738 protein-coding genes, 1 tRNA gene and 10 pseudogenes (2 of these 749 only partly in view) are annotated in these 922,746 nt (G+C 60.7%); 391 read left to right on the forward strand and 358 right to left on the reverse strand.

Annotated features, from left to right (window positions below; translation table 11 throughout):
- From LCW13_RS07380 to cadR, 5 genes are all read right to left on the reverse strand, one after another.
- Positions 1 to 187, reverse strand: the 5' portion of a protein-coding gene (locus LCW13_RS07380; protein ID WP_225347927.1) for an NAD(P)-binding domain-containing protein. Its footprint begins 1,223 nt before the window's first position; the window shows 187 of its 1,410 coding nt (coding positions 1-187); it begins with the start codon at positions 185 to 187; its stop codon lies off the left edge, out of view.
- 175 nt (positions 188 to 362) lie between these two features.
- Complete coding sequence (locus tag LCW13_RS07385) at positions 363 to 1,241, reverse strand: PAS domain-containing protein (protein ID WP_225347928.1); 879 nt, start codon at positions 1,239 to 1,241, stop codon at positions 363 to 365.
- Complete coding sequence (locus LCW13_RS17470; protein WP_318527681.1) at positions 1,238 to 2,185, reverse strand: response regulator transcription factor; 948 nt, start codon at positions 2,183 to 2,185, stop codon at positions 1,238 to 1,240. Before LCW13_RS17470 ends, LCW13_RS07385 begins: the two co-directional genes overlap by 4 nt.
- Complete coding sequence (locus tag LCW13_RS07400) at positions 2,182 to 2,583, reverse strand: sensor histidine kinase (protein ID WP_225347929.1); 402 nt, start codon at positions 2,581 to 2,583, stop codon at positions 2,182 to 2,184. The genes LCW13_RS17470 and LCW13_RS07400 overlap by 4 nt, the downstream gene beginning before the upstream one ends.
- Before the next feature lie 93 nt (positions 2,584 to 2,676).
- Positions 2,677 to 3,084, reverse strand: a complete 408-nt coding sequence (gene cadR / locus LCW13_RS07405) for a Cd(II)/Pb(II)-responsive transcriptional regulator (RefSeq protein ID WP_007148576.1) — start codon at positions 3,082 to 3,084, stop codon at positions 2,677 to 2,679.
- Between the two features lie 95 nt (positions 3,085 to 3,179).
- Between cadR and LCW13_RS07410 the strand changes: the two genes are divergently transcribed.
- The 3 genes from LCW13_RS07410 to LCW13_RS07420 are packed head-to-tail and all read left to right on the forward strand — an operon-like array spanning position 3,180 to position 5,903.
- Entirely contained in the window at positions 3,180 to 4,076 is an 897-nt protein-coding gene (locus LCW13_RS07410; protein WP_225347930.1) for a cation transporter, read from the forward strand.
- A 3-nt stretch (positions 4,077 to 4,079) separates the two neighbouring features.
- Entirely contained in the window at positions 4,080 to 4,592 is a 513-nt protein-coding gene (gene lspA / locus LCW13_RS07415; protein WP_003821921.1) for a signal peptidase II, read from the forward strand.
- 21 nt (positions 4,593 to 4,613) lie between these two features.
- On the forward strand, positions 4,614 to 5,903 hold the full coding sequence (locus LCW13_RS07420; RefSeq protein ID WP_225347931.1) for an ISL3-like element ISPpu12 family transposase: 1,290 nt from the start codon (positions 4,614 to 4,616) through the stop codon (positions 5,901 to 5,903).
- 42 nt (positions 5,904 to 5,945) lie between these two features.
- Here LCW13_RS07420 and LCW13_RS07425 read toward each other — a convergent pair whose 3' ends face one another.
- Complete coding sequence (locus LCW13_RS07425) at positions 5,946 to 6,878, reverse strand: histidine kinase (protein WP_225347932.1); 933 nt, start codon at positions 6,876 to 6,878, stop codon at positions 5,946 to 5,948.
- Positions 6,879 to 7,144: 266 nt separating this feature from the next.
- Between LCW13_RS07425 and LCW13_RS07430 the strand changes: the two genes are divergently transcribed.
- The 5 genes from LCW13_RS07430 to LCW13_RS07450 all read left to right on the forward strand — a co-directional run bounded on the left by LCW13_RS07430 (position 7,145) and on the right by LCW13_RS07450 (position 13,400).
- Positions 7,145 to 9,616 carry a DUF1989 domain-containing protein gene (locus LCW13_RS07430; RefSeq protein ID WP_225347933.1) on the forward strand — a complete coding sequence of 824 codons (2,472 nt, stop codon included), beginning with the start codon at positions 7,145 to 7,147 and terminating at the stop codon, positions 9,614 to 9,616.
- Between the two features lie 352 nt (positions 9,617 to 9,968).
- Positions 9,969 to 11,327 (forward strand): ammonium transporter, encoded by a 1,359-nt coding sequence (locus tag LCW13_RS07435; RefSeq protein WP_043332210.1) that lies wholly within the window; start codon positions 9,969 to 9,971, stop codon positions 11,325 to 11,327.
- 136 nt (positions 11,328 to 11,463) lie between these two features.
- Entirely contained in the window at positions 11,464 to 11,631 is a 168-nt protein-coding gene (locus tag LCW13_RS07440) for a hypothetical protein (protein WP_153635554.1), read from the forward strand.
- A 183-nt stretch (positions 11,632 to 11,814) separates the two neighbouring features.
- Positions 11,815 to 12,747 (forward strand): phosphodiesterase, encoded by a 933-nt coding sequence (locus tag LCW13_RS07445; protein ID WP_225347934.1) that lies wholly within the window; start codon positions 11,815 to 11,817, stop codon positions 12,745 to 12,747.
- A complete protein-coding gene (locus LCW13_RS07450; RefSeq protein ID WP_225347935.1) occupies positions 12,744 to 13,400 on the forward strand; it encodes an HAD family hydrolase in 657 nt (218 codons plus the stop codon). The genes LCW13_RS07445 and LCW13_RS07450 overlap by 4 nt, the downstream gene beginning before the upstream one ends.
- A 258-nt stretch (positions 13,401 to 13,658) precedes the next feature.
- Here the strand turns inward: LCW13_RS07450 and LCW13_RS07455 are convergent, their stop codons facing one another.
- A complete protein-coding gene (locus tag LCW13_RS07455) occupies positions 13,659 to 15,068 on the reverse strand; it encodes an NAD(P)-binding domain-containing protein (RefSeq protein WP_043332205.1) in 1,410 nt (469 codons plus the stop codon).
- Positions 15,069 to 16,021: 953 nt separating this feature from the next.
- On the opposite strand from LCW13_RS07455, the gene arfA reads away from it, so the two are divergent.
- A complete protein-coding gene (gene arfA / locus LCW13_RS07460) occupies positions 16,022 to 16,201 on the forward strand; it encodes an alternative ribosome rescue factor ArfA (protein ID WP_043332202.1) in 180 nt (59 codons plus the stop codon).
- A gap of 116 nt (positions 16,202 to 16,317) precedes the next feature.
- Here arfA and LCW13_RS07465 read toward each other — a convergent pair whose 3' ends face one another.
- Positions 16,318 to 17,517 (reverse strand): oxidoreductase, encoded by a 1,200-nt coding sequence (locus LCW13_RS07465; RefSeq protein ID WP_043332199.1) that lies wholly within the window; start codon positions 17,515 to 17,517, stop codon positions 16,318 to 16,320.
- Positions 17,518 to 17,684: 167 nt separating this feature from the next.
- On the opposite strand from LCW13_RS07465, the gene LCW13_RS07470 reads away from it, so the two are divergent.
- On the forward strand, positions 17,685 to 18,563 hold the full coding sequence (locus LCW13_RS07470; RefSeq protein WP_043332196.1) for a LysR family transcriptional regulator: 879 nt from the start codon (positions 17,685 to 17,687) through the stop codon (positions 18,561 to 18,563).
- A gap of 111 nt (positions 18,564 to 18,674) precedes the next feature.
- Positions 18,675 to 19,454: an NYN domain-containing protein gene (locus tag LCW13_RS07475; protein ID WP_225347936.1), complete on the forward strand. Its 780-nt coding sequence runs from the start codon at positions 18,675 to 18,677 to the stop codon at positions 19,452 to 19,454.
- A gap of 88 nt (positions 19,455 to 19,542) precedes the next feature.
- Here LCW13_RS07475 and LCW13_RS07480 read toward each other — a convergent pair whose 3' ends face one another.
- The 3 genes from LCW13_RS07480 to LCW13_RS07490 all read right to left on the reverse strand — a co-directional run bounded on the left by LCW13_RS07480 (position 19,543) and on the right by LCW13_RS07490 (position 22,166).
- On the reverse strand, positions 19,543 to 19,785 hold the full coding sequence (locus LCW13_RS07480) for a YdcH family protein (RefSeq protein ID WP_225347937.1): 243 nt from the start codon (positions 19,783 to 19,785) through the stop codon (positions 19,543 to 19,545).
- Between the two features lie 93 nt (positions 19,786 to 19,878).
- Complete coding sequence (locus tag LCW13_RS07485; protein WP_225347938.1) at positions 19,879 to 20,724, reverse strand: enoyl-CoA hydratase/isomerase family protein; 846 nt, start codon at positions 20,722 to 20,724, stop codon at positions 19,879 to 19,881.
- Positions 20,725 to 20,975: 251 nt separating this feature from the next.
- Entirely contained in the window at positions 20,976 to 22,166 is a 1,191-nt protein-coding gene (locus LCW13_RS07490; RefSeq protein ID WP_318527682.1) for a CNNM domain-containing protein, read from the reverse strand.
- Between the two features lie 425 nt (positions 22,167 to 22,591).
- Here LCW13_RS07490 and LCW13_RS07495 point away from each other — a divergent pair, with 425 nt between their 5' ends.
- Positions 22,592 to 23,623: a helix-turn-helix transcriptional regulator gene (locus LCW13_RS07495; protein WP_225347939.1), complete on the forward strand. Its 1,032-nt coding sequence runs from the start codon at positions 22,592 to 22,594 to the stop codon at positions 23,621 to 23,623.
- Positions 23,624 to 23,759: 136 nt separating this feature from the next.
- Here LCW13_RS07495 and LCW13_RS07500 read toward each other — a convergent pair whose 3' ends face one another.
- The 3 genes from LCW13_RS07500 to LCW13_RS07510 form a co-directional block, all read right to left on the reverse strand.
- Positions 23,760 to 25,739, reverse strand: a complete 1,980-nt coding sequence (locus LCW13_RS07500) for a tripartite tricarboxylate transporter permease (protein ID WP_225347940.1) — start codon at positions 25,737 to 25,739, stop codon at positions 23,760 to 23,762.
- Between the two features lie 176 nt (positions 25,740 to 25,915).
- Complete coding sequence (locus LCW13_RS07505) at positions 25,916 to 27,049, reverse strand: type 2 periplasmic-binding domain-containing protein (protein ID WP_225347941.1); 1,134 nt, start codon at positions 27,047 to 27,049, stop codon at positions 25,916 to 25,918.
- 183 nt (positions 27,050 to 27,232) lie between these two features.
- A complete protein-coding gene (locus LCW13_RS07510) occupies positions 27,233 to 28,348 on the reverse strand; it encodes a 4-oxalomesaconate tautomerase (RefSeq protein WP_225347942.1) in 1,116 nt (371 codons plus the stop codon).
- 134 nt (positions 28,349 to 28,482) lie between these two features.
- Here LCW13_RS07510 and LCW13_RS07515 point away from each other — a divergent pair, with 134 nt between their 5' ends.
- Entirely contained in the window at positions 28,483 to 29,373 is an 891-nt protein-coding gene (locus LCW13_RS07515; RefSeq protein WP_043332186.1) for a LysR family transcriptional regulator, read from the forward strand.
- A gap of 262 nt (positions 29,374 to 29,635) precedes the next feature.
- Positions 29,636 to 31,477 carry a dipeptidase gene (locus LCW13_RS07520; protein WP_225347943.1) on the forward strand — a complete coding sequence of 614 codons (1,842 nt, stop codon included), beginning with the start codon at positions 29,636 to 29,638 and terminating at the stop codon, positions 31,475 to 31,477.
- A 214-nt stretch (positions 31,478 to 31,691) separates the two neighbouring features.
- Here the strand turns inward: LCW13_RS07520 and LCW13_RS07525 are convergent, their stop codons facing one another.
- Positions 31,692 to 33,140 carry an amidase gene (locus LCW13_RS07525; protein WP_225347944.1) on the reverse strand — a complete coding sequence of 483 codons (1,449 nt, stop codon included), beginning with the start codon at positions 33,138 to 33,140 and terminating at the stop codon, positions 31,692 to 31,694.
- Positions 33,141 to 33,358: 218 nt separating this feature from the next.
- Between LCW13_RS07525 and LCW13_RS07530 the strand changes: the two genes are divergently transcribed.
- A complete protein-coding gene (locus LCW13_RS07530) occupies positions 33,359 to 33,547 on the forward strand; it encodes a DUF3008 family protein (RefSeq protein WP_043332182.1) in 189 nt (62 codons plus the stop codon).
- Between the two features lie 153 nt (positions 33,548 to 33,700).
- Here the strand turns inward: LCW13_RS07530 and LCW13_RS07535 are convergent, their stop codons facing one another.
- On the reverse strand, positions 33,701 to 34,489 hold the full coding sequence (locus LCW13_RS07535) for an OBAP family protein (protein WP_225347945.1): 789 nt from the start codon (positions 34,487 to 34,489) through the stop codon (positions 33,701 to 33,703).
- Positions 34,490 to 34,761: 272 nt separating this feature from the next.
- Between LCW13_RS07535 and LCW13_RS07540 the strand changes: the two genes are divergently transcribed.
- Positions 34,762 to 35,499 carry an HAD family hydrolase gene (locus LCW13_RS07540; RefSeq protein ID WP_225347946.1) on the forward strand — a complete coding sequence of 246 codons (738 nt, stop codon included), beginning with the start codon at positions 34,762 to 34,764 and terminating at the stop codon, positions 35,497 to 35,499.
- 174 nt (positions 35,500 to 35,673) lie between these two features.
- On the opposite strand, the gene LCW13_RS07545 is transcribed toward LCW13_RS07540, so the two are convergent.
- Positions 35,674 to 35,985 carry a hypothetical protein gene (locus tag LCW13_RS07545; RefSeq protein WP_043332181.1) on the reverse strand — a complete coding sequence of 104 codons (312 nt, stop codon included), beginning with the start codon at positions 35,983 to 35,985 and terminating at the stop codon, positions 35,674 to 35,676.
- 576 nt (positions 35,986 to 36,561) lie between these two features.
- Here LCW13_RS07545 and LCW13_RS07550 point away from each other — a divergent pair.
- On the forward strand, positions 36,562 to 38,193 hold the full coding sequence (locus LCW13_RS07550) for a BCCT family transporter (protein ID WP_054555939.1): 1,632 nt from the start codon (positions 36,562 to 36,564) through the stop codon (positions 38,191 to 38,193).
- A 187-nt stretch (positions 38,194 to 38,380) separates the two neighbouring features.
- Here LCW13_RS07550 and LCW13_RS07555 read toward each other — a convergent pair whose 3' ends face one another.
- Entirely contained in the window at positions 38,381 to 39,412 is a 1,032-nt protein-coding gene (locus LCW13_RS07555; RefSeq protein WP_225347947.1) for an LLM class flavin-dependent oxidoreductase, read from the reverse strand.
- Positions 39,413 to 39,701: 289 nt separating this feature from the next.
- Between LCW13_RS07555 and LCW13_RS07560 the strand changes: the two genes are divergently transcribed.
- Together LCW13_RS07560 and LCW13_RS07565 are read left to right on the forward strand one after the other, a co-directional pair.
- The gene (locus LCW13_RS07560; protein WP_225347948.1) at positions 39,702 to 40,469 is read left to right on the forward strand and encodes an extensin-like domain-containing protein; all 768 of its coding nucleotides are present in this window, start codon (positions 39,702 to 39,704) and stop codon (positions 40,467 to 40,469) included.
- Between the two features lie 285 nt (positions 40,470 to 40,754).
- Positions 40,755 to 41,192 carry an Sbal_3080 family lipoprotein gene (locus tag LCW13_RS07565; RefSeq protein WP_131431883.1) on the forward strand — a complete coding sequence of 146 codons (438 nt, stop codon included), beginning with the start codon at positions 40,755 to 40,757 and terminating at the stop codon, positions 41,190 to 41,192.
- A gap of 153 nt (positions 41,193 to 41,345) precedes the next feature.
- Here LCW13_RS07565 and LCW13_RS07570 read toward each other — a convergent pair whose 3' ends face one another.
- On the reverse strand, positions 41,346 to 41,768 hold the full coding sequence (locus LCW13_RS07570) for a VOC family protein (protein WP_043332174.1): 423 nt from the start codon (positions 41,766 to 41,768) through the stop codon (positions 41,346 to 41,348).
- Between the two features lie 278 nt (positions 41,769 to 42,046).
- Between LCW13_RS07570 and LCW13_RS07575 the strand changes: the two genes are divergently transcribed.
- From LCW13_RS07575 to LCW13_RS07590, 4 genes are all read left to right on the forward strand, one after another.
- Complete coding sequence (locus LCW13_RS07575; RefSeq protein WP_225347949.1) at positions 42,047 to 42,772, forward strand: SCO family protein; 726 nt, start codon at positions 42,047 to 42,049, stop codon at positions 42,770 to 42,772.
- Positions 42,769 to 43,245, forward strand: a complete 477-nt coding sequence (locus LCW13_RS07580) for a hypothetical protein (protein ID WP_225347950.1) — start codon at positions 42,769 to 42,771, stop codon at positions 43,243 to 43,245. The genes LCW13_RS07575 and LCW13_RS07580 overlap by 4 nt, the downstream gene beginning before the upstream one ends.
- 108 nt (positions 43,246 to 43,353) lie before the next feature.
- On the forward strand, positions 43,354 to 44,883 hold the full coding sequence (locus LCW13_RS07585; RefSeq protein ID WP_225347951.1) for a PepSY-associated TM helix domain-containing protein: 1,530 nt from the start codon (positions 43,354 to 43,356) through the stop codon (positions 44,881 to 44,883).
- Complete coding sequence (locus LCW13_RS07590; RefSeq protein WP_225347952.1) at positions 44,880 to 47,027, forward strand: TonB-dependent receptor domain-containing protein; 2,148 nt, start codon at positions 44,880 to 44,882, stop codon at positions 47,025 to 47,027. Before LCW13_RS07585 ends, LCW13_RS07590 begins: the two co-directional genes overlap by 4 nt.
- Before the next feature lie 148 nt (positions 47,028 to 47,175).
- Here the strand turns inward: LCW13_RS07590 and LCW13_RS07595 are convergent, their stop codons facing one another.
- From LCW13_RS07595 to LCW13_RS07605, 3 genes are all read right to left on the reverse strand, one after another.
- Positions 47,176 to 47,760, reverse strand: coding sequence for an NAD(P)H-dependent oxidoreductase (locus tag LCW13_RS07595; RefSeq protein ID WP_225347953.1), 585 nt, complete (start codon positions 47,758 to 47,760; stop codon positions 47,176 to 47,178).
- Between the two features lie 245 nt (positions 47,761 to 48,005).
- On the reverse strand, positions 48,006 to 49,280 hold the full coding sequence (locus LCW13_RS07600; protein ID WP_225348123.1) for a Y-family DNA polymerase: 1,275 nt from the start codon (positions 49,278 to 49,280) through the stop codon (positions 48,006 to 48,008).
- Between the two features lie 8 nt (positions 49,281 to 49,288).
- Positions 49,289 to 49,750 (reverse strand): LexA family protein, encoded by a 462-nt coding sequence (locus tag LCW13_RS07605; protein ID WP_043332158.1) that lies wholly within the window; start codon positions 49,748 to 49,750, stop codon positions 49,289 to 49,291.
- 288 nt (positions 49,751 to 50,038) lie between these two features.
- Here LCW13_RS07605 and LCW13_RS07610 point away from each other — a divergent pair, with 288 nt between their 5' ends.
- The gene (locus LCW13_RS07610; RefSeq protein WP_225347954.1) at positions 50,039 to 51,247 is read left to right on the forward strand and encodes a glutamate carboxypeptidase; all 1,209 of its coding nucleotides are present in this window, start codon (positions 50,039 to 50,041) and stop codon (positions 51,245 to 51,247) included.
- 112 nt (positions 51,248 to 51,359) lie between these two features.
- Here the strand turns inward: LCW13_RS07610 and LCW13_RS07615 are convergent, their stop codons facing one another.
- From LCW13_RS07615 to LCW13_RS07625, 3 genes are all read right to left on the reverse strand, one after another.
- Positions 51,360 to 51,671: a putative quinol monooxygenase gene (locus LCW13_RS07615; protein ID WP_043332154.1), complete on the reverse strand. Its 312-nt coding sequence runs from the start codon at positions 51,669 to 51,671 to the stop codon at positions 51,360 to 51,362.
- A gap of 226 nt (positions 51,672 to 51,897) precedes the next feature.
- The gene (locus LCW13_RS07620; protein ID WP_043332153.1) at positions 51,898 to 53,388 is read right to left on the reverse strand and encodes a CoA-acylating methylmalonate-semialdehyde dehydrogenase; all 1,491 of its coding nucleotides are present in this window, start codon (positions 53,386 to 53,388) and stop codon (positions 51,898 to 51,900) included.
- Between the two features lie 142 nt (positions 53,389 to 53,530).
- Positions 53,531 to 54,880, reverse strand: a complete 1,350-nt coding sequence (locus LCW13_RS07625) for an aspartate aminotransferase family protein (RefSeq protein WP_043332339.1) — start codon at positions 54,878 to 54,880, stop codon at positions 53,531 to 53,533.
- Between the two features lie 199 nt (positions 54,881 to 55,079).
- On the opposite strand from LCW13_RS07625, the gene LCW13_RS07630 reads away from it, so the two are divergent.
- Positions 55,080 to 56,042, forward strand: coding sequence for a LysR family transcriptional regulator (locus LCW13_RS07630; RefSeq protein WP_225347955.1), 963 nt, complete (start codon positions 55,080 to 55,082; stop codon positions 56,040 to 56,042).
- A gap of 175 nt (positions 56,043 to 56,217) precedes the next feature.
- Here LCW13_RS07630 and LCW13_RS07635 read toward each other — a convergent pair whose 3' ends face one another.
- Positions 56,218 to 57,120, reverse strand: a complete 903-nt coding sequence (locus LCW13_RS07635) for a LysR family transcriptional regulator (protein WP_225347956.1) — start codon at positions 57,118 to 57,120, stop codon at positions 56,218 to 56,220.
- Positions 57,121 to 57,242: 122 nt separating this feature from the next.
- On the opposite strand from LCW13_RS07635, the gene LCW13_RS07640 reads away from it, so the two are divergent.
- From LCW13_RS07640 to LCW13_RS07670, 7 genes are all read left to right on the forward strand, one after another.
- Complete coding sequence (locus LCW13_RS07640) at positions 57,243 to 57,533, forward strand: putative quinol monooxygenase (RefSeq protein ID WP_175090287.1); 291 nt, start codon at positions 57,243 to 57,245, stop codon at positions 57,531 to 57,533.
- A 118-nt stretch (positions 57,534 to 57,651) separates the two neighbouring features.
- Complete coding sequence (locus tag LCW13_RS07645; RefSeq protein WP_225347957.1) at positions 57,652 to 58,392, forward strand: glycine betaine ABC transporter substrate-binding protein; 741 nt, start codon at positions 57,652 to 57,654, stop codon at positions 58,390 to 58,392.
- Positions 58,393 to 58,516: 124 nt separating this feature from the next.
- A complete protein-coding gene (locus LCW13_RS07650) occupies positions 58,517 to 59,683 on the forward strand; it encodes a major royal jelly family protein (RefSeq protein WP_225347958.1) in 1,167 nt (388 codons plus the stop codon).
- Positions 59,684 to 60,019: 336 nt separating this feature from the next.
- The gene (locus LCW13_RS07655) at positions 60,020 to 61,033 is read left to right on the forward strand and encodes a zinc-binding alcohol dehydrogenase family protein (RefSeq protein ID WP_107334950.1); all 1,014 of its coding nucleotides are present in this window, start codon (positions 60,020 to 60,022) and stop codon (positions 61,031 to 61,033) included.
- Between the two features lie 157 nt (positions 61,034 to 61,190).
- The gene (locus LCW13_RS07660; RefSeq protein WP_225347959.1) at positions 61,191 to 61,640 is read left to right on the forward strand and encodes a VOC family protein; all 450 of its coding nucleotides are present in this window, start codon (positions 61,191 to 61,193) and stop codon (positions 61,638 to 61,640) included.
- 154 nt (positions 61,641 to 61,794) lie between these two features.
- On the forward strand, positions 61,795 to 62,232 hold the full coding sequence (locus tag LCW13_RS07665) for an RcnB family protein (RefSeq protein WP_225347960.1): 438 nt from the start codon (positions 61,795 to 61,797) through the stop codon (positions 62,230 to 62,232).
- 391 nt (positions 62,233 to 62,623) lie between these two features.
- Complete coding sequence (locus LCW13_RS07670) at positions 62,624 to 63,052, forward strand: RcnB family protein (protein ID WP_225347961.1); 429 nt, start codon at positions 62,624 to 62,626, stop codon at positions 63,050 to 63,052.
- A gap of 175 nt (positions 63,053 to 63,227) precedes the next feature.
- Here the strand turns inward: LCW13_RS07670 and LCW13_RS07675 are convergent, their stop codons facing one another.
- The 7 genes from LCW13_RS07675 to LCW13_RS07705 all read right to left on the reverse strand — a co-directional run bounded on the left by LCW13_RS07675 (position 63,228) and on the right by LCW13_RS07705 (position 70,625).
- A complete protein-coding gene (locus tag LCW13_RS07675) occupies positions 63,228 to 64,619 on the reverse strand; it encodes an amidase family protein (RefSeq protein WP_225347962.1) in 1,392 nt (463 codons plus the stop codon).
- A complete protein-coding gene (locus tag LCW13_RS07680) occupies positions 64,616 to 65,299 on the reverse strand; it encodes a DUF2848 domain-containing protein (RefSeq protein WP_052384353.1) in 684 nt (227 codons plus the stop codon). Before LCW13_RS07680 ends, LCW13_RS07675 begins: the two co-directional genes overlap by 4 nt.
- Positions 65,300 to 65,413: 114 nt before the next feature.
- On the reverse strand, positions 65,414 to 66,694 hold the full coding sequence (locus tag LCW13_RS07685; RefSeq protein ID WP_054555981.1) for a TRAP transporter large permease: 1,281 nt from the start codon (positions 66,692 to 66,694) through the stop codon (positions 65,414 to 65,416).
- A complete protein-coding gene (locus LCW13_RS07690; protein ID WP_054555982.1) occupies positions 66,694 to 67,299 on the reverse strand; it encodes a TRAP transporter small permease subunit in 606 nt (201 codons plus the stop codon). The genes LCW13_RS07685 and LCW13_RS07690 overlap by 1 nt, the downstream gene beginning before the upstream one ends.
- A gap of 206 nt (positions 67,300 to 67,505) precedes the next feature.
- On the reverse strand, positions 67,506 to 68,552 hold the full coding sequence (locus LCW13_RS07695; protein ID WP_225347963.1) for a TRAP transporter substrate-binding protein: 1,047 nt from the start codon (positions 68,550 to 68,552) through the stop codon (positions 67,506 to 67,508).
- A gap of 193 nt (positions 68,553 to 68,745) precedes the next feature.
- The gene (locus tag LCW13_RS07700; RefSeq protein ID WP_043332129.1) at positions 68,746 to 69,546 is read right to left on the reverse strand and encodes a putative hydro-lyase; all 801 of its coding nucleotides are present in this window, start codon (positions 69,544 to 69,546) and stop codon (positions 68,746 to 68,748) included.
- A gap of 176 nt (positions 69,547 to 69,722) precedes the next feature.
- Positions 69,723 to 70,625: a LysR family transcriptional regulator gene (locus LCW13_RS07705; RefSeq protein WP_064503238.1), complete on the reverse strand. Its 903-nt coding sequence runs from the start codon at positions 70,623 to 70,625 to the stop codon at positions 69,723 to 69,725.
- Between the two features lie 437 nt (positions 70,626 to 71,062).
- On the opposite strand from LCW13_RS07705, the gene LCW13_RS07710 reads away from it, so the two are divergent.
- The 5 genes from LCW13_RS07710 to LCW13_RS07730 all read left to right on the forward strand — a co-directional run bounded on the left by LCW13_RS07710 (position 71,063) and on the right by LCW13_RS07730 (position 76,278).
- Entirely contained in the window at positions 71,063 to 72,031 is a 969-nt protein-coding gene (locus LCW13_RS07710; protein ID WP_225347964.1) for a LysR family transcriptional regulator, read from the forward strand.
- Positions 72,032 to 72,439: 408 nt separating this feature from the next.
- Entirely contained in the window at positions 72,440 to 73,468 is a 1,029-nt protein-coding gene (dctP, locus tag LCW13_RS07715) for a TRAP transporter substrate-binding protein DctP (RefSeq protein ID WP_043332119.1), read from the forward strand.
- Positions 73,469 to 73,669: 201 nt separating this feature from the next.
- Positions 73,670 to 74,236, forward strand: a complete 567-nt coding sequence (locus LCW13_RS07720) for a TRAP transporter small permease (protein ID WP_225347965.1) — start codon at positions 73,670 to 73,672, stop codon at positions 74,234 to 74,236.
- Positions 74,233 to 75,510 carry a TRAP transporter large permease gene (locus LCW13_RS07725; RefSeq protein WP_225347966.1) on the forward strand — a complete coding sequence of 426 codons (1,278 nt, stop codon included), beginning with the start codon at positions 74,233 to 74,235 and terminating at the stop codon, positions 75,508 to 75,510. Before LCW13_RS07720 ends, LCW13_RS07725 begins: the two co-directional genes overlap by 4 nt.
- 6 nt (positions 75,511 to 75,516) lie before the next feature.
- The gene (locus LCW13_RS07730) at positions 75,517 to 76,278 is read left to right on the forward strand and encodes a M15 family metallopeptidase (RefSeq protein WP_225347967.1); all 762 of its coding nucleotides are present in this window, start codon (positions 75,517 to 75,519) and stop codon (positions 76,276 to 76,278) included.
- A 126-nt stretch (positions 76,279 to 76,404) separates the two neighbouring features.
- On the opposite strand, the gene LCW13_RS07735 is transcribed toward LCW13_RS07730, so the two are convergent.
- Positions 76,405 to 77,682: a Zn-dependent hydrolase gene (locus tag LCW13_RS07735; protein WP_225347968.1), complete on the reverse strand. Its 1,278-nt coding sequence runs from the start codon at positions 77,680 to 77,682 to the stop codon at positions 76,405 to 76,407.
- A 111-nt stretch (positions 77,683 to 77,793) separates the two neighbouring features.
- Positions 77,794 to 78,630 (reverse strand): FadR/GntR family transcriptional regulator, encoded by an 837-nt coding sequence (locus LCW13_RS07740; protein ID WP_225347969.1) that lies wholly within the window; start codon positions 78,628 to 78,630, stop codon positions 77,794 to 77,796.
- 230 nt (positions 78,631 to 78,860) lie between these two features.
- Here LCW13_RS07740 and LCW13_RS07745 point away from each other — a divergent pair, with 230 nt between their 5' ends.
- Positions 78,861 to 80,294 carry an NAD(P)/FAD-dependent oxidoreductase gene (locus LCW13_RS07745; RefSeq protein ID WP_225347970.1) on the forward strand — a complete coding sequence of 478 codons (1,434 nt, stop codon included), beginning with the start codon at positions 78,861 to 78,863 and terminating at the stop codon, positions 80,292 to 80,294.
- A 189-nt stretch (positions 80,295 to 80,483) separates the two neighbouring features.
- On the opposite strand, the gene LCW13_RS07750 is transcribed toward LCW13_RS07745, so the two are convergent.
- Positions 80,484 to 81,710 carry an alpha-hydroxy acid oxidase gene (locus LCW13_RS07750; RefSeq protein ID WP_318527683.1) on the reverse strand — a complete coding sequence of 409 codons (1,227 nt, stop codon included), beginning with the start codon at positions 81,708 to 81,710 and terminating at the stop codon, positions 80,484 to 80,486.
- 258 nt (positions 81,711 to 81,968) lie between these two features.
- Between LCW13_RS07750 and LCW13_RS07755 the strand changes: the two genes are divergently transcribed.
- The 14 genes from LCW13_RS07755 to LCW13_RS07820 all read left to right on the forward strand — a co-directional run bounded on the left by LCW13_RS07755 (position 81,969) and on the right by LCW13_RS07820 (position 97,483).
- Entirely contained in the window at positions 81,969 to 83,768 is a 1,800-nt protein-coding gene (locus LCW13_RS07755) for an aminoglycoside phosphotransferase family protein (RefSeq protein WP_043332109.1), read from the forward strand.
- A complete protein-coding gene (locus tag LCW13_RS07760; protein ID WP_043332107.1) occupies positions 83,761 to 84,663 on the forward strand; it encodes a GAK system ATP-grasp enzyme in 903 nt (300 codons plus the stop codon). Before LCW13_RS07755 ends, LCW13_RS07760 begins: the two co-directional genes overlap by 8 nt.
- The gene (locus tag LCW13_RS07765; RefSeq protein WP_052384350.1) at positions 84,660 to 85,853 is read left to right on the forward strand and encodes an HprK-related kinase B; all 1,194 of its coding nucleotides are present in this window, start codon (positions 84,660 to 84,662) and stop codon (positions 85,851 to 85,853) included. The genes LCW13_RS07760 and LCW13_RS07765 overlap by 4 nt, the downstream gene beginning before the upstream one ends.
- A gap of 2 nt (positions 85,854 to 85,855) precedes the next feature.
- Complete coding sequence (locus LCW13_RS07770) at positions 85,856 to 86,848, forward strand: NUDIX domain-containing protein (protein WP_052384349.1); 993 nt, start codon at positions 85,856 to 85,858, stop codon at positions 86,846 to 86,848.
- Positions 86,849 to 86,983: 135 nt separating this feature from the next.
- The gene (locus LCW13_RS07775) at positions 86,984 to 87,724 is read left to right on the forward strand and encodes a histidine phosphatase family protein (RefSeq protein WP_225347971.1); all 741 of its coding nucleotides are present in this window, start codon (positions 86,984 to 86,986) and stop codon (positions 87,722 to 87,724) included.
- A gap of 279 nt (positions 87,725 to 88,003) precedes the next feature.
- A complete protein-coding gene (locus LCW13_RS07780) occupies positions 88,004 to 89,296 on the forward strand; it encodes a metallophosphoesterase (protein ID WP_043332104.1) in 1,293 nt (430 codons plus the stop codon).
- Positions 89,297 to 89,316: 20 nt separating this feature from the next.
- The gene (locus LCW13_RS07785) at positions 89,317 to 89,598 is read left to right on the forward strand and encodes an amphi-Trp domain-containing protein (RefSeq protein WP_054555998.1); all 282 of its coding nucleotides are present in this window, start codon (positions 89,317 to 89,319) and stop codon (positions 89,596 to 89,598) included.
- Between the two features lie 167 nt (positions 89,599 to 89,765).
- Entirely contained in the window at positions 89,766 to 90,761 is a 996-nt protein-coding gene (gene bla / locus LCW13_RS07790; protein WP_225347972.1) for a class A beta-lactamase, read from the forward strand.
- A 215-nt stretch (positions 90,762 to 90,976) separates the two neighbouring features.
- Positions 90,977 to 92,083 (forward strand): NADH:flavin oxidoreductase/NADH oxidase, encoded by a 1,107-nt coding sequence (locus tag LCW13_RS07795; protein ID WP_043332817.1) that lies wholly within the window; start codon positions 90,977 to 90,979, stop codon positions 92,081 to 92,083.
- Between the two features lie 434 nt (positions 92,084 to 92,517).
- The gene (locus tag LCW13_RS07800; RefSeq protein ID WP_209443786.1) at positions 92,518 to 93,390 is read left to right on the forward strand and encodes a DMT family transporter; all 873 of its coding nucleotides are present in this window, start codon (positions 92,518 to 92,520) and stop codon (positions 93,388 to 93,390) included.
- A gap of 302 nt (positions 93,391 to 93,692) precedes the next feature.
- Positions 93,693 to 94,649, forward strand: a complete 957-nt coding sequence (locus tag LCW13_RS07805; protein ID WP_043332815.1) for an NAD(P)-dependent oxidoreductase — start codon at positions 93,693 to 93,695, stop codon at positions 94,647 to 94,649.
- 108 nt (positions 94,650 to 94,757) lie between these two features.
- Positions 94,758 to 95,507, forward strand: coding sequence for a class II aldolase/adducin family protein (locus LCW13_RS07810; protein WP_197738731.1), 750 nt, complete (start codon positions 94,758 to 94,760; stop codon positions 95,505 to 95,507).
- Between the two features lie 114 nt (positions 95,508 to 95,621).
- The gene (locus LCW13_RS07815; protein ID WP_225347973.1) at positions 95,622 to 96,296 is read left to right on the forward strand and encodes a TetR/AcrR family transcriptional regulator; all 675 of its coding nucleotides are present in this window, start codon (positions 95,622 to 95,624) and stop codon (positions 96,294 to 96,296) included.
- 2 nt (positions 96,297 to 96,298) lie between these two features.
- Complete coding sequence (locus tag LCW13_RS07820; RefSeq protein WP_225347974.1) at positions 96,299 to 97,483, forward strand: pyridoxal phosphate-dependent aminotransferase; 1,185 nt, start codon at positions 96,299 to 96,301, stop codon at positions 97,481 to 97,483.
- 173 nt (positions 97,484 to 97,656) lie between these two features.
- Here LCW13_RS07820 and LCW13_RS07825 read toward each other — a convergent pair whose 3' ends face one another.
- Complete coding sequence (locus LCW13_RS07825; RefSeq protein WP_043332808.1) at positions 97,657 to 97,875, reverse strand: TIGR02450 family Trp-rich protein; 219 nt, start codon at positions 97,873 to 97,875, stop codon at positions 97,657 to 97,659.
- A gap of 123 nt (positions 97,876 to 97,998) precedes the next feature.
- Positions 97,999 to 98,904: a LysR family transcriptional regulator gene (locus LCW13_RS07830; protein ID WP_043332806.1), complete on the reverse strand. Its 906-nt coding sequence runs from the start codon at positions 98,902 to 98,904 to the stop codon at positions 97,999 to 98,001.
- Positions 98,905 to 99,303: 399 nt separating this feature from the next.
- On the opposite strand from LCW13_RS07830, the gene cuyA reads away from it, so the two are divergent.
- The 7 genes from cuyA to cuyB all read left to right on the forward strand — a co-directional run bounded on the left by cuyA (position 99,304) and on the right by cuyB (position 106,926).
- Positions 99,304 to 100,317 (forward strand): D-cysteate sulfo-lyase, encoded by a 1,014-nt coding sequence (gene cuyA / locus LCW13_RS07835; RefSeq protein ID WP_054556003.1) that lies wholly within the window; start codon positions 99,304 to 99,306, stop codon positions 100,315 to 100,317.
- A gap of 128 nt (positions 100,318 to 100,445) precedes the next feature.
- The gene (gene hisD / locus LCW13_RS07840; RefSeq protein WP_153635637.1) at positions 100,446 to 101,762 is read left to right on the forward strand and encodes a histidinol dehydrogenase; all 1,317 of its coding nucleotides are present in this window, start codon (positions 100,446 to 100,448) and stop codon (positions 101,760 to 101,762) included.
- A 9-nt stretch (positions 101,763 to 101,771) separates the two neighbouring features.
- The gene (locus LCW13_RS07845) at positions 101,772 to 102,980 is read left to right on the forward strand and encodes a DegT/DnrJ/EryC1/StrS family aminotransferase (protein WP_153635638.1); all 1,209 of its coding nucleotides are present in this window, start codon (positions 101,772 to 101,774) and stop codon (positions 102,978 to 102,980) included.
- A gap of 168 nt (positions 102,981 to 103,148) precedes the next feature.
- On the forward strand, positions 103,149 to 104,087 hold the full coding sequence (locus LCW13_RS07850; RefSeq protein WP_213114127.1) for a TRAP transporter substrate-binding protein: 939 nt from the start codon (positions 103,149 to 103,151) through the stop codon (positions 104,085 to 104,087).
- Positions 104,088 to 104,222: 135 nt separating this feature from the next.
- Positions 104,223 to 104,780, forward strand: coding sequence for a TRAP transporter small permease (locus LCW13_RS07855; protein WP_153635640.1), 558 nt, complete (start codon positions 104,223 to 104,225; stop codon positions 104,778 to 104,780).
- Positions 104,781 to 104,784: 4 nt separating this feature from the next.
- Positions 104,785 to 106,065 carry a TRAP transporter large permease gene (locus LCW13_RS07860; RefSeq protein WP_043332797.1) on the forward strand — a complete coding sequence of 427 codons (1,281 nt, stop codon included), beginning with the start codon at positions 104,785 to 104,787 and terminating at the stop codon, positions 106,063 to 106,065.
- A gap of 141 nt (positions 106,066 to 106,206) precedes the next feature.
- Complete coding sequence (gene cuyB / locus LCW13_RS07865; protein WP_225347975.1) at positions 106,207 to 106,926, forward strand: cysteate racemase; 720 nt, start codon at positions 106,207 to 106,209, stop codon at positions 106,924 to 106,926.
- A 9-nt stretch (positions 106,927 to 106,935) separates the two neighbouring features.
- Here the strand turns inward: cuyB and LCW13_RS07870 are convergent, their stop codons facing one another.
- A complete protein-coding gene (locus LCW13_RS07870) occupies positions 106,936 to 107,814 on the reverse strand; it encodes a helix-turn-helix domain-containing protein (RefSeq protein WP_225347976.1) in 879 nt (292 codons plus the stop codon).
- Between the two features lie 156 nt (positions 107,815 to 107,970).
- Between LCW13_RS07870 and LCW13_RS07875 the strand changes: the two genes are divergently transcribed.
- Complete coding sequence (locus LCW13_RS07875; RefSeq protein WP_225347977.1) at positions 107,971 to 109,227, forward strand: MFS transporter; 1,257 nt, start codon at positions 107,971 to 107,973, stop codon at positions 109,225 to 109,227.
- Between the two features lie 191 nt (positions 109,228 to 109,418).
- On the forward strand, positions 109,419 to 111,329 hold the full coding sequence (locus LCW13_RS07880) for a bifunctional 2',3'-cyclic-nucleotide 2'-phosphodiesterase/3'-nucleotidase (RefSeq protein ID WP_225347978.1): 1,911 nt from the start codon (positions 109,419 to 109,421) through the stop codon (positions 111,327 to 111,329).
- Between the two features lie 164 nt (positions 111,330 to 111,493).
- Here the strand turns inward: LCW13_RS07880 and LCW13_RS07885 are convergent, their stop codons facing one another.
- Complete coding sequence (locus LCW13_RS07885) at positions 111,494 to 111,799, reverse strand: hypothetical protein (protein ID WP_084208808.1); 306 nt, start codon at positions 111,797 to 111,799, stop codon at positions 111,494 to 111,496.
- A gap of 177 nt (positions 111,800 to 111,976) precedes the next feature.
- Between LCW13_RS07885 and LCW13_RS07890 the strand changes: the two genes are divergently transcribed.
- On the forward strand, positions 111,977 to 112,819 hold the full coding sequence (locus LCW13_RS07890) for an alpha/beta fold hydrolase (protein WP_225347979.1): 843 nt from the start codon (positions 111,977 to 111,979) through the stop codon (positions 112,817 to 112,819).
- A 128-nt stretch (positions 112,820 to 112,947) separates the two neighbouring features.
- On the opposite strand, the gene LCW13_RS07895 is transcribed toward LCW13_RS07890, so the two are convergent.
- Positions 112,948 to 113,646: a GNAT family N-acetyltransferase gene (locus LCW13_RS07895; RefSeq protein WP_192838167.1), complete on the reverse strand. Its 699-nt coding sequence runs from the start codon at positions 113,644 to 113,646 to the stop codon at positions 112,948 to 112,950.
- A 362-nt stretch (positions 113,647 to 114,008) separates the two neighbouring features.
- Here LCW13_RS07895 and LCW13_RS07900 point away from each other — a divergent pair, with 362 nt between their 5' ends.
- Genes LCW13_RS07900 through LCW13_RS07915 form a run of 4 tightly spaced genes read left to right on the forward strand, consistent with a single transcriptional unit; the run spans position 114,009 to position 118,982 of the window.
- Entirely contained in the window at positions 114,009 to 115,631 is a 1,623-nt protein-coding gene (locus LCW13_RS07900; RefSeq protein WP_225347980.1) for an ABC transporter substrate-binding protein, read from the forward strand.
- On the forward strand, positions 115,628 to 116,554 hold the full coding sequence (locus LCW13_RS07905) for an ABC transporter permease (RefSeq protein WP_054556011.1): 927 nt from the start codon (positions 115,628 to 115,630) through the stop codon (positions 116,552 to 116,554). The genes LCW13_RS07900 and LCW13_RS07905 overlap by 4 nt, the downstream gene beginning before the upstream one ends.
- Positions 116,551 to 117,468, forward strand: coding sequence for an ABC transporter permease (locus LCW13_RS07910; RefSeq protein ID WP_197738734.1), 918 nt, complete (start codon positions 116,551 to 116,553; stop codon positions 117,466 to 117,468). Before LCW13_RS07905 ends, LCW13_RS07910 begins: the two co-directional genes overlap by 4 nt.
- Positions 117,465 to 118,982: an ABC transporter ATP-binding protein gene (locus LCW13_RS07915; protein ID WP_225347981.1), complete on the forward strand. Its 1,518-nt coding sequence runs from the start codon at positions 117,465 to 117,467 to the stop codon at positions 118,980 to 118,982. Before LCW13_RS07910 ends, LCW13_RS07915 begins: the two co-directional genes overlap by 4 nt.
- Before the next feature lie 216 nt (positions 118,983 to 119,198).
- On the opposite strand, the gene LCW13_RS07920 is transcribed toward LCW13_RS07915, so the two are convergent.
- A complete protein-coding gene (locus LCW13_RS07920; protein ID WP_225347982.1) occupies positions 119,199 to 119,738 on the reverse strand; it encodes a TspO/MBR family protein in 540 nt (179 codons plus the stop codon).
- 143 nt (positions 119,739 to 119,881) lie between these two features.
- Entirely contained in the window at positions 119,882 to 120,775 is an 894-nt protein-coding gene (gene rhtA / locus LCW13_RS07925; RefSeq protein ID WP_225347983.1) for a threonine/homoserine exporter RhtA, read from the reverse strand.
- Between the two features lie 147 nt (positions 120,776 to 120,922).
- On the opposite strand from rhtA, the gene LCW13_RS07930 reads away from it, so the two are divergent.
- The 3 genes from LCW13_RS07930 to LCW13_RS07940 all read left to right on the forward strand — a co-directional run bounded on the left by LCW13_RS07930 (position 120,923) and on the right by LCW13_RS07940 (position 124,882).
- Entirely contained in the window at positions 120,923 to 121,495 is a 573-nt protein-coding gene (locus LCW13_RS07930) for a helix-turn-helix domain-containing protein (RefSeq protein ID WP_215824525.1), read from the forward strand.
- Positions 121,496 to 122,130: 635 nt separating this feature from the next.
- Positions 122,131 to 123,588, forward strand: coding sequence for a Na+/H+ antiporter NhaC family protein (locus LCW13_RS07935; RefSeq protein WP_225347984.1), 1,458 nt, complete (start codon positions 122,131 to 122,133; stop codon positions 123,586 to 123,588).
- A 256-nt stretch (positions 123,589 to 123,844) separates the two neighbouring features.
- The gene (locus tag LCW13_RS07940; RefSeq protein WP_225347985.1) at positions 123,845 to 124,882 is read left to right on the forward strand and encodes a hypothetical protein; all 1,038 of its coding nucleotides are present in this window, start codon (positions 123,845 to 123,847) and stop codon (positions 124,880 to 124,882) included.
- 308 nt (positions 124,883 to 125,190) lie between these two features.
- On the opposite strand, the gene LCW13_RS07945 is transcribed toward LCW13_RS07940, so the two are convergent.
- From LCW13_RS07945 to LCW13_RS07955, 3 genes are all read right to left on the reverse strand, one after another.
- Entirely contained in the window at positions 125,191 to 125,616 is a 426-nt protein-coding gene (locus LCW13_RS07945) for a DUF3455 domain-containing protein (RefSeq protein ID WP_225347986.1), read from the reverse strand.
- A gap of 383 nt (positions 125,617 to 125,999) precedes the next feature.
- Complete coding sequence (locus LCW13_RS07950; protein WP_225347987.1) at positions 126,000 to 126,539, reverse strand: redoxin domain-containing protein; 540 nt, start codon at positions 126,537 to 126,539, stop codon at positions 126,000 to 126,002.
- Positions 126,540 to 126,825: 286 nt separating this feature from the next.
- A complete protein-coding gene (locus LCW13_RS07955; protein WP_225347988.1) occupies positions 126,826 to 127,395 on the reverse strand; it encodes a manganese efflux pump MntP in 570 nt (189 codons plus the stop codon).
- A 384-nt stretch (positions 127,396 to 127,779) separates the two neighbouring features.
- Here LCW13_RS07955 and yghU point away from each other — a divergent pair, with 384 nt between their 5' ends.
- Positions 127,780 to 128,643 carry a glutathione-dependent disulfide-bond oxidoreductase gene (gene yghU / locus LCW13_RS07960; RefSeq protein WP_225347989.1) on the forward strand — a complete coding sequence of 288 codons (864 nt, stop codon included), beginning with the start codon at positions 127,780 to 127,782 and terminating at the stop codon, positions 128,641 to 128,643.
- Between the two features lie 130 nt (positions 128,644 to 128,773).
- On the opposite strand, the gene LCW13_RS07965 is transcribed toward yghU, so the two are convergent.
- Both LCW13_RS07965 and LCW13_RS07970 read right to left on the reverse strand, forming a co-directional pair.
- Entirely contained in the window at positions 128,774 to 129,808 is a 1,035-nt protein-coding gene (locus tag LCW13_RS07965) for an alcohol dehydrogenase family protein (protein WP_225347990.1), read from the reverse strand.
- Positions 129,809 to 129,834: 26 nt separating this feature from the next.
- On the reverse strand, positions 129,835 to 130,356 hold the full coding sequence (locus tag LCW13_RS07970; RefSeq protein ID WP_225347991.1) for a TetR/AcrR family transcriptional regulator: 522 nt from the start codon (positions 130,354 to 130,356) through the stop codon (positions 129,835 to 129,837).
- A 384-nt stretch (positions 130,357 to 130,740) separates the two neighbouring features.
- Between LCW13_RS07970 and LCW13_RS07975 the strand changes: the two genes are divergently transcribed.
- The 3 genes from LCW13_RS07975 (at position 130,741) to LCW13_RS07985 (ending at position 135,347) form a co-directional block, all read left to right on the forward strand.
- Positions 130,741 to 132,891 carry a TonB-dependent siderophore receptor gene (locus tag LCW13_RS07975; RefSeq protein WP_225347992.1) on the forward strand — a complete coding sequence of 717 codons (2,151 nt, stop codon included), beginning with the start codon at positions 130,741 to 130,743 and terminating at the stop codon, positions 132,889 to 132,891.
- Positions 132,892 to 133,370: 479 nt separating this feature from the next.
- Positions 133,371 to 134,264 carry a LysR family transcriptional regulator gene (locus tag LCW13_RS07980; RefSeq protein ID WP_225347993.1) on the forward strand — a complete coding sequence of 298 codons (894 nt, stop codon included), beginning with the start codon at positions 133,371 to 133,373 and terminating at the stop codon, positions 134,262 to 134,264.
- Between the two features lie 381 nt (positions 134,265 to 134,645).
- Complete coding sequence (locus LCW13_RS07985) at positions 134,646 to 135,347, forward strand: HD-GYP domain-containing protein (RefSeq protein ID WP_225347994.1); 702 nt, start codon at positions 134,646 to 134,648, stop codon at positions 135,345 to 135,347.
- 107 nt (positions 135,348 to 135,454) lie between these two features.
- On the opposite strand, the gene LCW13_RS07990 is transcribed toward LCW13_RS07985, so the two are convergent.
- Together LCW13_RS07990 and putP are read right to left on the reverse strand one after the other, a co-directional pair.
- Complete coding sequence (locus tag LCW13_RS07990) at positions 135,455 to 136,324, reverse strand: urea carboxylase-associated family protein (RefSeq protein ID WP_225347995.1); 870 nt, start codon at positions 136,322 to 136,324, stop codon at positions 135,455 to 135,457.
- A gap of 163 nt (positions 136,325 to 136,487) precedes the next feature.
- The gene (gene putP, locus LCW13_RS07995; RefSeq protein ID WP_153635656.1) at positions 136,488 to 137,972 is read right to left on the reverse strand and encodes a sodium/proline symporter PutP; all 1,485 of its coding nucleotides are present in this window, start codon (positions 137,970 to 137,972) and stop codon (positions 136,488 to 136,490) included.
- A 331-nt stretch (positions 137,973 to 138,303) separates the two neighbouring features.
- On the opposite strand from putP, the gene LCW13_RS08000 reads away from it, so the two are divergent.
- On the forward strand, positions 138,304 to 139,236 hold the full coding sequence (locus LCW13_RS08000) for a LysR substrate-binding domain-containing protein (protein ID WP_225347996.1): 933 nt from the start codon (positions 138,304 to 138,306) through the stop codon (positions 139,234 to 139,236).
- A gap of 135 nt (positions 139,237 to 139,371) precedes the next feature.
- On the opposite strand, the gene LCW13_RS08005 is transcribed toward LCW13_RS08000, so the two are convergent.
- From LCW13_RS08005 to LCW13_RS08025, 5 genes are all read right to left on the reverse strand, one after another.
- Complete coding sequence (locus tag LCW13_RS08005; RefSeq protein ID WP_153635658.1) at positions 139,372 to 140,685, reverse strand: arsenic transporter; 1,314 nt, start codon at positions 140,683 to 140,685, stop codon at positions 139,372 to 139,374.
- Positions 140,686 to 140,746: 61 nt separating this feature from the next.
- The gene (gene arsH / locus LCW13_RS08010) at positions 140,747 to 141,469 is read right to left on the reverse strand and encodes an arsenical resistance protein ArsH (protein WP_389382278.1); all 723 of its coding nucleotides are present in this window, start codon (positions 141,467 to 141,469) and stop codon (positions 140,747 to 140,749) included.
- A gap of 78 nt (positions 141,470 to 141,547) precedes the next feature.
- Positions 141,548 to 141,979 (reverse strand): arsenate reductase (glutaredoxin), encoded by a 432-nt coding sequence (arsC, locus tag LCW13_RS08015; RefSeq protein ID WP_213114686.1) that lies wholly within the window; start codon positions 141,977 to 141,979, stop codon positions 141,548 to 141,550.
- Positions 141,972 to 142,376 (reverse strand): ArsR/SmtB family transcription factor, encoded by a 405-nt coding sequence (locus LCW13_RS08020; RefSeq protein WP_225347997.1) that lies wholly within the window; start codon positions 142,374 to 142,376, stop codon positions 141,972 to 141,974. The genes arsC and LCW13_RS08020 overlap by 8 nt, the downstream gene beginning before the upstream one ends.
- Positions 142,377 to 142,535: 159 nt before the next feature.
- Positions 142,536 to 143,450: a LysR substrate-binding domain-containing protein gene (locus LCW13_RS08025; RefSeq protein ID WP_043332762.1), complete on the reverse strand. Its 915-nt coding sequence runs from the start codon at positions 143,448 to 143,450 to the stop codon at positions 142,536 to 142,538.
- 201 nt (positions 143,451 to 143,651) lie between these two features.
- Between LCW13_RS08025 and LCW13_RS08030 the strand changes: the two genes are divergently transcribed.
- The 4 genes from LCW13_RS08030 to LCW13_RS08045 all read left to right on the forward strand — a co-directional run bounded on the left by LCW13_RS08030 (position 143,652) and on the right by LCW13_RS08045 (position 148,436).
- Positions 143,652 to 144,908, forward strand: a complete 1,257-nt coding sequence (locus LCW13_RS08030; RefSeq protein ID WP_043332761.1) for a M24 family metallopeptidase — start codon at positions 143,652 to 143,654, stop codon at positions 144,906 to 144,908.
- Between the two features lie 279 nt (positions 144,909 to 145,187).
- Entirely contained in the window at positions 145,188 to 146,819 is a 1,632-nt protein-coding gene (locus tag LCW13_RS08035; RefSeq protein ID WP_225347998.1) for a BCCT family transporter, read from the forward strand.
- An 83-nt stretch (positions 146,820 to 146,902) separates the two neighbouring features.
- Positions 146,903 to 147,286 carry a hypothetical protein gene (locus LCW13_RS08040; protein ID WP_192838184.1) on the forward strand — a complete coding sequence of 128 codons (384 nt, stop codon included), beginning with the start codon at positions 146,903 to 146,905 and terminating at the stop codon, positions 147,284 to 147,286.
- A 61-nt stretch (positions 147,287 to 147,347) separates the two neighbouring features.
- Positions 147,348 to 148,436, forward strand: coding sequence for an NAD-dependent epimerase/dehydratase family protein (locus LCW13_RS08045; RefSeq protein WP_225347999.1), 1,089 nt, complete (start codon positions 147,348 to 147,350; stop codon positions 148,434 to 148,436).
- Positions 148,437 to 148,530: 94 nt separating this feature from the next.
- Here the strand turns inward: LCW13_RS08045 and LCW13_RS08050 are convergent, their stop codons facing one another.
- Positions 148,531 to 148,743: a DUF3820 family protein gene (locus tag LCW13_RS08050; protein ID WP_052384432.1), complete on the reverse strand. Its 213-nt coding sequence runs from the start codon at positions 148,741 to 148,743 to the stop codon at positions 148,531 to 148,533.
- A 135-nt stretch (positions 148,744 to 148,878) separates the two neighbouring features.
- On the opposite strand from LCW13_RS08050, the gene LCW13_RS08055 reads away from it, so the two are divergent.
- Positions 148,879 to 150,345 carry an aldehyde dehydrogenase family protein gene (locus LCW13_RS08055; protein WP_225348000.1) on the forward strand — a complete coding sequence of 489 codons (1,467 nt, stop codon included), beginning with the start codon at positions 148,879 to 148,881 and terminating at the stop codon, positions 150,343 to 150,345.
- Between the two features lie 242 nt (positions 150,346 to 150,587).
- Here the strand turns inward: LCW13_RS08055 and LCW13_RS08060 are convergent, their stop codons facing one another.
- Entirely contained in the window at positions 150,588 to 151,178 is a 591-nt protein-coding gene (locus LCW13_RS08060; protein WP_225348001.1) for a sulfite exporter TauE/SafE family protein, read from the reverse strand.
- A gap of 168 nt (positions 151,179 to 151,346) precedes the next feature.
- Between LCW13_RS08060 and LCW13_RS08065 the strand changes: the two genes are divergently transcribed.
- From LCW13_RS08065 to LCW13_RS08100, 8 genes are all read left to right on the forward strand, one after another.
- Entirely contained in the window at positions 151,347 to 152,471 is a 1,125-nt protein-coding gene (locus tag LCW13_RS08065; RefSeq protein ID WP_225348002.1) for a tyrosine-type recombinase/integrase, read from the forward strand.
- The gene (locus LCW13_RS08070) at positions 152,464 to 154,542 is read left to right on the forward strand and encodes a site-specific integrase (protein ID WP_225348003.1); all 2,079 of its coding nucleotides are present in this window, start codon (positions 152,464 to 152,466) and stop codon (positions 154,540 to 154,542) included. The genes LCW13_RS08065 and LCW13_RS08070 overlap by 8 nt, the downstream gene beginning before the upstream one ends.
- Positions 154,542 to 156,416, forward strand: a complete 1,875-nt coding sequence (locus LCW13_RS08075) for a tyrosine-type recombinase/integrase (RefSeq protein WP_225348004.1) — start codon at positions 154,542 to 154,544, stop codon at positions 156,414 to 156,416. The genes LCW13_RS08070 and LCW13_RS08075 overlap by 1 nt, the downstream gene beginning before the upstream one ends.
- Complete coding sequence (locus tag LCW13_RS08080) at positions 156,400 to 156,849, forward strand: hypothetical protein (RefSeq protein WP_225348005.1); 450 nt, start codon at positions 156,400 to 156,402, stop codon at positions 156,847 to 156,849. Before LCW13_RS08075 ends, LCW13_RS08080 begins: the two co-directional genes overlap by 17 nt.
- 1,286 nt (positions 156,850 to 158,135) lie before the next feature.
- Positions 158,136 to 161,990, forward strand: a complete 3,855-nt coding sequence (locus tag LCW13_RS08085) for a hypothetical protein (protein ID WP_225348006.1) — start codon at positions 158,136 to 158,138, stop codon at positions 161,988 to 161,990.
- 62 nt (positions 161,991 to 162,052) lie between these two features.
- Complete coding sequence (locus tag LCW13_RS08090) at positions 162,053 to 162,901, forward strand: hypothetical protein (RefSeq protein WP_225348007.1); 849 nt, start codon at positions 162,053 to 162,055, stop codon at positions 162,899 to 162,901.
- A gap of 340 nt (positions 162,902 to 163,241) precedes the next feature.
- On the forward strand, positions 163,242 to 163,475 hold the full coding sequence (locus LCW13_RS08095) for a hypothetical protein (RefSeq protein ID WP_225348008.1): 234 nt from the start codon (positions 163,242 to 163,244) through the stop codon (positions 163,473 to 163,475).
- A gap of 358 nt (positions 163,476 to 163,833) precedes the next feature.
- Positions 163,834 to 164,154 (forward strand): hypothetical protein, encoded by a 321-nt coding sequence (locus tag LCW13_RS08100; protein ID WP_225348009.1) that lies wholly within the window; start codon positions 163,834 to 163,836, stop codon positions 164,152 to 164,154.
- Between the two features lie 234 nt (positions 164,155 to 164,388).
- On the opposite strand, the gene LCW13_RS08105 is transcribed toward LCW13_RS08100, so the two are convergent.
- Positions 164,389 to 164,646 (reverse strand): hypothetical protein, encoded by a 258-nt coding sequence (locus tag LCW13_RS08105; protein WP_225348010.1) that lies wholly within the window; start codon positions 164,644 to 164,646, stop codon positions 164,389 to 164,391.
- A 306-nt stretch (positions 164,647 to 164,952) separates the two neighbouring features.
- Here LCW13_RS08105 and LCW13_RS08110 point away from each other — a divergent pair, with 306 nt between their 5' ends.
- The 7 genes from LCW13_RS08110 to LCW13_RS08140 all read left to right on the forward strand — a co-directional run bounded on the left by LCW13_RS08110 (position 164,953) and on the right by LCW13_RS08140 (position 171,899).
- Positions 164,953 to 165,627 carry a response regulator gene (locus LCW13_RS08110; RefSeq protein WP_131431957.1) on the forward strand — a complete coding sequence of 225 codons (675 nt, stop codon included), beginning with the start codon at positions 164,953 to 164,955 and terminating at the stop codon, positions 165,625 to 165,627.
- On the forward strand, positions 165,605 to 166,939 hold the full coding sequence (locus LCW13_RS08115) for an ATP-binding protein (protein ID WP_225348011.1): 1,335 nt from the start codon (positions 165,605 to 165,607) through the stop codon (positions 166,937 to 166,939). Before LCW13_RS08110 ends, LCW13_RS08115 begins: the two co-directional genes overlap by 23 nt.
- 84 nt (positions 166,940 to 167,023) lie before the next feature.
- Complete coding sequence (locus LCW13_RS08120; RefSeq protein WP_225348012.1) at positions 167,024 to 169,000, forward strand: copper resistance system multicopper oxidase; 1,977 nt, start codon at positions 167,024 to 167,026, stop codon at positions 168,998 to 169,000.
- 9 nt (positions 169,001 to 169,009) lie between these two features.
- Entirely contained in the window at positions 169,010 to 169,792 is a 783-nt protein-coding gene (locus LCW13_RS08125) for a copper resistance protein B (RefSeq protein ID WP_225348013.1), read from the forward strand.
- 208 nt (positions 169,793 to 170,000) lie between these two features.
- Complete coding sequence (locus LCW13_RS08130; protein ID WP_225348014.1) at positions 170,001 to 170,411, forward strand: hypothetical protein; 411 nt, start codon at positions 170,001 to 170,003, stop codon at positions 170,409 to 170,411.
- A 200-nt stretch (positions 170,412 to 170,611) separates the two neighbouring features.
- Positions 170,612 to 171,343: a c-type cytochrome gene (locus tag LCW13_RS08135; RefSeq protein ID WP_153635668.1), complete on the forward strand. Its 732-nt coding sequence runs from the start codon at positions 170,612 to 170,614 to the stop codon at positions 171,341 to 171,343.
- A 157-nt stretch (positions 171,344 to 171,500) separates the two neighbouring features.
- Positions 171,501 to 171,899 carry a hypothetical protein gene (locus tag LCW13_RS08140; protein WP_225348015.1) on the forward strand — a complete coding sequence of 133 codons (399 nt, stop codon included), beginning with the start codon at positions 171,501 to 171,503 and terminating at the stop codon, positions 171,897 to 171,899.
- An 87-nt stretch (positions 171,900 to 171,986) separates the two neighbouring features.
- Here the strand turns inward: LCW13_RS08140 and LCW13_RS08145 are convergent, their stop codons facing one another.
- The 3 genes from LCW13_RS08145 to LCW13_RS08155 form a co-directional block, all read right to left on the reverse strand.
- Positions 171,987 to 173,213, reverse strand: coding sequence for a TauD/TfdA family dioxygenase (locus tag LCW13_RS08145; RefSeq protein ID WP_225348016.1), 1,227 nt, complete (start codon positions 173,211 to 173,213; stop codon positions 171,987 to 171,989).
- 128 nt (positions 173,214 to 173,341) lie between these two features.
- On the reverse strand, positions 173,342 to 174,331 hold the full coding sequence (locus LCW13_RS08150; RefSeq protein WP_225348017.1) for a GlxA family transcriptional regulator: 990 nt from the start codon (positions 174,329 to 174,331) through the stop codon (positions 173,342 to 173,344).
- A 298-nt stretch (positions 174,332 to 174,629) separates the two neighbouring features.
- Positions 174,630 to 176,021 carry a bifunctional diguanylate cyclase/phosphodiesterase gene (locus LCW13_RS08155; protein ID WP_225348018.1) on the reverse strand — a complete coding sequence of 464 codons (1,392 nt, stop codon included), beginning with the start codon at positions 176,019 to 176,021 and terminating at the stop codon, positions 174,630 to 174,632.
- A 216-nt stretch (positions 176,022 to 176,237) separates the two neighbouring features.
- Between LCW13_RS08155 and LCW13_RS08160 the strand changes: the two genes are divergently transcribed.
- A complete protein-coding gene (locus LCW13_RS08160) occupies positions 176,238 to 178,685 on the forward strand; it encodes a DNA polymerase II (RefSeq protein ID WP_225348019.1) in 2,448 nt (815 codons plus the stop codon).
- 72 nt (positions 178,686 to 178,757) lie between these two features.
- On the opposite strand, the gene LCW13_RS08165 is transcribed toward LCW13_RS08160, so the two are convergent.
- The 10 genes from LCW13_RS08165 to gloB all read right to left on the reverse strand — a co-directional run bounded on the left by LCW13_RS08165 (position 178,758) and on the right by gloB (position 193,427).
- Positions 178,758 to 179,924 (reverse strand): DUF1513 domain-containing protein, encoded by a 1,167-nt coding sequence (locus LCW13_RS08165; RefSeq protein WP_225348020.1) that lies wholly within the window; start codon positions 179,922 to 179,924, stop codon positions 178,758 to 178,760.
- A 94-nt stretch (positions 179,925 to 180,018) separates the two neighbouring features.
- On the reverse strand, positions 180,019 to 181,197 hold the full coding sequence (locus LCW13_RS08170; RefSeq protein ID WP_225348021.1) for an imelysin family protein: 1,179 nt from the start codon (positions 181,195 to 181,197) through the stop codon (positions 180,019 to 180,021).
- Between the two features lie 16 nt (positions 181,198 to 181,213).
- Positions 181,214 to 182,686: a di-heme oxidoreductase family protein gene (locus LCW13_RS08175; RefSeq protein WP_225348022.1), complete on the reverse strand. Its 1,473-nt coding sequence runs from the start codon at positions 182,684 to 182,686 to the stop codon at positions 181,214 to 181,216.
- Positions 182,687 to 182,890: 204 nt separating this feature from the next.
- On the reverse strand, positions 182,891 to 184,201 hold the full coding sequence (locus LCW13_RS08180) for an imelysin family protein (RefSeq protein WP_225348023.1): 1,311 nt from the start codon (positions 184,199 to 184,201) through the stop codon (positions 182,891 to 182,893).
- 327 nt (positions 184,202 to 184,528) lie between these two features.
- The gene (locus tag LCW13_RS08185) at positions 184,529 to 186,166 is read right to left on the reverse strand and encodes an ABC transporter ATP-binding protein (protein ID WP_225348024.1); all 1,638 of its coding nucleotides are present in this window, start codon (positions 186,164 to 186,166) and stop codon (positions 184,529 to 184,531) included.
- Positions 186,163 to 187,221, reverse strand: a complete 1,059-nt coding sequence (locus LCW13_RS08190) for an ABC transporter permease (RefSeq protein WP_225348125.1) — start codon at positions 187,219 to 187,221, stop codon at positions 186,163 to 186,165. The genes LCW13_RS08185 and LCW13_RS08190 overlap by 4 nt, the downstream gene beginning before the upstream one ends.
- A gap of 112 nt (positions 187,222 to 187,333) precedes the next feature.
- Positions 187,334 to 188,422: a microcin C ABC transporter permease YejB gene (locus tag LCW13_RS08195; RefSeq protein WP_225348025.1), complete on the reverse strand. Its 1,089-nt coding sequence runs from the start codon at positions 188,420 to 188,422 to the stop codon at positions 187,334 to 187,336.
- A 211-nt stretch (positions 188,423 to 188,633) separates the two neighbouring features.
- Positions 188,634 to 190,634, reverse strand: coding sequence for an extracellular solute-binding protein (locus tag LCW13_RS08200; protein WP_225348026.1), 2,001 nt, complete (start codon positions 190,632 to 190,634; stop codon positions 188,634 to 188,636).
- Between the two features lie 389 nt (positions 190,635 to 191,023).
- Entirely contained in the window at positions 191,024 to 192,430 is a 1,407-nt protein-coding gene (locus tag LCW13_RS08205) for a LysM peptidoglycan-binding domain-containing protein (RefSeq protein WP_225348027.1), read from the reverse strand.
- A 208-nt stretch (positions 192,431 to 192,638) separates the two neighbouring features.
- A complete protein-coding gene (gloB, locus tag LCW13_RS08210) occupies positions 192,639 to 193,427 on the reverse strand; it encodes a hydroxyacylglutathione hydrolase (protein ID WP_225348028.1) in 789 nt (262 codons plus the stop codon).
- A 748-nt stretch (positions 193,428 to 194,175) separates the two neighbouring features.
- Between gloB and LCW13_RS08215 the strand changes: the two genes are divergently transcribed.
- The 4 genes from LCW13_RS08215 to nudC all read left to right on the forward strand — a co-directional run bounded on the left by LCW13_RS08215 (position 194,176) and on the right by nudC (position 197,544).
- The gene (locus LCW13_RS08215; RefSeq protein ID WP_225348029.1) at positions 194,176 to 195,042 is read left to right on the forward strand and encodes a class I SAM-dependent methyltransferase; all 867 of its coding nucleotides are present in this window, start codon (positions 194,176 to 194,178) and stop codon (positions 195,040 to 195,042) included.
- 351 nt (positions 195,043 to 195,393) lie between these two features.
- Positions 195,394 to 195,828, forward strand: coding sequence for a ribonuclease HI (gene rnhA / locus LCW13_RS08220; RefSeq protein WP_225348126.1), 435 nt, complete (start codon positions 195,394 to 195,396; stop codon positions 195,826 to 195,828).
- A gap of 151 nt (positions 195,829 to 195,979) precedes the next feature.
- Positions 195,980 to 196,771, forward strand: a complete 792-nt coding sequence (gene dnaQ, locus LCW13_RS08225) for a DNA polymerase III subunit epsilon (RefSeq protein WP_131431970.1) — start codon at positions 195,980 to 195,982, stop codon at positions 196,769 to 196,771.
- Entirely contained in the window at positions 196,771 to 197,544 is a 774-nt protein-coding gene (gene nudC, locus LCW13_RS08230; protein WP_225348030.1) for an NAD(+) diphosphatase, read from the forward strand. The genes dnaQ and nudC overlap by 1 nt, the downstream gene beginning before the upstream one ends.
- 123 nt (positions 197,545 to 197,667) lie before the next feature.
- Here nudC and LCW13_RS08235 read toward each other — a convergent pair whose 3' ends face one another.
- On the reverse strand, positions 197,668 to 197,985 hold the full coding sequence (locus LCW13_RS08235; protein WP_225348031.1) for an SCP2 sterol-binding domain-containing protein: 318 nt from the start codon (positions 197,983 to 197,985) through the stop codon (positions 197,668 to 197,670).
- A 573-nt stretch (positions 197,986 to 198,558) separates the two neighbouring features.
- Between LCW13_RS08235 and sohB the strand changes: the two genes are divergently transcribed.
- On the forward strand, positions 198,559 to 199,662 hold the full coding sequence (sohB, locus tag LCW13_RS08240; RefSeq protein ID WP_225348032.1) for a protease SohB: 1,104 nt from the start codon (positions 198,559 to 198,561) through the stop codon (positions 199,660 to 199,662).
- A 167-nt stretch (positions 199,663 to 199,829) separates the two neighbouring features.
- Here the strand turns inward: sohB and LCW13_RS08245 are convergent, their stop codons facing one another.
- Positions 199,830 to 200,144 carry an ArsR/SmtB family transcription factor gene (locus LCW13_RS08245; RefSeq protein WP_054556050.1) on the reverse strand — a complete coding sequence of 105 codons (315 nt, stop codon included), beginning with the start codon at positions 200,142 to 200,144 and terminating at the stop codon, positions 199,830 to 199,832.
- Between the two features lie 567 nt (positions 200,145 to 200,711).
- Here LCW13_RS08245 and LCW13_RS08250 point away from each other — a divergent pair.
- On the forward strand, positions 200,712 to 202,682 hold the full coding sequence (locus LCW13_RS08250) for an acetate--CoA ligase (protein WP_225348033.1): 1,971 nt from the start codon (positions 200,712 to 200,714) through the stop codon (positions 202,680 to 202,682).
- A gap of 129 nt (positions 202,683 to 202,811) precedes the next feature.
- Here LCW13_RS08250 and LCW13_RS08255 read toward each other — a convergent pair whose 3' ends face one another.
- Positions 202,812 to 204,413, reverse strand: a complete 1,602-nt coding sequence (locus tag LCW13_RS08255; protein ID WP_225348034.1) for a Na+/H+ antiporter NhaC family protein — start codon at positions 204,411 to 204,413, stop codon at positions 202,812 to 202,814.
- Between the two features lie 507 nt (positions 204,414 to 204,920).
- On the opposite strand from LCW13_RS08255, the gene LCW13_RS08260 reads away from it, so the two are divergent.
- From LCW13_RS08260 to LCW13_RS08270, 3 genes are all read left to right on the forward strand, one after another.
- Positions 204,921 to 206,372 carry an alanine/glycine:cation symporter family protein gene (locus tag LCW13_RS08260; protein ID WP_054556053.1) on the forward strand — a complete coding sequence of 484 codons (1,452 nt, stop codon included), beginning with the start codon at positions 204,921 to 204,923 and terminating at the stop codon, positions 206,370 to 206,372.
- A gap of 365 nt (positions 206,373 to 206,737) precedes the next feature.
- Positions 206,738 to 207,403 (forward strand): 7-cyano-7-deazaguanine/7-aminomethyl-7-deazaguanine transporter, encoded by a 666-nt coding sequence (locus tag LCW13_RS08265; RefSeq protein ID WP_200019710.1) that lies wholly within the window; start codon positions 206,738 to 206,740, stop codon positions 207,401 to 207,403.
- 103 nt (positions 207,404 to 207,506) lie between these two features.
- Positions 207,507 to 208,577, forward strand: a complete 1,071-nt coding sequence (locus LCW13_RS08270) for a ParA family protein (protein WP_318527684.1) — start codon at positions 207,507 to 207,509, stop codon at positions 208,575 to 208,577.
- Between the two features lie 145 nt (positions 208,578 to 208,722).
- Here LCW13_RS08270 and LCW13_RS08275 read toward each other — a convergent pair whose 3' ends face one another.
- A complete protein-coding gene (locus LCW13_RS08275) occupies positions 208,723 to 209,547 on the reverse strand; it encodes an inositol monophosphatase family protein (RefSeq protein WP_176676991.1) in 825 nt (274 codons plus the stop codon).
- Between the two features lie 471 nt (positions 209,548 to 210,018).
- Here LCW13_RS08275 and LCW13_RS08280 point away from each other — a divergent pair, with 471 nt between their 5' ends.
- Both LCW13_RS08280 and LCW13_RS08285 read left to right on the forward strand, forming a co-directional pair.
- Positions 210,019 to 211,302, forward strand: a complete 1,284-nt coding sequence (locus LCW13_RS08280) for a pyridoxal-phosphate-dependent aminotransferase family protein (RefSeq protein WP_225348035.1) — start codon at positions 210,019 to 210,021, stop codon at positions 211,300 to 211,302.
- Positions 211,299 to 212,636, forward strand: a complete 1,338-nt coding sequence (locus tag LCW13_RS08285) for an allantoate amidohydrolase (RefSeq protein ID WP_225348036.1) — start codon at positions 211,299 to 211,301, stop codon at positions 212,634 to 212,636. Before LCW13_RS08280 ends, LCW13_RS08285 begins: the two co-directional genes overlap by 4 nt.
- Before the next feature lie 50 nt (positions 212,637 to 212,686).
- Here LCW13_RS08285 and uraD read toward each other — a convergent pair whose 3' ends face one another.
- Positions 212,687 to 213,220 (reverse strand): 2-oxo-4-hydroxy-4-carboxy-5-ureidoimidazoline decarboxylase, encoded by a 534-nt coding sequence (uraD, locus tag LCW13_RS08290; protein ID WP_215824352.1) that lies wholly within the window; start codon positions 213,218 to 213,220, stop codon positions 212,687 to 212,689.
- A 412-nt stretch (positions 213,221 to 213,632) separates the two neighbouring features.
- On the opposite strand from uraD, the gene uraH reads away from it, so the two are divergent.
- The 4 genes from uraH (at position 213,633) to LCW13_RS08310 (ending at position 219,999) form a co-directional block, all read left to right on the forward strand.
- Positions 213,633 to 213,986 carry a hydroxyisourate hydrolase gene (gene uraH / locus LCW13_RS08295; RefSeq protein ID WP_225348037.1) on the forward strand — a complete coding sequence of 118 codons (354 nt, stop codon included), beginning with the start codon at positions 213,633 to 213,635 and terminating at the stop codon, positions 213,984 to 213,986.
- A 9-nt stretch (positions 213,987 to 213,995) separates the two neighbouring features.
- Positions 213,996 to 215,243 carry a urate hydroxylase PuuD gene (locus LCW13_RS08300; RefSeq protein WP_225348038.1) on the forward strand — a complete coding sequence of 416 codons (1,248 nt, stop codon included), beginning with the start codon at positions 213,996 to 213,998 and terminating at the stop codon, positions 215,241 to 215,243.
- 188 nt (positions 215,244 to 215,431) lie between these two features.
- Positions 215,432 to 217,546, forward strand: a complete 2,115-nt coding sequence (locus LCW13_RS08305) for a methyl-accepting chemotaxis protein (protein ID WP_225348127.1) — start codon at positions 215,432 to 215,434, stop codon at positions 217,544 to 217,546.
- Positions 217,547 to 217,866: 320 nt separating this feature from the next.
- Positions 217,867 to 219,999 carry a methyl-accepting chemotaxis protein gene (locus LCW13_RS08310; RefSeq protein ID WP_225348039.1) on the forward strand — a complete coding sequence of 711 codons (2,133 nt, stop codon included), beginning with the start codon at positions 217,867 to 217,869 and terminating at the stop codon, positions 219,997 to 219,999.
- Positions 220,000 to 220,109: 110 nt separating this feature from the next.
- Here the strand turns inward: LCW13_RS08310 and LCW13_RS08315 are convergent, their stop codons facing one another.
- Positions 220,110 to 220,754 carry a TetR/AcrR family transcriptional regulator gene (locus tag LCW13_RS08315; RefSeq protein ID WP_153635693.1) on the reverse strand — a complete coding sequence of 215 codons (645 nt, stop codon included), beginning with the start codon at positions 220,752 to 220,754 and terminating at the stop codon, positions 220,110 to 220,112.
- Between the two features lie 229 nt (positions 220,755 to 220,983).
- Between LCW13_RS08315 and LCW13_RS08320 the strand changes: the two genes are divergently transcribed.
- Entirely contained in the window at positions 220,984 to 223,080 is a 2,097-nt protein-coding gene (locus tag LCW13_RS08320) for an NADH:flavin oxidoreductase (RefSeq protein ID WP_225348040.1), read from the forward strand.
- Positions 223,081 to 223,157: 77 nt separating this feature from the next.
- On the opposite strand, the gene sodX is transcribed toward LCW13_RS08320, so the two are convergent.
- The 5 genes from sodX to LCW13_RS08345 form a co-directional block, all read right to left on the reverse strand.
- Complete coding sequence (gene sodX / locus LCW13_RS08325) at positions 223,158 to 223,454, reverse strand: nickel-type superoxide dismutase maturation protease (RefSeq protein ID WP_225348041.1); 297 nt, start codon at positions 223,452 to 223,454, stop codon at positions 223,158 to 223,160.
- Between the two features lie 58 nt (positions 223,455 to 223,512).
- Positions 223,513 to 224,013: a superoxide dismutase, Ni gene (gene sodN / locus LCW13_RS08330; RefSeq protein ID WP_225348042.1), complete on the reverse strand. Its 501-nt coding sequence runs from the start codon at positions 224,011 to 224,013 to the stop codon at positions 223,513 to 223,515.
- 2 nt (positions 224,014 to 224,015) lie between these two features.
- Positions 224,016 to 224,225 (reverse strand): hypothetical protein, encoded by a 210-nt coding sequence (locus tag LCW13_RS08335; protein WP_192838218.1) that lies wholly within the window; start codon positions 224,223 to 224,225, stop codon positions 224,016 to 224,018.
- Positions 224,226 to 224,250: 25 nt separating this feature from the next.
- Positions 224,251 to 224,670, reverse strand: coding sequence for a hypothetical protein (locus LCW13_RS08340; RefSeq protein ID WP_225348043.1), 420 nt, complete (start codon positions 224,668 to 224,670; stop codon positions 224,251 to 224,253).
- A 214-nt stretch (positions 224,671 to 224,884) separates the two neighbouring features.
- Complete coding sequence (locus LCW13_RS08345) at positions 224,885 to 225,577, reverse strand: hypothetical protein (RefSeq protein WP_225348044.1); 693 nt, start codon at positions 225,575 to 225,577, stop codon at positions 224,885 to 224,887.
- A gap of 924 nt (positions 225,578 to 226,501) precedes the next feature.
- On the opposite strand from LCW13_RS08345, the gene LCW13_RS08350 reads away from it, so the two are divergent.
- Positions 226,502 to 226,966, forward strand: coding sequence for an NADPH-dependent FMN reductase (locus tag LCW13_RS08350; protein WP_225348045.1), 465 nt, complete (start codon positions 226,502 to 226,504; stop codon positions 226,964 to 226,966).
- 113 nt (positions 226,967 to 227,079) lie between these two features.
- Here LCW13_RS08350 and LCW13_RS08355 read toward each other — a convergent pair whose 3' ends face one another.
- From LCW13_RS08355 to LCW13_RS08380, 6 genes are all read right to left on the reverse strand, one after another.
- Positions 227,080 to 228,120 carry a type II asparaginase gene (locus tag LCW13_RS08355; RefSeq protein ID WP_225348046.1) on the reverse strand — a complete coding sequence of 347 codons (1,041 nt, stop codon included), beginning with the start codon at positions 228,118 to 228,120 and terminating at the stop codon, positions 227,080 to 227,082.
- Positions 228,121 to 228,368: 248 nt separating this feature from the next.
- Positions 228,369 to 230,084 (reverse strand): gamma-glutamyltransferase family protein, encoded by a 1,716-nt coding sequence (locus LCW13_RS08360; protein ID WP_225348047.1) that lies wholly within the window; start codon positions 230,082 to 230,084, stop codon positions 228,369 to 228,371.
- Positions 230,085 to 230,135: 51 nt separating this feature from the next.
- Positions 230,136 to 230,975: a sulfite exporter TauE/SafE family protein gene (locus LCW13_RS08365; protein WP_043332700.1), complete on the reverse strand. Its 840-nt coding sequence runs from the start codon at positions 230,973 to 230,975 to the stop codon at positions 230,136 to 230,138.
- A gap of 240 nt (positions 230,976 to 231,215) precedes the next feature.
- Complete coding sequence (locus tag LCW13_RS08370; RefSeq protein ID WP_225348048.1) at positions 231,216 to 232,544, reverse strand: TRAP transporter large permease; 1,329 nt, start codon at positions 232,542 to 232,544, stop codon at positions 231,216 to 231,218.
- The gene (locus LCW13_RS08375; RefSeq protein WP_054556072.1) at positions 232,541 to 233,071 is read right to left on the reverse strand and encodes a TRAP transporter small permease subunit; all 531 of its coding nucleotides are present in this window, start codon (positions 233,069 to 233,071) and stop codon (positions 232,541 to 232,543) included. Before LCW13_RS08375 ends, LCW13_RS08370 begins: the two co-directional genes overlap by 4 nt.
- Positions 233,072 to 233,252: 181 nt before the next feature.
- A complete protein-coding gene (locus tag LCW13_RS08380) occupies positions 233,253 to 234,344 on the reverse strand; it encodes a TRAP transporter substrate-binding protein (RefSeq protein ID WP_225348049.1) in 1,092 nt (363 codons plus the stop codon).
- 686 nt (positions 234,345 to 235,030) lie between these two features.
- Here LCW13_RS08380 and LCW13_RS08385 point away from each other — a divergent pair.
- Positions 235,031 to 235,975 (forward strand): hypothetical protein, encoded by a 945-nt coding sequence (locus LCW13_RS08385; protein ID WP_225348050.1) that lies wholly within the window; start codon positions 235,031 to 235,033, stop codon positions 235,973 to 235,975.
- Positions 235,976 to 236,160: 185 nt separating this feature from the next.
- Here the strand turns inward: LCW13_RS08385 and LCW13_RS08390 are convergent, their stop codons facing one another.
- From LCW13_RS08390 to LCW13_RS08430, 9 genes are all read right to left on the reverse strand, one after another.
- On the reverse strand, positions 236,161 to 236,613 hold the full coding sequence (locus tag LCW13_RS08390) for an Lrp/AsnC family transcriptional regulator (protein WP_043332694.1): 453 nt from the start codon (positions 236,611 to 236,613) through the stop codon (positions 236,161 to 236,163).
- 177 nt (positions 236,614 to 236,790) lie between these two features.
- A complete protein-coding gene (gene ushA / locus LCW13_RS08395) occupies positions 236,791 to 238,467 on the reverse strand; it encodes a bifunctional UDP-sugar hydrolase/5'-nucleotidase UshA (RefSeq protein ID WP_318527685.1) in 1,677 nt (558 codons plus the stop codon).
- A gap of 391 nt (positions 238,468 to 238,858) precedes the next feature.
- The gene (locus LCW13_RS08400; RefSeq protein ID WP_063124266.1) at positions 238,859 to 240,289 is read right to left on the reverse strand and encodes a uracil-xanthine permease family protein; all 1,431 of its coding nucleotides are present in this window, start codon (positions 240,287 to 240,289) and stop codon (positions 238,859 to 238,861) included.
- 291 nt (positions 240,290 to 240,580) lie between these two features.
- Entirely contained in the window at positions 240,581 to 240,889 is a 309-nt protein-coding gene (locus tag LCW13_RS08405; protein ID WP_052384416.1) for a putative quinol monooxygenase, read from the reverse strand.
- Positions 240,890 to 241,195: 306 nt separating this feature from the next.
- Positions 241,196 to 241,855 (reverse strand): oxygen-insensitive NAD(P)H-dependent nitroreductase NfsB, encoded by a 660-nt coding sequence (locus LCW13_RS08410; RefSeq protein WP_043333519.1) that lies wholly within the window; start codon positions 241,853 to 241,855, stop codon positions 241,196 to 241,198.
- 188 nt (positions 241,856 to 242,043) lie between these two features.
- Positions 242,044 to 243,624 (reverse strand): guanine deaminase, encoded by a 1,581-nt coding sequence (gene guaD, locus LCW13_RS08415; RefSeq protein ID WP_225348051.1) that lies wholly within the window; start codon positions 243,622 to 243,624, stop codon positions 242,044 to 242,046.
- Complete coding sequence (gene xdhC / locus LCW13_RS08420; RefSeq protein WP_225348052.1) at positions 243,624 to 244,661, reverse strand: xanthine dehydrogenase accessory protein XdhC; 1,038 nt, start codon at positions 244,659 to 244,661, stop codon at positions 243,624 to 243,626. The genes guaD and xdhC overlap by 1 nt, the downstream gene beginning before the upstream one ends.
- A complete protein-coding gene (xdhB, locus tag LCW13_RS08425) occupies positions 244,658 to 247,072 on the reverse strand; it encodes a xanthine dehydrogenase molybdopterin binding subunit (protein WP_153635707.1) in 2,415 nt (804 codons plus the stop codon). Before xdhB ends, xdhC begins: the two co-directional genes overlap by 4 nt.
- Complete coding sequence (locus LCW13_RS08430) at positions 247,050 to 248,579, reverse strand: xanthine dehydrogenase small subunit (RefSeq protein WP_225348053.1); 1,530 nt, start codon at positions 248,577 to 248,579, stop codon at positions 247,050 to 247,052. Before LCW13_RS08430 ends, xdhB begins: the two co-directional genes overlap by 23 nt.
- Before the next feature lie 406 nt (positions 248,580 to 248,985).
- Here LCW13_RS08430 and LCW13_RS08435 point away from each other — a divergent pair, with 406 nt between their 5' ends.
- Complete coding sequence (locus tag LCW13_RS08435; RefSeq protein ID WP_153635709.1) at positions 248,986 to 249,669, forward strand: TetR family transcriptional regulator C-terminal domain-containing protein; 684 nt, start codon at positions 248,986 to 248,988, stop codon at positions 249,667 to 249,669.
- 210 nt (positions 249,670 to 249,879) lie between these two features.
- On the opposite strand, the gene LCW13_RS08440 is transcribed toward LCW13_RS08435, so the two are convergent.
- Entirely contained in the window at positions 249,880 to 250,485 is a 606-nt protein-coding gene (locus tag LCW13_RS08440; RefSeq protein WP_153635710.1) for a hypothetical protein, read from the reverse strand.
- The gene (locus LCW13_RS08445) at positions 250,482 to 250,925 is read right to left on the reverse strand and encodes a hypothetical protein (RefSeq protein ID WP_225348054.1); all 444 of its coding nucleotides are present in this window, start codon (positions 250,923 to 250,925) and stop codon (positions 250,482 to 250,484) included. Before LCW13_RS08445 ends, LCW13_RS08440 begins: the two co-directional genes overlap by 4 nt.
- A 373-nt stretch (positions 250,926 to 251,298) precedes the next feature.
- Here LCW13_RS08445 and LCW13_RS08450 point away from each other — a divergent pair, with 373 nt between their 5' ends.
- The 6 genes from LCW13_RS08450 to LCW13_RS08475 all read left to right on the forward strand — a co-directional run bounded on the left by LCW13_RS08450 (position 251,299) and on the right by LCW13_RS08475 (position 257,408).
- Entirely contained in the window at positions 251,299 to 252,282 is a 984-nt protein-coding gene (locus LCW13_RS08450) for a MurR/RpiR family transcriptional regulator (protein ID WP_225348055.1), read from the forward strand.
- 631 nt (positions 252,283 to 252,913) lie between these two features.
- Positions 252,914 to 253,768 (forward strand): transporter substrate-binding domain-containing protein, encoded by an 855-nt coding sequence (locus tag LCW13_RS08455; protein ID WP_225348056.1) that lies wholly within the window; start codon positions 252,914 to 252,916, stop codon positions 253,766 to 253,768.
- Between the two features lie 46 nt (positions 253,769 to 253,814).
- Entirely contained in the window at positions 253,815 to 254,540 is a 726-nt protein-coding gene (locus LCW13_RS08460) for an amino acid ABC transporter permease (protein ID WP_215824373.1), read from the forward strand.
- Positions 254,537 to 255,190 carry an amino acid ABC transporter permease gene (locus LCW13_RS08465; protein ID WP_077376658.1) on the forward strand — a complete coding sequence of 218 codons (654 nt, stop codon included), beginning with the start codon at positions 254,537 to 254,539 and terminating at the stop codon, positions 255,188 to 255,190. The genes LCW13_RS08460 and LCW13_RS08465 overlap by 4 nt, the downstream gene beginning before the upstream one ends.
- Positions 255,174 to 256,028, forward strand: coding sequence for an amino acid ABC transporter ATP-binding protein (locus LCW13_RS08470; RefSeq protein WP_131432001.1), 855 nt, complete (start codon positions 255,174 to 255,176; stop codon positions 256,026 to 256,028). Before LCW13_RS08465 ends, LCW13_RS08470 begins: the two co-directional genes overlap by 17 nt.
- 60 nt (positions 256,029 to 256,088) lie before the next feature.
- Complete coding sequence (locus tag LCW13_RS08475) at positions 256,089 to 257,408, forward strand: amidase family protein (protein WP_172978660.1); 1,320 nt, start codon at positions 256,089 to 256,091, stop codon at positions 257,406 to 257,408.
- A 157-nt stretch (positions 257,409 to 257,565) separates the two neighbouring features.
- On the opposite strand, the gene puuE is transcribed toward LCW13_RS08475, so the two are convergent.
- From puuE to LCW13_RS08490, 3 genes are all read right to left on the reverse strand, one after another.
- Positions 257,566 to 258,519, reverse strand: a complete 954-nt coding sequence (gene puuE / locus LCW13_RS08480; RefSeq protein ID WP_225348057.1) for an allantoinase PuuE — start codon at positions 258,517 to 258,519, stop codon at positions 257,566 to 257,568.
- A gap of 162 nt (positions 258,520 to 258,681) precedes the next feature.
- Positions 258,682 to 261,531 (reverse strand): ATP-dependent DNA helicase, encoded by a 2,850-nt coding sequence (locus LCW13_RS08485; protein WP_225348058.1) that lies wholly within the window; start codon positions 261,529 to 261,531, stop codon positions 258,682 to 258,684.
- Positions 261,528 to 263,414, reverse strand: a complete 1,887-nt coding sequence (locus tag LCW13_RS08490) for a VRR-NUC domain-containing protein (protein WP_225348059.1) — start codon at positions 263,412 to 263,414, stop codon at positions 261,528 to 261,530. Before LCW13_RS08490 ends, LCW13_RS08485 begins: the two co-directional genes overlap by 4 nt.
- Positions 263,415 to 263,705: 291 nt before the next feature.
- On the opposite strand from LCW13_RS08490, the gene LCW13_RS08495 reads away from it, so the two are divergent.
- Positions 263,706 to 264,428: a DUF3581 family protein gene (locus tag LCW13_RS08495; RefSeq protein WP_054556084.1), complete on the forward strand. Its 723-nt coding sequence runs from the start codon at positions 263,706 to 263,708 to the stop codon at positions 264,426 to 264,428.
- 209 nt (positions 264,429 to 264,637) lie between these two features.
- Here the strand turns inward: LCW13_RS08495 and selD are convergent, their stop codons facing one another.
- On the reverse strand, positions 264,638 to 267,001 hold the full coding sequence (gene selD / locus LCW13_RS08500) for a selenide, water dikinase SelD (protein ID WP_197738735.1): 2,364 nt from the start codon (positions 266,999 to 267,001) through the stop codon (positions 264,638 to 264,640).
- A gap of 145 nt (positions 267,002 to 267,146) precedes the next feature.
- Between selD and LCW13_RS08505 the strand changes: the two genes are divergently transcribed.
- On the forward strand, positions 267,147 to 267,770 hold the full coding sequence (locus LCW13_RS08505; RefSeq protein ID WP_225348060.1) for an ACP phosphodiesterase: 624 nt from the start codon (positions 267,147 to 267,149) through the stop codon (positions 267,768 to 267,770).
- A 19-nt stretch (positions 267,771 to 267,789) separates the two neighbouring features.
- Here LCW13_RS08505 and LCW13_RS08510 read toward each other — a convergent pair whose 3' ends face one another.
- The 12 genes from LCW13_RS08510 to LCW13_RS08565 all read right to left on the reverse strand — a co-directional run bounded on the left by LCW13_RS08510 (position 267,790) and on the right by LCW13_RS08565 (position 281,075).
- On the reverse strand, positions 267,790 to 268,596 hold the full coding sequence (locus LCW13_RS08510; RefSeq protein ID WP_153635721.1) for a carbonic anhydrase: 807 nt from the start codon (positions 268,594 to 268,596) through the stop codon (positions 267,790 to 267,792).
- Positions 268,597 to 268,828: 232 nt separating this feature from the next.
- On the reverse strand, positions 268,829 to 270,148 hold the full coding sequence (locus tag LCW13_RS08515) for a molybdopterin molybdotransferase MoeA (protein WP_153635722.1): 1,320 nt from the start codon (positions 270,146 to 270,148) through the stop codon (positions 268,829 to 268,831).
- On the reverse strand, positions 270,138 to 270,668 hold the full coding sequence (gene moaB, locus LCW13_RS08520) for a molybdenum cofactor biosynthesis protein B (RefSeq protein ID WP_054556718.1): 531 nt from the start codon (positions 270,666 to 270,668) through the stop codon (positions 270,138 to 270,140). Before moaB ends, LCW13_RS08515 begins: the two co-directional genes overlap by 11 nt.
- A gap of 2 nt (positions 270,669 to 270,670) precedes the next feature.
- Positions 270,671 to 271,015 carry a DUF1244 domain-containing protein gene (locus tag LCW13_RS08525; protein ID WP_054556717.1) on the reverse strand — a complete coding sequence of 115 codons (345 nt, stop codon included), beginning with the start codon at positions 271,013 to 271,015 and terminating at the stop codon, positions 270,671 to 270,673.
- A gap of 313 nt (positions 271,016 to 271,328) precedes the next feature.
- A complete protein-coding gene (locus LCW13_RS08530) occupies positions 271,329 to 272,375 on the reverse strand; it encodes a formate dehydrogenase subunit gamma (protein WP_153635723.1) in 1,047 nt (348 codons plus the stop codon).
- Positions 272,376 to 272,384: 9 nt separating this feature from the next.
- A complete protein-coding gene (fdh3B, locus tag LCW13_RS08535; RefSeq protein WP_043333544.1) occupies positions 272,385 to 273,044 on the reverse strand; it encodes a formate dehydrogenase FDH3 subunit beta in 660 nt (219 codons plus the stop codon).
- A gap of 130 nt (positions 273,045 to 273,174) precedes the next feature.
- Complete coding sequence (locus LCW13_RS08540) at positions 273,175 to 276,030, reverse strand: molybdopterin-dependent oxidoreductase (protein ID WP_225348061.1); 2,856 nt, start codon at positions 276,028 to 276,030, stop codon at positions 273,175 to 273,177.
- Between the two features lie 214 nt (positions 276,031 to 276,244).
- Positions 276,245 to 276,472 carry a twin-arginine translocation pathway signal gene (locus LCW13_RS08545; protein WP_153635725.1) on the reverse strand — a complete coding sequence of 76 codons (228 nt, stop codon included), beginning with the start codon at positions 276,470 to 276,472 and terminating at the stop codon, positions 276,245 to 276,247.
- 85 nt (positions 276,473 to 276,557) lie between these two features.
- Positions 276,558 to 277,334, reverse strand: a complete 777-nt coding sequence (locus tag LCW13_RS08550; protein WP_153635726.1) for a TorD/DmsD family molecular chaperone — start codon at positions 277,332 to 277,334, stop codon at positions 276,558 to 276,560.
- Between the two features lie 4 nt (positions 277,335 to 277,338).
- Positions 277,339 to 279,255 carry a 4Fe-4S dicluster domain-containing protein gene (locus LCW13_RS08555; protein ID WP_172978662.1) on the reverse strand — a complete coding sequence of 639 codons (1,917 nt, stop codon included), beginning with the start codon at positions 279,253 to 279,255 and terminating at the stop codon, positions 277,339 to 277,341.
- 480 nt (positions 279,256 to 279,735) lie between these two features.
- On the reverse strand, positions 279,736 to 280,521 hold the full coding sequence (locus LCW13_RS08560) for a DUF3306 domain-containing protein (RefSeq protein ID WP_153635728.1): 786 nt from the start codon (positions 280,519 to 280,521) through the stop codon (positions 279,736 to 279,738).
- Complete coding sequence (locus tag LCW13_RS08565) at positions 280,518 to 281,075, reverse strand: DUF3305 domain-containing protein (protein ID WP_153635729.1); 558 nt, start codon at positions 281,073 to 281,075, stop codon at positions 280,518 to 280,520. The genes LCW13_RS08560 and LCW13_RS08565 overlap by 4 nt, the downstream gene beginning before the upstream one ends.
- Positions 281,076 to 281,283: 208 nt before the next feature.
- Here LCW13_RS08565 and LCW13_RS08570 point away from each other — a divergent pair, with 208 nt between their 5' ends.
- Together LCW13_RS08570 and LCW13_RS08575 are read left to right on the forward strand one after the other, a co-directional pair.
- Entirely contained in the window at positions 281,284 to 282,219 is a 936-nt protein-coding gene (locus LCW13_RS08570) for a formate dehydrogenase accessory sulfurtransferase FdhD (RefSeq protein WP_225348131.1), read from the forward strand.
- The gene (locus tag LCW13_RS08575; protein ID WP_153635730.1) at positions 282,219 to 283,268 is read left to right on the forward strand and encodes a helix-turn-helix transcriptional regulator; all 1,050 of its coding nucleotides are present in this window, start codon (positions 282,219 to 282,221) and stop codon (positions 283,266 to 283,268) included. Before LCW13_RS08570 ends, LCW13_RS08575 begins: the two co-directional genes overlap by 1 nt.
- A 308-nt stretch (positions 283,269 to 283,576) precedes the next feature.
- Here LCW13_RS08575 and LCW13_RS08580 read toward each other — a convergent pair whose 3' ends face one another.
- Together LCW13_RS08580 and LCW13_RS08585 are read right to left on the reverse strand one after the other, a co-directional pair.
- Complete coding sequence (locus tag LCW13_RS08580) at positions 283,577 to 284,215, reverse strand: helix-turn-helix domain-containing protein (RefSeq protein ID WP_054556712.1); 639 nt, start codon at positions 284,213 to 284,215, stop codon at positions 283,577 to 283,579.
- Between the two features lie 556 nt (positions 284,216 to 284,771).
- Positions 284,772 to 285,704: pseudogene (locus LCW13_RS08585) on the reverse strand (histone deacetylase family protein); the annotation flags it as partial.
- Positions 285,705 to 285,905: 201 nt separating this feature from the next.
- Here LCW13_RS08585 and LCW13_RS08590 point away from each other — a divergent pair.
- From LCW13_RS08590 to LCW13_RS08605, 4 genes are all read left to right on the forward strand, one after another.
- The gene (locus tag LCW13_RS08590; RefSeq protein ID WP_225348062.1) at positions 285,906 to 288,995 is read left to right on the forward strand and encodes a bifunctional acetate--CoA ligase family protein/GNAT family N-acetyltransferase; all 3,090 of its coding nucleotides are present in this window, start codon (positions 285,906 to 285,908) and stop codon (positions 288,993 to 288,995) included.
- A gap of 461 nt (positions 288,996 to 289,456) precedes the next feature.
- Positions 289,457 to 290,665: a quaternary amine ABC transporter ATP-binding protein gene (locus LCW13_RS08595; protein WP_043333554.1), complete on the forward strand. Its 1,209-nt coding sequence runs from the start codon at positions 289,457 to 289,459 to the stop codon at positions 290,663 to 290,665.
- Positions 290,662 to 291,519 (forward strand): ABC transporter permease, encoded by an 858-nt coding sequence (locus LCW13_RS08600; protein ID WP_043333557.1) that lies wholly within the window; start codon positions 290,662 to 290,664, stop codon positions 291,517 to 291,519. The genes LCW13_RS08595 and LCW13_RS08600 overlap by 4 nt, the downstream gene beginning before the upstream one ends.
- Before the next feature lie 153 nt (positions 291,520 to 291,672).
- The gene (locus tag LCW13_RS08605; protein ID WP_225348063.1) at positions 291,673 to 292,593 is read left to right on the forward strand and encodes a glycine betaine ABC transporter substrate-binding protein; all 921 of its coding nucleotides are present in this window, start codon (positions 291,673 to 291,675) and stop codon (positions 292,591 to 292,593) included.
- 170 nt (positions 292,594 to 292,763) lie between these two features.
- On the opposite strand, the gene LCW13_RS08610 is transcribed toward LCW13_RS08605, so the two are convergent.
- The 5 genes from LCW13_RS08610 to LCW13_RS08630 all read right to left on the reverse strand — a co-directional run bounded on the left by LCW13_RS08610 (position 292,764) and on the right by LCW13_RS08630 (position 296,363).
- Positions 292,764 to 293,435, reverse strand: a complete 672-nt coding sequence (locus tag LCW13_RS08610; protein ID WP_153635733.1) for an RluA family pseudouridine synthase — start codon at positions 293,433 to 293,435, stop codon at positions 292,764 to 292,766.
- Between the two features lie 84 nt (positions 293,436 to 293,519).
- The gene (locus tag LCW13_RS08615) at positions 293,520 to 294,047 is read right to left on the reverse strand and encodes a hypothetical protein (RefSeq protein WP_153635734.1); all 528 of its coding nucleotides are present in this window, start codon (positions 294,045 to 294,047) and stop codon (positions 293,520 to 293,522) included.
- A gap of 333 nt (positions 294,048 to 294,380) precedes the next feature.
- Positions 294,381 to 295,031, reverse strand: a complete 651-nt coding sequence (pdxH, locus tag LCW13_RS08620; protein WP_043333565.1) for a pyridoxamine 5'-phosphate oxidase — start codon at positions 295,029 to 295,031, stop codon at positions 294,381 to 294,383.
- 70 nt (positions 295,032 to 295,101) lie between these two features.
- Positions 295,102 to 295,476 (reverse strand): branched-chain amino acid transporter permease, encoded by a 375-nt coding sequence (locus LCW13_RS08625; RefSeq protein WP_153635735.1) that lies wholly within the window; start codon positions 295,474 to 295,476, stop codon positions 295,102 to 295,104.
- Positions 295,473 to 296,363, reverse strand: a complete 891-nt coding sequence (locus LCW13_RS08630) for an AzlC family ABC transporter permease (protein WP_225348064.1) — start codon at positions 296,361 to 296,363, stop codon at positions 295,473 to 295,475. The genes LCW13_RS08625 and LCW13_RS08630 overlap by 4 nt, the downstream gene beginning before the upstream one ends.
- A 336-nt stretch (positions 296,364 to 296,699) precedes the next feature.
- Here LCW13_RS08630 and LCW13_RS08635 point away from each other — a divergent pair, with 336 nt between their 5' ends.
- On the forward strand, positions 296,700 to 297,458 hold the full coding sequence (locus LCW13_RS08635; protein ID WP_215824396.1) for a cytochrome b/b6 domain-containing protein: 759 nt from the start codon (positions 296,700 to 296,702) through the stop codon (positions 297,456 to 297,458).
- Positions 297,459 to 297,594: 136 nt separating this feature from the next.
- On the opposite strand, the gene LCW13_RS08640 is transcribed toward LCW13_RS08635, so the two are convergent.
- From LCW13_RS08640 to LCW13_RS08655, 4 genes are all read right to left on the reverse strand, one after another.
- Positions 297,595 to 298,083, reverse strand: coding sequence for a c-type cytochrome (locus LCW13_RS08640; RefSeq protein ID WP_172978663.1), 489 nt, complete (start codon positions 298,081 to 298,083; stop codon positions 297,595 to 297,597).
- A gap of 284 nt (positions 298,084 to 298,367) precedes the next feature.
- Positions 298,368 to 298,775, reverse strand: a complete 408-nt coding sequence (locus LCW13_RS08645) for a DUF2069 domain-containing protein (protein ID WP_153635739.1) — start codon at positions 298,773 to 298,775, stop codon at positions 298,368 to 298,370.
- Complete coding sequence (gene wrbA / locus LCW13_RS08650; protein ID WP_043333572.1) at positions 298,776 to 299,408, reverse strand: NAD(P)H:quinone oxidoreductase; 633 nt, start codon at positions 299,406 to 299,408, stop codon at positions 298,776 to 298,778.
- 76 nt (positions 299,409 to 299,484) lie between these two features.
- On the reverse strand, positions 299,485 to 299,844 hold the full coding sequence (locus LCW13_RS08655; protein ID WP_043333573.1) for an arsenate reductase family protein: 360 nt from the start codon (positions 299,842 to 299,844) through the stop codon (positions 299,485 to 299,487).
- Positions 299,845 to 299,949: 105 nt separating this feature from the next.
- Here LCW13_RS08655 and LCW13_RS08660 point away from each other — a divergent pair, with 105 nt between their 5' ends.
- The 6 genes from LCW13_RS08660 to smrA all read left to right on the forward strand — a co-directional run bounded on the left by LCW13_RS08660 (position 299,950) and on the right by smrA (position 306,443).
- On the forward strand, positions 299,950 to 301,233 hold the full coding sequence (locus tag LCW13_RS08660; protein ID WP_175088735.1) for a YihY family inner membrane protein: 1,284 nt from the start codon (positions 299,950 to 299,952) through the stop codon (positions 301,231 to 301,233).
- A 544-nt stretch (positions 301,234 to 301,777) separates the two neighbouring features.
- Entirely contained in the window at positions 301,778 to 302,911 is a 1,134-nt protein-coding gene (gene potA / locus LCW13_RS08665) for a spermidine/putrescine ABC transporter ATP-binding protein PotA (protein WP_153635742.1), read from the forward strand.
- A complete protein-coding gene (gene potB / locus LCW13_RS08670) occupies positions 302,908 to 303,789 on the forward strand; it encodes a spermidine/putrescine ABC transporter permease PotB (RefSeq protein WP_043333577.1) in 882 nt (293 codons plus the stop codon). Before potA ends, potB begins: the two co-directional genes overlap by 4 nt.
- Entirely contained in the window at positions 303,786 to 304,568 is a 783-nt protein-coding gene (gene potC, locus LCW13_RS08675; protein ID WP_225348065.1) for a spermidine/putrescine ABC transporter permease PotC, read from the forward strand. Before potB ends, potC begins: the two co-directional genes overlap by 4 nt.
- Before the next feature lies 1 nt (position 304,569).
- Positions 304,570 to 305,646 (forward strand): extracellular solute-binding protein, encoded by a 1,077-nt coding sequence (locus tag LCW13_RS08680; RefSeq protein WP_225348066.1) that lies wholly within the window; start codon positions 304,570 to 304,572, stop codon positions 305,644 to 305,646.
- Positions 305,647 to 305,801: 155 nt separating this feature from the next.
- Complete coding sequence (smrA, locus tag LCW13_RS08685; RefSeq protein WP_225348067.1) at positions 305,802 to 306,443, forward strand: DNA endonuclease SmrA; 642 nt, start codon at positions 305,802 to 305,804, stop codon at positions 306,441 to 306,443.
- A 149-nt stretch (positions 306,444 to 306,592) separates the two neighbouring features.
- Here the strand turns inward: smrA and LCW13_RS08690 are convergent, their stop codons facing one another.
- Positions 306,593 to 307,150, reverse strand: a complete 558-nt coding sequence (locus LCW13_RS08690; RefSeq protein WP_225348068.1) for a hypothetical protein — start codon at positions 307,148 to 307,150, stop codon at positions 306,593 to 306,595.
- A 267-nt stretch (positions 307,151 to 307,417) separates the two neighbouring features.
- On the opposite strand from LCW13_RS08690, the gene LCW13_RS08695 reads away from it, so the two are divergent.
- From LCW13_RS08695 to LCW13_RS08705, 3 genes are all read left to right on the forward strand, one after another.
- Complete coding sequence (locus LCW13_RS08695) at positions 307,418 to 309,445, forward strand: BCCT family transporter (protein ID WP_225348069.1); 2,028 nt, start codon at positions 307,418 to 307,420, stop codon at positions 309,443 to 309,445.
- A gap of 480 nt (positions 309,446 to 309,925) precedes the next feature.
- A complete protein-coding gene (locus LCW13_RS08700) occupies positions 309,926 to 311,659 on the forward strand; it encodes a BCCT family transporter (protein WP_215824398.1) in 1,734 nt (577 codons plus the stop codon).
- Positions 311,660 to 312,283: 624 nt separating this feature from the next.
- Positions 312,284 to 313,948: an AMP-binding protein gene (locus LCW13_RS08705; protein ID WP_153636859.1), complete on the forward strand. Its 1,665-nt coding sequence runs from the start codon at positions 312,284 to 312,286 to the stop codon at positions 313,946 to 313,948.
- Between the two features lie 141 nt (positions 313,949 to 314,089).
- On the opposite strand, the gene LCW13_RS08710 is transcribed toward LCW13_RS08705, so the two are convergent.
- Positions 314,090 to 315,346 (reverse strand): dicarboxylate/amino acid:cation symporter, encoded by a 1,257-nt coding sequence (locus tag LCW13_RS08710; protein ID WP_054556697.1) that lies wholly within the window; start codon positions 315,344 to 315,346, stop codon positions 314,090 to 314,092.
- 189 nt (positions 315,347 to 315,535) lie between these two features.
- Positions 315,536 to 315,751, reverse strand: coding sequence for a hypothetical protein (locus LCW13_RS08715; RefSeq protein WP_206752249.1), 216 nt, complete (start codon positions 315,749 to 315,751; stop codon positions 315,536 to 315,538).
- Between the two features lie 168 nt (positions 315,752 to 315,919).
- Here LCW13_RS08715 and LCW13_RS08720 point away from each other — a divergent pair, with 168 nt between their 5' ends.
- From LCW13_RS08720 to LCW13_RS08745, 6 genes and pseudogenes are all read left to right on the forward strand, one after another.
- Entirely contained in the window at positions 315,920 to 317,272 is a 1,353-nt protein-coding gene (locus tag LCW13_RS08720) for a thiamine pyrophosphate-dependent dehydrogenase E1 component subunit alpha (protein WP_404813684.1), read from the forward strand.
- A 134-nt stretch (positions 317,273 to 317,406) separates the two neighbouring features.
- Positions 317,407 to 318,375, forward strand: a complete 969-nt coding sequence (locus LCW13_RS08725) for an alpha-ketoacid dehydrogenase subunit beta (protein ID WP_043333588.1) — start codon at positions 317,407 to 317,409, stop codon at positions 318,373 to 318,375.
- A 21-nt stretch (positions 318,376 to 318,396) separates the two neighbouring features.
- Positions 318,397 to 318,555: pseudogene (locus LCW13_RS17525) on the forward strand (biotin/lipoyl-containing protein); the annotation flags it as partial.
- A gap of 306 nt (positions 318,556 to 318,861) precedes the next feature.
- Positions 318,862 to 320,214 carry a 2-oxo acid dehydrogenase subunit E2 gene (locus LCW13_RS08735; protein ID WP_225348133.1) on the forward strand — a complete coding sequence of 451 codons (1,353 nt, stop codon included), beginning with the start codon at positions 318,862 to 318,864 and terminating at the stop codon, positions 320,212 to 320,214.
- A 42-nt stretch (positions 320,215 to 320,256) separates the two neighbouring features.
- Positions 320,257 to 322,146: a protein kinase domain-containing protein gene (locus LCW13_RS08740; protein ID WP_215824401.1), complete on the forward strand. Its 1,890-nt coding sequence runs from the start codon at positions 320,257 to 320,259 to the stop codon at positions 322,144 to 322,146.
- Positions 322,147 to 322,304: 158 nt separating this feature from the next.
- Positions 322,305 to 322,793, forward strand: a complete 489-nt coding sequence (locus LCW13_RS08745; RefSeq protein ID WP_225348070.1) for a hypothetical protein — start codon at positions 322,305 to 322,307, stop codon at positions 322,791 to 322,793.
- A gap of 137 nt (positions 322,794 to 322,930) precedes the next feature.
- On the opposite strand, the gene LCW13_RS08750 is transcribed toward LCW13_RS08745, so the two are convergent.
- On the reverse strand, positions 322,931 to 324,340 hold the full coding sequence (locus LCW13_RS08750) for an aspartate ammonia-lyase (RefSeq protein WP_225348134.1): 1,410 nt from the start codon (positions 324,338 to 324,340) through the stop codon (positions 322,931 to 322,933).
- Positions 324,341 to 324,661: 321 nt separating this feature from the next.
- On the opposite strand from LCW13_RS08750, the gene LCW13_RS08755 reads away from it, so the two are divergent.
- On the forward strand, positions 324,662 to 325,594 hold the full coding sequence (locus LCW13_RS08755; RefSeq protein WP_054556694.1) for a LysR substrate-binding domain-containing protein: 933 nt from the start codon (positions 324,662 to 324,664) through the stop codon (positions 325,592 to 325,594).
- A gap of 163 nt (positions 325,595 to 325,757) precedes the next feature.
- Here the strand turns inward: LCW13_RS08755 and LCW13_RS08760 are convergent, their stop codons facing one another.
- The 3 genes from LCW13_RS08760 to LCW13_RS08770 form a co-directional block, all read right to left on the reverse strand.
- The gene (locus LCW13_RS08760) at positions 325,758 to 326,912 is read right to left on the reverse strand and encodes a bifunctional nicotinamide-nucleotide adenylyltransferase/Nudix hydroxylase (protein ID WP_107334817.1); all 1,155 of its coding nucleotides are present in this window, start codon (positions 326,910 to 326,912) and stop codon (positions 325,758 to 325,760) included.
- Positions 326,913 to 327,317: 405 nt separating this feature from the next.
- Positions 327,318 to 328,271, reverse strand: a complete 954-nt coding sequence (locus LCW13_RS08765) for a nucleoside hydrolase (protein WP_225348071.1) — start codon at positions 328,269 to 328,271, stop codon at positions 327,318 to 327,320.
- A 119-nt stretch (positions 328,272 to 328,390) separates the two neighbouring features.
- The gene (locus LCW13_RS08770) at positions 328,391 to 329,311 is read right to left on the reverse strand and encodes a ribokinase (RefSeq protein ID WP_225348072.1); all 921 of its coding nucleotides are present in this window, start codon (positions 329,309 to 329,311) and stop codon (positions 328,391 to 328,393) included.
- 170 nt (positions 329,312 to 329,481) lie between these two features.
- On the opposite strand from LCW13_RS08770, the gene LCW13_RS08775 reads away from it, so the two are divergent.
- The gene (locus LCW13_RS08775; RefSeq protein ID WP_225348073.1) at positions 329,482 to 331,398 is read left to right on the forward strand and encodes a PDC sensor domain-containing protein; all 1,917 of its coding nucleotides are present in this window, start codon (positions 329,482 to 329,484) and stop codon (positions 331,396 to 331,398) included.
- 123 nt (positions 331,399 to 331,521) lie between these two features.
- Here the strand turns inward: LCW13_RS08775 and LCW13_RS08780 are convergent, their stop codons facing one another.
- Complete coding sequence (locus LCW13_RS08780) at positions 331,522 to 332,574, reverse strand: D-2-hydroxyacid dehydrogenase (RefSeq protein WP_318527687.1); 1,053 nt, start codon at positions 332,572 to 332,574, stop codon at positions 331,522 to 331,524.
- 319 nt (positions 332,575 to 332,893) lie between these two features.
- Between LCW13_RS08780 and LCW13_RS08785 the strand changes: the two genes are divergently transcribed.
- The 13 genes from LCW13_RS08785 (at position 332,894) to LCW13_RS08845 (ending at position 344,827) form a co-directional block, all read left to right on the forward strand.
- Positions 332,894 to 333,118: an FmdB family zinc ribbon protein gene (locus LCW13_RS08785; RefSeq protein ID WP_043333602.1), complete on the forward strand. Its 225-nt coding sequence runs from the start codon at positions 332,894 to 332,896 to the stop codon at positions 333,116 to 333,118.
- A gap of 147 nt (positions 333,119 to 333,265) precedes the next feature.
- Entirely contained in the window at positions 333,266 to 335,053 is a 1,788-nt protein-coding gene (gene aspS / locus LCW13_RS08790) for an aspartate--tRNA ligase (RefSeq protein WP_225348074.1), read from the forward strand.
- Between the two features lie 280 nt (positions 335,054 to 335,333).
- A complete protein-coding gene (gene ruvC, locus LCW13_RS08795) occupies positions 335,334 to 335,912 on the forward strand; it encodes a crossover junction endodeoxyribonuclease RuvC (RefSeq protein ID WP_043333606.1) in 579 nt (192 codons plus the stop codon).
- A 312-nt stretch (positions 335,913 to 336,224) separates the two neighbouring features.
- On the forward strand, positions 336,225 to 336,839 hold the full coding sequence (gene ruvA, locus LCW13_RS08800; RefSeq protein ID WP_043333607.1) for a Holliday junction branch migration protein RuvA: 615 nt from the start codon (positions 336,225 to 336,227) through the stop codon (positions 336,837 to 336,839).
- A gap of 240 nt (positions 336,840 to 337,079) precedes the next feature.
- Positions 337,080 to 338,123 carry a Holliday junction branch migration DNA helicase RuvB gene (ruvB, locus tag LCW13_RS08805; RefSeq protein ID WP_225348075.1) on the forward strand — a complete coding sequence of 348 codons (1,044 nt, stop codon included), beginning with the start codon at positions 337,080 to 337,082 and terminating at the stop codon, positions 338,121 to 338,123.
- Positions 338,120 to 338,554, forward strand: coding sequence for a tol-pal system-associated acyl-CoA thioesterase (gene ybgC, locus LCW13_RS08810; protein WP_131432032.1), 435 nt, complete (start codon positions 338,120 to 338,122; stop codon positions 338,552 to 338,554). The genes ruvB and ybgC overlap by 4 nt, the downstream gene beginning before the upstream one ends.
- A 135-nt stretch (positions 338,555 to 338,689) precedes the next feature.
- A complete protein-coding gene (gene tolQ, locus LCW13_RS08815; RefSeq protein ID WP_107336548.1) occupies positions 338,690 to 339,367 on the forward strand; it encodes a protein TolQ in 678 nt (225 codons plus the stop codon).
- A 14-nt stretch (positions 339,368 to 339,381) separates the two neighbouring features.
- The gene (gene tolR, locus LCW13_RS08820) at positions 339,382 to 339,828 is read left to right on the forward strand and encodes a protein TolR (RefSeq protein ID WP_054556687.1); all 447 of its coding nucleotides are present in this window, start codon (positions 339,382 to 339,384) and stop codon (positions 339,826 to 339,828) included.
- 3 nt (positions 339,829 to 339,831) lie between these two features.
- Positions 339,832 to 341,031: a cell envelope integrity protein TolA gene (gene tolA / locus LCW13_RS08825; RefSeq protein ID WP_225348076.1), complete on the forward strand. Its 1,200-nt coding sequence runs from the start codon at positions 339,832 to 339,834 to the stop codon at positions 341,029 to 341,031.
- A complete protein-coding gene (tolB, locus tag LCW13_RS08830; protein ID WP_225348077.1) occupies positions 341,028 to 342,320 on the forward strand; it encodes a Tol-Pal system beta propeller repeat protein TolB in 1,293 nt (430 codons plus the stop codon). Before tolA ends, tolB begins: the two co-directional genes overlap by 4 nt.
- Before the next feature lie 70 nt (positions 342,321 to 342,390).
- Positions 342,391 to 342,900 (forward strand): peptidoglycan-associated lipoprotein Pal, encoded by a 510-nt coding sequence (pal, locus tag LCW13_RS08835; protein WP_225348078.1) that lies wholly within the window; start codon positions 342,391 to 342,393, stop codon positions 342,898 to 342,900.
- A gap of 138 nt (positions 342,901 to 343,038) precedes the next feature.
- The gene (ybgF, locus tag LCW13_RS08840; RefSeq protein ID WP_225348079.1) at positions 343,039 to 343,824 is read left to right on the forward strand and encodes a tol-pal system protein YbgF; all 786 of its coding nucleotides are present in this window, start codon (positions 343,039 to 343,041) and stop codon (positions 343,822 to 343,824) included.
- 238 nt (positions 343,825 to 344,062) lie between these two features.
- Entirely contained in the window at positions 344,063 to 344,827 is a 765-nt protein-coding gene (locus LCW13_RS08845) for a YciK family oxidoreductase (protein WP_225348080.1), read from the forward strand.
- A 227-nt stretch (positions 344,828 to 345,054) separates the two neighbouring features.
- Here LCW13_RS08845 and LCW13_RS08850 read toward each other — a convergent pair whose 3' ends face one another.
- Entirely contained in the window at positions 345,055 to 345,735 is a 681-nt protein-coding gene (locus LCW13_RS08850) for an HAD-IA family hydrolase (protein ID WP_225348136.1), read from the reverse strand.
- Between the two features lie 2 nt (positions 345,736 to 345,737).
- Entirely contained in the window at positions 345,738 to 346,499 is a 762-nt protein-coding gene (gene ubiG / locus LCW13_RS08855; protein ID WP_197738737.1) for a bifunctional 2-polyprenyl-6-hydroxyphenol methylase/3-demethylubiquinol 3-O-methyltransferase UbiG, read from the reverse strand.
- Positions 346,500 to 346,724: 225 nt separating this feature from the next.
- Here ubiG and mtnA point away from each other — a divergent pair, with 225 nt between their 5' ends.
- From mtnA to LCW13_RS08870, 3 genes are all read left to right on the forward strand, one after another.
- Positions 346,725 to 347,897, forward strand: a complete 1,173-nt coding sequence (gene mtnA, locus LCW13_RS08860; RefSeq protein WP_225348081.1) for an S-methyl-5-thioribose-1-phosphate isomerase — start codon at positions 346,725 to 346,727, stop codon at positions 347,895 to 347,897.
- A gap of 185 nt (positions 347,898 to 348,082) precedes the next feature.
- Positions 348,083 to 348,967: a UTP--glucose-1-phosphate uridylyltransferase GalU gene (gene galU / locus LCW13_RS08865; RefSeq protein WP_054556681.1), complete on the forward strand. Its 885-nt coding sequence runs from the start codon at positions 348,083 to 348,085 to the stop codon at positions 348,965 to 348,967.
- Between the two features lie 3 nt (positions 348,968 to 348,970).
- A complete protein-coding gene (locus LCW13_RS08870) occupies positions 348,971 to 350,257 on the forward strand; it encodes a nucleotide sugar dehydrogenase (RefSeq protein WP_107334805.1) in 1,287 nt (428 codons plus the stop codon).
- A gap of 191 nt (positions 350,258 to 350,448) precedes the next feature.
- Here the strand turns inward: LCW13_RS08870 and LCW13_RS08875 are convergent, their stop codons facing one another.
- Together LCW13_RS08875 and LCW13_RS08880 are read right to left on the reverse strand one after the other, a co-directional pair.
- A complete protein-coding gene (locus LCW13_RS08875) occupies positions 350,449 to 351,576 on the reverse strand; it encodes an alcohol dehydrogenase family protein (protein WP_225348082.1) in 1,128 nt (375 codons plus the stop codon).
- Between the two features lie 425 nt (positions 351,577 to 352,001).
- Positions 352,002 to 352,586: a superoxide dismutase gene (locus LCW13_RS08880; RefSeq protein WP_043334256.1), complete on the reverse strand. Its 585-nt coding sequence runs from the start codon at positions 352,584 to 352,586 to the stop codon at positions 352,002 to 352,004.
- A gap of 654 nt (positions 352,587 to 353,240) precedes the next feature.
- Here LCW13_RS08880 and LCW13_RS08885 point away from each other — a divergent pair.
- The 3 genes from LCW13_RS08885 (at position 353,241) to tamB (ending at position 360,902) form a co-directional block, all read left to right on the forward strand.
- Positions 353,241 to 354,434, forward strand: a complete 1,194-nt coding sequence (locus tag LCW13_RS08885) for a coiled-coil domain-containing protein (protein ID WP_225348083.1) — start codon at positions 353,241 to 353,243, stop codon at positions 354,432 to 354,434.
- A 154-nt stretch (positions 354,435 to 354,588) separates the two neighbouring features.
- Positions 354,589 to 356,652, forward strand: a complete 2,064-nt coding sequence (gene tamA / locus LCW13_RS08890) for an autotransporter assembly complex protein TamA (protein WP_225348084.1) — start codon at positions 354,589 to 354,591, stop codon at positions 356,650 to 356,652.
- Positions 356,653 to 356,744: 92 nt separating this feature from the next.
- On the forward strand, positions 356,745 to 360,902 hold the full coding sequence (tamB, locus tag LCW13_RS08895) for an autotransporter assembly complex protein TamB (RefSeq protein ID WP_225348085.1): 4,158 nt from the start codon (positions 356,745 to 356,747) through the stop codon (positions 360,900 to 360,902).
- Positions 360,903 to 361,051: 149 nt separating this feature from the next.
- Here tamB and LCW13_RS08900 read toward each other — a convergent pair whose 3' ends face one another.
- Positions 361,052 to 361,528, reverse strand: coding sequence for a YchJ family protein (locus tag LCW13_RS08900; RefSeq protein ID WP_225346666.1), 477 nt, complete (start codon positions 361,526 to 361,528; stop codon positions 361,052 to 361,054).
- Between the two features lie 49 nt (positions 361,529 to 361,577).
- Here LCW13_RS08900 and msrA point away from each other — a divergent pair, with 49 nt between their 5' ends.
- The gene (gene msrA, locus LCW13_RS08905; protein WP_225346667.1) at positions 361,578 to 362,216 is read left to right on the forward strand and encodes a peptide-methionine (S)-S-oxide reductase MsrA; all 639 of its coding nucleotides are present in this window, start codon (positions 361,578 to 361,580) and stop codon (positions 362,214 to 362,216) included.
- Positions 362,217 to 362,396: 180 nt separating this feature from the next.
- Here the strand turns inward: msrA and LCW13_RS08910 are convergent, their stop codons facing one another.
- From LCW13_RS08910 to can, 10 genes are all read right to left on the reverse strand, one after another.
- Positions 362,397 to 363,566 (reverse strand): dicarboxylate/amino acid:cation symporter, encoded by a 1,170-nt coding sequence (locus LCW13_RS08910; protein ID WP_225346668.1) that lies wholly within the window; start codon positions 363,564 to 363,566, stop codon positions 362,397 to 362,399.
- A gap of 302 nt (positions 363,567 to 363,868) precedes the next feature.
- Positions 363,869 to 364,927, reverse strand: a complete 1,059-nt coding sequence (locus tag LCW13_RS08915; RefSeq protein ID WP_225346669.1) for a hydrolase — start codon at positions 364,925 to 364,927, stop codon at positions 363,869 to 363,871.
- A gap of 347 nt (positions 364,928 to 365,274) precedes the next feature.
- The gene (gene pepQ / locus LCW13_RS08920) at positions 365,275 to 366,639 is read right to left on the reverse strand and encodes a Xaa-Pro dipeptidase (protein WP_225346670.1); all 1,365 of its coding nucleotides are present in this window, start codon (positions 366,637 to 366,639) and stop codon (positions 365,275 to 365,277) included.
- A gap of 130 nt (positions 366,640 to 366,769) precedes the next feature.
- On the reverse strand, positions 366,770 to 367,681 hold the full coding sequence (locus LCW13_RS08925; protein ID WP_225346671.1) for a LysR family transcriptional regulator: 912 nt from the start codon (positions 367,679 to 367,681) through the stop codon (positions 366,770 to 366,772).
- A gap of 351 nt (positions 367,682 to 368,032) precedes the next feature.
- Positions 368,033 to 369,058, reverse strand: coding sequence for an ABC transporter ATP-binding protein (locus tag LCW13_RS08930; protein ID WP_213113848.1), 1,026 nt, complete (start codon positions 369,056 to 369,058; stop codon positions 368,033 to 368,035).
- A gap of 50 nt (positions 369,059 to 369,108) precedes the next feature.
- Positions 369,109 to 370,161, reverse strand: coding sequence for an ABC transporter ATP-binding protein (locus tag LCW13_RS08935; protein WP_082388765.1), 1,053 nt, complete (start codon positions 370,159 to 370,161; stop codon positions 369,109 to 369,111).
- A gap of 20 nt (positions 370,162 to 370,181) precedes the next feature.
- Entirely contained in the window at positions 370,182 to 371,165 is a 984-nt protein-coding gene (locus LCW13_RS08940; protein WP_052384673.1) for an ABC transporter permease, read from the reverse strand.
- On the reverse strand, positions 371,162 to 372,208 hold the full coding sequence (locus tag LCW13_RS08945) for an ABC transporter permease (protein ID WP_054556671.1): 1,047 nt from the start codon (positions 372,206 to 372,208) through the stop codon (positions 371,162 to 371,164). The genes LCW13_RS08940 and LCW13_RS08945 overlap by 4 nt, the downstream gene beginning before the upstream one ends.
- A 323-nt stretch (positions 372,209 to 372,531) precedes the next feature.
- Complete coding sequence (locus LCW13_RS08950) at positions 372,532 to 374,127, reverse strand: ABC transporter substrate-binding protein (protein ID WP_225346672.1); 1,596 nt, start codon at positions 374,125 to 374,127, stop codon at positions 372,532 to 372,534.
- Positions 374,128 to 375,144: 1,017 nt separating this feature from the next.
- The gene (gene can / locus LCW13_RS08955; protein WP_225346673.1) at positions 375,145 to 375,798 is read right to left on the reverse strand and encodes a carbonate dehydratase; all 654 of its coding nucleotides are present in this window, start codon (positions 375,796 to 375,798) and stop codon (positions 375,145 to 375,147) included.
- Positions 375,799 to 376,195: 397 nt separating this feature from the next.
- Between can and gorA the strand changes: the two genes are divergently transcribed.
- The 4 genes from gorA to LCW13_RS08975 all read left to right on the forward strand — a co-directional run bounded on the left by gorA (position 376,196) and on the right by LCW13_RS08975 (position 384,007).
- The gene (gene gorA, locus LCW13_RS08960) at positions 376,196 to 377,584 is read left to right on the forward strand and encodes a glutathione-disulfide reductase (protein WP_043334248.1); all 1,389 of its coding nucleotides are present in this window, start codon (positions 376,196 to 376,198) and stop codon (positions 377,582 to 377,584) included.
- A gap of 535 nt (positions 377,585 to 378,119) precedes the next feature.
- Positions 378,120 to 379,103 (forward strand): TAXI family TRAP transporter solute-binding subunit, encoded by a 984-nt coding sequence (locus LCW13_RS08965; RefSeq protein WP_215824541.1) that lies wholly within the window; start codon positions 378,120 to 378,122, stop codon positions 379,101 to 379,103.
- Between the two features lie 519 nt (positions 379,104 to 379,622).
- Positions 379,623 to 382,205 carry a TRAP transporter permease gene (locus LCW13_RS08970; RefSeq protein WP_225346674.1) on the forward strand — a complete coding sequence of 861 codons (2,583 nt, stop codon included), beginning with the start codon at positions 379,623 to 379,625 and terminating at the stop codon, positions 382,203 to 382,205.
- Positions 382,206 to 382,600: 395 nt separating this feature from the next.
- Positions 382,601 to 384,007 (forward strand): PhoH family protein, encoded by a 1,407-nt coding sequence (locus LCW13_RS08975; protein WP_043334244.1) that lies wholly within the window; start codon positions 382,601 to 382,603, stop codon positions 384,005 to 384,007.
- A 244-nt stretch (positions 384,008 to 384,251) separates the two neighbouring features.
- Here LCW13_RS08975 and LCW13_RS08980 read toward each other — a convergent pair whose 3' ends face one another.
- Entirely contained in the window at positions 384,252 to 385,217 is a 966-nt protein-coding gene (locus tag LCW13_RS08980; protein ID WP_225346675.1) for a DNA-binding protein, read from the reverse strand.
- Positions 385,218 to 385,732: 515 nt separating this feature from the next.
- Here LCW13_RS08980 and LCW13_RS08985 point away from each other — a divergent pair.
- Together LCW13_RS08985 and LCW13_RS08990 are read left to right on the forward strand one after the other, a co-directional pair.
- Positions 385,733 to 386,995, forward strand: a complete 1,263-nt coding sequence (locus LCW13_RS08985; RefSeq protein WP_225346676.1) for a tyrosine-type recombinase/integrase — start codon at positions 385,733 to 385,735, stop codon at positions 386,993 to 386,995.
- Between the two features lie 112 nt (positions 386,996 to 387,107).
- A complete protein-coding gene (locus LCW13_RS08990; RefSeq protein ID WP_054556665.1) occupies positions 387,108 to 387,539 on the forward strand; it encodes a SufE family protein in 432 nt (143 codons plus the stop codon).
- Positions 387,540 to 387,737: 198 nt separating this feature from the next.
- Here the strand turns inward: LCW13_RS08990 and LCW13_RS08995 are convergent, their stop codons facing one another.
- The 9 genes from LCW13_RS08995 to LCW13_RS09035 form a co-directional block, all read right to left on the reverse strand.
- Positions 387,738 to 388,472, reverse strand: coding sequence for an RES family NAD+ phosphorylase (locus tag LCW13_RS08995; protein WP_225346677.1), 735 nt, complete (start codon positions 388,470 to 388,472; stop codon positions 387,738 to 387,740).
- Positions 388,469 to 388,870: an MbcA/ParS/Xre antitoxin family protein gene (locus tag LCW13_RS09000; protein WP_052384668.1), complete on the reverse strand. Its 402-nt coding sequence runs from the start codon at positions 388,868 to 388,870 to the stop codon at positions 388,469 to 388,471. Before LCW13_RS09000 ends, LCW13_RS08995 begins: the two co-directional genes overlap by 4 nt.
- A gap of 149 nt (positions 388,871 to 389,019) precedes the next feature.
- Positions 389,020 to 389,301, reverse strand: coding sequence for a membrane protein insertion efficiency factor YidD (gene yidD, locus LCW13_RS09005; protein ID WP_206752250.1), 282 nt, complete (start codon positions 389,299 to 389,301; stop codon positions 389,020 to 389,022).
- Positions 389,302 to 389,338: 37 nt separating this feature from the next.
- Positions 389,339 to 389,785 carry a phosphoribosyl-AMP cyclohydrolase gene (gene hisI / locus LCW13_RS09010; protein ID WP_225346678.1) on the reverse strand — a complete coding sequence of 149 codons (447 nt, stop codon included), beginning with the start codon at positions 389,783 to 389,785 and terminating at the stop codon, positions 389,339 to 389,341.
- A gap of 95 nt (positions 389,786 to 389,880) precedes the next feature.
- A complete protein-coding gene (locus LCW13_RS09015; RefSeq protein WP_043334239.1) occupies positions 389,881 to 390,705 on the reverse strand; it encodes a metal ABC transporter permease in 825 nt (274 codons plus the stop codon).
- Positions 390,706 to 390,783: 78 nt separating this feature from the next.
- Complete coding sequence (locus LCW13_RS09020; RefSeq protein WP_082388762.1) at positions 390,784 to 391,614, reverse strand: metal ABC transporter ATP-binding protein; 831 nt, start codon at positions 391,612 to 391,614, stop codon at positions 390,784 to 390,786.
- Positions 391,615 to 391,726: 112 nt separating this feature from the next.
- A complete protein-coding gene (locus LCW13_RS09025; protein ID WP_225346679.1) occupies positions 391,727 to 392,917 on the reverse strand; it encodes a metal ABC transporter solute-binding protein, Zn/Mn family in 1,191 nt (396 codons plus the stop codon).
- A gap of 76 nt (positions 392,918 to 392,993) precedes the next feature.
- Entirely contained in the window at positions 392,994 to 394,331 is a 1,338-nt protein-coding gene (locus LCW13_RS09030) for a dihydroorotase (protein ID WP_225346680.1), read from the reverse strand.
- A gap of 59 nt (positions 394,332 to 394,390) precedes the next feature.
- Complete coding sequence (locus tag LCW13_RS09035; protein ID WP_043334236.1) at positions 394,391 to 394,858, reverse strand: Fur family transcriptional regulator; 468 nt, start codon at positions 394,856 to 394,858, stop codon at positions 394,391 to 394,393.
- 386 nt (positions 394,859 to 395,244) lie between these two features.
- On the opposite strand from LCW13_RS09035, the gene LCW13_RS09040 reads away from it, so the two are divergent.
- Positions 395,245 to 395,856, forward strand: a complete 612-nt coding sequence (locus LCW13_RS09040) for a DUF1826 domain-containing protein (protein ID WP_225346681.1) — start codon at positions 395,245 to 395,247, stop codon at positions 395,854 to 395,856.
- A gap of 136 nt (positions 395,857 to 395,992) precedes the next feature.
- Here the strand turns inward: LCW13_RS09040 and LCW13_RS09045 are convergent, their stop codons facing one another.
- From LCW13_RS09045 to LCW13_RS09055, 3 genes are all read right to left on the reverse strand, one after another.
- On the reverse strand, positions 395,993 to 397,009 hold the full coding sequence (locus tag LCW13_RS09045; protein WP_043334235.1) for an alpha-L-glutamate ligase-like protein: 1,017 nt from the start codon (positions 397,007 to 397,009) through the stop codon (positions 395,993 to 395,995).
- A gap of 1 nt (position 397,010) precedes the next feature.
- The gene (locus LCW13_RS09050) at positions 397,011 to 398,570 is read right to left on the reverse strand and encodes an inactive transglutaminase family protein (protein WP_225346682.1); all 1,560 of its coding nucleotides are present in this window, start codon (positions 398,568 to 398,570) and stop codon (positions 397,011 to 397,013) included.
- A 102-nt stretch (positions 398,571 to 398,672) separates the two neighbouring features.
- Positions 398,673 to 399,503: an ATP-dependent zinc protease family protein gene (locus tag LCW13_RS09055; protein WP_225346683.1), complete on the reverse strand. Its 831-nt coding sequence runs from the start codon at positions 399,501 to 399,503 to the stop codon at positions 398,673 to 398,675.
- A 1,203-nt stretch (positions 399,504 to 400,706) separates the two neighbouring features.
- Here LCW13_RS09055 and LCW13_RS09060 point away from each other — a divergent pair.
- Complete coding sequence (locus LCW13_RS09060; RefSeq protein WP_225346684.1) at positions 400,707 to 401,291, forward strand: DUF3833 domain-containing protein; 585 nt, start codon at positions 400,707 to 400,709, stop codon at positions 401,289 to 401,291.
- A 77-nt stretch (positions 401,292 to 401,368) separates the two neighbouring features.
- On the opposite strand, the gene LCW13_RS09065 is transcribed toward LCW13_RS09060, so the two are convergent.
- From LCW13_RS09065 to nfuA, 6 genes are all read right to left on the reverse strand, one after another.
- Positions 401,369 to 403,264, reverse strand: a complete 1,896-nt coding sequence (locus LCW13_RS09065; protein WP_175088781.1) for an EAL domain-containing protein — start codon at positions 403,262 to 403,264, stop codon at positions 401,369 to 401,371.
- Positions 403,265 to 403,542: 278 nt separating this feature from the next.
- Entirely contained in the window at positions 403,543 to 403,935 is a 393-nt protein-coding gene (locus LCW13_RS09070; RefSeq protein WP_043334232.1) for an ectoine synthase, read from the reverse strand.
- Between the two features lie 159 nt (positions 403,936 to 404,094).
- A complete protein-coding gene (ectB, locus tag LCW13_RS09075; protein WP_043334231.1) occupies positions 404,095 to 405,360 on the reverse strand; it encodes a diaminobutyrate--2-oxoglutarate transaminase in 1,266 nt (421 codons plus the stop codon).
- A 282-nt stretch (positions 405,361 to 405,642) separates the two neighbouring features.
- The gene (ectA, locus tag LCW13_RS09080; RefSeq protein WP_404813685.1) at positions 405,643 to 406,200 is read right to left on the reverse strand and encodes a diaminobutyrate acetyltransferase; all 558 of its coding nucleotides are present in this window, start codon (positions 406,198 to 406,200) and stop codon (positions 405,643 to 405,645) included.
- 347 nt (positions 406,201 to 406,547) lie between these two features.
- The gene (locus LCW13_RS09085) at positions 406,548 to 408,347 is read right to left on the reverse strand and encodes a sensor domain-containing diguanylate cyclase (RefSeq protein WP_175088783.1); all 1,800 of its coding nucleotides are present in this window, start codon (positions 408,345 to 408,347) and stop codon (positions 406,548 to 406,550) included.
- A gap of 332 nt (positions 408,348 to 408,679) precedes the next feature.
- On the reverse strand, positions 408,680 to 409,270 hold the full coding sequence (gene nfuA / locus LCW13_RS09090) for a Fe-S biogenesis protein NfuA (RefSeq protein ID WP_175088784.1): 591 nt from the start codon (positions 409,268 to 409,270) through the stop codon (positions 408,680 to 408,682).
- Between the two features lie 376 nt (positions 409,271 to 409,646).
- Between nfuA and metH the strand changes: the two genes are divergently transcribed.
- The 8 genes from metH to LCW13_RS09125 all read left to right on the forward strand — a co-directional run bounded on the left by metH (position 409,647) and on the right by LCW13_RS09125 (position 421,528).
- Entirely contained in the window at positions 409,647 to 413,372 is a 3,726-nt protein-coding gene (gene metH, locus LCW13_RS09095; RefSeq protein WP_175088785.1) for a methionine synthase, read from the forward strand.
- Between the two features lie 302 nt (positions 413,373 to 413,674).
- Entirely contained in the window at positions 413,675 to 415,003 is a 1,329-nt protein-coding gene (locus LCW13_RS09100) for an MATE family efflux transporter (RefSeq protein WP_175088786.1), read from the forward strand.
- A gap of 404 nt (positions 415,004 to 415,407) precedes the next feature.
- Positions 415,408 to 415,536 (forward strand): hypothetical protein, encoded by a 129-nt coding sequence (locus LCW13_RS17440; protein WP_263643029.1) that lies wholly within the window; start codon positions 415,408 to 415,410, stop codon positions 415,534 to 415,536.
- Between the two features lie 45 nt (positions 415,537 to 415,581).
- The gene (locus LCW13_RS09105; protein WP_225346686.1) at positions 415,582 to 416,496 is read left to right on the forward strand and encodes an ABC transporter substrate-binding protein; all 915 of its coding nucleotides are present in this window, start codon (positions 415,582 to 415,584) and stop codon (positions 416,494 to 416,496) included.
- 100 nt (positions 416,497 to 416,596) lie between these two features.
- A complete protein-coding gene (locus LCW13_RS09110) occupies positions 416,597 to 417,040 on the forward strand; it encodes a hypothetical protein (protein WP_225346687.1) in 444 nt (147 codons plus the stop codon).
- A gap of 52 nt (positions 417,041 to 417,092) precedes the next feature.
- Entirely contained in the window at positions 417,093 to 419,042 is a 1,950-nt protein-coding gene (locus LCW13_RS09115; RefSeq protein ID WP_175088789.1) for a sensor domain-containing protein, read from the forward strand.
- Between the two features lie 289 nt (positions 419,043 to 419,331).
- Positions 419,332 to 420,984, forward strand: coding sequence for a nitrite/sulfite reductase (locus tag LCW13_RS09120; protein ID WP_141391638.1), 1,653 nt, complete (start codon positions 419,332 to 419,334; stop codon positions 420,982 to 420,984).
- A gap of 13 nt (positions 420,985 to 420,997) precedes the next feature.
- Complete coding sequence (locus LCW13_RS09125; protein WP_175088790.1) at positions 420,998 to 421,528, forward strand: DUF934 domain-containing protein; 531 nt, start codon at positions 420,998 to 421,000, stop codon at positions 421,526 to 421,528.
- A 189-nt stretch (positions 421,529 to 421,717) separates the two neighbouring features.
- On the opposite strand, the gene LCW13_RS09130 is transcribed toward LCW13_RS09125, so the two are convergent.
- A complete protein-coding gene (locus LCW13_RS09130) occupies positions 421,718 to 421,891 on the reverse strand; it encodes a DUF2970 domain-containing protein (protein ID WP_175088791.1) in 174 nt (57 codons plus the stop codon).
- A gap of 286 nt (positions 421,892 to 422,177) precedes the next feature.
- On the opposite strand from LCW13_RS09130, the gene LCW13_RS09135 reads away from it, so the two are divergent.
- Positions 422,178 to 422,537, forward strand: a complete 360-nt coding sequence (locus LCW13_RS09135) for a hypothetical protein (protein ID WP_225346688.1) — start codon at positions 422,178 to 422,180, stop codon at positions 422,535 to 422,537.
- Between the two features lie 326 nt (positions 422,538 to 422,863).
- Here the strand turns inward: LCW13_RS09135 and LCW13_RS09140 are convergent, their stop codons facing one another.
- Positions 422,864 to 423,154, reverse strand: coding sequence for a hypothetical protein (locus LCW13_RS09140; protein WP_175088793.1), 291 nt, complete (start codon positions 423,152 to 423,154; stop codon positions 422,864 to 422,866).
- A 463-nt stretch (positions 423,155 to 423,617) separates the two neighbouring features.
- Between LCW13_RS09140 and LCW13_RS09145 the strand changes: the two genes are divergently transcribed.
- The 10 genes from LCW13_RS09145 to LCW13_RS09190 all read left to right on the forward strand — a co-directional run bounded on the left by LCW13_RS09145 (position 423,618) and on the right by LCW13_RS09190 (position 438,333).
- Positions 423,618 to 426,071: a cache domain-containing protein gene (locus LCW13_RS09145; RefSeq protein ID WP_175088794.1), complete on the forward strand. Its 2,454-nt coding sequence runs from the start codon at positions 423,618 to 423,620 to the stop codon at positions 426,069 to 426,071.
- A 361-nt stretch (positions 426,072 to 426,432) separates the two neighbouring features.
- Positions 426,433 to 427,230 carry a FadR/GntR family transcriptional regulator gene (locus LCW13_RS09150; RefSeq protein ID WP_225346689.1) on the forward strand — a complete coding sequence of 266 codons (798 nt, stop codon included), beginning with the start codon at positions 426,433 to 426,435 and terminating at the stop codon, positions 427,228 to 427,230.
- A 97-nt stretch (positions 427,231 to 427,327) separates the two neighbouring features.
- Entirely contained in the window at positions 427,328 to 428,476 is a 1,149-nt protein-coding gene (gene dgoD / locus LCW13_RS09155; protein WP_175088795.1) for a galactonate dehydratase, read from the forward strand.
- 96 nt (positions 428,477 to 428,572) lie between these two features.
- Positions 428,573 to 429,370 (forward strand): SDR family NAD(P)-dependent oxidoreductase, encoded by a 798-nt coding sequence (locus LCW13_RS09160; protein WP_225346690.1) that lies wholly within the window; start codon positions 428,573 to 428,575, stop codon positions 429,368 to 429,370.
- Positions 429,367 to 430,401: a 2-dehydro-3-deoxygalactonokinase gene (locus tag LCW13_RS09165; RefSeq protein WP_175088797.1), complete on the forward strand. Its 1,035-nt coding sequence runs from the start codon at positions 429,367 to 429,369 to the stop codon at positions 430,399 to 430,401. Before LCW13_RS09160 ends, LCW13_RS09165 begins: the two co-directional genes overlap by 4 nt.
- A 96-nt stretch (positions 430,402 to 430,497) precedes the next feature.
- Complete coding sequence (locus tag LCW13_RS09170; protein ID WP_175088798.1) at positions 430,498 to 431,112, forward strand: 2-dehydro-3-deoxy-6-phosphogalactonate aldolase; 615 nt, start codon at positions 430,498 to 430,500, stop codon at positions 431,110 to 431,112.
- A 72-nt stretch (positions 431,113 to 431,184) separates the two neighbouring features.
- On the forward strand, positions 431,185 to 432,111 hold the full coding sequence (locus LCW13_RS09175) for an SMP-30/gluconolactonase/LRE family protein (RefSeq protein WP_225346691.1): 927 nt from the start codon (positions 431,185 to 431,187) through the stop codon (positions 432,109 to 432,111).
- A 44-nt stretch (positions 432,112 to 432,155) separates the two neighbouring features.
- Positions 432,156 to 434,378: an alpha-galactosidase gene (locus LCW13_RS09180; protein WP_175088799.1), complete on the forward strand. Its 2,223-nt coding sequence runs from the start codon at positions 432,156 to 432,158 to the stop codon at positions 434,376 to 434,378.
- A gap of 70 nt (positions 434,379 to 434,448) precedes the next feature.
- Complete coding sequence (locus LCW13_RS09185) at positions 434,449 to 436,437, forward strand: beta-galactosidase (RefSeq protein WP_175088800.1); 1,989 nt, start codon at positions 434,449 to 434,451, stop codon at positions 436,435 to 436,437.
- A 507-nt stretch (positions 436,438 to 436,944) separates the two neighbouring features.
- Positions 436,945 to 438,333 (forward strand): GntP family permease, encoded by a 1,389-nt coding sequence (locus LCW13_RS09190; protein WP_175088801.1) that lies wholly within the window; start codon positions 436,945 to 436,947, stop codon positions 438,331 to 438,333.
- Positions 438,334 to 438,465: 132 nt separating this feature from the next.
- Here the strand turns inward: LCW13_RS09190 and LCW13_RS09195 are convergent, their stop codons facing one another.
- The 7 genes from LCW13_RS09195 to LCW13_RS09225 form a co-directional block, all read right to left on the reverse strand.
- The gene (locus LCW13_RS09195; RefSeq protein ID WP_175088802.1) at positions 438,466 to 438,789 is read right to left on the reverse strand and encodes a hypothetical protein; all 324 of its coding nucleotides are present in this window, start codon (positions 438,787 to 438,789) and stop codon (positions 438,466 to 438,468) included.
- A gap of 184 nt (positions 438,790 to 438,973) precedes the next feature.
- Positions 438,974 to 441,184: an FUSC family protein gene (locus LCW13_RS09200; protein ID WP_175088803.1), complete on the reverse strand. Its 2,211-nt coding sequence runs from the start codon at positions 441,182 to 441,184 to the stop codon at positions 438,974 to 438,976.
- 3 nt (positions 441,185 to 441,187) lie between these two features.
- On the reverse strand, positions 441,188 to 442,168 hold the full coding sequence (locus LCW13_RS09205) for an efflux RND transporter periplasmic adaptor subunit (RefSeq protein ID WP_175088804.1): 981 nt from the start codon (positions 442,166 to 442,168) through the stop codon (positions 441,188 to 441,190).
- A 105-nt stretch (positions 442,169 to 442,273) separates the two neighbouring features.
- Complete coding sequence (locus tag LCW13_RS09210; protein ID WP_225346692.1) at positions 442,274 to 442,516, reverse strand: DUF1656 domain-containing protein; 243 nt, start codon at positions 442,514 to 442,516, stop codon at positions 442,274 to 442,276.
- Between the two features lie 426 nt (positions 442,517 to 442,942).
- Entirely contained in the window at positions 442,943 to 444,238 is a 1,296-nt protein-coding gene (locus LCW13_RS09215) for a TRAP transporter large permease (protein ID WP_175088805.1), read from the reverse strand.
- A complete protein-coding gene (locus tag LCW13_RS09220; protein ID WP_225346693.1) occupies positions 444,228 to 444,722 on the reverse strand; it encodes a TRAP transporter small permease in 495 nt (164 codons plus the stop codon). The genes LCW13_RS09215 and LCW13_RS09220 overlap by 11 nt, the downstream gene beginning before the upstream one ends.
- A 239-nt stretch (positions 444,723 to 444,961) precedes the next feature.
- Complete coding sequence (locus LCW13_RS09225; protein WP_213114649.1) at positions 444,962 to 445,951, reverse strand: DctP family TRAP transporter solute-binding subunit; 990 nt, start codon at positions 445,949 to 445,951, stop codon at positions 444,962 to 444,964.
- Between the two features lie 739 nt (positions 445,952 to 446,690).
- On the opposite strand from LCW13_RS09225, the gene LCW13_RS09230 reads away from it, so the two are divergent.
- The 10 genes from LCW13_RS09230 to LCW13_RS09275 all read left to right on the forward strand — a co-directional run bounded on the left by LCW13_RS09230 (position 446,691) and on the right by LCW13_RS09275 (position 458,267).
- Complete coding sequence (locus LCW13_RS09230) at positions 446,691 to 448,286, forward strand: MFS transporter (RefSeq protein WP_225346694.1); 1,596 nt, start codon at positions 446,691 to 446,693, stop codon at positions 448,284 to 448,286.
- A gap of 411 nt (positions 448,287 to 448,697) precedes the next feature.
- Positions 448,698 to 449,117 carry a D-ribose pyranase gene (gene rbsD, locus LCW13_RS09235; protein WP_225346695.1) on the forward strand — a complete coding sequence of 140 codons (420 nt, stop codon included), beginning with the start codon at positions 448,698 to 448,700 and terminating at the stop codon, positions 449,115 to 449,117.
- Positions 449,117 to 450,748, forward strand: a complete 1,632-nt coding sequence (locus LCW13_RS09240) for a sugar ABC transporter ATP-binding protein (protein WP_225346696.1) — start codon at positions 449,117 to 449,119, stop codon at positions 450,746 to 450,748. Before rbsD ends, LCW13_RS09240 begins: the two co-directional genes overlap by 1 nt.
- Positions 450,748 to 451,725 carry a ribose ABC transporter permease gene (gene rbsC / locus LCW13_RS09245; RefSeq protein ID WP_107334720.1) on the forward strand — a complete coding sequence of 326 codons (978 nt, stop codon included), beginning with the start codon at positions 450,748 to 450,750 and terminating at the stop codon, positions 451,723 to 451,725. Before LCW13_RS09240 ends, rbsC begins: the two co-directional genes overlap by 1 nt.
- Before the next feature lie 122 nt (positions 451,726 to 451,847).
- Positions 451,848 to 452,750: a ribose ABC transporter substrate-binding protein RbsB gene (gene rbsB, locus LCW13_RS09250; protein ID WP_225346697.1), complete on the forward strand. Its 903-nt coding sequence runs from the start codon at positions 451,848 to 451,850 to the stop codon at positions 452,748 to 452,750.
- Positions 452,751 to 452,896: 146 nt separating this feature from the next.
- On the forward strand, positions 452,897 to 453,922 hold the full coding sequence (locus LCW13_RS09255; protein WP_225346698.1) for a LacI family DNA-binding transcriptional regulator: 1,026 nt from the start codon (positions 452,897 to 452,899) through the stop codon (positions 453,920 to 453,922).
- A 317-nt stretch (positions 453,923 to 454,239) separates the two neighbouring features.
- Entirely contained in the window at positions 454,240 to 455,022 is a 783-nt protein-coding gene (locus LCW13_RS09260) for an MFS transporter (protein ID WP_225346699.1), read from the forward strand.
- Between the two features lie 14 nt (positions 455,023 to 455,036).
- A complete protein-coding gene (locus tag LCW13_RS09265) occupies positions 455,037 to 455,372 on the forward strand; it encodes an MFS transporter (protein WP_225346700.1) in 336 nt (111 codons plus the stop codon).
- 298 nt (positions 455,373 to 455,670) lie between these two features.
- Complete coding sequence (locus LCW13_RS09270; protein WP_225346701.1) at positions 455,671 to 456,882, forward strand: dicarboxylate/amino acid:cation symporter; 1,212 nt, start codon at positions 455,671 to 455,673, stop codon at positions 456,880 to 456,882.
- A gap of 344 nt (positions 456,883 to 457,226) precedes the next feature.
- Complete coding sequence (locus LCW13_RS09275) at positions 457,227 to 458,267, forward strand: hypothetical protein (protein ID WP_225346702.1); 1,041 nt, start codon at positions 457,227 to 457,229, stop codon at positions 458,265 to 458,267.
- A 115-nt stretch (positions 458,268 to 458,382) separates the two neighbouring features.
- On the opposite strand, the gene LCW13_RS09280 is transcribed toward LCW13_RS09275, so the two are convergent.
- The 4 genes from LCW13_RS09280 to LCW13_RS09295 all read right to left on the reverse strand — a co-directional run bounded on the left by LCW13_RS09280 (position 458,383) and on the right by LCW13_RS09295 (position 463,150).
- Positions 458,383 to 458,916, reverse strand: a complete 534-nt coding sequence (locus tag LCW13_RS09280; RefSeq protein ID WP_175088822.1) for a hypothetical protein — start codon at positions 458,914 to 458,916, stop codon at positions 458,383 to 458,385.
- A 383-nt stretch (positions 458,917 to 459,299) separates the two neighbouring features.
- Positions 459,300 to 460,829 (reverse strand): c-type cytochrome, encoded by a 1,530-nt coding sequence (locus tag LCW13_RS09285; RefSeq protein WP_225346703.1) that lies wholly within the window; start codon positions 460,827 to 460,829, stop codon positions 459,300 to 459,302.
- Positions 460,830 to 460,831: 2 nt separating this feature from the next.
- Entirely contained in the window at positions 460,832 to 462,445 is a 1,614-nt protein-coding gene (locus LCW13_RS09290) for a GMC family oxidoreductase (protein ID WP_225346704.1), read from the reverse strand.
- 156 nt (positions 462,446 to 462,601) lie between these two features.
- On the reverse strand, positions 462,602 to 463,150 hold the full coding sequence (locus LCW13_RS09295; protein WP_215822787.1) for a sorbitol dehydrogenase family protein: 549 nt from the start codon (positions 463,148 to 463,150) through the stop codon (positions 462,602 to 462,604).
- A gap of 587 nt (positions 463,151 to 463,737) precedes the next feature.
- Between LCW13_RS09295 and LCW13_RS09300 the strand changes: the two genes are divergently transcribed.
- From LCW13_RS09300 to LCW13_RS09315, 4 genes are all read left to right on the forward strand, one after another.
- Positions 463,738 to 464,202: a carboxypeptidase regulatory-like domain-containing protein gene (locus tag LCW13_RS09300; RefSeq protein ID WP_215822789.1), complete on the forward strand. Its 465-nt coding sequence runs from the start codon at positions 463,738 to 463,740 to the stop codon at positions 464,200 to 464,202.
- A gap of 64 nt (positions 464,203 to 464,266) precedes the next feature.
- Positions 464,267 to 465,001: an AraC family transcriptional regulator gene (locus LCW13_RS09305; protein WP_225346705.1), complete on the forward strand. Its 735-nt coding sequence runs from the start codon at positions 464,267 to 464,269 to the stop codon at positions 464,999 to 465,001.
- A gap of 208 nt (positions 465,002 to 465,209) precedes the next feature.
- The gene (locus LCW13_RS09310; protein ID WP_153635854.1) at positions 465,210 to 466,367 is read left to right on the forward strand and encodes a DMT family transporter; all 1,158 of its coding nucleotides are present in this window, start codon (positions 465,210 to 465,212) and stop codon (positions 466,365 to 466,367) included.
- Between the two features lie 161 nt (positions 466,368 to 466,528).
- Positions 466,529 to 467,521, forward strand: a complete 993-nt coding sequence (locus tag LCW13_RS09315; protein WP_153635855.1) for a DMT family transporter — start codon at positions 466,529 to 466,531, stop codon at positions 467,519 to 467,521.
- Between the two features lie 144 nt (positions 467,522 to 467,665).
- On the opposite strand, the gene LCW13_RS09320 is transcribed toward LCW13_RS09315, so the two are convergent.
- The 4 genes from LCW13_RS09320 to LCW13_RS09335 all read right to left on the reverse strand — a co-directional run bounded on the left by LCW13_RS09320 (position 467,666) and on the right by LCW13_RS09335 (position 472,685).
- Complete coding sequence (locus LCW13_RS09320) at positions 467,666 to 467,995, reverse strand: HigA family addiction module antitoxin (protein WP_153635856.1); 330 nt, start codon at positions 467,993 to 467,995, stop codon at positions 467,666 to 467,668.
- Complete coding sequence (locus LCW13_RS09325; protein WP_318527654.1) at positions 467,883 to 468,347, reverse strand: type II toxin-antitoxin system RelE/ParE family toxin; 465 nt, start codon at positions 468,345 to 468,347, stop codon at positions 467,883 to 467,885. The genes LCW13_RS09320 and LCW13_RS09325 overlap by 113 nt, the downstream gene beginning before the upstream one ends.
- A gap of 106 nt (positions 468,348 to 468,453) precedes the next feature.
- Complete coding sequence (gene codB, locus LCW13_RS09330; RefSeq protein WP_153636878.1) at positions 468,454 to 469,716, reverse strand: cytosine permease; 1,263 nt, start codon at positions 469,714 to 469,716, stop codon at positions 468,454 to 468,456.
- A 530-nt stretch (positions 469,717 to 470,246) separates the two neighbouring features.
- Positions 470,247 to 472,685 (reverse strand): FdhF/YdeP family oxidoreductase, encoded by a 2,439-nt coding sequence (locus tag LCW13_RS09335; protein ID WP_153635858.1) that lies wholly within the window; start codon positions 472,683 to 472,685, stop codon positions 470,247 to 470,249.
- Between the two features lie 267 nt (positions 472,686 to 472,952).
- On the opposite strand from LCW13_RS09335, the gene LCW13_RS09340 reads away from it, so the two are divergent.
- The gene (locus LCW13_RS09340) at positions 472,953 to 473,393 is read left to right on the forward strand and encodes a hemerythrin domain-containing protein (protein WP_153635859.1); all 441 of its coding nucleotides are present in this window, start codon (positions 472,953 to 472,955) and stop codon (positions 473,391 to 473,393) included.
- Between the two features lie 229 nt (positions 473,394 to 473,622).
- Here the strand turns inward: LCW13_RS09340 and LCW13_RS09345 are convergent, their stop codons facing one another.
- Entirely contained in the window at positions 473,623 to 474,432 is an 810-nt protein-coding gene (locus LCW13_RS09345; protein WP_197738651.1) for a spermidine synthase, read from the reverse strand.
- A 440-nt stretch (positions 474,433 to 474,872) separates the two neighbouring features.
- Between LCW13_RS09345 and LCW13_RS09350 the strand changes: the two genes are divergently transcribed.
- From LCW13_RS09350 to LCW13_RS09380, 7 genes are all read left to right on the forward strand, one after another.
- Positions 474,873 to 475,226, forward strand: a complete 354-nt coding sequence (locus LCW13_RS09350) for a hypothetical protein (protein ID WP_153635860.1) — start codon at positions 474,873 to 474,875, stop codon at positions 475,224 to 475,226.
- 200 nt (positions 475,227 to 475,426) lie between these two features.
- Entirely contained in the window at positions 475,427 to 476,281 is an 855-nt protein-coding gene (locus tag LCW13_RS09355) for an SDR family oxidoreductase (RefSeq protein WP_153635861.1), read from the forward strand.
- 326 nt (positions 476,282 to 476,607) lie between these two features.
- Positions 476,608 to 477,630 carry a patatin-like phospholipase family protein gene (locus tag LCW13_RS09360; RefSeq protein WP_153635862.1) on the forward strand — a complete coding sequence of 341 codons (1,023 nt, stop codon included), beginning with the start codon at positions 476,608 to 476,610 and terminating at the stop codon, positions 477,628 to 477,630.
- Positions 477,631 to 477,843: 213 nt separating this feature from the next.
- Complete coding sequence (locus LCW13_RS09365; RefSeq protein WP_197738652.1) at positions 477,844 to 478,920, forward strand: hypothetical protein; 1,077 nt, start codon at positions 477,844 to 477,846, stop codon at positions 478,918 to 478,920.
- A 782-nt stretch (positions 478,921 to 479,702) separates the two neighbouring features.
- Positions 479,703 to 481,199, forward strand: a complete 1,497-nt coding sequence (locus tag LCW13_RS09370; RefSeq protein WP_153635864.1) for a cytochrome c — start codon at positions 479,703 to 479,705, stop codon at positions 481,197 to 481,199.
- 10 nt (positions 481,200 to 481,209) lie between these two features.
- Positions 481,210 to 482,814, forward strand: coding sequence for a flavin monoamine oxidase family protein (locus LCW13_RS09375; RefSeq protein ID WP_153635865.1), 1,605 nt, complete (start codon positions 481,210 to 481,212; stop codon positions 482,812 to 482,814).
- Between the two features lie 10 nt (positions 482,815 to 482,824).
- Positions 482,825 to 483,631 (forward strand): c-type cytochrome, encoded by an 807-nt coding sequence (locus tag LCW13_RS09380; protein ID WP_172978675.1) that lies wholly within the window; start codon positions 482,825 to 482,827, stop codon positions 483,629 to 483,631.
- Between the two features lie 88 nt (positions 483,632 to 483,719).
- Here the strand turns inward: LCW13_RS09380 and LCW13_RS09385 are convergent, their stop codons facing one another.
- Positions 483,720 to 485,225: an aminotransferase-like domain-containing protein gene (locus tag LCW13_RS09385; RefSeq protein WP_153635867.1), complete on the reverse strand. Its 1,506-nt coding sequence runs from the start codon at positions 485,223 to 485,225 to the stop codon at positions 483,720 to 483,722.
- Between the two features lie 276 nt (positions 485,226 to 485,501).
- On the opposite strand from LCW13_RS09385, the gene LCW13_RS09390 reads away from it, so the two are divergent.
- The 11 genes and pseudogenes from LCW13_RS09390 to LCW13_RS09440 all read left to right on the forward strand — a co-directional run bounded on the left by LCW13_RS09390 (position 485,502) and on the right by LCW13_RS09440 (position 497,675).
- A complete protein-coding gene (locus LCW13_RS09390) occupies positions 485,502 to 486,995 on the forward strand; it encodes an NAD-dependent succinate-semialdehyde dehydrogenase (protein WP_153635868.1) in 1,494 nt (497 codons plus the stop codon).
- 137 nt (positions 486,996 to 487,132) lie between these two features.
- Positions 487,133 to 488,419, forward strand: coding sequence for a 4-aminobutyrate--2-oxoglutarate transaminase (gabT, locus tag LCW13_RS09395; RefSeq protein ID WP_404813616.1), 1,287 nt, complete (start codon positions 487,133 to 487,135; stop codon positions 488,417 to 488,419).
- Between the two features lie 366 nt (positions 488,420 to 488,785).
- Positions 488,786 to 489,933 (forward strand): annotated as a pseudogene (locus tag LCW13_RS09400) (amino acid permease).
- A 202-nt stretch (positions 489,934 to 490,135) separates the two neighbouring features.
- A complete protein-coding gene (gene mmuM, locus LCW13_RS09405) occupies positions 490,136 to 491,155 on the forward strand; it encodes a homocysteine S-methyltransferase (RefSeq protein ID WP_153635869.1) in 1,020 nt (339 codons plus the stop codon).
- Positions 491,156 to 491,438: 283 nt separating this feature from the next.
- A complete protein-coding gene (locus LCW13_RS09410; protein WP_153635870.1) occupies positions 491,439 to 492,107 on the forward strand; it encodes a DsbA family oxidoreductase in 669 nt (222 codons plus the stop codon).
- Positions 492,108 to 492,257: 150 nt separating this feature from the next.
- Positions 492,258 to 493,193 carry a pyrimidine-specific ribonucleoside hydrolase RihA gene (rihA, locus tag LCW13_RS09415; protein WP_153635871.1) on the forward strand — a complete coding sequence of 312 codons (936 nt, stop codon included), beginning with the start codon at positions 492,258 to 492,260 and terminating at the stop codon, positions 493,191 to 493,193.
- Between the two features lie 16 nt (positions 493,194 to 493,209).
- On the forward strand, positions 493,210 to 494,889 hold the full coding sequence (locus LCW13_RS09420) for a GMC family oxidoreductase (RefSeq protein ID WP_153635872.1): 1,680 nt from the start codon (positions 493,210 to 493,212) through the stop codon (positions 494,887 to 494,889).
- Positions 494,890 to 495,034: 145 nt separating this feature from the next.
- Positions 495,035 to 495,262, forward strand: coding sequence for a glutaredoxin family protein (locus LCW13_RS09425; protein ID WP_153635873.1), 228 nt, complete (start codon positions 495,035 to 495,037; stop codon positions 495,260 to 495,262).
- Positions 495,263 to 495,440: 178 nt separating this feature from the next.
- Positions 495,441 to 496,692 (forward strand): annotated as a pseudogene (locus LCW13_RS09430) (ISL3 family transposase).
- A 13-nt stretch (positions 496,693 to 496,705) separates the two neighbouring features.
- Positions 496,706 to 497,287 (forward strand): annotated as a pseudogene (locus LCW13_RS09435) (DDE-type integrase/transposase/recombinase); the annotation flags it as partial.
- Positions 497,277 to 497,675 carry a helix-turn-helix transcriptional regulator gene (locus LCW13_RS09440; protein ID WP_153635874.1) on the forward strand — a complete coding sequence of 133 codons (399 nt, stop codon included), beginning with the start codon at positions 497,277 to 497,279 and terminating at the stop codon, positions 497,673 to 497,675. The pseudogene LCW13_RS09435 and the gene LCW13_RS09440, both read left to right, overlap by 11 nt.
- Positions 497,676 to 497,721: 46 nt before the next feature.
- On the opposite strand, the gene LCW13_RS09445 is transcribed toward LCW13_RS09440, so the two are convergent.
- Positions 497,722 to 498,426, reverse strand: a complete 705-nt coding sequence (locus LCW13_RS09445; RefSeq protein ID WP_225346707.1) for an alpha/beta fold hydrolase — start codon at positions 498,424 to 498,426, stop codon at positions 497,722 to 497,724.
- 374 nt (positions 498,427 to 498,800) lie between these two features.
- On the opposite strand from LCW13_RS09445, the gene LCW13_RS09450 reads away from it, so the two are divergent.
- The 8 genes from LCW13_RS09450 (at position 498,801) to LCW13_RS09485 (ending at position 508,875) form a co-directional block, all read left to right on the forward strand.
- The gene (locus LCW13_RS09450; RefSeq protein ID WP_225348137.1) at positions 498,801 to 500,108 is read left to right on the forward strand and encodes an O-acetylhomoserine aminocarboxypropyltransferase/cysteine synthase family protein; all 1,308 of its coding nucleotides are present in this window, start codon (positions 498,801 to 498,803) and stop codon (positions 500,106 to 500,108) included.
- 352 nt (positions 500,109 to 500,460) lie between these two features.
- Complete coding sequence (locus LCW13_RS09455; RefSeq protein WP_153635876.1) at positions 500,461 to 501,453, forward strand: TRAP transporter substrate-binding protein; 993 nt, start codon at positions 500,461 to 500,463, stop codon at positions 501,451 to 501,453.
- 2 nt (positions 501,454 to 501,455) lie between these two features.
- Positions 501,456 to 502,049, forward strand: coding sequence for a TRAP transporter small permease (locus LCW13_RS09460; protein WP_225346708.1), 594 nt, complete (start codon positions 501,456 to 501,458; stop codon positions 502,047 to 502,049).
- The gene (locus LCW13_RS09465; RefSeq protein ID WP_054556959.1) at positions 502,046 to 503,335 is read left to right on the forward strand and encodes a TRAP transporter large permease; all 1,290 of its coding nucleotides are present in this window, start codon (positions 502,046 to 502,048) and stop codon (positions 503,333 to 503,335) included. The genes LCW13_RS09460 and LCW13_RS09465 overlap by 4 nt, the downstream gene beginning before the upstream one ends.
- Positions 503,336 to 503,338: 3 nt before the next feature.
- On the forward strand, positions 503,339 to 504,142 hold the full coding sequence (locus LCW13_RS09470; RefSeq protein WP_153635877.1) for an aldolase/citrate lyase family protein: 804 nt from the start codon (positions 503,339 to 503,341) through the stop codon (positions 504,140 to 504,142).
- A gap of 122 nt (positions 504,143 to 504,264) precedes the next feature.
- Positions 504,265 to 505,998 (forward strand): thiamine pyrophosphate-binding protein, encoded by a 1,734-nt coding sequence (locus LCW13_RS09475; RefSeq protein ID WP_153635878.1) that lies wholly within the window; start codon positions 504,265 to 504,267, stop codon positions 505,996 to 505,998.
- Position 505,999: 1 nt separating this feature from the next.
- A complete protein-coding gene (locus LCW13_RS09480) occupies positions 506,000 to 507,352 on the forward strand; it encodes a Zn-dependent hydrolase (RefSeq protein WP_153635879.1) in 1,353 nt (450 codons plus the stop codon).
- Complete coding sequence (locus LCW13_RS09485) at positions 507,349 to 508,875, forward strand: aldehyde dehydrogenase (protein WP_225346709.1); 1,527 nt, start codon at positions 507,349 to 507,351, stop codon at positions 508,873 to 508,875. Before LCW13_RS09480 ends, LCW13_RS09485 begins: the two co-directional genes overlap by 4 nt.
- Positions 508,876 to 509,012: 137 nt before the next feature.
- On the opposite strand, the gene LCW13_RS09490 is transcribed toward LCW13_RS09485, so the two are convergent.
- Positions 509,013 to 510,032 carry a LysR family transcriptional regulator gene (locus LCW13_RS09490; protein ID WP_153635881.1) on the reverse strand — a complete coding sequence of 340 codons (1,020 nt, stop codon included), beginning with the start codon at positions 510,030 to 510,032 and terminating at the stop codon, positions 509,013 to 509,015.
- A gap of 186 nt (positions 510,033 to 510,218) precedes the next feature.
- Here LCW13_RS09490 and LCW13_RS09495 point away from each other — a divergent pair, with 186 nt between their 5' ends.
- From LCW13_RS09495 to LCW13_RS09515, 5 genes are all read left to right on the forward strand, one after another.
- Positions 510,219 to 511,646: a sodium:solute symporter family protein gene (locus tag LCW13_RS09495; RefSeq protein ID WP_153635882.1), complete on the forward strand. Its 1,428-nt coding sequence runs from the start codon at positions 510,219 to 510,221 to the stop codon at positions 511,644 to 511,646.
- 562 nt (positions 511,647 to 512,208) lie between these two features.
- Complete coding sequence (gene dctP / locus LCW13_RS09500; RefSeq protein ID WP_172978676.1) at positions 512,209 to 513,198, forward strand: TRAP transporter substrate-binding protein DctP; 990 nt, start codon at positions 512,209 to 512,211, stop codon at positions 513,196 to 513,198.
- A 10-nt stretch (positions 513,199 to 513,208) separates the two neighbouring features.
- A complete protein-coding gene (locus tag LCW13_RS09505) occupies positions 513,209 to 513,733 on the forward strand; it encodes a TRAP transporter small permease (protein ID WP_153635884.1) in 525 nt (174 codons plus the stop codon).
- Positions 513,734 to 513,736: 3 nt separating this feature from the next.
- Positions 513,737 to 515,041, forward strand: coding sequence for a TRAP transporter large permease (locus LCW13_RS09510; RefSeq protein WP_153635885.1), 1,305 nt, complete (start codon positions 513,737 to 513,739; stop codon positions 515,039 to 515,041).
- 22 nt (positions 515,042 to 515,063) lie between these two features.
- Positions 515,064 to 515,732 (forward strand): RraA family protein, encoded by a 669-nt coding sequence (locus LCW13_RS09515; RefSeq protein WP_153635886.1) that lies wholly within the window; start codon positions 515,064 to 515,066, stop codon positions 515,730 to 515,732.
- Positions 515,733 to 515,891: 159 nt separating this feature from the next.
- On the opposite strand, the gene LCW13_RS09520 is transcribed toward LCW13_RS09515, so the two are convergent.
- A complete protein-coding gene (locus tag LCW13_RS09520) occupies positions 515,892 to 516,395 on the reverse strand; it encodes an OsmC family protein (protein ID WP_153635887.1) in 504 nt (167 codons plus the stop codon).
- A 157-nt stretch (positions 516,396 to 516,552) separates the two neighbouring features.
- Here LCW13_RS09520 and LCW13_RS09525 point away from each other — a divergent pair, with 157 nt between their 5' ends.
- Entirely contained in the window at positions 516,553 to 517,644 is a 1,092-nt protein-coding gene (locus tag LCW13_RS09525; protein WP_153635888.1) for a hypothetical protein, read from the forward strand.
- Between the two features lie 151 nt (positions 517,645 to 517,795).
- Here the strand turns inward: LCW13_RS09525 and LCW13_RS09530 are convergent, their stop codons facing one another.
- Together LCW13_RS09530 and LCW13_RS09535 are read right to left on the reverse strand one after the other, a co-directional pair.
- Entirely contained in the window at positions 517,796 to 520,132 is a 2,337-nt protein-coding gene (locus tag LCW13_RS09530; protein ID WP_225346710.1) for a sigma factor-like helix-turn-helix DNA-binding protein, read from the reverse strand.
- 137 nt (positions 520,133 to 520,269) lie between these two features.
- A complete protein-coding gene (locus tag LCW13_RS09535) occupies positions 520,270 to 521,922 on the reverse strand; it encodes a sigma-54 interaction domain-containing protein (protein WP_225348138.1) in 1,653 nt (550 codons plus the stop codon).
- 411 nt (positions 521,923 to 522,333) lie between these two features.
- Here LCW13_RS09535 and speB point away from each other — a divergent pair, with 411 nt between their 5' ends.
- From speB to LCW13_RS09555, 4 genes are all read left to right on the forward strand, one after another.
- On the forward strand, positions 522,334 to 523,284 hold the full coding sequence (gene speB, locus LCW13_RS09540) for an agmatinase (RefSeq protein WP_153635890.1): 951 nt from the start codon (positions 522,334 to 522,336) through the stop codon (positions 523,282 to 523,284).
- Positions 523,285 to 523,594: 310 nt separating this feature from the next.
- Positions 523,595 to 524,911, forward strand: a complete 1,317-nt coding sequence (locus LCW13_RS09545) for a YjiH family protein (protein WP_153635891.1) — start codon at positions 523,595 to 523,597, stop codon at positions 524,909 to 524,911.
- A 123-nt stretch (positions 524,912 to 525,034) separates the two neighbouring features.
- Entirely contained in the window at positions 525,035 to 526,687 is a 1,653-nt protein-coding gene (locus LCW13_RS09550; RefSeq protein ID WP_225346711.1) for a 5-guanidino-2-oxopentanoate decarboxylase, read from the forward strand.
- 94 nt (positions 526,688 to 526,781) lie between these two features.
- Positions 526,782 to 528,233, forward strand: a complete 1,452-nt coding sequence (locus LCW13_RS09555; RefSeq protein WP_225346712.1) for an aldehyde dehydrogenase family protein — start codon at positions 526,782 to 526,784, stop codon at positions 528,231 to 528,233.
- Between the two features lie 154 nt (positions 528,234 to 528,387).
- Here the strand turns inward: LCW13_RS09555 and LCW13_RS09560 are convergent, their stop codons facing one another.
- From LCW13_RS09560 to LCW13_RS09575, 4 genes are all read right to left on the reverse strand, one after another.
- Positions 528,388 to 530,202, reverse strand: a complete 1,815-nt coding sequence (locus LCW13_RS09560; protein WP_153635893.1) for a SulP family inorganic anion transporter — start codon at positions 530,200 to 530,202, stop codon at positions 528,388 to 528,390.
- Positions 530,195 to 531,550 carry an NAD(P)/FAD-dependent oxidoreductase gene (locus LCW13_RS09565; RefSeq protein WP_153635894.1) on the reverse strand — a complete coding sequence of 452 codons (1,356 nt, stop codon included), beginning with the start codon at positions 531,548 to 531,550 and terminating at the stop codon, positions 530,195 to 530,197. The genes LCW13_RS09560 and LCW13_RS09565 overlap by 8 nt, the downstream gene beginning before the upstream one ends.
- Positions 531,551 to 531,650: 100 nt before the next feature.
- The gene (locus tag LCW13_RS09570) at positions 531,651 to 532,541 is read right to left on the reverse strand and encodes an MBL fold metallo-hydrolase (RefSeq protein ID WP_153635895.1); all 891 of its coding nucleotides are present in this window, start codon (positions 532,539 to 532,541) and stop codon (positions 531,651 to 531,653) included.
- Between the two features lie 41 nt (positions 532,542 to 532,582).
- Positions 532,583 to 532,786: a hypothetical protein gene (locus tag LCW13_RS09575; protein ID WP_153635896.1), complete on the reverse strand. Its 204-nt coding sequence runs from the start codon at positions 532,784 to 532,786 to the stop codon at positions 532,583 to 532,585.
- 61 nt (positions 532,787 to 532,847) lie between these two features.
- On the opposite strand from LCW13_RS09575, the pseudogene LCW13_RS09580 reads away from it, so the two are divergent.
- From LCW13_RS09580 to LCW13_RS09630, 11 genes and pseudogenes are all read left to right on the forward strand, one after another.
- A pseudogene (locus tag LCW13_RS09580) lies at positions 532,848 to 534,257 on the forward strand (sugar porter family MFS transporter); the annotation flags it as partial.
- 415 nt (positions 534,258 to 534,672) lie between these two features.
- Positions 534,673 to 535,674 (forward strand): substrate-binding domain-containing protein, encoded by a 1,002-nt coding sequence (locus LCW13_RS09585; protein ID WP_153635898.1) that lies wholly within the window; start codon positions 534,673 to 534,675, stop codon positions 535,672 to 535,674.
- 122 nt (positions 535,675 to 535,796) lie between these two features.
- Positions 535,797 to 537,065 (forward strand): ABC transporter substrate-binding protein, encoded by a 1,269-nt coding sequence (locus tag LCW13_RS09590; protein ID WP_225346713.1) that lies wholly within the window; start codon positions 535,797 to 535,799, stop codon positions 537,063 to 537,065.
- A gap of 176 nt (positions 537,066 to 537,241) precedes the next feature.
- The gene (locus LCW13_RS09595; RefSeq protein ID WP_192838913.1) at positions 537,242 to 538,090 is read left to right on the forward strand and encodes a carbohydrate ABC transporter permease; all 849 of its coding nucleotides are present in this window, start codon (positions 537,242 to 537,244) and stop codon (positions 538,088 to 538,090) included.
- The gene (locus tag LCW13_RS09600; RefSeq protein WP_197738653.1) at positions 538,090 to 539,007 is read left to right on the forward strand and encodes a carbohydrate ABC transporter permease; all 918 of its coding nucleotides are present in this window, start codon (positions 538,090 to 538,092) and stop codon (positions 539,005 to 539,007) included. The genes LCW13_RS09595 and LCW13_RS09600 overlap by 1 nt, the downstream gene beginning before the upstream one ends.
- Before the next feature lie 101 nt (positions 539,008 to 539,108).
- Entirely contained in the window at positions 539,109 to 540,143 is a 1,035-nt protein-coding gene (locus tag LCW13_RS09605) for an ABC transporter ATP-binding protein (protein WP_225346714.1), read from the forward strand.
- A 205-nt stretch (positions 540,144 to 540,348) separates the two neighbouring features.
- Positions 540,349 to 541,692 carry an MGH1-like glycoside hydrolase domain-containing protein gene (locus LCW13_RS09610; RefSeq protein ID WP_225346715.1) on the forward strand — a complete coding sequence of 448 codons (1,344 nt, stop codon included), beginning with the start codon at positions 540,349 to 540,351 and terminating at the stop codon, positions 541,690 to 541,692.
- Positions 541,692 to 542,966 carry an AGE family epimerase/isomerase gene (locus tag LCW13_RS09615; protein ID WP_318527656.1) on the forward strand — a complete coding sequence of 425 codons (1,275 nt, stop codon included), beginning with the start codon at positions 541,692 to 541,694 and terminating at the stop codon, positions 542,964 to 542,966. The genes LCW13_RS09610 and LCW13_RS09615 overlap by 1 nt, the downstream gene beginning before the upstream one ends.
- Before the next feature lie 270 nt (positions 542,967 to 543,236).
- Positions 543,237 to 544,532 carry a DUF3100 domain-containing protein gene (locus LCW13_RS09620; protein ID WP_153635903.1) on the forward strand — a complete coding sequence of 432 codons (1,296 nt, stop codon included), beginning with the start codon at positions 543,237 to 543,239 and terminating at the stop codon, positions 544,530 to 544,532.
- 96 nt (positions 544,533 to 544,628) lie between these two features.
- The gene (locus LCW13_RS09625; RefSeq protein WP_153635904.1) at positions 544,629 to 545,792 is read left to right on the forward strand and encodes a M20 aminoacylase family protein; all 1,164 of its coding nucleotides are present in this window, start codon (positions 544,629 to 544,631) and stop codon (positions 545,790 to 545,792) included.
- 83 nt (positions 545,793 to 545,875) lie between these two features.
- Positions 545,876 to 546,763, forward strand: coding sequence for an NAD(P)-dependent oxidoreductase (locus LCW13_RS09630; protein WP_175090121.1), 888 nt, complete (start codon positions 545,876 to 545,878; stop codon positions 546,761 to 546,763).
- A gap of 9 nt (positions 546,764 to 546,772) precedes the next feature.
- Here the strand turns inward: LCW13_RS09630 and LCW13_RS09635 are convergent, their stop codons facing one another.
- The gene (locus LCW13_RS09635) at positions 546,773 to 547,699 is read right to left on the reverse strand and encodes a LysR family transcriptional regulator (protein ID WP_153635907.1); all 927 of its coding nucleotides are present in this window, start codon (positions 547,697 to 547,699) and stop codon (positions 546,773 to 546,775) included.
- 401 nt (positions 547,700 to 548,100) lie between these two features.
- Between LCW13_RS09635 and arfB the strand changes: the two genes are divergently transcribed.
- The 4 genes from arfB to LCW13_RS09655 all read left to right on the forward strand — a co-directional run bounded on the left by arfB (position 548,101) and on the right by LCW13_RS09655 (position 550,032).
- Complete coding sequence (gene arfB / locus LCW13_RS09640) at positions 548,101 to 548,514, forward strand: alternative ribosome rescue aminoacyl-tRNA hydrolase ArfB (RefSeq protein ID WP_153635908.1); 414 nt, start codon at positions 548,101 to 548,103, stop codon at positions 548,512 to 548,514.
- 58 nt (positions 548,515 to 548,572) lie between these two features.
- On the forward strand, positions 548,573 to 549,280 hold the full coding sequence (locus LCW13_RS09645) for an SIMPL domain-containing protein (RefSeq protein WP_153635909.1): 708 nt from the start codon (positions 548,573 to 548,575) through the stop codon (positions 549,278 to 549,280).
- 41 nt (positions 549,281 to 549,321) lie between these two features.
- Entirely contained in the window at positions 549,322 to 549,624 is a 303-nt protein-coding gene (locus LCW13_RS09650) for a winged helix-turn-helix domain-containing protein (RefSeq protein WP_153635910.1), read from the forward strand.
- Positions 549,625 to 549,729: 105 nt separating this feature from the next.
- Positions 549,730 to 550,032 (forward strand): hypothetical protein, encoded by a 303-nt coding sequence (locus tag LCW13_RS09655; RefSeq protein WP_153635911.1) that lies wholly within the window; start codon positions 549,730 to 549,732, stop codon positions 550,030 to 550,032.
- 292 nt (positions 550,033 to 550,324) lie between these two features.
- On the opposite strand, the gene LCW13_RS09660 is transcribed toward LCW13_RS09655, so the two are convergent.
- Both LCW13_RS09660 and LCW13_RS09665 read right to left on the reverse strand, forming a co-directional pair.
- Complete coding sequence (locus LCW13_RS09660) at positions 550,325 to 550,720, reverse strand: hypothetical protein (protein ID WP_225346716.1); 396 nt, start codon at positions 550,718 to 550,720, stop codon at positions 550,325 to 550,327.
- A 419-nt stretch (positions 550,721 to 551,139) separates the two neighbouring features.
- A tRNA-Pro gene (locus tag LCW13_RS09665) sits at positions 551,140 to 551,216 on the reverse strand.
- 243 nt (positions 551,217 to 551,459) lie between these two features.
- Between LCW13_RS09665 and LCW13_RS09670 the strand changes: the two genes are divergently transcribed.
- Both LCW13_RS09670 and LCW13_RS09675 read left to right on the forward strand, forming a co-directional pair.
- Positions 551,460 to 551,729: a hypothetical protein gene (locus LCW13_RS09670; RefSeq protein ID WP_153635913.1), complete on the forward strand. Its 270-nt coding sequence runs from the start codon at positions 551,460 to 551,462 to the stop codon at positions 551,727 to 551,729.
- A gap of 280 nt (positions 551,730 to 552,009) precedes the next feature.
- Positions 552,010 to 553,101, forward strand: coding sequence for a GGDEF domain-containing protein (locus LCW13_RS09675; RefSeq protein ID WP_172978678.1), 1,092 nt, complete (start codon positions 552,010 to 552,012; stop codon positions 553,099 to 553,101).
- A gap of 105 nt (positions 553,102 to 553,206) precedes the next feature.
- Here the strand turns inward: LCW13_RS09675 and LCW13_RS09680 are convergent, their stop codons facing one another.
- From LCW13_RS09680 to LCW13_RS09695, 4 genes are all read right to left on the reverse strand, one after another.
- Entirely contained in the window at positions 553,207 to 553,746 is a 540-nt protein-coding gene (locus tag LCW13_RS09680) for a YaeQ family protein (RefSeq protein ID WP_153635915.1), read from the reverse strand.
- A gap of 182 nt (positions 553,747 to 553,928) precedes the next feature.
- On the reverse strand, positions 553,929 to 555,179 hold the full coding sequence (gene mtnK / locus LCW13_RS09685; protein ID WP_153635916.1) for an S-methyl-5-thioribose kinase: 1,251 nt from the start codon (positions 555,177 to 555,179) through the stop codon (positions 553,929 to 553,931).
- 215 nt (positions 555,180 to 555,394) lie between these two features.
- A complete protein-coding gene (cls, locus tag LCW13_RS09690; protein ID WP_153635917.1) occupies positions 555,395 to 556,822 on the reverse strand; it encodes a cardiolipin synthase in 1,428 nt (475 codons plus the stop codon).
- 168 nt (positions 556,823 to 556,990) lie between these two features.
- A complete protein-coding gene (locus LCW13_RS09695) occupies positions 556,991 to 558,496 on the reverse strand; it encodes a fumarate hydratase (RefSeq protein WP_153635918.1) in 1,506 nt (501 codons plus the stop codon).
- Positions 558,497 to 558,844: 348 nt separating this feature from the next.
- On the opposite strand from LCW13_RS09695, the gene LCW13_RS09700 reads away from it, so the two are divergent.
- Together LCW13_RS09700 and LCW13_RS09705 are read left to right on the forward strand one after the other, a co-directional pair.
- A complete protein-coding gene (locus tag LCW13_RS09700; protein WP_225346717.1) occupies positions 558,845 to 559,813 on the forward strand; it encodes an N-acetylmuramoyl-L-alanine amidase in 969 nt (322 codons plus the stop codon).
- A 219-nt stretch (positions 559,814 to 560,032) separates the two neighbouring features.
- Complete coding sequence (locus LCW13_RS09705) at positions 560,033 to 560,392, forward strand: hypothetical protein (protein ID WP_175090119.1); 360 nt, start codon at positions 560,033 to 560,035, stop codon at positions 560,390 to 560,392.
- Positions 560,393 to 560,549: 157 nt separating this feature from the next.
- Here LCW13_RS09705 and LCW13_RS09710 read toward each other — a convergent pair whose 3' ends face one another.
- The 8 genes from LCW13_RS09710 to LCW13_RS09745 all read right to left on the reverse strand — a co-directional run bounded on the left by LCW13_RS09710 (position 560,550) and on the right by LCW13_RS09745 (position 569,331).
- Positions 560,550 to 561,251: an ABC transporter ATP-binding protein gene (locus LCW13_RS09710; protein ID WP_043336899.1), complete on the reverse strand. Its 702-nt coding sequence runs from the start codon at positions 561,249 to 561,251 to the stop codon at positions 560,550 to 560,552.
- A 74-nt stretch (positions 561,252 to 561,325) separates the two neighbouring features.
- On the reverse strand, positions 561,326 to 562,081 hold the full coding sequence (gene livG / locus LCW13_RS09715; RefSeq protein WP_263643040.1) for a high-affinity branched-chain amino acid ABC transporter ATP-binding protein LivG: 756 nt from the start codon (positions 562,079 to 562,081) through the stop codon (positions 561,326 to 561,328).
- Positions 562,082 to 562,193: 112 nt separating this feature from the next.
- A complete protein-coding gene (gene livM / locus LCW13_RS09720) occupies positions 562,194 to 563,519 on the reverse strand; it encodes a high-affinity branched-chain amino acid ABC transporter permease LivM (RefSeq protein ID WP_153635920.1) in 1,326 nt (441 codons plus the stop codon).
- The gene (livH, locus tag LCW13_RS09725; protein WP_043336883.1) at positions 563,519 to 564,439 is read right to left on the reverse strand and encodes a high-affinity branched-chain amino acid ABC transporter permease LivH; all 921 of its coding nucleotides are present in this window, start codon (positions 564,437 to 564,439) and stop codon (positions 563,519 to 563,521) included. The genes livM and livH overlap by 1 nt, the downstream gene beginning before the upstream one ends.
- Positions 564,440 to 564,732: 293 nt before the next feature.
- Positions 564,733 to 565,833 (reverse strand): branched-chain amino acid ABC transporter substrate-binding protein, encoded by a 1,101-nt coding sequence (locus LCW13_RS09730; protein WP_404813686.1) that lies wholly within the window; start codon positions 565,831 to 565,833, stop codon positions 564,733 to 564,735.
- A 690-nt stretch (positions 565,834 to 566,523) separates the two neighbouring features.
- On the reverse strand, positions 566,524 to 568,551 hold the full coding sequence (uvrB, locus tag LCW13_RS09735; protein WP_153635922.1) for an excinuclease ABC subunit UvrB: 2,028 nt from the start codon (positions 568,549 to 568,551) through the stop codon (positions 566,524 to 566,526).
- Positions 568,552 to 568,617: 66 nt separating this feature from the next.
- Positions 568,618 to 569,052, reverse strand: a complete 435-nt coding sequence (locus LCW13_RS09740; protein ID WP_153635923.1) for an OsmC family protein — start codon at positions 569,050 to 569,052, stop codon at positions 568,618 to 568,620.
- A gap of 87 nt (positions 569,053 to 569,139) precedes the next feature.
- Entirely contained in the window at positions 569,140 to 569,331 is a 192-nt protein-coding gene (locus LCW13_RS09745; RefSeq protein ID WP_153635924.1) for a hypothetical protein, read from the reverse strand.
- A gap of 284 nt (positions 569,332 to 569,615) precedes the next feature.
- On the opposite strand from LCW13_RS09745, the gene ygfZ reads away from it, so the two are divergent.
- Positions 569,616 to 570,737, forward strand: coding sequence for a CAF17-like 4Fe-4S cluster assembly/insertion protein YgfZ (gene ygfZ, locus LCW13_RS09750; RefSeq protein ID WP_225346719.1), 1,122 nt, complete (start codon positions 569,616 to 569,618; stop codon positions 570,735 to 570,737).
- 147 nt (positions 570,738 to 570,884) lie between these two features.
- Here ygfZ and LCW13_RS09755 read toward each other — a convergent pair whose 3' ends face one another.
- The 5 genes from LCW13_RS09755 to LCW13_RS09775 form a co-directional block, all read right to left on the reverse strand.
- Positions 570,885 to 573,650: an EAL domain-containing protein gene (locus LCW13_RS09755; protein ID WP_172978679.1), complete on the reverse strand. Its 2,766-nt coding sequence runs from the start codon at positions 573,648 to 573,650 to the stop codon at positions 570,885 to 570,887.
- A 152-nt stretch (positions 573,651 to 573,802) separates the two neighbouring features.
- Complete coding sequence (locus LCW13_RS09760) at positions 573,803 to 574,570, reverse strand: TatD family hydrolase (RefSeq protein WP_153635926.1); 768 nt, start codon at positions 574,568 to 574,570, stop codon at positions 573,803 to 573,805.
- Between the two features lie 139 nt (positions 574,571 to 574,709).
- A complete protein-coding gene (mscL, locus tag LCW13_RS09765; RefSeq protein WP_153635927.1) occupies positions 574,710 to 575,192 on the reverse strand; it encodes a large conductance mechanosensitive channel protein MscL in 483 nt (160 codons plus the stop codon).
- A 318-nt stretch (positions 575,193 to 575,510) separates the two neighbouring features.
- Complete coding sequence (locus LCW13_RS09770; protein WP_153635928.1) at positions 575,511 to 577,100, reverse strand: peptide chain release factor 3; 1,590 nt, start codon at positions 577,098 to 577,100, stop codon at positions 575,511 to 575,513.
- 168 nt (positions 577,101 to 577,268) lie between these two features.
- Entirely contained in the window at positions 577,269 to 577,727 is a 459-nt protein-coding gene (locus tag LCW13_RS09775; RefSeq protein ID WP_225346720.1) for a MerR family transcriptional regulator, read from the reverse strand.
- 121 nt (positions 577,728 to 577,848) lie between these two features.
- Here LCW13_RS09775 and LCW13_RS09780 point away from each other — a divergent pair, with 121 nt between their 5' ends.
- Positions 577,849 to 578,598: a cation transporter gene (locus LCW13_RS09780; protein ID WP_153635929.1), complete on the forward strand. Its 750-nt coding sequence runs from the start codon at positions 577,849 to 577,851 to the stop codon at positions 578,596 to 578,598.
- A 90-nt stretch (positions 578,599 to 578,688) separates the two neighbouring features.
- Here LCW13_RS09780 and maiA read toward each other — a convergent pair whose 3' ends face one another.
- From maiA to hmgA, 3 genes are all read right to left on the reverse strand, one after another.
- Entirely contained in the window at positions 578,689 to 579,339 is a 651-nt protein-coding gene (maiA, locus tag LCW13_RS09785; protein ID WP_225348140.1) for a maleylacetoacetate isomerase, read from the reverse strand.
- A gap of 145 nt (positions 579,340 to 579,484) precedes the next feature.
- Positions 579,485 to 580,504 (reverse strand): fumarylacetoacetate hydrolase family protein, encoded by a 1,020-nt coding sequence (locus LCW13_RS09790; RefSeq protein ID WP_153635930.1) that lies wholly within the window; start codon positions 580,502 to 580,504, stop codon positions 579,485 to 579,487.
- 109 nt (positions 580,505 to 580,613) lie between these two features.
- A complete protein-coding gene (gene hmgA, locus LCW13_RS09795; RefSeq protein WP_153635931.1) occupies positions 580,614 to 581,942 on the reverse strand; it encodes a homogentisate 1,2-dioxygenase in 1,329 nt (442 codons plus the stop codon).
- Between the two features lie 247 nt (positions 581,943 to 582,189).
- Between hmgA and LCW13_RS09800 the strand changes: the two genes are divergently transcribed.
- The 5 genes from LCW13_RS09800 (at position 582,190) to LCW13_RS09820 (ending at position 586,520) form a co-directional block, all read left to right on the forward strand.
- A complete protein-coding gene (locus tag LCW13_RS09800; protein ID WP_153635932.1) occupies positions 582,190 to 582,708 on the forward strand; it encodes a MarR family winged helix-turn-helix transcriptional regulator in 519 nt (172 codons plus the stop codon).
- Between the two features lie 114 nt (positions 582,709 to 582,822).
- A complete protein-coding gene (locus LCW13_RS09805) occupies positions 582,823 to 582,990 on the forward strand; it encodes a DUF2256 domain-containing protein (RefSeq protein WP_153635933.1) in 168 nt (55 codons plus the stop codon).
- Positions 582,977 to 584,524 (forward strand): DASH family cryptochrome, encoded by a 1,548-nt coding sequence (locus LCW13_RS09810; protein WP_172978680.1) that lies wholly within the window; start codon positions 582,977 to 582,979, stop codon positions 584,522 to 584,524. The genes LCW13_RS09805 and LCW13_RS09810 overlap by 14 nt, the downstream gene beginning before the upstream one ends.
- 155 nt (positions 584,525 to 584,679) lie before the next feature.
- Positions 584,680 to 585,951 carry an ATP-binding protein gene (locus tag LCW13_RS09815; RefSeq protein WP_153635935.1) on the forward strand — a complete coding sequence of 424 codons (1,272 nt, stop codon included), beginning with the start codon at positions 584,680 to 584,682 and terminating at the stop codon, positions 585,949 to 585,951.
- Between the two features lie 32 nt (positions 585,952 to 585,983).
- Positions 585,984 to 586,520 carry a response regulator transcription factor gene (locus tag LCW13_RS09820; protein WP_043336058.1) on the forward strand — a complete coding sequence of 179 codons (537 nt, stop codon included), beginning with the start codon at positions 585,984 to 585,986 and terminating at the stop codon, positions 586,518 to 586,520.
- Positions 586,521 to 586,671: 151 nt separating this feature from the next.
- Here LCW13_RS09820 and LCW13_RS09825 read toward each other — a convergent pair whose 3' ends face one another.
- The 6 genes from LCW13_RS09825 to LCW13_RS09850 all read right to left on the reverse strand — a co-directional run bounded on the left by LCW13_RS09825 (position 586,672) and on the right by LCW13_RS09850 (position 592,319).
- Positions 586,672 to 587,445 carry a 3-hydroxybutyrate dehydrogenase gene (locus LCW13_RS09825; protein ID WP_153635936.1) on the reverse strand — a complete coding sequence of 258 codons (774 nt, stop codon included), beginning with the start codon at positions 587,443 to 587,445 and terminating at the stop codon, positions 586,672 to 586,674.
- Between the two features lie 224 nt (positions 587,446 to 587,669).
- Positions 587,670 to 589,088: a sensor histidine kinase gene (locus LCW13_RS09830; RefSeq protein WP_153635937.1), complete on the reverse strand. Its 1,419-nt coding sequence runs from the start codon at positions 589,086 to 589,088 to the stop codon at positions 587,670 to 587,672.
- A complete protein-coding gene (locus LCW13_RS09835) occupies positions 589,085 to 589,747 on the reverse strand; it encodes a response regulator (protein WP_107334631.1) in 663 nt (220 codons plus the stop codon). The genes LCW13_RS09830 and LCW13_RS09835 overlap by 4 nt, the downstream gene beginning before the upstream one ends.
- Positions 589,748 to 589,884: 137 nt before the next feature.
- Positions 589,885 to 590,760, reverse strand: a complete 876-nt coding sequence (locus LCW13_RS09840; RefSeq protein ID WP_153635938.1) for a hypothetical protein — start codon at positions 590,758 to 590,760, stop codon at positions 589,885 to 589,887.
- 312 nt (positions 590,761 to 591,072) lie between these two features.
- Positions 591,073 to 591,801, reverse strand: a complete 729-nt coding sequence (locus tag LCW13_RS09845) for an LrgB family protein (RefSeq protein WP_153635939.1) — start codon at positions 591,799 to 591,801, stop codon at positions 591,073 to 591,075.
- Positions 591,798 to 592,319 (reverse strand): CidA/LrgA family protein, encoded by a 522-nt coding sequence (locus LCW13_RS09850; RefSeq protein WP_153635940.1) that lies wholly within the window; start codon positions 592,317 to 592,319, stop codon positions 591,798 to 591,800. Before LCW13_RS09850 ends, LCW13_RS09845 begins: the two co-directional genes overlap by 4 nt.
- A gap of 297 nt (positions 592,320 to 592,616) precedes the next feature.
- Between LCW13_RS09850 and LCW13_RS09855 the strand changes: the two genes are divergently transcribed.
- Complete coding sequence (locus LCW13_RS09855) at positions 592,617 to 595,814, forward strand: bifunctional diguanylate cyclase/phosphodiesterase (protein WP_225348141.1); 3,198 nt, start codon at positions 592,617 to 592,619, stop codon at positions 595,812 to 595,814.
- A 231-nt stretch (positions 595,815 to 596,045) separates the two neighbouring features.
- On the opposite strand, the gene LCW13_RS09860 is transcribed toward LCW13_RS09855, so the two are convergent.
- From LCW13_RS09860 to LCW13_RS09870, 3 genes are read right to left on the reverse strand one after another with little or no spacing between them, the layout of a single operon-like run.
- On the reverse strand, positions 596,046 to 596,402 hold the full coding sequence (locus LCW13_RS09860; protein WP_153635942.1) for a hypothetical protein: 357 nt from the start codon (positions 596,400 to 596,402) through the stop codon (positions 596,046 to 596,048).
- A complete protein-coding gene (locus LCW13_RS09865; RefSeq protein ID WP_153635943.1) occupies positions 596,403 to 596,681 on the reverse strand; it encodes a hypothetical protein in 279 nt (92 codons plus the stop codon).
- 52 nt (positions 596,682 to 596,733) lie between these two features.
- Positions 596,734 to 597,174, reverse strand: coding sequence for an arsenate reductase/protein-tyrosine-phosphatase family protein (locus tag LCW13_RS09870; protein WP_153635944.1), 441 nt, complete (start codon positions 597,172 to 597,174; stop codon positions 596,734 to 596,736).
- 345 nt (positions 597,175 to 597,519) lie between these two features.
- On the opposite strand from LCW13_RS09870, the gene LCW13_RS09875 reads away from it, so the two are divergent.
- The gene (locus LCW13_RS09875; protein ID WP_153635945.1) at positions 597,520 to 598,902 is read left to right on the forward strand and encodes an NAD-dependent succinate-semialdehyde dehydrogenase; all 1,383 of its coding nucleotides are present in this window, start codon (positions 597,520 to 597,522) and stop codon (positions 598,900 to 598,902) included.
- A 230-nt stretch (positions 598,903 to 599,132) separates the two neighbouring features.
- Here LCW13_RS09875 and LCW13_RS09880 read toward each other — a convergent pair whose 3' ends face one another.
- The gene (locus LCW13_RS09880) at positions 599,133 to 599,999 is read right to left on the reverse strand and encodes a cation diffusion facilitator family transporter (protein ID WP_225346721.1); all 867 of its coding nucleotides are present in this window, start codon (positions 599,997 to 599,999) and stop codon (positions 599,133 to 599,135) included.
- Positions 600,000 to 600,371: 372 nt separating this feature from the next.
- Between LCW13_RS09880 and LCW13_RS09885 the strand changes: the two genes are divergently transcribed.
- The 4 genes from LCW13_RS09885 (at position 600,372) to LCW13_RS09900 (ending at position 603,963) form a co-directional block, all read left to right on the forward strand.
- Positions 600,372 to 601,301: a DMT family transporter gene (locus LCW13_RS09885; protein ID WP_153635947.1), complete on the forward strand. Its 930-nt coding sequence runs from the start codon at positions 600,372 to 600,374 to the stop codon at positions 601,299 to 601,301.
- 95 nt (positions 601,302 to 601,396) lie between these two features.
- On the forward strand, positions 601,397 to 602,503 hold the full coding sequence (locus LCW13_RS09890; RefSeq protein WP_153635948.1) for an endonuclease/exonuclease/phosphatase family protein: 1,107 nt from the start codon (positions 601,397 to 601,399) through the stop codon (positions 602,501 to 602,503).
- 87 nt (positions 602,504 to 602,590) lie between these two features.
- Positions 602,591 to 603,355, forward strand: a complete 765-nt coding sequence (locus tag LCW13_RS09895; protein ID WP_153635949.1) for a YiiX/YebB-like N1pC/P60 family cysteine hydrolase — start codon at positions 602,591 to 602,593, stop codon at positions 603,353 to 603,355.
- Positions 603,356 to 603,462: 107 nt separating this feature from the next.
- A complete protein-coding gene (locus LCW13_RS09900; RefSeq protein ID WP_153635950.1) occupies positions 603,463 to 603,963 on the forward strand; it encodes a YehS family protein in 501 nt (166 codons plus the stop codon).
- A gap of 89 nt (positions 603,964 to 604,052) precedes the next feature.
- Here LCW13_RS09900 and LCW13_RS09905 read toward each other — a convergent pair whose 3' ends face one another.
- From LCW13_RS09905 to LCW13_RS09915, 3 genes are all read right to left on the reverse strand, one after another.
- Positions 604,053 to 604,388: a metalloregulator ArsR/SmtB family transcription factor gene (locus LCW13_RS09905; RefSeq protein ID WP_277876256.1), complete on the reverse strand. Its 336-nt coding sequence runs from the start codon at positions 604,386 to 604,388 to the stop codon at positions 604,053 to 604,055.
- A gap of 406 nt (positions 604,389 to 604,794) precedes the next feature.
- Complete coding sequence (locus LCW13_RS09910) at positions 604,795 to 605,658, reverse strand: PA4780 family RIO1-like protein kinase (RefSeq protein WP_153635952.1); 864 nt, start codon at positions 605,656 to 605,658, stop codon at positions 604,795 to 604,797.
- A gap of 148 nt (positions 605,659 to 605,806) precedes the next feature.
- On the reverse strand, positions 605,807 to 606,892 hold the full coding sequence (locus LCW13_RS09915; protein WP_153635953.1) for an NAD(P)-dependent alcohol dehydrogenase: 1,086 nt from the start codon (positions 606,890 to 606,892) through the stop codon (positions 605,807 to 605,809).
- 330 nt (positions 606,893 to 607,222) lie between these two features.
- On the opposite strand from LCW13_RS09915, the gene LCW13_RS09920 reads away from it, so the two are divergent.
- The 3 genes from LCW13_RS09920 to LCW13_RS09930 all read left to right on the forward strand — a co-directional run bounded on the left by LCW13_RS09920 (position 607,223) and on the right by LCW13_RS09930 (position 609,799).
- Complete coding sequence (locus LCW13_RS09920; protein ID WP_084589604.1) at positions 607,223 to 607,411, forward strand: hypothetical protein; 189 nt, start codon at positions 607,223 to 607,225, stop codon at positions 607,409 to 607,411.
- Positions 607,412 to 607,616: 205 nt separating this feature from the next.
- On the forward strand, positions 607,617 to 608,174 hold the full coding sequence (locus tag LCW13_RS09925; protein WP_153635954.1) for a LabA-like NYN domain-containing protein: 558 nt from the start codon (positions 607,617 to 607,619) through the stop codon (positions 608,172 to 608,174).
- A gap of 272 nt (positions 608,175 to 608,446) precedes the next feature.
- Positions 608,447 to 609,799 (forward strand): MFS transporter, encoded by a 1,353-nt coding sequence (locus LCW13_RS09930; protein WP_225346722.1) that lies wholly within the window; start codon positions 608,447 to 608,449, stop codon positions 609,797 to 609,799.
- Between the two features lie 164 nt (positions 609,800 to 609,963).
- Here the strand turns inward: LCW13_RS09930 and LCW13_RS09935 are convergent, their stop codons facing one another.
- Positions 609,964 to 610,734, reverse strand: a complete 771-nt coding sequence (locus LCW13_RS09935) for a UTRA domain-containing protein (protein WP_153635956.1) — start codon at positions 610,732 to 610,734, stop codon at positions 609,964 to 609,966.
- A 632-nt stretch (positions 610,735 to 611,366) separates the two neighbouring features.
- Between LCW13_RS09935 and LCW13_RS09940 the strand changes: the two genes are divergently transcribed.
- The 7 genes from LCW13_RS09940 to LCW13_RS09970 all read left to right on the forward strand — a co-directional run bounded on the left by LCW13_RS09940 (position 611,367) and on the right by LCW13_RS09970 (position 618,396).
- Complete coding sequence (locus LCW13_RS09940) at positions 611,367 to 612,455, forward strand: ABC transporter substrate-binding protein (protein WP_225346723.1); 1,089 nt, start codon at positions 611,367 to 611,369, stop codon at positions 612,453 to 612,455.
- A 92-nt stretch (positions 612,456 to 612,547) separates the two neighbouring features.
- Positions 612,548 to 613,381, forward strand: a complete 834-nt coding sequence (locus LCW13_RS09945) for an alkaline phosphatase family protein (RefSeq protein ID WP_225346724.1) — start codon at positions 612,548 to 612,550, stop codon at positions 613,379 to 613,381.
- Complete coding sequence (locus LCW13_RS09950) at positions 613,381 to 614,229, forward strand: ABC transporter permease (RefSeq protein ID WP_225346725.1); 849 nt, start codon at positions 613,381 to 613,383, stop codon at positions 614,227 to 614,229. Before LCW13_RS09945 ends, LCW13_RS09950 begins: the two co-directional genes overlap by 1 nt.
- The gene (locus tag LCW13_RS09955; protein WP_225346726.1) at positions 614,213 to 615,193 is read left to right on the forward strand and encodes an ABC transporter permease; all 981 of its coding nucleotides are present in this window, start codon (positions 614,213 to 614,215) and stop codon (positions 615,191 to 615,193) included. Before LCW13_RS09950 ends, LCW13_RS09955 begins: the two co-directional genes overlap by 17 nt.
- Positions 615,193 to 616,380 carry an ABC transporter ATP-binding protein gene (locus LCW13_RS09960; protein WP_225346727.1) on the forward strand — a complete coding sequence of 396 codons (1,188 nt, stop codon included), beginning with the start codon at positions 615,193 to 615,195 and terminating at the stop codon, positions 616,378 to 616,380. The genes LCW13_RS09955 and LCW13_RS09960 overlap by 1 nt, the downstream gene beginning before the upstream one ends.
- Complete coding sequence (locus LCW13_RS09965; RefSeq protein WP_225346728.1) at positions 616,373 to 617,047, forward strand: HAD family hydrolase; 675 nt, start codon at positions 616,373 to 616,375, stop codon at positions 617,045 to 617,047. The genes LCW13_RS09960 and LCW13_RS09965 overlap by 8 nt, the downstream gene beginning before the upstream one ends.
- Positions 617,048 to 617,190: 143 nt before the next feature.
- On the forward strand, positions 617,191 to 618,396 hold the full coding sequence (locus LCW13_RS09970; protein ID WP_225346729.1) for a GAK system CofD-like protein: 1,206 nt from the start codon (positions 617,191 to 617,193) through the stop codon (positions 618,394 to 618,396).
- 118 nt (positions 618,397 to 618,514) lie between these two features.
- On the opposite strand, the gene chrA is transcribed toward LCW13_RS09970, so the two are convergent.
- From chrA to LCW13_RS09990, 4 genes are all read right to left on the reverse strand, one after another.
- On the reverse strand, positions 618,515 to 619,792 hold the full coding sequence (gene chrA / locus LCW13_RS09975) for a chromate efflux transporter (RefSeq protein ID WP_225346730.1): 1,278 nt from the start codon (positions 619,790 to 619,792) through the stop codon (positions 618,515 to 618,517).
- 259 nt (positions 619,793 to 620,051) lie between these two features.
- Positions 620,052 to 621,371 carry an organoarsenical effux MFS transporter ArsJ gene (arsJ, locus tag LCW13_RS09980; protein ID WP_225346731.1) on the reverse strand — a complete coding sequence of 440 codons (1,320 nt, stop codon included), beginning with the start codon at positions 621,369 to 621,371 and terminating at the stop codon, positions 620,052 to 620,054.
- Position 621,372: 1 nt separating this feature from the next.
- Positions 621,373 to 622,422 carry an ArsJ-associated glyceraldehyde-3-phosphate dehydrogenase gene (locus tag LCW13_RS09985; RefSeq protein WP_225348142.1) on the reverse strand — a complete coding sequence of 350 codons (1,050 nt, stop codon included), beginning with the start codon at positions 622,420 to 622,422 and terminating at the stop codon, positions 621,373 to 621,375.
- 114 nt (positions 622,423 to 622,536) lie between these two features.
- Positions 622,537 to 622,899: a metalloregulator ArsR/SmtB family transcription factor gene (locus LCW13_RS09990; protein WP_225346732.1), complete on the reverse strand. Its 363-nt coding sequence runs from the start codon at positions 622,897 to 622,899 to the stop codon at positions 622,537 to 622,539.
- A 527-nt stretch (positions 622,900 to 623,426) separates the two neighbouring features.
- On the opposite strand from LCW13_RS09990, the gene trxA reads away from it, so the two are divergent.
- A complete protein-coding gene (gene trxA, locus LCW13_RS09995) occupies positions 623,427 to 623,750 on the forward strand; it encodes a thioredoxin (RefSeq protein WP_054557199.1) in 324 nt (107 codons plus the stop codon).
- A gap of 200 nt (positions 623,751 to 623,950) precedes the next feature.
- Entirely contained in the window at positions 623,951 to 625,069 is a 1,119-nt protein-coding gene (locus LCW13_RS10000; protein ID WP_225346733.1) for a major royal jelly family protein, read from the forward strand.
- 110 nt (positions 625,070 to 625,179) lie between these two features.
- Here the strand turns inward: LCW13_RS10000 and LCW13_RS10005 are convergent, their stop codons facing one another.
- From LCW13_RS10005 to LCW13_RS10035, 7 genes and pseudogenes are all read right to left on the reverse strand, one after another.
- Complete coding sequence (locus tag LCW13_RS10005; RefSeq protein WP_225346734.1) at positions 625,180 to 626,586, reverse strand: nuclease-related domain-containing protein; 1,407 nt, start codon at positions 626,584 to 626,586, stop codon at positions 625,180 to 625,182.
- A gap of 248 nt (positions 626,587 to 626,834) precedes the next feature.
- Positions 626,835 to 627,725, reverse strand: coding sequence for a LysR family transcriptional regulator (locus tag LCW13_RS10010; RefSeq protein WP_131432217.1), 891 nt, complete (start codon positions 627,723 to 627,725; stop codon positions 626,835 to 626,837).
- A gap of 415 nt (positions 627,726 to 628,140) precedes the next feature.
- Positions 628,141 to 628,761: pseudogene (locus tag LCW13_RS10015) on the reverse strand (trimeric intracellular cation channel family protein); the annotation flags it as partial.
- Between the two features lie 222 nt (positions 628,762 to 628,983).
- Positions 628,984 to 630,039 (reverse strand): GlxA family transcriptional regulator, encoded by a 1,056-nt coding sequence (locus tag LCW13_RS10020; protein ID WP_225346735.1) that lies wholly within the window; start codon positions 630,037 to 630,039, stop codon positions 628,984 to 628,986.
- A 206-nt stretch (positions 630,040 to 630,245) separates the two neighbouring features.
- Complete coding sequence (locus tag LCW13_RS10025; RefSeq protein ID WP_225346736.1) at positions 630,246 to 631,472, reverse strand: GGDEF domain-containing protein; 1,227 nt, start codon at positions 631,470 to 631,472, stop codon at positions 630,246 to 630,248.
- Between the two features lie 215 nt (positions 631,473 to 631,687).
- Positions 631,688 to 633,109: a sodium:solute symporter family protein gene (locus tag LCW13_RS10030; RefSeq protein ID WP_225348143.1), complete on the reverse strand. Its 1,422-nt coding sequence runs from the start codon at positions 633,107 to 633,109 to the stop codon at positions 631,688 to 631,690.
- A gap of 74 nt (positions 633,110 to 633,183) precedes the next feature.
- On the reverse strand, positions 633,184 to 633,456 hold the full coding sequence (locus tag LCW13_RS10035; RefSeq protein WP_064503359.1) for a hypothetical protein: 273 nt from the start codon (positions 633,454 to 633,456) through the stop codon (positions 633,184 to 633,186).
- Between the two features lie 410 nt (positions 633,457 to 633,866).
- Between LCW13_RS10035 and LCW13_RS10040 the strand changes: the two genes are divergently transcribed.
- The 4 genes from LCW13_RS10040 (at position 633,867) to dkgB (ending at position 638,163) form a co-directional block, all read left to right on the forward strand.
- Positions 633,867 to 635,048, forward strand: coding sequence for an MFS transporter (locus LCW13_RS10040; RefSeq protein WP_225346737.1), 1,182 nt, complete (start codon positions 633,867 to 633,869; stop codon positions 635,046 to 635,048).
- A gap of 108 nt (positions 635,049 to 635,156) precedes the next feature.
- Positions 635,157 to 636,071 carry a TIGR03571 family LLM class oxidoreductase gene (locus tag LCW13_RS10045; RefSeq protein ID WP_225346738.1) on the forward strand — a complete coding sequence of 305 codons (915 nt, stop codon included), beginning with the start codon at positions 635,157 to 635,159 and terminating at the stop codon, positions 636,069 to 636,071.
- A 120-nt stretch (positions 636,072 to 636,191) separates the two neighbouring features.
- Entirely contained in the window at positions 636,192 to 637,199 is a 1,008-nt protein-coding gene (locus tag LCW13_RS10050) for an alcohol dehydrogenase catalytic domain-containing protein (protein ID WP_225346739.1), read from the forward strand.
- Positions 637,200 to 637,356: 157 nt separating this feature from the next.
- Positions 637,357 to 638,163 (forward strand): 2,5-didehydrogluconate reductase DkgB, encoded by an 807-nt coding sequence (gene dkgB, locus LCW13_RS10055; protein WP_225346740.1) that lies wholly within the window; start codon positions 637,357 to 637,359, stop codon positions 638,161 to 638,163.
- Between the two features lie 167 nt (positions 638,164 to 638,330).
- Here dkgB and LCW13_RS10060 read toward each other — a convergent pair whose 3' ends face one another.
- From LCW13_RS10060 to ltnD, 16 genes are all read right to left on the reverse strand, one after another.
- Positions 638,331 to 639,182, reverse strand: coding sequence for an SDR family oxidoreductase (locus LCW13_RS10060; protein WP_225346741.1), 852 nt, complete (start codon positions 639,180 to 639,182; stop codon positions 638,331 to 638,333).
- A complete protein-coding gene (locus LCW13_RS10065) occupies positions 639,179 to 640,027 on the reverse strand; it encodes a TenA family transcriptional regulator (protein WP_225346742.1) in 849 nt (282 codons plus the stop codon). Before LCW13_RS10065 ends, LCW13_RS10060 begins: the two co-directional genes overlap by 4 nt.
- A gap of 10 nt (positions 640,028 to 640,037) precedes the next feature.
- Positions 640,038 to 641,738, reverse strand: a complete 1,701-nt coding sequence (locus LCW13_RS10070) for an AMP-binding protein (RefSeq protein ID WP_225346743.1) — start codon at positions 641,736 to 641,738, stop codon at positions 640,038 to 640,040.
- Between the two features lies 1 nt (position 641,739).
- Positions 641,740 to 642,558 carry a thermostable hemolysin gene (locus LCW13_RS10075; protein ID WP_225346744.1) on the reverse strand — a complete coding sequence of 273 codons (819 nt, stop codon included), beginning with the start codon at positions 642,556 to 642,558 and terminating at the stop codon, positions 641,740 to 641,742.
- 160 nt (positions 642,559 to 642,718) lie between these two features.
- Entirely contained in the window at positions 642,719 to 644,464 is a 1,746-nt protein-coding gene (gene cydC / locus LCW13_RS10080) for a thiol reductant ABC exporter subunit CydC (protein WP_225346745.1), read from the reverse strand.
- Positions 644,461 to 646,257, reverse strand: coding sequence for a thiol reductant ABC exporter subunit CydD (gene cydD, locus LCW13_RS10085; RefSeq protein ID WP_225346746.1), 1,797 nt, complete (start codon positions 646,255 to 646,257; stop codon positions 644,461 to 644,463). Before cydD ends, cydC begins: the two co-directional genes overlap by 4 nt.
- Entirely contained in the window at positions 646,244 to 647,242 is a 999-nt protein-coding gene (cydB, locus tag LCW13_RS10090; protein WP_225346747.1) for a cytochrome d ubiquinol oxidase subunit II, read from the reverse strand. Before cydB ends, cydD begins: the two co-directional genes overlap by 14 nt.
- 4 nt (positions 647,243 to 647,246) lie before the next feature.
- Positions 647,247 to 648,653 carry a cytochrome ubiquinol oxidase subunit I gene (locus LCW13_RS10095; protein WP_225346748.1) on the reverse strand — a complete coding sequence of 469 codons (1,407 nt, stop codon included), beginning with the start codon at positions 648,651 to 648,653 and terminating at the stop codon, positions 647,247 to 647,249.
- 602 nt (positions 648,654 to 649,255) lie between these two features.
- Entirely contained in the window at positions 649,256 to 650,500 is a 1,245-nt protein-coding gene (locus LCW13_RS10100; protein WP_225346749.1) for a GGDEF domain-containing protein, read from the reverse strand.
- Positions 650,497 to 651,846: a GGDEF domain-containing protein gene (locus LCW13_RS10105; RefSeq protein ID WP_225346750.1), complete on the reverse strand. Its 1,350-nt coding sequence runs from the start codon at positions 651,844 to 651,846 to the stop codon at positions 650,497 to 650,499. The genes LCW13_RS10100 and LCW13_RS10105 overlap by 4 nt, the downstream gene beginning before the upstream one ends.
- 298 nt (positions 651,847 to 652,144) lie before the next feature.
- Entirely contained in the window at positions 652,145 to 653,521 is a 1,377-nt protein-coding gene (locus LCW13_RS10110) for a GntP family permease (protein WP_225346751.1), read from the reverse strand.
- Between the two features lie 163 nt (positions 653,522 to 653,684).
- Positions 653,685 to 654,680, reverse strand: coding sequence for a D-erythronate dehydrogenase (gene denD, locus LCW13_RS10115; protein WP_225346752.1), 996 nt, complete (start codon positions 654,678 to 654,680; stop codon positions 653,685 to 653,687).
- 83 nt (positions 654,681 to 654,763) lie between these two features.
- Positions 654,764 to 655,576 carry a 2-oxo-tetronate isomerase gene (gene otnI, locus LCW13_RS10120; RefSeq protein ID WP_225346753.1) on the reverse strand — a complete coding sequence of 271 codons (813 nt, stop codon included), beginning with the start codon at positions 655,574 to 655,576 and terminating at the stop codon, positions 654,764 to 654,766.
- A 38-nt stretch (positions 655,577 to 655,614) separates the two neighbouring features.
- Positions 655,615 to 656,268, reverse strand: coding sequence for a 3-oxo-tetronate 4-phosphate decarboxylase (otnC, locus tag LCW13_RS10125; RefSeq protein WP_043336237.1), 654 nt, complete (start codon positions 656,266 to 656,268; stop codon positions 655,615 to 655,617).
- Positions 656,265 to 657,617, reverse strand: coding sequence for a 3-oxo-tetronate kinase (gene otnK, locus LCW13_RS10130; protein ID WP_225346754.1), 1,353 nt, complete (start codon positions 657,615 to 657,617; stop codon positions 656,265 to 656,267). Before otnK ends, otnC begins: the two co-directional genes overlap by 4 nt.
- A complete protein-coding gene (ltnD, locus tag LCW13_RS10135) occupies positions 657,617 to 658,555 on the reverse strand; it encodes an L-threonate dehydrogenase (RefSeq protein ID WP_192839235.1) in 939 nt (312 codons plus the stop codon). The genes otnK and ltnD overlap by 1 nt, the downstream gene beginning before the upstream one ends.
- A gap of 161 nt (positions 658,556 to 658,716) precedes the next feature.
- On the opposite strand from ltnD, the gene LCW13_RS10140 reads away from it, so the two are divergent.
- The 5 genes from LCW13_RS10140 (at position 658,717) to LCW13_RS10160 (ending at position 663,555) form a co-directional block, all read left to right on the forward strand.
- Positions 658,717 to 659,754 (forward strand): LacI family DNA-binding transcriptional regulator, encoded by a 1,038-nt coding sequence (locus LCW13_RS10140; RefSeq protein ID WP_153635991.1) that lies wholly within the window; start codon positions 658,717 to 658,719, stop codon positions 659,752 to 659,754.
- 281 nt (positions 659,755 to 660,035) lie between these two features.
- Positions 660,036 to 660,971, forward strand: coding sequence for a BKACE family enzyme (locus LCW13_RS10145; RefSeq protein WP_225346755.1), 936 nt, complete (start codon positions 660,036 to 660,038; stop codon positions 660,969 to 660,971).
- The gene (locus LCW13_RS10150) at positions 660,968 to 661,921 is read left to right on the forward strand and encodes an L-carnitine dehydrogenase (protein WP_225346756.1); all 954 of its coding nucleotides are present in this window, start codon (positions 660,968 to 660,970) and stop codon (positions 661,919 to 661,921) included. The genes LCW13_RS10145 and LCW13_RS10150 overlap by 4 nt, the downstream gene beginning before the upstream one ends.
- On the forward strand, positions 661,921 to 662,388 hold the full coding sequence (locus tag LCW13_RS10155; RefSeq protein ID WP_225346757.1) for a thioesterase family protein: 468 nt from the start codon (positions 661,921 to 661,923) through the stop codon (positions 662,386 to 662,388). The genes LCW13_RS10150 and LCW13_RS10155 overlap by 1 nt, the downstream gene beginning before the upstream one ends.
- A gap of 120 nt (positions 662,389 to 662,508) precedes the next feature.
- Positions 662,509 to 663,555, forward strand: coding sequence for an alpha/beta hydrolase fold domain-containing protein (locus LCW13_RS10160; protein WP_225346758.1), 1,047 nt, complete (start codon positions 662,509 to 662,511; stop codon positions 663,553 to 663,555).
- Positions 663,556 to 663,713: 158 nt separating this feature from the next.
- Here LCW13_RS10160 and LCW13_RS10165 read toward each other — a convergent pair whose 3' ends face one another.
- Positions 663,714 to 664,628, reverse strand: a complete 915-nt coding sequence (locus LCW13_RS10165) for a hypothetical protein (protein WP_225346759.1) — start codon at positions 664,626 to 664,628, stop codon at positions 663,714 to 663,716.
- A 138-nt stretch (positions 664,629 to 664,766) separates the two neighbouring features.
- Positions 664,767 to 665,723 carry a GlxA family transcriptional regulator gene (locus tag LCW13_RS10170; protein ID WP_225346760.1) on the reverse strand — a complete coding sequence of 319 codons (957 nt, stop codon included), beginning with the start codon at positions 665,721 to 665,723 and terminating at the stop codon, positions 664,767 to 664,769.
- A 539-nt stretch (positions 665,724 to 666,262) separates the two neighbouring features.
- On the opposite strand from LCW13_RS10170, the gene LCW13_RS10175 reads away from it, so the two are divergent.
- The 6 genes and pseudogenes from LCW13_RS10175 (at position 666,263) to tdh (ending at position 676,442) form a co-directional block, all read left to right on the forward strand.
- Complete coding sequence (locus tag LCW13_RS10175) at positions 666,263 to 668,065, forward strand: BCCT family transporter (RefSeq protein WP_225346761.1); 1,803 nt, start codon at positions 666,263 to 666,265, stop codon at positions 668,063 to 668,065.
- 565 nt (positions 668,066 to 668,630) lie between these two features.
- A pseudogene (locus tag LCW13_RS10180) lies at positions 668,631 to 670,226 on the forward strand (BCCT family transporter).
- Between the two features lie 361 nt (positions 670,227 to 670,587).
- Complete coding sequence (locus tag LCW13_RS10185; protein WP_225346762.1) at positions 670,588 to 672,111, forward strand: BCCT family transporter; 1,524 nt, start codon at positions 670,588 to 670,590, stop codon at positions 672,109 to 672,111.
- Positions 672,112 to 672,545: 434 nt separating this feature from the next.
- On the forward strand, positions 672,546 to 674,057 hold the full coding sequence (locus tag LCW13_RS10190) for a Na+/H+ antiporter NhaC family protein (RefSeq protein ID WP_225346763.1): 1,512 nt from the start codon (positions 672,546 to 672,548) through the stop codon (positions 674,055 to 674,057).
- Between the two features lie 124 nt (positions 674,058 to 674,181).
- Complete coding sequence (locus LCW13_RS10195) at positions 674,182 to 675,420, forward strand: glycine C-acetyltransferase (protein ID WP_225346764.1); 1,239 nt, start codon at positions 674,182 to 674,184, stop codon at positions 675,418 to 675,420.
- On the forward strand, positions 675,417 to 676,442 hold the full coding sequence (gene tdh / locus LCW13_RS10200) for an L-threonine 3-dehydrogenase (RefSeq protein ID WP_225346765.1): 1,026 nt from the start codon (positions 675,417 to 675,419) through the stop codon (positions 676,440 to 676,442). Before LCW13_RS10195 ends, tdh begins: the two co-directional genes overlap by 4 nt.
- A gap of 15 nt (positions 676,443 to 676,457) precedes the next feature.
- Here the strand turns inward: tdh and LCW13_RS10205 are convergent, their stop codons facing one another.
- On the reverse strand, positions 676,458 to 677,399 hold the full coding sequence (locus LCW13_RS10205) for a LysR substrate-binding domain-containing protein (protein ID WP_216060823.1): 942 nt from the start codon (positions 677,397 to 677,399) through the stop codon (positions 676,458 to 676,460).
- Between the two features lie 131 nt (positions 677,400 to 677,530).
- Between LCW13_RS10205 and LCW13_RS10210 the strand changes: the two genes are divergently transcribed.
- The 4 genes from LCW13_RS10210 (at position 677,531) to LCW13_RS10225 (ending at position 680,339) form a co-directional block, all read left to right on the forward strand.
- Positions 677,531 to 677,983: a DoxX family protein gene (locus LCW13_RS10210; protein ID WP_432704833.1), complete on the forward strand. Its 453-nt coding sequence runs from the start codon at positions 677,531 to 677,533 to the stop codon at positions 677,981 to 677,983.
- Positions 677,984 to 678,044: 61 nt separating this feature from the next.
- Positions 678,045 to 678,770, forward strand: coding sequence for a pirin family protein (locus tag LCW13_RS10215; protein ID WP_225346767.1), 726 nt, complete (start codon positions 678,045 to 678,047; stop codon positions 678,768 to 678,770).
- A gap of 269 nt (positions 678,771 to 679,039) precedes the next feature.
- Positions 679,040 to 679,480, forward strand: a complete 441-nt coding sequence (locus tag LCW13_RS10220) for a YkvA family protein (RefSeq protein ID WP_225346768.1) — start codon at positions 679,040 to 679,042, stop codon at positions 679,478 to 679,480.
- A gap of 175 nt (positions 679,481 to 679,655) precedes the next feature.
- Entirely contained in the window at positions 679,656 to 680,339 is a 684-nt protein-coding gene (locus LCW13_RS10225; RefSeq protein ID WP_225346769.1) for a hypothetical protein, read from the forward strand.
- Positions 680,340 to 680,554: 215 nt separating this feature from the next.
- Here the strand turns inward: LCW13_RS10225 and LCW13_RS10230 are convergent, their stop codons facing one another.
- Positions 680,555 to 681,499, reverse strand: coding sequence for a DMT family transporter (locus LCW13_RS10230; protein ID WP_263643030.1), 945 nt, complete (start codon positions 681,497 to 681,499; stop codon positions 680,555 to 680,557).
- Positions 681,500 to 682,269: 770 nt separating this feature from the next.
- Between LCW13_RS10230 and LCW13_RS10235 the strand changes: the two genes are divergently transcribed.
- The 3 genes from LCW13_RS10235 (at position 682,270) to LCW13_RS10245 (ending at position 685,102) form a co-directional block, all read left to right on the forward strand.
- Positions 682,270 to 683,964 carry an L-lactate permease gene (locus LCW13_RS10235; protein WP_225346771.1) on the forward strand — a complete coding sequence of 565 codons (1,695 nt, stop codon included), beginning with the start codon at positions 682,270 to 682,272 and terminating at the stop codon, positions 683,962 to 683,964.
- A 197-nt stretch (positions 683,965 to 684,161) separates the two neighbouring features.
- Entirely contained in the window at positions 684,162 to 684,446 is a 285-nt protein-coding gene (locus LCW13_RS10240) for a hypothetical protein (protein WP_225346772.1), read from the forward strand.
- Positions 684,446 to 685,102 (forward strand): 2OG-Fe(II) oxygenase family protein, encoded by a 657-nt coding sequence (locus LCW13_RS10245; protein ID WP_225346773.1) that lies wholly within the window; start codon positions 684,446 to 684,448, stop codon positions 685,100 to 685,102. Before LCW13_RS10240 ends, LCW13_RS10245 begins: the two co-directional genes overlap by 1 nt.
- Positions 685,103 to 685,213: 111 nt before the next feature.
- On the opposite strand, the gene LCW13_RS17475 is transcribed toward LCW13_RS10245, so the two are convergent.
- The 5 genes from LCW13_RS17475 to LCW13_RS10275 form a co-directional block, all read right to left on the reverse strand.
- Entirely contained in the window at positions 685,214 to 685,852 is a 639-nt protein-coding gene (locus tag LCW13_RS17475; RefSeq protein WP_284891895.1) for a cold shock and DUF1294 domain-containing protein, read from the reverse strand.
- Between the two features lie 26 nt (positions 685,853 to 685,878).
- Positions 685,879 to 686,409, reverse strand: coding sequence for a DUF2628 domain-containing protein (locus tag LCW13_RS10260; RefSeq protein ID WP_225346774.1), 531 nt, complete (start codon positions 686,407 to 686,409; stop codon positions 685,879 to 685,881).
- A 256-nt stretch (positions 686,410 to 686,665) separates the two neighbouring features.
- Positions 686,666 to 688,783 (reverse strand): 2Fe-2S iron-sulfur cluster-binding protein, encoded by a 2,118-nt coding sequence (locus LCW13_RS10265; protein ID WP_225346775.1) that lies wholly within the window; start codon positions 688,781 to 688,783, stop codon positions 686,666 to 686,668.
- A gap of 25 nt (positions 688,784 to 688,808) precedes the next feature.
- Positions 688,809 to 689,450: a glutathione S-transferase family protein gene (locus LCW13_RS10270; protein ID WP_225346776.1), complete on the reverse strand. Its 642-nt coding sequence runs from the start codon at positions 689,448 to 689,450 to the stop codon at positions 688,809 to 688,811.
- A 70-nt stretch (positions 689,451 to 689,520) separates the two neighbouring features.
- Entirely contained in the window at positions 689,521 to 689,997 is a 477-nt protein-coding gene (locus tag LCW13_RS10275) for a nuclear transport factor 2 family protein (RefSeq protein ID WP_225346777.1), read from the reverse strand.
- Positions 689,998 to 690,130: 133 nt separating this feature from the next.
- Here LCW13_RS10275 and LCW13_RS10280 point away from each other — a divergent pair, with 133 nt between their 5' ends.
- A complete protein-coding gene (locus LCW13_RS10280) occupies positions 690,131 to 691,054 on the forward strand; it encodes a LysR substrate-binding domain-containing protein (protein ID WP_225346778.1) in 924 nt (307 codons plus the stop codon).
- Between the two features lie 6 nt (positions 691,055 to 691,060).
- Here LCW13_RS10280 and LCW13_RS10285 read toward each other — a convergent pair whose 3' ends face one another.
- Positions 691,061 to 691,993: a LysR family transcriptional regulator gene (locus LCW13_RS10285; RefSeq protein WP_225346779.1), complete on the reverse strand. Its 933-nt coding sequence runs from the start codon at positions 691,991 to 691,993 to the stop codon at positions 691,061 to 691,063.
- 128 nt (positions 691,994 to 692,121) lie between these two features.
- Here LCW13_RS10285 and LCW13_RS10290 point away from each other — a divergent pair, with 128 nt between their 5' ends.
- The 3 genes from LCW13_RS10290 (at position 692,122) to LCW13_RS10300 (ending at position 696,959) form a co-directional block, all read left to right on the forward strand.
- The gene (locus tag LCW13_RS10290; RefSeq protein WP_347881985.1) at positions 692,122 to 693,042 is read left to right on the forward strand and encodes an NAD(P)-dependent oxidoreductase; all 921 of its coding nucleotides are present in this window, start codon (positions 692,122 to 692,124) and stop codon (positions 693,040 to 693,042) included.
- 3 nt (positions 693,043 to 693,045) lie between these two features.
- On the forward strand, positions 693,046 to 694,611 hold the full coding sequence (locus LCW13_RS10295; protein ID WP_225346781.1) for an aldehyde dehydrogenase family protein: 1,566 nt from the start codon (positions 693,046 to 693,048) through the stop codon (positions 694,609 to 694,611).
- Positions 694,612 to 694,898: 287 nt separating this feature from the next.
- Positions 694,899 to 696,959, forward strand: a complete 2,061-nt coding sequence (locus tag LCW13_RS10300) for a CocE/NonD family hydrolase (RefSeq protein ID WP_225346782.1) — start codon at positions 694,899 to 694,901, stop codon at positions 696,957 to 696,959.
- 9 nt (positions 696,960 to 696,968) lie between these two features.
- Here LCW13_RS10300 and LCW13_RS10305 read toward each other — a convergent pair whose 3' ends face one another.
- Positions 696,969 to 697,907, reverse strand: a complete 939-nt coding sequence (locus LCW13_RS10305; protein WP_225346783.1) for a LysR family transcriptional regulator — start codon at positions 697,905 to 697,907, stop codon at positions 696,969 to 696,971.
- Between the two features lie 206 nt (positions 697,908 to 698,113).
- On the opposite strand from LCW13_RS10305, the gene LCW13_RS10310 reads away from it, so the two are divergent.
- Together LCW13_RS10310 and LCW13_RS10315 are read left to right on the forward strand one after the other, a co-directional pair.
- Positions 698,114 to 699,541 carry a sodium:solute symporter family protein gene (locus LCW13_RS10310; RefSeq protein WP_225346784.1) on the forward strand — a complete coding sequence of 476 codons (1,428 nt, stop codon included), beginning with the start codon at positions 698,114 to 698,116 and terminating at the stop codon, positions 699,539 to 699,541.
- A 235-nt stretch (positions 699,542 to 699,776) separates the two neighbouring features.
- Complete coding sequence (locus LCW13_RS10315) at positions 699,777 to 701,063, forward strand: NAD(P)/FAD-dependent oxidoreductase (RefSeq protein WP_225346785.1); 1,287 nt, start codon at positions 699,777 to 699,779, stop codon at positions 701,061 to 701,063.
- Between the two features lie 149 nt (positions 701,064 to 701,212).
- On the opposite strand, the gene LCW13_RS10320 is transcribed toward LCW13_RS10315, so the two are convergent.
- Positions 701,213 to 701,401, reverse strand: a complete 189-nt coding sequence (locus tag LCW13_RS10320) for a CopG family transcriptional regulator (RefSeq protein ID WP_131432268.1) — start codon at positions 701,399 to 701,401, stop codon at positions 701,213 to 701,215.
- 293 nt (positions 701,402 to 701,694) lie between these two features.
- Between LCW13_RS10320 and dauA the strand changes: the two genes are divergently transcribed.
- On the forward strand, positions 701,695 to 703,467 hold the full coding sequence (dauA, locus tag LCW13_RS10325) for a C4-dicarboxylic acid transporter DauA (protein WP_225346786.1): 1,773 nt from the start codon (positions 701,695 to 701,697) through the stop codon (positions 703,465 to 703,467).
- A gap of 174 nt (positions 703,468 to 703,641) precedes the next feature.
- Here dauA and LCW13_RS10330 read toward each other — a convergent pair whose 3' ends face one another.
- The 4 genes from LCW13_RS10330 to LCW13_RS10345 form a co-directional block, all read right to left on the reverse strand.
- Positions 703,642 to 704,343 (reverse strand): FadR/GntR family transcriptional regulator, encoded by a 702-nt coding sequence (locus tag LCW13_RS10330; protein ID WP_225346787.1) that lies wholly within the window; start codon positions 704,341 to 704,343, stop codon positions 703,642 to 703,644.
- 167 nt (positions 704,344 to 704,510) lie between these two features.
- Entirely contained in the window at positions 704,511 to 706,031 is a 1,521-nt protein-coding gene (locus LCW13_RS10335; RefSeq protein ID WP_225346788.1) for a tripartite tricarboxylate transporter permease, read from the reverse strand.
- Complete coding sequence (locus tag LCW13_RS10340; RefSeq protein ID WP_225346789.1) at positions 706,031 to 706,501, reverse strand: tripartite tricarboxylate transporter TctB family protein; 471 nt, start codon at positions 706,499 to 706,501, stop codon at positions 706,031 to 706,033. The genes LCW13_RS10335 and LCW13_RS10340 overlap by 1 nt, the downstream gene beginning before the upstream one ends.
- Before the next feature lie 59 nt (positions 706,502 to 706,560).
- Entirely contained in the window at positions 706,561 to 707,526 is a 966-nt protein-coding gene (locus LCW13_RS10345; protein ID WP_043334189.1) for a Bug family tripartite tricarboxylate transporter substrate binding protein, read from the reverse strand.
- Between the two features lie 648 nt (positions 707,527 to 708,174).
- On the opposite strand from LCW13_RS10345, the gene LCW13_RS10350 reads away from it, so the two are divergent.
- From LCW13_RS10350 to LCW13_RS10395, 10 genes and pseudogenes are all read left to right on the forward strand, one after another.
- The gene (locus tag LCW13_RS10350) at positions 708,175 to 708,951 is read left to right on the forward strand and encodes an SDR family NAD(P)-dependent oxidoreductase (RefSeq protein WP_225346790.1); all 777 of its coding nucleotides are present in this window, start codon (positions 708,175 to 708,177) and stop codon (positions 708,949 to 708,951) included.
- 208 nt (positions 708,952 to 709,159) lie between these two features.
- Complete coding sequence (locus tag LCW13_RS10355) at positions 709,160 to 710,752, forward strand: aldehyde dehydrogenase (NADP(+)) (RefSeq protein WP_225346791.1); 1,593 nt, start codon at positions 709,160 to 709,162, stop codon at positions 710,750 to 710,752.
- A gap of 186 nt (positions 710,753 to 710,938) precedes the next feature.
- Positions 710,939 to 711,964 (forward strand): sugar kinase, encoded by a 1,026-nt coding sequence (locus LCW13_RS10360; RefSeq protein WP_225348145.1) that lies wholly within the window; start codon positions 710,939 to 710,941, stop codon positions 711,962 to 711,964.
- Between the two features lie 100 nt (positions 711,965 to 712,064).
- A complete protein-coding gene (locus tag LCW13_RS10365) occupies positions 712,065 to 713,078 on the forward strand; it encodes a 2-hydroxyacid dehydrogenase (RefSeq protein WP_404813687.1) in 1,014 nt (337 codons plus the stop codon).
- A gap of 195 nt (positions 713,079 to 713,273) precedes the next feature.
- Complete coding sequence (locus tag LCW13_RS10370) at positions 713,274 to 714,386, forward strand: LacI family DNA-binding transcriptional regulator (RefSeq protein WP_225346793.1); 1,113 nt, start codon at positions 713,274 to 713,276, stop codon at positions 714,384 to 714,386.
- A gap of 175 nt (positions 714,387 to 714,561) precedes the next feature.
- Positions 714,562 to 715,626, forward strand: a complete 1,065-nt coding sequence (locus tag LCW13_RS10375; protein WP_225346794.1) for a TRAP transporter substrate-binding protein — start codon at positions 714,562 to 714,564, stop codon at positions 715,624 to 715,626.
- Between the two features lie 155 nt (positions 715,627 to 715,781).
- Positions 715,782 to 716,399, forward strand: a complete 618-nt coding sequence (locus LCW13_RS10380; RefSeq protein WP_225346795.1) for a TRAP transporter small permease — start codon at positions 715,782 to 715,784, stop codon at positions 716,397 to 716,399.
- Positions 716,396 to 717,703 carry a TRAP transporter large permease gene (locus LCW13_RS10385; protein WP_225346796.1) on the forward strand — a complete coding sequence of 436 codons (1,308 nt, stop codon included), beginning with the start codon at positions 716,396 to 716,398 and terminating at the stop codon, positions 717,701 to 717,703. Before LCW13_RS10380 ends, LCW13_RS10385 begins: the two co-directional genes overlap by 4 nt.
- 465 nt (positions 717,704 to 718,168) lie before the next feature.
- A pseudogene (locus LCW13_RS10390) lies at positions 718,169 to 718,984 on the forward strand (DUF4437 domain-containing protein).
- Positions 718,985 to 719,300: 316 nt separating this feature from the next.
- Entirely contained in the window at positions 719,301 to 719,714 is a 414-nt protein-coding gene (locus LCW13_RS10395) for an FAD-dependent oxidoreductase (protein WP_225346797.1), read from the forward strand.
- A gap of 206 nt (positions 719,715 to 719,920) precedes the next feature.
- Here the strand turns inward: LCW13_RS10395 and LCW13_RS10400 are convergent, their stop codons facing one another.
- Positions 719,921 to 721,339, reverse strand: coding sequence for an IS1380 family transposase (locus LCW13_RS10400; protein ID WP_088743481.1), 1,419 nt, complete (start codon positions 721,337 to 721,339; stop codon positions 719,921 to 719,923).
- 66 nt (positions 721,340 to 721,405) lie between these two features.
- Here LCW13_RS10400 and LCW13_RS10405 point away from each other — a divergent pair, with 66 nt between their 5' ends.
- From LCW13_RS10405 to LCW13_RS10415, 3 genes are read left to right on the forward strand one after another with little or no spacing between them, the layout of a single operon-like run.
- Positions 721,406 to 722,326, forward strand: a complete 921-nt coding sequence (locus LCW13_RS10405) for an NAD(P)/FAD-dependent oxidoreductase (protein ID WP_404813688.1) — start codon at positions 721,406 to 721,408, stop codon at positions 722,324 to 722,326.
- 12 nt (positions 722,327 to 722,338) lie between these two features.
- A complete protein-coding gene (gene aldA / locus LCW13_RS10410; protein WP_225346799.1) occupies positions 722,339 to 723,796 on the forward strand; it encodes an aldehyde dehydrogenase in 1,458 nt (485 codons plus the stop codon).
- A gap of 34 nt (positions 723,797 to 723,830) precedes the next feature.
- A complete protein-coding gene (locus LCW13_RS10415; protein ID WP_225346800.1) occupies positions 723,831 to 724,835 on the forward strand; it encodes a TRAP transporter substrate-binding protein in 1,005 nt (334 codons plus the stop codon).
- An 87-nt stretch (positions 724,836 to 724,922) separates the two neighbouring features.
- Here LCW13_RS10415 and LCW13_RS10420 read toward each other — a convergent pair whose 3' ends face one another.
- Entirely contained in the window at positions 724,923 to 725,756 is an 834-nt protein-coding gene (locus LCW13_RS10420; RefSeq protein ID WP_216060850.1) for a helix-turn-helix domain-containing protein, read from the reverse strand.
- Positions 725,757 to 725,867: 111 nt separating this feature from the next.
- On the opposite strand from LCW13_RS10420, the gene LCW13_RS10425 reads away from it, so the two are divergent.
- Positions 725,868 to 726,245, forward strand: a complete 378-nt coding sequence (locus LCW13_RS10425; RefSeq protein WP_225346801.1) for a cupin domain-containing protein — start codon at positions 725,868 to 725,870, stop codon at positions 726,243 to 726,245.
- 225 nt (positions 726,246 to 726,470) lie between these two features.
- Here the strand turns inward: LCW13_RS10425 and uxuA are convergent, their stop codons facing one another.
- Positions 726,471 to 727,649 (reverse strand): mannonate dehydratase, encoded by a 1,179-nt coding sequence (uxuA, locus tag LCW13_RS10430; protein ID WP_225346802.1) that lies wholly within the window; start codon positions 727,647 to 727,649, stop codon positions 726,471 to 726,473.
- A gap of 502 nt (positions 727,650 to 728,151) precedes the next feature.
- On the opposite strand from uxuA, the gene LCW13_RS10435 reads away from it, so the two are divergent.
- The 6 genes from LCW13_RS10435 (at position 728,152) to LCW13_RS10460 (ending at position 733,248) form a co-directional block, all read left to right on the forward strand.
- Positions 728,152 to 728,898 carry a ribonuclease activity regulator RraA gene (locus tag LCW13_RS10435; RefSeq protein ID WP_225346803.1) on the forward strand — a complete coding sequence of 249 codons (747 nt, stop codon included), beginning with the start codon at positions 728,152 to 728,154 and terminating at the stop codon, positions 728,896 to 728,898.
- A 129-nt stretch (positions 728,899 to 729,027) separates the two neighbouring features.
- Complete coding sequence (locus tag LCW13_RS10440; protein WP_225346804.1) at positions 729,028 to 729,285, forward strand: hypothetical protein; 258 nt, start codon at positions 729,028 to 729,030, stop codon at positions 729,283 to 729,285.
- 24 nt (positions 729,286 to 729,309) lie between these two features.
- Positions 729,310 to 730,098 (forward strand): Bug family tripartite tricarboxylate transporter substrate binding protein, encoded by a 789-nt coding sequence (locus tag LCW13_RS10445; protein WP_225348146.1) that lies wholly within the window; start codon positions 729,310 to 729,312, stop codon positions 730,096 to 730,098.
- Positions 730,099 to 730,210: 112 nt separating this feature from the next.
- Complete coding sequence (locus tag LCW13_RS10450; RefSeq protein ID WP_225346805.1) at positions 730,211 to 730,756, forward strand: tripartite tricarboxylate transporter TctB family protein; 546 nt, start codon at positions 730,211 to 730,213, stop codon at positions 730,754 to 730,756.
- Between the two features lie 3 nt (positions 730,757 to 730,759).
- Positions 730,760 to 732,322, forward strand: a complete 1,563-nt coding sequence (locus LCW13_RS10455) for a tripartite tricarboxylate transporter permease (protein ID WP_225346806.1) — start codon at positions 730,760 to 730,762, stop codon at positions 732,320 to 732,322.
- A gap of 335 nt (positions 732,323 to 732,657) precedes the next feature.
- On the forward strand, positions 732,658 to 733,248 hold the full coding sequence (locus tag LCW13_RS10460; protein ID WP_225346807.1) for a YdgH/BhsA/McbA family protein: 591 nt from the start codon (positions 732,658 to 732,660) through the stop codon (positions 733,246 to 733,248).
- 150 nt (positions 733,249 to 733,398) lie between these two features.
- On the opposite strand, the gene LCW13_RS10465 is transcribed toward LCW13_RS10460, so the two are convergent.
- Both LCW13_RS10465 and LCW13_RS10470 read right to left on the reverse strand, forming a co-directional pair.
- Positions 733,399 to 734,652 (reverse strand): FAD-dependent oxidoreductase, encoded by a 1,254-nt coding sequence (locus LCW13_RS10465; RefSeq protein WP_225346808.1) that lies wholly within the window; start codon positions 734,650 to 734,652, stop codon positions 733,399 to 733,401.
- Between the two features lie 80 nt (positions 734,653 to 734,732).
- Positions 734,733 to 735,167 (reverse strand): MarR family winged helix-turn-helix transcriptional regulator, encoded by a 435-nt coding sequence (locus LCW13_RS10470; protein WP_225346809.1) that lies wholly within the window; start codon positions 735,165 to 735,167, stop codon positions 734,733 to 734,735.
- A 400-nt stretch (positions 735,168 to 735,567) separates the two neighbouring features.
- On the opposite strand from LCW13_RS10470, the gene LCW13_RS10475 reads away from it, so the two are divergent.
- The gene (locus LCW13_RS10475; protein ID WP_225346810.1) at positions 735,568 to 737,433 is read left to right on the forward strand and encodes a TonB-dependent receptor domain-containing protein; all 1,866 of its coding nucleotides are present in this window, start codon (positions 735,568 to 735,570) and stop codon (positions 737,431 to 737,433) included.
- Between the two features lie 110 nt (positions 737,434 to 737,543).
- Here the strand turns inward: LCW13_RS10475 and LCW13_RS10480 are convergent, their stop codons facing one another.
- A complete protein-coding gene (locus LCW13_RS10480; protein ID WP_225346811.1) occupies positions 737,544 to 738,293 on the reverse strand; it encodes a siderophore-interacting protein in 750 nt (249 codons plus the stop codon).
- The gene (locus LCW13_RS10485) at positions 738,286 to 738,732 is read right to left on the reverse strand and encodes a MarR family winged helix-turn-helix transcriptional regulator (RefSeq protein WP_225346812.1); all 447 of its coding nucleotides are present in this window, start codon (positions 738,730 to 738,732) and stop codon (positions 738,286 to 738,288) included. Before LCW13_RS10485 ends, LCW13_RS10480 begins: the two co-directional genes overlap by 8 nt.
- Before the next feature lie 276 nt (positions 738,733 to 739,008).
- Here LCW13_RS10485 and LCW13_RS10490 point away from each other — a divergent pair, with 276 nt between their 5' ends.
- From LCW13_RS10490 to LCW13_RS10500, 3 genes are all read left to right on the forward strand, one after another.
- A complete protein-coding gene (locus LCW13_RS10490; RefSeq protein WP_225346813.1) occupies positions 739,009 to 739,683 on the forward strand; it encodes an HAD family hydrolase in 675 nt (224 codons plus the stop codon).
- A gap of 298 nt (positions 739,684 to 739,981) precedes the next feature.
- The gene (locus tag LCW13_RS10495; RefSeq protein ID WP_225346814.1) at positions 739,982 to 741,070 is read left to right on the forward strand and encodes an SDR family oxidoreductase; all 1,089 of its coding nucleotides are present in this window, start codon (positions 739,982 to 739,984) and stop codon (positions 741,068 to 741,070) included.
- A gap of 98 nt (positions 741,071 to 741,168) precedes the next feature.
- Complete coding sequence (locus LCW13_RS10500; RefSeq protein ID WP_225346815.1) at positions 741,169 to 741,816, forward strand: fibrobacter succinogenes major paralogous domain-containing protein; 648 nt, start codon at positions 741,169 to 741,171, stop codon at positions 741,814 to 741,816.
- 330 nt (positions 741,817 to 742,146) lie between these two features.
- On the opposite strand, the gene LCW13_RS10505 is transcribed toward LCW13_RS10500, so the two are convergent.
- The 11 genes from LCW13_RS10505 to LCW13_RS10555 form a co-directional block, all read right to left on the reverse strand.
- Positions 742,147 to 742,491, reverse strand: a complete 345-nt coding sequence (locus tag LCW13_RS10505) for a hypothetical protein (protein ID WP_225346816.1) — start codon at positions 742,489 to 742,491, stop codon at positions 742,147 to 742,149.
- Between the two features lie 219 nt (positions 742,492 to 742,710).
- Positions 742,711 to 743,301, reverse strand: coding sequence for an ankyrin repeat domain-containing protein (locus tag LCW13_RS10510; protein ID WP_225346817.1), 591 nt, complete (start codon positions 743,299 to 743,301; stop codon positions 742,711 to 742,713).
- Between the two features lie 193 nt (positions 743,302 to 743,494).
- On the reverse strand, positions 743,495 to 745,033 hold the full coding sequence (locus LCW13_RS10515) for a catalase (RefSeq protein WP_318527659.1): 1,539 nt from the start codon (positions 745,031 to 745,033) through the stop codon (positions 743,495 to 743,497).
- Positions 745,034 to 745,686: 653 nt separating this feature from the next.
- Entirely contained in the window at positions 745,687 to 747,294 is a 1,608-nt protein-coding gene (locus LCW13_RS10520; protein ID WP_191237274.1) for a BCCT family transporter, read from the reverse strand.
- 686 nt (positions 747,295 to 747,980) lie between these two features.
- Entirely contained in the window at positions 747,981 to 750,491 is a 2,511-nt protein-coding gene (locus LCW13_RS10525; protein ID WP_225346818.1) for a CoA transferase, read from the reverse strand.
- Positions 750,492 to 750,577: 86 nt separating this feature from the next.
- Complete coding sequence (locus LCW13_RS10530; protein ID WP_225346819.1) at positions 750,578 to 752,215, reverse strand: BCCT family transporter; 1,638 nt, start codon at positions 752,213 to 752,215, stop codon at positions 750,578 to 750,580.
- Between the two features lie 196 nt (positions 752,216 to 752,411).
- Positions 752,412 to 752,780: a tautomerase family protein gene (locus LCW13_RS10535; RefSeq protein ID WP_131432289.1), complete on the reverse strand. Its 369-nt coding sequence runs from the start codon at positions 752,778 to 752,780 to the stop codon at positions 752,412 to 752,414.
- 68 nt (positions 752,781 to 752,848) lie between these two features.
- Positions 752,849 to 753,610, reverse strand: coding sequence for an enoyl-CoA hydratase-related protein (locus tag LCW13_RS10540; protein WP_225346820.1), 762 nt, complete (start codon positions 753,608 to 753,610; stop codon positions 752,849 to 752,851).
- 168 nt (positions 753,611 to 753,778) lie between these two features.
- The gene (locus tag LCW13_RS10545) at positions 753,779 to 755,191 is read right to left on the reverse strand and encodes a CaiB/BaiF CoA transferase family protein (protein ID WP_225346821.1); all 1,413 of its coding nucleotides are present in this window, start codon (positions 755,189 to 755,191) and stop codon (positions 753,779 to 753,781) included.
- Positions 755,192 to 755,217: 26 nt separating this feature from the next.
- Complete coding sequence (locus LCW13_RS10550) at positions 755,218 to 756,975, reverse strand: GMC family oxidoreductase (protein WP_225346822.1); 1,758 nt, start codon at positions 756,973 to 756,975, stop codon at positions 755,218 to 755,220.
- A 97-nt stretch (positions 756,976 to 757,072) separates the two neighbouring features.
- The gene (locus LCW13_RS10555; RefSeq protein WP_225346823.1) at positions 757,073 to 758,590 is read right to left on the reverse strand and encodes a CoA-acylating methylmalonate-semialdehyde dehydrogenase; all 1,518 of its coding nucleotides are present in this window, start codon (positions 758,588 to 758,590) and stop codon (positions 757,073 to 757,075) included.
- Between the two features lie 454 nt (positions 758,591 to 759,044).
- Here LCW13_RS10555 and LCW13_RS10560 point away from each other — a divergent pair, with 454 nt between their 5' ends.
- The 5 genes from LCW13_RS10560 (at position 759,045) to LCW13_RS10580 (ending at position 761,967) form a co-directional block, all read left to right on the forward strand.
- Positions 759,045 to 759,941, forward strand: coding sequence for a LysR family transcriptional regulator (locus LCW13_RS10560; protein ID WP_153636042.1), 897 nt, complete (start codon positions 759,045 to 759,047; stop codon positions 759,939 to 759,941).
- A gap of 269 nt (positions 759,942 to 760,210) precedes the next feature.
- Positions 760,211 to 760,579 (forward strand): PH domain-containing protein, encoded by a 369-nt coding sequence (locus LCW13_RS10565; RefSeq protein ID WP_225346824.1) that lies wholly within the window; start codon positions 760,211 to 760,213, stop codon positions 760,577 to 760,579.
- An 86-nt stretch (positions 760,580 to 760,665) separates the two neighbouring features.
- Positions 760,666 to 760,983, forward strand: a complete 318-nt coding sequence (locus tag LCW13_RS10570; RefSeq protein ID WP_225346825.1) for a hypothetical protein — start codon at positions 760,666 to 760,668, stop codon at positions 760,981 to 760,983.
- A gap of 120 nt (positions 760,984 to 761,103) precedes the next feature.
- Positions 761,104 to 761,280, forward strand: a complete 177-nt coding sequence (locus LCW13_RS10575; RefSeq protein ID WP_225346826.1) for a hypothetical protein — start codon at positions 761,104 to 761,106, stop codon at positions 761,278 to 761,280.
- A 123-nt stretch (positions 761,281 to 761,403) separates the two neighbouring features.
- A complete protein-coding gene (locus LCW13_RS10580) occupies positions 761,404 to 761,967 on the forward strand; it encodes a plasmid pRiA4b ORF-3 family protein (protein ID WP_225346827.1) in 564 nt (187 codons plus the stop codon).
- A 194-nt stretch (positions 761,968 to 762,161) separates the two neighbouring features.
- Here LCW13_RS10580 and LCW13_RS10585 read toward each other — a convergent pair whose 3' ends face one another.
- The 31 genes from LCW13_RS10585 to LCW13_RS10735 all read right to left on the reverse strand — a co-directional run bounded on the left by LCW13_RS10585 (position 762,162) and on the right by LCW13_RS10735 (position 800,857).
- Positions 762,162 to 762,830, reverse strand: a complete 669-nt coding sequence (locus LCW13_RS10585; protein WP_225346828.1) for a DUF938 domain-containing protein — start codon at positions 762,828 to 762,830, stop codon at positions 762,162 to 762,164.
- Positions 762,831 to 763,013: 183 nt separating this feature from the next.
- Positions 763,014 to 764,060, reverse strand: coding sequence for a glycosyltransferase family protein (locus tag LCW13_RS10590; protein WP_225346829.1), 1,047 nt, complete (start codon positions 764,058 to 764,060; stop codon positions 763,014 to 763,016).
- Between the two features lie 291 nt (positions 764,061 to 764,351).
- On the reverse strand, positions 764,352 to 765,386 hold the full coding sequence (locus LCW13_RS10595; protein WP_225346830.1) for a glycosyltransferase family protein: 1,035 nt from the start codon (positions 765,384 to 765,386) through the stop codon (positions 764,352 to 764,354).
- Positions 765,386 to 766,438 carry a phytanoyl-CoA dioxygenase family protein gene (locus tag LCW13_RS10600; RefSeq protein WP_225346831.1) on the reverse strand — a complete coding sequence of 351 codons (1,053 nt, stop codon included), beginning with the start codon at positions 766,436 to 766,438 and terminating at the stop codon, positions 765,386 to 765,388. Before LCW13_RS10600 ends, LCW13_RS10595 begins: the two co-directional genes overlap by 1 nt.
- 61 nt (positions 766,439 to 766,499) lie before the next feature.
- Positions 766,500 to 768,656: a glycosyltransferase family 2 protein gene (locus LCW13_RS10605; protein ID WP_225346832.1), complete on the reverse strand. Its 2,157-nt coding sequence runs from the start codon at positions 768,654 to 768,656 to the stop codon at positions 766,500 to 766,502.
- Between the two features lie 326 nt (positions 768,657 to 768,982).
- Positions 768,983 to 770,386 carry a hypothetical protein gene (locus LCW13_RS10610; protein WP_225346833.1) on the reverse strand — a complete coding sequence of 468 codons (1,404 nt, stop codon included), beginning with the start codon at positions 770,384 to 770,386 and terminating at the stop codon, positions 768,983 to 768,985.
- Positions 770,387 to 770,415: 29 nt separating this feature from the next.
- Entirely contained in the window at positions 770,416 to 771,399 is a 984-nt protein-coding gene (locus LCW13_RS10615) for a glycosyltransferase family 2 protein (protein WP_225346834.1), read from the reverse strand.
- 85 nt (positions 771,400 to 771,484) lie between these two features.
- Positions 771,485 to 772,489: a glycosyltransferase family 2 protein gene (locus tag LCW13_RS10620; RefSeq protein ID WP_225346835.1), complete on the reverse strand. Its 1,005-nt coding sequence runs from the start codon at positions 772,487 to 772,489 to the stop codon at positions 771,485 to 771,487.
- 18 nt (positions 772,490 to 772,507) lie between these two features.
- On the reverse strand, positions 772,508 to 773,254 hold the full coding sequence (locus LCW13_RS10625) for a sulfotransferase (protein WP_225346836.1): 747 nt from the start codon (positions 773,252 to 773,254) through the stop codon (positions 772,508 to 772,510).
- A gap of 208 nt (positions 773,255 to 773,462) precedes the next feature.
- The gene (locus LCW13_RS10630; protein ID WP_225346837.1) at positions 773,463 to 774,200 is read right to left on the reverse strand and encodes a hypothetical protein; all 738 of its coding nucleotides are present in this window, start codon (positions 774,198 to 774,200) and stop codon (positions 773,463 to 773,465) included.
- A gap of 194 nt (positions 774,201 to 774,394) precedes the next feature.
- Positions 774,395 to 776,320 carry a rhamnan synthesis F family protein gene (locus LCW13_RS10635; RefSeq protein WP_225346838.1) on the reverse strand — a complete coding sequence of 642 codons (1,926 nt, stop codon included), beginning with the start codon at positions 776,318 to 776,320 and terminating at the stop codon, positions 774,395 to 774,397.
- Positions 776,321 to 776,332: 12 nt separating this feature from the next.
- On the reverse strand, positions 776,333 to 777,379 hold the full coding sequence (locus tag LCW13_RS10640) for a hypothetical protein (RefSeq protein ID WP_225346839.1): 1,047 nt from the start codon (positions 777,377 to 777,379) through the stop codon (positions 776,333 to 776,335).
- Positions 777,380 to 777,439: 60 nt separating this feature from the next.
- Positions 777,440 to 777,988 (reverse strand): dTDP-4-dehydrorhamnose 3,5-epimerase, encoded by a 549-nt coding sequence (gene rfbC, locus LCW13_RS10645; protein ID WP_225346840.1) that lies wholly within the window; start codon positions 777,986 to 777,988, stop codon positions 777,440 to 777,442.
- Between the two features lie 260 nt (positions 777,989 to 778,248).
- Entirely contained in the window at positions 778,249 to 779,139 is an 891-nt protein-coding gene (rfbA, locus tag LCW13_RS10650; RefSeq protein ID WP_225346841.1) for a glucose-1-phosphate thymidylyltransferase RfbA, read from the reverse strand.
- 109 nt (positions 779,140 to 779,248) lie between these two features.
- The gene (gene rfbD, locus LCW13_RS10655) at positions 779,249 to 780,142 is read right to left on the reverse strand and encodes a dTDP-4-dehydrorhamnose reductase (RefSeq protein WP_225346842.1); all 894 of its coding nucleotides are present in this window, start codon (positions 780,140 to 780,142) and stop codon (positions 779,249 to 779,251) included.
- A 2-nt stretch (positions 780,143 to 780,144) separates the two neighbouring features.
- Positions 780,145 to 781,224: a dTDP-glucose 4,6-dehydratase gene (rfbB, locus tag LCW13_RS10660; protein WP_225346843.1), complete on the reverse strand. Its 1,080-nt coding sequence runs from the start codon at positions 781,222 to 781,224 to the stop codon at positions 780,145 to 780,147.
- A 195-nt stretch (positions 781,225 to 781,419) separates the two neighbouring features.
- Positions 781,420 to 782,853 carry a mannose-1-phosphate guanylyltransferase/mannose-6-phosphate isomerase gene (locus tag LCW13_RS10665; protein WP_225346844.1) on the reverse strand — a complete coding sequence of 478 codons (1,434 nt, stop codon included), beginning with the start codon at positions 782,851 to 782,853 and terminating at the stop codon, positions 781,420 to 781,422.
- A complete protein-coding gene (locus tag LCW13_RS10670; RefSeq protein WP_225346845.1) occupies positions 782,853 to 783,734 on the reverse strand; it encodes a hypothetical protein in 882 nt (293 codons plus the stop codon). The genes LCW13_RS10665 and LCW13_RS10670 overlap by 1 nt, the downstream gene beginning before the upstream one ends.
- Position 783,735: 1 nt before the next feature.
- Positions 783,736 to 784,968, reverse strand: coding sequence for a glycosyltransferase family protein (locus tag LCW13_RS10675; RefSeq protein ID WP_225346846.1), 1,233 nt, complete (start codon positions 784,966 to 784,968; stop codon positions 783,736 to 783,738).
- Between the two features lies 1 nt (position 784,969).
- A complete protein-coding gene (locus tag LCW13_RS10680) occupies positions 784,970 to 785,680 on the reverse strand; it encodes a CatB-related O-acetyltransferase (protein ID WP_225346847.1) in 711 nt (236 codons plus the stop codon).
- Positions 785,670 to 786,413 (reverse strand): sulfotransferase family protein, encoded by a 744-nt coding sequence (locus LCW13_RS10685; RefSeq protein WP_225346848.1) that lies wholly within the window; start codon positions 786,411 to 786,413, stop codon positions 785,670 to 785,672. Before LCW13_RS10685 ends, LCW13_RS10680 begins: the two co-directional genes overlap by 11 nt.
- A gap of 312 nt (positions 786,414 to 786,725) precedes the next feature.
- A complete protein-coding gene (locus LCW13_RS10690) occupies positions 786,726 to 789,575 on the reverse strand; it encodes a glycosyltransferase (RefSeq protein ID WP_225346849.1) in 2,850 nt (949 codons plus the stop codon).
- A gap of 40 nt (positions 789,576 to 789,615) precedes the next feature.
- The gene (locus LCW13_RS10695) at positions 789,616 to 790,701 is read right to left on the reverse strand and encodes a chain-length determining protein (RefSeq protein ID WP_225346850.1); all 1,086 of its coding nucleotides are present in this window, start codon (positions 790,699 to 790,701) and stop codon (positions 789,616 to 789,618) included.
- 132 nt (positions 790,702 to 790,833) lie between these two features.
- Entirely contained in the window at positions 790,834 to 791,742 is a 909-nt protein-coding gene (locus LCW13_RS10700; RefSeq protein ID WP_225346851.1) for an ABC transporter ATP-binding protein, read from the reverse strand.
- Complete coding sequence (locus LCW13_RS10705; RefSeq protein ID WP_225346852.1) at positions 791,739 to 792,569, reverse strand: ABC transporter permease; 831 nt, start codon at positions 792,567 to 792,569, stop codon at positions 791,739 to 791,741. Before LCW13_RS10705 ends, LCW13_RS10700 begins: the two co-directional genes overlap by 4 nt.
- Positions 792,570 to 792,607: 38 nt before the next feature.
- Positions 792,608 to 794,323 carry a polysaccharide biosynthesis/export family protein gene (locus LCW13_RS10710; RefSeq protein ID WP_225346853.1) on the reverse strand — a complete coding sequence of 572 codons (1,716 nt, stop codon included), beginning with the start codon at positions 794,321 to 794,323 and terminating at the stop codon, positions 792,608 to 792,610.
- A 140-nt stretch (positions 794,324 to 794,463) separates the two neighbouring features.
- Positions 794,464 to 794,892 carry a DVU3141 family protein gene (locus LCW13_RS10715; RefSeq protein WP_225346854.1) on the reverse strand — a complete coding sequence of 143 codons (429 nt, stop codon included), beginning with the start codon at positions 794,890 to 794,892 and terminating at the stop codon, positions 794,464 to 794,466.
- A gap of 62 nt (positions 794,893 to 794,954) precedes the next feature.
- Positions 794,955 to 796,874, reverse strand: a complete 1,920-nt coding sequence (gene cysN, locus LCW13_RS10720; RefSeq protein ID WP_404813622.1) for a sulfate adenylyltransferase subunit CysN — start codon at positions 796,872 to 796,874, stop codon at positions 794,955 to 794,957.
- A gap of 165 nt (positions 796,875 to 797,039) precedes the next feature.
- Complete coding sequence (cysD, locus tag LCW13_RS10725) at positions 797,040 to 797,981, reverse strand: sulfate adenylyltransferase subunit CysD (RefSeq protein WP_225346856.1); 942 nt, start codon at positions 797,979 to 797,981, stop codon at positions 797,040 to 797,042.
- A 160-nt stretch (positions 797,982 to 798,141) separates the two neighbouring features.
- Positions 798,142 to 798,990, reverse strand: coding sequence for a 3'(2'),5'-bisphosphate nucleotidase CysQ (cysQ, locus tag LCW13_RS10730; RefSeq protein WP_225346857.1), 849 nt, complete (start codon positions 798,988 to 798,990; stop codon positions 798,142 to 798,144).
- A 106-nt stretch (positions 798,991 to 799,096) separates the two neighbouring features.
- Complete coding sequence (locus LCW13_RS10735) at positions 799,097 to 800,857, reverse strand: SLC13 family permease (RefSeq protein ID WP_225346858.1); 1,761 nt, start codon at positions 800,855 to 800,857, stop codon at positions 799,097 to 799,099.
- 368 nt (positions 800,858 to 801,225) lie between these two features.
- Here LCW13_RS10735 and LCW13_RS10740 point away from each other — a divergent pair, with 368 nt between their 5' ends.
- From LCW13_RS10740 to LCW13_RS10760, 5 genes are all read left to right on the forward strand, one after another.
- Positions 801,226 to 803,640 (forward strand): capsular polysaccharide biosynthesis protein, encoded by a 2,415-nt coding sequence (locus LCW13_RS10740; RefSeq protein ID WP_225346859.1) that lies wholly within the window; start codon positions 801,226 to 801,228, stop codon positions 803,638 to 803,640.
- Positions 803,641 to 803,922: 282 nt separating this feature from the next.
- Entirely contained in the window at positions 803,923 to 805,137 is a 1,215-nt protein-coding gene (locus LCW13_RS10745; protein ID WP_225346860.1) for a capsule biosynthesis protein, read from the forward strand.
- A gap of 132 nt (positions 805,138 to 805,269) precedes the next feature.
- A complete protein-coding gene (locus LCW13_RS10750; protein WP_225346861.1) occupies positions 805,270 to 806,154 on the forward strand; it encodes an SDR family NAD(P)-dependent oxidoreductase in 885 nt (294 codons plus the stop codon).
- 362 nt (positions 806,155 to 806,516) lie between these two features.
- Complete coding sequence (locus tag LCW13_RS10755; protein WP_225346862.1) at positions 806,517 to 808,268, forward strand: LTA synthase family protein; 1,752 nt, start codon at positions 806,517 to 806,519, stop codon at positions 808,266 to 808,268.
- A complete protein-coding gene (locus LCW13_RS10760; protein WP_225346863.1) occupies positions 808,265 to 816,454 on the forward strand; it encodes a type I polyketide synthase in 8,190 nt (2,729 codons plus the stop codon). Before LCW13_RS10755 ends, LCW13_RS10760 begins: the two co-directional genes overlap by 4 nt.
- 99 nt (positions 816,455 to 816,553) lie before the next feature.
- On the opposite strand, the gene LCW13_RS10765 is transcribed toward LCW13_RS10760, so the two are convergent.
- Positions 816,554 to 816,949 (reverse strand): helix-turn-helix domain-containing protein, encoded by a 396-nt coding sequence (locus LCW13_RS10765; RefSeq protein WP_225346864.1) that lies wholly within the window; start codon positions 816,947 to 816,949, stop codon positions 816,554 to 816,556.
- A 574-nt stretch (positions 816,950 to 817,523) separates the two neighbouring features.
- Between LCW13_RS10765 and LCW13_RS10770 the strand changes: the two genes are divergently transcribed.
- The 7 genes from LCW13_RS10770 (at position 817,524) to LCW13_RS10800 (ending at position 844,655) form a co-directional block, all read left to right on the forward strand.
- Entirely contained in the window at positions 817,524 to 818,942 is a 1,419-nt protein-coding gene (locus LCW13_RS10770) for an IS1380 family transposase (protein WP_088743481.1), read from the forward strand.
- Positions 818,943 to 819,246: 304 nt separating this feature from the next.
- Positions 819,247 to 837,549, forward strand: coding sequence for an Ig-like domain-containing protein (locus LCW13_RS10775; RefSeq protein WP_225346869.1), 18,303 nt, complete (start codon positions 819,247 to 819,249; stop codon positions 837,547 to 837,549).
- Between the two features lie 291 nt (positions 837,550 to 837,840).
- Complete coding sequence (locus LCW13_RS10780; protein WP_263643031.1) at positions 837,841 to 839,049, forward strand: TolC family protein; 1,209 nt, start codon at positions 837,841 to 837,843, stop codon at positions 839,047 to 839,049.
- Positions 839,046 to 841,319, forward strand: a complete 2,274-nt coding sequence (locus LCW13_RS10785) for a type I secretion system permease/ATPase (RefSeq protein WP_225346876.1) — start codon at positions 839,046 to 839,048, stop codon at positions 841,317 to 841,319. The genes LCW13_RS10780 and LCW13_RS10785 overlap by 4 nt, the downstream gene beginning before the upstream one ends.
- Positions 841,316 to 842,503, forward strand: coding sequence for an HlyD family efflux transporter periplasmic adaptor subunit (locus LCW13_RS10790; RefSeq protein WP_225346877.1), 1,188 nt, complete (start codon positions 841,316 to 841,318; stop codon positions 842,501 to 842,503). The genes LCW13_RS10785 and LCW13_RS10790 overlap by 4 nt, the downstream gene beginning before the upstream one ends.
- Positions 842,504 to 842,603: 100 nt before the next feature.
- Positions 842,604 to 842,993 (forward strand): hypothetical protein, encoded by a 390-nt coding sequence (locus LCW13_RS10795; RefSeq protein WP_225346878.1) that lies wholly within the window; start codon positions 842,604 to 842,606, stop codon positions 842,991 to 842,993.
- Positions 842,994 to 843,317: 324 nt separating this feature from the next.
- Positions 843,318 to 844,655: an aminotransferase class I/II-fold pyridoxal phosphate-dependent enzyme gene (locus tag LCW13_RS10800; protein WP_176678392.1), complete on the forward strand. Its 1,338-nt coding sequence runs from the start codon at positions 843,318 to 843,320 to the stop codon at positions 844,653 to 844,655.
- 192 nt (positions 844,656 to 844,847) lie between these two features.
- Here LCW13_RS10800 and LCW13_RS10805 read toward each other — a convergent pair whose 3' ends face one another.
- The 7 genes from LCW13_RS10805 to LCW13_RS10835 form a co-directional block, all read right to left on the reverse strand.
- Positions 844,848 to 845,498, reverse strand: coding sequence for a DsbA family oxidoreductase (locus tag LCW13_RS10805; protein ID WP_176677336.1), 651 nt, complete (start codon positions 845,496 to 845,498; stop codon positions 844,848 to 844,850).
- A gap of 209 nt (positions 845,499 to 845,707) precedes the next feature.
- Positions 845,708 to 846,415, reverse strand: coding sequence for an O-antigen ligase family protein (locus LCW13_RS10810; protein ID WP_176677337.1), 708 nt, complete (start codon positions 846,413 to 846,415; stop codon positions 845,708 to 845,710).
- Entirely contained in the window at positions 846,345 to 847,046 is a 702-nt protein-coding gene (locus LCW13_RS10815) for a hypothetical protein (protein WP_176677338.1), read from the reverse strand. Before LCW13_RS10815 ends, LCW13_RS10810 begins: the two co-directional genes overlap by 71 nt.
- Before the next feature lie 249 nt (positions 847,047 to 847,295).
- A complete protein-coding gene (locus LCW13_RS10820) occupies positions 847,296 to 848,462 on the reverse strand; it encodes a nucleotide sugar dehydrogenase (RefSeq protein WP_176677339.1) in 1,167 nt (388 codons plus the stop codon).
- 268 nt (positions 848,463 to 848,730) lie between these two features.
- Positions 848,731 to 849,738, reverse strand: a complete 1,008-nt coding sequence (locus LCW13_RS10825; protein WP_176677340.1) for an NAD-dependent epimerase — start codon at positions 849,736 to 849,738, stop codon at positions 848,731 to 848,733.
- Positions 849,739 to 849,740: 2 nt separating this feature from the next.
- Complete coding sequence (locus LCW13_RS10830; protein ID WP_176677341.1) at positions 849,741 to 850,862, reverse strand: glycosyltransferase family 4 protein; 1,122 nt, start codon at positions 850,860 to 850,862, stop codon at positions 849,741 to 849,743.
- A gap of 5 nt (positions 850,863 to 850,867) precedes the next feature.
- A complete protein-coding gene (locus LCW13_RS10835; RefSeq protein WP_225346879.1) occupies positions 850,868 to 851,935 on the reverse strand; it encodes a glycosyltransferase in 1,068 nt (355 codons plus the stop codon).
- A 241-nt stretch (positions 851,936 to 852,176) separates the two neighbouring features.
- On the opposite strand from LCW13_RS10835, the gene LCW13_RS10840 reads away from it, so the two are divergent.
- Positions 852,177 to 853,312 (forward strand): IS3 family transposase gene (locus tag LCW13_RS10840; protein WP_404813623.1). Its coding sequence is split into 2 segments (ribosomal slippage): positions 852,177 to 852,435 and positions 852,435 to 853,312, totalling 1,137 coding nucleotides; the frame shifts between segments, so codons are not numbered across the junction.
- Positions 853,313 to 853,408: 96 nt separating this feature from the next.
- Here LCW13_RS10840 and LCW13_RS10845 read toward each other — a convergent pair.
- The 4 genes from LCW13_RS10845 to LCW13_RS10860 all read right to left on the reverse strand — a co-directional run bounded on the left by LCW13_RS10845 (position 853,409) and on the right by LCW13_RS10860 (position 858,001).
- Positions 853,409 to 854,386 (reverse strand): EpsG family protein, encoded by a 978-nt coding sequence (locus LCW13_RS10845; RefSeq protein WP_225346881.1) that lies wholly within the window; start codon positions 854,384 to 854,386, stop codon positions 853,409 to 853,411.
- Between the two features lie 19 nt (positions 854,387 to 854,405).
- On the reverse strand, positions 854,406 to 855,503 hold the full coding sequence (locus tag LCW13_RS10850; RefSeq protein WP_225346882.1) for a glycosyltransferase: 1,098 nt from the start codon (positions 855,501 to 855,503) through the stop codon (positions 854,406 to 854,408).
- A gap of 64 nt (positions 855,504 to 855,567) precedes the next feature.
- Positions 855,568 to 856,554, reverse strand: coding sequence for a hypothetical protein (locus LCW13_RS10855; RefSeq protein ID WP_225346883.1), 987 nt, complete (start codon positions 856,552 to 856,554; stop codon positions 855,568 to 855,570).
- A gap of 145 nt (positions 856,555 to 856,699) precedes the next feature.
- A complete protein-coding gene (locus LCW13_RS10860) occupies positions 856,700 to 858,001 on the reverse strand; it encodes a lipopolysaccharide biosynthesis protein (RefSeq protein ID WP_176677346.1) in 1,302 nt (433 codons plus the stop codon).
- A gap of 120 nt (positions 858,002 to 858,121) precedes the next feature.
- Here LCW13_RS10860 and LCW13_RS10865 point away from each other — a divergent pair, with 120 nt between their 5' ends.
- Positions 858,122 to 859,126 (forward strand): IS30 family transposase, encoded by a 1,005-nt coding sequence (locus LCW13_RS10865; RefSeq protein ID WP_176677347.1) that lies wholly within the window; start codon positions 858,122 to 858,124, stop codon positions 859,124 to 859,126.
- Positions 859,127 to 859,260: 134 nt separating this feature from the next.
- Here the strand turns inward: LCW13_RS10865 and LCW13_RS10870 are convergent, their stop codons facing one another.
- Complete coding sequence (locus LCW13_RS10870) at positions 859,261 to 860,556, reverse strand: sugar transferase (protein ID WP_225346884.1); 1,296 nt, start codon at positions 860,554 to 860,556, stop codon at positions 859,261 to 859,263.
- 134 nt (positions 860,557 to 860,690) lie between these two features.
- Between LCW13_RS10870 and LCW13_RS17575 the strand changes: the two genes are divergently transcribed.
- The gene (locus tag LCW13_RS17575) at positions 860,691 to 860,846 is read left to right on the forward strand and encodes a hypothetical protein (protein ID WP_455580286.1); all 156 of its coding nucleotides are present in this window, start codon (positions 860,691 to 860,693) and stop codon (positions 860,844 to 860,846) included.
- 61 nt (positions 860,847 to 860,907) lie between these two features.
- Positions 860,908 to 861,078 (forward strand): hypothetical protein, encoded by a 171-nt coding sequence (locus LCW13_RS17580; RefSeq protein WP_455580287.1) that lies wholly within the window; start codon positions 860,908 to 860,910, stop codon positions 861,076 to 861,078.
- 273 nt (positions 861,079 to 861,351) lie between these two features.
- Here the strand turns inward: LCW13_RS17580 and LCW13_RS10880 are convergent, their stop codons facing one another.
- Positions 861,352 to 863,589: a polysaccharide biosynthesis tyrosine autokinase gene (locus LCW13_RS10880; RefSeq protein WP_176677348.1), complete on the reverse strand. Its 2,238-nt coding sequence runs from the start codon at positions 863,587 to 863,589 to the stop codon at positions 861,352 to 861,354.
- An 866-nt stretch (positions 863,590 to 864,455) separates the two neighbouring features.
- On the opposite strand from LCW13_RS10880, the gene LCW13_RS10885 reads away from it, so the two are divergent.
- Entirely contained in the window at positions 864,456 to 864,767 is a 312-nt protein-coding gene (locus tag LCW13_RS10885; protein WP_225346885.1) for a transposase, read from the forward strand.
- Between the two features lie 448 nt (positions 864,768 to 865,215).
- On the opposite strand, the gene LCW13_RS10890 is transcribed toward LCW13_RS10885, so the two are convergent.
- Positions 865,216 to 866,634, reverse strand: a complete 1,419-nt coding sequence (locus tag LCW13_RS10890) for an IS1380 family transposase (protein WP_088743481.1) — start codon at positions 866,632 to 866,634, stop codon at positions 865,216 to 865,218.
- 66 nt (positions 866,635 to 866,700) lie between these two features.
- On the opposite strand from LCW13_RS10890, the pseudogene LCW13_RS10895 reads away from it, so the two are divergent.
- Positions 866,701 to 867,345 (forward strand): annotated as a pseudogene (locus LCW13_RS10895) (IS3 family transposase); the annotation flags it as partial.
- Between the two features lie 21 nt (positions 867,346 to 867,366).
- Here the strand turns inward: LCW13_RS10895 and LCW13_RS10900 are convergent.
- On the reverse strand, positions 867,367 to 868,623 hold the full coding sequence (locus tag LCW13_RS10900) for an ISL3 family transposase (protein ID WP_225346886.1): 1,257 nt from the start codon (positions 868,621 to 868,623) through the stop codon (positions 867,367 to 867,369).
- Positions 868,624 to 870,251: 1,628 nt separating this feature from the next.
- On the opposite strand from LCW13_RS10900, the gene LCW13_RS10910 reads away from it, so the two are divergent.
- A protein-coding gene (locus tag LCW13_RS10910; protein WP_404813624.1) for an IS3 family transposase occupies positions 870,252 to 871,387 on the forward strand; the annotation gives its coding sequence in 2 pieces (ribosomal slippage) (positions 870,252 to 870,510 and positions 870,510 to 871,387; 1,137 coding nt in all).
- 64 nt (positions 871,388 to 871,451) lie between these two features.
- Here the strand turns inward: LCW13_RS10910 and LCW13_RS10915 are convergent.
- Both LCW13_RS10915 and LCW13_RS10920 read right to left on the reverse strand, forming a co-directional pair.
- The gene (locus tag LCW13_RS10915; RefSeq protein WP_176677350.1) at positions 871,452 to 871,847 is read right to left on the reverse strand and encodes an integrase core domain-containing protein; all 396 of its coding nucleotides are present in this window, start codon (positions 871,845 to 871,847) and stop codon (positions 871,452 to 871,454) included.
- A 452-nt stretch (positions 871,848 to 872,299) separates the two neighbouring features.
- A complete protein-coding gene (locus LCW13_RS10920) occupies positions 872,300 to 874,030 on the reverse strand; it encodes a thiamine pyrophosphate-dependent enzyme (RefSeq protein WP_176677351.1) in 1,731 nt (576 codons plus the stop codon).
- Positions 874,031 to 874,286: 256 nt separating this feature from the next.
- Between LCW13_RS10920 and LCW13_RS10925 the strand changes: the two genes are divergently transcribed.
- Positions 874,287 to 875,366 carry an NAD(P)H-dependent flavin oxidoreductase gene (locus tag LCW13_RS10925; protein ID WP_176678394.1) on the forward strand — a complete coding sequence of 360 codons (1,080 nt, stop codon included), beginning with the start codon at positions 874,287 to 874,289 and terminating at the stop codon, positions 875,364 to 875,366.
- Between the two features lie 9 nt (positions 875,367 to 875,375).
- Here LCW13_RS10925 and LCW13_RS10930 read toward each other — a convergent pair whose 3' ends face one another.
- From LCW13_RS10930 to nhaC, 3 genes are read right to left on the reverse strand one after another with little or no spacing between them, the layout of a single operon-like run.
- Positions 875,376 to 876,035 carry a GntR family transcriptional regulator gene (locus LCW13_RS10930; RefSeq protein ID WP_176677352.1) on the reverse strand — a complete coding sequence of 220 codons (660 nt, stop codon included), beginning with the start codon at positions 876,033 to 876,035 and terminating at the stop codon, positions 875,376 to 875,378.
- 19 nt (positions 876,036 to 876,054) lie between these two features.
- Entirely contained in the window at positions 876,055 to 876,972 is a 918-nt protein-coding gene (locus tag LCW13_RS10935; RefSeq protein WP_225346887.1) for an aminotransferase class IV, read from the reverse strand.
- 2 nt (positions 876,973 to 876,974) lie between these two features.
- The gene (gene nhaC, locus LCW13_RS10940) at positions 876,975 to 878,414 is read right to left on the reverse strand and encodes a Na+/H+ antiporter NhaC (protein ID WP_176677354.1); all 1,440 of its coding nucleotides are present in this window, start codon (positions 878,412 to 878,414) and stop codon (positions 876,975 to 876,977) included.
- A 709-nt stretch (positions 878,415 to 879,123) separates the two neighbouring features.
- On the opposite strand from nhaC, the gene LCW13_RS10945 reads away from it, so the two are divergent.
- The 5 genes from LCW13_RS10945 (at position 879,124) to LCW13_RS10965 (ending at position 883,666) form a co-directional block, all read left to right on the forward strand.
- Complete coding sequence (locus tag LCW13_RS10945) at positions 879,124 to 880,788, forward strand: BCCT family transporter (protein WP_263643032.1); 1,665 nt, start codon at positions 879,124 to 879,126, stop codon at positions 880,786 to 880,788.
- A gap of 172 nt (positions 880,789 to 880,960) precedes the next feature.
- Positions 880,961 to 882,070, forward strand: coding sequence for an NAD(P)/FAD-dependent oxidoreductase (locus LCW13_RS10950; RefSeq protein WP_225346888.1), 1,110 nt, complete (start codon positions 880,961 to 880,963; stop codon positions 882,068 to 882,070).
- A complete protein-coding gene (locus tag LCW13_RS10955) occupies positions 882,045 to 882,317 on the forward strand; it encodes a hypothetical protein (RefSeq protein WP_225346889.1) in 273 nt (90 codons plus the stop codon). Before LCW13_RS10950 ends, LCW13_RS10955 begins: the two co-directional genes overlap by 26 nt.
- Positions 882,318 to 882,464: 147 nt before the next feature.
- Positions 882,465 to 882,830, forward strand: a complete 366-nt coding sequence (locus tag LCW13_RS10960) for a nuclear transport factor 2 family protein (protein WP_225346890.1) — start codon at positions 882,465 to 882,467, stop codon at positions 882,828 to 882,830.
- A 212-nt stretch (positions 882,831 to 883,042) separates the two neighbouring features.
- On the forward strand, positions 883,043 to 883,666 hold the full coding sequence (locus LCW13_RS10965; RefSeq protein ID WP_176677357.1) for a helix-turn-helix domain-containing protein: 624 nt from the start codon (positions 883,043 to 883,045) through the stop codon (positions 883,664 to 883,666).
- A gap of 112 nt (positions 883,667 to 883,778) precedes the next feature.
- Here LCW13_RS10965 and LCW13_RS10970 read toward each other — a convergent pair whose 3' ends face one another.
- Positions 883,779 to 884,507 carry a FadR/GntR family transcriptional regulator gene (locus LCW13_RS10970; RefSeq protein ID WP_153636113.1) on the reverse strand — a complete coding sequence of 243 codons (729 nt, stop codon included), beginning with the start codon at positions 884,505 to 884,507 and terminating at the stop codon, positions 883,779 to 883,781.
- Positions 884,508 to 884,731: 224 nt separating this feature from the next.
- Between LCW13_RS10970 and LCW13_RS10975 the strand changes: the two genes are divergently transcribed.
- From LCW13_RS10975 to LCW13_RS11030, 12 genes are all read left to right on the forward strand, one after another.
- A complete protein-coding gene (locus LCW13_RS10975) occupies positions 884,732 to 885,760 on the forward strand; it encodes a 4-hydroxythreonine-4-phosphate dehydrogenase PdxA (protein ID WP_176677358.1) in 1,029 nt (342 codons plus the stop codon).
- Positions 885,761 to 885,820: 60 nt separating this feature from the next.
- Positions 885,821 to 886,993 carry an L-rhamnonate dehydratase gene (locus LCW13_RS10980; protein WP_024952543.1) on the forward strand — a complete coding sequence of 391 codons (1,173 nt, stop codon included), beginning with the start codon at positions 885,821 to 885,823 and terminating at the stop codon, positions 886,991 to 886,993.
- Positions 886,994 to 887,003: 10 nt separating this feature from the next.
- Positions 887,004 to 888,017 carry an AraD1 family protein gene (gene araD1 / locus LCW13_RS10985; protein WP_176677359.1) on the forward strand — a complete coding sequence of 338 codons (1,014 nt, stop codon included), beginning with the start codon at positions 887,004 to 887,006 and terminating at the stop codon, positions 888,015 to 888,017.
- 167 nt (positions 888,018 to 888,184) lie between these two features.
- A complete protein-coding gene (locus LCW13_RS10990) occupies positions 888,185 to 889,183 on the forward strand; it encodes a TRAP transporter substrate-binding protein (RefSeq protein ID WP_176677360.1) in 999 nt (332 codons plus the stop codon).
- Positions 889,184 to 889,221: 38 nt separating this feature from the next.
- The gene (locus tag LCW13_RS10995; protein ID WP_176677361.1) at positions 889,222 to 890,247 is read left to right on the forward strand and encodes an amidohydrolase family protein; all 1,026 of its coding nucleotides are present in this window, start codon (positions 889,222 to 889,224) and stop codon (positions 890,245 to 890,247) included.
- Positions 890,248 to 890,324: 77 nt separating this feature from the next.
- Positions 890,325 to 891,338 (forward strand): TRAP transporter substrate-binding protein, encoded by a 1,014-nt coding sequence (locus tag LCW13_RS11000; protein WP_176677362.1) that lies wholly within the window; start codon positions 890,325 to 890,327, stop codon positions 891,336 to 891,338.
- 145 nt (positions 891,339 to 891,483) lie between these two features.
- Positions 891,484 to 892,188: a TRAP transporter small permease gene (locus LCW13_RS11005; protein WP_225346891.1), complete on the forward strand. Its 705-nt coding sequence runs from the start codon at positions 891,484 to 891,486 to the stop codon at positions 892,186 to 892,188.
- Positions 892,185 to 893,465, forward strand: coding sequence for a TRAP transporter large permease subunit (locus LCW13_RS11010; protein WP_176677364.1), 1,281 nt, complete (start codon positions 892,185 to 892,187; stop codon positions 893,463 to 893,465). The genes LCW13_RS11005 and LCW13_RS11010 overlap by 4 nt, the downstream gene beginning before the upstream one ends.
- A 130-nt stretch (positions 893,466 to 893,595) precedes the next feature.
- On the forward strand, positions 893,596 to 894,654 hold the full coding sequence (locus LCW13_RS11015) for a TRAP transporter substrate-binding protein (RefSeq protein ID WP_176677365.1): 1,059 nt from the start codon (positions 893,596 to 893,598) through the stop codon (positions 894,652 to 894,654).
- A gap of 101 nt (positions 894,655 to 894,755) precedes the next feature.
- Positions 894,756 to 895,691, forward strand: coding sequence for a YncE family protein (locus tag LCW13_RS11020; protein WP_176677366.1), 936 nt, complete (start codon positions 894,756 to 894,758; stop codon positions 895,689 to 895,691).
- Between the two features lie 43 nt (positions 895,692 to 895,734).
- On the forward strand, positions 895,735 to 896,805 hold the full coding sequence (locus LCW13_RS11025; protein WP_176677367.1) for an amidohydrolase family protein: 1,071 nt from the start codon (positions 895,735 to 895,737) through the stop codon (positions 896,803 to 896,805).
- Positions 896,806 to 896,847: 42 nt separating this feature from the next.
- Positions 896,848 to 898,440: an aldehyde dehydrogenase (NADP(+)) gene (locus tag LCW13_RS11030; protein ID WP_176678395.1), complete on the forward strand. Its 1,593-nt coding sequence runs from the start codon at positions 896,848 to 896,850 to the stop codon at positions 898,438 to 898,440.
- Positions 898,441 to 898,827: 387 nt separating this feature from the next.
- On the opposite strand, the gene LCW13_RS11035 is transcribed toward LCW13_RS11030, so the two are convergent.
- Entirely contained in the window at positions 898,828 to 900,162 is a 1,335-nt protein-coding gene (locus LCW13_RS11035) for an O-antigen ligase family protein (protein WP_225346892.1), read from the reverse strand.
- A gap of 338 nt (positions 900,163 to 900,500) precedes the next feature.
- The gene (locus LCW13_RS11040) at positions 900,501 to 901,421 is read right to left on the reverse strand and encodes a LysR substrate-binding domain-containing protein (RefSeq protein WP_176677368.1); all 921 of its coding nucleotides are present in this window, start codon (positions 901,419 to 901,421) and stop codon (positions 900,501 to 900,503) included.
- A gap of 177 nt (positions 901,422 to 901,598) precedes the next feature.
- Between LCW13_RS11040 and LCW13_RS11045 the strand changes: the two genes are divergently transcribed.
- Complete coding sequence (locus LCW13_RS11045; RefSeq protein WP_176677369.1) at positions 901,599 to 902,567, forward strand: DMT family transporter; 969 nt, start codon at positions 901,599 to 901,601, stop codon at positions 902,565 to 902,567.
- 161 nt (positions 902,568 to 902,728) lie between these two features.
- Here the strand turns inward: LCW13_RS11045 and LCW13_RS11050 are convergent, their stop codons facing one another.
- The 6 genes from LCW13_RS11050 to LCW13_RS11075 all read right to left on the reverse strand — a co-directional run bounded on the left by LCW13_RS11050 (position 902,729) and on the right by LCW13_RS11075 (position 908,649).
- Entirely contained in the window at positions 902,729 to 904,012 is a 1,284-nt protein-coding gene (locus LCW13_RS11050; RefSeq protein ID WP_176677370.1) for a TRAP transporter large permease, read from the reverse strand.
- Positions 904,009 to 904,638 carry a TRAP transporter small permease gene (locus LCW13_RS11055; RefSeq protein ID WP_176677371.1) on the reverse strand — a complete coding sequence of 210 codons (630 nt, stop codon included), beginning with the start codon at positions 904,636 to 904,638 and terminating at the stop codon, positions 904,009 to 904,011. The genes LCW13_RS11050 and LCW13_RS11055 overlap by 4 nt, the downstream gene beginning before the upstream one ends.
- Before the next feature lie 3 nt (positions 904,639 to 904,641).
- On the reverse strand, positions 904,642 to 905,616 hold the full coding sequence (locus tag LCW13_RS11060; RefSeq protein WP_176677372.1) for a TRAP transporter substrate-binding protein: 975 nt from the start codon (positions 905,614 to 905,616) through the stop codon (positions 904,642 to 904,644).
- Between the two features lie 498 nt (positions 905,617 to 906,114).
- A complete protein-coding gene (gene folE2 / locus LCW13_RS11065) occupies positions 906,115 to 907,014 on the reverse strand; it encodes a GTP cyclohydrolase FolE2 (RefSeq protein ID WP_176677373.1) in 900 nt (299 codons plus the stop codon).
- Positions 907,015 to 907,153: 139 nt separating this feature from the next.
- Positions 907,154 to 907,582: a DUF4440 domain-containing protein gene (locus LCW13_RS11070; protein ID WP_176677374.1), complete on the reverse strand. Its 429-nt coding sequence runs from the start codon at positions 907,580 to 907,582 to the stop codon at positions 907,154 to 907,156.
- A gap of 80 nt (positions 907,583 to 907,662) precedes the next feature.
- Complete coding sequence (locus tag LCW13_RS11075; protein WP_176677375.1) at positions 907,663 to 908,649, reverse strand: zinc ABC transporter substrate-binding protein; 987 nt, start codon at positions 908,647 to 908,649, stop codon at positions 907,663 to 907,665.
- A gap of 126 nt (positions 908,650 to 908,775) precedes the next feature.
- Between LCW13_RS11075 and LCW13_RS11080 the strand changes: the two genes are divergently transcribed.
- Both LCW13_RS11080 and LCW13_RS11085 read left to right on the forward strand, forming a co-directional pair.
- A complete protein-coding gene (locus LCW13_RS11080; RefSeq protein ID WP_176677376.1) occupies positions 908,776 to 909,642 on the forward strand; it encodes a metal ABC transporter ATP-binding protein in 867 nt (288 codons plus the stop codon).
- Positions 909,642 to 910,484: a metal ABC transporter permease gene (locus tag LCW13_RS11085; RefSeq protein ID WP_176677377.1), complete on the forward strand. Its 843-nt coding sequence runs from the start codon at positions 909,642 to 909,644 to the stop codon at positions 910,482 to 910,484. The genes LCW13_RS11080 and LCW13_RS11085 overlap by 1 nt, the downstream gene beginning before the upstream one ends.
- Before the next feature lie 45 nt (positions 910,485 to 910,529).
- Here LCW13_RS11085 and LCW13_RS11090 read toward each other — a convergent pair whose 3' ends face one another.
- On the reverse strand, positions 910,530 to 911,015 hold the full coding sequence (locus tag LCW13_RS11090; protein ID WP_176677378.1) for a MarR family winged helix-turn-helix transcriptional regulator: 486 nt from the start codon (positions 911,013 to 911,015) through the stop codon (positions 910,530 to 910,532).
- 103 nt (positions 911,016 to 911,118) lie between these two features.
- Here LCW13_RS11090 and LCW13_RS11095 point away from each other — a divergent pair, with 103 nt between their 5' ends.
- Positions 911,119 to 912,018 (forward strand): EamA family transporter, encoded by a 900-nt coding sequence (locus tag LCW13_RS11095; protein WP_176677379.1) that lies wholly within the window; start codon positions 911,119 to 911,121, stop codon positions 912,016 to 912,018.
- Between the two features lie 151 nt (positions 912,019 to 912,169).
- On the opposite strand, the gene zigA is transcribed toward LCW13_RS11095, so the two are convergent.
- Positions 912,170 to 913,402 (reverse strand): zinc metallochaperone GTPase ZigA, encoded by a 1,233-nt coding sequence (gene zigA, locus LCW13_RS11100; RefSeq protein WP_176677380.1) that lies wholly within the window; start codon positions 913,400 to 913,402, stop codon positions 912,170 to 912,172.
- 517 nt (positions 913,403 to 913,919) lie between these two features.
- Here zigA and LCW13_RS11105 point away from each other — a divergent pair.
- The 4 genes from LCW13_RS11105 (at position 913,920) to LCW13_RS11120 (ending at position 920,983) form a co-directional block, all read left to right on the forward strand.
- Positions 913,920 to 914,912, forward strand: a complete 993-nt coding sequence (locus LCW13_RS11105) for a site-specific integrase (RefSeq protein ID WP_225346893.1) — start codon at positions 913,920 to 913,922, stop codon at positions 914,910 to 914,912.
- 115 nt (positions 914,913 to 915,027) lie between these two features.
- Positions 915,028 to 915,837, forward strand: a complete 810-nt coding sequence (locus LCW13_RS11110) for a hypothetical protein (RefSeq protein WP_225346894.1) — start codon at positions 915,028 to 915,030, stop codon at positions 915,835 to 915,837.
- A complete protein-coding gene (locus tag LCW13_RS11115; protein ID WP_225346895.1) occupies positions 915,834 to 918,287 on the forward strand; it encodes a hypothetical protein in 2,454 nt (817 codons plus the stop codon). Before LCW13_RS11110 ends, LCW13_RS11115 begins: the two co-directional genes overlap by 4 nt.
- Positions 918,284 to 920,983, forward strand: a complete 2,700-nt coding sequence (locus tag LCW13_RS11120; RefSeq protein WP_225346896.1) for a site-specific integrase — start codon at positions 918,284 to 918,286, stop codon at positions 920,981 to 920,983. Before LCW13_RS11115 ends, LCW13_RS11120 begins: the two co-directional genes overlap by 4 nt.
- A gap of 85 nt (positions 920,984 to 921,068) precedes the next feature.
- Here LCW13_RS11120 and LCW13_RS11125 read toward each other — a convergent pair whose 3' ends face one another.
- A protein-coding gene (locus tag LCW13_RS11125) for a DEAD/DEAH box helicase (protein WP_225346897.1) crosses the window boundary here: on the reverse strand, positions 921,069 to 922,746 show its 3' portion. Its footprint extends 1,829 nt past the window's final position; only the last 1,678 of its 3,507 coding nucleotides appear in the window; its start codon lies off the right edge, out of view — the gene reads right to left on this strand; it ends in the stop codon at positions 921,069 to 921,071.

Raw genomic sequence — 922,746 nt, forward strand, 5'->3', positions numbered from 1 at the left:
GGACCGGCTCGCCGTGGGCATCCAGTCCGGTACGCCAGCTGTAATTCCACAGACCGCCCCAGTCATCCTGCTTTTCGTAACAGACAATCTCGGGAATCTCGATGCCCTTGTCGACGGCGGATTGAAAGGCACGCAATTGAGCCAGGCCACTGGGTCCTGCACCGATGATCGCGATACGTTGGGTCATGGATACCTTCCTGTTCTTGTTGTGTCTTCATGCGTTATCCGAGGCTTCAGGACGTGGTGACGTCGTGAAACACTGACAACGAAACAGGCTAGCGAGATGTGCTCCGGCTGCACATTGCTCGGAAAGGGTAGCCATAAAGGGGTACATCAGTTCATGTCTCAGTTCATGTCTCATTTCATGCGTCAGTCGATGGCGGTACGCCTGGAATATCCGAGGTGTCGACGGCGAAGATGATGCCCTCCACCGCCAAGGGCGTGCCATCCGGTGAATAGATGCCATGGCCCTTTTCCTGCACCCGGATGACCTCGCCTTTGCGATGGCGAATGCGATAGGCAAGGGTGAAGGGAGTGCGGGCCTCAAGGGCTGCCTGCACCTGATCCCACACGCGGTTGGCATCTTCGGGATGGATCATCTCGCCGTAGGTGAGGGAGGGATGGTCGAGCAGTTGCTGGGGGCTGAGGCCGGTGATGGCCAGGCAGCCGTCACTGATGTATTCCATCGACCAGTGGCGGTTGTTGCGCGCGCGATAGACCATCGCGGGCAGCCCCTTGATCAGCCGTGTCAGGCTGCGCAGGTTGGCGGCGTCGATCTGCTCCTGCTGCACGCGCTCGCTGATGTCATGCAGGGTGAGCGTGGCGGGCCAGGGCGAGGCCAGCGAGAGCGACTGGCTGCGCACTTCACACCAGCGATAGTGGTGGTCCGCCCCCATGATGCGCAATCGCCAGCAGTCAGGGCGTTCGCGGCGCGAAACGTGGCGGGCGAGCATGTCCCAGCGCGATTGATCCGCGGGGTGCAGGGCATCGCGCAGGCGCTGCGCTGCCGTGCCGTGCCCGTCCGCTCGAGTGGCGGGTGGCATGTCTTCCCGTAGGTCGCGCGATTCGTGTCCGCTCAGGGACTGCCAGCCGCGCGAGGCATACAGCAGCGTACTGTCGGCATTCACCACCAGCACGGCATCACTCAGCCCATCGAGAATCGCCTGTGCGCTGAAGGGCGAGGCAGTCGAGGCGGGCGAGGCAATCGAGGCGGAGGCGAACTGTTCGAGAAAGCGCATCATCGCAGGCTCTCCTTTTTGGCCCGGGTCGTATCCTGTTCGGCGCCTGTCGCGTCCTCGGCGAGCGCTCGGCTGGCATCGCTCGCGGGCGTCAGCGGGTGAGCGTAGACCCAGGCGGCCAGCTCCAGTCGCGAATGCAGGTTCAGCTTGCGCAGCAGATTCTTGACGTAGACCTTCACCGTGCTGTCACTGATGCCCAGCTCGCGGGCAATCAGCTTGTTGCTGAGGCCGCGCCCGATCCATTTGAGGGTATCGCGTTCACGCTCGGTCAGGCCTTCGTACCATTCAGGTGCCTTGGGCCAGTCAGCTGCCGTGGGCCAGTCAGGTGTCGTGGGTCGGTCGAGAGCGGCGGCCCCGTCGAGCGTGGGGCCAGCAGGGGGATTCGCCACAGCTGGCAGCGCCTCAGTCTGCTCCTGCTCCTGTTTATGCTGCTGTTTATGTGTCTGTGCTTGCGAGTGTTGTTCGCGCTGGCGGTGGTCCTGCTGCAGACGCCGGGCGAGCAGCAGCAAGGTCTCTTCCTCCAGCCCCAGCTTGCCGTCGATCACGGCCTGCAGGCGCTCGAGAATGCGTTCGGGGTCGGTGTCCTTCATCAGGTAGCCATCCGCCCCTTGCTGGATGGCATCCAACAGGTGGCGGCTGTCATCGGAGGCGGTCAGCAGCACTACCTTGAGAGTGGCATCACGCTGCTTGAGATGGCGCATCAGGGTCAGGCCATCGAGCTGCGGCATCTGCCAGTCGACGATCACCAGCTCCGGGGCCAGGGTGGGCAGGGCGTCGAGCAGATCGGTGCCGTCATCGAAGTCGGCCACGACCTCGAACAGGCCACCTTCACTCAAAAGCTCAGCCAGCCCACGCCGAAACAGCGGATGGTCGTCGACGAGCACGACTCGTGTCGGGGGTGTCGAGGGTGTCTGGTGTGTCGAGGGCATCTGGCGAGTCACGGTCATGTGTCGTGGCGCTCCCAGCTCAGTATCACGCGGGTACCGCCATGGCGGGGTTGGGTGATGGCGAAGTCGGCCCCGAGCTGGCGTGCGCGATCCTGCATGATGCCCAGCCCGAAATGGGCGGGGGCGACGTCGGCGGGGTCAAAGCCGCAGCCGTTGTCCTCGATGGTCAGCAACACCCGCTCCGCTGGCTGAGGCCCTGAAGATTGATGAGGCCCTGAAGACTGATAGAGCAATTGCAGGCGCAGGTGGGGGGCTCGAGCATGGCGCACGCTGTTGGTCATCGCTTCGCGCACGATGAACATCACCTGCAGGGCCTGGGCATCGGGGAGGTGCAGCGACTGGATGCGGTTGTCGAGCTCGAACACCATGCCTGAGCGTGTCTCGAATTCCTCGATCAAGTTGTCGGGTAAGCGGATTAAATGGTTGATCTTACCTTTGCATGAGAGTGAGACAGACCGGCATCTCATCGGATTATCTGGTTGATGCTTCACCTACTGCTGGTGCATGTTTCCTTCGCTAATTCCAGCAAGAACCCCACACGCCTCAACTTCCCGGTCATCGTTGCAACTCGCTCTCAGTGAAACGAGTTGTTTCTCAAGCGCTTGCAGAGCGGTTATCTGCGACCGCACATGAGAGATGTGATCATCGAGCAAGGTGTTGACGGCGGTACAAGGCTGATGAGGGTCGTCCTGATAGCTCTGTAGTTCGTGAATCTCAGCCAGTGACAGGCCCAGGATTCTGCAGCGACGGATGAAGGCCAGCCCCTCACCATGCTTCTCGGTATAGACACGGTAACCGTTGTCCTGCCGATCAGGCGGCGGCAACAAGCCCTGCTGTTCATAGAAGCGGATCGTCTGTGTTTCGACCCCTACCAACTGCGCCAACTGACCAATGCGCATCAGCCTCCTCCCCAACGGATTCTTTACTCTATTGACCTTATAGTAGCTTTATAGTTTTAAATGGTACCACAACATTGTTCAAGTGGAGTCGTATCATGAGCAAATCCTGTGGTGGCGCCCGTGGCGGTGATGCAACGTCCGCAGCGGATACCGATATACAGGCCTCCTCCGAGGCGCCAGGGAGATGGGTCAGTGTTTATGCCGTGCCGAAGATGGACTGTCCATCAGAAGAACGAATGATTCGCCTAGCCCTGAACGGCTTTGAGGAGATTCGGGCGCTGTCCTTCGACTTGTCGAACCGCCGGCTGAAGGTCGTGCATGACGGCGAGGTCGAGCCCGTCACCTCGAAACTGAAGACCTTGGGGCTAGGCGCCTCGCTTCAGGAAACCGTCGCTGCAAATCCGGAGACCATCAAGGCCGCCGAGTTTTCGGCAGCTTCTGCTAAGCAAGAATCCGGGACCCTGCGCTGGTTGCTCGGCATCAATGCACTTCTGTTCGTGGTGGAAATGACTGCCGGTCTGATCGCCCGGTCCACCGGCCTGATTGGAGAATCCCTGGACAATTTTGCCGATGCGGCGGTGTACGGGCTTGCCCTTTATGCGGTTGGACATAGCGTGAAAATGCAGGTACGTGCCGCGCATCTTGCTGGTGTACTGCAACTGATCTTGGCTGTGGGCGTGCTCGTAGAGGTGGTGAGACGCTTTGTATTCGGTAGTGAGCCTGAATCGCTGGTGATGATGGCTATCGCATTCGTCGCATTGATTGCCAATACCAGTTGTCTGCTGCTCATATCCAAACATCGGGAAGGCGGGGCGCACATGAAGGCAAGCTGGATATTCTCGGCCAACGACGTGGTGATCAACCTGGGGGTCATCACCGCCGGCGCCCTGGTCGCGTGGACCGGTTCCAATTATCCGGATCTGATTATCGGCACCATCGCGGGGGGCATTGTACTTAACGGTGCCAGACGCATTTTGGCGTTGAAGGGTTAAATAATGCTCATTATTGGCAAAAAGCTCTCACCGTATGCCCTATTGTCCATATCGGGCCTGCTGGCAGCGTCTGATCAGGCTGTAAAGTGGCTGGTGCAGCAATCAATGGCCTATGGCGAGTATGTTTCGGTGACCCCGTTCTTTAACTGGGTGCACCTATGGAACACCGGTGCCGCATTCAGTCTTTTTGCGAATGGTGGAGGCTGGCAGCGCTACTTTTTTATCGGAATCGCGGTAGTGGTCTCGATTTTTCTGATCAAGCTGATCCTTGAAAATCGTCATAAAGGAGAAGCCATCGCTTACAGTCTTATCCTCGGTGGCGCCATGGGCAACCTGATTGACCGGGTCTTTCGCGGCTATGTTGTGGATTCCTTTGATTTCTATTGGCGAGACTGGCATTGGCCGGCCTTCAACCTGGCTGATATTGCAATTGTCCTCGGTGCCTTACTTTTCGTTTCCAGCAGCTTGTTGGGTAAAAAAGCAAACACCAATGCCGAGTCGGATGGATCTGACTGACACCTACGCCTATACAACACCATGACCGAACTTCCCGACAACATCCTTCACCTGCCGCAATACCAAGTACTGGGCTGCAAATCAACCGACGACGAAATGCACTTCCAGGTGGACGTGCCCGATCCCATCGCCTGCGAGGAATGCGGCGTGCAGGGTGAGTTCGTACGGTTCGGCAAGCGTGACGTTCCCTATCGTGATCTGCCCATCCACGGCAAGCGGGTCACTCTCTGGGTGGTCCGCCGCCGATACACCTGCCGGGCCTGCAAGACAACATTCAGGCCCCAGCTACCGGAGATGGTGGACGGATTCCGTATGACACTGCGGCTGCATGAGTACGTGGAGAAGGAATCCTTCAACCACCCCTACACCTTTGTGGCGGCACAGACCGGCCTGGACGAGAAGACGGTGCGCGACATCTTCAACGCCCGCGCCGAGTTCCTGGGGCGCTGGCACCGCTTCGAGACGCCCCGCATCCTGGGCATTGACGAGCTATACCTGAACAAGCGCTACCGCTGCATTCTGACCAACATTGAGGAGCGAACCCTGCTCGACCTGCTGGCCACCCGCCGCCAGGACGTGGTGACCAACTACCTGATGAAGCTGAAAGACCGGCAGAAGGTCGAGATCGTCAGCATGGACATGTGGAACCCCTACCGGGCAGCGGTCAAGGCTGTGCTGCCCCAGGCCCGTATCGTGGTCGATAAGTTCCATGTGGTGCGCATGGCCAACGATGCCCTAGAGAGAGTGCGCAAGGGCCTCAGAAAGGAGCTGAAACCGTCCCAGAGCCGGACTCTCAAGGGAGACCGGAAAATCCTGCTGAAACAAGCTCACGAAGTCTCAGACCGGGAGCGCCTCATCATGGAGACCTGGACAGGCGCGTTCCCGCAACTGCTGGCCGCCTACGAGCACAAGGAGCGCTTCTACGGCATCTGGGACGCCACCACACGGCTCCAGGCAGAAGCCGCCCTGGACGAGTGGATAGCCACCATCCCGAAGGGCCAAAAGGAAGTCTGGAGCGATCTGGTCAGGGCAGTGGGAAACTGGCGCGAAGAGACCATGACCTACTTCGAGACGGACATGCCCGTCACCAACGCTTACACGGAGTCCATCAACCGACTGGCCAAGGACAAGAACCGTGAAGGGCGCGGTTACTCCTTCGAGGTGATGCGGGCACGAATGCTCTACACCACGAAGCACAAGAAGAAGGCACCGACTGCGAAGGTCTCTCCTTTCTACAAGAAAACCATCGGTTACGGACTGCCGGACTTCGCAGAGGAACTCAACTACGGAGTCGATCTATCAACCATCTGAGGGTGGTATCAGATTGATGGGGTGAAGGTGCCCCATCAACCATTAAATCCGTATACCCAAGTTGTCCAGCACACAGGCCAGCGGCGCGTCTCCCCAGGTGGCGTGCGCGCCGTTGATCAGCTCCCGGGTCTGGCGCAAGGCGCGCCGGGACTGGGTATGCACGTCCTCGGCCAGTGCCTGCACTTCCTGTGGCGCATGACGAGCGGCGCGAGTCAGGCGTGCGCTCTGCATCTGCAGATAACTCAATTCCTGGGCGAGGGTGTCGTGCAGTTCCGCCGCCAGATGTCGACGTTCGTTCTTCAGTGCCTGATCCACCGCTGCCTTCCTGTCTTCAGCGTGACGCGCCTGTTGCTGCTGATGCAGTGCCAGGCCACGGCTCAGGGCATCGATGGCGGCGCTCGCGAGCCTCGATTCGAGGGCTTCGGCGGCCGGCTCTCCAAGCCACAACCAGTCATCGCCTGTCGCCTGGCTGTCAGTGGTGTGCGTGAGGGCGATCAATACCCCGTGGGGCTTGCCCGAGACAGCTAGCGGCTGACGGCTGACGTGCGCGTCGTGAGCAATCTGGCTGACGATCTCCAGCAGGGTCTGACGCGTCTTTGCGGGCAGGGCGAGGCCAGTCGGCGCGATCACCTCATGGCGTTGCTGATCGACCCCGCGATGCAGCACGCAGCTCTCGACAGGACGTGAGCAAGCCTGAGTGCCGGCAATCTGCTGGCTGAAGAGGCCCATCCTCTCTCCCTGAAGTTCCCCCCAAAGCTCTCGCAGCAGCTCTCCCAGCAATGATGGCAGCGTCTCCGTGAGGTCAGCGCAGGTGGCGATGCGCAGGGTGATGGCGTCGAGCTTGGGCGTCTCGCGTCTCGCATCGCCGGGGGGGGAGTGCAGTGGGTCGTCGGCTCGGCGTACATCAACCAGGGCGGCCGCCGTTCGTGCAGCAGGCACCTTGCCTTCCTTCCCTGCGCCGAGAATGACTTGCATGCGAGCTCCTCTCTCTACTTCCTGCTTCGGGGTTCTTTCTTCGGGCTTGCGATGTCGCGTCAGCAAGCTTGATGAGCAAGCTTCATGCCAGTGAACGGCTTACCCCTTCATGGGTACCTCTCTTGATGGATTGTCGCGATCTCCACTGTGAGTAAATTTAATTAACCATGAAGAACGTGGTGCGTCACAGAAGGGGATATGCACCATCCAGGCACATCGGGGAGCTGCTTCGCCCCATCACGCGTGCAACGCCGAACCCACTTGCCATGACCACAAGAGGTATCACCACGATGGAGCTTGCAGTCGAGATACCCGCTGCCACGCCGTGCCAGCCGTATCGTTATCGAATACCCGGGCTGGATGCGCTGGCGCTTGAGCTGTCGCCGGGGGACAGCGTGCAGGTGTCATCCGTCGATGGTGCCCAGGCCTGCGAGTGGCTGCTATTGCCACCAGGGGACCGGGAGGGAGAGCACGGGGTGGCACAAGCTGGAGGGGCAGAAGCTGGAGGGGCAGAAGTTGGAGAGACAGAAGTTGGAGGGCCAGAAGCTGGAGAGCTTGCAGACCCAGTCGATGGACTGACACTCGCGCGCTACGCCAGCATCACCTGTCTGGAAGAACATGCCTTTGCCAGCCAGCCGCAAGGGGCAGAAGAGGGTAAGGCCGAGCAGGCACGAAGCCCGTTCACCCAGCAGCGTCTGGCAGCGCTGGGAGTCGCGCAGGTGCCACTGTCGCAGTGGCAGCGCTTGTCAGTGGCCGGGTTGCCGGCCGAGATTCGCTGGCCGCTGGAAGCGCCTGCCGCGCGCCTGATTCTGTTGGCCCCCGGTGATGACATGTCGATCGATGGTGAGCATCTGGCCACCGAGCTTGAGGTCGCGCACTTTCAGAGCGTGCCCGATCAGGAGCAGTTACCCGTCCCCCTGGCGTCGATCAAGCAGGAGCGGCGAGTCGCGGCGGGCACGGTCGAGGTCTATGAGGTCAAGCAGGGCGAGTGGATCCAGATCATCGATGTGGCGGGTCGCCAGTGCTCCGATTTCGTGGCCTTCGATGCCAATGCCTGGGCGCAGGGGGAAGAGCTGGGGCTGGACGCCGGCGCCACGCGCAGCCTGTCCGGTCATTGCATGCCCAACCCGGGGCTCTACTCCGTGTTCTTCGATCAGCACCTGCATCCGATGCTTGAGGTCGTGCAGGACACGGTGGGGCGCCATGACAGCTTCATGCTCGCCTGTTCGCCGCAGTATTACGAACACCACGGCTACTTCGGCCACGATAGCTGCACGATCAATTTCAACAACGCCCTGTCGGCGTCGCATGGCATTCAACAGCGTGCCAGCTGGCCGGCGATCAACTTCTTCTTCAATGCCTATGTAGAGCCTTGCGGCACCCTGGCGGTGGATGAGCCCTGGTCGCGCCCCGGCGACTACGTGCTGCTGCGCGCCGACCGTGACCTCATCTGCGCCTCATCGGCCTGTCCGGATGACATCGACGCCGCCAACGGCTGGGTACCGACCGATATCCAGGTGCGCATCTACGCCGCTGAACATGATTTCTCCCGTGGGATCGCCTATCGCAATCGGCCCGAGGAATTGCCGCGCATGACACTGCCCACCGCCTTTCATCCCTGCACCTCCGCCTTGACCAAGCAGTTCATCGACTACCACGGCTACTGGCTGGCCACGCATTACGAAGGGTGGGGTGCGCGGGCCGAATATCTGGCCTGCCGCGAGCGGGTCGCGATGATGGATCTCTCGGCGCTGCGCAAGTTCGAGGTCGCCGGCCCCGATGCCGAACGCCTGCTGCAATACGCATTGACCCGCAATGTACGACGGCTCTCCATCGGCGAGGTGGTGTACTCGGCCATGTGTCAGGAAACCGGCGGCATGCTCGATGACGGCACCTTGTTCCGCATGGGCGAACAGACCTTCCGCTGGATCTGCGGTGACCCGGCCAGCGGCCAGTGGCTCAGGGAGCTTGCCCAGCGCCAGGGCTATCGCGTCACGGTGCGTGACTCCACCCATCAGCTGCACAACATCGCGCTGCAGGGACCGAAGAGTCGTGAGGTGCTGGCGCCGTTGATCTGGAATGCGCGCACCCAGCCTGAGGTGGAAACGCTGGGCTGGTTCCGCTTCATGATCGGTCGTCTGTCGGGACCGGATGGCATCCCGCTGATGGTGTCGCGCACCGGCTATACCGGTGAGCTCGGCTATGAAGTCTGGTGTCATCCCAAGGATGCCCCGGCCGTATGGGAAGCGATCTGGGCGGCGGGTGAGCCCCATGGCATCGCGCCGCTGGGACTGGATGCCCTCGACATGCTGAGAATCGAGGCGGGGCTGATCTTCGCCGGTCATGAATTCTGCCCGCAGACCTCCCCCTATGAGGCGGGCATCGGCTTCACCGTGCCGATGAAGAGCAAGGAGGATGATTTCGTCGGGCGGGCAGCGCTGCAACGCGAGGCGCCGGAATCACGGCATCGCGTGATGGGCCTGAAGATGCACAGCAGCGAGTTGGTCAGCCATGGCGATCTCGTCTACCACGGCCGCTATCCGGTGGGCGTGGTCACCAGTGCCACCCAGTCGCCGCTGCTCGATCGCTCCATCGCGATGTGCCGCCTGGCACCGGACTTCGCAAGCCCGGGAACCCAGCTTGAGATCGGCCAGCTGGATGGCCATCAGAAGCGCCTCGCCGCCGAGGTGGTGACATTGCCCTTCCATGACCCGGAGCGCCTCAAGGTGCGTAGCTGATCTCACTGCCAGGAGGGGAAGCATGAGAGGTGTGTCGCGCGCAATGACTTGCGTATATGCAGCGCCCTGCAAGTCATCTCACGGTGCATGCCGTGGCCGGCATGCCTCAATAACGCCCATCCTCCTCGCAGGGAAGGCTTCATGGGCTTCATATCTGAAGAGGAGTCCTCGGTTTCAAGAATGATGCAGTAAAAACAACGAATTGCTGAGGGTGGCCAATCAGGGTCATCTGGCATGTCGCTTGCTTTATCCAGCAGGTCCCCTTGAAAAACAACAACAACCCCCGGACGGGCAGTGCCGCTTGCACAGTGAAGCGCGCTGATCCACAGGCTCCGGTAAAGGAGAAAAGACGATGGATGAAAAGACGTTGCAAAGCATATTGGATATGCATCAGGCGATGAACATCGAGGTGTTCTATTGGTGGTGTACCGCCATCATGTTCCTGATCCATGCAGGCTTCCTGGCCTATGAGATCGGTGCCTCACGTTCCAAGAATGCCTTGGCATCCGGCATGAAGAACGTGCTGACGCTGGCCTCGATCATCCCCGCCTTCTACTTCGTGGGCTGGTGGATCTACAACGCCTTCCCCAACGGGCTGATCCCCATCGAGGCGTCCGCCGCTCTGCCGTGGAGCGCGAGCATGCGTCCGGACGCCGATGACATGGGCACCGGCATCTTCTTCGCCGCCTTTGCCCTGTTCGGCGCGACCACCGGCTCCATCCTCTCGGGGGCGGTGATCGAACGCATCTGCCTGGGGGCCTTCCTGATTCTGGCGGTGATTCTCGGTGCCGGTGTCTGGATCATGGCGGGCGCCTGGGGCTGGCATCCGGATGGCTGGATGCTGCACAAGCTGGGCTACCACGATGTCGGCGCCGCCGGTGTGGTGCACGCCGTGGCCGGCTTCTTCGCGCTGGGCGTGCTGCTCAATCTGGGCGCGCGCATCGGCAAGTACAGTGACGATGGCAAGCCGCAGGTGATCGCGCCGCACAACATGCCGATGACGTTGATCGGCCTGATGCTGATCATCGTCGGTTTCTTCGGCTTCCTCGGTGGCTGCATCATCTTCAACACCGGTGACATCGGCTGGACCACCATCTACGGCAATCGCACCAACCTTTCTGCCTTCGCCTTCAATACCCTGATGGGCTTCGGTGGTGGCGTGATCGGTGCCTATCTGTCCTCGCGTGATCCCTTCTGGACCATGTCCGGTGCGCTGGGCGGCATCATCACCGTCGCGGCGGGACTGGATCTCTACAACCCGGGGCTGGCCTTCGTGCTGGCGGTCACCGGTGGCGCCCTGATGCCGAAGATCGGCGCACTGCTCGAGAAGCGTGGCCTGGATGACTCCGTCGGCGCCTTCGCGGTGCATGGCTTCTGCGGCTTCTACGGCGTGGTACTGGTGGGCATCTTCGCGGCCGGCTTCCCGAATGTCGGCGAAGGCGTGCCGGACGTTTCCTTCACCGGCCAGCTGACCGGCGCGGTGGTGATGGCACTGACGGGCTTCATTCCGGGCTGGGGCGTGGCCTATCTGCTCAAGAAGTTCAACCTGCTGCGCGTGCCGCCGCATGTCGAGGTACTGGGGCTGGACCTGTTCGAAGTCCCGGCCAAGGCCTATCCGGAAAGCCTGTCCTCCGAGACGAGCTCCAGCGTGCCGGCACGTTCCGGTGGGGTGGTCGCGGCGCCGATGGACAAGCGCCCGGACATCAGCTGAGCCCTGGTAGCTGAGCCCCGGCGCACATCCTGAAGGGGCCGGTCTGTCGAGATGATGTCGAGATAAGCGCTGACTGGCCCCGTTATTGCAGTACTGGTAGACCCAACCGATATCCGCTTTCGCAAGGAGTCTTGCAATGGAAACTGTCGATACTGTGGTACACGCAGGCAACTACGCCTTCTTCTTCAGCAACTCTGGTGCCGTGGCGGTGTGCCTGCTGGTCGCCGCTGGCGTCTGCATTGCGCTGAGCGCCAACATCCTGCGCCACGAGAAAGCGTCCTTCGAGAGCAAGAAGACGCCGTGACCCTCCGGGCATCAAGACCGGCATATCAAACGCCGCAGCGCTCAGCGCTGCGGCGTTTTTGATAGGTGCCATTGCACCCGATTGGCTTTGCGCGAAGAGAGTGTGGCGTGCGTCACGCAGTCGTCACCTGAGAGCTTGATAATGGCGGCCCCTCAAGGTGGCACTCATGGAACGCGCGATAGCATGAAACTGATTCATCTGACCGATACCCATCTGGTCGCCCCTGACAAGCGACTTTACGGGCTGGACCCGCGTGCACGGCTGGCGGCTGCCGTCGCCGATATCAATCTGCACCACGGCGATGCTCAGGGTGTGATCATCAGCGGTGACCTGACCGATCGCGGTGAGCCGGCCGCCTTCGAGGCGCTGCGTGAGGTGCTGGAAGAACTGTCGATGCCGTATTTCCTCGGCATGGGCAATCACGATGCGCGTGAGACTCTGCAGGCCGCCTTCCCGGAGCTGCCCTGTGATGACGGAGGCTTCGTGCAGTATGCGCATGCCTTCGGCCCCGGCACCGATGATTGCGTGCTGGTGATGCTCGATTCGGCCGTCGCGGGGGAACATGGCGGTCTGCTGTGTGAGTCCCGCCTGGCGTGGCTGGATGCCTGTCTGGCTGCGCATCACGATCGCCGTATTCTGCTGGCGCTGCATCATCCGCCCATGGCCCTCGGTATCCGCTACATGGATGGCATCCGCTTGCAGAATTCACAGGCGCTGCATGACGTGATCCAGCGGCATGGCAACGTCGAGCACTTGCTGTTCGGGCATGTGCATCGTCCGGCCAGCGGTGTCTGGCGAGGGCTCTCGTTCTCGACCCTGCCGGGCGTCAATCATCAGGTCGGGCTGGATCTGGTCTCCGCGGCGGATTGTCTTGCAGGCAGTCATGAGCCGCCGGCCTATGGCGTGCTGATGATAGGCGAGGAGCAGATCGTCAATCACCTGCACCTCTACATGGATGACAGTCGCCGCTATTTCTTCCACGACACGCTCGAGGCCGCCCAGTCGCTGGAGGCGCTCGATGAATTGATCGCTCTGCAGCGCGATGAGCGGATTCCGACTCGCGAGCGCGAGCCGTTGAGCAATACCTTGCAGGCAGCTGAGGCAGCAAAAGAATGAACAAAGCGTTATATGTCTTTGATTTTGATGGTGTGATTGCCGACAGCCTGACACTGTGCCTCAAGGCCTGTGCGCATGCGGCGCACCTGGAAGGGCGGACGATCGTGCTGGAACGCGACAGCTGGGAGTCGCTGGACAACGTGACCTTCGAGGAGATGGCGCGTGTGCAGGGCTTCACGGGCGAGGCCGTCGCGCGCTTTGCCGCGCATGTCTTTGCCTATACCCGCCAGGCGGCGCCGCCGGCGGTCTTCACCGGCATGCGCGAGGCCTTGTCGGCACTCGCCGAGCAGGGCGACGTCATGGTGCTGTCGGCCAATCACAGCGAGATGATTCGTGCCACGCTGGCCGCCGCCGGCCTGGCGGATTGCGTGTCACAGGTGCTGGGCGGCGAGATCGCGGGCAGCAAGGGGGCCAAGCTGGCGGGTCTGTTGGCAGCGCCGCAAGTGGCGGTGGAGCGCAGCTGGATGGTGGGCGACGCCGTCAGCGACATTCGCGCCGCGCACGAGGCAGGGTGTCGTGCCGCTGCGGTCAGCTGGGGATGGCAGAGCCCCGAGCGACTGGCCAGCATGGCGCCGGAGCGGGTCATCGCGCAGCCGCAGGCGCTGACATCACTTTGCGATCTGCCAAGCAGCGACAGTCGCGAAGCGGTATAGAGCCTGAGCAGGGCCGGCCGCAAGGCGCAGGCCTTTGCGCACGCTTGCTCTGATTCATTCATGCACTGGTTCACTCATGCACGTGTGAGCTGCTGCACGTGTGAGCTCCTGCACGAGTGAGCTGTTGCACGTGTGAATTGATAGAACGATGCCGCCGAGTCGTGTCATGACTCGGCGGCATCGTTGCCTGGAGGATCACGCAGCTCGTCGTCTCAGACGGCTTGCTCGCTCAGACGGCTGCTGACTGAGATGGCCTGCTCAGGCGTCGTCAGTCGCGAGCTGCTCGGCGGTGGCTGTCTCGCCGCCTGCTTGTCTGGCGCTCTTGTCGGGCTGCGCCAGGAAGGCTTCCAGCGAATCATCCATCGCGTCGAGCCAGGGCGTGTGATGGCGCGGGGCCATGGTGCCGGTCATCAGCGAGCGGTAGGAGTAGTCACGGAAGGTCATGATGTTCTCGTGCTTGTGGTGCTCCCACTCGAGGAAGGTGCGATTGACGCCGTCGATATCGAAGCTCGGATAATCCGTCTCCGAGATCAGTGACTTCACGTAATCACCCTGGAAGAGGATCATTGATTCATCGCTGTCCAGTGTCTCTTCCCTGTCACGCCATGCCTGACTATCCGCCTGCATCGCCTCGCGGCTGGGCAGCGCGATCTCACCGAGAATCACGTCACGCACCCACCATGCCTGGGCGTCGAACATGTTGAAGGTGTACCACTGGTCCTGCATGCCGAGGTAGAACATGCGCGGATTCTCTTCCCAGGCAGCGCCCTTGTAGAGACCGAGCGGCCACATGCGATTGCCCGTCTTGAGGCGCAGTGGCTCATCCAGGAAGGGGAAGTGGTGGAGGTAGCCGGTACACAGGATGATGGCATCGATCTTCTTGCTGCTGCCATCGCGGAAATAGGCCGTGTCGCGGTCCACTTTCAGCAACAGCGGCTTCTCTTCCCAGTTGTCCGGCCAGGCAAAGCCCATCGGGGCGGTGCGATAGCTGGTGGTGATGCTGCGAGCGCCATACTTGTAGCACTGTGAACCGATATCTTCGGCAGAGTAGCTGCTGCCGATCAATAGCAGGTCCTTGCCCTTGAATTCCAGCGCGTCGCGGAAGTCATGAGCGTGCAGAATACGGCCATTGAACTGCGAGAACCCCGGGAATTCCGGCACGTTGGGGGTCGAGAAGTGACCTGATGCCACGATGACGTGATCAAACTGCTCCTGAACGACCGCATCGGCCTGCAGGTCATGGACACTGACGGTGAACTGCTCGCGGGTGTCGTCAAAGCTGACGTGGCGCACCGGGCAGTTGAAGCGGATGTACTTGCGCACGCCTGCCTTCTCGACCCGACCCTTGATGTAGTCGAAGACCACCGCACGTGGCGGGTACGAGGCGATGGGATGGCCGAAGTGCTCCTCGAAGGAATAATCCGCGAACTCCAGACATTCCTTGGGGCCGTTGGACCACAGGTAGCGATACATGCTGCCGTGGACGGGTTCACCATTCTGATCGAGACCGGTGCGCCAGCTGTAATTCCACAGACCACCCCAGTCACTCTGTTTTTCATAACAGACTATCTCGGGAATATCGATACCCTTGTCAGCGGCAGATTGAAAGGCGCGCAGCTGTGCCAGGCCACTCGGCCCTGCGCCAATGATCGCGATGCGTTTTGTCATGGGTATTTCCTGTTGAGACTGTAATGAGACGTCATGTTCCGTGAACAACGAGTTGCGGGATCTCGTGTTGACCAGGTGCTTTTTCCTATGTAGTGGAGCGCGATAATAATGAGCATTATCCAGCGCTTGAGTGGCCTGGAAAGGTAAGGAATCCAGTTGACTGGCCACCTGACATTTCTCTGAACCTGAACACGGAAGCCGTATTTTTCTTGCCTTGAGAGCAATCTACGGCTCGCGGAACGTGAGGCATCCTCGCAGAAATGATGCGCCATCTCAAATGTGAGGCATTGATTCTGAGTGTATGAAGTGTACACGATCACGAGGGTGTTTAGACTTTAGTGGTAAGATTATTTCGGGTTGTGTCACTTTGGAAAGGCCAAGCGCAAGGATGCGATTTATCGACTCATGGCTCGGGTTATTTTTTGTAAACTGTTGATTTGCTTGTATATTTTTGATGTTGTGGTGGTGGTTTTTCGTGGCGTTATCTGGCTTGTTTTTCATGTGGAAAGAAAAGAAGATTGCCGTGTTGCAATGTCGATTCGAAGGTGGATGATTTTCTGCCTATTCAAGGCATGCTGAGTCAAGCGGGTGGAGGGCTGAAATGATCTATTGGTCAAGAAAGTGGGTGCTGGTAATTTTGTGATTTTGCGTAAAATAGGGGTGTGAGGAGGATGGAAAAGGGGTGTCACAATAGTGAGTGCTGTGTGAATGGAGAAAGAGACGGGATCAGAAGGGAAAAGGGCGCCAGATTATCGAATGATCCTCGCTGGAGGATTTGCTGGAGGATTCGCTGGTGGGGAGGGCTAGAGGATCTGCTGGGCTATTCGCAGAACTATTCGCGGGGCTATTCACTCACCAGGCCAGCGACGAGGGGGGAAGCGGAGGTTGATCACTCTGCATGCCGAAAGGGCGTATACTGGACTGGCGATAGAGAAGCTACAGGAGAAGACACCATGACTCACAAGCGCAAGGTGCAAGACAACGCGCTCAAGGCGGCGCTGCGTACCCCGATGTTCAAGCAACGCGTGGTAAAGGCGCGCAAGGGCAAGGGCAGCTATCAGCGCCAGGGCAAGTCGCAGGGAAACAGGGGCGGCAGTGAAGCGCCTTCAGTCAGTGTGCACAACGCTGCCTGAAGACGCTTCATTGGTGCGGTTTCCCACGACCTGACATGCATCACTGCAAGGGACTGAAACATGAACGCCGCAGCGTCAGCGCTGCGGCGTTCTGCGTCTGTCCTACTGAAAGCGACTCAGTTAGAGAAGTGCGCATTCCAGGTCTCGGCGCGTGTGGCGTCGCGGGCTTCATAGTCGGCCAGCACCGTCTCCAGTTCGCCCAGTGATTCATGCTCACGATCCTCCCCCAGCTGGGTCAGGCGCAGGGTATACCAGGCTGTCACCCCGCCTTCAGGCGGCGCGCTGAAACGCGGGAATTCTGGCGCGGGGCATTCTCCGGCCTGCCAGAGGGCGGGCAGTGACGGGTGCAGCGCCAGTGGTCGGGCCAGGCCGACGAGGTCGACGGCGCCCTGTGCCACGGCGTCTTCGGCCTGCGCGAGTGTCTTGAAGCCGCCGGTTGCCATCAGGGGCAGGGTCGTTACCTCGCGTGCACGCTTGGCGAATTCGACGAAGTAGGGGCCGCTGGCGCTGGCATCCGACGCCGAGCTGGCGCCGGGGAAGTAGGTGCCGCCACTGATGTCGATCAGATCGATGGGCAACTCATCGAGTGCCGCTATCACCTGCAACGCTTCGGACTCCTCGAAACCGCCTTGCAGTTGATCACTGGAGTTGAGTTTCACCATGACCGGGTAGTCGTGGCCGACGGCCTCACGCACGGCAATGATCACTTCCCTCATCAGCCGCATGCGGTTCTCCAGGTTACCGCCGTAGTCATCCGTGCGCTGATTGAAGAGGGGAGACAGAAACTGGCTGAGCAGGAAGCCGTGTGCCGCATGCACCTGTACTCCGCCAAATCCGGCGTCACGGGCCAGGCGCGCCGTCGTTGCCATGGCCGCGGGCAATGCCTTGATGGCCTTAAGGCTCATGGCCTCGCAACGTAGCCCGGGAATATCCAGGGCACTGGGGCCGTGCGCCGTGCTGGTCGGTGGGTAGGCCATCGCACCGGCGTGGCCGAGCTGCAGCCAGAGGTCTGCACCGTGCTGTTGACCGCGCTGGGCCAGTTGCGTGAAGGCTGCGAGATCCGACTGCGCGTTGAGCACCAGATTGCCCGGTTTCTCGGCATGGTGGTGATCAGGCTGTACCTCACCGACCAGTGACGCCGCCACGCCACCCTCTGCCCAGCGCTCGTAAAGGCGCAGCTGTGCCTCACTGGGGTGCCCCGTGCCATCGCCGAGAGAATCCGACATCGCAGCCTTGACGATTCGGTTGGCGAGCACCCGGCCGCTTGGCAGCGTGAAAGGGGTGAACAGGGCGGAGGCTGTCGGCTGGTCTGTCATGGTGGCGATGTCTCTCTAGGTGCGCGTTAAGTAAAAGATGTGGCAAGGGATATGGCGAGCAATGTGGCACTAAATCTGTCATTTCAGGAACTGATGACAGGGTGACATGCCTTGCGGACGGTGATAATCCGTTGTGCGCGCACAGTATCCGTGAGCAAATGGAACATATGAAAACGCATACGGACCTCGACATCTTTCACGCCGTCGTCGACGCCGGCACCTTCACCGGGGCGGCGCGCCAGCTTGGCATTACCCACTCCGCGATCAGCAAGCGCATCGCGCAGCTGGAGCAGCGTCTTGGTGCCCAGTTGTTGATTCGCTCCACTCGGCAGATGCGCTTGAGTGAAGCGGGGCAGCTTTATGCCCTGGAGACGCGCGAGTTGCAGGAGCGCCTGCGCAATGTAGAACAGGAGATCGCCGAAGGCAGCGGCGCGCTCAAGGGGCGCATTCGCCTCTCGTGTTCCAATGCATTGGGCAAGCTGCAGGTGATGCCCCTGCTGTTGCGCTTCATGGAGCGCTATCCCGAGGTGATCGTTGACCTGACGCTGTCGGACGCGGTGGTCGACCTGGTCCATGAAGGGATGGATCTGGCGATACGCAGCACCGCACAGCCCGAGCTCGGCCTGATCGCCAGGCGGTTGGCCACCAATCATCGCGTCATCTGTGCATCACCGGACTATCTGGCAAGCCACGGCACGCCGCGCTCAGTGCCGGAGCTGGCGGAGCATGTCAGCCTGATCCTGAATCTTCCCGGCGGGTTCAACGCCTGGGGGCTCAAGTCACTGCCCGACATGCGTTGCGGCTTCCTCTCCAATTCTCTGGAAACCCTGCACGCCGCCTGTCTGGGCAGTCGCGGCATTGCCTGTCTGCCGCACTACCTGATCGCCGATGACCTGGCTTCTGGACGCTTGCTCCCGCTGCTGGAAGACATACGAGGGGACGGCGCAGATACCAGCATCTACATCGTCCGCCCGGAGACGCAGATTCTTCCTCGGCGAGTGAGGGTTTTGATGGATGCCTTGATAGAGGGATTTGAAACCGGCTAGGAGGCGTTTGCCAAGGGCATGACTTATCTGGTGAGCATCAAGGTCATTACATGACATATTATCCCAAGAAGAGATAACAGGATTTCAGTGACGTACATCATGGAGCGATACATGTCACAGATAGGACGCAATAGATTGGCGGTACTTATTGATGCTGACAATGCGCAGGCTGCTATCTGCGAAGCGCTGCTGGCAGAGATTTCAAAACTGGGTGTCAGCACCATCAAGCGGGCTTACGGAGACTGGACGACGCCGAATCTTGCGCCATGGAAAGAGCATCTTCTGCGTCATGCCATTCATCCGGTTCAGCAGTTCAGCTATACCCAGGGCAAGAATGCAACTGACTCTGCGTTGATCATCGATGCCATGGACCTGCTGTACTCGGGGAACGTGGAGGGGTTCTGCCTCATCTCTTCGGACAGCGATTTTACGCGCCTGGCGGCTCGTTTGAGAGAGAGCGGCATGCTGGTGTATGGCTTCGGTGAAGACAAGACACCTCAGCCATATATGTCTGCCTGCGACAAGTTCATCTACAGCGAAGGACTGCGCAGGGTGGCTGAGAAGCCTGTCCCGGCCATGTCAGTCAGCAAGCCGGCCGCTGAGCCGGTAGCCCTCGTCAAGCCGACCAAGGCACAGAGGCAGTTGAGGTCGCATATCTTGAATGCGGTGAATGAACTGCAACAAGTTGATGGTTGGGCTCCTTTGTCAGCGGTTGGTGGATATCTAAAGAAGAAGATGCCCGACTTGAAACCGTCTGATCATGGTGCCAGCAAGCTTGGAGCGATGATTCAGAAACTGGATTATCTGGATGTATGCCGTAGGCCTGTTAAAGGGGGAAGTATGCATTTCTATATCCGAAAAAAGAGTAGCCAGCCTGCAAAGGCCAGCTGATCAGGCAATCTCTTGAGAGAGGTAGTCAGTCACACAAGCCGATGGATAATAATCGGCCGCTATTTCCAGGTAATGAGCAGTCGTCACTTTACTCAGCCGCCATCATTCGCTCGTACAGACCATCCTTGAGCAGGCTGCGCTGGTGCTTGAGTTGGTGCAGGGAGTCATCACCGATCGGCGATTCATCGACTTCCAGGGCATGAATCTCGATATCGATACGGGTATAGGCTTCCGCGATGCGGGCAAACTCTTCATTGCCATTGATCAGGCGCAGAATGAGTTCACGTTGCTGAGGGAAGTCGTTGCACAGGGAGTGGTCATCGATATGCATGGTGTGGCTCCGAAATAGGGTGGGAGAATCCAAAAAGAGGGAGTGTCGCCACTCCCTTAAAGGGCATCCTTGCTTACGTTGCAGGACGTATTCTCAAACGATGGACTGGACGTCGATCACGATCTGGTCCCAGTTGCGCTGGGCGGTCATGTCGTTTTCGACATCGCTGTCATAGGCATTCTGGAAGCGCTTGATGGCGGCGGTCTGGCTGGTGGCCTGATAGAGCCAATAGGCTTCTTCCTTCAAGGCGTCTTCGATGGGCTTGTCGATGGAGGCATAGACGGCCTGTTTGCAGGCGTTGATGGCGGCTGATGGCCACAAGGAGATTCGCTCGGCCAGCGAGTCGACGAAGGGGCCGATCTCCTGGGGGTCCAGCGCACGATTGATGGTGCCGTATTCGGCGGCCTGATCGGCATCGAAGTCCTTGGCGCTGAGGATGATTTCCAGCGCTCGGCCAAGGCCTGCCTGACGTGCCATGCGTGAGGCACCACCCCCGCAGGGCAGAATGCCCATCGCGACTTCCATCTGCATGAAACGGGCCTTGCCACGTGCGGCGAAGCGCATGTCACAGGCCAGGACAAATTCGTGACCACCGCCGCGGGCAAAACCTTCAATCTTGGCGATGGTCGCCTGGGGCAGGCGGCTTACGCGCTCGAGAACCACCTGCAGGTCCAGCAGCTTGACCTCACCCTGGTGGACCGCATGAGTCGACATGTCCTTGAGGAAGTCCACGTCGGCATGCGCGACAAAGATTTCCGGATGGGCTGACTGGAAGACCACCACCTTGGTGTCGCTGTCACGCTCGAGCTTCTGCGACAGCATGGTCAGGTCGGCCAGCATGGGAATGTCCTGAATATTGACCGGCGGATAATCGAAGGTCACATACAGGATGGCGCCTTTCTGTTCAGTGCGGAACGTCGTAAATGTCTTGTATATCATTATGTTATCTCGGTTCGTTCGCTGCCCGTCGTGTGTGATTAACGTTAGCACCGAGTCCGGGGATTGATTACCGAGAGATTGGAAGAAAGAAATTATTCGATTGATTGAGAGTCGGGGTTCGCAAGAGGAATCAATGGGTTATCAGGCGGTATCAACAGCCGCCAATAAAAAAGTCCCGCGCTAGTCTTATCTGGCAACGACTTTCACGGGACTTTTGCCTTCGAGCGGGTCACAAGTGTGGAGGGACGAGCCTAGCCCTTGCTGTTGTCGTCAGCGCCTTTGGCAGAGCCCTCGGAAGAATCCTTGGCTGAGCCCGCCTCTTGCTCGGTTTGCTCGTAGACGGGTAAAGCACCTTCACCAGAGCCAGCTTCATCGTCCGAGACAGCACCTTCACCAGCAGCCGTTGCAGCGGAAGGCTGGGTGCTTGAGGTGTTGGCACCGATACGCTTGGTCCAGCGCTGGCGGGCAAAGCGGCGCAGATTGGCCACGTTGTCCGTCTCGTCGATGATGTCCTCGCCCAGAATCGTCTCCATCACGTCTTCCAGCGTGATGACACCCAGCCAGTTGCCGAGGTTGTCGTAGACCACGCACAGATGCTGGCGTTCGCGCTGCATGAGCCCAAAGGCATGTTCGACGTTGTCTTCGGCGTGCAGCTCGCTGATCGGGCGCATCAGGTCCTTGAGCGGCGTGGTGGGCTCTGCCTGATGGGCATCGGCCCGGTGGATCATGCCCAGCGTTCTCTCATCGTCGGTCATCACCGGGTAGCGGCTGAAGGGCCAGATCGTCAGCTGGTCATTGAACTCGGCCACGCTCATCTCGGGACTGACCGTCTGGCAGACAGGGCGCGGTGTCAGCACGTCACGCACCTTCATTTCATGCAGATTGAGGATGTTGGTGATGACGCGCTGTTCATCATTTTCCAGGGCTTTCTTGTCGAGCCCCATCTGGGCCAACGCCTTGATCTCGCCACGCACATCGATGTCATGGGCATCCTTGCCGATGCGCGAGGTGATCAACTCCGACAGCCAGATCAGCGGCTTGAGCGCGATGACCATGGCATTGAGCACCCCGGGCAGCATCGGCGACAGCTGACGCCAGTAGGTGGCACCGATGGTCTTGGGGATGATTTCCGAGGCCACCAGGATCAGCAGCGTCATCACCGCCGAGGCCACGCCCACCCAGGCTTCCCCGAAGACGACCGATACCTGCGCGCCCACCCCCGTGGCACCGACGGTATGCGCGATGGTGTTGAGCGTCAGGATGGCGGCCAGCGGCTTGTCGATATTGTCCTTGAGCTTGGCCAGTGCGGCGTGGCGCTTGGGGTGCTGGTCTCTCAGGCTTGCCACATAGCTGGGAGAGAGCGACAGCAGCGCCGCCTCGAGCACGGAGCAGATGAATGAGATGCCAATCGCGATGGCAGCAAACAGGATCAACAGAAACATGAGGCGTGCTCCTTGGGGGAAAGGCATCCATTAGTGACATAAGGCGCAGCACTGTCAAACCTGTGAATTCTCGCAGAGTTTTCAGCCTGCTGGCCAAGCTTGCCAGCCTGTGCCGCAAAGTGCCGTTGACTCGAGGGATGCAAAAGGTCTGCAAGAGAGAACAGAGTTTTACATGAGACAAAATGCAATACTTATATGATAATGAGATTGTTTTGCTTTCGACAATCATTGTATTTTGTGGTCGCCAGCCGTATTCGCAAGCCGCGGCCTGGCATGGCCGCTGAGTGGCACCGTGCGACCCTTCAGCCGTCAGTGCGACCCGCAGCAGGCGGTAGGCCTTTACCAGGATTCACAATGCAGGGATTTGCAGCGACATGTCACAGCCGCTTGGAGACATAGCCGACAGTCGGATTACACGCCGCGTCATGGCCCCACCTCAACAGCGCCCTTCATCGCTCAACGAGCGGCGAGGCTGGCGAGCGGCGAAATATCCGCATTGCGAGGGGCAGGTGCAGAACCTGCATCCCTGGCGGGACGCGCATCTGACGCTGTGTGATCTTGAGGTGTCACGCGCCTATCACGGCCAGCATCAGTTTCACGAGGGCCTCTATCTCTGCCTGGTGCTGGAAGGGCGACTGACGCTATCAGGCCTGGATGGCGCGGGGATCGACTTGTCCGCGGGGCAAGGGGGGATCTTTCGCCCGGCGAGAACGCAGTCTGCGCCGCCGACGCTTAAGAGCTATCACCCTCAAGGCCGCCTGCGCTGTATCAGCTTGCATCTGGAGGGCGAGGCCAGCCAGTCCCTGCAGGTGCGACGGGGTCTGGCGAACTGGGATGCATTGCCGTGCGCGCGTCATTCCAGCCCGCTGGGCTGGACGCCGGAGCGCTGGCTTCATCAGCAACTGGATGAGCGTGTCAGGGTCCCTGATGGTGAGGGCGTACGAGGAGAGTGCGAGACGCCAGCGACCCCCGCCTGCGAGGGCGAGATGCTGGAGTGGCAGGGGATCGCGCTGCAGTTGTTGGGGGCGGCACTCAAGCGCCGCGCTGGTGAGGCGCAGGAGGTGCCGGCGTTCTCCGCAGCCGCCGCACCCCCTGCATCGCCATTGGCGTCCCCATCGCGCCCCCACGGCGCCTGTCGACATCTGGAGGCGGTGCGCCAGCGTCTTGCCGCCGTGCCGCATGGCGCACACTCGCTGGAGGAACTGGCGCGGCTGGCCTGCATGAGCCCCTCCGGCTTGCGCCACAAGTTTCGCCAGGCCTTCGGGCAGTCACTGGGCAGTTATCAGCGTGAATGTCGCATGCGGTGTGCCGAGCAGGCTCTGCGGCGCGGGGTGAGCATTCAGCAGGTGGCGCATCAGGTGGGGTATGCCCATGCCTGCAACTTCGCCACGGCCTACCGGCGTCATTTCGGGGTGACGCCACAGGTGGCACGAGCCAGGTTTCATCGCGTTGAGTGAGCCGTGATGGCGGCGAGCACCTGACAATGGGCTTGGGGTTGTCACAATACGCAAGCGGGCACCCAATGGGTGCCCGCTTGCGTATGGCGTACTCGAGAGTTGAGTGCTGCTCGTGTGCTGATGATGCCCGCTGGCCTTACAGGAAGGGAATCATCGGCAGCACCACGTCATCCAGCAGACCCGTCGGGTAGTGCAGGTTCATCGCCGCCTGCATGCCGAGCAGGAAGACTGCCACGCCCAGCGCGAAGAGCCCTGCGAACAGCGGCGACTTGCGCGCGATGGTGAGCTGGAAGCCCAGGCAGAACAGCACGGCGGTGGAGACGAAGCCCAACAGCGCACTGACGCCGATCAGCACGAAGAAGCCGAGAACCGCACCCACTGCCTTGAAGGCCGGTTGCTTGACGCGAATCATGCCGCGACGCCAGCCGTTGAAGACCACGGCGATCACCGAGAGCAGCGTGATGAAGGCAGCCAGCGTCGGGAAGGCCTTGCCCAGCGGCATCAGGTCCTTGACGTCATAGAGCGCCCACAGGGCGGCTGCGCCCATCATCAACAGCAGCAGGAAGTCGACGCCACCGAAGCCACGCGATTCCAGCACATCCTCTTCCGGCGACGGCGCGGTCTCGACCACTTCATGGGTCTGGCGACGACGCATGATCGCCTTGCGGATCACCGGCAGGAAGAAGGCCAGCAGGATCAGGCCGAGGATGATCAGCACGCCCGGACGCAGGAAGGCTTCGGCGCCGTGGAACTGCATGCTCTGGTAGAAGTAGTTCTCGGCACCCGGTGCCAGCACGAAGCCGATCAGGAAGGCCGGACGCGACCAGCCAGCACTCTTGAACAGCACACCGATCATGCCGATCATGCCCAGCGCGGCCCAGTCACCCAGCGAGCGGCTGGCCTGATAGGCAGCGAACAGGATCAGCACGGTGATGGCAGGGGCCAGAATGGCGAAGGGTACACGCGTCAGCTGCGCGACCGGACGCGCCAGCATCAGACACAGGCCCGCGCCCAGGATATTGGCCAGCGCCAGTGACCAGATGATGGTGTAGGTCATGTCCAGATTGGTGGTGATCATCGACACGCCGGGTTCCAGACCCAGCAGCAACAGCCCACCCAGGAAGACCGCCGCCGTGCCGGAGCCTGGCACCCCGAACAGCAGTGTCGGCACCATGGCACCACAGGCGCATGCATTGTTGGCGGATTCCGGCGCGATGACGCCGCGGATGTCGCCCTTGCCGAACTGGCTCGGGTCCTTGGCGGTCTTGACCGCGAAGCCGTAGGTGATCCAGTCGACCACGGAACCCGCCAGACCCGGAATGGTCCCGATCAGGCTGCCGATACCGGCACAGCGCGCGACCAGCCACTTGTTCTTGACCACATCCTTGATGCCGGCAGACCAGCCCTTGCCCAGGTCGGTGTTGCCGTTCTTGGCGATACTGCCACGTCCCAGCAGCAGCTCGACGATTTCCGGCAGGGCGAAGATGCCCAGACCCAGCACGATCAGCGGCACGCCGTCGTACAGGTAGTCGATATCCAGGTTCATGCGGTACTCGCCGGTCGCCGGTGCGGCGCCGATGGCACCGACCAGCAGGCCGAGGCCGCAGGCAGCGGTGCCCTTGAACAGGTTCTTGCCGGACAACACCGCCACCATCGTCAGGCCCAGCAAGGTCAACACGAACAATTCGGCTGACGAGAAGGCCAGTACGAGGGGACGTGCGACGAGGATGAAGCCGGTCAGGATGATGGCACCGATCACGCCACCACACAGGGAAGACAGGAAGGCACTGGTCAGAGCGCGGGCTGCCTGGCCCTTCTTGGCCAGCGGGAAGCCATCCAGCACCGTGGCTTGCGACGCGCTGGAACCGGGAATGCCCATCAGGACAGAGGCGAAGGTATCGCCGGTAGGAATGACCGCGACCATGCCCATCAGCATGCCCAGGGCGTAACCCGGGTCCAGTCCATAAAGGAAGGGCAGCAGCAGGGCCATGCCGGCGATGCCGCCCAGGCCGGGAATGATACCGACCAGCAGGCCGACGAAGATGCCGATCATCATGAACAGCAGATGCGTCAGCGTGAAGACGTGTCCAATGCTGGACAGGAGAGTGTCGATCATGGCGTTACTCAACCTCTTGTTCTTCTCTAGATGCTTCTCTAACACTTAGAGGCGGTGCCGGGGAGAGCATGGTGAGGCAGGGAGTGAAAGGCTCACGGGGCTGCTGGTCGGCAGCCCCGTGAGTGGGTCCCCATCACACCCGGGGGGTCAGACCGTTACGGGTGTGATTGCGCGCCTCAACGAGATTGCAGGCGGATATTGTGGCGTTCCATCAGCCAGTTCTTGACCCATTCGTGCTCGGCTTCGCTCAGCTGCATGGCTTCTTGAAGCTGGGTCGCGGCGGCCTTGCCGACCATCAGGCCATAGGGCCCGACCTTCTCGGCGGCCTCCTTGAGGAACTCGGGGTCCTTGGCCAGATCACGCGCGGCCTGGCGGTAAAGCTCCAGCAGTTCCGGGTCCACGTCCTTCGGCACCAGCAGCATCTTCTGCATGGCGTAACCGGAGGCGAAGAACTTGTGGAAGATCTGGTAGGCCTCGTCGTCACGTGAATGGCCTTCCTGGGCCAGATACAGCTCGGAGAAGGTCGGCAGGTCCGGGAAGGACGGATCGCGTTCGATATGGCCTTCGTCATCCATCACGCCAAGGCTGAACAGCGGTACGGCCTGGCCGGCGTCGACCAGCGGCGTGACGTTGCTCTTGTAGGCGGAGGTGGTCTGGAAGTCGAGGGCGACTTCGCCACGCTCGAAGGCCAGACGGCCTTCACCACGGCTCTTCATGCCGAAGACCGGGTCGACCTGGAAATCGAGCAGATCGAAGGCCATCAGCACCGGCATCTCGAGCCCGGTCGGGTTCTGGCCGGCGAACTTCACTTCCTGGGAGGCGAGGGCCTCGAGCGCACTGGCGCTGTCCTTGCCCAGCGAGCTTGAGGCGTAGACGACACCCCCTGTCGGTGCGGCGAAGATCGGCTCCCAGTCGGCATAGTCATAGCGCACGCGACGGTCGCGCAGCATGGCCGGATACTGGGTAGAGGCCGAGGTGACGACCATCTCGTCGCCGTCATCGCCGGCACGCTTGCTGAACAGGTTGACGCCGGTGATGGAACCACCGCCCGGGACGTTGTCGATGACGACAGCCGGGTTGCCCGGCAGGTCCTTGGTCACCCAGTTGGACATGAAGCGTGCCCAGACGTCCGTGCCGCCCCCGACACCGAACGGGACGGTCCAGGTCAGGGTGTCAGGGACTTCCGCCGCGGCGTGAACGGCTGAGGACAGTGGCATCAGGCCCATGACGGGCAGCATGAAGGCCAATGCGGTGGTGCGGGCATGACGCTTGAGGGTCTGGCGCTTGGGGGTAGACACGATGATGGACATGGTCTGACTCCTGATTATTGTTGGAATGCGTTGTCGATCAGTGATGCGCTATCTGCATGGCGGCGCAGTCAGGCTATTTCGTTTAGCGAAAATTCATTGTAAATCAATATGCTGCAGTGCCAGCTCGTTGCCTGTCGACGAACTCTTCGCTTCTGGCGCTTGCCAGTGCGGTCGTCTGGCGTGTCATGCACGCCCAGGCATTTCCACCGAGTCGGGGAGGTTCAAGAACACCTCGCCACTCATGATCTTGCGTGCCGTGCGCAGCAGAGACACGCGGCTGGGGGTCATCGGGTCGGCATTGGCATGCTCGACCTCGACATCCAGAAATCCGGCGGGATGTTCCAGATGAACGTTTGCCGCCAGGATATCCGGTGCCAGAGTGCCGGCCGTGAGTGCCACACGATTGGCCAGGGTACCCGGGATGCTGGTCGCAACGGCCAGCGTGATGGCACCCGTGACGGCCAGGGCGCCATGGCAGCGATGCGGCACGAAGTAGCGGGCACATAGAGTGCCGTCCTGGGTGCGCGGGGCGGACAGAATCACCGGCTTGGGCAGCACCGAGCCGCTGACGTCGCCCATGCCCATCAATTCCCCCGCCTTGAGGCGAATCTGCTCGAGACGTGCCATCGCCTCGCGGTTGGCATCCATCTCGGCCGGCGCTTCGTTGCCCACCCAGCCCAGACTTGCCGCTTCGATCAGCACCACCGGTGTGGCGGAGTCGAGGCAGGTCACCTCGACGCCATCAATCACGTCGATGACCTGGCCGCTGGGCAGCATCTTGCCGGTCTTGGCGCCCACCGCGCCGAGGAAGCCCAGCTTGATGGCACTGCCGGCGCCGGGCACGCCACTGATGCGCGTGTCACCCTGGTAGGCCACCGCGCCGCCGGGCGTCGGCACCTGGCTGTCGATCAGCGTGCGGGTGTTGAGGTTGTGAATCCGCAGACGCGTCAGGTCGCCCTGCGGCGCAATCATGCCGGTCTCGATGGCGTAGGGGCCGACGGCGGCCAGCATGTTGCCGCAGTTGGGCGAGAAGTCGACCATGTCGCCTTCTACGTCGACCTGAGCGAACAGGTAATCGACATCAGCCTCAGGGTGACTGGGCGGGCCGACGAGGGCGACCTTGCTGGTCAACGAATTGCCGCCGCCTAGACCATCGATCTGCAGTACGTGGCCGGACCCCATGACCTGACGCAGAACTTCGCGTCGGCCTTCGTCATCGGCGGGGAGGTGATCCAGACGCAGGAAGGGACCCCGAGAGGTACCGCCACGTAGGATCATGCAAGGAAGTGAATGCATCATGTTGGAACGCGCTCCTGTCTGTTTGCGCCTTCGTGAAGCATCACAGCCGATGATCTATGCATCAAATGCAAATAAAACCTATACTGTCATCATTGTGCGCATTAATCCGAAAACTGAAACAATAAGGTAGTTGCATGCATAGATTGGAGTTTCTGGATCTGTCGGCGTTCGTCGAGGTCGCCGAGAATCATTCCTTCAATGAGGCGGCAGAACGGCTGCATATTTCGCAGCCGGCGTTGTCGCGCCGCATCCAGAAACTGGAGGAAATTCTGGGCGCCAAGGTGCTCGAGCGCACCACGCGAAGAAGTCGTTTGACGCCCGTTGGGCGTGATTTCCTGCCCAAAGCCCGCAAGTTGCTCGAAGATTACGAGTCGTCGCTGGTCGGCGTCCGCGAGCTTGCCACCCACCGCAAGGGGGTGCTGACCATCGCCTGCCTGCCCACGGCAGCCTTCTACTTCCTGCCCAGCGTGGTGCGCGAATTCAATACCGCCTATCCCGGTATCCGGATTCGCATCCTGGATGTCAGTGCCAATGAAGGGGTCGAAAGGGTGGTTTCGGGGGAGGCAGACTTTGGTATCAATATGGTCAGTGCCCACCACCCGGCGGTGGATTTCACCTCCATCTATCGTGATCCCTTCGTGCTGGCCCTGCGTCGAGACCATCCTCTTGCACAGAAACAGCGCGTGGAATGGAGCGACCTGGACGATGTGCGCCTGATCACGGTCTCGCGTGACAGCGGCAACCGCATTCTGCTCGACAACACCCTGCTGTCCGCCGGCCTGCATCTGGATGGCTTCTACGAGGTACAGCATCTCTCGACGTCACTGGGTCTGGTCGAGAGCGGGCTGGGCGTCGCCATCCTGCCGTCGATGGCCATGCCGGGGCCGGAACACGAGGTGCTGTGTCAGCGTGAACTGCCCGAACCGCGCATTGACCGCACCATTGGCCTGCTGCGGCGGCGCGGTGAGTCCCTGTCGCCGATCGCGGAACTGTTCATCGAGATTCTGCTCAAGCGCTGGAACTGAGTCGCTCGTCTGGGGCGAAGAGGGGCAAGGCCACAATGGAGAGCAGAGTGGCAGGCACCTCTCGCCAGGGTTGGCGTGGCGTGGTCTAGTACATAAGATGGTTGTGTATAAGACATTCATGTTTCACGGCAAGGCCGATGAAACCGTCTTGATGTCGCGTGGTCAGCTGCCGCCGGGCGCCGGTGAGGGTCTCCTCCTCATCCATTGTCTCTGCGGCCATTGACGACGTGGCGTCTTGCCTAACACAAGGATGTACATGCCCATGAGTACCCGCACAGCCACTCACGCTACCTCTCGTCAGACGGCCCTCGCGCTGGGTCTGGCACTCGGGCTCGGCAGCGCGCTACCTGTCAGCGCAGACGAGCCGATGGCGGCCGATGACACGGGCAAGCGCGCACCGCAGGGTGAACATACCCTCAAGCGTGCCCAGCTGGTCAGCTTGATCGAACAGGGGCGGCAGGAGCTGGCGCCGGACTTCAATGGCTTTCTGACCCAGGTAGCCGAACGCAATTCACAGGACACGGCCGTCAGGGCCGCCATCGAGCAGTATCAGGCTGGTGAGACGCTTGAGGGCGATGCCTTCGTCAACATCTATCGTCTGCTGGGGGTCTACAACCGTCTGCAGTATGGCGATGACGTCCAGGCGCTGCTCAAGGAAATGGTCGCGATCCCGACCGCCAAGGTGGGGGAGAAGCCGCAATTCGAAAACCCGGAAATCGCGCGCTTCGGTGAGTTGATCAAGGCGCGCGCCGAGGCGTTTGGCCTGACATTCCGTAACGTCGACAACCGCGTCTTCGAGGTTGAGCTCGAGGGAACTGGCGATGACGTGTTCGGCATTCTGACCCACGGCGATGTAGTGCCGGCAGGCGAGGAGGGCTGGAGACTCGACGACGGTACCCATCTCGACCCGTTCGCGATGACCGAGATCGACGGCAAGCTCTACGGGCGCGGTACCGAAGATGACAAGGCCTCGATTGCCGCGGCGCTGTATGCCATGAAGTCGCTCAAGGAGAATGAGGTACCGCTCAAGCGCACCATTCGCCTGATGATCGAGACCACGGAAGAGACCGGTGGTGATGGCTTCGAGTACTACAAGGCCAGAAATGACCTGCCGGAATACAACATCGTGCTTGATAGCGGTTATCCGGCGATCACGGCCGAGAATGGTTTCGGCACCATCGATGCGCGCTTCCCCTTGACGCCCAAGGCGGGCGAGGCGTCATCTGATCAGGCAGTCGACGCTCTGCCGACGATCACCGACTTCCAGGGTGGCCTGGCGACCAACCAGATTCCGGAGCGCTCCACCGCCACGCTGCACGCGGCTGACGCAGCGGGCGCCAAGGCGCTCAGCCACAAGCTTGAAACGCTCGGCAGCCGCTACGTCAAGGAGCATGGCCAGAACTTCAGCGTCGCCAGTGAGGTGGAAGGCGAAGAGGTCAGCGTGACGGTGACCGGCAAGTCGGCCCACTCCTCGGCGCCGGCCAACGGCATCAATCCTGTCACACGGCTGGCGGGCCTGCTCGCCACCTCCGGCATCGATTTCCATGACAATGCCTATGAAGATGCCATCCATTACCTGAACGACAACTACGGGCTGGACTATCACGGCAAGCAGCTGGGCATCGCGTATTCCCATGATTTCATGGGGCCGCTCAAGGTGACGCCGACCTTCTTCGCCAGGGAGGACGATGTGCTGCGGGTCGCGGTCAATGTGCGTGCGCCTGCCGGCGAGAAATCACCTGAGGAATTGAGCCAGACGATTCAGGACAAGCTGAGCGCCTATGCCAGCGAGCAGGGCATGGACATGACGCTGAATGTCGAGATTCGCGACTGGATGCTGCGTGATCCCAGCGGTGCCTGGCTGCAGACGCTGCTCAATATCTTCGGGGATACCACCGGCATGAAGGCCGAGCCGCGCTCCTCCGCGGGCAGCACGACCGCCAAGCTGTTGCCCAATGCGATCAACTTCGGCCCGTCCATGCCGGGCGAGACCTATACCGGGCATACCTCCGAGGAGTTCAAGCGGGTCGATAACCTGATGCTCGACATCCAGATGTTCACTGAGATGATGGCGCGTATCGGCAATCAGGATTCGCTCAAGTAACCGGGGCGGCTCACGGGGCCGCGTTCATGTGGATTGCCTTCTGCAGAGCGTATTGAAATAGCCCTGTGAAATAGCCTTTTGAGACAGCCCTTTGAAATAGCCTCTTGCCTGGACGACAGGCATCACAGCCAACGCCCGCCACCGCCCTGATGAAGGGGCAGTGGCGGGCGTTGTCGCATGTGAAGGTCGCCGGTCAGCCAGTGCGGCCGCGATTTCACCTCGGGCGGTAGGGCTCGGCGGGATGCGCGGTAGGGTAGGCATCCATATAGGCAGCGGCGGCCCGCAGCAGTCGCACGTCATCGTGCTTGCCGCCTGCCAGCTGAAAGCCGACGGGCAGCCCCTGAGACGTGAAGCCACAGGGCACTGATGCCGCAGGTTGGCCGCTCAGGTTGAAGGGATAGGAGAACGGCGCCCATTCCTCCCAGTCATGCATCTGGCTATCCGGGGGCACCTGGTGATTCAGTGCGAAGGGGGTGACGGCGACGCTGGGTGTCAGCAACAGGTGAAAGTCCTGATTGAATTGCTCCAGCGCCTGGGTGATCCGGTAGCGCTCCTCGAGTGCCTTGAAGAGATCCAGCGACGACCATTCGCGTGCACACATGGCATTCTCGACCAGCCCGGGGTCGAGCTGTTCACGCTGCTCGGCATCGCAGTCATCCCAGAGCCCCAGCGAGGCGGTGAACCAGATCTTGCGAAACGTCTCGAGGCTTGTCTCGACCGGGGGATCGACCGCCACGATGTCCGCGCCAAGGTTCGCCAGACGCTGTGCGGCGCGCTCCACCAGGCTTGCGATCTCGGGGTCGACCTCGACAGACCCGAAACATGGCGAGTAGGCGATACGCAGTCCTGCCAGCGACTTGCCGATATCCGCGCCCCAATCCTCGGGTTGGCCGCGATTGGCGTAAGGGTCCTGGGCATCGTGACGGCCGATGACATTGAGCATGGCGGCGGCGTCACGGGGGCTGCGGGTCATGGGCCCGATACTGGACAGGAAGGCAGCCTTGGAGGGTGGCCACTGCGGTGTCCAGCCGAAGGTGGGCTTGAAGCCGAAGATGCCACTGAAGGCGGCAGGGATACGGATCGACCCACCGGAATCACCGCCCTGATGCAGCACGCCCAGATTGAGGGCGGCGGCGGTAGCCGCGCCACCGGAAGAGCCACCGGGTGTCAGTTCGGTATTCCAGGCATTGCTGGTGGTGCCATGCACGAGGTTGTCGGTGACGGCCTTCCAGCCGAACTCGGGGGTGTTGGTCTTGCCCAGTAGAATCGCGCCTGCCTCACGCAAGCGCCTGACCGGAGGCGCATCCTGCTGGCATGGCGTAGCCGGTGTGATCAGGGAGCCTGCTCTCGCTGGCATGCCGGCAACATCCGTCAGGCCTTTCAGTGAGGTCGGAATGCCATCGAGCGGACCCAATGGCTTGCCGGCCTGCCATCGCTGCGTGGATTCACGCGCCTCCTTCAGCGCCGTGTCATGCGCGACATGCACATAGGCATTGACGAGCGGGTTGAGTCGCTCGATACGATCGAGCACCGCTCGGGTCACCTGTAGCGGGTCGAACTCACCGCGTTGATACCCGCGTGCCAGTTGCTCGGCGTCCAGCGCCGTCAGGTCATCCTTGGCAGTATGGGGCGAAAGATGTTGAGGAAATTCGACGTCACGCATGGCGGCTCTCCTGCTGCTGGATGGCGATATTATTGTTGAGGACAGTCATCTGTCTCTCCTGCATGGCCTTGGGTCAGTGAGGGGAAACTCAAGGCATCGCGAGGCTTGAAAAGGGCGAAGGAGGGCCGCATGGCCTATGGAGAGTGACAGCAAGCGACATGGTCGAGCTCATGGCAGCCGACCATGGTTCACGATATTCGCCCAGAGGGAGGACAATCATGCCAGCCAAGTCCAAGGCACAGCAGATGGCAGCCGGGGCAGCACTGTCAGCACGTCGTGGCGAGCAGAAGGTCAGCGAACTGGATGGGGCCGCTCGCTCGATGTATGACTCCATGAGTGAGGAGGAGCTCGAGAAGATGGCCTCGACATCACGTGAAGACAAGCCGCGCCACGACAATCAGAGCTGAGCCCTGCGGGATGCCCATTGCGGCTTCCTGACGCGATAGCTGAAACGACAAGGCGCCTGGCAAATGATTGCCAGGCGCCTTGTCGTGGATGCATGTCGTAGATGCATGTCGTTGGTGCGTGTCGTGGCATGTGTCGCTGATGCGCCGCTGGCCTCAGCGGCTGTCGTTCAGGCTCTCATGCGGCGGCTGGTGGGACTCGCTGTCGGGCGGGGTCGGGCCACCGTTGGCCTTGGGGCTGACATCGGGCAGCGGAATCTCGGCGCGCTTCCGGCAGCGCTCTTCGGTGCTGATGCCCAGGCGCTCATCACGGCGCTTCATCAGCTCCTCGTCGATCTGACCGTCACGGGTGAAGGCCATCATCAGCTGCGGGATACCGTAGGGGAAGTCGTCGCGGTCGATCTGCCAGGTGTGGAAGGTCTTGCCGTAGGTGGTGACGAGGTCCTCGAAGTAGCTGCGCTCCGCCAGTTCCGGAATCCCCGGGGCCACCAGGATGCCGGACTTCACTTCATAGTGATGGCTGTGCCAGAGCGGCTTCTCTTCCTCGGGCAGCTGCTCGTAGCGCTCGGCGCTGATGATGTATTCGATCCCGATCAAGCGGGCATCACTGCGATTGGAATCGAAGATCACGCATTGGTGCAGATCATGTTCCAGGTGGATGCAGAAGTGGCTGGCCTCCACCTGACGCCCCATGTCATCGGCGTAATGGTGGAAGCCGTTGAGATAGGTACTCATCGCTTCCATCGGATACTTGCGCTGCATGACCTGCGAGGCCGCATCGAGCACCTGATGCTTCAGCGGATGGCCGCTACTGACCTTGCGAGCACTGTTGAGGCGCCGGCCCAGAAAGAAGGCGGTCGCCGCGGCGGCGCCGGCCAGAAGGCCTGTGCCGAAGCCGGACGAGTGTGAGGGATGTGAGCATGTGCGGGAATGGCGATGACGCATACTTCCTCCTGCATGGGTGTCTTGATAAGGCAAGAATTCCTGTCATGACGTTGCCATTGCAGTGCATTACCCTTGAGCGCGTCAAGTCACCTACCGACAGCCTTGCCTCGTAAAATCCTCGCCCAGGTCTGCTGCAGAGTGTCGGGATTGCTTTTCAGTTTTCTGCCCTCATCAATGAGGGATATCACTTCTTGTGGCCGCTCAATGCCTTGCGCGACAAGGTGTCTTGTTCATCACGTGTTTCGGCCATCTTTTCTCGAATTGGAGCTCGCATGAAGCAACTTATCTTTGATTGTGACGGTGTATTGGTGGATAGCGAGATCATCGCTGATGGCGTGCTCAAGGAAAAACTTCCCGTCTGGCTGCCAGACCTGGGGAGTGCAGAGCAGATCGAGCATGAGCTGGACCGCTGTCTGGGCATGATGACGCGCGATATCCTGCTGGACCTGGAAGCCCGCAGTCAGCACACGCTGCCCGTGGATGCGCTCGACCAGGTACGTCATCTCGTCGATGCCCGCCTGGCCGACTCGCTCAAGGCCATGCCCGGGGTGCGCGAGACGCTGGAGTGGATTCGCGATCAGCGTCTGCCGTTGGCGATCGTGTCCAACAGTTCTGAGCAGCGCATGAAGATCAATCTCGAGAGCTCGGGGCTGCGTGGCATTCTCGATGAGATTGCCGCGGCCAATGGCGACGAGCAGCTGCCGATCTTCACCTCCGATGAGGTCATGAATCCCAAGCCGGCACCGGACCTCTATCTGCTCGCCCTCAAGACGCTGGGACGCTCCGCCGAGGAATGTCTGGTGGTGGAAGACAGCCGCACGGGAATGCAGGCTGCCGTGGCCGCGGGCCTCAAGGTCGTCGGCCATCTGGGCGCCAGCCACATCCCGCCGGGTCACGCCGAGGTGCTGCGGACCACAGGCGCCTGGCAGGTCATGAAGCACTGGGATGAATTCAGCCGCCTGTGCGCTGATGCCGGTTTCGTGGCCAATGAAGAAGCCGTCAGCCAGTGAGGCTCTTTCAAACTCTTCGCGTTCTCGACAGAGCTTGAGCCAGCTGTATTCTGCTGAGAGCTGGCCGGATAGATGACCTTGGATATGGCACAACAACACACAAAAGCCGCCCTCGGCAGGGGCGGCTTTTGTGTGTCTGGGCGGACATCCCCGTGGGGGACTATCTCTCGGGTATCACTTGAAACAGATACGCGTACCCCAGGCGAGCAGTTCTTCCTGATTGAGGCTGCGCGATTCGACCCCGATCATTTCATCTCCCCATTGATCCGCCCAGGTCAGCACGCCGTGGCTGATGCCGCGTGCGCCCATCAAGTCGCGTATCTCACCGGTACCCTTGAACCATAGTGCGCTGTGATCATTGCGCGTCAGGTCCGAGATGCCGTGGCAATGATGGATTCTCACCTTGTAGATGCCATCCAGTGACATGACCTCGACCACCGGCACCATGCCGTGCTGCAGTGCGCGTGCCAGCGACTCGAGTGTCATGCTGGTCTCGTCCTGGTGGGCGAGCGGTTGATCGGCGAGCTGGCTTGGGGGTAGTGGGGTAGCAGGCGACGCGTGGGTGGGGGTCACAGCGGTGCGTGGCGGATGTGTTGCAGTGGTATGTGCAGGCATCGGGAATACCCTCAGTGGGATGTCATGTCGGCGGTGAATCGCGTTTTATAACTATCGTACAAGTAATGTAGAGGTTATCTGGCGATCTCGCCATCGTGACTGGCCAGCTTGCCCGGGACTTCCCGTCTCCCTGCTCCTTCGTCACTGTCCTTCCAGGGCCTGCGCTGTCCCTCCAAGGTCTGCACTGTCCTTTCAAAGCCAGCACTGACCTTTCAAAAGCGGCTTTCTCCTCCCACGCGGAGGCTATGGCCTGGTTGGGGCAAACGCCTACCTGTACAGACGGTGACAAATTTTCCTGTGCTGCTGACGTCGTCTGCCCTTGAAGTTCTGGGGAATCAGGTTCATGTCTAGAAGGCACTGCGAATATTCGTTGGCGATACGCTACTCGTTTCTCGCTGGTGCGCGATCCACCTCACCGCTGTCACAGCTCACAGGGAGTAGCGATTTATGACATCTGGAGGAAAGCGCGTATTCAGCGCGTCGGTCATCATCATTCTGGGGCTGGTCGCATTGGGGGCAGGATTCCCCACCCGTTTCGGTGAATTGGCAGATCAGGCGCTCGGCGCCGTGACCAGCATGTTCGGCTGGTTCTATCTGATATCCGTGTTTGGTTTCGTGATCTTTCTCATCAGTCTCGCGTTGAGCAAGTACGGCAAGATCCGGCTCGGCCCGCAGGATAGCCGGCCTTCCTATACCTTCTTTTCCTGGGTCAGCATGCTGTTGGCAGCAGGGTTTGGCGTCGGCCTGGTGTTCTATGGCATGGCGGAACCCATGCAGCACTATCTGAAGCCGCCGTTCGCCGATATGCCGGGCGAGACGCCCGAGTCTGCGCGCTATGCCATTCAATATGCCTTCTTCAACTGGGGCGTCCATCAGTGGGCTGCCTTCTCGGTGGTCGGCCTGATCATTGCCTATTTCCAGTTCCGCAAGGGACAGGCGGGGCTGGTGTCCTCGGTGCTGTCTTCCGTAACGGCCAAGCATCCCAAGGTGCGCCGCTACGGCCCGGTGCTGGATGTCTTTGCGGTGGTGGCGACCGTGATGGGGGTTGCGACATCGCTGGGCCTGGGCGTGTTGCAGATGAATGGGGGGCTGCACTTCGTCTTCGGCGTGGAAGAAGGCTGGCAATGGCAGTTCATCATCATGGGCGTGATGTTCTGTGCCTACATGGCCTCGACCTGGTCCGGGCTCGACAAGGGCATCAAGCGCCTGTCCAACCTCAACATGAGCATCTGCATCGCGCTGATGCTGTATGTGCTGTTCACTGGCCCAACGCTGGACATTCTCAAGACGATCACCCTGGGCATCGGCGATTATCTGCAGAACTTCATCGGCATGAGCCTGCGCATGTCGCCCTATGACGGCAATGACTGGAACAGCTCCTGGACCGTCTTCTACTGGGCATGGGTCATCGCCTGGTCGCCGTTCGTCGGTACCTTCGTCGCGCGTGTCTCGCGTGGCCGCACCATCAAGGAGTATGTGGTGGGCGTGCTGATCGTGCCGCCGCTGCTGGCGTGCCTGTGGATCGGTGTCTTCGGTGGCGCGGCGATCAACATGGAGCTGGCCAGTGATGTCGGTCTGGCGGCCGCGACGGATGCCAACATCACGTCTGCCTTGTTCGAGATGTTCGACCTGATGCCCTTCAGCAGCGTGCTGTCGGTGGTCGCGATCATGCTGATCTTCATCTTCCTGGTGACCTCAGCCGATTCGGCGTCCTATATCGTGGCGCAGATGACCGACGGTGGCTCGATCAATCCGCCGCTCTACAAGCGTATCGCCTGGGGCGTGCTGATCGCGGCCATCTGCCTGACGCTGATCTCGACGGGCGGTCTCAAGGGCTTGCAGTCAGCCTCGGTACTCTCGGCCTTGCCCTTCACCTTCATCATCTACGGCATGATCGTGGTACTGGTGAAAGAGCTGCGGGCTGATCGTCGCCAGATGCTCAGTCAGCTGTATCGCCGTCATGGTGAGACACCGGTCGGTGCGGATATCTTCGAGGCTGACAGCCTGGCGGAGGAAGATCGCATCCGCCGTGCGCCGGACGTCAAGAATCGTCGCGTGAACCCGCGCGATCATCATTGAGCCGGCTCGAGGCATGAACTTATCGTCATGAACTCATCGCCTTGAGTTTATCGTTTTAAGATCATCGCCTTCAGCTCATGACGTCAATGCGTGGCCTCATGGCAGGCTCAGAACGACAAGACGCCGCTCACAGGACATGTGAGCGGCGTCTTGTCTTGGCAAGCCAGTCAGCGTGAAGTGGCTCACGTCATTGACTGGCGTCTGGCGTCCGGCGGCCGGCGACCTCGGCGAGTATCTCGTAGCTCTTCAGGCGGTCGGCATGCTCATAGAAATCCGAGTTGAACATCAATTCGTCGGCCTGCGTCACCTCCAGCAGATGCTCGAGTTCGCTGCGAATGCGCTCTGGCCCGCCGATGATGGCAGCGGCCAGATTCTGGCCGACCATGGCTTCCTCGCGTGCTGACCAGTCCAGTGTCTCGCGTGGGGGCAGGGCGCGCGTGCTCTTGCCACGGATCAGATTGAGGAATTTCTGTTGCTGGGTGCTGGCCAGGAAACGGGCGCGTTCATCGCTGTCGGCGGCGATCAGGGGCAGGCCGAGCATCACATAGGGCGCATCCAGCACCTCGGAGGGCGTGAAGTTCTCGCGATAGAGCTTGATGGCCTCCAGCATGTAGCCGGGGGCGAACTGACCGGCGAAGGCGAAGGGCAGACCTTTTTTCGCTGCCAGGCGTGCGCTGTAGTCGCTGGAACCCAATAGCCACAGGGGGACATGAGTGCCTTGTCCCGGCATGGCCTTGATGCGCTGACCAGGTGAAGCCTCGCCCAGATACTGCTCGAGTTCGGCCAGCCGCTGGGGGAAGTCATTCACGCCGGCGGAAGGGTCGCGGCGCATCGCCTGCATGGTGATGCCATCGGAGCCCGGCGCGCGGCCAAGCCCGAGATCGATCCTGTCCGGGTAGAGCGTGGCCAGGGTGCCGAACTGCTCCGCCACCACCAGTGGGGGATGGTTGGGTAGCATGATGCCGCCCGAGCCGACCCGCAGGCGGGAGGTCTTGCCCGCCACATGGCCGATCAGCACCGAGGTGGCGGCACTGGCGATGCCATCGATGTTGTGATGCTCGGCCAGCCACAGGCGATGAAAGCCCAGCGCTTCGACATGCTGGGCGAGACTGACGCTATTGTGGAAGGTTTCAGCAACACTGCCGGTATCGCGGATGGGGGCAAGGTCCAGCACCGAGAGTGGGATCGTGCCCAGGCGTGAGGTAGGGGCTGTCGTCATGTGCGCTCCTGATAGCGGATTGGCGTGCAGAGAGCAGCCGGGGCGTGGCCCCTCAAGGGTGTGTGGCTGGTCTGCTGAATGGCGTCCAGCATAGTGGACAGCCGCGTCTCTGACAGCGCCTCGCCCCTTCATTTCACTGTTTCTGATATGGCATATATGAGGCGGTCGATACGTCATGCCATTCACGGTGGTCAGTCACCCTGGGGCAGGTGAAGCCCAGGGCAGGTGAAGTCCAATGCAGGCGAAGCCCGGGGCAGGTAAGGGCCTGCATCGCGCACAGGAGGCGAACATGAACGGTTTGCAGTACAAGCAACGCCTCAAAGGCATGGGGCTCACGTTGATATGCCTGGTGCTCATCGGCCTGGGCGTTGCGATCCAGCGCGACATCATCGTGCTGGAGCGCTGGATACCCGCTCACTATCTCCCGTGGGAGCCACTGCAATTGGAGGACCCGCCCGGCATGGTGACCGGCTGGAAGCTCTCACGCTTGAACGAGAACCCGGCCGCCTGTCGCGCATTTCTCGAGCGGGAAGCCCCGCAACGGGTTTCCTTCCTGCCGGACCGCCCCAGCGACAACGGCTGTGACCTCATAAACAGCGTACGCATGCATTCGGCGTCAGGCGTGAGTGGTGAGCAGGGCGTTCGCTTCAACCAGTCCTTCATTGCCAGCTGCCCGCTGGCGGTGAGCTGGTTGCGCTTCGAGCGCCATGGGCTCAAGTCTGCGGCGCAGGAAGTCATGGGGAGCGAGGTGACGCAAGTGTCCCATGTGGGCAGCTACGCCTGCCGCAACATCTACGGACGAGAGAACGCACGTCGCAGTGAACATGCCACTGCGGATGCGCTGGATGTCACAGGCTTCACGCTGGCGGACGGCCGTCAGGTTCGCCTGCCGCGCGACTGGACGGCGCCCGAGGATGAAGATGCCCCGGGCCGCTTCCTGCGTGCCGTGCAGGACGCCGCCTGTGAGAGTTTCGGTACCGTGCTGGGGCCGGATTACAACGCCGCCCATCGTGATCACTTCCACCTCGGCACGCGGGGCTGGCGATTCTGTCGCTGAGCAATACTTAATGCTGCGTCGGGCAAGAGTGCGGCAATGCGGACATCCGCGCACTCTGTCAGTGGGTCATTATTGGCTCGGCGTGATAAAGGGGACTCATGTTTGCCACGCCTGTCATCATTTGTCGGTGTCGCTGTAGGAGACTCGCGCTTGCATGGGGGGAATTACGCCTGATCACGGGCAGATTCCTCGCATTTATTTGCTTTCACTAATACCCTGCGGGCAAGCATGCCTTCCATGGCATATATCGCGAAAAGCCTCTTGTTCAATGACAGGGAGTCAAGAATGACAGGGATGACGAAGGCGTTATTGGCAGCTTCCATCACCTTCGTGATGGCCGGCTGTACCTCGGTGCAGGTTCAGCCTCTGGAACGCATGTCCTATCTGGATACCGTGTGCATCGAGCGCAATGAAGCCGTGATCGTGCCGGGCTTCCTGAGTGTGATCAAACGGGGCTTCAGTCGCAATGGCTTGAATACGCGAGTCTATGACGCTCCGGTCCCCGGCCATTGTGAAGTGATATTGACGTATACCGCTTTGCGCTCCTGGGACGTCACGACCTATCTGTCACACGCAGAACTCTGGCTCAATGATCCGTATGGCGATGAAATCGCCTATGCGCAATATCATCTTGTCGCAGGGGGCGGCCTGACGTTCTCCAAGTTTGCCGGGGTCGAAACCAAGATGAATCCGGTCATCGATGACTTGCTGGTCAACTACTGAAGCCTCAGCCGTGATGGGCATTCAAGCCATCTGCTTGTACGCCTCACCGGTACGTCATTTCTCGCCATGATGGCGCACTTGATAGCTGGGCCGGCGCTTGTGTCATGCGCCGGCCCCAGCGGAGACTCTCGATCCATCTGGTGTGCTGGAATCTCAGGGTGCCATGCCCATGCCACGGCTGATCGTCGGGGCGCAGCGCTCGGGGTTGATGCTGACCACGCGTAGGCGATGCCCATCGGGAAGCACGCAATCGAGCACCTGCCAGGCACAGCCGGGGGCGCTGCTGCCGTGACTCTCGATCAGATGCGCTCCCTGGGCCTGCCATTGTTCGCGGAAGCGGGCAAAGTCCGTTCGCTCGATCTCAAGCGTCAGCTGGCGGCTGTCGGGTTGCTCGGCACTGCGCTGCAACAGCAATACGCTGGTCTGCTTGTCTCGGCGATGGTTCAGCTCCAGGGTCGCGCTGGTGGCGTTGCGCAACAGGATGGGCAGGGCGAGTGTTTCGGTGAAGAAACGGCAAGCGGCATCGAGGTCGCGCACTTCAAGGATGGCTGGGTGCAGGGAAAGGCGCTGAATCATGGCGAAGCCTCATGGCGTGAGGGGAAGAAGGGGTTGGGGGACTGGCTCAATTGCAGGAGCATGGAGACAGTGTCGTGTTCGTCCGGGTGAGACGCACTTTGAATCTGATGATGGTGGTGATGGCTTTACGCTATCTGGGGCCTTGTCGCGCTCGCGAAGGCCCGGGGCAATCGCTGTGGCAACTTGTCGCATTAGTGGTTTCGCGGGTGTGAATGGTTAGCATCCCTGTCATCGACCCTGCTGCCTTTACCTTCTCTGCAGGCCACGCTGGAGTGTTCATGTCGCCGCGCAAGCTGATCCTGATGGGACTCAGTGCTTTTGCCCTCGTCATTATCGCGTTGATCACGGGGCTTTCTGCCTCGCATCAACCGCGTGATGCGTGGCCGACGACGCTCGAGCTGCCTTCCACGCGGGGACTGCTGCACGCGGACACCCTGTCTCGGGGGGAAGCGGGTCACCTGAGCGTGCTGATTCCCGGCTTTACGCATTGCCCGGACATCTGCCCGTTGTCGCTTGCCCGGCTGCAGATGGCCTGGCAACGCCTTGACGAGACTTCACGTGCGCATCTGCATCCGATGTTTCTGACGCTGGATCCGGCGCGCGACACCCTGCCCGTGCTGTCACGTTATCTGTCTGCCTTCAGCCTGCCGGTGACCGGCCTTCGCCTCCCGTCACAGGACGACACGCGGCTGGAGGAATTCACCCAGCGCCTCGGTATCCAGTTTCAGCGGCGAGAATCCGAGCAGAGTCATCCCCCTGAACACGCGCAAGCGCAGGCGTCGGCCGGCGAGGCCGATTACATGATCGACCACAGCGTGGCGATCTTCGTGATCGATGAGCAGGGTCGGCTGCGTGACACCCTGCCGCTCAGTCAGACGCCTGCGCAACTTGCCGATCGACTGACGTTCCTGCTCCAGACCGTGGCCGCAGCGACGTCTTCTGACAGTGTTGCGACCGTCAACACGAGCGAAAACGCGAACGTGCCGGCCACGGGGGACGCATGACAGTGACTTGTCCCTCGACTCGCCACGCCAGGCGTGAATCCGTCTCCTATCATCGCGCCCTGTCGCGCCTGACTGCGGCCAATGGGCATGTCGTCTTCGTGATGCTGATCGCGTTGGCCGCCATGCTGGTCATGCCGCTGGCGGCCCCGCGTGTGGTGATGGTCAACGACCATGCCGTCTTCGAGAGCGTTGGTACCGGGCGTTGGGTGAGTGCCGATAGCGACTGGATAATCCGCGCCGCTCGCGAAAGCGGTTCGCAGGCGCAGATCACCCACAGTTCCGCTGCCTCGGATTGTCCGTTGGCCAGCATGGCGGCCTTCACGCTGGCATTGGTCGCCGTTGCCCTGTTGCTGGCGTTGGGGCGGTTGTCTCGCGACGCGGCCCCGCGTCCCTGCCTTGTCGCGTTTCGCGACATCAATGTCTATCTGCGTCCGCCCGGGCGCGCGCCACCCCACGATTCCCTCGCGCCATGAATTGCTGGGCCACCTCGCGGTGGCTCTCCATAGTGTTCGGTGACCTCACGTTGACCGGCGGACAAAGCATCCGTCGCGCGTCGTGGCACCTGTCGATGGGTAATCGAGATGAGTTCAACAACCAATACCGACTCCGCGGGTCGCGCCGCTCGCGGTTTCAGCGATATCTACCGTGCCGTGTGGCGCTGGCATTTCTATGCCGGCCTGCTGGTGCTGCCTTTCCTGACCTTGCTGGCTGTCACCGGCGGTCTCTATCTGTTCCGTGAAGAGATCGACCACTTCGTGCATGCCGACCTGATGAAGGTCAACACGCCGGTGGTGCAACAGGCCAATGGCCAGGCACAGGCGAGTGTCCCGCTGAGCGAGCAGGTGCGTGTCGCCGTGCAAAGTCTGCCCGGCAAGGCCGTGCGTGTCGTGCCGCCTGCGGCTAGTGACTTGACCACGGAAGTCGATATCGTGGCAGCCGATGGCAGTGGCAAGCAGGCGGTCTACGTCAATCCCTACAGCGGTGAAGTGCAGGGGCAGATGGCCTACCGTGACAGCATCATGTGGACGGTGCGCAATCTGCACAGCCTCGCCATCACCGGCCCCATCGGCAATGCCGCGATCGAGATCGCTGCCGGCTGGAGCATCCTGCTGGTACTCAGCGGCCTGTATCTGTGGTGGCCGCGGGGCCAGAAGGGTGGCGTCGTCACGCTGCGTACCACGCCTGCGCGTCGACTGTGGTGGCGTGATTTGCATGCCGTGTGTGGCATCTTCGCCGCTGGTTTCATCCTGTTTCTCGCCGTGACTGGCATGCCGTGGTCAATGGTGTGGGGTGCCAAGGTCAACGAGTTGGCCAACGGGCATAACTTCGGGTATCCCGATGGCGTGCGCGTGAATACGCCGATGTCGGATACCCGTCTGGTGGACCAGGAGCGGACGACCTGGTCGCTCGAACAGGCCGTTATCCCGTTATCTTCCTTGCCGGCTGCAGCGACAAGCCATGTCGTGGACGAGGGAGAGCATGCCGGGCATGGCGGTGGTAGCACCAAGTCTGGTGTCGATAAGTCATCCGGCGCTGCGGCCGTGCCGCTGAGCGCCGCCGCGATTGCCCATGCCGATATCGGCCTCGATCAGGCTGAGCGCATCTTCGCTCGCGAAGGCCTGGCACCGGGCTATGCCATCAACCTGCCGGGCTCGCCGCAGGGCGTCTACACCGGCTCCATCTATCCGGATGCGCTGGAGCGCCAGCAGGTGGTGCATGTGGATCGCTATTCCGGCGATGTGCTGCTGGACATGCATTACGCCGATTATGGCCCGCTGGGTCGAGCGCTGGAGTGGGGCATCAATGTTCACCTGGGGCAGCAGTACGGGCTGATCAACCAGCTGGTGCTGGTACTGGCCTGTATCGCGATGGTGATGATGAGCGTCGGTGCGGGCGTGATGTGGTGGAAGCGTCGTCCGGTGGGCGGTATCGGTATCCCGCCGCTGCCCAAGGAGCGCAAGCGAATCGCCGGTGTCTGGGGCTTGATGATGATCATCGGTGTCATCTTCCCGCTGGTCGGCCTCTCGCTGATCGTGATGGGGCTGCTGGATTGGCTGTGGATTCGCGCCACGCACAAGCGAGGGGATGACCTGCAGGAGGCCAGCGCATGACACTGTCTCTCGCCAATTTCCCGATTCGTGCGCGTCGTTTGTCATCGCCAGTGAGCGCATCGCGTGGTCGTCTGCCCATGGCCATTGCCGCCGCGATCGCGGGTAGTGGCACGCTGCCGGTTTACGCCGATGCTGACACCACCAGCGTATTGCCGTTGATCCGTATCGAGGCTCAGGCGCCCATGGCCAGCCCCGTCCACGACGTGCATGCGGGGCATGCCAAGGGCGACATGGACCTTGGCGAACAGCTGCGCGAGGTCAATGGTGTCAGTGGCTCGCGCTTGGGTAGTCACGGTGTTTCGGCCATCTTCCGTGCGCAGGGCGGTGAGCGCCTCATCCAGGAGGTGGATGGCGCATCGCTTTATCCCGCCTGTCCGGGGGGCATGGACACCACACTGGGTTACGCCACTGCCGGCAGTCAGTCGGACCTCACGCTTTACAAGGGCGCGCAGACCGTCAGTCGCGGCCCCAACTTTGCCGCGGGCAGCATCGAGGTGACGCGTCAGACGCCCTCGCGCAGCGATGATGATGGCGTCCAGGGTACCTTGGGGGCTGGCTGGCGCAGCAATGATGACGCCACCAGCGAGACTCTGTCACTGACCGCCAAGCAGGGCGATTTCTGGGCCGCACTGGACTTCGAGCATTCCGAGCGCAACAACTACGAGGATGGCAATGGCGATACTCAGTCAGGCGCGTATCGCAGCGACAATGGCAGTATCCGCATTGGCGCCTTCGCCACCGAGGATGTCGCCATCGAGGCGGGTGTCGCCGTGGTGCGCATCGATGATGCCCTGTATCCCACCATGGATGCGCCACGCAGCGATATGGACCGCCAGTATCTCAAGCTGACCATCGACAACGTCGGGCCGTTCTCGCACACCGAGACACAGGTCAACCATGCTCGCGTCGTGCACGACATGGATAACGTCACCCTGCGTGACTTTGATGATTCCAGCGCCAACTCGATGAGCATGGACATGAGCTCGGGCATGGATATGAGCTCAGATATGGACATGAGCGACATGGCCATGTTCTCCAGCGCGACCACCGAGACCTGGTATGCCAGCACCCAGGGCGATATTCCGCTGACTGTCGGCGGACATGACGCGATATTGACGCTGGGTGCCGATGCCGAACGGCTCGAGAGCAATACCAACTCCCGGATGGGCATGTCACTGGATAGCCTGTCGGATAGCCAGACCTGGCCGGATGTCGTGCGGACGCGCGGTGGGGTATTCGCGGAACTGGATACCATCCTTGATGCCGACAACCGACTCGTGACCGGTGCGCGCTATGACGTCTCCATCAGTGATGCGCGAGATGCCAATGAGGTGGTGGGTAGCAATGCCTCGGCCATCTCCGCCTGGCGTGCCCAGTATGGCGATGATGTTGACGCCAAACAGCGTGATGGCGAACTCAGTGCACTGGCGCGTCTGGAGCATCGCGTCAATGAGGCGGTGAAAGGCTATGCGGCGCTCAGTCGCAGCGTACGCTTCCCGACGGCCAGTGAGCGCTATTACAACCGCCAGTCCGACTCCGATGGTTGGTTGGGTAATCCAGAGCTTGATCCCGAGATCCATCAGCAGCTCGAGCTTGGGGTGGCGGTCAGGCAGGGCGCCTGGCGTTATTCGGCGGACACCTACTACAACCGGGTGCATGACTGGATCGAGCTGACCGAAGGCGACTCGCTGACCACCTACGACAATGTCGAGGCCGAGATCTACGGTATCGAGCTGGAAGCCAGTTGGCGGCAACACGGCTGGCGGCATTCCGCAGGCGTTGCCGCCACGCACGGCACCAACCTGAGCGATGGGACGCCCCTGTCACAGGTCGCCCCCTTCAATGGCTATCTGGCGACACGCTATGACGCGGATCGTTGGTGGGCAATTGCCCGATTCGATGCGGCCGCACGTCAGTCGCGTATTTCCGACAGTGAAGACGCGACGGCAGGCTTCGGCATCGTCGGCCTGGAGGGCGGGTACCATGTCACTGACGCCATCGAGTTGAGCGCCGGCATCTCCAATCTGTTCGACAAGGCCTACGCCTACCACGTCAATCGCTTCTACGACGATCCGTTGCAGGGCGATGTACAGGTCAATGAGCCGGGGCGTATCTTCTGGACGCACGCCAGCTGGAGCTTCTAAGACTCGCACCCTCTCAATAGTGAGCGCTGGTCGCCGCTATTCGTTAGAACGCAAGAAGCCCGCCATCGGTCATGTCACCGGTGGCGGGCTTCTTGTATTACGAGCGGGCTCGAATGCTTTCAGCGCTCGCAACTCATCTCTCGAACCTTCAGGCGCGGCCGACGTGCTCGCGCAGGTGCGTGCGGTAGGCCTGGGTGTAGGCTGCCAGGTCAGGATTCTTGATCACATCAGTGGCCAGGTAGGTCGGCAGGGCCGTCATACCGAGGAATTCCATCGCCTTGTGCACCGGGAAGTAGACGCCATCGATGCCCTTGCCCTCGAAGAAGTTGCCTTCTTCATCAAAGGCCTCAAGTGGCGCATTCCAGGTCAGTGACAGCATGTACTGGCGACCCTGCATCAAGCCGCCAGTGCCGTAGCCCTGGGTCGGGCTGGTGCGATGACGACCATCGCTGGCATACAGAGAGCCGTGGCCCTCAGTCAGGATGTCATCGAGATACTTCTTCACGGTCCACGGCAGACCCATCCACCAACCTGGGGTCTGATAGATGATCAGGTCCGCCCACAGCTGCTTCTCGATGTCCGCTTTGGCCTCGAAGCCTTCCTCGATGACGGTTTCACGCACTTCATGACCCAGCTCGGCCAGCTCACCGCGCGCCAGCTCATGCAGCGTCGCGTTCAGCTCGCCATTGGAATGAGCAAAGGCCTTGCCGCCGTTGATCAGTAGAATCTTCATGCCGGGTACTCCACAACTGTTGGCTTTTCAGCAATGGCGCACAGCATGAGCGTTCGCAAGTCATTGATAAAGCGGCACTGGCGTAAAACACCTTTGCTGTAGGTGCAACAATCCGATCAGGTTGCGCGCGATATCTACGCATTCACTCCCTTCATGCCTTCTGCGGTATGAGCGCCCAGGAAAGGGATTGTATTGCTGATGGTTGGGGCACTCGGAATTGCGCTCAGAGCTTTCGGCCAAGCTCACTAACGCAACCGCTTCAATTCCTGCCAGTTGGTGGTGTAGCGGGCGCTGCGGTGGGCGCAGCGCAGTTGCCAGGCGGCGTCGGGGCGAGCGACGCCCAGGCGCACGGTGCCGCGGCCCATCTTCTGATTCATGGCGTCCAGTGTCGCCATCAGCTGCTGACTGCGTTCACGCCTGGCGATATCCGCTTCGTCGTCGAGCAACGAGAGTTGCTCGCGTGGCTGGTCGATGAGGTCGAGCAGCATCACGCCAGCCTTCATGAAGCGATAACCGCGCAGGTAGATATGCTCCAGCGCCTGTTGCGCGGCGGCGAGTATCTCGCGGCTGTCATTGGTGGGGGCGGGCAGCTCGACGATGGTGCTGGGTGAGTATTGCGGCAGGTCGGGTCGGTGACGATTGCTCTTGAGGAAGACCAGCACGGCGCGTGTCAGGCTGCCTTGATGGCGCAGTTTCTCTGCGCTGCGTTGGGCATGCTGGCGGATGGCGTCCCTGAGTTCATTCAAGTCACCGGTCATGCGCCCGAAGGAGCGCGAGGTCATGATGCGCTGGCGGGCGTCATCGGCATCATTCATCTCGAAGCAGGGCGTGCCTTGCAGTTCGCGTGCGGTGCGTTCCAGTACCACGGAGTACCGCTGGCCGATGGCGCGCGGGTCGGCGCAGCGCAGGTCCCAGGCAGTGTGCAGGCCTTGCAGTGCCAGGCGTTCGACCAGTCGCCGGCCCACGCCCCAGACATCGCCCAGTGGCGTATCGGCCAGCAGGCGCTGGGTGCCGACTTCATCTGGTTCCAGCACGCAGACACCGCCGAATTCCGGACGCTTCTTGGCAGCGCGATTGGCCAACTTGGCCAGCGTTCGAGTTGGCGCGACCCCGACACATACGGGAATGCCGGTGAACTTGCGGACATTGCGGTGCAGGGTGCGGCTCAACGTCAGCATCGAGTTGCGATCAAAGCCATCGAAACGCACGAACATCTCATCGATGGAGTAGGGCTCGACCCCGGCGGAATATTCCTCCAGCACCTCTCGCACGCGCGCCGACATGTCGCCATACAGCTCATAGTTGGAGGAGAGCAGGTGGATGCGCCCCTCACGGACGAGTGGCTGTAGCTGGAAGGCGGGGGTGCCCATCTCCACGCCCAGCGCCTTGAGTTCGTTGGAGCGCGCGATCACGCAGCCGTCATTGTTGGACATCACGCCGACAGGGCGGCCCTCCAGGCGCGGGTCGAACACTCGCTCGCAGCTGGCGTAGAAGTTGTTGCAGTCCACCAGTCCGATCATCGGCGTATTCATACCGCGTATTCGTGGATGACGGAACGCACCACCCCCCAGACCTGGCATTCGAGGTCGAAGATCGCGACCGGCGGATACAGAGCATTGCCGGAACTCAGGTAGGGGCGCTGACCGATCAGCTCATAACGCTTGACCACCACCTCACCCTCGACCAGTGCCACCACGATATGCCCGGGACGGGCATCGATGGAGCGGTCTACCACCAGGGTGTCGCCCTCATAGATGCCGAAGCCTTCCATGCTGTCACCCGCCACCGTCATGAAGAAGGTCGCTGCCGGGCGCTTTATCAGCCGCTCGTTGAGGTCCAGCGTACGCCCCGCGTAATCCTCGGCCGGCGAGGGGAAGCCTGAAATGCCAGCGCGCCCCGTGATGTGAGGGTGCGGCAGTGCACAGGGCTCCGGCGCTGGATGAGGGCGAGCCAGCGAGGCGTGGGACGGTTGAGCGGCAGATACGGTCATGGGTGGGGTCTCCTTTCGATACTGTATTCATATACAGTATCGGCGCTGAGAAGCCCTCAGGCAACCGATAATCCCTGCGAGTGCTGCACATTCACGAGACGCAGATCAGATGAAGTGCACCTGTGTTCAATGGTGGACGGCAGGTAAAGCTGCTAGCAGAAAAAATTTCCCGGTAGGCCTCGCGTTTGCGTTTGCCTGATATCCGCCTTACCTTCGTTATTCCTTATATAACAATATTAGAGGTGGAAAATGCGGCTTCCGATGTTGGCGGTGGGTTTGGCATGCGGTATGTGCAGTGCCAGTGCGCAAGCGGCGGACTATCAGGATGTGCAGGATGCCGTCGAGCAACAGCGAGCGCCTCTGCTGGAGACGCTGGAATCACTGGTCAACGTGGATTCGGGAACGGGCTACCGTGAAGGCTTGAATGACGTTGAGGCAATGCTGACCCAGCATCTCGAAGCGCTTGGCGCACAGGTGGAAACGCACCCTGCCAAGACCTATGGCGGCAATACGATTGTCGGTCGCCTGCAGGGAGATGGCAGTCGCAAGATCATGTTGATGATTCACTACGACACCGTCTTCGATGAAGGCGCCGCCACGAAGCGTGCCTTCCGTATCGAGGATGGGCGTGCCTATGGCCCGGGCGTGGGCGATGCCAAGGGTGGCGCAGCTGTTATTCTGCACAGTCTCGAGGCGCTGAAGTCGCTCGGGTTTGATGACTATGGCCAGGTGACGGTTGTCTTCAATCCTGATGAGGAGAAGGGCTCGCCGGGCTCGCATGACCTGATTCATGAGCTATCGGCAGATCAGGATGCCGTGCTGGTATTCGAGCCTACCTTCGCTGACCCGGGAGTTGATGCCGTCACCGTCGTCACCAAGGGCATCAACTATGCGTTTCTCGAGGTGAAGGGCCGTGCCTCCCATGCCGGTGGCGCACCAGAGGAAGGGCGCAACGCCATCATGGAGCTGTCTCATCAGCTGCTGCAGTTGAATGAGCTTGATGATGCGGACAAGGAGACGACGCTCAACTGGACGATCGTCGAGGGTGGCGTCAAGCGCAACGTGATTCCGGAGCATGCCAGGGCGGAAGGTGATATGCGCTACTTCGATAGCAGCGAGTATCAGCGTGTCCTGGAAGAAGCGCAGGCCATCACGAAGAACCAGTTGATCGATGATACCGAAGTGGAGTTTCACCTAGAGAAGGGGCGTCCGCCGCTGCCTGACAACCCGCAGAGTCAGCAGCTGGCCGAGCAGGCCCAGAAGATCTATCAGGAGTTGGGGCAGACACTGCAAGCGGTCGAGATCGGTGGCGGCACCGATGCGGCCTACGCCTATCATGCAGATTCCGATAAACCGGCAGTGCTCGAATCCCTGGGTCTCGTCGGCGGCGGCTATCACAGCGATCAGGAGTTCGTGCTGGTCGATAGCGTCGTGCCACGCCTTTACCTGACGACGCGCATGATCATGCAATTGTCCGAGGATCAGCCGCAGGAGTGAAACCGGGGTTGTAGCGGTAAATGATATGCCGTCATGACAGCAAGCCCGATAAAAAAGCCCGGCCTCCTGGAGGTCGGGCTTTTTTGGGTCTTTCCCAATGCTGTTCTGTCTATCAGCCCGCCGGGCTCAGGATGCGGATATCGCCATCGGCGATCCAGTCACCGGCGTTGTCGCGGAAGCGCTGCATGTGTTCGGTCTCACGGTGGGCCTGCAGCGCATCGTGGGATTCCCAGGCTTCCACCACGGTGATGGTGTCGGGGCGTGGGTCGTTGTCCTTGTCGGCGGCGCGTTCGGAGTCCAGGCACGGGTGGTAGGCGTGGCAGCCATCTTCCTCGCGCACGGTGGGCGCGACGGCGCAGAGTTCATTGAAGACATCCTGAACGTGGCCTTCCTTGGCGGTAACGGTGGCGATTACCCAGATCATCTTGGCTCCTTGTGACGGTGCTGACCGCCGATGTTGTCGGGATTCTCGTGATGAGATGTCCTGACTATGTGGAGCCGTTTCTGGCCACTGCAAGGGGCAGGGGCTGACTGCCGGCATGACCCTGCATGATTAGCACATGAAAGCGCCGGACAGCAGGGCTGTCCGGCGCAGTTGTCATCAGACGATGATCCGCGTTCGTGATGGATCAGAAAGCGAAGGCGATGGATCAGGACGGGAAGGCGAACTGGGCGCCTTCACGCAGACCGGCGGAAGGCCAGCGCTGGGTGATGGTCTTGCGGCGAGTGTAGAAGCGCACCGCATCCGGGCCGTAGGCGGACAGATCGCCGAACAGCGAGCGCTTCCAGCCGCCGAAGCTGTGATAGGCAACCGGTACCGGCAGCGGCACGTTGATGCCGACCATGCCGACCTGGATGTGATCACTGAAGTAGCGGGCGGCTTCGCCATCACGGGTGTAGATGCAGGTGCCGTTGCCGTATTCGTGATCATTGATCAGCTGCATGGCGGCTTCCATCGAATCGGCGCGCACGACCAGCAGCACCGGGCCGAAGATCTCTTCCTGGTAGCAGGTCATCTCCGGGGTGACGCCATCGATCAGGGTGCCGCCGACGAAGAAGCCGTTCTCGCCGCCTTCGACCTGCGGATTGCGGCCATCGACCACCACCGTCGCGCCTTGCTGCTCGGCGCTGTCGATGTAGCCGACCACCTTGTCACGATGGGCCGCGGTGATCAGCGGGCCGAAATCATTGCCCTTGTCGCTGTAGATGCCGACCTTGAGGCCTTCCATCTGCTGCTTCATCTGCGCGATCAGCTTGTCGGCGGCGTCATCGCCCACGGCCACCGCGACGGACAGTGCCATGCAGCGCTCACCGGAGGAGCCGAAGGCGGCGCCATTCAGTGAGTTGGCCACGTATTCCATGTCGGCGTCCGGCATCACGATGGCGTGGTTCTTGGCGCCACCGAGGGCCTGACAGCGCTTGCCGTTGGCTGCGGCGCGGCTGTAGATGTATTCAGCGATCGGGGTGGAGCCGACGAAGCTGACCGCCTGAATGCGCGGGTCGTCCAGCAGCGTATCGACGGCTTCCTTGTCGCCATTGACGACATTCATGACGCCGGCCGGCAGACCGGCCTCCATCAGCAGCTCGGCGATGAACAGCGTGGAGGTCGGGTCGCGCTCGGAGGGCTTGAGGACGAAGGTATTGCCGCAGGCGATCGCCATCGGGTACATCCACAGCGGCACCATGGCCGGGAAGTTGAACGGCGTGATGCCGGCAACCACGCCCAGCGGCTGGAATTCACTCCAGGAATCGATGCCCGGGCCGGTATTGCGGCTGTGCTCGCCCTTGAGCAGTTCCGGGGCGCTGCAGGCATATTCGACATTCTCGATGCCGCGCTGCAATTCGCCCAGCGCATCGTGACAGATCTTGCCGTGCTCCTGACCGATCAGGCGGGCGATCTCGTCGGCATGTTCTTCCAGCAGCTGCTTGAAGCGGAACATCACTCGGGCGCGCTTGATCGGCGGCGTGTTGCGCCACTCCGGGAAGGCGGCCTCGGCGGCCGCGATGGCTTCCTCGACCGTCGCCTTGCTGGCCAGGCGCACCTGACCGCCGACTTCGCCGGTGGAGGGATTGAAGATGTCCTGGGTACGGCCTTCGCTGTGATCGATGTTGCCGTTGATGAGGTGTCCGAGCGTCTTCATTGGGTGGGTCTCCCTGAGATGACTTGTGAAATGAATGGCGATGAATGAAGTGGTGTTGATCGTCAGTTCTGAATGTTGATGGTCAGTCTTGAACGTCGATGGTCAGCCTTGAGCGTCGACCGTCAGCCTTGAGCTTCGAGCGTCAGTCCTGGGCGGCGAAGGCATCGCCGAGGGCATTGATCAGACGGTCCAGCTCGTCGTGTTCGGTGATGAACGGCAGGCCCAGCTGGATGGTGTCGCCGCCGTAACGGACATAGAAACCGGCCTTCCAGCAGTGCATGGCAATCTCATACGGGCGCCGCGCCGGCTCGCCGGGATAGGCCTCGACCTGCAGGGCACCGGCCAGACCGTAGTTGCGGATGTCGCTGATGTAGCGCGTGCCCTTGAGCTCGTGCAGCTTCTTCTCGAACACCGGACTCAGCTCGCGGACACGGGAGATGAGCTGGTCGTTCTCGAGCACGTCGAGGGCTGCCAGCGCCGCGGCACACGCCACCGGGTGACCGGAGTAGGTGTAGCCGTGGGGAATCTCCATCATGTAGTCGGGGCCGCCGTTGTCCATGAAGGTCTGGTAGATGTCGCCCTTGACGACCACGGCGCCCATCGGCACCGCGCCATTGGTGATCTGCTTGGCGACGTTGAGGATGTCCGGCGTGACCCCGAATTCCTCGGCGCCACTCATGGCGCCCATGCGTCCGAAGCCGGTGATGACCTCATCGAAGATCAACAGGATGTCGTGCTGGTCGCATATCTCGCGAAGGCGCTTGAGATAGCCTACTGGCGGTGGCAGCACGCCGGCGGAGCCTGCCATCGGCTCGACGATGACGGCGGCGATATTGGAGGCATCATGCAGCGCGATCAGCTCCAGCAGCTCATCGGCGCGCTCGGCACCGGTCCTGGGCATGCCGGGCGTGAAGACATTTTCCTTGAGCAGGGTATGCGGCAGGTGATCGGCATCGACCCCCTGACCGTAGAGCGAGCGGTTGGCCCCGATGCCACCGACACTGAAGCCCCCGAAGTTGACGCCGTGATAGCCCTTGCTGCGTCCGATCAGCTTGGTCTTGGTCGGCTTGCCTTTCTTGCGCCAGTAGGCACGCGCGATTTTCAGTGAGGTGTCGGCACTCTCGGAGCCGGAGCCGGTGAAGAAGACGTGATCCAGCCCCTCAGGCATCAGCGTCTTGATGCGATGCGCCAGCTCGAAGGCCTTGGGATGGCCGTACTGGAAGGCGGGCGCGTAATCCAGCTCGCGCAGCTGCGCACTGACCGCCTCGGCGATTTCCGGGCGGCAATGGCCGGCACCGCAGGTCCAGAGACCCGACAGGCCATCGAAGATCTGACGGCCCTGGGAGTCCGTGAAGTAGGCCCCCTGCGCCTTGGTGATGATGCGCGGGTCCTGCTTGAACTGACGGTTGGCCGTGTAGGGCATCCAGTAGGCATCGAGCTGCTCCTGGCTCAAGCCTGCCTGGGCGGAAGGGGATGTATCGAAGGCGGTCATGATGTCTCCCACAGAGTGTTGTTGTTGGTTCTCGGCTCCTGTCCAACTAGATTAGGAAGTCCTTTTGGTAAGATAAATGCCATTGTCTTTACCTTCAGGAAAGCATTTACTTAACTTTCCGCTGGCGTTCGCTACGCCATCTCGGCGCAGTCAGGCGCCGTCTGTCGCGGAACCGTTCAATAACAGGAGGCGCGGGCCTATGCGAGGCGAGGTCATGCGGGGGCAGCTCGGCGATACCGACCTGCGTCTGCTGCGTATCTTTCGCAAGGTGGTGGAGTGTGGTGGCTTCTCAGCGGCCGAGATCGAGCTCAACATCAGTCGCTCCGCCATCAGCATGGCGATGAGTGACCTGGAGACGCGGCTGGGCCTCAAGCTCTGTCAGCGCGGGCGCAGCGGGTTTGCTCTCACCAATGAGGGGCGGGAAGTCCACGAGGCCGCGATGCAGATGCTGGCGGCGGCAGAGGGCTTTCGCACACGCATCAATGGTCTGCATGCCTGGCTCAAGGGTGAGCTGAACATCGGCATCACCGACAATCTGGTCACCATGCCCGAGATGCACATCACGGATGCGCTGAGTGCGCTGAAGGGTCACGGCCCGGAGGTGATGATCAACATCCGCATGATTCCCCCCAACGAGATCGAGCGCGCCGTGCTGGATGGCCGTCTGCATACCGGGGTGATCCCGACGCTCAAGACGCTGCCGGGGCTCGAGTATCGCTCGCTCTACGAGGAAACCTCCTGCCTTTACTGCGCACGGGGCCATGTGCTGTTTCGTGAACCCCGCGCGGGCGATACCCTCGCGCGGGGACGTCCGGTGGGCGAGGAAGAGATTCGCCAGCATGATGCGGTGCTGCCGGCCTACGCCCAGACGCCTGCGATCAAGGCGCTGCATGAGCCGCTCAAGGCCGCCGCCACCGCGACTGACCGCGAGGGCATCGCCTTCCTGGTGCTTTCCGGGCGCTATCTCGGCTATCTGCCCACCCACTATGCCGAGCGCTGGGTGCGCGATGGCCAGATGCAGGCGCTCAGCCCGGTGGCCAACTCCTATGTCACCTATTACAGCGCCATCACGCGCAAGAGCCGCCCACCCAATCTGGTGCTGGAGCGTTATCTGAAGGAGCTGGATACCCTGCGCCAAGCGAAACCAGCTCGAAGAGTGTAGTCGGCGAGGGAGAGTAAGCTACGAACAAGTCCAAGCGTGTCGGGGTCAGAGAAGTCGCCCAGCTGGCGGGTGGAAGCAGCTATACGCTCTTAAGGAGACGGTGGCTAGTGTAGGGTGCCGGATGATGAAAGCTCCCCCCGCAGCCTTTGGTTGCCGGGGGCTTTTGCGTTTCAGGCTATTGCGGATGCGATAGTGATTCGCTGAAGGTCTCGACCAGGTGCTGGGCAAATGCCTGCACGCGACGAGGTTGGGCGCGCGCCGGCGGAAACAGCAGCTGCAGCGGCGAGGGCGGCGCGGCATGTTCCGGCAGCAGTTCGATCAGGCGACCCGCACGCAGATCCTCCTTCACATCGACTTCCGATTTCAGGGCGATGCCCAACCCTTCCAGGCACCACTGGCGCACCAGTTCGCCGTCATTGGCGATCCGGTTGCCACTGACGGTGACGATCTGCGGCACCTTGTGACTGCCGAAGCGCCATTCGTTGTCGAGGCTCTTGCCGAAGCGCATCACCAGGCAGTTGTGGTGCTTGAGGTCCACCGGCGTCAGCGGCGCAGGATGCTGCGCCAGATAGGCGGGGGAGGCGCATATCAGGCGGCGTTTCTGGCCCAGATGCCGCACGCGCAGCGTGCTGTCCATGATGGTGCCGAAGCGCAGGGCAAGATCGATCCCCTGGCCGACGATATCCACGTAGCTGTCCGACAGCAGCAGTTCTATCTCGATGGTGGGGTGCAGATGCTGGAATTCGGTGATGGCGCGTGACAGGGCATTGCGGCCCAGGTCGCTCGGCGCACTGACGCGAATGCGGCCGGTGAGGGTCTGGGCGCCCAGGCGGATGCGGGTCTCCAGTTCCGACACGCTGTCGAGCAGGCCGCGAGCTTCTTCCATCAGTGTCCGGCCTTCTTCGGTCAGGCTGATGGCGCGCGTGGTGCGGTTGAGCAGCACTACCCCGTAATGGGCTTCCAGCGCGGCGAGGCGCTCGGACACGGTGGTGGGCGACAGCCCCGTCTCGCGTCCTGCGGCGGTCAGGCTGCCTTTCTCGATGATGGTCAGGAACAGGGCGATGTTATCCAGCAGCATTGTACGGTTTTTCCGAATTATCTTTGCGTAAGTTGGATGTTTATACGGATGAGGCTTGTGGCTAGGATGACCACATCGCTTGCGCAACTCAAGCTTCCCGATCACGCCACGGAGTCCCTTTCATGACCCAGCTGACCGTCATCGCCAATATCCATGCCAAGCCGGACCAGATCGAGCAGGTCAAGGCAGCGCTTCTGGCACTGGTGCCCATCACCCGTGCCGAGGAAGGCTGCCTTGGCTACACCCTGCACCAGAACAACGATAACCCGGCGCATTTCACCTTTCATGAGAATTGGGCCTCGCGGGAACTCTGGCAGCAGCACATGCAGGCCCCGCACCTGGAAAAGTATGTGGCAGCGACCGAAGGCGCGGTCAGCGAATTCACCCTGCATGAAATGACCGCCTTCGACTGAGAGGCGGGCCTGGGCCCTGGATATGGGCTCTGGCCCTGGATAAAGGCCCTGGCTTACCACCGCGGCCATGCAGGCCTGCTCGCTTTCTTTCTCTTTCAACAACCCACTCGAGGCAGTCATGACAGACCCCATCCGTATCGGCCATATCGCGTTGTCCTTCCATGAGGCCAGTGCTCGGGAAGTGGCGCGTGTTCTGGAGAGCCACGGCCATGAGGTGACCTTCGCCTCTGCTCCCCACGAAGAGGCCTTCGCGATGCTGGGGCGAGGGGAGGTCGACATTCTGGCCTCCGCCTGGTTGCCGTCGAGTCATGAGACCTACCTGGCCCCCATGCTGGATGACGTCGACAAGATCGCCGTCATCTATGAGCCGTATTGCATCTGGGGAGTGCCGGATTACGTGCCACAAAGCGCGGTGGCAAGCGTCACGGACCTGCTGCGGGAACCGGCGCTCAGCAAGATGGAGCTGATCATCCAGGGCATCAATCCGGGGGCCGGCATCAGTCGCTTCTCGGCCGAGATGATCAAGCAATATGGTCTGGACGCTGCCGGGTATGTCTTCCGCACCGGCAGCGAAGCGGACTGTTTCGATCGTTACGAAGCGGCGGTGGCGCAGGGACGTTGGGTCGTGGTGCCGCTGTGGCATCCGCAGTTTCTGCATCACCGCTACCGGATTCGCGCCCTCAAGGAGCCCAAGGGGCTTCTGGGTACCCGGGATGACGCCACGCTGGTGGTGCGCAAGGAGGCTCGCCTGCGCATCGGCGCCGCGGCCCTCAAGGACCTCTCTCAGCTCTACATCGGCAATCCTCGCTTGAGCGAACTGGAAGACGACCTGCGTCGCCGCCTGATTTATCGCACCTGATTTATCTCGCCTGAATCTCGACAAATCCCGGGCGATGGCCACGTCACCGCCCAGTCTCTTCATCTCATCATCATCGACCCTGCCGGTGCAGCGCACAGCGCCAACCGGCGGGCAAGGAGTCCCCATGCCATTTTCTCGCCTCAAGACTGCCATTCTCATCGCCTCGCTGGGCGTTGCCACTGTCGCCGGCGCCACTCAGGCGGCCGCTGACAGCACGGCTGTTAACCCCCAGAATGCGCAAGTCGCCTCCCTGCGTGACGGCACGCTGACCACCGTCGCCGAATATTCGGACACCCGCCCCGGCAACATCACCTTCACGCCGGATGGCCGCTTGATCATGTCCCAGCAGCCTCTCGATGCACCGGCACTGCGCGTGGTCGAGATCACCCAGGACGGCAAGCGTGTGCCGTTCCCGAACCTGGACTGGGCCGATGGCCCGGAAAAGGGCGAGGTCGGGATCGCCTCGATCATCGGCGTGCACTCCGACAGTCAGGGTGTGGTGTGGATGCTCGACATGGGCAGCCAGGACAGTGCGCCCAAGCTGGTGGGCTGGGATACCCGCAGTGATTCGCTCAAGAAGGTGATTTCGCTTGCCGGTGACAGCGTGCTGCCGATCTCCTTCCTGCAGGATTTCGTCATCGATGAGCAGCGCGGCAAGATCTATATCGCTGACATGACCTTTACCGCGCCGGCCTCCAGCATGAAACCGGCCTTCGTGGTGGTGGATATCGCCAGCGGCAAGACGCGTCGCGTGCTGCAGAGCGATGAAAGGCTGATGCCGGTGGAACACGACATGGTCATCAATGGCCATCTGATGGCGGCCAAGGGCGACAAGAATGGTGAGCCGAAGCCCTGGTACCTGGGCTTGAATGCCATCGCCTTCGATCCGGCGGACGACGTCGTCTATTTCGGTGGCGTGAACGGCAGTGAGATCTATCGCCTGCCGGCGGCTGAGCTGGCCGATGACACTGCCACTGAGGCGGAACTGGCTCGCGCCATCACGCCTTACGCCCCCAAGCGCCCCAATGATGGATTCATCTTCGATGGCCGCCGCAGCGGCATCATCGCCGGTGACGCGGAGCACAACGCACTGACCTTCTCATCGCCGGAGGGCATGTCGGTGATCGCCCAGGATGACGAGCGTCTGCGCTGGCCGGATGGCTTCGCCTTCGCGCCGGATGGCAGTCTCTACCTCACCACCAACCAGCTGAACGCCCACCCGGCACTCAATCAGGGTGTGGATGGCAGTGACAAGCATTACTACCTGCTCAAGCTGACACCCGCCAACTGACCCTTGCTCCCTTGGGGCTTGGTCCTCGGGCAACTCATTGCCTTGGCGCCATGGCTTTCTCGCTAGCCTGTGATCTGCGCAGGACGTGTCTCACGACCGTCCTGCGTTGTCGTTTTTGTGTCTGGCCGGCGCATCTCGCATCGCAAGCCGATGACCCGTCGGCGTCTCCCTGCACGCAACACGCAAACTCGCCATACATTATCCGCTTTATCCGGATTAACCTTGCGGTCATGGGCTGTTTTTACGCCAAGGCCAGAGAGTTAACATGCTGTCATCGCATCACGGCACGGCCTTTCAGTGCTGCCGTGACTGACATGATCTTTAGGAGAGACTCTGATGAAAGCCATTGGTTACTACGCTGCCGGTTCCGTTGATCGTGACGACGCCCTGGTCGATATCGAACTCGAGACACCGGTCGCCACCGGTCACGACCTGCTGGTCAAGGTTGCCGCGGTGTCTGTGAATCCGGTGGATTACAAGATTCGTGAGAGCCGCGAGCCGGCCGCCGGCGAAGCTGCCGTCATCGGGTGGGACGCCGTGGGCGAAGTCGTCGCCATCGGTGACAAGGTCACGGCCTTCGCCCCGGGCGACAAGGTCTGGTATGCCGGTGATCTCACCCGCGCCGGCACCAACAGCGAATTCCACCTGGTGGATGAGCGTATCGTCGGCCATGCGCCCAAATCCGTGGCGGCCCATGAGGCGGCTGCGCTGCCGCTGACCACGCTGACCGGCTTCGAGATGCTGTTCGATCGTCTGCGTGTCACCGAGCCGGTGCCGGGTGCTGCACGTGCCATCCTGATCATCGGCGGGGCCGGTGGCGTGGGCTCCATCACCATCCAGCTGCTGCGTGAGCTGACTGACCTGACCATCATCGCCACGGCGTCACGTCCCCAGACCCGCGAGTGGGTGAAGTCACTGGGCGCGCATCACGTCATCGACCACAGCCAGCCGCTGCCGGCCCAGATCGAGGCGCTGGGCATCGGTGCCCCGGCCTTCGTGTTCTCGACCAACTTCTCCGAGCACTACGCGCCGCAGGTCGCCGAATTGATCGCGCCGCAGGGCCGTTTCGGCATGATCGATGACCCGGAGACCCTCGATGTGGTGCCGTTCAAGCCCAAGGCCGTTTCCATCCATTGGGAGCTGATGTTCACTCGCTCACTGTTCACCACCGCCGATATCACGCGTCAGGGCGAGATTCTCACCAAGGTGGCGGGTCTGCTGGACACTGGCAGAATCACCTCCACCGCGACGGAAACCTTCGGCACCATCAACGCCGAGAACCTCAAGCGCGCGCATGCCTTGCTGGAAAGCGGCAAGGCCAAGGGCAAGATCGTCCTCGAAGGCTTCTGATCGAAGCCACTGTCGAGGCGGTGATGTGAAAGGAGTGCGGCCGGGCAACCGGTCGCACTCCTTTTCGTGAAAGACACTCTCATTGCCACCCGGCACTCACAAGCCGCCTTGTCTGCTGGGGAGTGCCGGGTGGCTGATACAATGATGGAACCCTGTCATGGGCATACAGCGCCTTGATCATGTGAACCTGCGAACCGGACAGCTGAGTGCCATGCTCCAGTGGTATGGCGATGTGCTGGGGCTGCACAGCGGGCCGCGTCCCGATTTCCCCTTCGCCGGTGCCTGGCTTTACGCCGGGGACGTGGCAGTCATCCATCTCATCGACATCGGTTGCCTGCCAGCGATCAGCAGTGATGCCAGTCTCCGGCTTGAGCATTTCTCGCTTGCCGCCACGGATATCGAGGCATTCGAGGCGCGCCTGGCGGCGTCCCGTACGCACTATCAGCGTATCGCGCTCGCGGGCTCGTGCAACTGCACATGCGAGATCCGGACGGCAATCATCTGCATCTCGATTTTGCCACCGCACCCTGCAGCGCCGTGGCCTGATCTGGCTCTTGGAGGTCATATCTGGCGCCAAGTGGCTGCCAGACTTGAGGAAAGCGTGTAGATCGTGCGTTATCCAACCGCAAATTGCGCCGCTGACGCGATAAGCTGATGGTAGGGAATGGCGATCTGGAACCCAGGGTGTCCAGCCGTCAGCAGGATGGCCTGAGCTGGACTCAGCACATCGCACGCATACGCAATCTGCCGAGGAGGCCAACATGGCGAAGCGGTCATTTGCGGTACTGACCCTGATGTTGTCGTTGCTGGGTGCTGGCCTCGTGCAGGCTGACTCGGCGGGTGATGGCAATGATGACAAGGACGAGGAGCGTCTGCGCCAGAAGCATCATGATCTGGAAGGTCAGGTAAAGGCGCAGCGCGTTCAGGCGCAACAGATGCGGGAATTGAAGAAGATCCAGCACCAGGAAAAGTTGGCTGAGAAGAAATCAGTGGCAGAGGCTTCGCCGGCTCATGTCTGGAAGCGGGGCGGCAAGGTGCCGGACACTGTCGCCCGGGATGATGGTCTTCGGGTCGAGAACTGGCAGCAGCACAAGCTCTCGGAACCCGGCGCCAACCAGCGCTGGCTGCAGCTCAAGAATGCCTTCGTGCTGATGAATACCGAAAGCCATGTCATCGATGAGATCGTGCTCGAGCAGTGATGCCGCGGGTAGCGATGACATTACCTATCACTGATGCAGGCTGTCCTCATCTGGCGACGCTCTGATGGGGCACCCACCCCCTTGCGACCATGGAATACGCAGGCACCAATGCTTGCCACGCGCCATGGCGCGCCATATCAGCCATTACGAATATCTGCTTCTCGATGTCGTCATTGCGCAACAAGGATGCGTCAACTGGCGACAAGTCGTTGCGAATTGTGCGCAAAAGTGGAGGTTGGCGCGCTGGCTTGCCGTGGCGAACACGAGGCGATAGTGTTCTCTCATACCGTTTATTAACACTGTTTCCTAACTCTGTCTCATGACCCAGTTTCATGACCCTGATTCACAGCCTCGGCATCCCTTGATGCCGAGTACGACGAGGAGGCCAGACATGCGCAATCGCACCCTGACCGTAATGATGATGATCTTCACCCTGATGACCGCGTCGCTGGCGCAGGCATCGCCCAACGACCGCGATGATCGTGGCGGTCCACACAACAGCCAAGGCAACCAGCACAACAGCCACGGCAACGGGCATCAGAAGAAAAAGCAGCAGGCGCGTCACGACCAGTCTCAGCGCCATGATCAGCAAAAGCATCAGGCGCAGGCCAGGCATCAAGGTCAGAAGTCACACAACTGGCGTCGCGGTGACCATGTGCCGCGCAGCTACTACTCCAACAAGCGTTACTGGGTGAGTGACTGGCGTGCTCACAAGCTGTCTGCGCCGCCGCAGGGGCATCGCTGGTTGAACATCGATGGTCGCTATGTGCTGGCGGCCGTGGCGGGCGGTGCCATTAGCGCGATCATTCTCAATCATTGAGGACAGTCAGACTGTCCGCGTCATGAAAAAGGGGCCTCCAGATGGAGGCCCCTTTTGCGTTTTGCGCTCGGCCGCTGCTGAGCTAAGCCATTGCTGCGGTCAGCCGTTGCTGTGGCAGCCATTGCTGCGGTCAGCCGTTGCTGCGGCAGCCGTTGTTGCGATTCGCAGCACAGCACTATTGCGCGAGCAGTGTCTCCAGCGCCTGGGCGACGCGCAGCAGCGCCACATCCTGACCCTGAGGGCGCGACAGCATCAGGCCCAGCGGCTCTTCGTTCACCGCTGCTGGTGCCGGAATCGAGATCGAGCTGGCATCCAGGTAGTTGAAGACGCTGGTGTTGCGCAGCGCGCGCTTGTTGAGCTGGGCGAAGAGCGCGCCATCCTGCTCCAGCAGGTCACGACGCGGGGCACGCATGGCAACGGTCGGCATCAGCACCGCATCGACATCCTGCACCTGCTGAGCGAAGCGTTGCTGGATGGCGGTGCGCGGCCACAGGCGCGCCAGATACTCGCTGGAGGTGATGTCGCGCCCGCCGTTCAGGCGTTCGGCGATCAGCGGATCATACTGGGCTTCGTGGGCGGCCAGCAGTTCGTGATGCACGGCGGCCGCTTCCGGAATGACCAGCCCGCCGCGCTGATTGATGGCGTAAGCGGCCTCGATGGCTTCGACCGGCGCACGCTGGAGGCGAACCCCCAGACCCTCGAGCCGTTCCAGCAGGGCGGCGAAGTCGGCGGCCACATCGGCATCCACTTCACTGACCAGCTCGCTCTCCGGCACCAGCAGCGTCAGCGGTCGAGTGAGCGGCGTCGGGTCAGCGACCTCACCGCTCAGGACTTCCCACAGGAGGCGACAGCAGGCGACGCTGGGCGCGATGGGGCCGATGCAGTCCAGGCTGGGTGACAGCGGGAAGGCGCCATCTCCCGGCACGCTGGCCTGTGACGGCTTGAAGCCCGTCAGGCCACAGAAGGCCGCCGGAATCCGCAGCGAGCCGCCGGTATCGCTGCCCAGGGTCGCAGCTGCCAGCCCGAAGGCGACGGAGGCGGCGCCGCCGGAGGTCGAGCCGCCGGTGATGCGCTCGCCATCGAAGGGGTTGGGCGGCGTGCCGACATGCGGGTTCAGGCCCAGGCCAGAGAACGCGAACTCGCTCATGCTGGTGCGGCCGGCATGCAGGATACCGGCGGCTTTCAGGCGGCTCAGCGCCACAGCGTCCTGATCGGCTGGTTGGCTTGCTGCCAGTGCCCGCGAGCCTGCCAGCGTCGTCATGTCGGTCTCGTCGAAGAGGTCCTTGATCGAGACCGGAACACCCCCCAGCGGCAACGACGTCGCCGCCGCCTTGAGTTGCTGCTGAGCGGCGGCCTGCACACTCATGCCAGCATCATCGCGGCTGATGATGCTGTGGCTGGCGCTCTCGCCCAGGGCCTGATGGCGCTCGGCAAGCACCGTGGCGGTCTGCTCGGGGCCGAAACTGCCTGTCTGATAGGCGGCCAGCAACTGCGTCAACGTGCGCTGGCGGGGCGAGCGCGCCCAGAATTCACGCGCCTGCTCAAGGCGCTTGTGCTCATCACTCATGCCACCACCTCAAGTTCTTCCACCTCATAACGGTGCTCGATGCGACGACCGGTCTGCGGGTCGATCAGGCGCATGGTAAAGCTCGGGCTGGGGCGGATGCCACCGATCGCCGGCACGGTGCCGCACAGCAGCACGCTGTTGGGGGCCAGGCTGCCGTCCTTGGCGATACCGGCCGGCAGGCGCTCCATCAGGGTGGCGACCGGCAGCAGCTCAGCGAGAGTGCCCTGCTGATAGCGCACGGTCTTGCCGGCGTCTTCGATCTCGCTTTCGATCTCGAGGCTGTCCCAGTGGTCGATGACCTCACTGAGCTTCCAGGCGTGGCGGGCAATCGGCTTGGCGCACAGCTGCTTGGATTCGGCGACGCCGACGGCTTCGAGCTTGCGGTCGGTGTGGTCCGAGGCGATCGTCACCCACAGGGTGCCCTCGGCGTCGCTGACCAGACAGGTCTCGACCTCACCGGAGCCTTCGCCGCCGAGCATCGCGACCTGTGAGGCCTGGGTCAGGGTCTCGCGGGTCACGCGGTAGAACAGCGGGGTCTGGGAGGGCGGCGCCACGCCCAGCAGCTTGAGCTCGTCGATATGGTGCTGCACGCCCGCCTGGTCGCGTCCGGCCCAGCCGGCAATCGCGACGCGCTGGACATCAAGGGTGAATTCGCCGTTGTCATGGGTAAAGGTCAGCATGGGAATCGCTCCGTTATCGGGGGTTGTCGTTGTTCTGTGCAGGAAGTCTTGAGTGAACGGTGTTGCGCCAATGACACCTGCCGGCTTGCCAGCAGGTGCCTCGCAAAAGTGGATTTACAGCGCCGAAGGCAGCCACAGCGCGATCTGCGGGAAGGCCACCAGCAGCGCGGCCATCACCAGCATCGCGCCCAGATACGGCAGGGTGCCGATGATGACGTCGGCGAAGGCTTCGCCACGCCGTGAGGCCTGCACGATGTAGAGGTTCAGGCCGACTGGCGGGGTGATCAGTGCCAGCTCGACGAACAGGATCATCACGATGCCGAACCACACTTTGTCGTAACCGGCCGCCGCGATCAGCGGAGTGACGATGGGGATGGTGATGACCATCAGCGACAGGGTCTCGATGAAGAAACCGAGCACGATGAACAGTGCGATCACCGCCATCAGCAGCGCGAAGGGCCCCAGGTCATAGGCCTCGAGCAGGCCGGTGACCTGCTGGACCATGCCGGAGGAGGCCAGCGCGAAGTTGAGGAAGGAGGCCGCCATGATGATGAACAGGATCATCGAGGTGGTCTTGACGGTGCCATCCAGCGCGCGGCTGATCATCGACAGATTCAGCGAGCGGTTGATGGCGGCGAGGCCCAGCGAGGCCAGCACGCCGATGGCGGCGGCTTCGGTCGGCGTCGCCCAGCCCAGATAGATGGAGCCGACGATGACGATGAACAGCACCAGCAACGGCAGCAGGAATGACAGGCTCTTGATGCGTGTGCTCCAGCTGGCGCTCTGACGCGGGCCGCCCAGTGACGGCTTCCAGACACATAGCAGCAGCGAGGCCAGCATGAACAGCGCCGCCAGGCCGAGGCCCGGCACCAGGCCGGCCATGAACAGCTTCGGGATGGAGGTCTCGGTCAGGAAGCCATAGACGATCAGGTTGATCGACGGCGGAATCAGGATGCCCAGGGTGCCGCCCGCGGCGATGCTGCCGCAGAACAGCTTGGCGTCATAACCGAGCTTCTTGCCCTGGGGAAGTGCCACGGTCGAGACCGTGGCCGCCGTGGCCACCGAGGAGCCGGAGGTCGCCGAGAACAGCGCCGAGGTGGTGATGTTGGCGTGCAGCAGGCCGCCTGGCAGCCACGACAGCCAGTGGTCCATGGCGCGGTAGGCCTTCTCGGCGATGCCGGCGCGCACGATGATCTCGCCCATCAGCACGAACAGCGGAATCGCGATCAGCAGGAAGGAGTCCGCGGCAGACCACAGGTTCTGGCCCAGCGCCTTGGTCAGCGGGAAGAAGGAATAGAACTGGTCGATCCCGAAGGCGAGCAGGAAGAGGGTGACCGCAACGGGAATGCCGGCCAGCAGCAGGGTGAGGATACCCACCGAAAGAAAGCCCAACATCAGCGAGTCTCCTTGGTCGTGGAGGCAGCCTGGGCCAGAGCCCCTTCGCTTTCTCCGTGATCGGGGCCGGCCAGTGTCTCGAGCGTGGTGGTATCACGCAGACAGGCGGCAACGAGAACGCGCAGTCCCAGCACGCTGGTGGTGATCGCGAACCAGGCATAACCGGACAGCCACAGCAGCTGCGGAATCCACAGCGGTGTCGCCAGCGGGGTGTTGGCGGTGGAGCCGTTGCTCAACGACTTGCCGAGCACCGGCCAGGCATTGATCAGAATCACCCAGGCCACCAGGTTCAGCGCCAGCATCGCGAGGATATCAAGGGTGTGGCGCGAGAAGGCCGGCAGCTTGCCGTGCACGACATCGATACGGATGTGGGCGCGCTCCATCAGGGTGTGGGAAAGGCCCCACGCCGAGAGCATCGCCAGCACATACCCGGCATATTCGTGCACGCCGGGCAGCGGATGATTGAACAGTTGGCGCATCAGGATCTCGGCGCCGATGAAGACCACGACGGCCAGCAACAACAGGCCCATCAGGCGTGCGGCGTGGCGTGATATCGCGCGTGTCAGTGACACGAGGACATCGAGTGCGTGAAGGAAGGAGTTCATGAGTCGGGTCCTGCTGGGGCGCTGAACGAAGGCCGCTTTCTCGAGAAAGCCTGCTTATGAAGCCTGCTTTTGAAAGCTTGCGCTTGAATACACAGGCGCGAGTCGTTCAGCGCTACGTCTCTGGGGAACATGTCTGCCACGTCGGGACAGGGCGGGGCTATCGGCACCTGCTCGCGAACAGGCTTCGGTGAGCAGGTGCCGCTGGATCACTCCGCGCTGGCGGTCAGGCCGACGACCTTGCCGACGCTCTCGTTCCAGGTCTTGCGCGTCTCGGCATCGACACGCGCCGCCCAGGCAGGCAGGACGGTGTCTTCGAGCGCCGCACGTGCGCGCTTGGCGTCGTCGTCGCTGAAGTCGACCAGCGTCATGTCGGCGCTCTTGCCCAGCGGGCAATCGCCTTCACCGGTCAGGCAGGCCACGCCACGCGCGGTCTCGCCACGCGCGTTTTCCCACACCGGCGCGGTGAACTCGCTATCCACCTGTTGCTGGATCAGAGTCTGGGTCTCGGCGCCCAGGCCCTGCCACTTGTCCTGATTGATGGCGGTGATCACGTAATCCCAGCCACCCAGCGGCAGCGGCATCAGGTGGCTGGACACTTCATGCCAGCCGGCGCTGTAGCCGGAGAGCGAACCGGTGACGGCGCAGTCGATGACGCCACGCTCCAGGGAGCCGGGCACCTCGTTGAAGGCGATGTTGAGGCTCTGTGCGCCCAGCGCCTCGATGAACTCACCGGTGGAGCGGCCGCTGGCACGCACCTTCTTGTCCTGCAGGCCATCGAGCCCTTCGATCGGGGTGTTGCAGAACAGCACCTGAGCCGGATACGGCACGATGGCCAGCACGTGGCTGTTGAAGCGCTTGTTCATGGTGGACTCCGCCAGGGGGCGGAAGGCCTCGGCGACCTGCTGCGCTTCCTCGGCAGTGGGGGCCATCATCGGCAGGTCCAGCCCTTCGAGTTCCGGCGCATCGGACACGGTGTAGTCGGCCACGGTCATGCCGACATCGAAGACACCATCGCCCAGATAGCGATAGACGTCGGAGCCGGGGATGCCCATCTGGTCGAAGGTGGTCACCTGGGTGCTGAGTTCACCGTTGCTGGCGGCCGGGAGGGTCTCGCTCCAGAACGGCTTCTCGAACTGACGGTTGAGCTCCAGGCTGCTCCAGCTGCCTACCACGTTGAGGGTATCGGCAGCATTGGCGCTACCGGCGGCGGCGAGTGCGAGACCAAGGGCGGAGAGGGCAAAACGTGTCTTCATGGGAATCACCATTGTTGTTGTGCATCTGGTGTTATCGGAAAAGCTTGTTGGCTGCATCTTTGCGGGGTGTGTCTTTCCCGCTGCTGTCCTGTGCGTTGCTGTGCTGTGTTTCGATTCGCGGTGCGTCCCTGCACTGCGCCGGGCGTGATGAGTGCGGATTTCTCTCATGCCCGGCAGTACGCCTGGCAGCAGGTCATCCGTACTTGAGGCGATGATTGGGAATGTCGGTAATCAGCATGTGCCCCGGGCTATGCGCGATCGCCAATGGCAGTCGGGCATTCTCCAGCGCCAGTTGTGGTGTGACGCCACAGGCCCAGAATACCGGCATGTCACCTGTCTCAAGCGTAGGCGCATCGCCGAAGTCGGGGCTTTCGATATCGGAAATACCGATCAAGGCGGGGTCGCCCAGATGGACGGGGGCACCGTGCACACGAGGCATGTCGGTGGTGATCTGGATCGCGCGAATGGCGTGCGCCGCCGACATCGGGCGCAGGGATACCACCAGGTTGCCGTGGAAACGACCGGCACTGATCAGCGGAATATTGGTGCGATACATCGGCACGTTGCGCTTCAGGCGCGCATGGCGAACCTCGACACCCTCGTTGAGCAGTGCCTCTTCGAACGAGAACGAGCAGCCGATGGAAAACGCCACGAAATCGTCCTGCCACAGGGCGGCGATATCCTCGCGCGTTTCCTCAAGCTTGCCGTGACGATAGATGTGGTAGGCCGGCAGGTCGTGGCGCAGGTCGATGTTCTCACCGAGCCCTGTCGGGGCGGGAGAACCGACGGCCGTGACATCCAGCAACGGGCAGGCCTTGGGGTTGGCCTGGCAGAATTGCAGGAATTCGCCGGCAGCCTCGGCTGGCAGGATGATCAGGTTGGTCTGGGCGTAGCCGGCAGCGATACCGCTGGTGTGGCTGGCCCAATGACCGCTGCGGATCTGCTCGCGCGCCTCGCGGGGGGACGACGCGGCACTGAGAAGTGTCTGGGGCATCGTTGGAGCTTCTTGTGAAGTTGTTGTTGTCTGTCTTCACCATAAGAAGCGCACTCAGATAAATCCAATCGATTTTTATCGAGTTGAGCCATCGGAAATTCCTTTCATGTGGCGCGGGTCAGTAGAAACATCATGGCCGAAAGGGACGCTATGCAGGGTATGAAAGCCCGATAAGATCAGGCGATTCGTGAATGCGCCTCCTGATCCTGGCGGGCGATCTCGATGGCGAGTTCACACACGCCTTCGGCGAGGGCGCTTTCCATATGGGTCGGCCAGGAGGCGGTGAAGGTCAGTTCGGGCAGGTCGCAGGGCAGGCTGAGCAGGGTGCCCTGGCGGATTTCCTCGGCGACGATGCGTGGCGGGATGGCGCCGACGCCCAGGCCATCCAGGGTCATGCGCACGATGGTCCATAGCGAGCTTGAGCAATGCAGCTTCACGTCATCCAGCCCCATCTGATGGAGCATGGAGCCGAGCTCATGGTGGGGTCGGCTGTTGCGGGCAAACGAGATCAGCGGCAGAGAATTCAGGCGCCGCAACGAGAAATTGTCTTCGGTGAAGCCCAGCGCGGGACTGATCACGAAGCCCATCGTGTAGTTGCAGAGAAAACGATTGAGCACGCTCTCTGCCGTCACCGGCCCCATCAGAAAGGCGAGGTCGATATCGCCGGCGGTGAGCATGGCGGCAAGCCCGGGGGAGCTGTCGACCTCGAGTTCCAGCGTGAGGTCCGGGTAGCGGCGCGCCAGTTCGGCCAGAAAGCCGGGCAGCCAGCTATGCGCGACGGTCTCGACGACGCCCAGTCGCAGCACGCCCTGGAAGGGCGTATTCAACTCCATCATGGATAGCGCTTTCTGGCGCGCCTCCAGCAACGCCTCGGCGTGGCGATAGAATTCGCGCCCCTTGAGCGTCGGCTGTACCGGTCGGCGAGTGCGCTCCAGCAGGCGGGTCTCCAGCGTGGTTTCCAGCTTGTTGATACGTTCGGAAATCGAGGGCTGGGTCAGATGCAGATGCTGGGCGGCCAGTCGGAACGACCCCAGGCGCGTGATCCACACGAAGGCTTCCACTTCCTTGAAATCGAACATGGCCAGATCCTGTCGTGATTGATGCCGCAAGCTTGGGCTAACATTACCACTCGTTGAGAAATTGCGTTCTCGATGGCGTGTATTCCGGTACGATATGGGGCATCGAGAAATGTGTATTTTCATGAAAAGGAATGATGATGAAGTCTAGCGTGCGAGTTGTCAGTCTGGTGATGCTGAGTGCCCTTTTCATGGCAGGGTGCAGTTATACACCGGCGCGGATCGATGCCGAGCCTATCATCGAGATCGGTGATGGACACCATGACCACAAGCGTGGAGGCGGCGGCTTCTGCCCGCCGGGGCAGGCCAAGAAAGGTAACTGCTGATCACGCCGAACCAGAAGGAGCCGCTCATGCGGCTCCTTTTTCGTTGTCGATCGCTTCCCGATATGGGCCTCTGGAGTCGCTCGGTCTGCAAGGATATCCTGCGTGATCCGAGTCTTGCCTCTTCCTCCACTGCTGCTGACGGGTACTGTCTCCATGCTCAATCCCAAGGCGCTGACGGCGCTGAATGAAATCATCCGCCGGGGCTCACTGAGGCGCGCGGCGCGGCACCTGAATCTTGACCCTTCAGCGGTGAGCCGCCAGATCAAGCAGCTGGAAGAAGAGGTGGGTGTCGCGCTGTGCGAGCGCAGCGAGACGGGCATGCGCGCCACCCAGGCCGGGGTGTTGCTGCTGGATCACTTTCATCGCCAGCAGGCGGCGGAGGCGGCAGCGCTCTCGCAGCTGAGCGCCTTGCAGGGCCTGCGCAGTGGTGAGGTGAGAATCGCGGTGGGCGAAGGCTTCATTGCCGATCTGATCTCGCTGCCGTTGCAGAGCTTCATGGCACGTCATCCCGGCATCGAGGTCGTGGTGCGCATGGCGGGGGTGAATGAGGCGACTGAGCTGTTGCGCGACTTCGAGGTGGATATCGCGCTGCTCTACGCCCCGCCTGTCGATCCGATTCTTTGCTGTCATGTAGAGACCTGTCAGCCGCTGGATCTGATCGTGCCGGCGGAGCATCCGCTACTCGAGATTGCAGAGCCGTTGACGCTTTCGCAGGTGGCACAATGGCCGCTGGCGTTGATCGATGAATGCACCGGTATGCGTCAGATGGTCAATCAGGCGGCGCAGCAGGAGCGCGTCTCGCTGCGCGCGCAGTTGCGCACCAATTCCGTGTCGGTGCTCAAGAATTTCGTGCGTTCGGGGATCGGCGTGACCTTCATGCCGGAGTTGAGCGTGGTGGAGGAGCTGCGGCGCGGCGATATCTGCCTGTTGCCGATGCAGCACCCCGCGCTGGCGACGACCCGTGCGCAGATGTGTACGCGGCGTGGGCGCGAGATGACCGTCGCCGTCGAGGCCTGCGTCACCCATCTTCAGCAGGGCCTGCGATTCTTTACCGCGGATGCGCCACGCCTGCTGGGCAAGTGACGTTCGCCACGTGATGTTCGCCACGTGATATTCAAGCAGCGTCGCTCGACGCACAGGTCAGGGTATCGGTGCTGACGGGCGCTTGTTCAGCTCTATCTCCTCACACGGCTGTCCCATTGCACAGGCCATTCTCTCGCTCAGTGCAGCATTTCACAGAACGTCCCGACTGCCCCGTACAGCCCATGCTGGCGGGGCAGTCGTCGTCAGGAAGGGCACTATTCAGGCGCTTTTTCAGGTGTGGACGAAAAAACAACACTCAGGCGATTGATTAGTCTACAGCGGCAACGCTACTTTCGATGTGTGAAGGCGAAAGTCCCTCACCTTGACTGGCCGCAGGGCCACACTGACAAAGGCGGCGTCACTCCCGCCGCATACAACGAATATTTACAACAACAAAAGGGAATCCACATGTCCTTGTCCAAGACATCTCTGCTGCGCAAGACGCTCACCGGTTCCACTCTGGCGCTCAGCCTGCTGGCGGCCAGCGTGCAGGCCCAGACCATCAACCTCAGCTACAACGGTGCGCCGGATGCCGACAAGAATGCGGTGCATGTCTTCGCCAGCAATCTGAAGACCCTGGTGGAAGAGAAGACCGACGGCGAGCTGGAACTCAAGCTCTATCCCAACAGCATGCTGGGCGAGGAGCAGGAGCGCATGGAGCAGGTGATCAGCGCCCCGAACCTGAACATCGCCTCCTTCGCGGGCATGGCCCCCATCGTGCCGGAAGTCTATGTCAGCGCGACGCCGTTCATGTTCGACGGCTTTGATGAGGCGCGCCGTTTCTTCGATGAGGGGCAGTACTGGCAGCAGGTGCAGCAACTGTTCAGCGAGCGCACCAATGGCGCCGAGATTCTGGCCGTCGTCGAGGAAGGGGGCTTTCTGGCCTTCACCAACGACAAGCGCCCGATCACCAGCCCTGATGATTTCGAAGGCCTGCGTTTTCGCGCGATGGACCCAAGCCAGGTAGCGCTCTACGAGGCCTTCGGTGCCTCGGGCACGCCGATTCCGTGGACGGAGGTCTACATGGCGCTGCGCACGGGGGTGGCGGATGGTCAGATGAACCCGCCGATGTACATCCTGCTTGGCAGTCTGCAGGAAGTGCAGAAGTACCTGACACTGGCCAACATCCAGTATTCCGATCAGTTCCTGGTGGCCAATGGTCAGCTGCTCGAGAGCCTGTCGGACGAGGAGCGCACGGCACTTCTCGAGGCGGTTCAGGAAGCCAATGCCCAGGCCCGTCAGGACAACCAGAACCAGGTCGAGTCACGTATCGCCTCGCTGGAAGAGCAGGGCATGCAAGTGATCCGTCCCAGTGAGGCTGATCTCGAGGCATTTCGCAGCAAGGGCCAGCCGGCCTACCTCGAATGGCTCAAGAGCCAGGACATCGCGCCAGAGCTGATCGACACCGCCATGAAGGATGCTGGCCTGTCCTCGTGATGGCCTGTCGCGATGGTCTTTCGAGATGGCTTGTTGCGATGGTCTGTTGCGATGACCTGACACGCTGACTCGGTGAAAGGCGAGTGACGCTCAAGTATCAGCGAGCATCCCGCTGCGGTACCCGGTGCCCGGGCAGTGACAGTCCGGGCATCGAGGCTCTGAATTTCCCTCCTTGCTGGTGGATTGCGGTAAATGACTTCCATGACTCCTTCACGACAGCCTTCCCTGCGGGAAGGCCTGCTGCTTGCCTGTGGCCGTGTGACACTGGCGATAGCGGCAGTACTGCTGGCTTCCACGGTGCTGATCATGCTTTACGGCGTGGTGATGCGCTATGTACTGGGCGGCGCTCCCATCTGGGTCGATGAGCTGACCCGCTATCTCATCATCGCCAGTGTCATGCTGGCGATCGGCGTCGTCTGGGCGGAAGGGGCGCATATGCGCGTGGCGCTGCTGGAACGGCGTCTGCCTCCGCGCATGGCCACGGCGTTGGTCCATTACCAGTGGTGGCTGACGCTCGTGCTGATGGCGGGCGCGACCTGGATGACCTGGCACTACGCCATGTCGGCAAGCATGTTCCGCACCATGGGGCTGGGCGTCAGCCGCAGCGTGCCGATGCTGTCGATGCCGATCGGCTTCGCGCTGATCACGGCCCAGGTGCTGCTGCATGGCCCACGGCCACTGACATCCCCGGCGCTTGAGATCGCGCCGGACGAGGAGGTCGACGAGCCTGCGACACACGATGACAGGAATGGAGGGCCACGCACATGATCTGGGCAATGTTGGCCATCTTCGTCGTGCACGTGCTGCTGGGCCTGCCGCTGTTTCTCTCCCTGCTCGTCACCGCCGTGACCGGCTTCCTGTTCGTCGATATTTCGATGCTGGAGCGCCTCGGGCCACAGCAGTTCTTCGGTGGCATCAATGCCTTCTCGCTGATGGCGATTCCGCTGTTCATTCTCGCCGGCAACCTGATGAACATCAGTGGCCTGACCGAACGCCTCATGCGTCTTGCACGCCTGATGGTCGGACATCTGCGCGGTGGCATGGGCCATGTCAATGTCGTCTCCAGCGTGTTCTTCGCTGGCGTCAATGGTTCGGCGGTCGCCGATACTTCCGCGCTGGGCTCGCTACTGGTGCCGGCCATGCGCAAGGAGGGCTATTCGACTTCCTTTGCCGCAGGTCTGACGGCGGGCAGCTCGTTGATCGGGCCGATCATCCCGCCCAGCATCTTCATGATCCTCTACGCTTCGCTGACCAACACCTCCGTGGGCAGCCTGTTCCTGGCCGGTGTCGTACCCGGTCTGGTGCTGGCGGTGGCATTCATGGCGATGAATGCCTGGTATGCCCGGCGTCATGGTCTGCAGGCACGTGGCCAGGCACCGGCACGTCGCGAAGTGATCGCGGCGGTCATCGGGGCACTGCCTGCGCTGGTGGCACCGGTGATCATCGTCTCCGGTATCGTGCTGGGCATCGTGACCCCGACCGAATCCGGCGCCTTGATCGTGGCCTATGTGCTGCTCTGCGGCTTGTGCCAGGGGCCGCTCAAGCTTGTCGATGTGTGGGGTGCCATCAAGGACACGGCCCGCCTGACCAGCGCCATCTTCGTGATCATGGCGGTGTCGTCCATCGTCAGCTGGCTGCTGTCCTATGCCCAGGTGCCCAATCAGTTCGTGGCATTGCTGACGCCTTATATCGACAGCCCGATCCTGATCCTGTTGCTGCTAAGCGCCATCACCTTCGTCACCGGCATGTTCATGGAGGAAGTCTCGGCCTTGATGCTGCTGACGCCAATCTTCGTGCCTGTGGCCATGGTCGCCGGCATCGACCCCGTGCACCTGGGTGTCATCATCACGCTCAATATCACCATCGCGCTGATCACGCCGCCGATGGGCGCCTGCGTGTTCGTGGCCGCCGCGGTCAGCAAGCTCGAGATCACCTCGCTGTTTCGCACCATCTGGCCGTTCGTGCTGGTGGCGGTCGCGGTGCTGCTGATGCTGATCATCTTCCCGCCTCTTACCCTGTGGTTGCCGACCCTGTCTGGATAACAACTCATGACGTCAACATTGAAGCGCCCAATTCCCCCCATCCCGAGTCATGATGAGCCGGACTGGACCCAGGTCACCCGAATTCCCGTCAAGGGCTGTGACAGTACTCTGGTGCCGACCAGCCTCGGGCCGTCATGTCTGAAGGTCTATCCTGCCTACGCGCGCCTCGGTATCCCCGGGGCGGTCAATGAATGTCTGGTGCGGCGTGCGGTGTATCAGCGTCTGTTGCAGGCCGCGCGCGCCTTGCCGCAAGGGCTGTCGTTGGTGGTGATGGATGGCTGGCGTCCCTGGCGGGTGCAGCAGTATCTGTTCGAGACGCTGTATCAGTCGCTCAAGACGCATGACCCTGAGCTTGATGAGGCCCAGCTGCTGGCGCGTACGCGCGAATTCGTCTCGCTGCCCAGCCGTGACCCGGACGCGCCGAGTCCGCATCTCACCGGTGGCGCCGTCGATGTCACCCTGTGTGACGCCGATGGCTTGCTGCTCGAGATGGGGACGCTGTTCGACGAGGCGACCCCCGAGTCCCACGCCGATCATTTCGAGCGTCATCCGCCTGCCGGCGATACGCCCCAGGCCGAGGCACGCGACAACCGGCGTCTGCTCTATCACGTCATGACCGAGGCCGGTTTCACCAATCTGCCCAGCGAATGGTGGCACTTCGATTTCGGTGATCAGCTCTGGGCCTGGTACCGCGGCGAACCCGAGGCGCTGTTCGGTCCGGCGGAGATGGACAGCATCGAGAGTCTCTGGAAACGCTCACTGGCGTGAAGGTGTCAGAGCATGCCTGACAGCCGCTGGCCTGCAAGACACGAAAGCCCCGCTCGATGGCGACTCGAGCGGGGCTTTCGTTTCAGCAGCTTATGCGATCAGCGTTCAGCGGGCCGTGCCTGATGCTCAGCTGACGATCTCGGCCTGATCGAGCATGGCATGGAAGAGCACGTTGCAGCCGGCGTGCAGGTCCTTGGGCGCGGCGTTCTCGATCTCGTTGTGGCTGATGCCGCCTTCGCAGGGCACGAAGATCATGCCGGCGGGGGCGATACGGCCCATGAAGATGGCGTCGTGGCCGGCGCCGCTGACGATGTCGAGATGCGAGTAGCCGAGCTGGCTGGCGGCATTGCGCACCGCGTTCACGCAGTTGTCGGCGAAGTGTTCCGGCACGAAGTCGGCGGTGGGGGTGAGCTCGTAGGTCAGGCGATGCCGCTGACTGACGGCTTCGACGACCTCTTTCAGCTCCGCGACCATCGCGGTGAGGGAGTCGGGTTCCAGCGAGCGCAGGTCGATGGTCATGTTGACCTGCCCGGGGATGACGTTGCGCGAGCCCGGGTGGACCTGCATCACGCCCACGGTACCGCGGCCATGCGGCGCGTGATCGATGGCGATGCGATTGACGGCGACGGTGATCTCGGCCGCGCCAAGCATGGCGTCCTGGCGCAGTGACATGGGCGTGGGGCCCGCGTGCGCCTCCTGACCGGTGAGGGTCAGATCGAACCAGCGCTGACCCAGCGCGCCCATCACCACGCCGATGGTGGTCGCTTCATCTTCCAGAATCGGGCCCTGCTCGATGTGGCTCTCGAAGAAGGCGCGCACGTTCTCGCGGGGGATCTCATCGCTGCCGCGATAGCCGATGGAATCCAGTGCCTCGCCGGCGGTCACGCCGTCGCTGTCCTTCTGGGCGAGCATCTCGTGCAGTGACAACTGGCCGGTATGCACGCCGGACCCCATCATGCAGGGCGCGAAGCGACAGCCTTCTTCATTGGTCCAGACCACCACTTCCACCGGGCAGCGGGTCTTGATGTCGTGCTGGTTGAGGCTGCGCAGGACCTCAAGCCCGGCCATCACCCCGAAGCAGCCATCGAACTTGCCGCCGGTCGGCTGGGTGTCGATGTGGCTGCCGGTCATCACCGCCGGTGCGTCCGGATCGGTGCCGGCGCGGCGCGCGAAGATGTTGCCGATGGCATCGATACGGATCGTGCAACCCTCGGCCTTGCACCACTGAATGAAGAGGTCGCGCGCCTGGCGGTCCAGCTTGGTCAGCGCCTGGCGGTTGACGCCGCCCTTGGGCGTGGCGCCCAGCTCGGCCAGGGTCATCAGTGATTGCCACAGGCGATCGCTGTCGGTGCGCAGCTCGCTCAGGGTATTCGCGGGCGATGTGTCCATCTGGGCAGTGGTCATCGGCTTCATCCTCTCGTGGATATTGTTGTTGTGCTTCCGGTTCTGCTCTTGTATCAATTCCGCTCTTGTTTTGGGCTCCGCTCCTGTTTCGGTCCAGACTCCGGCTTCGGGTCAGGCTCTGCTGTCGGCCATCAGCTGCGCGGGGGTGACGAGCAACTGGTCGGCCATTTCCACCTCGAGTGCCGTCATGTGGTGCTCGGCATCCTGCATGTGTTCTGTCATGAGCTGTCTGACCTGCTCATGGTCCTCGTGGCGAAACGCCGTGATCAGGCCGGAGTGGTAATGCTGATTGGCCTGGTCGAACTGCTTGCGCTCCGGCAGGTAGGCCTTCTTGATGACGACCAGCTCATGCAGCATGTCGTTGAGGAACTGGCACATGAAGCTGAGCAGCGGGTTGGGGCAGGCGCGGGCCAGCACCTGATGAAATTCGATTTCCAGGAAGCGCTGGCGCCGCTGGTCCTCGTCCTGTGGCTGGTGACAGCTGCAGTCATGGACATTGTTCTCGAGCGTCACCAGGTCCTCTTCGCTGAGCAGGCCCACCACCGAGACCGCCATCTCGACTTCCAGCAGTCGGCGTAGCTGATAGACCTGAGCGCCATTGAGCGTCTTGAAATGCAGGAAGCTCCTCAGCATGCGGCTGGCCGGTTCCATGCTCGGCGCATTGAGCACGGCGCCGCCATTGGGCCCCGTCTTCAGGGTGATCAAGCCCTCGACCTCGAGAATCTTGAGGGCTTCGCGCAGCGTGCCCTTGGCGCAGCCGTACTGGGCCATCAGCGCCTTCTCATTGGGCAGCCGGTCGCCTTCGCTCAATCCATCGAGCACGATGCTGCGCCTCAGATCATCACTGATCAGCTCGGCCAGCTTCTGCCGCTTGGGCAGGTGGGCGCCGGAGGCGTTGGCACTGGTGCTGGCACGTGAAGTGTCTAGGGGGGAGGGCGATGTCGGCATGCGATGTCCTGAGCGGCAGCGAGTCAGTTATATTTATTCGTATAAATAAGCTTTAGTCGCGGACTCGAGCGCTGTCAAACCCCAAGGTGGCCTCAAGCGTTGCGCAGGCGATCACGCCAATGATGCGTCGCATCAAAGGCAGCGCATTGGCGAAGTCATGCGTGTCAGTCTTGAAAAGCACCTGGTCTGACATAAGGTTTCTATATTCGACCCCGCTAAAGGAGGCCTCTATGGAAACGCATGATCCTCAGCCAACGCGCGACGCCGATATCGTCATTGTCGGTGGCGGTGCCGGCGGACTCGAGCTGGCGGTTCGCCTTGCCAAGGCAGGCCACAAGGACGTCTTGCTGATAGACCGCGACACCAGTCACGTATGGAAGCCACGACTGCATGAGATAGCGGCGGGCCTCGGGCGGCGTCAGGTCGATGAGCTGGGGTATTCCGGTCTGGCCGAGCAGTGGGGGTTCCGCTATGAGTGCGGCACACTCGAAAGCGTGGACCCTGAACAGCGCCAGATCACCCTGGCGGCGATCCCGGGCAGGGAAGACCACGCGAGCGCCGAGGTGCCGGCGCGCGTCAGGGGCTATCGTCAGCTGGTGCTGGCCCTGGGCGGTGTGACGCCGGACATGGGGGTCGAGGGTGTGCTGGAGCATGCCTGCCTGCTGGATTCCCCTGATGACGCCGAGCGCATCGCCCAGCAGTTCTCGCGTGGCCTGCTGGCCAATCATGTGGCGATGGAAAGAGCACCGACAGGCGATGCTGGCCTGTCAGCCACCCAGGGCGGCGCTCAGGTTGGCACTGAGGGAGGCACGCAAGATAGTGCCAAGGAGTCCCCGGGGCGGCCGTATCAGGTGGTGATCGTCGGCTCCGGCGCCACCGGTGTCGAACTGGCCGCCTACCTGCATGAGGCGCGTGGCATGCATGACGCCCCTGCACCCAAGGGCGCGAAGGTCGAGATCACGATTCTCGAGGCCACCGAGACCTTCATGCCCAGTGTCTCACAGGAACTGCGCGAGTCGATCCATCAGCGACTCGAGGAGCAGGGCATCAAGATCGAACTGTCGCGTCAGGTCGCCAAGGTGTCCCCCGGCAGTGTCGAGATCAGTGAAGGCGACGAGTCGGTGACGCGGGACGCGGATCTGGTGGTCTGGGCAGCAGGGCGTGTCGGGCCTGCCATCGTCGAGGAAATCGATGCCCTGGAAAGCAACAAGAAGCGTCAATTCACGGTGACGCCCGGGCTGCAATGCCTCGGCCACGACAGCATCTTCGCGCTGGGCGATTGTGCCAACATCGATGAGGCACCGCTGCCGCCCACCGCTCAGGTGGCCAGCGAGCAGGCCGAGTTTCTCGCCGATGAACTGCCGCGTCGCCAGCAGGGTGAGCCGGCTCAGGCCTTCGAGTTCAAGGACCGCGGTACCTTGCTGTCACTCTCCAGTGCCGGCAGCGTCGGTGAGCTCAGCGGCAAGTTGAGTGACAAGCTGGGCAATGCCCAGGGCAACAAGGGCAATGATGATCTGCAGGTGAGAGGACGCTTCGCGCGCGCCGCCTATCAAGGGCTGCAGCGCCAGCACCAGTTCCTGCTGCTGGGGCCGCTGAAGGGCTCCGCCGAGGTGGTCAGTGACGTGCTGCGCCGAAGCATGGGGCCGCGCCTCAAGGTGCACTGAGTCTTGAGCGGATCTTGAGTGTGCCTTGAGCGGGTATTGAGAGGCTCTTGAGTGATTCTGGAGAGGCGCTTGAGTGAGCCTTGAGAGAGTCGCCACCCAGTGATGACAGGCCGACATGCGCCGTGGTGGATTCCACTGGCGCATGTCGGCCTTGTGCTTTTTCAGGGCGTTATTGCCCCGCCGTCGTGTTCAGGAGGTCGCGCCCAGCGCGTCATGAGGTTCCTGGCGGCGTGATTCTCGCGCTGCTTCGGCTTCGCTCTGCGAGCTGGCCATCGGATAGGTGCCGGGCCTGAGAATCCGCGTGTCCACGTCGTGGATATCACGCAGTCCGCACAGGGCTAGCGTGGTGTCGAGTTCCTTGTGGATGATCTCCAGGGACTTGGTTACGCCTTGTTCGCCCATGGCGCCGAGCCCATAGAGGAAGGCGCGCCCCAGATAGACGCCCTTGGCGCCCATCGCCACCGCCTTGAGCACATCCTGTCCGGAGCGGATACCCCCGTCCATGTGGACCTCTGTCCTGTCGCCGACTGCCGCGAGAATGTCCGGCAGGGCGGAGATGGAGGAGGCGGCACCATCCAGCTGTCGTCCGCCGTGGTTGGAGACGATCACCGCATCGGCGCCTGCCTGCACGGCCAGCTCGGCATCTTCCGGCTCCATGATGCCCTTGATGATCAGCTTGCCGCCCCAGCGGTCCTTGATCCACTTGATGTCGTCCCAGCTCAGGCTCGGATCGAACTGGCTGGCGGTCCATTTCGAGAGGGAACTCAGATTCTCGGCATCCTTCACGTGGCCGGCGATATTGCCGAAGGTGTGGCGCCTGGTCTTGAGCATGCCGGCACACCAGCGCCACTTGGTGGCCAGATCGAGCACGGTCGCCACGGTGGGGCGAGGGGGCACGCTCAGGCCGTTGATCAGGTCCTTGTGGCGCTGGCCGATGATCTGCAGGTCAGCGGTGAGTACCAGCGCGGAACACTCCGCGGCCTTGGCGCGATCGATCAGTCGTCCGATGTAATCCTTGTCGCGCATCACGTAAAGCTGGAACCAGAAGGGCCGTGAGCTGACGGATGCGACGTCCTCGATGGAACAGATGCTCATGGTCGAGAGCGTGAAGGGGATACCGAAGTCACTCGCCGCGCGCGCGGCCAGCATCTCGCCATCGGCATGCTGCATGCCGGTCAGGCCAGTCGGTGCGATCGCCACCGGCATGGCCACCTCCTCGCCGAGCATCTTCGTGCGCAGAGTGCGATTGTCCATGTCGACCATCACCCGTTGGCGCAGTCCGATCGCGGCGAAATCGGCCTCGTTGGCCCGATAGGTGGACTCCGTCCACGAGCCGGAATCGGCATAGTCGTAGAACATCTTCGGCACGCGGCGTTTCGCCAGGCGTTGCAGGTCATTGATGCAGGTGATGGTCATGCGGGTCTCCATCCGTGGTGGGTCGCGCGGGGGTTGGCAGGGTCGCTTGCGCTACTGTCACCGAATCCGGTCTTGTCCAGCTATAGGCGATACGTCTAGGGGGAGGCGTTCGGGTGGTGGAATTCAATGAAAAAACCGCGCTTCAGCCCGGCCGACCACCCACAAGACAGTCGATTCCTCCAGCGCGTGTCGCGGATTGTCATCTTTGAGTGGAATACTATGGCATTGGGATGATTTCCGAGTGGATGGAGAGATGGCATGGATCAGGCCTGGCCTGAAAGCACGCGCGACAACCTTCGATTTCTGTGTTCGGAAGTGGATAGCCAATATGGCTGGCTGCAGGCGTTCGTGTCCGCGCCGACGGCGGCCATGGCGCGCAAGCTGCTGGAGCGCCAGGGGTACGCCGAGAACCTCTGCCAGCGTATCGAACAGGCATGCCCTGAAGCCCGAAACCACAAGCGCTCGCACGCGCGGGCCCGCTTCCAGCAGAGCCTGGTCGAGGTCGCCAGTGGTCTGGCACGGCTCAGTGAGCTGGCGCGCAGTTGTCTGGAGCAGCTGATTCGCGTCGATGATGTCCAGCTGGTCGATGATATCGTGCTGGTCAAGTCGCTGCGCCGTGTGCGTCGCGGCATTCTGCGCAGCGAGATGTCGCTGGAGAACGGCTCCCTGTCCCTGGCCCTGAAGCTTGCGCGCAGTCGCGAGAAGCTGAAGCGGGACAGTGAAGGCCGCATCCGGGCACTCACTGGCCAGCTCAAGAAGAAGCGCGCTCCCGCCGAAGACCTGACACATCTGCTGTTCGTGGCCCGGGAAATCAGCCAGATGGGCGAGGTGCTGGGGCAGTTGGGTGAGGCGGTCATCTCGGCAACCCTCGGTCAGTCACTCAACTTCGAGCGCTATGCCTCGCTGACGCACCTGGTCAATGAACTCGGTGATGGCAGTCAGACGGCGGGCGAGATGCGCGTCGACACTTTGGCCGAGACACGCTCCGGCAGCCGGATCTCGGGGATTGCCAGCGAGAAGCCCAGTGGGAGGGCTGTTGAGAAGGTCAGTGACAAGGGCAAGCCGGCCAACGACAAGCAACAGGGCAGCAAGAACAAGGCGAGCGAGTCCAATGGCAGCAAGTCCAAGGACCGCAAATCCAGGGACCGCAAGCCAACCGGCGATCTGCCGCTGACCTCGCCGGAGTATCTGGCCATCTTCAAGGATGGCCTGGGGCGCAAGGTCGAGGAGGAGCGTCAGGGCGTCGAGCGCTGGCACGACATCTATCCCGGCATCGCCCCCCGCATCCTCTCGCATCATCAGCAGGGCGACAGCGCGGCACTCTTGATCGAGCACCTGCCGGGCATGACCCTCGAGCATCTGTTGATCAACGAATCGTCACGCCTCAATCGTACCGCCCAGCAGGCGCTGGTCGAGACGCTGCACTCGGTGTGGACCACCACCCGCCGCGACAAGCCGGTCACTGCAGGGCACATGCGCCAGCTGCTCAAGCGGCTGAGTGATGTCTATCAGATCCATCCGGAATTTCGCCACTGCGGTGCCTCGCTGTGTGGGCGCGAGATGCCCTCGCTGGAAGCGTTGATCGAGCAGGCCGCAGGTAGGGAACGTTCGCTCGAGGCTCCCTTCGCCGTCTATATCCACGGCGACTTCAATGTCGACAACATCCTCTTCGATCCGGCGAAGCAGAGCATCCGCTTCATCGATCTTCACCGCTCGGCCTATCAGGACTATGTGCAGGATGTGTCCGTGCACATGGTGTCCCATTACCGTCTGCAATTGACGGATGCGGCGCTGCGGGCCCGTATTCTGGCGCTGGCCCTGAGTTTCGGTCAGCAGATGCGTCGCTTTGCCCATGAGCAGGGCGATACCACCTTTGAATGGCGTCTGGCACTTGGCCTGGCGCGCTCCTTTGCCACCTCGACACGTTTCATCCTCGATGCCGGGCTGGCAGGGCGCATGTTCAACCGCGCACGCTTTATACTCGAGCATGTGCTTGGCGCCGACCCTGAACGGCCGGCCGATTACCGTATTCCCCTGGAGGAGTTGTTCGTTGACTGATTTCAAGATTGGCGTCGTGGGTATTCCCGGCAAGTGGTCGACCGAGGTGCTGGCGGATGCCATCGAAGCACGGACGGGCTTTCGTCTCGTGATCGACATGGCGGCCGTCTCGCTGGACCTGTCCCGCAACTGCCTCGAATTCCGTGACTCTGCCGGGGTGCGTCATGACCTGACCGAGCTGGATGCCCTGATCGTCAAGAAGATCAGCGCGGAATATTCCCCGGGCAGCCTGGACCGCCTGGAGCTGCTGCGCGTCGCCGAAGCCAGGGGCGTGCGCGTCTTCAGCAGCGCGGAGAGCATGATTCGCCTGATCGACCGCCTGAGCTGCACCGTCACGCTGGCCAATGCCGATATCCCGATGCCGGCCACACTGGTCACCGAAGACGTGGCGACGGCCTGCGAGGCCGTCAAGCACTTCAAGGCCGCCGTCTTCAAGCCGCTTTTCTCCACCAAGGCACGGGGCATGTGCATCATCGAGGACACCGGCGATGATGCCGCGCTGGAAGCTGCCGTGCGTGAGTTCGCCGCCGAGCACCCGATGATGTATCTGCAGCAGCGCCTCGACCTGCCGGGGCAGGATTACGGCATGGTCTTCGTCGGGGGCCGTTATCTGTGCAGCTACGCCCGCGTCAGTGGGGGCGATGCCTGGAATACCACCATCCACGCCGGTGGCAAGTACGCGCCCTTCGAGCCCTCCGAGGAGCTGATCGCGCTGGCGCAGCGTGCCCAGGCGCCGTTCAAGCTCGACTTCACCACCGTCGATGTCGCGCTGACCGACGATGGCCCGATCATCTTCGAAGTCTCGGCCTTCGGCGGCTTCCGCGGCGCGCTGGAAGGTGCCGGTGTCGATGCGGCCACCGCCTATCTCGATCACGTGATGGAGTGTCTGGCATGAGCGCGACGACCTGTGACAGCCCGGCCAGCCTTGCCACGCTGCCCTTTGCAGAGTGGACGGCCGCCGCCTGCTTCACGGCGCTGACGCCGTCGCGCCAGTGCCTGAGCGAGGCGCTACTGTTCGAGGTGGATGACTTTCGCCTGTGCGTGAAGACGGACATGCCACGGCTGCTGCAACGTCTGGCGACATATTTTCGCCATTGCGCGCGCATTGTGGCGCTCGACAATGTGCCGAGGGGAGCCAGGCTCGTGCATGTGCTCGAGGCGCCGGCCCTCAAGGACACGCCAGCGGCAGCGAGACTCGGCATCGTGCCCGAGGCCTTCGTCGATTGGATGCCGGAGCCCGGCAAGACACGCCGCAAGGACGCCATTATCGACCTGGCCGACGGGCGCCTGATTCACAAGGTGCGCACGGGCATGGCCTTTCTGCGCAGCAACGACCACAACCTGGCGTTCGGGCCCTGTGAAGACAATGAAAGCCAGGTGATCAACTTCCTGCTCAATCTGCACATGTCGCATCTGCAGCAGAATGACGGCTTGATCTGTCACGCATCGGCGCTGTCGAAGGGCGATCGCGCGGTGGCCATCGCCGCCTTCTCCGGCGGCGGCAAGTCCACCACCATGGTGAAGGCGCTCGACAATCCCGAGTTCGACTTCATCAGCAATGACCGGCTGTTCCTGGACCGCCCCGGGCGGGAGGGAACGCTGCGTGCCCGCGGCGTCGCCAAGTTGCCACGCATCAATCCCGGCACCATGCTCAACAATCCGCGTCTGCGCCCGCTGCTGGACCCCGCACGTATCGCAGGCTATGAAGCGATGCCGCAAGAAGCGCTGTGGGATCTCGAAGAGAAGCACGATCTGATCATCGAGGACGTCTACGGCCCCGGGCGTATCCGCGCCAGTGGCGAGCTTGCAGCCATGGTGATACTCAACTGGACGCGCGGCAGCGAGGCGCCACTCGAGGTGCGCGAGGTCGAGGTCAGCCGCAGCGAAGCGCTGATACGCGCGGTGATGAAGACACCGGGGCCCTTCCACCAGCAGCGGGATGGCCGTTTCGTGCCCAATGGCGCAAGCCTTGATCCCGCGCCGTATCTGGAGCGCCTGGCGGCAACCCGCGTGCTTGAGGTGACCGGGCGCGTGGACTTCGCCGCGCTGGTCGAGAACCACCTGACCCCCTTGCTGGAGGCTTGAACATGCGTCGTGAACTGCTGTTGATGCGCCACGGAAAGTCGGACTGGTCAGTGGCAGCTGACGACTTCCATCGACCCCTCAAGGAGCGCGGCAAGCGCGGCGCCCAGCGCATGGGGGCCTGGCTTGCCCAGGAGGCGCTGGTACCGGATGCCATCCTGAGCTCGCCGGCCCTTCGCGCGCGCGCCACGGCTGAAAAGTGCGTGAAGTCGATGGGCCTCGGCGTCGACATGATCGAGCTCAAGCCTGCGCTTTACTGCGAGGACGAGGCGCCGCTGCTCAAGACGGTGCGCGCCTGCCCGGACAGCGTGCAGCGACTGATGATCATCGGCCATAACCCGGCATTGGAAGATGCGCTGGTCTGGCTGACCGGCAAGCGGCCGCGTCCGCCCAAGGAGACCAAGCTGCTGCCGACGGCGGCGGTGGTCAAGCTGACCTTCGAGGGGCGCTGGGAAGACCTGCGCTCCGGTCAGATGAGCCTGGAGCTGATCCAGCGCGTGCGTGCCTTGCCGGATGGCTTCCCCTGGCCATTCCCGGCCGGTGAGGAGCGCCGCGAACGCCCCGCCTATTACTACCGTCAATCGGCCGTCCTGCCCTGTCGTCTGCAGGGGGAAGGCGAAGATGCCCAGTGGGAGGTGCTGCTGATCGGCTCTTCCTCCAATCGTCACTGGAGCCTGCCCAAGGGGATCGTCGAGCCGGGCATGAGTCCGCTTGAGTCCGCGCTCAAGGAAGCCCGCGAGGAAGCGGGCATTGAGGCGGAGGCGCTGGACCACGCAGCGCTGGAATTCAGTTACGAGAAGTGGGGCGCTCCTGTCGCCGCTAGTCTGCACGCCGTGAGAGTCGTGCATGAGCAGGAAGAGAGCGAGCGGGAGGAGCCGCATCGCAGTCGGCGCTGGGTGGCGGCGGAGGTCGTGCCGAGCCTGTTGAAGAACCACGAGATGGGGCACGCCGCCATGGCGCTGCTGGCACGGCTTGAGCAGTCGCGCCAGGCGACGTGAGTGCGGGAGACTGGCGCCTTTAGCTCCATCAGCTCCATAAGCTCCATTGGCGCCACTAGCACCGTACGAGGCGACGCATGGCGAGGACCGCCAGCATGAATCAATACCGAGTGAAGACGGGAAGAGCGACGGCCGATGACTGATGAACCGACAATTCGACGTGTGGCATTGATTCGTCATGCCGATTATCACCAGCAGATTGATACCCCGAGCGCGCTGCAGCCGTTTCCCTTGACCCGTCGCGGTGAGCGTCAGGCGCGTGAGGGAGCCGAGGAAGTGCTGACGCTGTGTCAGGCACATGGCTGGCAACCGGCCAGCACGGTACATGCCTCCAGCCTGTTGCGTGCCTGGCAGACGGCGCAGGTGATGAACGAGGTCATGGGTGACAGGACAGAGCGTGAGTTCTCGCTCATGGCACATGATGCCCTGTGGGAGCGCAGTCTGGGCAGCGCCGCCAATCTGACCACGGCACAGATCGCCGAAGCGGTGCGTCATGACCCGCGCGTGGATTTCCTGCCGGCCGACTGGAAATCCAACAGCCACTTTCGCCTGCCGCTGCCGGGAGCTGAATCCCTGATGCAGGCCGGTCAGCGGGTGGCCGACTTCATTGCTTCGCTACCGGCTTCCTCAACACCTTCTGTCTCGGCTCCCACATCCCCCCCCACATCGGGCGCCACGCTGACGCTGGTCGTCGGCCATGGCGCAGCGCTGCGCCATGCGGCGCATCTGCTGGGCGTGCTGGACTTCGACCAGATTGCCGGGCTGAGCATGCACCATGCGCGGCCGGTGGTCATCGAGGAAACTCCGCCTGGGTCATGGCGGCATGTGGCTGGCGAGTGGAAGGTGCGCCAGCGTCACGAGCCCGCGCAGGACTGAGTTGGCGGCCAGCCGGCGGGGTACTGAAGTGCAGAGAGCGGGCGGGGTGCTGGAGAGCAGGGGATGGGCGGAGTCATTGACAGCAGAGAAGCAGGCCAGCGCATCAGCGTGATACGGGCCTGTCATCTTTCTGTGATCAAACGGTCATAAGCTTGTCGCCCTGTGCCCGTGACCTCATTCCACATTCCCCCGGATGGGCCCCAAGGAGCGGCAAGGCGCTTGCTTGCCACAAGCCGGTGAGTTCAACGAGGCAAGCAGATGCCACAAGGAGATAGCCCAATGACCCTCAGTCCCCCCATGAGCGACGCCGTACCGCGTTACCGAGGCCCGACGCGTTATCTCAAGGCGCTACCCAGTCACGCGGCTCAGTGGCCCGAGACACATCAGCACCTGCGCGCCGGTGACAAGGTGTCCCGCGCCGCTCGCAAGCTGGGCAGCAAGGACTGGCCACGCCGCGATGTCATCTTCATCTCCGATGCGCATGCCGACGCGGAAGCCTTCATCGCATCTCTGGTGGCCAGTGGCGGTGTGCGCCTGACCTCGCGGGACCACCTGGTATTGACGGCGCGGGGCAAGCGCAGCGTCTTCGTCATCGGCGGTGATTGCCTCGACAAGGGCCCCAGCAATCTGGAGCTGCTGGAAGCCCTGCGCACCTTGATGCGCAGCGGGGCGCGTCTCAAGTTGCTGGCGGGCAATCACGACATGCGGCTGATGCTGGCGCTGATGCGGCTGAGTCATGATGATTCGGCGCGTACTGATCATCTGTTCGTGCGCATGGGCGCCAAGGGGCTGGCGCTGCTCAAGGAAGTCTTCGATCACTACCTGGCGGACAGACCGCGGGCGATGAAGAGCATTCCCTCGCGAAGTGAGTGTCGTCGGCGCCTGTACCCGGGGCCGGACTGGGCGGAGCAGTTTCGCAAATCGGCAGGCCATGTGCTCAAGGGGGAGGCGCTGGAGAAGGAGATCACTCGCCTGAGCGCCAAGGCCGATGGCTTCGAGCATGCCTGTGAGAAACACGGTCTCTCGTTGCGCCAGACCTATGCCGCCGCGCTCAAGGCCCACGAGCTGTTTCTCAAGCCCGGCGGGCGCTTTGCCTGGTTCTTCGACGAGATGCGCCTTGCCTATCGCAGTGGCGCCTTCCTGCATGTCCATGCAGGCGTGGATGATGCCTTCGCCAGACGACTCGGCCGCCAGAAGGTCTCGCAGGTCAATCAGGAATTCCGGCGCATCCTGCGCGAAGACCCGTTCACCTTCTATTACGGTGAGCTGGCCAATGTACTGCGCACCAAATATCGCAAGAGCGACATGGTGCTGAGCGCCGCAGGCGTCAAGCGCCTGCACAAGGTTGGCATTCGTGCCGTGATGCATGGTCACGTCAATCATCAGGCGGGCCAGCAGCTGGGCTGGCGCCACGGCCTTCTGCATATCGAGGGCGACGTCACCCTGGATCGTAATTCACGCCGCAAGGAAGGGCTGGATGGCGTGGGCATGGGGGCGACGCTGATAGAAGCCTGTGGACGCATCGTCGGCATCAGCAATGACCATCCCGAGGTCAAGGTCTACGCGCCCTGAAACACGCACAGGAGAGGCAGGTGAAAGACGACAAGCAGGACAAGTCGCTGTTCCGACATGAATCATTGCAGTCCATCGATGGCGTTCAGGACATTCTCAAGGCCATCATCAAGGGGCTGGGCAAGGGGCTGCTGTCATTTCGCGATGAGGACGGCGAGATTCGGCTGGCACCGCGCGGCCTGATGACCCTCAAGGTCACGGCGCGGCGAGAGGATGATCATCATCGCCTCGATATTCGCCTGTCATGGCATGCCAAGCCCGGCGCCAAGCGCAACAAGACGCTCAAGGTTCTCGATGAGTGAGAGCAGCGTGCGCTGGCATTGATCCAGATCAAGTCTCTGCCAGTCCGCGGCCCGTAGTGAGATGGCCGGCATACCCGCGCTTAAGCGGCTATGGTACATGTAGCATGCTGCATATTGGTTGTGTCTGCTGCGACACGACCGCTCCCCATGATCAGGACATGTCATTGATGCCTTCATCCCCTCAGCGCCTGTGCGGTGCCGATCACCGCTCGTCTCCATTGCACTCTTCCAGCCTTGCGGTAAAGCTTGCTGTCAGGCCTTCAAGGTGCTGGAAACAGTGGCTGGCCGCCGCCGCGCTTGCCTGTCTGCCGCTGGGCGCTCAGGCCGCAGACGATGCGTTGGCCGCTGACAAGCCGCTCTCGGCGTCGGCCATTCAGGCCATCGAATCAGAGGTCGGCGCGCGAATCGGTGTCACCGTTCTGGATACCGCCGATGGCACCCGTTTCAGCTGGCGGGGGGATGAGCGCTTCCCCATGAGCAGCACCTTCAAGGTGCTGGCCTGTGGTCATATGCTCTCCCGGGTGGACGAAGGCCAGGAATCGTTGTCACGCAAGGTGGAGATTCGCCCGGCGGACCTCGTGACCTATTCCCCCATCACCGAGAACCACACCCGGGATGGAGGCCTGACGCTCGAGGCGTTGTGCCATGCCACCATCACGACCAGCGACAATACCGCGGGCAACCTGATTCTCGACACCCTTGGCGGTCCTGCCGCACTGACGGCCTATCTGCGGCGCCTGGACGATGACAGCACGCGGCTGGATAGACGTGAAACGGCGCTCAATGAGGCCACTCCCGGTGACCCGCGCGATACCACCACGCCGCACGCGATGGCGGCTACCCTGCAGCGACTGCTGGTGGGGGATGCGCTGAGCGAGCCATCGCGCCTGGCTCTGCAGGGCTGGATGCTGGCCAACACCACCGGTGATGACAAGCTGCGGGCGGCCTTGCCCGATGACTGGCAGATCGCGGACAAGACCGGCGGCGGGGGGTATGGCACCAACAATGACGTTGCCATCCTGTGGCCGCCGTTGCGTGCCCCGTTGATCGTGGCGGTCTATCTGACCGAAAGCGAGGCGGAACTGGCAGCACGCAATGCCGCGATTGCCGATGTCGGGCGTCTGCTGGTCAAGGAAGTGCTGGAGGATGAGGCGAGTCGCTGATGCTGAGGCGAGTCGCTGATGGTGGGGCGCTGGCAGGGCGTGCGTGAAGCATGGGCAACTCAGCGTTGCCGTCATCACGGCCAGCTTGCGCTTGTGGCGCCTGCCCGGTGCCCGCATTGTGCTTGCACTGCATCGGCTTTGGCAGCACGGACCTTCTCGCCATGTTCGCGCCTGCGCCTTGCCGAACCCGCCCTGTCTGCCTCCAGAGGAACTCCATGTCCACACTGTTTTCACCTCTCACCCTCGGCCCGCTCACGCTGGACAATCGCATCATCATCGCGCCCATGTGTCAGTACTCCGCCGAGGAGGGCCAGATGCAGGCCTGGCATGATCAGCATCTTGGCAATCTCGCCCAGTCCGGAGCTGGGCTTCTGATCTTCGAAGCCAGCGCCGTTGCCCCGGAAGGGCGCATCACCCATGGCGATGTCGGACTCTACGATGAGGCATGCCAGCAAGCCATGCAGGGAGTTGTCGAGCGTATCCGCCGCTATTCACCGATGCCGCTGGCGGTGCAGATCGGTCATGCGGGACGCAAGGCATCCTGCCAGAAGCCCTGGGAGGGCGGTGCTGCCATCGCGCCCGGCAACGACAATGGCTGGCAGGTACTTGCCCCCAGCGCGATTCCCTTCAGCGAAGGCGGGCCGCTCCCCGAGTCGATGAGTGGCGAGCAGATCCGCCGCACCATCGCGGACTTCGTGGCGGCGGCACAGCGCGCCGTCGACATCGGCCTGGACGGCATCGAGCTGCATGCGGCGCATGGTTATCTGCTGCACGAATTCCTGTCGCCGTTGAGCAATCAGCGCGACGATGACTACGGTGGCTCACTCGAGAACCGCATGCGTCTGACGCTAGAGGTCTTTGACGCCGTGCGGGCCGCGATCCCGCAGTACGTGATGCTGGGCATCCGGATCAGCGCGACGGACTGGGTCGAGGGCGGCTGGGACCTCGAGCAGAGCATCGAACTTGCCAAGGCGCTGGACCGTCGTGGCTGCCACTATCTGCATGTCTCCAGTGGCGGGCTCAGCGCGCAGCAGCAGATTCCGGTAGCGCCCAACTATCAGGTGCCGCACGCCGAGGCCCTGAAGGCGCAGGTGAAGATGCCGGTGATTGCCGTTGGCCTGATCACCGAGCCGCAGCAGGCCGAAGACCTGCTGGCAAACGAGCGTGCCGATGCCATCGCGCTGGCGCGTGGCATCCTCTACGACCCGCGCTGGCCGTGGCACGCGGCCGCTGCGCTGGGTGACACCGTCAAGGCTGCGCCCCAGTACCTGCGTTGCCAGCCGCATGGCCTGAAGTCGCTGCTGGAGAATCAACAGGACTGAGCCGTGTGAAGAGACATTGAGGATTGACGCCCGCGTTCACGAGCTCCCGCTCGCTGATCGCGGGCGTCTTGCTGTGCGAGGCTTGCCGTGAAGTTCTGGCTTTCCTTGACGTTCAGATTCGAGCGCGCCGGGCGCCTGACGCCATATCTTTCGTCTAACAAGAGCGCTGCCAGCGCATCACTCGAGTGCCGGATAGCGTGGCCTTGCGCCATCATGGGGGGTTCTGAAACGCGTCTTTGCGGCAATCGCGCCTGTTTCTCCTCACGCGCAGGGTGCAAGACTTGATGGCGTGATGGTGGGACGATGCCACCGATGATCAAGCGGACCCGCTGCCTGCCGTGGGGTGATGTTGCAGCGCGATACGCGCTTGATCCTGGCCGCCAGACCGTCTGGTGAATGTGACTTGAAAGACCAAGGGGGCGTGAGTGGACAATATGCGTGGTAGTGTTTTCATGGTCATCGCGATGGCAGCATTCGCGGTGGAGGATCTGTTGTTCAAGTTGGCGGCGGGGCATACCTCGACCGGTATCACCCTGATGCTGTTCGGTCTCGGCGGCATGCTGGTCTTCATGCTGTTGACCTGCCTGCGCGGTGAGTCCCTCATGCCTGCGGCGATCTTCTCGCGTCCGATTCTGGTGCGTGTCATCTGTGAAATCATCGCCCGCAGCAGCTTCGCCCTCGCCATCACCCTGATGCCGCTTTCCACTGCCTCCACCATCCTGCAGGCGACGCCGCTGGTCGTGGTGGCCGGGGCGGCACTGTTCTTCGGGGAGCGCGTCAGCCGCAAGCGCTGGCTGGCAATCGGTGTCGGCTTCATTGGCGTGCTGCTGATCGTGCGCCCAGGCCTCGACAGCTTCAACATGACCTCACTGTTTGCGGTGATCAGCACGATCGGCTTCGCCGGACGGGACCTGGCGACGCGCGGCGCGCCGGCGTCGTTGTCCAACGTCCAGCTCGGCATCTATGGCTTTCTCGCCCTGATTCCGGCGGGGGGGCTGATCGCTCTCTACCAGCAGACCCCGCTTGCGTATGCGCCCGAGGCGACCTGGCTGATCGTGGGTGCCGTGATACTCGGGGTCATCGCCTACAACGCCTTGACGATTGCCATGCGCAAGGGCGAGGTCTCGGTGGTCACGCCATTTCGCTATACCCGCGTCCTGTTTGCCTTGGCGCTCGGCGTCATGGTGCTGGGGGAAAGCCTCGATGCCATGACCCTGCTGGGCGCCGCCATCGTGGTCGCAAGCGGTATCTACATCGTCACCCAGGGCAAGCAGCGCCCGCCAGTGGCGAAGGTGGCCTCGTTGTGAATCCCCTCGCTGCCATCAGGCTGGCAGCGGCAGGCTGTCATCACCGCTGATGCCAGCTTGCACCATCGACCAGATGACACATGAGAAAGGAGAGGCGCTTGCGCCTCTCCTTTTGTCGTTGTGGCGCGCATGTTTCCTCCAGAACAGTGCGGTGACGGCAACACCCCGTCGATCAAGGCATTGGCAAGGCGATGAGAGAGCAGGGGAGCACGTGACGGTTGGCAGTAGTTATACGAGTGTGTAATAGTGAGGATAAATCCATGGCAACCCACTCGCTGCCAGTCGTGTCACAAGGAGAGCCAATGCCAAGCCAAGCCCCGATTCTGGGTGTCTATCTGAGTGAATCCCTGGACCTGGACAGCGTCTACGGTGAAGCACTGCGCCAGCTGGGCGACGATGTCGTACTGCGTCATCCGCATGAGATCGAGGACCCGAGCGAGGTGCGGTTCGCCATCTGCTGGCAGCCGGGGGAGGACGCCTTCGCGCCGTACCCGAATCTTCGGCTTGCCATGTCGATCGCGGCGGGGGTGGATGCCCTGCTGGGGCATCCGGGGCTCTCGGCCGAGGTTCAGGTCGCACGGGTGCGCGACCCGCATCAGGCGTATCTGATGGCCGGTTTCGCCGCTCACGAGGTACTGCATCGCGAGCGCGAGTTTGCCGTCATGGCCGACAATGCCACGCGTGGCGAATGGCAGCCGTTGGCAATGCGTGCGCCAGAGAAGGCACAGGTGGCAGTGCTGGGCCACGGCAGCATGGGGCGCGCCGTGGTCACTTCGCTGTCGACCCTGGGATTCTCGGTGACGGTCGCCTGTCGCAGCGAACCAGCCGCGCCGGTGTCGGGTGTGCGTTACCTGACCGGTGACGCTGCCGTCATGGCGGCGGCCGACGGTGCCGATTACCTGATCAATATCCTGCCGCTGACCCCGGTGACCGAGAACGTGCTGAATGCTGCCTTGTTTGCTCAACTGCGCCGTGGCGCCTGGCTGGTGCAGATCGGTCGCGGCGAGCACCTGGTGGAAGCGGACCTTGAAGCCGCCCTCGACGCGGGGCAACTGGCAGGCGCGACGCTGGATGTCTTCCGCGAGGAGCCGCTGGCGCCCACTCACCGCTGGTGGCAGGACGCGCGCCTGCGCATCACGCCGCACGTGGCCAGTGACTCGCTCCCCGAGGTGGTGGCCGAACAGGTGGTGGCCACGGCGCGTGAGTTGCGCGATGGCCTGCCGCTCACGCTGGGCGTGGATCGCCAGCGCGGCTATTGAGGCCCGCGTCGCTTGAACCCCGAAGGTGGACGCTTCAATGCCTCTCAAGGCTCAGCCGAGCCTTTCTCGACCCCAGACAGCGACATCGTGACCACAGGAGACAGCAACATGCCGGCATCGACCATGAGTGACGCGGAGTGGCAAGCACGCCTGGACCTGGCGGCCTGCTACCGGTTGGCAGCGCACTATCGCATGACCGACCTGATCTACACCCACATCACCGCGCGGGTGCCGGATGAGGAAGGGCATTTTCTGATCAATCCCTACGGCTGGCGCTGGGAGGAGATCACGGCGTCCTCGCTGGTCAAGATCGACGTCAACGGCCAGAAGGTCGATGACAGCGCCGCGCGGGTCAATCCGGCCGGTTTCACCATTCACTCGGCGATTCATGCGGCAAGTCACTCAGCCAGCTGGATCATGCATACCCATACCCGCGCCGGTGTGGCGGTGTCGAGCCTGGAAGAAGGGCTCTTGCCCCTGAATCAGATCGCCCTGCAGTTCCATGGCCGCGTCTCCTACCACGATTACGAGGGTATCGCGCTGGATCTGGATGAGCGCGAGCGCATCGTGGCGAGCCTTGGCGACAATCCGGCGCTGATCCTGCGCAATCATGGCCTGCTGACCACCGGCGCCTCTGCCGCCGAGATGTTCAACAACATGTTCTATCTCGAGCGCAGCTGCGAGATCCAGGTCGCGACCCTGTCAATGGGCCAGCCGGTGCGCCGCCTCTCGCCCGAGATCTGTGAGCATGTGGTCGGTCAGTACGACATGGCCATCCACGAGGAGGGAGATCTGGCGCTGGAGTGGGAGTCTCATCTGCGACTGCTGGAGAGCCTTGGCTGTGACTATCGTTGCTAAAAGCATCGTCGTTGAAGGGCGAGTCGCAGAAGGCGCCTTTGGTGAAAGCATCGTCGTGGATCAGCCCATCGAGTGTCTGATGCGCGGGACCGCGACCGGACGGGAGACATCACGATGAGTCGCAAGGCCTTCCAGCGGCTTTCCCAGGATCAGCGTCGTCGCGACCTGCTGGAAGCCACCCTGAGCTGTGTCGCGCAGCACGGTCTGGCCGGCGCCAGCGTGCGCCGCGTGGCGGAGGCGGCCGGGGTCTCGCCCGGACTGATTCGCCACCATTTCGGCACCAAGGACGACATGGTGCGGGCCGCCTACGCCTACATGATGGGCCAGCTGACCTCCGATATCGCCGATGCCAGCCCGGCCAGTGATGAATCCCCGGCGTGTCGTCTGGCGCGCTTCATCGCGGCGAGTCTCACGCAGCCCAACCTGGCCGCCCACAAGATCTCCCTGTGGGCGACCTTCATTGGCCGGGTGCGCCACGATGCCAGCTATTCGGCGGTGCACCAGGAAACCTATCGCGAGTTTCTCGATCTGCTCGCACAGCTGGTCCAGCCGGTGTTGAGTGCCCACGCGCTGCCCGCCACCGAGAGCGAATGTCAGGAGCAGGCGATCGCCCTCAATGGCTTGATCGATGGCCTATGGCTGGAAGGCGGGCTGGAACATGGCCTCTATCCGGTCGAGCGGCTGCCCGCGATCGCCATGCGGGCGGCAGAGGGCATTCTGCGGCTGCCACAGGGCACCTTGCTTGAGCACGTCGCTATCACGACATCACCCCCACCTCACAGGAGTTGAGCATGCGCTACGCCACCATTACCGAACGACTGAGTGATCTGGGCGGTGACAAATGGGCCGTTCACAGCGCTGCCCGCCAGCGTATCCAGGCCGGCGAGCCGATCATCGAGCTGACTATCGGCGAGCCGGATATCGCCACGCATCCGGCCCTGGTCGAGCACTGTGTCGAGGCGCTGCGCGCTGGCCGTACACGCTACTCCGATGGCCGTGGTGAGCCGGGGCTGGTCGCGGCACTGGCCGAGCGCTACGCCGCGCGCATGCCCGAGATCAGCGCTGACAACGTGCTGTGTTTCCCCGGCACGCAGACGGCGCTGTTCGCGGTGATGCTGGCATTGGTGGAGGAGGGGGCCGGCGTGCTGACCGGCGACCCCTACTACGCCACCTATGAGGGCGTGATCCGCGGCGCCGGCGGTGACCTGCAGCCGGTACCGCTGCGCATGGAGCATGGCTTCGTGTTGCAGCCACGGGATCTGGCCGGGGCCATCACGCCGCAGAGCCGTGTGTTGCTGCTCAATACCCCGCACAACCCGACCGGGGCGGTGATGGACCGGGCGACCCTCGAGCACATCGGCGCGCTATGTCGCGAGCATGATCTGTGGATCGTCTGCGATGAGGTCTATGAAGCGCTGATCTTCACGGGCGAATTCGTCTCGCCGCTGGAAATCGAGGTACTGCGTGAGCGCACCGTGGTGGTGTCCTCCATCTCCAAGAGTCACGCTGCCACCGGTTTTCGCAGTGGCTGGGCCATCGGCTCGGCGGAATTCTGCCGTCGGCTGTTGCCTGTCTCGGAAACCATGCTGTTCGGCAACCAGCCCTTCATCGCCGACATGACCGAGGCCGCGCTGCGCGGGGATTTCGATACCACCGAGCGTCTGCGCGACTCTCTCGGGCGCCGCGCGCGTCTGGTGCATGAGGCGCTGGCGGCCATCCCGCAGCTGTCCTCCAGCCTGCCCCAGGGCGGCATGTTCCTGATGGTCGATGTCTCACGCACCGGCCTGGACGGTGAGCAATTCGCCTGGCGGCTGCTGGAACAGCAGCAGGTGGCGGTAATGCCCGGCAGCGTCTTCGGCGATTGCGGTACGCCGCTGGTACGTGTCGCCCTGACCGTGCCGGACGACAGCCTGCTGGAAGCGGTGCAGCGCATGGCGCGGCTGTGTGACCAGCTGGAAGCCGAGGTCGTGGCCTGAGATCTTTTCTCAGCGCCTTGCGGTCAGTCTCAAGGCCAGCCAAGGTCAGCCAAGGCCAGACAAGATCAGGCTTCAATCCGTCTCATCCTCTGTTGCGTAGACGCAGAAACGCCGCCCTCGGGCGGCGTTTCTGCGTTCAGCGATGCTCATGTCAGGTCCTCATTTCCAGCCCGTCATTTCCAGCCCATCTGCCAGACATCATCTGCCTTGAGCTCGCGCCAGGCGAGGGTGTAATCCCTGCGGGTCAGCACCGCCTGCAACACGACCTCGACCACATGTTCGTCCTGCTCATCGCGAATCAGGCGCGTGACGATGAAATGGCGCTCACGCTCCCGGGGCGACACGGCGGTCCATTTGCTCTGCAACAGCTTGTCGGGGTTGATGCGATTCATGCTGGTTCCTCAAGAAACGGTTGGCAGCTGCGTGCTGGTCAAGTCAGTGCCAGCCCAGTCAGTGCTGGTCCAGTCAGGGCTGCTCGAGTCAGTGCTCGGCAGACAGGTGAGCGCCAGGTGGGCTTACACCGAGGGTGGGCTCTCGTTGAGCAGTTGCCACAGCGACTCGGTCGCCGCGCTGTGCTTGCCACGGCGACAATAGCAGGCCACCTCGAGGGTCGGGCCGCCCAGATCATCCAATAGCGAGACCAGTCTGCCGCTCTCCAGATCATCCTCGATCAGGCCGTGGGGCAGCCAACCGACCCCCAATCCGGCCATCACCAGTTCACGAATGCCCAGCGTGAAGGACGTCTCGCAGATGATGTCGATGTCCTGGGCGCGCTGCAGGTCCATCAGGTAGGGCGAGGCCAGAATCTGGCCCAGAAAACTCTCCGGATCATAGGCGATCAAGGGCAGGCGCTGGTCACTGCGCGGCAGGTGCAGGGGGCGCCCCTGGGCGTCCGGAGCACACACCGGCAGCAGCCGCTCCAGCCCCAGCGAGATGCGCTGGGTGTCGCCGTTGTCATCGAAGATCGGTGCCCCCTGCAGTTCGGAGCACAGCAGCAGGTCTGCCTGGTCATGCTCGAACAGTTGCAGGCATTCGCTGCGATCCAGTGATTTCACCTGCAGTCCGGCTTCGGGGGAGTTGTGCCGGAAATAGCGCAGCAACCGCGGCAGATAGCTGACGGTGAGGGTGTGCTGGGTGGTGATGATCGCCTTCGGCCCCTGGCGGGCCTCGCTGCGCAGGCGGCTGCGCAGCGTGTAGAGACGCGCCAGCCATTCCCGCATTTCCTGCTCATATTCCAGCGCGTGCTCGGTAAGGATCATGCGCTGCGACTGACGATAGACCAGCTCGACGCCCAGCCACTCTTCCAATTGCCGTATCCGGCGCGAGAAGGCGGGTTGCGTCACGTTGCGTCGCTCGGCTGCCAGCGAGAAGGTTCCGGCCTCGATCAATGCGAGAAAGTCTTCGATCCATTCGATCTTCATGCGTCGCCTGAGGAGATGTCGGTTGTTGTTGGAGGTCGGCCATCATGCACCGAGTGCTTGTTGGGGTGAAGCCCGCACGCACACCCCCGGAGCATGGACCATCCATGGTTCGTCAATGGTGGGGCAGCGCCGAAGGGCCAGGGGCCACAGGCAATGGATATGACTGCCGGTCGGCGTTGCGGGCATGACGATCTTCTGGATGCCTTCATCGGGCCAGAGCAAAGATCTGGTCATGCAGAAAAGTAACAAACTTTGAGAAACATGGCATTGGGACTGGCGAGAATCGCGGCTTACTGTTGAGAAGACCGCTCGGCGGCGTGCCGGAGTGATGTCACACATTCGACGAACGTCGTTATGAGAGTAACCCCTATGACAACAATGACTCGCCTGGAGGCTCGTATGCATCTGTCCCGTTTTCCCCGTGTTCGCCTTGGTCACCTCTCGACTCCGCTGGAGCCGATGGACAACCTGAGCAAGCTGTTGGGTGGGCCGCGTCTCTGGATCAAACGTGATGACTGCACCGGGCTTTCCACCGGTGGCAACAAGACCCGCAAGCTGGAATTCCTGATGGCGGACGCGCTGGAGCAGGGCGCCGACACCATCATCACCCAGGGCGCTACCCAGTCCAACCATGCGCGTCAGACCGCTGCCGCTGCCTGCAAGCTGGGCCTTGAGTGCCACATCCTGCTGGAAGACCGTACCGGCAGCGACGACCGCAGCTACAACTACAACGGCAACGTCTTCCTCGACCAGCTGCATGGCGCGACGGTCGCCAAGCGTGAAGGCGGTGCCGACATGGCCGCCGAGATGGAAGCGCTGGCCGACAAGCTGATCGGCAAGGGCAAGAAGCCCTACATCATCCCGGGTGGCGGCTCCAACGAGATCGGCGCGCTGGGTTACGTGAATGCCGCCCTCGAACTACTGTCCCAGGCCAACGACATGGGCCTCAAGATCGATCACCTCGTGCACGCCACCGGCAGCGCCGGGACCCAGGCGGGTCTGGTGACGGGCCTGACCGCCTGCAACTCCGGCATTCCGGTGCTCGGCATCGGCGTGCGGGCCCCGAAGGACAAGCAGGAAGGCAATGTCTTCGCGCTGGCACAGAAGACCGAAGCCAAGCTGGGCCTGTCTGATGTGGTCAAGCGTGAAGATGTCGTCGCCAACTGCGATTACGTCGGTGAAGGCTACGGCATTCCGACCGAAAGCATGGTCGAGGCCGTCACGCTGCTGGCTCAGCAGGAAGGCATCCTGCTGGACCCGGTCTACTCCGGCAAGGGCATGGCCGGTCTGATCGACCTGGTGCGCAAGGGGCACTTCAAGGAAGGCGAGAACGTGGTCTTCCTGCACACCGGCGGTGCCGTGGCTCTGTTCGGCTACCCGGATGCCTTCAACTTCGCGGATTACCAGGCCTGATAGCGTTTGCGGCCAGTGATGCGTCCCGCCTGTCGACAGCGGCGTGACTGACGCATCCCGTAACGACACGCTCCCCGGCCCAGCTGGCAGGGGAGCGTGATGATCACAGCAGTTTTCGGGGAATCACAATGACAATCAGACACCTCAAGCTGGCTGAAGCAGCCGACGGCGTGGCAGAGGAAGATCAGCGCACCACGGCCATCGTCCAGGACATGCTGCAGGACATTCGCTCGCGTGGTGAAGACGCCGTGCGCATGTATGCCGAGAAGTTCGACAACTGGAGCGGCGATTTCGTCCTCAGCGAGGAAAAGCTGGCCACGCTGATCGAAAGCGTGCCGCAGAGCGTCAAGGACGATATCGATTTCGCCCATCGCCAGATCCGTCGTTTCGCCGAAGCGCAGCGCGACAGCCTGACATCCTTCGAGATCGAGACCGAGCCGGGTGTCGTGCTGGGGCAGCGCGTGCTGCCCATCGATGCCGCGGGTTGCTACGTGCCGGGCGGACGCTACGCGCATGCCGCCTCGGCGCTGATGAGCGTCGCCACGGCCAAGGCCGCCGGCGTCAAGTACATCACAGCCTGTTCGCCACCGCGCGGTGACAGCATCAATCCGGCGGTGGCCTACGCCATGCATGTGGCCGGTGCCGACCGCATCCTGGAGATGGGCGGCGTTCACGCGGTCGCCAGCATGGCCTTCGGCCTGTTCGGCGGGCGCGAAGCCGACATCCTCGTCGGCCCGGGCAACGCCTTCGTGGCTGAAGCCAAGCGCCTGCTGTTCGGGCAGGTCGGCATCGACGTCTTCGCCGGCCCCACCGAATCGGCGGTGATCGCCGATCACACCGCAGACCCGATGACCATCGCGGTGGATCTCGTCTCCCAGGCGGAGCACGGCCCGAACTCACCGGTCTGGCTGTTCACCACCAGTGAAGAGGTCGCGCGCCGCGTCATCGAGCTGGTGCCGCTGGTCGGCAACGACATGCCCAACGCCGAGGTCATCCACGCCGCCTGGCGCGACTACGGCGAAGTCATCCTGTGCGACACCCGCGAAGAAGTGGTCCAGGTCAGTGATCAGTACGCCTGCGAACACCTGCAGGTGCTGTGTGAGGACCTTGAATGGTGGAAGCAGAACCTCAGCAACTACGGCTCTCTGTTCCTGGGCGAAGGCAGCACCGTCACCCACGGTGACAAGTGTTCCGGCACCAACCACATCCTGCCGACCAAGCGCGCCGGTCGCTACTCCGGCGGTCTTAATGTCCACAAGTTCATGAAGGTACTGACCACGCAACAGCTCAGTGCCGAAGCCAACCTCAAGTTCAGTGCCATCGGTTCGCGCATCTCGCGCACCGAAGGGATGGAAGGCCATGCGCGTGCCTGTGACTGGCGCCTCACCAAATACTTCCCCGAGCAGGATTGGGATTTCCCCGTCTATGCCCAGAAGCGTTATTGAGGAGGCCACATGCGTCGTTTTGCCAAGTCATTCACCCAGCAGGAAGCCATCTCCGACACCGCCATCGAGGCTGCCGTTGCCGTGATGCGCAGTGGTCGCCTGCATCGCTACAACCTGGCGGAAGGCGAGCAGGGCGAAACGGCGCTGCTGGAACAGGAATTCGCGGCGAGTCTGGGCATTCCCCATGCGCTGGCCTGTGCCTCCGGCGGCTATGCCCTGCAGCTGGCGCTGCGCGCCTGTGGACTCGAGGCCGGTGACAAGGTGCTGTGCAACGCCTTCACCCTGTCCCCGGTGCCCGGCAGCATCGTCGCCGCCGGTGGCGAGCCGGTGCTGGTGGACATCCTCGAGGACACCACGGTCGATCCGGAGGATCTGGCACGCGCGGCCGATCAGAGCGGGGCCCGCTTCTTCATGCTCTCGCACATGCGCGGCCATATCGGCGACATGCACGCGATCATGCAGGTCTGCGACAGCCGCGGCATCACGGTGATCGAGGATTGCGCGCATACCATGGGCGCGAGCTACGACGGCAAGCCCAGCGGCACCTTCGGCAAGGTCGGCTGCTACAGCACCCAGACCTACAAGCACGTCAATTCCGGTGAGGGTGGCCTGCTGGCGACCGCCGATGACGAGGTGATGCGACGCGCCATCATCCTGTCGGGCTCTTACATGCTGTACGACCGCCACCTGGCGGCGCCGGCCGCGGAGAGCTTCGCTGAGGCGCGCCTGCAGACCCCCAACATGAGTGGTCGCATGGACAATCTGCGTGCCGCCATCCTGCGCCCGCAACTGGGGGAGCTGGCAGAGCGTCGTGAGCGCTGGAATGCCCTCTATGCCCGCATGCAGGACCGGCTCGCGGCCATGGAGGGCGTCACGCCCATCCTGCGTGGCCCGCTGGAAGGCTACGTCGGAAGCTCCATCCAGTTCACGCTGGCGCAGTGCTCCCACGAGCAGATCGCCGCCTTCATCACAGGCTGTGAAGCGCGTGGGCTGCCGGTGAAATGGTACGGCAAGCCGCTGCCGGAGGATTACACCAGCCGCTACGACAGCTGGGCCTATCTGGGCAGCCATCGTGCAGTGCCCAATGCCGACCGGGTGCTGGCGACGCTGTGTGATCTGCGTCTCCCGCTGACCTTTGACGTGCAGGACTGTGAGGTCATCGCGGACTTGATCCTGGACGCTCTGCACAGTGCACGACCTGTCTCGACCGTCGCGTGACTATGCCCGGCGGCAGCACGTGACGGGGATGAACCCATAACGATAACGCTTTGAAAGCCACATGATCTTCAATCCGCATGTCCTGATGACAGGCCATGCGGACCCGCAACCAGTGGAGTAATAACAATGTTCAATAAAGCTCTCTTGGCAACCGCAGTGATGTTGGCGATGTCAGCGACCGCTCAGGCGAAGACCTTCAAGGTCGGCATGGGCGATCCGATGGATTCGGATCAGGGCGCGCTTGCACAGCGCTTCGAGGAACTGGTCGAGGACCTTTCCGATGGCGAGATGCAGGTGGAGTTGTTCCCGGGCGGTCAGCTGGGCTCCGAGACCGGCATGATCCAGGACACGCGCATCGGCAAGCTGGACTTCGCGCTGATCGGCGTCGGCAATCTGACGCCCTACGCGCCGCGCCTCGGCGCGCTCACCATGCCCTATGCACTGCGTAGCCATGCGGATGCCGTCAAGGCCACCACCGGCCCGCTGGCGGATGAATGGAACCAGATCGCCGAGAAACAGGCCGGCGTCCACATCGTCAGCTGGCTGTATTCCAACTTCCGTTATCTGACCAACTCCAAGCGTCCGGTGACGTCGCTGGAAGACCTTGAAGGCATGAAGATCCGTGTGCCGCAGAACAAGATCATGCTCGCCACCTATCAGGCCTGGGGCGCCAGCCCGATCAGCATGTCGTGGCCGGAAGTCTTCACCGGTCTGCAGCAGGGCGTGATCGATGGCCAGGACAACCCGGACATCGTCAACTACACGATGAAGTTCCAGGAAGTGCAGAAGTATCTGACCGAGGTCCACTACCAGTACTCCCTGCAGCCGATCGTCATGGGGGTGCGTACCTACAACAAGCTCTCTGACGAGGAGCGCGAGATCATCGATCGCGCCGGCCTGGAAGCCCAGCTCTATGCGCTTCAATTCCAGCTGACCGAGGCCTCTCAGGCGCGTGCTGCCATGGAAGCTGAAGGGGTGCAGTCCGCCCAGCTGACCGACGAGGACAAGTGGATCAGCATTGCCAAGGAAGAAGTCTGGCCGCAGTTCTATGAAGAGATCGGCGGCAAGGAATCCTTCGACGAATTGCAGAAAGCATTGGGCCACTGAGCCCGAGTGGGCGGGGTCGCTCGCGGCGTCAGCGTGAATGACGTCTGAGTGACCCCCGCTGCGTTCAATGCTATCGAGCAGGGATACCAGACAGTGCTGGTATCCCTCTCACAGTTCATCGTGAAGGAGGCTCGCATGTTGGCCAGATTGAACAATATCGAGGATTACGCCTGCCGCTTTCTGCTCGCGGTCTTCGTACTCCTGCTGTTTTCCCAAGTGGTATTGCGTGTCGTGTTCGGTATCGGCATGGCATGGATGGAAGAGCTGGCACGCTACGCCTTCGTCTGGTTCGTCTTCCTGGGGGCTGCGCACGCGGCTCACCTGAGTGCCCACAATCGGCTGCAGACCCATATCAATCTGCTGCCGCGCAAGGTGGCCAACGCCATCCTGCTGTTCGTCGACCTCATCTGGGCGCTCTTCAGCCTGATCATCGCCTACAAGAGCCTGGATCTGATCGGGCTTCTCACCGAGTTTCCCTATGAGTCACCGGCGCTCGGCTGGTCACTCGCCTACGTCTATTACATCTTCCCCGTGGCCTTCACCTTGATGGCCTTTCGCGTAGTGCAGGTGCAGTTCCTCAAGCTGGTCAGAGGCATCGAGCCCGGCAACGTGGACGACGAGGAAGTGAAGCGCATCACGGAAGCGGCCCCGGATGCCGCCGATGACACCCGCACCGCCAAGATGGGAGGCTGATGCCATGGCCGCGACTATTCTGTTCTCTCTGTTCGGTGCACTGCTGTTTCTGGGCTCACCCATCGTCGTTGCCCTTGGGGTGGCGTCCATGGCGGTCTATGTCGTCAGTGGTGATGACATCACCTCGCTGGTGGAGCTGGCGTTCTCGGCGATCAACTCCTTCCCGCTGATGGCACTGCCGTCCTTCATTCTGGCGGGCGCCCTGATGGGCGACGCCGGCATCGCGCGGCGTCTGATTCGTATCGCTGAAGAGCTGGCGGGCCCGGCCGCAGGTGGCCTGGGGGCGGCGGCGGTGATGGCCTGCATGTTCTTCGGTGCCATTTCCGGCTCGGGGCCGGCGACCACGGCGGCCGTGGGCATGCTGGTGATCCCGGCGATGATCGAACGTGGCTACGGCCGCAGCTATCCGGCGGCGATCACCGCCACCGCTGGCGGACTGGGCGTCGTGATTCCGCCCAGCATGCCGTTGGTCATCTACGGGGTGACCGCCAACGAGTCGATCTCGGCGCTGTTCATGGCGGGTGTCATCCCGGGCATCATGCTGGGGGCGGCCCTGATGATCGCCAACTACATCACCGCCAAGCGCAACGGCTATCAGGCCCAGGGCGAGCCGTACGACAAGGCGCGTGTCTTCAAGGTGCTCAAGGAAGGCTTCTGGTCACTGATGGCACCGGTGGTCATCCTCGGCGGCATCTACAGCGGCCTCTTCACACCGACCGAAGCCGCCGTCGTCTCGATCTTCTATGCGCTGTTCGTCGGTGTCTTCATTCACAAGGAGTCCTCGCTGCTGGGCTTGAATGAAGCCTTCCAGAACACGACCTGGCTGACCGGTCGCGTGCTGATCATCATGTTCACCGCCACCGCCTTCGGTCGCATCCTGGTGGAGCACCACATTCCGGCCATGATCGCCCAGGGCATCCTCAACATCACCGACAGCCTGTGGCTGGTGTGGGTGCTGGTGATCGCCTTCCTGCTGATCGTCGGCATGTTCATCGAGATTCTGGCCACCATCATGATCGTCACGCCAGTGTTGCTGCCGGTGATGGTGGAGCTGGGCGTCGACCCGGTGCACTTCGGGATCGTGCTGGTGGTGAGTCTCGGGATCGGCTTCTCGACCCCGCCGCTGGGCGAGAACATGTTCATCAGCTCCAGCATCGCCAATGTGTCCATCGAGAAGATCTCGGTGCGGGCGCTGCCGCTGGTCGGCACCATGGTGCTGATCGCCTTGCTGCTGGCCTTCGTGCCGCAGCTGACGATGTGGCTGCCGGACATGATGGGCTTCTAGCGGCGCAGCGGAGGGCTGTGGCTCGTAAACACAGCCCTTCGTGAACAGTGCCTCATGAAACAGTTTCTCGAGAGGATGCCGGCCACGTCGCCATCCTCTCGAGCCTTGATCTTCAGTGAGAGTTTTGTCGGAGAACGACCAATGAGCAGCTCGCATGACGCCTCGGGCGCAGAACATATCGTCGTGGGCGTGTTGGGCGGCATGGGGCCGGATGCCACGGTGGCCTTCATGCAGCAGGTGATCCAGGCCACACCGGCCGAGGATGACATCGACCATGTACACATGGTGGTCGACAACAATCCCAAGGTGCCGTCGCGCATCAAGGCTCTGCTGGAAGGGGGCGATGTCTCTCCGGGGCCTGCCATCGCGGAAATGGCCCAGCGACTGGAGCAGTCCGGGTGTGATTTTCTGGTCATGCCCTGCAACACCGCCCACTACTACTGGCAGGATGCGCAGGACGCCGTCTCGATTCCGGTGTGGCATATCGTCGAGCGCACCCTGGACCGGGTGGCGGCGCAGTGGCCGGGCGCACGTGTCGGCATGCTGTGTTCCCCGGCACTGCGCAAGATTGGCCTTTACGAAGGCTTCATCGCGACGCGTGGCCTGTCGCTGGCCTATCCCCAGGATGAGGACGCGATGCTGGAGGTGATCCGCAGCGTCAAGAAAGGCCAGGTGAGTGATGACGCCGTCGGGGGAGCCTTCCGTCAGGCAGCTGCTGACCTGGTGGCGCAGAAAGCCGATGTGCTGGTGCTGGCCTGCACCGAGCTCTCCATTATCAGCCATCTGCTCGATGACCGGCTGCCGATCGTGGATTCCGTCGAAGCGCTGGCCGTCAGCGTGGCACAGGCGGCCACTCAGTAAGCGACGCCGTCACGCGCCGCCCATGCCACTGCCCGAGCGGCGTTGCTCGCGTTCCTGCAGGTAGCGGGCGGGCGTGGTGCCGAGCAGCTTCTTGAACATGCTGATGAAGGCGTTGACGGACTGATAGCCGACGTCTTCCGAGACGCGCTGCACGCTCATGCCTTCGGCCAGCAGGCGAATCGCCACCACCAGGTGCAGTTGCTGACGCCAGCGGCTGAAGCTCAGGCCGGTGTCACGCTGGATAAGCCGGGCGAGGGTGCGTTCGCTCATCGCCAGTTCGCCTGCCCACTCGGCCAGGGTGCGTCGGTCGTCCGGGGTCTTGATCAGGGCATCGCTGATGCGGGTCAGCCGCGGGTCTTCGGGCAAGGGCAGGTGCAGACGTTCGCTGGGCATGCAGGCCAGCTCTTCCAGCAGCACACCGACCAGCCGCGCGGTCGGCCCCTGTTCAGGATACGGCTGGGGCAGCTCCGCCAGGCGCAACACCAGCTCACGCAGCAGGGGCGAGATCGACAGCGTGCAGCTGTGGCTTGGCATCTCGAGCGCACCGGGCTCGATGAACAGGTGGCAGACGCGGCCGCCACGGGTCAGGTGGTTGCTGTGGGGCAGGTTGCCGGGAATCCAGACCCCGCTGTGCGGCGGCACCATCCACAGACCTTCCGGTACGCGACTGGTCACCACGCCATGCAGGGCGATCACCAGCTGTCCCTTGCGATGCTGGTGGATCGGCACCTCCATCACCTGCTGGCCGGTCTCGACATGCAGTGCGCTGGCCGGAATCTCGTAGATGTCCGGGTCGTGCTCGCAGACGCTGCTGGAGAAGGGCACCTGATCGGGGCCACGGGTGCTGACCCCGGGCGATGACGGTAGGGCGGGTGTGGTCACTGACATGGCGGCTCGCAGATTGTCTGATTTCAGTGATCTGATGTCATGATGGCTCAATTCTGCAGTGGGCGAGGGGATTAAGCTAGCCTCACTCTGTGCGCGGACTCATCTCTTGGGTGTCGTCCCGCCATTACCCCATTTCACGATCGCTGCGAGCGCCTCATGACTGAACTCTGCCACTCGTCTCCTGTCCGGAGACTGAGCCATCCGGCCGTATTGATCGCCGGTATCCTGTTGATCGCCATGAACCTGCGTGCGCCCTTCACCAGTATCGCGCCACTGCTGGAGCGCCTGCAGGCGGCGCTGGGCTTCAATGCCACGGCGGCTGGCCTGTTGATGATCCTGCCGCTGCTGGCCTTCGTCGTCGTCTCGCCCTGGGTGCCGCGCCTCGCCAGAGGTCTCGGGCTTGAACGCAGTCTCTTCCTCGCCTTGGTGACGATCGCCGCGGGCATCGTGCTGCGGGTGCAGGGCAGCATGCTGGCGCTCTATCTGGGTATCGGCCTGATCGGGGCGGGCATCGCCGTGGGCAATGTGCTGCTGCCCAGTCTGGTCAAACGCAGCTTTGCGCAGCATGTCGCGCTGCTGACCTCCTGCTATGTGCTGACCATGGGCATCATGGCCGCCATCGCCTCGGCGCTGATGGTGCCGTTGGCCCAGGGCAGCAGCGCTGGCTGGCAGTACGCGATGCTCATAGTGGTCGTTTTGCCATTGGTGACGATGGGGGTGTGGTGGCCGCAGTTGTCACGTCGCTCCCTGCCGGCGGCGGCGAAGGAAGCCGAGAAGGGTGCCGAGAAGGGTGCCGAGAAGGGTGCCGCGCGTCCGGTGCGTCAGGCAGCCGTGTGGCACTCGCCACTGGCCTGGCAGGTGACGCTCTTCATGGGCATCAATTCGCTGCTGTTCTATACCGTCAACAGCTGGCTGCCGAGCATACTGGCGGACAATGGCTTCTCGGCCGAGAAGGCGGGCTCGCTGCATGGCCTGCTCCAGCTGGCCTCCGCATTGCCGGGATTGATTCTGGTGCCCCTGATGCCGCGCCTGAAGGATCAACGCCTGATCGCCTTCGCGACGCCCTGCATGTCGCTGGCGGGATTCATCGGGCTATGGCTGATGCCAAAGTGGGCACTGGTGTGGGTGCTGTTGCTGGGCGCGGGCTCCGGGGCCAGCTTCATTCTCGCCTTGTCGTTCATGGGGCTGCGGGCGCGCGATGCCATGCAGTCGGCGTCGCTGTCGAGCATGGCGCAGACGCTGGGCTATCTGCTCGCGGCCATGGGGCCGCCGCTGATCGGCGCGCTCTACGATATGCAGGGCAATTGGCAGCTGGCACTGATGGTCTGCGCCGTCCTCAGTGTGCTGATGGCGGGTGTCGGCTGGCTGGCGGGCAGGGACCGCCAGTTGCCTGAGGCGTCGGCATCTGAATAATGGAGCGCTGCCCCCAAGGGGCACTGGCACATCCCCCCATGACAAGGAAGTGAGAGATGGCGAATGCTTCATCGGCTAGCGAAGATCAACGGGCGTCTGACGCGCCAGGTGTTGCGCAGCACCCCGGACGTCGGCGCAAGCCGCCTTTGCGGGCAGCCATCCTTGGCCTGGCCAGTCTCGGAGGTATCTTCATGATCGCTCAGCCAGCCAATGCCGCGACGCTGTCACTGCGCGTGATCGAGACCACCGACATCCACGCCAACGTGATGGATTACGACTATTACAAGGACCGTCCCAGCGTGCGCATCGGTCTGGTCCGCGCGGCGAGTCTGATCAAGCAGGCGCGTGCCGAGGTGGCCAACAGCGTGCTGCTGGACAATGGCGACCTCATCCAGGGCAGCCCGATGGGCGATTACATGGCGGCGGAGGGGCTCGAGGAGGGCGATGTCTTCCCGGCCTACAAGGTCATGAATCAATTGGATTACGATGTCGGCAATATCGGCAATCATGAATTCAATTACGGGCTCGAGTATCTCGAACGGGCGCTGTCCGGCGCGCAGTTCCCCTATGTGAACGCCAACCTGCTGGACGCCACGACAGGCGAGCCGTACTTCACGCCCTACCAGATCACCCCCCATGCCTTCACCGACAGTGAGGGCAACGCTCAGACATTGAAGATCGGCTATATCGGCTTCGCGCCGCCGCAGGTGATGACCTGGGACCGCAAGCACCTCCAGGGCCGCCTGACGGCCGAGGACATCACCGAGAGCGCCAGGCGCTGGGTACCCGAGATGCGCCGGGCGGGCGCGGATGTGGTGATCGCCATCCCGCACTCCGGCATCTCGACCGACCCTTATCGGGTGATGGCCGAGAATTCGGTGTATTACCTCTCGCAGGTCGAGGGCATCGATGGCATTGCCTTCGGGCATGCCCATGCCGTCTTCCCCAGCGAGGAATTCGCCGAGGTACCGGGGGCCGATATCGCCAGGGGCACCCTGAATGGCGTGCCGGCGATGATGCCGGGGCATTGGGGCAGCCATGTGGGCGTGATGGATCTCGAACTGAGCAATGCCTCGGGCCAGTGGCGGGTCGTGAGCGGTCAGACAGAAGCCCGCCCGATTCAGGTGGGCGGCGAGGCACAGGTGGCGGAAGATGCCGAACTGGCGGCGCTGATCGATCATGAGCACGACGCCACGCGCGAGTACGTCAATCGCAGCATCGGCCGCGCCAGTGCGGCGATGAAGAGCTATCTGGCGCTGGTGCAGGACGACCCGACGATCCAGGTCGTCAATCGCGCCCAGGCCGATTACGTCAAACGCTTCGTCGAAGGCGACCCGGACCTGGAAGGCTTGCCGATTCTCTCGGCGGCTGCGCCGTTCAAGGTCGGCGGCCGTCACAATGACCCGACCCAGTTCACCGAGATGGAGGCGGGCGAGCTGAGCTTCCGCAATGCCGCCGATCTCTATCTCTATCCGAATACGCTGGTGGCGCTCAAGGTCACCGGCAGGGAAGTGCGGGAATGGCTCGAGTGCAGCGCCGGCCAGTTCCATCGCATTGATCCGGGTCTCGCCACGCCCCAGCCCTTGATCAACTGGGAAGGTTTCCGCAGCTACAACTTCGACGTGATCGATGGCGTCGACTATCAGGTGGATGTCACGCAGCCGGCGCGTTACGACGGCAATTGCACGCTGATCGACGCCGATGCCCACCGTATCCAGGGCCTCACCTACCAGGGCGAGCCGGTCAAGGACGACGATGTCTTCCTGCTTGCGACCAACAACTATCGCGCCTACGGCGAGGACTTCCCCGGCACCGGAGAGTCACATGTCGCCTTCGCGTCACCGGATGAAAATCGCAGCATTCTGGCCCAGTACATCTCGCGCCAGACACAGCAGCAGGGCGCGGTGGACCCCGGGGCGGATCACAACTGGCGGCTCGCCGCGATCGACACCGATACCCCGCTGGACATTCGCTTCACCACCGCCCCCGGCGCGGATGCGCAGCAGTTCATTGATGCCCAGGCGGTCTACCCGATGACGTTGGTGGATCAGGACGAGATGGGCTTTGCCCGTTATCGCGTCGGGCTGGACCGGATGGAATAGCCAAGGCAGCACATTGTCGAGCACGTCGTTCCTGGCCTGGATTCAGGTGGGAAAAAACGCCAGTCAGCGATTGCTGACTGGCGTTTTTTGTCGCCAGGCGCTACCCGCTATCTGGCTCATTATCCGCTTTTGGGTCAGGTTCTTTTGCGCAGTCCCATTGCGGGTCAGCGCCAGGGCGCGTGCAAGGCGATGCTCAGCAGTACGCGTTTGCCGCGCTCGATGCGGCTGACGCTGTGTTCGTGAAGGTCGGGGCGAAACAGCACCACGCGGTCCGCAAGGCGAAAGAGGCTGCCATCGGTCTCGAAGACACCGCCCTGGCGGGGCTTCTTGAGCACGATATTGAGCTTGTAGTAGCTGCCGCTGCCCATCGGGTCGTTGTGGCGCATCACGCTGTGGCCTTCCGGGTAGGTCACCAGGTTGATGGTCAGGCGGCGAAGATCGAGCAGACTGCGGTTGATGACACGGGCCATGGGCGTTTCCCTTGAATTTGATGGGGCCATTAAAGCGTATTTTGAGCAATCAATCAAAATCGTGCTTGAGTGATCGCTCAGGAATCCGTAAAGTGGTCCCACGTTCACGGCAACACCGCGATATAGCACTGTTTCGCCAGGCCGTGATTGAGTATTCATCAAGCGAAGAGGTCAGCAATGAGCCACGACAACGTGACAATGGAAGCCCTGGAAACCCGTTATGCGATGATCGAAGGTCACCGCATTGCCTACAAGGAAATGGGTGAAGGTCAGCCGCTGTTGTTGATTCACGGCATTCCGACCAACAAGCTGATGTGGCGTGATGTGATGCCGGAATTGGCCAGGCATTATCGTGTCATCGCCCCGGACATGCTCAACTATGGCGAGTCGGACATGCCGGTGGATGCTGACGTTTCCATCAATGCCCAGACACGCATCTTCATCAAGCTGATGGATTCACTGGGTGTGGCGAGCGCGGATGTCGTCTCGCATGATATCGGCGGGGGTATCGGTCAGCTGATGGCCGTCAATCATCCCGAGCGTGTTCGCCGTCAGGTACTGATCGACAGCGTATGCTTCGATTCCTGGCCGATTCCGGAGTTCAAGCAGCTGCTGGAGCCGGGCGTCGAGGAAGCGACCAGCGTCGAGGAATTCATCAGCACCATGCGCGGCTTCATGCCCAGTGGTGTGCATGATCCGGCCGTCGCGACCGAAGAAATGGTCGAGCGCTATGTGTCCCAGTGGAACAGCGAGCAAGGCAAGGCGGCTTTCTTCCGCAACATGCGTCGTCTCAACAAGGAATACACCCAGGCCATCGCCGGTGAGCTCAAGAATATCGAGATCAAGACTCTGGTGCTGTGGGGCGACAAGGACAACTTCCAGAAGCCGGATTACGCCCCGATGCTGACAGACGCCATTCCGGGTGCCGAGCTGATCTGGGTGAAGGATGCCGGTCACTGGGTGACGGATGAAAAGCCGCAGGATACCGTGCGCTATATCCTGGACTTCCTCGCCCGCTGAGGAGGAGCCCATCAGCCATCAGCGCAGTAAAATCTCACCCCATGATGGTGAATGAGCCCTGAACGACAATGCCCGGTCATAGGACCGGGCATTGTCGTATCTGGCGGAAATCGCGCACGGGAAATCGCCTAATGATGCGCGATATTCCGCGCGGCCGGAGGGGACTGTCGCTTGCGCTTGGCGGTGATCGTCAAGGCGTCTTCCTCGGTAAGGTCGTCGATGATCGTGTCGAGAGAGGCATTGCCCGACAGGGGCAGGGGCGCGTGATCACCCCGCGGGGCGAGCGTCGGCGCTGTCTGGAAGGCGAGGGGTCTTTCCAGTGCCATGATGCTGCCACTGCGCGTCGGGGTGCACTGCTCATTGACCAGGGTGAAGCCGTGGCGCTGGTAGAGCGCCAATGCCGGGCTGTCGGAGAAGACTCTCAGGCGCAGCGCGCGCGGACAGGGCTGAGCGCCCGGGGAGAGCTCGGAGGCTCGGTCTTTCATCAGCGACTGGCCGTACTCCTGCTGCGTTGCCAGCTGGATCAACCAGTTCAGGCAGGCGGAGCCGACACCACGGCCTTGCCAATGTGGCACCAGTTGCAGGTCGCGCAGATACAGGATATCCGGCAGGGCCTTGAGGCTGATGAAGCCGACCCACTCGCCATTGATACGTATCGCGTAGTTCTCGTTGTCCCGCCAGCGCTCGCTGAACAGCTCCTCGTCCCAGCTCATGCCATGCCGTTTGTAGGTCGCGAGCATGTTGCCGCAGCACAGTCGCCGAGCCGCGGCGCTCAGATAGCTGCTGCAAGCCGAATCGCTGATAGGGGTAATGCTGAGATCATCCATGATCCTGTCGCTTATTGTTGAGGGTAGGGGCACAGATGCGCGGACTGATGACCATTCGTCCAGAATAGCGGACCAGTCGGTTAGCGCATACTAATGTAGTTTGCCATCTATCATCGGATGTTGGGTTGCCGCTGACAAGTGAATGCCTGTCCAGTACTTGTCCCGCATCTCTCAAGTGTCTCTCAAGCACCTCTCAAGCACCTCACAAGTGCCTCTCAAGTGCCTGTCCAGCGTTGCCCAGTCGTAGAAGGTGAGTCGAGAGTTGCCAAAATGTAATAGTTACACTATAACATTGCGTTTTTTGTTCGTCGGCGCCGGTTGCGCGTCGGCATCCATGCTCTTGCTCGGGACTCGCGATATCGATGGTCAAATTGCTCTCAAGGCTTCGGTGGCAATACCGAACCTTCCTTCACGATCGCAGGCAGCTGGCCGTCGCCAGCGTCGCGCTGAGCCTGGCCGTGGTGCAGCCCAGCCATGCGCAAGATGCCTCAGCGGCGCAAGCGTCGGCGGCTGACACACGGCGTCTGGAGATCGTGGGGCCCTTCGACATCAAGGGGGCGGACCCGCTGCTCAGCGGCATTCTTTTCCAGCGCATGCAGATCGTCGAGACACTGGTCGAGGTGGATGCCACGGGAGAGCTGCAGCCGGGATTGGCGAGCGATTGGGAGGTCTCGGATGACGGCCTGGAGTGGCGCTTCACGCTCCGCTCCGGCGTGCAATTCCATGATGGCAGCCAGCTGGATGCCGAGGTGGCGCGTCAGGTGCTCGAGATCGCACGTGCCAAGCCGGGTCTGTTGAAGTCGGTGCCGGTCGAGCGGATCGTCGCCGAAGATGCCCAGACGCTGGTGATTGCCCTCAGCGAGCCCTTCGCCGCATTGCCCGCCTATCTGGCCGATTATCGCCAGCAGATACTCGCGCCGGCAGCCTTCGATGAGACGGGCACCGCCCAGCAGGTCATCGGCACTGGCCCCTATCGCATGCTGCGCATGACGCCGCCCTTGAGCCTGGAAGTCACCGCCTTCGAGGACTACTGGGGCCCGCAGCCCGAGGTGCGCCAGGCGCGCTATCAGGCGGTGAGCCGCGCCGAGGGCAGGGCATTGATCGCCGAGAGCGGAGATGCCGACTTCACCTACGGGCTGGACCCCGCCAGTCGCCAGCGTCTCTCCCAGTCACCGCGTGTGACTCTAGCGGCGGCCGCGACGCCGCGCACGATGCTGTTGAAGGTCAACGCCAATCATCCGGCCTTCCAGGACCCCGCTGTACGGCGTGCATTGAGTCTGGCGATCGATCGCACCGCCATCGCTCAGGTCGTGCTGCGCTATCCGCGTGGCGCCAGCCAGCTGTTCCCGCCGATGGTGGAAGGCTGGCATGACCCCGCACTGCCCGAGCTGCATCAGGATGTCGCCAAGGCGCGTGCATTGCTGGACGCCGCAGGTTGGAAGGTCGCGGAGGATGGCATCCGCCACAAGGATGGCCAGCGTCTCGCGATCAGCCTGATCACCTTCTCGGACCGCCCGGAGCTGCCGCTGGTCGCCACGGTGCTGGAGCGCCAGTTCCACGCCATCGGCATCCAGACGCGTCTGGATATCACCAACTTCTCGGCGATTCCGGCCGGCCACCACGACGGCAGTCTCGACATGGCGCTGTTCGCGCGCAATCTGGCCATGGTGCCGGACCCCATCGGCAACGTGCTGAGCGATTACGCGGGAACCCCCGAGGCCTCCGGTGGCGACTGGGGCGCGATGGGCTGGTTCGATGCGGACTTCACCGCCGAGCTTGAGCGCATGGCGCGCGAGGGCTACGGGCCCACGCCCGCAAGGCAGGACCCGCGCGCTCAGGCCAGCGGCGTGATCCAGCGGGCGCTGCCCGTGATCCCCATCGCCTGGTACTACCAGAACCTGGCGATCTCCAATCGACTGCAAAGCGCTCAGGTAGATCCCTGGGAGCGTAGTTTCGGCCTTTCAGAATTGCGGTGGGCACAATGAATCTCCCTTCACGTCTGTTGCAGCTATTGATGGTGGTGCTGATGGTTGGCGGCGCCAGCTATCTGATGATGCAGAGTCTGCCCGGCGATGCCGCCTGGCGCATCGCGGCCGGCCGCTATGGCTATGATGCGCTGGATGCGGCCGCTGCGGCCTCGGTACGCGCCGAACTGGGCCTCGAGGCACAGGGCGGCTTGCACTTCCTTTACTGGCTGGGCGATATCCTGCGCCTGGAGCTTGGCACCTCGCTGATTTCCGGTGAATCGGTGTGGGTGGAGATTCGTCATCAGCTGGGCAACTCCCTGTCGCTCGCCGGCGCGGCGCTGGGCATCTCGCTGCTGATCGGCCCGCCGCTGGGGCTGCTGGCCGGTCTGCGTGCCGGTGGCTGGCTGGACCGTAGCCTGCTGGCCGTCTGCAGTCTGCTGCGTGCCACGCCGCAGTTCCTGCTGGCGCTGGTGCTGATCCTGCTGATCTCGGTGGAGATGGGCCTGCTGCCGGCCGCCGGTCACGGTGAGCCGCAGCACTTCATTCTGCCGGCGATGACGCTGGCGCTCGGGCTGGCAGCGGTATCGGCACGCCTGGCACGTGATGCCATGGCCGCCGTCACCCAGACGGCCTTTCATGATTTCGCGCGCTGGAAGGGCCTCAGCAACGCCCAGACCTTCTGGCGTCACGGCCTGCGCCATGTGGCCTTGCCGCTGGTGACCTATCTGGGACTGCAGTTCGTGACCCTGGTGGAAGGGGTGGTGGTGATCGAGAGCATCTTCGGCTGGCCGGGCATCGGCCATGCGCTGGTGCACGCCATCTTCTCGCGCGATGTGCCGATGGTGCAGGGCACCGCCCTGGTGCTGGGCGTCGGCTTTGTCTTGATCAATCTGCTGGTCGATCTGCTGGGTCGCCAACTGGACCCACGGGGTGTGAAATGAATCAGGTGGTGGAAGGGCTTGCGCCGCAGCGCGTGGAAGCCGTGCGTCGTCCCCGTCTTGACTGGCCGTTGCGCCGGGTGATCGGGGCCGCGATGGTCGCCAGTCTGGTGCTGTTGGCCTTGCTGGGCAATCTGGTGATACCGGGAGACCCGCTGGAGCAGCATCTCTATCGTGCGCTGCAGGGCGCGGATGCCGTCGGTGTCTCTGACGCCGGCGAGGTGATCACCAGCGCCCCGCTGGGCTATGACCACCTTGGGCGCTCCCTGTATCACCGCCTGGTGGCGGCGCTTGGGCTGTCGCTTTCCATTGCCGCGGGGGCGGTGATTCTGGCCGCGTTTTCGGGTATCTCGCTGGGCCTGCTGGCCGCGGGACGCGGTGGCTGGGCCGAGCGCCTGTTGAGCCTGGTGGCAGACAGCCTGCTGGCATTGCCGGGGCTGCTGCTGGTGCTGATGGTCAGCGTCATTCTGCCGTCGACGCCGCTGGCATTGTGGTTGGGTCTGTCGCTGGTGTTGTGGGTGGAATTCTTCCGCCTGGCTCGCGCTACCGGTCGCAGCGTGCTGGCGAGTCCCGGCGTCGAGGCCAGCCGTCTGCTGGGCTTCGGGGCCTGGTACCGTTTTCGTCATCACCTGTGGCCGGAAATGGCGCCCGTGATGATGACGGCGATGGCCTTCGGCATGGCCAATGCCTTGATGGCGATTGCCGCGCTGGGCTTCGTGCACGTCGGCATTCCGGAGCCCACGCCGGAGCTGGGCACGATGATGGTCGAGCTGTTGCCATACTGGCGTGAAGCGCCGTTCGCGCTGCTGACGCCGGTGCTGGTCACCTTCCTGCTGTTGCTGGGGCTGTTGCTGATGTCCGGCAGCAAGGCCAGAACGTCAACCGCCGCTGACACCCTCGAAGGAGCGCGCCCATGAATGTCGCGACAATGACTACGCCTGCCTCTCACACGCGGCCTGGGGCAACGGCGGATGATGTGGTGCTGAGTGCCGAGGATGTGAGCGTGCGGGTCCGGGGCGCGCAGACGATGCTGCTGGAGCCTGTCTCGCTTGCGCTCAAGGCGGGAGAGCCGCTGGTGGTGATCGGTGAGACGGGGTCCGGCAAGAGTCTGCTGGCTCAGGCACTGCTGGGCACGCTGCCCTCGGAGCTTGTGGCCTCCGGCAGCCTGTGGCTTGACGGTGAGCAATATCCTCTGCATACGCCAGAGAATCGTCGCCCGCTCTGGGGTCGCCGCCTGGCGGTATTGCCCCAGGAGCCCTGGCTGGCGCTGGACCCGCTGATGAAGGTGATTCGTCAGGTCGGTGAGGCATATCGTCTGGTCGCGGGGCGTTCGGCGCAGGCCTCCCACGCGGCCGCACGCAGCGATCTGGAGCAGCTGGGTGTCGCCGCGGCCAGCGAGCAGTTGCCGGGCAAGCTGTCCGGTGGCATGGCGCAACGTGTGGCCTTTGCCGCTGCCCGTGCCGGCGGCGCGCCGCTGTTGATCGCCGACGAGCCGACCAAGGGGCTGGACGCCGCCCGCGTCAGCGAGATCGGCGAGCTGCTGCTCAAGTCACTGGCCGAGACACCGCGTGCCGGCTTGATGGTCATCACCCATGACATGGCGCTGGCACACCAGATCGGTGGCCGCCTGATGGTGGTACGCAGGGGGCAGGTGATCGAGCAGGGCGCGACGCGTGACGTGCTGGCCGCGCCGACACATGCCTATACCCGACGGCTGGTGAATGCCGCGCCGCAGGCCTGGCCGGAGGCCGCCTTCAAGCCGGCAGCCGACAGTGCGAGCGGTGATGGCAAGGCGGCAGGCGAGACCATCATCCGCGCCGAGAATCTGACCATCGCGCGCGGGGACACCACATTGCTGCGTGACGTGGAACTCAGTGTGAAGAGCGGTGAGATCATCGGCGTCCAGGGCGCTTCAGGCTGTGGCAAGTCATCGCTGGGCGATGCGCTGCTCGGCCTGTTGCCACCGCATTCAGGACGCGTGGTCCAGCATGCCGAACGCCTGGAGTATCAGAAGCTCTATCAGGACCCCGTGGCGACCTTCCCGCCACGCCGGACACTGGGGCGCCTGTTGAAGGATCTCAGCGCACGCCATCGTCTCGACGACAGCCAGCTGCCGCAGCTGATGGAGCAACTGAGCCTGGCGCCGGAATTGCTCTCGCGACTGCCTGGACAGGTCTCGGGTGGCGAGCTGCAGCGTTTCGCGCTGTTGCGTCTGATGCTGATCAAGCCGCGCTTCGTGTTCGCCGATGAGCCGACCTCACGTCTTGATCCGCTGGTTCAGCAGGAGGTGATCGCCTGCATGGTGAAGATGGTGCGCGAGCAGGGCACGGCGCTGGTGCTGGTCAGTCATGATGCGGCACTGCTGCGCAAGGTCGCGGATCGCGTGCTGGTAGTAGAGGAAGGTCGCTTGAAGGCGTGTCAGGAAATCTGATCGCTCACCAGGCCCGCACGGCGGCGCCAGAGGACCGCAAGGCATCATCGCACCAGCAAGAATTGCACCAGAAAGACGACGCTTGATACGACAACGCCCGGCCGAGACTCATGCGAGTGTCGGCCGGGCGTTGTCGTTTGGTGTCCGCGAGGGATGTTCTGGCGTCGGGGCCCGAGTGCTGGCCGCTCATCGGTCGTCAGGTCGATCGCTGATGGTTCAGCCGCCCAGCAGGGCCGGATTGGCTTGCCAGACGGACCAGGTCAGCGCACTGGCCAGCGTTACCCACGCCAGATAGGGCAGCATCAACAGCCCGGCCAGGCGACTGATACGCCAGAAGGCGATCAGGGTGACGGCGATCAGCGTCCACAGCACCAGCACGTCGATGAACGCCGCCTGACCGAGATGCCAGGCGAAGAACAGCCAGCTCCACAGGCCGTTGACGACCAGCTGCACCACGAACAGCCCGAGCGCCAGACGATGGCGCCAATAGAAGCCATTGCTGGCATGCAAGCCATCGCGCGCGACACGCCAGGCGGCGAGCGCCATCATCACGAACAGCGCCGTCCACACCGGCCCGAAGGCACCCGCCGGCGGGGCCCAGGCCGGTTGGGTGAGGCTTGCATAGAAGGTCTTGGCGTCAACCGAGGCCAGCGCGCCGATGGCGGCAGTGAGGAAGCTCAGCCCGAACCACACCACCATCTGGGCGGTGGAGCGCGCAGCGGAGGGTGGGGAAGACGCGGAACGTGGCGATGTCATCTGGCGGTCTCCTGTCTCGAAAAGCGTGATAGAGGAAGACACGATATCCCACGCTGCGTCTTGATTCACCGTCCCGTTCTTCCTGACAAGGGGCACCTGAACGGTATGTCTGCACGGCTCAACTGCGGGCGGCAGCGCCATCCTCAATCCGGCACCGGCCCATCGAAGACTTCCTTGCTGCGACCGGTCAGCGTCGTGCCCACCGAGGCGGCGATGACCAGACCGATGGCGAGCCACTGGAAGATGCCCAGCGTCTGACCGAGGAACAACAGGCCGGAGAGTGCCCCGATGGCGGGTTCCAGACTCATCAGGGTGCCGAAGGTGTGGGTCGGCAGGCGCGGCAAGGCCACCATCTCGAGGGTGTAGGGCAGCGCGGTCGAGAGCACCGCGACGGCCAGTGCCAACGGCAGGATATCCACGGAAAACATGGCGCTGCCGGCCTCCATCAGCCCGACGGGCGCGACGACCACCGCCGCGATCGTGATGCCCAGCGCCGCGCTCTGGGTGCCATTGCCTGCGCCGGCCTTCTGGCCGAACAGGATATACAGCGCCCAGCAGAGGCCAGCGCCGAGGGCGAAGGCGGCACCGACGGGGTCGATCGGCGCGGCGGTGTCCTCACCCAGCAACAGCAGCAGGACCAGCCCGGTGATCGCCAGCGCCACCCAGCCAAGGTCGATCCAGCGGCGCGAGCTCAGCAGTGCCACGGCCAGCGGGCCGGTGAATTCCAGTGCCACGGCGATGCCCAGCGGTACCGTCTTGAGGGCCTGGTAGAACAGCAGGTTCATCACGCCCAGCGCCACGCCGTAGATGGTGATGGACTTCCAGGCCTTGCGCGTCACCGGCTTGCGCCACGGGCGCAGAATGGCCAGCAGCAGAATCGAGGCGATGATCAGACGAATCGCCGTCGCGCCCGCCGCGCCGATCATCGGGAACAGGGACGTGGCCAGCGAAGCACCGCTCTGGATCGAGCACATGGCGACCAGCAGTATGGCGACGGGCCACAGACGAGAAGAGGAGGCGGCGACGGCAACGGACATTGAAGTCTCCTTGAGCGATCCAGTGGATGACGGGCATGGTCAGTCAAGAACACATGCGGCATGATTCAGGGACATTGAGGTAGCAAGGGAAGGGAGCTTGAGGCCAGTTGGACGTCGGCTTCCCTCATCGTCAGCGGGATTGTACGGATGCGCACTATATTGCACAACAGTAAAGATCGACCCGATGTTCTGGTCCATGTCGCGGCCAATGTTCGCCGTCTGCGTCTGGCCGCCGAGCTGAGCCAGCAGGCACTCGCGGATCAGGCCGAGATCAGCCGCCGCATGCTGGTGAACATCGAGAAGGGCGACGTCAATGTCAGCCTGGGCACGCTCGACAAGCTCGCCGAGGCGCTTGGGGTGCTCTTCTACGCGCTGGTGCAGCCCCCGGAAAGCGAAGATTCGGCACGCATCAATGAGGTGGCGTGGGTCGGGCAGGCGCCCGAAAGCCGCGCCGTGCTGCTGGCCAGCAAACCGGCGACCCAGGAAGTCGAGTTATGGGACTGGACCCTCGCCCCCGGCGAGCACTATGACTCCGCGCCCGATGATGCCGGCTGGCACGAGATGCTGGTGGTCACGCAAGGCGAGCTGACCCTTACACTGGAACGTGAGGAAATCGTCATTCACGCCGGGGATTTCCATGTCTATCCCAGTGATCAGGCCTACCGCTACCACAACACGGGCACCGGGATGCTGCGCTTCATTCGCAATGTGCTGCACTGATCGCCCGGCATGGTGTGAACTGCCACTCGCCCGGGCTCCTGCGCTGACTCTTCGGTTCATGAAGATGGTGCAGAGGATTGGTGCAGAAGGTCGGTGCAGAGGAGATCGGTGCAGAAGATCAATGCGTGCCCCTTTATCGCGCACTTGCCGATCACACGCTTGCGCGCGCGGCGCTGGCGTCAGTCCTGCCTTCACCCACGATCATCCTCCCGGCGTTTCACTTGTCCGCATGCGCCCCTGCAAGCCTGTGCAGGGGCGAGTGTCGAACCGCGTTCTGCCTCAAGGCCCCAGCTCAGCGAGCTTTCGCAGCTGATACCACTCGCCAGGACGGTCTCTCTCCAAAGCTGTCTCTCACCAACACTGCCTTGCAGCAACGCTGATTGATGCGGCAGCACCCTGACAGATCACTGGCTTGTTAGCGCTTTAGTATGTGAAATACCTGATTTTCTAATGTTTGGCAGAGAGATTGCTTGGTCATGTGAAAAAGTAATCGCTTGCCACTGATTTTGGCATTGGTCGTCACGCCAGTGGCTCGCATAGCCTGTGGCTGTCTGGTGGGGGCCTGGGCCGTCATGTGCAGGCCCGCCAGGCAAGGATGACTCCAATAACAAGACTCGCGTGTGAGGGACAGGAATATGCAGCAACAGGACACGAAGGAACTGGTGTTTCGGGGTGGTGTGGTGGGTGCTCTGGTGCCGCTGATGGTGCTGGTGGCGGGGCTGATCTACCTCTCGGTATTCGAGCGTGCAGGCACCCAGCCTTTCTGGGCCTGCGCCTGGCTGGCGATGGGGGTCGGGCTCTTTCTGTGTCGTGACCGCTCGGCCTACTGCGAGAGCCTGCTGCGTGGCATGGGCAACCACACCGCGACCGCCATCATTGCCCTATGGCTGCTCGCCGGGGTCTTCGGCAAGCTGATGATGGCAGGTGGGCTCATCGATGGGCTGCAATGGATTGGTGCCTCGATGGGTGCCACCGGTGGTGTCTTCGTGGTGCTCGCCTTCGCCATCTGCATGGTGTTCTCGCTGGGTACGGGCACCAGCGTGGGCACTGTCATCGGCCTTGGCCCCGTGTTGTATCCGGCCGGCGTGATGCTGGGCGCGGACCCGACGATGCTGGCGGTGGCGCTGCTCTCGGGGGCAGCCTTCGGTGACAACCTGTCGCCAGTCTCGGATACCACCATCGTGTCGTCCTTCACCCAGGGGGCGCAGGTCGCGGATGTCATTCGCACGCGTCTGCCGCTGGCACTGTCCGCAGCTGCCATCTGCGTGGTGATCTTCCTGGTGGCCGGTGGCAGCGAGACAGCGCTGGCCGAGGTGCCTGCGCTGGCATCAGGCAATGCGCTCGGCCTGGTCATGCTGTTGCCTCTGGCCGTGGTGGTCGGCTTGGCCCTCAAGCGTCGCCATATCATCGAAGCGATGTTCTTCGGCAATCTGGTTGCCATGCTCTGCGCTCTCGCGATCGGCGCCATCAGTCTGGGCGATATCTTTGCGCTGCCGGCACAGCGCGGTGAAAGCACCGGCTTGATCGAGAATGGCATCGCCTCGGTGACCGGCGCCGTGCTGTTCGCCCTGATGGTACTGGCGCTGACACAGGTGATTCTGGATGCCGGTCTGATGCGTCGTCTGCTCGACAAGGCCAACGAGAGTCTCATCAAGACACGCACCGGTGCCGAGACCGGCATTGTCGCCGTGACAGTGGCGGCCTCCATTCCATTGTCTGCCAATGCACCAGCGCTGCTGCTGGTCGGGCCGGGACTGGTGCGCAAGCTGGCCGAGAAGTTCGGTATCGCGCCAGAGCGCAGTGCCAACCTGATGGATTGCGCCGTCTGCACGGTCTTCTTCCTGCTGCCCTGGCATATCGCGGTGGCCGTCTGGCAGCAGGTGATCGCTGCCAGTGCCGCCGAGGCGGGCGTCGCGGCGCCGAGTGCCATGGCGTCCTTCTTCACGCCTTACCCCTGGGCGATGCTGGTGGTGCTGGCCATCTCCATCACCTGGCGTGCGCGCAGCGCTCGCAAGCAGGGCACTCACGCACAGCAGGCCGCTGGAGGTGGCAATCACGAGACGGTGCTGGCGGCGCCGGCCAGGGAAGTGTGAGCCGCACACGCTAGCCTGTACGTAAGCCAGCGTCCTGACGTTTGTGGCTTGATGCATACAGCGCCCCGCGATACTCCTGACTGATGGAGTCTCGCGGGGCGCTGTGGTACCAGGCAGACGCTTTTCTGCTTCTGTCCCAGTCTCTGGGTATGCCCCTGTTATTGGCCTGCCTGAGACAGGGCGGCATGCATTGTCCCGAACTCAATCCTGCATGGCCTGTCCCAATGTCATGACGTTTCATTTCAAGGAGCCATGCATGGCGAAGGTACGTATCACGCAACAGGGCACGATCCATTGTTTTCCGGCCGGCTTGAAGGATGAGGCTGGCAAGCTGGTGAACGCGGAGATTTCCGCCGTGGCCTATGACGGCGAGCGTCTGTTGATGGCGAGTGACAAGCCGATTCCGGGCGAGGGGCGCTCGGCGGTCTTTTCCTTGCCACTGGATTCGCAAGGGCCGGATGACAGTCAGCTCGAGTATCTGACCACGCCGCTGATCCGTCAGGCGGTCAAATATGAAGACTTCGCGCTGACCACCGATGGCCGTCACATGTTGGCGACCACCGGGTTTGATCGCATCGACAGCGAGAGTCATGCCCTGAATGCCTACAACCACCTGTTGATCTGGCCGCTGGGCGAGCCGGACAAGGTGCAGGTGGTCGACCCGGACCCGCGTGACGGGGTCGAGGGCTCACTGGAATTCCGTCAGAAGCTGGAAGCGGCCATTGGCCAGCCGTACTACAAGATCGAAGGCTTGGCGGTCGTGCCGAGTGACAAGGGCGATGGGCTGATCCTGTTCGGGGTGCGCGAACAAGGCAACTCGCATGATGACTTCGCGTACGTGCGTCGCGTCATCGGGGCGCGCTATGCCATGACCGACAGCGACAATATCGAGTTCATCGAGGACCTTCACGATGTCTATGCCTTTGATCCCGCCGAGTATGAGGGCGTGAATCACGAGTGTGGTCTTTCGAGCCTGGAATATGACCCCTATCACGCACGCCTCTATCTGGTAACCAGCTTCGAGACCGAGCAGGGCAGTGAAGAGGTGATCGGGGGCTATCTGTGGGTGCTGTCGCTGGCCGACTTCCATGCAGGCAAATCCCCGACGCTGGTGACGCATGAGGATGGTCGCGTGCTGGAGTTCGAGCACAAGGCGGAAGGGCTTGCGGTACTGGATCGCGAACGGCTGTTCGTGGTCTATGACAATGATCGCAATCATGAGCTGGGCAGCGTGGATGAACGCGATGAGCGTCACTCCTGTGAAGCGCCCTATACGATGCTGGCGCTGGTCTGACGGCAGCTTATCGGATTAGAGATCGGTTCACAGGCCGGGGAAACAAACTCACGGCTTTGGCACCGAAATGGGGGGGCTGACTGTCTTCGTGATGGCCTCCCTGATCTTCTCTGTTAGCACTTCTGTTATCGCCTGCGCGTTGCTGATTGAGCTCCACGCTGAATCATCATTTCCCCGCAGGGATTGATGACGACAAAGCCCCGACATGCCTGTGCATGTCGGGGCTTTTCATGATCTCACCTTCCCTGTGTCAATGCGCTTTGTTACACGACATCGAGTGGTGAATCCATTCTATTCAAGGCTTGAGATTACATGGCCTTGTAGAACAGATAATCGGCCTGGTACATCACGATTTCGACCTTGTCCTTGTGGGCTTCATCGCAGGCCATGTCAGGTGCGGCACCGCCCTGGGTATTGAGGCGCTGAACATAGGTGACGCCCTGCATGTGCCCTTCACCTTCGGCCGGGTTGGACTCGACCAGCTGCAGCGGAATATTGCCCTTGCCGTTGGGCTCTACCGCCAGCTGTGTACCGGTGATCTTGGAGCCATCCATGGATTCCCAGGTGGCGGGCGGACCATAGTATTTGCCGACCTGCTTGCCATCGGCATCATTCAGCGCGGCATCCGGACCCTTGAAGACCCAGCCCATGGTGCCATCGTCCTTGGCTTCGCAGGCCCATTTGATCTTGCCGACACCGACGGTTTCCATGGCGACTTCATTGCCTTTTGGCACCGTGACGCTCTCGGGAACCTCCATGGCTTGAGCCAGCGGGCTCAATGCGAGGGCAGCGAAAATACCAGAGATACAGGCGATTGTTTTCATCTTGACGACTCCGTAGACAGATAAGGTTCAGCTAGCGGTTGCAGGTGTGTCGTTGTCTCCCTTGCACTGTTTATAACGCTGGCCTTTCTCGTCTGGATGTCACGGGATCAGATTTTTTTCATGGTTTTTTTCGTGGCCTGTTTTCAGCGCTTATCAGCGGCGTCATGAAAAGAGGCCAAAAGCGCAAAGCGGGCGAGGTGAAGGCCAGGTGTCAAGCAATAGGCCCAGACACACAGACGCCCCGCAGCACGAGGCTACGGGGCGTCTGTGTGGCGACATGAACCCTGAAGGATTCAGTCGTAATCGCGGGTGCCGCGAATCGGGTAGTCATTATCCGGCTTGCGGATGAACTCGATGCCCCCGATGAGGGTATCCAGATCAGGGCGCACGAAGGGCGCGTTGGCGATTTCCTGAATCTGGATCTTGCCTTCGCCATTGACGATGAAGAAGGCAGGCTCCGGGAAGTCGTGATCGGTTTCCTTTTCGCTGCGCGGCGTCGAGATGAATAGTCCCAGCGATTGCATCTGTTCGAGGGTCAGCCCATACGCGAGCGGGAAGTTGACCTCCAGCGACTCGCGATGCTGCGTGAGCTGCTGCTCATCATCGGCAGACACGGCGACCAGATCGACGCCCTGGGCGCTGAAGCGCTCGCGATAGCTCTCCAGCTTGTTGAGAAACTTGGTGCAGATCGGGCAATGCTTGCCGCGATAGACCACGACCAGCTGCCAGTCATGCTCGCCCTGGGGCTTGCCGAGGGTCAGTGCCTCACCGTCGCTGCGTTTGACCTGGATGGCCGGGAATTCACTGCCTGGATGAAGCTTGCGTGTATACATGCAATTTGGCTCCCTTTGGAAGATCACGGCGTTGGCTTTCATGTCATCGCTGATCAGGCGGCGGATATCACGTGTCTTTGATACCACGTGTCTGGGATATCACGTGTCATCGATATCACGTGCCTGGATATCAAGCGCCTTGAATGACCAGCCACAGAATACGCCATGTGTCCCCCTTGAATGACGCCATTGTCAGGGTTTTCAAGGGGGCCCTTGGCGCAACGCGAGGGTGCGTACATCGCCAGGGGCCACCACGGGGCCGTTCGGGGTGCTTTTCAGCAGAGGATCAACCCAGGTAGCCGGTGTGATCCAGCAGAATGGTCGTGCCGATGCCGATCAGCACCAGGCCACCGATGATTTCCGCGCGCTTGCCGACCATCTTGCCCAGCACACCGCCCAGCATCACGCCGGCGGTGGCCATCACGAAGGTGGCGGTCCCGATCGCCAGCGCAGTGGTGACGATGTTCACGCCCGCAAAGGCAAGCCCGGCACCCACGGCCATGGCATCGATACTGGTGGACAGGCCGGTCAGCATCAGGCGGGGCAACGACTGCGGCGTGGTGCAGTCCTCGTCTTCCTCGTCCTTGGAGAGCCCCTCATGAATCATGTGCAGGCCGAGCAGCAGCAGCAGGGCGAAGGCGATCCAGTGGTCCCACTGTTCGACATGGACGGCCAGTGAGCGACCGATCAGCCAGCCGATCACGGGCGTGATGGCTTCGATGACCCCGAAGATGAGGCCGATGCGCAGGGCGTCTTTCAGAGAGGGACGGCGTATGGCGGCTCCCTTGCACAGGGCGGCAGCAAAGGCGTCGCAGGACATGGAGAAGGCGAGCAGAAATGTCGGTAGCAGAGGCATGAGTCAGGATGTTCCAGGCCGGTTGCGAGTCAATAACAGAAAGACACCACCGGCCGGAAGCGTCTGACTGTCATTGGTCTCGCCGAACCTCGTCCTGACTGATCACGGGCATGATCGGATAGGTGGGTCCTCGGTGCCACGGCAATGCCTGCCGACTATGTTGACATCCGAGACTCTCGTTGGGTGACGAGAGCGGGCTACTCCCCAAAAACTGGTGGCATACTAGCAACAAAATCTTGTCATTTCACCCCCTTGTGTCACAAGCCCCTGACTTTCATAACTTGTCTTTCGAGTCAGAGCGGCGCCACGCCGACGTGTCTGATGCCACCGAAGTCTTGAAGTTTCAGTCTTGAAGCTTCAACAGGATGCCAAGGAGTCAAGGGTATGAGCGACAGTTATCAGCCGCCCAAGGTCTGGACATGGGAAAGCGAGAGTGGCGGCAAGTTCGCCAGTACCAATCGGCCGATCGCGGGCCCGACGCATGACAAGGAGCTGCCGGTCGGCGGGCATCCCTTCCAGCTCTACTCCATGGCGACACCCAACGGCGTGAAGGTCACCATCATGTTCGAGGAGCTGCTGGCGCTCGGGCATAGCGGCGCCGAATACGATGCCTGGCCGATCCGTATCGGCGAGGGCGATCAGTTCGGCAGTGATTTCGTAGCGATCAATCCCAATTCCAAGATCCCAGCGCTGATGGACAGAAGCGGCGAGACGCCGATTCGCGTGTTCGAATCCGGCTCCATCCTGCTGCATCTGGCCGAGAAGTTCGGCGCCTTGATCCCCAAGGACCCCGCCAAGCGTGTCGAAGTCATGAACTGGCTGTTCTGGCAGATGGGCTCTGCGCCGTACCTGGGCGGTGGTTTTGGCCACTTCTATGCCTACGCCCCGGAAAAGCTCGAGTACCCGATCAACCGCTTCGCGATGGAGACCAAGCGTCAACTGGACGTGCTGGATCGTCAGCTGGCCGACAACGTCTATATCGCCGGTGACGAATACAGCATCGCGGATATCGCCATCTATGCCTGGTATGGCGCACTTGTCGAAGGCAAGCTCTATGACGCTGCCGAGTTCCTCTCCGTGCAGGACTACACGCACGTGCAGCGCTGGGCCAGGTCGATTGCCGAACGCCCGGCGGTCAAGCGGGGTCGCATGGTCAATCGTTTCTGGGGAGAGCCGCAGGAGCAGCTGATCGAACGCCACTCGGCGAGCGACTTCGAGACCAACACCGAAGACAAGCGTAGCGACTGATTATTGCCACGCGATTGTCTGTTAGAGATCGTCTGTCAGTGGCCGTCGAGCAATGAGCGTTCAGTCACAACAAGGGCTACCCATCGGGTAGCCCTTTTGCGTTCTGGCCGGTCGCGCGGGCAGGGGGCTTTCAGTCCTGACGGACCTTGAGCACGACCTTGCCCACGTGACCTTTCTGCTGGAAGACCTCTTGAGCGGTGGCTATCTCGGCCAGCGCGAAGGTGTCAGCGACCAGCGGCTTGATGTTGCCTTGCTCGATATGGCGCACGAGATTGGTGAAGACCTCCGGTTCCAGCACTGTGCAGCCGAAGAAGCTCAAGTCCTTCAGATACAGCGTGCGCAGGTCGAGTTCCACCATCTCGCCACCGATGGCGCCCGCGACGGCGTAGCGCCCCTTGTAGCCCAGGATGTCCAACAGTTGCGGCCATTGCGGGCCGCCCACCAGATCGATGACCACCTCGACACTCTGGCCGTTGAGCGCCTCGTCGAGAGGCTGATCGCGCAGCACGATGTCATCGGATCCGAGATCGCGCAGGGCATCGGCCTTGGCCGCGCTGGTCACGGCGATCACATGGGCACCACGGGCCTTGGCAAGCTGGACGGCCGCGGAGCCGACCCCACCGGAGGCGCCGGTGATCAACACGCGCTCGCCCTTGGCAAGCTGTGCGCGAGTCAGCATGTTCTCGGCGGTGGAGTAGGAGCAGGGGAAGGAGGCGAGTTCCACATCGCTGAGCGAGCTCTCGACGCGCAGGGCATGGCGCGCCGCTACCCGGGTGTATTCGGCAAAGCCGCCATCGCATTCGGCGCCGATATACCAGGCGGACTCCAGCACCTGGCCGTCGTGCTCCCTCAGGCAGGGCTCGATCAGCACACGCTCGCCGAGGCGCGCCTGGCTGACGTCTGAGCCGACCGCGACGATCTCGCCGCAGATATCGGCCCCCTGGATGCGCGGGAAATGGATCGGCTGCCCGGACCAGCTGGCATCCTCGGCCTCGCCATCGCCCTTGGAGTACCAGGCCAGCCGCGTGTTGAGGTCGGTATTGTTGACGCCAGCCGCGCCGACCCGCACCAGCACGTCACGCGGGCCGGGTGTCGGGCGAGGAATGTCGTCACGCACTTCCAGCATTTCCGGGCCGCCATGGCCGGTCAGGTAGACGCCGTGCATGCTGTCTTTGCTTGTGGCAAGTGAGCTCATCGGTGGGGTGCTCCCAACAGGGTCAGTGTGGTGGAAAGTGCGGCCTCGATGGCCTTCTCGCCCAGCACCAGCCAGGCGGAGGAGGCGCCTTCATGGATCAGGAACAGCTCGGTGGCGAGGTCCTCGCGGCGGCTGCGTTGGCCGAGCCACTCGAGAATCTCGTGCTTGTGGCGGTCGACGGCCTCGCGCACCTGCGGGTTGTCGGGAAAGGCCGCCAGGGCATTGACCGACATGCAGCCGTTGGGTGCCTCGAACGCCATCCAGTGACCCAACCGCTGGTAGAGGTGGCTGAGCGCCGCAGCGCCATCCTCGGGCACTCCCTCTTCGAGGAAGGCCATATAGCGCTCGTGGCGATGCTGAAGCGCACCGATCACCATGCTCTCCTTGGAGGGGAAGTGGCGATAGAGGGTGCGCAGACTCACGTCTGACGCTGCCTTGAGCTCGGCAACACTCGGTTCTGCGAAGCCGCGCTGGCTGAAGAGCGTCTCCAGGCGGGCGGCGATATCGTGCTGGATCATGTCGGTGCCATGGTCGAATCAACGAAGGAGAGTGTTCGTTCTACCTGTGCAGGGTAGAGCGCTCATTCTCCCTGTGTCAATGCGGCGTTTCCCAAGCCTTGTGTCGTTGTTCCCACGTTCTGACGTCGCGCATTGCGCGTGTGACGGTTCGATGTCATTACAATTACGCAAATAGAGGTTTGCTGAGCGTTAAATAAGGCAAAGCCCAGGTAATTCCGCGGAAAAATCACGCATTTTTCGTTGCGGTAGCATTTGATAAAGATTAGCATTCGCGATTCATTTACTGGCGCGGGGGGCGTCAGTCATGGCCACTTTCTGCTCATCGAGCAGAGGAAAGGTGTGGTTCAGCAGGACGCTGTCGCATCGCGTACAAAGGGTTTTCAGGTGCCAAATCATTCTCGGGATAGCGCTGCAAGCACGAACAAGGGACATTTCTCCTGCCTGATCTTCAGCCTGATGGCATTGCCGGCCACTTCGCTGGCGGCAGAGGGCGCCACCTCAAGCGAGTCGCCAGTCGCGAATTCGGTGATCGTGGTAACCGGAGAGCGTGAAGGCGAAGTGGCGCCGGGCAGCTATCGCGCCGAGGCCTCGAGCCTGGCCAACAAGCAATCGGTGGACTTTCTCGAGCAGGCGCGCACCATCAATGTGGTAACCCAGCAGGTCATGCATGATTTCAATCTTGATGATCTGGAAGAGTCACTGCAGCCGGTCGCGGGTATCCAGCTGGGCAACACCCTGGGGGGCACCGAGGATGGCTTCGTCAAGCGGGGCTTCGGCAGCAACAGCGATGGTTCGATGCTGATCGACGGCATCCGTCAGCCGCGCCGTACCTACACCACGGCGACTGTGGACCGTGTCGAGGTGCTCAAGGGGCCGTCATCGCTCTTCCAGGGCCAGCAGAACCCCGGCGGCGTGATCAACATGGTCACCAAGCGTCCGCAGTACGAGACGCACACCGAGATCAGTGGCGAGGTCAGCTCCTTCGGCGGTGGCAATACCACCCTGGACACCACCGGCCCCATCGAGGACACCGGTCTGGCCTATCGCTTCATCCTCTCGCATGAGGATGAGGACTCCTGGCGCGAATACGGCAATGACCGTCGCACCACCATCGCCCCGTCACTGCGTTGGGAAGGCGAGCACAGCAGTGCCCAGATCAGCTACGAGTACCAGGACTACGAGCTGGATATCGACCGTGGCACCGTCTTCTACAACGGCAGCGCCGCCAACGTCACGCGCGGCACGCGTTTCGATGAATCTTGGAACCGCGTCTATGGCCATGACGAGTCCGTCAATGCCTGGTGGAAGCAGGAAGTCACCGACAACTGGGACATGAAGCTGACCTACGGCTGGACGCGTCGTCAGTACAGCGATGCACGTGCCAATGTCACCGACGTCAGCGACAGCGGCTATGTGACCGTGCGCGCCGAAGAGAACCAGGGCTATGATCGCAGCGAGCACTACACGGCGCTGGACGCCATGGGCGATGTCGAGATCGCGGGGCAGCGTCACCAGCTGGTCATCGGCGCCGATTACGAGACCACACGCGACTATCTGGATGAGCGCTATTTCGGCGATTCCGTCACGGTCTCCACCGTCACTGACGTGAACCACGGCCAGCTGGCCCAAGTGACCTCCGACGACATCAATACCTCGCGCAGCAATCGTCTCGACGAGACCCAGGCTATCGGAGTCTATGTCAGCGACCGCTGGTATCTGACCGACAAGTGGATTCTGGGCCTTGGCGGGCGCTACACCTGGTTTGATCAGCAGAGCGGGCAGGGCGAGGACTTCGTGTCTGACCCCGATTACAGCGACGACCTGTTCCTGCCCTCCGCGAATCTGCTCTATCGCATCGACGATGCCAGCTCCGCCTACATCAGCTACAGCGAATCCTTCGTGCCGAATGGCAGCGACAGTGACAGCGGCGAGAGCCTCGACCCCGAGCTCGGCAAGGGCTACGAGATCGGCTACAAGCGTCAGTGGAATCCGCGTCTGGCGACCTCCGTGGCGCTCTACCAGATCCGCAAGGAAAACGTCGCAGTCACTGACAATGGTGTGACTCGCACCATCGGTGAAGCCGGCTCGCAAGGCCTGGAATTCAGCCTCGAAGGGGCCCTGACGGATCGCACTTCCTTGCTGTTCAGCTATGCCTACACCGATACCGAAGTGCTGGAGGATACCGAAGGCACCGAGGGCAATCGTCTGCCGAATGCGGCGCTCAACGCGGCCAGCCTCTATCTGGCACATGATCTGGCGATCGATCCGTCCTACGGCGAGTGGCGTGTCGGCGGTGGCGTGCGCTATGTCGGCGAGCGTGAAGGCGATGACGACAACAGCTTCTCGATGGATGCCTACACCGTGGCAGATGCCTTCGTCGGCTGGCGTCACGACTTCTTCGGCCCGGACACCGAATTCAAGCTGAATGCGAAGAACCTGTTCGATACTGGCTACTACTACGGTAGCGGCGGCGATACCCGCGTGCTGGTGGGTGACCCGATGGAAATCACCCTGTCGGCCAGCGTCGGCTGGTAATGTGGCTCCCTCTGGCAGGCTGACTCGCCAGGGGTGGCTAGATGCCAGGATAGTCACGGCATATAGACAGTCACGACATATAGACAGTCACGGCATCCAGACAGGCAAGACGGACGATATAAGCCAGTTTCGGAAGTCGGGTGAACTGATGATCTGGTCATAAGCTGGTGATCTGGTAATAGACTGGTGATCTCGTAATGGGCTGGTGATCTGGTAATGGGCTGGTGATCTAGAAATAAAAAGGGGCGCTCATCAGCGCCCCTTTTTGTATGCGTTATCTAACGCCAAGGATCTTCACGCGCCATTTGTCGTCTTGAAGACCTGGTGACAGAAGACGTCGATGCGGCTGGTAGACTGCTGGCATGATGCTCTGTGACTGACTGTCTTCGATTGCGTGTCTGCGGTCGAGTATCTTCGATTGAGTGTCTTGGCGTGCTGCCTCTGTGTTCCCTCTCGACATCACACCTCTGGAGAGCCCCATGCTCGAGTCGCTTCCTCTGGCCGATATTCGTGCCTTCGTCATGACGGCGGATCATGGCAGCTTCACCCGCGCCGCCGAGCAGTTGGGCGTGTCGCGATCGCAGGTCTCCAAACAGGTCACAGCGCTTGAACAGGCACTGGGAGTGTCGCTGATGCAGCGTTCGACACGCTCGTTGCGACTCACCGAGAGCGGTCATCTGCTGCATGCCCAGTGTCGCAGTGCGTTGGGTGAAATCACCCAGATCGTGACGCTGGTACGTGAGGAGCGCAATGCCATGCGCGGGAGGCTGCGCATCAACAGCGTCGGCGGGCCGATCGGCGAGCGGCTGCTGGCACCCGCCGTGCACGCCTTCATGCAGACCTGGCCGCAAGTGCAGGTGGAGCTGGATTTCAGCAGTCATCGCGTGAACCTGATTCGTGATGATTTCGATATCGCCCTGCGCATGGGCGCCCTCGAGGATGCCGACTTCATCGCGCGTCCGCTGATGACATTGCCCTACGTAGTTGTGGCCAGCCCCGACTATCTCGCTCGCCATGGCGCGCCAGACACGCCCGGCGAGCTGGTGGATCACCGCTGCCTGGTCGGCTCGGTCTCGCGCTGGTCCTTCACCGCGCGCGGGGCAGAGTCTCGCGAGTTGCAGGTGGATGTCGGGGCTCAGCTTGAGTGCCGCAACGGGCATGTGCTGGTCAGTGGTGCCATCGCCGGCAATGGCATCATTCGCGTGCCCAGGCTCTACTGTGAATCAGCCATCGCGCGAGGAGAGCTGCAGGAGTTGCTGAGTGACTGGCAGCCGGCGGATGTGCCGTTGTCATTGATCTATCATCGTGAGCGCCATCGTCCGCTGCGCACGGTGCGCTTGATCGAGCATCTGCTGGAATGGTTCGCGAGATGATATGCGCGCGTCTCTGAGCGCGGTATGCGTCATTGTTGCAATACGAATAAGGTAAAGATTTGATGAAGGAAACATTGAGACACGTCATTATTATCGCCTAATATTCACCAGGTACTTTTTATCACGTGCTTTCTATCAAGTGCTGTCTATCAAGCCCTCTTTAGCAAGTCCTTTTTAGTAGGTGCAGGGTCTTGGAAGAGCTGGTCTTCGAAGCGGATATGAAGGCCCGAGCTTGCGAGACGGATGTGAAACACAAATCTAAAAAACGAACGACAAATAGGCGTTCGTCATTCCGGGCTGATGCGACCCTATCTGGGGCATCGATCATGAGCCCCCTGATGACTCACGACCCTTGATAGGCAGATTGAACAGGGAGCCCCCATGAAAAATGCCCTGTGCGCGACGCGATTCGCGCCCGCCGGTGATGCCTGCTTGCCGGATTACCTCTTCAAGCCGCCCCCCGGGGCGAAGACGCTCGAACCCGGAGTTCTGGCCCTGGCGCGCCTCCTCCATCGTCATCATGGCGATACCCTGGCGCATTCCTGGCGGGTGGCGGGGCTGACGATATTTCTCTACGCAAGGCTGTTGCCGTCCGGTCAGCGCAAGGTGCCACTGCATGACCTGCATAGCGCGGCCTTGCTGCATGATATCGGCAAGGTCGGCATCTCGACGGAGCTTCTGAATGCCCCGCGTGCGCTCAGTGATGAGGAGCGCATCACGATGCGCGATCATGCCGGTCACGGCGGGCGCCTGCTGTTTACGCTGCGCGGCCCCCTGAGAGCGCTGGCCAGCCTGGTGGCGATCACCCACCACGAGGGCTGGAATGGCCAAGGCTATCCTGCCGGGTCCGCCGGGGGTGCCTTGCCACTGCATTGTCAGGTGGCCGCGATGATGGATGTCTTCGATGCTCTGGCCTCGCCGCGCGCCTACAAGCCGGGCTGGTCGCTGAAGCGTCTGGTCGGATTGTTCAGCGAGGAATCCGGCAAGCAGTTTGATCCTCGCCTGATTGCCCGCATGGCGCCGCTGTGGACATCGCTGCACGCCGAACATCGCCGTTTGTATGAGCAGACCCGCCAAGGGTGAGACGGCGAAGTCCGTACATGAAAGGCAAAGCCCCCTGTCGAGAGTCTCGGCAGGGGGCTTTGTTACATCAGTACCCGCTAAAGGCGATCAGCGTACCAAAAGTCGCATCAGCAGCAGCGCTCACGCTTGATGGCGGCCCAGTCGGTGGTGGGGTGCTGGCGGCCGTGATTGCCGGCGTAAGCCGCGACCTTGGGCGACTCCCAGCCTGCGAGTACATCGCCTTCCAGTCGATAGATCTCGACACCGAGCGGGTTGCAGGTCTCGAGCGGGTCGCGCGCATCAGGGCCCCACAGGTCCACTGACAGATCGCCACCCGGGCAGCAGGACATCGCGCACAGCAGGTCCGTCTCGGCGAAGAACTCCAGGTAATCACCCTTGCGTGCCGGGCAGGCCTTCATGAAGTACTTGTCTTCATTGTTGAGGCCGGTGCACTGGAAGATGTTGAGCACATCGTGGATATCGAATTCGGTCAGGCCCCAGGGCTCCACCGCGCGCATCAGGTTGGAGTGACAGTGGTGATCGAAGTCCTCGCCGGTCAGCAGGCGATTGACGTAGGGGTCGCAGCGCGTGCCCAGCAGGTCATGCACGCGACCGCCTTCTGCATCGACGCCATAGTCGGCGAGGGTGTCATCGATGATGGTCGCCATCGGGCGCAGGTAGGGCAGTGTGGACCACAGGCGATCATAGGTGCTGACATGCGCGCGCTGCAGCTGGCGGGTGCGAGATGCCCACATGCGCTCACGCGGGTTGTGCAGGTTCCACATGTTGAAATCGCCGACCTGTGAACCCTCGGTGATCTTGATGCGCAGCACGTGGCCCGCCGGCACTTCCCACGCCAGGCCATCGCGCAGCGGCACGGTATGGGTCGCGACCAGGGTGCGCTCGGCCTTGCCTTCGGTGAGGCTGTCGTAGAAGTCGCGATCGACGTCCAGAATCGAACCCTTGCTGGCTTGATAGGCGGCAGGTACATCACTCATGACAGGACTCCTCGTAAATCGAAATTGGATCTGATGACCAGGCCGGACTGCCTGGAATTCGCTGCCCGGCTGGGGACTTTCGTGCACTGCCGGCAAGTGTCATGGCCGGCAGTGGCGGTAACTGCAGGGCGCAGGGGGAGGTTCTCGGTCCCCCTGCGCGGGGTCAGGCCTGTTCGCGGCGCCAGTGCTTCATCAGGCGGTCGAAGCAGGCGCTGGCGGCAGGTTCTGCGTTCATGCGGCTGACGATGACGACGGCGATCAGGGCGAACAGGAAGCCGGGCACGACCTCGAACATGTCGAATATCTCCAGCGGGCCGCCGCTCAGCGGCTTCCAGATCGCGACGGTGAGGGCACCGACCAGCAGGCCGGCGATGGCGCCATTGCGGGTCATGCCACGCCAGAACAGTGACAGCAGGATGACGGGACCGAAGGCGGCGCCGAAGCCACCCCAGGCGTAGGACACCAGGCCGAGGATGCTGCTGTCACGCTCGCTGCCCATCACGGTGGCGAGCAGTGCGATGCCGATCACGCTGGCACGGCTCAGCCAGACCAGCTCCTTCTGCGTCGCCTTGGGGCGAATCAGGCCACGGTAGATGTCTTCGGCGATCGCGCTGGAGCAGACCAGCAGCTGGGAATCGACGGTACTCATGATCGCGGCCAGGACGCCGGCCAGAATGAAGCCTGCCACCCAGGGGTTGAGCATGATCTGGCTCAGGGAGATGAAGACACGCTCGCTGTCCGTGAGACCGCCACCCAGCTCACCGCCGAACCAGTAGTAACCCAGCACGCCCACTGATACTGCAGCCGCCATGGTGATGGCGGACCACAGCAGGGCGATACGCCGCGACACCTTGATATCTTCACGCTTGCGCACGGCCATGAAACGCACCACGACGTGTGGCTGGCCACAGTAGCCGATCGCCCAGCCGGCCAGCGACAGCATGCCCAGGAAGGTCACGCCTTCCATCAGACCACCGATGGGGGCGACATCCTGCGCCGCTGCCGGGGCGGCTGCTCCATCGCCGAACAGCGCCACTGCCGTCATGGCAGCCACGGCACACAGCGAGGCGGCCATCATCAGGCCCTGGATGAGGTCGGTCCATGAAGCGGCGAGGAAGCCACCGAGGAAGGTATAGCCGACGATGACCAGCGCGCCCAACCACAGTGCGACGCGGTAATCGATGTCGAAGAGACCTTCGAACAGCACGGCACCACCGACCAGACCCGCCGAGACATAGAAGGTGAAGAACACCAGCATGACCACGGAAGACAGGGTACGCAGCACGCGTGAGCGGTCCTCGAAACGTGCTTCCAGATAATCCGGCACCGTCAGCGCATTGCCGGCCGCTTCGGTGAACACGCGCAGTCGCTCGGCGACCAGGGTCCAGTTCAGGTAGACGCCGACCAGGGTCCAGACCGCGATCCAGGCTTGCGAGAGGCCACCACTGAAGATGGCGCCGGGCAGGCCCATCAGGGCCCAGCCGCTGAGATCGGAAGCGCCGGCACTCAAGGCCGCGACGCTTGGCGGCAAGCCACGTCCCCCGAGTATGTAATCCGACAGATTGTGGGTGATGCGATAGAAGTAGATGCCGATGCCCAGCATCAGCAGCAGATAGAGCCCGAACGACAGCAGGACAGGTAAGTTCATCCTAGGAGACCTCATGGTGACGCCGAGGCGTCTTGTTATTGTTCACCAGTGGTGTCGTGTTGCAGCAGGCTTGCGCGGAACAAGCAGCGGGGAGCTGGCAATATCACTGACACCTTCACCTTAGCCATGAGGTGGATTGCAGAAAAATGACCATTTTTCGTTTAATATATGACTCAATATCATGGGTTGCCGTCACATGCTGGTTGACGCCTTTCTTCCATCAGGGCGCTGCTCGCAAGCACTCAGCACAGCGCTTGGCACAGGAACTCGGCACCCAGTTTCTGGCACCCGGTTTCTGGCCCCCGGCCAGGCCAGTCATCAAGGACATCCCATGCGACCCAGTCTGTCATCGCTCAATGCCTTCGAGGTCGTGTCACGCCTGGGAAGCATCACCGCGGCTGCGGATGAGCTCAACATCACCCAGTCGGCGGTGAGTCACCAGATACGCCGCCTGGAGGCCACGCTGGAGGTCAGTCTGCTGGAGCGGGCTGGACGCGGCGTGGTGCTGTCACACGCCGGACGCCGACTGGCCGATGGCCTGCAGGCCGGCTTTGCCAGAATCGAGCAGTCGGTGGCCGAATTCGAGGTCGACCCACAAGGGGTGCATCAGCGGCGCCAGCTGCGCGTCAGCTGTCTTCCCTCGGTGGCGGTGCGCTGGCTGATCCCGAGGCTCAACAGCTTTCGCGAGCAATGCCCCGATATCGCGGTCAGCCTGCAATATGCCGGCATCAGTGCGCGGGGATTGTTGCCGGAGGTCGATGTGATGATCACCTGGCAGGACGAACTCCCGGACAAGGCATCACCGGCGTTCCGCTTGTTCTCGGGGGCCACCCAGCCGGTGGCCAGTCCGCTGTATCTGGAGCATCACCGCCGCCCGACCCAGCCGGCAGACCTGTTGAAGCTGGAGCTGATCCACGACCAGTCGCGCCAACCCTGGCATGACTGGTTCAACAACTGCGGGCTGTATCCCTCCCAGCTCGACAAGGGCGATCTCTATCAGGACTTCAGTCTGCTGAGTGCTGCGGTGGTCGCGGGGCAGGGGGTCGCGCTGTGTCCGCCACGCCTGATCCGCAAGGAGCTTGAGGACGGCACCCTGGAATGCCTGTTCGAGATGGCCGCCAATCCCCAGCGTGCCTATTGGCTGTTCCATCACCCGCAGCCCGCCAGACATGTGCAGCAATTCTGCGACTGGATGCGCGCGGAGATCGCCGCCGAGGGAGAAGCGGCCGACAGCGGGGTCATCGTCAGCCGCCGCCAGCCCTGACGGCGGACATCTCGCTGCCAGTCAATGGCGCACACAACGCAAAAGCCCCGCTGGGATTCGGCGGGGCTTTCTTGTGCAAGTGCTCATATCATGACGGCCTGAGCCATCGCCCTTGGCCATGAGATGGCGGGATTCTCAGCCGTTGAGCACGCCCAGCCAGGCCCACAGGCCGAGCAGGGTGGCGATCAGCACCGGCGGCGTCAGCACCAGGCCGACCTTCATGTACTGCCCCCAGCTGATGTGATGGCCTTTCTGATCGAGCACATGCAGCCACAGCAGTGTGGCGAGACTGCCGATCGGGGTGAACTTGGGCCCCAGATCATTGCCGATCACGTTGGCGTAGACCATCAGCTCACGCGTCGCGTCACTGACCTGCTGCGTGGTGAGGTGGTCGATGGCCAGCGCGCCGATCAGCGTGGCCGGCATGTTGTTCATCACCGAGGCGGTGACGGCGGCCAGCACGCCGGTGCCGAGGGTGGCGACCAGCTCGCCCTGACTGGCAAGCCAGGCGAGGATGTCGCTGGCGTGATCGGTCAGGCCGGCATTGCCCAGCCCGTAGACCACCAGATACATGCCCACCGAGAACAGCACGATCTGCCACGGCGCGCCGCGCAGTACCGGGCCGAGTTCGATCACGGCATCACCGCTGCCCAGCCAGCGCCCGGCGATGGCCAGCAGAATCAGCGCGGCGCTGCCGGTGACGACGGCGAGCGGAATGCCCAGCGGCGCGGTCACGAAGTAGGACACCAGCAGCACCCCCAGCAGCGGGAAGGCCGCGCGGAATACCTGGCGGTCCTTGATGGCGCTCGACGGTGCCTCGAGCTTCTCCAGCGCGTAGTGCGAGGGCAGCTCCTTGCGGAACATCAGCCACAGCACGATCAACGTGGCGGCCAGCGCGATCAGATCGACCGGCACCATCACGGCGGCGTAATGCGTGAAGGAGATGTCGAAGTAGTTGGCGCTGACGATGTTGACCAGATTCGAGATCACCAGCGGCAGGCTGGTGGAGTCGGCCACGAAGCCGGTGGCGATGATGAAGGCCAGTGAGGCCGCCGCCGAGAACTCCAGGCGCACCAGAATCGCGATCACGATCGGCGTGAGCAGCAGGGCCGCGCCATCATTGGCGAAGAAGGCCGCGATCACCGCGCCCAGCAGCACGATGAGCGGAAACAGCTTGCGTCCGTTGCCGCCGCCCCAGCGCGCGACATGCAGTGCGGCCCAGCTGAAGAAGCCCGCCTCATCGAGGATCAGCGAGATGATGATCAGCGCCACGAAGGTGAAGGTGGCGTCCCAGACGATGTCCCAGACCACCAGAACATCCGGCAGATTGACCACGCCGCAGGCCAGCGCGACCACGGCGCCGCCGAGGGCGCTGGTGCCGATGCCCAGCCCGCGTGGCTGCCAGATCACCAGTGCCAGCGTGATGGCGAAGATTGCCAAGGCAAGCATGACGTCTCCTTGTCGAGGGTGAAGAGTAAGTGAGAAGCCGCGTGTGTGACCGCGGATTGCGTCAGATCGTGCTCTGATTGACGCGTCGGGAGACCTCTTCGGCGCTCTCGACACGCTCCGAGTAGCGCTCGGTCAGATAGGCGCTGCGGTCGCGGTTCATCCAGGTGAACTTCATCAGCTCTTCACAGACATCGACGATGCGCAGATACAGCGGCGACAGGCGCATGCGGCCATGCTCGTCGAATTCATTGAAGGCCTTGGGCACGGATGACTGGTTGGGGATGGTCAGCATGCGCATCCAGCGGCCCAGAATGCGCATCTGGTTGACGCTGTTGAAGCTCTGGCTACCGCCACTGACCTGCAGGATGGCCAGCGTCTTGCCCTGGGTGGGGCGCACGCCGCCCAGTGACAGGGGTATCCAGTCGATCTGTGCCTTCATGATCGAGGTCATCGCGCCGTGGCGCTCCGGGCTTGCCCACAGCATGCCCTCGGACCACTGGGCCAGCTCGCGCAGCTCCTGCACCTTGGGGTGGTCGGCCTCGCAGTCATCCGGCAGTGGCAGGCCAGCTGGCGAGTAAAGGCGCACCTCGGCACCGAAGGCGCGCAGCAGGCGCGCCGCTTCCTCGGCGGCAAAGCGCGAGAAGGAACGCTCACGCAGGGAGCCGTACAGCACCAGAATACGCGGCGCGTGACGCGGGGCATCCGGCCCGACCAGGCGATCGATCTCCAGCGGTCGCCAGTGCTCGGCATCGATATTGGGCAGGTCGGCCAGTGCCGCTTTCATCTCATCGGTCATGAGTTCATTGGTCATGGTGTCGCCTGTCGGCAGGTGAGACGTGTCGGGAGTGTGTGCGTTCATGATTCAGGTCCTGGGGGCGTGGACGACGTCGCCGTCTTCCTTGGTGTATTGCGCGACCGGATTGTCCAGCAGCTCCAGTACCGCCTCCGACGGGCGGCACAGACGCGTGGCCTGCGGCGTGACCACGATGGGGCGATTGATCAGGATCGGGTGGGCCATCATGGCGTCGATCAACGCCGCATCGCTCAAGGCCGGGTCATCCAGATTGAGCTCGTCATAGGGCGTGCCCTTGCGGCGCAGCAGCGGGCGCGGGCCGCCCCCCATGGCGGCAATCAGTGATTCCAGCGTCTCGCGCGTCGGCGGGGTGACCAGATACTCGATCACCTCCGGTGTCTCGCCGGAGGCCTTGAGCATGGCCAGCACATTGCGTGACGTACCGCAGGCCGGGTTGTGATACATCGTGATCTTGCCGGAAGTACGGACGGAATCAGTCATCGTTGCGAGGCTCCTGAGAAGCACAGGGGGTGGCAGAGGCGCTGCAGTCGGGCACGGTGAGCGAGGCCAGCAGTGGGTCGCAGACCACCGAGGAGCCCGCGCAGCAGTCACGTACCAGAAACTGCACGGTGGCAAGCATGTGCTCGAGGTTGGCGCGGTAGATCAGCGAACGGCCTTCGCGCTGGGAGTGGATCAGCCCCGCGCGGCTCAATACGCCCAGATGGGTCGAGAGTGTGTTGTGCGGCACCTCGAGACGGCGTGCGATCTCGCCGGCGGGCAGGCCCTGTGGCTCATGGCGGACCAGCAGGCGAAACGTGTCCAGACGCGTGGCCTGGGACAGCGCCGCGAAGGTGTCCAGCGTGGCCTGCGGGTCGGGCAGGCTGTCGGAGTCATTCATTTGATCTGTCCATATGTCGAGACTTGTCGAAATGACGATGATGCGATGATAGATCAGCGTGCCGCGGATGGGAAGTCTGCTCTCTGCTCTCGATCTTCAGCGGTCGATCTTCAGCCCTCCGTCTTGGGCTGACAGCCATCAGTATTCGTGCTGGCCATCTCAGACCTGCTCATGCAGCCAGCTGGCCAACGCTGCCTGGCGCGGGTTCTGGCTCTCGAGACGCGCCGCGAGCCAGTAATCACAACCGGAGGAATACTCCAACGTCCCCAGCCGCACAAGCTGTCCCCGTGCCACCAATGCACTGACTTGCTGATGACTGCCCAGCGCGACGCCTTGCCCAGCCAATGCGGCATCCAGCACCAGGTGGTAGCTGGTGAATTGACGTTGCACATTGAGTGCCAACCCCGGCTTGCCCATGCCGCTGAACCAGCGTGGCCAGTTGATCCAGTTGGGTTCGAGGCGCTCGTAGTCGAGCAGTGGCAGAGCCGCCAGCAGAGGTAGCTCCCGACAGTCGCGGGCACCTTGTGGCAACTCGGCGATGAAGTCGGGTGACGCCACCGGATAGAGCGTCTCGGTGAACAGAGGGGTCAACTGCCAATCCGGATGCGGCGCCATGTCATAGCAGATGGCGAGATCCACATCCTCGGTGAGGATGTCGCGATGATGATCTGCAGTGATCAGGCGCAGGCCGCTGGCAAGCGTCGGCTGGGTGGCGCGAAGTCGATTCAACATCGGCCCCAGCCATAGGTGTGAGATGGCGCTGTTGGCGGCCAGTGTCAGGCGGGCATTGGGAGAAGGGCGGCTGACGCTCTCCAGTGCGTCGATCATGAAGTCGAAACTGGTCGCCAGGCGCTGGCTCAACTGCTGTCCTGCTGCGGTCAGAGAGACGCGTCTGCCATGGCGATGAAACAGCTTGGTATCGATGTGATGCTCAAGGATGGCGATCTGACGGCTGACGGCAGCCTGGGTGATATGCAATTCGCTGGCGGCACGCGTGAAGTTGGCGTGACGCGCGGCTGCCTCGAAGGTCAGCAGGCTGTTGAGAGGCGGGAGGCGATGACGAAAGCTCTTCATGCAGGGCTCCGAGACGAGGAGGGTAACGTTGGCTGATAGGTCAATGCTTGATGACTTCAGGTTATCAAGGTTGATCAGGATTGAGGCTATACACAGCTAGAATCATCAGGTTCACACTGATGTCATCGTGATGCATAGGGTATTCCGTAGATGACCACGGGCTATCAGCATGACACTCCGTGACCTGACTGGGTAGCAAACATGAATGAACTTGATTGGCATGCCGACCGTAGTGACCTTCACCCGCTGGAGCTTCAGGACAATGCCCCTGAAAGTGAAGGCATCGACCTGGTGGCCGTGCGTCGTTATCGACAGAATCGCCTGCGCGAAGAGATGAGCACCCAGGGCGTTGATGCCTTGATCATTTCGGACCCGGTCAACATCCGCTACGCCAGCGGCGCACGCAACATGCAGGTCTTCAGCGCTCGCAATACTCCGGCGCGTTACCTGCTGCTGACCCAGCATCGCAGTGTGCTGTTCGAATTCACGGGCTGTGAGCATCTCGCCGATGGCCTGGAAACCATCGACGAAGTGCGCCCGGCCATGACTGCCAGTTTCGTTGCGGCAGGTCACGATATCGCTGAGCGTGAACAGCAATGGGCGCGCGAGATGCTGGCGACCATTACCGAGCTGTGCGGTCTGAAAGCGGTGATCGGCATGGAGCGCATGAATGCCGGGACCGCCATCGCCTTTGATCGTCTGGGCGCGCGCGTCGTCGATGCCCAGGCACCGCTTGAACGTGCACGTGCCATCAAGTCTGACGAAGAGCTCAAGTGTGTCGTAGCCTCGCTGCGTGCTACCGAGCGCGGCGTAGGACGTCTGCGTGAAGCGATTCGCCCCGGCATCACCGAGAACGAGCTGTGGTCGGTGCTGCATCAGTCCATCATCGCTGACAATGGCGACTACTGTGAGACTCGCCTGCTCAACTCAGGCCCGCGCACCTATCCCTGGTTCCAGGAAACCGCGACCAAGCGACTGGCCGCCAACGAGCTGGTGGCACTGGATACTGACGTCGTCGGCTGCCACGGCTATTACTCCGACTTCTCGCGCACCTTCCACGTCGGCCCTGACAAGCCGACCGAGACCCAGAAGCTGCTGTATCGCACCGCCCATGAGCAGGTACAGCACAATCTCGACATCCTGCGTCCCGGCATGAGCTTCCGTGAATATTCCGAGAAGGCTTGGAACATCCCCGAGCGTTTCCATGCCAATCGCTATTACCTCTCTGCCCATGGCTGTGGCATGACCGGCGAATATCCCTACCTGTATCACCATGCCGACTTTGCCGTCTCAGGCTACGACGGCGTGATCGAGCCGGGCATGGTGCTCTGCGTCGAGAGCTATATCGGCGACCCCGAAGCCGGGGAAGGCGTCAAGCTCGAGGAGCAGTGCGTGATGCGCGAAGACGGCCTCGAGATCCTGAGCAAGTTCCCGTTCGAGGAAGCCTTGTTGAACTGATGATTTCAGGATGGCGCTGCTGATCAAGCAGCGCCATGACACTCCTTGGCCCGCAGTCTGCCGTCCGCAATGACGTTGTTTTCATACTCCGGGGTGTTCGGTCGGGCAGCTGCCTGATCGCAACCTCCTGACGCGTTTCGTAGTGACACAGATGTAGAGACACAGATCACCATAATTCCAATAAATGATCGTGCCGCCATTGTCTGCTTCCTTCATGTACCAGTGCCTATGTCGCGTGAGGGACGGCTGGCTGCACGCCTACTGACGTGAGGTAAAGACATGTCGTCCGATGTGAATGACAGCAGTATCACTATCACTTGCCAGAAAACGGGGTTGTACCGAGGACTCAACATTCCGGTGACACTGATCAGCAAACTGATCATCACTCTTCTCGTGGTATTTGCCGTGGCCCTCCCTGATCGGGCCGTAGCGCTGTTGACCACGATCAATCAGACCATGCTTGAGCACTTCAATCTCTATTACGTATATGCCGTCGCCTTCTATCTGGTGTTCTGCACGGTGCTGTGTGTGTCGCCGTTGGGGCGCAAGCGACTGGGACGTGATGATGAAGTGCCTGAATTTTCGCGTTTTGCCTGGTTTTCGATGATGTTCGGCGCCGGGATGGGCATCGGGCTGCTGTTCTACTCCATCGGGGAACCTGTCTCGCACTTCAATTTCAATCCGGATATCGCGGCAGGCAAGGTGCAGGCGGGGTCCGAGCAGGCCATTGAAAGTGCCGTCAGCTATACCTTCCTGCACTGGGGGCTGCATGCCTGGGCAATCTATGCCTCTGTGGCACTGGCACTGGGGTATTTCGCCTATCGTCGTGGCTTGCCGTTGACCATTCGCAGTACCTTGATGCCCATCTTTGGCAAGCGGCTGCTGGATGGCCCCCTGGGTCACGCCGTGGATATCATCGCCGTGGTCGCGACCACTCTGGGCGTGGCCACCACCATGGGCGCCGGTGTCAGTCAGCTGGTGGCAGGGCTGGATTTCGTGATGCCGGGCACTGAGCTGCTGGACTTTGCCGGTATTCCACGCCCCTGGCCATTGATCCTGACACTTGTCGTGATAATGGGACTGTCGACACTGTCCGCCGTGACCGGAGTGAAGCGCGGCGTCAACTGGCTCAGCCAGTTCAACATGCTGCTGTCCTTTGCCCTGCTGGCCGTCTTCATCTGGTTCGGCAGTCGTCTATTTGCCAGTGAACTGCTGGTTTCCGCGACCTGGGATTATCTGAGAACCCTGCCGGAACGCAGCTTCCAGACCTGGCCGGTGACGAGTGCGTTAGGCCAGTGGCAGGTCGACTGGACCATTCTGCAGCGTGCCTGGTTCATTGCCTTCGCGCCATTCGTCGGGCTCTTCCTTGCGCGTATTTCACGTGGCCGCACGATTCGTGAATTCGTGTTGGGGGCGGTCGTGGCTCCCAGTCTCATGTGCTTCGTATGGATCTGCTACATGGGTGGCAGCAGTCTGCACATGGAAACCAGCGGATTGGCGCAAGGCACGATTCTGGCAACCGTGCGCGACCATATCGCCACCGTGTTGTTCGTGACGCTGGATTATCTGGATACCGGCGCCTTGATCCATGTCATCGTCGGCGGCACCTTGATCCTGATCATCACGTATCTGGTGACCAGTGCGGACTCGGGCGTGCTGGTGCTCAACGCCATCATGGCCGGGGGAGAGGAAACCAACGAGCGCCGTCACCGCATCATCTGGGGCGCTCTGTTGACACTGGTGGTGGGCTCATTGCTTCTGGCGGGTGGCCTGGCGGCGATTCAGAAGGCAATGCTCATCGCTTCTCTGCCGTTTTCGCTGCTGATGATTCTGATGTGCATTGCCACATTCATGTCGTTATGGCGTGAGCCGCGCGACCTGCCAGCCGTGAACGAGGCTGCGCCAAACTGATGCCGGCGGCGTAAATCAGGCATTTGCCCGGCAGTATTGGTAGCATGTGCGCCATTGATTACCGGACAAGGGAAGATGGCACGATGATGATGGTATTGCAGATTCTGGGCGGCTTCGTGCTGACAGCAGGGGTACTGCTGGCGGCAGTGCCGGAGCTGGTCAACCGCTTCAAGGGGCCGAACGACACCCCGCAGACCGTACCGAAGGAGACCGGCGCGGCGATCTCGCGGCGCATTCGTTGGGGCTGGGTCATCGCGGTGGGGTATCTGTTGATGTATCCGCCGATCGGCCTGGGTGTGTTGCCGGTGCTGGTGACGCTCGCGGTGGCAGGTATCGCTGGCATCATGACGGCCCGTCTGATGGGGCTGATGCTGGATGGCATCGAGATGCGCCATCTGTTCCGCTTCGCCGCCGAGTCGCTGATTCTTGGTGGCCTGTGGACCTGGTTCGTCAGGCTGTCTGCCTGACGCCATTGCCGCGCACACTGTGCCGTCAGATCGCCAATTATTGCATTCCGGGAGTCCGTCCATGCCGCTCAATGCGTCTACGCAAGCCTTGTTGGCAGGGCTGAAGCGATCGCGCCCGGTACTGGTGACCGGCGCGACCGGCTATGTGGCGGGGCAGCTGATTCGTCGCTTGCTGGAAGAGGGCCTGACGGTGCATGCCGCCGTTCGCGATCCCGGCAATAGCGAACGTCTGGCGGCGCTCATGACGCTGGGCGAGCGCTTGCCGGGCGAGCTACGTGTCTTCGCCAGTGATCTGCTCAAACCGGGCTCCTACGCTCAGGCGATGGCAGGCTGTGGGGTGGTCTTTCATACCGCCTCGCCCTTCGTGGTCAGTGTCCTGGACCCCGAGCGCGATCTGGTGCGCCCGGCAGTGGACGGCACGCGCAATGTGCTGGAAGAGGCCAATCGTCAGGCCAGTGTCGAGCGTGTGGTGCTGACCAGCAGCTGCGCCGCCATCTACAGCGACAATGCCGATGCGCAAGACACCCCGCGCGGCTGTTTCGACGAGAGTGTCTGGAACACCACGGCGTCGCTTGAGCATCAGGCCTATTCCCATTCCAAGACGCTGGCGGAACAGGTCGCCTGGCAGATCGCCGAGCAGCAGTCGCGCTGGCGGCTGGTGGTGATCAACCCCTCGCTGGTGCTCGGCCCCGCGATCAGCGATGACACGCGCGGCGAATCCTTCAGTCTGATGACGCAGCTATGCGATGGCACGCTCAGGATAGGCGCGCCGGATTACGGCATGGGCGTGGTGGATGTGCGGGATGTGGCCGAGGCGCATCTGGCGGCGGGATTTCTGCCCACGGCCAATGGGCGTCATCTGGTCGCCGGGCATTCCTCAAGCTTCATTGAGCTGGGGCGGGCCTTGCGCCGTCACGCCGGCCCGCAGTACTCGATTCCCACTCGCCAGCTACCCAAATGGCTGGTGTGGCTGGCGGGTCCGCTGGCCAACAAGGCCGTGACCCGCAAGGTTGTCGCGCGCAACGTGGGCCATCCCTTCGTCTTCGACAATACCCGCAGCCGCGAGCAGCTGGGCCTGATCTACCGGCCCCTCGAGGCGACGCTGTACGACATGTTCGATCAACTGGAGGCCAGCGGCCGCCTGTCGTGATTCCCACTCGCTGACTTGTCCGCGACATTGCGCAAGCCGCAGCCCCTCTCTATCTCAGCCCCTCTGTATATCACTCCCTCAGCATCTCAGTCCCTCAGCGCCGCCGCAGCGGCTCCAGCAACGCATTCAACCCGTTGTGATCAATCTCGTGCATCAGCGCGAGCAGGCGACCGATCTCGCCCTGCGGAAACCCCTTGCGCGCAAACCAGCCCAGATAATCCCCGGGCAGGTCGGCAATCAGGCGTCCGGCATACTTGCCATAGGGCATCTGGCGGGTCGTCAGTTTCTGCAGGTCTTCAGGGCTCATCCTTTGACTCTCATTCGGTTCCGGTCGGGGGCAGCTCTTAGCTGGCGGTGCCATTCTGGCATAGCTGAGTTGCGGTGGTTGGGTTTTGCCACACTATCGCCATGTCTCCTGTAACCCCATAGCACGGAGAGACTCATGCCTCGCGATTACCAGAACCTGGATCAGCTCCCTCTCGCCGGTGAATGGCGTGCCGGACGAGCCGGCAAGATGCTTGAGGTGGTGGACCCCTTCGATCAGAGCTCGCTGCTCTCGATTTCCATGGCCAACGCCGAGGATCTCGACGCCAGCTATCGCAAGGCGCGCGATGTTCAGCCTGACTGGGCCCAGACGTCGGCAAGCGAGCGCGCGGGTGTGATGCACAAGGCGGTGGAGCTGATGGACGAGCGACGCGAGGAGCTGCTCGGCTGGTTGATTCGTGAATCCGGCAGTACTCGCATCAAGGCTCAGGCGGAACTGGCCGCGGCTCGCGCGATCACGCTGGAATCTGCCGCGATGGCCAACCGCGTGGCCGGGATGGCGATGGAGGCTCAGGTGCCGGGCAAGGAGAGCCGTGTCTTCCGCAAGCCGCTGGGTGTCATCGGTATCATCAGCCCGTGGAATTTCCCGCTGCATCTGACCCAGCGTTCCCTGGCACCGGCATTGGCACTCGGCAACAGCGTCGTCATCAAGCCGGCGAGTGACACGCCGCTGACGGGTGGCCTGCTGCTGGCCAGATTGTTCGAGGAGGCGGGCCTGCCTGCCGGCGTCCTGAGCGTGGTTGTCGGTTCCGGCAGCGAGATCGGCGATGCCTTCGTGGATCACGAGGTGCCGCGGCTGATCTCCTTCACCGGTTCCACCCAGGTAGGCAAGGGCATCGGCAAGCGCGCCGTCGGTGGTGATCACCTCAAGCACGTTGCCCTGGAGCTGGGCGGTAACAGCCCCTTCGTGGTGCTTGATGATGCGGATATCGAGCAGGCGGTGGACGCCGCTCTAGTCGGCAAGTTCCTCCATCAGGGGCAGATCTGCATGGCCATCAACCGCATCATCGTCGATGAGTCGGTCCATGACGCCTTCGTCGATCGCTTCGTGGCGCGGGCCCGCTCACTCAAGGTCGGCGATCCCGCACAGGACGATACCGTCATCGGGCCGATCATCAATGCCAAGCAGCGTGATGGTCTGCTCGAGATGATCGAGACGGCCAAGGGCGAGGGCGCCAGGGTGATGCTTGAGGGCGAGACACAAGGTCAGCTGGTGCCGCCGCATGTGTTCACCGAGGTCACCAATGATATGAGTCTGGCGCGCAACGAGATCTTCGGTCCGCTGGTCGGCATCCAGAAGGCCCGTGATGAAGCTCACGCGCTGGAGCTTGCCAACGGCACCGAATATGGCCTCTCGGCTTCCGTCTTCACCGCGGATATCGCACGCGGCGAGCGCTTCGCGCGCCAGGTCGAGGCTGGCATGGTGCACGTCAATGACATGCCGGTGAATGATGACCCGCGCGCACCCTTCGGTGGCGAGAAGAACTCCGGCCTTGGGCGCTTCAATGGCGACTGGGTGCTTGAGGAATTCACCACCGACCAGTGGGTCAGCCTGCAGGTCGAGCCCCGCCAGTACCCGTTCTGATCTCTCTGATCTGTAGTTGACGCATGACAAGCGGCGCCCCGCTCAGCCTGATGCCTGAGCGGGGCGCTTTAGATGGTAGGTAATGCTGACGCGTCATGATGGGCGAGGTAGGCAACAAGGCCAGCTGAGTGTGATACCCAGGGCATCCCTGTCGAGAGGACAGGGATACAAACCGTGATCATCAGCGCGACCGCCAGATGAGCGGTGCGTGAGAAGCGGATCAGGGCATGGCTGACGGCGGATCAGTGACTGATCAGAGAAGCGCTACCCAGCCAGGCAAGCCTGAGCGCCAGCAATGACAGCGCCCATTTGAACAGGCCATCGAAGTGCCGGTTGGAGACGCGATCCAAAAAGCGCAGTCCGAGGCGGGTGCCGATCAGGCCCGCGCCGATCATCAGCACGATCAGGGGCAACCACTCCTGGAAGAGAAACCCTGCCATGCCGAAGATGAACGCCTTGGTCAGGTGTTGCGCGACCATGCAGGCCGCGAAAGTCGCCACCTTGGTATGACGCTCGCCGCCGCCTTGCTTGATGAAACTCGCCACCAGTGGGCCGCTGGCACCGATCAGACTTGAAAGAAAGGTGGTGATGGCACCGGCGATCAAGGTGCCCGTGCGGCTCAAAGCTCGCTTGGGCAGTGCCGGCCCCCAGCAGGTGAACAGCACGAACAGCGCGATGGAAAGCTCCAGCACCCCTTCAGGCAAGCGGATCAACACCCAGGCCGCGACCAGCGCACCCAGCGCCACACCGGGCAGAAAGGCCAACAGGCGGCGCATGTCGATATGGCGCCACGTCATCGCCATGCGCCCGCCGTTGGAGCCCAGCTGCACCATGCCATGTTAGAAGGACCGCTGAATATCATAGATATATGTGGGCTCATTGCCGCTTTTTCGGGGAAATTCCATATAGTAAGGACCAAAAAAATAGTCTATAAAAATCAATGACTTATCAGGGTGCGCCTGTATAATATATCTTTAAAAGTACCTTCCAGGAGGGTTTGCATGGGGTCTAATGTCAGATGTGTCGAAGTAGATTTCAGTGAAGCCAAAGTTGAAAAGGTCAAAGGGCTGGGAGTTGTACCTCAATTTTTCAGTAGTGAAGCGACGCCGCTAAAAGCTGCAAATCAGTATATGAGAGCAAAGTCGAGAAGACTTTCACCCAAAAGTTTACGAACAGAAGCAGAGCATCTTAAGGAATTTCTGGCTTGGCTATTTTCGACTGGAATGGAATTTAATGACATAGATATAGATTCCTTTGATAATTATGTCGAAGCTTTATGCATGTATAAGAAATCCAATGGGGATGGGCTTAGTTGGAACACAGTAAATGCTCGTACTGCAGGTATATATCGGTTTTTAATCTGGTGCTCTGGTAAAGGGTATTGCTCTTATCTAGAACCAGGTGATGCGCGCCTAGTATCTGATAGCGCAAAAGGAATCTATAAAAGTCGCAGGCACCTATCACGTGCAATTCAAGAGCCAGTAAAATTTTTAATTATGGAAGACGCGCTTAAATTTATAAGTGCACTAAGTGTCATCTCAGGGCGAAATAATTCACAAGTCAAGAATCGTAATGTCCTAATCGGTGCTCTTATGCTGCAAACAGGGATGAGGGTATCTGAAGTATGTGCATTTCCACTATCTGACCTCCCTGAGGTGCAAGGTCGTTTGAAACTAACACCTGCGAGATGTGTAGGGAAAGGCGGTAAGGCGAGAGTTATACTGATCCCAAACGAGCTTTTGCTAAAACTATGGGAGTACGTCGATATCGATCGCGAGAACATTTGCGAGAAATTAAGGATAATTTACCCTGCTGCTATCTCAACAAACTTGTTTATCTCTACAAAAGGCTCGGCGCTTACCCCTAACTGGGTACAAAAGCTCTTTCGCAAAGCAGGTCAATACTCTTGTATCAAAGCCCACCCGCATAGCCTTCGTCACACTTATGGAACTTACCATTACCTTCTGAATAGAGATCTTCAGGGGCTTGCAAAACTAATGGGGCATGAGGATGTACAAACTACCCACGAATTTTATTTAGATACTGCCACCAAGGTTTCTTACGCATCTACGTATTCAGATTGGAATAAAAAAATAGACAAGCATTTGGAAGAAATTGATGACTAGAGAAAAATATATATCCATACAAGCTCTACACGCTATGGAAAGACGTATACAACGAGATTTATCCTTCACAGCAACCTGCAAAAATACGAATAAGAAGAAGGTGTTTGACTTCTCAAAGAAAAAATATGCGCGGTCAAACCGTGAAATAATGGAGGTTTTCGTCTGGGCTATTTACAAGCTTAGACACAAAAGTGGAAACACCACAAAAGTTGCTTACTACGAAAAATGTAACAGTTTTTTTGAATTCTTGGAACAACATAATATATACAAACCCGAGTCTCTCGAAACAGATACATTTTCTCGATACATTGAGTGGCTTAAACGACATCCTAGTATGTCATACACTACAGCAGCTAATGTGTATCGAAGTTTAAGGACACTTTTTGATCAAATGGGAAGCCATCCTAAGGTTAATAAAAAAATCAGACCACCAAGGAATGCTTTCCCAAAATCTACAAGCTTGCAAAAGCTAGATGTTGGCTATGATGACAATGAGTTTAAACAAATACTGAAGTCTGTGATACAAAGCTTGAGAGACTCTAAGCAACGCTTTGAAACAGAGTATATACCTAAGTATCTTGGTTTAGAGGCGCCACTAGAAGGTGTTGCAACACTACACGTTGCAACAGGTAAATATGTAACATGGGCAACGCATGAACACAGAGTTTGGTTTTTTGAGAATGCAATGAAATGTCAGAAGTTAAATTATTATTCGGCTATAGCAAAAATACCTAAAGGACAAGTTTTCTGGTACTCCTTTATCCGTGACTATCCTCATCCAAAATATAAAAACATTAGGGAGTTTTATGAATATATTGGTGCTGGGCCCAACTATCAACCAAAGTATATTGACCAGCCAAGCCCAGTTAAATATAGGTCGCCATGGCAAAAATGGGAATATGTAGTATGGTATTGGGAAAATGAAATGGGAGCGCATAACTATACAGACCATGAATTAAAAGATAAATTTCCTGAATTTAGGATTGCAATGAAAGAGTATTGGACGAGCGCAAAAAAAGCTATGGAGCAGTTAAATGTTTGGCGCTGGGTTTCGTCACATGACTTAACGCCATACTATTTAATGCTGATTATAAGAACAGGGCTTAATCCATCGACAGTACAACGACTAGGTATAGATTGTATACAAAAAGATCCAGTCAATGGTGAACTAAAATATATCAATTGGACTAAATATAGATCGAATAAAAAGGATAGAACTATTTCTGAAGAAAAAGCTAAAAATGATACCTGGGCTATTTCTATTATAGAAAGAGTAATAAAAATCACATCCAAAATTCGACCTGAAGGGATGAACGACTTATGGATTAGTGATGCTAATAATCAAAAGATTCCAAAACCTTTTACCGCTGGATATTTTGAGTCAGGCGTGAGAAAACTTTTTGAAAAATATCCGGTGTTTTTTTCAGGTAGTGGTGAAAGAATTAAAGTTTATGCGAAGAATATAAGGCCAACTATCGCATGGAATGAGTACTTGAGAACGGAGGATCTACACTATTTACAAACATTACTTGGCCATTCAAGTGTATCGATTACATCAGACTACCTAAGACGCTTGGATGACCCAATTTTTAGAGTTCGTAGATCTATTCATAGTGAAGCTATGTTTTTGGGGCTCGGTAAGAGCAATTGCCAAGAAATAAATAATAAAACTGAAGGTGATACAAGATTAATTACAAAAGATGTAGACAATGGAATTTATGATGGGCTACTTAATCATTGTAAAGATCCTAAAAACTCACCAGTACAAGGACAAAGTATAGGAGAGCTTTGCTCTGTCACCACTGATGTATGTCTTGGTTGTCAAAATTTGATAATTACACCCATAGATATAGTGAAGCATTTTTGTTACATATACTTCCATGACTTTCTGTTAGCTATAAATGAAATATCAGAGAAAGAATACGATAAAGCAATTTCATACAAAAAGCATTTCTGGAGTAGATATATTTTGCCGAAGTACCCTGATACTCTATTGGAAAGTTTAATGGCAGAGGCAAAGTCATCCCCAATCCCCATTTGGGATCCGAAGTGCTATGAGGATACAAAATAATGGACGACAGAATTCCCCTTGAATTCATTGAACCCACAACTTACCAAATTACTACCAAGCTTAGTAGTTTAAAATCGATTGAATATCTTGACATAACTGAGTTAGAGTTAAAAGAAAAACACGACATCAAAGTATCAGTTAGTTCTAGATATAAAGACAATATTTGGGATTTCCATGTAGAGTTTCCATATAGTAATTCGACAGAAGTTCTTTTAAGCTTCAAAATAGAACTTAGAGATAGTACTTTATTAACAGATGATAGTAATAAAATTTTTTTAGAGCAAGCTAAAGACTTCTATTACACAATGTTAACAAATCCAGTTGATACGAGGCCAAAGCTAACAACTTACGTAAAGACTGTTAAAAGGGGATTTAAATGGTTATTCAGCTATATGAAAGAAAATGGGATAAAAAAGTTTTCTGATATTAACCAATATGACGTTGAAGAATTTTTAGAACAAGTCGCCTCTACTAGAATAAAAGGTAAGGAACAGGAACCTATCAATAATAGAACGTTAGCTGCTAGATTAGAGGGTGTTGATTGGATTTACGAACAAAATCCAAAAATGAAAGATGGATTAGAAATAGATATCTTTTCAGAGTACGGTGGGAGAAGTAGATGGTCTCGCGCCGCGGCCGAAGTAGTATTCAGTCGGAAGGAATCGCGCACTGTGGAAATGCCTGACGAGGTTGCTAGGAAGTTAATCCAGTGTGCTATTTCAGATCTAAGAATAAGTGATTGTCTACAAGAAATATATGAAATAGATATTCAATACGAAAGAAAAATGATAGGCTATAAAGAGTGGGTTAGTATTAGGGAGGTGATTTATCAAAGACATGGTTATTGGGAGGGGCGAATTGAACGACAAAAAAGAGCCACTCTTGAATCTCAGCTATTTGCTGCCTGCTATACAATAATAGCCCTATTAACGGGAATGCGTCTTCATGAAGTTTTAAATATCCAGTTTGGATCTAACAGAAACTGGTGTACTGAAACTTTAGAGATGAATGGGCAGTTATTTAAACTTTCTTTTGTACTAAGTAAAACGACCAAGTTAGAACCTAAGCCTACTGAATATAAATGGCAAACTGTTCCTATTGTGAAGTCAGCTTTAGAAGCATTAGAAAAGGTGTCCAAGCGAAATTATGACAATGGTAGTCCTTGGCTTTTCTCAGGTCACAAATCGAGTGCTAGAATGGGAAAGGGTGCTATAGGGCATAGTCTTAAAAAATTCGCAGTAAAACATGATATCAGATTTAATGGCAAAGTCTGGGATTTAGCATCCCATCAGTTTAGAAAAAAATTCGCAAGAATTATGGTGAGACAAGGACTGGGGCTTCGCGCTCTACAAGATCAGCTCAAGCATTACGATATAGAGATGACAAAACTGTACGGCGACCCAAACCTATATTTTGAATTACAAGCTGAAAAGTTTTTACTCTCGGAAGAATTAATGACGGAATTTATTGGCTCACAAATCCCAATTATCGGCGGAGGTGCAGTTGAAATTCAAGAAATTCGTAAAGAGTTTTTAGGCCTGGCAAAAAAAGATCGAGGAAAATTCCTTAAATCCCTTCCATCACAAGGATTAGTTGAGCAAACTGACGATGGTCTTTGTTTCTATAGAGCAAAAAAAGCATTGTGTGGAGGTGATAAGACCAACTGTAGACCTGCTGATTGCAATAATTCTTTCATGGTGGCTACCGGGAAAAAGAAAACTCTTCTTTATAGGAGAAACGAAAACAATAGACTGATTGAATTCTTTCGTGACCAGCCGTTTAAGATTATGCACTTAAAGGAAAGAAACAAAGAAATTGATAAGCTGCTATTCCAGATAACATTGATAGAGAGCTCTAATGAAGAAAATATCTAGAGGTAGCCATCAAGGATTGCTGAAAAATCGAGAAGAGACAAAGCGTCTGAATACAGAAGCATTGTGGCAACAGGTTCAGCGTTTAAGGAAAGAAAAACCTAGCACTCTTTGGTCATACAAAGAAGTATGGCAGGGAGCAGGACTGAAAAGCAATGTAGCACTGAACAGCCCTTGGAATGCAAGTATAAAAGAGGCTGTCTCAGAACATAATAGGCTATTGAGAGAGCAGGCTGAAGGTGGTTCAGCTGGCCAAGCTCAGCGGAAGACCCTCAGGATTACAAATAAAGAGCTAAGGAACGAAATACAGCAGTTAAAAATTGAGTACGACAAAGCACTTTCTAAAATGGCCATATGGGAGGCGGAAGCTGATTTTTATCAACGGGAAAATGAGCGCTTACAGCGTAAAATAGAACGTTTATTGGAAACTGAATGACGCAATATACTTCTAATCGTCAATAATGCTTACTGTACGATACTTTATCGAAAATTGGCTCGTAGCTTCCGTGACAAAATATGTCTTGCTTGGATACATTTTGGTCTATGAGTCAACTTTGGACTGAAATCTCGATTGTTAGCTGTAAACTAATGTCATCATCCTACACGATCATCCACCACGGCCCCGATCTCATTGGTGGCTCGATTATGATCTGCGAGAGCTGCATCGTAGCAGGGCTGCTCCTGGCCGATGTCGACCACACAGCTTGGAGGGTGGCCATCATGGAGGAGAACCGTCTCCAGGAGGCGCGCCCGGCGCGACAGCCAAGCGCAATCCGCAAGCCCTTTGAGCGGCTTCCTCCGGCATTTTGGCTACACTTTGCTGTAGCGAGGACCAGTTCGCCTCTTACGTAGCCTGCTGTGTGGCTTGTTTGTAACTTGCTGCTGGTGAACTCCCTTGAGACAGTAGTGGCCGATGCCTCCGTCCTCTAGCCTGCAACGTTTAAGCCCCTTAAGTGAGGCGACTTCCTTGCCAGCCACGTCTACTCATATCCTACTGTTATGGGCTTGGTCGCTTCTTCGAGACGAAAAATGTCGTAGACAGCCTTTCGCATACCGTGCCAAATAGGATTAAATGCTAATAATTGAAATCGAAATTTACGGCTATCTTGTGGCTACGTCCATAGGTGGTGGAGGCGTTAGAGCTGTTGGAGCAGATTCACTTAGAGCGACTGTTGGCTTGCCTGAGACCCTAGGACCCGTGGTTATCCGCAAAGAGGGTGCCGGGTGGCGGTAGCGTGGCTGATTGCCTCGTATCGCCTATAGGTCGAGACACGTAGCGCCGTACATATCATAATAAGGAAGTCAGAAGCAAGGATGAGCATCTTATATTGTAATCTTCCTAAGGCTGGCCTTACAGAGGAAACCCTCAGCTAAAGGATCGACAACACAAGATTGCCTAAAAGATCACCAGCCCAGAAATTCTCTCGCGTCTCTACTTGGTGGTCTAATGTGCTGCAGTTATTCTATGAAACAAAGTTTATAGGTTATAATAAAAAGATAGAATGCTTTCTTGCGACCCTAAGCGTACTTTCTTGTCTGACGTATCTACAACAAGGGCGGTTAGCTGCAGTGGCTATTCCGTCGTATTACGGAATGAAAAGCCGATATTAATACTTTGGTAACTTACGTAGCGATCTAGTCGATGAGTTATGTATCGGTATATTCTAAATATCGAGTGATAAAATTTTATGGATCTACAAGATGCTATACTGAGGCACTGCTATGACGATCTTTGAAATCGAGAAAACTGACCTACTTCGCTTGTCTGATACTCACCTAGAAGAGTTGATAGCACGTCTTGCTGAGGCGGAGGTTGCTACATATGGGTATAGCCCAGCAAGCGTCAGTTGGTCGGGCTCGATCAAGGCTCCTGACGCCGGCATCGACATTCATGTGCAGGTAAAAGCTTCAAAAATCGACTCAGGCTTCTTAATCCGTCCAGATACGATTCTTCAGTCTAAAAAGGACAGTATGTCGAAATCCGCGATCTCTGCAGAGATGGTAAAACATGGCAACCTGACCCCAGTATTGGCAAACCAAGCGAAGATCGGCGGCAGCTATATCATTGTGAGTCTTTCCGACGATTGTTCACCACCAATGAAAAAGGCCCGACTTGGCGCCATGCAGGCGGCTGTCGCGAATGATCCCAACAAAGATAACATCCACCTCGACTTCTTCGACCTTTCCAAGCTTGTTCAATGGTTACGACAGCACCCATCGGTTTTGCTCTGGGTGAAAAACAAGTTGGGCCAAGGATATTCAGGTTGGCAACCATATGGGGCATGGAGCAATCCTCCAAATGGATCACCTGACACGCTAATCTCCGCCCCAGGAGTCATAGTTAATGTGCCGACAGAGGGGGGGGAGGAACTTTCAATTAAGAACGCCATTGAACCTATGCGGCGTCTCATTCACTGCTCGAAAAAATCGATCCGCATCACTGGGCTTTCCGGTGTTGGTAAGACACGAATCGTTCAAGCGCTCTTTGACGAAACCATAGGAGACGATCCTCTAGATAGGACAATTGCCGTCTACGTTGACACAGGGCAAGACCCTAATCCTTCCGCATCTGCAATGCTTGACCGGCTTATAGCCGAAAGGCGTCGCGCGGTGATGATCCTTGACAACTGTCCATCCGACCTGCATTCGGCATTGGCAAGCAAGTTGTCGGCTGCAAGAAGTGATGTCAGCCTGGTTACAGTCGAATACGATATTAGGGACGACAAACCCCAAACTACAGAAGTAATACATATTGAGGCCAACGGACCAGAAGTTGCCGAAAAGCTTCTTCTGCGGCGATTCCCCACGATTGGACAAGGCAATGCCCGGCGAGTAGCTGAGTTTGCCGACGGTAATTCTAGGGTGGCTTTGGCTATTGCGGAACGAGTTGAACAAGGTGAAAGCTTGGCCGAACTTTCCGGCGCCGAGTTGTTTGATCGCCTTTTTCAGCAACGCAAGGAGCAAGATGGAGATCTTCGCGAAAAAGCCGAAACTCTGTCTCTCGTGTATTCGTTTTCGGTTTCTGCTTCTGAGGTTGTTCAGGATGAACTAGAAGTCTTGGGTTCTATTTCAGGATACACAAAAGCGCAACTGTTTCGAGCAACGGCGAAGCTAGCGGATCGCCATATTGTACAAAAGAGAGCTTATTGGAGGGCTATACTGCCTCATGCTGTAGCAAACAGGCTGGCAAGCTCCGCGCTTGAGAGCATTCCTGAAGAGACCCTGAGATCAACATTCGAAGCGCCTGGAAACATACGGCTTCTCATGTCATTCGCACATAGGCTGGGCTTAATGCATGAACACCCTGTAGCTCAGAACATTGTACAAACATGGCTTGAACCAAATGGCCTTTTGGGCCGCATTTTGGACCTTGATAAGAATCTATTGAGGATACTGGACTATATAAAACCAGTTGCACCAGAGGCATTGCTTGACCGGATTGAAGTCGAAATCAATGCTACAAGCATTCAATGGATGGAGCCGAAGTTTAATTTTCTTAGGAGTACGATCCTAAATTTGCTTCAATCATTAGCATACGATGCACATGCCTTTAATCGCTGCGTATCTCTTATGATACGTATTGCGGACCATGAGGAAAAGAGTAACAAAAGCGATACGGTCAACAGCAATATTTCGAGGTTATTTCAACCCTATCTTTCTGGCACACATGCTTCATTGGAACAGCGCCTCTATATTGTGGAGGAATGCCTAAGTTCTAAAAAAATGGGGTGGCGTTCGCTGGGTATGGAGATGCTTTCTACGGCCTTGGACGGACCGCCATGGACAAGCTTTAGCCTCAACGGTTTCGGGGCACGACCCAGAAATTATGGTTATACCCCAAATCATGAGCAGCTTATTGAGTGGCGAACTGCCTTCGTGAATTTAGCAGTTCGGTTTGCAAACTCCAATAATACTGACATAAAGGGACGAGCACGAATGATTCTGGCGGGTGAGTTTCCAGGTCTATGGCGCCATGAAGAAATGCGGGAGGAGCTTGTTGCAGCAGCACGAGCGATCAATGAGCACCAACCATGGGGCGAAGGGTGGAAGGCCATTCGCTCTATCATTTATTTCGATCATACGATACAAAAAGACGAATATGAACCAGGCTCGCTTCCCCAAGATCTTGCTGATTTAGATCGGAGCCTTGAGCCGCACGACCTAATTGCAAAGATCAAGACATATGTTCTGGGGAAAGGGAATGACTACTGGGCACTTGATAACGAGTTCGACAGCACCAACCATGATAAGTATCGAGATGCTGAAGATCGGTTAGCTACAAAGTCAATAGATTTGGGTGAGGCCTTTGCAGTCTCTGACCATGAGCTCGATGAGTTGGGTTCTGAATTGTTTTGCAGTGAATGGATGCCCTATCGAAGAGCGTTCGGGGTCGGCCTTGCAAAGGGGGCGCACAATTATCGTGAAGGTTGGGAATGCTTACTGGAGCACCTCGCTCGGTCATCCGGTTCGGGCCACGATTTTTCCGTAATTGGAGGCTTCATTGAAGAGGTTGCCACCAGTGACAATACGCTTTCAAGAGAACTCTTAGATGAGTGTGCGGAACACTTAGAACTTCGGAAAAAACTTGTAGAGCTGCATCCAAGGTTTGATTTCACGGAGGCCGATCTGAATCGGTGCATGGCCCTGCTCGACCATGAAAAAACATGGACTTGGATGTTTGGACCTATCCTTTGGCAAGATAGCTACGCACACATCCCATCTGAACGTCTCTTGGAGCTTGCACAGAAACTACTGGCCAGGACGGACGGTGTCGACACACTACTCGATGCACTCAGTATGAAACTGCACGGGAAGAGCCCTACGGACGATACGTTAGGACCTGAGCTGAGAAAACTTGGCTTGAAGGCAGCAACAAAATCCCTGTCGGTCGATCACAGTGACCCTAATGGTAGAAAAGACCACTCTATAGAAAATGTAATTAACGCCGCACTTAGCTTCGAGGGCAACAACGCAGAAAAGATAGAGTGGTTGGATACCATATTCTCTATCATGGACGAGCGCCACGGCTTCATTCATAAGTGCGAGGGAGCGATTGAAACTACAGCAGGAATTATGCCTCAGGCATTTCTGAATCGTGTTTTCCAAGGGACAGAGAAACAGCAGCATCAGCGCATTTTTTTCATTCGTCACGGGGGGATTGGGCGCTACCCGCTCTCCAAGATCGATATAGCCGACCTGATTCTGTGGTGTGAGCAACGGAATGAAGCGGATGTCTGGGGTATGGTCGCGCCAGGTATCAGACTTTGGGAGAAAGTGGATAAGGATAGGGATGTCTATTCCATAACGTCATCGGCTATTGAGTTTCTTGAAGCCGCTCCAGAGCCCGAGCGAGTCCTTCACGCTTACGCGGATCGTGTTACACCATCATCTTGGTCTGGGAGCCGTGCAGATACTATGCAGCCGAGGGCCGATGCGATTGCCCAATTGACGCAGCATAAGCGGAAAGAGATAGCCAAGGTGGCTGGATCAGTGTCCGATCGGCTGGCCATGGAAATCGAACGCGAACGGGTGCGTGATAGACAGAGAGATGAGGAACGCGAACAGCGTTTTGAGTGATATCGTAAGTAATAGGATCTGTACCTCTATTTCCATATTTATCAAAAATAAATGGAATCATCATGTCCGCAAATATTTTCAATAAGCTGTGGGTTATAGAATCTTTACCGCAAGGTGAGCTTAGAACCGGGAAAAATCTTTTCGATAATGAGCTGGACAAAGCTAAGCAGGTACAGCAAGACCTTGTCGTCGAATTCGCTGAGCCAACAACTAAGTCCGAGCTGCTTGATGTATTAGAAAAAATACATGACGAGGCTATGAGTGGACTATATCCAATGATCCACTTTGAGTGTCATGGTTGTGAATATGGTTTAGGAACCGCCAGCGGAGAACTGGTGGCATGGGATGAAATCAGAGATGTCCTTATTAAAATCAACTGGGCGACTAAGCTAAATCTAATGATTGTAATTGCAGCCTGCAACGGTGCCCATTTAATAAAAGTATGTACAAAGCTAGATGCAGCTCCTTTCTGGGCCATAATTGGTCCGGAGATAGAAGTAACTGCTGGCCATATTCAGGATAGCTTTGGTCGGTTTTATGAGTCCTTTTTTTCAGATCTCGATGGGGATAAAGCCATTGCTATCCTTAATGAAGGGGCAGAGAAACAAAATCGTACCTATCATTTTTTAAGCGCTGCTGGACTATTTTCAAAGGCTTATCGAGCTTATCACGATAGTTACTGTGTTGGGAAAGGGGGGCAAGAAAGAATAGAATACCTTGTTACTGAGGCGCTAAAAAATATCAATGTAAAAAAACAAGGTGTAACATGGGCCAGACAGCAAGTAAAGAAAGGTCTTGTGTCTAATGATCAGGAGTTTGATAAACTCAGGAAAAGGTTCTTCTTCATTTCTGATTACCCAGAAAACAATGAGCGCTTTCCTTTATTTATGGATGATATTGTTTCAAGGTGAAATCCCTAACAATACGCTTTTGTCGAACAAATACTCCGCGGCGCTTTTAATTTTCTGTAGAGTGCCGCATTATATCCTCTCTGGTTTAACGTACGAAGATGGGCGGGTGCCGAAATTTAGACTATGCTACTGATTGGTTTTTGGCAGTTGATAACCTAAGATGACCATGTTGGGAAAGGCAGTAAACTAGTTGTTGGTTGTATATGGCCACGTTGCCGAAATTGCCATCAAGTCAATAGAGTGGTGTGGTAGTTTAAGAATATTGAACGCATGCGCTAGTTAAAGCGAGAAATTACACGTGCTACCTAATGCCTGCTAGGAAATCAATGGAGATAATGAATTGAAAGATAAAATCAAGTTAAATCCTGGTGAAACTTTAAAACTAGAAAGCCAGCGCTCTAAAGGCACTATGGCTGAAACAGACATCTCGAAATATGCAATTTTGGATTCAAGCGGAGAAAAAGTTGGTTCTATACTCTATAAAGATCATACGTCAATTAAAGGCTTCAATCGTACCCAGTCTATTGAGCAGCGCGACAGCCATGGAAATATCGTAGTAGAAGTGACGTGGTGAGATTTTAATAAAGTGTTATTGTCGGCGCTGTTAGCGGCTGGGGCAACTTAAACTACGTCTCAGTCGCCCTAATAATTGACGTTATGTTTTCGGGAGATGTATGGAGATAACTCGTCCTACTCATATAGAGGTTGCAGATCACTTCTATCACGATTCGATTGATCTACTAAAGCGATATGAGCACTGTTTTGAAAGTGAGACCCCAGACTTTTCGGTTCTTAAGTCTCGTCGAATGAAGTGTTTTATTGACCTGCGGATAGCATTGGAAAGTTCCTTGAAGTCAGTTGTTTCCTACTACTGCCATAACAATCTTAAAGGTAAAAAGTTGATACAGAGGGTAGAGAGTTATGGACATCGTATGGACAAATTGAAACCGGCTGCATTGCCACACCTTTCTGAAGAGATTGTGGAGAGTGTTTCTTTAGTGTGTGATCAACTTCAGTCCTTGCCAGTTGGTTTGCGTTATCGTCTCGACGTTATGGATTTTATTAGTAATAGGGAAGATGAGTATTACAGAACTATCGGTAGTGATGCTTGGATGAGTTCTACAGCTGGAATAGTGTGGGCCGTTTCTAAATACATCGGTGAAGAACTCAACAAAGAAAGTCGCATCATTGGCGTGGACGAATTGATGGAAGAGTTTTTTCAGACAAGATATGAGAAGTATGCCATTAAGTAGTAAGTAGTGATTTAATCATGTCAGGCACGGCGACGCTAACTATTGTGGGTAAGTATTCATTTCGTAGGCGCGCGCACTGTCCGCATTATATCAAAGGATGATAAAAGGAAGCTTCTGGTTGATTTTCTATGTCCGGATGATTTTGTAGTACTCAGAGTCCACGTCCGACGACTATCTCAACCTTGTACGTGAATAGATTGATGGGCACTATATCTACGCTTAAGCACCTACCTCTCAACACTTATAGCGTAAATCATCTTGGTTTGGTCCTCCTAAGCCCTGCACCGGAATCAGGGCAGCGGCAGGCATCAACTGCGCCATGAACATGATCAGCAGGGTGCCACCGCCGACCCCGACAGCTGCAGACATGGCTGACGTCAGCAGGGCAAGCAGCAGCAACGCGCAGACGATAGGCAGCGAGAGCGGGAAATACTGCGCGAGGCCATCAAGCAGGCTTGCGAGGTAGGGAATATCGGCGGGACTGGCGAGCATTGCGGGCATCCTGTGGAGATAGCCAATAAAGATGGATAGGGGGTCAGGCAGCCGACATGACGCATGACCTGCCTGACAGGCGTGCAAGGCTACCGTGACGGGGAGGCGCTATCCAGCCAGGCGTGCTTGGCTGAATAGCACATGGGAGATTCGAGCGGCTTCACGTGGTGGTGAGATTATATGTTGCTGTCTTTTCAGCCAGTGATCAGCTTTCCCCCATAGGATGGTGAGGCTTACCATGACATGTTGGTTTAGCACTATGCCGCAGTGTTCAGTGGGTGTTTTGTGGATCAGGAGAAAGCTGGCATGAAGCTGTTGTTGCTTGAAGATGATGACCTGCTGGCGGAAAGCCTGGCCGAACTGCTTGAGGACAATGGCTACCGGTTGGATGTCTCCTCGAACTTGAATGATGCGCAGGCCTTCATGGCAACCGAGCAGTACGCGTTGGCCATTCTGGATCTGGGACTACCGGATGGCTCCGGGTTGGATTTGCTCAAGCGCTGGCGTCAAGGACAGGTGGATATTCCGATACTGATTCTCACGGCCCGTGACACGTGGGAAGACAAGGTCGTCGGTTTGCGCAGCGGGGCAGATGATTACCTTACCAAGCCATTTCATGAAGCAGAGTTGTTGGCACGTCTTCATGCGCTTCTTCGGCGTCGCCAAGGGGCAAGTCATGGGTATCTTCAGGTAAGCGGAATTCAGCTGGATGAAGAGGCGCAGCGTGTGTGCTGCGATGGAGAGCAGTGGGCGAGCTTGACGGCCACCGAATTCCGCCTGTTGCGCTACCTCATGCATCATCCAGACAGAGTGCACTCCAAGGCACAGTTGCTGGATCAGCTATATGCCCTGGAGCAGGACGCCGCGGCGCCCAATCTGGTAGAAGTCTATATCGCTCGCCTTCGCCGCCGCCTGGGCAAGGACTTGATACAGACTCGCCGCGGACAGGGGTATCTGCTTGTTTCACATCGATCGTCGTAGCCTTCGTTTTCGCCTGCTGACCCGCCTGGGAGGAGCATCTCTCGCGGTGGTGCTGTTTGCCTGGTATCTGCATGGCTTCTTTCTCCACGAGCTGGCGAAGGACTTTCTTGGCGAGCGTCTCAAGGATGAGGCATCGCATATCGTCACCTTGCTCAAGAAGGATGAGCGGCCTGTTACCCAGCTCATGGCGGCTGCGCGTGAGGAGTCCCTGAGCTTTCATCATTTCTATGTGTTGCGAGTCGGGGAGAAGGTCAGTACTTCGCTGCCTGCCTTGCCGACGCAGTTGCTCCCTTTGCTTGAGGGCAAGGGAGATGCGTTGTTCATGCATCAGTTTCAGCAACAGCCACTGTTGGTCTATCGACATGTCTTCGATATCCGCGGGGAGGCGGTGCAATTGCTGATTGCCGAGAATTTCTCGCCAGTGGAGCAGGGCTTGACCCGAGTTCATTGGTGGATTGCCGCCAGCGCCATCCTGTTATGGGGAATTCTGATATCACTCAATCTGCTGGCGGTAAGGCGGGGGCTCAGGCCGTTGAGTGTCCTGCGTCATCAATTGAGTGAACTCCAGTCCGGGCACCGAAAGCGGATTGTGCTTGAGGCCCCTTCCGAGCTTGATGCGTTGGTATCACAGCTCAACACCCTGCTGGATGAGTTTGATCGTCGGTTGTCTCGTTCACGAGAGTCTGTGGCGAATCTGTCCCATGCGCTCAAGACACCTCTGGCGGCACTGACACAGGTGCTGCGTGGCAAGCGACCGATCAATGAGGTACGTCGTGGCAAGATGCTGCAACGTGTAGAGACGATTCATTCCCAGCTGGAGACAGAACTCAGGCGAGCCCGCATTGCTGGCCCGCGCGCCGGTCAGACAACACGCCCGGTTGAAGAGGCCCAGCGCTTGATCGAGATGTTCCAGGGGATCTATCCGCAGCGTACCTTCTTGCTGGAGTGTCTGGGCGTATCTAATGAGCATGCGGATAGCTGGGTGAATGTCGAGACACAGGATTTCACCGAAATGCTCGGCATATTGCTGGATAATGCGGGCAAGTGGTCTGTCAATCAGGTGCAATGCCGATTGACGATAGAGAGTGACCAGATCGTGCTCTGCGTCGAGGATGATGGTCCGGGGGTGCCGCAGGCACAGTTGGCCCATCTTGGCGAGCGTGGGTGGCGTCAGGACGAAACTCACCCGGGTTATGGGTTGGGGCTCTCCATTCTTGCCCATCTCGTCAAGCATTACGCTGGTTGCGTGAGCTACTCAACAGCCGGCGCAGGGGGATTGAGAGCCGAGGTGCATCTGCCCACACGCAAATAGGCACTCCATTCAGGTTCGTTTCAGCTTGCCGTGGCTTCATCCATGTCATGACTCTTCATTCATGACTCGGGAGCAGCAACGGCCATGGCACCAAAACCGTCTGAATTTTCTGTATCACGTCGTCAGTTGCTCAAGGGAGGTTCTGCCCTGGGGCTGGGCGCAATGGTGTCAGGCGTGGCACCCGCCTGGGCCAACCCCTGGGGGCGCACATCAGGTTACTCCCAAGGGGTTGAGCATGGGCCCGAGATCTCTCTTGTCATTCGACGTGAAGACATCGACATTGCCGGGCAATTCGCTCGTCCTATCAGCATCAATGGCAGTAGTCCCGGGCCCATGGTGCGCTTGAAGGAGGGGCAGGATGCTGTCATCAAGGTGACAAACCTGCTCGATGAGCCAACCTCCATTCACTGGCATGGCATCATACTTCCTCCGGAAATGGACGGCGTGCCGGGTATCAGCTTCGCAGGGATAGCACCGGGCGAAACCTTTACCTACCGGTTTCCTGTCACTCAGAGCGGTACCTACTGGTATCACAGTCATTCAGGCCTCCAGGAGCAGGAAGGCCACGCAGGACCATTGATCATCGACTCCGCAACACCCGAAGCCTTCACCTATGATCGTGAGCATGTCCTGCTGCTGACTGACTGGACATTCGAAGACCCCAAGTCCGTATTTCGCAATCTCAAGACCATGGAAGGCTACTACAACTATCAGGAGCGTACCGTCGCTGATTTCTTTGCGGATGTACGACGGGGTGGTTGGGTGGACACGATCGAGTCGCGCAGCATGTGGGCAGAGATGCGCATGAGTTCACGGGATATTGCCGATGTCACCGGCAGTACCTATACGTATCTTCTCAATGGTCATTCACCAGAAGAAAACTGGAGCGCGCTATTCAAGCGCGGGGAAACAGTGCGTCTGCGTGTCGTCAATGGCTCGGCAATGAGCTACTTCGATTTACGCATTCCCGGCTTGAAGATGACCGTGGTAGCGGCAGATGGACAGCCAGTGCAACCGGTAGAAGTGGATGAGTTCCGTATTGCCGTGGCGGAAGCCTACGATGTGCTGGTGACACCGGAAGATGACAAGGCGTACACCATCTTCGCCGAAGCCATGGACCGCAGTGGCTACGCGCGAGCCACGTTGGCACCCCGCCCCGGAATGGAGGCGCCCGTACCTGAACGACGGCAGATCGCTGATCGCGGGATGGAGGCCATGGGCGCTCATGCTGGAATGGACCATTCGCAGATGGCAGGCATGGATCATTCGCAGATGGCGGGCATGGATCATTCGCAGATGGCGGGCATGGACCATTCGCAGATGGCGGGCATGGACCATTCGAAGATGGCAGGTATGGACCATTCGAAGATGGCAGGCATGGACCATTCGCAGATGGCGGGCATGGACCATTCGAAGATGGCAGGCATGGACCATTCGAAGATGGCAGGTATGGACCATTCGCAGATGGCGGGCATGGACCATTCGCAGATGGCGGGCATGGACCATTCGCAGATGGCAGGTATGGACCATTCGAAGATGACTGGCCTGCAAGCCGATGCAGCCCAGGGCGGCATGCTGATGGCGGGTGCTGCTCAGCAAGGGGCTCGTTATGACCAGGCAGGAATCGGTCTGGACCAGTCGCTGCGTCGTGTACTGGTCTATCAGGATCTCAAGGCCTATTCACCATGGCCGGACAGACGTGGGCCCATGCGCGAGATGGAGTTGCATCTGACCGGCAATATGGAACGTTATATGTGGTCCTTCGATGGCAAGAAGTTCAGTGAAGTCAATGGCCCTATTCATTTTCATAAAGATGAGCGCCTCCGTCTCATCTTGATCAATGACACCATGATGGAGCATCCCATTCATTTACATGGGATGTGGATGGAGCTCGAGAATGGCCACGGTGACCTGATCCCTCGCAAGCACACCTTGAATGTCAAACCCGGTGAGCGCGTCTCAGCGTTGATCACTGCCGATGCAGAAGGTAGCTGGGCTTTCCATTGTCATCTTCTGTACCACATGGATGCAGGTATGTTCCGTGTCGTAAAGGTTTCCTGAGGAGTCATCATGTCAATCAGTCAGCATTCATTTCGTCTTGCCTGCGTGACGGTATGTCTATTCTCCAGTGCTGGTGCCTCCCAGGCATTTGCCCAGGATGGATATGATGCCCCGGCGTCATGGCCATCGCCCATGGCCGAACATCTCCAGTGGAGCGCAGTTTTCGATCGCCTGGAATATAGCCTTCCGGACAAGGGAGAGGACTCCCTGGTGTGGGATTTTCAGGCCTGGTATGGCGGAGATACCCACCGCGTCTATCTCAAGTCAGAAGGGGAGAATGTCCAAGGCGATGGTGAAGAAGCCGAGTTTGAATCCCTTGAGCTTCTCTACAGTCGCCTGGTTGCCGATTTCTGGGAGTTCCAGATCGGAGCTGGCTATCAGGGTGGTGTGTTCAACGATGATCATGATGAAGGCGTATATGGGGTCTTCGGCTTTCAGGGGACCGCCCCCTACCGGATCGAGACGGATGCCGCAGTGCAGTACCGAGAGGAAGGTATCGTGACTGCCAGCCTGGAGCTTGAACATGATGTGCGCCTGACCCAGCGCTGGTATCTACAGCCACGTAGTGAAATGGTGTTCGCTGCCAATGAGTCCAGGCAGCAGGGGATTGGGGCGGGCCTCAACTCAGTACGAATCGGCTTGCGTGCACGCTATGAGATAACTCGGCGGGTAGCGCCTTACGTCGGCATGTACTGGCAGAGAGAGTATGGCGAAACCGCCGATATGCAGCGTGAAGAAGGTGAGGATGTGGAGGATACGGCTGTCGTGGTCGGTGTGCGCATGATGTTCTAGAGGAGTCAGGATGGCAGTGACATTTTTCAATTGAATAGCGGTGGTGTAGTTGCGTGATCATGTTTTACATGAATATGCAGAATGGCCTTTTGATTGGGAGACTATGTCTTATGGTTTTGTACAATGTGATGATAATCTATTCCATTTTCAGGATGTTTTCAGGTTGTGTTGCCATGATGATAAGTGAACCCATAAAGAGATGATTTTCATGAAAACATCAACGCTGTTACTTGCTGCTACCATGACTTTTTTTACCGCTGTGACGCAGGCCAATGATGAGCATAGCCGTCTTCCGACTCTTTCGGCTGGAGTTTCAGAAACATATGGACTTGTGGCTGGAAAGCCATTGCGTTTCCAAATAGCCGTTGAACATGATGCAGTTCTAAAGATCAGCAGTCGACATTTTGCAGCTGATTCGAGTAAGAACAACCTGATGGCTGCTGTGCTACGAGACCCACAAGGAAATGTCGTCGCGACAGCCTCTGATGATAATGGGCATTTTTCACTGGAGCAGGATGTCCAAGAAGGCTATTACCAATTGGAGGTCGCAGGAAATTCAATAAGTGGTTCGGCTGACGAAAATGGGCGTAGCTATTCTCTAAATGTTGCTTTTGAATAAGAGGTGGTTATGGCGAAAGATGATCAATGATAGGTTTAATGTAAATTGCTGAGCGATATTTGAAAATTATTCATTGATGTTGTGTTGTAAATAAGCCGTCACTCTGGATCGTGTTGATGGCCGGCATTCGTCGGCCTTTTTTTTCGCTTTGGTTGACAGCCTTGTCATTGACTATTCTTGCCGTCTAAAAGGGGGGCGACATGAAGAAATTATTGTTGGGGATGTGTCTGGCATTCATGGTGCTGCTGGCAGCAGGGGCCGGAGTCATTTACTCCGGCGTCGTCAGTGTCGCGGCAGATGATCCGCATGGGTCATGGGTCCATGGAATTCTTGAAACGGCGCGTGAACGTTCGATCGAAAGCCACGCGAGTGATATCGCCGCGCCACCCCTCGATGATGAAGCCATGAAAGTGGCGGGGGCCGGCAATTATGCATCGATGTGTGCCTCCTGCCATCTCGCGCCAGGCATGCAAGAGACAGAGCTCAGCAAGGGGCTTTACCCCAGTCCACCGAATTTTGTATCTTCGGATATGCATGGTGAGCCTGAAGAGCGCTTCTGGGTCATCAAGCATGGGATAAAAGCCAGCGGAATGCCGGCATGGGGCAAGAGCATGCAGGATGAATATATCTGGCAGATGGTCGCTTTCATGCAAGAGCTACCGGACATGAGTGCTGCTCGTTATACGGCTCTTGTGGCAGCAAGTGATGGTCATCAACATGGCGGAGGCGAGACTGCACAATCACCGTCATCGCATCATGACGATGACACCCGCCAACCACATCACGCTAGGGAAGCTGATGGGCCTGCTGATTTACAAGACAGCCATGAGCCGGAGGGCAGTCATGAGCCGAAAGAGAATCATGAGCCGAAGGACAGTGGCCGGGCTGAGGATCATCCTCACTCATCACATGATGCAGAGCATCAACATTGAGGCCAGGGCCAGCATCAGGCATCGGAAGTGACGTACACGGCCAGCCGCAAACAACATGACCTGCCTGACAGGCGTACGATGCCAGAGCCGGCCTCAGCTTGAAGAGGTGGTGCACGGCGACATTCTCGTTGTGCTGGCAGAGACGCCGGCATCCTGCGTGGCGATCAGCTGTCGCATCAGTGCCAACTGGCAGCAGGGCGAGCAACTCGCGAGACTCGTCGAGGTGATTCTTCGTCATCCACGCCTGCGAATCGTGATCGATGCCTGTGATGTCGAACGTCTGCCGTTGTCCACGCGCATCGTGTCGGGCAGCGGTCGCCATCAACTGGCCTGGCAGACCCTGTCACGTCACATGCTGGAGCCGGAATGGGGCATGCATGCCGTCCACTGGCGGGGCGAGAAACCTGATAGGCCGGCATGGGTCAGCGCCTTTGAACCTGCGACGCTGACCCGATGTCTTGCCCGCCAGTTGCCTGGTCATGAGGTGCGTTGTCTGCCGCCCCTGATCCCGCAGGACCCCGGCTTCACGCTCGTCATCACGCCACGCACGCCCTGATTCCCCCGCACGTTCTCATTCTCATGCCGGCCATCGGCGTGAGCTGATGTGTGAGCCAATTCGCGAGCAGAGGCATGCCGTGCCGAATCACGCCGTCTGGGTAGCTTCCTCGACCCGCTCGGCGCGTTCGGCACGCTTGAGCATGCGATAGCGAGAGCGCACCTCGTCACGTTCCAGGTAGCAGCCTTGCAACCAGCGGCTGCCGCTGTCGCCCTCGAAGGCATCGCGGGCGTGCAGCAGGCGGCGATTGTCGAAGATGACCATGTCGCCGGGGGCATAGGTGAAGCGCATGGCGAAGCGCGGCTCACGCAACATGCGCTGTAGCGTCATCAGTGCCTCATAGGCGGTCTCGGTCTGCTCGAACGGCGCCATCATCGGCCCGCGCAGGAAGTCGGCGATCCGTACCTCCAGCAGTTCTCCTGCCTGACCCAGCACGATCATCGGCGAGTACCAGACATGATCGGTATTGCGCGAGGTATTGGCGTAGCGCCAGTGCACCGTGGTGAGTGTCTCGTAGGCCTCGGGGTGTTCTTCCTTTAGCGCCGCCGCGATGGCGAAGCCATCCATCATCACCGCCATGCCGCCTTCCACGGTGTTCTCGAGACAATAGAGGCACTGCAGGCCCGGCTGATATTCCCGGGTCGGCAGGTCCACATGCGGCGGCAAGGCGATGGAGGTATAGGCGTTGGAATCCGGGTTCTGGATCGCGCGGACATTGAAGAGGTGGCCGAAGTTGGTGGTGCGGATCGAGCCGATGCGTTCGGCGACCTTTTCGATGGCGCCTTCTTCCGTCGGCAGGTCGCGCAGGCGCACCAGTCCCTTGCCGAGCAGTTCGTGCAGGGTGGGATACAGAATTTCCGCCTCCTGCGCGCTGCCATGATCGGCCTCGGCCAGGCGGGCGGCATCGATGGTCGGCGGCTGATCCAACTGCTCACCGTGCCAGAGCGTCAGCGGTGGCAGTTCCGGCGGCAGCGCGTCCTGGTTGTCATAGTCATTGGCACGCAGGAAGCCCGGGTGGAAGCGCAGGCTGCGGTCTTCGGGCGTGAACAGCACGCTGAGTGCGCCGTCCTCATCGATGCTGGCCTCGGCGATTTCCGGCCAGGCGGGAATCTGGGAGAGGTCCAGAATGCGTTCGCGCGTCGCCGGATTGACGGTGGTATCGTCCGCGGCGTTCTCGCGCAACCAGACACTATGAAAACGGCTGACGCGGCCATCGCTCCAGGTCACGCTCAGATAGCGTGCTTCGTGAATGACCTTCACGAGAGTCTCGTCAATTGGCCAGCTGTCGTAATCGGGTGTGAACGGGAGCGCCATGGAGAGTCCTTCCTTATGTCAGGTGAGCGATTCCCCGACAGAATGGCAGCCCACGGCGCTCGCTACTGTGCCTAATTCGACATCCACTGTGCCCAATTCGACATCGCGTTGCGGGTATCGGGCGTGGATCACCCCAAGGGGCGCGGTGGCTGGCGGCGTGCCTGGGTCGGGGTGATGCCGAAGCGACGGCGAAAGGCGCGGGTGAAACTCGAATGCGAGGTGAAACCACAGGCCAGGGCGATATCGGTCACGCCATGGCGGGTATCGTGAAGCAGGCTGCGTGCGTGCAGCAGGCGACGCTCCCCATGATAGGCGCGAGGCGTGCAGCCGAGCCCTTGCTGAAAGCGGCGCTCCAGCTGGCGCCATGAGAGGCCGAGCTCCTCGGCGAGTGCCTCGATGCTGAGCGGGGCCTCCAGGGTGTTCTCCATGCGAGTGATCGCACGCCTGAGCAGCGGGTCGGCCAGATCGGCCGTCTGCTGGCTGATGCCGCGCTGGCGGCTGGCCGGCAGGCGACCCTGATCGAGAATCAGCTGTTCGCGTACCGCCTGATAGAGCGTCTGGCCATGCTGGCGGCGAATCAGCTCCAGGCTCATGTCCAGCGGGGCGCTGCCGCCGGCGCAGAAGAAGCCATCGTCACTGATTTCATACAGTGACTCCACGGCGTCCACCTCATCGAAGCGCTGGTTGAATTCCGGCAGGCTTTCCCAATGCAGCGTGACCGTCTTGCCGGTGAGCAGGCCGGCGCGCGCCAGCACGAAGCAGCCGGTGTCCACGCCGCCGAGCTGGCAGCCGCTATGGGAGCGCTCCTGCAGCCAGTGCAAGGTGCGGTCTTCCAGATAGGCTTCCGGGGCAAAGCTGGTGCACACCACCAGCTTGTCCACTGCGGCAAGCTCGTCACGTGCGGTATCCACCGGCAGCACCATGCCGTTGGAGGCCTTGACCGACGCGCCATCCTGGCTTGCGAGTGTCCACTGATACAGGCGTGTTCCGCGCAGTCGATTGGCGATGCGCAGCGGCTCGATCATCGAGAACAACGCGACCATCGCGAAGCCCGGCAGCAGGAAGATACCGAGTTGGTGACGGTCAGCGGGGGCAGGCGAGGCAAGGGTGGCGGTCAAGGGCGCAATGCTTGTGGGCTGGTCAGACAGCACGCCGTCTTCCGGGAGGCCGAAGGCATAGGACGCATCGGGCGGCGTAGCGCTGGAATCGTGTGAAGGCATGAGGATAGGCAACGACGACGTCGGGTGGCTCAGCAGTAGGGGATGGGCCTGACCTTAGCGTGTTCGCTACCTGAGTGCGAGAGGGGGGATGACGTGACGCGAGGGCTTCTGTGAGCGGGCTTTGGTGAGAAGGCTCCGTCCTGCTTGTGGCTCCTGACCAGGACAGGCAGGACGGAGCAATTCACGTATCATTGCGTTACAGCATCCTGAGGCAGTTGCGTCCTTCTTCCTTGGCCGCGTACATGGCTTCATCGGCGCGTGCGATCAACTGCTCGCGGGTGGCGCTGTCATCGGGTTCCAGGCAGGTCATCCCGATGCTCAATGACAGGGGCAGACGTTGGCCAGCGTATTCCACGACACTGTCCTTCATGCGTTGTCGCAGCAGGTTGATGCGCGTGGCCGAGTCACTGAGCAGCGAGTCAGGCAGAATCGCCAGGAATTCCTCGCCACCCCATCTGGCGAGGGTGTCGCCGGGCAGCAGAATCTCCTCGGCGAGCACGCTCAAGTGTTGCAAGGCAAGATCACCGGCGTCATGGCCATGATTGTCGTTGATCTTCTTGAAATGGTCGAAATCCAGCAGTGCCACGCACAGGGGGTGGTCAACCTCGGCGGTGGCCAGTGCCGCGATGCTGTCATCCAGTACCTGCTGGGCATGACGGCGATTGTAGAGGCCGGTCAGCGGGTCGGTGATCGCGATCTTCTCGAGCGCCTGATGCGCTTCCTTCAGGGCATTGATGTCATTGGCACGCGCGACTTCGTGGCCGGCCCACAAGGCGATGAGACGTACCAGCTCGATGTCCTGAGCGGTGAAGGGCGGCACCGGGTCAGGGCTTGAGAAGTTGAAGGTGCCGTAGCGCTCACCATCCACGATCACCGGTGCCCCGATGTAGGCTTCCAGATTGAAGTTGGCATAGCAGGGATGGTTGCGGATCTCACTGCTGGCCACATGATGGAAGGCCTGGACGCAGTCGGCCTTGTAGACGTGATCGCAATAGGTATCGCTGAGCGAGAAGCTCAGTCCCGGTTCCAGCAGGTCTTCCGGGTGACAGGCGCGCTGGACGACGTATTCGCCGCCCTGGATGCGGCTGAAGATACCGATCGGCAGGCCGAAATGGGCGCAGCCCAGTTTCAGCAGCTCATCGATGCGCTCATTGAAGTTGAGTTCACGTGATGAGGTGATGGCATGCAGGCTGTGGAGAGTATGTTCTGCCGTCACACGGCGTGAGACATCGCGGATCAGCCCGAACATGAAGATGTTGTCGCTGGTGGGGTCCTTGATGGGGCCGCCGAGCGTCTCACCATAGAAGTAGGTGCCATCCTGGCGACGGTAGCGGATGACCCGGCCTTCCTTGGCGGGCTGGGCATCGACACGAAAGCGCCTCTGCCCCTGGCGCTCGAACTCATCGCTGGAGGCATACAGCATACGTGTCTGCTTGCCGATCAACGCTTCACGCGGGTAGCCGAATGCCTTCACCGCGCTGTCATTCAGGTAGGTGATATGGCGCTGATCATCTGCAAGCAGGATGATGTCGTCGATCTGGCCCAGCATCTGGCCCAGCAGGGTTTGAATCATCTCAAAGCGTTGCATGATGCAGGCTCCTTGTGGGGTGCCGCTATCTCGGGAGAGGCATTCCTTGCCGCAGACATCCATCCTGTCGCCGGGAAGGCACGGTATTTCCGTCGTCAAGCTCAGGCTTCACGCCGGATGTTGTACGATACAGAATTCATATTATCGTATGAGGATGCAGACGCGTCTTGCTCTCATCCTGCCCGGCATTCGTATATTCAACGTAAAGGTAATGCAGTGCCAGAGGCCGTATCCGAAGATTCCCGCCACGCTCCTGTTGAACTTCATGGCTTCGTGCTGACACGTCATTGGCAGGACACGCCCGAGGGGGTGGTGATCAGCTTCTGGATTCGCACCGACGAAGGCGCCGTACGTGTCGAATGTGCGCCCCAGGAAGTCGTCGCTTTCCTGCCCGCCGAACAGCAGGTGCTGGCTCAGACACTGGTGAGCTTTGAGGCCGGCGCCGAGCTGCGTCCGCTGGCATTGGAAGACTTCCACCATCGCCCGGTGGTGGGGCTCTACTGTCGTGAATATCGCACCCTGGGCCAGCTGACGCGCCGTTTGAAGGCGATTGGCGTCGATGTCTATGAAGCGGATGTTCGTCCGACGGACCGCTACCTGATGGAGCGTTTCATCACGGCAGGCGTCACGGCGCGCGGCGAGCGCCAGCCTGATGGCAGCGTGAAGAATGCGCGCCTGACACCGCTTGAGGGCTATCGGCCACCGCTGCGCTGGGCATCGCTGGATATCGAGACCGATGCGCGGGGCAATCTGTATTCCATCGCGCTCGAGGGCTGCGGACAGCGTCAGGTCTACATGCTGGGGCCCCCCAATGGCGAGGAGAACGCCAGCCGCGACTTCTCGCTGGAGTACCGCGATAGCCGACGTGAGCTGCTGCAATGCCTGCTGGACTGGGTCGCAAGGCATGATCCTGATGTCATCATCGGCTGGAACGTCATCCAGTTCGATCTGCGCATGCTGGTGCGGCTGTCAGAGGCCGAAGGCCTGCCACTGCGACTGGGACGTGACGCCAGCGTGATGCAGTGGCGCTCTCATTCTCGCCAGGCCGAGCACTTCTTTGCCGAGATCGCCGGGCGCTGGGTGGTGGATGGCATCGAGGCGCTCAAGTCGGCCTTCTGGCATTTCGAGTCGTTCAGTCTCGAGAATGTCTCGCGTGAGCTGTTGCAGGAAGGCAAGGCCATCGATGATCCCTACGGCCGGCTGGACGAGATTCTGCGCATGTTCGCCGAGGACAAGCCTTCCCTGGCGCGCTACAACCTCAAGGATTGCGAGCTGGTCACGCGCATCTTCGCGAAGACGCGACTGATGGAGTTTCTGCTCGCGCGGGCCGCTGCCACGGGACTCGAGGCGGATCGCAGCGGTGGTTCGGTGGCGGCCTTCACGCATCTGTATCTGCCGAGATTGCACCGGCTGGGCAAGGTCGCGCCCAATCTGGGAGACGTGGTGGGAGAGGACAGCCCCGGCGGCTTCGTGATGGATTCCCAGCCCGGCCTTTACGACTCGGTGCTGGTGCTGGATTTCAAGAGTCTGTATCCCTCCATCATCCGCACTTTCCTGATCGACCCGCTGGGCCTGATCGAAGGGCTCCGTTGGTCGGAGAACCGCTCGGCTGATGCCCCTGAGGCCGGTGTGCCCGGCTTTCTCGGCGCGCGGTTCTCGCGTGATCGACACTGCCTGCCGGGCATCGTCGCCGAGATCTGGCAAGCACGTGACGCCGCCCGCGCGGCGGGTGACGCCCCGCTGACCCAGGCGCTCAAGATCATCATGAATGCCTTCTACGGCGTGTTGGGGTCACGCGGCTGTCGTTTCTTCGATCCACGGCTGGCGTCCTCGATCACGCGGCGTGGTCATCAGATCATCCAGCAGACGGTGGAATTGATCGAGGCTCAGGGCTATCGCGTCATCTATGGCGATACCGACTCCACCTTCGTGTGGCTGGGCGCTGCGCATGACGAAGCCGAGGCGAGCCGGATCGGCCGTGAGCTGGCGGCCCATGTCACCGACTGGTGGCGACGGCATCTCAAGGACAGTCTCGATCTCGACAGCGCGTTGGAGCTGCAGTTCGAGACCCACTATCAGCGCTTCGTGATGCCGACCATTCGCGGGGCCGAAGAGGGTAGCAAGAAACGCTACGCCGGACTGCAACAGACAGGCTGCAGCGGCCAGACCGAACTGGTGTTCAAGGGACTGGAGTCGGTGCGCTCCGACTGGACGCCGCTGGCCAAGACCTTCCAGCAGGGACTCTATCGCCGTATCTTCGAAGGCAGCCCCTATCAGGAGTACCTGAAAGGCTACGTGCAGGATTACCTGCAACGCCATGCCCATGGCGCGGCGGACACCACGGATGTCGAGGCCTTGATCTACCGCAAGCGACTGCGGCGCAAGCTCGACGACTATCAGCGCAACGTGCCACCCCATGTCCGTGCGGCGCGTCTGGCGGATGACGAGAACCGCCGGCGGGGCCTGCCGTTACGCTATCAGCGCGGCGGCTGGATTCGCTATGTGATGACCACCTCCGGCCCGGAACCTGTCGAATATCTGCGCTCGCCCATTGATGTCGAGCACTACCTGAGTCGTCAGCTCAAGCCCGTCGCCGATGGCATCCTGCCGTTCGTCGACGATGATTTCGATCGCCTGCTGGATCGTCAGATGACGCTGTGGTGATTCGGCCGCGCTGCGTCTCAGCTCCCGTCACCACAGCGCCTGCACCCGGTTATCAAAGCGCCAGAGGCCTGGCTACATCAGCGCCAGGTGATTGTCCCAGTGGGTATTCGCCAGCCGCACCGGGCCAAGCGCCGGCAGCCCCTCCTCATCGATCAGCAGCCACTCGCCACGACCATTGCTGACCACGAAGCCTGCCGGCGTCTGCTGCGTGGCCGGCACGGCCAGCACACCAGCGCAGTCGGCGAAGTCCAGAGTCGTGTCCAGCTCTCCCGCCGCGAGATTCCAGAGCGTGATCAGATTGCCGCGCGGGGCGGTCGCCACGGCCTGTCGCCCATCGGGGGAGACGGCTACGCTGGCGATGTACTGCTTGAACTGTGGGACGTATTCCCGCGGTAACGGCAATTCCTGCAAGCGGTCACTGCCGGGAAGCTTCATCACCACCAGCGGGCGGTGGTCCGCCGCGGGGCCCTGGTACTGATAGCCCGCGACGATGACGCCCGCGCGGCTGACGTCCAGGTGGCGCAATGACAGCTGGTGATGGGAGGGCTCGCCTTGCCAGCGAATCTCGCCCGAGACACGGTCGAGCAAGGTCAGATTCGACTGCATGCTGTCCAGATTGAGCTTGACCCGACCGGTTTCAGGCCGCGTCAGAATCCCGCCATTGGCGATGATCAGCTGCTGACCATCCGGATGCAGGCGAATTTCATGCGGGCCGATCCCGCCACTGGCGAACTCGCCGATCCGCGCGAAGTCGCGATTCACGTCGTAGATGCCGATGCGGCCTTCTCCGGGCACGATGGCATTCTCGGTGGTGTAGAGCAGACCGCCATCCGGGCTGAACACGCCATGCCCATAGAAGTGGCGGTCCGGTGCGGCTTCGATGCGTGCGATCCGCTCGCCACTGTCGAGGTCGAAGACATTGATTTCCGTCCCGGGACGCCGTGAGAAGATCAGCGCCCACGGCTTGTGAGGGTGCCGAGTGGCACCGTGGGCGCGTTGGCGTATCGGCTGGCGCCAGCGCTCCACTCCCTGATAACTGGTGCAGCTGGCAAAGTGCTGCCCCGTGTCATCATCACATGCCGAGATGGCCACCCCGAGTGGTTCGCGCCCCTGGGCGCTGGCGGCGTTGTTGCCGCCTGCCACGGCCATGCCGCCGGGCAGCCCCATCAGGGGCGTGCAGGCCAACGCCTTGAGCAGCCGACGTCGCTGGCGGGCGTCGGCTGCGTGTGTGTCTGTCATGCCGTGAGGCATCTCGCCTGGCCCCTTGTCAGTTGTCATTCGCCGCTCTCAATTCCTCAGTCGCCATTCGCCACTCACAATTCCCCCGTCCTTGTCAGTCGCCATCGGTGCTGTTGAAGCCCAGTGACAGGCCCAGCGCCGGGTTGAGCGTGTCGGAAAAACCGGCTTGCAGGGTCTCGACATGGATCATGGCCTGCTGTAGCTCACCATTGCGCGGGTCATCGCGCAGTATGCCGGCGAGGTCATCCGGCAGGGCGGCGAAGGCCTGGCGCGCATCGACGAAATCGCTTGTGGTGGAGGCCACCATGCGCGGGTCGACCTGGCCATTCAGATAGCCTTGAATGCCTGCGACATCGTCATTGCCGAGCCAGAGGCGTTCCATCATCGCCAGGGTCGCCGCGATGTTGGCAAGCCCCATGCCGCCGCGCCAGGACTCAGCCGCATAGGGGTTGGCTGTGCCGCCGTTGTCGAGGCCGATCGGCCGGCGCAGTTTGCGGTCCTTGATGGCTTCCAGCTGCACGGTCAGCGCGCGAACCAGAGACAGCACGGCGTCACGTGAATCGCTGAAGGCGCCAGTACCTTCGGCCAGTTGCGGCGCGAACTGCTGCCACTCATCACGCAGCGTCTTGCCGGTATTGGCGGCGTAGGCGGTGTTGGCCGTCATCAACTCGCAGCGACGTGAGTCGGCCGTCAGGGGCGAGTCGGCATAGCGGGCATCGAACAGCTGATACTCCACGCTGCCCAGGCCCTGCATGACGATGGATTGCTCCGCCAGACTCTCGACCGTGATCGGGGCATCACCGGCGAGCAGGGCGCGGGTCTTGCGCGCGACCAGATCCTTCTTGTCCGGCCAGAAATACAGCTGCCACTGACGCGAGTTCTGCAGGATCGGGCCCATTTCCACCCAGTTGACCTGATTCAGCCCCAGCATGGCGCTGCGCCAGTCCTGCTTGAGGGTGTCGAGGGTGACGTCACCCTCGGCGGAGCAGTACGCCTGAGTATGCTGCGCGAGCTGTTGCAGGCGGCTGGCAAGTTGCTGGTGCCCCTCGCTCAGCGTGTCAGCGGCAAACTGGCTGACGGACTTTGCGCTGTTGGTGTCAGTGGTGGCGGCGTCTGTGTTGGCCGCAGAAGAGTCCGTCGCCGCCAGTGCGCTTGTCGAGAACAGGGTGACGCCCAGCAGTGTCATGCCACAGGCCATCAGGGCCAGGGGCGAGGTCTTGCGCTGTGCAGGTTTCATCGGGGTTGCAGTTGGGGTGAAGGTGTCGCGGGGCATGAACGGGTATTCCTTGTCAGAGAGTCTCGAGGAAGCGCAACAGGGCTTCACGCTGGTCAGTCGGCAGGGCCACGACGGCATCGCGGCTGGGCTGGGCTTCGCCGCCATGCCAGAGCACGGCCTCGAGCAGGGTGCGTGCACGGCCATCATGCAAGAAGCCCGTGGCAGGGTTGACCGTCTGGGCCAGGCCGATGCCCCACAGGGGCGGCGTGCGCCATTCCTGGCCGCTGGCCTCGAATTCGCGGCGATCATCTGCCAGTCCTTCGCCCATGTCATGCAGCAGCATGTCGCTGTAGGGCCAGATCGTCTGCTCGGCCAGTTGTTCCGCCACGCCGCCGGACTGGGTGGTCAGGCGTGGGCGGTGACAGCTGGCGCATTCAAGCTCGCGGAACAGGTGCTCGCCTTGGCGCACCGTCGGGTCATCGATATCACGCCGGGTGGGCACGGCCAGATTGCGCGAGTAGAAGGCCACGTTGTCCATCACGTTGTCGTCGACCTCGATCTCCCCCCCATCGGGCAATAACTCGCACTTCTGGAGCGGGGTGCAGTCGGTGGAGCTGACCAGATTGGAAGTCAGGCCCATGTCGCCGGCGAAGGCCTTGGCGCTCTGCTGTCGCACATCGGGCTGGCCGGCCTTCCAGCCGAAACGCCCCATGACCTCGCGTTGCTCGGCGAGTGACCAGACAGTATTGGCGCGCCCGCTGATGCCGTCGCCATCCGCATCTTGCGGGTCGGCCCACTCGAGCAAGGTCTCGTCGCTGACCGCCTCGAGCAGCCCCAGCCCCACCATGCCGGGGGCGAGACGTGGGGAGAGCGCGATGGCGCCCGGGTCCCCGAAGCCGGGTTCGACGATGGAATAGCGCGGCTTGCGCAACGCGATCACTTCCCCGTCCGCCAGGGTCACCGTCACGTCCTTGTAATCCACCTGCATGCGGCCTTCGCGCTCGATGCCGGGCACGGCGGCATTCTGCAGCTGGGTGCCATAGACAGGATGTGGCATCACCCCGGCGATACGCCGGAATTCACGCTCCTCATCGCTCCAGCTGTCCTCGTGACTGTCCGGCAGGCCCAGGCGCAGGAAAAGGCCCACCGAGGGGTCGCCCTCGACCGGCAGGCTGCCGCGACCATCCTTGACGTGGCAGTTCTGGCAGGCGTTGGTGTTGAACAGCGGACCGAGGCCATCGCGCGCGGTGGTGCTGGCGGGCGCGATCACCCAGGGGCTCTTGAAGAAGCTGTTGCCGACACTGAAGGACAGGCGCTGATCGAAGCTCAGGTTCTTGGCCGGCAGCGAATAGGCATTGGTATCGTGCTTGGGCACGCTGCCGTCGCCACCGCTTCTGTCGGTGTCCTGCAATGGCAGTTCGGCCAGATACGCGCTCACGGTCAGCGCTGGCTGGGCGGCCTGTGCTACGCCCAGCGGCAGGGCGGCAAGCGTGATGGCGAGAGACAACGCGTGGAGTGTGGGGTGTTTCGGGACGACGTGTGGCATCAATGTAGGTCCTGGCTTGCGCGGTCAGGCTGCAGGTTCTTCCGGTGCTGCGCAGCAGCCTGAAAGAATCAGCAGACGCGCATCAAATGCTGGCGCGAAAAGCATCAACGCCCGAACCTGTGCGTAGACGGGTTCGGGCGTGGGGCTGCGCTGCATGGGGAGGATCAATCGTCACCCCATGGACTGGCAATCTCGAGCGTGTGCTTAGAACTCATGGTCCGCGGTATCGGCCTTCATGCCGCTGATGCCGACATCGTCGGCGATCTCTTCGATCAGGCGGGTCTGGGCGACCAGATCCTGAATGCTGGCATTGATGATCTCGGCGCCTTCGGCATTGCCCGGGGCGATCATCTGGTCAAACTTCATGCCGCCGTCGGCTTCTGCCGTGTCGACCATCACCTGCAGCTGGCCCATGGTGGTGTCCAGTGCCTCGTGCATCTTCTCGGCCAGTTCCGGGTCATTCTGGGCGACGAGTGCATGCAGTGACGGGCCTTCGAAGGTGCGGCCGTCCAGGGTCACGTACTTGCCTTCGTAGACGTTCTGGATGCCCTTGGCATTGTAGAAGTGCGAGTAGTGGGTGTTGTCGGAGAAGCAGTCATGCTCGTCTTCATAGGAGTTGGCTTCCAGCGCGACCTTCATGCGTTCACCGGCCAGCTCACCCAGTGACAGGGAGCCCATGCCGAACAGCATCTTCTCGAGGCCTTCACCGGCCGGCAGTGAGGTCAGTTCCGCACGGTAGTTGTCCTTCTCGCCCTGTGCCCACTGGCCGACCATGTATTCCAGGTCGCTGATCAGCAGGTCGTTGGCGGCCAGCAGGTAGGCGCCACGACGGTCACAGTTGTCGGCGGTACAGGCATCGCCCTTGGCGAAGTCGGTCGCCGGGCGCTCGCCGGCACCGGCCTCAAAGCCGTGCATGTCCTGACCCCAGAGCAGGAATTCGATGGCATGGTAGCCGCTGGCCACGTTGGCCTCGAAACCGCCTAGCTCGTTGAGGGACGCCAGTAGCTCCGGGGTGATCTCGGTGGTGTCGATCTTGTCGGCACCGATCTGCACGCTGTCGCTGGCGATGATGTTGGCGCTGGCGCCCGGGTTGCCCAGCTCTGCCTGATAGCCGTCGCCTTCGACGTAATCGATCAGCCCTTCATCCAGCGGCCAGGCGTTGAGCTGACCTTCCCAGTCATCGACGATGGCATTGCCGAAGCGGAACACTTCACTCTGCTGATACGCCACGCGCGCCTGCTTCCAGGCGGCACGTGCCGCGGCCAGCGTTTCTTCGGACGGAGATTCGATCAGCGCGGCATTGGCGGCGCGCAGGGCATTGGCACTGGCCAGGGCATCGCTGTAGGTGGCATGCGCGACGTTGGCGTACTGGGCGACGACAGCGTCGGCCGTCAGCGCCTTGTCATGCGCGTCGCCATGATGCTCTGCCAGAGCGGCACCGGTGAACATGGAGGCTGACAATGCGATGGCAGCTGCCAGCGGCTTGCGTGAGGCAAAACGGAAAGAGGCAGTCATGTGAATCCCTTGATCGGTCTGTTGTTATGCAGTGCGCGCAGAACGGCAGTGCGTGGGGCCGCTCGAGAGGGGGCGGGAAGTCATTACACGATCTCTCGATGGTCGGCCCGCATCTCACTGGATCATATTGAGAACCTTTATTATTTGCAATCGACAAAACGTGCGTCTTGCAACGCAGGGGTGCATTGACTGCAATGCGCCAACGCCCTGCTCATCATCTGTGGCTGCCCGAGCAGGGCGATCGGCATGCTTTGGCAGAGCAGAGCAGAGCAGAGCAGAGCAGGTCAGCCAGGCCAATCGGCTCTGGTCAGGCCATGCCAGAGCGTGTCAGGCCAGCCCCGCGGCCTGTATCAGGGCGCGCGTATAGTCCTCGCGGGGATTGCCGAGCACTTCTGCCGTCGTGCCCGTCTCCACCAGGCGTCCTTCACGTAACACCATCACCCGATGGGACAGCGCGCGAACCACTGCCAGGTCATGACTGATGAACAGATAGCTCAGGCCTCGGCGTGTCTGGAGTTCACGCAGCAGGGCAATCAGCTGTTTCTGTACGCTGCGGTCCAGTGCCGAGGTGGGTTCATCGAGCACCAGCAGTCTGGGCTCGAGGATCAGGGCGCGCGCCAGGGCAATCCGCTGACGTTGGCCGCCGGAGAACTCGTGGGGATAGCGATCGGCACACGCCGAGGGCAGTTCGACTTCCTCCAGCACCTGCGCCACACGCTGGCGAACCTCGTCTTCGCTGAGCGTTGGATGATGAAAGCGCAGCCCTTCACTGATGATGTCTGCCACCGGCATGCGCGGCGACAGCGAGCCGTATGGATCCTGGAAGACGATCTGCATCTGGCGGCGACGCAGGCGCAGCGTATTGCGATCCAGCGTATCGATGCGTTCGTTCTCGAGGTGGATCTCGCCCTTGGCGCTTTGCAGCTTCAAGAGCGCCAGGGCGAGTGTCGTCTTGCCGGACCCCGATTCCCCAACCACGCCGAGCGTCTCGCCGCGGGCCAGCGTCAGATCCAGCGGATGAACGGCGACGAAGTCCGCGGGGCGCTTCTGGAACAGCTTCTTGCTGCGCGCGAAGCGCACCTCCAGCTTGCGCGAGGCGAGAACCGGTGTCGCGGCGTCCTCGGCACTCAAGTCGCTGGCGAGGCCTTCGGGTTCGGCGGCCAGTAGCTCGCGGGTGTAATCGGCCTGCGGCGCATCGAATACCTCGTCGACGCGCCCTTGCTCGATGCATTCCCCGTCGCGCATCACGATCACGCGGTCTGCATGACGGCGCACCAGATTGAGGTCATGGCTGATCAGAACCATCGCCATGCCCTGGTCGCGACGCAGGCGATCCAGCAGCTGGAGTATCTCCTGCTGCACGGTGACATCCAGCGCCGTGGTCGGCTCATCGGCGATCAACAGCGGTGGCTGATTGGCCATCGCCATGGCGATCATCACGCGCTGGCGTTGGCCGCCGGAGAGCTGGTGCGGCCAGGCGTCGATCAATTCCTCGGGACGTGGCAGCTGCACCTGGCAGAGCAGTTCCAGCACGCGCTGGCGGGCGGCATTGCCGCGCAGCCCCTGCTGAAGGCGCAGGCTTTCACTGATCTGCTCGCCGACACGTGTCAGTGGGTTGAGCGAGGTCATCGGCTCCTGGAACACGAAGCCGATCTGGCCGCCGCGCACCCGCTGCCACTGGCGTGGCGTCAGGGCAGCGAGATTCAGCGTCTTGCCGTCAGGCCGCGTGAATTCGCGCTGCCCGCTGACATGGGCATGCCCCGGCAGCAGGCCGAGACTCGCCAATAGGCTGACGGACTTGCCCGACCCGGACTCGCCGACGATGGCCAGGCATTCCCCCCGTCGGACCTCAAGGGAGAGATGCCTGACGACGGGTGTCTGACCGAAGCGGATGCAGAGGTCGTCGAGTCTCAGCACGCTGGCAGCGGCGTCGGTGTTGTCCGCAGGTGAAGAGGAATGACTCATGCGTTCTGCTCCCGGGCACTGATATGACGTGGGTCGAAGGCATCGCGCAGCCCTTCGCCGATGAAGACCAACAGCGTCAGCATGATGCCGAGGCTCAGGAAGGCGGTCATGCCCAGCCACGGTGCCTGCAGGTTGTTCTTGCCCTGGGCGACCAGCTCGCCCAGCGAGGGGGAGCCGGCCGGCAGGCCGAAGCCGAGGAAATCCAGCGCGGTCAGGGTGGTGATGGCGCCGGTGAACAGGAAGGGGATGAAGGTCAGGGTGGCGACCATCGCGTTGGGCAGCACATGACGCCACATGATCAGGCGCGAGGGCAGGCCCATGGCCCGGGCGGCACGCACGTATTCCAGATTGCGTGCGCGCAGGAACTCGGCGCGCACGATATCGACGATGCCCAGCCACGAGAACAGCAACATGATGCCGGTCAGCCACCACAGGTTCGGCTCGACGATGCTGGCGAGAATGATCAGCAGGAACAGCACCGGCAGGCCGGACCATACCTCGATCAGACGCTGGCCGATCAGGTCGACCTTGCCGCCGAAGTAGCCCTGCACGCCACCGATCACCACCCCCAGCACCAGCGAGCCCGCCGTCAGTACCAGCGCGAAGATCACCGACAGCCGGAAGCCATAGATGACGCGCGCCAGCACGTCACGGCCCTGATCATCGGTGCCCAGCCAATGCCGGCCATTGGGGGCCGACGGCGCCGGCGAGCCCAGATTCAGATCCAGGGTGTCGTAGGAGTAGGGAATCAAGGTGTTGAGCATGAAGCCCTGCGCCTCGATGGCCTCGATCACATAGGGGTCGCGATAGTCGGTGGCGGTGGGCAGGAAGCCGCCGAAGGTAGTCTCCGGATACTCGTGCAGCATCGGCAGGTAGGTCTCGCCCTGATACTCGACCAGTAGCGGGCGGTCATTGGCGATCAGCTCGGCCCCCAGCGAGAGCACGAATAGCACGCCGAAGATCAGCAGCGACCACCAGGCGCGACGGTTGTCACGAAAGGCCGCCATGCGCCGTCGGGTGATGGGCGACAGGCGTGAGGCGCGCGGGTGTTGCAGCGTCTGCTGGCTTTCGTCGCTTACGTCGTGAGCGGGTGTTTCGTGACGCTTTGTTTCATGAACCGACGTTTCATGAACCGACGCTTCGTGAAGCGTTGTCTCGTGACGCATATCAGGCCTCCCGTGTCGCGAAGTCGATGCGCGGGTCGATCCACACATACATCAGATCAGAGACCAGCTTCAGGATCAGACCGATCAGGGTATAGAGATACAGGGTGCCGAAGATCAGCGGGTAATCGCGCTGCAGGACAGCCTCGAAGCCGAGCAGTCCCAGCCCGTCGAGGGAGAAGATCACCTCGATCAGCAGCGAGCCGGTGAAGAAGATCCCGACCAGCGCCGCGGGCAGTCCGGCGATGATGATCAGCATGGCGTTGCGGAAGACATGCCCGTAGAGGATACGGTTCTCGCTGGCCCCCTTGGCGCGTGCCGTCAGGACGTACTGCTTGTGGACCTCGTCCAGGAAACTGTTCTTGGTCAGCATCGTCAGGGTCGCGAAGCTGCCGATGGCGGAGGCCAGCACGGGCAGGGCGATGTGATGGAAGTAGTCCAGAATCTTGCCGGCGGTGGACAGCTGCTCGAAGTCCGGCGAGGTCAGCCCCCTGAGCGGGAACCAGTCCAGATAGCTGCCGCCAGCGAACACCACGATCAACAGGATCGCGAACAGAAAGCCCGGAATGGCGTAGCCGACGATGACGACGCCGGAGGTCCAGATATCGAAGCGCGAGCCATGCACCAGTGCCTTGCGGATACCCAGCGGGATCGAGACCAGATAGACCAGCAGCGTGGTCCATAGCCCCAGCGAGATGGAGACCGGCAGGCGCTCCAGCATCAGGTCGATCACCGGGCGATCACGGAAGAAGCTGTCGCCGAAATCGAACTGCGTGTAGTCGACGACCATGTCGGTGAAGCGCTCCCAGACCGGCTTGTCGAAGCCGAACTGCTGCTCCAGCTCCTCGATCAAGGCCGGGTCGACCCCTGAGGCGCCGCGATAGGTCGAGGAGCCCCCGCCACCGCTGGTGACACCGTCACCGCCGCCACTGTTGAGACGGGTGCTGGCACCGGCACTCATGCCGTCCAGACGTGACATCAGTTGTTCGATCGGGCCACCGGGGGCGGCCTGAACGATCAGAAAATTCAGCAACAGGATTCCGAGCAGCGTCGGAATCATCAACAGAATCCGGCGCAGAATATAGGCACCCAATGGCAATCTCCCTGCGTGCCCCTCATCGCCGGCATCTGATGTGCGGTGCAAGGGGCATCGGTTATTGGTGTCGTGAACGCATCAGCAAGGCGTCAGTCCCGCCAGGCGTCTATGCCTGGCATATGCGCCGAGCGTGTTCTTCAGGCTTGTTCACCAGACTTGCTGAGCAGGCATGTTCACCCGGCTTGTTCACCTGGCTCATTCACCCGGCTTATTCACCTGGCTCCAGCGAGGCATCCTTGTCGGGCTCGATCCACCAGCTGTCCAGGCTCAGCTGGTATTCCGGGAAGGGCTGCGGATAGCCGAACTTGTTCCAGAGCGCGATGCGCGTCGCCGCCAGGTGCCACTGGGGCACGACATGGAAGCCCCAACGCAGTACGCGGTCGAGTGCCCGTGTCGCGCTGAGCAGGTCTTCGCGGGTCTGCGCCTGAATCAGGGCATCGGTGAGCGCGTCCACCACCGGGCTTTTCAGCCCGATCAGATTGCGTGAGCCGGCCACGTCGGCATAGTCGCTGGTCCAGTATTCACGCTGCTCGCTGCCGGGGCTGTTGGACTGCGGATAACTGCCGACCACCACGTCGAAGTCGAAGCTGCGACGGCGGTTGATGTACTGATTGACGTCGACGGTGCGAATCCGTGCCTTGATGCCGATGCGCGCCAGATTGCGAATCCACGGCTGGATGATGCGCTCGAACTGGGTGTCGTAGTTGAGCACCTCAAGCGTCAGCGGCTTGCCGCTGTTGCGGCTGACCAGCAGGCCCTTGACCACTTCATAGCCCGCTTCGCGCAGCAGCCCCAACGCCTTGCGCAGGCGAGGGCGCAATTCCTGTGGCTCATCGATCGGCAGGGGCTTGTCGAAGACCGCGCTGGGCAGCTCATCCTTGAAGGGCTCAAGCAGCGCGAGTTCCTTGCCGGTGGGCATGCCATCCGCGGCCATGTCCGAATTCTCGAAATAGCTGTGGGTCTGCTGGTAGGCGCCATAGAAGAGGTTGCGGTTGATCCAGTCGAAGTCGAAGACCAGCGCCAGTGCCTCACGGACTCTGGGGTCCTGGAAGCGCTCGCGGCGCTCGTTGAGCACGAAGCCCTGCATGCCCGCTGGGTTGCTGTCCGGGACTTCCAGCTTCTTCAGTCGCCCCTCGTGCAGCGCGGGGGTGTCGTAGGCGGTCGCCCAGTTCTTGGCGCTGCTTTCGACGTGCAGATCGATGCTGCCGGCCTTGAAGGCTTCCAGCGACACGGTCTGGTCCCGGTAGTAGTCGTAGACCAGCGTCTGGATGTTGTGGCGGCCCTTGTTGACCGGCAGGTCCTTGCCCCAGTAATCGTCGACTCGCTCATAGCGAACCTGGCGGCCGGCATCCAGAGACGCCATGCGATAGGGGCCGGAACCCAGCGGGAGTTCCAGGGTGGCGCGCGTGAAGTCGCGGCTCTTCCAGTAGTGCTCCGGCAACACCGGCAACTGGCCGATGATCAGCGGCAGTTCGCGCGCCGCGCCTGGCGCCATCTCGAAGCGCACGGTATCGGCATCGATCACGCTGACCCCGGTGACATCGTGGTAGTAGCTCTTGAAGAACGGCAGGCCTTCATCCTTGAGCAGGCGATAAGTGAAGACGACATCTTCGGCAGTCACCGCCACGCCATCGTGAAAGCGCGCCCGAGGGTCGATATCGAATTCGATGGCGCTGCGGTCCTCGGCCAGGCGGACGCCGCTGGCCAGCAATCCGTATTCGGTGAAGGGCTCATCGGCGGAGGGGATCATCAGGGTGTCGTAGATCAGTCCCCCGAAGTAGTTGAGTCCCGCCACCGAATTGCCCTTGAGGATGAAGGGATTGGTGGAGTCGAAGCTACCGATGGCGGCGCGCGTCATGCGACCGCCGACCGGCGCCTCTGGATTGACGTAAGGAAAGTGCGTGAAGCCGGGCTTGTGGGCGGGCTCGCCGTAGATGGCCAGGCCATGCACGGTCGGGACGTCCAGCGGTGTCTGCACGTTCGAGGTGGGGATACTGGTTGCCTGCGCGCTGGTTGCCTGCGTGCCTGACGCCGTCTCGGCGCTGGGGCGTGAATCGGCAGATTGCTCGCTATTCGCATTGGGCCCGGCTGCATTGGGCTCAGCCGCGTTGGCCGTGGCAGTGAACGAGCCGCTCACCATCAGCGCCCCCAGGCATAGCGCACGTAGCGCAGCCCAGCGGCGATGGGTGAGTGAAGAAACACGCTGCATCGAAGACTTCCTTGACTGAATGACCCGGGCCTCGCGGCCGTGATGAAATGACCGGCATCTGGGCAGCGGCTGGTTTGTGCCTGACTCGCCATCAACTCCGCTGGTTTGGGCCGCCTCAGCGGCTGTCCATACAGCTGTCGACGCACTACCGTGAGCTGCCTAAAGTTGCAGGAGAACTGCAGGCAGGCTGCAAAAGCGGTGCAGCAGGTGCGCGCCACGCGCCGGGCTGCGGCCGGTCTCCTTGCATCGACCCCGCCAAGAGTAACGAAGTTCCCTGTCAGCGGCCATGCTGCGGCGTTTGAATCGCAAACGCCCCCACCATCGCAGATGGCAGGGGCGTTGAGGAATCGCCTATCAAGCGTCGTGCAACGACGCGTGAATCGACTGACTCAGTTGGCGCTGTAAAGGGTCAGCATCTGACCGGGGCGCAGGTAGTCCGCAGATGACAGCTTGTTCCAGCGCGCGAGCTGGCGTGTGCTGACATTGTGGCGTGCGGCGATCAATGACAGGGAATCGCCACTCTTCACGCGCACCTTCTTCTCGCCGTTGGCCGAGGCCAGCTGGGTGGCCACCGAGGCGCCGCGGTCCGGCACCATCAGTGCCTGGCCGATGCGGATGGTGTTGCCCGAGAGGCGGTTCTTCTGCTTCAGCTCGGAGAGCGTCAGGCCATTGCGGCGCGCGATGACGGACAGGGTGTCGCCGCGCTTGACGCGATAGCTGGCCCAGCTCTGGCGCGCTTTTTCAGGCAGCGTGGCCAGCTGGCTGAGGAAGGTATCGCGGGCGGTGGCGGGAATCACCAGCGAGCTGTCACCGGGCGTGGTGGCCCAGCGCTTGTAGGCCGGGTTCAGGGCGCGCAGCTCGTCTTCACTGATGCCGGCCAGCTTGGCGGCGGTGGACAGGTCTAGTTGCCCGCCCGTCTCGACGGCCGCGATTTCCGGCCTGTCGTCAATCTTCGGCAGCGAGAGCCCATATTCCTCAGGGTCGCGAATCACCGCGGCCAGTGCCAGAAGCTTCGGCACGTATTCCATGGTCTCGTTGGGCAGCTTGATGTTCCAGTAATCCTCATCGCCACCGGCGCGGCGGCGTGCACGATTCACGGTGCCGGCACCGGCATTGTAGGCGGCCAGCGCCAGCTCCCAGTCGCCGTCATACCAGCGCTCGCCCTGGGTCTCCAGGTAATCCAGCGCGGCATCCGTGGACAGCAACACGTCCTTGCGACCGTCATACCAGCGGTTGCGTGTCAGCCCCATGGCGTCACCGGTGCGCGGCATGAACTGCCACATGCCGGTCGCACCGCCCGGATGCGCGGCATCCGGATCGTAGGCGCTCTCGATGAAGGGCAGCAGTGCCAGCTCTGCCGGCAGGCCGCGTGCTTCGGTGCGCAGTGTCACGTAGCGAATCCAGGGGCGGGCCTGTTCCGCGATACGCTCCACGTGGTGGGGGTGCTCCTGATACCAGCTGATCCATTTGCGCACGCGTGGACGACCGGTGTCCTGCTGCAGCTGATAGCCGGCGCGCAGGCGCTCCCAGACGTCGTCGTAGTGCGCGGGAATGGCGTCGACGGCCTCCATGAAGTTCAGCGGGGCGCGCTGATATTCACTGGTGGGCGAGACCCCGGACACCATCGCTGAATTGGCGCTGGCGGTCAGCGGCATCAGGCACAGGGTGGCACCCAGAGAGGCGAGGCGAATCAGGTGACGCAGTCGAGCCGGACGGAAGGGGGCCTGGGTCGGAGTGACACGACACGGCGTGTCGGCGGCCATCTGGCCGTCGGTACGGAGGTCTTGCTGATGCATTGACGAAATACTCTCTGGCGAGCCGCGGCTGGATGGGTCAGCAGCGGCTCTGCTGGCCGGTCATGCCGGCACGAATCAGTGACTGCGGGGGCTGATCGAGATCAGGAATGTTCTCGACCCGCTGTCACGCGAAATGCCATTCACGCCGCGCTCCAACCGCTCACCTGAGTGGCGTCAGAACGGGGGCAATGGCACGCGGGCAGCAGGGCTAGAAGTTGTCCTTCCACTGACGCAGTGCCGTGAAGGCCGCCAGTGGAGAATCTTCCTGACCCGAGGGTGCCGAGAGGCGTCCTTCCTGCTCGAGGTGGCGTTGCAGCGCGACCTCATCACTGCGCAGGAACGGATTGATCTGCTTTTCTCGGCCGATGAGGGTGGGCAGCGTGGGGCGGCCCAGTGAACGCAGCTGTTCACATTCTGCGTTGAGGGTGTCCCGCGCCGGGTTGTTCGGCTCGGCGGCACTGGCGAAGGCCAGATTGGCCAGCGTGTATTCGTGTGCCGGGAAGACGAGCGTCTCTTCCGGCAGGGCGGCCAGGCGCGACAAGGAGTGATGCATCTGCTCCGGCGTGCCCTCAAACAGGCGACCGCAACCGCCACTGAACAGGGTGTCGCCGCAGAACAGCAGTCCCGGCATGCCGGAGCTGACAAAGGCGATGTGATCCAGCGTATGGCCCGGCACTTCCATCACCTCGAAGAGGCGGCCCTGCAGGCGGAAGCTGTCGCCATCGCCGACACGCTCGTCGATACCGTGGATGGCCGTATTGTGCGGGCCAACCACGCGAGGCTGATAGCGTTCGATCAGCTCCGGCAGGCCGCCGGTGTGATCCTGGTGGTGATGGGTGATGAGGATGGTGTCGAGGGTCAGGCCTCTGGACTCCAGGGTCTCCATCACCGGGCGTGCATCACCGGGGTCGACGACCGCCACGCGGGGATTGTCGTCGCTCTGTATCAACCAGATGTAGTTGTCCTGAAAGGCCGCTATGGGCGTTACGCTCATCATGGTGGTCAGGTGCTCTTGATGTCTTGCAGTCGTCGATCGAGGCAATGACAGGCCAGTGACGCGAAAAGGGGCTTCATACGTCCTCGCCGAGGAATCGGCCAGGCTGAAGCAGATGAACATGGCATGTCATCGTCGCCTGCAATGCTGATGGGCAGGCGGTTCCATCGACTCCTTACTGAGAGTTAGTTGTCGAAAGCAGCATAAGGTAATGCTCAGAGACGGCTCAGGACGGTCGTGCTCCTGGCCGCTCCCCTGGCCGCGTATGTGGGCGGGAGGGGCAATCCGTGTGCTCTATCATCGACAACGCATATTTATGGGTCATTCGCTGGATGTTGGGCAACACCCTGCTTCACTCTATCCTGAGTGTCGGGCCGGGCGTGTCGAGACGCTCGATGCCCGCAGTCCTGTTCAAGACTCGCTTGTCGGCATTTCGTTCCCGGTCAGACTCGCCGTGTGCGATCAGGCGCCGAGTGGCTGACGCAGAGCCCATCAAGAAGAGTCCCGCTGGAAAAGTCACGACTGGCCGCCGGTGCCAAAGTCCATGAGCGCCATCAATCGCAAGGACAATAGCCAGCACGATGATGCCCAGTGGATTGATTCGTGGCGGGAATCTGAATTTTCCGGATAACAAGCCTGACGAGCCAGCAGGTAAGTGTCAAACCTCTTATGGTGTGAGAATGTAGACAAGTGTCAAAGCCTGTCTATGCCGTGGGGAGTGTCTCCCCGCCTGAAGCCCGGGAGATGCAAGATGTGGAAAGGCCCCTTTGGTGTGAATGACTCCGGTGCGGACAAGGCCAGCGCGTCCCTGACCGCCGAGGAGCGCCAGCGCCAGCATGCGCGCCAATTGAGTGCCCATGTGCGCGCCATGCGTGCCTTTTTCGAGGGCCCGGATGGGCAGGACATCCTGACGGCGGAGCGCGAGATGCTGGCGCCGCTGTTCGAGCGCTGCTTCGGTTTTCACAGCCTGAACCTGGGTCCGGGGGGCAATGACCTCCTGTCACTCTCCGCCATCCGCCATGCCATCCAATGGAGTCCCGAGGCGGCGCTTGCCGAGTCGCCTTCCACCTTGATCTGCCCGCTGACGCAGCTGGCTTTGCCGGACGAGAGCATGGATCTGGTGATGCTTCACCATCTGCTGGAGGTCGCGCCGGAGCCGCACCGACTGCTGCGTGAGGCGGCCCGCGTCCTGCGCTCCAGTGGCTGTCTGGTCATCGTCGCCTGGCAGCCTTTGTCCGGTGAGGGGCTGCTGCGTCTGGACCCGCGTCGTCGCCACATCACTCCCTGGGAGGGAAGCTGGCGGACGCCTGCGGCCCTGCGCGATTGGTTGGCCTTCGTGGATTTCGAGATCGAGCGTATCGACTATGCCGGCTTCCATCTGCCGGGGTTACGCCTGCGACACGGTTGGCTTGAACGCATGGGGCGCCGCTACAACTTGCCGCTAGGAAGCCTGATGTTGATACGGGCGCGGCGCAATGTCGGGTACGTGCAACCCTTGAATGCCAAGCGACCGCGTGTCGCCATCCCCGGTGTCTCCATCGGCCAGGCCACGCGGGTGCATTCCCGGGAGGGGCATGTGAAGCGTGAGTCGCGCAGAGATCTGTCCGAGCGTGGCTAGCTCGGCGGCTCGCTGCAGGGCTCCCTTTTCTTCAAGGCTTCAGTCTGGCGGAAGCTGTAAAAAAACACAGGGACTTTGGCCATGCTGGATGCGAGTGGGTAGAATGACGCTCATTGTGGCGAGGCCTGCTGTTGCCGCGGGGGCTCCCGGAGAGTGATTGTCAGGGGGCGGTTTCCAAGCCCCGCCTCTGCGAGCCAGGCTTGCCCCTGTCGTGACAGCCAGCGCCGTCGCACTTGCCCGTCTTCGTTTCCTTTGTCGAGAGTGCCGTTTGTGAGCCAGAGTGCATCCACGCCCGAATCCCAGAATCCCTCCGCTGCTGCGACGTCCGAATCCAAGGCGGCGCCGACTCGCGTGGTCATCCACACCGATGGTGCCTGTCGTGGCAACCCGGGTCCGGGTGGCTGGGGCGCGATTCTGGTCAGTGGCAAGCATCGCAAGGAACTCAATGGCAGCGAGGCCCAGACGACCAACAATCGGATGGAGATGATGGCGGCGGTTGAGGCGCTCTCGGCGCTCACCAAGCGCTGTCAGGTGGTGCTGTGGACCGACTCCGAATACGTCAAGAACGGCATCACCAAGTGGGTGCATGGCTGGGTCAAGCGCGGTTGGAAGACGGCAGCCAAGCAGCCGGTCAAGAATGAAGATCTGTGGAAGGCACTGCTGGCCCAGAGTGAGCGTCATGATATCGAGTGGCGCTGGGTCAAGGGTCATAGCGGCGATGAGGGCAACGAGCGCGCCGATGCGCTGGCCAACGAGGCCATCGACGAGATGCAGCGCCGCCGCTGATTGCCTCGGCTGGCAGGTACACCGAGCGTGGTGGCCAGCCGTGTTTGAGCACGGACATGCAGGATCCGATATTGAGGCACCCTGATGCGCGGCCCGAAGCTTGAGGCGGATGCCGGTCAGGGAGCTGTCACTGTTTACCAAGAGGTCTGAGATGCGTCAGATTATTCTCGATACTGAAACGACAGGTATCGATCCGAAGGAAGGCCATCGCCTGATCGAGATCGGCGCGGTGGAGATGATCAACCGCCGCCTGACCGGACGCACCTACCATCAGTACGTCAATCCTGAGCGCTTGATCGATGCAGAGGCGATCGGGGTCCACGGCATCACCGATGAGCGAGTCGCCAACGAGCCGGTCTTCGCCGAGATCGCCGATGCCTTCTGGGACTTCATCAAGGGTGCCCAACTGGTCATCCACAATGCGCCCTTCGATGTGGGCTTCATCGATCACGAATTCGGGCTGATAAATCCCGGGCGTGCCAACCCGTTGGGCCCGGTCGCCGATCACTGCGCCATTCTCGATACCCTGAAGCTGGCCCGAGAAAAGCACCCCGGACAGCGCAACAACCTGGATGCGCTGTGCAAGCGCTACGATATCGACAACGGGCATCGCGTGCTGCACGGCGCCTTGCTGGATGCCGAGATTCTCGGCGACGTCTATCTGGCGATGACCGGTGGCCAGACGGCGCTGGGCCTGGACGTGATAGAGGAAGGCGATGGCGAGGAGGGCGGTATCGTCGGGGTTCGTCGCCTGCGTGCCGATCGCCCACGCCTGGTCACGCCCGGGCTTTCCGCGCTGGAACTTGAGCGTCACTCGGCTTGGTGTGAAGAGATTCGCGGCAAGGCGGATGAGTGCCTGTTCGATCGCCTCTCGATCGATGCACTGGGCAGTCTTGATAGTGCCAGTCTGGACAGCCGAGGCAACCGCGGAGACGACGCCTGATGTTGATTCGTGATCTCTCGCGTGTGACCCAGCGCCATGGTTATCTGATTCGCGTGGGGCGTGATGGCGTGGCGCCTGCGCCGGATGGCGGCATCATCCAGCCCATCGCGGACTGGCCCAGCGGCGCCGTGGCCCTCGGGGAATGGCAGGGCGCGCCGATTGCGGTGTTCGGTGAGAATGGCAGTGCCGATTGGCCCGGCGCGCGTCAGTGGCTGCATACGCTGCCACGTGATCAGTTTCCGCTGCTTTCCAGTGCGTTGCAGGTGCTCAAATGGCTGCGCGACCATCGATTCTGTGGCCGTTGTGGCAAGCGCATGAAGCGTCTGGAGCATGAATTCGCCATGCACTGCACCGGCTGTCAGCATCGCAGCTATCCGCGTATCTCGCCGTGCATCATCACGCTGATCACCCGTGGCCGCGAGATGTTGCTGGCGCGCAGTCCGCGCTTCGGGCCGGGCATGTATTCGACCCTGGCGGGCTTCATCGAAGCCGGTGAAAGTGCCGAGGAAGCCGTGCGGCGTGAGGTGCACGAGGAAGTCGGTGTTGAAGTCGGGCGAGTCAGTTATTTCCAGAGTCAGTCGTGGCCGTTCCCGCACTCGTTCATGCTGGGCTACTACGCGGAATATGCCGGTGGCGACATCACCATCGATGGTGTCGAGATCGAGGATGCCCAGTGGTTCACACCGGAAGACTTGCCGGGGCTGCCCCCGAAGTTCTCGATCTCGCATGCCTTGATCGACAACTTCCTGCGCTCGGTCGCGACGGGCCGCTGATATTGCGGGCTCTCCCCAAAGAAAACGCCCCGACCATTGGCCGGGGCGTTTTCTTTGGCTGGTGCATCAAGCGAACCTTTCCATCGGGCTTGTTCGCAACGATGCACCTGCTCAAGCAGACGCTTACTTGTTCGGGAACAGAGACGTCAGCTTGGTGGCCAGCATGATGTTGCCGGTGGCTTTCAGGCGGCCTGTCATGAAGGCCTGCATGCCGTCGACTTCGCCCTTCATCACGCCCTTGAGGGTGTCGCTGTCGGTGCTCAGGGTCACGGACGGGTCATCGTGCTCACCTTCGCCGACGTCCAGAGTGCCGTCCTTGACGACCATGTAGTAGTCATCGCTGTCGGTGATGTTGAATTGAAAGACCTCATCCATGCCCTTGGCGGCTTCGGGGTTGAAACGGCTCTTGAGCATGTCGATGATGGCGTTGGCGTCGGCCATGGTGATATTCCTTGTCAGTGCTAGCGGTGGAGAAAGGCCAATGATCACGGGGAAAGATGACGTACATGGCGAGGAGTGGGGTGTCGTTCATCACCTTGCTCACCATGAAGTGATCACGCTGCTGACCTTCAAGACTGACATCAGACTATTTCAAACGAGCGTTCCAATCAAGTCGTGTGATCGATCTGGCGTGTTCCGCGCTTCAGCGCTCAGCTCTGAACCCTTTAGAGATAGCGTGCAGAGATAATGTGCAGAAGTAACGTACAGGGATAACGTACAGATCGCGTCCAGGTCACCTGGAGAACCCGCACAGGCGGTGCGCCAGTCCCATGACAATACGAGCAGTGTGAAATCTGCCCAGGTGCCTGCCAGCCTTGCAGGCGGGCAAGCTTGCCCCCATATCGAGTACCATCCCGCACCGGCCCTTTAGCCGGTGATTTCGTTATGGGGTCCTGGTCGTGTGGCAGATGTCTTGACCTTCTGCCTGACAGCCATGCACTCGAGAGCGAGCGTTCGTCGCTCACGTGCAGGCGAGAGATCAGACACCTTCTTCAATGTTTCAGGAGCAAGTGCATGCAATGGATTTCACAGTACGGCCTCTTTCTGGCCCAGGCGATCACCGTAGTGGTCGCGATCGCGGCCATCGTGCTCATCATTGCACGTGCACGACAGGGGGAAGCGGGGGAGCGCCAGGCCAAGCTGAAGATTCGCCCCTGGCATGAGCGCATCAAGGGCTATCAACGCGAATTGAGCCACGCCGGACTGGAAGAGGCCGAGTACGCCGCCAAGGAGAAGGCGCGGGCCAAGAAGCACAAGCAGGAAGCCAAGGCGCTCAAGAAATCGCTCAAGGCCAAGGCGAAAGCCAACAAGGGCGGCAATGCGGACAAGGACGATACGCCGGCCAGTTCGCGTGGGCGTCGGGTCTTCGTGCTCGACTTCGTCGGCGACATCAAGGCCAGCGGTGTGGAAAGCCTGGCGGAGCAGATCACGGCACTGGAAGGCGTGCTGGGTGAGCAGGATGAGGTCGTGCTGCGACTGGAGTCCGGTGGTGGTCTGGTGCATGCCTATGGCCTGGCCGCGGCACAGCTGGACCGTCTGCGTGCCAGTGGCGCGCGCCTGACGATCACGGTCGACAAGGTCGCGGCCAGTGGCGGCTACATGATGGCCTGTGCGGCGGACCACGTGGTGGCAGCGCCCTTTGCGGTCATCGGCTCGATCGGTGTCGTGGCTCAGGTGCCCAATGTGCACCGTCTGCTCAAGAAGCATGATGTGGATGTCGAGATTCTGACGGCGGGGCGTTACAAGCGCACCTTGACCATGCTCGGCGAGAACAGTGAAGAAGGGCGTGAGAAGTTCCTGTCGGACCTGGCGCGCACCCATGAACTGTTCAAGCAGCATGTCGGCAGCCGTCGCCCGCAACTGGACGTCGAGGCAGTGTCCCAGGGCGATATCTGGTATGGCAGTGAAGCCATCGATATCGGTCTGATCGACGAGGTCGGTACCAGTCAGGCGTTGCTGGCACGCTATCTGAAGGAAGAGGTCAAGATCTTCGAGGTGAGTCTCGAGAAGCCGCGCCGCGTGATGGACCGTTTCGGCAAGGGCGTGACATCGAGTCTGGATCGTGTGCTGGATCGCGTGCTGGAGCGCAATGCGGAGTCGCGCTGGCATCAGCAATAAGCGACAGATTGCCGTCGCGGGCGAAGAGAAGAGGCTTGGAAGGCCATTCCGTGGCCTGCCCGATCTTGTTGGAGTCGGCGAGTGATACAGATGTCTAGCGGGTCACGATCAGCGTGACTCAGCGACATTCCCCTCAAAGGGCGTCAGTCACCGGCTGGCGCCCTTTTTCAGTTATAGAGGTCCTGCAGGGCACGAATGACACCTGCGGCGTTGGGGCCTTGCAGCGAATAGTAGATGGTCTGCGAAGCGCGGCGCGTACGCACCATGCCTTCACGACGCAGAATCGCCAGATGCTGCGACAGCGCGGACTGCGACAGTTCCAGGCGCGAGTTGAGCTCGCTCACCGACATTTCGCTGTCGCTGAGCAGGCACAGGATGCGCAGACGATTCTCGTTGCCCATCGCCTTGAGCAGGGCAGTGGCTTCTTCGATGACGCGGTCACCGGCCTGGTGCAGGGTGATGGCATCGCTGGACACTGGCATGGGGTTATTCCTTGCAGCTGTAGAAAGTGTTGCGTTCATGCGGTCTCTCCCGGTCGGTCTATCTTGGTGCATCCCGAGGGACGCAATGGGCCATTGGCATGTTGTTATGACCTAACCTTGTTTTAGTGAATGATCAATAACTCCGCGTGCTACGTCCAAGACAATCTTAAACGATAAATCATCGACTTTGTCGTTCTCAGGCTTTGACTTTTTGTCGCATCTGCTGTGAGACCGCGTTCAAGCGTATGTTTTATTGCGTGAATGACGCCTTTCACGCTGTCAGCTCGTCTGCGACCAAGGATTGAGTATAAGACCATCAGACGCTGAAAACGGTGAGCCGAGCAGGTTTGAAGGGCGATTTTTGGCCTAAGGTTTCAACGTAACTATCGGTTCAGGCATCTCTGTCCTGCCTGTCCTTCCTCCATCGTCGTCTGTCGCATCGCCGTTGGCGAGCGACATCAATGACGACATGAAAAGAGGTCCGGTCAACGGGCCCCGGAGACAAGGCCTTGCGTCAGGACTGGCAAGAGATGCCCACAAAGCCATTCGTGGATCACGAGGTACGCCATGCCCGACGCCAATCACTCCTGTGCACGCGAGCGTTATCTAGCTCTGACGGCGAGAGCCAACGAGACGCCAGAAGACTTCTGGGCTGAGCAGGCGCAACGCATCGCCTGGTTTCGCCCGCCGCAGACCATTCTGGCCTGGGATGAGCAGCAGCATGCGCGCTGGTTCATCGATGGCGAGATGAACATCTGCCATGCCGCGCTGGATCATCACGTCGCCAATGGGCGCGCGGATCAGGTCGCGTTGTACTGGGATTCGCCGGTCACCCAGAGCAAGCGGCAGTACACGTTTCGTGAGCTGCGTGATGAGGTGGCCCTGCTGGCGGGCGCGCTGCGCAATCTCGGGGTGGAAAAGGGCGACCGTGTCGTGCTCTACATGCCGATGGTCGCCGAGGCCATGATGGCGATGCTGGCCTGTGCACGCCTCGGGGCGGTGCATTCAGTGGTCTTCGGCGGCTTTTCTCCCAAGGAGCTGGCGGTACGTATCGATGACGCCGCGCCCAAGGTGATCATGGCGGCGTCCTGCGGGGTGGAAGTCGATCGCATCATTCCCTACAAGCCCTGGCTGGATGAAGCCATCGAGCTTGCCGAGCATACACCGCAAGCCTGTCTGATCCTGCAGCGTGAACAGCAGCGGGCGACACTCGGGCCGCGTGATCATGACTGGCATGAATGTCTGGCCAGCGCCCAGGCCACCGAAGCGGTCAGCATGCTGGGCAGCGAACCTCTCTATGTCCTCTATACCTCCGGCACCACCGGCAAGCCCAAGGGAGTGGTGCGTGATCACGCCGGCTACGCCGTGGCGCTGCATTATTCAATGGAGCTTCTCTATGCGACCCGCCCCGGGGATACCTTCATGGCGGCCTCGGACATCGGCTGGGTCGTCGGCCACTCCTATATCGTCTATGGCCCGCTGCTGATGGGGGCCAGTACCGTCATGTATGAAGGCAAGCCGGTCAAGACCCCGGATGCCGGAGCCTTCTGGCGCTTGATCGAGGAATACCGCATCAACTGCTTCTTCACTGCGCCGACGGCGTTTCGCGCCATGAAGAAGGAAGACCCGGAAGCCAGTCATATGGCCAATTACGACCTTTCCAGCCTGCGCAGTCTGTTCCTGGCAGGAGAACGACTGGACCCGCCGACCTATCACTGGCTCGCCGATCTCCTGCCGGTGCCGGTCGTCGACCACTGGTGGCAGACCGAAACCGGCTGGCCCATCGCCGGCAACCTGCTGGGCCTCGACATGTTCACCGAAGGCAGCCGCGAGGTGAAGGCGCCGGTCGAGGCACGCGCCGGTAGCGCCACCTGGCCGTTGCCGGGCTTCAATGTACAGATTCTCGATGGCATGGGGGATGAAGTACCCACGGGAGAGCAGGGCAATGTCGTGTTGCGTCAGCCGTTGCCGCCGGGCTGCCTGACCGGACTCTATCAGGACCCCGGACGCTTCCATGCTGCCTATCTTGCCGCCTACCCCGGCTATTACCTGTCCGGTGATGGCGGCTACTTCGATGAGCAGGGCTATCTGTTCGTGATGGGGCGCATTGACGATGTCATCAACGTGGCGGGGCATCGTCTGTCGACGGGTGAGATGGAGCAGGTGCTCGGTGCACACGCCGCGATCGCGGAATGCGCGGTGATCGGCATCGAGGATTCGCTCAAGGGCGAGATGCCGTTGGGACTGGTGATTCTCAAGGATGGCTGGCAGGGGGATGAAGCCAGCCTGTGCGCCGAGCTTGCCCAGCGGATACGCCAGGAAATCGGGGCCTTTGCCTCGCTCAAGGAGGTGCTGGTCGTCGAGCGCCTGCCCAAGACGCGCTCCGGCAAGATACTGCGCAAGATGATCCGTCAGATCGCCGCGGGCGAGCAATACCAGGTGCCCTCGACGATAGATGACCCCTCAAGCCTGGAGGATGTGCGTGAGGCGCTGAGCGAGGCCGGCGTCGGTCAGGCGAGTGAGGCACGCAGCGCATGAACCGAAGCGCATGAACCGATGCAGTGCTGTCGCGGACGCATGACGCGGCTCGCGCTGCTCCAATAATGAAAAAGCCCCCGCCATGAGACATGGCGGGGGCTTCTTTTCAGCAAGGCAGCATTTATTGCATCAGGTGCGTGCCACGACCGGATTGGCCATCTCGCGGCGTGCAAGCCAGGCAATGCTGATGACCAGCAGACCCGCCAGGCTCAACCAGCCGAACAGGGTACTGTCGGTCAGGCCCATCACCAGGTAGGCGATCAGCGAGATCGCGGCACCCAGCAGGGCGTAGGGCAGCTGGGTCATCACGTGATCGATGTGATGGCAGCTGGCACCCGTCGAGGACAGGATGGTGGTGTCGGAAATTGGCGAGCAGTGATCCCCGAACACGGAGCCGGCCAGCACCGCGCCCATCATCGGCAACATCATGGCGAGCTCGGTGGCGGCCGCCATGTCACCGGCGATGGGCAGCATGATGCCGAAGGTGCCCCAGCTGGTGCCGGTGGCAAAGGCCATCAGGCCGGAGAGCACGAACAGCAGCATCGGCAGCCAGGTCGGAGACACGACGCCCTCGACCAGCGTGGCCAGGTACTGGCCGGTTCCCAGAGAGCCGATGATGCCGGTCAGCAACCAGGCGAAGACGAGGATATAGACGGCCGGCAGCATGGAGCTGGCGCCCTGGGCAATGGCGCTCAGGCTGCGACCAGCGCCCATGCGATGACGCAGCAGCATCACTACCGCGGCCAGCAGGCCGATGGCGCCGCCGATGATCAGTGACTTGGCGACATCCGTCAGCTCGAAGGCGCGAATCAGACCGAAGGCCTCGCCCTCGGCGGCCAGTGCGCTGGCGCCGGTCTGCACGATCATGAAGAAGGTCGAGATGACCAGCACGATGATCGGGATCAGCAGGTCCATGGGGCGGCCACGCTCGGACTCTTCCACGTGGGTGTTGCCCGGCGGATTGCCGCGCTTGGCATCGAAAAGCTCACCGTCGCGCGCCGCGATGGCATGACGGCGCATGGCACCGAAGTTGATGTCGAACCAGGCCGAGGCGATCACCAGCACCAGCGCCGCAATCGCGTAGTAGTTGAGGGCGGAGAGCTCAAGGAAGGCACCGAACGGGCTGACATCCGTGATGTGGTGGGTCGCCAGGATACCGGCGATCAGGCTGATGATGTAGGCACCCCAGCTGGAGATCGGCGTCAGCACGCAGACGGGCGCGGCGGTGGAGTCGATCAGATAGGCCAGGCGCGCACGCGACAGCCCCTGACGATCGGTCAGCGGACGACAGATGTTGCCCACGGCCAGGCTATTGAAATAGTCATCGATGAAGATGAATACCCCCAGCAGCACGGTCATCAGCTGCGAGCCACGGCGGGTCGTGACTCGTGCCCGCGCCCAGTTGCCGAAGGCACGGGTGCCGCCTGCCAGCGTGATCACGCCGACCATGGCACCCAGTGCCAGCAGGAACAGCAGGATATAGACGTTCCAGCTGTTGAGGCTGGCCTCGGCAAGCTGACCGCTGTCCGGCATCTCGATGAAGACGGCAACCAGCTGCTGCCAGAGATAGTGCAGCGTGACGAGCGGCGAGAAATCATTCAGCAGCAGGGCGCCTGACACGATACCCAGCCCGAGGGAGAGCATGACACGACGTGTCAGTATTGCGAGACCGATGGCTATGATCGGGGCGAGCAGCGAAAGCGGGGACGCCGCGTAGCTGGTCAGTTCCATGTATCACCTGTAATCAAAGGCAGGCGCCGGGACAAAGCGCGCTACCGGGTGCCGTTATGGCGGTTATGGTGCGTGGGTGTCAGGGAGTTGCACCGCCTGATCGCAGCGCACACTCGCGGGATCGCCGTTGCGCAACGGCAACCGATGAGTCGCGAGCCTGCGCCCGACAAGTCCTGGGCCGCCACTGGCAGGCGGCGACTTCCGGAAGGGGGCGCATTATGCCCGAGCCAAACAAGACGTGAAACATTACCGTGTTCACCTAAAGTCTAGGCCGCAGTGAAAAACACCGCCATTGCGCTATTTTTCCCCTAGAATTCGGGCGTAGAAGTCCGCTTTACAGTGGGCTCTTCTTGCTTATCCCCGTGGGATATGAAGAATGGCGCTCACCAAAGCATGTCGAGCAACCCCATCGTAGTGGTTGCTCGCTGTCAGTCGCAGGAAAGTCATGGGCTTTCCGTTGCCCTGGCAGCGTCGACAAGACCAAAAACCCGCCAAAGCGAGACCGACATGTCGGAAACAACGTCCATCATTCCAGCGCCGATTCTGGCGTTGATCGATGCAGGCAATGGCCTGCTGTGGGGCAGTGTATTGATTTACCTGCTCATCGGAGCGGGTCTCTTCTTCACGGTCATGACCAAGGGTATCCAGTTCCGCTATTTCGGACACATGTGGAAGCTGCTGGCCACGTCTCGTCAGGGCAGCGAAGGCGGCATCTCTTCCTTCCAGGCACTGGCGACCTCTCTGGCGGCGCGCGTCGGTACCGGTAACCTCGCCGGTGTCGCCGTGGCGATTTCCCTGGGTGGCCCGGGCGCCATCTTCTGGATGTGGATGACGGCGCTGGTCGGCATGTCCACCAGCTTCATCGAGTCCACCCTGGCGCAGGCCTACAAGGTCTCCCACGATGACAACACCTTCCGTGGTGGACCGGCCTATTACATCGAGAAGGGCCTCGGTCAGCGCTGGATGGCGATCCTGTTCTCCGTGTGCCTGATCATCGCCTTCGGCCTGGCCTTCAACTCCGTGCAGTCCAACTCCATCGCACTGGCCATGGAGCAGGCCTTCAGCGTGCCGCCGTGGATCATGGGCGTGGTGCTGGTCGTGGTCATGGTGCCGATCATCTTCGGCGGCATGAAGCGCATCACGCGTACCGCCGAGCTGATCGTGCCGATCATGGCGCTGCTCTATCTGCTGCTGGCCATCTTCGTCGTGGCCATCAACATCACCGAGCTGCCGGCGGCGCTGGGCACCATCTTCCGCAGTGCCTTCGGCCTTGAGCAGGCCGCAGGTGGCGCGCTGGGTTACACCATCGCCCAGGCGATGATGAACGGCATCAAGCGGGGTCTGTTCTCCAACGAAGCGGGTATGGGTTCCGCCCCGAACGCCGCCGCGATGGCGACCACCAAGCACCCGGCGTCCCAGGGCTTCGTCCAGATGCTGGGCGTGTTCATCGACACCCTGGTCATCTGCACCGCGACCGCGGCCATCATCATCATGAGCGGCACCCTGGGCAACGATGGCGGCAATGACGGCATCCAGATCACCCAGGCAGCGCTGTCCTCACAGGTCGGTAGCTGGGGTGGCGGCTTCGTGGCCATCGCCATTCTGCTGTTCGCCTTCACCTCACTGGTGGCGAACTACTCCTATGGCGAGTCCAACATCGAGTACATCGCCGGCAAGAAGAACGCCAAGGCCGTCATCATGGTCTACCGCTTCGCCGTGCTCGGCATGGTCATGCTCGGTGCTGTCGCCAGCCTGAAGAACATCTGGAACTTCGCTGATCTGTCGATGGGCGCGATGGCCTTGATCAACCTGATCGCCATCCTGCTGCTGTCGCCGTTGGCCTTCCGTATCTTCAAGGATTACGACCGTCAGCATAAGGCCGGCAAGGAGCCGACCTTTGATCCGGAGCAGTTCCCGGAGCTCAAGGGCAAGGTCGATGCCAGCATCTGGAAGAAGTGACTCTGACACTCGCTTTCATTGCATGGATTTCATTGCATCGCTGTCTTTGCAACATAAGGGGCGCCGGGGGAGACTGACGGCCTGACCATCTGGCCAGATTTTCCTCGCAGGTACCTGTCAATGGCCGCGCATCGTGATACGATGCGCGGCCATTTTGCGTTCTGGCAACGTGCAAGCCTTGCGGCGGTTGTCAGTGAAGCATGTCGGCTGACGCATGCCTGCAACGCTCAATCGCTGCGACAAGGCGTCAAGGCCGATGTCAGGCCATGGCAGCTGATGTCAGCATCGACGACGCAAACCTCAACACGCTCGTGACAGGGTTCCCTCACCCCTGGACGACGGCTTTGATCCAAAAAGGACCTGCAATGTTACTCCTCTCGTCTGCCCAGACGCAGCGCGCACTCGTCGCCCTGGCCCTGTTTCACATCCTCATCATCACCGCCAGCAATTACCTGGTGCAGTTGCCGATGACCCTGTTTGGCTTCCATACCACCTGGGGTGCCTTCAGTTTCCCGTTCATCTTCCTGGCAACGGATCTGACCGTGCGTCTGTTCGGCAAGTATCAGGCGCGGCGCATCATTGCGCTGGTCATGCTGCCGGCGCTGTTGGTCAGCTACATGGTGTCGGTGATGTTTCAGGCGGGCAGCTTTGCCGGGGTAGAGGCACTGGCTGACTTCAACCTGTTCGTGGCCCGTATCGCGCTGGCAAGCTTCATTGCCTACGTGATCGGTCAGTTGCTCGACATTCAGGTGTTTGATCGTCTGCGTCGCAATGCCCACTGGTGGATCGCGCCGTTGGCGTCGACATTGTTCGGCAATCTCGCTGACACCTTTGCCTTCTTCTCGGTGGCGTTCCGCAATGGGCCCGATGCTTTCATGGCGGCTCACTGGGTCGAGATCGCCTGGGTGGATTACGCGATCAAGCTGGCCATCTCGATATTGCTGTTCCTGCCGATGTACGGATTGTTGCTCAATCGCCTCACGAACCAGTTGCTCAAGCGCGGCCTGGTCGATGAGCGAGAGCCTGTCTGACATAAAACTGTCATATCATTTTCTCCCGTTTCGCCGTTGTCAGTCAGGGATATGGCGCCGGATTGTGCTAACGTTGCACAAACTGGAATGACGGGAGGGAGCCATGAAAATCGCTGCGGTGTACAGCATCAAAGGGGGCGTGGGCAAGACTGCTTCTGCCATCAATCTGGCGCATTGTGCCGCCAACAGTGGCCTGCGTGTGTTGCTGTGGGATCTTGATCCGCAGGCCGCTGCGACCTTCTATGTGCGCACCAAGCCCAAGCTGAAGGGCGGGGTCGAGAAACTGATCAGCGGCAAGCAGGACATGTCCCGCGTGATCCGTTCCACGGATTATCAGAACCTGGATGTCTTGCCGGCGGAATTCTCCTACCGCAATCTCGACCATATACTCGAGGAAGAGAAGCGCACCCGACTGCGCAAGGTCCTCAAGCCGGTACGCGATGACTACGACCTCGTCATCCTCGATTGTCCGCCGAGCATTTCCAGTCTTTCCGAGCAGGTCTTCGCCTCTGCCGATACCCTGCTGGTGCCGATCATTCCCACGGTTCTGTCGCTGCGTACCCTGGAGCAATTGAACGCCTATCTGGCCGAGATCGATCTCGATGTGCCCGTCTGGCCGTTCTTCACTCTGGTGGATCGCCGCAAGACATTGCACAAGGATGTGATGGAATCGCTCAAGCAGGATTATCCGCTGCAGCTCAGTGGCTTTATCCCGTATTCCAGCGTGGTCGAGCGCATGGGGATCGAGCGCAAGCCCATCGGGACTTTCTCGCGCAACAGCTCACCGGCGGTCAGCTATCGCAGCCTGTGGCAGGAAATCGGCCAACGGCTGAGCCTGCTCAAGGAGCCGACGGTGGCGTCAGCGCCAGCCGCCGCCAAGGCCGCTGAGGCTGAATCAACCGTCACCGCGCCTCAAGGTGCTGCTACCGGCAAGGCCAGCGCCAAAGGGGAAGCGACCAGCAAGCCAGCCGCCAAGCCTGCCAGCAAGGAAGCATCAAGCAAGCCAGCGGCCAAGCCTGCCGGCAAGGCAGCTTCAAGCAAGAAAGCGCCCAGCACTGACAAGAAGCCGGCGAGCAAGGATTCTGCCAGCAAAGATGCCAGCAAAGACAGCAGCAAGTCTGCCAGCAAGTCGGCCGCCAAGGGCAAGAAGAAGGGCGGTAACCTGGGCGATTGAGGCCGAGTGTCAGCCAGCCAGAAACACAGAGCCCCGCCAATTGGCGGGGCTCTTGCGTATTGCAGCGGCAGTCTGTCATTAAAGTCAGGTCATGAAAGTCATGTCATCACAACCGCGTCACCACAGTCTTTGACGAAGCACTTCCCTACAGCCCCGGCAGCCCTGAACTGGCATCGGCCTCTTCCAGCAGGCGCTTGAGCGGGGCATGCAAGGCCGGTGAGGCCACCACGATATTCTCGCCATAAAGCTCATCGGGAATGCCGTCCGGGCAGCGATACAGGTGCCCCGTGCGCGCACCGGCTTCACGCGCGATCAGAAGGCCCGCCGCAAAGTCCCAGGGGGAAACGCTTTCGTAATAGGCATCCAGACGTCCGCACGCCACATCACAGAGATCCAGCGCGGCACTGCCGTTGCGGCGCACATCCTGACAGACCAGCAGCATGGCCGAGAGGCGCTTGAGCAGCGGCGGCCGGCTGTCACGGTTGTAGGGGAAGCCGGTCGCGACCAGTGCGCGGCTCATCTCATCGGTCTCGCTGACCGAGATGCTCTCGCCGTTGAGCCAGGCCCCCTTGCCGCGGATGGCGGTGAAGGTCTCGCCGAGGAAGGGCGCATGCACGACCCCCATCTGGATCTTGCCGCGCTCGCACCAGGCGATGGACACGGCGACATGGCGCAGGCCATGGGCAAAATTGACGGTACCGTCGATGGGGTCGATCACCCACAGGCCGCCCTTGGTACCGATCACGTCACGCTCGGGCGACAGTTCTTCGGTAAGGCGCGCATCCTCGGGAAATTCGGCTTCGAGCGCTTCCGCCAGGAAGGTATCGATCGCCACGTCGATGTCGGTGACCAGCTCATCGCCTTTCTTGTAATGGTGCGCGAAACCCTGTTCCTCGCGCGCTTGCACCATGCGTTCACCAGCCTGTCTGGCCAGTTGTGTTGCTCGTTCCAGGCGTTGTTCCAGCGTCATGTGGCTCTCCGGCAGCGATGATCAGGTCGGATGAGGCAACCCTCACTCATCCGATGCCTCCTTGTATAACAGACTCATGTGGCGAGTTCAGCCTCGGGCAGTGAGCGCCGGCGCATGAAAGAGGTAATGAAAGCGTCGATTCAGCTCATTCATGCCCCGTCATGGTGCCTGGCAGGCAAGGCATGCACTGTCAGAGCGACACCGGCCAGTGTGGCTAGCAAGTTTATAGCGTTATCTTGCAGCCATGCCGTCTTTTGCCGGGCTGCCTTTCTGTCACTCGGTTATCAGAGAGCCTTTTGCCCCTCGATGCCAACGCCATGACAGGGCGGTGGCGCCCGTCGAACACACCAGCAATTCAACATTTGTTTCATTTCTTAAATTCTGGCGCACTTGTTGCAGTAGTCTGGTCATGAGGCTCGGCGAGTTGGCGAGTCTTCCCGCATTCCATGCCCTGCTGCACGAGGAGCGACCGTGAGCCCGACCTTTGACCAGATTCATCCTCCCCAGCGCCTGCTGATGGGCCCCGGTCCGATCAATGCGGACCCGCGTGTATTGCGAGCGCTTTCCGCTCCCTTGATCGGCCAGTACGACCCGGCGATGACGCACTACATGAACGAGACGATGCAGCTCTATCGCGGCGTCTTCGAGACCACCAATGATGCCACCCTGTTGATCGATGGCACCTCGCGTGCCGGTATCGAGGCGGTGCTGGTCTCGCTGATCCAGCCGGGGGAGCGTGTGCTGGTGCCGATCTTCGGCCGTTTCGGTCATCTGCTGCGCGAGATCGCCGAGCGCTGCGGTGCCGAGGTGCATACGCTGGAATGCGAGTGGGGCCAGGTGTTCCGCCCGGAGCAGATCGAAGCCGCCATTCGCGAGGTCAAGCCCAGCGTGCTGGCACTGGTGCAGGGTGATACCTCGACCACCATGTGCCAGCCGCTGGAAGACATCGGCGCCATCTGTCGCCGCGAAGGCGTGCTGTTCTACAGCGATGCCACGGCGTCATTGGCGGGCAATCCGCTCAAGACCGATGAGTGGGGGCTGGACGCCGTCACCGCCGGCTTGCAGAAGTGTCTGGCGGGGCCGTCAGGCAGCTCGCCGTTGACGCTGTCGCCGCGTGCGGTGGAGGTGGTGCATGCCCGGCGTCATGTCGAGGCGGGCATCAGCAGCGGCAGTGATCGTCTGGCCGAGCCGGGCGCGCGCATCCGCTCCAACTATTTCGATCTCTCCATGGTGCTCGATTACTGGGGAGAGCTGCGTCTCAACCACCACACCGAAGCCACCAGCATGCTGTATGGCGCACGCGAGTGTGCGCGCCTGCTGGTCAATGAGGGCATGGACAACGCCATCGCGCGCCACGCGCTGCATGGTCAGGCGATGGTCGAAGGCTTGAAGGGGCTGGGACTTGCGCTGTTCGGCGACCAGACCCACCGCATGAACAACGTCAGCGCGGTGATGATTCCCGACGGTCTGGATGGCGATGGCCTGCGCCGCAGCATGCTGGAGGACTTCGGCATCGAGATCGGCACCAGCTTCGGCCCGCTGCACGGCAAGGTCTGGCGTCTCGGCGTGATGGGCTACAACGCGCGTCGCGATACCGTGCTGACCACCCTGGCGGCGCTGGAGCAGACTCTGCGCCGGGGTGGCGTCAAGACAGTGGCCGGCGGTGGCGTCGGTGCCGCGCTGGACTTCTATCAGGAGCATCAGGGTCAGGCGGCCAATGGCCGTGCCAACCCCAGCACGGGAGGCCAGTCATGAGCGATGCCGGATCCATACCCTCGGACGCCATCGCGCCGCTGGAAACGGCCGCCGATGTGCTGGCCGCCTGCGACACCCTGGGGGCGATCTCACGCAGCGACAGCGGGATCGACCGCCGCTATCTGACGCCGGAACACGCCGCCGCCAACGCCACCACGGCTGGCTGGCTCAAGGCTGCCGGTCTGCGCAGCTGGCAGGATGGCGCCGGCAATCTCTGGGGCCGCTGGTGTCCACCCGCTCTCACCGCTGCCGCTGACAGCGAAGCCGGCGTGCCGCGACTGGTGATCGGCTCGCATCTGGACAGCGTGCCGGACGCCGGCCGTTATGACGGCATTCTTGGTGTCCTGCTCGGGGTGGCTGCCTTGACGCACTTCAGGCAGCGCGCCGATGCCGGCGAGCAGAGCTTGCCCTTCGCGCTGGAAGTCGTCGGTTTCGGCGATGAAGAGGGCACCCGCTTCGGTGCGACCCTGCTCGGCAGCCATGCCATCGCCGGACGCTGGCAGTCGGACTGGGAGCGGGTAGAGGATGAGGACGGCATCCCGCTTGGCGACGCGCTCGAACGCTTCGGGCTTTCCGGGCAGACGGCCGCCAGGGCTAGCCTGCAGGCGAATCCGCCGCTGGGCTATCTGGAAGTGCACATCGAGCAGGGCCCGGTGCTGGAAGCCGAGAAGCTGGCGCTGGGCACCGTGACCGGTATCGCCGGTGCGCGACGCTTCGCGGTCAACTTCGTCGGCCAGGCGGGACATGCCGGCACCACGCCGATGGCGCTGCGTCAGGATGCGCTGTGTGCGGCGGCAGAGTGGACACTGGCGGTGGAATCGCTGGCGCGTGATGTCCAGGCGGGCAAGCGCGCTGACATGGCGGACCACTCGCTGGTCGCGACCGTGGGCTGTTGCGAGCTGCGTCCCGGGGCGGTGAATGTCATCCCCGGGGGTGCGGCACTGAGTCTGGATATCCGCGCGCTGGACGATGCGCAGCGGGATCGTGCGCTGGATGAACTCTTGAATGAGGCACATCGAATCGCAGCGCGACGGGGCCTCACCTTCCACTGCGAGCAGACGCATGCGGCCGATGCCGTGGCCTGTGACGAGGGTTTGATGCAGGCCGTCGATGCCGGTATCGCCGCCACTGGTCAGGTGCCATTCCGGCTGCCGAGTGGTGCCGGGCATGACGCCATGGCGGTCAGTCATCTGTGTCCGGTGGGCATGCTGTTCCTGCGCTGTGAGCGCGGTATCAGCCACCACCCGCTGGAGGCGGTGACCGAAGACGATGTCGCCAAGGCCCTGGCGGCACTGATCGCCAGTATCGAGGCCGTGGCCGCCAGGTACGTGTAGGACAGCACGCGTAAGACAGCACCCATTGGCGGCCGCAGGGGCGTTGGTCGCTAACTGGCCTCGAGCAGCCCCGGCAGGCGCACTGCGGCGATCGCATTTATCTGGGCCAGAGCCTCCTGGTACTCCGCCTCGGTGGATTGCGGCAGACGGCGCTCCAGTTCCTCGAGAATGCTGCTGGCGCTGTGGCCCTTGACGCAGATGATGAACGGGATGCCGTGGCGCGCCTGGTAGTCGGCATTGGCCGTCAGGAAACGTTCACGGGTGGCGTCATCGAGCTGATCAAGCCCTGCGCCACGCTGCTCGCCCTGCGAGGCGGGCGTCAGGGTCTCCAGCTTGCCGGCAGCCAGCTCAGGATGGGCCAGAATCAATTGGTGGCGCTCGACATCACTGGCCTGGCGTACCGCATTGGCACACGCCGTCAGCAGGACTTCCATGCTCGCGAACGGACGCTCTGCCGCGGCGCGTTCCACCACCCAGTCCGAGTGCTCATAGAGACCACTCAAGCGTCGTGCCAGCGCCTCGGGTGGCAGGGCGTTGAGCGTGTCCAGCATCACCAGATAGTGCATCGGGGTCTCGATTGGCATGCGCCTTGCTCCAGAGAGGGGGTTAGGTTTGAAAAGCTCACGGAATCATCAGCTTGCAAGGCGCATGCCGTCGCTGGCAACGCGTCTGACCAACGCTGTGTCACACGCTGCATCGCCATGCCAGCGTTGGACGACAAGGCTGTATCGCCACCGGCTTGCCTGACGGCGCCTACCGGCGTCTGTCATGGGGCGATACGGCCTGCACCTTGACCGATCGGTCAGAATGCAGCAATGCACTCATCGGGTGCAATACCACCAACCGCTGACGGCAGGCCAGAGCAGGACAAGCCAGAAAACCGAAACACTGTCTTCATTCGTACAGCTTGCATTGCTACGGGGTCGATACGTACAGGCCCTCGCCGTACAGAGCCCAGCCGTTCCCGCCACATTCACACAAGAACAGGAAATCGCCATGCCCAGACTGACGACGCATGTGCTCAATCAGGCCGAAGGCATCGCTGCCAGCGGTGTGCATATCACCCTGGAGCGCCAGGATGCGCAGGGTCACTTTCACGAGTTAGCGCAGGTCACGACCAATGCCGATGGGCGTCTCGATGCGCCGCTGCTTGAGGAAACCGACGCTTCCGCTAATCTCTCCGGCGTCTATCGTCTGACGTTTCAGGTCGGGGATTACTTTGCCAGTCGCGCGGTGGGCAAGGGCATGCTCGGCCGCGTACCGGTCGAATTCACCCTCGAGGCCAGTGGCCATTATCACATTCCGCTGCTGGTCACTCCGTGGGCCTACAGTGTCTACCGCGGCAGCTAAGGAGCCGGCATGAGCGCATATCTTCTCGATTGGGCGATGCTGCTGACCCGCTGGCTGCATGTCATGGCGGGGATCGCCTGGATCGGCGCATCGTTCTTCTTCATCTGGCTCGACAATCGGCGAAAGCCGGCCACTCATGCGGTAGATGGCCGCCCCGGCGGCGAGCTGTGGGCGGTGCATGGTGGTGGTCTCTATCATCTGTTTCGACACGATGGGGTCAGTGAAACGCTGCCCAGCGAGATCCACTGGTTCAAGTGGGAGGCCTATGTCACCTGGTTGTCCGGGATGGGGCTTTTCACGCTGATCTACCTGCTGCAGCCTCACGCCTACCTGATCGACCCGCGCGTGTTCGAGATGAGCGGCACCCTGGCCGTGTGCAGCGCTCTGGGCGTGCTCGTCGGCGGCTGGCTGGGCTACGAGGCGCTGTGTCGCAGCCCCTTCAAACGCCATGCCGGGGCGCTGTTCGTCGCCGTCGGTGTGTGGCTGACGCTGGCGGCGTGGGTCGCGACCGAACTGTTCTCGGGGCGTGCCGCCTTCCTGCTGATGGGCGCGCTGATGGGCAGCATCATGGCGGGCAACGTCTTCAATGTGATCATCCCGGGTCAGAAGGCCCTGCTGGCTGCTGCGCAGCGTGGGGAAACGCCGGACCCGATCCACGGCCAGCGCGCAAAGCAGCGCTCGGTGCACAACACCTTCATCACGCTGCCTGCGGTGCTGATGATGATCAGCAACCACTACCCGCTGCTGTATGCCAATGACTATCGCCTGGGCGTCATTCTGCTGTTGCTGGTGACGGGCGGTCTGATCCGTATCGCCACGGTGGATCACCACAAGGGCGTCAAGCGCCTGTGGGTGCCCGCGGGGGCAGTGTTGGCGCTGATCGGCGTGATCCTGCTCTGCGCGCCGCGCTCACAGACGGCGCCCGCGACTGTCGAGACAAGCGCGCCTTCAGCGTCCATTGCGGCCAGCAGCGCCGCTGACAATGAGGCCCCGGGGGAGAATCAGGCATTGCGAGACAAGGTCAGTCATATCGTCGAGCAACGCTGCGCCGGCTGTCACAGTGATACGCCGAACTTGATCGGCTTGACGGCTCCGGCAGCCGGCGTGGCCTTCAACGGCTGGGATGATATCCAGCGTCAGGCCATGCGTATCCATCAGCGCACGGTGGTCGACAAGAGCATGCCGCTGGCCAACATGACCCAGATGACCGATGCCGAACGCCAGCTGCTGGATGACTGGTGGCAGGCGACACGCTGAGGGGCGATGGCTGAGAGAGTCATGAATGAGAGCGTACTGACCAGCGGCGCTCCAAGGGCGCCGCTGGTCTGAGCCCAGTCGTCAGAACTCGTCAGCACCCACTCGTCAGCAGCGACGCTACAGTTCTGAGTCCGGTGGCCGATAGACGTGATACTTCTCTCATGGATCGATCGGGGTATCGCGTAGTGATGACAATAAAAAAGCGTCTGGCCCGCGCCAGTGTCGGCAGCAAGCTCGCCTTGCTGGTATTGCTGTTGATGATGGCGGCCTTCACGGCGCTGGGCCTGGTGTTCTCGACGGCCAGCAAGATGCAGGTAGAAGAGGGCAGCGAACGCGCTCTCGCTCAGCAGCAGCAACAGATCACCAACACCATCGAGCTGTTCGACACGACCATGCAGTCCAGCGTGACGCGCATGCTCAATGCCTTCCTGGCGACCATTCCTGACAACTTCACGCTGATCGAAGACCGACGTCTGCCGATCGGCGAGCGCGATGCGCCGGCGCTGCTCAATGCCGGCTTCATGCTCAACAATCAATCCGGTTATCTGGCCGATTTCGCCAATCGCACCGGTGCGCCGGTCAGCTTCTTCGTGCGCGATGGTGAGGATTTCGTGCGCATTGCCACCACCCTCAAGACCGAAGATGGCTCAAGCCTGCTCGGGCTGACGCTGAGTGGTGGGGTCAAGGATGCGCTGAATGCCGGCCAGCCCTATACCGGCATGCTCTATCTAGCGGGCCGTCACTACATGACGCGCTATCGCCCGATCACCGACTTCAATGACAACCTCATCGGGGCCTCGTTCATCGGGGTGGATGTCGGCGAGCAGATCGATGAGCTGTATGCCACCATCACCAATATCCAGTTGCATGAGAAGGACTTCAGTCTGGTGGCGAGCACGGCGCCGGGCCAGCAGGGCAAGGTGCTGACGACGGGGCAGTGGCAGGGCCGCTCGCTGATGGACTTCAAGAATGCGCAGGGCGAGCCGGCCTTCGCGCCGCTCTTCGCCGCCCACAGCGGTCAGATCGATTACCGCCTGGCGGGCGAAGACAGTGACCGTATCACCAGCTTCCAGCACTATCCGGCCTGGGACTGGGTGGTGGCGACCACGATCGACAAGCAGGAAGTGACGGCGGGCATCACGCAGGTCCGCAATCAGGTCTTCGGGCTGGCACTGCTGTTGGCGCTGGCCGTGGCCGGCATCCTCTACTTCCTCGAGCGTCGTCTGATCAGTCGTCCGCTGGATGCGCTGGTGTCACTGGCTCAGGCATTGGCGCGGGGCGATCTGTCTCAACGCATCACCAGTCAGCGTCAGGATGAGATCGGCAAGCTGACCGCGGCCATGAACAGTGTCGGCGAGGACCTGAGTCGAGTGGTGGGTCAGGTGCGGGGCACCACGGGCGCCGTCAATCAGGCCGCCGGCGAGATTGCCCAGGGCAACGAGGAGCTTTCAGCACGCACCGAGCAGTCCGCCTCCAGCCTGCAGGAAACCTCGGCCTCGATGGAGGAGATCACCACCACCGTGCAGCACAGTGCTGACTCTGCCCAGCAGGCCAGCCAGCTGGTCAATTCGACCTCCGAGCAGGCGCGCCGCGGCAATGATGACATGCGCAAGGCGCAGGCGAGCATGGAAGATATCAACCGCTCTGCCGAGCGCATCAGCGAGATCATCAGCCTGATCGATGGCATCGCCTTCCAGACCAACATCCTGGCGCTGAATGCCTCGGTGGAAGCGGCGCGGGCCGGTGAGCATGGGCGTGGCTTCGCGGTGGTCGCGCAGGAAGTGCGCACCCTGGCGACGCGCTCGAGTGATGCATCCCGCGAGATTCGCGGCCTGATCGACGAGTCGATCTCGCACACTCAGCAGGGCGTGGCGCAGGTGAAGGATGCCAGTCAGGCGATGGCCGAGATTCTTTCCAGTGTCGAGCGCGTCAACGACATGATCGCCGAGATCAGTGCTGGCGCACGTGAACAGAGTGCTGGCGTCGGCCAGGTGAATACCGCGGTCAGCGAGCTGGATGCGATGACGCAGCAGAACACCACCCTGGTCAATCAGGTCAGTGGCGCGGCGCGCAGCATGAGTGCTCAGGCCCAGGCACTGGAGCAGCTGATGGCAGGCTTCAAGGTGGCAGGCACTCAAGACATGGCAAATCCGTCCATGGCGCGCCAATCCGTGTCGCATCAGTCCATGTCGCACATGAACACTCAGCCGATGGCGGATGGCGAGCAGTCTGCCTTCCCGCCGCCGGCAACCGCCGCACGCGGATCCCAGCGTCGCGAAGAGGAGGAGTGGGAAGCCTTCTGAGCGCGCGGCCCTGAGCCAAGAGCTTGATCGAGCGCCATTGAACACAGCTAGCCGTTGACGTTTCTGCCAAGCCCTTGCCGACTGTCGTCGGTGAGGGCTTTTTCGTGGCCAGGGCTCATGTGACCCACGTTCATGTGATCAACGCTCATGTGGCCAACGCCCGCCACTGATATCAGCACCATATAAACATGTCATCTTGATGACGGTTGGTGGTGTTTTTTGCTGTCTGCTGAAAAAGATGAATTCTTTTTTCTGGCCCTTCAGTTAAGTCAACGTTGGTCGATAGTCGGTGAACTTCCACCACACCGGGTACCCGCGGTATGACTTCACTCAGACAGCGTCTGGCGCATGCCAGCGTCGGCAGCAAGTTGGCGCTATTGATCCTGATCCTCATGATGGCAGCGTTTCTGACGCTGGGACTGGTGTTCTCGAGCGCCAGCGCACGCCAGGTTGAAGGAGACATGGAGATTGCCCTCAAGCAGCAACAGCGTCAGGTCACCCAGATGCTCAGCTTGTTCGATACCTCGATGCAGGCGAGTGTCACACGCATGCTGAGCGCATTCCTGGCCACGATTCCCGACAGTTTCAGTCTCGATGACAGTCGCAGACTGAAAGCTGGTGAGCGTCTGGTACCGGTGCTGCGCAATGCCGGCATCATGCAGAACAGCCAGCCGCTGTATCTGGACAACTTCACCCAGAGGACCGGCGCCCCTGTCAGTCTGTTCGTGCGCGATGGCGATGACTTCGTCGGCATTTCCACCTCGTTGCAGAATACCGATGGTTCACGGATGCTCGGCTTCGCTCTGGAGGGCAAGGTACTGGCTGCGCTGCGCAATGGTCAGTCCTACAGCGGCTTGCTGAATCTGGCAGACAAGCATTACATGACGCGTTATCAGCCCATCGAGGACGAGGCGGGAAACATCGTGGGTGCCTCCTTCATCGGGGTGGATATCGGCGCTCAGATCCAGGAGCTCTACACCACGATCACCAACGTGAAATGGCATGAGGGAGATTTCAGTCTGCTGGCAAGCACTGCCGCCGCGAGCCCTGGCCGGGTACTGGCTGGCGACCAGTGGCAGGGGACTTCATTGCTTGATGTCCGTGACGACCAGGGGCGTCAGATCTTCGCGAAGTTGCTCGATCAGCCCCAGGGCCAGATGGAATATCGCCTGCCCGGAGAGACGGGCACCAAGGTCACGCGCTTCGAACAATACCCGGCGTGGGACTGGGTAGTGGCGACCACGGTCGACAAGCAGGCCATCACCGCCGATATCATCCATCTGCGCAACCTGGTGCTCGGCCTGTCGTTGCTGTTGGCAATGGCGGTGGCGGGCCTGCTGTACTGGTTGGAACGTCGCTTGATCAGTCGTCCGCTGGATGCGCTGGTATCACTGGCTCAGGCATTGGCGCGGGGCGATCTGTCCCAGCGCATCACCAGTCAGCGTCAGGATGAGATCGGCAAGCTGACCGCGGCCATGAACAGCGTCGGAGAGGATCTGAGTCGAGTGGTCGGTCAGGTGCGGGGCACCACGGGCGCCGTCAATCAGGCCGCCGGCGAGATTGCCCAGGGCAACGAGGAGCTTTCGGCGCGCACCGAGCAGTCCGCCTCCAGCCTGCAGGAAACCTCGGCCTCGATGGAGGAGATCACCACCACCGTGCAGCACAGTGCCGATTCCGCCCAGCAGGCCAGCCAGCTGGTCAATTCGACCTCCGAGCAGGCCCGCCGCGGCAATGACGACATGCGCAAGGCGCAGGCGAGCATGGAAGACATCAATCGTTCCGCCGAGCGCATCAGCGAGATCATCAGTCTGATCGATGGCATCGCCTTCCAGACCAACATCCTGGCGCTGAATGCCTCGGTGGAAGCGGCGCGGGCCGGTGAACATGGGCGTGGCTTTGCGGTGGTCGCGCAGGAAGTGCGCACCCTGGCGACGCGCTCCAGTGATGCATCCCGCGAGATTCGCGGCCTGATTGACGAGTCGATCTCGCACACGCAGCAGGGCGTGGCGCAGGTGAAGGACGCCAGTCAGGCGATGGCCGAGATTCTTTCCAGTGTCGAGCGCGTCAACGACATGATCGCCGAGATCAGTGCCGGCGCGCGTGAACAGAGTGCCGGCGTCGGCCAGGTGAATACCGCGGTCAGCGAGCTGGATGCGATGACGCAGCAGAACACCACCCTGGTCAATCAGGTCAGTGGTGCGGCGCGCAGCATGAGTGCCCAGGCCCAGGCACTGGAGCAGCTGATGGCAGGCTTCAAGGTGGCGGGTGGGCAGACCATGACAACACACGCCATGTCGCATCAGTCCATGTCGCATCAGTCCATGTCGCATCAGTCCATGTCGCACATGAACACTCAGCCGATGGCGGATGGCGAGCAGTCTGCCTTCCCGCCGCCGGCAACCGCCGCGCGCGGCTCCCAGCGTCGTGAAGAGGAGGAGTGGGAAGCCTTCTGAGCGCGCGGCCCTGGGCCAAGAGCTTGATCGAGCGCCAGTGAACGTGACAGCTAGCCGTTGATGTTTCTGCCAAGCCCTTGCCGACTGCCGTCGGTGAGGGCTTTGTCCTTTCAGGCTGGGTGTCGGGCCGCGAAGCGTGCCAGCTCCTGAGGCTCGCAGCGCTCGCCGACGAAGACCTCGACATACTCGGCGACGCGGCTGATGCGCTCGCTGACGCTTTCCTGAGTGCGCATCGACAGATAGCCGATCTGGGTCAGGTAGGTGGTGCGTGCCCGCACGTTGGCGAGTTGCTCGGGCTGGCCGTAGCGCATCAGCATGCTGGTCAGCGCTTGAATGCGTGCCTGATCGGCGCGGGCGACGGCAGCGGCGACCTCCGCGTTCTGAGAGGCCCAGTTGCGGATCGCCAGCTCGAAGCGTGAATCGAACAGTGACGCATCCAGCCAGCAGTCGAAGACATTGAGCATGGCTTCCACCACCGTGGCGGCGTATTGCTCGCAGCGCCCGATCAGGCCGGCGGTATTGTGAGCATCCCAGCGCGCGAGCAGCGCGGTGAGCAGGGCGTCGCGGTCCTTGAAGCTCCAGTAGAAGCTGGTGCGTGACAGACCCAGCGTCTTGGCCAGTGTCAGGACGCGCACCGAATCCACGCCGCCCAGCAACAGCTGCTGATAGGCGGCTTCCAGCCAGTCCTCGGCCTTGCCGCGCCCGGCAGCCTGGGCGCCGTCACTTGCCGGGGGGACGCTTGGGGACTCTGGCATGGGCGGTCTCCTGAAAGGCGGGGGTTGGTGGGGCTCATGTGAGGTCGATCGCGCGATGACAGCATGAGCATGCTGTTTGCGACAGCGACGAGTCTGGCTGCGTCAGGCGGGCGAGAACGGCGTGTCCGGCGACGCATGGTCTGAAGCCTAGGACTATAGTCAGCACATGTACACAGGTGCACGCAATAAAGACACCCCTGTTCTCGCTGTCTGCTCATCAGGAGGCCACATGGCTCAGGACCCGCTGCTCACGCCGTTCACGCTCAAGCATCTGACCCTCAAGAATCGCTTGATGATGACCTCCCACGAGCCTGCCTATCCGGAAGATGGCATGCCCAAGGCGCGTTACCGCGCCTATCACGAGGAGCGTGCGCGTGCCGGCATCGCCCTGACCATGACGGCGGGCTCTGCCTCGGTGGCGAAGGACAGCCCGCCGGTGTTCAACAACATCCTGGCGTATCGCGATGAGGTGGTGCCGTGGCTCAGCGAGCTGACCGATGCCTGTCACGAGCATGGCACCGCGGTGATGATCCAGCTCACCCACCTGGGGCGCCGTACGCGTTGGGACAAGGCCGACTGGCTGCCGGCGGTCTCGGCGTCCCATCGTCGTGAGGCGGCGCACCGCGCCTTTCCCAAGCGGGTCGAGGACTGGGATATCGCACGGCTGATCCAGGACTACGCCGACGCCGCCGAGCGCATGCAGGCAGCCGGCCTCGACGGTATCGAGCTGCAGGCCTATGGCCATCTGATGGACCAGTTCTGGTCGCCGCTCACCAATACCCTGGAGGGCCCCTACGGCGGCAGTCTCGAGAATCGACTGCGCTTCACCATGGAAGTGTTGAGCGCCATTCGCGCACGGGTGGGCAGCGAGTTCATCGTCGGCGTTCGCTACACCGGAGATGAGTGTCTGAGTGGCGGGCTTGATGCCAGCGATGGCCTGGAAGTCTCGCGTCTGCTGCGCGATAGCGGTCAGGTCGATTTTCTCAATGTGGTGCGCGGCCATATCGATACCGATGCGGGCCTCACCGATGTCATCCCGATCCAGGGCATGGCCAGTGCGCCGCATCTCGACTTCGCCGGACAGATTCGCGAAGCGATGGATTTCCCGACCTTCCACGGCGCCAAGATTCAGGACATCGCCACCGCGCGTCACGCCATCGCCACTGGCAAGGTCGACATGGTCGGCATGACACGCGCCCACATGGCGGACCCGCACATCGTGCGCAAGCTGATGGCCGGGCAGGAGGAGACCATCCGCCCCTGTGTCGGGGCCAACTATTGTCTCGATCGCATCTATCAGGGCGGCTCCGCCTACTGCATCCATAACGCTGCGACCGGGCGGGAGCTGGAGCAACCGCATGACATCACGCCTGCCGAGATCACCCGCAAGGTCGTGATCATCGGCGCGGGCCCGGCAGGGCTGGAGGCCGCACGCGTCGCCGGTGAGCGCGGCCATCAGGTGGTGGTGCTGGAAGCGGCGGACCAGCCGGGTGGCCAGATTCGCCTCACCGCCCAGAGCGAGCGGCGACGCGAGATGATCGGCATCATCGATTGGCGCATCAGTCGCTGTGAGGCGCTCGGCGTCGAGATGCGCTACAACGTCTTCGCTGAGGCCGAGGATGTGCTGGCGGAGCAACCCGATGTCGTCATCGTGGCCACCGGTGGCTATCCCGAGGAAGACATGCCCCAGGTCGGCAGTGAGCTGGTCGTCTCCAGCTGGGACATTCTCTCGGGCCATGTCACGCCTGGCCGCAACGTGCTGCTGTTTGATGACGCGGGAGATCACGCTGCGCTTCAGGCCGCCGAGATGATCGCCAACTCCGGTGCCAGGCTCGAGATGATGACGCCAGATCGCACCTTCGCGCCGGAAATCATGGCCATGAACCTGGTGCCCTACATGCGCAGCCTGCAACGTCTCGCCGTCACCTTCACGCCGACCTATCGCCTCGGCAGCGTCACGCGCAGTGAGGATGGCCAGCTGATCGCCCATATCGGCAGTGATTATCTGGATGACGCCGTGGCGCAGGGCAAGGGCACCGGTGCCTACGCGGATCAGCGCCTCGTCGATCAGGTAGTGGTCAACTACGGCGCCCGCCCGATGGAAGATCTCTACTTCGAACTCAAGCCTCACTCACGCAATGGCGGGGCAGTGGACTACGACGCCCTGATCGCAGGCCTCGCCCAACCGGTGGACGGCCCGAATCCGGAACACACCGAGCGCGCAGCAGAGGGCAGCTTCCAGCTCTATCGCATCGGCGACGCCGTCGCGACCCGCAATACCCATGCGGCGATCCATGACGCGCTGAGGCTGATGAAGGTGGTGTGAGGGTGGGGCAGAGAAGGGGGGCCACTGCAGAGACATGACACGGGCTGGGCAAGTCTCACAGGGTGTCGTGAAAAGTCTCACATAGTGCTTTGAAAAATGGATCGAATTACCCGCCCCTGGATCCACTCGCGCCTCATCAAGCCCATCTTGTCAGTAGAGGTACTGTCAGGATGGGTGCCTTCCAGCCAGAGCATGCCGTCTGGCTGTATCGCGCGGATGCGCTTGATGATGCGTCCGAACTGGGGATGCTGTGCCACCACGATATCGCCGATACGATAGCGCGATTTCCAGCGTTTCAGCGTCACGACATAATCTCCCGGCGCAAGGCCGGGAGACATGCTGAGTCCATTGACGCGATAGAGTCCGATGGGCATCCGTTCACTCTTGATCAATTCACTCTTCATCAGTTCTTAGGCGCATCATGTCGTTGCCTCAATCCAGCTTCGGATAGACGACAGTTTCAGACGGCGGATACGGGCAGGTTGCGGTAAAGGTCGTGACACCCTTGGTATCCCAGAACGCCGCCGCGAATTCATTGATGAGGGTCAGCAGCTTCTCGCCCTTGTCGCGTTCGATGCCTTGTTTACAGGCAGAACCAGCCAACATGATGCTGTGGACCAGCGCATCGATGTCGGGATAGGCATCACGCTGCGGTTGCTTGATGTAATCGCCCCAGATGATGCGAATCTCATGCTTGGCTTTCTCGGCGTGGCTTTCCTTCTGCTCCACCAAGCGCGCCAACAAGGCCTGGTCTGCCAGCGTCAGGCTGTCCTTCTGGCCCAGCTCATTGATGAGGTCCATGAAGCGAATCACGCTGAGTGCGGCGATCTGCGCAGCAGACGGATCGTAGATCTTGCAGGGAATGTCACAGTGCGCGGAAGCCGCAGGGACTGATACCAGGCGGTCAATGCCGCGAAGCAGGGCGTGAATCATGCTCAATCCTCCTTTTGCTGAGTGTTCTGGCGCTTGTGACGCGACTGACGAATGACGAAGAACGCGGTACCGATGACGGCTGCGATGGCGCCATAGAACAGGGTGTGAACGAGCGGGCTGCTCCAGTCACTGTGGTCATGTCCCGGGTGGGCCAGGGCCGTATTGGCGGCGGTCAGCAACAGCAGTCCGCTCGCGGTGAGGATTTTCTTCATGCCGTATCTCCTGTGAGGGTGAGAGTCAGTGATGGACCCGCGTCGTGGAGTGTCCCGCGGGGTTCGCCTGGTGAGTCCGTCGCGTGGTAACGCCGAGCCATTGCACGGTGTTCATGATCTCCATGCGTACCTGGCCGCTGCCGCGCAGCAAGGCCTGTTGATGGGCATGGCACAGACCCGGGGCGGAGAGCGCATGGGAGAGGCGCGCATGGGCAGCCTGCAGGGCGCGCATCGCTTGCGGGTGTTGGTCCTGGGCGCGGTAGAGCTCCGCCAGATTCTGGTAGCTAACGACCAGTGCCGCGACGCCGCCATCCGGGTCTGCACAGGGCATCAGAAAGATGTCGGCAAAATGGCAGGCGCTGAGATAGTGCTGCTCTGCCATGGTGTAGTCGCCCTGTTCGAACAACGCATTGCCTGCCTGTGTTTCACGCTTCCATTCGTCCATGAGGCCCTCCCGTGATCGGATACCGTCTTCTTAAGCAAATCGCCATGATTATGATAATCATTATCATTCAATAGTGGTGCAAAGCCTCAGCGACTGCAAGAGGGAATGGTAAATCGGGGGAGGCGGCTTGGCCCCGGGTAATGCGCGCAAGCTCAGACGCGAGCTGTCAGCACACAGACTGGCGGGCGACGCGGTGCTGGTGAGCGTTCTAGGTTCAGAGCGGTTGGCTTGCGAGGCTCGGGCCCGGCGAGAGCGAGGTGGCGTCTGGTGAGAGTTCCGCTGGCTGTGGCGCTTGCTCGGGCGAGGAATAGCGCTGTTTCGCCGTGCGCATGATGGTCTCCATGCTGGCATACACCATGTAGAGATCTCCCAGGTTCTTGTCAGTCCTGAGCGTGGCATCGTGCAGTGGCGCCAGGCCGAAACGCTTGAAGATCTTCATGTTGGCGCGTTTGCACAAGGCCAGGATGCCATCGCCTTTTCGGGATCTGACATGACGTGCCGCAGCAGCCATCAGCAGATTGCCATGGGCGAATCGCTTGGCCTCCGGGGCCATCACCAGCCAGCTGAACTCATAGATGGCGCCCTCCGGGATGGACACCGCATCGCTGTCATCGAAGAGCGTGCGCGACTCGAGACTCCCGGGGGTGACGCGAATGCTGCCCAGTAGGGTGTCGTGCTGGGTGTCCATCAGGCAGATATGCTGGCTGTTGCTGTCGATCACATCATCGTGATCACTATGCTTCTGTAGGTAAGCCTTCGAGGCGCTGTGGTGGTCTTCACGTAGCGTGCGCACCTGGCGGAAGAGCGGATGATTGCGACCAAAGAAAGACACTGTCTCTCGATGGGTCTGATGCGTGAAAGAAGCGGTGAACTGCTGGATGACGGCAACGTCCTGATTGTCTTGCATTCCCTTTCTGTCTCCTCGTGTCATGAGGTTGGTTAGTTTTCTCATGCTTTTAGGATGGCAAAGCTAACACTTAATTAGTTTTAATGAATGTTTGTTGCAGCATCATGACGCAGAGTTGGCTGTGGCGAAGATGGCCCAGACAGCATGATTGTCAGCGCGCCGACGAAATGAAACCGACGTGGCGGATGATGTCAGCATGTCACGATAAACTCGATATGGGCGGCTAACATGAAGCGAAAAGAGATGAAACTGCGCTTTACCGCATTGCCTGGGACTGACTTGTAGATGGCCTTGAGGCCTTGGCCCCCTCAAGATACGAGAGCGGTATTGTCATGAAAATGGAGGGGCTGCTGACGCAACGCCAAGGACTCCGCCACGCTACCTTCGCAGAGGGGTATCAGTCTCCAATTGCAGGTGCTGAGGGTGATATGGTTCATGCCAGCAGGTCATGCACCTGCGGGGATTGGAAGGGTGCAGGCGCAGCAATCAAGGAAAGAATGGGGAAGACGGTAAAGCCGCCAGGCAAGAAATTCATGGCTGGAAATTCATGGCGGGGAATGCACGGCTGTGAATGCAAATTCATGATCTGCGTCAGGCGCAGTATGAAGATTGATGCAGTGTCTTGCGACACAGTGCATCGGTGTTCAGAGTTCGGGATAAGATGCAATGCAAGAGCGAATATCGAGCACAGGAATCCACGCCATGGGGCTCGCAACAAGGAGAGAACAATGGCACTGAAGATTCTGGTCTTTCTGGGGTCGGTGCGGACCAGCACACCCCCCGCACCTGCACGTCTTGGGGAAAGGGTTGCCAGGTGCTGCGTCGCACAGCTCGAGGAAAGTGGCCATGAGGCGGTGCTGATCGATCCACTCGATTACGATCTGGCAGACCCCTTCAAGCCGCTGTTTTCCTATGCGCAGCGCAATGCCCCCCCAGGACTTGCTCAATCTCGCCCAGCAGATCGAAGCGGCGGATGGGTACGTGATGGTCAGCCCCGAGTACAACCATTCCATGAGTCCGGCGTTGGCCAATCTTCTGAATCACTTCGGCAGCTCGCTTTACTCCTACAAGCCCTCTGTGATCGCGACCTATTCCGCAGGACAGTGGGGCGGGGTACGCGCAGCAGTCAACATGCGCACCTTCCTCTCGGAGCTGGGCTGCTTGCCGGTCTCGGCGATGATTCACGTGCCTCGAGCGCAGGAAGTACTCAATGAAGATGGCGGCTACGCCGAGAATCAGGATGCCCGGGGATGGGGCGGCTATCTCGAGCGCGCCTTCGAACAACTTGCCTGGTGGGCGAATGCCGCCAGGCGTTATCACGAGAGCGAAGACGGTGAGAAGCGCCCCGTCGCCTTCACGCGCAGCCCCTCGCAGCGCAACGCGCCTTGAAGGGGCGATAGCGTTCCACGCCTCGACAAATGAGTGACGCAGCAAAAAGGGACTGCCTGAGCAGTCCCTTTTTGCATTGATAGTCAGTCACGTTTCGTCATGTGACTGCCGGCTCACTCGAAGTAGCCACGCACCTTGTCCATGTCATCGGTCTCCGTCAGCGCCAGCGAGAGCAGAATGCGCGCCTTCTGAGGATTGAGGGCGCCACTGCCGATGCCTTCTTCCTTGGCACTGACGATACCATTGCCGGTACGGGTGCTGCGCACGACCGGGATGCCATCCGCCATGGCCTGCTTGACCAGCGGCTTGACGGTCTCCGGAATCGAGCCATTGCCGCTGCCGGCGATCACGATGCCCTTGGCACCGTTGTCGAGGGCGGCGGTGAATAGCGCCGGGTCCATGTCCTGGTGGGCGTAGATGATATCGACCTTCGGCAAGCCATCGAGGGATGTCACGTCAAAGTGAGGCTTGTCGGTCGGTGTCGCCGGTGTGTAATAGAAGTGCGGCTTGCCGCTGATGAAGGCACCGAGGTAACCCTGCTCGGTCGCCTTGAAGGTGTCCATCATGATGGCATTGGTCTTGGTGGTGTAATACGCCGAGCCGATGCGGTCGTTGAGCACGATCATCGCCCCACGTCCCTCCGCACCTTCATCGGCTGCCAGGGTAACCGCCTCCAGCAGATTGAAGGGGCCATCGGCGCTGATGGCAGTCGCCGGACGCATGGCGCCGACCATTACCACCGGCTTGTCACTGTCGACGGTGAGATCCAGGAAGAAGCCGGTCTCCTCCAGCGTGTCGGTACCGTGGGTGATGACCACGCCGTGGGTGGCGTCCGTCGCGAGCTCTTCATTGATCGCCTTCGACAGCTTGAGCAGGATTTCCTGATCGATATTGCTGCTGCCGGTGTTGGCGATCTGTTCACCGGTCACCTCGGCGACATCGGCCAGTTCTGGTACGGCGTCCAGCAGCGCTTGCACCCCCAGGCTGCCGGATTTGTAGTTGGTGGTGTCCGTGGAGGAGGCAGAGCTACCCGCAATCGTGCCGCCGGTGGCATAGATCTTCACTCCCGGGTGTTCCGCGGCGTTGGCCTGAATGCCATAGGCCAGAGAACAGGCGGCGATCGAGATGGCAGCTACAAGGCGGCGGGGAGTCATGAAGTCAGCTGTTGTCATTGTGGTGAGTCGCTCTGTCGTTGTTATGAGGGCAAAAGAAGGTCGTGTCTCAATCTTTCATTATTCATGAATAAGGAATATCTAAATTTAAAAGGTCAGTTCTCCTTGTCATCTTGTGTGGCGATTGATGCTCAGCATGGGCGGAGGCGGGAGTCAGACGGAAGGCTTCATCCCCCATCGAGTCAAGCAAGAAGCCGGCCAGTTCGTGACATGACACTGGCCGGTTTTCATCACGTCAGCGCCGCACCACCATCACTGCGCGGGTCGTGGGCTGCCTCGACCTGCCCATCCGGGTGGCGCATCACGGCACCGGCGTGCCCCAGGGTGTCGCTGAAGGCCTCATCGAGGACTTCCACTTCATGGCCCATGGCTGCGAGTGTCTGAGCCATTTCGCCCGCGAGGCGCGATTCGAGCTTGAGGCTGGTGCTGACATCGCCCCAGGTACGGCCGAGCAGCCAGCGCGGCGCGCTGACTGCGGCCTGCAATGACATGCCGTGGCGGGCGATGCGCGTGAAGACAGCCGCCTGAGTCTGCGGCTGGCCTTCACCGCCCATGGTGCCGAAGGCCATCACGCGGCCATCATCGAAGCAGGCCAGTGATGGATTGAGGGTATGGAAGGGCTTGCGGCCCGGTGCCAGGCTGCGCAGTCTGTCCGGCGCCAGATCGAACGCCAGCCCACGGTTCTGCCACATCACGCCGCTGCTGGGCAGCACCATGCCACTGCCGAACTCCCAATAGACGCTCTGGATGAAGCTGACGGTGGTGCCGTCACTGTCCGTCGCGCCCATCCAAATGGTGTCGCCCTCGGCGGGCTCGTGCGGCCAGCCAAGCGCGGACTGCATGTCGATCATCTCGGCCTGGCGGGCGAGGGCCTCCGGGGAGAGCTGTGCCTGTTGCGTGGCGATGCTGCCTTCGAGGCTATCCTCGAGCGCCCCCTCGATGCATTCCGGCGAGGTAATCAGGCTGTCGCGTACCAGGAAGGCGCGCTTGGTGGCTTCGATCAGCGCATGCAGGTGACGCGGGGTGTTGGCGTCCGCTTCGCTGATGCCATGCGTCGCGCTCAATGCATCGTAGAGCCCCAGAATCATCAGCGTCGCGAGGCCCTGGGTCGGGGCGGGCAGGTTGTATACCTCACTGTCACGCAGGCGGACCTTGAGCGGCGTGACGCGCTGGGCGCGATAGCCGTTGAGGTCTGCCAGGCGCAGCGGGCTGCCGGCGGCTTCCAGCTCCTGTGCCATGCGCGTGGCAAGTTCACCACGATAGAAGTCATCGAGTCCGGCATCTGCCAGACGCGAGAGCGTTGCGGCCAGCGCCGGCTGACGCAGTCGCGCGCCTTCTTCCAGCGCGATCGGCTCACCTGACTCACTCTGACCCAGATAGCGCTCAGCGAAGCCGGGCTGCTGCGAGAGCACGGCCAGGTGTTTTTCGCTGAGTGCCTTCTGGCTGGCGCTGACGGCCACGCCCTCATTGGCATGCCGGATGGCATGGCCCAAAAGTGTCGAAAGCCCCAGGGGCGAGCGCTCATCCGCCGAGGTCTCGGCAGAGAAGGCCAGCGCCTCCTGCCAGCCGCCGATGGTGCCGGCCACCGTCAAGGCCGACAGCGGTCCGCGGGTCGGGATGCTGCTGCCGTTGGCCAGAGGAGCAGCCCCCTCACTGTCAGCCGCATAGCCATGGCCGTGCTCGGCATAGAACTCGCGGCTGGCAAGCCCTGCCGCCGGGCCACAGGCATCGATCGCCAGCGGCGCCAGCCCCGGCCGCTTGATCAGCCAGAAGCCGTCACCGCCGATGCCGTTCATGTGGGGGTAGACCACCGCGATGGTCGCTGCCATCGCGACCATTGCCTCGATGGCGTTGCCACCATCGCGCAGGATATCGCGGCCCGCTTGCGCCGCCAGATGATGGGGCGCGGCGCAGGCGCCGCCAAAACCACGTCGGGTATGAATCATGGCGTCTTGCTCCTGAGGATTCCGTTGTTGTTATTGAGCGTCCAGTGTGGCTCAGCTACCGGTGAACAGGTCGTAGAACATGCGCAGTGCCGTGAACATCAGGAAGATGGCGAAGACCTTCTTGAGCTTGGCGGCGTCCATCGCGTGGGCCAGCTTCGCACCGATCGGAGCACACAGCATGGTCGCCGGCACGATGGCGGCGAAGCCGAGCAGATTGACGTAGCCGATGGAGCCCGGCAGCAGGTTCGGTTCGCCGATGCCATTGAGCAGGAAGCTGGCGGTGCCCGGCAGGCTGATGACCAGACCCAGCGCCGCGCCCGTGCCGACGGCCAGGTGCATCGGGGTGCCCAGGGTGCTCAGGGTCGGCACGCTCAGGGTGCCGCCGCCGATGCCCATCAGCGTCGAGACGCCACCGATGAAGGTGCCCAGTGCGCCACTGCCCAGCGGGCCCGGCAGGCCACTGCCCAGCACGGTGGACTGACGGCGGAACATGTTGAGCGCGACCAGGAAGGCCACGGTGGCAAACAGCCCCATCAGTACCGCACCGCTGAACAGGTTGGAGAGCAGGCCGCCGATGATGACGCCGATGATCACGCCCGGCAGCAGGCGCTTGAGAATCGCCGGGTCAAGATTGCCCTTGGCGTAATGCGCCCTGGCCGACATGATCGAGGTGGGAATGATGGTCGCCAGTGAAGTGCCGACGGCCTGGTGCATGCGCACCGCTTCATCGACGCCCAGCAGGCTGAAGAGGTGAAAGAGCACGGGCACGATGACGATGCCGCCGCCGACCCCCAGCAGGCCGGCCATCACGCCGGCAATCATGCCGGTGACGATCAGTGCGGCGATCAGGCCGAGAATCCAGTGCAGTGGATAGGCTGAGAACAGTTCCATGGTGTTTCCTTGTCGTCCCCGTATGGCGCGGGGTGGTTCATTGCTGATGAAGGTTGCCGATGAACGCCATCGGCAGTCGATGCATGTCCCTGGAGTGCTGGCGGGTGTGCTGTCTCCAGGGGAGGCGAGCCGGTGGGCAGGCCACAAGACATTACGCGTTGCTGAATTACCTTTCCAATGGCCTTTGCGCTGAATCACCACTCAAGTGTCCCGAGTCGCGCCGGTACATGGCTGGCCGGCTTACCAACCGATCGCCTCCGGCAGCCAGGTAGCGAGCCCCGGGAAGCAGAACAGCAGCACGACTGCCGCAGCCTGCAGGCCCACGAAGGGCAGCACACCGAGATACAGATGGCGGGTGGTGACTTCGGGGGGAGCGACGCCCTTGAGGAAGAACAACGCCCAGCCAAAGGGCGGCGTCAGGAAGGACATCTGCAGATTCATCGCCACCAGCACGCCCAGCCACACCATGTCGGTGCCATAGCCGATGAAGACCGGCAGGAACATCGGCAGTGCGATATAGCTGATCTCGATCCACTCGAGGAAAAAGCCGAGTACGAACAGTATCACCATCAGGAAGATCAGTGCGCCCAGCTCGCCGCCCGGCAGCAGGTTGAACAGGTCGTGCACCATGTTCTCGCCGCCAAGGCCGCGGAAGGCCAGCGAGAAGGGCTGCGCGCACAGCAGGATGAAATAGACCATGGCGGTGATGGTCAGGGTCGAATGCAGACAGGCCTTGAGCATGGTGAAGTCGAGACGCCGGGCCAGCAGCGCGATCAGCATGCTGCCCAACGCGCCCATCGAGGCCGCTTCGGTGGGAGCGGCCACGCCGCCCAGGATCGAACCGAGCACCGCGAACACCAGCATCAGCGGCGGGATCACGCTACGCGCCAGATCACGCAGCAATTCCTTGAGGCCACCGGCAGCGGCGCGCTCCTCTTCCGGGATGGCCGGGACGAGGTCCGGTTTCCACCAGCCCAGCACCAGCAGATAGACGATATAGATGACGGCGATGGCCAGTCCCGGCACGAAGGCGGCGGCAAACAGGGTGCCGACGGATTCGCCGAGAATTTCCGAGAGCAGGATCAGCACTAGACTCGGCGGAATGATCTGCCCCAGGGTGCCGGAGGCGCAGATGGTGGCCGAGGCCACGCCCGGGTGGTAGCCGCGACGCAACAGGGTCGGCAGCGTCAGCATGCCGACGGTGACCACCGTCGCGCCGACGATGCCGGTAGAGGCCCCCATCAGCACGCCGACCAGGATGATCGCGATGCCCATGCCGCCATTGACGCCGCCCATGGCGCGCCCGATGGTCTCGAGCATGTCCTCGGCGACCCGCGATTTCTCGAGCATGACCCCCATGAAGACGAACAAGGGGATCGCCAGCAGGGTGTAGTTGGTGACCACGCCATACAGACGGGCTGGCATCAGACTGAACAGCAACGGGCCAAAGCCTGCCAGCCCCGCCACGAAACCGGCCACGGCCAGGGAAATCGCGACCGGAATGCCGATCAGCATCAGGACCAGGAAGCCGCCGATCATGGCCAGCGCGATCCACTCGTTCGGGCTCATGGCGTCACCTCGCGTTCCAGGTCACCGTCGACGGGCTTGCCCGACAGCACCAGCAGCGCGCGCAGGCAATCTGCCACGCCTTGCAGCGCAAGCGCGGCGAACCCGAGGGGAATGAAGGCCTTGAGCAGATAGCGATAGGGCAGGCCGCCGGGGTCGGGCGAGCCTTCCATCAGCTGCCAGGACTGCTCGGTGTAGCTCAGGCCCAGCCAGGCGATGGCGGCGCCGATGGCGATGGTCATCAGCGCACCGATCAGGTCCACCAGCGCGCGGCCCTTGAGGGAGAAACGGTCGTAGAAGACATCGACGCGAACGTCGGCGCGATGCTTGAGGGCGTAGGAGATGCCCAGCAGCGCGATGGGAGAAATCAGGTGCCACTCGAATTCCTGGAGTGGCACGGGGCTGATGCTGAAGAAGTAACGCAGCAGCACGTTACTGGCGACCAGCAACACGAGCGCCAACAGCGAGTAACGGGCGATGACGCCCAGTCGCTCGATGATGCCCTCGAGAAAATGGATGACGTACAGCATGGCATGGCCTCATGAACGCCACGACGGGACAGGTCGTGGCGTTGGACAGGGAAGCAGGAAAACGGAAAAAGGTGTTTGCGCTCGGGGCTTGTACCTTGCGTTCGCCCCCGCAGCGCAGCGAAGGGCGAGTTCATCGGGCGACGGGTCTGAACGCGAGAAGCGAGACCCGAGACACCAGGCGTCAGAGCGCCAGGAAGGTCTTCTCGCTGACGGCGGCCCATTCCTTGTGCTGGTCGCGGAAGGCCATGAAGGACTCGTGGACGCGCGCGGTATCCGGATCGGCCGCCGCCATGTCGGTCAGCGTCTTCTCGGTGACTTCCTTGAGACGCGCTACCACCGCGTCCGGCAGCGGCTGGGCGGTGACGCCTTCGTTATCGACCAGATCATTGAGCGCCTCGGCATTCACCGACTCGCACCAGGCCTGGCTCTCGACGTTGCACGCCTGGGCGGCGGCCTTGACGATGGCCTGCAGGTCTTCCGGCAGGCCCTCCCAGGCTGCCTTGTTGATCATCAGCTCGGTGACGTTGGTCGGCTCGTGCCAGCCGGTGGTGTAGTAGTACTTGGCGGCCTTCTGCAGCCCCAGACGGCGATCCTGATAGGGGCCGACGAACTCGGCGGCATCGATGACGCCACGTTCCAGCGCCGGGAAGATCTCTCCGCCGGGCAACAGACGCACGGCCACGCCCAGTTCGGCGTAGACCTTGCCGGCCAGCCCCGGGATGCGCATCTTCAGGCCCTTCAAGTCCTCGACCGTATTGATCGGCTTGCGGAACCAGCCGGTCATCTGCACGCCGGTATTGCCCATCGGGAAGGCGATCAGCCCCTTGGGGGCGTAGAGCTCATGCCACAGCTCCAGGCCGCCACCGTGATACAGCCAGGCATTCATGCCCTGGGTGTTCATGCCGAAGGGCACGGTAGTGAAGTACTGGGCGGCGGGAATCTTGCCGGCCCAGAAATAGGTATTGCCGGCGTTCATCTCCACCACGCCACTGGCGACGGCATTGAAGCCCTCCAGGGCCGGAATCAGCTCACCAGCCGCGAAGTGCTGGATCTTCATGCGCCCACCCGACATGGCCTCCACCTTGCGGCAGAAGTCGGTCGGACTGCCCGGACCCTCGACATAGAAGGGCGAGCCCGGGCCATAGGCATTGGTCATCTTCCATTGATAGGTCTTGTTGGATTCCGCGCGCACGATGGCGGGCGCACCCATCACGAGTCCAGCGGTTGAGGTTGCCAGTGCGGCACCCAGGAACTTGCGACGATCGAATGTCATGGGAGGATCTCCTGCGGACGGATGACCAGTAATGCCCTTGCGACAGACTGCTTTGAATGCTCTGTGTGAAAGAGTCTTCTGTCTCAAGGGGCGCCTGTACGGCATGCCGACATCGAGGCCGGCGATCTTGTTGTGTAGGTGTTTCTGCATGTTCTTGAGTAGCGTTGCCTGTCATTTGTCAGCCAGGAGGCTGCCATTTGTCAGTGGGCTACGTGGAAGACATTGCAAGGCATGTGCCATTTGTCGCGCAGGGAGATTTATTCTTTATTTTCAATCGATTGCATGGTGATTTTAGACGCTGTCTTCCGCTGATGGAGCGTGAATGCGCCCCTGGCGTTGCCCAAGTGAGGCCGTGGCAGCGCTGATTGGCAGAGTTCAGGGCCTGACAAATGTCAGAAGATGACGTCTGTCGCGGCATTTGTTCACCGATAGCGACGGGGAGGGTGACATCTGGCTCACGAATGTGGGGTGGGGATGATCAATTGTCATGCTCGCGACCTGATGGTGCGTGCGATCGATCATGGTGCACCTGGATAGGGGCGCCCAGAGTCGGTCAATCAGAGTCGGTCAATCAGAGCAGGTCAATAAGAGTCGGTTCGCCCACATCGAGTCTTCATGCGAGGCGCCACAGACGACAGTCTGACGGGTCGGTGGCATCATGCGGCTTTGTCCTGATGGAGCGTTAGATGTCACCTCATGAGCCTGAAGAGCCTACCGCCCGCTCGGAGTCTTCGCCTGCCGCCGTACCCACCTCCGTGACGAAGACTGCCGGGCCGCGCCTGCCCGTCAAGCCCGGGACGCCGGAAGGGGCACAGGTACCGCGCATCCTGCTGGTCGCCATCTTGGTGGTGATGGCGGTGCTTGCCTGGTGGGAAATGCCGCAGCAGTGGGCGCTGGATTTCCTCGACGCCACTCTGGGTCAGGCCTTCAGTGCCTTCGCCATCGCCAAGGGCCTGAACGCGACCATCTCGGTACTGCAGTCTTCGACCATCGACCTGCAGGTCTTTCAGGTCTCGCCCGGGGAAGCGCTGGACCCCGCCAATGACATGATCGAGCGCTTCTCGTGGGTGATGTTCGCGGCGACCGGCTCGCTGGCGCTGCAGAAACTGCTGCTGGGCATTTCCGGCTCGCTGATCATCAAGGCATTCGCCAGTGGTGCCTGCCTGCTGGCGGCTCTCGGGCTGCTCACCGGTAGTCGCCAATCGGGCGAGGGGATGCATCCCCGCCAGCGCTGGTGGCAGGTGGCCATTCTGCGCGTGGCCCTGTGGGGCATCGCACTGCGCTTCGCGGTGCTGAGTGTCGCGCTGGCCAGCGGCGCCGCGGGTCAGGCCTTTCTCGATGACAGTCGCGATACCCAGATGGCGCAGCTGAGCGTGACGCAGCAGCAGCTGGCGGAAGTCGCCGACAAGCAGGTAGGTGGCGCGCACGAGGAGCGCAGCTGGTGGCAGCAGTTCAAGGGCAGCATGGAAGGCTGGGTCGGTGGGCCGATCACCAGTGTTACCCAGGGCTTTGATGCGATGACCGACAAGGTGATCGACCTGACCATGCTGTTCATCACCCAGACGGTACTGTTCCCGCTGGGCTTTCTGTGGATCGCGCTACGGCTGCTGCGCGGGCTGGCAAGGTTGTAGTGACGCTTGCAGTGACGCTTGCAGTGATATGTGAGGTGACGAGTGAAATGACGGCTCCGGCTCCGGCTCCGGCTCCGGCGCCGTCCGGGGCTGGGGCTGCGGCGTCAGAGACAGAGACAGAGACAGAGACAGAGACAGAGACAGAGACAGAGACAGAGACAGAGACAGAGACTGTGGCAGAGACGTCATAGCCGCGCACCGCCACGCCGGTGCTTCACGCGAGTCATCAGCGACTTGCAGTCGACGGAGAGAATCTCGTCGCGATTGAAGATATGCGCGCGCACGAAGGCATCGAAGGCCTCGTAGCTGTCGGTGAGGGTGTGGATGTGCAGGCTTTTCAGGTCGCTCATGATATAGAGGCTGACCACCTCGACGCAGGCGGAAAGCTCCTCGGCGATGCGTTCGATGGCACTGGGGGCGACGGTCAGATCCACGAAGGTGGAGATGCCCTTGCCGAGCTTGTCGGGGTTGATGACGGCGGTGAACTGTTCGATCACGCCGCTCTCGACCAGCGCCTGGACGCGGCTGCGTGCATGGGCACGCGAAATGCCGAGCTTGCGGGCGATATCGGCGTAGGACATGCGACCATCCTTGATCAGCAGGTTGAGCAGCTCACTGTCGGTGCGGTTGAGATTCATGGGCCAGGGTCTCGACGGTCTTTGTTGTAGTGGTGCGCATGTCGTATCAAACCTGTGCGGTCCGCACTTGTATAGTCCGACTGCAGCCCTGGCGAGGATATTCCGGCTCTGGAAACGACAACGGGACGCCAAGGCGTCCCGTTGTCATGTGCATGTTTAGAGCAGAAGCCTCAAGCGTCACTGATAGACGATCTCGCCCTGGGGCGCGTACGGCGCGACGTCGATCGGGCTCTGCTCGGCAAGGTAGGCCTTGAGCACATCGGCATCGACGAAGCCGGTATCCAGATAACCCGGCAGGTCAGTGACCTTCGGGTAGCCATCCCCGCCGGCGGCATTGAAGCTTGGGATGGTGAAGCGATACTGGGCGTCCATGGCCAATGGCTGGCCCTGAATCATCACGTCGGAGACGCTGCCTTCCTCGCGATTGACGCGCAGGCTGATGCCGGCGAACTGGGCATAGGCGCCGGAGTCCACCGGTTGGGTGGCCACCGCCTCGAGATACTCGAGCACCTCGCTACCTGACATGCTGACGACCCCAACGGTATTGCCGAAGGGCAGCACGGTCAGCACATCCTTGTAGGTGATCTCGCCCGCGGGAAGCGAGGCGCGCACGCCACCTGCGTTCATCACGCCGAAGTCGGCCTTGCCGGCCTGCATGGCGGCGGTGGCGATCAGGCGTCCCAGATTGGTCTGGGCAAAGCGCACCACGTTGCGATCGCCTTCCAGCTTGCCGTTGCTCTGCGCGACCATGACGTTGAGCTGCGCCTGGCCCTTTTCCTGATAGGGGCGCAGGAATTCGCGCAGTTCGCTGTCCTCGGCAATTTCCTCCGCGACCAGCACCTTCCTGCGCTCGCCATTCTCCTCGACGGTCTTCTTGAGATTCACCGGAATCAGCTGATAGTTGACCATGGTCAGCTCGCCATTGCGGAACTCGTAATCGGCGCGTCCCACGTACTTGCCCCATTCATGCGCCTGGACGATGTAGGTGCCGTTCTGGCGGTCCGGCTGGCAATCATCGCCGGGCGCAAAGTCCGCCATCCGGTTGGCGCCCTCCATGCAGACCGGCTCCTGGGAGTGGCCACCGACGATCATGTCCAGTTCGCCGTAGGGCAGATAACGCGCCAGAGAGACATCGCCCGGCGCATTGATGCCATGCTCGGCATTCTGATAGTGGCCCATGTGGGTGACGGCGAAGATCAGGTCCGGCTGCTCATGCTCGTTGAGCTCCTCGATGGCCTTGCGCGCCTCTTCCTTGGGGTCGCGGAAGTCGAGATTGCCGAAGTATTCGGGGTTGCCGATGCGCACGGTGTCTTCGGTGGTCAGGCCGATCACCGCGATCTGGATGCCATGCTCATCGAAGATCTTCCAGGGCGCGAACAGGCGCTCGCCGCTGGTCTTGTCATAGATGTTGGCGGCCAGCATCGGGAAGTCGGCCCAGTCGGGCTGCTTGAGCAGCACTTCCAGCGGGTTGTCGAATTCATGGTTGCCCACCGCCATGGCGTCGTAGCCGATGCGATTCATGCCCTTGAAGTCGGGTTCGGCCTGCTGGAGATCGGATTCCGGCACGCCGGTGTTGATGTCGCCACCCGACAGCAACAGTACGCTGCCGCCTGCGGATTCCACCTCGGCGCGGATGCGGTCGACCAGCGTCTTGCGCGCCGACATGCCGTACTCGCCATCACTGCTCTGCCAGAAGCGACCGTGGTGATCGTTTGTGTGCAGCACCGTCAGGTGATAGGTGGTGTCGGCCTGCCATTCATGGCCCGCCTGGCTGGCACAGGCACTCAGCGTACTGAGCAATGCAGCCCCCAGCAGGGCCTTCAGCGCCATGCGCGAGCGGGGGGATGTGCGCAAGCGCGGCGCGTTTGATGAGGTGAGTCGAGTATTCAGCATGAGCGATACGTTCCTTGTGTCTGGCTCCGAGGCGCAATGGCGCGTTCCAATCTATAAGTGCTGATTGTAAGAGTACTGATTGCAAGAGTGCTGATTGCAAGAGTGTTGATGGTAAAACTGCTTGAAGGGTGGAGACGGCATGAACAACCCCATGCAGTCTGCCTCATTGCTGTGGAGATTGGATGACCGACACCCGAAGTGCGAACCTTGCGACGTTTGCGAGCTCTCGCGATTGGCATGAAGAAGCGCGGCTGACCTGAAGAAGCGCGATTGGCATCAAGAGGGCGACCGACATGAAAAAACCGGCCAATGATGCGCCGGTTCTTTCATGTCTCATTGCTGCGCCTGCGGGTCAGGCGTGTTCCTGGTCCGCGCTGATGCTGTCGGTGGATTCACGCTCACTCGCCTTGGGATTGAACACCTCGGCGTCTTCCATCTTCGGCAGCAGCAGCTCGGCGATGATGGCGGTCAGGCCGCCCATGGTGATCGGCGAGCGCAGCGCATCGGCGAAGGCGCCCGGAATGGCGTTCAGCACATCCGGCACCATGCCGACGCCAAGTCCCAGCCCCAGGGCCAGCGCGATGATCATCATCTCGCGACGCCCGATGGGCTGCGCCATCAGGATGCGGATGCCGGACACCGCGATCAGCGCGAACATCAGCGTGGTGGTGGCGCCGAGCACCGGGCGCGGCATCTGGGTCAGCAGGGTGGCGATGAAGGGCGACAGGCCCAGCAGCAGCAGGAAGCCGGCCACGTAGCGGCCCACATGGCGGCTGGCGATGCCGGTCAGCTGGATCACGCCGGTGTTCTGGCTGAAGGTGGTGTTGGGGAAGGTGCCGGCCAGCGCGCCGAGCGCGGAATTCAGGCCATCGCCCAGCACGCCGCCACGCAGACGCTTCTGGTGCAGCTCATCATCCACGGCGAGACCCGAGGCGCGTGCGCTGCCGGTGAGGTCACCGACTGTCTCGATGGCGGTGATCATGAAGATGAAGGCCACCGGCAGGAAGGCGGCCAGCGAGAAATCGAAGCCGGTATTCAGGGTTGCCGGATGCGGCAGGGCCAGCAGGGCGGCATCGGCCAGCTGCGGTGCATCATAGAGGCCACCGATGGCGGCGATGATGCAGCCGACGGCCATGCCGATGAAGATGGAGGCGATTCTCAGCCACGGATGACGCGAGACCTGACAGGCCAGCACCGTGATCAGCACACAACCGGCCAGCGCCAGATTGGCGGGCGCACCGAAGTCCTCGGCGCCGAAGCCGCCGCCGATGTCCGTCATGCCCACCTGGATCAGGCTCAGGCCGATCAGCATCACCACCACGCCGGTGACCACGGGCGTGATGACCCGCTTGAGCCACGGCAGCACCGTGCCCAGCGCCATCTCGATCAGGCTGCCGGCCAGGCAGGTGCCGAACAGCACCGCCAGTACCTGTTCGTCACTGGCATTCTGCGAACGAGCGATCAATCCGGCGGTGATCAGCGCGGACACGAAGCTGAAACTGGTGCCCTGGATGCTCAACAGCCCTGAGCCGAACGGGCCGATGCGCTGGGACTGGATCCAGGTGGCGACCCCGGAGACCACCAGTGCCATCGACAGCAGGCTGGCGGTGTAGGCATCGAGGCCCAGCGCGCTGGTGATGATCAATGTTGGTGCAATGATACCGGCCAGACTGGCCAGCAGATGCTGGGCGCCGGCGAGGGCCGAGATGGGGACCGACGGGCAGCTTTCGAGGCCGAGCAGTGGTTCGTCGATCCCCTTGGAATCGGAAGAGGATTGGCTCATGTGACGCTCCTTGTTCTGCTCGCGGTGCAATGGCGAAAATGGTGTCGGGCACTGGAGTGTTCAGCGCGGGCAGCCAATTATAAGCAAGATGTGAACCAAGTTCAGTGCTCGTATCGATTTTTCCATTACTTGTTGCGTGTCCCGCGGCCAGGCCAGCGGATCAGCAGGCCAAGCCCGTGTACCACAAACGCAAGATCCCCGCCGGGCGTCATGCCCGGCGGGGATCGGTCTTTGCTCTCGCGGCGCCTTGTCTGAGCGAAGGTACGCCCAGCGGCTCAGCGGCTCAGCGGCTCAGGGCGTCAGCAGGCGCTGGATATTGAGGCTGATCTCGCCTTCGCCGAAGGTGCTAAGGAAGCCCTGGAAGTGTTCGGTGGCCACGTGGGCTTCGATGGCGTCTTCATCCCACCATTCTTCCAGTACCACGAAGTCGCCTTCCGGTACCGGCTCACCTTCCGCGACGTTCTTGTCGATCGCGAAGAATTCGTACTGCAGGCAGCCCTTGTCGGACTGGCTCTTCTCGACCAGTTCGGCGAGAGCATCGCGTGCCTTGTCCTGCTGGTCGGCGGGGAAGGTCAGTGTCGCGATAAGCTTGATGGACATGGCATGAATCCTGTCGTGGGCGTAAGAAGTGGACGTAACGGATGGGCGAAACGAATCAGGCACGCAAGCCGGACATCGCCGCCGGGAATGCACTGCGCTGGCCTGCCTCGAAAAGGTGGCATGTCCGCCATCGGGATGCAATGCGGCGGGCACGGGCGGCGACTTGCCCCCCGTGCCCGCCGTTGGCCCGCAAGGCGGACACGTCGATGACTTGCGGACAGCTGCTGTGAACAGATCTTCAGAATCCGCTCTTGAGCGCCAGCTGCTGAGAGCTCGGCCTTGAGAGCCCGGCCTTGAGAGCGAGCCTTACAGGCGAGTGAAGATCTCGTCTGCCGGAAGACGGGACTTGGGCAGCTCGGCATTGAAATCGTCAGCGGCGCGGTAACCCAGGCTCACGGCGACCAGGGCGTTGAAGCCTTTCTCGCGCAGACCGAATTCCGCATCCAGCGCCACCGGGTCGATGCCTTCCAGCGGCACCGCATCGATGTTGAGGCTGGAGGCCGCATACAGCAGGCTGCCGTAGTTGAGGTAAACCTGCTTGTCCATCCAGTGCTGCAGGTCCTTGAGGTCATGACGGTGCAGGTCGATGAACAGACGACGCGCGCCGTCCATCATCGCGCTGAACTCGTCATCCTTCTTGAAGCGGCCATCAGACGCTTCGGTGTCCAGCAGGTGGTTCAGGTAGTCGTCGTCCAGGGTGGAGCGAGTGCAGAACAGCACGACGTGAGATGCATTGGTGATCTTCGGCGAATTGAAGGCGTACTTGTCATCGGTACCGGCGCGAGCGAAGCGCTGCTTGGCATCATCAGATTCCAGCACCAGGAAGTGCCACGGCTGGGAATTGACGCTGGAAGCGCTCAGGCGCATCACGTTTTCCAGTTCCTGCCAGTCGGCGGCGCTGATCTTGCGTGCCGGATCGAAGGCCTTGGTGGAATAGCGGCGTTGCATGATGGCGGTGGGAGTCATGATGACGGTCCTCGTAGTGGCAGGCCAGTCGCAGAGCGTCCATAGACCTTTTGGAAGAAGATGTCGCCATCATAGCGAGTGGATTCAGCGTTGAGTATCCGCGTTGCGCGCATCTTTAAGATGAAAAAATGGCACCAATCCCGGGAATTGGTGCCATATGTCAATTACTTGTCATCGCTGTGATGCTTTCATGGCATTAATGCTGCGGCGTGCTCTCTGGATGGCGTACCAGAAGAAGCACTCAGCATCAGGCCGTGCAGCTTGCGGCACTGGCCCGCCACATGGACTTCGCGAATCACGCGGTCGTCGCCCAGCATCATCAATGCGAACAGCACCTCCTGCAGCGATACCTGCGTGGACTGACCCCAGCGAGTGCGCCGTGCCAGCAAGGGCGTGGCGGCGGGGTCGAGCACGATGACATCGGCTTCCATGCCCGGACGCAGGTTGCCGACCTTGTCTTCCAGACGCATGGCGCGCGCATTGCCCAGCGTCAGTTGATAGAAGCCCTGCCAGGGTGTCAGCGGTTGATTGGCGCGTGACTCAAGCCCCGCCACATCATGGGCGACAGCGCCGTGAAGCTGGCCGATCTGATAGGCGGCCTTGAGGCTCTCCAGCTGACACAGGCTGGAGCCACCGCCGACATCGGTGGCGATGCTGATGTTCATGCCCACGGCGCGGGCACTGGCGCGATCGAAGAGTCCGCTGCCGAGAAACAGGTTGGAGGTCGGGCAGAAGGCGATGCTGGCGCCCTGATCCGCGATGCGCTGACGCATGCCATCGTCCAGGTGGATACCGTGGGCGAAGGTGGTGCGCTCATGGCTCAGGCCGACATCCTCATAGACCGCCAGATAATCCCGAGCGTCGGGGAACAGCTCGGCGACCCACTTCACCTCATCGAGATTCTCGGCCAGGTGGGTCTGCAGGTGCAGGTCCGGCTGGCTCTTGAGCAGTTGGCCGGCAGCCTTCAGCTGCTCGGGCGTGGAGGTCGGCGCGAAGCGCGGCGTCAGCACATAGCCGAGGCGGTCACGCCCGTGCCAGTCGGCGATCAGGCGCTCATCGTCCTTGAGCGCGGTGACCCCGGAGTCCAGCAGAGCGGGCGGGGCATTGCGGTCCATCATCACGCGCCCGGCGTGTACGCGCATATCGCGCGCCCGGGCAGCCCGGAACAGGGCATCGGCACTGGTGGCATGTGAGGTGGCGAACACCTGGGCGCTGGTCGAGCCATGACACAGCAGCGCATCGAGGAAGGCATCGGCGAAACGCTGCTCGGCGGGGAAGGTGTAGGTATTCAGCCAGTCGATCAGGCAGTGGCCGTAGCTTGCGATGATATCCAGCTGCGGGAAGTGCACATGGGTATCGATGAAGCCCGGCATCATCAGGCCTTCGACGTTACGCGGCGGAGACAGGCGCATCAGCTCGCCCACGGCCTCATGTCGGACAAGCGAGCGATGATCCCCCACGGCGACCACATGGCCTGCATGCATCACCAGCAGCGCATCGGTGTAGTGTTCGACGGCGCGTGCCAGGGTCGCCGCCATGTCAGAGGCTCGGCTGTTGCTGTTTCCTTGATTGCTATCTTGCTTATCGTTGCCATCGCTCGAGACCGCCTCACTCAGCATGGCGTCTGCAGGGTCGGCGACGAAATGCAGCAGCGCTCCGCGCAGTAGGCTGACGCAGGAAGCGTCCTTGGCGGCCGCGCGCAGGGCAGCCGTCAGGCGCTGCTCATCCAGGTGGCAGGCCGCAGTGTGCGACGTGTCTTGGTCAGTCATCATTCGGCCTTCTGTGTCGTTTCTGTCTGGTGCATCGCGTCAGGAGCAAAATGGGCGCGCAGCTGGCGGGCACCCTGACGCGTCAGCCCATGGCTGTCCAGTGACGTGCCCTGGGCTGACGTGCCTTGGAGAGACGCGCCATGTCCGGTGGCCTTGTCGGGCGAGTTCACGGCCGCTTCGTCACTGCGCCGCGCCTCGATCTGCAGCAGTTCCGCGACGACGCCAATCGCGATTTCCTCAGGGCGTTTGCCGGGAATGCCGGGCACGCCAATCGGACAGCGAACGCGGGCGATCTGATGCTCCTCGAGATCGCTGCGCAGGCGCTGGCGAAAGCGCGCCCACTTGCTGCTGGAACCGATCAGCCCCAGCGAGGCCAGGTCATCACGTGGTGCGAGCGCGGCGATCAGCGCCTGGTCCTCGACATGGTCATGGGTCAATACCAGCACATGGCTGCCCGCCATCACGGGCAGTGATTCACTGGCGGGCGCGGCTTTCGCGGTCGGCAGGTCAGTCAGGATATTGAACGCCTGACGTTCTACACGACCCTCGCAACCCGCGGGAGTCGTGGCGGCCGTGAGCTGCTCGGGGCGTGAGTCCCGCCAGTCGATCTGCCAGCCCAGCGGTGCCAGCAGCGTGACGATCGCCTGCCCGACATGGCCGGCGCCGAACAGGGCCAGCCGTGGCGCAAGTGCCGGGTACAGCTCGATCAGCACCTGCACATGGCCGCCACAGCATTGCTGGGCATGCTGGCCGAGCGCGATCTCCTCGAGCAGGCAGCCAGATTGTCCCCGGGCCAGCATCCCGCGAGCGCGCTCCACCACCAGCTGCTCCAGCCGACCGCCGCCGAGGCTGTCGTGCAGCGTATCGGGGGTGATCAGCATCTTGCTGCCGGCACCACGCGGGGCAGAGCCCGCCACCGTCACCACGGTGGCCAGTGCATGCGCCGTCAATGCTGCCTGGGCCTCGGCGAGCGCCTGATACCAGCGGCCGGTCGCGGCACTCTTTGCATTCATGACGGCACTCTTGTCGACATTCATGACGGCACCTGCGTTGGCTCTGCGCCAGCAGTGTCGTGCTGCTCCTGCCAGTCACGCTGTTCGCGCGCCGCCAGCATCACGCGCTCCGGCGTGGCCGGGGTATCCAGGCGCACCGCGCGGCGATAGTCGGTCAGCGAGGCCAGCGCATCGCGCAACGCCGCCCACACGCTGATGGCGAGCATGAAGGGCGGCTCGCCGACCGCCTTGGAGCGATAGATGCTGGCGGCCGAGTTGGGATGTCCCTCCAGCAGGCGCACCTTGAGCGCGCCAGCCGGCACGTCACTGATCGCCGGAATCTTGTAGGTCGCCGGGCCATCGGTGAGCAGCCGGCCATCCTCGTTCCACTTGAGCTCCTCCGTCGTCAGCCAGCCCATTCCCTGCACGAAGCCGCCCTCGATCTGGCCGATGTCGATGGCCGGATTGAGCGAATCACCGACATCGTGCAGGATCTCGGCGCTTTCCAGGCGGTATTCACCACTCAGCGTATCGACGACCACTTCGCACAGCGCCGCGCCGAAGGCGTAGTAGTAGAAGGGGTGACCGGTGCCGCTGGCGCGATCGTAATGGATATCCGGGGTGGCATAGAAGCCCTTATCGGACAGTGAGATGCGTTCCAGGTATGCCGCCTGGATCAGCTCGCCCCAGGTCATCAGTACACCGCTCGGGCCATGCAGCTCGCCATCCGTGAGGCTCAGGCTGACGCGTGGCTGGGCGAGATGCTCGGCGGCGAAGTCGAGCAGGCGCATCTTGAGGCGCAGGCAGGCATCACGCGTCGCCATGCCGTTGAGGTCCGCGCCGGAGCTTGCCGCCGTCGGCGAGGTGTTGGGCACTTTGTCGGTGCGGGTGGCGGTGATGCGTACCTTGTCCACGCTCAGCCCCAGTTCACGCGCCGCGACCTGGGTGATCTTGGTGTGCAGGCCCTGGCCCATCTCGGTGCCGCCGTGATTCACCTGCACGCTGCCATCGGTGTAGACATGCACCAGGGCGCCTGCCTGATTGAGGTGCTTGGCGGTGAAGGAGATGCCGAACTTGACCGGTGTCAGCGCCAGCCCCTTCCTGACCACCGGATTGGCGGCATTGAAGGCGCGTATCTCGGCGCGGCGCGCCCAGTAGCGGCCACTGTCCTCGAGCTGATCGATCAGGGTCGCCAACAGCGGGTGCTGATTGACGTGTTGGCCATAGTGCGTGGTCTCACGGCCCTCGCAGTAGAGATTGCGCTTGCGGATCTCCAGCGGGTCACGCCCCAGACGCCGGGCGATATCCTCCATCGCGGACTCGACCGCCAACATGCCCTGAGGGCCGCCAAAACCGCGGAAGGCGGTATTGGACGCCACATTGGTGCGTGCGCGAATGCCGCGCACGTGGGCATTGCCGAGGTAGTAGGCATTGTCGGCATGGAACATGGCGCGATCGACGATGGCATCCGAAAGATCCGGCGAGTGGCCGCAGTCGCCGGTCAGCTCGATGATGGCGGACTCGATGCGCCCGCTGTCATCGACACCGAATTCATAGCGGTGGTGGAAAGGGTGGCGCTTGCCGGTCAGGCGCATGTCATCTGCGCGTGCCAGCCGCAGGCGTGCCGCGCGGCCCGTGCGCCGAGCGATCATCGCGGCCAGACAGGCCACCGGTGCGGCCTGGGTTTCCTTGCCGCCGAAGCCGCCCCCCATGCGGCGGGTCTCCACCGTGATGGCGTGGAAGGGCACGCCGAGCACTTCGGCGATCAGCTTCTGGACTTCGCTGGGGTGCTGGGAGGAGCTGTGCACCAGCATCTCGTCATCTTCGCCGGGCAAGGCCAGTGCGGCTTGACTCTCCAGATAGAAGTGTTCCTGGCCGCCGCTTTCCAGCTCACCGCTCAATTGCCAGGCGGATTTGGCGAGTTTGTTGCTGATGCTGTCGAGATCGCCGGCGCGACCATTGGCAAGCCGTGCCTGGGTGTGGGTCGGGCGCACCAGATCACCGCGGTTGGCCGCCTCGCGCGGGTCGAGGCACACCGGCAGGGGCGTGGTGGCGACCTTGGCCAGTCGCGCCGCCTGACGTGCCGCGCGCTCGCTGTCGGCGGCGACCACGAACAGTGCCTGACCATGATGGCTGATGATGTCACTGACCAGCAGCGGGTCGCCGGGGAAGACCGGCCCCACATCGCTGTGACCGGGGATGTCGGCGGCGCTGAGCACGCAGACCACGCCGGGGGCACGGCGCACCGCTTCGAGATCCAGCGCATCCAGAGTGGCGTGCGCGACCTCGCTCATGCCGATGGCCAGATGCAGCGTGCCGGTGGGCAGTGGCAGGTCATCCACATAACGCGCCGAGCCGCTGACATGGCGCTGGGCGCTTTCGTGCTGACGTGACTGGAGAACGGGGGCGGCCGGCGCGGCGCTGGCGTCGGACTCAAGACTGTGCAAGGTACGCATCGAGGCTCTCCAGTGGCGTGAGGGAAGTCGTGGTCTGACGCTCATTCAGGATGCGCTGGGCCACGCGGGGAATCAGATGGCTGGCGGCCAGCAGGCGATACTCGCGTGAGCCGCGCACGTCACTGAGCGGAGAGAAATCGGCCTGCACGGCCTGTTCGATCTGCTGGCGAGTCTGCGCCGTCAGCCTGGCGGGCGTGAGAGACTCCAACGCTTGCAGTGTCAGCAGTGCTTCAAGGTGCGGGGCGCGGGCCGGAACGCCGGCCATGCCGCCGAAGGCCACCCGCCAGTGCTGGGCACGCCCGCTGGCATCACGTCGCCAGGCGAAGACGCCGAGCAGGGTGGAGATGTCATCGTCACGCCGCTTGGACAGCTTGTGCACCGCCAGTCGCTGGTTGGGCAGCGGGCGCGGCAGGAAGACGGAGTGGATGATCTCGTCCGGCATCAGCTGGGTACGCTTGTAGTCGAGGAAGTAGTCCTCGAGCTTCAGAATGCGCTCATTGTCCTGGCTCATCAGCTGGATATAGGCGTCCAGCGCGATCAGCAGCGGCGGCATGTCACCGATGGGCGAGGCATTGCCGATATTGCCGCCCAGGGTGCCACGATGGCGGATCTGTTCACTGCCCAGTCGCGTGAGCAGCTCCGCGCCATCCGGGTAATGCTCCCGCAGCAGCGGCATCAGCTGGTGATAGCTGACCGCTGCCCCGATCCACCAGCCTGCCTGACCGGCGTGCTCGCCTTCCTCTATCTTGCCAAGCGCCGCGACCTGGGTGGTGTCGATCAAGGCCGGGAAGTCGCGCAGGCGCTGGGTGTGCTCCAGCATCAGGTCCGTGCCACCGGCGATCAGCGTGGCATCCGAGCGCTCGGCGCGCAGCGCCAGCAGGGCCTGCAAGGTGACTGGCCGATAGAAACGCCCGGTGTCTCGCTCGTCATCAGGGGCGGTGTCGTGCGCTTCCGCTGTGCTATCGCCAGCGTCCTGCAGGCAGGCTGGCCCGAATTCGCCTTGCAGCAGACGGTGAGCGGCCTCGCGGATCGGGCGATAACCGGTGCAGCGACACAGATTGCCGCCCAGTGCATGGTCGATCATGGTGTCGCGTTGCCGGGCATCGATCACTTCGCCCTGATCGATCTGGCGCTGATGACGGGCATGCAGCACCGCAAGGCTCATGGCGATGCCCGGGGTGCAGAAGCCACATTGGCTGGCGTGTGTGCTGACCAATGCCTGCTGCACCGCCGAGAGGGTTGGCGCCTGGCTGGCATCCGCCAGACCCTCGACGGTGATCAAGTCACAGCCGGCCAGCTGGTGGGCGGGCATCAGGCAGGCGTTGGCGGTGCTCACATTGTGGCCCGGCCCCTGCAAGGCAATGGTGCAGGCGCCGCAGTCGCCGGAGGCACAGCCTTCCTTGGTGCCGTCTTGCCCAAGTGAGGTGCGCAGCACTTCGAGTACGCTCGTTCCCGGTGCAGGTGTGGGCAGTCGGCACGCGCGCCCGTTCAAGGTGAAGTCGATCATGCGGGCATCCTGTCAGGTCGTATTGTCATTGTGGTGCCTTGTTGCGTACAGCGTACTTCCAACGCTCAAGTCCTCTGTTCTACGCTGCCGGCGGGCTGGGGCTGTCTTGCCAGCGGGCCTGTTCTATCCAGGCGACGAGCGTTGATCTGCAGGCTGTTGTCTCTATCAATGTAACAGGTCGTATTGTGATTCCTGCAAGAATCTGACCAAATGGTCAGTGCATGTTGTGGTATTTTGTTCGCCGGTGTCTCAACGGGCTGTTTTCACTGCTGTTCCAACGCCACGTGATAGTCGCTTGACCAGAGCCTCCTGCTTGCGCACATCGTCGCTGACTGGCGAGTGAGACAGACAGGGGACTGTCGCCAAGAGACTCGAATGCTTTTTTCTGACCTGATGAGTGATGCCGATGCCCGCGGATTCTCCTTCTTCCCTTTACGCTGAAGTCCGTCGTACCCGTAGCGCGGAATTGAGCGTGCCGCCTGCCAGCTCTCCGCGTGAGCAAGCCGAGAGCCGTATTCTCGAGGCCGCCGAATGCGTATTCGCCTGTCACGGTTATCGCGGCAGCACCTTGAAGCAGATTGCGGAAGTGGCCGAGTTGCCCAAGGCCAATCTGCTCTATTATTTCGGCTCCAAGGAGAAGCTCTACGTTCACCTGCTGGAGCAGACCCTGACGCGCTGGAATGCTTCGCTCGAGGATATCTCGCCCGATGACGAGCCACGTGAGGTGCTGGAGGCGCTGGTGCGCGTCAAGCTCAAGCTGGCACGCCAGGCACCGCAGGCCTCGCGTCTGTTCGCGGCGGAGGTGATCAGTGGGGCGCCTTTCCTGCGCGATTATCTCAGTGGCGACCTGCGCGACTGGGTGCAGGCGCGCTGCGATGTCATGAAGGCCTGGATGGCCGCGGGCAAACTGCGCGAGGCGGAGCCGATGTGGGTGATCTACCTCATCTGGTCCACCACTCAGCATTACGCGGATTTCGCCGCCCAGATCGATCAGCTGGGGGGAGCGCCGCAGAGCGATGAAGACTGGGAGCAGCTGGCGGATTTCGTGGCCAGCACGCTATGTGATGGTCTGTGCCCGCGACAGCCATGAGCGGCATGAGCGGCATGAGCGCTTGAGCCGGCGGATTCGGCGCTCTGTCGGTCGCCTGTTTCAGCTGTCTGTTGTCAGTACCTCGCCGCACAGCAAAAAGCCCGCCCCGGTATCCGGGGCGGGCTTTTTTGGTTCTTGAGTCTAGAGTCGTTCTTGCGTCGCTCGCTCTTGCGTCATTCTGGAAATGTGAAGGATAAGGCCATCAGGCGATCAGCTTGCCATCTCCAAGGGCATGCCAGCATCGCGATCCAGCACTGCTTCTTCCTCTTGCTTGGTCCCCGACAACTCGGCTTTCTCCAATTGAGAGATGTCACAGTGTTGATGCATCTGCCAGCCATCGCGGGCATCGTCGGCAAGATAGATCAGCGCGGCATCGGCGCTTGCCCACAGCCGCGCGAGGTCACGTTGGTGGCGGGTGCGGTTGGCCAGCGGCAGCGCATCGGCGGTGACTACCACCACCGGCGCCTTGCGCAGCCAGCGCGGCGCATGACTCGGCCAGCTGTGATGCACGGCGTCCAGCCAGGGCGCCTGGGGATGGCCGGGCGATGACTGCCAGCGCCAGCCACGCCCGACCTCGGTGATCCCGCGCGCCGTCCAGATCAGGCTGCGGCGCGGCAGCTGCGCCTCCAGGCTTTTCAGCAACGCATCGTCGCTATCCGTCAGCGGCTGGATGGCTCCTGACATCATGCTCAGGTACTCGCCAGCGTGCTGGCCGGCGGTCAGTTCCAGCTTGATGCGAGGCGCCGGGGCGAGGGCGATGCTGTTCTCCAGCGGTATGTGCATGCCGCATTCCATGCCGATGGTATAGACGCTCATGCCAGCATTCCTCGACGCGTCATGCTCTGACGCAGCAGGGTGTGGTGGCGGTGCATCGCCTCCCAGTCAGCGTGAGCCTTGTGGTTGATGTCAGGATTGAAGACGGCTTTCTGCTGCGCGATGGGCGATGCTGTCGAGGTCGAAGTCGGAGTGTATGTCTCGGCTGAGGCCTGGGCCGCCACGGCCGAGGCGGCAATGTCAGCCTGGCTGCGCGTGTCATTGGCCGGTGAAGGCGTCGTGGGGGCCGCCGTTGCCTTCAGGCTCAGCGGCGGTGCCTCGTAGCCCATCGCCATCACGCCCAGCAATTGAGCGGACTGGGCATTGGCGACATCCTGGGTGGCGCTGCCAGAGCGCGGCAAGAGAGTGAATGTCTGTGTCGTGACCTTGGCTGTCATGGCTCGGCAGCTATCGAGGAGGGCAGTCATCGTTGAGGTGGCCATGAGAATGCTCCTTGCGCATCGCGAGCGCTTTATCGGGAATATTGCAGTCCGGCAAGGGTCGTTGGCGTTACTGCGCGGCGTATGACCTGTCGGCTGGCTAGTCTTGATCAAGCGGCTTGCGTGCCGATTTGATGTGATGAACAGTAAAAACAGTCGCTTGTGTCTGTCGCGCGGTGCGGATGGTTGGCGTCGTGCAGCGCTTGAGGGCGTCAGAGGCGCTCAGGATGAGGAAAAAGCGCTCATCGCGAGGGTTACGCCTTTCGTCTATGCACTGTCAGTCAGCACCTGGCCCAGGCTTTGCACTGTCTTGATGCAATCGTTGATGCAATCGTTGCTCTGCGCTCACGCAGAATCTTTTCAGGAGTGTGTCTTCATGCCACGAGCGCCCATAGATCACAGCGCGCCCCCCGAGGATGACGTGCCCGGTGAATCCCGGGCAGTGCACCCGGATGGGGAAGCGCCTGCCCCCGTTGCCGATGCCAATGCCACCGTCAGTCTCGCTCGCCATGTCGCAAGGCAGGGCACCAGGAGCCTGAGTCTGCATCAGCGTCTGACCCGTTCGCTTGAGGAGCTCACCCCGAATGAGCAGCGCATCGCGCGCTTTCTGCTCGCGCATCAGGATGAACTGGCGCTATACAACGCCGCGGAACTGTCACGCCTGACCGACGTCTCCAAGGCGACGGTCAGCCGCCTGTTCCGCCGTCTTGGCTATCAGGACTTCCGTGAGGCGCGGGACCAGGCGCGTAGTCTGCGTCAATCGGGTGTGCCGGTGGCGGCAGCGCCGACGGCAGACCACCACCAGCGCCACTATGAGCAGGAGTGTCGCAATCTGCGTCAGGCACTGGCGGCGCTGGACATGCTCGACATGGAGGCGCTGAGCAGCGCTCTGGCCAAGGCCGAGCGGCTGCAGATCATCGGCTTTCGCAATGCCTATCCACTGGCGCTGCATCTGCGCCAACAGTTGCTGCAGCTGCGCACGCAGGTGGCGGTGTTGCCGCAACCCGGCCAATCGCTCGGCGAGGAGGTCGCACGCCTGGGTGCCGATGATGCCGTGGTGGTTTTCGCCATGCGCCGGCGACCGCAGGGGCTGGCACGATTGCTTGAATGGCTGGGGCAGGCGCCCTGTACGGTGCTGCTGGTCTGCGATGACAGCCTGAGCACCATCCCCGCCGGTATCGAGCATGTTCTGCGCTGCCCGTTGGACAGCGTCAGCGCCTTCGACAGCTACGCCGCAGCCATGAGCCAGATCAATCTGCTGGCCACGCGCCTGCTGCATGACGACCTCGTCGGTGGGCGCAGTCAGATACGCCGCGTGACCGATACCTTCGATGCGCTGGAGGAACTGGGCGACGGCTGATCGTCCACCTTGAAGTGCTCCTGCCTTTCCTTTCTCCCTCTCTATCCCCCTGTGGGTCGCCAGCCTTGCTTCTGAACTGTGTGGCGGCCCGATTCGACTCGCCGCGCTCTGCGCACCTGCAGGGCGCATATGCCTGCCTGACTGCACCATCTGCTGCCATGTCGCTGGTGTCGGCGCCCTGATCTCGCCGCCAGGCGAGGGCGTCATCCTCGATTTCGCCTCCCGCAGGCGTGTGTCGCTTCTTCTCGTTGCTGCTCGCTGTTTTGCTTTCAGGCCTGTTCTAAATCCTGCGCTGAGGCGCGTGCTCAAGTGCGTTCGCAAGCCCATGCACAGTCGTGTGAGCCGCAGGTGGCTCTGCGCTGCCAGCAACTCGATCAGCTTATTGAGCTTGTAGCGAAAGCTTTGGCACACCTGTTGCAAAGATTGATAAGGGAATCACTTGTTTCATTGGTCAGGTTCTGAAGACGAATGGGGCAGGGAGTCACTGGATCTGACTCGGCGAGACACTCGGCAAGAAGCACGGCGGGACACTCAACAACAACCAACAACAATCCACTGCCGCAAGGCACCAGGTGCATGACGAGTCGTCCTCGCATCAGCGCCTGGCATTGACGGATACCGGAGTCGACCGATGAGCAAGCGTCACGAGAGCAAGGCCCAACAGCGCGCCACACGGACAGGCAACAAGCAGCGTCTTGGCAACTGGGTCCGCAAGGGAATATTGCTGGCCCTGTGGGGCACGTTGGCGTCCACCGCCTTGAGCGCACACGCGGATGCACTGAGCGACATCAAAGATAGCGGGGTGCTGAAAGTGGCGGTGCCACAGGACTTCCCGCCCTTCGGCTCGGTCGGCCCGGACCTCAAGCCGCGTGGCTACGATATCGACATGGCGCGCTATCTGGCAGACGAGATGGAGGTGAAGCTTGAGCTGGTGCCGGTCACCTCGGCCAATCGCATCCCTTATCTGCAGACCCGCAAGGTCGATCTGGTGATCTCGAGCCTGGGCAAGAATCCCGAGCGTGAGAAGGCGATCGATTTCTCCGATGCCTATGCGCCGTTCTTCCTCGGCGTGTTCGGCGAGAAGGGCAGTGAGGTGGACTCCGCGCAAGAACTGGGCGAGAAGACCATCGGCGTGACACGTGGCTCGGTGGAAGACATGGAGCTCAGCAAGGTGGCACCGGAATCGACCACCGTGAAGCGCTTCGAAGACAACAACACGACCTTGTCGGCCTTCCTGTCAGGGCAGGTCGAGATGATCGCCACCGGCAATCTCGTCACCGCCGCCATCGCCGAACGCAATCCCGCCCGCGTGCCGGTCAGCGTGCTGCCGCTCAAGAATTCTCCCTGCTATGTGGGCATGCGTCATGACACGCCGGCGCTCAAGGCGCGCGTGAATGAGCTGATCGCCCAGGGAATCGAGGATGGCACGCTCAATACGCTCTCCGAGACCTGGTTCAAGGCGCCGCTGCCGTCACTGGATGCCTGAATCGAGACGTCACACGTCTGATCCCTTTGCCCGTGAGGCTTGATCGATGAACTATCTCCCGGATTTCCCGCGCCTGTTGCCGTATCTGCCCGACCTGATGGCCGGGCTGATGACGACGGTCTGGCTGACGGCGCTGACCACCACGCTGGGGATACTCGGCGCGGTGATGTGTGTCTGGCAGCGCCATCGTGCGCCGACCAGCCTCTTCAGCCGGCTGCTGGGCATGCTGGTGGAGCTGCTGCGCAACACGCCCTTCATCGTCCAGCTGTTCTTCATCTTCTTCGGTCTGCCGGCACTGGGGCTGTCACTCAGTGCCGAGATGGCCGCGGTGATCGCGATGACACTCAATCTGGCGGCCTACAGCAGTGAAATCCTGCGTGCCGGGGTCGATGCCACCGGTCGCGGCCAGTGGGAAGCCGGGCGGGCACTGGGGCTTACCCGTTGGCAGAGCTATCGCCATGTGGTGCTGATGCCGGCGCTGGAACGCATGTATCCGGCGCTGACCAGCCAGTGCGTGATCGTGATGCTGGGCTCCGCCGTGGTCTCCCAGATCAGCGTGGCGGACCTGACCTTCGCGGCCAACTTCATCCAGTCACGTACCTTCCTGAGCTTCGAGAGCTACGTGGTGACGGCAGGCATGTACCTGCTGTTGGCCATCGCGATGCGCGCCTTGCTCAACCGCATCGGGCGTCGTCTGTTCGGCTTTCGCCACCTGACGCCGGCCCCGCGTAGGCGTCTGTCTTCCCATGTCCTGAAAGAGGCCCACTCATGATCGACTTCACGCTGTGGGACATTCTGCGCAACCTGTTGCTGGCGGCGCGCTGGACACTGGCGCTGTCCCTGATCGCCTTCATCGGCGGCAGTCTGGTCGGGCTGGCGCTGACCTTTCTGCGCCTGACCCGCTGGCCGGGGGCGGCGCTCTTCTGTCGTCTCTATACCGAGCTGTTCCAGGGCACGCCGCTGTTGATGCAGCTGTTCCTGGCCTTCTTCGGGGTGGCGGTCTTCGGGCTGGATGTCTCGGCCTGGACAGCGGCGGCCGTGGCGCTGACGCTGTTCAGCAGTGCCTTCCTGCATGACATCTGGCGCGGCTGTGTCGAGGCGGTGCCCAAGGGGCAGTGGGAAGGGGCGCGGGTGCTGGGGCTCGGCTACCTGAAGACCATGCGCCACATCATCCTGCCGCAGGCGCTGCGCATGGCCATCGCGCCGACCGTCGGCTTCTCGGTGCAGATCATCAAGGGCACCGCGCTTGCCTCGGTGATCGGCTTCGTCGAGCTGACCAAGGCCGGCACCATGCTCAACAACGCCACCCTGGAACCCTTCACCGTCTTCGCGCTGGTCGCGTTGCTGTATTTCGCCATGTGCTATCCGCTGTCGCGGCTGGCTCGCCATCTGGAGGCACGTCTCAATGTCACTGCTCGCTGAAGTTTCTGCGCTGGATAGCGCCTCATCCGACGCTGCTGTCTCCGAGAAGGCCGCCGTCACCGAGAGCGCTCCCGTCTCCGACAGCGCCCTTGATACCGAGAGCGCCAAGGCGCCGCTGGTCAGCCTGTCGGCGCTGACCAAGTCCTTCGGTGACCTGCCGGTCCTCAAGGGGATCGATCTCGAGGTGCGCCCGGGTGAGGTGGTGTCGATCATCGGTCGCAGCGGTTCCGGCAAGAGCACCTTGCTGCGCTGTATCAATCAGCTCGAACAGCATGACGGCGGCGCCATTCATGTCGCCGGCAAGCTGCTGGACGGTAGCGAGATGGACGCCGCCGCCCTGGCACAGGATGTCGGTATGGTGTTCCAGAGCTTCAATCTGTTTCCCCACAAGCGCGTCGGCGAGAACGTGATGCTGGCACCGATGCTGGTCAAGGGCGTCGCCCGCGATGTCGCCGAGCGCGAGGCCCGCGAGATGCTGGCCAAGGTCGGGCTGGGGGAGAAATTCGATGCCTGGCCGAGTCAGCTCTCCGGTGGACAGCAGCAGCGGGTGGCGATCGCACGCGCCCTGGCGATGCACCCCAAGGTGCTGCTGTGCGATGAGATCACCTCGGCTCTGGACCCGGAACTGGTTGGCGATGTGCTCAAGGTGCTGGAACAGCTCAAACGTGAGGGCATGACGCTGATTCTGGTCACCCATGAGATGAATTTCGCCCGTGATGTGGGCGATCGCGTGATCTTCATGCACCAGGGGCGTGTGCATGAGTCGGGCGACCCCGCGACACTGTTCGCCAATCCGGCCACGGAAGAGCTGCGCCAGTTCCTCGGCGCGGTGCTATGAGTGCAGCGTCTTGAGCGTGCAGCGGTGGACCACATCATGAGTCGAAAGGAGTCGCTCCCAGTGGACAAGCGTATCTATGTAGCGCCGGCACGTTTCTCGGGGCCGCGGGGTCAGGGGTGGCAGGAAGAAGGCCCGCTGAATGGCCAGCGACTGGTGGTCAAGGACCTGTTCGCGATCAAGGGCGAGCGCATCGGCCAGGGCAACCCTGACCTGCTGGCCAGCGCCCCCATCGAGCGGCAGACGGCGCCTGCTGTCCTCGCGCTTCAGCAGGCGGGGGCCGATTATCGTGCCCGTACCACCACCGATGAGCTGGCCTACAGCCTCAATGGCACCAATGCGCATTTCGGCACGCCGCAGAACCCTCGCGCGCCGCTGAGGTTGCCGGGCGGCTCGAGCGTGGGCTCTGCGGTGGCGGTGGCGCGCGGTGAGGCGGAGGTCGGACTGGGCACCGATACCGGCGGCTCCATCCGCGTGCCGTCCAGTTACTGCGGGCTTTATGGGCTGCGCCCGACCCATGGTCGTATCAGCATGACCGGGCTCAAGCCGCTGGCGCCGCGCTTCGACACCGTCGGCTGGATGACGCGGGATCTGGGGACGCTGACGCAGGTCAGTGAGGTGCTGATGCCGGCGGCGACAGCCACTCGACTGCCGGCGCGCATCATCCTGCTGGTGCCGGAAGGGCTCGCCGCTGGGCCTTATCAGCGCCTGCTCGGGCCGCTGTCTCGGCGCCTTGAGTCACTCGGCTTTCAGTGCGAGCGGCGCATGCTGAGTCAGACCTTCATGGCGCGCGCCAGTGAAGCCTTCCGGATTCTGCAGGGCTGCGAGATTCGGCGTACTCACCAGGCGTGGTTGAGTACGCCGGAGCAGGGGCCCGAATCGCGCTGGCCGCGCCTCAACCCGGATATCGCGGCGCGTCTCAAATGGTGCATGACGCTCAGCGATAGCGACGAGCAGGCAGCAGAAGCCAAGGCGGATACCGTTCGCCGCTGGTTTCGCCAGCAGCTGGCAGCCAGTCAGCCGGCCAGCCAGGCAGCCAGTCATCAGGAAGGCAGCGAGGCACCAGCGGAGGCTGGCAGTCGCGCGCTTCACGCCCAGGCCGAAGCTACCAGCGAGGCGGTCTTCATGTTGCCCACCACGCCGGGCGCCTCACCGCTGCTGGGTGCAAGCCTTGAGGTAATGGAGGCCTATCGTCATCGCCTGATGGGACTCACCGCACTGGCGGGCTTGAACGGTGCGCCGCAGCTGAGTCTGCCGTGGCTTGCCGACTCGGCGGCACGTCTGCCACAGGAAGCCGCGCCCCCGCCCTGGGGCGTGTCATTGCTGGGCCTGCCGGGACGTGATGAGAGTCTGCTGGCACTGGCCAGCATGTTGGAAAACTGACCTGCATGTTGGAAGACTGATCTGCATGTTGGAAAACTGACCAGCGCTGCCTTGCATGTGCGATTGCAGACATTGTCTGGAGTTGAACAGAAACGCCGCATCCCGAAAGGGCTGCGGCGTTTCTGATGCTGGCACTTGGGATTGAGGTGATGGTTCGTCAGCTGGCGGGGGTATAGGGATGCTCGCGTTGCCAGTGCTCGGCGATATCGATGCGTCGCGTGATCCATACATTGTCGTGGGACTGGATGTAATCGAGGAAGCGTTTCAGCGCCGCGAAGCGTCCCGGGCGGCCGGCGATCCGACAGTGCAGCCCGACGGAGAGCATCTTGGGCGCCGTGTCGCCCTCGGCATAGAGCACATCAAAGGCATCGCGCAGGTACTGGAAGAAATCCTCGCCGCTATTGAAGCCCTGGGCGCTGGCGAAGCGCATGTCATTGGTGTCCAGGGTATAGGGCACGACGAGATGCGGCACCTGTTCACCATTGGCGGTAGTCACCTCCATCCACAGCGGCAGGTCATCGCCGTAGTAATCGCTGTCGTAGGTGAAACCGCCGTGTTCCACCACCAGTCGGCGGGTATTGGGGCTGTCGCGCCCGGTGTACCAGCCCTGTGGCGCATGACCGACCAGCTCGCGATAGCTTTCCACCGCGCGTTCCAGGTGGGCGCGCTCATGGGCCTCATCCATGTGCTGATAATGAATCCAGCGCCAGCCATGACTGGCGATCTCGTGACCATCCTCCAGGAAACGCGCCACCAGATCCGGATGGCGCGCCAGCGCCATGCCGACGCCGAAGACGGTCAGCGGCAACTCGCGGCGCTTGAATTCATCCAGAATCCGCCACACGCCACTGCGCGAGCCATATTCGTAGATCGACTCCATGCTCATGTGCCGCGCGGGGTAGGCCTCGGCACCGATGATCTCGGAGAGAAACTTCTCGCTCTCGCTATCGCCGTGCAGCAGGCAGTTCTCGCCGCCTTCCTCGTAGTTGAGCACGAACTGGACCGCGATCTTCGCGCCACCCGGCCAGTTGGCATGCGGTGGCGTGTCGGCATAACCGATCAGGTCACGCGGATACTCATCGCCCCACAGGGCATTGTCGGTGTCTGGCATCGTGCGGCTTCCTTGCGGGTGGATAACGAAGACAAGAGCGTAATGAAGAGCGAAGACAAGAGCGAAATGAAGTGCGAAATGAAGACCCAATCACATCTCCATTGATGTGCAGGCTTTGTGCCATCACGGCGCATCGTGGCGGCGTCACGCTTGCAGCCCGCATCAATTCGTCGGTGACCACCAGCGTGGCAGCAACCGTGCGACTTCCGGGCGCATGAAGCGGTCATCGATCAAGTGGATCACGCCCTGATCCTGCTCGCTGCGAATCACTCGGCCGGCAGCCTGCACCACTCTGGTGAGCCCCGGGTACAGATAGGTGCAGTCATCGGCATTCAAGGGCTGGATGACCGGGTACGGTGCGCGCGTATCGTCGTGTGGGTCGCCTTCAGCCTGTTCCGGCTGGCTACGCCGCTGTGCGTCGTTGTCGAGCCACGTGGCAAGACGCTGCTTGAGTGCTTCATTCTCGGGACTGAAACCGGCCAGTCCGAGGGTGGCGATGAAGGCCCCGATCAGACGCGAGCCGGGCAGATCGATCCCTTCGCCGAAGGCGCCACCCAGCACCGCGAAGCCGATGCCTTGTCCCTCGGGCGTGAAGCGCTGAATGAAGCCGGTGCGCTCCGCTTCCGTCATGGCGCGGGTCTGGCGCCATTGGGGAATCTCCGGCGCCAGCTGTTGCAGGGTGCTGGCGACCTGTTCCAGATAGGCGAAGCTCGAGAAGAACGCCAGATAGTTGCCCGGGCGTTGCCGGTATTGGCGCGCCATCAACTCGGCGATCGGCCGGCAGGAGGCGTCGCGATCCCGCAGGCGTGTCGAGAGCCGATGACGACTGACCTGCACCTGGGCCGCGCTGAACGGGGAATTGACACTCAGCCAGACGGCATCGTCCGCCAGACCCAGCAGGCGATGGTGATAGGCCGGTGGGTTGAGTGTGGCCGAGAACAACAGGATGGCGTGACTGGCGCGCAGGCGGGGTGCCAGCCACGGCGCCGGACTGACGCAGCGCAGTCGCGGCTGGATCTGGCGCACGCTGCGCCCGCGGGCCTTGTGTGGCCGGGCTGACGCGTCAGCTTCTGTTCCTGCATCCGATGCTGCGCCGGAACTCGAGCTTGAATCGCTGGCAAGCGACGCCTGCCGCGCAGGGGGCGTGGCGGAGAGTTCGACCTCGAACAGCGAGTGATCGCCAAAGCCTTCGGCGAGTCGCGCCAGGGTCAGTGCCGCAAAGTAGGCCTCCATCATCTCGACATCGGGTTCCACGCGGCGCCTGGCCGTGGAAGAGGCCGAGCCGGAGACTGTCGTTGCAGTGCCTGTATCGGTAGCACTCGGAGCAGCAGAGGGGGCATCGCTTGCGATCAGGCCCAGCTGTTCGGGGGCTTGTGTGGCTGTCGCTGGCTGTTGCCTGGCCGCAGCAGGGTTTGCGGCCTTGTCAGGCTCCGCCAACCAGTCGCCCATCGCGCCGGTCCATTGGCTCAAGGCCTTGAGGAAGTCGCCGGGTAGCGCCTCCAGTGCAAGGCGCTGCGCCTTGTGGCCTGCGTCCTTGCTATCGACCTTGCTTGCCTGTGTCTCGCCGTCAGCACCCTGCTTGAGCTGCTCCAGCGCTCGCCATTGCCGAGCCAGTGCGCGTGAAGCCGAGCGCAGCGGGGCCGGATGGCCCTTGCGGCTCAACTGCTTGAGCAGGAAGTGGAACTGGCGGGCGTCGAGCTCGGTGCTGTACATGCCGCGGGCGCGCTCGATGAGGTTGTGGCTCTCATCGACCAGCACCACCGTGCGCCAATCATTGGCCTGGCTCAGGGCGAACAGCAGCGCATGACTGTCGAAGTAGTGGTTATGGTCGCCGATGATGACATCCGCCCAGCGCGAGAGCTCCTGGGCGAGAAAGTAGGGGCAGATGTCGTGGGCCAGGGCGTGGCGGCGTGTCGTCGCCAGATTCAGGAGGCGTTGGTCGGCGAGCGCGGCGTCGCGTGCCGCGGGCAGGCGATCATAGAACCCGCGCGCCAGCGGGCAGGACTCGCCATGACAGGCGAGGGACGGGTGCTCGCAGGTCTTGCTGCGCGCGCCCAGTTCCAGAATGCGCAGCGGTGTCGCCGGTGTCTTTTTCTGCCCCTCGCTGTCGTCAGCGGCTGGTGCCAAGGTGGCCAGCGCGTCGAGTGCCAGCGCGCGGCCCGGGGTGCGGGCGGTGAGGTAGAAGAGTCTGTCCGTGCCGCTTGCGGGCATCGCGCGCAGTGCCGGATACAGCGTGGCCAGGGTCTTGCCGGTACCGGTCGGCGCCTCGGCGAGCAGCTCGCGGCCGGTCATCACCGCCTTGTAGGCATGCTCGGCCAGTTGGCGTTGACCGGGGCGCCAGCTCGGCCACGGAAAGGCCAGGCGGCTCAGCGCGCTGTCGCGGGCACTGCGATGGGCCAGCTCATTGGCGGCGAACTCGCTGAAGCGTGCCGCCAGACGTGCCAGCTCCGCCTCCAGCGCCTCACGGCTCCACCAGGCTTCCAGACGCTGCTCATCAGGCTGTGCCTTGCGGCTTTTGGGGTCAGCCTGGTCAGTCTGCTCGTTCTGCTCGTTCTGCTCATCATGCTCGCTCTTGGTGCCCCTGGGCGCATCCGCCGCGATGTCCAGATAGACCAGCGCGAGCGTGATACCTTCGAGGTCCCGGCTGCGACACATCAGTGCGCCGTAGACGCGTGCCTGGGCCCAATGCAGGGCGCGATGGTGCGCGGGCTGGCGGGAGAGGTCGCCGCGATGGGTCTTGATCTCCTCGAGGCAGTTGCGCTTGGGATCATAGCCATCGGCGCGCCCACGGATGGTCAAATTGCCGATGTCACCGCTGAGCGAGATCTCGCTTTCATAGTCCTTGCCGCGTCGGCGCACGATACGCTGATGACCACGGATGCCCTGCTGGGCGGTAGGCGATGGCGTGAAGCGCAGGTCCAGATCGCCCTCGCGCGCGGCAAAGGCACACAGTTCGCGTACTGCGATCTGGTAGCGTGCGGGCTCAGCGTGGGTCTCGTCCGCCTTGATCATGATGCAGGAGGTGCCTTGTGCCGGGAGCATTCGTCCGCTGAGGCCTCGGTCGCGCTCAGCCATTCGACTCGACATTCCAGCGCCGGAATCGCATGGCGTGCGAACAGGGCCAGCCATTGACGCTGGTTGTCCTGCAGACGGTCGGTGGGCGCCTTGACCTCGATCAGCCGATAACGGTCGCTGCTGTGCTCGGGGAAGAACTGGATCAGGTCCGGCAGGCCAGCGCGATGTTCACGAGGGTTGGCCAGCAGGTGGCGGAAACAGGCTTCCAGATGCGCGGGCGGAATGCAGTCCAGTGCGTGGTTCAGCAGTTCCTCGCTCAATAGCTCCCAGTGCACGAAGGGTGCCTGAATGCCCTGTTTCTGCTGATGGCGTTCACGGATCACCGTCCGGTAGCTTTCGTCCTTCAGGCGCGCGAAGCAGGCCTCGAAAGCGGCCTGGCGATGGCTGACGAAATCAGGGCGATAGAGGTCCGCCGGGCCGGTGTGGAAGGCGTGGAAGAAGGCCCCCGGCAAGGGGGCGAACAGCACCTCCCAGCACAGCAGGGTGAAGAGCGCGGGAATCAGGCCATTCTCGACATAGAAGACCGGTGCCTCGGGCGTGGCCAACGCATGGGCGGCCGCGCGCTCGACCCCGTGGATACCGTCAGCCGCCGAGGTGGCAAGGTCGGGCACCGTGAGGGCGATCTGTGGCGTGGTCGGCGCCCTGGCGCGTCTGGGCGCGGGCAATCCGAGGCCACGGCACAGACGCGGCAGGGCGCGTTCGAGTGCCAGCTGCTCGTCCAGCGTGATCTCGGCGCGCGCCAACCGCTCGCTGGCCAGCGCGTGAGCTGCGCTGATATCGCCCGACAGCTCCAGTGCTCTCACCCGGCGCGGCATGGCACGCGGGGCATATGCGGAATCCTCGAGACAGGCGTACTGGCGGGCAGCCGCCTGATGCCAGCCCTGACGCTCGGCGTCGCGGGCCAGCGAGAAGCGCAGCCGGTCACGCCGCTGCGCCAGCCAGGCATTGGCACGATCATCAATAGCACGCCCGCCAGTGGCATGAGCGTCAGTGAGCTGATGAGTCGCGGACGGCTCACTGTGGAGCTCGTTTGCCGCTGCAGACGCCGTCGCATCCAGCGCCGCGACAATGCGCTGCCAGTGCCGCTCAAGTTCAGCGTTCGCCGTGCGGTCCAGCCGCTCGCTGGCTTGCTGCCAGTCCTCACGCAGTTGCTCCAGCGCCAGATAGCGATCCACCTCCCAGCGATGGGTGAAGGCGCGAGAGGCCGGCGACAGGGCGACCGTCTCGCAACGCAGCAGGCCCAGCTCGCTGAGTACGAAGTCCGACAGATTCTGGCGCAGGTTGCCGAAGAACATCAGGCTCAGGCGTCGCGACAGCTCACCCAGCCCGACACTCAAGGTGTCGGCTGCGGGGTCGTTCAACCAGGCTGGCAGTGGCCGTGGCGTGACGTCACCCAGCAGCTCGCTGATGGCATCATGCATGCGGCGCTTGGGCGTGCTTCTGGGCAGCTCGGCAAAGGCTGCCCGGAGGCGCGGCAAGGTCACCAGCGCCAGCATCTCGTCCAGACTCAGGTCGGCATTGTGGCGGCACAGGCCGTCAGGCGTGGCACTGTCGGCGAGCGGTGTGATCAATGGCTGGCATGCGGCCTCGATCGCACCGATCTCGGGATAATGCAGCTGCGAGCGTTCGAAATGATCGCCCTTGCGCATCAGCAGTCGCACCAGCAAGGCCCGCGAGGCATCCGGCAGGCGAGTGATGGCGTCCACCGTGGCACGCTCCGCCTCTGTCAGCAGATCGGCGTGACACTGGCAGACCCAGTCGATCAGGGTGTCGAAGTTGGCCAGGTAGTAGCGCGGATTGTCGAGGGGAGCGGCTTGCATGGCGACCTGTCGAAGTGGCGGGCAGTGCGGCAGTTTGCCCGAAAGCATGGGGTTATATACAGTATATGGCCATCTGTCGCGCCGCAATCTCTTGCAAAGCCTGTCACGAGTCACCACCTGACTGTCATCCAGTGGTAAAATCGTTTCATCTGCATGTCTTGAAAGCTTCATGACACGACAGGTGGGCAGGCGTGACAGCGCGTCGACCGCGATTCCTCCCCTCGGAGGCATTTCCGCGATGGTTCAGGACGGACCATCGATCATCATTCAAGCAGGGCAGGAAGGCAGTCCATGTTTCTTGATCAGTTTCACCGGGTCGAAGATGGCCGCGTGCGGATCACCGCCGAGCAGGCAAGTCGTTTCGCCAAGCAGATGGCGGGGGATTACAACCCCATTCATGACCCGGACGCGCGACGCTTCTGTGTGCCCGGCGACCTGCTGTTCTCCCTGTTGCTGGCGAAATTCGGTCTGTCGCAGTGCATGACCATCCGTTTCTGCGGCATGGTCGGCAACGATGTGCCCTTGATCTTCGAAGCGCTGGACGCCCCCGACGAGAATGGCGTGTCCCTGCTGGTGCGCGATGAAGCCGGCAAGGTCTACCTGACGGTCGAGCGCAGCGGCGATACCACCCATGACGAGGAAGTGGTCGCCAATTTCACTCGCCAGTATATCGCCTTCTCCGGGCGCAACTTCCCGCACTTCCTGCAGCCGTTGATGCTGGAGAAGGGCGTGATGTTCAACCCGGCCCGCCCGCTGGTGATCTACGACAGCATGGGCTTCTGTTTCGAGCGCCTGGATATCGCCGACCTGCACCTCGACTTCGTGGGGTCCTCGCTCGAGGTCAACGGCAAGCGCGGCGATACCCTGCTCGAGTTCAGCATCCATGATGGCGAGCAGTGCATCGGCAGTGGTTCCAAGAAGCTGGTCGTCAGTGGGCTGCGGGATTACTGCGCCGAGACCATGGATGCGTTCGTGGAGTCCTTCGAGGCGCTCAAGCGCGAAGCCGAAGCCTGAGGTAGCCGGTCAGTCTGAGGCTTGTTGCCAGACGCCCCGCGCATGAGTCGCCAGTCATGAAGATGCCCGCCAGAGAATTCTCTGGCGGGCATCTTGGCATCTGAATGTCACAACGCTTAATGTCACAACGCTTGTGAAGCATCGCTGGGTGTCGCCGGTTGTCATTGACCGCCAACTGGCTGGCTCACCGTGTGACCCTCTAACCGTGCTCAGTGCTTGATGCTGATCGGCGCCAGTGCATCGCCCTGGGGGGTGATGCGCCCGATGATGGCGCTGGCGTGATAGCCAGCGGCCTTGAGCGCGGCCAGACAGGCCTCGGCTTCCCCGGGCGGCACACTGGCCAGCAGGCCACCGGCCGTCTGCGGATCGAACAGCAGCGGATAGCGCGGATGATCGATGACGCCGGCTTGGTCCTTCAGGGCACGCTTGAGGCGCAGATTGGCCGGTTGCAGCGAGCTGACCACGCCGCGGGCGACACAGTCCTCGGCGCCGTCGAGCACCGGCAGGGCATCGATCTCGAGCTCGGCATCCACGCCGCTGGCGCGGGTCATCTCGACCAGATGGCCGAGCAGACCGAAGCCGGTGACATCGGTGGAGGCGCTCGCCTGATGCGTGCTCAGAATATCCGCCGCGCGCTGACTGGATTGCTGCATGCTGTCCAGCGCGGCGTCGATCCAGCGGCCGCGGGCTTCCAGGCGTGCGTGCGCTGCCAACAGCGTGCCGGTGCCGATGGCCTTGGTAAGCAACAGCACATCACCCGGCTGCATGCCGCCCTTGCAGGTGACGCCGGCCAGGCTCTCCTCCACCAGACCATTGAGCGCGAAGCCCAGTGCCAGCTCCTGACCTTCGCCGGTATGGCCGCCGACCAGACTGCAGCCCGCCTCGTTGAGCACCTCGGTCGCGCCTTGCATCAGCTCGCGTACCAGCGGCTCGACCTTGCGCTCGACCCCCTGTGGCACCGTGGCCACCGCCGTCGCCGTATGCGGCGTCGCGCCCATGGCGTAGAGATCGCCCAGCGCGTGATTGGCGGCGATGCGCCCGAACAGATAGGGGTCATCGATGAAGGCGCGGAAGAAGTCGACGCTGTGCACCAGCGCCTGTCCTTCGGGCACGCGCACGATGGCGGCATCATCCGGGGCATGCAGCCCGACCAGCACGTCCGGGTTCTCGCGCGGGGCCAGACTCTGCAGCGCTCGCGACAGCACGCTGGCGCCGACCTTGGCCCCGCAGCCGCCGCAGCGCATCGCCAGTGCGGACAGGGCCTGGTGTGCCTCCTGCTCATCCAGCTCGGCTGTCAGGTGCGGATGCAGCTTGCCAACGCGTCCCCTGAGTGCCTGCCAGGCAGCGCTGATGCGCTGGTGCAACCCGGAAAGGTCGCCGGCATTCGCGGCGTCCTGCATGCTGGGCAGTTCATTGAAGCGAGCCATGAACTGGCGGTCGATATGGTCCTTCCAGCGCCACAGCCACGGGCGCAGACGCGGCGCGACCAGCCCCAGCTTGCCGCGTGAGGCGATGGCATCGCGATCCCCGGTGCTGATCAGCGCCAGCCAGCGCGACTGCGGCACATGGTCCTTGAGTGGCTCGCCGCGCACGGCCCGTCGCAGATTGTCGGCCAGCGGCCGGGCCTGGCGCACGGCAAACACGCCGGCCTTCTCGCGGGGATGGTTGAGCTGATGTGCGATATCGCCCGCGGCGAAGATGGCGTCATCCTCAAGTGTCTGCAGGCTATCGCGAACCTTGAGGAAGCCATCCTCGTCCAGGCTCAGTCCGGTCTTCTCCAGCCAGCGCGCACCACCGGCCCGTGTTACCCAGATGGCCTCATCGGCCTGATGGCAGGCACCGCTGGCACTGATCAGCTGGCGCTGGGCGGTCGAGGATGCGCGTTCGACGGCCGTGATCTCCTCACCGAAATGCACCTGGATACCGCGCTCGTGCAGGGTAGTGGCAAGCGCCTCACTGACCGTGTGCGCATGGGTGGGCAACAGACGCTGACCGCGGGTGATCAGCGTCAGGTTCGGCGCGAGCGCATCGGGCAACTCGGTGGCAAGGCGCTGCTGGATGGCCAGCAGCAGTTCGACACCGCCGGCACCGCCGCCGACCAGCACGATATCGAGCGGACGCTCGGCGCTCCTGGCGCGCTCGAGCAGACTCAGCCAGCGCTGCTGGAAGGTGCTGATCGGCTTGACCGCCACCACGGGGGCGTCTGCGGCTTCAGGGTCACCGATACCATCGATGTGGGACAGGCGAGGCGTGGAGCCGATATTGATCGACAGCAGGTCGTAGTCCACCGCCGGGCGCTCGGCGCAGATCACGCGGCGCTCGCGGCGGTCGATGTCGATCACCTGATCGCGATAGAAGCGGGCGCCGGCGAACTGACACAGCCGGCGCAGGTCGATATGCACATCGTCGAACGTATAATGACCGGCGACGTAGCCCGGCAACATGCCGGAATAGGGCGTGTCGGTGTCGCGACAGATGACGGTCAGGCGGACACCGGGCTCTGGCTGCATGGCAAAGCGCATCAGCACGCCGACGTGGCTGTGCCCACCGCCGATCAGGACGATATCACGCACGATAGGCGCTTTGACTGGCATGGAAGCGGACGGCATCGTGAATCTCGATAGTCAGTAGAGTTGGGAAACAGGAGCAGGGTATGCAGAGCCAGGGCGCGCCAGATGAGACCGGCGACAGGATTCGCAAAAGCAGGAGTCTAGCAACTTGAACTTTCTCGGTCATGCACGCCTGAGTCTGGCGGGCAGCGATAACTTCCTGTTTGGCAACCTGATTGCCGATGGCGTGCGCGGCAGTGACCTGAGCGGCTGGTCGACGGAGGTAGAGGCGGGCATCCGCTTTCACCGCCGCTGTGACGCGGTGATCGACGCTCATCCCGAGACACGCTGGTTGTTGACCCAGGTGCCGCCTTCGTCGCGACGTGTCGCCGGTATCGCCTTCGACATGATGTGGGATCACCTGCTGGCCGCCGAGATGCACGATGACGATATCGACCGCCTCTATCGCCTGCTGGCGCGTGAGGAGGTGCCGTCGCGCCTGTCGAGCCTGATCGAATGGATCCAGGTGCGCGATGCACTCAGGCGCTATCAGGAGCTGGAGTTCACGCTCGCGACCATTGCCAGCATCGGCGAGCGTATGACGGCCAGACGCCGCTTGCGCCAGACAAGTGATACTCGCAATGGAAGGCATACGCACAAGGTGGGCAATTTGGATGCAGGCACCAATCCGCTGGCGGACATGACGCCGTGGCTGGCGGATAACCGCGCGATGCTCGAGGACAGCTTCGCGCGGTTGTGGCCGGACATGTTGGCATTGCGCCAGCCGGCCTAAGTAGACGTGTTTTTGTCAATCAGCGCTGAAGGGGGCGGGCATTCTCTCCGCCTTGCCATTCATGGTAGGCGTCGATCTGTGCTTGGGAGGCTTCGATCGGCGTCTGCATGACAAACCAGGTGACGGGCTCAGAGCATGGCGGGGTGGTAAGCGAGCCGGAGTACTGCCAGCCGGCATGTTCGCGTGGCAGCAGCAGGTTGGCAGACAGGCCGCTTGTCAGGGTCTCGGAGAGGCCGCGCTGGGGCAGACGGCTCAACAGGCGGCTGAGGGCCAGGTTGTCATGCCCTTCCTCGACCAGTACGGCCAGCACGGCCAGCTTGCCTTCCGGCGTGCTGTGCACCAGATGAATTTCCATGGCGGCACGCTTGCCGTCGATGGCGTGCTCTGACGGCACATGCAGGTGCACCTGCGACAGGGTGTACTGGGTGCCATCCAGCGTCATGGTATTGCCGCTGGCCCCTTCGATCTGCAGGGTGTGGCCCGTATCGCGCGTGACGAGCAGCGGCGAATGGTAGTCGAGTTTCGGGCCCGCTTCATTCAGCGTGCGTGACTGGCTGTCGATATCGATCGGCGACTGCTGGCTGCCGACCGAGCACTCGGCATAGCCCGGGGTGAGCTCTCCCCAATGCTCGGGGCCATTGGCTCCGGCGTTGGTGTCATCCGCGGATTCACTCGCATAGCTCCATTCGGTGACCGACGTGCCCGGCGCAGGCGACGTGGCAATGTCATCGGCGAGTGCCGGCAAGGATGACGACGTGGTGGCAAGCAGCACAGCCATGGCAAGTGGGCGTAACAGCGCGTGGGGCGACGAGGAAGAGGCTGGCATTGAGTTGTCCTTGCTCAAGAGTCCGTAACCGATCAGTGTCCTGAGCCGCCGTAGGCAGTCAGAACTCAGATGAATGAAGGCAGTCAGTGTGCCGGACTCAGGGGCGAGGTCAAGATGACGCTGGAGTGTCACTAGGGTGTCGCATTCCAGCGTCAGTTGTCGTGACAGTTATCGCGTCAGTAGTCACGACAGTTGTAAAGACAGTTGTCAAAACAGGGAGGGGGGAGCGGTGTCAGCGCTCGAGCCACAGGCATTCCACGCTGTCGCCGTGGTTGAGCTGTGCATGGGGCGGAATCACGGCCAGTGCCTGAGCACCGGCGCAGGAGGAGAGTACCGCCGAGTTCTGGTCCGGGAAGGCATGTGCCTCAAGCTGTCCATCACTGCCGGTGGCCAAGGTGACACGCAGATGGTCCTGACGGATGGCGGTGCGGGCTGAGAAGGCCGCGCGTACCGTGAGACGTTTCAGCTCGCGCAATGCAGAGCAGTCGGTCATCTCGCCCAGTAGCGGACGAAGGAACAACCAGCCACCGACCCAGCTGGAGACCGGATTGCCCGGCAGGCCCACGACACGCACCGTGTCACCCCGGGGGCTGTTGATACTCCCCAGCGCCAGCGGTTTACCCGGTTTGATGGCCAGGCGCCACAGATCCAGACTGCCGAGCGCCTCGATGGCGGGGCGGACGTGGTCTTCCTCGCCGACGCTGACCCCACCGCAGGTGACGATCAGGTCAGCCTGTTGCGCCGCCGAAGCGAGAGCATCACGGGTGGCCTCGAAGGTATCGGCCACATTGAGTGGCGCCAGCACCACCTCAGCCCCGAAGTTGCTGAGCATCTGGCTGAGCATCACGCGATTGGAATTGTAGATCTGGCCGGGCTTGAGCGGCTGGCCGGGTTCGATCAGTTCATCGCCGGTCGCGAACAAGGCCACTCGTACCTTGCGGCGCACCAGCACGTGACTTGCCCCCTGGCCACACAGCAGGCCCAGCGCGGCAGCGTCCAGTCGTGTGCCCGCCGCGAGCAATCGATTGCCCTTGCTGACATCCCGGCCTTGAACGCGAATGTTGTCGCCGCGGGTGCGAGGCCCGGGCAGCCAGGCCAGAGTGGTGCCACCTTCGCCTTCACGCAGTGTCACCTCTTCCTGCATGACCACCACGTCACCGCCGTCTGGGATTTCCGCTCCGGTGAACAGGCGCGCACAACTCGCCACGGCCAGCGGCGTGGCAGGCTGGCCTGCCGCGATACGCTGACTGATCGGCAGCCAGGCACCGTCACCGATGTCCGCCACCCGGGCGCAGTAACCATCCATCTGGGAGTTGTCGGCAGGCGGCACGTCAAGCTCGGCATGCACGTCCTCGGCGAGCACACGTCCGGCGGCGTCACTGACTGCCACGCGCTCGGCTGGCATCAGCGGGCAGCTGTCACGTAGCGCTGCGAGTGCACTGGCCAGGGGCGCCAGCCCCTTGGCGCCGGCAGGCACGGCGTCGCAGCCACATTCTGCCGCCGCGGAAGGCGACGGCTGGGAATGCGGGTCTTTACTGGCGTCAGTGGGCATGGGTTCCGCGCTCCGGAATCACCAGGTTGGCGAAGTTGCAGGGGCGGTGACGGCTGTCGAGCTGCTCCTTGAGGATGCCGTTCCAGGCCGTCTTGCAGGCGCCGGTGGAGCCGGGCAGACAGAACACCACGGTACGGTTGGCCAGCCCTCCCAGACAGCGGCTCTGGATCGTCGAGCTGCCGACTTCCTGGTGTGAAAGCTGACGGAAGAGTTCGCCGAAGCCCTGGATTTCCTTGTCGAGCAGCACGCGAATGGCTTCCGGTGTGGAATCACGCCCGGTGAAGCCTGTGCCGCCCGTCGTCAGGATGACCTGCACGGCCGGGTCCGCGATCCACTCGCTGACCACGGCGCGCAGTTGGTAGACGTCATCGGGCACGATGCGCTTTTCATGCAGGCTGTGGCCAGCCGCCGTCAGGTTGTCGACCAGGGCGTCGCCGGAGCGGTCATTCTCTGCGGTGCGTGTATCCGAGACGGTCAATACCGCGATGGTGAGGCCGATCTGTTCGTCATTGCCGCTCATGATCAGTCCTTCTTGCCTTGTTGACGTGCCTCGAGCGCTGCCAGCTGCTCAGGTGTCGCCTTGGCCTGGTGATGTGTCTTCCACTCGGAATAGGGCATGCCGTAGACATGCTCGCGCGCCGCATCGTAATCGAAGCTCACGCCGCGCTCCTCGCCAGCGGCCATCAGCCACTTGGACAGGCAGTTGCGGCAGAAGTCGGCGAGGATCATCAGATCGATATTCTGGACATCCTTGTTGTCATCCAGATGCTTGAGCAGACGACGGAACGCGGCCGCTTCCAGCTCGGTGCGGGTCTGTTCGTCCAGTTGGCTCAGGTCTTGTACGGCTTGAGGGGTCGGGTCGCTCATCGAATTCTCCTGAGAAGGCGCAGCCAAGCGCCAGCCTTCATGCTGTCGGGGTGCCTGGTGGGCCCAGGCGGGATATCTGAAACTTTACGCAACTAATGCAGAGCTGTGAACCAGTGCTGCACGCCTGTGGTTTGGTCTGTGGTTTGGCAGACGGATTGGCAGGCGGGTTGGCCGGTGGAACGCCAGTGGGTGGCAGAGTCGCGAAAGAGTGTGCGCGGGCAAGCGAGAGAGCAGGCGCTGGCAAGCGAAAACGCCCGGCAGGCGAACCTGACCGGGCGTATCTTCACTCATCCAGCGGATGTCTGACGCCGCGCTAATTCGGACGTTGCTGACGTGCCAGGCTATCGTCAGGTGCCGTGGCGGGGTCTGCTGCCGGGTCTGCCGCTTCGGCCTGCTTGACCTCGTCGTACCACAGATTGTGGTGCTGCTTGGCCCAAGTCTCATCGACGTAACCGGTCTTCATGCCCTCGAAGGCACCCTCGGTACCAGCGGTGCCGATATAGATGTGGCCGAAGGACACCGCGATCAGCATCAGCGAGGCGATGCCGTGGAAGACATTGGCCCACTGCATGTTGTCACGCGTCTGGCCGAAGATCGGGAAGTCCAGTACCAGCCCGCTGGCAATCACTACCAGGCCGACCGTCGCCAGAATCCAGTACCAGGCCTTTTCTCCACCATTGGCGAAGCCGGCGTCCGGATGCTTGCCCTTCATCATGCCGCCACCCTGACGGAACCAGTCAAGGTCATGCTTTTTGGGAAGATTGAGCTTCAGCCACTTGGCCAGCACCAGGATCAGCATGATCGAGAACAGGGGCCCCACATAGTTGTGGATCACCTTGGTCGCCATGATCATGTTGGCCCAGAACACATCCCCGAATACATTGCGGAACACGAACTTGCCCCACAGCAGATTGATGCCGGTGATGGCCAGCGTCAGGAACAGCGTCGCCAGCGTCCAGTGCATGGCGCGCTCCAGTGCCGTCCAGCGCAGCATCAGCTTGCCGCTGCGCGGATGGTCCAGATTGTTGCGTCCCACCAGCAGGTAGAAGATCACCAGCACGGCCAGCATGCCACCCAGTGCGATCAGGCCGCCCGGTGAGATCCAGCGATTGCGGATCTGACGCCAGGTCTCGCCGCTCTGGTTGATCAGGCTGTAGTTGGAGTCATGTCGGCTGTCTATGGAGTTGCCCCCATTCTTGACCTGCCGCCAGGTATCGGCGTCCACCGTGCCGACCGCCTGACCGATCTCGCCGTCAGGGTTCGCGGCCAGTGCCTGAGGAGCCAGCCAGAGACTGGCCAGCATCAGGCACAGAAACATGGCGACCACGGTCAACCGTGAAGCTGTAAAGTGCGCGCGCATGTCGCCTCCTTACCCCTTGCGGGCTGCGTCGTAGGCCAGGTGGTCCGCCTGCTGAACGCTGCTGGTGGTCAGGTTGGCAGAGGTTTCCGGATGGCTGGCCTTGTCGACCGGCGACCAGGCGCCGTCTTCATGGCCCCGATAGACCACACGCTGACGGAAGATGTCGGAGACGGTCTCGGCATCGCCGGCCAGCAGGGCCTTGGTGGAGCACATCTCGGCGCACAGCGGCAGCTTGCCTTCGCTGATGCGGTTGGCACCGTACTTCTCGAACTCTTCTTCCGGGCTCTCGGCCGGGCCACCGGCGCAGAAGGTGCACTTGTCCATCTTGCCGCGCTCGCCGAAGGCGCCTTGCTGCGGGAACTGCGGGGCGCCGAACGGGCAGGCGTACAGGCAGTAGCCGCAGCCGATGCAGATGTCCTTGTCGTGCAGGACGATACCGTCATCGGTCTTGTAGAAGCAGTCGGTGGGGCAGACCGCCATGCACGGCGCGTCATCGCAATGCATGCACGCCACCGAGATGGAGACTTCACTCGGCTTGCCGTCGTCCAGGGTCACCACGCGGCGACGCTGAACGCCCCATTCGGTCTCGTTGGCGTTCTTGCAGGCTGTCACGCAGCCATTGCACTCGATGCAGCGCTCTGCATCACACAAAAATTTCATCTGGGCCATGGTGCTTCTCCTTCACGGCCTGTCGCCGGGTTCCTCGGTCAACAGGCCGGATGATTCTGGTAACGGATACGTCCGATCGTGTCTTGCGCTGCGTCCGGGCCGCGTCATCGGGACGCGGCCGTCACTCGAGTCAGGCGAGGCTGACGCGGCTGACGCGGCACAAGGTGACCTTGGTTTCCTGCATCAGGGTCACGGGGTCGTAGCCGTAGGTGGTCGCGGTATTGGCCGATTCACCGAGCACATAGGGCACGGTACCTTCCGGATAGCGGGACTCGAGGGATTCGCCCTCGTAATGCCCACCGAAGTGGAAGGGCATGAAGACGACATCCGGGCCGACACGCTCGGTGACCATCGCCATCACCTTGACGCGGCCGCCCTCGGCGCCCTCGACCCAGACCATGTCGCCGTCCTTGATGCCCTGGTCATTGGCCAGTGCCGGATTGATCTCGACGAACATCTCCTGCTGCAGCTCGGCCAGCCACGGAATGGAACGTGTCTCTTCGCCACCCCCTTCGTATTCCACCAGGCGGCCCGAGGTCAGGGTGATCGGGTACTTGGCGCTGACGTCCTTCTCCTGGATGGAGGCGTAGAGCGTCGGCAGGCGATAGATGGACTCGGAATCCGGCCAGGTCGGGTAGTCCTTCACCAGGTCGCGACGCGCGGTATACAGCGGCTCGCGGTGCTTGGGGATCGGGTCCGGGAAGGTCCACACCAGGGCACGCGCCTTGGCGTTGCCATACGGCATGCAGCCATGCTTGATGCACACGCGCTGGATGCCGCCAGAGAGATCGGTCTTCCAGTTCTTGCCTTCCGCCGCCTGCTTTTCCTCGGCCGTCAGGTCATCCCACCAGCCCAGCTGCTTGAGCAGCTTGTCGGTGAATTCCGGATAGCCATCCTCGATCTCGGCGCCCTTGGACCAGGAGCCTTCCGCGAGGATGTTGGTGCCGTTGTGCTCCACGCCATAACGCGCGCGGAAGTTGCCGCCACCCTCGGCCACCGTCTTGGAGGTGTCATACAGGATGGGCGAGCCCGGGTGACCCATCTCCGGCGTGCCCCAGCACGGCCAGGGCAGGCCGTAGAAGTCGCCGTTGGCCGGGCCGCCACGGGCCTTGAGCGTCTCGAAGTCGAAGGTGTGCCAGTTCTGCTGGTGAGCCTTCAGGCGTTCAGGGCTCTGGGCGGTGTAACCCACCGTCCACATGCCGGCATTGAACTCGCGCGTGATGTCCTCGACGACGGGCACGCTGCCCTCGACCTTGATGTTGCGGAACAGCTCGTCGGCGAAGCCCAGCTTGCGAGACAGCAGGTACATGATCTCGTGGTCAGGCTTGGACTCGAACATCGGCTCGATGACCTGATCGCGCCACTGCAGGGAGCGGCTTGAGTTGGTCACGCTGCCGGTGGTCTCGAACTGGGTCGCGGCCGGCAGCAGGTAGACGCCGTCGGTACGGTCGTGCATGACGGCGGCGATGGTCGGGTAGGGGTCGACCACCACCATCATGTCCAGCTTGGCCATCGCCTTCTTCATCTCCGGCCCGCGGGTCTGGGAGTTGACGGCATGACCCCAGTAGAACATCGCCTTGAGCGCGGTGCGCTGGGAGATGCGGTCCGGGTTCTCGAGCACGCCATCGACCCAGCGCGAGACGGTGATGCCGTTGGTGTGCATCGGCTTGCCGTCGTGATATTCGGTCTGGTCGTAGCGGTTCTGGATCCATTCGTAATCGACGTTCCAGACCTTGGACCAGTGCTTCCACGCGCCTTCTGAGAGGCCGTAGTAGCCCGGCAGGGAGTGGGACATCAGGCCCAGATCCGTGGCGCCCTGGACGTTGTCGTGGCCACGGAAGATGTTGGCGCCGCCACCGGACTTGCCGATGTTGCCCAGCGCCAGTTCCAGGATGCAGTAGGCGCGGGTGTTGTTGTTGCCGGTGGTGTGCTGGGTGCCGCCCATGCACCACACGACGCTGCCCGGACGGTTCTGGGACAGCCGGCGCGCGACGTCGAGCATGTCGGCCTCGGCTACGCCGGTGATGCGCTCGACTTCCGCCGGCGGGAACTTGGCGACTTCGGCACGCACTTCATCCATGCCGTAGACACGCTGCTGGATGTAGGCCTCATCTTCCCAGCCGTTCTCGAAGATGTGCCACAGCAGGCCCCAGATGTAGGCGACATCGGTACCCGGACGCAGGCGCACGTACTTGTTGGCCTTGGCGGCGGTCCGCGTGAAGCGCGGATCGACGACGATGATCTCGGCGTTGGAGCGCTCCTTGGCCAGCAGGATGTGCTGCATGGCCACCGGATGCGCTTCGGACGGGTTGGAACCGATGAACAGGATCGAACGACAGTTGTGCATGTCGTTGAAGGAGTTGGTCATCGCCCCGTAGCCCCAGGTATTCGCGACCCCGGCCACCGTGGTGGAGTGGCAGATACGCGCCTGGTGATCGACGTTGTTGGTGCCGAACAGGGCCGCGAACTTGCGCATCAGGTAGGCCTGTTCATTGCTGAACTTGGCCGAGCCCAGCCAGTAGATGCTATCGGGGCCGTGCTCCTTGGTGAGCTCGAGCACCTTGTCGCCGACTTCCTCGATGGCCTGCTCCCAGGAGAGCTTCTTCCACTTGCCACCTTCGAGCTTCATCGGGTACTTGAGGCGACGGTCAGAGTGACCATGCTCACGCAGCGATGCGCCCTTGGCGCAGTGCGCGCCACGGTTGAAGGGGTGATCGAAGGCGGGTTCCTGCTTGGTCCAGACACCTTCCTGGACCTCGGCATAGACGCCGCAGCCCACGGAGCAGTGTGAGCAGATGGTGCGCTTCGTCTCGACCGGCGCATCAGACACTTCGGTCTTGGCTTCGGCGCGTTTCATCATCGGGGCGGCCATGAAGCTCGCGGCGGCAAGGCCGCCGGTGGCGACACCGCTGCGTTTCAGGAACTGGCGGCGGTTGATGCCGAGTCCTGAGGTCTCTTTGGCAGAGGGGGTGGGGGTCAGTCGCATGACATCATCTCTCCTCGTCACCCGAATCATTGCCCGGGCCGCGTGAGCGGGTCAGGGGGCAATGTCGGGAGCGGCGGTCTTTCAGATCAGGGGCAGTCCTGATCCGTGCCGACTTGTCACTGTCGATGGCGGGCGGAAACCTCTCCGCGCTGCCCGTTGTTCAGGCCGCTGGCCGCGCGCATGGCGCAGGCTCGGGGCACTGTCTGTCTAGCATTCAGTCACGCAGCGTGGCGTAGAAGGCCTTGACGTGATCACTCTCGCGATAGTTGTCACTGCCCTTGTCCTTGACGGGGGCCTCTGGCGCGGCCTGGTCCGGAATCACGGCACCGGCCAATGACCCTGCTGCGGCAACCCCTACGGTGCTGGCGCCCAGTACACGCAGGAATTTGCGGCGCCCCTGGCGCGCCTGGTTATGGCTGTCTTTTGCGTCATCAGTCTTCATGCTGATCTCCTGTCGGCAATGCTGCTGGGTGATGCGAGATGGATAGCGTTGCAGTCTCGAATGTTGCTTCACGTCATGCGTGACATCAGTGTCTTGCGTCGGGCGCCACACTGGCTGGCGTGACGAGCTGGACGGCCTCGGCCGTCACCTGCACGCCAGAGTTGTTTTCGGTCGCCGCATGCAGCGGGATCGAGTCACCGAGGTTCAGGCGCTCTGCCCGCAGGAAGGCCTGCCCCAGGTAGCCGACGGCGGCATAGAAGGGGCTCTCGCGTCCCGCGAGGTCGGCGCAGCAGCGCTCGCCCCAGCTGGCCACATGGCGGCGGAAGAAATTGACCTGCTCGCCGGGCACCTCATCGATCAGCATGGCCATCACCTCGCACAGTGCGCCGAGGTGATCCTCGGGCTCATGCACATCGCTCTGGCGTTCGAAGCCGAGACGTTTCAGGTCCTGGCGCAGGGCGACCAGCGGCATTTCCATCAGCGAGCCGGTGAGGTACCAGCTGGCGTAGGGCACTACCTCGCCCTGCACCACGCCTACCAGGCTCTGGAAGAAGTCGTCTTCCAGACGGCGCGAGTCGCTGACGCGGGCGGCCAATGACAGCGACGCCAGCGCGCGCGGCAGTTGTTGCTCGGCGGCCCCGGGCAGGCTGATTGCGTCATGGTCGAGTTCGGCCAGAAAGTCGATCAGTTCCGCATCCGGTGCCGCGCGCAATAGCCGCGCCAGCAGCCGGTAGAGGTCGGCGCGCAATGCCTGCTGTTCTTCACTATGGCTTATCAGAGAGTCGGCCGCAGTGGTGTCAGGTGCACGATCGTCAGTCCCACCTGCTGCAAAGTCGTCGGGAGTCGACGTGGGTGATGTCATTGGCTCAAACCTTGAGTTGGGCATCGGGATTGCGTGCCATTTCGTGCCAGATGTCCTTGACGCGGCAATCGCTGCACATCTTCAGGCGCAGTGCGCCATCGCCCTGGAAGTAGGCATGCGAGGCCAGTTTGGTCTGCATCGCCGTGATGGTGGCGGTGGAGCCGAACGGCGTGCCGCAGCTGATGCAGGGGAAGGGCACATCCTGCTTGATCAGCTGCGGTTCGCGCCGCACGTCGGGCTGCGGGGCAAAGCCAGGCGTCAGGGTGATGACCTGCTCTGGGCATGCCTGCTCGCACAGGCCACACTGCACGCAGTCACCTTGAGTGAAGGATAGTGCAGGCGACGTGCGATTGGCCGAGAGGGCGCTGGTCGGGCAGACGGCGACGCAGCCCTGACACAGCGTGCAGTTGTCGCTGTCGACGTTCACCACGCCGAAGGGCGCGCCTGTCGGCACGGCGACGCTGTCCTGCGCCAGGTCCGCGACCGACAGGGTCGCCAGGTGATCGAGCACCCGATTGAGGCGTTCGCGCTTGCCGGGGCGTGCCTGCGGCTGACCCAGCAGCCAGTCACGGGCGATCGGCTGGCTGGGCTGCTGCTCTTCTTCACTGTCCGCGCCCGGTGCCAGAGCGACACACAGCGGCGTGATCAGGGGTAGGGCTTCAGTCTCGTAGCTATCCATTTGTGGCAGGGGGGATGGCAAAGAGACGAAGCGAATGCGCGGCTCGCCACTGTCCGCATTGGCAAGCCCCATGCTGTCGAGCAGGGTCAGTGCCAGGCGACGTTCGCTATCGAGCTGCTGGTGCTGGCCTGCGGGCAGGTCGTGGGGCAGTTCGACGATGACCTGCGTCGCGCCGAGTGCGAGAGCGGCCAGCCACTCGTCGTGCCCGGTGGCGGAGATTTCCTCGAGGGTGATATCGAGGCAGCGCTCTTGGTCGACACTCGCCAGGGCAGTCTGCGAGGCAGGGGATTGCTCCAGGCGATAGCGCAGCAGCGGGTAGAGGCCACCGCCATCCTGATAGCGCTCCAGCAGGCGCTGGATCTGCTCCATGCGCTGCTCGGCCGGGGGCTGGGTGAAGCTCAGCGCGCCGGTCGGGCAGGCGCTGACGCAGCTGGCCGCGCCGTGGCACAGGTAAGGGTCGATCTCGATATGCGCATTGCGACGACCGGCCACCGAGAAGATGGCATCGGCGCTGCACGACGACAGGCAACGCGTACAGCCGATATTGCCGGCACTGGAGTGCGCGCAGGTATCGAGATTGACGGTCACGTAATTCGGTTTGTCGAAGTTGCCGATCAGACCCGCGAACTGCATGGCCCAGGCGGTCAGCTGTGACAGTGATTCCTGAGAGGCCTCAGCATCGGCGACCAGCTGATCCAGCTCGGCGATGACGTCCGCGCCGGCTTGCAGATAGCCGGGCGGTGGCAGTTCCGCCTGGTTGAGCGGCTGGCTGGACAGGTCGGCGATCAGGTCGAAATGGGTCGCGCTGCCAGCACCTTGCGGCACCAGCGCGGCAGCCAGATTGACGCCATCACTGGCAAGGCTGAACTGGCCGAGGTGACCGCTCAGCGCGAGCATGTCACGCGGGGCACTGTGCACAGGCAGCGACTCACTGGCGGCGAGATGCTGTTCATCCATCGTCACCAGCGCACTGTTGTCCTGCTCACTGATCAATAGTGCCAGCGGCAGCTGAGCGGTGGCCGGCAGGCGGGACAGCAGACTCGCCAGTGCTCGCACTCGTGCTTCGCTGCCGATGATCACGGTGCGTCCCTGACTGTGATAGCGGATGGGGGCGCTACCGGCATCCGTCGCCAACAGCGGCAGACTTGAGGCAGGCGAGCCACCCATGGCGGATGACAGGGCGCGTTGGCGTGCTTGTTGATTGAGGGCGCGCTGAGCGCTCTCGAGGCTTGAGCTGAGCATCCTCATCCTTATTCGGTCGTGGCGGACCTTGCATGCAAGCTGCCGTCAGGTGGCAGGCGGATGATGCAGGTCCCGGTCGTCGCTGATTCTCGCGGTCTCTCGCGGTCAGAGCCGGGTCGGCGATCGACAGTCGTTCAGTGGGGGATTCATGACAGGCCAACCATCTTTGCATGCTGTTGATGACATTGCCGTTTTCACGCCCGGCGAGAAGAGGGGCGCGGTCAGGTCGCGCAGGCACTCATCAGCGCAGGCGGTTGACGCCAGTCATCATCTTCAAGGGTTGGCATGTCATGCTGAATCTTGCATGTGCGTTGCAGTCAGTGCGCCTTGATGAGGCGCGTCAGGGTGACCCATGAGGCATCAGGATGACCTCGGTCAGACGTATCCGGCTTACTCGTGGGTCATAATGACGCATGTTGATTGTGCGGTGCGTCATCCTGACGCCTTGGCGCTGGAGGCGTCTGTGGGGCCAGCCCCGGCTCACGGCTTGTGGCGGACGCCGCCGACATCATCTGACGCGGGAGCTGGCTCGCGCGAGTCTTCTGCTCGTATCGCTTGCGGGTCAGGCGACTCGACTATCTCGTCGCTGGGCGTCGCGTGTGACTCGCCCACTGGCGCCTCACCGTCAGGCGCCTGCTCAGCGATCTGGTCGTCTGTCTCCTGCGCCGTATCCGCCTGGGGTGTCTCGCTTGCCTCACCGAGCTTTTCCAGGCCTTCTTCGACCTTGCGGGTCCAGCTGCGCAGCGTGTCGGCGACACCTTCGGCGAGCGGGCGCATCTGGGAGAAGTCCTGGTCGTAGTCATCCAGCCCATCGCGCACCGAGTGCTCGCCCCCCATGAAGATGCGTCGCAGCGCACGCTGGCGTAGCGCCGGGTCCACGCCGCTCTGCATGAAGGCGCTGATGTCGGCGTCTGGGGTCAGGGTGTCCGGGTCTGGCAGCTCGATGACTGGCACTTCAGCGTTGTCAGCGTCTGCTGCCTGCTGATCGCTCTCGGCGGTTGCCTGCTCTGCTGCCTGCTCTGCTGCCGAGGAGGGGCTATCGCCGCTCAGGGATTCGTGCTGCGAGCCGCGCGCTGCAGGGGTGTCAGCGCTACTTTCAGAGGCGACTCCCACCTGTGACGGCGGAAGGCTGTCGGCTTTACTCACCTCGGTGCTGTCCGGCTGTGACAGTTGGTCTTCACGGCGGCTGTCGCCTTGCTTGCGGCGTGACCAGCGCGAGAACAGCCCTTCATGGGCAGGGCTTGCGTTGTCGTCGTGCTGGCTCATGACGTGCTTTCCGTACCATCACCGGGCTGATGAGTCTTGTTGGGCGTCACGGCGTGCTGCTCTGCCTGACTGGCGCGCCCGGCGCCCTTGCGTTTCTTCTTCTTGCCTTCGTCGAGTCGTTCGCCGTGACGCGCGAGGTAGGCTTCCAGCCACACCATCAAGGCCGGGGGCATCGGCACATCCAGCACCAGCTGGTCGCCATCCATCCAATGCGATGCTACCTCCTGACAGGCCGTCACCACGCGGGGCTGCATGCCGTCGGCTTCACGCTCATCGCATTGGACGAACAGGCGCGGCTGCTCGCAGCGCAGGTTGTAGCGGTAATCGGTGCGCTCGGTGAGGTGAAGCTGCAGCGGCAGGATGCGGCGATGCGCTACTTCATCAGCGGCGGCAGGCTCCGCTACGTGCGATTCCGTCTCTGGCGTTGCAGAGGGCGAGAGGTCGGCAATCCGCCAGGTGTCGATGCTGAAACGCCCCAGTTTCTGCGTGGTGGGCGCCAGGGTGACGCTCAACCAGCGGGTGTCGTCACTGCGGGGAGGGATGGATTCAGACATGGCTTCCTTGTTCACTGCTGTACCCGCAAGCGGGTCTGAAAAGAATGCTGCGATGGTGCTGGTGTGCAAGATACATGCCGGCGCATGCGATATCAGGGTTACCGTCAGTCAGTGCGGGGACAGCTCTGCCATCAGACTGGTACTCTACGGCGATTCAGCGCAAGAATTGCCATTCCAACCGGCTCGATCAGGGAGACCCGAGTTCATGATGCCCTCTGCACGGCCAGCGATCAGTCGCGCCACACTACCCACTACGCTGGACATCGAAGTCATGGATGAGCGCGGTGAGCGCCATCAGCAGTCCATTGCCGCCGAGCGCTCGCTGACCATCTATCTCAATCGTCGCGAGATCGTCACCTTGATGACCCTGGGTGCCGAACCTGAGGCGCTGGTGGCCGGTTATCTGCGCAATCAGGGACTGCTGGGTGAGCTTGAGGACCTCGAAGCGCTGCAGGTGGATTGGGAAGTCGAGAGCGCCTCGGTGGTGACGCGTCATCTACCCGAGGATATCGAGCAGCGCCTCGGCAAGCGCACCGTGACTACCGGCTGTGGGCAGGGCACGGTATTCGGCAATCTGCTGGAGCGCCAATCACTGGCTGCGCTGGATGCAGGCCCCTTCAGTCAGGCCCTGTTGTATCGCCTGCTGGAGGCGCTGGCGGCGCACAACGCGACTTATCGCAAGGCCGGCGCGGTTCACGGCTGCGCCCTGTGTCGGGATGATGAAGTGCTGGCGTTCATCGAGGATGTCGGCCGCCACAACGCCGTCGATACGCTGGCGGGGCTGAGCTGGTTGGCGCCCCTGAGTGATGATGCCAGTGATTATCAGGGGGCCAACATCTTCTACACTACCGGTCGTCTGACTTCCGAGATGGTACTGAAGGTGGCTCAGGCGGGGGTCTCGGTGCTGGTCTCGCGTTCCGGCGTCACGCAGAAGGGAGTGGAGCTGGCGGAACGCTTTGGCGTGCTGTTGATCGCGCGCGCCAAGGGGCGCCACTTCCAGGCGGTGGACCCTGCCGGGCGGCTGGTGCTGGATGCCATCCCGCCGCTGCGTGCCGGCGACGCTCTCAAATCATCGCGCCATGACGCGTCAGGCAAGCCATCTTCAGCAGACGGCGCAGCCGGACATGACAAGGGGGCGCAGTGATGAGTCGTCTTTCTTCGCCGCTGGGCGTCATACCCTCACAGGGCTTTTCCTCTGAACTCGGCGCACCTTCGGGCGGCTCTACCGCTGAGTCTTCAGGCGAGGCCCTGAATGCGGCCACCGGCCGGCAGGCTCCGGTTCCCCACGACAACCCCTTTCTGACGGTGCAGGAAGTCGCGCGCCTTCTGCACCTCAACGAGAAGAAGATCTATCAGCTGGCCAGTGACGGCACCATGCCGGCGACCAAGGTGACCGGCAAGTGGCTCTTTCCGCGGCGCCTGGTGGAGCAATGGATTCTCGAGTCCAGCCATCATGGTGTGCTGGCGGATCGCCTGATGATCACCGGCAGTGATGACCCGCTGCTGGCCGCGCTCTCCATGCGTCTCAATCAGCAGCATGCCGGTAGCGCCTTCTATGGCATGAGCGTCACCGGCACGCGTCTGGGGCTTGATCTGCTCAGCCAGGGGCGTGCTGACGTCTGCGCCATTCACTGGGGGCGCGCGGAGGAGGCGGCGCTGCGTCATCCGGCGCTGATTCGCGGCCATGATGGCTATCGTCAGTGGGTGATGGTGCGGCTTGCGCGCCGTACCCAGGGGCTGATCATCCGCAATGATGATCGCCATCTGTCCATCGACCCCAGCGGCCTTTTCGGTTCGCAGCGGCGTTGGGCGGTGCGACAGGAGGGGGCAGGTTCGCAGCGCTTCCTGCAGGAGTGGCTGTCCGGCCATCAGATGCGTGCCGAGCAGCTCAACACCCTGGCGATCGCCTATTCCGAGCGTGAGGTGGCCTCGATGGTGGCGCGCGGCGAGGTGGATGTCGGCCCCGGTACGCTGTCGGCCGCCAATGAGTTCGGCCTCGGCTTCGTGCCGGTCTGTGAAGAGGCCTTCGACCTGGTGGTACCGCGCAATGTCTACTTCCGCGATCTCTTCCAGGGGTTGCTGGACTATCTTGCCACACCGAATGGCATCCAGCTGGCGCAATCCCTCGGCGGCTATGATCTGCGCGAATGCGGTCAGTTGATCTGGCGCGGCGATGCCGCACAGCACGATTGAGACGCTCGGTATCGAGACGCTCTGTAATGAGACGCTCGATAAACTGAACACCCAGTGGATGCTGGCGGTCAGGACTCGGCGCAAGCCATGAGTGTCTTTGCGATATCCAGAAAAATCGCCCATTAGCGCATGGCTAGTGGGCGATTTTTTTATTTCGAGCTGACGGCGAGCATGGTCAAGCAAGTCATTGTTTTGAATGGACCGGCCAGGTGACGCTCGCGTTAAGGCAATCTTTGCGGTTTAGCTTCCTGCCAGTGCGTTACGTGGCTTGTCTCACTTCAACACAGCCCAGCTCACTTCAAATCAGATCAGCTCGGATCCGAATCATTGCGAGTGCACACCGACAGCACGATGGCATCTTCTTCGCTGGTAGAAACCAGAGCGTGCCCCATGTCGGAGTCGAAATAGATGCTGTCACCCTCACCCAGCGGCAAGGGTTCATAGAATTCCGAATAGAGCAGAATGCTGCCCGCCAAGACCATCAGGAACTCCTCGCCGTCGTGACGCACCCAGTCGGGGAAGTCATCGAAGCTGCGCGCACGCACGCGAGTCTTGAAAGGAATCATGCGTTTCTGCGCCAGCTGCCAGGACAGCAGCTCGTGCTCATAGGTCGGGGTCGGGTGTGACTTGCCATCACCGACGCGCGTCAGATCGCGACGCCCGAGTGTGCCACTCTGGCGCTTGGGCGGGCTCAGCAGCTGCGGCAGGTCGATGTTGAGACCATGAATCAGCTTCTGGACCGCCGTGAAGGTCGGCGAGATCTGCTCGTTCTCGATCTTGGACAATGTCGAGCGTGCCAGTCCCGTGCGCTGGCTGACATCTTCCAGCGTCCAGTGATGGGAGAGGCGGATCTGCTTCACGCGTTCGCCAAGCTTCAGGGGCTCAACGAAGGGTTTGCGACCGGAGGCGATCCGGACGGCGGCGTCCTTGTCTGTCGGTGTGCTCATGAGAGTGGCTTCGCTATGGGCGTGATATTGGCGGCGCACGACATCGGGTGTCGCAGCGCTGTCAGCTGGCGATAAAGTTTACTATCGGAAACTTTATCGCCAGCTTATCACAGCATGGCAAACGCGCATCATCCCGACACGTAGCCAACATGGCTGTCCGCGACATGGCTGTCTGTGACATGGCTGTTCGCGACACCGAAGGCTCGCTGGTGCTCCAATGATGCAGCGACAGGTTTCCTGGCTGCGGGAAACCTGTCGTGAGGTGTGGTGTGCGTCAGGGAAAAAGTCACCGGTGCGGGGGATGCCCAGCGCTAGAACAGTCGGGCACTAGAGCAGCCAGGCGCTAGAACAGCGGGTGATCACGCTCATCCTCGGCGGGCTTGGCAAGCGACGGCTGGACGCCGTCTGGTGTGCCAGAGGCGGAGCGGGGCGGGAGGGCATCCACGGTGGGAGGCGCGAGATCGAGCTGGTCTGGCTCGGGTTTGTTTGACTCGGGTCGCTCTGACATGGGGTGCTTAGAAGGACGATGGCCGCCGGCACGTGCCTCGAGGCCATCCTGCATCGGCAAGCCCGCCAGCGCCTTGAGATGCGCCTCGGTGCTGCGCCCCAGCGCCTCCAGGCAATACCCGCCCTCCAGCACGGAGACGATACGCCCGTGGCAGTGACGCCGCGCGACATCCATCGCCAGTAGGGTGACCCAGTAATAGTCGTCATCTTCCAGGCACAGTTCTGCCATCGGGTCTTCACGGTGCGCGTCAAAGCCCGCCGAGATCAGGATCAACTCCGGCTTGAAATCATCAAGCTTCTTCAGCCATTGGGCTTCAATGGCGCGCCGGAAGGCCAGTGAGCCGCTGCCTTCGCTCAGGGGCGTGTTGTGGATGTGCTCCCAGCGGCTCTCCAGGTAGCGCCACGGGTACATGGCGTCCTGAAAGGAGGAGCACACCAGCGTATCGGGGTCATGCTTGAAGATATCGACGGTGCCGTTGCCCTGGTGTACATCGAAATCGAGGATCGCGATCCGCTTCACGCCGTAATGCTGGCGGGCGTGCAGAGCGCCCACCGCCACGTTGTTGTAGAAGCAGAAGCCCATCGCATCGGCGCGTTCGGCATGGTGGCCCGGGGGGCGCACGGCGCAGAAGACGTTGTCGGCCTGATCACGCATCACCTGGTCGACCCCGCGTACCACCGCGCCGGCGGCCAGTCGCGCCGCGACCAGGCTATCGGCACACATCACGGTGTCTTCGTTGATGGTCAGCAGCTGCCCGGCCTGGGGCGGACATTTCTCCAACGCCTGCAGGTGGCGCATGGGGTGCACGCGCGCCAGCTGCTCAAGCGTTGCCGCTCGCGCACTGTATTGCTGGACATGCTGAATCACGCCGCTCAGCGCCAGCTGACGCTCGATGGCCTGCAGACGCAGTGGGCTCTCGGGATGGGTGGGGCCCATGAAATGCTGACCGCAGTCGCGATGGGATATGTAGGAGGTGATCATCGGCATGCCTGCGTGAGTGTGCGGGTCATAATGGTCTGCACCATGACGTAACAGTAAGAGTCGTCAATGGCATGAGCCAGTCGCCGATGGTCTACCTTGTTTCACGCATGAAGGGCGCGAGGATGGCTGTTCAGACCTGCGCTTTCGCGGCATGCTGCTCATATCGCGCTGACGAGGCGCAACCGCTGACAGGACAAGCCTATGGGAACGCGATTTCTGCGCAATTTCTTCGAGCCCGCCAGTATCGTGGTGATCGGCGCCTCGGAAAAGCCGCATTCACTGGGCGGGCAGGTACTGCGCAATCTGCTTGAAGGGGGCTTCAAGGGCGCCCTGACGGTGGTCAACCCCAAGGGATATGAGACGGTGCATGGCGTGGCGTGCGTCAAGCGGGTCAGTGAGCTAGAGCAGGTGCCGGACCTGGCCATTCTGTGCTCACCGCCGGATACCTTGCCGCGTGTGGTCGAGAAGCTGGGCCGGCGCGGCGTCAAGGCGGCGCTGCTGATTTCGGGAGGTGTCGCGCCGACACCGGTCAGCTCGCTGGCCCGCGTCACCGGCAAGGGGCTTGAGATGCTGTCACGCCGCGACGGGCTGAACTTCACTGCCCCGCGTCTGCCGGGCATTCACAGGTCCACTACGGGCAAGCCAGGCCCCGAACCCTCCGTCACCGAGGCGTCGTCTTTGGATGAGGCCGGCGAGCCTGCCGCGCCGAGCGCCGAGCGCTACCCGCGGATCGCCGACAGCACGGACGACGTGCTGGATGCCTCGCAGGCACGAGAGCCGGGTGTCGAAGTCCCGCGTATCCACCGTGATCAGGAAAGCCTCAACAGTCGGTTGCTCAAGGCCGCCCGAGGCAGTGGGATTCGCCTGCTCGGGCCGGAATGCATGGGCATCTGCGTGCCAAATCGGCACCTGAATGCCTCCTTCAGCGGGCAGCCAGTGGCCAAGGGCAAGGTCGCCTATCTCGGCCAGTCGGGGATGCTGGGCAATGCGATGATCGACTGGGCGGCAGGGCGCGGCATCGGCTTCTCGCATCTGGTGACCCTGGGCGACAGCGTCGATGTGATGCTGCCCGATCTGATCGACTATCTGAACCAGTACGGGCCGTCGCAGGCCTTGCTGTTGCACCTGGAGCGCATTCACGACCCGATGCACTTCATGACCGCGCTGCGCGAGGCGTCCCGCAATCGGCTGGTGCTGGCGATCAAGAGTGGCCGTACCCCGGAAGCCGACCTGTTCGGCACACATGTCACACGTGGCGTGCCCAATCGCGACCGGATCGTCGATGTTGCCCTCGCGCGTGCCGGGGTGGTGCGCGTCAATGACAGCGAAGACATGTTCGATGCGCTGGAGACGCTGAATCGCATGAAGCCGTTGCGCGGTGATCGGCTGGCGATCGTCTCCAATGGGTTGGGCCCGGCCTTGCTGGCCATCGACAAGCTGATGGCGGGTGGCGGCAAGCTGGCCGAGCTGAGCGAGGAGAGCCGCCAGGCGCTGCTCAAGGCCGAGCTGGATGTCAGCCTGCCGGGGCGCAATCCGGTGGATCTGGGCGGCAATGCCACGCCGGAAGATTTCCTGGCCGCGGTCAACATCGTGGCCAATGACCGTGGCGTGGACGCCGTGCTGGTCGTGCATGCGCCGACACGCCTTGCTCCCTCACGGGCAACGGCCGAGGCCCTGGTGGCGCATCGCAAGCAATTCCGACGCAACCTGCTGACCAGCTGGATGGGGCTCGAGCAGGCGCTTTCAGCCCGCCATGAATGCCATCTGGCCGGCATTCCGACCTATCTGTCGCCGGAGAAGGGCGTCAAGGCCTTCTTGCAGATGGTCGATTACCACCGTGTGCAGACACTGTTGCAGCAGACGCCGCCGAGCCTGGCCTTCTCGACCAGTGCCGAGATCCGCGCCCGCGCCCATGATCTGGTGCACAGTGCGCGGCGTGCCGGCCGTGAATGGTTGACCCACTCGGAAACGGCGCAGGTGCTCGATACCTACGGCATCGCGACCGCGCCCAGTCGCTATGTGCTCGACGCCGCCGAAGGCGCGCGCGCCATCGTCGAATTGCAGCGATCTGCCACGGATGACGACAAGCCTTCTCGCCAGGGCCCCTATGCGCTGCGCGTGGTGCATGAACACAACAGCCAGCCGTTCCGCTATCGCCGCTACCCACAGCGGCTGTCTTCCGGCGTGGTGCAGGACCTTTCCGGTCCGGAGGATATCGCGCTGGCGATTCGCCGCATCACCCAGAAGGTGGCGGAGGGCGATGCCGAGCGTGGCCGCGGTGACCACGAGCGCACGCGCATTCATGAGTTCTGCCTGCAGCCGATGCAGCGTGGCAAACACTCGCTGCAGTTGAGCGCAGGCATCACGCGCGATGACGAATTCGGCCCGGTGATCGTGTTCGGTATCGGCGGTTACAAGGTCAATGTGCTGGCGGACCGCCAGGTGGCCTTGCCGCCCCTCAACATGACACTGGCGCGTGAGCTGATCTCGCGCAGCCATGCCTCCCGCCTGATCGCCGAGCACTCGCCGGACCCGGAGCGCGATTTCGAGCGCGTCAGCACGCTGTTGATCAAGCTCTCACAGTTGGCATCGGATTTGCGTGACATAAGAGGGTTGGAAATCAATCCGTTGTTGCTCAATCGCGAGGAGGCCGTGGCAGTGGACTTCGCGCTGGATCTCGGCAAACCGGCCCGTTTCGCGATCATGCCGTATCCGGAGGAGCTGCGTGAATGGGTGTCGCTGGACAATGGCATGCACGTCGAGGTTCGCCCGATACGCGGCGAGGATGCGCCCTTGATCACGGCCTTCCATGCGCGGCTATCCGAGGAGAGCATTCGTTTCCGCTACTTCCACCACAAGGCGGCGCTGACTCAGCGAGATCTCGCGTTGCTCGCCCAGATCAATTACGACCGCCAGATGGCCTTCATCGCCGAGCGTGAAGTGGAAGCCCAGTCAGGTGAGTCGCCGCAGCGCGAGATGCTGGGGGTGGTGCGGGTATGGAATGACCCGGACAACATTCGCACCGAATTCTCCGTCATCATCCGTGATGACATGCAAGGCGAGGGGATCGGCAGTCTGCTGATGGAGAAGATGCTGCGCTATTGCCGCTCGCTGGGCACGCTGGAGATGGTCGGCAAGATCATGATCGACAACCACCCGATGCGCGCCCTGATGAAGCACCTCGGTTTCACCTGCCGCTACAACATGGAGGAGCAGGTCATCGATGCCAGCATCCGTCTCAACGAGCCAGTCAGTGATTGGCAGCGCCTGAGGCTGGAAGCCGAGGCCTGATGCGCCTTGATGGTGCAAGGGCCTGTTGATAGGCGTGTGCCTGGGCTTGTTGATAGGCGTGTGCGGGGGGTGTTCAAGGGCGCGTGCGCGGGCTTGCCAGGCGGTTCTCGGCAACACGCAATGCGTCAGGGAATGGAGAGCAATAGACCAATAACAACATGCAATGTCGTGATTCAGGGAGGTATCAGCAGAAGCGTCAAGGGCATACCACCTTGGTCGTATAAGCGTCTGTTCGTGTTTGAGCGCTTATCAATAAAACTGTATTGTAATTACAAATATAAGAATCCTTTATGGATAATGGCGCAGGGGATGACACAGTATTCTGTCAGCAGGTCGGCAAGCGATGCTTGCGGCCAGATTGCGCGATGTCAGCGGCAGGGCGAGCCATTCTCCCTGCCGGATTGAGTGCGTAATTGACAGAATCCGTGGATATTTCCTGCCCGCTGACGACAGGAAAGCCAATGACTGACACTCGCGACGTGAAGATTCGAGTGCGCAATCTGAGCAAGGTGTTCGGCAATCAGCCCGACAAGGCGCTCAAATTGCGTGATGAGGGCATGAAACGCCCCGAGATTCTCGAGAAGACTGGCCAGACGTTGGGGCTTTCCAACGTGGACTTTGATGTGATGGAAGGCGAGTTGCTGGTCATCATGGGGTTGTCCGGTTCCGGAAAATCGACCCTGATCCGCTGCCTGAACCGGTTGATCGAACCGACGGAGGGCGAGATCCTCATCGACGGCGATGATGTCGCCAAGCTGGATGACAAGTCGCTGCTGCGCTGTCGTCGCAAGCATTTCTCGATGGTGTTCCAGAATTTCGCGCTCTTCCCGCACCGCACCGTGCAGCAGAATGCCGAGTTCGGGCTTGAGGTGCGCGGCGAGGAGAAGGAAGTCTGTTATCAGCGCGGTCGCGATGCGCTCAAGCAGGTCGGCCTTGATGGCTGGGAAGATGCCTACCCCAGCCAGCTCTCCGGCGGCATGCAACAACGTGTCGGCCTGGCGCGAGCGCTGGCCAACGACTCCACGGTGCTGTTGATGGATGAGGCCTTCTCGGCGCTTGATCCCCTGATCCGCAAGGACATGCAGCAGGAATTGCTGGCGCTGCAACACAAGATGAAGAAGACCACCATCTTCATCACCCACGATCTTGATGAAGCCCTCTCCATCGGCGACCGCATCATCCTGCTCAAGGATGGCGAGATCGTGCAGATCGGCTCCCCCGAAAGCATCCTCACTTCCCCGGCCAATGATTATGTGGCGCGCTTCGTCGAAGGCGTCGACATGTCGCGCATCCTCACTGCCCGCTCGGCGATGACCGATGTCCGTGCCACCGCACGCGATGATGATGGCCCGCGCACGGCGCTGCGCAAGATGGGCGACAACGGCCTCGATAGCCTGTTCGTGGTGCGTCGTGATCGCACTGTGCTCGGGATCATCACCGCCGAGGATACCGAACGTGCCGTGCGCGAGAATCTCACCGATCTCTCGAGCATCATCCACTCCGATTGCTGTCAGGTCTCGCCGGAAGAACCGCTGCACAACCTGTTCGCGATGTTTGCCGGTCATCACCATCCGCTGGCGGTGGTCGATGAGCAATCCCGCCTGTTGGGCGTGGTGATCAAAGGGTCCGTACTCGCGGAACTGGCGGAAGCAGGGGAGGCACACGCATGAGCGACGCAACCGGTTTTACCATCCCGAAGATAGAGCTGGGTGACTGGATCGAGACGGGGCTTGATTACCTGACGACCAACTACTCCAGCATCACGCGCGGCATCTCCAAGTTCACCGAGACCGGCATCGACGTCCTGAACGATGCGCTGATGTGGCTGCCCGAGTGGGCGCTGATCGCCCTGGTGACGCTGCTGTGCTGGCGGCTGGCCGGCACGCGCCTGGCCATCGGTTCCGTACTGGGGCTGGGACTGATCTGGAACCTGGATCTGTGGGACCCGATGATCGAATCGCTGACCCTGGTGGTGATCGCCACCCTGGTCGCCGTGGTCATCGCGGTACCGCTGGGGATACTGGCGGCACTCTCTGACCGCTTCTACAAGGTCATCATGCCGGTGCTGGATTTCATGCAGACGATGCCGGCCTTCGTCTACCTGATCCCGGCGATCCCCTTCTTCGGCATCGGCTCGGTCTCCGCTATCTTCGCCACCGTGATCTTCTCGATGCCGCCAGCGATTCGCTTCACCACGCTGGGCATTCGTCAGGTGCCCAATGACCTGATCGAAGCCGCCGATGCCTTCGGCGCCACCCGCAGCCAGAAGCTCTTCAAGCTGCAGCTGCCGCTTTCCCTGCCCACCGTGATGGCCGGCATCAACCAGACCATCATGCTGGCACTGTCGATGGTGGTGATCGCGGCCATGATCGGCGCCGATGGCCTGGGGAATGAGGTCTGGAAAGCCATCCAGCGCCTGCGTCCGGGAGATGGTTTCGAAGCGGGCATCGCGGTGGTCATCCTGGCCATGCTGCTCGACCGCCTGACCCAGACCTTCAGCAAGGAAAAGAAGCCCCGTTCATGAGGGGATTCACCAGCGGCCTCCGTGTATTGCCTGGCCCATGCGGAGGCCGCCTCGAGCACTTCCATACCCGACTCAACGTTTGGCCGTCGACACACGTTTTTCGACAGACGTGCTTCGATAAACAATGAGTAAATTCGAATAAAGGGGAAAATGATGAACAAGCAAGATGCCTCCCACACTACCTTGAACGTCACCGCGAAGATGAATGCCGCCACCAAGGCATTGCTGCTCGGCGCTGTCATGTCCTCCTCACTGGCCGGGGCAAGCGCCGTGTATGCCGCCGGTGACAAGGGCGATGTGACGCTGGCCTACGTCGAATGGTCCTCTGAAGTCGCCTCCACCAATGTGGTCAAGGCGGTGCTCGAATCACAGGGCTACAACGTCGAACTCAAGGCGCTGTCTGCGGCGGCGATGTTCCAGGCAGTCGCCTTCGGCGATGCCGACGGCATGGTCGGTGCGTGGCTCCCCACCACCCACGAAGACTACATGGCCAAGATCGCCGACAAGGTCGACGACCTGGGCGTCAACCTCGAAGGCACCAAGCTCGGGCTGGTCGTGCCGTCCTACAGCAAGCTCGAGACCATCGACGACATCAAGACCCACGCCGAGGATATCGATGAGCGCATCGTCGGCATCGAGCCGGGCGCAGGTCTGACGCGTCTGACCGAGCAGGTGCTGGAGGACTACGATCTCGAGGACATCGACCTGACCACCGGCAGCGGTGCGACCATGACCGCCGCGCTGAGCAATGCGATCAAGGGTGAGCGTGAGATCGTCGTCACCGGCTGGACGCCGCATTGGATGTTCGCCCGCTGGGACCTCAAGTATCTGGATGACCCGAAGGGCGTCTACGGCGGTGCCGAGGAGATTCACACCCTGGCGCGTAAGGGGCTCGAGGAAGACATGCCGGAGGTCTACGCGATTCTCGACAACTTCGCCTGGACCCCGGCTGACATGGGCGAAGTGATGCTCAACAACCAAGAAGACGACGCTGACCCCTACGAAACCGCCAAGGCGTGGGTGGAAAGCCATCAGGATATCGTCAAGGAATGGCTGCCGGCCGCGGCTGAGTGATGCCTGACGCATGACTCGCTGAGTCATGAATGACGAAACGCCCCCACAGGGTCTCCTGTGGGGGCGTTTCGTTGTGTGCCTGCAAATGACGCGTCGCTCACCCCGGGCGAGCGGGAGCGGAATGGCTCAGAACGGACTGGCTTAGCCTGACCTGATCAGAACGGGCGGGCTCAGAAAGGACAGGGACTGCGCACTTCCATGCGCTCACCACTCACCGGGTGATCGAAGCTGATCATCTCGGCATGCAGCATCAGGCGCTCGGCCATGAAGAAGGCCTCATCCGTCGCATAGAGGTCGCAGCCCAGGATCGGGTGGCCGATCTGCTGGCTATGGATGCGCAACTGATGCGTGCGACCTGACACCGGCGTGAACTCGACTCGCGTGCGCGCCGGATTCTCCAGGCGCTCGATGACGCGGAAATCGCTGATGGCGGTCTTGCCGGTCTCGTGGCAGATCTTCTGCAGCGGGAACTGGTCGACGTCCTTGGCGATGGGCAGCGAGATGCGCCCGCTGTCCTCCTCCAGATGGCCATGCAGGATCGCGGTGTAGGACTTGCCGATGTTGCGGTCCTGAAACTGGTGGGTCAGGTTGCCGTTGGCCGGCTTGTTGAGCGCGACCAGCATGATGCCGGAGGTGCCGAAATCGAGCCGGTGCAGCAGCTTGGCGCTGGGGTATTCCTTGACCAGGCGATGATGCAGCGAATCCAGATTGAGCGGATGCTTGCCGGAAAGGCTGAGCAGGCCACTGGGCTTGTGGATCAGCAGGATGTCATCGTCGGCGTACAGCACCGCGTAGGTTTCGTGGCAGACGGGAACGATGAACGGGTCGGCTTGTGGCTGCATAAGGGCTCGTCAGTGACATCAAGGAGGGCGGGGCGAAACGGCAAGTGAGGCAATTGCTGGCGTGCTCTAGAGCGCTGGCGCGGTCTAGAGCGCGATATCCTGCCAATGATACTCGTACTCGTCGTCCTCACCATCCTCTGGCGCACGACCGATGAAGAGGCTGGCGGTGAAGGCGCGCACGAAGATCACCTGGCTGCCATCCAGTGCGGTCAGCAGCTCACCCTTCTTGAGCTTCTTGATCTTGCGCTTGCGTGCTGCGGCGGCATCACGCGCCGCGCGGGTGTCGGCGCGCCACTGGGCGGCAATCTCACCGGGCGCTGTCGACTGTTCGAGCAGCTCCTCGGGGCATTGCAGCGGAATGTCTGGCGTGCCTTCGTCACGGATATGGTATTCCCAGCGGCTGGGGTCACCATTCTTGGGAGCCTGCATCAGGTGCTGGCGAATGAAGGTATGGCCGTGAGGATGTTCCAGCACGGTATACAGCACATTGCCGACCACGGCGTGATCGACCAGCGAGATGCCATGACTGTCGGACGGCGTATAACCGGCCAGCAGACGGTCTACCAGTGTCTGACGTGCCACCTTGGGGGTGCCGCTGTCATCCCAGGCCATGAAGCCTCCAATCTGAGCGTGTCTGGCATCGCAGGCCATGTCGGATGCGCTATGAATGACGCAGGCTGACTGGCGTTCCAGAGGCCGAAAGGGCGGCCATTGTCCGGCTTGTGCCCGGCGAGGGCAAGCCGCTGAACGCGCGAATCTGCGCCGGCGGGGTCTCAAGGAATAGCGCAAGCGATAACACAAGCGGCAACCCGGCCGGCGCCCCGCACGGTAACCCGAACGGCAACGCAAGAGGCCCCGCATGAGCGGAGCCTCGAGAAGAGCGCCTGTTGTGGCGCAGACTGGCTATCGGCACAGACTGGCTAGCGGCAGAGACTGGCTAGCGGGTCAGGGTGCCAGCAGTTGCTTGTGCCATTCGCCGTCTTCCGTGTCCAGGCGCTGGTAGCGTACGCGATCGTGCAGGCGCGAGGGCTGCCCCTGCCAGAATTCGATCATTTCCGGCACTACGCGGTAGCCGCCCCAATGCTCCGGACGCGGCACTTCGGTGGTGGCATAGACCTGCTCGAAGCGACCCTGACGCTCGCTGAGCCATTCGCGATCGGGAATCTCGACACTCTGCTGCGAGACCCAGGCGCCCAGCTGGCTCTCCTTGGGGCGTGAGGCGAAGTACTGATCGGAGGTGGCATCCGCGACCTTCTCGACGCTGCCTTCGATACGCACCTGGCGCTCCAGCGCGGGCCACCAGAAGGTCAGCGCGGCGAAGGGCACATTGGCCAGCTCGCTGCCCTTGTGGCTCTGATAGTTGGTATAGAAGATGAAGCCTTCACTGTCGCAGCCCTTGAGCAGCACGATGCGCGCATGCGGCTTGCCCTGGCTGTCGACGGTGGAGAGCGTCATGACATTGGCGTCGTTGTCATCGGCGGACAGGGCGCTGGTCAACCACTCCTGAAACAGCTCGAAGGGTTCCAGCGGTGTGTTCGCAAGGCTCAGGCCATCACCGGAATAGGTTCTGCGCACATCGGCGATATCGCGGTTCATGGTGGGCTCCCTTGATGAATTGCTCATGTAATGACATGACTGTGACCGCTCACGTGCTGGATCGCAAGCATCAGACACCGCCCAGCTGCAGCCACGCCATGTAAAGCCCGGTACCGACGGCAATCGAGAGCAGCGCATTGCGTCGCCACAGATGCAGTCCCGCCACGCAGAGGGCCGCGACCAGCATGCCGGCGCCCTCGGCGCTTACGAGCCAGCTTTGCCAGGCCGAGATGTGGTGCGCAGACTCTGACATGTCAGGCAGTTGCATGGCCGACAGCGAGACGATGATCAGCACGACCATGACGATGGCCGGCAGATAGCGGCCCATATGCAGAATCAGCGGATGGGCCGAATGGCGGGACAGGAACACGAAGGGCAGCGCGCGCGTGGCGAAGGTCGCGCCGGCTGACACGGCGATCAACAGCAAGGCCTGCAGGGTCGTCATGGGGTGGTGTGCTCCGAGGCTTGATTGTGTTCAGTCCGGCGCGCGCCAGACTTGCCGTGTGGGGGATGATCGTCACGCGGGGCAGGCGTGACGTGTGGCTGTTGTTTGCCACGCTGGTAATGATACTGCCCGAGCAGGAGGGCGCAGGCTGCCGCGATGCTGCCCAGCAACAGCTGATCTTCCGGCAGCAGCCACAGGCCCGCGAGCGTGACCAGCAGGCCGAGCATGAAGGGCCAGCGCTCGCGCAGGGCGAACCATTGTTCGATGCCCAGCACCACGAACAGCGCCGTCAACGCGAACTCGATGCCGCTGCTGTCAAAGCTGAGCTGTCCGGCTGCCAGACCCAGCAGCGTCCCCAGTACCCACCAGGATTGGTTGAGGAAGGTGATGCGCAACATCAGGCGCTGGTCATCACGGCGCGCCACGGGATCATCGCGTTCGCCGCTGCGTGGCAGGCTGGCCAGCAGCGAGTAGGTTTCATCGGTCAGCCCGAAGATGAGATAGAGCTTGCCAAGCCCCGCCGCGCGGAAGCGCTCCAGCAGCGACAGGCCGTAGAAGAGGTGGCGCGAATTGAGCAGCAGAGTGGCCACAAAGACCTCGGTGATGCCGGCGCCCGCACCGAGCAGCGCTACCGCCAGGAACTGGCCGGCCCCGGCCAGGATGACCAGTGACATCAAAAGGCCCAGCCAGGGGCTCAACGGCAGCTGGGTGAACAGCACGCCGAAGGCAGCGCCCAGCGGGATATAGCCGAACATCACCGGCAGGGTCTTGTTGAGTGCCTGTTGCCATAGGTGACGACTGCTGACTGGCTGCCGGGGAGGCGAGCCCGCACAGGTGGTGTCGTCCCGGGAGGCGTGCGAGGTACCGGTCGTGGAAGGCGATGACATGGCGAGAGTTCCGTTCTGCGCAGGCGGGGTGAAGACGGGCGACACATGCCGGGAGCCTTCAAGAGGCCGAGACCCGGTAAGCCGCAGGCAATCTACGCAGCATATAATGTCATCAAGCGTCAGGCGATGCTGCCAAGGTGGCAGCTGGCAGTGGAAAGTGCTGAATCAGCGCTTCATTGCTGATATTTCACATGTCTCATGGCGGCACGGCCGATTGATTTGCCGTGAGCCGCCAGACCGAGTCCACCTATACTGGCCTGTAGTCGCTCGTTGGCTGCCTATCGCTGCCTGATCACGTGTGCCATCAAAGGTTCATTCGCTGAGGGAGTCATCAGGATGAGTTCGAACCGATTCCGCAAGTCCTCGTCTGAGACGGTGCTTCATGATCAGGGTGAGCCTTCGCCGCTGCGCAGTGTCGTGATCTGGGGGCTGGCCATCCGGCTGTTTCACCTGCTGCTGATTCTGGCGATCACCGGCATGTGGTACACCGCCGAGGTGGGCGCAGGACTCGATTTTCCGATGGTCTGGCACGCACGGTTGGGATATTGCGTGATCGGGCTGGTGGCGTTTCGCGTCATCTGGGGGCTGGTGGGCAGCGGGCATGCTCGCTTCAGCCGCTTCGTGGCGTCACCGCGCACGACCTGGCGCTACGCCGCTGACTTTCTGGCGGGACGCGCGCCACGCCATGCAGGCCACAATCCCCTGGGTGGCTGGATGACGCTGGCCATGTTGCTGGTGCTGGCGATTCAGGCCTCGAGCGGGCTGTTTCTCACCGATGATCTGCTGTTCGAAGGGCCCCTGCATGATCGGGTCCCAGCGAGTGTCGCCGAGGGGCTGGCCTGGGTGCATCACACCAATATCACGCTGCTGTGGGGGCTGATCGCCCTGCATCTGATGGCCATCGTCTGGCATGGCCTGCGCGGTGAGTGGCTGATCTGGGCGATGGTGCATGGCCGCAAGCATTTCAGGCGCGATGAATCGGTAGTGGATGAGGGCGAGCCAGTGCCACCTTTACGCCCACGCAGGAGGCTCGCGCTGGGGTTGGCGATCGGCATTGCCGTTCTGGTCATCTGGCAGGGGGCGCAGTTGCCGTAAGCTCTGCTCGCTTTCACTCATGCTTTCGCTATGACTTTTACTCTCACTTTCGCCCTCATGTATGCCAAGACGCAAAAGCGCCGCCACGAGCAATCTCATGGCGGCGCTTTTGCGTCTTGACGGAGCTTTGGCTATATCAGTCAGCGCGATACTGCTGATGACAGCCCTTGCAGGTCTTGGCTGTCTCGACGAACTGGCTGCGCAGGGCATCAAGGTCCTGACTGGCGGCGGCGTCAGCCAATGCCCGGCTCTGGGTCATCAGCGCCTCGGCACGCTTGTCGAAGCCTGCACGGTCGCTCTCTATCTTGCTCAGCGCGTCGGTATCACCGTCATAGGAACCGGCGATGAAGCCCTCCCATGGCATCTGAGCCAACAGCGCCAGTCGCTCGGCGCGGGTGCGAAACTCCTCGGCATCATAGTCCTGCTTGCCCTTGACCATCGCACCCATCGGACTGAACTGCCACGCCAGCGTCTGGAAGACTGCCTGGCGATACTGGATGGCATCTTCCGTCTTGTCAGCCAGTGCCGCTGGCGACGCCAACAGGCTGGCAAGCACCACGCCAGCCGCCAGCACGCCAGTGGTCAGGCGGTTGCGCGATACGCCCGCAGGGCGCGGAAAAGACAAGTGTGTTGTCAGGCCGATCATGGCAAAGCCTCGCTGTAATCAACTCGCAAAGCCGATACAGCATGGGCGGCTCGCGATGGTTGAGGAGACACGCTGGGAAAAGCAGTGGGTAGCGGCGGGGTAAGTGGCAAGCCGCCGTGGGAGGGCGCAAACCGATACCCGCCATTCTAGTCGGCTATTTTACGGCTATTCTAGTCGCCTATTTTAGTCGGCTATTCTAGCCGCCAATTTTAGTCGATTATGGCGCGACGAGAAGGGCGGGCAATGGAGAGGCCAGGGCTTGATCAGGCCTGCGGCTGACGCTTGAGGTTGCGCGAGCGGAAACGGGCGTAAGCCATGCTGGAAATGAACAGCCCCAGTGCCGCCAGTGCTTCCAGAACGCCGATGACGGCGTGGCCAGGCACACCGGCCAGCATCACGCCCTGCATGATGTAGAGCAGGCTGACGAAGGCCAGCCAGACATGGCCACGTGCCCGGCGGGTGAAGATGGCGGGCAGGAATAGTGCGATGGGCAGCAGGCGGATCAACAGCGGCAGCAGGCCGCTGTTCTCGCTCTGCGCCATTAGCTGAATGCCGCCGATCAGCAGCAGCAGGGCGACGGCCGCAAAACTTGCGATCACACCGCGACGGCTCTTGGCTTCGAGCGTGTCGAGGCCCTGCTCACGTTCCAGTCGTTCAAGCCAGGCGCGCATCTATTTCGTCTCCCTGAGAGGTTGCATGGCAAGGGCCAGGCGAGCGATACGCTTGCCTTGCGCCAGTGCCAGGCGCTGTTCGTTGTCATCGACATCGTTGTCGCCACGCTTGCCGCTGACGTGGGTCGTGCCGTAGGGCGTGCCGCCCTGGGTGGTCTCGAGCAACTCGGTGGCGCTGTAGGGCACACCGGCATACACCATGCCATGATGCAGCAGCGGTATCAGCATGGTGATCAGCGTGGTTTCCTGACCGCCATGCAGAGAGCTTGAGGCGCTGAAGGCGGTGGCAGGCTTGTCGATCAAGGCGCCGTTCATCCACAGCTCGCTGGTGGAGTCCAGGAAGTACTTGAGCGGCGCCGCCATGTTGCCGAAGCGGGTCGGACTGCCCAGCGCGAGGCCCGAACAGTGACGCAGGTCGTCCAGCTCGACGTACATGGCCCCGCTGTCGGGGATTTCCGGCTCGGTCTGCTCGCAGGTGGCCGAGATCTCGGGCACCCGGCGCAGGCGTGCCTCGACACCGCTGATGGACTCGATGCCGGCGGCGATCTGCTCGGCCAGCGTGCGGGTCGCACCATGGCGCGAGTAATAGAGGACGAGGACGTACGGCGTCGCGTCGGGGGTCGTTGCGGACATGAGCTTCCTCAGGTGGATGACAATCTATCGAAAGGGGCAAGCGGGGCTTGCGTGAGCACACTCTGTCATCAGGGGATCAGGCGTCGCTCAACAGCACCAGCACATCTTCGGGCGGGCGACCGATGACGGCACGGGTGCCATCATCGAGAATCGGCCGCTGCATCAATTTCGGCGTTGCGGCAATCGCGTCAAGGCGTTGCGCATCGCTGGGGTCTACAAGGCCCAGCGCCTTCCACTCGGCTTCGTTCTCGCGGGTCAGAGCCCGCGCCCCGCCTTCCACTCGGGCGGCCAGGGCCTCGAGCTGCTCACGATCGAGGGGGTCTTCCAGGTAGCGGACGGTCTCGAAGGCATCGCCCTCGAGGCGCGCGGTCAAAAGCGCCAGTGTTTCCCGTGACTTGGAGCAGCGTGGGTTATGGTAGAGTTTCAATATTGACATGACTGTCTCCGTTTCCGGACAGGTGATGGGTTTCACGCAAGCGCTACTGGCCATGGCCGGCGGTGGCGAATGAATCAGGAACGCATTGTAGAGGGGCGCACAAGAATGCCACAACTGCCAGGGATCTCGCGGGTCATGCCCGCCATCGGCGTCATCCTCAAGCTGGTATCACGTTTCAACTATCACGACGGCAAGAAGACCGCGTCGGCACTGACCTATACGACGCTGTTCGCCATCGTGCCCTTGATGACGGTCATCTATGCGATGTTCGCCGTCATTCCGAGTTTCGACGGCGTGGGCGATCAACTGCAGACCACGGTGTTCTCCCAGTTTCTGCCCTCGACCGGCGCCACGGTGCTCGAGTATCTCAACGAGTTCTCCGGTCAGGCGCGCAATCTGACCTCGGTGGGTCTGATCTTCCTGTTCGTGACCTCGGTGATGATGATGATCACCATCGAAGGCGCCTTCAATGCCATCTGGCAGGTGCCGGAAGGGCGCAAGGGACTGTCGAGCTTCCTGATGTACTGGGCCGTCCTGACGCTGGGGCCGCTGATGCTGGGCTCGGGCTTTCTGCTGTCGTCCTTTCTGACCTCGCTGTCCTTCTTCGACTCGGCCGCCGAGATGCTGGGCGGCAAGGCACTGTTGCTGCGTCTGTTGCCGCCGCTGTTGAGCGCTGCGGCCTTCACCTTCATCTATGCCGCGGTGCCCAACTGCAAGGTTCGCCTGCGTGACGCCGCGGTCGGCGCGCTGACCACGGCGCTGGCGCTGGAGCTGGCCAAGGCGGGCTTCTCGCTCTACGTGACGCATTTCCCGTCCTATCAGGCCATCTACGGCGCCTTCGCGGCCGTTCCGCTCTTCCTGCTGTGGGTGTTCCTGTCCTGGTGCATCGTGCTGCTGGGGGCGGAAGTCGCGGCCTGGATGGGCGAGCGCTCCAATGCTGACTGGCATCGCTGGCCACCGTTCTGGCAGACCCTCGGTGCCGTGATGCTGCTCAAGGATGCCCATGAACGCGGTGAGCCGCTGTCCGATGATCGACTCACGGAAGTGCTGGGCAGTCGTTACCGTCGTGTGCTCAAGCCGCTGATCGCCGAGAACATCGCCAGCCAGACCCAGGATGGCCAATGGGTGCTCGGGCGTGATCTCAGTCATTACTCGCTGTGGGAGATGGCGCACGCCTTGCCGTGGGAACTGCCGGCCGGCGAGGCGGGCGAAGCGCCGCATCCGCGCCTGGAACCCCTGCGTGAGGCGCTGGCGCGTGCGCGTGCCGCCGAGAAGGAGCGCATGACCTGCGGTCTGGTCGAGGTGCTGCCCAGTGTCGGTGAGGTGGGTGATGAGGCCATGACTCAGGAGGAAAAAGACCCGCAAGATCCGCGACTTGCGACTTCCTGAGCGGCACAGGAACGTGATTGCAAGGTGACAGCCTGAAGCCGAATGGGCAGAATGCGCACCCTGTGCCGTCTGCTCATCCCGACGGGGGTTGAGGCGGATGCCGATGCCCCGATATCGAAAGCGATGACGGCAATGAAAAGGCCCGACACCTGTTCGGGCCTTTTCCTTTGTCTCTCGCACATCAACCGGAACCGCTCGCCTGCCTTGCCGCAATTCGGCCTGCACGCTGGAGAGCCAGGGTGAGGAGTGAGCGAGGTAAGGGTGAGGCGTGGTCGAGGCATGAATGAGACAGGTCAGCTGGCAGCGGCTCGCCGGGCAGACACGCAAGTGAAAGGTTGGCATGCCAGACTGGCGACGGCGCCTTTCCGCTGTCTGATGTGACCTTTGCGCGACCTGCGCGCCAGCGCCAAAGCGAGCGGCGAGAGCTGGCAGTCAGCCGGTGGCCAGGCACGATGGAATTGACGATGTGGCGTGCCAGTCCCTGGCGCGCCTGACATGCATGAGGGTGCCGTTCGCGACGCCCGCTGGAGGTGACAACCCGCCGATGAAAAGCTCTGCTCCTGAGAAGGCCCCGCTGGTCAAGCTGCGTGGCATTTCCAAGACCTTTGGTGATCGCAAGGTGTTGGACAGCCTTGACCTGGATTTGAACGATGGTGAGTTCGTCACGCTGCTGGGCCCGTCCGGTTGCGGCAAGACCACCGTGCTGAGAATGATCGCCGGCTTCGAATCGCCGGATAGCGGCACCATCACGCTCGAGTCGACGGCCTTGCATGAGCGTCCCGCTCACCAGCGCCCGGTCAATACCGTCTTCCAGAGCTATGCGCTGTTTCCGCACATGAACCTCTACGACAACGTGGCCTTCGGGCTGCGCATGGAAAAGGTCGCCAAGGCCGAGATTCATGAGCGGGTGCGCGAAGCGCTGGAGATGGTGCAACTGGCCCATCTGTCGGACCGCCGCCCGGACCAGCTCTCCGGCGGGCAGCAGCAGCGCATCGCGATTGCCCGCGCCGTGGTCAAGCGTCCCCGCGTCCTGCTGCTCGATGAGCCGCTGTCGGCGCTGGATTACAAGCTGCGCAAGCAGATGCAGAACGAGCTCAAGCGCCTGCAGCGTCGCTTGGGCATCACCTTCGTGTTCGTCACCCACGATCAGGAAGAGGCGCTGTCGATGTCCGATCGCGTGGTGGTGATGCGCGAAGGCGGCATCGAGCAGATCGGCACGCCGCGTGAGGTCTATGAATCGCCGAGCACGCTGTTCGTGGCGCGCTTCGTCGGTGAGATCAACCAGCTGGCGGCGCAGGTCGTGCGCCCCGCGGCGACGGCCGGGCGCATCGAGATCACGCTGCTCGGTCAGACGCTGGAACTCAGCAGCCATGGTCGCACCTATCAGGGCGGAGAGGCGGTGCAGGTGTTGCTGCGCCCGGAAGACATGCGACTCAAGGGCGCCGAGGACAGCGAAGGTTTCCCGGCGCGCGTCATCGAGCGCAACTACAAGGGCATGACCCTGGACACGGTGCTGGAGCTGGACAGCGGTCAGCAGTTGTTGGCCAGCGAGTTCTTCGACGAGGATGACCCTGACTTCGATTACCGCCTCGGCGAGCGCGTGCGCGTCAGCTGGGTACCGGACTGGGAGATCATCCTGCCCGATGATGAGCCGGCCGTGACGGGGGCGGGTGCATGAGTCTGGTGCGCAATCCCTTCAAGACCGCCACCCTGACCATCATCTGGGGCTGGCTGATCGTGCTGGTGCTGGCCCCGACGCTGCTGGTGGTGCTGGTCAGTCTGATGCCGGAAAACACCGGCCAGCTGCTGGGCGGTGAGCTGTCGCTGAGCACGCTGTGGCAGGGCTTTCTGACCAACTATGGCCAGATGATCAGTCCGGTGTACCTGAGCGTCTTCGGCCATTCGCTGTGGATCGGCCTGATCACGACGCTGATCTGTCTGCTGCTCGGCTATCCCTTCGCGTGGATGATATCGCGGGCCAGCCCGCGCCTGCAGCCCTTGCTGCTGCTGTTGGTGATCATTCCGTTCTGGACCAACTCGCTGATCCGCATCTATGCCCTGCGCACGCTGATCGCGACGCGCGGGCTGCTCAATGATGTGCTGATGAATCTCGGCCTGATCGATGCGCCGCTGCGTCTGCTGTATACCGAGGAGGCGGTGATCGTGGGGCTGGTCTACATGCTGCTGCCGTTCATGATCCTGCCGCTGTATGCCGTCTTCGAGCAGCTGAGCCGCCCGACGCTGGAGGCGGCCCGCGACCTTGGTGCCAATGGCCTGGCCACCTTCCGCCATATCGTGCTGCCGCTGACCATGCCGGGCATCATCGCGGGCGTGCTGCTGGTGTTCCTGCCGGCGATGGGCATGTTCTATGTCTCGGACCTGCTGGGCGGCTCGCGCCATCCGCTGATCGGCAACATCATCAAGGGCCAGTTCCTGGAGGCCAACAACTGGACCTTCGGCGCGGCGATCAGCGTGATGCTGACACTGGTGATGGCGTTCCTGCTGCTGGCCTATTACCGCAGCGTCAAGCTCTTCAAGCGTGAGGTGACCCTATGAAGGCGAGCGCCACGCTGCGTTGGTTCAGCCGCTGTTATCTGACGCTGATCTTCACTCTGTTGTATGTGCCGATCCTGGTGTTGATCGGCATCTCGTTCAATGACTCACGCAACCCCTTCGTGTGGGGCGGCTTCAGCCTGCGCTGGTACGACAAGCTGCTGGGCAATGGCAATCTGATGGAGGCTGCGCTCAATACGCTGTGGCTCGGGGTGACGGCGGCGACGCTGGCGACCCTGATCGGCACGCTGACGGCCACTGCGCTTTATCGCTATCGCTTCCGCGGCAAGCCGCTGCTCAATGGCATGCTGTTCACGGTGATGATGATGCCGGACATCGTGATGGCGATCGCCTTCCTGGCGCTGTTCATTGCGTTGGGTATCCAGCTGGGCTATTTCTCGCTGCTGGTCTCGCACGCCACTTTCTGTCTGCCGTTCGTGGTGATCACCGTCTATTCCCGCCTGACGGGCATCAACCCGCAGTTGCTGGAAGCGGCGCGTGATCTGGGTGCCAGTGAAGCCCGCGCCGTCTGGCACGTGCTGGTACCGGCGCTGATGCCGGCGATCGCCTCCGGCTGGCTGCTGAGCTTCACCCTGTCGCTGGATGATGTGGTGATCTCGACCTTCGTCACCGGGCCGACCTTCGAGGTGCTGCCATTGCGCATCTACTCGATGGTGCGACTGGGGCTCAAACCTGAAGTGAATGCATTGGCAACCCTGCTGTTGGGGCTGTCGCTCTGTCTGCTGTTGATTTCACAGTTGTTGCTCAAGGAGAAAAAATAACATGCAAGGTACCCGTTTCTCGCTGCGTGCCGCTGGCCTGATGGCTGCCGTCAGCCTGGCTTCCGTGGCCACATCCGCCCCCGTTCTGGCCGCGGATGACAGCGACAAGGTCCTCTATGTCTACAACTGGACCGAGTACATGCCCGATGAAGTCATCGAGCGCTTCGAAGAGCAGACCGGCATCGATGTCGTCTACTCCACCTTCGATTCCAACGAAGCGATGTACGCCAAGCTCAAGCTGCTGGACAGCGACAACAGCTACGACCTCGTCTTCCCGTCGACCTATTACATCGACAAGATGGCGCGTGAAGGTCTGCTGCAGAAGCTGGATGTCAGCAAGCTCGACCATTTCGAGGACCTCGACCCCAACCTGGTCGATCGTGACTTCGACAAGGGCAACCAGTACAGCGTGCCTTACATGTGGGGCAGCGCCGGTATCGGTTACAACCCGGACTATGTCGAAGAGGGCGCACTGACCAGCTGGAACGACCTGTGGAACGACAAGTATCGTGACAAGCTGCTGCTCTCCAACGACATGCGTGAAGTCTTCCATGTCGCACTGGCAAGCCTTGGCTTCAGTGGCAACACCACGGACCCGGACGAGATCAAGGCGGCCTACGAGAAGCTGACCCAGCTGATGCCCAACGTGCGTGCCTTCAACTCCGACGCGGCGCGCGTGCCCTTCATGCAGGGCGAGGTCGATGCCGGTCTGATCTGGAACGGTGAGGTCTATCAGGCGAACCAGGAAGGCGTGCCGGTCGAGTATGTCTATCCCAAGGAAGGCATCATCCTGTGGATGGACACCATGGCGATTCCGTCCAACGCGCGTCACGTCGATGCGGCCTATCAGTTCATCGATTACCTGATCAGCCCGGAAGTCAGCAAGGAAATCAGCGAGTACGTGGGTTACACCACGCCGAGCCTGGCGGCCAAGAACATGATGGACCCGGAAGTGCGTGACAACCCGGTGGTCTTCCCGACTCAGCAGGATCTCGCCCGCGGCGAATTCCAGACCGATGTCGGCGATGCGCTGTCGATCTATCAGAAGTACTGGGAGCAGCTCAAGACCGGGCATTGATCCGCCCTTTAGGCGTGATGACGCAAGAAATCACGTCAGCGACTTGAGCTGAACCGACGCCCCGAGGCATGCTCTGTCTCGGGGCGTCGTCGTTTGTTGACCTTGGCTGCGCGCTCCACGTAATTGACACGTCCTGGTGAAGACTGGAGGGTGCCATGTCACGTTTTTCCCCTGCAATGATGTCGGCGGCGCATGCCCGTGAGTTGAGCAGTGCCGAGGCGGATGATCTGTTCAGTCGTGAGATGCAAGGCGTTGCTCCCCTGACGCGCGGCAAGGACCGCGCCGATGTCACCACGGCCCGCAAGGGCCCCAGCGAGGCTCAGCTGGCACGGCGTGAAGACGCGCAGAAGACCCTGGGCAATGAGCTGGACGGGCTGTCCGACAGCTACGTGGAGCATCTCTCGCCGCATGACCCGGTCGAGTTTCGCCGTGATGGCATCCAGACCGGTGTGCTGGAGCGCTTGCGCCAGGGCGGCTACCCACCCGAGGCGCAGCTCAATCTTATGCGTCGTCCGCTCATCGAGTGTCGCCGTGAGGTGCACCGCTTCATCCAGGATGCCTGGCGCAGCGAGTTGCGCTGCCTGCTGGTGATTCATGGCAAGGGGCGTGACAGCGAATCGCATGCCGCCTTGATTCGTGCCTACCTGGTGCACTGGCTGGAGCAGATGCCCGAGGTGCAGGCCTGGAGCAGTGCCACGCCGCGCCACGGTGGGCTGGGGGCGACGCTGGTGATGTTGCGCAAATCCCGCGCGGCGCGTGACACCAACCGCGAACGGCATCAGAAGCGGCGCGGCTGATCGCCACGAGCAGCAAATCCCGCAAGCAGTCAAATCCCGCAAGCAGTCAAATCAGACAGCAGAAAGCCGACAATGGACACAAGAAAGCCCCGCCAGGCCGCGATCATCGCGAGCTGGCGGGGCTTTTTCATGCTCATGGCTCAAGCAGACTATTGCACGCTGTAACCGCGACCGGTGAAGCAGGCACTCAGCGCGCGGCGATAGGTGTCTGCGTTGCTGGCGGTCACGGGCGGCGCCGCGGAATTGGCTTCGGCGCCACTCTGCTGATTGGCCCAGCGATGGCACTCATAGCGATCACGCGCTTGCTGGTCTTCGCTCTGGCCCTTGGTGGGGTAGGCGATGACATCGACTGCCGCGGCCGTGAGTGTCGCCTGAGCGGGGGCCTGGACGGGCAGATACTGCTGCTGACTCTCTTCCCACAGGTAATAGGTGCCTGCCGCCAGGAAATACAGCGTAGCGCCCACCCAGACACCGCGCGCCCCGGCGGGCAGGCCATGACCGTGCCCAGGGCCACCCGGTGCCCAGCGAATCAGCCGACCGGGCTCACCATGCCCGATCACGATGTCGGGGCCTATGTAGCCCAGCCCATCGAAGCGCCCATGCCCCGGGCCCGCCATGGCGGACGTGGTCGGCAGGGCACTCAACAGGGCGAGAGACAGCGCGAGCGCGCGCAGGGGGGCCTTGCCGGAATGACGATTGCGACTCATGCGTTAACTCCTGTGTGACCAGCATGGCATTTGAGTGTGCCGATGACGTTGGGTGCCAGCGTGCAAGCATCAAGAAAACAAATGGCATCCTGCGCCATGTGTACGCCGAGAAGTTGGACGGTAGTTGGACAAGACATTGGTCATGTAGGCATCAGGTGATATTATCCGCGCGCAATCTGATCATGTTTTTTCATTATAGTGTTGTTTGCCAGCAGGGCGCCGAGACAGCTCACGGCGTCTCTCCCGGACACTCACAAGGAAATCTCCATGCGCAATACCCCTGCAGCGGGCGGTGGCGAAGATGCCAGTGCCGAGCCGCGCACCGGCTTGTTTGCCAAGGTCAACCCGCCGGTCTTCTTCGGCGCGAATGCCATCATCCTGTTATTGGTGATCTTCACCGCGGTGTTCTCGGATACGGCCATGTCCGTGTTCGAGTCGGTCCAGCATTGGATCACCAACACCGTGAGCTGGTTCTACATCCTGTGCGTGGCCATCGTGCTGATCTCGGTGGTGTATGTCGGCTTCTCACGCCATGGCGAGATTCGCCTGGGGCCGGACCACTCACTGCCGGACTACAGCAACGTCACCTGGTTCGCGATGCTGTTCTCGGCGGGCATGGGCATCGGTCTGATGTTCTTCGGCGTGGCCGAGCCGGTGATGCACTTCCTCAACCCGCCGACAGGCACCCCGGAGCAGGTCGAGACCGCACGTGAAGCGATGAAGCTGACCTTCTTCCACTGGGGGCTGCATGCCTGGTCGATCTACGCCATCGTCGCGCTGATTCTGGCCTACTTCAGCTATCGCCATGACCTGCCGCTGACGCTGCGCAGTGCCTTGTATCCTCTGATCGGCAAGCGCATCTACGGTCCGATCGGCCATGCGGTGGACATCTTCGCCATCGTCGGCACTGTCTGTGGTGTCGCCACCACGCTGGGCTACGGTGTGGCACAGGTCAATGCCGGGCTCTCGCACCTGACCGGCATGCCGAACAACGACTGGACCCAGGTCGCGATCATCGTCGTGATCACCGGCCTTGCCACCATCTCGGTCGTGACCGGCCTGGACAAGGGCATCCGTATCCTGTCCGAGATCAACCTCGGCCTCGCCGTGGTGCTGTTGCTGTTCGTGCTGCTGCTCGGCCCGACCGCCTTCCTGCTCAAGGCCTTCGTCCAGAATTCCGGCTTCTACATGGCCGATATCGTCGGCAAGACCTTCGAACTCTACGCCTACGAACCCAATGACTGGATCGGTGGCTGGACGCTGCTCTACTGGGGTTGGTGGATGTCCTGGTCTCCGTTCGTCGGCATGTTCATCGCGCGTGTCTCGCGTGGCCGTACCATCCGGGAATTCGTGATCGGCGTGCTGTTCGTGCCGGCCGGTTTCACCCTGCTGTGGATGACCATCTTCGGCAACACCGCCATCTCGATGATTCTGGAGCAGAACGTCACGGCGCTGGTCGATACCGTCAACGACAACTATTCGCTGGCCCTGTTCACCTTCCTCGAGCAGCTGCCGCTGTCGTCCATCACCTCGGTGATCGCGCTGGTGATGGTCATCGTGTTCTTCGTCACCTCGGCGGATTCCGGCTCGATGGTGGTCGACATGCTGGCCTCCGGTGGTCGTGAAGACACCCCGATCTGGCAGCGTATCTACTGGGCCTTCACGGTGGGTCTTTTGGCCATCGTGCTGATGCTGGCCGGTGGGCTGGGGGCGCTGCAGACCGCCACCATCGCCACCGCCTTGCCGTTCGGCATGATTCTGCTGGCCGCGATCTTCGGCTTGCTGCGTCAGCTCAATCTCGAGTCCGTCAAGCGCCGCTCGCTGTCGGTGAACACCGCAGCCGCGACGCCGATGGGCGAGAAGGGCAACTGGCGCAAGCGTGCCCAGCACCTGATGAGCTTCCCGACGCGCGCCATGGTACGTGGCTTCCTGCGCGGCACTGTCGCGGAAGGCATGCAGGAGCTGGCCGAAGAGCTGCGTAGCCAGGGACTGGAAGTCGACGTCACCATCAGCCGTGATCGCGTCTACTTCAATGCACGCCATGGTGAGGAAGATGACTTCATCTACGGCGTGCGCATTCGCTCTCACCTGCGTCCGGACCTCAATCTGGATCAGGAAGACGAGGGGGATGAAGAGGACTACTGTCGTGCCGAGGTCTTCCTCAAGGAAGGCGGTCAGTCCTATGACCTGATGGGCTACAGCAAGGACCAGGTCATCAATGATCTGCTCGAGCAGTACGAGCGTCATATGCACTACCTGCACCAGCTGCGTCTGAGCCAGTCCGTCGGTCAATGATCCGAGCGGGCAGTCAGTGACGCTTCACGCGTCGCCATGACGCAAGAGCCCCTTGTGGAGAGATCCGCCGGGGGCTTTTGTCTGTCTGGATGAGGTTCCCTGAAGGATGCGGCCTGGATAGGACCTCTGTCGAAAGACGCCAGAATGTGAGGCCTCTTTTTCTCGGCTCAGGCATTAGCGCTGCTTATCCAGACGGCGTCGAGATCTTATTGGTCTCGCAAGCGGGGGGCCTATAGCATGGACTCTCCCCACAAAGTCGCATATCGGCTGGGGTCAGATGACATGCCGTGGCGTTGTCGTCTGCCAAGGTTCCCGCCCATGTCTGGCCGAAGGTGAACGCGATCTGTCCGCAATGTCCCCATGACGACTGAGGTTCCTTGAGCCCCGGCATCCGCAGTCATGAACAACGATACCGCTGTCACGAACGACGATAGCGGCATCATGAAAAATGATAATAAAAACCCGTCACGAGGTAGAAACATGTTGAAAGGAAAGGAACTGGATGCACTCATCGAGCAGCGAGGTGTCCTGAAGGGACTCAACTCGACGCTCGGTATCACCGCGATCACCATGACCGTGTTCTTCATTCTCTATGCGATTCTGTTGGGCAAGACGGCCAGCGATCAGTTTCTGGGCATCAAGGCCTGGATAGAGAGCACCCTGGGCTGGTACTACGTGCTGGTGATGTTCTCGACCTTCGTGGTCTGTCTTTACGTGATGTGTTCGCGTGTCGGGAAGATTCGGCTGGGGCGTGACGATGAGCGTCCCGAGTTCAGCAATTTTGCCTGGTTCTCGATGCTGTTCGGCTGCGGGACCGGCGCGGGCATGCTGTTCTTCTCGATGTCCGAGCCCATGATCCATTTCGCGAGTGACTGGAGCGGCGGCAATCCGTTTCTGAGTGCTGACGTCAAGGCGGCCGTTGCCGCCTTCTTCGAGGCCAAGCAGGCCGCCCTGGCGAGTGGTCTCATGCCGGGGGACGAAGGCTTCCCGGTGCCTGACAGCCGCGTCGCGGAAGCGGCCGCCGGGGGCATCAAGCTCACCGTCTTCCACTGGGGCACGATCGCCTGGGCCATGTATGCCATCGTCGGGCTGTCACTGGCTTATTTCGCCTTCCGCAAGGGCCTGCCGCTCTCGATGCGCTCGGCCCTCTATCCGCTGATCGGCAACCGGATCTACGGGCCCATCGGGCACACCGTCGATATCCTGACCGTGTTCGGTACCATTTTCGGCATCGCCACCACGCTCGGTCTGGGCGTCGAGCAGATCGGCTCCGGCCTGATGTCACTGGGCCTCATCGAAGAGAAGTCGCGCATGGTGACCGTGGTCTCCATCGTGTTGATCAGCGTCATCGCTACCCTGTCAGCGACCAGCGGCGTTGCACGCGGCATCAAGCTGCTTTCCACCTTTAATACCTGGGTCTGCCTCGGCATCCTGGCCTACTTCCTGCTGGTGAGCGACGCCAACTATCTGATTGCGAGCTCCATCACCGCGCTCGGGGATTACCTCACCGATGGCGTCTCGATGACACTGTGGACGGCGCGCACGCCGGACGAGCAAGTGTGGCAGGGCGGTTGGACCATCTTCTACTGGGGCTGGTGGATCGCCTGGGCCGGTTTCGTCGGCATGTTCATTGCCCGCATCTCGCGCGGCCGGACCATCCGTGAATTCATTCTCGGGGTGATGGTCATCCCTTCCATCGTGGCGCTGGTCTGGTTCGGCGTCATCGGCTCGGCGGGGATCTATCAGTCCCTGTACGGGGCCGACATGGGCATCTACACGGCTGCGGTCACCAACTGGGACTACGCCGGCACCCTCTACCACTCGTTCGAGGTGCTCACTCCCGGCATCGCCGCGACCGTGGCCAAGGTGGCCGCGCTGGTCGTGGTGATCATCTTCTTCGTCACGTCTGCGGATTCCGGCACCCTGGTGCTGGGACGCCTGCTGGCCTTCGGTCGTCGCCCCCCGGTTCAGCAACGCATCATCTGGGGCATGATGCTGGGCGCCGTGACCTTGATCCTGCTGTTGCTGGGGGGCGATCAGGCGCTCAAGTCCCTGCAGGCGGCCTCGATCGCCGGCGCCTTGCCGTTCACCTTCGTGCTGATCGCCATGATGATCGGACTGTTGAAATCGCTGCGCGAGGATGGCGAATCGATGATCGAGAACGAGGAGCATATCCGCAAGATGATCGAGAACGAGGTCCGCGACCTCTCCTGAGTTGCCGTTTGCCAGACGTATGCGCCTGACGCATGCGTTCGGTGTGCAAGACATGAGGCCTCTGCCCCCCGGCAGGGGCCTCGTTGTTTCTCGCTTTCGGGTCAGGGCTGTTTACCTCCTTGGGCTCAGGGCTGTTTCCCTTCTTGGGCTCAGGGCTGTTTCCCTGCTCCAGAGCAGGCCTGCGCATGTCACCAAGGTCGCAAGGCAATATCAAACGTACGTATGTTCCAATGCTGACAGGTCCATCGATTTCGCCAACGGCGCGCAGCATCGGTTTGCGGCTATGCTGTCGACAGTGAAGGGCCCACAGGCTGATACCCACCCGACGGAGTCCCGACAGCGCCTCACCACGCATCTCACCACGATGTCTTACGACCTGGTCTCACGACGACGTCTTGCAACGAGGTCTTACAACGACGTCTACAACAACAAGGTAGCGGGGGCAATGATGCCGAGCGCCCCACGTACTGATCAAGGAGCAACGCCATGCATGATCCCCTAGCGGCTCGACCCGATGAGTCAGGCAAGTCCACTACCGATACCACTGCCGATTCCACTACAGAACCTTCCCACGTGGCAGATGCCTCGCCCGACGCTTCGCGAGCACAGCCAACGGCAGGCGACATGAGTGGCATGTCGTGCCTGCGGTCTTCTCAGGAGGTGGATTTCAGCGGCTACGACTCCCTGATGGACATGCTGGAGAAGGCCTGCTCGGCGCATGGCGAGCGTCCTGCCTTTACCTGCATGGACCGCACCATGACGTTTGCGGAGCTGGATGCCACCAGTCGTCAGCTGGCGGATTGGTTCCAGCATGAAACTGACCTCAAGCTGGGCGATCGGGTCGCCATCCAGCTGCCCAATACGCTGATGTTTCCGGTGGTGGCCTTCGCCGTGCTGCGTGCAGGCCTGGTGCTGGTGAATACCAATCCGTTGTATACCGAACGTGAGATGGAGCATCAGTTCAATGACTCCGGCGCGCGGGCGTTGGTGGTGCTGGCCAACATGGCGGACAAGGTCGAACGCGTGCGGGAGCGCACTGGTCTCGAGTACGTGCTGGTCTGTGAGCTGGGCGACATGCACCCGGCCTTCAAGCGGCTGTTGATCAACACCGTGGTCAAGCACGTCAAGAAACTGGTGCCGAGCTATCATCTGCCCGACGCCATTTCGCTGCGCACGGCCATCTCGCAGGGCAAGTCCGAGCGCTGGGAACGGCCGACACTGGCACTCGATGATGTCGCTGTGCTGCAGTACACCGGCGGCACCACCGGGGTCGCCAAGGGCGCGATGCTGACTCACCGCAACCTGCTCGCCAACATGCTGCAAGGCAAGATGGCCCTCACGCAGGGCTTGAATCCCGGCCATGAGACGCTGGTGGCGCCGCTGCCGCTCTATCACATCTACGCCTTCACCATTCATCTGGCCTGCATGCTCAGTGAAGGCAATCACACCCTGCTGATTCCCAATCCGCGCGATATCCCGGGCTTCGTCAAGACGCTGCAAAAGCACGACTTCACGATGTTCGTCGGTCTCAATACGCTGTTCGTGGCGCTGTGCAACAACCCCGGCTTCCAGGCACTGGACTTCTCGAAGCTCAAGATCACCACCTCAGGGGGCGTGGCGCTGACGCGCAAGGCGGCAGAAGAGTGGAAGCGGGTCACCGGCAGCGATATCTCCGAGGGCTACGGCATGACCGAGACCTCGCCGATCGTGTCGTTCAACCCGCTGGATGCCATTCAGCTCGGCACCATCGGTCGGCCGATGCCCTCCACCGAGGTGCGCCTATATGACGATGAAGGCGCGCTGGTCGCGATGGGGGAGCCGGGCGAGCTGTGCGTGAAGGGGCCGCAGGTGATGAAGGGCTACTGGCAGCGTGAGCAGGCGACCAAGGACAGCTTCACTGCCGATGGCTTCCTGCGCACCGGTGATATCGCGGTCTTCCAGGACGATGGCTATATGCGCATCGTCGATCGCAAGAAGGACATGATCATCGTTTCCGGCTTCAACGTGTATCCCAATGAGGTCGAGGACGTCATCGTGCGTCACCCGGACGTGCTCGAGGCGGCCGCCGTCTCGGTGGTGGATGAGCGCAGTGGTGAGGCGATCAAGCTGTATGTCGTGCTCAAGGATGGCGCAGAGCTCGAGGCGGATGCGCTGCGAGACTGGTCGCGCAAGGAACTGGCCAGCTACAAGGTGCCGCGTCAGGTGGTCTTCATCGACGAGCTGCCCAAGACCAACGTCGGCAAGGTGCTCAGACGTGAGCTGCGCGACTCGCCGCCGGAATCTGCCTGACCTTGCCTTTGTGCTCTCCCCGTTGGTGACAGCCTGAAATACGGAGCCTAAACACAGCCCTTGAAACACGAACGCCCCGCTCAATGAGCGGGGCGTTCGTGTTTCAAGGCAAGGCGCTGGCGAGAATGCCTGCGCCTGGCGTCAGGCGTCTTTCTTGGGCTGGGTCGCGTTGTAGACCTCGAGGTCCAGCTCGTTCTCGGACTTGCCGACCAGGGTGGTGACCATCAGGTCGCCCGCGACATTCACGGTGGTACGCGCCATGTCGAGGATACGGTCGATACCGGCGATCACCGCGATGGCTTCCAGCGGCAGGCCTACCTGGCTCAGCACGATGGAGAGCATGATCAGGCCGGCGCCCGGCACACCGGCGGTGCCGATGGAGGCCAGGGTACCGGTCAGCACGATCATGCCGTAGTCCATCATCGACAGCTCGATGCCGGTCATCTGGGCGATGAACAGTGCCACCACGCCCTGATAGATGGCGGTGCCATCCATGTTGATGGTCGCGCCGACCGGCAGCACGAAGCCGGAGACACCTTCCGAGACGCCGAGGTTCTTCTGGGCGCAGCGAATGGAGATCGGCAGGGTGCCGGAGCTTGAAGCCGAGGAGAAGGCCACGACCAGTGCATCGACGATACCGCGCAGATAGCGCACCGGGTTCAGCTTGCCCAGCGTCGCCAGCAGGCCGGAGTAGACCACCAGCACGTGCACGATGCTCGCCAGATAGGCCACGCCGATCACCTTGGCCAGCGGCAGCAGCACATCCAGGCCGTAGTTGCCGGAGACATGCGCCATCAGACCGAAGACACCGAACGGCGCGAAGGCCATCACGAACTCGGTCAGCTTGTACATCACTTCGGCGAAGCTATCGAAGACGCGCACGACCGGCTCGCCCTTGTCGCCGATCATGATCAGCGAGATGCCGATCCCGATGGCGAAGACGATGATCTGCATGATGTTGCCGTTGGCCAGCGCATCGATCGGGTTGCTCGGCACCAGGTCGACCAGAATCTGCACCAGTGAGGGCGCATCCTTGGTTTCCATCGCCTTGTCGAAGTTGAACTCGAAGCCGGCACCTGGCTGGAAGATGCTGGAGGCCAGCATGCCGATGGCGATCGCGAAGGCGGTCGTCAGCAGGTAGAGGGCGATGGTCTTGCCGCCTATGCGGCCCATCTTCTGCGGGTCACGCATCGAGGTGATACCGACCACCAGGGTGCTGAAGACCAGCGGCACGATCAGCATCTTGATCGCATTGATGAAGATATCGCCCAGCGGCTTGAACATGCTGGCGCTTTCTCCCATCAGGGCACCAGCGAGTACCCCCAGGGCGAGGCCGCCCAGGATCTTCTGCCACAACGGCAAACGGCGCCACAGGTTAGGGCGGGAGGAATCACTCATGGAACTGTCCTTAGGTGTCTAGCGATGATCATCGCTGATGATGCTCAGGGCGCGCCCGAGTCTGTCGTCTCGATGCCTTGTCACGATTGCGCACTGCATTAAGCACTTTTTTGGTGCGGGAAGATTAACAGTCAGCCTTCACTCACCCTCTGCACCTTTAGTCGCAAAAAAGCGTTCTTACAGGCGAATTCAGCTTTCCATGCCGAACGCGCATGAGCCCATGCCGCAAAAGGTTCCACCAAAGAAGTAGTTGTCAGGCAGGCATATCGTCTGTCTTTGCGTTACCTTGACGTTAACGTTAACTGTTGGGCCGCCAGAGCGACTTTCCACTAGTCTGATGGTAGGCACTGTTGTCATCGTCGAATCGACAGCTTCCGGTTCGGCAGCTTGCGGTTCGACATTCATGAAGGTACGCCATTGCCTGCCCGGCCTCACGAGGGCTGGGTAATCCCTCAAACGCCTGATCGGTAAGAGAGGACGCTGAGCATGTCCGATACAACAACACGCGGACCCGTATCCCCGGGGACCGCGCCGCCCGATGGCTCACAGCCAGAGCTCAATGACTTGACCGCCATGCCGACGGCAGACCAGATCGCGCCGCAGGGGCCGACGGTGCTGCATCACCTGGCCTTCATGACCGGCGATGAACTCTGCATCCCGATCTTCAAGCGCCTGCGTCAGGACGGCACCCTTTATCCCGTCGATGTGCCACAGGGGCAGAGTGACGATACCCGGGGAGGCCAGTCGCAGGACAGTTCACCTATCGACCGCGACACGGCGCTCAAGATCTACCGGACGATGCTGTTCACCCGGGTGCTGGATGAGCGCATGCTGGCCGCCCAGCGCCAGGGGCGCTTGAGCTTCTACATGCAATGCACCGGCGAGGAAGCCACGGTGATCGGCAGTGCGGCGGCGCTTCAAGACGATGACATGATCATGGCGCAATACCGTGAGCAGGGGGCGCTGGCCTGGCGCGGCTTCAGCTGCGACGAATTCATGAACCAGATGTTCGGCAACGAGCGCGACTACGGCAAGGGCCGTCAGATGCCGATCCACTATGGGTCGCGTGACCTGCACTACATGACCATCTCCTCGCCGCTGGCGACCCAGATTCCCCAGGCGACCGGCTATGCCTACGGCCAGAAGCTGGCGGGCAAGGGGCAGTGCACCATCACCATCTTCGGTGAAGGGGCCGCCTCCGAGGGCGATTTCCATGCCGCCCTCAACATGGCCTCCGTGCATCGGGTGCCGTGCATCTTCCTGTGTCGCAACAATGGCTATGCCATTTCCACCCCGTCATGCGAGCAATTCGCTGCCGATGGCATCGCGCCACGCGCCTTCGGCTATCACATGCAGAGCATCCGGGTGGATGGCAATGACGTGATCGCCGTCTACGAAGCCACCCTGGCGGCGCGCAAGATCGCGGTCGAGACGAATCAGCCGGTATTGATCGAGGCGATGACCTATCGTCTGGCAGCGCACTCCTCCTCGGATGACCCCTCCGGGTATCGCAGCAAGAAGGAGGAGGCCATCTGGCGTGACAAGGACCCCATCCTGCGCATGCGCAACTGGCTGGAAGCGCAAGGCTGGTGGAGCGAGGAGGAGGAAAAGGCCACTGGCGATCAACTGCGTCGCGAAGTGCTTGAGTCCATGAAGCGTGCCGAGAAACTGGCGCCACCGGCGCTGGACACGCTGATCAGCGATGTCTACGACACGCCGACGCCGTTGCTCACGCAGCAGCTCGAAGACGTGAAACAGCATATTCGCAAGTATCCGCATGCCTATCCCAAGGGCGCCGCCAGCATGGGGTTCACTGCGCAGGAGCTGGAAGACAGTCGCAAGGCGTATCAGGCACGTCAGCAGCGCATGCAGAGCCATCAGCCGGTAGAGAGCCATCAGCCTGTGGATGGAGGCCAGACATCATGAGTGAGCAGATGAGTGAACAGCCGTTGGAGAAAACGCCAGTGACAGACTCAGCTGCGGCGAGTTCAGCGGCGAAAGAAGCGTCTGCGGCGACGGGCAGCAAGGATGGAGCAGCCTCGGCCTCGGGCAAGAAACAGATGAACATGCTGCAGGCGATCAACAATGCGTTGGATATCGCCATGGCCGCCAATCCCCGTGTGGTGCTGTTCGGGGAGGACGTCGGGGTATTCGGCGGCGTTTTCCGGGCCACCAGCCACCTGCAGGACAAATACGGTCGAGAGCGCTGCTTCAATACGCCACTCACCGAGCAGGGCATCATCGGGTTCGCCAACGGGCTGGCGGCGCAGGGCTCGACGCCGGTGGCCGAGATCCAGTTCGCCGACTACATCTTCCCCGCCTTTGACCAGATCGTGAACGAGGCGGCCAAGTTCCGCTATCGCTCCGGTGATCTGTTCGATGTCGGCGGCCTGACGATTCGCACGCCCTATGGTGGCGGCATCGCAGGCGGGCTCTATCACTCCCAGTCGCCCGAGGCCTATTTCGCGCATACCCCGGGCCTCAAGATCGTGATGCCACGCAATCCCCACCAGGCCAAGGGGCTCTTGCTGGCGGCGATTCGCGATCCCAATCCGGTGCTGTTCATGGAGCCCAAGCGGCTCTATCGCGCCTCGGTGGGTGAGGTGCCAGAAGCCGATTACGAACTGCCCCTGGGCGTGGCCGACGTCATTCGTGAAGGCCGCGATATCACGTTGCTCGGCTGGGGCGCTCAGATGGAGGTCATCGAGAAGGCCGCTGCGCTCGCCGAGCAGGATGGCATCGACTGCGAGATCATTGACCTGCGCAGCATTCTGCCCTGGGACATCGAGACGGTGTGTGACTCGGTGCTCAAGACGGGGCGCCTGGTAGTCAGTCATGAAGCGCCGCTGACGGGAGGTTTTGCCAGCGAGATTGCCGCCACCGTGCAGGAGCGTTGCTTTTTGTATCTCGAGGCGCCGATCCGACGCGTCACTGGCCTTGATACGCCGTTCCCGCTGGTGCTCGAGAAGGAGCATCTGCCGGACGAGCTCAAGATCTACGAGGCCATCAAGCAAAGCTTGAATTACTGATGACAGGGAGTGATGCGCGCCATGAATGATTTCATCCTGCCCGATATCGGCGAAGGCATCGTCGAGTGCGAGCTGGTCAAGTGGTTGATCAAGGAAGGCGACGTGATCGAGGAAGATCAGCCGGTGGCCGAGGTCATGACAGACAAGGCGTTGGTGGAAATCCCCGCGCCCCACGCCGGCACCGTGGTCAAGCTTTACTGTCAGGAAGGCGAGATTGCCCGAGTCCATGCGCCGCTGTTTGCGGTGGATGATGGCAGTGACAGTGATGGTGACAAGACCGGACACGGCGAGCGTGAGGATGACCACGCCGGCGATGTCATGACGGTTGCCGCGCCTGCTCGCTCGACGGCACAGACTCAGTCAGCTGCCAGCCAGGCGACCAGCAGTCAGTCGGATGTCACAACGTCAGCACCCGCGGCGGCAGCTACCAATGGTGCAGCTACCACACCAACAGCCGCGGTCCTTGAGCGGCGCTCGCGTGATTTCATCCTGCCGGATATCGGCGAAGGCATCGTCGAATGTGAAGTGGTCACCTGGCACGTCGCGGAAGGCGACACGGTGGAAGAAGACCAGACGATCGTGGATGTTATGACCGACAAGGCGCTGGTCGAGATCACCGCCTCGGAGCCCGGGCGTATCGTGCGCTTTCATTACGCCCAGGGCGAGAATGCCCGAGTGCATACGCCGCTGTATGCCTATGTGCCTGATGAGGAGGCAGAGGCTGAAAGCGCTGAGAGCGCTGAGGGCGACGTCACCGCGCCTGAGCGCAAGCAGGCTCAGCCAGAGCGTCTGGCGAAGCACCGCCAGGAGGGCGACTACAAGAGCGACAAAAAGAGTGGGCAAGACGGGCGTCACGAGGAGAGCCGGCCTCGCATACCCGCGACCCCTGCCGTGCGCCGCCTATTGCGCGAACATCAGCTCGATATCCAGGCCATTGCTGGCTCGGGGCGTAACGGCCGGGTGCTGAAGGAAGATGTGTTGGCATATCTCAAGCAATCCGAGGCTCGCGAGATTGACGCGACGCCTGATGACTCTCACAAGGTCGGCGCTGCCGCCGAGACCGACAAGGCAGCTGCCGAAGCGTGTGCTGTGGCCAGTGACGTGTCCAGTCACGAGGTGCGATCGTCACGCCTTGAGTCGAAAGCGGTACCGCTCAAGGGTGTCGCGGCGGTAATGGCTCGGCGCATGGTGCAGGCCAGCACGCAGATCCCGCATTTCCATTACGGCGATGAGCTCGATATCACCGACCTGCTGGCGTTGCGGGCCCGCCTCAAGGTACGCGCCGAGCAGCAGGGCATTCGCCTGACCCTGATGCCGTTCATCATGAAGGCCATGGCGCTGGCGGTCATCGAGGAGCCGATTCTCAATGCGCGTCTCAGTGAGGATGAGAGCGAGATTCTCTATCAGGGCGCCTGCAACATCGGCATGGCGGTGGACAGTGCCAGCGGGCTGATGGTGCCGAATGTGAAGGGCGTCGAGCGTCTGAGCATTCTCGAGATCGCGCGTGAGGTCGGGCGGCTGACCGAGGCTGCGCGCAGCGGGCGCGTTGCCCAGGCGGACCTCAAGGGCGGCACCTTGACGATCTCCAATATCGGGGCTCTGGGCGGCACCTACGCCGCGCCGATCATCAACCAGCCGGAGGTCGCCATCGTCGCGCTGGGGCGCACTCAGCGTCTACCGCGCTTCGATGGCGAGGGCAATGTCTGTGCGCGTGACATCATGACCATCACCTGGGCGGGGGATCATCGCATCATCGATGGCGGGACCATCGCGCGCTTCAGCAATCTGTGGAAGCACTATCTCGAGCACCTTGACGAAATGCTGCTGTCGCTGTCATGAGGCGCTGCTTGCTCCAGAGGCCCCAGCTAGAGAGCATCTCGCATGAGTGATGCGCGCGCCCACGAGCGTCTGCAACAGTTCTATATCCCGGAAGAGCAGTCGATCTATCTGCTCTCGCATCATGATGCCAAGAAGCTCAAGGACTGGGTGGCGCTGTGCATCGCCCAGCTCGAGGGGCTTGGCTACCGGGATATCCATCTGGTCGGCAAGGGCGCCTACGGTTTCGTGTTCGCCGGCTGGCGCCTGGGCGAAGACCGGCGCACGCGTGAAGAACATGTCTTCAAGTTCACGCGGGTGACTCTTCCCCAGGCCCTGCAGGACCGCCTGGAGGAAGAGGCCTACATGCTCGACCAGGTCGCTCACCCGCTGATTCCGCGTCTGGTCAGCTATCAGCGGGTACGGCGGCAGTCGATTCTGGTCATGCAGCGCGCGCCGGGCATCAATCTCGAGGAATATTCGCTGCGTCACGGGCGCATGTCGCCGCGTCTGGTGGTCAAGATCGCCAGTCAGCTGGCCGACATTCTCAAGTCGCTGCGCGGGTCATCGACAGGGGCAGGCACGCCACCAGTCGTGCATGGTGACATCAAGCCGTCGAATCTGGTCTTCGATGTCGAGCGGGAACAGGTGGCATTGATCGACTGGGGCAGTTCGGTATTCGCTCAGCTCGATGAGCATCAGCAGTTCATCACCACCAACGTGATGCAGCTGATGTCGGATAACCTGCAACAGACCAATGCGCGTCTGGGCGATGTCTATTTCATCGGCGAGGAGCAGCTCAATGGTGCGCTGTCCTCGCCGCGCTTCGATGAGCAGGGCGTGGCCGCCACACTCTATGCGCTGGCGTCTGGCCAGTCGTGTCGCTTCGGCGTGCGCGCCATTCCGGCGGTGTCGCTGGGGTTACCCCGGGAATTCGCGCGTCTGCTCGATGGCATGCTGGCGGATGACCCGCAGCTGCGCATGCAGGCCGGCGACTACTTCCTGCGCGAGATGGGCAGGATCTCGCGGCTGGTGATGCCGGAATTGCCTCTCGAGCCGCCACAGTCTCTGCTGCCGGTATGGGTGAGGCCGGCAACGCGCGAGATCGACACGGTCGTCTATACCTCGCGCAAATCCTTCCTGCGTGAGGCCTTCGAGGCAGACGAGACCGGCGAACATGCTGGCAACGCGCTGGACGCCGTCAATGATGTCCAGCTGGATCGTTACTACAAGAACTTCATGCAAGGCATGGGCGGCACCGAAAAAGCCTTCCTGGCCGCGGTCAGTCGTCTGGGCAAATACCCTATCGTCGGCGGTCTGGCGATTCGCTGGGAGCCGCAAGGCATCTTCGTGGATACTGCGCTGCACCTGCATGACCCTGCCTTGAAGGCCGCCTTCGTCGTCGCGATCAACAACATGGTCGCTCTGGCGCGTGCCATCTATCGCCAGGGCGTGTTCAAGGCGTGTCTGTTCAATGCCCGCGATACCCTGCATCTGGAGCGGGAAGACCCGGAGGCCGCCTTCGTCTTCGCGCCGACGGCAGACGGGGAGGCCAGACCTCGCTTGAGCTATGAGGTCAGTGCGGTGCCGGAGCTCGAGGATGACTCGCGCGTGCACTCCTACTTCGAGGACGGCCCGGACCCTGAAGAACTGCTGGTGCTGCCCGAGGAGATATTGAAGGCACTGGAGTCACTCAATGCCATCCACCACACCGGCATGCTGATCTTCGAAGCCCTGCCACACCACCTCAAGATTCACAGTTATTACCGACTGCTGGACCCCTCGCGAGAGCAGGAATTCGCGCGTCTGCTGGCGGAGATTCTCGATGCCGTGCCGCTGATCTCCGGGTTGGGAATTTCCGGCTTCATGAAGATGCCCTACAAGAACACCAAGCATTTCGATCATATCGAGGCGCAACCCGAACGCTTCTATCCTCGGGACCCGCGTGCGGTGTGAAAAGGAGTTTGCCTTGGAAGGCAGTCGCATGGTGATGTCGATTTATATAACCGTGATTATCGTGATTCGTGTTAGTGTCACATCGCGTGATCATTGCTGATCTTGCTGAACTCAATAATCAGATCGATTAAAATCGATAACCTACAGGGAACGTACTCATGTCTCGACCTATCGCCCGGAAATTGCGTCAAGCCTCAGGTGGTCTGGCTATTCTGGCGCTGCTGGCAGGATGTAGCGCGCATACGACGATCAGCAGCCCGTCAGAGACCGCGCGTATCAACTTGAAAGATGTCACCAGAGATCAGTCTACCGTTCAAGAAACGCTACCCACCACCAGCTTCGGCAATTACGAGTTTGAAGTAGTGGATGACAACAAGATGCCCATGTATGGCATTCTGCCGCTGAAGTTCAATGGTGGTTATCTGGCGCTTGATATCCTGTTCTTTGCCCCCGCCGCATTCTTCAATCTGCGTGAAGTCCACCCTTATTACGAAATCGACCATGACGAGGGTGTCGTGCGTTATCGTGATGAGAAGGGCGGAGAATGGACACCCTATACACCCACCGAGGAAGAAGCCGAGCGTGCACGCAAATACTTTGCCGCGCATCGTGATGATGTAATCTCGCAGACCAGCGCACAGCAGTAAGCGTGATGCCCGAAGTCGGTAAAGTCGTCTGATTTATTGCTTTGATACGACAGCGCCGCACCAGAGGCTTTCTGGTGCGGCGCTGTCGCATGTGACAACAGGTTGATGCGGCAAGCGAGCAGACTCTCGCTGAAGGGTCAGTCCTTCATCTGACGCGGGCGCGTCATGGCCTGCGGGGACAGCAGTGCCTCCAGGCGTGCTTCATCCAGCAGGCCTTCCTCGCGTACCAGTTCCAGCACGCTGCGACCGCTGACCAGGGCTTCCTTGGCGATGCGGGTGGCGTTGTCATAGCCGATATACGGGTTGAGCGCGGTGATCAGGCCGATGGAATTGTTGACCAGCTCGGCGCAGCGATCACGGTTGGCGGTGATGCCGATCACGCAGCGATTCTTGAGCATGGTCATGGCACGGCTCAGCTGGCGGATGGAGTCGAGCAGCTTGTAGGCGATCAGCGGCTCCATCACGTTGAGCTGCAGCTGGCCGGCTTCCGCCGCCATGGTCAGCGCGGTGTCGTTGCCGATGACATCGAAGGCGACCTGATTGACGGCTTCCGGAATCACCGGGTTGACCTTGCCCGGCATGATCGAGCTGCCCGGCTGCTGAGGCGGCAGGTTGATCTCGTTGAAGCCGGTGCGCGGGCCTGAGGACAGCAGGCGCAGGTCGTTGCAGATCTTGGATAGCTTGACCGCCAGGCGCTTGAGCATGCCGTGGAAGAGCACGAAGGCACCCATGTCGCTGGTGGCCTCGACCAGGTCCGATGCCGGGCGGAAGTCGATGCCGGAACGACGTGCCAGAGCCTCGATCGCCAGAGCGCTGTAGCGCGGGTCGGCATTGATGCCGGTGCCGATCGCGGTCCCGCCCAGATTGACCTCCTTGAGCAACTCATTGAGGTTGGCGATGCGATCGACGTCTTCCCGCAGAGTGTTGGCGAAGGCGCGGAATTCCTGGCCCAGCGTCATCGGCACCGCGTCCTGCAGCTGGGTGCGACCCATCTTGACCACGTCATCGAATTCCAGCGCCTTGGTGGCGAAGGCATTGGCCAGTTCGCTCAGCGCATCCACCAGCATCGAGTGGCTGCGCAGCAGGCCGACACGGATGGCGGTCGGGTAGGCGTCGTTGGTGGACTGCGCCATGTTGACGTGATTGTTGGGGTGCAGCTGCTGGTAATCGCCTTTCTCGTAGCCCAGGAACTCGAGACCAAGATTGGCGATCACTTCGTTGGCATTCATGTTGGTCGAGGTGCCGGCGCCGCCCTGGATCATGTCGACCACGAACTGATCATGATGATCGCCATTCATCAGACGCGCACAGGCGTGCTGGATGGCATCGTGTTCGCGTGTCTCGAGATAGCCCAGCGCATGGTTGGCTTCGGCGGCGGCGGCCTTGACCAGCGCGAGCCCTTCGACGAGACGCGGGAAGTGCGACAACGGCACGCCGGAGAGGTGGAAGTTGTTCAGCGCGCGCTGGGTCTGCACACCGTAGTAGGCATCAGCCGGCACCGGCTCGCGCCCGAGGAGATCCTTTTCAAGTCGGAAGCCGTTGGCCAGTGCCTCACGCTCGGCATGGCTCAAGTCGGCCGGCGTGGCAGTTGCCGGGGTGGCATTGGCGGCGATGGGGGTTTCCGAGAGATGGTTCACTTGGGCGGAACTCCTGGCTGAAGTACACTGTGGCGCTTGAATGGCGGCTAGGTGGACAAGGGTAACCAGCGCAGCCCCTCGGCGGCCAATGCCATTCAACGCTGCCGTATACGTCAAACGCATAAGACGAAGGTGGTGGTGCGCCGCGACGCACCATTCTCCATGACAAGACCCTGCATGACCGGCCAGGCAAGCCTCGCTTGGGCATGTTCGACATTTTTGGGAGTTCGGGTGAACCTGGAAACTAAGTGGTTGGAAGATTTCGTTGCGCTGTCCAATACCCGCAGCTTCTCCACCTCGGCTCGCCTGCGACACGTTACCCAGCCTGCGTTCAGTCGCCGCATCCGTGCGCTTGAACAGGCCGTGGGCACTACGCTGGTCGACCGCTCGACGACCCCGGTCAGTCTGACGCCGGAGGGCCAGCTGTTCCTGGTCACCGCGCGCAACCTGACAGAGCAGCTGTCAGAGTGTCTCGCCCACCTGCGCGGGCTGGGCATGGCCAACGAGACCCTGGATATCGCGGCCGCGCATTCGCTGGCGCTGGCCTTCTTCCCCAAGTGGATCTCGCGTCTCCAGCAGGGCCTGGGGGAGTTGCCGACACGCCTATCCGCGATGAATGTCGGCGACGCCATTCACTCGCTGCGCGAAGGCAACTGCGACTTGATGCTCGCCTATTACGACCCTTACGCCAGCATGCAGCTGGACGCCGAGGCCTTCCCGTCCTTCTCTGTCGCCAAGGTCAACATGCTGCCGGTATGCGTGCCGCTGGAGAATGGCGAGCCCCGCTTCCCGCTGACCGGGCAGAGCGAGACCAGCCAGGATGCGATTCCCCTGCTGTCCTACACCCAGGGCGCATTTCTGGGCCGTAGCGTGAAGATGCTGCTCAAGAATGATCCGCTGCGCCTGCGCCTGCGCACCGTCTATGAGATGGCGATGGCCGAGGGCCTCAAGGGCATGGCCTTGCAGGGCGTCGGCATGGCGTGGATTCCGGATTTCTGCATTCGCGATGAGCTGGAAAGCGGCAAGCTGGTGCGCGCGGGCAACGAGGCGTGGGATATCCCGCTGGAGATTCGTCTCTATCGTTGCTCCCTTGTCCACAAGCCCGGCATCGACAAGCTGTGGAAGCAGCTGATGAATCTGCCGCGAGATTTCCTCGAAGCCTGAGCCTGAGAGTTGCAAGCGAAGACAAAGACAAAGTCAAAGGCGAAGGCGAAGACAAAAGAAAGCCAGGTGTCTTGTGATGAAAACGGCAGCCCCGCGGGGCTGCCATTTTCGTTGTGCTGATGCAGGGAAGTGTGCGAGCGCCTGCATGGGCCGTTCCGGGAAGTCAGAAACTGCTTTGGCCTGCATGCAGGCCGAGGAAATTCTGAATGATAAAGAAGTGGTCCTCGAAGAGAGTGTCGGGCTCCAGATCCGCCAGTGCGACCCAGCGTGCCTGCTCCTCGTTCTCGCCTCCGCCGCTTCTGAGCTTGGGAAGCTGCTGCTCCGGGCGCAGGGCGAAGTAGAAGGCCTCTGCCAGGGTGCGTCCGCGCCAGCTGCGATGTGGCGCGTCAAACAGACGCTGTCCGCGCAAAGAGCCACGCAGTACCGGTTCCGGCACCTTGAGGCGCACACGCTCCTTGAGCTCACGCAGGCAGGCATCCAGCAGGCGCTCCTGGGGTTGCACGAAGCCGCCGGGCAGGGCGTAAAGCCCCTTGCCGGGTGCCGCGCGACGTGTGGTGAGCAGCACATGGCCGGACTGCACCACCACGGCGTTGACCGTGATGAACAGTGGCGGGTAGGGCGCATCGCTCCAGGCGGCGCGATATTGCTCCAGCAGGCGGCGTTCCTCGACCAGCCCTTGCCACGCGGTCTCATCCAGGAAGCCATGCAGATGCTGAGCCACCGGCGGTGGCAGCAGCTCCAGCCCCTCGTTGTCCAGCCAATCCTCCGCACGGGCGCGCTCGGTGAAGATGACCTCACGAATACGGCTGGCCTCCATCCCCTCGCGCAGTGGCACCGCTACCGACTCCCACTGCGGGAAGAGACTCAGGTAGTAGCTTGACTGGCTGTTGCTGTCACGACGATTGGCACCGATCAGCGCGATTCTCGGCATCCGGTTGGCCTGCGGACGCGCGATATCGCGTACCTTGCGCTGCACATCACGTACCCAGACATCGTCGTTGTAGAGGGCGTCCAGCAACGGCACGATTTCCAGGCGCGCATTGTCGGCATCGTCAAAGCAACTGCGGATCATGCGCGTGCGTTCAGAGAAGGTGAACGGGTTGCGCAGTGAACGTGCCTGCCAGGCAGAACCGACCAGCACGATGACCTGCCGTGCGAGGCGCAGGGCCTCTTCCATCACGGCAACATGGCCATGGTGCATGGGCTGGAAGCGACCGATGAAGACCAGGCAGTCGTACTGGGTGTCGGCGATCGCGGGAGAATCCTGAGTGCGAAGCGTTGCAGCGGGTGCAGAGGGCAACGTTGTCGTCGAAGGCATGATGAGCTCCGTGGCAGGCAGGATGGGGCGGCGTATGAGGCGCTTGCCCAGTGAGATTCCGCTAGCGTATCAGATTATGTGCATGCGCCGAACGGCTTGCCATCCACTCTCGTCTGGTAAGGGGTAGTCAATAGTTTATCCCGTTATCTTGATGAAAGAATCTCCATAACCTAGCAACTTCCCGGTGTTCGGGGCGTGGGAAGGCCGTTGCGGTAAAGGAGAGACGCCAAAGAGGAGAAGAGGGAAGGAGGAAGGAGGAAGGAGGAAGGAGGAAGGAAAGGGGAAAGTGAACAAGCGCGAATGCACAAACCGAGACAACGCCCGCCAGCAATGACGCTGACGGGCGTTGGCTCGGTTTGTTGGCAAGGCCGATGGCAGGCCCCGGCGGGCCTGCCGGGCGCGGGATCAGGACGCCTTGGCGGTCAGCACGTCGGTGATCCACTCCACGACCTTGTCGCCCTGGGCATTGACGCAGACGTCGACCAGCGGCGTCTGGGACCACTGGTTGCCGAGGAATTCTCGACCCTCAGGGGCGAACAGCGTCTGACCTTCGGCCAAGCCTTCGACTTCGACATTCAGGTGGCCGCGCTCGGTAGTGAACAGCTCCGGCTTCATCAGCCAGGCGAGGGCGCAGCTGTCGTGCGGGCAGCAACCATCGATGCCACGCGCTTCCTGATAGAAGGCCTTGTAGAACTGATAGCTGCCGGACAGCACTTCGCCGAGTGCGCCTTGCGCGACGCGGATGCGCTCGACATGGGCCGGAGACAGCACGCAGCGATGCGTCGCATCGAGACCGACCATGGTCAGCGGCCAGCCGGCGGTCAGCACCTTGGCGGCGGCATGCGGGTCATTGAAGATGTTGGCTTCGGCGACCGGTGAGACGTTGCCGCCTTCACGGATGGAGCCGCCCATGATGACGACCTGCTTGACCTTGCTGATGATGCTCGGGTCCAGCTGCAGTGCGGTGGCCAGATTGCCCAGCGGGCCGACGGCGACGAGGGTGATCTCGCCCGGACGCGCATTGACCTGCTCGACGATGAACTGCGGTGCGCTGATGGGCAGCGCCTTGCCCTTGGGCTCCGGGATCTCCATGTTGCCCAGGCCATTGGCGCCGTGGATGTGCGCCGGCGCCGGGAACTTGTCCTTGACCAGCGGCTGGGCAGCGCCCTGGGCGACCGGAATCTCCTGACCCGCCAGTTCGCCCAGCAGCAGGGCGTTGGAGGTGGCCGTCTCGATGGTGACGTTGCCGAAGGTGGTGGTCATGCCGAGGAATTCGATGTCCGGATGCGCCAGACAGATGGCAATCGCCTGGGCATCATCCACGCCCGGATCGGTATCAAAGATAATCGGTGTTTTCATGCTGACCTCGTGAAAGAAGTGACCTGCAATAGAGGGCGTTACGCCAACAGGGCGCCCATGAGGTGACACGGGCACGGCACGGAACACGTGGTGGTGTCCCGTGCAGGTAGCTCAGTTGTTCAGTTGCTCAGGACGTCGAGCGTCGGCCATTCGGCCAGGGCAGTCGCGACATCACTGGCCAGCGGAATGCTCGGCGCTGCGCCTTCGCGGCTCACGCACAAAGCAGAGGCAGTGCTGGCACGACGCAGGCTTTCCTCGATGCTCTGGTCTTCGATCTGGCTTGCCAGGTAATAGCCGATGAAGGTGTCGCCTGCCGCAGTGGTGTCCACGGCATTGACGCGGTGCGCCGGCAGCTGGATGCGCTGTTCCCCCAGCTGGTAGCAGACGCCTTCACTGCCCAGGGTCATGACCACTTCGGTGTCAGGCAGGCGAGAGTGCAGCGCGGCGAGCAGGGTGGCGACAGGTGTGCTTTCTTCCAGCTCGACCAGCTGTGCCGCTTCACCGCGATTGAGGAACAGCACCTGGCAGTGTTCCAGCGGCAGGCGCAGGACATCAGCACCCATCGGGGCCGGATTGAAGGCGATCTTCATGCCCTTGGCGTGCGCCAGCTCGATGACCTTGCCCAGCGCGTTGCACTCATTTTGCAGCAGCAGCCAATCTCCCTGCGTCACGCCGGAGAACAGCGTCGCGAGATGTTCATCGGTGAAGCCGTGGTTGGCGCCCGGATGCAGAATGATGCTGTTCTCGGCGTGGTCGTCCACCTGGATGATGGCGTGGCCACTGGCGCTGGCGCTGAGCTCGACCTGCGAGGTGATGACACCGGCGCTTTCCAGCGGCTCAAGTGCCCAGCGATCACTGTTGCCAAGGCGGCCCCAGTGCGTGACGTCGCCTCCGGCGCGCGCAAGCGCGAGCGACTGGTTGGCACCCTTGCCACCCAGTACCTGACGGTAGGAGAGACTCGCCAGGGTTTCACCCGGTCGTACCAGGTGAGGTACCCGATAGACGTGATCGATATTGATAGAACCGTAGTTGTAAAGCATGCAGCCTCCTTGGGGGCGAGCATCCTAGCAAAGCCTTGGCCGCCTGTCCCCAGTCGTATCACCAAGGTCTGACCTTCAGGTCATGTTTAAGCGTTGAAGCTATTAGCCTCTTGGAACGCAAGAGAAAGTGCATACTTCCTGTCATCTCGCTGGATTCAGGATAGTCGCCCATGTCGGAGTCGAAGCAACCCGCCGTCACGATCAAGAAGTGGGTCTGGCGAGCGCTCTTCACCAGTACCATGATTCCGTTGCTGTTGGTCGAGACCGCGCTGGTGGCGGTGTATTTCGTGTCCAATGACGAGATTCGTGATGCCAACCTCAATTATCTGCAATCCCAGTCGAGCAGTGAGCTCAATCTGGCGATGCTGCGGGAGGCCAATTCACTCAGCCAGCAACTGGAGCAAGTCCAGAACCTGTCGCGCGGGCTCGGTGCCCAGGCAGGCGAACTGGCCATGGGCGACGCCGGTACCGGGGTAGCGGCGCGCGAGGTTGCCCGTCACGCAAGCCTGCCCAGCGGTGTCTGGGCCAGTCAGCAGACGGCGGACAATCAGGGCAGCGGCTTCTACCCCGCCTTGCCAGGCCTCGAGCAGGACATTCCCATGGCGCTGCGCATGACGGCGGTCGACCCGATCATGCGCAGTGTCGTGTCCTCTCACTCGGCCGTGGTGCAGTCCTTCGTCGCGATGGCCGACTGCTATGTCCGCCTCTTCCCCTATGTCGATCTGGCCTCGCTGGTGCCAGCCGACCACGACTGTCGTGACTTCTCCTTCTTCTATCTGGCCGCGCCAGAGGAAAATCCCTCGCGAAACACCATCTGGACCGACATCTACGAAGACCCGGCCGGCAATGGCTGGATGACGTCGGCCGTCAGTCCCTTCTATTCCGAGCAAGGTGAGTTTCTCGGCGTCGCCGGCGTCGACATGACCCTGGACGTGATCGTCAATCAGGTGCTGGCGATGGAGCTGCCCTGGAAAGGCTTCGCGATGCTGTTTGATGCCGAGGGACGCTCACTCGCCGTCCCGCGGGCCGGTGAGCAGTTGCTGTCGCTGCTGCCGCTGGAGATTCCCGATGCCAATGACCTCCAGGAAGAGGATGTCATTCGGCCCGCCCAGCTGGAGCTGAAAGGTCATGACGTCTTCAAGAGACTCGCGCCCCGAATCCTCGAGCAGCGGCGTGGCCTGGAGAGCGTCAATGTGGCGGGGGCACCCTACAAGGTGGCGTGGGAGCGCTTGCCGGGCAATGGCTGGATCATGTTGAGCATGGTCGAGGAGAGCGCCGTCTTCTTTCGTACCGCCGAGATCGGGCGCAACTTCCAGCTGGTCGGCATGGCGCTGGTCGGTGGCCTGATCCTGTTCTATTTCACCTTTTTCATTCTCATGAGCTGGCGCACGCACCACATCAGCCGTCGCCTCTCGGTGCCGCTGGCCGAGCTGCGTGAGCGACTGCATCGCATCGGCATGGGCGCGGAAGTCGAGTCCGCGGGTGGCAGTGGCATCGTCGAGCTGGATGATGCCAACGCCACCGCCGAAGAGATGTATCAGCGGCTGCGCCAGACCCAGAAGGAACTGCAGTCCAGCGAGCGTCGTTTGCTGGATTCCCTCGAAGCCAGTGGCGATAGCCTGTGGGAAATGGACATTCCTGAGCGCATCGTCCAGATCCACCCCAATCTCTGGAAGATGCTCGGCGCTTCGGGCCACGAGCCGTTGGCGATGCGCGAAATGGACTTCGATCGCTTGATTCACCCGGAGGATCTCGAGCAGGTACATGCGCTCAGACACAAGATCATCACTACCTATGGCGAAAGCTGTGAGTGCCAGTACCGGATGCGTGCGCCGCAGGAAGAGGACCTTCAGCAGATCGAGGCGATGGGAATGAACGAGGCAGGCATGGCGGACGCCACAGGCAAGGCTGGCGACAAGTTCCTGCAACAGCGGAGCCTGAGCGCTGACGATGGCGGTGAGCATGAGGACGGCGAGCGAGCGAGCGGCACCCGGTGGGTATTGTTGAGCTCACGCGGTCGTGTGGTGTCGTGGGACGCTGAAGGCAACGCCCTCAAGGCGGCGGGCATGCATATCCGCATACGCTGATGCTGGACATTAACGAAAAAGCCCCCGACTCGGCGCATATGCCGGTTCGGGGGCTTTTTCGTGACGTGCCGCTCACACCTGCCACTCGGCGTCAGTGTCTGTCACCGCAAGGCTGTGGCCGTGTCAGGCGTGTTCGCTCAGGAATGTCTCGATATTGGCCAGACTGAGATCGAGCATGTTCTGGCGCGCCTCCTGGCTGATCCAGGCATTGTGCGGCGTGACGATCAGGTTCAAGGGGGCACTCGCCGAATGGTGCTGGCTTTCCAGGGCCGAGAGCAGCGAGTGGCCTTCACGTGGCGGCTCCTCCGGCAGGCTATCCACCGCCAGGCCGCCGAGTTGTCCGGTGGCCAGTGCCTCCAGCGCTGCGTCTTCGTCGATGATGCCCCCGCGGGCGCAATTGACCAGCAGTGCACCGGGCTTCATGGCGGCGAGCGCCTGCTCGTCGATCAGATGCTGCGTCTCTGGGGTCAGCGGGCAGTGCAGGCTGATGGCGTCAGCCCGGGGCAGCAGGCTTTCCAGCGCGGGGCGCTCGGCGGTGGGGGCGGTGCCCGGACGGGCGGCAAAGGTCACGCGCATGCCGAACGCCTCGGCCAGCCTGCCCACCGCAGTGCCCAGCTCTCCCTTGCCGATGATGACCAGATGCTTGCCGGACAGCTGTAACACGGGGCGGCCCATCAGGCAGAAGGTCGGGCTGCGTTGCCACTCGCCCGCGGCGATGTCGGTCTGGTATTCCGGCAGGCGGCCTGCCAGTGCCAGCAGCAGCATCCAGGTGTGCTGCGCCACCGAGTGAGTGCCGTAGGCATTGACGTTCATGACCCGAATGCCACGTGCTTCGGCGGCCGCCATGTCGATATTGTTGGTGCCGGTCGCCATCACCGCGATCAGCTTGAGGGTCGGCAGCTCATCCATGTGGTGCGCCTCGATGCGTACCTTGTTGACCAGCACGATGGAGGCACCGCTCAGCCGCGGCACCACTTCCTCGGGCGCGGTCGCGTCATGGCAGACCAACCCTTCCAGGCGGGCCTCGAGGCGCGAGAAGTCCAGTCCGTCACCGACGGAGCCGGCATCGAGCATGACGGCCTGCGGGGCGCTGGTGGACGAGGCAGGTTCACACTGAGAGGAAGCGGGCGTGGAAGAATGAGAGGGAGACTGCGCAGTACGATCGTGATCGGACATAGGTGCCTCATGATGGCGTAGGAAGATAGATAGGAAGACAGAAAGGCTGGCCCGGAAATGACGAGTACGTAGCGTCTGGGCCGGTTTGTGCTTGGGTGTTGCCCCGCACGGGGCCGAGCACGCTATAATGTGCCCCTTTCGCTTTGACTTGAAAGCCGCTCAACTGGCCTTATTGTAGGCGTCTCTTGCTGGTGCTTGCGAAAGCTCTCATGTTGGGGCCGCAGGTGCGCTGAACGCAAGACGCGCCGCAAGGCATAACATTGTCATGGTTCACGGTGCTCAGACAGCCCCGTGACCAGTATTGTCAGGAAAGAAAACCATGCCGATCTATGAATACCACTGCAAGGCCTGTGGCCATCGGATGGACAAGTTGCAGAAGATCAGCGCTGCGCCGCTGACGGAGTGCCCGGAATGCAAGACGGACCAGCTCGAGAAGCTGGTCTCCGCCGCCGGGTTCCGTCTGGCAGGCAGTGGCTGGTACGAGACGGATTTCAAGTCCGGCAGCAAGAAGAATCTGGCCGGTGGTAGCGACAGCACCGCCTGACACAGCTGGGATAGTGCGTCAGGCATCAGCGTGATGAGGGTCAAGGGCGCCCAGCGGGTACCCTTGACCCTCATCGCCAACGGCAGGCCCTCTGAGACAGATGCGCATCAGCGCGTCGATCATGAATTTGAGCAACAAGGAATCAACATGCGCAGCCACTATTGCGGCAAACTGAACGAGACCCTGATCGATCAGGATGTCACTCTGTGCGGGTGGGTGCACCGCCGTCGCGACCACGGTGGCGTCATCTTCCTCGACATGCGCGACCGTGATGGCATCGCCCAGATCGTCGTCGATCCGGACACCGTCGATGCCTTCGCCACTGCCGACAAGGCGCGCAGCGAGTTCGTGCTGCGTATCAAGGGCCGTATCCGTCTGCGCCCGGAAGGCACCCAGAACCCGAACATGCCGACAGGCATGATCGAAGTGCTGGCCAAGGACGTCGAAGTGCTCAACACCGCACAGACGCCGCCGTTCCAGCTCGACGACCACAACAAGGTCGGTGAGGAAGTTCGCCTCAAGTATCGTTATGTCGACCTGCGTCGTCCCGACATGATCGAGAAGCTGCGTCTGCGCTCGCGCATCACTCACAGCGTGCGCGCCCAACTCGAAGCCCTGGGCTTCCTCGACATCGAAACCCCGATCCTGACACGTGCCACGCCGGAAGGCGCACGTGACTATCTGGTGCCGAGCCGTACCTACGCCGGCAGCTTCTTCGCACTGCCGCAGTCTCCGCAGCTGTTCAAGCAGCTGCTGATGGTCGCCGGTGTCGATCGTTACTACCAGATCGCCAAATGCTTCCGTGATGAAGACCTGCGTGCTGACCGTCAGCCGGAGTTCACCCAGATCGACCTCGAAGCCAGCTTCGTCGACGAGCAGGACATCATGGGCATGACCGAGACCATGATCCGTGGCCTCTACAAGGAAGTGCTCGATGTCGAGCTGGGCGACTTCCCGACCATGCCGTACTCCGAGGCCATCAGCCGTTTCGGTTCCGACAAGCCGGACCTGCGTATCCCGCTGGAACTGGTCGATGTCGATGACCTGATGAGCGGCGTGGACTTCAAGGTCTTCTCAGGCCCGGCCAAGGACGACAAGGGCCGTGTCGCCGCACTGCGTGTGCCGGGCGGTGCCAGCCTGTCACGCAAGGAAATCGACGCCTACACCAAGTTCGTCGGCATCTACGGTGCCAAGGGCCTGGCGTGGATCAAGGTCAACGAACGTGCCAAGGGCGTCGAGGGTCTGCAGTCGCCGATCGTCAAGTTCATGGAAGACGTCGTGGATGAAGTGCTGGACCGCTGTGGCGCCGTCGATGGCGACATCGTGTTCTTCGGCGCTGACAAGGCCAACATCGTGGCCGAGGCCATCGGTGCGCTGCGCGTCAAGCTGGGTGAAGACCTCAACCTCTACACCCGCGAGTGGGCACCGCTGTGGGTCGTCGACTTCCCGATGTTCGAAGCCGATGCCAACGGCCGCCTGAGCGCGCTGCACCACCCGTTCACCGCGCCGTCCTGCACGCCGGAAGAGCTCAAGGCCAACCCGGAAGCGGCACTGTCTCGCGCCTACGACATGGTCATCAACGGCACCGAGCTGGGTGGCGGCTCCATCCGTATCCACGATCAGGCCATGCAGCGTACCGTGTTTGAAGTGCTGGGCATCGGTGAAGAAGAAGCGGAAGAGAAGTTCGGCTTCCTGCTCGACGCCCTGAAGTTCGGCGCGCCGCCCCATGGTGGTCTGGCCTTCGGTCTCGACCGTCTGGTGATGCTGATGACCGGCGCCAAGACCATTCGTGAAGTGATTGCCTTCCCGAAAACCCAGAGCGCCGGCTGCATGATGACCGACGCCCCGGGCGTGGTCAGCGGTGAGCAGCTCAAGGAGCTGAACATCCGTCTGCGTCAGAAGGTCAAGGTCGAGGACGAAAGCGGTCAGGCCTGATTCAGCGGCGCATGACCGAGAGAGTGACTGGTGGGGCCGTCTGGACTGATTCGATCAGACAAGGGCGGTCCCGCAGTGGCAGGTTTGTCCCTTTGGCCTGGTAGGCGAGGGGGCGAGCAAGCCCGACAAGGCGGTGCGAGACTGTTTGCTGGCGTTCACGTCAGGCAATGGCAGTGTCGCACCGCCTTTTTTGTGGCATGGTGGCTGGTTATATACACAGTAAGGGCGATGGCGCGATGACGACAGCAAAGGTGGAAGGTGTGAGAGACGAGGCGGCAGCATGATCATTCTTGGCATCGACCCGGGCTCACGTCTGACCGGGTATGGGGTATTGGATGTCTCTGCGGCTCAGCCTCGCTATGTGGACAGTGGCTGCATACGCATGTCACAGGTCAGCCTGGATCAGCGCCTGGCGCAGATCTATGCCGGTATCAGCGAGGTGATTGCCCTGCATCGCCCCGCGGAATTCGCCATCGAGCAGGTCTTCATGTCCAAGAACGCCGATTCGGCGCTCAAGCTGGGCCAGGCGCGCGGGGCTGCCATCGTGTGTGCGGCCAATCACGGCTTGCCGGTGTTCGAATATGGGCCGCGGCAGATCAAGCAGGCCGTGACCGGTACCGGTGCCGCCGAGAAGTCTCAGGTGCAGCATATGGTCACGCATACGCTCAAGCTCTCCGCCACGCCGCAGGCCGATGCCGCCGATGCGCTGGCCATCGCCTTGACGCATTGTTTCGCGCGTCGACGATTGACGCCCGGCAATGACCAGCTGGAAGCCTTGGGGTTGGGGAACACCAGTCGACGCAAGGGAACCCGTGTACGGCGTAGCAGCAGTTGGCGAGACTTCGAGCCCGACGCCTGACATGCCGCTGAGCGACAAATGCGGTATTGTGCTCAATTAATAGCGATTTTTCAGTCACTTGTAGAGTGTCTGCCGAGCCTGGCAGCAGCCGATTGAGTGATGCGCCAAGCCGCGTGGCATCAGGCTTCGTGCCATCACCCAAGGTATGACTGTCAGAAAGATGCGACAAATTCGTCGTGACACTGGGACATGCCGCCTACGCTTCATCTTTGGTAGGCTTGCCCGCATTGTAACAATCCGTGCAGAGAATCGGGTCTGTGAGCAGCACGATCCCACCGAACACGTTCTCTGCCGAGCAAGGACAGCCGCAACATGATTGGACGCCTGACCGGGACATTGCTGGAAAAACAACCGCCGCAGCTGGTGCTTGACGTACAGGGTGTCGGTTATGAACTGGAAGCTTCGATGAACACCCTGTTGGGCTTGCCGGCCGTGGGCGAACATTGCCAGCTTTACACCCACCTGGTGGTGCGCGAAGACGCGCAGTTGCTGTATGGCTTCGGCAAGGAGCCCGAGCGTCGTCTGTTCCGTGAATTGATCAAGATCTCCGGTGTCGGCCCGCGTCTGGCGCTGGCGATTCTGTCGGGAATGGAGCAATCCGATTTCATTCGCTGTGTTCACGACGAAGACAGCCGAGCGCTGACACGTCTGCCGGGCGTCGGCAAGAAGACGGCGGATCGCCTGATCATCGAGATGCGTGATCGCCTTAAGCATTGGACGCTGCCGGCGGATGATGGGCTGGATGAAATGGCGCGTGCCTCCCAGCCGCAACCGCCGGTCACCCATCCTCTGGCGGATGCCGAAGCCGCGCTGGTGTCTCTGGGCTACAAGCCTGTCGAGGCGGCCAAGATGCTCTCGGGGCTCGAGACCGGCGCCTCCACGGAAGCGCTCATCAAGGCGGCGCTGGCGCGCAAGATGGCCAGCTGAAGCCTTGCCAGGGCAGCAAACATGCGCCCTATAGTTTCCGTGAAGGAAACGGCGCATCGTGATTGGATTTATTGACTAGGGGTTGGCAGGTTACTGGGGTAGAAAGTGCGCGCTTGAACGCAGATGCGCTAGATCGTTGCACCGCCCTGGCAAACCTTGCCACCTGCCACTGACGCACGTTCATGGCCCATGACCCGCGTCATATGCGTGACCTGCGTCATCAGGAGTTGAGCAAGCATCATGATGGAGTCGGACCGACTGATCTCCGCGGCGACGCATGATCCGGAAGAGCGGATCGATCGCGCCAATCGGCCACGCACGCTGAGTGACTACATCGGACAGCCTATCGTCCGCGAGCAGATGGAAATCTTCATCAGTGCCGCGCGAGGACGAGGCGATAGTCTGGATCACACCTTGGTCTTCGGCCCGCCCGGCCTCGGCAAGACGACGCTGGCGCATATCATCGCCAGCGAAATGAGTGTCGATATCAAGTCGACCTCGGGGCCGGTGCTGGAACGGGCAGGGGATCTGGCAGCGATGCTGACCAACCTGCAGGAAGGCGATGTCCTGTTCATCGACGAGATTCACCGCCTGTCACCGGCCGTCGAGGAAGTGCTCTATCCGGCGATGGAGGATTACCAGCTCGACATCATGATCGGTGAAGGCCCCGCGGCCCGCTCGATCAAGCTTGAGCTGCCACGATTCACCCTGGTCGGCGCGACGACGCGTGCAGGGCTGCTGACGGCGCCGCTGCGTGATCGCTTCGGCATCGTCCAGCGCCTCGAGTTCTACGATATCGAGTCACTCACCGACATCGTGGCGCGCAGTGCCAGGCTTTCCGGCATGGAAGTCGAGATGGAAGGGGCGCTGGAGATAGCGCGTCGTTCCCGCGGCACGCCGCGTATCGCCAATCGCCTGCTGCGCCGGGTGCGTGACTTCGCCGAAGTGCGCTCGGATGGTCGCTTGACGCTGGAAGTGGCCGACAAGGCGCTCAACATGCTCAATGTCGACAGCCACGGCCTGGATCACATGGACCGTCGACTGCTGCTGGCGATGATCGAGAAGTTCGATGGCGGGCCGGTCGGGGTCGATTCACTGGCGGCGGCCATCGGGGAAGAGCGCGATACCATCGAGGATGTGCTGGAGCCCTATCTGATTCAGCAGGGCTTCATGATGCGCACGGCGCGTGGGCGTCTGGTCACACGCTCGGCCTATCTGCACTTCGGGATCACCCCGCGTGAAGAGCAGGTGCGGCTGGGGCAGGAAGGAAATGACGCGTCATGACATCTGAAGGCGCAGGAAATACGTTGAAGGGTGAAGCGGCATGTTTTCACCACACTGTGCGCGTCTACATCGAGGATACTGATGCCGGTGGCATCGTCTACTACGTGAATTATCTGCGCTTCATGGAGCGCGCGCGCAGTGAATGGTTGCGAGCGAAGGGCTTCACGCAGCAAGCCTTGCTTGAAAAAGGCATTCAGTTGGTAGTACACAGTGTAACAAATCGTTATCTTCGTCCTGCGCATCTGGATGACCTGCTGACCGTGACGGCAACGGCAGGCGCCTTGCGCGGTGCACGCTTGACGTTCACCCAGAAGGCGCTGCGCGGTGAGCAGATCTTGAGTGAAGCGGAAGTCGTGATCGCTTGCGTCGATGCCACGACCTTGCGCCCCAGACGCTGGCCCGGGGAATTGCTTGCGGCTCTTGAGGTCTGAGATCACAAGGCGCAGATGAGGCCGCTGCCAGTCAGGTGCCGAGACGCCAGGCTGATGAACAGATTATTTATCGTGTCACTGATTGACGGTGGCACAGACTGAACCAAGTAAAGAGGGATTTCCGTGGAAGATTCGATGTCGATCATTTCGCTGTTCGTGAACGCCAGTCTGGTCGTTCAGGCAGTCATGTTGCTGTTGCTGGCAGCTTCCATTGCATCCTGGGTGGTGATCTTTCAGCGCGGGATGGCATTGTCCCGTGCCAAGCAGGCTTACGCGGCCTTTGAAAAGCGCTTCTGGTCCGGGGTCGACCTCAATCACCTCTATCGTGAATTGCCGACGGATGAAGAATCCACCCCGGGCGCCTCTGGCGTCTTCCGTGCCGGCTTCCGCGAGTACAGCCGCCTCAAGCCCAAGTCCAGCAATGCCGATGCGGTGATGGATGGTGTGCAACGCAGCATGCGCGTCACGCTGTCACGTGAAGAAGAGCGCCTGAACGTTCACCTGCCGTTTCTGGCCACGGTCAGCTCCGTCAGCCCCTATGTCGGGCTGTTCGGTACCGTGTGGGGCATCATGGGCTCCTTCCAGGCACTGGGTACGGCTCAACAGGCAACTCTGACCACCGTCGCCCCCTGGATTGCCGAAGCACTGGTCGCGACCGCCATGGGCCTGTTCGCGGCAATCCCGGCCGTCATCTTCTACAACCGTCTGGCCAGCCGTGCTGATCAGCTGCTGGGTCGCTATGAAGACTTCGCCGAAGAACTTCACTCCATTCTGCATCGTAATCTGCACGGTCGTGGCAGCAACGACGCTTGAAGGGAGGCGAGTCAATGAAAGGACCGTATAGCAGAGGCCACAAGCGCAAGCTGTCCTCCGAGATCAATGTGGTGCCCTTCATCGACGTCATGTTGGTGTTGCTGGTCATCTTCATGATCACCGCGCCGATGATGACGCAGGGGGTTCAGGTCGAATTGCCCAAAGTCACCTCCAAGCCGATCGACAATCCCGATGATGTGACGCCATTGATCGTCTCGCTGGACGACAGCGGCAATTACTACATCGATCTGGGGTCGGATGAAGACAAGCGCACACCGGTGGCGCTGGACGAACTGGGCAGCAAGGTCGCGTCCATCGTGGCCGAGAAGCCCAAGACGCCCGTGCTGGTCAAGGGTGCCAAGACGGCGCCCTACGGCGATGTCATGGGGCTGATGAGCACGCTGCAGGGTGCCGGTGTTCCCAATGTCGGGCTGATTTCAGAACCACCGACCGAGGGCTGATGGATGAGTCAGCCAGAGATAGAACAGCGGGTCGGGTTGGGATTGCCTGTGGTGCTGGCCGTTGGCCTGCACCTGGGCATCCTGATTCTGACTCTGGTGAGTTGGCCAGAATCCGAACCGGAGAAGACCAACACCACCATCGTCAACGCGACACTGGTCAGTACCGAGACCACGACCAATCAGGCCCAGCAGGCGAAGTCCAGCAAGGCGCGTGATGCGGCCGAAGAATCCGATCAGCGCCAGAGCGCCAAGGAAGAGGCGGCCAGAGAGGCAGAGCTTGCAGCGGAACAGCAACGCAGCGCCGCCGAGGAAAAGGCGGCAGCCCAGAAGGCGCAACAGCAAAGGACGGCTGAGCAGGCCAAGGCGGCGGAGCAGTTGAAGGCTGAGCAGGCGGCGGCCGAAAAGGCCAAGGCAGAAGCGGCCAGGCGTGCAGAGGAAGCCAAGGCGATTGCCCTTGATCGCAAGAAAGCCGAGGCGGAAAAGCAGGCCAAGGCCGATGCCTTGAAGAAGGCGGAAGCCGAGAAGGTGGCCAAGGCCAAGGCGGAAGCCGAAAAGGCCGCCAAGGAAAAAGCCTCAGAAGAAGCGCGCAAGAAAGCCGAAGCGGAAAAGGCCGCCAAGGCCAAGGCAGACGCTGAAGCCAAGAAGGCGGAAGCCGAAAAGGCAGCCAAGGCCAAGGCAGCAGCGGAGAAGGCCGAGAAGGAAAAGGAGGCCAAGGCGGCAGCCGACAAGGCCGCCAAGGAGAAGGCAGCCAAGGCCAAGGCGGCGGAAGAAGCGCGCAAGAAGGCGGCCGCTGAAGCCGCACGCCAGAAGGCACTTGCCGAGAAAGCGGCGCAGGCCTCTGCCGGCTCGCTGGATAGCCTGATAGACAATGAAAGCGACGCCATCAGCGGCGCCAAACAGGCCGCTCAGGCAGCCAACAGCTTCGAGAACCTGCTCAAGAAGTATGTCGGACAGAATTGGAATCGGCCCTCGGGCTCCGTTCCCGGTATGACGGTCACGCTGAGAGTGTCATTGTTGCCGACAGGCGAATTGGTATCGGCAGCGGTCAGCAAGAGCAGTGGTAACGCCGCCTTTGATCGCTCCGCGATTCAGGCGATCCAGAAAGCCGCGCCGTTTACCGAGATGCAGGACCTGCCGGCTGGCGCCAAGAGCCAGTTCCGAAACTTCAACCTGTACTTCAATCCAGAGGACCTGGGCCGATGAGACGATTGACCGCATGGATGATGGCAGCCGCCTTGCTGGCAGTGACCAGCCTGGCAAGAGCTGACCTGACCATCGAGATCACCAAGGGCAATGACAGCGCCACACCTATCGCTGTCGTGCCGTTCGAGAATCTGACAGGGGGAAGTCTGCCGCAGGACCTCGCACGCATCATCTCCGATGACCTGGCGCGCAGTGGCCAGTTCGAGCCGATCAAGCGCGACAATCTGATCGCGTTGCCGGGTACGACCCAGGACGTCTTCGTCAATGACTGGAAGCGCCTGGGGGCCAGTTACCTTGTGGTGGGTCAGGTAAAGACGGCCAGCAATGGCGGTTATAGCATCCAGTATGAGCTGATGGATGTGCTGGGTAACAAGCGCATGCTTGGCGAAGTCATCACCGGAAGCAATGGTGAGCTGCGCGCGCGTGGCCATTATATGAGCGATGAAATATTTGAGGAAATCACTGGAATTCGCGGTGCTTTCTCGACAAAAATCGCATACATTACCGCCAATGGTGTTGGCGACAATATTCGTTTTGCCCTGTACGTGGCGGATTCAGATGGCCACAATAGTCAGGAGATTCTGGCCTCCGATGAGCCGATCATGTCACCGGCATGGTCGCCGGATGGCAAGAAGCTGGCCTATGTCAGTTTTGAAGCCGAACGTCCCGCTATCTATGTGCAGGAATTGGGCAGTGGCCGTCGTGCAAAACTGACAGGTTTCCGAGGCATCAATGGTGCCCCGGCCTGGTCGCCGGACGGACGTAAACTGGCAATGGCATTGTCAAAGGATGGCCAGCCGGAAATCTATGTGATGGATATTGCCAGCCGTCAGTTCCAGCGTCTGACCAACAATCCTGCGATCGATACCGAGCCGGATTGGTTGCCGGATGGCAGCGGTATGGTGTTCACCTCTGATCGTGCAGGCTCCCCACAGATCTATCGTCTTGATCTGTCCGGCGGCACGGAACGTGTGACATATACCGGCAATTACAACTCCCGCGGGCGCATCTCACCCGATGGAGAGAACCTGTTCATGATCAACCGCGCAGGCAACGGTTATCAGGTTGCCAAGCAAGATCTGAAGAGCGGTCGGGTTACCTCCCTGACCGATACTCAGTGGGATGAATCACCAAGTGTTGCGCCGAATGGCACTATGGTGATATATGCCACTCAGCAAGGAACCCGCGGGGTCCTGGGCCAGGTGTCGGCAGACGGAAGGGCACAATTCTCCCTGCCGTCAGCACAAGGCGACGTGCGTGAACCTGCGTGGTCGCCGTTCCTGAACTAAACCACTAGAATGCAACTGAGCCACCAAGAAAGGCTTGGCATTCGTACCCATTAGAGCAAGGAGTTTCACAATGCAGTTCACCCCGTATGCAAAAGGTCTGTTGGTTGCCCTGTCCCTGAGCGTCATGGCAGGTTGTTCCAGCAGCGGCGGCGCTCAGGACGGCGACATGGATTCAGCCAACAGCGGTGCGAACACTGCCGGCATGAACACTGGTGCCAACAGCAACGCCAACCAGATGAGCAACGCCGCCATGCCTGACGTGCGTACCATCTACTTCGCCTTCAACAAGGACACCATCCGTCCTGAGTTCGAAAGCGTCCTGATGGGTCACGCTCAGTACCTGAAAGCCAACACCAGCGCCAATGTCGTTCTGGAAGGCCACGCTGATGAGCGCGGTACTCGTGAATACAACCTGGGTCTGGGCGAGCGTCGTGCCAAGTCTGTCGCACGCTTCCTGACTGTCCAGGGCGTGTCTCCGTCACAGATCGAGATCGTCTCCTACGGTGAAGAGCGTCCGGCAGTCCAGGGCCACGGCGAGTCTTCCTACGCCAAGAATCGTCGTGTGGTCTTCGACTACTAAGTACGGTTCATCTTCGCGATTCCCTGAGGAGGCGCGGAGACGCTAGAAACTTGTGTTGAGCTGGCCCGGGCAAGAGGCGTGTCCTTGAACCCCGGGCTTGCTTGCGCGATACCATGATGATTCGGCGGAGCCGACAGCATGAAACACAGCCTGAAAGGGTTGTTCGGTGCGGGAGCCTTGTTGCTCCCGTTGTCCGTTTTGGCCGCACCGACGGTCGAGGACCTCACTGGGCAATCAAACTCGCTCTATCAGCAGGCCAATACTCGTTTGAGTGGCGGCGGCACCCTGACCCTTCTCAATCAACTCGACGAACAGGCACAGGAAATTGCCCGACTTCGCGGCCGCATCGATGAGCTGGAATACCAGTTCAAGCGCCTGACCGAGATGTCGCAGCAACGCTACCTGGATCTGGAACAGCGGGTTTCTGGCGGCGCTTCCGCCGGGGAGAACGGTCAGGTTGTCGATTCACAGGCAGCAACGGCAGTCACTGGCAGCGCAAGTGCCGGTGGTGCAGCCAGCACCAATGGCGCCAGCAATGCCGACAGCGGTGCAGCTGCCCAGAAGGATTACGAGAATGCCTTCGCCAAGGTGCAGTCTCGCGACTTCGACGGCGCCATTGTCGCCTTTGAAGCCTTCGTGGTGGACCATGGGGATTCCAACCTCGCAGCCAATGCCCATTACTGGCTGGGCGAGCTGTATTCGGCCAAGAACCAGCTGGATGCTTCTGCCCAGGCCTTCGACACCGTGATCAGCGAATTCTCGCAATCCAGCAAGGTGCCGGATGCGATGTACAAGCTGGGTCTGGTCAAGGCGCGTCAAGGCAAGGCGCAGGAAAGTCGCTCCTTGCTCGAGAAGCTGGTCCAGCAGTATCCGGACAGCAAAGCTGGCACCATGGCCAAGGACTTCCTGTCCTCCGGTGCCTGAGTGCCCGTGGCCATTGGCCACGTGTATTCCCCAAAGCCCGCGCTTGGTATTCTACCAGGTGCGGGCTTTGTGTTATGTGGCGCTCGGCGTCCTCATGCCATCGGCAGGCAACCCGGGTGCCATCGGCAGGCGACCCGGGCACGCTTCATTCGATTCATGTGGCCGAGCAAGTATTGCCGGTGAAGAAGCAGTGACTCTCATCGGCGGTTGACGACAGATCTCAGACAGGGATATCACCATGGCAGAGTGCAAGATCGACTATCAGGCCCCGGACGACATGCTGAAAGGGCGGATCATTCTGGTGACCGGGGCGGGGTCCGGCATTGGGCGTGAAGCGGCAGTCGAATATGCGCGTCATGGGGCGACGGTGATATTGCTGGGCAGAACCATTGCCAAGCTGGAAGAAGTCTACGACGAGATCGAGGCCTTGGGAGCCCCGCAACCGGCCATCTATCCGCTCAACTTCGAAGGGGCATCGCTCAAGGATTATCAGCAGATGGCTGATACCCTGCACAGCGAATTCGGTCGACTGGATGGCCTGCTGCACAACGCGAGCCTGCTGGGCAAGATCACTCCGTTCGAGCAGTATGATCCGGCGCTGTGGGAGCAGGTCATGCAGGTCAATATCAATGGTCCTATCTGGATGGTCCAGGCATTGCTGCCGTTGCTCAAGGCCTCGAAGGACGCCTCCGTCGTGCTGACAAGCTCCAGTGTCGGCCGCAAGGGGCGTGCCTTCTGGGGCGCCTACAGTGTCTCCAAGTTCGCCACGGAAGGCTTCTCGCAGATGCTGGCACAGGAACTGGAGAATACCAGCCAGGTGCGCGTCAATACGCTCAATCCCGGTGGGACGCGGACCCCGATGCGCAAGTCGGCGTTCCCGGCCGAAGACCCCGATACCTTGCGTACACCCGCTGACATCATGCCGACCTATCTGTGGTTGATGGGGCTGGACAGTCGGGGTCATACCGGCGAGATGTTCGACGCCCAGCCGCCGAAAGTCTGAGCCATTGTCATCTGGCATCTCCTCACTGGATGATGAGTGACGCCGCCAGGCGGGCCATTCGTCATACCCTGCAACAAGAACGCCGACGGCATTGGCCGTCGGCGTTCTTGTGTCTAGCTGTTTGTTTCTAGCGGCTTGTGTCTATCTTCTGATGTCCATCTGCGGATCACCCGCTCGTGGGGGCTGGTTCGTGCGAGCTTCGTGTGAGCTACGTGCGTGTCGCTCGGTCAGCGCAGGTCCGCTGCCCGCAACGCGGCATTGATGACTTCTTCCGAGGTGTCAAACCACACATCGGCAGGCCAGGCGTCCACATCGTCGCCCTCACGGACATAACCGTAGCGCACCGCGACCGCCAGCATGCCCGCCGCGCGCGCCGCCTGCATGTCACGGTCGTGATCCCCCAGATACCAGCATTCGGAGGCGTCGACACCGAGGCAACGTGCCGCCTCCCACAGAGGCTCTGGATGCGGCTTCTTGACCGGCAGGTCATCGGCACACAGCAGGCAGCCGGGCGTGAGCTTGAGCGCGGCGATCAGCGGCTCGGCGAACTGACGGGGCTTGTTGGTCACGATGCCCCACGGCAGGCCTGCGCGCTGACAGATCTCGATCAGGGCGTCATAGCCCGGGAACAGCACGCTGTGCGCCGCGACATCGCGGGCATAGAATTCCAGCAGGCGAGTGCGCTCGCTGGCGTGCTCGGGGTGATCGAGCTCATGGCCCAGGGCCAGCGTCACCAGAGCGCTGCCACCATGCGAGACTTCAGCGCGAATCACGTCGTAGTCCAGCGCCGGCAGGGTGTGATGCTCACGCAGCTCATTAGTGGCGCGCGCCAGGTCTGGCGCGGTGTCCACCAGGGTGCCATCGAGATCGAAGATCAAGGCGGCGGGGCGAGGTAGCGCTGCCGGCAGGCTCACGCAAGCTCTTCCTCGGTCGGGCGACGCGTATGCATCAGATAGTTGACGGTCAGGTCGGAGGAATTCAGGCGATATTTGCGCGTCAGCGGGTTGTAGGTCATGCCGGTGGAGCCTTCCATCTTGAGGCCCGCATCGCGTGTCCAGCGCCCCAGCTCGGCCGGACGGATGAACTTGCGATACTCGTGGGTGCCACGCGGCAGCATCTGCAGCACATATTCCGCGCCGAGAATCGCGAAGGCATACGCCTTGGGATTGCGGTTGATGGTCGAGAAGAACACCATGCCGCCGGGCTTGACCAGCCGTGCGCAGGCCGCGATCACCGAGGATGGGTCCGGCACGTGCTCGAGCATTTCCAGACAGGTGACGACGTCGAACTGGCCGGCCATCTCTTCTGCGGCGGCTTCGGCGGTGGTCTGGCGGTAGTCCACCTCGACGCCGGACTCCAGCTGATGCAGACGGGCAACGGACAGCGGCGCCTCACCCATGTCGATGCCCGTCACCTGGGCGCCACGATGCGCCATGGCTTCGGAGAGAATGCCGCCGCCGCAGCCGACGTCGATCACGCGCTTGCCTGCCAGGCCAGCGTGGGTGTCGATATAGTCGACCCGCAACGGATTGATGTCATGCAGCGGCTTGAATTCACTGTCACGGTCCCACCAGCGACTGGCCAATGCCGAGAACTTGGCGATCTCGCTGGCATCGACATTGCCCAGATGGTCCTGGGGCTGGGCATCTTGCTGGGTGTCGTTATCGCTCATCTTTGCATCCTTACCGTTACGGAAGTGCTGTTCGGGAAGTGGCAGGCCTGTACAGGCACCTTACCCTCGGGCACGATTCCACCATTCTAATCCGACTGCCGTCGCGGGTCAGCGTCCAGCGCAAAAAACTCATCATGACGGGCACTTGCGTTACGATGGGGCGGGGCGTCGCGCCACGCGCGATGACCAGTCGTCATTATTGTCATGTAGCAACGGGGAGTGGTCATGAGCCTGGTTCCGATTCGCTGGGTAAGCCAGCAAGAGTGTGCGTCGCGGGAAGAAGACACGGCAGGCACCCCGCCCGAGGCCAGCGCTGACGTCTCTCCTGATGTCACTAAGCCGGCGGTGAAGCTTGCGCTGCTCGACCAGCGTCTGCTGCCGGGTGAGACCCGCGAGGTGCTGCTCGAGGATGCACGCGGGGTCGCGACTGCCATTACCGACATGGTGGTCCGCGGTGCACCGGCCATCGGGATCGCCGCCGCCTATGGCGTGGCGCTGGAGGCTTTCGTCATCAACCGCGAGGGCGGCGACTGGCAGTCACGCCTGGCCAGTGCCTGTGATGTGCTGGCTGCCTCGCGCCCGACAGCGGTCAACCTGTTCTGGGCGCTGGATCGCATGCGCAAGGTGATTGCCGCACACGCCACTCAGTCGCAGGCCCCGTATGAGGCGTTGCTGAAGGAGGCCGTGCGCATTCATGAGCAGGATCTGGAGGACAATCTGCGTATGGCCGAGTTTGGTGCCCAGGTGATTGCGGCCTCCCTCGCGCAGGGCGAGACGCGGTGCGAGGTCATGACCCACTGCAATACCGGCGCGCTGGCCACCGGCGGCCACGGCACGGCGCTGGGCGTGATCCGTACCGCCTACGCCCAGGGCATTCTCGGCCGTGTGCATGTCAACGAAACGCGCCCCTGGTGGCAAGGCTCTCGCCTGACGGCGTGGGAGCTGGTGCAGGAGAGGATTCCCGCGCGTCTGGCCGTGGAAGGCGCAGCCTCGCTGATCATGCAGCAGGGTGCCCGGACGCCGGAAGGCGTGCGCTGGTTGATCGTCGGCGCGGACCGCATTACGGCCAACGGCGACACGGCCAACAAGATCGGCACCTTCTCGCTGGCCGTTCAGGCGCGCGCCCATGGCATCAAGGTCATGGTGGTGGCCCCGCTGGCCACGTTCGATGGCAGCCTGGCCAGTGGCGCGGACATCCCCATCGAGACGCGCGACGCCGCCGAGCTGCGCGAGGCGGGCGGACGCCAGATCGCGCCGCAGGACATCGATGTCTTCAATCCGGTCTTTGATGTCACACCGCATGAGTATATTGATGCCATCGTCACCGAACATGGCGTGGTAGAGTCGCCCGATAGCGACAGTGTCGGTGCGCTGCTCGGGCGCGCCATGCGCCGCTGATGGCGTTTCGCAGGGTGGTAGCGCTCACCAAGCCTCGGATAGTGCAGGAATTTCGCACTCCTTGATCAAACTGGCATAATCTCTGCCTATGATGAAGGATGGTCGTTGATTGGCTTCGACGACAGTAACCCGGTGGAGGTCCTTCGACGGGCTTCACCACGACATAGACACAAGGAAGACGCTACATGATACGCAAGGCTGTTCTGCCTGTTGCCGGTCTCGGCACACGTTGCCTCCCGGCCTCCAAGGCCATCCCCAAGGAAATGATCACCATCGTCGACAAGCCGGTGATCCAATATGTGGTGGAAGAAGCGGTCGCAGCCGGTATCAAGGAAATCGTGCTGGTCACCCATTCCAGCAAGAATGCCATCGAGAACCACTTCGACAAGCACTTCGAGCTGGAAACCACCCTGGAAGCCAAGGGCAAGCTCGAGCTGCTCGAACAGCTGCGTAACATCATTCCGGATGACGTCAAGATCATCAGCGTGCGCCAGCCGGAGCCGCTGGGCCTGGGCCACGCCGTGCTGTGTGCCAAGCCGATCGTCGGTGATGAGCCGTTCATCGTCATGCTGCCGGACGTGCTGGTCGATGGCGAAGGACTCGAGAAGAATGACCTGGCGCGCATGATGGAGGCCTACGAAGCCACCAACGCCGCCCAGATCATGGTCGAGAATGTCCCGCAGGACATGGCCTACAAGTACGGTATCGTCGCGATCGACGGTGACACGCCGGAAGCCGGCAAGTCCGCCCTGATCAATGGCATGGTCGAAAAGCCGGCCCCGGGCACCGAGCCGTCGACCCTGGCGGTCATCGGCCGTTATCTGTTGCCGGGCCGTATCTTCGAGCTTCTGGAGAACACTCCGCCGGGCGCGGGTGGTGAGATCCAGCTGACAGATGCCATCGACACCCTGCGTGACGACAAGGCCGTCGCGGCCTACCGCATGGCCGGTGATACCTACGATTGCGGCCACCAGCTGGGCTATCTTGAAGCGACTCTTTCCTTTGCCAAGCGTCACCCGACCTTCGGTGAAGGCTTCCGCGAGCTGCTGACTCGCTACCAGGAGAAATAAGCCATGCAGGTGCTGGTGCACGGAAGCGAACTGGCGGCGGCAACGGCCAGCGCCGCTCTGGCGAGCGTGGGTCACCGTGTCTGGTGGTGGCCACATGAGGACATGGACTGGGCTGCCCTGGAACGCGTCGACTGGTTGAACAGTGAGCCAGGCCTGCGCGAACGTCTTGATCGCCATCGGGAGCGGGGCGATCTCACTCTCATCGAGGACCTCGAGTCACTGCGGCGCATCGATATCCACTGGATCGCCGTCTCGCCGGACCAGCGCGAAAGCGCACTGAGCCGTGTCGAGCAGCTGGTGGCGACCCTGGATGAGCCGCTGGTGCTGGTCAACAACTCGACTTTCCCGGTGGGCACGACCGAGCGTTTCGAGGCGTTGCTGCCGCGTGACGACCAGTACGCCGTCGCCTTGCCGGACATGCTGGAGGAGGGCCGTTCACTGGCCACCTTCGAGCGTCCGGCCCGCTGGTTGCTTGGGAGCGAAGCGGAACCTGCCACCCTGCGGGTGCAGGAGCTGCTGCGTGCCTTCAACCGGCGTGAAGATGTCTTCCAGATCATGCCGCGCCGCGCCGCCGAACTGACCAAGCTGGCCATCAACGGCATGCTCGCGACGCGTATCAGCTACATGAACGAAGTGGCGGGTCTGTCCGACTCCCTCGGCGTCGATGTGGAATATGTGCGTCAGGGCATGGGCGCCGACCCGCGTATCGGCTTCGGCTATCTCTATCCGGGCTGTGGATTCGGCGGCCCGAACTTCTCGCGTGATCTGATGCGTCTGGCCGATGTTCAGCATCAGACAGGGCGTGAATCGATGTTGCTCGAGCATGTGCTCGACATCAACGAGGCCAAGAAGGAGACGCTGTTCCGCAAGCTGTGGCAGCACTTCGATGGTGAATTGCGCGGTCGTACCGTGGCGATCTGGGGCGCGGCCTTCAAGCCGGGTACCGCGCGTATCGACCATGCGCCGGTCTTGACCTTGCTTGAGGCGCTGTGGGCCCAGGGCGTGCGCGTGCGCGTGCATGATCCCGCGGCCTTGTCGGCGCTGGGGGAGGCCTGTGGTGCGCATCCGTTGCTGGAGCTGGTCGATGGCAACATGTATGACGCCCTGGAGGGCGCTGATGCCCTGATGCTGGTCACCGAGTGGAAGTGCTACTGGAACCCGGACTGGCAGCGCCTGAAGCGTGAGCTGGGCGCGGGCCTGGTGCTCGATGGTCGCAACATCTTCGACCCGCGTTACGTGGCAAGTCAGGGACTGGTCTATCGCGGCATCGGCCGCCGTGCCAGCCCCTGACGGGCATCTCGGTGGGTCAGGCTGACGCACTCTGAAGCTGATGTTCTCTCAGACTGACGCACCTTCAGGCTGAGCCTTGCGTGCTCAGTATGCAAAAGCCCTCATCCGGGACCGGATGAGGGCTTTTTGTCGTGGGGCTCAGGTTTGAAACCTAGGCCGCCAGGCTTTTCATGATGACCGCCAAGCTGTCTTCAGGCCCAGGGCTCGAGCACGAACTTGCCCACGTGGCCCTTGCTCAGAAACTGCTGTTGCGCAGTGACGATCTCGGTCAACGGGAAGCTGGCCGCGATCAGCGGACGAATCTCGCCTTGCTCCACGTAGCGGATCAGATTGGGGAAGGTGGCTTCACACCAGGCAGTGGTGCCCAGCAGGCGCAGGTTCTTGAGGTACAGGTCGCGCAGGTCCAGCGTCACCATCGGGCCGGCGATGGCGCCGGTGGTCACCAGACGGCCGCCACGCGCGAGCAGTTTCATCATGACCGGGAAGTTGTCGCCCGCGACATTGTCGACCACCAGGTCGACGCTTTCGTGGCCCAGCAGCTCGAGCAGATCGGCCTTGCGGTCCAGAAGCTTGTCGGCGTCAAGTTCTGCCAGGGCCTCATGTTTGGCAACGCCTGCCACGGCAAACACCGTCGCGCCGCGGCGCTTGGCCAGCTGCAATGCAGCGGAACCGACCCCGCCCGAGGCGCCCAGGATCAGCACACGCTCGCCCGCCTTGAGCTCTGCCTGTTCGAGCATGTTTTCCGCCGTGCCATAGGCACAGGGCAGGGAGCCAAGCTCGACATCGCTCCAGTCACAATCCACCGCGAACACTTCATTGGCGCGCACGCTGACGAACTGCGCGAAGGCGCCGTCGAAATCCGAGCCCATCCATTCGTTTTCCAACGAGTCCCAGCCCTCGCTGCGCATGCAGGAGCGTACCAGCACGCGCTTGCCCAGCAGGCTAGCATCCGCATTCGGGCCCAATGCCACCACCTCGCCACAGCAATCCGTGCCCTGTATCAGGGGGAAGGGCGTCTCTCCCTTCCAGCCACCTTCCGGCGGTGCCGGCTTGTCGGTCGTCGCGTCTGCATCCGCGTTGTCATGCACGCTGCTGGCCTGTTGGGTCGCGGTAGTGATCGTGGAGGAATACCAGCCCAGACGCGTATTGATCTCGGTATTGTTCATGCCAGCCGCCAGCACCTTGATCAGCACCTCGCCTTCACCGGGGGCCGGCACCGGGCGCTGCTGCGTCTCGAGGCATTCATAACCCCCATGGCCGGTGGTCACGATCGCCAGCATGGAGTCGGGCAGAGAGGAGGTCGAGGTGTCAGTGGGCATCGGTATTCCCTTTTTTCAAAGTATGTATTTCGTGCAGTCAAAGAATGCATTTCAAGCAGTGTGTGCCAACCATGTCGTCGAATCCCTGTGAGCGATCAAGATGTACGCAACGAGGTAGAGCATACGTTCTACTTCTACATCATTAGATAGGGGCACCTCCGTCATTTGCAAGTCGACAGACGAGATTCTTCTCCAGGTGGTGCATACAGCGTAGCCAAGCCTTGCGTGTAGCAGGCTCGCGGCTGGGTGACGTTGTCTTGAACGAAAAAAACCCCGCCAGTTGGCGGGGTTTTCAGAGCAGGTCATCCAGGCGTCATATCAGGGTGACGTCGGATGCCTTGGCTCAACTGGAGTTCCGAGCGGTAAACGACTCGGCCTCCTGAGGCTAGCCAAGCTTGGTCTAGCCAAACTCAATCTGGAAAAGCTCAGGCTGCGAAGTTCTGTGCAGCGAATTCCCAGTTGATGATGTTCCAGATGCTTTCCAGGTACTTCGGACGCGCATTGCGGTAGTCGACGTAGTAGGCGTGTTCCCAGACGTCGACGGTCAGCAGCGGAGTCTGACCAGACTTGGCGATCGGGGTGTCAGCGTCGTCAGTGTTGACGATTTCCAGCTCGCCCTGGGCGTTCTTGACCAGCCAGGTCCAACCGGAACCGAAGTTGCCAGCGGCGGAAGTGTTGAAGGCTTCCTTGAAGTCAGCAACGGAGCCCCACTTGGCCACGATGGCGTCTGCCAGCGGGCCGGACGGCTCGCCACCACCATTCGGGGACAGGCAGTGCCAGTAGAAGGTGTGGTTCCACACCTGAGCTGCCTGGTTGAACAGACCACCCTGGGCGCTCTGGATGATCTCTTCGAGAGATTTTTCTGCGTCAGCAGTGCCTTCGACCATGCTGTTCAGCTTGGTGACGTAGGCTTGGTGATGCTTGCCGTAATGGTACTCAAGGGTCTCGGCAGAGATGGTCGGCTCGAGTGCGTTCTTTTCGTACGGCAGTGCTGGAAGTTCAAATGCCATGGGGATCAGCTCCTTTTCCTCACCAATTGGGTCGTACTCTGCCTTCGTGGGGCTTGGGGCTGAGTATTTCAATGCCTGACCTGCCATCGCGTGATGGAAGAGGGTCAGACAAGCACAGACTCAAGCTCCGCGACCAGCATCACTCCCGGCCCTGAAACTGGCCACCCGCTCAGGCAGCGGGAAAGGGCGAAAGTGCATGACTCGCCGTGCATCCTTCATGCCGTGGCTACGCGCATGAAATGTGCAATCAGCGTGAAAAACCTTGTGAATCCAGATAGCTACGAAGACAGAGGCTGCGCGTATCGCAGTGTCTGGCACTATAGCACCCAGACACCGACAGGCCAACGCTGGTGGGCACTGACCGCGGGATCCCCTCAAGCGTCTTGCAGGGCTCGCGTTCATTGCCAGGCTTTTGCCACATTCCTGCCACTCTGCCCTCGATGACGGGCCATGGCGGGAACCTGATGAGATGACCGAGGTCAGCTGTTAGACTCGATTTCCTGTACGTGAACCGTGACTTATCTTTTGCAGAACCTGCATGACTGTATTTTTATACAGCAAGGCGAAAAAGCGCACTTCCGGTCGTCTTGCGCCGCCTTGAAGATGCTGCGCTGAACCTTTCGCTGCTGATCGTTTGCCGGACCTGGAGCCAGAATGCGGCCGCACAACGCTGAACCGTCTCTCAATGACTCACCGGACGATGCGCTGGTCGCGCGTCCCGACGATGCGCTTGGCGTGCATCACACTCGTCCCCCCGTGCCCAGACGCTGGCCGACGTGGCTTTGCCTCCTCGCCCTGGGGGGCGTGGTGGGCTGGCAACAGTGGCAGCTGCATGACCTGCAGACCCTCGGGGGCGATCAACGCGATCAGCTCGGCGCGCGTGTCAGCCAGCTCGAACGTTCCGTGGCCCAGCTCGAGCAGCAGGGCGATGAGCGCCTGAGCGAACTGCGTGATGCACTGGGTGAGCAACTCAGCGCCCTGGACAGCCAGTTGAATGACACTGTCGTGCCGGCGCTGACCACCCTGCAGGAGGACAAGGCGTCCCTGTCCAGTGAGGCCGTCGCGCGCCTCGAGACACTGGAAGGCAAGGTGGCGAAGGACGCGGATGGCGCTCAAGAGCGTCTGACCGCCATGGACGAGGCGCTTGATCGTCTGGATGGTCGCGTCACGACGCTTGCGCAGACAGGTGACAATCACGCGACCCTGATCACGGCGCTGCAAGGCTCGATGGCGGCGCTGGAATCCCTCAGCCGTGATGGCCGTGCAGCGCTGGGCGCACGTCTGGATGCCCAGTCGGCCACGCTTGAGCACCTCGAGCCGCTGGTGGACAAGACCTCCAGCACCCTGGACACGCTGGCTCCCCGCATCGAGAGCTTGCAGAGCGATATTGAAAGCGAGGTTGAGAACAGCGCCGAGCAGTTGGCCTCGCTCGAGACTCGCCTCACGGCACTCAAGACGGACCTGGCCACGCAACAGACCCAGACGCGTGACTTGCAGCAATCGCAGCAGCAACTGGGCGAGACGCTGAAGGCACTGCCGGAGCCTGCAGCCGCCGCTGATGGCGATGAACTGGCCAGCAAGTTCAAGGGCCGTTTCGCGCCGCTTGACGAGCTGACAGCGCTTGAGAGCGCGCAACGCTCACTGGCCTCCCAGCTGGGTGAGCTGCGCCGTCAGCAGACAGCGCTCAGTGCCGGCCTGGAAGCCAGCTCACAGGGGGCGTCAGAGGACACGCGAGAGCAGTTGCGCTCGCTGGATGCCAGCCGCCGTCAGCTGAGTGGCCGTGTCGCGTCGCTGCTGGGCCAGGTATCTGAGCTTGAGCAGCGCGTCAGTCGACTGGAACGTCGCTGAGCCGGTGCCGCAGGGATACAAGTAACGACGATATGGCGTGGTCCGCCACTCTGGCGGGCCATGTGACACGCCCCGTGATGACCGAGCGCCGCACGACATGATGAATGGGAACGATGGACAGTGCTTTCCACCAGCACTCAACAAAGGACGAATCATGAGTGGCGACAACAAAGAGTCTGCTCGAGCGACCGGGACGCGCGGTTTGCCGCATCGCTATCTGACGCCGCTGATCGTGTGTGGCGGCCTGTGCTTCGCGCCGCAGGCGCTGGCGATCGATGCCGCCGTCAAGGGCGTCAAGGGCGCGACGGCGACCAATGTGGTCAACTTCCTGGCCGGGATGACGCTTGAGGGCGATGCACCGGCCGAGCGCTATGAGGATGAGATCATCCGGCGCACCCAGGAAGCGCTGCAGGCCTTCGGTTACTACGATGCTCAGATCACGCTCAGCTATCCCGAGAAGGGGCTGTTGGGCGGCGATGATGTGGTCGTGACGGTGGATGCCGGTGAGCCGGTCACCATCGAGACGCTGGTGCTGCGGCTCGAAGGCGACGCCGCGCGCGACAAGGTCATGAAGAAGGTACTGGCCGACGCCGACCTCGAGGAAGGCGATGTGCTGCGTCACTCTCGCTATGACAGCCTCAAGTCGACTCTTACGTCGCTCAGCCTCGAGCGCGGCTATTTCGACACCTCCTTCTCCCAGCAGCGCATCGAGGTACGCCCCTGGCTGCACTCGGCACGCATCTATCTGGTCATGCAGAGCGGTCAGCGCTACCGCTTCGGTGATATCACCTACCTCAACAGTCAGATAGAGCTGGATCGCGTCAAGGCCATGCAGCCGTTCGAGACTGGCGATTATTACGAAGCCGGCAAGTTGACCCAGTTCAACCAGCGGCTGAGTGAAGCCGGCTGGTTCCGCTCGGCCGCGATCAAGCCACAGCTCAACCCGGGCGCCGAACTCAAGACCACCAGCCCCGACAGCGAGATCAAGACACCTTATGCCGAGGCACAGGGCTATGAGGGCTCATGGCTTGCCGATGTCGAGAGGACTGAAATCGAGACAGGGGATGAGAGCCGCCGCGCTGACGCGGCGTCCCCCTCGGACTCGACGGTCTCTGCTGCGCTGGCCACCGTGAATGCTGATGACGCTGACTCCGCTGTGGCTGGCGCTACCGAAGCCGCCGGCAATGACACGCCGGTGCTGACGGGCGATGCGCTGGAGGCCGCGGTCAAGACGGCCAACGGCCCCATCATCCCCGTGGACATCAGCCTGATTCCCGCCGACCGTCACAAGTTCGAGACCGGTATCGGCTACGCGACGGATGTCGGGCCACGCCTGCAGTTCAGCTGGGAGATGCCGTGGGTCAATCGCTATGGCCATAGCCTGACCAACAGCCTGTTCCTGTCCTCGCCGGAACAGACCTTCGAGGGCGAATACCGCATGCCGCTCGAAGACCCGCTCAAGGATAGCTATGTCCTCGAGTACGGGATGTCGAACACCGACGATGAAGATACCGAGAGTCTCGAGACCACCGTGCGCTTCACCCGCGAGTGGAAGTTCGACAATGGCTGGACCCAGCGCGTGTTCTTCGGTTCCACCTATGAGGACTACACCCAGGCGGATGAATCCGGGGCCGTGCTGCTGCTGTATCCCGGTGTGAGCTGGAACCGTACCCGCACCCGTCCCAAGACCTTCCCGATGTGGGGCGATCGCCAACAGCTGACCTTCGAATACGGCGATCAGATGTGGGGCTCGGACGTGACCTTCCTGCGCTCCCAGTTCAACACCAACTGGATACGCTCCATCGGCGACAACCATCGTTTCGTGGCGCGCATGGGCGTCGGCCACGTCGATACCGACAACTTTGATGACATGCCGCCCTCGATGCGCTTCTTCACCGGGGGCGACAACAGTGTGCGTGGCTATTCCTACGAGACACTCGCCCCGGAAGATGATGACGGCGATCTGGAGGGCGGTAGCTCGTTGCTCACCAGCAGCCTGGAATACGATTACCGTCTGACCGGCGACTGGTGGGGCGCGACCTTCTACGACGCCGGTAACGCCTTCAATGGCTGGGACGCACTCGAGCTCAAGACGGCGGCCGGCATGGGGATTCGCTGGATCTCGCCGGTAGGGCCGATTCGTCTCGATATCGCCCATCCCTTCGATGACGATGACAACGATTACCGTATTCACTTCTCGATCGGGCCGGAATTCTGAGCGGCTCGCGTCTCTAACACGAGTGTCGTGCGGATCAAGCGCCAGCAAAGGACCATCAGCTGAGCGGGTGAGCTGATAAAAAAGATATGGAGATGTTGGAATTGTCTAATCCCTATGTACGTCGGGGCGGCCTGGTCATCCGGTTGCTGATATGGCTGCTCGTGTTCCTGATCGGGCTGACGATCCTGCTGGTCGGGGGCGTGCTGTCCCCGTGGGGCACCGGGCTGGTGCTCGATCAGGCGCGCTCGCGTGGCTTCATCGATTACTCGCAGGCCTCCGGCTCACCGCTGGAAGCGCTGTCACTCAAGGACGTCTCGCTGGACCTGCCGGGGCTGGCCGTCAATGCCGACTCGCTGTCGCTGGCCTGGGGCGAGGATTGTCTGCTCAAGGGCAAGCTGTGTCTCGAGTCGCTGGAGTCCAGTGGTCTCGCGATCACCCTGAGCGATAGCGGTGCCAGCGCTGAACCGGAAGCGGAGAGCGGCGAGAGCCTCAACGTGCCCATCGTGGTGCCGATTCCCATCGAGGTGCGCAAGGTCGCCATTGATGACTTCGCCCTGGCGCTGGCGGATGGCAGTCGCGTCACCTTCGATCATTTCCATACCTCGGCCGCGCTGTCAGTGAGTACGCTGACGCTGGGCGAGACACGCCTGGTCACCAGTCGTTTCATTCCGGCCGATGCCGCCGCGGTTCAAGCGACGGCAGGCACTGCCAGCCTCGAGGGAGTGAGCATCACGCCTGAGGCTCAGCAAGCGGCAAGTGTAGTGGTCAATGCTCAGGTCGTGGCGTCTCAAGCCGAGAGCGCCGCCAAGGCCATCACGGATGATGCCGCAGATGTGTCTGGCAAGACTGCCGCTGAAACCACAGATCAGACAGCACAGGCCGGGCGCATCGCCTTGCCGGAAGTCTATCTTCCGCTGACCATCGAGGTTCCCGATCTTGCCATTGAAGACTTTGCGCTTGAGGGGCCAAGCCCGTATGAGGTCAGTCGCCTGTCGCTGGCGCTCAAGGCGGAAGGGCATGACATCACGCTCTCGCGTCTCGAGGTCGACTCCCGCGACGTGAACGCCGATCTCGTGGCGCAGGTCACCCTGAAGGACGAGTATCCCCTGAGCGCCACGCTCAATGCCGAGACCCTGATTGATCCCGTGCGTCATGAAAAGCTGCGCCTGTCTCTGGAAGGCTCGCTGGCGGATCTTGAAGCCTCTCTCAAGGCCGACGGCCCACTTGCCGCTGAGCTTGTGGCCAGCGCGGATGTACTGGACAGCGATCTGCCCTTCGAGGCGCACCTGAGCTCCGAGCGGATCACCTGGCCCTTTGCCGCCGTCACTGATGCCTCTGATGACACCCCCGCGGATGCGCAGACGGGCGCTCAGACAGCGACACAAGCCAAGGATGGCAACAACACGTCTGGCACCGCTGCCGCTGCCTCCTTCACGCCTGACTATAGCGTCGAGAATCTGGCGCTGGTCGCCAAGGGCTCACTGTCGGGGTATACGACCACACTGGATGCCATCATCGAGGGGCGTGACATTCCGCGCGCCACCTTGTCATTGGCAGGCGACGGCGATCTCGCGCATTACCGCTGGCAGCCGCTCAAGATCGCCCTCAAGCGTGGCTCCGCGACCACCCGTGGCGAGATTCACTGGCAGGAAGGTATCCAGGTGGCCGCCGAGCTGGCCCTCGACAAGCTGCATCCCGAAGACTTGCTGCCGGCCCCGACCGGGGGCGGTCAGAAAGCCGTGCGTGGTGAGCTGAGCGGCAATCTCGTGGCCAGCTTCAATCAGCCGCAACAAGGTCCGTGGGCCGTCGATGTCAGCAAGCTGGATATCCATGGCACCTTGCTCGAGCGTCCGCTCACGCTGACCGGCAAGCTTTCAGGCAATGCCGACATGCAGTGGGACGTCAACGCGCTGGAGCTGCGCCAGGGCCAGAACCGTCTGAGCGCCAATGGCAAGATTGCCAAGACCATCACCCTGGCGGCCAACATCGATTTCCCGGCGCTCTCGACCCTGATGCCGGATATCGCGGGTGAGCTCAAGGGCAAGATCGATGCCTCGGGCACGCTCGACAAGCCTCAGCTGGCGAGCAACTTCACCGCACGGCGCCTGCAGATCGGTGAGAACCGAATCTCCGACATGGCGCTGTCAGCCGGGGTCGATGCTCGCAAGCGGGGGATTGATGACCCGGCACTGGATATCGCCCTGAATGCCGATGATGTCAGAGCTGGCGGACAGCAGATCGCGACGGTCGCGCTGACGCTGGGAGGCTTCCTGAGCGATCACACCCTGCAGTTCGATACCGAGATGGCCGGTGAGATGCCGCTTTCTCGTCTGGGGCTGACCCTCAAGGGTGGGCTCGACAAGGCGCGTGAGCATTATCGTGGTGCGCTGTCTCCGCTGACGGCGAATACCGACTTCGGGGACTTCAACTTCGACACGCCGGCGAGCTTCGATGCCAATCTCGCCAAGGGCAGCGTGCTGGTGCAGCCGTTCTGTCTGAGTCGTGAACAGGGCGGCCAGATCTGTATCGCCGAGCCCTTGAGCGCGGGCAATGACGGCCAGGCCGTGGTGACTCTCGAGGGGATTCCGCTGGACATGGCCCAGAGCGCCATGCCGGAGAGCTGGACCATCGGCGGTGCCACGGGCGGCAAGATCACGGCAAGCTGGAAGCAGGGTGGCCAACGCTGGAATGCTGACGCGGAGCTGGCGGGCAAGTTGACGCTGGCCGGCGAAGACGCCGACGGCAATGCCTGGTCATTGCCCGAGACCACCCTGCAACTGGCACTGGAGGCCACACCCGACAAGGCCGATCTCGATACCCAGATTCGCCTCGACAGCGCTGGCGGCATCGGTCTCACCGTGTCGGTCCTCGACCCGGCGGGCGCAGGCCAGCTGGATGGCTCGCTGGCCATCCGCGACATCGACCTCTCGCCGTATCGTCCGCTGGTGGCGGGCATGACTCAGCTGGAAGGCAAGCTTGCGGGTGATGTCGAGGTCGGCGGCAATCTGAGCCTGCCGTCGTTGACCGGCCCGATCGCGCTGACCGGCGTCAAGGTGCAGGGCGAAGGCCTGCCGGTGTCGCTGTCGGATGCCCAGTTCACCGTCGACTTCGATGGCAACAGTGCCGATATCGATGGCTATCTGGTGGGTAATGATGCGCGCTGGGGCATCGATGGCGAGGCGGCGTGGCCGACGCTTGAGGACTGGACGGCGTCATTGAACCTCGACGGTGCGAAGAATCCGCTCGAGCTGCATATCGCCGGGATCGGCCGCATGCGCGTCGCGCCGGATCTCGAGATCAATGCCAGCCCCACGCTGCTCAAGCTGCGGGGCGACGTCAAGGTGCCGTGGACACGCATCGAAGTGGACCAGGTGCCGCCGTCTGCCGTGTCACCCTCCAGTGACACCATCATCATCGAGCGTCCCAGTGATGAGGACACCTCCAACCCGGCCGAGCTTGCCGATGGCAGCGATACCGCCAAGGCGCTCAACGAGGCCGGCATGGCGCTGGATGTGCGTATCGGCATCCATATCGGGCCGGATGCGCGTCTGGAGGCGATGGGGCTCAAGACCAAGCTCAGAGGCGATCTCGATGTGCGTCAGTCCAAGGGCGGCGTGCAGGTCTTCGGTGAGGTCAATCTGGTCGACGGGACCTACAAGAGCTTCGGGCAGGACCTGCAGATCAGCAAGGGGCAGGTCTTGCTGGCCGGACCGCCTTCTAGCCCGCGTCTGAATATCGAGGCGATCCGTGATCCTGACAACACCGAGGACGACGTGACCGCAGGGGTGCGTGTGACGGGACTTGCCTCGTCACCCAGCGTCGAGATCTTCTCGGACCCGTCGATGGATGAGTCCTCGGCACTGAGTTATCTGCTGCGCGGCGAAGGCCTGGACAGCGACACCAGCAGTGACAGTGCGGTCACGTCCGCCTTGATCGGCATGTCGCTGGCGCAAAGTGGCCAGGTGGTCGGCCAGATCGGGGAAACCTTCGGCGTGCGTGACCTGAGTCTGGACAGCTCCGGCAGCGGCGATGACAGCCAGGTGGTGGTCAGCGGCTATATCGCCCCGGACCTGAAGCTCAGTTACGGCGTCGGGCTGTTCTCGCCGATCGCGGAGCTGACGCTGCGCTACAAGCTGTTCCGCAACCTGTATGCCGAAGCGGTGTCCGGCACGGCGCAGGCCGTGGATCTGCTCTACAGCTTCTCGCTGGGTCGCAGCGAGCTGGCGCCCAGAGTCGGCAAGGACAGATGACACGTCAGGCCAAGTGATTGCCACAGGCTCAGCCCCCATCGACAGGTTCGGTGGGGGCTGTCTTGTTATGGAGGGGGCGTTTCAGAGGTGCTAGTTTCGCTTATGCTTGAGAGCTCAAGCGCACGCGCGTCAGCACAAGACGCTGACGGTCACGCAGTGCAGCAACGCTTGATCTTCTTGCCGCTGCCACAGGGACACAGGCTGTTGCGCCCTGGCGTCAGTGTCTGCCACTCGGCATCACCGTCGACATAACGCCAGTGATGGCCATCGTGATGAAAGCGGCTAAGTTCCTGCAATTGTTGGAACTTTCCCTGCTCGAAGAAGGTGGCATGAAAGCGTACCATGCCGGTATCGGCGTCTTGTCCGCTGTCCAGAATCTCCAATGCCAGCCACTGCGGGCCAGCACCTTCGAGATCGGCGCGTGCCGGGCAATGGGCCGGGTCCCAGCTGTCGATCAGGAAGTCACTCAGCGACAGGCAGAAGGCACTGTAGCGGGCGCGCATCAATTGCTCGGGGCGTTCGGCGCGGGTGATGTCAGCATGAATCGGCTGACAGCAATCGGCGTAGCGTCGCGCCTGGGCGCTGTTGGGCTGGCAGGGGCAGATCTTGGGGGGCAGAGATGACATTATTGAACCTATACACGATTGCACGACGCGACACAGGAGAGAGTCCGCCATGTGGATAACGGAAGATAAGCAGACCATTCCTTCAGCGCAGGACAGCTTGCCAGGGCGCAGTGAAGCGGTTCGCATCAGCGGCGTTCATCACGTCAATGGCCGCTCGATTGTACCGCCGTTCGACAGTGAGTGTGAGGAGATCGTGCTGGGGCTGGGCTGCTTCTGGGGAGCCGAGCGCCTCTTCTGGCAGCTGCCGGGCGTCAAGGTGACGGCGGTCGGTTATGCCGGCGGCCATACGCCGAATCCTAGCTATGAAGAGACCTGCACCGGCAAGACAGGCCACACCGAGGTCGTGCGTGTGGTCTTCGATCCGACGGTGATCGGCCTGCCGGAGATCCTGCGGGCCAGCTTCGAGGCCCATGACCCGACCCAGGGCATGCGTCAGGGCAATGACATCGGCAACCAGTACCGCAGCGCGATCTATTACACCCGCGAAGACCAGCGCGCCATCGTCGAGAAGAGCATGGCCGACTACCAGCAGGCGCTGGACCAGTCCGGTCTCGGCCGCATCACCACCGAGGTCGCACCGCTGCGCGAGTTCTACTACGCCGAGGAATATCACCAGCAGTATCTGGCCAAGAATCCGGGCGGCTACTGCGGCCTGAAAGGCACGGGAATCAGTTGCCCCATCGGCTGACAGCTCGGCAGTCATGACAGGCAGGGCATGCCGTCATGTGCCTGTTGGTGACAGATTGCCGCTGAGAGACACGAAAGCCTCATGGTCGCCGCGCAGTTCACGGCCGCCATGAGGCTTTGTTCTTTCAGAAACAGCTTTTTGTCAGAAAACGCTGTCTGTCATGAGCAGCGAGGCACAGTGTCAGCGGTAGCGCTGTCGATCCTGCTCGGCTTCTGCAAAGCGATCGATCCACTGCACCAGGGCACCATCGCCGGTGACGTTGCACGCGGTGCCGAAGCTGTCCTGCGCCAGATAGAGCGCCATCATCAGGCCGACGGCGGCGGCATCGAAGCCCAGCAAACTCTGCAATACGCCCACCGAGGTCATCGCGGCCCCGCCGGGCGAGCCGGGCGCGGCAATGATGGTCACACCCAGTGCGGCGATGAACGGCAGCAGGGTGGTGAGCTCGGGCGTTGCCAGGGAGGGAGTGACCAGCATCACGCCAATGGCGCACACGGTCAGCGTGATGGCACTGCCGCACATGTGGATGGTTGCCAGCAACGGCACCGCAAAGCTCGCCACGGACGGCGAGATGTGATTGAGGTGCATCTGGCGCACGGTGACCGGAATCGTGGCCGCGGAAGACATGGTACCGGCTGCGGTGAAGTAGGCGGGCAGCATGTGGGCCAGCGCCTTCATGGGCGAGCGACCGGTGCTGGTGCCGCTGGTGACGTAGAGCAAGCTCAGCCACAGCCAGTGCAAGGTCAGCGCCAGCAGCAGGATCATGCCGAAGCTCTTGAGGGTATTGGCCACCGTACCGGCGATCGTCATCTCGCAGAACAGGCCGGCGATATAGAACGGCAGGGCAGGAATCAACGCCTTGGCGATGAAGCGCTCGACGATGTCACGGCCGCCGTCGGCCAGCTGGCGCATGCCGTCATGCTCGGTGGCGGAAATGCCGATGCCGAACAGGAAGGCCGTCACCAGCGCAGTGCTGATATCGGTCAGCGGCGGAATATCCAGCGTGAAGTAGGGCCTCAAGTGCTTGATGGCATGACTGACCGGCAGCTGGTCCTGTTGCACGATATGCGGCACGACCTCCAGCCCGACGATGCCTGCCAACAGTCCTGCCAGCGTCGTCGAGGCATAGGCCAGCACGATGGTCAGGGTCAGCAGACGGCCCGAGGAGCGCTCGAGACGTGCGATCCCGCTCATGATGAAGAACAGGATGATCAGCGGAATGGCGTATTCCAGCAGCTCACCGAACAGTACCTTGAAGGTCAGCAGGGCGCGGATCAGGGATTCGGGAGCCCATTGCCCCAGCAGTATGCCAGCCACGATGCCGAGCACCAGGCGAAAAATCAGGTTCATTATCAGGCCAGTAGAGTCTTGAACGTAGGATGGGCGCGCAGTCTACCATTCTCCCTGAATCGTGACAGTGATCCGTGTCATCCTACACACCCTCATTCTGTATACCGTTATCATTTTTGTTGCTAAAACTTTGGCCGTCCTGAAGTGCATACGGTCGTAGGCAGGGTTAAAGGCTTCCCACCGGATCTGAGGGTGGGAAGGCGAGCATGGGTGGGAGAAGCGAAAAGAGGCGAGGAATGCCAGCGACAAGAAAGCCAGGGAGGGGAAAGCGTGTTGGCACCTGAGTGACGGTCACTGCAGGCTCAGTGCGCTTCGCTCTGCACCTCTGCCTGCGCTTGTGGCTTGGGCAGCTCGCTCCAGGCATCCAGTTGCTGACTGACACGACGAGCCAGCCAGGAGCTCAATCGCCCACGGCGCCACTCGACGAAGCCGACATGCCCACCGCGCTCACTGAGCTCGATACGCACGGCCTCGGAGGGTTGGTGGAAGCGTGCGAACAGATCGCGTGGCATGAAGGGATCGTCCAGCGATTGCAGTATCAGCGTCGGCAGTTCGATCTCGCTCAGCAGACGGCCCGCCGAGGAGCGCGTGTAGTAATCACTCGCCGAGGTGAAGCCATGCAGGGGCGCGGTGACTTCGTTGTCATAGGCCCAGAAACTGTTGAGCTGGGTCAGCTGATGCGCTCCGATCGAGATGGGTAGCGGGCCATTGGCAAGCTTCGCCGCCACCTTGGCCTTCAAGCCCTTGAGCAGATGGCGCTGGTAGAGGCGCGAGAAGCCCTGATTGAGCACGTCCGCGCTGGCCGCCAGGTCCAGCGGGGCGCTGATGGCGATCGCGCCGGCCAGGTCCAGACCATCACCGCCTTGCTCCGCCACCAGCTTGAGCAGCATGTTGGCGCCCAGCGATACGCCACAGGCGACCTTGATGGCGTGCGGATAGCGTCGCCCCAGCTCGCCGAGCACCCAATAGGCGTCTGCGGTATCCCCGCTGTGATAGGCGCGTGGCAGGCGGTTGGGAGATTGCCCGCAGCCACGGAAATGCATCATCACCGGTCGCCAGCCCATCCGGGCGGCCGCATTGAGCAGCTCACGGGCGTAGGGCGAGCTCAAGTCACCCTCAAGGCCATGAAACAGCACGAACAGGGGCGCATCGTCGCTCAGGGCCGTCGTACGCTCCCGCTTTTCATGACCGTCGCTGATGACCCAGGCGAGCTCGACGAAGTCACCATCGGGAAGATTGAGAATCTCGGTGCGTCGACTCAGGGGCGCGCGGGGCAGAAATCGGGGCAACAAGGTCTGGACATGGCGATTGCGCAGGCCAAGGGCAGGGCGAAACTCTGACGTGAAGATGGAGTGCGGCATGTGAGGTAGCTCCAGTGGCAGGCCAGGGCGATGACGTTGGTGGTCGGGTGATGGACATGCCCTTGATGGCGGTGGCCTGCAGCAAGATCTGACAGGAATTTCTGCACGGATATCGTTGGCATCATTTCACTTGGCGACGCCAATCGCTAGTCGCAGTGCAGCATACGCATCGACGCCAATGGCGATAGCTCGGCCCTGGATCTCATTGTTTGCCTGGTGCTCGGATACTCAGCCTTGAGCCACACGACAAAAAGCCGCCATCGGCACAGGGCCCATGGCGGCGTGAGGCAGGCATGTGACGGCAAGCGTCACAGCGAGAGGCTCAGACAGTGGTGTGACAGGCCTGATTACAGCCCCGTCGCCGGGCTGCGCGTCAGATTGAGGGCACCGTCTGGGGTGATGACCAGATTGTCCTCGATACGCACACCGCCATGCGGAGCCAGCGCCTCGACCAGCTTCCAGTCGATATGCTCACCGCGTGCATCGTTGCGCAGCGGCTCCAGCAGCATGGGGATGATGTAGCAGCCCGGTTCGATGGTGATGGCCATGCCGGTCTCGAGCACACGTGTCAGGCGCAGCATCGGGTGACCTTGCGGCGGATGACGGATGTCGCCGGTGGTGTGATCAGGAATGCGACCCGCCACATCATGGACCTGCAGTCCCAGCAGATGCCCGAGGCCATGCGGGCAGAAGGCTGCGGTGATGCCTTGTGCGACCTGATCCTCGGCGGGCAGGGAAACCACGCCCAGTTCCCGCAGCAGCTCACCCAGCTCGCGATGCATCTCGAGGTGCAGGTCGACATAGTCCACCCCGGGCGCGAGCCTTGCGATCAGACGCTTCTGCAGCGCCTCCACGCCCTCGATCAGCGCGCGAAAGAGCGGCAGCGCATCATCGCCCGCCCAGCTGCGCGTGATATCAGAGGCATAGCCGTGCACGCTGGCGCCGGCATCCACCAGCAGGCTGTGACGAGCGGCAGGAGCCTGCAAGCCATAATGCTGGTAATGCAGGACCGCGGCATGCGCGTTGAGACCGACGATGTTGCCGTAGGGCACATCCGATTCCCGTTGGCGAGACGCGCCGAGATAGGCCAGCTGGATATCGAGCTCCGCGCCGCCTTCCATGAAGGTGCGCCGGGCAGCTAGATGGCCACGCGCGGCGCGCAGGCTGGCTTCTTCAAGACAGGCGATCTCGAATTCGCTCTTGCAGACGCGCCCCTCGTCGAGCTGGCGCACCAGGCCGACCGGGTTGGGCAGTGCCTCAAGTTCGCTGACCACCTGCGGCTGGAGCTCGGCGATCTCGCCCAGCAGCGCCACGCGACCCTCGGGACGCTGTGGCAGTGTCGGCTTGCGCAGATGGACGATCTCTAACTGCTCGGCCCAGGGCGCAGTGTCCGGCGTCGGCAGGCTGGGTGACAGATGCCAGAAGTCATCGGGGGCATAGAGGTAGAGCGTCGGGCGCTCGCCCGGGCGAATCACCAGCCAGCTATCGCTGAGACCCGCCATCGGCACCCAGTGCAGGAAATGGGCATGGGATTTGAAGCTGGCATCCTGATCATCGGCGAAATGCCGCTTCGGTTTGCCACTGTGCAGCACGATGGCGTCCAGATCATGCTGCTGCATGGCAACTTCGTAGCCGGATTGCAGCGCCGCCAGATGCGCGCGGTGTGCCGCGGCGTGGGTGAGTGTCGGGTCGTTGAGCTGGCTGTCAGACATCATGTTTCCTTGCAAACGGTCGGCACGCCTGACCTGGGTGAGTAAACGTCAATGGCGTGAGGTGATGGAGAATGAGGGGGGGGCGAGAGTGCCACAGAATCAGTGCCTGCGACCCTCCTGCCCGGATGGCTCACGAGAAATGGGCTTCCAGCTGGTGCCAGAGTTCACTGACACTGTCGTGGCGCGGCACGCGCGGGCGATACAGGCGGATATGCAGACTCAGGTCCCAGCGCGGGTCACCGGCACGTACCAGCTTGCCACTGGCGATTTCCTCTGCGGCCAGCCGCTGCGGCAGCCAGCCGATGCCATAGCCCTGCAACACCAGCGCCTTGATGTTGGCCGCCTGGATATTCTCGTTCATGGTGACCAGATGCGCCTGAATCGGGACCTGAGCGAGATGCGCCATCAGCGAGGTGGCGATGACGGCGCGCGGGTGCGGGCTGATGAACGGCAGCGGATTGCGCCGCGTGCCCGGCAACTGATGACGGGGTTCGCCATCCGCGCCGGGCGCGCACAGCGGAATGAAGGTTTCTTCGCCGACCACCAGGTATTGGTAACTGTCCAGCTCAAAGCCCAGGTCCACACGCGCCTGGGGCCAATAGCACAGCGCCAGATCACATTCGCCGCGATCCAGCCCGTGGAAATAGTCGGCCGCCAGCCAGCCGGTGGCACGCAGATAGGGCAGCACCTGTTCACGCAGCTGAAGCTGATCGAGCCAATCAGGCAGGAAGTGCGACACCAGAGACTGCGGTGCCCCCAGCGATATCTTGCTGGCTTGCTGCTGGGCCATGTCCTGCAGGCGTTCGCGTGTGATGCGCACGCGCTCGGTGATCTGCTCGCACAGCTGGAGAAACTCGTCTCCGGCGGGAGTGAGCGACAGAGGCAGGGTCTGACGATTGATCAAGGTGGTGCCCATCTCCTCTTCCAGCAACTTGATGCGGCGGGAAAAGGTGGGCTGAGAGACATTCTGTGCATCGGCTGCCCGCGAGAAATGTCGGGTCTGAGCCAGAATGATGAAATCTTCGAGCCAGCGAATTTCCATGTAATCGGAGTGCCTCGTCGGCCTGGGAGAAGGCCATGTCAGGAGGTCGGGCGCACATCTCTTCGGACGTGTCACACCAGAGTATCTTGGGGATGCGTCATCGGGGCCCGGTGCCACGCTGAATCTTCTTCAAGCATCGTGGGCAATGGCGCCAATTGACCTGTTGGTCAGTGACGGTTGTGCGAAATCTTGCCCACACAAAACGCGAGATGCAATCGTCAATGAGGGCAAGACGCAAGGTTGCCGATGACAATGGCAACCTTGCGCGGTCTTTCCTTGCTAGAGGCCGGAAACGCAATGATCGATGGCGCCCATCACATCGCCGTCATCACTTTCGTCACTGCCATCACATCAGTCGATGCGGCCTTCTTCCACGGCGTGGCAGGCGACCTGACCAGTGTCCGTGGCGATCAGGCGCGGAATCTCCGTACGGCAACGCTGATTGGCATGCGGACAACGGCCATGGAAGACACAGCCCGAAGGCAGATTGACCGGCGTCGGCACCTCGCCCTCGAGGCGAATGTGGTTGGGTTTGTCATCGTGCAGCCGCGGGATCGCCGACATCAACGCCTGGGTGTAGGGGTGACGCGGGCGGGCGAAGAGTGAACGGGTGTCCGCCAGCTCGCACAGCGTGCCCAGGTACATGACCGCGACGCGGGTGCCGAAGTGCTCGACCACGGCCAGGTCGTGGGTGATGAACAGATACGTCAGGTTGCGTTGCTCTTGCGCCTCCATCATCAGGTTGAGTACCTGCGCCTGGATCGACACGTCCAGCGCCGAGATCGGCTCATCGGCGACGATGAATTCCGGGTCCACCGCCAGCGCACGGGCGATGGAGATACGCTGACGCTGGCCACCGGAGAATTCGTGGGCGAAGCGCTTGCCCCAGTCCGGGTCGATGCCCACCGAGCGCATCACCTCCTCGATCTTGTCGCGCACCTCGCCATCCTTGAGCGTCGGCTGATGGAAGCGCAGCGGCTCCTCCAGCGTCTGCTGGATGGTCATGCGCGGATTCAGCGACGCATAGGGATTCTGGAAGATCATCTGCATGCGACGGCGGTAGGGCAGCAGGTCCCGCGGGGCCATATTGTCGATGCGGGTGCCGTCAAAACGGACCTCGCCACCACTGGGCTTGAGAAGCCCCATCACCGTGCGCGCGACCGTCGACTTGCCACAGCCGGATTCCCCGACCACGCACAGCGCCTCACCGCGTTTGACGTCCAGCGTGACGCCATTGATGGCGTGCACGTATTCCTGCTTGCGACGCAGGCGTCCCTTCTCGAAGGTCAGCTGCTCGAGAAAGTCGCCGGACAACGAGAAGCGCTTCTCGAGATCACGAATTTCCACCAGGGTTTCGCCAAGCTCGGCGCTATCCATACGGGGGGAGGCCTGGGAGGAGGACTGAGCTTCCTTCAGAATTGCCGCGCTCATGCGTTCACCTCCGTGCGGTGGCTGTCAGTGGGAGTGGCGCCATTGCCGTTGGCATCGGTGATGATCGGGGTCCAGCGCTCGCCGGCCACCATGGCATCGACCATATGACAGGCCACCTTGCAGTTGCCGGAATGGGCAAAGGCCGGCACCTTCTCGAGGCAGATGTTCGCCGCGAAGTCACAGCGCGGGTTGAAAGCGCAGCCGGCCGGAATCTTGGTCAGGGTCGGCATCGAGCCACGAATCTGGTTCAGACGGCTACCCGGAGTGGCCATCTGGGGCAGGGCGTTGATCAGCCCCTGGGTGTAGGGGTGCTGAGCATCATTGATGATCTCGCGGGTCGGCCCCTGCTCGATGACGCGCCCGGCATACATCACCAGGGTGCGCTGGGTGACCTGGCTGACCACGCCCAGGTCGTGGGTGATCAGGATCAGCCCGACGTTGTGCTTCTCGCACAGCAGCAGCAACAGCTCCATGATCTCGGCCTGGATGGTCACATCCAGCGCGGTGGTCGGCTCATCGGCGACGATGATGTCCGGGTCCAGCAGCAGCGCGATGGCGATGATGATGCGCTGACGCATGCCGCCGGACAGCTCATGGGGGTACTGATCCAGGCGTTTTTCCGGTGAGGGAATGAAGACCTGATTGAGCTTGTGCAGGGCGATGGCGCGCGCATCCTTGCGCGAGATGCGGCGGTGCGCCTTCAGGCACTCGATCATCTGCTCGCCGATGGTCAGCACCGGATTGAGCGTCATCATCGGGTCCTGGAAGATCATCGAGATGCGGTTGCCGCGAATCGACTGCATCGCCTTGGGCTTGAGGGTATTGAGCACTTCGCCATCGAACTTGATCTCGCCGCCGGCGATGTAGCCGGGCTTGGCGATCAGATTCAGGATGGTGAAGGCCGCGACCGACTTGCCGGCCCCTGATTCACCGACGATCCCCAGGCGCTCACCGCGTTCCAGGGTGAAACTGACGTCGCGCAGGGCGCGCACCTCACCGCCTCGCATGGCGAAGCGGACGTCGAGGTTGTTGACTTCAAGTAGTGCCATTGTCTTGACTCCTCTCGGCTTCAGCCCTTGTAGAGACGCGGGTTCATGACATCACGCAGCCAGTCGCCCAGCAGGTTGATGACCAGGACCAGCACGATCAGCACGCCACCGGGGATCAGCGTGATCCACCAGCTGCCTGACTGCAGATAGTCGAAGCCGGATTTGATCAGTGACCCCAGCGACGGCTGGGTCTCCGGCATGCCGAGACCGAGGAAGGACAGCGCCGCCTCCGAGATGATCGCGTTGGCGATCTGCACCGTGGAGATGACGAAGATCGGCGACAGAGTGTTGGGCAGGATGTGACGGAACATGATGCGACGGGAGCGGAAGCCCATCACCCGTGCGGCATCGACGTATTCCTTGTTCTTCTCCGCCAGCACCGAGGCGCGGACGGTACGCGCATACTGCGGCCATTCCGCCAGCCCGATGATCAGGATCAACAGGATCAGCGCGTAATCCGAGAAGGCGGCGCCACCGAAGGTCGCCTTGATGATGGCGCCCACCACGATGGCGACCATCAGGGTCGAGAACGACAACTGGATATCAGCCATGCGCATCAGGAAGGCATCGATGCGCCCGCCCAGATAGCCCGCCAGCAGCCCGAAGGTCACACCGAGCAGCGCCTGCAGGATGACCGCGCCGAAGCCGATCAACAGCGACACACGCGTGCCGTAGAGAATGGTGGAGAGCAGGTCACGTCCCTGGGCATCGGTGCCCAGCAGGAAGGCCGGATCGCCGCCCGCCATCCACGCCGGCGGCAGCTCCGAGTTCATGATGTCGATGCTGGCCAGGTCATAGGGGTCAGCCGGGGCAATCCACGGCGCGAGGAAGGCCCCGAGCACCATGGCGATGAACACCAGCAGACAGGCCTGAGCCATCCAGTCGCGCTTGAAGCTGTAGACCAGATAGGACTCGCGGAAACGCTGCCAACGGCCGGGGACCACGATGGAGCTGGTCTTCGGGGTGACGGGCGCGTTGCTCGATTGGGTATTGGATTGGCTCATGCCGGTTTCCCCGCAAGCTTGACGGTGGGGTTGACCAGTCCGTAGATCAGATCGACGAGAGTGTTGGTGATCACGAAGATCACGCCGACCATCATCAGGTAGGCCACGATCAGCGGGATGTCGGAGCGGGTGATGGCCTCGAGGAACATCAGCCCCATGCCCGGCCACTGGAAGACGGTCTCGGTCAGGATGGTGTAGGCGACCATGGTACCGATCTGCACGCCGCCGACGGTGATCACCGGCAGCATGGTGTTCTTCAGTGCGTGCAGGAAGTAGATACGCTTGAGGCCGATGCCCTTGGCGCGCGCGAACTTGATGTAGTCCGACTGCAGCACTTCCATCATCTCGGCACGAATCAGGCGGATGAACAGCGGCAGCATGATCGAGGCCAGCGAGATGGCCGGCAGCACCAGGTGCCAGAGGCCATCGGCGGTGAAGAAGCCGCTCGACCAGGTGCCCGCGACGTGTACCAGCTCACCACGTCCGTAGGAGGGCATACCGCCATCGGTGGACAGCATGCCGTTCAGGACACTGCCCCAGGTGGTGTCGCTGGGGAACCAGTCCACCGTCACGCCGATCGCGAACAGCTGGATCAACACGATGGCGGTCAGGAAGACCGGCACCGAGATACCGATGATCGAGGTACCCATGAACAGGCGTGACAGCCAGTTGCGCGGGCGAATCGCCGCGAACACCCCGATGGGCGCCGAGAGCAGGATGATGATCAGGCTCGAGGCCATCACCAGTTCCAGCGTGGCGGGCAGGTGCTTGAGAATCACCTCGGTCGCCGGCTGCTTGTAGAAATACGAGTTGCCGAGATCGCCCTGCAGGGCATTGCCGGCAAAACGCAGATATTGGGTGATGAAGGGGTCGTTGAGGCCCATTTCATCGCGCATGACTTCACGCTGGGCTTCCGACACGGCCTGGCCGGTCATCTCGCGCAGCGGGTCGCCCAGGTTGTCCTGGATGGCGAAGCTGATGATGCTGATCACGAACATGACCAGTACGGCGTGCATCAGGCGTTTGATCAGAAAGGCAATCATGGATCGCCACCTTCCTCGTGAACATCACGGTCTCGCGCGTGTCGGCCCTATCCATGCTGGCCGATCACGCTGGGTGTCAGGTATCCCGCCTGTCGCTGGCCTGCCATCGGGCACAGGCTCCCCAACCCATCACCGACAGGCGATGGCGAGGAAAACGACAGGCGGGGGTAAGTCGTCGCGTTCAGGTCAGCAGGGCAACCAGAGAGTTCGCTTAGGCTATCTCCGGTTGCCTGACTTGCCTGTCGCGAGGGGTGCGTGGCCAGGAACATGGCGCTGAACGATGCAAGGCGGTTCAGTGCCTGTCCCTCACTCACGCGGCGGGATCACTCCTGGTCGATGACCAGATCCCCCAGGTACGGGAAGTTCATCACGTTCAGCACCGGCTCGATGTTGACGCCATCACGCGCCCCCCAGGCCAGGTTCTGCCAGTGCAGCGGCACGAAACCGGCATCGTCGTAGACGGCTTTCTCGGCGGCCTGCAGCATCTTGGCGCGCTTCTCGGTGTCGGTCTCCAGGTTGGCCTCGGTGACCATCTTGTCGACGTCCGGATTGCAGTAGTTGCCGGAGTTGTACTGACCGACACCGCTGTCGGCATCCGGGCAGAAGGTCAGGAATTCGAAGAAGTTGGCACTGTCTTCGGTGTCCGAGTGCCAACCGATCATCATCATGTCGGCCGCGCGCGCATCATATTCCGGCCAGTACTGGGCCTTGGGCAGGGTCTTCAGATCCACCGTGATGTTGATCCTGGCCAGCATCGAGGCCACGGCCTGGGCGATCTTGGCGTCGTTCACATAGCGGTTGTTGGGCGCCATCATGCTGATCTCGAAGCCATCCTCGTAGCCGGCTTCCTTCATCAGCTCCTTGGCCTTGGCCACGTCATAGCGCGGGGTCAGCTCGGGGTTGTGGCCCTGATAGCCATCCGGTGACATCTGGGCAGCGGGGGTCGCGAAGCCTTTCATCAGCTTCTGGGCGATGCCTTCCTGATTGATGGCGTAGTTGACGGCCTGACGGACACGCTTGTCCTTGAAGGCTTCGACACGCTCCTGGTTCATCTGGAAGGTGATGATGCGGGTGCCGCCCATCTCGACCAGATGCACGCCGTCCTGCTTGCGAATGCGCTCCAGATCGGTCGGCGGTACCGGCGCGATGAAGTCCATGTCGCCGGAGAGCAGCGCCGCGACACGCGTGGCGTTTTCCTTGATCGGTGTCAGCACGATGTCATCGACGTTACCCGGGGATTCGGTATCCCAGTAATCCTCGAAGCGCTCGAAACTGATCTTCACGCCCTGCTGACGGTCCGCGACCTTGTAGGGGCCGGTGCCGGACTCGTTGCGTGAGGCGAAGGTGTTGGCCGCCTTGGCGATCTCATCCTTGGCCTTGCCGTCTTCGGTCTCACCGGAATAGAACGCGCTGTCCATCGGGAAGATGTAGGTGGCGGCATTCAGCACCAGCGGGAATGGCTTGTCGGTCACCAGGTTCACGGTGTAGTCATCGACTGCCTTGACGTCGGTGAACGGCGCGAAGATGGCCTTGAAGTCGGAACTCTTCTTGAGGCGCTCGATGGTCCAGACCACATCCTTGGCGGAGAAGTCATTGCCGGAGTGGAACTTGACGCCTTCGCGCAGATGGAAGCGCATGGTGTTGTCATCGACACGCTCCCAGCTCTTGGCCAGGCGGCCATCGAAGCCGAGGTCCTTGTTCCAGCGAATCAGCGGGTCGTAGACCATGTGCGACAGCTGCAGGGTGCCGCCGGAGAGCTGCTCGTGGATATCGAGGGTCACGGGGTCAGCGTCGTAGGCCATGCGCAGGGTGACGTCTTCGGCCATTGCCGGAGCCGCCATGGCCAATGTCGCGCTGCCGATCAGCGCACACAGGGTCTTCTTGGGCAAGAAAGACTGGAGGGCATTCTGACGGGTCATGAGCATCCCTTTGCTTGTGTAGTTTGATTGTTGTTGTGGCGATCCTGCGCGGCTGTCGAGACAGACACGCAGGATGCGTTCTAACAGTAGAGAGTCACTTGGTCGCGGGACAATCGAAATGTTGAGTAGCCGGATGCAGGTGGTGAATAGCCTTTTCCTGACCACGCAACGTCATCCAGGCTGGTGCAGGGCGCGAGATCGATGAAGCGACGCCCCGGATGTCACACGGCGTCGCCATTAGTCACCTCAATAACGCTGCGAGCTACGCGCACTTCCTCTCAGGGCAATACGGAGCGATTCAGCACTGCCATATGCTGGGCAAGCCACCGTGACACTGGACTGTCTCGCTCACGCTGCAAGCCCTCATGACAAGAAAATACCAATAGAATCAATCACCTGATACAGATGCAATAATCGAGGCCTTGCAAGTTTTTGGAACGCGGTGTGGCGGTTGTGTGTATCAGTTCCGCCAGCCGACAGCGCCTGATTGAGAGACATTGCGTACGCTGAATACCGCCAATCCGACTTCACGCCACCTGGCGATAAACAGACACCATCAGCGGCAGAAAAGCCGACAGGATAGGCGGTGATTTTCCAATGCGTGCAGTCTCTGCACTTGATTGGTGCGCATGGCGCTCTGCGACCAAAGTTGCGCCTCAGAGGCCCTCCACGAAGGCCTGCAAGGTCGATACTGCGCAGTAAAATTCCCGAACGCTGCGCTGAAAACACGTGAAAGACTTTCCAGTGCTGGTGACTGCCAGGCTTGATTCCATTCAATAGACGCCAAACCCTAGGTGATCAGAACCGACGAAGGGTTGCCGAGGAGGCAAGCAAGGATATTGCAAAAAGGGACAGTAAAAGGGAGGGTCATAAAGAGCAGAAAGCAGACCCAGTTCGGCGCGATCGCGCACGGGAGGCCTGAAACGCGACGCGCCTCCCGAGTGGGAGGCGCGTTGGAGGGCGCTGATGTTGCTACCGGCATCCTGCAGCACCGGCAGCTTGATCAGGTCGGCCTGATCAGTCCTGCTGCGGCAAAGGCTCGATGCGGTCCACACGATACAGCTGCGGCACCTGTGACAGGTTGCTGATGGTGCAATCGAGGTTGTTCACTCGACCATCGGACAGGCCGTAGACCCAGCCGTGCACTTCCAGCTTCTGACCGCGCTCCCAGGCACGCTGCAGGATCTTGGTTCTGGCCAGGTTCTGCACCTGAGAGCGGACATTGAGTTCACACATGCGGTCGACCTGCTCATCCAGCGGCAGGTGCTTGAGCTCGTCATAGTGCAGGTTGTAGAGCTCACGCAGGGTGTGCAGCCAGTAGTCGACCATGCCATTGTCACCGCCGGTGATCGAGGCGCGCACGCCACCACAACCGTAATGGCCGACGATCATGATGTGCTCGACCTTCAGGACATCGACAGCGTACTGGATCACCGACAACGCGTTCATGTCGTTGTAGTGGATCAGGTTGGCGACATTACGATGAACGAAGACTTCGCCGGGCGGCAGGTCGATGATCTGGTTGGCCGGTACGCGGGAATCCGAGCAGCCGATCCACAGAAAGTCAGGATTCTGCTGGTCCGAGAGGCGCTTGAAGAACTCAGGGTCGCGCTCGGTCATGGATTCAGCCCAGACCTTGTTTTGCTCAAGCAGCTTTTCGATATTGCTCATGGCAGGGAGACCACTTTTCAAATGACGGGGGCAGGGGACGGTTGTCGCACAGGGGCGTTGGCCGTGGTGCCTCTCGGGCGCAGAGCCTCTTGGCTCAGGCCAACAGACAGGCATTCACGGCAGCGTCAGGCAAGACGTCAGAGCGCTAATGCTACGAGCGACAGTGTTACGAGCAACAATGTTACGCGCCCGCAGATCGCTTCGCCAATGACGGTGCTAGCCCCTGTGCCAGCACGTTGTAACTTTTGTCTAACATGCTTGTAGGACATATTTACCGTGTCAGAGGCCACAGGGTCAACCTGAAGGCCGATACGCGGGTAACCGTGCCCAGCGACACGGGACTCCCGAGGCCGCGCGAGTCCTGATACCATGTGGCCAATTCATCAAGGAGATTCCCGTGACCGATCAGACCCATCAGCCTGCGACAGGCCAGTTTGACTTCGACCTGTTCGTCATTGGTGCCGGCTCCGGCGGCGTTCGCGCTGCCCGGACCGCCGCCGCGACCGGCGCCCGCGTTGCCGTGGCAGAAGACCGCTACCTCGGCGGTACCTGTGTCAATGTCGGTTGCGTGCCCAAGAAGCTCTACTCCTACGCTGCCCACTATCATGACTCCTTCAAGGACAGCGCCGGCTTCGGTTGGGATCTGGGCGACGCCCCGCGCTTTGACTGGGCGACCCTGCGTGATCGCAAGACCGCCGAGATCTCTCGTCTGAACGGCATCTATCGCAATCTACTCAACAATTCCGGCGCCACGCTGATCGAAGGCCGTGCCAGCATCGCCGATGCCAACACCGTCGTCGTCAATGGCGAGCGCCACACCGCGGCCAAGATTCTGGTCGCCACCGGTGGCTGGCCGTTCCTGCCGGACTTCCCGGGTCGTGAACATGCGCTGGATTCCAACCGCATCTTCGATCTGGAAAGCTTCCCGAAGCGCTTCTTCGTCATCGGTGGCGGCTATATCGCCGTCGAGTTCGCCAGCATCTTCAATGGTCTGGGTGCCGAGACGCATCTGAGCTATCGCGGCGACCTGTTCCTGCGCGGCTTCGACAACGAAGTGCGTGAGTTCACGCGTGACGAGATGGCCAAGAAGGGCGTCAACCTGCACTTCAACACCACGGTCGAGTCCATCGACAAGCAGGGCGACGTCTACAGCGTGCGCCTGAGCGATGGCCAGGTGCTGGAAGTGGATTGCATCCTCGCCGCCACCGGTCGCAAGCCGAACATCGAAGGCCTGGGGCTGGAGAATGTCGATGTGGCGCTGAATGTCGATGGCACCGTGCGCGTCAACGAGCGCTTCGAGACCACCACCCCGTCCATCCTCGCGCTGGGCGACATCATCGGCGGTCCGGAACTGACGCCGGTGGCGCTTGAAGAAGCCATGCACCTGGTGCGTGCGCACTTCGGCGATGGCGTCGTGGGTGGTCTGGACTACGACAGCATCGCGACAGCGGTCTTCTGTCATCCGAACATCGGTACCGTCGGCCTCAGCGAGGAAGCGGCGCGCGAGAAGTTCGACAGCATCCGCGTCTACACCGCTGACTTCCGTCCGCTCAAGCACACCCTGTCCGGCAGCGATGAGCGCAGCCTGATGAAGCTGATCGTCGATGACGCCAGCGACAAGGTCGTCGGCGTGCACATGGTCGGTGATGAAGCCGGTGAGATCATGCAGGGCATCGGCATCGCCGTGCGTGCCGGCCTGACCAAGGCCGACTTCGACCTGACCGTGGGCATTCACCCGACGGCAGCGGAAGAGTTCGTCACCATGCGCAGTGTCACACGCACCTGACAAGCCAGTCGCGAAGACGGCTCGTCGAAATGACTGAGCTTCGAAAAGACTGAACGTCGAAACAGAACGTCGAAAACAGAACGCCCCACGGCCTTGCCGTGGGGCGTTTTTGCATGCGTCTTCTGCGTGCTCCCAGGCGTAAATCAACTGCGAAAGGGGAGTCATGGTTACTGAGTAACGGTGCAGGTTACACAGTCAACAGCAGCGACTATCTGAATCCGCGCTGAAAGTTGCACGCAATGAGGAAGCGGCAATTCTCGTCTGGCGGGGGACAAGTCGCTGTCTGCGCAGTTCACTGCCAACACCTACACCTTTCGTAGCATAAAGCATGACAAGCTGGTACTCGCGCACTTCAGCTATGCTAGTCTCAGTGCAGCGTTATGCACCTCAAATTACTGAAATATCAGCCATGTGGCAGTGGATAAGCCTGAAAATCGGCCTGTTTCACACGCGATACAAGCAAGGGTCTGGCCGGTATCGAGGTGCACGACGGCAAGACCAATAACAAGCCAGCAAAGGGAGTTTCAACATGACCATGATCAAGAAGTCGCTGACAGCGGCGGTCGCGACCGCAGGTCTTGGCCTGATGGGGATCTCCGGAGGCGCCAGCGCCGCCGAGCAGACCTTCGTAACCATCGGCACCGGCGGTGTAACAGGCGTTTACTATCCGGCTGGTGGTGCAATCTGCCGCTTGGTCAACCGTGGCAAGGCCGAACACGGCATTCGCTGCAGCGTCGAGTCCACGGGCGGCTCCGGCTACAACCTGAACAGCATCCGTACCGGCGAGCTGGACATGGGCGTTGCCCAGTCTGACGCGCATTACAATGCCTATGAAGGCAAGGGCGATTTCGAAGACTTCGGCCCGAACAAGGACCTGCGTTCACTGTTCTCCCTGCACCCGGAACCGTTCACCGTCGTCGCCCGCAAGGACAGCGGCGTGACCGAGTTCGACCAGCTGGAAGGCAAGCGCATGAACATCGGCAACCCGGGTTCCGGTCAGCGCTCGACCATCGACACTCTGCTGTCCTCGCAGGACAAGGACACCAGCGTGTATTCCGTGGCCTCCGAGCTCAAGGCCTCCGAGATGTCTTCCGCACTGTGTGACAACAAGATCGACGGTTACGTCTACGTCGTGGGTCACCCGTCCGGTTCCATCAAGGAAGCGACCACCACCTGTGACGCCAACATCGTCAATGTCACCGGCGATGCCGTCACCAAGCTGGTCGAAGAGAAGCCTTACTTCTCCGTCGCGACCATCCCGGGTGGCATGTACCGCGGCAACGATGACGACGTGACCACCTTCGGTGTCCGCGCAACCATCGTCTCCAGTGCCGAAGTCGAAGACCGCGTCGCCTACGAAGTGGTCAAGGCCGTGTTCGACAACTTCGATCAGTTCCAGCGCCTGCACCCGGCGTTCCAGGTGCTGAAGAAGGAAGAGATGGTCAATGCTTCCCTGACGGCGCCGCTGCACGATGGCGCCAAGCAGTACTACAAGGAAGCTGGCCTGCTGAGCGAGTGATATGCCCTGCGCGCCTCGCCTGCGAGGCGCCGTGCATGAACGCTCATCCTGCGCTCAGGGATCCGAGCACAGGGAATTCCCGGAGACCGCACTCGTTGCGGTCTCCGTGCTTGTGGAAAGTCTGCATTCCCGGGCGGCCACTTAAGTCGAGCAGGAAAAGGCCGCGCAGGAAAGGGCCAACCAGGAAAACGCCAAGCAGGGAAAGCGCAGCAGAGACACCCGCCGTCATTGCGCAATCAAGACTTGCCTGCGAGTGGCGAGTGGCGTGACGGCAGCCGCAGCATGGACAAGCGTGACCATACAAGGTCTCACGCTCGTCACGAGCCTAGCTCGCTGCCCGTTCAGGACATCGTTCAGGAAATTTACGCCCTGATCGGGTGAATCAATGGAAACATCTGTCAGGCCGGACATACTGAAGACGTAACCAGCTTGATAAGCATGTGGTTGAGCAGGACCTTCTGGTCGAGCAAGAAGGTGACCTGTCAGCCATCGCCTGACTCGCGTACCGGATCACAAAAAATGACCAAAACCCAAACTGCAGCAACGTCTCAGGCGCCAGACGCCGAGACGCATCATGATGCTGAAGTCCTCGAGATGCTGGAGTCGGAAACCGGCGGCCGTCATCCCGTGGGCTTCGTGGGCCGCCACTTCATGTGGCTGATTCCACTGGCATGGTCGTTGTTTCAGCTTTACCACGCCTCGCCGCTGTCACTGCTCAATTCCGACACCGCGCGCGCCGTGCATCTCTGTTTTGCCATCTCGCTGGCCTTCGTGGCGTACCCGGCCTACAAGGGTGCTCCCGCCAATCGCATTCCCCTCTATGACTGGGCCCTGGCGATCTTCGCCGTGGCGGGTGTCGCCTATGTGCTGATCTTCAGTGATGAACTGGCACGTCGCGCAGGCGCCTATACCACCGTGGACCTGGTGTTCTCGGGAATCGGCCTGGTCTTACTGCTGGAAGCCACGCGGCGCGCACTCGGGCCGCCCCTTGCGGTCGTCGCCAGCGTCTTTCTGCTCTACAGCCTGTTCGGCGCCTACATGCCCGATGTCATCGCGCATGCCGGGGCCAGCCTCAACAAGCTGCTCGGCCACCAGTGGCTGACCACGGAAGGGGTATTCGGGGTCGCGCTCGGCGTTTCCACCGACTTCGTGTTCCTGTTCGTGCTGTTCGGTGCCTTGCTGGAACGTGCTGGCGCCGGCAACTATTTCATCCGCATGGCCTTCTCCATGCTCGGCCACATGCGGGGCGGACCGGCCAAGGCCGCCGTCGTCGCCTCTGGCCTGTCCGGCATCATCTCCGGCTCCTCCATCGCCAACGTCGTCACCACCGGCACCTTCACCATCCCGCTGATGAAGAAGGTCGGCTTCCCGGCCACCAAGGCGGGCGCCGTGGAAGTGGCCGCGTCCACCAATGGTCAGCTGACGCCGCCGATCATGGGCGCCGCGGCCTTCCTGATGGTCGAATACGTCGGCATTCCTTACCTTGACGTCATCAAGCATGCCTTGCTGCCGGCATTGATCTCCTACATCGCCCTGATCTACATCGTGCACCTGGAAGCGTGCAAGGCCGGCATGGAAGGCCTCAAGCGCACCCAGAAGACCAGCATGATCGCGACTCTGCTGACCTTCCTGACCGTCTTCATCGGCATGGGAATACTCACGCTGGTCGTCTACTACGGCATCGGCTGGATCAAGACCCTGGCGGGGGATGGCGCGGTCTGGATCGTGTTGCCGCTGCTGCTGGCCTCCTATGTGGCACTGATCGCCTATTCGGCACGCTTCCCGGAACTTGGGGAAGGCGACATCGATGAACTGCCGCCGGTCGGCCCGACCGTCAAGGTCGGTCTCTACTTCCTGTTGCCGGTCGTGGTACTGGTGTGGTGCCTGACGGTCGAGCGCATGTCACCGGGGCTGTCGGCCTTCTGGGCCGTGCTGTTCATGATCTTCATCACCGTGACCCAGCGTCCGCTGGTGGCCATCTTCCGCAAGGAAGGCAATGTCGGCGGCGCCGCACAACGCGGTGGCGAAGACCTCTTCCACGGTCTGGTGATCGGCGCCAAGAACATGATCGGCATCGGCGTGGCCACCGCGGCGGCAGGTATCGTCGTGGGCACCGTGACCCTGACCGGGCTGGGCCTCAAGATGACCGCCTTCGTCGAGTTCATCTCGGCCGGCAACCTGATGCTGATCCTGCTCTTCACCGCCGTGATCAGCCTGATTCTGGGCATGGGCCTGCCGACGACCGCCAACTACATCGTCGTCTCGACGCTGATGGCGCCGGTCATCGTCAATCTGGGCGCGGAAAACGGCTTGATCGTGCCGCTGATCGCCGTCCACCTGTTCGTGTTCTACTTCGGGATATTGGCCGATGACACGCCACCGGTGGGGCTTGCCGCCTTCGCGGCGGCCGCGATCGCCAAGGCAGACCCGATCAAGACCGGTATCCAGGGCTTCACCTACGATATCCGCACCGCGATCCTGCCGTTCATGTTCATCTTCAATACCAACCTGTTGCTGATGAACATCGACAGCTACTGGCACCTGGCGATCACGGTGGCCTCGGCCGTCGCGGCGATGCTGGTCTTCGCGGCAGCGACGCAAGGCTACTGGCTGACGCGCACGCGCTGGTACGAGACCATCGGCCTGCTGCTGATCACCTTCACGCTGTTCCGTCCGGGCTACTGGTGGGACATGATCTATCCACCCACCACCATGGCCGCACCGCAGCAGATCGAGACGCTGATCGCCGAAGCGCCGGTGGACAGCAAGCTGCCGATTCACGTCTCGGGTATCAATCTGGACGGCGACGAGGTCTCCAAGACCGTGTTGCTGCCAGTTTCTGATGCCGAGAGTGGCGAAGCCCGTCTGACCGATGTCGGCCTGACGCTGGATATCAGCGACGAGCAGGTACTGGTCAGCATGATCGAGTACGGCAGCGTGGCGCAGCAGGCCGGCATCGATTTCGACTACACCATCGATGGCATCCAGCAGACGGCTGAGCGTCCGCCGAAGGAAATCGCCATGCTGCCGGCACTGGCATTGCTGTGGCTGATCGGCTTCCTGCAGGTACGTCGACGTCGTCAGCAACCCGCCGTTGCCTGACGCCCAAGCGCTATCCGCTCGACAAGATAGCGTTTGAGCGCCAACCCTCACGGCCGATGCCGTGAGGGGATAAACAAAAGCCGCCCCCGAGATGCTCGGTGGGCGGCTTTTTCATGCCTGCGGCGCTGACTTATGCCTGAGGCGCTGACTTATGCCTGAGGCGCTGACTTTGCCTGCGGCGCGGCTGGCTCTCTCTGCTACAGGTTGGCGCTGCTCAGCATGATGCTGTCAGGAACAAGGCAAGAGGGCATTTCATGAGGGAGCAACAGTATGCGCCTGCCTTGCGTGACCTGTCTGCAAGGCTAGCGTGAAATCTGAACGCGTTTTTGCAACACGATCGACATATTCATCATGCTAGCTTCAAGGGGCACACTCCAACGGAAGGCATGTCGCCAATGGTAAGAGTCGAGAAGCAGTCCCGTCGTCTGTACGTCCTCGATACCAACGTGCTGATTCACGACCCCTCAGCCCTGTTCCAGTTTGACGAGCATGATGTCGTCATTCCGATGACGGTGCTGGAGGAGCTGGACAAGCACAAGAATGGCAACAAGGAGATTGCCCATACCGCCCGCCAGATCAGCCGTACGCTGTCCGATCTCACCGCGGATGTCACACCTCAGGAAATCCTGCGTGGAATTCCGCTCCCGCCTTCCATGAATGGCGCGGGCAACCTTCACTTCCTCTCCGGCCATGTCGATCAGAGCGACGCCTGTGCCGACAATCGCATTCTTGCCGAGACTCGCAGCCTGTCTGCGCGCTGTCAGGACGCCTCGGTCATCCTGGTGACCAAGGACATCAACCTACGCATCAAGGCCGCCGCCCTGGGCATGGCGGTGGAAGACTATCTGACGGACCGCGCCTTCACCGACAGCGACGCCATGATCGAGGGCGTCAAGCTCTTTCATGAGGCCGGCCACGACGGCCAGGGCGTCTGGGACGACATGCAGGTCGATGTCACCGTCACGCGCGAGCACCATCGCACCTTCTATGAACTGTCAGGCCAGATGCCCAAGGACTGGTACCCGGGCATGCTGATCGCGGATTGCGATGGGGATGATGGCGCCAGCTTCGAGGCCATCGTGCGCGAGCTGGAGCACGACTATGCACGCCTGGAAGTGCTGCAGAACTATCGCAACGAGCGCAGCGCCTGGGGGGTGAATGCCCATGACAGTCGCCAGAACTTCGCCCTCAACCTGCTGATGGACGACAGCGTCGACATGGTGTCGATCGCGGGCAGTGCAGGCACCGGCAAGACTTACATGACGCTGGCTGCCGCGTTCGAGCAGACACTGGAGAAGAAGCGTTTCGAGCGCATCATCTTCACCCGCGCGCCGATCGCGATGGGCGAAGAGATCGGCTTTCTGCCCGGCACGGAAGAAGAGAAGATGTCGCCGTGGATGGGGGCCTTCCACGACAACATGGACAACCTGCTGCGCAAGGAGGGAGAAGGCACCAGCGCCTGGAACGAGGAGGCCACGCGCGCCTGGATCGGCAATCGCGTCCAGATCCGCTCACCGTCCTTCATGCGTGGGCGCACGCTGAGCGACACCTTCCTGATCATCGATGAAGCCCAGAACCTGACGCCCAAGCAGCTCAAGGGCCTGCTGACACGGGCGGGCGCCAACACCAAGGTGGTACTGCTGGGCAATGTGGGCCAGATAGACACTCCCTACCTGACCGCCAACACCTGCGGCCTTGCGGTGGCAGTGCAGCGCTTCAGCTCGTGGCCGCATGCCAGTCACGTGACACTCAAGTGCGTCGAGCGCTCACGCCTGGCGCTGGTCGCGGAAGAGCTTCTGTGAGGTGTTCGCCACACTTTTGACAACCTGATAGTCACTCGATGGCGTCGCCATCACGACACTGACGGCTCTGATATCACGAGCTTGGTATCACGAGCTTGGTATCACGAGATTGACATCACGAGAATGAGAACTCGACAGCGCTGACAAAAAACGCCGCCCATCAGGGCGGCGTTTTCGTGTGCATTACGTCATGTCAGTCACGGAGTTCACGCCGCAAGGGCGTGGCGATCACCCGACAAGGCTTTCAGCATACGAAGGGCGGCAAGGGCGCAAAGGCCAGGCGTTCCTTGAGCAGCTTGTTCTCGTGCGTCAGCTGCCCGAGCTGGGCTTCCAGGCGTGAGTATTCCGCCGAGGAGTGCTCCAGCTGCGCACGCATGTCCTTGAGCTCCGTCTCGCGCTGCTGGCGAGCCGAGGTCTCCTCAAAGCGGCGGCGCTCTTCTTCCTGCAGCTGCTTGCGTTGCTCGGCTGCCTGGGCATCGAGACGCTCGACGCGTTTCTCGAGCTGCTCCTGACGACGTCGATGCTGCTTGTCGAGCTCGCTCTTCTCCAGGCGTGCATCATCCAGCATCTTCATCAGGCGCGTTTCACTGGCTTCATGACGCGCCTCTTCCTGCGCGAGGCGCTCCTTCCACTCGCTTTCCTGCGTCTGAATCGCCTGCTGATGACGCTCATGGTCCACTTCGCGCGTGCGCTCCATGGCCGCGATATCTTCCTGGGCCAGGGTCAGACGCTTTTCGAGCTTGTCCTGCAGCTGTTGCCAATGTTCCTGCTCATTGGTCAACGTCGCCAAGGCCTGCACGCGCTCTTCAAGGCGCGCCTGCACCTGGGCCAATTGCTCGGACAGGGCGCTGAGACGCTGTTCGGCATCTTCCGCGCGGCGCTGTGCCTGCGCTTCGGCCTCACGCGCCTCGACGGTCTGCTTGTCCGCTTCCTGGCGATAGTGCACCAGGCTTTCATTGGCCAGTGACTGCGCCTCCTTCCAGACCGTGGCCAGGGTCTCGGTGAGACTGTCAGGCATGGCCTGGCTCAGCGGCTCATCGCGTTTCTCGGCGCGCCGCTGGCGCCAGTCACGCAGGTGATCGCTGATGGTGGTGAAGCTGCCGGTGCCCAGCACTTCACGAATCTTCTGCACGCTCGGGGCCTCGCCCCGCGCCATCAGTGACTCGATGGCTCGTTGTACATCCTCGTACTGGACGCCAGTGCGCGCCATGGGAATCTCCGTCCGTAGTCCGTCATTGATACGTAGTCTGTCAGTGATACGTCGTCAGTCGTTGCTGCTTGACCGCCATTACGCCACGAAGCACGGCCAACTACCACTCTCCAGCACGCACTCTCATACACGCAAAGGCAGCGGATGGGCCACGCCATCTGGCGAGAGCGTCAGCGTGGATGCCGCTCGCCTTCTTCTGCCGTCAGCTTGTCATCAGCATGGCGCCTATCTTAGCGATGTTTACTGACAAGATAAAGATAATTACATATTACGTAATACGTAATTTACGATACGGGCAGGTCAACAAATTCATGATTACGCGACTTATCTTGAATTATCATGGTCGTAACGTCACAATCAGCCCCAAGGACAGGCCAAGCTAGGACAGGCCAAGCTAGGACAGAACAGGGAAGGGCAGACAAGAGAAGGACAGGGGCGCCACAGAGCGGCGCACGCCTGATATGACGCCCCAGACGGGCCATATACAGCCAAGATGCTGCAACGGGAGTTGATCGGTGGAAGAAAGCACGCATGACGGCATCACGGCGCTGGTCGGACATCTGGAGGGCGAGCTATCCAGAGCGCATCAGCATGCCCAGCTGACGGCCGCTGACGAACGCTCACTGATTCGCGCCCGCACGGATGTCGAAGCCGTGGCCGCCTGGCTCAACGAATATCGCCACAGCGCTCAGACGCTGCGCGCCTACCGCAAGGAGGCGGAGCGCCTGCTGCTATGGCTCAAGGCCGAGGGAGAGCAGGGCAGAGAATCTGCCCTGGCCAGTCTGGATCGCGAACGCCTCGAGCACTTCGAGGCGTTTCTGGCCGACCCTCAGCCTGCAGAGGTCTGGATCGGCAGCGTGCGCGCCCGCAAGCATCCGCAGTGGCGACCCTTTCGCGGCCCGCTGGCCCCCGCCAGCCGCCGTCAGAGCCTGGTGATCCTGCAGGGCATGTATGCCTGGCTGATCGAGGCCGGCTACCTGTCACGCAATCCGTTCCGCCTAATGCGCGACAAGCGGCGCATGGACAACCGCACGCTGCGCATCGAACGCTATCTCGAGCGCCCGCTATGGGACTGGCTGTGGGGGCGTATCGAAGCGCATTGCGAGGAGCTGACACCGCTCGGTGCTTCACCTGAGGATGAGGTGTCCCGCGAGCGCTTCGTGGCCGAGCGCCAGCGCTTTCTGTTCGCGTTCGCCTATCTGATGGCGCCACGCATCGCGGAGATGGCCGCCGCGAGGATGGGCGATATCGTCAAACGGGAAGGCCAGTGGTGGTGGCGCGTGATAGGCAAGGGGGCCAAGCTGGCCGAGATTCCGCTGCCGCCGCCGATGCTCGAGGCGCTGGTTCGCTGGCGACGCCTGCGCGGGCTCAGTGATCTGCCGCAGGTGCTGCCCGCCGACGAGTCGCTGCCGCTGCTGGCGCGCCTGGATGGCACGACACCGCTCGGCGACAACCAGCTCTACCGCTTGATCAAGCAGACATTCACACAGGCTGCCGCTGACATGCGCCAGCGAATCCAGAGTCCTGGCGACGCCAGCGAGCTGATGGCACGCACCCTCGATCAGGCAAGCCCTCACTGGCTGCGCCACACCGCGATCACCCATCAGGCACAGGCCGGGGTAGAGCTGCGCTTTCTGTCGCGCTCCGCCAGACACTCGCGACTGGATACGACATCGCGCTACCTGCACGCCGAGGACAGCGAGTGGCAGCAGCAGATGGCCAGACATTCGCTGGCGACGCCAGGCCATCCGCCTGAGGCGCCAGAACACGACTCATGAGCGCTGCCACACGCGCTCATGCCCGAAGGCGCCGTGCGTCCGGCGAGGTCAGGCGTTATCATGGCGACAGCGTATCTTCAGACACTTTGCAGTGACATCATCGGGAGTCAGCATGAGCGACGCGCAACAAGCGCAGGCGGAACTGGTCGAGGAATTCAGCTTCTTCGACAACTGGATGGACCGCTATCAGTACATCATCGACATGGGCAAGGCGCTGCCGGAATACCCGGAAGCGCTGAAAGGCCCTGAGACCAAGATCGACGGCTGCCAGTCCAACGTCTGGATTCATCCTGAAGTGCGTGGCGAAGGCAGCGAGCAGCGCCTGCATTTCCAGGCGACCTCGGACGCCGCCATCGTGGCAGGCTTGATCGCCGTGGTGCTGCGCATCTACAACGACCGGACGCCGCAGGAAATCGTCGCCACCCAGCCGACCTTCCTCAACGAGCTCGGCCTCGACAAGCACCTGTCGCCGACGCGCTCCAACGGCCTGCATGCGATGCTCAAGCGTATCTACGGCGTCGCCGAGCTGCACGCCAACGCCTGAGGCCTGGCGCTTTAGCTCTGATGCTTCAGGCCTGACGCTTTAGCTCTGGCGCTTAAGGTCTGGGCCGACACGAGTAACGCAAGACGCCCGCCATTCCAGTCTCGAGATTTCGAGCGGAATGGCGGGCGTCTTTTTTGGGTTTTTCTCAAGAATTTCTCAGGGCTTTCTCAGGTCGTTCGGCAGGGCGTCTGCACACCCTCAGCGATGCTCGCGCACCTCCAGCACATGCGTCATGGCCTGATGCTGACCATCCCAGACATAGCGCAGGTGTGGCCCCTGAATGGGGATGCTGACCGCCGGCGGACGCAGGATGGCAGCGCACTCGGCGCTTGCATCCACCTGAGCGTGGCGCACGCTGGGGTAGAGCAGGCCAAAGCTGCCAGCCTCTCGCAACCTGGCGGCAAAGGCCTGGCCGGCAGGGTAGCTGGCCATGTCTGGCTGACAGAGGGCGTCATGGCCCTCTCGGATATCATGCAGTGGCTGCGTCACGCGATTGACGTAACTGCGCATGGTCATTTCCTGACTGGGCTGCGCGGTATCGGCCAGAAAGCGTGCCATGTGGAAGCGAGTCTCGCTGATCGCGGTATCCAGCGTACTGGCGCAGTAATAGACCCCGAAACTGCCATCGGTGAAGCGCGAGGCACGCCCAATGTGCGTGAAGGCTGCCATCACCGGCGTGGAACCCGGCCCGCTGATGCGGTCTTGCGGCGCGACACGGCTCAGCTCGCCGGCTTCTTCGCGCAGACGGTCATTGGTCAGCGCCTCGATGGCAAACGCCATCTCCAGCTCATCAGGCTCGAGAATATCCTCGAATACCGAAATGGGCGGGAAGGCGCTGGAGATCACGCGCCAGGCGTTCTGCCAGTCCGGCAGCGTCAGCGCGGGAAGGGCGGAGTCATCGACATGCTTGCCTTCGCTCGTCCATTCGCTCATCCACGCACTCCGTCGAGATAACGGCGGGTGTCGGCCAGCGAGACCACCTGACCGGCCAGCATGTAGTCCAGCGCACTCTGGCCATTGAAGGGCGCCGCACGATTGGGGCGACGTACCCATTCATGGGCCATCTCGGGCGTATTGCTGAACAGGATGCGCAGGGCCTTGTGAATCCCCATCACGTAGGAGATACGCTCCAGGGTGTCGTTGGGCAGGCGCACTTCCGGCAGCTTGCGATACTTGTGATAGGTGGTGGTACCGATGCCCCCCAGCAGCACGCGCTGATCCGCCGCGCTGCACTGCCACTTCTCCATGATGTTGAAGAAGGACTTGAGGGCAACGCGGCCCGCACTGGGGCTGGTCGGGGACACACGATCGAGGGCGGCTGCGGTGGACATGACATTCTCCTGCTGACTGACGATGGCGTCACAGCTGACGCCATACACATGTGAATAATAACACAGAAATACTTCACATGCGTACAGCCAGCCGCAAGACTCCGCCGCTCGCAGGGCACTCGACCCAGTCACTCACAAGGCGTATGCCCTCAAGGCCTGGGCGCGTCGTCCTGATCATGCGCATCACAGCAGCTGGCAGACGAGGCGTGACCCTTGCGCGGTGGCACAGGGTCCACGCCACCCGGCCCGCCCAGCGGGTGGCAGCGCGACAGACGCCTGGCCGTGAGCCAGCACCCCTTGAGGGGCCCATGCACCTTGATGGCCTCCAGTCCGTAACTGGAGCAGGAAGGATAGAAGCGACAGCGCGGCCCCAGCAGCGGGCTGAGCACCAGCTGATAGCCGCGCAGCAAGCCGGTCAGCAGGCGCGTCATGACCGACGTCACGCCGCGCCTGAGGGAGTGGCGACGTTCAGGCGTTGCCATACAGGGTGTTCGGGTCAATGATCGGTGCATCGGTAATCTCGGCACCTTCAGCATCCAGGCGCCAGTAGAAGCAGCTCTTGCGCCCGGTATGGCAGGCAGGACCTGTCTGATCGACCTTGACCAGCAGGGTATCGCCATCACAGTCCAGATGTGTACTGACCAGCTTCTGCTGTTGGCCCGAGCTCTCGCCCTTGCGCCACAGCTTGCTGCGCGAGCGTGAGAAGTAGCACACGCGACCGGTGGAGAGCGTCTCGCGCAGGGCTTCAGCGTTCATCCACGCCATCATCAATACCTCACCGCTGTCATGCTGTTGCGCGATGGCGGGAATCAGGCCGTCGCCATTCCAGGGCAAGGCGGCGATCAGTGTCTCCAGCGCGACCTTCTCGCCGATATCGGCATTCTCCAGCGATTTGAGCAGTTCATCCTGTGCCATCGAGGGTGTTTCCTTGCAGAGTCCATATCGAAGCCCCTCAAGCGTCATGTCACGCTGGCAGGGGCTCACGCAGTATCAGTATCACAAGCCGCGAATCAGCGACGCAGCCCGCCACGGGCGCTGCGCCAGATGAGCGACAGCAGGTAGGCGACACCGGCCACCAGCACGATCGTCGCGCCGGCGGGCAGGTCGAACTGCCATGAGAGCGCCAGCCCACCGGTGGTGAAGGCCATGGCCGCCAGACTCGCGATCACGATCATCATGCCCAGTGAGCGGGCATGATGGCCAGCAAGCGCGGCAGGCAAGGACAGCAAGGCCAGCACCATGATCAAGCCCACCGCCTGCAACAGCAGCACGACGGTGATCGCCACCATCACTAGCAGCAGCAGGTAGAGCGTCTTGACCGGCACGCCCCGCAGACGCGCGAACTCTTCATCGAAGATCACCGCGGTCAGCGGGCGATGCACCAGCAGCAACACCAGCGCCAGACCTCCCACCATCCAGGCCAGGGTGCCGATGGCATCCGCGGGCACCAGCAGCAGGTTGCCGAACAGGTAGCTCATCAGGTCGACCTTGTAACCCGGGGTCTGACTGATGAACAGGATGCCGGTGGCCATGCCGATGGCCCACAGCGCACCGATGACGGTGTCTTCCTGATCAAAGCCCTTGAGACTGATGTAACCGATCAGCAGGGCGGCGAGAATGGCGCTGATGAAGGCGCCGACCAGCGGGCTTGCGCCCATGAAGTAGGCGATCCCCATGCCGGCAAGCACGGTATGGGCGATACCCCCGGCCAGATAGCCGATGCGGCGTACCACGACATAGGGGCCGACCAGACCGGCCGCAAGACTGGCCAGCAGGCCGGCGAAGAGGGCGTTCTGGAGAAAATCCTGGCTGCCCAGGGCGGTGATGAAATTCATGTAATGTAAGCCTAGAGCGCAGAGCGGGCGACGTGAAGGAAGTGAAACAGGCCAGACGGACAGTCACCGGCCGCGACATCAGTGATGGTGATGGATCATCTGGACGTTTTCACCATAGAGTCGCTCGATCGATTCAGCGGTGAGCGTCTCGGTGTCATGGACGATCATCTTGCGGTTGAGGCAGGCGACCCGATCGACGTAATCGCTGATGAAACCGAGATCGTGACTGATCACCACCACGCTCATGCGATTGGCCAGACGATTGAACAGCTCGAACAGGGAGCGCTCGCCATCGCTGTCGACACTCGCGGTGGGCTCATCCAGCAGCAATAGCTGAGGCTCGGCCGCCAGGGCGCGGGCGATCAGCACACGCTGCAGCTGACCGCCGGAGAGGGCATCGATATGCCGACGGCGCAGATGACTGATACCGACTTCTTCCAGCACCGCACCGATCGCCTCACGGTCCGCGCGTGGCCAGGGACCCCACTGACGACGACGCCCCTGGCGCCCCATCAGCACGACATCTTCCACGCGGATGGGGAAGCGCTTCACGAAGTTGGCAAACTGCGGCACATAGCCGATATGGCGCGCGGCGGCCTTGGGCGTGCGCCCCAGCACCCGGACACAGCCAGCCGCCGGCTTGTGAAGACCGAGTATCAGCTTGAGCAGCGTGCTCTTGCCGCCACCGTTGGGCCCGATCAGTCCCACTATCTCGCGCGCGCCGACCTGAAAGTCGACATCGTCGAGAATGACCTGCTCGCCATACCGGAAGGTCACGCCGCGAATATCAATGGCATCCGGTGCATCTGCCGGCACCGGGCGAAAGACCGGTCCGACACTGCGCCCGGTGGCTGACGCCTCCGGATGGCTGTCCGTGCGCGGGCGCGCGACGGAGATGGGGCTGACCATGACGTAAGGTACCTCGTTGCAACGCAGACGGGCGCATGAGCGCCCGTCTGACTTTTCGATGGGGCAGGGCATTGTGCAAGATCAGACGATATGCGCAATACCCGGCCGGCAATTACTGGCTGTCAGTCAACTCGAAACCCGCTTTCAGCGCTTCGGTGGCGTGCTTCAGGTTGTCGAGATAGTCCTCTGCCAGCGGGTCCAGCACGGCCACTTCGGCCTCCAGCGAGCTGGCGATCCGCTTGGCCGCCGTCTGGGAGAACTGCCCCGAGACGAAGATGGTGCCGATGTTCTCATCCTTGGCACGCGTGATCAGCGTGGCCATCTCGCGCGGCGTGGGCTCACGACCACTGACTTCAATGGCATGCTGCTCGAGCGAGTAGCGGTCCGCGAAGTAGCCGAAGCTGGGATGGAAGATCAGGAAGTTGCGGCCCTTGTAGGGGGCCAGCGTCTGAGCGATCTGCGCATCCAGCTCGCTCAGAGTCTTGAGCAGACGCTGCTCATTGGCATCGATCTCGCTGGCATGCTGTGGCAGGCGTGCCTCGAGCACCTCGGCGGCACGCTCGACGACGGTCTGCATGCGCTGCGGGTCCAGCCAGAGGTGGGGGTCGGCTTCGCCGAGGTCCTCATCCTCGTCATGCTGGGCACCATGCTCCTGATGATCAGCGTGCTCATCGTGGTGCTCGGCGTGACCTTCATGCTCGTCATGATGTTCTTCATGACCTTCGTGAACGTCGTGATGCTCGCCGTGGCCACCGTTATCAGCATGATCATCGTGCTCATCATCGTGATGCGCGTCATGCTCATGCTCATGCTCATGCTCATGCGCTTCATCATGACTGTGGTCATGCGCCTCGCCACTACCGAAGTGGCGTGTGTTGAGACCCTCTTCCAGGTGCACGACCTGCATCTCGGCGTTGTTCTTCTCCAGGCGCGGCAACCACACCTGCTCGAATGGCACACCGATGGCGAGATAGAGCGGGACTGTCGACAGCTCGGCCACCTGGCGCGGGGTCGGGTCATAGGCGTGCGGGTTGTCGCCCGGCTTGGCCAGCGTGGTGATCTCGACATGCTCACCGGCCAGCTGATCGACCATCCACGCAATGGGCGGCACGCTGACGGCCACATGCAGAGGGGCGCTGTCCTGGGCGTGGGCGGCAGGCGTCGCGAACGCGGCAAGCGCGCCCAGCACACTCAGCGGCAGGGCACGCGCGGCCCGCGGACCCAGCGTGCGCTGGACCCGGGACAGCAGCTTTTCACACAACACTTGGCGAGACGCCAGGGGAGAGCCCGCATGCATACTCATGACACCACTTCCTTTGCTAGTGATCACGGCATGATGCAGGCAGGGCGTGCCGAGAACCGGCACGCCAGGACCGCCATCAGCCGCGGTTGAACGAGAGTCGCTGGCCGTTGGCCACCGAATTGACGGTCTTGCCGTCATAGGCTTTCACACCGTTGACGAAGGTCGCATCGATACGTGCCTTGAAGGTCACGCCATCGAAGGGGCTCCAGCCACACTTGTAGAGCACATTGTCACGCGTGACGCTGGTCTCGCCATTGAGGTCGACCAGCACGAGGTCAGCGAAGGCCCCTTCACGGATGTAGCCGCGATCGACGATGGAGAAGCGATCCGCCACGTTGTGGCTGGTCTTCTGCACCAGGGTCGCCAAGTCATAGATGCCGTCCTGTACCTGATCGAGCAGTGACAGCAGGGCATGCTGCACCAGCGGCAGGCCGGAAGGCGCCTTGAAGTACGGGTTCTGCTTCTCTTCCCAGGTATGCGGTGCGTGATCGGTGGCGATGATGTCGATACGGCCATCCATCACGGCAGCGCGCAGGGCGGCGCGGTCTTCGGCGGTCTTCACTGCCGGGTTGCACTTGATCAGGCTGCCACGGATGTCGTAATCGGCGTCGCTGAACCACAGGTGGTGCGCGCAGACTTCGGCGGTGATCTGCTTGCCCTTCATCGGGCCGGCCTTGAACAGCGCCATTTCCTCGGCGGTGGTCAGGTGCAGGACATGCAGCTGGGTACCGTTGCGAGTCGCCAGGTCGATCGCCAGACGCGAGCTCTTGATGCAGGCTTCGCGCGAGCGGATCAGACCGTGTTCGGAGAAGGGCACGTCTTCCCCGAAACGCTCACGCCAGCGAGCCTCGTTCTCGAGAATCATCGGCGTATCTTCGCAATGCGTGACGATGGGCGTCGGTGCATGCTTGAAGATGCCTTCGAGAATCTCCGGATCATCGACCAGCATGTTGCCGGTAGAGGCGCCCATGAAGATCTTGATGCCGCAGGTCTGGTTCGGATCCAGCGTCTTGATCGCTTCCAGGTTGTCGTTGCTGGCACCCAGATAGAAGGCGTGGTTGGCATGGGCACGGCCGGCCGCCACGGCAAACTTGGCTTCCAGTGCATCGCTGTCCAGGGTCGCCGGCTTGACGTTGGGCATATCGAAGAAAGTGGTGATCCCCCCGGCCACGGCAGCAGCTGACTCGGTGGCGATGTTGCCCTTGGCGGTCAGGCCCGGCTCACGGAAGTGCACCTGATCATCGATCATGCCCGGCAGCAGGTGGCGGCCAGCGGCATCAATCACTTCACGTGCATCGAGGTGAGACAGGTCGCTGCCGATGGCGTGTATACGCCCGTCCTTGATGCCCACATCCAGAGTGGAAATGGTGCCTTCGTTGACGACTTGCGCCTGTGAGATGCGGATGTCCAGCATGTGACGTCCTCCGTGGGAAGCAAATGTTATATCGTATCAAAAGCGCTCGCAAGCGCCGTTCACTGAGCGTTTTCTGCCATGGCAGCTGCTTGAGAGGTGCAATCCTGGCAACGCCCCTCGAGCTCGATGGTCTGGCGTTCGATCGAGAAACCATGGCGATCGGCGCTGGCGACTAGCCGAGTGCCGAGATCGTCATCATGCATTTCCTCGACACGACCGCAGCCGCGGCAGATCAACAGCTGAAATCCGTGCTGATGTTCCGGGCAGTGGCAGGCAAGGTAGGCATTGAGTGATTCGATGCGATGAACGAGGCCCTGTTCGAGCAGGAAGTCCAGCGCACGATAGATCGTGGGAGGGCGGGCAGCGCCATGTTCCTTGGCGAGCTGATCCAGCAGGTCATACGCCTTGAGTGCGCCATGACTGGTCGCGATCATTTCCAGTACACGTCGCCGGATCGGCGTAAATCGCACACCGCGCGCCAGGCATTGACGCTCGGCCTGGTCGATCAGCGAAAGTGGCTCTGGCATGAAGAATCCTGAGTGTCGTGAATCCCGGATGTCAAAAGGCGTCGAGCGCGATGAGGGCAAGGGCGTCAGCGCGCAGCCTGAATGACCAGATGCTTATTCTAGGGCAATTGGACCACGACGGGCCACCGGCAAAGGCATCGAGGCTGCGTGAGTCACTCAAAGGCAACGCACGGCGCGGGAGCCGACATGAAGTCGTGGACAACAAAATAATATGATATAACATAACAATAATGACTTTCTGGTCGCGATGATAGACCACCGACCATCCCTGACAGGAGTATTACATGGCCCAGTTCGAGGCGCTGCACCCGCCCCTTCACACACGGCCCGTGCCACCCCCGGCGGCCAGTTCGTCACCTTCTACTCTCGCGTCGGCGCAAAGGCCTGTGGCTCATTGGCATATCGGGCACGAGGCACGTGACCTGGGGGCGATCTTCGAACCCCATATCAGCCTGGCCGTGATGCAGCGCCGCATCGATGCGGCATTGAAAATGGCGGTGAAGGCCCAGTCCTCGGGTGCCTACCCGCTGCGCATGCGCTGGCGCGGCCCTATCAGTGAGCTGCGTGAGGCGCTGGAGCGCTACCTTCCCGCACCGGATGCCGGGGCTGCACTGATAGAGGATATCCGTGTGCTGGGTGAGGCCATGGGCGAGCTCTTCCAGGTCAAGGATATCGGCATGCGACTGGAGATGACCCAGAGCGCCATGTGCCCGCGCTTTCATGTCGACCGCATCCCCGTCAGATTGGTGACGACCTACGATGGCCCGGGCACCCAGTGGCTGCCGGAACATGCCGCCGACAGAATGGCACTGGGCCATGGCCAACCAGGACATCAGGACATCTGCCTAGCCCCCGGCGAGATACATGAGCTGCGCCCGGGCAGCCTGGCGTTGCTCAAGGGAGAGTGCTGGCCGGGCAACGAAGGGCGAGGGCTGATCCATCGCTCGCCTGTGGTGCCCAATGGTAGCCGCCTGATGTTGAGCGTGGACCCCGGCTAAGCTGAGGCTCGGTGAGCCAGCAAACAGAAACACCCCGCCTTGGCGGGGTGTTTCTGTCTTTCCAGACGCTGGAACGCTCGATCAGCCACACCATCGGCCAGCAGACGAGTCGATCGGCAACCTGGTGGAACCGGGATCAATCGGCGATGGGCGCCATGCCGACATTGGCGACATCTTCCTTGCTACGCGAGAAATGCTTGCGCGCAAAGGCGACACGCTCGGCGACCGGCACACCGTCGGGCTGACGCTCGATCAGCTCGAGCCGCTTGCGCAGGCCCTCGCCATTGGCCATCTGGATGGCCAGCCCCGGACGGGCGTTGAGCTCCAGAAGCATCGGGCCATGGCGACGATCCAGCACCATGTCGGTGCCCAGATATCCAAGTCCCGTCATCTCGTAACAGCCGGCAGCCAGCTCGAGCAGGGTGTCCCACTGCGGTACCTTGAGCGAGAAGATATCGTGCCCGGTATCGGGGTGCGCGAACTGCGGGCGATCGTACTGCACACCGCGTACCGCCCAGCCACTGCCGATATCCAGCCCGACACCGACCGCGCCCTGGTGAAGATTGGCCTTGCCATCCGAGGCTGCCGTCGACAGGCGCATCATCGCCATCACGGGATAGCCCTTGAAGACGATGACACGAATGTCCGGCACACCCTCATAGGTGAACTCGGCGAAGGCCTGATCAAAGGAAATCAAGCCTTCGACCAGTGCCACATCCGGTGAGCCACCCAGCGAATAGAGCCCTGACAGGATATTGGAGACGTGACGCTCCATGTCGGCACGCGTTATGCGCGCGCCGCTGGGCTTCACATACTCTTCGCCATCATGGTGCTCGATAACGAGGATCCCCTTGCCGCCTGAGCCCTTGGCCGGCTTGATCACGAAACCTGCGTGATCGCGCACCATGTCGACGACGCGCTCGACCTCGAACTGGCTGGCGACCTTGCCGATCATCTCCGGCGAGGCCAGGCCGTACTTCTGACACAGCAACTTGGTCTGCAGCTTGTCATCGACCAGCGGATAGAGGCGGCGGTCGTTGTATTTCGAGATATACCCGATGTTGCGGCGATTCATGCCGACAACCCCCCGGGCGCGCAAGGCGCCCGGCGTGGTCCAGTTGCGCGACCAGCGATTCAGCCATGACGAGAGCATCTCAATCCTCCGTCAGCGGCTTGAAGCGGCGCAATTCCAGCAGACGATAGCCGGTGTAGTTGCCGAGCAGCAGGATGAAGGCCATCAGCACCAGTTGCAGACCGAGGAAGTTGAAGGTCAGGTGACGCACCCACGGATTGTTCATCGCCAGATAGGCCAGTACGGCGGTCAGAAGGCTGCCACCACCTTGCTTGAGCACTTCCTTGGGGCCTTCCTCTTCCCACAGGATCGACATGCGCTCGACGGTCCACGACAGGATGATCATCGGGAAGAAGGTGATGGTCAGGCCGGCGTTCAGGCCGAAGCGATAGGCGAGCACCGAGAAGATGGAGATGATCGCGATTACCGTGATGATCACCACCGAGACCCTCGCCACCAGCAGCAGATTGAGCCGCGACAGGTAGCTGCGGATCACCAGGCCCGTCGCGACGATCAGCAGGAAGCCGATCAAGCCGGTCACCAGGCTTGTCTGGATGAAGGCGAGGGCGATCAATACCGGCATGAAGGTACCAGAGGTCTTGAGGCCGACCAGTACACGCAGCAGCACCACGACCAGCGCGCCGATCGGGATCAGCAGGATGGTCTTGAACAGCGCCTGTTCTTCCAGTGGCAAGGAGTGGATCGAGAAGTTGAGCAGCTCGTCATTGGCCAGCTTGTTGCGCACCGCGACGGCCGCCGGCTCGTTGTGACGGATCATCGAGAAGCTGACACGGGAATTCACGCCACCTTCGACTTCCAGCATCGGCGCGCCACGACCTTCCCACAGCAGCAGGTTGTCCGGCTCACCTTGCTTGCCGGTTTCCGGGTTGATCAGCACCCAGTCGGTGTTGATGTCCTCAGCAGCGGCATCGACCTCCACCGCCTCGTTGCCTTGCGGCGTTTCGGCGAAGACCTGCAACCAGGACGAGACCGTCTGGCGACGACGACCGTCTTCCAGGCTCAGGCCGCTGACCAGACGCGCACTGACACCGGCCTCATTGAGCAGGCGCAGCATGAGCTCGGGACGCTCGAACTGGGTCAGCAGCAGGCGCGCATTCTCGCCCTGACGCTGATTGTCGAACTGCTTGATCAACTCGCGAGCGAAGGTGAAGGAATCGGCACTGCGCTCCCGGGCCTGATCGATGACCTGGGCTGCGGCGGTATCATAAGGACGCTCCCAGGAGACTTCCTGGGGGGCAGGCAGACGCTTGATGGCCGCAGGCGTCGCATTATCGGACTCCAGCATGGTCACGGTGTAATACAGCAGCTGCGAGCCTGCCGCTTCACGGATCGACCATTCGGCACGACGGCCCGGCAGGTCATCCAGATAGGACAGCCCGAAGCCCGAGGACGCCGTGTTCTCGGTCAGGACGCTGTAGCCCTTCTGATTTTCCGGCAGCGCCAGCGACGCCTTGACCGGGCCGCCAGTGGCCGTGAAGGCCACCTGGGCTTCGATATCCCACACTTTCTGCTGTGCACCGGGCACCCAGGGCACATCGAACGAAATATGGCGATAGGCGGTCAGGCCTACACCGATCAGCATCAACAGGCCGACCAGAAGATAGAAAGCAAAACGCGACATGGGAGTCCTTGAAATGTCTGGAGCAGTCATGATGGCTCGGTGGCGCACCGAGCCATGTCAGGCAACGAAGCCGGGCAGAGGAGACAAGAGGGCGCTTGCCACTCAGTCGCGGTTGCCTTCGTTCGGGTCCTCGTCCTTGGCCGCTTCGTTACTGGGTGCACTGCCCGGGTATTCCGGACGTGCATTGATGAAGGTACGGCTGACGTCCACCGCGGCGATGTCCATCATGAAGCGACGGCCCAGCAATACCGGATAGGTGAGATCACGACGATCATTGAGGGTGAACTCGACCTTCTGCTTGATGTCACCCAGTGTCATAAGCAGGCTGACGACGGGACGCTCTTCGCGACCGGAGGCCTGGATGATGGTCACCGTGCGGCTGACCTGGGCCTCGACCCACTTGTCCCGATCACCTGACACGAAATACTTGCCGTCATCCCGCAGTGCGAGCTTGAACTTGACCCATTTGGCGCCGTCGCGCTCGAATTCGGTGATATCACGCGCCGACAGCGACGAGGTGTTGGCCCCGGTGTCGATACGCGCCTTGAAATAGCTGCTGATGGTGGGGAAGCCGACCCACTCGACACGCCCAAGCAAGGTCTTGTCGAGGATGGGGTTGTCGGTCACGGCCTTGCAGGCTTCCACGGCCTGCGGCTGTGGGGGCTGTTCCATCTCGGCATGGATCTGGCGCAGCTGACTGCCGACTTCTCGCACATCACGACGCAGAGAGCGGCTCAGTGCCTGCTGGTCGGCAAGTTGCTGCTGTTGGACGTTGCATTGTCCTGCCAGCTGTTCCTGCAGGGCATCGATACGCTGTGAAAAGGCATCTGGCGTCAATACCGGTTTCTGCGGCTGCGGTTGTGCCGGGACGCAGCCGGCCATGACAACGACACTGGTCAAGGTAACAGGCAATAGCAGCTTGCGGATCAGCATAGGGGAGAAGGTTCCTGTTCAGCCTTGCTACCGCTCTACAACCTGTGTGAACGGCAGACATAATTCTTGTCCATCGTCAGTCAGCACACTGACCCGACGATGCCTGGGTATTCCCTTGTATAGCTTGGGCGTTCTAGCACCGAAGCGTTACTGGGAGCGATCATACGTAGCCCGAATGGTGACTGTCCATGTTTCAGCACCTGACGCCGAGCCATTTCCTGCGATTCACCAACGTAGCGATCACTTTCTGTCGCCAGTCGAGGACAGACCACACAAGGGCCCACCATTCGTGGGTCAGGGCCGCTGTCAGCCGGCCGGAAATATAACGCCAGCTTGGCTTGCGTCGCCTTCAGGTGACGAAAACCTTAATGGAATCCAATCTGCAGACAGGACTAGCCTTCGCGGCAACTTGCACAGCCAGACCTCACTGTTTGCGCATTGTTCAGGGTGTCACCGTAGAGTCAGCACGGAATCACCGCATGACAGCGCCACGCTCTAGGATGAGAACACGCCGACATAGCAAGTCAGACTGTCGCCAAACTGATCAAATGCAAGCTACTCAGCAAAAGATAGGCGGGAACACCGGCTGACTCCATCGGCTGGTTTCATCCATAGGCAGAACCTAAGATTCAGAAGCAGGCATGCAGAAGCTGCTATTCGCACGGAGGAAGCCTGGTACCAGGCGATCGACGCTCAAGCATTGCCGTACACAGCCCGGATGAACAAGGCACCGACGTACACAGCTTGAGCACGCTCACGAAACATCGTATTTAACATAATATATATTATGCGAACTACAATATACACGGGTTCATTAGTGATCCTGGGCGCCCGTATGGTCAGTTGCTTTGGTCCATCAGGTCAGGCCTATCAGGTCGAGTCGTCGGGCCAAGTCCAGCGAGTTGAACCTGTCGCTTGCATCAGCGACGGCAAGGATCACGATCCACTTGAGCTCGCACCAGGCACTCCGAGCCATTTTGCCAGAGTCCGTGTGCAAACAGCCCGTTAGCTCAAGAGCGCGAAAAAACTTATCCTTGATAGAATTAACGCACAAGTGCTGTAGAATAATTCGAGCCACATGTGACCCACACCGCTCATCTAGTCACTCAACCTTGCCGCGCGCCGTGATGACTCACGCGTCGGCGCGAATCGGAGTCAGCGATGCCCTCCTTCCCGTCCTGTCTGTCAGCTAGCGCTGGATTCATGCACAACGGCATTCGACGCCTTCGGCGCATCAGCGGCCGCGCAGCAGTGTTGATCATGGCAGCGGGATTGTCAGCCTGTAGCGGGCCTCAGATAGAGGATTACGCGGGCAGCGGCCCTGAATTTCGCATCGATGACTACTTCCTGGGCCACACGCGTGGCTGGGGCATGGTGCAGGATTACCGTGGTGAGGTGACGCGGCGGTTTGTGGTCGATGTCATCGGCAGCATGCAAGGCAACCAGCTGATTCTTGAGGAAGACTTCGTCTATGCCGATGGCGAGACACAACACCGCCGCTGGACCTTTACCCCTGCGGGTGATCGCCAATGGATCGGTCGAGCGGCGGATGTTACGGGCGAAGCGACAGCGACGACCCGCGGTAATGCCCTGCGCATGAACTACGTGCTTCAAGTACCGATCGACGACAGTACTTGGGAGTTCAGCATGGATGACTGGATGTATCTGCAACCGGACGGCCGCATCCTGAACCGGACTTCGATGCGCAAACTGGGCCTCGAAGCCGCTAATATTACCCTGGCATTTCAGCGTTGTCCCTGTGACTCACCAGCGTCTGAGCCGAAATGACAGCTCTTGCGCGGCAATAACGTGAGCCCTTAATGGCTCCAATCCTTGATAAGCGCCAGCATCTGATAGCCTAGCCATCATGTGTCGGCGGATTTGTCAGATTGCGGCTCAAGAGAGCTTTCCACCCTAGCCTTCCATTTACCGTAATCTTCATCTGGCGCCATCGGCTCTCCGAAAGCGTGTCCCTGCAATTGATCAAAGCCCAGATCAACCATTGTCTGGCGATGGCGTGAGTGTTCGATGCCAACTGCGATGGCGGATATATCCAGGGCATGCAATGCCGCCGTCCAGGCTTTCAATAGCCGCCCCTGACGCGTATCGGTCTGCAACAGACTGATCCAGCGAGGATGCAGTTTCACGCTAGCGATGGGCAGCATGCTTAACAGACGCAGGCTGTCATGCTCAGGGCCGAAACGGTCGACACAGAAGCTGATGCCGTCATTGGCCAGCGATTTCATCGCCGAGACCAATGGCTCAGGCGTCGCGACAAAACTCTCGACACCGCTGATATCAAGGCGAAGGCAATCTCCCCTGAGTCTGTAGAGGCGAAGAACGCGCCGCAGAACATCCATATACTCGGCTTCAACGAGACGCGACGCCGTTACGTTCAACGACAGCGGCAACACGGTAGCCCCCTCCTCCCTAGTCGAAACCCAATGGCTCAGCAAAGCGCAACTTCTGCGCAAGACCCAGATATCAAGCTCCTCATCCAGCCCCGCGTGTCTGGCGATGCGCAGCATCTGATGGGGTGTGATCCAGCGATCCTTGTCCTGCCAGCGCAGTAGCACTTCCTGACCACTGAGGCTTTGACGGCCAGCAGTGACGATTGGCTGCAGGTGGATACGTAGTTCATTGTCACGAAGTGCTTGGGCAAAGCGGTTGTTCATCTCGAAACGCAGATTCAGATTGTCTGTCAGATCCGCGAACTGCACGCCCTTCTCTTTCGGCGCCCATTCACTGGCACAGACAAGCTCCTCTTCCACCACCTCGACCAGTTCCGCCCCTGACATGTCATCGCTGATGAAGGTGCCTGCTCCGATCAGTAAATCAGGTCGGGTGTTGGCGGAGAGATGCAATAGCCAAGGTTGTTCCACGAAACGATGCCAGCGCATGCCGTGTAAGGCCTGGTTACGAGGTAACAAAATCATCAGGGTATCTTCGCTGATGCGCCCCTTGAGTAGGCTCTCATCATCGAAGTTTTCATTGAGCTGGTGGGACAATGATTGCAGTACGCCTTCGTAGAAATCGACACCCTGCTGCCTGCGCAGTCTTTCAGCATTTTGCAGCTTAATCAGGATGACTTGTATCGGCCCTTGACTTGCATATTCTTCTAGCCAAGCAGCCATTTTCTGAAGAAAGCGCCTACGCAGGCTGTAGCCGGTAATGGGGTCGATATTGGCTTGCAGGGTGGCGCGTGCGCGTTCTGCCAGCAGCGCATCACGCTGGATTAGCTCATTCTCGACCAACAGTGCACAACGCTCCAGCCGCTCCAGCTGGGCCGTAGCCAGCTGACGGGGCTTGTGGTCGATCAGACACAAGGTGCCCAGCGGCAATCCGCTACTATCACGCAGCACGGCACCCGCATAGAAGCAGACATGCGGTGGCCCTGTCACCAGGGCGTTATCAAAGAAGCGCTCATCCTGACGCGCATCATTGATGACCAGAAAGCGCTCTTCATGCAGCGCGTGGGCACAGAAAGCGAGATCCCTGTCCGTCTGCCGTGCATCCAGCCCACAATGGGCCTTGAACCACTGGCGGTCTTCGTCCACCAGCGACACGAGGCAGATGGGCACATCAAAGATATCGGCGACCAGGCGCGTCAGATCGTCATAACGCTTTTCATGATCACTATCCAATACATGTAAAGAATGCAGGCTATTGAGACGCTCTTCTTCACGCGGATGAGGCGCCGCCGGCCTGAAGCCGGGGCGCCCACCTGGCGCGAGGGTCGTCTTTGGAGTGGAATCTGCCATGGCCTACTTCCTCGTTGGAATTTCCAGGAGATATAACCGCATTTTAGTACTTGAGCATACTCGTCTCGACTGTTGACTGGCAGAGTCGGCAAATTACGCGCCACTAACGATAATTGAGCGTGTAAAGCCCTGCACGCCCTGCCATTAGGCAACTTCATGATGCAATTTCTCTTCACCACGACGCAGAAAGCCCCGCAGCAAGGCTACGGGGCTTTCTGGATGGCGCTTGTCCCTTTGAGGTCAGGCGCTTCGCGCCTCACTCAAGACGCGACAGGGTCTCAGGCTTCGGCAGGTGCATAGGAGCCATCTTCACGATGGACTTCCTTGCCGGTCAGGCCTGGGGTGAACACACAGGCCAAGTGCATGGTCTTGGTGGCACGCAGCAGGTGATCGTCATGCTCGTTGAGGATATAGATGTCGCCCGGCTTGATCGGCCAGATCTTGCCATCGGCCAAGGTTTCGACCTCACCCTCACCTTCCATGCAATACACCACTTCATAGTGATGCTTGTAATGGATGTGGGTCTCGGTGCCTTCAAAGATTCGGGTGATGTGGAACGAACACTTGCCACCATCTTCATCGAGCAGCAGGCGCGTGCTATCCCAGTTGCCATTCTCGGCCTTGACCAGACGATCGGTGCTGCGAGCTTCTTCGAGATTGCGAACGATCATGTGTTTTCCTCACTAGGCTGCCTGACATCGACAGCTGACAGATGGCGATTACCGTAACGAAGGGATGACCTGGATGGGCAATCGGTGGGGATGGCAAGCCAGGGGCTCACCAACGACCCGCGGGGCACCGATGATCGGGCGCCCCGCGGGAAGACAACGTTACTTGGACAGCACCGCGGCAGCGTTTTCCTCGATGATATCGAGGGCCTCCAGCAGATCTTCGTCGCGGATGGTCAGCGGGCACAGGCACTTGACGACCTGACCGGAATGACCACTGGTCTCGATGATCAAGCCCTGCTCGAAGCAGCGTGAGGTGATGGCATCGGCCAGCTCACCGTCACGGACATCGATACCGCGCATCAGGCCACGGCCCTTCTCGTGCGCTTCGAAGCCGTTCTCGCGAGCCTTGGCGGCAATCTTCTGGAAGCGGTCTTCGACGATACGGCCCTTACGCTGGATGTCGCGCTCGAACTTGTCATCGCTCCAGAAGTGGCGCAGCGCGGCGGCGCCGGTAACGAAGGCCAGGGCGTGGCCACGGAAGGTGCCGTTGTACTGGCTCGGCTTCCACTGGTCCAGCTCGGGACGCATCATCACCATCGCGAACGGCACACCGGAGGCAGACAGCGACTTCGAGTTGCAGACGATATCCGGCACGATGTTGGCGTGCTCGAAGCTGAAGAACTTGCCGGTACGACCACAACCCGCCTGGATATCATCCACGATCAGCAGGATCTTGTGCTCCTTGCACAACGCATCCAGACGCTGGAGCCATTCGATGGAGGCCGGGTTGATACCGCCCTCACCCTGTACGGTCTCGACCAGCACTGCTGCCGGGCGATCCAGACCGCTGGAGGAATCTTTGAGCAGCTTGTCGAGATAGGCAACGGTGTCGATGCCCTCACCCATGTAGCCATCGTAAGGCACGAATTGCGCACCCTGCGCCGGCAGGCCTGCCGCATCGCGGAATTTGGCGTTACCGGTGGTGGCCAGCGCACCCATGGTCACACCATGGAAGCCGTTGGTGAACGACACGATGTTGTGGCGGCCGGAAACCTTGCGCGCCAGACGAATGGCAGCTTCGACCGCGTTGGTGCCGGTCGGCCCCGGGAAGTGGACCTTGTAGTCCAGACCACGCGGCTTGAGGATCACTTCCTCCAGCGCTTCGAGGAAATCACGCTTAGCGGAAGTCCACATATCCAGACCGTGAATGATGCCATCATTGCTGATGTAATCGACCAGTGCCTTCTTGAGTACCGGATGATTATGCCCGTAGTTGAGCACACCGGCACCGGCGAGGAAATCGATGTAGCGCTTGCCGTCCTCGGTGAACAGGTGGGCATTCTGCGCCTTGGTGAAAACGGTCGGGAAAGAACGCGAATAAGTGCGTACCTCGGATTCCATCTGTTCGAGAATCTGCGTATTCATGCTGTCACCTCCCTGGTGATGGATGGCCGCGTACTAAAAGGCCATACCAGAATGTAAAGACGATCCAACGAATGACACTGCCCCCACCTCGCTAACACATGGGGTCAGCAGGAGATGTCACAACCTTCCTGTCGTGAACATCTGCCGAACGGGACGTGATTCTTCTCGACGACCGACACAAGAATCATGACGGCGTCCCGTCCGGGACTTCTTGCGATTTGCTACCCGCCCTTGCTGCGCATGGGCCTTGATTTTCACAAGAGCCTTGAGCGCGTCGAGCACTCAGATGTCTCTTGGCAGGAACGGGCCGATGCGCACCAGGTTTTCGGCTAGGTGCACGCCACCCAGCTGGTCTGAAGAGAAGTATTCACGCGAGTGAAGCGGCACCTGCCAGCGCTCGGCGAGGCGAGTGAACAATGCCCAGGACGCCTCGTTGTCCGGCGTGATGGTGGTCTCAAGATGACGCACGTGCGCCATTTCGGGACGCTTCATCACGGCTTCAATCAAACGACGTGCCAGGCCAGTACCACGCGCCTTCTCACCGACGGCGATCTGCCAAAGGAAGAAGGTCTGCGGGGCGTCGTTGCGGGTGTAACCGGAAACGAAGCCGACGACCTCACCTTCCTCATCTGTCGCGATGGCACAGCTGTCACGGAACTGCGTGGCCAGCAAAACGTACGAATACCCTGAATTGAGGTCCAGCGGCGGGCAGGCCTTGACCAGCTCATAGATGCCCCAACCATCATCGGTAGTCGGCTGACGGATGAACAACGGCGCGCTGGCGCGGTTGATCACAGCATCGTGGGTGTGGTGGGCCAGGCCCTGAATCGTGGAAGTCATTGTCATGGTTTTCATAAAATATTTCGCAGTTGGCGAATTCGCTATAAACCATAACAAACCGTTATGGATGTCGCAAACCATAAATTATTCTCGTGAAGCGTATGGATAACGTAGAATTATCCCAAGCCCCGTGTCGGTGAGCGCGCAAGCCGGGGCCATGGCCAGTACCAGTACCGGGCAATACTCGCCCTTGCCCACCGCCCGCAGGTGGTTTGTCCCCACCAGACGCAAAACGGCACCCCGAGGGGCGCCGTTAGATTGCCTGCTCATGCGGCATCTAGCCTTGCTATCGTTGCCAATGCCGCTGAGGCGGCTTCTGCACTAGTGCTTGAACCCTAGGGCTTCCGTCACTGCTGTTTCTGCACATCACGCTTCTTGCTCGCGATCGCGACAATCTGGCCCAGCTCATCATGGCGGCTGAACTGCACCGCGCAATTGCGTCCCTCATGCTTGGCGGCGTACAGCGCCATGTCCGCATTGTGTGATAGCTGTTCACGGTCGGCGCCATGTTGAGGGGCGATAGCAATCCCGATGCTGCAGCCCACTTCCAGCTTGTGCTCTTCATACAGGAATGGCTTGCCCAGACTGTCGATGATGCGCTGGGCCAGCTGGGCGAGTTCCCCGTGGCGACCCAGATTCGCCTGGATGTCGGCATTGTGGACCAGCACCACGAACTCATCGCCTCCCAGACGCGCGACGAAATCGCCCTTGCGCACCACCTGATTGAGTCGCTCCGCGATCACCTTGAGCGCCACATCCCCGGCAGCATGGCCATGGATATCATTGATGGGCTTGAACTTGTCGATGTCCAGCATGAGACACGCCAGCTGCCCGCCTTCGTCACTGACGCTTTCGAGCCAATGCTCGACCCGCTCATAGAAATGCTGTCGATTGGGCAGCCCCGTCAGAGAATCATGCATCGCCAGTTGCGTGATACGCTTCTTGTAGTTGTTGCTCTCGATGATGTTGTACTTGAACTTCTGCAACGCCCGCGCCATCTGGCCCACTTCATTGGTGTGCTGAGTACTATCGATCACCACGCTCACATCATCGTTGGCCAAGGTATTCATGGTCTGCGTTAGACGACGTATCGGCACCAGGACATAACGTCCAAACAGCCACATCGAGATGCCGATCAGCACCACGATCATCGCCAACGCCAGGCCATTGACGACCGGCGCCACCGTGGCCAACAGATTGAGCGTCTTGCCTACCGAGGCAGAGGTCGCCCCGATCCGCATGCGGGTTTCATGATCCAGCACCGCCAGTGCTGCAAGCGCTTGTGCTTCATTGATCCTGACTTGCTGATCGATCTCACGCGGCGAAAGCTCTGTCTGCTGGTCATGCAACTGGCTGACCTTGTTCAAGCGGTCACTGTAGGACTGGATGACATCGGCAATATCGCGAATAGCACGCTGCTCGGCAGTATTCATGCCCATCTCACGATATGCCGCCAGTGTCGCTCGCAGCGACTCGAGGTCCTGCGCCGCCTGTTGACCGTAGATAGCATCACTACGCAGTACGTAATTCTTGAAGTGGTGGATCATCTCGCCATAGCCGAGGTCACGTCGCAGGTTGGCTACCAGTCTCGCCTTACCCATGCCGTTCTCAAGCGGGTTGTCATTATCACGTAACTCAGCGACGGAGATACGGCGCAAGGTATCTAGCCCTGAGACAGCCTGGAAATCGTCGATCTTTACCACCTTGTCGATATCGGTACTAGAACGCCCCTGCTCAATCATCTCGCGTATTCTAGGAGTCATCTGCTCATAGCGACTGATGGTGGCACGCAGACCCGCCACCGCCATTTCCTCTCCTTGTGATAACCCGAGGTTTTGATAGCGGTTAAGAGCACTACGTGCGGCCCCAATCTCACTTTGTATCTCAACGAGCAAGTCAAGGTCCTGACGCAATACGAGATTCTTGAAATCATGCACCATACCGCCATAGCCTAAGGCCTTGGTCAGCTGCCCCTCTAGGCGCGGCTTGTCAGAGCGCGCCTGCTGATATTCCTGCCAGTCACGCTGCAGGTCGGACACATTACGGGTAATAAATGCCAACACGATCAGCAACACCAGACCCGCCAAGGCAGAAAGCACACAGATGATGATGTTGATGGTGCGAAAACGCAGGTTGGCCAGACTCATGAAGGCTATCTCTTGACGATGGAAGGAAAGGTTCGACGAACACACGTCATGCCGGACGGCCGTAGAGCTGATGCCAGCATGAAAAAGATACTGCCACGATACCAGATAACCCTAATACTTTACTCAGCTACTTCACTGAGCCTCCCTTCATACGCCGAGCGCCCTGGCCTGGATATCCCAGGCTCGCGCCAGCTCGCCTCAACCCATGAGAGGCCGACGTCGCACGCATAAAAAAATCTCCCACCGAAAATCGATGGGAGATTGCATTCTTGGCCTGTGCTTGGATCGACTCTGGCATTGGCCTGGCCACATGCCTGAAGCCAGACCCGCCCTCAGCTGTAGTAGGCGTTGGTCGTGTCGGTATGATCGGTGACGTCACGGACACCGGTCAATTCCGGGATACGCTCCATCAGCGTCTTCTCGACACCATCCTTCAGGGTCAGATCGACGGCGGAGCAGCCTTGGCAACCGCCGCCGAACTGCAGGACGGCGACCTGCTCTTCGGTCAGCTGCACCAGTTTGATCTCGCCGCCATGAGCTGCAAGCCCCGGGTTGATCTCGCTGTAGAGGATATAGTTGATGCGATCTTCCAGCGGGCTATCCGCGTTGACCTTGGGCATCTTGGCGTTCGGTGCCTTGATGGTCAGCTGGCCGCCCATGCGATCGGCATTGAAGTCGACAGTCGCTTCTTCCAAGAAAGGCACGCTGTGCGTGTCGAGATAGACCTTAAGCTTCGGCAGATCCAGGATCTCATCCGTCGGCTCTTCCTCGCCCGGACGGCAATAGGCGAGACAGGTCTCGGCATATGGAGTGCCCGGCTGGGTGATGAAGATGCGCACGCCGATACCTTCGACGTTCTGCTTCTCGAGCAGCTCGGCAAGATACTCTTGGGCGCTATCGGTAATCTGGATGCTCTCACTCATGGCGCAGAGACTCTCTTGATGTCAGGTGACTAATGGCTCCATGTTAAGGGAAAACCTGCTGCACTCGCAATCCTGAGCAAATCACTCGGGTTTGGTGACTGCGCGCGACCACTCCCTTTTAGACACTCCTGACTGACTCATGTTGCCCATGAATCATGCTCATCGTGACGCTTCTGTAGTCTGATACGATAGCTCCAACTGGCCAAGGCGGGGGTTTCTGAGCGAATCCCTCGCCGGCGCCTCTCAATAGCAATGAGTTCGCGCCTGTGGCGTGTGACTTTCTCGGCAAGATGCTGGCTTGGCAAAGCACTGGCTTGGTAGAGAAAGTTGCCCGCCCGGGAAACAACGCGACAGGTCACGTACGCTGGAGTCCGTCATGGCGCAAGCCCAATCCCCTGTTCCTTATTCTCTGTCCTTGTCCGACGCGCTGAGCCAGGCGCTGCAGGAACGCATCCTGATCCTCGATGGCGGCATGGGCACCATGTTGCAGAGTTACGGGCTGGAGGAGGAAGACTTCCGAGGTGAGCGCTTCGCCGACTGGCCCAGCGACATCAAGGGCAACAACGATCTGCTGGCGTTGACCCGACCGGACATCGTCGAGGCGATCCACCGCGCCTACTTCGAGGCCGGCGCCGATATCGTCGAGACCAACACCTTCAATGCCACTCAGCTGTCGCAGTCCGATTACGGCATGCAGGCGCTGGTCCACGAGATCAACCTCGAATCGGCACGCCTGGCGCGCAAGACGGCGGATGCCGTGGCCGCCGAGACTGGCATCCCGCGCTTCGTCGCCGGGGTGCTGGGTCCGACTAGCCGCACCTGCTCCATCTCGCCGGACGTGAATGACCCCGCCAAGCGCAATGTCACCTTCGATATCCTGCGCGACAACTACCGCGAAGCCGCATTGGCGCTCTTCGAGGGCGGCGCAGACCTGATCCTGATCGAGACAATCTTCGACACCCTGAATGCCAAGGCGGCGATCTACGCCCTCGAGGAGCTGTTCGACGAAGGCCATCCGCGCCTGCCGGTGATGATCTCCGGCACCATCACCGATGCCTCGGGGCGTACGCTGTCCGGCCAGACTACTGAAGCCTTCTGGAACTCGGTCCGTCACGCGCGCCCGCTGAGCATTGGCCTCAACTGCGCACTGGGCGCCGAGGAGCTACGTCCTTATCTGCGTGAGCTGTCCGAGAAGGCCGATACCTTTGTTTCCGCGCACCCCAACGCCGGCCTGCCCAACGAATTCGGCGAGTACGACCAGACCCCGGACGAGATGGCCGAGATCATCGGATCCTTCGCCGCCGCGGGCCTGCTCAACATCATCGGTGGCTGCTGTGGCTCCACCCCGCAGCACATACAGGCGGTCAAGCGCGTGGTGTCCCAGTACCCGCCGCGCAAGGTGCCGGAGATCGCGCCGGCCTGCCGCCTGTCGGGACTTGAGCCCTTCAACATTCAGCCGGACTCGCTCTTCGTCAATGTTGGTGAGCGCACCAACGTCACCGGCTCCGCGCGCTTCCGCCGCCTGATCAAGGAGGAGGACTACACCACCGCGCTGGAAGTGGCCCTCGAACAGGTCGAGAATGGCGCCCAGGTCATCGACGTCAACATGGATGAGGGCATGCTGGAGTCACAGGAGGCCATGGTGCGCTTCCTGAACCTGATCGCCTCGGAGCCGGACATCTCGCGCGTGCCGATCATGGTCGATTCCTCGAAGTGGGACATCATCGAGGCGGGGCTCAAGTGCATCCAGGGCAAGGCGGTGGTCAATTCCATCTCGCTCAAGGAAGGCGAAGAAAGCTTCCGTCAGCAGGCGCAGATCTGTCGTCGCCATGGCGCCGCGGTAGTGGTCATGGCGTTCGATGATGTCGGTCAGGCCGACACCTATCAGCGCAAGATAGAGATCTGCGAGCGCGCCTACCGGATGCTGGTCGATGACATCGGCTTCCCGGCCGAAGACATCATCTTCGACCCCAACATCTTCGCCATCGCCACCGGCATCGAGGAGCACGACAACTACGGGGTCGATTTCATCGAGGCCACGCGCTGGATTCATGACAACTTGCCCCACGCGATGATTTCCGGTGGCGTCTCCAACGTGTCCTTCTCGTTCCGTGGCAACAATCCGGTCCGCGAAGCGATCCACTCGGTATTCCTCTATCACGCCATCCAGGCGGGCCTGAGCATGGGCATCGTCAACGCCGGCCAGTTGGCTCTCTACGATGACCTGCCCCGGGAGCTGCGCGACGCCGTCGAGGATGTAGTGCTCAACCGCCGCGATGACAGCACCGAGCGCCTGCTCGACATCGCCGACAAGTACAAGGGCGATGGCAGCAGCGGCGAGAAGAAGGAAGACCTCGAATGGCGCAGCTGGTCGGTCAACAAGCGCATCGAGCACGCGCTGGTCAAGGGCATCACCGTCCATATCGAGGAAGATACCGAAGAAGCGCGCCTGCAGGCAGCCCGGCCCATCGAGGTCATCGAAGGGCCGTTGATGGACGGCATGAATGTGGTCGGCGACCTGTTCGGCGCGGGCAAGATGTTCCTGCCCCAGGTGGTGAAGTCGGCGCGCGTCATGAAGCAGGCGGTCGCCCACCTGATCCCCTTCATCGAGGCCGAGAAGAGCGGCGAGACCCAGGCCAAGGGCAGGATCGTCATGGCCACCGTCAAGGGCGATGTCCACGACATCGGCAAGAACATCGTCGGTGTGGTGCTTCAGTGCAACAACTATGAGGTGATCGACCTGGGCGTGATGGTGCCGGCGGAGAAGATTCTGCAGACCGCCATCGACGAGAAGGCCGACATCATCGGGCTTTCGGGGCTGATCACGCCGTCGCTGGACGAGATGGTCAGTGTCGCGAGGGAGATGCAGCGCCGTGGCTTCGAGTTGCCGCTGCTGATCGGTGGTGCCACCACGTCCAAGGCCCATACCGCAGTCAAGATCGAACCGCAGTACGATCAGCCGGTCATCTATGTCACTGATGCCTCACGCGCGGTGGGCGTGGCATCGCGTTTGCTGTCGCCGGAACTCAAGGCAGCTTATGTCGATCAGATTCGCACCGAGTACGCCGTGGTGCGCGAGCGCAATGCCAAGCGCCGCCCCAAGGCCGCGGATCTCGACTACCGCGAAGCGCGCAAGCGTCGCTTCCAGACGGACTGGGAGCATTACACCCCGCCGGCCCCGAGCTTTACCGGCCTCAAGGTCTTCGATGACTACGATTTGAATGAACTGGTCGAGCGCATCGACTGGACGCCCTTCTTCATGAGCTGGCAGCTGGCGGGCAAGTACCCGAAAATTCTGCAGGATGAAACAGTCGGGGAAGCGGCGCGTTCGTTGTTTGCCGATGCCAAGGTGATGCTGCGCAAGCTGATCGATGACAAGGTGCTGTTGGCGCGTGGCGTGATCGGCTTCTGGCCGGCCAACTGTGTCGACGACGACACCCTGGAAGTCTACGCCGATGAATCACGCACACAGGTGGTCGAGCGCCTGCATCATATCCGTCAGCAGATGACCAAGAATCGTGATGGCGTCTGTCACAGTCTTGCCGACTACATCGCCCCGCGTGATAGCGGCAAGCCGGACTGGATCGGTGGCTTCGCCGTGACCACCGGGCATGGCGCGGATGAACTGGCCAGGGAGTACGAGGCGGCTGGCGATGATTACAACGCCATCATGGTCAAGGCGCTGGCGGACCGTCTCGCCGAAGCCTTTGCCGAGCGCCTGCACGAGCGCGTACGCAAGGAGTTCTGGGGCTACGACAGCGAGGAAGTACTCGACAACGAGGCGTTGATCGCCGAGAAATATCGCGGCATTCGTCCGGCGCCCGGCTATCCGGCCTGCCCGGACCACACCGAGAAGGCCACGCTGTTCCGCATGCTCGAACCAGGCAAGCATGCCGGCATGGAGCTGACCGAGAGCTTTGCCATGTGGCCAGCCGCCGCCGTCTCAGGCTGGTACTTCGCGCACCCGGAGTCGAAGTACTTCTCCACCGGCAAGATCACTCGCGATCAGGTGCAGTCCCTGGCGAGCCGCAAGGCAATGGAGCTTGGCGAGATGGAACGCTGGCTGTCGCCGGTGCTGGGCTACGATCCAGACACCGATTGACTCCTCCCGTCAGCTGCCCCCACCGTCTGACACCGCCAACGTCGCCCCGCGCGCCTCACCTCTCAGGAAGTGGGGCGCGCTGTTGTCTGTGAGCCGATGTCTTCAGTTTGCCGAGCGCGCTATCATGTTGCCCCTCTTGTCCGCTGTCGTGAGTCGCCCGTGCTGCCGTTGTCACTGCTTTGTCTATCACTCCTCTATAAATCAATGCTCTGTTCACTGGTTTCCCGTTTTTCAGGCACATTCGAGGCTTTCAATTCTTCCCGAGCTTCATATCCTTTCGCCACCCCGCGTGGGAGCGTCTGATGCTGGGGAATCTTGCGCGCAACACACGAATACTGAAACTGGCGCTGCCCATCATCGGGGCGATGCTGTCGCAGAGTCTGCTCAACCTGATTGATGCGGCACTGGTCGGCAGCCTGGGGGAAACGGCGCTGGCGGGTGTCGGGATCGGTGGCTACGCCATGTTCATGGTCACGGCACTGATCTTCGGGCTGTCTTCCGCCGTTCAGGCTCAGACCTCGCGACGCCTGGGCGAGGAATCGCCCGAGCGTTGTGGCGAAGGCCTCAATGCCGGCCTGGTGTTGGCGTTGTCGATCGGCATTCCTGTCACCCTCGCCTGCCATCACTGGGCTGGGCCGCTGCTGTCACTGATCAATGACCAGTCCGGCGTGCATGAAACGGCCTCGTCATATTTTCAATGGCGTGTGCTGGGGCTGATACCTGTCGCCATGGCGTTCTGCTTCCGGGGCTTCTGGAATGGCCTGCAGCGCACCGGGATCTATCTGCGCATCATGTTGATCACCCAGGCGGTCAATGTCGTGCTCAGCATCATTCTGATCCATGGCCTGTTCGGTGCTCCGCAGATGGGCGCGGATGGCGCCGGGGCCGGTACGACACTGTCCCTGCTGGTCGCATTGGCGCTGTGGATCAAGGCGACGCTGGGCGAGCGCAGTCTGCACGGTGTTCTGCATGCCTGGCCGCCGATGACGCATTACCTGACGCTGTTGAAGCTCGCGGTGCCCCACTCCTTTCAGCAGTTATGGTTCGCGGCAGGCTACGCGATGCTGTTCTGGATACTCGGTCAGATCGATGCGGCCAGTGTCGCGGTCGGCCATGTACTGGTGAATCTCTCCCTGCTACTGATACTGCCCGGGGTCGGACTTGGGCTGGCCGCCATGAGTCTGGTGGGGCAGTCTCTGGGCAGCGGCGAACATGAAGAGGCCCACCGCTGGGGGTGGGACACCGTGCGCGTGGCACTGCCGTGTCTATTGCTGCTGGGCTTGCCACTGTGGGTCGCGCCCGAGAGCGTGCTCGGATTGTTCCTGCATCGCCCACAGTTGATCGAGCTGGGCAAGCTACCTCTGCAGATGACGGCCGCCATGATCGTGCTCGATTGCACCGCTATCGTGCTGGCCCAGGCACTGCTGGGCGCCGGCGCCCATCGCACCGTGATGCTTGCCACCTTGAGCCTGCAGTGGCTGATCTTTCTGCCCGCGGCCTGGTGGTGGGGGGTTCATCAGGAAGGGGGCCTCGTCGCCATCTGGGCAATTCAGCTCGCCTATCGCCTGCTCAACTCGCTCGTCTTCGGACTTATCTGGCAGCGAAGAGCATGGCAAGCCTTGCGCCTTTGATAATGCTCTATGATGCGACTCGCCATTCATCGCTGTAGCCACTCGCTCCTGTAGCTCATGGTAAATATCAAGAGTCAATGATATAGATCGTTCAATCGTTGAAATTTGGTAAATGGCAGCTTTGTTGCAGTCAATTCAAGGCCTGCCCAGTCGCGTATCCTGATTGAATTGTAATCAAATGTAATAGGGAGAACGCCATGTCCGCTGCCACCCACGAGACAGGACGAGTACAACTTGGCTTGCCAAGGCTGATCGTCCTGTGTGGTTGCCTTGCCCTCAGCGGGTTGGTCAACGCCGCATCCTCTGGCTCTTCCTCCTCCGATCTCACGCCTCGAGCCTCAATAAATACTCAAGCTTCGACCTATCCTTAAGGCGAGTCGAGGGCACGTGTTGCACAGAAGGCGATGCCAGGACGCACGCTGAACGCCACCTTCGTGAACCCCGGGCTTCGTGGCGAGCGCTTCTGGGACATGGTGACGAACACCATGCGAGCGGCCGCCCTGGACTTGAACATCTCGCTGGAAGTCGTCTAAGCCGAGCGGAATCCCATCCTGCTCAGGAAACTCGCGATTCAGGCTTTGGAGAGCCCTTCCGCTCCTGATTATCTCCTGCTGGTCAATGAAGAGCAGGCGGCATCCGAGTTGTTGACGATCGCGGATGGCCACGACACCCATGTCGTGATGCTGTTGAACGGACTGAGCCGCGAACAGGCGCTGATTCATGGCACCCCGGGGTCCCTCCACCCCTCCTGGATCGGCAGCGTCATCCCGGACAACCATACCGCGGGCAAACGCATGGCGGCCCAGTTGATCAAGGTGGCGCGGGAAGGGTCCCCCACCGAACAATTGCATGGGCTTGCCTTGATCGGGGATACCCGAACACCTGCCTCGATTGCCCGCAATACCGGCATGCTTGCCGGCTTTTCCCAGGACCAGAATGTCCACATAGACCGCATACTCGAGGCGCGCTGGAATACTCGGGATGCTGAACATCTTACTGCGCAATATCTTAAGTGGGTCAGCCGCTCAAGCGGTCAGAATGATCTGATCTGGGCGGCGAATGATGCCATGGCCGAGGGGGCCATTCTTGCGCTCGAGTCAGCGAGCCTCACGCCCGGCGTGGATGTGCTGGTGGCAGGACTCAACTGGTCACCGGAGGGTATCAGCATGGTGAAGGATCAGCGCATGCTGTTGACGGACGGCGGTCATTTCATGGCGGGAGCCTGGGCGATGGTGATGGCAAGAGACCATGCCGATATCGAGGAATGGACCCCCAGAACCGTCAACTTTCCGATGAGCGCCATCACGCATGGTAATGTGGCTCGATACGGCCCATTTCTGGAAAATCCTGACTGGGAGGCTGCAGATTTCGCGGCCTTCGGATTGCAGCCATCGCAGGATGACTATGGGTTTGATCCGATGAAGGTATTGGCGCAGATGCTTGATCACCAGGCCGCGGCATCCGGATTGCTCCCTCAGGCTCCTGCCGTCTAGAAGAAGATTGCACATTCCAGCGCGCTCATGAATACCCCTCAATGAGGGGCCGCAAGGATAGCTAGCAGGGCGACTTTCATCGCCACCGAGGGAGAACAGCGTGATCAATGATGGCCCGACACCCGTCAAGACCCCGGATACGGCACCCGGGGGTGATGGCGAGCATGCGTCACCGCTCAGATGGCGAATACTGCGGATACTTGCGCCGCTGGTATTCGCCATCTGTGCCATCAGTGGAGCCGTGAGTTATTACCTTTATGCCAGTGAGGCCGTCGAGCACATGCATGATGACCATCAGGAAATGATGGATATCGTGGCACTATCGATGCCGGACGCCATCTGGAACTTTGATGATGAGAGAGTTCATGCCTACCTCGAGACTCTCAGTCATCACGCCAGCGTCCATGCCGTGCGCTACTTCAATCATGAGGGTGAGCTTGTCGAGGAGATAGCCAAAAGCGGCACAGCCTTGAACCCCCGTCACGCATTCGAAGCCACTTGTCTATCAGAATTCTCTGGTCAAGCAGGCCGTTGGCAGACTTGAACTGGAGAGCACCAACGCACCGTTGCTTGCCGCCCGTTACCAGGGTGGAGCAGTGCTGTTCGCGATTGCCCTGACCATCATCCTGTCGATCCTGCTGATGCTTTCCTGGCAGTTGAAGCGCTATGTGATGAACCCCTTGAGCAAGGCTGTGAGGCGCATGAGGCAGCTGGAGGGCCAGCATGCCACCTTCCAACGAATTCCCCCTGTTCACTCGCGTGAGATCAACAAGGTCATCGTGGAGCTGAACAAGCTGGGGCAGCGAATCTTCAACATGATGGAAACGCTGCGTAACAACGAAGAGCGCTATCAACACTTCTACCGTGATACCCCCGCATTGCTGCTGGTGATCGACGACAAGGGCACAGTGCAGGATGCCAGCGAGCAAATGCTGGAGGTGACCGGTTGGACACGTGAACATCTTGTCGGCATGCCCTTCGATACTCTCATCAGCAGTCAGAATAGCAAGCATATCCATCGCATCAGTACTGCCTTGAAGCTGGGCAATGCCTGCAATGACCTTGTAATGACATTGAACTGCCGACATCAGGAAGACCGTCAGGTCCAGGTGGTCATTCCGGCCGCCAATGGCAGCCAATCCCGGGGCACGATGATGCTGCTGACGGACATCACCGAACTGACCAGGACCCAGCAGCGACTGTTGGAGCATGAGCTGATTGACCCCTTGACTCAATTGCCCAACCGGCTGTCACTCAATCAGCACGTACAACAGTTGATCGCACGTGACGCTGTCTTTGGTTTGCTGCTGGTCAATATCGATCGATTCCACAGCATCAATCACCACCTGGGGCCGATGGACGGTGATCTGCTGTTGAAAGAGGTTGGCGCACGACTCAAGGAGTGTGACCCCGCCTGGATCGGTCGTACTGGTGGTGATGAATTCGTCATGACCTGTGATATCAATGACTTGCGACCACTTGTTCACCGAATTCAAATCGCCTTCTCCCATCCGCTGCTCAAGGCTGGCGAACCCATCCATCTCAGTCTGAGCATGGCGGGTCTGCAGGCGCAGGCAGATGACGAGAGCCCGAGCCGGCTGATGCGTCTGCTGGAACTTACCGTGGTCGATATCAAGCATAAAGGGGGCAATCAATACCGCACCTGCGTCCGTGACAGCGCGCTGGAAGACGGTGAGCCGTTGTTCCTGAAGGAGCGCATGATTCGCGAAGCCTTGACCATGGGCTGGTTCCGCCTCTATTTACAACCCATCTTCCGGGCGGCCAGTGCCGATCTGGAGGCGCCGGAACTGCTCGGTGCGGAGGCACTGATCCGCCTTGAGCACCCTGAGCTCGGCCTGGTACCACCCGATGAGTTCATTCCGGCAGCAGAAAAGACCGGACAGATCGTCGAGATCGGCAACTGGGTATTGGAAGAGGCTGCCGTCATCCTGTGTGAATGGCGACGACTCGGGATCGAGGAGCGCTATCTGTCCGTCAACGCCTCTGTCATCCAGTTCAGGGATCAAGGCATGCTGCACCAGCTCGAGTCACTGCTCGAGCGCTACCCGATTCGTCCCTCGCAGCTGGTGGTCGAGGTCACCGAGAACCTGATGCTCGACAGCAAAGACAGCTTGCGTTATCAGTTGCAGGCCATACGCAGGCTGGGCGTCAACCTCTCGCTGGATGATTTCGGAACAGGCTTCTCATGTCTCTCCTATCTGCATGATCTGCCTTTCGGCATCCTGAAGGTCGATCACTCCTTCGTCATGAACGTCGAGACCAGTCGCCGGGACAGGGAGCTGGCGCGGGTCATCGTCGCGATGGGCCAATCCCACGGCATGCAGGTCGTTGTCGAGGGGGTCGAGGAGCTGGGGCAAGCCGAAATCTTCCAGACCATGGGCGTCCACGCCTTCCAGGGCTTTCTCTTCGGTCGCCCGATGCCGCAGCAAGTCTTCGAGACGCGCTTTCACGCCCATGCGGATTCGCGCCTCAGTCTGCTGAAACCTGTCAGGAGCGCACCAGGCACAGGCAATGACCTGGACTGATATCGTCTGACTGATGTCGTCAGTTCTGCGCGAGCCCGGCCTGTGGCAGGCCCTTGCCTATCGTGAGCCCTCGTGTACTTGGCCAGACGCCTGCCAGCCGGCGTCTGGTCTTTTCTTTTTGGCTGCCGATAGGCAAACTCGACGCGCCCTTCTTAATAACGTCATCATCGAAAACTATGAGGATTTATTCTTTTAAAGAATAAAGAATAGAGGGTATGGTGGCTTCAGCATCAACAAGATTCGCATCAGTGGACGATCATCTGATGCCCGACCGCAGGACACCCCTGACATGTATCGCTATGACACCTACGACCAGACACTGGTCGACGAGCGGGTAGCTCAGTTCAAGGACCAGATGGATCGCTATCTGGCGGGCCGTCTGGGGGATGAAGAATTCCGCCCTCTGCGCCTGCAGAATGGCCTTTACATCCAGCGTCACGCCCCGATGCTGCGTATCGCCATTCCTTACGGCATGTTGAGCGCTGTCCAGCTGCGCGCCATGGCGGCCATCAGTCGTCGTTATGACCGTTCCTATGGACACTTCACCACCCGCCAGAATCTGCAGCTGAACTGGCCGAAGCTGGAAGATGTCCCGGCAATTCTCGCCGAACTCGCTCAGGTCGAGATGCATGCGATCCAGACCAGCGGCAACTGCATCCGCAATACCACGACTGACCAGTTCGCCGGTATCGCGGAAGACGAGACCGTCGACCCGCGTCCGTGGTGTGAGCTGATCCGTCAGTGGTCCACGCTTCACCCGGAATTTGCCTATCTGCCGCGCAAGTTCAAGATTGCCGTCACCGGCGCAAGCGCCGACCGTGCTGCCATCCAGGTCCACGATATCGGCATTCGTCTCAACCGCGCCGACGATGGCAGCGTCAAGGCCACCATCCTGGCGGGTGGCGGCCTCGGCCGTACACCGATGGTCGGCGACATCGTGCGCGAAGACCTCGACTGGCAGCACCTGTTGACCTATCTGGACGCTATCGTGCGTGTCTACAACCAGTGGGGCCGTCGCGACAACAAGTACAAGGCGCGCATCAAGATCCTGGTCAAGGCACTGGGAATCGAGGAATTCCGCCGTCGCGTCGAGGAAGAATGGGCCCACCTCAAGGATGGCCCGGAAACCCTCACCGACTCCGCCGTCACCAAGGCGACCAGCTACTTCCCCGAGCCTGAGCGCCGTGAAGTCAGCGCCGAGGCCATCGAGGCCTACGAGACCCTGCGCCGCGAGAACCGCGCCTTCGCGCGTTTCGTGACCAACAACGTCGTCGGCCACAAGGTGCCGGGCTACAAGGCCGTCACCCTGTCGCTCAAGCGCCGTGAACTGGCCCCGGGTGACGTCACTGCTGACCAGATGGACGCCGTGGCTGACCTCGCGGAGCAATATGGCTTCGGTGAACTGCGCGTGACACACGAGCAGAACCTGGTGCTGTCAGACGTGCCGGTTGATGAGCTCGAGACACTCTGGAAGGCGCTGGAAGAACTCGGCATGGCCAACCCGACCGTCGGCACGCTGGCGGACATGATCTGCTGCCCGGGTGGCGATTTCTGCTCGCTGGCCAATGCCAAGTCGATTCCCATCGCTCAGGCACTGCAGGACCGCTTCGAAGACCTCGACTTCCTGTACGACCTCGGCCCGCTGGACCTGAACATCTCGGGCTGCATGAACGCCTGTGGCCATCACCACGTCGGCAACATCGGCATCCTGGGTGTCGACAAGAAAGGCCAGGAGTTCTACCAGGTCTCGCTGGGCGGACGCAGCGACGACAACGCCACGCTCGGCAAGATTCTCGGCCCCTCCTTCAATGCCGAAGACATGCCGAACGTCATCGACAAGGTGCTGCAGGTCTACGTCGAGCAGCGTCTGGAAGATGAAGTCTTCGTCGATACCTACCACCGCATCGGCATGAAGCCGTTCAAGGAGCGGGTCTATGCCTGAGGTGACTGCACAAATGACATCAGCACGTGAATTGACCGATCAGCGCCAGGGTGGCGTCATCCGTCAGAATCAGCTGGTGAGCGAAGATGCCTGGCAGGTCGTGCGTCTGGATGAAGACGGCAATCTACCGAGCTATCAGCAACCTGCCCTGCTGCCGCTGGCAGAATGGCAGGCGCTGGTCGCCGCCGGTGAAGGTTCTGATCATCTGGCGCCCTGGCTTGCCAGTGACACCGAGCTCACGCCCGAGCTGGGCAAGGCACTGGCGGACGCACCACTGCTGGGGGTCGACTTCCCGAACTTCAATGATGGCCGCGGTTACACCATTGCCCGCCTGATGCGTGAGCGCTTCGGCTACCAAGGTGAGATTCGCGCCATCGGTGACGTGCTGGTGGATCAACTCCACTACATGAGCCGTTGTGGCATCAGTGCTTTCGCCCTGCGTGACGATCAGTACGTGGAAGATGCTTTGCATGCCCTGAGCTTGTTCAGCGTCAGCTACCAGACCGGTGTCGACCAGAAGACGCCGCTGTTCGCGCGTCGTTGATCGCCCGCTCTTGATCACTCACCGTTACTGCCTGCGGATAGACGCGGGATAGAAAGCAATCGCAGTCGAGTGAACCAAGCAAAAGCCCCCGTCCAGGATGGTCTCCTGGGCGGGGGCTTTTTTCGTGCCGGATGGTTAGTCTCTGCAGTGTCTTGCCTGACGTTTCGTCTCAGTCGCCTGAGCGGCTCTTCAACCGGCGACGACCGTGGACAGCAGTGCCATCCCTCCCACCAGCAGTGCGGCCATCACCAGTCCCACCACCAGAAAGTTCAGCGCATGGCCGTGCTCGAAATCACGCTTGCGATTGGCCTCCTTCTGGACACCAAAGAATGCTGCCAGTACGGATTTGACTTCATTGATCATGATCGCCTCCTGGTCGGTGACCTCACGCAATTCATCATCAGGGCACAGGGTTGTCTGAGGACAGGGGGGGCCGGGATAGAGTTGACTGGAGACAGCACAGGATGCTCGCGCGCATTCCAGCAGAGGGAGCTATGCTCAACTCAGCTCAGGTTGCGAAGCCTGTGCCACTAGACACCAGCCACTATCACTATTGGTCACAATAACGCCAAACACCAGCCGCCCCGCCGGTATTTTCCCCAAGGTCTGCACTCATCAGCTATCAGATACCATGAGACAGGAGTCCGGAATGCCAATCGCCAATCAACCGATGCACCCTTTCGCTGCCTTGTTCAGCACCCCACTGCCCTGGATGAATCGACCCGATGACCTCGTGCATCCCCTCGCCCCCTTGATGCGTTGTCAGCAGGTATGGTGGAGCCTGAGCCTCAAGGCATATGAGCAGGAGATCGAGTTTATTCGCATGTGGCAGACCAAGAGCATGGAAATGGGCCAGTGCCTGCTATCCTCCGGGTTCGTTGACCCTCACGAGTCAAAGGAGTGCCTGACGGAGATCGTCAGTGATGTACAGGAACATACCGTCAAGCGCCTGCAACGCCTGCAAGGCCTGACAGACGAATTGAAGGAAGCCATCTGGGAAGAGATCTAGGGCGCAGCTCTGGGCCTGGGGCCGGTGGGAGCGTTGCCCAAAGGCCCTTGTCGACAACAGGCTAGTGGTGTCGTCGCCAGGTCAGCAAGCCACCAAGCCAATAAGAAGACGTCAGAAGATCTATCGGGCTAGATGATCCATCGGATCCAGGTGAACCAAGCGAGAAACGCACAACGCCCAGCCTTCAGGTAGAAGTGCTGGGCGTTGTGCTTACACGCTTGCAGGCCTGATAAAGCCATCGCGACGCGCGAGCCACTGCATGACTCAGGTGATAGCTCATGGCTTGCTCAGAGCGTAGCGCAGGACAAGTCAGGCAAGACGAGGGCTTACTCTGAATCCGCTTTCCCCTTGAATGCCTCAAGCTCTCGCAGCCATGTCTGGGCGGCCTCGCGATCAAGATCGAATTCCGCGATCAGGCTTTCGAGTCGCGCCACGAACTCCTCATCACGCTTCTGGGCGCGCGCCTCGTCAGCGTCGTGGTTCGACTCGGCGGCGGGGGCAGGCTGAGAAGAGCGATCCAACGCATTCAGCTCTTCTGCCAACGCCTTTTCGAGCTCATCAAAGAGAGCACGCTGCTTGCGAGCACTGGCAATGATCTTTTCATCATGTCGGTTCATGCACGATTTCCACTTTTGATCTTGTCGACAACAAGAAGACAACGCTATGAGTTCACTGCAGGACGATGAGCGACAATTTGACTTGCAGCTTATGCACGACACCTTCAACACTCGACCGGCGCGCCTCAAATCAAGATGTTAGCGAGCCTCTTCTGGACAGCCATCGATAAATGACAGATATCTTCTTGAAAGCCATACAGAAAACTAGCTTCATCATGCCCCTTTCAACGTCTGCTCGCAAGACATCGCGCGACAGGAAAAACGTGCAATTGCCCTGAACTGGGGCTTCGCGGAGTGTTGAGTGCCCTCTCTTGGCATTGGGGCGGTAACATCGTAGCGTTGGCTGGATGACATAGAGGACTGAAACGATATCCTCTGGGTCTTGCGCTAGCCGCTATGCTCGAAACAGTGCCATCATCACCCTCCCCGGCGCCACCGCATCACTCATGGATGACGTGACTCGATGATCAAGGATAGTGATCTCTCTCGACATGGGCCAGATACCGGCCCGCCCGATCTTCGCTCCCCGGTCAGACAGCGTCCGTTGGGCAAGCCCTTGCGCCTATGGCTGGGGTTGACCGCACTCTCCTGTCTCTCACTTGGTGCCCTGCTGGTATTTCAGGAATCGCAGAGTCGCGAGCAGGATATTCTGCAGGCCCAGGCGACACAGATGCTGGTCGCCAAGGAGCGGCGTCAACAGGCCAGATTAATGGTGGAGCAGACGCTCGGCATGATCGCCTCGCGGCATCGCGATTACGAGCATCGTCTGCAACGTCTTCTCATCACCACCATGCGCTCCCCGTCACTGGGCATCAGCCATCTGAGTGGACGCGATCGCTCCTTCGTCAGTACCGAACTGTTGCGCCAGTTCCCGGACCTGCGCATCAACCCGGACTGGATCGACATCATGCAGCTCCCCACCACGCTCCACCCTGACTGGTGGAATCAGGAGCTGAATCAGCGCCTCAATGCGGGCATGCGCAAGCCACAATTCCTGCGCGGCACGGATGCCGGGCTGGTGTTTGCCGTGCCGCTGGGGCAGGAGGAAGGTAACCCCGGCGCCGTGCGCCTTGATCGACGACAACAGCCCGCCCCCTGGGCGCTGGTGCATATCGACCCGAAGATGGTGGCCTTTCTGGTCGCCAATGAGCTGAGACAGTCTCTGCACGCCAGTATCGAGCGCGAGGAAAGCCGCTATGTCTGGATCAACGAGATCCTGGACCCGACCGGAGGTGAGGGCTATGCACGCCGGTTGATCCATCCTCTGCTGCCGGCCACCGAAGGCAAGTTGCTGTCGACCGAGTACCAGGACAGCAGTGGCCGCTTCCCGTATCGCACCGAGCTCGAGGGTGTCTTGAACGGCAGTGGCATCTACTTCGATTACCGCTTCCCCAAGCGCCCGGGCGCCGAGCAGGTCGACAAGACCGCCTACGCCGCCCTGTATCCCCCCTTCCAGTGGATCATCGCCAGCGGCGTCTATCTCGATGACATCAGTGAAGCCGCCCTCCAGGCGCACGAAGACTTGATGAACAAGAAGCACGCGCTGGAGCGTTGGCATTTCCTGATCACCCTGCTGGTGACCTTGATGCTCTGTCTGGCCTTTGGCTACGCCTTCCTGTGCCAGTATCGCGAGCGACAGCTGCAGATGCGCCAGCGCATGAATCAGCTGGAGCATGAGCTTGAGCAGCGCGGCGAAGACAGGCTCGGGGCGGTGATGCGCATGATCCGTGAGGAACGCTGTCCCGAGCGCTCGGGAGAAGACTTTCTGGCCGCCAATCTTGTCAGCGCCATCGCGACACGACTCGGGATGGACCGCCAGGAAATCGCCACGCTGGAGCGCGTTGCCATGCTGCACGATATCGGCAAGCTGGCGCTGCCTGACTCCCTGCTGCGACCGCGCGATGAACTCCATTTCGATCAGTATCACTTGCTGCGTCGCCATGTCGAGGTCGGTGCACGCATGATGGAAGATGCCCTGATGGCACCCGCGGAAGCTGACCTGTTGCGTGCCAGTCAGCAGTTCATGCTGGGGGCCTGCAGCAGGTTGACATCGTATGCAAACGGCAACGCTGCCGCGACCTCGCAAACCTCTGCAACACCTCCTGCCATGTCTCCGTCTGCTCCTCCTCGTGCAGATATCCCACAGGCAGAGCAGACCTCGGCCGATACAGCAGCGACGTCGCTCGCTGCCAGCACTCTGGCACTGGTCGTGCAGGTCATCGAGCTGGTGCGACACACCGGTGTCAGTGAGGCCCAGGCACTGAGCGAGATCGAACACCGTCTAGGCCTTATGCCACCAGAGTTGCTGCAAGCGGCGCGTGAAGTACTGACGGAGCAACCGATAGCGCCGGCACCCACCCTGCATCGACTCTGCCCGCAGCAGGTAGAGCGTGACCCGAACCGGTGGCGCGACAGCCACAGTGGCTGCTTCACCCGCGCACTGCTGGATGCCGCTCTCGAAGCGCTGGCCCGGGAGTGTCAGGACGCCATGGGGCAGCACATCACGCTGTGCCATCTTCACCTGGGCGGCATGAAAGGATCGCGCCGCAGCGCTGACGACAGACACCTTGCGCCACTCGATGCCCAGCTTGGCCCACACCTGAATGCCTGCTTCTATCCGTTGCGTGTCTTCCGCGTCAGTGAGGGCAACTTCATCGTGATGGGGCACCAATGTCGAGATATCTCGCCTGCGCAGAAAGTGACTCGCCGCCCTGAAGGCAATGAGCCACTGTTCGAGGCGCCAGCCAATGGCACTGCCTCGCCACCCACCGCCAATTCCCTGACATCGCTGCTGTCATCGCTGGAGGACACCGCGACGCTCGAGATCACGCTGCTCGATCTCTCCTGTGCCCAGACACTCAAGGAATGGCAATTGACCCTCAATGGCCATATGGCTCGCTACCCGCCATCGGCGTGATCTGATCATGGCGCCAAGCTTTCCTGGTGACCCGCTTCCCGATGACCCGCTTTGCATGTGAGCCGTCTTACCAACCGTGACAGGGGCCAGACATCGTGTCTGGCCCCGTTCGTTGTAGATGCACCCTTTTCACTCCCCCTTGTTACCCGCCTCCTCGTTGGCTGCGCCATTGTTAGCTGTGACGGGCGAACTTTTCGCGCGACCAAAGTTGAAGAGCTTGTGGCTTGTTGAAATGTCCGACATTTATTAATGTGTGTTCAGACATTTATCCTGATGCTCGGAACCTCATGCGTCAGCGCCGCGCTCGAAGGCGATGCGATGCAGTGACTCTCCTGACCATCCTCTCACGACAGGCATCTCAATGACCGACTCTCTGGCGGCAGCCTCACTCGCCACTGACAGCGCCTCGGCGAACGACGCGACCCCGCGCAGCATGGAGGCCATTGCCACCTGCATGGCGCGGGAAATTCTCGCGGGCAGCTTCGGCCCCGGTGACAGCTTTCCGCGTGAACTGGACCTCTGCCAGCGCTTCGACGCCAGCCGCAACCGTGTTCGCAACGCCCTGGCTCAGCTGGTGAGCGCCGGGCTGCTGGAACGTACCGCCGGGCGTGGCACCATCGTGCGCGAGATGAGCGAATGGCAGCTGCTGGATCCGCTGATGAGCCATTGGGTCAGCGGTCTCGACGGTATCAACCCGGACCTGATGCGCGAGATCTACGCCTTCCGCCTGTCCGTCGAGCCCTATGTCAGTGCGCTGGCCGCAATGAAGGCCAACGCCCAGGACCTCGCGCGCCTGGAGCGCGCCTTCGAAGGCATGGTCAATACCGCCAATGACAGCTCGCGTGAGGCGCACGCCGAGCACGATGTCGCCTTCCACGAAGCCATCTACCACGCCACGCACAATCTGGTGTGGACACAACTTGGCAGCCTGCTGCGCCCTGCCATCAGCCAACTGATCCACAGTACCCAGCAGTCCGCGCAGCAGCATGATCACAGCCATCATCGCGCCAGCCTCGATCGTCACCGCGCGGTGATGGAGGCCATTCGCCTGCGCCAGCCCGAGATGGCACGCACCTGTGCCGAGCGCGTGCTGGAGACCGCAGCGCGCGATCTCGGCTTCTCACCTGACCACCCACAGCTGGGACACCGCCGCTTCTGATGCTGATCGGGCGTCAGCTGATGACGACCGATTCCACCACCCGCTTCGCCTGGCGCTGAGCCTCGTTCAAACGCCCATTCTCAACAAGGATGCATCCGTGAAAATCACCCGACTCAAGACCTGGCAAGTTCCGCCGCGCTGGCTTTTTCTCAAGATCGAGACCGATGAAGGCTGCTATGGCTGGGGCGAACCGGTCATCGAGGGCCGCGCCGCGACGGTCGAGGCCGCCGTGCACGAGCTGTCCGATTATCTGGTCGGTCAGGACCCGCGCAATATCGAGCACCTGTGGAACGTGATGTACCGCGCGGGCTTCTACCGTGGTGGCCCGATCCTGATGTCTGCCATCGCCGGCATCGATCAGGCGCTGTGGGACCTGAAGGGCCGTGATCTGGGAGTGCCCGTGCATCAGCTGCTCGGCGGCCCGGTGCGCGACAAGATGCGCATGTATGCCTGGACCGGCGGTGACCGCCCGTCAGATGTCGGCGCAGGCGCCAAGGCGCTGGTCGATCAGGGCTTCACCGCCTTCAAGATGAATGGCACGCCGGAGATGCAGATCGTCGATTCGCACAAGAAGATCGATGACGCCGTGGCACGTGTCGCCGAGGCCCGTGATGCGGTCGGTGCGGATGTCGGCATCGGCATCGACTTCCATGGTCGCGTGCATCGCCCGATGGCCAAGGCGTTGCTGCGTGAGCTGGAGCAGTTCCACCCGATGTTCATCGAGGAACCGGTCGCGCCTGAGCACCTGCCGTCGCTCAAGCACATCGCCGAAGGCATCGCGACGTCCATCGCCACCGGCGAGCGCCTGCACACCCGCTTCCAGTTCCGCGATCTGCTGGCGGACGGCATGGTCGACATCATCCAGCCGGATCTTTCCCACTGTGGCGGCATCAGCGAAGGCCTGAAGATCGCCACCCTGGCCTCGGCTTACGATGTGGCGCTGGCCCCGCACTGCCCGCTCGGCCCGCTGACGCTGGCGGCCTCGCTGCAACTGGACGCGGTGTGTCACAACGCCTTCATCCAGGAACAGAGCATGGGAATCCACTACAACAAGGACAACGACGTACTGGATTACCTGGTCGACAAGGATGCGCTGGCAATCAAGGACGGCTTCTGCGCCATTCCGCAGGGCCCGGGGCTGGGCGTCGAGATCGACGAAGCCTTCGTCGAGGAGCGTGCCAAGGTCGGCCATCGCTGGCGCAACCCGCTGTGGACCCACGAAGACGGCTCCGTCGCCGAGTGGTAATGCCGAGCAAGCCGCAACGCACCCGCTGACAACCTAGACGCCATGCCAGGACAGGCCTTCCGCCGAAGGCCTGTCACGCTCAAGGAAGGATTCGACATGACTCGTACCACATCATCCACGTCTGAAGGCTCCGCCTTCGCCGACTTTCGCTACCCGGACCTCGAAGGCGCCAGCGTCTTCATCACCGGAGGTGGCTCCGGCATCGGCGCCGCGCTGACCGAAGGCTTCCTCGCCCAGGGCGCCAAGGTCGCCTTCGTCGGCCTGTCCGATGCCAGCGAATTCTGTGACGCCATGGAAGCTCGCTACGCCAATCGTCCGCTGTTCATCCCCTGCAACATCCAGGACATCGAGGCACTGCAGGCCGCCGTCGCTCAGGCGCGTGAGGCCCACGGCTTGATCAATGTACTGGTCAACAACGCCGCGCGTGACACCCGTCATACGCTGGATGAGTGGACGGTGGAACAGTGGGATGAATCCATCGCCACCAACCTGCGCCCGCAATTCTTCACTGCCCAGGCCGTCGCCCCCGACATGCGCGCGTTGGGTGGCGGCGCCATCATCAATCTGTCCTCCAACAGCTACATGCTGGGACTGGGCGGCTACCCGACCTACGTGACCGCCAAGGCCGGCATCATGGGCATGACCAAGGCACTGGCACGTGAGCTGGGCCCGGACGCCATTCGCGTCAACTGCCTGATTCCGGGCTGGGTGATGACGGAGCGTCAGCGTGAGCTGTGGGTCAACGACAAGGACCTGAACGAGTGCATTGATCAGCAGTGCCTGAAAGAGGCCATTCCGGTCGAGGAGATGATCAATCCGTGCCTGTTCCTGGCCTCCAGCGCCTCGCGCATGATGACCGGCCAGCCGATGGTGGTAGACGGAGGCCGAGTGTGAGCGGCGTCAGCGTCACGCCGGCCTGGATCGCCGTCGATTGGGGCTCCAGCAATCTGCGCGCCTGGGCCGTCACTGACGAAGATGAGGTCATCGCTCAGGCCAGCAGTGCCCGCGGCATGCTGGGACTGGCGGCGGATGAGTTCGAGGATGTGCTGCGCGTGCTGATCAATGACTGGCTGCCGGATGATGCGACGGCACCCGTACCGGTACTGATCTGTGGCATGGCCGGCGCGCGTCAGGGCTGGCAGGAGGCGGCTTACCTGCCGCTGCCCGCAGACAAGACGCCTTCCCGTGATGTGCTTGCTGCCCTCGGTGAGCGACTGACCCATGTCACGACGCGCGACAGCCGCCTTGCCGTCGCCATCGTGCCGGGCCTCTGTCAGCAGCAGCCGACCTACGATGTCATGCGTGGCGAGGAGACCCAGCTGGCGGGCCTTGTCGCCGCCCAGCCCGGCTACAGCGGTGCGGTGTGCCTGCCCGGCACCCACGCCAAGTGGGCGCATCTCGTCAATGGCGACATTACCGGCTTCAGCACCTTCATGAGCGGCGAACTCTACAAGCTGCTCAGTCAGGATTCGGTGCTCAAGCACTCCGTCGCTGCTGGAGATCTCACCGACGCCACCCAGCGCGATGCCTATCTGGAGGGCATCGATACAGCGCTTGCTGCCCCGGAGCGCACCACCGCGCAACTGTTCGGCATTCGTGCCCGCGATCTGCTCGATACATCTCTGCCTCAGAGTGACGCTCGCAAGGCGATGCTCGGTGCACGCCTGTCAGGCCTGGTGCTGGGACTTGAGCTGGCGGGCGCTACTGCGGAGCTTTCAGATCACACCACCATCACCCTGATCGGCGACGCCGTGCTATGCCAGCGCTATCAGGTCGCGCTGGAGCATCTGGGCTATCAGGTCACCACCGCGGCCAACGCCGACATGATTCTGGCAGGGCTCGGACGCATCCGGCGTGGACGATCATCCACGCAGTCATCATCAGACCGTGGCTTGTCATCAAAACATGCCTCTGTGAGCCATTGATTGAGCATTTCTGGCATTGCCAGACAGCATTTCTCTCTTCACACAGCCCTTGTTCACACAGCTCCTCTTCAAATAGACCCATTTCTGGAGATTGCCATGAGCCTGCCTCTGGTCGCCATACTGCGCGGTGTGACACCGCAAGACGTCATCGCCATCGCCGACGAGATCATCGCCGCCGGCATCACCCGCATCGAAGTCCCGCTCAACTCCCCACAACCGCTGGAGAGCATCGCCGCGCTGGTCGAGCACTGCGAGCGCGCGCATGACGGCAAGATCCTGATCGGTGCCGGCACCGTGCTGATCCCACAGCAGGTACGCGATGTGCACTCCGCCGGCGGCCGTCTGATCGTCTCGCCCAATGCCGATGTCGACGTCATCCGCGAAAGCCGCCGCCTGGAGATGGTCTCGCTGCCCGGCATCGTCACGCCGACGGAAGCCTTCGCGGCTCTCACTGCCGGCGCCTCGGGCCTCAAGCTGTTCCCGGCGACTCAGGTCGGCATCGTCAACATGAAGGCCATGCTGGCCGTGTTGCCCAAGGACATCGAGCTTTATGCCGTCGGCGGCATCGGCAGTGACAACTTCGCCGAATGGCGTGCGGCGGGTGTCCACGGCGCCGGCCTCGGCACGGCCATCTACACGCCCGGCCTGAGCGCGGCCGAAGTGGGTGAACGTGCCCGCACGCTGGTCGCGGCATGGCTGGCGGCAGACTGATAGCGACAAGTCACGCCGCCGCAAGAGTGACGAGACAACGAACAGAGCACGGATATCGCAAAGGAGCAGCAGATGATGTCATCCCCATGCCTTGGCACTGCCAGTCGCCTCGTCGCCAGTGGCTGCGAGCTGGGCGAAGGGCCGGGCTGGACGCCCGCGACAAGCACCCTACCTGCCCGGGTGCGCTGGCTGAACATCCTCGCCGGCGAGCTGCATCACGCGGCCGCGGACGGCAGTGATCACGTCATCACTCAGCTGGCGCGCCGCACCTCCTACGCAGCCGTTACCCAAGACGGCGATTACCTGCTGGTCGGCCAGGGAATGCTCTCGCGCTACACCCCCGAGACCGGCGCCGTGGAGGATTTCATGCCCTTCGAGGCGGACGCGGCGCCGGCCACGCGCAGCAATGATGCGCGGGTCGATCGCCACGGCAGTCTGTGGCTGTCGAGCATGGGCTGCAACGCCGAGTCCGGCGCTGGCAGCCTCTATCGACTGCATCGCGGAGAGCTGACCCGCGTACTCGAGGGGCTGACTATTCCCAATGCGCTGTGCTTCTCGCCGGATGGCCGCTTTGCTTATTTCACCGACACCGTTACCGGTCAGGTGATGCGCTGGCAGCTGGACGCCGATGGCTGGCCACTCAAGTCAGCAGGTGAATACAACGCCCCCGAAGTCTGGGCCGATCTGCGGGATGCCGGTGGTGGCCCGGATGGCGCCGTGATCGATGCCGAAGGCCATATGTGGATCGCGCTCTGGGGGGCCGGCCGCGTGGCAAGGCTGAACCACGACGGCAAGGAAATCGCCCATGTAGCGCTGCCGGTCAGTCAGCCTTCGTGCCCACTTTTCGGTGGCGAAGGGCTGAACACGCTGTATGTCACCACGGCGCATGAAGGCATGGCCACGCCGGTTCATGCGGCGGGCGATGGTGATCTCTTCACGCTGAACCTGTCAGCACACGGCTTCAAGGGACTAGCAGAGCTACCACTGGTGCTGGGCTGACACCGCCACTCCCTCTCTGATCTTTCTTTATTTCTGGACCCCTCATGATGACCGCAGACGCCCCATCCTCCCGACCTCCGGCTGCGCCTGACGCGACCTGGTCAAGCGATCAGCAGTGGTTGAGCCTGAGTGCCGATGGCATCCAGCTACAGCTGGATCTCGCCGATGGCCTGCTCAAGCTGGCCCATTTCGGGCGCATCGCGCCCATCAATCCGGACCAGCACCGCCTGATGAGCGCTGCCGCCACGCCCCAGGCCAGCCTGGATCAGCTGCCGCCCAATACCCTGTTCAATGATGCCGGGCTCGGCTTTGCCGGCTATCCCGCGCTGATCGGTGACCGCGAAGGCCGCGACTGGCTGACGGCGATGCGCCTGAGCGATGTGGCCTGCTCGACGGATGCCTCCGGCGCTCACGCCCGCCTGACGCTTCGCGACAGCCTGAGTGAGCTGGAAGTATTGCTGGCGCTGACCGTTACCCGCGAGGGCGTATTGCGCCAGCAGACGACCCTGACCAATCAGTCATCCGCGCCCTATCGGCTCGAGTGGCTGGCGGCCGCCTGCCTGCCGCTGCCAGTCCGCTTCGAGGAGTGCCTGAGCTTCGGCGGCCGCTGGGTGCAGGAATTCACCGAGACGCGTCATCGTCTCAGCGAAGGCACCTTCACGCTCGAGAACCGTCGCGGCCGCAGCTCGCATCAACGCGTGCCGACGCTGATCACCGGCACGCCAGGTTTCAGCGAGCAGCGTGGCGAAGTCATCACCGCGCATCTGGCGTGGAGTGGCAATCATCGCGCATTGATCGAGCGTCAATTTGATGGCAGCACTCAATTGCAGATGGGTGCCCTGCTACTGCCTGGCGAGCAGATGCTGGCCGCCGGCCACAGCGTGGCCACCCCGGAAGTGGTGATGGCCTGGTCGGATAGAGGTATCAATGGCGCTAGCCAGCGCATGCATCGCACCCTGCGCGCGCGGCTTGACTGGCCGGTGGCCGACAAGCCGCGTCCGGTACACGTCAACACCTGGGAAGCACTCTATTTCGATCACGATGCGGCGCGTCTCGAGGAGTTGGTCGTTGCTGCCGGTGAGGTGGGTGCCGAGCGTTTCGTGCTCGATGATGGCTGGTTCGTCGGCCGGAGTGGCGAGCGCGCCGCCCTTGGCGACTGGTATCTGGATTCCGACAAGTACCCGCAGGGGCTGGGGCCGCTGATCGAGTCCGTGCAGGCGCACGGTATGGAATTCGGCTTGTGGGTCGAGCCCGAGATGGTCAACCCGGACAGTGAACTCTTCCGCACCCATCCGGATTGGATTCTCGGGCTGGAGGGGCGCGAGCAGCCGCTGGGACGTTATCAATGCGTGCTGGATCTGACTCGCCGCGAGGTCTGTGACTACCTGTTTGCGCGCCTCGATGCGCTGCTCAGCGACTACCCGATCAAGTATCTGAAATGGGACATGAATCGCGACCTGACCCACGCGGGCGGCCAGTCGGAGGAAGGACGCGGAAAGCCTGCCGCCCATGCCCAGGTCAGCGCGCTCTACTCGCTGCTGGCCCGCCTGCGAAAGGCGCATCCCGGCGTCGAGATCGAGAGCTGCGCCTCGGGCGGCGCGCGCACCGATCACGGCATTCTGCGGCACACCCATCGCGTCTGGACGTCTGACTGCAACGATCCCCACGAGCGCACGCATATCCAGCGCGGGGCCAGTCGCGTGCTGCCGCCGGAGCTTCTGGGTGCGCATATCGGCCCGCAACACGCCCATACCACCTCGCGACGCACGTCGCTCGCCTTCCGTGCCTCCACGGCGCTGTTCGGTCATCTGGGACTGGAGCTGGATGTCAGCCAGCTCGGCCAGGCAGAGCGCCGTGAGCTGGGCGGCTGGATAGCGCGCTACAAGGCGCTGCGTGGCCTGCTGCACAACGGTGTCAGCTGGCGTCTGGATTGCCTGGATGACGATCAGCATGCCCATGGCGTGGTCAGTCAGGATGGGCAGCAGGCCCTGTTCAGCATCAGCCAGCTGGCCATGCCACGCCACGCCGTGCCCGCCGCCCAGCCGCTGGCCGGCCTGCAAGCCGACACGGCCTACCGGCTCGAGCTGCTGGAACTGCCGGAGCACCCGGAGCGACGCATGAAACAGCTGCCCGCCTGGATCAGCCGACAACAGGCCGGCGAGCCGGTCGTCGTCTCCGGTGAGTACCTGATGCGAGAAGGCCTCGCCCTGCCGGTGCTGGACCCCGACCAGGCAATCCTGATTCACCTCCATGCGGTAGCGCCATGACGCGTGCCACGCAGGATGTCATTGCATGCGACGCGCTCGCTCCCCACTTTCAGCATCAAGGATGAACCCCATGCAGCTCGGTGTCTGTTATTACCCGGAACACTGGCCACGTGATCGCTGGCCGCAGGATGCTCGCGACATGATGGAAGCCGGCGTTCGTGTCGTGCGTATCGGAGAATTCGCCTGGAGTCGCCTGGAGCCCAGCGCGGGTGACCTGCGCTTCGAGTGGCTGGATGAGGCCGTCGAGGTTCTGGCGGCGGCTGGTCTCAAGATCGTGATGGGCACGCCCACGGCGACACCGCCCAAGTGGCTGGTGGATGCTCATCCGGAAATTCTGGCCGTCGATGAGAATGGCGACACACGCGGCTATGGCTCGCGTCGTCACTACTGCTTCTCTTCGCCGACGTTCCGCACCTTGAGCGAGCGCATCGTGCGCCTGATGGGCGAGCGCTACGCCCACCATCCCGCGGTCATCGCCTGGCAGACCGACAACGAGTACGGCTGCCATGACACCATCCTCAGTTACTCCGCAGCGGCCCGCGCCCGCTTCCCCCAATGGCTCGAGGCGCGCTATGGCACGGTCGAGGCCCTCAATGAGGCCTGGGGCACGGTGTTCTGGAGCATGGAAGTCAGCGAGTTCTCCCAGGTCGAGGCGCCCGTCGGCACCGTGACCGAGCCGCATCCGGCCATCGTGCTCGATTATCGACGCTTCTGCTCCGACATGGTGGTCGAATACAACCGCCTGCAGGTCGACACCCTGCGTGCCGCGGGTGTCAGCGGCGATATCGTGCACAACTTCATGGGCCTGTTCACCGAATTCGATCACTTCGATGTCGCCCGGGACCTGGATATCGCCAGCTGGGACAGCTACCCGCTGGGCTTTCTGGAGCGCGGCGCCCACGACGACGCCACCAAGGCCCATTATCGCCAGCAAGGTCATCCGGACTTTGCCGGCTTCCATCACGACCTCTACCGCGCCATGTGCAAGGGCCGCTGGTGGGTGATGGAGCAGCAGCCGGGCCCGGTCAACTGGGCGATCAGCAACGCCGCGCCCTTGCCCGGCATGGTGCGACTGTGGAGCCACGAAGCCTTCGCGCATGGCGCCGAAGTCGTTTCCTACTTCCGCTGGCGTCAGGCGCCCTTCGCCCAGGAGCAGATGCACGCTGGCCTGCTGCGCCCGGATGGCTCGCCCGCCTCGGCCTGGCCGGAGCTCTTGCAGGTGCGCGATGAACTGGCGACACTCGCGGAACATGACTCGGCGTCTGCCCAGCAGGCGCCCGCCGCCCTGATGTTCGATTACGCCTCCATCTGGGCCTGTCAGATCCAGCCTCACGCCGAGAACTTCAACCCGCTCGAACTGTACCTGAGCTGGTACAGCGCGCTGCGGCGGCTCGGGCTTGATGTCGATATTGTCTCACCGCGCGATGCGCTTTCTGGCTATTCACTGATTGTGCTGCCCTGTCAGGTAATTGCCGATGAGGCACTGGCGGCGCGTCTTAGCACGGCGCGCGATTCAGGCAGTCGCGTGGTGATCGGCGCACGCTCCGGCTCGCGCACGCCGGAGTTTCAGATACCCGCGCAGTTGGCACCCGGCGCACTCAGCGAGCTGGCTGGCGTCACGGTCGATCGAGTCGACGGCCTGCGGCCAGGTGCCAAGCCGGCCGTCATGTTGAGCAACGGTGCACACGGCCATGCCCTGCGCTGGCGCGACCTGCTCGACCATCAGCGCACCAGTGCCCAGGTGGTAACGCGCTTCGAGGATGGCGAACCCGCCATCCTGCATCAGCGCGGTGTCAGCTATCTGACCGCCTGGTTGAGTGAAGACACTCTGGTGGCGATTCTGCAGGCGGAGTGTCAGGCCTGCGGCATCACCACTCATGCCCTGCCCGACGGCGTGCGCCTGAGGCGGCGCGGGCCGCTGAACTTCGCCTTCAACTATGCCCCCGAGCCGCGCTGGCTGCCGGAAGGCCTCGTCAATGACAGCGGGCTGCTGGCCGGTAGCCGGGTGCTGGCACCCGCTGACGTCTGTATCTGGTTCAGTGACGAAAAGCGCCCCTGAGTGCGGCGGCTCCTGCCCACTCATTCAACGCGAAAATCGACTTTGCTTGAAAGCAGGACATCTCTCGGATTTCGCGACCGGCAGACTGTTCGATCACTTGTCGCGGCGCCTTCGGGCGCCGCTTTTTTGGATAGCTATTCTGGGTCTGCAGGCTTCATGAGTGACTACAACACGTGCTGACCCCCCCCCCTGCTTACCGGATGACTGAGGCTGTCTTATCGTCAAAATAAAGCAGAATGAAGATAACGGTATATATTTTGATGTAAAACGACCTCTCTTTTCACTGCGCAAGGCCAGATGGAGTTTGCCCTTGAGTGCTTGCTGACCGCACAGCGCTGCCACTTAAGGCGCATTGTTCTCATGTCAGACAATCTCTAGTGTGCTGGATGTCTCTGTATATAAGCCAATAAATAGCAAAAACAACAGGCCACGCACCTGTAAACAGGACAACCGTCGTCAATGGCAGACGACCCACGACTACGATAACGCCAACTACGAGATACCCCCATGAGTATTCTTGCCATTCTGATATCGCTCGGGCTGCTGATGTTCCTGGCCTACCGCGGTATCACCGTTCTCTTGCTTGCCCCTCTGATGGCCGCCCTCGCCGTCGTCCTGTCAGGAGATGCAGCCGCCCTGCTGCCCAGCTACACCGTGACCTTCATGAGTCAGCTGGGCGGCTATCTGGCAAAGTTCTTCCCGCTGTTCATCCTCGGTGCCCTATTCGGTCAACTGATGGCCGATTCCGGGGCCGCGCATGCCATCTCCGAAGGCCTGGTCAAACGCCTAGGCACACGCCATGTGATCCTGACTGTGGTCCTGGCCTGTGCACTGCTCACCTATGGGGGCGTCTCGCTGTTCGTGGTCGCCTTCGCCGTCTACCCGATTGGCGCTCAGCTCTTCCAGCGCACCGGCACGCCCAAGCGACTGCTGCCCGCGGCCATCGCCCTCGGCTCCTTCACTTTCACCATGACGGCACTCCCCGGCACACCTGCCATCCAGAACGCCATCCCGATCCCCTACTTCCAGACCAACAGCTTTGCAGCGCCAGGCCTGGGCATCATCGCAGGCCTGATCATGCTAGGGCTGGGTACCTGGTGGCTGAAGGGACGTGCCAGCAAGGCTCAGGCACAGGGGGAAGGCTACGGAGTTCACAAGGACGAAGCGCTGGAGGAATCCATGGCGCCCACCGCACAGATGGGCATGATCACGGCGCTGATTCCGCTGGTGATGGTCATCGGCCTGAACGCCCTGATGACCTATCTCGTCTTCCCGCGCATCGATTTCTCCTACCTGAGCGAGGCCTTCCCGGAGCTTGACCCGGCGGGCGCCACCGGCATGTGGTCGATCCTGATCGCGCTGGCCTTGGCCTCCACCTGGCTGGTCATCTCACGTTGGAAGCAGTGGGCCGACCTGAAGACCACCGTCAACAATGGCTGCTTTGGCGCCATGCTGCCGGTCTTCAATACCGCCTCAGAGGTGGGATATGGCGCGGTGATCGCCAGCCTGGCCGGTTTCGCGATGGTCAAGGAGGCGGTGCTCGGCCTGTATCCGGGCAACCCGCTGATCTCGGAAGCGGTGGCAGTCAATGTGCTGGCCGGCATCACCGGCTCGTCATCCGGCGGCATGAGCATCGCGCTGTCGACTCTAGGCGAAACCTACCGCGAGATGGCCGTCAATGCCGGCATCGACCTGGAACTGATGCACCGCGTGGCGGCGCTGGCGGCGGGCAGCATGGACACCTTGCCGCATTCCGGAGCGGTCATCACCCTGCTGGCGATCTGCAAGCTGACTCACCGCCAATCCTACGGCCAGATGTTCATGATGACGGTCGCCTTCCCGATGCTGGCCCTGATTGCCGTCGTGACCCTGGGCAGCCTGGTCGGCAGTTTCTGAGCCGTAACAGCTTTTGAACCGTTTAAGCTACTGGCCATAAGCGGAGCAAAGTGACACCAATACAATGACAAGAAGGCCACCCATTCGGGTGGCCTTCTTGTTGAGCAATCACGCCAGCAATGCGCTGACACCTCAGTAGACGTGGTGAGCCCGCTTCGGGTTCAGCGTCTCATGACGTGCACGCGTCTTTATCCAGAGCGTAAGGTCATCGCGGTCGGTGCCTGGATTCTCGGCGACCCACTCGACGATACGCGAGGCGATGAATTCGGCATGAAACTCATCATCGAACTGCAGCAGCATGAGGTCCTCGCCCGCCTGAGAGATGCGCAACAATACCTCGCTGGTCGGCAGTACATAGAGATTCAACTCATGCAGGTATTGTGTCGTGAAGGTGACACGCCGAAAGCGTTCGGGAACATTGCGCCCGCTGTGAGTAATATCATTCATGAAAGCCATGGCTCTCTCCTGCATCAAGGCGCTCATCGTTTTTGCTCATTTTTGAGCTTTGCCACTTATCATAGCGCACAGGATGTACTTCCGGCTGATTTATGCATATATTTTAATAAAACCTGCAAACAACATCCTTCAACCGGTTATCAACTCTATATCCTGGCAAGTCACTTTCGGATAGCGGCCGTTATCACTGTTGCCGCTGAAGCAATGCATCACTTTGCAAGGTTAGCTGAACTCGCGTCAGCCAGCCCGCCAGCAGCGCCTGCTTGTGCCGACTCATGGTGCGATGTTGCTCGATCACTTCGCATAATCGATCGCCGGCCGCACGCATTCTGGTAGGGCTCTCCCCTCGGGCACAGCGCTGATAGTCATCCGCCAGCCCATGGATCAATTCGCGCAAGGCGTGCTGTACCGGGCGCGGCACATCGTTGCCCAATTCCCGCCGCACGAAGCCTATGCCGCGTCCGATATCCATCCCTGTCAGGCCCAGCGTCAGTAGCGGCATTCCGAGCACTTGCTCCTGTGCAGCATCGGGCTGGCCGTTTGCAGTTTCGCCACTGCGGCGCGCTTCCTGTTCACGACTGCGAGTCTGCTCATGCCGGGCCAGGCGCAACAGCCTGTCGCCCATACGGCCGCCGAACCAGCTGTCCAGGCGTTCGGTAGAGCGCTCCGCCAGCTCACGAATATCACTCGCCGTGGCGCGAATCAGCTGGCGCTTGTCCCAACCGGCTCCCGGCACAGGGATCAGGCGGAATCCAATGATGGTCACGATCAGACCGATCCCGGCTGCCAGACTTCGATTGAGGGTATAGGCGACATCGAAGGTCATACCGTTGTCCGGCATCACCAGCAGAATATTGAACACCACGAAGGGCAAGGCGATACCCGCCAGCGCCGGCACGACGGACCCCATCAGGCCGAGGAACAGAGGAATACTGAAGATGGTCACAAAGGGCACGAAGTGGTGGGCGTGACTGAGCATGACATTGCCGAACAGCAATACGCTCGGGACCGCCAGCAGCAAGCCCTTGAGCACCATCGGAATGATCGGCGCCGGATCACCACGGCTGACGAAGATGCCCGAGAACAAAGTCCCTAGCAGCATGGCCACCGCCCCGTTGTCCCACGCCGTCGCAAGCCAGAAGATAGCCGTGGCGCTGAAGATGGTCATCGCGCGGATCGCATCAATGGCGGCGCGTCCGTGATCGCGGTGCCAACTCATGCTTGGCTGACGCAGCTGATGACGGTCGGGATGATTGATGACCTCACGTGCCTGCAGGATGACCAGCGCATGCCCCAGCACCTCACGCAGACTGAACAGCAATCTGGCTTCCAGCGCGGTGATGCTTCGCTGACCGCGTGACAGGCGCAGACATTCCCCGCGCAGCTCCTTGAGCGTCTTGCGAGCCTGGGCCGTGCCCTGATTGTCGGCCATGCTTTGTAAAGCCGCGCCCAGACGTTGCATCAGGTCCTGGGTCGGCTGACTGAAACGCTCGGCTTCCTCTCTCTTTACCTGGTTCAACTCGTTGGGCTGTGCGCTTGCCCCACCGTCATCGTTCTGTGATGGCACAAAGAACTCGGGATGACGCAGCTGGTGCAGGGCCTTGAGTGTCGCGTAGAGACGCATGCTGCGCCGTGTCAGCAAGTGAACACCGCGAATACGTCCCTTGCCTTGGGGGCCTTCATAACGCGCCGAGTGAGCATCGATCTCGAGATTGTTGAGCGCCTCCAACCCGGTCATCATCTGCTCGAGCATCGCCATGCGTTCCTGATGTTGATCCTTTTGCCGTCCAGTTGTCTTGCCTCCCTCTAACGGCATCGAGAACGCCAGCGCCATATAGCGGAAGGTGGCATTCACCGCTGTGTCCGCCAGCTGGCCGAGATGATCCCGTACCCGTATCGGCCATAGCAGCGCACTCACGACGACAGCACACAGCGCGCCGAGACTCAGCTCACTGAGACGGGCCAGCGCCACCGAGAAGAAGTCATCCGGCGCCGAGGACGTCAGCACCACGATGATCATGCAGGCCACCGCCGCCATCACACAGCCATAGGACAGATTGTTGTGCGTCAGCGAGGCGCCATAGATACATAGCCCGATCCACAGTGTGACCGAGCCCAGCGCCAGTTCGGGTACCTGGGCAAAGCAGCCCATGATCACCACGGCCACACAGGTACCGACGAAGGTACCCGTGACCTGACAGATGCCCTTCTCGACCACCATGCCCGACATCGGACGTGTCTGCAGAAACGCCGCCGAGATCAGCGCCCAATAGGGTCGATCGAGGTCGAAGAAGAAGGCGGCGTAGAGGGCCAGCGCCATCGCCAGCACACCCTTGGTGGCGAACTTCAGGGCGAACGGCGAAGGCCTGAGAAAGGCGGCCAGAGCGGGAGACATGGATCAGTGCTTCCCGTCTGCGTCTTGGGCGGCCTGATCTATCTCGTCAGGTTCCGCCTTGGCAGGATCCGCCTTGGCATGACTGGTCTCATCCTTGCCATCCTCAGCAGTGATCAGCCTGACACTCGCCGTCATGCCGGCGGCAAGATTGACACCTGAGGCACGTACCGCCTCGATATCATCAAATTCCACCCGTACCGGAATGCGCTGCGCCAGACGCACCCAACTGAAGGTGGCGCTGACCTGAGGCAGCTGCTGGGCATTGGTCGCGGTATTGTCATCGGCGATGCCCTGACCGATCCCCACGACCCGCCCCTTGAAGTCTTCATTGCCGCTCATCAGCGTGATCTGGACCGGATCGCCCGGACGCACATGCTGCAGCTTGGTCTCCTGGAAGTAGGCGCTCAGGTAGAAGGAGTCTTCCTTGATCAGCGCCATCACCGCCGTGCCGGCCGTGACGTAATTGCCCTGACTGAGGTGCATGTTGAGAATGCTACCGTCGGCGGGTGCCACAAGACGCGTACGATCGAGATCCAGCTGCGCGGATTGCACCGCGGCTTCGGCCTGTTGCACGTCGGCGCGGGCGACTTCGGCTTCCAGACGCGCACTGTCGCGCTCTTCCTCACTGATGGCACGATTGGTCAAGCGACCACGACGATTGGCTTCATGCTCCTTCAGACTCAGGGTCGCCCTGGCACTGGCGAGACTGGCCTTGGCCTTGGCGAGCGCGGCCTCATAGCGCGCACGATCGACCTGAAGGATGACGTCCCCTTCCTTGACGCGCGTGGTATCCGCCACATTCAGCTCACGCACCCAACCGGAGACATCCGGGCTCAACGTGATCACCTCGGCGCGCACCCGGGCGTCGCGCGTCCAGGGACTGTACATGTAGGTATTCCACAGCCACACCGCACACCAGGCTGCAGCCGCCACCAGACAGAGAGTGATGATCCATTTGACGGCTTTGTGTCGCAGGTTGCGCATGCGGTTTCCTTGGGGAATAGAGGGGCTGGGGAAAATGGGTGCCACGAAACGGGGCATGGGAAGATCGGGATCACGAATGGCGTAACGCTGAAGGAATGGCGCACGTCACGTCACGAGGGCGACCACCGCCGCCAGACAGATGACAAACAGCGAGATATCGAACCAGGCCTCGAACCAGAGCTCGTGATTGGCCAACAGACGATGCAGCAGCGTGCGAATGATACCCGCCGCCAGCAAGGCGACCAGCGCATAGACCAGCATCGGGCTGATCAGGAATTCCCCGACCACCATTTCATGCAGCGCATTGAAGCCAGGCGCAACATCATTGCCTGCAGCGATTTCCTTCATCGAGATGTCCTAATCCTGTGTTATGCGAGATCTGGCTTGCGTCATGCGAGAGCTTGGTCCCACCTGACAAAATCCCGACTGACATGCGTACAATCAGCGTTCAACGATGGTGGCAGACTCGTGCGCATTCAAGGTCCGCGAGTGGACTGTTCCACCATGCGGATCTGGAGGGCAGCGTCGTCGCTGAGAATATATGCAGGCTAACATTTTTTGCCGTCGCGCACCGTTGCGTCAGAAGAATCACCCCATTCCTCGCACAACGGGCGACCAGAATCCGCTCTCAATTTGGCTGAACGCTAATTGGAACAATCAGCCTGGACGCCAAGTATTCAGGTAGTAGCAGAGTACAAGGTGCCCCGAACGCAAGACGGCTTACCCGGAAGGCAAGCCGTCTTGTTTTTTCCACTTCCTGCTTCCTGCAGATTGCTACACCGCGTAGCCGAGCACGCGTGGCAGCCACAGGGCGAGCTCAGGGAACAACATCACCACCGCCAGCGCTGCCAGCATCGCCACCACGAAGACCATGGCCCAACCTACCGTCTTCTCGAGCCGGACCCCGGCCACGCTACTGGTCACCATCAGATTGACCGCCACTGGCGGGGTGAACTGCCCGATCGCGATGTTCATCGCCAGCAGGATACCGAACCACACCGGATGCCAGCCGAAGTGCTGCATCACCGGAATCAGCACCGGCATCAGGATCAGGTAGATGGAGACCGCATCCAGCAGCATCCCGGCAATCAGCACTGCCACCATCACCAGAATCAGCAGCGTCGTTCCGCTATCCGACAGCGTGATCAGCCATTCGGCCAGATGCCGGAAGGTACCCAGCATGGTGCCCGCCCAGGCGAATATGCCCGCCAGCGCGATGATCAGCATCACCACACCGGAGATGACGGCCGCCTCTCTGAGCAGTTCCCACACCTGGGAGAGCTTGAGCTCGCGGGTGATGAATAACCCGACACACAGCCCATAGGCGGCGGCCACTACCGCCGCTTCCGTGGGCGTGAAGAGGCCTGAGCGCAGTCCGCCGAGGATGATCACCGGCGCGAGCAGGGCCGGGATCGCTGCGCGGAACGCCGGACCCAGCGCGATACGCTCTACCTGAGTCGGGTCTTCCCAGCGATAGCGACGCGAAAGGAACCAGGCCGGCAGCAGCAAGGCCACGCCCACCAGCAAGCCCGGAATCAGGCCCGCGGCAAACAGCGCACGCAGATCCACCCCCGGCACCACGATGGAATAGAGGATCAGCGCGATGGACGGCGGGATCAGGATCGCCGTGGAGGCCGAGGCCGCAATCAGCGTCGCCGAGAACGCCCTGGGGTAGCCCGCCCGAGTCATGCTGGGGATCATCACCATCGCCACCGCGGCCGCATCCGCCGGGCCGGAGCCGCTCATGCCGCCCATGATCAGGCATACCAGCACCGCCACCAGTGCGAGCCCCCCGTGACGCGGGCCGATGAGCGCCTGGGCAAAGCGCACCAGCCGCGCCGCCACACCGGCACGCTCGAACACCAGCCCCGTCAGGATGAACAGCGGAATGGCGATCAGCGGATACTTGGCGATGCTGTTGTAGGTATTGGTGCCGAGGGTGGCTAGCATGCTGACCGGCAGCCCCGCGACGATACCCACCGCACCCGAGAGCCCCAGCGCGAAGGCCACCGGCACGCCGAGTATCAACAGGGCGGCAAAACTGGCGAGCAACCAGAGATCAGGACTCATGATCTGACTCCTTGTGCTCTGACGACGCATTTTGACCGGGCCCTTGCGAAAGACGCTCGACACACTGCTGCAACTGACGCCAGGCCATCGCCAGCGCCAATATGGGCAGCCAGATCACGTACCACCAGTTGGGCAGACCCAGCCCCGGTGACAGCGAGTCCCACTGATACTCCTCCAGCGCGAAGGTCCCCCCGAACCACACCACCAGCCCCAGCACGACCAGCACCGCCAGGGTCTGCACGATCACGACCAGTCGCCAGAGCGGCAACGGCAGCACGTCTTCCAGCAATGCGATACGAATATGCGCCTGACGGCGAATCGCCACCGAGGCGCCCGCCAGCGTCAACAACACCAGCAGGAAGACCGAGAATTCCTCGGTAAAGGCAAAGGAGGCATCGGTGGCATAACGCACCACCACATTGGCCAGACTGATGATACCGATCAGTCCCAGCGCCAACGCCGCCAGCCAGGACTCCGGCCGCACGCGTGGCGGTGGCCTGTCCGTGGGGGCAGGCGCTCCATTGGCGCCGTCTTGCAGAGCTCGTTGCGACGTTTGAGGTGATGCTTGTTGAGAGGATTGTTGCGACTTTTGCGACATGACACGCGATCCACACGAACGCCGAGGCTGTCAGGCCCCGGCGTGGTTCTTCACTCAATAACGCGCATAGACCGCATTATTCCCGATGTCATCTGCTCTGTGAGCAGCGGCGATCATGGCCAGGCTCAGCGCGAGGCCTCGACCTCGGCACGTGCCGTCTCGACCAGCGCCTCACCGATCTTCGGTGTCCAGCTTTCGTAGACCGACTGGGTGGCATCCCGGAAGGCCTGCATCGCATCCTCATCCAGCTTGACGACATTCACGCCGCGCGCCTCGATGTCCGCCAGCCGCTGGGCATTGCCTTCACGACTCATGGCGATCTCCCACGCGCCTGCTTCCCTGGCGGTTTCGGTCAGCAGAGTGCGCTCCTGTTCACTGAGCGACTTCCACACGCGCTGGTTGGCGGCGAAGATCAGCGGGTCCGCCATGTAGTGCCAGAGCGTCAGGTGGCTCTGACCGACCTGATCGATGCGCGCGACATCGAACACCGACAGCGGGTTCTCCTGGCCATCCACCGCGCCGGTGGTCAGTGCCGGCTTGGCATCCGCCCAGCTCATCTGCGTCGGGTTGGCGCCCAGCGCCGTGAAGGTGTCCTGGAACAGCGGCGAGCCCACCACACGAATCTTCAGGCCCTTCAGGTCATCCGGCGAGGTGATCGATTTCGACGAGTTGGACACCTCACGGAAGCCGTTCTCGCCCCACGCCAGCGGCTTGATGCCCTTGGACTCGATGGCGGCGAAGACCTGCTTGCCCGACTCGCCCTGGGTCAGCGCATCGATGGCGGCATGGTCCGGCATCAGGAACGGCAGCGAGAACAGGTTGAGCTCCGGCACCTGGGGCGACCAGTTGATGGTCGAGCCCACCGCGAGATCGATCAGCCCCTGACGCATGGCCGAGAACTCCTTGGTCTGGTCCCCCGCCACCAGCTGGGCATTCGGATAGACGCGCAGGGTGAGGTCGCCACCGGAGCGCTCCTCTACCAGCTCCGCCCACTTCTCGGCCGCCTGCCCCCACGGGAAGGCATCCGACAACACGGTGGAGACGGACAGCTCGCGCGCCTCGGCATCACTCGCCATCAGCGGTGACAGCAGAGCCAGCCCAAGCACGCCGGCCATCAAGGCGGAGCGACCCGTGGCAGCGGCACGCGGGCGCGCGGTCTGGCTTTGAGAAAGGGCTGGAGAATGATCCGAAGTGCAGTGACGCAGATGACGAGGGGCGGGGCCAGCGTTGGCGTGTACAGCGGTCAGGGTCATGAATAACCTCTTGATTATGATGTTATTGAGTGTGTCCAGAGGCAGATTCGCATCTACTTTGGTCGCTGACCATTCGACCATGCGACAGATCGGCGCTTTTTCGACGCTCACAGGCTGACTCGCTGCATTACGAATCACTGTACATTTATCCACCCCACGGATTTTCCGAGACCTCTTGCGTACGAAACGCTCGACCATCGGGTGTCATCAGCGTGTGTCGCCAAGGAATGTATCCAGCGATGCAGGATGGCCAATCCTCGCGCAGGCCCCGCCAGCAGGGAGTTTTACGATATTTCCCCTTTGCAAAATGCCGTGCCTTTCACATCGTCGGCGTGTCCTGGGTCGTATCGGGTCATGATTTCATGAGGGACTGTATATTCATCCACCCCATTACATCCTTGAGACAAATTTCACGATATGTCGCCTTTCAACCACGCAATGGCGCGCCACGGGTCGCAGACTCCGGATTCGGTCGGTAGACTGAGCGCCGTTCCCGCAAGGACCAACCACGACTGACCAACATCACGCACGCAAGTGTCGTACCTGACATCTCGTCGGCACCGCTCCCACGGTCCCGACCCCGACCGATGAGGCCCCTTCCATGCCGCACCCCCAGCAGGAAGCCGTACCCACTCCCACCTTCGAGACCGAGCCTCTCGACACCACGCGCAAACGACTGCAGCCGACCAGCAGTCTCGGCGCAGCGGTCGTTCTGTGGTCGCTGCTGCTGGGAATGGGGATGCTGATGCTGGCCAACGGGCTGCAGGGCAGTCTGTTGGGGATTCGCGCCTCCTCGGAAGGCTTCAGCAACACCATGACGGGTATCATCATGTCGGCGTACTTCGCCGGCTTCCTGCTCGGCTCGACGCTTGCGCCCCGCAAGCTGCGCCGGGTCGGCCATGTGCGCACCTTCGCGGCGCTGGCCTCCATCACCTCGGTGTGCATCCTGATCCATGCGCTCTATGTGGTGCCCGAGGTGTGGATCGCGATGCGCTTCATCACCGGCTTCGCCTTCGCCGGCCTCTACGTGGTGGCGGAGAGTTGGCTCAACAGCCAGGCGACCAACCAGATGCGTGGCCGTCTGCTGGCCATCTACATGGTGATCACCTATCTGGGCATGGGCGGCGGCCAGTTGCTGCTCAACGTCGCCAACCCGGACACCTATCTGCTGTTCATCCTGGTGTCGGTGATCATGTCGCTGGCGCTGGTGCCGATGCTGCTGTCCGCCTCACCGCAACCGGAAGGCGCTCAGCCGGAGGCCATGGGGCTGGTACGTCTGCTGCGCCTGGCACCGCTGGGCACCCTGGGCGGCTTTGCCACCGGTATCGCCAACGGCACCGTCTTCGGCATGGGCGCGGTGTATGCCGACCGCGCGGGCTTGCCGGTGCAGGAAGTCTCCTGGTTCATGGGCGCCTTCATTCTGGGGGCCGCCCTGCTGCAATGGCCGCTGGGGAAGCTTTCCGACAAGCTGTCGGCCAAGAAGGTGATTCTGGGCTGCAGTCTCGGGGCGATCGCGCTGTCCATCGGTGGCGTGCCGTTCAGTGGCGGTAGCATGATGACCATGGCGCTGCTGGGTGCAGGCCTCGGCGGGCTGATCCTGACCCAGTACTCGCTGTTCCTGGCGGCGGCCAACAATCTGCTGACGACGGCCCAGATCATCTCCGCCAGCGGCACGCTGGTGCTGATGCATGGTGCCGGCGCGATTCTTGGCCCGCTCACCGCGGGGCTTCTGATGGAGCGCTTCGGGGCCGTCGGCTTCCTCTATACCTTGACTGCCATTCACGTGCTGATCGTGATTCTGGCCGCCAGTGTCACCAGCAAGCCGCGTCAGGAGCTTGAGGCCGAGGAAGGCGATCACCCCGGCCACTATGTGGTGGCGCCCTCCACCACCAGTCCGCTGAGCGCCGCCTGGGTCGAGGAAGCCATCACCGAGCCGGAAACCGGTCAGCTGGAATTCGACTTCGATGCTGAGCCTGATTTGAGCGAGGAAGAGCTCGCTACCCAGCAACAGGAAGCGGCCTCCGAAGCAGAAGGAGGCGTCGTGCAGCAGGTCGACAATGAGGAAGGCGTGATGAACGACCGCGTCACCGGCATGGAAGACGACTGGCACCTGGATGGCCATATCGACGAGCAGGCCCAGCACCTCAGCGAAGAGGAACGTCGCGTAAAATCAGAACCGGAGCGCGAGAGCTACTGATCACGCCTGACGGCATGCCGAAATTGACGAGATAAAAAAGAGATCACCAAGAACACCGCCCTGAGAGGCGGTGTTCTTGGTTGGAGCGGGCGAAATAGCGGCGGGCGGAACAAGGAGAGGATAACGTTCGGGGGAAACCAAGAAGGCGCAAAACGATAGAGACTCAGCGACGACGATTTCCAAGCCACATACCCAGTGTTTTTCTCATTCTCAGCGGCTAGACCCTAATAAATAATTACCATTGCACACCCCGCACTAGACCTCAGACTACAGAAAGGTAGTCACCCTACAGCACCTACGACGTATCGCTTACCGCACCGCAAACGTTTGCGGTTCATAATTGGCGCCATTGTGAACCAGCGGATTCAGATACTGGATCGACTCATTCCTGCTTTACCCAAGGACTGCGACGTGAAACGACACGGCATCTTGAACGGACCTCTCAGTGGCCACCTCGCCCGCCTCGGCCATACCCACACCGTGGTGATCGCCGACGCAGGCCTGCCGATTCCCGAGGGCGTGCCCTGTGTCGACCTCGCGGTGGTTTCCGGCCTGCCCGCCATGCTGCCGGTACTGGACGCCCTGCTGGCCGAGCTGTGCATCGAGGCCACGACCCTGGCCGAGGAGCTGCCGGTCAAGAGCCCCTCCTTCCATGACGCCATCATCGAACGTCTGGATACACTGGATCGTCTGTCACTCACGCCGATCACTCGCCAGCAACTCAGTCATGAAGCCTTCAAGGCGGCGCTACCCGAGGCCAGCGTCATCGTGCGCACGGGCGAGTGCACGCCGTACGCCAACGTGATCCTGCACTGTGGGGTGCCCTTCTGATGCAGAGCCATGCACAACCGAGAGTGCTGATGGCACTCAAGGGCATCGACAAGGGCTTCTCAGGGGTCAGCGTGCTCAAGGGTGTCGATCTGACCCTGCGCGCGGGGCGCGTGCATGCGCTGGCCGGTGAGAATGGCGCGGGCAAGTCGACGCTGATGAAGATTCTCTCCGGCGTCTATCGCTATGACGCCGGCACGCTTTGGCTGCGTGACGAGGAAGTGGTCTTCACCACTCCACGTCAGGCGATGGACAGCCGCATCGCCATCATCCACCAGGAACTCAATCTGGTGCCAGGCCTGTCCGCCGGCGAGAACATCTTTCTCGGCCGTGAGCCACGCACCGCGCTGGGCACCGTCGACTGGAAGCGTCTGCATCGCGATGCCCGCCAGCTGCTCGACCGCCTGCGCCAATCGTTGGATTCCCGCACCGCCGTCAGCGAGCTGAGCATCGGTCAGCAGCAGATGGTCGAGATCGCGCGTGCGCTGTCGCTGGACGCCGAGATCATCATCATGGATGAGCCCACCGATGCGCTGACCGACATCGAGACCGAGATTCTCGCCGAGGTCGTGGCGGAGCTGCGCGCCGAGGGCCGCTCGCTGGTCCTGATCACCCACCGCCTGAACGAGATCTTCAGCATGTGCGATGAAGTCGCCGTGCTGCGCGATGGCCAGATGATCCACCAGGGCCCGACGGCGGAACTGGATGAGGATGGCCTGATTCGCCTGATGGTCGGCCGCGAGCTGGCCGAGCGCTACCCTTATACGCCCGCCACCCCTGATGGCGAAGCGATGCTCGAGGTCGAGGATCTCGAGGCGCCGGGTGTCAAGGGCATCAGCTTCTCGGCCCGTCGCGGGGAAGTGCTCGGCTTTGGCGGCCTGATGGGCGCCGGGCGTACCGAACTGGCCCGCGCCCTGTGCGGCGATACCCGTATCAGCGCCGGCAGTGTGAAGCTGCATGGCCAGCCGGTGCGCTTCGCCTCGCCGGCCGAGGCATTGGCCGCGGGCCTGGTGTACGTGCCGGAAGACCGCAAGCAGGCGGGCCTGATTCTCCCTCACTCGGTGGCCAACAACATGTCGTTGAGCGCCCTGCCCAGCTTCTGTGGCGCGTTCGGGCGTATTCGCCATGGCGAGGAAGCCGCCGCCGTCGAAAGCTTCGTCAAGAGCATGCAGATCAAGGTCAGCAATACCGACCAGCCGGTCGATACCCTGTCCGGCGGCAACCAGCAGAAGGTGTCGCTGGCCAAGGCATTGATGCCGGCGCCGGAGCTGGTGATTCTCGATGAACCGACCCGTGGCGTGGATGTCGGCGCCAAGCGCGAGATCTACCTGCTGATCAACGAGCTCAAGCGCCAGGGCAAGTGCGTGCTGCTGATCTCCTCGGAGATGCCCGAACTGCTCGGCCTGGCCGATCGCATTCTGGTGGTCGCCGATGGACGCATCTCCGGCGAATTCAGCCGTGAGAACGCGACCCAGGAGGCGATCATGACCGCGGCCTCGGGGCTTGAGAGCCTCCTGAGCAGTGGCAACGACGCCGCGAATGGCACGTCAATGTCCAGCGCTGCATCACGCGCTACCGCCCGCCCGTCTTCAACCCCCGATTCCTCCGCTTCCCGCCACGAGATGCCGAACTGATGTCTACTCCTTCTTCCTCTGCCGCCAGCGGCCGCCGCCTCGACGTCATGCGTCTGCTGGTCGACAACAAGGCGCTGATCGCGCTGGCTCTGTTGATCGCCGTGAGTGCCGGCCTGTCCGACAACTTCCTGTCATCTGACAACCTGCTCAACGTGCTCCGCCAGACCAGCATCAATGCCATCATCGCCATGGGCGTGACCTTCGTCATTCTCACCGCGGGCATCGATCTGTCCGTCGGCGCGGTACTGGCGCTGACCGGCGCCTTCGCGGCCTCGATGACCGCCGCCGGCCTCTCCCCCTGGCTGAGCGTGCCGGGCACCATCATCGCCGGTGCCGGCCTGGGCGCCATTTCCGGCCTGTTCGTCGCCTTCGGTCGCATCCAGGCCTTCATCGTTACGCTGGTGGCGATGACGGTGCTGCGCGGTGCCACGCTCGTCTACACCGATGGCCGTCCGGTCTCCATCGGCGTCAGCGAAGCCGCGGACAGCTTCTGGAATCTGGGCGGCGGTTACTGGCTCGGCGTGCCGATTCCGATCTACATGATGTTCTTCGTCTACGTGCTGTGCTGGGGCGTGCTGCATCACACCCGCTTCGGGCGCCACGTCTATGCGGTCGGGGGTGGTGAGAAGGTCGCGCGCCTGTCCGGCATCAACGTCAATCGCATCAAGATCAGCGTCTATGCCATCGCGGGTGCCTTCGCGGCACTGGCTGGTGCCATACTCGCCGCACGTCTGGGTTCGGCACAGCCGAATGCCGGCACCGGTTACGAGCTGGACGCCATCGCGGCGGTCGTCATCGGCGGTACCAGCCTGATGGGTGGCCGCGGGCGCATCTTTGGCACCTTGATCGGTGCACTGGTGATCGGCGTGCTGAACAATGCGCTGAACATCATGGGCGTCTCCAGCTACTACCAGATGATCGCCAAGGGCGCTGTCATACTGCTTGCGGTACTGATCGACAGCCGTGCGCAGAAATAGAAGAGCAAGTACGTAAGACACGACACGATTTCATTCCCTGCAGCATCGAAGACCCTCGCCCCCGTGCGCCAACCACGGGGGCCCTTCAGCGGGTCGCCGACAACAATGAAAGGACCATCGCCATGAAGAAGAACGGAAAACTGCTCACCTCCACGCTGACCACCGCCATCACTGCCGCAGGCCTGAGCTTGATGCCGGTGCAATCCGCCATGGCCGACAAGATCGCGCTGGTGGTCTCGACGCTGAACAACCCGTTCTTCGTCAGCCTCCAGCAGGGTGCCAAGGACAAGGCCGAGGAACTGGGCCACGAGCTGATCGTGCTGGATTCCGGTGATGACGCCGCGCGTGAGCTGTCCAACGTCGAGGACGCCCTGTCCCGCGGCGTCGATCTGCTGCTGATCAACCCGACCGACTCCGATGCCGTGGTCTCAAGCGTGCGCACCGCCAATGGCCGTGATGTGCCGGTGGTGACACTGGATCGCAGCGCCAACGGCGGTCGGGTCGCGGCGCACGTCGCCTCCGACAACGTCGCCGGGGGTGAACTGGCGGGCAATTTCATCGCTGAGAAACTCGCAGGCAAAGGTGAGATCGTGCAGCTGGAAGGTGTCGCCGGCGCCTCGGCCACGCGCGATCGTGGTGAAGGCTTCATGAAGGCCATCGACGGCCAGTCAGGCCTCAGCCTGGTGGCCACTCAGCCGGCCAACTTCAACCGCACCCAGGGGCTGAACGTGATGGAGAACCTGCTGCAGGCGCACCCGAGCGTGAATGCCGTCTTTGCACAGAACGATGAAATGGCGCTCGGCGCACAGCGTGCCCTGCAGGCCGCTGGCAAGGACATCCTGCTGGTCGGCTTCGATGGTACCGATGAAGGCATCAAGGCCGTGCAGGCCGGCAAGATGGGCGCCACCGTCGCCCAGCAACCGGCACTGATCGGTAGCCTCGGCGTCGATACCGCCGACAAGCTGCTCAAGGACGAAGACGTCGAGAAGACCATTTCCGTGCCGCTCAAGCTGATCACCGAATAAGCGACCGCACGGCTCGCACCCTCTTCATCGCAAGACAGGACGCCGGCCACTGGCCGGCGTTTTTCCGTCTTTCCTTCAATGGCGTGTCTTGCTCGCCTCGCAGGGACAGTGACGCCCACTCGACTTTCACCACCAGGGATAGAGATGTGATTCGACTCAAGGATGTGGCGGCACACGCCGGAGTTTCCGTGACCACGGTGTCGCATGTCGTGAATGCCACCCGCCCGGTGGCCAGTGCGACCGAGGCCCGGGTACGCGAATCGATCGCCGCACTCGGCTATCGACCGGACAGCGTCGCCCGCGCGCTGAAATCCAACCGTAGCCACACCCTCGGGATGATCGTCACCAATGCGCACAACCCCTTCTTCGCCGAGGTGATCCGCGGCGTCGAGGACCGCTGCTACCAGGCGGGCTACAGCTTGATTCTGTGCAACAGCGACGATATCGACGCCAAGCAGCTCAGCTATCTCGAGACACTGCGGGACCGACGCATCGATGGACTGGTGGTGATGACCGCCAAGAACGGAGCCGGCTTTCTCGAGGCGCTCAGTGCTCTGCCACTGCCCACGGTGATGATGGACGCCGAGCCCCAACCGGGCTGGGACATGACGGTGGTCAATGATGATTCACGCCTGGGGGGCAGGCTCGCCATCGAACACCTGCTGGAGCAGGGGATCGAACGCATCGCCCTGCTGACCGGGCCTCGCGATCATGCCCGTTCCCGCGAGCGACTGAGCGGAGCGCTGGACGCTCTGCACGCCGCCGGCCTGGGGCTTGCCGAGGACTGGCAGATCGAGACCCAGCTGATGCTGGCCGACGGTCATCGCGCGGCCCATCTGCTGCTGGCCGATCCGGCCGACAGACCCGATGCCATCTTCGCCTTCAATGACCTGCTGGCACTGGGCTGTCTGCGCGCCGCTCGAGACCTGGGCCTTGAGGTACCCACGCAGCTCTCGATCATCGGCTACGACGATATCGAGATCAGTGCCTATCTCTCACCCGCCCTGACCACCATCCGCCAGCCGATCTATGCGCTGGGCACCACGGCCGTCGATCAGCTGATCGCGCGCCTGGAAGGCACCCCCTTCCCGGGCCAGACCCAACTGGCCCCGAGGTTGGTGAAACGCGACAGTGTCGCGCAGCCAGGCCAGCGCCTTCAGAGCCACGTTTGAGCGCAGCCACGTTTGAGCACAGTAAGTATTGAGCGCCTCCAGGATAGATCACAGATCTATACCGGTTGAGTATCAAACATATCAAACACCAACATTTCTCTTATAGGTGAACACTGCCTACCCTGCCCCTCGTGAATCACCGCTGCCACGGCTGGCAGCACGCACATGAGGACACCCAGGTGACAGGCACTCCCCCTTCCAGCACTTCCCGATCGGACACAGCCCGATCAGATACTGTCCAGTCAGGCCCAGCCTCGCCGACATCGACATCGGACGCCGACAGCACGCCCGCCATTGGCCGTGGCCTGCTGTTGCTGATGGCGATCGCGGTCGCTGCAACTGCCGCCAATCTGTACTACAACCAGCCGCTGCTGGCAGAGATGGCCCGCTCACTGGGCGTGAGCCAGGGCTTGATCGGCCTGATTCCCTCCGCGACCCAATTCGGCTACGCCGCCGCCATCCTGCTGATCTCGCCGCTGGGCGACACCATGGACAGGCGCCAACTTATCCGCAATCTGTCCATCATCCTGGCACTGGCCTCACTGGGCATCTTCCTGGCACCCAGCTTCTGGCCGCTGTTGCTGGCAAGCTTCGTGGCCGGGCTGGGCGCCAACATCACCCAGCAGCTGATTCCGCTGACCGCCTCGCTGTCCACCCCCGAGGCGCGCGGCAAGAACATCGCCACCCTGATGACGGGGTTGACCATCGGCATACTGCTGTCACGCACCCTGAGCGGCAGCATTGGCGAATACTGGGGCTGGCGCAGCGTCTTCCTGGTCGCGGCCATCCTCGCCATCATCATCGGTGTGCTGCTGCATCGTCACCTGCCCAGTCGCGCGCCTGCCGTGCAGATGGCTTACCCCAGACTGATCCTCTCGATGGGCACGCTGTTCAAGCAACATGCCCTGCTGCGAGAGTCCGCACTGACCGGCGCACTGTGGTTCGCGGCCTTCAATGCCATGTGGGCGACGCTGGCCACGATGCGCCGTTTGACTACAGCGTCCAGCAGGCGGGGCTGTTCGGTATCATCGGGCTGGCCGGCATCTTCGGGGCCAAGGCGGCGGGCCGTCTGGTCAATCGTGTCGGCGCAGGGCGCCTGATCAGCTTCGCCCTGGTGATGGTGCTGGCGTCCTTCGCGGCGCTCGGCCTCTGGGGAAACAGCCTGGCAGGGCTGATCGTCGGCATCATCCCGCTGGACCTGGGCGTCTTCGCAGCTCAGATTCCCAACCAGGTGCGCGTATTCTCGATCGACCCCAAGGCCCAGAGCCGCATGAACGCCGTCTACATGCTGTGCTACTACCTCGGTGCGGCAGCCGGTTCCGCCATCGGCGTCAAGATGATGAGCGTGTATGGCTGGCAGGGCATGTCGCTGTTCGGGCTGGCACTGGCAGCGGTGGCACTGGTGCATCATGGTGTGAAGCAGCGCCGCTCGGCCTCTTCATCACAGTGAGATAAAGACAGTGAGGCGAGAGCGCAAGCGAAGCGCTGGATGGGCAGGCGAGGCGCGAAGGAGAGAAAGCGCGAAAGTGATGAAAGCGAAGCGATGAACGGCTGAGAGCCTGAGATGGCGCCTGGTCAGCACGTCGAGTCATGGGCAATCACACCCCATGCCACGGCAGCTGGCCAGGCGCCTGAAATGGTGGCGCAATTCAGGTAAACTCTGCGCGCCATTTCGGTGCGTCGCCGAGGTGGTACGCGATTCACGACCCGTTATCGGGGCAAGAACCCGTCAAACCCTCGAGATCCACATGAAGCTCATCGTCAAACTTATCCTCGGCATCATTGCCGGCCTGCTGATCGGCCTGATGGCCCCGGATGCCCTCGTACGTGCCGCGCTGACCGCCAAGGTCATCATCGGCCAGCTGATCAACTTCACCATCCCGTTGATCATCCTGTTCTACGTCATGAGCGGCATCGCGTCGCTGCCGAAGAATTCCGGCGCCATGCTGGGTCGCACCGTCGGCATGGCCTACGGGTCGACGATTCTGGCCGGCATCTTCGCCTTCCTGGTGGCCAGCAACCTGCTGCCCGGCATGCTGTCCGGCATGGCGCCGGTCGCTGAAGGCCGCGATGCCCTGACTCCCTTTCTCGATCTCGAAATCCCCGCGGCACTGCCGGTGATGACGGCCCTGGTGCTGGCCTTCGTGTTCGGCGTGGTCATCAGCCGCCGCGAACTGCCGACCCTGAAAAGCGCCGTCTTCGAATCGCGTGAAGTGGTCGAGGTGTTCCTCAATCGCGTCATCATCCCGCTGCTGCCCCTGTTCATCGCCGGCACCTTTGCCGAGATGGCCTACGAGGGCAAGGCGCTGTCAACTCTGGATACCTTCTGGAAGGTGCTGGTGCTGGCGATCGTGATGCACTGGATCTGGCTGAGCACGGCCTACCTGATCACCGGCCTTATCCAGCGTCGTTCTCCGCTGGGCCTGTTGCGCAACATGCTGCCGGCCTACCTGACGGCGCTGGGCACCATGTCGTCGGCGGCGACCATTCCGGTCAGCCTGCGTCAGACCAAGGCCAATGGCGTCAGCGATGAAGTGGCCAACTTCAGCGTGCCGTTGTGCGCCACCATCCACCTGTCCGGTTCCACCATCACCATCGTCACCTGCGCCACTGCCGTGATGATGATGAGCCACAACCTGGCACTCGCAAGCCTCGGCGAAGTGATTCCGTTTCTGATCATGCTGGGCCTGACCATGATCGCCGCGCCCGGGGCACCGGGTGGCGCGGTGATGGCGGCGCTTGGCGTGCTGGGCAGCATGCTCGGCTTTGGCGAGGCGGAACTTGGCCTGATGATCGCGCTGTATCTGGCCCAGGACAGCTTCGGTACCGCCACCAACGTCACCGGCGATGGCGTGATCGCGCTGTGGGTCGATCACTTCGCGCGCCGCGATGGTGTGGTAGCTACGCCGGAGCTGGATGCCGCGACCGGTGAAGCACCGGTGGCACGCTCACAGCCGTGAGCTGCCATATGTGCTGAGCCGTGAGCTGTCGCATGCTCTGAGCCGTGCAAGAAGTGAGCTGAGCCACCTGTGCTGACAGTCGTCAAAAGCCCCGCCTCCTTTCGGAGACGGGGCTTTTTCATGCCAGCGGCCATCCATACGCTCATCTCCACGGTCTTCCTCACGGTCATCCTCGCGCTCATCCTCTCAACCACCCCGCAGGGTGGCGTGCCGGCGGCGAGGTGAGACATGACGCCGCGCCGTGCCTGACACCCACAGGCCAAACGGCTACCATTGGCGCCCACGCGCGAGTGCTGTCATCGCTGCCGTACGCCATCACCCTGTTACCGTTGCCGGAGTGCCAGATGTCCCTGCTTCCCCCTGCACTGTTCTGTCCTTCGATATCACTACCGATATCTCGCCCGCGTCTGGCACGCATGTTCGCCACCCTGTCGCTCACCACTGCCAGCCTGACCCTTGCCCAGCACGCCAGCGCGCTGGAGATCGGCATGCCCGCCGATGGCGGCGTCAGCGTCAGTCCCGCCGTGATGCTTGAAGCCGAGGGCACCCTCGATGAGCAACTGAGCAGCCCGCTGATGCTCAAGCAGTTCTCAAGCCCCGAGGCCGTGGAGCAAGGGCTGAGCGATGGTAGCCTCGACGCCGCCTACCTGACGCCGCAGATGCTCAAGGCACTGACCGACAGCGGCATGTCACTGCGAGTGCTGGACGGCGCGGATCTCGACGATGTCAGCCTGGTCGCGCGCGATGAGCTGATCCGCTACACCGAATTGTTCGAGCCGCAGGAGCTGCTGATCCGCTTCCTCAATGACACCACGCGTGCGGTGCGAGTGGTGATGCGCGATGACGATGCACGCTCGCATCTGGCGCTGAAGCAGTGGATCGAGGTCAAGGTCGGCTCCAGCATGCAGCTGGTCAGCCCGCGCTCGCTGGAAGAGCTCGAAGGCGATGAATATGTAGGGGATGCGCCTCAGGCACTGATCAACAGCCGCAAGATGCACGCCGCCTTCCTCAACGGCGATGACGCGACGCGTCTGGTGGCGCTGCATCCGCTGTCCAAGAACTGGCTGCCGCGCGCCGACATGCTCGACCTGCCGCGCATGCTGCTGGTCAGCCGCGCCGATATCGAGGATGCGAGCCTTGAGGCCGAGCTCGAGTCTCTGTCCGTCGCACACGCCCGCATGCAGCAGAGCCTGCACGGCGAAGAGCCGATGAAGCTCGCCTTCACGCTCAAGCAGGCCTGGCCGGCGGATGCCGGTGAGGCGCCGAGTCTGCCCAAGGTGGTGCATGCGCTGAACGGGCGCGCTATCCCGACCGCCGACATGCGCACCGCCCTCAAGGACTGGCTGGGCAAGCAGCAGTCAGCGGTCAGCTGGCCTGAGCTATAGCAGTAGACCCAGGTGTAGACCCGGCCGTAGGCCCAACAGTCATGCCCGCCACAGGGCAAATGACAGACACAAAAAAAACCCGCCGATTGGCGGGTTTTTTCGATCAAGGCAACGATCAGGCGTCGAGGGCTTCAGCGATCTGGGACTGAGCCTTCGGGCCGATGCCCTTGACTTCAGAGATCACGCCATCAGCGTGAGCCTTGCGAACCTTGGCGACATCGTCGTAGCCAGCGTCAGTCAGGGCACGGATAGCGGCAGCGTTGAGGCCGAGGTCTTCCAGAGAGGTCGCATCGGCTTCTTCGGTCGCTTCCTCGACGGCTGCGCCCATCGGCATCATGCGAGACTGGGCGATGGCCTGTTCGCGTGCCAGACGTGCCTTGTACTGCACAAGCTTCTGGTTGAACTCGTGTTCGACCTGCTTGCGGTGCTTGTCAGAGGCTGCGGCTTTCTCGCTCAGGCGTTCGTTGCGAGCGCGCAGGTCTTCGACTTCCTTCTTTGCCTTGTCACGGGCATTGCGGAGCTTGTCGGCTTCTTTGCTGGCTTCACGCAGCTGACGCTCCAGCTCCTTGATGCGGGCGTTCTGGTCCTGCTTGGTGTCCTGCTCCTGAAACAGGGATGCAAGCTGGTCGTCAAGATTAGCGTCGGTCATACTGCTATGTTGCCTCGAATAATTGATAAAGAGCTAAAGTCTGGGCGCACATTCTACCGCAGTTCTTCAGTTTGTGCTGCATTTGAGCGCAACCCGAGCGGGATGAATGTGAATCGGGGGTCCTGCATGGGGCAATATTACCCCAACTGTGTGACATCGCCAGCCACGGATGAACCAGTTATGGACGATCCAGTCATGGATGATCCAGTCGTGGAGGATACCGAGCGCGGGATGAGACGGCACTGAACGCACACGATAATCGCATGTCGGCGCCGTGGCGCAGGTCACGGAAAAGACAGCCCGCTTTCATGGGCTGTCTTTTTTAGCGGTTACCCAGCACTTGTGCAGGCCTGTCAGCCTAGACCTCAGTGCCTGCACCGGACTCAGTGCTTGCGCCAGTCCTCGAGCTTGTCGCTCAACTGCTGACGACGCGCTTCGGGCGATGCCAGCGTCTCGGACTGATGGCCTTCCCCGAAGCGATTCTCGAGATAGTCCATCAGATTGATCAGCTCATCATCGGTCAGGCTGTCATCGAAGGCCGGCATGAAGACACTGTGGCCATTGTTCTCACGCTGCACGCCATTGAGGATCGCCTGGGCCAGATTGTCCGGATAGACACTGCCGGTCACGCTGTTGTGGAACAGCGACGGGTAGTAGCCATCCTGGGTGCCGGCACCATCCGCGCCGTGGCACATGGCGCAGTGGCCCAGATACAGACGCACGCCCGGCGTGGCATCGGTCAGCTGGCCGATCAGATCTTCATCGTCGGGACGCTTGTCCAGCGGCTGACCGCGCAGCAACAGCACGTCATCGGCCGGTGCGCCCTGATTGAAGCGCGTGGCGACCTGCGGCTCGCTTTCGGCCTCGCGATCGCCATCATTGACCGCCTCGCCCTGCTCGCCCTTGCCATCCACCGCCGGAATCGACTTCAGATAGACCGCGATGGCGCGCAGGTCATCTTCACTCATGTGACGCATGGAGTGCTCGACCACATCCGCCATCGGGCCGCCAGCCTGCGCCTTGCCCTTGAGGTTGCCGGTCGCCAGATAGGTCTGGATATCCTGCTCGCTCCAGCTGCCCAGACCATCCTGCATGTCCGGCGTGAGGTTGAAGGCGCGCCAGCCCTCGATCATCGCCCCACCCAGATAGCCTTCTTCATCACCGGTCAGTGCCGTTTCCTGGAAGGCGAAGCCACGTTCGGTGTGACAGCTGCCACAGTGGCCCGGCCCCTGGACGAGATAGGCGCCACGGTTCCAGTCGGCACTCTTGTCCTCGTGGTCCTGCCACGGCTCCAGCGGCGAGAAGATCTCTTCCCACAGCGCCATCGGCCAGCGCATGTTGAGCGGGAACGGAATCTCGCTTTCGCGGTTGGGCGTGCTGCTCGGCGTCACCTCATGCATGTTCCAGGCGTAGAGCGCCTTGATGTCCTCATCCGTCAGACGGGCGTAGGACGGGAACGGCATCGCCGGATAGAGGTTGTGGCCGTCGGCAGCCTCGCCCTCGCGCAGCACACGGGTGTATTCCTCGAGGGTGTAGTTGCCGATGCCGTGCTCGGTGTCCGGGGTGATGTTGGTGGCGTAGATCTCGCCCACCGGGGTCTCGAAGCCGAGGCCACCGGCATATTCATCGCCGTCCTCGGTGCTGTGACAGGCCGCGCAATCGCTGGCGCGCGCCATGTACAGACCCTTTTCGATCAGCGCGGGGTCATTGGTGGCAGCCTTGTCGGCTTCCACCTGGCTGGCGTGCTCGTCCTCGCCACTACCACAGGCGCTGAGCAACAAGGCGCTGGTGCCCGCAATGGCGGCCAGGCGGACGGCACGGGTCAGGCGTGCGGGGCGAAGGATCGGGCGGGCACCGCGACCTTTCTCATCAATGGCATCACGGGTGCCAGCAGTACGGACGTGCGGGACCATGCTTATATTTCCTGTTCGAGCAGATCGGCAATACGCAGAGACAACGCCGCGATGGTCAGGGTGCAATTGACCGACCCGACGGTGGGCATGCTGCCGGAGCTGGCGACAAACAGGTTGTCATGGCCATGCACTCGGCAATCGCGATCCACCACGGAATCTTTGGGGTTGTCTCCCATCAGGGTCGTACCGCAGATATGCTGGTTGTTGGAGAACTCATCACGGAACGCGATGTCGGTGCCTCCCATCAGCTGAGCGATACGCGCATATTGTTCACGGGTATGCGCGGCGCTGCGCTTGACGTAATCATCGATAGCATAACGGAATTCCGGGCGCGGCAGGCCGAGAGCGTCATGTTTTTTTGACGGCGTGATGCGATTGGCGGCCTCTGGCAACAGCTCGTGGAAGCTGTCGAACTGCACATAGCGGCTGGCGCGGTTATCGATCTGCGCCTGCAGATCCGCGCCGAGCCTGAGCGGTGTTTCCGACAGCACTTCGGTCGTCATCTGCTGCGTGCGGGCAATGTTGGACAGGTGCAGCTTCTTGGACGCGAAGTCCTTGCGGAAGTCGCCGTCGCGCCAGGTGATGATGGAGGTCATCTCCTGAGGGCCACGCCCAGCCCACAGCGGCTCATCGGCCAGAAAGCTCACCCCGGTGCCGGGATGGTCCATAAGATGCCGGCCGACCATGTCGTTCTGGTTACCCACCCCATCGGGGGTATGGGCGTTGACCGACATCTGCATCAGCTTGGGCGTCTCGATGCCATTGGCCGCCAGCACCACTCGCGCCGCACTCAGGCGATGCTGCGTGCCCTCGGGGTCCAGATAACGTACCTCGCGAATCTTGCCACTGGCGTCGCTCTCCAGGTGATGCACGATGGCATTGTCGATCAGCCTGGCACCGGCACGTTCGGCCTTCTCGACATGGATGATGCCGGAATACATCGCGCCGATCGGGCAGATGGGCATGCAGTTGTTGTTGCCACAGCAGGTCGGGCGCTCATCATAGGGGCGGCTGTTGCGCGCCACCGGCTCGGTGACCATGTCAAAGCCGTGGGGATTGATGCGCTCGCTGACCCGCCGCTCGTTCCACGACAGCGGCAGAGGCGCCATCGGATACTCGGCGCTGCGTGGGCTGCCGAGATCGACATCATTCGGCCCCCAGACACCCAGCGCAACCTCAGCCCGGAAGTAATAGTCTTCCAGATCGTCATAGCCGATCGGCCAGTCGCGCCCGACGCCATACTCGCTCTTGAGCACGAAATCGCTGGGCAGAAAACGCCAGGAAGACGCCGCCCAGTGCCAGGTAGTGCCACCGACCGCGCGAATGTACTGGGCGTCGTAGGCCTGCTCGCCCTTCTGCACCAGATAGTCGGCATTCTCGCCGTAGAGCATCGGATGGGGCGCCGCCTTGCTGGCAGGATAGGGCCCCATGAAGTCCATCTTGTTGGCCTGGTTGCGGAAGCGCTCGACGATCTGCCAGCGCTGCATGCGCGGGCCGGCTTCCAGCATGATGACCGACTTGCCGGCCTCGGCCAGGCGATGTGCGATCAGGGCACCGGCAACGCCGGAACCGACCACGATCACATCGGCATCATACGCACGGGATTCCTCGGCCATGCAGGATTCTCCTCGGGAAATTGGGAACAGCAACAGGGGCAGTCAGGACGCCCCTGGAAGGTCTGGCATGCAGGCGATGTCAGGAGCTGAGGTCTAAGCACGGACTCAAGGCCCGACCATCCGCCACGCGCAAGCCTGGGGAGAAAGCGTGACCACTCAGGCCTTGGGTGCCTCTGCCCAGAACCCCGGGCGATTGGGGCAATAGGTACGCACCACCTGCACATCGCGCGGCCCGGCATACATGCCAGCGCGTTCGAAAGCGATGACCTCGGCGGCAGGGTCACTGATCGACTTGCCGACCGTGCCCAGCATCCAGGCCTGCAGCAGACGGCGCACCAGCGCCATCTCGCCGTCACTCAGGTCTTCCTTTTTCACGTACTCTCGCGACTCGCCCAGGGCCAGCAAGCGAGTCTTGAGGGCCGGCAAGCTGCCGACACCGGGCACTCCCTCGGCTGGAATTCTCGCCAGCGCCTCGAAGTAGCGCTGGCCCAGCCGCTCATCCAAGGTCTTGTCGCTGAGCAACCAACGCGACAGGACCATGAACGTCGCGAAGGCACTGTCATCCTGCGTCTGTTGCTCGTCAGCGACTGTCTCGGCCAGGGCCTGGAGGGACAGGCCGCCGAACACGGCAATGCCTGCCCCACCGAGCCCCAGCTTCAATAGCTGGCGACGTGAAGGATCAGTAGCGCTCTGGGATGTCGACATGCGGCCCTCCCGGACAATGAATGGTTCACCCGACGCCAGCGCACAAGGCGGTATTGCCACCTGTGTGCTGCACCCGAATAGCACTCGAACAGCACACCAGCAGACCTTGAGCGGTTCTGAACAGCTCTTGCGCAGCCCTTGCACAGGGTTTGATGAGTTGCATGGTAACAAGCGCCATCACGTTATAGACAAACGTATAATGAACAAGTAGTTCCTGTTTAAGCAACTCCAGAGACATGCTTTGCGCAACCCAGCCCGCTTACGGACAAACGCTTGCTGCTGGCCTACTGACAAGGGTCGTTCGAAACCGCGAGAGTTACCAGCGGATGCCCACGAATGCCGATGCCTGACGGAAGAGTCACCCGCGCCTGTCTCCCGCTCGCCGACAGTTCCCTGACTGTGCTCGGCGCAGTAGGATGTGGGGCAAAGGCAACAGCTGTGGCCAGACTGGCTCGCTCACGAGCCGACGCCCGCGCCGCCCATCAACTCGACTTCAGGGAAGACTCGCCATGCTTCGTCACTTGCGTACTCCACTCGCTCTGCTCATGTGCACCGCCGTTCTTGCCGGGTGTGAAAGCGCCTCGCGCATGGCCGACAGCATTTCGCTGCCGGACTTCGGCTCCTCCTCGCAGACCGAACAGGGCGAGCAACGCGTCCAGCGCACCGTCGCCTTCCCGGAGGCGGAGTACGCCAAGCTCGACAAGACCGGCACCTCGGTGATCAAGGGCCGCATGTCCTATGAGTGGCAGGGCCAGACGATCTACGCCAACCGGGCGGGCATCTCGATCGCGCCGGTCACCACCTACTCCGCCGAAGCCGCGGAATTGGCGCTGGCGGGCAAGACGGCGTCTCGCGCCGACCCCCGTGCCCAGGCCTATACCCACATCGTGCGCACTGACAGCAATGGCTACTTCAATGCCACTGGCCTGCCGTCCGGCACCTTCTATGTCGCCGGTGTCATCCAGTTGCCGGACGGCACACGCAGCCCGCTGATTCTCAGTCAGGTGCAGGTCGGCCGCGGCCAGACCCGCAGCATCGAGCTGAGCCGCTGACGGCCCGCGTGTTCCTCTTGCTCTGCTTGCTGCCCTTGCATCGCCGGATGATGGCCATCGCACCATGACGACACTCTCGTTGCGCGCCTATACCCCGCAGGCCACGAGTCATGACCACGACCACCACCAGCTGGTGCTGCCGATCCGCGGCCATCTCGATATCCAGGTCGGCAGCCATCATGGCACAGTGGTCACCGGCGAGTGCGTCATCATTCGCCCCGGGGAGGCGCACCTGTTCCATGCCAAGGACGCCGCGCGTTTCATCGTCGCCGACCTGGACTACCTGCCCGACAATCTCGCGGCGTCGCAACGCGTGGTGTTCTCGATCAGTACCCTGCTGATGAACTACCTGCTGTTTCTCGAAGCGCAGCTGCAGGGTGAGGTCGACAAGCACATCGATCAGCTCTCCATCGCGCTGTTTCTCGGTCTGCTGGAGAAGCAGACCTGTGATCAACGCGTCGATCGTCGTCTGCTCAGAGTGCTCGACGTCATGAACGCGCAGCTGGCCCAGCCCCACGACGTGGCATCACTGGCCCGACTCGCCCACCTGAGCCCGACCCAGTTTCACAAGGTGTTCCGCGACAATCTGGGCGTCAGCGTCAAGCAGTACCTGACCGCCAGACGCATGGAGCGCGCGCGGGCGCAGTTGATCCATACCGATCTCAGCGTCCAACAGGTCGCCGAGGCCGTCGGCTATCAGAACCTTTCCGCCTTCTCGCGGCGCTTTTCCTGCTACTTCGGCCAGTCGCCACGCGAGATGACGCGTCAGTATTCGAGCCTCACTCCCCCGAATGACTGAATCACTGAATGACCGACTGACTGACTGACACGATCATCTGAACAACCGATTGAGTCCCCGAACCCAGCAGTCAATCACCGCATGCTGGTGGTATATGACGTTTTTTGCTTCTCCTGGCAGATCAGAGCGTAGTTTCAGCACAATATATTCTCGCGATGCCGCGTAATCTCGTGCACACCGAGATACACTTCATTGCGAGCCATCCACCATGCAGCACTCCTTCTCCCGGACGCCCTTCCGCCCAGCGCTGGAACGCCAGATCGGCAATCTTTCCGTCCTCACGGCCGCCCTGCTATGGGGCACGACCGGCACCGCCGCCCACTTCAATCAGGATGTCAGCCCGTTGGCCACCGGCGCCTTCGCCATGGGCTTTGGCGGCATTCTGCAGGCCGTGCTGTCGCGACGAATCCTCCATGAGGAGCTGGCCGCCCTGCTGGTCCACAAGCATCTCGTGCTGTGGGCGGCGCTGTTCATCATCGTCTACCCACTGGCCTTCTATTCGGCCATGGAATACACCGGCGTCGCGATGGGCACCGTGATCACCATCGCCACGGCGCCGTTAGCGGCAGCGGTGCTGGAATATGTGCTGGATCGCAAGCGCGTCAGTGCGCGCTGGTACACGGCGCTGATGCTGGGCATGGCCGGCGTGGGGTTGATGGCCATGGGCGAGACACGCCTGGCAGACACGGCGGCAAACGCCACTGCCAGCGGCGTTGCCAGCGAGAGCCACAAGCTTATCGGTATCGGGCTGGGCGTGCTGGCCGGCGCCAGCTACGCCACCTATTCGCTGCTTGCCAGACGCATGATGCTGCTGGGCGTGCATCGCCGTGCGGCCATGGGGGCGATGTTCGGCTGTGCCGGCGTCCTGCTGTTGATCGGCCTGGCCATCAGCTGCCTGCTCCTCGATCCACGTCTGTTTGCCACGCCGGTGAATTCGGCGGTCGCCATCTACATGGCACTGATCCCGATGCTGCTGGCCAGCCTCATCTTCGGGCGCGGGCTCGCCAGCGTGCCCATCAGCCGGGTGACGGTTCTGACCATGTTCGAGCCGCTGGTGGCGGGCCTGTTGGCCGTCATCGTGGTCGGCGAGCAGTTCACGCTGATGGGCGCCATCGGCATGGTGCTGATCATGACCTGCCTGATGCTGCAATTGCGTCCGCAGGCAACGCAGGCACCGATGGCCAGCCCGCAGGCAGACCTCGCGGCCTGGACGACGCCCGACACGGCCTGCGACGCGCTAGCTGAGACACACGGCGACACTGCCCACTGGGGTGAGCATGATCCGTGGAGCGATACCGAGCATGGCCGCGATGCCAAGCAAGGGTCGGAGCAAGGATCGGACCCATGGCAGCGTCATGACGCCTGACGGCATTGATGAAATTGAGGGCAAGTCACAGTGCGCACTGAGCGGCAGCCAGCCGGCGCGGCAACTCAACTGCTCGAAAGTGGTTCCAGCACACTTTCGCCAGCGCTCATGCGGCGACTGAAAACGGCCAAGGGATTGGCAATACACGCAAGGACATCACCATGACAACCACACGCTCCGATATCGCCGGGTCTGCAAGGTCGACCGACATGGGAAGCCTGGCCGTCCTGTTTGCCGCGCTGCTGTGGGGCACCACCGGCACGGCGGCCCACTTCAATCAGGATGTCAGCCCGCTGGCGACCGGCGCCTTCGCCATGGGCGTCGGCGGCCTGCTTCAGGCAGTGATCGCACGGCCCAATATCATGGGCTGCCTAGGCCTTTTGATGGCGCAGAAGCGCTGGGTATTGCTCGGCGCCGTGTGTGTCGTCATCTACCCGCTGGCCTTCTACTCCTCGATGAATCTGGCCGGCGTCGCCATCGGCACGGTGATCACCATCGCCACTGCGCCACTGGCCGCGGCGATTCTGGAGCGCCTGTTCGGCCACCACCAACTCACTCTGAGCTGGTATATCAGCCTCGCGCTGGGCATTGCCGGTGTGGCGATGATGGCGATGGGCGAAACGGCCACTCATGGCGGGGAACTTGCCACCGTCAGCGCCAGCGGCGACCCGATGGTGACAGGGTCAGGGGGCGTGCCTGATGCTGACTGGCAACGTCTGGGCGGTATCGTGCTGGGTATCATTGCCGGCACGACCTACGCCGCCTATTCGCTGATCGCCCGGCGCATGATGGACCAAGGCACCCACGCCCGCGCTGCCATGAGCAGCCTGTTCGGCGTCGCCGGTATCGCGCTGATCGCCGGCCTGGGTCTCAGCATGCTGATGGCCGACCCGCGCCTGTTCGCCACCCCCGGCAACACATCGGTCGCGCTCTACATGGCGCTGGTACCGATGTTCCTTGGCTATATTGCCTTCGGCTACGGCCTGAAGACCGTTGCCGCCAGCAAGGCCACCCTGCTCACCCTGTTCGAACCGCTGGTCGCCGCGCTGCTCGCCATCACCATCGTCGGGGAACATATCGCACCGCTCGGCTGGCTCGGCATGGCGCTGATCGCGGTCTGCCTGCTGATTCAGGTGAAGCCAGCAACCGCCTGATCAACGCGAGCGGCTCGACGAGATGGCCCCGGAAACGAAAAACACAAAGCCCCAACCTGAAATTCAGGCTGGGGCTTTGCATTGCTGGGCATAAGCTCTCGGGCTCACGCCATCTCAATCACTCGCCGTGAAGAGCGCGCGCCGTCAATGCGAGGCAAGCTCGCCGGCATCCACTTGCGGTGTTATCCGACGTACGCCCTTGGCATCCTGCGCGTAGGCACGATGTCGCACATCCCAAAGCTCCACGGCATGCTGGATGTTGAGCCAGAACTCCGGCGTATTGCCTAGCGCAGCCGCCAGCTTGATGGCCATCGGTGCCGTCAAGGTGCCCTTGTCATGCACGATACGGCTCAGGGTATTTCTATGCACTCCCATCGCCTCGGCCAGGGTGCGGATATCGATGTTCATCGGCTCCAGAAACTCTGCCGTCAACATCTCTCCTACCGTCAGCGGGCGCCGCTGGGTGTTTCTCATCACTGCTACCTCCTCTAGCCCTTGTAAGCAGCGGGTCTAGATGTGTTTGATGGGCGACCCCTGCCTCCCACCGGAAGATGAGTCGATACTGCTTGTTGACAAGAATCGAGCAATAACCTGCGAGATTGCCCTGCAGATGCTCGAACCGATTGCCCGGTGGAACCCTCAGATCAGACTCCTGACTTGCGGCATCGAGAATCTGCAACTTTCGGTAGAGCGAACTGGAGAGCGCCGCAGGTATCTTGCGGTCGCCAACATCATGCTCATAGAAGCGCTCGAGCCACACATCCCTGAATTCCACCGCCATGGCAGCACCTTTTTTCCTCATTCTATGCACAACCACGTTGTGCATCAAGCGGTTCTACCCTGACGCTACCCCCCAGGAAAAACGCCCAACGAGTCCAGGACTCGTTGGGCGTTTCATATTCCTCTGCCCTTCACACCAGACGCTCAACCACTCACGCCGCCGTCTTGCTGGCCAGTTCTACCTTGGCAAGCTTGCTCAGCCCGCCGTAGACGACGAAGGCGACCATGACACCCACGACCGGCGGCATGAAGGGTGAACTCCAGGCGCACAGGCAGGCGATGGCGTAGGCGGCGAGACCCGGCCAGTGGTAATCGACCTTGTGCATCTCGGCGAGGCGCGGATACTGCCCTTTATGACCGAGCCAGAAGTTGGCCATGATCACGCCGCCGATCGGCGGAATGAAGGTGCCGAGCAGAATCAGGAACGGAATCAGCCACTCATACATGCCGAGTACCGCCAGCACTGTGCCGATGGCCGCGCCGCCCAGAGTGACACGCTGGCGATGCGGCGTGCGCAGCAGATTGCAGCCGGCGATGGCGAAGTTGTAGATGGTGTTGTCCTGGGTGGTCCAGATATTGAGGAACAGCATCAGGACGGCGAGGCTGACCAGCCCCTGGGCGATCATCACGTCAACGATATCGGCTTGCTGGTAGATCATCGCGCCGAGCGCGCCGGTGAGCACCATCAGGCCATTGCCAGCGAAGAAGGCCGCCAGGGTGGCAATGACGGCGATCTTCGGCGAACGCGCGAAGCGGCTCCAATTGGTTGCCTGGGTGCCACCGCTGATGAAGGTGCCGATCACCGCGGTGATGGCGGCCGTCCAGCTCATGGAGTCCGTCGGCGTCAGTGACGCAAGGCCTGCCACGCCGCCGACATCGACCATGCCGGTGTAGAGACTGAACAGGATGAACAGCAGCATGGCCGGCACGGCGATGCGCGAGAGCATGTCCAGCCCGCGATAGCCGATCATCGCCGTCAGACAGAAGGCAAAACCGAAGATGATCATCAGCGGCGTGGTCAACCACTCCGGCAAGCCGAGTGTCTTGACCAGCACGATGGCGATGGTCGCGGTGCCCCAGGCGTACCAGCCGATCTGGGTGAACCCGAGCACGAAGTCAGACAGGCGACTGCCCTTCTCGCCAAAGCACAGCCGTCCCATCAGCACTGAATTCAGACCACTCTTGCAGGCGATATAGGCCAGGGCAGCGGCGTAACCACCGAGCAGCAGATTGCCGATCACGATGATCCACAGCAGTTCATTGAGCGCGAACGCGGCACCCAATGACCCACCCGCCCACATGGTGGCGGTAAAGAAGGTGAAGCCGAGCAGCACCATCGAGATGGAAAGCAGCCCACGTCGTGCCGAAGCGGGCACTTCGCTCAAGGGATAATCATTGCCGGATTCGCCTGTCATCGATTGCTGATCTGAGGTGCGGTCTGAGGCGTGCGGTGAGGAGTTTTCTGCCATGAGTGCCTTCCTGGAGCTCGGTCGTGAGTCGTCGAGTCTTGTGGTGGTGTCAGCCTGCCCGAACGCCGGCCACCGCCCCCTGCGCGCAAGGTGGTGGTCAGAGCGGCGGTCGCTACCCTACCACCACGCAAGATTCACGCCACCCATCCTCAAACCGTGCAAGACGCCAGCTCGTCGTCTGCCTCATGAAGCTGACACAGGCGTCAGGATCTGGCCTGTCAGCAGGCGCGGTTGGGCGCAGGACCGCCTCCAGAAATGATTTCGCGACTAGTCCGGCGCAGTACCCACAACCCTTCAATTACGCAGACTTTGGCATCAACTTGAGTGCCAGACACCAGAACGCCACGCGGCGCACTCTTTCAGTGCAGCGCGTGGCGTGGCTCGAGGCGTCCTGCACTGACATCGAAACCTGACGCCGAGTACAGGATGCAAATTTTTTCAGGTTTTCCTTGTTCAGCGGTTCATGCTGAAGCCCTTCAGCTGCTCGCCAACACCCCTTCGCTGGCATTGACCTCTTCAGTGTCCATCAGGCGCAGTCTGACCGGCACCGATTTCGAGGCGGGCGTATTGCTGCGCGCATCGCGGTGATCCAGCGGAATCAGATCATTGGTTTCCGGATAGTACGCTGCCAGACAGCCGGTCGGGATGTCGTATTCCTTGAGCTTGAAGCCCGCCATGCTGCGCTCGACGCCGTCTTCGCTGACCGTTTCCAGCGTCACGCGCTGACCCTCGCTCAGGCCCAGCGTCTCGAGATCCTGCGGGCTGATCATCACCACCATCCGCGTGCCATAGACGTCGCGATAGCGGTCGTCATTGGAGTAGACGGTGGTATTGAACTGGTCGTGACCGCGCATGGTGATGAGCAGGAAGGTGCTATCCATGTTCAGGGTCTCATGGGTGACCTTGTTCAGCCCCTCCTCATCCGTGCCCAGCCCCTCGGGGAATAGGAAGTTGGCACGCCCCGAGTCGGTATGCCAGATGCGCTCGCGCGGGGCGATGCGGATATGGAAGCCGCCCTGAGCCAGGCGCGCATTGTAGTCGGGGAAGATCTGCGGGAAGACCTCTTCGATGCGATCACGGATGCGCGCGTAATCCGCCTGCAGCCAATCCCAATCCAGGGTCGGATGCGGCGGCAACGTCGCCTTGGCCAGCTGACAGGTGATGGCGATCTCGGAGTGCAGGCTTGGGTCCGCCGGTGCCATCACGCCGCGCGACGGCGCCACGTTGCACATACCGTCCTCGGCACTGGAGACCTGCTCCGCGCCCTTGCCATCGGCGCCCGCCTGCAGGTCACGTTCGCTATGGCCAATCGTGGGCAGCACCCAACCATGCTTGCCGGGGTGCAGGTGACTGCGATTGAGCTTGGTGGCGACATGCACCGTCATGTCGAGATCGTGTACCTTCTCGACCACGCGCTTCTGATCGGGAATCGCACGGAAGAAGTTGCCGCCCATGCCGATGAAGGCCCGTACCTCGCCACGCAGAATCGCCTCGCAGCATTCGGCGACATCATGGCCATTCTCGCGCGGGCACTTGATGTCGAAGACCCGATCGAAGGCATCCAGCATCGCGTCATTGGGCAGGTTCTCGATGCCGACGGTGCGGTCACCCTGCACATTGGAATGGCCGCGTATCGGGCAGGCGCCCGCGCCGGGCTTGCCGATATTGCCACGCAGCAGCAACAGATTGATGATCTGCTGGATGGTGTCGCCGCCGCGCGCATGCTGGGTGATGCCCATGCCCCAGCAGCAGATCACGCGCTCGGCCTCCAGATAGGTTTGCCCCGCCTGTTCCAGCGATTCACGTGACAGGCCGGACATGGCGACCAGATCCCGCCACTCGAGCTTGCGGCAATGCTCGGCGAAGGCATCAAAGCCGTGGGTATGCTGGGCGATGAAGTCATGATCCAGATAGCCCACCGCATGCGGATTGCACTCGCGAAGCGCGTCGTCAGCCTCGATCACGTACTTGCACATCGCCTGCACGGCGGCGAGGTCCCCGCCGATGCGCAGCTGATGATACTGACTGCTGATCTCGACACCCTTGCCGCCCAGCATGTCCTTGGGCGACTGCGGATCGGCAAAGCTGACCAGCGCCCGCTCGCGCAGCGGGTTGAAGCTGACCACCTCGGCCCCGCGGCCACGCGCCTCGTGGAGATCCCCCATCATGCGCGGGCTGTTGGTGCCGCTGTTCTGGCCGAAGATGAAGATGGCATCGGCCTGCTTGAAGTCCTCGAGATTGACCGTCGCCTTGCCGATGCCGATGGACTCCGGCAGCGCTCGGGAGGTGGTCTCGTGACACATGTTCGAGCAGTCCGGGAAGTTGTTGGTGCCGTACATGCGCCCGAACAGGGAAAACAGGAACGCCGCCTCGTTGGAGGTACGCCCCGAGGTGTAGAACTCGACCTGATTCGGGTCCTCATAGCGTTTGAGGCGTTGGCCAATCTCGGCGTAGGCAGCTTCCCAACTGGTGATCTCGTAGCGGTCCGTCTGGGCGTTGTAGCGCAGGGGGCGCGTCAAGCGCCCTTCCTTCTCCAGATGGTGATCCGACCATTCACGCAACTCGCTGAGCGTATTGTTGGCGAACAGCTCATCACTGACTCGTTCACGTGTCGCCTCCCACGCCAGCGCCTTGGCACCGTTTTCGCAGAAGTTGGCCCCCTTGGGCTTGTCACCATTCGGCCAGGCGCAGCTCGGGCAGTAGAAGCCATCGGGCTTGTTCATCTTCATCAGGCTGCGATGGCCCTCGATGGGTAGATGCTCCTGCCAGATGAACTTCTCGACCGCCTTGATCGACGGCCAGCCACCGCCCGGCGGCCGGTCCAGCTGACTGCCGGACAGCGACGCCGATAACGCCGGCGCGTGGGACCCCTTGGGGCCGAAGGAATCGACTGGCGTGGTCTGGTCTTGGGACATGTCGGGGCTCCTGACGGTGGCGGCCGGCGGCTGGCATCGATCAGACACCGCTGCGGTCACGCCACCGAACAAAGAATTCAAGGGTAACCATTGCTTCCTTGACTCGCGCCAAGCCTTTTTCAAGGCCGATCGCCGTTGCGCACTTGAACTTCCGCCGATCCGCCACCAGAGTTGTACAGACCTGACACAAACAAGATCGCACTTGAGCAAGACCGCACACAAGCAGACCTGCCACTCAACACGCCAGACATGATGAGGAGCTGGAACATGACCGTATTTGAAGCCCTGCGCGAGACCCACGACGAACAACGCCGCCTGCTGGACATGCTGCTGCAGACCGAGGGTGACAGCGAGCCGCGCGATGATCTGTTCAAGCGTCTCAAGGAATCGCTGACCAATCACGCCGGTGCTGAGGAACGCGCGCTCTACATGCCGATGATGGAGCACGACATGACGCAGGAGAAGGCGCGTCACAGTGTCGCCGAGCACCATGAGATCGATGAACTGGTCGAGAAGCTCGAGGCGACCGACTACAGCTCGCCGGGCTGGCTGGCCACAGCCAAGCAGCTCGAGCACCTGGTGACCCACCATCTGGATGAGGAAGAGCAGGAAGTCTTCCAGCTGGCAGGCCGCGTCTTCGATGACGCCACCAAGAAGCGCCTCGCCGAGGAATATCATCAGGACATGAAGGCGCGCGAAGCGGCCTGAGCCAGAATTCAGCATCGAGCCAGGTCGAAAGCGCTTGGCGCTGTGACAGGCTGAATGCTATCGATAAGCGCCGATGACGCACACGAAAACGGGCTGACCACATCATGTGGCCAGCCCGTTTTGTCATGCGTTCAACCAGCCGCGAAGGCGCTGCTGTCTCTCACAGCGTGTGTCATAGCGAATGAGGCGAAGAGTCATCCATCACGTCATCAGCCACGACGCACTCGGGTTACTTGCGGCGCGATGGCCGTGCGGTACCTTTCGCTGCCGACTTTCTGCTTGGGCTGCCTGAGCGCTTGCCCTTGCCTCTCCCAGCCTTAGGCCTGGCATCAAGTGCCTCGGAGCGCCCCACGTAACGCGCGATCCAGATGGTGTGCTTGGCTCCCGAGGTGCCATGCGCGTAGACCTGACGCGCCTCGGCCTTGAAACCGGCCCGCGACAGGCGCTGCGAGAAACGCGCATCGGCCGTGGCCGACCACACCGCCAGAATGCCGGCCGGGCGCAACGCCCTGGCGCATACCGCCAGCCCCTCCGCACTGTAGAGCCAGTCGTTGTCATCCGCAGTCAGGCCTTCCGGGCCATTGTCCACATCCAGCATGATGGCATCGAAGCCACCGGGCGCTTCACGCAGCATCTCGGCGACATCGCGATTCTCGACTGTCGTGCGCGGGTCCCGAATCGGATAGCCCGCCTTGGCCCCCAGCGGGCCGTCATTCCAGGCCACCACTCCCGGTACCAGCTCGGCGACGACCACCTCGGCATCTGCCTTGAAGTGCTTGAGCGCGGCAGCCAGCGTGAAGCCCATCCCCAGGCCGCCGATCAGAACGCGCTGTGGCGCCGCCGACGTGCCGCGACTCTTGAGCAGGCCGGCAGGAATCTCAGCCAGCGCATCTTCCGAGCCATGCATGCGGGTGTTCATCAGCTGCCCGCCCTTGCCGCTCTCGATCTTGATGACGAAGTCCTCGCCATACTCGAACAGGCACAACGAATCCGACGTGCCGGGGATCGGCGCGGTATCGAGCAGCACAAAGCGTTTCATGGCACATCCATAGAAGGAAAAATGATCATCTGTCAGGTGGCTTCGTGGCCATCCTGACTATATTCAACATGACGGACATCTGTACGACATGGGGGAGCGTTAGTCTAACAGTCAGAACCCCATGGCAGGCATCCGCCTGCGCGAAGGCATGAAGTTTCGCGAAAGCACGAGAAAAATGAGAGCATGCGCGCATCAAGGCTGGAAGATATTCGCGAATTCTCTAATACTAGCTTTTGTAGAACGCAACACCGTCGTAAACCAGACACACTCAGAACGAACACTCTCAGTAGCAACTGTCACTTGCCTGATGGCTGGCGCGCAATGTAAAGCGCGTGGGTCTCGCCGGCAGATGGGCTAGCCTCACCACCGACGAAGCAGCGTGACACCTAGAGAATCACTCAAGATTCCGACTCATCGGAACCCGAAAAGAGGATATTTCGATGCCGCATACCCATCCGGAGCGACTCGCGACGATCAGTGCCAGCCAGGTCGAGGAACATTTTCGCGATCTCCATCCCATCGTGGCGTTGGTCTCAGCCACTCGGCTGCTGCAATTCCTCGAACGGGAAGGTCTGACACTGCATGCACACCGTGCCCTGTGCGCCAACATCATTCGCAAGGCATTGCCCAGCCTCGAAACCGGCCCCGGGCATGATCCTGCCAATTTGCCGAGCCTGCACGGAATAGAACAGACCGAGGAAAGCGAGCCGCGTGTTCCGCTTGCGCAGGCCTTGGCAGCGGGCGCCAGTACGCCAGCCACCATGCAAGACAAGCATGAGGATATCGCCTCCTGACAACCGTCAGGCTTGCCGATGACGAGACATTCTGACGCCCAGCTCCGTTCACACGGGGCTGGGCGTTTTTATATCGCTAAACAAGAAAATCATGATTAAGGGGGTTTAATCCGCCACGATCGTCCACAGATCTGTGGGTAGACGTTCAGCGTCTGAACGCGCAGCAGCGCATTCACGATCAACGAACCGGAGGTGACGGCATGACTCAGCAACAGCCCCCACAGCATCAGAACTATCAACCGGGCGATGAACATCGCATGGACCCCAAGCCCGAATATATCCGCGAGAGCTATCGGGGCAGCGGCAAACTTCTGGGCAAGGTGGCAGTCATCACCGGTGGTGACAGCGGTATCGGTCGCGCCGCCGCCGTGCACTTCGCACGCGAGGGTGCCGATTGTCTGATCACGCACCTGGGCAGTGAAGAAGTCGATGCCCAGGAGACCATCCGTCTGATCGAAGCCGAAGGCAGACGCGGACGCCGCATCGCAGGGGATATCGGTGACCCGGCCTTCTGCCGCAAGGTTGTCGAGGGCGCTCTGGAGGAATTCGGTCAGCTGAATATCCTGGTCAACAATGCTGCAGAACAGTACGACTGGGACGACGTCACCGAGATCGATGACGAACAGATCGAGCGCACCTTCAAGACCAATCTGTTCAGCCACTTCTACATGATCAAGGCCGCCGTGCCGCATCTTTCCAAAGGCGACTCCATCATCGCCACCTCGTCCGTCAACGCCTTCAAGGGCAACGACAGCCTGATCGATTACAGCGCCACCAAGGGCGCCATCCAGGGGCTGGTACGCTCACTTTCCGGCACGCTGATGGACCGCGGCATTCGCGTCAATGCGGTTGCACCCGGCCCGGTCTGGACTCCCTTGATCCCCGCCAGCTTCGAGGATGAGAAGGTCGCCAACTTCGGCCAGCAAGTACCGATGGAGCGCCCCGGTCAGCCTAGCGAGATGGGCCCGGCCTACGTCTATCTGGCCAGCGAAGATTCAAGCTACATGACAGGCCAGACAATCCACCTCAACGGCGGCGTCGTGCTCAACACCTGATCGCCCTGCTTTTTCAGGCTCCCACTGTGCCTGATGCTTGAGAGCAGTACCGCCGCAAGCGGCGAGAAACAACCGCGCAGGAAACGCAAGGCCACCCGATCCGGGTGGCCTTCTTGCATAGGGGACGGTTCATGGAAGACGCGCTGCACCTCGGCGCCTGCTCAGCGCTCAAGCCGCCTTTGCTCTCCCTGGAAGTATCAGGTCCTCCTGTCTGTCCCTATCAGTCTTTTCAGTCGGCTGAAAGCCAGTGGCCTCTCTATTCTGGTAGCAGCCACAGACGTTGCCGTGGACAGGATTGAGCATTACCCGCTCTGCAGGAGGCAAGCATGTCCAAGTTGATTCTTTCTCTGGATGGCGGCGGCATACGCGGGGCGGCCACCGCTCAATTTCTGATGCGTGTCGATGCGACACTCAGGAATGAGCACCGTACCAGTCTGCGTGAGCAGGTCGATTTCTATGCAGGCACCAGCACCGGCAGCCTGATCGCGCTGGCGCTGGCGACCACCGACATGAGCCTCGAGGACATCAATGGGCTCTACAGCGCGACCAGCGTCAGGCAGATCTTCGCCGACAACCGCGGCTGGTTCGAACTCGATGGCATCAATGCACCCAAGTACGAGGCCAAGGGCAAGAGCACGATGCTCAAGAAGCACCTCGGCCAGGCCAAGCTCAGGGATGTCCCCGCTGGCAAGCAGGTGCTTGTCGTCACCTACGGCATCGAGAGACGCCGCCCGCATGTCCTGAAGTCGAGCAAGCGCGAGCATCACAAGCTGCTGGCCTGGCAGGTGGCGGATGCCTCCAGCGCGGCGCCGACCTACTTCCCGACCCGAGACATGAAGCTCGGGCCGGACAACGAGCAGACCTGGCTGATCGATGGCGGCGTCATCGCCAACAACCCCACCATGTGCGCCATCGCCGAAGCCTGTCGCCTGTGGCCGCATGAGCCGCGTCGCGTGCTGTCGATCGGCACCGGAACACGCACGCGCAAGATCAATGGCCCGGATTCGCAGCACTGGGGCGCAGTACAGTGGGTGCTGGAAGGCAGCCTGATCGACGTGCTCTCCGATGAGAAGGTGGTCGGCTATCAGGCCATCACCATCTCGCCGCCGGGCAGCTATATCCGCGTCAATGCCGAGATGCGCCCGCAACCGGGGATGCTCAAGGCGCCTGATGACGCGATGGACGACATCAGCACCACCAACATCAAGCATCTGAAGGTCATGGGCGATTTCTGGTTCGAGCAATATGGTGACGCCGTGGTGGCCCTGATCACCGACCGCTACCAAGGGCCCTCGCTTGACCGCATCGATCCTCTCACCGGCCGGCCGCAAGCCTATCAACCGCACTGAGCAAGCCTTCCCCACATTGCACTCGGAGACGTCTGTCAGCGATTTTGCTACTCTGCGCTGCCGTGCTTCACGCCGACCCGAGTTCATTCAATGACACATGGCACACCGCAAGACACTCGCATTCGCCCCGCCACCTCAACATGGCGAATGCTGGTGACTTTCACATTATCTCTGGCGATTCTCGTACCCACTACAGCGCAGTCAGACGACGATATGCACTTTGACCAGCCGGAAGCCTTCGCCACCCTGAAGAAGGCGGTCAGCTATTTCGATGAAATGGATACCTTGCCGGAAGAGGCATGGATCAGCCGAGATCAAGCGTCGGCGCGCAGCGATATGGACGAGATGATAGAGGAAGCCATGCAGGCCCTCGACGTCCCGCAACTCTCGACACTGCGCAGCACCTATCGCCAGGTCGAGGACAAGATACGCGAGTCGCGTAGCGAGATTTCCGAGTTGAAGGAAAAGCGCATCCTTGCGCCTGACACCGATGTCTCGACGCTGACGCGCCTCACGCCCACCGACACCCTGCGCGAATTCACCGCCAGTACGCGCGGCGATTATGATCTGCTGATCGCCGCGCATGAGAAGAACATCGCCGCCTATCAGGGCGAGCTGACCACGCTGGAAGGCAAGCTGGCCGCGCGACTCGAGGAGATCGGCATCACCCTGACGCCAGACCAGATCCAGGTATGGCTGTCCTCGGTGGTCGGCGATGATGTGCTGACCATGAGTGTAGTGTTCGCCAGCATCAAGTCGGTGGCCCAGCAGCTCGCGGAGCTGACCCGCGACAGCGGCGAGAACCTCGACTACGCGCGTCGTTATTACGGCATGGTCGTCATGCTTCACCGCATGATCGTGACCATGCAGCAGGACTTCATCACGCGCGTGAATGATGAGGTACTGCCGCAACTGCAAGGCTTCGCCGACGAAGCCGAGGCCACCACGCGAGAAGCGCGCACGCTGATCAAGCAAGGCGGATCACGCGAGAGCCTGGAAAACAACATCCGCGCCAATACGCTGACGCTCAAGACGATCAACCTGTATCGTTCGCTGGTCACCGAGCAGCGCGACCGCGTCACGACCTCTCTGACCAAGAGCCAGCGCGAGCTTGCGGTGGCGACCAATACCTATCGCACCGTCAAGCTCAGCGCTCACGTCGCCGACCTGATCCGCCAGGGTGTCAAGACCTTCGACACCCTCGCCGGACTGCAGGTGCCGGTCGCCACCAGCTTCGAGAACAGCGCTATGCGCGAGGAATTCCGCAAGCTGACCGAGCGCATGCGCTAGCAGTCCACCTCCCTCTGGGCCAGAGGCAGGAAGCATGGTTCAGAGGGCATTTACCGTCTCTCTTCGGCAGGTTGCGCACGGCTTTCAGTTATCGATCATCTCTATGGGCTTGAGACATGGAACCTGAGATATACAACCTGAGACATGGCACTTGAGATCTAGCACTTGAGAAACAGAGCTTCAGGCACGGAGCTTGAGATTCACGCTGTTTCGCCCACTGCTCCCTCCGCACTTCGCGAATTACTCCGCTGCCCGTTTCGTTCCTGACTCCCCTCTTTATTCCATCCTGATCATTCCATCCTGATGAGAGTCTCTTCTGCTCTCAGCCCTGCTTTCCGCTGTACCCTCTCACTCAGGCCGTCCCCGTATCCTCTGTCAATCTTCCCTTGGCGACTTCGCCTGACCTCCTCCTCGCGGCTGCTCTTTCTGATTACTCTTGAAGACTGCTCTTGACGGTAGAGGTTTTCCGTTAATTCAACTATCCAACTCCAGCTTCAGTGGCCCCTGCTCTCGAGACGCCCACCATGAACTTGCGGGAAATCGCTAAACTTTAGAATAATCGCAGAACCTGAACTAACATGAAAACATGTCAGACTAGCAGGTGGCAGAACATCACCTGATGAGAAATACGTTCTTGACCCTGGATAGCCGGATTGAAGAGCGACAAGGCTTGTTCAGAGGAATCACACAGGAATGTCAGTCCTTTGACTGGGAGATTGATAGTCATTATCCAGGTCAGGACGCCACGATTTGCCTTCGTTACCCATGACAGGACGTGACTCATGCGCAAGCAATCGTTACGGACAACGGGACTGCTGGTACTGGGCAGTATGGTAGGGATCACCACCGCTCATGCCAGTGAAGCAACCGAGACCACATCTCCCAGGGCCGAGATCGAGCATGGGAAATACATCGCCCGGGCGGCTGACTGCGCGGCTTGCCACATGGGCCCTGATGGCACGCCATACGCTGGGGGCCGGCCGATCAGCACGCCGATGGGCGACGTGGTCGCCACCAATATCACATCATCAAAGGAATACGGTATCGGCGATTATTCGCTGGAAGACCTCACCAACGTATTGCGCCATGGCAAGACGCCCGACGGCAGCCACCTGTATCCCGCCATGCCTTACCCTTCCTATCGTGGCATGAAGCAAGACGATATCGCGGCACTATACGCCTATCTGCAAAGTATTCCCGCAGTGGATCGCGAACCCGAGGCCCACACCGACATGGACTTCCCATTCAATTTCCGGATATTGATGGCGATGTGGAATACGCTCGAACTTGAAGATGATCCTGCCTCACAGGGGCAGGATGGGGCGGTGAGTCGTGGGCAATACCTCGTGGATCATCTGGCACATTGTGGTACCTGCCATACCCCTCGCGATGATTTCATGGCCAGTGACTCGACGCGTTATCTGAGTGGTGCACGGTTGGGAATCTGGTCGGCCCCCAACATAACCTCCGATGAGACGTCGGGTATCGGTGCCTGGCAAGACCAGCAACTGGCGGATTATTTCAAACATGGCATGGCAGGCTATGTCGCCCAGGCAGCCGGCCCCATGGGCGAGGCTGTCCATCAGAGCCTGCAATATCTGAGCGAGAAGGATCGTCTGGCGATCGCCGCTTATCTGAAGACGGTGCCAGCAATTGAGGATGAGACCCAGCAACAGCCCGTGTTCGATCAGATGGCCAATCAGGCACTGCTAGGCCATGAGCCGGTGGTGAGCCCCGCCACCCGCCACCGCGAAGACACGCTGGCAACGCAAGGCCTCAGGCCAGACGATATCGCGCAACCAGACACCGGACAGGGGCTCTACCTCACCCATTGTGCAGCCTGCCACGCGGCGGATGGCAATGGTCAGCCGGTCTCCTACTACCCGAGTCTGAACGGGAACACCACCCTGCGGCGCGCCGACCCGCGCAACCTCATCGCGGTGATTACCGAGGGTGTCGCCTATCAAGGCGCGACGCCACTGCCTCAGATGCCGGGCTTTGCTGAAGTGTTGAGCCATGCCGAGACCGCCAAGGTGGCCAACCATGTCAGAACCGAGTTTGGCGGGCACGACGAGAGTCAGCTCACGGCGCAGGACGTCAATGAGCTGATCACGGGTGAGCGCCCGGTGCCGGCACTGATACGCCACGCCGGTACCCTCGCCTGGCTGGGCATTATCGTGGCCGTGACACTGGCGGGCCTCGCTGGTTGGTGGCTATGGCGGCGCCGTGATCGCCGCCAGCCCGCCAGTGCCACGTCCAATACCCATCACTCGCCATAAGGGTGTTCTCATGCCTACGCCTCCTTTCATGACACGTCGCGACCTGCTGACCATGATCGGCAGAACCGCTGGTGCGAGCGCACTGTATTCCGCCATGTCCTCCATGGGCCTTGCCAAGGCCTCGACCTTCACCGGTGAATTGAATCTCTCACAGGCCCCCAAGGGCGACAGCGTCCTGGTGCTGGGGGCCGGCCTCGGGGGCATGACGGCGGCCTACGAATTGCGCAAGGCGGGTTACGACGTCAGCGTACTGGAATACAGCGAGCGGGCCGGCGGGCGCTGCTTCACGCTCCACGCCGGGGATACGGTCACTGATCTTTCCGGCGAGACACAGCACTGCGACTTCTCACCTGGCAACTACATCAATGTCGGCCCGTGGCGGGTGCCTTATCACCACTACGGTGTGCTGCATTACTGCAAGAAATTCGGGGTCAAGCTAGAACCCTTCATCCAGCTCAACTACAACGCCTATGTGCACGCGCAGAACGCTTTTGAGGGCAAGCCACAGCGGGTACGGGAAGTGCTGACCGACATCCACGGCTACACCTCGGAGCTGCTGGCCAAGGCCACCGACCAACGTGCACTGGACGAAGTACTGACGAAGGAAGACTGCGAGGCTCTGCTCGACCAGCTGGATGACTGGGGGCGCCTGACCGGCGATCACCAGTATCAGCAAAGTCTCAAGGCCAGCCGCTTCCGAGGCTACGAGCATTGGCCTGCCGGCGGCCTGATGCCAAGGCCGTCGCCCAGCAAGCCACTGGATTTCAAGGAGCTGCTGCACTCCGGCCTGTGGGGACTGCTGCTGGATTACTTCAACAACGAGTACCAGCACACCATCTTCGAGCCGGTGGGCGGCATGGATCAGATCGCCAAGGGCTTCGCGCGCGAGGTCGGGGACCTGATTGAATATCGCGCCCAGGTGGTGCGCATCGAACAGTCCGAGACTCAGGTCATCGTGCACTACATCGACCCGAGCCGGCCGGACGACATCAAGACGCGCAGTGCCGACTGGTGCGTGTGCAACATTCCGCTGTCGATCCTCAGCCAGATTCCAGTGGATGCCTCGCCGGCCTTGCGTCAGGCCATCGCCGCAGTGCCCTATGGCAGCTCCACCAAGACCGGTCTCGAGTTCAAGCGTCGCTTCTGGGAACAGGACGAGAGCATCTTCGGGGGTATTACCTTCACCGACCTGCCAATCACCACCATCTCCTATCCGGCCTACGACTACTTCAGTGATGGCCCGGCGGTCCTGCTGGCTGCCTACACCTTCGATGATCCCAACAGCTACACGATGTCCACGCTGACCGCCAGGGAACGCATCAAGGCAGCGCTGGCCTACGGCAAACAGATCCACCCCCAGTATGAAGAGGAATTCTTGAGCGGGGTCTCGTGGTCCTGGCATCGCAGCCCCTGGTCACTGGGCTGCTACGGCCTGTGGACCGATGAACTGCGTGCGGCACACTACGAGACACTGTGCGAGATCGATCATCGACTGGTGCTGGCCGGCGAGCACTGCTCCTACATCCCTGCCTGGCAGGAAGGCGCCATTCTGTCGGGCATGGATGCCAGCCAACGTCTGCACGAGAAAGCCACCAAGCACAAGGCAAGCGCCTGAGGGGGCCAAGTTGATCTTCCACGACACCGGTTCATCGGCGAAGGGCGCAACCAGGCAAGCAACGAAATTCGCCACCATGGGATGGCGTAGCAGCGTGATGGCCTGTGCTCTGGGCGCGGTGAGTCTGACCACCACGGCCCTGACGGTATCGGCCGCCGCAGCGACGAACGACAGTATGCAACATCACCGTCTCACGCCGCCGTGGGTAGTGAGTCAGGCAGACTCCCGCCAGGCCACCACGGCACCCCCGGACCGGAAGCCTGAACAAGGGGCGAAAAAGACACCCGAAAGCGGTGCTGGCGGGCCTTCCCGAGAAGGCGCCAGCAACTCGACTGACAAGACCGCCGAGGACAGCTCTAGGCCAGGCGCCAGCAAGGGCACCCTGAAAGCCACCGGCGAGGCAACGGGGAAGACAGGCACTATCAGTGCGCCCGTCACGTCCGGCAGCCAGGAGGTGAACCCGCGCTGGGAGGAGTGGTTTGCCGACACCAAGGGCTATTCCGCCAGCAGCGGCAAGGCAGTCTATGAGACCCTGTGTCAGGCCTGCCACATGGCAGATGGTCAAGGCGCTCAGAGTGCCGGCACCTTCCCGTCCTTCGTCGGCAATGAACGCCTGCGCACGCCCTACTATGCCGTTGATGTGGTGCTCAATGGCCTGCGCGGCATGCCTGGCTTCGGCGACACCTTGAGTGACAAGCAGATCGCCGATGTGGTGAATCACCTGCGCAGCCATTTCGGCAACCAGCTCGAGGCGACGCTGAGCGCCGAGGATGTCGCGCGCATGCGTCCCGATCTCGGCAAGGCCGAACCTCGCTGAAGCCGGGCGTACCTATCCTGTGGTCAGCAATCACGCCCGTCCGCAGGCCACAGGATCACGACAGCGAGTGTCGTCATACCCGTCAGGACTAGCGTAGCGGGGAGCCGCCCAGCGGGGTGCCGCCCAAACGGATGTCGCGCATGCTCAGGATGCTCTCCAGCGTGCGCCGTAGGCGCGCCACCTCGTTGACAAGGCTATCTCCCGCCAACATCCCCACTCCGAGCACCAGGCCACGACGCGAATCATTGGCACTACACACCGGACTTAACGGCCGCACGATCAGATGCTCCTTGACCATCAGTTGCGCGACGCGCTTGTCGTCGATCTCGGGGGCAAATTGCACGCACAGGCTGATACCGCGTGATGGCGGCGAGACACTGATCACGCCCTTCACCTGGCACAGCTGGTCATGCACCACCTGCTGTCGGCCCAGATAATCGCGCTGGATGCGCTGATACCAAGCGTCCAGATCGCCATCGGCGATGAACTGCGCCAGCACCGCCTGATCGAGCATTCGCCCCTCGCGGAACACCTCACTGCGCAGACGGTTCATCGGCCCGGCCAGCGCGCGCGGTACCACCAGGTAGCCCAGCCGCAGCCCGGGAAACATCAGCTTGGAGAACGAGCCCACCAGCAGGCGATTGCCGGAATCGGGATCAAACAGCAACTCGCCATGATCATCACCGCTGAACTCGTAATCATCCTCGAGGATATAGGCGGGCTGACAGACCTCGCAGAGCGCCAGCTTGTCACACCGCGAGGTGGGCACACTCAAAGGATAGTGATGCGAGCCGGTGAAGTAGGCAATCTGCACCGGCCCCTTGGCAAGCGCGGTGAGATCATGTCCGGCCTCGCCCGTCGTGTCGCTAACAGGCCGCCAGGGAATCTGCCGGGTCTCGAGTCCAGCGGCCAGAAAGACATTGCGTGCCCCCCAGTAGCAGGGAGACTCCATCACCACCTGCTGCCCCGCATCTGCCAGCGCCAGCGCGCACAGTTCGATGCCGTGGTGAGTGCCCTCGGTGATGATGATCTGCTGGGTATCGCAATCGATATTGCGCCAGCGGCGTAGAAAATCGCGTATCTCACGCTTGAGCGGGCCGTAGCCGCCGCTCGAATACGACAGCAGCAGCGCATTGTGGGGCACCGTCACACTGGCATATAGCTGACGCCACTTGCGCATCGGAAAGCGTGCGATATCCGGAATGCCCGGCACGAAGGCACCACTCTGGATCAGGCTGGCCCCCTGCCCGCCCAGCACCCGGTGCGCACGGGTGGAGAGCGGCAGTGGCACAGGTGATGCCTCAGGCATGGCGCTGCCGGGTCTCGCGGCATAGGGGCGGCGCGTCCAGGTGCCCTGACCCTGCCCGGTGTGTAGATAGCCCTCATCTATCAATGACTTAATGGCCAATGACAAGGTGTTGCGCGCCACCCCCAGTGCATCGCACAGTTTGCGGTGCGGCGGCAGCCGAGCACCGACGGGCCACTGTTCGCGGATCATCTCCAGCAACGCCTGCTCCAGGCGCACCTGCTTGCCCAAGGTCTCGGACTGGCGGCGATAACATTCGATCAGCGGCTCAAGCGCAGCCAGTTCCATCCAAGTCTCCCGTTGTCGTTGTCGATATGGTGTCACGCAGCTCCTCGAGGTTGTCCCACTCCCGTCAGCCACGCGCTTCAAGGCCGGCGCGCAACGCCCATTCAGCCCTGATTATCCGCAGCCCCAGTCGATTGGTCCAGTCAAACGCGCAATTGGTCTATTCGCCTAAACAGTGGGCGCTGATAGCGTGTGTTTCATCAATCAGGCGGGTAGCGCAACCAATCTCCGCAGCCCGTATTCGTGTCCAACGACCATCGTCAGCAGCAGGAGCTTCACATGTCCCGTTCCGCCCTCCCGATCAGCGACTTCCTGAAGCGCTACGTCAACTCGGAAACCAGCAGCGACGTCTTCGTCCCGGCGCTCATCGGTACCGAGCACCGCGAGACCGGCACCACCTTCAACGTGACCAATCCGGCCACCGGCGAGCAGCTGGCCCGTGTCGCCGAGGTCAGCGCCGATGACACCCGTGACGCCGTCGCCGCGGCCGAGGCCGCCGGCAACGCCTGGAAGAAGGTGCCGGTGAAGGAGCGATCCGCACTGCTGCGTCGCTGGTTCGATCTGGTGCTGGCGCATCGTGAAGATCTCGCCCAGCTGATGACGCTGGAACAAGGCAAGCCGATGGCGGAGTCGCGTGGCGAGGTGACCTATGGCGCCTCCTTCATCGAATTCTTCGCCGAAGAAGCCAAGCGCATGGCCGGAGAGACCCTGCCGTCCCACGGTGCCGACAAGCGTCTGATGGTACTGCGCGAGCCGATCGGCGTAGTGGCCGCGATCACGCCGTGGAACTTCCCGCTGGCGATGATCACCCGCAAGTGCGCCCCGGCGATCGCCGCAGGTTGTGCCGTGGTCATCAAACCGGCTGAAGCCACGCCGCTGACCGCATTGGCACTGGCGGACCTGGCGCTGGAAGCCGGCCTGCCGAAGGGGCTGATCAGTGTCGTCACCGCCATGAAGCCGATCGCCATCGGCGAAGTGCTGACCACCGATCCGCGCATCCGCAAGGTGTCCTTCACCGGCTCCACGCCGGTGGGCAAGACGTTGATGGCGCAGTGTGCCTCCACCGTCAAGAAGACCGCGATGGAGCTGGGCGGCAATGCGCCCTTCATCGTCTTCGATGATGCCGATCTGGATGCGGCCGTCGATGGCGCCATCGCCTCCAAGTTCCGCAATGCCGGCCAGACCTGCGTGTGCACCAACCGCTTCCTCGTCCAGGACGGTGTCTACGACGCCTTCGTCGAGAAGCTCGCGGCACGCGTTGAAAGCATGCAGGTCGGTGATGGCCTGGTCGAAGGCAACACCATCGGCCCGCTGATCAATGATGCGGCGGTCAGCAAGGTGCAGAGCCACGTCGATGATGCCGTCAACAAGGGCGCGCGCCTGGTCACTGGCGGCAAGAAGCACGCTCTCGGTCACAGCTTCTTCGAGCCGACCGTACTGGCCGATGTCACCACGGAAATGGTCGTCGCGGCTGAAGAAACCTTCGGCCCGCTGGCGCCGGTGTTCCGCTTTGGCAAGGACGAGGAAGCCATCGCGATGGCCAACGACACCCCGTTCGGGCTGGCCGCGTATTTCTACGCCAACGATTACCGCCGCATCTGGCACACGCTGGAAGCGCTGGAATACGGCATGGTCGGCGTCAATGAAGGCCTGATCTCGACAGAACTCGCGCCCTTCGGTGGCATCAAGGAATCCGGTCTGGGTCGTGAAGGTTCTCACCACGGTCTGGAAGAGTTCACCGAGCTGAAGTACATCTGCATCGGCGGCCTCTGATCCTGCGAGGGCGCCTCGCGACGACGCATCGCGCCGATGCCTCGAGAGGACGTCCCACAATGTTATCCCACCACGTTTACTGCACATCGGTGGCATGGCCCGCGCCATGCCACCGGCAACAAGAAAAGGGACCTGACATGAGCCACTCTCAGCTGAGCAACGAACAACTCGACGTCCTCAAGCACAAGTACGTCGCCAAGGGTGCCGTCACTGCCACACCGCAGTTCGCCGACACCGCGCTGAACGCCGAGATCTGGGATGCGGACGGCAACCGCTGGATCGACTTCGCCGGTGGTATCGGCGTGCTCAACCTGGGTCACCGTCACCCCAAGGTCGTCGCCGCCGTCAAGGCACAGCTCGACAAGGTCATGCACACCGCCGCGGGCGTCATCTCCTACGCGCCGTATGTGCAACTGAGCCAGAAGCTGGCCGAGCTGACGCCGGTGCGTGGCCCGGAACGCAAGACCCTGCTGGTCAACTCCGGCGCGGAAGCGGTCGAGAACGCCATCAAGATCGCACGTGCCGCCACCGGACGCAGCGGCGTCATCACCTTCGACGGCGCCTTCCACGGCCGCACCATGATGACCCTGGCGATGACCGGCAAGGTGCTGCCGTACAAGAACGACTTCGGTCCGATGCCGGGTGATATCTTCCGTGCGCCCTACCCAAACCCGATTCACGGCATCAGCGAAGAGCAGTCCCTGAACGCCATCCGTACCCTGTTCAAGACTGACCTCGCACCGCACCGCACCGCCGCCATCGTCATTGAGCCGGTGCAGGGCGAAGGCGGCTTCTACATCGCCTCGCCGAGCTTCCTGACCGCCCTGCGTGAGCTGTGTGACGAGCACGGCATCCTGCTGATCGCCGATGAAGTGCAGTCCGGCTTCGCGCGTACCGGCAAGCTGTTCGCGATGGAGCACAGCGGCGTCGAAGCCGACATCATGACCATGGCCAAGAGTCTGGCTAACGGCATGCCGCTGTCGGCCGTCGTCGGTACCGCCGAGGTGATGGATTCCTCCGGCCCGGGCTCGCTGGGCGGCACCTACAGCGGCAACCCGCTGTCCTGCGCTGCGGCCCTGGCCGTCATCGACGTCATCCGCGAGGAGAACATCCTGGAGCGCAGCACCCAGATGGGCGAGCAACTGGCCGCGCGTTTCGCCCAGTGGGAAGAACGCTTCGCGCATGTCGCGCACTCACGCAATCAGGGTTCCATGGCGGCCTTCGAGCTGGTGGATGCCGATGGCAAGCCGGACCCCGCCGCGACGGCGGCGGTGTGTGCCAAGGCCAAGGAGCTGGGACTGATCCTGCTGTCCTGTGGCTTCTACTCCAACTCCATCCGCGTGCTGGTGCCGTTGACGGTCGAGCCGGAAGTGCTGGAAGAAGGTCTCGACATCGTCGAGAAGGCGCTGGAAAGCCTCGTCTGATCCACGGCCTGTCATGAGACAGACAAGCCAAGCAACGGCCACCTTAGGGTGGCCGTTGTCGTTTCCAGCGCAGCTCGCTGTGTTGGATGCCCCCCCCCTGGGCCAGGACATGCATCGCAGCTGATTGCCCATCTAACCATATAGCCAATCAACCCAAGCAGCCTTTTGTGGTAACTAATTGATTAAATTATGATATTCGCTGAATTTCTGCGTCTTCCCGACCGATTATCGCCATGCCACACGCCATCATGAATGAAGGTTGCCAGAGAGAGCCCTTTCTCATCGGCAGCCCCTCGAGTGACCCCGACCATGACTGACAGCAACGCCCACGACTTCAAACGCAGCATGCAGCAGCGTCACCTGGTGATGTTGTCCCTCGGCGGTGTCATCGGCACCGGCCTGTTTCTCAGCTCCGGCTATACCATTCAACAGGCGGGCCCGGCGGGGCGGTACTGGCCTACCTGATCGGCGGACTGGTGGTCTATCTGGTAATGATGTGTCTCGGCGAACTGGCCGTGCATCACCCGGAACCCGGCGCCTTCAGCGCCCACGCCACCCGCTATCTTGGCCCTGCCACCGGCTATACCGTGGCCTGGCTCTACTGGCTGACCTGGGCCGTGGCGCTGGGGTCGGAATTCACCGCCTCCGCCGTATTCATGGGGCGCTGGTTCCCCGGCGTCGAGCCATGGGTCTGGTGCGCCATCTTCTCGCTGATCGTGTTCGGCATGAACATCGTCTCGGCGCGCTTCTTCGCCGAATCCGAATTCTGGCTGTCGCTGATCAAGGTCGCCGCGGTGATCGTGTTCATCGCGGTGGGGGCCGCCGCCATGTTCGGCTTCACGCCCCTGGCGGGTAACGTCGAGGCGCCGGGCATCACGCGTATCCTGCAGGAGGGGGTATTCGATCACGGCGTGATGCCGATTCTGATGACGCTGCTGGCTGTCAGCTTCGCCTTCTCCGGCACCGAGCTGATCGGCATTGCCGCAGGCGAAAGCAAGAACCCCGAGAAGAACGTGCCGCTGGCGATTCGCGCGACCCTGTGGCGGCTGATCATCTTCTTCATCGGTACCATCATCGTCATCGCCGCCCTGTTGCCGCAGGACAGCGCCGGCCTCAAGGAAAGCCCCTTCGTGGCGGTCTTTCAGCTCACCGGTATTCCCTACGCAGCGGATATCATGAACTTCGTGATCATCACCGCGCTACTGTCAGCGGCCAATTCCGGCCTCTACGCCGCCTCCCGCATGCTGTGGACCCTGGCGGACCAGAAGACGCTGCCGCGTGTGTTCAGTCGCGTCAATCAGCGCGGCATTCCGGTGCCCGCCCTGCTGATCACCATGCTCGGTGGCCTGCTGTCACTGCTCTCCAGCGTGTATGCCGAGGACACCCTCTATCTGGCGCTGGTGTCGATTTCCGGGCTGGCCGTGGTCCAGGTGTGGATGGCGATCGCCGCCAGTCAGTTCAGCTTCCGCCGCCAGTGGCTGAAGGCCGGCCATAGTGCCAGCGAGCTGACCTAGCGCGCGCCGCTGTATCCCGTCGTACCGATTGCCGCCTTCCTGTTCTGCGCGCTGGCCTGCATCGGCATCGCCTTCGATCCCAACCAGCGCATCGCGCTCTACTTCGGCGTGCCCTTCGTGGCGCTGTGCTATCTGGTCCACTCTCTGACCCATCGCACGTCTGCCGACGCCGCGAATTCCCCGACTCCACAGGAGGCCCTCGATGCCCGCTGATGCCACCCGCAATCCGCTGAGCGCCATCACCGCGCGCCAGCCCTTCCTGATCGTCGATGGCGCCCTGGCCACCGAACTTGAGCGCGCCGGGTTCGATCTCTATGACTCGCTGTGGTCGGCCAGAGTGCTGGCCGATGAGCCGCAGGCGATCGTCGATGTGCACCGCGCCTACTTCGAGGCCGGCGCCGATGTCGCCACCACCGCCAGCTACCAGGCAACGCTCGAGGGCCTGATGGCGCGCAGCCTGAGCGAGACCCAGGCCAGCGCGCTGATCCAGCGCTCCGTGACCCTGGCGGCGCAGGCCCGCAGCGAGTACCTGGCTGCGCACCCGGAGCGTCTGGACTGCCCGCCGCTGGTCGCGGCCTCCGTCGGCCCCTATGGCGCATATCTCGCCGATGGCTGCGAATACCGTGGTGGCTACGCGCTGGACCGCGCTGGTCTGCGCGACTTCCACCGTGCCCGTCTCGCCACGCTGCTCGATGCCAAGCCGGACATTCTCGCCGTGGAGACGCTGCCGTGTGCCGAGGAAGCACTGGCCGTGTGTGATCTGCTGCGCGATGACTTCCCCACGGCGCGTGCCTGGATCGCCTTCAGCGCGCGCAATGCCACCGAATTGAGCGACGGCACGCCGATCCGAGACGCCGTGCGCGCCATCGCCGACTGCGAGCAGGTGGTCGCCATCGGCGTCAACTGCACCGCGCTTGAGCACATCGAATCGCTGGTGCGTGAGATTCGTGGCGAGACCGACAAGGACATCGTCATCTACCCGAACTCCGGTGAGGTCTATGACCCGATCACCAAGACCTGGTCTGCCGCCTGTGCCGTCTCGGCTGATGACGAGGGCCAGGGCGTTGAGCACGGTTTTGAACACGGCTTTGACCACGACCATGATCTCGCCGGCTGGACACCGCGCTGGCTGGCCGCCGGCGCCACGGCGATCGGTGGCTGCTGCCGCACCGGCCCGGACGACATCCGCGCCCTGGCGGACCTGCGCAAGGCGCTGAGTTGATTGAGGCACGGGGCTGATACGAACGCTGAGTACGCCGCAGTGAATACGCAGCACTGAGCTCCAAGTACTGAACTCGAAGTGTTGAACTCCAAGCACTGAACACGAACGCCCTGTCCGGTCATGTCGCATGATCGGTCAGGGCGTTTTCGGTAGCGTCCCGCGCCCCAAATCGCTAGGATGGCAGGACACTGATGAGCGATTACTCAAAATCATTCCGACATGCTCTCAAGATGGCCGTAGGCTCCCATTGAAGAGCGCGTGAGAGATCAGCAGGAGAATCCCCATGTCACAGCTCGATATCCAGGTCGCCTACGACGTGGTCTGCCCCTGGTGCTGGATCGGCAAGCGTCATCTTGATGACGCCATCGCGCAACTCGACTTCAAGGATGAAGTGCGCGTCAGCTACCTGCCCTTCCAGCTCAATCCGTGGGTGCCACGTGAAGGCATGGCGCGCGCCGACTATCGCGCGCAGAAGTTCGGCAGTGTCGAGCGTGGCGTGGAGCTGGATGCGCAGGTGGCCCAGTCAGGCGCGCAGAGCGGCGTCACCTTCCGTCATGCCCTGATGAAGCGCACGCCCAACTCCACCGACGCCCAGCGTATCGTCTGGCGCCAGCAGTCCGCGGGCCTGGCGGAGCGCCCGTTGCTGGAAGCGCTGTTCAGCGCCTACTTCCACGATGGCAAGGACGTGGGCGACCGCCAGGTGCTGGCAGAGATCGCAAGCCAGCACGATGAGAACCTGAGCGTCGAACAGGCGCTGTCCTTCCTCGAATCCGACGCGGGCGAGCAGGAAGTCGCCGCCCAGCAGGAAGCGCTGCGCAACGCCGGTATCCAGTCGGTGCCCAGCACCATCGTCGGCCAGTACTACGTACCCGGCGCACAGCCGGTGGAAGTGCTGGTGCAGATGCTCAACGAGGCACGCGCCCAGCAGACGGATAGATCTGCCTCGCACTGACGCCAAGCGCTGTCACCAAGCGCGAATGCCATGCACGGACAGACGACACGCCCTTCGCAAGGATGGCGTGTCGTTTTGCGTTCAGGCATAAAGGAAAGGCTCATAGAGGCAAATCACGACAACAAGACGACTCACGACAAGGATTGCTGCATGCCGCGCCCCATCATTCTCGATTGTGATCCCGGCCACGACGATGCCATCTCGCTGATTCTGGCCCTGAGTTCAGACGCGCTCGACGTGCTGGCCGTCACCACCAGCGCCGGCAATCAGACCCCCGACAAGACCCTCAACAACGCGCTGCGCGTGCTCACCCTGCTGGGGCGGCATGACATTCCGGTCGCCGGTGGTGCGCCCAAGCCGCTGGCGCGTGAGCTGATCATCGCCGACAACGTGCATGGCGAAAGTGGCCTGGATGGCCCCGAACTGCCAGACCCCGCCTTCGCCCCCGTCACCCAGAGCGCCATCGAGCTGATGGCCGAGAAGGTCCGCACCTGTGAGCAGAAGGTCACGCTGGTGCCCTCTGGCCCGCTGACCAACATCGCGCTGTTTCTCGCTGCCTACCCTGAGCTGCACTCGCGTATCGACAGCATCGTGCTGATGGGCGGCGCGGCAGGGGTCGGCAACTGGACCCCCGCCGCCGAGTTCAACATCTTCGTCGACCCCGAAGCCGCCGACATGGTGTTCAAGTCCGGCCTGCCCATCGTGATGTGCGGGCTGGATGTCACTCATCAGGCGCAGGTCATGGACGAGGATATCGAGCGTATCCGCGCCATCGACAATCCCGTCGCCCAATGTGTCGCCGAGTTGCTCGACTTCTTCATGATCTACCATCGCGACCCCAAGTGGGGATTCACCGGTGCGCCATTGCATGACCCCTGCACCATCGCCTGGCTGTTGAAGCCTGAGCTGTTCACCGCTGTCGAGTGCTGGGTCGGGGTCGAGACACAGGGCGAGCATATCCAGGGCATGACGGTAGTCGACCGTTACCAGCTCACCGGCAAGCCACACAACGCCAGGGTGCTGTTCGAGATCGACCGCCAGGGCTTCGTTGACCTGATCGCGCAACAGCTCAAGCGCTATCAATGACTACCGATGACTATCGATGACGACCGCTGATCGCCACGCCAGCGCCACTGCGCCACAAGAGCACGGCCATGGCTTCGACTACGACTACCTGATCGTGGGCTCGGGCTTTGGCGGCTCGGTATGCGCGCATCGTCTGACCGAGAAAGGCTATCGCGTGGCGGTCATGGAACAGGGCAAGCGCTGGACGCCGGACAACATGCCCCGCTCCAACTGGCGTCTTCGCCGCTGGCTGTGGCGACCGATGCTGGGGCTGCGCGGCTTCTTCACCATGAGCTTCTTCCGCCATGTCATCGTGCTGCACGGCAACGCGGTGGGTGGCGGTTCCATCACCTATGCGCAGACACTGCTGGTGCCGCCTGCAAGGATCTGGGACAACGGCCAATGGGCAGGACTCAATGACTGGCATGCGGTGATGCCAGAGCACTACGCCACGGCGCAGCGGATGCTCGGCGTGACGACCAACCGGATCATCGCGCCGGCGGATGACGCCCTGAAACGCATGGCGGAAGTCGCCGGCTGCGAAGACACCTGGTACCCCACCGAGGTCGGCATCTTCTTCGGCCCCGAGGGCGAAAGCGGCACGCCCGCCGCCGGTAGCACCCATCCAGACCCCTATTTCGCTGGCGAAGGGCCTGAACGAAAAAGCTGCATCGGCTGTGGCGGCTGCATGATGGGCTGCCGTCATGGCGCCAAGAACACACTCGACAGGAACTATCTCTATCTGGCCGAGAAGCACGGCGCCAAGGTGCACGCCGAGACCAAGGTGATCGATGTCGTACCGCTCAATGGCAAGGCGGATGGGGCCGATGGCTATGTGGTGACGACGGTGCCCTCCACCTTCGCCGGGCTCTATCTTGGCAGAGGCAAGCGCACGTTCACCTGTCAGTCCATCGTCTTCGCAGGCTCGTCGCTCGGCACCCAGGAGTTGCTGTTCCGCCTTAAGGACAAGGGCTCATTGCCGAACCTCTCGGACGCGCTGGGCAAGCGGATGCGCACCAATGCGGAGTCCTTGATCAGTTGTCGCATGCCGGGAAGTCGCGATGACATGTCCAAGGGCATCGCCATTGGCTCCGGCATCCATATCGATGAGCACACCCATATCGAAGCCACGCGCTATCCCGCGGGCTCCGATTTCATGGGGCTGCTGTTCACCGCGATGGCCAGGGGCAAGCCTAGCTGGACACGCCCCTTCTCGTGGCTCAAGGCCATGGCGAAGGTGGTGGCGGCCAATCCGCGCCGCGCGCTGAAATTCCAGCTGCCGTGGGGCTTCGCGAAGGAAACGATCATCTTTCTGTGCATGCAGACGGCAGAGGGCCACCTCGACATGACGCTCAAACGCCTGTGGTACTGGCCATTTCGCAAGGCGCTGGTCACCGAAGGCAAGCGAATACCCACCTTCATCCCCGAGGCGAATGACTTCGTCACACGTGGCGCAGAGGCCATTGGCGCCATCCCCGGCAGCAGCATCCCCGAGATACTCTTCAACATCCCGACCACGGCGCACTGCATGGGCGGCGCGGCCATGGCGGCCTCCCCCGAGGACGGCGTCTGCGATGGCCAGAATCGCGTCTTCCATTATCGCAACATGCTGATCTGTGACAGCTCGATGCTCGCCGCCAACCTGGGCGTCAATCCAAGCCTGACCATCACCGCCTTGGCGGAACATGCGATGAGCCATATCCCGCGCAAGGAATGATCTGCAGAATGCGTGGTGTGGAATGTGCTGATGCAGGAAGTGCTGGTGTAGAGAGAGAGAAAGCGACGGCTGGTATCATTGCCCGCCAGCGCCTCAGGCCAGGTGCCTACAACACGCGGGATCGATCAACACGGGAGCAACAGCAATGAAACGGGTATCACTCTACAGCATGGCCAACTGCCCCCACTGCAAGACAGCCAAGCAATATCTGGAGCAGCAGAAGATCGGCTTCCGCCTGGTGGATGTCCGATCCCCCGCGGGACAAAAGGAATTCGCCAAGACCGGCTTTCGCAGCGTGCCGGTCCTGAAGATTGGCGATCAGTTCCTGAAGGGCTTCAGCGTGAAAGGCTTCAATCAGTTGTATAGGGGTTGAGAGGAGTACTCTTTATGACAGCAGTATCTTCTGGATACAGTTCATTACCCTGACAACCGCCTACTGCATGGGCCGGAAACTGAAAATATTTATAAAAACGGCTCTTCGACGCCAGGTGTGGAATTAGTGCCCTAGAATGGTCCAGGATATGGGGCCCCGAACAGACTGGAGAATTGACATGGATGGTACTCAGATCCTGACCCTTGGTTTGGGCTTGCAAGCGCCTTGGAAACTCAAGGACCAGCATCTGGATACCACGTCATCTCCGCATCGTCTCGAGCTTTACGTGGAAGCCGACCGGGGGAGCCTTTATGCCTGCCCGGAATGCGGCAAGGCATGCCCGGCGCATGACTTTGCCGACAAGTCCTGGCGACACCTGAACTTCTTTCAGCATCATTGCTATCTCCATGCCCGCGTTCCTCGCACCCGGTGTCCAGAGCACGGCGTCAAGCGAGTCGAGGTGCCCTGGGCTCGCCCTGATAGTGGTTTCACACTGTTAACAGGCTGCCATGTCGTTGGTCAGGGAGATGCCTGTGCTCGCCGTCTCTCGGCAATTGGAAGTCACTGACAAGCGTCTGTGGCGCATCGTGCATCATTACGTAGGCCGCATGCTGGGAGACCTGGATCTTTCTCAGGTTGCCAATGTCGGGGTAGACGAAACGGCATCACGTCGAGGGCAACGTTACGTCACCGTATTTCTCGATATGCAACGCCAACAAGAGCCGGTGATCTTTGCTGTCCAGGGACGTGGCAAAGAGACGATCAAGGCGTTCAGCGCCTTTCTCGAGGCACATGGCGGCGCCCCGGGCAATGTGGTTGAAGTCGTGTGTGACATGTCTCCGGCCTTCCTCAATGGCACTGCGAAACATCTTCCTGATGCTCGAGTGACGGTTGACTGGTTCCATATCGTGCAGACGTTCACCAAGGCGTTGGATGAAGTGCGTAAGCGGGAACGTCGAGAAAAAGCCCATCCCAGGGCCCTGCGCTGGGCAGTGCTGAAAAGCATGGATAACCACAACCTGACGGAAAAGCAGCTGGTCGCCCTCCGGGAGCTGGTTGCTGACCAAAGGGCTACCGCGAATGCATGGATCATCAAGGAAAAGCTGAGGTGGATTCGTCGCGCACCGACAGCGCGCGGGGCTCGTTGGCGCATCACGAATTACCTCAATGTGATGCGTGAGGCAGTCGCCGGCCACACGCTCCTCAAGCCAATGGCAAAAGCACTCAATACGTTGGAGCGACATGCCGACCAGGTTGTGAGGCGCTGGTATTCAGGCCTGACGAACGCATGTCTGGAAGGCATGAACGGCCTCTTTCAGGCTGCCAGATCTCGCGCTCGCGGCTACCGAAACGAAAGCAATTTCATTGCGATGATCTACCTGATCGGCAGCCCCGTGGGGCGCATGCTGGATGAAGCCAAATCCACATGAAACGTCGAAGAGCCACATTGATATCAAGCACCTGCCCCAAATGCCTGACGAAGATCAGAAGCGTTATCTCTACGTCGCGATTGATCGTGCCACTCGGTGGGTGTATCTGGAGGTCAGATCAAGTCAATCTGCAAAGGACACCCAGGCGTTCATGAAGCGTGTGGAAGAGGAGGCTCCCTTCACGATTCGAACCGTGCTCACGGACAATGGTAAATCCTTTACCGATCGCTTCACCGTGGGTGGCGAACGTAAGCCCAGTGGAAATCATCTTTTCGATCAGGAATGTCAGAACCATGGTATTGAGCATCGATTGATCAGGCCAGGCAGACCCCAAACGAACGGGATGGTGGAGCGCTTCAATGGGCGTATCAGCGATGTTCTGGCGACTCGGCGTTATGACTCAAGTGAGGATTTAGAACAGACACTCGAGCGTTATTGCTGGCTCTATAACCACCACATTCCTCAGAAGGCACTACACCACAAAGCGCCTATAGCAGCAATGAAGGAGTGGCAGGTTGAACGACCTGAGCTGTTTACGCAAGCTATAGTCAATCAGACGGAACCCGACATCGCTGGCGCTGGAGATGATCAGTGAATGCCTGGCGGCCAGACCCGCCCAGACGGATGCCGGGGAAAGGCATCCTCCCCGGGAGACGGCAGACTGGAAGGAAACGCTGGAAGACTGGATCCACAACGGGGAAGTTGCCTATCAAAGCCAGGCGGAGATCGCCGCTCGTCTGGGCATGAGCGTGCGCCAGTTGCAGCGCCGCTATCGCGATGCCTACGGCCAGACCATGACGCAGGACCTGAGACGACGACAATTGGTCCGTGCCGCTCACCTGCTTCAGGACCGCAATGTCACGGTGGAGGCCGCGGCCGAAATGGCGGGGTATCGCAGCGCCGCCAATTTCGCCACCGCCTTTCGTCGCCAGTTCGGCGTGCCGCCCAGTCAGCGGCCTGTCATTGACAACAGCGCGGTGTAGGGTGAGTCGACATGCAAGGGGGACGGTCAGGGCAAGGCGCTGGATGTCAAGCGCAAGCGGCAAGGAAGCGAACAAGTCGTGTCATCACTTCCTCTGGCTGTTCGCGATGCGGAACATGTCCGCAGTCGTCGAGAAGATGCAGCTCAGCGCCGCGCCCCGCGTTCTCGGTCAGGCGCGCCGGCTGGGAAGCACTTCCGTACTCATCCTGCGCGCCATGGATCACCAGCAACGGACAACGCAACGCTGCCAGAGAGGCATCGAGACACCAGTCACGAAAAGCGGGGGCCAGCCAACTATCGATCCAGGCGCTGAGCACCCACTCGGTCCTGGAGCCGTGATATCGGGCAAGTCGTGCGCGCTGGTCGGGCTCGGCAAACAGGCGTTGCGCTTCACGGATACCGTTCAGGGTCAGCTCCTCGACCATCGCCTGCGCCGCCAGCGTGATAACAGCCTGACAACGCGCATGATGTGTCGCGGCGCCGGCGATGGCCATGCCCCCGCCGACACTGTGGCCAAGCAGGATGAAGCGCTCCAGCGCGAGCCCTTCGATCACGGCCTGCAAGTCGCCGCGAGCCTCCTGCTCGATGAAATCCAGCGGCATGGGGTGATGGCGTGCCTCCGAACGGCCGAAGCCTGCCCGGTCGTAGGCGATTACCTCGCGTCCGCTACTGACCGCCAGCGTTGCAGGAAAGCCTCGCCACAGCGCCACGCAGCCCAGTGAGTCATGCAGCAGAATGATGGGCGCACGCACTGGGTTAATGGCCGGAACGGCAGGCTGCCATCGGGCCACGAACAACGCACCATACGGGCCTTGCAACCAGTTCTGCTGGCATATGATGTCTTGTGATGTCACATCCATGTCTCCTGTGCCCACCATGGTGGAATCTCCGAGCTGTTGCTCTCAAGACACTGCCACAGCCCGCGCCGGGAAACGCTTAGACATCCTGATGACCCATTGCTAATGTTGGGCGTCGTCGCGGTATGCGCCCCTGTTGGTGTTGGCGGCAGATCGCAGCCGCACGATCGCAAACAGCACGAACGAAAAGCGCACGAACGAAAAGCGCACGACAGAACAAGAACTTCGCCACGCTCTCGCACAAGGACACTGTCATGTCGGTTGACAACATGAAGCTGGAATCCCTCGCCCTGCATCACGGCTATACCTCGGAAGCCACCACCAAGGCCGCGGCGGTGCCGATCTACCAGACCACTTCCTACACCTTCGATGATACCCAGCATGGCGCGGATCTCTTCGACCTCAAGGTGCCGGGCAACATCTATACCCGCATCATGAACCCGACCAATGACGTGCTGGAGCAACGCATGGCCGCCGTCGAGGGCGGTATCGCAGCGCTGGCGGTGTCATCCGGCATGGCGGCGATCACCTATGCCATCCAGGCGCTGGTACAGGTCGGCGACAACATCGTCAGCACCAGCCAGCTGTATGGCGGCACCTACAACCTCTTCGCCCACAGCCTACCGCGTCAGGGGGTCGAGGTACGCATGGCAGCCTTCGATGATTTCGAAGGCCTCGAAGCACTGATCGATGACAGGACCCGCGCCGTGTTCTGCGAATCCATCGGCAACCCTGCCGGCAACATCGTCGATCTCGCGCGTCTGGCCGAGATCGCTCACAAGCATGGCGTGCCACTCATCGTCGACAATACCGTCGCCACGCCAGTGCTGTGCCGCGCCTTCGATCACGGCGCCGATATCGTGATCCATTCGCTGACCAAGTACATCGGCGGCCACGGGACCACCGTGGGTGGCATCATCATCGATTCCGGCAAGTTCGACTGGGTCGCCAACAAGGACCGCTTCCCGATCCTCAACGAGCCGGACCCCTCCTACCACGGCGTCGTCTACACCGAAGCCTTCGGCCCGGCTGCCTATATCGGTCGCTGTCGCGTGGTGCCGCTGCGCAATACCGGCGCGGCACTGTCACCGCAGAGTGCCTTCCTGCTGTTGCAGGGCCTGGAAACCCTCAGCCTGCGCATGGAGCGCCACTGCAGCAATGCGCTCGCACTGGCCGAATACCTTCAACAGCACCCGAGCGTCAGCTGGGTCAACTACGGTGCCCTGCCGGACAGCTCCTATCACGCCACCTGCCAGAAGATCACCGGTGGCAAGGCCTCCGGCATCATCAGTTTCGGCATCAAGACGGACGCGACAGGTGACGACAAGGCCGAAGCCGGGCGCATCGCCGGCGGCAAGTTCATCGATGCGCTGCAGATGATTCTGCGCCTGGTCAATATCGGCGATGCCAAGTCACTGGCCTGTCACCCGGCCTCCACCACTCACCGTCAGCTCAACGAGGAAGAACTGGCCAAGGCCGGCGTCTCGGCGGATCTGGTGCGCATCTCGGTGGGGATCGAGCATATCGACGACATCATCGCCGATGTCAGCCAGGCACTGGACAAGGCGGTGGCCTGACGCGGGAGCGGTTCCTAAACGACAGTCAGGCGACATTGAGGCGCCAACCAGGCAGTCTCAGTCATATCTCAGCGCCCGCGAAGACTCGCTTCTTTGCGGGCGCCTTGTGTTGCGTATCCCGATGACTGTACTTCTCTCAGGCCTGCCAGACCTGCAAAAGACGACAAGAAAGATAACGGTATACATATCGCTGAACCGTTAGGTCGGCGGGACATCCAGACCCAGCATAAATCTGGTTAATACCAAGAATAAAAAATCGAAACTACCGAAATACACGAGCAGAACACACTCTTGGCTCAAGGCGCACACAGAGGCGCCTGTCACGATGATAACAACTCCAAGAGGTGTCCCGATGAAATCCGTCCAGTTGAAGCCAGCCCTGCTGACCACCGCCATCGCGGTGGCCTGTGCCTTGCCGCTGAGCGCCGCTCAGGCCCAGGATATCAAGCTCGGCCACGTGCTGGCGCCCACCCATAGCTGGAACATCGCGGCGGAAGGCTTCGCCAAGGAAGTCGCCGAGGCCACTGATGGCCGCGTCAATTTCCAGGTCTTCCCCAGTGGTCAGCTCGGCAACGAGAAGACCGTCGTCGAAGGCATGCAGATCGGCAGTGTGCCGGCCGGCGTGATCGGCTGTGGTTCCTTCCAGCCGCTGGATGCGCGCTTCGGCATCGTCGAACTGCCCTACTCCTGGCCGGACCGCGAACACGCCTACGCAGCCTATGACGGCAAGCTGGGCGATGCGCTCGAGGACATCGCCGACGAGCACAACATGAAGATCCTGTCGTGGTGGGAGAACGGCTTCCGTCACGTCACCAACAACCGTGGCCCCATCACCACCCCGGAAGACCTCGCGGGTCTGAAGATTCGCGTCACGCCGGACAAGATGCGTCTGGATACCTTCACCGCGCTGGGCTCAAGCCCCGCACCGCTGTCCTTCGGTGAGCTCTACTCCGCGCTGCAGCAGGGCGTGTTCGATGCCCAGGAAAACCCGCTGGCCATCATCTATTCCTCTTCCTTCAGCGAAGTGCAGGACTACGTCTCCCTCACCGGTCACGTCTGGGCACCGGCGTGTCTGACCATGTCCAACTTCACCTGGAACCAGCTTTCCGAGCAGGATCAGGCGGCAGTGCAGAAGAGCGCCGACGAATGGCGTGACAAGCAGCGCGCGATGACCCAGAAGGATGACGCCGAGCTGGTCGCCAAGCTGGAAGAGGCCGGCATGCAGGTCAACGAGGTCGATACCGCGCCCTTCAATGCCAAGGTGCAGGGTGTCTGGGCCGAGTACACCGACGTCTTCGGGCCTGAGCTGATGGGCCTGGTCGAGCAATACCGCAAGGGCGAGTGACGATGTCTTCCGCCACTCCCTCCGTCAAGCCGCTGGCCGTGTTGTGTGCCGTGCGTACCCTGATGATCACCCTCTCACGTTGGAGCTGCCGGGGCTGTCTGGCCCTGGCTGCCAGCGGAGTCGCCGCGCTGTCGGCACTGGTGATCTGGACCGTCTTCATGCGCTGGGTCATGGGTCAGCCGCCGCACTGGGCAGAAGAGTTGCCGCAGCTGGTACTGGTATGGACCACCCTGCTGGCCGCGGTGTCCTGCACCCGCAACCGCACGCATCTGAGTGCGGGCCTGCTGCCGCTGCTGGTGCGCTCGGTGCGTATCCAGCGCATCACCTGCCGCATCACTGACGTCATGATCCTGATCATGCTGATGATGCTGGCCAAGGCAGGCATGGACCTGACCGCCATCACCATGCGTCAGACCACCACTGCGCTGCAGATTCCGGCCGGTATCGTCTATCTGTCCGTGCCGCTGTGCTGCACCGCAATGGCCCTGATCCAGCTTGAGCATCTGTTGAGCCCTTCGGCCATCGCAGCCGAGATTCACGAGACAGATACCACTGCGTCTGACAACGCTTCATCTCGCCAAGGAGATGCCCCATGACACTCGGCGCCCTGGCTCTGCTCGGCGTCTTCGCGCTCGGCATCCTCATCGACATTCCCATCGCCTTCGCGCTGTTGATGTCGGCCCTCTTCTACCTGCTGGCCTTTGGTGCCGCGCCCATGATGGTCTCCGCGCAGCAGTTCGTGGCCGGAATGGAAAGCTTCACCCTGCTGGCGATCCCGCTGTTCGTGCTCGCCGCCCAGTTGATGAACCGCGCCGGGCTGACCGAACGCCTGGTACGCCTGTGCATGGCGATGGTCGGTGACATCCGCGGCGGCTTGGCAGTGGTCGCGGTTCTTGCCTGCATGATGTTCGGCGCGCTGTCCGGCTCCGGCGTGGCGGACGTGATCGCCATCGGCAGCATGCTGCTGCCCACCATGGCCCGCAACGGCTATGACAAGGGCTTCAGCAGTGCGCTGGTCGGTACCGCCAGCTCCATCGGCACCGTGATTCCGCCCAGCATCGTGATGATCGTCTACGGCACCACCTCCAATACCTCGGTGGGCCAGCTGTTCATGGGCGGCATCATCCCCGGCCTGATGCTGACCGTCGCGCTGGTCGGCGTCGCCCTCTACATGTCACGCAAGCATGGCTGGTCGGGCGGTGTCGCGGCCCGTGTGCCCGGCGAGCGACGCCGCGCCCTGCTCAGTGCCATGCCGGCACTGATGGTACCGGTGATGATCATCGGCGGTATCCGCTTCGGGGTCTTCACGCCCACCGAAGCCGCCGCCTCCGCGATTCTCTACGCCATCATCATCGGCACCTGTGTCTATCGCAGCCTGACCTGGCGCGGCTTCCTGGACAGTGTCCGCGCAACCGCCGAGACCACCGGCGCCATCCTGCTGATCATCGGTGCGGCCGGCATGTTCGCCTGGGGCCTGACCTACGAGCAGGTGCCGCAGGCCATCGCCCAGCTGATCGGCGAATTCACCGACAGCCGCATCAGCGTCCTGCTGCTGCTGACCGCCGTGCTGCTGGTACTGGGGTCCTTCATGGAAAGCGTGGCAATCATCATCATCGTGACGCCCATCGTGATGCCGCTGCTGGCGCAATACGGCATCAGCCCGGTGCACTTCGGGGTACTGCTGACCGTCAATCTGGCCATCGGCGCCAATACGCCGCCGCTGGGGATCGACCTGATGGCCGCCTGTCGCATCGCGGGCATCAACGTCAGCGACTCGCTGCGCCCGCTGGGCCTGATGCTGGGCGCGATGCTGACCGTGCTGATGCTGATCACCTTCATTCCGGAACTCGTGCTGTTCCTGCCCAACCTGATGGAGGGCTGAGTGATGACCACCGCCATGGACCACAAGCTTCCCCAGCGCTGGCTGTTCGTGCCGGGTGACGACGACGCCCGTCTGCAGGCCGCCCTCACCAGCGGCGCCGATGCCATCGTGGTCGATCTCGAAGAGTTCACCCCGGCCGCCGGACGCAAGCTTGCCATCAGTCGCTTCGCCGACTTCGCCAGACGCGCCCGTGCCCTGAAGGTGTGGCCGGCCGTGCGCCTCAACCTGCTGGAGCACGGCGGTCGCGAAGAGCTGGCAGAGCTGATCAGCACCACCCTGGGCGATCCCACCGGGACTCCCGCCGCCATCTTCCTGCCCGCCGTCGGGCAACGCGCCCAGCTGGCCGCGCTGGATGACGCCCTCGCCGAGCAGGAAGCCCTGCATGACCTGCCACGGGGCAGCCTGAAGAGCGTCGCGACGCTGGAAAGCCAGGCCGGACTGCTGGCCGCCGAGGAACTGCTCGCCGCGGGCGATGACACGCCACGCCTGCTGGGAGCGCTGATCGGTACCGGGGATCTGGCCACGGATCTGGGCCTGATGCCCGACCAGCCCGCCGCCACCATCACCGAGACGCTCAAGCCGTGGCGTCAGCGGCTGGCGAGAGCCTGCAAGACCCATCGCCGGCTGGCCATCGATGGCCCGTGGCGCTGGAAGCACGGGCTGGGTACCGACCAGCACTGGGCCAATCAGCAGGGGCTGCAGGCGCGTTGCGTCATCTACCCCGAACAGCTCGAGGCGCTTTACGACCTCATGCCCGCTCGCGGCGCTGACCCGATGCCCGTCGACAGCACCGCGCCTCAGACCTGAGCCGCTGCCCTGCTGAGCGCCGCACCGAATTCATTACCGCGTCAAAACTACCGACGTCTCAACACCGATTTCTCAACATCCGAATTCTCAACATTCGAATTCTCAACAACGAGAGCACTCCCATGACTCAGGCCGCGAACACTTCCTCCGCTTCCACTCTGCCGCTGCGCAATGGCGGGCAGATTCTCGTCGATCAGATCCGTCTGCACGGTACCAAGCGTGTCTTCTTGGTGCCGGGCGAAAGCTACCTGCCGTGCATCGATGCACTCAATGAGCACAAGGGCTCCATCGAGCCCATCGTCTGCCGCCAGGAAAGTGGCGCAGGCTACATGGCCGAAGCCTACGGCAAGCTGACCAACGAGCCGGGCGTGTGCTTCGTCACCCGTGGCCCGGGCGCCACCAACGCCTCCATCGCCGTGCACACCGCCTATCAGGATTCCACGCCGATGATCCTGTTCATCGGTCAGGTCGGGGGCGACTTCATCGAGCGCGAAGCCTTCCAGGAAATCGATTACCGCCGCATGTTCGGCGAGATGACCAAGTGGGTCGCGCAGATCGACGACACCTCGCGCATTCCGGAATACATCGCGCGTGCCTATCAGGTGGCACGCAGCGGCCGTCCGGGCCCGGTGGTGCTGGCACTGCCCGAAGACACCCTGTGGGGCGAAGCCCAGGTCGCGGACGTCAAGCCGCACCCGCGTCTGGCCACCTACCCGGGTCAGCCGCAGCTCGATGAGCTCAAGCGCCTGCTCGCGACTGCCGAGCGCCCCTTCCTGCTGGTCGGTGGCAGCGGCTGGACCCGCGATGCCCAGGTCGCGCTGGAAGGCTTCGCCGAGCGCTTCGATATCCCCACCGGTGTCGCCTGGCGCCGTCTGGAGTGCGTCGATGCCGAACTGCCGCAATTCGCCGGTCACGTCGGCATGGGCATGCATGATGCGCTGCGTCAGCAGCTGGTCGAGAGTGACCTGGTGATCGCCGTCGGCACCCGTATCGGCGAAGCCACCAGCGAAGGCTACAGCTGGATCCAGTCGCCGGTGCCGACCCAGAAGCTGGTGCACATCTACGCAGACCCGGAAGAGCTGGGCCGCGTCTATCAGCCGACGCTGGCCATCAATACCGACGTCAACGGCTTTGCACTGGCGCTCTCCACCCTGTCCCCGGATAGCGCGCCGCGCTGGTCCGGCATTACCCGCGAGGCGCGCGCCGCCTATCTAGCCACGCTGGAAGAGCAGCCGTCGCCGGGCCCGCTGAGCCTGGACAAGGTCAGTCTGACCGTCGACCGCATTCTCGATGGCAAGGGCTGCATCAGCGTCGGCGCCGGCAACTACGCGCTCTACGCCCACCGCTATGTGCGCTTCCGTGGCCTGGGCAGCTCGCTGGCCCCGACCGTCGGTTCCATGGGTTACGGCCTGCCCGCCGCCATTTCCAGCAAGCTGGAGTTCCCGGAACGCCCCGCTGTCTGCTACGCCGGTGATGGCTGCTTCCAGATGAACCTGCAGGAACTTGGTGTGGCGCTGCAGTACCGCCTCGGCGTCGTGGTGCTGGTGTTCAACAACGGCATGTGGGGCACCATCCGCGCCCACCAGGAAAATGACTTCCCGGGCCGCGAGATCGCGCTGACCTTCACCAACCCGGACTTCGCCGCCCTGGTCACCGCCTACGGCGGCCTGGGTCAGGTGGTGGAGAAGGACGAGGACTTCGAGGAAAGCTTCACGCGCGCGCTGGAATTTGCCGACCGCGAGCGTCTGCCGGCCCTGATCGAGCTGCGCTATGACCCGGACGGCATCGCCCCGGGCAAGCTGCTCAGCGGCATCCGTGAAGACGCCCTGACACGCAACGACAAGGGAGGTATCTGACATGAGCACATCCACAACTCAAGCGACTCAAGACGTGCTGGACTCCCTCGCCCTGCGCGTCGATGGCAAGCGCCTGTGGGACGCGCTGATGACATTGGCCGAGATCGGCGCGACGCCCAAGGGCGGCAACTGCCGCCTGGCACTCACCGAAGAAGACCGCGCCGGCCGCGAGCTGGTCACCGGCTGGCTCGAGGCCGCAGGCCTCACGCTGCGCGTCGACGAGATCGGCAACATCTTCGCCCGTCGCCCGGGCCGCAATGACAGCCTGCCGCCGGTCGCCACCGGCAGCCACATCGACACCCAGCCCACCGGCGGCAAGTTCGACGGCTGCTTCGGCGTGCTGGCTGGCCTGGAAGTCATGCGCGTGCTGGATGAGCACGGCATCGAGACCGAAGCCCCGCTGGAAGTGGTGATCTGGACCAACGAGGAAGGCAGCCGCTTCGTGCCGGTGATGATGGGGTCCGGGGTGCATGCGGGCCTGATTCCGCTCGAGAAGGCACTGGCCGCCACCGACCGCGACGGCGACAGCGTTGCCGCGTCACTGGCGCGCACCGGCTATGCCGGCGACGTGCCGGTGGGCAGCCACGATTTCGGCGCCTATTTCGAGGCGCATATCGAGCAGGGCCCGGTGCTGGAGCAGGAAGAGATCACCATCGGTGCCGTCACCGGCTCGCTGGGTCTGCACTGGTTCGACGTGGTGGTCAGCGGTCAGGAAGCCCACGCCGGCCCGACACCGATGCCCTACCGCCGCGATGCGCTCAAGACCGCCTGCGCGCTGGTCAGCGACATCCTGACGCTGGCCGATGCCTATCAGCCCAACGGTCGCGTCACCTGTGGCGAATTCAATGTGCATCCCAACTCGCGCAACGTGATTCCGGGCCAGGTGCGCTTCAGCGTCGACCTGCGCCACCTGGAGCCGGCGGTGCTCGCCGAGATGCACGACCAGCTCAAGGCGCTGTGCCTCAAGCATCACACCGCCAACCAGAGCGACAGGCAGCGGGTCGATGTCGAACTGATCGAGGTCCAGCACATTCCACCGACGCCCTTCGCGCCGGAACTGGTCGAGATGGTGCGCAGCGCCAGCCAGGAGCTGGAACTCAGCTTCCGCGACATGGAAACCGGCGCCGGTCACGACGCCGTGCAGATCGCCGGTATCAATCCGGTGGCGATGATCTTCGTACCCTGCGAAGACGGCATCAGCCACAACGAGAGCGAGAACGCCGAGCCTGCCGATCTCGAAGCCGGTGCCAACGTGCTGCTGCTGGCGATGCTCAAGCGTGCCGGTGTCGTCAGCACCAGCTCTGGCAATGACGAAGCCAATGCGCCCCACAACACCGTGGAGAACGCCCAATGAGCGCAACCACTGCAACCTCCGTTCCGCTGACGCATGCCGACTGGCAGCTGCGCGCCGCCGCGCTGACCTTCGAGACGCGTGCCTTCATCGACGGTGCTTATGTGGAAAGCACCGGCTGCGACACCTTCCCGGCGTATAACCCGGCCACCGGTGAAGTGCTGGCGCATGTCACCGCCTGCACCGAGCAGGACATCGACCGCGCCGTGATGGCCGCGCGTCGCGCCTTCGACTCCGGTGTCTGGTCACGTCAGTCCCCCCAGGCCCGCAAGGCCGTGCTGCAGCGCTTTTCCCAGCTGATCAGCGACAATGCCGAAGAACTGGCCCTGCTGCAGACGCTGGAAATGGGCAAGCCGATCGGCGACAGCCTGGGCTTCGATCTGGCGGAAACCGCGCGCTCGGTGGCCTGGTACGCCGAGGCCATCGACAAGCATTACGACGAGATCGCGCCTACCGGCGAGAACGTGCACGCCACCATTACCCGTGAAGCGCTGGGCGTGGTCGCGGCGGTGGTGCCGTGGAACTTCCCGCTGATGATCGCCTCCTGGAAGTTCGCGCCGGCGCTGGCGCTGGGCAACAGCGTGGTGCTCAAGCCGGCCGAAGCCTCAAGCCTGAGTGCGCTGCGTCTGGCGGCGCTGGCCGATGAAGCCGGCATTCCGGCGGGCGTGTTCAACGTCACGCCAGGCCTGGGCGCGGTAGCGGGTCAGGCGCTTGGCCTGCACATGGAAGTCGATGCGCTGGCCTTCACCGGCTCCACCGCGACCGGCAAGCGCTTCATGCGCTACGCCAGCTACTCCAACCTCAAGCGTGTGTGGCTGGAGTGTGGCGGCAAGTCGCCGCATATCGTGTTCGCCGATTGCCCGGACCTGGACCAGGCCGCTCGCGCCGCCGCCGATGCCATCTTCATCAATCAGGGCGAAGTCTGCATCGCCGGTTCACGCCTGTACGTCGATGAGGCCATCTTCGATGACTTCATGCCGCGCCTGATCGCCTGCGCCCGTGCCATGCCGGCCGGTGACCCGCTCGACCCGGCCACGCGCATGGGCGCACTGGTCAGTGCGGACCACCACGAGAAGGTGCTCGGCTTCGTCGAGACGGCGCTATCGGAAGGCATGACGCTGCACCAGGGCGGCCGTGCCATCGCCCCCGGCGACGCCACCTCCGGCGGCTGGTATCTGGAGCCGACCATCGTGGAAGGCGGCCAGAACAGCACCGTGATGCGCGAGGAAATCTTCGGCCCGGTGCTGGGCGTGACCCGCTTCAGCGGCGAGGAAGAGGCCATCGAACTGGCCAATGATTCCATCTATGGCCTGGGCGCTGGGCTGTGGACGCGGGATCTGGCACGTGCCCATCGTGTCTCGCGGCGTTTGAAGGCGGGGCTGGTGTGGGTCAACTGCTACGCCGATGGCGATATCAGCGTGCCCTTCGGTGGCGTCAAGCAGTCCGGATTCGGGCGTGACAAGTCACTGCACGCGCTGGACAAGTACTCCGACCTGAAGACCACCTGGATCAATCTGGCCTATTGAGCCGTCGGTCGGCCCTCGAGGGTCGCCCCCGAAGCGCCGCTGCCACCCGGACTGTCTGGTGACAGCGGCGCGGGCCATTCAGAACGCGCTGCAGGACGGGCTCCAGCACAACGTCTTGAACTTGTCTCAAAGGTGACTCAAGTGGCGGGCGTATCACCACCCGGCGCACCGTCACTGGCCAGCACGGCATTCGTGTCCGGCAGTTGCATTTCGAGACCACGATGCAAGCGTTCTTCCAGCGGCACCTTGGCCAGCGCGTTGTGCAGGAAGTCGACAAAGGTGGATTCGGCGGCACTGAAACGCGCTTCACGATGCCACATCAGGTGCAGATCGATATCGGCCACGCCCCCATAGGGTGGCAAGGGCCAGAGCTGCCCTTCGTCGATCTCGCGCCGCACGGTGTGTTCCGGCATGCAGCCGATTCCCCAGCCGGCCAGCACCATGCGGCGGATTTCCTGCAGGCTGCTGGATTGACCGATCACCGGGCCCTGCAAGCCCTCGCGGGCGCGGAACATCGCCAGCGGTGACAGCACGCCATCGAGCTGCTCACTGCCAAAGGAGACATAACGCTCATTGCGCAGCGCCTCCAGCGGCAGATTCTGCTGACCGAACAACGGATGCATGCGACCACAGAAATAGCGGTAGCTCTGGCGCGCCAGCACCTGAGACATCAGCTGCTCGGGCGTCTGCTGGGCCAGACAGATACCCAAGGCCCCCTGGCGCTGCAGCAGACCCTGCTGCACCTCGTGACTGGACATTTCCTGGATCGAGAAAGTGACCTGGGGGAAACAGCGATGAAAGCGCGCGAACACGCTATCAAGGAATCGGCATTCGATGCCGGTGATGAACAGGAGCGAGACATGCCCGGAAATCTCCGTATGACTGTTGCCCACCTCAGAGGCGAGACGCGCCACGTTGGCGTAGATCTCCACCGCCTCGCGATAGACCACCTGCCCCGCCCCCGTCACGCGAAAGCTGTGACTGTCCCGTTCGATCAGACGCTGCCCCAGGCGCTCTTCCAGGCGCTTGAGTGACAGACTCACCGCTGGCTGTGACAGGTAGAGACGCGCCGCGGCCCGACTGACACTTTCCTCCTGGACGATGACGATGAATGTTCTCAGCAGGTTCCAGTCCAGCGTGTCATGTATGGGTCGCATGGTGATTGTTCCTGTCCCGAAAGTGGCGCGACCGGCAAGAGCGCAATGAAACGCACTCTCGCCGACACCCAGATAGCAATAAAGTCAGCACCGCGTCACCGACGTCTGCCCTCGAGTGATATATTCCCTCTCACTCAAGACAGCAATGACGATCAATACAAAATCAATAAAGCGGAAAACACGACGATGTTCGATACCAGAGAAACCTTCATTCTCTCGATCATGATCATAGCATGTGGCGTATTTCTGATGGGGCTTTCGCTCTATTTCTTCCGCCACATCAAGACCTATGATGATTACAATGTCGCAGGCCGTTCCACCTCGACCTTCCCGCTGATCTGTACACTGATCGGTACCGCCGTCGGCGGTTCTACCCTGCTGGGCTTCGTCTCCAAGGGTTACACCTTCGGCATGGGCCAGCTGTGGCTGCCGGTGGGCATGACCTTCGCGGGCATCGCGCTGTACTTCTTCATCGGCAGGATCCACGCCGAAGGCGAGCGCCTCAACATGGTGACACTGGCCGACTTCCTGGTCAGTCGCTTTGGCGAAGGCGTCAGGGTGCCGACCCTGCTCAGTATCCTGTGTGCCTACGCGGCCATCACCGGCATGCAGTTCGTGGCCGTGGCCACGGTGCTCAAGCTGGTGTTCGGCCTGGCACTGCCGGTGGGCATCCTGCTGACCTGGGCACTGCTGACCGCCAAGACATGGCTGGGCGGCCTGATGGCGGTCATCTGGTCAGATGCCATCCTGGGCACCCTGCAGACCCTGGGCATCTTCTTCCTGCTGGTCACCGTCTACTACGCCAGCGGCAGCTGGGAGTCCATCAGCGCGGCACCCATGCCCGAAGGCAACCCTGACTTCCTGAGCCTGACCGGCATTTCGGGTCATGAACTGGCAGTCTACATGCTGACCATCGGCGCCTATCAGTTCGTGCGCCAGGACCTGTGGCAGCGCTTCTGGGCCGCACGCAGCCTCAAGGCGGCACGCACCGGCTACGCCGTCGCCATCGTCTTCACGCTGCTGGTCGGCGCTGCCGTGGTCCTGATCGGCGCCTTTGCGAAACTGGGCCTGGATATCGCGGTGGCCAATTCGGACCTGTCCTTCTACGCCATCATCAAAGCGACACTCCCGCTGCCATTGATGGTCAGCATGGTCGTGGTGCTGCTGGCGACCATCATCTCATGCGCCGATTCGTTCTTCATCGCCGGCGCGTCCTCGATTGCCAACGACATCATCAAGCCGCGCATGAAGGGCCGCGATGATGCCTTCATGCTGCGCATGAGCCGCCACTCGGTGGTCTCCATGTCCTTGATTTCACTGGGCCTGGCACTCTATGCACCGCGTCTGCTCGATATCTGGATTCTCGGCAGCGCAATGCTGGTCTGCGGTGTGCTGGTGCCGACGGTGGTCGCACTGTGCCGTCGCACGCCAGACCCGCGTGGCGGGGTGATCATGATGTGGGGCGGGCTGGCCACCGCCGTGCTCTGGCAGGTGCTGGGCCATCCCTTCGGCCTGCACCCGGTGATGATCGGCCTGCCGGTCTCGCTGGCGCTGATGCCGCTGGCGCTGCGCAAGCCGAGCCTGACTCTCTCGACCGAGTCCGCGGCGCGCTGACTGGCCATGCTGACTCACTAACCTGCCTGGCCAGGATAACGGTTGCACTCAGTGCGTGTCAGACAGTGATGTAATACCCGAGAGCCCCCGTTGCCGAGACTCACAAGAGGTCATCGGCAACGGGGGCTTTCCTGTGTTCAGCTTCATTCACTCGATGATTTATGCCCGCCATTCTACTGACTATCTTCTTGACCAGCTTGCTGAGCGAGCAGATGGCTTCAGGAAGATTTTCGCGATCGACTGCCCACCATCCTTGCGACGACTTGCCTGCCTTTTCTGCCATCAATCGGCCTATTCCCCATCACAATCCCCGCATGTTGTCATGGCACAATACACACATATTTTCTTACATAAATCTGGCAAATACTGCGTATTGAAATTTGAAAGCCCAAAAGGCTGATGATTCGTTGACCGCGAAGGGAGGGCCTCATAGATTGAAGGCGTACCATCACAACAAGAAGCAGGGACAGGTACCGCATGCATCTCCCGGACGCAGCATCATGGTCACGAGAAGTCCCGCATGCACTGCCCCGCTCACAATAACGATAACGTGGATACTGTCATGAAAACCCTCAAGCCCGCTCTTCTGCTCCCGCTGCTCGCACTCCTCCCGGCCACCCAGTCCATGGCCACCGAATTGCGCATGCTGTCCAGTTACGACCAGACCACTGCCTACTCCCGCGAGATTGCCCAACGCTTCATCAAGGAAGTCGAAGCCAACAAGGCCGCCGACCTCACCATCAAGCTGACCGGCCCGGATGTGGTGCCGCCCTTCGAGCAGCTGCAGCCTGTCGCGGCCGGTGTCTTCCAGCTGCTGTATACCCATGCTGCTTACCACACCAACACCACCGGCGTCGGCGCCGCGATGGATGGCGTGGCGGTGAATCCGGAACAGACACGTGAATCCGGCCTGTGGGACATGGTCGATGAGCACTACAACGGCCTGGGCCTCAAGCTGATCGCGATTCCGCCGCTGGGCAGCCACGGCTTCCAGTACGTGCTGAAGGAGCCGATCACCGGGACGCCGGGCCTGGATGGCCGCCGTCTGCGCGGCAGCCCCACCTACACCAACGTCACCAAGGGCCTGGGCGGTACGCCGGTGCTGATGTCCAGTGGCGATGTCTATTCCGCCATGGACCGTGGCGTGATCGACGGCGCGGCCTGGGGCCTGAATGGCGTCAAGGACATGGGCTGGCAGGAAGTCGCCGGCTACTACTCCAAGCCGACCTTCGGTCAGACCTACAACTTCGTGCTGATGAATCTCAACGCCTTCAACTCCCTGTCGCCGGAACAGCAGCAAGTGCTGCTCGACGAAGGCCGCGAGCTGGAGACCGAGATCATCCCGATCCTGGATGAACTGGCCATCGAAGAGTGGAAGGCGCTGGACGAAGCCGGCATGCAGGCCACCGAATTCGCGCCGGAAGACGCCGAGCGTCTGGATGCCCTCGTTACGGACGGCATCTGGCAGCTGGGCATCGACAAGACCCCGGACACGGTGACCGCCATGCGTGAACTGGCGATCGAGAAGAACCTGACCACCGTCAGCGAGTAAGGAATCCACCATGCTAACCCTGCTTGCACGTGTGCATGACGGCGTGACGCGAGCAGGCTTCCTTCTGGGCGGTGTCACCTTGTGTGGCATCGTCCTGTGCTTCTGGCTGGAAGTCATCGCGCGCTACTTCTTCAACTCGCCCACCCTGTGGTCCGGCGCGATGGTGGCTTATCTGCTATGCCTCTCGATTTCGCTGGCGACGCCGGAACTGGCACGCACCCATGGCCATATCGCCATCACCGTATTGCCGGAGCGCCTCGGCCCTACCGCGCGCGCTTTCTATGATCGTCTCCTCGCCCTGGTGACCGGCGCCGTCTGCGCCGTGGCCGGTTGGATCTGCGTGCAGGAAAGCCTGCGTCAGTTCCAGTATCACACCACCACCGCCATGGGCCTCGATATTCCCAAGGTCTGGGTCTCCAGCTTCATCGCCTACGCGATGATCAGCGCCGCCCTGTACTTCCTGCGCCACGCCTTTAGCCGCTCGACTAGCCGCGCGACGCCTTCGGCGACCGCCGACACCAGAAAAGGACCCTGAGTCATGGAATGGTATACCTCTCTGGGCCTGGCCATCGCCTTGCTGATGGGCCTGTTCGCCCTCGGCATTCCCGTCTTCGCCGCCTTCTTGACCATCAACGTGCTCGGCACGCTGTGGTTGATGGGCACTGCCGGTTTCGGCATGTTCGCCAACAGTGTCTACGACAGCATGACCTCGGAGACACTGACCACCATCGCGCTGTTCGTGCTGATGGGGGAGCTGCTGTTCCGCTCCGGCTCCATCGATGTGATCTTCGACTCGCTGGATGCCCTGATGGGCCGCATGAAGGGGCGCCTCTATTTCTTCGTCGTCGCCCTCTCGACGCTGTTCGGTGCCCTGTCCGGCTCGGCGCTGGCCGTGACCGCCATGCTCAGCCGCTCGGCGCTGCCGACCATGCAGGAGCGCGGCTATGACGACAGGCTGTCCATCGGCCTGATCCTGGGTGGCGCGAGTCTCGCACCAATCATCCCGCCAAGCCTCTTGGTGATCATCATCGGCTCGATGGTCGATGTCTCCATCGCACGCCTTTTGATCGCGGGCATCCTGCCCGGCATTCTGCTGGCCGCGCTGTTCATCCTCTATGTGAAGGTGCGCATCACGATGGACCCCCGCCGCGCGCCGCCCGTCGATGAAAGCGGGGGAGGCACGGCCCGGGAAAAGCGCCGTGCCGTGATCAACATGCTGCCGTTCACCATCATCATCTTCGCCGTGCTGGGCCTGATTCTGCTCGGCATCGCCACGCCGTCCGAATCCGCCGCCACCGGCGTGCTGGGCTCGCTGGTGGTCGCGGCTTACTATCGCAAGTTCTCGTTCAAGATGGCCGGCGAGGCGGTGATGTCGTCGCTCAAGGTCAGCACCATGATCATCCTGATCCTGGCGTGTTCGAAGCTGTTCTCGCAGCTGTTGAGCTTCACCGGCGCCACCAGCGGTCTGGTGAGCAGCGTGACCGGGCTGGATCTCGATCCGGTGTGGATGCTGCTTATCCTGATGCTGATTCCGCTGATCGCCTGCATGTTCATCGACCAGATCGCCTTCATGATGGTGGTGATTCCCATCTACGCGCCGCTGGTCAAGCTGTATGGCTTTGATCCGGTATGGTTCTGGACGCTGTTTTTGATCAACATCTCGGTGGGCAGTCTGACCCCGCCCTTCGGCTACAACCTGTTCGCGGTGAAAGGCGCCGCCCCCGCGACGCCAATGCAGACCATCTACGCCGCCGCCTGGCCGATCGTCATCTGCTTCCTGTTCGCGATGCTGATGCTCTACTGGGCCCCGTGGCTGACGACCTTCCTGCCCAGCCTGATCTGACCGACCACGACGAGAGACTTTCATGTACCAACTCAATGACATGCCAGCGCAGGTCGCGCCTGAACGGCTGGAACAGCTCAAGCAGTGCGAGACGGCCACCATCGGCCACTTCCACACCCGGGGCTTCGTCGATCCGGCGATTGCCAGCATGCTGCCCGAGGTGCGCATCGCCGGTACCGCCATCACTGTCTCGCTGCCGCCGGAAGATGGCACCCTGCTCAACCATCTGATGCGTCTGGTGCGCCCGGGCGATGTGCTGATCGTGCATCGACAGGGCGATCGCCACCGCGCCTGCTGGGGCGGCGTGATGACCACGGTCGCCTCGCGCCTCGGCGTGGCCGGTGTGGTGATCGACGGCATGGCCACCGATGCGCTGACCATTCGCGACAAGCAGTTCCCGGTCTGGAGTCGCGGCGTCGCGTCACTGACCACGCGCTTCGCCGGAATCGGCGGCGCACTCAACGTGCCGGTCAGCATCGGCGGCGTGGTCGTCAATCCGGGCGATGCCATCCTTGCCGATGAAAGTGGCGTCATCGTCATGGCGCCCGAGGAAGTCTCGGCCATCGCCAGCCACGCCATCGAGGTGCAAGAAGCCGAAGACGTGCTGCTGGCGAAGATTGCCGACGGCGCCTGCCTGCCAGACCTCACTGGTTCCAGCAAACTGATCGAGGAAGTGAACGCACGGTGTTGATCCCCTCGCTTGATGCCCTTGCGAGACGCTGTTTCTTTAGAGAGATGCTGAAAGCAAAAAAGGCCACCAGATCGCTCTGGTGGCCTTTTGGGTTCTGACACGGTCTGTAAGACACGGTCAGTCCGACACGGTTGTAGGACACGGGCTGAGGGCTGCCCATCACTGATGGGTGATCACCGCCTCGCAGCTGACCGGAAAATTCAGTGAATTGGCGATGAAGCACAGCGCATGCGCCCGGTGGTGCAGCTCATGGGCGAGCGCGATATCGTCACCGGCGGCCAGCGTGATCTCGGGGCGCAGCACGATGGAGGTGAAACGTCCCGCCTCGCCCTCGTTCTCTGCCTGACTATTGCCAACAGCGGGCGTGCCTTCCTGCATCGTGCCCTCGGCGTGGTCGTGATAGCTCATGACACGAATGCCGGCCTCGGCACACAGGTGCAGATACCAGAGCTTGTGGCAGGCCGAGACGGAGGCCACCAGCATGTCTTCGGGGTTCCAGCGGGAAGCGTCGCCCCGAAAAGCGGGGTCGGCGGAGCCTTCCAGGCTCGGCTTGCCACTGACACGGGCCACGAAATCACGCTCATAGGCGGTGTAATGGCGGGTGCCATCACCGCGATTGCCGGTCCACTCAAGTTCAACCGAATACTGGTGTCGTCTGGACATCGTTGTCTGCTGCTCTCTGAAGGGAAACCGCGTGCGCGGCATGACGCGCAGTCTGATACTTCTGCCTGATTAGGCATCTGAACATCATCAGCACGCGAGAAGTCATCGTAGGCGGATGATAGGATTGAATCGATCGCACTCTGACAGGATGTCACGCATGGCGTTTGCCGTAACACGCTCCCTTGGGGCAATTCCCGGGCTGGCCGCCGCCGCCCTGACGCTCGGACTGGGCCTGAGCTTGTGCCTCATCACCCCCGGCGCCTCGGCACGCGCCGAAGCCGCACAGTTTCGCCCCACGCCCAAGGTCATCAATACGCTGAGCAGTACCTACGGCTTCGTCATCGCCCAGGACATCACCCTGTCACGCATCGCCGAGGAGTATCCCGGCCTCGCGCCGGATGCAGAGCTTGCCTCCGCCTATTTCGACAATGCCTTCCCGAACATCACCCATCGCCTGGCGGACAACCTCGCCACCTTGATGGGGCGGGAGCACGCACGCGAAGTGCTGGATGGCATCCGCCGTCAGATAAAGACGCAACTGGATTCGCAACTGACCACCGACAAGCTGACCAGCGACTTCGCGGCCCGCTTCATCGAGGCCATTCATCTGCGCGCCCAGGGGGAATACCTGCCCTCGCCGTTCAAGGAATTTCTGCTGGCGACCAAGTATCAGATCGAGCCGGTGTACGAGCTGTACGACGGCTATTTCCAGCAGTTCCACACCAAGGGCCATCCCAAGTCACTGGGCATCAGTCTTGCGCTGCACCTGCCCGCCTCGTGGTCTGCCGCCGAGGGACGCCTGCCGCATATCGTGCAGAAATGGCAGAGTCAGGCGGGTACCGGCACCGACATGATCATCCTCGAAATCTATGACCTGCATGGCGAGACTGTCAGCGACGCGCAGCTCAAGGTGATGGCCGCCACGGACCAACTGGCGCAATGGGCGCCCATCAACAGCCAGATGCTCGACTCCGGCCTGACCCGAGTGGATCACCGTCAGGTCTACTGGTTCGATATCGCCATGACACAGCGACACCAGGGCATGCCCATCACCTCGCAGACCCGCGAATACGGTCTCTTCCTCGACGACAAGCTGATCCGCCTGCACTGCACCAGCTACCACCCCACCGCCGACGGCACCACCTACGCCAAAGCCAAGACAGACCTCGCCGTCGATGACGGCTTCAGCGAGATCAAGCCGTTGTGTGAGGGGGTAATGGGGAGTTTGGTGGTGATGGAAGGAAGCTGAATTTATAAGCCTTTATAAAAAAGCACAATATAAACAACTATAACAATCATACAGAGACGTATGGATTATCATTAAACAGCACTCCCACCAACAGCCAACCTACAAATCAAGTATGCACGCCCAAAAATTTAATAAAGATTAAACAATAAACTTAAACCACATTTTCACTTTGTTTTTTTAGTTCAAAAAAACAAATATACTTTACAAAAAGTTCCGCCAGATAATGCGCCCTATCAAATAACTTTTTCTTTTCATGTATATCTAAAACCTCACCATGAGCTCGGTTATTCCTCTCCTCGCGCAATGTATTGAGGTGATAACCTTTGGTCACCACCCTTAATTTTACTGCGCAAGTTATCATACTAACCAGATTATTAAGCTCCTTTGAACTGACTTGGGAGGGATCCTTTTCTCTTCTTATATTCAAATAATCCCTCAAAGAGTTTTCAAATATCAAGCCTAGCTCGCCTAGTGCAATGTCAACGTTAGAGATTGTTAAATGACCGAGTGGCCTAGCTAACTTATTCTTAACTTCATCATTTGCTCCATATTGCGAAGGGTCTATTTTAATACTTATATCAGGCTCGTAGTGTTTATATACGGCGTAATGCTTCCCATTATCAGAGTATTGCTCTATGGAATCCATCTTTTCTAAATACTGATAAAATGTTGGCCTAAGGCAACTCACATTCGATATAACCATGTGATACAAATCACCTTTTAGTATTGGCTCATTAGGCCTTGCATAAAGAATAGATTTAACTTCATTTTGAACGAGATCTTTTAACAAAACCTTTTTAGTTTCTACATTTTTTATTAACTCATCAAGTAAACTTAGGTCTGGGCAAAACACCTCCTTACCACGGCCAGACTCTCGATCTCTAAGCTCAATAGCTTCTAACGATCTTAACTTTTGGCGTGCACTCACTTCGGAGCAACCTAAAGACTTAGCCACAATAGAGATGAGTGTAGCAAAAGGCTGAGGATTTTCTATTTGCAGCCCCTCCTTTACTGCTAGTGCAAAATCATGACTAGAAATTGATTTTAGCCGCTTAACTTTTGGTGATGGCTTAATGCGCCAAGAATTTAGAGCAAATAACCTACGACCTACCCTAGCAAACTTAGAGTCATCATTTAAATAAGTAACCACGGATTTTTCAGAAGCATAAGGGCGTATTTCTTTCAACTCACTAAGAATATCTGCATATTCCATTGGCTTGCCAGTACGATGGAGGATTCTTTCTAATGCCTGAACTATTGTTATATTTTCAATATCTGAACTGGATGATAGACCCCAAAAGCCACTTTTACCTACAGGTATGAATCTATCATCGGCTGTTAGCTGATTAGTCACATTGGTTTCGGATACTGGTGCGTACGCTTTATCATTTGTGCTACTAAGTAAATTAATTTCTCTACATAGCTTGGAATAATGCATAGGCTGCTTGACTGAATCCAACACTCTAAAAGCCTTATCAGCAGCGCTTCTCAAATAAGAAATTTTAACTCTTACAATATCGCTTACTTTTTCAAATTCTAGCACCGATTGCAATGCAACTTCTAAGCTATCATTCTCGATAGATTTGTTGACTCTTTTCTTAGAAAACTTTTTCGCTAATATTATTACATCAAACGTAGATAACCCCTCAGTATAATCAAACACGGAATTGAGTGCCATAAACATCAACTCAATCTCTTCCTTAGAATAATTATCTTGTGAGCACCAAGAGTCTTTGATAGTGCCTCTGAACCCCGGCACTGCTGTAGGTACTTTACGGTAACCTAAAACCTCCAATAACAAAGACAGATATGAAACATCCAAACTTGAGCCAAAATTTCGACTCAATGTAGATTTCACAACCTCTTCAGATATTATTGGAGAGTACTCTGAAATCTCACTCTCGAACGCATTGAAGTTATCAACAAGCTTTTCGCAAATTTTCCATTTCTTGGGCTGGATCTCGCCTTTCAAAATTCCCTTTAGCTCTTTTATACCTTTAGCCTCAACTTGACGAATTCTTTCCCTAGTGACATCGTAAAAAGTACCAATCTCCTCTAAAGTGTATTGTTTAGAATCCATCAAACCAAATCTCTTAACCAAGATGTCAAGCATCCTATTGTCACTATTTTTTATTCCTTTTTCTGAATAAAGAGTAACAAGAGCAGGAAAGCATTCAACTATATTACCATCACTGGCAGCAAAAAATGTCTCTCTAGGATCATTCAAACTTTTAACTAGCTCTAGCGAAAGACTATTAATCTTCTCTACAAATTCTTTAGAAGCAAGAGCTGATTCATTGACTGTCTTAGGGCCTACTCCTGACTCACTTGCCAATTCATACAGAATAAAACGAATTGCATCATAAGAATTTTCAATATTTTTAGACAAGACCAAGTTTAATGCACGCTTAGGTAGTCCAATTACACGAGGCTGAACCAAATATGCCTTATCACGATTTAATTCCAATTCATTTATTAAAGCTTCCATGCCCCACCCCCTTAACACAAATAGCCACTATAAACTATAGCAGAACAATAACATCAAATATATATTTCGCAATTGCAATACTTATCCAACAAGCTATACATAGCCAGCAAGTTTAATATACATTATTTTTACCAGCCTTATCTGTTCATCTTCTTGATTTTTCTCACCACCGACGGCTGACTGATCCCTGCCCTCTTGGCTATCGCATAGGTACTGGGCAGCTCCGCCGCCATCTCGTGTAACCATTGTGCTTCGATACGTGCCAGGCCTTCCTTGAGGGTTTCGTTAGGGCCAAGTTTGGGGACTGGCATAGCTACCGCCCCCTCAGCGGCAGGCGCTGAGAGGGATTTGTCACTATGTAAGGTATCGGCAGTGGGAAAACTATCATTAACGCCTATTTCATTGGATTTTTCATTACTGAAGCCAAATGAATTGCCTAGTCCATTAGCGTTATTCGTGGAACAAGTGTTGAGCAGTGTTTTTACTGAGTCGCTGTCGATGACATCACTGGGGGCGCTGAGCCAGGCGCGTTCCAGCCAGTTTTCCAGTTCGCGGATATTGCCGAGCCAGTCCTGGCGCATGAGGATGGGCCATAACGAGGCGTCGAGGAGTTTGCGGCGACCATGACGTTGATTGAGGCGAGAGAGGTGTTGCTCGATCAGGGCGGGAATGTCTTCGCGGCGTTCGCGTAGCGGTGGCAGGCTGACGGGGAGCACATTGATGCGGTAGTAGAGGTCGAGGCGGAACTGTCCCTGCTCCACGCGGGCGGCGAGGTCTTGATTGGTGGCGACGACCAGCCGAAAGTCGGCGCGGCGGGTGGTGGTGTCGCCCAGGCGGGTGATTATTCCGTCCTGAATCACCTTGAGCAGCTTGGTCTGGGTGGCCAGCGGCAGCTCACCGATTTCATCGAGGAACAGGGTGCCGCCTTCGGCCTGCTCCATCAGGCCCGCCTTGCCACGGTTACCCGCGCCGGTGAAGGCACCGGCCTGATAACCGAACATCTCGGACTCGAACAGGCTTTCGGGAATGGCGCCGCAGTTCACCTCGATGAAGGGGCCGTCGGCGCGTTGGCTCCAGCGATGCAGTTGATGGGCGAAGGCCGTCTTGCCGACCCCGGATTCGCCCAGCATCAATACCGTGGCGTTGGTGGGCGCGACCCGCTTGAGCAGCAGCGCTATCTCCCGCATCACGGGGCTTCTGACCTGCAGCTCGCCCAATTCCAGCGCGGCGTCTTCGCATTCCGCCTGCTCGCGCGCGGCCTGCTCGCACAGAGCACGCCCCTGCTGCGCGTCATGGGTGGTCTGCTCAGCAACTGAGCGCGCACTCCCCACCGTCCCCCAGTCACTCTCGTCCGCACTCGCCCCGCCCAGCTCACTGCTCCGCGAGTTGCGGCACAGGTGATCCGTGAAACGCTGCTGGAGCACAGCATATTCCTGCTGCAACAGCTGGATATCGGTGAGGTCCATCGAGCGGCTGACCACGCACTCAAGCTTGCCCGCGACGAATACCGGATGCGCCTGCGCCACCACTCGCCGCCCGGTGGCGGTGAGCTGCATCATCTGCAGCGCGCGCCCCGTACGCAGCACCTCCAGGCTGATCGATGGCTTGAGCACGCCACTGGCTTCCAGGTCATGCACGTTGGCGGCACACAGCTCCTCGCGGGTCATGCCATAGACCGCCGCGGCGCCGGGGCTGACATCCAGCACCTGGCCATCGGCATTGACCACGAAGTAGTGATCGTGAGCGGTGTCGATGATGGTCTTGAGAATCTGACGGTCGAGCTCTGACATGGCGGGTACCTCATGGTCGAGCCTGTGAATCGGGCGGGGCTTTCTGTGCTTCTTTTCGCAGGTCTTTCTCGCAGCTCTTTCTAACAGCTCTTTCCAGCAGGTCTTTCTCGCACTGCGCTGAAGACAGTCTCGATGATGCCTGAATGTGATCCACAAATGAATCAGTGATCCATTTTTGAATCATCAATGCCGCACTGGTGATCCACAAATGAATCACCCAGCAACCTCCGCCAAATAAAACTCAATAAAATCAATTGACTAAAAATTGGCATGGTTACTGCAATGCTGGAGTATGCGCCAAGGAGGATCGCCGGCTTTCATCACACCGTCCGGTCGGGCGATAAAGCGAACAAACACAATACCCCGCTCGCCGTCAGCGTATCGCGAGCAACTCAAGACCTGGAGAGACAGATGAGCGAGTTCAATCAGCCGCTGGGCGGCAACGACATGCCACGTTTCGGCGGCCCGGCCACCATGATGCGCCTGCCGGCTCAGGAAACCGCGGAAGGCCTGGATGCCGCCTTCATCGGCATTCCGCTGGACATCGGTACCTCCAACCGTCCGGGCGCGCGTCTCGGCCCGCGTCAGATCCGTGATGAATCGCGCATGCTGCGCCCCTACAACATGGCCACCCGCGCCGCGCCCTTCGACAGCCTGCAGGTGGCGGACATCGGCGATGTGCCGATCAACACCTTCCACCTGCCCAAGAGCATGGACATCATCGAGCAGTTCTACGATGAAGTGCTCAGTCACGACTGCGTGCCGCTGACACTGGGCGGCGATCACACCGTCACCCTGCCGGTGCTGCGCGCCATCGCCAAGAAGCATGGCCCGGTCGGCCTGATCCACATCGATGCCCACGCCGACGTCAACGACCACATGTTCGGCGAGCCCATCGCCCACGGCACGCCGATTCGTCGCGCCCAGGAAGAAGGCCTGCTCGACAGCCAGCGCGTGGTGCAGATCGGCCTGCGTGGCACCGGCTACTCCGCCGATGACTTCGACTGGTGCCGTCAGCAGGGCTTCCGTGTCGAGACCGCCGAGATGTGCTGGTTCAAGTCACTCGCGCCGTTGATGGCCGAAGTGCGCGACATGATGGGCGATCGCCCGGTGTACATCACCTTCGACATCGACGGACTGGACCCCTCCGTCGCCCCCGGTACCGGCACCGTGGAAGCCGGCGGCCTGACCATGCCCCAGGGCATGGAAATCGTACGCGGCGCGCGTGGCCTCAACATCGTCGGCGGTGACCTGATGGAAGTCTCCCCGCCCTACGACACCAGCGGCAACACCGCGCTGATGGGCGCGACCCTGCTCTACGAGATGCTCTGTGTACTGCCGGGCGTGCAACAGCGCGACTGATCCACGAACGACCCACGAATGACCTGCTGTCCTGCTGCACCCGCGCCGGGGGCCCGTCCCGCCCTCGGCGCACACAGAATCACCCGACACGATACGGCATGATGCATCACACGATGCACGGCTAGAGCCTGACCATTACAACAAGATCTAGGTGACCCGAATGACAACCAGCATCGACCCGACGGCGGATCACACGCCGTCCCGCTCCAGCCCAAGCGCCGATTCACCTTCAGACAAGGTGCACAAGGGTGAGAAGGCTCAGAAAGAGCTCATCGCCACCCGTCCCGTTCCGCTCACGACTCATGGAGTCATGAAATTCCTGCTGCCGTCATTGCTCGGCGTCAGCTTCTTCCTGGTGCCCTTCAGCACGGGTGACACCATCAATATCGGCATGGGCCTGATGGCCGATTGGCTCAAGGCGACGCTGGGCGGCGCACTACCCGCCATCGCCGTCGCGGTGCTGTGCCTTTCCGTACTGCTGACCGGCTTCGTCAAGCTCGCCAAACCGGCCTGGGCACGTCAGGGCGCGGCACACGAGCTGTTCGATGTCTCGCCGGTATGGTTTGGCATGCGTGCCCTCGGCGCCATCTTCGCGCTGATGACCTACTTCCAGTGGGGCCCCACTCAAGTGACGGCGGCCTTCACCGGCGGCGTGATGCTCAATGATCTCGCGCCGGTACTGCTGACCTTCTTCTTCTTCGCGGCCATTCTGCTGCCGCTGCTGGTCGACTTCGGCTTCATGGAATTCATCGGCAGCCTGGTACGCCGTCCGTTCCGTGCCATCTTCAATCTGCCCGGGCGCAGCGCCATCGATGCCACCGCCTCATGGATGGGCTCCGGCACCGTCGGCGTGCTGATCACCACCCAGCAGTACGAGCAGGGCTTCTACAGCAAGCGTGAAGCGGCGGTGATCGCCACCAACTTCTCGGTGGTCTCGATCGCCTTCGCATTGCTGGTCACCAGCTTCATGAACATCAACCACCTGTTCGTGCCCTTCTACCTGACCGTGGTCATCGCGGGCCTGATCGCCGCCGTCATCGTGCCGCGTCTGCCGCCGCTGTCACGCAAGCGCGATGACTACCACGAGCCGGTCGGCTGCCAGATCAGTGAAGAGAATCAGAGCGGCTGTGGCGTGCTGCGCTACTCACTCGGCATGGCCGTCGCGCGCGCCGAGCATGCGCCGGGCCCGCTCAAGCTGGTGAAATCGGCCTGCTTCAACGTGGCGGACATCTTCCTCGGTCTGCTGCCGGTGGTGATCGCCATCGGTACCGTGGCGCTGATGCTGGCCGAGTTCACGCCGGTGTTCACCTGGCTGTCCTACCCGATGATTCCGCTGCTGGAACTGCTGCAGATTCCCCACGCAGCAGAGGCAGCCCCGGCGACGCTGGTCGGATTTGCCGACATGTTCCTGCCGGCGGTACTGGCCAAGGACATCGACAGCGAACTGACCCGCTTCGTGATCGCCTGCCTGTCACTGACCCAGTTGATCTACATGTCCGAGATCGGTGCCCTGCTGCTCAAGTCGAAGATTCCGCTCAAGCTGTGGGAACTGGTGGCCATCTTCGTGCTGCGTACACTGATCACCCTGCCGATCATCGCTGGTATCGCCCATCTGTTCGTGTTCTGAGCCATCGATTGAACTGCTAGTTGAGCGACGACTCGCACTCGACTGACACCGCTTCGCGACCGACTCCTTTTCCTCATGACTTCAGGGAGCGCCACGGCGCTCCCGTCTGCCGGATAGACTGCCATGACCTGTGCTGAACTCCTGATCCGATTGCTGCGTGACACCTACGGCGTCGACACCGTCTTCGGTATTCCCGGCGTACATACCGTCGAGCTCTACCGTGGCCTGGAACCGGATGCCGATCCCGCCGCGAGCAGCATTCGCCACGTCACCCCGCGCCATGAACAAGGCGCTGGCTTCATGGCCGATGGCTATGCCCGCAGTACCGGCAAGCCCGGGGTGTGCTTCATCATCACCGGCCCGGGGATGACCAACATCACCACCGCGATGGGGCAGGCGCTGGCCGACTCCATTCCGATGCTGGTGATCTCCAGCGTCAATCGCACCGACACCCTCGGCCGTGGCCAGGGGCGTCTGCATGAGCTGCCCAGCCAGCAGCAGCTGGTGTCGGGCGTAGCGCGCTTCAGCCACACGCTGCTCGACACGTCCGCACTGCCGGAAGTGCTGGCCCGCGCCTTCGCGCTGTTCGAGGGCGCCCGCCCGGGACCGGTGCATATCGAGATTCCCATCGATCTGTTCAATGCCGAGGTGGCACTGCCTGCCGGTCGCACCACCCATGACGTCACGCGCCCGCGCATCGGCCGTCTGGCGCCGGACCCGGCCCTGCTCGAGGAAGCCGTGAGCCTGCTGCAGGGCGCCGAGCGCCCGCTGGTGCTGCTGGGCGGTGGCTGTGTCGCCGCACCCGCAGCGGCCCGCCAGTTGGTGGAGGCACTCGATGCCCCCACCGTCACCACCATCAATGCCAAGGGCCTGCTGGGCAGCGCTCACCCACTGGATCTCGGCGCCAATGCCGCGCTGCCTGCGGTACGCAAACTGGCGTGCGACGCCGATGTGGTGCTGGCGATCGGCACCGAACTTGGCGAGACCGACTACGACGTGGTGTTCGATGATGGCTTCGTCATCGGTGGCCAGCTGATCCGCATCGATATCGACCCCGAACAACTGGCGCGCAACCAGCAGGCGACACTCGCCATCGTCGCCGACGCCGGCTTGGCGCTGGAGACCCTCGCCGACCGGCTGACCGGCCTCGAGAGCAACCCGAAAGGCAAGACACGCGGCGCGCAGATTACCGCCGCCACGCTTGACGCCCTCGCGATACCGACTGACCCGGCCTTCGCGCCCTACGTGCCGCTGTTCAATACCCTGCAGCAAGCGCTGCCGGAGGCGATCTGGGTCGGCGATTCCTGTGCGACGGTCTACGCTGCCAATCACCTGCTCAGCCAGCCGGCGCCGCGCCGCTACTTCAATGCCTCCACTGGCTACGGCACGCTCGGCTACGGCCTGCCTGCCGCGATGGGCGCCACCCTGGGCCGCCCGGACCTGCCGGTGATCGCGCTGGTCGGCGATGGCGGCATCATGTTCACGCTGTCCGAACTCGCCTGCGCGGTGGAAGAACAGCTGCCGGTGGTGATCGTGCTGTGGCACAACCAGGGCTATGAAGAGATTCGCCGCTTCATGGACAACGCCGGCGTCACGCGCCTGGGAGTCGACATCAAGTCCCCCGACTTCCAGCTGCTCGCCCAGGGCTTTGGCTGCGCCGCCGTCGCGATCGACTCCCCCCGTGAGCTGGCGACAGCGATCAGCGAGCGCGACGCAAGCGCCCCGCTGCTGGTGGAAATCGATGCGGCGGGATGGCAGCGCTCAATCGCCGGCTGAGTCCGGCTAGGCGCAGCGCATCATTTTCACGAACAATGCCCGCCTGTGACCCTGAGGTGGCAGGCGGCAAGACACTCACATGTCAGGAATGTCCATGCACAAGCTCGATCATCAGTTCATCAACAATGCGTGGGTCAAGTCCCACGGCGAGCGTCGTCTGGCGGTCACCAACCCCTTCGAGGAAACCGTCATTGCCGAGGTGACGGCCGGCGATGCACGCGATGTGGAGGTTGCGGTCGCGGCTGCCGCCGAAGCCTTCGAGGGCTGGCAGGCACTGAGCGGCGCCGAGCGTGCGGTCTATCTGGAGGCCTTCGCCGAGGGGCTGACCTCACGTCGGGAAGCGCTGGTGGAGATGTCGTGTCGCAACAACGGCAAGATCCGCGCCGAGGCCGAGATCGATCTTGATGACGCCATCGGCTGCTACCGCTACTACGCCGCCCAGGCACGCGCGCTGGATGCGCGTCAGGGCGCGGAGGTCGCGCATGATGTCGAGGGCTATGCCGCGCACACCTATCACGAGCCGGCAGGCGTGGTGGGACTGATCACGCCGTGGAACTTCCCGCTGGTCACCAGCGCCTGGAAGGTCGCGCCGGCGCTGGCCGCGGGTTGCACCCTGGTGATCAAGCCATCTGAAGTGACACCACTGCCGGAACAGGTGATGGCCGAGATCGCGCTGGAAGCCGGACTGCCGGCGGGCGTGTTCAACCTGCTGCACGGCGATGGCGAGGGCATCGGCGCGCCGCTGACCCGTCATCCGCGCATCGACAAGATTTCCTTCACCGGCAGCAATGTGGTCGGTGAGAAGGTCATGCAGGCCGCGGCCTGCGGCACGCGCGGCGTCTCCCTTGAGCTTGGCGGCAAGTCGCCGATCATCGTGCTCGACGATGCCGACATCGAGGAAGCCGCCGACTGGGTGATGGCGGGTATCTACTTCAACGCCGGCCAGATCTGCTCCGCCACCTCGCGCCTGCTGGTGCATGAGTCCATCGCCGATGAGCTGCACGCCGCACTGGCCAGCCGCATCGATGCGCTGGTGCTGGGTGACCCGCTGGACGCCGCGACCCAGATGGGCCCGATGACCAGCGCCCGCCAGCGCGATACCGTGCTGAGCTATCTGAACGTGGCGCGCGAGGAAGGCCTGACGGCGCTGCGCGATGGCACCCACCGCAGCCTGCCGAACAAGGGCTACTTCGTGGCGCCGACGCTTTTCATCGATGTGCCGGTGACTAGCCGTCTGTGGCGCGAGGAGATCTTCGGGCCGGTGCTGTGCTCGCGCCGCGTCGTCGATGAGGCCGAGGCGATTCGCCTCGCCAATGACTGTGATTTCGGCCTGGTGGCCACGGTGGTCAGCGGTGATGCCAGACGCGCCCAGCAGCTCGGCCGTCGTCTGCGCGCCGGGGTGGTGTGGTACAACAGCGAGCAGTTGCCGCTGGTACAGGCCAGCTGGGGTGGCTTCAAGCGCAGCGGCATCGGCCGTGAGCTGGGGCCCTGGGGCATGGCGGGCTACCTGGAGGTCAAGCACATCATCGGACCAGTGCTTGACTGAACGTATTGGCTGAGTGCCTTGTGTTCAGATGACAAGACGCCCCGCCTCGGCAATCACCGAGACGGGGCGTTTTTCTTCAAGGCTCTTGCTTCAAGGCTCTTGCTCAGAGCTCCTCTTCTTCACGGCTCTCCGTTGAAACCAGGGTCTTCTCCTGTCAGCCAACCGCCGTCGTCTGGCTGATACCGTCGCGCGCGCAGGACTGGTCGCAATGGCTGCCGTGAATGCTCAGCGCCTGCCAGGCATCGAAGGTGCTGAGATAGATGTCGCCACCCAGATTGGCCGGCAGCTCCGAGCACTTGAGGCGGTCCATCACCGGGCCCTTCACTTCACTCAGATGCAGTTGCACGCCAGCGGCGCTCAAGCGCTCATTGATGACTTCCAGGCTTTCCAGCGCCGAGGCATCGATCAGGTTGACCGCCTGACAGGCCAGCACCAGGTGCTTGAGCGAGGGGCGTTCGGCCATCAGCGCCAGCACCGTGTCTTCCAGATAGCGCGCATTGGCGAAATACAGGCTCTCGTCGATCCGCAGAATCGCAAGTTCAGGATCGGTCTCCACCTCATGGCGCTCGACATTGCGAAAGTGCTCGCTGCCCGGCACGCGCCCGACCAGCGCACTGTGCGGCTGGCTGGTGCGCTTGAGATAGAGCCCCAGCGACACGACGATACCGACGATGATGCCGCTCTCCACCCCATGCGCGAGGGTGATGATCAGCGTGACCAACAGCGCCGCACCGTCACCCTTCGAGTAGCGGAAGGTGCGTTTGATCGCCGCGAGATCGATCAGGCTGGTAGTGGCGACGATGATGATCGCCGCCAGCGTCGCGCGCGGCAGCCACGCCAGCCAGTCGGTCAGCCACAGGCTGGCGAGCAGAATGCCGATGGCGGTGAAGGCCCCCGCCAAGGGCGTGGCCGCCCCGGCATCGAAGTTGACCACCGAGCGCGACAGCCCGCCCGAGATCGGCATGCCGCCGCTGATGCCTGCCCCCATGTTGGAGACGCCCAGCGCGATCAGTTCCTTGTCGGGGTCGATGCGCTGACGGCGACGCGCGGCGAGGGTCTGGGCCAGCGCCAGCGATTCGACGAAGCCGACCACGCTGATCAAGAGTGCCGAGAGCAGAAGGCCCGACCAGTCATTGCTGACGAAGGACGGCAGGCTCAGGGTGGGCAAGCCGCCGGGCACGCTGCCGACCAGCGCCATGCCCTGTTCTCCAAATTGCAGCCCCCACGTCAGCAGGCTGGTTAGGATGACAGCGAGAATCGGTGTGGTCTTGCACAGCATGCCCGCCGCGCTCGCGCGCATCCCGAGGGCCATCAGGCCCTGCTTGAGATATCGGCGTGCCAGAATCAACCCCGCCAGGCAGCCCACCCCGATGACGAGTGTCGGCCAGTGCAGCCCCTGCCCGCCTGCCGACAGCGATTCGCCCATGGCGATCAGATTGCCGCCGCTGAGGCTCAGGCCGGTGAGGGGCCCGAGCTGACTGGCGATGATCAGAATGCCCGAGGCGGTCATGAAGCCCGAGATCACCGGGTGGCTGATGAAATTCACCAGCACTCCCAGGCGCAACAGCCCCATGGCGATCAACATCGCACCGGAGAGAAAGGCCAGCAGCAGCGCGGCGGACAGCATCTCGGGCGTGGAGAGCGCTGCGCCATCGGCGCCGCTCATGCCCGCGATCGCCGAGGCCGTCATCAGCGAGATGATCGCCACAGGCCCCACCGCCAGGGTGCTGCTGGTGCCGAACAGCGCATACAGCACCAGCGGCAACATGCTGGCATAAAGACCGACCTGCGCCGGCAGCCCCGCCAGTAGCGCATAGGCCAGCGCCTGAGGCACCAGCATGACGCTGACGATCACCGCCGCCAGCAGATCGCGCCCGAGACTGTGGCGGTCATAATGGGCAAGCCAACCCGCCAGCGGCAGCCAGCGGGCAAGCGGCGTCCCCTTTGCCTCTCGAACCGGCTCAGACATCGCGTGACGCCGGACGCGCCAGCCATTCATGGCCCTTGAGCATCAGGTTCCAGTAGATGAACGGCAGCCCCCGCGCCTTGAGCTGCCAGGCCAGGCGAGTCGGACGCGTGCCGTCATTGACCCACTTGGGGAAGGTCGGCTGCAGTTCGCCGCCGTAGCCGAATTCCGCCAGCACGATGCGGCCGTTCTCCACCGTCAGCGGGCAGGAGCCATAACCCCGATAGCCCGCCGTGAGCGCGCCACCGGTCAGTGTGGCGAGCAGATTCTCCACCACCACAGGGGACTGCTTGCGCACCGCTGCGGCAGTCTTGGCATTCGAGGTGCCGCTGACATCGCCCAGCCCGAAGATGTCTGGATGGCTCATGTGCTGCAGGGTCTCGGGGTCGAGATCCAGCCAGCCAGCGCCGTTCGCCAGCCCGGACTGTGCGATCAACGCCGGTGCCTTCTGCGGCGGCACCACATGCAGCATGTCGAAGGACTGCTCGACGATCTGCGGCTCGCCGCCCTCCTCGGCTGCCGGCACCTCGAAGCGTGCCGTCTGCGTCTCGCCATCCACTCCGACCAGGCGCTGATGGAACCTGACATCGATACCATAGCCCGCGACCGCCTCTTCCAGCGCTGGCACGTAGGCCGGCACGCCGAACATCACGCCGCCGGCGTTGTGGAAGCTGACCTCGAGCTGCGACAGCACGTTCTCGCGCTGCCAGTGATCGCAGGCCAGATACATCGCCTTCTGCGGCGCACCGGCGCACTTGATGGGCATCGGCGGCTGGGTGAAGAGCGCCTTGCCGCCCTTGAGAGACTGCACCAGCTGCCAGGTATAGGGCGCGAGATCATAGCGATAGTTGGAGGTGACGCCATTCATCCCCAGCGTCTCTTCCAGCCCCTCGATGGCGCTCCAATCCAGTTCCAGCCCGATGGCGATCACCAGGCGCTCGTAGCGCAGGCGATGGCAATTGCCAAGCGTGACTTCGTGCGCCTCGGCATCGATGCCGGTGGCGGTATCGCGATACCAGTGCACGCCCTTGGGCATCACCGAGTGCATCGGCTTGCGCGTGAATTCCGGCGTGAAGATGCCGCCACCAACCATCGTCCAGCCCGGCTGATAGCTGTGCTGCTCGGCGGGTTCGACGATGGCGATGTCCATGCCCGGCTGGCGCTTGAGCAGACTGGCCGCCACCGCGATACCGCCGGCCCCACCACCGATGATCACCACCTTGTGGGCGTTGGGTGCCAGACGGTGATTGGCGGTGCGAGTCGCCTGCGTGGCCGAATCAGCGCCCTGATTGTCACAAGGCGTCGTTGCAGAACCCGAAACTGGCGGGGTTTGTGGCGTGCTCTGGCTCATCGATAAGGCTCCCATCGCGGAAATTCGTCCATTTGAGTCACAGAATTACGTAAGCAAGCTACATAGGCAAAGCACTTCAGCAAAGCCGGCATGGCGGCCATCACAGCTGATCAAAAGGCAGATTGAGCGGAATCTTGAGATAGGCGCGCCCGTTGTCTTCCGCCGGCGGCATCTGGCCGGCGCGCATGTTCACCTGCACCGCCGGCAGCATCAGGCGCGGCATGCCAAGCCCGGCGTCACGCTTTGAACGCATATCGACGAAGGCCTGCTCATCGATGCCGTCATGCACATGGATATTGTGCTCACGCTGCTCACCCACCGACGTCTGGCAGCAGAAGCCTTCGCGTCCTTCGGCCGAATAATCATGACAAAGGAAGATGCGCGTGCTGTCAGGTAGCGAGAGCACCTTGTGGATCGAGCGATACAGCGCGCGCGCATCGCCGCCGGGGAAATCGCAGCGCGCGGTGCCGTAATCGGGCATGAACAGGGTATCGCCGACGAAGACGGCGTCGCCGATCACGTAGCTGACGCAGGCCGGCGTATGACCCGGCGTATGCAGCACGCGGCATTCAAGCCCGCCGATGGCCAGGCTGTCGCCCTCTTCCAGCAGGCGATCGAACTGGCGACCATCACGCGCGAAACCCGCCTCGGCGGCGAAGATATCGGCAAAGATGTCCTGCACTTCGCGTATGCGCGCCCCGATCGCCAGCTGACAATCCAGCTTGTCTTTCAGGTAGGCGGCCGCCGACAGGTGGTCGGCGTGAACGTGGGTCTCGAGAATCCACGCCACCTCGAGGGACTCGGCGTCGATATGCGCAAGCAAGGCATCCGCTGAGCGGGTGCTGGTGTGGCCTGCGGGATAATCGAAGTCGAGCACGGGATCGATGATCGCGCACTGACGGGACTGCGGGTCACGCACCAGGTGCGTGAAGGTATTGCTGTCTTCGTCGAAGAAGCTCTCGACCTGGGGGCGCTGTGTTGAGGTTGCCATCTTTCGACCTCCTGCTTCGCTCAAGGATTGATGCCTCAAGCCTACGCCTGCATCGTCAACAACGCAAAAAAGAATAACGTTAAAACCATAAAGAATAACAATAAGGCGATTTCAATAACCTGCTGTTCTAGCGAGATAATTTCTGAGTCGAGGCCGAGCAAGTGCGGCTGCCGGGGCGGCTCTCCCCCAAAGGTATAGCGGATGGCACGCCGCAGGGCAGATAGGCTGATATCGCCAGGTGACACGATTCACCCTTGCACTCTTTAACGATTAACCTCCGCGAATCGCTGTCTTTCCTTCACGCCTCATTGGATGAGCTACGCCATGCCACGCATTCTTCAATGGTCGATCACGGTTGCCCTCGCCGGCTTCCTGTTCGGTTTCGATACCGCCGTCATCTCGGGGGCGGATACCTCACTGCAGAGCCAATGGGGTCTCAGCGATCTCAACCACGGCCTCATCATCATGTCGATGGCCCTGTGGGGCACGGTGATCGGCGCCATCTTCGGCAACTGGCCGACCGATCGCTTCGGGCGCCGTGCCACGCTGATCGGCATCGGTATACTCTATCTCGTCTCTGCGCTGGGGTCGGCGCTGGCCACTGACCCTTATGTGTTCTCGTTCTTCCGTCTGCTGGGCGGGCTGGGCGTGGGGGCCTCGTCCGTCGCGGCGCCCATCTACATCTCGGAAATCGCACCGCGCGAGCGGCGTGGTGCGCTGGTCGGGCTCTATCAGTTCAATATCGTCTTCGGGATTCTGATCGCCTTCGTCTCCAATTACTTCATCGGCTTCACCGACGGTGAGAACTGGCGCTGGATGCTGGGCGTGGAAGCCGTGCCAGCCGCGCTCTATCTGCTGATGATCTGCAAGGTGCCGCGCAGCCCGCGCTGGCTGATCCTCAAGCGCAACGATGAAGCGGCAGCGGCGGAGGTGATCAAACAGATCAACCCCAAGGCCGATATCGCGGAAGAAATTGCCATTATCCGTGGTACGGAAAGCAAAGAGAGCGTCAAGCAACATACTCGCCTGTTCGCCTGGCGCTATCGTCTGCCGGTGCTGTTCGCCTTCCTGATCGCGGCCTTCAATCAGCTGTCCGGCATCAACTTCATCATCTACTATGCGCCGCGCATTCTGGCCGAGGCGCAGCTTGAATCCAGTGCTGCCCTGCTCTCTACGGCAGGCATCGGGGTCATCAATCTCGCCTTCACGATGCTGGGCATGTCCTTGATCGACAAGCTGGGTCGACGCACATTGATCCTGATCGGCTCTGCCGGTTATCTGCTGTCGCTGTGCCTGATTTCCTGGGCCTTCTACCTCAAGGACTTCAGTGCCTTGGGCGGTTATGGGGTCCCGATTTTGATGGCTGTCTTCATTGCGGCGCATGCCATGAGCCAGGGTACGGTGATCTGGGTGTTCATCTCTGAGATCTTCCCCAACAAGGTACGCGCCATGGGCCAGTCCTTCGGCAGCTCCGTGCACTGGGTCTTCGCGGCATTGATCGCGCTGCTGATGCCGACCATTCTCAGCCACTTCAGTGGCGGACCGGTGTTCGCCTTCTTCGCCCTGATGATGCTGCTGCAGTTGGTCTTCGTGCTGTTCTTCATGCCCGAGACCAAGGGTGTCTCCCTTGAGGAACTCCAGGGCCGTCTGATCCGCCCTTCGCGCAAGGAGAAGGAGCTGGAACAGGCCGCGGCACTCGCTTCACAGGGCAACTGAGGCTCTTGACGATCGGGCTTTGAAACCTGACTCGAATAACGCTCTCCAGACGCCGACACCCCGCCCTGTGCGGGGTGTCGGCGTTTGTGGCTCTGGCAGTCATGCCCGTCAGGAGCCCCCGCCGAGCGTCGCCTCACGACATGTGGGAGCGACACCAATGCCAGCACTCCATATGGATTGCTGCCCTTCTCCTGCGCTGACGCGCGCCAGATCGCTACGTGCAAATAGCGTGGTATCGTCGCCGGCTCAATCGCCAGCCTCATCGGCGATTTTCAGCGCCAGATATCGGGATTATTACGGATATATTCTTTGGTCTCGTCATTCTTGCCAAGCCAATTGAAACAGTGAAAAGATCGCTTCCGAAACGTTTCGGGTAACGATTTCTGCTTACCGTTACCGCCAAGGGAAAAGTGCCATGCCGCCGAACATCACACTCAAGCATCTCGCCAGCCAGCTGGGCCTGTCGGTCACGACGGTCTCACGGGCATTGGGCGGATTCGAGGATGTCAGCGCCACGACCCGTGAGCGGGTGCAGGCCTATGCCAGTGAAGTGGGCTACAAGCCCAATCAGAGCGCACGCCGCCTGAAGACAGGCCGCACCTCTTCGGTGGGCTACATCATGAACGGCGCCCAGGGCGACTTTCGTGATCAATTCAACACCCGCCTGCTGGTATCACTGGGTCAGGCGCTGCACGACGCCGCACCGGAACACGACCTCATCGTTACCACGGTACCCGAGGACCGCGACGAGCTGGATACCTACAAGCGCTTCATCGATGGCGGCAAGGTCGATTCCTTCGTGGTAGCCCGTACCCGCATTCAGGACCCGCGCGTCGACTTCCTGCTCGACAGCGGCATCCCCTTCGTCACTCACGGTCGTACCGGCCGCGCCAGCGAACACGACTGGGTCGACATCAATGCCGCCGACGGCTTCATGCGCGCCACCCGCCATCTGATTGGCCTGGGCCATCGCAATATCCTGTTCCTCAACTTCTTCAGCGACCTCTATACCGCCGTCGAACGTGAGACCGGCTATCTGCAGGCGATGCACGACGCCGGCCTCGCGCCCAGCTCGCGCCATTGCCCGCACGGCTATGCCAGCGCCTATCAGGTCGCCCATGAAGCGCTGTCCGGGGCCAACGCCCCCACCGCCTTCGTGTGTGCCAGCGACATCTTCGCCTACGGCGTGATGGAAGCGGTCAGCGCTTGCGGTCATACACCCGGCGAGGACATCGCCATCATCGGCGCCGATAACCTGCCGCCGCAGATGTACCGCCAGCCCAGCCTCAGCACCCTGGACATCTCGTTCGAGATCGTCAGTCAGGCGCTGATCGAACTGGTGCTGGCACCGCAGGAGGGCTCGCCACGCCATCGCTGCTTCGATTACGACCTGCTGCTGCGCGATACCACTGCCTGAGCACACATGCCTGAGCACACAGGACCATCGACTGACCTCACGACGCCAGACGCCTGACCGCCAAACGCCAGAACGTGGTCAGCGTGACGCCAGAAAAACAATACCCGATCGGGGAGACCTCCATGCGCAAGATGCCAACCGCCCTCGCTTTGCTGGCGCTGCTGGGCACTACGTCCGCCCTCGCTGACATCACCTTCTTCAGCACCCAGGCCAGACCGCTGGAAGAGGCTCAGCAGATGCGCGAGATCGCGCTGGCACCCTACGCCGAGGCTATCAATTACATGCCGCAGGAGACAGGCACCTTCCTGTCGCGTCTCGAGGCGGAGAAGACCAGCCCCGATGGCGCGCTGGATCTGCTCGGCGGGCTGCACGGCGAACTGGGGTCGCTGACGCCCAGTATTCTGACGCCGCTGAATGACCTGCAAGGCTCGCTTGCGGACACTGGCATCAGCAAGCAGTACATGACGCTGGGCAAGCTGGGCGGCGACCAGCAGCGCTACATTCCGTGGATGCAGGCGACCTACATCATGGCCGCCAACCGCAAGGCGCTGCCCTACCTGCCCGAAGGCGCTGACCTGAACGCGCTGAGCTATGACGAGCTGCTGGCCTGGGGCCGCAACATGCAGGAGGCCACCGGCAGCCCCAAGCTGGGCTTCCCGGCCGGTCGCAAGGGGCTGATCCACCGCTTCCTGGAAGGCTATCTCTACCCGTCCTTCACTCACTCGGTGGTGCGTGAGTTCCGCAGCGATGACGCCGTGGCCATGTGGCAGAAGTTTCGCGAGATCTGGGCGGTGACCAATCCGCGCTCCACCGCCTACGGCTTCATGCAGGAACCGCTGCTCAATGGCGAGGTGTGGGTCGCCTTCGATCACACCGCGCGCCTCAAGGATGCCTTCAACAAGCAGCCGGATCAGTACGTGGCCTTCCCGGCCCCTGCCGGCCCAAGCGGACGCGGCTACATGCCGGTGGTCGCTGGCCTGGCGGTACCCGCCAATGCCACGAATCCCGATGCCTCGCGCAGGCTGATCCGCTATCTGATGACGCCGGAAGCCCAGATTCGCACCCTACGGGCCACCAACTTCTTCCCGGTGGTGGAAGCCGAGCTTCCCGATGACCTGCCCGCCAGCATTCGCATGTCCGGCAAGGCGGTCGCGGCCCAGTCCTCCGCCGACGACGCCGTGCTCTCGCTGCTGCCCAGCGGCCTGGGCCAGCAGTCGGGCCTGTTCAACAAGATCTACCGCGATGCCTTCGTGCAGATCGTACTGCGCGACGCCGACATCGAGGAGACGCTGGATATCCTCGCCCCGCGCCTGCAGACGCTGATCAACACATCAGGCGCAGGCTGCTGGCTCCCGGATCCCCCCAGCGACGGCCCCTGCCCGGTCAAGTAAGCCGCTGGCGCCAGAACGCAACACTCAAGAACGCAGCACTCGCAACACTCGCAACACAGCAGCAACAACGCCCCCCCGACGGGTCGCCACGACGGTACGCCAACCCCTGTCATGCCGACCCAGTGCCACCAAACCATTCCGACAAGCTATCACAACAACGCCAAAGGTGAGCAAAGATGAAGCACGATCGCTGGCTACCTTATTACCTGATCGCCCCCAGCCTGCTGTTCATGGGTGCCTTCTTTCTCTATCCGTTCATCCAGATCTTCGCCGAGGCCTTCACCAGCAGTGATGGCAACGTGGGCCTGGCCAACTTCACGCGCATCTATCAGGACTTCAACTTCTGGCCGTCACTCAAGAACACCCTGCTGCTGACCGGGGTCGTGGTACCGCTGCAGCTGGTGCTGGCCATCGGCATGGCGCTGATGGTCACCAGGATGAACAAGGGCCGCGACAGCATCCTCTACATCTGGACCATCCCGCTGGGCATCTCCGATCTGGCCGCCGGCATCATCTGGCTGGCGATCCTCGAGCAGTTCGGCTTCCTCAACAGCTTTTTGAGCGCGGTCAGCGTAATCGATGCGCCGGCGTCCTGGCTCAACTATCAGAATGCCTTCGCGCTGTTCCTGGCCGTGGTGGTCGCCGAGATCTGGCGCGGTACCGCCATCGTGCTGGTGATCCTGGTATCGGGCATGGGGCTGATCCCCAAGGAATATGACGAGGCCGGTCAGGTGTTCGGCGCCAGCTACTGGCAGCGCCTGTGGAAGATCACCCTGCCGATGTTGCGCCCCAGCATCCAGTCGGCGCTGATTCTGCGCACCCTGCTGGCACTCGAGGTCTTCGCGGTAGTGATGATGCTGGGCGGCAGTGACATGCCGGTACTGATGAGCGAGACCTTCGACTGGCAGTTCCTCTACCAGCAGACAGGTGCCGCTGCAGCCTACGCAGTGTTGATCATGCTGATCTCGGTGGTCATCACCGGCTTCTACATCAAGTTCCTCAATGTGCCGAAGGAGGCCCGCTGATGAAATCCTCTTCTTCCGAGGCCGTCATGCCGTCATCGCTTTCGTCACGCGCAAGCGCCTCCTTAGCCGATTCCTCAAGCCAGCTGGCGCAGACCGCCCACAAGCCACGTCGCAATGACATGGCCTGGAGATGGCTGTTCCGGGCCGGTGTCTCGATCCTGGTGCTGTGGGTGCTGGTGCCCATCGCCCTGCTGATGCTCAACAGCGTCAGCACGCCGGAGCAGATCACCGGCTGGCCCAAGACCCTGACCCCGGCGCTGAGCTTCGAGACCCTCGACTTCTTCTGGCACTACCAGGGCGTGATCAGCGCACTGGGCAACTCGCTGCTGGCCGCCGTCTTCACCATGGTGATCGCCATCGTGCTCGGCGCGCCGGCAGGCTATGCGCTGGCCCGCTTCGTGTTCCCGGGCATGAATGCCTACCGCATGATCATCATCCTGTCGCGGGCCTTCCCGATGCCGCTGCTGGCGCTGCCGCTGGCCGTCATCTTCATCCAGGTCGGCATCGATGACTCCATCCTGGGTCTGGCGATGGTGCACGCCACCCTGGCACTGCCGTTTGCGGTGCTGATCACCTCCAGCCTGTTCATGGGCATTCCGGTGGAACTCGAGGAAGCCGCCTGGTTGATGGGCTGCAACCGCTGGCAGGCCTTCCGCCGCGTGGTACTGCCGCTGGCCGCGCCGGGCATCACCGCCTCGGCCGTGTTCGCCTTCGTGATCTCGTGGAACGAGGTGTTCGCCTCGGCGATTCTCACCGTCGAGAACCGCACCCTGACCGCCTTCCTGGTGCAGAGCCTTTCCGAGTCACCTGCCGAGATCAAGTATGCCGGTGGTCTGATTCTGGTCGTCCCGGCGCTGCTGTTCCTGTTCGCGATCAGGAAGTACCTGTTCAGCATGTGGGGCATTTCCAACCGCTAACGTACGCCCGCTCATCAGGCCAATGACCGGCGGCGATCCTCATCGTCTCTCGCAAGCGAGTTCACTTCCTCGCCGCCGCTCTCGATCAAAGGAGTCAGACCATGTCAGCCATCCAAATCAGCGCCGTAAGCAAGCAGTTCGGCAAGCAGGAAATCCTCAAGTCCATCGATCTCGAGATCCGCGACAAGGAATTCACCGTGCTGCTCGGTCCATCCGGCTGCGGCAAATCGACTCTGCTGCGCATCATCGCGGGGCTGGAATACGAGAGCAGCGGCTCGATCCGCATCGGCGAGCGTGAGATCACCTCGCTGGCACCGCGCGATCGTCGCATCGCGATGGTGTTCCAGAACTACGCCGTCTTCCCGCACATGACCGTGGCGGAGAACATCGCCTTCGGTCTGCGCGTGCGTAAGGACAGCGAGGCGCATATCCAGCGCAAGGTGAAGGAAACTGCCGCACTGATGCATATCGAGGACCGCCTCGATCACTACTCCGGTCAGCTCTCCGGCGGTCAGCGTCAGCGTGTCGCGGTAGCGCGCGCCCTGGCGACGGAGCCGGAAGTGCTGCTGATGGATGAGCCGCTCTCGAATCTGGATGCCCTGCTGCGTCTGGAGATGCGCGCCGAGCTCAAGACCATCCTCGCCGCCTCCGACACCACCACCATCTACGTGACCCACGACCAGGTCGAGGCCATGAGCTTGGCGGACCGTATCGCGGTCATGAAGGGTGGCCAGATCGAGCAGTACGCGCCGCCCTCCGAGATCTACCACTACCCGGCGACCGAATTCGTCGGCAGCTTCATCGGCAACCCGCCGATGAACTTCATTCCGCCGGATGCACGCTGGAATCACCCGACCCGCTCCGAGCAATCGAGCCAGCAGGTGCACAAGTGCGGTATCCGCCCCGAGGACTTCGAGGTGCGCTTCGAGCCCACCGAGAACTTCGCCCCGGTGCGCGTACTGGTCTCGGAATTGCTGGGATCGCACAAGCAGCTGACCGCGCGTTTCGGTGACGAGATGATTCGCGTCAACGTGCCGAGCGATCTCGAAGTCGGCAATGGCGGCGATATCCACATCCGCCCGCTGGCCGAGAAGGTGCGCTTCTACGACCACAGCGGCCACCTGATGTCGGCGTAAGAGCGCCGCGCACCTGACAGACAGTTGCCGGGCAATCTGCAACACCCGGCAAGCCGCCCGTGCTGCTTGCCGGACACGACACTGATTGACGACTGCTCACTTGCGATCAGTCGCTGACAGCCAGTCACTGATGACCATTCTCTCACAGCCCTTTTGTGACAGTCCTTTTGTAACTACACCGCGACCCACGACGGAGCCGACTCACATGAATGCCAAGCTCGACGCGCTCAGCGCTCACGACGTTCTCAAGCTCAACGACCTGGGCGGCTACACCGTGCCCACGCGTGGCCTCTATCCCTTCCAGTGGAACTGGGACGCCGCCATCACCGCGCTGGGATGGCTGGCCGCCGGTGACGAAGCGCGTGCCTGGCGTGAGGTTGAGCGCCTGCTGGAAGGTCAGTGGGACAACGGCATGGTGCCGCACATCGTCTTCCACGGTGACGCGGAAACCTACTTCCCGGGGCCGGAAGTCTGGGGCGTCAAGCATAGCCCGTCGACCAGCGCCATCTCCCAGCCGCCGGTGCTGGCCAGCGTCATGAAGCTGCTGTTCGAGGAAGGCCGTGATCGCCGGCTTGCCGAGGAAAAGCTGGTCGCCACCCTGCCCGGCGTCATCCGCTACCACCTGTGGTTCTACCGCGATCGTGATCCGGAACATACCGGCCGCGTGTGCAGCTATCATCCGTGGGAATCGGGCATGGACAACAGCCCCCAGTGGGATGGCCCGCTGGCTGGCGTGCCGCCGGTCGATGCCGAATACGTGCGTCGCGATACCGGGCTGGTCGATCCGTCCGAGCGCCCGCACAAGTACGAATACGATCGCTACATCTATCTGGTGAAGTTCTTCCAGCAGAACGAGCACGACGCCGAGGTGCTGTATCGCGACTGCCCGTACCGCGTCGAGGACATCAGCCTGATCTCCATCCTGCACCGTGGCACGCGCGACCTGATCGCGCTGTGCGAAGAGGATGCCGCCGGTCTGGGTCTGGTCAACACCCACGGCGAGGCGCTCTTCAGCCTCAAGCAGTCGTTGGCGCGCACCGAGGAAGGCGTGCAGGCGCTGTGGAGCGATGAGCTGGGCTGCTTCCTGAGCCGTGATGCGCGTGCCAACGTGCTGCTGGAGCACATCACCACCGCCGGTATCCTGCCGCTGTTCGCCGGGGTCGCAAGCGGCGCCCAGGCACAGCGCATGGGCGGTCTGCTCGAGGAATGGCTGGAACAGGCGCCCTTCGGTGTCGCCTCTACCCATCCGGCCAGCACCCGCTTCGAGCCCAAGCGTTACTGGCGCGGACCGAGCTGGTTGCACATCAACTGGATGCTGGGCACCGGCTGCGAGGAATATGGCATGTCCCGCGAGGCCGACCAGATCAAGCAAGCAAGCCAGAAGTGCGTCGAGGCCGCCGGCTACTACGAATACTTCAACTCGGTGACCGGCGAAGGCTGTGGCGGCCGCGACTTCTCCTGGACCGCGGCGATGGACCTCTACTGGCTCAACCCGCTGGAAAGCTTCACCGCCAGCAAGGCCGCAGCCGGCGTCGTGGAGACTTCCTGATGACTCAGCACGCCTCTCAGCAAGCCTCACCACTGGCGCAGGCACCGCAAAAGGCACCGCTGTCATGCCAGGCAGTACCGCCCATGCCGGCAACGTTCGCCAGCCGCGACTTTCTGGGTGAGCATATCCGCTCGATCATGGACTTCTATCTGCCCAAGGCTATAGACCATGAGCGCGGTGGCTACTTCCAGGCTTGGCGCGACGACGGTACGGTGTATGCGCCCACGGCGCGTCATCTGGTCAGCAGCACGCGGATGGTCTTCAACTTCGCGATGGAATATCTGCGCAACGGTGATGAGCAATGTCTCGCCGCGACCCGTCACGGCATCGACTACCTGCGCGATGTCCATCTCGATCCGCAGACCGGTGGCTATCTGTGGTCGCTGAGCGAGCAAGGCGAGGCAGACCACACCAACCAGTGCTACGGCCTAGCGTTCGTGATGCTGGCCTATGCGACGGCCTGGCGTGCCGGCATCGAGGAGGCTCGCGGCTGGCTCGAGGAGACCCGCGCGCTGATGGAAGACAGGTTCTGGTCACCGGAGGCAGGACTCTATGCCGACGAGGCCAGCGCCGATTGGCAGACACTGTCGGACTATCGTGGCCAGAACGCCAACATGCATGCCTGTGAAGCCATGCTGGCCGCCTTCGAGGCCACCGACGAGGCGCACTATCTGGAACGGGCCATGACCCTGGCCAGCAACATCTGCCAGCGTCAGGCCGCCAAGGCCGATGGCCTGATCTGGGAGCATTACGATCGCGACTGGAACGTCGACTGGGACTACAACCGCGACGACCCCAAGAACCTCTACCGCCCGTGGGGCTTCCAGCCGGGTCACCTGACGGAATGGGCCAAGCTGTTGCTGATGCTCAAGCGTCATCGCGATGACGACTGGCTGCTGCCGACCACGCAGCGTCTGTTCGATACCGCCTTGGATCTGGCTTGGGACAGCGAACGCGGTGGCATCTACTACGGCTTCGCGCCGGACGGCACCATCTGCGATGACGACAAGTACTTCTGGGTGCAGGCCGAGAGCCTGGTGGCCGCGGCGCTGCTGCACGAGGCCACTGGTGATTCACACTACGCCGAGTGGTACGAGCGCCTGTGGGGCTATGCCTGGCAGCACTTCATCGACCACCAGCACGGCGCCTGGTATCGCCTGCTGAATGCCGACAACCAGCGCTTCGATGACCTGAAGAGCTCGCCCGGGGCCAAGTGTGACTATCACAGCCTGGGCGCCTGCCATGAGCTGTTGCGCGTGATCACCGGCGACTGAGCCCTGTCGCACTGCCGACCGCACCACCCGACACCCCGCCTTGTGCGGGGTGTCGGCGTCTGGAGACCTTCACTGCCTGTCATCGCCTGCCAGCCCGCTCTATTTATTCGTACACCTATCATGTTTCTTTAGAGCACCGCTCCTGACAATACTGGATTGCGCTGACCGCCCCGGCAGAGGGCGGCAGCCGACAGCCGCGGGCATGCCCCGAGGCGCTGCATCCAGCCGTTTCAAAAGCTTCAGAAACTACAATAACAAGCGGAGTCCCACATGCCCCTTTCTCAACTCCTGGACTGGCGGTTGCACCTGCTGGTCGTGGTGCTGTCTCTCGGCGCCGAACTGATCGGTATTCTCAAGTTCCCGCTCGGCCCCGGCACCTTGCTGCTGTTGCCGCTGTTCTATGCCTTCATTGCCGCCGTACTGTGCAATCCGCACCTGTTCAGTGGTACCAGGCGCTTCATCCCGCCGGTGGTCAGCGCGGCGGCAGGGCCGGTCATCCTGCTGTCGATCATGCCGTTCATCGCCCGTTTCGGTTCCACCATCGGCCCGGCCATCGAGCAGCTGATCTCGGCGGGTCCGGCGCTGATCCTGCAGGAGCTGGGCAATCTGGGCACCATGCTGATCGCGATGCCGATCGCGGTGGTGGTGCTCAAGATGGGCCGCGAGGCGATCGGTGCGACCTACTCCATCGCGCGTGAACCCAATATCGCGATCATCTCCGACAAATACGGCCTCAAGGGCCCGGAAGGCGTCGGCGTGATGGGCGTCTATGTCGTGGGCACCATGTTCGGCACCCTGTGGTTTGCGCTGATGGCGGGCTATCTGACCTCACTGGACATCTTCGATCCTCGTGCGCTGGCCATGGCCTGCGGTGTCGGCAGCGGCAGCATGGTGGCGGCGTGTTCCGGCGCCATCGCCGGTGCCCTGCCGGAGATGGGCGAAGAGCTGCTGGCCTTCGCCGGCGCCAGCAACCTGCTGACCTATGCCACCGGCCTCTACGTCTCGCTGTTCATCGCCCTGCCGGTCGCGGAGCGCCTGTTCCGCTTCTTCAGCCGCAAGCGATCCCGCAGCGAAGACGCCATGAATGACGAGGAAGCCAAGCTCGCCTCCGAGGCACTGGCTGAAGACCGCCCGGAAAACCAGCTGGGCAAGACGGCCATGGTCGTCGCGGCTGTCTGCGTGGTCGGCTGGGTGGTCAACACCATCAATGGTGCCAGCCTGATCGACGCCGCCCCCGGCATGCTGATCCTGTACGTGATGACCATGCTCGGTCTGCTGGTCGCCCGCATCATGCCCTTCTATCTGCCGGCCATCGCCTGGGTGTCGCTGGTCAGCATCCTGATGACACTGCCGTGGTTCCCGGGCAGCGGCTGGATCACTGAGCAGCTGGGCTTCGTCAACTTCCTCGCCATCGTCACGCCGGTACTCGGCTATGCGGGTCTGGCGCTCAGCAAGCGCGAGTTCAGCATGTTCCGCCAGGCGGGCTGGAAACTGGTGATCATCTCGCTGCTGGTCTTCACTGGCACCTATATCGGCTCGGCGGTCGTGGCACAGGCACTGCTCTGATCACGCTAGCTTCGCCCTTTGCATCTCACCTTGCTTTCCCCTTCTCATCACTTTCACGCCGGCACTCCAGGGTGCCGGTTTCCACAGGAATTCAGCATGCAACTACCCGACAAGATCGACGAGGCACTGCTGCGCAGCTGGCGTCATGAGTTTCATCAGCATCCCGAGACAGCCTTCGAGGAGCACCGCACCTCGGCGCGCGTCGCCGAGATCCTGCGTGCGGCAGGCCTGGAAGTCACCACGGGACTCGCCGAGACCGGCGTGATCGCGGTACTCGATGGCAAGCTGGGCAAGGGCCAGACCATCGGCCTGCGCGCCGACATGGATGCGCTGGATGTCACCGAGGCCAACGCCGTCTCACATTGCTCGCACACACCGGGCAAGATGCATGCCTGCGGTCATGATGGCCATACCACCATGCTGCTGGGCGCGGCCTGTGAACTGGCGCGCGACCCTGACTTTGCCGGCCGCGTGGTGTTCGTGTTCCAGCCGGCCGAGGAGAACGAAGGCGGCGGCCGCCGCATGGTCGAGGATGGCCTGTTCGAGCAGTTCCCGATGGACGCCATCTATGGCCTGCACAACTGGCCGGGGCTGGCACTCGGCGAGGCGGCGGTGCATGAAGAGGCGGTGATGGCGGCCTTCGATGTCTTCACCCTGACCCTGAGCGGTCACGGCTGCCACGCCGCCATGCCGCATCTGGGCAAGGACACCATCCTGGCGGCCTGTCAGCTGGTGACTCAGCTGCAGGGGCTGATCAGCCGCGAGACGCCGGCACACCAGACCGCGATTCTCAGCATTACCCAGTTCCATGCCGGCGATGCCTTCAACGTGATGCCGGAAGAGGTCGAGCTGCGCGGTACCCTGCGCTGCTTCGACCCGGCACTGCGCGCGCATCTGCAGCAGCGCTTCCATGACGCCGTCGATGCCATGGCGACCTTCCACTGTCTCAAGGTCAACTTCGACTATCAGCCGCGCTATCCCGCGACCCTGAATGCGCCCGGCCATGCCGAACGCTGTGCCAGCGTTCTCGAGCAGCTGCCGAGCATCCAGCGGGTCCATCGTGATCTGCCGCCCTCGATGGCCTCGGAAGACTTCGCCTATCTGCTGCAGGAATGCCCGGGCGCCTATATCTGGCTGGGCAACGGTGAAGACAGCGCCTCGTTGCACAACCCGCACTACGACTTCAATGATGCTGCCACGCCCATCGGCGTCAGCTACTGGACATCGCTGGTGCGTCAGCTGCTGGCCGTTGGCGGATAGCGCATGGCTGCGATGAAGCTCTGACGAACCATCACCACTGATCAAGACCACCAGCGACACGGGCCCGGCGAGGAGTGCTGAGCATGAAGATCTGCGTGATTGGCGATGCGCCCATTGGCACTCGGGCCATACAGGCGCTTGCGCATGCCGGAGTCGAGGGCGTCATGGCAATGGCGGCCTCGGAGGTGCAGGACGCCCGGAGCCACCCACCCTTCAGCGCCGATGTCTATCTGATGGCGCTGGCGACATCACAACAGGTACAGAAGGTACTGACAGGCAATCAAGGCCTGCTGCGCATGGCGCCGCCCGGCAGTACCGTGATCGATCTCTGCAGTGGTGATGTCACGCTCAGCCGCGAGCTGGCCGTGCAGACACGCCTCGCCGGCCATCACTGGCTGGAAGCGGCCACCAACCGCAATCCTGCCGATGAGGCGAATGACAGCCTGACGCTGTTGATCGGCAGTGATGAGGCGACAGTGACGCGCATGACAGCGCTGCTTGACGCCATCTGCACGCAGCATCTGCATGTCGGGGACGCTGGCTGTGGCCATGCCGCCGCCCTGGCCAGCGACTATCTGCATGCCGCGCACCTGATCACCACCGCCGAGGCGGTCGCCATGGCCTATCGCGCAGGCGTGACACCCCAGGCGTGCATCGATGCCATCAACCTGGGTGCCGGGCGCAGTGCCGTGAGCGAGGTGAATTTTCCGCGTTGGGTGCTGCCGGGCCGCTATGACTCGGGGATCTCGACCGGTCAGCTGCGCCGCGACCTGCGCCTGGCGCGCAGTTTCGTCACCACGCTCAACCTGCCGGAAGGCTTGATGAAAGCGGTCTTCGAACGCTGTCAGCCGCCGGAGCTGTGTCCGGCGGACGAGGATGATCTCCATCATCTATGTGATCGCTGGCTGAGCAGGGTGCCCGCCCAGCTGCGCCCGCCTCGACTGACCGAAACCAGAGCCCCTGGATCATGAGGCCCGAGGTCAGCGCGCTTCCTGACGCGGACCGCTGAATGCCGTGATCCAGCGTTCGAGATGACGCAGCAACTGCAGGCTGGCACGCGGCATGCGCCGCCCGACCCGCGTGATGATATGCGCGCGGGCCTGGCGGAAGCTGGCACATTCCACATCGCGAGCGATCAACACCCCCTCCTGGAGCTCTCGGGCCGCGGCGAAGGCCGGCAACAGCGTGATGCACAGTTCGGACCGCGCCGCCTGCTTGAGCACTTCCATGGAATTGGTCTGCACCACCATATGCGGGCGCACCCCTGCCTCACGAAATCCATCGTCCATCAGCTGACGCACGCCGTGACTCGGCCCCCACAGCGCCATGGGGTGCTGCGCCACTTCCTCGAGTGTCAGCGCATGGGCCTCACTCGCCAGCGGATGCTCCGGTGACATGATGGCCACCAGCGGCTGCGGACTCGAATGCCAGAAGCGCAACTGGGGATGGACCCGCTCGTGATACATCAGGCCGATATCCGCCTCATCCTCGATCACGCTGTCGATGATGCTCTGCATGCTGCCGGTATCGACCTTGAGCGTGATGCCGGGGTACTGCTTGCGAAAGGCGCGCAGCGGACTGTTGATGATATCGCCGACGAAGCCTTCGCCGATGATCAGGCGAATCTCCCCGGTTTCCAGCCGCTGATAGGCATCGAGGCGTTCGCCGAGGTGCTGATCGAGCTTCTCTCGCTGCAGGATGTAATCCAGCAGCATCTCGCCGACCCGCGTCGGCTGCACCCCGTCACGGGTGCGCTCGATGAGCGAGGCGGCCATGGCCTCTTCGAGCAGACCTATCTGACGACTGACTGCCGAGGGGGCGATGTTCAGACGCGCTGCGGCACGCCGGATGGAGCCGGCTTCGACGGTGACCTGAAAATAGACAAGACGCTGATGCGGGATATCCATGAGGCGCTCTGCAGAGGATGGGAGAGAGAATTACATAAGTGCCAGGAAAAGTGCTGCCAGGAATGTCTGGAAAACTGGACAGTCTTCACACAGGACGCAGCCAGCAGAGTACCCGATATTCTGCCGTCTCGGGCAGCACGCGGTTGAACTCCCCCACCCTCAACGCCATATCAGAATGGATCATCGCCTCGCCTCCTCGCCTCTCCTCCTATTCATGACAGTTCTCACGGCCCTCTGCGCCGTGACGCGAGAACAGGCGATCAGCGTCGCGAGCCGGCCGAATGGAGAAGCGACGCACCGCCATTCTGAAGCCAGTACGCGAATAGGCTAAGATGGCCCATCGCTCCATTGACTGTGTCTGCGTGACACACCACACAGTCCCCATGACAAGGAGATTCAATATGCTGACCATCTCCAATTCGGTAACGCTGGCCGACTGGGAAATCGACCTCACCCAGATTCGCGCCCAAGGCAATGGCGGCCAGAACGTCAACAAGGTCGCCTCCGCCGTCCATCTGCGCTTCGATGTACAGCGCTCGACGCTGCCCGGCTTCTACAAGGAGCGCCTGATGCAGCTGTCGGATCAGCGCATCAGCAAGGAAGGCGTCATCATCATCAAGGCGCAGAGCCATCGCACCCTCGAGTTGAACAAGGAAGATGCGCTGGCCCGTCTCAAGGCGATGATTCTGGAAGCCGTGAAGGTACAGAAAGCGCGCCGTGCGACAGCGCCCAGCAAGGGCGCCAAGCGTCGCCGCGTCGACAGCAAGACGCGCAAGGGCAAGATCAAGGCCATGCGCGGCAAGGTACAGGACTGACATCGCCGCAAGCGGCGGCCAGTTCACGACTCATAATTCACGTCAGGGATAACAATACATGCGCAATATCATCAGCTCGGCCGTGCTGGGCGGCCTGCTGGCCGCGGGAATGGTCTGGAGTGGCAGCTATCTCAAGCAGGCTGCCCAGGTATGGGAATCTTCCAGCCGTGTAGTGACGGTCAAGGGGCTCGCGGAGCGCGAGGTCAAGGCCGACCTGGCCCTCTGGCCGCTGCACTTCAGCGTCAATGCCAATCAGCTGACCGGGCTTCATGAGGCGCTGGCCAATGATGAGCGCAAGATTCGCGCCTTTCTCACCGCACAGGGCTTTCCCGCCGACCAGGTCAGCGTGACCTCTCCCCAGGTGACTGACCTCTACGCCAACAGCTACAACGCCCAGCGCCCGGATGAGCGCTATCGCGCCGAAGCTACGGTGCTGGTGCGCTCGCCCAAGGTCGACCTCGTCAAGCAAAGCGCCTCACTGACCGGTGAACTGGTGCGCGAGGGTATCCTGCTCTCGGCTGACTATGCCTACCGCACCGAATTCCTGTTCACGGGGCTTGAAGCCATCAAGCCGGACATGATCGCGGCCGCGACCGCGGATGCCCGACGCGCCGCCCAGCAGTTCGCGGAGGATTCCGGTAGCACGGTCGGCCACATCAAGCATGCCAGCCAGGGCTATTTCTCGATCTCGGACCTCGACAGCTATACCCCTGACATCAAGAAGGTCAGAGTCGTGACCACCATCGACTACACCCTGAGCCACTGATCACCTCTCGACAGCCCCCTTCTTCGCCGTATGGAGCCCCAATGCCCGACACCCCGCTGAGCAAGACCCAGACAAGCTTCTATCGACGCCTGTTCGTGGCCCACCTCATCGCGCATGACATCGCCAGCGTGCCAGCCATCATCGCGGCCACCGGCATGCCGCGGCGTACCGCCCAGGACACCATCACCGCCCTGGGTGAGCTCGAGATCGTCTGTGAATTCCAGCGCGAGGAGGGCCAGCGCAACAATATCGGCCACTACGTGATTCGTGACTGGGGGCCGATCAATGCCCAGTGGGTAGCCGACAACGCCGAACGTCTGCAGAAAGCGCTGGGCTACGCGTGAGGGGCATGAACTTTATCGAACAACGAGGGCCGAGAAATGGGGAGCGAGAGATGGCTTTCGAGAATGAGCTCTCAAGCATGAGGCCTCAAGCATGATGGCTGACCCATGACGGCCGAGATTCTGGACAGTGCCGTTCAGCACGGCTTGATCGCCGTGCTGATCCAGCTGGCGCTGTGGCCGCTGTTTGGCGTGTGGTCGGCAGGTGCCATCGCCGTCGCCCTGTTTCTGGGCCGTGAGATCGCTCAGCATGAATACAAGGGCGATGGACCCAAGGCAGAGAACTGGGACTACGGCCTGCTGCAGCACTGGAATCTGGATTCCTGTCTCGATGTTGCCCTGCCACTGCTCTGCTGTGTGAGCCTGGCCAGTACGGTCTGGGCGTTAAGGCGCTACCTGGCCCGGGCGTGATCCGCGGCCCGCCTCGCGACTAGATGGGTCGCGCAAGCGCACGGCGAAAAGTGAACGTCGTAAAAAGTGAAAAACCCGTGCAGTCTTCTCTGAACGGCTCCCCTCCCCCAGCGCTGCGTTCTACCCTTCCTTGCCCTGCGCGTTTTGACTGTCCTTATAGCCTTCTCTTCCTGGCTGTCTTCCTTGCTGCCTCGCTAGCCCTTTGCTGGCTGTCTCTTGCCTACATCTGGCCTGCCTTTTCACCTCAGCACGGTGCAACCAGATTCGCTGGAAAGCGTTGCCTCAAGCATCATCAGCCAACGGCAATGCCGGTGACACTGCGCCGTACGGCGCCCGACCCAGTGGCGGAAAGCGCAGTGGCGGAAGGCGCAGAGGCGGAAGGCGCAGAGGCAGCGCGACGACGCAGCGGATGTCGGGCGCGATCCTGCAGGTAGGCCGAGAGCGTTTCCGGGCGGATGCCGGGATGCTGAAAGACGTAATCCTCGGTGATGATCGACAGAAATTCAGCACTGCGTGCGCCCGCGACCTCAAATCCCAAGATGAAGTGGCGCGACTGAGAGACCTCGAAGCAATAGTTTTCGGCGGCCACGGCGCAGGTCTGCACCACATAGCCTCCCCCCAGCTGTTCTCTGAGGATGGATCGTTCGGGATTGAATCGAGATGCCGTGTAAACGTCTATGATTTTCATTATCACCCCCAATATCGACTGGCGCAGTATATACGGAAAATCTAATACTTACATGCTTAGAGAACTCATCCCGCCTACCCCGCACTTCGAGCCGACAGTCAATTGATCCAGATCAACTCAAGCGGCAGCGCTTTCTGGGCCAGATGTCAGTGGCATCTGCCTGGATCAATAGAAAAGCGCTTGCGCGAGCACAGTGCTGATTGAGCTGAGAGGCCGGGAAAGTGAGCAATACGAACCAAAGGCGAGATACGTGAGGCAGGCGGGTCATCGCGAGAATGGTGATGAAGAATGGAAATCGGGAGCTGAAAGATGGAGAGCAGTGAGTGAGCAGTGAGTAAATAGTGACGAGATGGGCATCTTCAGGACATGCGAAAACGCAAAAAGGCCATCCGTTACCGGATGGCCTTTTCACTTGAATCTGGTCGGGACGACAGGATTCGAACCTGCGACCTCTGCAACCCCATTGCAGCGCGCTACCAAGCTGCGCCACGTCCCGACAGTGTCTGGAAGAGCTTCCCCCTCAAGACGAGACGTAATGTACCGCATTGATCTCAAAAAGAAAAGCAGGAATCTCACATTTCTTTACCTGCGTCGTGATCTGGTGTCGCACTGACGCCTGAATCCGCTGTCGGCATTGCAAAATGACCGGGTGCGACGCATGTTCATGAAGCAGGCATTCATTGCGCACCTTCGAATGCAACGCCCATGAACGACAATCGTCCAGAGGAGTTCGCGACCGATGATCCAATTCACGCTTACCACCACGCTCAAGGGCGGCACCAGCGTCAGCGGCGACCCCATCAAGGTCAGCGCCGAGAGCGCCCCTGCCGCCGGCAGCCAGATCACCAAGGGGCAATGGCCCGCACTCGACGCCTTGTCACCCAACTTTCCGGTGACAGTGACGGGAGTCGAAGAGGACGAGGATGGCAATACCCTCGTGCGCCTCAAGGAAGCCGACAGCCCGGATGCCAACGACCCCGACAGCTACCGCTACACGCCCTGGAAGTAACGGAGCGACGCCGGGTAGCATCGGGAAGGTATGAGGGGTTATCGCGCCAGCGTCGAGAAGGCAATATATTGCGCTTCATGCGGAAAGTTGGACGCCTTCATTTCGCGCAGCTTCTTGTCAGACAAGTTATGACCCACGCTGCGTTAGCATAGGGTTTGCGGAGCCTTCGTTGGCTCTGGCGAGCTGTGGCTGATGATGAGGTGGTGTATCATCCAGCCTTTCCCGGTTGGTGCCTGATGTGCACTGACATCTCGATGCCCGAGGTCACATGGTCAGCCCATTGAAATTGATAGTTACCTCCTGGCGCTGGCTGGTCGGCAAGACCGGCTCCGCCCGAGAGACACTCCATCATGGCTTTCTCGTTTCCGCATTCTTCATCGGGTTGATTTCGGCCCTCTTCAATTCCCTGCTGGGCCTCACCCTGCCGGCGTACAACATCGTGCTGGTCATCACCAGCGCGTTCATCGCCCTGATGTGGTATCGCTCGCGGTTTCATGGCGAGTTCCAGCGCATGGCCTGGCTGTTCTGTGCGCTGGTCACTTTCGTGATGCTGCCCGGCAACTGGCTGTTCAATCATGGCGCGACCGGCCCGACCCTGCTCTTCTACCTGATGGCGTCGGCCTATGTATTGGCGGTACTGCCCGCCGACCCCAAGCGCCGAGGCATCATCGTCATCGGCCTGATGTTCATGCCATGGGCACTGCTGGCGTTTGAGCATGCAAGGCCGGGCCTGGTCAGCAGCTATGCCAGCGAAGGCATGCGTTTTCTCGATATGGGCTTCAGCTACACGCTGGCCTTCGGGCTTCTCAGCGTGGTGATCGCAGGCTATGCCCGACGTATCCATGAAGAGCGTGATATCGCCAATGCCTATGCGGCGCGACTCGAGCGCCTCAGCCTGCTGGACAGTCTGACCGGCCTCTACAATCACCGCGCCATCCACGAACAGGCCGAAGCCTGGATCAGGCGTTCGCAAAGTGCCTGCCTGCTGATCTGCGACCTGGATCACTTCAAGATGATCAATGACAACCACGGCCACCCGTACGGCGACACGGTACTGGAAGAGTTCTCACGCCATGTCAGCCAGTTGACCCGAGAGTTCTCGGGAGAAGCCGGACGCTATGGCGGCGAGGAGTTCATGATCCTGATTCCCGGCACCCTGGCGACGGCTCGCCAGTTCGATGGATGCCTGCGGGAGCGCTGCGAAGCCTCGCCCCTGTTGCATGGCGTGATTCTCTTCAGCACCGGCGCCAGCGAATTGCACGCCGATGACACCCTGTCGAGCTGGGTCAAGCGCAGCGATGACGCCCTCTACCACGCCAAGGAAAATGGCCGAGGCCGTCTGATGGTCGACAAGGACCTGAGCGTCATCTGAGCCTTCACCCGCCCGACCTGGACCGACTGAGCCCCCAGACACAACGCCCCCGCAAGCATGGCTTGCGGGGGCGTTGTGTCTGGGCCGGTGCGAGGCTGATGTCGCTCAGCGCTCGCCCTTCAGCCACTCGAGATTGATCTCGTGCTGGCCATTGTCATCGGTGATGAAGATGGTGCCTTCGGAGATCATCACGGTCCACTTGATGTTGCGCGGCAGCGACTCGGTGATGGCGTCCAGCGACCCTTCCGGCACGGCCGCGATGCTCAGGTTGGAGAGCCCAGCCACCGCCGGCACGACCTTGGTTTCCCACACACGCAGGCTGCCATAGGCCAGCAGCGAGGTACGCTCGGTGCGTCGCGAGCACCAGGTCAGGCGCTCGGCATCCGGCTGACCGACTTCGATCCAGTGCAGGATACGGCCATCGAGGCTCTTTTCCCACAACGCCGGCTCATCGACATCGGACAGGCCGCGACCGAACGCGATGTTCTCGCTGTACCACAGGGCGTGGCCCAGCAGACGCACGCAAAGACGCAGTTCGGTTTCGGAGGGGTGACGAGCCACCGTGAAGCGCAGGGTCTCGTAGACGCCGCGATCCAGGTCGGTCAGCGACAGATCCACCTTGTAAGGCGTGGAAGACAGGGCCATGAAAATCTCTTCTTGAAAAGGCAGACGTCTTGGAAAGGCAATGGCAGGAAGACACTATCCCGATAAAGCACCATGCTCCTCGACTGAACCACGCGCGTGAAAATGCAAGCGCGTGGGTGCGGAGCGCAGAGTCTACCCTAGCCGGGCCCTGAACGCCCGACTCCTGCCTGGCATGCCAGCCCTCAGGCGAGGTGACGCGCCACCAAGGCATCGATGGCATCGATATCGCTCAGGCGTTCGCGCGTCATGATCAACTCGCGCCCGAGCGCCAGCGCCCGCCGCTCGGCGCGTGCGCGGGTGGCCTCATCGCTGATGGATTCGAGCTCCAGAATATGCGCAAGCCCCACAGTGCGGCGGATCAGCTCACAGCCGGCATAGCCCAGTGCATCACGCAACATGCGAGACAACAGATGCTCTGCCACGCCCGACGCAGCGAAGCTGGCATCCGATGTATGGGTGGCCTGCTCACGATACTCACAAGCGAAGCTCTCCCAACTGGCGACCGCCTGGGCGCGCAGCTGCGCTACGTAGTCACGCTTGTTGCCCTGTTCTCCCTCAAGCTCGGTATGCGCACAGGCCGCCAGCCACAGTGCTGCCAGCCAGCTGCCAATATCAAAGCCCGCCGGCCCGAAGAAGCCGAATTCCGGATCGATGACCTTCGTACTGTCTTCACGCACGAAGATAGAGCCCGCATGCAGATCACCATGCAGCAGTGCCTCGGGCGCGGAGAGGAAACGCTGCTTGAGCTCCGCCACTTCGACCTTCAGGGCAGCATCCTGCCACAGGGCTTCGGCATCCGCGCGCAGCGCCGGATTGATGCTGTTGCGCTCGTGATCACAGAACGGATCGATGAAGAACAGGTCTTCGGTGATCTTGCACTGATCGGGATTGATGAAGCGGGCGACGCGCGCCTTCTTGTCGTGGGCATCGAGTGCCAGATCGCTGCTGCGATAAAGCGTAGTGGCCAGAAAATGCCCCATCTGCTCGCCCAGCCGGGGCAATGACGCGCGCTCCAGGAAGGCATGGCGCAGATTGCGGTGATCGCCGATATCTTCCATCACGATCGCTGAACGAGCTTCATCGAAGTGATAAAGCGCCGGCACCAGGTCCGGCGCGCAGTCTGCCTCGAACTGCAGAGTTTCCGCCTCGATGCGCACACGCACCAGCGACAGCGGCCAGCTTTCGCCGATGATGCGCACCCAGGGCAGGCCCTGCTTGACGATTACCGAGGCGGAGCGGTCCGGCGTGCAGACGCGATAGACATAGTTGATGTTGCCATCGCCGATCTCTTCGACCTGAAGTGCTTCAGCGGTCGCGAAGCCCGGATATCGAGCACCGACGTGCTGGCGCGCGAAGGCGATCACATCCGCATCATCGCGAAACTGATAGTCGATGGAAGGCGCGTGGCTAGCGGTGGGGTCTTGAGCAGTCATGGCAGGTCTCAGCGCTGAATCATGAAGTCGCCGGCCTCGGCGACGCTTCGCGTGCATGGCATGCGAAGCACCTCAAGGCTCTCACTTTATTCATTTAAGAAATAAGAAGGCGATCAGTTATAGCGAGAAGATGCCTGCTGGCGCGGCGATTGGCAAGACCTGCCGAGCGAGTTTTGCTCAGCTCGGCAGGCGCTTGTCGCATGCAGGATGCTGGATTACTGGATGGGAGCCAGCAGATAGGCCGCGCGCGAGATCAGCTTGCGCCACATCGGCCGCGCATCCAGCTCTTCGCAGCTGATTTCACGACAGTGGCGGAAGTCCTCTTCGAGCATCGCCTCCACTTCCGAGGCAAACTGGTGATCGGGCACGAACGCCGTGATCTCGAAGTTGAGGCGGAAGGAGCGGTTGTCAAGATTGACGGTGCCGATGGTTGCCGTATGACTATCCATCAACATCACCTTCTGATGCAGGAAGCCTGGCTGATAGCGGAAGACGCGTACGCCGGAGCGAATCATCTCGGACAGGAACGAGAACGCCGACAGGAACACCAGCAGGTGATCGGGTCGCTCAGGAATCATCACCCGCACATCCACCCCGCGCAGCGCAGCGATCTTGAGCGCATCCTGCACGCCCTGGTCCGGCACGAAATAAGGGCTGGTGATCCAGATGCGGCTGACCGAGGAGTGAATCGCCTGCTGCACCAGCAGGCTGGCCGTCTCGCGGCGGTCCGCCGGGCCGGAAGGCACGATCACTACATGCTGACATTCGTCACAGCTGATCTGCGGCTGCCATTCAAGCGACAGCACCTCACCGGTCGCCCAGTGCCAGTCTTCCCAGAAGGCTTCCTGCAGGCCCATCACGCTGGGGCCCTCAAGCTTGAGATGGGTATCACGCCAGGCCCCGTAACGCTCGGAATGGCCCAGATATTCATTGCCGACATTCAGCCCGCCCACGAAGCCGACACGGCCGTCGATGACGGTGATCTTGCGATGATTACGGAAGTTGATCTGGAAACGATGACGCCAGCCCCGCGAGGAATTGAAGGCACTGACCTCACACCCCGATTCCATCAGATCATTCAGATAGCCGTCGGGCAGCTTGCGCGAGCCGATCTCGTCATACAGGAAACAGACCCGCACGCCGCGTTCGGCGCGGCGCATCAACTTCTGCTTGAGACGCACCCCCAGTTCATCGTTTCGCACGATGAAGAACTGGATCAGGATGTAATCCTCGGCGGTATCGATGGCATGAAACAGCGAATCGAAGGTGTGCTCGCCATTGATCAACAACTTGGCGCGGTTGCCGGTGGTGACAGGCATCATCGCCAGGCGCTCTATGGCATCCAGATGGGTGGGATTGCCGCCCAGCGGGCGTGACAGCCACGGCGACAGTTTGGGACGGAAACGCATCAAGACGCGGCGCATGGTCGAGTCGCGCTCCTCGCGAGCGCTGACATAACCATAGAAACGTGGACGCCCGAATACCCAGTACAGTGGCAGGGCGACGTAGGGAAAGGTCAGCAGACACAGAATCCAGGCGATCGCACCCTGGGAGGTACGACTGGACATCAGGGCCATGACGGCGGTCATCGCACCCAGAATGTGACTGCTCAACAGCAGAAAGCCAAGTAACCAGGCGGTCATTGCAGCTCCATTGCAGGCGTCAGGGTTGCCAGAGTATGCCACAGCAGTGCGCGCAACGATGCCATGACATCGACGGCACACAGACGAAGACCCCCGCCGGCATGCCATCACCGGCGGGGGTCTTCAGGTCATATCCACACGATACGACGGCGTATCACGACAGGGCCATCATGCACGCTCAGCGATGATTTCCTTCCACTTGGCCGGGCCCGTCTGGTGCACGGAGACACCCGCGCTGTCGACGGCTACGGTCACCGGCATGTCTTCGACCTCGAATTCGTAGATCGCTTCCATGCCCAGGTCTTCAAATGCCAGCACACGGGATTTCTTGATCGCCTGGGCGACCAGGTAGGCAGCGCCGCCGACGGCCATCAGGTAGCTGGACTTGTTGTCACGGATGGCGTCGATCGCGGTCGGGCCACGCTCTGCCTTGCCGACCATGCCCAAGAGGCCGGTCTCTTCCAGCAAGGTGCGCGTGAACTTGTCCATGCGGGTCGCGGTGGTCGGGCCAGCCGGACCGACGACTTCGTCACGGATCGGGTCGACCGGGCCGACGTAATAGATGAAGCGACCCTTGAGATCGACCGGCAGCTGCTCGCCGCGTGCCAGCATCTCGGTCATGCGCTTGTGAGCGGCGTCACGGCCGGTCAGCAGCTTGCCATTGAGCAGCAGGGTGTCGCCCGGCTGCCAGCTCTGCACTTCCTCGGGCGTCACGGTGTCGAGGTTGACACGCTTGACACTGTCGCCTGCTTCACGGGTGATTTCCGGCCAGTCCTCGAGCTTGGGTGCCGGCAGTTCTGCCACACCGCTGCCATCCAGGGTGAAGTGCACGTGACGGGTCGCCGCACAGTTCGGGATGATCGCCACCGGCTTGTTGGCCGCGTGGGTCGGATAATCCATGACCTTGATGTCGAGCACGGTGGTCAGACCACCGAGGCCCTGGGCGCCGACGCCAGTGGCGTTGACCTTCTCGAACAGCTCGAGACGGATCTCTTCGGCACGGTTGGAGGCACCACGCGCCTTCAGTTCCTGGATATCGATCGGCTCGAGCAGGGACTCCTTGGCCAGCTGCATCGCCTTCTCGGCGGTACCGCCGATGCCGATACCCAGCATGCCGGGCGGACACCAGCCAGCGCCCATCTTCGGAATCTGCTCCAGCACCCAGTCGACTACGGAGTCGGACGGGTTGAGCATCGCGAACTTGGACTTGGCTTCGCTGCCGCCACCTTTGGCCGCGACGTGGATCTCGACGCTGTCACCCGGCACCAGCTTGTGGTGGATGATGGCGGGCGTGTTGTCCTTGGTGTTGGCACGCTTGCCGTCCGGGTCTGCCAGCACAGAGGCGCGCAGCACGTTGTCCGGCAGCAGATAGGCGCGACGCACGCCTTCGTTGACCATGTCATCCAGGCTCATGTCGGCCTCGAAGCGCACGTTCATGCCGACGTGAACGAAGACGGTGACGATACCGGTGTCCTGACAGATGGGACGATGACCCAGGGCACACATCCGGGAGTTGATCAGGATCTGCGCGATGGCATCCTTGGCGGCAGGATTCTCTTCACGCTCGTACGCCGCGTTCATGGCGTCGATGAAATCCTTCGGATGGTAGTAGGAGATGTACTGCAGCGCGTCGGCGACGCTCTGGATCAGGTCATCCTGGCGGATCACGGTCATCAGGATCGGCTCCTCAAGGGCAAGCGATGGAAAAGACAGACACACTGGCGCACAGGGCACAGGGGCGATTACTGTTGTCAGGCACGGCAATCGCGCCGCCACGGGGCGAGCGTCAGATCAGGTGCGCGGGATTATACCTCATGCGAGCACGCGGCGGCAGAGCGAATCCTGCAACCCGCAAGACATGAGAATTCAGCAGGTTATGGCCCAGTCTGCGCAAGGCTCTCCCGCCCTGAGCCGCCTGCTTCGCTGCCGGCAGTCGCGTGTATCGCGAAGCGACTGCCGCCGTCCCGTTGCGGTACCGTCCTGTCATGCAGACTCCCCTTCTTCAGCCACGATGATTGCTCAATGACGCCACGCGACTGTTCACCCCCCTCCTTCTCGCCACGCCTCTTCCCGCGACGCTTCTTCTCGCGGCGTCTGCTGTCGCTGGCCGCTGCCGCGCTCACGATGTTGCTGGCAGGCTGTGGCACCCAGTCGGGTTCTGGCGCAGGTGTCGGGAGCGATACCTTCGACTGGGTGACGCCCTCCCCCCACGGCAAGAGCAATTCACGGGTTCGCCATCTGGTACTTCACTACACCGATGATGATCTGCACGGCTCCCTGCTCAGCCTGACGGGCTCTCAGGTCAGCGCTCATTATCTGCTGTCGGCGCCGATGCCCGCGACCGGCCTGCCGCGCGTCTATCCGCTGGTGCCGGAAGCGCGCCGCGCCTGGCATGCCGGCGTCAGCCAGTGGGGTGAGCGCAGCAATCTCAATGACACCTCCATCGGTATCGAGATCGTCAATGCCGGGCCCCTGGCACTGGAGCCATTGCAGGGAGGCGAGCAGGAAGATGCCAGGGAGGCGGTCGCCAGGCGCTGGGCCCCCTCACGTGGCTTCGCACCGTGGAGCGAGGCGCAGATCACTGCATTAATCACGCTGCTCAAGCCCATCATCGCGCGCCATGGCATCAAGGCGGTGGATATCGTCGGGCACTCGGACATCGCCCCTGAGCGCAAGACCGACCCCGGCCCGCGATTCCCCTGGCAACGCCTGCATGACGCCGGCATCGGTGCCTGGCCACGCACCTCTGACGTGCTGTGCTTCCAGCGCCAACTGGCAAGCGAAGGGCTGCCATCACGAGAGGTTCTGCTCACGGCGCTGACGCATTACGGCTACCCAGTGGACGTCGCACGGCCCGAACTGGCGATTGCCGCGTTCCAGGCACACTTTCGTCCCGGGTCGATCAGTGGGGCCTTCGATGTCGAGAGTATCGCGATATTGCTGGCGCTCAACGCACGTTACCGCCAGTCGCCTGGCTGCCAGCCGCCCTGAAAACGTCAGGCATGAGCCCCGGACAGTCACCTGAATGTCACTTCCCTGTCACATTTCTGACGCAGCATCGATTTGTCCTTGACGCACCAAACAGATTTGCATGGCAGTTTGACGACCGCCGTCTACTCTGGGATGAGGCATGACCAGAGAGGGTCATGGGCAGACAAGCTAGCGACTGGCTCGAAGAAGCCGGAATACCCCATCACAATGAGGTTCATCATGGCTGACAACATTCTCAGTGCAGTACCTGAAACGGCAGCAGACATGACAACACCCGCCACATCCCCCGGGGCTCTTGGATTCGTCGTCTGTGATGACAATCGCATCTATGGGGCGGGCATGAGCGAAGAAGACTGCCTCGACAACGCCCTGGAGTGCCTGTGCGGTTTCTGTGAGCGCAGCGCGCTCAAGAAGATGCTGGAGCTATGTCAATCCGGCGTGCGCTATCCCTTGCGCCAGCTTCCCGCCAGCCAGGCCTGCGTCAGCAATTGCCAGGTCTCCGGCCCTACCGATCATTACCGTATCCATGACGGCGTCGCCTATGCTCCGGAAGAATTCGTGACACCTCTCTCGGCGTAAGCCATTCACGCCACTTTACCCGCCCCCCCCCTGGCTCGCACCCTGCATCGCATCCTCAAGAAAGCGCCCCTGCCACCGAGGTTTCAGTGACAGGGGCGCGTTCTTTTGCATTGCCTTCCTCTGGTGAGGCGCGACAGCGAATCACGTGCCAGGCCTCTCAGCCGCCAAGATAGGCACGACGCACGTCATCATTGGCCAGCAGCGCCTTGCCGCTGTCCGCCAGCACCACGCGACCATGCTCCAGCACATAACCGCGATCGGCGATCGACAGGGCGCGATGGGCATTCTGCTCCACCAGGAAGATGGTGGTGCCCTGCTCGCGCAGCTGCTCTACGATCTCGAAGATCTGCCCGATCACGATGGGCGCCAGCCCCAGCGATGGCTCATCGAGCAACAACAGCCGCGGCCGACTCATCAGGGCGCGCCCGATGGCCAACATCTGCTGCTCTCCGCCGGACATGGTGCCGCCGCGCTGCTGAAAGCGTTCCTTGAGGCGCGGGAAGAGCCCCAGCACGTGCTCGATACTGCGCTCGTTTTCCTCCTTGCTCTGGTAATAGCCGCCCATGGCAAGATTCTCCTCCACCGTCATGCCGGTGAAGATGCGGCGACCTTCCGGCACCACCGACAGCCCTCCACGCATCACACGCGCCGTGGGTGTACCGGTGATCTCCTCGCCCTCGAACCACACCCGCCCGCTGGTCGGACGCGGATCGCCACAGATCGACATTAGAAGCGTCGTCTTGCCGGCACCGTTGGCACCGATCAGCGTCACGATCTCGCCCTGTCCGACGGCCAGCGAGACATCATTGAGCGCCTGCACCGGCCCGTAGTGGGTGGTCAGATGCTCGAGGGCCAGCATGGCCTCCCGGGGCGCGAGCTCCTCACCGGCAAGCGTGGCCTCGGGTGTCACGTCTTCGACATGCTCACTCATGATCACTCTTCCCCCAGATAGGCCTTGATCACGGCATCATTGCGCCGTATGTCTTCCGGACTGCCATCCGCCAGCGGCTGGCCCTGATTGACCACGTAGATGTGGTCCGAGATGCCCATTACCAGACTCATATCATGCTCGATCAACAGCACCGAGATGCCCTCATCGCGGGTCAGGCTGACGATCAGATCATCCAGATCGCGCGTTTCATTGGGATTGAGGCCCGCCGCCGGCTCATCCAGCATCAGCAGCCGCGGCCTGGCGACCATGCAGCGCGCGATCTCGAGCCGACGCTGCTGGCCATAGGCCAGATTGCCCGCCTCGCGGTTGGCGAATTCGAGCAGACCGACTCGCTCCAGCCAGTCGCCGGCATGCTGCATCAGCGCCTTTTCACTGCGTCGATAGCCCGGCGTCTTGAACAGTCCCTTGAGAAGGTTGCGTTCGGCGTGCATGTGCTGCGCCACCAGCAGGTTCTCGATGACGGTCATCTCCTTGAACAACCGCACGTTCTGGAAGGTGCGCACCATGCCAGCCTGAGCAATTCGGTAGCCCGGTAGACGATGCATGGCGCGGTTCTGGAAATACACCTCGCCGCCAGTCGGCTGATAGAAGCCGGAAATGCAGTTGAAGACGGTGGTCTTGCCTGCACCATTCGGTCCGATGACCGACACCACCTCCCCCGGATGTACCTGAAGCGTCACCCCATCCACGGCCTTGAGGCCACCGAACTGCATGGTGAGGTCACACACATCCAGCAACGGTGCCCTACCCTCGGCGCGCGCCTGACGATGTGAGGAGGTGGCTGGTGCTGCCTTGTCGAGGCCTTGCCTGTCGTGGACCTGCTTGTCACAGACCTGATTATCATGTGTGTCAGCCACGGTCGAGCTCCATCTGCGGTCGTTTGAGCGGCACCAGGCCCTGAGGACGCCATACCATCATCAGCACCATCATCAGTCCGAACAGCAGCATGCGATATTCATTGAATTCGCGTGCCAGCTCCGGCAACAGCGTCATGGCGATCGCGGCCAGAATCACACCCAATTGCGAGCCCATTCCCCCCAGCACCACGATGGCCAGAATGATCGCCGACTCGATGAAGGTGAAGGATTCTGGGCTGATGAAACCCTGACGCGCAGCGAAGAAGGCACCGGCGAAACCGGCGAAGCTCGCACCGATCGTGAAGGCCGAGAGCTTGATACCGGTGGGGTTCATCCCCAGCGAGCGACAGGCGATGTCATCCTCGCGCAGCGCCTCCCACGCCCGCCCGATGGGCATGCGCAGCAAGCGGTAGATCACGAACAGCGTGATCAGCACCAGAATCAAGGCCAGCAGATACAGGTAGATCACCTTGAGGGCCGGGTCATAGTCGATGCCGAAGAACTCATGGAAGGCGATGTTGCCCTCGTCGGCCCGCCGCGAGAACTCGAGATTGAACAAGGTCGGCTTGGGAATGCGCGCGATGCCATTCGGGCCGCCAGTCAACTCGGTCCAGTTGTTGAGCAGGATGCGGATGATCTCGCCGAAGCCCAGCGTCACGATGGCCAGATAGTCACCACGCAGCCGTAGCACGGGGAAGCCAAGCAGATAGCCGAACAGCGCCGTCATCAATCCGGCGATGGGCAATGCCTCCCAGAAGCTGAAGCCCAGATAGCTGTTGAGCAGCGCATAGGTATAGGCCCCAACGGCGTAGAAGCCCACGTAGCCGAGATCCAGCAGCCCGGCGAGCCCTACCACCACGTTGAGCCCCAGGCCCAGCATGATGTAGATCAGCGTCAGGGTGGCGAGGTCCACCGCCGAGCGGTTGGAGAGGAACGGGAAGATCAGCAACGCACCGATGGCCAGCATGATCCACAGCTGACGCTTCTGACCGCTCATGACATCAGGGACGCTGAAACGTGAAGGTTTGCGCGTGCGTGCGCGCCACTCCTCGATCTGCGGACGTACCAGCTGATGCAGGAAGACGGCCAGCGCCGCGGCCAGCAACCATCCCCAGGTGTCCATGCCCATCAAGCGTACCGTGGTGGTGATGCCGGTGGACTCGAGCTGCACACCCAGTACCGAGCCCCCCAGCACGAGGGTCAGCACGGCGGCCGCAAGTGCCGACCACCAGGGACGCCGATAGGAAGGCTGTGGCGGAATCGTCTCGGCGGGTGAGGTACCCGCTGTATTCAAAGTCTGTTTCGCAAGCTTGGGCATCAGATCTTCTCCACTTCGGGCTTGCCGAGAATCCCGGAGGGACGGAACAGCAGAATCAGGATCAGCAGTCCGAAGGCCACCACGTCCTTGTATTCAGTCGACAGGTAACCGCCGGTCAGCGCCTCCGCGACGCCCAGCAGCAGGCCACCCAGCATGGCGCCGGGGATACTGCCGATACCGCCCAGCACCGCCGCCGTGAACGCCTTGAGGCCAGCCAGGAAGCCGATGTAGGGATTGACCACGCCGTAGTACATGCCGAGCAGCAGGCCTGCCACGGCGGCAAGTGCCGCCCCGATCACGAAGGTCATCGAGATGATCATGTCGGTATTGATGCCCAGCAGACGCGCCATGCCGGCATCCTGCGAGCAGGCACGGCAGGCACGACCCAGACGCGAGCGCGAGATGAAGGACGACAGCAGCAGCATGCACACCAGGGTGACGCTGAAGATGATCACCTGCATGTAGGAGAGATTGACTGCGAAGCTTTCCAGCCCGAACTCCCAGCCGCCCGGGATCAGGCTGGAGATCGCCATGTCCCGCGAACCCTGGGCCAGACGCATGTAGTTCTGCAGGAAGATCGACATGCCGATCGCCGAGATCAGCGCGATCAGACGCTTTGAGCCACGTACCGGGCGATAGGCCACCCTCTCCACGGCAAAGCCGTAGGCACAGGACACCAGCACCGCCACCAGCAAGGCGGCCGCCATCAGAAAGAAGGGGTTGGCGATACCCAGCATGCCCAGCGCCGCGATGACGATGAAGGTCACGTAGGTGCCGATCATGTAGATCTCGCCGTGAGCGAAATTGATCATGCCGATGATGCCATAGACCATCGTGTAGCCGATGGCGATCAAGGCATAGGTACTGCCGATGGTCAGGCCATTGATGACCTGTTGCAGGAAGTAGAGGATGTCTTCCATTGGAACGACCCTTGGCCGCGACTGTCGTCGGCTTGTGGCCGGTGACCGTCAGGGAAATGCCGCATGTGCGGCGACAACGGGAAGGCACGGCGATGTTGCATCACCGTGGACTCGACCGAACGGAGAAGCCCGCCATGCCAGGTGGCATGACGGGAAGCGTTTCGGGGGTGATCCACCACGGCCACATGAGGTCTCAAATACTCTCTCAAATGATCGCTCAAATGAGGTGCCAGATGTGATGTCACATGGCCGTGGCGAAGGCTGAGCTCAGACGAGCAGAGGCCAGCCGATGATCAATGTGCCGCTTCGCTCTTGGTTCCGTCGGCGTGCCAGTTGTAGACGACGAAGTTGAAGTCCTTCAGATCGCCCTTCTCGTCGTATTCGACCTTGCCGATGGGCGTGTCAAAGCTGTTGGCCTTGAGATATTCGGCGACGTCATAGGGGTCGGTGGAGTCAGCCCCCTTGATGCCATCGGCGATCAGCTCCACCGCGGTGTAGGCCGGCATGACGAATGGCCCGGAGGGGTCCTGATCCTTGTCCTTGAAGGCCGCGACCAGATCGGCGTTCTTCGGGTCTGTCTCGAAGGCCGGCGGCAGCGTCACGTAAAGCCCTTCGGAGGCCTGACCGGCGATCTTGGAAATGTCCGGATTGCCGACCCCTTCCGGGCCCATGAAGGGTGCATCGAAGCCCAGCTCACGCGACTGACGCAGCAAGAGGCCCAGCTCCGGGTGATAGCCGCCGTAGTAGACGAAGTCGACATTCTCCTTCTTGAGCTTGGAGATCAGCGCCGAAAAATCCTTGTCGCCTGCCGTGATGCCCTCGAACAGCACCACATCGATGCCGGCTTCCTCGACGGTATCGCGCACGCCGGTGGCGATGCCTTCCCCGTACTGCTGCTTGTCGTGGATCACGGCCATGTGCTTGGGCTTGACCGTCTCGGCGATATAGCGCCCGGCGACCGGCCCCTGCAGGGAATCCAGGCCGATGGTGCGGAAGACCAGCTCATAGCCCTGCTCGGTGATGGTCGGGCTGGTGGACGCCGCCGTGATCATCATCACGCCTTCCTCGGCGTAGATGTCCGAGGCCGGCTGGGTCGCACTGGAGCACAGGTGGCCGATCACGTACTGGACACCGTCATTGACGATCTGGTTGGCCACCGCCACCGCCTGCTTGGGATCACAGGCGTCATCGTATTTGACGCCCTTTAGCATCTCGCCGTCGACGCCACCGGCGGCATTGATCCGCTCGATGGCCATCTCGGCACCGATGAACTGCATGTCACCGTACTGGGCAACCGGCCCCGTGACAGGGCCTGCCATGGCGATGGTGATATCGGCCTGAGCCTGGGTGGACATCGCCGCGGCGATACCGAGAGCGAGAAGAGACCTGCGCATCATGATGAGAATTCCTGTTCCCGATTATTGTTGTACTACGGCCGGGCAGACCTGACTGACGCCTGGTGCCAACGCTGGGCTGACCGAAAAAGGCTGGCGACAGTGTCTGTCATTCGCTGACCTTGTGCGCCGCTGCCAGCCTGCAGGCAGGGGGTCGACACGTCAGGAATGCCTTGAAAGCATTATTGGCAGCAGCGAATACGCATGTAAAGTGACCGTTTGGGCGCTCATGAATGCGGCTCGGCAGCCTACCAATAGCGAAAAGCACCACGCTTCCCAATGTGGCCAGACAATCCTCGGAAAACCCGATCAAAGCCAGTCATTGGCACATGCCAACACGCGGATAACAGGATTTCCCTCTCCTCTCGCACCATCAGGAGGCACTGCAGCCCCCTGCCCGGCTACGCCCAAGGTTGTAAGAGAAGCAATGCTGCCGCCCTCCCCGAGCAACCGGTTGCCCCTGAGCCATGCACTGAGCTGCCATGTGATGATTTGCGAAGCATAGGCAAGATAACGGGATAACTCGCTGATGACACTTGCGCAACACATATCCGCCGCGCGCTGGTACCAGGGTACCTGCAGACAGGCACACGCCAGCCCTGAACGCCACGCGCCCGACGATGGGTGACATCGTCGGGCGCGCAGGGTAATGCCTTTGGCAACGCGAAAGCTGGGAGATGGAGAGTAGCGTCAGCCCAGCGCGATCAGGCGATTGCGGACGTCGTTGATCTGGTCGCGCAGTCGACCGGCTTCCTCGAACTCGAGGTTCTTGGCCGCGGCAAACATGGCATCTTCGAGACGGCTGATCTCCTTTTCAAGCGCCTGAGGACCTTCGGCCGCCAGCGCGGCGTAGTCCGGCGTCTCTTCCGCCACCTGACGCTCGCTGCCCTTGCGACGGCTGCTCTTGCGGCCCGGTGCCTGGGCACCTTCCATGATATCCGCCACCGACTTGGTGATGGTGCGCGGCGTGATGCCGTGCTCGTCATTGAAGGCCATCTGCTTCTCGCGACGGCGTTCGGTCTCGGCGATGGCCCGCTGCATGGAATCGGTGATGCGATCCCCGTACAGAATGGCCTTGCCGTTGGCATTACGCGCCGCGCGGCCGATGGTCTGGATCAGCGAGCGTTCCGAGCGCAGGAAGCCTTCCTTGTCGGCATCCAGAATCGCCACCAGCGAGACCTCCGGTATATCGAGACCCTCACGCAGCAGGTTGATGCCGACCAGCACATCGAACTTGCCCAGACGCAGGTCACGAATGATCTCGACACGCTCGACGGTGTCGATATCGGAGTGCAGATAGCGCACCCGCACATCATGCTCTCCCAGATACTCGGTCAGGTCTTCCGACATGCGCTTGGTCAGCGTGGTGATCAGCACGCGCTCGCCCACCTGGGTGCGCGCCTTGATCTCGGAGAGCACATCATCGACCTGGGTCGAGGCCGAACGCACCTCGATGATCGGATCGAGCAGCCCGGTGGGACGTACCACCTGCTCCACCACCTGGCCGGCATGTTCTTCCTCATAGGGGCCAGGCGTCGCCGAGACGAATACCGTCTGCGGCAGGATGCTCTCCCACTCCTCGAATTTCATCGGGCGGTTGTCGAGGGCCGACGGCAGACGGAAGCCGTACTCCACCAACGTCTCCTTGCGCGATCGGTCACCGCGGTACATCCCGCCGACCTGCGGCACGCTGACGTGGGACTCGTCGATGAAGACCAGTGCATCCTTGGGCAGGTAGTCGAAGAAGGTCGGCGGCGCATTGCCGGGATCACGCCCCGACAGATAGCGCGAGTAGTTCTCGATGCCATTGCAGTAGCCCAGCTCCATCATCATCTCGATGTCATAGAGGGTACGCTGCTCCAGGCGCTGGGCCTCGACCAGCTTATCGTGCTTGCGCAAGTAATCGAGGCGCTCGACGAGTTCTTCCTTGATGCGATCGACCGCAGCGACGATGGTCTCGCGCGGCGTCACGTAGTGACTCTTGGGATAGATGGTCATGCGCGGCACCGACTCGGCCACTTCACCGGTCAGCGGATCGAACAGCCGGATGGAATCGATCTCGTCATCGAAAAGCTCGACACGCACCGCCTGCTCTTCGGAGTCGGCCGGGAAGATGTCGATCACGTCGCCACGCACCCGATACGTACCGCGCCGGAAATCCATATCGTTGCGAGTGTACTGCAGCTCCGCCAGACGCCTTAGGAAGCCACGCTGGTCAATCTGCTCACCACGATTGAAGTGCAGGCGCATCTTCAGGTATTGATCCGGATCCCCCAGGCCGTAGATGGCCGAGACGGAGACCACGATGATCGCATCGCGGCGTTCCAGCAGCGCCTTGGTCGCCGACAGGCGCATCTGCTCGATATGGTCGTTGATCGAGGCATCCTTCTCGATGAAGGTGTCCGAGGAGGCGACGTAGGCTTCGGGCTGATAGTAATCGTAATAGGAGACGAAATATTCGACGGCGTTGTCGGGGAAGAACGACTTGAACTCGCCGTACAGCTGTGCCGCCAGCGTCTTGTTGGGGGCCATGACGATGGCCGGGCGCTGCAGACGCTCCACGATGTTGGCCACCGTGAAGGTCTTGCCGGAGCCGGTCACGCCCAGGAGGGTCTGATGCGCCAGACCCGCGTCCAGGCCGGTTATCAGCTTCTCGATGGCCGCCGGTTGGTCACCGGCCGGCTGAAACTTGGAATCGATGCGAAATGGTTTGCTCATGCGCTCTCAATGGTGGCAGTCAGTCGGGTCTTCAACTGACGACAGGCAGATGATTGCCCAGCGGCATCATTCGCTCGCGGGCGCTTCTCGACTGGTCACCAAGACCCGGGTGCTGGTCATCAGGCGATGGATGGGGCAACGCTCGGAGATCTCGATCAGACGCGCGCGCGTCTCGGCGTCCAGCTCATGGCCCTCCTCGGCCAGAAACTGCATGCTGACCGTGAGGCGGTATTCGCTGTCGCTGCCACGGCGCTCGTCGCTGTCGTCCCGGTCCACCGTGGTGGTGATCCCCGCCAGCGGCAAGCCTTTGCGCCTTGCGTACATCTGCACGGTGATCGACTTGCAGGCCCCCAGCGACAGGTCGAAGTAGTCATGCGGGTCCGGAGCGCTCTCGGCGCCACCGACCACCGCCGGCACATCGACCAGCAACTCATCAAAGCTTGCGACCTGTACCCGCTGCACGAAACTGCCTGACCGACGGCTGATTACCTCGATGCTCATTCGTCACCTCCCTGTCGCTGATCTGTCCGTGATCCCGCTCATGAGACGTTGCCTGCTCGCCGCCTGTCCAGCGTCTGTGCACTGCGGTCACTTGACCTTGTAACCGGCCTTCTCGACCGCCTTGACCAGGGCGTCATAACGCACCTGACCGTCGACTTCGGCAAAGCCACGCCCGACCTCGGCTTCCTTGACGCCATCCATCATCATCAGCGCCGTGGTGACCTTGTTGACGTCCTTGACGCTCTCGACACCGATCAAAGTAAGAGAAAAGCTGGCCATCGTGTCATTCCTGTCATGCAGTAAAAAAGGGGCGCCGCGGCGCATTGCAGCCGTCAAGAATAGCACGGTTGTCTGGCAGTCAGCGCGGACCAGACGCTTCGCAAGCCAGGCCGCAGAAACGCCTGGCAGGACGGGAGCCCTGATTTGCCCGTTCTTTTACTGTCACTTGAGGCACTAGGGGCTGACAGCCGCCAGCTGGCGCGTGACAATGCGGGCATCCGACATGCCGCATGGTTGCCAGAGCGCCACCGGCAGTTCACTCCTTCGCAACAGGATGGTGGTAAATGAATCCCTTCAAGACCCTGATGCAAGACCACGGCTACCAGCTCGGCGAGGACGGCCGCCTGACGCTGGGTGAGCCAGACGATGCCTCCATGCCACTCGCTGGCGTAGCTGACCGCACCCTGGCCGAAAATGGGTTGACCCCGCTGGGCAATTTCGAAGTCCTCGAGGTCTGCGGCAAGGATGGCGAACGCTTTCTGCAGGGGCAGACCTCACAGCAGCTGAGTCTGGTCGATGGCGAGCTGGCGCCGCTGACGACCTTCTGCACACCGAAGGGGCGCATTCTGGCCATGGCTCAGCTGCTGCGCGTCAGCGAAGGGCGCCTGTGGCTGGTGATGCCGGCTGGCACCGCCGAACCGCTGCGCGCCCATCTGGCCAAGTTCGCGCCCTTCTACAAGGTGACGCTGGAGGTGTCGTGCGAGCTGAGTGTGCTCGGCCTTCTCGGCGAACAGACTCTGGCGGCCTGTGCCGACGCCCTGGCGGCACCGGCTCTGCCCGCGCACGACCTGGCCATGCGCTCGGTTCTCCCGTCGCCCCTGCAGTCGAGCGAGGAAGAAGAACCGCAGACCTGCGCGCTGGCTCGCCAGCCGTCAGGCAATACCCCGCGCGCGATACTGGTCGGCCCGCATGCCGCCCTGGCAGACCTCGCGACGGCGCTTTTCGGACGCGATGTGGCCGCCAGCGACGAAACCCGCTGGCGCCTGGAAGATATCCGCGCCGGTCTACAGTGGGTCACTTCCGCGCAGACTGACAGCTGGCTGCCGCAGATGCTCAATCTGGAAGCCCTCGCCGCGATCAGCTTCAAGAAAGGCTGCTATACCGGTCAGGAAGTCGTGGCACGTGCCCACTTTCGCGGTCAGGTCAAGAAGCGCCTGCAACGCCTGACGACAATGCAGCCGGCCGACTTGCCGGCGGTGGGCAGCAAGGTCACATCTCCCGATGGCAAGTCCCTTGGCGAAGTGTTGCAGGCAGCCCATGATGAGCAGGGACGCCTGGAGCTGCTGGCCGTGATCAGCCTGCGTGATGAAGAGATAGCGTTGGCATTGGAAGATGGCACCGAGCTTGAGCGCAGCGCACTGCCCTATGCCGTCGAGCGTCGCGACCCGGAGCAGCTCAAGGGCTGAAGGGTACGGCTTGAAGGACTGGCTGTCTTGAAGGGCTTAGCCTTGAAGGACTTAACGCTTGAAAGCCGCCACAAGAAAGCCCCACACGTGCCAACGTGCGGGGCTTTCGTCTTTCACGGATTGCAGACCTGATGCACCTACCGGGGCTCACAGCCCTTCCGGCAGCCAGCCATCCCCTGCGATCAGGTGCTCGATCAGCTCCTGCACCGGCATCGGTCGTGCATAGAGATAGCCCTGATGCAGCGAGCAACCATGCGCGAGCAATTCGGCTCGCTGCTCTGGCGTCTCGATGCCCTCGGCCACCACCGCAAGATGGAAGGCCTCCGCCAGCCCCAGCATCGCTTCGATCATGGCCTGCCCCTTGCTGGAGCCCAGCGCCGTCACGAACTGTCGATCGATCTTGAGCTTGTCGAACGGCAACCGCTGAAGCTGTGACAACGAGGAGTAGCCGGTGCCGAAGTCATCCAATGCCAATGCCACGCCGTGAGCCCGGATGGTCTGGAACAGCACGGCGAGTGCCTGGATGTCATCCGGCAGCTGGCTCTCGACCAGCTCAAGCGTCAGGCGCTCACACAGCTCCGGATGCCGGAACAACATTTCCAGGTCTGACAGGAAGCGCTTGTCCATCATGTGGCGCACGGTCACGTTGACGCTCAGATGCAACTCATGGCCGCTTTCGTGGACGCGCATCAAGGTCGCGATGCTTTCCTTGAGCACCCAGCGCCCCAGCGCGACATCCAGGCGTGCGGACTCGACGATCGCCATGAAATCCGCCGAGCCCATCAAGCCATGTTCGGGGTGCTGCCAGCGAATCAACGCCTCCGACAGCTGCAAGCGGCCGCTACGCCCATCGACGATCGGCTGCACGAAGAGCCTGAGCTGATTCTCACGCAGCGCGACGGTGAACTCGGCCTCCAGCTGCTTGAGGCGACGCAACTCACGCTCCGCCTCCTCATCGAAGAAGTGCCACTCACGTTGGCACTGCTGGGTATCGTGCAAGGCACGCTCGGCGCGATAGACCAGCGCATCCACCTGGTGGCCATCCTCGGGGTAGCGCGTGATGCCCAGACTCGGCTGCAGATAGATCACCTCATCATTGAGCGTGACCTTGTCGCGCACGGCATTCAGCAGGTTGTCCAGCCAGCCACTGATACCGCCACGCGTCGCTTCCAGCAGCCGGCGCTGGACCATGATCAGCAGCCTGTCGGTCTCGAGGCGCGCCACATCGCCCGAATTCCCCAGCAAGGGAGCGATACGCTTCTTGACCTGCTCCAGCTGGTGATTGCCCGGCTCGGCGCCGGCATGATCATAGAGCACCTGCAAACCGCCAATCCGCAGCGCCATCAGCACGAAGCCTTCCATCGGCGCGACCTCACCCAGCTGATCAATCCGCACCTTGATCAGGCGCAGCATGCCTTCACGGCTGAGCAGGCCGGTATCGAGATCCGTCTCGCGCTCCTCGAGCAACTGGTGCTGGAGCAGCACGCGTTCCTGCTCCAATCCTCGTACCACCAGCGTATCGAGAGTCATGTCCAGCAACGGCATCATCTCGGTGGCGTTGAGTCGATGGCCACGACTGGCCACCAGCAGCAACTCGCTGCGCCCGGGATGCGGCGAGACCGAATAGCCCATCAGCTGACTGGCGCCCAGTCGCTGACACAGCAGCAGCGCGCGGTCATTCGGCTCATCGGCATTCTTCTCGACGCTCCCATCGCCATCGCGCCGCGAGCCATCACCGGGTGACACGCACACGCGCCCTACCGGCAGGCGCAATAGAGGATCACGCCGCAACGATGCTTCACTCAACCACTCACGCTCATCGTGACTCTGCAGAATCAGGTAGCCGGCATTGGGATTTCCCACCTCACGCCGATAGATGATGATCTCCGCCCCCAGCATCTCGCGCACGCGCTGCAGGTATCGGGTGAGAGACGCACGCGCATTCTGCGGCGCGTGGGTTTCGTAGGGGACGCTCAGAAATTGCTGGTTGAGAGTGTTGTGGCGCTGGTTTTGATGCTCGAGATAGGCGCCATAGGCCCGACACGCCCTGCGGCGCCGACTGTCGCGCACCAACATGCCAATGGTGCCCATGCCCGCCAGCACAATGATCAACAGCAGCACCGCCAGCGGAGCGCCCATCTCATACACAAGCTGAGCGACGCGATTCTCATCCTGCCAGCAGGCCTTGGCATGGTGGTAGCGATCGGCACGGCCGGATGCCGGCAAAGCCACGCAGATCTGCTGCGTCGCGATGGGCTGTGGCATGGCGTTGCTGACGACCTTCAGACCCTTCAAGCCCAGTACGGCCGCCTGCTCGTCCAGCAGGTCTGTCGTGAGCGGCATGCCCAAAATCAACAGCCCCTGCTCGTCTCGCGGTGGCAAGGCCTCCTCATCCTCGTAGAGCCCCTGCATGCCGATCAGCCATGGCTGGTTATCGACGATCAACCAGGCCAGCTGGGATTGTGTCGATGACTGGCGGGCAGCCTGCATGACGGGGGCGAGCGCACGTCGCCAGCTCACCGGCTGCTTGCCCAGCCAGTCGGCCCCCGGCGACCCGGCGTTGTGCTGCACCCAGGCTGCCACCTGCCCATCGCCCCGCACCGCAGAGATCAGATGTATGCCGGTATTGATGGCGAACTCGGGGCCATACATGTACTCGAGCCAGGTCGTGTCGAGCTCGGGCTTGCGCAGAAACCTGGTCACGGCTTCTTCCCAGTAGCCGTTCTCCTGCAACTGTCCTGCGAGCAGGCGCTGTTCACTCTTGATCCACAAGGCCAGCCGCTGCCTGTCGGATTCACGATCCGCCTCACGGGATTGGGTGATCTGGCTGGCCGTCAACCAGGCGGTGGCCAGCAGTGCCGCCAGCAACAGCAGCGGCAGCAGGTACATCCGATAGCGGGGGCCAGCAGGCATGAAGGCATGCGCGAAGACAGCAGAAGACTCATGTGACGACACACGAGAGGAGGAACGCGGTGCTGAAGAATCTGACATTGATTTACCGATGATGAGGCGACCTCCTGAACCGGGTCGGCAGGCTGTCGCCTGGCCTTTGAGGTCAGTCTAGATCAGACGTTCAGTTGAAGAATACGCTGCACATTCGTCGTGGTGGATAACGCGATATCGTGGCGACTGCTCGAGCGGAGCTCCGCCACCACGTCCGCGACCTTCGCCACTCGCGATGGCTCATTGCGCTGGCCCTGAAACCCGCACAGCGGCATGTCGGGGCTATCGGTTTCCAGCACGAAGCCATCGTCGGGCAGTGACGCCACCACTCCGCGCAGCTTGTTGGCACGCGGGTAGGTCACGCTGCCGCCCAGCCCCAGCACAAAGCCAAGCTCGAGAAAGCGCTGTGCCTGCACCTGACTGCCCGCGAAGGCATGGATGATGCCGCCACGGGTGAGTCGTGCCTGCTTGAGGCGCTTGGCCACTTCGTCGTTGGCGCGCACGCAGTGCACGATGACAGGCAAGGAGAATTCGCGTGCCATGCTCAGCTGGGACTCGAACAGCTGCCATTGGGCGTCATGATCGGCCAATCGCGTATCGAAGCCACATTCTCCCAACGCGACGATCTTACCAGCATGCTGGTCGAGAGCCTGATGAAGCGACGCCAGCGCGTCATCGCCATGCTCGGACAGAAAATAGGGATGCAACCCCAGGGCACCGAACATACGCGCCGATGAACCCGCCAGCGCCAGCACTGCCGGGAAGCTTGCCACCGTGGTGGCGGGCACCACGAAGGCCGAGACGTCTTCCTGCTCGGCACGCGCGATGACCGCCTCACGATCCGGCGTGAAGTCAGCGAAATCCAGATGGCAATGGCTGTCGATCAGCATGGAATCTCCCAGGGATGGTCGTACAGCCATCGTGCTATATCAGCGTGTGTCAGACAAACGAAGGGACCGGCCTGGTGACCGGTCCCTTGTGGACAAGTGTCGATATTGCTTGTTAGTGGTCGTGACTGGCGCAGATGGCCTAGGCCGCCTCCACCGGCGCTGCCGGCGCCAGTTCGGAGGTGCAATGACCACAACGGGTCGCCGCCAGCGGCACCCTGGAAAGGCAATACGGGCAATCCTTGTCGGTGACCTCTTCGGGCGCTTCCTCGGCTTCCTTCTTGAGCTTGTTGATCTGGCGGATCAACACGAAGACCGCCAGCGCCACCAGCGCAAAACTGATGATGGCATTGATGAACAAGCCATAATTCAGCGTCACGGCTCCCGCTTCCTTCGCGGCATCCAGGCTGGCATAGGGGGCAGCCTGAGCGCCTTCCTTGAGCACGATGAAGAAATTCGAGAAATCTACCCCCCCGATCAGCAGCCCCATCAGCGGGTTGAGCATGTCCCCCACCAGACTCTTGACGATCAGTGTGAATGCCCCGCCGATGATGATGCCGACGGCCATGTCGACGACGTTACCCTTGACGGCAAAATCACGAAATTCCTGCATGAATCCGGACATCTGTCATCTCCTGTCACTCGCTAACCATCCGGTGAATTGCCACGCATCATGCATGGCCCGCACTGAGACACATTCCACGCCATTGTTGTTGTCATTGTCTGCGCCCTACCGACCTTCGCCCCAGCAAGCTTCATCACACGGATGCCAGCAAGACAACATGACCCAAACATTATGCCGTGCTGATGCCGCGCCATGGGTTGGCTGTGTAAACGTAGGGTTACACGCATATCTGGACACAAAAAACGCCACCCCTCGGGGTGGCGTTCTTCATGACGTGATCGACAGTCTCGCTATCGCAGCGTCGCTGTGGCAACTGTCTCAGTGCTCACGGGTCGCACGGAAGGTGATGTCCGGCCAGCGTTCCTGGGTCAGCTGCAGGTTGACGCGGGTCGGCGCGATGTAGGTCAGCCAGCCGCCGCCGTCGTAAGCCAGGTTGGCACTGGCCTTGCGTTTGAAGTCTTCCAGCATCTTGGTGTCATCGCAGTAGATCCAGCGTGCGGTCTGCACGTTGATCGCCTCATAGATGCACTCGACCTTGTACTCTTCCTTCAGGCGGTGAGCGACCACGTCAAACTGCAGCGTACCGACGGCACCGACGATCAGGTCGTTGTTGTCGAACGGCTGGAAGACCTGGGTCGCGCCCTCTTCGGAGAGCTGCTGCAGGCCCTTCTGCAGCGCCTTCATCTTCAGCGGGTCCTTAAGGCGCACGCGCTTGAAAAGTTCCGGCGCGAAGTGCGGAATGCCAGTGAAGCGCATGTCCTCGCCGATGGTGAAGGTATCACCGATCTGGATGGTGCCGTGGTTGTGCAGGCCGATGATATCGCCCGGCCAGGCTTCTTCCACGTGGGAGCGGTCCGCCGCCATGAAGGTCAAGGCGTCGGGAATCTTGACGTCCTTGTTGATGCGCACATGGCGCATCTTCATGTTCTTCTCGTACTTGCCGGAGCAGACACGCAGGAAGGCGACACGGTCACGGTGCTTCGGGTCCATATTGGCCTGGATCTTGAAAACGAAACCGGTGAAGCGCTCATCGTGGGCCGTGACTTCGCGGGTATCGGTATCGCGCGGCTGGGGGGGCGGGGCATATTCGACGAAGCCGTCGAGCATCTCGCGCACGCCGAAGTTGCCCATGGCAGTACCGAAGTAGACCGGCGTCAGCTCACCGCGACGATAGGCCTCGAGATCGAACTCGTGAGAGGCGCCGCGCACCAGCTCGACCTCCATGCTCAGCTCTTCGATCAGGTCCTCGCCCAGCACTTCGATGGCTTCGGGGCTGTCGAGGCCCTTGATGCGCACGTCGTCGGGAATGCGGTTGCCCTGGCCCTGCTTGTAGAGATGGATCTCGTCATTGAGCAGATGATAGACGCCCTTGAAGCCCTTGCCGACGCCGATCGGCCAGGTCATCGGCGCGCACTGGATGTTGAGTACCGTCTCGACTTCATCCATCACCTCGATGGGATCACGCGTCTCGCGGTCCATCTTGTTGACGAAGGTCAGAATCGGCGTGGTGCGCAGGCGGCAGACTTCCATCAGCTTGATGGTGCGGTCCTCGACACCCTTGGCGCCATCGATGACCATCAGCGCCGAGTCGACGGCAGTCAGCGTCCGGTAGGTATCTTCGGAGAAGTCCTCGTGCCCGGGGGTATCCAGCAGATTGACCATGCGGTCCTTGTAGGGGAACTGCATCACGGAGGTGGTCACGGAGATACCACGCTCCTGCTCCATCTTCATCCAGTCGGAGGTCGCGTGGCGATCGGCCCGCTTGCTCTTGACCGAGCCGGCCATCTGGATGGCATTCCCGAACAGCAGCAGCTTCTCGGTGATGGTGGTCTTACCGGCATCCGGGTGAGAGATGATGGCGAATGTACGGCGCACATCCGCCGCCTTGGCAATCTGGGAATCTGACATGAGCTGAAAGGCATCCGGCCCGACGTGAGGCACGCCGCGCGCACTGTTGGGTGAATAGCAGAACAAGACGAATGGCGCGCATTGTAGCGGCTGGCGCGGCGCGGCAACAGAGGCGAGCGTGATCTACACGCCTTCGATCATCCCTACGCGCGCGAAAATGCCAAGGCCTTACTCCTCGACCTCAGACAGTGTCTCAATGATATGGCACTGTGCCATCACCCCGCCGGCACAGCAGTGCGTCAGGCGCTGCAACTCTTCCTCCATGACGGCGAGGTCGCGCTGACGCTTGCGCACCTCGATCAGCTGCGCCTCGATGCGCGCGTCTATCTGATCGCACGGCAAGGACTGCTGGTCCGCCAGGCCCAGCAAGGCGCGGATGTCATCCAGCGAAAACCCCAGCCTCCGACAACGGCGGATGAAGGTCAGACGCCTAAGCTGTGCATTGCCATACTCACGATAGCCATTGGACGCGCGTCGCATCGGGGCCAACAGCCCCTGCTTCTCGTAGTAGCGGATCGTCACCGCCTGGACATCAGACGCCTTGGCCAGTTGGCCGATGCCCATCGTCACCTCGCCGTGCGATGACGTGAACGATTCCCCTCTCCGTGCGAAATCTCTTGCGGTCATCGATGACTTCTCCTCTCGCCATGTGTTGCATGTCGATGCATCAACCGTTTCATCAGCCTACTTGACCTTATAGTGACTATAACCTCCATGCTGTCATCAACACGACAGGAGGCCAAGACCCATGAAAAGCTGTTGCGAAAGTAAATCCGGCGAGCTGGCAGAGCTCAGAGCCTCACAGGGCAAGGTCCTGAAGATTCTGTTGGCGCTGAATGCCAGCATGTTCTTCGTCGAATTCACCGCGGCCTGGTGGCTGGGTTCCACCGCGCTGCTGGGGGATTCCCTCGACATGTTCGGCGATGCCAGCGTTTACGCCCTGACTCTCTATGTCCTGCACCGCAGTGTGCGTGAACGCGCAATGAGTGCGCTGATCAAGGGCATCGTGATGCTGTCGCTAGGCCTGATCGTTTTTGGCGAAGCAGGCTACCAAGCCCTCAATGGAGTGGCACCGGCCGCCCACGGCATGGGCGTCTTCGCCCTGCTGGCACTGGTCGTAAACCTCATCTGCTTCGGCCTGCTGTGGCGCTTCAAGTCGGATGATCTCAACATGCGCTCCACCTGGCTGTGCTCACGCAATGACATCATCGCCAATGCCTCGGTCTTCGGGGCCGCGATACTGGTGGGCTGGACAGGCTCCCGCTGGCCGGACGTGCTGCTGGGGGCGGCGATTGCCGCACTCTTCCTGCAGTCCGCCTGGCAGGTGATTCGCGATGCGCGTGAAGAACTGCGCGAGGCCAGAGAGGCCGAGAACGATCAGATACCTGACGACCAGGACGCTTCCAACACCAGCAGCTGTTGCACCCCGCCGACGGCTGCGGTAGTGCTTGAGCAATCTCACGCCAGCAGTTGCTGCTCCAGCAAGCGCTGTGGTTGAAGCACGACGTCGCTGACCCATGACTGCCAGCAACACGAAAGCGCCCCGTCGGTACCGACGGGGCGCTTTCGTGTCTGGATAACACCAGGCTCAAGGGGCCGGACAATCTGGCTGACGCTCGGGGTGAGCCTGCCGGAAGGCTTCCAGTGACTGACAGGCCGCCTCGATGGCCAGAATCCTTGGGTAGTCCATAAGTTCACACTCGAAGCGCCGCGCATTGTAGAGCTGAGGCATCAGGCAGGCATCCGCCATGCCCGGGCTATCGCCATGGCAGAAACGCCCTGCACTTTCCGCCAGCATCACTTCCAGACGCGCGAAGCCCTCGGCGACCCAATGTCGATACCACTCAAGGCGCTGCTGCTGGGTGACCTCAAGCCGATCGGTCAGATAATTGAGCACGCGCGGATTGTTGAGCGGATGCATCTCACAAGCCATGAACTGACACAGTGAGCGCACCTTCGCACGCGCTTCAGGCGCGGAGGGCAACAGCGCCGGGGTGGGCCAGCGCTCCTCCAGATATTCTAGGATCGCGATCGACTGGCTCAGGGCCACAGATGTTGGGGTATCTCCCACCATCAGGGTCGGCACCAGTCCCTGGGGATTGATGGCCAGATAGTCCTCGCTGCGCTGTTCGCCCTTGAGCAGATTGACCGGCACCTGAGCGACCTCAATCCCCTTGAGCGCCAGCGCGATTCTTACCCGATAGCTGGTAGATGAACGGTAATAGCCATACAGACTCATTGAACTCATGCTGCATTCCCCTGTGACGCAGTTGGATGCCGGCCGCCCCTTCGCACTGTCTCGCGCCCAGTTGGCTTGAGGCTTACCGGCGCACGACGTCTTCCCGAGACGTGTCTCTGAGAAGCTCTGCCTGACGAGGCCGCCCTCAGGCGTCCAACTGCGTCACCTGCTGATCAATGGCGCCGAAGATGCTCTGGCCATCGCGATCGAACATCTCGATGCGGATGCGATCACCGAAACGCATGAAGGGAGTGCGAATCTCATCGAACAGGATCTTCTCGACCATGCGCACTTCTGCCAGACAGCTGTAGCCCACACCCCCTTCACTGATCGGCTTGCCGGGGCCGCCATCCTTGCCGGGATTGGACACGGTGCCTGAACCGATGATCGCGCCGGCGCCCAGTGGGCGGGTCTTCGCGGCATGCGCCACCAGCTGCGGGAAGCTGAAGATCATGTCTGGCCCGGACTCTGGCTCACCGAACTTCTCACCATTGAGATGCACGCTCAGCGGCAGATGCACGCGCCCCTGCTGCCAGGCCTCCCCCAGCTCGTCCGGCGTCACGGCGATGGGCGAGAAGCTTGACGACGGCTTGGACTGGAAGAAGCCGAAGCCCTTGGCCAGCTCGCCGGGGATCAGTCCACGCAGACTGACGTCATTGACCAGCATCAACAGGCGAATATGGTCCTCGGCCTGCTCCGGACTGACATGCATCGGCACATCATCGGTGATGACGGCGATCTCGCCTTCGAAATCGATGCCATGCTCCTCACTGACACATACGATATCGGCGCTGGGGGCCAGGAAGCTGTCGCTGCCGCCCTGATACATCAGTGGGTCGTGCCAGAAGGTCTCGGGCATCTCGGCGCCACGCGCCTGACGCACCAGCTGCACATGATTCAGATACGCCGAGCCGTCTGCCCACTGGTAACTGCGCGGCAGCGGGGAATGCAGCGCCTGACTTTCCAGCGCAAAAGCGTCCGCCAGCGTGCCATCATTTAGCGCCACGTAGCGTTGCTCGAGCCTGGGCGCCAGCGACGTCCAGTCTTCCAGCAGCGCCTGCAGCGTCGTGGCGACATCCGCGACCTTGACGGCGCGGGTCAGGTCACGGGAGACCAGCAGCAGTGTTCCATCGCGGGAACCATCCTGGCAGGTAGCGAATTTCATGGGTGCCTCCTTGAAGAGCAACGTGAGCAAGAATGCAGGAATTGCCTGGGGTCGGATGACGATGAAAAGTCAAAGGTCATCGCTGATGCAGGGTGGATTGAGGAGTGAATCAAGAGGTGGATTGAGGAGTGGTGTGGGACGTGAAGTGAGACGCGAGTCCCTGCCAGACCGAGCCATAGTCGCGCTGACGAGCGCTCGACGACAGGGCCTGCGGGGTGGGCTGGAACAGATAGCGACTCTCGAACATGAAGGCGAGCGTATTTCCCTGATAGCGGGGGGCAAGTTCCGCCCGACTGGCGGCCTCGAAGGTGGCAGCGTCAGGGCCATGCGGGGTCATGGCGTTGTGCAGACTCGCGCCTCCAGGACGGAAGCCTTCGCGTTTGGCGTCGTACTCACCATGGATAAGCCCCATCAACTCGCTCATCAGGTTGCGATGGAAGTACGGCGGCCGGAAGGTGTTCTCGGCGACCATCCAGCGTGGCGGAAAGATCACGAAGTCGAGATTGGCGACCCCGGCAGTGTCCGACGGTGAGGTCAGCACGGTGAAGATAGAGGGATCAGGATGATCGAAGCTGACCGTATTGATCGTATTGAAGGTCGCCAGATCATATTTGTAGGGCGCGTAATTGCCGTGCCAGGCCACGACATCCAGCGGTGAATGATCCAGACTCGCGCGCCAGAAACGCCCGCCGAACTTTGCCACCAGCGTGAAGTCACCGGCTTCGTCCTCGAAACGTGCCGATGGCGCGAGGAAGTCACGTGGATTGGCCAGTCCATTGCTACCGATGGGCCCCAGCGAGGGCAGCTCGAGAGGCGCGCCGTAGTTCTCGGCCACATAACCACGACAGCCTTCCGCGTGCCCCGCCAGCGGATTGAGCTGGAACTTGATACCACGCGGGATCACGACGATCTCGCCGCTGGCGACTTCCAGCAGGCCCAGCTCGCTGCGAACCTCGATGGCACCCTGCTGCGGCACGATCAGCAATTCGCCGTCAGCATTGTAGAAAAAGCGCTGCTGCATGCCGCGAGTGAAGGCGTAGAGATGCGTGGCACAACCCTGCTGCGCCTGGGCATCCCCATTGACCGCCAACGTGATCAGACCTTCCAGAAAATCGCCAGCGCAGAACGCGATGGGGTCCCAGCGCATCGGGTTGGGATCCGGCATTCCCTCGGCCAGCGGTGCGGTGGCGACCTGCGGCATCTCCATGGGCTGATAGGTGCCCTGCACCACCGAGGGCCGAATGCGGTAAAGCCAGCTGCGCAGGTTGTGGCTACGCGGCGCGGTGAAGGCCGAGCCGCTCAACTGCTCCGCGTAAAGGCCGTAGGGGCAACGCTGGGGGGAGTTCTGGCCCTGCGGCAAGGCACCAGGCAACGCCTCGCTGGAGACATGATTGCGAAAACCGGCGTGATAACGACACTCAGCATTGCGCTCGCGCATGACGATTCATCTCCTTGTGGGCTCGCGGCTCCTGATGACCCGGGGCATCTATGGCACGACATGCCGCCACCGCCCCAAATAGTAACATATGAAACCATATAGCCAGATCCATACCTTGACAATCGCCAAAGTGGCCGACTTTTGTCTTGCCCAACATCGAAAGTGGTAACATTGGCAACCTGATCTGGCCGCAATGCTCTGATGCGACAACGCAAGTCAGCCCTCTCACCGAGACAGGTAACTCTCGATGCAACGCACTGATGACACTCCCGAAGCGCGCGATGCCCTTGATGGGGATGCCTCCCAGGACACGCCCCGCTGCGAGCTGGATCTTGACCAGTTTTTGCCCTATCGCCTCAACCGACTGGCCGAGCGTACCAGTGAGGCGATGTTCGCCCGCTATGGCGAGCGCTTCGCCATCAATGTCGCCGAGTGGCGTCTGCTGGCCTGGTTGAGCCGTGGCGTACCGATGACCGCTCGGGAAATCAGTCTGCGCACCCACATGGACAAGGTACGCGTCTCGCGCGCCGTCAAATCACTGGAGAACCGTGAACTTATCCTGCGTCGTCCGAGCGAGCAGGACCAGCGTGCGCAGCTGCTGGTTCTCACCGCCGAGGGTGAGGCCATGCTAGCCGAGCTGATTCCCGAAGCGCGGCGTTTCGAGGATGAGCTGCTCGGTGCGGTCAATGCACGCCAATACCGTGATCTGCTACTCACCATGCAGACCCTGGAGCGACAACTGGATCAACTGCCGGGCAGCGATTGAGCCAGGCATGCAAGACGCTCATTCACAGAACGACAGGGGGTTTCCTGGCCGCCATTTCGCGTGATGTATAATTATGGTATAGGTTGTGTACTGTTTTTAAGGAGCCTTGCCAGCATGCATCGCAAACCGCACCTGCCCAGCAAGCTGTGTCAGACCTGCCAGCGCCCCTTCACATGGCGCAAGAAGTGGCAGGATTGTTGGGATGACGTACGCCATTGCAGTCAGCGCTGTCGTCGCAACGCACGCCAGCTGGCACGGGAGACGCGCGATGACGTCCACTGACCCCTGGCTGGTATGGTTGAACGAGGATCTGCGCCTCGATGACAACCCGGTATGGCAAGCCGCACTCGAGGAGCGAGCCTCGCACCTGCTGGTCGTGCATGTTCTGGCGGAAACGACCTTTCAGCCCTTCGGCAGCGTCAGCCCTGGGGAACCACGCCTGCAGCCGCTTAGCACGGGACGGCAACATGCCCTGCTCGGGAGTCTGGAATCGCTGCGCACACGACTTCAGGCGCTGGGCAGTGACCTGCTGATCCTCCACGGCGATGCGGCACAACTGATTGGGCAGCTAGCAAGGCAATATGACTGCCGAGGCGTCATCACATGCCGCGCTACGGGCGTGGTGGAACACCGACAGCAACGCGCGGTGGCAAGCCAGTGTCGCCTGCGGCGATTGAACAGTGGTTTGCTGCTGGACGAAGACGAGCTGCCGGAACCGCTTACCGCGCTCCCCGAGAGCTTCAGTGCCTTTCGGCGCAAGCTGGAGAAGGCCCGCCCGAGCCTTCCCGACATGCCTGCCCCGTTAAAAGCCCCCTCCCGGCTCCCCGGCTGGCCGGAGGCCGCCCCTCGTGGCTTTCAGGGCGCGGCCAGGTATCTGTTGGAGGCTCGCCACTGGCAGGCCGATACCCGCGGCGAATACACCTTTACTCCCGGAGAGCCCGCCGGCTTGCAACGCCTGCAGGATTATCTGAGCCCGGCCTCCGCCGGCCACTACAAGACCACCCGCAATCGCCTCAGCGGCGCGGATTTCTCGACCCGCTTCTCCGTGTGGCTGGCACTGGGCTGTCTGTCGCCGCGGCGGATACTGGATGCACTGCACCGCTTTCAGACCACACTCCCCGAGCACTGCGCGCATCCGCAGGCTGCCTTCAAGGACAGCGACTGGATCCGCATCGAGCTGCTATGGCGCGAATATTTCCACTGGGATGCACGGCGGCTAGGCAGACATACCTTCACGAGCGAGTCCCCAAGCCACGACGGGGCTCAACCGCGCGGCCATGAGCCGGGGTCACAAGCGCTTGAACGCTGGCAGGCCGGAATGACCGGGGTGCCATGGGTCGATGCCGGCATGCGCGAACTGGCGGCTACCGGCTGGCTGAGCAACCGCATGCGCCAGAACGTGGCGAGCTTTCTGGTCAAGGACCTTGGCGTGGACTGGCGCCAGGGAGCGGCCTGGTTCGAACATCAGCTACTGGATCACGACGTCGCCTCCAACTGGGGCAATTGGCGCTATCTGGCGGGTATCGGACGTGACCCACGCGGGGATCGCCACTTCAACATGATGAAGCAGGCACGCCAGCATGACCCTCTCGGCCATTACGTCAGCCGCTGGATACCTGAACTTGCGGCACTGCCCGCCGGCATGCAGTGCCATGCGCCCTGGCTCGCCTGGTCAAGCAGCGCCGGACGCGACAGAACAACGGCTCACTATCCGCGCCAGCCAATCACGCATGTCGAGGGTTGGAAGGCCCACCTGACCGACATCACACCGACACGCGTGACGCCCTGGCCGAGTGGCTCCTTCGAGCGAGGCTGACAACCATTGAATCCCGAAGAGAGCGCCACCAAGCGGTCACGACGCAGAGGAGGCGACCCAGGGGATCCCTTGGCGCCTTGACGCTAACTGTCCGTCAGGGCTGCACTTTATGCGCCTTATTCACTATCATGGCCGCATTCCTCGCAGGAGTTGTCATGAATCAGCCGCTACCGCCACCACTGTCCACGCCGCACCGCAATCTCATTCGTCTGACCATTGCGCGCGGCATCACCTGGACCGGCTTTCTCATCCTGATCATCTTCGGGATCGAGATCATCGGCTTTCAGCTCAACGTGCTGCCCGTCATCTCGATCATCATCGCGATGGGGCTGGTCAATGTCGCGACCTGGTGGCGCCTCGGGCAATCTCACCCTGTCACCGACACCGAGAACCTGATTCACCTGCTGGTGGATATCGCCGGCCTGACGATGCTGTTCTTCCATACCGGTGGCTCCACCAACCCCTTCGTGCCCTATTATCTGGTGCCGGTGACCATGGCGGCCGCAACGCTCCCGTGGCGCTATGCTTGGGTGATTGCTGCAGTCGGCATGGGCTGTTACAGCTTCCTGATGGTGTTCTACGAGCCGGTGCCGCAGCTGGCGACCTATGAGCTGGGCGGACGCATCAGCCTACATGTCATCGGCATGTGGCTGAACTTCGGCCTGTCGGCGTCTCTGGTGACCTACTTCATCTACAAGATGGCCCATGCGCTGCGCACCCGGGAGCAGGCGCTGTCCACCACGCGTGAGGCCGCCCTGCGTAGCGAGCAGGTATTGGCAGTGGCCAGCCAGGCCGCCGGCACCGCGCATGAGCTGGGCACCCCGCTCTCCACCATGGCGGTGCTGTTGAGCGAGATGCGCGAGGATGCCAAGGACAGGAACAACCCTCAGCTAGAGGATGATCTTGCCCTGCTGCGCAGCCAGGTCGACACCTGCAAGCAACGCCTGCAGGCGATGGTGGCCGCGGCCGACCGCCGCCGCATGGAGCAGCCTCAACCCATCAATGCTGCCCAGTGGCTGGAAGAAATCGTGCAGCGCTGGCTGGTAGTGCGCCCGGACGTGCAGCATAGCGTCGAGGTGACGCCCGGCGCTGAACAGGCCTCCATGCTGGTGGACACCACGCTTGAGCAGGCGCTGATGAACCTGCTCAACAATGCCGCCGACGCCTGCCCGGATGATATCGAGATCACCCTGGAGCAACGCGATCAGGAAGTGCTGATCGACATCCGCGATCATGGCGAAGGTGTGCCCATGGCGGTGGCGGATCAACTGGGTGAGACCTTCATCTCCACCAAATCCAAGGGCATGGGCATCGGCCTGTTCCTCACGCATGCCACCATCAATCGGTTCGGTGGCGGCGTCAGTCTGTACAACCACGAAGATGGCGGCACCTTGACGGAAGTGCGCCTCCCCCTTCATCTGACATGATGGCGGCAAAGACCGCCCAAGCGAGAACCCTGATGAGCGATGCAACCCGACTGCTGATCATCGACGATGATGAATTCTTCTGCCAGGTCACCGCGCGCGCCATGACGCGTCGCGGCTATGAAGTGGAAGTGGCCCGCGATGAGGCCCAGGCACTCAGCGTGGCGCGCAGCCACCGCCCGGAGCTGATCACGCTCGACCTGAAGCTGGAGCAGAGCTCTGGCCTCAAGCTGCTGCCCGAGCTGATCGCTCTGCTGCCTGACACGCGTATCGTGGTGCTGACCGGTTATTCCAGCATCGCCACCGCGGTGGAAGCCATCAAGCTCGGCGCGGTCAACTACCTGTGCAAGCCCGCCGATGCCGACGAGATTCTCAACGCATTCAACCGCGAAGGCGGTGACCCGGCCGCCGAGATTTCCGACAACCCGCCGTCGGTCAACCGCCTGACCTGGGAGCACATCCAGAAGGTGCTCAACGAGCACGATGGCAACATTTCCTCCACAGCCCGCGCCCTGGGAATGCACCGTCGCACCCTGCAACGCAAGCTGCAGAAGCGCCCGGTCAAGCGCTGAGATAGCGCCGCTGCCCTGGCCTGCACCCAGGCGACAATTTGCAGACGACCAAGCAAGAGCCCTCACCATCCTCGCTCGCAAACGCGATTCGATGGTGAGGGCTTCGAGTCACTGCAGTGACTGTAATGCGTCGGATCTCAATGATAAGCCGTTATTGCGCCGTCCACCCCAAGTCCATGTTGAAGCTGGAGCCGGTCACTGAACCTGCCTTGTCGGAGGCCAGCCATACCGCCATATCCGCCACTTCGGAGGGGTCAATCATTTGCTTGATCGCCGCTCCCTTGAGCATGACCTTCTCGATCACTTCATCTTCTGGCATGTCATTGAGCTTGGCCTGTTCGGCGATCTGCTTGTCGACCAGCGGCGTGCGTACATAGGCCGGGCAGATGGCATTGGCGGTGATGCCACTTTCCCCACCCTCTAGCGCAGCAGTTCTGGTCAGCCCCATCAAACCATGCTTGGCACTGACGTAGGCCGCCTTGCCCGGGGACGCGACATGGGCGTGAATGGACGCCATATTGACGATGCGCCCGTACCCATTCTTCTCCATGTACGGCCAGGCCGCCTGGATCAGCGTGAATGGCGCACTCAGCATCAAGGCGATGATCTGATTCCACTTGGCTTCGGGGAAGTCCTTGATACGCTCGACATGCTGGATGCCGGCATTGTTAACCAGGATATCGAGGCGCCCGAAACGGGACACGGCTTCTTCTACCGCCGCGCGACACTGCTCAGCATCCGTCAGGTCGGCCTTGAAGAAGGCAGCCCCTGCCTTGTCGGCGACCTCTGCCCCCTCATCACTGAAATCGACCGCCAGCACCTGATGCCCGGCATCGCACATCGCTTGCATGATGGCGGCGCCGATACCGCTGGCGGTACCGGTCACCAGTGCAACACGGGCAGGGGAAGATTGTTGTTCACTCATGCGAATCTCCTGACAGAGGGTAATGTCATGCTGCTCTGCAACATATAATGAAGATAGCGCTAATCTAGCCGTCTTTACCACCCGACCATCGCCGAGTTGCACTCCGCGCTGGCATTATCGAGCGCCAGCCAGCATCACAGCCGCATGATGCATTCGACGCAATCATTGACCTCCGCTGACGCAACCCGGCCGACAGGCGCTATTCACGACGAGAAGCGAACCTGCTATGACAGGAAGCGAACCTGCACCAGCAGCCCCGGGGCCTGGGGCGTTCCCAAGGGGCTCTCCTTCAGCGCCAGCGCTGCGCCTAGACGTTCGGCGAGCTCGCGCACGATGGATAGGCCCAGCCCGGAACCTTGAGTCTTCTGGCCGGCCAGACGCACGAAGCGTTCAAAGACGCGCTCGCGTTCACGCAGCGGGATTCCGGGGCCCGTATCGGCCACTTCCATGCGCCATCCAGCATCGTCGCGGCGGATATCCAGGCGCACCTCTCCGCCTTCTGGCGTATAGCGCAGCGCATTATCGAGCAGATTGCGCAGCAGCACGTAGAGGCCGTTCTCATGACTGACCAGCTGCGCGCCAGGTTCAACCTCGATATGCAGCTTGATGCCTCGCTGGCGTGCCATGGGGCCCAGATCCCGCGCCAGCTCATTGGTCAGCTGGGCGAGATCGACGGAGCGACGCGGTGCCTCTGCCCCGCTTTCCAGTCGTGACAGGGTCAACAGCTGCTCCACTACCCGTGTCATGCGATTGACGCCATCCACGATCATGCGTGCCGAGCGCCGCGAGGCCTCATCCCTGGCATCGGCCTCCAGATTCTGGGCATGCACCTTGATGCCCGCTAGGGGAGTCCGCAATTCATGGGCCGCATTGGCCGTGAAGCGCCGCTCCTTGTCAAGGGTGTCCGCCAGGCGCACCAGCAGCCCATTGAGGGCATCCACCATGCCGCGTATCTCGTCAGGTGCCTCGCTGGCATCCAGCGGCTCGAGGTACCCGGGTTGACGGGCCGTGATCTGATGACTGATGCGCAATACGGGACGAAAACCCCGCGAGACCGCCACACCGATCAGCAAGGCGATCACGAGCAACCCGACCACCAGCGCCAGCACGTTGTGCAACGCAATCTGGCCGGTCAGTTCATCGCGCACATCTTCACGCTGGGCCGCCGTGACCCAGATGCCACTCTCGGGGAAATACAGCGTGAAGGTGAACCAGTCATGATGATTGTCATGCTGCATGCCATAGCCAGGCACCGGCAGGTAATCCAGCGCCACAGAGGGTGAAGAGAGGCCAAGCAACGGCTGGCCCAGCGCATCCCACATCTGGAAGATCAGTTTGTCTTCATAGACATGCCCCAGCGGGGATTTCTCGTGACCATCGGCAAAGCTCAAGGAGGGTGGACGCAGGCTGAACTGGCCCGATGTCATCTGCTGCAACTTTTCCTGACGCGCGGCCGGTGTCAACGACGCCAATTGAGACTGATAGAGCCGCCCCAGCATGCGTGCATTCTGGGCCAGCTCAGCGTCGAACAGCTCATCAATCTGCTCGCGGGAGTCGAAGTAGCTCCAGGCAGCGGCCGTCCCCAGCACGATCACGACGCCACCAATCAGGTTGCGCCGCAGGAAACTGCGGATGGATTTCACGTGAGTTCCCCCAGCCGATAGCCCACGCCGCGCACGGTCTTGACCACCCCGGTGCCGAACTTGCGGCGCAGATGGTGCACATGTACCTCGATGACATTGCTCTCGACATCGCCATCCCAGCCATAGAGCTGCTCGACGAGCTGATCTCGGCTGAAGACACGGCTGGGGTGCAGCAGCAGGAACTCCAGCAGATCAAACTCGCGCCGTCCCAGCGCGACCTCACTACCGGAGAGCGTGACAGTGCGGCCAGCTTGATCAATGCGCAACGGCCCCAGCTGCAGGCAACCGCTGGCCTGCCCGGCATGGCGCCTGACCAACGCACGCAGACGCGCCACCAGCTCGGCAATGTCGAACGGCTTGACCAGATAGTCGTCCGCGCCGCCGTCCAGACCACGTACCCGGTCGCTGATGTCATCACGTGCCGTCAGGATCAATACCGGTAACGTCTGGCCCTGACGGCGCAGGTGACTCAAGACCTGCAGACCGTCGAGATCCGGCAGGCCAAGGTCCAGCACCAGCACATCAAAGGGCGAATGCTTGAGCGTGGCGGCAACGTTGGCGCCCTCCTTCAACCATTCAGTGCTCATGCCTTCGCGGCGCAGGGTATGGTTGACCCCCTCCCCCAACAACGGATCATCTTCGACGAGCAGAACTCGCATCTGGACTCCTTGAAATCGTTCTGATTCTGCCATGTCATATCAGGACATGAGACAAGACGTCCGCCACCGAAAGGTGACGGACGTTGGAAGCAAACCTCGGGATAGCACATCGCCTGTGTCGATGGATCAGCCAGCCATCACACACCGCTGCGTGCACGACGCCCCGGGTGTCGAGCATGGCGCCACCTGGCCAGACGCGCCGTCAGCAGCATCCTCTGCTCACGCAGCCCGAGCGCGCCACGCTCCAGCATGCGGCGCGGTCCTCCGATGACACGCCGCAACGCCTCACCCGCCATCAACCAGCCATACGCGAGCGGGTGCCCGGCTCGCGCCAGACGCAGTCGGAAGATCAGCGCGCGCGCCTGACGCGCCACACTGACAGGATGATTGCCCTGATGACGCGCCAGGCGCATCAAAAGAGGGTCCTCTTCACCAGTGATCAGCGCCGGGGTATGCAAGCGGATACGTGAGTGCTTCGCTGTCGGCAGCGGAACGAAAAAGTCGCCGTCTGCCTGCACGATCAACTCCAGCAGCGGGCGTCGGCTATCCGCCGAGCCATGAAGCTCAAGACACTCCAGTACCTTGGCGCGCACCTCGGCCGGCCACCCCCCACGCTCGAGCACATGCCAGGCGCGGCCACTCTCCAGATGCCAGCGGCCATCGCCCGGCAGGCTTAGCAAGGTATCGGGGCGCTCCGAAGCCGGGATGTTGTGCAGTTGCGTGCATAGCGCGTCACCCCTCACATCTGCGTGCGTCAGTGACAGGCGGCGGTGTTGCTGGCCACTCGGGGTGGGCAACAACCTGCACAGCAAGGCAAGGTCATCCCCCTCTCGCTCGACCAGAATCAATGCAGCCCCTGCCGCCGCCAGCTGCCAACAGAGTTCTCGACAACTGGAGGCCATCGGCGCCTCGACCAGGACACGATGCCCGGCTAGGCTAGCGGGCTTGAGCTTTGCAGCGGTGTGGGCAAGACCAGTGCGTTCAAGAACTGTGCGTGCAAGAGAAATGAACATGAGGGCTTTCCTTGGGTCGAGGCATTGCCAGACACAGAGGCGCGAGTGGATGACACGCCTTGTGGACCTGCATAGGAGCATGATCGATCAGCTCACTGACAGACATGTGGCAACGAGGTGACATTTCCACAAGACGTGCTGACGATTCCCATGGCCAACACGCAAGCGCTGAGCTTAACCATGGAGTGATCACCAGCATGAATGGCTGCGCTTAACGCAAACTTAAGCTCTCACAAGACGATGCCACGATAACGCTGGCCTTCCTGCTTCTTGCTCGCCTCCAGCTCGACTCTCCACCAATACCCCTGATGCTCAGAAGCCGAACAGCCTGACGATAGGCGGCACGATGAAGGCGGTCAGCAGACCGGTCAGCCCCATCGACATGCCAGCGAAGGCACCCGCCAGAGTGCTCACCGACGAGAAGCAGAACGCAGTACCGATGCCATGCGCCGACAAGCCCATGGTGAAGCCCTTGACGGTATCGTCTCGCGCCCCTGCCAGTCGCATGACAACGGGGCCTACCACACAGCCGAGGGTGCCGGTCAGCAGCACCAGCCCTGCCGTCAGCGAGGGGATACCGCCCAATTTTTCGGCGATCCCCATCGCGATCGGTGATGTGACGGATTTGGGCGCCAGGCTCAAGGCCACCTGGGTGTGTGCTCCCAGCGACAGTGACAGCCCCAGAGTAGTGGTCACGGCAGTGACGATGCCGACGCAACAGGCCGTCAGCAGTGGCCACAGCATCTGCTTGACCCGATCGAGATGGTCAAACAACGGTACCGCCAACGCGACGGTGGCCGGCCCGAGCAGGAAGTGGATGAACTGGGCCCCTTCAAAGTAGGTGGGATAGTCGGTGTCTGTCAGCCACAGAAACCCGATGATCAGCGCGATGGAGACCAGTACCGGGTGCGCCAGCGATGCGCCCCGTGCCAGACGATTGATCGCCGTCGCCAGCAGAAAGGCCACCAGCGTCAGCAGCAGATGCAATAACGGAGAAGCGCTCAGGTACACCCACAGGGCGTCAAGCGGGGCCAGATTCATGAGGACACCTCATCACCGTTGGGTGACTTGCCCCCTGGGCCGCTCGGCGTAGCAGAGCCTCGATCGATCAGACGCTGCAACAGCCAGGCCGTGACGAACTGGGTGACCGCGATCGACGCGACCAGCGTGATGGCGATGGCGGTGAGATCGCGTGCGATGAGCTCGAAATGGACCATGACGCCAACGCCCGCAGGCACGAACAGCAGCGACAGATGCGAGAGCAGGCCATTGCTGGCAAGCCTGAGACTGGCCGGCACGCGTTCCCGCAGTAGCGCACGGGCCAGCTGACGTTGACCGAAGTCTCGATCCGCACTCTCGTCAACGCGCAGCACTCCTTCCCCTTCTCTGTCCGGGGCAGGCAACAACCGTTTGCGCAGCCGCCCTCGCAACATCAACCCCAGCAGCAGGAAAAGCATTCCCAGTACTGGCCCTGGCACCGGCAACAACAACGCACGCCCCGTCACCTCGCCGAGAAACTGGCAAAGCAGAAGGATGCAGAACCCCTTGATCAACGCCATTTCCTTTCATACTCCTCTTGACCGTGTCAGCCCGTCAGGCTGCCATACTGACAATTATGTCACAGCCATCCTTGACGACCTCCCCTCTCTGCCCTGGCGTCCTTACTGCCCTCAATGTTCAAGACGCCAACAACGGTTTGGCAACGCTCTACTGTGGTAGTCTGCGATTTCGACCCCTCCTACACCGTTACAGACAGGGAAGGCTGCGACACGATGCCAGACTCTCTCGGGCTTGATACTTCCGTTATTCCCAATTGGATCAAGACATTGCGGCATGAAGAGGATCATCAGGCCCTGATGATTCTTGAGCTGGCTGCGGACCTTGCTGGCGCTCCTATGGGGATGATCAACCTGCGTGACGGCGAGCAGCTCAAGCGCTGGTTGAGTCTGAATGACAACGCGCATGAGTCCGTCCTTATTAGCAATGCGCTGTGTGGCGTGGCGGTACTGCAAGCCAGTCCTCTCATCACGTGTGACGCCCGTCGACAACCCGAATTCGCCGGTTGCAGTTCGGTCCTTGCCGACGGCATTCGTTATTACATCGGCTTGCCCCTCAAGGCAGACAATGGCGAGATAATCGGCTGCATGAGCCTGGCGGACACTGCACCGCGTCAACAGTTGCCCAGCCCGGAAGTCCTCATCCGGTTGGACAAGCTCGCGACCCTGGCGACCGAGGCGCTGAAACGCCAAGTCAATCAAAGCTACCTCAATGCAGAGTTCGCAGACAGTCAGTCGCGCGCCAGCTGGATATTGCGCAGCATCTCCGATGGCATCATCGAATGGAAAACAGGCAACGAGAGACTGACCATCTCTACCCGCCTGGAAAACCAATTGGGGTATGAAGCCGGAACACTCGACACCGGGCTCGAAGCATTGCATGAGAGAGTCGCACCCGACATGCGTGACGACTTCAAGGCCTTGGTCAACGCCAAGCGACTGAGCGGAACGCCTTTCAATTGCGAGCTGCTGATTCGCACTCAGCAGGGAGACCATCGCTGGTTTGAGCTACGCGCTCAATTCGAGGTCAGAGACGGCGAGCCCTACCGCTTCATTGGCTCATTACTGGACATCCATCAGCAGCATCTGGCCAAGGAGGCCCAGGCTGACAAGCTGCGCCGCTATGAACGCCAACAGGCGGCCTTGATCGAGCTCGGCAACACCCGCCACGATGACAGCACGCAACTGGATGGCCTGCTGCCGTGGCTATGTGAGCAAATCGCCAAGGGCCTGCAGATACGCAAGGTCAGCTTCTGGTACATGAATGAAGACCGCGACTGCCTGTCGCTTGCCCATGTCCATGATGCGTGGATCCCCCCGCCGCACGATGCGACGCATAGCACAGTCCCCACTCGCCTTACCCGCACCCAGAACCGGGTCTATTTCGAAGCCCTGGATGCCGGGCGTGCTCTCGCGTTGTCCGATGTGACCAAGGCCAATCAGGAGTTGCTGTTTGATGGGACCTTCCGCTGCAGCGTTAAGGCCATCATCGACAGCCCGATCCGTGTGGCAGGTCAGGTGGTGGCCGTCATCTGCTGTACAGAAAGCAATGCCCCGCGCGAATGGGCAGATGATGAGCGGGCGTTTCTTGCCTCCGTGGCGGATCACGTCTCACAGCTCATGACCGAATTCGAGCAACAAGCCTCTCAGAAGCGCCTGCGGGCCAACGAACGACGCTACCGCGCCACCTTCGAGCACTCTGCTGTCGGCATGGCGCACCTGAGCACCAGTGGCCAGCTGTTGCGCGTCAACCAACGACTCGAGAGCATCCTGGGCTACACCGCCGCCACCTTGTCCCAGAGTGTCATTCGCGAACTGATCGAGCCGGAGGACCTGGAAAGCTTCCTGCAGCAACATCAGGCTCTGATCGAGCAGCGCAAGGACTTCTTTACCCAGCAATGCCGCTTCATCCACGCCTCCGGCAACTCGGTGCATGCCGAGATCAGTGTTTCTGCGGTTGAGGCGACGCCAGACCAGGAGGGCTATACGCTGCTGGCGCTGATCGACAATACGCTCAATCACACCATGTCGCAGCGCATGGCCCACGAGGCCAACCACGACAGCCTGACGGGATTGCTCAATCGCGGCGCCTTCAAACGTGAACTGACGACACTCTGCGATGATGCACGCGCCACTCGCGCACTGCATTGTCTCGCCTACATCGATCTGGACCAGTTCAAGGTGGTCAATGACACCTGTGGCCACTCGGCCGGCGATGCGCTATTGATCCAGCTGGTCGACGTGATTGCCGCCGGCTTGCGCAAGCCGGACCGTCTCGCGCGCTTGGGAGGGGATGAATTCGGTTTGCTGATGCCCAACATGTCGCTGGACACCGCCGAGGCACTGCTCGAAGAGATGCGTCAGTCCGTCACCAACTTCCGATTCATGTGGGAAGACAAGCTGTTCACCATCAGTACCAGCATTGGCCTGGTGAGCATCGACAGCAATCACAACGACCCGCACCAACTGCTGAGTGCCGCCGATGCTGCCTGTTATGAAGCCAAAGATGCCGGGCGTAACCGCATTCATCGCCACAGTGAATCTGGTGACGAGGTAGCTCGGCGCATGCAGGAAATGCACTGGCTGACAGAAATCACCGCGGCCATCGAAGAACAGCGCCTGGTGCTTTACCAACAGCCGATTGTCAGCACTCTCGCCACTGCACAAGCTGACAACTCAGAGCTTGGCAACGACCCGCACTGCGAGCTGAACTGCGAACTACACTACGAAGTGCTGGTGCGCTTGAAAGGCCGGGACGGCACCATCATTGCGCCGGGCGCCTTCCTGCCTGCGGCGGAGCGTTATGGCCTGTCAGCCGCCATCGATGAACATGTCATTCGCCAATATCTGAGCTGGCTGGCAGCGCACCCTGCGCATGCCCAGCGACTGACCATGGTGTCTCTCAATCTCTCTGGGCACTCCATCAGCAGCCCGAGCTTCCGTGACCTGCTGGTCACCATGGTCCGCGACAGCGGCATCCCGGGTGACAAGCTGTGTTTCGAGATCACCGAGTCCGTCGCCATCACGCGGCTGGGCGACGCTCGCGCCTTCTTCGAGGCACTCGGCGCACTCGGCTGCTCCTTCGCGCTGGATGACTTCGGGAGTGGCGTGTCGTCCTTCGGCTACCTGAAAAACCTGCCCGTCGACTTCCTGAAGATCGATGGCGCCTTCATTCGCGACATGGACACCAACCGCGTCTCCTACTCCATCGCCCGCGCCATTGCCGAGGTCGCGCGTGAGATGGGCATGAAGACCGTGGCGGAATTCGTGGGGAGTGCGCAAGTGCTCGCCTCCGTCGCCACCATCGGTGCCGACTATGTGCAGGGCTATGCGCTGGGCATGCCAGAGCCACTCGAGACAATCGCCATCTACTCCAATACCGATGACGGCCACGGCAAAGGACATACCGGCGGCACGGACTCCAGCCCGATCTCACGGGTCAATGACGCTCGAGTGGCGCAGCCTATTGCTCCTAAAGCGGCTAAATCAGGGTCTTGACGATTCAAGGTGGAGCGCGCCATAGAGTAGAGCGCGGTATCTCCTCAATACCACACAAAGCCCTCTTTCTAACAGCGCTCTCCATAAGCCCTGTCCTCAAAAGCCCTGCCTCCACAAGTCCGCTCTCCAGAGCCAGACCAGAGAAGCCCAGCTTCTGAGCGGCAAACGCCACTCGAAGGCTGGGCTTCTGCGCTCAATTCCATAATGCAGTATGTAGAAAAGATAGCGGTATCAGAAACCGATTTCGCGACGCCAGACCCCCACCACTTCACGCCAGGTTCGGCTCAACAGGCTGCGCGGCTCAGTCTCGACGTTGACCATGCCGCGCCGGTCAGGCATCGAGAGTGTCAGCGCCTGTGAGAAGTCCACTGGCTCAAGCGTGACCCGATAGAGGCTGCGCATCAGTTCCAGCTGCCCTTCCTCGCCCTCGCGAACCTTCAACTCCCCTCCGTAGGGCGCGGCCATTTCCGGCTGCTCAAGCACTGCCACTGCCTGAGGTTCGACGCTGACCACGCGCATTTCCAGCGGCTTGCCTACCGGCGCCAGCGGATAGAACCAGGCAGTGGCACCTTCATCGACACGCAGCACCTATTCCTCTTCCACCCAGGTCGTCAGGGTTAGCTGCCAGGGATTGCACAACGTCATCACCCACTCCCCCTCACCGACCCAGCCCCCTTCTCTCAAGGCAGGATTGAGTGAGTTCACCTTGCCGGCGAATGCCGCCTCCGGCTGACCGGTCGCCTGCTCGGCTTGCAGCGCGCTGACCCGTTGGCGCTGCACGTCAAGATCGGCCTGCACCACTGGGCTATCCTGCAGCAGCCTGCGATCCAGACCACTGGCGGAGCGACACCAGCCCAGCTGCTCCACGCGATGCTCGGCGGGGAAAATCCATAAAATATTTTTAAAAACAGAATATTGATTACATCAGTTTCTTGACCCATAGCGCAGCCGCTTCCACCAGCTTCTGGTGCGCATGGCGGAAGGCCTCTTCGCTCTTACGATAGGGATCAGGGATCTCTTCTCCCTGGCCGCCAGCCAGCCAGCGACCGAACAGCATCGTCTTGCCACTGACCTGCGGCGCCATCTGGTTGATGGCGCGACGATGGCCATCGCTCATGACCAGAATCAGGTCTGCAGCCGTCAGCATCTCGACCGACACCTGGCGCGCACGATGCTCACCTACCTTGAGCCCCGACTCGACGGCGAAGCGTGCTGCCGTGGGCTCGACCGGGTGATCGACCAATGCGCCCACGCCCGCCGAGTGCACTATCTTGCCAGGCAACGCCTGTTTCAACAGTGACTCGCCGACCGGACTGCGACAGATATTGCCGGTACACACCACCAGAATATTGTTGAACACGCTGACTTCCTCTTCCTTGTGACGCTTGCACTCATGTCGATGGCCCGGCACTGGAGACGCTTTCCCGCGCCCGGCACCAAATGTTCATTGTCGCATGCTGGCAGCCAGCGCGGCAGGCTTGCGAGGCGCGATTGACGCAACCTGTGGCGTTTCAAGGGCCAGCAGCGTGCTCATATGGCAACACTGAGGTGACCCGACGCAATAGCCCCTGCCCCTTGAAGACCTCAGGCAATATCGCCAAGTCCTGATGTGTAGCCAATGGAGTGACTGCCTCAAGGGCCGATCTCGATCCCTCGCGATCCCCATTCAGTCACTTGCTGAACCAGCACCCACTAGGGAGGCAAGATGAGCAACAAGACACTGACCGCATCCAACCCGGCCAATGACAAGGTTCTCAAGGAATACGCCACGCTGAGCAAGGAAGAGGTTCAGCAGAAACTGGAGCAGACGCGTAAGGCGTACTCGAGCTTCAGCCAGACCACCGTGCAGGATCGTGCGCAGCGCCTCACCGTTCTGGCGGACCTGATCGATGAGCATCAGAAGGAAATCGCCACGCAGATCGCCCATGAGATGGGCAAGCCCTATGATCAGGGCATCAGCGAGACGCAGATTTCCTCCAGCATCGCGCGCTTCTATGCCGACAATCTGCCCAAGCTGATGGAAACCGAGCAGCGTGATGTCGATGGTGCCGTGCGTGCCAAGATCGTCAAGGACCCCATCGGCGCCGTCCTCGGCGTGATGCCGTGGAACTATCCGCTCTATCAGGTAATCCGTTTCGCGGCTCCGGCCCTGGCGGGCGGCAATGTCTGCCTGATGAAGCACGCCTCCAATGTCCCGGGCTGCGCCGATCTGATCACCCAGCTGTTCCACAAGGCCGACTTTGAAGAGGGTATCTTCACCTGGTTGCCGGTGGGTTCGGAGATGATCGAAGACATCATCAATGACCCTGTCGTGCAGGGCGTCACCCTGACCGGCAGTGAAGAGGCAGGTCGCAAGGTCGCCGAGCAGACAGGCGCGGCGCTCAAGCCAAGCGTGCTGGAGCTGGGCGGTATCGATCCGCTGATCGTGCTGGATGATGCCGACATCGAGCGTGCGGTGGATCTCGCCATCGCCGGGCGTTTCGACAACACAGGCCAGAGCTGCGCCGCGTCCAAGCGCCTGATCGTCGACAAGTCCCTCGCCGAGGACTTCTCCAAGCGTCTAATCGAGAAGGTCAAGGACATGCGCATGGACGACCCGATGAGCGAAGGGGTCGATATCGGCCCGATGTCTCGCAAGGACCTGCGCGATGACCTGCATGACCAGGTCCAGCGCGCCATCAAGGCAGGCGCCAAGCTTGAGTGCGGTGGTGAGATTCCGGATCGCGACGGTGCTTGGTATCCGCCGACCGTGCTGACCAATGTCACCCAAGGCAATCCGGCCTTCAATGAAGAACTGTTCGGTCCGGTCGCTTCAGTGGTGGTTGCGGACAACGAAGCGCATGCCATCGAGCTTGCCAACGACTGCCCCTATGGCCTGGGCAGCACCGTGGTGGCCAAAGACGACGAACGGGGTGAACGCGTCTCTCGTCAGCTGCAGGCCGGCATGAGCTTCGTCAATCGCCCGACCACGCCCTTCGCCCAGCTGCCCTTCGGTGGCGTCAAAGGCAGTGGCTATGGTCGTGAGCAGAGCGAATATGGCTTCGGTGCCTTCATGAATATCCGCACCGTCTATGTCGCTGAGCACTGAGCCGTTGAGCACTGGGACGTTGCACGTCAAGGCGTAACGTGACGCCAGCGACGCTGAACAGATGAAGAGACTGAACAACTGAAGAGACTGCAGCGGATGATTCACTCCAGACCATTCGCGGCAACGAACAACGCCCCGCTTCTCAGCGGGGCGTTTTGCGTCAGGGATTCGCATGCTTTGCCTTGCGAGATCCCCCTCCCTCAACCAGCGCGCTGATCGCACACATCACATCAGCGCGTCACGCAGCCCTGCAGGCATGCCTCGCCTTCCAGCTGAACTGTGACATGCGAGATGTCATGGCCGTCGCGCAGATAGGCCTGGACGCGCTCCAGCACATCGCCGGGTACGCTGGTGGCGGCCACGACGACATGCAGGCTGGCAATCGGCGACTGAGGCGTCAGCCCCCAGAGATGCAGGTCATGTACGCTCTCCACGCCCTCAAGCGCCAGAACGCCTGCCTGGATATCGGCGTGATCGAGCTGCTCCGGCGTGCCTTCCAGCAAGGTGTGCGCCGAACGCTTCACCAACGACCAGGCACCGCGCAATATCAGCACCGCCGCGAGCACTGACAACAGCGGGTCAGCCTGATTCCAGCCGGTGGTCATGATGATCAGCGAGGCGACGATGGCCGCCACCGAGCCGAGCAGGTCCCCCATCACGTGCAGTACCGCGCCGCGTAGATTGAGGTTGTCCTGATCGCCTTGATGCAGGATACGAAATGCCGCGATATTGACGACAAGTCCGAGCACGGCGATCGCCAGCATCGGCCCCGCCAGTACTTCGGAGGGCAGCCAGAGCCGCTTGATGGCGGCCACCACGATCGCCGCCCCGATCACCAGCAGGGTCAGGCCATTGACGAACGCGGCCAGCACCTGAAAGCGTGCATAGCCGAAGGTCAGCTTGCGGGTCGCCGCCCGATGCCCGAGGCGAAACGCGCCCCAGGCCAATGCCAGCGACACGGTATCACTGAGCATGTGCCCGGCATCCGCCAAGAGGGCCAGTGAGCCCGCGACCAGCCCGCCGACCACCTCCGCCAGCATGAAGCCGCCCGTCAGATACATGGCCAGCTTGACGCGTCGCTCGCTGTCGGCGGTCACCTCAGGCGCATGATCATGCTGGTGCCCGTGTGAATGATCATGTGAGTGGCTGTGCGAATGCCCGTGTGAATGCTCATGTGAGTGCCTGCCTGAAGGGTCGGAGCCATGAGAATGATCGTGTGCGTGCTGCCCGGAAGACTCATGCGAGGGATCGCGAACCTCATCTTGTGGTGTCGATGCCATTCAACCTCCGGCCATCTAATGAAAAAAGAAACGTGTCTGCATGATGCGCAGCGTAACGTCGAAAGTCGCGCGGCTTTCAAGACGCATTGGCGGATTTTCGCGTTCCGATAAAGGCCAGCAGCCACTTCACCAGCTTGATAGGATAGTTATCACTTGCGAAGCAACGAATAAAGGATTCCCGCCCTCCCCATGAGCCTCTCCTCCGAGACGACCCCCTCCCGCTCGCCTTTCAAGGCCGATCTGCTGCTCCTGCTGGTCACCATCATCGCCGCCGCAGGCTGGATCTTCTCCAAGGAGGCGATGGCCGGCATGCCCCCTCTGCTGTTCATCGGCAGTCGCTTCCTGCTTGCGGGGCTCATTCTGGCCATCTTCGATGCGCGCTCACTGGGCCAACTGTCCACCGCGCGCAAGCTGCGCGCAAGCGGCGTCGGTGTCCTGTTCGGGGGTGCCATGGCCTGCTGGTCGCTAGGGGTCGCACTATCTGATCAACTGGGCGTGATCGCCTTCATCAACAGCTTCGGCATCCTGATGGTGCCGGTACTCGCGCGACTGTTGTTCAAGGACAGGCCGCCGATGAGCACCTGGATCGCACTGCCCACCGCCCTGCTCGGTTTCGCCCTGCTCGGCATGGGCCAGCCCGGCGCGACCGATGGCTTCACCATCGAGCCCGCCCAGTGGCTCATCTTCGGCGCCGCCTGCCTGTTCGCACTGGTGTTCAACTTCAATTCACGCCTGGTGCGCAATATCCCGGCTCTGCCGCTGACGGCCATCCAGCTGATGACCACCGGCGTCACCTGCCTGATACTCTCGGCGCTCAGCGAGAGCTGGCCCGCCGGCATCAGTCTCGACATCCTGAGCTGGTTCCTGGCCAGTACCCTGATCGCCAGCACGCTGCGTTTCTTCCTGCAGATCTACGCACAGGGCCTGACCACGCCCAGCCACGCCTCGGTCATCCTGATGCTGGAAGCGGTCTGGGCCGCCCTGATGTCGGCCGCCTGGTTCGGTGAGCGCATGACCCTGATCCAGATGACCGGCTGCGGCCTCATCTTCACCGCCCTGTTGATCAATCGCTGGCAATGGATCTCACGCCTGTGCCGTCAGCGGCGGGCTGCCTCGTGAGAAAAGCGTCCTGACTTGAGTGTCAAGCATGTCGCCACCATGTCTGACGCTTGAGCGTTCGACTTCCCGCCCCATTCTCTGCCACCGGAGCCACCATGATCCCCACGCTACTCGGCGTACTGACGCTGCTGATGGCAGCCTTCACCCTGCTGCCACTGACGCGTATTCGCCATTGGTCGGTACGCATCATGGATTTCCCCCGTCTGCAGCTGGCCGCATTGTGGGCGATGTTGTTGATCGCCGACCTCGCGGTGTCCGAGCTTGCCTTCGGGCTCAGGGTGTCACTGGCCGTGATCGCCGTGGCCGGTCTTGTCTATCAGGCACACTGGATCGTGCCCTATACCCGCCTCTTTCCCTGCGAGTCCGCGCGCACCAGACAGCATGACCGGCAGCGCCAGGTCCGTCTGCTCACCGCCAACGTCCTGACCAGCAACCACGACAGTGACAAGCTGCTGGCCATCATCGAACGCGAACAGCCCGACGTGCTGGTGACGCTGGAATCCGATGACTGGTGGCAGCAGCGACTCGACGTGCTCGAGGCGGATAGCGAGCAATACGGCTATACGCATACCCTCAAATGCCCGCTGGACAACCTCTACGGCATGCATGTCTATTCGCGCCTGCCACTGCATGACGCCAGCATCGACTTCCTGGTCGAAGAGGATGTGCCGTCGATGCATGCGCAACTGGAACTGGCCAGCGGTGACCGCGTGCGAGTGCACTTCCTGCATCCGGCGCCGCCCAGCCCGACCGAGAATGACGAGTCATCCGAGCGGGATGCCGAACTGATCATCGTGGCGCGCAGCGTCGCCGACAGCCAGCAGCCGGTGATCGTGACCGGTGACCTCAACGACGTGGCCTGGTCTCGCACCACGCGCCTGTTCCGCAAGCTGTCCGGCCTACTGGACCCCCGCGTCGGCCGTGGCATGTTCAATACCTTCCACGCCAACATTCCCCTGCTGCGCTGGCCGCTGGATCACCTCTTCCATAGCGAGCACTTCAGTGTGGTGCGCGTGGCGCGCATGGAAGCCTTCGGCTCCGATCACTTCCCGCTGCTCACCGAACTGGCACTGACACCTGCCCAGGACACCGGCGAGACGCTCGATGCCCCGGAGCCGGACGCCGACGACCAGGCCGAGGCCAGCGAGACCGCCAACGATGAGAATGTCAGCCAGCAGGACGTGCCGAAGCCGGGGCACTGAGCACGACATGCCTGAGGTGGCATTTGGCTGAATTCTCCAAAAGGTCTCAGACTGGCTGATGAGGGTTGAGCCATACGGGAGGCAGGCATGCGAGGACTGGACTGGCTGGGCACGCGGCTGGCGCGTCATCTTACGGCGCCGGGCAAGCTGCCGGCGCATCGCTCCACGTCATCACCGGAAAAGCTGGCTGCCACCCTGCGGCGCGGCGATGTCCTGCTGGTCGAGGGCTCCTCGCGTATCAGCACCGCCATTCGCTACCTCACCCAGTCGACCTGGTCTCACGCTGCGCTCTGCGTGCGCACGCCACTGGACAGCAGAGGTCACCCGGTCAGGGGCGACTGCCTGCTGGAAGCGGACGTTACCGCTGGGGTGCGCCGCGTACCCCTCAACCATTACTGGCATCAGCACACGCGTATCTGCCGCCCAGTCGGACTCACGGAGGAGGAGATCAGCGCATTGATCGCCCACGCCGAGGCGCGCCTGGGCCATCAATATGACCTGCGCAACATCGTCGATCTGGCTCGCTATCTGATTCGTACGCCGCCGGTGCCAAGCCGCTATCGGCGCCGCATGCTGGCACTGGGCAGCGGCGACCCGACCCGCGCGATCTGCTCATCGCTGATCGCCGAGGCCTTCCAGGCCGTGCGCTACCCCATCCTGCCAGACAGTGACGTCCTGCCCTCCAGCGACCCGGCATGCCTGCACTGCTATGAGGAGTTACTGCATATCCGCCATCACAGCCTGTTTGCGCCCTGCGACTTCGATATCTCGCCCTACTTCGACATCATCAAGCCGACCCTATGCGCCGGATTCGATCCCCATCGCCTGCAGTGGAGCGAACCGCCCGCCTGATCTGGTATGCTGCGCGCCATCCGCGGCCTTGCTGGCCGGCACCTGTGCATCAGCTCTCCTGTGCCGCCTGCTGCCCTCTGACACTCTTCACGACCGGAACCACGCCCGTGACCAATAACGACATCATCCGTCGCCTGCGCTACGCGCTGAATCTCTCCGACACCGACATGATCAACACCTTCGCTGCCGCGGACCACGAGGTCTCACGCGCCCAGATCAGCGATTGGCTCAAGCGCGATGATGATGAGGCTCAGCAGCGCATCAAGGACATCGACCTGGCCAGGTTCCTCAATGGCCTGATCAACGTGCGTCGTGGCAAGCGCGAAGGCGCCCAGCCGGCGCCTGAAAAGCGTCTCGACAACAACGTGATTCTGCGCAAGCTCAAGATTGCCTTCGAGCTCAAGGATGACGACATGCTAGAGCTGCTGGCACTGGCCGGTTTCGAGCTGATCACCAAGTCCGAGCTGTCTGCCTTCTTCCGCAAGCCCGACCATCGCCACTACCGCGAGTGCAAGGACCAGATCCTGCGCAATCTGCTCAAGGGCATCGAACTGCACCATCGTCGCCATGACCCCGAGACCGAGCAGCACGCCGTCGATCCGGCCTGATCAGGCATTGATATGCTCTCAACAACAACGCCGCCCCGGATTCCGGGGCGGCGTTGTTGTATGACGGCAATGGAGGCACCAGCGGCAGCTCAGCATTCGCGGTTGGGACGCCCATCCATGGTGGCCAGGCGCGCCAGCAACGGCGCCATGCGGTGCTTGCTCCCTTCCGCAGCCGCGACCAGCACCGGCAATACCCAAGACGGAAGGTCAGGCATCAGACGATAATAGACCCATTGCCCCTGACGGCGATCCAGCAGCAGACCGCAATTGCGCAACTGGGCCAGATGGCGTGACACCTTGGGCTGCGACTCCTGCAACACGTAGGTCATCTCGCATACGCAAAGCTCGCCTTCTGCATGGACAAGCAACATCAGCACAAGGCGTGTATCGTCGCTGAGGCATTTGAAAAGACGTGTGGGGGTCAGAAGAGACAATGCAGAATTCCACCTGATTAAATGATGTGAGCGTGCCGCCAACCACAGCTGCAAGCGAGTGCGAATTTCGTTCAAGGCGCGCCCACAGGACACGGCAGTAGCCTCATTGCACGGGCCTTCGATATCCCTGCAAGCCAGCTCATCGGTCTGGTCATCCCACTGGCGGCATTGCTGCGTCGCCTTTTGACACCTCGCGATGGCGGTATCGAAGGGTTGCGACCGGTAGCGATCGAATCGCTTGCCAAGCCTGAATCATCGCCCCCCTCCCGCGCGTGCAAGAGGGTCCAGCAGCACATGCTGTTGCGAGGCACCATTTGCTCGCCACTCGAGAGCTCTTTCCAAGAGCTGCCTGCAACAACCCGAGATCCGGTCAGCAGCTAGCGGCTAGCAACTCTCGCTAGTCATCATCGCCCTCTTCGGCGCTCTTCTGGCGCGCCTTGCGCTCCTGCTCTTCTTCCATGGCCGCCATGATGTTCTCGAGCAGCGCATCCACGTCCGGCGCTTCGGCGTCGTCCTCATGAAGGCCTGTCAGCTCGACATCCGGGTCCATGTCGCCGGCCTCGAACAATGCCCAGATCTCGTCGGCGTAGCGTGTCTGTGCCAGTTCAGGCGCGAACATCGCGTAGTAGGCGGTGATATTGGCGACATCACGCGCCAACATACTCCTGGCATTATTATTGGCCGCAGCATCGACCGCCTGGGGCAGATCAATGATCACCGGGCCATAGTCATCGACCAGCACATTGAACTCGGACAGATCACCATGCACCAAGCCGGCATGCAGCATGCGCACGATGTACTGCATCATCAGCGCATGGTCTTCCCGCGCTTGCTCGGCGGACATTGAGACATCATTCAGGCGCGGTGCCACATTGCCGTCGTCATCGGTGACCAGCTCCATCAGCAGCACGCCATCGAAGCAGCCGAACGGCTGCGGCACGCGCACACCGGCATCGGCCAGACGATACAGCGCATCAACCTCGGCATTCTGCCAGGCAGCCTCCTGCTGGTTGCGTCCGAAGCCAGAGCCCTTCTCCATCGCCCTTTGACGGCGACTGTTACGCACCTTGCGGCCTTCCTGATACAGCACAGCCTGCTTGAAGCTGCGCTGGGCAGCATCCTTGTAGACCTTGGCACAGCGAATCTCTTCTCCGCAGCGCACGACATAAACCGAGGCTTCCTTGCCACTCATCAAGGGGCGGAGTACTTCATCGACCAGACCGTCATCTATGAGCGACTGGATTCTCTTTGGCGTTTTCATCGCGTTCTTATACGCGTTTTGCGATACATCGGGAATCACCCTGCAGCAATTTTGTGACATACCTTACGACAAAACCCCCGCCAATGCGTCATTGGCGGGGGTTTCAGCATTCACTGACAGACTGCCTCGGCGGCAGCAGCGCCAGCGCTTATTGGGCGTTCTTGAGGCTCTGCATGTCAATCACGAAACGATACTTGACCTTGCCTTCCTGCATGCGCTTCCAGGCATCATTGATGGTGTCGATGTCGATCATCTCGATATCGCAGCCAATGTCGTGCTCGGCGCAGTAGTCGAGCACTTCCTGGGTCTCCGGCATGCCACCGATCAACGAGCCCGCCAGTACACGGCGCTTCATGACCAGGTTGCCGCCCTGCAGCGCGGGATCCACTTCCTGCACCAGGCCGACGAGGATATGCGTGCCGTCGTACTTCAGGGTATTAAGGTAAGGGTTGAGATCATGCGGCACCGGCACCGTGTCGAGCAGGAAGTCGAAGGTTTCGGTGGCAGCTGCCATCTGCTCGTCATCCGTCGAGACGATCACATGATCGACACCATTCTCGCGCGCTTCCTCGACCTTGCTCTCGCTGCGGGTGAAGAGCGTCACTTCACAACCCATCGCCTTGGCGAACTTGATGCCCATGTGGCCCAGGCCGCCCATGCCGATCACCCCGACCTTGTCGCCGGACTTCACGCCATAGTGACGCAGCGGCGAATAGGTCGTGACACCCGCGCACAGCAGCGGCGCGGCCACAGCCGGGTCGAGTTTGTCCGGGATGGAGACCACGAAGCGCTCGCTGACAACGATCTTATCAGAATAGCCGCCTTGGGTGAGACTGCCATCGTGACGGTCCGGACTGCCATAGGTCATGGTCATACCGTCGAGGCAGTACTGCTCAAGCCCCTTCTGACAGGCACTGCACTCACGACAGGAATCCACCATGCAACCGACGCCGACCATGTCGCCCACTTTGTACTGACTAACGTCATCGCCCACTTGGGTCACCCGGCCCACGATCTCGTGCCCGGGCACCAGCGGATACTGAGAAAAGCCCCAGTCATTTCGCCCGACGTGCAGATCCGAGTGACAGACTCCGCAGTAGAGAATCTCGATGGCTACGTCATCCGGGCGCGGCTGGCGACGCTCGAAGTTCCAAGGCGCCAGGTCTGCCGTTTCTGACGCCACGGCATAAGCGCGTGTCTGGCCGTTAAAATCACCATTGGAAGGGCTTGTCATGGAGTCTCTCCTTGATTGGCTGAGCGACGGGCAGCCTGACCATCAAAGATGATTCAGCGCCCGTAGAAGGATTCGCATGCCATGCGGCAATCGCGATCATGCCCACTGACTTCTTGTCGACAGCCCGACTTTTCAATGGCTTGGCTGCTCTGCATCACTGTGTTGGTCAGATCGCAACAGCGCCTCACCAAGCTGCGCGAGGCTTGCAGACACAAGGGAAAGCGACGCAAAACATCTTGCTTCTGATTCCAAATTGACGCCATCAAGCAGCAAAGTTGCCACTGTGTTATCATGCATCTTCACCCCTCACGTCTTGGAACGGAGTCCCGCATGGCAAATACTCGTACTGCTGCAAAGAAAAAAGCACCGGCTGCTGTCGAAACCTCAGCCTCGCTTGAAGCTCAGATGCAGGCCTTCCTGGACCGTGGTGGCAAGGTGGATGTGATTGAATCCGGTGTCAGCGGCCAGGTCATTGGCGTCAAGCCGACCAAGCCGTCAAACCCTGCTGCCAAGAGCTGAGGCTTGCCCATCAAGCCTTGGTGCCCGAACGCGCTGCTCGCCTCACTCAATTGGCGTCTGCCATCGAGTCACTGACCGGTGAGAGCGTTGTTCATCGCTAGACCTCCAGCCGCTGCCCTGCATCATCAGGTAGCGGCCGGCTTCTTTCTGGGAAGAGGAAAATCACCTCTTGCCTGCCCTTGCTCCTCCCGCCACGGCGACGCCCATGCCAGCATCCTCTTCACGCGACAGCTCTCTCGACTCCCGCCAGCACAGCGTGCATGGCTCTCGCGACGCGGATGGGGCACGCACACGCCTGGCCGTCTTCATTGATGTGCAGAACATCTACTACACCACCCACGACACCTTCGGTCGGCAGTTCGATTATCGTCGCCTGTGGGCAGAGCTCGAGCGCCTCGGCTCGATTCAGCATGCCTACGCCTACGCGATCGACCGTGGCGACCCCAAGCAGCAGCAATTCCAGCAGCGCCTGCGCGAGATAGGCTTTGAGGTCAAACTCAAGCCCTTCATCCAGCGCGGCGACGGCTCGGCCAAGGGCGACTGGGATGTCGGCATCACCATCGACGTGATGGAAGCCGCCCCCGAGGTCGATGAGATCATCCTCGCCTCCGGCGATGGCGACTTCGCCCTGCTGCTGGACCATGTCGCCACCCGCCACGCCATCACCACCCGCGTCTATGGCGTCGAAGCCCTCACCGCCCTCGCCCTGATGAAAAGCGCCCATCACTTCCGCGAAGTCGATGAAAGCCTGCTGATGCGCTGAAGTTTGCCAGGCGTTCATCTCCCTTTTGATCAGCTTGTTCTCTGTCATGTCAGCAACGGCCTGAGACGGGATTCCTGCACCAGACATGCTGAATGCCAAGGTGCCACAACATATTGACGGCGTCGGCCATATCCCATCGGTCATGTCGCATCGGACATTACTGATGTCGCATTGAGCGTGATCGCCCTGTACCGCGTGCCGCAGGATGACGCAGGGAGCTGTGCGCTGCTAAAGCCACACCTCTTCCCGATTCCTCTCATGCGGAGCAAGACATGAACAACAACAAGACAGGCGGGACCGACAGCATCTCGCCAGCCACGCTGAGACGCGTGCTGGCAGCCTCTGCCATCGGCAATTTCATCGAATGGTTCGACTTCGCCATCTACGGCTTCATGGCCGTGATCATCTCGCAGCACTTCTTCCCGCAGGGCGACCCGACTCTGGCACTGATCCAGACCTTTGCCGTCTTTGCGGTGTCCTTTGCCTTGCGCCCCCTCGGCGGCATCTTCTTCGGCACCCTGGGGGATCGCATCGGGCGCAAGAATGTCCTGGCCATCACCATCATCATGATGGCCAGCGCCACCGCCTTGATCGGTCTGTTGCCGACCTATCAGAGCATCGGCATGCTGGCTCCGCTACTGTTGACGCTGGCTCGCTGCGCTCAGGGTTTCTCGGCAGGCGGCGAATACGCCGGTGCCTGCGCCTTCGTGATGGAACACGCCCCTGACGACAAGCGGGGCTGGTACGGAAGCTTCATTCCCGTCTCGACCTTCAGCGCCTTCGCCACAGCAGCAGCACTCGGTCTAGGCCTCAACAGCCTGGTATCGGAAGCCACCATGCAGGCATGGGGCTGGCGTGTCCCCTTCCTGATCGCTGCACCACTGGGGCTGATCGGGCTTTACATGCGCCTCAAGCTGGATGACTCACCGGCGTTCCGCCTGATTCAGCAGGAACACAACGCCACCAGCGCCCCGCTCAAGGAAACACTGACCACCCACGGCAGCACCATCGTAAGTCTGATGGCCTTCATCCCTGCCACGGCGCTGTCGTTCTACATGTTCAGCACCTATTTCGCGACCTATATGCAGGTGGCGGGCGGCGCCACGCGCCAGACGGCATTGCTGGCAAGCCTGGGCGGCCTCATCGTCGCCGCATTGCTGTGCCCATTGGCCGGACGGTATTCGGACCTTGTCGGGCGACGCAATACCATCATCACGGCGTGTGGCAGTCTGGCCATCGCGGTATTTCCCGCCTATTCGCTTGCCGCAAGTGGCACCTTGTGGGCGTCCATGCTGGGCGCTTCATTGATGGCGGTCGGTGCCGTGCTCTGCGGTGTCGTCACGGCCGCACTGCTCTCGGAGCAGTTCCCGACCCGCGTGCGCTATACCGCCTCGGCACTCAGCTACAATGTCGCCTACACCATCTTCGGCGGCACCGCCCCGCTGGTCGCCACCTGGTTAATCGACTTGAGCGGCAACAACCTGGCACCGGCCTGGTACCTGATCGCGATCGCCGTCGTGGCCCTGCTCGGTGGCCTGCGACTGCCGGAAACCCGTGGCATCTCGCTCACCGATATCCCGGAGACTCCGCGCAGGAGAGCGTCAAGCGTCATACCGGCCGCATGAACTGAGGTCTCGTGACCAATGATGAAATCGGCCTGACAGACATGCCTCCTCAGCAATGACAAAAAACACCCGCACGGCCTCCACTGACAGAGAGGTGTGCGGGTGTTTTCGTCTGGGCCACCAACAGCTTGCCAGGCATTCAGGCTTTACCGCGAACTTGCCAACTAACTCTGTGGTGCGGCACTCAGCGTCAATTCGATGGCGTCGTGGCGCCAGTGTTCATCATCGCAGTCCACCGCGCGGCCATTCTGATCGAAGTTGATGCGAGTGATGCGCTGCGCAGGACTGCCCTGCGCGGCGTTAAGCGCGGCGGCGGCCTCAGCGTCAAACACCGTGGAGGCCAGCTCGAAGCTGACGCGACTGACACGAATGGCGTATTCGTGCCGGTAGAGGTCGGTCAGGGAGTGGGCTCCGAGGTCGAAATCGAGGATGCCCGGGAAGCAGTCACGTCGCAGGTGATGGCAGACATGCAGCACGCGCCGCCCATCGATACGTCGCACGCGAGTGATGCGATAGACCACTGAGCCCTCCGCAATCCCCAGCCGCCGCGCGATCACCGCGTTGGCGGCGACTTCCCCTGCCGCCAGTACCTCGGTGCTGGCCACCCGCTGCTGTGACTCGACCATGTCGCGAAATGGCAGGCACGCCAGCAAGTCATAGCGCAGTCGTGGCGGCGAGACGAACCAGCCCCGCCGATTCTCGCGATAGATACGCCCCTCCGCCTCCAGCTGCAGCAAGGTGTCGCGCAGGGTGACCCGCGTCGTGGCAAAACGTTCGATCATCTCGCGCTCGGAGGGCAGGCGCTGTGAAGCGCGTAGCGGCGCTGCCTCAAGATGGTTCAGCAGCTTGCCCTTGAGCCCTGCCACGGGGACATCCGTGTCAGAAGTTGCCGATGAAGCGGCGTCACTCTGGGGCTCGAGAGAAGATGAAAGCATGCGAAGTTCCTGAAAGATAACGAAAGACAGCAAATTCTGGCGAGTCACTTGCATGACATCCAGGGCGTCCAGGATGGAAAGGGTCAGAGAGAAGCGATTTCTGTGGCCTAGTTCAGATGCCCCGCAAAGCTCAGCGCGACTTTTCAAGACACGCTTGTCGAGACATGCATGAGGAGAATAGTGGCATTAGCGTGACAACTCGGTGACAGCGCAGGTCTGGCTGCCACGACAGGCCAGTCATCACACGCTGGCTCATGCCTTGCACGCCCATGCTTTGCACACTTATGGCTCTGGAAGATAGCGAGGACCGGGGCCCGCGGCAAGGCACGAAGAAGGTATGAAGGAGACAGAGACAGAGCCGCCATCCCATGCCATGACAACGACATGTTGACGACACGCAACTGTCACAGGCGAGCGCTAGAGTCGATCGCGACTTTCGAACTGAACTAGACCACACAGTCTCGGCTGTCTCAGCACTTGCCTGAGCACTTGGCAGAGCACTGGTCTGATCAATGATCCGAGAACTGGCCTGAGCACCCGGACGTGCTCTCAGCGTGTCGACAGGGTGCCTGATGCCCGTCACGCCTTACCTTCAGCGCAGCGATTGTTCATCACCTACTGGGGAAATCTCCTTGAAGTCGATTGCCACTACCTCATCCCGTTCCACCGGTCTGCTGGTTTCCACCTGCATGGCCGCCCTGTTGGGCAGTGCCTCCGTCAGTGCCGCCGACATGCCGGCTGACCTTCTCGAGGCCGCTCAGTCCGAAGGCCGTGTCGATAGCGTCGGCATGCCGGACAGCTGGGCCAACTGGAAGGACACCTGGGCTGACCTCGAGTCGAAGTATTCCATCGCGCATAGCGATACCGACATGAGCTCCGCCGAGGAAGTCGCCAAGTTCAAGGCCGAGGGTGAGAACGCCACCGCCGATATCGGTGACGTGGGCTTCGCCTTCGGTCCGATCGCGGTGCAGCAAGGCGTGACCCAAGCCTACAAGACCACGACCTGGGAGCAGATCCCGGAGTGGGCCAAAGACAAGGATGGCCACTGGGTACTGGGCTACACCGGCACCATTTCCTTCATGATCAACAAGACACTGGTCAGTGAAGATGAGCGCCCGACCTCCTTCGCCGACCTCGCCGAGGGTGATTACAAGGTGTCCGTCGGCGCGGTGGGCAAGGCCTCACAGGCCAACAACGCCATTCTGGCCGCTGCCTTCGCCAATGGCGGCAAGGAATCCGACCTGACACCGGGCCTGGAAGTCTTCGCGGAACTGGCGCGCCAGGGCCGTCTGTCACTGGCAGAGCCGAGCATCGCCAACCTGGAGAAAGGCGAAGTCGAAGTCGCCCTGCTGTGGGACTTCAATGCCCTGAACTATCGCGATCAGATCAACCGCGACACCTTCGAGGTCGTCATTCCGTCTGATGCCTCCGTCACCTCCGGCTACGCCACTATCATCAACAAGCATGCCGCGCACCCGAATGCCGCCAAGCTGGCCCGAGAGTACATCCTCTCCGATGCCGGTCAGCTGAATCTGGCCAAGGGCTATGCCCGTCCGATCCGCGCCGAGCACATCACCCTGCCCGAGGATATCGCCGCCAAGCTGCTGCCCAACGAGCAGTACGCCAATGCTCGTCCGGTCCAGGACTTCGCGGGTTGGGAAGCCAGTGCCAAACAGCTGCCGCGTCAGTGGCAGTCCCAGGTACTGATCCACCAGCAGTGATCCCCGGCCTCTGCTTCACGCGAGCAGAGCGCGCACCATCCTGACAGACGGCATCGCCTTTGCGGTGCCGTCTTGAGCTTCACGGAGTCACCATGTCTCAGCGTGTCATTCTTGTCGTGCTCGACGGCCTCAACCACGCCGTGGGTCATCATGCCATGGGCTATCTGAGTGCCCTGGTCGAGGCCGGCCGTGGCCAGTATCAATCACTGGACTGCGAGCTGCCGGCCATGTCGCGCCCGCTCTATGAATGCCTGCTGACCGGCGACCTGCCTGTCGACTCGGGTATCGTCAACAACGGTATCGTGCGTCGCTCACGCGGCATCAGTCTGTTCGACCTTGCCAGCCAGCAGGGCAAGCGCACGGCTGCCGCCGCCTATCACTGGGTCAGTGAACTCTATGTTGCGGCCCCCTTCGTAGCGGCCCGCCATCGCTGGCTCGACAACCCGGAATCCGCCATCCAGGCGGGCATCTTCTACTGGCAGGACCATTACCCGGATGACCATCTGTTCAGTGACGCCGAAATGCTGCGCCTGCGTCACGACCCGGATTTCCTGCTGGTGCATAGCATGAACATCGACGATGCCGGCCATCGTCATGGCGGCGACACACCGCAGTATCGCAATGCCGCACGGCATGCCGACGTCGCCCTGGCCGACTACCTGCCGGCATGGCTGGAAGCCGGCTATCAGGTGATGGTCACCGCCGATCACGGCATGAATGCCGACCGCTCACACTCCGGCCTGCTGGCAGAGGAGCGTCGCGTGCCGCTGTGGACCTTCGGCAACGCCTTCGCCAACGGCGCCGCGACGAATCTCAAGCAACGCGAGCTCTGCGGCACCCTGGCCACATTGCTGGGACTTGAGCACAGCAAGGCGAGCAATCCGTCGCTGCTGGCGAGCCATGCTGCCACGCGAGGCCTCCAGTGATGACTGCCGCCTTCAAGCGCCGCCTGGCCAGCCCCGTCATGTGGTTGCTGCCGTTTGCACTGATCTTCGGCGCCTTCCAGATCGCGCCGCTGGTGTGGGTAATGGTCAGTGCCTTCAAGACTCCCACCGGCTGGGGGCTGGCCAACTTTCACGAGATCGCCTCCTCGGCCTTCTTCCGACAGGCCATCTGGCGCAGCCTTGAGATCTCCTTCATGTCCAGCGTGCTGGGGCTGACGATCGCCGCCGTGACCTGTCACAGCATGCACCGCTGTGGTCCGCGCCTGACGCGCATGATGATCGCCTTCACCAACATGACCAGCAACTTCGCCGGTGTCCCGCTGGCCTTCGCCTTCATCATCCTGATGGGCGCCAACGGCATGCTGACCCTGATGCTGGAGCGCTTCGGCCTGCTCGAGGACTTCAATCTCTACTCGCGCACCGGCCTGATCGTCATCTACACCTGGTTCCAGATTCCGCTGGGCATCCTGTTGCTATATCCCGCCTTCAGCACTCTGAAGACGGAATGGCGTGAAGCCGCCAGCCTGCTGGGCGCCAACCGCCTCGCCTACTGGCAGCACATCGGCCTGCCGGTGCTGTGGCCGTCCCTGGCAGGCACGCTCACCGTACTCTTCGCCAATGCCATGGGCGCCTACGCCACCGTCTATGCGCTGGTGAACACCAGCTACAACCTGATGACCATCCGCATCGCCAATCTGGTCTCCGGGGACCTGTTCCTGCAGCCGGAACTGGCCAGTGCACTGGCCCTGGTGCTGGTCGTCATCCTCGTCATCGTCACGCTGATTCAGCAATGGCTCATGCGCAGGAGCTACCATGTCACTTCCCGCTGAACTGCCCTATCGCCACGGCAAGCCCTTGCTGCCCAGCCTGATGGCGCGCCTGCACCGCGTGAATGTCTACACCTTCATCGTCACCAGTGTCTTCGCGCTGCTGGCACTGCCGCTGATCGCGACGCTGTTCTACGCCCTGGCGACACGCTGGGGCGCCAGCCTGACCCCCGATGCCCTGACCGTGAAATGGTTTCTGGAACTCTGGACCACACCGCGTTTTCTGGCGGCGTTCGGGCGCTCGCTGCTGGTCGCCGTCGGTGCGCTGGCACTGTCATTGCTGCTGATCGTGCCGGTGGTGTTTCTTGCCCACACACGCTATCCGCGCCTGGATAGCGTGATGAATGGGCTGATCCTGCTTCCCTTCGCCGTGCCGCCCATCGTGTCATCGGTCGGCCTGCTGCAGCTCTATGCAGGCGGCCCGCTGGCCATCGTCGGCACGCCGTGGATCCTGATCCCCACCTACTTCACCATCGTGCTGCCCTTCATGTACCGCGCTCTGGCCAACAGCCTGCGTGCGCTGGACGTGGCATCCCTGATGGAAGCCGCTCAACTGCTGGGGGCGAGTCCGCTCAAGGCGTTCTTCCTGGTCGTGCTGCCCAATATTCGCGTCGGCATCCAGATTGCCGTCTTCCTGGCCTTCTCGTTCCTGGCTGGCGAATTCGTATTCGCCAACATGCTGGTCGGCACACGCTTCGAGACCCTGCAGGTCTATCTGAACAATATCCGCGGCGCCAGCGGCCACTTCACCAGCGCCTTGGTCATCACCCTGTTCGTATTCACGCTGATCCTGACCTGGCTCGGCAATCGTCAGCCCGCCGAGCAAGAGATGCCCGCAGATGACCCCGACGAGGCGCTGGCCACCACCATGACCGACGGCTTGCCCGGCCCGGTGTCGAGCGCCGAATCCGAGCCGCGCCACACCCACCACCAGTCGTCAGACTCCACACCCCGAGGGGACCGCTGATGCTTGCCATCGACACCGCCACCACATTCGATATCCAGAGCGCCGGCGGCCTTCTGACCAGCGCCCTGCGCGAACGCGCCGCCGACCAGCACTACCTCAAGCTCAATGGCCTGGCCAAGAGCTTCGGCAAGACCCAGGTATTCGCCGAGATAGATGCCGAGATCGCGCGCGGGGAATTCATCACCCTGCTCGGCCCCTCCGGCTGCGGCAAGTCGACCCTGCTGCGCGCCATTGCTGGGCTCAATGATGTCGATGCCGGCCAGATCATCGTCGATGGTCACGACATCACGCCACTGCCGCCGCAGCGTCGCGGCATCGGCATGGTCTTCCAGCACTATGCGCTGTTCCCCAACATGCGCGTGGCGGACAACGTGGCCTTCGGGCTGCGCATGAAGAAGGTGCGCCCGGAAGAACGCGAGCGGCGTGTCAGCGAGGTGCTCAGACTGGTGGAGCTGACCGATCAGGCGCAGCGCTTCCCGCACCAATTGTCCGGCGGCCAGCGTCAGCGTGTGGCACTGGCACGCGCGCTGGTGGTCGAGCCGCAGATCCTGCTGCTGGATGAGCCGCTGTCGGCACTGGATGCACGTATCCGCCGCCATCTGCGTGATCAGATCCGTGATATTCAGAAGAGCCTCGGCCTGACCACCCTGTTCGTGACCCACGATCAGGAAGAGGCACTGTTGCTGTCGGACCGCATCTTCCTGATGCATCAGGGGCGCATCCTGCAACAGGGCAATGCCGAGTCGCTGTATACCCGCCCGGTGGATGCCACGGCGGCGGGCTTCATGGGGCATTACAATCTGATCGGTCGCGAGCTGGCGCGCCCGCTGCTCGGCTACGAAAGCGACAGCCCGCGCGTGGCACTGCGTCCGGAAGCGCTGTACCTGCAACCGGACACCAGCCCCCAGGGACAGCAGGATGAATATACCAACTTCCCGACCCAACCCTTGCCAGACAATGCCGGCCCCGGTTGCCCGGGCGTGATTCGCCGCCACCAGCTGCTCGGCAATATCGTGCGTTACGAGGTGGACTGTCAGGGACTGCGCCTGAATGTCGATGTCCTCAATCGCAGTGCTCGGCAGCTACTGCCGTGTCATCTCCGCGTGATGCTGCACGCCGATCTGGATGAAGTTCAGGCGCTGGGCGGGGACGAGACCGTCGCAACGTCGGAGGTGTCCCATGGATGACATCACGGGGCTTGCCATCTTCGATCTCGATGACACCTTGCTCGAAGGCGATGCCACGGGGCTCTGGACCGACTGGTTGATCGCGCAGGGCTGGATCGCCAATGGCGAGGAATATCGCGCAATCTGGGCACAACAGATGCTGGACTACGCGGCCGGTGAGCTGGACATGGAGACGCACCTGACCCACCTGCTGGCCCCGCTGGGGGGTCGCGCCGTCAGTGAAGTCGATGCCGAGGTGGCACGCTTTCTCGATGCCGAACTGATGCCGCGCCTGTATCGTGAGGGATTGGAGCGAATTCACTGGCACCGCGCGCAGAACCATCAGATCGTGATCATCTCGGCCTCGACGGCGCATCTGGTCGCCCCCCTCGCCGAGCGCCTGGCGCTGGACGCGGCCCTGGCCACGGCCCTCGAGACCGAGCAGGGCTACTACAACGGGCGGGCCTGTGGCATTCGCACCTTCCGCGAGGGCAAGCTCGCAGCACTCAAGGCATGGCAGCAGCAACACGCCAGCCACAGCGCCGGAGTGCCCAGCTGGGGCTATTCGGATTCACGCAATGATCTGGCCTTGCTGGAATTCGTCGATCACCCCTTCGCCGTCCATCCGGACCCGACCCTTGCCAACTTGGCGCGACAGCGCGCCTGGCAGACACTACGTTGGCAATGAGGTAAGCCGAATTGGCAACAAGAGACGCTGGGCTGGGATCAAGAGCCCCTGCGCTGAAATTGAGAGAAAGTGCATAATAGGCGACGCTGGGCGTAAAAAAAGGCACTCTGTGCCAAAAATGCAAGCATAAAGGAAGCCATGCAATGGCCAAGGTCAGGGTCAGTCGGACCGCACGTGTACCCGATCCCATGCGCGTCAGGCGCTATCTGAAAGCCCCCGAAGTCGGCCCGCGCGTGCTGTTCTTCAGTGGCGGCACCGCGCTGACCGGGGTCTCGCGCACCCTGACCCGCTATACCCACCACAGCATCCATCTGGTGACGCCGTTCGACTCCGGGGGCAGCTCGGCCAAACTGCGCGAGGCCTTCTCGATGCCCGCTATCGGCGATCTGCGTTCACGCCTGATGGCGCTGGCCGATGACAGCGTTCTGGGCCATCCCGATATCTATCGCCTGTTTACTCACCGCCTGCCGCGTGAAGCTCGCCCGGAGATGCTGCACGCTACGCTGCGCGAGTTGGCGGCTGGGCGGCATCCGTTGACCATGGCGGTCGCGGAACCGATGCGCACCCTGATCTGCCATCAGCTGGGCTTTCTCATCGAGGCCATGCCGGAAGGCTTCGATCTGCGCGGCGCCAGCATCGGCAACCTGATCATTGCCGGCGGCTATCTGAACCATCACCAGCAACTGGATCAGATCATCTTCCTGTTCTCCAAGCTGGTACACGTGCGCGGCACGGTACGCGCCGTGGTCAATGCCGATTGTCATCTGGCGGTGACGCTGGAAGATGGTCGCGAGATCATCGGTCAGCACCGCATCACCGGCAAGGAAGTCCCCCCCCTCGATTCGCCCATCGCGCGCATGCGTCTGGCAGCGGCAGAGGGCGACCACCACGTGCCCGTGGTGCCGGAGCTACACGCCAACAATCGCCAGTTGATCGAGTCGGCCGAACTGATCTGCTTCCCCCCCGGCAGCTTCTATTCCAGTGTGCTCGCCAATCTGTTGCCCAAGGGTGTCGGGCGTGCGGTGCTGGCCAACCCCTGCCCCAAGGTCTATATCCCCAACTGCTGCCCGGACCCGGAGCAGACCGGCAAGTGCATGGACGAGCTTGTCCACATGTTGCTCGACACCCTGTGTGCAGACCTCACCGGCCGCATGGAAGACTGCCCCACCGAGAACCTGCTCAACATCGTGCTCCTCGACAGCCAACGCGGCGACTACCCCGGCGGCCCCTGCACCGAGGCGCTCGAGCGCATGGGCATCACCGTGATCGACACCAAGCTGATCAGCGAGCAGAGCGCACCCTACTACGACAACGAGCTGCTGGTCACCGCACTGCTGTCGCTGGTGTGACGCCAACCACGAGCCGCTCGGCCTGAGCTGCTCTGCCTGAGCTGCTCTGCAGAAAAAGAACGCCCCCGCCTGCCAACAGCAGACGGGGGCGTTCTTTTGTCAGATACGACGTCGGGGCTTAGATCATGCCACGCACCGCGCCGAGAATCACCATCCCCAGCACCAGCTTCCAGGGTGCCAGCGAGAAACGGGTCAGGGCGATGAAGGCGGCCAGCGCGATCACCAGGTCCGTGCGGCTCAGCACGCTGGTGGTCCACAGCGGGTCATAGAGCGCCATGCCCAGCACGCCCACCACGGACGCGTTGGCGCCGGCGAGCGCAGCGCGCGCCCCGGCGCGTGCGCGCAGACGCCCCCACAAAGGCGCCACACCGATCAGCAGCAGAATCCCCGGCAGGAAGATGCTCAACAGCGCAATGACGGCACCGAGCAATGCCGAACCGCCGCCCACCTGCGACATGCCGGCCCCCAGCCAGGCGGCAAAGGTAAACAGCGGCCCCGGCACTGCCTGGGCGGCGGCATAGCCGGTGAGGAAGGTATCGGCCGCGATCTGGCTCGTCTCGACGGTGGAGGCCTCCAGCAGCGGCAGCACCACATGCCCGCCCCCGAACACCAGCGCCCCAGCACGGTAGAAGATATCGACCAGACTGCCCGATGCCACCAGCGGCAGGCCGATCAACAGCACGAAGAACGCGACCAGGCAGTAGCGTGCCAGGCGCGCCGAGACCGGCAGTGACAGCCCCGCGGCCCGGGCGTGCTGGCGCACGGATGCCGCCTTGTCATCACGACACAGCAGGCTACCGAGCACTGCGCCCATCGCGATCACCCCGACCTGCGTCCAGGCGACTTGTATCCAAACGCTCTGTGCCAGCGCCAGGCCCAGCATGGCCAACAGCGCCAGACAGGTACGCCGCAAATCCGGGCACAGCTTGCGCGCCATGCCCCAGATCGCCTGGGCGACGACGGCCACCGCCACCAGCTTCAAGCCATGGCTCACCCCCGAGGCCAGCGGCCCTTCGAGGCTGCCCGCCACCAGTGCCAATACCAGCAACGCCAGCGCAGACGGCAAGGTGAATCCGATCCACGCCAGTATCCCCCCCATCACGCCACCGCCACGCACCATGCCCAGCGCGAAACCGACCTGGCTGCTGGCCGGCCCCGGCAGAAACTGACAGAGCGCGACCAGCTCGGCGTAGGCCTTGTCACTCAACCAGCATTGCCTGCGTACCAGCTCATCGTGGAAGTATCCCAGGTGGGCAATCGGGCCGCCGAAGCTGGTCAGCCCCAAGGTAAAAAAGGTGCGCAGCACTTCACTGCGCCGCGTCTTGTCGCTCGCAAGCGGGGCATCAAGTGTCGCGTGGTCGCGCTCACGCTTCGCAGTTTCATCCGGATGTGACATGACGTTTCTCTTGGAGCGGAAAGGATAACGACCAGAAATCCAGCGAGGGGGTTATGTGAGAGCTATACGAAAGAATTTCCACTTGCTGACGCTACGGTGACATCAGGTGAATTCGCAATGAGCTGATCCTCGCGTCACTTGCATCACCCACCAGACTATCGCCGCCAGATGACAGGAAGCCCGCCCCATGGTTGGGACGGGCTTCCTGCATGAGGGCTTCCTGCATAAGGGCTTAGGCGTCAGGTGCCCGGCGAAGGCTTCAGTTGGCCGACGTCTCCTGAGTGGAGGCATGCTGCGTGTCCGAGGGCAATGCGATGGTCATCACGGCACTCGCCGCCACCAGTGCCGCCGACCACCACAGGCAGGCTTCCAGACCATAGGCCTGATAGAGCCAACCGGACAGCAACGTGCCCAGCAGGCGCCCCATGGCGTTGGCCATATAATAGAAGCCGACATCCATCGACACGCCTTCACTGCGCGCGAAGCGCACGATCAGGTAGCTGTGCCAGCTGGAATTGACGGCGAAGATAACGCCGAACACCAGCAGACCGATGATCAACCACTCAAGGGGCGCCAGCCCCAACAGGATGGTCGCACTGCTGTCGCCACCCTGCTTCGCATCCAGCGACATGCTCGCCATCAGCGCGGGCAACAGCGCCAGCACACCGGCCAGCAGCACGGTCATCCAGCGCACGCCCGCATCACCGCTCAAGCGACGCGCGATCGGCCCGGTGATGTGCGGGGCCTGGGTCTGCACTCCGCCGTAACCGATCACCCATGCGGCCATCAGGATACCGACTGTCCAGAAGTTCCAGCCATGTACCTCGGCTAGATAGACCGGCAAGGCGACCACGAACCAGACATCACGTGCAGCGAACAGGCACATGCGCGCCGCCGACAGCACATTGACTGCCCGCGAGGTCGAGAACATCTCACGAAACGCCGGCTTGCGGCTGGCCTTGCTCTGCCCCAGCGATGCCGAGAGCTTGCGCAGTGACAGCACCAGCACCACGGCCAACATGAGCCACATGGCCAACACCGTGCCCTGGAAGTCGATGAGACTGAGCGCCGCGCCACCGAGGAAGAAGCCCAGGCCCTTGAGGGCATTCTTGGAACCGGTCAGCAGCGCGACCCAGCGATACAGCGCTCTCTGCGACTGCGCCGCCTGCTGCCCCTTCGGCACCAGCACCTTGATGGCGCTCTTGGCGCTCATCTTGTTGAGGTCCTTGGCGATGCCGGACAGCGCCTGGGCAATCATCACCCAGACCACCGTCAGCATGGACTCCGGCACCAACAGCATGCCGAGCGCCACCAGCTGCATCGCAAGCCCGGCATTCATGGTGCGATTGAGACCAAGCCTTGCCCCCAGCCAGCCGCCGACCAGGTTGGTGGCGACACCAAAGGCTTCGTAGAACAGGAACAGCAGCGCGATATCCAGCGCCGAGTAGCCCAGCGAATGGAAATGCAGCACCACCAGCATGCGCAGTGCGCCATCCGTCAGCGTGAAGGCCCAGTAATTCCCCGTCACCAGCAGGTACTGGCGCACCTCATGGGGCAGCTCTCGCAGGCGGGCAAGCATTTCAGCGCTCCTGTGTGCTGGCGTCGGCCAGATCACCCAGGCCCACTTTCAGCGCCAGCTCTGCGGTGCGGTTGGCATAGCCCCACTCGTTGTCATACCAGGCGTACAGCTTGAGCTGGGTGCCCGCGACGACCATGGTCGAGGGCGCATCGATGATGCTGGAGCGGGAATCGGTACGGAAATCGATCGACACCAGCGGGCGTGTCTCGTAGCCCAGCACGCCGGCCAGTTCACCTTCCGCAGCGCTCTGCAGCGCCTGATTGACCTCTTCCACCGTCACTTCGCGATTGAGCTCGAACACCATGTCGGTCAGGGAGGCATTGGCCAGCGGCACACGGATGGCGTGGCCGTTCAAGCGGCCCTCCAGTTCCGGGAAGATGGCGCTGATCGCCTTGGCGGAACCGGTGGTCGTCGGAATCAGGCTCATGCCGCAGGCCCGCGCGCGGCGCAGGTCCTTGTGCGGCGCATCCAGAATCGTCTGGGTATTGGTGATGTCGTGCAGGGTGGTCATGGAGCCATGACGAATGCCGAACTTCTCCTGAATCACCTTAATCACCGGTGCCAGGCAGTTGGTGGTGCAGCTGGCTGCCGTCACGATGCGATGCTGTTCGGCGTTGTAGAGGTGATCGTTTACGCCTATGACGATGTTGAGCACGCCCTCTTCCTTGACCGGCGCGGAGACCACGACCCGCGCGACGCCCTGCTCGAGATAGGCGTTCAGCACCTCGGTACTCTTCTTCTTGCCGGAGGCCTCGATCACCACATCGCAGCCCGACCAGTCGGTATCACCGATCTCACGTTGGCTTGAGAATGCCGTGCGCTGACCATCGAGGGTGATGGAATCCGCGTCGCTGGTGATACCGGCGCCCGGCGACCACTGGCCATGCACGGAATCGAATTCCAGCAGATGGGCGAAGGTCGCGGCATCGCCACCCGGGTCATTGATACGCACCACGTCCAGCGCGATATCATCGCGTAGCTTCCACAGCGCGCGCAGGGCGAGACGACCGATGCGCCCGAAGCCGTTGATACCGACGCGCAGGGCCGGCATGCCCTCCGGCACGCTGATGGACGAGGAATAGGACGGAGCGCTATGAGCAGGGCACATGGGCATTTCCTTGAGAGTGTTCGAAAAGATTCGGCTAACGTTCTACGGCCTGTGCGCTCAGCAGCAGCGCACAGGGCGGTTGGGTATCGTCTCCAGCCACGCCACCCAGCGCGACACCTCGCGGGCGTTGGCCTGACAGAGAGTCGCGAGAATCTGATGGCACCAAGCTGGAAGGTCAGGTGCCAGACGGTAGTGCACCCACTGGCCACGCCGCTGACTGGTCAGCAGGCCAGCATCTCTCAGCTGAGCGAGATGCCGCGAGAACTTGGGCTGGGAGATGGGCATGGCACGCTGTTCCAGCAGCCAGATAAGCTCACAGACACACAACTCTTCCATCTGGGCCAACAGCTGCACGACGGTCAGGCGAGTATCCTCGGCAAGGCACCTGAAGACCTGCAACGGTGTCAGGCAGGCCGCCATGTCTCCCACTCCATCAATAACGTCATTGGTTGACGGTTTCATAGCGATGTCCTCGCGTATGCCTGAGCCACCTTGCTCCCCTCTCGATTCCCCCACCCGATTCCCCCACCCGATTCCCTCTCCCGCCCCCTCTCACCGGCACCTGACGCAAGGCAAGGCAGGATGTCTCCCAGCCGGCTGAAGCGCGCCGATATACGAAATATCATATATGTGTTTTTCCATATATAAAATGACACATGTATGACAGTTGGATGACAGCCGGCGCCTGAATCGATGGCAGCGATGGAGAGCGATTGGAGAGGGAATGGAGGACAAATGAAGCGCGATCAGAGTGTCGCTTGGCTCGGAGTACCAGCGGGTAGCCGGTCACACCATCGCCACTGTTGCGCAAACGGCACGCATATGTTGCCTGGCCTCAAAAGCGAATGCGCTTGCGAACAAAAGTCGAGCGGCGTTAGTGTGTGTGCATCAGGCATACCAAGTGCCCTTTTGAATCACGCATCCCTCGTGATGCACAGGAGAGACAAATGGCGGATTTCGCACAAGTCGTCGATAGCAACTACACCCAGGAAGTCATCGAGAGCGAGCAGCCGGTGCTGGTCAAGTTCTGGGCACCGTGGTGCGGCCCGTGCAAGATGCTCGACCCGATCGTCGAATCCATCGCCGAAGAACAGGGCGATGCCCTCAAGGTCGTTGCCATCAATGTCGATGATGCACCGGACCTCGCCGCCCAGAATGGCGTCCGTGGCCTGCCGACCATCGCGCTGTTCAAGTCCGGCGAGAAGCTCGAAGCCCTGACCGGCGTCCAGCCGAAGGAAAACTTCGACGCCATGATCTCGCGTCACGCCTGATCGAATCGGCCGCTGGCCGCAAGGCCCTGACGCTGCAATGAAAACGCCCTCCATGAGGGCGTTTTTTTGGTCTGCACGGTGCTTTAGGTTACTCTATGCCCATGATTTTTCAGGCAATTATCGTAATAGAGAAATTCCTGCCTTCAAGATATCGCTGACCGCGACAGTAACACCAGCATTATCACGACAAGGAAACATTGATGCCTGACCCCGTCCGTTCGACCCGACATCTGGGCATGGTCGCCCTGCTTACCGGCCTGCTGACGGGCTGCGCCAACGGCCATACGACCCTGCCGGCCACCACCTCAGCGCTCAAGGCCGGGCCTGCCTACGGTGAAATGCGCTCTGTCGCCGTCATGCAGATTCGCCCCGGCAATGTGGCGGTGACGCCCAATGGACAGGTCTTCGCCACCATCCACCCGATGGATGGGGATCACGACGTGCAACTGGTCGAGATCACCGGCCAGAACAGCTACCGCGCCTGGCCCTCCCCTGCCTTGCAGACGCATGCCGGCCGCTACAGCGACGCCACCATCGATTCCCCTCTGGGCATCTACCAGGATGGCCAGGGTGGACTGTGGATCACCGACATGGGGCTGCATCTGGGCAAGACCCGCCTGTGGGGCTTCGATATTGCCTCGGGAAAGCTGATCATCAAGCTGACTTTGCCTGCGAACATCGCCCCCGAGGGCAGCTTCGTTCAGGACCTGGCGGTGGACCGCAGCCGTGGCGTGGCCTATCTGGCAGACATCGCCAATCCGGGCTTGATCACCGTCGACCTGGAGAGCGGCGAAGCCACCCGCTTCAGCGAGCACCCGGCGCTTGAGGCAGAACCTGGTGCCAAGCTCAAGATCGATGGCAAGGACGTCCAGTTCAATGGCAAGCCTGCCAAGGTCGGCGTCGACCCGATCACCCTGTCCGGCGATGGCGAGACGGTCTTCTTCGGCGCCATGACCGGCCACAGCTGGTACAGCTTACCGGCCAAGCTGCTGCGCGAAGGCGCCGATCACGCCACCATCGCCGCTGCCATCACGCGCGTCGGCGACAAGCCCGTTTCCGACGGCGCAGATACCGCTGGGGGCATCCACTACTTCACCAACCTCAATCAGCATGGGCTGGATGTGTTGGGCGCCGATGGCAAACTGACGCCGCTGGTGCGCGATGAACGTCTCGACTGGCCGGATGGCGTGCGCATGGCGGCCGACGGCTGGCTCTATGTCACCGTCAATCAGCTCGACAGCACGCCGCCCTTCAATGACGGCAAGGATAGCGGCCAGGCGCCGTACCGTATCTTCAAGGTCTGGCCCGTCGACAATTGAGTCGATAATTGAATCGGCAATAGAGAGGTCGGTCGCGTCGACCCTCTGAAAGACAACGCCCGCATTCCTTGGTCAGGAATGCGGGCGTTGTCTTTCTGCAAGGCACAACATCAGTCGGGCTGTCGGAATATCACGAACTCATGCTCACATTGCGGGCAATGCCCCGAGTAGACCGCCCCGGACTTGCTCAGGCGTACGCTGTGATGCTCGCAGGCCGGACAGCCCTGCTTGAGTGATGTGTTGGCGTTGCAGACCTGACATTTGACGTAATAGCCGTAGGGGCCGTAACGCCCCAGCAGTGCATCTTTTTCCTGACATTTCTGGCACTGGACTCGGACTTCCTGTGGCGCTTGCGTGGCGGCGGAAGCATTCAAGCGTGCGGTAATTCTGTCGAGATGCTCGCTCAACTGTGGCGAGGCCAGACACGCTTCAGGCACTGGCGACCCGACAGGTGCCTCGGCTGGCGGCGCTGTTGTATCGGCTCTGGTTTCAGCTTTTGGCTTAGCGACGCTCTCGGCGCTTGCCTTCGCCTCATTGACTGCCGCGGCGGCGGGGATGGCAACTGCCACTGCACTCGAATCGCCTCCCTGCCTGGCCATGGCGCGCTGCTTCTTATTACAGCGCTCCTGGTCGTCAAGCTCATGACTGCCTGGCGCATTGTCGCCAATGCCATTGCCCCCATGAGCGCTGTAGCCCGCGCCGTTGTTACCGAGGTCTTTGTTGGCGAGGGCTTTGCTATCAGATTCGCGGATACAACCCTCATTGACCGCCCATCGACTCGCGGCACTGTCAGCGGCGTCTGGCGTCTTCGCTGCCGGCTGCGGGCGACGACTCACCTCGCGACGGACGGTCTCGACGGCATGCGCGCGACGCGAACGGGCGTCCTGCTTGAGCAGGAACTCGCTGACACGCTCAAGCTCATCCTTGGTGAATTCCGGACGCGTATCGAACAGCAAGGCACGCTTGACCATCGAACGCGCCCCGATCAGGCCACTGACCTGCTCGTGGAGAAACTCCGGCTTCACCACCTGAGCCGAGACCCCCTTGGCCATATCGTCACGGTGCACGATGGCATTGCTCGAGACGGCGCACAGCACTTTCCATTGTCGACCGGCAAAGCCGCCTTGCAGCCCCAGGGTCTTGTTCATCAAGTGAGTGCGATGCTCGATCAATAGGCGCTTGAGAATATCCTGCTGCAATTCCCCCTGACGCAGTGGTGACTTGAGCCCAGACCAATTGCCCCGATAGCTGCGCTGCCATTCACCTGCCGCATTGACCCTGACTTCACCAGTGATGCTTTTCGACTCGATGATGATGAACCCGAAGGGATGCATGACCAGATGATCGATCTGGGCATTCTCCTCACCATGTTTCAGTCGCAGATCATTGAAGATCACGACCTCGGGGTCGCCCCCGAAGGCACGCCGTAGATGGAAGGCCACATCCTCTTCCTGGCGGTGACCATACCTGGCGCGCTCATCGTCGCCACTGTAGGCCTCTTTTTCCTTGGCTATCATCTGCTCGTCCCTGAAGCGCTGATTACATCCTTGTCAGCCCAATATATCGCTATTGCCCGTAAAATACGCCATGCAACATGCGTCAATAAACAGTTTTCATCAAGAGATTATAAAGTTTATTTAAATCAGCCCGACTCCACTGCCATGCTTCAGGTGCGGGATAATCGTTAACACTCTGCGCCAGGACATATCCGCGCCACTTTACCCGCTGTTGTCAGGACAAGTCTGGGGCGCCAGACATCAGCCACTCACAGCGTCAGGCGGGTGGCGAGAAACTCGACGAAGGCGCTGATGCGCGGCGACAGCGTACTGTTACGGTAATAGACCGCCTGGATCTGCTCGCGGGGATTGGGACTCTGGATCTGGCCGGGCAACACTTCCACCAGAGCGCCGGTCTTGAGGTCATTGCCCAGCATGAAGCGCGAGATCAGCGCGATACCATGCCCCGCCAGGCACAGCTGACGCATGACTTCGCCACTGGTGGTCGGCAGATGGGGTGTCGTGTCGAAGCCCTGTGGAGCACCCTTGAGCGGCCAGCGATTGAGACGACTGGGGGGCAGGAACCCCAGCAGCTGATGGGCCTGCAGCGCCGCGACACTGGACGGCACACCATGCTCGGCCAGATAGGCAGGGCTTGCGACCAGATGCAGCGTGGAGCGCCCCAGCACCTTGGCGTGCAGCGTGGAATCATCCAGCTCGCCGATGCGGATGGCCACATCGGTACGCTGTTCCAGCAGGTTGATGATGTCATCGGCCGCTGACAGCTCCAGCGCGATGCCGGGATAGCTGCGTGAGAACTCCGCGACCAGCGGCACCAGCTGATGCAGCACGAAGGGACTCGCGGCATCGACGCGCAGCCGGCCACTGGGCTGATCGCGCTGCTGCAACAGAGCCTCTTCGGCACTGCCGAGCAGCAACAAGCCCTCGCGCACGCGTTCGACGAAGCCGCGACCCTCATCGGTCAGCGCCACGCTGCGTGTAGTGCGGTTCAGTAGCGGCGTTTCCAGCTCACCTTCCAGGCGCTGGATGGCCCGCGATACCTTGGCCACCGGAATGTTCAACCGATTGGCGGCGGCGCTGAAGCCCCCGCTATCCACCACGGCCAGTAGCAACTCGAGGTCATCCGAACGGCTGCGCATGCTGCGATCTCCTTGAAAGTGCAAGATGCATGGTCCCATGCATCTTTGCAGAAATCACAATAATCATCCGCATCATGATCGCTTCTGCAATATGGCTTGCCGATCAAATCACACAGCAAAAGGATGTCGCCTAGAGCCCACCACGGCGACGCTCGCCAGGGCGCAGCATCCTGACCCTTGCCTTGGGGGTGCGCTGCGGCAATGACGGAGGCGCCGGCGGTGTCTCCAGCTGCCCCGAGGGCGAGACATCGCTGGCGCCGATCGAGCCGCCCAGCGTCGTCGCGAATTCCGAGCGCTGACGAGGCCTGCCATCTGGGGCGGCGTGCGCACCCTCGCGACTCTCCCCCTCCATGCCCGCTGCCCGCAACGGGGCCTGATCATGCCTCTGGCCACTGTCTTGCGAAGCCAGCGGGGGTGGCGGGATGATCACCCAGGCAAAGGTCGGCAAGGTCAGATGCCAATAGATCGCCGGCAGGCGAATCGCCAGTATCAGCAAGATGGCAGCTCCAGTGGCCCACGCCAGGCCAACACCCGCCTCGAGAAGCGCGATATAGAGAATGCCACCCGCCAGCGACGCCGAGGCGTAGATTTCCTGACGCAGCACCATCGGCACACGGCGCGCGAGCACATCACGGATCATGCCACCCGCCACGCCGCTCATGGTGCCCATCAAGACGGCCACGATGCCATCCACGCCCAGCATACGAGCCTTGTGCGCGCCCAACACCGTAAACAGCGCCAACCCGAAGGCATCGGTGACCGGCAGGAAAACCCGCGTCAGGCGATGGATATAATGAAAGCCGAGCGTCGCCACCATTACCGTCAACAGGATGACCCACAGATAGATCGGCTGCTCGACCCAGAACACCGGGCCGATTCCCAGCACGAGATCACGCAGCGTACCGCCGCCGATACCGGTCACGGCGCCCAGCACCAGCATGCCGATCGGGTCCATGCGTGAACGGCACGCCACGACGACACCGGTCAGGGCAAAGATCATCACACCGGCCAGGTCGAGCCAGGTTATCCAGTTCATTCTCGTGAAGCCTCCTGCAGTGCGCTGGCGTGCGCATGAAACATTGGCGTATATGCTTGTCGCGAACCGTGATGGCCTCTTCTGCCAAGTCGTCTGCTGCGATGGCGCAGCGGCGCAGCGGCGCAGCGGCGCAGCGGCGCGATCATACTCCCTTTTGCGGCTCTTTTTGTGCCCTCGACGTCATCCGTGCCGCTTTGAGGGAGCGGAGGATGATGACCCGCCTCAGGGCGTGGCCTGACCACGGCGCGCGGTCGCGCTGGGCGGCTCACCGAATCGTTGGCGATAGGCACGCGAGAAGTGCGCCAGATGCGTGAACCCGACGCCGAGAGCCGCTTGGGAAACGCTGCGACTGCTGTCGGCCAATACGCACTGGGCATGATCCAGCCGCATGCCGAGATAGCGCTGCTTGGGCGTTTCCTCGAAGTGAGCCATGAACAGACGCGTCAGCTGGCGCTGGGATTGGCCGACCAGACGACAGATGTCGGGGATCGTCAGCACCTGGGCAAGATTGGCCTCCATCACAGCCAGCGCCTTGACCACACTGCGTGGCAGCGAATCGTCTCGAGTGCTGACAGCAGCAGGCGTGGCCAGATGCCCGCGCTGATGTACCAGTTGCCGCCCGACGGCGTCCGCCAGCGACGGCCCATACAGAAACTCGATCCACGCCAGCATCATGTCGATACTGGCCGCGCCGCCAGACCCCGTCAGCCGCTCGCCCTGCCATTCATAGTCGGCCTGACTGATCTCGAGATGAGGAAATTCCTCGCGAAAGGCCGGCACGCTCTCCCAGTGCAGGGCGACCCGATGACCGGCGAGCACCCCGGCGCGCGCCAGAATGAAGGGGGCGGTATCCAACCCTCCCAACCAGGCGCCGTGGGCTGCCAGGTGCCGAATCACGCCACGCGCCTGGCTGCTGACGCTGACTTCCGGCCCGTAGGATGACACCACCATCAAGCGCGTCTGCGCCCCACTCTGGCCACCCGACTGCGTCTCATTGACCAGAGACGACAAGGCGCCATCGACGTCGATGCGCACGCCATTGCTGGCCACGACAGCCTCGCCATCACTGGACAGCAGACGCCAGGCGAACAGCGGCCGTCCGAAGCGATTGGCGACCCGTAGCGGTTCCAGCAGGCAGAACAACGTCAACATCGAGAAGCGCGGCACCAACCAGACATTCAGCGTGTGCTCGGCGGCCCCCGGCGCCAGCAGTGGCGGTGAATCCGGGCGCGGATACGGCGCAGAGAGAGGCTCCGGCGCCGTCGCTAGAGGAAGCATACGGGATTGCGAGGGCCGTTCAGAGTGTTCAGACGGTTTTGACAATTCAGACCGTGCTGACAGTTCAGAGGATTCAACTGGTTCGGGTGGCGGTTCAGACATGTAGCAAATTTCATCAACTTGCGGCCATTTACCTCAACCTTACCCGTGTCAGGCACTTGAGGTAAGTGGCACGGGGTTGAAACCCGAGAACGGCCTAAGCGACGCTAGCCGGCGAAGGCTCGGCCCAGCGCTTGCGGATCCTGCTGAGCAAACAGCTCGCAGCGATCTCGTCCCGAGGCCTTGGCGCGATAAAGCGCCTCATCCGCCTGCTTGAGAATGGTCTCGAAGCTGCAACCCTGGCCGGTGCCTGCAGCAGAGACCCCGATACTGATGGTGACAATACCATGGCGTGAACTCCCCGCATGCGGTAGCGCCAGGTCGCGAACATGGCGAATGATCTCTTCTGCGCGCGCCAACGCCTGTTGTGGCGTACAGGATGGCAACAGCACCACGAACTCTTCTCCCCCGAATCGCGCCACGATATCAACATCGGGGTGCACACTTTCGAAGATGGCCGTCGCGATACGCTTGAGGCACAGGTCCCCTTTCACGTGGCCGTAGTGGTCGTTGTAAGCCTTGAAATGGTCGACATCGATCATGGCCACGCCGTATTGAAGTCGACTGTCGACCTGCTTGCCGAGCAGCGGACTCACGAGGCTGTCAAAGTGGCGTCGGTTATAGACTTCGGTCAAGGGGTCGATCGAGGCCAGGCGTCGAAACTCTTCATGCTTCTCGGTGAACTCCTCGACCCTGAGCTGCTCACGCAGCAGCAGGTAGGAAAGGCGCTCGGCCTTTTCGCTGCGCAGATTGGAGATGATCAAAAACAGCGTGATGGACAGAAACACCATCAACGCCATGAAGCCCCCCGACTCATAAGGCGCGGGATGGGCATTGACCAGATACAGCATCACACCGAAATGGAAGGCCGAAGAGCACAGGGCATACCAGAAGCGCAGCTGAAACAGGACATTGCCCACCAGCACGATAAGGCCGAGTGCGAACAGGTCGAGGAAGGAATGGGGCGAGACTGACAACTGGACCAACAGGGCGGTGAAGATCATCGCGAAGCACACCAGCGCGGTCATCAACATCTCACGCAATACCGGCGAGACACCCCGCTTGAGCATATAGATACAGATCAGGGCGATGGGCGTCATGATACCGACGCGAATGACGATGGCCTCCAGCATGTGGTCTGGGCGAAAGCGCCTGTCATTGAGCAGAAACAGCACATAGATGCTGATCGCCACCGCGCCCATGCAGGCAAGCTTGTGACTGCGCGCGACATGGATATCGTGCTCGAAGCGCGCTTCTATCTCGGCTGGGAAATGCACTCCCAGACCGCCCTCACGCTGTATCTGTCTGTCCACCTGCACCATCAGATCATTCATTCACGTCCCCTCCCTTGAGGACAGCCAATCAATAATCTCACTCTATACAAGGCGACACGGATCAATAAGCGATCGGGTGCAAACGTGACAATCGTTAACAACCTTGTCAAACACTTGTCCAAATTTCAGACAACTGTTCTTGAGCCAAACGCTCGATTATCAGAGCGAAGTGATGCCCCCGACATCACTTCGCTCGCGATCTTCCCTGCGCAATCTCAGCGCTTGAAACTCCAGGGAGCGGCGATGCGGAAGAAGCGCAACGTCACCGCCTCATCCACCGGCCGTGTCAGCAGCGACACCAGCACGAAGACCGGCAGATTGAGCATCAACCCCCAGAAACCGGCATGCAGGCCCAGCGGATGCGGCCATACGACGGTAAACAGCACCGTGACCACGAAGCCGGCACTGATGCCGCTGATGACACCTGCCGCCGAGGCACGCGGCCAGAAGAACATGCCCAGAAATGCCGGCAAGACCTGAGAGGCAAAGCCCAGCCCGATCAAGAGGATCATCACCAGATTGCCCGGCTCCCAGATCGCAAGCGGCGCCACGATAAGGAACATCACCGGGAAGATCAGCCAGCGCGCCAGCTTGCCAGCGTGTTGGTCATCAAGCTTCAAACCCGGCTGCAGCACATCACGGCTCAGGCTCAGGGCCACCGAATGAATGAAGGGCTCGCTTGAGGACATCGAGGCCGCCAGCGTGCCCGCACCCAACAGGCCTACCAGCCAGACCGGCATGTTGGCCATCGCGTATTCGAGCACCACGGTGTCGGCGCGCTCGAGCTCCGGCAGGCTGTAGATACCGATGAAGCCGACCACCACCAGCGGCAGGATCACCACATAGTAGGTCGGCAGCCAGCTGGCACTGCGACGGATGGTGCCGGCGGAGGCGGCACTCATCCATTGGGTCCATACCGGCGGCATGAAGGACAGCATCGAGACGATGATCGAGGTAGTCCAGAAGCTGAAGCTCATGTCGCCGCCGGCGCCGGGCAGACGCAGATACTCCGGGTGACTGGCCTCAAGACGCGTGAACACGCCACTGAATCCCCATTCGCCGGTGGAGAGATAGGCCGCCCAGAGGCCGATCACCCAGGCAACGACCAGCATCAACACGCCCTGGAAGGCATTGGTGCGCCCGATGGCGCGCTGGCCGCTGACGAACAGATAGACGGCGATCGCGCTGAGCACCAGCAACACGCCAGCCCAGAGCGGAATACGCCCGCCGCTCATCACCAGCAGGATGTAGGCTGAGCCTATGGTCTGCAGGACCGCATAGGCGATGGAGGCAATCGACATCACCAGTGCCGACAGCGCGCCCAGCAGAGGGCTCTGATAGCGGTCCGCGATCGCGCTTGCCTGGGTGACATGCCCGAACTGCTCGCCGAACTTCCATACCTTGGGGCCGAAGTACCAGGCCACCAGCGCCAGATAGGCCAGATAGATGGCGACATAGAATACCGGCACGCCCTTGCTGTAGGCCCAGCCCGGCGCGCCCATGAAGGTATAGGCACTGACGCTGCCGGCGGCGATCAACAGATAGAGCGTCACGGGCCCCATCGAGCGCCCGGCAACTCCCCACTGCTCCAGCGTGTCCATGCGCCGGCCGCCCCGCGCGCCGAGACCGATGGCCATGGCGAGAACGACATAGCCCAGGGTGACCAGCAAGGGCACGCTGTCATGCACGGACGAAAAGGCATGCGGATCGATCACGCGGTGCCTCCATCTCTTTCGCCAGCGGACGCTTTTGACAGCGGGTCTGCGCCGTGGCGACGGCGCAACAGGCAATTGCCCAGCAACATCGCGCCACTGCAGGCGAAGATGATCAGGTAACTCCAGATGATCAAGGACGGCATGCCCCACAACAGGGTCTGCTGGTTGATCCAGCCGATCACCGGCCAGATACCCATCACGACCAGCAGCAGGAAGATCACCAGCAGGCTCCAGCCCCGCCAGGTCGAGGGCACGACGAGGCGCGGCAAGGAACAGGGAGTCTCTACAGCCCGGGCATCAGGCTGAGAGGAAGACGGGGTGTCAGGCGCGGCCAAGACGATCTCCGATGTGAACAGGGAGTGAATGAAAATTCTCGGCGCGCAGTGTAGCCGCTGCGTCCTGCCCTGTGGAGTCACCCTGGTGAATCCCGCTGTTGAGTCGCCCAATTGAGTCGCCCTGTTGAATCAGCCAGTGGCGCCACGTGATACGAGATCGCGATCGATATGGCCCCACAAGCTGACAGGGACAGGCGCTGCAAGGATGGGAGAAATGACGCCGTCATCGGGAATCTTTACGAAAAATGCAAAAGTATTTCATCATTTCGTGCGTTTATCACAAAGGTATCTCACGGCAGACTGCACAGCATCCAAGACCCACCCATTGCTGATGGAGAACTGCCATGCCCCTTGCCCTGCTGGCGCTGACATTGAGCGCCTTTGCCATCGGGACCACCGAGTTCGTGATCGTCGGATTGGTACCCACCATCGCTCAGGACCTGAGCGTCTCTCTGCCTTCCGCTGGCCTGCTGGTCAGCCTGTATGCCGTCGGTGTCGCCATCGGCGCCCCCGTGCTGACCGCCATGACCGGCCGCTTCAATCGCAAGCTGGTACTGCTGGGACTGATGGCGCTGTTCATCGCCGGCAACCTGCTGGCCTGGCAGGCACCCAGCTACAGCTCGCTGATCACGGCGCGCATCCTGACTGGCCTGGCCCACGGGGTCTTCTTCTCCATCGGCTCCACCATCGCGACAAGCCTGGTGAGCAAGGACAAGGAAGCCAGTGCGATCGCCATCATGTTCACCGGCCTGACCGTGGCTCTGGTCACTGGCGTGCCGCTGGGCACCTGGATCGGTCAGCACTTCGGCTGGCGCGCCACCTTCCTCGTGGTCTCGCTCCTAGGCGTGCTGGCATTGATCGGCAGCGCCATCCTGGTGCCCAACAATCTCAAGAAGAACGTACCGGCCACCTTCGCCCAACAGCTCAAGGTGCTGACCCATCCGCGCCTGCTGCTGGTCTACCTGATCACCATTCTCGGCTACGGCGGCACCTTCACGGCCTTCACCTATCTGGCCCCGCTGCTGCAGGACGTCAGTGGCTTCAATGAAGGTGCCATCAGTCTGATCATGCTGGTCTACGGCGTCTCGGTCGCCATTGGCAACATCCAGGGCGGCAAGCTGGCCGACCGCATGGGCCCGATCCGCGCCCTGACCCTGATCTTCGGTGGCCTGATCGTCATCCTCGGCGTGCTGACCTTCACTGCCGCCAACCCGATCACCGCCGTGATCACCATCCTGATCTGGGGTGCCTTCGCCTTCGGCAACGTGCCGGGCCTGCAGGTCTACGTCGTGCAGCAGGCCGAACGCTTCGTGCCGCAGGCCGTTGATGTGGCCTCCGGTCTCAACATCGCCGCCTTCAACATCGGCATCGCACTGGGCTCCATCGTCGGTGGCCAGGTGGTATCCGGGATGGCACTGACCGACACCGCCTGGATCGGCGCGCTGATCGTCACCGCCGCCCTGCTGCTGACCCTGCTAGCCGGTCGCCTCGACAACCGTCACGCCTCTTCCATCGCGACCGCCTGATCCGCCGCGAAGCCTCCCGCCATCACGACCTGCCCCCGATTCCGACAGCTCAGCCTGCTGGCTCGGGGGCACCGTCGTCTACCCACCTGCTTGCTGAAGGACTCCATCATGATCTCCCCGACCCGCCCGCTGGATCGTCTCACTCAAGGCCCCCTGACCCTGGGCGTCGAACTGCCCCTCGACAATGATTGGGTCCGCACTGACAGAGCCCCCTCCACGCCCTTCGGCGTGCCTGACATGCGCGCCCATGCCGAGCTGATCAAACAGGTCGACAGGCTCGGCTTCCGTGCTGCCTGGTTGCGTGACGTGCCACTGTTCGACCCCGCCTTCGGCGATGCCGGTCAGGTCTTCGAGCTGTTCACCTACCTGGGCTATCTGGCCAGTCACACCGACAACCTGCTGCTGGGTACCGCTGCCGCGGTGCTGCCGCTGCGCCAGCCGTGGCTGGTGAGAAAGGCCGCCGCCAGCGTGCAGGCCCTGAGCGAAGACCGCCTGCTGCTGGGCGTCGCCAGTGGCGACCGACCGGCGGAATACCCGCTGTTCGGTGAGGAGTTCGCGACCCGTGGTGCCGCCTTCCGTCACGCGGTGGACGTCATCAAGGGCCAGGCGGACGACGCCCTGAGCGAAGGCCAGGCCATCCTGCCTGCCGCGACGCGTCCGCCGCTGTTGAGTGCCGGGCTCTCCCAGCAGACGCCCGAGTGGATCGGTCGCGAGATGGACGGCTGGCTGGCCTACCCGGGCACGCCGGAGGACCACATCCGCCGCGTGGCGCTCTGGCGTCAGGTCGCCGGTGACAAACCCTACGTCAGTTTCATCCACCTCAATCTGGAAGAAGATCCGCACGCCCCGGTGCGTCGTCATCGCTTCGGGTTGTCGAGTGGCCGCCTTGCCCTCATGGAAGAACTGTCGGCCATGCAGGATGCCGGGGTGAATCACATCGGCTTCCACCTGCGTCGCAATCGCCGCCCGCTCACGGAAACCCTCGAGGAACTGGGGCGTGAGGTGCTGCCGCACTTCTCATGAGGGCGCAAGGGTTGCACTGATCTGCCCGGCTGACTGAGCGCACTGGTAAGCCGGGCGGGTCGCGCGACCTGCCCCCGCCATGACGGAAAGGATTCATCGTTCACGCTGCAAGGAGATCCCATGTCAGATTCCACAGAGACCACCACACAAGACATCAGTCACAGCGCCACCCGGGCGCCCGCCTGGGTATGGCAAGGCCCGGGCGAGCCTGAGGCGCTCGAGCAGTCAGAGGTGGACATCGGCGCGCCGGGAGACAACGAGGTACTGGTCGCCACGCGTGCCATCGGCCTCAATCCCGTCGACTGGAAGTTCATGGCGATGGACAGCGAGCTGTGGCAAGCCGGTCAGATTCCCGGGGTCGATGCCTCCGGCGAGGTGATTGCCTGCGGTGCCAATGTCAGTCACGTATCGCCGGGCGATCGCATCGCGGTCCACACCACTCTGGCGGGGCCGGGCACCTTCAGCAAACGCCTGCGTGTGCCGGCGCGCGCCGTGATGCGCCTGCCCGTCACCCTGGGCTTCAATGACGCCGCCGCCTTCCCGTGCCCGGCACTGACCGCCTGGCTTGCCATCGACAAGCTGCCCGTCAAGACCGGGCGACGCCTGCTGATCACCGGCGCCTCCGGCAGCGTGGGCCGCTGGTTGATCCAGCTGGCCAGACAGCGCAACTTCCACGTCATTGGCGTTGCCTCCGAGAAGCGCCACGCGGACCTCAAGGCGCTGGGCGCCGACGAGACGCTTGCGGACGCCGAGCAGCTGGACGCGCCGCTCTTCGCCGTGATCGATACCGTCAATGGTGATCACGCCCAGAAGATGACCCGCCATCTGGGGGCCAATGGCCACATCGTCTGCATTCAGGACCGCCTGGAGCAGGCGGCCGCGCCGGCCTTCGATCGCGCCATCTCGCAGCACGAAGTTGCACTGGGTGCGCTGCACTGGGCGGGTGACGACGAGGACTGGGCACGCCTGGTCGAGGCGGGGGAAGGTCTGCTTGAAGCGATCGCCGATGGCTCCATGAACCAGCCGGCGCCCTGCATCGAGCCGTTCACCGCGCTGCCGGCCTGCCTCGCCGAACTGAAGAGTGGTGAGCGTCGCGCCCTGAAATTCGTGATCACGCCCAACGAATGACGCGCATGGCGGGCGGCGCGGGATTGTTGCGCAACCGGCACATGACTGATGCGTAGGCACGCCATTGTCGCGCCAGTTTCACAGCCCCAGTAAACACGACACAACACATGGAAACGTCCCCGCCGCACTCGGCGGGAACGTCAACAGGAGTTATCGCATGTCGACTACCCTACCAAATCCCGGCTTTGGCACCTTCCGTCTGGAAGGCGACACCCTGCGTGAGAGCATGAAGGCGGCGCTAGACGCTGGTTATCGTCACTTCGATACCGCCCAGTTCTACGGCAACGAAGCCGAAGTGGGACAGGTGCTCGCCGACAGCGGCATCCCCCGCAGCGAGCTATTCGTCACCACCAAGATCTGGTACGACCGCCTCCAGCCAGGTGATCTTGAGAAGAGCGTCGAGGAAAGCCTCGAGAAGCTTCAGATGGACTACGTCGACCTGCTGTTGATCCACTGGCCGTCACCCAATGACGAAGTCGCTATGGAGGACTACCTGCCGGCGCTCGCCAAGATGAAGGCCGAGGAGAAGACGCGATATATCGGCATATCCAACTTCACCTGCGAGCAGATGGAACGCGCCGTCGGCATTCTGGGGCGTGATGAGCTGCTGACCAACCAAGTCGAGGTGCATCCCTTCCTGCAGAACCGCAAGGTGCTCGACAAGTGTCAGGAGCTTGGGCTGGAAGTCAGCGCCTTCATGCCGCTGGCCGTCGGCAAGGTGATGGATGACGAGACCCTCAAGATCATCGCGGACCGCCACGGCGTCAGCCCGGCGCAGATCGCTCTGGCGTGGCTGAAGATGCAGGACATCGTGACCTTCCCGTCCTCTACGAAGCCGAAGAACATCCGCAGCAACATCGAGGCCTTCTCGCTGACGCTGACCGGCGAGGACATGGCCAAGATCGCCGAGCTGGATCGCGGCGAGCGTATCGCCAATCCGGACATTGCGCCCGACTGGGACTGATGGCCCTAAAGTCTTTGCATAACGCGATGTCAGAGCCTGCGCCTAATGCCACCAAGTCAAAGAAATGAAGAAGGCCTCCCGAGGGAGGCCTTTTGCGTTGCTGTCCAAGGATACTGGCAGACAGACCCCGATCCCGCTCGCACGAATTTGACGTGTTATTCGCATCCTCACGCTTTATGGGAGGTAGCCCCTATCTTTTCATTCGTATGTGAGAGCGGACCGAGATGGCGTTCCATCACTTGACGCTTGCCTACCAATCCACGGTCCAATAGTCTCGGCCACAAACTATTGAGCACACCGAAGGATCGCTCTGCCCACCCTATCGTTTGGCGCACTTGCCCACTAGCCAACTGCTTCACCACAAGTCTCGCAACGCTTTCTGGCTCATCAATGGCATTGCCCAATGCCGCGTTCATCTGCTCAACATGTTGTGGATTGATGGGAGTACGAGTTGCCCGAGGTGCAATGTACTGTATCTTCACGGAACTGCCTGCGAGCTCTCGCGCCAATGCCTCACTGAACCCCCTGAGTCCTGCCTTCGAGGCACAATAGGCAACATTGCCAGGGTGGCCGATATGACCAAGCATCGACCCCACCAGCATCAACTGTGCTTTTTCTGCCAACGCCAGGATCGGCAAGAGCTGCTGGGTCAGCAAGATCGTGCTGGTCAAGTTGATGTCGAGCAATCGTTCCACCTTCTCGCTCGACTGTTGGGCAAACCAGCCAACCTCATTCACACCCGCCAGATGTACCACCAGAAAAGGGCGCTGAGACTGAGGACAGGTCAATAGTGCATCACTCAATGCCTCACGGGCACTGACGTGGGTCAGATCAAGTGCCAGCAAGCTGGTTACCACGCCCTTGGGCAACTCATCACGCAATGCCTCCAACGTGTCACGACGACGCCCTACCAACCATAGTTCACAGCCGAGCCTCGCCAGCTCATGGGCCAGTGCCCGTCCTATCCCGCCACTGGCCCCTGTGATCAATACTCTGGATGCGTGAAGCGAGTGGCTCATGCCAACGCCTCCTTCTCCATGGCGCAATCCGCTGCAAGCGCCGCATCAGTCCAGTGGAATGCATCCTCGAGCGCAGCCTGATGGACACTGGAATAGAGATGATAGAAGGCCTTGGCGGCATGGATAATTGCCTGCTGCTCTCCTTCATCGGTGATACTGTCCATGAGGTTGGCGAAGAACTCCATGTGAGAGATATCAAGCTCGCCATGAGAAAAAAGATAGTGGAAGGCATCATCTCCGAGTCCCAGACTGTCACGCACGGCTCGTCCGGCCCCGCTGGCCACAGCAGTACTGGTCCCCTCCAGCACCAGCACCATCCCGAACATGCTGAGTGGATGACGCCGACGTATGCTGTCGTAGGCATAAGCCACCATCAGCTCGGTTGCCAACAGTGGCGCTCGTTGCACCGCCCTCTCACGAGGGACTCCCGTCGCAGCGAGATCATCCAGTACCCAATGCTCGTGCCCCTTCTCTTCATCAATGTATTCCGCGACGGCCATACGCAGCGCGTCTCGCGAGACATGAGCGGGTTCTGACAACTGCGCCCCACAGGCCATCATGAGCGATACGGTATGGCGCACATGGTGATAGGCCTGGGCCAGGAAGGCGCGATATTCCGCCAGGGTGATCTGGCCATTCAGTGCACGGGCCACCAGAGGACCGGACAGCAACTTCTCGCGTTCCGTGGCCGTGGCAGCGACCAACTGACGGTAGAACCCATCAGGCCGGCCATTGTCGGAGGGGATGCCAGCTCCAGAGGCAGCAGGAGTCTGACTAGCGACTTCGCCAGTATCCGCCTGCCGATTGACAGATTGGCATGATGAGACGTTGTTGTTTAAGGACATGATCATTTCCTCAGGAAGCACTGTGATGACGTGACAATACGTCAGACTCTTGGGAAGAAGAGGGGCAGGGATAAACGGTCGATGGCGTCGAGATGCGTTGAGCTAATCGCTTGAGATCATCACCACGCCGTTCACGAATACGCGCGCGCCTGAGGCGCCCGTTATCCGTCATTTCACCACTGGCAATCGATAATGGCTGCGTGGTATCCGGTGATGCTTCCAGTACCTGCCAGGCAACAAGTCGGGCGTAATCAGGCAAACGAGAATTGAGCAGGGTAATCGCTCGAGCAATGGCATCCTCCGTACACGTGGAGTCTCCGTTGAGCACCGGTGCCAGCAAGGCAATCAATCCGCATAGACCATCACCCTCCACGAAGGCCTGTCGGATACCGGGAATGAGTGCCAGCTCTGCCTCGATCCACCCTGGCGAGACATTTCGGCCCGAGGAAAGGATCAGCACGTCTCTTTGTCGCCCTTCCAGACACCAGCCCCCGGTTTCGAGACAGCGAGCAAGGTCACCACTGGGCCATGGCTGATCGGCTGACAAGGGATTCAGTTCCCCCAGATAGCCCAGCATGCGACGGCCGTGGATCATCAGCTGTCCCGTATCATCGAGTGAGAGATTCAGGCCCTCAAGCGGCTGCCCGACACTGTCAATTTCGCCTTTTTCCTCCCCAGGTAACGACAGACACACCACGGACCCCAATTCCGACAAGCCATATCCCTGGGCGACCGGCAGGCCAAGCCTTATGGCACGCGCCAGCAGCGAAGCGGGGACCTTGGCTCCACCGACCGCGACCAGCGTCAGTGAGTTGCGCCAAGGTGACTCAATCGGTGAGCTCTCACACAATGCAACCAATACCTGCAGCAGATTAGGGACCAGAATCAGGCTCTGGGGCCGACGTTCATCAAGCCAGGATTCAAGCGTCAGGGCATTGAGCCCTCCACTACCAATCAATCCAGTGCAACTAGCGGTATCCACGATGGCGCAGCGGCCTTGCCACAGTGCCAGCAGACCACCAGCGAGGTTCTCCAGTAGCACTGCCAGCGGCAGGAGAACGCCATGCCGCTTGAGCGTCACGGGCTCCAATCGTGCCGATAGACCCTCAAGAACCTTTTCAAGATGCTCAAGCGACAGACAGACTCCCTTGGGCGCCCCTGTCGTCCCAGAAGTGAACGTGATCAATGCAGTGCCGGCTGGGACGGCAGCAGGGACGGATGAGCGCTGTATCAGATAGACCGCCTCACCCTTTTCCAGCGACAGACAGCGGGACCTCCATTCGCCCTCGCCAATCTCATGATCCAGCTGAGCATGCCATGACTCATCGGCCAGACTCTCATTGGAAACTTCTAAATTGACCAGACGAGTCAACGCCCCCGGTTCAGCGCTCGCGATGGCATCAAGTGCCGTAGTAGCCAACAGATGTTGGCACTGTTCGGAACTGAAGAAATTCGCAATAGGGGTAACGACAATACCCGCCCGCCAGGCGGCAAGTTGGATGACAAGCCACTGCGGACTGTTGTCCCCCGCCAACCCCAGATGGCGAATACCAACGGCATTGAAGGCGCCTCCAAGTACCTCGATCGCCTCCCATAGTTGCTTTGCCGTGTAATCTCGATCCTCATGGATGGCATCGCGCCCTATCAGCAAGACTCGCGCAGGGTCGACCTCGGACAGGAGCTCTAGCGTCTCCAGCAGTCGTGAGTTCACCTCAGCATCCTCCGTTAGTGGTAGGAAATGCCGGGAATGGTGAAAGGCTTGTCTTCAGAAAGCGTGGTGCTCCAGCCAGCAATCGGCGCCCCAAAGGAGAGCTGCCCATCCGCTGAGCCTCATCCAAGGGACGAATAACGACGACGCGAGGATCATGTGCATAATAGCTTCCCCAATCATCCTGACTGTCAAGGCATGTGGGATCGGCCTTGCCCATATCACGCATGGCGATACCCAGACGTGACAGACCATTTCTCACCTCGCGCGAAGCCGTCACCACCAGCCACTCGACCTCGAGACTCGCCAGCACCTCAACCAGAGCCAACATCAGCATTCGTCCTGCACCCGCAGTGGCGCTGCATAGTGCACCGATCTCCATGATCTGATGCCGTTCGATCTGACGTTGCTCAGTGTCGGCCAGCAGCGTCTCGATGCGAACTCCAAGATAGTCTTCCACCCTCAAGGGACCTTCATCGGCGCGCATCAACCCAGTCACTGCATGAATGCCGACATCTCCGATATCAAGCGAATGAACACCCTCTGGCTCACCCTGCATCACCAGCAGACGAGAATAGTGGACGTGAATGCGCGCACTGTGGTGACGCTGGAAACAAGCTTTCACGAAGGCCTCTGCCTGAGGCCGGCCAGCTATATCGCACCAATACAACTGATTGCGTACCGTGATATCGGATGGCGCTGGCGTCTCTGGAAACGAAGTGTCTCTTGCTACAAGAGAAGAACTACTGGAACGGATAACAGGCGAAACATCATTGCTGACCGCAACCGTCGCTGTCGTAAGCTGAGAGCTTGAAAATTCCATGGGGCACCTCATCGAGGAAGATATCCCCAGACTAGGGTCGCCAGCTTAGCGAAGGCTTAAGACAGGAAAAAAGATCGTCACTAAGAAATGCACGGCCTGAGAGGTAACCGTGCATGTCATTCTGCAAGCCAGGTCGATTGCCACAGAGAGGATTCCGGGATCAGAGTTTCTTTTGCGCCAGAACGCTACTCGTTACCGGAAGTGAGTGAACCCGAGTGATGCTCTGCGTACCGGGGCGCGGTGAAGCCAAGTCATGCTCATGCAGCAGATAGATCACCGTTCGCGCCTTGAACCAACCCTCCAGACGCTGTGCCATACGCTGTGTGGTGCGCGCATCCAGGCCGGAAAAGGGTTCGTCCAGAATCAGCAATCCCGGGTCCGTCAGCACGAGACGCGCCAACCCCAGGCGCCGCGCCTGCCCCCCCGAGACCTGCCGGCCGCCCTCACCCACTCGGGTGGAGAGCCCCTGCGGCAACTGGCGTGCCCACTCGGCAAGGTCCACCGCTTCCAGAGCCTGCCAGACCTGCGCATCGCTGGCCTGACGCGCGCCCAGTCGCAGGTTGTCGGCAAGGCTAGCATCCAGCAGCTCCACCTGCTGGGTCAGACAGCCCACCGCATGGGAAAGCGCCTCGGGCGAACAGGCCTCGATGGGCTGATCATTGAGCAGGATGCTGCCGCTCTGCAGGCGCGTCTGACCAGTCAGCAAGGCCGCCAGCGTCGACTTGCCGGAACCGGATGCTCCACAGATGGCCAGTTGGGTGCCTGGGACGATATCAAGCGTTACCTCATGCAGCGCCTCGAACCAGGCACCGGGATAACGCCACGACACCTGCTGTATCTGTACCCGGACGGCTCCGCTGGCCAGGGTCTGCCGACCTTCCAGCGGTCGCGTGGCGAAGGACAGCTCATTGAGTCGCTCGGCAGCGCCCAAGGTAGCACCGGCCTGAGTGAAGGCCGCCGGCAATCCCGCCAAGCCCTCACTCAAGGCCATGGCCGCCAGTGGCAGCATGACCATCACAGCCGGCGTCAGTCGCTCATCCGATATTCCCTGCATGGCGGCCGCCAGCAAAAGCAACCACGACAGGCCAATCACCAGACTGGCCAGCCCATTGCCGATGGCCGCGATCACCGCCAGACGCCACTGATCCTTCAACAGTCGGGATTCGATCTCGTCTAGACGCTGACGGGCACTGCCCAGCGCCTCATAGGCCTCAAGCTCCGCCTGACCACGCAGCGTCTCCATCAGTGCCGAGCGCAACGTCTCCAGGGTCGTGACGCGTTGCCGGCTGGCATTCAGCCCCCAGCGCGCCTGCCCCAGTGTCAACCAGGCCCAGCCCAGCAGCAACAGTCCCGCAAGCCACACCGCCGTCTGCGGCAGCCAGATAGCGACCAGCACCACCAACACCGCGATCAGTCCCAGCGCCATCAGTGGCGGCGCCGCTAGACGCAGATAGAGGGCATCCAGGGTATCGATATCGGCAGTCAGGCGGTTGAGCCAGTCACTGGAACGCCGCGCCGCCACCCGCGCGGGGTCCATGGTCACCAGTGCGTCAAAGGCCGTGCCGCGCAGACTGGCCAGCAGACGCAGGATGGTATCGTGGTTGTAGAGCCGCTCCAGATAACGCGACACGGTACGCGCGACGGCGAACAGCCGGATACCACTGCCCGGGGTATAGACATCCAGCGTCATGGCCGCGCCGGCAGCCAGCGAAGCCCCGGTCAGAGCGGATGCAGTGATGAACCAGCCGGACACCGCCAGCAGGCCGAGTGCCGAGCAGGCCGTGAGCATCATCAGCACCACGCCGAGTATCAGACGACGGCGATAGCGATCATGCAGACGCCACCAGGGGGCCAGACGGGAAAGTGCCTCGCGCAAGGTCACGCTGTCGCTCTCGGGGTGCATCATGCGCGGTCTCCTGTCGGCTCGTGCTGTTGGCGCGTCGCCGTGGCCGTCGTGACAGCCATCGGCAGGATTTGACCCTCCTCCAGTACCAGATGGCTCGTCGCCATGGCGATCAAGGCCGGATGGTGGGTCGCGATCACCAGGGTTCGCCCTTGCGTGCTCAACCACTGAAAGCCCGCGATCAGATGACGCTCCGTCTCGGCATCCAGACTGGCGGTGGGCTCATCAAGCAGTACCAGCGCAGCATCGCTCAGAAACACCCGCGCCAGCGCCAGGCGCTGTGCCTGGCCACCGGACAACCCGCGCCCGCCCTCGCCAAGCGGCGTGTCGATGCCCTGAGGCAAGGCGGCAAGCACGGTCTTGAGCCCGGCACGCTCGAGCGCGAGGGTGATATCAGCGTCACTGGCCTCGGGAGCTGTGATCCGCAGGTTGTCGGCCAGGCTGCCCTGCATCAACAGCGGACGTTGATCCATCCAAGCAAGCCGCAGCCGAGCGCGAATGTGGCGGATGCCGTCATCAGGGGCCACGAAGCCGGCCATCACTTGAAGCAGGGTCGACTTGCCTGCCCCGGAAGTCCCGCTGATGACCAGCACCTCGCCCTCCATCAGCGCCAGACCCAGCGGCCCCAGCACCTGCCCGCGCTCGGGGTGGCTCAGACAGACCTCCGTCAGTCGAAGCAGCTCATCCGTTGTGGGTGAGTCGGCAGCGTCACGAGGCGCAGGCTTCTCCACAGGGTCGGCATGGCGCGGCGGCGCGGTATCGGCGGCCGCTAGGATCTCCATCAGTGTCTCGGAGGCGGCAAGCGCCGAAGCGCGATCATGATAGAACTGGGACAGAGTTCTCAACGGCTGGAAAAACTCGGGCGCCAGCAGCAGGATCACCAGTGCACTGAACAGCGTCAGCTCATCGGCGGGCCCGATGGGGATGTCGCCGAGCAGGCCGAAGCCGATGTAGATGGCGACCACGGCGATCGACACCGAGGCAAAGAACTCCAACACCGCCGATGACAGGAAGGCGAGCCGCAAGGTGCGCAGGCTGCGTTTGCGGTAATCATCGGCCACCAGCGTCACCTCACGAGTCGCCAGATCCCCTAGCCCGAACAGCCGCAGGGTGGTGATGGCACGCACCCGATCGACGAAGTGACGCGACAGCCGAGAGACCGCCTGAAACTGGTCACGATTGAGCGACTCGGCCCCCATGCCGACCAATGCCATGAACAGCGGTATCAGCGGCGCGGTCAGCCCCAACAGGATGGCCGCCAGCCAGTCCTGACTGAGCACGATGGCAAGAATCACCAGCGGCGTGATCACCACCAGACGCATCTGCACATGAAAGCGCGCGAAGTAGCCTTCCAGCGCCTCGACCTGTTCCACCCAGCGCTGGGCGAGCTCGGCGCTGTGATAACGGGCAGCGCGGACCGGCCCCAATGTCTCGAGTGCCGTCAACACCTCACCACGAATGGCCTGACGCAGTCGCTGGCTTGCGCGCTGGGCGAACAACTCCTGTCCACCCGTTGCCAGTACCCGCGCGCCCAGGAGCGCCAGCAGACCGACGAAGGGCCACATGAGCTCTCCCAGCGCGGCGGGAGACGCGATGGCTTCGCTGATCACCCAGGCGGCAAGCACCAGCTGGGCGACCGTCAGGCCGCCGGCCAGGATGCCGAAGCACGCCGCAAACCCAAGCAGGCGACGCTCTCGCGTCGCCTGCTGTCTCAGCCATCTGCCGGCCTGGCTGCATTTTCGGGTGCCCCGGTCAGCGTTACCGACCGGGGACTTGACTGATTCAGTGATAGCCACCTTCCTTGACCTTGCCGCGGAACACCCAGTAGCTCCAGGCGGTATAGCCCAGCACCATCGGAATGACGAACAGGACGCCCAACAGCAGGAACAACTGCGATTCCGGCGCGGAGGCTGCGTCCCACAAGGTGATATCCGGTGGCACCAGATACGGCCACTTGCTGAAGATCAGCCCGAGATAAGTGAACAGGAACAGACCCAGCGTCGCCACGAAGGGCTGTCCTTCCAGGCGCTTGCTGGTGGCCCGCCAGATCAATGCCGCGCAGCACAGCGCCAGTACCGGGAAGACCCAGAACACACCCAGATGGTCGAACCAGCGCTCCCGCACGTACTCATCCACGAACGGGGTGTAGAGACTGATGACCCCGAAGCCGACCAGCACGGCAATCAGCAGCTTCGGCGTGATGCGATAGGCCCACTCCTGCACCTCGCCCTCACTCTTCATGATGGTCCAGGTGGCCCCCAACAGAGCATAACCTACCACCAGCGCAAGCCCGGTGATCACGGTGAACGGGGACAACCAGTCAAAGGCGCCGCCGACGTAGACATGCCCTTCGGTGGCGAAGCCCTGAATATAGGCACCGACCACCACGCCCTGACAGAAGGTCGCCAAGAAGGAGCCACCGCTGAAGGCGATGTTCCACCAGTGGCGATTGCGCGAGGACTTGAAGCGGAACTCGAAGGCGATGCCACGGAAGATCAGCCCCGCCAGCATCAGAAACACCCCCAGATACAGCGCCGGCAGCAGGATGGTGTAGACCGCCGGGAAGGCGGCCAGCAACCCGGCCCCGCCCAGCACCAGCCAGGTCTCGTTGCCGTCCCAGATGGGCGCGACCGAGTTCATCATCACGTCGCGGGCGTGCTCGTCAGGAGCGAAGGGATACAGGATGCCCACCCCGAGATCGAAGCCATCCATCAGGATGTACATCATGACGCCGAAACCGATGATCAGCGCCCAGATCATTGTCAGATTGATCATTTCCATCAGCTCAACTCCTCACCGTACGGCTGGCATCGTCATCCAGGCTCTCATGGGCGGCAGACAGCGGACGCATCGCGGTCTCGACTTCGTCATGCGGCAGTTCCGGTTGCATGCCACCGCGGATGACGCGGGTCAGGTAGTAGCTGCCGGTCACGAAGACCACCAGATAGACCAGGAAATAGCCGATCAGGGTGGTCAGCACCATCCATCCGGTGAGTGACGGCGTAACGGCCTCCTGCTGGGTCATCATCCCGTAAACCAACCATGGCGACCGCCCGGCCTCGGTCACGAACCAGCCCGCCAGCACGGCGAAGAATGGCGCGATGGACATCAGGCGCAGCGTCTGCAGGAAGGGACGTGAGTGATAGAGCCTGCCCCCGCGGCGCAGATAGAAACCGATGAAAGCCACGGCGATCATCAAGAGCCCCATCGCCACCATCACGCGGAACGACCAGAACACGAACCACACCGGCGGTTGCTTGTCAGGCGCGACCTCCTTGAGCCCCGGCACCACACCGTCGGGGTCATGAGTCAGGATCAGACTAGCCAGCTTCGGAATCGCGATCTCGAAGTGATTCGTCTGGGCTTCCTTGTCCGGCCAAGCAAACAGCAGCAGCGGCGCGCCCGACTGGGTCTCCCAGTTGCCTTCCATCGCCGCGACCTTTGTCGGCTGGTGCTCCAGCGTGTTGATGCCGTGCATGTCACCCACCACCGCCTGCGCCGGCGCCAGCACCAGCAGCAGCCACATGCACATGGACAGCGCGCGCTTGTTGGCCTCGACATCACGCCCGATCAGCAGATACCAAGCGCTCACCCCAGCCACCACGAAGCCGCCGGTCAGGAACGAGGCGATCGCCATGTGGGCGAAGCGATACGGCAGCGAGGCATTGAAGATGGCCGCGGCCCAGTCCTTGACGAAGAAGTGACCATCCACCAGCTCCACCCCTGCCGGGGTCTGCATCCAGCTGTTGGTGGAGAGAATCCAGAACGCGGAGATGAAGGTCCCCAGCGCCACCATCAGGGCCGCGAACAGATGCACCCCTTCCGGCACCTTGCCACGCCCGAACAACAGGACGCCAAGGAAGCCTGCCTCCAGGAAGAAGGCCGTCACCACCTCATAGCTGAGCATCGGGCCGATGAAGTTGGAGCTGGCATAACTGAAGTTGCTCCAGTTGGTGCCGAACTGGAAGGCCATCACGATGCCCGAGACCACGCCCATCGCGAAGACCACAGCGAATACCTTCACCCAGAACGCTGCAAGGCGCTCCCAGGCGGCATTGCCTGTCTTGTAGAAAAGGCCATGCAACAAGGCCACATAGGATGCCAGACCGATGGTAAACACCGGAAAGACGGCATGAAATGACACGACAAATCCGAACTGTATGCGTGACAGGATCACGGGATCCAGTTCCATGGGCGACTCCTCAGGACTCCAGGGATTGCACTCTGTTCATCCCGTTGTGGGACGCACAGTCGCAGCGATATCACGGTCAGGCCCGTGACGACAAGGCATACCACCAAACTCCATCGATCATGGCAGCCATCTTTCTACCAGCTAACCCAAAGAGCATAGAAAACACCAGGCTATCGTGCACGATGACGCTTTGCCGCAGGCCCAGCCATCCGATCAATCGCCATGGTGGTGATCGATCAGGCCCGCCATATTGCATGACAGCATCCACGTATTTTCCACTCGGCATGCTCAAGCTTGCCATCTATATTTCGCCGCACATCCGCCTTTATTGACGTACATCAAGATAACCACACGTCGAGCCTCGAATACGACCAATGCCAGCGGCCGTCGGACGCGGTTTATCTTGATTTCTGTCCTGCAGCGCACCTTGAACCAGCCAGGAATGTGCGCCCTGATGGCTGCATAAAGGCAAAGCGCGCCCCCTTTCGAGAACGCACCTTGTTGTCTCCTTCTTTCCTTTTCTTCTCTACTTACCTCTCTTGTCTCACTTCGTTCTTCTTTGTGCCCTTTCCCTTGTGGCTTTGCCCCTTCGCGTCAGGAACTCACCGTATGACACAGCAATCGCGCCCCTGATGCTTGGCGTCATAGAGCGCCGCATCCGCCGCACGTACCAGGTCGGTCAGGTTGGTGTGCTGCTCGGCCTTGTAGCTCACCGCCCCGACGCTGACGGTCAGCACTTTCGCCACCGCGCTGTCGGGGTGGATCAGTTTGAGCGCACGCACCTTGCGGCGGATGCGTTCGGCACAGGCCCGCAATTGCCGCTCGGTCACTGACTCCAGCAGAACCAGGAATTCTTCGCCGCCATAGCGCACCACCATGCCCGGCTGCGGGCCGATGGCGGCCTGGAGCGCACCGGCAACCTGCTGCAGGCAGTGATCCCCTTCCACATGGCCATGATGGTCGTTGTAGGTCTTGAAGTGATCGACGTCCACCATCAGGATCGCCAGCCCGTCCTCACGGGTCAGGTCCGCCCAGCGCTGGGCCAGATCCCGCTCCAGGTGACGCCGGTTGAAGACGCCCGTCAGCGCATCGCAGTTGGCCTCACGGGTAAGACGTTGACCGGCAGCGCGCTTCTCCTCCAGCAACAGCCGCTCACGCTGGCGCAGCAACCACACCTGACGCTGATTGTGCTCGAGCTGATGATTGGCCAATAGCGAGAGCCCCGTGGTGCTGACGAAGATCACCATCGCCAGCAGCTCCAGTCCCTCCTGACCGGCAGGTTCCAACGCGATCACCCCGGCCATTATGAGGGTGCAGGTCAGCGACGCCGTCAGTGCCTGGGGGAAGCGCAGCCGAAAGAGAATGTTGCCGACCATCGGAAAGAAGCCGAACAACAGCGTATCGACATGCGAAAGCTCGGTGCGCGACAGCTGCAACAGAATGGCGCTGACCAGCATGGTGTTGATCACCAGCGCGGTCATCAGCCACTCCTTGAGCCGCATGGAAGATGCCCGCTGCACCAGCGGCAGCACCAGCATGGCCACCACGCAGACACCGCCCAGCCGCAGCATGGCGGCCAGTGCCAGGTCCTCACTGCGATGAATGGTGTCACTGATCAGGAAGGTGGCATACATCACGAAGGCGAAGATGCCGGAATACAGCAAGCCGCGCGTGCGCGAGACGCGCGTCTCTTCCACATACCGGGTCTCGAGGGTGTCGGGGAACATGAGCCGCCAGCGTGACGCACCGCGACCGTCGATCAGTCCCTCGACGACACCGCGCTCGGCAGCCACCGCCGCTGGCATCGTCGCCTCGCGGCCGCCGGGGAGTCGCTTTTGACTTCTCATGACAGACCCGCTCCGCCCATCGGCGGCCTGGGATCTGGCAACTCAGCCTTATGTTCATCGTGCTGCGCATTCTGCCGCTCATCATGAAGGTCATCACTGGCCTGGGCGCGCGTCTTGCCATTACCGTTGCCACGTTGCACGCAGGTACGGTTGCGGCCATGTCGCTTGGCACGATAGAGCCCCTTGTCGGCCTGATCGACCCAGCGGCTGAGGAGCGTCTCGACCGCCATATCACGCGTCATTTCATCTTCCATCCCCTCGCCCTCGAGCAGGCGCGACAAGGGGATGACGCAAAGCCCCACACTCAGGGTGACGACGCCGAGTTCCGACTCGCGGTGAGGCAGCTTGAGCGACTTGACGGCATAGCGCATTGCCTCGGCCAGACTGCGCGCATGCTCGAGATCACGCACGGCCACCAGGGCGGTAAACTCCTCGCCGCCGAAGCGAACGACGCTGGCCAACGCAGCCTCTTTCCCCTCGGGAGCACCGGCGATGCCAGCGCCTTTTTCCCTGTCCAGTGTTTCCTGCAAGGCCTGGGCGATCTGATACAGGCAGTTGTCGCCCGCGACATGCCCGTAGTGGTCATTGAAGGCCTTGAAGTGATCGACATCCATCATCATCAGCGCCAGACACGGCAACGGGGGCACCGGATAGGACGCTGATACGCCGTTCTTCGCCTGCTGAGCATCGCCATGGTGCTGCTTGAGCACCTCGATCAGATGACGGCGGTTGTAGAGCTGGGTCAGCGGGTCGAGACAGGCCATTTCCTGCAGCTCGGCATTGCGTGACTCCACATCCTGCAGGCGCAGTTGATCGATGGAGGTCATCAGATAGGCATGACGGGCCGAGAACTCGATGCGGAAGCTGGCAATCAGCGAAAACAGGCAGAACGCCATGAAGACGAAGACGATCGCGAAGTCCATATGGGCATAGGGCATCGCTACGCTCAGCGCTACGCTCATCACGATGGCCATCCCCCCTGCCGACAGCAACAGAGCCGAGACGAAACGCAGCTGCATCAGGACGATACCGACCAGTGGCACCACGCCCAGCGCATAGAGTTCGAGGAAGCAGCGCAGGTGGTTCTCGCGAACCGCCAGCCACGCTGCCAGGCCGATCACGCCCCACAGTGTCGCGACCAGCAGCGCCTCGCGCCCGACGGGGCGACAGACCTCACTCTTGAGGACCAGCACGAGAATCGCGAGCGCGATGCAGACGTACAGGCGCAGCATCACGGCGAGATTCTCTGTCACCGGCATCGCGACCGGCGCATAGACGGTGTCATAGAGCACGAACATCAGCTGAAAGATGATCAGGCTCCAGCAGCCCATTACGGCACGACTCATGCGCCGACGATGCTCGAACTGTTCAAAGTCCCTCTCGAGTTCAGGGGCAAAGCTCAGCCTCGCAGGAGTCGTGGCACTCAGGTGTTGCTCCAATATTGCCATTCGTGAAGGCATGTCTGATTTCCCTCGATCGCCCTGCTTTCTTTATTACATGCGCAGATGTTGAAAGCCACGCTGACGGAGATGCTCAAGCGCCGCATGTCCGTGTTGATACCTCGCACATGAACGAAAATCCAACGAAAAAACCGGACCTCGATGAGGCCCGGCGCTCCTGATAAAACAGACTGCTCTGGCTGGCTCAACCGACGATGGCGTTGAGCAGCAACAGGGTGATGATGGAAATGGCCCAGGCCAGCGTCGTCGGCAGGGTCAGCACCAGCATCTGATGCTTGGTGCTCTTGACGCCGAGCATGCGATTGACGACCCAGAAATAGCTGTCATTGAAGTAGCTGAAGAACATCGCGCCGATACAGGCGGCCTGCGCGGCCAGCACCATGTTGACGTCCGGCATGCCCACCAGGATAGGCGCGGAGATCGAGGCCGCGGTAATCATCGACACCGTGCCACTCCCCTGGATGAAGCGTACCAGGGTGGCGATGATGAACGGAATCAACAGCGGCTGAAGCCCCAGTGCCGCCACCTGCATGGCGATGTAATCGCCGCCACCACTGGCACGCAGTACCGAGCCCAGCGCACCACCGGCGCCGGTGACCAGCAGAATGATACCCGCCGTCTCGACACCCTTTTCCAGATGATCGAACACTTCCTGCTTGGGAGTCTTCGGCATCAGACCATAGATGGCGAACAGCACCCCGATACCCACGGCGATCACCGGGTTGCCGACGAAGGCGATGGTGCTGGTAAATGCATTGCTGGTATCGCCCATCACGGCACTGACCAGCGTATTGAGGAAGATCAGCGCGATGGGCAGGCCGATCGGCATGCAGGACATCAGCAGGGAAGGCAGCTCCGATTCAGGCATCATGCTGTCGGTGTCATGCTTGACGCTACCTTCGAAACCACCCGGCTGGGCTTCCAGCATCGCCTCGATACGCGGGCCCATCAGGCGGGCATAGATCACCAGTGCAATCAGCGCCGGCGCGGTAATCACCAGGCCCCAGCCGATCATCAGACCGATGTCGACACCGAAGATACCGGCCACGCCCAGCGGGCCAGGGGTCGGTGGCACGCTCGAGTGGGTGATGATCAAGCCAGCCGCCAGCGCGATGCCCAGACCGATCACCGAACGTCCGCTGTTGCGCGCCAGTGAACGTACCAGCGGGTTGAGGATGACATAGGCCGAATCACAAAAGATCGGAATGGAGACGATGTAGCCCGTCAGCGCCATCGCGGCCTCTTCCTTGTTCTTGCCCAGCAGATTGAGGATGGCGTAGGCCATGCGCTGCCCGGCACCGGTCACCTCCAGGATACGCCCCATCATCACGCCGAAGCCGATCACGAGACCGATGGTGGAAAGCGTCTTGCCGAAACCGGTGGTGATGGCACTGATGACCTCATTGGGCGGCATGCCGCCGATCAACCCCGCCAGCGAGGCGGCGATGATCAAGGCCAGCAAGGCATGCACGCGGGTTTTCAATACCAGATAGATCATGACGAAGATGGCGATGCCCAGGCCGATGATGACCTGTGGCCCCGCGACGGCGGCGTCTGTCATGGGGTGCTACTCCTGTAGTTTGTTATTGTGTGGTGCAAGGTATGCGGTGTCGGCGCTGCCGGCTGGCATGACGCCGATCGTTGTTATTGACGTACTGATGTGACGAGCAGGTCTGGCAAAGGTGTCTGGCGAGCTCGTCCTGGATGAGATGGCCAGACGCTGGCTAGACGATGGCGCTCTCGTCGCGATACGCATTGAGAATCTCGTGCAGGTCGGCATCGCCGACGAAGCCCAGCGAACGCGCCTTGCGGGTGTCAAAGCGCGCCGGCCAGCTGCCGACGATGGCGGTGATACGCGGGTCAGGCTCATGCTTGACGAGTGCCAGCGCCTGCTCACCGGCGATATCCTTGAGCGCCGCGAGCATTGAGGCGACGCTGACGGTGATGCCCGGCAGCATGAAGCAGCGAGAGAGGCCGAAGTTCGCGCTCGGCACCTCCGCGCCCTTGAGCAGGGCCGCGACCACCCGACGAGGCGACATCACGAACATCTCGAGTTCGCTCGGTACCGGACAGATGGCGGGTTCACCATTGAGCGGTTCGCGCAGGATGGAGGAGGCGAAGCTCGAGGCTGCCGCATTGGGACGCCCCGGGCGCACTATGATGGTGGGCAGACGCAGCACACAGCCATCCACCAGCCCGCGACGGCTGTAGTCATTGATCAGCAGTTCCGACATCGCCTTCTGGGTGCCGTAGGAGTTCTGCGGCACAAGCGCGGTCATGTCGCTCAGCGTCTCGGGGAGATCGCCTCCGTAGGCGGCGACCGAACTGGCCATCACCAGCCGGGTATCACGCAATCCACGCGCCGCGCAGCCTTCCAGCAGCAGGCGAGTCGCATCGAAGTTGACGCGCATGCCGAGCGCCAGGTCCGCCTCGGCCGCCGAGCTGACCACGGCTGCCAGGTGATAGATCACCTGCGGCTCGCCCGCCAGGCAGCGATCAAGCACCTCGGCATCGGCGATATCGCCTGCCACGATCTCGATATCCAGCGAGGTGGCCGGTTCAACTGCCAGACATGACGCCGCCTCGGGACGTGGCGCCTCGATCTGATCCAGCAAGGTCAAGCGTGACAATGGCTGCCCCTTCAGGCTGCCCTTGTCGATCAAGGCCTCGGTCAGGCGCTGACCGAGAAATCCGGCGGCGCCGGTAATCATGACGTGCATCGTGAGGACTCCTTGCTCGCCGCCTGGCATGACGGCTCATGACGTGTTGTGGTTATTGGCGTTTCTGCTGTCTTGAGTCGTGATCAGGCGGTGCCCGACTGGCCGTCGTTGAGCCCGAAGGCGCGACCCCAGTCGAGGCCTGCGCGCGTCTCACCCCGCGGACGATATTCACAGCCGATCCAGCCGTCGTACCCCAGACTCTCCAGCCGGTCGAACAGCGCCGGATAATGCACTTCCCCGACATCCGGCTCGTGACGGTCCGGCACGCCGGCGATCTGCACATGGCCCATATGCGCGAACTGCGCTTCCAGGTTGCGGATCAGATCGCCCTCGACGATCTGGCAGTGATAGAGATCGAACTGCACCTTGAGGTTGGCGGCGCCGACCTGGGCGAGAATCTCGCGTGCCTGCGCCTGGCCACTCAGATAGAAGCCGGGCATGTCGCGCGGGTTGATCGGTTCGATCAGCAGTGTCTTGCCGACCTTCTCAAGCTCGGCGGCGGCGTAACGCAAGTTGCTGATATAGGTCTCGGTGCAACGCGCGCGCATGGCGTCATCCGCATCCTTCGGTACCAGGCCCGCCATGGCATGCACGCGCGGACAATCGAGCGCCTGGGCATAGCGGATCGCCTCTGCCACCGAGGCCCGAAACTCCTCCTCGCGCCCCGGCAGGCAAGTCAGGCCACGCTCACCGGCCTCCCAGTCGCCCGGCGGCAGATTGAACAGCACCTGCGACAGCTGGTGCTCATCGAGCCTTGCGCGCAATTCTTCCGGGGCATAGGCATAGGGGAAGAGATATTCGACCCCGCGAAAACCGCTTTCGGCCGCAGCCGCGAAGCGATCGAGAAAGTCATGCTCGGTGAACAGCATGCTGAGATTGGCGGCCAATCGGGTCATGTCAGATCCTTGGGTTTCACAGACGAAGACATCATCACTCAGGGGCGGCCGAACTTGGCTTCGAGTTCCGCCACCTGTTCCGGGGTCATCCCACGTGGGTTCTTGCCCTGCAGCAGCAGGAACAGCTTGGCGGTTTCCTCAAGCTCTTCCGTGGCATAGACCGCCGCTTCCAGGGTCTTCCCGGCCACCACCGGGCCATGATTAGCCAGCAACACGGCGCAGTGCTTGCCGGCCAGGCCACGCACGGCATCGCCCAGCGCGGGGTCGCCCGGCATGTAATAAGGCACCAGCGGCAGCTTGCCGACCCGCATCACGTAATAGGCCGTCAGCGGAGGAATGCACTCGCAGGGATTCACGTCCGGCAGGCAGGACACCGCCACCGAGTGGGTCGAATGCAAGTGGACGATGGCACCCGACTGCGGGCGCTCGTCATACATGGCGCGATGCAGGAAGTGCTCCTTGGTCGGCGCGTCGCCATCGATCAACACACCCTGGGCATCCAGGCGCGAGATGCGCGCCGGGTCCAGGCGCCCCAAACAGGCATTGGTCGGCGTCATCAACCAGCCGCCATCGTCCAGCCGCTGGCTGATATTTCCGCTGGACCCCATGGTCAGGCCGCGGTCGAACAGTGACTTGCCGTAGGTGGCGATCTGCTCACGCAACACATTGATGTCGTGCTGTGACTGACTCATGCGTTCTCCTCGCGAGGATTCATGGCATCCAGCACGTCGAATGCCCGGGTAAAGAAGTCTTCACCCCCGAAGTTGCCGGACTTGAGTGTCAGCGAGAGCATCGCCTCCGGCTGCGAGGGGCCGGCGGCCGGGTGCGGTGCCTGTGTCCAGGGCACGCCGGGGTCGATCTGGCCGCCGATACGCAGCTCACGGATGTCGAGCGCCGAGACCACCGCGCCGGAGGTTTCTCCCCCCGCCACCAGCAGGCGCCCGACGCCTTCCGCGACCAGGGTGCTGGCCAGACTGGCCAGGGCGCACTCGATGAGCTCACCGGCCTGCTTGACGCCCAGTGACGCCTGCGCCGCCTTGACGCTTTCCGGCTCGGCCGAGGCGTAGATCAGAAATGGCTTGGGGTCCGTCGCTGCCAGTTGCTCACGGGCGAACTCCAGCGCCGCCTCGAAGTGGGTATCGCTCGCGTTGAGCTTGACGGGGTCCAGCGCGAAGGCAGCATGCTGCTGAGTGAAGTGCGCCACCTGCTTGAGCGTCATGCGAGAACAACTGCCGGACAGCACCATCGCGGCGCCCTGCGCCGGGGCCAGCACCGCCGCATCATCGATCGGCTCAAGCCAGCCCTTGCGGCGGTACTGGGCAGGCAAGGCCTGCGCGAGGCCAGAGCCACCGGTGACCAGCGCGTGATCGACCAACGCCTCGGCCAGTACCTCGAGATCCTGCTCATCGAGGCTGTCACAGACCACATGACGCACGTCTTGATGGGCAAGCTCGTCCAGACGCTGACGGGCCTCCTGCGCGCCGCGGCGTAGAGTGGCGTGATCGAGCAGCCCCACGCCATGCGGCGTCTGGCGTGACAGCACGCGCACGATGTCGGCATCGGTCATCGGGTTGAGGGGATGATGCTGCATGCCGCTGTCATTGAGCAGGCGGTCGCCGACGAACAGATGGCCCTGATAGACACTGCGCCCGTTGATCGGGAACGCCGGCACGAAGGCCGTCTGCGTGGCAGACAAGGCCGCCAGCAAGGCATCGGCGACCGGCCCGATGTTGCCCTCGGGCGTAGAATCGAACGTCGAGCAGTACTTGAAGAACAGCTGGCGCGCGCCCTGGGCTTTCAGCCATTCAAGCGCCGCGAGAGATTCACTGATCGCCTGATCCACCGGGCAGCTGCGCGACTTGAGCGCGACCACCACGGCGTCGACCTCAGTCAGATCCAGCCCGTTCGCCGCCCCTTCCTGCAGCGCGTCCTGGGGTACCCCGATCACCTGCACGGTGCGCATGCCGGCACGTACCAGGTTGTTGGCAAGATCCGTCGCGCCGGTGAAGTCATCGGCGATTCCGCCCAGTACGATCGGCATCACTGCGCTCCTTCATCATTCGCGGCCGGCAGGCTGAAGCTGCCGAGACGCTGATAGACCTTGATGACGGCCGAGTCGTCCTCGCGCCCGAAACCTGCGCCACTGGCGGCGGTGAACTGCTGCAGGGCACTACCGGCCACCGGCATGGCAAGCTTCAGCTCGCGCCCGGTGCTGTGCACGATGTTCAGGTCCTTGACGAAGATGTCGACGGCCGACAGCGGCGTGTAATCGCCCTTGAGGATGTGCGGCACGCGATTCTCGAACATCCAGGAATTACCCGCGGAATGGGTGATGACGTCATAGAGGGTGTCGGGGTCGATCCCCATGCTCATGCCCAGCGCCATGGCTTCTGCCGCCGCCGCGATGTGCACGCCAGCGAGATGCTGGTTGACCAGCTTGACGCTCGAGCCCGGGCCGGCGCAGTCGCCCAGCCGATAGACATTGGCTGCCATCGCCGCCAGCACGCGTTCCGCCTTGACGTAAGCCGCTTCACTGCCGGAGGACATCACGGACAGCTCACCACTGCGTGCCTTGACGGCGCCGCCGCTGATCGGGGCGTCGAGCAGCTCCAGCTGCATGCCGTTCAGGCGGGTTTCCAGTTCGCGCGCGAAGCTCGGCGCCACGGTGGCACACTGGATCACCAGGCTACCCGGCGCGAGTCGCTCGGCCAGACCGCCCTCACCCTGCGCCCCGAACAGCACCTGCTCGACCTGATCGGCATTCACCACGACCAGCACCACCACCTGACACTCGGCCGCCAGTTCCAGCGGCGAGGCAACGGCGCGGCCACCCGCCGCTTCGAACGCCTGACAGGCGGCGGGCGAGATATCACAGCCGATCACGTCCAGGCCTGCTTCCAGCATGGCGCGCGCACTGCCCATTCCCATCGCGCCGAGGCCGACAAGGCCGATCACCGGTGAAGTCGTTGCTGCTGTCATCTCGCATCTCCCGCGGAAGCTGTTCAAGTGCTGATCAAGGCGGCCTCATGCGGCACACCGATCAACACTTCGCTTAATGTTAGCGCTAACATGTTAGCGCTAACATCATTAATAGATTAGGCTCCAAGTCACGACAAGCGGCAAATGAGAAAACGCGACATATGTCTAATCCACCATCATCTCCCCGCCGCAACCGCAAGGGTGCCATGCAGCCGACCCTGAATGACGTGGCCCGGGAAGCCGGGGTCTCCTCGATCACCGTCTCGCGCTACTTCAATAGCCCCGACAGCGTGCGCGAAGCGACACGCGTCAAAGTCGAAGCGGCCATCGAGAAGGTCGGCTACGTGCGCAACATGATTGCCGGCAGCCTGGCCTCGGCCTCCAGTCGCGTGATTCCGGTGATCGTGCCCTCGTTGTCCAACGTGGTATTCATCGACGTGATCAAGGGCCTGCAGGACGAATTCGAGGCACATGGCTATCAGCTGCTGCTGGGCAAGACGGATTACGATCTGGCTCGGGAAACCCAGCTGATCCGTACCTTTCTGGGCTGGTCGGCCGCGGGCCTGGTGGTGACGGGGCTGCGCCATGACGATGCGACGCGCCAGATACTGGAGAACTGGAATCAGCCGATCGTTGAGATCATGGAGCTGGGGGAAGGGTTGGATCTGAACGTGGGGATGGATCATGTCGCCGCTGGGCGCGCCATGACCGAGCACCTGCTGGCACGCGGATATCGCACGATCCACTTCGCCGGTGCCGAGCTCGATCGCGACTATCGCGCGGCGATGCGCTATGCCGGGCACCGTGAGGCGCTGGCGGCGGCCGGCATCGAGGACGCCCCCCTGCTCGACCTGCCCGTGCGTCAACAGATGACCAGCGGTGCTCAGGCGCTTGAGCGTATCAAAGCGACATTCCCTGACTGCGACGCCATCCACTTCGCCAACGATGACATGGCCTGTGGCGCCATTCTCGCTGCCGCCAGGCTTGGGGTGCGCATCCCGGACGACATCGCCATCGCCGGCTTCAATGGCCTGCCGATCGGGGAGCATGTCACGCCGCGCCTCACCACCATCGTCTCACCGCGGGAGCAGATCGGCCGCATGGCAGCGCGCAAGCTGCTGGCGCGCATCAATGGCGAACCCGTAGGAGAACTGAGCCACGACCTGGGATTCACGCTGCGGGTCGGTGGCAGCACCTGAGGCCGAAAAGCCTCCCTTTGACGCAGCTCGATTGGCTCACGATTGAGGCTTCTCACCGATGCATTCGCGTCCGTCAGGGCGGGTTGGCGCCCGGCCTGAGCAAAGTTGACGTAAAACGCAAAGTATTCGGCGTCTTCTGATCATCTCGCTGCCCTCAACTTCACGACACTGTGTTCAACAAAGGCGCAGAGGCGATGCGACCGGGACGTGCAGGTTGACGTCTGGTGACATGGCCGCTTCGACTTACCGCAGACAAGTGTTCTGACACGTGAGGCCCGACGATGAATCGCAAGACTATCCTGACATGCGCCATCACTGGCGCGGGTGATACCGCCAGCAAGAACCCGAATGTCCCGGTGACGCCGAAGCAGATCGCCTATGACTGCATCGCGGCCGCCAAGGCCGGTGCCAGCGTGGCCCACATTCACGTTCGTGATCCGGAGACCGGCGGCATCAGCCACTCCACCGAGCACTTCCGTGAAGTCATGGACCGTGTGCGTTCCGCCGACACCGACATCGTCATGAACATCACCGCCGGTGGCGGCGGCGACTGGATTCCGGACGTCAACGACCCGACTCGTGGTGGCCCGGGCACCGACATCCAGACCCCGGCCGAGCGTCACGCGCCGATCCAGGAACTGCTGCCGGAACTGTGCACCCTGGACTGCGGCAGCCTGAACTTCGGCGATATGGTCTACATCAATACCGCCGACTGGCTGCGCGAGCACGCTCGTCTGGTGCAGGTCGCTGGCGTCAAGCCGGAGCTCGAGTGCTTCGATCTGGGCCACGTCTGGTTCGCCCGTCAGCTGCAGCAGGAAGGCCTGCTCGACGACGACCTGCTGTTCCAGCTGTGCCTGGGCATTCCGTGGGGCGCGGAAGCCGACACCGAAACCATGCTGACCATGAAGAACAAGCTGCCGACCAACTCCAACTGGGCCGCCTTCGGCATCGGCCGCATGCAGATGCCGATGGTCGCACAGGCCGTGCTGCTGGGCGGTCACGCTCGCGTCGGTCTCGAAGACAACCTCTATCTGTCCAAGGGCGTGATGGCGACCAATGCCCAGCTGGTCGAGAAGTCCTCCGGCATCATCGAGAACCTGGGTTCCAGCGTGATGACCCCGGCCGAGACGCGTGAATTCCTGAAGCTGCGTGATCCGTCCACCGGCAAGACCGCTGGCGATATCGCAGCACTCGAAACCGCTGGAGGTGTCGCATGAGCCAGTTATCTGTCGTAGGAACCGGTGTCATCGGCAACGGCTGGATCTCCCGCGCACTGGCCAATGGCTGGGATGTGGTCGCCTTTGACCCGGCCCCAGACGCCGAAGCCCGCACCCGCGCCTTCGTCGAGAACGCCTGGCACGCACTGGAGAAGGATGGCCTGGCTGAGGGCGCGTCCGTCGATCGCCTGCGCTTCGCCGCCACGCTCGAAGAAGCCGTGGTCGGCGCCGATCTGATCCAGGAAAACGTGCCGGAGCGTCTGCCACTCAAGCAGGAAATCCTCAGCGCCATCGATGCTGCCACCGAAAAGCACGTCGTGATCGGCTCTTCCACCTCCGGCTTCAAGCCGACCGATCTGCAACAGGACTGCAAGAAGGCCCCGGGCCGCGTCATCGTCGCGCACCCATTCAACCCGGTCTATCTGCTGCCGCTGGTCGAGCTGGTCGGTGGCGAGCACACCGCTCCTGCACTGCTGGAAGGCGCACGCGATGATTACCAGAAGCTGGCAATGCGTCCGCTGATCGTGCGTCGCGAGATCGAGGGTCACATCGCTGACCGTCTGATGGAAGCGCTGTGGCGTGAAGCGCTGCACCTGGTCAACGATGGCGTCGCCACCACCGAAGAAATCGACGCGGCTGTCGTCTATGGCTGTGGCCTGCGCTGGTCGCTGATGGGTACCTTCCTGACCTTCCACCTGGCAGGCGGCGAGCCGGGCATGCGTCACATGCTCGAACAGTTCGGCCCGGCCCTGAAACTTCCATGGACCAAACTCGAAGCGCCGGAACTGACCGACGAGCTGATCGACAAGGTCGTGGAAGGCTGCGAATACCAGGCAGCGGGTCGCCCTGTCGCCGAGCTGGACCGTCGTCGCGATGAATTCCTGGTCGAGCTTTTGAACCTGACGCGCAAGTACTGGCCGGAAGCCGAAGGTCTCGAGGGGCGTATCTGATGGACCTGCTCGAGATCACGGTACCGCATGAGTGGGTAGACTATAACGGCCACATGAATGATGCCGAGTACGCGCGTGCCTTCTCGATGGCGGTCGAAGCCTTGATGGAGCATGTGGGGCTGGATGCCGAGGGTCGTCGCGAACACGATCTGACCATCTACACCCTGGAGACGCATCTGTGCTACCTGGCGGAAGCGCATGAAGGCCAGGCGCTAAAGGTCAAGGTCATGCTGCTGGATCACGACCCGAAGCGTCAGCACGTGCTGTTTACCCTGACGGATATTGACGGCAGCGAGATCGCCACCAGCGAGCAGATGTTGATGGCGATGAGCATCAGTGGAGGCCGCCCGACGCCCTGCCCAGAATCGATGGCGGAGCGCATTGCCGCTCTGCCCCAGCCGGCAGGCGATGATGACTGGCCCAAGGCGGCCGGTCGTCGTATCGCCATCCGCCACAAGACGGCCTGAGACGTATGACAATTGATGTCCGCTTCGGATAACAAGTCGCTGATTTAGCGTCGAAACCCGCACCCTGCCAGTCTTCTGGCGGGGTGTTATTGTCTTGGGACACCCGCCGAGAGCCTATTCATGACCATGACCCCTTCCCCCATCACCTGTCGCGCCTTCATCGCTGACTTCGCGCGCGGCATGGATGAAATGGTAGAGATGCCGCTGGCAGACGCCCGCAAGCGCTATGAACAACTGTGCCAGCAACTTGGCGCGCCGCTCGCCGAGGGCGTCACGACCCACGAGAATCATGTCGAAATCACCGGCCGGGCAACGCCGCTGCGCCTGCGCCACTTCATCCCGGAGGTGGCACGCAAGGCGGACGGTAATCTGCCGGCACCGGTGGTGTTTCTGCATGGAGGGGCTTGGCAGATAGGCTCGCCGGAGAGCCATCAGGGCATCGCCTCCAGCCTGGCCGCCCAGTTGGGTCGTGAGGTGGTCAGTGTTGATTATCGCCTGCTGCCCGAAGCCAACTATCAGGACGCACTGGCGGATTGCCTAGCGACCATCAAGCACCTCTCCGCCACTGTCGAGCCAGTGGCCATCGTTGGTGACAGCGCCGGCGCACGACTGGCGATGGATGTGGCACGCCGACTCGATACCGAGATGCCCAACATCGGCCTGCAAGGCACGCGCATGCAGAGCCTCGGCACCCATGGCGCGGAAATGGAAACGGCCCGCCATCAGGAGCATCCGGCCCCTGAGAAGCCCGTCAGCTATGTGCTGGGGCTGATCTACCCACCGATGGACCCGGTCTTCGTGTTGGCCAAGGAGAACGAGTTCGCGTTGGGCTCGGATGCGCCGCTGCTCGGCCGCGATGAAGTGGTCAGCATGTGGCTGGCCATCGCCGAGGGCGACCGCTCCGCCAGTTACTCGCCCTCGCCGGCCCATTCCCAGCAGCCGCCGGCACGCCAGATCGAAGTACTGGCCGCCGAGCATGACCCGCTGACGCAACCGCTGGAGGCAGCGGTGGATGTCTGGCGCTGGCGCGGTGCCGATGTCGGTTATCGCAGTGCACGCGGCATGGTGCATGCGGCGCTGCATGCGCATCATGCGCTCCCCGAGATGCAGCACGCCTGGCAGGCCTTCTGTGAAGCCCTCGATCGGCGCCTGTGCGCCCTGGACTAGCGTAAGCCCCTCACGCCCGCAAACGCCCAGCCACGATAGTCGTGACTGGGCGTTTGCGCATCTGGTGACAGACATAGCTGGTGACCGACATAGTTGACGGCAGATATAGCTGATGAATGAAAGGCCTGGAGATGACCGCTCGAGCGTCAAGCCGTCGCCTAAGCCTTCAGACTCGCCGGTGACATGAAGCGCAGCTCGATGGCGACCGGGCACTGACGGATGCGCTGATGCCACTCCTGCTCCAGCCGCTCCCGCGTCATGTCCGGAGACGAATCCTCCGTCAGCACGACCACGACGATCAGTCTGAAATTGGCCTCCAGAGTGCGGTCCGCCAGCAGCGCTTCGTAGAGCAGACTTTGCAGCACCGTCTGCGCTCTGGCGTAGTTCTTGAGCACCTTCACCTCGATGAAAGTGAAGGGGGCGCTTTCCCCCTCGAGCAGCGCATCGAAGCAAGCATCGGTCTCGCCGACACGCACATGCCGCGTCATCGCGCCGCTCGCACTACCGCCGCCACCACCCGCCGTGGAGGACTCCTGCATCTGACGGAGCACCGCATCCTTCAGCCGGGTCACCTGATGGCGATGATGATCCAGATGCTCGGCACGCGATAACGGCGTCTTCTCATCGGCCCTGTCCTGCGGGCTCAACAGCTGCGCGACATCGGCATCGTCGACGGCCTGCCCGCTATCCTCAGCGGCGGTTGACTCCTGAGCCTCGGCGCCTGCTCCGCCCTGCTGCCAATCACTTTCCCCCAGCGACTCCTGCACCTCGCGAGTCAGACGCTGCTCCTGCTCGGCTGGCGACAGCGTGCGCATGAAGGAGCGATCCTTGTCGTAATCCCCCGGCGCATACAACTTGCCGTGATGATGGGTCACGAGTCGATAGAACACCGCCAGCACCAGCAGCGGAAACACCACGATGAAACCGATCAGCGGCCAACGCTCCGCCACCGTCAGCGTCTCGGCCGCCGAATTCAGCAACAGACTCGCGAAGCCATAGATCAACGAGATGAACAAGGCGATGATCCCCAGCGGGTTTCGCGCCAACTGCCTGGCATATTTCATGAACTGCATACGCGCTCCATTCCTTGGGGCTTACTGAGGGCATCTTCATGTAATGGAGGCGAGCAGCCTGATAATGCAAGAGGCCCGCCTCACCACTGCATCACGATTAACGTCAGCGTCATCACGCCGATGGCAACCAGCCAGGCCTCAGCGCGTCTGGCGCGGGGAATGCCCGAAGTGGTTGCGGTAGGCACGCGAGAAGCTGGAGCTGGAGGTAAAGCCGCTCGACAGCCCGATCGAGAGAATATCGAGGTCGGTTTCCTTGAGCAGATGCCGCGCCCGCTCCAGGCGCAGCCGCAGGTACCAGGCCCGCGGCGAGGTCGACAGCTCCTGCTCGAACAGGCGCTGCAACTGGCGCAGCGAGACGCGACAGCGTCTCGCCAGTTCCTCCAGCGACAAGGGGGTGTCCAAGTTCTGCTCCATCAAGGCGACCGCATCCACCAGCTGGCGCTTGTGGGTGCCGAGGCGGCGCGCCAACGTCATGCGCTGCTGGTCCGTCCGCGTGCGCATGCGGTCGTGTACCAGCTGCTCCGAGACATCCACCGCCAGCGCCGTGCCGTGCCGGCGGGCAATCACATCCAGTGCCATGTCCATCGCGGCTGCCCCACCGGCACAGGAAAAGCGCCGCGCGCCCAGCTCGAACAGCTCATCCGAGGTACTGATGGTCGGGAAGCGCTCACGAAACGCCGGCAGGCTTTCCCAGTGCAGCGTGACGCGCTCACCATCCAGCAGTCCTGCCGACGCCAGCAGGAAACAGCCGGTATCCAGGCCACCCAGCACACAGCCTCCGCCATCGAGACGATGCAGCCAGCCCGTCAAGGCGCGATTGAGGTGTGCCTCGGGCTCGAAACCACTGCATACCGCCAGCGAAGGCAGGGAGCGAATATCGAGAATGCTGTGGTCGGCGACCAGCGTCATGCCACTGGAAGACGTGACCGGCTGACCATCCTCACTGATGAGCAGCCAGCGAAACAGCGGCTTGCCACTGATGCGATTGGCGATGCGCAAAGGCTCCACGGCCGCGAAGAACGCCATCATCGAGAAGCGTGGCAGCAAGAGAAACCCGATGGTTTCCGGTAGCGGGCCGATGTAATCGAGTCGCATCGTGCAGTGGCTCCAAAGAGTGAGAAGGTGAATCCGCCCTGCCCGTCGGCTGAGCTCAAGCAGCGTCGATGACGTCGTGAGGGCAAGCGCCTGAGGTGTAGGCTCCGCTCACGCCCCTGCACCGCCGGGATGTTATCCCGAAAGCGTCTCACAGACGGCCAACATTGTCGCTTTCAGGAAATAAGTGGTCGTATCACGTCAAGAATATCATTGCATGATTTCTATTTCTCAGACAGCCACGACGCCCCTGCGCGATAGCCCTTGCCAATGAGTCTGCGTGACCGAATGGGCTCGCTGGCAAACGCGCTCTTGCGACACAGCCAATTCTCCAGAAGCTGTAGCCATCAAAATCAATTCCATTCATAATATATTGTAATGCTATGAGGGAGTTAGCGTCTTCTCGCGCGTCTCGACAAGCATTCACGTCTTCATCTCGTTGCCTTATCGACAACAATTTTTCGCGACAGATGAACGGTCATTCCGCCGTGACCGCGACAGGGAACGCTGGCCCTACGACCAGCTCGAACAGGAGATATTGCGTGACCCCACCTCAGCCTGATCCCGCCTCACCTGACATTGCCAATACCAAAAACGCCAGTAACAAAAACGCCACCTCCAACAACACCACCTCTGGCGGCAGCGCCTCGGCAGTCGTCGGTTCTCAGCGCTACCATTCACCGGACCTGAGCCTGCGCGTCGAGACCTCCGGCCCGCTCAAGGGCATGCACAAGGGCATGACCCTGACCTCCGCCGGCCTGCTGCTGCTTTTCGTTCTCGCCACCGGCCTGGCTCCCGAACTGTCCTCCAGCCTGTTCGGCGCCGCGCGCGCCTGGATCGAATCCACCTTCGGCACCTATTACCTGGTGACCATCGTCGGTCTGATCGGCCTGTGCATTGCCCTCGTCTTCTCCCCCTGGGGCAAGCTGCGCTTGGGCGCGCCGGATAGCCGCCCCGAATTCTCGCGCTTCACCTGGGTCTCGATGCTGCTCTCGGCAGGCGTCGGGATCGGCATCCTGTTCTTCGGCGTCGCCGAACCAATGTTCTACTTCGACAACTCCGGCGGCTTCGGCTACCCCAACAATCCGCACGCTGACCTCGCCGGCCATATGGCGATGGATCACACCCGCGCCGTCGACGCTCTCAAGCAAGCCTTCTTCCACTGGGGGCTGCACGGCTGGGCGGTCTATGTCATCGTCGGCATGACGCTGGCCTACTTTGCCTATCGCCGCAATCTGCCGCTGGCACTGCGCTCCGCGCTCTATCCGCTGATCGGTGAGCGCATCTACGGCCCCATCGGCCATGCCGTCGACATCATGGGCGTGCTGGGCTGCGTGTTCGGTATCGCCACCTCGCTGGGGCTGGGCGTCAGTCAGATCGCCGTCGGCCTCAACCGCCTGACCGGTATCGACTCGGGTATCGGCACCCAGGTCGTGTTGATCGCGATCATCAGCGTCATCTCCATCGTCTCGGCGGTCTCCGGTGTCAAGCGGGGTATCCGCATCATTTCCGAGCTGAATGTGGGCGTGTCCGTCATCGTGGTCGGCAGCTTTCTAATCGGTGGCCCGACCCTGTGGCTGATCAGCATGTTCGGCGAGACGGTCGTCTCCTACGTGCGTGACGTCATCCCCATGGGCCTGTGGGTCGCGAGCACACCGGTCGAGCGCGACTGGCAGGATGCCTGGACCATCTTCTACTGGGCCTGGTGGCTGGCATGGGCACCGTTCATCGGTCTGTTCATCGCGCGTATCTCCAAGGGCCGCACCCTGCGTGAATTCATCCTCGGCGTGCTGATTGCCCCGCCGCTGATCATCTTCATCTGGCAGACCCTGTTCGGCGGCACCGCCCTGCATCAGGAACTGAACGCGGCCATGGGTCCGGGCACCGGCCAGCTGATGGGCATGATTCGCGACTGGAATCTGCCAGAGGCGCTGTTCGCCACCGCAGATGCGCTGGTGAGCAATGGCATTCTCAGCACCGTGCTGACGTCGCTGCTGATCTTCCTGCTGATCAGCTGGTTCGTGACCAGCTCCGACTCCAGCACCCTGGTCATCACCACCATCCTGTCGATGGGCGATGAAGACCCGCTGCCGCGTCACCGCATCTTCTGGGGTGTCTGCATCGGCTCCGTCGCGGCGGTGCTGCTGATGGCAGGCGGGCTCAAGGCGCTGCAGACGGTCCTGATGGCTGCCGCCCTGCCGGTCAGTTTCGTGATCCTCGCCATGACGCTTGGCCTGCTGGTCGCGCTGGTGGATGAATCGCGCAGCGTGATCAAATCGCGTCATCAGCCGAAGACCGGCCCGCAAGCCACGCCGCGAACGGTCAGCCAGACCAACGCGGGCTAAGGACTGCAGAAGAGTCACACTCTTTGGTAGTGATTTGTCATCATCAAGTCACCAATGCCCGCTCAGGCCAACACCTGAGCGGGCATTGTCATTTTTGGCATCTTTTGCATGCCCTTGACGTCGTTTTATGACAAATAGTCGTCGCTTTTCTTCAACGCCCACACACCGCACCTGACTAGTCTGGAAGGCGCAACTATCGGCCTGATAGCCGGTTGCGTTGCTGACAGGACACTGACAGCAAAGGTGCCCAGCTAGTTACGCATGACACTCTTGGCACTCTCGAGATTGGCCATCCCCGGCATTGGCCTGATCGAGAACACCACCCCCTACTTTCGCCACTGGCCTTATCCGTATCGATCCCGCTCTCAAGGCATTCAGGCCGCAGCAGGAGCGACAGCTCAAACAGCAATTAGAACGACAGCTCACACAACAACTACAACAATTCAGGAGTCTTCTCATGGCAGCGACAGACCATGATCCGCTCGGTGATCACGCACCACCCCCTTCGCAGAACAATGCCCTCACGGCACATCTCCAAGTGGAAACCAGCGGCTCGCTCAAAGGCATGCACAAGGGCATGCCCCTGACCTCGGCCGGCCTGTTGCTGGCATTCGTCGTCGGGGCCGGCCTCTCTCCCGATGGGGCGGCCGCCATCTTCGGTGCCGCACGCAGCTGGATCGAACATACCTTCGGTACCTACTACCTGGTGCTGGTGGTCGCGATGATCGCCCTGTCGTTGGCACTGGTATGCTCGCCCTGGGGCAACCTGCGCCTCGGCCCCAAGGATAGTGCCCCGGAATTCTCGCGCTTCACCTGGATCTCGATGTTGCTGTCGGCAGGAGTCGGCATCGGCGTGCTGTTCTTCGGTGTCGCGGAGCCGATGTTCTATTTCGACAACTCCGGTGGCTTCGGCTACCCCAACAACCCACATGCGGATCTGACCGGTGCCACCGCCATGGATCACGCCCGCGCCGTCGAGGCACTCAAGGCGGCCTTCTTCCACTGGGGGCTGCATGGCTGGGCGGTCTACGGCATCGTCGGCATGACGCTGGCCTACTTCGCCTATCGCAAGCAGCTGCCGCTGGCACTGCGCTCCGCGCTCTATCCGCTGATCGGCGAGCGCATCTACGGCCCGATCGGCCATGCCGTCGACATCATGGGCGTGCTGGGCTGCGTGTTCGGTATCGCCACCTCGCTGGGCCTGGGCGTCAGCCAGATCGCGGTGGGCCTCAATCGCCTCACCGGCCTGGATGCCGGCATCGGCACCCAGCTGGCATTGATCGTCGTGATCAGCGCGATCTCCATTGCCTCGGCGGTCTCCGGGGTCAAGCGCGGCATCCGCTACATCTCGGAGCTCAATATCGGCGTGTCGATCATCGTGGTCGGCAGCTTCCTGGTCGGTGGCCCGACGCTGTGGCTTATCTCGCTGTTCGGCGAGACGTTGCTGGCCTAACTACGCGACGTGGTGCCGATGGGGCTGTGGGTCGCCCAGACCGCGGGCGAAAGCAGCTGGCAGGAAGGCTGGACCATCTTCTACTGGGCCTGGTGGCTGGCGTGGGCGCCGTTCATCGGGCTGTTCATCGCCCGCATCTCCAAGGGCCGCACCCTGCGGGAATTCATCCTGGGCGTGCTGATCGCCCCGCCGCTGATCATCTTCATCTGGCAGGCGCTGTTCGGCGGTACCGGTCTGCATCAGGAGCTGACGGCCAGCATGGGCGCCGGCAGCGGTGAGCTGATGACGCTGGTACGCAACTGGAACCTGCCCGAAGCGCTGTTCGCCACCGCCGATGCCCTGGCAGGCAACGACGTGCTGGGCATCATTCTCTCGGCACTGCTGATCTTCCTGCTGATCAGCTGGTTCGTGACCAGCTCGGATTCCAGCACTCTGGTGGTCACGACCATCCTGTCGTTGGGCGATGAAGAACCGCTGGCGCGCCATCGCATCTTCTGGGGCATCTGCATCGGGCTGGTCGCGGGGACGCTGCTGATGGCGGGCGGACTCAAGGCGCTGCAGACCATCCTGATGGCCGCCGCCCTGCCGATGAGCTTCGTGATCGTGGCGATGACGCTGGGCCTTCTGGTTGCGCTATGTCAGGAATCCAGCATCGCCCTCATGAAGCTCGGCAAGCCGAAGCCGGACAGAAGCAGAAGCCAGGCCTGAGCTTGAGGCGGAGACTGATGGACTTGTGCCAGTCCCAACATGATGCCTCACTAGCATGACATGCTCTGCCAGACAGGCCCTGCCAACCTCCACTCGCCGAGCCATCCCGTGACAGGGGCGGCTCGGCGAGTCGTATTGGGCAACACATCACGCTTGCGCCTACCGATATTGCCCTGAAGCGGGCCGTCATGTCGCAACAAGCCAATTAGTTGTCGTGCATATCCAAAACTGCTTACCCAGTACGGATAGTCTTATGAGGTCCTTGCCATTCACAGGAGCTCAGCATCGGCCTCTTCAACGCGTCATCTCATCCCCGCATCACGTTGCCTGCCACGACAATAACAACATCAGGACTCGCACAATGACCCACCACTCGCCCTCTGCACAGCCTGCTTCTGAACAGTCCGTCTCTGGACAGTCAAATCATGAACAACAGAACGCGCACTCCGCTGACGACATCTGCGGGCTAGGAAACTCGACCTGTGGCAAGGAGCAATACCTGACCTCGATCGCGACCGTCTGCGTGATTGCGCTACTGATCGGTGCCGCCGCCCTGTTTCCCGAAGGATTTCTGGCCAGTCTCGACCTGATCAAGGGCTCGGTGATCGGCAACTTCGGCTTCCTGTTCACCTGGCCGGCCTTTGCCGTCTCGCTGCTGCTGGTCGCGGTCTGCTTTACCCCGCTGGGCAAGCTGCGCTTCGGCGAAGGCGACCCTGAATTCCATACCCTGAGCTGGATGGGCATGCTGTTCGCCACCGGCATGGGCATCGGCCTACTCACCTGGGGCGTGCTGGAACCCAAATATCACACCGATGCCGGCCTGAGCACCGACATGGCGCTGCTCAACGCCTTCAATCACTGGGGCTTGCTCGCCTGGGCCGGTTATCTGGCCATCGGCGCGCTCTTCGCCCACGCCATGTACAACATGAAGATGGCCAAGCCTGCCGAAGAACTGCTGGGCAACGGCCTGTGGAGCAAGCTGAACCTGATCAGCCTCGTCGTCTCCACCGTCATCGGCCTGTCACTGTCCTTCACCTACGCGACCACCCCGATCCAGCAGGGGCTGGTCAAGCTGGTCGGCATCGAATTCAGCCCGACCCTGATCATCTGCGTGCTGGCCGTGTGCGCCATCATCTCCTCCGCCTCGGGCCTCAAGCGCGGCATCAAGTGGCTGAGCAACTACAACACCCTGTTCGCGATCATCCTGATGCTCGGCGTGCTGGTGCTGACCGTGCCCGGCGATATCCTCTCCACCTTCGTGCGCCTGGTGCCGGAATACCTGCTCAAGTACCCCACGATGGCCACCGATATCGGCCTGGGCGATCCGGAGCGCAAGACATGGCTGGCAGACTGGCTGTATGCCTTCGAGGCGGCCTGGTATGGCTGGTTCATCTTCACCGGCGTCTTCATCGCCCGCATTTCCAAGGGCCGCACCCTGCGTGGCATGGTGCTGGGCGTGATGCTGGTGCCGACCCTGTTCTCATGCCTGTGGTTCGTGGTCTTCGGGCTCGGCAGTCTGAGCCTGGGCGTCGATGATGTCTTCGTATTGATCGACACCATCGACAGCAGCGGCCTGCTGTCCCTCATCCTGACGCTCAACATCCTGCTGTTCTTCATTACCAGCGCCGACTCCGCGGGCCTGGTGTGCGAGATGCTGACCGTCAAACGCTCACGCGCCTTCTGGATCATCTCCATGGCGGCCCTGGCCGTCGTGGTCAGCTGGCTGGGCGGCGATGTCTACAAGACCCTGCTGAGCCTGATCTCGGTCGCCGCCATCCCGGTCGCCTTCGGTATCTTCGCGCTGGGAATCGCCTTCGTGATCCGCGTACGCCGTGATCGCGCCACCCGCGCCGTCCCGGTACCGGCACCACTCACCCAGCGCTGAACGCCATGGAGTGAGAGGCGTCGCAGCGAGTACTGACGCAATACAGTCTGTCCAACACAACGGCCCTGCCCTCTAACGAGGTGCAGGGCCGTGTCACGTCTGATGAACACCTTTTTTCGCTACCCGCCACGAACGACACGTCTTGCGCCTTCGCCGCATTGACAGTCCATCAGCACACATTGATAGGCTGAAATGACTGGCAGAACGCTGGATTTTCAGCGCTTCATGCTGGCAAGACATCAAACATCCACAAGCCTTGCTGGCGTTTGTATTGCTGATAGGGCCATTGAGAACATCGCCATTGCGCTCTGGCATGTGCCGAGTGCAATCCGATGCAAGGTGAAGCAAGTGCCTTGCCATTCGGAAGATCGTCTTGCCCAGCGACTGCCTCAAGTCGTCACCCAACAATCACAATGACGTAGACAGGTAATGACATGTCCCCGACTTCACAGCAGAGTCCTGAGCAGCAGAACGCTGCTCACCCGCCCAATGACGCATCACACGTAGCGCCTGGCTCCCCTTCGCTGACATTCCGCTTCGGTGCCTGGGGCGCCGCCATCCCGTTGATCTTCTTTGTCGTCTGGGCAATCACGACCAGCGTGCTGGGGCTGTCCTCTGAAATCGGCCTAGTCATGGGGGCACTGTTCGGGCTGACCCTCGGTCTGTTCTTCTGCACCAGTCGCTGGGAGGACTATGCCAACGGCCTGTTCGATGGGCTGACGCAGCCCATCGGGGTGGTCGCCATCGTCGCCTGGTTCTATGCCGGGATGTTCGCTCAGGTTCTGCAAGTCGGGGGACTGGTCGAAGGGCTTGTCTGGCTGGGCGGCATCTCGGACATGACCGGCGGCTGGTTCGTCGGGCTCACCTTCCTGCTCGCAGCCGTGTTCTCGACCGCTGTCGGGACTGGTTACGGCACCACGGTCGCCTTCTGCACGCTGATGTATCCGGCCGGCATCGCGGTGGGCGGTGACCCCACCCTGCTGTTTGCCGCGATACTGTCCGGTGCCATCTTCGGCGATAACCTGGCCCCGGTGTCAGACACCACCATCGTCTCCGCCACGACCCAGGGCGCGGATGTCCCCGGCGTGGTGAAAAGCCGCTTCAAGTACTCGATTGCGGCAGCCTTGCCGGCGCTGGCGCTGTTCGTGATCTTCGGCGGCAGCGAGCAAGGCGGCATCACCGACCCCGCGGCGGTTCAATCGATGCAGGAGGCCGCCGATCCAGCGGGGCTGATCATGCTGGCGCCCTTTGCACTGGTGCTGATACTGGCACTGCGTGGACAGCACCTGCTGACCTCTCTGACCTGGGGCACCCTGCTCGCCATTCCTGTCATGCTGATCGCCGGCACCGGCAGCCTGTCACAGATCATCGCCTTCGATGCCGAGGCCGATGGCGTCATGACTGGTGCATTGGTTCGCGGCGTCGAAGGTTACGTCAACATGGGCATCCTGATCCTGCTGATCGTCGGTGCCGCCCACCTGATGACCCTCGGCGGCACCATGGAGCATGTCACGCGCCTGCTGATGCGCTGGATCAAGCAATCGATGCGCCGCGCCGAAGTGGCCATCTGGGGCATCGTGGCGCTGCTCAACAGCGCCATCACCATCAATACCGCCGCCGAGATCGCGGCCGCGCCCTTCGTGCGTGCGCTGGGCACCCGCTACCGCATCCATCGCTATCGCCGCGCCAACATGCTGGACGCCGTGACCTCTGCGCTGGGCTACATCTTCCCTTGGGGGGCACCAGTACTGCTGGGCTGGTCGACGATCCAGTCCATGCAGGGCACCTATGATTGGCTGCCCTCCGTCTCGCCGACCGCCGTCTTCCCGTTCGTCTTCCAGGGCTGGTTCCTCGTGACCATCATGCTGCTGGCCGCCGTCACCAGCTGGGGACTGACCTTTGAAGACGAGGATGGCAATGAACTCAAGGAGCGTCCGGCCAGCTGAGCGCACGATTCGCGCCACGCCGCTGACAGACCCCGACTACGCTGAAAGCCTGTGCCATCACGTTTCCCGCAGGCGCTCAGCGACCATCGGAAGCGAACAGGACCACGACAGACAGGAGCGACGCATGCCAGCAAGTTTCCACGACCATCTCAGCCGTCAGATCAATGAGCTGCATGAAGAAGGCCTCTACAAGCAGGAGCGCGAGATCACCTCGCCCCAGCGTGCCAGCCTGCGGGTCGCGGGCGGTGATGAACACGAGGGGCAAGGGTCGGAGTTGATCAACTTCTGCGCCAACAACTATCTGGGCCTGGCCGATAGCCCCGAGCTGATCGCGGCCGCGCAACAGGCGCTGGAGCGTGACGGCTTCGGCATGGCCTCGGTGCGCTTCATCTGCGGCACTCACCATCAGCATCGCGTGCTGGAAAAACGCCTCGCGGCCTTTCTCGGCATGGACGATGCCATCCTCTATTCTTCGTGTTTCGACGCCAATGGCGGCCTGTTCGAGACACTTTTCGGCCCTGAGGACGCCATCATTTCCGATGCGCTCAATCATGCCTCCATCATTGATGGCGTGCGCCTGTGCAAGGCCAGCCGCTATCGCTATGCCAACAATGACATGCGCGAACTCGAGGCCCGCCTCCAACAAGCGGACGCCGCCGATGCACGCTTCAAGCTGATCGCCACCGACGGTGTCTTCTCGATGGATGGCGTGATCGCCAACCTCAAGGGCATCTGCGAGCTCGCCAGACGCTACGACGCGCTGGTGATGGTGGATGACTCCCACGCCACCGGCTTCGTGGGGGCCAACGGGCGTGGCAGCCACGAATACCATGACGTGATGGATCAGATCGACATCATCACCACCACCTTCGGCAAGGCACTGGGCGGGGCCTCGGGTGGAGTGACGGCCGCGCGCGGGCCCATCGTCGAGTGGCTGCGTCAGCGCTCGCGCCCTTATCTGTTCTCCAACTCGCTGGCACCGCCCATTGTGGCGGCGACTCTCAAGGCGCTGGGCAAGGTCGAGGACAGCGCCGAGGCGCGCCATCAACTGTGGGAGAACGTCGAACGCTTCCGTCGTGGCATGCAGGAGGCCGGCTTCACCCTCGCGGGTGCCGGTCACGCCATCATTCCGGTGATGATCGGCGATGCACGCCTGGCGGGCGACTTCGCCAATCGTCTGCTGGAGGCCGGCATCTACGTGATCGGGTTTTCCTATCCGGTGGTGCCCAAGGGGCAGGCGCGCATTCGCACCCAGATCTCGGCGGCGCATACTCCGGAGCAGATCGAGACGGCCATTGCCGCCTTCACGCGTATCGGCCGCGAGATGGGCGTGATCGACTCCACGACGGGAGGTGATACATGAAGGCGCTGGCCAAGCTCAAGGCCGAACCCGGGATCTGGATGACCGAGACGGCCGTGCCGGAAATCGGCCACAACGATGTGCTGATCAAGATCCGCAAGACCGCGATCTGCGGCACGGACATGCACATCTATCAATGGGATGATTGGTCGCAGGCGACCGTGCCGGTGCCGATGGTCACCGGTCATGAGTATGCGGGGGAGATCGTCGCACTGGGCAGCGAGGTGCGTGGCTACGAGATCGGCGACCGTGTCTCAGGCGAAGGGCACATCACCTGCGGCCATTGCCGCAACTGCCGCGCGGGGCGTCGCCATCTATGTCGCAATACCGAGGGCGTGGGCGTCAATCGCCCCGGCGCCTTCGCCGAATATCTTGCCCTGCCCGCCTACAACCTCTTCAAGCTGCCGGATGAGATCAGCGATGACCTGGCGGCCATCTTCGACCCCTTCGGCAATGCCGTGCATACGGCGCTGGCGTTCGATGTGGTCGGCGAGGACGTCTTGATCACCGGTGCCGGGCCCATCGGCATCATGGCGGCGGCGGTCATCCGCCATATCGGGGCTCGCCACGTGGTGATCACCGACGTGAATGACTATCGACTGGCACTCGCCGAGCAGATGGGCGCGACCCGTACCGTCAATGTCAGCCGCGAATCCCTGCAGGAGGTGATGGCGGAGCTCGACATGCATGAGGGCTTCGATGTGGTGCTGGAAATGTCCGGCGTGCCCTCCGCCGTCGAGCAGATGCTCGATGTCATCAATCATGGCGGCAAGATCGCCATGCTGGGCATTCCGCCCGGCGAGATGGCCATCGACTGGACCAAGGTCATCTTCAAGGGGCTGACCATCAAGGGCATCTATGGCCGCGAGATGTTCGAGACCTGGTACAAGATGGCCAGCCTGATCCAGTCAGGGTTGGATCTCTCGCCCATCATCACCCATCGCCTGGGCGTCGCAGACTTCCAGCAGGGTTTCGAGATCATGGGCTCCGGTCAGTCGGGCAAGGTGGTGCTCGACTGGGGCTGAGGGCGTCTGCTCGGTTCAGTCTCCACGCAAGTCAGTCGCCGCCTCGCGCGGCAACAGCCCGAAGGCCTCACCCATGCCGGGGGCGGCAAGGCGCTCGAGGAACCATTTGAGCGCCTTGCCCTGACGACCACTGCGCCAGGCGAGCGAGAGATCGATCGGCGCGCGCTGCGTCTCCAGCTGCAACAGTGCCAGACTGCCCTCCTCCAGATGACGATGGATTCGATGCCGCGGCAGATAGCCGACTCCCAGCCCCTTGCGCTGGACCTCGATCTTCTGCGCCGTGGTCTTGACGATGATCTGGCTGCGGCCGTCCAGCAAGCCGGAAGAATGGCCGGGCAGGCTGCGCGAGCTGTCCGCCACGATCACGGTGGGATATTCCTGCAGCGCCTCGATGGCAATCGGCTGCGCCAGCCGGGTCAGCGGATGATCTGCCGCCACGGCGAAGACCGGCTCTATTGCGCCGAACCGCCGGCACGCAAGCCCCGACACCGGTGGCTCGCCAGGCGCGCCGATCACCAGATCACAGCGATTGTCGTGCAGCGCATCCCAGGCACCCGCCATCACCTCCTCGCTCAACACCACCCGCGTGCGCGGCTGGATGGCCTGGAATTCCTCCAACAGCGGATAGAGCGCCTCCGGATCAAGAATGGTATCGACGCAGATACGCAGCTCGACCTCCCAGCCCGCTCCCGCCTGACGCGCCAGCGCCGTCATCTCCTCGGTGGCCAGCAAAATGCGCCGCCCATGCGCCAGCACCAGGTGGCCCGCATCGGTCAGCTCGGCCTTGCGACGCGAGCGGTCGAACAGCGGCACACCCAGCTCTTCCTCCAGCTTCTGGACCGAATAGGAAATCGCCGAGGGTACGCGATGCAGTGTCTCGGCGGCCGCGGCGAAACTGCCCCGCCGCTCGATGGCATCCAGCACGCGCAGGGCGTCGAGTGTGATGGGTGATACCATAATTCAAAAATTCTGATCATTGAGACCAGAATCCTCCATTATTTTTTTGATAAGCCGCATTCTATAGTAGCTCCATCGTTCAAACACACTGATCTGAAAAACCTCATATCCCCTGATCAATGGAGCCACACATGTTCACGTCTGCCCTCTCTCGCCTGATGACCACCGATTCCAGCCTCGCAAGCCTGGTGCTGCGTGTCCCGACCGGCATCATCTTCATGGCCCACGGTTCACAGAAACTGTTCGGCGCCTTCGGCGGCTACGGCCTGGAAGGCACCGGTCAGTGGATGGCCTCCATCGGTATCGAACCCGGCTACCTGATGGCGCTGCTATCCGGTAGCGGCGAGCTCTTCGGCGGACTGGCGATCCTGATCGGCCTGCTGACACGTCCGGCGGCTGCCGTGCTGGCCTTCACTATGCTGGTCGCCATCCTGACCGTGCATATCGGCAATGGGCTGTTCGCGAGCAACAACGGCTATGAATACGCGCTGGCACTGCTGACGATCGCGGCGAGCCTGGCGATCACCGGCGGCGGCAAGCTGTCACTCGACCGCCTGCTGAGCCCGGTCAGGCACGATTCATAAGCCTGCTGAAGGCTGGCTATTCATCACTCAATGCGCGCCCGCACAGTCTCAGGAGGTTGCCATGCTCACGTTACGTCCCGGCAATGAACGCGGCCATGCCAGGTTCGCCTGGCTGGAGAGCCGCCACAGTTTCTCTTTCGCCAGCTACTACGACCCGGCTCACATGGGCGTCTCCGTGCTGCGCGTGATCAACGATGACCGCGTGGCGCCGGGCGCGGGCTTCGATCCGCACTCGCACAGTGACATGGAAATCATCAGCTATGTGCTGTCAGGCAGCATCGAGCACCGCGACAGCATGGGCTCACGACACACCCTGGGGGTGGGCGAAGTCCAGCTGATGAGTGCCGGGACGGGCATCGAGCACAGTGAGTACAACGCCTCGTCCCGCGAGCCACTGCGCTTTCTGCAGATCTGGATCACGCCACAGGCCAAGGGGCTGCCGCCGCGCTATCAGCAGCAGTCCTTCGTCGCCCGCGACGGCCTCACCCTGTTGATCGCACCACCGGCGCAAGCCGCGCCTGGGGTGCTGGTTATCAATCAGGATGCCCAGATGTATCGCATCGGCCTGCAAGGAGATGACGCGCAGCGCGCAGCACTGACACTGCCACTGGACGCAAGGCGCCGCTACTATCTGCACGTGATCGATGGGACCACGAGCCTGAGCACCAGTGATGCGCAAAGTGTCTCGCTGGGCGCAGGTGACGCCGTGACGCTGGATCAGGCATCACGGCTCGCGCTGAGCGATGCCCACCGGCTGCATGCCCTGCTGTTCGACCTGCCCACCTGAGCCGTTGATGCTGACCAATTCCTGATCGCCAAAAAAGACGCCGCCTCCTTGCCCAGTCGATACGGGTGAGGAGGCGGCGTCTTTCTATCTGTCATTGCCAGCACGCAGCGGCTCACAAAACGCTCCACAGAATGACACACGGAGCGATTCCCGGAGCGAACCATGGAACGACGCAACCCGCGCAAAGTCACATGGTAAAGTAAGACCTGCAGTGCAGGGTATGAAGCTGGCAGCCCTTGCCGATACCTTCAGATGACGGAGACAGCGCCATGACGAATGAGACGATCATCGCCGCCGAGCCGCCTGAGACACTCAGGCTGCCAGCGCCGGATCCGCTAGCGCAGACGGGCGATGGCAGCCGCCCCCACCAGGAGGCCCTCGACGCCCATGCCGAGGTCTACTCGGAGGCCGGCTTCTGGCGCAAGGTGAGCGGCGCCGCCAGAAAGGCAGGCAAGCGCGTGCTCAATCCCGCATTTCGCATGTATTTCGCCGCCCAGGACCCAGATACGCCTCTCTGGGCGCGCACCACCATCTATGGGGCGCTGGGCTATTTCATCTCGCCCATCGATGGTCTGCCCGACTTCACGCCACTGCTTGGCTACACCGATGACCTGACGCTGATGGCGGGTGCCGTCGCCATCGTCGCCGCGCATATCAAACCGGAACATTCCGCGCGCGCGGAGACGACACTCAAGCGCTGGTTCGATTGAGCTGGCGCCTCTTGCGAGCCTCCGCATAGACAAATGCAACAATATTAAACAAAAGTTAACAATGGTTGAAAGGCGTTGTCTGGCCCGTGTTTAGCCTTGTGACATGCGCATGTTACGGTGAGCGACAACTTCATCACGCCTGAGAATTCGTCATATGTCCGTCACTCGAATGCCCATGCCATTGATGAAACTCGCTGTCGCGGGCATTGCCCTCACGATGATGGCCGGCTGTGTATCGCGCGCGCAGATCGATGTCCCGAAAGTAACGCCGGTGGAGGCACAGGCCTACCAGCATAAGGTGTTCTATTCCGACGTCTATTACAGCCAGCCACAGGCCAATCTGTTCTCCGGCGCTGCCCAACAGGCCATGCAACCATTGGGCAACATCAAGCTGTCACGCATCTGTTCACCGGCGATGACCCATTTCGACCAGCTATTGCGCGAGCAATTGCCCGCGTCTTCACACATCACCCATGATGCACGCGCCAGCGACTACCGCTTGCAGGTGGAAATCCAGGCTCACGAGAATCGTGGCCCTGTCTACCTTGATTACCTGATCGCCCAGAACCTGACCAAGAATCTGCTGACCTTCGGTGTCGCCAATGAAGATTTCGATATCATTGCCAATTTCGATGTCCAGTATCGTCTCTACGACAAGAACGAGCAGTTGCTATTCAGTAAGGATTACGTCGTTCAGGACTCCGTGCCGCACCAGGCAGGCAACTTCGACTTCGGAGATCGCATCTTCCTGCCGGCCCAGAACATGATGAAGAAGTACCTGCTATTGACGATGAATGACTTCTTCGTCAACGCCAGCCGCCCGAGCCCTGAACTTGCCGTCGTGCTCAGCGATAGCTGACAGCGAGCCAGGTCCAGTACGCACTGGCAACACTCGACGTCATATACGTCACAACACGATAACGCCTCGCCAGTCATGCTGACGAGGCGTTATCGTGTTTCAGGCCCCTTCATCCCTTCGCTATTGCCCTCGAGATTCACGCATCGTGTACCTCGCGGCATTCATCACGATCGCGAGCAGAAGGAAGGCGCTGGTTCAGGGTTCACGAGACGTCATTAACTTGTCTGTTCCGTCTGCTTCACCTGCGCGTCTCTTGAGGTGTCCTTGCGCAAGCCTAGCGGCATGCGCAGCAACACATCCGGGCGATTCTGCGCCAGGCTCAGCACCGTGATCGCGAGCAGAATCAGCGCCATGCCACCTATCTGCATGGCATCCAGCCCCTGTCCCAGAATCAACAGGCCGTAGAGAGTGGCAGTGATCGGCTCGATCATGGCGACGATGGAGGCGACTGACGGCAAGCTATGGCGCAGCCCGGCAATATAGCAATAGAAGGACAGGCCACCGCCCACCAGCCCGAACAGGATGAAGACCCACCACTCATCGGCGAAGGGCACCGCAATCGCCTGCCCCATGTCCGTGAATGGCACCATGATCAAGGTGCTCAGGCCCAGCGCGATGGCCAGGATGCCCGGCACACTGCCGTGCCGCGAAGCGGACTTGAAGGCAAAGATGAACACGGCATAAGACACGCCCGCCAACAAGCCAAAGGCGATGCCCAGGGGGGTGACAGAGGCAGAGCCGGATTGCAGCACGCCTGTCAACAATACAATGCCGATCATCACCACCACGATCGACCCCAACTTGACCGGCGTCGGTTTCTCGACCCGCGCCAGGAAAGAGGCGATATAGACAAAGATGGGCGCGCTGTACATCAGCGTGGCAGCCACCGCGACGCTGCTCTCATTGACGCTCTTGAAATAGAACATGAAATTGCCGGCGACACCCAGCCCCGCCAACAATGACCACCCCAACAGACCACGCGTGGAGTCGGCCGGGCGCTTGTGATAGCCCAGCAGAAACATCCAGCCCAGCATGCAGATGAACCCCACCATGGCGCGCCAGAACGAAATGACTTCGGCCTGCCAACCCCACGACATCAACTGACTTCCCAGCCCACCGGTAATCCCCCACTGGAGGGCTGCCAGAATGACCAATAACATGCCCCATTTTGCCATGCGCTCTCCATAGACGTGATTGATTGAGGAAAGAAAGCGTAACAAGACACGCCCACACCCTGTAAATATACACAGCCGGCTCATTTGTACTTTCTTTTATTTAAAGGTATCAAATTGTTATACTCAATCAGTTAACGAAAGTTAAACTTGAATACCTGTCGCCAATACATGACAGACATGACGGCTACTAGTGACTTGTCACTGAATCGTGCGCGACTTCTTGAATAATCAGTGGATATATCCTTGCCTGAACAGGGCTTATTTCGCCCAGCATCTCGAGACAATGACGACCACCCCGAAGAGAGAAGTCACGCAAGCCAGCAAGGCGTGAGCCGCCCTTATGGCGCGCAAGACAACCCCACCCGACCAGCTTCTTGTTCGCCATTCCTCCTTCTATTGGGGCACTTGGGGCACGTGAAGTGCGTAACATGCAGATGTCATTGGCCGGACACCCTTCCTGTCACGCTCAGGAAGCAGACGCCTCTCACCCGGTAAACGGCCGCCTTTTAGTCTAATAAACTGACCTGCTGCGCGTGATGAGTGGGCTGCGCCACCTCACAGAGTCATTGACTATCAATGAGTTGGCGCAAATAAACCTCGTGATCATCACTGGTAATACCAGATGACCTCAAGTAGCAGAAACAAATGGACTCTCTTACCTTGAGCTAGCGTCAGATGCGACATAACCACGCACCCACCAACAACAAAGACTTATAAAACGACGTTCGCCACGCAACATAGGGAGAGTGCTGCACATGAATCAGTCGCTATTGGCACTATTGGCCTTTGTGCCATTGCTGCTCGCTGGGGTACTGTTGATCGGCTTTCGCATGGCCGCCCGCCTCGCCATGCCCATCGTCTTCGTGGTCACTGCATTGATCGCCCTGCTGGCCTGGGACATGACCTTCACTCGTGTCCTGGCCTCGTCATTCCAAGGGCTGATACTGACGGTCGCGATCCTGTGGATCATCTTCGGCGCCCTGCTGCTGCTCAATACTCTCAAGCATTCCGGCGGCATTGCCGCGATACGCAACGGCTTCTCCGGCATCAGCCCGGACCGCCGCGTACAGGCCATCATCGTCGCCTGGCTGTTCGGCTGCTTCATCGAAGGTGCCTCCGGCTTCGGCACCCCTGCCGCCGTCGCCGCCCCCTTGATGGTGGCGCTGGGCTTCCCGGCACTGGCCGCGGTCGTGGTGGGCATGATGGTGCAATCGACGCCGGTCTCCTTCGGTGCGGTCGGCACGCCGATCGTGGTCGGGGTCTCCGGTGGCCTCGACAAGGCCGGTGTCAGCGAGACACTGGCCGCGAATGGCTCGAGCTGGGACGCCTACTTCCAGCTGGTGACCTCTGAAGTCGCCATCACTCACGGCATCATCGGGATCTGCATGCCATTGATCATGGTTGCTGTGATGGTGCGCTTCTTCGGCGCCAATCGTTCCTGGCGTGAAGGGCTGGAGGTCGCGCCCTTTGCGCTGTTCGCCGGTGTCTGCTTCGTGGTGCCTTACATACTGGCGGGCATGCTGCTGGGACCGGAATTCCCGTCGATGATCGGCGCCATGGTGGGGCTCGCCATCGTGGTACCCGCGGCGCGCAAGGGCTTCCTGCTACCCAGCAGAACCTGGGACTTCCCGAACGCTGACAGCTGGCCCGCGGAGTGGATCGGCAAGCTGGACATGACACTTGAGCCCGTCGAGGGCCGCAAGCCGCTCTCGGTCGGCATGGGGTGGTTGCCGTATGTGCTGCTCGCGGTGTTGCTGGTGATGTCGCGCGTCATCGCGCCGATCAAGGAGGCGCTGACCTCATGGAGCTTCGGCTGGAGCGGCATTCTCGGGGAGGCTGACATCTCTGGCAGTCTGCAGCCCTTGTACCTGCCCGGTGGTATCCTGGTGGTCGTGGTACTGCTGACCATCGTGCTGCATCGCATGCGCATGCGCGATGTCAGTGCTGCCGTCAGCGAATCCAGCCGCACCATCCTCGGCGCAGGCTTCGTGCTGCTGTTCACGATTCCGATGGTGCGCATCCTGATCAATTCCGGCGTCAACGAGGCGGATCTGGTGTCGATGCCGGTGGCGATGGCGCAGTTCATCGCCGATGGCGTGGGCGATATCTATCCGCTGTTCGCGCCGAGTGTCGGTGCCCTCGGGGCCTTCATCGCCGGCTCCAACACCGTCTCCAATCTGATGCTGGCCGATTTCCAGTTCAACGTCGCCCAGGCCCTGGGCATCTCCAGCGCCATGATGGTCGCCCTCCAGGCGGTTGGCGCGGCTGCCGGCAACATGATCGCCATCCACAACGTGGTGGCTGCCTCGGCCACCGTCGGCCTTCTGGGTCGCGAAGGCGTCACGCTCCGAAAGACGATCCTCCCGACGCTCTACTACGTGATCTTCGCCGGCATCATCGGCATGATCGCCTTTTATGGTCTGGGCGTGATTGACAGCTTGATGAGCTGACAACACGCCTCGCTTCACTCTGGCAGACGACAGCAGGCCCGCATTGTGTGCGGGCCTGCTGTTGTGTGGAGATCATCAACAGAATATTGAATGTGTTTACTCCAGGGGCCTGTTTATCAACAAGGCACGGCGTAATAAATTGCCCAACATCGCCGAAACGGCAGTCTTCATGTCGCAAGTTTCTGGAGCAGACATCCATGCCCCATTCTGTATTGCACCCTACCCGACTACAGCAGACCCAGTTGCAGCAGGCCCGCGAGCTCGAACTTCCTTCCCGCGAAGCCATGCTGCGGCGCGCCCCCTCCGTCCAGCAATTCTGGGACAGCCATCGTCAGCTGCTGAGTGACGCCTGGCGTGAATGGGAAGCCGTCCAGCAGGACGATCTCGCCATCCTCGACAGTGGATTGATCGATGAGGCGCTGCGCATGCCGTCAAGCGGGCGTGGGAAAATCCCGAGCGCGAGACGGACGTCAAGGCGCTGATGACAGAAGTCGCCACTGACGTCTATCAGTTCCAGCTCTTCGATGTCGAGCGCATCGCTGACCTGCGCAACCTGCTGGAACAGGCATGGGACGCCGGCATTCCGCTGCGCCCGCCCTACAGCATCGTGCTCAACCGGCGCGGCGCCATGCTCGACCGTCGCTCAGAGGGCTATCTGGCGGCACCGACTTTCCAGGCGTTCTATCAGCAACTGCTGGATACCTACATGCGCCCGATCTCGCGGCTGCTGTTCCCGGAAATCATCGGCTACGACAGCCAGTCCTTCGGCTTCTCGATCCATTATCAGCCCACGACAGACGCCTCGATTCGACCGCATACCGACGCCTCGTCCGTAACCCTCAACATCAACATGAACCTGCCCGACGAGACCTTCGAGGGCTCTGAACTGGACGTCATGGACGCCGCGAGCGGAGACGCAGTGCGCTTCGCGTTCACACCTGGCTCGGCCATGCTGCATCGCGGTAATGTGCCGCATGCCGCACAGCCGATCACCAGCGGCCAGCGCTCCAACCTGGTGCTGTGGCTGTATGGTGAGCGAGGCCAGATACCGCCACAGGGCGCGCAACGCCGGGCGATACCTGCCAGAGACCGCTGGGTTGCCTCGAGCGCCGAACAGGATGATTTCGCACCGTTCTGATGGCTAGCGTGCTCTACTGGTAAACATTAGTGAGCAACAACGACAAAGGGGGCCCTTGATAGGCCCCCTTTGTCGTTGTCATGCGCTTGATGACGCCGCTCGATCATCCGCTCATGACCACCTGATCATGGCCTCGCCTGCCATGATGGGAAAGCCGAGCAGGTCACGAAGGGACGCGGCATCCGGCGAGAGAGTCAGCCAGCTCACGGCGGCGATATTGAGCAGTACCACACACCAGAACACGAACTGGTAGCTTGTCTTGCGCGTCTTGTGGCGCAGGCTTTGCTGGGCGATCAGCGCGCCCGGCCATCCACACAGCAGCTCCATGAAGTGCAAGGTATCCTCGCGGACTCTCTGTTCACTCTCAGCAGCAGCCAGTTTATCGATCCGATACGTCAGGTACGCTACCAGACTCATGCCCAGATACGCTGCAGGCAACATCCATGGCAGACGCTCCTGCCACCATCCCGCACCGAGTACGACCGCAACGACCAACGCCACCAACCATGCTAGCCCCACTCCGGTTGAAGTGCTGAAAGCCCCGGCCCCAAGGGTGCGAAAGCGGACGGCACGTGGACGATTGTTGCCATCCATGCCCAACTGATAATGCACCTGCGCACTGGCCTTGGGCCTTCCACGCCCCTTATAGGCACTGATGTGGGCAAAGACATCCTTGCCACCCGACTCCGGGGTAATGAAACCGAAGCCCTTGTCATCGTTCCAGCGCGTCAATCGTCCTTGAAGGTTCATCGTCTGTTCTCTTTCCTGGCATGCCCTTAGCCGATGAAGGTGCCCGTGGCGTTGCCGCCGCCCTTGCCACCGGAGCCACCATCGCCGTTGTCATCGTCATCTCTGTCACCCCTGCCATCCTTGCGCTCACGCTGATCGCCCCAAGGATCCTGATCCTGTGAGTGAGCGCCGCCTTGCTCATGGTGGCGGATATCGTCAGCAGAGGCCTTATGCGAATTGGCATGCACAGCCAGCGCATCATCGGGATTGCGCGCCGAGACCTGTGCCTGCTCTTGATAGCCCTGGCTTTCCAGCAGGCTCGCGTACCACTGGTTGCCCTTGAAGCTGATGGTCAGGTTCAAGCCCAGGAACAGGACGTTGGAAATCAGCTGCCCTTCCATCGTCGCCGGGATGAAGACCGAGCTGAGCACGATGAAGCCGAAGAGGCTGCCCGCCAGCAACCACATGCGCTTGTAGAGCGCCCAGAACATGCCGAAGAAGAACGCCGGCCAGGACCAGCCGATCTTGACGGCACGCGTGCCATGCTGGGGGTGGGTAAGAATACGAAATGAAGCCATCAAAGAGATCCTTGTCTATGACGCCGAGCCAGCCGTGAGCCGTCAGGGGCGCGGAACAAATGACATGCATCGTCCACTATACTGCTGCCCACCTATCAGGACCATGAACCTCGCTGACGCTATCTCACTGATTTCCTTAAGGCTTGTCGCCATGAGTGAGACACTGTCATCACGAGTCGCAACAGGGGGCACGCAAGCCTTGCTCAAAGCGTCTGGATGACCAGTGGCGCCTCTCCCGCCGGATAGGCACAGCACATCAACACCTGTCCTGGGTCACGGCGGCCTGTGGCGGCTCGGGATACTTGACCTCACCCTCGATGAGTCGCAATGCGCAGCTACCACAGCGCCCGGAACGACAACTGGACAGGGTATTCACGCCTGACTGCTCGGCCAGCTCAAGCAGACTGCCCTGTTCGGGAGTCCACTGTCGTGTTATGCCCGCAGCGCTGGCCGCGGACTGGCCAGCTGCCACGCGCGGCGCGAAGGTGACTTGGGTACGTTCCGGCAAGCTCGCCTGAAAGTCTGCCGATTGCGCAACCGCGAGGGTATCTCCCCCCTCCAGCGAGCCAAGGCCGAAGAATTCATGATGCAGTCGCTCGCGCGGTAACCCCAGCGCCATCAGGGCGGCGTATTGCGCGCGCATGAAGCCCTCCGAGCCACACAGATAGACGTCGCTGGATGCGAGGTCTGGCAGGCTACCCGCCAGACTCACCAGTTCCAGCCTGCCCTCCGACTGATGCCGCCCGGCGACGAGATCCGCCTCACTCGGGCGCGACAAGGCAATATGTATATGCAACCACGCATGGACACGCGCCCAGACGTTCAGCACCTCAGCAAATGCCAGCTCTCCCCCATCACGTGCGGCGTGCACGAAGAACACCTCACCATGCGGTGGGTGACCTGCTTCTGCCTGCTGAACCAAGGTATCCAACATGGCGATCATCGGCGTGATTCCGACACCCGATGACAACAGCACGATAGGCGCGGGCGAGTCCTGCAACACGAAATTCCCCGCCGGTGACGCAGCCTCCAACATATCGCCCACCGCGATTTCATCATGCAGAAGTCGTGAGGCGAGCCCCTTCGGGTCACGGCGTACCGAAATACGGTAGGCACCATGCCCCGCCCGCCAGGCCTGAGAAATGCTGTAGCTACGCATCACCGGCATCTCGCCGCGGGACAAGAGCTTGTCTGGCGTTGAGGCCAGACGCAGGGTCAGAAACTGACCGGCTTGATAGGCGTCGATTTCCGCCGGTTCGTGCTCCGGTCCTGCTTCCGACCACGGTGCCAGATAGAAGGAGGTGATCACCTCGCTTTCGCGCACCTTGTCGATGACGCGCAGCCGGCGCAGGGATACGGGCGACTCGTCAGCGGCCGGCCAGTCACCGGTCTGCTCAAGCGCGGGCGAGCGCTCGATCAGTCGTCCCTGAGCCGGCAGGACATGTGCGACGTGCAATATCTGCTCCGGCACCACATCCACGATGCGCTCGGCGCCCTCGACCAGCGCTACCCGCTGAGGGTTCCAGTCGATCCGGGCATGGCCCTTGAGGATCAAGGCCTCTCCGGTGATGAAGTCCGGAATCAACAGACTGACCCGCGAATCCAGCTCGATATTGCCCAAGGTATTGAAGAAGCGATTGCCGGCAAAATCAGGAAACGACAGGCTGCCATCGGCATTCAGGTGCAGAAAGCCTGGTCTGCCGCCACGATGCGAGACATCCACGCCGTTGGGAGCAGCCTCATCCAGCTCACCTGCGCGAGTCGCGATGAAGAAGGTGTCCGCCTGGGCCAGCAAGGCGCGCACTTCTTTATCGTGCCATGTCGCCTCGTCGTTGAGTGCCGCCTCAGCGTCGAGTGACACCTCGCGGCTGACCGGCGCTTTCGCCTGCTCGCCAGCCCAGTCGATCTCACGTTGCTGGATGTATTGTGGACAGTTGCCGAAGCTCTGATCGACTCCTATCCGCAGTTCAGCAGGCGCCATGCCCGCCACCGCGTCAGGGGCAAGCAGAGTGCCATTCATACGATTGCGCCGCCGACTTTCCAGATCCAGACCCAGCACGCCGATCCTGGTACCGGGAGTAAACTCCAGCCCCAGCAATTGCCCCAGCGCCGGTCGTGCATGCACCTTCAGCTCAGCGGGCGTGGCATCACAAAGCTGGCCAGGGGCGGCAAAGCTCACCGCTACCCATGGCCAGCCCTGCGTGTCCGGCACGCCCAGGAACAGCACTGGTAAGCTATCGAAGAAAGCGACATGCTGCTCTGGCATCTGGTCGCGTACATAAGGGGCCACCTGGTCGACATAACTCTCGGGCACTCCTGCACGCGCCTGAACGCGTCGTTCCCCCGCATGAAATACCTGACGATGCTCACTCATGATGACACCTTACGGTCGTGGTGGTTCAGGCCAGAATCGGGCTCGGCGCCATGCCTACGAAGTCAGGCAACGCCTCGACACGCGCAACCCAGGCGCGAATATTGGGATAAGGCGAGAGGCTGACGCCGCCTTCCGGCGCGTGAGCGATGTAGCTGTAGCCTGCGATGTCCGCCAGCGTGATGTGATCGCCTGCCAGATATTGCTGCTGTTCCAGATGAAGCTCCATGACACTGAACAGGGCATGGGCACGAGCGATGGTCTGCTCATGATCGAAGGGAGCACCAAATACGGTGACCAGACGTGCGGCACAGGGGCCCGAGGCGATTTCGCCAGCCGCGACCGACAGCCAGCGCTGCACCTCGGCCGCCGCCAGCGCATCGCTGGGCATGAAACGGCACTCGGCATCATAGCGGTGGGTCAAGTAGACGAGGATGGCGTTGGAGTCACTCAGGAAGACGCCATTGTCTTCGATGGCCGGCACCTGCCCGAATGGGCTGATCTTGAGAAATTCGGCCGCCTTGTGCGCGCCATTGGCCATATCAAGATCCACCGTCTCATAGGGAATATCCAGCAATGCCAACATCAGCTCGACACGGTGACAGTGACCGGATTTGGGATTACGAAAAAGACGAACGGGTGCGGCAGTGGAAGAGAAGCGTGAATTCATGATTCACCTGCAATGTGAGGAGAGTGGAAAGAGAGAAACGATGGTGTGAAAGACGCCGGGTGTTGAGGACTCAGAATCCGAAATCGCTCAACCCGGGGTGGTCATCCGGTCGGCGCCCCGATGGCCAATGGAACTTGCGCTCGCTCTGCGCGATGGGGTGTTCATTGATGCTGGCGTGGCGATGGGTCATCAGCCCCTGCTCATCAAACTGCCAGTTCTCATTGCCGTAGGCGCGAAACCACTGGCCGCTGTCATTGCGATATTCATAGGCGTAACGCACGGCGATCCGATTCCCTTCGCTGGCCCACAGCTCCTTGATCAGGCGATAGTCGAGCTCGCTTGCCCACTTGCGGGTCAGGAAGGCCACCACCTCATCACGGCCGGTCACGAATTCGGCGCGATTGCGCCAACGGGTGTCCGGCGAATACGCCAGAGCTACCTTTTCGGGATCACGGCTGTTCCAGCCGTCTTCGGCAAGACGCACCTTGTGTGCCGCAGTGTCTGACGTGAACGGTGGCAAGGGATGGCGGGGGAGATTGGCTGACATGAAAGAGGCTCCAGCGGTTGGGGTGATCAAACACATCCCCACACTACTCTCCTTATCTGGCTGCTAGAATCCTCAGCAGACACAATTGATCATTCCAGATAATGACAATAATCGACGCCAATGGGAGCCACAGATGGACCGACTGCAGACACTTGAGGTCTTCGTGGCCGTGGCGGATGCCGAAAGCTTCGTGGCAGGTAGCCGCGCGCTGGGCATGAGCGCTCCCTCGGTGACACGCGGCATCAATGCCCTGGAAGCCCGCTTGGGCGCACGCCTGTTCACACGCACCACGCGCCGCGTGCGCCTGACCGAGATCGGCGAGCGGTATCTGGCGGATGCCCGGCGCATCCTGGCGGAGCTTCAGGCAGCGGAGGATGGTGTCAGCGGCGCCGCGACACGCCCTACCGGCGTATTGCGCATCACCTGCCCCACCGAGTTCGGTCGCATTCACGTGATGCCGCTGCTGATGGAGTATCTGGAGCACTATCCCGAGATGCGCGCCGAAGTGGTGATGGTGGACCGCGTGGTCAACATGATCGAGGAAGGCTTCGATATCGCCGTGCGTATCGGTTCCCTGCCGTCCTCAGGGCTTTCGGCACTGAGAGTCGGCAGCGTACGGCGCGTGGTGTGCGGCTCACCGAGCTATTTCGCCCGCGAGGGCACGCCGGACTCGCTGGAGGCCTTGGCCGGACTGCGCATCGTTGCCTCGAGCAACATGAATGCCAGCAAGGAGTGGCGCTTCGGTCGCGCAGGAGAACACGCCATACGAGTGAGCCCCCGGCTAACGATGAGCAGCATTGCCGCCTGCATCGAGGCCGCCCGCAGTGGTTGGGGCATCACCCGCGTGCTGTCCTATCAGGTCGGCGAGGATCTCGCCGCGGGTCGCCTGCAGGCCGTACTGGAGGAGCTGGAGCCACCGCCGCTGCCGATCCACCTGTTGCACAGCGAGGGGCGCGGCGCAGTGGCCAAGGTACGTACCTTTCTGGATTTTGCCGCCGAGCGCCTGCGCGCCAATCCCGTACTGAATCCCTCACCGTCAGCGCGATTGACCGACTGAGCCTGCCTATGGCGGGTTGAAGGCCGTCATGTCCTGTTGCAGCAGGCCCAACAGGCGGTTGGCGCCCCCGCTCAATTGTCTTCCTAGACGGCTGATCAACTGCACATGGGGCGTGACGAACTGGGCTTCCTGCAACGGAATGCGGCACAGCCGTCCAGCATCGACCTCCTCGGTGACCACGAATTCCGGCAGCAATGTCACTCCGCCATGCAAGGCGAACTGCTTGAGCATGGCAATGGCATTGCAGGTCAAGGTCGGGCTCAGCATCACCCCCGCCTGATGCTCCGCCAATGTCACCAGTTGGCGAATGCCGAAAGACACCTCCGGCAGTGCCATAGAGTGACTGGATAGCTCTCCAAGCGCCAAGGGCTCACGCGTTTCACCCGAGCCCCCCGCACACTGCTGCGCCAGCGGATGCGCTGGATTGACCACTGCGCACACCGGTTGCGGTCGCGAAACATGCGTGCGGATCTTGGGGTCACCCGCTGGATGAAACACCAGCCCAAGATGCGCTTCATCCTCGACGACCTGACGGATCACCTCATTGGTTCCGCACAGATTCACCTTGAGTTCGATGCCCGGATAGCGCGCGGAAAAGCGGCTCAATGGCCCTGCCAGACCCTCGATGAATCCCTCGCCGATTGCCAACACCAGCGAGCCACTCTGCAGCCCTTTCAATGACTGCAATGACTCGAGTAGCACTTCCTGCTGTGCCAGGCGCTGTCGATAGTATTCAAGCACCCGCTCCCCGGCCTCCGTCGGCTTCACCCCACGCCTGTGCCGCTCCAGCAGCGGCATGCCCAGCTCATGTTCCAGCTGGGTGATCTGTCGACTGACCGCGGAGGGCGCCACATTCAGATAATCGGCCGCCGCACGCACGCTACCGAGTCTTGCCGCCTCAAAGAGATGCCCGATCCGCCGCTCCTGCACCTGACTCATGACGCCTCCAGCATTGCTTTTAAAGCAACATTAAAGTGAATTCTGGATTATTGCTGGAACGCAGAAGCCCTGTCCATACTCGAGTCACTGGGTGCTACTCCCCCTTTCACCACGACAGGAACCACACAATGACAACAACCGTCGGTGTCATCGGACTGGGCAACATGGGCGGCGGCATGGCCGCAACGCTTGCTCGCCATGACTTCCCCGTCTTCGGGTTCGATCTCTCACAGGCTGCGCGTGACAAGGCCGCTGCGGCAGGCGTCATACCGGTCAGCTCACTGGCAGAGCTGCTGGACAGGATCGACGTCGTGATCCTGTCACTGCCCAAGGCAGAGCATGTAGAACAGCTGTGTCTGGGCAAGGCAGCGGGACAGGCAAATGGGCTGGACGCCTCAAGTCTGATGGCCCTGGCCAGGCCGGGATTGATCGTGATCGACACCACCACCTCGACTCCCGAGACCAGCCGCAAGGTGGCGGCGGCGCTGGCGACTCGTGGTATCGACTTCATCGATGCCCCAGTGTCCGGCGGCCCCAAGGGCGCGGCGAGTGGCAGCATGTCGATGGTGATTGGCGCCGAGGAGGAAGTGCTGGCCCGCGCCATGCCGGTGCTGGAAGCCATGAGCGGCAGCCGCGTACACGTTGGCAGCTGTGGGGCGGGCAACGTCGCCAAGATCGCCAACAACATGCTCGCGGCCTGTCATCTGATCAGCACGGCGGAGGCCGTCTCCATGGCCGCCAAGGCAGGCGTATCGCCGGAGAAATTGCTGGAAGGCCTTAACGCGGGTTCGGGTCGCAGTGGTGCAAGTCAGGTCATGTTCCCCAGCTGGGTGATCAACAAGGCCTTTGATTCCGGCTTCACCATGGGCCTGATGCGCAAGGATGTCGGGCTGGCCAGTGATCTGACGGCAGAACTGGGGTTGGCGCTTCCGCTCTCCAGTACCGTCGCGCAGCTCTGGGATGAGAGCCGCGCGACGCTGGATGACAGCGAAGACTTCTGCGCCATCGTACAACGCACTGACCCGACCCTCTTTGGCCACGGAGAATAAGCCATGCTGACCCACGACATGACCCCGGCATTCTCAACGACTCAACGTATCGCCGAGTTGATGCAGAATTTTCAGAACAGCAGCCAATCTCATGACGACAGTTTTATCGTCAGCAGCCTGATCGGTGGTGAGTTCATCACCGGCACGCGTGAGCCCATCGAGGTGCGCAACGCTCACGATGACAGCCTGATGCTGTCCTTCCCGGATGCCGATGCGTCTCAGGTCGCGCTTGCCAATGCCGCCACGCGCCAGGCACAACCGCAGTGGGCTGCCATGACCGCCCAGGCGCGTGGGCGCGTCATCTACCAGATAGGCAGCCTGATTCGTGAGCAGGCCGAGACACTGGCCGAGCTCGAGGCGCTGAGCGCCAACAAGCCGATTCGTGATGCTCGCGTCGAGGTGGCCAAGGTCGCCGAGATGTTCGAGTACTACGCGGGCTGGGCAGACAAGCTGCACGGAGAGGTAATTCCGGTACCGACCTCACACCTCAACTACGTGACCTATGAGCCGCTGGGTACCGTGCTGCAGATCACGCCGTGGAATGCGCCGATCTTCACTGCGGGCTGGCAGATCGCCCCGGCCATCACCGCCGGCAACGCGGTGATTCTCAAGCCATCGGAACTGACAGCGCTGTCTTCACTGGCCCTTGGCGTCTTGATCGAGCGCGCCGGCGTGCCGCGCGGGCTGGTCAATGTCATCGCGGGCCATGGCCATAGCATCGGTCAGGCCTTCATCGCCGAGGGTGACATTCGCAAGGTAGTGTTTGTTGGCTCCCCCGCCACTGGGCGCCACATCGCCACCGCCGCGGCACAGCGCTGCATCCCCTGCGTGCTGGAGCTGGGTGGCAAGTCCGCCAACATCGTGTTCGAGGATGCCGATCTCGAGGTGGCCCTGCGCGGCGCCCAGGCGGCCATCTTCTCCGGCGCCGGTCAGAGCTGCGTGTCGGGCTCGCGCCTGCTGGTGCAGGCCTCGATCTTCGACAAGTTCACCACTGCGCTGGCTGAGGCCGCCACGCAATTTACGCTCGGTGACCCGCAGGACCCGGCGACCCAGATCGGCCCGATCAACAACGCAAAACAATACCAGCATGTGAAATCGATGCTTGCCGGGGCCATCGAGGATGGCGCGCGTCTAGCCGACACCTCGACGGACCCCGTCCCGGACACCGGCGGCTATCATGTCGCGCCGACGGTCCTGCTGGGCGACAACGCCATGACCTGCGCGCAGGAGGAGATCTTCGGTCCGGTCGTGGTCGCCATACCGTTCGAGGATGAAGCCGACGCCATCCGCATCGCCAATGACAGTCGCTTCGGGCTGGCCGGCGCCGTCTGGACACATGATGTCGGTCGCGCGCACCGCGTGGCGCGTCAGGTACGTGCCGGCACCTTTTGGGTCAATGGCTACAAGACAATTCACGTAAGCTCGCCTTTCGGCGGCTACGGAGAGAGTGGCTATGGCCGCTCCTCAGGGCCGGATGCGCTGCGCGAATATAGCGAAGTGAAAAGCGTATGGGTCGAGACAGCAGCCGAGCCCGCCGCCAGCTTCGGCTATGGGGCGAGCCTGGAGTAGCGAGATGTGATCGTGTTGCCTGTCAGCAGGGCAGCACTCAAGACAAGCAGTGGTTAACGAGATGCATGGCCTTGAAATGCCATGCACCTTTACTCTCTCCCCACATGACACCGCAAGGCGCCGTGGATTTCCCACCACGGCGCCTTGCGGCGTTTGACGGCATGCGCCAGCATCGACTTCCGACTTCTGTTTTACGAATTCTGAGTTCCGGCGTCACGACCAGTGGCAAGCAGTGCTCCCGTGACAAGGCATCCGTCTATCGCCCCCGACGACACAAGGATACGTGAATGCATGTCAAGACCGACTTCCCCCATCGCGTCCGCGAGATCGAGCACACGCTGATTCCGCTCTCTGACGGCACCCGGCTGGCTGCGCGTATCTGGCTGCCGGAAGGGGCGGAACAGGCGCCGGTACCGGCCATTCTCGAATACCTGCCCTACCGCAAGAGTGACGGCACCGCCCCGCGCGATGCGCTCACCCACCCGTACTTCGCTGGCCACGGCTACGCCTCAGTGCGCGTCGACATGCGTGGCAACGGCGAGTCTGATGGGCTGATGGAAGATGAATATCTACCGCTGGAGCAGTCCGATGCGCTGGAGGTGATCGACTGGATCGCCAATCAGTCATGGTGCACCGGCAAGCTCGGCATGATGGGCATCTCCTGGGGCGGCTTCAATTCGCTGCAGCTGGCCGCGCACCGGCCCGAACCGCTCAAGGCCATCATCACAATCTGCTCCACCGATGATCGCTACACCGATGACATTCACTACAAGGGTGGGTGCCTTCTCAACGAGAACCTGGCCTGGGCCGCCACCATGCTCAGCTTCTCCGCGGCCCCGCCAGACCCGCGCCTGGTGGGTGATGAGTGGCGCGCCATGTGGCAGCAACGTCTCGACGAGATGCCGCTGCTGGCCGAGTCCTGGCTGTCGCATCAGCACCGCGATGAGTACTGGAAGCATGGCTCCATCAACACCGATTACGCCGATATCGAAGCGGCGGTCTATACCATCGGTGGTTGGGGAGATGCCTACAAGAACACCGTCGGGCGGATGATGGAAAACCTGAGCTACCCGCGCAAGGCGCTGATCGGCCCGTGGATTCACAAATATCCGCACTTCGCGGTGCCCAATCCGGCCATCGGCTTCCTGCAGGAAGCGCTGCGCTGGTGGGACCACTGGCTGAAAGGCGAAGAAAACGGCGTGATGGACGAGCCGTCCGCCACCTTCTACCTGCAGGACTCCCTGCCGCCGAAGACGATGTATGCCGAGCGTCCGGGGCGTTGGGTGCAGACGGATGGCTGGCCCGCCAGCGATGTCGAGATGCACCAGATGTCGCTGAGCGAATCAGGCCTGAGCGACAACGCACGCCAAGGCCAGCAGACGCTGGTCCAACCGGTCGTGGTAGATTCCCCGCTCACTGCTGGCCGTCATCAGGGCGAGTATTGCGCCATCTGGTTCGGGCCTGACCTGCCGGGGGATCAGCGTCTCGATGATGCGCTGGCCGTGTGCTTTGACAGTGAACCACTCGACGCCCCGCTGGATATCCTCGGCGAGCCCAAGGTCACGCTGACACTATCCAGTGACCAGACCTGCGGCCAGCTGACGGTGCGCCTGAGTGACGTGCAGCCCGATGGCCAGGTCGCGCGCATCACCTACGGCGTGCTCAACCTCGCGCTGCGCGATCGTGACACTCCGCAGCCTCTCATTCCAGGCGAGCCCATCAACATCGAGCTGGAACTGGATATGGCAGGCTATCGGATCCCGACCGGCCACCGTCTGCGCGTGGCACTGGCATCAGCCAACTTCCCGATGGTGTGGCCGGCGCCTACGCGTGCGGCTCTGACACTGCAACCGGGCCTGCAATCACTCACGCTGCCGGTCTTCACTGGCGTGGCTGTCGACACCCCCTTCGCGGCACCGGAATCCGCACCACCGGCCAACATCAGCGAGCAACGTGCCGCCAGGCCGAGTCGCAGCGTGGTCGAGGACGTGGCCAACGGGGAAATCACCACCATCGTCGAGGACGACATGGGGGCGATGACCTTCGAGGATACCGGCATGCGTGTCGAGCATCGCTGTACCGAGCGCTATACCGCGCATCCGGAAGACGCGGATCGTACCCGCGCCGAGATCGTCTGGCATTACCGCGCCGGACGTGATCAGCACGGGCGTGACAGTGCTCTGGGCGAGACGACTCCGGGCCAGTTCGACATCCGTGTCGAAAGCCACTATCGCATGCGCTGCGACGCCGAGAACTTCTATCTCGAAGCCGAGCAGATCGCCTGGGAAGACGACAAGGAAGTCCATCGTCGTGACTGGCAGAGTACGGTGCCGAGAACATCGGTCTGAGACGCCCGCTCAGGCGCCTGGCGCGTACCTGTCCTGCGAGCGTTGCTGCCAGGCGGCCAGCTCCGCCGCCAGATAGGGCATGAAGCGCTGCCCTTGACGCGAGACGGGATGAAAGCGCGAGGTGACCAGTGCGACATCCAGATTGATGGTCGGTGTGAAGGGCACGATGCGCAGATGGCAATCGCGGCGCGCCAGCATCGCCTCCGCCGTCACCGGATCGATCAGAGCAATCCCCAGCCCTTCATTGACGAGCATCGCGACCGAGGGAAACAGATGGGTCTCGATGCTCGCCTGCAAGGTCATGCCGACCTGCTGGAAGGCACCCGCGAGTTTCAGAGTGCTCTGGTGATGCTGGTCCAGCGTGATGATGGTCTCCCCGGCCAGGTCCGCCGGGCTCAGTGATGCCTTCTCGACGAGAGGATTGCCTTCGGGGACCGCAAGTGCCATGCACAGCCGATACTCCTCGAGCACCAGCTCCTCGATGGCGGCGTCCGACTCGATCACGCCGAGATCGAACTGGCCCTCGGCGACCCACTCGGCGATCTTGCGCGAGCTGAACGTCTGTAACGACAGGCGGCTGTCGGGAAAATCGACCAGATAGCGCGCCATCACTCGGGGCATCACCGTGGGAGACAGACCCGGCATCGAGGCCACGGTGAGCTTGCCGGCATGGCCGTCACGCAGCCCATCGGTCAGCTCATCAAGGTGGCCCACCGACGCCAGCACCTTGTCGACCCCCTCGGCCAGATGGACGGCTTCCGGCGTCAACTGTGTGCCGTAGTGGTTGCGGCGAAAGAGCAGAAAGCCGACTTCGCTTTCCAGATTGGTGATCGCCGTGCTCACCGCGGGCTGGGTGATGGCCAGGCGACGCGCTGCCTGGGAGAGACTGCCCGTACGTACCACTTCCTGAAAGATCTGCAATTGACGCAGGTTGTGTCTGAGTTTCATGACGGCTGGGCTCTCATCTCATGGCAGGGCTCTCGTGGTAGAGCTCTCGCGGCGGGGCACTCATGTCCGGATTCTCGAGACTAGCCTTTCTCGGGCAGACTCTAAATTGTTCTTATGACTTAATAGACAGCCTTTAGTTGTGCTTATACCCCCTGCGGGAGGAAGCTGACCAGACCCTCATAACCAACAACAAAGGGCCACAGACAATGCATATGATCGACCTCATGGGGCTATTGCTGTATTTCGCGATACTGCTCTACATCGGCTACCGCAGTGCCAAGAAGACCTCCAGCAGTGCCGACTTCGCCGTCGCCGGCAACAAGATCATCTGGCCGGTGCTGTTCGCCACGCTTGCCGCTTCCTTCCTCGGCGGGGGCGCCTCGATGGGCCGCGCCGGCAAGGCCTTCGATGAGGGCTACGCCTTCATGTTCGCGGCCTCCGCCTTTCCCATCGCCACCATCATCGCAGGCCTATACATCGCACCGCGCCTCAAGCGCTATGCGGGCGCCCAGACGGTCGGTGACATCATGGCGCATCACTATGGTCGCAGCGCTCGCCTGCTGACCGGCATCTTCTCGCTGATCTTCTGCGTCGGCATCCTCGGCGCTCAGGCACTGGCCATCGGCACCGTCTTCAATGCCATCCTGGGCATCGAGATCAGCACCGGCATCCTGATCGGCATGGCAGTGGTACTGGTGTACTCCACGGCCGGCGGCATGTGGGCCGTGATCCAGACCGACGTGGTGCAGTTCGTCATGCTCGCGGTCTTCCTGCCCATCACCATGATCGTCGGGCTCGACAAGATCGGTGGTCCCGATGCCCTGATCGCCGCGCTGCCCACCGAGCACTTCAGCATCATGGGCGATTACACGCCGCTGATGTTCATCAGCATCTTCATCGCCTTCCTGCTCGGCGAGACCCTCGTCCCGCCCTACACCCAGCGCGCCCTGTCGGCACCGGATTCCCGTCATGCCAAGATCGGCTACTCGCTGGCCGGCGGCTTCGGTCTGCTGTTCTATGCCGTCAGCTCCACCATCGGCCTGATCGCGCTGGTGCTCTATCCGCAGATCTCGCCGGATCAGGCCATGCCGGAACTGATTCGTGACGCCCTGCCGCTGGGCCTGACCGGTCTGGTGCTCGCCTCACTGCTGGCCGTGGTGATGTCGACGGCGGACTCCTACCTGAACTCGGCAGCGGTCATCTTCGTGACCGACATCTACAAGCCCTTCATCAATCCCGCCATGTCCGGCAAGCAGCAGCTGTGGATCGAGCGCGGCGTCAATCTGGCCATCGGGTTGGGCGCCATCATCTTCGCGCTTTATGCCACCTCGATCATCGATGCGCTGCTGCTGAGCTACGCGCTGTGGGCGCCGACCATCCTGCTGCCGTTCATCTTCGCCGTGCTGTTCAAGATTCGCTGCAAGCGTGCCGGTATCGCCGCGATGCTCGCCGGGGCACTGGCCACCAGCGTCTGGAAGTGGAGCGGCCTGGAGCTCGAGGCATTGAGCGGCATCACGCCACTGATCGCCGGCGTCATCGCCAATATCGTGGTTTTCACCCTCGTCTATCAGTTCTTGAACGCGGCGCCGGACCACAACGGCAACGACGCCCCGCCCCAGCCTACCCACTCCTGAGGACCAGACAATGTTCGGACTGACCCTGTATGCGATCTGCCTGCTGAGCATCCTCACCGCCGTGGGCATCGGCATCGCCTCCTGGAAGTTCTACCGCGACAACTGAGCCATCGGCAGGGCCTGCGCCGCTCGACCATGAGTCTTCCAAGGCTCTGTCATGGCCCTGCCACCGTCTTCATCACGCCGATCATGTCGGGCAACTCGCCCGGCATGCTCGGCAAAGAGAGTACGCGCGATGACCCCGCAATCCTCCGCCGCCGAAGCGGCGAGTCACGCCAGCATTGCCGTCATTGGCGCCGGCATCATCGGTCTCGCGACCTGCCGCGCCTTGCAGGCACGTGGCTATCACGTTCGACTGTATGACCCGAACCCCATCGGCGAAGGCACCTCCTTCGGCAACGCCGGCCTCATCGCCAACTACGCCACCTCACCGATGGCCAGTGGCGATACCCTGCGTCAGCTGCCGGGCCACCTGCTGAGCAGGCAGCCCTCCCTTGCCATCGCCCTGCGCCACACGCCTGCCCTCGCGGATTTCGGCTGGCGCTTCCTCAAGGCGGCAACGCCCTCCAATTTTCAGCGTCACAAGGCGGACCTGATCGCCTTGCTGGCCAATGCCGTCGAGCGACAGCATGCCCTGATCGATGACCTGCAGACCAAAGCGACCACTGCCCTGGCCAGCCAGACAGGCTGTCTGCAGATCCAGCGCGACACCGTCATCACCCCGGCTTCGCTGGAAAAGATGGCCCAGGCGAAGCGCCATGACGGGGTCGAATGTCAGGCACTGGGCGCAAACCAGCTGCGGGATCTGGAACCGTCGCTCAACTCGAAGGGACTGGCAGGCGGCCTCTACTATCCTGACACCCGCCACCTCACCAGCCCACTGTCACTCAGTCGCCAACTCTACGCACAGCTTAAAGAAGGCGGCCTTGAGTGGACGGCGCAGCAGGTCGACACCCTCACGCCGCTTTCCATTGGTGGTTGGCGCATCAACACCGCCGCCACCTCACAGGAGGCCTCGCATGTGGTGATCTGCGCCGGCATCGCGAGCAATACGCTGCTGGCCGGGCTCGGCAAACGACTGCCGGTGGTCAGCGAGCGCGGCTATCACATCGAGCTCGCCACCTCGCTGCCACTCTCACGCCCGGTGGGTTGGCTGGCGCATCACTTCTACGCCTCGCCCATGGCCGAAGGCATACGACTGGCGGGCACCACCGAATTCTGCGCGCCATCGCGCCCCGCCTCGCCGCAACGCTGGCAAGCCCTCAAGCAATGGGGCGAGACGCTCTTCGGTCAGCCGCTCGACGTCGCCCGCCACTGGATGGGCGTGCGTCACTCCACCCCCGATGGCCTGCCGGTAGTGGGCGAAATGCCCGGCTGCCCCGGCCTGCTGCTCGCTTACGGACACGGCCACCTGGGCCTGACACTCTCGGCCGAGACGGGCGATCTGGTGGCACGCACGGTGGCGCACGAGCCCCTGCCGGAATACGCGCGCAGCCTGTCACCCGCCAGGTTCTGCCAATGATCCCGCCCCCCTGAGCAAGCAGGACGACATCCTTGCCCTGAAGACGAAAGCCCCTGACAGGCGAACCTGTCAGGGGCTTCGTGTCTCTTGCGTCAGAGCCGGGCTGATCAGCACAGGGCTTGTCAGAGCGCCCCACCCAACCCGCTCGTTCAGGAAGATGGGGGTTGTGGACGCCCGGGCTGGGACGCGTACTCGACGCCATGCGCCTGCAGATACTCGCGGATCAACTGACGGACGACCTGAGACGGCGTCTGATCCTGCGAGGCACACAGCTGCTCGAAGGCCTGCTTCTTGTGCGGGTCAATCATCAGGGTCAGGCGTGCGGTCTTCTTTTCCATCTTCAGCTCTCCCGAAATCATTAACATCAGATGGTAATGCTGGGACACCGATACCGACAAGCCAATCCTTGTGAACCCGCGTCGAACCTCTGGGCAAGCGAATGACGATCATGCTAATTACATGTTAATGTTTTTACCATATTATTATCATGTGATCATGACAGGGCAGTCCGTCACAGACGGCTGGCCTGCTGTCGCCTGGCGCAGTGTCATGTTCGGACATGCCACGCCATGCCCTGATACGGCCAGCACCAGGTTCAGCGTCGAGATTCCCTCCGCGAGGACCCGCCCCGATGACCTCCAAGCGCTCCCCCATGCGCCTGCCCCCGATTGCCACCGGCCTGCGCAGTGCATGGCACTCAGGCTACGGCCTCACCGATCTGCGTCAGGACATCCTGGCCGGGTTGACCATCGGCACCGTGGCAGTGCCGTTGTCCATGGCACTGGCCATCGCGGCCGGGGTCGCGCCACAGCATGGCCTTTATACGGCCATCGTCGCGGGGGCAATCATCGCCATGACGGGCGGCTCACGCGTCAACGTTTCGGGGCCCACCGCGGCCTTCGTGGTGATCCTGTTTCCCATCGTTCAGCAGTACGGACTCGGCGGCCTGTTGATCGCCACCATGATGGCGGGGGCGATTCTGATACTGCTGGGGCTGACGCACATGGGGCGGCTGATCCAGTTCGTGCCCTATCCGGTCGTGCTCGGCTTTACCGCCGGCATCGCCGTGGTGATCGCCGTCCTGCAGGTGCCTGACTTTCTGGGCCTGAGTGTCGGACAACTCAGCGAGCACTTCGTCGAGAATGTCGGGCATATTCTGGCCGCACTGCCGACGCTGAACCCTCATGAACTCTCCATCGGGGTCTTTTCACTGGCCGTCATGCTGCTGTGGCCACGCCTGCACCTGCCCGTCCCCGCGCCACTGGTCGGCTTGATCGTCGGCGCACTGGCGGCCCATGCGCTCGAACTCGCCTTCGGCGGTGACACCCAGGGTCCGCTGGTGGAAACCATCGCCTCCCGCTTCAGCTGGGAAGCGGGAGGCAGCAGCGGCACGGGCATTCCGCCCATCGCCCCAACGCTGATAACTCCCTGGCAGCTGCCCGGCGCGGATGGCCAGCCGCTGACACTGGATTTCGAGCTGATCCGTGCACTGATGGGGCCCGCCATCGCCATTGCCATGCTGGGGGCGATCGAATCCCTGCTGTGCTCGGTGGTATCCGATGGACTGACGCGAACGCGCCATGACCCGGATGCGGAGTTGATCGGCCAGGGGCTGGGCAATCTGATAGCGCCGTTGTTCGCGGGCATCACGGCAACTGCCGCCATCGCACGCACCGCCACCAACATTCGCTGCGGAGCCCGTTCACCACTGGCGGCAGTGGTGCATTCCGCGGTGGTACTGCTTGCAGTGATCGCACTGGCGGATCTGCTGGGCAAGGTGCCGATGGCAACATTGGCGGCGCTGCTGTTCATCGTCGCCTGGAACATGAGTGAGGCTCGCCACTTCGTGCATAGCCTGCGTTCCGCCCCGGGAGGCGATGTGGCGATCCTGTTGATCTGCTTCGGCCTCACCGTGCTGTTCAACATGGTGCTGGCGGTGGCAGTCGGCGTCGGTCTGGCGGCGGCGCTGTTCATACGCCGCATGATGCAGCTGACGCAGACCCGCCAGATCTCCGACACGCCACAGGTCGAGGCGCTTCGCCAGACACTGTGCGAGGGAAGCGACAGCAGCGCCATCGCGCTCTACGACATCGATGGCCCGCTGTTCTTCGGCGTGGCCGAGAAGGCGCTGACCTCACTGCGCCTGGTCGATGACAGAGTCCGGGTCGTGATTCTCGACATGAGCGATGTGCCGAGCATCGATGGCACGGCCATCGTGGCCCTGAAATCCCTGATCGATGACATGCATCACCAGCGAGTGGCGCTGATTCTGGCGGGGCTGCCGAGCCATCTGATCGTCAAGCTGCGTCGAGCCGGGATTCGCACGCGTGCGCACAAGCTCAGCTGGTGCCGCAGCCTGCCACGCGCCGTCGCCGTGGCACGTCGCTGGCTGGGCGAACACTAGCCTTGCGAGCATCGAGCTATGCATATCTTCATAGGCCGCTTGCGCATCTGCAGGGCGCGTTTTCAAGTCTCCCGATACGACAATGCCTCTGATCGGTGACGATCAGAGGCATTGTCATGGGTCATGACGCGTCAGCGAAGCACTCACCATTCGAGGCGCTTACCTGTTGTGGGACTAAGGCGCATGGACGCCTTCGAACATGCGTCGGCGCGCCCCTTCGAGATGCGCCCGCATCGCGCTTTCGGCCGCCGCGGCGTCCTTATCGGCAATCGCATCGATGATCGCCCGATGCTCATCCTGAACGATGCGCAGGCGTTCCTCCGAGGCTCGCAGTGACAGGCCGCGCGTCAGGTTCATACCCTCCTTGATGCTCTGGTTGAGCGAGCGCAGCACGGTGGCGTAGTAGTGATTGCTGGCCGCTTCGGTGATCGCCAGATGGAACTCGAAGTCTTCATCCGAGGCACGATCGTGGTTGAGATTGGCCTGGTTGATGGCTTCGAAGCGCTGGCGAATGTGCTCCAGCTGCTCCGAGGTGCGTCGCAGTGCGGCAAGACCCGCCGCACTGGCCTCGACATTGGTGCGAAACTCGAAGCAACGCTGGATGTCGGCGATGCTGGAGATACGCGCAAATTCGAGCACGGCGCTGTCGGGTCGATTGATGACGAAGCTGCCGGAGCCCCGCCGCGAAACGACGAGATTGTCCTCGCGCAGCCGCGCCAGCGCATCACGCAGCACCGGGCGCGACACCTCATACAGCTCGCACAGGCGCGCCTCGGTGGGCAGCTTCTTGTTGACGGGGTAATCACCGCTGATGATGGCCGCCAGAATCTTCTCGTAGACCACCAGTGCCAGTGAATGCTTGGCTGCGTCACTCATCGTGTCATGTCGCCCTTTCTCATCACTCTTGGTCCACCTTCAGGCATGTCAGATGGTGTGCAATTCTACCGGAAACCCTGCCAGTTGAGGAAAGGCCACGGGACAGCGACGTTCCCCGGCGTCATCACTGCCGCTCGCCCACCCGCTCCACTCGGCTGACGTCCCTTTCAGGCATCCTGGGGCTGAGTCGCTTCCTCTGCCTGCGGTGCCTTACGCCCTGCCTTCACCCCGTTGACGATGATCATGCTCCACACCGCCACCGCGGCGATGGCCAGCACCATGGCGATGGGACGGTCCACGAAGGCGGTCAGGTCGCCATTGGACTTGAGAATCGAGCGCATGAAGTTGCTCTCGACGATCGGTCCGAGAATCACCGCCAGAATCATCGGCCCGACCGGGAAGTCATTCTCGGCCATGAAGAAGCCCATCAGGCCGATGCCGAGCATGATCCAGATGTCGAACATGGCATTGTTGGCCGCGAAGGCACCGACGATGCAGAACATCAGGATCAGCGGGAACAGGATGCCGGTGGGAATCGACAGGATGTGACGCGCCCCACGGATCGCCATGAAGCCCAGCGGCAACAGCAGCAGGTTGGCCAGCACGAAGACCATGAAGATGGCGTTCACCAGCGGTGCCTGGTCGGTGAAGACGTCCGGCCCCGGGGTGATGCCCTTGGTCATCAGGACGCCGATGATGATCGCCGTCACCGTATCGCCCGGGATACCGAATACCAGCGCCGGAATGTAGGCACCGGACAGCGAGGCATTGTTGGCGGAACTGGCCGACACCAAGCCTTCGGGATGGCCCTTGCCGAACTTCTCCGGCGTTCGGGAGAACTTGCGGCTGACGGCATAGCTGATCCAGGAGGCGATGTCGGCACCGGCGCCGGGCAGAGAGCCAATCACGGTTCCGAGTGCCCCACCGCGCAGCACGCCGCCCTTGTACTTCCACAGGGTCGAGCCGACGCCCTCGAAGGGACGCTTGATGACCGGCGGCACGATCGGCGCCGGGTTGCGCGTCTCGGGCATGCGGCGAATCAGCTCGGAGATCGCGAACAGGCCGATCAGCACCGGCAGGATGGAGATACCGGCCAGCAGGTCGTAATTGCCGAAGGTGAAACGCATCTGACCGGAGACACTGTCCATGCCCACCATCGCGATGACCAGCCCCGCCAGCATCGAGATGCCGCCCTTGAGCGGATCACGCCCCGAGACGAGAATCGCGCAGGACAGCCCCAGCAGTGCCAGCCAGAAGTACTCATCGCTGGTGAACTGGATGGCGAACTCGGCGATGCGCGGTGCGAAGAAGGCCAGGATCAGCACCCCGATCACGCCACCGATCATCGAGCAGGTCACGTTCAGACCCAGCGCCAGGCCGACCTTGCCCTGCTTGCCCATCGCATAGGCTTCCTCGGTATAGACCGCCGAGGCCGGGGTTCCGGGGATCCTCAACAGCGCCCCGGGGATGTCCCCTGCCACGATGGCCATGGCCGTGGCGGACACGATGGCGGCAATCGCGGGCAGCGGCTCCATGAAGAAGGTCACCGGTACCAGCAGGGCCGTGGCCATGGTGGCGGTGAGTCCCGGAATCGCCCCCATGAAGAGCCCGAAGAGCGACGCGGCGAGAATGATCAGCATCACTTCCCACGTGAATACCATCGTGGCGGCTTGCAGTAAGTCACTCATCAGTAGATCACCTTTTCCAGCAGGCCCAGTTCAAGCGGCACGTGCAACAACTGGCCGAAGACTTCCCAGATCACGCCTGTCGCCACCAGTGCGATACCCCCGGCAGGCAACCAGCGACGGTGATGGAAGGTATAGAGCAGCAGCGTGAGCAGCACGAAGGACACCACGGGGAAGCCCACGATCGGTGTCAGGTAGATGTAGGCCACGATAGACGCGCAGATGGCGGCCAATGTCATGATGAAGGTGATCAATGGCACGGGGTGCTGCCAGGCAAACCAGACTTCACGATTGCGCAGCCCACGGACCAGCAGGATGGCCCCGAACAGTATCAGCAGTGCGCCGATGACGGTGGGAAAGGTACCGGCCCCATATTCCTGGCGCGGCAGGTTCTTCAGGTCGAGGGAGGCATATATGACGGCAGCCCCGAAGGCTGCCGTCACCACACCCGTTACCTTGTCGTTGGTACGCATGTGCGGTTACTCATGAAGACTCAGGAGGAAACGTTCGAACACGAAGCTATGCGACATGCTCAGTTGGCCAGCCCCAGTTTTTCGATGGTGGCAGCGTTCTTTTCATCCTGATCTTTCATGAAGGCACGGAACCCTTCGGCATCTTCCCACACGGTGCCGTAACCGCGGCTTGCCATGAAGTCCTGGAACTGCTCGGACTTCCAGACCTTCTCGGTCGCTTCAGACAGACGCGCGGTGACCTCTTCCGGCAAGCCCTCAGGGCCGACCAGACCGCGCCAGGAGCCTTGGCTCCACTCGGAGCCGGTCAGCTCCTTGGCAGACGGAATGTCCTCGAAGGAATCGACACGCTCATTGGCGAGTACCGCCAGCGCCTTGACGCGACCCGACTGGCGCATGGATTCGATTTCCGGCAGCGAGGAGAACACGATATCCACGCCACCAGCGGCGAGTTCCTGCAGGCCCGGTGCCGCGCCTTCGCTGGGTACCAGCGTCACGTCATTCGGGTTGATGCCCTGCTGATCCAGGAAGCCCGCAAAGGACAGATGGTAGGCCGCCCCCGGCGCAGAACCTGACACGGTGTAGTCACTGGGGTTGGCCTTCAGCGCCGACAGCGCATCATCCAGCGTCTTCCATTCGGAATCGGCATTCACCGTGAAGGAGGCGTAGTCCAGGTTGAGCAGCGCGATCGGCGTAAAGTCCTCATAGGACAATTGCGCGGTGCCGATGTGCTGATAGGTGGCGATCTCTGCCGTGCCAAGCCCCAGGGTATAGCCGTCGGGGCGCGCCATCTTCATGGCCATGTGCCCCACCACCCCGGAACCGCCGGTCTTGTTGACCACATTGACCGGCTGACCGAGCTCTTCCTGCAGGCCCGCCGCCAGCTGACGACCGACCGCATCAGTACCACCACCGGCAGACCAAGGCACGATCAGCGTGATGGGCTTGTAGGGATAGTCGGCTGCCATCACCGCGGAAGCGGACAGGGTCAGCACGGAGGCACAGAGGACTTGTGACAATTTACGCATGGCGAAGACTCTCTCGTTGTCTTGTTATGGAGGCGTTGCGTGGCTGTGTCGATTGTGGCGTTGCAGCGTGGGGCAGCCGCTTTGAGGGTTGGCGATGACTGCCCCGAATACGCAGATCAGTGTCAGCGGGATGCACGAATTTTACAAGTTATTACAACTTGAACTTTAGACCAATCCAAAAATGGACGGCAGGAAGGGAGCGGGGACTGTAGGTCGTGACGGGCTGGCCGGATCAACCCCTAGGATAGCCGACCCCGGCCCCTGCGACCCTTATCCAATGGCCGCAATGCCTTGCGACTCATTGACCGATCCGCATCGAACGCGCCACCATAAGCCATTGATTTAGCTTATTTATCAGAGTTTTTACGACAAATCAGTCTCTTGCCTGATAAGCACAACCCCCTCCCCCTTCAGCCCCAGTCAGGATCGCACGAACCAGGCCTCAGGACAGCCTTCTCACGTCATTTGATAGGCGGGACTGCACTAAAGCACTATTCGCTAGTTGTCATTATTTGTTTGTCGATCCTGTTTGTCTGGGCTAAGGTGACTCGTGCCGAGAGGGAGCCGATGCTCGCCGCAGGCCCCTCCACCTTTCATTCGCCATGCCGCCTCCAAGAGCGTACGGCTTTCCACCGTCAGGAATCCCACATGTTCACCGATCTCAAGCAGAAGAAAGTTCTCATCACCGGCTCTACCAAGGGCATTGGTCTGGCTGCCGCTGTCGCCTTCGCCCGTGAGGGTGCCGTGGTCGGCATCAACAGCCGTCAGCAGGATGACGCCGCGCGTGACGCCATCGCCCAGCTGGAAGCCACCGGGGCACGCTTTGAATATTTCGCACGTGATCTGTCCACCAGCGAAGGCTGCGCCGCCCTGGTGGAAGACTTCACCAAGGCCTTCGGCGGCATGGACGTGCTGGTCAACAACGCCGGTGGCCTGGGCGTGCGTGCAGGACTCGAGAGTCTGGATGATGCCGCCTTCAACCTGGTGATGGACCTGAACCTGCGCTCCGCGATTATGACTACCAAGTACGCCATGCCGCACCTGAAGGCCTCCGCCAAGGACTCCGGCACCACCGCCAGCGTCATCAGCACCGGCTCCATCGCGGGTCGCGAAGGCGGCGGTCTGGGCGCCTCCCTGTACGGCGGCACCAAGGCCATGCTGCACAACCTACATCGCAACTGGGTGAAGGAATTCACCAAGGACAACGTGCGCTTCAACATCGTGTCGCCGGGCACCATCGATACCGTCTTCCATGCCGACAAGAGCGAAGAGCTGCGCACCAAGATCGCCGGCAGCATCGCCATGGGCCGTTTCGGCACCTCCGAAGAATGCGCGCCGACCTTCCTGTTCCTCGCCTCGCACGCCACCAGTGGCTACATCACCGGTCAGGTGATCGACATCAACGGCGGCCAGATGTGCCCGTAAGGCATGTCGCCTATCACCTTCAGCGCGGTGGAATCACGTGAAGTGACGCGCAACCCCCAAGGCGGTGACGCCTCGACCGGCCTGGCCTGTCGAGGCGGCTGCCCCCTTGACCCACTGCGCGTCCTACGCACAGCACCTACCAAGCACCCCAGACCCCACGCACCGTACGTCCCACGCACAGCACGCCCAACGAAAAGAGAGACGCCTCATGTCACCTTCCGATCAGACGACACTGCGCGGCCATCAGCTCATCGGCCAGCAGAGCCTGCTGGCTGACGGCAAGCCGGTTCATGCCATCAACCCTGCCAATGGCGAGCGACTGGACCCCGCCTATCCGGCCGGTGGTGCCCGCGAGGTGGAGCTGGCCTGCCAGCTGGCGCATGACGCCTTCGACAGCTTCCGGGAGACGGACGCCGAGACCCGCGCCGGCTTCCTCGAGACCATCGCCGAGGAAATCGAGGCCATCGGCGAGCAGATCACCGAACGCGCCCTTCAGGAAACCGGCCTGCCACGCGCACGTCTGGAAGGCGAACGCGGCCGCACCTGCGGTCAGCTGCGTCTGTTCGCCGGTGTCGTACGCGCCGGGGAATGGTTGGATGTGCGCATCGACCCGGCCATGCCGGAACGCAGCCCGATGCCACGTGCCGACCTGCGCCAGCGGCGCATCGGTCTCGGCCCTGTGGCGGTGTTCGGGGCCAGCAACTTCCCGCTGGCCTTCTCGGTGGCCGGTGGCGATACCGCCTCGGCCCTCGCGGCGGGCTGCCCGGTCATCGTCAAGGCGCATTCCGCTCACCCGGGCACGTCCGAGCTGGTCGGTGGTGCCATCCAGCGTGCCGTGAAGCGCTGCAACCTGCCGGAAGGCGTCTTCTCGCTGCTCTACGGCAGTGGCAACACCCTGGGCCAGGCACTGGTCAATGACCCGCGCATTCAGGCCGTGGGCTTCACCGGCTCGCGCAGTGGCGGCACGGCGCTGCTCAAGACGGCTCAAGCCCGCCCGCAACCGATTCCGGTCTACGCCGAGATGAGCAGCATCAACCCGGTGCTGCTGATGCCGGCCGCGCTGGAAGCTCGCGCCGAAGCACTGGGACAGGCCTTCATCGCCTCGCTCAACATGGGTGCCGGCCAGTTCTGCACCAATCCGGGGCTGGTGCTGGCGCTGGAAGGTGAGGCGCTGGAGCGCTTCCTCAACACCGCCGCCGACAACGTCGCGGCCAGTGCCTGCCAGACGATGCTGACGCCAGGCATTCATGACGCCTACCGCGGTGGCGTGGAGAAGCTTTCCGCCCTGCCCCAGGTACAGGAAGTGGCGCGCGGTGTGCTGGATGGCGATAACGCAAGCCCGTGTCAGACCGCGCTGTTCCGCACCACCGGCGGCGACTTCCTGAGTGAAGCCGCATTGCAGGAAGAAGTCTTCGGCGCCAGCTCGCTGGTCATCGCCTGTCGCGATCTGGACGAGATGCGTGCGGTCTGCGAGCACCTGGAAGGCCAGCTGACCGCCACCCTGCATCTGGACGATGCCGATATCGATGCCGCGCGCAGCCTGATGCCGGTACTGGAGCGTCGCGCGGGTCGTATCCTCGCCAATGGCTGGCCGACCGGTGTCGAGGTCTGTCAGGCGATGGTCCACGGTGGCCCCTGGCCTGCCACCTCCGACAGCCGTACCACCTCGGTGGGCAGCGCGGCGATCGAACGCTTCCTGCGTCCGGTGTGTTACCAGGACCTGCCCGAAGCACTGCTGAGCCCGAGCCTGCGTGACAGCGCCGACCTGCCACGCCTGGTGGACGGCAAGCGCCAGCACTGAGTCGCGCCAGCACTGAGCCTGTCGACGACTGGTACGCGACAATCAGTACGCAACAAGTGACACGCGCGAACAGCAAGACGGCGCAGCACTATCGGTGCAGCACTACCATGACGGCGCGGCTTCGCCAGCCGCGCCGTCATGCCCGACAAATACAAGGAATGTCTCCAAGACAAAGGACACGCCATGATGTCTGAGCAAGCCAGTGCGTCTTCGACGCCCACCTCTTTCCCTTCTTCCTCGCCACTGGAAATCCTCGCCTTTGGCGAAGCCATGGCCATGCTGGTCGCCGAGAGCGAGGGAGATCTTGCGCACGTCTCACATTACGAGCGCCGTATCGCCGGGGCCGACACCAACGTCGCCATCGGCCTCGCCCGCCTGGGCTTTCATGTTGGCTGGCTGAGCCGCGTGGGTGACGACAGTCTCGGGTGCTACCTGCGCCAGACCCTGCAAGACAATGGCCTGGACTGTCGCCATCTGACCCGGGACAGCGAGGCACCCACCGGCCTGATGTTCAAGGCGCGCGCCAGCCAGGGCGAAGACCCGCATGTCGAGTACTTCCGCCAGGGCAGCGCCGCCAGCCGCATGAATGCACGCGATGCCGATGGCATCGATCTCAGCGCCCTGCGCCACCTGCATGCCACCGGCATTCCGCCGGCCATCTCCCCCAGCTGCCGCGAGCTGTCCTTCCACCTCTTCGAGCAGGCCCGCGCCTCAGGCGCCAGCATCTCGTTCGACCCCAATCTGCGCCCCACCCTGTGGTCGAGCGAGCGTGAGATGCGCGACACCCTCAATCAGCTGGCAAGCCGCGCTGACTGGGTACTGCCGGGTCTGGCGGAAGGCGAACGTCTGACCGGCCACAAGACCCCCGAGGCCATCGCGGGCCACTACCTCGAACAAGGTGCCAAGGCCGTGATCATCAAGCTCGGCCCCGAGGGAAGCTATTACCGTGGGCTGATCGGCGGCCAGGAAGCCGCCTTCAGTGTCCCCGGCCAGCGCGTCAACCAGGTCGTCGATACCGTCGGCGCCGGCGATGCCTTTGCGGTGGGTGCCATCAGCGCCTTGCTCGATGGACTGTCACCTGAAGCTGCCATGCTGCGGGCCAACCTGCTGGGCAGTCGTGCGGTGCAGGTGCGCGGTGACATGGAAGGCCTGCCGGATCGCCAGACACTCACGGCGATCGAGAACGGAGAGGCTGCCAGCCTCGTTTCCTGAGCCGCAAATCGTTCCTGTCGATCCGTTCCTGTCGAACGCGCATGAACTCAAGGAGACCTCCATGCACGCACAGCAGTACTCGCCCCAGGGAGTCAGCCAGATGGCCAGCGACGCGTCCAACCCCAGGCCACGGCACAAGGTCGTCATGCTCAAGGCACTCGACGATGACCAGATGAGCACCCTGCGCGAACACCATGATGTCGTTGTGCTGCCTGAGGGCCTGTCCGCACAGGCGCGGGAAGACGCCCTGCGCGATGCCCTGCATGACGCCCACGGCTTGATCTGTTCAGGACATGTCATCACGCCATCGCTGCTGGATGCCGCCCCCGCACTGCGGGTGATCTGCACGGTCTCCGTGGGCTATGACAACTACCCGCTTGAAGCGATGGACGCGCGCGGCATCCTGCTGTGCAACACCCCGGACGTACTGACCGAGACCACTGCCGATGTCGGTTTCCTGTTGATCATGGCCACGGCACGACGCGCGGTGGAGCTGGCCAACATGGTGCGCGACGGCCAATGGACACATGGCCTCACACCGCCTCACTTCGGTACGGACGTGCACGGCAAGACACTCGGCATGGTGGGCATGGGCCGCATCGGCGCGGCGATCGCGCGGCGCGGTGCACTCGGCTTCGGCATGCGGGTCCAGTATTCGAATGCCTCCCCCAAGCCTGAGCTTGAGAGCGAACTGGGCGCGATCCGCGTCGAGCTGGACACCTTGCTCAAGACCAGCGATTTCGTCTGCGTCACCGTCCCACTCAGCGAGCAGACCGAACGCCTGATCGGCAGACGCGAGCTGGAACTGATGCCCGCCAGCGCCATCCTGATCAACATCGCCCGCGGGCGTGTCATCGATGAAGCCGCCTTGATCGAGTGTCTCGAGCGTGGCGGTATCCGCGGTGCCGGGCTGGATGTCTTCGAGCAGGAGCCGCTGCCGGCAAGTTCGCCACTGACGCGCCTGCCACAGGTCGTGGCGCTGCCGCACATCGGCTCTGCCACCCACGAGACACGCCGCGCCATGGCGCAACGTGCGCTGGACAACCTGCTGTTGGCACTGGCGGGGAAATCGCCGCTGAGTGCGGTCAATGAAGCCAGCTGGACGCGCCGGTAGACCGGTGGCCGGCAGCACGGGGGCCGGCATGCCGGTGACGCAGCCCCTTCGACACATGGCTGCCAGACCAAAGTGCTGAGGGGAGCGCGGGCGAATTGCTCTATGCTCTGGACATGGATTTGGAACTATCCAAAAACGTCTCCACCCCGGCAATGAGTTCGGAATGACAACAAGAAAACGCCCAGGGAAGACGCCATGAAAGATCCCATCACGACACCGCCGGCCAAGGCAGATGCCACGGTGTCATCGCAGGCCCCGTCATCACAGAGCGCCTCGAGCAGCATCACGCTCCAGGATATCGCGGCACATGCCAAGGTCTCGCGCAGCACGGTCTCACTGGTGCTGCGCGAAAGCCCGCTGGTGGCGAAACGCACCCGCGAGAAGGTCCAGGACTCCATCAAGACACTGGGCTACGTCTACAACCGTGGCGCCGCCGCCATGCGCGGCAGCCGCACCGCGACCCTGGGCGTGGTGGTCTATGACATCGCCAACCCCTTCTTCGGCTCCATGGTCGCGGGGATCGATGCCGCCCTGCACCAGGAAGGCTATGTGTCATTTCTCGCCAATAGCGAGGATTCTCCTAAGCGCCAGCAGCGCTTCATCGAGCGCATGCGTGAACATCGTGTCGATGGCCTGCTGCTGTGCCCCGCCGAACACACAGACCCCAACCTGATCCATCAACTAACCGACTGGGGCATGCCCTGCATCCAGGTGATGCGCTATCTGGACGCGCCGCCCTTCGATTACGCCGGTACCGATTTCCGGCGCGTGGCCGAGATGGCCGTCAATCATCTCGTCAGCCTGGGCCATCAGCGCATCGCCTTCATCGGCGGCGCGGATCACTCGGTCAGCCATGACCGCTGGCTGGGCTATCAGGCTGCGCTGGACCGCCACGGCCTGGCCTATCGCCGCCTGGTGCGCGGCAATGGCGTGACGCGGCGCGTCGGCCATGAGCTGATCAAGACCCTGATGCAGGAAAGCCCTCGCCCGACGGCAGTGGTCTGCCACAACGACCTCGTGGCTTTCGGTGCCATGCTGGGCCTGCGCCAGATGGGGCTGGAACCCGGTCGCGACTGTGCCGTGATCGGCACCGATGACGTCGAGGAAGCCGAACTGGGCGATCCGCCCCTGACCAGTATCGCTACGCACCCCTACGCCATCGGGGAGCAGGCGGCGCGACTGGCATTGCGACGGATCGCCAATCCCGGCGGCGAGCGAGAAAGCGTCATCATGCCGCCGGAACTCAAGATACGCCGCTCCTGCGGGAGTCCTGACGACGCCATCGTCGAGACGCCTCGCCCGGACTGACGCCAACGCTTTCTCTGAACGGCGAGTCATGCCTGGAGAGCATCGACTGGCCGCGCAACCCCGAGCATGGACCGGCCGTCTGGAGACTGCCGGTCTGGCAAGCCGCAAGACAGAAAGACTGCAAGACCAAAAGACGCAAGGCACAACAACAAACAACGCCAAGGAAAACGCCATCATGCTGAATTGGATCAATCCAACTACGTCCACCCCTGCCATTTTCCAGCGCTCACCGGTGGGCGCCCGACTGTCCAGAGGGCTGAGCAAGGGGCTGGCCGTCGCGGCCACCACCGGCACCCTGCTGAGCGCCACGCTCGGCTTCTCGGCCAGTGCCCAGGCAATGGAGCTGCGCTTCGGCCACGCCGGCACCGAAGATACCGCCTACCAGCTCGGTGCCGAGCGCCTGCGCGATCTGCTCGTCGAGAAGACCGATGGCGACATCACCATGACCATCATGGGCAACTCGGTGCTGGGCCATGAAACCGAGATGTTCGAGCAACAGATGGCCGGCGCGCTGGACATGTCCATCGTAAGCCCCGGGCTGATCACCGACTTCTCGCCCACGGCCAACGTGTTCACGATTCCCTTCCTGTATCGCGATGTCGATCACTGGCAGAAGGTGCTGGATGGCGAGGTCGGCCAGGAAATCGCCCAGAAGATCAGTGACGAGACCGACGTGAAGGTGCTGGCCTATTTCGGTGGCGGCAAGCGCCACATCGTCAGCTCGCGCGAGGTCACCTCACTCGATGACCTCAAGGGCCTCAAGCTGCGCACCAATCCGACCAAGCCATTGATCGTCGCCTGGCAGGCACTCGGGGTCGAGCCGAGCGTGGTGGCCTGGAAGGAGATCTACACCGCCATCCAGCTGGGCGCGATCCACGGCCTGCTCAATGAGCCGGAATGGACACTGCGCATGCGCTTCCACGAAGTCGCCCCCAACATCGCGCTGTCCGAGCACGACATCACCGTGCGTCTGCTGACCATGTCCAAGATGTCCTGGGACAATCTGGATGAGCAGCAGCAGAAGACACTGATGGAATCCGCGCACGAAGCGGCGGCCTACGCCCGCAAGGTGCAGCTGGAACAGGACGCGGCAGCCCTCGCGGAGCTGGAGAAGCAGGGCGCCAAGCTGCATGAGATCGACCGTGAGCGCATGCAGGAGATCGTCGCTGAGCCGCTCAAGGAAGTGATCGCCGAGATGGGCCTGCAGGACATCTACGACAAGGTACGCGCCGTCAAGTAAGGCATGTCAGGCGGGGTGCCTCACCTGCAGCCATTTCTGGCCTCAGGATAGGCGCCCCGCCACCTTCCTCAGCCCCTGGCGCACGTCACCTCGCGTGTCATCACTCTCGTGCCGTCGCTCTCCTTCCCTCGCACTCTTCTTGAGAGGACAGTGCCATGCCTTCTGTGCTCACAGGGCTCTCGCGTCTCAACCGGGCGCTCGAACGTCTGCTCTATCTCGTCTTGCTGGTGCTGCTGGCAAGCTTCATCGTCTTCATCATCTATCAGATCGCCAGTCGCAATCTGGCCTTCCTGCCGCGCCTGTTCTGGACCGAGGAATTCAGCCGCTTCGCCTTCCAGTGGATGGTGATGCTGGGCACCGCGGTCGGGGTACTGCATGCCGATCACTTCGTGCTCGAAGCCTTCCCTCGTGGCAGTCGTGCCGACCTCGTCACGCGCTGGATCCGTGATCTCGCCTGCCTGCTGCTGGGGGTGTTGTTCATCGTCCACGGCAAGGACTTCGCGCTGTCGGGCCTGCGCCGCAGTGCCATGGCCTCGGGGCTGTCGATGATCTACGTCTATTCGGTGTTCACCGTCAGTGGCGTCTTCATCGTGCTGTTCAGCCTGCAGCGACTCTTGCATGCCTGGTTGTACGGCATGACCGCCATGGAGGCGGCACTCAATACGCCCAACGAGGCGGAAGAACTGGCGACGCCGGAGGAGACACAGGACGTTCTGTCTCCCGCCATCGCCGGCCATGCGCATGACGTGACTGACCGGAGAACACTGCCATGATGCCAATGGACTGGCTCTACCTGATGCCCTGGCTGCTGTTCGGCGTGCTGGGCGTATTGATCGTGATCGGCATTCCCATCGCCATGGCACTGGTGCTGACGGCGACCACGCTGATTCTGCTCGACCCGCGTCTGACCTACTGGATCATGTTCCAGCGCATGTACAACGGCATGGATTCCTTCGTGCTGCTGGCCGTGCCGCTGTTTCTGCTCGCCGGCAACCTGATGAATGCCGCGAGGATCACCGACCGCCTGATCACGCTGTGCATGCGCCTGGTCGGCCACTTCCGTGGTGCACTGGCTCACGTCAATGTGCTGGTCAGCATGCTGTTCGCCGGGGTCTCCGGGTCCTCCACCGCTGACAGTGCCGGCGTGGGGACGGTACTGATTCCGGCCATGAAGCGCGAAGGCTATCCGGTCAGCTTCGCCGTCGCGGTCACCGCTGCGTCCTCCGTGATGGGCACCATCATCCCGCCGTCGATCAACATGATCGTCTGGGGTGCGCTGACCAACACCTCGATCGCCGGCCTGTTTCTCGGTGGCATTCTGCCCGGCGTGATGATCGGCGTGGCCCAGCTACTGCTCAATACCCGCTACGTGCGTCGCTACAACGTGCCGGTGCGCAAGCGTGCCTCCTTCAAGGAACTGGCAAGCTCCGGCAAGGATGGCCTGCTGGCTTCGGGGATTCCGATCGTGATCATCGGCGGCATCACCTTGGGCATCGTGACGCCCACCGAGGCTGCCGTGATCGCGGTGGTCTACGCGCTGGTGCTGGGCTTCGTGATCTATCGCGAGCTGGATCTCACCAAGCTGCTCAATGCCTCCACCGATACCGTCAGGCTGTGCTCGCTGTCGCTGTTCAGTCTGGTGGGCGCGGCCATCTTCGGCTATCTCATCAGCTTCTATCAGATTCCGCCGAAGCTGATGGCGGGCGTCAGCATCACGGACCCGACCGTGCTGCTCATCGTGATGACCATCGTGCTGCTGGTGATCGGCACCTTCATTGATGCCCTGCCCGCCATGGCAATCATGGCCCCCATCTTCTATCCGCTGGCGATGGCGGCAGGCGTGCACCCCGTGCAGTTCGGTGTCATCGGCGTCATGGCGTTGGGCCTGGGCCTGATCACGCCGCCCTACGGCCTGTGTCTGATGATTTCCGCCAAGATCGGCGGCATTCCCCTGCTCAAAGCCATGGCGACCACCATGCTGTACCTGGGTGTGATGCTGGCCGTGATCGTGCTGATGATCCTGTTCCCGGAATTCGTGCTGGCGATCCCGCGCCTGATCGCTCCCGATTTCGTCTGACCTGGCACATAATCCGGACATTCCGAAAACTGTTTGAGGAATGTCCGGAGCTGCCAATCTGTTGCCTCGCAACCCCTCTACTTTCCGCTCGCACCTGGTTCCTGGCCATTTCGACCCACCTGGCCGGACTGGAGGGAATGCGCGAACAAGTGCCAAAAATCCCCTGACGTCTCGGAATATCGAGAAACTCTCCTCACCTCAAGGTGGGCGCCACGCCGCATGCCATGGCATCGCCTCGGGGCCTGACGCCGATAACACGCCCAGGATGAACGACTGATTATCAAGCTTTGATTGAAAGTCTTTTCTCCATCTGCCGCTATATCCCGCCGCCTGCCCGTTCCAGGATTCACGGCGTCGATCGCCAGCGCATCGGCGATTTCCCTTACTTTCCATGATCAGACAGCAGCCACCATGAAACGTCCCGTCTCCCTTGCTCTGCTCGGCCTTTCGGTCGCCTTCGCCAGCATGACCGCCCACGCCGATGACCACTCCACGCTCACACCGACCAGTGAAGTCGTGCAGCAGTCCGACATCGACTGGGGCTACCTGAACCCGCTGCGCGGGGACCAGAGCCCGGCCGCCGGCGACCTGTGGGGCGACCGCACCAAGGATGGCGCTTCGGGTTTCCTGGTGAAGTTCAACGAAGGTTTCTCCTCACCGCCCCACATCCACAACATCACCTACCGTGGCGTGGTCATCTAGGGCGAGGTCCACAACGATGACAAGAACGCCGATGAACAGTGGCTGCCCGCAGGCTCGTTCTGGATCCAGCCGGCAGGGGAATCCCACATCACCGCGGCCAGAGACAAGGTCAACATGGCCTACATCGAGATCAATGAAGGGCCCTATCTAGTACAGCCGGAATCCGAGGCCTTCCACAATGACGAAGAGCCGCTGAATGTCGCAGAGAACAACATGGTGTGGCTGGATGCCAACGACATCCGCTGGATCAACCTGCCGGGCAGCGACGACGCCGAGCAAGGCCCGAATACCGCCTTCCTGTGGGGCAACCCGGACGTCGGCCAGCTGAGCGGCCGCCTGGTCAAACTGCCGGCAGACTTCTCCGGCGAGATCACAAGCCACGCCGACGAATTCCGCGCCGTGGTCATCAAGGGCGACCTGACCCACGAGACTGAAGGCAAGGACGACAGCCAGCGCCTGGCGACCGGCAGCTACTTCGGCTCTCAGGGCGAGATCACCCATGACATCACCACCGGTGCCGACGGCGAGACCCTGCTCTACGTGCGCACCAATGGGGCCTTCGACATCGTCGAGGAATGAAAATTGAGCCATGCGCGGCTTGGCGCGCCTATCTGCGGTAACGACAACGGCCACCCATGGGTGGCCGTTTGTATTCAAACAGGATCAGTGTCTGCCGCATCACAGCCAACCATCTCCTTCCAGCCTTCATCAACATGATGACATCAGGATAATGCCCTCGACGAATATTGTTGGATAATGCCCCATCACTTCCTGAAGATATTGATGCGCGAAACATATTCAGCTCAACTGCTTAAAACAGCGTAAAGAGGTGAATGGCAGACGGCAAGAACGTGTTGATATGCTCGAAACATAATATCAACAACAGGAAAAATTCATGACGAACTCTTCGAAGCTTGGCATCTCTCTATGGAGCCAGACAGCAATCGAAAGAACGGAATATCCTGCGCTGCATGATCATCATCAAGCGGATGTCACCATTATCGGTGCCGGCTTCACGGGGCTACGAGCCGGGTTTGAACTTGTCAGCCAAGGCACTAATGTCATGATTCTGGACAGCCAGGAGCCCGGCTTTGGAGCATCAGGAAGAACGGGCGGCCAAGTCAATCCAATGGCACACGAAACACCCGATCAGATGAGAAGCAAGCTCGGTGATGTCTTCGGCACACGCTTGTCACAGGCCTATATCAACTCCGCTGACGAACTCTTTTCAGTCATCAAGAGCAATAACCTTGACTGTGAGCCTGTTCAAAAAGGATGGATAAGCCCGCCTTATTCACGAGTGCCCTGATCGGGCGGCTTGAAGTGGCTGGCCGTTGGGTTCTCGCACCAGGGGCGCTATCTACGCCGTAACGGCCCGCTGAATCATGCCCAAATGCTGCTCTTCTGTCGTATCTATATAACGTTCAGGAATTAATCACGCCGTTAAAGCAGCCGTCATCGTCGACCGTCGCTGCGATCGCTCGATTCTTGAAGCTATGGTGGTTGCGCCGAACGTCAGCTGAGCGCGGTCAGCTTCGGCAGCCCCTTCAGCAAGGCAGGCCACCATTTATCAGCCGCATCGCCGAGGTGAACGGTGATGCGCCGAGCGTGCAGCGAGAGCGTCGCCGCCACCTTGAGCACCTGTTCACGCATCCGGCTCAGGCTCCAACCCTGCCGGGTCTGGCGCCCCAGCAAGCAGCGAAGGCCATGCAGAACCTGATAGGCGTAGAGACTCAGCAACAGGCTCACCTCATTGCGGGCCATCACGTCCTGGACGGTGGAGGCACCGCGATCGGTCGACGAGAGATGCACGTCGAGCGCCGACTTCACCTCGCCCATGTGCGCTTCGGCGCTGCCGCGCTTGCGATAGAGTGCCAGGATCTTCTCGGGCGGCCAGTCGAACTTGCCGAGGTTGGTGACCAGGAAGAAGGCATGCAGCAGCAGGTCATCGGGGCGTTCCTGAACCACCAGCACCACGCGTCGTGGCGTTGGCCAGGTACCGGCCTGGTATTCAAGGTCGTGGCACCACTCCCGAGGCTGCTCAGGTGGCCGGCCGCGTGGCCGCTTCAGGTAGGGCGCTGCCAGCGCCTGCAAGCCCTTGTGGCTGCGCAGCCGGCCCAGGTACTCGATGCTGCGCTTCTCCAGCGCCTCCAGCGTGTCGTTGTCGGTGAAGCCAGCGTCGATACGCACCCGAACCTGGGCGCCGGTGCTCTCGTTAAGCCGCTTCACCAGGTGCGGGATCCACGTATCAGCGTTCTCGGCGGGGCCGGCGTTGCCCTCGCGCAGCAGGCCGCCGACCATGTCGCCAGTTTCGGCCAACGAGGCGACCAGCGGCGAATAGATCCGCGTACCGTAAAGGCCATGATAAGCGGAACCGCCCTGGTGCCCATGGACCTCAATCGGCAGGCCGTCGATGTCTAGCGTCAGCTGCTTGGGACGCTCGCCGTTCTTCAGCGAGGTCAGGCGCCAGGCCACCAGCCGCAGCAGACCTTCATGCACGGCATCGATGTTGTCGTTGTGTCCAAGGCAGGTCAGCAGCCGCGACAGCGTGGCTTGGGACGGCCTATCCTGGACCAGTGGCGTCATGCCGCGCGCATCACTGCAGGCCAGCTGCCAGAGCGGATCACGGCGCAGCGTGTCGGTATCGCTGAGATCGATCCACCCCATCGCCCGCTGCAGCACCAAGGTGCGTATCTGGCTGGCCAGCGAGTGGCGAATACGCAGCGGATGGCGCGGATCGACCAGGTTATCTTCGAGCGCCTCGATCACGCCACTGCTGTCGAGGGCTTCGCGCAGCAACAATGCGCCGCTGTCGCTGGTGGTGCGGTGGCCGCTCAGCTCGACACGGACAGAGCCGTTGCATGAGGGCGTCCAGGTCGTTAGGGTTTCACCCATGGCGAGTGGTCCTCTTGAATCGTGTTCTGGCAGGAACATCCTGATTCTACAAGAGAAAACCACTCGCCATCTTCGTTTTCAGGTCGGCCTCATGAATAAGCCGGGATAAGAGCAGCGCACTGCCGAAAGGCAGAGAAAAGCCTACACTCCATGCAGCAGGGGTGGGCACGTGAAGGCCTGGATATCGAGATGATTGATACAGAAGAGCTCCTTCGCCTATCAGGTTCCAACTCCTATCGGATTGGAACTTTGACAAAGTCGGCTGGCTGTATTCATCCGCTATCCTATTGCCGTAGCATGGCCAAGAAAATATCTTCCATGGGTGGCAAAATTCATGGAAACACACGAGTCACAAGCGTCGTGCCTGAAGGAAATAAATGGCGTGTCAACTTCCATGATGGCAGCGTTCTCAGTGATTGGGTACTCTTCTGCACCAATGGCTATACGGATAATGTACTAGCAGGATTGAACAAGACATTCATTCCCCTTGTCAGCTTGCAAGCAGCAACCAAACCACTTTCAAATGAACAATACAAGAAGATATTGCCCGAAGGCCATACGATCGCTGATACGCGACGTGTCATTTACTACTCACGACGAGACAATCGCAACCGTATCCTTCTCGGCAGTCTCGGGAGGACTCCGGAGTGCTCTCTAGCTTCCGACAAGCGACGATTGATTACTGCATTCAAGACTGTCTACCCCAGTATTTCAGAAAATGATATTGAATACTTCTGGGGAGGGCGTGTTGCCTTTACTCCCGACCTGCTGCCTCACCTTCATGAGCCGGCCCCAGGAATTCTTGCAGGACTTGGATTCAATGGTCGTGGCGTCGCAATGGGCAGTACGATGGGTAGAGTCATGGCACAAAGAGTGCTGGGGAAAGCCTCAAAAGATTTGGACATTCCCACAACTGATCTTCCGCGGTACCGCTTCTCCGATGCGAAGTCACTCGCCATCGGGCTAGTAATACCCTACCTAGAAACACGTGACCGTTGGGATATCAAGATATCTGGCGTTGCCTAAAGGGATCATGACATGAGAAAAATACACAACTATATCAATTCAAGCTTCACTGACTACCGCGAAAAAAATTCACTGAAGAATATTGACCCCAACACACAAGACATCATCAGTGTCTTTCACAATAGCAACGAGCATGATGTCAGAATGGCCATCATGGCAGCTCAGGATGCACAACCTGAGTGGGCTCGCCTGAAAACGACAAAGCGTGCTGAATACCTCCTCCTCATAGCTGAAGAAGTGATGCGTCAACAGGAAGTTATCGCTCTCCAGCTTGTCAAGGAACAAGGTAAGACACTTCCCCAGGCTAATGCTGAAGTCGCAGGTGCTGCACAATACTTGCTTTACGTTGCTGGGTGGGCACGACGCATCGAAGGTGAAGTTCTGGAAAGCGACAGAGAAGGTGAAACACTTTACCTTAGCAGAAAGCCGATCGGGGTCGTAGGTGCCATTCTGCCCTGGAACTTCCCCTTCTTCATGATAGTGCGTAAATTTGCCCCTGCTCTTCTTACGGGCAATACCCTAATCATAAAGCCAAGTGAAGAAACACCTGACTGTTGCGATATATTTGCACATATATTGCACAAGATCGGAATTCCTCCGGGTGTCTGCAATATTATCTATGGCGATGGCCTTGCAGGCGACCACCTTTGCAAGCAACCTGAAGTCGGCATGATCAGTTTTACAGGTAGTGTTGAAACAGGCAAGAAGATCATGGCCTCATGTTCTCAGAACATAACAAAGGTCAACCTTGAGCTAGGAGGAAAAGCTCCCGCCATTGTTTCAAGAAAAGCAGATATCGATCTTGCAGTGCAAGCCATAAAAGATTCCAAAATCATAAATTCAGGCCAGACTTGTATCTGCGTAGAACGAGTATATGTAGAACGAGCCATTGCAGATGAGTTTCTGGGTAAATTGACCCAGGCCTTCAAAGAGACGACCTTTGGCGATTCCATCGAAGATCAGATGGTAGAGATGGGGCCGTTGATCAACTTCAATGCGCTCGAAAAGATAGAGAAAATGGTAAATGACTCCATCGCAGATGGCGCACAACTGCTATGTGGTGGATCACGTTCAGTGAAGACGAATGGCGCTCATTACCAACCAACTCTGCTAGTCGTAGAAGATAATTCCATGGCAATCATGCAAGAAGAGATATTCGGACCAGTACTTCCTGTCATGATCGTGGATGATATATTGCAAGCAGTTCACCTGGCCAATGACTCAAGATATGGCTTGTCCTCTTCAGTCTACTCTGATGACATCAATGAAATAGGATATGCATGTGAGAATCTTGCGTTTGGTGAGGTATATGTCAATCGTGAGAACATCGAGACCATGCAAGGATATCATGCAGGGCGCCGGCAATCAGGGATAGGAGGAACAGATGGTAAACACGGTTTGTACGACTATATGGAGACACAAGTGACATATTGGCAATCTCGCCATCGTAGCACCCTTCAGGAAAATTGATTCTCGAACCAATATAATTACAAAAGGTGAAACAATGAAACTCAAGAAAATCGCATCAATAGTGACAGCTGTATTGATGATCCCCTCAGCATTCTCTTGCGTACAAGCTGATGAAACATTCAAGATCGCATTGGGTGGACCAGAAAGCGGTTCTCAGTATTTCATGGCATCCCAGTTCTCAGAAGAGCTTGAATCACTCACGAATGGGAAGTACTCGACTGATCTCTTCGTCAATAGTCAACTTGGAACAGAACAAAGTACCGTGAATGACGCCGCGATGGGGTTGCTCGACTTCTCTGTTGTCGCAATCAACAATATCACTCCCTTTTCCCCGACCTCTGGACTATTCACGCTTCCTTACATCTTCAACAATGAAGATGATGTCATGAAAGTCCTGAAGAGTGATGCAACTCAGTCTGTCGTTGACAATACAGTGCGTGATGCAGGCGTTAGAATCGTCGGATGGAGTCTATCTGGCTTCCGGTATCTGACCAACTCAAAACGAGAAATCAAGACACTTGATGACCTCCAGGGATTGGTTATTCGTGTTCCCAAGAATGAAATCATGATCGATACTTACCGTGCCTGGGGGATCAACCCAACTCCCATGGCATGGTCTGAAGTCTTTACTGCTCTGCAACAAAAAGTAGTGGATGGACAAGATCTCTCGGTTATTGACATTGAAAAATCCAAGTTTTACGAAGTGCAGAATTATTTATCTCGGCTGCACTACAACTTCCTTCTGGAACCTTTGATCATGTCTGAGTCGATTTTCCAATCTCAGCCCAAAGAGGTCCAATCTGCCATTCTCAAAGCAGGGAAACTCGCAACAGAAGAGAGCTTCAAGTTCCTTCAGCGCGAAGAGGAATCCGCTATTGAGTCATTGAAGACACATGGCATGAAGATCACATCTCTTGATGAATCAGAATGGAGAGAAAAGGTAGTCAAGAATGTCTGGCCAAATTACTATGAAACCATCGGGCTTGACAATATTAATAAAGCATTGACCACGCTAGGGCGTGAACCAATTCGGGAATAGATCAGAAAGGGAGGGCTTGAACCATCAGCCCTCCCTACTGTGCTCTTCATGAATACACGAAGGAAGATAGAAAGTGCACCATGAGGTCTATAATTTTGCTGGATGCAACAGCATATCCGATGGTGATATTGTATTCTTGATCGCTTCACGAATGGAGAGAGGAATATCATCCTCCTCATGATGTACCAGGCGACATTTACGCATTGCTTCCCTGACATTGATATTCTTGCCGAGAAACTCAAAGATCACCCGCGCAGCCACGGGATAATGGTTACTACATGCAGAAGCGTATAATTGTAGACCAGGTATATAATGTTCAGAAGGTCGATTATTGGGCGCCAAAATGGTTTCTGACACTGTCGCATTCAGAAAGGGTTCTGTCTCTACAATGAAAATTCTATTGGCCATCATAATGACGACTCCATCGTATTTGACAGAAGAGCCACCGCCGAGTGAAACATCCGTCTTGCGCACGCGCTCTATGTGCTTGAGATACGTGACTCCATCTTCTTGGTAAATATGATTGAACGACCGATAGATATGCCCCGGGTAGCCATGCGAGATGAAGTATCGGTAATAATACCCTACAAATCTCTGCAATGATTCACCATGGTTGGTGATGACGGGATGCAGGCGTTTTACAAGTTTTGCAGTCGCATCTTCGGAATCATCTGCCTTGACAGGAGATATCTTCTTGCAAAAGTCATGATTATCGATAGTGATCTCTTCACTTTCCACACCAAAGAAGTCACATATTTTCTTCATGTTGGAAAAAGAGGGCAAGCATTCACCATGCAGATAGCGATTGAACTGTTGCCGATTGATTCCGATCTTTCTGCAGACCTCGGACGCAGAGGAATAAAAATGACAAAGATGCTGCAAGTTAGCTGAGAAATTCTGCTTTACCTGTCGAGTGCTCATTTTGATTCTCGTTGTCTTGTTATAAATAGCTATTCGATAACGTTATTCGAAGATCATTGATCACTCTACTGAAGATATCTTCGATTCTTATTTTCAACCCAGAGGACTCATATGAATTCCATCCCCAGATTCATTCCATTTTCCAGCATCGATGTCGCTCCTTTTCAAAAGGATATCTCATCGTGCGCCACAGCCGGAAATCCACAGCAGAACGTCTGGCTATACTGCAACAATACAGCAGCAGGTGCACGATTCGGAACCTGGGACTGTCAGGCAGGCAGCCACCTTGCAACGATGGATGGTATAATCGAGTTCTGCTACATAATAGAAGGATCAGCTCAGGTGAAAAACCTTGGCACTGGAGAGACCCACTTTGTCACTACCGGCGACGCCTTTGTCATGGAGCCAGGTTTGAAAACTGAATGGTCAGTCGAAAACTACGTAAAGAAATATTTCGTCATCACCGATGCCAACATGCAAGACCAATAAACTCTGAGATGAGCGCCATCAGCATTTGTGCCAGCTCTCATCTTTAGCACGAAGTCCATTTCCGCATCAATGCCTCACGTCGTAATGCTCCTCAAGCAAAAAAGCTCAAAACAATGTGAGGCATGCATGACACCATACAGATACACAAACGGCCACCCATGAGGTGGCCGTTTGTGTATCTGTCATCACGCGACGCCGTTATACCAAACGCTGGATCGCCAGCCGCTAGGTCGCCAACCGTTGGATCGCCATCTCGAGGCCACGGATTTCCGCCAGCCCTTTCATGCGCCCATACAGCGGGTACCCCGGGCGGGTCTCGCGGCGTGCATCGTCCAGGATGTGGTGGCCATGATCCGGGCGCATCGGCAGGGGGGCTCCACCAGACGCCAGGCGGCGGCGCTCTTCTGCCACCAGCACACGAATGATCTCCACCATGTCCAGATCGCCCTCGAGATGCTGTGCTTCATGGAAGGAGCGCTTGTCCTCGCTGTCACGCCCGGTGGCTCTGAGATGAGCGAAGTGGATATGGGAGGCAAAGCGGCGCGCCATGATGCTGAGATCGATCTCCGGATTGGCACCGTAGGAGCCGGTACAGAATGTCAGGCCATTGGCCGGACTGGGTACGACACCCAGCAGCCAATCAGCATCGACCATTCTCGAGACCACGCGCGGCAAGCCGAACATCGGCCGTGGCGGATCATCGGGGTGAATGGCCAGGCGGATGCCGACCTCTTCCGCCACCGGCACGATGGCCTTGAGAAAGGCGGCCAGATGCTGGCGCAGGCGCGCGGCGTCAATTCCGTCATAGGCTGCCAGTGCGGCGCGGAATTCCGCCAGGCTGTAGCCCTCCTCTGCACCGGGCAGTCCTGCAATGATGGTGCGGATCAACTTCTCGCGACCTACCTCATCCAGCGTCTCGAGATGCTGCCGTGCAGCCTGCTGCTCTTCGCTGGTGTATTCATGCTCGGCACCGGGGCGCTCCAGCAGATAGAGATCAAAGGCCGCGAAGGCATCCTGATCAAATCGCAGGGCGGTACCCCCCTCCGGCAGCTGCCAAGCGAGATCCGTACGCGTCCAGTCCAGTACCGGCATGAAGTTGTAGCACACCGTGGTGATACCGCACTCCGCCAGATGGCGCAGCGACTGCTGGTAATTGGCGATATGGCGATCACTGCCGGCCGCGGCCTGCTTGATGCTCTCGTGAACCGGGATGCTCTCGACCACCGACCAGCGTAGACCAGTTGCCTCGATCTGCGCCTTGCGCTCTCGGATGGCGTCCAATGGCCAGACATCACCATTGGGAATCTCATGCAGCGCCGTGACGATACCTGTCGCACCTGTCTGCCGGATTTCCTCGAGCGTGATGGAGTCCGCGGGACCGAACCAGCGCCATGTCGCTTCCATGTCATCTCCTTGACGGTCAAAGGGGGCAAGCACCACCTACCAACAAAATATGACAACCTGTGTCAGCTTCTGCCATGCGACCTATGTCGCTGGCAGCGCGACACAAGCGGACCTGGCTGTCGGCTCGCGAAACAGACGGATCATCACGCCGGATCAAGACAACGGAAGCCCTCATCTGGCGACCCGCAGAATTCTGACAAAAGTCGCAACAAGAACAGTGATATACAGAAAAAACAATACAAAAAATCACGAGAGGTGCTAGACAGATTTTCCTGTCGAGACGTCAATACCCTGTCGATATCTGGCTCTGAAGACACGATTCATGACGCTCGATACTAGACTTATTGCTCATCAAAAGTTGTCAATATTTGTTTGATCAGTCCTCTCTTCCCCCCTATAGTGAGTCTCGAAAGCACATCAGACTCACGTGTCGACTGATCACTTGGGCCAGGCACGTTGCCGAGAGCCGAGACTCCTTACCTATACTGACGACGGACGCCATATGACTGCCATTACCTCCACAGAGCATCCCAGCTACGCCGAGCTCTCCTCCGTGACCCGCGAGCGTTTGATGCGCGCCTCCACCGCCTCCCTACACACCCTGCTGTTCAAGCGCGGTCTGCGGAACACCTTCATCCAGAACGTGGTGCAGTTGAACAACAGGACCACCCAGATGGTGGGCCAGGCCTTCACGCTGCGTTACATCCCGGCGCGGGAAGACATCGATACCGTCGCCGCCTTCCGCGACCCCAAGCACCCGCAGCGCCTGGCAGTGGAAACCGTCCCGGCAGGTCACGTGATGGTGTCTGACTGCCGCCAGGATGCCTCGGCCGCCAGCGCCGGCAGCATTCTGCTGACGCGTCTGGAGTATCGTCAATGCGCGGGCTTCGTCTCCGATGCCGGCATTCGTGATTCAGGTGCGGCCGCCGAGATGAACCTGCCGATCTTCTGCGCCAAGCCGAGCGCGCCGACCAACCTGACCAAGCATCATGCAGTGGAGCTGCAGGTGCCGATCGGTTGCGGTGGCGTGCCGGTCTTCCCGGGCGATGTGCTGGTCGGCGATGCCGATGGTGTCATGGTCGTGCCGCTGGAACTGGCCGACGAGATCGCCGAGGAAGCTAGCCAGATGGAAGATTTCGAGGATTACGTGCTGGAAAAGGTACGCAACGGCACGCCGGTGATCGGTCTGTATCCGCCAACCGACGAAGCACGTGCAGAATTCGAACGCTACATGGCCGCCAAGCAGTAACCGGCTCGCCAGCCGCCGTCTTGTCCACGGCGGCCACGGACGACAGACCACGCCGACCTGTCGTCCGCCATCCCTCCTGCCTCAATGCGCCTCGAGTGACCACAACCATAACAACACTGGAGTCATGCCATGACCCATCTGAATAGCCGTCTCAACAGCCGTCAGGCCAACGTGAATGCTAGCTCTAATGCCAGTCAGCAATCCCGCGCAGACCGCAAGCGCTGCAGTCGTCCACTGCTGGCCTTGCTCGCCCCGCTGGCCCTGTCCGGCATGGTGGCGGCCTCGCCCTTCGTCAGCAGCGGCGTGCAGGCCGACTATCCCGTGCGAGACATTCGCCTGATCGTGCCATGGCCGGCCGGCGGTGGTGCCGACGCCATCAGTCGCTAGATCAGCAACCTTGCCGAGCAGGACCTGCCGAAATCGATCTACGTCGAGAACATCGGTGGCGCCATCACCGCTACCGGCCTGATGCAGCTCAGCAAGGCGCGTCCGGACGGCCATACCGTCGGCGTGATGACCTATGACAGCATCATCACCCTGCCACGCGGCAATCTGGTGCCCGGCTATTCACTGGACCGGATGATCCCCTTCGCCCGCATTACCAAGGAAGCGGATGCCATCGTGGTCTCCAAGCAGTCCGGTTACGAGAATTATGAGCAACTGATCGAGGCCGCACGCGCAAACCCCGGCACCGTGAGGATCGGTGTCGCTCCTAAAGGCTCGGGCCCCTATCTGGCGGTGCGCCGCCTGGAAGCGGCAGCGGGCGTCGAGTTCAATGTCATCAGCTATCCTGGCTCTTCCACCGCCGAAGCCGAGGCTCTGCTCTCCGGTGAGATCGACGGCGCCATCTCGAGCCTAGGAGACTTCTCCGGCATTCTGGATTCCGGCGACGCCCACGGCCTCGTCGAGTTCTCCTCCGAGCAGAATCCGGCCTACCCGGAAGTACCGCCGATGAGCGAACTGGGCGGCAATCTCGAGACCGGCAGCTTCATCGTGCTGGCCGTGCCCAAGGGCACCCCGGAGGATGTGGTCAGCACCCTGGAAAGCGCCTACCACAGCGCCTACGAGACACCAGAATTCCAGAAGTGGATCACGGGGGTCGGCGTCACGCCCAGCTGGCTGGGGGCCGATGAGGTCAATGCCTGGATCGAGGATTATCAACAGAAGACCTTCACTGCCATGGATGAACTCGGTCTGTGAATGCGCTGGCATGGGCGTCTCTCTAGCGCCCCTGCCATCTGCCCATCACTGACCTATCTCATCTCCATCGTCACGCGGCGTCTGACGACAGGCGCCGCCAAGGAATTCTGTCATGTCTTCATCCGCTTCCCCTACCCGACGCCACTGGTTGATCAGTGGTGCAACCCCGCTGACGCTGGCCATGACCGCCATCAGCGCGCTCTATCTGATCAGTGCTTTCCAGATGACGCCGCCACTGGACAATGGCCGCCTGACGGCCTCGTTCTTCCCCGCCCTCATTGGAATCATCGCCCTGGTGCTCTGCGTGGCTCAGCTGGTCAGCCAGCACCGTGCCAGCCGCGGCGTTGCAGCGGATGACGCCAAGGAGTCTTCCACGACGGACGGCGATGCAAGCGCAGCGCTGTTCTCACCAGCGCTGCGCCTGATGCTGGTGACCGCGCTCTATATCCTGGCGTTCTCGCACCTGGGTTACCTGCTTTCGTCAGCACTCTATGTCTTCGTCGTGATGCTGCTGTTCGCGGGGCGCGACAAGTGGGTCAGCAAGGCAGTGATCGCCTGCGCCATCTCCGCGCTGGGCTATGGGCTCTTCGAGCAACTATTCAACGTCCATCTCCCTGCGCTGGATCTCTCAGCGCTCGGACTGGGCAACGGGGGCTGATCCATGGAATTCATCGCTCAGGTATTTTCCAGCTTCGCGCTGCTGCTTGACCCCGTGATCCTGTTCTACGTGGTCGCCGGCTTCGTGATCGGCACCATCTTCTCGGCCATTCCGGGTCTGACCGCGACGCTGGCACTCGCCCTGCTGCTGCCTTTGACCTATAGCCTCGATGTCACCACCGCCCTGATGGCGTGTGCCAGCATCTACATGGCTGGCATGTGTGGCGGCAGCATCACGGCCACCACCATCAATATTCCCGGCGCGCCGTCGTCGATGATGACAGCGCTGGAAGGCTATCCCATGCAGCAGCGTGGCGAAGGCGCGCTGGCGCTGGGCCATGCCTCCTTCGGCTCGATGATCGGCGGCAGCCTCGGCGCGCTGCTGTTGATCGTGCTGGCCCCCTTCATCGCCGAGGCCTCACTGCTGGTCAAGACGACGGGCAAGTGCGCGCTGATCGCCTTCGCGCTGATCGTGATCGTGGTCGCCCAACGCGGCAACATCCGCAAGGCCAGCATCACTGCCTGCCTGGGCCTGATGCTCGCGACCGTCGGGCTGGACGCCATGCAGCCGCTGGCCCGCTTCACCTTCAGCATCAGTGAGCTGACCGCCGGGATCGATCTGATGCCGGTCATCATCGGCACCTTCGCCATCAGCGAGCTGTTGATCCAGGTCGGCAACCGCAAGAAGGACGCCGCCATCCGCCAGCAACTCAAGGCCAGCAAGCAGCTCAAGCGGCGTGATTTCATACCGCCGCTGAGCGCCATTCGCGAGATCGGCCTCGGCTGCTATCTGAAATCGACGTTGATCGGCTACATGGTCGGCACTCTACCTGGCGCAGGGGGCTCGATGGGTGGTTTTCTCGCCTACGTGGAAACCGTGCGCACCTCGAAGAAGCCGGAGAGCTTCGGCAAGGGCAACCCTCAAGGCATCGCCGCCGCCGAAAGCGCCAACAATGCCGTGTGCGGTGGCGCCCTGGTGCCGATGCTGACCTTCGGGATTCCGGGCGACCCGGTGACGGCCATCGTGCTGGGGGTGATGGTGATCAACGGCATCCAGCCGGGGCCGCAGCTGATGGCCTCGCAATTCGGACTGATCGCGCCGATGCTGGCCTCGCTGCTGTTCAGCGCGCTGAACCTGATTCCTCTCACGCTCTACCTGATGGGGCCGTACTTCCTGCGCATCGTCACGATCCGCAAGGACGTGCTCTATGGCGCCATCGCTCTGCTGGCCGTGGTCGGCAGCTTCGTGGCCACCTACTCCGTGTTCCATATGATGATGACGCTGGTGCTGGGCATCGTCGCCTACCTGATGCGCAAACATGATTATCCGGTGATCACGCTGCTGCTCGGCTTCATCCTCGGCCCCAATCTGGAAGAATTCCTGCGTCGCGCGCTGACGCTCTCCAACGGCAACCCGATGACCTTCATCACCACACCGGACAGCCTGTTCTTCGTCGTGCTGACGGTGGTCTTCGTCTACTTCCTCGGCATTCGCAAACCAGTGCAGTTGAAGCAGGCGGATCCGAAAACGCAGAGCCAGCCCTTGAAGGGACAGGTTGGAAAGTGACAACGTCATAGATTGCAATCACCGCTCGAGTCCTTACCAGACCCTATCTCGATGATTATTTGGCCCGACACCGTAAGGTATCGGGCTTTTTCGTATTCATTAGCCGCACCCAGATGTGCCAAAAGTGTTACTTGCCAATACCTCACAATGTTGGCACTTTATATTCGCAATCAAAAATCTAATACTCGCAGTTGATATATCAATAATGCGAGAACCCACTTCCGTTAGGCTTCGCAACGCTGGCCATCATGCCTCTGACAGGCTCGGATAGCAGCATTCAAGAGCCAGCAGTGCTGAAGTTGATCGGAGTCAATGGAAACGACAGGGAACGTCACATGAAGTCCTTTGCCAGCCTCGCCGCCCTCTTCCTGCTCTCTGGTTGTGCAGCCTTGCAGTCCACACCTCCCAGTTATGACAAGACACAGCACGCTTTTCTTTCACCGGGTTACCCCATCGAGCGGGTCAATCAACCCGAGGGCTTCAAGCTGGTAGGACAGGACAGTTCTGATTCTCGTGAAGGGTTCGCCAGTGCATCAACGGAGGGCAATGCACATGTCAGAAGAGAAGCTGTCGCCTGGAATACCGATGATGACAATACTGCTCTGATGATGGTGATTGCAGGGTCACTCGGGCACTCAGCACGTTATCTCGAATGGACAGACACGGATGGCTACCAGTTCGCGGATAATCAGAGAGTGCAATACAAGTTTGCTCAGGGGCGATTCGAAGACATGGTGAGTGAGTCCAGTCTTATCCCACGACTAGCGCCAGATTGCGCACAACGCATTACGCTCTCTGCCCACAACCATAACAAGAAGGTGACGGGCATCTATATTGAAGGCGTGACCTGCTACGACCTTCCATTGATCAACGATTATCACCGCGAACAACTTCGCCAGAAAGCTTTCCGCCTATTCGGGCTGTAACGAACCCCACGATAATCGCTTACAAATCTTGAAATACGAAACGCCCCCTCCACTACCGCAGCAGTAGGTGGGGCATTTCAGGTATCGCGGTATTAGCAGCCGATCACCACTACTGCCAACACATCACACTTCTAGGCCGGTACCCGACTATCAGGCGGGGGCAGAGCAGGCGTTGCGAGTAGCTGAGACATTGCAGACAGGCGCCGGGCGAATGGAGGCGGGGTCTGCCAGCGCGGCCACCGCGGATCTGACCTGCTGATAGCCGGTGCGCATCAGGAAGGTCGGCGCTCTGCCGTAACTCTTGATGCCGAGGATGAACAAGCCTGGCTCGGCATGCAGCAGCTCGGCCGCGCCGTGTTCCGGCACCGACCCACAGCTGTGCTGGTTGGGGTCGATCAGCGGCGCAAGCTTGATAGGGCTCTGCGTCGCGGGGTCCAACGAGACGCGCAATTCAGACAGCAGCTCCAGGGAGGGACGGAAGCCAGTGGCCGCGATGATGCGATCCACCGCTGGCAGCCGGTGTTCGCCACTCTGTACGACCCAACGCCCCGCTTGATGATCGATTGCCTCGACGGCAAGCCCGGTCACTACCTCGATCCGGCCTTCCTCGAGCAGCGCCTTGATGCGCAGCTCAAGCGCCTTGCGCTCCTCCAGCTCATCATTGGGCGCCGGGCGGATGACTTCATCGATATTGGCGCAGCGCACACCCCAGACGATTCGCATCCCCTCTTCGTGGTCTGCCAGCGCGATCAGGTCCTGCAGCGCATTCAGCGCCGAGTGGCCGCTGCCGATCACGAGTACCGACTTGCCGGCATACTCAGCCGCTTGTATGCCGCGAATGTCCGGCACGCCATAGGCGATGACTTCGGCCGCCGCTTGCTCACCGATGGCGGGAATCCCGTGCGCCCCGATCCAGTTGGGGGTCTGGTAGGTGCCGGAGGCATCGATCACCGCGCGGGCCAGCACATCGCGCGGACCGTCAGGGCCCTCGACGCGCAGCACGAAGGGCGCCTCATCGCGTCCGCCACTGCGCAGCACATCATGCTGTTGTCGACTGACATGGGTGACGCGGCTATCGACATGCAGCCGCGAGCTGATCGACGGGTGCGCGGCGAGCGGTGCGACATAGCGGTCAAGAAACTCTGCCCCGGTGGGATAGGCAGCGGCGTCCGGGGCGCGCCAACCCTGTTCCTGCAGCAACTCGGCCGCTAAAGCATCGATATTCCATGACCAGGGCGAGAACATGCGCACATGTCCCCAGCTGGCCAGGTTGGCGCCTGCGTGTGCGCCCGACTCGAAGAGAATCGGTTCCAACCCTGCCTGCAGCAGATGGACGGCGGCGCTCAGCCCTATCGGCCCGGCGCCGATGATGGCCACCGGCAGGCTTGTGATATCACGACTCATGGCATCTCTCGCAGCAATATGTTGTCAGTGACAACAAACCTAGTATCCCTTCACGCCAATGTCTACTCCCAGGCGCTCAATCAGTCACCCAGGCGCTGCCGCGCGGCAAGCGTCAGCTTGTTGAGCAGTGTCACTGCGCCCTCCACGACCTCCGGCGACAGGTCCTCGATCATTGAGGCCTCTTCCGCGACCAGCTCGGCGTGAATCTGCTGGTACAGCGCCCTGCCCTCCGGGGTCAGCGAGAGCTCAACGGCACGCCGGTCGTTGGGGTCCTCGATCTTGCGCACATAGTGCTTGCGGATCAGCGAGTCGGCGACCCGGCTTGTCGTGCTCTTGTCGAGGTACATCTCGTCCGCCAGCGCCTGCAGTCTCAGCGGTCCGCGCTTGACCAGCGTCTCCAGTGCATAGCATTGAGCGACGGAGACGTTGTGGTGGCAGATGCTTTCCCTGTCGCGAAACTGATGGACACGGATGAGCTGATTGACGGCTTCGTACAGTGCTTCTGCTTGATCCACTCTGGTGCCTCACGTGACGGTGATCAAAAAAGGGGGGCGTGGCTCGCCACGATAACCGAGCACGATAAAGAGCGCACCGATATCCGGCAGCCCTTATTCGGCAGCCTTTATACAGCAACCCTTATCCACCAACCCTATCGGCTTGCACGTGGCAATGCCTTGCGCGAGCAACTCAATCGCGGTCTTTCTCCCCGATACGACGCCAGAAAACCTTGCAGGCAAGAATTGTGCAAGAATCTTGCAACTCATTGTTGAGAACGATTAGCATTGCCAGTCGCAACATATAACTATTCAAAGCAAGGGATCTCACGTGCACCTCCGCCTCCATCCGCTTACCGCAGCCGTCCTTTCCGCCAGTGCGTTGACCCTGAGCCTCTCGGGCCACGCCTCGGCGGACGACATGTCCACCCTCGTCATCAGCGAAGACCGTCTCGAACAGAATGTCGTGATCAGCGCTGAAGAGATCGATCAGCGTCAGGCACGCGATCTGGAAGACCTGTTCCGCGCCGAACCGGGCGTCAGTGTCGGCGGTGGCATCGCCATCGGTCAGAAGGTCTATGTACGCGGTCTGGAAGACACCAATCTGAACGTCACCATCGATGGTGCACGTCAGGGCGGCTACCTCTTCCACCATACCGGCCGATTGACCATTGACCCCGCACTGCTCAAGCAGGCGGAAGTCGATAAAGGCCCGGCGACCGCCGATGATGGTCCGGGCGCGCTTGGCGGCAGCCTCCGCTTCGAGACCAAGGATGCGCAGGACCTGCTCAAGCCCGGTCAGGACCTGGGGGCACGCGTCTCCGTCGGCACCGAAAGTGCGGCGAATGCCACTTCCGGCACCACAGCGTTCTATGGTCGTCTGGGGGAGAATCTCGGCCTGATGAGCTATGTCAGCGGCCGCAACAGCGACGACTACGAAGTCGGCGGTGGCGGCGAGCAGGAACAGACCGCAGGGCAGCAGCGCGGCTACCTGCTCAAGATGTCACTGCTGGACGTCAATGATCAGGACCTGCGCATCAGTGCCGAGCGCACTACCGATCACGGCACCTATTTCACGCGTCCGCACATGCCAAGCTTCGGCAGTCAGCAGCCGACCTACCAGGAAATGGAGCGTGAGACCTTCACCATCAATCATGCCTGGCACCCGGGCAATGATCTGATCGACACCAAGACCACCCTCTACCACACCACTCAGGAACTGGATCGTGTCGAGGCGGGCAGCACCAGCCGCTCCAGCGAATTCGGCGCGGATGTTCGCAACACCTTCCGCCTCAAGACGGGTGATGTGGCACATGCGCTGACTACCGGCGTGGACTTCTATGATCAGGACACACGTCGCTCCGATGATGTAGGCAGCTCCGGCCCCAACAACGAAGACACGTCACGCAACCTGGGAGTCTACGCCCAGAACCGCATGACGCTGGGCCCGTGGACCCTGTCCGTTGGCGCGCGTCTGGATGATTACGACAGTGACTACGGCGAGGCGGGCAGCGTCAGTGGCAGCGAGGTCTCCCCCAACGCGATTCTGAGTGTCGATGCTACTGACAACCTCACCCTGCATGCCGGTTACGGCGAAGCCATTCGCGGGGCCAAGGCGCGGGAAGTGATTCTGATCGGCGATGAAGTCTCCATCGCACAGGGGCTGGAGCCGGAGAAGGCGCGTCAACGTGAAATCGGTCTGGATTGGCATCAGCGCAATGCCCTGATGGAGGGAGATCGTCTCGGCTTCGCACTGACCGGCTTCCATACCGATATCGAGAACTATCAGGCCTATGATCGCGGCAGTGATCCGGCGGTACTCTACAACCTGGATGGCGAAGTCGAGAGCCGTGGCTATGAAGCCAGCCTGAACTGGGGCGTGGGCGGTTACGACACACGCCTGGGCTACGCCAAGGTGGTGATGAAGAACAACGACGGCAACCCGCTGGGTGACGAGATGAACATCGGCGCCTCCACCGGCGACAAGTGGACCTGGGATCATCAGTACCACCTGCCGAACCACAACGTCACCCTGGGCTATACCCTGAACGCGGTGGAACGCTTGGAGCGTGTGGCAGAAGGCGACGAGGAAAAGCCGGGCTACGTGACGCACGACATCCGCGCCCAGTGGACACCCGCCTCCTATCAGGACCTGACCCTCACACTGGCGGTCAACAACGTGTTCGACAAGCGCTACAGCGACCACAGCAGCTACCTGCTCAGCAGTGGTGACAGCATGCTGGAGCCGGGCCGTGACGTCCGCCTGGGTGCCAGTTACAGCTTCTGATCCAGTCTCTGATGCTCGCGCGCCGTTGACTGACTCTATGCCCCACAGGCCTGGCCTGTGGGGCATTCTCATAGCTGGGAAGGGCAACTTCACATTTGAGGGCGCAGACTTCAGCTCGCCTCTTCCGTCAGGGCATCCTGTTGCTTGGCTAGCTTGTGTCCATCTTCTGATTGCCCGATCTTCCAGTAACTTGAGACATAGAAGTGGGACTTGGGGATGTCATGCACCTGCTTGAGATGAGCACGTAGCGCTCGCATGCTGCCGAATTCACAAGCCGCCCAGACAGCCACCTGGCCCTCCAGACTCGGCAAGGAAGCAACCTTGTCCAGCAACGGTCGGCCGCTCGGGTCCGGCTGCGCATTGACGACCCATTGCAGCTCGATACCTGCCGGATGCTCGAGTGCCTGGATATCGGCCTCGCTGGTCACCTCGATGACGGCGTGGCCGCGCGCGTCTGCCGGCAGCTCGGCCAGATTGACGCTGATCGCCGGCAAGGCTGTCATGTCACCCGCCAACAGGAACCAGTCGGCTTCCATGTTGATCAGCTTCTTTGGCCCCGGGCCGCCGATGGTGATGCGATCCCCCGGCTGGGCGCTGACGGCCCAGGCAGAAGCCGGGCCGGCGTGGTCGTGCAGCGCGAAATCGACATCGATCTCGGTCGCACGCTGATGACGAATGGTATAGGTGCGCATCATTGGGCGCTCGCCTTCCCCGCGCGGAAACACCAGTTTGATATAGGCGCTCTCCTGCCCCTCAGGGATGGAGCCGATATTCTCCCCGCCCAAGGTGACGCGCAGCATATGCTCCGTCACCGGGGTGGAACGAATCACTTCAAGCTCTCGCATTGCGGGCTTACCCATCTTGCGCACTCCTCTGGCAAACGCCTTCAAGTTGTTCAGCATCGCGTGCTTCACACTCGCCTGCATTGTGGATCATGGCAGATGCCATCTTCACGAATTCGGCGACCTCCGCATCGCTGAGGTCGCCCGCCATACGCTGAGCTGTCTCAGCTTCCAGGGCTTCAATCTCTTTGAGCATGTCGTGGCCCGCCTCGGTAGGGGCGAGAAACAGGCTGCGACGGTCCTGCGGATTTTCCGTCTTGACGATCAATCCCGCCGTCATCAATTCATTGAGCACCCGCGTCACGCGCGCCTTGTCCTGCCCCAGATGCTGCACGATCTTGTGCGCCGTGCACTCGGAGGTACGACCAATGCCCTTCAGCACCCGAATGTGCGTGACAGGCAGATCAATCTGGTAGCGCTGGATGCCCAGGCGAAGCTGCCTGCGATAGACATGCATCAGCTGATGCAGCACATCATTGAGTGATGCCTGACTCATGTGTCACTCACCATATGGTTGGTAAAGGTCAACTATATTGGCAGATGGTTGATACTGTCAACAAAATTATGATCGAGAAGTATTCTCTCCTTAATGCCGAAAATCTCATATGCCTATCACCCTTCTCTCCACTGCCAAGCGCGCTTTCGGCAACTCTTGCTGCGTGACATGGTGACAGCGAGCGGGAACCTGCTAAGGTCGAAGGCCACACATCCCTGACGCCCACGAGAGGCATCGATGGCTGAACTCTGCCTGCTGTTTGATTCCGATGGCACCCTGGTTGATAGCGAAATCCTCCTCGCCGAGGCCATGTCCAGCACCCTTCCCCGCTATGGTCTGCCGTTTACCAGCGACCGCTACATGAACGAGTTTCGCGGCATGCGCTTCATGAGCATCGTGCGCACGCTGGAGGCAGCCCATGGCGTTCTGGAAGAAGAGCCCACACGGCGCATGGAAGGCGAGATGCGCGCCCTGCTGGAAGAGTTGATGAAGGCACGCCTGACGGCGATGCCCGGCATGTCAGCCGCCTTGATGGAGCTTGAAGGCTACCCCTGTGGCGTGGTGTCCAACGGGCCTGAGCGCAAGGTGCGTCTGGCGCTCGATACCACACGCCTGGCGCGCTTCTTCGATGGCCATATCTACAGCGCCTATACCCTGGGCGTGTGGAAGCCGGACCCGCGCATCTATCGACTCGCAGCCGAGCAGATGGGCTTTTCGCCATCACATTGCGTGGTGATCGATGATGCCATCGTCGGGGTACAGGCAGGGCTGGATGCCGGTATGCAGGTCATCCACTTCGCCCATCACGACGACGGCCATGAAACGCCGCGTGGCGCACTTCGCATGTACCATGCGCGCGAGCTGCCGAGACTGGTCGCGCAGATTTCCCAGAGGCTTGCTGCGCAGTACTAGACGTCGTCGCGCCTTCTCCCTCAGTTCCCGCACCATGCCCCCCCCCCCGGCTCGTGAAACCCCGTCTCATGACATCCCGCAGTGAGAATCCCGCAGCGAGAATCCCGCCCCTGAGGCGGGATTTTTTATGCCTGGCGCACAAGACAGGCTGCTTGTGGTGTGACTCGCTTTGCCTGTCGCAGCCACCAGCACTCCCGATCGCGAATGCCGCAAGCCGCAAGCCGCTCTCTCCAACCGACACGAATAGGCAAGTTTTAGCGACTATAGTGCCTATATATCGCCTTCCTCGATACTTATAGTGTCTCTACCGCAAACACGCACCAGACACGCAAGGCTCGCAGGACACGACCGTACGCAAAGCCAGACGCAGCTCTCGTGCGCGCCCTTGACTTATCCCAAGCGCAACCGCCGCACACCTGCCATCAGGATCTTGACCATGACTCGCAACACCCCATTTGGCCTCAAGGGCTGGACCCCGGACAGAATCGGCTCGCTCGTCGGCAAGACCTATCTCATCACCGGCGCCAATAGCGGCGCGGGCTTTCAGGCGACGCGCATATTGCTGAGCAAGGGTGCCGCCGTCGTGATGCTGAATCGCAACCCGACCAGATCAGAGGCGGCCATCGCGGCGCTGCAAGAAGAGTTTGGCCCCGCGGCGAATGTCAGTCATATACGCATGGATCTGGCGGAGCTGGCCTGCGTGCGCAGCGCGGCCGCGGAAGTGCTGGAGAAGGTCCCGCAGATCGATGCCCTCATCTGCAATGGCGCCATCGCTCAGGTTTCCCGACAGCAACTCACCGTCGACGGTTTCGAAAGCCAGTTGGGCGTGAATCATTACGGGCATTTCCTGCTGTGCGGGCTGCTGTTCGAGCGTATCGATGCCTCCCACGGGCGGATCGTCGTGGTCTCCAGTGAAGGCCACAAGATGGGCCTGAAAACCATCCAGTTCGATGACATGAACTGGGAGCACAACTATCACCCGAACAAGGTCTATAGCCACAGCAAGCTGGCACAGATGATGTTCGCCTATGAATTGCAGGACAGGATTGAGGCGGGAGGTCGCCAGGTAAAAGTCTTTGTCTGCCATCCGGGAGCATCCAACACCTCACTGATTCGTGACAACGCCAATCTGGCGACTCGACTCAGCTGGGCAGTGATGGTGAAGATGGGAATGGCGCAGACGGCCGAGAAAGGCGCTTACCCGGAAGTCATGTGCGCCACCGAGGAGACTCTCAGGCAGCGGACCTACCATGGCCCGACGGGGCTGATGAATTTCGGCGGGCCGGTGGGCGAGTGTGAATTGGGGGCATTCGTTCTGGAGAAGAGCGTCATGACCCGGCTATGGCAAGTCTCGGAGAAGGCAACGCAGTTGAGCTGGTCGATTTGACCTTGAGCCGACCACCGACCTTCCCGCCTACCTTCTGGGAGGTGAACCCCATGAATGTATCACTGCTAGTGATAGGTCTTCTGATGATGATTCCGAACATGTCGTTTGCCAACAGCCTTTATGACGAGATCATCCAGCCGGAGACCTCGACTCAGGACAGGGAAGGCAATCTCTATCGCAGCGTGAAGATCGGTGATCAGACCTGGCTTGCCGACAACCTCAGAACGACTCGTTTTCAGGATGGCTCGCCCATCCGAACGGCATTCATTCCTGAGGATAATCCCGACAACCTGCTGTCATATGGCCGTCTGTATGACTGGTACGATGTCAGTGATGCACGCAATCTCTGCCCGGAGGGCTGGAGAGTAGCCTCGGATGAGGACTGGAAAGCGCTGGAACGCGCCATCGGGATTGCAGAAAAGGATATCGACTCGACGGGCTGGCGTGGCGATGACGATATCGCCATCACGCTCAAGGCGGCTCAGCCCGAATCCCTGTTGACGTCCTTCGATCAGGCGCGCATCAATCTCACCGGCTTTTCTGCCAGACCGGCGGGCGTGAAGTGGAAAGGCTGGTATATCACCCAGGGCGCCTACGCCGAATTCTGGACCCGCAGTGAGGCGACGCCGACCAAAGCGTTTGCCAGAACACTGGCCTACTCCTGGTGGAATCCGCATAAGGGCGAGATCCGCCGAGCGAGACTTGGCAAGAATGGCATGTTCTCGGTGAGATGCGTAAAGGACTGATCAGGGCACAACACTGGGGGTAATGGGAGGGGCACAGTCGGTAGTGATATAGGCGCGAGGAGCGCTTGAGCAAGGACTCTGATCCGCTGAGTCACGCCGATTGACGACATTCTGACGTCAGCGATTGAAAGCGTGATTCAACAAGAATCCTTGCTGAAGGGTTCCTGCCGGTTCCGGGAGCAAGATGACATCGTCATGGTCAAGCGTCTTTCCGCAAATGGCGGGCTTCACGTTATTGTGTCGTGCTGATCATTGCTGGCTGGCAGCTAGCGCTCAGAAAGACTCGACCATGATGTCACGCACACTCCATCCCGGAGGTGATATCGGCTGTCAGGCGCTCTCGCTCAAGGCATGTTCGATGCGGGTGGCGGGAACACTCTTGCCGGCATCATTCACGAAATCCGTCGCGTGATTATTGTCTTCAATGGTCCACTTGCGAGCATGTCCGCGGCTGCCTTCTTCACTCAAGGCATGCTGCACCCTGCCTGCCGCCACGCTCATGCCACTCTCCACATAAACTTGCATGCTGCGCTCGGCCGGCTGCGCCTGCCCCATGATACGGCTCTCGCTCAACGCCTCACGGACACGGGTGTCGCTTTCGCCATTGTCGGCAAATGCCGCGTTGCTCGCAGCACACAGCGCAGCTGTCACACACAGTACTTTCATGGCTTTCATGATGTCACTTCTCGTCTTTTGCGTTGGGTTGGGTTGGTTAGATCTGCAAGACTTGCGCTTTGCTGAACGCAAGATTGATAGATCGCAAGATTGATGGAACGTGAAATCGATAGAACGTCAGGTTGGTGGCGCCAAGGGCCTGTGAGCCAAGCGCGTTGTCAGCCAACAGATTCCCCGAACAGGCTTCACTTCACTGGCCACCCTTGACCACGCCTGACCTCACATATTGAACTTCACCAGCGTCACGATACGTGACAGGCCCTGGGCCGCCGCCAATGACTGCGCAGTATTGCCACGCGCATCCTGGATCGAGGGGTCCGCGCCTGCCTGCAGCAACAGCTTGATGATGTCTTCATTGCCGAACAGAGACGCCATCATCAGCGCCGTCTGGCCACTGTAATTGCGATGATTCACATCACAGTCGGTATTGGCGATCAGCCATCTGGCTGTCTCGTCAAAGCCGCGAAACGCCACGCCCATGAAAGCATTGCTGCCCTTCTCATCGAGTGCACAGGCGTCAGCACCGGCAGACTTCAGTAGCACCAGGGTGTCGGTATGCCCGTAGTAGGCCGCGAGAATGAAAGGGGTATAGCTGCGGGAATTGGTGACCGAGAGATCACCGCCCTGCTGAACATATTCACGGATCGCGGCATTGTCGCCATCGCGTGCGGCGTCAAAGATATCGATGTCGCCAGCCGCGACAGCCTGCCCCGCCATTACCATCATCAGCAGACTGGCCAACACCGCCAGCCATCTTCTGCCCAGGCCGTGTGGCTGCCCGATGGGGACTGTGGCTCGTATCGTTTGCATCTTGCGCTCCTCTCTCGTCTTTCGCTCGTGTTGAGCTCGTCTGGCGCATATGTTGCACTCGTGTGCCGGCCGGAAGAGGAGCGCAAGCTCCCCTGCCGGGTCAATCAGGTTCGGGACTGCCGGCAGCGGTTGAGCGCGATCACTTAACGCTTTTCTTCATACGCTCTGCTTTCAGCCCGCTGTCTCAGGTGTCTCAGTCCTCGATCAGCTCTTCCACGTCATCCATGTCGACGTCTGCTACCTTGGCCAGACGCTCACCGTATTCGTGGTCGGCCTGGTAAAAGTGGCTGACCATGATCTCGCGGATCTCCTCGTTCTTGACCTTGCCCAGGTCGGTCCCCAGCGCCTGGATCAGAGCGTCCTGATCCTGCTCGGAGAAGGAGCGATACAGCTCACCGGCCTGAGCGAAGTTCTGCTGCTTGCCGATCGGCTGCTGCTGGGTGGTGCCATTCAGGGTGTAGCGCTTGTACTCGTACTGGCTGTCATCCACCAGCGAGTCGGCGTTGCGGCTCGGCTGATAGTTGATGGAGCCGGAACGCGGCTTGGAGTAACCCGCGCCGTCCTGATGGTTGTTGTGCACCTCATTCTTGGGCGCATTCACCGGCAGCTGCATGAAGTTGGCCCCCAGGCGATAACGCTGGGCATCGGCGTAGGCGAACAGACGCCCCTGCAGCATGCGGTCTTCGGACGGCTCGATACCCGGCACCAGGTTGGCCGGCGACATGGCCGCCTGCTCGGTTTCCTGGAAGAAGTTGTCCGGCGTACGATTCAGCGTCAGCTCACCGACCTTGCGGGCAGGAATCAGGTCTTCCGGCCACAACTTGGTGGTATCGAGCGGGTTGAAATCGAAGCTGTTCAGCTTGCTCGGGTCCAGAGTCTGGATATAGAGATCCCACACCGGGTCATCGCCGGCATCCAGGTGGGTGTAGAGGTCATCGGTCAGATGGTTGAAGTCAGTGGACTGCACCTTGGCCGCTTCTTGCGGCGTCATGCCGTGGTTGCCCTGACGCGACTTCCAGGTGAACTTCACGTACTTCCAGTCGCCTTCGGCATTGACGAACTTGAAGGCATGCACGCCGGAACCATCCATCTCACGCAGGCTGGTCGGAATCCCCAGCGGCGAGTAGAGGTAGGTCAGCATGTTGGTGCTTTCGGGGATATGGCTGAAGAAATCGAAGTAGCGATTCGGGTCCTGCAGGTTGGTACGCGGGTCCGGCTTCAGCGCATGGATCATGTCCGGGAACTTCATCGCATCGCGGATGAAGAACACCGGGAAGTTGATGCCCACGATGTCCCAGTTGCCCTGCTCGGTGTAGAACTTGACGGCGAAGCCCCGCGGGTCGCGCAGGGTCTCCGGCGAGCCCTTGCTGTTGATCACGCTGGAGAAGCGCACGAAGACCGGCGTCACCTGGCCCTTGTCCTGGAAAGGTGCCGCGACGGTCAGATCGGTCAGGTCCGCGGTGGCGCGGAACTCACCGTAGGCACCGGTACCGCGAGCGTGGACGACACGCTCCGGAATGCGCTCGCGCTCGAAGTGCGCCAGCTTCTCCAGCAGGTGGTGGTCCTGCAGGAGTGTCGGGCCATTCGGGCCGGCGGTCAGGGAATTCTGGTTGTTGCCGACCGGCGCACCATTGGAGCGAGTCATCACTTCCTGCTGCGCCAGACTGCTGGCAGAAAGGCCCAGCGCCATCACGGCCGTCAGGGTCTTCATGGGGAAACGTACGTTCAGCATCTCGCAAAATCCTCGTTAAATCAGGGAGTAACGGGGCGAGGAGTATTGGCGAGAATCTCCCATAGCAAAAATAAATAATAACTAACCGTGAAATAGCAAAAATCTAACGCGTTGCAATACCAGCACCAGTTGATTCATCCCGCCAGCGAGGAACCCGAGATGTCGTCCGGCACGGCTGCCAGGACTTGCTGCATGTTCATGTATATAGGCGTCGCGCTGATGCGGTTTTCAGGTCAGATGCAATCTCCTCCCTCATCAATCGCCGAGCGGGAGACGCGTATCCAAGGCCTGAGGGACAGACGCCCAGGCCAGGATTGTTGCGTCCTGTCATCCAATCCGGGCGTCTAAAGATACTCGATGCTGCCTGCCGCCCATCTCGAATACGAACGGATGGAGGCCCACCATTCGCCCACTCCCCCTCTTTCTGCCTTGTAACCCTCTGCAGACCGTCTGCTTGAGAGCCTACTATTGCGCGCCTCTCACCAAGCGCTATAGGACTTGATCGTCCCTGCCAGAAATGACCGAGCGAAGAGCCGGGCATGGGCAAACTGCGCCTTGTCAGGCGGCTCCATATACCAGAAACGACAAGGGCCCCTCACTCGAGGGGCCCTTGTCGTTAGGTCTTGCGCCGTCTCTTTCAGCACAAGGCGCGGTTACGCCTGGCGATTCGTCTTCTTCGGCTTGCGCTGGAAGGCCGGCATGTCATCGATGACCAGTACCGGATTTAGCTCTTCCTTGGGGAAGTCATTCTTGAGCCAGCGCAGCATCGAGAGCGCCAGAATCAGCATCACAGGGATCATCGGCAGCGCCACCACGATGGTCGAGGTCTGCACCGTCTGCAGGCCACCCAACTGGATCAGCGCAACGCCGACGGCCGCGATCAGGAAGGCCCAGATCAAGCGGAACGAACGCTTGGGCTCCTGATACCCGGAGAGCTTGCGTGAGGTCACCGAGGCCAGCACGTAGGCCGAGCTGTCCAGCGTGGTCGCCAGAAAGATGAAGCACAGCAGGATGAAGGCCACCGTGACCAGCTTGGCATACGGCAGGGTCTGCAGAATGCCTTCCACCGCCAGCGGAATACCGCCACTGTCCAACAGCGCCTTGATGTCCAGCGCGCCGCTGATCTGCAGGTCCAGCGCGTAACCGCCCCACACCGCGAAGAACACCCAGGTGCCCAGCGAGCCGAACACCAGCTCCGCGATGATCAGCTCACGGATGGTACGGCCGCGCGAGATGCGCGCCACGAACAGGCCTACCATCGGCGCGTAGGCGATCCACCAGGCCCAGTAGAAGACGGTCCAGTCCTTCCAGAAGGTGGAATCCCCCGCGGGGTCGGTCCACAGACTCATCGGGATGAAGTTGCCCAGGGTCTTGCCGAGGCTGTTGACGAAGCCTTCGACCATGAATTGCGAGTCACCGACGATGAAGGTGAAGGCCAGCAGGAAGATCGCCAGGATCACGTTGACGTCGGAGAGAATCTTGATGCCCTTGGCGAGGCCGAACCAGACACTGGCGGAGAACATCGCCGTCCAGATGCACAACACCGCGACTTCCAGCCCGAAGTTGGCTTCCATGCCGAGGATGCCGCTGACCAGCTGCGAGACCAGCGGTACCGCCAGCCCCAGCGAGGTGCCGACGCCGCCGACGATCCCGAATACGACGATGGAATCCAGCAGCACACCCCAGGCGCCATCCGCATGACGGCCCAGCACGCCGCGCGAGGCGACGGACAGACGCACCCCATCACGCTTCTTGACGTACATGGAGTAGGCGATCGGCAGGCCCGGCAGGCAATAGAAGGCCCACGGCGTCAGCCCCCAGTGGAATTGACCGAAGGCCAGCGCCCACTCCGCGGCCTCACGGCTCTTGGCCGCCACGTGATAGGCCGGCGAGGTGTAGTAGTAGATCGGCTCGACCCACGCCCAGTTGACGATCGCGATCCCCATCCCGCAGGTGAAGATCATCGCCACCCAGCTGAAGTAGGAGAAATCGGGCGTGTCCTCTGCCCCGCCCAAGCGGACGTTGCCGTAGCGGCTGAAGGCCAGCCAGATGAGGAAACCGACGACGCTCAGGCCGGCCACCAGATACAGCCAGCCGAACTTGCCGGTGGCGAAGGAGAAAGCGGCATTGATCAGCGCGGTGCTGGCCTCCGGGAACAGAATGACCGGGCCGATGAAGGCCAGGATGACCAATACGGCGGGGATGAAGACACGCGGGTCCAGATGATCGCCATCACTGGCGGGGGGAACTGCTTCTTGCACGACTACCACCTTAGTGAGAAAGCCCGAGCAAGAGGGGCGAGACGTCGCTCTTGCTCGGGCAGTTCGCTACATTCAATAATTTTTCGTAATGAAAAGAGCGCAGTATTATACATATTTTTATTCCACGCGCATTATACTTTCCCGGCAACCGCGGGGATCATGAATCGCGACACGGTATTTTCTCATTAGAACATGAATATCATTCATCACCATCGCGCTGCGCGCTCCCCCTCCTCGCGCTCTCCTCGTGCCTTCTTCGCGTCCTCCTCAACCAGATTTCCGCCAGACGCGAACAGGCCGCCGACATGTAGATGCAAGCGGCCTGTGGGTCTCAAGCGTCCATGAACGGCGACTGTCACGCAAAAGCCAGCACCTGACGCGGCAGTCTTTCCGCCTTTGCATCGCGGGGGTCTCGTCAGCCGATGCGCCACTATCATGAGCAGCATCACCAACGTTCACTTCGTCTCACAAGAGGCTCAGCGCTTGAGCACTTCTCATGCGTCGGAAGCTGCTCCCTGCCAGCTCAGAGTCAAACAAGCCGGCCTTGAGCGATCAGCACTGGCTGACGTGATGGGTCACGAAAACGCCCCACCTCATGGATCACGAGATGGGGCGTTTGAACGTCCAGGGCGCTATCGACTGCCTTTAGCCGGTGGCCCTCGGTGAACAAGTACCGCAGGGCGGGTTCAGCTCGGCAGATACTCCTCACTCCAGCTTTCGGACACCACGCCCTCCTCGATCAACTGGTCGATCTCTTCGTCGCTGTGATCAAGGTCCTTGAGTACCGAGCGAGTCGAAGCGCCGTATTTCTCGGCCGGCGACAGCGGGTAGATGCGTCCTCGCCGCGGACGGATGGCATAGGGATCAAGCTGAGTGATCTCGTGACCGCTGGGGTGGTCCGAGTAGACCGAGAACGAATAGCTGCCGGCATCAATCCCGGTCCGCTCGCCAGCCGGGTGGGCGTTGTAGGAGCGCAATGTTTCCAGGTTCTCGCACACGGCCGCCGCGATATCCGCCGCCTGCAGTCGCTCGACCCAGTCATTGGCTCGCGCGCTGATGAAACGCGGTGCCAGATAGGCAGCACGCTCCTCACGCGGGATTTCCGGCAATTCTTCCAGCCCCTCGACCTTGCGGAATTTCTCCAGCTCCGACTCATAGACACTGACCAGCAGGATGCCATCGGAGGCCGAATAGAAACGCGCCAGATCATCGTAGCCGGTCGCCTCACGACCGGACGGCTCGTCGAACAGGCCACGGCGCTCATAGTCATAGCAGAACGGCAACTGGGCCAGACCGCTCAGCGCTGACAGCGAGGTCTTGATGCGCGAGGTGCGACCGGTCTTGAGCTTGCGATACAGCGCGGTGGCAATCCCCAGCGACGCGCCAAAGCCGCACATGACATCGATGGTGCCGACGTGGGCATGCTCTTCGGGGGTATCCATGCTGCCGCCGAAGCGCAGCATGATGCCGGTGGTGGCCTGCACCAGATCGTCATAGCCGAGGTAGTTGGTGCGCGGCCCGGGCAGCACACCACTGAAGCAGTCCAGCTGGCAGAAGACGGCGTCCGGATTGAGCTCGCGCATGGCCTCCTCGCTCAGCCCCATGGAGGCCACCTGTCGGTCGGTGGCATTCCAGACCACCACGTCACTCTGACGAATCAGCTCATCCAGGATGGCGCGCCCGCTGGGCTGTCTGACGTCGGTCAGCAGCGAGCGCTTGGAGCGCATGTGCGACAGGCCGAAGATGACGGTATTCCAGCAGTCATAGAACGGCTTGGCCGGATCGACCTTGATGACCTCGGCACCGAAGCGCGCCAGATAGGCTACCGAGTGCGGCCCGGCGATCACGTTGCACAGATCCAGAATCTTGACGCCTTCCAGCCAGCCATCGCGGGCATTGCGTGCCCGCACCCGTGGAAGCTTGGTCTCGATGCGGGTCAGTACCGACAGCGCATGGGTGACGCTCACCCAGCGCCGCGGCCTGGGCGTCAGCATTTCCTGGCCGCTGTCGGCCATCCACACCATCGGGCCGGGCTGGATCATCAGCCCGAATTCCGGGTCCTCGACCTCGACCATCAGGCCCGCCGTCTCGGCGTGGTCATCGTGGATCCACTCCTGCAGCCAGCGCTGCGGCGCGCCGGGGAACTTGCCCTTGCCGAAGATCTTCTCCCATTCCTTGGAGGTGCGCGTGAGGAAGACCTCCTTCATGCGCGCCGCGATATGGTCCGCCCAGGACTTGGGCAACGGATAGACACCCAGCGACATGTCGGATTGCCATTCGCCGCTCGGGCGATAGGTATCCGGCTCCTCGCTCATGCCTTCGGCGACCAGCTCATCGTAGAGGCCCAGTACCTTCAGGCAGCGCTTGGCGTGCTCGCGATGACTCGGACAGACCACATAGAACATGCGGCCATCCTTGCACTTATAGCTGCGATAGAAGGGATCGAGCAGCTCCTGCAGCTCGTCGTAGTCGAGATTCATCGGCTGGCCTTCGATACGCCGACGTTCGATCTCCTTCTCGCGCTGGGTCTTGTAGCGATCCGGCAGGCCCTCGATCTTGATCGAGTTGTAGCAGAGCCCCTCCATCAGCGCGCAGACCAGCGGCACCTCGATCTCGTCGCCCATGCCGGTCCGCTCGCGGGCCTGCAGCGCCAGCACCACCGAGGAAGCCGCCAGCATGGTGCCGTAGGCCGAGCCCAGCGGCAGCGGCGAGAAGGACGGGTTGATGCCCATCAGCACCCGGTTGAGGCCCATGTCGGTGAAGACGCCGGAATTGGCGGCGATCACGCTCTCGAAGGCGCGCCAGTCGCGGCGCAGGGTGTCATTGGAGGCAAAGCCGGGAATCGACAGCGTGATCAGCTCATTGCGCTCCTCGCGCAGGGCTTGAAAGTCAATGCCCAGCCGCTTCATGACCCCGGGGCGGAAGCTCTCGATCACGATATCGGCCTCCTCGATCAGCGCCAGCGCCTGCTCGACGCCCTCCTCTGACTTGAGGTCCAGCGAGACGATCAGCTTGTTGCGATTGAGCGTGGCGTTGGCCGGCGACTGCCACATCGGCCCGCCGGGCGGGTCGACGTGAACCACGGTGGCGCCCAGGTCGGCGAGGATCATGGCGACGGCCGGGCCCGCCATGTATTGACCGAAATCGATGACCTTGACGTCAGTCAGCGGCAGGCGGGTTTCGGAGTGGGTTGTCATCGGTGCGGTCCTTCTGTCCGGGGGGCATGCGGGTTGCGTCAGCCCCGGTGAGCGTCATGTGTTGATAGAGACAGGAAAAAGTGCACTCAGCGAGGCTTGGCGTCATCGCGCGGGCTGGGGGTCTCCAGCACCAGATGCGGTTCGAGCACCTTGCGCGCGAAGTCCTGTCGCAACCAGCGCACCAGCGACCAGGTCAGGATGAACAGCACCGGGATCATCGGCAGCGCGACCACGATGGTGGAAGTCTGCACCGCCTTAAGGCCGCCCAGCTGGATCAATGCCACCCCGACACCGGCGATCAGGAAGGCCCAGATCAGGCGCACGCTGCGCTTGGGCTCCTGATACCCGGAGAGTTCACGGGTGGTCACCGACGCCAGCACATAGGCCGAGCTGTCCAGGGTGGTGGCGAGGAAGATGAAGCACAGCAGGATGAAGCTTGCGGTGATCAGCTCGGAGAACGGCAGCGTGGCGAGAATCGCGGACACGGCGCCGGGGATACCACCGTCGCTGAGCGCAGCCGCGACATCCAGGGTGCCACTCACCTGCAGGTCCAGCGCATAGCCGCCCCAGACCGCGAAGAACACCCAGCAGCCCAACGAGCCGAACACCAGCTCGGCGATGATCAGCTCACGAATGGTGCGTCCCCGCGAGATACGGGCGACGAACAGCCCCATCATCGGCGCGTAGGCGATCCACCAGGCCCAGTAGAAGACGGTCCAATCCTTCCAGAAGGTCGAATCGCCCACCGGGTCGGTCCACAGGCTCATGGTCACGAAGCTCGACAGCATGGTGCCGAGACTGTTGACCCAGCCTTCCACCATGAACAACGACGGCCCGGCGATGAAGGTGAAGGCCAGCAAGGCGATGGCCAGAATCACGTTGATGTCGGAGAGAATCTTGATGCCCTTGGCCAGCCCGAACCACACACTGGCGGAGAAGATCGCCGTCCAGATCAGCAGCACTCCCAGATTGAGCGCAAAGGACGGCTCGATGCCCAGCAGATCGCCAAGCAGTCGTGATACCAGCGGCACCGCCAGCCCCAGCGAGGTGCCGACACCGCCGACGATGCCGAACACCACCACGGCATCCAGCAACACGCCCCACCAGCCGTCGGCACGCTTGCCGAGCACGCCGCTGGAGGCCACGGACAGACGCACGCCCGGGCGGTTGCGCACATACATGGAATAGGCGATGGGAATCGCCGGCAGGCAATAGAACGCCCAGGGCGTCAGCCCCCAGTGAAACTGGCCATAGGCCAGCGCCCACTCGGCTGCCGCATCGCTACCGGCCTTGACGTCAAATGGCGGGCCGGTGAAATAGTAGATCGGCTCGACCCACGCCCAGTTGACGATGGCGATACCGATGCCGCCGGCAAAGATCATCGCGACCCAGCTGAAATACGAGAACTCCGGCGTGTCCTGTGGGCCGCCCAGACGGACGTTGCCGTAGCGGCTGAACGCCAGACCGATCAGGAACACGACGACGGAGAAGCCCGCCAGCAGGTAAAGCCAGCCGAAATTGCCGGTCGCGAAGGCGAAGGCGGCATTGACGGCCGCCTCACCGGACTCGGGAAACAGGATGATGGGGATGATGAGGCCGGCGATGACGAGCACCGAGGGCAGGAAAACCCGCCAGTCGATCTCGTCGTGGGCCTTGTGGGAGGCGCGGGGCTCGCGTGTCGGGCTCCCGCTGCCGGAAGCCGTCTTGGGCGCAGAACTGCTCATGTTGATCACCGTTATTGTGGTTATGCGGTTCGGTGTTTAGGCGAGGTCCACCGCGATTGGCGTATCGCTGGCGGACCACTCAACGCATGTTGTTGAAAGGGTCTGGCTGTCTAAAGCCGAAATCTCTGACGCGTCACATCGATTGCCGTCACTTGGCAGACACGGCACAAACGAGGCCGAGACTCGTCAGTCCCGCTCAATCGGGACAGAATTGCGCAATGCCATCCTCGAAGGACCAATCGATATCGTGATTCTCCGAGATCGTGATCAGGACGTTGCCGGGGGCAATCCCTGGGTTTCTGCCCAGCGCCTCGACCACTCTGGCGTAGAACGCCTTCTTGGCCTGGTCCGGCTTTCCGCTGCGCATCACCAGATGCATCATCACGCGGTCCTGATCGCGTGACTGGAATTCTAGGTCCTGGTCGGCACATTCATGGATCACCTGGTAGCGATCATCTGCCGGAAAATCCAGGGTTTCGATGACGGCTGCATTGACCTCATCGGCAATCGCCTTGCGATAAGCGTCAGACTTGCCTTTCAGAACATTGATCGTGACAAAGGGCATCATTGCCTCCGCTGGCACCCGGGAAAGGGGTGCGGTGAATGAACATCGAATTTGCCAGACCCCGGGGCCTAGCGATGACGGAAGACCGGCGCACGCTTGGCAACGAAGGCGCTCATGCCCTCCTTCTGCCCTTCAGTCGCGAAGGCGGCCTGAAAGAGCAGACGCTCTTGACGTAGCCCTTCATAGAGCGGGGTCTCGAATGCCGTGTTGACGGCTGACTTGGCCATCTTGACCGCCGGCGTGTTATAGCCCGCGATGGTATGCGCGGCCTCGAGCGCGTTCTGCATCAGCTCATCCTTGGGCACAATCCGCGCCACCAGGCCAATTTCTTTGGCCTCCTGAGCGCCGATGTTGCGGCCGGTCAAGACCATATCCATCGTCATCGCCTTGCCGACCGAACGGGCCAGACGCTGTGATCCGCCGATCCCCGGCAGGATGCCCAACTTGATTTCCGGCTGGCCAAATTGGGCGTCTTCCGAGGCGATGATGAAGTCGCACAGCAGGGCCAGTTCACAGCCGCCACCGAGGGCAAAACCACTGACGGCGGCGATGATCGGCTTGGAAATCCTGCGCACCTCGTCCCAGGGCGAGAGAAAGTCATCCATGTAGAAATCAGTGAAAGACTTCTCGGCCATTTCCTCGATGTCCGCACCGGCGGCAAAGGCGCGGGGATTGCCGGTGATGACCATGGCGCCGATGCCAGGGTCCGCGTCCAGCTCGCGGAGGACCGCAAGCGTCTCCTCGGCCAATTGGCGGTTGAGCGCATTCAGACTTTTCGGGCGATTGAGGATGATCAACCCGACGCGCTCGCGGCGCTCGACGACGATCATCTCGAGATTTTCCGGCTCCGGCGCGTCAGACGCCGACTGTTTGGCCTGGGGTTGCGATTTCACCATCTTGTTCATTCTTGTCTCCCGATGTCGGGTGGCGTCACTCTGGCGTGAGTTCTGGCGTGAGCCCTGGCGTAACTTCTGCGTAAATTCGGCCTAGCCGCTTACTTACTGCGCATCGCAGAACGTTGCGGTACTGGACGATGACGCGTCACTGGATGACGAGGCGTCTGGCGCTGCGCCGCGCGTTTTCGCGGCAGTACTTGATGACTTGCGAGCCGGACGGGCCTTGTGTGCGCTGCCATTCTCGCTGCTCTGTTCACCGCTCTGTTCGCTGCCATTCTCGGCGATCTTTCCGCCGTGCTTCTGGCGGTCAGATTCGGGCAGATGATAGGCACCATGGCGTGTCATCAACTCGTCCAGAATCGCCTCGCGATGCTGGCCAAGGCTCGGCGCACTGCAGGGCACCTGACTGTCGATGTCCCGACGCCCCGTGAGCTTGATCGGATTACCCGCCGTCCTGAATGGCTTGCCGGCCTTGCCCTGGACCTGAACGATCATATTGCGGGCCTTCAGTTGCGGGTGATCGAACAGCTTGTCGATGGTATTGATCGGCGAGCACGGCACGCCCTCCTCATTGAGCAGATCCACCCAATGCTGAACCGGCTGCTGCACCAGGATTTTTTCCATCTCGATCACCAGTTCCGGACGATTCCTGCAGCGCATGTCGTTGCTGAGAAAACGCGGATCGAAGGCCAACCGCGCCGCACCGATGGCATCGGCCATCAACAGGAACAAGGTGTCGTTGCCGGCCGCGATGACGAGCTTGCCATCCTGCGCATTGAAGCTTTCAAACGGCGCCAGCGAAGGATGGCAATCGCCGGTGCGATGCGGCACCTTGCCTTCGATATCGAAGCGCGCCAGCGCCGTTTCCATCAGCGCCGCCTGGCAGTCGAGCATGCCGATATCCACCCGCGTGCCCTGGGCATCCCGGGTGCGGCTATAGAGCGATGCGAGAATGCCCACCGCCGCAAACAGCGCCGCGCTCAGGTCGCCAAAGCTGGTCCCCACGCGGGCGGGCTCTCCATCAGGCCAGCCGGTCAGGCTCATGATGCCGCCCATGGCCTGCACGACCATGTCGTAGCCGGGCAGTTCGCTGAAGGGGCCGGTGTGCCCGAAGCCCGAGATCGAGGAATAGATCAGGTGAGGATGCGTTCTGGCCAGGCGCTCAGGGCCATAGCCCAGGCGGTCCATCACCCCGGGACGGAAGTTCTCCACCAGCACATCCGCCTCATCCAGCAGGCGCTCAAGCAGCTCGCGGTCACGAGGCGACTTGATGTCCAGCACGATGCTTTCCTTGTTGCGGTTGAAGCAGCTGAAATAGGCGCTTTCTCCCTCCACGAAGGGACCGAATTCGCGGGTATCGTCTCCGGTCCCGATCTTCTCCACCTTGATGACACGTGCGCCCAGGTCAGCCAGCACCATGGTGCAATAAGGCCCGGCGAGTACCCGTGAGAAATCCAGCACGGTGATCCCGTCCAGAGGCCCCTTCTTGAGTTCCGTCTGCGTCGAGATGGCCATCGGTCAACTCCCAAAGTCGTGGCGTATTACTGTGCGTTCAGGATCCATCCCGCGGCTTTTTCCGCGATCATCAGGGTCGGCGAGTTGGTATTGCCGCTGACGATGGTCGGCATGATGCCGGCATCCGCCACCCGCAATCCCTGGATACCGCGCACACGCAGACGGCTGTCAACCACCGCCATCGGGTCGTCCGCGCGCCCCATGCGCGTGGTGCCCACCGGATGGAAGATGGTGGTGCCTATATCGCCGGCTAGCCTGGCGAGCTCTTCATCAGTCTGGTACTCGACCCCCGGCTTGATCTCCTCAGGCTTGTAACGCGCAAAGGCAGGCTGGGAGGCGATGCGCCGCGTGACCCGCAAGGAATCGGCCGCGACCTTGCGGTCTTCTTCCGTGCTCAGGTAGTTGGGCGCGATGGCCGGGGCCTGACGCGGGTCGGCGCTCTGCAGACGCACCGTGCCACGGCTGGTGGGGTTGAGATTGCAGACACTCGCAGTGATCGCCGGGAAGGGATGCAACGGCTGCCCGAAGGCCTCGAGGCTCAGCGGCTGGACGTGGTACTGGATATTGGGATGGGCGTAGTCATCGCTGCTGCGCGTGAAGGCCCCCAGCTGCGACGGCGCCATGCTCATCGGCCCGGAACGCTTGAACAGGTACTGCATGCCGATGCCCATCTTGCCCAGCAAGGTGCTGGCCATGGCGTTCAGGGTCTTGGCATTGGTGACCTTGTAGACCGAGCGGATCTGCAGGTGATCCTGCAGGTTCTCGCCGACGCCGGGCAGGTCCTTCACCACCTCGACGCCATGCTCCTCCAGCAATGCCCTGGGCCCGACGCCCGAGACCTGCAGCAGGTGTGGCGAGCCGATGGCGCCAGCACACAGCACGACCTCACGCTTCGCCGAGAGGTTGATGACCTTGCCGTCACGCACGACCTGCAGCCCCGTGCAGCGCAGATCAGTCGCTTCTTTCGCCGCCCCTGTTTCAGCCCCCATGCCCTGCTCGCCGTCCGCAAACAGCAGACGATTGACCTGGGTGGAGTGCCACAGCGTCAGGTTGCTGCGCTTGAGCGCCGGGCGCAGGAAGGCCTTGGCCGTGTTCCAGCGCCAGCCCGCACGCTGGTTGACCTCGAAATAGGCCACCCCTTCATTGCTGCCACGGTTGAAGTCCTTGGTGCGCGGAATGCCGGCCTGCTCGGCCGCACTGGCGAAGTCATCCAGCACTTCCCAGTTGAGGCGCTGACGCTCGACGCGCCATTCCCCACCGTGGCCATGGAAATCACGCTGCTCAGGGTCACTGCTGGCGCCGTCATCCAGTAGCGCGTGATCCTCGTGACGCATGAAATCAGCAAGACACTGCTCCCAACGCCACTCGTCATCGCCGGACACCTCGGCCCAGTGATCGTAATCCCGCGCCTGGCCGCGCATGTAGATCATGCCGTTGATGCTGGAACAGCCGCCCAGCGTCTTGCCGCGCGGATAGATCAGCGAACGGCCGTTGAGTCCCTTGTCCGGCTCGGTGCGGAACATCCAGTCGGTGCGCGGGTTGTTGATGCAGTACAGATAGCCCACCGGAATGTGAATCCAGTGGTAGTTATCACGCCCCCCCGCCTCGACCAGCAACACGCGGTGGTTAGGGTTGGCGCTGAGGCGATTGGCCATCAGGCAGCCGGCGGAACCGGCGCCCACGATGATATAATCGAATTCAGAGAGATCGTCGCCCGGTTTGGCGGGGCGAGCGTCCTGCTCGCCCTCCGGGGATCGATGCGGGTTGTTCTTGTTGTCTGACATGGCGAGTCCCTCTCCAGACAGCTGGCGTATGCTGGTAGATAACCAGAATGCAGATGACTAATGCATGGCGACACTGCAGATGGCAGTCGCGAGCGACTTACTTGGCCGTCGGCATGGCGAATTCGGCACCGGCATCGATGGAATCCGACCAGCGCTGCATGATGGACTTCTGCTTGGTATAGAAACGCACCCCTTCTTCACCGTAGGCGTGGGTATCCCCGAACAGGGAGCTCTTCCAGCCACCGAAACCGTGCCAGGCCATCGGGACCGGAATCGGCACGTTGATGCCGACCATGCCGACCTGAATGCGGCGCCCGAATTCACGCGCGACACTGCCGCTCTCGGTGAAACAGCTCACGCCGTTGCCGAATTCATGATCATTGATCAGCTGGATGGCGGTCGCGACGTCCGGCACGCGGACACAGGCCAGGACCGGGCCGAAGATCTCTTCCTTATAGATAGTCATGTCCGGCGTGACGTGATCGAACAGCGTACCGCCCATCCAGAAGCCTTCAGTGCTGTCGCCGCCGATGTCGTTGCCGGTGAACTCACGCCCGTCGACGACCATCTCGGCCCCTTCCGCGACGCCCTTGTCGATGTAACCGCAGATACGCTCATGCGCCTGACGGGTGACGATCGGGCCCATTTCGGCGTCCAGGTTCATGCCGTCCTTGATTTTGAGCTCGCGGGCACGCTCGGCCAGACGCGGCACCAGGGTGTCAGCCACATCGCCCACCATCACCGCCACGCTGATGGCCATGCAGCGCTCACCGGCGGAGCCGTAGGCCGCGCCGATCAGGGCATCCACTGCCTTGTCGAGATTGGCATCCGGCATCACCACCATGTGGTTCTTGGCGCCACCCAGTGCCTGGATGCGCTTGCCATGACGTGCGCCACGTTCATAGATCAGATTGGCGATCGGGGTTGAGCCCACGAAAGACAGGGCGCGCACCTTGGGGTGATCGATCAGCGCCTCGACGGAATCCTTGTCACCCTGCACCACGTTGAAGACGCCATCCGGCAGGCCCGCCTGCTTGAGCAGGTCCGCCATCATCAGCGAGGCACTAGGATCCAGCGGGCTCGGCTTGAGCACGAAACTGTTGCCTGCCGCAATGGCGACCGGGAACATCCACATCGGCACCATTACTGGGAAGTTGAACGGCGTGATGCCGGCGACGACGCCCAGCGGCTGGCGCATGGTCCAGTTGTCGATGCCAGTGCTGACCTGATCGGTGAAGTCACCCTTGAGCAGCTGCGGGATACCGCAGGCAAATTCGACGATATCGATGCCACGTGCCACTTCGCCCTGGGCGTCAGTGAACACCTTGCCGTGCTCGCGGGTGATCGCTTCCGCCAGTTCGTCCTTGTGCTCGTTGAGCAGCGCGAGGAACTTGAACATCACCCGGGCACGACGAATCGGCGGCGTGTCAGCCCAGGCCGGGAAAGCGGCGTCGGCAGCAGCCACGGCGGCATCGACATCACTGTTGCGTGCCAGCGCGACCTGACCGGTCACCTTGCCGGTGGCCGGATTGAAGACATCCTGAGTGGCGCTGGAATCGCCTCGGGTCACCTGGCCGTTGATGAAATGGTGAATGGCGTTGGTTGCTGTCGTCATGGTGCTGATCTCCGCTGGCGGTGTTTTATAGGAATAAGCCTGTGTAATGCACATGTCTGGCGCTGAAGGTCCTTCGCTTGGTCAATGTCGAACGAGGACATGCCATCAGCAGGTGTTCATGAAATTACGCCGCCACGCGCAGGGTGCAATTGAGTAATTCTTGGATGAGATATAACGATCGCTGATATCCGATTTCGATCGAAAACTGCTCCACTCCCCTCGAGAGCGAGAGCAATAATTAATCGATTATAATCAATAGGTTACAACAAAAAATAAGGAAGGAGTTCCGACAGCGGCAGGTGATTCGATCACGAAGCCTGTCCCGGGTGAACACGGCTTACCGCGACCAATGGCTAATAGGTGGCAGAGAAGGCATTCAGGCCACAATGCGTGATGCAGGGCCATCAGCACACGTCTCGCCGGCCAGAAAATGCTAAACACATGGATGCCACTGATGCAGGATCTGTCCCGACTCAATGCCTTTGTCACCGTGGCGCGCACCGGTAGCGTGTCGCGAGCGGCGCAGGCGTTGCACCTCACCCAGCCCGCGATCAGCCTCAAGCTCAAGCAATTGCAGGAAGGCCTGGGATTGAGCCTGTTCGAGCGTCACCCCCATGGCCTGTTGTTGACGGCTGATGGCCAGGCCTTGCTGCCCAGTGCCGAGAAGACCTTGGCAAGCGCGCGTGGCTTCGAGCAGGCCGCCGCGGCACTGCACAGCACGGTGCGCGGCAAGCTGCGCATCGGCACCATCGTCGACCCGGAATTCATCCGTCTGGGCAGCTTGCTTCGCCATCTACTGGAGCGGGCACCCAATCTGGAAACGGAACTCCACCACGGCATGAGCGGCTGCGTCCTCAAGGCGTTGCGCCAGAATGAGCTGGAAATCGGCTTCTACCTCGCTCCCCCCGGAGAAGGCCCACGCGATGACTCCCTCTGTTATCGTGAGCTGGCATTCTTCGACTATTTCATTCTCGCCCCCACCGGCTGGTCAGCGCGCCTGACGGAGACTGACTGGCCTTCCCTGGCCGCCCTGCCGTGGATCGTGACGCCTGAGAATTCCGTCCACTCACGTCTGCTGGCGCATGCCATGCGCGACAGTCAGTGCACCCCTCACCGCGTGGCACAGGTGGACCAGGAAGTCTGCATGCTGGACCTGGTACGTGCCGGCGTCGGACTGACACTGGCTCGCGATGTATTGGCGCTGGCCGAGCGTCAGGAACGAGGCCTCAATATCGTGCCGGATACCCGCCTGCCCTGCGCTTTGAGTGTGGTCTGGCGTCACGACAAGCAACATGACCCCTGTGTCGAAGCCGCCCTGCAAAGTCTCGAAGAGGTCTGGCCATCTGAATAAGGGCGCTGGCCTCCCGAGATCGGTCAGCAAGCTTCACACTGAGCAGCGAGGCCGGTGTACGTTCCCATGTTCTCCATTCCTGCAGCACACTCGAAAGCGCCAGAGCTCTAGTGTCAGGGCACGGGGCTACTCCGTTGGCGCGAGATGGATTATTCTAGTCGTGATACTGGTTAAAGCCGCATGTCCCGCCAGAGGCCAAGGGAAGACCCCTTCTCATGCGCTATCGAAGTATCTCCAGATGGCAGCACTTCGAATCACAAGGTAACACAATGATAGATTTCAATAATAAAGGCTTTTTTAAACTCAAACAGAACGATGAATATGCCGAACGCGTCAGTGACCTGCTGATTGATGGCGAAGAAATCATTTCAGCTTATAAATCAATGCGTGATGGAGTCGTGTTTACCAACAAGCGTATTATTGCTGTCAATGTTCAAGGATTGACAGGCAGCAAGAAAGATTTCACCACTCTCCCTTACAAGAAGATCGAAACCTATTCCATCGAAACTTCCGGCACCTTTGATCTTGATTCAGAGCTCACGATCTACTTCTCGGCACTCGGTACGGTGAAATTTGAATTTACCGGCAAGACACGGCTCACCGAAATCTCGCAAGTCATCACCACCTATGTGTGTTGATTCCCTGCTGCTTCAGATGTGAATTCCTTTGATCAAACGGGGTTATCCAGATGAGTGACATATCAGTCGAGCAATTCGAAGAAAACATGAAACGCGAACTCGACAAGTTCGTGCGCACTACCAACAGAACCGCCAGCTCCACCTCCCGTGACACCCCCCCTCGCGCGCGTCCTGAAGCCCCACGCGCCCGAGAGACCACCACCCCCCTCAAAGGGCTGAGGGTGACGCTTGGCGTCAAGCAGAAGCGACTGGCATTGGAAGAACCCTTCACGGTGCAGACCGACAGCATCTCGCGAATGGAAGCGCGCATTCATGCCGAGAAAGCGGCACGCAAGGCTGGCTGGAAGATCATCAGCCACGTGATCGACTGGAATGATACCGAGCGAGAGCCCGACGTTCGCTGACGACGCGCCAGCCACGGTCATCAAATATTCCGCTAACCCATATCGAGATTACCGAAAGGCAATCACGCCTTGGGCGGCATAGGCTCTGTAGACACACTCATCGTCTAGAGGGGTCTGCGCATGAAATACTTCGATTTATTGTTCTCGTTGATCGCCGCGGTACTGGTGTCTGCACTACTCCCCTTTGAGGTGGAACAAGGCAATCGTTCTACCCCACAAGCGCCGCATGAACGTTCTATTCTGATGATGGAGGGCATACTGAAGGAGAATGAGGGCAACGAGTCGGTTGACGCATGAGCCACCGTCACTGAATTATCGCGATAGGGAGTCGATTTGCGGCGCAAACGAACAATCCCGTCAAGCTCCTCGATATTCTCCCGCAGTACGCGCGTGCCCAGCGACGTCACTTGAGGAGGCCGAATGGCGGACATACAACTACGTATTGAATTGGTGGACACGGATCCCCTGGTCTGGCGTCGAGTCGTCGTGCCAGAAACGATCAATCTGCACCGACTACACGAACTCATTCAGGACGTGATGGGGTGGGAGGAGCGACACCTTTACGAGTTTGAGTGTGGCGGCCGCTACTACGCTGAACCCGACGACTTCAGCGAACGCTCCATTACCATGTCCCGAAACGCCAAGCTGAAGACCCTGGTGAAGCGGGCCAAGGAAAATGTCTTCCATTATCTCTATGATTTTGGCGATGACTGGAAACATCGCATCATCATCGAGGCAACAGGGATGGAGGCAATATCCCCTTGTCCAAGATGGCTGGATGGCGCCATGGCATGCCCCCCGGAGGATATCGGTGGCGTGCATGGGTATTCTGCCCTGAAAGCCGCCAGCGCCGGCGAGCAGGATCCACATGGACACGAGCTACTTCAGATGCTGGGGGAAGACTTCTCACCGGAGGCGCTGGATGAGGAGGCCATTGAAGAGAGCCTCCTCCCCTTCCAGGCGGGCTTCAATCGCATGGCATGACTCAAGAGACAATAGCGGCCCTTATTGAAGGTGGGTCGGCAAATCAAGCGCTTGCGCACTGCCTAGGTGACGCGTTCCCCCCCCCAATACACGACAATACCCCGCCCTGGCGACAGGTCGGGGCATTGTCGTAGTGAAAGGATCACATGAGGTGAACTCACCCCCTCTGACGGCCCGCTGAGCACCGTCGCCAGCTAACGGCGAAAGACCACACTCAGATTGTTCGCCGGCATCTCGATCACCTTGTCGAGGTTCAGGCCGTTGCGCTCCGCTTCCTCGATGACCGCTTCCAGATCACGCACGCCCCATAGCGGATTGCGGCTTCTGAGCTGCACGTCAAAGGCTTCGTTGCTCGGCGCCGTGTGTTGACCTTCCCGCTTGTAGGGGCCGTAGAGATACAGCACGCCATCCTTCGGGAGACGGCGACCAGCCTGCAACGTCAGCTCGGACGTGACCCGCCACGGCGAGATGTGGAGCAGATTGATCGCCACCAGCGCATCGCAGGTCACTTCCGGCCACTCGGACAGCACATCCAGCGTGATCGGCGCCTTGAGGTTGGGCAAGGCGGCCTCGGCGCGCCAGTCAGCGATGGATTCCAGTGCTCGCGGGCTGGCATCGCTGGGCTGCCACGCCATATGAGGCAAGCCGTGGGCGAAATGCACCGCATGCTCGCCGCTGCCACTGGCCAGTTCCAGCACCTGACGCCGCTGTGCCAGCACGTCACGCAGGACATCGAGAATCACGTCACGATTGCGGGCGACCGCCGGACTGGCGAGACGCTGACTGTGCGCCAGCTCGACATCCTTCTGAGATGATTGCGACGTCGCGCTTGGCAAGTCATCGGGTAACTCGGGGGTGGCCATGCAGCACTCCTTTCAACAGGGCAAATGACTCAGAACGCAAGGGAGGTAAAGATCATAACAAAGCGCCGAACCCCTGAGGGGCGCGGCGCTTGAGCAAACCGTGACTGGGTCGGGCTTTGCGGTCAGGCTCTCTCGTTCGGGCCTTTTAGTAAGGGCTATCTGAAGCAGGCCACATGAACGACTCTAGCGGACACGCGCCACCGTGGAACGTGCGCGCCAGAAATCCAGCACCCGTAGTGGATCGCCCACTTCATGCGCCTTGTGTTGCGCATTGTGCGCCATGGCACGCGTCGCATCACGATCGCCCAGCAGGCGCTCGAGAGCGGCAGTCCATTCTGCCGGGTCATCCCCCACCAACAGGCCATCGACGCCGTCCTCGATCAACTCGACATAGGGCGCCCGACGACTATAGATGCCCACCCCACCCATGCGGGTGATATCGAGAAACCGCAGCCAGGAGGCGGCGCGGTTGTCAGAGTTTTCCATCAAGGGCGCCAGGCCGATGGCAATCCGACGCCGCGAGCAATAATCCTGGAAGCCCTCCCAGCTGACGGCCTCCATCGTCTTGAGGCGGGGAATGTCGCTGAGTGCCAGCGGTAGATGGCGCCCCATCATCAGCTCCACCTCACTGTCGGAATGCCGCGTCTGGATATCGCGCAACACGGGGGCCAGCGCCACGATATCGTCACGATGTGACAGAGTGCCGTGAAAGCCGATGCACCAATCGCTCTGCTCGAGATGGTGAAGATCCGGCAGCTTGCCAGTCAGTGGCGGCGTCAGCAGGCTGACTTTGGGGTGCAGGCTCGCCAGAGCGGCCTCCAGCTGCTCGCTGACCACGACGATTTCATCCGCCAGCGTGAACAGTCGCTGCTGCAATTGGGCAGCCTCAGAGCCTGCTTCAGGGGTAGAGTTGCCCTCCTCCGCTGCCAACGACCCAGGCGAATACAGATGATCGACGAGGTAACAGATACGACCGAGCTGCTCACGATGTGCTTCCAGCATCTCGATCCATTCCCGCCCCAGGCTCCGCGCGATCAGCAGGCAGGCGCCTGTGAGGCGTGCCTGGGCAAGCTTGGGGGAGAACTTCCAGCGGCGGGTTTCAAAACGCTCGACACGTGTGCCTTCCTTGCGCAGCGCGGCCATGGCTGGCAAGAAGAAGTAGATATCTTCCAGCGCTAGGGCTTCATCACTGAGTACGATCCATCGAGGAGTAGTCGGGAAGGCAGTCATGTCAGTCTCCTTTACTCGAGGCATTCATGGTCCCGGCACGTTCGGCGTCACCGCCAAACAAGCGCGAGCGAGAGAACACACTGACTCTGGGACGCTTACTTTGAGCTTAATGATTTCTGGGCATCACACCACTCAAATTTTGCTGATGTGTAGCGGATGTAATCAACGTGTTACCTGCGTTGGGCGCTGGATCGTCGCTGGCAGTGCCCGATTGGACGGCCCCAAGACCAGAAACGACAAGGCCCGCAGGGTAAGCTGCGGGCCTTGAGGGTTGGGATCATCTCGCTCAAGTCAGCGCGAACGCCAGAAGATCGTACACGCCTCTACAGCGCCAATATCTCGGGCTTTCTGCAATGCCCGCTCTGCCATGGTCTGCGTGGCGACTGGGTCAGCCAGCAATTGCTCGAGCGCCGCCTGCCAATCAGCAGGATCATCCCCCACAAGCAAACCATCGACACCATGTTCGACGATGTCGGTATAAGGTGCCCTGCGGCTGTAGATGCCGACGCCGCCCATCGCCGTGATGTCGAGGAACTTGATCCAGGACTTGCCGCGATTGAAGGGGGTCTCGAGCAAGGGGGCCAGGCCGATCTGGATACGGCGTGTTGCCTGGTACTGCTGGAAAGCCTTCCACGGCAGAGCCTCCGGAGTCTCCAGCCGTGCGATAGCGCAAAATGATTCAGGCACGTGCCGCCCCATCATGATCTCGAGGCGTGCCTGGGGATGTGAGGCCATCACTGGCGTGAGTGCTGGCGCCAGATGCGCGATGTCATCGCGATGCGCACGGGTACCGTGGTAGCCGATGGTCCAGTCAGACGGTGTGAAATCGGCCAGCTCAGTTTCTGGCGTCAGCATTGGCGGTGTCAGCAGCGAGACATTGGCATGCTCCCGCCCAAGCTGGGCCACCAGCGCCTCACAACAGGCCACTACCTCATCCGCGAGCGCAAGCAGTGCGGGCTGACGCATCGCCAGACCGCTCAGACGCGCGACATAGGCGGCAGGCAATCCATCGGTACGGGTCACGGCGCCAAGATCATCGTCGATCAGATAGACGATACGTCCGAAGCGCTCACGATGACGTTCGAGGAGGCGCACCCAGCGCTCGCCCAGTGACCGTACGATCAGCAGATTGGCGCCTGCCAGGCGCCGCAATGCCCATCCCGTCGGCAGGTGGTAGCGGCGTGTATCGAAACGCTCGACGATGGCCCCCTGCTGGCGAAGAGCAGGTGCGGCTGACTCTAGAAAGTAGATATCTTCGGTGGGTCGAGCACCATCGCTGAGAACGACCCACCGCACACCTGCCAAGGGTGAAGCTTCAGCCGACATCAGGACGGGTCCTGCGCACGCGAGGAGTCACGTGTCACGACATGCCAGGAAGACTCGACACCACGCGCTGCGGCAAGCTTGTCATCACTCGCCCGCTCCGCCTTGAGCACACGATACTGCAGGCGATTGAGCCATTCGCCGCCCAGCCCCGGCAACGGCAGGAAGGGTGTCGTGCGACTCATTCCCCACAGCGCCAGACGCGAACTGCCCGCCTCGGCAGGGCCACGGCCGTGCATGCCGAAAGTATCCGCGATCAACAGCGTGTTGGCAGGCACCTTGAACAGCGTGGGCGCATTGAGACCGAAGCGAGCCAGTGCGCCTTCATCGACCCGGAAGGACCCTCGCTGGGTATAGCGATTGGCATGCTCACGAGCCGTCAGGCTCATGTGATATTCCCAATCCAGTCGGCCCTTGTTCAACTGCGTGGACTGAGGCACGAACATGAAAGGCCCGTTGCGCTCGCTCACCTCCTCCAAGTAAAGCCAGAACTTCATGGTCGGCTGGAAGGTATCCACGTGCAGGGACTTCTGCGGGTCGGCCTCATCACTCTCGCGGGCGCCATTGAACACCTTCTCGAGATGCACGATGGGCAGGCGACGATGGCCGGCGCAGAAACGCAGCAGACGCTTGAGCTGCGGGTCAGCCAGCACTTGCCGAGCCACCGGCAGCTCGCTCAGGGTCTCCGGGTCCAGCAATACGCGATGCGTGCGAGTATCCCCCTGACAACACTCACGTACCTCACCGGGACCGTGATCATGCACGGTTTCAAGCTCTGCCCTGAGCCGCGCGAACAGCTCTGGCGACAGGAAGTTCTGCTTGAGCAGGTAGCCATCACGCAGGTAAGCCTCACGCTCGTCCCTAGGCACACCACGGCTGAGCATGGCCATCCGCCAACGCATGACCCGAGACGCTGCCCTCACCCGCCAGACATGCAGTCCACGACGATTCAGACGCTCACTTCCGATCAGCGGATTGGCGATGAAAGACTTGGCACCAGTGAATAGCGCAAGGCTCCACAGGGGAGCCTTGAGCAGAAATCGTGAGCGGGACATGGCGTTCCTTGCGAGACGGTGTTCAATAGGCAGCTACAGGCATGACGGGACGGCACTCTGCTCAGCGTAACGAAAAGTCTTCGTGGACGAGAGTCAGGTTGGGGTTGTAGGCCGGATCATTATCCAGCTGCTCAGCCCAGGTAGTGCGCATGTACTCACATTCAGAGAGCCAGCGTGCTCGCTTCTTCGGCGTATCATCAGCCCCCCTCGAGATGGATTCGTGATGATACAGCTCTGCATAGGGCGTCCACAGATTTCGGTATCCCGCTTCTCGCACCTTGAGACATAGGTCTACATCGTTGTACGCCACGGCGAGCTTTTCTTCATTGAGGCCGTTGACCTCATCAAAGACCGAACGTCTCAACAGCAGACAGGCTGCGGTAACTGCGGACAGATTCTGGGTAGATTTCAGTCGTCCCTGAAAACCATCTTCATCACGGTTGAAGAAGCGGTGGGCATGTCCGGCAATGCTTCCAAGACCCAAGATCACGCCAGCATGCTGAATCGTGCCATTGGGATAATAAAGCTTGGCGCCGACACAGCCGATGTCAGGACGACAGACCTGCGACACCATTTCCGTCAGCCATTCACCGTTCATTGGCTCGATGTCATTGTTGACCAACCCGATGATATCGCCACGTGCCTCGCGGGCACCGAAATTGTTGATCGCTGAATAATTGAAAGGCTCGTCCCAGTGCAGTACTCGTACGCGCTCATCACGTGCGGCAACTTCGCGCATATAGCCATGTGTCTGCGGACAAGTGCTTTGATTGTCGAGAATCAACAGCTCGAAATGCCGATACTCGGTATGTGCAAGGATGGCATCGACACACGGCTTGAGAATCTCTATCCCGTCCCGAGTGGGGACCAGCAACGATACCAAGGGTTGTGATTCCGGCAATTGCCATCTCACGCGGACGTTCTCTCCGGTCCCGCCATTGGCCTCTAACAGCACCTTGCCAGGTTCAGCGACAGCCGCGACATCATGGCGTGCAAGGTAGTCGCTCACACGCTCCAGATGCCGTGTCCCCCAGCTTCCTTGGTCGGTCACTGTCAAAGAAAGATGATCGTCGGGAACATGCACCAGTACCTGAGAAACGCGCCATATCAGGGACTGGTGGCTCTTACGGGTCGACTCGATCATCTCCAGCGCCAACTGATGGATGAGATCAGTAGCCGTGGCCATCAGGTTATCCTCTACCTCGAGAGAGTCCCGACAGGCTTGCCACTGCTCACGAGACCACAGCCCCAGATGCCCGAGATAAGGTGTGGAAAGCAGCAGATCCGGGTTCCAGCCAGGCTTGAAGTTCGGTGAGTGACGATGTCCGTCGCCATCAATGCGGTCTTCATCGCAATACAGGAAACCGGCCTGCGGTTTTTCCTTCACCAGCCACGCAAAGCACGTCAGCGTATCAGCAGACAGGGTCGCGCCCGTCGTCATCAACCCGACCCAATCCCCCACTGCCGCACTGTTGATATCCGTCAGCGGATCCGTGAAGCGTCCAGTGGCTCGCTCGGGCTCTGCCAACAACGTGATTCGCTCATCACTCGCGCAGCAGGCAGCCAGCCAATCGTGCTTCTTCACAGTCTTGTCCGAGGTAGACACCACCAGCTGCCACCGCGGATGAGTCTGCGCGATCAGGCTTTGCAGGCTATCGCCGAAAGCTTCCCTGTCGATATCTTCGTTGACGATCATCCCAAGGCTGAACACCATGTCGGAGGTAATCTCCGGCGCGATACGGTCGGCCACCTTCGCATTCACGAGGCCTTGCCCCAGTGACTCGACCACATCAATCCACTTAGCGTAATCAGTTATATTGCAGGGATTGAAATGCAAAAATGTCGAATCATAGTAATCTAGCGCTATTTCTTTCCATGTTAGTCGCTGTATGTGAGCTTCATGATCGAGTAACATTAGTATTTCTTTCTTCCCTAATCCTCTACAAACACGATGATTAGTGGATAATCGCTGTAATAATCGGTCTTTCGCAAAGCGTGGTGTCAGCCATACCAGTCTGAAATGTTTGAGACGGAACGTGCCATGACTATTGATGGGACATAACGTAATACGACGCACACCACGAGGGACACGCAGCATGCGACGCGTAATCTTGCCTGCTCTCAGCGGCAGCTCCACCGTATGAATTCGATCGTCCGTTTCAAAAGTGATGACCGCCGCAGCCCCCGTGACTGAGCGCTCCATGTCTATCTCGACCATGTTCCAGCCTGGCAACGGTCGAGGCCCCTCCCAGAGAAAGGCGGGCGTACTGGAGAGTGAGCGCCATTCCCCATTATTAAGACGCTCAAGGTCACTATCGATTCTCAGGTAACGCGGTACGCGGATATGCAGGGGAAGTGAAAGAAAGGTAGGAGCTTTGGCAGTGGAGGACTGAAGCTGTGATCCTTCCAGAAATGGTATTGTCGGCAAAACTTTCTTCCATTAGAGGTAACAGATGACAGAAACAATTCATGTCGAACGACTATATGATTAAAAATCGCCCGCTACTTTAGATAAAGCTAGTAACTGCATCGTCTGGGAGAGCATTAGTGTACAGAAATATCAGGATCATTCATCTTCTCCAAGACCGATTTCTTGTGTACGATACGTCGTTTAATTTTCTTAATCCCTTCCCCCCCTGGGCGAGCTTCCAAGGCCTTATCAAGCAGTAACAAGGCATCATCCAAGAGCCCATGTTGCTCAAAATAGACACCCAGTTCTCGAAGGCGATCAGCTTCCTTCCTCTTGCCACTCGCAATGATACCGCGGGTGCGAGCACTCAATCCTTGAAGTGGTACTGGCTCCTCAAAGGGGATACCAAGTAAGTCAAGCAATTTCAGAAAAGTATAGCCTTGGTTGCCCTCTTTATATTGTGTCCAAGCTGCTTTTCTGATGGCATCAAGCTCCTTAGAATATTGATCCTCAAGATAGGCCAGTGGCCGATAGGGGTTGGTAACATCCGCCGTAAAACTATCTTTCGCAGGTTGAGGTGGGAACAATATTTTTCGATCAAGAGACGGGAATCTCTTCAAAGCCGGCTCCATCGCCGAGAGAAATTTCGCATTAATGTCCTTGTAGAGTACAGCCGGAATATCCTGACTCCCAATAGAGCCTTCATCAGGATGGAGATCTGAATACTCTTGCAAAGCCCAGTCAATCTGCTGACCAACTGCAGAGGGGAGCCTAGCAAGCACTGTATTAAAGATACGCTTAAGCTCTAGCGCAGACCGCACATAGCTGCGATTAGTAATCTTTCTTTCAGGAAGCAGTGCAAATATCTCTGATGTCGGAACTCCCAGCTCTTCCAGAAAGGTTGCTTCAATCTGTCGTGTATTTTCTGCAGGCTTCTGGTAGGTAAGAAAATGGCAGTTATCATCTCCAAAAGCATCAGCCCACTGAAGCAGTGGACCACCCGATAGATTACTGGGATTGCTGTTCTGAAGAACGGGGACAAGTTGACTGTAGAAACTTCGTGAGTATCCATGACGCTTGATCCCTTGGTTGTAGTTCCCCAAAAGATAGTCTACAGGTGCACGAACAAAGGCAATTACGCGAATAGCGTCAGGAGACAACCGCAATCTTTCGTGAAGTAATCTCGCCACTGACTCTAATTGATAAAAAAAAGACTCTGATGATAATACAAGTATTAGACCTTTCTTTCGAGCATGGTTAAGCCATTTCTGAAGCTGCATCTCCGCCCTGTCTATATCACCTTCGCTTAATGCCACAGATAATTGGCTATGCCCGCCCGATATCCCATTCTTATCTATGTTATGTTCAGGGTAATAATAACCAATTCTTTCAATAGATTTTCGAGAACTTAGCATATAACGCTGTATTGCTGAAGAACCTGCCTTAGGTGATCCAATATGAATAACCAAATCCAAAGGTGGAGTATTATGTGCAGATAATCTTGAAGATAAGTTGAATACCTTACGTATAATTTTCATGTAGCATTAAAATCTCGACATTGCTTAAATCAGCCTAAGGTATCAGCAAATAGATTCTTTGAAACCTTTTTCACAGTAACATCATCTGGATTCGACCTGATATATACTTCAACCTCGGAAGCTTTAGCATACACATCACCTCTTGCCGCATCAATCATTTTAGAAACCTCACAAAAATCAATAAACATATTCTGCGACTTCAAATAGCAATCATGACGATCATAATTAAAATTAGTTTTTATTTCATTTTCAACCATGCCTGAAGAAAAATATCCAGGTCTATTATTTTTCAAAGATCCTTTCTGTCCAGCTCTACCTTTCAAAAGAGCCGCCATATACTCTATTCTGGACCTATACATTCGATGAATTACAAACGAGGGTTTCGAATAGCATAAGTCTTTATTTAAAGCCTGCGGTTTATCTTCGGACATAACCAAGGGGTTATGATCTGCATCATAGCATGAGGCGTTTTTGAATTCAGGGAAGTGAACCCTCAGGCTTTTTATTGCTAAATCAGTACGGAACAATGTTTTGCATAACCTATGAATATAATATTCACCATCCGATGCAATAGAGCTGAACTCTTGAGGTCGTGCAAGCTCACAATGCCAATTAAAAGCAATAGCATCAGCATCAATGTGTATATGATCCTTAATTTTTGAACCGAAATCCGCAGGCACCCAAAATTCATCTACATCTAAATACATGAGGAAGTCTACATTATTCATTCTACAATAATTTAGATCTTTTGCATAACAGATTTTCTGTAGCCCTTTATTTATATTATCTGGACATAGATCTATCCAGTCTGCAATTTCATAAGTAACACCTTTGTACTTCTGAGCGATCTTAGAAAGTATATCTACTGTTTGATCTTCACTTCTATTAACATAAATATGTATTTGGTCAAAACCGAAATAAAGATGGTGATGGACCCACTGAGCAATATAAGGAGCTTCATCTTTGGCTATAGCTGCAATCCTTACGTTCTTGCGCTTATCAATATTACGCATAAACCTTTTACCCTTATTTGTAAACACCGATACTATTAAGCCCTTAATAAAATATCAAGGGCTCAAAACAAATTGTTAAAACCTCTTATAATATGGTAAGGCCATTAGCAACTTTAATTGCTTCAGAATCACCTTTAGCTACAAGTTTTTTTAGTATCTCTATTGACTTTATTGACTTTAGCTTAATAGATTCTATATCGTCATTAATATATGAACCGACATCTAAATCAGTAATAGCGGTATAACGAGAGCTCATATAATCGAGATAATTATTTTTTGGCCAATCAAAATATCTATTAATTTTATCCCAGTTGTGTGGCTTGTATCCTGGGCGATTCGTTTTAATTGACAGGGGTTGAGATGGTCTACCTCTCAGCAATAAAGCGGTATATTCAATTTCCGATCTAAACATACGATGAACAATATATGCCTTCTTTGGTCTTCGCATTGCATTAGTAGTGTGTTGATTTATAGTCTTATCAAATTCAATACGCTTACCATTCGCATCAATCGGAGCACAGTTATTATCATATATAGGTACATGAACTCTGACATTCTTAATATCAGCATAATTGATAGGAGTAATAGTTTTCACCAACGGAGGAATAAAATATCCATGTTGATTTTCCAAAAAACTGAAAGGTACACTCTTACCAACTTCACAGTGCCATTGGAAACAGATTGGTTGACAACTATCAGAACTAGTCTTCTTTAAAAAATCTTTTATAGATGTTTTAAAGTCATTGGGAATCCAATATTCATCCACATCTATGCACAACCACCAGTCAATATGTTTCTCCAAGGAAAGGCTAAGGTCTTTTGCATATGCGATGTTTTGTAATTTACTGGAGACTTGTACATCACAGTAATCTAACCAATCTATAGTTTCATAAGTAACCTGTGGGTATTTTTCGCTTACTTTCTGTAGGATAGATAAGGAGTTATCTGTAGTACGATTCACATAGATATGTATTTGATCAAACCCAAAGTATAAATGATGATAAATCCAGTCTACAAGATAGGGCCCTTCATCTTTAGCAATAGCACAAATACGAACAACTGCACTGTTAGTAAAGTCGTTATCTTTCATAGCTATACTCCAAGAATTCTATTTCTCGACTTTACGTTTGATTTCCGAATATTTATCGTTGATAGTTTTACCTCCAGGCCGTATCTTTTTTGCTTCTATAATAAGCTCCAATGCGACCGCAGGCCTCTTATCTTCAAAGTAAATTGCCAAGTCTCGTAAAATATCTGCATTTTTTTCCGGATTTTTTATAACTTTTTTATTTTTAGTTTTATGTCTATGCTTCCATTTACTTGCATCAGCTTCGATGCCGTTATTATTTAGAAAGCTAATTAAGGTGTCATTATTCATCGTATCAATATTAAAATACAGGAATCGAGGATTACCAATAAACAGCTTTAATACATTAGAAGTATGTTTTTCATAATCCATGCCCCACCTGCTTATAACAGCATCTATATCATGACCGCCTTCATCTGAGACCCGTTTTAAGTATGAGCCTTCGTCATGATTAATTCTACTTCTAAGCCATGCGTTTTTATTTCGAGTATTAAATATAAACAATGCTTTGGGATATTGCTCTATCAGTTGTTCTATCAACTCCATAGCTACATACCGAAATACACCATTACCTTCGTAATGCTCCATATCTGTGAATACATCGTAATGTTCCAACCCACTTAACAATGGTTGACCAAGATTATGATTGTCAAAGATTCTCTTTGATACTTCACCATGTTCCCAGTGCGCTGCATTAAAGCCATTCTCTTTGAAGAACCAGTATAAAGACCCTGTACCAGCTTTGTTGAAACCTATTTGAAAAATCATAAACAGCACCTATATAATTTTTAAAATTAGTTATTTAATGAGTAATATAGCTTTAATCAAAGATAGGCACAAGAGCACTGAACAATTATAAAAGCTTGTGCGCTTAATTACGCTTACCCAAATCATATTTTACAGTTATTTCTTTGTAGCAATATAATCTATATTTAATCTTTCCTAGTGCGACTAAAAGAGTTTTTGTAATATAAAATTATCCTAGGTCCTCCATCGAGAGTTGGTCTACTGGCAACACCTTGATCGGCTGATAGCCAGACTTGTTGAGGCTCTCGGCCGGTAGACCGAACCACTCGATCAGCTTCTGGTTACCTTGCTTGAAGTGGGCATCAAAGGCCTGCTGCTCCGCGACCGTGAACAGCACATGCTTATCCTGCTCGGCATCCAGTGCCTTCGACAGGGAGATGATCTTGTCCCGGCGGCGCGCGAATTCCGCATTGCCCATCTGGCCACGGCCGAATCGCTGCACCAGCGGCAGACAACGTGTCGGGAGCGAGGGGTTGATGATGGCAGTCTCATCGGCCTGGTTGGCACCTGCACGATACGCGATGCCGAAAGATGCCAGGAAGTCCTGTACTACCTTGCGACTATAGGGAATGACGGACAGGTTCTCTCCGCCGACGTGCCTTTCCCACTGACGAACATGATTCAGATAGTTCAGCCAGCTCACATTGCGCATGGCGAGGGTGAACAGAGACGCCTCGTAGCGGATATTGGGGTCTTTCACCAGCTGATTGAACAGCGACAGCAGCAACTCGGACTGCGGGCGCACCGTGAAGATGACCTTGACCGTCTCGAAGTACTCAGCGACGAATTCCTTGAAGCGCGGATTGTTGAAATACATCGGCGACAGCTCGGAAGACAGCAGCACGCTGGGGGCCGGGCTGGCCTGCATCTCGACTCGGAGCTTCTCGAGGGCATCGGCGGGTGACATGTCACTCTGATAGGCGCCACTGCCTTTGAATGATAAGGCGAACGGATGGTGGGAATGGTCAGGCCATTGCAGCGATTGCGGGTAGAGAATCCCCTTGGCCAGGAAATCCTCGTGCTGCGCCTGAATCTGCGATTGAACCGCAGAAGTCCCCGTCTTGGACCAGCCGACATGAAGGTACAGTGTGTCTTTTTTCATCATTCACCAATAAACGGGTTGCGGCCGATCTGGCTTACCAGAGCGCCCCATTTCAGAATCTGGACTTCATCAAGTGCCTCATCGCCCCTCAGGACGTCCGGCATTCCGAGGGCGCGCCACTTGTCCATTGGATGAAGAATATGGAAGGTCGCCAGGCCCATGTCGCCTGGGCGCTGTGCATCGGCCACGACATTGTCACCGATATGCAGATGTCGACGGCCTTCCTCGCGCGCGAGGTCTTCCTTGACCATCGCCCACATGATGCCGCTATCCTTGCGCTTGCCTTCCTCACTGGAGACCATCAGGCGATAGGCTGCGGCAATACCTGCCTTGCGTAACATCAGACCGACCTGGTCACGCGTGTAGTAGGTGTCGGAGATGACCCACAGTACATGTCCTGCAGAGCCGAGATGATTGAACAGCTCCACCATCTCGTCCTTGGGCTGGATCATCGCGAGATCCAATTCGAACTCACGCTTCATCCATCCCTGCGCGACATCCTTGCTGACCTTGTACACATCCGCCAATTCGTCATAGATGGCGTCGATGCGGATATCGCCCTGGAAGCTGGCACGCTTGCGAAGCGTGAATTCAGCCTCGTTGCGCGTCTTCACGAAATCATGAGCTGAGGAGGCGATGCCCTGCTCCACCAGCCACTTGCCCAACTTCAGCTTGGCATAATCCGGTACGGTGAATTCGCGACGAACCAGCGTATCGAAGACATCGAAGCTGATGATCTGATGCGCCTGGATGGCAGGCATGTGCTGTTCGATGGAACCGTGGTAGCTCGCGGTGATGTAGCTCTGGTCAACCGTAAAATCGCCACCGGACGGATAATAGAAGAACTGACGGTAGCCCAGGTTTTCCGCCTGAGCGCCGAGAATACGTTCAAGCGCATGCAGCTTGGAGCCATCGTTGGGCAGGGGTTCATCGGGGAAGTCTTCGTATTTCCAGCCCTTGCCGATGATGCCCTCAAGCGCCTGTGGGCGCGCCCAGAACATGCCGCCTGCGGGATAGCTCAGGAAGTCGCTGACATGATCGATCTCCAGCGCCTGCTGCCACTCGCGCATGAAGCCCTTGTTCATGGTCTGGTGATTCACCCAGCTGGGCATCATCCAGAATGTCGTCGGGTAATAGATACCGAGCGTCTCGTCAGCAGCGAAGGCATTGAGCGCGCGCTTGACGACGGACTTGTCACTCAGCAGAAATTCAGTGAGGTAATCGGCCCATTGGGTCTGTTCCCGTCCTGAATACAGTGACTTCTTGGAGTGCAGGTGGCAGAACAGGTCATACTGCGCAAGCACATCGCCATACTCGACCAGCAGCGGACCGAAGTTGCGCCCACGATTTGGCACGTGACGAATCTCGACATGTCTGACGCAGCCATGCTTCTCGAACGTCTTGCGTGCCAGGGATTCATTCACCCCCTTGGCAAGCGTCAGCAGGACATCCACCTGGATTGGCATGTCATCCAGCGCATGGGCGAAACGCTCCAGAAAATCCTCGTAGAAGACATGCAGACAGACCGCCATCTTCAATTGGCTGGCTGCCTCGGTGAGCGTGGTATCCAGTGGCATACGCGCTTGAGGAACCCAGCGCGGGGTCAGGGGCACATGCTGGCGCCCTTCCTGCTTGCCATTTTTCAGATAATGGAACAGCGGGCTCTGCTGGTCGTAAAACACGTCCATGTACATACGATGGTAGCTTTCACCATCGAATGCCGGTGAAGGGTGAATCGGCGCGAAGCGTGACTTGTGGAGATAATCCTTGAAGGCATGTGCCGGTGAGGAGAATTTCTGACCGTAGCGCTGCTGATACCAGCTGGCATCGAACAGCCCCAGGGTTTCGGCTTGCTCGAATTCCCGCCGCTGCGCCTTGGTAAGAGATGCGGAGTTTCGTTTGGTAAAGACATTGAACGGTTTCATGACAGCTCTCGATCAGATGTTGAAAAGGGCCAACGGGTTCAAGATGCCATTGCCCGAAAAATCATCGTCGACGAAGAACAGATGCCACGCGCATTGCGGAATGGCCCCCTGTCGCGTCGCGAAGTTTTCATACATCTGCTCCACCTCTTCCGGCGTGAAGCTGACCCCCGCCGCCAACCACCCCGCCACCTGCTCGATGGCGCCATCGAAGACTTCCAGCATGTCCTGGAAGTGACGCTGCGTCGCCGCCTGGCGGCCATAGCAGAATTCGAAGCCACCATCGCTGTCCTGACGCACATCCACCACCTGTCCATGCGGCGCCGTCATCAGCGATTCGAACAGCAACGAGCGATCCAGCATCTGATAACCGTCGCCCCAGCTGACTCCCTCACGGAAGACACCGGCGAGATTGGCTGTCGCCCCGCCCTGCAAGGACTTGCCTGGCTTGGTTGCCACATAGTAGAGCCCGAAGGTCTCGCGCTGCATCATGCGGGTCAGCAACTTCTGGATCGTGCCCGAATAGCCCAGGTCCAGCATGAGCGGCGCAGGCCCGTCCGTCAGGCCCAATGTCTTCAGGTAGGCCATCACGCCCTGCCTTGTCGGTGCCACCAGAACTTTCAATTGCTCAAGATGAGGCGTCAGCCACTTGACGACCTGATCCTGCTGTTCGGGTAGCTTGACATGCATCTGCAGCAATTCCGCTGGCAGAACACTGAGCGCCTCATGCACCTGAAGCCCGAAGCGCTTGCGCATCAGGTCCAGCATGCCGCCTTCGAAGTCATTGCCCAGCGCCAGCGGCCACAGGAATTTCTCACCGAGATTGGCCCTGAACAGCAGTGTACGAGAGACCTTGAGATACCGCGGCGAGTGCTCGAAGGTCACCAGGTTGCGTGCCTGAAGTTGGGTCAAAAGACGCTCGAAGCACCAGCCCTCACGGGCCAGACATACCGGTACTCGTCCCGCACCTTGCGCTTCCACTGCCTTTGCATACACCAGGAAGGCCGGTCCCATGAAACTGGCACCGAATTCCCTGAGTGCCTGACGAGTATTCTTCATCATTTCACCAATCCATTAGCCTGCGAGCTGAAGATTTTCCTGACTGGCATGATGCCATTCAGGTCATTCAAAGACAGCGACCGACTCGAAAGATTCACCGGCTTCATCCTTGCCCGAGAGCAGCGGCGCTTCGCCATTCACCAGCGGCCACTCGACACCCACACTGGGGTCATTCCATTTCAGGGAGTATTCATCACCCGGCGCATAATAATCCGTGCACTTGTACTGGAATTCCGCTGATTCGCTGATGACATAGAAGCCATGAGCGAATCCCGGCGGTACCCACAGCATCTGCTGATTGTCTTCACTCAGAAAGGCGCCAACCCACTGACCGAACGTCGGGCTGCTCTTGCGCATGTCGACGGCTACATCAAATACTTCGCCCTGAGTGACACGTACCAGCTTGCCCTGCGGCTGATTCAGCTGGTAGTGCAAGCCACGCAGGATGCCCTGACGGGATTTGCTGTGGTTGTCCTGCACGAAGGTGTAATCACCGCAGTGCTCGACGAATTCGCTCTGGCGAAAGGTCTCCATGAAGAAGCCGCGCTCGTCTCCGAATTTTTGCGGGGTCAGCAGCACGACATCCGGGATGGCGAGTTTTTCGAAATTCATGCGGGAATTGCTCCTTGTAGGGGACAGATATCACTTCAACGATCACAAGACTCGATGCCCTGCCGACTCGGGGCACGGCAAGACTCAACCTTGATAACGCACAGGCGTGGCGGGCCATCATGAAAATTCCCGCAGTCCTCGCCATGTTCGCGATGACTGCGGGAAAACCAGTACGTTAGCATTAGCTTCAATGCATGCGTACCCAGCAACAGCGCCCGCTCTCGAGTTTCGAGCTCAGATGTCGAACTCAGGTGTCGAGCTCAGTAGTTGCCGCGGCGCTTGTCGTCCAGACGCTTCAACAAATACTGGCCGTAACCGGTCTTCTTGAGTGCGGTGCCTTGCTCTTCGAGCTGCTCGTCGCTGATCCAGCCGTTGGTCCAGGCGATTTCCTCGAGACATGCCACCTTCAAGCCCTGGCGGTGCTCGATGGTTTGCACGTACTGGCCAGCTTCCAGCAGGCTGTCGTGGGTGCCGGTATCCAGCCAGGCGAAACCACGACCCAGTCGCTCGACACGCAGGTCACCGCGTTCCAGATAGGCATTGTTGACGCTGGTAATTTCCAGCTCACCACGCTCGGAAGGCTCGACGGACTTCGCGATCTCGACCACATCGTTGTCATAGAAGTAGAGGCCTGTCACCGCATAGGGCGACTTGGGCTTCAGTGGCTTCTCCTCGATGGAGATGGCCTTGCCGTCTTCATCGAACTCCACCACGCCGAAGCGCTCCGGGTCCTGCACGAGGTAACCGAAGACGGTCGCGCCGCTCGGCTGATTCGCGGCACGCTTCAGCTGATCAGAGAAGTGCTGACCGTGGAAGATGTTGTCACCCAGCACCAGGCAGACCGGGTCATCACCGATGAACTCCTCACCGATGATGAAGGCCTGGGCCAGGCCATCCGGACTCGGCTGCACGGCATACTCGAAACGCACGCCATACTGCTCGCCGTTGCCCAGCAGCTTTTCATATTGCGGCAGATCTTCCGGAGTTGAGATGATCAGGATTTCGCGGATGCCGGCCAGCATCAGAACAGAGACCGGATAGAAGATCATCGGCTTGTCATAGATCGGCAGCAGCTGCTTGGAAACACCGCGAGTGATCGGATGCAGTCGTGTACCGGAACCACCGGCGAGGATGATGCCCTTGCGCGCCATATCAAAAGTCCTTGTCGTATCGACGTGTAGCGTTTCATTCGAAGAAGATCAGGTGCTGCGGGATGCCACAAACTGAAGATGACCTGCCCATGTGACAGAGACCGCTGGCTCAGCGATCCAGATGTTCCTTGAGCGTCAGCGCCAGCTGAGACTGCCAGTCAGGCAGCTCGAGACCAAGTGCCGACTCGAGTTTCCCCAGCGCAAGACGGGAATTTAGTGGGCGTGTCGCCGGTGTCGGGTATTCCGCTGTCGGGATGCCACCCAGCGTCTGTGGATCGATCGCCAGCGTTTCGCCCTGCGCGATAGCCAGACGGAAAATGGACTGGGCGAAACCATGCCAGCTGGTGGTGCCCTGCGGCGCCAGGTGATAAAGCCCAGAGTCGATCCGTTGGCGCAGTGCTTCACAGGTAAGCTGGGCAATCAGGCGCGCAGGAGTCGGCGCACCGATCTGATCATTGACGATGTTCAGCACGTCGCGATCACGCCCCAGCTTGAGCATCGTCTTCATGAAGTTGTTGCCACGGGCGGCATACACCCAACTAGTGCGGAGCACTAGATGACGACAATCACTGGCCAGCACCGCCTCATCACCAGCCAGCTTGCTCTCGCCATAGACAGACAGCGGCGCCGTCGGGCTGTCTTCACGCCAGGCCTGGTCACCATCTCCGGGATAGACATAGTCCGAGGAGTAGTGCACCAGTGTAGCGCCCAGTGCGCTAGCCTTTTCTGCCAGCAATGCCGGCAGCTCGGCATTGAGACGCATGGCACCCTCGCGCTCCTCTTCTGCCTTGTCGACGGCCGTCCAGGCCGCTGCATTGAGGATCAGCTGGGGCTGGTAGGTGTCAATCAGTACGGCGACAGCGTCAAGATCACTGGCATCAACGTCGCTGCGGCGCGGCGCATGCACCTCACCGAAGGGAGCGAAGCTGCGTTGCAACTCAAACCCGACCTGGCCATTGCCACCCAGAATCAGAATGCGTCCAAAGCGTTGGGAAGTCGTCATCATCAGCTCCCGGTACCCAGACGTTCACCACGGTAGCTGCCATCCTGCACGCGCTGCCACCAGCTCTCATTGGCCAGATACCACTCGACCGTCTTGCGCAGGCCTGTCTCAAAGGTTTCCTGCGGCACCCAGCCCAGCTCGCGTTCGATCTTGGCGGCATCGATGGCATAGCGCACATCGTGGCCAGGGCGATCCGTCACGTAGCTGATCAGGTCTTCGTACTTGGCAATGTCCGCGGGCTTCTCGGGGACCAGCTCTTCCAACAGTGCACAGAGTGTCTTGACGACTTCGATGTTCTGCTTCTCGTTATGGCCGCCAATGTTGTACGTCTCGGCGATCTTCCCTTCGGTGGCAACCTTGATCAGCGCACGGGCATGGTCTTCCACGTACAGCCAGTCACGTACCTGCTTACCATCGCCATACACCGGCAGCGCCTTGCCCGCCAGAGCATTCAGGATCATCAGCGGGATGAGCTTCTCGGGGAAGTGGTACGGGCCATAATTGTTGGAGCAATTGGTGACCAAGGTCGGCAGGCCATAGGTACGCTGCCAAGCACGCACGAGGTGATCCGAACTCGCCTTACTGGCAGAGTACGGTGAACTCGGCGCATACGGTGTCGTCTCGGTGAAGAGATCTTCCGGCCCTTCCAGATCGCCATACACTTCATCAGTGGAGATGTGGTGGAAACGGAAACCGGCAGCCCTCTCGGCATCTGTCTCCTTCAAGCCCTTCCAATACTGACGTGCAGCTTCCAACAGCTGATAGGTACCAACGATGTTCGTCTCGATGAAATCCGCCGGGCCATCGATGGAGCGATCCACGTGGCTCTCGGCCGCCAGGTGCATCACGATATCCGGCTGGAATTCCGCGAAGACAGCCTTTATCTTCTCGCCGTCGCAGATATCGGCCTGCACGAAGTGATAGCGCTCGGAATCCGCGACTTCCGCCACGGATTCGAGGTTACCGGCGTAGGTCAGCGCATCGAGGTTGATGACAGTATGTTGGGTAGATCGGATCAGCTCACGGACGACCGCAGAGCCGATGAAGCCGGCACCACCGGTCACAAGAAATGTTTTACTCATAGAAGATTTTTGCCAGGGATTTAAATAAAGGCACGCTACCGCCTCCCAATATCATGGGAGGCAGCCTTGCATGCGAAGAATGAAATTTAATCCAAGTTTGCCTGATACTAATGAAATGGGCATACATCTTGTCAATCAAAGACTAACATGGCTGTCATGGGCTTTGCTTCAGACTCAGGACTTTTCAACATTGACTCAACAACGTCCGTAACTGTCCTCGAATCGGATGATATCGTCTTCACCAAGGTACTCACCACTCTGCACTTCGATCATCACCAATGGAATGATCCCTGGATTTTCGAGTCGGTGTCGATTGCCTGCGGGGATATAGGTCGATTCATTGATACGTAGCAGGATGTCATTCTCTCCATTTACCACCTTGGCGGTGCCGCTCACGACAATCCAGTGTTCACTGCGATGATGATGCATTTGCAAGGAGAGAGAGGCGCCCGGCTTGACGACAATACGCTTCATCTTGAAGCGCTCACCCTCCTCTAGCACGGTATAGGTCCCCCAGGGACGATGCACCGTTACATGATGTTGATGCAGTTCTCCTCCCCGTACCTTGAGCCGTTGGACGATCTTCTTCACATCCTGGCTCTGGTCCTTGTGAGCGACCAGCAACGCATCAGGAGTATCCACGATCACCAGGTCCTGAACACCGACTGTGGCTATCATTCGCTTGTCACTACGAATATAACAGTTATAGGTGTTTTCCAGTTCTGCTTCGCCGGTCACACGGTTACCTGACGGGTCAGGCACCGTGAGCTCCGCCATCGCTAGCCAAGAGCCGATATCACTCCAGCCCAACTCGCAGGGCACCACTGCGACTCGTGCTGATTTCTCCATCAATGCATAATCGATGGAGTCATCCACCACAGGCCCGAAAGTCTTGGCACATAACCGAGTGACACTGCAGCCGTCAATTTCACTCGGCTCGGCCGAATCTAATGACCTTTTTACGCTGCTGAGTAGCTCCGATGCATGAGTTGCCAACTCTTCCAGCAAGGTACCGACACGGAAACAGAACATACCTGCATTCCAAAGATGGCGCCCACCAGCCAGATACTGCTCGGCAGCATCACGATCTGGTTTCTCAACAAAGCGCTCTACGCTCATCGCCTGACCGTCAGTGACATGGCTACCATCGCCGACTTCGATATAACCGAAACCAGTTTCAGCATGGGTAGGCCGGATACCGTAGGTCACAAGCTGCCCTTCGGCAGCAGCTATGGCAGCACTAGCCGTGGCTTGGGCAAAAGCCACTTCATTCTGAATCAAATGGTCGGCTGGCAGCACCATCATCAGTGCCTCATCGCCATAGCGTTGCTGAAGCTCCAGCGCTGCAGCAGCTACCGCAGGCGCAGTATTGCGCCCAAACGGCTCCAATATGTAGTGCATCGGCTGACTGGGGGATAACTCCCGGTAATCATCTTCAGTGCGGAAGAACAAATCACGATTAGTGACAGTTGTGACACTTTCTACATCAATGGCGGCCACCCCTCGCAAATAGGTCTTCTGCAGCAATGAATAGCCGTCTTCCATACGGATAAAAGGTTTCGGCTGGGCTTCGCGAGAAACCGGCCAAAGACGCGAGCCGGTACCACCAGCGATGATCACGATATGCATCAATAATACCTCTCGATTATACTTAGATAATAGCTAGAATCGTAAGTAGGAATATTGCTCAGCGGCTCAAAGTTAAGACTTAAATTAGTTAGTATCCAAGCAACTTGGTCATTGACATTTTCTTTAAATGCAAAGCCGTATTTATCATAAATGCAAAGTGGAGGGCCTGATATACTTGCTGCCTGATCCACTATTTGTTTTTCCGGCACCTTTAGACCATTAATTGAATTGTAGTGACTTAAAAAAATAGCACCATCCAATGACATAGACTTATTTAGTCTATTAATTTTATTAGACTCAATAGGAAAGTTTATATCTTCTTGTATAATTGAGGATAAACAGCTTATAAAGTCATAATATATATCAAAGCTACCTTCAAGAAATCTACGGCGTACAATAGCACCATTTTCAAACACTTGAGCTAATCGAGAGAATATTGAAGAGTAATAAACAGGTAATGTCGGAGACATTAGATCATCTAAAGTCCTACCCTTTTTTAACATCTCTTGGATAGACGAAATAGATATATAATAGGGATGCCTAATATAAACAACAATAGTTATATAAAAACCTCTGTCATAAAAATAATCTTTAAAGCCTAGCCACTCATCCACAGAATAAGAACTAAAAAACTCTGAGGATATGATACCTTTTTGCTTAATGAAGAGTTTTAGCAAAAAGTCTTCAACAACTGATATCTCATCATCGCTGCATGTAAATCTTTTAGAAAAAAATCTAAATAAGCTTAGATCATTTACTTGTCTTGAAATGGCAAAATGATTATACAAGTTGAAGCTTGAATTCTCAGAGTCAAACAGGGAATTTTGTATTGTGGTTGTTCCTGTTTTAGGAGGACCAATATGTACAATCAACTGTCCCATATTAAGTTATCTCGTAATTGAAGCTAATGATATCAGCAGGAGTCTTAAATGATATTTCTGCAATATATCTAATTTGTACTTCGCCTGTGTTGGATGTATAATCTTTATCGGCGCTTAGCACTAATCTTTGAGTAAATTCATAGCTCGATACTAACTTTCTATTCACATCCGAATCTTGTGCAAATAAATTTAAACCTATTAAAACGTCTTGATTCAAATCATGCTGATTAGCAAAGAATCTTAAAGACTTAGAGTTAGTGATTGCATAAGTCACATCTAAAAATATTTTCTTCCCCGAAAATAGTATCCATTCCTTACGGCTATTTTTTATAAGGTTATTCTCCATATCTGCAAGAAATTCATTATATATCTTCTCAATAAAATTCGAGTATACTGACTCATTAGAATCAACAATTTCTTGGTTATCTTTTATTACAGGATATCCAATTGTTAGCCTATGAAAATAGAAAGAATTATTTAGTGCAATTATGGTGCGTTTATCTTGTTTCTTCAGCACTTCAACTAATTCATGATCAGAGTTTATTTTTATATTACTGAGCAAGTTTATATTTCCCGAAACTCTACTCGAGAGCATATTATAAAATCTTGCACGATTGTGACCGCCATTGATAGATCTAAAATTACTTAAGTGATGAATAACTCCTATTCTGGCATTACTCACTTTACTATTCGGAAGTTTTTTTACTCTTTCACTATTGGGCACCATTAAAAACATTGAATCTACAATTTCTTCAACTGTAGCATTATTCCTGTTAACAAATACGGCTTTATTCGGAGGGGATTTAATACCTTTTGCTTGTCCAATTTTATCTTTTGTAAAGTATAACGGAAAAGAACAGTTTCCAATAACTAATTCCGGAGAATTATAAAACTCGTCCAATAAATCTATATCAATATCAAAAAACTCGTCACTATCAATATTCATTATATTATCATATTTAGCCTGAGTAATACCAAATTTCCTTTTTTCTGTTTCATTTAGCCAAGTCCCATTGTAATATTTATAACTTATCCCAGATCGATCGAGGATATCTATTAATTCTTTTTTATCTTCAGTTTCGTAAGGTAAGACACCAAGATGTTCAAATATTGGTGCAACCCAATCATAAGCACCATCGACTACAACAATCTCGTCTACATAATTTTTTACAGATTCTAAAGAATATTCTAACAAGGAGTGATCATTATGAATGATCAAAATAGCAGAAATCATATTACACCTCATAAATATCATTTTTTGTTACAACTTTTCTTCCCAACAATATTTTATTGCTCAAGGCTTCAAAACCTTCTATAAAATCATTAGGATTACTATAATTATCTAAGTGCATTAAAGGTAAATCGTAATTCCACCATTTTATTTCTAATAATCTTTTTATAATATATTCATCAAACCTATACTTAATTAGTTTCCCTGGGTTACCAACTACTATTCCGTATGGAGGTACATCTTTAGTAACTAAAGTACCTGCCCCGATAATAGCGCCATCGCCGACTGTTATACCATTTACGATAGTTACATTTCTACCGATCCATACATCATTACCTATAACAGTGTTAGTCTTAACTCCCTCCCTATTGATTTTATTACAGGCCTTATGTAGTAAACCTATGCTATTTAACACATTATTACCAAATATGTTACTTAGGTCGTTATATTGAAATGGGTGTGTAGAGAGCCAGGTCGTTGGATGATTGGGTTGTAAACAGCAAAAATTTTGCCCTATCGAACAATACCTGCCTATAATACAATTAAAAATAAAACCATCGTGCATATAGGTATAAGCCCCAACCGATATGGAGTTAACAAGGTTTGCCCCTCCAATTTTAACTGGTGGCTCTAAATTAAATTTTTTAAGCTTTTTCAGATTTTCTGGATTAGAGATATTCAAGCCTAAAGAGGCAAATCTATCTTTAATATTCATCGCGAACCTTTTTAATTACCTGTCTATAAAGGCCAAAAGGAGCCGTCTCACATATTAATTGTATTGCAGTATCATCTAAACGTCGTACTCTCGATTCCTTCAAACTCTCAGATTGCTTGACCATATCTGAAAAGCTGCATATATTATCTTCATTAACAGGAAGGTCAATGAACTTGTAGAGCTTTTCAAGATTACAATTATTATCTTGATCATTAAAAAAATCTTCAAATATAACAGGCTTAATGCGTGTATCATTGCTGAATTCATCTATTACTTTTAACATATCTCTCCAGTCTTGAATTGCCGAAGCAGTTCTTTTATCACGACTCCACGAATCATCATTTTTATTGGCTGCTCTTGCTTCATAAGATGCAGCGATATCGAAAATATTCCTGATCATAATAACTATTTTAGCTTCTGGAATAGAAGCTAAAGTTCTTTCAATGTATTTATATAGAAGAGGTATTTTATCACCTACAACTTCATATCCATTAAAATTTTTTTCAATTCTGTCGTAGTAATTATTGAAAGAAGAAAGATCATTATAAAACGTATCGCCTTTTTCATAAGTTAAAAATCTATCTTTAACAAATAAATTTTTGGTCAAAGGTTTCTCGAAGAATAAATTCCCATAACGCTCTACTCCTAAACAAATTCTATTATCTGAAGTTAATAGACGCCACATTGCAGTAGTGCCTGACCTAGGAGTCCCACAAACAAATAAATACTTCATTGACAACCTCGCTCTGGATAGATCATTTAGACAAAAAATCAATGCATACAATATTTGCTTTTAAATACTAACTCAAGCCATTGTAATGTTTGTTGTCACTATGCCTCCTTTCTATAATTAATATTGATATTAATAATGCTGCTAGAATTAGCACATGTTTATATAACGCATTGTGCTAATATCAAGCCACTAGCTATCGGGTTCCACCTGATTTACTTAGCTTTCAACTAAATACAGAATGATGAAAAATACAATTAATTTCTTGTAATTAATCGATAGAAGAATAGCAATAAAAAATAAAATATCTAAAAATCACGACACTAAGCTTCTTTTTCGGTTAGGAGGGTACACACCAAGACTCTCGATCGCTTTAGCCATCCCCTGGATGCCAGTCTCAAAACTAAAGTTATTACGAGCCAAAGCTAAAGTATTATCACTCACTTTTTGCCATCGCTGTTCATCTTCATAAAGCTCAGCAATGGCCTCAACCCAAGCTTGTGGATCTTCAACAATCATGGCACTGACACCATGTGATAGACCCGTGGCCTCTGCCGCTACGGGAGTCAACACTTGTGGTATCCCTGCAGACATAGCTTCCAGTACCTTTCCTTTGATACCCGCACCAGATAGTAAGGGTGCGACCATCACACGAGTACTTTCGAAAACATCGTCAAGGCTTTCAACGAAACCTTCAAGAATCACATCGTCAGAGGCATATTTTTCGAAGGAAGTAGGTATTGAACTACCATATATATGGAATGCAACACCCGGAAGGCGTTTACGCAATAGTGGCATGACTTTTTCAACAAAGAACTCCACCGCTTCTACATTAGGAATATGACGATATCCCCCAAGGAAGGCTATACCAGAGCGTGCTTCATAAGAGGTCTTATGTCCTCGGCCATCCAAGACCCATGGACAAATATGCAAGTTATCAGCTTGCAAATTGTGACTTATGATTACGGCATGTTCAGTCGGATTGTAAGACAAAATACCATCAACTTGACGCATTAATGCCAATTCACGATCTCTCGTTGCAAGCGGGCCAGATAAGTCTTTCTGCTTGGAAGCCAAGGCGGCACGTAATTCACGCAGGAAGTGAAGATCTGCGTTATTGAAGAGGACTTTCGCTGAGGTAAATTGCTTAACCGCCGAGAGGTGACGCTCTGCCACGTCATAGCGAGTAATATAGACAACATCGAACTCGTTACCGCGAGATTCAAGTACTTGATTAACCGAAGACTGGAATGGTGCGTAGAAACACTCTACGCCCATCTTTTGCAGGGAATCCGTATACTTCCCCATATGTGCCATATTCTCGGATACGAAACTGACTTTGAAGCCATTCGCCTGCAGCATGCGAATTTCTTGTATTGCAGCATACGAGCCAGCATCATGATCAGGCCGTGGTACAGCATAGTCAATCATCAGCACACGGTAGGCTACACCACGATCTTTATGGAATGGCACATTAGCGAATGAAGGTTGCCCGTTAGCCATGTAACTATCAACCCACTTGGCACGGAATTTGGGTGCATTGACCACCTGGTTCTTCTTGATGCCCTGGCTTTCATCACGCCCATTGCTCATGCCTTCAAAATGTACAACTACCGAATATGGTGCGTACACTGTTTTATAGCCATGATCACGAATCTTGAAGGCGAGATCAGTATCCTCATAGTACGCTGGTGCAAACTCGTCAGAGAACCCTCCAACTTCCTCCCAAACGTTCCGCGGTACCATCAACGAGGCACCGGAGAGATAATCCACCTGTCGAGCATAATTCCATTCAGGAGCCTGTGAATTACCTTGGTTGCCCAAATTCCATGGCTGCCCGTTACCCCACACGATGCCACCTGCTTCCTGGAGCTTGCCATCCGGATAGATAAGTTTAGAACCAACCATTCCAACACCTTCGAATCGCTTGAAGGTGTCAATCATCTCATCTAACCAACCGCTAGTGACTTCAGTGTCATTGTTGAGCATGACAACATACGTCCCAGAAGCTTCCTTGACCGCCTTGTTGCAATTACGTAAGAATCCCAAGTTATGCTCATTTGTAATCACACGAACATTCTTAACAAGATCAGATAGCTCAATCGTCTTATCAGTAGAGCAATCGTCAACAACGATAACTTCATAGGTAGCCTTGTTATGCGCTAGAATCAACGAGGCCAAGCTATGATATGTCAACGAAAATTTGTTATGCACTGGAATGACAATTGTGGCATCAGGGGATTCCACTGCGGGAAGCGATAAAACAGGGTATTCTTTTCTGCCTTCATACCCCTCAATCATGACCTGATGCGCGACCATGATATTTTTGACTAAATCTGGATTTTCTGAATTAGCCTGAATCTGACGTTGAAATGAATCGTAGCGATAGCCTGATGTACGCGACAATGCTGAATAGTTCAATTCTTTAGCGCTGGTTATCAGGTGCTCCCAAGGTGTGATGATACTCGGGAATACATCAACATAAGTCGCTTCCGCGTGGCACTCACCTAGTAATGTTATTGTCAATGCATGTAACTGACCATCACACAGAATTTTTGGAACAGGAATATTGAAAGCATATAGACCACTATCCTTTTTCACTGCACCGGACTGCCCTATTACCTGACCATTACTATCAAACAGGCTGAACCCCAAGTGATCACCATCCAGTACCGCGCCCCTCAGCTCCCCTTGCAAGTGCCCCCATTGCAATCCATGAAATTCAAAGCTGATAGATTCAGGGTAATTCAGAAGCAGTGGTACATCATTGATCGATCTACCGGTATCCGCCTCCATCAGCATTATAGAGAACTGCTCATTATCTATACCCTTTGTACTAGGTGACTTAATCTTCAGATCAAAAGCATGCCTTCCGTCACCTTTACCAGCTACGAGAAGATCATGTCGATAATTTTCAGCTACCGTCTCACCGAGTAGCTCGTTACCAGAGAATGCTTGTATCATTAGCCGTTTATCAGGTCTTGTTGGGTCATATGCCCACCCATGAATTGATCCACCTTCTATACTATCGATAAATGATTGAATCATTCCAGTTCCGGCTACATCAATAATATCTACATCTGAAGTATATTTTCCTTCATTATCAACACTTTCAACCTGCTCTGCCAGTTCACTTTCGAAAGTTCCATTATCGAAGTTTTTCATTTCAAACCCCTGCATTTTAATTATGGCGTTACGACTAATATCAGTCTCGATGATCTTTTACGATCATGACTAACATACTGAAGATGAAGCCGAGGAAGATCATGACCAGTCCGAAGATGGTCACGTTATAAAGACGTTCCGGCTGTTCCGGGTATTCCGGCAAGATCGGGCTTTGCAGAACACTGACCTGCTTGAGCTTGCGTGCTGCTTCAATCCTGGTATTTTCCAGCGCTGCCAAGGCATTCGAGTAGGTCTGTTTGGCAAAGTCGGCGCGTAGCTGCAATGTCTCGTACTGGCTGGAGACACTGTTGAGCGCATTGCCGGACTGGCGTGCCAGGCGTTCCTTCTCCAGATCAATCTGCTTCTTGAGGGCGTTGATCTCGCTTTCGACACGCACCATCTCGCTGGAACGCTGGCTCTGGTAGCTCCCCAAAGCACTTTTGCGTGCCTTGTAGGTGGCCAGCTGGGCTTCAAGTGAAGAGACCACAGTGTTCAGACTTTCCACTGTCTGGGTCGGAGAGACCAGCCCGTTTCTGTTCTGGTAATCCAGCAGGTCCTGCCGGGATTGCTCGAAGTTGTCTTCCAGCAGAGAGACCTGCTTGTCGAGGAATTCCACCTGGTCTTCCGCAAGTCGCTGCCCCATCTCGTTCATGTGACGTTCGCCTTCCTCGAGCAGCAGCTGGGCGAACTTCTGAGCGAATTCCGGTGTCCAGGCCTGTACCTCGACATTCAACACACCGGAGTACTCATCCATTTCCACCGAGATGCGCTTCAGGTAGTAGTCGTGGAGTTCCTCGATCGGTGCATCGGCATCGCCCAGGCGGGCAAAGATGTCACCGTGCTGGCTGTAGTGAGATCGAAAATCGAGCTTTTCCTGTACCTTCTTGAGCATATCCACGCTCATCAGGTACTCGCGGAGCAGCAAGAGGTCACTGTCAGTCTGGCTACCGGACAGCAGCGAGCCGAAGCTGACTTCACTGGCAGCGCTGACCTGCGGACTTTCCAACACCACTGTCGCCTTGGAGACGTAGCGGTCGTCCGCCCATACCAGCCAATAGAAGCCGACGAGCACAATGGACAGCAGAACGACGGCCCATTGCGGATAGCGTTTGATAAATGAGGTCATGCGTATTCCCGTAGAAGGCGCTCACCGAGTGCACCGGCGGCAATGATGTGAAATCGATGGGAGTCGTGTGATGCGTGCGCTGAGAGCGACGGGTGTTGAACGTTGTTGAGCGGCCCTTGCACAAGGCGAGAGTCACTCGCCTTGTGCATCTTCGGTGATGCGCGAAGCCCTTTCCTGGCGAGATTGGATTTCCTCACGCACTTCCCGCAGTGCTTCCCGTGCGGCCCGCAGGGCATCACCGTAAGGTTTCTTCTCGCGCGGCGGCAACGTTTCCGCAGCTTCCCGAGCCAGCTTGGCATCCTCCATCACGGCGCGACGTTCCTTGCGCAGCTTCTGCAAGGCCGGTAGCGTCATATTGTCGAGCTGAGGGCCATCGCTATCCGCGTGATAGGCCTTGATGGCGTCATGAATATTGTCATACCAGTAGGCCTGTCCCTCTTTCAGGTAGATACCTGCCTGACATAGCTCCTTCAAGATGCCTTCCCCATGCGAGACCATGATGAGACTGGCCTGGCCGACCTTGTCCTTGAAGGCCTTGGAGGCCTTGGCCTTGAAGGAGCGATCCCCCACCGCCGTCGCCTCATCAGAGAGGTAGACATCGAAATCGAAGGCCAGGGACAGCCCGAAGTTGAGACGCGAGCGCATACCAGAGGAGTAGGTACGAATCGGCTCATCGAACGCCGAGCCAATCTCGGCGAAGTCCTGCACACGTTCGATGATGCTGTTGATGTCGTATTCCGTGCCATGCATGCGCGCGACGAACTTGACGTTCTGGCGCCCTGTCATGCTGCTCTGCAGGCCTGCGGCGAGACCTATCGGCCAAGACACCTTGGAGTGGCGTATCACTCGCCCCTTCTGGGGGGTATCCATGCCGGCAATCAAGCGCAACAGGGTAGATTTCCCTGCGCCATTGGCCCCCACCAACCCGACACTGACGCCTGTCGGAATGGTGAGATTGATATCCTTCAGCACCCAGTGATCATCACTCTGACTGTAGTGCGAGTGGTAATAGCGCTTTGAGAGGTTCTGAATTTCAATCATTGGCTTTTCAGACGCTCCTTGAATCGCACATGCATCAACAGCCCCAGCGCGAGGGAAGACAATGTCCATGCCCAGAAGTAGGTCAGGCTGGTGCCATGTACCACCTGATAACCGTCAAAGAAGCCGTGACGGATATATTCGAGACCGTGGACGATGGGGTTGAGCATCAGGTATTCCAGCAGGTAATGCGGCAGTTGGTTGAGCGGCATGATGACGCCGGACAGAATCAGCAGCGGCATGTTGAGCATGCGGATGATCTTGCTCACCTCTGGGACCAGTGTGCCCAGTACGGACGTCACTAGCCCGAGTCCAAGCCCGAACAACCAAAGTGACAACCAGCCGCCGATGGCCTGAAAACCGTTGTCAGGACGGAAGTCTGTACCCAGCATCAGTCCACCCAACATAAACAGCAGGAAGATGAGGGTCCTAATCAAGCCGTCAAGTGCATTGCGAACGAAGACTCCATCGACAGGATGTACTTGCCGGTAAGCAAACAGTGCCTTGTTGGCATTGATGGCGCCCAGGCCCTGCATCATCCCCTCACGGATCAGGAAGAAGCCCATCATGCCGACCAGCATCCAGGGGATGAAGGGAGCATTGACGATAAGCTTGTCACCCCGGATGAAGCTGCGTATGCCGATCATCAGGAGCAAGAACATTGCAGGCTCGGCAATCATCCAGAACCAGCCCATGCGGTCGGTCATGGTACGGCCGATGGCTTCGCGCATGAACATGGCAAACCAGACACTACGCGTCACGGCCCAGGCGGAGCGGGCCTTGGGCCCGCTCTTCTTGTCGCCAGATGGGCGTTCAGATGGTGTGTTCATCTCACCGCTCATGTCATCGTTCATGTCACTGGCCATGATCAGAGGTCTATCGCGACTTTGGTGGCGACGGCGACCTGATAAAGAATCTGCGTGATGCTGGTGGCCAGCTGCAGGTTCTTTGTCGGCGGTTCCGGCAGTACCAGAATCTGATCACCCGAGCGCAGCTCGACTTCCTCGGCACGACGCACGGCACCGTTCTGGCGCACGACCAGGATCTGGCCCTCATCCGCGTGCTGCGTGAAGCCACCGGCGCTGTTGATATAGTCCATCACCGTCATGCCCTGGGTGTAGACCATGGCCTGAGGCACCACGACTTCGCCGCTGATCAACAGGGAATCGCTGATTTCCGGAATGGTGATGACATCGCCATCCTGCAGACGCACATCGGCGATGTTGCCGTCTTCACGTGCCACGACCAGTCGTCCAGTCGGCTCTTCCTTCTTCGCCTGCTCGACGAACTTCTCGATCATCTCGGCTTCCTGGACACGAAGCTCGGACTCTTCGGTGGTCGAGGAAGACGCGCCGAGATAGGTGGCCTGAAGACGCTTGAGACTGTCCTGCAGTGCCTGCGCCTGCTGTTCCTTGACGCTCTCACGGCGGATGGAAACGCTCTGGTAATCGGTCAGTCCTTTCGGCACCCCGACGGCATTGAGCAGTTCGCCCAAGTGGGCATCGCGCGGCAGTGCATAGCGTGACGGGCCATAGAAGCTGCCTTCCAGCTGCACGACAATCGTCTCATCACGCTGGTCGGCACTGAACAGCACTTCATCCCCTGCGCGCACGTCAGCAGCGCGGAATTCCGTCACCGGCAGATAGCGCGAGATGGGGCCGTCGGGACGTGAGCCACGCAGCAGCACGTGAGAGACACCTGACTTGAGGCGCGCCAGGTTCAGGACGTCTTCGCCACTCAGGCGCGAGTCGGTGAGCTCATAGCGATAATCACGCTCGACATCCCCGACCACGCTGATCGCCGGGCCACGCTCCTCGACGACGACGGTATCGCCATCGCGGAACTGCGGACGAGCAATCTCGCCGTTGATCAGGAAGTCATACAGATCAACCGTATTGATGACGCGGCCATTGCGCTTGATCTTGATGTTGCGGTAGCTGCCCAGCGCCTGGTCGATACCGCCGGCCTGATCCAGGAAATACAGCATGGAATCATTCGGTGTGCCGGCATAACGCCCCGGATTCTCGACATATCCGGTGACGAAGACACCCACCGGCTGCACGCCCTGCAGGTTGGTATAGACACTGACGTTCTCGGGATACACCTCTTGAATGGCGCTGCGTACCTTGCCATCCAGCTGGGCATTGGTGGTGCCCTGCACCTTCACCGGGCCGATGCCCGGCAGGAAGATGTTGCCCTGCGCATCCACCGGCAGCACGGATTCGATCTCGACCCCACCCCACACCCGCAGGGTGATCTGATCACCCGGCTTGATGGTGTAGCTACTGTTGAGGCCATCGGCCATCATGCCGCGGAAACCACCACTGAAGAGGTTTTCGCCGAACGGCGGCAGAGAGTCCGGGTCGGTCTGCTGTTGAGACGTCAGCGGGCCATAGGTGCCACTGCGCCAGTCGGCACGCGCCTTGTCTTCCACGCTGTCCGTCTTCTGCGGAATGCTGGAAGCCTGGTCGCCACTGGACAGGATGGAGCCACTGTCCAGCCCGACCGCCATGGCAGGGCTGGCGTTCAGGCACGCTACCGCCACCAGGCACCCGGCCCGGAGCAAGAATCTGGAAATTGTCATCGGGCTAGGCCCCTCGTAGTGCTGAAATGGTGCAGTGTTGATCAGGAATGTCAGTGCCAATCATGCCAGCCTGCCCCTGTTGTAGTCGGTTCACGCTGAGCCCGAGGTGGACCTGTCAGCGGGAAGGTGCCGCAAGCGCATCAGCGCGCCTCTTCCAGCAGACCGGTAACCAGTCGCTGGGTCACCCAGGTGCCCTCGCCGGCCTTGCCGTCATTGCTGGTACGGCAGGCCAGCTCCTTGCTCGGCAGGTCACGGTTGTTGGAGACCGTCAGCTCGCGGCAGATGCGTCCACTGGCCGCGAAGTAGCGCTCATGGGCGACCACTTCGACATTGCTGCCCCAAGGGCTGGTCGGCACGGCGATCACGCCACCGAGTGCGGCGCTGTCGAGAAACGATGAGACATCGGCCGGAAGAACCGCCGCGCCGGTCAGATTGGCCAGATTGGTGCTGCCGGCACCGGTCGAGACCGGATAATCCGTGGCACACCCCGAGATGACGATGGCCAGTCCCGCGGCTGTCGCGAGGCGCGTGATGTTCGGCAGGCGCTGTTTGAATCGGGAGAAAGTCATATGAAAGTCCTGAAACGGCAAACGCCCCCGCCTTGCGGCGAGGGCTGATCGGCGTGAATGCATCAACCGATGACGTTGTAGTGCTTGAGCTGATTGACCAGCTTGAGTGCGGTCTGCTCGAGGCTCAGTTCACCCGTGTTGATCTCGATTTCCGGGTTCTCCGGCGCTTCATACGGCGAGCTGATGCCGGTGAAGTCGCTGATCTCACCGGCACGCGCCTTGCGGTACAGGCCCTTGGGATCGCGCTCTTCGCAGACGCTGATCGGTGTATTGACGAAGACTTCGATGAACTCGTCAGTACCGACCATGTCACGCACGGTCTGGCGATCGGCCTGGAACGGCGAGATGAAGCTGACCAGGGTGATCATGCCGGCATCGACCATCAGCTTGGCAACTTCGCCGACACGACGGATGTTCTCGGCGCGGTCGTCTTCGCTGAAGCCAAGATCACCACACAGGCCGTGACGCACGTTGTCGCCGTCCAGCAGGTAGGTGTTGTAGCCCATGGCGAACAGCTGACGTTCCAGTGCATTGGCGGCGGTGGACTTGCCGGCACCGGACAGGCCGGTGAACCAGATGATGCACGGCTTCTGCTTGTTGCGATCGGCGCGGCGCTGCTTGTTGACCGCCATGTCGTGCCACACGATGTTGCTGGCGCTCAGGGTCTCCTTGACCATGCCCGCACCGATGGTGATGTTGGACAGACGGTCAATGAACACGAAGCTGCCGGTGTGCGGTGAACGCTGGTAGCTGTCCATGGCCAGCGGCTGGGTCAGTTCGACCTGCACGCGGGCGATGCCGTTGAGCGGGATGTTCTCCGCTTCGTTGCGCGCCATGGTGTTGACGTCGGTCTGGTGGATGATGCGACCGACGCGGCCGATGACACTGGACGTGCCGAGCTTGAGCTCGTATTCCTTGCCGACGATCAGCGGGTCCTCGTGCATCCACACCACGTCAGCGGTGAAGGCGGTACACGGCTCCAGATCGGAATCTTCGGCGACGATCATGTCGCCACGCGAGATATCGATCTCGTCGGTCAGGGTCAGCGTGACGGCCTGCCCCGGCCAGGCGATGTCGAGATCGCCATCGAAGGTGACGATGCGCTCGACGGTGGAGGTGCTGCCGGACGGGAGAACCTTGATCTGCTGACCCGGTGAGACGGTACCGGCAGCCAGGGTGCCGCAGTAGCCACGGAAGTTGAGGTTCGGGCGGTTGACGTACTGCACCGGGAAGCGCAGGTCGGTCAGGTTGCTGTCCTCGGTGACATCGACGGTCTCGAGGATGTCCATCAGCGGACGCGCCTCGTAGGTGTCGGCATCGTCGTACCACGGGGTGTGCTCGCTGATGGAGACGACGTTGTCGCCTTCCAGCGCGGACAGCGGCACGAAGCGGATATCCGGGACCTCCAGATCCTTGGCGAACTCCTTGTAGTCCGCGACGATCTCGTCGAAACGTTCCTGGGAATAGTCGACGATATCCATCTTGTTGACCGCGACCACCAGGTGCTGGATTCCCAGCAGCGAGCAGATGTAGCTGTGACGACGGGTCTGGGTCTGCACGCCATAACGCGCATCGATCAGGATGATCGCCAGGCTCGCGGTGGACGCCCCGGTCGCCATGTTGCGGGTGTACTGCTCGTGCCCCGGGGTATCGGCGATGATGAACTTGCGCTTGTCGGTCGAGAAGTAGCGGTAGGCAACATCGATGGTGATGCCCTGCTCACGCTCGGACTGCAGGCCATCGACCAGCAGCGCCAGATCGACCTTGCCGGTGGTGCCGCTCTTCTTGGAATCGCGGGTGATGGCGGCCAGCTGATCTTCATAGATCATCTTGGAGTCGTGGAGCAGACGACCGATCAGGGTCGACTTGCCGTCATCCACGCTGCCGCAGGTGATGAAACGCAGCAGGTCTTTCTGCTCGTGTTCTTTGAGATAGGCTTCGATATTTTCCGCGATCATCGTCGACTGGTGTGACACTGTCATTCTCCCTGAACGAGGCCTGTCCGGCGCGAGCGTCTTGTGGCGTATGAGCCGCGACGCTTCCAGCGCTGAGGACGCCCCTCATCCTGTCAATTTCGTTGAGTCTTGCTTGCCTTGAAGCATGCCATCGCCGTTGCTGGCGACGGAGCCGGATACCTGGCGCGTGGCCTAGAAATAACCTTCGCGCTTCTTCTTCTCCATCGAGCCTGCCTGGTCGTGATCGATGGCACGCCCGGAGCGCTCGCTGGTACGCGTCAGCAGCATTTCCTGGATGATTTCCGGCAGGGTCGCGGCGGTGGATTCCACAGCACCGGTCAGCGGGTAGCAGCCCAGGGTGCGGAAACGCACGGACTTCATCTCCGGCACTTCGCCTTCCTTGAGCGGCAGACGATCGTCGTCGACCATGATGTCGAGGCCGTCACGCTTCACCACCGGACGCACGGCGGAGTAATAGAGCGGCACGATCTTGATGGATTCGAGATAGATGTACTGCCAGATGTCCAGCTCGGTCCAGTTGGAGAGCGGGAAGACGCGGATGGACTCACCCTTGTTGATCTTGGAGTTGTAGATGTTCCACAGCTCCGGACGCTGATTCTTGGGGTCCCAGCGATGGTACTGGTCACGGAAGGAGTAGACGCGCTCCTTGGCGCGTGAAGCTTCCTCGTCACGACGTGCGCCACCGAAGGCGGCATCGAAGCCGTGCTTGTCGAGTGCCTGCTTGAGACCAGCGGTCTTCATGATGTCGGTGTACTTGGCGCTGCCGTGATCGAACGGGTTGATGCCCGCCTCGACGCCTTCCTGGTTGATGTGCTCGATCAACTCCATGCCGACTTCCGCGGCCATCTCGTCGCGGAACTTGATCATTTCCTGGAATTTCCAGGTGGTGTTGACATGCATCAGCGGGAACGGCGGGACGCCCGGCGCAAAGGCCTTGCGCGCCAGGTGCAGCATGACGGCGGAATCCTTGCCGATGGAATACAGCATGACCGGATTGGCAAATTCCGCTGCCACTTCACGGATGATGTGAATGGATTCGGCCTCAAGCTGCTTGAGGTGGGTCTGACGTTCCGGTGTGATGCCGAGCTTGTCGGCCGTAGATGATGCAGTCATTACAGGTTCCTTGAGATCACTCTGCTAGTTGTCCTTATCCTCTCCGCACACGCTGAGACACGAAACTCGCTGCGAAGAGAACATAGTATCTTTGACACGAGACTGACATCTTCTGGCGTCAGTCCCGTGACGCTTGCCTACCCTCTGTCTAGCGCCTGGTTCATGCCCAGGGAGCGGCCGGCGTGGCACAGACGATGAAATAGGGGTTGAGCACGCTGTCATGCTGGTTGTAACGCAGTGCCTGACGGGTCTCGGCATTCAGCACCTGGCCACCCGCGGCTTCGACCACCGCATGCGCGGCACCGGTATCCCATTCACAGGTCGGGCCGAGGCGCGGGTAGAGGTCTGCCGCCCCTTCCGCCACCAGGCACAGCTTCAGTGAACTGCCCATGGCGACGATATCGCAGGCAGCGAAGTCGGCGACGAACGCCTTGAATTCTTCGGTCTGGTGAGAGCGACTCCCGACGATGCGCCAGCTGTCGGTGCTGCTCGGCACGTCACTGACGGCGATGGCCTGACGCCCACCCTCGCCAACCTGCTTCTCGGCGATGGCGGCCTGGCCTTCGCCCTGCTGGGCACCGACGTAAAGCGTCTCGATGGCCGGCGCATAGACGACGCCCATGGTCGGCACGCCCTGCTCGATCAGCGCGATGTTGACGGTGAATTCGCCATTGCGCTTGATGAATTCCTTGGTGCCATCCAGCGGATCGACCAGCCAGTAACGCGTCCAGTCACTGCGCACGTCCCAGCTGATGTCCGCGTCTTCCTCGGATAGGATCGGTGTGGCGCCGAATTCGGCGTCCATGGCCTTCAGACCGTCGACGATGACGGCGTGCGCTGCACGGTCTGCCGTGGTCAGCGGGGAATCATCCGACTTCATGTCGACCGTGAAGTCTCCGCTCTCGTAGATCTCCATGATGGCAGCGCCCGCCTTGCGAGCAATGGCCTCCAACGCATTCAACATGGCGCGTGTCGTGCTGTCGGTCGTGCTCACTGTCGTATCCGTCATGTGCCTTCCTGTCAGTGTGAATTCGCCAGCCAGGCTGGCGATGTAAAGGGTAACGCTCGCCAGCGGCTGCCAGACGAAGCAGAGCATGGTTTAGCCCGTCAATGACTCAGCCCGAGAAGGGCCAGATCAGCGGAATCAGAGCGACCGAGGTGACACCGACGATGATGCTCATCGGCAAACCGACCTTCATGTAATCGGACACCTTGTAGCCCCCCGGGCCCATCACCATCAGGTTGGTCTGATAGCCCAGCGGGGTAAGGAAACTGGCCGAGGCCGCGAACATGATGGCAATCGCATAGGGCATCAATGAGACCCCCAGCTGCTCGCTGACCGCCATAGCGATCGGAAACATCAACACGGCGGCGGCGTTGTTGGTGATGATCTCGGTAAATAGCGTCGTGGTGAGATAGACGAGTGCCAGCATCAACAGCGGCGAGCCGCCGCCCAGCTGCATGAGCTGGTCCGCCACCATCTGGGCCGCATCGCTGTCGGTCATCGCCTGCCCCAGCCCCAGGGCAGCGGCAATGACGACCAGCACGCTGCCATCGATGCTGGCACGCGCCTGCGAGGCCGGGAGGCAACCGGTGAAGACCATCAGAATGGCGGCCGCCACGGCCGCCTCGACCAGTTCGGCCATGCCCGCCAGGTGCGTGATGATCATCAGGCTAATGATGGCGAGTGCGATGGGCGCCTTGGTGAGGTTGGGCATGCCATTGCCATCCAGCGTGCTGACCAGCAGGAATTCGCGGTTATAGCGATGCAGGCGCGTGAAATCGGCAGCGGCTTCCAGCAACAGGGTGTCACCGGGGCGCAGCACGATGTCACCGACCTTGCTGTTGATGCGCTCACCATCACGTGACACGGCGAGAATCACGGATTGGTAGCGGGTACGAAAGCGAGCTTCACGCACGTTCATGCCGACGACGGGGGAGCTAGGGGCGATGACGGCCTCGACCATGCGGCGTTGGTGATGATCCAGGTCCAGGCCTGCGGCGTCGCTTTCCAGCCCGCGGAAAACACGCACTTCATGCGCCGTGTCCGCGACACCGACAAAGATGAGGCGATCACCGGACTGGAGGATGGTGTCAGGGCCGACCATGGACAGCAGCTTGCCGGAGCGCTCTATCTCGGCCAGATAGCCGAATTGAAGACTGCGCAGCCCCGCCTCTTCGATGCTCTTGTCGTGCAGCGGCCCCTTATCGGCCACTCGCATGGCCACCGAATACTCGCGCCCATTGCCAAGCTGTTCGACCAGCCCCTTGCGCTGGGGGAGGAAACGCCAGCCGATCAGCACCATCCACAGGGTGCCGATGATCAGCACAGGCACGCCTAGCGCAGAGATATCAAAGATGCCGAGCCCGGGCAGGTTGGCCTGGGACTGCAGCAGGCCGTCGACGACCAGATTGGTACTGGTGCCGATCAGGGTGCAGGTACCGCCAAGGATGGCGGCATAGCTCATAGGCATCAGCAGACGCGAAGGCGAGATTTTCATGCGCGCGCACCAGCCCTGAACCAGGCCAATGAAGAGTGCGACGACGGGGGTGTTGTTCAAAAAGGCGCTAAGCAGCGAGGTGATCGGCATCAGGCGTGCCAATGCTGAAGAAGGAGAGCTGGGGCGCCCGAGCAGACGTTCGAGCATCCAGCGCAGCGCCCCGGTTTCCTGAACGCCGGCGGCGACCACGAAAAGTGCGCCGATGGTCATGATGCCCGGATTGGCGAATCCGGCCAGGAAGGTCGCCGGAGAAATGACGCCCAGCAGAATCAACGACACGGCAGCGGCCATCATCAGCCACTCCGCCGGCCAACGATTCCAGACAAGCCCTGCCAACACTCCTACCGTCACCACCAGGGTGACAAAAGCATCCATGTGCTGCGCGATTTCCATCTACTAGCGTTCCCTTGGCGTCCTGCCGCTTCTTCTGGTCAAGCCCTGCGCTTCACGTTCACATGAAGCTCAAGCATTAATGAAAATGCATCGCAGAGCGTGGCACTTTAGCAGTAAAGCTATTACTGCTAAAGCATGCAGTGAAAAAGCTGACAAACAAAATAAAGCACAGGTTAATCATTTGCCTGCTACCAATATCGCGAGCAAAGACTTGATTGAATTCGTTCGTCACTTTGCGTACTTTCCCTATTTGCGGACTCTGAGTCAACGGTCTCACACGACACTCTCACCAGGCGTGCGGAGCATCACGAGTAAGCAGTCACTTTTCTTATCTGAAACGGACACCCTGCATGCTGAAGGCGGCAATGAACCAAGGATGGGGGCTTATCATGCGTGCTCTGCCCTGCGCCTCTCACGCTCGGCACGGATCAGCAGATGTCACGAATGACGCGACCTCTGGGGCATCGCTCTGTTTTTCTTCAGGTATTTATCGCCAACCACTTCTTGCCTGCTTCATTCCCGAGTTGCTGCCACTGACAAGAGGGCGTACACCCCTTTCATGTCAGAACAATGACAACTCGCTCACCTTCAAGAATTTATCTTTCGCTGCCAGGCGACGTGCCCCGACAGGTACACTGAGCAAAAAAAATGTAGGAAAAGAACAACAACCGGCAGCGAGCGAGGCTGATTCTTTGCCAGAACTCGGGGCATCGAAAGGGATAAATACTGCGCCAGAATTCACGGGCCAGAAATCCTCGACAAACATCATCCGTGTCGTCGGTTGGGGACATAAACCCACGGCGAAACGTGCGCGCCAATATGCGCTTGAACATGGATTTCCCTACGTTGCATTGGAGGATGGTTTCCTGCGTTCTCTGACCCTGGCAAGCGCCGGTTACCCTGGCATGGCGATGGTGGTCGATCATCAGGGCATCTATTACGATGCGCGCCAACCGAGTGATCTCGAGCAACTGATCAAGGAAGCGCCGACGCGTCAGGGTGAGGCGTTGTTGGCGCGCGCGCGCGCGGCTCTCGAAAGCCTGCGCATGCATCGCTTGAGCAAGTACAACCATGCACCAGAGCGCAAGCTACCAGCCCGAAAGCCTGGCATGCAGCGACTTCTCATCGTGGATCAGACCGCCGAGGATGCGTCTGTCATGGGCGGCATGGCCAACCGGGAGACTTTCCTTGCCATGCTGAGGGAGGCCTGTGCCATCGAGGGAGCCGAGGTGTGGGTCAAGGTGCATCCGGATGTGATAGCCGGCAAGAAACGCGGCTACCTGCTGGAAGAGGCACGCAAGCTTGGCTGCACGCTGCTGAGTGACGACATCAACCCCTGGTGCCTGTTTGAACAGGTCGATGGCGTCCACGTCGTGACCAGCCAGCTTGGGTTCGAGGCCTTGATAGCAGGCCTGCCGGTGACCTGCCACGGTATGCCGTTCTATGCCGGCTGGGGCCTGACGGATGATCGCCAGCAATGTCCGCGCCGAGGCGAGTCACGCACGCTTGAGCAGGTGTTTGCCGCGGCCTATCTCGAATACAGCCGTTATGCCAATCCCTATACCCAGCAGGCCGCGGCGCTCGAAGAGATCATTCAACTACTTGCAGACCAGAAGCGAATGGCTACCAGGCTGGCAGGACACTGGATAGCGCCGGGGTACTCGCGCTGGAAGCGTAATTTCCTGCCCGGCTTCCTGGGGCCCTTGGCGCACTGCGACTTCGTCAAAAGCGATGCCATCGCACTGCAAAAGCTGCAAAAGACAGCTGGTGTCACCATCGCGCATGATCCGCAAGCGATGTCGCAGCGCAAACAACAGGCACCGCACCCTACCCGGGTGCTGAGCTGGGCGAGCCGAACCACAGCAGAGCTGGAAGCCTCTGTCATTGCACAAGGGGGCGCTCTGTGGCGAATCGAGGACGGTTTCTTGCGCTCAGTCGGCCTGGGGGTGGATCTCACGCGGCCACTTTCGCTGATCCTCGACCCGCTCGGCATGCATTTTGACGCCAGTCGCTCAAGCGCACTGGAGCAGTGGTTGATGCATCATGATTTCACCGATGCCGAGTTAGGCCGCGCACGCCAATTACGCGAGCGCCTGATCACGTTGGGACTGAGCAAGTACAATTCGGAAGGTGATGAATTGCCGGACCTTCGTGCGATGGCCAAGGGCCGTGACGTGATATTGGTCGTCGGCCAGGTGGAGTCAGATGCCTCGATACGCCATGCGTGCCCCGGGATACGCACCAATCAGGCTTTGCTTGAGGCGGCGCGGAAATTGCACCCTGAAAGCTACGTGATCTATAAACCGCATCCCGACGTTGTCACAGGCGGGCGTAGTGGCGAGGTGGCGACTGAAGGCGGGACGTGCGATCTCGAATTGACCACCGGCAATATCAGTCGGTTATTTGAGCAGGTGGATCATGTACACACGCTCTGCTCGCTCGCCGGCTTTGAAGCCCTGATACGAGGTGTGCCCGTCACGACCCATGGCCTGCCCTTCTATGCTGGCTGGGGGCTGACTCATGACCTTGTCGAGTGCCCAAGACGAACTCGGCACTTGAGTGTGGATGCCCTGGTGGCTGGCGCTCTGATCGAGTATCCCGTGTATGTGGCCCCTGAGCACGGTCACTTATGCAATGCCGAGACAGTCGTCACGATCCTGGAACAACAACGTGACAAGCTTCGCAGAGGCACCTCGAAGCCTGCATTGCCTTGGAAAACCCGTCTTTATCGAGGCTATCGCGCCTTACTCATCGGGAAGCATTGAATCATGTTACATGGACGTCTGGCATTGCCTTTCACCACTTCAGCTTCCGCCCTCATGCCCGCGGACACTCGCGCGCAAGAGAGCCTTGGGGAACAAGGCCTCTCACCGGCAACCTCCGTGGCTAGCGCGGTCGAAAAACTGCGCCAGCTCAAGATGTCGGATGATGCCGTCCTGACACGACCGCCAGTTCAGCCCGACGTCTCGCGTGGTGCTGAATTGCACACTCCGGGGCATCCACCCTCTGCTCACATTCGACCGGGCGGCGGCCGCCGGCGCGTCTTCATGTTGCTGCAGGGGGTGTGCTCGCCCTTCTTCCTGCACCTGGCGAAAAAGCTCAAGCAGGATGGCCATGAGGTCATCAAGGTCAACTTCAACAGCGGCGACAGCTTCTACTGGCGCCACGACAAGGCGTATGCCTATCGCGGCAAGCTCGAGAACCTCGGTGACTGGATCGCCGAACTCTGGCGCAAGCATCACGTCACGGATCAGGTGCTGTTCGGCGACCGACGCCCGGTACATCGTGATGCCGTGCTCAAGGCGGAATATCTCGGCATCCGTACCCACGTGTTCGAGGAGGGCTACTTCCGCCCCTACTGGGTGACACTGGAGCGCGAAGGCGTCAATGGCCACTCCCTGCTGCCACGCGACCCTGACTGGTTCCGTGAGGCAGGCAGACACCTCGAAGATGCCCCCACGCCGCAGCGTTTCAAGGCGCCTTTCAGTGAGCGTGCGCGCCACGACATCACCTATCACCTGGCGGGCGCGGCCAATCCGCTGCTGTTCCCGCGCTACCGCCCGCACAGCATTCACGCCGTGCAGGAATACGCGGGCTATGCGACACGACTGCCCTTGATGCGCTGGTACAAGCGGCGTGACGCCAAGCGTATCGATCAGCTGATGGGCAGTGGCGCGCCCTACTACATGCTGCCGCTGCAGCTGAATACCGATGCCCAGATACGCCACCACTCGCGCTTCGCCAACATGCAGGAAGTCATCCAGCGAGTGATGAAGAGCTTCGCCCTGAATGCGCCACGCGGTGCCCGCCTGGTGATCAAGAACCACCCCCTCGACATGGGGCTGGTGGATTACCCGGGACTGATTCGCTCATTGGAGCGCCGCTACGACCTGATCGGGCGTATCGTCTATCTGGAGAGCGGCAATCTGGAGAAGCTGCTGCAGCAGGCCAAGGGCATGATCACGGTCAACAGCACGACCGGCAACGTGGCGCTGCAGTATCGCTGCCCGACCTTCTGCATGGGTGACCCGATCTTCAACTTGCCGGGCCTGACCTTCCAGGGTTCGCTGCATGATTTCTGGACCCAGGGCCAGCGCCCCGACACCACGCTCTTCCGACATTTCCGCAATACGGTGATTCATACCGTGCAGCTCAATGGCGGCTTCTACTGCAAGCCGGGCATGCAACTGGCCGTGTTGGGCGCCTCCAAGATACTGTGTGCCGAACGCTCGCCGCTGGAGAACATGTTGAGCCGCTGCTGAACATGCAAAAAGACTGCTGGACCACGCAATAACGGTGAGACACGCCAATGATGGCAGCCTCTCTCACCCGACCATAACGAGAAACGCAAGGGAACTGCCGACCTTCGGTGTCGGGATTCAAGGAGACCAAAGATGACGGCCATGCCCCCCCAGCAGCCAGAGCCCACCGACGCTGAACGCGACGCTGGCACTCACCGAGCGGATAGCCGACCTGCAGAGAGCGACGCCAGTGCGAAAGCCGCCCAGGATGCCAGCCGCCTGCGACGCGTCCTGATCACCGGTGCCACGGGCGAGATCGGCGGTGCCCTGGCACGCGCCTACGCCGAGACGGGCACCACGCTGATTCTCACCGGCCGCAAGCAGCGCAAGCTCGATGCGATCGCCAACGACTGCCGCAAGCTGGGCGCCGAGGTGGAATGCACGGTACTCAACCTGTGTGATGAAGAGACCCTGTTCACCTGGCTGGATGAAGTCTGCGCGCGCGGCGTGCCGGATATCGCCATCGCCAATGCCGGTATGAACACCGATATCGGCCCCCAGGGCAACGGAGAGCGCTGGGAGGATTCACGCCGCCTGCTGCAGACCAACGTGATCGGCACGCTGGGCATGGCTCACCATCTGGCCATGGCGATGAAGCAGCGCGGCAGTGGTCAGCTGGTACTGCTCAGCTCCCTCGCGGCCTGGCATGGCCTGGCATTGACGCCCAGCTACAGCGGCAGCAAGGCGGCAGTCAAGGCGTATGGCGAAGGCCTGCGCAGCTGGCTCAGACCCCATGGCGTGGGTGTCACCGTCGTCATGCCCGGCTATGTCACCTCGCCGATGTGTGAGGCCATGCCAGGGCCCAAGCCCTTCGAGATGCCACCCGAGAAGGCCGCACGCCGCATTCTCAAGGGTGCAGCGCGTAACCGGGCGCGTATCAGCTTCCCCTTCCCGCTCAACTTCGGGTGCTGGTGGTTGAGTGTCCTGCCCGCCGGAATCTCCCAGCGCCTGCTCGGGTGGTTCAATTACACTCATTGATCGGGGCCTGCGTCTTCGTGAACCGTGAACCTAAGCCGTGAACCGTGAGCCGGCCCGCCATGCGCAGTAGGCGATTGCTCAGCGTTTTTCCATTGTCATGACAATGAGTTAGCGTAATACCCCATCACCTGCCACTGGAGTACATCGTGCAGGATTGATAAGGAAGACAGTGGCGGGAACGCCATATCGACAGTTGAACACGCAGGAACGATCAGGATCTGGACACCAGAGCGCCTGAAAATACTGCGGCGAGGGGCCGACTTGTCACACCCCTGGCCGCCATGGATCTTGATCAGGGTCGAGTACTCGACCGGACACTACACAGCCCCTGCGACGGCAGAGGCTAACGAGGTCGGCATTACATGGAGTTTGTCATTGCGTTTGTGTCTTTCATGGCCGGGCCACTGCTGGTCGGCCTCGGGTTGACGCTGGGGCTTGAGCATCTGCTGCTGAAACAGATGACGACACCGCCAGCCGCATTCTGGCGTCGCCCCGTCAGCGCCAGGCTGGCACATGTCGGGTACTGGTGCGCCAGCTGGTCACTGTGCACCTTGATCACCCAGCGCCCCTGGTTCTCGCTGATCGTCGTCAATGCGCTGTGGCTGGTGGTGCTGCAGGTCAGCCACACCAAGTACGTGTCGCTGCGCGAACCCTTCCTCAGCCAGGACTTCGAGTACTTCACCGACGCCATCAAGCACCCGCGCCTGTACATCCCCTTCTTCGGCATCGGGCTGACCATCGCCGCGACCACGGCCGGGGCACTGGCGATCGGTCTGGGACTCTGGCTCGAGCCCGCGCTGGGCTTCTCCGCCGCCTACTCAGGCAACGCCGCTGTGTGGCTGGTGCCATTGATCAGCCTACTGATCGGCGCGAGCGTCTTGACCTACGCCTTGGGCAACCGTCTGGCCAGCAAGGTAATGCTGGTCCCCGAGTTCGACCTGAGCGAGCTGGGCATGGTGGCCTACCTGCTGGCCTATGCGCGGCTGGCGCGTCGCCCGCTGACGCCGCTGCGCAACCCCTTGGAGGAGTCACAGCGCGAGCTCGACGCCACCTTGCGCGAACTCGATGATGAAGATGCGACCAAGGCACTGCCCCATGTGGTCAGCGTGCAGAGCGAATCCTTCTTCGATGCCCGCCGCGTCTACCCCCGGGTACGTGACGATTTGCTGCCGAACCTGGACCGCTGCCACTTCACCGCCCTGGCCCAGGGGCTGCCGTGTGGTCGCCTGGCCGTGCCGGCCTGGGGCGCCAATACCGTGCGCACCGAAACCGCCTTCCTGACGGGCCTGACCGCCGAAGAGCTCGGCGTGCACCAGTTCAACCCCTACCATCAGCTGGCGCGTCGCGCCGTGCCCAATCTGGCCGCCAGCTACAAGGCAATGGGCTATCGCACGCTGTGCATCCATCCCTATCCCGGTACCTTCTATCTGCGCAACCAGGTGCTGAAACAGCTCGGTTTCGATGAATTCCTCGACATCGCCCACTTCAGCGATGCCGACAAGAGTGGCCAGTACATCAGCGATGCCGCCGTGGCCGCCAAGGTCGAAGACTGCCTGCTGGAAGCCGGCGACACGCCGTTGTTCATCCAGGTGATCACCATGGAGAATCACGGCCCGCTGCATCTGGAAACCTTCGACAGCGCACGTCTGGCGGAGTGGTATGACGGAGACCTGCCGGAGAACTGTCAGGAACTGGGCATCTATCTGCGTCATCTGGTGAATGCCGACGCGATGATCGATCAGCTCACCACCGCGCTGGCGCGACTGCCACGCGGCGGGCTGCTGTGTTTCTATGGAGACCATGTGCCGATCATGCCCGAGGTCTATACGACCCTGGGTGAGCCCAATGGCGTGACCGACAGTTTCATCTGGTCCAGCGCCCTGCCGGAGTCCGACGACACCGCCCGCCAGACCATGGCGGCCGTGCGCGACAAGGACCCGGAGTTGATGGAGTGGGCCCTCGACTGCGAAGGGCCTTTCAAGACTGACGAGCAATGCCGCAAGGGCGACCCGCGCGTCATCAATATCGATACATTAGGAAGTGCGCTGCTGAAGGCGACCGCGAAACATGCTCGCCACAGTGCCGTGACTCAGAAGTTCAGGAGCTTGTCATGACCCGACGCGTTGCCATCATCGGCGCAGCCAGCCGTTTCCCCGGCACCACTCAGGCCACCCTGTGGGACGACCTCCTGGCCGGCAAGGACATGGTGACCGAAGTCGCCGACGACCGCTGGAGCAAGGAATCTCTCTCGCACCCGGACAAGAAAGCGCCGGGCATGAGCTATAGCTTCGCCGCAGGTTCACTGGGCGACATCACGGGCTTTGACCCCGCCTTCTTCGGCATCAGCCCGCGCGAAGCCGCCAGCATGGACCCTCAGCAACGCATGCTGCTGGAGATGAGCTGGGAAGCCATCGAGCACGCCGGCATCCCGGCCGAGAAGATGCGCGGCTCACGCTGTGGTGTCTTCATGGGCATCGCGAGCCTGGATTATTCCTATCGCATGGCGGATGACCTCAGCGCCATCGGCCCGAATACCGCGACCGGCAATACCTCCAGCGTGGCCTCCAACCGCCTGTCGTATGCCTTCGACCTGCATGGCCCGAGCCTGTCACTGGATACCGCCTGCTCTTCTTCAATGGTCGCCTTCCATCAGGCCTGCCAGTCGATCAGAAGCGGCGAGACCGACATGGCGCTGACCGGCGGCATCAGTCTGCACCTGCATCCCTACGGCTTCCTGATCTTCTCCAAGGCCACGATGCTGTCGAAGACCGGCCGCTGTCAGGTATTCGATGAGGCTGGCGACGGCTATGCGCGCTCCGAGGGCGGCGGCGTCTTCCTGCTCAAGGATCTCGATCAGGCCATCGCCGATGGCGATCGCATTCTCGCCGTGGTGGCCTCTTCCGTGGTCAATACCGATGGCTACAAGTCCGGGCTGACCGTGCCCAACCCGTCGGCGCAGATCCAGTTGATGGAACAGGCCTGCGAGCAGGCCGGCATCAGGCCGGACGAGATCGACTATCTCGAGGCCCACGGCACCGGCACCGCGGTCGGTGACCCGCTGGAAACCCGCGCCATCGGCGCCGCCATCGGCCAGAAGCGCTCCAGCCCGCTGCCGATCGGCTCGATCAAGAGCAACATGGGTCACCTGGAAACCGCCTCTGGCGTGGCCGGTCTGGCCAAGGCACTGGGCGTGATCACGCACCGTGAAGTGCCGGCGACGATCAAGATCCAGCGTCTGAATCCGAAGATTCGTACCGACGAGTGGAATCTGGATATCGTCACCCAGCCGCGCAAGCTCAAGGCGGAAGGTCGCCTGGTCGTCGGCGTCAACTCCTTCGGCTTCGGTGGCGCCAATGCCCACGTGCTGTTGGAAAGCGCTCCCGAACAATCGGTAGCGCAACCGAACACTGGAGATGAACAGACGCCGCCGCTGCGCCTGAGCGCCCGTTCCCCACAGGCGCTCAAGCAATCCGCACTGGAACTGGCAGGGCACCTGCGTGAGCTCGCCGCCCACGACATGGCGCCCAGCCTCTACGATCTCGCCTGGCAGCTGGCTGCCCGCCGCGAGCACCATGTGCATGGCGCCCTGCTCAACGCAGATAACTTCACCACCCTGCTTGAGGACCTCGACACCCTCGGCAGCGAAGGGGATCTCGGCGACCATCCGCGCATCACTCTGGCGGACCGTCTGCCGGCATTACCGAGCGTCAGCGACAATGGTGCTTCACCGCGTGCCACGACGAATGCCCCGGCTCCCGCACAGGAGCGCGGCCCGGTGTTCGTGTATTCCGGCAATGGCTGCCAGTGGACCGGCATGGGTCGTGCCCTGATGGAAGAATCCCCCAGCGTGCGCGCCTGCCTGGAGCGCCTCGATGCCGCCTTCCGTGACTTCAATGGCTTCGAGTTGCTCAAGGAGCTGGACGGCAGCCTGAGCGAGAAAGGCGAAAATCGTCTGGACGCCACCGAGATCGCCCAGCCGACTCTGTTCGCGCTGCAGGTCGCGGTCACCGAGTGGCTGATCGAGCGTGGTATCCGTCCTGCTGCCGTCACCGGTCACAGTGTCGGCGAAGTCGCTGCCGCCTGGGCGAGTGGCGCGCTGACGCTTGGGCAGGCCACCCGCGTCATCTTCCAGCGCAGCTACCACCAGGGGCGCACCCGTGGCACCGGCGCAATGATGGCCGTCGGCCTGGGCGAGTGCGAGATGCGCGAATGGCTGGAGCAGCCACAATGGGCCTCGCTGTCACTGGCCGGCATCAATGGCCCGCGCGGCACCACCTTGGCCGGCGAGCGTGAGCTGCTGGAAGCGTTGAGCAAGGAGCTCTCCGCCCAGGGCACCTTCGCAAGAGTGCTGGGGCTGGATTACGCCTTCCACAGCCCGGCGATGGACCCGATCAAGCCCGGCCTGCTCGAATCCCTCGACGGCCTGACGCCCCGCGCCACCCATACCCCGTTCATCTCCACCGTCACCGGCAGCGTCATTGCCGGCGAGCAGCTGGATGCACGCTACTGGTGGGAGAACATCCGTCAGCCGGTCATGTTCGAGGCCGCCGTCACCTCACTGGTCAACTGGCACTCCGAGACGGAAGAGAACGCTGCCCTCGGCCGCCATCGCCTGCTGGTCGAGATCGGCGCGCACCCGATCCTGCGCAGCTACCTGAACGATATCCTCAAGGCGCGCAGTGAAGAAGCGCCCGCCGGCCAGGTACTCGCCAGTCTCGACCGTCGCCATGCCGGGCTAGATGCCTTGGAGCATCTGCACGGTCGCGTGCTGCTCTCCGGCGCCGTCGACATCACCGGCCTGTTCCCGGTCGCCGGTCAGTTCGTCGAGCTGCCAAGCTACCCGTGGCAACGCATCCCATGCTGGATCCAGACCACCAGCGAAAGCCAGCGTCTGCTGGATCGTCATTACGTACATCCGCTGCTCGGCTATCGTCTCGCCCAGCAACGCCTGACCTGGGAAGCCCAGCTCGACACCCAGAAGGTCGCTTGGCTGGCCGATCACCAGGTCGGCGATAGTGCCGTCTTCCCGGGGGCCGGCTATCTGGAGCAATGCTTGGCCGCCGCCCACGAATGGCAGGCCGCCAGCGCCGATGCTGACAACCTGCCCGACGTGCTGGATCTGGAAGACTTCGAGATTCGCGCCCCGCTGCTGCTCGATGACAGCACGCTGCGTCTGACCCGCCTGTCGCTGGACAGCGCCAATGGCGCCATGCGTCTGGAGAGTCGTGAGACACGCGCGGAAGATGCCGACAAGTGGAACCTGCACGCCGTGGCGCGCGCCTTCACCGCCACCCGTGGACGCCTGCTGGAGCGAGTCGCCCCGGTCATGCCGACTCGCGCCGCCGATCTCGGGCGCGATGAGCACGTGGCCGCTGCCGCGCAACTCGGCCTGCATTACGGCCCGCATTTCCGCGCCGCCGAGCAGATCTGGGTCGACGCGGGCGCCGACCATCACGCACCGGGCACTGCGCGTCCGCAGGTGCTGGCCCGTTTCTCGTTGACCGAGGAAATGGCCAGCCAGGACACCGACTTCCACCTGCACCCGGGCGTGCTCGACAGCGCCTTCCAGCTGTTCATTCCGCTGCTGGGCGTGCTCAAGGGTCAAATGGCGGCCAGCAATGGCATGGCCTTCGTGCCGGTGCGTGTCGGTCGCCTGCAGGTGCGTGAGCAGGTACGCGCCTCGCAGACCGTCACCGCGCGTGTCGTGCTGCGCTCGCGTGGCCCGCACTCTCTGTGTGCTGACTTCGAGCTGTTCGATGCCGAAGGCCGCGCCGTGGCAGTTGCCGAAGAGGCCCGCTTCCGCGCCGTGCGCCTGGGACGTGATGGCACGGCGCATCTGGATTATCTGGATATCGAACTGACTGCCGCACCGCACCCGCTCACCCAGCCGTCCACGCCGATGTTGGACCTCGCAGGACTGGTGCATGACGCCATGCAGGCGTCAGAGGCTGCCGATGGCAGTGAGGATGGTGAGGCGAATGTTGGTGAGAACATTGCTGAGAGCGACGCGGCCGCCAGCGCACAGACGCTGCTGGCTGACAGCCAATGCTTCCGCGATGAGCTGGAGCCGCTGCTCGACAGCCTGATGCTCGCCAGCGTCCACGAGACCCTGCTGCGTCACGCCGCGCCGGGTGACCCGGAGCTGGCCCACCTGGATCACGAGGCGCTGTCGCGCTGGCAGCGCCGCTGTCCGCTGTTCAGCCGTGCCCTGCTCGACTGGGCCGAGTCACAAGGCCTCACGGAAGCACTCGATAGCGGCGACTGGCAGATCAACTCGCTGGATCTGCCCGCCGCCAATGACATCTGGCAGCTGCTGGTACGTGACTATCCGGGCCAGTTCCCGCTGACGCATGCCGCCGGTCGCCTGCACCTGCACCTGGATGAATGGCTCAACCGCGGCATGCCGTTGGACGGCGCTCAGTTAGAATGGACTCAGTTGGAGGGTGCCGCTGATGAAGCGGTAGCAGACCGCGAGGCGCTGCTCTCGACGGATGCCAGTGCCGCACTGGAACATCTGCGCCAGCCGCTGATCCCGACGCTGCTCAAGACGGCGGTCGGCAATGCTGGCTGGCAGTGGTTGAGCACACAGCTCGATCAACGCATCAGCAGCGCGCTTGCCGCCCTACCGGCCGGCCAGCGCCTCGCCGTGCTGGAATTGGGGGCCGGCGGCCCCTGGCTGGGCCAGCGTCTCGCGACACTGCGCGAGGCGGATGCACGCAACGGGCGCTTCGCAGCGCTGGATTACCGCTTCGTGGCCGCAAGTAACGGTGCCCTCAGTGAAGCCAATCGCCTGCAGGATGACTTGCCGCTGATCGACGTGATCACGGGCGAGGCCTTCCAGGACACTGCCACGACCCGCAAGGCTCAGCTCGCCATCGTGCATCTGGACTTCGAGGCACCGTCACAGGCGCGTGAGCTGCTGACAGCGCTCATCGCCCGTCTGGCACCCGGTGCGCAGCTGCTACTGTGCGGCTGTGAACCGGCGGCCTGGGCCGGGCCGATTCTGGCCCTCGATGATGGTGAGCAGCTGCGCAGTCATCCGGGCATCGCTCAATGGCAGCGTCTCCTGACCCAGCTGGGCCTCGACATCGAATCGGCAGCGCCTGCCAGCGATAATCAGGGTACTGAAACATCAGGCGCTTGGTGGCTGTCCGCGACGCTTGCCGCTCAGGCGCCGCTTGCGGAAGTTGCTGAGGGCCAGACCCCAGCAAGTGGATCAGTGGAAAGCGAAGTAGTGGCAAGCCAAGCCGCCACGCCCTCGATCGCGTTGCTGGATAGCCCGCAGGCACCGGCAGATCAAGCACTGCTGACGCGCTTGAGCGACTCGCTGACCGCACGTGGACATCAGGTCAACCATCAGCGCCTGTCAGACAATCTGCCCGCCGATGTATCGGCATTGTTCGAGCAGTTGGACGGCGTTGATCACCTGATCGCACTGCCTAGCGCTGCGGCGACATATGAACAGAACGGTACGGATCACACCAACACCTTCCAGTGCGCACGCCAACAGCTGCTGACACAGGTCGCTCAGGCCTTTGACAGCGCACAGGAGCAGGACGACAGCCACCTCGCCCCGACCCTGTGGGTGCTGACACATGACGTGGCGACGCTGTGGCAGACAGATGGCGCCCCCGCAGCGGCTCCACCGGCGGATGCGGCCAGCTGGGGCTTTGCGCGCAGTCTGGCCAACGAGAGCCAGTCGCTGGCCATTCGCCTGCTGGATACGCCGACGCTTGGGCACGACACCGTCAACACACCGGCCTTGATGGACGCGCTGGTGCAGGAATTCGAAGCGCCGGACCACGAACAGGAAGTGGTGCTGGATGCCAATGGCGCACGCTTCGCGACACGTCTGCGTCAGGTAGCGGCGCCTCAGCAGACCGCTGGTGGCGAAAGCTCCCTCTCGCAGACCTCAGGTGCTCAGACATCAGCCTCTACAGCTCCAGGCACTCAACGCTACGGCGTCAGCCTCGGCTTCAGCCAGCCCGGTCAATTGCGCAATCTGGAGTGGCAGCCACGGATTCTGCCCGCCGTGGCAGCCGGTGAAGTCGAAGTGCGGGTCGAGGCGACCGGTCTCAACTTCCGCGATGTCATGTATACCCTCGGCCTGCTGTCGGATGAAGCCATCGAACACGGCTTCTCCGGCCCAAGCCTGGGACTCGAGTTCTCTGGCATCGTCACTCAGGCCGGCGCCAATGCCGAATTCAAGGTCGGCGAGCGCGTGGTCGGCTTCGGCCCAGCCAGCTTCTCCGACCGTCTAGTGATTGCAGATACGGCGCTGGCCCATGTGCCCCACGGCGTCAGCCTGGAAGCCGCGGCGACCATCCCGACCACCTTCTTCACTGTCTACTACGCGCTCAAGCATCTGGCGCGGTTGGAAGAAGGCGAGAAGGTGCTGATTCACGGCGCCGCCGGCGGCGTGGGCATCGCGGCATTGCAGATCGCTGAGTGGCTGGGCGCCGAGGTATTCGCGACCGTCGGCTCACCGGCCAAGCGTGACTTCCTCGCGCTGATGGGCATCAGCAACATCTATGATTCGCGCAGCCACGGCTTCGCCGAGGATATCCTCGCGGACCTCGCCGCGCGCCAGCAGCGCGATCCATCCGTCGATGCGCGTGGTGTCGATGTGGTGCTCAACTCGCTGGCCGGTGAAGCCATCGCCCAGAACCTGCGCGTGCTCAAGCCGTTCGGACGTTTCTGTGAGCTGGGCAAGCGCGACTTCTACGAAAACACCCCGATGGGGCTGCGCCCGTTCCGCAATAACCTCAGCTACTTCGGCATCGATTCCGATCAGCTGATGAAGGAATGCCCGGGCCTGACCACGCGCCTGTTCCGCGAGATGATGGCACTGTTCGAGGACGGCACCCTGGCACCGCTGCCCTACACCACCTTCGATTCCAGTCAGGTGGTCGAGGCCTTCCGCTACATGCAACAGGCCCGCCAGATCGGCAAGGTCGTCGTCACTCAGCGCGTCGCCGAACACGCCGCGGAGCAAGCAAGTACGGGGGCAAGTGCAATGCCCCATCAGCGCGACGCGCTAGCGGCCAATCAAAAGACACTGACGATCGACCCGGCGGGCAGCTATCTGGTCACCGGCGGTCTGGGCGGCTTTGGCCTGCGCAGCGCCGAATGGCTGGCCGCGATGGGCGCGCGTGAACTGGTACTGCTCGGGCGCTCCGGCGCGGCCAGTGAAGAAGCACAGCAAGGCGTCGCGCGTCTCGAGGCCCGGGGCGTGAACGTGCATGCGCTGGCCTGTGATGTCGCCGATGACGTCGCGTTATCAAAGGTGTTCGCACGCTTCGGCAAGTCTGCTGACGCCGATGGCATCGCACCGCTCAAGGGCATCATCCATGCCGCCGCGGTGATCGATGATGCGCTGATTCGCCATCTCGATGCTGAGCGCATTCAGCGCGTGATGACGCCGAAACTGGAAGGTGCACGCCTGCTGGATCGCCTGAGTGCCGAGCACGCGCTGGACTTCTTCGTACTCTACTCCTCGGCCACCACTCTGTTCGGCAACCCGGGACAGAGCGTCTACGTGGCGGCCAACCACTGGCTGGAAGGGCTCGCCGCCAACCGTCGTGCACGTGGCCTGCCTGCCACCTGCGCGCGCTGGGGCGCGATCGAGGATGCCGGCTTCCTGGCACGCAACGAGAAGACCCGCGAAGCGCTCAAAAATCGCCTCGGCGGTGATGCGCTGATGGCAGATCACGCGCTGACCTGTCTCGGCGAGATGATCAGCGCGGATCAGAACGCCCAGGCATTCGGCCTGCCAGGACGCTCATTGGGCGTGCTGGAACTGGACTGGGGTGCGCTTGCGCGCTTCCTGCCGACCGCCGCCACGCCCCGCTTCGAGGAAATCTCCCGCCGCGCCGGTGAGGATGACAAAAGCCAGGCGCAGCAGGATGATATCGCCGCGGCACTGGCGGACCTGTCCGGTGAAGCGCTGCAGACCGCCATCGTCGAGATTCTCAAGGGCGAGCTGAGCAAGATTCTGTTGATCGACGCCAGCGCCATCGACGTCAACAAGAGCGTCTACGACATGGGCTTCGACTCGCTGATGGGGGTCGAGCTGATGACGGCGGTCGAGGCGCGCTTGGGGATCAGCATTCCGGTGATGATGATCAGTGAAGCCGCCACTCTGTGGCGCCTCGCGGAGCGCCTGATGCACAAGATGGGCAGTACCGACGGCGAGGAAGCCGAAAGCAGCGCCGAAGATCAGGCCATGGCACAGCTGGTGAAGCAGCATGGCGGAGAGACGGCCACGCTGACAGAGCGGGGGGAAATGGTCAGCAAGTAGTTAAACGCCAACTACACGGCAAGGCACCGGATTCCTGGCGCCTTGCCGTTTTTTCATAGTGGGATCGACAAGGTCACATCCTTGAATACCAACTTGCCTCTAGAGGTGGGAGGAAAGCTTGCCTGACCTCTGGAAGCGTCGCAAGGTCGTCAGACTTATCTTCTTCCCATGGTTTGCTTCAAAGTAGAATTGTACTTTGACCAGATCATGATCATGTTCGTGAAATAACGCTGCTATTTGCCCCATATCCTTATCCGAAAATCTTGGAGGACGCCCAGGCCTCCGTTTGTCTCTCAGAAGCCCTAGCCTCTCAACCCTCCACTTTTCCTTCCACTTAATGATCGATTCCCGGCTAACGCCTAGCCTGATTGCCACGGTCTTATCATCATTCCCCTCGTCTATCATTAGCAATGCAGCAGCTCGTAATGCCTCCCTTCGCCCTTTCTTCTGTTGGGCAAACTCACGCAATATCACCCGCTCATTCGTGTCTAGCATGGCCGCTTCCTGTTGGTGTACCGACATCTCCTTCTGCAGGATCAAACCTAAATCCAACATCAATATGTACGCCCCAATATTTTAGCCTCCGCCAATCATGCTTGGTATAGCCTCACCTTAAATAATCTTTCTACTACTAAAGCTTATTTTTTATTGACCATATAATCAAAAAATCAACATAGTCGTTTATTCGTCGTTGAACACCTTCCCAAGAAAATAATGGCACCAAGTATTAGAGCTAATTATTTGGTCTAATACAAAAAACATGAGTTAAGAAATGTCAACACCGCCTCACAAAAACCAAAACACACCTAAACATACAACAAAGAAACAAAAATCCTTTCAAAAACACGATATGTAACTTTAAGATACTACTCGTATACAATTAGAGCATAAATACTCAAAATTTAAGAACTCCTATAAACTATTAGTAAACGATGGTGACTATCTATCTCTGAAAAATGTACAAGCAACAAGCATCAATCAAGAAAAGTCCTGTAGTACTGACCCCGGCTTATTCATGAGGCCGACCTGAAAACGAAGATGGCGAGTGGTTTTCTCTTGTAGAATCAGGATGTTCCTGCCAGAACACGATTCAAGAGGACCACTCGCCATGGGTGAAACCCTAACGACCTGGACGCCCTCATGCAACGGCTCTGTCCGTGTCGAGCTGAGCGGCCACCGCACCACCAGCGACAGCGGCGCATTGTTGCTGCGCGAAGCCCTCGACAGCAGTGGCGTGATCGAGGCGCTCGAAGATAACCTGGTCGATCCGCGCCATCCGCTGCGTATTCGCCACTCGCTGGCCAGCCAGATACGCACCTTGGTGCTGCAGCGGGCGATGGGGTGGATCGATCTCAGCGATACCGACACGCTGCGCCGTGATCCGCTCTGGCAGCTGGCCTGCAGTGATGCGCGCGGCATGACGCCACTGGTCCAGGATAGGCCGTCCCAAGCCACGCTGTCGCGGCTGCTGACCTGCCTTGGACACAACGACAACATCGATGCCGTGCATGAAGGTCTGCTGCGGCTGGTGGCCTGGCGCCTGACCTCGCTGAAGAACGGCGAGCGTCCCAAGCAGCTGACGCTAGACATCGACGGCCTGCCGATTGAGGTCCATGGGCACCAGGGCGGTTCCGCTTATCATGGCCTTTACGGTACGCGGATCTATTCGCCGCTGGTCGCCTCGTTGGCCGAAACTGGCGACATGGTCGGCGGCCTGCTGCGCGAGGGCAACGCCGGCCCCGCCGAGAACGCTGATACGTGGATCCCGCACCTGGTGAAGCGGCTTAACGAGAGCACCGGCGCCCAGGTTCGGGTGCGTATCGACGCTGGCTTCACCGACAACGACACGCTGGAGGCGCTGGAGAAGCGCAGCATCGAGTACCTGGGCCGGCTGCGCAGCCACAAGGGCTTGCAGGCGCTGGCAGCGCCCTACCTGAAGCGGCCACGCGGCCGGCCACCTGAGCAGCCTCGGGAGTGGTGCCACGACCTTGAATACCAGGCCGGTACCTGGCCAACGCCACGACGCGTGGTGCTGGTGGTTCAGGAACGCCCCGATGACCTGCTGCTGCATGCCTTCTTCCTGGTCACCAACCTCGGCAAGTTCGACTGGCCGCCCGAGAAGATCCTGGCACTCTATCGCAAGCGCGGCAGCGCCGAAGCGCACATGGGCGAGGTGAAGTCGGCGCTCGACGTGCATCTCTCGTCGACCGATCGCGGTGCCTCCACCGTCCAGGACGTGATGGCCCGCAATGAGGTGAGCCTGTTGCTGAGTCTCTACGCCTATCAGGTTCTGCATGGCCTTCGCTGCTTGCTGGGGCGCCAGACCCGGCAGGGTTGGAGCCTGAGCCGGATGCGTGAACAGGTGCTCAAGGTGGCGGCGACGCTCTCGCTGCACGCTCGGCGCATCACCGTTCACCTCGGCGATGCGGCTGATAAATGGTGGCCTGCCTTGCTGAAGGGGCTGCCGAAGCTGACCGCGCTCAGCTGACGTTCGGCGCAACCACCATAGCTTCAAGAATCGAGCGATCGCAGCGACGGTCGACGATGACGGCTGCTTTAACGGCGTGATTAATTCCTGAACGTTATATAGATACGACAGAAGAGCAGCATTTGGGCATGATTCAGCGGGCCGTTACGGCGTAGATAGCGCCCCTGGTGCGAGAACCCAACGGCCAGCCACTTCAAGCCGCCCGATCAGGGCACTCGTGAATAAGGCGGGCTGACTTAGATCAATATTTATGATTCGCCTACAAGAGGGGTTCTGTAAGAAAAAAATCAAGGGAGCACTATCCATGCCAGTCAATGCGAAGGTTGCAAACCATAGTGGACTTGGACTGCAAGATACCGTTCTTCAGCAGATAACCGAGGTCCGCCTCAACGAAGCATCAGACGTCTCGTTGGACATCACGCCACAAGATGTCGCAAGTCTTTCTCGCTCCGGTGATGACCTGGTTTTGACGTTGCAGAATGGTGAAGTAATCACCTTGGATGGCTTCTATATTGATCCGCAGGAACAAAGCCACCTGTACTTGGAAGGTGATGAGTTTGCGGGCGATATCTATCGTATTGACATGGCAAGCACTTCGCCGGGCAACGTTCCCTATGAAGCGATCCCCGTCGAAAACACTATCGAGTCCGCTGTGTTGGGAGCCCCCTTCAGTGCGGCGGGCACTACCTTAGCGGCACTGGGTGTCATCGGGGCTACCGGTTTGATGCTAGGGGGCGTGAACTCGGACGGTGGAGATGACGAGGACCCAAACACGTCAGCCTCCCCCGATGCTCCGATCATCAGCTCAGCCGCTGACAATGTTGAACCTAGCACCGGAGAGCTCGAGTCCGGTTCCGATACCAACGACACGACTCCGACGCTGATAGGCACTGCTGGCGCCGGTAGCTCTGTTGCCATTTATGACGGGAACACCCTGCTTGATACCGTCGAGGCTGATGGCGATGGTAACTGGGCTCTGGAATTTACCGCCCCCTTGACCGAAGGGGAACACAGCTTGACGGCAGTGGCGACAGACCCCGAGGGCAATATAAGTGATACTTCCGACGCATTCATTATCACTATCGATACCCTGTCCCCTGATGCACCCGAGCTGGAAAATACTGATGGCACCACCCTCACCGGTACCGGAGAGCCGGGTGCGACCGTCGAGATCACTGATGGCAATGGCAACCCGGTCGCCACCACTGAGGTGGGCGAGGATGGCACCTTCTCGGTCGATCTCGATCCGATGCCGGAAGACGGCACCGAACTGACCGCTACCGCGACTGATCCGGCCGGCAACACAAGTGGTCCGTCCAACCCCGTCATCGTCGATACCGCCACTGATACCACCCCGCCGGCGGCAGGCGAGAACAGCATTGCCTTCGGCGATGGTGGCGATGGCTTCCTGAATGCCGACGAGATTGGCAACGTCACCCTGTCCGGCACCATCGAAGACGGCTTGGACAGCAGCAACGTCCAGCTGGTGATCAACGATGGCGCAGGAGGCTCCGTCACCGTCGACACCGCTGATATCACGGTCGACGGCACAATCCTGACAGTCGCTGGCCAGGACCTGTCCGGTCTGGCCGAAGGTGAGCTGACCGCGACACTGACCGTCACTGACGACAGCAATAACGCGGCTGAATTCACGGCTGACAGCGTCAAAGACACCGTCACCGACACGCCGACCCTGAACGACACCGATGGCACTACCCTCTCCGGTACCGGTGAGCCAGGTGCGACCATCGACATCACCGATGGCAATGGCAACCCGGTCGCCACCACTGAGGTGGGCGAGGATGGCACCTTCTCGGTCAAGCTCGATCCGACGCCGGAAGACGGCACCGAACTGACGGCCACCGCGACTGATCCGGCTGGCAACACCAGTGGTCCGTCCAACCCCGTCACGGTCGATAGCAACACCGACACCACCCCGCCGGCGGAAGGCGAGAACAGTATCGCCTTCGGCGATGGTGGCGACGGTTTCCTGAATGCTGACGAGATCGGTAACGTCACCCTGTCCGGCACCATCGAAGATGGCCTGGACAGCAACAACGTCCAGCTGGTGATCACCGATGGCGAAGGTGGCTCCGTCACCGTCGACCCCGCCGATATCACGGTCGATGGCACGCTTCTGACTGTCGCTGGCCAGGACCTGTCTGACCTCGCCGAGGGCGAGCTGACCGCCACCCTGACGGTCACTGACAATGCCGACAACGACAACAGCTTCACAGCGGATAGCATCAAAGACACCATTGCGCCGGACGCCCCCATACTCGAGCCGACCGATGGCACCACCCTCGCCGGTACCGGTGAGCCGGGGGCGTCCGTCGAAATCACCGATGGCGACGGCAATGTCGTCGATATCGTCGACGTGGAAGATGACGGTAACTTCGAAGTCACGCTCGACCCGGCGCTGGAAGACGGCACCGAGCTGACCGCCACCGCGACTGACCCGGCAGGTAACGCCAGTGGTCCGTCCAACCCGGTCGTCGTCGATACCGCAACTGACACTACCCCGCCGGCAGAGGGCGACAACAGCATCGCCTTCACCGATGGTGGGGATGGCTTCCTGAGTGCCAACGAGATCGATAGCGTCACGCTGTCCGGTACTGTCGAGGAAGGCCTGGACAGCAGCAACGTCCAGCTGGTCATCACCGATGGCGAAGGTGGCTCCGTCACCGTCGACCCCGCCGATATCACGGTCGATGGCACGCTTCTGACTGTCGCTGGCCAGGACCTGTCTGACCTCGCCGAGGGCGAGCTGACCGCCACCCTGACGGTCACTGACAATGCCGGCAATGACAACAGCTTCACAGCGGATAGCATCAAAGACACCATTGCGCCGGACGCCCCCATACTCGAGCCGACCGATGGCACCACCCTCGCCGGTACCGGTGAGCCGGGGGCGTCCGTCGAAATCACCGATGGCGACGGCAATGTCGTCGATATCGTCGACGTGGAAGATGACGGTAACTTCGAAGTCACGCTCGACCCGGCGCTGGAAGACGGCACCGAGCTGACCGCCACCGCGACTGACCCGGCAGGTAACGCCAGTGGTCCGTCCAACCCGGTCGTCGTCGATACCGCAACTGACACTACCCCGCCGGCAGAGGGCGACAACAGCATCGCCTTCACCGATGGTGGGGATGGCTTCCTGAGTGCCAACGAGATCGATAGCGTCACGCTGTCCGGTACTGTCGAGGAAGGTCTGGACAGCAGCAACGTCCAGCTGGTCATCACCGACGGCGCCGGTGGCTCAATCACCGTCGACACGGCCGATATCATTGTCGTGGGCACAGAGATCACCGTCTACGGTCAGGATCTTTCCGATCTGGCCGAAGGTGAGCTCACCGCGACACTGACTGTCACGGACGTCGCCGGCAACGCGAATACCTTCACCGATGCCAGCGTCAAGGACACCATCGCCCCGACCACCACCGTCACCATCGACGCGATCAGTGAAGACACCGGCACCGCGGGTGACTTCATCACCAGCGACAATGATGGACTGACCATCACGGCCACGCTGGATGCCGCCTTGGCGGATGACGAGACTCTGCAGTACAGCATCGATGGCTCCACCTGGGTCGATATCCCCGAAGCCAGCGTGGAAGGCATTTTGGTCAGCTACGACAGCGGCCTCACCGAGTCCGCCACCGTGCAGCTCCGTGTGCAGGATGCCGCCGGCAACAATGGTCCCGCGACTTCGCAAGATGTCGTGATCGACGCCACCCTACCGAGCGCCGATGAGAACAGCATCGCCTTCGCCGATGGCGGCGATGGTTTCCTGAATGCTGATGAGATCGGCAACGTCACCCTGTCCGGCACCATCGAGGACGGCCTGGACAGCAACAACGTCCAGCTGGTCATCACCGACGGCGAAGGTGGCTCCGTCACCGTCGACACCGCCGATATCACTGTCGTGGGCACAGAGATCACCGTCGACGGTCAGGATCTCTCCGATCTGGCCGAAGGTGAGCTCACTGCGACACTGACTGTCACGGACGTCGCCGGCAACGCGAATACCTTCACCGATGCCAGCGTCAAGGACACCATCGCCCCGACCACCACCGTCACCATCGACGCGATCAGTGAAGACACCGGCACCGCGGGTGACTTCATCACCAGCGACAATGATGGACTGACCATCACGGCCACGCTGGATGCCGCCTTGGCGGATGACGAGACTCTGCAGTACAGCATCGATGGCTCCACCTGGGTCGATATCCCCGAAGCCAGCGTGGAAGGCATTTTGGTCAGCTACGACAGCGGCCTCACCGAGTCCGCCACCGTGCAGCTCCGTGTGCAGGATGTCGCCGGCAACACTGGCCCGGCGGCCTCGCAAGATGTCGTGATCGACGCCACCCTACCGAGCGCCGATGAGAACAGCATCGCCTTCGCCGATGGCGGCGATGGTTTCCTGAATGCTGATGAGATCGGCAACGTCACCCTGTCCGGTACCATCGAGGACGGCCTGGACAGCAACAACGTCCAGCTGGTCATCACCGACGGCGAAGGTGGCTCCGTCACCGTCGACACCGCCGATATCACTGTCGTGGGCACAGAGATCACCGTCGACGGTCAGGATCTCTCCGATCTGGCCGAAGGTGAGCTCACTGCGACACTGACTGTCACGGACGTCGCCGGCAACGCGAATACCTTCACCGATGCCAGCGTCAAGGACACCATCGCCCCGACCACCACCGTCACCATCGACGCGATCAGTGAAGACACCGGCACCGCGGGTGACTTCATCACCAGCGACAATGATGGACTGACCATCACGGCCACGCTGGATGCCGCCTTGGCGGATGACGAGACTCTGCAGTACAGCATCGATGGCTCCACCTGGGTCGATATCCCCGAAGCCAGCGTGGAAGGCATTTTGGTCAGCTACGACAGCGGCCTCACCGAGTCCGCCACCGTGCAGCTCCGTGTGCAGGATGCCGCCGGCAACAATGGTCCCGCGACTTCGCAAGATGTCGTGATCGACGCCACCCTACCGAGCGCCGATGAGAACAGCATCGCCTTCGCCGATGGCGGCGATGGTTTCCTGAATGCTGATGAGATCGGCAACGTCACCCTGTCCGGCACCATCGAGGACGGCCTGGACAGCAACAACGTCCAGCTGGTCATCACCGACGGCGAAGGTGGCTCCGTCACCGTCGACACCGCCGATATCACTGTCGTGGGCACAGAGATCACCGTCGACGGTCAGGATCTCTCCGATCTGGCCGAAGGTGAGCTCACTGCGACACTGACTGTCACGGACGTCGCCGGCAACGCGAATACCTTCACCGATGCCAGCGTCAAGGACACCATCGCCCCGACCACCACCGTCACCATCGACGCGATCAGTGAAGACACCGGCACCGCGGGTGACTTCATCACCAGCGACAATGATGGACTGACCATCACGGCCACGCTGGATGCCGCCTTGGCGGATGACGAGACTCTGCAGTACAGCATCGATGGCTCCACCTGGGTCGATATCCCCGAAGCCAGCGTGGAAGGCATTTTGGTCAGCTACGACAGCGGCCTCACCGAGTCCGCCACCGTGCAGCTCCGTGTGCAGGATGTCGCCGGCAACACTGGCCCGGCGGCCTCGCAAGATGTCGTGATCGACGCCACCCTACCGAGCGCCGATGAGAACAGCATCGCCTTCGCCGATGGCGGCGATGGTTTCCTGAATGCTGATGAGATCGGCAACGTCACCCTGTCCGGTACCATCGAGGACGGCCTGGACAGCAACAACGTCCAGCTGGTCATCACCGACGGCGAAGGTGGCTCCGTCACCGTCGACACCGCCGATATCACTGTCGTGGGCACAGAGATCACCGTCGACGGTCAGGATCTCTCCGATCTGGCCGAAGGTGAGCTCACTGCGACACTGACTGTCACGGACGTCGCCGGCAACGCGAATACCTTCACCGATGCCAGCGTCAAGGACACCATCGCCCCGACCACCACCGTCACCATCGACGCGATCAGTGAAGACACCGGCACCGCGGGTGACTTCATCACCAGCGACAATGATGGACTGACCATCACGGCCACGCTGGATGCCGCCTTGGCGGATGACGAGACTCTGCAGTACAGCATCGATGGCTCCACCTGGGTCGATATCCCCGAAGCCAGCGTGGAAGGCATTTTGGTCAGCTACGACAGCGGCCTCACCGAGTCCGCCACCGTGCAGCTCCGTGTGCAGGATGTCGCCGGCAACACTGGCCCGGCGGCCTCGCAAGATGTCGTGATCGACGCCACCCTACCGAGCGCCGATGAGAACAGCATCGCCTTCGCCGATGGCGGCGATGGTTTCCTGAATGCTGATGAGATCGGCAACGTCACCCTGTCCGGTACCATCGAGGACGGCCTGGACAGCAACAACGTCCAGCTGGTCATCACCGACGGCGAAGGTGGCTCCGTCACCGTCGACACCGCCGATATCACTGTCGTGGGCACAGAGATCACCGTCGACGGTCAGGATCTCTCCGATCTGGCCGAAGGTGAGCTCACTGCGACACTGACTGTCACGGACGTCGCCGGCAACGCGAATACCTTCACCGATGCCAGCGTCAAGGACACCATCGCCCCGACCACCACCGTCACCATCGACGCGATCAGTGAAGACACCGGCACCGCGGGTGACTTCATCACCAGCGACAATGATGGACTGACCATCACGGCCACGCTGGATGCCGCCTTGGCGGATGACGAGACTCTGCAGTACAGCATCGATGGCTCCACCTGGGTCGATATCCCCGAAGCCAGCGTGGAAGGCATTTTGGTCAGCTACGACAGCGGCCTCACCGAGTCCGCCACCGTGCAGCTCCGTGTGCAGGATGCCGCCGGCAACAATGGTCCCGCGACTTCGCAAGATGTCGTGATCGACGCCACCCTACCGAGCGCCGATGAGAACAGCATCGCCTTCGCCGATGGCGGCGATGGTTTCCTGAATGCTGATGAGATCGGCAACGTCACCCTGTCCGGCACCATCGAGGACGGTCTGGACAGCAACAACGTCCAGCTGGTCATCACCGACGGCGAAGGTGGCTCCGTCACCGTCGACACCGCCGATATCACTGTCGTGGGCACAGAGATCACCGTCGACGGTCAGGATCTCTCCGATCTGGCCGAAGGTGAGCTCACTGCGACACTGACTGTCACGGACGTCGCCGGCAACGCGAATACCTTCACCGATGCCAGCGTCAAGGACACCATCGCCCCGACCACCACCGTCACCATCGACGCGATCAGTGAAGACACCGGCACCGCGGGTGACTTCATCACCAGCGACAATGATGGACTGACCATCACGGCCACGCTGGATGCCGCCTTGGCGGATGACGAGACTCTGCAGTACAGCATCGATGGCTCCACCTGGGTCGATATCCCCGAAGCCAGCGTGGAAGGCATTTTGGTCAGCTACGACAGCGGCCTCACCGAGTCCGCCACCGTGCAGCTCCGTGTGCAGGATGCCGCCGGCAACAATGGTCCCGCGACTTCGCAAGATGTCGTGATCGACGCCACCCTACCGAGCGCCGATGAGAACAGCATCGCCTTCGCCGATGGCGGCGATGGTTTCCTGAATGCTGATGAGATCGGCAACGTCACCCTGTCCGGCACCATCGAGGACGGTCTGGACAGCAACAACGTCCAGCTGGTCATCACCGACGGCGAAGGTGGCTCCGTCACCGTCGACACCGCCGATATCACTGTCGTGGGCACAGAGATCACCGTCGACGGTCAGGATCTCTCCGATCTGGCCGAAGGTGAGCTCACTGCGACACTGACTGTCACGGACGTCGCCGGCAACGCGAATACCTTCACCGATGCCAGCGTCAAGGACACCATCGCCCCGACCACCACCGTCACCATCGACGCGATCAGTGAAGACACCGGCACCGCGGGTGACTTCATCACCAGCGACAATGATGGACTGACCATCACGGCCACGCTGGATGCCGCCTTGGCGGATGACGAGACTCTGCAGTACAGCATCGATGGCTCCACCTGGGTCGATATCCCCGAAGCCAGCGTGGAAGGCATTTTGGTCAGCTACGACAGCGGCCTCACCGAGTCCGCCACCGTGCAGCTCCGTGTGCAGGATGCCGCCGGCAACAATGGTCCCGCGACTTCGCAAGATGTCGTGATCGACGCCACCCTACCGAGCGCCGATGAGAACAGCATCGCCTTCGCCGATGGCGGCGATGGTTTCCTGAATGCTGATGAGATCGGCAACGTCACCCTGTCCGGTACCATCGAGGACGGCCTGGACAGCAACAACGTCCAGCTGGTCATCACCGACGGCGAAGGTGGCTCCGTCACCGTCGACACCGCCGATATCACTGTCGTGGGCACAGAGATCACCGTCGACGGTCAGGATCTCTCCGATCTGGCCGAAGGTGAGCTCACTGCGACACTGACTGTCACGGACGTCGCCGGCAACGCGAATACCTTCACCGATGCCAGCGTCAAGGACACCATCGCCCCGACCACCACCGTCACCATCGACGCGATCAGTGAAGACACCGGCACCGCGGGTGACTTCATCACCAGCGACAATGATGGACTGACCATCACGGCCACGCTGGATGCCGCCTTGGCGGATGACGAGACTCTGCAGTACAGCATCGATGGCTCCACCTGGGTCGATATCCCCGAAGCCAGCGTGGAAGGCATTTTGGTCAGCTACGACAGCGGCCTCACCGAGTCCGCCACCGTGCAGCTCCGTGTGCAGGATGCCGCCGGCAACAATGGTCCCGCGACTTCGCAAGATGTCGTGATCGACGCCACCCTACCGAGCGCCGATGAGAACAGCATCGCCTTCGCCGATGGCGGCGATGGTTTCCTGAATGCTGATGAGATCGGCAACGTCACCCTGTCCGGCACCATCGAGGACGGTCTGGACAGCAACAACGTCCAGCTGGTCATCACCGACGGCGAAGGTGGCTCCGTCACCGTCGACACCGCCGATATCACTGTCGTGGGCACAGAGATCACCGTCGACGGTCAGGATCTCTCCGATCTGGCCGAAGGTGAGCTCACTGCGACACTGACTGTCACGGACGTCGCCGGCAACGCGAATACCTTCACCGATGCCAGCGTCAAGGACACCATCGCCCCGACCACCACCGTCACCATCGACGCGATCAGTGAAGACACCGGCACCGCGGGTGACTTCATCACCAGCGACAATGATGGACTGACCATCACGGCCACGCTGGATGCCGCCTTGGCGGATGACGAGACTCTGCAGTACAGCATCGATGGCTCCACCTGGGTCGATATCCCCGAAGCCAGCGTGGAAGGCATTTTGGTCAGCTACGACAGCGGCCTCACCGAGTCCGCCACCGTGCAGCTCCGTGTGCAGGATGTCGCCGGCAACACTGGCCCGGCGGCCTCGCAAGATGTCGTGATCGACGCCACCCTACCGAGCGCCGATGAGAACAGCATCGCCTTCGCCGATGGCGGCGATGGTTTCCTGAATGCTGATGAGATCGGCAACGTCACCCTGTCCGGTACCATCGAGGACGGCCTGGACAGCAACAACGTCCAGCTGGTCATCACCGACGGCGAAGGTGGCTCCGTCACCGTCGACACCGCCGATATCACTGTCGTGGGCACAGAGATCACCGTCGACGGTCAGGATCTCTCCGATCTGGCCGAAGGTGAGCTCACTGCGACACTGACTGTCACGGACGTCGCCGGCAACGCGAATACCTTCACCGATGCCAGCGTCAAGGACACCATCGCCCCGACCACCACCGTCACCATCGACGCGATCAGTGAAGACACCGGCACCGCGGGTGACTTCATCACCAGCGACAATGATGGACTGACCATCACGGCCACGCTGGATGCCGCCTTGGCGGATGACGAGACTCTGCAGTACAGCATCGATGGCTCCACCTGGGTCGATATCCCCGAAGCCAGCGTGGAAGGCATTTTGGTCAGCTACGACAGCGGCCTCACCGAGTCCGCCACCGTGCAGCTCCGTGTGCAGGATGCCGCCGGCAACAATGGTCCCGCGACTTCGCAAGATGTCGTGATCGACGCCACCCTACCGAGCGCCGATGAGAACAGCATCGCCTTCGCCGATGGCGGCGATGGTTTCCTGAATGCTGATGAGATCGGCAACGTCACCCTGTCCGGCACCATCGAGGACGGTCTGGACAGCAACAACGTCCAGCTGGTCATCACCGACGGCGAAGGTGGCTCCGTCACCGTCGACACCGCCGATATCACTGTCGTGGGCACAGAGATCACCGTCGACGGTCAGGATCTCTCCGATCTGGCCGAAGGTGAGCTCACTGCGACACTGACTGTCACGGACGTCGCCGGCAACGCGAATACCTTCACCGATGCCAGCGTCAAGGACACCATCGCCCCGACCACCACCGTCACCATCGACGCGATCAGTGAAGACACCGGCACCGCGGGTGACTTCATCACCAGCGACAATGATGGACTGACCATCACGGCCACGCTGGATGCCGCCTTGGCGGATGACGAGACTCTGCAGTACAGCATCGATGGCTCCACCTGGGTCGATATCCCCGAAGCCAGCGTGGAAGGCATTTTGGTCAGCTACGACAGCGGCCTCACCGAGTCCGCCACCGTGCAGCTCCGTGTGCAGGATGCCGCCGGCAACAATGGTCCCGCGACTTCGCAAGATGTCGTGATCGACGCCACCCTACCGAGCGCCGATGAGAACAGCATCGCCTTCGCCGATGGCGGCGATGGTTTCCTGAATGCTGATGAGATCGGCAACGTCACCCTGTCCGGCACCATCGAGGACGGTCTGGACAGCAACAACGTCCAGCTGGTCATCACCGACGGCGAAGGTGGCTCCGTCACCGTCGACACCGCCGATATCACTGTCGTGGGCACAGAGATCACCGTCGACGGTCAGGATCTCTCCGATCTGGCCGAAGGTGAGCTCACTGCGACACTGACTGTCACGGACGTCGCCGGCAACGCGAATACCTTCACCGATGCCAGCGTCAAGGACACCATCGCCCCGACCACCACCGTCACCATCGACGCGATCAGTGAAGACACCGGCACCGCGGGTGACTTCATCACCAGCGACAATGATGGACTGACCATCACGGCCACGCTGGATGCCGCCTTGGCGGATGACGAGACTCTGCAGTACAGCATCGATGGCTCCACCTGGGTCGATATCCCCGAAGCCAGCGTGGAAGGCATTTTGGTCAGCTACGACAGCGGCCTCACCGAGTCCGCCACCGTGCAGCTCCGTGTGCAGGATGCCGCCGGCAACAATGGTCCCGCGACTTCGCAAGATGTCGTGATCGACGCCACCCTACCGAGCGCCGATGAGAACAGCATCGCCTTCGCCGATGGCGGCGATGGTTTCCTGAATGCTGATGAGATCGGCAACGTCACCCTGTCCGGTACCATCGAGGACGGCCTGGACAGCAACAACGTCCAGCTGGTCATCACCGACGGCGAAGGTGGCTCCGTCACCGTCGACACCGCCGATATCACTGTCGTGGGCACAGAGATCACCGTCGACGGTCAGGATCTCTCCGATCTGGCCGAAGGTGAGCTCACTGCGACACTGACTGTCACGGACGTCGCCGGCAACGCGAATACCTTCACCGATGCCAGCGTCAAGGACACCATCGCCCCGACCACCACCGTCACCATCGACGCGATCAGTGAAGACACCGGCACCGCGGGTGACTTCATCACCAGCGACAATGATGGACTGACCATCACGGCCACGCTGGATGCCGCCTTGGCGGATGACGAGACTCTGCAGTACAGCATCGATGGCTCCACCTGGGTCGATATCCCCGAAGCCAGCGTGGAAGGCATTTTGGTCAGCTACGACAGCGGCCTCACCGAGTCCGCCACCGTGCAGCTCCGTGTGCAGGATGCCGCCGGCAACAATGGTCCCGCGACTTCGCAAGATGTCGTGATCGACGCCACCCTACCGAGCGCCGATGAGAACAGCATCGCCTTCGCCGATGGCGGCGATGGTTTCCTGAATGCTGATGAGATCGGCAACGTCACCCTGTCCGGCACCATCGAGGACGGTCTGGACAGCAACAACGTCCAGCTGGTCATCACCGACGGCGAAGGTGGCTCCGTCACCGTCGACACCGCCGATATCACTGTCGTGGGCACAGAGATCACCGTCGACGGTCAGGATCTCTCCGATCTGGCCGAAGGTGAGCTCACTGCGACACTGACTGTCACGGACGTCGCCGGCAACGCGAATACCTTCACCGATGCCAGCGTCAAGGACACCATCGCCCCGACCACCACCGTCACCATCGACGCGATCAGTGAAGACACCGGCACCGCGGGTGACTTCATCACCAGCGACAATGATGGACTGACCATCACGGCCACGCTGGATGCCGCCTTGGCGGATGACGAGACTCTGCAGTACAGCATCGATGGCTCCACCTGGGTCGATATCCCCGAAGCCAGCGTGGAAGGCATTTTGGTCAGCTACGACAGCGGCCTCACCGAGTCCGCCACCGTGCAGCTCCGTGTGCAGGATGCCGCCGGCAACAATGGTCCCGCGACTTCGCAAGATGTCGTGATCGACGCCACCCTACCGAGCGCCGATGAGAACAGCATCGCCTTCGCCGATGGCGGCGATGGTTTCCTGAATGCTGATGAGATCGGCAACGTCACCCTGTCCGGCACCATCGAGGACGGCCTGGACAGCAACAACGTCCAGCTGGTCATCACCGACGGCGAAGGTGGCTCCGTCACCGTCGACACCGCCGATATCACTGTCGTGGGCACAGAGATCACCGTCGACGGTCAGGATCTCTCCGATCTGGCCGAAGGTGAGCTCACTGCGACACTGACTGTCACGGACGTCGCCGGCAACGCGAATACCTTCACCGATGCCAGCGTCAAGGACACCATCGCCCCGACCACCACCGTCACCATCGACGCGATCAGTGAAGACACCGGCACCGCGGGTGACTTCATCACCAGCGACAATGATGGACTGACCATCACGGCCACGCTGGATGCCGCCTTGGCGGATGACGAGACTCTGCAGTACAGCATCGATGGCTCCACCTGGGTCGATATCCCCGAAGCCAGCGTGGAAGGCATTTTGGTCAGCTACGACAGCGGCCTCACCGAGTCCGCCACCGTGCAGCTCCGTGTGCAGGATGTCGCCGGCAACACTGGCCCGGCGGCCTCGCAAGATGTCGTGATCGACGCCACCCTACCGAGCGCCGATGAGAACAGCATCGCCTTCGCCGATGGCGGCGATGGTTTCCTGAATGCTGATGAGATCGGCAACGTCACCCTGTCCGGTACCATCGAGGACGGCCTGGACAGCAACAACGTCCAGCTGGTCATCACCGACGGCGAAGGTGGCTCCGTCACCGTCGACACCGCCGATATCACTGTCGTGGGCACAGAGATCACCGTCGACGGTCAGGATCTCTCCGATCTGGCCGAAGGTGAGCTCACTGCGACACTGACTGTCACGGACGTCGCCGGCAACGCGAATACCTTCACCGATGCCAGCGTCAAGGACACCATCGCCCCGACCACCACCGTCACCATCGACGCGATCAGTGAAGACACCGGCACCGCGGGTGACTTCATCACCAGCGACAATGATGGACTGACCATCACGGCCACGCTGGATGCCGCCTTGGCGGATGACGAGACTCTGCAGTACAGCATCGATGGCTCCACCTGGGTCGATATCCCCGAAGCCAGCGTGGAAGGCATTTTGGTCAGCTACGACAGCGGCCTCACCGAGTCCGCCACCGTGCAGCTCCGTGTGCAGGATGCCGCCGGCAACACTGGCCCGGCGGCCTCGCAAGATGTCGTGATCGACGCCACCCTACCGAGCGCCGATGAGAACAGCATCGCCTTCGCCGATGGCGGCGATGGTTTCCTGAATGCTGATGAGATCGGCAACGTCACCCTGTCCGGTACCATCGAGGACGGCCTGGACAGCAACAACGTCCAGCTGGTCATCACCGACGGCGAAGGTGGCTCCGTCACCGTCGACACCGCCGATATCACTGTCGTGGGCACAGAGATCACCGTCGACGGTCAGGATCTCTCCGATCTGGCCGAAGGTGAGCTCACTGCGACACTGACTGTCACGGACGTCGCCGGCAACGCGAATACCTTCACCGATGCCAGCGTCAAGGACACCATCGCCCCGACCACCACCGTCACCATCGACGCGATCAGTGAAGACACCGGCACCGCGGGTGACTTCATCACCAGCGACAATGATGGACTGACCATCACGGCCACGCTGGATGCCGCCTTGGCGGATGACGAGACTCTGCAGTACAGCATCGATGGCTCCACCTGGGTCGATATCCCCGAAGCCAGCGTGGAAGGCATTTTGGTCAGCTACGACAGCGGCCTCACCGAGTCCGCCACCGTGCAGCTCCGTGTGCAGGATGCCGCCGGCAACAATGGTCCCGCGACTTCGCAAGATGTCGTGATCGACGCCACCCTACCGAGCGCCGATGAGAACAGCATCGCCTTCGCCGATGGCGGCGATGGTTTCCTGAATGCTGATGAGATCGGCAACGTCACCCTGTCCGGTACCATCGAGGACGGCCTGGACAGCAACAACGTCCAGCTGGTCATCACCGACGGCGAAGGTGGCTCCGTCACCGTCGACACCGCCGATATCACTGTCGTGGGCACAGAGATCACCGTCGACGGTCAGGATCTCTCCGATCTGGCCGAAGGTGAGCTCACTGCGACACTGACTGTCACGGACGTCGCCGGCAACGCGAATACCTTCACCGATGCCAGCGTCAAGGACACCATCGCCCCGACCACCACCGTCACCATCGACGCGATCAGTGAAGACACCGGCACCGCGGGTGACTTCATCACCAGCGACAATGATGGACTGACCATCACGGCCACGCTGGATGCCGCCTTGGCGGATGACGAGACTCTGCAGTACAGCATCGATGGCTCCACCTGGGTCGATATCCCCGAAGCCAGCGTGGAAGGCATTTTGGTCAGCTACGACAGCGGCCTCACCGAGTCCGCCACCGTGCAGTTCCGCGTACAGGATGCTGCCGGCAACACTGGCCCGGCGACCTCACAGGATGTAGTGATCGATGCGACCGCGCCGTCAGCGGCGGATAACTCCATCGATTTCGTGGATGGTGGAGACGAAACACTGAGTCTTGATGAGATCACCAGCGTTCAGCTGACAGGGGCAGTGGAAAATGGCATCGATAGCAACGATGTCGTGATTACCATCACCGATAGCGGGAGTGGCTCCATTACCGTCGATGTGGCGGATATCACTATCACGGATGGCATCCTCAGCATCTCTGGGCAAGATCTTTCCGGTCTGGCCGAAGGGGAGCTGACCGTGACCATGAATGTCACTGATGCAGCCGGCAACAGCACCGACTTCATTGACACCACCACCAAGGATACCGTTGCAACACTCGGGACGGGCAGCACCGCTGTTACGGAGGATGCGCTCAGTACTAGCGCCCCTGTAGCCGCACCAGCCTTGATGGCCTTCAGCTTTGCAAGCTTTGCTGCACTCCCTGCCTCTGACAATGATGCTGCGGTTGACGACACTGTCTCCACGGGCCAGCTGAGCTATACGAACGTGTCAGATACCGCCTCCTTTGCCCTCGAAGTACCGACTGATGCAACCCTGACTCAAGACAGTGTCGAGCTTGACTGGGTGCTGAGCGAAGATGGCAAGACACTGCAGGCAGTGAATCCGGATACTACCGAGACGGTATTGCAGATCACTATCGATGATACCGGCACCTACAAGACCGAGCTGTTCTCGACGCTGGATCACTCTCTGCAAGGCGAGGATAGCCTGAACTTCGCTGTCGGCGTCACACTGACGGATGGTGACGATGTTCTGACCAGCGATATCAGCGTCAAGGTGGTGGATGATGTGCCTGAGATCACCAGCTACCAGTACGAGGAAGTGACAGCGGGTGCGGCGGCCGTCAGCGGCAACCTGCTCGAGACCGCTGGTTTTGGGGCCGATGGTGGCTATATCAGCAGCATCACTTTCGAAGGAGTAACATTCTCCATCGAACAAGATGCCCTGACGCAAGACTTCAATGTCACCACTTCCGGCGCATCAGAGCTTCTCGATCTTTCGACGCCCGCCTCGGTCACAAATGGTGGGATGACCCTGACAACCCTGCTGGGGGAAACCTTTACCCTGGACCTGGTGACGGGTGCCTATACCTATGACTATGACGGTGAGCTCGCCATTGTTGATGATGGCAACACTTTGCCAACCCCCGCTATCAATCAGTCCGGCGGATTGCTGGGTATCATCAACCTTGATGCGCTCGGCTTGATCGATATTTCCGAGCAACAGGTCTTCACGGTCTCAGACCCCGACAACGACCTGACATCAGTTTCTCTTGAGTACTCCGTACTACTAAGCCTTACTGGTTTTGAGTGGGCTTACAACGATGAACTTGCCACCGAATTGGGGCTCAAAATCACACCTACCTATGAGCCAGGTTTCTTGGGGCTTGCCAGCTCTGCCACTCTTACTATTACACCGATTGAGGCAGGCAGTACCATGGATGCTCAAGCGGTCAATGAGCTTTTGGCAACCGTATTCCTGCCGAACTCCGTGCTAGGGCTGGATGTGATACCGACAGTGACACTGTCCGCCACGGATAGTGAAGGCACTGTCGATACTAGTACAACTGAGCTACTGGATCTGTCACTCCTGACTTCTGGTGGTTCAGGGGCCACTATATTGACCGGTACTGACAATGCTGACTTGTCCACGCTCATAGCTTCGGCTGATACCAGCACGCGTCTGTACGGGTACGATGGCAACGACACCATCATCGGCAGCAGCGCAGCCGACATTCTGCGCGGGGGAGCTGACAACGACACAATGAATGGCGCCGCCGGCAGCGATCTGATGATCGGTGGCACCGGCAACGACACCATGACCGGTGGCGATGGTGTCGATATCTTCCGCTGGGAGGAAGGTCATGCGGGGGAGGCTGGCGCTCCGGCGACAGACACCATCACTGACTTTGCCCCCAGCGGGCTCACTGCTGCCTCTCCGGGGGATATCATTGACCTTCGGACCCTGCTGCAAGGCGAGGGCTATGTAACGGCCGAGATCAGCAACCTGTCTCGCTACCTGAGTTTTGCTGAGCAAGGGGACGATACGGTGCTGTCCATCAGCACGACTGGTGCCTTTACGGGTGAAACCACCGATAGTGATCTGGTTGACCAAATCATCACCTTCGAAGGGACGTCTCTTCTACAAGTAGGTGAAGATAGTGCGGACTTGATCGCGCGCTTGATCTCGGAAGGCAAGCTGCTGGTGGATGAGGCGACTTCTACCACGCTCCTGGAGGACATCACTCGCGAAGTTGATCTGACCTTCACGGACGGTGATGGTGATTCGGTACAAGGCAAGCTGGAATTTTCTGGTGATGCACCATCGATTACGGATACCTCCAACTCAGCCCCGACCATTGTGGGAGCAAGCCAACAACTTCTTGGCCTGGTCGGTCTCGATGCGCTTGGTCTTGTTGACCTCTCACAGAACGCACTCTTCGTGGCGGATGCCGATGGCAACCTGCAGAGTGTCACGATTGCCTTCTCTCCTCTGTTGAATGTGGACCTCAGCAGTCTGCTTGGTGCGCCGGCATTGACGGTCAACACCGCACTTGCAGAGGAATTCGGTCTAGTGGTGGAGACGACCAGCAGTGCGGGATTGTTGGGGCTTCTGGCACCTTCGGCATCTGTCACCATTTCGGCAGCTGAGGGTGAGACGATCGACAACCTGCAGATCAATGAGCTGTTGGGCACACTCGACTTCAATCAAAGCGATCTCCTCAGTCTGAGTCTCCTCGACTATCTGACAGTCAGCGCTACGGATGATGATGGAGCCACCACGTCTCTGTCGCTTGGTTCGCTTCTGGACGCGAATGTCCTGGATAGTGGAGAAGGAAGTTCTGTCTTCATCGATGAGAGTGGCGCTGATGTTCTCGATGCTAGCGCAGCGAGTATCAATGTCAGTCTCTACGGCCTCGAGGGAGATGACGTTCTGACAGGCGGTTCTGGCAATGACCTCCTCCGCGGAGGTGAGGGTAACGATACCTTGACCGGTGGCGCGGGGAATGACTTGCTGTTCGGCGAAGCAGGCGACAATACCTTTGATGGCGGATTGGGTGACGACACCATCGTGGCATCCACGCTTGATTTCTCCATTGATGGTGGCCTTGGCGAGGACACGGTGCAGTTCGATGGCACCGGTGAAAGTATCGACCTGAGTAGCCTGCTGGATGCGAATACTGGCACCAGCGAGATGCTGAATATCGAAGTTCTGGATATCAGTGAAAGTAGTGAAACGGGTTCGACCCTGACACTCGATACTGACGCCGTATTGAACCTGACCGATGACGATGACACCTTGCGCATTGAAGGTGACAGCAACGATTCTGTCCAAGCGAATGGTGCAGAAATGACGGGCCAGGAAGTGATCAACGGTGCTACCTATGACACCTATGCACTAGGCTCCGCTACTCTTTACATCGATCAGGACGTGACGGTCACTACCAACAACGCCTAAGCAATAAAAGGATAAAACAGCCACCCATTATCGGGTGGCTGTTTTGTGTATCTGTACACAAGACGTTGAGCGTTATTCATCACGTCAGGACGACGGGATGACAGCAACAAGTCAACGGGACCAGGAGGCAAGATGTCCCCATTATTCCGCTTTCCACTCCTATGTGAGTGGCAGCGACTGCGCCAACCTCCTCATTCCCCGAGGTTGGCCCTTACCGCTCTGGTCGGTCTGACCGGACTGGCATGTTCGCTACCGACATATGCCCAGACGAAGCGCGATCTTGCCGACGTCTTGAGCGACGTACTCCGGCATGACCCTCGCATCGAGGCTGCTCAGGCCAATGTGCGTGCGGCAGGCACCGACATCGAGATTGCCGAGGATGGCTATTGGCCACGCCTGGAGAGCAGCGTCGGCACCGAGGACAACTTCACCGAAGGCGGCTATCGCATTACGCTGAGCCAGATGCTGTACGACTGGGGCCAGGTGGAAGCCGAGGTCGCGCAGCGCAAGGCAGAGCGGGATGTCGAGCGGGATACTCTGGATCAAACGCGGATGGAGGTTGCCCAGGAGGCGATCATCGCCTACATCGATCTCGGAGCCAACCGCGCCATGATGCGCCGGGTGCGCGATTACATCGAGAAGCTCGAAAGCCTCGAGACCCTGGCCAATGACCGCACCTTCTCGGGCTACGGTGACCGCGTCGAGCTGGACCGCGCGGCCGTGGACCTCGCCAGTGCCCGCGAGTGGCTGGCACGTCTGCAGGGCGATGCCGACACCGCCCGTCAGGAGCTCGAGATACTCAGCAGCCGCTCCTTCAGGGATATCGCCCTGAGCGCCCCGCCGCCGCTGCCGATCGTGGCGGACCTGGCTCGAGACCCCGCCACCACCGATGCCGCCATCACCCATGCGCCGGCCTATCGCAGCCATGTCAGCCAGCAGAATGCCGCACGCCACGCCCTGAGCCTGAGCGAAGCCGAGCGCTGGCCGGAGTTGCGTCTGGAGGCGACCAGCTCACGCTATGAGTCGAACGACGACATGGTCAGCGACTCCAGCATCGGCCTGCGCATTGAGGCCCCGGTCTTCCAGGGCCTGACGCCGTTGCGCCAGCCCGAAGCGGACCGCGCACGCCTGACCGCCGCCCAGTTCGAGACCGCCTCCACCGCGCGCGAGCTACGCCGTCAGATCCAGCGTCTGTCGGCCAGTCAGCCCGCAGTCGAGGCGCGCATCAAGGCGCTGGATCAGCAGGCACGAAGCGGCGAACGCCTGCGCAGCAGCTATCGCGACCAGTTCATCACCGGCTCACGCAATATCGAGGACCTGCTGACCATCGAAAGCGAGATCTTCGCCGCACGCCGCCAGATGATCGAGCTCAATACCCAGCTGCTCACCGACCAATATGATCTGGCAAGCCAGCTGGGCGCCCTGCCGTTGGTGTCCGCTAAAGCTCCCATTCATCACCACACCGCTGCCACCGACGTCGCCCAAGGAGTGAGCCGATGACCTCCCCACAGTCTTCCGTGCGCCCTCCCGTGACGTCGCAATCGGACCCGCTGCTTGAGAGCGTGCGCCAGTTGCTGCGCCTGCAGGGCCACGGCATCGACCTCGAGCGTCTGCGTCACGGCATGCCGCTGACCAAGGGTGAGCTGGCACCGCAGGATCTCGAGCAGGCCCTGTCACGCCAAGGTATCGCCGCGCGTCTGAGTCAGGCACCGCTCAGCGAGATTCCCGAAAGCCTGATGCCCTGTGTCGTGCTGCTGGAAGATGGCAGCAGCCGCGTCCTGCTGGCCCACGAGACCTCGCATCAGTGGCCTGAAACGCCGAACATCGAATCGAGCGGCGAGTCGAGTGCCGACACGAGCGACACCCCAACAGACGAAGACGCGAAAGCAGCCCCCAGCGGCCCCGGCTATCAGTTGCTCGACCCGCTGTCCGGGGGAGAATACTGGCAGCCACAGAACGAGCTGAACGCCGCATACGCCGGCATCGCTCTGTTCGCACATGGCGAGATCTCGCTGGATCGCGCAGAAGGTTACAGCCAGACCCGCCAGGGTCACTGGCTGACCTCACGCCTCAAGTCGCATTGGCGCGTTTTTGCCGAAGTCGCACTGTCCTCCTCGCTTGCCGCCCTGCTGGCCGTAGCCACGGCCCTGTTTGCGATGCAGGTCTATGACCGTGTGGTGCCGACCGGAGCCGTCGATACGCTGTGGGCGCTGGGTATCGGCGTGATACTCGCCATTGGGCTGGAAGCCTTGTTGCGCGCATTGCGGGCGCAGCTGATCGAGAACTCGGGCAAGAAGATCGATCTTGAGCTCAACGATCACATCTTCCGCCACGCCGTGCAGATGCGCCTGGCTTCGAAGCCGCGCTCCACCGGCGCGATGGCCAGCCAGATTCGTGACTTCGATGCCATCCGCGAGTTCTTCACCGCCTCGACCCTCGGGGCCTGTGGTGACCTGCCCTTCGCGCTGCTGTTCCTGGGCCTGATCGCCCTGCTGGGCGGCCCGGTGGTCTGGGTGCCGGTGGCAGCCATCGTGTTGATGCTGATTCCCGTGCTGCTGGCGCAGCCGTGGCTATCGCGTCTGTCGCGTGAGGGCATGCGCGAATCCGCGGTCAAGAATGGCGTGTTGCTCGAGACCCTCGACAACCTCGAGAACCTCAAGGCCTGTCGCGCCGAGGGCCATGCCAGCCGTCAGTGGCAGCGCCTGACCTCCGAGCAGACCCACCGCGGCGTCACCTTCCGCCACGCCGTCGCCTGGCTGACCAGCTGGGGCACCGGCATGCAGCAGCTGGCCTATGTCGGCGTCATCATTGCCGGGGTCTACCTGATCATGGCCGGCGAGTTGAGCGTCGGTGCGCTGATCGCCTGCTCGATCCTGTCGTCGCGGGCCATCGGTCCGACCCTGCAGATCAGCGCATTGCTGAGCCGCTGGCAGCACGTCAAGGTCGCCAAGGAAGGACTGGATGCGCTGATGGAGACCGATATCGAGCGTCCCAGCGATCGTCGCTTCGCGCGCCTCGCCCAGGCACGCGGTCACTACCAGGCCGAGAATCTGCACTGGCGCTACGATGAGGAAGCCCCGGAAGCCCTGGCGCTGGACCGCCTGAGCATCGCACCCGGCGAGCACATCGCCCTGCTGGGGGGCAACGGCGCGGGCAAGAGCACCCTGCTGCGTCTGCTGGCAGGCTACTTCACGCCCACCAGTGGCGAGCTGACCCTCGACAATCTCGCCCTGAGTCAGATCGACCCTGCCGATCGTCAGCGCGCCATCGGCTATCTGCCACAGGACATCAGCCTGTTCAGCGGCACGCTGCGCGACAACCTGTGCATCGACGGGCGAGATGTCAGCGACATACGCCTGCTGGAGGTCATCGAGATGACCGGACTAGGCGACTTCGTACGCCGCCACCCGCTGGGGCTGGACATGATGCTGCATGACCGCCACAGCCTGTCCGGTGGCCAGCGCCAGAGCCTTGGCCTTGCTCGCCTGGTCCTGCAGGACCCGGTCGTGGTACTGATGGATGAACCCACCGCATCGCTGGACCAGACCACCGAGCAACACGTCATCAAGACCCTCGGCCCCTGGCTTGCCGGCCGCACCCTGGTGCTGGCCACACACCGCAAGTCATTGCTCGGCTGGGTCGAACGCGCCCTGGTGCTTCGCCACGGCAAGCGCGTCGTGGACGGCCCGCTGGATCAGATCATGGCCAGACAATCGGCCGGCAAGACACCGGCCACATCCGCATCCCGTCAGCGCCAGGAGGCCTCATGAGCCAGCATTTCGATCCCGAACTCATCAAACGCGAGCTGGGCGCGCCGGACCAGAAGCTGGAAAGCCACTGGTCGCGTCCGCTGCTATGGGCCAGCTTCCTGGTCATCGCGCTGTTCATCGCTTGGTCGAGCTGGGCCGAGGTCAACGAAGTGGCGCGTGGCGAAGCCAAGGTTATCCCCTCCTCGCGCCAGCAGACCATCCAGAGCCTTGAGGGCGGCATCCTGGATCAAATGATGGTCAGCGAGGGCGAGATCGTCGGGGCCGGTCAGCTATTGGCCGCCATCGACGAGACCCGCTTCCGCTCGGCCTACATGGAATCACTGAGTCAGGCGCAGGCGCTGCGCGCGACCATCGCCCGCCTGGAAGCCGAGGTGCTGGACAAATCGAGTATCGAGTTCCCCGCGGAAGTACGTGACAACGAGGCGCTGACCGTTACCGAGCGTGAGCTGTTCACGGCGCGGCGCAAGAAGCGTGATAGCGCCCTGAATGCGGTCAGCAAGGAAATCAGTGCCGCTCAGCGTCAGCTCGCGGTGATCCGTCCGCTGGTCAAGCGGCGTGCCGTGGGCGAGATGGAAATGCTCAAGCTGGATCGCGAGATCGCCGAGCTCAAGGGTCGTCAGGCCGAGATTCGCAATACCTATCTGCAGGACGCCTACGCCGAGCTTGCCGACAAGAAGTCCGAACTGGCCGCCCTCGAGGAAACCAGCGTGCAGCGCCGCGACCAGCTGGACCGTACCCGGCTGCTCTCGCCGGTGCGCGGGGTGGTCAACAATATCGCCATCACCACGCGCGGTGGGGTGATTCCGCCCGGCGAAGAGATCATGCAGATCACCCCGCTGGAGGACACCCTGGTGTTCGAAACACGCATCCGGCCGCAGGATGTCGCCTTCATCGCTCCCGGCATGCCGGCGACGATTCGCATCAGCGCCTACGACTATGCAGTGTACGGCACGTTGGAGGGCAAGGTGGAGCGCATAAGCTCAGACACCTTGGAGGAGGAAACGCCACGCGGCGAGGAAAGCTACTATCGCGTGCTGGTCAGCAGCGAGACCGCGGCGCTTGAGCACAACGGTGAGACGCTGCCGATCAAGCCGGGGATGATCGCCACGGTCGACATCGAGACCGGTGAGCGCAGCGTGCTATCCTACCTACTTAGACCCTTCACGCGACTGGAGCTGCGCTAGCGTACTAATAGATAGGTAAAACAAACAGCTACAGGATAAGTTACTGACTTAGACTGCGATATCATGTGTCATTGGCTCACCAGACAACACGGAGCGTCCGGTGAGTTATTTCATGGCTCCTTCCACGCATTTACCTAATGAGACTACTTTCATGGACGAAATGACGATCTTATCCGTCAATGCACATTATGGTCTTAACGACCACTCTCCCTTGTCGATTATCACAAGCACCGAAGGATTCACACTGCTGCTCGCCAAAACAGACAGCGCAACCTATCTCGTGATCGCTCAACATATGGGGAGCACCGTTTCGACGGTAGAACTAGTCTCCATGCGATATGCAGACTTCGTCATTCAGCTAATCGATGAACACATTCGACAACATCCAGGGATTCAGCGAGAGGAGCTGGATATTCATATTCGACTCAAAGCCAAGGATCATGCCCTCCGTACTCCCCTGCCTGACGATTTCATGACACCTGGCGCCTGATGCCTTTCCGTCATGTCGTTTTTATCAAATGACATGACGGAGAGCGTTAACGTACTGATAAGCTTCGCAAGCTTTGATAATGAGCATTATTGTGTGCGCAACGCCCCGTGCCGTCCCCCTCTTCGACCAGCATGATCTCAGTGCACTCACGAACTCGCACGCTTGCCTACAAGACGCCTCCTGAAAGCCTGAGAGATTCGTCCCCACACCTGCAAAGACTTGCCCTCTTGCGCGTGCACACTCATCATCGGGGAAAAGACTGCTTCTACTTCAAGGACTTCCTCTTTGGCATCTCGTCACTCCTCCGGCCCCAACCCCCGCGACATGAAACAACAGTTGTTGGACAAAGCGCGTGCCCGTCGCACCCAAGCTACCGCCGCCATGGCGGGCGAGGCTGACAATGATGTGTTTGCCCCCAGGACACCGACACTGGAGATCAGCGACGACTTCGTGCGCTTCGATCGCCAACCGGGCTATCAGCAGCTCAGCATGATGCAGCAGGCCGGCGCCGCCTTTGGCGTGCCGGAACCCTTCTTTCGCGTGCATGAAGGCTGCGCCGGTGCCACGACGCGTATCGAGGGGCGTGAGCTGGTCAACTTCGCCAGCTACAACTACCTCGACTACTCGCGCCATCCGGAAGTGGTCAAGGCCGCGTCTGACGCTGCCGCGCACTATGGCACCTCGGTATCGGCCTCACGCGCCGTCTCCGGCGAGCGACCGATCCACCAGCAGCTGGAAGCCGCCGTCGCGCGCACCTACGACGTCGAGGATGCGGTGGTCTTCGTCAGTGGCCACGCCACCAATGTCTCCACGCTGGGCTATCTGCTCGGCCCGAAGGACCTGATCCTGCATGACGAGTGGATCCACAACAGCTCGCTGGTCGGCGCCCAGCTGTCCGGCGCCCGCCGCATGCCGTTCGCGCACAATGACCCGGACGCGCTGGAAGCGCTGTTGCGTGCCCAGCGGGGCAAGTTCGAGCGCGTGCTGATCGTCACCGAAGGCCTCTACAGCATGGACGGCGACGTGCCGGACCTGCCGCGCCTGATCGCCCTCAAGCAGAAGTACCGCTGCTGGCTGATGGTCGACGAAGCGCACTCCTTCGGCGTGCTCGGCGAGCGCGGTCTCGGCCTGAGGGAGCATTACGACATCGCTGCGCGTGACGTCGATATCTGGATGGGCACGATGAGCAAGACGCTATCCGGCTGCGGCGGCTATATCGCCGGCTGCAAGGAATTGGTCAGCATGCTGCGCTACTTCGCGCCGGGCTTCCTCTACTCGGTGGGCATGCCAGCACAGGTCGCCGCCCCATCGCTGAAGATTCTCGAACTGCTCCAGGGCGATGATGCCAGGCAGCGCATCGCCCGGCTGCACGCCGTCTCCGGCTACTTCCTCAAGCGCGCCCGCGCCTTGGGACTCGATGTCGGCGACAGCCTGGGCGTTGCCGTCGTGCCGGTGATTCTGGGCAGCTCGCTGGTGGCCGCTCGCCTCTCCAACCAGCTATTCGAGGCAGGCTTCAACGTCCAGCCCATCCTGCACCCCGCCGTGCCGGAGAAGAGCGCGCGGCTGCGCTTCTTCCTCTCCTGCGAGCACACCGAAGCGCAGGTCGACGCCGTCCTCGACACGCTCATGCAGCAACTGAGCAATATCAAGGCGGGTCTTTGACCAGACTCATGAGCCAGAGGTGTGAACCAGAGTGACAAGTCAGCGCAGGAAGTCAGAATCGTGAGCCAAGGCTGATCGGGATTTCGCAGCCTTCGCTGCTGACATCCCACAACGAAAAACGCGGCCCTGCTTTTCAGCGGGGCCGCGTTTTTATCACGACAAGAATCAGTGGCGGAGCCAGATGTCAGTGGCTCAAGACTGCTCTGCCATCAGTTCGCTCAGCACCTGCTCGAACACTTCCTTGGGCTGAGCACCGCTCAGGGCACTGCGGCGGTTGAAGACGAAGGTCGGCACGCTGGAGATCCCCATCTGCTTCCAGTAGTTCTCATGCTGGACGACCTGCTCACGTGCCTCGGCGTCATCGAGTTGCGCGAGACTTTCCGTGGCATCCAGCCCGACCGCAGCCAGCGAGTCCGCCATCACGGCGCGGTCCGACATATCCTTCTGCAGTGCGAAGAAGTCCGCGAAGAACTGCATCATCAGGTCATGCTGCATGCCTTGCTCGGCGGCATACTCGAGCAGCACGTGCAGCTCGAAGGTATTGACCATGCGCATGTCGTCGAAGTAGTTGAAGACCAACCCTTCCTCCGCCGCCAGGTTGGCGAGGTTCTGGCGCGCCTCGACACTGCCCTTGGGCGTGGTGCCGTACTTGCGTTCAGAGTGCGCGCGCAGGTTCTCGCCATGGGCCGGCATGCCCGGGTTCAGCTCGAAGGGCTGCCATTCGATCTCGACCTTGTCTTCCAGACCCAGTGACTGAATGGCGCTCTCGAGGCGCTTGTAGCCAATGATGCACCACGGGCACACCACATCGGAGACGATGTCGATCTTGAGCTTGTCTTGCATATCCATTCTCCTGAGCGGCGAGGCAAGGCGCCTTACCGCTCGTCAATATTCGTGAGCGACTGCTCAAATTTGCGCATACTGTAGACCCCGTGCGTGCTCAGGTCAAAGCCTCTCCAGAGTGCCGAAGCGGCAGAGTGTCGAATCGCCAGAGCGCCAAGCGCTGAACGCTGTCGCCTCTTCAGGTCTGACATTCCATGCAAACATCCCGATCAGCCATACTTGGCTTGGGCTTTATCACAAGCGGCGGGCGGCGCTGCCTCAAGGCGACGCTCATGGGCGCGCAACGTGCCCCAGACGATCGCCAACCAGTAGGCGTAGATCATCACGCCGCTGGCCTGGGAGAACATCACCCAGGTCATGCCGAAATCGAGGAAGGTCAGCGGCAGCAGTACCCCGGCGACAGCCAGTGAGCGCAATGTCAGGTCGTCACAGTCCAGACGGCGATAGAAGAGGCGTAGCGGCACCAGATAGAGGGCCAGCAACGCAAGCAGCCCCAAGATCCCACGCTTGACCCACGCATCGAGAAACTCGTTATGGGGATGCGAATACTCCTGCACATGGCGACTCAGCTCGCCCTGCTCGATCATCGCATCACGCGCCTCGGTGTAGCCTGTCTCGCCTCTGCCTAGCCACGGCTGCTCGGCAATCATCAGCACGGCGCCCCGCCACATCTCGAGGCGCGCCCCCGCCGAGGTGCAGGCATTGCGGTCTTCCACGTACTTCGTGACATCCGAGACACCGGCTTCGACACGTTGCTGAACGCCGGTCGCCTGTGTCATCACCATCAAGGCGATCACCCCGGCACACATGAAGACGCCCAACCACAGCACACGCCGCGAGATCATCTCACCATAACTGCGATACAGCACCCAGGCGGCAAACGGGAAGCCGATCCAAGCGCCGCGCGTCCCCGACATCAAGGAGCCGATGATGCCGAACGCACCGCCAATCAGCAGCGCCAGCAACCAATAGCGCCGCCGAGCTCCCGCCTGACTCATTGCCCAGCCAAGGCCTGCCAGACACATCAGCCCCATCAACATGCAGATATCGCCGAAGTTGATGGTATTGGTGAAGCCCCCCCGCACGATGCACGCCCCACACCAGCTTCTGCCACATCGCCCAGCTGCCGGTCAGCACACTACCGAGGATCAGCCCGCTCCACATGGCCCCGTGCGATGGCGGGCACGACAACACCAGCAACAGCACGGGCACAGCCAACAACAAACGAATCGGCACGCCTGTCGTCTGCCACGCATCCCCCTGCAGCAAGATGCTCACCAGCAACAGGGCAGCGAGTCCTGCCACCACGCCAATCACTGCCAGGTCTTCCTTGTGGGCGGCCCCCAACAGCGCGCGCGGCTCTCGCAGCAAGCAATAGCCACTGATCAACACCAGCAACGCCGGTCCCAAGCTATAGCCAGAAGGCATCACCAGGCTGAGCAAGCCGAACAGGAAGACACTGCAGGAAACGGCGCGCGAGATCATAGGTGAAAAATACTGAGAAACACCGGATGAATCCGAGCGCGCAGCAGAAGCGAATGACGGCATACCTGGCCTTCCTGATTCAAAGATGACGATGTGAACGGTGATACGGGCAACTCAATCGAATACGGGAAAGCGCCATCGTGAGCTTGATGAGCGGGATAGCCTGACACAACTGCTCTCCTCCTTGGCATCAGGCGCGCAGCATGAAAGTCACCACCTGCTCCCTCTATCCCGTTCCCTGTGAGCCCATATGAAAACGCCGCATCACGAGGATGCGGCGTTTGAGTTTTGATCAAGAAACAGAACTCTGGATCAATCGTTGCCGAACAGATCGCGGGTGTAGACCTTGTCGACCACATCAGCGAGCTCTTCCGCCATGCGATTGCTCAGGATGACATCTGCTTCCTGCTTGAATGCCTCAAGATCACGCATGACGCGTGAACCGAAGAAGGTGTCTTCTTCCAGCACCGGCTCGTATACCACCACTTCCACGCCCTTGGCCTTGATGCGCTTCATCACACCCTGCATGGCACTGGCGCGGAAGTTGTCAGAACCGGACTTCATCACCAGGCGATATACCCCCACCACCTGCGGGTCGCGCTTGAGCACGGATTCCGCGATGAAATCCTTGCGCGTGGTGTTGGCATCGACGATGGCCTGGATCATGTTGTTGGGCACTTCCTGATAATTGGCCAACAACTGCTTGGTATCCTTCGGCAGACAGTAGCCCCCATACCCGAATGACGGGTTGTGGTAGTGCTGCCCGATGCGCGGGTCCAGCCCCACACCTTCGATGATCTGCTTGGCATCCAGGCCATGTGACTCGGCGTAGGTATCCAGCTCATTGAAGTAGGCAACGCGCATCGCCAGGTAGGTATTGGCGAACAGCTTGATGGCTTCCGCCTCGGTGCTGTCGGTGAAGAGCACATCAACACCCTGCTTGATCGCGCCTTCCTTGAGCAAACCAGCGAACACCTCGGCACGCTCGGAGCGCTCACCGACGATGATGCGAGACGGATGCAGGTTGTCGTACAGCGCCTTGCCTTCGCGCAGGAATTCCGGCGAGAACATCAGATTCTGTGTCTGGAAACGCTCACGCGCCTCAGCCGTATAGCCCACAGGTACTGTGGATTTGATCACCATCACCGCGTCAGGATTGATGTCGCGCACATCCTGAATCACCGCTTCAACACTCCTGGTATTGAAATAGTTGGTGGTCGCATCGTAATCCGTCGGCGTGGCGATAATCACGAAATCGGCATCGCGGTAGGCCACTTCCTTGTCGAGGGTAGCGCGGAAATTCAGATCTCCACGTGCCAGAAACTCATGGATCTCGTTATCGACGATAGGCGAGATACCACGGTTCAGGCCTTCCACCTTCTCCGGCACGATATCCAACGCGACGACTTCATGATGCTGAGAAAGCAGCATGGCGTTGGAAAGACCGACATAGCCGGTGCCTGCGATGGCAATTTTCATTTCAAATATTTCCTGTGTTTACCGTAACGAAAAGCTAAAAATACTGAAGACATCAGACTGCTGGCAGGCGCTGAAGTTCCTTGAGGGAAAGCCAAGTTGAATCACCGCCATCCTGCTTGAGCAATCTGATATCAACATCAGCACAGTCATGTACTGCCAAGAGCTATCAGTGAATCTCAACTGATATAACGATAGCCACTGAACAATACAAATGAAAACCTGACTATAAAGATGACATCTGGATTAGGTAACGAGCAGCGCAACCCTACTAGTTGGAAAAGTACTTGCGGTACCACTCCACAAAACGGCGAGCCCCTTCTTCTACCCCGACTTGCGGACGATAGCCAGTCGCGGCAAAGAAATCTTCAGTATCCGCCCAGGTCTGAGACACATCCCCTGGCTGCATATCCATATAGTTTTTCTTGGCCTCAATACCCGTGGCTTTCTCAACGGCACTGATGAAGTCCATCAGCTGAACCGGGCTACCATTACCGATATTGTAGAGAGCATAGGGTGCAGGACTTTCATCCGGAGCAAGGCCCTCCGCTGCCGATTTCTGACCAGCCTGCGGGACGACATCCTTGATGCGAATGATCCCCTCAACGATATCGTCAATGTAAGTGAAATCACGCGATAGATCGCCGTGGTTATACACATCGATGGACTTGCCTTCGAAAATGGCCTTGGTGAACTTGTACATAGCCATATCTGGGCGACCCCATGGGCCATATACGGTAAAGAAGCGTAGGCCAGTAGTCGGGATATCGTATAGATGTGAGTAAGTATGTGCCATCAATTCATTGGATTTCTTGCTCGCCGCATACAAGCTGACCGGGTGATCAACACCGTCCTTGGTAGAGAACGGAACCTTGGCATTCAATCCGTAAACAGAGCTGGAAGAGGCATAGACCAGATGCTCAATCCTGTGATGACGGCAGCCTTCCAGGATGTTCAAGAAACCCAGCATATTGGCATCCGCATAGGCATGCGGGTTTTCCAGCGAATAGCGTACCCCTGCTTGAGCGGCCAAATGAATGACATGAGAAATCTCGTTGTCAGCAAAGACTTTCTCTACTGCATCACGATCTGCAAGATCAAGCTTCAGAAACGTAAATTCAGAAGACTGCTGAATGCGCTCGAGGCGAGCCTCTTTCAGCGAGACATCGTAGTAATCATTGAGAGAATCAATACCAATGACATTTTTTCCTGCTTCCAGCAGTCGCTTGCTGACTTCTGCACCAATGAAGCCTGCAGCTCCAGTAACCAATACTGACATTATTATTTACTCTTCTTGGCAAGTATTTCTTCAGCAACATCAAGATAACGCTGAATCACGTATTGTTCGTCAAATTTCTCTTCAGCCAACTTCCTGGAGTTGGCCTGCATCTCTGCCAGCTTTTCATCTGAAAGATTGATGACCTTTTCCATGGCTTCTTTCAGAGCTTCTGTATCACGGGGAGGCACGAGGAAACCATTGACACCTTCGATGACAACATCACGACAACCAGGGGTGTCAGTAGTAATAATAACTTTTCCGGCAGCGGCAGCCTCTAATAGGCTACGTGGAGTTCCTTCTGGATAGTATGAGGGAAGAACTACGCAATCAACACTTTTTAAAAGGTTTGGCATATTTTTTACATGACCAAGAAAAGCTGCTCTGTCGATTGCAGTAAATTCAGCGATAATTTTTTTACATATAGAACGTTGTGAATTATCCTCAACTCCGGCTAACCTAAAGTAGCTTGAAGAATGATGTGGAGCTAATAGCTTAGATGATTCAACAAACTCTGCAATTCCTTTAGGATATATTAGTCTTGCAGCCATTAAAAAAGTAATACCGCTAGCTTTATAAGTTGGACAGAATTTTTTCAAATCTACGCCCGAACCAGGTAAAACTTCAGAGCAACACGGATCTGAATATCCTGAGTCAATATAACATTGATAATCTTCTTTATTCTGAAAGAAAACATGATTAGCTCGCTTATAAAAAAAACCAATAAGCTTACTGTATATTTTCCCAAGGACACCACCAAGCTGTGAAGCTTGGCCAACTCCAGAGACATTCGGTATACAAGGTATGCGTAATACCCAGCAACTAATCAAAGAATAAAGATTGGTTTTAGGATTAAACGAATATACGACGGCGGGCCGCTTTATGATTAATATAAAAAAAATAGATACTAATGAGCAAATCTCTTTAATAGCGTTTTTACTAGTGGGGTTTAAATATACATTAATAACTTGCGCGGACTCTGAGTAACTAGGAATTCCATTATCATCCTTAGGTGCTAAACAACTTACAGAAAATTTATCTGAAAAAGTTTTGATAGTAGAACTTCTGAAATTCTCTAAATACCAAGCACTATTACCTATAAAAAACACACGAGTCAACTTTGACATTAACTTTAACCTTTCGAGATATTTATAATTATATTATTCCATAGACTGGTAATATGACTCGTGCTGCAGTTAAATTTTATATATTGCTGCGCCAAAGAACCCATAGACTTCCTGGCATTGTCGTCCAAAGAATAGAGTTTTAACATAGAGTCTGCTATATGTTTATAGCTAAACCCATTCGAAACATAACCATTAGCACCATCCTGAATCATCTCTGGCGTAGCCCCAGCAGGAGTAACTACAGAGGGTAGACCGAAGTACATTGCCTCCATTAACGCATTAGGCATACCTTCTCTTAAAGATGGTAAAATAAAAGCGTCAGATTTTTCGAAAGTAGTTCTAACATCATAAGAGTGTCCTAAGAACACCAACTTATCTTCTAAGTTTAATTTAGCTGACAATTTTTTTAATTTATCTTCTTCTGGACCACTACCCAAGATATACAATTTCGTATTAGCTGTACCAGAATTACAAAATTCCTTAAAGGCATATAACAATTGTTCGAGATTTTTTTGTGGCGCTAATCTACCCACATAGCACCAATCAAAACTAGATTTGTCCTGCTTATGAGTTAATGCACAACCCAAATTATCTGGAAAAAAATAATTAGGAATAACATCAACAGACTTATTCAAACATTTCAAGCACAAACGTTCTTCAGCTTTTTTGGAATTAGATAATGTTTTGGTGTCAAGTAATGAGGTCAACCGAATAATGACATCTCTCCAATAACCACCATAACTTGTATTTCTATAAGATGTTATTACAGGTATCCGTAGAACTGTCCCAAGTATTCTTCCGATCAAGGTAGCATGATATAAAAAGCAGACAATTAAATCCGACTTATTTTTACGAAAGTACGAATACGTCTTTATTATTCCGGACAATGAAGAAGTAGAAGAAAGATTAACGACTTGAACTTCGGATGACAATAAACTCTCATATGCTTGTCCATTTTTAAGAGTTACTATTTTGACGTTATGTCCTAATTCAGCTAAATTATTAGCCACATAAATGAGCTGCCTTTCGGCCCCACCAGTGTGCATTACACCAATAAAGAAACTAATCTTCATATATAACCCTTTCCAGTTAGATGCTAGAGGATTTGTCTTATGTTATCACAAGGATATGATTATAAATAAAAATTATAGACATCATAGAGCAAATTATCTGGTTTATAGTGCAATAAAAAGTTTTTATATTCTATCAACATCAATATAGCCATATTAAATAAACTTAGCTTTCTATTGAAGTGGTCCCCGTAATGCGGACCAGGCGCTAAGCTCTGATCAGACCGACCAGGAGAGCTTGATCATGAGCAGGAAACGTCGACAGTACAGCGGTGAGTTCAAAGCCAAGGTAGCCCTCGCCGCCCTCAAGGGAGAACAGTCCACGTCGGAGATCGCGGCCCGCTTCGAGATCCACCCCACCATGGTGAGTCAGTGGAAACGCGAACTGCTGGACAACGCCACCGGCGTCTTCGAGAGCAAGAGTTCCGGAAAAACCGCCCAGAAGACCCAGGAGGAGATCGATACACTCTACCGCGAGATCGGCAAGCTGACGGTGGAACGGGATTTTTTGTCACGCGGGCTCGGTCGTTGAGCCGGGCCCAGCGCGTGGCACTGGTCGAGCCGCAGGCGCCCGACATCAGCCTCCGGCGTCAGTGCCAGCTACTCGGTATCAGTCGCTTCTCGATGTACTATCAGCGCAAGGCGCTACGGGCCTATGATCTGGAGCTAATGCGTCTGATCGACGCGGAACATCTGCGCACACCGGTCTATGGCTCACGACGGATGTCAGCCTACCTCAATCGCCTGGGACACGCAGTGAGCCGCAAGCGCGTTCAGCGACTGATGCGCGGGATGGGGCTACAGGCTATTTATCCGAAGCCATGCACCAGTCGGCCAGGCACGGGACATCGGATCTATCCTTACTTGCTGCGAGGGCGAGTCATCGACCGTCCCAATCAGGTATGGGCGACTGATATCACCTATATTCCTTTGGCGCGCGGGTTCATGTACCTGGTGGCCATCATGGACTGGCACAGCCGTCGCGTGTTGGCCTGGCGGGTCTCCAACACCCTGGATACAGACTTCTGTATCGATGCTTTGGAGGAAGCCCTGGCGTGCTATGGAAAGCCCGAGATATTCAATACAGATCAAGGCTGTCAGTTCACCAGCCAGTCGTTCACCGAAGTTCTGGAAGCCCATGATGTCCGGATCAGCATGGACGGCAAGGGACGCTATCAGGACAACATATTCGTGGAACGACTCTGGCGCAGTGTGAAGTATGAGTGCGTTTACCTGAAGGCTTTCGAGAGCGGCGCCCACTTGCGAAGGGATCTGAAGCGTTACTTCGCTTGGTACAACACGGAGCGGCCCCACCAAGGGCTAGACGATGCTACACCTGATGAAGTGTACTTCTCTCAACCACTGACCCAGGCGGCCTGACGCCGATGATGACCTGATCCGAGCTTAGACGACCCGTCAGGTGGTCCAATGGATGGGGTCCACTTCAGTATTGCTCAATTTATAATAGCCTAGAGATTAAGACCAATAATCTATACCTCTACCCCACCCAAAGCCTGGCTCACCTAATCTGTCTGTCCACTGAATAAAGAAGAGAACAGCTATCATGCTTATAAAAATTAAAAACCTACTATTCCTTAGCTTTAATCCAGAGAGCAGGACTATCAGTATTGCACTTTCAAATATCCTAGCTGATACAGGAAATAGCAAATAGGTTGAAGTATAAAATACTAGTATATATGTGGCTAAACTATTATTTTTTATATATTCACTCCCTTGGGATAAGAAAATCAATAGACACATAGACCAAAATACAAGTCCTAATCCACTGGCATGAGTCATTTGTAATTCATAACGCTCACCTTGTCTAGCTCCTAATTTGCTAGCTAGCCATAAGCTTAAGATAGATAGCGAGACTGATATTATGAAAAACAAAATAACTTTTATCCCGTACGAAGCTCTGAAGTAGCGAAATGCTTCAGTTATGTATATAAAGAATACTATGAAAAAAAAGGAGGAGTGTACAAATGGTGTAATTAGAATTAGATAGATAGACTTGTCTTTGTTAAAGCAAAAATAGAAATACAAGAAAAGTGCTATAGCTAAACCTTGTCTAAGGTGAACTATGTTATTTTTTACAACTTGAGGCATTAGCAAAAATACAATTAACAAGATAAAGTATTTTTTTTCTGTTATCAAAACCACATATGAACTTAAAAAAGCAGAGAAAAATATGATGACTCTAAGGGTGTACTCCTGGTTTAAAAAAGATGATAAAGATACATTAACTAGCAACCATATTGGTTCGTTTGTTAATAAGCTTAAGAAACCATTTGACATATAACCAAGAAGAATATTATAAGAATTCTCAGCATAAAAAAGATAATTCACCCTATCGTAAAACGCATCTATAGGTAGACAGAAAAAAATAAAAGCATACAATAAAGCAAATAATAAACTGGCTAATTTCCAAATATAATGAGAACCAACATTCATTTAAGTTACTGCCTCAGATTTATAATTTGAAAAAATCAATATATTGCTTTGAGATGTACTCTACTTCATATTGCATAGATCTTGAAATTAATTTTTGCCTGTCAATAGGCAGCGTATATACTTCAATTATAGCCTGGCTAAGTTGTTGTGGATTTTGTATATCGACTAATGGGCCATAGTTACCGTTATCCAATATTTCCACCGGGCCGCCTGCACATTTAGTAGATACAACTGGACAACCTACAGCCATAGCTTCTACAAGAACATTACCAAAACCTTCATATATAGACGACAATACAAATATATCATGCTTGAATATTAGTGATAAAGGCTCTTTATTTTCCTCTACAAAAGTTACTTTTTCCTCAATTTTTAAATGTTTAGCATATTCTTTTAACTCTGATTCTTGTTGACCTTTTCCTAAAATTGTTAAATTTATATCATGGGTATCCAATACAATACTAATTGCCTTTAAAAGAGTCTTAAAATCTTTCTGCTCATGCAAACGACCAATAGCCACTACTTTTATTACACTATCGGATTTTTTTATTTTATTTTTTAAGTAATATTTATCAGCGTCTTCTTTGAAAAAGACAGGGTTAGAAATTATAGTGGAACTACTATTATTAATTCCAACCTTATGCAAAGACATCAAAGTGTCTTTTGAGTTAGCAATTAAGCCGGTACATCTTCCATATATAAATTTAGCTAAATTTAACAAAACCTTATCGAAAAAGTACGCTTTTCTTGGTACTAATACGTTAGCCTCTCTTACGAACAATTTAGTTCCGGTATGCTTACCACCTGCTAATAACCAAGCTAACCCTACTGCTATATTTATATGTATTAAGGTCGATATCATTACATCAGGCTTATTCTCTTTTATATATTTGTACATTTTGTAAACACTAAGCGAAGCCTTAGTATTTAAATTAATTACTTTAATCCCTTTTTTTATTAATTCATCTAAAAACATACCTTTTTTTTGAAATAGAACTACTTCTACTTGATATTTATCTAATTTGGTAGCAGCTATAGCAAGATTTAGTATTACTCTTTGAGCTCCACCAGCTCTCATATTCGACACAATAAAAGTAATTTTCTTACTTTGACACATTTATTACACTCACTTTGATTGTTGTAGAAATACTACATATACTAAATCAGTTTTCTGTGAAGCATTAGTTAAATTTTTTACGTACTTTATTAATAACTTCTACTAAACATTCTTTAATATAGATAGGGAATAGTTTTTGGTAATACCTTAATTTTGGTTTAGCCAATATAGCTAATCTTGAAACACTAATATGGCTATTAACTTTTTTGATTTTCCAGAATATCGGATCATCAATATAAAGTGACTTAACAGCTTTTAGGAGAGTATTTCTATTATAAGTATTATGAGAATTCTTAGCTTTCTTAGACCCGTGGCGAGTATCTTCCTTGAGTAAACTTAATGGTGATCTAAGTGCGGCCAAATGAAAACCATGGTAAGGTCTAAAATTAGTTAGTTTCTCTCGTATATTCTCGTTAAATGATTCATCCAATATTTTATATAGAACCCTTTCATCCACACCTACTTTATCGAACTCATCAAATTCAGTTTCTAACTTAGCACTATCATAAAAATAACAGTGCGACTTTATTTTACTGAAGTATATATCTGTTTCAAAAAAATGGAGCCCAGTCAACCGATCCTCTTTTCTTACAGCATTACTAAAAGGTAAACCTGTTAACTTCATAGAATCGATATGCTGCTGCGATAAAGCGGGCTTTTCAGGTACTATAAAAAAGTCTATATCTCCTATATAGACGTAATCAAATCCCTGGAAGTAATTCTCATTTATAAACCATCTTAGTGCGGGCTTGGCATGAGGATATTTCGATTTTGAAAGCACTTCGGTTGATGTTGGAAGATCGTCTGAATTTAATTCGATAATTTTAAAATTATTAGATATTTCAGCTTCTATTATTTCTAATGCTTGAAGTACATTATGAGATAGAGGATCATCTACAAAAACATAACAACTATAGTTAGGATAAGACTTTAAAACAGAGTATATATAAAAAGGTATAAATACTTCATAGCTTCCAAACACATAGCATGCTACGCACACTGATCGTTTATCATTTGAAGATGCATACAGAGGGGTTGATTCTTGAAACATAGTAGATTCTCTATTTAGTTTATAACTTCTTAAGAAAAATAGCCTAAAAAAGACTAATATTCTTGAAAATTAAAATTTATTCACTAGCGTATTCTGTTGAAGTTAAGATCAGCAAGTGTATACAAATCACTATTGACAATGATATTTAATTAGCATTTTTTCCCCTTTCTATACCATACGTATAATAAAGGACATGCACCATAAGCAAAATATTCATTACACTACTTACTATGCAATATATCGCTATAGCAAGAACAGCATCCTCAAATAAGTATATCCCAATAAACAGAGCTACTAATGTAGAAGCTAGATAAAAAACACGATACATTAAATATACTTTTTGTAACTTTAATGGCGCTATCGCTCTTGTGCAAGCTGCTGCACTAAAAGCAGTGAATAACCAGAGGCTAATCCACTGTGCGTATAAGCCAGAATCAGCCCATTCAATACCAAAGACAAAAGTAAATATTTCAGGCCCAGCTATCATTACAATTGTATATGGTAACAAGGATAACAAGCTTAGAGCTATAGTGAACTTAACTAAAAAATCAAACGGATTATCTAGTTTTTTTACCTTATCGGTAAACTTAGGGAAAAATACATCTCCAACTGCTTTAGTTAGCAAAAACCCAGGCACCGCTAAGACCGTTTTAGCCATTACATAATAACCTGCTGCAGCACTACTCAAGAAGCTAGCAAGTATTATGACAGGTAGATTTCTAACCATAGCACTTAAGAAAGATTCGGGCATTCTATAAATCGGAAAATCAGAATATTTTTTAGCTAGATCTAAAATTATAGGCTTTATCTGAGATGTTGGTCTTAAAAAAAATATCAAATTATTTTCATTAACAGGCTTTACCTGCATAACTATCTTTGTTAATATTCCTAAAAATGTTGCTGATATTAAAACCCACACTGTTGGACTAAGTAACCCAAATCCTATTTTAGTACCATTAACGACTAAACTAGAAATAAAGTTAGAACCACTTATGTAACCAAAGAAGTTTTCTTTTATTAATATATTTTCAGAAATTTGATTAAGCGTAATAAAAAAAATAAATAATGGTACAAAATATAGCCATGTTTCAATTTGTATATTCCACGGTGTAAACTGATCGATTAATGTTACTAGGCCTAAGGCAATAATAATAATTAGAGAAATTATTGCTCCAGACATTACCGATATCCAAACCATACCAGCAGCTTCTCTTCTATTATTAGCTAGTACAATTGCTACCGGATATGAAAAACCTGCTATAGGTGTTAATATTGCCAATATTGATTGAAAACTACCTAACATACCAATATCAGAGGGAGTAAATAGTCTACTTATAATAGGAATAGCAAGCATTGAGATTAATTGCGCACCGGAAGCTCCTACTAACATAGCTAATATATTCTTCACTATTTTGCTTCTGAACAACCCATCCTTGATATATCCCATAAAGTCTGTTCCATAAGCAAATACAACGGAATAAAGGCACTAAACCGATTGATAAATCTCTATACGCCGGCGGTCTCAATGACCAAGTGCAACACGTGACCCATCAGGTACGGTGTTGCCATGAACCACTGCTATCGCCATCTTTCTGCTGAAGACCGAGCCGCCATCATGACGATGAGAGCGACTCACTCGATCCGAGCTATCGCCCATCATCTGGGCCGTGCACCGAGTACCGTGTCGCGAGAAATTGCTCGCCACTCCATCAATGGCTACGATGCCAGCCTCGCAGGCTACCGGGCCCGCCTGACACGCCATCGGCCCCGTCGGCGTCCCAAGCTGCACCCCGACAGGGAGTTGTTTGAAGTCGTGGTCCATCTGCTGCGCAAGTACTGGTCACCGCAACAGATAGCCCGCACACTGAAGCGCATGTCTCCCAACGATTCATGTCGACAGGTCTCGCATGAGGCCATCTACAACGCGCTCTATGTGATGCCCCGCGGCAGCCTCAAAAAGGAACTTATCGCCTGCCTGCGACAAGGCAACGGCAAACGCCGGCCACGAAATCGTGCCACGGATCGGCGCAACCAGATTCCCGGTCTGGTTAGCATCCACGCGCGACCGCCTGAGGTCGAAGATCGTTTGATGCCTGGCCACTGGGAAGGCGATCTCATCATCGGTGCCAACAATCGCTCTGCCGTCGGTACGCTGGTGGAACGCACCACGCGATTGGTGATTCTGGCGAAAGTGGATGGCACCACCGCAGCGGCCGTTGGCTTCAGCGACAAGCTAAACGAGGTGCCGCGATCGCTGCGCTTGTCCATGACCTACGATCAAGGCAGAGAGATGGTGAGACATGCCGAGATTACCCAGAAGACCGGCACGGCGATCTACTTCGCTGACCCGCATAGCCCTTGGCAGCGAGGTTCAAACGAGAACACCAACGGGCTGTTGCGGCAGTATTTGCCAAAGGGCACGGATCTCTCCGTCTACAGCCAAGAAGAGCTCGACGAGATCGCCGACTCACTGAACACACGGCCTCGCCAGACACTGGACTGGCGAACCCCACTGAAAGTCTACGCCGAGATGCTCAAGAAATCCGTCGGCGGTCCGAGCACCCTTCAATAGCGTTGCGCTTGGAACTTGAGACCGCCGTCATTAATCTTAAAAAAAATCTATCTATAAGACTTTAACATACGTAGGTATCGCAATCATCAACTATTTAAAATCAACACAGAGTGCAATAAAAAATATAACGACGATTAACGACTACCTTTGCCAGTAAGAACAATGCGAACTGTACGCATTATTACTAGTATATCTAACCATAAAGAAAAATTCTTAATGTAGTAAAAATCGTATTCTAACTTCTCTACCATACCATCAATTTCAGCTGCATATCCCTGTTCAACTTGTGCCCAACCAGTAATTCCGGGTCGTACAACATGCCGATAATGAAAGAATGGCACATCTTTCTCATACCATTTTGTCAAACTCATTGATTCTGGACGCGGGCCTATCATGCTCATGTCGCCCTTTAATACGTTGAATAATTGAGGAAGTTCATCCAAGCGACATTTACGAATGAAGTGCCCAACACGGGTGATACGAGGATCATGGCCTTCTTGGGTGAAACCAGTGCCCTTCATGTCAGTATACATACTACGAAATTTGTAAACTGTGAAGGGACGACAATGGAATCCCATACGCTGCTGACAGAATAGCGCTTTACCAGGGCTATCCAGACGAATGGCAAGTGCAGTCAATAGCATGACGGGAGCCAGCAACGGAATAAGGATCAGGGCAGCGAAAATGTCCATGCCGCGCTTGATGACTTCATAGTCTTCACGCGGGGTGAGTGAACCAAACTCATTGGCATAGAGATGATCCAACAGTACCTTACCGGTAATCATTTCATGTGCCTGGGTGGCGTGATACACCGGAATACGGTGTATCGTGCAATCGGCAAGAAAACGCTGCCACTCTTCAGGGAGGTCAGCATGCAAGTCCGCGACTACTGCATCGATTCGCTTCATGCCTGCGAGAGTTGGTGATTCCATTTGATACCAATACACTGATTTGCTCTGATCACTGCACAATACTGATGCCTTGCCAAATGGCACTACTGCCATACGTTTGGTATTCACCTTACTGTCGATATAGTAGAAAGTACCACCAAAGATGATAGCCAATGCAAAGGAAATTCCCACCTGAAGGCGTGATACCTCAATGTCTAGCATACCACAGATGACAACAAGTAATGTATAGGATGCTGCAACTGTTGGAATCACATACGTGAAAGATCGTGTCCCTGGCAATTGACAAAGGCGATTTATTAGCTTTATTGATAATGAAAAGGAAGCTGCTGTCCCCAATATAGCATTCCACTGCGCAGATGTGGAAGTATTCCAAAAATCAATACCCCAACGGTACATGGCCGGTAAAATAACAACCAACAATACACCAAAACATGTTTGTAGCCTTTTGCTAGCTAATAATCGTTCATAATGTCGTGAATAGCGACGTTGATGCTCCATTGCAGTGCTCACCTCTTTCATGACATGTCCCTACGGTATTAGGTTTTGTACGAAAAGCCTTTTTGCTAATGTGGTCCATACACATCCAGTATAGGTGCGGTATGACAGGACGCTACGAAGTCTCTGATAGCCAATAGCAATTGATCGAAGACATTGTGTCATTGGACCAAGCGATGGGCAGGCCCAAGAAAGATGACAGGCAGATGCTGAACGGCATCTTTTGGGCCCTCTGCTCTGGCGCCAAGTGGCGCACCTTTCCGTTAATCATGGCCATTGGTGTACTGTCTACGCCGGGTTTCGACAGGGCGTGATGAGGTCATTTTTGAGACGGTCTTGTCGCGTCTCCAACTACGGCTTCACGAAGATAGGCTGATGGATCTGAAAACCTGGATGATCGGCTCAACTACTGTTCGTGCAGCACATGCCTCCGAGGGTGGAAGCAAACAAAGGGGTCTGCTGGGGAATCTCATCCGGCCACTAAAACATTGCCGCGACATCGTGGCAGACAAGGGCTATGACAGTGATGAGTTGCGCCGTTACTGAGATTGCGTTCGAATCAAGCCGATCATCGCTCACCAAGAGATGAAACGAAAACCGTGTCCAGGTCTCTCACACGGTTTCGATAAACCCATGTATCGTCTGGGTACATCGTAGAGCGCTCTTTCAGTTGGCTGAAAGAGTTCCGTCGCATTGAGACGTGATATGAGAAGTTGGCTCGCAGCTTTTATGCGATGGTATGCATAGCTTGCATACTCCGATGTCTACGAGCCGACTTTTCGTATAGAACCTAGATTATATCTAAAATTATAGATGACCTTAGATATTATAACAACTACTACTCTGCGAATAGATGTTAGCAGCCTTGCGTTCTACAGCATTTAAAACCCCGCCATTCACTGTTATTCCACAAACTTCTAGCCGCTTCAGCGAGGCCTCTATTTCCTTGGACGAATTTACCTCAAACCGTGATACCAAAAGTGTAGTACCCACAAGCTTACCAATGACGGCTGCATCAGTTACTTCTAGAATGGGTGGAGAATTTATGATTACTAGATCATAATTCTTACTAACTGTATCCAAAAACTCCTTGAACTTGTCTCTCATTAACAATTCCGAGGGATTTTGAGGGATATTACCGCGTGCTACATAGTAGAGTGGTTCATGTTTAGATACTGGCCTTATAACCTCTTCCAGCGCTTTTTGTCCTACAAGCAGGTTACTCAGACCGCATTCAGAGCTTTCATCAAAAATAGAATGTATATGGCCCTTACGCATATCTGCGTCTACTATCAATACTTTCTTGCCAGCTTGAGCACAGACTGCAGCCAAATTAACCGTAATAAAGCTCTTTCCAATACCTGAGCTAGGGCCTGCAACCATTAACGTATTAGAACTAGATTCGCGCATTGCGAAATGAAGACTGGTACGTAGTACTCGTAACGACTCTATAGCAAGGTCCGTAGGGGTACTCATGTACAATAGTTTATTATCAAACTTCTGAGCACGCTTATTCCATAAGGTTTTTTTGTTTCGATTTGATTGACTTTCTACGCCCGAAAACGGGATAGTAGCGTATACTGATAAACCCAGCATTTCCAGTTGGTCTGGCGATTCCACACTACTTCGAAAGCCGACACGTAATAGTATAATCCCTATGGAGAGCATCCCTCCGATTAGTATCGCAATAGTCAACAACATAGTTTTGCTTAACTTAACGTTCTGCGGAGAGACATCTACAACATCCATGATACTGATATCACCTATCATGCTAGCCTTGAAGACTTTTATCTCTTGCACTTTATTTAACAAATGTACGTAGTTTGCTCGAAGTACTGCCACATTGACTGAAAGGCGTAATGCTTCCTGGTCCGTGTCGCTCAGCTTTTCAACTCTGTCATTCAACTTTTTTAATTCACGTTCTCGCTGTGCTATTCTATCCAACAATGCGGCATATGTTGATTGACTTGGAATATAATATTTAGCGAGCTCGGTCCCCATTAACTCTAGCTGATTAACTTGAACTTCAATATTAATGATGCGATCTAAAAGGACTTTAGCCTCCAAAGAGAGTTCCTTCTCATCACTATGCGAGGCTCTCAAAGCCTTCAGACGCGATTCCGCTTTACCCAGCTGGATCCGTAATCTCGGCAACTGCTTCTCAAAATAACTGAGAGAGCTGGGAATTTCTTCACTTTGAAACTGAACGTTCTGTAAATAATATAGATCCCTTATCGCATCCAAGGTACGCTGTAGCTTGGGAGGATGCTCACCATTCAACGTTAATGACAGTATTCCTGTGTTGTCGCCGACCACTGTTACGGAAAGTGAATTGCGCAAATTGTCGACCACCTGCGCACGACTTGCATGAGTTAACACAAATTCTGCGCCCGGAGCCGCATGCAAGGAAGTTATACGCAATTGAATCTGACCATCGACAAAACTATTCAGTTGATTAATACTCCCTTTACCTAGCAGCTCCCCCTCCTTGAGCAGCTCATAATGTCCAGCATCAACAACACGTAGAGTAAAATTATCACCGATCATGGCCTCATCAATAGGCATTTCACTTATGGTAATGCTCTCGTTTGCCCAAGTACTCGCCCACCCTTGAGCAAAACTAGGCCGCTCCACTCCATGCCGCATGAGCAAGTTACCCAATACCGGTAAACGCTTTGGAGTGACATTGATGTCCAGATTGAGCAGGTCTATCACGCGGCTCAAGAGCACCCGGGATCTAATGTTCTCGATCGCAATTTCGGACTGAGAAAGCGGCTTCTGGACCAATTTTTGATTGTTGTTTGTTAGTGAATTGCTTGAAGTTTCACCCACAACTTGTATCTTGGCCTCTGCCTTGAAGGCTGGTATAGGCGTGAATATTGCGCTATAGATCAGCGCTAGAATGGCAAACAGAGCTGTGGTCGCAAATATCCATACCTTGTGGTCGATCAGGATGCCAAACAAACGCCCCAGATCAATAACATCCTCATCTGTGTCACGTCTGGCAGAATCTTGCACCCCGCTCGTGGTTTTATAATAATTTTGATTTTTATTCATATTACACCCTTCAAGTATATCTGCTCTTATGAGAGCTAGTAATAGTTGGTAATTAAGAAAGAGGTAGGCTTGCTTGCCCGCAGATTCTGAGTGCAACACCTGAGTTTATCTGTAAAGCATTACGCTCATATTATACTCAGAACTAGGTGTATGGGTCCCAGAAAGTAGTAGATGAGATGTTGATAGTATCGCTCAGGATCATCTTGCCAACGCTCAAGAATGAAACCAATGGGTATTTCCCCCTTGAGCGCTCGCAGAGCGCCGAGCATTGTTATAATGCCCAAAGATAGTCCTTTAGGTGGACACTAAGCTCTTCTAAGGTTGCATAATGGATGCTGCGGGAGTGGCTTCCTTGATCGTATTTTTTTATCCGTTCAACCTACCCGTTTGTCCAAGGATGGAAAGGACATATCAGGCGATGTTCGATGCCATGTCGATGGTAGACCACGCCGAACCAGTGTGGCTTGTTGGTTTCTGTTCCGCGTCGCTTAGCGAATTGCGCACAGTTGTCTGGCAGCACGGTGTGGGCCCGATACGGTAGCTGTTACAGCGTATCTTCGAGAAACTCAGCGGCCTGTTCCCGCTTGGCCTGCCGTTAAAGCCGGGCATGTACGAATTTGGAGGTACGATCGACCGCCACGAACAAATACGCCTTACCTTCATCGATACGGACTTCACAGATGTCTATATGTAGGTAACCGATCGGGTAATGTTTGAAGGATGGTTTGTCCCTCGTTTCAGGGATTGACGAGGTATCTGATTGATACCGTGATGCGCATACAGGCGAGCCAGGTGGTGTAGTGGCACAGTGAATCTGGCCACCTGACTTTGAGTGTATGATGGCTCACAGAGACAATCAGGTGCAGATGATGACGAAGAAGAGAACGTTTAGCCCAGAATTTCGCTTGGAAGCGGCCCAGCTCGTGGTCGACCAGGGCTACACGCTGAAGGCGGCGTGTGAGGCCATGGGGGTTGGCAAATCCACCATGGAGTATTGGGTTCGCAGGCTTCGCGCTGAGCGGGCAGGCAAGGCGCCGCTGAAAGGTGAGGCTCTGACGCCGGAACAGCGTGAGATCCAGGAACTGAAGCGCAAGCTGCGGCGAGTGGAAGAAGAGAAGGCAATATTAAAAAAGGCTACCGCTCTCTTGATGTCGGACTCCCTGAGCAATTCTCGATAATCGAGCGACTTGAAGAGAGCTACGCGGTGCAGCACTTGTGTCAGGTGTTTGGGGTGCATCGCAGTAGCTACCGGGCTTGGCGTAGTCGGGATAGAAGACCTTGTGAGACTGAGCAGAAGCTGCTGGATCAGGTTGTCGAGGCGCATACCGTCAGTAACGGCTCTGCCGGCGCTCGCAGCATTGCAAAAATGGTCACGCAGGCAGGAATACAGTTGAGCCCGCCTTATTCACGAGTGCCCTGATCGGGCGGCTTGAAGTGGCTGGCCGTTGGGTTCTCGCACCAGGGGCGCTATCTACGCCGTAACGGCCCGCTGAATCATGCCCAAATGCTGCTCTTCTGTCGTATCTATATAACGTTCAGGAATTAATCACGCCGTTAAAGCAGCCGTCATCGTCGACCGTCGCTGCGATCGCTCGATTCTTGAAGCTATGGTGGTTGCGCCGAACGTCAGCTGAGCGCGGTCAGCTTCGGCAGCCCCTTCAGCAAGGCAGGCCACCATTTATCAGCCGCATCGCCGAGGTGAACGGTGATGCGCCGAGCGTGCAGCGAGAGCGTCGCCGCCACCTTGAGCACCTGTTCACGCATCCGGCTCAGGCTCCAACCCTGCCGGGTCTGGCGCCCCAGCAAGCAGCGAAGGCCATGCAGAACCTGATAGGCGTAGAGACTCAGCAACAGGCTCACCTCATTGCGGGCCATCACGTCCTGGACGGTGGAGGCACCGCGATCGGTCGACGAGAGATGCACGTCGAGCGCCGACTTCACCTCGCCCATGTGCGCTTCGGCGCTGCCGCGCTTGCGATAGAGTGCCAGGATCTTCTCGGGCGGCCAGTCGAACTTGCCGAGGTTGGTGACCAGGAAGAAGGCATGCAGCAGCAGGTCATCGGGGCGTTCCTGAACCACCAGCACCACGCGTCGTGGCGTTGGCCAGGTACCGGCCTGGTATTCAAGGTCGTGGCACCACTCCCGAGGCTGCTCAGGTGGCCGGCCGCGTGGCCGCTTCAGGTAGGGCGCTGCCAGCGCCTGCAAGCCCTTGTGGCTGCGCAGCCGGCCCAGGTACTCGATGCTGCGCTTCTCCAGCGCCTCCAGCGTGTCGTTGTCGGTGAAGCCAGCGTCGATACGCACCCGAACCTGGGCGCCGGTGCTCTCGTTAAGCCGCTTCACCAGGTGCGGGATCCACGTATCAGCGTTCTCGGCGGGGCCGGCGTTGCCCTCGCGCAGCAGGCCGCCGACCATGTCGCCAGTTTCGGCCAACGAGGCGACCAGCGGCGAATAGATCCGCGTACCGTAAAGGCCATGATAAGCGGAACCGCCCTGGTGCCCATGGACCTCAATCGGCAGGCCGTCGATGTCTAGCGTCAGCTGCTTGGGACGCTCGCCGTTCTTCAGCGAGGTCAGGCGCCAGGCCACCAGCCGCAGCAGACCTTCATGCACGGCATCGATGTTGTCGTTGTGTCCAAGGCAGGTCAGCAGCCGCGACAGCGTGGCTTGGGACGGCCTATCCTGGACCAGTGGCGTCATGCCGCGCGCATCACTGCAGGCCAGCTGCCAGAGCGGATCACGGCGCAGCGTGTCGGTATCGCTGAGATCGATCCACCCCATCGCCCGCTGCAGCACCAAGGTGCGTATCTGGCTGGCCAGCGAGTGGCGAATACGCAGCGGATGGCGCGGATCGACCAGGTTATCTTCGAGCGCCTCGATCACGCCACTGCTGTCGAGGGCTTCGCGCAGCAACAATGCGCCGCTGTCGCTGGTGGTGCGGTGGCCGCTCAGCTCGACACGGACAGAGCCGTTGCATGAGGGCGTCCAGGTCGTTAGGGTTTCACCCATGGCGAGTGGTCCTCTTGAATCGTGTTCTGGCAGGAACATCCTGATTCTACAAGAGAAAACCACTCGCCATCTTCGTTTTCAGGTCGGCCTCATGAATAAGCCGGGTTGAGTCGTTATCGGGCCAGCAGGCGGATGAAGCAGCTGGGGCTGATGAGTTCGCAGCCGCCGAGGCACGCCTACAAGAAGGCTGATCAGCCACACCTTGATATACCGAATGTTCTTGATCGGGAGTTCGATGTAAAGGAGCCTAATCAGGTATGGACCGGCGACATTACCTATAATATTTGGACAGGGGCACGCTGGGCTTATCTGGCAGTCGTCATCGATTTGTATGCTCGTAAACCCGTGGGGTGGGCATTGTCCCTATCGCCGAACACGGAGTTGGTAAAAAAGGCGCTGACCATGGCCTACGAATCGCGTGGAGAGCCACAGAATATCCTGTTTCATTCGGACCAGGGGTGCCAGTACACCAGCCGGGCATTTCGGCAGATGCTCTGGCGCTACCGAATGACGCTGAGTCTCAGTCGCCGTGGCAATTGCTGGGACAATGCCCCAACAGAGCGCTTCTTCAGAAGCCTGAAAACGGAATGGATACCAGAGATCGGCTATCCCGATGTTGCTGCGGCGAAGCGATCTGTCACTGATTATATGATCGGCTACTACAGCAGGCTCAGGCCGCACAAGCATAACGATCGGTTACCACCGAACTTGGCAGAAAAGAACTACTGGAATGCTCAAAGCTCGGTGGCCAAAAAACGGCTCTTCGACGTTTCATGTGGATTTGGCTTCATCCAGCATGCGCCCCACGGGGCTGCCGATCAGGTAGATCATCGCAATGAAATTGCTTTCGTTTCGGTAGCCGCGAGCGCGAGATCTGGCAGCCTGAAAGAGGCCGTTCATGCCTTCCAGACGTGCGTTCGTCAGGCCTGAACACCAGCGCCTCACAACCTGGTCGGCATGTCGCTCCAACGTATTGAGTGCTTTTGCCATTGGCTTGAGGAGCGTGTGGCCGGCGACTGCCTCACGCATCACATTGAGGTAATTCGTGATGCGCCAACGAGCCCCGCGCGCTGTCGGTGCGCGACGAATCCACCTCAGCTTTTCCTTGATAATCCATGCATTCGCGGTAGCCCCTTGGTCAGCAACCAGCTCCCGGAGGGCGACCAGCTGCTTTTCCGTCAGGTTGTGGTTATCCATGCTTTTCAGCACTGCCCAGCGCAGGGCCTTGGGATGGGTTTTTTCTCGACGTTCCCGCTTACGCACTTCATCCAACGCCTTGGTGAACGTCTGCACGATATGGAACCAGTCAACCGTCACTCGAGCATCAGGAAGATGTTCAGCAGTGCCATTGAGGAAGGCCGGCGACATGTCACACACGACTTCAACCACATTGCCCGGGGCGCCGCCATGTGCCTCTAGAAAGGCGCTGAACGCCTTGATCGTCTCTTTGCCACGTCCTTGGACAGCAAAGATCACCGGCTCTTGTTGGCGTTGCATATCGAGAAATACGGTGACGTAACGTTGCCCTCGACGTGATGCCGTTTCGTCTACCCCGACATTGGCAACCTGAGAAAGATCCAGGTCTCCCAGCATACGGCCTACGTAATGATGCACGATGCGCCACAAACGCTTGTCAGTGACTTCCAATTGCCGAGAGACGGCGAGCACAGGCATCTCCCTGACCAACGACATGGCAGCCTGTTCAAACAACAGTGTGAAACCACTATCAGGGCGAGCCCAGGGCACCTCGACTCGCTTGACGCCGTGCTCTGGACACCGGGTGCGAGGGACGCGGGCATAGAGATAGCAATGATGCTGGAAGAAGTTCAGGTGTCGCCAGGACTTGTCGGCAAAGTCATGCGCCGGGCATGCCTTGCCGCATTCCGGGCAGGCATAAAGGCTCCCCCGGTCGGCTTCCACGTAAAGCTCGAGACGATGCGGAGATGACGTGGTATCCAGATGCTGGTCCTTGAGTTTCCAAGGCGCTTGCAAGCCCAAGCCAAGGGTCAGGACCTGAGTACCATCCATGTCAATTCTCCAGTCTGTTCGGGGCCCATATCCTGGACCATTCCAGGGCACTAATTCCACACCTGGCGTCGAAGAGCCCAAAAAACACTTGACCACTACATGGTGCGCCGAAGGTGATCGCAGCAGTCTCCTCAAGATCTGTCAAAGAGGTAGAGTTTGGTTGCTTGCGCCCATGCGTTCATCTTCCACGGAATGGCGATAGCGCCATTTACGCACCGTTTTAGGATTAAGGTTATAGCGACGGCTCAACTCCGCGATCGAAGCTGACGATCGCTGCATGTCTTTTCGGATGGCGTGCATGGTCTTGGCGCGTTTTTTAAATACTTGAGCCTTTGATCCTCCTTTGATAAAGGTTCACACCATGGACCATTATCCCCTGGGCTAACCACCTAGCCCACACAGAAAGTGCTGCGGAAGCCAGACACGCTACCGCCCTGAGATATATGACGGCTCTTATCCCAAGGCCCTATCACGCCCTATCAGCACTGGCGTGACTGAGCTGCTCTCTCACAGAAACAGCCCTAATATGTAATATAATCTCACTTACTTAAAGGCTTTCTGAAATCAAAGTAAAAATCAGCATCTATAAAACTCAAAATATTTTCGCTTTCAATGGAGGATGGTACCACATGATGAGCCTCATTATAAAGGGGGTGACACGAGCAGCGCTTTCCAAGATAATCGAGACATAAGTTAGCTATAGCTCATAAAAATCCTAGCTTATAAGGTGCCACCTGAGTTGACTACACAACTGCACTCTACGTATGGGGCAGAGCAGGCAACTGAGTGCATACATACTTATCAAAGCATTGTACATCCCAATGCACTCCTCCAAAGCGTAACCCTTGGGTATCAATACCGATATGTTGCGAAAACCCAACTTGAAACATACCCCATCAGCAAATGCCGAGCACATCTTAAACTAAATTTTATTATTACGATCTCTGAGAGTTGATGTACTGCCTGCAATCTCCTACTTCAACTTTCACCTTAACAAAACATACATTGTCTTTAGTAATCAAACATCAAAACTAAGTTGGCTGCTGCAAGCAGCTAGGCCCCTTGACAATATGAATAGGCGATCGTCCTCTACAGATCTTGCTCTGAACGCCACATCCGCCTTTCAAGGACAGACGGACCAAGCTCCTCTCTGTTATGGATAGCTGAGGAGGGTGCCATGGGCGCGCAATGTAAAGCAAAATGTGCCGCGCTCCTCTTCCCGCCCATCGTGCTTCTTTCCCAGTATGAGTTAAGGAGACTATCAGTCTCCTCTCACGCTCGCACCCTGTAAACGAGCAATAAGGCAACGATTATGCACAATCCCTTTTGATTTGTCACTTATGCACCTGGTGATCGCATGGTGGCTTCGTGCTCACCAGCTCCATCCGCCTACTGACTCGATAACGACTCAACGATGTTCCAGTCTGCGTGCCCATTTTGGCAATGCGCAAGCGTCGGCAAACCATGGCTGACAACACATGTCTAGACAACCTGAAATTGCAGGCTTTTCTCCATCTCGCAAGGGTTTTTTACCGCAATTACGTCAGGCCCTGTAGCTGCTGTGAAGTGGTCCCCGGAATGCGGACCAGGCGCTAAGCTCTGATCAGACCGACCAGGAGAGCTTGATCATGAGCAGGAAACGTCGACAGTACAGCGGTGAGTTCAAAGCCAAGGTAGCCCTCGCCGCCCTCAAGGGAGAACAGTCCACGTCGGAGATCGCGGCCCACTTCGAGATCCACCCCACCATGGTGAGTCAGTGGAAACGCGAACTGCTGGACAACGCCACCGGCGTCTTCGAGAGCAAGAGTTCCGGAAAAACCGCCCAGAAGACCCAGGAGGAGATCGATACACTCTACCGCGAGATCGGCAAGCTGACGGTGGAACGGGATTTTTTGTCACGCGGGCTCGGTCGTTGAGCCGGGCCCAGCGCGTGGCACTGGTCGAGCCGCAGGCGCCCGACATCAGCCTCCGGCGTCAGTGCCAGCTACTCGGTATCAGTCGCTTCTCGATGTACTATCAGCGCAAGGCGCTACGGGCCTATGATCTGGAGCTAATGCGTCTGATCGACGCGGAACATCTGCGCACACCGGTCTATGGCTCACGACGGATGTCAGCCTACCTCAATCGCCTGGGACACGCAGTGAGCCGCAAGCGCGTTCAGCGACTGATGCGCGGGATGGGGCTACAGGCTATTTATCCGAAGCCATGCACCAGTCGGCCAGGCACGGGACATCGGATCTATCCTTACTTGCTGCGAGGGCGAGTCATCGACCGTCCCAATCAGGTATGGGCGACTGATATCACCTATATTCCTTTGGCGCGCGGGTTCATGTACCTGGTGGCCATCATGGACTGGCACAGCCGTCGCGTGTTGGCCTGGCGGGTCTCCAACACCCTGGATACAGACTTCTGTATCGATGCTTTGGAGGAAGCCCTGGCGTGCTATGGAAAGCCCGAGATATTCAATACAGATCAAGGCTGTCAGTTCACCAGCCAGTCGTTCACCGAAGTTCTGGAAGCCCATGATGTCCGGATCAGCATGGACGGCAAGGGACGCTATCAGGACAACATATTCGTGGAACGACTCTGGCGCAGTGTGAAGTATGAGTGCGTTTACCTGAAGGCTTTCGAGAGCGGCGCCCACTTGCGAAGGGATCTGAAGCGTTACTTCGCTTGGTACAACACGGAGCGGCCCCACCAAGGGCTAGACGATGCTACACCTGATGAAGTGTACTTCTCTCAACCACTGACCCAGGCGGCCTGACGCCGATGATGACCTGATCCGAGCTTAGACGACCCGTCAGGTGGTCCAATGGATGGGGTCCACTTCACTGCGGCCTACCCCAAATACTTGATACAAGTGCTGTGTATGGTCCCGGAAAATAGGATGGGATGTTGATAGAATCGCTCAAGATCGTCTTGCCAACGTTCGAGAATGAAACCAAAGGACGTTTCCCCTTGAGCGCTCGCAGCGATCGAGCACTGTTATAGCCCCAAAGATAGTCCTTTAGATGGGCGCTAAGCTCTCCTAAGGTCGCATAATGGAAGCTACGGGCGAGGGCTTCCTTGATCGTATGGTTTATCCGTTCAACCTGCCCGTTGGTCCACGGATGGATAGGACGTATCAGGCGATATTCGATGCCATGTCGATGGCAGACCACGTCGAACCGGTGCGGTTGTGGGACTCGAGCCTTGAGTCCTCCTCCGATATCGGTTGATACCATAGACCGTTACACCTCGGGACTGAACACCTAATATTTCCATCTCGTCCTTCACTCGTAGAAGCTTGCGCTTCAGCTCTTGGATCTCACGCTGCTCCGCTGTGAGAGCTTCACCTGCTGGCGGAGCTTTTCTTGTGCGCTCACCCTGAGGTCTTCGATCTCAATATTTCATGGTAGATATGCCAACCCCCATAGCCTCAATCGTAAGTTCAGCCTGTATGACATGACCAGCTATCGCGACATGGATGACTACTGGCGCGGCTTCGCTTCCCTGGTCTGGAAGTGAACGACGCCATGAGATGGTCTTTGCCGCGCGGCGGTCTACGTAAAGAGCTGACATACGTAATAGTGCGATAGCTGCACTCACAAGAAGGCCCCGATCCACAGGATCGGGGCCTTCTTTCGCATCAGCTTCGTACAGATAACTGAGCAGTTTACCGGCTCATGTTATTTGCTCAGCGCTTGGTGAAGTTGTTGCGCACCAGGTCGACCACATCATCCATGCGGCCATTGAGCACTGCCTTGGCGGAGTAGAGTGCGGTGGAGGCGACCTGGCCGGCCTCGATATGCGGCGGCATCACCAGTTCCATACGGTTGACCTTGACCTCGAGAATGCCGGGGCCTTCCTGAGCCAGCAGGCTCTGCACCGCCTCATCCAACTCGTGCTTCTCCTCGACGCGACGCCCCCACAGCCCCATGGATTGCGCCAGCAGCGAGAAGTCGGGGTTCTCAAGTTCGGTATAGCTATCCAGAATGCCATCCACCTTCTGCTCGAGCTCCACGAAGCCAAGTGTGCTGTTGTTGAAGATGACGATCTTGAGCGGGATCTTCTCCTGCTTGAGGGTCAGCAGGTCCCCCATCAGCATGGCAAGGCCGCCATCGCCACACATGGCGATCACTTGACGCTGCGGGTAGGCCTTCTGGATGCCGATGGCCTGAGGATAGGCGTTTGCCATGGTGCCATGCATCAGACTCGGCAGCGTGCGGCGCTTGCCGTTGGCCCGAATGTGGCGCAGGCACCACACCATGGGGCTACCGCCATCGGCAGTGAACACGGCGTCCTGGCTTGCATAACGGTCCAGCGACAGAGTCAGTTCCTGCGGGTGAATCAGGTGGTCATCATCAGATGTGACGGCGGCTTCATCGCGAGCCTCGAGATACTTCTTGCGGCAGCTGTCGAGCCAGCCACGATCATCACGCGGGTCCACCCTTGTCAGTAGCGCCGCGCAGGTGTCCTTGGCGCTGCCAACCACACCGAAGTCCACCGGATGACGCAGCCCAATCTTGCCGGGGTCGATATCGACCTGAATCACCGTCGCCTTGTCCGGATAGAACTGGGTCCAGGCGAAGCTGCAACCGAGCAGCAGCAAGGTGTCACAATCCGCGACGGCCTCGTAGCCGCCCTGCAGCCCGAATACGCCGGTCATGCCGACTTCGAGCTCGTTATCGGGCTCGATGAAGTCCTTGGCACGCGACGTCCAGGCTATTGGCGCCTTGAGTCGTCGTGCCAGCGCCAGCACTTCCTCCTGCGCATGCTGACAGCCGATGCCGGCATAGATCGAGACCTTGCCCGGCGCATTCAGCGCCTCGGCCACGGCGGCCAGCTCCTGCTCGCCGGGACGAATCACCGGCGTAAAGCGATGGGCACGCCACGGCAGCGAGCCCTTGGGCTTCTGGGTGAACAGATCCCCCGGGACGATCAGCACCGCGACCCCGCCTTCCGCCAGCGCCTTCTGCGCCGCGATGGCGACCATGCGGCGGGCATTCTCGGGGTTGGTCAGGTACTCGCAGAACACGCAGTACTGGGAATAGAGCGCCTTTTGATCGACATCCTGCGGGAAGCCGACGCCCATCTCGCTGGTATCGATCTGCGAGGCAATGAACACCACCGGCGCGCCATTGCGATGTGATTCGATCAGGCCATTCAGAAAGTGCGTGCTGCCCGGCCCACAGGTACCGGCACAGCAGGAAAGCTCGCCACTGATAAAGGACTCGCCCCCTGCCGCGAAACCGGCCACCTCCTCGTGCCGCACATGCACCCACTCCATCTCGGAGCGCCGAATGGCGTCGGTGAAGTGGTTGATGGTGTCACCCACGATGCCGTAGCAACGCTTGGCGCCGGCCTCAAGCAGTGAGTCGACGATGATCTCGGAGACGGATGCTGACGAAGATGTAGTTAGTGCCATGTAGGTGCTTTCCTTTTCCGGTGAACTTTCGGGTCAGGATGAGCAATGCATTCACTCATTCGAATAAACAGTGAACATGACCTTGGGTCCAAGCCGCGGATAACAATGGCCAGCCTCGAAACTCACGTTGGCACACCGCGTTGCGCCAAGCGTACGATGAGGCCATACACCCTGGAGGCTTGAGGAGAACACCATGCAGCAAGCAGCGGGAAGCAGTGGCTCAATCAGCCTCAACCCCGACAGCAAACGCACGTCCATGGGCGAGCTGCTGGGTGTCGAGCTGCCGATCATCCAGGCCCCGATGGCCGGGGTCACGACTCCACAGTTGGCGGCCGCTGTCTGCAATGCCGGTGGACTGGGCTCGCTGGGAGCAGGAGCCACTGATGCAGCAGGCGCACGCCGCATGATCCAAGAGTTGCAGTCACTGACCGACAAGCCCTTCAACATCAATGTCTTCGTGCATCAGGCCCCCGTTCATGACACAGAACGTCAAACGGAATGGCTCAAATGGCTGACCCCTCACTTCCAGGCCTTCGACACAGAGCCTCCTACCCAGCTCGATGCGCTCTATACCAGCTTTGCCGATGATCCTGACATGTTGGCGATGTTACTCGAGACTCGTCCGCCGATTGTCAGCTTCCACTTCGGACTCCCCTCTTCGCAGGCCATTGCTGCCTTGAAGACAGCGGGCATCTCGCTCTTCGCAACGGCGACCTGCCTTGAGGAAGCCATCGCCATTGAACGAGCTGGTCTGGACGCCATCGTGGCGCAAGGGTTTGAAGCCGGGGGACATCGCGGCATGTTCGATCCACAAGCCGCAGATGCCGAGCTGAGTACTGCCGCATTGACACGGCTGCTGGTACATGAGACGCACCTGCCGATCATCGCCGCGGGCGGCATCATGGATGGTGCGGGCATTGCCGCTGCTCTCGCATGTGGCGCCGTGGCGGCACAGCTCGGCACCGTCTTCATCGCCTGCCCGGAATCCAGCGCCGATGACGCCTATCGAGACGCACTCACCGGGCCAGCAGCGCATCACACGCGAATGACCTCGATCGTCTCGGGCCGTCCCGCGCGCATTCTCGCCAACCGATTCGCCAGCCTGATGGAGGAGCCTTCACGCCTCACCCCACCGGACTATCCTCTGAGCTACGCGGCAGGCAAGGCGCTCAACGCCGCAGCCAGATCAAAAGGGGAAACCGGTTTCGGGGCGCAATGGGCGGGGCAAGGGGCCCCGCTGGCCAGGGCAATGCCAGCAGGCCAACTTACACAAACGCTGGGAGAGGAATACCACAGGGCATGCCAGGCGATGACATGTCCGGCGATACGCTGTTGAGTCACCCGTTCACTCGACCAATTCCAGCACCTTGCTCATGCCCTGGTGCATATGCTCATCGATATGCGCGAGCATGTCCGGCAGCGAGTCACCGGTGGCAAGCGCCACATAGCGGTCATGGGCTTCACGCGATGGGCCGGGCCGCTGATGGGCCCGCTGGTGAAGCACGAAATAACACTGCAGGTGCGGTCGTATACGCTCCCAATCCGCCAACAGGAATTCATTGCCCGAGACCTCGTGGCACCAACCATGCAGATGCAGCTCGGCGATGATGGCGCCTTCACTGTCACGCCGCCCGATGGCGTCGCTCAAGGCGTGCTGACGCCGAATCAGCTCGTCAGTCATCTGCACGGTCTTGATCGGCCAGAGAATATTGAAGGCCATTCTCTCCAGCCCCGCGCGATAGGCGTACAACTGGGCGAGATGGGCATGATCGAAATGACGGACTCGCACACCCTTGTAGGGCTCACTGACCAGCAACCCCGTACTCAGCAGATGGCGCAAGGCCTCTCGTACCGGCACCCGGCTGACGCCGAGTGCCTTGGAGAGATAGGCTTCAGTGAGCTTCATGCCCGGGACAAGAGTGCCCGACGCGATGAGGTCCTGGATCTGCTCAGCCACGCCCGACCACAGGGTGTCAGGGCGATGCAGCTTGCTGAAATCGTTCATGCCTTGCGAATCCCTCTGGTCACTTGCTCTCCTCAAGATAGGCTTCATAGAAGGCATTCAACTGCCGATAGGCCGGCCCCATTTCCCCTATTCCGATCGTGCGACCATCAATGCACACGACGGGGGTCAGACCGCCTAAGGTACCGGTCACGAAGGCCTCTTCGGCACTATACACTTCAGCCAAAGTGAAGTCCTTTTCCCGCACCACCAGGCCGTTGCTGGCCGCCAGGTCAATCACTGCCTTGCGGGTCAGGCCATTGAAGTTGCAAAGGCCGGTGGAGGTCCAGACTTCACCCTTGCGCACGATGAAGAAGTTGGTGGAGTTGCAGCTGGCCACGAAGCCACGGCTATCCAGCATCAAGGCTTCATCCGCCCCGGCGTGCAATGCCTGAATCAATGCCTGGATGAAGTTGAGACGACTGTGGGAATTCAGGCGCAGGTCGAAGACATCCGGTGTGCTGCAGCGGAAGGTCGAGGTGAACAGCTTGATACCCTTCTGCTTGCGCTCGACATCGATCTTCTTGTATTCCGCCACGACGACGACCGTCGGGCCCTCGAGCACGAAGCGCGGGTCCTGGTTGGGCGTGCTCTTCAAGCCACGCGACACCATCAGACGGATATGAACACCATCGTGCATGTCATTGACGCGCAGCGTCTCGCGGATGATGCCGATCATGTCGGCGCGGCTCATGCCAAGGTCCAGATCGATCGAATTGGCGCCCTCGAACAGACGATCCATATGCGCATCAATCGCCAACAGCTTGCCATTGATCAGACGCATCCCTTCCCAGATGCCATCCCCGAGCACGAAGCCACTGTCAAAGATCGAAACCGTCGCTTCGTTGCGCTTCTTGAACTCGCCATTGACGTAGATGAGGACGTCATCGTTGCGCGGATCGGAGACATACGCCTGAGAACTGATAGTGGACATGGCCATGATCAAGCTTCCTGAGAAAGAGGTGAAGTTGTGACGGAATGTGCGGAATTCAGGGCGCGGCGCCCCTTCCAGAACGCGAGCCCGGTCATGGCGCTGATGAGACAGCCAGCCATGAAGGCGAAGTGATAGAACAGGTACGGGAGGTAATCGAGGGTCGCCACGCCGGTGGTGGCCGCCATGAAGACAGCACCGCTGGTCCAGGGAATCATCGGGCAGGACAAGGTGCCACCGGCCTCGCAATTGCGCGAGAGCACCCGTCGCTCGATATCCTGCTGCTCATAGAGATTGCGAGTCATGGCCGAGGCCGTGAACAACGAGACATAGGCGGCGCCACCGAAGACTGAGCCGAAGAATCCGCAGGTCACGGTGATGAGGGTAAGGCTGACGTCCCCCTTCACCATCCGCGACAGACGATTGCCCACCGAACGGATGACGCCGAGGCTTTCCATCAGCCCGCCGAGTCCGAGCGCGAAGATGACGATGACGACCACCGGCAACATGGACTGGATGCCGCCGCGGCTGAGAATCCCGCCGATCGTGGAGCCTTCCAAGGTCTGGGAATAGCCCTGATACAGCGACATGGCAGCTTCGAGAGGCGTTGCGCCCTGCACCCACCAGGCACACAGCACACCGAGGAAGGCCCCTATCGCGATCACCGGAATGGCGGGCTTGCGTGCCATCAGAAGACCGAGGGTGATCAACAACGGCAACAGCAACATCGGGCTGATCACGAATAGGGCATCCAGGTCACTCAACATCACCTGAGCGGACTGCATGGCTTGGGTTGATGCCGCGGAATCCATGCCCAACAGGTAGAAGCCGCCCAGTACGAGCACACCGGCAGGCAAGCCAACCCAGGCCATGGAGCGCACGTGATCGATCAGGGAGACATCACACAGAGAGGACGACAGGATGGTGGTGTCGGACAGCGGGGAGATGGCGTCACCGACATAGGCGCCAGAGATCACGGCCCCTGCCACATAGGGCAGCGGAATCTCGAACCCCGCACCGACGCCCATCATCGCGACGCCGACAGTCCCCACCGAGGCAAAGGAGGTACCTGTGACCAGGCTGGTCAAGGCGCAGGCCAGAAACGCGATGGGCAGGAAGGTACCCGGGTGGACGAGACTCAGGCCGTAATAGATGACGGTCGGCACGATGCCACCCGCGATCCAGGAGCCGACCACCGCGCCCACACAGGTAATGATCAGCACGCCTTCCATGCCACGCATGATGCCTTTCATCAGGCCCGCCTGCAGGCTGGGGTACGGCACCTTCAACATCCAGCCACACAGCATCAGCAGGAACCAGGCAGCGAACAACGCCAGTGCCACCGGCACCTTGAGCAGCAGGACGCTGGACATCAATAGACAGAATGCCAGGAAGATTCCCGACAGGGATGCCCCGTTCAACTCCGGGACGGAGGGGTTTTCAGTTGTCATGACTGCACCTTCTTAGAATTGTATACAGTACACACTAACTCTATACCGACCTTCCCGAGAGGCGCAAGCAACTTGTGTGAGCCCATAGACTCGAGCCCCTCATCAGGGAGTGATGAGGGGCTCGAAGCATGCTGACCTTGTTGATTCATGCCATTGGCTTACTCCTTGGCTGCCTTTCGCTTTCTTGCTCCATTCTCTACTGCCCCCTCTCTGCTCCTACCTCTACTCCCCTCTCGACTCCGCTCTCTATCCCCCTCCTGCCTCTGTTCTCTGGCCTGCCACCATCGGGTCAGGCTGCGCATCGGCGTTATTTCTTCTGTATTTCAAGATGTTAATGACGGCAGCCAAACGCTTTACATGTGAATGAAAAAATACTTAAAAAATTTCACTTGAACGATTTTACTCGCCGTCTATTTTCATTTGTGACGCGAGAAGATTCATCGAGTGCTGTATCAGCTGCAGCGCATTCACTGACGATGGATGGGGACCTAGCCGGTTCGATGAAGGGCGACGTCCCAGCCCCAGCCCCCGCTCCCATGACAACAATAAAATCTGCTCTCGATATTCCTGTCGGCTTGTCAGGTGTCTGACGAGATCTGGCGTGGAGCATCAGGGCCCCTTCCTGGAGGCACCCCAGTGACAGCAACACGCAACCCCGCAGCGGCTGAGCGCGCTGTTAGCAACGGCGTTCCGCGCTCATCCGGTCTGCTTGGCGACTACGACAAGGGGCTGTTCTGGCCCGTCCTCAGCATATATCCTGATCATGATCTACGCCCTGGCGGCGCCGGAGCAGACCGGCGCGGCGCTGTCCGGCATACGTGACTTCCTGATCTTCAATTTCGGCTGGAGCTTCGTGCTCGGGGTCGCCGCGACGCTGATCTTCAGCTTCTATCTGTTGCTCAGCCCCTTCGGCAGCATCCGCCTGGGGCCGGATGATTCACGTCCTGAGTTCAGCTATGTGGCGTGGATCTCGATGATCTTTAGCTGCGGGCTGGGCATTGGCTTCGTGTTCTTCAGCGTCGCCGAGCCATTGACGCACCTCTACACCTCCTCGCATGTGCAGGACCTCAATCAGGTCGGCCAGCAGGCCGGGGTATCAACCGCGATCCGCAACACCCTGATGGACTGGGGCATGAATGGCTGGGCACTGTTTGCCGTGGCCGCCTGGGCCATCGCCTTTCCGGCCTATCGCCTCGGGCAGCCGCTGACGGTCGCCACCGGTCTATATGGTCTTCTGGGGGAGCGCTGCAACAGCAGTCTGTGGGGAAAGCTTGCCAACGGGCTTGGCGTGATCGGTACCATCGGCGGCAATGCCACCATGATCGGGCTGGGCGTCACCTCCATCAGCTATGCCTTGAAGGTGCTGTTCGGACTCGAGTTCGGCGCCTTCGGTCAGGCCATGGTGATGCTGGTGATCATCATCGCCTACGTGGCATCGGCGGCGACCGGCATCGGGCGCGGCATCAAGTACCTCAGCCTGCTCAACATGATCATGGCCGGCGCCATATTGCTGGCGCTGCTGGCCTTCGGTCACGCCCCGGCGCAGTACCTGCTGAACATGATCACCCAGCAGTTCGGTGACTACTTCGGCTCGGTATTCGTCAACCAGTTCTGGACCGACGCGGGCAGCTTCGAACAGCGTGAGTGGGTGGGCTGGTGGATGATCTTCTACTGGCTCTGGTACATCTCCTATATCCCCCTCTGCGGCGGTTTCATCGCGCGCATCTCCCGCGGCCGCACCCTGCGCGAATTCGTGTTCGGCGTGGTGGTGGTGCCGATGCTGCTGTCGATCGTGTGGTTCAGCATCTGGGGCGGCTCGGCCGGCTATGCCGAGGTCAATCAGATCGTACCGCTGTGGGAAAGCGTGCAGGGCAATCCGGAATCCGGCATCTACCTGTTGCTGCAGAGCATGCCCGGCGGCTGGTGGCTGTGCCTCGCGGTGCTGTTCAACATCATCGTCTTCGCCGTCACCACCTCGGATTCGGCCTCGTTCTTCTCGGCCATGCAGGTCTCCAATGGCAACGAGAACCCGAAGATCCTGATGCGCCTGCTGTGGGGCGTGATCATCGGCGTCACCGGCATCGTCTTCCAGCTCGCCGGTGGCTTCACCGCCATCAAGTGCCTGGCGATCGTGGTCGGCGCGCCCTTCTTCCTCGTCAGCATCGCTTACATGTTCTCGGTCTATCGCATGCTCAAGGCGACCCATGAACAGCCCGCGACGGCCATGCAGCCGGCCCCTCAGGTAAAGCCTCTGCCTGCCGAAGCCGTTGAGCCGGAAGCCCCAAGTGCTGTCTCACCCACCACGCCAGCTAGTACGCCCGCGCCGCCCTCCCTCCCGGGGTCGGGAAGCCAACCCATCCCGGGCGCGACCTAAACGGCATGACGGGCTCACGTCGACTCGAGCAGGCAAGTCACCCGAGCGCAACGCGCACGAACCAACACCGCCATTGATCGCCAATGACAATGATCACCAATGACAATGATCACCAATGACAACGATCACCAATGACAACGATCGCCAACAACAAGACGGATGGTGACCCACGATGACTGTCAAGCAGCCTTACAACCCTCACTACGACCCTCTCAAGGACAGCTCCCCAGGCGAAGGAGTGGATTATGCGCCGAGCTACTGGCGCTACCACGCAGGGCCGCCGCCAGAGAATGATGGCCCGGTCACTGACGACATGGAGGCCGACGTGGTGCTGATCGGTGCCGGCTTCACCGGCCTTGCCACGGCGATGTTCCTGGCGCGCGAGCATGGCATCAAGGCGGTGGTGCTGGAGGCCAATCAGATCGGCTGGGGCTGCACCAGCCGCAATGGCGGCCAGGGCCATCTGGCCTGGGGGCGCCTGAGTCGCAGCCAGTGGGTCAGGAAATGGGGCGTCGACATGGCGCGCCAGTTGCACGCCAATAGCCTGGAGGGTTTCGAGGTCTTCAAGTCCCTGACCCAGGACCCGGAGGTGGACTGCGAGCCTCAGCCACTGGGCAATCTGCTGATCGCCCACAGTCCGCAGGCCATGCAGCATCTCGAGGCCGAATCACGCCTGTGCAACAACATCCTCGGCTACCGGACCCGAACGCTGGACCGCGCGTCAGTGCATCGTGACTTCATGGGCGATCAGGAGAGTCACGGTGCGATGCTCGAGCCTGAAGGCATCGCGGTACAGCCGCTCAAGCTGGCCTACAGCTACGCGCGTATCGCGCGCCACCATGGCGCCAGAATCCACACCAGCAGCCCGGTGCAGCACTGGACAACCGAGAACGGCATCCACTATCTGCAGACGCCGGGTGGCACGGTGAAGGCGCGCGCGGTGGGCTATACCAGCCCCAATCTTCACTCGCTGACCGCCTATCGCAACATGCCGATCATGGCCAATTCGGTGTGGACGCGCACCCTGACCGACGATGAGATCGAGGCTTGTGGCCTGCGTTCGACCATCCTGACCACGGACACACGCAAGCTGCGTTATTACTATCGCCTACTACCCGAGAAACGCCTGCAGATCGGCACGCGTAGCGCCATCAGTGGCGCGGATGCGCAGAATGCCCGGCATCTGGATGTGGTGCATGAGGCCATCGCGCGCAAGTTCCCGGCGCTGGCCGGCATCGAGACGCCGTGGTTCTCGCATGGATGGATATCTCCCACGACATGATGCCGCGCATCGTGCAGCCGGACCCAAGCAGCAGATCTTCTACTCCCAGGGCTACAGCGGCAACGGCGTGTCGTTCTCGGCCTATGCCTCCAAGCAGCTGGCCGCGCTGATCGCCGGGCAGTCGTTGCCGGAGGCCCATCTGCCGATCTTCAACTCGCCGCTGCCCGCCCATCCACTCAGACCTATCCGGCGCATGGGCCAACACCTGCTCTACAAGTATTTCCAGGTGCTGGACAAGGTGAGCTGAGTAACGCCCCGCGCGAGTTCCGCCACTGATCGCCTCTATCACTTCTCAATACGCCGCGGCGCACTCCAATGCCGTCGCGACACCTCCCACTGACATGCCTCTTGCGGCATGCAAGCACCAGAGAGACGCACCATAAATCGTGAACAGATGACCGCAATGTTCGACGCCTTCAATCGCCACGCCATCGATGAGGTCATGGAGTACTTCGCCGACGATGTGGTCTTCGACACCGTGTCCGGCGATGAGGCGCACGGCACGCGTATCGTCGGTAAAGCCGCCGTGCGCGACGCCTTCGTGAATACCTGGACGACAATGCCCGATGTGCAGTGGGCCAAGGGCGAGTTCTTCTTCGCCGATCAGCGCGTCGTCTCCGAATGCACCTTCATGGCGACCCAGCCCGATGGCCAGCGTGTCGAAGCCGACAGCGTGGATCTCTTCACCATCGAGAAGGGCAAGATCACCCGCAAACAGGCCTTCCGCAAGCAGCGACCGGCCTTTACTCCAGCTGCCTGAGGGTAACGCGCAGCGCATACGCAAAAGGCCAGTCATCATGACTGGCCTTTTGCGTATCAACATCTATCTCGACACGACGATTTGATAACGACACAGGCTTATCTCTTGACGCCGCATGCTGATAATCTTGCTGATGAAAACCGCTGTATGCTTTTCATCCACATGAAACGCCACTCATTGACCGCCAGTTCCCATTGCCAAGAGGAAACCGGATGACCACGGACACAGACTCCTCACAGGCATCAACCGACAGCACACTAAGCAATGCAGAACAGGAAGACCGCCGTATCGGCAGGCAGCTGCGCGACCTGCGCAAGTCCCGCCAGCTGACCTTGAACCAACTGGCAGGCCAAGTCGGCAAATCCGTCGGCTACCTGAGCCAGGTGGAGCGTGGCGTCTCCTCGCTGCCCATCGGAGTGTTGCAGACGCTGAGTGACGCCCTAGACGTGCGCGTCAGCTGGTTCTTCCAGCCGGGCGGCAGTGACTCGGCGGCCGAGCAGGAAACTATCGTGCGCGCGGATCAGCGCCGCGCCATGAACCTTGGCACCATCGGTGCACGGGAAGAATTGCTCTCCCCTCGCCTGAGCGGTCAGCTCATCCTGATCATGACCCGCCTGCAGCCCGGTGGCAGCGGCGGCGAGACACCGCGTGAGCGGCGCGGTGAGGAAGCGGGCTATGTGGAAAGTGGCCAGCTGGAGCTGACCCTCGGCGAACAGATCTTCCTGCTCAACCCGGGCGACAGCTTCTCGCTCACCGGGGAAGAACCCCACTGGATTCGCAATCCCGGCGAGACCGAGACCCGCATCGTCTGGGTGATGACGGGCGTGGAGTACTGAGGCAGCGCGCTCAGGGGCTGCTTGTTCGCGCCATTTTATTTTCCTTCACTTATATACACCCCGCTGATGCATGTCCCTTCTGTTTCATGGCCCTCTTGGTTCATCTCCTCTCTCAATGGGGCATCTTGTCGCGCGTGGTGTAATAGACGCTATCGATATGCGAGAGCATGGCGCGTTCAGCAGCATCCGGGTCACCGGCACGTAGCGCCTCGACAATACGCACATGCTCTTCATAGCTGCGCTTGATCGAGCCGTGTTCGGCCATGACCTGGCGGCGAATGTTGAGCGCGTAGGTATAAAGCTCATCGGCATAGCGGATCAGGATCTCGTTGCGCGAGTATTCGGCGATGACGTGATGGAAGTTCTGATCCGAGAGCTGGAAGTTCACCGGCGAGTCGAAGTGCTGTGACTGGGCTTCCAGCAAGGCGTCCAGCTTCTTGAGCCCTGCTTCATCGATGTGCCGCGCAGCGCGGCGGGCGATGGCCGATTCCACCACGATCCGGCTCTCGAAGACGCTCTCGATATCCAGGTTGTTGAGCTCATCACCCTGTTGACGTGCGGGATGATTGCGGAAGCTGTCGATCACGGCCTCACTGGCACAGACGCGTGACTTGCTGCCGTGCGAGACATTCAAGAGGCCATAGCCCGTCAACAGCGCCAGCCCCCCGCGCACGGTCTCACGACTCACTTCAAACAACTGTGCCAGCTCACGCTCGCTGGGCAGCTCATCTCCATCGCGCAGCAGCCCCGTCAGGATCATCTCGATGAGCTTGTCGGCGAGAATTTCCTTCTTGGTCTGATTCTTCAGCGCTTTCTCGAAGGCGAAAGGCGTCTGCTTCATGCAGCCTCCACTGGTATATATTTCATACCAGCATAACCGACAACCGCATATCACGCATCCACAAACCGACCATGGTCGCAATTTTCGAGAAAACCTTGACCGATCAGCGTGGGCTCGGCTAATTTTTATCTCAACTGGTCCGGTAAACCAACCAGCAGACCATAAAGTGCGAATTGATTGAAGAAACCAACAACAACGCCAACTCTCACAAGGCTGGAATTCACATGTCAGCAACACGCCCTGTCATTGCCCTTACCCTTGGTGACCCCGCCGGTATCGGCCCGGAGCTGATCGCGCGCCTGGTCGCCGAACCCGAGCAATTCGCCGAGACCCACAGCGTGCTGGTCGGCGATCAGTGGCTGTGGGAGCAGGGCCAACGCCAGGCCGGTCTCTTCACCCAGCTGCCGCGCGTCGCAAGCTTCGCCGAGGCCCGCGAGCATGAAGGCCTGTCATTGATGCTGGTGGAAAGCGTGGCCCAGCAGGACGTGACGCTGGCCGAGGAAAGCGCCGCCTGTGGCGCCTCGACCCTCGCGGTGCTGTCTCGCTGCCTGGAAGCAGCCCAGAACGAGGAAGTCGACGCCATCTGCTTCGCGCCGCTCAACAAGCTGTCGATGAAGAAAGGTGGCCTCGGCCATGAGGACGAGCTGCACTTCTTCGCCGAGAAGCTCGGAGTCGAAGGCTATTTCTGCGAGTTCAACACCCTGGGGACGCTGTGGACCTCGCGCATCTCATCGCACATTCCGCTCAAGGACGCCGCCGAGTACGTCACCCAGGAGCGCATCATCGCCGCCAGCCAGCTGATTCATGACTCGCTGAAACTGGCCGGCTTTGAGCGTCCGCGCATCGCCGTCGCCGCCTTCAATCCCCACGGCGGCGAAGGTGGCACCTGTGGCCGCGAGGAAATCGACGTCATCGCGCCGGCCGTCGCGCGCTGCAATGAACAGGGCTACCCGGTCGAAGGCCCCTTCCCGGCCGACACCATATTTATCAAGGCGCGAGATGGCGAGTACGACGCCATCGTGACCATGTACCACGACCAGGGGCAGATCGCGATCAAGCTGCTGGGCTTCAAATCCGGCGTCACCGTCCAGGGCGGCCTGCCCATCCCCATCACCACGCCGGCCCACGGCACCGCCTTCGATATCGCAGGCCTTGGCAAGGCGGACGTCAACCCGACCCGCAATGCCTTCGCGATCGCCAAGCGCATGGGCACCAACCTGCGTGCACTGCGTCTCGAGACCGCTTTTGCCTGATGCCCTTGCGCCTCTCGCTCATGAACCTGAATCAACGCCATCCACAACAAGGATAATTCGATGAAGATCACCAACGTCAGAACCCGCGTCTTCGAATGGAAAGGCCACACCGTCCCTCCGACCGCCCACTTCTGCTCCAACGCCATGGACGAGCTGTGGGACAAGGGCGACTCGATGGGCACCTTCCGCTTCCACGGCTGGACAGTGGTGGAGATCGAGACCGACAACGGCCTGGTCGGGCTGGGCAACGTGGCGCTGGCGCCGCGCATCGCCAAGGCGATCATCGATCAATACCTCACGCCGCTGATCATCGGTCAGGACCCCTTCGACTACGAATACCTGTGGCAGCGCATGTACCGCTCCACCCACGCCTGGGGCCGCAAGGGCATCGGCATGGCCGCCATCTCCGGCGTCGATATCGCCATCTGGGACATCATGGGCAAGGCGGTCGGCAAGCCGGTCTTCAAGCTGCTGGGCGGGCGCACCAAGGAGAAGATCCCCTGCTACGCCTCCAAGCTCTACCGCACCGACCTCAAGGGCATGCAGGAAGAGGCCCAGTCCTATCTGGACCAAGGCTTCACCGCCATGAAGATGCGCTTCGGCTACGGTCCGCGTGATGGGGTCGAGGGCGTGCGTGCCAACCTGGATAGCGTGGCCGCCGTGCGCGAAGTCATCGGCGAGGATGTCGACCTGATGCTCGAGTGCTACATGGGCTGGAACCTGGACTACGCCAAGCGCATGTTGCCGAAGCTGGAACGCTTCCAGCCGCGCTGGCTGGAAGAGCCGGTGATCGCCGATGACATCGATGGCTACGCCGAACTCAATCAGCTGACCAGCATTCCCATCTCCGGCGGCGAGCACGAATTCACCCATTACGGCTTCCGCCAGCTGCTGGAAAAGCGCGCCGTCTCCGTCATCCAGTACGACACCAACCGGGTCGGTGGTATCACCGCCGCGCGCAAGATCAACGCCCTCGCCGAGTCCTTCAGCGTGCCGGTCATCCCGCACGCCGGCCAGATGCACAACTACCACCTGACCATGGCCTCACTGGCCTCCCCGATGAGCGAGTACTTCCCGGTGCATGATGTCGAGATCGGCAACGAGCTCTTCTACTACATCTTCAAGGGTGACCCGGAGCCGGTGAACGGCTTCATCGACCTCGACGAAGAGACCCCGGGGCTGGGCCTCGAGCTGAACAGCGACTACTTCGATCAGTTCAACATCATCGAGTGAGGAAGCCATCATGAGACTCGTCCAACTTCGCACCGCCAATGGCCCGCGGGTCGCCGTGGTCGAAAGCCGCGACCAGCTGCGCCTGCTCGACTTCCCCGGTGGCACCTATGAGCTGGCCTCCCGCGCCATCGAGCTGGGCATCGGGCTCAGCGCGCTGATCGAACAGCACTACTCGCACACCCTGGTCGACTACAAGCAGGCGATCGATCGCCGCGAACTGCTGCCGCCGGTCACCCACCCCGATCGCGCGCGCTGCACCGTCACCGGCACCGGCCTGACCCACCTGGGCAGCGCTGACACCCGCGATGCCATGCATGCCGCCGCCCAGGCACAGAGCGAGAATGACGCCAACGTCACCGACTCGATGCGCATGTTCCGCATGGGCCTCGAGGGCGGAAAGCCCGCCGCGGGTCAGGTCGGCGCGCAGCCGGAATGGTTCTACAAGGGTGACGGCAGCATCGTGGTCGCGCCGGAAACCGCGATCAGCGTGCCGGCCTTCGCCGAGGATGCCGGCGAGGAGCCCGAACTGGTCGGCCTGTACCTCAACGATGCCAATGGCCAGCCGCACCGCATCGGCTACGCCGTGGGCAACGAATTCTCCGACCACATCACCGAGCGCGCCAATTATCTGTGGCTGGCCCACTCCAAACTGCGCGCCTGCAGCTATGGACCTGAGCTGCTGATCGGCGAACTGCCCCAGCACCTGGAAGGCACCAGCCGCATCACCCGCGAAGGCCAGACCCTGTGGGAGAAACCCTTCCTGACCGGTGAGGCCAACATGGCCCACAGCCTGGCCAACCTGGAACACCACCATTTCAAGTACGCCCAGTTCCGCGCGCCCGGTGACCTGCATGTGCACTTCTTCGGCACTGCCACGCTGAGTTTCGCCGATCAGATCAAGGTGCAGGAAGGAGACCGCTTCGAGATCGAACTGCCGGCCTTCGGGCGCGCACTGCGCAACCCGGTCGCGTTCGAGTCCCACGACAACCAAGCGGAACAGCCATCCGCCATGGCGGTGCTGTAAACACTGCCGATCAGCACAAGAAGTAGAGCAAGGATCAGGGTCTTGAGAACCCCGCCATCACACGGCCCTGATCCCGGCAGCACCAGCAGTACCAATAGCACCAACAGCAGCACCAGCGTCAACACGCCGCCTAAGCATCACGACAATAACGAGAAAAGGGTTTCGCCATGACAACCTCACGCCACCACACCACCGCCACCCTCCTGTCCGCCGCCCTACTCAGCCTGGCGATGACAGGCACCGCCACTGCCGCTACCTCGCTGACCTTCGCGCATGCCCACCCGGTCACCGATTCGCAGCATCTGGCCGCCGAGCGCTTCGCCGAACGTCTCGCCGAGCGCAGCGCGGGAGAATTGACGGTCAAGATCTTCCCCAACGGCCAGCTGGGCAATGACCAGGCGATGATTTCCGGTGTCCGCAGCGGCACCATCGACCTGGAGCTCTCCGGCAATCCCTACTTCAGTGGTCTGGTCAGCGAACTCAACGTGCTGGACCTGCCCTTCCTGTTCGATACCCGCGAGCAGGCCTATCAGGTACTGGACGGCGAGGTCGGTCAGAACCTGCTGACTGCCATGCAGCCTCAACAGATCGAAGGCCTCGCCTTCTGGGAAATCGGCTTCCGCAACCTGACCAACTCGCGCCGCGCGGTAGAGACCGCCGAGGACATCAGCGGCCTGACGCTGCGCACCACCCCGAACCCGGCGCATATCGCCGCCTTCCAGGCCCTCGGTGCCAACCCGACTCCGATGCCCTTCGCGGAGCTTTATACCGCGCTGGAAACCCGCACCGTGGATGGCCAGGAGAATCCGGTCAGCCTGATTCGCTCCGCCAACCTGTATTCGGTGCAGGACCATCTGTCACTGACCGCGCACGCCTATACCGCCGCGCCCTTGATCATGAACAAGCAGACGTTCGACAGCCTCGCCCCCGAACTTCAGACGCTGATCAAGGAAGAAGCCCGCGAAGCGGCCCGCTATCAGCGCCAGCTCAATCATGACAATGAACAGGGCGATCTGGCCTTCCTCGAGGAACAGGGCATGCAGGTCGTGCGCGAACCCGATACCGCCAGCATGAGGGCCAAGGTCGCCGAGCCGGTGCGCGCCGAGTTCACTGCCAAGCACGGCAGCGAGCTGCTGGAACGCATCGACGCCGCTCTCGCCCACTGATCAGGCTCGCCTGACTTGCCACTGGAAGGAAGCTCGCCATGCTCTCTGACTCACTCCAATCCCCGGTGATGACTGCGTCTCTTGCCGAACTGGGCGAGCAACGCGAGCGCTATCTGGCCACGCAGCAGGATGAAGATCTGCCGATCATCGATGCCCACATGCATGTCTGGGACCCGACGCGCAATTACCACCCCTGGCTGTGCGATGAGCCGATGATTCCCTTCCGCTACGGCGACTATGCCGCGATTCGTCGCCCCTACCTGCCCGCCGAGCACCTCATGGCAGCGGGAAAGGCGCATCGCGTGATGGGCTGCGTCTACATGGAAGCGGAATGGGCGCGGGGCGATGCGCTCAAGGAAGTGCGCTGGGTCGAGGAGACTGCCCGCGAGACCGGCTGGCCGAATGCCATGATCGCCCAGGCCTGGCTGGATCAGGACGACATCGCCGAGCAACTCGCAACGCTGTGTGAGCCACGTTCCCCCCGTGGCAGCCTGGTCATGGGCATTCGACACAAGCCGGCCGCGCTGGAACGTCATGATCCGAGGCTTGCCACCCACACCATGCCCGGCTCGCTGCGCTGCCCGCGTTATCAGTACGGCGTCAGTGAAGTCGCGCGTCGCGGGCTGATCTTCGAGCTGCAGGTGCCCTGGTGGCACCTCGAGGAACTGTTGCCACTGCTGGGCCGCCACCCCGAGATGCCGGTGGTGATCAATCACGCCGGCGTGCCCGGTGATCGTCATCCCGACACCCTGCGTCAGTGGTCACGGGCCCTCGCCAAGGTCGCCGCCTGGCCCCAGGTGATGATCAAGTTCTCGGGGCTCGGCATCGTGGGTCAGCCCTGGCGGCTGGAAGACAACCGTGAGGTCTTTGCCATCGTGCTGCGCCATTTCGGGGTCCACCGCGTGATGTTCGCCAGCAACTTCCCGGTCGATGGGCTGGTGACCTCACTCGATACGCTGCTGCAGGCATTCAAGGACCTCAGCCGCTCCTTGAGTCCCGAACACCGCCTCAAGCTGTTCTGCGACAACGCCGTGCGCCGCTACCGCTTGAACGCTACCGCCTGACCGGAATGACGACGACCGCCACGACAGCGATTGCCACAACGACAGCCTCTATAACAACAACTTGCAAGGAATTCGCCATGCTTACCCGCCACGCCCTGTCCCATAAAGCTCTGATCAAGACAGTCTCCGCGCTGGGACTGATGCTGACCTTCGCGACCACTGCCCACGCCGAGATCACCGCGCGCATGGGCACCAGTCTGCCGGATGCCCACCCCCAGACGCTGGGGGCCAAGAAGTTCGCACAACTCATCGAGGAAAGATCCGACGGCGAGATCACCGTCAAGGTGTTCTCCAACGGCATTCTGGGCAACGACGTCAACATGACCTCGATGCTGCAGTCCGGGACCCTGGATTTCACCGTACCGTCCACCGCGACCCTCAGCAGTCTCAATCCTGACTTCAACATCGTCAGCCTGCCCTTCCAGTTCGATGACAGTACACATGCGGACGCGGTGCTGGATGGCGAGGCTGGCCGAGCCCTGCTCGCAAGCCTCGATGACAAGCAGCTAGTGGCACTCGAGTACTGGGAAAACGGCTTCCGTCACATGACCAACAGCCGCCGACCCATCGAGACGCTCGAGGACATCGAAGGCCTCAAGATTCGCACCATGCAGAATGCGCTCTATATCGACCTCTTCAATGGGCTGGGTGCCAACGCCGTGCCCATGTCGGTCAATGAGCTGTTTACCGCCATGGAGACCCGCACGGTGGATGGCCAGGAAAACCCCTACACCGTGATCGACGCCAAGCGCTTCTTCGAGGTCCAGAAGTATCTTTCGCGCACCGCGCATGCCTATGACGCCCTGGTGCTGGTCGCCTCGGCAGGCTTCATGCAGTCACTCGATGAGGCGCAGCGCCAGCTGGTCCGCGAGGCCGCCCGTGAAGCCACGCTCTATCAGCGCGAACAGAGCCGCGCCCTGAACGAGGAATTGCTGAGTGCCCTTGAGAAGAAGATGGCCGTCAACGTGGTCGCGGACAGTGAGCGCCAGCGCATGCGTGAGGCCCTGGCACCGGTGATCGAGCAGCACACCCAGGCGCTTGACGCAGACGTGGTGACGCAGTTCCAGACCGCCCTGGCCGACGCGCGCTGAACACTTTCATCAGCGCCTGTGTCATCAGCCCCTGACATCAGTCCCAGCCACCGACACGCGGCAGCGCCCTTTTCGCTGCAACCAGAGGGGCGCAATGACAGCGCTGCCGCACCGTCATCGAGATGCCTCCCTCGGGGATGACACCATGAACAAACTGACCCAAGAGATGCCGTTATCCATGTCGATCAAACCGCCCTCTGCCACGCACGCCGAGTCCCGCAAGGCCGCTGGCGCCGAGCAGAACAAGGCAGCTCCGCAGGACAAGACAACTGTGCAGGAAAAGACAGCCCCGCAGGACACGGCCGCCCACTCGAACATTGCCGTCGGCATCACGGCGCTGTTCAAGGGACTCGAGAAGACCCTGACCCTGCTGATGGTGCTGGCGCTGGTGGCGATGATCGTACTGGTGTTCGTCAATGTGGTGCTGCGCTACGGCTTCAACAGCGGCATCTCGATCAGTGTCGAACTGTCCCGCTTCCTGTTCGTGTGGGTCACCTTCATGGGTGCGGTCACGGCGCTGATCCGCCAGGAGCACCTAAGCGTCAATACCTTCGTCGACAAGCTGCCTGCGGCCATGCGCGCAGGGCTTGATCGGCTGGTGACCCTGGCGATGCTCGGCTGCTGCCTGATGCTGCTCAAGGGCAGCTATGCCCAGACGGTGCTCAACTGGAACAACCTCTCTCCCATCAGCGGCATTCCGGTCGGCGTCTTCTATCTCGCCGGCCTGATGGCAGGCGTGCTGATGTCGCTGATTCTGCTCTGGCGTCTGCTGACGCCGCTGGTACTGCATGCTGTCACGCCGCGCGTCGCGCCGAGCCACGCCTCTGATTCGCAAGGAGATACGCCATGACCATCGGGCTCTTCCTCGGCTCCCTGCTGGCCGCCATCGGCCTGAGCCTCCCCATCGCCTTCGCCCTGCTGGTCAGTGCCATCGTATTGATGCTGCATTTGGATCTGTTCAACTCGCAGATCCTGGCCCAGAACCTGGTCAATGGCGCCGATAGCTACACCCTGCTGGCCATTCCCTTCTTCCTCACCGCCGGCGAAGTGATGTCGCGCGGCGGGCTTTCCCAACGCATCGTCACACTGGCGATGTCACTGGTGGGCCACCGCAAGGGCGGGCTCGGCTTCGTCGCCATCTTCGCCGCCATCGTCATGGCCAGCCTGTCCGGTTCCGCCGTCGCCGATACCGCGGCGCTGGCCAGCATGCTGCTGCCGATGATGCGCAAGGCCGGCTACCCGCTGGGCCGCTCCTCCGGCCTGATGGCCGCCGGTGGGATCATCGCGCCGATCATTCCGCCCTCCATTCCGCTGATCATCATCGGGGTCGCCGGTGGCATCTCCATCGGCAAGCTGTTCCTCGCCGGCATCGTGCCGGGCCTGATCATGGGCGTGACCCTGGTAGTGATGTGGCTGTTCATGACCCGCAAGGAAGATCTGGTGGTCACGAAGAAGGCCAGCGGGCGTGAACGCCTCAAGGCACTCAAGGACAGCTTCTGGGCCATCATGCTGCCGGTCATCATCATCGGCGGCATCAAGAGCGGCATCTTCACCCCGACGGAGGCCGGTGTGGTCGCGGCGGTCTACGCCATCTTCGTCGCCACCGTGGTCTACCGCGAACTCGACCTCAGCCAGCTCTACGCCGTGCTCGCCCAGGCTGCCCGCAGCACCGCCATCGTGATGTTCCTGGTCGCTGCGGCGATGGTCGCCTCCTGGCTGATCAGCATCGCCCAGCTGCCGCTGATGGTGGCCGGCCTGCTGCAGCCGCTCGCCGATGATCCGCGCATCCTGATGCTAGCCATCATGGGTATCGTGCTGGTGGTCGGCATGGTGATGGACCTGACGCCGACCATTCTGGTGCTCACGCCAATCCTGATGCCCATCGTCAAGCTGGCCGGCATCGACCCGGTCTACTTCGGGATCATGTTCGTCCTCAACTGCGCCATCGGCCTGATCACCCCGCCGGTCGGCAACGTGCTCAACGTGATCACCAGCGTCGGCAACCTCAAGTTCGAGAAGGCGGTCAGTGGCGTCGCGCCCTTCGCCCTCGCCTATGTGGTGATTCTGCTGCTGTTCATTGCCTTCCCGCAGATCATCACCGCGCCGCTTTACTGGATGACCGACTGACCCCGTGGCAACCACAACCACGAAGCCACAAAGGAAGACTGAAAGAAGGCAAGACGCCAACGACACGCCACTTGCTTAGACAGTCGCCCACTAAGACAGCCGCCCACAAAGACAACAAGAGAGCCATTCAATGACACCCATGATCAAGACGACCCTCGCCAGCCTGCTGTTGATCGCCCCTCTGAGTGCTGCCCATGCCCAGATGACGCTCAAGCTGGCCCACGCCGCCCCGACCACCGATACCCAGCAGCAGGCGGCGGAGCGCTTCGCCGAGCTGGTCAAGGAAGGTACGGATGGCGAGATCACCGTCAACATCTTCGGCAATGGTGTGCTCGGGGGCGACCAGCAGATGATCGCCGGCGTGCGCAGCGGCACCATCGATATCGAGATGTCCGGCAACCCCAACTTCGCAGGTCTGCAGCCGGCGCTGGGCGCCTTCGATCTGCCCTACATCTTCCCGGACCGCAAGACGGCCTATCAGGTGCTAGACGGCAAGGTCGGCGACGATGCCCTGGCTCTGCTCAAGGAAGACAACCTCAAGGGCCTGGCCTTCTGGGAGGTCGGCTTCCGCGCGATGACCAACTCCAAACACCCGATCAAGACGCCCGCCGATGTCGACGGCCTGGTGATGCGCACCAACTCCAACAAGTCGCTGATCGAGGCCTTCTCGTTGCTGGGTGCGAATCCGGTGCCGATGCCGCTGGGCGAGCTCTACACCGCGATGGAAACCGGCACGGTCGACGCGCAGGACCACCCGATCAGCATCGTCTGGTCGGCGGGCTTCTATGAGGTCCAGGACTACCTGTCATTGACCAATCAGGCCTACACCTCACTGCTGATGGTGATGAACGACGACAAGTTCGAAAGCCTGTCACCAGAATATCAGCAGGTACTGGTAAGCGCGGCGCGGGAGGCCGGCGATTATCAGCGTGAACTGAACGCGAAGAACGAGCAGAAGATTCTCGCTGAACTGGCCGACAAGGGCATGAAGATCGAGACCGATGTCGATACCGCCGCCTTCCAGAAGGTCGTGCTGCCGACCTGGGACAGCTATATCGCCGCCAATGGTCGCGACTGGATCGATGCCATCCAGGGCGCCAGCCAGGCCAGCGCCGATGTCGATGTCGATGTCGATGACAAAGCCGAACCGCAAGGCACGCAGAAGACCACGGCCGCCGTGACGCAGTAACGCCCATCCGTTCTATCGCCTTGCTTATCTGTCACCCCAGCGAGGGCACAAGTCCTTGATAACCAGGCCCTGACGGCACCCTCGCTGATTGGAGAAATGTCATGTCCCGAGATGTTCTGCTGCTCAACCAGAAATGCGCACACACCCTGAGCCTGTTCGACGCCACCAGCGGCGAGGAACTCCACCACCTGCGCCTGCCGGATTACCCGCATGAGTTCGTGGTGGATTCCACCGGCCGCTACGCCTTCGTGGGTCACTACGGCATCCTCGGTGCCGACTGTATCGGCGACCAGGGCGGCTGCTCGGTATTCGTGGTCGATCTCGAGACCTTCACGCTGATCAATACGCTCAGCACCTGGCCTTACTATCGTATCCACGGTCTGGGCATCGATGACCAGGACCGCCTCTACGCCATGAGCGAAGGCCACAACACCCTGCTGCTGTTCAACACGCCCCTGACCCAGACCACGCCGGATCTGGCCGTGTCCTCTGGTGGCTACAAGACGCACCTGTTCGCGCTCACCAAGGCCGGCGACTGGGCCTACGGCATCAATCTGCTCAGCAATACCATCACCAAGTTCAAACCTCACGATGCCACCTTCACGCCCATCGCGATGATTCCGGGCCGCAAGCCCGAGGGCAACAGTCTGTCCGCCGATGGCCGCACCCTGTTCATCAGTAACCGCGATGACGACAGCATCGTGGCGGTGGATACCGAATCGATGACCGTGCGCGCCTCGGCGACCACCGGTCGAGATCCCAACCGCATCTACCGTGACCCCAAGGGGCGCCTGATCACCACCAATTACGGGGAAAGCTCGCTGTCATTGTTCGATGAGGCGCTGGCGCCGCTGGGCACCATCCAGCTTGAGGCGATTCCCATCGCGATGAGCTTCCACCCCGATGGCGAGAAAGCCTTCGTCTCGCTCAAGGGCGATCGCATCGCGGTGCTGGATCTGGAGAGCGGCCAGGTACGCAGAAGCTTCGCGACACGCGCCGAGCCGGACGTGTCCTGCCTGCTGGTGCGTGACCACTGAGTCAATCGGCACTTGATGCTTCCAACCAGAATACGAGCCAGTCATGACGGATACCACACTCAGGCACGAGCCTTCACACAGTCAGCCGCTGATCGATGCGCACCATCACTTCTGGGCCCTGGATGGCCAGGTGGCGTACCCCTGGCTGGAAGAGTCGCCGGTGGAGAACTTCTTTCTCGGCGATTACGCCACGATCCGCCGGCCCTTTATGGCCACGGACTTGAAGCGCCTGGTGCCTGAGGGCTTCCGGCTGGTGGGCAGTGTGCACTGTGAAGCCGAGGCCGCACGCTCGCAGGCACTGGAAGAGACGCGCTGGATCACCCGACAGCAGGCCACTCATGCACTACCCAGCGCGCATGTCGGCTGGGCCGCCTTCGGCACTGACGAGTGCGCCACTCAGCTGGACGCTCAGCGTGAATCGCCGCTGTTTCGCGGCGTGCGCGCCAAACCAGTCACCGCCGCCACGCCCCAGACCCGCCAGTCGGTGGTGGGCGCCAGCGGCAGTCTGCAGGACCCGCGCTGGTGCGAGGGACTGGCGCTGCTCACGGAGCATGACCTGAGCTGGGACCTGCGCGTGCCCGCCTGGCATCTTGAAGAGGCAGCCGCGACGCTTGCGGACTTCCCCGGCTTGCGCGTCATCCTCAACCACAGCGGGCTGCCGTGGGATCGCACGCCGCAAGGACTCGCCCAATGGCGCGCAGGCATGCGGGAGCTTGCCGATAACCCGAATGTCGCCGTCAAGCTGTCGGAATTGGGCACGCCCTGGCATGCCTGGGATGCCGACGCCAATCGAGAGCTGCTGTGTGAAGTGCTGGATATCTTCGGTGTCCAGCGCTGCCTGTTCGCCAGCAACTTTCCGGTCTCCGGCCTCAAGGTCAGCTATGGCGACTGGCTAGCGCTGGTGACTAGCGCCATTGAACAAACGACGAGCGCCGATCTGCGCCAGAACACCCTCGACAAGGTGCTCCACGACAACGCCATCCACTGGTATCGGCTACCGATTACCGCTATCGCATCGCCTACGGACGCTGCTGCTGTAACCAGCTCCACCGCAACCTCTATTACGACCTCTACTACGACCTTTACTGCAACCCACAAGACACCCACGGCCTGACTCAACCTGCCTCAGGGCTTCACTTATCAAGGAGAAGACATGATGTCACTCAACGGTCATCAGCTTATCGGACAACGCAGCTTCGCCGCTCAGGGCGAGGCGATCCACGCCATCAATCCGGCCACGGGTGAGCGTCTGGAGCCTGCCTATCCGGGTGCCAACGCGAGCACGGTGGAAGAGGCCTGCCAGCTGGCCAGTCAGGCCTTCGATGCCTATCGCGCTACATCGACCGACGCGAGAGCCATCTTCCTCGAGACCATCGCCGAGGAAATCAATGCACTGGGCGATACCCTGACCCAGCGCGCCATGCAGGAGACCGGCCTGCCCGAGGCACGCCTGAACGGTGAACGCGGCCGCACCTGCGGACAGCTCAAGCTGTTTGCCAAGGTACTGCGCCGCGGTGAGTGGCAGGATGTGCGCGTCGACCCTGCGCTGCCGGAGCGTGCGCCCCTGCCGCGTGCCGACCTGCGCCAGCGTCAGATCCCGCTGGGCCCAGTGGCCGTCTTCGGGGCCAGCAACTTCCCGTTGGCCTTCTCGGTGGCCGGTGGCGATACCGCTTCCGCGCTGGCCGCAGGCTGCCCGGTGGTGGTCAAGGGGCACTCGGCTCACCCGGGCACCTCGGAACTGGTCGGCCAGGCCGTGGCGCGCGCCGCCAAGCGTTGCGACATGCCGGAAGGTGTCTTCTCACTACTATTTGGCCCGGGCAATGAGGTCGGCCAGGCGCTGGTCAAGCATCCCGAGATCCAGGCGGTCGGCTTTACCGGATCGCGCAGTGGCGGCACCGCCCTGCTGGCTCTCGCTCAGGCGCGCCCACAGCCGATTCCGGTCTATGCCGAAATGAGCAGCATCAACCCGGTCATCCTGATGCCGGCCGCACTGGAAGCCCGCGGCGAAGCGCTGGGCAGCGCATTCGTCGGCTCGCTCAACATGGGCGCCGGTCAGTTCTGCACCAACCCGGGGCTGGTGCTGGCCGTCAAGGGCGAAGCACTGGAGCGCTTCAAGCAAGCCGCCATTCCCGCCATCAAGGCAAGTCCGGTGCAGACCATGCTGACGCCGGGCATCCACAAGGCTTATGCCGAGGGCGTGGCAAGCCTGTCCTCACAGCCCGGCATCACCTGCCTGGCCAGTGGCGAAAGCGACTCTCCCATCGCTAGCCCCTGCCAGACCCAGCTGTTCAGCACTCAGGCGAGTGACTTCCTGGCTAATGAGGCCATGCAGGCCGAAGTCTTCGGCTCCAGCTCATTGATCATCGAATGCGATGATCTCGCTCAGCTCAAGCAGGTCTGCAGCGCGCTGGAGGGCCAGCTGACCGCAACTCTGCACCTGAATGACGCCGATCACGATGCCGTACGTCAGCTGCTGCCGGTGCTGGAACGTCGCGCTGGACGCATCCTCGTCAATGGCTGGCCGACAGGGGTCGAAGTCTGTGACGCCATGGTCCACGGTGGCCCCTGGCCCGCCACCTCCGACAGTCGCACCACCTCAGTCGGCACCGCCGCGATTCACCGCTTCCTGCGCCCGGTCTGCTATCAGGACCTGCCGGATGCCCTGCTGCCACCGGAGCTCAAGCACGACGCGACCTCCGGCATCAGCCGACTGGTGGATGGAGTGCGGGAGGGGCGAGAAGCTCAATGAAGCACATCGACTGAACTTGGAGTACTTGCAGCAGCTTTCCTACCCAATGACCATCGAATAGATAAATGGAATGTGAGCGGCTGGAGGTGATAAGCCAGCCGCTCTTTCCGAGTGGCAACGCATAAGGGTGACTGTCTTCTATCCGTTACATGAGCTCCAAGCCAACTCGTACCAGCCGTAGCTATGCCAGCCTGAGACTCTATCAGAGCCTATCGTATTTCCCGTTACGGCGAGACAATAGCATCTGGAGTAGTGATACTCTTTCGCTCCAGAGGCCTTCCATAAAGAAAAAACCCCACGCAGTGAAATCTGCATGGGGCTTGAGTATTCATTGCTGTAGCGGTGCGTAATATTTGCAATATTCTGATATTTCAGGAACGTAGCAGGTTAGTGTTCAATCTGCTTCTGCTGCTCATGGCGCCAACGCCAGTAATGAGTTACCAGGCCGCCAACAACAATGTTGTGGATATACAACCCAGTCCACATAGACTCATAGGATTCAAACTGGTTGATGATCATCCAGAAAACGAAGAATATCATTCCAAAGAAAGCCATATCACTTGGCATGACTCCTGCGCGCCAAGCCAACCAGGTCGCACGACCGATCCATATCATTAATGCAGCTATGGCCAGCACACCCAATAGGCCATAGGCTACCCACGTCTCCATGAAGAAATTATGTAGATGGCCATATTTCTTCGCCACTTTTTCAGGAATCCAGGCTGTCTCGCGCATCACAAGACTTTTGCCTTTTGCTCCCCAGCCTGTCAGCGGGCGCTCAGCGATCCATTCGCTTGCCGCGATCCAGCTATTGACCCTGATACCAACGCTGGTATACGGGATTTGGGTCAACTCGCCCTTCAATACTTGGGTTATCACATCACTTTCTTTATTGACACGCTTTTCAAGAGAATCCCCCAAGCCTAGTCCAAACACTACCATCAACAAGGCTAATGCAGCCAAAAACATTGATAGGTATTTCAAGAATTGGCGGACACCACGACGCATTACGACAAAGCCACCCCAGACCGACAACCCTAAGCCAAGTGATACTATAGTACCAATCCAAACTGCCCGCGTTTGACCAACGACAATACCTGCCAGCGCGATAATCAGTGCCATCCCCCATAAGGTAATGCGCACCCCTTGGCGACTCCCCTGCTGGCAGATACGTTTAGAAAATGCTACTAGTCCCAATAACAAGGTACCAAAGAACATTGCGGAATGTTGCGCGTTACGTATACCAAAATCAGCTCTCTCACCGGATAGTCCTGTTATCCAGTTTTCATCATTCGGTGGCGCCAGAAAAAAGGTAGTCAATAAAAAGCCAGTTGCTGCTACACCCCAGAGAAGTAGCGTATTTCGCGTACTACCGCGTAGCCACCAAGCTACGCTGATGAATATGAACAACTTGGCGAGAAGCGCCAGTCGAGGAGATGAATCCATCCACTGCGGGTGGTGTGACAATCCCGCCCACCATGAAATCAACTGCACCGTTACGACTGCCCCAAGCAATAGCAGTACAGGAAGACGGAAACCTTTTCCCCAGATACAAAATGCGATCAAACCAGAAAACGCCAACAAGGTTTCTGCTGGCTTGGCGATATCGCCAGCGGGAATATTGAAAAACGTATACACCATCAATGACGCCACTCCGATGAGCAGCAACCATCCAGGACTTTTCCAACCTGCCCCTTCGTCCCACTTATTTGTAACCATCATGCTCGCTTGCCATCTCCAGACAGGATGAAAAACGATATATTACAACAAAAATATTGTTTTATCGCCTATATTCCAGATTCCCGATGCAGTGAGTTGACGAAATCTTGTGTTCCTTACAGGAAGCCTATCTCGAGGAATGAACTACCAGGCATGGGCTAGACATCAACCTCGGACCAATGCTTCTACCCTTGAAACATATACTTTAGTAAAACCTGAATATCACTTTGATCAGCGCTTCAGTGGTCACTCTCGGCATATATCCCTCCCTGCGCTCGGCTTACTTGAAAGCCCGGTGAGGTCCCGGGACCCTCTGAACCCATCACGTTCAGCCCTTCTGCTCAGACATTCTGCCCTGTCACACCGCCCTCCCCAGCCTTGGCGATCAGCCAATCCCGGAACAGTCGCGCGGAGGCCAAGAGCGGTCGATCGAGATCAAACACGAGATGCTCCGCGAGGCCGGTGATCGCGCGATGATCCGTGACACGAATCAGCTCGCCCTTGGCGATGGCGTCCGCCGCCATGAAGTCCCACGCCAGTCCGATGCCGGCACCTCGCTGGATGGCGGCGAAGGTCAGCGTCAGCTGATTGAAGGTGATGTCTGACTTGGGCGGGCGGTAGCGAATACCGAAATGGGCGAACCAGTGAGACCAGTCCATGCAGTTCCACGAGGAGTCCAGCTGAATCAGCGGGCGCTGGGCCAGCTCTTCCAGCGAAAGTCCCTGCTCCTTGATCACATCCGGGCGCGCCACCGGATAGATATCTTCGTGAATCAGCGGCGTAGCACTCAGCGCTGGCCATTCGCCGTCGCCATAGAGGATCGCGAGATCATGGTCCGGCACCATGCTGGCATCCATCTCGTTGCTGGCATGGATGTGCACGGTAATCTCGGGGTGCTCGGCGCTGAAGCTCAAAAGGCAAGGGAACAGCCAGTACTGGGAGACGGCATGCGTTGCCAGCACGCTGACGGTGTCAGGGTGCTGCAGTGCGCGCAGGCGCTGTCCGGCCATCTCGAGCCCTTGCAGCGCCGGGAAAATGTCCTTTTGGTAGAGCATTCCCGCCTTGGAAAGCGTGACACCACGCGCCTTGCGCACGAACAGCGGCGTGCCAAGTGACGCTTCCAGCGCGCGAATCTGCTTGCTGATGGCGCTCTGGGTCAGGCACAGCTCATCGGCGGCACGGGTGAAGCTTCCCAAGCGACTCACGGACTCGAAGGCTGCAAGTCCCTCCAGTGAGGGAAGATGGCGGAAACGTCCTGCCATGGTGGCTCCCTGTATTTGGAATTGTGTCTGTGTTCGTCATTGCGCTCGCGCGGATGGCTCTAGGCAGCTCTCTCGCCGCACATTCCTTGACGGAATGGCTGGATGCGGCAAAGTCGCTGCTTGATCACAAAGTAACGCATTAGAGTGGCCCCTTGATCAAGACAAGGGCGACTCATCATGAAGAAAGCAATAGTCCATGCTGGCATGGCAGGCGCCCTCTGGGGAGGCGTCATCGTGTTGCCATCACTGCTTGGTGACATCCATCCAGTGGTCATCAGCTGCGCGCGTTTTGGACTCTACGGACTGTTTGCCGCGGCGATAGCGTTACCCCATGCTCGCCGCCTGTCTGCTCGCCTCACTACGCGCGATACCCGCTTGCTGCTGGAGTTGGCGCTGACAGGCAATGTGGCATATTTCATCTTGCTGACGGCGGCCGTCCAATATGCCGGCGTGGCCATCGCGGCATTGATCAACGGGCTGGTGCCGGTGGCGGTGATGTTGATCGGGAGACGCCATATTCAGGCGAGCCGCCTGTCCGTGAGCCTGTCCCTGACGCTGATCGGGGTGGGAATCATCTGCATGAACGTGCCTGTTCTGCTTCGCTTCCTTCAAGGCGCGGGAGAGTGGCGAGACCTGATCGGCGTGCTGTGTGGCTCGCTCGGCGTGATGTCCTGGGCATGGTTCGCGTTGCGCAATGCCCAGCAACTCAAGGCCGGTCGTTTTTCCGCGCGAGAGTGGTCCACCCTGCAAGGCATCGCGACCGGGGTCGTGGCAGTGATGATTCTTGTGCTGGTCGCCGTCTTGCAGCCGCGAATATTGCCGCTGGAGCTCTCGTCTGAGCGCTGGCTGGCCTTCGCTGCCGCAGCCCTGTTCATGTCGGTCGGGGGCTCCTGGATCGCCAATGCCCTGTGGAATTCGTCGGCCCAGCGCCTGCCGGTGTCGGTAGGCGGACAGATGATCGTCTTCGAGACCTGCTGTGCGTTGCTCTACGGATATCTGCTTGCCTGGCAATGGCCGCAGAGCAACGAAATGCTGGGCATGCTGTTGATTCTCGGCGGTGTAATGTGGACGCTGCGCGCCGAGCAGCGTGTGTCCGGCCCTCGAAAGGCTGTGGGTGGCGTACCTGTTACGGGATCAGAGCAGTGAAATACCCCACCTGATGAGGCCTGGCCTGGCCGATGGTCATTCCCCGCACATTTCACTCGCCTATTTCAGACACGCCAAGGCCGCCTCAAAGGGCGGCCTTGGCGTGTCTGGCGGGCAGTCTCCACCACTGCCCTCTCAACCTTATCTCTCAGACATAGCTATCAACCATAGAAGTGCTCGACAAGACTCATGGGAATCGCCGGCACGTAGGTGACCAGCATCAGCACCAGGAAGAGCACGAAGATCATCGGAAGATTGACCTTGGTGGTTTCCCACATGTCCGTCTTGGCGATGGAGCATGAGGTGGCCAGTACCGAGGCCACGGGCGGCGTCTGCTGACCGATGGCCAGATTGAGGGTCAGGATCAGACCGAAGTGGATGGGGTCGATGCCGATCTGCTGGATCAATGGCATCACGATCGGTACCACCAGAATGATGGCAGCGGCACCATGCAGGAACATGCCGAGCAGGAGCAGCAGGATGTTGAGCAACGCCAGCACCGCCACCGGGTCCGTGGTGATCGCGGTGATCTCCTGGGCCAGCTGTTGCGGCAACTGCATCTCGGTCAGGAACAGCCCCAGCACCGCAGATGTGGCGACCAGCAGCATCACGACGGAGGTCTGGATCACGCCATCGATCACCGCGCGGTACAGCACCTGCAGGTTCAGCTCACGATAGACCAGCCCCCCGATCACCAGCGCCGCCAGCACGGCGATGCCCGCGCCTTCGGTGGCGGTCACGAAGCCACCGAAGATACCGCCCAGAATGATGACCGGCAGCGTCAGGGCCCAGAAGGCCTCGCGAAACGCCTTGCCGAGTGTCGACAGCGAGAAGGCAGCCTCACGCGGCATGTTGTACTTGCGGGCGTAGTAGTAGCAGAGCATCGCCAGCCCCAGACCACCCAGAATCCCCGGAATGATGCCGGCGACGAACAGCTTGACGATGGACGTGTCCGCGATGGCCCCGTAGAGAATCATCGACAGCGACGGCGGAATGATGATGGCAAGCGACGCCGAAGACGACGTGATCGCCGCCGAGAACTGCGGCGTGTACTTGCGCTTCTTCATCTCGGGAATCAGCACCGAACCCGTCGCGGCCACATCGGCCACCGCGGAGCCGGAAATCTCGGCGAAGAACAGCGATACCCCGACATTGACCATCGCCAGGCCACCGCGCACGAATCCGACCATGGCCGTGACGAGGTTGATCAGTCGCATGGAGATGCCCGAGGTATTCATCAGCGCGCCGGCCAGAATGAACAGCGGAATTGCGATCAGCGGGAACTTGGTGGCGCCATTGAAGAGCGTCAGTGGCACGTTCACCAGCGCGTCCACGCCCATGAAGATCACCACTCCGACGACCCCGACGGTGCCGATGGCGACCGCAATGGGCACGTTGATCAACACCAGTGCGAACAGCGCCGCGATAATGATCAGTAACGTCATGAACGGTGCTCCTTGAGGTCTTGCTCGGCCAGACGGATGGCTTCCGCGATCTCTTCCTCTTCACTGTTGACGCCTGCACACATCTTGCGCCAGGCATGAGGCAGACTCAGCAGTTCACACAGTATGAAGAGCGCCGCACTGATCGGAATCACCGACTGGGTGACGTCCAGACCGATGGCCGGCAAGGCGATGAGGGAGTCCCAGGCCAGCACGTCAAGCACCTGATAGCCGAACCAGCCCACCACGGCGAAGAACCCGATCACGATTAGCTCAGAGGTAATGAACAGTGCACTGCGCAGTGCGATGGGCGCCTTGGTGATCAGACCAGGGAAGCCCATATGGGATCGCTTCAGAGCCGCCAGGCCAGCGCCATAGAAGCTGAGCCAGGCCAGATTGATCGAGGCGACCTCGTCATACCAGGGCAAGGAGCCCCCGAAGGTACGCAAGGCCACCGCCGCCAACACGATCACCGTCAGCGAGAGCAGCAACCCGACGGTGAACACTTCCAGGCAGCGTTCCACCACCTTGTTGACTCTGTCCAGCAGGGTCACACCAGCCGTGGCCGTCAGTCCTTCCCCACTCTCGGTGGGGAAGGTTGCCTTGGCCGCATGGGAATGCGAGCTCATGACTTACTCCTTGGCCAGTGCCATGGCCCGGTCGACCATCGCCTGACCACCGTCGACCTTGTCGGAGAACGCCTGATAGACCGGCGCACTCGCGGTGACGAAGGCATCCCGATCCACCTCATTGACGGCCATGCCGCCCGCCTTCAGGCTCGCCAGCAGCTTGTCATCCAGTTCTGCCCCCTTGGCGAAGGCCCAGCTCTGGGTCTCGGCGGACACCTCGGCAATCGCGGCCTTCACGTCCTCGGGCATCTTGCCCCAGCCGGCCTGACTGCTGGTCAGCCAGATGGGCGAATAGACATGATTGGAGAGTGACAGGTACTTCTGGACCTCCTGGAACTTGGCGCCATCGATGTTGGACAGCGGGTTCTCCTGGCCATCGACCACCCCGGTCTGGAGTGCCACGAAGACCTCCGAGAAGGCCATCGGTGTCGGATTGGCACCCCACGCCGTGAACATGCCGGTACGCCATTCGCTCTGCGGGGTGCGCAGCTTCAGCCCGTCCAGGTCTTTCGGATCCACCACGGGATGTTCATTGTTGGTGATCTGGCGGAAGCCGTTCTCCCAGGTGGAGACCAGCTTGAGGCCCTTGGCCTTGGCATCCTCGGCCAGGTCCGTCATCACGATCTCGTCATCGATGCGCTTGAGATGCTCGCGATCCTTGACCATGAACGGCATGTCAAATAGTGCAAAGCTTGGCGAGACGGACGACATCACCGAGGAAATCGCGGCCAGATCGACCGTGCCGAGGCGCAGCTTCTGGATCAGCTGGCGCTCATCGCCCAGCTGGCCACTGTGGTAGTACTCGACCTGATGCTCATCCCCGAGTCGTGCCTGCAGGCTATCGGCGAAATGTTGCGCAGTCTGGCCCTGCAGACTGTTGGGGCTACCGCCGATGGCAAACACGATCTTCTCGGCATGCGCAGTGGTGGTACCCAAGGCGGCGGCTAACAGCGTGGCGGCAAGCATGGCTCGCTTCATTGTCGAATCCCTTTGATTGTTCTGTTGTGGGGTATGGACGTATCGGGGCTGGCTTGCCGCTTGATCGCTCCGGACCTGAGTCTGTGTTGGCGAGACTGACTCACGTGCGTGACGTTCATATTCCACTCCCTAAAGTGGACTGCAAACCATACCAGATGAAGCAAAACTTAGTCGCCCACTGCCGCACCGGTCAATCACACCGCAGCAGAAATAGACCTTTGTCTAGCGAAATACGCAACAATCCCCCTTCCCCGGCCTCATCTGGACTGGATGGCAAACCACATACCGACATCATCCGTCTGCTATCGTCAGCAGCGGTGTCTGGCGTTTTTTCAGCTCTGCAAAACCAAAAGCCCCGCCGATTTCCTCGGCGGAGCATGCATGTAGATCAGAGACGCCAACCTCTCGAAAAAGGGCAGAACGGGCGAATGAGGCTGGAGAACCCGGCTTGAGCGCCAGGCAAGAGTGCGGCTGGGCGTCACTCAGCCACGGCGTCACTCAGTCGCGGCGACCCCAGGCCACGGCGTCATGCGGGTGAAGGCTTTCGATATGCCGTACATGCACATGCGCCTCGCCGTCTGAGATCGCCAGGCCATTGATCAACCTGCGTGCGGCGTCTTCAACGAACATCAGATTCTGGCCATTGAGCGCCGCGAAGGCTTGCTCGTCGGCGCGTTTCACGGCCGTCTGGACCGGCGTGGCCACGGCCTGTTCGATGACATCGATCAGCGCGATCAGCCCCAGATCCTGCGCCGTGGGCTTCAGCTCGATCTGGACCTGCGCTTCGCTACGCTGACTGTGGGGCGTGGCCAGAGTGGCGTTATGGGTGAGCCACTCGGCGACCTGCTCAGGCGTCAGTGTGGTGTCATTGCGATGAGCCGCCAGGAATGCCTGCTCGATCAGCTGGCGCGACAGGGCCGCCGAGCACGGACAGGTGGAGGAATACCCCACCGTGACACTGGCCTGCAGCGTGAAGCTGTCCTCGCGCAGACTGGCCTCCAGCGTGACGGGGTAGGACTTCCAGCCAGAGAGTTGCGGTGTGACTAGTGCCGGACGCTTCACCAGCAGCGCGAATTCCAGCCTGACGCGGGTATTGCGCGAGGCGCAGTCGTGATGGCTTGCCACCATCGCGGCGAGCACGTCCTGCAGATTGCCCGGGGTCAGTGGCTCGCCCTCCGCCAGCCCATCCAGCAGGCGGTAAAGGCGCGACATGTGAATGCCCTTGGTATGCGGCATCGGCAGGTCGACCTGCGCATCCACGTGGGCATGCAATTCACGGCGATAATCGCCCTCCTCGATGAGTACAGGCAGATCAATCCCCTGCATGCCCACCCATTCCAGGGGACTCAAGGAGCGCGAGCGCTCGGTCAGGGAAACGTCGGGGAGTATTGCGGTCATTCGTCAGATATCCAAAGCGGCCCTCGTCAGTGACCGCCTCCCTCAGGATGCAGGAAGGCGGCACTGAGCTCAGCCGAAGTGTGGGGTGTATCAGGAGAGGTGAAGAGCAGAGCGCGGACGGCTCGTCGTCAGCGCAGAATCATCCCGCCAGTCGCGAGGAATGATGACCGGTGATCTTCCACTCACCGAGGATCTCCTCGAAGGTGAACAGAAAACGGGCCGGAATCGTGACCGTCTCGTCAGCGGCGCGATATTCGAAGGTGTAGTGCCCTCCAATCACGACGGTACCCAGCTTGCGACTGACTCGGGGTGAGTACTCTCCCAACTCGCAGGCCAGCGCTTCATTGGCGAGAAAGCCATCGAAGTAGGCCTGTCGTTGCTGGCGATTCTCACGCACATCATCGGCGACCGTCGGCACCAGGATCGCGTCCTCTGCATACAGCGAGAGAAGCGTCTCCTTCTCCCCGCGAGTGACGGCAATCGCCCAGCGCTCCAGCGTGCGCGTCGCGGCATTGATGCAGAACTCTGCGTCACGCTCACTCAGCGGTGGCGATGTCGGGTGGGGCATGCGGTGGCTCTCCCTTGAGGATGAGGCTCTTGAGGAAAGACGGGGGCCGACAGCGCCCCCGTCGATTTGTCACGGAGCGATCAGGCGTCGGCACACCGCAGGATGCCCTGTCCCAGGCGCTCGATCAGCTGCGGATACAGCGTCTCGCCCAGCGGCAGCCCCACACCCAGCGGCTCGAAGACGATGGAGGTCTTGACGCCAGTTCCCTCGAAGACGCTCTCGATCAACGCCGGGTTGTACTGTGGCTCTCGGAAGACGCACTGGATGTCGTCCTGCTTGACGCGCGCCTGGATCTCCTTTACGCGGGCCGGGCTGGGGGTGGAGGCATCGCCCAGCGAGATGGCACCAGACGCCGGCACGTCGAAGCGGTGCTCGAAGTACTGATAGGCATCATGGAAGACGATGTAGCGAGTGCCCTGCACCTGAGCCAGACGCGCTGACAGTGACTCGGTCAGCGCCTCGAGCTCCTGCTGCCCCACCTGGGCATTGCTGCGATAGGTCGCCGCGTGCTCCGGGTCCTGTGCTGCCAGTGACTCCGCAATGGCGCCCAGCCAGGTGTGAGCATTCACCGGGTCCAGCCAGCCATGGGGATTCTCGCCGTCATGACCATGCTCGTCGTGATCCGCATGGGCTTCGTGGCCACCATGCTCGTCGTGCTCTTCGCCATGCGCGGAAGAGGCTTCATCAGCGTGATGATGCGCCTCGAAGGTGGGGCCCGAACGATAGGTCAGGTGCAGGGTGCCCGGCACCTCCATCAACTCGACGGCATCGGCCTCCGCGGCCAGCGACGCACGCGCCTTGGCAAGCCAGGGCGTCAGCTCATCACTGACGAAGAACACCACATCCGCATCGGACAGTGCCCTGGCCTCGGAGGGACGCATGGAATAGCCATGCGGTGAAGCGCCTGACTGGATGACCAGATCGGGGCTGCCCAGCTCCCCCATGACACGTGCCACCAGTGAGTGCACCGGGGGGATGTCCACCGGGACCGATGGCACCTCGGCCACTGCCACGGCAGGTGCCAGCATCAGGGGCAGAGAGAGGGAAGGCAGTAACCGATGGCGCATGGCGGTTCTCCAATAGAGGCGATATCGCGGAAGGAAGATCGAAGGCTGCAGTGACCAGACTCAATATGTTATAACATAACATTAATGGTTACTGACCCGTCAACTCTTCAGCGCCAAGAGGTCCCCATGTCGCTGTTATCGATCAAGAATCTGTGTGTCACGCTCGGCAGGCATCGTATCCTCGATGCGATCGATCTCGAGGTTGAGCGCGGCGAAATCGTTACCCTGGTAGGCCCCAATGGCTCAGGCAAGTCCACGTTGCTTCGCAGCATCATCGGGGCGGTGTCCCCGACGAGCGGGCGGATATATCGTCAACAAGGCTGCAGAATTGGCTACGTCCCCCAGCGCCTGAGCCTGGACCCGACACTGCCGATGACGGTGGTGCGTTTCCTGAATCTGCCCCATCGCCATTCGCGCGCGGCGGTGGCAAATGCCCTGGCGCAGGCCGGCATCCCCGGCGTCGAGCAACAGCAGATCGCCGACCTCTCGGGGGGGCAATTCCAGCGTATTCTGCTGGCCCGTGCCCTGATGGATTCGCCCGATATATTGCTGCTCGATGAGGCAACCCAAGGGCTGGATCACCGTGGCATCGCGGACTTCTACCGTCAGATCGATCGCGTCCGCCACACCCTCGGCTGCGGGGTACTGATGGTCAGTCACGAGCTGCATGTGGTGATGCGCGCCTCCGACCGTGTCGTCTGCCTGCATGGCCACGTCTGCTGTCAGGGCACGCCTGAGCGTGTCATGGCCTCACCGGCCTACCAGGATCTGTTCGGGCTCGATACCGCTGATGCCCTGGCCTTCTATCGCCATGAGCATTCACACGATCACTCTGACTCTCGCACCCACTCGCCTGCTTACGCTGCGCCCACCTGTCGGCCCTCATCCGGACCTGCACCCGCGCCTGCAGCCAAGCCTGTGCTCAAGCAAACAGCGCAGCGCCGGGAACCAGCGCTCCAGCTCATTGCACCGAACGCAGAGGGATGTCACTGATGTTGGAGGGACTGATACTGGATGACTTCATGCTCCGCGCCGCCCTGGCCGGGATATTAGTGGCGCTTGCGGCAGCGCCGCTGGGCTGTTTCGTCGTCTGGCGACGCATGGCCTATTTCGGCGACGCCACGGCCCATGCCGCGATCCTCGGCGTGGCGCTGTCGCTCTTGATGTCCACCTCGATTCTGGCCGGCGTGCTCGTCGTCTCGCTGATCATGGCGACACTGGTCACGCTGCTCAGCGGACGCGGCTACGCCATGGACACCCTGCTTGGCGTGATGGCGCACTCCGCACTCGCCTTCGGCCTGGTGGCCGTCTCCTTCCTGCCCGGCGTACGCATTGACCTGATGGCCTATCTGTTCGGCGATATCCTGGCGGTCAGCAAGACAGACCTCGCAATCATCGCCGCAGGTGGCGTGTTGGTCATCGGCCTCATCTACTGGCGCTGGTCGGCGTTGCTCACTGCCACCCTGAATGAGGACCTGGCGCGTGCCAGCGGCATCAACCCGCGACGCGAGCAGCTGGTGCTGACACTGTCGCTGGCCGTGGTGGTCGCGGTTGCATTGAAGGTGGTCGGTGCGCTGTTGATCACCGCACTGCTGATCATCCCGGCGGCCACGGCGCGCCGCTTCTGTCACACCCCGGAGCTGATGGCGATCGCCGCCGCCATCATCGGCGGAGTCTCCACCACCGGCGGACTGCAGGCGGCTTACTGGCTGGATACGCCCACCGGCCCCACCATCGTGTGCCTCGCCACCCTGCTGTTTGCCCTGAGCACTGCAGCGGCACGCATCTCACGCCTTGTCTCTCAGAGGGGCAGCGAAGCGTCTGCTCGAGGGTGACCTGGTGCATGCCCGCACAGAGGCCCGATGGGTGCTGCACGATAGCTAGCGTTGTTCATCAGTCATCAGCTTGCGCAGCAGACAGGCAAGCTGATGTTGCTCATCGCTGTCCAGCGCACTCGCCATCCGGTGCTGATTCTCGACATGCGCTTCCAGAGTGGAGTCGATCAGATGACGCCCTGCTTCCGTCAGCGCGACGCGATTGCTGCGCCGATCCTCATCACTGGCCTGGCGCTGCAACAACCCTCGCTTCACCAGCTGATCTATCCGCGTGCTCATGGCACCGGAAGAGAGCATCAACGTCTGATACAGCTGAGTCGGGGTCAATGGCGCCTGTGAACGTCGTAGCGTCGCCAGGATGTCGAACTCGACAGTCGACAGGCCCTCCTTCTCGAATACCTGCTCCATCCTCGAGCCAAACACGCGACTTGCCCGGCTGATACGCCCGAATATGCCCATCGGCCGGCAATCCAGATCGGGGCGAGCCTTCTCCCACTGCGCAAGAATGCGATCCACAGCATCTGTCATCATGAAACCTCCCAGTTATCTTTCCAAAAAGATACTTTAATGACGACGGCTTTGCGAGTACTCTCACACCTATCTTTTTAGAAAGATACTTTAAGGAGAGACAAATATGCCATCTTCACACCTGAAGGTTCTCGCCATGACCGCCACGGCCCCGGTCATATGGGGAAGTACTTACCTGGTGACACAGACCCTTCTCCCTGCCGACACCCCACTCACCGCAGCCACCATTCGCGCCCTTCCCGCGGGACTGCTGATTCTGCTCTGGACTCGACAGACCTTGTCGGGAGGGGGGTGGGTGAAGGCCATGGTGCTGGGCACTCTCAATATCGGACTCTTCTTTACCTGCCTGTTTGCCGCTGCCTACCGCATCCCCGGCAGCATGGCCGCCTTACTGCTGGCAAGTCAGTCGGTGTGGGTTCTACTGCTGAGCCGCTGGTGGCTGGGGACAGGCTTCAGCATGACAGCCGCAATGCAGTGTGGACTGGGCATGGTCGGAGTGGTGCTGCTGCTCAATCCCGGTCAAGGTGGGCTGGACATGACAGGGGTCGGGATCGCGCTGCTCGGTGCTGTCTCGATGGCCGCCGGCATCGTACTCAGCAAGCGCTGGCAACGTCCGCCCGACGTCAGTCAATTGAGCCTGACGGGCTGGCAATTGATCTTCGGCGGACTGCTGTTGCTGCCCCTGGCCGCCTGGTCGGAAGGTATTCCGACCAATCTCGAGCCGCAACATCTGCTGGGCTATGGCTACCTGATCCTGCCGGGTGGAGTGCTCGGCTATGGCCTCTGGTTTGCCGGCATCCAGCGATTGCCCGCCTTCTCCGCATCACTGCTGGGTATCTTCAGCCCGCTGACGGCAACGGTGCTGGGTTTTGTGTGGATGGGCGAGTCGTTCGGGCCCCTTCAATGGCTTGGCACTTTCTGCATCGCTTCTGCCCTGACATTTCCCCTCTGGGTATCGCTCAAGCGACGTAGCGCTCAGCCAAGCCGTCATGAGTTGACTCGATGACCCATCGGGGGAAACCCGACGTGCATGGGCAGCCGGCCTTTAACGGGAAGGCCATCTCTGCAAGTAACGTAGAAACAGAACACCCCACTGATTGCGGATCAGTGGGGTGTCTTGGCGAATGTCAGCAGATCAGGAACTCAGGTGCCGCTGCTCATTCCCAGGCGGGGAACGGGTCCGGCAGGTCACGCCAAGCTTCCTTGCCCGCCAGCAGCGTGGCGTCATCGAGCAGGCACTCGTCCAGCGCCTGGCGGATACGGGCTTCATCCAGGTTCTGACCGATGAATACCAGCTCCTGGCGCATGTCGCCGAACGGCTCCTGCCATTTTTCCCGGATCGACTCCAGATACTCGGGGTCTTCTGGCCATTCGACCTCCGGCACTGCCTTCCAGAACATGCCGCCGAACCCGTAGTGCGCGATGCCACCGGCCTGGTTCCACTGTCCGGCAAACTGCGGCCGCGTGGCCAGCCAGAAGAAGCCCTTGGAGCGCAGCAGCTTGCCGCCGAACCAGTCTCCGTGGAGCAGCTGGTGGAATTTCTCGGGATGGAACGGCACGCGCGCATGATAGGAGAAGCTCGAGATGCCATATTCCTCGGTCTCCGGCACGTGCTCGCCGCGCATCTCCTTCAGCCAGCCCGGTGCCTGTTGCGCGCGATCGAAGCTGAAGCGGCCAGTGTCCAGCACCTTGTTAAGCGGCACGGCGCCCTTCGTCATGGGCAGAATCTCGGCCTCTGGGTTGAGCGAGCGCAGCACCGCGCTCAGCTCGGCAAGCTTTGGGGCATCGAGCAAATCCGTCTTGCTGATCAACAGCACATCACAGAATTCGATCTGATCGACCAGCAGATCCGCGACATTGCGCTCATCGTCCTCACCGAGGCTTTCCCCCGCTTCCGCCAGCGACTGCGCCTCGCGATACTGGATGAGAAAGTTGGCGCCATCCACGACGGTAACCATGGTGTCGAGACGCGCGACACTGGAGAGGCACTGGCCGTCCTCGTCCTCGAAGGTGAAGGTTTCCGCCACCGGCAGCGGCTCGGAAATGCCGGTGGATTCGATCACCAGGCAATCGAAGCGCCCTTCCTCGGCCAGTCGCCGTACCTCGATGAGCAGGTCCTCACGTAGCGTGCAGCAGATGCAGCCATTGCTCATCTCGACCAGCTGCTCCTCGGCACGATTGAGCGCCACCTCGTTGTCCGCACCGGGCGCGCCACGCACCATGGCGGCATCGATGTTGACCTCGCTCATGTCATTGACGATCACCGCCACCCGGCGCCCTTCGCGGTTGGCGAGGATGTGATTGAGCAGCGTCGTCTTGCCAGCACCCAGAAAGCCGGACAGCACGGTCACTGGCAGGGGTTGAGACAGGGGCACTTGTGGGTAATTCATCAGGCGGTACCTCGATAGGATAGGGTCTTGGCCACGTCTCTTGCGCGTGAAGGCATCCTTGCCGGCGCAGGGTCTGGATCAGGGCTTGGGGCAGGGTCAGGTAAGCGCCTGGACGTGGGGACCTCTGGATTCTCGATCATCAAACATACCAAATGATACGTTATAACATAATTATGGTCAGCCACTTTTTGTCGCTGACGCCGAACGACGCATGTTTGACATCGAAAACCTCAATAGCTTCCGACAAGCTCTTCTTATGACATACAGACTGCAGGAGTGCGGCCGTCAGGCCGTTGCAGATTGCCTTCCCAGAAGCACGAAGCCCGATAGCGTAGGAGGGACTTGCGAACAACAGCGCAAGTCACAGGCGCCACAGCGTCGACGCCCCACACTATTGATCAATCGAGGTGCTTCATGACCATCCCATTGGCATACCGGTATTCACCCAGGCGTGAAAACGCCCCGTGCTGGGGTACGCCCTCTGGCTTCGATGGATTGACATCATCAGGAGGTGAGCATGTCGCTTGAAAAGGAACCGGGTCGTTTACCGAGCGAAGTCACACCATGGCTCGGCAAGGAGCAGAGCCATGAGCTGACAGACAACATGCAATTGTCACGCGCCGCGAGACGATTACTGGCTGACAGCATGGCAAAGAACACCATCCTGGCATTTCGATCAGATATCCGGGGCTTCATGAAAGCCGGCTACTCACTCCCCGCTACTGCCCAGCAAGTCGCCAATTATCTGGCGGAGATGCATACCAAAGGCCGCAAGCCTGCCACGATTTCCCGTCACGCCAGCTCGCTGGGCACCTGGCATGTTTACATGCAGCTGCCCTCTCCCACCCTGAGCCTGGAAGTGAAAGGCGTATTGAAGGGGATTCATCGCAAGAGTGATGGACGGCAACGTCAAGCGCCCGCATTGCGACTCCATCATTTGCGACAGCTGTTGAAGGCTCTGGACCTTGATGCTCCACGAGATCTACGTGATGCCAGCATGTTCTGTCTGTGCTTCTACGGGGCGTTTCGCGCAAGCGAGGTCGTCGCGCTCTACAGAGAGGATATCGAATGGCGTGATGGCGGTATCGTGATCACGTTGCGCCACAGCAAAACCAATCAAAGCGGACGGATCGAACAGAAGATGCTTCCCCGTAATCCTGCGGGGGGGCGTTGCTGCCCAGTGACGTTACTGGAGGCTTGGCTTGCATGGAGCGGCATTCGTCGAGGCGCACTGTACCGATCCATCGATCAGGCAGATCGAGTGGGGGCCGGCAGAATGCACCCCGTCACGTTCGGCAATCTACTCAAGAAGGCGTTACAGCGCGCCAACCTCACTGCAGAGAAGTTTACCACCCACAGCTTTCGTGCCGGCTTCATCACCGAAGCGCATCTCCGTGGCAAGAGCGACCAACAGATAAAGCGCATCAGCGGGCATCGTGACCAAAAAACCTTCGAACGCTACATCCGCATGGCGGATGACATGCATGACCCGGGCAATGACATCTTTTGATAGCTCGTACCCTGAAAGGCGCTGCCAAGGACGGCAGCACTTCCAGTGGGGCCGATGAGATGATATTTATCCTACTATAAGGATGAGATAATTAATAAGACGCAAGGGAGAGCTCATGACCGATACCTACACGCCCCTGCCTGAGGCTGAGTTTTCCCTCTCAGGCAAGATACGGAATCTTTCACGACGCTCTCTTGGCGATCTCATCTCCCTTCCGCCTCCACGCAAAGGCAAGGCCCCTTCATACAAGGGCCTGCTGCTCAGTCACCTACCCATCGTGCTTGTCGGTGCCCAGGGCCACACCGAGCTGCTCACCCATGGCATGCTCCTGCGACAACTCAGGGGGTCATCTCTCGAGAACTTCCAATCCCTCAAGGTGTTTGAGGTGGACCGTGAAGGTCTCACCCACGAGGAGCTGGAGGTGTTGCGCTATCTGTCAGAGGTGCTACCTCAGGAGCTTTTCAACACCTCACACGTGATGGAAGCCCGTGCATTCATCAAGCAGCTCAATGAGAAGCCTGGGCTGGAAGAGAAGTTGGCCCGTATCGTGTTCGGGTTATCGAAACCCACCCTGGATATCAAGAGTCTCATGATCCTGACCCAGGGCCGCTGGGCGAAGAGCACACTGCAACGTGCCCACAGTCCCAAAGGCCAGCGGAGTCTCGACGATGATCGCGGAGCTTCAGAGCCACTCTCCCCCGAGACAAACAAGGACAACGAGGCACAAAAAGCGGCGCAAACATCAGTGCCCCTCACTCCCCCAGCGCCCAAGGCGATTCCATCCGCTCGGTGGCAAGCAGCCTCGGGCCCCGCCACAGACACCACGCGGCCAGCCCTCTCACGGACTCGCCAGTCGCATGTGCCCCAAAGAAAAAGCGATCTGCTTGACGGCCTGCCGGATGCGTCCGAGAGCCCCTCGTCATGATGCATGACCTTCCCGAAAGCAAGACATGGCTCCCCGAAACCATCCTTCATCAGTGGGAAGATCAACTAGATGACCTGGTATTGTCAGCTTCGGAGGAAACGCGCTTATGGCCGTTTCTTCACTGTAATCTTCCCCCGTGCAGTCAGGCGGATCTCTGGATATCCGCCCATATTCAAGCAGCGGATGACAACGATCCTGAATTGCTCGACCTCATCAACAAACTCCTGAGGGTGCTCCCTCTTGCGCCGGGGCCTTCACAGGCGATTCGTCAGAGCCACCCACTGCATAGTCAGCTGACCTTTCCCGATAAATTCGCTCCCTCCTCCATGGTGCGAGCCGATATCGCAAACCAGGCAATACAGATCGCGCGCCATGGCACGGCCTCAACACACTCTTTCGAACTCTTGTCAGGCAGTGGCGAGCCGTCCCCTATCGAGCACAATCGCCGATTGATTCGTCTTGCCTTGCGCGACATGGCCGGCTACCACTCGGGGCCTTCTGTCGATTGCAGTCTCTATTACCAGCATTTATCAACCCTACATATCGCTTTGAAGTCCATGCTGTCACTTTGGAAGCACCCGATCGCGTGGCATCGTTCTGCCAATCTCTCGTTACTCAGCGCCTGGAAACACATCCCGTGGCTGAAAAACGGCGAACCAAGGCTGCATGACCAATTGCAGCAGGCCCAGGAACTGCTCTCCGGTTACCTACCCATCGGGACTCGTCGCGCGCGCTACGCGAAGCGACTCCCGCAACGCTCCGTCTTTTTTCATGACTCATTCAAGCGCGACTTTTCATCGGTTGCCTCCAGTCCTGAACTACCGGAGACACTCGGTACCGCACGACCCTCGGACGGAGACGAGGACGATGACACCAGTCTCGAACCAGACAAGATCTCGCATCCGCAAGAAGAAGAGGAAGCGCCCTTCCATCACAAGGGAGACACCCTGTTGACACCGGAAGATTGCAGGGTGATCGCTCGCAGACGTCAGCAAACCTCTATCGCGCAGAGCCTGGGAAGTCTGTCGAATTTCGCCACGACTCAGGGGCAGATCCGAAGAATACTGACATTACCTCTGCCGCCTGATGCCAGACTGCTGGTGCAGCTTGTCCTCGCAACAGGTATTGCCCCGGAACGTCTCAGTCAGCTCCGTGTAACGGACGTCGAGCAGGAGGCACTGCTCTGCACTACGCCGGTGTCGCGGACTCAATCACTGCAGTGGGTCCCCGAAAGCAGCACACTCTACGTCCCTGTCATTCATGCACCGTCAAAAAGCCCACCCCTGCCTCTGCGACTACCGGACGTCCTCGCGATACCCCTCAATCAATTGAGCGAAGCGACAACTCAGCCTCTGACCAAGAGCCTGACACGGCTCAACCGTCAGCTGAGGCAACACATGGCAACGAACACTGGCACGACTCCCACGGCTCAGCGCGTGGCCAGAGCCGCACGTCATCACCTTCTCGGCATGGCGAAGACCGATGTCGAAGCGGAGTGGCTTCACGGGGAGCTCAGCCTGAAAACATCAGCCCCTGCCGCTTACCGCAAGATGTCCCTACGTGAGCTGCAGCGTCTCATGAACACGTCGCTGGCGTGGTGGGGGATCGCGACACCGATGAAAGCGACCGTGCCTCCCAGGAAGGCACACGCCATCACGGCCTTGGGCTCGAGCGTGACACTTTCGCTCCACACTGCCAGGGAGGCATTGAAGGGCTTGCATGATCTGGTCCAAGAGGGTCTTTCCAACTTTCCCATTGCTGCCCGTGGGATATCCCCTTCTCCTGAGGACTGCTCGGCCTTGATCGGGCTCAACAGTGCGCTGTGCTGCTACATACTCATGGGAGTCCAGCTGACGGCAGGACTTCGTCCGCCAGGCGCCACTACGCAAATGTCTCGGCGTGGACGTCTGCTGTGGGTCGCTGACAAGGATTCGGGCCTCTACAGAGAAAGCCGAGTCATCCCGTTGCCTCTGCCGGTTTGCCAGAATCTCGATACCCTGCAGGCATGGCAGGCCTCCTGGCGGCAGCACTGGCCACGTAATGGCGGGGCCTGGCTGTCATGGCCTGAAGACGAACAGGCACTGGCCATGTGGTGGTCAAGACGCCAGGCCAGCCTCAATCTGACCGCAAAGCCTTGCCAGCAGACTCACATCCGAGGCTGGATCAGCACACATCATCAAGCGCCGTCACTGACAGCCGCGTCACGCAGTGCACTCGCCACCCTGCTGGCACTTCCCGATAACGCACCACGTCATTTCGTCGCCCAGACACTCGATGGGCGAATGCAAGCGAACACGCTGGACATGCTGCTGGGCCATGTCAAAAGCGGCCAGCAGCGCCACGCCCCCTATGCCAGCAACATCTGCCTACCGCCGGAGATGCAACGCCTCTTGGGGGAGTTGTCCGATGAGTTGCGAATCAAGGTGATACCTCTCAAGGATTTGCCATGAGCAGAGATGGGAAATTTTACCTTGCACCTGCAAGGGAGACGTCAGGAACCGGATCACTGGCCAAACTCGACCCTGACTTGCACCTCAAGCTCATGAGCACCCACCACATGCAAGAGCTCTGGTCGCGCTGGGAGGAGCGCCGACTTGATCGAGTCAAAGGCAAGCAACGCCAGCAAAGCCTGCATCTGCTGTACTGGATCGAGCGTCACGCCAAGCGCCAACCGGCCAACGATATGCCGGCAGAGGCCGGAAGCATGATGCTGTACCTTAACCATACGCAAGCCAAGGCCATGGTCACGGAACTGATTCGATGGAGAAAGGTGCATCATCGCCAACCGATAAGGCATCGGGAAGCTTACCGAGTCATCAGCCGCTTCCTGGAGGAAGTCAACCAAAGCCCTGGAGTCGTGGCGATGCTGCCACAGTGGCCCACACAGGCCCGGCGCAAAAGCGTGCTGCCAATGGAAGCCAAAGCTCTGGACCGCGCAACCAGGGTCTTGCCAATCATCCGCGCGCTACGTCAACCCAGGACTGGCTTCGCGCTGTTACGCGCTGCCGTAGAGCTCGGTGTGCGTGCCGGGTTAGGCCAACAGGTGATTCTGGTCACATTGGCCTGCCTGACGCGTCGTCACTTCGAGAGCGACCGCAACGCCCCCAATGAGTGGGTCTGGATCCCCGCTCACGCGGCACCGCCGCCGGTCATGTCGCCTCACCTGACAGCCTACCGTCTGCCATTGGAGTCGACACTGACGACTGCGCTCAAGACATTGAGAGCCAGAAAGCCCACCACCGCCAGGGACGAATGGTTATTGGCCGAGAGGCCAGAAGACCAGTTCCTCTCAATTCCCGAACGGATTCGCATCGTCAAGGGTCGCATGAGACAGGAGCTGGCCTCCCTGATCACCACGTTGCCCATGACAACCGAGGAACGCCGCACGCTTAAGCTGACCACCTTGCTGAGCGCATTGCCTCATGCCGCAGTACTGGGAGGGTTGCCCGGCTACTGGGTCAGCCAGTTCAGTCGCTATCCGATTCCCTACAGCAGCGCGCATGGGCTTTATGAGCCCCATTCCTACTTCGCTCGGCTCGAGGCTCCACCGGTCAGCACAGTCATGGCGTCTGATTCCGGCAACCATCAGCAGGAATCTGTGGCGGATGACGACACGATGAGCGCCATGGATCTTTTCGCGACCAAGGCATCAGAAACGAACGCTTCCCCCCACTCAACCGTACTGACACAACCTCCGGGGCAGCGCTTGATGACCCAGGATTCCTGGCCAATCGACTGGCTTCCGTCGGCAAGGCGCATCCTCAAGCAATGGATCGGGGTCATTTCCTCTGATCATCTTCGCAAGACAAGTGACGATAGGGTCAAGAAGCGTCTGGAGGCGCTGCTACTCGAGACACGCAGACGCCTCACAAGACTCATGGGCATCCGCCATAGCTACCCGGTCATGGTGCTCTATTGGCTGCATGATCTGCGCGTGACTCGCATGCTGCGCGTCAGTTCACTGCACACCTATCTTTCTCGCAGCTTGCCGATGGCGATGGCGGATTACACCTTGTCGATCGACATTCAGGAGTGGGACAACGACAGTGCCCAGGAAATGTGCTGGTGCGTGCCACGCGATATGGGTTGGTCTGCCAGCACGACACACAGCTTTCTTGGCAATATGGGGCAGCTCATCCGCTTCATGCACAGCATGGGAGTATTGCTGGACGTGGAGCCGCCGATATCAGGCAATCACAAGACCCCCAGCGCCAAACGAATTCATTTCGCCACCCTGAGACAGATGGAAAAGGTACGTACCCATCTTCTCGCAGTACCCGATGCAACACCTGATGCCACCATGCAGTGGCTCAGCATCGCGCTGGGCTTCCACGGGGGGATGCGCGCCAGCGAGGTCTGCGCCATGACGCTACGGGACATTCGCATCGAATGTCCTCAGGGCACCTTTTCGCTCGAGCAGTGGTTGGAGGACCACTGCCCGGCCGAGCCCACAAAGGCGCTACCTGATACGGGATGCTCACCTCCCTCACCACATGAGAGAGATACCCTGCACGTGAAGTTGCGTGAATTTCTGAAGTCATTGCCGGAGATTGAGTGTCGCGTTTATATTCACGCCGGAAAGACGCCTTCAGCGCGGCGCGTGCTTCCCCTGCACCTTCTGACATTCTTCGGCGATATTGAAATGTTGGCAGCATGGTGGGTATATCGACGGCGATGCTTCCCCTCGACAGCCCTCTCTGATATCGCGCTGTTCGGCCCGAGCGAGAGTTGTCAGGCATTCAATCATGCCGGCCTGATCGCTCCGGCAATCGACACCATGCGAAGTGTGCTGGGGAGTGCCATCGATTTTCACTCGTTGCGCCATGCAGCGGTCAGTTGGTGGCTGATTCGTCTTGAGGCGGCGCAGAACCGTGACATACTCGACGACTTGCAGGAGCACGGCTCTTGGGGACTGCAAAAAGCGCCCCTGAAACGCTTTCTGAAGGGGGTTCGAGGCTATGCCGGACAGGACAGTCAGGATCGCGGCATGTTGTTGTATCAACTTGCCGTCTGGATCGGCCACCGCACCCCGGAACAGACATTGACGCACTATGCCCATAGTCTGGAATACCTGCACCGGCAGGCCATGCGGCGCGCCAGTGAGTACACCCAGGCGATCACACCCTGGGTAGCCCCAATAACATGAGGTGCCAGGGCCTGACTCAACGCCTCTCCAAGCACCCCCAACAGGCAACCGCCTTGCCGTGCCCCAACGGGGGGCCGTATCGGTATCACACCGGAGCAAACAACAAGGCCAGATCCTCCTCATCAAACAGTGGGCCCTCCTCCTGACGCCCACTTCCCCCTTCCAGTACTGATGCGGCAAGATCCGCCTTGCGAGACTGCAACTCCAGGATGCGTTCCTCTACGGTTCCTGCACAAACCAGCTTGTAGACAAACACCGGATTCGTCTGGCCCATTCGATGAGCACGCCCGGTGGCTTGGGCCTCTACGGCAGGATTCCACCAGGGATCGTAGTGGATGACCGTATCTGCCGTCGTGAGATTGAGCCCAGTCCCCCCTGCCTTGAGGCTGATCAGGAATACGGGTACCTCGCCACGCTGAAATTGCGCCACACGCTCGGTTCGCACTGCCCCGGGCGTCTGCCCTGTGAGAGTCAAGTGAGAAATCCCCTCCCGCTCCAGTGCTCCCCCGATCAATTCAAGCATTTCCGTAAATTGCGAGAAGATGAGGATACGCCGACCGTCCTCGACCAACGATGGCAACAGTTCATGTAGCGCCTCCAGTTTGGCTGAGCGCTGAACCGTCGCCGCACTTTGATGTTTGACAAGCCGTGGGTCACAGCACACCTGGCGTAATTTCAACAGCGCATCCAGCATCACGATGCCGGAGGCTGCCAGCCCGCGTGTCTCGATCGCCTCCTTGACCCGTTGATGCTGTGTCAGTCGAAGACTCTCATAAAGCTCTCGCTGTGCACCGGTCAGCGTGACGTCTCGCTGAGTCTCCGTCTTGTCCGGCAATTCATTGAGGACTTGCTGTTTGGTACGCCGGAGGATGAGTGGCGAGATACGACGAGAAAGTCGCTGACTCACAGCGTCGTCAGCATGTTTCTCGATAGGGGTACGAAAATGCCGACCAAACCACTGCTGGCTTCCCAGGGCGCCTGGTGCAGCAACATCCAATTGCGCCCATAACTCACCCAGGTGGTTTTCCAATGGCGTTCCGGTCATCGCGATCATGCGATCTGCATTGAGCCTGCGTACGGTACGCGCCGTCTGACTGGCAGCATTCTTGATGGCTTGGGCCTCATCCAGTACCACGATACCGAAGTGCTGCTCGCACAGATGCTCGATATCTCGAACCAGAAGGGGGTAAGTCGTGATGACAAGATCTACATTGGCGACAGCAGTACCGATCTGCTCACGACGACTGGCCTTGGCTCCCTGAAGCGCCAGCACGCTCAGTGTCGGCGCAAATCGAGCCGCTTCGGCGCACCAGTTACCGACGAGACTCGTCGGGGCCACCACCATGACAGGCCCACGCAGTCCCCCTCGCGAACGCTCATCGAGCACGTGTGCAAGAATCTGAATGGTTTTTCCAAGCCCCATGTCATCCGCCAGAATACCGCCAGTACTCAACTCCGAGAGGAATCGTAACCAGGCCAGTCCTCGCGCCTGGTAATCGCGCAATTCTCCCTGGAAACCGTCAGGGGCTGGCAATTTATCAGGAAGCTCACGCAAGCGTTGGGCAAGGGCAACGACATCCTCTCGCCCTACCCAGCGCTCATGATCTGCCAAGGGGGCCAGCTGATCGATGGAGGTCAAGGGGACACGCAGTGCACTTGTGGGTGCCTCGCTATCGTGAAGCCAGTCCATCAAGGGAGCCAACCAGGCACGTAGCCTGGCAAGTGGAAGCACCAGCCGACGATTATCCGGCAGGTGTACTACC

Source organism: Cobetia amphilecti (assembly GCF_020217465.1).
GTDB lineage: Bacteria > Pseudomonadota > Gammaproteobacteria > Pseudomonadales > Halomonadaceae > Cobetia > Cobetia amphilecti.

Bases quoted from the DNA above. Each gene is read 5' to 3' on its own strand.
- dctP (WP_043332119.1), top strand. From the start codon at position 72,440: ATGTCCTTGTCCAAGACATCTCTGCTGCGCAAGACGCTCACCGGTTCC.
- livM (WP_153635920.1), bottom strand. From the start codon at position 563,519: ATGCCCAAGCTTGCGAAACAGACTTTGAATACAGCGGGTACCTCACCC.
- LCW13_RS08105 (WP_225348010.1), bottom strand. From the start codon at position 164,646: ATGCTCGCCAGTCCCGCCGATATTCCCTACCTCGCAAGCCTGCTTGAT.
- LCW13_RS11115 (WP_225346895.1), top strand. From the start codon at position 915,834: ATGATGCATGACCTTCCCGAAAGCAAGACATGGCTCCCCGAAACCATC.
- LCW13_RS10615 (WP_225346834.1), bottom strand. From the start codon at position 771,399: ATGCGTAATATTGATAAGCGCAAGAACGTAAGGATTGCAGCTATAGCC.
- LCW13_RS08405 (WP_052384416.1), bottom strand. From the start codon at position 240,889: ATGTCCATCAAGCTTATCGCGACACTGACCTTCCCCGCCGACCAGCAG.
- LCW13_RS08845 (WP_225348080.1), top strand. From the start codon at position 344,063: ATGGCAGAGTGCAAGATCGACTATCAGGCCCCGGACGACATGCTGAAA.
- LCW13_RS08060 (WP_225348001.1), bottom strand. From the start codon at position 151,178: ATGGTGCAGCTGGGCTCCAACGGCGGGCGCATGGCGATGACGTGGCGC.
- LCW13_RS08090 (WP_225348007.1), top strand. From the start codon at position 162,053: ATGTCCGCAAATATTTTCAATAAGCTGTGGGTTATAGAATCTTTACCG.
- LCW13_RS09190 (WP_175088801.1), top strand. From the start codon at position 436,945: ATGAGTATTCTTGCCATTCTGATATCGCTCGGGCTGCTGATGTTCCTG.
- LCW13_RS10990 (WP_176677360.1), top strand. From the start codon at position 888,185: ATGACAACCTCACGCCACCACACCACCGCCACCCTCCTGTCCGCCGCC.
- LCW13_RS09470 (WP_153635877.1), top strand. From the start codon at position 503,339: ATGACCACCGCCATGGACCACAAGCTTCCCCAGCGCTGGCTGTTCGTG.
- LCW13_RS11010 (WP_176677364.1), top strand. From the start codon at position 892,185: ATGACCATCGGGCTCTTCCTCGGCTCCCTGCTGGCCGCCATCGGCCTG.
- LCW13_RS08630 (WP_225348064.1), bottom strand. From the start codon at position 296,363: ATGTCATCGCCTTCCACGACCGGTACCTCGCACGCCTCCCGGGACGAC.
- LCW13_RS07890 (WP_225347979.1), top strand. From the start codon at position 111,977: ATGAGCCACGACAACGTGACAATGGAAGCCCTGGAAACCCGTTATGCG.
- LCW13_RS08635 (WP_215824396.1), top strand. From the start codon at position 296,700: ATGAGTTCGAACCGATTCCGCAAGTCCTCGTCTGAGACGGTGCTTCAT.
- LCW13_RS10210 (WP_432704833.1), top strand. From the start codon at position 677,531: ATGTTCACGTCTGCCCTCTCTCGCCTGATGACCACCGATTCCAGCCTC.
- LCW13_RS09240 (WP_225346696.1), top strand. From the start codon at position 449,117: ATGCAGAGCCATGCACAACCGAGAGTGCTGATGGCACTCAAGGGCATC.
- LCW13_RS09100 (WP_175088786.1), top strand. From the start codon at position 413,675: ATGCTGGGGAATCTTGCGCGCAACACACGAATACTGAAACTGGCGCTG.
- pdxH (WP_043333565.1), bottom strand. From the start codon at position 295,031: ATGAACCGCGATATCGCCGATGTGCGCAGAACCTATTCCGGTGATGGC.
- LCW13_RS09350 (WP_153635860.1), top strand. From the start codon at position 474,873: ATGCCGCATACCCATCCGGAGCGACTCGCGACGATCAGTGCCAGCCAG.
- LCW13_RS11075 (WP_176677375.1), bottom strand. From the start codon at position 908,649: ATGCGCCATCGGTTACTGCCTTCCCTCTCTCTGCCCCTGATGCTGGCA.
- LCW13_RS10005 (WP_225346734.1), bottom strand. From the start codon at position 626,586: ATGATAGCCAAGGAAAAAGAGGCCTACAGTGGCGACGATGAGCGCGCC.
- LCW13_RS08460 (WP_215824373.1), top strand. From the start codon at position 253,815: ATGAACTATCTCCCGGATTTCCCGCGCCTGTTGCCGTATCTGCCCGAC.
- LCW13_RS08145 (WP_225348016.1), bottom strand. From the start codon at position 173,213: ATGGCGCTCCCGTTCACACCCGATTACGACAGCTGGCCAATTGACGAG.
- LCW13_RS10295 (WP_225346781.1), top strand. From the start codon at position 693,046: ATGCTGACCCACGACATGACCCCGGCATTCTCAACGACTCAACGTATC.
- LCW13_RS07770 (WP_052384349.1), top strand. From the start codon at position 85,856: ATGCGTCGTGAACTGCTGTTGATGCGCCACGGAAAGTCGGACTGGTCA.
- LCW13_RS07485 (WP_225347938.1), bottom strand. From the start codon at position 20,724: ATGATATACAAGACATTTACGACGTTCCGCACTGAACAGAAAGGCGCC.
- LCW13_RS10490 (WP_225346813.1), top strand. From the start codon at position 739,009: ATGGCTGAACTCTGCCTGCTGTTTGATTCCGATGGCACCCTGGTTGAT.
- LCW13_RS07930 (WP_215824525.1), top strand. From the start codon at position 120,923: ATGCGCACTATATTGCACAACAGTAAAGATCGACCCGATGTTCTGGTC.
- LCW13_RS07600 (WP_225348123.1), bottom strand. From the start codon at position 49,280: ATGATCGGACTGGTGGACTGCAACAACTTCTACGCCAGCTGCGAGCGA.
- LCW13_RS08770 (WP_225348072.1), bottom strand. From the start codon at position 329,311: ATGCTTTACAACTACGGTTCTATCAATATCGATCACGTCTATCGGGTA.
- LCW13_RS08720 (WP_404813684.1), top strand. From the start codon at position 315,920: ATGCCGACGGCAGACCAGATCGCGCCGCAGGGGCCGACGGTGCTGCAT.
- LCW13_RS07570 (WP_043332174.1), bottom strand. From the start codon at position 41,768: ATGATTCAGCGCCTTTCCCTGCACCCAGCCATCCTTGAAGTGCGCGAC.
- LCW13_RS10300 (WP_225346782.1), top strand. From the start codon at position 694,899: ATGCATGTCAAGACCGACTTCCCCCATCGCGTCCGCGAGATCGAGCAC.
- ectB (WP_043334231.1), bottom strand. From the start codon at position 405,360: ATGAATACGCAGATTCTCGAACAGATGGAATCCGAGGTACGCACTTAT.
- LCW13_RS09965 (WP_225346728.1), top strand. From the start codon at position 616,373: ATGGATGACATCACGGGGCTTGCCATCTTCGATCTCGATGACACCTTG.
- hisD (WP_153635637.1), top strand. From the start codon at position 100,446: ATGACAATCAGACACCTCAAGCTGGCTGAAGCAGCCGACGGCGTGGCA.
- LCW13_RS10500 (WP_225346815.1), top strand. From the start codon at position 741,169: ATGTCGTTTGCCAACAGCCTTTATGACGAGATCATCCAGCCGGAGACC.
- LCW13_RS09805 (WP_153635933.1), top strand. From the start codon at position 582,823: ATGCATCGCAAACCGCACCTGCCCAGCAAGCTGTGTCAGACCTGCCAG.
- LCW13_RS08485 (WP_225348058.1), bottom strand. From the start codon at position 261,531: ATGATCAAGGCGGACGAGACCCACGCTGAGCCCGCACGCTACCAGATC.
- LCW13_RS08155 (WP_225348018.1), bottom strand. From the start codon at position 176,021: ATGCAACGCTTTGAGATGATTCAAACCCTGCTGGGCCAGATGCTGGGC.
- araD1 (WP_176677359.1), top strand. From the start codon at position 887,004: ATGAGACTCGTCCAACTTCGCACCGCCAATGGCCCGCGGGTCGCCGTG.
- LCW13_RS09840 (WP_153635938.1), bottom strand. From the start codon at position 590,760: ATGTTCATTTCTCTTGCACGCACAGTTCTTGAACGCACTGGTCTTGCC.
- LCW13_RS07620 (WP_043332153.1), bottom strand. From the start codon at position 53,388: ATGAAGACGCTCGGACACCTCATCAACGGCAACATCGATCACAGCGAA.
- LCW13_RS07595 (WP_225347953.1), bottom strand. From the start codon at position 47,760: ATGAAGATTCTACTGATCAACGGCGGCAAGGCCTTTGCTCATTCCAAT.
- ltnD (WP_192839235.1), bottom strand. From the start codon at position 658,555: ATGACAGCAGCAACGACTTCACCGGTGATCGGCCTTGTCGGCCTCGGC.
- LCW13_RS10825 (WP_176677340.1), bottom strand. From the start codon at position 849,738: ATGTCAGTATTGGTTACTGGAGCTGCAGGCTTCATTGGTGCAGAAGTC.
- LCW13_RS09310 (WP_153635854.1), top strand. From the start codon at position 465,210: ATGCAGCACTCCTTCTCCCGGACGCCCTTCCGCCCAGCGCTGGAACGC.
- LCW13_RS08785 (WP_043333602.1), top strand. From the start codon at position 332,894: ATGCCGATCTATGAATACCACTGCAAGGCCTGTGGCCATCGGATGGAC.
- LCW13_RS08600 (WP_043333557.1), top strand. From the start codon at position 290,662: ATGAGCGACGCAACCGGTTTTACCATCCCGAAGATAGAGCTGGGTGAC.
- LCW13_RS07455 (WP_043332205.1), bottom strand. From the start codon at position 15,068: ATGACAAAACGCATCGCGATCATTGGCGCAGGGCCGAGTGGCCTGGCA.
- LCW13_RS07685 (WP_054555981.1), bottom strand. From the start codon at position 66,694: ATGTTGGGCTTTCTTTCGGTGGGTATCCTCACCCTGCTGCTGGCCGGC.
- LCW13_RS09365 (WP_197738652.1), top strand. From the start codon at position 477,844: ATGCACTTTGACCAGCCGGAAGCCTTCGCCACCCTGAAGAAGGCGGTC.
- LCW13_RS08780 (WP_318527687.1), bottom strand. From the start codon at position 332,574: ATGTCCGATCACGATCGTACTGCGCAGTCTCCCTCTCATTCTTCCACG.
- LCW13_RS08645 (WP_153635739.1), bottom strand. From the start codon at position 298,775: ATGCGCGCCTGGCTTGAACGACTGGAACGTGAGCAGGGCCTCGACACG.
- LCW13_RS11105 (WP_225346893.1), top strand. From the start codon at position 913,920: ATGTCGCTTGAAAAGGAACCGGGTCGTTTACCGAGCGAAGTCACACCA.
- LCW13_RS09325 (WP_318527654.1), bottom strand. From the start codon at position 468,347: ATGCACAACGTGGTTGTGCATAGAATGAGGAAAAAAGGTGCTGCCATG.
- LCW13_RS08285 (WP_225348036.1), top strand. From the start codon at position 211,299: ATGAGCGATGCCGGATCCATACCCTCGGACGCCATCGCGCCGCTGGAA.
- ybgF (WP_225348079.1), top strand. From the start codon at position 343,039: ATGAAACACAGCCTGAAAGGGTTGTTCGGTGCGGGAGCCTTGTTGCTC.
- LCW13_RS08030 (WP_043332761.1), top strand. From the start codon at position 143,652: ATGAATGAACTTGATTGGCATGCCGACCGTAGTGACCTTCACCCGCTG.
- hmgA (WP_153635931.1), bottom strand. From the start codon at position 581,942: ATGCGCGAGCGCAATGCTGAGTGTCGTTATCACGCCGGTTTTCGCAAT.
- sodN (WP_225348042.1), bottom strand. From the start codon at position 224,013: ATGATTCACGCCCTGCTTCGCGGCATTGACCGCCTGGTATCAGTCCCT.
- LCW13_RS10480 (WP_225346811.1), bottom strand. From the start codon at position 738,293: ATGGGTAAGCCCGCAATGCGAGAGCTTGAAGTGATTCGTTCCACCCCG.
- LCW13_RS08375 (WP_054556072.1), bottom strand. From the start codon at position 233,071: ATGCTGTACGTCATCCATTTTCTCGAGGGCATCATCGAGCGACTGGGC.
- rfbB (WP_225346843.1), bottom strand. From the start codon at position 781,224: ATGAGTAAAACATTTCTTGTGACCGGTGGTGCCGGCTTCATCGGCTCT.
- LCW13_RS07735 (WP_225347968.1), bottom strand. From the start codon at position 77,682: ATGACCACTGCCCAGATGGACACATCGCCCGCGAATACCCTGAGCGAG.
- LCW13_RS07810 (WP_197738731.1), top strand. From the start codon at position 94,758: ATGCCGGCATCGACCATGAGTGACGCGGAGTGGCAAGCACGCCTGGAC.
- LCW13_RS10690 (WP_225346849.1), bottom strand. From the start codon at position 789,575: ATGAAAAACTTCGATAATGGAACTTTCGAAAGTGAACTGGCAGAGCAG.
- LCW13_RS07630 (WP_225347955.1), top strand. From the start codon at position 55,080: ATGCGAGGCGAGGTCATGCGGGGGCAGCTCGGCGATACCGACCTGCGT.
- LCW13_RS10680 (WP_225346847.1), bottom strand. From the start codon at position 785,680: ATGAATATTAAAGATAGATTTGCCTCTTTAGGCTTGAATATCTCTAAT.
- LCW13_RS08570 (WP_225348131.1), top strand. From the start codon at position 281,284: ATGCCCTCTGCACGGCCAGCGATCAGTCGCGCCACACTACCCACTACG.
- LCW13_RS08335 (WP_192838218.1), bottom strand. From the start codon at position 224,225: ATGAAGAAAATCCTCACCGCGAGCGGACTGCTGTTGCTGACCGCCGCC.
- LCW13_RS08915 (WP_225346669.1), bottom strand. From the start codon at position 364,927: ATGCCGCACTCCATCTTCACGTCAGAGTTTCGCCCTGCCCTTGGCCTG.
- speB (WP_153635890.1), top strand. From the start codon at position 522,334: ATGAGCGAGTTCAATCAGCCGCTGGGCGGCAACGACATGCCACGTTTC.
- LCW13_RS09555 (WP_225346712.1), top strand. From the start codon at position 526,782: ATGCACAAGCTCGATCATCAGTTCATCAACAATGCGTGGGTCAAGTCC.
- pepQ (WP_225346670.1), bottom strand. From the start codon at position 366,639: ATGTCTGACAGCCAGCTCAACGACCCGACACTCACCCACGCCGCGGCA.
- LCW13_RS09035 (WP_043334236.1), bottom strand. From the start codon at position 394,858: ATGCCAGAGCCACTTTCGCTGATCGACCAGGCCGAGCGTCAATGCCTG.
- LCW13_RS08320 (WP_225348040.1), top strand. From the start codon at position 220,984: ATGGCTCAGGACCCGCTGCTCACGCCGTTCACGCTCAAGCATCTGACC.
- LCW13_RS10600 (WP_225346831.1), bottom strand. From the start codon at position 766,438: ATGTCCCGCTCACGATTTCTGCTCAAGGCTCCCCTGTGGAGCCTTGCG.
- LCW13_RS07725 (WP_225347966.1), top strand. From the start codon at position 74,233: ATGATCTGGGCAATGTTGGCCATCTTCGTCGTGCACGTGCTGCTGGGC.
- LCW13_RS09695 (WP_153635918.1), bottom strand. From the start codon at position 558,496: ATGACCGTGATCCGCCAGGATGACCTGATCCAGAGCGTCGCCGACGCG.
- LCW13_RS07625 (WP_043332339.1), bottom strand. From the start codon at position 54,880: ATGACCGCCTTCGATACATCCCCTTCCGCCCAGGCAGGCTTGAGCCAG.
- LCW13_RS09955 (WP_225346726.1), top strand. From the start codon at position 614,213: ATGTCACTTCCCGCTGAACTGCCCTATCGCCACGGCAAGCCCTTGCTG.
- lspA (WP_003821921.1), top strand. From the start codon at position 4,080: ATGCTCATTATTGGCAAAAAGCTCTCACCGTATGCCCTATTGTCCATA.
- LCW13_RS10590 (WP_225346829.1), bottom strand. From the start codon at position 764,060: ATGACTGCCTTCCCGACTACTCCTCGATGGATCGTACTCAGTGATGAA.
- LCW13_RS08560 (WP_153635728.1), bottom strand. From the start codon at position 280,521: ATGAGCCAGCACGACGACAACGCAAGCCCTGCCCATGAAGGGCTGTTC.
- LCW13_RS10540 (WP_225346820.1), bottom strand. From the start codon at position 753,610: ATGATCGTCGTCGAGCGCCGCGAGCGCGTCGGGTTGATCATCCTCAAT.
- LCW13_RS10755 (WP_225346862.1), top strand. From the start codon at position 806,517: ATGGAGTTTGTCATTGCGTTTGTGTCTTTCATGGCCGGGCCACTGCTG.
- arsH (WP_389382278.1), bottom strand. From the start codon at position 141,469: ATGAAAGCGGCACTGGCCGACCTGCCCAATATCGATGCCGAGCACTGG.
- LCW13_RS08410 (WP_043333519.1), bottom strand. From the start codon at position 241,855: ATGACTCCCACCGCCATCATGCAACGCCGCTATTCCACCAAGGCCTTC.
- LCW13_RS08065 (WP_225348002.1), top strand. From the start codon at position 151,347: ATGGGGTCTAATGTCAGATGTGTCGAAGTAGATTTCAGTGAAGCCAAA.
- LCW13_RS10975 (WP_176677358.1), top strand. From the start codon at position 884,732: ATGTCAGCAACACGCCCTGTCATTGCCCTTACCCTTGGTGACCCCGCC.
- nudC (WP_225348030.1), top strand. From the start codon at position 196,771: ATGTTGATTCGTGATCTCTCGCGTGTGACCCAGCGCCATGGTTATCTG.
- LCW13_RS09595 (WP_192838913.1), top strand. From the start codon at position 537,242: ATGAAGCACGATCGCTGGCTACCTTATTACCTGATCGCCCCCAGCCTG.
- LCW13_RS09855 (WP_225348141.1), top strand. From the start codon at position 592,617: ATGATTCTTGAGCTGGCTGCGGACCTTGCTGGCGCTCCTATGGGGATG.
- LCW13_RS10555 (WP_225346823.1), bottom strand. From the start codon at position 758,590: ATGACGACAGCAACCAACGCCATTCACCATTTCATCAACGGCCAGGTG.
- LCW13_RS09290 (WP_225346704.1), bottom strand. From the start codon at position 462,445: ATGGCCGAGGAATCCCGTGCGTATGATGCCGATGTGATCGTGGTCGGT.
- dnaQ (WP_131431970.1), top strand. From the start codon at position 195,980: ATGCGTCAGATTATTCTCGATACTGAAACGACAGGTATCGATCCGAAG.
- LCW13_RS10955 (WP_225346889.1), top strand. From the start codon at position 882,045: ATGGATGGATATCTCCCACGACATGATGCCGCGCATCGTGCAGCCGGA.
- LCW13_RS07690 (WP_054555982.1), bottom strand. From the start codon at position 67,299: ATGAACTCCTTCCTTCACGCACTCGATGTCCTCGTGTCACTGACACGC.
- LCW13_RS08180 (WP_225348023.1), bottom strand. From the start codon at position 184,201: ATGACTGCCTCTTTCCGTTTTGCCTCACGCAAGCCGCTGGCAGCTGCC.
- LCW13_RS10370 (WP_225346793.1), top strand. From the start codon at position 713,274: ATGAAAGATCCCATCACGACACCGCCGGCCAAGGCAGATGCCACGGTG.
- LCW13_RS08580 (WP_054556712.1), bottom strand. From the start codon at position 284,215: ATGAGCACACCGACAGACAAGGACGCCGCCGTCCGGATCGCCTCCGGT.
- LCW13_RS09480 (WP_153635879.1), top strand. From the start codon at position 506,000: ATGAGCACATCCACAACTCAAGCGACTCAAGACGTGCTGGACTCCCTC.
- LCW13_RS10510 (WP_225346817.1), bottom strand. From the start codon at position 743,301: ATGCAAACGATACGAGCCACAGTCCCCATCGGGCAGCCACACGGCCTG.
- LCW13_RS07445 (WP_225347934.1), top strand. From the start codon at position 11,815: ATGAAACTGATTCATCTGACCGATACCCATCTGGTCGCCCCTGACAAG.
- LCW13_RS10610 (WP_225346833.1), bottom strand. From the start codon at position 770,386: ATGAAAATTATACGTAAGGTATTCAACTTATCTTCAAGATTATCTGCA.
- LCW13_RS08660 (WP_175088735.1), top strand. From the start codon at position 299,950: ATGCCACAACTGCCAGGGATCTCGCGGGTCATGCCCGCCATCGGCGTC.
- LCW13_RS07515 (WP_043332186.1), top strand. From the start codon at position 28,483: ATGCATAGATTGGAGTTTCTGGATCTGTCGGCGTTCGTCGAGGTCGCC.
- LCW13_RS07695 (WP_225347963.1), bottom strand. From the start codon at position 68,552: ATGAAGACACGTTTTGCCCTCTCCGCCCTTGGTCTCGCACTCGCCGCC.
- LCW13_RS09625 (WP_153635904.1), top strand. From the start codon at position 544,629: ATGCAACTACCCGACAAGATCGACGAGGCACTGCTGCGCAGCTGGCGT.
- LCW13_RS07410 (WP_225347930.1), top strand. From the start codon at position 3,180: ATGAGCAAATCCTGTGGTGGCGCCCGTGGCGGTGATGCAACGTCCGCA.
- ruvA (WP_043333607.1), top strand. From the start codon at position 336,225: ATGATTGGACGCCTGACCGGGACATTGCTGGAAAAACAACCGCCGCAG.
- tamA (WP_225348084.1), top strand. From the start codon at position 354,589: ATGAGTGGCGACAACAAAGAGTCTGCTCGAGCGACCGGGACGCGCGGT.
- ybgC (WP_131432032.1), top strand. From the start codon at position 338,120: ATGACATCTGAAGGCGCAGGAAATACGTTGAAGGGTGAAGCGGCATGT.
- LCW13_RS09670 (WP_153635913.1), top strand. From the start codon at position 551,460: ATGATCCAATTCACGCTTACCACCACGCTCAAGGGCGGCACCAGCGTC.
- LCW13_RS10700 (WP_225346851.1), bottom strand. From the start codon at position 791,742: ATGATTGAAATTCAGAACCTCTCAAAGCGCTATTACCACTCGCACTAC.
- LCW13_RS09615 (WP_318527656.1), top strand. From the start codon at position 541,692: ATGACTCAGCACGCCTCTCAGCAAGCCTCACCACTGGCGCAGGCACCG.
- LCW13_RS09260 (WP_225346699.1), top strand. From the start codon at position 454,240: ATGGCGATCGCGGTCGCTGCAACTGCCGCCAATCTGTACTACAACCAG.
- LCW13_RS07580 (WP_225347950.1), top strand. From the start codon at position 42,769: ATGACAGTGACTTGTCCCTCGACTCGCCACGCCAGGCGTGAATCCGTC.
- cydB (WP_225346747.1), bottom strand. From the start codon at position 647,242: ATGGAAATGATCAATCTGACAATGATCTGGGCGCTGATCATCGGTTTC.
- LCW13_RS08050 (WP_052384432.1), bottom strand. From the start codon at position 148,743: ATGAGCCCTGAAGACCTGCAGAAACTGACGACCCGCCAGATGCCCTAT.
- LCW13_RS10045 (WP_225346738.1), top strand. From the start codon at position 635,157: ATGATCTCCCCGACCCGCCCGCTGGATCGTCTCACTCAAGGCCCCCTG.
- LCW13_RS09835 (WP_107334631.1), bottom strand. From the start codon at position 589,747: ATGCGAGTTCTGCTCGTCGAAGATGATCCGTTGTTGGGGGAGGGGGTC.
- LCW13_RS10465 (WP_225346808.1), bottom strand. From the start codon at position 734,652: ATGAGTCGTGATATCACAAGCCTGCCGGTGGCCATCATCGGCGCCGGG.
- LCW13_RS10770 (WP_088743481.1), top strand. From the start codon at position 817,524: ATGTTCCTGCCAGAACACGATTCAAGAGGACCACTCGCCATGGGTGAA.
- rihA (WP_153635871.1), top strand. From the start codon at position 492,258: ATGCCGCGCCCCATCATTCTCGATTGTGATCCCGGCCACGACGATGCC.
- LCW13_RS08495 (WP_054556084.1), top strand. From the start codon at position 263,706: ATGTTTCTTGATCAGTTTCACCGGGTCGAAGATGGCCGCGTGCGGATC.
- LCW13_RS09810 (WP_172978680.1), top strand. From the start codon at position 582,977: ATGACGTCCACTGACCCCTGGCTGGTATGGTTGAACGAGGATCTGCGC.
- LCW13_RS07855 (WP_153635640.1), top strand. From the start codon at position 104,223: ATGTTGGCCAGATTGAACAATATCGAGGATTACGCCTGCCGCTTTCTG.
- LCW13_RS07750 (WP_318527683.1), bottom strand. From the start codon at position 81,710: ATGACCATCACCTGCATCAATGACCTGCAACGCCTGGCGAAACGCCGC.
- LCW13_RS10385 (WP_225346796.1), top strand. From the start codon at position 716,396: ATGATGCCAATGGACTGGCTCTACCTGATGCCCTGGCTGCTGTTCGGC.
- LCW13_RS07465 (WP_043332199.1), bottom strand. From the start codon at position 17,517: ATGACAGACCAGCCGACAGCCTCCGCCCTGTTCACCCCTTTCACGCTG.
- LCW13_RS10915 (WP_176677350.1), bottom strand. From the start codon at position 871,847: ATGGTATCAACCGATATCGGAGGAGGACTCAAGGCTCGAGTCCCACAA.
- LCW13_RS07610 (WP_225347954.1), top strand. From the start codon at position 50,039: ATGTGCAGTGCCAGTGCGCAAGCGGCGGACTATCAGGATGTGCAGGAT.
- LCW13_RS07605 (WP_043332158.1), bottom strand. From the start codon at position 49,750: ATGACCGTATCTGCCGCTCAACCGTCCCACGCCTCGCTGGCTCGCCCT.
- LCW13_RS10960 (WP_225346890.1), top strand. From the start codon at position 882,465: ATGACCGCAATGTTCGACGCCTTCAATCGCCACGCCATCGATGAGGTC.
- LCW13_RS10885 (WP_225346885.1), top strand. From the start codon at position 864,456: ATGATGACGAAGAAGAGAACGTTTAGCCCAGAATTTCGCTTGGAAGCG.
- LCW13_RS08515 (WP_153635722.1), bottom strand. From the start codon at position 270,148: ATGCCCACTGACGCCAGTAAAGACCCGCATTCCCAGCCGTCGCCTTCC.
- LCW13_RS09270 (WP_225346701.1), top strand. From the start codon at position 455,671: ATGAAGCTCATCGTCAAACTTATCCTCGGCATCATTGCCGGCCTGCTG.
- LCW13_RS09175 (WP_225346691.1), top strand. From the start codon at position 431,185: ATGATGTCATCCCCATGCCTTGGCACTGCCAGTCGCCTCGTCGCCAGT.
- LCW13_RS17475 (WP_284891895.1), bottom strand. From the start codon at position 685,852: ATGAACCTTCAAGGACGATTGACGCGCTGGAACGATGACAAGGGCTTC.
- LCW13_RS08540 (WP_225348061.1), bottom strand. From the start codon at position 276,030: ATGCGACTGACCCCCACCCCCTCTGCCAAAGAGACCTCAGGACTCGGC.
- LCW13_RS10170 (WP_225346760.1), bottom strand. From the start codon at position 665,723: ATGCGACTCGATTACATCGGCCCGCTACCGGAAACCATCGGGTTTCTC.
- LCW13_RS09800 (WP_153635932.1), top strand. From the start codon at position 582,190: ATGCAACGCACTGATGACACTCCCGAAGCGCGCGATGCCCTTGATGGG.
- cadR (WP_007148576.1), bottom strand. From the start codon at position 3,084: ATGCGCATTGGTCAGTTGGCGCAGTTGGTAGGGGTCGAAACACAGACG.
- folE2 (WP_176677373.1), bottom strand. From the start codon at position 907,014: ATGACCGCAATACTCCCCGACGTTTCCCTGACCGAGCGCTCGCGCTCC.
- LCW13_RS08300 (WP_225348038.1), top strand. From the start codon at position 213,996: ATGAGCGCATATCTTCTCGATTGGGCGATGCTGCTGACCCGCTGGCTG.
- dauA (WP_225346786.1), top strand. From the start codon at position 701,695: ATGACCTCCAAGCGCTCCCCCATGCGCCTGCCCCCGATTGCCACCGGC.
- LCW13_RS07965 (WP_225347990.1), bottom strand. From the start codon at position 129,808: ATGCACGGCGTCTACCTGACCGGCCATGGCGGCCCGGAAATGCTGGAA.
- LCW13_RS07955 (WP_225347988.1), bottom strand. From the start codon at position 127,395: ATGCCTCTGCTACCGACATTTCTGCTCGCCTTCTCCATGTCCTGCGAC.
- tolQ (WP_107336548.1), top strand. From the start codon at position 338,690: ATGTCGATCATTTCGCTGTTCGTGAACGCCAGTCTGGTCGTTCAGGCA.
- cysQ (WP_225346857.1), bottom strand. From the start codon at position 798,990: ATGACGGATACGACAGTGAGCACGACCGACAGCACGACACGCGCCATG.
- LCW13_RS09135 (WP_225346688.1), top strand. From the start codon at position 422,178: ATGCCAATCGCCAATCAACCGATGCACCCTTTCGCTGCCTTGTTCAGC.
- LCW13_RS07490 (WP_318527682.1), bottom strand. From the start codon at position 22,166: ATGTTTCTGTTGATCCTGTTTGCTGCCATCGCGATTGGCATCTCATTC.
- LCW13_RS08055 (WP_225348000.1), top strand. From the start codon at position 148,879: ATGCCTCGCGATTACCAGAACCTGGATCAGCTCCCTCTCGCCGGTGAA.
- LCW13_RS09710 (WP_043336899.1), bottom strand. From the start codon at position 561,251: ATGCTGGCCCTCGAGCATCTGACCACCCACTACGGGCCGGTGCAGGCG.
- LCW13_RS11055 (WP_176677371.1), bottom strand. From the start codon at position 904,638: ATGAGCTCGCATTCCCATGCGGCCAAGGCAACCTTCCCCACCGAGAGT.
- LCW13_RS08185 (WP_225348024.1), bottom strand. From the start codon at position 186,166: ATGAGTCATTCCTCTTCACCTGCGGACAACACCGACGCCGCTGCCAGC.
- LCW13_RS08070 (WP_225348003.1), top strand. From the start codon at position 152,464: ATGACTAGAGAAAAATATATATCCATACAAGCTCTACACGCTATGGAA.
- LCW13_RS08930 (WP_213113848.1), bottom strand. From the start codon at position 369,058: ATGGATAGCGCCGAGCTTGGCGAAACCCTGGTGGAAATTCGTGATCTC.
- LCW13_RS09055 (WP_225346683.1), bottom strand. From the start codon at position 399,503: ATGCTGATCCGCAAGCTGCTATTGCCTGTTACCTTGACCAGTGTCGTT.
- LCW13_RS09300 (WP_215822789.1), top strand. From the start codon at position 463,738: ATGGCCGACAGCATTTCGCTGCCGGACTTCGGCTCCTCCTCGCAGACC.
- LCW13_RS09160 (WP_225346690.1), top strand. From the start codon at position 428,573: ATGACTCGTACCACATCATCCACGTCTGAAGGCTCCGCCTTCGCCGAC.
- wrbA (WP_043333572.1), bottom strand. From the start codon at position 299,408: ATGTCCGCAACGACCCCCGACGCGACGCCGTACGTCCTCGTCCTCTAT.
- LCW13_RS09780 (WP_153635929.1), top strand. From the start codon at position 577,849: ATGAAAAGCTGTTGCGAAAGTAAATCCGGCGAGCTGGCAGAGCTCAGA.
- LCW13_RS10270 (WP_225346776.1), bottom strand. From the start codon at position 689,450: ATGAATTCACGCTTCTCTTCCACTGCCGCACCCGTTCGTCTTTTTCGT.
- LCW13_RS08020 (WP_225347997.1), bottom strand. From the start codon at position 142,376: ATGAATGACTCCGACAGCCTGCCCGACCCGCAGGCCACGCTGGACACC.
- LCW13_RS07775 (WP_225347971.1), top strand. From the start codon at position 86,984: ATGACTGATGAACCGACAATTCGACGTGTGGCATTGATTCGTCATGCC.
- LCW13_RS07900 (WP_225347980.1), top strand. From the start codon at position 114,009: ATGGTCAAATTGCTCTCAAGGCTTCGGTGGCAATACCGAACCTTCCTT.
- LCW13_RS09060 (WP_225346684.1), top strand. From the start codon at position 400,707: ATGCACAACGGCATTCGACGCCTTCGGCGCATCAGCGGCCGCGCAGCA.
- LCW13_RS10880 (WP_176677348.1), bottom strand. From the start codon at position 863,589: ATGAATAAAAATCAAAATTATTATAAAACCACGAGCGGGGTGCAAGAT.
- LCW13_RS10485 (WP_225346812.1), bottom strand. From the start codon at position 738,732: ATGCATGTCTATCGCAGGCAGCTTCGCCTGGGCATCCAGCGCTACCAG.
- LCW13_RS10865 (WP_176677347.1), top strand. From the start codon at position 858,122: ATGAACCACTGCTATCGCCATCTTTCTGCTGAAGACCGAGCCGCCATC.
- LCW13_RS11085 (WP_176677377.1), top strand. From the start codon at position 909,642: ATGTTGGAGGGACTGATACTGGATGACTTCATGCTCCGCGCCGCCCTG.
- aspS (WP_225348074.1), top strand. From the start codon at position 333,266: ATGCGCAGCCACTATTGCGGCAAACTGAACGAGACCCTGATCGATCAG.
- LCW13_RS09340 (WP_153635859.1), top strand. From the start codon at position 472,953: ATGACCGTATTTGAAGCCCTGCGCGAGACCCACGACGAACAACGCCGC.
- LCW13_RS09530 (WP_225346710.1), bottom strand. From the start codon at position 520,132: ATGGAAGCTTTAATAAATGAATTGGAATTAAATCGTGATAAGGCATAT.
- LCW13_RS09385 (WP_153635867.1), bottom strand. From the start codon at position 485,225: ATGGAACTGGCTGCGCTTGAGCCGCTGATCGAATGTTATCGCCGCCAG.
- LCW13_RS07720 (WP_225347965.1), top strand. From the start codon at position 73,670: ATGACTCCTTCACGACAGCCTTCCCTGCGGGAAGGCCTGCTGCTTGCC.
- LCW13_RS10630 (WP_225346837.1), bottom strand. From the start codon at position 774,200: ATGTCACCCGCCGATGCCCTCGAGAAGCTCCGAGTCGAGATGCAGGCC.
- LCW13_RS08340 (WP_225348043.1), bottom strand. From the start codon at position 224,670: ATGGACGAATGGAAGCGTGAAACACAGGCAGGCAATGCGTTGTTCGAA.
- LCW13_RS07585 (WP_225347951.1), top strand. From the start codon at position 43,354: ATGAGTTCAACAACCAATACCGACTCCGCGGGTCGCGCCGCTCGCGGT.
- LCW13_RS10595 (WP_225346830.1), bottom strand. From the start codon at position 765,386: ATGTCGGCTGAAGCTTCACCCTTGGCAGGTGTGCGGTGGGTCGTTCTC.
- LCW13_RS10935 (WP_225346887.1), bottom strand. From the start codon at position 876,972: ATGGCCATGTCCACTATCAGTTCTCAGGCGTATGTCTCCGATCCGCGC.
- LCW13_RS07670 (WP_225347961.1), top strand. From the start codon at position 62,624: ATGCGCAATCGCACCCTGACCGTAATGATGATGATCTTCACCCTGATG.
- LCW13_RS10890 (WP_088743481.1), bottom strand. From the start codon at position 866,634: ATGTTCCTGCCAGAACACGATTCAAGAGGACCACTCGCCATGGGTGAA.
- LCW13_RS10745 (WP_225346860.1), top strand. From the start codon at position 803,923: ATGTTGCTGCAGGGGGTGTGCTCGCCCTTCTTCCTGCACCTGGCGAAA.
- LCW13_RS07545 (WP_043332181.1), bottom strand. From the start codon at position 35,985: ATGACACTCGAGTCGCTGGCACGCGCACTGCAGCACGGCATGGTGCCG.
- LCW13_RS09295 (WP_215822787.1), bottom strand. From the start codon at position 463,150: ATGTCGACATCCCAGAGCGCTACTGATCCTTCACGTCGCCAGCTATTG.
- LCW13_RS09590 (WP_225346713.1), top strand. From the start codon at position 535,797: ATGCGCAAGATGCCAACCGCCCTCGCTTTGCTGGCGCTGCTGGGCACT.
- LCW13_RS09790 (WP_153635930.1), bottom strand. From the start codon at position 580,504: ATGAAATTCGCTACCTGCCAGGATGGTTCCCGCGATGGAACACTGCTG.
- LCW13_RS09570 (WP_153635895.1), bottom strand. From the start codon at position 532,541: ATGGCAACCTCAACACAGCGCCCCCAGGTCGAGAGCTTCTTCGACGAA.
- mmuM (WP_153635869.1), top strand. From the start codon at position 490,136: ATGCCCGCTGATGCCACCCGCAATCCGCTGAGCGCCATCACCGCGCGC.
- LCW13_RS11060 (WP_176677372.1), bottom strand. From the start codon at position 905,616: ATGAAGCGAGCCATGCTTGCCGCCACGCTGTTAGCCGCCGCCTTGGGT.
- LCW13_RS08740 (WP_215824401.1), top strand. From the start codon at position 320,257: ATGAGTGATGCGCGCGCCCACGAGCGTCTGCAACAGTTCTATATCCCG.
- LCW13_RS10950 (WP_225346888.1), top strand. From the start codon at position 880,961: ATGACTGTCAAGCAGCCTTACAACCCTCACTACGACCCTCTCAAGGAC.
- ruvC (WP_043333606.1), top strand. From the start codon at position 335,334: ATGATCATTCTTGGCATCGACCCGGGCTCACGTCTGACCGGGTATGGG.
- LCW13_RS07420 (WP_225347931.1), top strand. From the start codon at position 4,614: ATGACCGAACTTCCCGACAACATCCTTCACCTGCCGCAATACCAAGTA.
- LCW13_RS10020 (WP_225346735.1), bottom strand. From the start codon at position 630,039: ATGCTTCCTCTAGCGACGGCGCCGGAGCCTCTCTCTGCGCCGTATCCG.
- LCW13_RS08080 (WP_225348005.1), top strand. From the start codon at position 156,400: ATGAAGAAAATATCTAGAGGTAGCCATCAAGGATTGCTGAAAAATCGA.
- LCW13_RS07510 (WP_225347942.1), bottom strand. From the start codon at position 28,348: ATGATGCATTCACTTCCTTGCATGATCCTACGTGGCGGTACCTCTCGG.
- LCW13_RS11110 (WP_225346894.1), top strand. From the start codon at position 915,028: ATGACCGATACCTACACGCCCCTGCCTGAGGCTGAGTTTTCCCTCTCA.
- LCW13_RS07505 (WP_225347941.1), bottom strand. From the start codon at position 27,049: ATGTCCATCATCGTGTCTACCCCCAAGCGCCAGACCCTCAAGCGTCAT.
- LCW13_RS07660 (WP_225347959.1), top strand. From the start codon at position 61,191: ATGGGCATACAGCGCCTTGATCATGTGAACCTGCGAACCGGACAGCTG.
- LCW13_RS08935 (WP_082388765.1), bottom strand. From the start codon at position 370,161: ATGGCACTACTTGAAGTCAACAACCTCGACGTCCGCTTCGCCATGCGA.
- LCW13_RS10110 (WP_225346751.1), bottom strand. From the start codon at position 653,521: ATGACAGACGCCGCCGTCGCGGGGCCACAGGTCATCATCGGCCTGGGC.
- metH (WP_175088785.1), top strand. From the start codon at position 409,647: ATGGCGCAAGCCCAATCCCCTGTTCCTTATTCTCTGTCCTTGTCCGAC.
- LCW13_RS08445 (WP_225348054.1), bottom strand. From the start codon at position 250,925: ATGGCCACCTCAACGATGACTGCCCTCCTCGATAGCTGCCGAGCCATG.
- yidD (WP_206752250.1), bottom strand. From the start codon at position 389,301: ATGACGCGCCTGCTGACCGGCTTGCTGCGCGGCTATCAGCTGGTGCTC.
- LCW13_RS08565 (WP_153635729.1), bottom strand. From the start codon at position 281,075: ATGTCTGAATCCATCCCTCCCCGCAGTGACGACACCCGCTGGTTGAGC.
- LCW13_RS09745 (WP_153635924.1), bottom strand. From the start codon at position 569,331: ATGGCCAGCTTTTCTCTTACTTTGATCGGTGTCGAGAGCGTCAAGGAC.
- LCW13_RS09450 (WP_225348137.1), top strand. From the start codon at position 498,801: ATGAAGCTGGAATCCCTCGCCCTGCATCACGGCTATACCTCGGAAGCC.
- LCW13_RS08385 (WP_225348050.1), top strand. From the start codon at position 235,031: ATGTCACCTCATGAGCCTGAAGAGCCTACCGCCCGCTCGGAGTCTTCG.
- LCW13_RS08775 (WP_225348073.1), top strand. From the start codon at position 329,482: ATGTCGGAGTCGAAGCAACCCGCCGTCACGATCAAGAAGTGGGTCTGG.
- LCW13_RS10670 (WP_225346845.1), bottom strand. From the start codon at position 783,734: ATGGGACAGTTGATTGTACATATTGGTCCTCCTAAAACAGGAACAACC.
- LCW13_RS08625 (WP_153635735.1), bottom strand. From the start codon at position 295,476: ATGACGACCCTGCAGGCCTTGCTGTTGATCGCCGTGTCAGCCGGCGCG.
- maiA (WP_225348140.1), bottom strand. From the start codon at position 579,339: ATGAGTCTGTATGGCTATTACCGTTCATCTACCAGCTATCGGGTAAGA.
- LCW13_RS09935 (WP_153635956.1), bottom strand. From the start codon at position 610,734: ATGCTTTCATCTTCTCTCGAGCCCCAGAGTGACGCCGCTTCATCGGCA.
- uraD (WP_215824352.1), bottom strand. From the start codon at position 213,220: ATGCCAATCGAGACCCCGATGCACTATCTGGTGATGCTGGACACGCTC.
- LCW13_RS08760 (WP_107334817.1), bottom strand. From the start codon at position 326,912: ATGCCTTCGACGACAACGTTGCCCTCTGCACCCGCTGCAACGCTTCGC.
- LCW13_RS07795 (WP_043332817.1), top strand. From the start codon at position 90,977: ATGTCCACACTGTTTTCACCTCTCACCCTCGGCCCGCTCACGCTGGAC.
- LCW13_RS07850 (WP_213114127.1), top strand. From the start codon at position 103,149: ATGTCAGCGACCGCTCAGGCGAAGACCTTCAAGGTCGGCATGGGCGAT.
- LCW13_RS10815 (WP_176677338.1), bottom strand. From the start codon at position 847,046: ATGCCGTCATTCGCTTCTGCTGCGCGCTCGGATTCATCCGGTGTTTCT.
- chrA (WP_225346730.1), bottom strand. From the start codon at position 619,792: ATGTCACATCCGGATGAAACTGCGAAGCGTGAGCGCGACCACGCGACA.
- LCW13_RS10350 (WP_225346790.1), top strand. From the start codon at position 708,175: ATGTTCACCGATCTCAAGCAGAAGAAAGTTCTCATCACCGGCTCTACC.
- LCW13_RS10835 (WP_225346879.1), bottom strand. From the start codon at position 851,935: ATGAAGATTAGTTTCTTTATTGGTGTAATGCACACTGGTGGGGCCGAA.
- LCW13_RS08995 (WP_225346677.1), bottom strand. From the start codon at position 388,472: ATGAGCGAATGGACGAGCGAAGGCAAGCATGTCGATGACTCCGCCCTT.
- LCW13_RS10530 (WP_225346819.1), bottom strand. From the start codon at position 752,215: ATGAGCAGTTCTGCGCCCAAGACGGCTTCCGGCAGCGGGAGCCCGACA.
- LCW13_RS10440 (WP_225346804.1), top strand. From the start codon at position 729,028: ATGACCCATCTGAATAGCCGTCTCAACAGCCGTCAGGCCAACGTGAAT.
- LCW13_RS10740 (WP_225346859.1), top strand. From the start codon at position 801,226: ATGCTGAAGGCGGCAATGAACCAAGGATGGGGGCTTATCATGCGTGCT.
- LCW13_RS08880 (WP_043334256.1), bottom strand. From the start codon at position 352,586: ATGGCATTTGAACTTCCAGCACTGCCGTACGAAAAGAACGCACTCGAG.
- LCW13_RS07575 (WP_225347949.1), top strand. From the start codon at position 42,047: ATGTCGCCGCGCAAGCTGATCCTGATGGGACTCAGTGCTTTTGCCCTC.
- LCW13_RS07985 (WP_225347994.1), top strand. From the start codon at position 134,646: ATGAAAAATGCCCTGTGCGCGACGCGATTCGCGCCCGCCGGTGATGCC.
- LCW13_RS09185 (WP_175088800.1), top strand. From the start codon at position 434,449: ATGCAGCTCGGTGTCTGTTATTACCCGGAACACTGGCCACGTGATCGC.
- LCW13_RS07815 (WP_225347973.1), top strand. From the start codon at position 95,622: ATGAGTCGCAAGGCCTTCCAGCGGCTTTCCCAGGATCAGCGTCGTCGC.
- LCW13_RS08355 (WP_225348046.1), bottom strand. From the start codon at position 228,120: ATGACTCCCCGCCGCCTTGTAGCTGCCATCTCGATCGCCGCCTGTTCT.
- LCW13_RS10400 (WP_088743481.1), bottom strand. From the start codon at position 721,339: ATGTTCCTGCCAGAACACGATTCAAGAGGACCACTCGCCATGGGTGAA.
- LCW13_RS09605 (WP_225346714.1), top strand. From the start codon at position 539,109: ATGTCAGCCATCCAAATCAGCGCCGTAAGCAAGCAGTTCGGCAAGCAG.
- LCW13_RS09020 (WP_082388762.1), bottom strand. From the start codon at position 391,614: ATGGTCAGCCCCATCTCCGTCGCGCGCCCGCGCACGGACAGCCATCCG.
- LCW13_RS10860 (WP_176677346.1), bottom strand. From the start codon at position 858,001: ATGGGATATATCAAGGATGGGTTGTTCAGAAGCAAAATAGTGAAGAAT.
- LCW13_RS09875 (WP_153635945.1), top strand. From the start codon at position 597,520: ATGAGCAACAAGACACTGACCGCATCCAACCCGGCCAATGACAAGGTT.
- LCW13_RS10635 (WP_225346838.1), bottom strand. From the start codon at position 776,320: ATGAAACCGTTCAATGTCTTTACCAAACGAAACTCCGCATCTCTTACC.
- LCW13_RS11090 (WP_176677378.1), bottom strand. From the start codon at position 911,015: ATGATGACAGATGCTGTGGATCGCATTCTTGCGCAGTGGGAGAAGGCT.
- LCW13_RS11050 (WP_176677370.1), bottom strand. From the start codon at position 904,012: ATGACGTTACTGATCATTATCGCGGCGCTGTTCGCACTGGTGTTGATC.
- LCW13_RS10450 (WP_225346805.1), top strand. From the start codon at position 730,211: ATGTCTTCATCCGCTTCCCCTACCCGACGCCACTGGTTGATCAGTGGT.
- trxA (WP_054557199.1), top strand. From the start codon at position 623,427: ATGGCGGATTTCGCACAAGTCGTCGATAGCAACTACACCCAGGAAGTC.
- LCW13_RS08125 (WP_225348013.1), top strand. From the start codon at position 169,010: ATGTCAATCAGTCAGCATTCATTTCGTCTTGCCTGCGTGACGGTATGT.
- cuyB (WP_225347975.1), top strand. From the start codon at position 106,207: ATGAGCAGCTCGCATGACGCCTCGGGCGCAGAACATATCGTCGTGGGC.
- dctP (WP_172978676.1), top strand. From the start codon at position 512,209: ATGAAAACCCTCAAGCCCGCTCTTCTGCTCCCGCTGCTCGCACTCCTC.
- rhtA (WP_225347983.1), bottom strand. From the start codon at position 120,775: ATGTCCGTTGCCGTCGCCGCCTCCTCTTCTCGTCTGTGGCCCGTCGCC.
- LCW13_RS10735 (WP_225346858.1), bottom strand. From the start codon at position 800,857: ATGGATGCTTTTGTCACCCTGGTGGTGACGGTAGGAGTGTTGGCAGGG.
- LCW13_RS10785 (WP_225346876.1), top strand. From the start codon at position 839,046: ATGACCTCCCCACAGTCTTCCGTGCGCCCTCCCGTGACGTCGCAATCG.
- LCW13_RS09820 (WP_043336058.1), top strand. From the start codon at position 585,984: ATGAGCGATGCAACCCGACTGCTGATCATCGACGATGATGAATTCTTC.
- LCW13_RS10455 (WP_225346806.1), top strand. From the start codon at position 730,760: ATGGAATTCATCGCTCAGGTATTTTCCAGCTTCGCGCTGCTGCTTGAC.
- LCW13_RS07845 (WP_153635638.1), top strand. From the start codon at position 101,772: ATGCGTCGTTTTGCCAAGTCATTCACCCAGCAGGAAGCCATCTCCGAC.
- LCW13_RS10140 (WP_153635991.1), top strand. From the start codon at position 658,717: ATGTCTAATCCACCATCATCTCCCCGCCGCAACCGCAAGGGTGCCATG.
- LCW13_RS10280 (WP_225346778.1), top strand. From the start codon at position 690,131: ATGGACCGACTGCAGACACTTGAGGTCTTCGTGGCCGTGGCGGATGCC.
- LCW13_RS08175 (WP_225348022.1), bottom strand. From the start codon at position 182,686: ATGCCACACGTCGTCCCGAAACACCCCACACTCCACGCGTTGTCTCTC.
- LCW13_RS07615 (WP_043332154.1), bottom strand. From the start codon at position 51,671: ATGATCTGGGTAATCGCCACCGTTACCGCCAAGGAAGGCCACGTTCAG.
- LCW13_RS09515 (WP_153635886.1), top strand. From the start codon at position 515,064: ATGTACCAACTCAATGACATGCCAGCGCAGGTCGCGCCTGAACGGCTG.
- LCW13_RS10855 (WP_225346883.1), bottom strand. From the start codon at position 856,554: ATGTTTCAAGAATCAACCCCTCTGTATGCATCTTCAAATGATAAACGA.
- LCW13_RS10925 (WP_176678394.1), top strand. From the start codon at position 874,287: ATGGGCGAGCTGCTGGGTGTCGAGCTGCCGATCATCCAGGCCCCGATG.
- msrA (WP_225346667.1), top strand. From the start codon at position 361,578: ATGTGGATAACGGAAGATAAGCAGACCATTCCTTCAGCGCAGGACAGC.
- LCW13_RS08715 (WP_206752249.1), bottom strand. From the start codon at position 315,751: ATGAATGTCGAACCGCAAGCTGCCGAACCGGAAGCTGTCGATTCGACG.
- LCW13_RS08745 (WP_225348070.1), top strand. From the start codon at position 322,305: ATGTCTCGACCTATCGCCCGGAAATTGCGTCAAGCCTCAGGTGGTCTG.
- LCW13_RS07495 (WP_225347939.1), top strand. From the start codon at position 22,592: ATGGCCCCACCTCAACAGCGCCCTTCATCGCTCAACGAGCGGCGAGGC.
- LCW13_RS08530 (WP_153635723.1), bottom strand. From the start codon at position 272,375: ATGCGCGCGCACTTTACAGCTTCACGGTTGACCGTGGTCGCCATGTTT.
- LCW13_RS07740 (WP_225347969.1), bottom strand. From the start codon at position 78,630: ATGCCGACATCGCCCTCCCCCCTAGACACTTCACGTGCCAGCACCAGT.
- LCW13_RS11080 (WP_176677376.1), top strand. From the start codon at position 908,776: ATGTCGCTGTTATCGATCAAGAATCTGTGTGTCACGCTCGGCAGGCAT.
- LCW13_RS09990 (WP_225346732.1), bottom strand. From the start codon at position 622,899: ATGGCGGCCTGCCTGACACCGTTGCAGGTCTTCAGGTGCCTTGCCGAG.
- cls (WP_153635917.1), bottom strand. From the start codon at position 556,822: ATGACCGCCTGGTTACTTGGCTTTCTGCTGTTGAGCAGTCACATTCTG.
- LCW13_RS08000 (WP_225347996.1), top strand. From the start codon at position 138,304: ATGCGACCCAGTCTGTCATCGCTCAATGCCTTCGAGGTCGTGTCACGC.
- LCW13_RS11120 (WP_225346896.1), top strand. From the start codon at position 918,284: ATGAGCAGAGATGGGAAATTTTACCTTGCACCTGCAAGGGAGACGTCA.
- livH (WP_043336883.1), bottom strand. From the start codon at position 564,439: ATGGAAGACATCCTCTACTTCCTGCAACAGGTCATCAATGGCCTGACC.
- rbsC (WP_107334720.1), top strand. From the start codon at position 450,748: ATGTCTACTCCTTCTTCCTCTGCCGCCAGCGGCCGCCGCCTCGACGTC.
- LCW13_RS10850 (WP_225346882.1), bottom strand. From the start codon at position 855,503: ATGTGTCAAAGTAAGAAAATTACTTTTATTGTGTCGAATATGAGAGCT.
- hisI (WP_225346678.1), bottom strand. From the start codon at position 389,785: ATGGCACAGGATGAACTGCTCAAATCGCTGGAGAATGCCGATATCGGC.
- LCW13_RS09885 (WP_153635947.1), top strand. From the start codon at position 600,372: ATGAGCCTCTCCTCCGAGACGACCCCCTCCCGCTCGCCTTTCAAGGCC.
- LCW13_RS08255 (WP_225348034.1), bottom strand. From the start codon at position 204,413: ATGGAACTGACCAGCTACGCGGCGTCCCCGCTTTCGCTGCTCGCCCCG.
- LCW13_RS09345 (WP_197738651.1), bottom strand. From the start codon at position 474,432: ATGAAACGCTTTGTGCTGCTCGATACCGCGCCGATCCCCGGCACGTCG.
- LCW13_RS08130 (WP_225348014.1), top strand. From the start codon at position 170,001: ATGAAAACATCAACGCTGTTACTTGCTGCTACCATGACTTTTTTTACC.
- LCW13_RS08260 (WP_054556053.1), top strand. From the start codon at position 204,921: ATGTCGGAAACAACGTCCATCATTCCAGCGCCGATTCTGGCGTTGATC.
- LCW13_RS08940 (WP_052384673.1), bottom strand. From the start codon at position 371,165: ATGAGCCAATCCAATACCCAATCGAGCAACGCGCCCGTCACCCCGAAG.
- LCW13_RS08005 (WP_153635658.1), bottom strand. From the start codon at position 140,685: ATGCTTGCCTTGGCAATCTTCGCCATCACGCTGGCACTGGTGATCTGG.
- LCW13_RS07655 (WP_107334950.1), top strand. From the start codon at position 60,020: ATGAAAGCCATTGGTTACTACGCTGCCGGTTCCGTTGATCGTGACGAC.
- LCW13_RS08040 (WP_192838184.1), top strand. From the start codon at position 146,903: ATGATGATGGTATTGCAGATTCTGGGCGGCTTCGTGCTGACAGCAGGG.
- otnI (WP_225346753.1), bottom strand. From the start codon at position 655,576: ATGACCCGATTGGCCGCCAATCTCAGCATGCTGTTCACCGAGCATGAC.
- moaB (WP_054556718.1), bottom strand. From the start codon at position 270,668: ATGAGCGGCAATGACGAACAGATCGGCCTCACCATCGCGGTATTGACC.
- LCW13_RS09320 (WP_153635856.1), bottom strand. From the start codon at position 467,995: ATGAGAAACACCCAGCGGCGCCCGCTGACGGTAGGAGAGATGTTGACG.
- LCW13_RS10475 (WP_225346810.1), top strand. From the start codon at position 735,568: ATGTCCACCCTCGTCATCAGCGAAGACCGTCTCGAACAGAATGTCGTG.
- LCW13_RS17470 (WP_318527681.1), bottom strand. From the start codon at position 2,185: ATGACCGTGACTCGCCAGATGCCCTCGACACACCAGACACCCTCGACA.
- nhaC (WP_176677354.1), bottom strand. From the start codon at position 878,414: ATGACAACTGAAAACCCCTCCGTCCCGGAGTTGAACGGGGCATCCCTG.
- LCW13_RS07885 (WP_084208808.1), bottom strand. From the start codon at position 111,799: ATGGCCCGTGTCATCAACCGCAGTCTGCTCGATCTTCGCCGCCTGACC.
- LCW13_RS09630 (WP_175090121.1), top strand. From the start codon at position 545,876: ATGAAGATCTGCGTGATTGGCGATGCGCCCATTGGCACTCGGGCCATA.
- LCW13_RS07590 (WP_225347952.1), top strand. From the start codon at position 44,880: ATGACACTGTCTCTCGCCAATTTCCCGATTCGTGCGCGTCGTTTGTCA.
- LCW13_RS07950 (WP_225347987.1), bottom strand. From the start codon at position 126,539: ATGTATACACGCAAGCTTCATCCAGGCAGTGAATTCCCGGCCATCCAG.
- LCW13_RS10235 (WP_225346771.1), top strand. From the start codon at position 682,270: ATGAATCAGTCGCTATTGGCACTATTGGCCTTTGTGCCATTGCTGCTC.
- LCW13_RS09510 (WP_153635885.1), top strand. From the start codon at position 513,737: ATGGAATGGTATACCTCTCTGGGCCTGGCCATCGCCTTGCTGATGGGC.
- LCW13_RS09145 (WP_175088794.1), top strand. From the start codon at position 423,618: ATGATCAAGGATAGTGATCTCTCTCGACATGGGCCAGATACCGGCCCG.
- LCW13_RS07935 (WP_225347984.1), top strand. From the start codon at position 122,131: ATGCAGCAACAGGACACGAAGGAACTGGTGTTTCGGGGTGGTGTGGTG.
- LCW13_RS07385 (WP_225347928.1), bottom strand. From the start codon at position 1,241: ATGATGCGCTTTCTCGAACAGTTCGCCTCCGCCTCGATTGCCTCGCCC.
- LCW13_RS08695 (WP_225348069.1), top strand. From the start codon at position 307,418: ATGCGCAATACCCCTGCAGCGGGCGGTGGCGAAGATGCCAGTGCCGAG.
- LCW13_RS08365 (WP_043332700.1), bottom strand. From the start codon at position 230,975: ATGGAACTGTTCTCAGCCTATCCACTGCACTGGATTCTCGGCCTGATC.
- LCW13_RS07730 (WP_225347967.1), top strand. From the start codon at position 75,517: ATGACGTCAACATTGAAGCGCCCAATTCCCCCCATCCCGAGTCATGAT.
- LCW13_RS09305 (WP_225346705.1), top strand. From the start codon at position 464,267: ATGACGACACTCTCGTTGCGCGCCTATACCCCGCAGGCCACGAGTCAT.
- LCW13_RS07860 (WP_043332797.1), top strand. From the start codon at position 104,785: ATGGCCGCGACTATTCTGTTCTCTCTGTTCGGTGCACTGCTGTTTCTG.
- LCW13_RS09315 (WP_153635855.1), top strand. From the start codon at position 466,529: ATGACAACCACACGCTCCGATATCGCCGGGTCTGCAAGGTCGACCGAC.
- LCW13_RS09285 (WP_225346703.1), bottom strand. From the start codon at position 460,829: ATGGTCCCGCACGTCCGTACTGCTGGCACCCGTGATGCCATTGATGAG.
- LCW13_RS07530 (WP_043332182.1), top strand. From the start codon at position 33,359: ATGCCAGCCAAGTCCAAGGCACAGCAGATGGCAGCCGGGGCAGCACTG.
- LCW13_RS08200 (WP_225348026.1), bottom strand. From the start codon at position 190,634: ATGCAGCGTGTTTCTTCACTCACCCATCGCCGCTGGGCTGCGCTACGT.
- LCW13_RS08605 (WP_225348063.1), top strand. From the start codon at position 291,673: ATGAACAAGCAAGATGCCTCCCACACTACCTTGAACGTCACCGCGAAG.
- LCW13_RS10705 (WP_225346852.1), bottom strand. From the start codon at position 792,569: ATGAACACACCATCTGAACGCCCATCTGGCGACAAGAAGAGCGGGCCC.
- LCW13_RS07880 (WP_225347978.1), top strand. From the start codon at position 109,419: ATGATCGCTCAGCCAGCCAATGCCGCGACGCTGTCACTGCGCGTGATC.
- LCW13_RS10800 (WP_176678392.1), top strand. From the start codon at position 843,318: ATGAAACAACAGTTGTTGGACAAAGCGCGTGCCCGTCGCACCCAAGCT.
- LCW13_RS08435 (WP_153635709.1), top strand. From the start codon at position 248,986: ATGCCCGCGGATTCTCCTTCTTCCCTTTACGCTGAAGTCCGTCGTACC.
- LCW13_RS10155 (WP_225346757.1), top strand. From the start codon at position 661,921: ATGGACCTGCTCGAGATCACGGTACCGCATGAGTGGGTAGACTATAAC.
- LCW13_RS09475 (WP_153635878.1), top strand. From the start codon at position 504,265: ATGACTCAGGCCGCGAACACTTCCTCCGCTTCCACTCTGCCGCTGCGC.
- LCW13_RS08925 (WP_225346671.1), bottom strand. From the start codon at position 367,681: ATGGAAATTCGCTGGCTCGAAGATTTCATCATTCTGGCTCAGACCCGA.
- LCW13_RS09925 (WP_153635954.1), top strand. From the start codon at position 607,617: ATGCCAGCATCCTCTTCACGCGACAGCTCTCTCGACTCCCGCCAGCAC.
- LCW13_RS17580 (WP_455580287.1), top strand. From the start codon at position 860,908: ATGGATCTGAAAACCTGGATGATCGGCTCAACTACTGTTCGTGCAGCA.
- LCW13_RS09045 (WP_043334235.1), bottom strand. From the start codon at position 397,009: ATGCTCTCGTCATGGCTGAATCGCTGGTCGCGCAACTGGACCACGCCG.
- LCW13_RS08525 (WP_054556717.1), bottom strand. From the start codon at position 271,015: ATGAGCGACCCGACCCCTCAAGCCGTACAAGACCTGAGCCAACTGGAC.
- LCW13_RS10620 (WP_225346835.1), bottom strand. From the start codon at position 772,489: ATGAAAGATAACGACTTTACTAACAGTGCAGTTGTTCGTATTTGTGCT.
- LCW13_RS09520 (WP_153635887.1), bottom strand. From the start codon at position 516,395: ATGTCCAGACGACACCAGTATTCGGTTGAACTTGAGTGGACCGGCAAT.
- zigA (WP_176677380.1), bottom strand. From the start codon at position 913,402: ATGAATTACCCACAAGTGCCCCTGTCTCAACCCCTGCCAGTGACCGTG.
- LCW13_RS10640 (WP_225346839.1), bottom strand. From the start codon at position 777,379: ATGATGAAGAATACTCGTCAGGCACTCAGGGAATTCGGTGCCAGTTTC.
- mtnK (WP_153635916.1), bottom strand. From the start codon at position 555,179: ATGACTGCTCAAGACCCCACCGCTAGCCACGCGCCTTCCATCGACTAT.
- LCW13_RS09425 (WP_153635873.1), top strand. From the start codon at position 495,035: ATGAAACGGGTATCACTCTACAGCATGGCCAACTGCCCCCACTGCAAG.
- otnC (WP_043336237.1), bottom strand. From the start codon at position 656,268: ATGAGTCAGTCACAGCACGACATCAATGTGTTGCGTGAGCAGATCGCC.
- LCW13_RS07825 (WP_043332808.1), bottom strand. From the start codon at position 97,875: ATGAATCGCATCAACCCCGACAAGCTGTTGCAGAGCAAATGGACCGCC.
- LCW13_RS07435 (WP_043332210.1), top strand. From the start codon at position 9,969: ATGGATGAAAAGACGTTGCAAAGCATATTGGATATGCATCAGGCGATG.
- LCW13_RS09205 (WP_175088804.1), bottom strand. From the start codon at position 442,168: ATGCGCAACCTGCGACACAAAGCCGTCAAATGGATCATCACTCTCTGT.
- LCW13_RS07680 (WP_052384353.1), bottom strand. From the start codon at position 65,299: ATGCTGACCTTTACCCATGACAACGGCGAATTCACCCTTGATGTCCAG.
- LCW13_RS09150 (WP_225346689.1), top strand. From the start codon at position 426,433: ATGACCGACTCTCTGGCGGCAGCCTCACTCGCCACTGACAGCGCCTCG.
- arsJ (WP_225346731.1), bottom strand. From the start codon at position 621,371: ATGCTTGCCCGCCTGCGAGAGCTGCCCCATGAGGTGCGCCAGTACCTG.
- LCW13_RS07565 (WP_131431883.1), top strand. From the start codon at position 40,755: ATGACAGGGATGACGAAGGCGTTATTGGCAGCTTCCATCACCTTCGTG.
- LCW13_RS10715 (WP_225346854.1), bottom strand. From the start codon at position 794,892: ATGACTTTCTCCCGATTCAAACAGCGCCTGCCGAACATCACGCGCCTC.
- LCW13_RS10375 (WP_225346794.1), top strand. From the start codon at position 714,562: ATGCTGAATTGGATCAATCCAACTACGTCCACCCCTGCCATTTTCCAG.
- guaD (WP_225348051.1), bottom strand. From the start codon at position 243,624: ATGACTGACCAAGACACGTCGCACACTGCGGCCTGCCACCTGGATGAG.
- LCW13_RS10980 (WP_024952543.1), top strand. From the start codon at position 885,821: ATGAAGATCACCAACGTCAGAACCCGCGTCTTCGAATGGAAAGGCCAC.
- LCW13_RS10585 (WP_225346828.1), bottom strand. From the start codon at position 762,830: ATGGCCACCCCCGAGTTACCCGATGACTTGCCAAGCGCGACGTCGCAA.
- LCW13_RS08975 (WP_043334244.1), top strand. From the start codon at position 382,601: ATGGTAAGAGTCGAGAAGCAGTCCCGTCGTCTGTACGTCCTCGATACC.
- LCW13_RS10290 (WP_347881985.1), top strand. From the start codon at position 692,122: ATGACAACAACCGTCGGTGTCATCGGACTGGGCAACATGGGCGGCGGC.
- LCW13_RS11020 (WP_176677366.1), top strand. From the start codon at position 894,756: ATGTCCCGAGATGTTCTGCTGCTCAACCAGAAATGCGCACACACCCTG.
- LCW13_RS09140 (WP_175088793.1), bottom strand. From the start codon at position 423,154: ATGAACCGACATGATGAAAAGATCATTGCCAGTGCTCGCAAGCAGCGT.
- LCW13_RS09970 (WP_225346729.1), top strand. From the start codon at position 617,191: ATGGCCAAGGTCAGGGTCAGTCGGACCGCACGTGTACCCGATCCCATG.
- LCW13_RS07870 (WP_225347976.1), bottom strand. From the start codon at position 107,814: ATGTCAGTGACCACACCCGCCCTACCGTCATCGCCCGGGGTCAGCACC.
- LCW13_RS10775 (WP_225346869.1), top strand. From the start codon at position 819,247: ATGCCAGTCAATGCGAAGGTTGCAAACCATAGTGGACTTGGACTGCAA.
- LCW13_RS08235 (WP_225348031.1), bottom strand. From the start codon at position 197,985: ATGGCCGACGCCAACGCCATCATCGACATGCTCAAGAGCCGTTTCAAC.
- LCW13_RS07805 (WP_043332815.1), top strand. From the start codon at position 93,693: ATGCCAAGCCAAGCCCCGATTCTGGGTGTCTATCTGAGTGAATCCCTG.
- LCW13_RS10305 (WP_225346783.1), bottom strand. From the start codon at position 697,907: ATGAAACTCAGACACAACCTGCGTCAATTGCAGATCTTTCAGGAAGTG.
- LCW13_RS09065 (WP_175088781.1), bottom strand. From the start codon at position 403,264: ATGGCAGATTCCACTCCAAAGACGACCCTCGCGCCAGGTGGGCGCCCC.
- LCW13_RS08025 (WP_043332762.1), bottom strand. From the start codon at position 143,450: ATGAAGAGCTTTCGTCATCGCCTCCCGCCTCTCAACAGCCTGCTGACC.
- LCW13_RS09460 (WP_225346708.1), top strand. From the start codon at position 501,456: ATGTCTTCCGCCACTCCCTCCGTCAAGCCGCTGGCCGTGTTGTGTGCC.
- LCW13_RS07780 (WP_043332104.1), top strand. From the start codon at position 88,004: ATGACCCTCAGTCCCCCCATGAGCGACGCCGTACCGCGTTACCGAGGC.
- LCW13_RS10060 (WP_225346741.1), bottom strand. From the start codon at position 639,182: ATGAGCCACTCGCTTCACGCATCCAGAGTATTGATCACAGGGGCCAGT.
- LCW13_RS10260 (WP_225346774.1), bottom strand. From the start codon at position 686,409: ATGGCTTCATTTCGTATTCTTACCCACCCCCAGCATGGCACGCGTGCC.
- LCW13_RS07820 (WP_225347974.1), top strand. From the start codon at position 96,299: ATGCGCTACGCCACCATTACCGAACGACTGAGTGATCTGGGCGGTGAC.
- LCW13_RS08045 (WP_225347999.1), top strand. From the start codon at position 147,348: ATGCCGCTCAATGCGTCTACGCAAGCCTTGTTGGCAGGGCTGAAGCGA.
- LCW13_RS08085 (WP_225348006.1), top strand. From the start codon at position 158,136: ATGACGATCTTTGAAATCGAGAAAACTGACCTACTTCGCTTGTCTGAT.
- LCW13_RS10395 (WP_225346797.1), top strand. From the start codon at position 719,301: ATGACGAACTCTTCGAAGCTTGGCATCTCTCTATGGAGCCAGACAGCA.
- LCW13_RS08470 (WP_131432001.1), top strand. From the start codon at position 255,174: ATGTCACTGCTCGCTGAAGTTTCTGCGCTGGATAGCGCCTCATCCGAC.
- LCW13_RS09635 (WP_153635907.1), bottom strand. From the start codon at position 547,699: ATGGATATCCCGCATCAGCGTCTTGTCTATTTTCAGGTCACCGTCGAA.
- LCW13_RS10750 (WP_225346861.1), top strand. From the start codon at position 805,270: ATGACGGCCATGCCCCCCCAGCAGCCAGAGCCCACCGACGCTGAACGC.
- LCW13_RS09985 (WP_225348142.1), bottom strand. From the start codon at position 622,422: ATGCCGGCCCTGCGCGTCGGTATCAACGGCTTCGGGCGCATCGGTCGT.
- LCW13_RS10285 (WP_225346779.1), bottom strand. From the start codon at position 691,993: ATGAGTCAGGTGCAGGAGCGGCGGATCGGGCATCTCTTTGAGGCGGCA.
- LCW13_RS09825 (WP_153635936.1), bottom strand. From the start codon at position 587,445: ATGAGTGAACAACAATCTTCCCCTGCCCGTGTTGCACTGGTGACCGGT.
- LCW13_RS08315 (WP_153635693.1), bottom strand. From the start codon at position 220,754: ATGCCAGAGTCCCCAAGCGTCCCCCCGGCAAGTGACGGCGCCCAGGCT.
- gabT (WP_404813616.1), top strand. From the start codon at position 487,133: ATGAGCCACTCTCAGCTGAGCAACGAACAACTCGACGTCCTCAAGCAC.
- LCW13_RS09920 (WP_084589604.1), top strand. From the start codon at position 607,223: ATGGCAAATACTCGTACTGCTGCAAAGAAAAAAGCACCGGCTGCTGTC.
- LCW13_RS10335 (WP_225346788.1), bottom strand. From the start codon at position 706,031: ATGAGTGACTTACTGCAAGCCGCCACGATGGTATTCACGTGGGAAGTG.
- LCW13_RS10240 (WP_225346772.1), top strand. From the start codon at position 684,162: ATGCCCCATTCTGTATTGCACCCTACCCGACTACAGCAGACCCAGTTG.
- LCW13_RS07540 (WP_225347946.1), top strand. From the start codon at position 34,762: ATGAAGCAACTTATCTTTGATTGTGACGGTGTATTGGTGGATAGCGAG.
- LCW13_RS09440 (WP_153635874.1), top strand. From the start codon at position 497,277: ATGATCAGTGAATGCCTGGCGGCCAGACCCGCCCAGACGGATGCCGGG.
- LCW13_RS09700 (WP_225346717.1), top strand. From the start codon at position 558,845: ATGACGCCACGCGACTGTTCACCCCCCTCCTTCTCGCCACGCCTCTTC.
- LCW13_RS09680 (WP_153635915.1), bottom strand. From the start codon at position 553,746: ATGGCCCTGTCTTCCACGCCTTACAAGGTGGATCTGTCGCTGACCGAC.
- LCW13_RS10365 (WP_404813687.1), top strand. From the start codon at position 712,065: ATGGCCAGCGACGCGTCCAACCCCAGGCCACGGCACAAGGTCGTCATG.
- LCW13_RS10220 (WP_225346768.1), top strand. From the start codon at position 679,040: ATGACGAATGAGACGATCATCGCCGCCGAGCCGCCTGAGACACTCAGG.
- LCW13_RS10420 (WP_216060850.1), bottom strand. From the start codon at position 725,756: ATGAGCACTCGACAGGTAAAGCAGAATTTCTCAGCTAACTTGCAGCAT.
- LCW13_RS08490 (WP_225348059.1), bottom strand. From the start codon at position 263,414: ATGCAAGCCGCTCCCCTCGACAATCCGCGCTACTACCTGGCCAACTTC.
- cysD (WP_225346856.1), bottom strand. From the start codon at position 797,981: ATGACTGCATCATCTACGGCCGACAAGCTCGGCATCACACCGGAACGT.
- LCW13_RS08900 (WP_225346666.1), bottom strand. From the start codon at position 361,528: ATGTCATCTCTGCCCCCCAAGATCTGCCCCTGCCAGCCCAACAGCGCC.
- LCW13_RS10460 (WP_225346807.1), top strand. From the start codon at position 732,658: ATGAAGTCCTTTGCCAGCCTCGCCGCCCTCTTCCTGCTCTCTGGTTGT.
- LCW13_RS09375 (WP_153635865.1), top strand. From the start codon at position 481,210: ATGCCTACGCCTCCTTTCATGACACGTCGCGACCTGCTGACCATGATC.
- LCW13_RS10870 (WP_225346884.1), bottom strand. From the start codon at position 860,556: ATGAAAGAGGTGAGCACTGCAATGGAGCATCAACGTCGCTATTCACGA.
- LCW13_RS10845 (WP_225346881.1), bottom strand. From the start codon at position 854,386: ATGAATGTTGGTTCTCATTATATTTGGAAATTAGCCAGTTTATTATTT.
- LCW13_RS10185 (WP_225346762.1), top strand. From the start codon at position 670,588: ATGACCCACCACTCGCCCTCTGCACAGCCTGCTTCTGAACAGTCCGTC.
- arsC (WP_213114686.1), bottom strand. From the start codon at position 141,979: ATGACTGATTCCGTCCGTACTTCCGGCAAGATCACGATGTATCACAAC.
- xdhB (WP_153635707.1), bottom strand. From the start codon at position 247,072: ATGCGTACCTTGCACAGTCTTGAGTCCGACGCCAGCGCCGCGCCGGCC.
- LCW13_RS10525 (WP_225346818.1), bottom strand. From the start codon at position 750,491: ATGACAACCCACTCCGAAACCCGCCTGCCGCTGACTGACGTCAAGGTC.
- LCW13_RS09815 (WP_153635935.1), top strand. From the start codon at position 584,680: ATGAATCAGCCGCTACCGCCACCACTGTCCACGCCGCACCGCAATCTC.
- putP (WP_153635656.1), bottom strand. From the start codon at position 137,972: ATGAACTTACCTGTCCTGCTGTCGTTCGGGCTCTATCTGCTGCTGATG.
- LCW13_RS07920 (WP_225347982.1), bottom strand. From the start codon at position 119,738: ATGACATCGCCACGTTCCGCGTCTTCCCCACCCTCCGCTGCGCGCTCC.
- LCW13_RS09495 (WP_153635882.1), top strand. From the start codon at position 510,219: ATGTTCGATACCAGAGAAACCTTCATTCTCTCGATCATGATCATAGCA.
- LCW13_RS11040 (WP_176677368.1), bottom strand. From the start codon at position 901,421: ATGGCAGGACGTTTCCGCCATCTTCCCTCACTGGAGGGACTTGCAGCC.
- LCW13_RS08370 (WP_225348048.1), bottom strand. From the start codon at position 232,544: ATGAGCCCGAACGAGTGGATCGCGCTGGCCATGATCGGCGGCTTCCTG.
- LCW13_RS08990 (WP_054556665.1), top strand. From the start codon at position 387,108: ATGAGCGACGCGCAACAAGCGCAGGCGGAACTGGTCGAGGAATTCAGC.
- LCW13_RS07910 (WP_197738734.1), top strand. From the start codon at position 116,551: ATGAATCAGGTGGTGGAAGGGCTTGCGCCGCAGCGCGTGGAAGCCGTG.
- LCW13_RS10310 (WP_225346784.1), top strand. From the start codon at position 698,114: ATGCATATGATCGACCTCATGGGGCTATTGCTGTATTTCGCGATACTG.
- LCW13_RS07980 (WP_225347993.1), top strand. From the start codon at position 133,371: ATGCTCGAGTCGCTTCCTCTGGCCGATATTCGTGCCTTCGTCATGACG.
- uxuA (WP_225346802.1), bottom strand. From the start codon at position 727,649: ATGGAAGCGACATGGCGCTGGTTCGGTCCCGCGGACTCCATCACGCTC.
- LCW13_RS10425 (WP_225346801.1), top strand. From the start codon at position 725,868: ATGAATTCCATCCCCAGATTCATTCCATTTTCCAGCATCGATGTCGCT.
- LCW13_RS08710 (WP_054556697.1), bottom strand. From the start codon at position 315,346: ATGAGTGATTCCTCCCGCCCTAACCTGTGGCGCCGTTTGCCGTTGTGG.
- LCW13_RS10550 (WP_225346822.1), bottom strand. From the start codon at position 756,975: ATGTCAGACAACAAGAACAACCCGCATCGATCCCCGGAGGGCGAGCAG.
- LCW13_RS07940 (WP_225347985.1), top strand. From the start codon at position 123,845: ATGGCGAAGGTACGTATCACGCAACAGGGCACGATCCATTGTTTTCCG.
- tolB (WP_225348077.1), top strand. From the start codon at position 341,028: ATGAGACGATTGACCGCATGGATGATGGCAGCCGCCTTGCTGGCAGTG.
- LCW13_RS11095 (WP_176677379.1), top strand. From the start codon at position 911,119: ATGCCATCTTCACACCTGAAGGTTCTCGCCATGACCGCCACGGCCCCG.
- LCW13_RS09945 (WP_225346724.1), top strand. From the start codon at position 612,548: ATGTCTCAGCGTGTCATTCTTGTCGTGCTCGACGGCCTCAACCACGCC.
- LCW13_RS08215 (WP_225348029.1), top strand. From the start codon at position 194,176: ATGTGGAAAGGCCCCTTTGGTGTGAATGACTCCGGTGCGGACAAGGCC.
- LCW13_RS09770 (WP_153635928.1), bottom strand. From the start codon at position 577,100: ATGTCAGATTCCCAGATTGCCAAGGCGGCGGATGTGCGCCGTACATTC.
- LCW13_RS10535 (WP_131432289.1), bottom strand. From the start codon at position 752,780: ATGCCCTTTGTCACGATCAATGTTCTGAAAGGCAAGTCTGACGCTTAT.
- LCW13_RS09650 (WP_153635910.1), top strand. From the start codon at position 549,322: ATGCCCGACACCCCGCTGAGCAAGACCCAGACAAGCTTCTATCGACGC.
- rfbD (WP_225346842.1), bottom strand. From the start codon at position 780,142: ATGACGACTTCCCAACGCTTTGGACGCATTCTGATTCTGGGTGGCAAT.
- LCW13_RS11015 (WP_176677365.1), top strand. From the start codon at position 893,596: ATGACACCCATGATCAAGACGACCCTCGCCAGCCTGCTGTTGATCGCC.
- LCW13_RS08310 (WP_225348039.1), top strand. From the start codon at position 217,867: ATGACTTCACTCAGACAGCGTCTGGCGCATGCCAGCGTCGGCAGCAAG.
- rfbC (WP_225346840.1), bottom strand. From the start codon at position 777,988: ATGAATTTCGAAAAACTCGCCATCCCGGATGTCGTGCTGCTGACCCCG.
- LCW13_RS07990 (WP_225347995.1), bottom strand. From the start codon at position 136,324: ATGAGTGATGTACCTGCCGCCTATCAAGCCAGCAAGGGTTCGATTCTG.
- LCW13_RS07525 (WP_225347944.1), bottom strand. From the start codon at position 33,140: ATGCGTGACGTCGAATTTCCTCAACATCTTTCGCCCCATACTGCCAAG.
- LCW13_RS09565 (WP_153635894.1), bottom strand. From the start codon at position 531,550: ATGAGCCAGAGCACGCCACAAACCCCGCCAGTTTCGGGTTCTGCAACG.
- LCW13_RS07560 (WP_225347948.1), top strand. From the start codon at position 39,702: ATGAACGGTTTGCAGTACAAGCAACGCCTCAAAGGCATGGGGCTCACG.
- LCW13_RS09125 (WP_175088790.1), top strand. From the start codon at position 420,998: ATGACATCAGCACGTGAATTGACCGATCAGCGCCAGGGTGGCGTCATC.
- LCW13_RS07755 (WP_043332109.1), top strand. From the start codon at position 81,969: ATGGATCAGGCCTGGCCTGAAAGCACGCGCGACAACCTTCGATTTCTG.
- LCW13_RS07895 (WP_192838167.1), bottom strand. From the start codon at position 113,646: ATGGATGATCTCAGCATTACCCCTATCAGCGATTCGGCTTGCAGCAGC.
- sohB (WP_225348032.1), top strand. From the start codon at position 198,559: ATGCAATGGATTTCACAGTACGGCCTCTTTCTGGCCCAGGCGATCACC.
- LCW13_RS10225 (WP_225346769.1), top strand. From the start codon at position 679,656: ATGCCATTGATGAAACTCGCTGTCGCGGGCATTGCCCTCACGATGATG.
- LCW13_RS10000 (WP_225346733.1), top strand. From the start codon at position 623,951: ATGCCTGACCCCGTCCGTTCGACCCGACATCTGGGCATGGTCGCCCTG.
- LCW13_RS07535 (WP_225347945.1), bottom strand. From the start codon at position 34,489: ATGCGTCATCGCCATTCCCGCACATGCTCACATCCCTCACACTCGTCC.
- LCW13_RS08035 (WP_225347998.1), top strand. From the start codon at position 145,188: ATGTCGTCCGATGTGAATGACAGCAGTATCACTATCACTTGCCAGAAA.
- LCW13_RS10565 (WP_225346824.1), top strand. From the start codon at position 760,211: ATGATAGATTTCAATAATAAAGGCTTTTTTAAACTCAAACAGAACGAT.
- tolR (WP_054556687.1), top strand. From the start codon at position 339,382: ATGAAAGGACCGTATAGCAGAGGCCACAAGCGCAAGCTGTCCTCCGAG.
- LCW13_RS07650 (WP_225347958.1), top strand. From the start codon at position 58,517: ATGCCATTTTCTCGCCTCAAGACTGCCATTCTCATCGCCTCGCTGGGC.
- LCW13_RS08510 (WP_153635721.1), bottom strand. From the start codon at position 268,596: ATGCCAGCCTCTTCCTCGTCGCCCCACGCGCTGTTACGCCCACTTGCC.
- gloB (WP_225348028.1), bottom strand. From the start codon at position 193,427: ATGATGAGCGTAACGCCCATAGCGGCCTTTCAGGACAACTACATCTGG.
- rbsB (WP_225346697.1), top strand. From the start codon at position 451,848: ATGAAGAAGAACGGAAAACTGCTCACCTCCACGCTGACCACCGCCATC.
- LCW13_RS10380 (WP_225346795.1), top strand. From the start codon at position 715,782: ATGCCTTCTGTGCTCACAGGGCTCTCGCGTCTCAACCGGGCGCTCGAA.
- LCW13_RS10265 (WP_225346775.1), bottom strand. From the start codon at position 688,783: ATGAGTGAGCATCGTCAGGTATTTCATGCGGGGGAACGACGCGTTCAG.
- LCW13_RS10095 (WP_225346748.1), bottom strand. From the start codon at position 648,653: ATGGAACTGGATCCCGTGATCCTGTCACGCATACAGTTCGGATTTGTC.
- LCW13_RS08265 (WP_200019710.1), top strand. From the start codon at position 206,738: ATGTTACTCCTCTCGTCTGCCCAGACGCAGCGCGCACTCGTCGCCCTG.
- LCW13_RS08725 (WP_043333588.1), top strand. From the start codon at position 317,407: ATGAACATGCTGCAGGCGATCAACAATGCGTTGGATATCGCCATGGCC.
- ygfZ (WP_225346719.1), top strand. From the start codon at position 569,616: ATGAATCCCTTCAAGACCCTGATGCAAGACCACGGCTACCAGCTCGGC.
- LCW13_RS10315 (WP_225346785.1), top strand. From the start codon at position 699,777: ATGACCCCGCAATCCTCCGCCGCCGAAGCGGCGAGTCACGCCAGCATT.
- LCW13_RS08970 (WP_225346674.1), top strand. From the start codon at position 379,623: ATGACCAAAACCCAAACTGCAGCAACGTCTCAGGCGCCAGACGCCGAG.
- ubiG (WP_197738737.1), bottom strand. From the start codon at position 346,499: ATGAGCGATAACGACACCCAGCAAGATGCCCAGCCCCAGGACCATCTG.
- potC (WP_225348065.1), top strand. From the start codon at position 303,786: ATGAAGGCGAGCGCCACGCTGCGTTGGTTCAGCCGCTGTTATCTGACG.
- LCW13_RS11070 (WP_176677374.1), bottom strand. From the start codon at position 907,582: ATGCCCCACCCGACATCGCCACCGCTGAGTGAGCGTGACGCAGAGTTC.
- LCW13_RS10330 (WP_225346787.1), bottom strand. From the start codon at position 704,343: ATGAGTGACGCAGCCAAGCATTCACTGGCACTGGTGGTCTACGAGAAG.
- arfB (WP_153635908.1), top strand. From the start codon at position 548,101: ATGCTGACCATCTCCAATTCGGTAACGCTGGCCGACTGGGAAATCGAC.
- LCW13_RS07440 (WP_153635554.1), top strand. From the start codon at position 11,464: ATGGAAACTGTCGATACTGTGGTACACGCAGGCAACTACGCCTTCTTC.
- LCW13_RS10505 (WP_225346816.1), bottom strand. From the start codon at position 742,491: ATGAAAGCCATGAAAGTACTGTGTGTGACAGCTGCGCTGTGTGCTGCG.
- LCW13_RS07905 (WP_054556011.1), top strand. From the start codon at position 115,628: ATGAATCTCCCTTCACGTCTGTTGCAGCTATTGATGGTGGTGCTGATG.
- LCW13_RS10560 (WP_153636042.1), top strand. From the start codon at position 759,045: ATGCAGGATCTGTCCCGACTCAATGCCTTTGTCACCGTGGCGCGCACC.
- LCW13_RS09645 (WP_153635909.1), top strand. From the start codon at position 548,573: ATGCGCAATATCATCAGCTCGGCCGTGCTGGGCGGCCTGCTGGCCGCG.
- LCW13_RS07915 (WP_225347981.1), top strand. From the start codon at position 117,465: ATGAATGTCGCGACAATGACTACGCCTGCCTCTCACACGCGGCCTGGG.
- LCW13_RS11000 (WP_176677362.1), top strand. From the start codon at position 890,325: ATGCTTACCCGCCACGCCCTGTCCCATAAAGCTCTGATCAAGACAGTC.
- LCW13_RS10030 (WP_225348143.1), bottom strand. From the start codon at position 633,109: ATGGCCATCGGTCTCGGCGCGCGGGGCGGCCGGCGCATGGACACGCTG.
- LCW13_RS09845 (WP_153635939.1), bottom strand. From the start codon at position 591,801: ATGAATCTGGCCCCGCTTGACGCCCTGTGGGTGTACCTGAGCGCTTCT.
- can (WP_225346673.1), bottom strand. From the start codon at position 375,798: ATGAGCAATATCGAAAAGCTGCTTGAGCAAAACAAGGTCTGGGCTGAA.
- LCW13_RS08705 (WP_153636859.1), top strand. From the start codon at position 312,284: ATGAGTGGCATGTCGTGCCTGCGGTCTTCTCAGGAGGTGGATTTCAGC.
- LCW13_RS07640 (WP_175090287.1), top strand. From the start codon at position 57,243: ATGACCCAGCTGACCGTCATCGCCAATATCCATGCCAAGCCGGACCAG.
- LCW13_RS10545 (WP_225346821.1), bottom strand. From the start codon at position 755,191: ATGGCCATCTCGACGCAGACGGAACTCAAGAAGGGGCCTCTGGACGGG.
- LCW13_RS09655 (WP_153635911.1), top strand. From the start codon at position 549,730: ATGACGGCCGAGATTCTGGACAGTGCCGTTCAGCACGGCTTGATCGCC.
- LCW13_RS09895 (WP_153635949.1), top strand. From the start codon at position 602,591: ATGCGAGGACTGGACTGGCTGGGCACGCGGCTGGCGCGTCATCTTACG.
- LCW13_RS09085 (WP_175088783.1), bottom strand. From the start codon at position 408,347: ATGAGTCTGGCCAACCTGCGTTTTCGCACCATCAACATCATCATCTGT.
- LCW13_RS10100 (WP_225346749.1), bottom strand. From the start codon at position 650,500: ATGAGAAGTCAAAAGCGACTCCCCGGCGGCCGCGAGGCGACGATGCCA.
- LCW13_RS08135 (WP_153635668.1), top strand. From the start codon at position 170,612: ATGAAGAAATTATTGTTGGGGATGTGTCTGGCATTCATGGTGCTGCTG.
- galU (WP_054556681.1), top strand. From the start codon at position 348,083: ATGATACGCAAGGCTGTTCTGCCTGTTGCCGGTCTCGGCACACGTTGC.
- LCW13_RS08575 (WP_153635730.1), top strand. From the start codon at position 282,219: ATGAGTCGTCTTTCTTCGCCGCTGGGCGTCATACCCTCACAGGGCTTT.
- LCW13_RS10195 (WP_225346764.1), top strand. From the start codon at position 674,182: ATGCCAGCAAGTTTCCACGACCATCTCAGCCGTCAGATCAATGAGCTG.
- LCW13_RS10025 (WP_225346736.1), bottom strand. From the start codon at position 631,472: ATGAATGATCTGATGGTGCAGGTGGACAGACAGATACAGCGTGAGGGC.
- LCW13_RS08965 (WP_215824541.1), top strand. From the start codon at position 378,120: ATGATCAAGAAGTCGCTGACAGCGGCGGTCGCGACCGCAGGTCTTGGC.
- LCW13_RS08305 (WP_225348127.1), top strand. From the start codon at position 215,432: ATGACAATAAAAAAGCGTCTGGCCCGCGCCAGTGTCGGCAGCAAGCTC.
- LCW13_RS10575 (WP_225346826.1), top strand. From the start codon at position 761,104: ATGAAATACTTCGATTTATTGTTCTCGTTGATCGCCGCGGTACTGGTG.
- LCW13_RS09490 (WP_153635881.1), bottom strand. From the start codon at position 510,032: ATGCGACCCATACATGACACGCTGGACTGGAACCTGCTGAGAACATTC.
- LCW13_RS09755 (WP_172978679.1), bottom strand. From the start codon at position 573,650: ATGCCTGCTGGCCCCCGCTATCGGATGTACCTGCTGCCGCTGCTGTTG.
- LCW13_RS08885 (WP_225348083.1), top strand. From the start codon at position 353,241: ATGCGGCCGCACAACGCTGAACCGTCTCTCAATGACTCACCGGACGAT.
- arfA (WP_043332202.1), top strand. From the start codon at position 16,022: ATGACTCACAAGCGCAAGGTGCAAGACAACGCGCTCAAGGCGGCGCTG.
- uraH (WP_225348037.1), top strand. From the start codon at position 213,633: ATGCCCAGACTGACGACGCATGTGCTCAATCAGGCCGAAGGCATCGCT.
- LCW13_RS07700 (WP_043332129.1), bottom strand. From the start codon at position 69,546: ATGCCCCAGACACTTCTCAGTGCCGCGTCGTCCCCCCGCGAGGCGCGC.
- LCW13_RS10965 (WP_176677357.1), top strand. From the start codon at position 883,043: ATGACCACGGACACAGACTCCTCACAGGCATCAACCGACAGCACACTA.
- LCW13_RS08950 (WP_225346672.1), bottom strand. From the start codon at position 374,127: ATGACCCGTCAGAATGCCCTCCAGTCTTTCTTGCCCAAGAAGACCCTG.
- ectA (WP_404813685.1), bottom strand. From the start codon at position 406,200: ATGACTTCCACGATTCAGGGCCTGGCCCACCACACCCACGATGCTGTG.
- LCW13_RS07645 (WP_225347957.1), top strand. From the start codon at position 57,652: ATGACAGACCCCATCCGTATCGGCCATATCGCGTTGTCCTTCCATGAG.
- LCW13_RS17440 (WP_263643029.1), top strand. From the start codon at position 415,408: ATGCCAGGACGCACGCTGAACGCCACCTTCGTGAACCCCGGGCTTCGT.
- LCW13_RS09015 (WP_043334239.1), bottom strand. From the start codon at position 390,705: ATGAATTTCATCACCGCCCTGGGCAGCCAGGATTTTCTCCAGAACGCC.
- LCW13_RS07520 (WP_225347943.1), top strand. From the start codon at position 29,636: ATGAGTACCCGCACAGCCACTCACGCTACCTCTCGTCAGACGGCCCTC.
- LCW13_RS09930 (WP_225346722.1), top strand. From the start codon at position 608,447: ATGAACAACAACAAGACAGGCGGGACCGACAGCATCTCGCCAGCCACG.
- LCW13_RS10760 (WP_225346863.1), top strand. From the start codon at position 808,265: ATGACCCGACGCGTTGCCATCATCGGCGCAGCCAGCCGTTTCCCCGGC.
- LCW13_RS07635 (WP_225347956.1), bottom strand. From the start codon at position 57,120: ATGCTGCTGGATAACATCGCCCTGTTCCTGACCATCATCGAGAAAGGC.
- LCW13_RS10580 (WP_225346827.1), top strand. From the start codon at position 761,404: ATGGCGGACATACAACTACGTATTGAATTGGTGGACACGGATCCCCTG.
- LCW13_RS09730 (WP_404813686.1), bottom strand. From the start codon at position 565,833: ATGCGCAGGTCTCTTCTCGCTCTCGGTATCGCCGCGGCGATGTCCACC.
- LCW13_RS09485 (WP_225346709.1), top strand. From the start codon at position 507,349: ATGAGCGCAACCACTGCAACCTCCGTTCCGCTGACGCATGCCGACTGG.
- LCW13_RS09455 (WP_153635876.1), top strand. From the start codon at position 500,461: ATGAAATCCGTCCAGTTGAAGCCAGCCCTGCTGACCACCGCCATCGCG.
- yghU (WP_225347989.1), top strand. From the start codon at position 127,780: ATGAGCGACAGTTATCAGCCGCCCAAGGTCTGGACATGGGAAAGCGAG.
- LCW13_RS07665 (WP_225347960.1), top strand. From the start codon at position 61,795: ATGGCGAAGCGGTCATTTGCGGTACTGACCCTGATGTTGTCGTTGCTG.
- LCW13_RS09070 (WP_043334232.1), bottom strand. From the start codon at position 403,935: ATGATCGTTCGCAATCTCGAAGAAGCTCGCAGCACCGATCGTCTGGTC.
- LCW13_RS10710 (WP_225346853.1), bottom strand. From the start codon at position 794,323: ATGACAATTTCCAGATTCTTGCTCCGGGCCGGGTGCCTGGTGGCGGTA.
- LCW13_RS10415 (WP_225346800.1), top strand. From the start codon at position 723,831: ATGAAACTCAAGAAAATCGCATCAATAGTGACAGCTGTATTGATGATC.
- LCW13_RS08555 (WP_172978662.1), bottom strand. From the start codon at position 279,255: ATGCTCAGCTCAAGCCTCGAGAGCGCTCAGCGCGCCCTCAATCAACAA.
- LCW13_RS11030 (WP_176678395.1), top strand. From the start codon at position 896,848: ATGTCACTCAACGGTCATCAGCTTATCGGACAACGCAGCTTCGCCGCT.
- LCW13_RS09390 (WP_153635868.1), top strand. From the start codon at position 485,502: ATGTCCCGTTCCGCCCTCCCGATCAGCGACTTCCTGAAGCGCTACGTC.
- LCW13_RS08100 (WP_225348009.1), top strand. From the start codon at position 163,834: ATGGACAAATTGAAACCGGCTGCATTGCCACACCTTTCTGAAGAGATT.
- LCW13_RS10010 (WP_131432217.1), bottom strand. From the start codon at position 627,725: ATGCGCAGCCGTTCGGATGACCTCGAGTTGCTACTGGCCGTGGTGGAT.
- LCW13_RS09025 (WP_225346679.1), bottom strand. From the start codon at position 392,917: ATGAGTATGCATGCGGGCTCTCCCCTGGCGTCTCGCCAAGTGTTGTGT.
- LCW13_RS07550 (WP_054555939.1), top strand. From the start codon at position 36,562: ATGACATCTGGAGGAAAGCGCGTATTCAGCGCGTCGGTCATCATCATT.
- LCW13_RS10165 (WP_225346759.1), bottom strand. From the start codon at position 664,628: ATGCAGTTCATGAAATATGCCAGGCAGTTGGCGCGAAACCCGCTGGGG.
- LCW13_RS08245 (WP_054556050.1), bottom strand. From the start codon at position 200,144: ATGCCAGTGTCCAGCGATGCCATCACCCTGCACCAGGCCGGTGACCGC.
- LCW13_RS09370 (WP_153635864.1), top strand. From the start codon at position 479,703: ATGCGCAAGCAATCGTTACGGACAACGGGACTGCTGGTACTGGGCAGT.
- LCW13_RS09915 (WP_153635953.1), bottom strand. From the start codon at position 606,892: ATGACAAGCCCTTCCAATGGTGATTTTAACGGCCAGACACGCGCTTAT.
- cuyA (WP_054556003.1), top strand. From the start codon at position 99,304: ATGCATCTGTCCCGTTTTCCCCGTGTTCGCCTTGGTCACCTCTCGACT.
- LCW13_RS08350 (WP_225348045.1), top strand. From the start codon at position 226,502: ATGCCCCCCCAGGACTTGCTCAATCTCGCCCAGCAGATCGAAGCGGCG.
- LCW13_RS10970 (WP_153636113.1), bottom strand. From the start codon at position 884,507: ATGAAGCAGACGCCTTTCGCCTTCGAGAAAGCGCTGAAGAATCAGACC.
- tdh (WP_225346765.1), top strand. From the start codon at position 675,417: ATGAAGGCGCTGGCCAAGCTCAAGGCCGAACCCGGGATCTGGATGACC.
- LCW13_RS08910 (WP_225346668.1), bottom strand. From the start codon at position 363,566: ATGAACCTGATTTTTCGCCTGGTGCTCGGCATCGTGGCTGGCATACTG.
- LCW13_RS11025 (WP_176677367.1), top strand. From the start codon at position 895,735: ATGACGGATACCACACTCAGGCACGAGCCTTCACACAGTCAGCCGCTG.
- LCW13_RS08610 (WP_153635733.1), bottom strand. From the start codon at position 293,435: ATGCAGCCACAAGCCGACCCGTTCATCGTTCCCGTCTGCCACGAAACC.
- LCW13_RS09760 (WP_153635926.1), bottom strand. From the start codon at position 574,570: ATGCTGATCGACAGCCATTGCCATCTGGATTTCGCTGACTTCACGCCG.
- LCW13_RS09525 (WP_153635888.1), top strand. From the start codon at position 516,553: ATGGCGTTTGCCGTAACACGCTCCCTTGGGGCAATTCCCGGGCTGGCC.
- LCW13_RS10245 (WP_225346773.1), top strand. From the start codon at position 684,446: ATGACAGAAGTCGCCACTGACGTCTATCAGTTCCAGCTCTTCGATGTC.
- LCW13_RS08380 (WP_225348049.1), bottom strand. From the start codon at position 234,344: ATGACATTCGATCGTCGCAAGTTCCTGGGTGCCGCACTGGCAACCTCA.
- LCW13_RS10360 (WP_225348145.1), top strand. From the start codon at position 710,939: ATGTCTGAGCAAGCCAGTGCGTCTTCGACGCCCACCTCTTTCCCTTCT.
- LCW13_RS09600 (WP_197738653.1), top strand. From the start codon at position 538,090: ATGAAATCCTCTTCTTCCGAGGCCGTCATGCCGTCATCGCTTTCGTCA.
- LCW13_RS07430 (WP_225347933.1), top strand. From the start codon at position 7,145: ATGACCACAAGAGGTATCACCACGATGGAGCTTGCAGTCGAGATACCC.
- codB (WP_153636878.1), bottom strand. From the start codon at position 469,716: ATGACAGGCGAATCCGGCAATGATTATCCCTTGAGCGAAGTGCCCGCT.
- LCW13_RS10075 (WP_225346744.1), bottom strand. From the start codon at position 642,558: ATGGAATTTTCAAGCTCTCAGCTTACGACAGCGACGGTTGCGGTCAGC.
- LCW13_RS10190 (WP_225346763.1), top strand. From the start codon at position 672,546: ATGTCCCCGACTTCACAGCAGAGTCCTGAGCAGCAGAACGCTGCTCAC.
- LCW13_RS08170 (WP_225348021.1), bottom strand. From the start codon at position 181,197: ATGCCCCGCGACACCTTCACCCCAACTGCAACCCCGATGAAACCTGCA.
- LCW13_RS09850 (WP_153635940.1), bottom strand. From the start codon at position 592,319: ATGGCGTTGATCAAGGGGTTCTGCATCCTTCTGCTTTGCCAGTTTCTC.
- LCW13_RS09775 (WP_225346720.1), bottom strand. From the start codon at position 577,727: ATGACCGCAAGAGATTTCGCACGGAGAGGGGAATCGTTCACGTCATCG.
- LCW13_RS09210 (WP_225346692.1), bottom strand. From the start codon at position 442,516: ATGAAGGAAATCGCTGCAGGCAATGATGTTGCGCCTGGCTTCAATGCG.
- LCW13_RS08205 (WP_225348027.1), bottom strand. From the start codon at position 192,430: ATGCATCAGCAAGACCTCCGTACCGACGGCCAGATGGCCGCCGACACG.
- LCW13_RS08165 (WP_225348020.1), bottom strand. From the start codon at position 179,924: ATGACAGACACACACGCAGCCGACGCCCGCCAGCGACGTCGGCTGCTC.
- LCW13_RS09705 (WP_175090119.1), top strand. From the start codon at position 560,033: ATGGCTGACAACATTCTCAGTGCAGTACCTGAAACGGCAGCAGACATG.
- LCW13_RS09550 (WP_225346711.1), top strand. From the start codon at position 525,035: ATGACCTGTGCTGAACTCCTGATCCGATTGCTGCGTGACACCTACGGC.
- LCW13_RS10050 (WP_225346739.1), top strand. From the start codon at position 636,192: ATGTCAGATTCCACAGAGACCACCACACAAGACATCAGTCACAGCGCC.
- LCW13_RS07765 (WP_052384350.1), top strand. From the start codon at position 84,660: ATGAGCGCGACGACCTGTGACAGCCCGGCCAGCCTTGCCACGCTGCCC.
- mtnA (WP_225348081.1), top strand. From the start codon at position 346,725: ATGAGCCTGGTTCCGATTCGCTGGGTAAGCCAGCAAGAGTGTGCGTCG.
- LCW13_RS08545 (WP_153635725.1), bottom strand. From the start codon at position 276,472: ATGAAGACTGATGACGCAAAAGACAGCCATAACCAGGCGCGCCAGGGG.
- potA (WP_153635742.1), top strand. From the start codon at position 301,778: ATGAAAAGCTCTGCTCCTGAGAAGGCCCCGCTGGTCAAGCTGCGTGGC.
- LCW13_RS08550 (WP_153635726.1), bottom strand. From the start codon at position 277,334: ATGACATCACCCACGTCGACTCCCGACGACTTTGCAGCAGGTGGGACT.
- LCW13_RS08945 (WP_054556671.1), bottom strand. From the start codon at position 372,208: ATGATTGCCTTTCTGATCAAACGCCTGATGCACGCCGTACTGGTCATG.
- LCW13_RS10275 (WP_225346777.1), bottom strand. From the start codon at position 689,997: ATGTCAGCCAATCTCCCCCGCCATCCCTTGCCACCGTTCACGTCAGAC.
- LCW13_RS10805 (WP_176677336.1), bottom strand. From the start codon at position 845,498: ATGCAAGACAAGCTCAAGATCGACATCGTCTCCGATGTGGTGTGCCCG.
- potB (WP_043333577.1), top strand. From the start codon at position 302,908: ATGAGTCTGGTGCGCAATCCCTTCAAGACCGCCACCCTGACCATCATC.
- LCW13_RS09960 (WP_225346727.1), top strand. From the start codon at position 615,193: ATGCTTGCCATCGACACCGCCACCACATTCGATATCCAGAGCGCCGGC.
- LCW13_RS08700 (WP_215824398.1), top strand. From the start codon at position 309,926: ATGTTGAAAGGAAAGGAACTGGATGCACTCATCGAGCAGCGAGGTGTC.
- LCW13_RS10820 (WP_176677339.1), bottom strand. From the start codon at position 848,462: ATGAAAATTGCCATCGCAGGCACCGGCTATGTCGGTCTTTCCAACGCC.
- LCW13_RS11005 (WP_225346891.1), top strand. From the start codon at position 891,484: ATGAACAAACTGACCCAAGAGATGCCGTTATCCATGTCGATCAAACCG.
- LCW13_RS09170 (WP_175088798.1), top strand. From the start codon at position 430,498: ATGAGCCTGCCTCTGGTCGCCATACTGCGCGGTGTGACACCGCAAGAC.
- bla (WP_225347972.1), top strand. From the start codon at position 89,766: ATGCCTTCATCCCCTCAGCGCCTGTGCGGTGCCGATCACCGCTCGTCT.
- denD (WP_225346752.1), bottom strand. From the start codon at position 654,680: ATGCACGTCATGATTACCGGCGCCGCCGGATTTCTCGGTCAGCGCCTG.
- LCW13_RS10685 (WP_225346848.1), bottom strand. From the start codon at position 786,413: ATGAAGTATTTATTTGTTTGTGGGACTCCTAGGTCAGGCACTACTGCA.
- LCW13_RS08430 (WP_225348053.1), bottom strand. From the start codon at position 248,579: ATGATCGACTTCACCTTGAACGGGCGCGCGTGCCGACTGCCCACACCT.
- LCW13_RS09215 (WP_175088805.1), bottom strand. From the start codon at position 444,238: ATGAGTCCTGATCTCTGGTTGCTCGCCAGTTTTGCCGCCCTGTTGATA.
- LCW13_RS10065 (WP_225346742.1), bottom strand. From the start codon at position 640,027: ATGTCCTTAAACAACAACGTCTCATCATGCCAATCTGTCAATCGGCAG.
- cysN (WP_404813622.1), bottom strand. From the start codon at position 796,874: ATGACAGTGTCACACCAGTCGACGATGATCGCGGAAAATATCGAAGCC.
- LCW13_RS10570 (WP_225346825.1), top strand. From the start codon at position 760,666: ATGAAACGCGAACTCGACAAGTTCGTGCGCACTACCAACAGAACCGCC.
- LCW13_RS07425 (WP_225347932.1), bottom strand. From the start codon at position 6,878: ATGCAAGTCATTCTCGGCGCAGGGAAGGAAGGCAAGGTGCCTGCTGCA.
- tolA (WP_225348076.1), top strand. From the start codon at position 339,832: ATGAGTCAGCCAGAGATAGAACAGCGGGTCGGGTTGGGATTGCCTGTG.
- LCW13_RS10435 (WP_225346803.1), top strand. From the start codon at position 728,152: ATGACTGCCATTACCTCCACAGAGCATCCCAGCTACGCCGAGCTCTCC.
- LCW13_RS09195 (WP_175088802.1), bottom strand. From the start codon at position 438,789: ATGGCTTTCATGAATGATATTACTCACAGCGGGCGCAATGTTCCCGAA.
- nfuA (WP_175088784.1), bottom strand. From the start codon at position 409,270: ATGAGTGAGAGCATCCAGATTACCGATAGCGCCCAAGAGTATCTTGCC.
- LCW13_RS08655 (WP_043333573.1), bottom strand. From the start codon at position 299,844: ATGTCAATATTGAAACTCTACCATAACCCACGCTGCTCCAAGTCACGG.
- LCW13_RS09660 (WP_225346716.1), bottom strand. From the start codon at position 550,720: ATGAAAATCATAGACGTTTACACGGCATCTCGATTCAATCCCGAACGA.
- LCW13_RS09355 (WP_153635861.1), top strand. From the start codon at position 475,427: ATGACTCAGCAACAGCCCCCACAGCATCAGAACTATCAACCGGGCGAT.
- LCW13_RS07675 (WP_225347962.1), bottom strand. From the start codon at position 64,619: ATGAGTGATGAGCACAAGCGCCTTGAGCAGGCGCGTGAATTCTGGGCG.
- LCW13_RS09950 (WP_225346725.1), top strand. From the start codon at position 613,381: ATGACTGCCGCCTTCAAGCGCCGCCTGGCCAGCCCCGTCATGTGGTTG.
- LCW13_RS08345 (WP_225348044.1), bottom strand. From the start codon at position 225,577: ATGCAAGACAATCAGGACGTTGCCGTCATCCAGCAGTTCACCGCTTCT.
- LCW13_RS07480 (WP_225347937.1), bottom strand. From the start codon at position 19,785: ATGCATATCGATGACCACTCCCTGTGCAACGACTTCCCTCAGCAACGT.
- LCW13_RS10830 (WP_176677341.1), bottom strand. From the start codon at position 850,862: ATGTCAAAGTTGACTCGTGTGTTTTTTATAGGTAATAGTGCTTGGTAT.
- LCW13_RS08980 (WP_225346675.1), bottom strand. From the start codon at position 385,217: ATGGCGCGCACTGGCGTCCAGTACGAGGATGTACAACGAGCCATCGAG.
- LCW13_RS08110 (WP_131431957.1), top strand. From the start codon at position 164,953: ATGAAGCTGTTGTTGCTTGAAGATGATGACCTGCTGGCGGAAAGCCTG.
- LCW13_RS10930 (WP_176677352.1), bottom strand. From the start codon at position 876,035: ATGAACGATTTCAGCAAGCTGCATCGCCCTGACACCCTGTGGTCGGGC.
- LCW13_RS10790 (WP_225346877.1), top strand. From the start codon at position 841,316: ATGAGCCAGCATTTCGATCCCGAACTCATCAAACGCGAGCTGGGCGCG.
- LCW13_RS10605 (WP_225346832.1), bottom strand. From the start codon at position 768,656: ATGGTCGAGATAGACATGGAGCGCTCAGTCACGGGGGCTGCGGCGGTC.
- cydC (WP_225346745.1), bottom strand. From the start codon at position 644,464: ATGATGCACCCCGAGAGCGACAGCGTGACCTTGCGCGAGGCACTTTCC.
- LCW13_RS11045 (WP_176677369.1), top strand. From the start codon at position 901,599: ATGAAGAAAGCAATAGTCCATGCTGGCATGGCAGGCGCCCTCTGGGGA.
- LCW13_RS08765 (WP_225348071.1), bottom strand. From the start codon at position 328,271: ATGAAAACACCGATTATCTTTGATACCGATCCGGGCGTGGATGATGCC.
- mscL (WP_153635927.1), bottom strand. From the start codon at position 575,192: ATGTCCGGATTCATGCAGGAATTTCGTGATTTTGCCGTCAAGGGTAAC.
- LCW13_RS08680 (WP_225348066.1), top strand. From the start codon at position 304,570: ATGCAAGGTACCCGTTTCTCGCTGCGTGCCGCTGGCCTGATGGCTGCC.
- LCW13_RS10515 (WP_318527659.1), bottom strand. From the start codon at position 745,033: ATGCTGAACGTACGTTTCCCCATGAAGACCCTGACGGCCGTGATGGCG.
- LCW13_RS07800 (WP_209443786.1), top strand. From the start codon at position 92,518: ATGCGTGGTAGTGTTTTCATGGTCATCGCGATGGCAGCATTCGCGGTG.
- LCW13_RS10145 (WP_225346755.1), top strand. From the start codon at position 660,036: ATGAATCGCAAGACTATCCTGACATGCGCCATCACTGGCGCGGGTGAT.
- LCW13_RS09410 (WP_153635870.1), top strand. From the start codon at position 491,439: ATGTCACAGCTCGATATCCAGGTCGCCTACGACGTGGTCTGCCCCTGG.
- LCW13_RS08270 (WP_318527684.1), top strand. From the start codon at position 207,507: ATGAAAATCGCTGCGGTGTACAGCATCAAAGGGGGCGTGGGCAAGACT.
- LCW13_RS08590 (WP_225348062.1), top strand. From the start codon at position 285,906: ATGGGAACGCGATTTCTGCGCAATTTCTTCGAGCCCGCCAGTATCGTG.
- ruvB (WP_225348075.1), top strand. From the start codon at position 337,080: ATGATGGAGTCGGACCGACTGATCTCCGCGGCGACGCATGATCCGGAA.
- LCW13_RS09030 (WP_225346680.1), bottom strand. From the start codon at position 394,331: ATGCTGGACATCCGCATCTCACAGGCGCAAGTCGTCAACGAAGGCACC.
- LCW13_RS09225 (WP_213114649.1), bottom strand. From the start codon at position 445,951: ATGGCCGGCGTGCTTGGGCTGGCTCTGCTGTCACCGCTGATGGCGAGT.
- LCW13_RS09505 (WP_153635884.1), top strand. From the start codon at position 513,209: ATGCTAACCCTGCTTGCACGTGTGCATGACGGCGTGACGCGAGCAGGC.
- uvrB (WP_153635922.1), bottom strand. From the start codon at position 568,551: ATGAGCAAACCATTTCGCATCGATTCCAAGTTTCAGCCGGCCGGTGAC.
- LCW13_RS10345 (WP_043334189.1), bottom strand. From the start codon at position 707,526: ATGCGTAAATTGTCACAAGTCCTCTGTGCCTCCGTGCTGACCCTGTCC.
- LCW13_RS09275 (WP_225346702.1), top strand. From the start codon at position 457,227: ATGTCCCTGCTTCCCCCTGCACTGTTCTGTCCTTCGATATCACTACCG.
- LCW13_RS09130 (WP_175088791.1), bottom strand. From the start codon at position 421,891: ATGATCAATGAAGTCAAATCCGTACTGGCAGCATTCTTTGGTGTCCAG.
- LCW13_RS09535 (WP_225348138.1), bottom strand. From the start codon at position 521,922: ATGTCAGAGCTCGACCGTCAGATTCTCAAGACCATCATCGACACCGCT.
- LCW13_RS10230 (WP_263643030.1), bottom strand. From the start codon at position 681,499: ATGTTATTGGTCATTCTGGCAGCCCTCCAGTGGGGGATTACCGGTGGG.
- LCW13_RS10150 (WP_225346756.1), top strand. From the start codon at position 660,968: ATGAGCCAGTTATCTGTCGTAGGAACCGGTGTCATCGGCAACGGCTGG.
- LCW13_RS07970 (WP_225347991.1), bottom strand. From the start codon at position 130,356: ATGATCCAGCACGATATCGCCGCCCGCCTGGAGACGCTCTTCAGCCAG.
- LCW13_RS08400 (WP_063124266.1), bottom strand. From the start codon at position 240,289: ATGAGCCAATCCTCTTCCGATTCCAAGGGGATCGACGAACCACTGCTC.
- LCW13_RS07450 (WP_225347935.1), top strand. From the start codon at position 12,744: ATGAACAAAGCGTTATATGTCTTTGATTTTGATGGTGTGATTGCCGAC.
- LCW13_RS07500 (WP_225347940.1), bottom strand. From the start codon at position 25,739: ATGATCGACACTCTCCTGTCCAGCATTGGACACGTCTTCACGCTGACG.
- tamB (WP_225348085.1), top strand. From the start codon at position 356,745: ATGTTGGAATTGTCTAATCCCTATGTACGTCGGGGCGGCCTGGTCATC.
- LCW13_RS09910 (WP_153635952.1), bottom strand. From the start codon at position 605,658: ATGAAAACGCCAAAGAGAATCCAGTCGCTCATAGATGACGGTCTGGTC.
- LCW13_RS08455 (WP_225348056.1), top strand. From the start codon at position 252,914: ATGAGCAAGCGTCACGAGAGCAAGGCCCAACAGCGCGCCACACGGACA.
- LCW13_RS08120 (WP_225348012.1), top strand. From the start codon at position 167,024: ATGGCACCAAAACCGTCTGAATTTTCTGTATCACGTCGTCAGTTGCTC.
- LCW13_RS08250 (WP_225348033.1), top strand. From the start codon at position 200,712: ATGCCCGACGCCAATCACTCCTGTGCACGCGAGCGTTATCTAGCTCTG.
- LCW13_RS08360 (WP_225348047.1), bottom strand. From the start codon at position 230,084: ATGATTCATACCCGACGTGGTTTTGGCGGCGCCTGCGCCGCGCCCCAT.
- LCW13_RS07475 (WP_225347936.1), top strand. From the start codon at position 18,675: ATGTCACAGATAGGACGCAATAGATTGGCGGTACTTATTGATGCTGAC.
- LCW13_RS08465 (WP_077376658.1), top strand. From the start codon at position 254,537: ATGATCGACTTCACGCTGTGGGACATTCTGCGCAACCTGTTGCTGGCG.
- LCW13_RS10765 (WP_225346864.1), bottom strand. From the start codon at position 816,949: ATGCTAGACACGAATGAGCGGGTGATATTGCGTGAGTTTGCCCAACAG.
- smrA (WP_225348067.1), top strand. From the start codon at position 305,802: ATGTCACGTTTTTCCCCTGCAATGATGTCGGCGGCGCATGCCCGTGAG.
- LCW13_RS10215 (WP_225346767.1), top strand. From the start codon at position 678,045: ATGCTCACGTTACGTCCCGGCAATGAACGCGGCCATGCCAGGTTCGCC.
- rfbA (WP_225346841.1), bottom strand. From the start codon at position 779,139: ATGGCGCGCAAGGGCATCATCCTCGCCGGTGGTTCCGGTACACGACTG.
- LCW13_RS10675 (WP_225346846.1), bottom strand. From the start codon at position 784,968: ATGATTTCTGCTATTTTGATCATTCATAATGATCACTCCTTGTTAGAA.
- LCW13_RS09200 (WP_175088803.1), bottom strand. From the start codon at position 441,184: ATGTCTCCCGCTCTGGCCGCCTTTCTCAGGCCTTCGCCGTTCGCCCTG.
- xdhC (WP_225348052.1), bottom strand. From the start codon at position 244,661: ATGAATGTCGACAAGAGTGCCGTCATGAATGCAAAGAGTGCCGCGACC.
- LCW13_RS09360 (WP_153635862.1), top strand. From the start codon at position 476,608: ATGTCCAAGTTGATTCTTTCTCTGGATGGCGGCGGCATACGCGGGGCG.
- LCW13_RS09280 (WP_175088822.1), bottom strand. From the start codon at position 458,916: ATGACCGACGCTAATCTTGACGACCAGCTTGCATCCCTGTTTCAGGAG.
- sodX (WP_225348041.1), bottom strand. From the start codon at position 223,454: ATGCCCATCGGACTCTATCGCGTCAATGGACTCAGCATGTCTCCCGGC.
- LCW13_RS08390 (WP_043332694.1), bottom strand. From the start codon at position 236,613: ATGAATCTCAACCGCACCGACAGTGAGCTGCTCAACCTGCTGATCAAG.
- LCW13_RS09465 (WP_054556959.1), top strand. From the start codon at position 502,046: ATGACACTCGGCGCCCTGGCTCTGCTCGGCGTCTTCGCGCTCGGCATC.
- LCW13_RS08275 (WP_176676991.1), bottom strand. From the start codon at position 209,547: ATGACGCTGGAACAACGCCTGGAACGAGCAACACAACTGGCCAGACAG.
- pal (WP_225348078.1), top strand. From the start codon at position 342,391: ATGCAGTTCACCCCGTATGCAAAAGGTCTGTTGGTTGCCCTGTCCCTG.
- LCW13_RS09420 (WP_153635872.1), top strand. From the start codon at position 493,210: ATGACGACCGCTGATCGCCACGCCAGCGCCACTGCGCCACAAGAGCAC.
- LCW13_RS07555 (WP_225347947.1), bottom strand. From the start codon at position 39,412: ATGACGACAGCCCCTACCTCACGCCTGGGCACGATCCCACTCTCGGTG.
- LCW13_RS10040 (WP_225346737.1), top strand. From the start codon at position 633,867: ATGCCCCTTGCCCTGCTGGCGCTGACATTGAGCGCCTTTGCCATCGGG.
- LCW13_RS10160 (WP_225346758.1), top strand. From the start codon at position 662,509: ATGACCATGACCCCTTCCCCCATCACCTGTCGCGCCTTCATCGCTGAC.
- LCW13_RS08075 (WP_225348004.1), top strand. From the start codon at position 154,542: ATGGACGACAGAATTCCCCTTGAATTCATTGAACCCACAACTTACCAA.
- LCW13_RS09890 (WP_153635948.1), top strand. From the start codon at position 601,397: ATGATCCCCACGCTACTCGGCGTACTGACGCTGCTGATGGCAGCCTTC.
- LCW13_RS10995 (WP_176677361.1), top strand. From the start codon at position 889,222: ATGCTCTCTGACTCACTCCAATCCCCGGTGATGACTGCGTCTCTTGCC.
- LCW13_RS07470 (WP_043332196.1), top strand. From the start codon at position 17,685: ATGAAAACGCATACGGACCTCGACATCTTTCACGCCGTCGTCGACGCC.
- puuE (WP_225348057.1), bottom strand. From the start codon at position 258,519: ATGCCAGACACCGACAATGCCCTGTGGGGCGATGAGTATCCGCGTGAC.
- LCW13_RS08440 (WP_153635710.1), bottom strand. From the start codon at position 250,485: ATGAGCGTCTATACCATCGGCATGGAATGCGGCATGCACATACCGCTG.
- LCW13_RS10900 (WP_225346886.1), bottom strand. From the start codon at position 868,623: ATGGATGGTACTCAGGTCCTGACCCTTGGCTTGGGCTTGCAAGCGCCT.
- dkgB (WP_225346740.1), top strand. From the start codon at position 637,357: ATGTCGACTACCCTACCAAATCCCGGCTTTGGCACCTTCCGTCTGGAA.
- LCW13_RS09335 (WP_153635858.1), bottom strand. From the start codon at position 472,685: ATGTCCCAAGACCAGACCACGCCAGTCGATTCCTTCGGCCCCAAGGGG.
- LCW13_RS09180 (WP_175088799.1), top strand. From the start codon at position 432,156: ATGATGACCGCAGACGCCCCATCCTCCCGACCTCCGGCTGCGCCTGAC.
- LCW13_RS10105 (WP_225346750.1), bottom strand. From the start codon at position 651,846: ATGAGTCGTGCCGTAATGGGCTGCTGGAGCCTGATCATCTTTCAGCTG.
- LCW13_RS07830 (WP_043332806.1), bottom strand. From the start codon at position 98,904: ATGAAGATCGAATGGATCGAAGACTTTCTCGCATTGATCGAGGCCGGA.
- LCW13_RS09000 (WP_052384668.1), bottom strand. From the start codon at position 388,870: ATGTCCACCGCAGCCGCCCTCGATCGTGTGTCCCCGACCAGCCCCAGT.
- fdh3B (WP_043333544.1), bottom strand. From the start codon at position 273,044: ATGGCCCAGATGAAATTTTTGTGTGATGCAGAGCGCTGCATCGAGTGC.
- LCW13_RS09585 (WP_153635898.1), top strand. From the start codon at position 534,673: ATGCCGCCGAACATCACACTCAAGCATCTCGCCAGCCAGCTGGGCCTG.
- LCW13_RS10320 (WP_131432268.1), bottom strand. From the start codon at position 701,401: ATGGAAAAGAAGACCGCACGCCTGACCCTGATGATTGACCCGCACAAG.
- LCW13_RS08615 (WP_153635734.1), bottom strand. From the start codon at position 294,047: ATGGCCTGGGATGACAGCGGCACCCCCAAGGTGGCACGTCAGACACTG.
- LCW13_RS10695 (WP_225346850.1), bottom strand. From the start codon at position 790,701: ATGACCTCATTTATCAAACGCTATCCGCAATGGGCCGTCGTTCTGCTG.
- LCW13_RS09620 (WP_153635903.1), top strand. From the start codon at position 543,237: ATGCCCCTTTCTCAACTCCTGGACTGGCGGTTGCACCTGCTGGTCGTG.
- LCW13_RS10665 (WP_225346844.1), bottom strand. From the start codon at position 782,853: ATGCATATCGTGATCATCGCTGGTGGTACCGGCTCGCGTCTTTGGCCG.
- LCW13_RS08875 (WP_225348082.1), bottom strand. From the start codon at position 351,576: ATGCCCACTGACACCTCGACCTCCTCTCTGCCCGACTCCATGCTGGCG.
- LCW13_RS09120 (WP_141391638.1), top strand. From the start codon at position 419,332: ATGTATCGCTATGACACCTACGACCAGACACTGGTCGACGAGCGGGTA.
- LCW13_RS07705 (WP_064503238.1), bottom strand. From the start codon at position 70,625: ATGTTCGATTTCAAGGAAGTGGAAGCCTTCGTGTGGATCACGCGCCTG.
- LCW13_RS09050 (WP_225346682.1), bottom strand. From the start codon at position 398,570: ATGTCGCGTTTTGCTTTCTATCTTCTGGTCGGCCTGTTGATGCTGATC.
- LCW13_RS11035 (WP_225346892.1), bottom strand. From the start codon at position 900,162: ATGATGGTTACAAATAAGTGGGACGAAGGGGCAGGTTGGAAAAGTCCT.
- LCW13_RS07745 (WP_225347970.1), top strand. From the start codon at position 78,861: ATGGAAACGCATGATCCTCAGCCAACGCGCGACGCCGATATCGTCATT.
- LCW13_RS09740 (WP_153635923.1), bottom strand. From the start codon at position 569,052: ATGAGCATCGAGGTAATCAGCCGTCGGTCAGGCAGTTTCGTGCAGCGG.
- LCW13_RS07875 (WP_225347977.1), top strand. From the start codon at position 107,971: ATGACTGAACTCTGCCACTCGTCTCCTGTCCGGAGACTGAGCCATCCG.
- LCW13_RS10920 (WP_176677351.1), bottom strand. From the start codon at position 874,030: ATGGCACTAACTACATCTTCGTCAGCATCCGTCTCCGAGATCATCGTC.
- LCW13_RS09230 (WP_225346694.1), top strand. From the start codon at position 446,691: ATGCCGCACCCCCAGCAGGAAGCCGTACCCACTCCCACCTTCGAGACC.
- LCW13_RS08450 (WP_225348055.1), top strand. From the start codon at position 251,299: ATGCCACGAGCGCCCATAGATCACAGCGCGCCCCCCGAGGATGACGTG.
- otnK (WP_225346754.1), bottom strand. From the start codon at position 657,617: ATGCCGATCGTACTGGGCGGAATCGCCGATGACTTCACCGGCGCGACG.
- LCW13_RS08870 (WP_107334805.1), top strand. From the start codon at position 348,971: ATGCAGGTGCTGGTGCACGGAAGCGAACTGGCGGCGGCAACGGCCAGC.
- LCW13_RS09560 (WP_153635893.1), bottom strand. From the start codon at position 530,202: ATGTCTGAGCCGGTTCGAGAGGCAAAGGGGACGCCGCTTGCCCGCTGG.
- aldA (WP_225346799.1), top strand. From the start codon at position 722,339: ATGAGAAAAATACACAACTATATCAATTCAAGCTTCACTGACTACCGC.
- LCW13_RS10205 (WP_216060823.1), bottom strand. From the start codon at position 677,399: ATGGTATCACCCATCACACTCGACGCCCTGCGCGTGCTGGATGCCATC.
- LCW13_RS08690 (WP_225348068.1), bottom strand. From the start codon at position 307,150: ATGAGTCGCAATCGTCATTCCGGCAAGGCCCCCCTGCGCGCGCTCGCG.
- LCW13_RS09545 (WP_153635891.1), top strand. From the start codon at position 523,595: ATGAAATTCCTGCTGCCGTCATTGCTCGGCGTCAGCTTCTTCCTGGTG.
- LCW13_RS09610 (WP_225346715.1), top strand. From the start codon at position 540,349: ATGAATGCCAAGCTCGACGCGCTCAGCGCTCACGACGTTCTCAAGCTC.
- LCW13_RS10810 (WP_176677337.1), bottom strand. From the start codon at position 846,415: ATGTCGGGGACGCGCGGCGCTTGGATCGGCTTCCCGTTTGCCGCCTGG.
- LCW13_RS10340 (WP_225346789.1), bottom strand. From the start codon at position 706,501: ATGCGTACCAACGACAAGGTAACGGGTGTGGTGACGGCAGCCTTCGGG.
- LCW13_RS10625 (WP_225346836.1), bottom strand. From the start codon at position 773,254: ATGATTTTTCAAATAGGTTTCAACAAAGCTGGTACAGGGTCTTTATAC.
- LCW13_RS10355 (WP_225346791.1), top strand. From the start codon at position 709,160: ATGTCACCTTCCGATCAGACGACACTGCGCGGCCATCAGCTCATCGGC.
- LCW13_RS08595 (WP_043333554.1), top strand. From the start codon at position 289,457: ATGACTGACACTCGCGACGTGAAGATTCGAGTGCGCAATCTGAGCAAG.